Source organism: Streptomyces sp. BK022, from assembly GCF_004217355.1.
GTDB classification, from domain to species: domain Bacteria; phylum Actinomycetota; class Actinomycetes; order Streptomycetales; family Streptomycetaceae; genus Streptomyces; species Streptomyces griseoluteus.
Map to the genome: position 1 here is coordinate 401,498 of NZ_SHKU01000003.1, position 679,311 is coordinate 1,080,808.

Annotated in this window: 598 protein-coding genes, 7 tRNA genes, 1 other RNA gene, 13 pseudogenes and 3 riboswitches (1 of these 622 running past the window's edge); of the genes and pseudogenes, 337 read left to right on the top strand and 282 right to left on the bottom strand. The window is 71.8% G+C overall.

Annotated elements, in window-relative coordinates; genetic code table 11:
• The 5 genes from proB to EV284_RS13325 all read left to right on the top strand — a co-directional run.
• Positions 1-294: the 3' end of a glutamate 5-kinase gene (proB, locus tag EV284_RS13305; RefSeq protein WP_130334690.1), read on the top strand. 813 nt of this gene lie to the left of the window's left edge; only the last 294 of its 1,107 coding nucleotides appear in the window; the start codon falls outside the window, past its left edge; its stop codon occupies positions 292-294.
• A 161-nt stretch (positions 295-455) separates the two neighbouring features.
• Entirely contained in the window at positions 456-881 is a 426-nt protein-coding gene (locus EV284_RS13310) for a hypothetical protein (protein WP_130333608.1), read from the top strand.
• Between the two features lie 73 nt (positions 882-954).
• Positions 955-2,241: a glutamate-5-semialdehyde dehydrogenase gene (locus EV284_RS13315; protein WP_130333610.1), complete on the top strand. Its 1,287-nt coding sequence runs from the start codon at positions 955-957 to the stop codon at positions 2,239-2,241.
• 84 nt (positions 2,242-2,325) lie between these two features.
• Positions 2,326-2,886: a hypothetical protein gene (locus EV284_RS13320; protein WP_130333612.1), complete on the top strand. Its 561-nt coding sequence runs from the start codon at positions 2,326-2,328 to the stop codon at positions 2,884-2,886.
• 90 nt (positions 2,887-2,976) lie between these two features.
• On the top strand, positions 2,977-4,044 hold the full coding sequence (locus EV284_RS13325; RefSeq protein ID WP_130333614.1) for a hypothetical protein: 1,068 nt from the start codon (positions 2,977-2,979) through the stop codon (positions 4,042-4,044).
• A gap of 10 nt (positions 4,045-4,054) precedes the next feature.
• Here EV284_RS13325 and EV284_RS13330 read toward each other — a convergent pair whose 3' ends face one another.
• Positions 4,055-5,143: a M48 family metallopeptidase gene (locus tag EV284_RS13330; RefSeq protein WP_130333616.1), complete on the bottom strand. Its 1,089-nt coding sequence runs from the start codon at positions 5,141-5,143 to the stop codon at positions 4,055-4,057.
• A 101-nt stretch (positions 5,144-5,244) separates the two neighbouring features.
• Here EV284_RS13330 and EV284_RS13335 point away from each other — a divergent pair, with 101 nt between their 5' ends.
• From EV284_RS13335 to EV284_RS13370, 9 genes are all read left to right on the top strand, one after another.
• Positions 5,245-5,409 (top strand): hypothetical protein, encoded by a 165-nt coding sequence (locus EV284_RS13335; RefSeq protein ID WP_130333618.1) that lies wholly within the window; start codon positions 5,245-5,247, stop codon positions 5,407-5,409.
• A 128-nt stretch (positions 5,410-5,537) separates the two neighbouring features.
• The gene (locus tag EV284_RS32675) at positions 5,538-5,702 is read left to right on the top strand and encodes a hypothetical protein (protein ID WP_030814997.1); all 165 of its coding nucleotides are present in this window, start codon (positions 5,538-5,540) and stop codon (positions 5,700-5,702) included.
• A 55-nt stretch (positions 5,703-5,757) separates the two neighbouring features.
• Complete coding sequence (gene nadD / locus EV284_RS13340) at positions 5,758-6,435, top strand: nicotinate-nucleotide adenylyltransferase (protein WP_130333620.1); 678 nt, start codon at positions 5,758-5,760, stop codon at positions 6,433-6,435.
• Positions 6,436-6,451: 16 nt separating this feature from the next.
• Positions 6,452-8,149 (top strand): LCP family protein, encoded by a 1,698-nt coding sequence (locus EV284_RS13345; protein ID WP_130333622.1) that lies wholly within the window; start codon positions 6,452-6,454, stop codon positions 8,147-8,149.
• 159 nt (positions 8,150-8,308) lie between these two features.
• Positions 8,309-8,752, top strand: coding sequence for a ribosome silencing factor (rsfS, locus tag EV284_RS13350; protein ID WP_130333624.1), 444 nt, complete (start codon positions 8,309-8,311; stop codon positions 8,750-8,752).
• Entirely contained in the window at positions 8,752-9,420 is a 669-nt protein-coding gene (locus tag EV284_RS13355; protein WP_130333626.1) for a histidine phosphatase family protein, read from the top strand. Before rsfS ends, EV284_RS13355 begins: the two co-directional genes overlap by 1 nt.
• A gap of 107 nt (positions 9,421-9,527) precedes the next feature.
• Positions 9,528-9,600, top strand: a tRNA-Ala gene (locus tag EV284_RS13360).
• Positions 9,601-9,920: 320 nt separating this feature from the next.
• Positions 9,921-10,154: a hypothetical protein gene (locus EV284_RS13365; protein WP_006136074.1), complete on the top strand. Its 234-nt coding sequence runs from the start codon at positions 9,921-9,923 to the stop codon at positions 10,152-10,154.
• 105 nt (positions 10,155-10,259) lie between these two features.
• Positions 10,260-10,332, top strand: a tRNA-Ala gene (locus EV284_RS13370).
• A 111-nt stretch (positions 10,333-10,443) separates the two neighbouring features.
• Here EV284_RS13370 and EV284_RS13375 read toward each other — a convergent pair.
• Both EV284_RS13375 and EV284_RS13380 read right to left on the bottom strand, forming a co-directional pair.
• The gene (locus EV284_RS13375) at positions 10,444-12,054 is read right to left on the bottom strand and encodes an NADH-quinone oxidoreductase subunit NuoF family protein (RefSeq protein ID WP_031183656.1); all 1,611 of its coding nucleotides are present in this window, start codon (positions 12,052-12,054) and stop codon (positions 10,444-10,446) included.
• Positions 12,051-13,244, bottom strand: a complete 1,194-nt coding sequence (locus tag EV284_RS13380) for a cytochrome b/b6 domain-containing protein (protein WP_207229020.1) — start codon at positions 13,242-13,244, stop codon at positions 12,051-12,053. The genes EV284_RS13375 and EV284_RS13380 overlap by 4 nt, the downstream gene beginning before the upstream one ends.
• Before the next feature lie 402 nt (positions 13,245-13,646).
• Between EV284_RS13380 and leuS the strand changes: the two genes are divergently transcribed.
• From leuS to EV284_RS13415, 5 genes are all read left to right on the top strand, one after another.
• Positions 13,647-16,538, top strand: a complete 2,892-nt coding sequence (gene leuS / locus EV284_RS13390) for a leucine--tRNA ligase (RefSeq protein WP_130333628.1) — start codon at positions 13,647-13,649, stop codon at positions 16,536-16,538.
• 217 nt (positions 16,539-16,755) lie between these two features.
• Positions 16,756-17,490, top strand: coding sequence for a hypothetical protein (locus EV284_RS13395; protein ID WP_130333630.1), 735 nt, complete (start codon positions 16,756-16,758; stop codon positions 17,488-17,490).
• A gap of 64 nt (positions 17,491-17,554) precedes the next feature.
• The gene (locus tag EV284_RS13400; RefSeq protein WP_130333632.1) at positions 17,555-18,400 is read left to right on the top strand and encodes a DegV family protein; all 846 of its coding nucleotides are present in this window, start codon (positions 17,555-17,557) and stop codon (positions 18,398-18,400) included.
• 534 nt (positions 18,401-18,934) lie between these two features.
• Positions 18,935-19,636: a ComEA family DNA-binding protein gene (locus tag EV284_RS13410; RefSeq protein WP_347402191.1), complete on the top strand. Its 702-nt coding sequence runs from the start codon at positions 18,935-18,937 to the stop codon at positions 19,634-19,636.
• Positions 19,633-22,122 (top strand): ComEC/Rec2 family competence protein, encoded by a 2,490-nt coding sequence (locus tag EV284_RS13415; RefSeq protein WP_165425521.1) that lies wholly within the window; start codon positions 19,633-19,635, stop codon positions 22,120-22,122. Before EV284_RS13410 ends, EV284_RS13415 begins: the two co-directional genes overlap by 4 nt.
• Here the strand turns inward: EV284_RS13415 and EV284_RS13420 are convergent.
• Both EV284_RS13420 and EV284_RS13425 read right to left on the bottom strand, forming a co-directional pair.
• On the bottom strand, positions 22,073-22,321 hold the full coding sequence (locus tag EV284_RS13420; protein ID WP_207229021.1) for a hypothetical protein: 249 nt from the start codon (positions 22,319-22,321) through the stop codon (positions 22,073-22,075). The genes EV284_RS13415 and EV284_RS13420 overlap by 50 nt on opposite strands.
• Positions 22,318-22,614 carry an ATP-binding protein gene (locus tag EV284_RS13425; RefSeq protein WP_347402192.1) on the bottom strand — a complete coding sequence of 99 codons (297 nt, stop codon included), beginning with the start codon at positions 22,612-22,614 and terminating at the stop codon, positions 22,318-22,320. Before EV284_RS13425 ends, EV284_RS13420 begins: the two co-directional genes overlap by 4 nt.
• Positions 22,615-23,194: 580 nt before the next feature.
• On the opposite strand from EV284_RS13425, the gene EV284_RS13430 reads away from it, so the two are divergent.
• Both EV284_RS13430 and EV284_RS13435 read left to right on the top strand, forming a co-directional pair.
• Positions 23,195-24,187 carry a hypothetical protein gene (locus EV284_RS13430; protein ID WP_347402193.1) on the top strand — a complete coding sequence of 331 codons (993 nt, stop codon included), beginning with the start codon at positions 23,195-23,197 and terminating at the stop codon, positions 24,185-24,187.
• Positions 24,172-24,711: a GNAT family N-acetyltransferase gene (locus EV284_RS13435; RefSeq protein WP_130333640.1), complete on the top strand. Its 540-nt coding sequence runs from the start codon at positions 24,172-24,174 to the stop codon at positions 24,709-24,711. Before EV284_RS13430 ends, EV284_RS13435 begins: the two co-directional genes overlap by 16 nt.
• A gap of 224 nt (positions 24,712-24,935) precedes the next feature.
• Here the strand turns inward: EV284_RS13435 and EV284_RS13440 are convergent, their stop codons facing one another.
• Positions 24,936-25,553 (bottom strand): HAD-IA family hydrolase, encoded by a 618-nt coding sequence (locus EV284_RS13440; protein WP_165425541.1) that lies wholly within the window; start codon positions 25,551-25,553, stop codon positions 24,936-24,938.
• Positions 25,554-25,714: 161 nt separating this feature from the next.
• Here EV284_RS13440 and EV284_RS13445 point away from each other — a divergent pair, with 161 nt between their 5' ends.
• Positions 25,715-26,656, top strand: a complete 942-nt coding sequence (locus EV284_RS13445; RefSeq protein ID WP_130333644.1) for an amidohydrolase family protein — start codon at positions 25,715-25,717, stop codon at positions 26,654-26,656.
• Positions 26,657-26,795: 139 nt separating this feature from the next.
• Here EV284_RS13445 and EV284_RS13450 read toward each other — a convergent pair whose 3' ends face one another.
• Complete coding sequence (locus tag EV284_RS13450; protein WP_130333646.1) at positions 26,796-27,740, bottom strand: amidohydrolase family protein; 945 nt, start codon at positions 27,738-27,740, stop codon at positions 26,796-26,798.
• A 58-nt stretch (positions 27,741-27,798) separates the two neighbouring features.
• Between EV284_RS13450 and EV284_RS13455 the strand changes: the two genes are divergently transcribed.
• The 6 genes from EV284_RS13455 (at position 27,799) to holA (ending at position 32,822) form a co-directional block, all read left to right on the top strand.
• Positions 27,799-28,290, top strand: a complete 492-nt coding sequence (locus EV284_RS13455; RefSeq protein WP_130333648.1) for a MarR family transcriptional regulator — start codon at positions 27,799-27,801, stop codon at positions 28,288-28,290.
• A gap of 106 nt (positions 28,291-28,396) precedes the next feature.
• Positions 28,397-29,512, top strand: coding sequence for an FAD-dependent monooxygenase (locus tag EV284_RS13460; RefSeq protein WP_130333650.1), 1,116 nt, complete (start codon positions 28,397-28,399; stop codon positions 29,510-29,512).
• 82 nt (positions 29,513-29,594) lie between these two features.
• Entirely contained in the window at positions 29,595-30,386 is a 792-nt protein-coding gene (locus tag EV284_RS13465; protein ID WP_130333652.1) for an arylamine N-acetyltransferase, read from the top strand.
• A 117-nt stretch (positions 30,387-30,503) separates the two neighbouring features.
• Positions 30,504-31,394 carry a YceI family protein gene (locus EV284_RS13470; RefSeq protein ID WP_130334698.1) on the top strand — a complete coding sequence of 297 codons (891 nt, stop codon included), beginning with the start codon at positions 30,504-30,506 and terminating at the stop codon, positions 31,392-31,394.
• A 54-nt stretch (positions 31,395-31,448) separates the two neighbouring features.
• A complete protein-coding gene (locus EV284_RS13475) occupies positions 31,449-31,694 on the top strand; it encodes a hypothetical protein (RefSeq protein ID WP_037856065.1) in 246 nt (81 codons plus the stop codon).
• A 138-nt stretch (positions 31,695-31,832) separates the two neighbouring features.
• On the top strand, positions 31,833-32,822 hold the full coding sequence (gene holA / locus EV284_RS13480) for a DNA polymerase III subunit delta (protein WP_207229022.1): 990 nt from the start codon (positions 31,833-31,835) through the stop codon (positions 32,820-32,822).
• 246 nt (positions 32,823-33,068) lie between these two features.
• Here holA and rpsT read toward each other — a convergent pair whose 3' ends face one another.
• Positions 33,069-33,335 (bottom strand): 30S ribosomal protein S20, encoded by a 267-nt coding sequence (rpsT, locus tag EV284_RS13485; protein WP_030814907.1) that lies wholly within the window; start codon positions 33,333-33,335, stop codon positions 33,069-33,071.
• Between the two features lie 228 nt (positions 33,336-33,563).
• On the opposite strand from rpsT, the gene lepA reads away from it, so the two are divergent.
• The 4 genes from lepA (at position 33,564) to hemW (ending at position 40,924) form a co-directional block, all read left to right on the top strand.
• A complete protein-coding gene (lepA, locus tag EV284_RS13490) occupies positions 33,564-35,441 on the top strand; it encodes a translation elongation factor 4 (RefSeq protein WP_130333656.1) in 1,878 nt (625 codons plus the stop codon).
• Between the two features lie 280 nt (positions 35,442-35,721).
• Positions 35,722-37,596, top strand: coding sequence for an AMP-dependent synthetase/ligase (locus EV284_RS13495; protein ID WP_130333658.1), 1,875 nt, complete (start codon positions 35,722-35,724; stop codon positions 37,594-37,596).
• Positions 37,597-37,766: 170 nt separating this feature from the next.
• Positions 37,767-39,632 (top strand): SpoIIE family protein phosphatase, encoded by a 1,866-nt coding sequence (locus tag EV284_RS13500; protein WP_207229051.1) that lies wholly within the window; start codon positions 37,767-37,769, stop codon positions 39,630-39,632.
• Positions 39,633-39,691: 59 nt separating this feature from the next.
• The gene (gene hemW / locus EV284_RS13505; protein ID WP_130333660.1) at positions 39,692-40,924 is read left to right on the top strand and encodes a radical SAM family heme chaperone HemW; all 1,233 of its coding nucleotides are present in this window, start codon (positions 39,692-39,694) and stop codon (positions 40,922-40,924) included.
• A gap of 9 nt (positions 40,925-40,933) precedes the next feature.
• Here hemW and EV284_RS13510 read toward each other — a convergent pair whose 3' ends face one another.
• The gene (locus EV284_RS13510) at positions 40,934-41,737 is read right to left on the bottom strand and encodes a DUF3097 domain-containing protein (protein ID WP_130333662.1); all 804 of its coding nucleotides are present in this window, start codon (positions 41,735-41,737) and stop codon (positions 40,934-40,936) included.
• A gap of 34 nt (positions 41,738-41,771) precedes the next feature.
• Positions 41,772-42,494, bottom strand: coding sequence for an MBL fold metallo-hydrolase (locus EV284_RS13515; protein WP_130333664.1), 723 nt, complete (start codon positions 42,492-42,494; stop codon positions 41,772-41,774).
• Positions 42,495-42,652: 158 nt separating this feature from the next.
• Here EV284_RS13515 and hrcA point away from each other — a divergent pair, with 158 nt between their 5' ends.
• The 9 genes from hrcA (at position 42,653) to EV284_RS13560 (ending at position 53,020) form a co-directional block, all read left to right on the top strand.
• Positions 42,653-43,669 (top strand): heat-inducible transcriptional repressor HrcA, encoded by a 1,017-nt coding sequence (gene hrcA, locus EV284_RS13520; RefSeq protein ID WP_086695084.1) that lies wholly within the window; start codon positions 42,653-42,655, stop codon positions 43,667-43,669.
• Complete coding sequence (dnaJ, locus tag EV284_RS13525; protein ID WP_031179596.1) at positions 43,670-44,809, top strand: molecular chaperone DnaJ; 1,140 nt, start codon at positions 43,670-43,672, stop codon at positions 44,807-44,809.
• Between the two features lie 76 nt (positions 44,810-44,885).
• The gene (locus EV284_RS13530; RefSeq protein ID WP_130333666.1) at positions 44,886-45,986 is read left to right on the top strand and encodes a nitronate monooxygenase; all 1,101 of its coding nucleotides are present in this window, start codon (positions 44,886-44,888) and stop codon (positions 45,984-45,986) included.
• Complete coding sequence (locus EV284_RS13535) at positions 45,983-46,729, top strand: 16S rRNA (uracil(1498)-N(3))-methyltransferase (RefSeq protein ID WP_130333668.1); 747 nt, start codon at positions 45,983-45,985, stop codon at positions 46,727-46,729. Before EV284_RS13530 ends, EV284_RS13535 begins: the two co-directional genes overlap by 4 nt.
• 78 nt (positions 46,730-46,807) lie before the next feature.
• Positions 46,808-47,335: a hypothetical protein gene (locus EV284_RS13540; protein ID WP_130333670.1), complete on the top strand. Its 528-nt coding sequence runs from the start codon at positions 46,808-46,810 to the stop codon at positions 47,333-47,335.
• Positions 47,336-47,385: 50 nt separating this feature from the next.
• Positions 47,386-50,598 carry a S41 family peptidase gene (locus EV284_RS13545; protein WP_130333672.1) on the top strand — a complete coding sequence of 1,071 codons (3,213 nt, stop codon included), beginning with the start codon at positions 47,386-47,388 and terminating at the stop codon, positions 50,596-50,598.
• A 123-nt stretch (positions 50,599-50,721) separates the two neighbouring features.
• Positions 50,722-51,075: a histidine triad nucleotide-binding protein gene (locus tag EV284_RS13550; RefSeq protein WP_130334702.1), complete on the top strand. Its 354-nt coding sequence runs from the start codon at positions 50,722-50,724 to the stop codon at positions 51,073-51,075.
• A 5-nt stretch (positions 51,076-51,080) separates the two neighbouring features.
• Complete coding sequence (locus EV284_RS13555; protein ID WP_130333674.1) at positions 51,081-51,986, top strand: ribonuclease Z; 906 nt, start codon at positions 51,081-51,083, stop codon at positions 51,984-51,986.
• A 29-nt stretch (positions 51,987-52,015) separates the two neighbouring features.
• Positions 52,016-53,020 (top strand): adenosine deaminase, encoded by a 1,005-nt coding sequence (locus tag EV284_RS13560; protein WP_130333676.1) that lies wholly within the window; start codon positions 52,016-52,018, stop codon positions 53,018-53,020.
• Here EV284_RS13560 and EV284_RS13565 read toward each other — a convergent pair whose 3' ends face one another.
• A complete protein-coding gene (locus tag EV284_RS13565; RefSeq protein ID WP_242625666.1) occupies positions 53,021-54,412 on the bottom strand; it encodes an MFS transporter in 1,392 nt (463 codons plus the stop codon).
• Positions 54,413-54,968: 556 nt separating this feature from the next.
• Here EV284_RS13565 and EV284_RS13570 point away from each other — a divergent pair.
• From EV284_RS13570 to EV284_RS13605, 8 genes are all read left to right on the top strand, one after another.
• Positions 54,969-55,919, top strand: a complete 951-nt coding sequence (locus tag EV284_RS13570) for a 5-dehydro-4-deoxyglucarate dehydratase (protein ID WP_130333678.1) — start codon at positions 54,969-54,971, stop codon at positions 55,917-55,919.
• A complete protein-coding gene (locus EV284_RS13575) occupies positions 55,916-57,196 on the top strand; it encodes a glucarate dehydratase family protein (protein ID WP_130333680.1) in 1,281 nt (426 codons plus the stop codon). Before EV284_RS13570 ends, EV284_RS13575 begins: the two co-directional genes overlap by 4 nt.
• A 109-nt stretch (positions 57,197-57,305) precedes the next feature.
• Positions 57,306-58,457, top strand: a complete 1,152-nt coding sequence (locus EV284_RS13580; protein ID WP_130333682.1) for a PfkB family carbohydrate kinase — start codon at positions 57,306-57,308, stop codon at positions 58,455-58,457.
• A gap of 956 nt (positions 58,458-59,413) precedes the next feature.
• Positions 59,414-60,466 (top strand): PhoH family protein, encoded by a 1,053-nt coding sequence (locus EV284_RS13585; RefSeq protein ID WP_130333684.1) that lies wholly within the window; start codon positions 59,414-59,416, stop codon positions 60,464-60,466.
• A 12-nt stretch (positions 60,467-60,478) separates the two neighbouring features.
• Positions 60,479-60,976: an rRNA maturation RNase YbeY gene (gene ybeY / locus EV284_RS13590; protein WP_030814839.1), complete on the top strand. Its 498-nt coding sequence runs from the start codon at positions 60,479-60,481 to the stop codon at positions 60,974-60,976.
• A gap of 16 nt (positions 60,977-60,992) precedes the next feature.
• The gene (locus EV284_RS13595; protein ID WP_130333686.1) at positions 60,993-62,291 is read left to right on the top strand and encodes a hemolysin family protein; all 1,299 of its coding nucleotides are present in this window, start codon (positions 60,993-60,995) and stop codon (positions 62,289-62,291) included.
• Positions 62,288-62,647: an MmcQ/YjbR family DNA-binding protein gene (locus EV284_RS13600; protein WP_130333688.1), complete on the top strand. Its 360-nt coding sequence runs from the start codon at positions 62,288-62,290 to the stop codon at positions 62,645-62,647. The genes EV284_RS13595 and EV284_RS13600 overlap by 4 nt, the downstream gene beginning before the upstream one ends.
• 44 nt (positions 62,648-62,691) lie before the next feature.
• A complete protein-coding gene (locus EV284_RS13605) occupies positions 62,692-63,711 on the top strand; it encodes a S66 peptidase family protein (RefSeq protein ID WP_130333690.1) in 1,020 nt (339 codons plus the stop codon).
• A gap of 2 nt (positions 63,712-63,713) precedes the next feature.
• On the opposite strand, the gene EV284_RS13610 is transcribed toward EV284_RS13605, so the two are convergent.
• Complete coding sequence (locus tag EV284_RS13610; RefSeq protein ID WP_130333692.1) at positions 63,714-65,129, bottom strand: MFS transporter; 1,416 nt, start codon at positions 65,127-65,129, stop codon at positions 63,714-63,716.
• A gap of 121 nt (positions 65,130-65,250) precedes the next feature.
• Between EV284_RS13610 and EV284_RS13615 the strand changes: the two genes are divergently transcribed.
• Positions 65,251-66,108: a helix-turn-helix transcriptional regulator gene (locus EV284_RS13615; protein WP_130333694.1), complete on the top strand. Its 858-nt coding sequence runs from the start codon at positions 65,251-65,253 to the stop codon at positions 66,106-66,108.
• A complete protein-coding gene (locus EV284_RS13620) occupies positions 66,105-66,455 on the top strand; it encodes a cytidine deaminase (protein WP_130333696.1) in 351 nt (116 codons plus the stop codon). Before EV284_RS13615 ends, EV284_RS13620 begins: the two co-directional genes overlap by 4 nt.
• A gap of 21 nt (positions 66,456-66,476) precedes the next feature.
• Here the strand turns inward: EV284_RS13620 and EV284_RS13625 are convergent, their stop codons facing one another.
• Together EV284_RS13625 and EV284_RS13630 are read right to left on the bottom strand one after the other, a co-directional pair.
• Entirely contained in the window at positions 66,477-66,815 is a 339-nt protein-coding gene (locus EV284_RS13625) for a P-II family nitrogen regulator (RefSeq protein ID WP_130333698.1), read from the bottom strand.
• The gene (locus EV284_RS13630; protein ID WP_130333700.1) at positions 66,812-68,098 is read right to left on the bottom strand and encodes an ammonium transporter; all 1,287 of its coding nucleotides are present in this window, start codon (positions 68,096-68,098) and stop codon (positions 66,812-66,814) included. Before EV284_RS13630 ends, EV284_RS13625 begins: the two co-directional genes overlap by 4 nt.
• 180 nt (positions 68,099-68,278) lie before the next feature.
• On the opposite strand from EV284_RS13630, the gene era reads away from it, so the two are divergent.
• Positions 68,279-69,232 (top strand): GTPase Era, encoded by a 954-nt coding sequence (gene era, locus EV284_RS13635; RefSeq protein WP_130333702.1) that lies wholly within the window; start codon positions 68,279-68,281, stop codon positions 69,230-69,232.
• Between the two features lie 49 nt (positions 69,233-69,281).
• On the opposite strand, the gene EV284_RS13640 is transcribed toward era, so the two are convergent.
• Complete coding sequence (locus tag EV284_RS13640) at positions 69,282-70,208, bottom strand: AraC family transcriptional regulator (RefSeq protein ID WP_130333704.1); 927 nt, start codon at positions 70,206-70,208, stop codon at positions 69,282-69,284.
• 147 nt (positions 70,209-70,355) lie between these two features.
• Here EV284_RS13640 and EV284_RS13645 point away from each other — a divergent pair, with 147 nt between their 5' ends.
• Positions 70,356-71,114, top strand: coding sequence for an SDR family oxidoreductase (locus tag EV284_RS13645; protein WP_130333706.1), 759 nt, complete (start codon positions 70,356-70,358; stop codon positions 71,112-71,114).
• A gap of 161 nt (positions 71,115-71,275) precedes the next feature.
• Here EV284_RS13645 and EV284_RS13650 read toward each other — a convergent pair whose 3' ends face one another.
• Both EV284_RS13650 and EV284_RS13655 read right to left on the bottom strand, forming a co-directional pair.
• Positions 71,276-72,604, bottom strand: coding sequence for a GH1 family beta-glucosidase (locus EV284_RS13650; RefSeq protein ID WP_130333708.1), 1,329 nt, complete (start codon positions 72,602-72,604; stop codon positions 71,276-71,278).
• Positions 72,605-72,665: 61 nt separating this feature from the next.
• The gene (locus EV284_RS13655; protein ID WP_130334704.1) at positions 72,666-73,529 is read right to left on the bottom strand and encodes a sigma-70 family RNA polymerase sigma factor; all 864 of its coding nucleotides are present in this window, start codon (positions 73,527-73,529) and stop codon (positions 72,666-72,668) included.
• Positions 73,530-73,648: 119 nt separating this feature from the next.
• On the opposite strand from EV284_RS13655, the gene EV284_RS13660 reads away from it, so the two are divergent.
• Positions 73,649-74,410 (top strand): NAD(P)H-binding protein, encoded by a 762-nt coding sequence (locus EV284_RS13660; protein ID WP_130333710.1) that lies wholly within the window; start codon positions 73,649-73,651, stop codon positions 74,408-74,410.
• Between the two features lie 7 nt (positions 74,411-74,417).
• On the opposite strand, the gene EV284_RS13665 is transcribed toward EV284_RS13660, so the two are convergent.
• Both EV284_RS13665 and EV284_RS13670 read right to left on the bottom strand, forming a co-directional pair.
• Positions 74,418-74,684 (bottom strand): protealysin inhibitor emfourin, encoded by a 267-nt coding sequence (locus EV284_RS13665; protein WP_130333712.1) that lies wholly within the window; start codon positions 74,682-74,684, stop codon positions 74,418-74,420.
• A gap of 23 nt (positions 74,685-74,707) precedes the next feature.
• Positions 74,708-75,778 (bottom strand): M4 family metallopeptidase, encoded by a 1,071-nt coding sequence (locus tag EV284_RS13670; RefSeq protein WP_130333714.1) that lies wholly within the window; start codon positions 75,776-75,778, stop codon positions 74,708-74,710.
• Positions 75,779-76,104: 326 nt separating this feature from the next.
• On the opposite strand from EV284_RS13670, the gene leuA reads away from it, so the two are divergent.
• The 3 genes from leuA (at position 76,105) to EV284_RS13690 (ending at position 79,751) form a co-directional block, all read left to right on the top strand.
• A complete protein-coding gene (gene leuA, locus EV284_RS13680; RefSeq protein ID WP_130333716.1) occupies positions 76,105-77,826 on the top strand; it encodes a 2-isopropylmalate synthase in 1,722 nt (573 codons plus the stop codon).
• Positions 77,827-78,015: 189 nt separating this feature from the next.
• Positions 78,016-78,660, top strand: coding sequence for a TerB family tellurite resistance protein (locus EV284_RS13685; RefSeq protein ID WP_130333718.1), 645 nt, complete (start codon positions 78,016-78,018; stop codon positions 78,658-78,660).
• Between the two features lie 83 nt (positions 78,661-78,743).
• Positions 78,744-79,751, top strand: a complete 1,008-nt coding sequence (locus EV284_RS13690; RefSeq protein ID WP_130333720.1) for a questin oxidase family protein — start codon at positions 78,744-78,746, stop codon at positions 79,749-79,751.
• Here the strand turns inward: EV284_RS13690 and EV284_RS13695 are convergent.
• The 4 genes from EV284_RS13695 to EV284_RS13710 are packed head-to-tail and all read right to left on the bottom strand — an operon-like array spanning position 79,748 to position 81,512.
• Entirely contained in the window at positions 79,748-79,984 is a 237-nt protein-coding gene (locus EV284_RS13695) for a hypothetical protein (RefSeq protein ID WP_130333722.1), read from the bottom strand. The two genes, EV284_RS13690 and EV284_RS13695, sit on opposite strands and share 4 nt — an antisense overlap.
• Entirely contained in the window at positions 79,959-80,519 is a 561-nt protein-coding gene (locus EV284_RS13700; protein ID WP_242625667.1) for a GNAT family N-acetyltransferase, read from the bottom strand. The genes EV284_RS13695 and EV284_RS13700 overlap by 26 nt, the downstream gene beginning before the upstream one ends.
• The gene (locus EV284_RS13705) at positions 80,500-80,697 is read right to left on the bottom strand and encodes a DUF397 domain-containing protein (protein WP_130333724.1); all 198 of its coding nucleotides are present in this window, start codon (positions 80,695-80,697) and stop codon (positions 80,500-80,502) included. Before EV284_RS13705 ends, EV284_RS13700 begins: the two co-directional genes overlap by 20 nt.
• Positions 80,679-81,512 carry a helix-turn-helix transcriptional regulator gene (locus EV284_RS13710; protein WP_130333726.1) on the bottom strand — a complete coding sequence of 278 codons (834 nt, stop codon included), beginning with the start codon at positions 81,510-81,512 and terminating at the stop codon, positions 80,679-80,681. The genes EV284_RS13705 and EV284_RS13710 overlap by 19 nt, the downstream gene beginning before the upstream one ends.
• 334 nt (positions 81,513-81,846) lie before the next feature.
• Here EV284_RS13710 and EV284_RS13720 point away from each other — a divergent pair, with 334 nt between their 5' ends.
• On the top strand, positions 81,847-82,062 hold the full coding sequence (locus EV284_RS13720) for a hypothetical protein (RefSeq protein WP_130333728.1): 216 nt from the start codon (positions 81,847-81,849) through the stop codon (positions 82,060-82,062).
• A gap of 78 nt (positions 82,063-82,140) precedes the next feature.
• On the opposite strand, the gene EV284_RS13725 is transcribed toward EV284_RS13720, so the two are convergent.
• Complete coding sequence (locus tag EV284_RS13725) at positions 82,141-84,609, bottom strand: peptidoglycan recognition protein (RefSeq protein ID WP_130333730.1); 2,469 nt, start codon at positions 84,607-84,609, stop codon at positions 82,141-82,143.
• Between the two features lie 153 nt (positions 84,610-84,762).
• Between EV284_RS13725 and recO the strand changes: the two genes are divergently transcribed.
• Together recO and EV284_RS13735 are read left to right on the top strand one after the other, a co-directional pair.
• Positions 84,763-85,509, top strand: coding sequence for a DNA repair protein RecO (recO, locus tag EV284_RS13730; RefSeq protein ID WP_130333732.1), 747 nt, complete (start codon positions 84,763-84,765; stop codon positions 85,507-85,509).
• 30 nt (positions 85,510-85,539) lie between these two features.
• Positions 85,540-86,391 (top strand): isoprenyl transferase, encoded by an 852-nt coding sequence (locus EV284_RS13735; protein WP_130333734.1) that lies wholly within the window; start codon positions 85,540-85,542, stop codon positions 86,389-86,391.
• 113 nt (positions 86,392-86,504) lie between these two features.
• Here EV284_RS13735 and EV284_RS13740 read toward each other — a convergent pair whose 3' ends face one another.
• From EV284_RS13740 to EV284_RS13755, 4 genes are all read right to left on the bottom strand, one after another.
• Positions 86,505-86,921 (bottom strand): transcriptional repressor, encoded by a 417-nt coding sequence (locus tag EV284_RS13740; RefSeq protein WP_130333736.1) that lies wholly within the window; start codon positions 86,919-86,921, stop codon positions 86,505-86,507.
• A gap of 493 nt (positions 86,922-87,414) precedes the next feature.
• Positions 87,415-88,308 carry a metal ABC transporter permease gene (locus tag EV284_RS13745; RefSeq protein ID WP_130333738.1) on the bottom strand — a complete coding sequence of 298 codons (894 nt, stop codon included), beginning with the start codon at positions 88,306-88,308 and terminating at the stop codon, positions 87,415-87,417.
• The gene (locus tag EV284_RS13750) at positions 88,308-89,087 is read right to left on the bottom strand and encodes an ABC transporter ATP-binding protein (RefSeq protein ID WP_165425523.1); all 780 of its coding nucleotides are present in this window, start codon (positions 89,085-89,087) and stop codon (positions 88,308-88,310) included. The genes EV284_RS13745 and EV284_RS13750 overlap by 1 nt, the downstream gene beginning before the upstream one ends.
• Complete coding sequence (locus tag EV284_RS13755; protein WP_130333740.1) at positions 89,084-90,055, bottom strand: metal ABC transporter substrate-binding protein; 972 nt, start codon at positions 90,053-90,055, stop codon at positions 89,084-89,086. The genes EV284_RS13750 and EV284_RS13755 overlap by 4 nt, the downstream gene beginning before the upstream one ends.
• Positions 90,056-90,284: 229 nt before the next feature.
• Here EV284_RS13755 and EV284_RS13760 point away from each other — a divergent pair, with 229 nt between their 5' ends.
• The 3 genes from EV284_RS13760 (at position 90,285) to EV284_RS13770 (ending at position 93,460) form a co-directional block, all read left to right on the top strand.
• Positions 90,285-91,667 carry a glycine--tRNA ligase gene (locus EV284_RS13760; protein WP_086692524.1) on the top strand — a complete coding sequence of 461 codons (1,383 nt, stop codon included), beginning with the start codon at positions 90,285-90,287 and terminating at the stop codon, positions 91,665-91,667.
• A gap of 146 nt (positions 91,668-91,813) precedes the next feature.
• A complete protein-coding gene (locus tag EV284_RS13765) occupies positions 91,814-92,824 on the top strand; it encodes an aldo/keto reductase (protein WP_130333742.1) in 1,011 nt (336 codons plus the stop codon).
• 39 nt (positions 92,825-92,863) lie between these two features.
• Positions 92,864-93,460 (top strand): TetR family transcriptional regulator, encoded by a 597-nt coding sequence (locus tag EV284_RS13770; protein ID WP_130333744.1) that lies wholly within the window; start codon positions 92,864-92,866, stop codon positions 93,458-93,460.
• A gap of 39 nt (positions 93,461-93,499) precedes the next feature.
• Here the strand turns inward: EV284_RS13770 and EV284_RS13775 are convergent, their stop codons facing one another.
• The 3 genes from EV284_RS13775 to EV284_RS13785 all read right to left on the bottom strand — a co-directional run bounded on the left by EV284_RS13775 (position 93,500) and on the right by EV284_RS13785 (position 96,434).
• Positions 93,500-94,642 (bottom strand): serine hydrolase domain-containing protein, encoded by a 1,143-nt coding sequence (locus tag EV284_RS13775; RefSeq protein ID WP_130333746.1) that lies wholly within the window; start codon positions 94,640-94,642, stop codon positions 93,500-93,502.
• A 61-nt stretch (positions 94,643-94,703) separates the two neighbouring features.
• A complete protein-coding gene (locus EV284_RS13780; protein ID WP_130333748.1) occupies positions 94,704-94,928 on the bottom strand; it encodes a hypothetical protein in 225 nt (74 codons plus the stop codon).
• Between the two features lie 72 nt (positions 94,929-95,000).
• Positions 95,001-96,434, bottom strand: a complete 1,434-nt coding sequence (locus tag EV284_RS13785; RefSeq protein ID WP_130333750.1) for an MFS transporter — start codon at positions 96,432-96,434, stop codon at positions 95,001-95,003.
• A gap of 178 nt (positions 96,435-96,612) precedes the next feature.
• Between EV284_RS13785 and EV284_RS13790 the strand changes: the two genes are divergently transcribed.
• Positions 96,613-97,485, top strand: coding sequence for a helix-turn-helix transcriptional regulator (locus EV284_RS13790; RefSeq protein ID WP_130333752.1), 873 nt, complete (start codon positions 96,613-96,615; stop codon positions 97,483-97,485).
• Between the two features lie 10 nt (positions 97,486-97,495).
• On the opposite strand, the gene EV284_RS13795 is transcribed toward EV284_RS13790, so the two are convergent.
• Complete coding sequence (locus tag EV284_RS13795) at positions 97,496-98,941, bottom strand: MFS transporter (protein WP_130333755.1); 1,446 nt, start codon at positions 98,939-98,941, stop codon at positions 97,496-97,498.
• 159 nt (positions 98,942-99,100) lie between these two features.
• Between EV284_RS13795 and dusB the strand changes: the two genes are divergently transcribed.
• Complete coding sequence (dusB, locus tag EV284_RS13800) at positions 99,101-100,231, top strand: tRNA dihydrouridine synthase DusB (RefSeq protein ID WP_130333757.1); 1,131 nt, start codon at positions 99,101-99,103, stop codon at positions 100,229-100,231.
• 57 nt (positions 100,232-100,288) lie between these two features.
• Here the strand turns inward: dusB and EV284_RS13805 are convergent, their stop codons facing one another.
• The 3 genes from EV284_RS13805 to EV284_RS13815 all read right to left on the bottom strand — a co-directional run bounded on the left by EV284_RS13805 (position 100,289) and on the right by EV284_RS13815 (position 105,839).
• Complete coding sequence (locus EV284_RS13805) at positions 100,289-102,148, bottom strand: CDP-alcohol phosphatidyltransferase (RefSeq protein ID WP_242625668.1); 1,860 nt, start codon at positions 102,146-102,148, stop codon at positions 100,289-100,291.
• Between the two features lie 362 nt (positions 102,149-102,510).
• On the bottom strand, positions 102,511-104,439 hold the full coding sequence (locus EV284_RS13810; protein ID WP_130333759.1) for a glycogen debranching N-terminal domain-containing protein: 1,929 nt from the start codon (positions 104,437-104,439) through the stop codon (positions 102,511-102,513).
• Positions 104,436-105,839 carry a trehalase family glycosidase gene (locus EV284_RS13815; protein ID WP_130333761.1) on the bottom strand — a complete coding sequence of 468 codons (1,404 nt, stop codon included), beginning with the start codon at positions 105,837-105,839 and terminating at the stop codon, positions 104,436-104,438. Before EV284_RS13815 ends, EV284_RS13810 begins: the two co-directional genes overlap by 4 nt.
• A 119-nt stretch (positions 105,840-105,958) precedes the next feature.
• Here EV284_RS13815 and EV284_RS13820 point away from each other — a divergent pair, with 119 nt between their 5' ends.
• From EV284_RS13820 to EV284_RS13830, 3 genes are all read left to right on the top strand, one after another.
• Complete coding sequence (locus tag EV284_RS13820) at positions 105,959-107,179, top strand: ROK family protein (protein WP_130333763.1); 1,221 nt, start codon at positions 105,959-105,961, stop codon at positions 107,177-107,179.
• 406 nt (positions 107,180-107,585) lie between these two features.
• On the top strand, positions 107,586-110,306 hold the full coding sequence (gene ppdK, locus EV284_RS13825) for a pyruvate, phosphate dikinase (RefSeq protein WP_130333765.1): 2,721 nt from the start codon (positions 107,586-107,588) through the stop codon (positions 110,304-110,306).
• A 764-nt stretch (positions 110,307-111,070) separates the two neighbouring features.
• Complete coding sequence (locus EV284_RS13830) at positions 111,071-113,281, top strand: NB-ARC domain-containing protein (RefSeq protein ID WP_242625669.1); 2,211 nt, start codon at positions 111,071-111,073, stop codon at positions 113,279-113,281.
• Positions 113,282-113,669: 388 nt separating this feature from the next.
• Here EV284_RS13830 and EV284_RS13835 read toward each other — a convergent pair whose 3' ends face one another.
• Complete coding sequence (locus EV284_RS13835; RefSeq protein WP_130333769.1) at positions 113,670-114,581, bottom strand: hypothetical protein; 912 nt, start codon at positions 114,579-114,581, stop codon at positions 113,670-113,672.
• A gap of 150 nt (positions 114,582-114,731) precedes the next feature.
• On the opposite strand from EV284_RS13835, the gene EV284_RS13840 reads away from it, so the two are divergent.
• Genes EV284_RS13840 through EV284_RS13850 form a run of 3 tightly spaced genes read left to right on the top strand, consistent with a single transcriptional unit; the run spans position 114,732 to position 117,701 of the window.
• Positions 114,732-115,976 carry a sugar ABC transporter substrate-binding protein gene (locus EV284_RS13840; protein WP_207229023.1) on the top strand — a complete coding sequence of 415 codons (1,245 nt, stop codon included), beginning with the start codon at positions 114,732-114,734 and terminating at the stop codon, positions 115,974-115,976.
• A complete protein-coding gene (locus tag EV284_RS13845) occupies positions 115,973-116,875 on the top strand; it encodes a sugar ABC transporter permease (RefSeq protein WP_130333771.1) in 903 nt (300 codons plus the stop codon). The genes EV284_RS13840 and EV284_RS13845 overlap by 4 nt, the downstream gene beginning before the upstream one ends.
• Positions 116,868-117,701 (top strand): carbohydrate ABC transporter permease, encoded by an 834-nt coding sequence (locus EV284_RS13850; protein WP_130333773.1) that lies wholly within the window; start codon positions 116,868-116,870, stop codon positions 117,699-117,701. Before EV284_RS13845 ends, EV284_RS13850 begins: the two co-directional genes overlap by 8 nt.
• A 13-nt stretch (positions 117,702-117,714) precedes the next feature.
• Here the strand turns inward: EV284_RS13850 and EV284_RS13855 are convergent, their stop codons facing one another.
• The 4 genes from EV284_RS13855 to EV284_RS13870 form a co-directional block, all read right to left on the bottom strand.
• The gene (locus EV284_RS13855; RefSeq protein WP_130333775.1) at positions 117,715-118,335 is read right to left on the bottom strand and encodes a class F sortase; all 621 of its coding nucleotides are present in this window, start codon (positions 118,333-118,335) and stop codon (positions 117,715-117,717) included.
• A 124-nt stretch (positions 118,336-118,459) separates the two neighbouring features.
• Positions 118,460-119,002: a hypothetical protein gene (locus EV284_RS13860; protein WP_130333777.1), complete on the bottom strand. Its 543-nt coding sequence runs from the start codon at positions 119,000-119,002 to the stop codon at positions 118,460-118,462.
• A 299-nt stretch (positions 119,003-119,301) separates the two neighbouring features.
• On the bottom strand, positions 119,302-120,948 hold the full coding sequence (locus EV284_RS13865; protein ID WP_130333779.1) for a M4 family metallopeptidase: 1,647 nt from the start codon (positions 120,946-120,948) through the stop codon (positions 119,302-119,304).
• Between the two features lie 189 nt (positions 120,949-121,137).
• Positions 121,138-121,815: an ElyC/SanA/YdcF family protein gene (locus EV284_RS13870; protein WP_130333781.1), complete on the bottom strand. Its 678-nt coding sequence runs from the start codon at positions 121,813-121,815 to the stop codon at positions 121,138-121,140.
• A 141-nt stretch (positions 121,816-121,956) separates the two neighbouring features.
• Between EV284_RS13870 and EV284_RS13875 the strand changes: the two genes are divergently transcribed.
• The 4 genes from EV284_RS13875 to EV284_RS13890 all read left to right on the top strand — a co-directional run bounded on the left by EV284_RS13875 (position 121,957) and on the right by EV284_RS13890 (position 127,887).
• Entirely contained in the window at positions 121,957-123,231 is a 1,275-nt protein-coding gene (locus EV284_RS13875) for a deoxyguanosinetriphosphate triphosphohydrolase (protein WP_130333783.1), read from the top strand.
• Between the two features lie 106 nt (positions 123,232-123,337).
• Positions 123,338-124,597 (top strand): FAD-dependent oxidoreductase, encoded by a 1,260-nt coding sequence (locus EV284_RS13880; protein ID WP_130333785.1) that lies wholly within the window; start codon positions 123,338-123,340, stop codon positions 124,595-124,597.
• A gap of 47 nt (positions 124,598-124,644) precedes the next feature.
• Positions 124,645-126,552 carry a DNA primase gene (dnaG, locus tag EV284_RS13885; protein WP_130333787.1) on the top strand — a complete coding sequence of 636 codons (1,908 nt, stop codon included), beginning with the start codon at positions 124,645-124,647 and terminating at the stop codon, positions 126,550-126,552.
• A gap of 177 nt (positions 126,553-126,729) precedes the next feature.
• Positions 126,730-127,887: an RNA polymerase sigma factor gene (locus tag EV284_RS13890; protein ID WP_278045832.1), complete on the top strand. Its 1,158-nt coding sequence runs from the start codon at positions 126,730-126,732 to the stop codon at positions 127,885-127,887.
• A 100-nt stretch (positions 127,888-127,987) separates the two neighbouring features.
• Here EV284_RS13890 and EV284_RS13895 read toward each other — a convergent pair whose 3' ends face one another.
• The 4 genes from EV284_RS13895 to EV284_RS13910 all read right to left on the bottom strand — a co-directional run bounded on the left by EV284_RS13895 (position 127,988) and on the right by EV284_RS13910 (position 133,636).
• On the bottom strand, positions 127,988-129,916 hold the full coding sequence (locus tag EV284_RS13895; protein ID WP_130333791.1) for an ABC transporter ATP-binding protein: 1,929 nt from the start codon (positions 129,914-129,916) through the stop codon (positions 127,988-127,990).
• Positions 129,916-131,649 carry an ABC transporter ATP-binding protein gene (locus EV284_RS13900; protein ID WP_130333793.1) on the bottom strand — a complete coding sequence of 578 codons (1,734 nt, stop codon included), beginning with the start codon at positions 131,647-131,649 and terminating at the stop codon, positions 129,916-129,918. The genes EV284_RS13895 and EV284_RS13900 overlap by 1 nt, the downstream gene beginning before the upstream one ends.
• Positions 131,650-131,776: 127 nt before the next feature.
• On the bottom strand, positions 131,777-133,231 hold the full coding sequence (locus tag EV284_RS13905; protein WP_130333795.1) for an FGGY family carbohydrate kinase: 1,455 nt from the start codon (positions 133,229-133,231) through the stop codon (positions 131,777-131,779).
• A 96-nt stretch (positions 133,232-133,327) separates the two neighbouring features.
• On the bottom strand, positions 133,328-133,636 hold the full coding sequence (locus EV284_RS13910) for a YtxH domain-containing protein (protein ID WP_130333797.1): 309 nt from the start codon (positions 133,634-133,636) through the stop codon (positions 133,328-133,330).
• A gap of 171 nt (positions 133,637-133,807) precedes the next feature.
• On the opposite strand from EV284_RS13910, the gene EV284_RS13915 reads away from it, so the two are divergent.
• The 6 genes from EV284_RS13915 to EV284_RS13940 all read left to right on the top strand — a co-directional run bounded on the left by EV284_RS13915 (position 133,808) and on the right by EV284_RS13940 (position 137,007).
• A tRNA-Asn gene (locus EV284_RS13915) sits at positions 133,808-133,880 on the top strand.
• 6 nt (positions 133,881-133,886) lie between these two features.
• Positions 133,887-133,959, top strand: a tRNA-Asn gene (locus EV284_RS13920).
• 212 nt (positions 133,960-134,171) lie between these two features.
• Positions 134,172-134,245: transfer RNA gene (locus EV284_RS13925), tRNA-Ile, on the top strand.
• Positions 134,246-134,349: 104 nt separating this feature from the next.
• Positions 134,350-135,588, top strand: coding sequence for a site-specific integrase (locus EV284_RS13930; RefSeq protein ID WP_130333799.1), 1,239 nt, complete (start codon positions 134,350-134,352; stop codon positions 135,586-135,588).
• Between the two features lie 133 nt (positions 135,589-135,721).
• Positions 135,722-136,438 (top strand): hypothetical protein, encoded by a 717-nt coding sequence (locus EV284_RS13935; protein WP_130333801.1) that lies wholly within the window; start codon positions 135,722-135,724, stop codon positions 136,436-136,438.
• A 188-nt stretch (positions 136,439-136,626) separates the two neighbouring features.
• Positions 136,627-137,007 carry a VOC family protein gene (locus tag EV284_RS13940; protein ID WP_207229024.1) on the top strand — a complete coding sequence of 127 codons (381 nt, stop codon included), beginning with the start codon at positions 136,627-136,629 and terminating at the stop codon, positions 137,005-137,007.
• Here the strand turns inward: EV284_RS13940 and EV284_RS13945 are convergent.
• A pseudogene (locus EV284_RS13945) lies at positions 137,004-137,796 on the bottom strand (IS5 family transposase). The gene EV284_RS13940 and the pseudogene EV284_RS13945 sit on opposite strands and share 4 nt — an antisense overlap.
• 757 nt (positions 137,797-138,553) lie before the next feature.
• Between EV284_RS13945 and EV284_RS13950 the strand changes: the two are divergent.
• Positions 138,554-138,994, top strand: a pseudogene (locus EV284_RS13950) (transposase family protein); the annotation flags it as partial.
• Positions 138,995-139,261: 267 nt separating this feature from the next.
• Positions 139,262-139,864 carry a GIY-YIG nuclease family protein gene (locus EV284_RS13955; protein ID WP_130333807.1) on the top strand — a complete coding sequence of 201 codons (603 nt, stop codon included), beginning with the start codon at positions 139,262-139,264 and terminating at the stop codon, positions 139,862-139,864.
• On the opposite strand, the gene EV284_RS13960 is transcribed toward EV284_RS13955, so the two are convergent.
• Positions 139,800-140,261: a GNAT family N-acetyltransferase gene (locus EV284_RS13960; RefSeq protein WP_347402194.1), complete on the bottom strand. Its 462-nt coding sequence runs from the start codon at positions 140,259-140,261 to the stop codon at positions 139,800-139,802. The two genes, EV284_RS13955 and EV284_RS13960, sit on opposite strands and share 65 nt — an antisense overlap.
• Positions 140,262-140,264: 3 nt before the next feature.
• On the bottom strand, positions 140,265-140,486 hold the full coding sequence (locus EV284_RS32970; protein WP_207229025.1) for a hypothetical protein: 222 nt from the start codon (positions 140,484-140,486) through the stop codon (positions 140,265-140,267).
• A 123-nt stretch (positions 140,487-140,609) separates the two neighbouring features.
• Here EV284_RS32970 and EV284_RS13970 point away from each other — a divergent pair, with 123 nt between their 5' ends.
• The 3 genes from EV284_RS13970 to EV284_RS33245 all read left to right on the top strand — a co-directional run bounded on the left by EV284_RS13970 (position 140,610) and on the right by EV284_RS33245 (position 142,602).
• A complete protein-coding gene (locus tag EV284_RS13970) occupies positions 140,610-141,011 on the top strand; it encodes a DUF4357 domain-containing protein (protein WP_130333809.1) in 402 nt (133 codons plus the stop codon).
• A 145-nt stretch (positions 141,012-141,156) separates the two neighbouring features.
• The gene (locus tag EV284_RS13975; RefSeq protein ID WP_130333811.1) at positions 141,157-141,747 is read left to right on the top strand and encodes a hypothetical protein; all 591 of its coding nucleotides are present in this window, start codon (positions 141,157-141,159) and stop codon (positions 141,745-141,747) included.
• A gap of 498 nt (positions 141,748-142,245) precedes the next feature.
• Positions 142,246-142,602, top strand: a complete 357-nt coding sequence (locus EV284_RS33245) for a hypothetical protein (protein ID WP_242625672.1) — start codon at positions 142,246-142,248, stop codon at positions 142,600-142,602.
• An 881-nt stretch (positions 142,603-143,483) separates the two neighbouring features.
• On the opposite strand, the gene EV284_RS13990 is transcribed toward EV284_RS33245, so the two are convergent.
• Complete coding sequence (locus tag EV284_RS13990) at positions 143,484-144,542, bottom strand: hypothetical protein (protein WP_130333815.1); 1,059 nt, start codon at positions 144,540-144,542, stop codon at positions 143,484-143,486.
• Here EV284_RS13990 and EV284_RS13995 point away from each other — a divergent pair.
• Positions 144,541-146,325 (top strand): polymorphic toxin-type HINT domain-containing protein, encoded by a 1,785-nt coding sequence (locus tag EV284_RS13995; protein ID WP_165425524.1) that lies wholly within the window; start codon positions 144,541-144,543, stop codon positions 146,323-146,325. The two genes, EV284_RS13990 and EV284_RS13995, sit on opposite strands and share 2 nt — an antisense overlap.
• 727 nt (positions 146,326-147,052) lie before the next feature.
• A pseudogene (locus EV284_RS14005) lies at positions 147,053-147,854 on the top strand (IS5 family transposase); the annotation flags it as partial.
• A 96-nt stretch (positions 147,855-147,950) separates the two neighbouring features.
• Here EV284_RS14005 and EV284_RS14010 read toward each other — a convergent pair.
• Positions 147,951-148,346 carry a contact-dependent growth inhibition system immunity protein gene (locus EV284_RS14010; protein ID WP_242625673.1) on the bottom strand — a complete coding sequence of 132 codons (396 nt, stop codon included), beginning with the start codon at positions 148,344-148,346 and terminating at the stop codon, positions 147,951-147,953.
• Positions 148,347-148,667: 321 nt separating this feature from the next.
• Here EV284_RS14010 and EV284_RS14015 point away from each other — a divergent pair, with 321 nt between their 5' ends.
• Complete coding sequence (locus EV284_RS14015; protein WP_278045833.1) at positions 148,668-149,015, top strand: DUF6197 family protein; 348 nt, start codon at positions 148,668-148,670, stop codon at positions 149,013-149,015.
• Between the two features lie 854 nt (positions 149,016-149,869).
• Here EV284_RS14015 and EV284_RS14025 read toward each other — a convergent pair.
• Entirely contained in the window at positions 149,870-150,676 is an 807-nt protein-coding gene (locus EV284_RS14025; protein ID WP_130333821.1) for a hypothetical protein, read from the bottom strand.
• A gap of 287 nt (positions 150,677-150,963) precedes the next feature.
• On the opposite strand from EV284_RS14025, the gene EV284_RS14030 reads away from it, so the two are divergent.
• Complete coding sequence (locus tag EV284_RS14030; RefSeq protein ID WP_242625674.1) at positions 150,964-151,362, top strand: hypothetical protein; 399 nt, start codon at positions 150,964-150,966, stop codon at positions 151,360-151,362.
• On the opposite strand, the gene EV284_RS14035 is transcribed toward EV284_RS14030, so the two are convergent.
• Positions 151,319-151,600 (bottom strand): hypothetical protein, encoded by a 282-nt coding sequence (locus tag EV284_RS14035; protein WP_242625675.1) that lies wholly within the window; start codon positions 151,598-151,600, stop codon positions 151,319-151,321. The genes EV284_RS14030 and EV284_RS14035 overlap by 44 nt on opposite strands.
• A 92-nt stretch (positions 151,601-151,692) precedes the next feature.
• On the opposite strand from EV284_RS14035, the pseudogene EV284_RS14040 reads away from it, so the two are divergent.
• The 5 genes and pseudogenes from EV284_RS14040 to EV284_RS32980 form a co-directional block, all read left to right on the top strand.
• Positions 151,693-152,030 (top strand): annotated as a pseudogene (locus EV284_RS14040) (transposase); the annotation flags it as partial.
• A gap of 239 nt (positions 152,031-152,269) precedes the next feature.
• Complete coding sequence (locus EV284_RS14045; protein ID WP_130333823.1) at positions 152,270-153,982, top strand: hypothetical protein; 1,713 nt, start codon at positions 152,270-152,272, stop codon at positions 153,980-153,982.
• Positions 153,982-154,569 (top strand): annotated as a pseudogene (locus EV284_RS33250) (SDR family NAD(P)-dependent oxidoreductase). Before EV284_RS14045 ends, EV284_RS33250 begins: the two are co-directional and overlap by 1 nt.
• The gene (locus EV284_RS33255) at positions 154,541-154,780 is read left to right on the top strand and encodes a hypothetical protein (protein ID WP_242625676.1); all 240 of its coding nucleotides are present in this window, start codon (positions 154,541-154,543) and stop codon (positions 154,778-154,780) included. Before EV284_RS33250 ends, EV284_RS33255 begins: the two are co-directional and overlap by 29 nt.
• Positions 154,781-155,596: 816 nt before the next feature.
• Positions 155,597-156,573, top strand: a pseudogene (locus EV284_RS32980) (site-specific integrase).
• Between the two features lie 584 nt (positions 156,574-157,157).
• Here the strand turns inward: EV284_RS32980 and EV284_RS14060 are convergent.
• On the bottom strand, positions 157,158-163,766 hold the full coding sequence (locus tag EV284_RS14060) for an RHS repeat-associated core domain-containing protein (RefSeq protein ID WP_242625677.1): 6,609 nt from the start codon (positions 163,764-163,766) through the stop codon (positions 157,158-157,160).
• Between the two features lie 753 nt (positions 163,767-164,519).
• Between EV284_RS14060 and EV284_RS14065 the strand changes: the two genes are divergently transcribed.
• Positions 164,520-168,623, top strand: a complete 4,104-nt coding sequence (locus EV284_RS14065; protein WP_242625678.1) for a hypothetical protein — start codon at positions 164,520-164,522, stop codon at positions 168,621-168,623.
• 718 nt (positions 168,624-169,341) lie between these two features.
• Here EV284_RS14065 and EV284_RS14070 read toward each other — a convergent pair.
• The 4 genes from EV284_RS14070 to EV284_RS14085 form a co-directional block, all read right to left on the bottom strand.
• The gene (locus tag EV284_RS14070) at positions 169,342-170,364 is read right to left on the bottom strand and encodes a PD40 domain-containing protein (protein ID WP_130333829.1); all 1,023 of its coding nucleotides are present in this window, start codon (positions 170,362-170,364) and stop codon (positions 169,342-169,344) included.
• A 33-nt stretch (positions 170,365-170,397) separates the two neighbouring features.
• Positions 170,398-171,660, bottom strand: a complete 1,263-nt coding sequence (locus tag EV284_RS14075) for an MFS transporter (protein ID WP_207229027.1) — start codon at positions 171,658-171,660, stop codon at positions 170,398-170,400.
• Between the two features lies 1 nt (position 171,661).
• On the bottom strand, positions 171,662-172,549 hold the full coding sequence (locus tag EV284_RS14080; RefSeq protein WP_130333831.1) for an alkaline phosphatase family protein: 888 nt from the start codon (positions 172,547-172,549) through the stop codon (positions 171,662-171,664).
• A 157-nt stretch (positions 172,550-172,706) separates the two neighbouring features.
• Positions 172,707-173,693 (bottom strand): helix-turn-helix domain-containing protein, encoded by a 987-nt coding sequence (locus tag EV284_RS14085; RefSeq protein WP_130333833.1) that lies wholly within the window; start codon positions 173,691-173,693, stop codon positions 172,707-172,709.
• 141 nt (positions 173,694-173,834) lie between these two features.
• On the opposite strand from EV284_RS14085, the gene EV284_RS14090 reads away from it, so the two are divergent.
• From EV284_RS14090 to EV284_RS14115, 5 genes are all read left to right on the top strand, one after another.
• Positions 173,835-174,236, top strand: coding sequence for a hypothetical protein (locus tag EV284_RS14090; protein WP_130333835.1), 402 nt, complete (start codon positions 173,835-173,837; stop codon positions 174,234-174,236).
• Positions 174,237-174,285: 49 nt separating this feature from the next.
• Positions 174,286-174,708, top strand: coding sequence for a hypothetical protein (locus tag EV284_RS14095; RefSeq protein ID WP_130333837.1), 423 nt, complete (start codon positions 174,286-174,288; stop codon positions 174,706-174,708).
• A gap of 56 nt (positions 174,709-174,764) precedes the next feature.
• Positions 174,765-175,505, top strand: coding sequence for a D-Ala-D-Ala carboxypeptidase family metallohydrolase (locus tag EV284_RS14100; RefSeq protein WP_130333839.1), 741 nt, complete (start codon positions 174,765-174,767; stop codon positions 175,503-175,505).
• A gap of 267 nt (positions 175,506-175,772) precedes the next feature.
• Complete coding sequence (locus EV284_RS14110) at positions 175,773-177,311, top strand: N-acetylmuramoyl-L-alanine amidase (protein ID WP_130333841.1); 1,539 nt, start codon at positions 175,773-175,775, stop codon at positions 177,309-177,311.
• A 75-nt stretch (positions 177,312-177,386) separates the two neighbouring features.
• A complete protein-coding gene (locus EV284_RS14115) occupies positions 177,387-177,923 on the top strand; it encodes a DoxX family membrane protein (RefSeq protein ID WP_130333843.1) in 537 nt (178 codons plus the stop codon).
• A gap of 58 nt (positions 177,924-177,981) precedes the next feature.
• On the opposite strand, the gene EV284_RS14120 is transcribed toward EV284_RS14115, so the two are convergent.
• The 4 genes from EV284_RS14120 to EV284_RS14135 all read right to left on the bottom strand — a co-directional run bounded on the left by EV284_RS14120 (position 177,982) and on the right by EV284_RS14135 (position 182,981).
• Positions 177,982-178,809, bottom strand: a complete 828-nt coding sequence (locus tag EV284_RS14120; RefSeq protein ID WP_130333845.1) for a glycoside hydrolase domain-containing protein — start codon at positions 178,807-178,809, stop codon at positions 177,982-177,984.
• A gap of 417 nt (positions 178,810-179,226) precedes the next feature.
• Positions 179,227-180,264 carry a rod shape-determining protein gene (locus EV284_RS14125; RefSeq protein WP_130333847.1) on the bottom strand — a complete coding sequence of 346 codons (1,038 nt, stop codon included), beginning with the start codon at positions 180,262-180,264 and terminating at the stop codon, positions 179,227-179,229.
• 141 nt (positions 180,265-180,405) lie between these two features.
• Positions 180,406-181,884: an acyl-CoA synthetase gene (locus EV284_RS14130; protein WP_130333849.1), complete on the bottom strand. Its 1,479-nt coding sequence runs from the start codon at positions 181,882-181,884 to the stop codon at positions 180,406-180,408.
• A 38-nt stretch (positions 181,885-181,922) separates the two neighbouring features.
• On the bottom strand, positions 181,923-182,981 hold the full coding sequence (locus EV284_RS14135; RefSeq protein WP_130333851.1) for a MerR family transcriptional regulator: 1,059 nt from the start codon (positions 182,979-182,981) through the stop codon (positions 181,923-181,925).
• Positions 182,982-183,133: 152 nt separating this feature from the next.
• Here EV284_RS14135 and EV284_RS14140 point away from each other — a divergent pair, with 152 nt between their 5' ends.
• Positions 183,134-184,012 carry a hypothetical protein gene (locus EV284_RS14140; protein ID WP_130333853.1) on the top strand — a complete coding sequence of 293 codons (879 nt, stop codon included), beginning with the start codon at positions 183,134-183,136 and terminating at the stop codon, positions 184,010-184,012.
• A 3-nt stretch (positions 184,013-184,015) separates the two neighbouring features.
• Here the strand turns inward: EV284_RS14140 and EV284_RS14145 are convergent, their stop codons facing one another.
• Positions 184,016-184,573, bottom strand: a complete 558-nt coding sequence (locus tag EV284_RS14145; protein WP_130333855.1) for a hypothetical protein — start codon at positions 184,571-184,573, stop codon at positions 184,016-184,018.
• Positions 184,574-184,711: 138 nt separating this feature from the next.
• On the opposite strand from EV284_RS14145, the gene EV284_RS14150 reads away from it, so the two are divergent.
• Both EV284_RS14150 and EV284_RS14155 read left to right on the top strand, forming a co-directional pair.
• Positions 184,712-185,485 carry an IclR family transcriptional regulator gene (locus EV284_RS14150; RefSeq protein ID WP_130333857.1) on the top strand — a complete coding sequence of 258 codons (774 nt, stop codon included), beginning with the start codon at positions 184,712-184,714 and terminating at the stop codon, positions 185,483-185,485.
• Positions 185,482-186,327, top strand: a complete 846-nt coding sequence (locus EV284_RS14155) for an SMP-30/gluconolactonase/LRE family protein (RefSeq protein WP_130333859.1) — start codon at positions 185,482-185,484, stop codon at positions 186,325-186,327. The genes EV284_RS14150 and EV284_RS14155 overlap by 4 nt, the downstream gene beginning before the upstream one ends.
• A 46-nt stretch (positions 186,328-186,373) precedes the next feature.
• Here the strand turns inward: EV284_RS14155 and EV284_RS14160 are convergent, their stop codons facing one another.
• The 11 genes from EV284_RS14160 to EV284_RS14210 form a co-directional block, all read right to left on the bottom strand.
• Positions 186,374-187,768, bottom strand: coding sequence for an FAD-dependent oxidoreductase (locus tag EV284_RS14160; protein WP_130333861.1), 1,395 nt, complete (start codon positions 187,766-187,768; stop codon positions 186,374-186,376).
• Positions 187,761-188,975 carry an MAB_1171c family putative transporter gene (locus tag EV284_RS14165; RefSeq protein WP_130334718.1) on the bottom strand — a complete coding sequence of 405 codons (1,215 nt, stop codon included), beginning with the start codon at positions 188,973-188,975 and terminating at the stop codon, positions 187,761-187,763. Before EV284_RS14165 ends, EV284_RS14160 begins: the two co-directional genes overlap by 8 nt.
• Positions 188,976-188,986: 11 nt before the next feature.
• Positions 188,987-189,583 carry a toxin-antitoxin system, toxin component family protein gene (locus EV284_RS14170; RefSeq protein WP_207229028.1) on the bottom strand — a complete coding sequence of 199 codons (597 nt, stop codon included), beginning with the start codon at positions 189,581-189,583 and terminating at the stop codon, positions 188,987-188,989.
• 129 nt (positions 189,584-189,712) lie between these two features.
• On the bottom strand, positions 189,713-192,682 hold the full coding sequence (locus EV284_RS14175; RefSeq protein ID WP_130333863.1) for a beta-galactosidase: 2,970 nt from the start codon (positions 192,680-192,682) through the stop codon (positions 189,713-189,715).
• A gap of 213 nt (positions 192,683-192,895) precedes the next feature.
• Positions 192,896-194,617: a histidinol-phosphate transaminase gene (locus tag EV284_RS14180; protein ID WP_130333865.1), complete on the bottom strand. Its 1,722-nt coding sequence runs from the start codon at positions 194,615-194,617 to the stop codon at positions 192,896-192,898.
• 119 nt (positions 194,618-194,736) lie between these two features.
• Positions 194,737-195,969: a multiple monosaccharide ABC transporter permease gene (gene mmsB, locus EV284_RS14185; RefSeq protein ID WP_130333867.1), complete on the bottom strand. Its 1,233-nt coding sequence runs from the start codon at positions 195,967-195,969 to the stop codon at positions 194,737-194,739.
• The gene (mmsA, locus tag EV284_RS14190) at positions 195,966-197,516 is read right to left on the bottom strand and encodes a multiple monosaccharide ABC transporter ATP-binding protein (protein ID WP_130334723.1); all 1,551 of its coding nucleotides are present in this window, start codon (positions 197,514-197,516) and stop codon (positions 195,966-195,968) included. Before mmsA ends, mmsB begins: the two co-directional genes overlap by 4 nt.
• Before the next feature lie 32 nt (positions 197,517-197,548).
• A complete protein-coding gene (gene chvE, locus EV284_RS14195) occupies positions 197,549-198,667 on the bottom strand; it encodes a multiple monosaccharide ABC transporter substrate-binding protein (protein WP_130333869.1) in 1,119 nt (372 codons plus the stop codon).
• A gap of 59 nt (positions 198,668-198,726) precedes the next feature.
• The gene (locus EV284_RS14200) at positions 198,727-199,695 is read right to left on the bottom strand and encodes a hypothetical protein (protein ID WP_130333871.1); all 969 of its coding nucleotides are present in this window, start codon (positions 199,693-199,695) and stop codon (positions 198,727-198,729) included.
• An 82-nt stretch (positions 199,696-199,777) separates the two neighbouring features.
• Positions 199,778-200,767: an alcohol dehydrogenase catalytic domain-containing protein gene (locus EV284_RS14205; RefSeq protein WP_130333873.1), complete on the bottom strand. Its 990-nt coding sequence runs from the start codon at positions 200,765-200,767 to the stop codon at positions 199,778-199,780.
• Positions 200,764-201,921 carry a mandelate racemase/muconate lactonizing enzyme family protein gene (locus EV284_RS14210; RefSeq protein WP_130333875.1) on the bottom strand — a complete coding sequence of 386 codons (1,158 nt, stop codon included), beginning with the start codon at positions 201,919-201,921 and terminating at the stop codon, positions 200,764-200,766. Before EV284_RS14210 ends, EV284_RS14205 begins: the two co-directional genes overlap by 4 nt.
• Positions 201,922-202,122: 201 nt before the next feature.
• Between EV284_RS14210 and EV284_RS14215 the strand changes: the two genes are divergently transcribed.
• Together EV284_RS14215 and EV284_RS14220 are read left to right on the top strand one after the other, a co-directional pair.
• Positions 202,123-203,085, top strand: coding sequence for a hypothetical protein (locus tag EV284_RS14215; RefSeq protein WP_130333877.1), 963 nt, complete (start codon positions 202,123-202,125; stop codon positions 203,083-203,085).
• A 271-nt stretch (positions 203,086-203,356) separates the two neighbouring features.
• The gene (locus tag EV284_RS14220; RefSeq protein WP_130333879.1) at positions 203,357-204,514 is read left to right on the top strand and encodes a serine hydrolase domain-containing protein; all 1,158 of its coding nucleotides are present in this window, start codon (positions 203,357-203,359) and stop codon (positions 204,512-204,514) included.
• A gap of 82 nt (positions 204,515-204,596) precedes the next feature.
• Here EV284_RS14220 and EV284_RS14225 read toward each other — a convergent pair whose 3' ends face one another.
• A complete protein-coding gene (locus EV284_RS14225; protein ID WP_130333881.1) occupies positions 204,597-205,619 on the bottom strand; it encodes an NADP-dependent oxidoreductase in 1,023 nt (340 codons plus the stop codon).
• 96 nt (positions 205,620-205,715) lie between these two features.
• Here EV284_RS14225 and EV284_RS14230 point away from each other — a divergent pair, with 96 nt between their 5' ends.
• Positions 205,716-206,168: a MarR family transcriptional regulator gene (locus tag EV284_RS14230; protein ID WP_130333883.1), complete on the top strand. Its 453-nt coding sequence runs from the start codon at positions 205,716-205,718 to the stop codon at positions 206,166-206,168.
• A 29-nt stretch (positions 206,169-206,197) separates the two neighbouring features.
• Positions 206,198-206,986: an EI24 domain-containing protein gene (locus EV284_RS14235; protein ID WP_130333885.1), complete on the top strand. Its 789-nt coding sequence runs from the start codon at positions 206,198-206,200 to the stop codon at positions 206,984-206,986.
• Positions 206,987-207,162: 176 nt separating this feature from the next.
• Here EV284_RS14235 and EV284_RS14240 read toward each other — a convergent pair whose 3' ends face one another.
• Both EV284_RS14240 and EV284_RS14245 read right to left on the bottom strand, forming a co-directional pair.
• Positions 207,163-208,134: an aldose epimerase family protein gene (locus EV284_RS14240; RefSeq protein WP_130333887.1), complete on the bottom strand. Its 972-nt coding sequence runs from the start codon at positions 208,132-208,134 to the stop codon at positions 207,163-207,165.
• Positions 208,135-208,149: 15 nt separating this feature from the next.
• A complete protein-coding gene (locus EV284_RS14245) occupies positions 208,150-209,031 on the bottom strand; it encodes an SGNH/GDSL hydrolase family protein (RefSeq protein WP_130333889.1) in 882 nt (293 codons plus the stop codon).
• Positions 209,032-209,296: 265 nt separating this feature from the next.
• Between EV284_RS14245 and EV284_RS14250 the strand changes: the two genes are divergently transcribed.
• Positions 209,297-209,791 carry a DUF3145 domain-containing protein gene (locus EV284_RS14250; protein ID WP_130333891.1) on the top strand — a complete coding sequence of 165 codons (495 nt, stop codon included), beginning with the start codon at positions 209,297-209,299 and terminating at the stop codon, positions 209,789-209,791.
• 69 nt (positions 209,792-209,860) lie between these two features.
• Here the strand turns inward: EV284_RS14250 and fabF are convergent, their stop codons facing one another.
• From fabF to EV284_RS14275, 5 genes are all read right to left on the bottom strand, one after another.
• Positions 209,861-211,123, bottom strand: a complete 1,263-nt coding sequence (gene fabF / locus EV284_RS14255; RefSeq protein WP_130333893.1) for a beta-ketoacyl-ACP synthase II — start codon at positions 211,121-211,123, stop codon at positions 209,861-209,863.
• An 82-nt stretch (positions 211,124-211,205) separates the two neighbouring features.
• A complete protein-coding gene (locus EV284_RS14260) occupies positions 211,206-211,454 on the bottom strand; it encodes an acyl carrier protein (protein ID WP_130333895.1) in 249 nt (82 codons plus the stop codon).
• Positions 211,455-211,537: 83 nt separating this feature from the next.
• Positions 211,538-212,569, bottom strand: coding sequence for a ketoacyl-ACP synthase III (locus tag EV284_RS14265; RefSeq protein WP_130333897.1), 1,032 nt, complete (start codon positions 212,567-212,569; stop codon positions 211,538-211,540).
• A gap of 16 nt (positions 212,570-212,585) precedes the next feature.
• Complete coding sequence (locus EV284_RS14270; protein WP_130333899.1) at positions 212,586-213,524, bottom strand: ACP S-malonyltransferase; 939 nt, start codon at positions 213,522-213,524, stop codon at positions 212,586-212,588.
• Between the two features lie 89 nt (positions 213,525-213,613).
• Entirely contained in the window at positions 213,614-214,822 is a 1,209-nt protein-coding gene (locus tag EV284_RS14275; RefSeq protein WP_130333901.1) for a helix-turn-helix domain-containing protein, read from the bottom strand.
• Positions 214,823-214,939: 117 nt separating this feature from the next.
• Between EV284_RS14275 and EV284_RS14280 the strand changes: the two genes are divergently transcribed.
• Positions 214,940-215,593, top strand: coding sequence for a pirin family protein (locus EV284_RS14280; protein ID WP_130334725.1), 654 nt, complete (start codon positions 214,940-214,942; stop codon positions 215,591-215,593).
• Positions 215,594-215,625: 32 nt separating this feature from the next.
• Here EV284_RS14280 and EV284_RS14285 read toward each other — a convergent pair whose 3' ends face one another.
• Complete coding sequence (locus tag EV284_RS14285) at positions 215,626-216,447, bottom strand: serine hydrolase domain-containing protein (RefSeq protein WP_130333903.1); 822 nt, start codon at positions 216,445-216,447, stop codon at positions 215,626-215,628.
• Positions 216,448-216,466: 19 nt separating this feature from the next.
• Positions 216,467-216,937 (bottom strand): GNAT family N-acetyltransferase, encoded by a 471-nt coding sequence (locus tag EV284_RS14290; protein ID WP_130333905.1) that lies wholly within the window; start codon positions 216,935-216,937, stop codon positions 216,467-216,469.
• Between the two features lie 97 nt (positions 216,938-217,034).
• Between EV284_RS14290 and EV284_RS14295 the strand changes: the two genes are divergently transcribed.
• Positions 217,035-217,490, top strand: coding sequence for a MerR family transcriptional regulator (locus EV284_RS14295; protein WP_130333907.1), 456 nt, complete (start codon positions 217,035-217,037; stop codon positions 217,488-217,490).
• Positions 217,487-218,506, top strand: a complete 1,020-nt coding sequence (locus EV284_RS14300; RefSeq protein WP_130333909.1) for an aldo/keto reductase — start codon at positions 217,487-217,489, stop codon at positions 218,504-218,506. The genes EV284_RS14295 and EV284_RS14300 overlap by 4 nt, the downstream gene beginning before the upstream one ends.
• A 14-nt stretch (positions 218,507-218,520) precedes the next feature.
• Here EV284_RS14300 and EV284_RS14305 read toward each other — a convergent pair whose 3' ends face one another.
• From EV284_RS14305 to EV284_RS14315, 3 genes are all read right to left on the bottom strand, one after another.
• A complete protein-coding gene (locus EV284_RS14305) occupies positions 218,521-219,372 on the bottom strand; it encodes a DUF4429 domain-containing protein (RefSeq protein WP_130333911.1) in 852 nt (283 codons plus the stop codon).
• A gap of 66 nt (positions 219,373-219,438) precedes the next feature.
• Positions 219,439-220,659, bottom strand: a complete 1,221-nt coding sequence (locus EV284_RS14310; RefSeq protein WP_130333913.1) for an alpha/beta hydrolase — start codon at positions 220,657-220,659, stop codon at positions 219,439-219,441.
• A gap of 126 nt (positions 220,660-220,785) precedes the next feature.
• On the bottom strand, positions 220,786-221,412 hold the full coding sequence (locus EV284_RS14315; protein WP_130333915.1) for a TetR family transcriptional regulator: 627 nt from the start codon (positions 221,410-221,412) through the stop codon (positions 220,786-220,788).
• A 121-nt stretch (positions 221,413-221,533) separates the two neighbouring features.
• Between EV284_RS14315 and EV284_RS14320 the strand changes: the two genes are divergently transcribed.
• A complete protein-coding gene (locus EV284_RS14320; protein ID WP_130333917.1) occupies positions 221,534-223,150 on the top strand; it encodes an MFS transporter in 1,617 nt (538 codons plus the stop codon).
• A 126-nt stretch (positions 223,151-223,276) separates the two neighbouring features.
• Here EV284_RS14320 and aceE (EV284_RS14325) read toward each other — a convergent pair whose 3' ends face one another.
• Positions 223,277-226,024, bottom strand: a complete 2,748-nt coding sequence (gene aceE / locus EV284_RS14325) for a pyruvate dehydrogenase (acetyl-transferring), homodimeric type (protein WP_130333919.1) — start codon at positions 226,022-226,024, stop codon at positions 223,277-223,279.
• A 432-nt stretch (positions 226,025-226,456) separates the two neighbouring features.
• Between aceE (EV284_RS14325) and EV284_RS14330 the strand changes: the two genes are divergently transcribed.
• The 6 genes from EV284_RS14330 to EV284_RS14355 all read left to right on the top strand — a co-directional run bounded on the left by EV284_RS14330 (position 226,457) and on the right by EV284_RS14355 (position 230,921).
• Positions 226,457-226,897: a DUF3052 domain-containing protein gene (locus EV284_RS14330; protein ID WP_018545328.1), complete on the top strand. Its 441-nt coding sequence runs from the start codon at positions 226,457-226,459 to the stop codon at positions 226,895-226,897.
• A gap of 138 nt (positions 226,898-227,035) precedes the next feature.
• Positions 227,036-227,494 carry a peroxiredoxin gene (locus EV284_RS14335; protein WP_130334727.1) on the top strand — a complete coding sequence of 153 codons (459 nt, stop codon included), beginning with the start codon at positions 227,036-227,038 and terminating at the stop codon, positions 227,492-227,494.
• 102 nt (positions 227,495-227,596) lie between these two features.
• On the top strand, positions 227,597-228,172 hold the full coding sequence (locus tag EV284_RS14340; RefSeq protein ID WP_130333921.1) for a TerD family protein: 576 nt from the start codon (positions 227,597-227,599) through the stop codon (positions 228,170-228,172).
• Between the two features lie 95 nt (positions 228,173-228,267).
• Positions 228,268-228,846 (top strand): TerD family protein, encoded by a 579-nt coding sequence (locus tag EV284_RS14345; protein WP_130333923.1) that lies wholly within the window; start codon positions 228,268-228,270, stop codon positions 228,844-228,846.
• Positions 228,847-228,922: 76 nt separating this feature from the next.
• Positions 228,923-230,068, top strand: coding sequence for a DUF475 domain-containing protein (locus EV284_RS14350; protein ID WP_130333925.1), 1,146 nt, complete (start codon positions 228,923-228,925; stop codon positions 230,066-230,068).
• 115 nt (positions 230,069-230,183) lie between these two features.
• A complete protein-coding gene (locus tag EV284_RS14355; protein WP_130333927.1) occupies positions 230,184-230,921 on the top strand; it encodes a Tellurium resistance in 738 nt (245 codons plus the stop codon).
• Between the two features lie 25 nt (positions 230,922-230,946).
• Here the strand turns inward: EV284_RS14355 and EV284_RS14360 are convergent, their stop codons facing one another.
• Positions 230,947-231,807, bottom strand: coding sequence for a TerD family protein (locus EV284_RS14360; RefSeq protein ID WP_130333929.1), 861 nt, complete (start codon positions 231,805-231,807; stop codon positions 230,947-230,949).
• 174 nt (positions 231,808-231,981) lie between these two features.
• Between EV284_RS14360 and EV284_RS14365 the strand changes: the two genes are divergently transcribed.
• From EV284_RS14365 to EV284_RS14375, 3 genes are all read left to right on the top strand, one after another.
• On the top strand, positions 231,982-233,157 hold the full coding sequence (locus tag EV284_RS14365) for an HpcH/HpaI aldolase/citrate lyase family protein (RefSeq protein ID WP_130333931.1): 1,176 nt from the start codon (positions 231,982-231,984) through the stop codon (positions 233,155-233,157).
• 82 nt (positions 233,158-233,239) lie between these two features.
• Entirely contained in the window at positions 233,240-235,681 is a 2,442-nt protein-coding gene (locus EV284_RS14370) for a phosphoribosyltransferase (RefSeq protein WP_130333933.1), read from the top strand.
• Positions 235,681-236,514 carry an HAD family hydrolase gene (locus EV284_RS14375; protein WP_130333935.1) on the top strand — a complete coding sequence of 278 codons (834 nt, stop codon included), beginning with the start codon at positions 235,681-235,683 and terminating at the stop codon, positions 236,512-236,514. The genes EV284_RS14370 and EV284_RS14375 overlap by 1 nt, the downstream gene beginning before the upstream one ends.
• 63 nt (positions 236,515-236,577) lie before the next feature.
• Here the strand turns inward: EV284_RS14375 and EV284_RS14380 are convergent, their stop codons facing one another.
• From EV284_RS14380 to EV284_RS14390, 3 genes are all read right to left on the bottom strand, one after another.
• Positions 236,578-236,793: a zinc ribbon domain-containing protein gene (locus tag EV284_RS14380; RefSeq protein WP_130333937.1), complete on the bottom strand. Its 216-nt coding sequence runs from the start codon at positions 236,791-236,793 to the stop codon at positions 236,578-236,580.
• A 38-nt stretch (positions 236,794-236,831) separates the two neighbouring features.
• On the bottom strand, positions 236,832-237,416 hold the full coding sequence (locus EV284_RS14385) for a DUF4383 domain-containing protein (RefSeq protein ID WP_130333939.1): 585 nt from the start codon (positions 237,414-237,416) through the stop codon (positions 236,832-236,834).
• Between the two features lie 95 nt (positions 237,417-237,511).
• On the bottom strand, positions 237,512-238,888 hold the full coding sequence (locus EV284_RS14390; RefSeq protein ID WP_130333941.1) for a hypothetical protein: 1,377 nt from the start codon (positions 238,886-238,888) through the stop codon (positions 237,512-237,514).
• 169 nt (positions 238,889-239,057) lie between these two features.
• On the opposite strand from EV284_RS14390, the gene EV284_RS14395 reads away from it, so the two are divergent.
• Positions 239,058-239,129: transfer RNA gene (locus EV284_RS14395), tRNA-Val, on the top strand.
• A gap of 299 nt (positions 239,130-239,428) precedes the next feature.
• Positions 239,429-240,097, top strand: coding sequence for a DUF4352 domain-containing protein (locus EV284_RS14400; RefSeq protein ID WP_130333943.1), 669 nt, complete (start codon positions 239,429-239,431; stop codon positions 240,095-240,097).
• 175 nt (positions 240,098-240,272) lie between these two features.
• Here the strand turns inward: EV284_RS14400 and EV284_RS14405 are convergent, their stop codons facing one another.
• On the bottom strand, positions 240,273-240,500 hold the full coding sequence (locus EV284_RS14405; protein WP_130333945.1) for a DUF2277 domain-containing protein: 228 nt from the start codon (positions 240,498-240,500) through the stop codon (positions 240,273-240,275).
• A 94-nt stretch (positions 240,501-240,594) separates the two neighbouring features.
• On the opposite strand from EV284_RS14405, the gene EV284_RS14410 reads away from it, so the two are divergent.
• Positions 240,595-241,509, top strand: coding sequence for a 2-dehydropantoate 2-reductase (locus tag EV284_RS14410; protein ID WP_130333947.1), 915 nt, complete (start codon positions 240,595-240,597; stop codon positions 241,507-241,509).
• Between the two features lie 69 nt (positions 241,510-241,578).
• Positions 241,579-241,908 (top strand): hypothetical protein, encoded by a 330-nt coding sequence (locus EV284_RS14415; protein WP_130333949.1) that lies wholly within the window; start codon positions 241,579-241,581, stop codon positions 241,906-241,908.
• Positions 241,909-241,938: 30 nt separating this feature from the next.
• Here the strand turns inward: EV284_RS14415 and EV284_RS14420 are convergent, their stop codons facing one another.
• On the bottom strand, positions 241,939-242,556 hold the full coding sequence (locus EV284_RS14420; RefSeq protein WP_130333951.1) for a VTT domain-containing protein: 618 nt from the start codon (positions 242,554-242,556) through the stop codon (positions 241,939-241,941).
• A 239-nt stretch (positions 242,557-242,795) separates the two neighbouring features.
• Here EV284_RS14420 and EV284_RS14425 point away from each other — a divergent pair, with 239 nt between their 5' ends.
• Positions 242,796-243,302 carry a superoxide dismutase family protein gene (locus EV284_RS14425; RefSeq protein WP_130333953.1) on the top strand — a complete coding sequence of 169 codons (507 nt, stop codon included), beginning with the start codon at positions 242,796-242,798 and terminating at the stop codon, positions 243,300-243,302.
• 193 nt (positions 243,303-243,495) lie between these two features.
• Here EV284_RS14425 and EV284_RS14430 read toward each other — a convergent pair whose 3' ends face one another.
• Complete coding sequence (locus EV284_RS14430; protein WP_130333955.1) at positions 243,496-243,951, bottom strand: DoxX family protein; 456 nt, start codon at positions 243,949-243,951, stop codon at positions 243,496-243,498.
• A gap of 161 nt (positions 243,952-244,112) precedes the next feature.
• On the bottom strand, positions 244,113-244,766 hold the full coding sequence (locus tag EV284_RS14435; RefSeq protein WP_130333957.1) for an HNH endonuclease family protein: 654 nt from the start codon (positions 244,764-244,766) through the stop codon (positions 244,113-244,115).
• 387 nt (positions 244,767-245,153) lie between these two features.
• Between EV284_RS14435 and EV284_RS14440 the strand changes: the two genes are divergently transcribed.
• From EV284_RS14440 to EV284_RS14450, 3 genes are all read left to right on the top strand, one after another.
• Positions 245,154-245,735: a TMEM165/GDT1 family protein gene (locus EV284_RS14440; protein ID WP_086694149.1), complete on the top strand. Its 582-nt coding sequence runs from the start codon at positions 245,154-245,156 to the stop codon at positions 245,733-245,735.
• A 417-nt stretch (positions 245,736-246,152) separates the two neighbouring features.
• Complete coding sequence (locus EV284_RS14445; protein ID WP_130333959.1) at positions 246,153-246,815, top strand: HAD-IA family hydrolase; 663 nt, start codon at positions 246,153-246,155, stop codon at positions 246,813-246,815.
• A gap of 101 nt (positions 246,816-246,916) precedes the next feature.
• On the top strand, positions 246,917-248,947 hold the full coding sequence (locus EV284_RS14450) for an MDR family MFS transporter (protein WP_130333961.1): 2,031 nt from the start codon (positions 246,917-246,919) through the stop codon (positions 248,945-248,947).
• On the opposite strand, the gene EV284_RS14455 is transcribed toward EV284_RS14450, so the two are convergent.
• Both EV284_RS14455 and EV284_RS14460 read right to left on the bottom strand, forming a co-directional pair.
• A complete protein-coding gene (locus EV284_RS14455; RefSeq protein ID WP_130333963.1) occupies positions 248,889-249,434 on the bottom strand; it encodes a GNAT family N-acetyltransferase in 546 nt (181 codons plus the stop codon). The genes EV284_RS14450 and EV284_RS14455 overlap by 59 nt on opposite strands.
• A 42-nt stretch (positions 249,435-249,476) precedes the next feature.
• Entirely contained in the window at positions 249,477-249,887 is a 411-nt protein-coding gene (locus tag EV284_RS14460) for a DUF1992 domain-containing protein (protein WP_130333965.1), read from the bottom strand.
• Between the two features lie 100 nt (positions 249,888-249,987).
• Between EV284_RS14460 and EV284_RS14465 the strand changes: the two genes are divergently transcribed.
• Positions 249,988-250,380 carry a hypothetical protein gene (locus EV284_RS14465; protein ID WP_130333967.1) on the top strand — a complete coding sequence of 131 codons (393 nt, stop codon included), beginning with the start codon at positions 249,988-249,990 and terminating at the stop codon, positions 250,378-250,380.
• Between the two features lie 452 nt (positions 250,381-250,832).
• Here EV284_RS14465 and EV284_RS14470 read toward each other — a convergent pair whose 3' ends face one another.
• Both EV284_RS14470 and proP read right to left on the bottom strand, forming a co-directional pair.
• The gene (locus EV284_RS14470) at positions 250,833-251,504 is read right to left on the bottom strand and encodes an O-methyltransferase (protein WP_130333969.1); all 672 of its coding nucleotides are present in this window, start codon (positions 251,502-251,504) and stop codon (positions 250,833-250,835) included.
• Positions 251,505-251,634: 130 nt separating this feature from the next.
• Positions 251,635-252,996 carry a glycine betaine/L-proline transporter ProP gene (proP, locus tag EV284_RS14475; RefSeq protein WP_207229029.1) on the bottom strand — a complete coding sequence of 454 codons (1,362 nt, stop codon included), beginning with the start codon at positions 252,994-252,996 and terminating at the stop codon, positions 251,635-251,637.
• 324 nt (positions 252,997-253,320) lie between these two features.
• Between proP and EV284_RS14480 the strand changes: the two genes are divergently transcribed.
• On the top strand, positions 253,321-255,378 hold the full coding sequence (locus tag EV284_RS14480) for a bifunctional glycosyltransferase 87/phosphatase PAP2 family protein (protein ID WP_242625679.1): 2,058 nt from the start codon (positions 253,321-253,323) through the stop codon (positions 255,376-255,378).
• A gap of 5 nt (positions 255,379-255,383) precedes the next feature.
• Positions 255,384-256,856: a glycosyltransferase family 39 protein gene (locus EV284_RS14485; RefSeq protein WP_242625680.1), complete on the top strand. Its 1,473-nt coding sequence runs from the start codon at positions 255,384-255,386 to the stop codon at positions 256,854-256,856.
• Positions 256,857-256,861: 5 nt separating this feature from the next.
• Here EV284_RS14485 and EV284_RS14490 read toward each other — a convergent pair whose 3' ends face one another.
• From EV284_RS14490 to EV284_RS14520, 7 genes are all read right to left on the bottom strand, one after another.
• Entirely contained in the window at positions 256,862-257,500 is a 639-nt protein-coding gene (locus EV284_RS14490) for a YoaK family protein (RefSeq protein ID WP_242625681.1), read from the bottom strand.
• Between the two features lie 181 nt (positions 257,501-257,681).
• Positions 257,682-258,098: a transglycosylase SLT domain-containing protein gene (locus tag EV284_RS14495; protein WP_130333975.1), complete on the bottom strand. Its 417-nt coding sequence runs from the start codon at positions 258,096-258,098 to the stop codon at positions 257,682-257,684.
• A gap of 302 nt (positions 258,099-258,400) precedes the next feature.
• Complete coding sequence (locus EV284_RS14500; RefSeq protein ID WP_130333977.1) at positions 258,401-259,222, bottom strand: ECF transporter S component; 822 nt, start codon at positions 259,220-259,222, stop codon at positions 258,401-258,403.
• Positions 259,219-260,868 carry an ABC transporter ATP-binding protein gene (locus EV284_RS14505; RefSeq protein ID WP_130333979.1) on the bottom strand — a complete coding sequence of 550 codons (1,650 nt, stop codon included), beginning with the start codon at positions 260,866-260,868 and terminating at the stop codon, positions 259,219-259,221. The genes EV284_RS14500 and EV284_RS14505 overlap by 4 nt, the downstream gene beginning before the upstream one ends.
• On the bottom strand, positions 260,865-261,923 hold the full coding sequence (locus tag EV284_RS14510) for a CbiQ family ECF transporter T component (protein WP_242625702.1): 1,059 nt from the start codon (positions 261,921-261,923) through the stop codon (positions 260,865-260,867). Before EV284_RS14510 ends, EV284_RS14505 begins: the two co-directional genes overlap by 4 nt.
• Before the next feature lie 58 nt (positions 261,924-261,981).
• Positions 261,982-262,617 carry an SCO2322 family protein gene (locus tag EV284_RS14515; protein WP_130333983.1) on the bottom strand — a complete coding sequence of 212 codons (636 nt, stop codon included), beginning with the start codon at positions 262,615-262,617 and terminating at the stop codon, positions 261,982-261,984.
• Positions 262,614-263,816 carry a prenyltransferase/squalene oxidase repeat-containing protein gene (locus EV284_RS14520; protein ID WP_130333985.1) on the bottom strand — a complete coding sequence of 401 codons (1,203 nt, stop codon included), beginning with the start codon at positions 263,814-263,816 and terminating at the stop codon, positions 262,614-262,616. The genes EV284_RS14515 and EV284_RS14520 overlap by 4 nt, the downstream gene beginning before the upstream one ends.
• Before the next feature lie 131 nt (positions 263,817-263,947).
• Positions 263,948-264,025, bottom strand: a riboswitch (cobalamin riboswitch).
• A 202-nt stretch (positions 264,026-264,227) separates the two neighbouring features.
• On the opposite strand from EV284_RS14520, the gene EV284_RS14525 reads away from it, so the two are divergent.
• The 3 genes from EV284_RS14525 to EV284_RS14535 are packed head-to-tail and all read left to right on the top strand — an operon-like array spanning position 264,228 to position 267,453.
• On the top strand, positions 264,228-265,643 hold the full coding sequence (locus tag EV284_RS14525) for a glycosyltransferase family 4 protein (RefSeq protein WP_130333987.1): 1,416 nt from the start codon (positions 264,228-264,230) through the stop codon (positions 265,641-265,643).
• A complete protein-coding gene (locus EV284_RS14530) occupies positions 265,637-266,386 on the top strand; it encodes a class I SAM-dependent methyltransferase (RefSeq protein WP_130333989.1) in 750 nt (249 codons plus the stop codon). Before EV284_RS14525 ends, EV284_RS14530 begins: the two co-directional genes overlap by 7 nt.
• The gene (locus tag EV284_RS14535; protein ID WP_130333991.1) at positions 266,383-267,453 is read left to right on the top strand and encodes a prenyltransferase/squalene oxidase repeat-containing protein; all 1,071 of its coding nucleotides are present in this window, start codon (positions 266,383-266,385) and stop codon (positions 267,451-267,453) included. Before EV284_RS14530 ends, EV284_RS14535 begins: the two co-directional genes overlap by 4 nt.
• Positions 267,454-267,487: 34 nt before the next feature.
• On the opposite strand, the gene EV284_RS14540 is transcribed toward EV284_RS14535, so the two are convergent.
• On the bottom strand, positions 267,488-267,775 hold the full coding sequence (locus EV284_RS14540) for a hypothetical protein (protein ID WP_130333993.1): 288 nt from the start codon (positions 267,773-267,775) through the stop codon (positions 267,488-267,490).
• A 159-nt stretch (positions 267,776-267,934) separates the two neighbouring features.
• On the opposite strand from EV284_RS14540, the gene EV284_RS14545 reads away from it, so the two are divergent.
• Positions 267,935-268,483, top strand: coding sequence for a hypothetical protein (locus EV284_RS14545; RefSeq protein WP_130333995.1), 549 nt, complete (start codon positions 267,935-267,937; stop codon positions 268,481-268,483).
• Between the two features lie 59 nt (positions 268,484-268,542).
• Here the strand turns inward: EV284_RS14545 and EV284_RS14550 are convergent, their stop codons facing one another.
• The 7 genes from EV284_RS14550 to EV284_RS14585 form a co-directional block, all read right to left on the bottom strand.
• The gene (locus EV284_RS14550; protein ID WP_130333997.1) at positions 268,543-269,370 is read right to left on the bottom strand and encodes a DUF5336 domain-containing protein; all 828 of its coding nucleotides are present in this window, start codon (positions 269,368-269,370) and stop codon (positions 268,543-268,545) included.
• A gap of 85 nt (positions 269,371-269,455) precedes the next feature.
• The gene (locus tag EV284_RS14555; RefSeq protein ID WP_130333999.1) at positions 269,456-270,340 is read right to left on the bottom strand and encodes an N-acetylmuramoyl-L-alanine amidase; all 885 of its coding nucleotides are present in this window, start codon (positions 270,338-270,340) and stop codon (positions 269,456-269,458) included.
• Between the two features lie 54 nt (positions 270,341-270,394).
• Positions 270,395-271,045, bottom strand: coding sequence for a class I SAM-dependent methyltransferase (locus EV284_RS14560; RefSeq protein WP_130334001.1), 651 nt, complete (start codon positions 271,043-271,045; stop codon positions 270,395-270,397).
• Positions 271,046-271,143: 98 nt separating this feature from the next.
• Complete coding sequence (locus EV284_RS14565) at positions 271,144-272,892, bottom strand: MFS transporter (protein WP_130334003.1); 1,749 nt, start codon at positions 272,890-272,892, stop codon at positions 271,144-271,146.
• Between the two features lie 126 nt (positions 272,893-273,018).
• Positions 273,019-273,630: a response regulator transcription factor gene (locus tag EV284_RS14570; protein ID WP_130334005.1), complete on the bottom strand. Its 612-nt coding sequence runs from the start codon at positions 273,628-273,630 to the stop codon at positions 273,019-273,021.
• Positions 273,631-273,860: 230 nt separating this feature from the next.
• Positions 273,861-275,132: a histidine kinase gene (locus tag EV284_RS14575; RefSeq protein ID WP_130334007.1), complete on the bottom strand. Its 1,272-nt coding sequence runs from the start codon at positions 275,130-275,132 to the stop codon at positions 273,861-273,863.
• A gap of 640 nt (positions 275,133-275,772) precedes the next feature.
• Positions 275,773-276,900 carry a hypothetical protein gene (locus tag EV284_RS14585; protein ID WP_130334011.1) on the bottom strand — a complete coding sequence of 376 codons (1,128 nt, stop codon included), beginning with the start codon at positions 276,898-276,900 and terminating at the stop codon, positions 275,773-275,775.
• Between the two features lie 186 nt (positions 276,901-277,086).
• Here EV284_RS14585 and EV284_RS14590 point away from each other — a divergent pair, with 186 nt between their 5' ends.
• Genes EV284_RS14590 through EV284_RS14600 form a run of 3 tightly spaced genes read left to right on the top strand, consistent with a single transcriptional unit; the run spans position 277,087 to position 280,000 of the window.
• Positions 277,087-277,962, top strand: a complete 876-nt coding sequence (locus tag EV284_RS14590; RefSeq protein WP_130334013.1) for a Nif3-like dinuclear metal center hexameric protein — start codon at positions 277,087-277,089, stop codon at positions 277,960-277,962.
• Entirely contained in the window at positions 277,959-278,702 is a 744-nt protein-coding gene (locus tag EV284_RS14595; protein WP_130334016.1) for a C4-type zinc ribbon domain-containing protein, read from the top strand. The genes EV284_RS14590 and EV284_RS14595 overlap by 4 nt, the downstream gene beginning before the upstream one ends.
• A gap of 35 nt (positions 278,703-278,737) precedes the next feature.
• On the top strand, positions 278,738-280,000 hold the full coding sequence (locus tag EV284_RS14600) for a bifunctional RNase H/acid phosphatase (RefSeq protein ID WP_130334018.1): 1,263 nt from the start codon (positions 278,738-278,740) through the stop codon (positions 279,998-280,000).
• Here EV284_RS14600 and EV284_RS14605 read toward each other — a convergent pair.
• Positions 279,972-280,628: a bifunctional 4-hydroxy-2-oxoglutarate aldolase/2-dehydro-3-deoxy-phosphogluconate aldolase gene (locus EV284_RS14605; RefSeq protein ID WP_130334020.1), complete on the bottom strand. Its 657-nt coding sequence runs from the start codon at positions 280,626-280,628 to the stop codon at positions 279,972-279,974. The genes EV284_RS14600 and EV284_RS14605 overlap by 29 nt on opposite strands.
• Positions 280,629-280,701: 73 nt before the next feature.
• A complete protein-coding gene (gene yaaA, locus EV284_RS14610; protein WP_130334022.1) occupies positions 280,702-281,484 on the bottom strand; it encodes a peroxide stress protein YaaA in 783 nt (260 codons plus the stop codon).
• Positions 281,485-281,580: 96 nt separating this feature from the next.
• Here yaaA and rnpB point away from each other — a divergent pair.
• Positions 281,581-281,981: RNase P RNA component class A (rnpB, locus tag EV284_RS14615), an RNA gene on the top strand.
• A 29-nt stretch (positions 281,982-282,010) separates the two neighbouring features.
• Here the strand turns inward: rnpB and EV284_RS14620 are convergent.
• Positions 282,011-282,556: a DoxX family protein gene (locus EV284_RS14620; RefSeq protein ID WP_130334024.1), complete on the bottom strand. Its 546-nt coding sequence runs from the start codon at positions 282,554-282,556 to the stop codon at positions 282,011-282,013.
• Positions 282,557-282,686: 130 nt separating this feature from the next.
• On the opposite strand from EV284_RS14620, the gene EV284_RS14625 reads away from it, so the two are divergent.
• The 5 genes from EV284_RS14625 to EV284_RS14645 all read left to right on the top strand — a co-directional run bounded on the left by EV284_RS14625 (position 282,687) and on the right by EV284_RS14645 (position 288,159).
• Positions 282,687-283,013: a nuclear transport factor 2 family protein gene (locus EV284_RS14625; RefSeq protein ID WP_130334026.1), complete on the top strand. Its 327-nt coding sequence runs from the start codon at positions 282,687-282,689 to the stop codon at positions 283,011-283,013.
• Between the two features lie 129 nt (positions 283,014-283,142).
• Complete coding sequence (locus tag EV284_RS14630; protein ID WP_130334028.1) at positions 283,143-284,465, top strand: serine hydrolase; 1,323 nt, start codon at positions 283,143-283,145, stop codon at positions 284,463-284,465.
• A 232-nt stretch (positions 284,466-284,697) separates the two neighbouring features.
• A complete protein-coding gene (locus EV284_RS14635) occupies positions 284,698-285,984 on the top strand; it encodes a multidrug effflux MFS transporter (protein WP_242625683.1) in 1,287 nt (428 codons plus the stop codon).
• Entirely contained in the window at positions 285,936-287,111 is a 1,176-nt protein-coding gene (locus EV284_RS14640) for a serine hydrolase domain-containing protein (protein WP_130334030.1), read from the top strand. Before EV284_RS14635 ends, EV284_RS14640 begins: the two co-directional genes overlap by 49 nt.
• A 46-nt stretch (positions 287,112-287,157) precedes the next feature.
• Complete coding sequence (locus tag EV284_RS14645) at positions 287,158-288,159, top strand: small ribosomal subunit Rsm22 family protein (RefSeq protein ID WP_130334032.1); 1,002 nt, start codon at positions 287,158-287,160, stop codon at positions 288,157-288,159.
• A 31-nt stretch (positions 288,160-288,190) separates the two neighbouring features.
• On the opposite strand, the gene EV284_RS14650 is transcribed toward EV284_RS14645, so the two are convergent.
• Complete coding sequence (locus tag EV284_RS14650) at positions 288,191-289,222, bottom strand: hypothetical protein (RefSeq protein WP_130334034.1); 1,032 nt, start codon at positions 289,220-289,222, stop codon at positions 288,191-288,193.
• 306 nt (positions 289,223-289,528) lie between these two features.
• On the opposite strand from EV284_RS14650, the gene EV284_RS14655 reads away from it, so the two are divergent.
• Positions 289,529-290,272 carry a bifunctional DNA primase/polymerase gene (locus tag EV284_RS14655; RefSeq protein ID WP_130334036.1) on the top strand — a complete coding sequence of 248 codons (744 nt, stop codon included), beginning with the start codon at positions 289,529-289,531 and terminating at the stop codon, positions 290,270-290,272.
• 28 nt (positions 290,273-290,300) lie between these two features.
• Here EV284_RS14655 and EV284_RS14660 read toward each other — a convergent pair whose 3' ends face one another.
• The 4 genes from EV284_RS14660 to efeO all read right to left on the bottom strand — a co-directional run bounded on the left by EV284_RS14660 (position 290,301) and on the right by efeO (position 294,597).
• Positions 290,301-291,266 carry a hypothetical protein gene (locus EV284_RS14660; protein ID WP_130334038.1) on the bottom strand — a complete coding sequence of 322 codons (966 nt, stop codon included), beginning with the start codon at positions 291,264-291,266 and terminating at the stop codon, positions 290,301-290,303.
• A gap of 77 nt (positions 291,267-291,343) precedes the next feature.
• A complete protein-coding gene (gene efeU, locus EV284_RS14665) occupies positions 291,344-292,186 on the bottom strand; it encodes an iron uptake transporter permease EfeU (protein ID WP_130334040.1) in 843 nt (280 codons plus the stop codon).
• Between the two features lie 3 nt (positions 292,187-292,189).
• Positions 292,190-293,443: an iron uptake transporter deferrochelatase/peroxidase subunit gene (gene efeB / locus EV284_RS14670; protein WP_130334042.1), complete on the bottom strand. Its 1,254-nt coding sequence runs from the start codon at positions 293,441-293,443 to the stop codon at positions 292,190-292,192.
• A 17-nt stretch (positions 293,444-293,460) separates the two neighbouring features.
• On the bottom strand, positions 293,461-294,597 hold the full coding sequence (gene efeO / locus EV284_RS14675) for an iron uptake system protein EfeO (protein ID WP_130334044.1): 1,137 nt from the start codon (positions 294,595-294,597) through the stop codon (positions 293,461-293,463).
• A gap of 212 nt (positions 294,598-294,809) precedes the next feature.
• On the opposite strand from efeO, the gene EV284_RS14680 reads away from it, so the two are divergent.
• The gene (locus EV284_RS14680; protein ID WP_130334046.1) at positions 294,810-295,454 is read left to right on the top strand and encodes a PhzF family phenazine biosynthesis protein; all 645 of its coding nucleotides are present in this window, start codon (positions 294,810-294,812) and stop codon (positions 295,452-295,454) included.
• 49 nt (positions 295,455-295,503) lie between these two features.
• Here EV284_RS14680 and map read toward each other — a convergent pair whose 3' ends face one another.
• Positions 295,504-296,361 (bottom strand): type I methionyl aminopeptidase, encoded by an 858-nt coding sequence (map, locus tag EV284_RS14685; RefSeq protein WP_130334048.1) that lies wholly within the window; start codon positions 296,359-296,361, stop codon positions 295,504-295,506.
• Between the two features lie 58 nt (positions 296,362-296,419).
• Here map and EV284_RS14690 point away from each other — a divergent pair, with 58 nt between their 5' ends.
• Positions 296,420-296,650 (top strand): hypothetical protein, encoded by a 231-nt coding sequence (locus EV284_RS14690; protein WP_130334050.1) that lies wholly within the window; start codon positions 296,420-296,422, stop codon positions 296,648-296,650.
• Between the two features lie 96 nt (positions 296,651-296,746).
• Here the strand turns inward: EV284_RS14690 and EV284_RS14695 are convergent, their stop codons facing one another.
• Entirely contained in the window at positions 296,747-297,343 is a 597-nt protein-coding gene (locus tag EV284_RS14695) for a hypothetical protein (RefSeq protein ID WP_130334052.1), read from the bottom strand.
• Positions 297,344-297,471: 128 nt separating this feature from the next.
• Here EV284_RS14695 and npdG point away from each other — a divergent pair, with 128 nt between their 5' ends.
• Together npdG and EV284_RS14705 are read left to right on the top strand one after the other, a co-directional pair.
• Entirely contained in the window at positions 297,472-298,209 is a 738-nt protein-coding gene (npdG, locus tag EV284_RS14700; protein ID WP_130334054.1) for an NADPH-dependent F420 reductase, read from the top strand.
• A gap of 62 nt (positions 298,210-298,271) precedes the next feature.
• Positions 298,272-298,466 (top strand): hypothetical protein, encoded by a 195-nt coding sequence (locus tag EV284_RS14705; protein WP_130334056.1) that lies wholly within the window; start codon positions 298,272-298,274, stop codon positions 298,464-298,466.
• Here EV284_RS14705 and EV284_RS14710 read toward each other — a convergent pair.
• Entirely contained in the window at positions 298,456-299,256 is an 801-nt protein-coding gene (locus tag EV284_RS14710; RefSeq protein WP_130334058.1) for a site-2 protease family protein, read from the bottom strand. The genes EV284_RS14705 and EV284_RS14710 overlap by 11 nt on opposite strands.
• Before the next feature lie 152 nt (positions 299,257-299,408).
• Between EV284_RS14710 and EV284_RS14715 the strand changes: the two genes are divergently transcribed.
• The gene (locus tag EV284_RS14715; protein WP_130334060.1) at positions 299,409-302,693 is read left to right on the top strand and encodes a BTAD domain-containing putative transcriptional regulator; all 3,285 of its coding nucleotides are present in this window, start codon (positions 299,409-299,411) and stop codon (positions 302,691-302,693) included.
• Positions 302,694-302,705: 12 nt separating this feature from the next.
• Here EV284_RS14715 and EV284_RS14720 read toward each other — a convergent pair whose 3' ends face one another.
• Both EV284_RS14720 and EV284_RS14725 read right to left on the bottom strand, forming a co-directional pair.
• Entirely contained in the window at positions 302,706-303,527 is an 822-nt protein-coding gene (locus EV284_RS14720) for an ABC transporter permease (RefSeq protein ID WP_130334062.1), read from the bottom strand.
• On the bottom strand, positions 303,524-304,549 hold the full coding sequence (locus tag EV284_RS14725; protein WP_165425527.1) for an ATP-binding cassette domain-containing protein: 1,026 nt from the start codon (positions 304,547-304,549) through the stop codon (positions 303,524-303,526). The genes EV284_RS14720 and EV284_RS14725 overlap by 4 nt, the downstream gene beginning before the upstream one ends.
• A gap of 122 nt (positions 304,550-304,671) precedes the next feature.
• Here EV284_RS14725 and EV284_RS14730 point away from each other — a divergent pair, with 122 nt between their 5' ends.
• Positions 304,672-305,214 carry a GNAT family N-acetyltransferase gene (locus tag EV284_RS14730; RefSeq protein ID WP_130334735.1) on the top strand — a complete coding sequence of 181 codons (543 nt, stop codon included), beginning with the start codon at positions 304,672-304,674 and terminating at the stop codon, positions 305,212-305,214.
• Positions 305,215-305,227: 13 nt separating this feature from the next.
• On the opposite strand, the gene EV284_RS14735 is transcribed toward EV284_RS14730, so the two are convergent.
• Positions 305,228-305,689 (bottom strand): GNAT family N-acetyltransferase, encoded by a 462-nt coding sequence (locus EV284_RS14735; protein WP_130334066.1) that lies wholly within the window; start codon positions 305,687-305,689, stop codon positions 305,228-305,230.
• Positions 305,690-305,862: 173 nt separating this feature from the next.
• On the opposite strand from EV284_RS14735, the gene EV284_RS14740 reads away from it, so the two are divergent.
• From EV284_RS14740 to EV284_RS14765, 6 genes are all read left to right on the top strand, one after another.
• The gene (locus EV284_RS14740) at positions 305,863-306,438 is read left to right on the top strand and encodes a YdeI/OmpD-associated family protein (protein ID WP_242625684.1); all 576 of its coding nucleotides are present in this window, start codon (positions 305,863-305,865) and stop codon (positions 306,436-306,438) included.
• 71 nt (positions 306,439-306,509) lie between these two features.
• Positions 306,510-307,148 carry an HAD family hydrolase gene (locus EV284_RS14745; RefSeq protein WP_130334070.1) on the top strand — a complete coding sequence of 213 codons (639 nt, stop codon included), beginning with the start codon at positions 306,510-306,512 and terminating at the stop codon, positions 307,146-307,148.
• Positions 307,149-307,246: 98 nt separating this feature from the next.
• Positions 307,247-308,428: a helix-turn-helix transcriptional regulator gene (locus tag EV284_RS14750; RefSeq protein ID WP_278045825.1), complete on the top strand. Its 1,182-nt coding sequence runs from the start codon at positions 307,247-307,249 to the stop codon at positions 308,426-308,428.
• Between the two features lie 168 nt (positions 308,429-308,596).
• Positions 308,597-308,809, top strand: a complete 213-nt coding sequence (locus tag EV284_RS14755; protein ID WP_130334072.1) for a hypothetical protein — start codon at positions 308,597-308,599, stop codon at positions 308,807-308,809.
• Positions 308,806-309,321, top strand: coding sequence for a hypothetical protein (locus tag EV284_RS14760; RefSeq protein WP_130334074.1), 516 nt, complete (start codon positions 308,806-308,808; stop codon positions 309,319-309,321). Before EV284_RS14755 ends, EV284_RS14760 begins: the two co-directional genes overlap by 4 nt.
• A 221-nt stretch (positions 309,322-309,542) precedes the next feature.
• Positions 309,543-310,706, top strand: coding sequence for a methyltransferase domain-containing protein (locus EV284_RS14765; protein WP_130334076.1), 1,164 nt, complete (start codon positions 309,543-309,545; stop codon positions 310,704-310,706).
• A 73-nt stretch (positions 310,707-310,779) separates the two neighbouring features.
• Here the strand turns inward: EV284_RS14765 and EV284_RS14770 are convergent, their stop codons facing one another.
• From EV284_RS14770 to EV284_RS14785, 4 genes are all read right to left on the bottom strand, one after another.
• Entirely contained in the window at positions 310,780-311,994 is a 1,215-nt protein-coding gene (locus EV284_RS14770) for an MFS transporter (protein ID WP_130334078.1), read from the bottom strand.
• A 99-nt stretch (positions 311,995-312,093) separates the two neighbouring features.
• The gene (locus tag EV284_RS14775) at positions 312,094-313,146 is read right to left on the bottom strand and encodes an endonuclease/exonuclease/phosphatase family protein (RefSeq protein ID WP_130334080.1); all 1,053 of its coding nucleotides are present in this window, start codon (positions 313,144-313,146) and stop codon (positions 312,094-312,096) included.
• 187 nt (positions 313,147-313,333) lie between these two features.
• On the bottom strand, positions 313,334-313,963 hold the full coding sequence (locus tag EV284_RS14780; RefSeq protein ID WP_207229030.1) for a TetR/AcrR family transcriptional regulator: 630 nt from the start codon (positions 313,961-313,963) through the stop codon (positions 313,334-313,336).
• 74 nt (positions 313,964-314,037) lie between these two features.
• Positions 314,038-315,621, bottom strand: coding sequence for an MFS transporter (locus tag EV284_RS14785; RefSeq protein WP_207229031.1), 1,584 nt, complete (start codon positions 315,619-315,621; stop codon positions 314,038-314,040).
• Positions 315,622-315,810: 189 nt separating this feature from the next.
• Here EV284_RS14785 and panB point away from each other — a divergent pair, with 189 nt between their 5' ends.
• From panB to EV284_RS14800, 3 genes are all read left to right on the top strand, one after another.
• The gene (gene panB / locus EV284_RS14790) at positions 315,811-316,674 is read left to right on the top strand and encodes a 3-methyl-2-oxobutanoate hydroxymethyltransferase (protein ID WP_130334082.1); all 864 of its coding nucleotides are present in this window, start codon (positions 315,811-315,813) and stop codon (positions 316,672-316,674) included.
• Positions 316,675-316,810: 136 nt separating this feature from the next.
• A complete protein-coding gene (locus EV284_RS14795) occupies positions 316,811-317,014 on the top strand; it encodes a hypothetical protein (RefSeq protein WP_130334084.1) in 204 nt (67 codons plus the stop codon).
• Positions 317,011-317,562: a putative immunity protein gene (locus EV284_RS14800; protein WP_130334086.1), complete on the top strand. Its 552-nt coding sequence runs from the start codon at positions 317,011-317,013 to the stop codon at positions 317,560-317,562. The genes EV284_RS14795 and EV284_RS14800 overlap by 4 nt, the downstream gene beginning before the upstream one ends.
• Here EV284_RS14800 and EV284_RS14805 read toward each other — a convergent pair.
• The 4 genes from EV284_RS14805 to EV284_RS14820 all read right to left on the bottom strand — a co-directional run bounded on the left by EV284_RS14805 (position 317,534) and on the right by EV284_RS14820 (position 322,850).
• Positions 317,534-319,288, bottom strand: coding sequence for an NAD+ synthase (locus EV284_RS14805; protein ID WP_165425528.1), 1,755 nt, complete (start codon positions 319,286-319,288; stop codon positions 317,534-317,536). The two genes, EV284_RS14800 and EV284_RS14805, sit on opposite strands and share 29 nt — an antisense overlap.
• 83 nt (positions 319,289-319,371) lie before the next feature.
• Positions 319,372-321,336: a S53 family peptidase gene (locus tag EV284_RS14810; protein ID WP_130334090.1), complete on the bottom strand. Its 1,965-nt coding sequence runs from the start codon at positions 321,334-321,336 to the stop codon at positions 319,372-319,374.
• Between the two features lie 198 nt (positions 321,337-321,534).
• A complete protein-coding gene (locus EV284_RS14815; RefSeq protein WP_130334092.1) occupies positions 321,535-322,167 on the bottom strand; it encodes a DUF305 domain-containing protein in 633 nt (210 codons plus the stop codon).
• Positions 322,164-322,850 (bottom strand): DUF3105 domain-containing protein, encoded by a 687-nt coding sequence (locus tag EV284_RS14820; protein WP_130334094.1) that lies wholly within the window; start codon positions 322,848-322,850, stop codon positions 322,164-322,166. Before EV284_RS14820 ends, EV284_RS14815 begins: the two co-directional genes overlap by 4 nt.
• Before the next feature lie 325 nt (positions 322,851-323,175).
• Here EV284_RS14820 and EV284_RS14825 point away from each other — a divergent pair, with 325 nt between their 5' ends.
• Positions 323,176-324,537 carry a glutamine synthetase family protein gene (locus tag EV284_RS14825; protein ID WP_030807800.1) on the top strand — a complete coding sequence of 454 codons (1,362 nt, stop codon included), beginning with the start codon at positions 323,176-323,178 and terminating at the stop codon, positions 324,535-324,537.
• Positions 324,538-324,544: 7 nt separating this feature from the next.
• Here the strand turns inward: EV284_RS14825 and EV284_RS14830 are convergent, their stop codons facing one another.
• A complete protein-coding gene (locus EV284_RS14830; RefSeq protein ID WP_242625685.1) occupies positions 324,545-324,958 on the bottom strand; it encodes a VOC family protein in 414 nt (137 codons plus the stop codon).
• 437 nt (positions 324,959-325,395) lie between these two features.
• On the opposite strand from EV284_RS14830, the gene EV284_RS14835 reads away from it, so the two are divergent.
• Positions 325,396-328,389: a bifunctional [glutamine synthetase] adenylyltransferase/[glutamine synthetase]-adenylyl-L-tyrosine phosphorylase gene (locus EV284_RS14835; RefSeq protein ID WP_130334096.1), complete on the top strand. Its 2,994-nt coding sequence runs from the start codon at positions 325,396-325,398 to the stop codon at positions 328,387-328,389.
• On the opposite strand, the gene EV284_RS14840 is transcribed toward EV284_RS14835, so the two are convergent.
• A complete protein-coding gene (locus EV284_RS14840; RefSeq protein WP_130334098.1) occupies positions 328,377-329,234 on the bottom strand; it encodes a phosphatase PAP2 family protein in 858 nt (285 codons plus the stop codon). The two genes, EV284_RS14835 and EV284_RS14840, sit on opposite strands and share 13 nt — an antisense overlap.
• A 98-nt stretch (positions 329,235-329,332) precedes the next feature.
• Positions 329,333-330,367 (bottom strand): LacI family DNA-binding transcriptional regulator, encoded by a 1,035-nt coding sequence (locus EV284_RS14845; RefSeq protein ID WP_130334100.1) that lies wholly within the window; start codon positions 330,365-330,367, stop codon positions 329,333-329,335.
• 458 nt (positions 330,368-330,825) lie between these two features.
• Here EV284_RS14845 and EV284_RS14850 point away from each other — a divergent pair, with 458 nt between their 5' ends.
• The 6 genes from EV284_RS14850 to pulA all read left to right on the top strand — a co-directional run bounded on the left by EV284_RS14850 (position 330,826) and on the right by pulA (position 343,030).
• Positions 330,826-332,100, top strand: a complete 1,275-nt coding sequence (locus EV284_RS14850; protein ID WP_130334102.1) for an extracellular solute-binding protein — start codon at positions 330,826-330,828, stop codon at positions 332,098-332,100.
• 104 nt (positions 332,101-332,204) lie between these two features.
• Positions 332,205-333,209, top strand: coding sequence for a sugar ABC transporter permease (locus EV284_RS14855; protein WP_130334104.1), 1,005 nt, complete (start codon positions 332,205-332,207; stop codon positions 333,207-333,209).
• 19 nt (positions 333,210-333,228) lie between these two features.
• Positions 333,229-334,149 (top strand): carbohydrate ABC transporter permease, encoded by a 921-nt coding sequence (locus tag EV284_RS14860; protein ID WP_130334106.1) that lies wholly within the window; start codon positions 333,229-333,231, stop codon positions 334,147-334,149.
• 58 nt (positions 334,150-334,207) lie between these two features.
• Positions 334,208-335,890 (top strand): glycoside hydrolase family 13 protein, encoded by a 1,683-nt coding sequence (locus EV284_RS14865; protein WP_130334108.1) that lies wholly within the window; start codon positions 334,208-334,210, stop codon positions 335,888-335,890.
• A gap of 156 nt (positions 335,891-336,046) precedes the next feature.
• Entirely contained in the window at positions 336,047-337,423 is a 1,377-nt protein-coding gene (locus EV284_RS14870) for an alpha-amylase family protein (protein ID WP_130334110.1), read from the top strand.
• A gap of 258 nt (positions 337,424-337,681) precedes the next feature.
• Complete coding sequence (gene pulA / locus EV284_RS14875) at positions 337,682-343,030, top strand: pullulanase-type alpha-1,6-glucosidase (RefSeq protein WP_130334745.1); 5,349 nt, start codon at positions 337,682-337,684, stop codon at positions 343,028-343,030.
• 36 nt (positions 343,031-343,066) lie between these two features.
• On the opposite strand, the gene EV284_RS32685 is transcribed toward pulA, so the two are convergent.
• The gene (locus EV284_RS32685) at positions 343,067-343,357 is read right to left on the bottom strand and encodes a hypothetical protein (protein ID WP_165425529.1); all 291 of its coding nucleotides are present in this window, start codon (positions 343,355-343,357) and stop codon (positions 343,067-343,069) included.
• A gap of 321 nt (positions 343,358-343,678) precedes the next feature.
• Between EV284_RS32685 and EV284_RS14880 the strand changes: the two genes are divergently transcribed.
• From EV284_RS14880 to EV284_RS14900, 5 genes are all read left to right on the top strand, one after another.
• Positions 343,679-346,432 (top strand): BTAD domain-containing putative transcriptional regulator, encoded by a 2,754-nt coding sequence (locus EV284_RS14880; RefSeq protein ID WP_165425530.1) that lies wholly within the window; start codon positions 343,679-343,681, stop codon positions 346,430-346,432.
• A complete protein-coding gene (locus EV284_RS14885; RefSeq protein WP_130334114.1) occupies positions 346,429-347,538 on the top strand; it encodes a hypothetical protein in 1,110 nt (369 codons plus the stop codon). The genes EV284_RS14880 and EV284_RS14885 overlap by 4 nt, the downstream gene beginning before the upstream one ends.
• On the top strand, positions 347,535-348,488 hold the full coding sequence (locus tag EV284_RS14890; protein WP_130334116.1) for an alpha/beta hydrolase: 954 nt from the start codon (positions 347,535-347,537) through the stop codon (positions 348,486-348,488). Before EV284_RS14885 ends, EV284_RS14890 begins: the two co-directional genes overlap by 4 nt.
• Entirely contained in the window at positions 348,485-349,072 is a 588-nt protein-coding gene (locus EV284_RS14895) for a histidine phosphatase family protein (RefSeq protein ID WP_130334118.1), read from the top strand. Before EV284_RS14890 ends, EV284_RS14895 begins: the two co-directional genes overlap by 4 nt.
• A gap of 77 nt (positions 349,073-349,149) precedes the next feature.
• Complete coding sequence (locus EV284_RS14900; RefSeq protein WP_207229033.1) at positions 349,150-349,695, top strand: acyltransferase; 546 nt, start codon at positions 349,150-349,152, stop codon at positions 349,693-349,695.
• Between the two features lie 20 nt (positions 349,696-349,715).
• On the opposite strand, the gene EV284_RS14905 is transcribed toward EV284_RS14900, so the two are convergent.
• From EV284_RS14905 to EV284_RS14925, 5 genes are all read right to left on the bottom strand, one after another.
• Entirely contained in the window at positions 349,716-350,405 is a 690-nt protein-coding gene (locus EV284_RS14905) for a TetR/AcrR family transcriptional regulator (protein WP_130334120.1), read from the bottom strand.
• Between the two features lie 60 nt (positions 350,406-350,465).
• On the bottom strand, positions 350,466-351,530 hold the full coding sequence (locus tag EV284_RS14910; RefSeq protein ID WP_130334122.1) for a PDR/VanB family oxidoreductase: 1,065 nt from the start codon (positions 351,528-351,530) through the stop codon (positions 350,466-350,468).
• Entirely contained in the window at positions 351,523-352,425 is a 903-nt protein-coding gene (locus EV284_RS14915) for a metal-dependent hydrolase (RefSeq protein ID WP_130334124.1), read from the bottom strand. The genes EV284_RS14910 and EV284_RS14915 overlap by 8 nt, the downstream gene beginning before the upstream one ends.
• A gap of 79 nt (positions 352,426-352,504) precedes the next feature.
• On the bottom strand, positions 352,505-354,427 hold the full coding sequence (locus tag EV284_RS14920) for a hypothetical protein (RefSeq protein WP_130334126.1): 1,923 nt from the start codon (positions 354,425-354,427) through the stop codon (positions 352,505-352,507).
• A gap of 61 nt (positions 354,428-354,488) precedes the next feature.
• Positions 354,489-354,995, bottom strand: coding sequence for a tetratricopeptide repeat protein (locus EV284_RS14925; protein ID WP_130334128.1), 507 nt, complete (start codon positions 354,993-354,995; stop codon positions 354,489-354,491).
• A gap of 124 nt (positions 354,996-355,119) precedes the next feature.
• Here EV284_RS14925 and EV284_RS14930 point away from each other — a divergent pair, with 124 nt between their 5' ends.
• On the top strand, positions 355,120-355,527 hold the full coding sequence (locus tag EV284_RS14930; protein WP_207229034.1) for a hypothetical protein: 408 nt from the start codon (positions 355,120-355,122) through the stop codon (positions 355,525-355,527).
• Between the two features lie 105 nt (positions 355,528-355,632).
• On the opposite strand, the gene EV284_RS14935 is transcribed toward EV284_RS14930, so the two are convergent.
• The 6 genes from EV284_RS14935 to EV284_RS14965 all read right to left on the bottom strand — a co-directional run bounded on the left by EV284_RS14935 (position 355,633) and on the right by EV284_RS14965 (position 362,084).
• Positions 355,633-357,213 carry a DUF1996 domain-containing protein gene (locus EV284_RS14935; protein ID WP_130334132.1) on the bottom strand — a complete coding sequence of 527 codons (1,581 nt, stop codon included), beginning with the start codon at positions 357,211-357,213 and terminating at the stop codon, positions 355,633-355,635.
• A 119-nt stretch (positions 357,214-357,332) separates the two neighbouring features.
• The gene (locus tag EV284_RS14940) at positions 357,333-358,379 is read right to left on the bottom strand and encodes an NAD-dependent epimerase/dehydratase family protein (RefSeq protein ID WP_130334134.1); all 1,047 of its coding nucleotides are present in this window, start codon (positions 358,377-358,379) and stop codon (positions 357,333-357,335) included.
• 61 nt (positions 358,380-358,440) lie between these two features.
• The gene (locus EV284_RS14945) at positions 358,441-359,043 is read right to left on the bottom strand and encodes a winged helix-turn-helix domain-containing protein (RefSeq protein WP_130334136.1); all 603 of its coding nucleotides are present in this window, start codon (positions 359,041-359,043) and stop codon (positions 358,441-358,443) included.
• Between the two features lie 435 nt (positions 359,044-359,478).
• The gene (gene glnII, locus EV284_RS14955; protein WP_130334140.1) at positions 359,479-360,510 is read right to left on the bottom strand and encodes a glutamine synthetase; all 1,032 of its coding nucleotides are present in this window, start codon (positions 360,508-360,510) and stop codon (positions 359,479-359,481) included.
• A 358-nt stretch (positions 360,511-360,868) separates the two neighbouring features.
• Entirely contained in the window at positions 360,869-361,609 is a 741-nt protein-coding gene (locus EV284_RS14960; protein WP_130334142.1) for a hypothetical protein, read from the bottom strand.
• Positions 361,610-361,706: 97 nt separating this feature from the next.
• Positions 361,707-362,084 carry an ArsC/Spx/MgsR family protein gene (locus EV284_RS14965; RefSeq protein WP_130334144.1) on the bottom strand — a complete coding sequence of 126 codons (378 nt, stop codon included), beginning with the start codon at positions 362,082-362,084 and terminating at the stop codon, positions 361,707-361,709.
• A gap of 212 nt (positions 362,085-362,296) precedes the next feature.
• On the opposite strand from EV284_RS14965, the gene EV284_RS14970 reads away from it, so the two are divergent.
• Positions 362,297-362,602 carry a hypothetical protein gene (locus EV284_RS14970; RefSeq protein ID WP_130334146.1) on the top strand — a complete coding sequence of 102 codons (306 nt, stop codon included), beginning with the start codon at positions 362,297-362,299 and terminating at the stop codon, positions 362,600-362,602.
• A 37-nt stretch (positions 362,603-362,639) separates the two neighbouring features.
• On the opposite strand, the gene EV284_RS14975 is transcribed toward EV284_RS14970, so the two are convergent.
• On the bottom strand, positions 362,640-363,380 hold the full coding sequence (locus EV284_RS14975; RefSeq protein ID WP_130334148.1) for an alpha/beta hydrolase: 741 nt from the start codon (positions 363,378-363,380) through the stop codon (positions 362,640-362,642).
• Between the two features lie 74 nt (positions 363,381-363,454).
• Here EV284_RS14975 and EV284_RS14980 point away from each other — a divergent pair, with 74 nt between their 5' ends.
• Positions 363,455-363,727 carry a hypothetical protein gene (locus tag EV284_RS14980; RefSeq protein WP_130334150.1) on the top strand — a complete coding sequence of 91 codons (273 nt, stop codon included), beginning with the start codon at positions 363,455-363,457 and terminating at the stop codon, positions 363,725-363,727.
• On the opposite strand, the gene EV284_RS14985 is transcribed toward EV284_RS14980, so the two are convergent.
• The 4 genes from EV284_RS14985 to EV284_RS15000 form a co-directional block, all read right to left on the bottom strand.
• Positions 363,724-364,320 (bottom strand): hypothetical protein, encoded by a 597-nt coding sequence (locus EV284_RS14985; protein WP_130334152.1) that lies wholly within the window; start codon positions 364,318-364,320, stop codon positions 363,724-363,726. The genes EV284_RS14980 and EV284_RS14985 overlap by 4 nt on opposite strands.
• Positions 364,321-364,323: 3 nt before the next feature.
• Positions 364,324-365,244: a zinc metalloprotease HtpX gene (gene htpX, locus EV284_RS14990; RefSeq protein ID WP_130334154.1), complete on the bottom strand. Its 921-nt coding sequence runs from the start codon at positions 365,242-365,244 to the stop codon at positions 364,324-364,326.
• Positions 365,245-365,340: 96 nt separating this feature from the next.
• A complete protein-coding gene (locus EV284_RS14995) occupies positions 365,341-366,540 on the bottom strand; it encodes a hypothetical protein (protein ID WP_242625704.1) in 1,200 nt (399 codons plus the stop codon).
• A 28-nt stretch (positions 366,541-366,568) separates the two neighbouring features.
• The gene (locus EV284_RS15000) at positions 366,569-366,829 is read right to left on the bottom strand and encodes a hypothetical protein (protein ID WP_130334158.1); all 261 of its coding nucleotides are present in this window, start codon (positions 366,827-366,829) and stop codon (positions 366,569-366,571) included.
• A gap of 281 nt (positions 366,830-367,110) precedes the next feature.
• Here EV284_RS15000 and EV284_RS15005 point away from each other — a divergent pair, with 281 nt between their 5' ends.
• Complete coding sequence (locus EV284_RS15005) at positions 367,111-367,359, top strand: hypothetical protein (RefSeq protein ID WP_130334160.1); 249 nt, start codon at positions 367,111-367,113, stop codon at positions 367,357-367,359.
• Positions 367,360-367,416: 57 nt separating this feature from the next.
• Here EV284_RS15005 and EV284_RS15010 read toward each other — a convergent pair whose 3' ends face one another.
• Positions 367,417-368,520 carry a HAMP domain-containing sensor histidine kinase gene (locus tag EV284_RS15010; RefSeq protein WP_130334162.1) on the bottom strand — a complete coding sequence of 368 codons (1,104 nt, stop codon included), beginning with the start codon at positions 368,518-368,520 and terminating at the stop codon, positions 367,417-367,419.
• Complete coding sequence (locus EV284_RS15015) at positions 368,513-369,187, bottom strand: response regulator transcription factor (RefSeq protein ID WP_130334164.1); 675 nt, start codon at positions 369,185-369,187, stop codon at positions 368,513-368,515. The genes EV284_RS15010 and EV284_RS15015 overlap by 8 nt, the downstream gene beginning before the upstream one ends.
• A gap of 87 nt (positions 369,188-369,274) precedes the next feature.
• Here EV284_RS15015 and EV284_RS15020 point away from each other — a divergent pair, with 87 nt between their 5' ends.
• The 3 genes and pseudogenes from EV284_RS15020 to EV284_RS15030 all read left to right on the top strand — a co-directional run.
• Entirely contained in the window at positions 369,275-370,264 is a 990-nt protein-coding gene (locus EV284_RS15020) for an endonuclease/exonuclease/phosphatase family protein (RefSeq protein ID WP_130334166.1), read from the top strand.
• Positions 370,265-370,535: 271 nt separating this feature from the next.
• Positions 370,536-371,351: pseudogene (locus tag EV284_RS15025) on the top strand (IS5 family transposase).
• 50 nt (positions 371,352-371,401) lie between these two features.
• Positions 371,402-371,788, top strand: a pseudogene (locus tag EV284_RS15030) (transposase); the annotation flags it as partial.
• 9 nt (positions 371,789-371,797) lie between these two features.
• Here EV284_RS15030 and EV284_RS15035 read toward each other — a convergent pair.
• A complete protein-coding gene (locus EV284_RS15035; protein WP_130334168.1) occupies positions 371,798-372,331 on the bottom strand; it encodes a MarR family transcriptional regulator in 534 nt (177 codons plus the stop codon).
• A gap of 58 nt (positions 372,332-372,389) precedes the next feature.
• Between EV284_RS15035 and EV284_RS15040 the strand changes: the two genes are divergently transcribed.
• Positions 372,390-373,334, top strand: a complete 945-nt coding sequence (locus EV284_RS15040; protein ID WP_130334170.1) for an amidohydrolase family protein — start codon at positions 372,390-372,392, stop codon at positions 373,332-373,334.
• 114 nt (positions 373,335-373,448) lie between these two features.
• On the opposite strand, the gene EV284_RS15045 is transcribed toward EV284_RS15040, so the two are convergent.
• The 13 genes from EV284_RS15045 to EV284_RS15105 form a co-directional block, all read right to left on the bottom strand.
• On the bottom strand, positions 373,449-374,390 hold the full coding sequence (locus EV284_RS15045; protein ID WP_130334172.1) for an amidohydrolase family protein: 942 nt from the start codon (positions 374,388-374,390) through the stop codon (positions 373,449-373,451).
• A gap of 123 nt (positions 374,391-374,513) precedes the next feature.
• The gene (gene dmpG, locus EV284_RS15050; RefSeq protein WP_130334174.1) at positions 374,514-375,533 is read right to left on the bottom strand and encodes a 4-hydroxy-2-oxovalerate aldolase; all 1,020 of its coding nucleotides are present in this window, start codon (positions 375,531-375,533) and stop codon (positions 374,514-374,516) included.
• Positions 375,530-376,474, bottom strand: a complete 945-nt coding sequence (locus tag EV284_RS15055; protein ID WP_130334176.1) for an acetaldehyde dehydrogenase (acetylating) — start codon at positions 376,472-376,474, stop codon at positions 375,530-375,532. The genes dmpG and EV284_RS15055 overlap by 4 nt, the downstream gene beginning before the upstream one ends.
• Positions 376,471-377,274 (bottom strand): fumarylacetoacetate hydrolase family protein, encoded by an 804-nt coding sequence (locus tag EV284_RS15060; protein ID WP_130334178.1) that lies wholly within the window; start codon positions 377,272-377,274, stop codon positions 376,471-376,473. Before EV284_RS15060 ends, EV284_RS15055 begins: the two co-directional genes overlap by 4 nt.
• A gap of 162 nt (positions 377,275-377,436) precedes the next feature.
• Entirely contained in the window at positions 377,437-378,222 is a 786-nt protein-coding gene (locus EV284_RS15065) for an IclR family transcriptional regulator (RefSeq protein ID WP_202448214.1), read from the bottom strand.
• Between the two features lie 279 nt (positions 378,223-378,501).
• Positions 378,502-381,393, bottom strand: a complete 2,892-nt coding sequence (locus EV284_RS15070; protein WP_165425531.1) for a PEP/pyruvate-binding domain-containing protein — start codon at positions 381,391-381,393, stop codon at positions 378,502-378,504.
• A 54-nt stretch (positions 381,394-381,447) separates the two neighbouring features.
• Entirely contained in the window at positions 381,448-382,509 is a 1,062-nt protein-coding gene (locus EV284_RS15075; RefSeq protein WP_130334180.1) for a 2Fe-2S iron-sulfur cluster-binding protein, read from the bottom strand.
• 16 nt (positions 382,510-382,525) lie between these two features.
• The gene (locus EV284_RS15080) at positions 382,526-383,437 is read right to left on the bottom strand and encodes a catechol 2,3-dioxygenase (RefSeq protein WP_130334182.1); all 912 of its coding nucleotides are present in this window, start codon (positions 383,435-383,437) and stop codon (positions 382,526-382,528) included.
• Positions 383,437-383,775 (bottom strand): 2Fe-2S iron-sulfur cluster-binding protein, encoded by a 339-nt coding sequence (locus tag EV284_RS15085; RefSeq protein ID WP_130334184.1) that lies wholly within the window; start codon positions 383,773-383,775, stop codon positions 383,437-383,439. The genes EV284_RS15080 and EV284_RS15085 overlap by 1 nt, the downstream gene beginning before the upstream one ends.
• Positions 383,776-383,815: 40 nt before the next feature.
• Positions 383,816-384,175 carry a phenol hydroxylase subunit P4 gene (locus EV284_RS15090; protein ID WP_207229035.1) on the bottom strand — a complete coding sequence of 120 codons (360 nt, stop codon included), beginning with the start codon at positions 384,173-384,175 and terminating at the stop codon, positions 383,816-383,818.
• A complete protein-coding gene (locus EV284_RS15095; RefSeq protein ID WP_207229036.1) occupies positions 384,145-385,635 on the bottom strand; it encodes a YHS domain-containing protein in 1,491 nt (496 codons plus the stop codon). The genes EV284_RS15090 and EV284_RS15095 overlap by 31 nt, the downstream gene beginning before the upstream one ends.
• 49 nt (positions 385,636-385,684) lie before the next feature.
• On the bottom strand, positions 385,685-385,984 hold the full coding sequence (locus EV284_RS15100) for an MmoB/DmpM family protein (RefSeq protein ID WP_130334189.1): 300 nt from the start codon (positions 385,982-385,984) through the stop codon (positions 385,685-385,687).
• Positions 385,981-387,009, bottom strand: coding sequence for a phenol 2-monooxygenase (locus EV284_RS15105; RefSeq protein ID WP_130334191.1), 1,029 nt, complete (start codon positions 387,007-387,009; stop codon positions 385,981-385,983). The genes EV284_RS15100 and EV284_RS15105 overlap by 4 nt, the downstream gene beginning before the upstream one ends.
• 155 nt (positions 387,010-387,164) lie before the next feature.
• Between EV284_RS15105 and EV284_RS15110 the strand changes: the two genes are divergently transcribed.
• Both EV284_RS15110 and EV284_RS15115 read left to right on the top strand, forming a co-directional pair.
• The gene (locus EV284_RS15110; RefSeq protein ID WP_130334193.1) at positions 387,165-387,596 is read left to right on the top strand and encodes a hypothetical protein; all 432 of its coding nucleotides are present in this window, start codon (positions 387,165-387,167) and stop codon (positions 387,594-387,596) included.
• Positions 387,593-388,426, top strand: coding sequence for an alpha/beta fold hydrolase (locus tag EV284_RS15115; RefSeq protein ID WP_130334195.1), 834 nt, complete (start codon positions 387,593-387,595; stop codon positions 388,424-388,426). The genes EV284_RS15110 and EV284_RS15115 overlap by 4 nt, the downstream gene beginning before the upstream one ends.
• Positions 388,427-388,839: 413 nt before the next feature.
• On the opposite strand, the pseudogene EV284_RS15120 reads toward EV284_RS15115, so the two are convergent.
• The 3 genes and pseudogenes from EV284_RS15120 to EV284_RS15130 all read right to left on the bottom strand — a co-directional run.
• Positions 388,840-389,079, bottom strand: a pseudogene (locus EV284_RS15120) (transposase); the annotation flags it as partial.
• A 148-nt stretch (positions 389,080-389,227) separates the two neighbouring features.
• Positions 389,228-390,145 carry an NADP-dependent oxidoreductase gene (locus EV284_RS15125; protein WP_130334197.1) on the bottom strand — a complete coding sequence of 306 codons (918 nt, stop codon included), beginning with the start codon at positions 390,143-390,145 and terminating at the stop codon, positions 389,228-389,230.
• A 94-nt stretch (positions 390,146-390,239) separates the two neighbouring features.
• On the bottom strand, positions 390,240-391,166 hold the full coding sequence (locus tag EV284_RS15130) for a zinc-binding dehydrogenase (RefSeq protein ID WP_130334199.1): 927 nt from the start codon (positions 391,164-391,166) through the stop codon (positions 390,240-390,242).
• Between the two features lie 159 nt (positions 391,167-391,325).
• On the opposite strand from EV284_RS15130, the gene EV284_RS15135 reads away from it, so the two are divergent.
• From EV284_RS15135 to EV284_RS15150, 4 genes are all read left to right on the top strand, one after another.
• A complete protein-coding gene (locus EV284_RS15135; RefSeq protein ID WP_130334201.1) occupies positions 391,326-392,348 on the top strand; it encodes an LLM class flavin-dependent oxidoreductase in 1,023 nt (340 codons plus the stop codon).
• Between the two features lie 251 nt (positions 392,349-392,599).
• A complete protein-coding gene (locus tag EV284_RS15140) occupies positions 392,600-393,298 on the top strand; it encodes a type 1 glutamine amidotransferase domain-containing protein (RefSeq protein ID WP_242625686.1) in 699 nt (232 codons plus the stop codon).
• A gap of 111 nt (positions 393,299-393,409) precedes the next feature.
• Complete coding sequence (locus EV284_RS15145) at positions 393,410-393,943, top strand: redoxin domain-containing protein (RefSeq protein WP_278045826.1); 534 nt, start codon at positions 393,410-393,412, stop codon at positions 393,941-393,943.
• Positions 393,944-393,983: 40 nt separating this feature from the next.
• Positions 393,984-394,520 (top strand): DsbA family protein, encoded by a 537-nt coding sequence (locus EV284_RS15150; RefSeq protein WP_130334203.1) that lies wholly within the window; start codon positions 393,984-393,986, stop codon positions 394,518-394,520.
• 26 nt (positions 394,521-394,546) lie between these two features.
• Here the strand turns inward: EV284_RS15150 and EV284_RS15155 are convergent, their stop codons facing one another.
• From EV284_RS15155 to glnA, 3 genes are all read right to left on the bottom strand, one after another.
• On the bottom strand, positions 394,547-395,623 hold the full coding sequence (locus EV284_RS15155; RefSeq protein ID WP_130334205.1) for an NAD(+)/NADH kinase: 1,077 nt from the start codon (positions 395,621-395,623) through the stop codon (positions 394,547-394,549).
• A gap of 10 nt (positions 395,624-395,633) precedes the next feature.
• Entirely contained in the window at positions 395,634-396,341 is a 708-nt protein-coding gene (locus EV284_RS15160) for an NAD-dependent formate dehydrogenase (RefSeq protein ID WP_242625687.1), read from the bottom strand.
• Between the two features lie 564 nt (positions 396,342-396,905).
• Positions 396,906-398,315 (bottom strand): type I glutamate--ammonia ligase, encoded by a 1,410-nt coding sequence (gene glnA, locus EV284_RS15165; RefSeq protein WP_030807690.1) that lies wholly within the window; start codon positions 398,313-398,315, stop codon positions 396,906-396,908.
• Between the two features lie 210 nt (positions 398,316-398,525).
• Here glnA and EV284_RS15170 point away from each other — a divergent pair, with 210 nt between their 5' ends.
• The gene (locus EV284_RS15170; RefSeq protein ID WP_130334207.1) at positions 398,526-398,993 is read left to right on the top strand and encodes an RDD family protein; all 468 of its coding nucleotides are present in this window, start codon (positions 398,526-398,528) and stop codon (positions 398,991-398,993) included.
• Positions 398,994-399,069: 76 nt separating this feature from the next.
• Here EV284_RS15170 and EV284_RS15175 read toward each other — a convergent pair whose 3' ends face one another.
• From EV284_RS15175 to lipB, 4 genes are all read right to left on the bottom strand, one after another.
• Positions 399,070-399,771: a DUF4191 domain-containing protein gene (locus tag EV284_RS15175; protein ID WP_130334209.1), complete on the bottom strand. Its 702-nt coding sequence runs from the start codon at positions 399,769-399,771 to the stop codon at positions 399,070-399,072.
• Between the two features lie 62 nt (positions 399,772-399,833).
• Positions 399,834-400,031, bottom strand: coding sequence for a hypothetical protein (locus tag EV284_RS15180; protein WP_130334211.1), 198 nt, complete (start codon positions 400,029-400,031; stop codon positions 399,834-399,836).
• Positions 400,032-400,261: 230 nt separating this feature from the next.
• A complete protein-coding gene (lipA, locus tag EV284_RS15185) occupies positions 400,262-401,227 on the bottom strand; it encodes a lipoyl synthase (RefSeq protein WP_130334213.1) in 966 nt (321 codons plus the stop codon).
• A gap of 122 nt (positions 401,228-401,349) precedes the next feature.
• Entirely contained in the window at positions 401,350-402,144 is a 795-nt protein-coding gene (gene lipB, locus EV284_RS15190) for a lipoyl(octanoyl) transferase LipB (RefSeq protein ID WP_130334215.1), read from the bottom strand.
• A gap of 251 nt (positions 402,145-402,395) precedes the next feature.
• Here lipB and EV284_RS15195 point away from each other — a divergent pair, with 251 nt between their 5' ends.
• Complete coding sequence (locus tag EV284_RS15195) at positions 402,396-403,826, top strand: regulator (protein WP_130334217.1); 1,431 nt, start codon at positions 402,396-402,398, stop codon at positions 403,824-403,826.
• A gap of 59 nt (positions 403,827-403,885) precedes the next feature.
• Here the strand turns inward: EV284_RS15195 and EV284_RS15200 are convergent, their stop codons facing one another.
• The 3 genes from EV284_RS15200 to EV284_RS15210 form a co-directional block, all read right to left on the bottom strand.
• A complete protein-coding gene (locus EV284_RS15200; RefSeq protein ID WP_130334219.1) occupies positions 403,886-405,253 on the bottom strand; it encodes an NAD(P)/FAD-dependent oxidoreductase in 1,368 nt (455 codons plus the stop codon).
• Between the two features lie 194 nt (positions 405,254-405,447).
• Entirely contained in the window at positions 405,448-406,344 is an 897-nt protein-coding gene (locus EV284_RS15205; RefSeq protein WP_130334221.1) for a TIGR01777 family oxidoreductase, read from the bottom strand.
• Positions 406,345-406,392: 48 nt separating this feature from the next.
• On the bottom strand, positions 406,393-407,586 hold the full coding sequence (locus EV284_RS15210) for a MarP family serine protease (protein ID WP_130334223.1): 1,194 nt from the start codon (positions 407,584-407,586) through the stop codon (positions 406,393-406,395).
• Between the two features lie 77 nt (positions 407,587-407,663).
• Between EV284_RS15210 and EV284_RS15215 the strand changes: the two genes are divergently transcribed.
• The gene (locus EV284_RS15215) at positions 407,664-408,578 is read left to right on the top strand and encodes a peptidoglycan recognition protein (protein ID WP_130334226.1); all 915 of its coding nucleotides are present in this window, start codon (positions 407,664-407,666) and stop codon (positions 408,576-408,578) included.
• Here EV284_RS15215 and EV284_RS15220 read toward each other — a convergent pair.
• From EV284_RS15220 to EV284_RS15250, 7 genes are all read right to left on the bottom strand, one after another.
• Entirely contained in the window at positions 408,545-409,063 is a 519-nt protein-coding gene (locus EV284_RS15220; protein ID WP_165425545.1) for a DUF4240 domain-containing protein, read from the bottom strand. The genes EV284_RS15215 and EV284_RS15220 overlap by 34 nt on opposite strands.
• Before the next feature lie 108 nt (positions 409,064-409,171).
• Complete coding sequence (gene aceE, locus EV284_RS15225) at positions 409,172-411,883, bottom strand: pyruvate dehydrogenase (acetyl-transferring), homodimeric type (RefSeq protein WP_130334230.1); 2,712 nt, start codon at positions 411,881-411,883, stop codon at positions 409,172-409,174.
• A 246-nt stretch (positions 411,884-412,129) separates the two neighbouring features.
• On the bottom strand, positions 412,130-412,753 hold the full coding sequence (locus EV284_RS15230) for a GntR family transcriptional regulator (protein ID WP_130334232.1): 624 nt from the start codon (positions 412,751-412,753) through the stop codon (positions 412,130-412,132).
• Positions 412,754-413,050: 297 nt separating this feature from the next.
• Entirely contained in the window at positions 413,051-414,892 is a 1,842-nt protein-coding gene (gene sucB, locus EV284_RS15235; protein ID WP_130334234.1) for a 2-oxoglutarate dehydrogenase, E2 component, dihydrolipoamide succinyltransferase, read from the bottom strand.
• A gap of 61 nt (positions 414,893-414,953) precedes the next feature.
• Complete coding sequence (lpdA, locus tag EV284_RS15240; protein ID WP_030807649.1) at positions 414,954-416,342, bottom strand: dihydrolipoyl dehydrogenase; 1,389 nt, start codon at positions 416,340-416,342, stop codon at positions 414,954-414,956.
• Between the two features lie 241 nt (positions 416,343-416,583).
• Positions 416,584-418,110 (bottom strand): leucyl aminopeptidase, encoded by a 1,527-nt coding sequence (locus EV284_RS15245; protein ID WP_130334236.1) that lies wholly within the window; start codon positions 418,108-418,110, stop codon positions 416,584-416,586.
• A 238-nt stretch (positions 418,111-418,348) separates the two neighbouring features.
• Positions 418,349-419,161 (bottom strand): adenosylcobinamide-GDP ribazoletransferase, encoded by an 813-nt coding sequence (locus EV284_RS15250; protein WP_130334238.1) that lies wholly within the window; start codon positions 419,159-419,161, stop codon positions 418,349-418,351.
• A 61-nt stretch (positions 419,162-419,222) separates the two neighbouring features.
• On the opposite strand from EV284_RS15250, the gene EV284_RS15255 reads away from it, so the two are divergent.
• Positions 419,223-419,987, top strand: coding sequence for a hypothetical protein (locus EV284_RS15255; protein WP_130334240.1), 765 nt, complete (start codon positions 419,223-419,225; stop codon positions 419,985-419,987).
• On the opposite strand, the gene EV284_RS32985 is transcribed toward EV284_RS15255, so the two are convergent.
• The 3 genes from EV284_RS32985 to cobT form a co-directional block, all read right to left on the bottom strand.
• Positions 419,927-420,613, bottom strand: a complete 687-nt coding sequence (locus EV284_RS32985) for a hypothetical protein (protein ID WP_207229038.1) — start codon at positions 420,611-420,613, stop codon at positions 419,927-419,929. The two genes, EV284_RS15255 and EV284_RS32985, sit on opposite strands and share 61 nt — an antisense overlap.
• Positions 420,610-422,427: a phosphatidylglycerol lysyltransferase domain-containing protein gene (locus EV284_RS15265; RefSeq protein WP_130334242.1), complete on the bottom strand. Its 1,818-nt coding sequence runs from the start codon at positions 422,425-422,427 to the stop codon at positions 420,610-420,612. Before EV284_RS15265 ends, EV284_RS32985 begins: the two co-directional genes overlap by 4 nt.
• Positions 422,428-422,493: 66 nt before the next feature.
• A complete protein-coding gene (gene cobT / locus EV284_RS15270; RefSeq protein WP_130334244.1) occupies positions 422,494-423,621 on the bottom strand; it encodes a nicotinate-nucleotide--dimethylbenzimidazole phosphoribosyltransferase in 1,128 nt (375 codons plus the stop codon).
• 131 nt (positions 423,622-423,752) lie between these two features.
• Here cobT and EV284_RS15275 point away from each other — a divergent pair, with 131 nt between their 5' ends.
• Positions 423,753-424,595, top strand: coding sequence for a class I SAM-dependent methyltransferase (locus tag EV284_RS15275; RefSeq protein WP_130334246.1), 843 nt, complete (start codon positions 423,753-423,755; stop codon positions 424,593-424,595).
• On the opposite strand, the gene EV284_RS15280 is transcribed toward EV284_RS15275, so the two are convergent.
• Positions 424,592-425,791, bottom strand: coding sequence for a bifunctional adenosylcobinamide kinase/adenosylcobinamide-phosphate guanylyltransferase (locus EV284_RS15280; RefSeq protein ID WP_130334248.1), 1,200 nt, complete (start codon positions 425,789-425,791; stop codon positions 424,592-424,594). The two genes, EV284_RS15275 and EV284_RS15280, sit on opposite strands and share 4 nt — an antisense overlap.
• A 134-nt stretch (positions 425,792-425,925) precedes the next feature.
• Between EV284_RS15280 and EV284_RS15285 the strand changes: the two genes are divergently transcribed.
• Positions 425,926-426,138, top strand: a complete 213-nt coding sequence (locus EV284_RS15285) for a hypothetical protein (protein WP_130334250.1) — start codon at positions 425,926-425,928, stop codon at positions 426,136-426,138.
• Positions 426,139-426,188: 50 nt separating this feature from the next.
• On the opposite strand, the gene EV284_RS15290 is transcribed toward EV284_RS15285, so the two are convergent.
• The 3 genes from EV284_RS15290 to EV284_RS15300 all read right to left on the bottom strand — a co-directional run bounded on the left by EV284_RS15290 (position 426,189) and on the right by EV284_RS15300 (position 428,716).
• Entirely contained in the window at positions 426,189-427,250 is a 1,062-nt protein-coding gene (locus EV284_RS15290; protein ID WP_130334252.1) for a trypsin-like peptidase domain-containing protein, read from the bottom strand.
• A 57-nt stretch (positions 427,251-427,307) separates the two neighbouring features.
• Positions 427,308-428,048: a class I SAM-dependent methyltransferase gene (locus EV284_RS15295; protein ID WP_130334761.1), complete on the bottom strand. Its 741-nt coding sequence runs from the start codon at positions 428,046-428,048 to the stop codon at positions 427,308-427,310.
• A 71-nt stretch (positions 428,049-428,119) separates the two neighbouring features.
• Complete coding sequence (locus EV284_RS15300; protein WP_086695042.1) at positions 428,120-428,716, bottom strand: DUF3043 domain-containing protein; 597 nt, start codon at positions 428,714-428,716, stop codon at positions 428,120-428,122.
• Between the two features lie 307 nt (positions 428,717-429,023).
• Between EV284_RS15300 and EV284_RS15305 the strand changes: the two genes are divergently transcribed.
• Complete coding sequence (locus EV284_RS15305; RefSeq protein ID WP_130334256.1) at positions 429,024-429,821, top strand: PspA/IM30 family protein; 798 nt, start codon at positions 429,024-429,026, stop codon at positions 429,819-429,821.
• Positions 429,822-429,854: 33 nt separating this feature from the next.
• Positions 429,855-430,133, top strand: coding sequence for a hypothetical protein (locus EV284_RS15310; protein WP_086695040.1), 279 nt, complete (start codon positions 429,855-429,857; stop codon positions 430,131-430,133).
• Here EV284_RS15310 and EV284_RS15315 read toward each other — a convergent pair whose 3' ends face one another.
• Entirely contained in the window at positions 430,134-431,516 is a 1,383-nt protein-coding gene (locus tag EV284_RS15315; protein ID WP_130334258.1) for a DUF3616 domain-containing protein, read from the bottom strand.
• Positions 431,517-431,708: 192 nt separating this feature from the next.
• Between EV284_RS15315 and EV284_RS15320 the strand changes: the two genes are divergently transcribed.
• The 3 genes from EV284_RS15320 to EV284_RS15330 all read left to right on the top strand — a co-directional run bounded on the left by EV284_RS15320 (position 431,709) and on the right by EV284_RS15330 (position 436,882).
• Positions 431,709-432,938 carry a histidine kinase gene (locus EV284_RS15320; protein WP_207229040.1) on the top strand — a complete coding sequence of 410 codons (1,230 nt, stop codon included), beginning with the start codon at positions 431,709-431,711 and terminating at the stop codon, positions 432,936-432,938.
• Positions 432,935-433,612 (top strand): response regulator transcription factor, encoded by a 678-nt coding sequence (locus EV284_RS15325; protein WP_130334262.1) that lies wholly within the window; start codon positions 432,935-432,937, stop codon positions 433,610-433,612. The genes EV284_RS15320 and EV284_RS15325 overlap by 4 nt, the downstream gene beginning before the upstream one ends.
• Positions 433,613-433,768: 156 nt before the next feature.
• Positions 433,769-436,882, top strand: a complete 3,114-nt coding sequence (locus EV284_RS15330; RefSeq protein ID WP_130334264.1) for an efflux RND transporter permease subunit — start codon at positions 433,769-433,771, stop codon at positions 436,880-436,882.
• 70 nt (positions 436,883-436,952) lie between these two features.
• Here EV284_RS15330 and nadA read toward each other — a convergent pair whose 3' ends face one another.
• Positions 436,953-438,137 carry a quinolinate synthase NadA gene (gene nadA, locus EV284_RS15335; protein WP_030807596.1) on the bottom strand — a complete coding sequence of 395 codons (1,185 nt, stop codon included), beginning with the start codon at positions 438,135-438,137 and terminating at the stop codon, positions 436,953-436,955.
• A 263-nt stretch (positions 438,138-438,400) separates the two neighbouring features.
• On the opposite strand from nadA, the gene erpA reads away from it, so the two are divergent.
• Positions 438,401-438,757 (top strand): iron-sulfur cluster insertion protein ErpA, encoded by a 357-nt coding sequence (gene erpA / locus EV284_RS15345; protein ID WP_031179888.1) that lies wholly within the window; start codon positions 438,401-438,403, stop codon positions 438,755-438,757.
• 76 nt (positions 438,758-438,833) lie between these two features.
• Here the strand turns inward: erpA and EV284_RS15350 are convergent, their stop codons facing one another.
• Together EV284_RS15350 and EV284_RS15355 are read right to left on the bottom strand one after the other, a co-directional pair.
• A complete protein-coding gene (locus EV284_RS15350) occupies positions 438,834-440,444 on the bottom strand; it encodes a hypothetical protein (protein ID WP_130334269.1) in 1,611 nt (536 codons plus the stop codon).
• A 129-nt stretch (positions 440,445-440,573) separates the two neighbouring features.
• Entirely contained in the window at positions 440,574-440,768 is a 195-nt protein-coding gene (locus EV284_RS15355; RefSeq protein ID WP_130334271.1) for a hypothetical protein, read from the bottom strand.
• Positions 440,769-440,899: 131 nt separating this feature from the next.
• On the opposite strand from EV284_RS15355, the gene EV284_RS15360 reads away from it, so the two are divergent.
• Complete coding sequence (locus tag EV284_RS15360; RefSeq protein ID WP_130334273.1) at positions 440,900-441,874, top strand: carbohydrate kinase family protein; 975 nt, start codon at positions 440,900-440,902, stop codon at positions 441,872-441,874.
• Between the two features lie 118 nt (positions 441,875-441,992).
• Here EV284_RS15360 and EV284_RS15365 read toward each other — a convergent pair whose 3' ends face one another.
• On the bottom strand, positions 441,993-443,369 hold the full coding sequence (locus tag EV284_RS15365; RefSeq protein WP_130334275.1) for a cysteine desulfurase/sulfurtransferase TusA family protein: 1,377 nt from the start codon (positions 443,367-443,369) through the stop codon (positions 441,993-441,995).
• Positions 443,370-443,735: 366 nt separating this feature from the next.
• Here EV284_RS15365 and coxB point away from each other — a divergent pair, with 366 nt between their 5' ends.
• The 4 genes from coxB to EV284_RS15385 all read left to right on the top strand — a co-directional run bounded on the left by coxB (position 443,736) and on the right by EV284_RS15385 (position 448,234).
• Complete coding sequence (coxB, locus tag EV284_RS15370; protein WP_030807581.1) at positions 443,736-444,686, top strand: cytochrome c oxidase subunit II; 951 nt, start codon at positions 443,736-443,738, stop codon at positions 444,684-444,686.
• A complete protein-coding gene (gene ctaD / locus EV284_RS15375; RefSeq protein WP_130334277.1) occupies positions 444,683-446,416 on the top strand; it encodes a cytochrome c oxidase subunit I in 1,734 nt (577 codons plus the stop codon). Before coxB ends, ctaD begins: the two co-directional genes overlap by 4 nt.
• Positions 446,413-446,811 carry a cytochrome c oxidase subunit 4 gene (locus EV284_RS15380; RefSeq protein WP_130334279.1) on the top strand — a complete coding sequence of 133 codons (399 nt, stop codon included), beginning with the start codon at positions 446,413-446,415 and terminating at the stop codon, positions 446,809-446,811. Before ctaD ends, EV284_RS15380 begins: the two co-directional genes overlap by 4 nt.
• Positions 446,812-446,971: 160 nt before the next feature.
• Positions 446,972-448,234, top strand: a complete 1,263-nt coding sequence (locus tag EV284_RS15385; RefSeq protein ID WP_130334281.1) for an Ig-like domain-containing protein — start codon at positions 446,972-446,974, stop codon at positions 448,232-448,234.
• 53 nt (positions 448,235-448,287) lie between these two features.
• On the opposite strand, the gene EV284_RS15390 is transcribed toward EV284_RS15385, so the two are convergent.
• Entirely contained in the window at positions 448,288-448,689 is a 402-nt protein-coding gene (locus tag EV284_RS15390) for a response regulator transcription factor (protein WP_130334283.1), read from the bottom strand.
• Between the two features lie 145 nt (positions 448,690-448,834).
• Between EV284_RS15390 and EV284_RS15395 the strand changes: the two genes are divergently transcribed.
• From EV284_RS15395 to EV284_RS15420, 6 genes are all read left to right on the top strand, one after another.
• Positions 448,835-449,455 carry a heme-copper oxidase subunit III gene (locus EV284_RS15395; RefSeq protein ID WP_030810341.1) on the top strand — a complete coding sequence of 207 codons (621 nt, stop codon included), beginning with the start codon at positions 448,835-448,837 and terminating at the stop codon, positions 449,453-449,455.
• A gap of 60 nt (positions 449,456-449,515) precedes the next feature.
• On the top strand, positions 449,516-450,328 hold the full coding sequence (locus EV284_RS15400; RefSeq protein WP_130334285.1) for a c-type cytochrome: 813 nt from the start codon (positions 449,516-449,518) through the stop codon (positions 450,326-450,328).
• Positions 450,325-451,383 (top strand): Rieske 2Fe-2S domain-containing protein, encoded by a 1,059-nt coding sequence (locus EV284_RS15405; RefSeq protein ID WP_130334287.1) that lies wholly within the window; start codon positions 450,325-450,327, stop codon positions 451,381-451,383. Before EV284_RS15400 ends, EV284_RS15405 begins: the two co-directional genes overlap by 4 nt.
• Entirely contained in the window at positions 451,380-453,017 is a 1,638-nt protein-coding gene (locus EV284_RS15410) for a cytochrome bc complex cytochrome b subunit (RefSeq protein WP_130334289.1), read from the top strand. Before EV284_RS15405 ends, EV284_RS15410 begins: the two co-directional genes overlap by 4 nt.
• Before the next feature lie 149 nt (positions 453,018-453,166).
• Positions 453,167-454,231 (top strand): anthranilate phosphoribosyltransferase, encoded by a 1,065-nt coding sequence (trpD, locus tag EV284_RS15415; protein ID WP_130334291.1) that lies wholly within the window; start codon positions 453,167-453,169, stop codon positions 454,229-454,231.
• Positions 454,232-454,340: 109 nt separating this feature from the next.
• Positions 454,341-454,457: riboswitch (SAM riboswitch) on the top strand.
• Positions 454,458-454,626: 169 nt separating this feature from the next.
• Positions 454,627-455,982, top strand: coding sequence for an aminotransferase class V-fold PLP-dependent enzyme (locus EV284_RS15420; protein WP_130334293.1), 1,356 nt, complete (start codon positions 454,627-454,629; stop codon positions 455,980-455,982).
• A 178-nt stretch (positions 455,983-456,160) separates the two neighbouring features.
• Here the strand turns inward: EV284_RS15420 and EV284_RS15425 are convergent, their stop codons facing one another.
• Positions 456,161-456,442 (bottom strand): Lrp/AsnC ligand binding domain-containing protein, encoded by a 282-nt coding sequence (locus EV284_RS15425; RefSeq protein ID WP_031179902.1) that lies wholly within the window; start codon positions 456,440-456,442, stop codon positions 456,161-456,163.
• The gene (locus EV284_RS15430) at positions 456,439-457,209 is read right to left on the bottom strand and encodes a rhomboid family intramembrane serine protease (RefSeq protein WP_130334295.1); all 771 of its coding nucleotides are present in this window, start codon (positions 457,207-457,209) and stop codon (positions 456,439-456,441) included. The genes EV284_RS15425 and EV284_RS15430 overlap by 4 nt, the downstream gene beginning before the upstream one ends.
• Positions 457,210-457,374: 165 nt before the next feature.
• Here EV284_RS15430 and EV284_RS15435 point away from each other — a divergent pair, with 165 nt between their 5' ends.
• The 5 genes from EV284_RS15435 to EV284_RS15455 all read left to right on the top strand — a co-directional run bounded on the left by EV284_RS15435 (position 457,375) and on the right by EV284_RS15455 (position 462,719).
• Positions 457,375-457,614 carry a hypothetical protein gene (locus EV284_RS15435; RefSeq protein ID WP_130334297.1) on the top strand — a complete coding sequence of 80 codons (240 nt, stop codon included), beginning with the start codon at positions 457,375-457,377 and terminating at the stop codon, positions 457,612-457,614.
• A 63-nt stretch (positions 457,615-457,677) separates the two neighbouring features.
• Positions 457,678-459,021, top strand: coding sequence for an NYN domain-containing protein (locus tag EV284_RS15440; protein ID WP_130334299.1), 1,344 nt, complete (start codon positions 457,678-457,680; stop codon positions 459,019-459,021).
• 210 nt (positions 459,022-459,231) lie between these two features.
• Positions 459,232-460,272: a C40 family peptidase gene (locus EV284_RS15445; RefSeq protein WP_130334301.1), complete on the top strand. Its 1,041-nt coding sequence runs from the start codon at positions 459,232-459,234 to the stop codon at positions 460,270-460,272.
• A 225-nt stretch (positions 460,273-460,497) separates the two neighbouring features.
• Positions 460,498-461,502 (top strand): C40 family peptidase, encoded by a 1,005-nt coding sequence (locus EV284_RS15450; RefSeq protein WP_207229041.1) that lies wholly within the window; start codon positions 460,498-460,500, stop codon positions 461,500-461,502.
• A 77-nt stretch (positions 461,503-461,579) separates the two neighbouring features.
• Complete coding sequence (locus tag EV284_RS15455) at positions 461,580-462,719, top strand: hypothetical protein (protein ID WP_130334766.1); 1,140 nt, start codon at positions 461,580-461,582, stop codon at positions 462,717-462,719.
• A 3-nt stretch (positions 462,720-462,722) separates the two neighbouring features.
• On the opposite strand, the gene EV284_RS15460 is transcribed toward EV284_RS15455, so the two are convergent.
• Positions 462,723-463,958, bottom strand: a complete 1,236-nt coding sequence (locus tag EV284_RS15460) for a glycosyltransferase family 87 protein (protein WP_130334303.1) — start codon at positions 463,956-463,958, stop codon at positions 462,723-462,725.
• 128 nt (positions 463,959-464,086) lie between these two features.
• On the opposite strand from EV284_RS15460, the gene EV284_RS15465 reads away from it, so the two are divergent.
• Positions 464,087-465,229, top strand: a complete 1,143-nt coding sequence (locus tag EV284_RS15465) for a glycosyltransferase family 4 protein (protein WP_130334305.1) — start codon at positions 464,087-464,089, stop codon at positions 465,227-465,229.
• A 50-nt stretch (positions 465,230-465,279) separates the two neighbouring features.
• On the opposite strand, the gene EV284_RS15470 is transcribed toward EV284_RS15465, so the two are convergent.
• Positions 465,280-467,088: an AMP-dependent synthetase/ligase gene (locus EV284_RS15470; protein WP_130334307.1), complete on the bottom strand. Its 1,809-nt coding sequence runs from the start codon at positions 467,086-467,088 to the stop codon at positions 465,280-465,282.
• Positions 467,089-467,341: 253 nt separating this feature from the next.
• Between EV284_RS15470 and EV284_RS15475 the strand changes: the two genes are divergently transcribed.
• The 6 genes from EV284_RS15475 (at position 467,342) to EV284_RS15500 (ending at position 472,392) form a co-directional block, all read left to right on the top strand.
• Positions 467,342-468,139, top strand: a complete 798-nt coding sequence (locus tag EV284_RS15475) for a metallophosphoesterase (RefSeq protein WP_130334309.1) — start codon at positions 467,342-467,344, stop codon at positions 468,137-468,139.
• 97 nt (positions 468,140-468,236) lie between these two features.
• A complete protein-coding gene (locus EV284_RS15480) occupies positions 468,237-468,677 on the top strand; it encodes an SRPBCC family protein (protein ID WP_030810292.1) in 441 nt (146 codons plus the stop codon).
• A gap of 60 nt (positions 468,678-468,737) precedes the next feature.
• Positions 468,738-469,910: an ArsA-related P-loop ATPase gene (locus tag EV284_RS15485; protein ID WP_130334311.1), complete on the top strand. Its 1,173-nt coding sequence runs from the start codon at positions 468,738-468,740 to the stop codon at positions 469,908-469,910.
• Positions 469,911-469,966: 56 nt separating this feature from the next.
• The gene (locus EV284_RS15490; protein ID WP_130334313.1) at positions 469,967-470,473 is read left to right on the top strand and encodes a DUF5304 domain-containing protein; all 507 of its coding nucleotides are present in this window, start codon (positions 469,967-469,969) and stop codon (positions 470,471-470,473) included.
• A 67-nt stretch (positions 470,474-470,540) separates the two neighbouring features.
• The gene (locus EV284_RS15495) at positions 470,541-471,494 is read left to right on the top strand and encodes an ROK family glucokinase (protein ID WP_130334315.1); all 954 of its coding nucleotides are present in this window, start codon (positions 470,541-470,543) and stop codon (positions 471,492-471,494) included.
• 145 nt (positions 471,495-471,639) lie between these two features.
• Positions 471,640-472,392, top strand: a complete 753-nt coding sequence (locus EV284_RS15500) for an endonuclease/exonuclease/phosphatase family protein (protein ID WP_130334317.1) — start codon at positions 471,640-471,642, stop codon at positions 472,390-472,392.
• Between the two features lie 6 nt (positions 472,393-472,398).
• Here EV284_RS15500 and EV284_RS15505 read toward each other — a convergent pair whose 3' ends face one another.
• Positions 472,399-472,998 (bottom strand): hypothetical protein, encoded by a 600-nt coding sequence (locus tag EV284_RS15505; protein ID WP_130334319.1) that lies wholly within the window; start codon positions 472,996-472,998, stop codon positions 472,399-472,401.
• Positions 472,991-473,770 (bottom strand): alpha/beta fold hydrolase, encoded by a 780-nt coding sequence (locus tag EV284_RS15510; protein WP_130334321.1) that lies wholly within the window; start codon positions 473,768-473,770, stop codon positions 472,991-472,993. Before EV284_RS15510 ends, EV284_RS15505 begins: the two co-directional genes overlap by 8 nt.
• 160 nt (positions 473,771-473,930) lie before the next feature.
• Between EV284_RS15510 and EV284_RS15515 the strand changes: the two genes are divergently transcribed.
• The 4 genes from EV284_RS15515 to EV284_RS15530 all read left to right on the top strand — a co-directional run bounded on the left by EV284_RS15515 (position 473,931) and on the right by EV284_RS15530 (position 477,679).
• A complete protein-coding gene (locus EV284_RS15515) occupies positions 473,931-474,668 on the top strand; it encodes a lysophospholipid acyltransferase family protein (RefSeq protein WP_130334768.1) in 738 nt (245 codons plus the stop codon).
• A gap of 29 nt (positions 474,669-474,697) precedes the next feature.
• Positions 474,698-475,891 carry a DUF5931 domain-containing protein gene (locus EV284_RS15520; RefSeq protein ID WP_130334323.1) on the top strand — a complete coding sequence of 398 codons (1,194 nt, stop codon included), beginning with the start codon at positions 474,698-474,700 and terminating at the stop codon, positions 475,889-475,891.
• Positions 475,888-476,562, top strand: coding sequence for a response regulator transcription factor (locus tag EV284_RS15525; protein WP_130334325.1), 675 nt, complete (start codon positions 475,888-475,890; stop codon positions 476,560-476,562). The genes EV284_RS15520 and EV284_RS15525 overlap by 4 nt, the downstream gene beginning before the upstream one ends.
• An 88-nt stretch (positions 476,563-476,650) precedes the next feature.
• The gene (locus tag EV284_RS15530; RefSeq protein ID WP_130334770.1) at positions 476,651-477,679 is read left to right on the top strand and encodes a 6-phosphofructokinase; all 1,029 of its coding nucleotides are present in this window, start codon (positions 476,651-476,653) and stop codon (positions 477,677-477,679) included.
• Positions 477,680-477,683: 4 nt separating this feature from the next.
• Here EV284_RS15530 and EV284_RS15535 read toward each other — a convergent pair whose 3' ends face one another.
• On the bottom strand, positions 477,684-479,555 hold the full coding sequence (locus tag EV284_RS15535; protein ID WP_207229042.1) for an anthranilate synthase family protein: 1,872 nt from the start codon (positions 479,553-479,555) through the stop codon (positions 477,684-477,686).
• A 317-nt stretch (positions 479,556-479,872) separates the two neighbouring features.
• Between EV284_RS15535 and EV284_RS15545 the strand changes: the two genes are divergently transcribed.
• Both EV284_RS15545 and EV284_RS15550 read left to right on the top strand, forming a co-directional pair.
• Entirely contained in the window at positions 479,873-481,222 is a 1,350-nt protein-coding gene (locus EV284_RS15545; RefSeq protein WP_161190453.1) for a 3-deoxy-7-phosphoheptulonate synthase class II, read from the top strand.
• Between the two features lie 154 nt (positions 481,223-481,376).
• On the top strand, positions 481,377-481,625 hold the full coding sequence (locus EV284_RS15550; RefSeq protein WP_130334329.1) for a (2Fe-2S)-binding protein: 249 nt from the start codon (positions 481,377-481,379) through the stop codon (positions 481,623-481,625).
• A gap of 9 nt (positions 481,626-481,634) precedes the next feature.
• Here EV284_RS15550 and bfr read toward each other — a convergent pair whose 3' ends face one another.
• Positions 481,635-482,126 carry a bacterioferritin gene (gene bfr, locus EV284_RS15555; protein WP_086691717.1) on the bottom strand — a complete coding sequence of 164 codons (492 nt, stop codon included), beginning with the start codon at positions 482,124-482,126 and terminating at the stop codon, positions 481,635-481,637.
• 153 nt (positions 482,127-482,279) lie between these two features.
• On the opposite strand from bfr, the gene EV284_RS15560 reads away from it, so the two are divergent.
• Complete coding sequence (locus tag EV284_RS15560; RefSeq protein WP_130334331.1) at positions 482,280-482,912, top strand: sulfite oxidase-like oxidoreductase; 633 nt, start codon at positions 482,280-482,282, stop codon at positions 482,910-482,912.
• A gap of 2 nt (positions 482,913-482,914) precedes the next feature.
• On the opposite strand, the gene EV284_RS15565 is transcribed toward EV284_RS15560, so the two are convergent.
• From EV284_RS15565 to thiO, 5 genes and pseudogenes are all read right to left on the bottom strand, one after another.
• Positions 482,915-483,817, bottom strand: coding sequence for a deoxyribonuclease IV (locus tag EV284_RS15565; RefSeq protein WP_130334333.1), 903 nt, complete (start codon positions 483,815-483,817; stop codon positions 482,915-482,917).
• Between the two features lie 57 nt (positions 483,818-483,874).
• Positions 483,875-485,818 (bottom strand): Stk1 family PASTA domain-containing Ser/Thr kinase, encoded by a 1,944-nt coding sequence (gene pknB, locus EV284_RS15570; RefSeq protein ID WP_130334335.1) that lies wholly within the window; start codon positions 485,816-485,818, stop codon positions 483,875-483,877.
• Positions 485,819-485,909: 91 nt separating this feature from the next.
• A pseudogene (locus EV284_RS15575) lies at positions 485,910-486,701 on the bottom strand (thiazole synthase); the annotation flags it as partial.
• Positions 486,702-486,703: 2 nt separating this feature from the next.
• Complete coding sequence (thiS, locus tag EV284_RS15580) at positions 486,704-486,904, bottom strand: sulfur carrier protein ThiS (RefSeq protein ID WP_130334339.1); 201 nt, start codon at positions 486,902-486,904, stop codon at positions 486,704-486,706.
• The gene (gene thiO / locus EV284_RS15585; RefSeq protein ID WP_130334341.1) at positions 486,901-488,085 is read right to left on the bottom strand and encodes a glycine oxidase ThiO; all 1,185 of its coding nucleotides are present in this window, start codon (positions 488,083-488,085) and stop codon (positions 486,901-486,903) included. Before thiO ends, thiS begins: the two co-directional genes overlap by 4 nt.
• Positions 488,082-488,194, bottom strand: a riboswitch (TPP riboswitch). It overlaps the preceding gene by 4 nt.
• A gap of 53 nt (positions 488,195-488,247) precedes the next feature.
• Between thiO and EV284_RS15590 the strand changes: the two genes are divergently transcribed.
• The 6 genes from EV284_RS15590 (at position 488,248) to EV284_RS15615 (ending at position 493,035) form a co-directional block, all read left to right on the top strand.
• Positions 488,248-488,598 carry a hypothetical protein gene (locus EV284_RS15590; RefSeq protein ID WP_130334343.1) on the top strand — a complete coding sequence of 117 codons (351 nt, stop codon included), beginning with the start codon at positions 488,248-488,250 and terminating at the stop codon, positions 488,596-488,598.
• Between the two features lie 32 nt (positions 488,599-488,630).
• Positions 488,631-489,863, top strand: a complete 1,233-nt coding sequence (locus tag EV284_RS15595) for an FAD-dependent oxidoreductase (protein ID WP_242625688.1) — start codon at positions 488,631-488,633, stop codon at positions 489,861-489,863.
• Between the two features lie 66 nt (positions 489,864-489,929).
• A complete protein-coding gene (locus EV284_RS15600; RefSeq protein WP_130334345.1) occupies positions 489,930-490,295 on the top strand; it encodes an Rv2175c family DNA-binding protein in 366 nt (121 codons plus the stop codon).
• Between the two features lie 94 nt (positions 490,296-490,389).
• On the top strand, positions 490,390-491,037 hold the full coding sequence (gene thiE, locus EV284_RS15605) for a thiamine phosphate synthase (RefSeq protein WP_130334347.1): 648 nt from the start codon (positions 490,390-490,392) through the stop codon (positions 491,035-491,037).
• Positions 491,038-491,134: 97 nt separating this feature from the next.
• Positions 491,135-492,058: a methylenetetrahydrofolate reductase [NAD(P)H] gene (metF, locus tag EV284_RS15610; RefSeq protein ID WP_130334349.1), complete on the top strand. Its 924-nt coding sequence runs from the start codon at positions 491,135-491,137 to the stop codon at positions 492,056-492,058.
• 56 nt (positions 492,059-492,114) lie between these two features.
• Entirely contained in the window at positions 492,115-493,035 is a 921-nt protein-coding gene (locus tag EV284_RS15615) for a hypothetical protein (protein WP_130334351.1), read from the top strand.
• Between the two features lie 7 nt (positions 493,036-493,042).
• Here the strand turns inward: EV284_RS15615 and EV284_RS15620 are convergent, their stop codons facing one another.
• From EV284_RS15620 to EV284_RS15635, 4 genes are all read right to left on the bottom strand, one after another.
• Positions 493,043-494,533 carry an NAD(P)/FAD-dependent oxidoreductase gene (locus tag EV284_RS15620; protein ID WP_130334353.1) on the bottom strand — a complete coding sequence of 497 codons (1,491 nt, stop codon included), beginning with the start codon at positions 494,531-494,533 and terminating at the stop codon, positions 493,043-493,045.
• Between the two features lie 364 nt (positions 494,534-494,897).
• Positions 494,898-495,524, bottom strand: coding sequence for a TetR/AcrR family transcriptional regulator (locus EV284_RS15625; protein ID WP_130334355.1), 627 nt, complete (start codon positions 495,522-495,524; stop codon positions 494,898-494,900).
• A gap of 56 nt (positions 495,525-495,580) precedes the next feature.
• Positions 495,581-497,665, bottom strand: coding sequence for a YhgE/Pip domain-containing protein (locus EV284_RS15630; RefSeq protein ID WP_130334357.1), 2,085 nt, complete (start codon positions 497,663-497,665; stop codon positions 495,581-495,583).
• The gene (locus EV284_RS15635) at positions 497,637-498,419 is read right to left on the bottom strand and encodes an ATP-binding cassette domain-containing protein (RefSeq protein WP_242625689.1); all 783 of its coding nucleotides are present in this window, start codon (positions 498,417-498,419) and stop codon (positions 497,637-497,639) included. The genes EV284_RS15630 and EV284_RS15635 overlap by 29 nt, the downstream gene beginning before the upstream one ends.
• 197 nt (positions 498,420-498,616) lie before the next feature.
• Here EV284_RS15635 and EV284_RS15640 point away from each other — a divergent pair, with 197 nt between their 5' ends.
• The 3 genes from EV284_RS15640 (at position 498,617) to EV284_RS15650 (ending at position 500,762) form a co-directional block, all read left to right on the top strand.
• The gene (locus EV284_RS15640) at positions 498,617-499,120 is read left to right on the top strand and encodes an SAV_6107 family HEPN domain-containing protein (RefSeq protein ID WP_130334361.1); all 504 of its coding nucleotides are present in this window, start codon (positions 498,617-498,619) and stop codon (positions 499,118-499,120) included.
• A gap of 190 nt (positions 499,121-499,310) precedes the next feature.
• Positions 499,311-500,099 (top strand): methyltransferase, encoded by a 789-nt coding sequence (locus EV284_RS15645; protein WP_130334363.1) that lies wholly within the window; start codon positions 499,311-499,313, stop codon positions 500,097-500,099.
• A gap of 276 nt (positions 500,100-500,375) precedes the next feature.
• Entirely contained in the window at positions 500,376-500,762 is a 387-nt protein-coding gene (locus EV284_RS15650) for a DUF3040 domain-containing protein (RefSeq protein ID WP_130334365.1), read from the top strand.
• Positions 500,763-500,850: 88 nt separating this feature from the next.
• Here the strand turns inward: EV284_RS15650 and EV284_RS15655 are convergent, their stop codons facing one another.
• The 4 genes from EV284_RS15655 to EV284_RS15670 all read right to left on the bottom strand — a co-directional run bounded on the left by EV284_RS15655 (position 500,851) and on the right by EV284_RS15670 (position 506,394).
• On the bottom strand, positions 500,851-503,208 hold the full coding sequence (locus EV284_RS15655; RefSeq protein WP_130334367.1) for a DUF3488 and transglutaminase-like domain-containing protein: 2,358 nt from the start codon (positions 503,206-503,208) through the stop codon (positions 500,851-500,853).
• Complete coding sequence (locus EV284_RS15660; protein WP_130334369.1) at positions 503,205-504,518, bottom strand: DUF58 domain-containing protein; 1,314 nt, start codon at positions 504,516-504,518, stop codon at positions 503,205-503,207. Before EV284_RS15660 ends, EV284_RS15655 begins: the two co-directional genes overlap by 4 nt.
• A complete protein-coding gene (locus tag EV284_RS15665) occupies positions 504,518-505,597 on the bottom strand; it encodes a MoxR family ATPase (protein ID WP_130334371.1) in 1,080 nt (359 codons plus the stop codon). Before EV284_RS15665 ends, EV284_RS15660 begins: the two co-directional genes overlap by 1 nt.
• A gap of 224 nt (positions 505,598-505,821) precedes the next feature.
• Positions 505,822-506,394: a carbonic anhydrase gene (locus tag EV284_RS15670; RefSeq protein WP_130334373.1), complete on the bottom strand. Its 573-nt coding sequence runs from the start codon at positions 506,392-506,394 to the stop codon at positions 505,822-505,824.
• Between the two features lie 417 nt (positions 506,395-506,811).
• Between EV284_RS15670 and rsmH the strand changes: the two genes are divergently transcribed.
• The 16 genes from rsmH to EV284_RS15750 all read left to right on the top strand — a co-directional run bounded on the left by rsmH (position 506,812) and on the right by EV284_RS15750 (position 524,665).
• Positions 506,812-507,768 (top strand): 16S rRNA (cytosine(1402)-N(4))-methyltransferase RsmH, encoded by a 957-nt coding sequence (gene rsmH / locus EV284_RS15675; protein ID WP_130334375.1) that lies wholly within the window; start codon positions 506,812-506,814, stop codon positions 507,766-507,768.
• Positions 507,769-507,811: 43 nt separating this feature from the next.
• Positions 507,812-508,366, top strand: a complete 555-nt coding sequence (locus tag EV284_RS15680; RefSeq protein ID WP_130334377.1) for a septum formation initiator family protein — start codon at positions 507,812-507,814, stop codon at positions 508,364-508,366.
• A gap of 5 nt (positions 508,367-508,371) precedes the next feature.
• Entirely contained in the window at positions 508,372-510,324 is a 1,953-nt protein-coding gene (locus EV284_RS15685) for a penicillin-binding protein 2 (protein ID WP_278045827.1), read from the top strand.
• A 146-nt stretch (positions 510,325-510,470) separates the two neighbouring features.
• Positions 510,471-512,048: a UDP-N-acetylmuramoyl-L-alanyl-D-glutamate--2,6-diaminopimelate ligase gene (locus tag EV284_RS15690; RefSeq protein ID WP_242625690.1), complete on the top strand. Its 1,578-nt coding sequence runs from the start codon at positions 510,471-510,473 to the stop codon at positions 512,046-512,048.
• A 4-nt stretch (positions 512,049-512,052) separates the two neighbouring features.
• Positions 512,053-513,468, top strand: coding sequence for a UDP-N-acetylmuramoyl-tripeptide--D-alanyl-D-alanine ligase (gene murF / locus EV284_RS15695; RefSeq protein ID WP_130334383.1), 1,416 nt, complete (start codon positions 512,053-512,055; stop codon positions 513,466-513,468).
• Positions 513,465-514,538, top strand: a complete 1,074-nt coding sequence (gene mraY, locus EV284_RS15700) for a phospho-N-acetylmuramoyl-pentapeptide-transferase (RefSeq protein WP_030810142.1) — start codon at positions 513,465-513,467, stop codon at positions 514,536-514,538. Before murF ends, mraY begins: the two co-directional genes overlap by 4 nt.
• Entirely contained in the window at positions 514,520-515,962 is a 1,443-nt protein-coding gene (murD, locus tag EV284_RS15705) for a UDP-N-acetylmuramoyl-L-alanine--D-glutamate ligase (RefSeq protein WP_207229043.1), read from the top strand. The genes mraY and murD overlap by 19 nt, the downstream gene beginning before the upstream one ends.
• A 70-nt stretch (positions 515,963-516,032) precedes the next feature.
• Positions 516,033-517,391, top strand: a complete 1,359-nt coding sequence (ftsW, locus tag EV284_RS15710; protein WP_130334385.1) for a putative lipid II flippase FtsW — start codon at positions 516,033-516,035, stop codon at positions 517,389-517,391.
• A gap of 6 nt (positions 517,392-517,397) precedes the next feature.
• Complete coding sequence (gene murG / locus EV284_RS15715; protein ID WP_130334387.1) at positions 517,398-518,486, top strand: undecaprenyldiphospho-muramoylpentapeptide beta-N-acetylglucosaminyltransferase; 1,089 nt, start codon at positions 517,398-517,400, stop codon at positions 518,484-518,486.
• 27 nt (positions 518,487-518,513) lie between these two features.
• Positions 518,514-519,308, top strand: a complete 795-nt coding sequence (locus EV284_RS15720) for an FtsQ-type POTRA domain-containing protein (protein WP_130334389.1) — start codon at positions 518,514-518,516, stop codon at positions 519,306-519,308.
• Positions 519,309-519,584: 276 nt separating this feature from the next.
• Complete coding sequence (gene ftsZ, locus EV284_RS15725; protein ID WP_130334391.1) at positions 519,585-520,808, top strand: cell division protein FtsZ; 1,224 nt, start codon at positions 519,585-519,587, stop codon at positions 520,806-520,808.
• Complete coding sequence (gene pgeF, locus EV284_RS15730; protein ID WP_130334393.1) at positions 520,805-521,533, top strand: peptidoglycan editing factor PgeF; 729 nt, start codon at positions 520,805-520,807, stop codon at positions 521,531-521,533. Before ftsZ ends, pgeF begins: the two co-directional genes overlap by 4 nt.
• Before the next feature lie 6 nt (positions 521,534-521,539).
• Complete coding sequence (locus EV284_RS15735) at positions 521,540-522,259, top strand: YggS family pyridoxal phosphate-dependent enzyme (protein WP_130334395.1); 720 nt, start codon at positions 521,540-521,542, stop codon at positions 522,257-522,259.
• Positions 522,260-522,388: 129 nt separating this feature from the next.
• A complete protein-coding gene (sepF, locus tag EV284_RS15740) occupies positions 522,389-523,030 on the top strand; it encodes a cell division protein SepF (protein WP_030810120.1) in 642 nt (213 codons plus the stop codon).
• Between the two features lie 50 nt (positions 523,031-523,080).
• Entirely contained in the window at positions 523,081-523,371 is a 291-nt protein-coding gene (locus EV284_RS15745) for a YggT family protein (protein ID WP_030810117.1), read from the top strand.
• A 52-nt stretch (positions 523,372-523,423) separates the two neighbouring features.
• A complete protein-coding gene (locus tag EV284_RS15750) occupies positions 523,424-524,665 on the top strand; it encodes a DivIVA domain-containing protein (RefSeq protein ID WP_130334397.1) in 1,242 nt (413 codons plus the stop codon).
• A gap of 240 nt (positions 524,666-524,905) precedes the next feature.
• On the opposite strand, the gene ileS is transcribed toward EV284_RS15750, so the two are convergent.
• Entirely contained in the window at positions 524,906-528,043 is a 3,138-nt protein-coding gene (ileS, locus tag EV284_RS15755; protein WP_130334399.1) for an isoleucine--tRNA ligase, read from the bottom strand.
• 550 nt (positions 528,044-528,593) lie between these two features.
• Between ileS and EV284_RS15760 the strand changes: the two genes are divergently transcribed.
• From EV284_RS15760 to EV284_RS15780, 5 genes are all read left to right on the top strand, one after another.
• Positions 528,594-529,592: a TraR/DksA family transcriptional regulator gene (locus EV284_RS15760; RefSeq protein WP_130334401.1), complete on the top strand. Its 999-nt coding sequence runs from the start codon at positions 528,594-528,596 to the stop codon at positions 529,590-529,592.
• 79 nt (positions 529,593-529,671) lie between these two features.
• Positions 529,672-530,244 (top strand): signal peptidase II, encoded by a 573-nt coding sequence (gene lspA, locus EV284_RS15765; RefSeq protein ID WP_130334403.1) that lies wholly within the window; start codon positions 529,672-529,674, stop codon positions 530,242-530,244.
• A 67-nt stretch (positions 530,245-530,311) separates the two neighbouring features.
• Positions 530,312-531,256, top strand: a complete 945-nt coding sequence (locus EV284_RS15770; protein ID WP_130334405.1) for an RluA family pseudouridine synthase — start codon at positions 530,312-530,314, stop codon at positions 531,254-531,256.
• Positions 531,253-531,729 carry a GNAT family N-acetyltransferase gene (locus EV284_RS15775; protein ID WP_130334407.1) on the top strand — a complete coding sequence of 159 codons (477 nt, stop codon included), beginning with the start codon at positions 531,253-531,255 and terminating at the stop codon, positions 531,727-531,729. Before EV284_RS15770 ends, EV284_RS15775 begins: the two co-directional genes overlap by 4 nt.
• Positions 531,730-531,824: 95 nt before the next feature.
• On the top strand, positions 531,825-533,411 hold the full coding sequence (locus tag EV284_RS15780; protein ID WP_130334409.1) for a Na+/H+ antiporter: 1,587 nt from the start codon (positions 531,825-531,827) through the stop codon (positions 533,409-533,411).
• Between the two features lie 24 nt (positions 533,412-533,435).
• Here EV284_RS15780 and EV284_RS15785 read toward each other — a convergent pair whose 3' ends face one another.
• Positions 533,436-534,542 (bottom strand): mechanosensitive ion channel domain-containing protein, encoded by a 1,107-nt coding sequence (locus EV284_RS15785; protein ID WP_130334411.1) that lies wholly within the window; start codon positions 534,540-534,542, stop codon positions 533,436-533,438.
• Positions 534,543-534,655: 113 nt separating this feature from the next.
• On the opposite strand from EV284_RS15785, the gene EV284_RS15790 reads away from it, so the two are divergent.
• Positions 534,656-535,225 carry a dienelactone hydrolase family protein gene (locus EV284_RS15790; protein WP_130334413.1) on the top strand — a complete coding sequence of 190 codons (570 nt, stop codon included), beginning with the start codon at positions 534,656-534,658 and terminating at the stop codon, positions 535,223-535,225.
• 4 nt (positions 535,226-535,229) lie between these two features.
• Here EV284_RS15790 and EV284_RS15795 read toward each other — a convergent pair whose 3' ends face one another.
• From EV284_RS15795 to EV284_RS15810, 4 genes are all read right to left on the bottom strand, one after another.
• A complete protein-coding gene (locus EV284_RS15795; protein WP_130334415.1) occupies positions 535,230-536,900 on the bottom strand; it encodes an alkaline phosphatase D family protein in 1,671 nt (556 codons plus the stop codon).
• Between the two features lie 92 nt (positions 536,901-536,992).
• Entirely contained in the window at positions 536,993-537,817 is an 825-nt protein-coding gene (locus tag EV284_RS15800) for a thioredoxin domain-containing protein (protein WP_130334417.1), read from the bottom strand.
• 92 nt (positions 537,818-537,909) lie between these two features.
• Positions 537,910-538,602: a hypothetical protein gene (locus EV284_RS15805; protein ID WP_130334419.1), complete on the bottom strand. Its 693-nt coding sequence runs from the start codon at positions 538,600-538,602 to the stop codon at positions 537,910-537,912.
• 58 nt (positions 538,603-538,660) lie between these two features.
• On the bottom strand, positions 538,661-539,989 hold the full coding sequence (locus tag EV284_RS15810) for a DUF2252 domain-containing protein (protein ID WP_130334421.1): 1,329 nt from the start codon (positions 539,987-539,989) through the stop codon (positions 538,661-538,663).
• A gap of 208 nt (positions 539,990-540,197) precedes the next feature.
• Between EV284_RS15810 and dnaE the strand changes: the two genes are divergently transcribed.
• Entirely contained in the window at positions 540,198-543,737 is a 3,540-nt protein-coding gene (gene dnaE / locus EV284_RS15815; protein ID WP_130334423.1) for a DNA polymerase III subunit alpha, read from the top strand.
• Positions 543,738-543,847: 110 nt separating this feature from the next.
• Here the strand turns inward: dnaE and EV284_RS32690 are convergent, their stop codons facing one another.
• Positions 543,848-544,021: a hypothetical protein gene (locus tag EV284_RS32690; RefSeq protein ID WP_165425532.1), complete on the bottom strand. Its 174-nt coding sequence runs from the start codon at positions 544,019-544,021 to the stop codon at positions 543,848-543,850.
• A gap of 225 nt (positions 544,022-544,246) precedes the next feature.
• Here EV284_RS32690 and EV284_RS15820 point away from each other — a divergent pair, with 225 nt between their 5' ends.
• From EV284_RS15820 to EV284_RS15835, 4 genes are all read left to right on the top strand, one after another.
• Positions 544,247-545,464 carry an NYN domain-containing protein gene (locus EV284_RS15820; protein WP_130334425.1) on the top strand — a complete coding sequence of 406 codons (1,218 nt, stop codon included), beginning with the start codon at positions 544,247-544,249 and terminating at the stop codon, positions 545,462-545,464.
• Positions 545,465-545,543: 79 nt separating this feature from the next.
• Positions 545,544-546,557, top strand: coding sequence for an ABC transporter ATP-binding protein (locus tag EV284_RS15825; protein ID WP_130334427.1), 1,014 nt, complete (start codon positions 545,544-545,546; stop codon positions 546,555-546,557).
• A 76-nt stretch (positions 546,558-546,633) separates the two neighbouring features.
• A complete protein-coding gene (locus EV284_RS15830) occupies positions 546,634-547,455 on the top strand; it encodes an ABC transporter permease (protein ID WP_130334429.1) in 822 nt (273 codons plus the stop codon).
• A gap of 34 nt (positions 547,456-547,489) precedes the next feature.
• Positions 547,490-548,167 carry an AAA family ATPase gene (locus EV284_RS15835; RefSeq protein ID WP_130334431.1) on the top strand — a complete coding sequence of 226 codons (678 nt, stop codon included), beginning with the start codon at positions 547,490-547,492 and terminating at the stop codon, positions 548,165-548,167.
• Positions 548,168-548,171: 4 nt separating this feature from the next.
• Here the strand turns inward: EV284_RS15835 and ybaK are convergent, their stop codons facing one another.
• The 4 genes from ybaK to EV284_RS15855 form a co-directional block, all read right to left on the bottom strand.
• Positions 548,172-548,672: a Cys-tRNA(Pro) deacylase gene (gene ybaK, locus EV284_RS15840; RefSeq protein WP_130334433.1), complete on the bottom strand. Its 501-nt coding sequence runs from the start codon at positions 548,670-548,672 to the stop codon at positions 548,172-548,174.
• Between the two features lie 24 nt (positions 548,673-548,696).
• Complete coding sequence (locus tag EV284_RS15845) at positions 548,697-549,437, bottom strand: LON peptidase substrate-binding domain-containing protein (protein ID WP_130334435.1); 741 nt, start codon at positions 549,435-549,437, stop codon at positions 548,697-548,699.
• 102 nt (positions 549,438-549,539) lie between these two features.
• Positions 549,540-550,556 (bottom strand): hypothetical protein, encoded by a 1,017-nt coding sequence (locus tag EV284_RS15850; protein WP_207229044.1) that lies wholly within the window; start codon positions 550,554-550,556, stop codon positions 549,540-549,542.
• Between the two features lie 156 nt (positions 550,557-550,712).
• Entirely contained in the window at positions 550,713-552,284 is a 1,572-nt protein-coding gene (locus EV284_RS15855; RefSeq protein ID WP_130334778.1) for an oxidoreductase, read from the bottom strand.
• A gap of 244 nt (positions 552,285-552,528) precedes the next feature.
• Here EV284_RS15855 and hisD point away from each other — a divergent pair, with 244 nt between their 5' ends.
• The 10 genes from hisD to EV284_RS15900 all read left to right on the top strand — a co-directional run bounded on the left by hisD (position 552,529) and on the right by EV284_RS15900 (position 560,170).
• Complete coding sequence (gene hisD / locus EV284_RS15860) at positions 552,529-553,854, top strand: histidinol dehydrogenase (RefSeq protein WP_130334440.1); 1,326 nt, start codon at positions 552,529-552,531, stop codon at positions 553,852-553,854.
• Positions 553,851-554,957, top strand: a complete 1,107-nt coding sequence (locus EV284_RS15865; protein ID WP_130334442.1) for a histidinol-phosphate transaminase — start codon at positions 553,851-553,853, stop codon at positions 554,955-554,957. Before hisD ends, EV284_RS15865 begins: the two co-directional genes overlap by 4 nt.
• Positions 554,954-555,547, top strand: a complete 594-nt coding sequence (gene hisB, locus EV284_RS15870; RefSeq protein WP_026248532.1) for an imidazoleglycerol-phosphate dehydratase HisB — start codon at positions 554,954-554,956, stop codon at positions 555,545-555,547. Before EV284_RS15865 ends, hisB begins: the two co-directional genes overlap by 4 nt.
• A 5-nt stretch (positions 555,548-555,552) precedes the next feature.
• On the top strand, positions 555,553-555,717 hold the full coding sequence (locus EV284_RS32695) for a hypothetical protein (protein WP_030810044.1): 165 nt from the start codon (positions 555,553-555,555) through the stop codon (positions 555,715-555,717).
• Positions 555,708-556,355 carry an imidazole glycerol phosphate synthase subunit HisH gene (gene hisH, locus EV284_RS15875; RefSeq protein WP_130334444.1) on the top strand — a complete coding sequence of 216 codons (648 nt, stop codon included), beginning with the start codon at positions 555,708-555,710 and terminating at the stop codon, positions 556,353-556,355. Before EV284_RS32695 ends, hisH begins: the two co-directional genes overlap by 10 nt.
• Positions 556,356-556,359: 4 nt before the next feature.
• A complete protein-coding gene (priA, locus tag EV284_RS15880; protein WP_130334446.1) occupies positions 556,360-557,085 on the top strand; it encodes a bifunctional 1-(5-phosphoribosyl)-5-((5-phosphoribosylamino)methylideneamino)imidazole-4-carboxamide isomerase/phosphoribosylanthranilate isomerase PriA in 726 nt (241 codons plus the stop codon).
• The gene (locus tag EV284_RS15885; RefSeq protein WP_130334448.1) at positions 557,082-557,477 is read left to right on the top strand and encodes a RidA family protein; all 396 of its coding nucleotides are present in this window, start codon (positions 557,082-557,084) and stop codon (positions 557,475-557,477) included. Before priA ends, EV284_RS15885 begins: the two co-directional genes overlap by 4 nt.
• Positions 557,474-558,229 (top strand): imidazole glycerol phosphate synthase subunit HisF, encoded by a 756-nt coding sequence (hisF, locus tag EV284_RS15890; RefSeq protein ID WP_130334450.1) that lies wholly within the window; start codon positions 557,474-557,476, stop codon positions 558,227-558,229. The genes EV284_RS15885 and hisF overlap by 4 nt, the downstream gene beginning before the upstream one ends.
• Positions 558,230-558,315: 86 nt before the next feature.
• The gene (locus tag EV284_RS15895) at positions 558,316-558,906 is read left to right on the top strand and encodes a helix-turn-helix domain-containing protein (protein ID WP_130334452.1); all 591 of its coding nucleotides are present in this window, start codon (positions 558,316-558,318) and stop codon (positions 558,904-558,906) included.
• Positions 558,907-558,919: 13 nt separating this feature from the next.
• Positions 558,920-560,170, top strand: a complete 1,251-nt coding sequence (locus tag EV284_RS15900; protein WP_130334454.1) for an MFS transporter — start codon at positions 558,920-558,922, stop codon at positions 560,168-560,170.
• A gap of 4 nt (positions 560,171-560,174) precedes the next feature.
• Here the strand turns inward: EV284_RS15900 and EV284_RS15905 are convergent, their stop codons facing one another.
• Both EV284_RS15905 and EV284_RS15910 read right to left on the bottom strand, forming a co-directional pair.
• A complete protein-coding gene (locus EV284_RS15905; RefSeq protein WP_130334456.1) occupies positions 560,175-560,573 on the bottom strand; it encodes a VOC family protein in 399 nt (132 codons plus the stop codon).
• 25 nt (positions 560,574-560,598) lie between these two features.
• Entirely contained in the window at positions 560,599-561,234 is a 636-nt protein-coding gene (locus tag EV284_RS15910) for a TIGR03085 family metal-binding protein (protein ID WP_130334458.1), read from the bottom strand.
• Positions 561,235-561,316: 82 nt separating this feature from the next.
• Between EV284_RS15910 and hisI the strand changes: the two genes are divergently transcribed.
• The 10 genes and pseudogenes from hisI to lgt all read left to right on the top strand — a co-directional run.
• Positions 561,317-561,697 carry a phosphoribosyl-AMP cyclohydrolase gene (gene hisI, locus EV284_RS15915; protein ID WP_130334460.1) on the top strand — a complete coding sequence of 127 codons (381 nt, stop codon included), beginning with the start codon at positions 561,317-561,319 and terminating at the stop codon, positions 561,695-561,697.
• 5 nt (positions 561,698-561,702) lie between these two features.
• Positions 561,703-563,184: an anthranilate synthase component I gene (locus tag EV284_RS15920; RefSeq protein WP_130334780.1), complete on the top strand. Its 1,482-nt coding sequence runs from the start codon at positions 561,703-561,705 to the stop codon at positions 563,182-563,184.
• Positions 563,185-563,233: 49 nt separating this feature from the next.
• Entirely contained in the window at positions 563,234-563,872 is a 639-nt protein-coding gene (locus tag EV284_RS15925; RefSeq protein ID WP_130334462.1) for a TIGR02234 family membrane protein, read from the top strand.
• Positions 563,873-564,041: 169 nt separating this feature from the next.
• On the top strand, positions 564,042-564,299 hold the full coding sequence (locus EV284_RS15930; RefSeq protein WP_086696430.1) for an HGxxPAAW family protein: 258 nt from the start codon (positions 564,042-564,044) through the stop codon (positions 564,297-564,299).
• A gap of 95 nt (positions 564,300-564,394) precedes the next feature.
• Positions 564,395-564,838 (top strand): DUF2752 domain-containing protein, encoded by a 444-nt coding sequence (locus tag EV284_RS15935; RefSeq protein ID WP_130334464.1) that lies wholly within the window; start codon positions 564,395-564,397, stop codon positions 564,836-564,838.
• Between the two features lie 133 nt (positions 564,839-564,971).
• Positions 564,972-565,781: an indole-3-glycerol phosphate synthase TrpC gene (gene trpC / locus EV284_RS15940; RefSeq protein ID WP_130334466.1), complete on the top strand. Its 810-nt coding sequence runs from the start codon at positions 564,972-564,974 to the stop codon at positions 565,779-565,781.
• Positions 565,782-566,116: 335 nt separating this feature from the next.
• The gene (trpB, locus tag EV284_RS15950; RefSeq protein WP_130334470.1) at positions 566,117-567,403 is read left to right on the top strand and encodes a tryptophan synthase subunit beta; all 1,287 of its coding nucleotides are present in this window, start codon (positions 566,117-566,119) and stop codon (positions 567,401-567,403) included.
• A complete protein-coding gene (gene trpA / locus EV284_RS15955; protein ID WP_130334472.1) occupies positions 567,400-568,218 on the top strand; it encodes a tryptophan synthase subunit alpha in 819 nt (272 codons plus the stop codon). Before trpB ends, trpA begins: the two co-directional genes overlap by 4 nt.
• An 81-nt stretch (positions 568,219-568,299) precedes the next feature.
• Positions 568,300-569,076 (top strand): thioredoxin domain-containing protein, encoded by a 777-nt coding sequence (locus tag EV284_RS15960; RefSeq protein WP_130334474.1) that lies wholly within the window; start codon positions 568,300-568,302, stop codon positions 569,074-569,076.
• Positions 569,077-569,160: 84 nt separating this feature from the next.
• A pseudogene (lgt, locus tag EV284_RS15965) lies at positions 569,161-570,102 on the top strand (prolipoprotein diacylglyceryl transferase); the annotation flags it as partial.
• Positions 570,103-570,259: 157 nt separating this feature from the next.
• On the opposite strand, the gene EV284_RS15970 reads toward lgt, so the two are convergent.
• From EV284_RS15970 to EV284_RS16000, 7 genes and pseudogenes are all read right to left on the bottom strand, one after another.
• On the bottom strand, positions 570,260-571,066 hold the full coding sequence (locus tag EV284_RS15970; RefSeq protein ID WP_130334478.1) for a CoA ester lyase: 807 nt from the start codon (positions 571,064-571,066) through the stop codon (positions 570,260-570,262).
• Positions 571,063-572,277, bottom strand: coding sequence for a CoA transferase (locus tag EV284_RS15975; RefSeq protein ID WP_207229045.1), 1,215 nt, complete (start codon positions 572,275-572,277; stop codon positions 571,063-571,065). The genes EV284_RS15970 and EV284_RS15975 overlap by 4 nt, the downstream gene beginning before the upstream one ends.
• Positions 572,274-573,167, bottom strand: a complete 894-nt coding sequence (gene rbsK, locus EV284_RS15980) for a ribokinase (RefSeq protein WP_130334480.1) — start codon at positions 573,165-573,167, stop codon at positions 572,274-572,276. Before rbsK ends, EV284_RS15975 begins: the two co-directional genes overlap by 4 nt.
• Entirely contained in the window at positions 573,164-574,528 is a 1,365-nt protein-coding gene (locus tag EV284_RS15985; protein ID WP_130334482.1) for an ADP-ribosylglycohydrolase family protein, read from the bottom strand. The genes rbsK and EV284_RS15985 overlap by 4 nt, the downstream gene beginning before the upstream one ends.
• Positions 574,516-575,700, bottom strand: a complete 1,185-nt coding sequence (locus tag EV284_RS15990) for an ADP-ribosylglycohydrolase family protein (protein ID WP_130334484.1) — start codon at positions 575,698-575,700, stop codon at positions 574,516-574,518. The genes EV284_RS15985 and EV284_RS15990 overlap by 13 nt, the downstream gene beginning before the upstream one ends.
• 7 nt (positions 575,701-575,707) lie before the next feature.
• Positions 575,708-577,252, bottom strand: a complete 1,545-nt coding sequence (locus tag EV284_RS15995; RefSeq protein ID WP_242625705.1) for an ADP-ribosylglycohydrolase family protein — start codon at positions 577,250-577,252, stop codon at positions 575,708-575,710.
• Positions 577,138-578,058: pseudogene (locus EV284_RS16000) on the bottom strand (ADP-ribosylglycohydrolase family protein); the annotation flags it as partial. The pseudogene EV284_RS16000 and the gene EV284_RS15995, both read right to left, overlap by 115 nt.
• Before the next feature lie 173 nt (positions 578,059-578,231).
• Between EV284_RS16000 and EV284_RS16005 the strand changes: the two are divergent.
• The 3 genes from EV284_RS16005 (at position 578,232) to EV284_RS16015 (ending at position 585,440) form a co-directional block, all read left to right on the top strand.
• A complete protein-coding gene (locus tag EV284_RS16005) occupies positions 578,232-578,963 on the top strand; it encodes a VIT1/CCC1 transporter family protein (RefSeq protein ID WP_130334489.1) in 732 nt (243 codons plus the stop codon).
• 416 nt (positions 578,964-579,379) lie between these two features.
• Positions 579,380-583,984, top strand: coding sequence for a glutamate synthase large subunit (gene gltB / locus EV284_RS16010; protein ID WP_207229047.1), 4,605 nt, complete (start codon positions 579,380-579,382; stop codon positions 583,982-583,984).
• Positions 583,977-585,440, top strand: a complete 1,464-nt coding sequence (locus EV284_RS16015; RefSeq protein WP_130334491.1) for a glutamate synthase subunit beta — start codon at positions 583,977-583,979, stop codon at positions 585,438-585,440. The genes gltB and EV284_RS16015 overlap by 8 nt, the downstream gene beginning before the upstream one ends.
• Positions 585,441-585,540: 100 nt before the next feature.
• On the opposite strand, the gene EV284_RS16020 is transcribed toward EV284_RS16015, so the two are convergent.
• The gene (locus EV284_RS16020; protein ID WP_130334493.1) at positions 585,541-586,458 is read right to left on the bottom strand and encodes a rhomboid family intramembrane serine protease; all 918 of its coding nucleotides are present in this window, start codon (positions 586,456-586,458) and stop codon (positions 585,541-585,543) included.
• Between the two features lie 250 nt (positions 586,459-586,708).
• Between EV284_RS16020 and EV284_RS16025 the strand changes: the two genes are divergently transcribed.
• The gene (locus EV284_RS16025; RefSeq protein ID WP_130334495.1) at positions 586,709-587,920 is read left to right on the top strand and encodes a hypothetical protein; all 1,212 of its coding nucleotides are present in this window, start codon (positions 586,709-586,711) and stop codon (positions 587,918-587,920) included.
• 13 nt (positions 587,921-587,933) lie between these two features.
• On the opposite strand, the gene EV284_RS16030 is transcribed toward EV284_RS16025, so the two are convergent.
• Positions 587,934-588,827 (bottom strand): hypothetical protein, encoded by an 894-nt coding sequence (locus tag EV284_RS16030; protein ID WP_130334786.1) that lies wholly within the window; start codon positions 588,825-588,827, stop codon positions 587,934-587,936.
• Positions 588,828-588,922: 95 nt separating this feature from the next.
• Between EV284_RS16030 and EV284_RS16035 the strand changes: the two genes are divergently transcribed.
• Both EV284_RS16035 and pepN read left to right on the top strand, forming a co-directional pair.
• The gene (locus EV284_RS16035; RefSeq protein WP_130334497.1) at positions 588,923-589,261 is read left to right on the top strand and encodes a chorismate mutase; all 339 of its coding nucleotides are present in this window, start codon (positions 588,923-588,925) and stop codon (positions 589,259-589,261) included.
• Between the two features lie 89 nt (positions 589,262-589,350).
• Complete coding sequence (gene pepN, locus EV284_RS16040; protein WP_130334500.1) at positions 589,351-591,831, top strand: aminopeptidase N; 2,481 nt, start codon at positions 589,351-589,353, stop codon at positions 591,829-591,831.
• A 24-nt stretch (positions 591,832-591,855) separates the two neighbouring features.
• On the opposite strand, the gene EV284_RS16045 is transcribed toward pepN, so the two are convergent.
• The gene (locus tag EV284_RS16045; RefSeq protein WP_130334502.1) at positions 591,856-592,350 is read right to left on the bottom strand and encodes a GNAT family N-acetyltransferase; all 495 of its coding nucleotides are present in this window, start codon (positions 592,348-592,350) and stop codon (positions 591,856-591,858) included.
• Positions 592,351-592,499: 149 nt separating this feature from the next.
• Here EV284_RS16045 and EV284_RS16050 point away from each other — a divergent pair, with 149 nt between their 5' ends.
• The gene (locus EV284_RS16050; RefSeq protein WP_130334504.1) at positions 592,500-593,858 is read left to right on the top strand and encodes an aminotransferase class V-fold PLP-dependent enzyme; all 1,359 of its coding nucleotides are present in this window, start codon (positions 592,500-592,502) and stop codon (positions 593,856-593,858) included.
• Positions 593,855-595,288 (top strand): SidA/IucD/PvdA family monooxygenase, encoded by a 1,434-nt coding sequence (locus EV284_RS16055; protein WP_130334506.1) that lies wholly within the window; start codon positions 593,855-593,857, stop codon positions 595,286-595,288. The genes EV284_RS16050 and EV284_RS16055 overlap by 4 nt, the downstream gene beginning before the upstream one ends.
• Here EV284_RS16055 and EV284_RS16060 read toward each other — a convergent pair.
• Positions 595,285-597,096 (bottom strand): 5'-nucleotidase C-terminal domain-containing protein, encoded by a 1,812-nt coding sequence (locus EV284_RS16060; protein WP_130334508.1) that lies wholly within the window; start codon positions 597,094-597,096, stop codon positions 595,285-595,287. The two genes, EV284_RS16055 and EV284_RS16060, sit on opposite strands and share 4 nt — an antisense overlap.
• A gap of 150 nt (positions 597,097-597,246) precedes the next feature.
• On the opposite strand from EV284_RS16060, the gene EV284_RS16065 reads away from it, so the two are divergent.
• Both EV284_RS16065 and pyk read left to right on the top strand, forming a co-directional pair.
• Positions 597,247-597,930, top strand: coding sequence for an SIMPL domain-containing protein (locus EV284_RS16065; RefSeq protein ID WP_130334510.1), 684 nt, complete (start codon positions 597,247-597,249; stop codon positions 597,928-597,930).
• 158 nt (positions 597,931-598,088) lie between these two features.
• Complete coding sequence (gene pyk, locus EV284_RS16070) at positions 598,089-599,525, top strand: pyruvate kinase (protein WP_130334512.1); 1,437 nt, start codon at positions 598,089-598,091, stop codon at positions 599,523-599,525.
• Between the two features lie 5 nt (positions 599,526-599,530).
• Here the strand turns inward: pyk and EV284_RS16075 are convergent, their stop codons facing one another.
• Entirely contained in the window at positions 599,531-600,307 is a 777-nt protein-coding gene (locus EV284_RS16075; RefSeq protein ID WP_130334514.1) for a helix-turn-helix domain-containing protein, read from the bottom strand.
• Positions 600,308-600,413: 106 nt separating this feature from the next.
• Positions 600,414-600,488: transfer RNA gene (locus EV284_RS16080), tRNA-Leu, on the bottom strand.
• Between the two features lie 100 nt (positions 600,489-600,588).
• On the opposite strand from EV284_RS16080, the gene EV284_RS16085 reads away from it, so the two are divergent.
• A complete protein-coding gene (locus EV284_RS16085) occupies positions 600,589-601,248 on the top strand; it encodes a response regulator (protein ID WP_130334516.1) in 660 nt (219 codons plus the stop codon).
• Between the two features lie 59 nt (positions 601,249-601,307).
• Here the strand turns inward: EV284_RS16085 and EV284_RS16090 are convergent, their stop codons facing one another.
• The 8 genes from EV284_RS16090 to EV284_RS16125 form a co-directional block, all read right to left on the bottom strand.
• Entirely contained in the window at positions 601,308-602,024 is a 717-nt protein-coding gene (locus tag EV284_RS16090; RefSeq protein ID WP_130334518.1) for an ABC transporter ATP-binding protein, read from the bottom strand.
• On the bottom strand, positions 602,021-602,929 hold the full coding sequence (locus EV284_RS16095) for an ABC transporter ATP-binding protein (protein ID WP_130334520.1): 909 nt from the start codon (positions 602,927-602,929) through the stop codon (positions 602,021-602,023). Before EV284_RS16095 ends, EV284_RS16090 begins: the two co-directional genes overlap by 4 nt.
• Positions 602,930-602,934: 5 nt before the next feature.
• Positions 602,935-604,776, bottom strand: coding sequence for a branched-chain amino acid ABC transporter permease (locus EV284_RS16100; RefSeq protein WP_130334522.1), 1,842 nt, complete (start codon positions 604,774-604,776; stop codon positions 602,935-602,937).
• Positions 604,777-604,781: 5 nt separating this feature from the next.
• Positions 604,782-605,714, bottom strand: coding sequence for a branched-chain amino acid ABC transporter permease (locus EV284_RS16105; RefSeq protein WP_031182872.1), 933 nt, complete (start codon positions 605,712-605,714; stop codon positions 604,782-604,784).
• A 114-nt stretch (positions 605,715-605,828) separates the two neighbouring features.
• Positions 605,829-607,061, bottom strand: coding sequence for a branched-chain amino acid ABC transporter substrate-binding protein (locus EV284_RS16110; RefSeq protein WP_130334524.1), 1,233 nt, complete (start codon positions 607,059-607,061; stop codon positions 605,829-605,831).
• A 253-nt stretch (positions 607,062-607,314) separates the two neighbouring features.
• A complete protein-coding gene (locus EV284_RS16115; RefSeq protein ID WP_130334526.1) occupies positions 607,315-607,917 on the bottom strand; it encodes a Tat pathway signal sequence domain protein in 603 nt (200 codons plus the stop codon).
• 89 nt (positions 607,918-608,006) lie between these two features.
• Positions 608,007-608,486 carry a hotdog fold thioesterase gene (locus tag EV284_RS16120; RefSeq protein ID WP_130334528.1) on the bottom strand — a complete coding sequence of 160 codons (480 nt, stop codon included), beginning with the start codon at positions 608,484-608,486 and terminating at the stop codon, positions 608,007-608,009.
• Between the two features lie 57 nt (positions 608,487-608,543).
• Entirely contained in the window at positions 608,544-610,844 is a 2,301-nt protein-coding gene (locus EV284_RS16125) for an FdhF/YdeP family oxidoreductase (RefSeq protein WP_130334530.1), read from the bottom strand.
• A gap of 191 nt (positions 610,845-611,035) precedes the next feature.
• Here EV284_RS16125 and polA point away from each other — a divergent pair, with 191 nt between their 5' ends.
• Entirely contained in the window at positions 611,036-613,759 is a 2,724-nt protein-coding gene (gene polA, locus EV284_RS16130; RefSeq protein WP_130334532.1) for a DNA polymerase I, read from the top strand.
• Between the two features lie 102 nt (positions 613,760-613,861).
• Positions 613,862-614,272 carry a hypothetical protein gene (locus EV284_RS16135; RefSeq protein WP_130334534.1) on the top strand — a complete coding sequence of 137 codons (411 nt, stop codon included), beginning with the start codon at positions 613,862-613,864 and terminating at the stop codon, positions 614,270-614,272.
• Here the strand turns inward: EV284_RS16135 and EV284_RS16140 are convergent.
• Positions 614,187-615,089 (bottom strand): DUF4184 family protein, encoded by a 903-nt coding sequence (locus EV284_RS16140; protein ID WP_130334536.1) that lies wholly within the window; start codon positions 615,087-615,089, stop codon positions 614,187-614,189. The two genes, EV284_RS16135 and EV284_RS16140, sit on opposite strands and share 86 nt — an antisense overlap.
• A 314-nt stretch (positions 615,090-615,403) precedes the next feature.
• On the opposite strand from EV284_RS16140, the gene EV284_RS16145 reads away from it, so the two are divergent.
• Positions 615,404-617,161, top strand: a complete 1,758-nt coding sequence (locus tag EV284_RS16145; protein WP_130334538.1) for a lytic transglycosylase domain-containing protein — start codon at positions 615,404-615,406, stop codon at positions 617,159-617,161.
• Between the two features lie 7 nt (positions 617,162-617,168).
• Here the strand turns inward: EV284_RS16145 and hrpB are convergent, their stop codons facing one another.
• On the bottom strand, positions 617,169-619,673 hold the full coding sequence (gene hrpB / locus EV284_RS16150; protein ID WP_130334540.1) for an ATP-dependent helicase HrpB: 2,505 nt from the start codon (positions 619,671-619,673) through the stop codon (positions 617,169-617,171).
• 25 nt (positions 619,674-619,698) lie between these two features.
• Complete coding sequence (locus EV284_RS16155; RefSeq protein WP_130334542.1) at positions 619,699-620,511, bottom strand: class I SAM-dependent methyltransferase; 813 nt, start codon at positions 620,509-620,511, stop codon at positions 619,699-619,701.
• Between the two features lie 386 nt (positions 620,512-620,897).
• Between EV284_RS16155 and rpsA the strand changes: the two genes are divergently transcribed.
• The 4 genes from rpsA (at position 620,898) to EV284_RS16175 (ending at position 624,646) form a co-directional block, all read left to right on the top strand.
• Positions 620,898-622,397 carry a 30S ribosomal protein S1 gene (gene rpsA, locus EV284_RS16160; RefSeq protein WP_086695143.1) on the top strand — a complete coding sequence of 500 codons (1,500 nt, stop codon included), beginning with the start codon at positions 620,898-620,900 and terminating at the stop codon, positions 622,395-622,397.
• Between the two features lie 232 nt (positions 622,398-622,629).
• On the top strand, positions 622,630-623,568 hold the full coding sequence (locus EV284_RS16165) for a PAC2 family protein (RefSeq protein ID WP_130334545.1): 939 nt from the start codon (positions 622,630-622,632) through the stop codon (positions 623,566-623,568).
• A 32-nt stretch (positions 623,569-623,600) separates the two neighbouring features.
• Positions 623,601-624,215 carry a dephospho-CoA kinase gene (gene coaE / locus EV284_RS16170; RefSeq protein ID WP_130334547.1) on the top strand — a complete coding sequence of 205 codons (615 nt, stop codon included), beginning with the start codon at positions 623,601-623,603 and terminating at the stop codon, positions 624,213-624,215.
• Positions 624,216-624,265: 50 nt separating this feature from the next.
• On the top strand, positions 624,266-624,646 hold the full coding sequence (locus EV284_RS16175) for a tetratricopeptide repeat protein (RefSeq protein WP_130334549.1): 381 nt from the start codon (positions 624,266-624,268) through the stop codon (positions 624,644-624,646).
• Between the two features lie 10 nt (positions 624,647-624,656).
• Here the strand turns inward: EV284_RS16175 and EV284_RS16180 are convergent, their stop codons facing one another.
• Positions 624,657-624,983 (bottom strand): DUF6343 family protein, encoded by a 327-nt coding sequence (locus EV284_RS16180; RefSeq protein ID WP_130334551.1) that lies wholly within the window; start codon positions 624,981-624,983, stop codon positions 624,657-624,659.
• Between the two features lie 140 nt (positions 624,984-625,123).
• On the opposite strand from EV284_RS16180, the gene EV284_RS16185 reads away from it, so the two are divergent.
• The gene (locus tag EV284_RS16185; RefSeq protein WP_130334554.1) at positions 625,124-625,807 is read left to right on the top strand and encodes a class I SAM-dependent methyltransferase; all 684 of its coding nucleotides are present in this window, start codon (positions 625,124-625,126) and stop codon (positions 625,805-625,807) included.
• Between the two features lie 35 nt (positions 625,808-625,842).
• Here the strand turns inward: EV284_RS16185 and EV284_RS16190 are convergent, their stop codons facing one another.
• Entirely contained in the window at positions 625,843-626,400 is a 558-nt protein-coding gene (locus EV284_RS16190) for an RNA-binding S4 domain-containing protein (protein WP_130334556.1), read from the bottom strand.
• Positions 626,401-626,535: 135 nt separating this feature from the next.
• Here EV284_RS16190 and EV284_RS16195 point away from each other — a divergent pair, with 135 nt between their 5' ends.
• Together EV284_RS16195 and EV284_RS16200 are read left to right on the top strand one after the other, a co-directional pair.
• Positions 626,536-628,056 (top strand): YfcC family protein, encoded by a 1,521-nt coding sequence (locus tag EV284_RS16195; protein ID WP_130334558.1) that lies wholly within the window; start codon positions 626,536-626,538, stop codon positions 628,054-628,056.
• A 24-nt stretch (positions 628,057-628,080) separates the two neighbouring features.
• The gene (locus EV284_RS16200) at positions 628,081-628,779 is read left to right on the top strand and encodes a uracil-DNA glycosylase (protein ID WP_130334560.1); all 699 of its coding nucleotides are present in this window, start codon (positions 628,081-628,083) and stop codon (positions 628,777-628,779) included.
• Between the two features lie 85 nt (positions 628,780-628,864).
• Here the strand turns inward: EV284_RS16200 and EV284_RS16205 are convergent, their stop codons facing one another.
• Together EV284_RS16205 and EV284_RS16210 are read right to left on the bottom strand one after the other, a co-directional pair.
• A complete protein-coding gene (locus tag EV284_RS16205) occupies positions 628,865-629,314 on the bottom strand; it encodes a GNAT family N-acetyltransferase (RefSeq protein ID WP_130334562.1) in 450 nt (149 codons plus the stop codon).
• On the bottom strand, positions 629,311-629,721 hold the full coding sequence (locus tag EV284_RS16210; RefSeq protein WP_130334564.1) for a RidA family protein: 411 nt from the start codon (positions 629,719-629,721) through the stop codon (positions 629,311-629,313). The genes EV284_RS16205 and EV284_RS16210 overlap by 4 nt, the downstream gene beginning before the upstream one ends.
• Positions 629,722-629,815: 94 nt before the next feature.
• On the opposite strand from EV284_RS16210, the gene EV284_RS16215 reads away from it, so the two are divergent.
• The 4 genes from EV284_RS16215 (at position 629,816) to EV284_RS32700 (ending at position 633,650) form a co-directional block, all read left to right on the top strand.
• Positions 629,816-630,637 (top strand): nucleotidyltransferase domain-containing protein, encoded by an 822-nt coding sequence (locus tag EV284_RS16215; RefSeq protein ID WP_130334566.1) that lies wholly within the window; start codon positions 629,816-629,818, stop codon positions 630,635-630,637.
• A 56-nt stretch (positions 630,638-630,693) separates the two neighbouring features.
• Entirely contained in the window at positions 630,694-632,544 is a 1,851-nt protein-coding gene (locus tag EV284_RS16220) for an FUSC family protein (RefSeq protein WP_242625691.1), read from the top strand.
• 99 nt (positions 632,545-632,643) lie between these two features.
• Positions 632,644-633,288: a DUF899 domain-containing protein gene (locus EV284_RS16225; RefSeq protein ID WP_130334568.1), complete on the top strand. Its 645-nt coding sequence runs from the start codon at positions 632,644-632,646 to the stop codon at positions 633,286-633,288.
• 185 nt (positions 633,289-633,473) lie between these two features.
• On the top strand, positions 633,474-633,650 hold the full coding sequence (locus EV284_RS32700; protein ID WP_165425533.1) for a hypothetical protein: 177 nt from the start codon (positions 633,474-633,476) through the stop codon (positions 633,648-633,650).
• A 20-nt stretch (positions 633,651-633,670) separates the two neighbouring features.
• On the opposite strand, the gene EV284_RS16230 is transcribed toward EV284_RS32700, so the two are convergent.
• The 3 genes from EV284_RS16230 to EV284_RS16240 form a co-directional block, all read right to left on the bottom strand.
• Positions 633,671-635,533 carry an ABC transporter ATP-binding protein gene (locus EV284_RS16230; protein WP_242625706.1) on the bottom strand — a complete coding sequence of 621 codons (1,863 nt, stop codon included), beginning with the start codon at positions 635,531-635,533 and terminating at the stop codon, positions 633,671-633,673.
• Between the two features lie 253 nt (positions 635,534-635,786).
• The gene (locus tag EV284_RS16235) at positions 635,787-636,209 is read right to left on the bottom strand and encodes a hypothetical protein (protein ID WP_207229048.1); all 423 of its coding nucleotides are present in this window, start codon (positions 636,207-636,209) and stop codon (positions 635,787-635,789) included.
• Positions 636,206-636,898, bottom strand: a complete 693-nt coding sequence (locus EV284_RS16240) for an ATP-binding protein (RefSeq protein ID WP_130334790.1) — start codon at positions 636,896-636,898, stop codon at positions 636,206-636,208. The genes EV284_RS16235 and EV284_RS16240 overlap by 4 nt, the downstream gene beginning before the upstream one ends.
• A gap of 240 nt (positions 636,899-637,138) precedes the next feature.
• Between EV284_RS16240 and EV284_RS16245 the strand changes: the two genes are divergently transcribed.
• Together EV284_RS16245 and EV284_RS16250 are read left to right on the top strand one after the other, a co-directional pair.
• The gene (locus tag EV284_RS16245) at positions 637,139-637,999 is read left to right on the top strand and encodes a helix-turn-helix transcriptional regulator (protein ID WP_130334572.1); all 861 of its coding nucleotides are present in this window, start codon (positions 637,139-637,141) and stop codon (positions 637,997-637,999) included.
• On the top strand, positions 638,000-638,254 hold the full coding sequence (locus EV284_RS16250; RefSeq protein WP_130334574.1) for a DUF397 domain-containing protein: 255 nt from the start codon (positions 638,000-638,002) through the stop codon (positions 638,252-638,254). It begins immediately after the preceding gene.
• A 99-nt stretch (positions 638,255-638,353) separates the two neighbouring features.
• Here EV284_RS16250 and EV284_RS16255 read toward each other — a convergent pair whose 3' ends face one another.
• Complete coding sequence (locus tag EV284_RS16255; protein WP_130334576.1) at positions 638,354-639,841, bottom strand: glutamate synthase subunit beta; 1,488 nt, start codon at positions 639,839-639,841, stop codon at positions 638,354-638,356.
• Between the two features lie 240 nt (positions 639,842-640,081).
• Positions 640,082-640,813 (bottom strand): DUF2293 domain-containing protein, encoded by a 732-nt coding sequence (locus tag EV284_RS16260; protein ID WP_242625692.1) that lies wholly within the window; start codon positions 640,811-640,813, stop codon positions 640,082-640,084.
• A 137-nt stretch (positions 640,814-640,950) separates the two neighbouring features.
• Between EV284_RS16260 and EV284_RS16265 the strand changes: the two genes are divergently transcribed.
• Complete coding sequence (locus EV284_RS16265; RefSeq protein ID WP_130334580.1) at positions 640,951-641,583, top strand: uridine kinase; 633 nt, start codon at positions 640,951-640,953, stop codon at positions 641,581-641,583.
• Between the two features lie 31 nt (positions 641,584-641,614).
• Here EV284_RS16265 and EV284_RS16270 read toward each other — a convergent pair whose 3' ends face one another.
• Complete coding sequence (locus tag EV284_RS16270) at positions 641,615-642,742, bottom strand: magnesium and cobalt transport protein CorA (protein WP_130334582.1); 1,128 nt, start codon at positions 642,740-642,742, stop codon at positions 641,615-641,617.
• Between the two features lie 178 nt (positions 642,743-642,920).
• On the opposite strand from EV284_RS16270, the gene EV284_RS16275 reads away from it, so the two are divergent.
• Positions 642,921-643,715: a methyltransferase domain-containing protein gene (locus EV284_RS16275; RefSeq protein ID WP_130334584.1), complete on the top strand. Its 795-nt coding sequence runs from the start codon at positions 642,921-642,923 to the stop codon at positions 643,713-643,715.
• Positions 643,716-643,725: 10 nt separating this feature from the next.
• On the opposite strand, the gene EV284_RS16280 is transcribed toward EV284_RS16275, so the two are convergent.
• From EV284_RS16280 to EV284_RS16295, 4 genes are all read right to left on the bottom strand, one after another.
• On the bottom strand, positions 643,726-644,679 hold the full coding sequence (locus EV284_RS16280) for a PfkB family carbohydrate kinase (protein WP_130334586.1): 954 nt from the start codon (positions 644,677-644,679) through the stop codon (positions 643,726-643,728).
• The gene (locus tag EV284_RS16285; RefSeq protein ID WP_130334794.1) at positions 644,664-645,569 is read right to left on the bottom strand and encodes a pseudouridine-5'-phosphate glycosidase; all 906 of its coding nucleotides are present in this window, start codon (positions 645,567-645,569) and stop codon (positions 644,664-644,666) included. Before EV284_RS16285 ends, EV284_RS16280 begins: the two co-directional genes overlap by 16 nt.
• A 93-nt stretch (positions 645,570-645,662) precedes the next feature.
• Positions 645,663-646,217, bottom strand: a complete 555-nt coding sequence (locus EV284_RS16290) for a methylated-DNA--[protein]-cysteine S-methyltransferase (RefSeq protein ID WP_130334588.1) — start codon at positions 646,215-646,217, stop codon at positions 645,663-645,665.
• A 48-nt stretch (positions 646,218-646,265) separates the two neighbouring features.
• Positions 646,266-647,141: a glycerophosphodiester phosphodiesterase family protein gene (locus EV284_RS16295; protein ID WP_130334590.1), complete on the bottom strand. Its 876-nt coding sequence runs from the start codon at positions 647,139-647,141 to the stop codon at positions 646,266-646,268.
• 278 nt (positions 647,142-647,419) lie between these two features.
• Between EV284_RS16295 and EV284_RS16300 the strand changes: the two genes are divergently transcribed.
• The 7 genes from EV284_RS16300 (at position 647,420) to aroQ (ending at position 656,091) form a co-directional block, all read left to right on the top strand.
• Positions 647,420-648,295: an MHYT domain-containing protein gene (locus EV284_RS16300; protein ID WP_130334592.1), complete on the top strand. Its 876-nt coding sequence runs from the start codon at positions 647,420-647,422 to the stop codon at positions 648,293-648,295.
• 41 nt (positions 648,296-648,336) lie between these two features.
• On the top strand, positions 648,337-650,484 hold the full coding sequence (gene uvrB / locus EV284_RS16305; RefSeq protein WP_130334594.1) for an excinuclease ABC subunit UvrB: 2,148 nt from the start codon (positions 648,337-648,339) through the stop codon (positions 650,482-650,484).
• Positions 650,485-650,640: 156 nt separating this feature from the next.
• Positions 650,641-651,219, top strand: a complete 579-nt coding sequence (locus EV284_RS16310) for a TerD family protein (protein WP_130334596.1) — start codon at positions 650,641-650,643, stop codon at positions 651,217-651,219.
• Positions 651,220-651,262: 43 nt separating this feature from the next.
• Positions 651,263-653,038 carry a TerD family protein gene (locus tag EV284_RS16315; RefSeq protein ID WP_130334598.1) on the top strand — a complete coding sequence of 592 codons (1,776 nt, stop codon included), beginning with the start codon at positions 651,263-651,265 and terminating at the stop codon, positions 653,036-653,038.
• Between the two features lie 233 nt (positions 653,039-653,271).
• The gene (locus EV284_RS16320; protein WP_165425534.1) at positions 653,272-654,255 is read left to right on the top strand and encodes a TerC family protein; all 984 of its coding nucleotides are present in this window, start codon (positions 653,272-653,274) and stop codon (positions 654,253-654,255) included.
• Positions 654,256-654,409: 154 nt separating this feature from the next.
• Entirely contained in the window at positions 654,410-655,510 is a 1,101-nt protein-coding gene (locus EV284_RS16325; protein WP_130334602.1) for an ionic transporter y4hA, read from the top strand.
• Between the two features lie 107 nt (positions 655,511-655,617).
• Positions 655,618-656,091: a type II 3-dehydroquinate dehydratase gene (aroQ, locus tag EV284_RS16330; protein ID WP_130334797.1), complete on the top strand. Its 474-nt coding sequence runs from the start codon at positions 655,618-655,620 to the stop codon at positions 656,089-656,091.
• A 13-nt stretch (positions 656,092-656,104) separates the two neighbouring features.
• Here aroQ and EV284_RS16335 read toward each other — a convergent pair whose 3' ends face one another.
• Both EV284_RS16335 and EV284_RS16340 read right to left on the bottom strand, forming a co-directional pair.
• Complete coding sequence (locus EV284_RS16335) at positions 656,105-656,761, bottom strand: MBL fold metallo-hydrolase (RefSeq protein WP_130334604.1); 657 nt, start codon at positions 656,759-656,761, stop codon at positions 656,105-656,107.
• Positions 656,762-656,806: 45 nt separating this feature from the next.
• Entirely contained in the window at positions 656,807-657,493 is a 687-nt protein-coding gene (locus EV284_RS16340) for a maleylpyruvate isomerase family mycothiol-dependent enzyme (RefSeq protein ID WP_130334606.1), read from the bottom strand.
• Positions 657,494-657,718: 225 nt separating this feature from the next.
• Here EV284_RS16340 and uvrA point away from each other — a divergent pair, with 225 nt between their 5' ends.
• Positions 657,719-660,724 (top strand): excinuclease ABC subunit UvrA, encoded by a 3,006-nt coding sequence (uvrA, locus tag EV284_RS16345; protein ID WP_130334608.1) that lies wholly within the window; start codon positions 657,719-657,721, stop codon positions 660,722-660,724.
• Between the two features lie 70 nt (positions 660,725-660,794).
• Here uvrA and EV284_RS16350 read toward each other — a convergent pair whose 3' ends face one another.
• Entirely contained in the window at positions 660,795-661,706 is a 912-nt protein-coding gene (locus tag EV284_RS16350; protein WP_130334610.1) for a carbohydrate kinase, read from the bottom strand.
• Complete coding sequence (locus EV284_RS16355) at positions 661,703-662,782, bottom strand: LacI family DNA-binding transcriptional regulator (protein ID WP_130334612.1); 1,080 nt, start codon at positions 662,780-662,782, stop codon at positions 661,703-661,705. Before EV284_RS16355 ends, EV284_RS16350 begins: the two co-directional genes overlap by 4 nt.
• 277 nt (positions 662,783-663,059) lie before the next feature.
• Here EV284_RS16355 and EV284_RS16360 point away from each other — a divergent pair, with 277 nt between their 5' ends.
• Positions 663,060-663,485, top strand: a complete 426-nt coding sequence (locus EV284_RS16360) for a Rieske (2Fe-2S) protein (RefSeq protein WP_130334614.1) — start codon at positions 663,060-663,062, stop codon at positions 663,483-663,485.
• A gap of 39 nt (positions 663,486-663,524) precedes the next feature.
• Here the strand turns inward: EV284_RS16360 and EV284_RS16365 are convergent, their stop codons facing one another.
• Positions 663,525-664,472 (bottom strand): hypothetical protein, encoded by a 948-nt coding sequence (locus tag EV284_RS16365; protein ID WP_130334616.1) that lies wholly within the window; start codon positions 664,470-664,472, stop codon positions 663,525-663,527.
• A gap of 183 nt (positions 664,473-664,655) precedes the next feature.
• Positions 664,656-664,790 (bottom strand): hypothetical protein, encoded by a 135-nt coding sequence (locus tag EV284_RS33535; protein WP_278045828.1) that lies wholly within the window; start codon positions 664,788-664,790, stop codon positions 664,656-664,658.
• Here EV284_RS33535 and uvrC point away from each other — a divergent pair.
• The 12 genes and pseudogenes from uvrC to EV284_RS16425 form a co-directional block, all read left to right on the top strand.
• Positions 664,789-666,888, top strand: coding sequence for an excinuclease ABC subunit UvrC (uvrC, locus tag EV284_RS16370; RefSeq protein WP_130334618.1), 2,100 nt, complete (start codon positions 664,789-664,791; stop codon positions 666,886-666,888). The two genes, EV284_RS33535 and uvrC, sit on opposite strands and share 2 nt — an antisense overlap.
• Entirely contained in the window at positions 666,885-667,886 is a 1,002-nt protein-coding gene (gene rapZ / locus EV284_RS16375; protein ID WP_130334620.1) for an RNase adapter RapZ, read from the top strand. Before uvrC ends, rapZ begins: the two co-directional genes overlap by 4 nt.
• Positions 667,883-668,971: a uridine diphosphate-N-acetylglucosamine-binding protein YvcK gene (gene yvcK, locus EV284_RS16380; RefSeq protein WP_130334622.1), complete on the top strand. Its 1,089-nt coding sequence runs from the start codon at positions 667,883-667,885 to the stop codon at positions 668,969-668,971. Before rapZ ends, yvcK begins: the two co-directional genes overlap by 4 nt.
• On the top strand, positions 668,962-669,951 hold the full coding sequence (gene whiA, locus EV284_RS16385) for a DNA-binding protein WhiA (protein WP_030809753.1): 990 nt from the start codon (positions 668,962-668,964) through the stop codon (positions 669,949-669,951). The genes yvcK and whiA overlap by 10 nt, the downstream gene beginning before the upstream one ends.
• A 170-nt stretch (positions 669,952-670,121) precedes the next feature.
• The gene (locus EV284_RS16390; RefSeq protein ID WP_130334624.1) at positions 670,122-673,124 is read left to right on the top strand and encodes a M14 family metallopeptidase; all 3,003 of its coding nucleotides are present in this window, start codon (positions 670,122-670,124) and stop codon (positions 673,122-673,124) included.
• Between the two features lie 297 nt (positions 673,125-673,421).
• Entirely contained in the window at positions 673,422-674,432 is a 1,011-nt protein-coding gene (gap, locus tag EV284_RS16395) for a type I glyceraldehyde-3-phosphate dehydrogenase (RefSeq protein ID WP_130334626.1), read from the top strand.
• A 135-nt stretch (positions 674,433-674,567) separates the two neighbouring features.
• Positions 674,568-675,779 carry a phosphoglycerate kinase gene (locus tag EV284_RS16400; RefSeq protein WP_130334628.1) on the top strand — a complete coding sequence of 404 codons (1,212 nt, stop codon included), beginning with the start codon at positions 674,568-674,570 and terminating at the stop codon, positions 675,777-675,779.
• Between the two features lie 6 nt (positions 675,780-675,785).
• The gene (tpiA, locus tag EV284_RS16405; RefSeq protein ID WP_130334630.1) at positions 675,786-676,562 is read left to right on the top strand and encodes a triose-phosphate isomerase; all 777 of its coding nucleotides are present in this window, start codon (positions 675,786-675,788) and stop codon (positions 676,560-676,562) included.
• Between the two features lie 122 nt (positions 676,563-676,684).
• Positions 676,685-676,921: a preprotein translocase subunit SecG gene (gene secG, locus EV284_RS16410; protein WP_030809737.1), complete on the top strand. Its 237-nt coding sequence runs from the start codon at positions 676,685-676,687 to the stop codon at positions 676,919-676,921.
• Between the two features lie 251 nt (positions 676,922-677,172).
• On the top strand, positions 677,173-677,508 hold the full coding sequence (locus EV284_RS16415; protein WP_003957010.1) for an RNA polymerase-binding protein RbpA: 336 nt from the start codon (positions 677,173-677,175) through the stop codon (positions 677,506-677,508).
• A gap of 123 nt (positions 677,509-677,631) precedes the next feature.
• Positions 677,632-678,900 (top strand): MFS transporter, encoded by a 1,269-nt coding sequence (locus EV284_RS16420; protein ID WP_130334632.1) that lies wholly within the window; start codon positions 677,632-677,634, stop codon positions 678,898-678,900.
• Positions 678,901-678,976: 76 nt separating this feature from the next.
• Positions 678,977-679,311 (top strand): annotated as a pseudogene (locus EV284_RS16425) (glucose-6-phosphate isomerase); the annotation flags it as partial.

Genomic DNA, 679,311 nt, shown 5'->3' on the forward strand with positions numbered 1-679,311 from the left:
ACCCCGCAGGGCACCCTCACCCTGGACGACGGCGCGGTGCGCGCGGTGGTCGAGCGGCACAGCTCCCTGCTGCCGGCCGGGATCGCCGCGGTCACCGGGGAGTTCAGCGCCGGGGACCCGGTGGAGCTGCGGGACCGGGCGGGGCACGCGGTGGCGCGGGGGCTGGTGAACTTCGACGCCAGGGAACTGCCCCAACTGCTCGGGCGTTCGACCCGCGAGCTGGCACGCGAGCTGGGCCCGGCCTACGAACGCGAGGTCGTCCACCGGGACGACCTGGTACTCCTGCACCCCTGACCGCCGGTACGGAGCCGGAAAAGCCCGGCACGCCGGACGACCCCGGTGGGGGACGTTCCGTGAAACCGCCACGCGGAGCCCCTGCGGCCTGCTCAACTTTGTTGCGGGGGCGCGTTGAAGGGACACGTCCCGTCAAGGGGCCATGCGTGAAGGAGGCCGTCGTGAGACGAGTCCGTCCCGGGGCGGCGTCCCGCGGTGCTCTGACGAGCGTCGCGGCCGGGGGCACCTACGAGGAGCCCAAGGACCTGCCCCGCCTGTGGCACGTCACCCTCAGCGTCTCCGGGGAGCGTGTCCCCGTACAGGACCTGCGGCGGGCCCTCGAGCAGCTCGCGCACGACCACCCCTTCCTCCTGACCAGCAGATACGCCGGTGACCACGCGGAGATCCGGTACTGGGAGGAGGCGCGCGACCTGCACGACGCGGCGGCCGTCGCGCTGCGGCTGTGGGGCGAGCACCGGCAGACCGCCGGGCTGCCGCCCTGGGAGATCGTCGGCCTGGAGGTCATCGACCGCGAGACCTACCACCAGCGCATCGCCGAGGGCTACGGGCCCGCGCCGGCCACCCCCGTAGGGATCCACCCGTTCTGAGGGGCACCTTCCGTCCCGTCTCGCGGTACGGGACACCCCCTGAGGGCAGGCGGCCCCGCACTACCCTTCCCCCATGACCACGCTCTCCCCGTACGACTCCCTCTCGCCGGTCACCCAGGCCGCCTACCGGGCCAAGGCGGCCGCCGCCGCCCTCGCGCCGCTCCCGCGTGCCGACAAGGACGACGCGCTGCTCGCCGTCGCGGACGCGCTGGAGGTCCGCACCGCCGAGATCGTGGCCGCCAACGCCCGTGACGTGGCCAGGGCGCGGGAGAACGGCACCAGCGAGTCCGTCGTGGACCGGCTCACCCTCACCCCGGAGCGGGTCCGGGCCATCGCCGCCGACGTGCGCGACGTGGCGAAGCTGCCCGACCCGGTCGGCGAGGTCGTCCGGGGCAACACCCTGCCCAACGGCATCGACCTGCGCCAGGTCCGTGTCCCGCTGGGCGTCGTCGGCATCATCTACGAGGCCCGGCCCAACGTCACCGTCGACGCCGCCGCGCTCTGCCTGAAGTCCGGCAACGCCGTCCTGCTGCGTGGCTCCGCCTCCGCCTACGAGTCCAACACCGCCCTGGTCCGGGTGATCCGGGACGCCGTGGGCGGTGCCGGGCTGCCCGCCGACGCCGTGCAGCTCGTGCCGGGGGACAGCCGGGAGAGCGTGCGCGAGCTGATGCGCGCCCGCGGCCTGGTCGACGTGCTCATCCCGCGCGGCGGCGCCTCACTGATCCGGACCGTGGTCGGCGAGTCCACCGTCCCCGTCATCGAGACCGGCACCGGCAACTGCCACGTCTACGTGGACGCCGACGCCGACATCGACATGGCGATCGACATCCTGGTCAACTCCAAGGCCCAGCGGGTCAGCGTCTGCAACGCCGCCGAGACCCTGCTGGTCCACCAGGACATCGCCGCGGCCTTCCTGCCCCGCGCCCTGGACGCGCTCGCCGAGGCCGGGGTCACCGTGCACGCCGACCCGCGCGTCCTGGCCCACGCCGAGGGTACGAAGGCGACCGTGGTGGAGGCGGTGCCGGAGGACTGGGAGACCGAGTACCTGTCGTACGACATCGCCGCCGCCGTGGTGGACTCCCTCGACAAGGCCGTCGAGCACATCCGGCTGTGGAGCTCCGGCCACACCGAGGCGATCGTCACCACCAGTCAGCAGGCGGCCCGGCGCTTCACCCGTCTGGTGGACTCCACCACGGTCGCCGTGAACGCCTCCACCCGCTTCACCGACGGCGGTCAGTTCGGCTTCGGCGCGGAGATCGGCATCTCCACCCAGAAGCTGCACGCCCGTGGCCCCATGGGCCTGCCGGAGCTGACCAGCACCAAGTACATCGTCACCGGCGACGGCCACGTGCGTCCCTGAGCACCTTCACCGGACGGCCACGGGACGGCGGCCGAATTTCCATACCGTCTGCCCAAATTGACCCCCCAGGTCTACTCTGGACCCGTGCCGGAGGACGTGGGGGGCACGCCGTTCCCTGACGGCTGGGAGCCCGACGACGACCACGACCGCGGAATGGCGGACGAAGAGTTCGCCTCCGTGGTGTTCGACGCGGCCTTCGTCGCCGCGGCAACCGTCCACGAGCCCAGCGCCGTGGAGCGCCTCCTCGCCGCCGCCGAGGCAAGGGCCGAGGCGTCCGAGACCGACGCCCGCCGCGCCCACGCCCCCACCGACCCCTACGACGAGGGATACGGCCCCGAAGGCAGCGGTTTCGGCCACGACCTGGACGACGACGGCCTCGACGGCCGCTACGCCCGCGACGGCCACGACGGCCCCCTGGCGGGCCTGCGCTGGCACCGGCCCGTGGCCTGGCTGCTCGCCGTGGTGATGGGCGTCGGCATGGTCGCGCTGGCCTTCGCCGCCGTCTACCGGGGCGCATCCTCGGGCAGCCGGGACCAGGTACCCGCGCCCGCCTCCACCGGCCTCGGCCGGGACGGCGTGCCCGTGCCCTCCCTCACCGCCGGGCAGTCCCGGCCGGCCGTTTCCGCGATCCCGCCCGCTCCCTGACGCCCACCCGGGCATTTTTGGTGGGAACCTGTCAGAAGTTGTCGCGTACCAGCGCGTTTACCCGGGGCCGCCGCGACCTACTCTGAAGGTATGGGCGGGCCTGGAGACCCACCGGAGGGCACACCCGAGGGCGCTTCCGGCGGTGCCGAGGACGAGTACCGATCCGTCGTGTTCGACGAGTCGTTCGTCCGCGCTGCCCGGCTCCAGGAGTCCTCCGCCCGCGAACGCGTCAGCGACCACGCCCCCGCCGTACGCCGCCGCCCGCCTCTGCGCCGGGGCATCACCCGGCAGGCCATGGTGCTCCTGCTGCTGCTCGCCGTGGCCTTCGGCACCGCCGTCTTCATGGGCTTCCGCCACCCGTACGGCGCAGCCCCCGTGAAGAGATCCACCGAGCCGCTGCGCATGAGCGTCGTCCCCCTCGCCCCGCGCGGCCCGGTGCCCGGCGCCCCCGACGCCCGGACGCTGTACGCCCGCAGCCCCGCGGCCCGGTTCGCGGTGGGCCTCGCCGGGATCCCGCTGCCCCCCTCCCAGCCCACCGCCCACTTCTCCGACAGCCAGGTCCTCGCGGCCCTCGACACCGCCCGCAAGTACGTCCTGCACTCCGCGCTCGACCCCGACGTGCTCACCGGCCGCCAGGTACGCCCCGTACGGGCCCTGATCGCCGCCGACCAGCTCGACCAGTTCGACCGGAGCATGGACGCCCCGGCGGCCGACGGCAGGCACGCGCCCACCGGCTGGATGGTCCGCTTCGACCCCGCCCGCACCGCCCTGGCCGCCGACGACATCCGCACCCGCGGCGCCCTCACGGTGACCGAGACCGACGCGGCCACCCTCCAGGTCGTGGCCGACGGCACCTTCGTCTACGCCGTGCGCGCGGCCGGCACCGAGGGGAAGACCCCGGTGTCGCTGTTCACCGTGCGCCGCGAGCTGACCTTCCGCTTCGACCGCGACACCCTGCGCATCGGCCAGACCCGGCTGACCGTCTCCAGCACCCAGGCGGGCCCGCTCTCCTGCGCCGCGGACACCGGCGCCTACCTGCGTCCCCTGCTGGCCGGCGAGCACGCCGAGGCGGGCGGACCGCCCGGCACCGACCCCTACGGGACCGCCGCCCCTTCCCTGTGCGGCACGCTGGCCGACAGCGCCCAGCCGCGCGGGTGAGCGCGGCTGCTCACGCCCCTGTCGGGGCGTCCTTCGCGGGACCGTCCTTCGGGGCCTGCCCGGTGAAGCCGTTGAACCCCCGCTTCACCCGGCCGCCCAGGTCGCCCGCGCCGCCCGCGAGGTCCGAGACCAGCTTCATCAGCGGGTCCTTGCTGGTGCGCACCTCGTCGGCGTAGCTCGCGGCGGACTGGCGGAAGGACTCGCCGACGCGGGCGTCCCCGTCCTCCTCGCGGCGCGGGTAGTGACCGTCCATGATCCGCTGGAAGTCGCGGGAGCCGGCCCACTTCTTCAGCTCGGCCGCCCGGATGGTGGTGAAGGGGTGCGAGCGGGGCAGCACGTTCAGGATCTTCAGCACCGAGTCCCGCAGGTCGCCCCCGGCCTCGTACTCCTCGGCCTGCTCCAGGAACGCGTCCACGTTCATCTCGTGCAGGTGGTTGCCGCCCGCGATCTTCATCAGGCCGCGCATCGACGCCCTGAGGTCCTGGCCCACCAGCAGTCCGGCCCGGTCGGCCGACAGCTCGGACTTGCGGAACCACTCCCGCAGCGCCGTCACGATCGCCATGATCGCCACGTTGCCCAGCGGAATCCACGCCACCTTCAGTGCCAGCGAGGTCAGGAACAGCAGCACCGTGCGGTACACGGAGTGGCCGGACAGCGCGTGGCCCACCTCGTGGCCGACGACCGCCCGCATCTCCTCCTCGTCCAGCAGCTCCACCAGACCGGTGGTCACCACGATGACCGGCTCGTCCAGGCCGATGCACATCGCGTTCGGCTTCGGGTCCTGCGTGACGTACATCGCCGGGACCTTGTCCAGGTCGAGGATGTAGCAGGCGTCCCGGAGCATGTCGCCGAGGTGCGCGAACTGGCGGTCGGAGACCCGCACCGAGTCGGACAGGAACAGCAGCTTCAGGCTCCGCTCGGGCAGCAGCCCGCTCAGCGCCTTGAACACCGTGTCGAATCCGGTCAGTTTCCGCAGCGCCACCAGGGCGGAGCGGTCCGCCGGGTGCTCGTACGCGCGCGAGGAGATCCCCGGGAAGCGGCTGCGGTTACGGCCCGGCACCCGCTCGTGGCCGGCCTGCTCGTGACGGTCGTCGGACATGTCTTCCCCCTGCGTCTCGGATAACCCGCTGCGCCCCCCGGACCGGGCCCAGCCTAGGCGGATATACCGTGGACGGGCAGCACCCCCGAAGGAGTCATGTCATGGAGCACCACCCCGCAGCCGCCTGGCTGACCGAGGCCGCGTCGAGCGCCGCCCAGCAGCAGGGGCCGGGCAACCTGCTCCGGATCGTGCTGATCGTGATGGTCGTGGGCTGCGCGCTGACCGGCTGGTTCCTCCTGCGCGGCTACAAGCAGAAGGACGACTGACGCCTCCCGGGGGTTCCCGCCGGGCCCCGCACGCCCCTTTGCCGGAGTCGGCGTGATCGCCGAGGGGGTGCCCGCTTACGATGGGCAGACGTCTTTATCCCGCCCACACGCGATAGGTCACGCCGAAGATGAGCCTCCACAGCACCGCTGCCCAGTTGGTCACTCTCGCCGCCGAGGGCGCAGAGCACGGCGGCAACCACAACAGCCTGAACCCCGCGATCACCGGCGGCGGCGCCCTGTTCATCCTGCTGCTCCTGCTGTGGATCACCACCCGCTTCAACCGCGACCGCTGAGGCCCGGCCGGTCCCCGGCGAGAAGGCGCAGGCCGGGCCGGTAGGGTCTGCACGCATGGGAGAGCAGGACATGCCTACCGGTCCGGCGGAGAGCACCGTCGACGCACGGCCGCGCAGCACGCCGGACCACGGTCCCGCCCGCACGGGCCGGCGCAGGCTCGGCGTCATGGGCGGCACCTTCGACCCGATCCACCACGGGCACCTCGTGGCGGCCAGTGAGGTCGCCGCGCGGTTCCGGCTGGACGAGGTGGTGTTCGTGCCCACCGGCCAGCCCTGGCAGAAGTCGCACCGGGCCGTCTCCCCGGCCGAGGACCGCTACCTGATGACGGTCATCGCCACCGCCGAGAACCCGCAGTTCTCCGTCAGCCGCATCGACATCGACCGCGGCGGCCCCACCTACACCGTGGACACCCTGCGCGACCTGCGCGCCCTCAACCCCGACACCGACCTGTTCTTCATCACCGGTGCCGACGCCCTCGCCCAGCTGCTCACCTGGCGCGACTCCGAGGAACTCTTCTCCCTGGCCCACTTCGTCGGCGTCACCCGCCCCGGCCACCAGCTCACCGACGCCGGCCTGCCCGCGGGCGGGGTCTCCCTGGTCGAGGTGCCCGCGCTGGCCATCTCCTCCACCGAGTGCCGGGCGAGAGTCGCCAAGGGGGACCCCATCTGGTACATGGTCCCGGACGGGGTCGTCCGCTACATCGACAAGCGCGAGCTGTACCGCGGCGAGTGAGCCGAGAGGGGCACCGGTGAACGACCGATACGAAGCTGGGTACGGCGAGGACGGCTACGGAGGGGACCAGTACGAGATCGTCGGCTATGACGACTACGGTCGCCCGGTCTACCAGCAGGTCCCGTCCCGTCAGCAGCCGCAGCAGCAGCAGGCCTACGACCCCTACGGGCACCAACAGGGCTACGCCCAGGGCGGTGACGGCACCGGGCGGCAACAGCCCATACCGCCCGGCTACGACCCCTACGGGACGCGGCAGGCCCCCTACGACCCGTACGGGGCCGCCACCCAGGACCCCGGACCCGGCTACGACCCCTACGGGCAGGCCGCGACCAGCGGGCAGCAGCCGAGGGTCACCGAGCAGACGGCGTACATCCCGCAGCAGACGCGGCCCGATGGCGGCGCCGAGCCCGCGCCACCCGTGGCCGAAGGGCAAAAGGCGGGCGAGGACGGGGAGTTCGCCTTCGTCGAGGAGCCGGACGGCGAGTCCGAGGACGTCATCGACTGGCTGAAGTTCACCGAGAACCGCACGGAACGCCGCGAGGAGGCCCGCCGCCGCGCCCGGAGCCGGATCATCGCCCTCGGCGTGGTCCTCGCCCTGGTCGTGGCGGGCGGCGCCGGCTACCTCTGGTACGCCGGGAAACTGCCCGGCGTCTCCGCGCCCGGCACCGCGACGGGCACCACCGTCGCCGCGGGCGCCCAGAAGCGCGACGTGATCGTGGTCCACCTGCACGACACCGGCAAGCGCGGCACCTCCACCGTCCTGCTGGTCGACAACACCACGACCAAGCGCGGCAGCACCGTCCTGCTCCCCAACTCCCTCGCGCTGAGCGACGATTCGGGCACCACCACCACGCTCGCCAAGTCGGTGGACGACGACGGCTCCTCCGGCACCCGCGACCAGCTCGACACCGTCCTCGGCACCGACATCCAGGGCACCTGGCGGCTGGACACGCCCTACCTCCAGAACCTCGTGGAGCTGGTCGGCAACATCGAGATCGACACCGACACCGACGTGCCCGACCCGGACGCCAAGGAGAAGGGCGCCGCCCCGCTGGTGCACCAGGGCAGCGACCAGACCCTCAGCGGCAAGGCGGCCGTCGCCTACGCCACCTACCGGGGCCCCGGCGAGACCGAGAACGCCCAGCTCAAGCGGTTCGGCGAGGTCATGCAGGGCACGCTGCGCAAGCTGTCGTCCGACCCGTCGGCCGCGACGACCACCGTGCAGACCCTCGCGCAGATCCTCGACCCGCCGCTCACCGACAAGGACCTCGGCACCTTCCTCGCCAGGCTGGCCGACCTCGCCAAGGACGGGAAGTACCGGACGGTCCCGCTGCCGGTGCAGGGCGACGGCACACTGACCGCCGGGACCAGTGACAGCGTGGTCAAGGACATCCTGGGCGGCACCGCCAAGAGCCCCGACGCCGGCTCCGCGGTCCGGGTCGCCGTGCAGAACGCCACCGGCGCCAAGGACGACACCGAGAAGGCCCGTGTGACGCTGCTCGGCGGCGGCTTCGGGTTCATCGAGGGCGGCACCGCCTCCGGCGCCCGGGCCGCCTCCGAAGTGGTCTACTCCGACGCCGCCGACAAGCAGAACGCCACCGAGGTCGCCAAGACCCTCGGCCTGCCCGCCGCCGCGGTGGCCAAGGGCGCCGTCTCCTCCGGCGCCGACGTCCTCGTCGTCCTCGGCCAGGACTACCGGCCCGCCGCCTCCTGAACCGAGCGGCACACCCCACGTGAGCACCGGAACACGTGGGGTGGGCCCGGCCGCGCGTGAGACCCTTGGAGTCCCGGTGCCTCCGGAAAAGCGCCCCGCGCCCGGCGGCCCGCCTCCAGTCTTCGCAACCACACCCCGTCCTCGAACGAAAGCCGCACAGTGACCGCCACCGACCGTTCCCTCGAACTCATCAACACCGCCGCCCAGGCGGCCGCCGACAAGCTCGCCCACGACGTCATCGCCTACGACGTCAGCGACGTGCTGTCGATCACGGACGCCTTCCTGCTGGCCTCCGCGCCGAACGACCGCCAGGTCCGGGCGATCGTCGACGAGATCGAGGAGCGCCTGCTGAAGGAGCTCGGCGCCAAGCCCGTCCGCCGTGAGGGCGACCGCGAGTCCCGCTGGATCCTGCTGGACTACGTCGACATCGTCGTCCACGTCCAGCACAGCGAGGAGCGCGTCTTCTACGCGCTGGAGCGCCTGTGGAAGGACTGCCCCGAGCTGGAGCTGCCCGAGGAGGCCCGCGCCACCCGCGGCAAGGCCGAGGAGCACGCCAAGCTGCACGCGGACGAGGCCGGTGACGAGCCTGGCCAGGAGCGCTGATGAGCGCCACCGGTGAGGTGACCGACCGCACCGGCCGGGGCCGCCGCGTCATCCTGTGGCGGCACGGCCAGACCGCGTGGAACGTCGAACGCCGCTTCCAAGGCACCACGGACGTCGAGCTGACCGCGACCGGCCTCGCCCAGGCCCGCCGGGCCGCCCGGCAGCTCGCCTCGCTGCGCCCGGACGCGATCATCGCCTCGGACCTCAGGCGCGCCTCCGACACGGCCGACGAGCTGGCCGCCCTGACCGGCCTCGATGTCGTCCGCGACGAGGCGCTGCGGGAGACCTACGCGGGCGTCTGGCAGGGCCTGACGCACGAGGAGATCATCGCCAGGTTCGGCGACGACTACGCCGCCTGGAAGCGCGGCGAGCCGGTCCGGCGCGGCGGTGGCGAGCTGGAGACCGAGGTCGCCGACCGGGCCGCCCCCGTCGTGCTGCGGCACACGGAGAAGCTGCCCGAGGACGGCACCCTCGTGGTGGTCAGCCACGGCGGCACCATCCGTACGACCATCGGCCGGCTGCTCGGCCTGGAGTCGCACCACTGGGAGAGCCTCGGCGGCCTGACCAACTGCTGCTGGTCGGTGCTCGGCGAGGGTGCCCGCGGCTGGCGGCTGCTGGAGCACAACGCCGGCACCCTGCCCGAGCCGGTCCTCGGCGACGACGACTGAGCCGCGCCGAAGCCCCCTGGTCGGGGCCTCGGGACCCGGATTTCACTTTCCGGCAGGTCACAGGCTAAAGTTCTTCTTGTTCGCCCCGCGGAGCGGGAAGAACGCGAGGGGCTATAGCTCAGTTGGTAGAGCGCCTGCATGGCATGCAGGAGGTCAGGAGTTCAATTCTCCTTAGCTCCACAGATCGACACTCCTGGTGAGTGATCAGAGATCGGTGATGAAGATCCCGTCCCTTCGAGGGGCGGGATCTTCTGGTTGTCCCCGCTCGGCCGTTCGCTTGAGTCGTTCGCGTTCCATGGTCGTATACCTCGGCGAACGGTCTTCGCCCAGGGGCGACCGTGTCCGGACCGGTACTGAGGCGTCGCTGACCGTGCAGGCCCGGCCGTGGCAGAATCAGACGGCCGGAAGGGGGCTCGGCCCGACGGGAGGGAGTGGCGATGCCTGCGAGCATCCTTGGAGGTTCCGCGCACGTGGCCCCTGGCCACAGCTGGAGCTGAGCGATGGGTGCACACAGGCGGAAGTGCGACTGGTGCGGAAGCGGCACCCCGATCGTCCGCGACATGGAGCCGATCAACCCCGACTACCAGTACTGGTGCGAGGAATGCGCCCGGGCGCTGATCATAAAAGGCGACCCCATCGAGACGTACCGCGAACTCGAGGGGGAGCCGATCTACGGCCGGCTGCTGGAGGAGCACTGCACGCTCAAGCGGTTCTACTCCTTCGTCACGGCATAGCGGACATCGCGGCATAACGGACATCACGGAACCGATTTGGTGTTCCACCCCGGGGTCCGTGTAATGTTGGCATCGCCGCCGGGGAAACCGGGCGGAAAGCAACAAGGGGCTATAGCTCAGTTGGTAGAGCGCCTGCATGGCATGCAGGAGGTCAGGAGTTCAATTCTCCTTAGCTCCACAGAAAACGAAGGCGGACCGTCGTAAGGACGGTCCGCCTTCGTCGTGTTCGCAGTGGTCATTCCGTGGCCGGGCGGGCCGTCCCCTCTCGGGGGCGGCCCGCCCGGCTGTGTCAGCGGCCCAAGGCGCGCCGTCCCCGGCCCTGGGAAACCACCGGGAGGTTCCGGGCGGGCGCCTGGCCGCGGGTGTCCTCCTCGATGCGCAGGGCGAGCGCCGGACAGCGGCGTACGGCGCGCAGCGCCTTCGCCTCCGCGTAGCGCGGGACCTGGGCCTGGGCGACCGTCGGGAAGCCGTCCGCGCCCAGCTCGAAGACCTCCGGGAGGATGTCCGCGCAGAGCCCGTGGCCCCGGCACAGCGTCCAGTCGACGTAGATCTTCTGGCGGCTGCCGCCGGACTCCTCCGGCGCCGCGCCGCCCGTGATGCCGGCGGGGAGCTTGCCGTCCTCGAACAGCGGCAGCACGCCCTCCACGGGGCGTCCGCAGCCGTTGCCGAGGACATGGGCGGCCAGGTCGTCCGTGAACGCCTTGATGGTCGACTCCAGGAACATCGCCGAGCCGTCCGGGTGCGAACACGCCCCGCGCCGCTTCACGTTCTTGGCGACCTGCTTCAGCGCCTCCAGCGCGGCCGGGCCGCCGCCGTTGATGATGTCCTCCATGCCCCGCGCGGCGGCGGGGAGTCCGAGGTAGCACGGGCCGCACTGCCCGGCGCTCTCGTCGGCCAGCCACTGCGCCACCCGCAGCGACTCGCCCAGCGGGCAGGTCTCCTGACTGATCGGCAGGATCGCGCCCGCGCCCAGCGCGCCGCCCACCGCGTCCAGCGAGTTGCGGGAGACGACCGCCTCGTTCACCGTCGCCGCGTCGATCCACTTGCCGTGGTAACCGCCGGTCAGCACGCCCTGCGGCACCGGCGGGGCACCGGCGAGCTGGAGGATGTAGCGCAGCGGCACACCCGTCGGGGCCTCGATCACCATCGGGCGGGCGACCGCGCCGGACACCGTCAGCATCACCGTGCCCGGCTCGTCGTACAGACCGGTGTTGCCGTAACGCTCGGGGCCGATGCGGGCGGCGATGGCCAGCTGGGCGAAGGTCTCGGCGTTGGAGAGCAGGGTGGGGACCCCGCCGACGCCGCTCTGCGAGGCGCTGATCTTGCGGCCGGGCGGGATCGCCGGGCCGCCGTCCACCGAGCGGATCAGCGAGGCGGCGGCGCCGGTGACCATGCGGACCGGATTGCGCTGCACCCAGGCGCGCAGCGCCGAGCGGCGCGAGTTGCTCAGGCCGCGCTCGGCGAGGGCCGCCTCCATCGAGCGCTGGGTGGACTCGCGGGTCACACCGATCACCAGCGTGCGCGCGCCCATCGCCTCGGCGCACAGCAGCGCGCCGTCCAGGATGAGGTGCGGTGCACGGTTGATCAGCACCGTGTCCTTGCGGCAGGCCGGCTCGTCCTCGCTGCCGTTGACGACGACGACCGGGCGCACCCCCTTCTTGATCGCCGACTCGGCGACCGAGCGGAGTTTCTTGTGGAAGGGGAAGCCCGCGCCGCCGCGCCCCTTGAGATGGATCTTCTCGGCCAGCTGCGCGAGCTGCTCACCGCCGAGCGGCTCGAGCGGCCCGTGCACCTTGAGATGCATGGGCAGGTCGAGTCGCTCCACAAGGTCGAAACCCGACGTGAGCTGGGGAAGTCCGACCACGCGGACTTCGGGGACGTCGGGAAGGGCCTCGTTCACCTATGGCCTCCGGAAGGCGTGTTCCAGGGCTCGCCCGAACCCGGCGCGTCGTATCCGGCGCCGGGGACCGCTTCGGAGGCGGGGCCGCTGTTGAACGTTTCGGAGGAGTTGTACGTCCCGTAGCGGGCGTTCGTCTCACCGGTGTTGTACACATCACTTCCGCCGTATCCGGGGGTGCCCGGATTGCCATAGGCGGGGATGTTGTATCCGGTGTCCTGCATCGGGTCGTAGGAGGAGGGCGGGGCCTCGCCGACCGGGGGCGGGGACGGCACCGGCCAGCTCGACGCGGGTCCGGCGGTGTTCACCGTCTGCCGGGCGGTGCCCGGCCCGCCCGCGGTGCGGTAGGCGGCGGCGAAGCCGGGGTCCGGAGCGGGGGCGGCCGGGGACTGGTACAGCGGGCCCGCCGGGGCCTCGGGGGCGCGGCGGGGTTCGCGGCGGTTGTCGAAGCCCGGTTCGTTCCGGCGGCTCCGGCTCGCCTCCAGGCGGTCCAGGTCGGAGGCCTCGGCGCCGCCGAAGAGGCCGACCAGGCGGTCGGCGAGCCGGCGCTTGACCGGGCGGGGAGCGGAGCGCAGCGCCAGGCCGGCCATCACGCCGAGCAGGGAGAGGCCGTAGAGGATCACGAAGACCGGCTTGGCCTGGCGGCCCGCGTACAGGCCGTGCACCAGGGCCGCGCACCACGCCGGGTAGGCGAGCATGTGCATCGCGCGCCAGCGGGCGGCCACGGGGGCGGGGGTGGCGAAGTTGCTGCGCAGGGCGCCGGTGACGCCGACGAAGACCATCAGCAGGCCGGCCAGGGAGCCCAGGCCGATGAGGCCGCCGCTGCCGGTGACCCCGAGGGAGAAGGGGATGAGGGCCGCGATCAGCTGGGTGTGGTCCAGCGCGATCTTGGTGGTGATGTGCAGCAGCAGGAACGCGATCGAGCCGACCGCCGTCGTCCGGTGCACCGCCTGGCCGATGATCCGCTGGCGGGTGTTGAGCAGCACCCGGTCCTGGGCCACCAGGCCCCAGATGACCGAGCAGCTCAGCGAGACGAGGGACAGTACGCCCGCGCCGAAGTTAAGGAACTCTTGGAACTGACTGCCTCCCACCAGCACGACCACCGGTATGAGCAGCAGGACGACAGCGGACGCCACCCCGTAGGCCGACCGGCCGGGCTTGGGGAGCGAGCTGTTACTACGACGAGGGTTCATGGGGGCAACTCCGAGCAGTTTCGGGAAGGCGGTCCCGCTGCCGAACTCTAGGTGGAGCCATACCGATCAGTACGAGGTTTGAGTTATTGCGTTGTTATCAAAGGACGAATCACCTGCGGCGTCGTCCCTTAGTGACTGTTACGCGAAGTAATCCTTGACCCGGATTCAGATCTGGCGGCCGTACGGACATGTCTCACCTGCATACGCACGCGCGTCGCGGCTTGCTCAAGGGCTGCGGTACCCTAGCGCCATGCGTGCTGTACGCCTTCTGCTTAGCGAGCCGCGCTGATCAGTACCGACCACCGGTCGCACCGGACGGTCGGCATCGGCGCGGCGTCCCCTCCTGTGTGAGGGGCTTTTTCGTTTCCGCGGGCAGAGACGATCGATGGAGCTTTGAGGATCATGAGCGAGACGAACCCCGCCGCCACCGCTGCCGCGTCGGCGGAGGCCGCGCCGCACCGCTACACGGCCGCCCTGGCTGCCGAGATCGAGGCACGCTGGCAGGACTTCTGGGACGTCGACGGCACCTACGCCGCGCCGAACCCCACCGGCGACCTGGCGGACGACGCCGAGCTGGCGGCGAAGCCCAAGAAGTTCATCATGGACATGTTCCCCTACCCCTCCGGCGCGGGCCTGCACGTCGGCCACCCGCTGGGGTACATCGCCACCGACGTCTACGCCCGCTTCCAGCGCATGACCGGGCACAACGTCCTGCACACCCTGGGCTTCGACGCCTTCGGCCTGCCCGCCGAGCAGTACGCGGTGCAGACCGGCACGCACCCCCGCGTGTCCACCGAGGCCAACATGGAGAACATGAAGGCCCAGCTCCGCCGGCTGGGCCTGGGCCACGACAGGCGCCGGTCGTTCGCCACGATCGACCCCGAGTACTACAAGTGGACCCAGTGGATCTTCGTCCAGATCTTCAACTCCTGGTACGACGACGAGGCCGGCAAGGCCCGTCCGATCTCCGAGCTGGTCGCCCTCTTCGAGTCCGGTGAGCGCCCCGTACCGGGCCACACGCGCGCGTGGAGCGAGCTGACCGCCGCCGAGCGCGCCGACGTCCTGGGCGAGTTCCGGCTGGCCTACGCCTCCGACGCGCCGGTCAACTGGTGCCCGGGCCTGGGTACCGTGCTGGCCAACGAGGAGGTCACCGCCGACGGCCGCTCCGAGCGCGGCAACTTCCCGGTCTTCAAGGCCAAGCTGCGCCAGTGGAACATGCGCATCACCGCCTACGCCGACCGCCTGCTGGCGGACCTGGACGGGCTGGACTGGCCCGAGGCCATCAAGCTCCAGCAGCGCAACTGGATCGGCCGCAGCGAGGGCGCCCGCGTCGACTTCCCCGTCGACGGCGAGCGCATCACCGTCTTCACCACCCGCCCCGACACCCTGTTCGGCGCCACCTACATGGTGCTGGCGCCCGAGCACCCGCTGGTGGAGAAGTTCACCCCCGAGGCGTGGCCCGAGGGCACCCACGAGGCGTGGACCGGCGGGCACGCCACCCCGGCCGAGGCCGTGGCCGCCTACCGCGCGCAGGCCGCCGCCAAGTCCGACGTGGAGCGCCAGGCCGAGGCCAAGGACAAGACCGGCGTCTTCACCGGTGTGTTCGCGGTCAACCCGGTCAACGGCGAGCAGGTCCCGGTCTTCATCGCCGACTACGTCCTCATGGGCTACGGCACCGGCGCCATCATGGCCGTCCCCGCCCACGACACGCGTGACTTCGCGTTCGCCCGCGCCTTCGACCTGCCGATCCGCTGCGTGGTCGAGCCCACCGACGGCCGCGGCACCGACACCGCCACCTGGGACGACGCCTTCGCCTCCTACGACGCCACGCTGGTCAACTCCGCCGGCGAGTCCGTCACCCTGGACGGCCTGGCCGTCCCCGAGGCCAAGGCCCGCATCACCGAGTGGCTGACCGAGACCGGCATCGGCGAGGGCACCGTCAACTTCCGGCTGCGGGACTGGCTGTTCAGCCGCCAGCGCTACTGGGGCGAGCCCTTCCCGATCGTCTACGACGAGGAAGGCATCGCCCACGCGCTGCCCGAGTCGATGCTCCCGCTGGAGCTGCCCGAGGTCGAGGACTACAGCCCGCGCACCTTCGAGCCCGACGACGCCGACACCCAGCCCGAGACCCCCCTCTCGCGCAACGACGAGTGGGTCCACGTCACCCTGGACCTGGGCGACGGCCCCAAGAAGTACCGCCGCGAGACCAACACCATGCCCAACTGGGCCGGTTCCTGCTGGTACGAGTTCCGCTACCTGGACCCGCACAACGACCGCGCGCTGGTCGACCCCGCCATCGAGCAGTACTGGATGGGCCCGCGCGAGGGCATGCCGCACGGCGGTGTCGACCTGTACGTCGGCGGCGCCGAGCACGCCGTACTGCACCTGCTGTACGCCCGCTTCTGGTCCAAGGTCCTCTTCGACCTGGGACACGTCTCGTCCGCCGAGCCGTTCCACAAGCTGTACAACCAGGGCATGATCCAGGCGTACGTCTACCGCGACAGCCGCGGCATCGCCGTCCCCGCCGCCGAGGTCGAGGAGCGCGACGGCGCCTTCTGGTACCAGGGCGAGAAGGTCTCCCGGCTGCTCGGCAAGATGGGCAAGTCCCTGAAGAACGCCGTCACGCCGGACGAGATCGCCGCCGAGTACGGCGCCGACACCCTGCGCCTGTACGAGATGGCGATGGGCCCGCTGGACGTCTCCCGCCCCTGGGACACCCGCGCGGTCGTCGGCCAGTTCCGGCTGCTCCAGCGGCTGTGGCGCAACATCGTCGACGAGAACACCGGCGCCCCGACCGTCACCGACGCCGAGCCCGACGAGGACACCCTGCGCGCCCTCAACAAGGCGATCGACGGCGTCGGCCAGGACCTGGAGGGGCTGCGCTTCAACACGGCCATCGCCAAGGTCACCGAGCTGAACAACCACCTGACCAAGGCGTACGGCAGCGGCGGTGCCCTGCCCCGCACGGTCGCCGAGCCGCTGGTGCTGATGATCGCCCCGCTGGCCCCGCACATCGCCGAGGAGCTGTGGCGCGCGCTGGGCCACACCGACTCCGTCGTCCACCAGGACTTCCCGGTCGCGGACCCGCGCTACCTGATCGACGAGACCGTGACCTGCGTCGTGCAGATCAAGGGCAAGGTCAAGGCCCGCCTGGAGGTGCCGCCGAGCATCTCCGACGAGGAGCTGGAGAAGGCCGCCCTGGGTGACGAGAAGGTCGTCGCCGCGCTGGCCGGGGCGCCGATCCGCAAGGTGATCGTGCGGGCGCCGAAGCTGGTGAACATCGTCAGCGGCTGAGACGCCGTGCCTCGCCGGGCGCCCACGCTCCGGGCGCCCACGCTCCGGGCGCCCACGCTCCGGGTGCCGGCGCGAGTGTCGGGGTGATCCCCTACGGGCAGGTTCCGGGTTCCGGTGGAACCCGGGGCCTGCCCGCTGCGTTTACCGTGGAGACGGTGGAGAAAGAGGCGGCGCGGAGCGAGGCGGCTCGTGGCCGCACCCTGAGGAGGAACGCGCCATGGAAGCAGTGATCACCGTGTTCGCCGTGCTCTTCGTGCTGCTCGTCGTCCTCGGCACCTACGCCACGGTGAAGGCGGTCACCGCCGCCAAGCGCAGCGTGGACCGCACCATCGCCCAGGGCCGCCGCACGGTCGAGGACCACACCCTGCGCGCCAAGTCCCTCACCCGCCCCGGCCCCGCCGGCGAGATCGCCCAGCTCCGGCTCACCCTGCGCACCTCCATGCGCGCCACCCAGGACGCCCTGCACGCCGGCCCGGCCGAGGACGCCTCGCTGAAGGAGTCCCTCGGCCTCTTCGAACGTCTCAGCGTGCACGGCCGCGAGCTGGACGTCGTCCTCAAGCACCTGGAGTCCGAGCCCGACCGGGCCACCCTCACCGCCCGCCTCCCCGAGCTGCGCACCCGGACCGAGCGCATCACCGCCTCCGCCGACTCCCTGCGCTGGGCCGCCCGCGACCGCGCGAGCCGCTTCGCCGAGGACGACCTGGACGCCCTCAGCTCCCAGATCGACATCGAGGCGGGCGCCCTGCGCCACTGGACCGACGCGACGTCCCAGGCCACCGCTCCCTGGCCCGAGGCCCCGGCCGACAGCGACGAGGCGGCGAGCCGCCGCCAGACCTGGCCCCGCGAACGGGAAGGCCGCCCCGAACCGGAGGACCGGGCCGCCATCACCCCGCCCGCCGCCCGGCCCGCCTACCCCTGGCAGAAGAAGCCCCGCCCGGAGAGCACCGCCTGATCCCCGGCGCCCTCCTCCGGGGCTGGACTGCCGTGCCGGAGCCACGGCAGGTAACCTCCAGCTCATGTCCCGCCATGTCGCTATCGTCACCGATTCAACGGCCTACCTGCCGCCGGGGCTGATGGAGCGCCACGGCATCACCTCGGTGCCGCTGACCGTGGTCCTCGGCGACCAGGCGCTCGAAGAGGGCACCGAGATCTCCACCCGCTCCCTGGCCCAGGCCCTGCAGAAGCGGCGCCCGGTCACCACCTCCCGCCCCAGCCCCGAGGAGTTCGCCCGCACCTACCGCGAGGTCGCGGAAACGGGCGCGGACGGCATCGTCTCCCTGCACCTCTCCGCCGAGCTGTCCGGCACCTACGACGCCGCCGTACTGGCCGCCCGCGAGGCACCGGTACCCGTCCGGGTCGTCGACACCGGCATGGTCGCCATGGCCCTCGGCTTCTGCGCCCTGTCCGCCGCCGAGGCCGCGGAGGGCGACGGCACCGTCGACGACGCGGTGACGGCCGCCGAGAAGCGCGCCGCGGGCACCTCCGCCCACTTCTACGTCGACACCCTCGACTACCTCCGCAGGGGTGGCCGCATCGGCACCGCCCAGGCACTCCTCGGCTCCGCCCTCGCCGTGAAGCCGCTGCTCCGGCTGGAGGACGGGCGGATCGAGCTGCTGGAGAAGGTGCGTACGGCGTCGAAGGCGATCGCCCGGCTGGAGGAGATCGTGGTGGAGCGCGCGGCCGGTGCGGAGGTGGACATCGCCGTGCACCATCTGTCCGCGCCCGAGCGGGCCGGGTTGTTGGCGGATCGGTTGCGTGAACGGGTGGGCGGGCTGGCGGAGTTGCATGTCAGCGAGGTGGGGGCGGTGATCGGTGCGCATACGGGGCCCGGTTTGCTGGGGGTTGTGGTTTCGCCGCGGTGAGGGGGCCTGCGGCGCTTGGGGCGGTCGACGGAAGCGGTCTGCGGGGGCCTTCGGTTGGGGCGGGCGTGGCGCGTGGGGCCGGGGATGGAGTGGCGCGCCGTCGGGGAGGGCGCTGGCGTGGCTCGTGTGGGTGACGGAGTTATCCACAACCGGGGGCTTTTCCACGGGATTTGACCAAGATCCACTTTCTGGGGCCGGGTGTCCGATCCTCGGCTCATGACACTTCGATCACTGACCCGCGCAGCCTCTCCGACCAGCGGTCCCGGCAGGGGGCCGTCCTCCGACAGCCGTACGCGGTACCGGCGTCCCACCGAACGGGGGCGCGGCCGGCATCGGGCGCCGGTGCCGGGGGAGGAGGTACGGCGACGGGCCGGGCAGTTGTTCGGCGAGGCTCCGGGGGAGTCGGGGAGCGGGCCGCCTGGGGGCTTGGACGCGAGGGTTCGGGGTGCGCGGGTTCTCGGGGTGCGGGGTCCGGGTGCGCGAGCCCACGGTGCGGAGGTCCACGGTGCGGAGGCCCTGGGGGCAGGGACTTTGGTGGGCGAGGGCCGGTTCGGCGATACCGGCCGGCGGGAGCGGATTCTGCTCGCGCTGCGGGACCGGGTGCCGATGTGGGTGCAGGCGCGGTGCGGGGTGGAGCGGCGGGGGGTGCTGGCGCTCGGGGCGGTGCTGGTGCTGGCCGCGGTGCTTGCCGGTCAGCATTTCTGGGCGGGGCGCACGGAGAGCGTGAGCGCGCCGCAGACGGTGCGGGAGGCTCCGGCGCGGGTGAAGGGGGCGGGGAGTGTCTCCGCGTCCGCTTCTCCCGGCGGGCAGATCATGGTGGACGTCAGCGGAAAGGTGCGTGATCCGGGGGTTCGGCGGCTGCCGTCGGGGTCGCGGGTGGCGGACGCGCTGCGGGCTGCCGGGGGAGTGCGGCCGGGGGTGCGGGCGGAGGGGCTGAACCGGGCCCGGTTCCTGGTGGACGGGGAGCAGATCGTGGTGGGGGCGCCGGGCGCGCCGCCTCCGGCAGGGGTGGGTGCGGCGGCGCCGGCCGGTGGGGGACCTACGGCTCCGGTCTCGCTCGGTACGGCGACGGCGGAACAGCTCGACACGCTGCCCGGTGTGGGCCCGGTGCTGGCTCAGCGCATCATCGACTACCGCACCCGGCACGGCGGGTTCCGCTCGGTGGACGAGCTGCGCCAGGTGGACGGCATCGGTGACCGGCGTTTCTCGGATCTGCGGGCACGGGTGGGGCCGTGAGGGCCGAGTCCGACCCCGGCTGGAAAGGCGACTCCCATCCCCGTCAGGAGGGCCCGGTCGACCTGCGGCTGGCAGGGCCCGCGCTCGCCGCGTGGGCGACGGCGGCGCTGGTCCTGGACGTTCCGCTGGCGTGGTGCCTGGGGGTGGCGGGCGTGTGCCTCGCCGCCGGGGTCGCGCTGCTCGGAGTGGGGTCCGCCCGGTACCGAGCTCCGGTCGCGGCGGTGCTGCTGTGTGTCGCCGCGTCCGCCGTCTCGGCGGGGCTGCACGGGGCCGACGTACGGCGCGGGCCGGTGCCGGAGGTGGCGCGGAGATTCGGCACGGTGACGGTCGAGGTGGAGCTGACCGGCGACCCGTGGCTGAGCAGGCCCCGCGTGCGGGGGGATCACGCGGCGCCGGTGGGGGTGCTGGCGCGGGGTGAGGTGCGGAGGGTGGGGGAGGAGGGGGTGGGGGGAGGGGAGGGGGCCCTCACCCGAAGCCCGGTACTCCTCGTGGTGGACGCGGACGTACCGGCGCCCGGAGCCCGAGGCGCCGGACCCGAGGCACGTGCCGCCTGGCTCCGCCTGCTTCCTTCCACCCGGCTCCGCCTGACCGGCAGACTCGCACCGCCCACGACGACCGGCGACCGTACCGCCGCGGTCCTACGTGTACGAAGCCGGCCGTCCCCGGAAATCACAGCGGGCCCCACCCCACCGCAGCGCCTGGCAGGCCACCTCCGAGCCGGACTGCGCGAAGCGACCGGAGAACTCCCCCCGGACGCCCGCGCATTGCTGCCCGGCTTGGTCGTGGGCGACACCTCCCGCATCACCCCCGAACTGGACGATGCCTTCAAGGCGACCGACCTCGCCCACACCCTGGCCGTCTCCGGAAGCAACCTCACCATCCTGCTGGCCCTCCTCATCGGCCCACCGGGCATGGCCGGCCTCGCCGAACGCCGGGGCCTCGCCCCCTTCCTGGGCCTGTCCCTTAGGACCACCGCCCTGCTCGCGGGCGTCCTGACCCTGGCGTTCGTGATCGTGTGCCGCCCGGACCCCAGCGTGCTGCGTGCGGCGGCGTGCGGCTCGGTCGCCCTGCTGGCCCTGGCGACCGGCCGCCGTAGATCGCTCGTACCGGCGCTGGCCGCGGCGGTACTCCTGCTCGTCCTGTACGACCCCTGGCTGAGCCGGAGTTACGGCTTCGTCCTCTCGGTCCTGGCGACCGGCGCGCTGCTTCTGCTGGCGCCGCGCTGGAGCGAGGCGCTGCTACGGCGCGGGGTGCCCGCCCGGCTCGCGGAGGGGCTGGCCGCGGCCGCGGCGGCGCAGGCGGCGTGCGCGCCGGTCGTGGCGGTGCTGTCGGCGCGGGTGAGCCTGGTGGCGGTGCCGTGCAACCTGCTGGTGGAGCTGGCCGTGGCCCCCGCGACCGTACTCGGGTTCGCGGCGCTGGCGGCGGCACCGGTGTCGATGCCGTTGGCCAAGGCGCTGGCCTGGTGCGCGAGTTGGCCCGCCGGATGGATCGCCACTGTGGCCCGTACCGGTGCGGCCCAGCCCGGCGCGGGCGTGGACTGGCCGGGAAGCTGGCCGGGGGCGCTGCTACTGGCCGCCCTCACAGTGGCTCTCGCCCTCCTCGGCCGCCGCCTGATCCGCCACCCCTGGTGGTGCGGAGCCCTCGCCCTGCTCCTCCTCCTGGTGGTCGTACGCCCCGCCCCGCTGACCCGCGCGGTCACCGGCTGGCCCCCGCCCGACTGGCGGTTCGCCATGTGCGACGTCGGCCAGGGCGACGCCACCGTCCTGTCCGCCGGACCCGGCACCGCTGTCGTCGTGGACGCCGGCCCCGACCCGGCACCGGTCGACCGCTGCCTGCGCGAGCTGGGCATCACCCGCATCCCCCTGATCGTCCTCACCCATTTCCACGCCGACCACGTAGGAGGGCTCTCCGGAGTCCTGCGAGGCCGCTCGGTGGCCGCGATCGAGAGCACGGCCTTCGCCGAACCCGCCGACCAGGCCGAGTCCGTACGCCGCGAGGCCGCCGCCCGCCACATCCCCCTCACCACGGCAGCGGCGGGCGAGGAACGCCGGGTCGGCCCCCTGGCCTGGCGCGTCCTCTGGCCCCAGGCGGACGCGCCGGTGGCCCCCGACGGCCCGAACGACGCCAGCATCACCCTCCTGGTCCGCACAGCGGGCCTCCGCCTGCTCCTCCTGGGCGACCTGGAACCCCCCGCCCAGCGGGAGCTGTTGCGCACGCCGGAGACGGCCGACCTGGCCCGGGTGGACGTCCTGAAGGTCGCCCACCACGGCTCCGCCTACCAGGACCCCGCCCTCCTCCACCTCGCCGCGCCTCGCCTTGCCCTCATCTCCTGCGGCACCGGAAACCCGTACGGCCACCCGGCCCCCACGACCCTGGCGGCCCTCCGCTCCACCGGAGCCACGGTGCTGCGCACGGACCGCGACGGCGCGCTCGCCCTCACGGGGACGGGCGGGCCGCACGGAGGGATGAAGGTGATGCGGGATTGAGGACGGGACCGCTGACCTGCTCCTGCTCGGGCGTGATGACGCTCAGCCTCTCCGGGTCCTCGGCCACCCAGGTCGGGCCGCCACCCGCGTGCGGCCGAAGGATGTACCGGGAACCGCGCTGGACGTCGGTCACGATGGCCTTCCTGCCGTTGGCCCCGTCGCGTACCGCGTCACCCACCCAGGGCTTGCCGTCCTTCATCGCCCCTCCACCCACAGCTCGCCCCACACCTGCTTGCCCCACGCGTACATCTCGGTGCCCCACCGGGCCGTCAGCCTGTCCACGATCAGGAGGCCGCGCCCCCGTAAGGGGTCGCCCGTGAACTCGGTCCGCAGGATCGGCAGCACCTTCGACCGGTCGACCACCCCCAGCCGGACCACGTTCGCCGTCGGTCGCCCGACGATCACCCGGATCGAGGCGCACCGGGCGTACTCGACGGAGTTGGCCACCAGCTCCGACACGACGATGACGGCGTCCTCGACCACCCCGTCCATGCGCCACGCCACAAGAGCGGTCCGAACCAGCCTGCGCGCCTCGGCGGCGCTTTCCGGTTGCCGGGGAAGTCTCTGGGAGTACCCGGGGTGCCCTGTGGGGCGGGGTGTGACGGTCACTGTCATCGGGACCTCGAACAGGTAGGGGAACCGCATATCTGGTGGCTCCGGAGCGGCTGTGTCGCGTCGTCCCAGTCAACGGCCGCCCGACCTGGAGCAGCAGGAAAAATCGGCCCGCCGCGGACGCGGGGGAACCGGAAATTTCTGTGCGCTTCCAGCTCACTGACAGGCACTCGGTCACTACCGTGAGTACGTGGAGGAGAACGAGAGCCTCATCAGTGCCATGCAGGAAAGAGCGCTCACCCAGACCGAGTTGGCCGAGCGGGTGAACGACCATCTGATCCGTGCCGGGCACGAGGGCACGGTCAGTGACAGGACCGTCCGGAACTGGGTGACCGGAAAAACCCGCTGGCCTCACCCCCGCCAACGGCAGGCTGTAGAGGCAGTATTCGGATGTACCGCCGAGAAACTGGGCTTCAGGCCACCACAGCGACGGCGCCCCTCGAACGATCCGGAGAACCCCGTGGACCGCAGGAACTTCCTCGCTGCCGCCACCGGTACGACGGCCTCCGCCGTCGCCCCCTTAGCCGGAGCCCCTCCGCGCGTCGGCACCTCCGATGTCATCCGTCTTCGCCGGGGCCTGGACGCCTTGATGGAGGTGGACCGCAGCAGAGGCGGTCACGAGGGCTTGGAGCGGGCCGCGCTCTCCGGAGCCGAAGAGGCCCTGACGAAGCAGAAGCTCGGCGCCACCCAGCGCATCCGGCAGAGGCTCTTCTCCGTGGCCGCCGACTACACCGCCACCGCCGCTCGGAGCGCTATCGACGCCCGGCGGATGGACCGGGCCTCCCAACTTCTCAGCCGCGCCCTGTACCTGGCCGGCATGGCCAAGGACCCGGTCGCCGAGATGAGGGTCTGGAACTCGTACGCGATGCTCGCCCACCACCGGGAAGAGTTCGCCGAAGCCGTTGACGCGGGATACGCGGCGCAGGGAACGGCCATCGCCCGGCGGACTCCTTTCTTCGCATCCCTGGCCCACGCTCGTACGGCCATCGGGCATGCGAACCTCGGCAATCGGCAGGCCGCCATTCGCTCCCTCGGGTACGCGGAGGACGCTCTGAGCAAGGCAAACGCCCACGGGCCCACCCCGAGCTGGATCGCCTTCTACGGACCGGCTGAACTGATGGCCATGACGGCGATCGTCCGGGGCCGCATCGGGGATGCCGCCGAGTCCGAGGCGGCCTCCCACAAGGCCCTGAGCGCGATCCCGGAGGAGTTCCGCAGAAACCGGGCTCTGGCCACGGGCCGCCTTGCCCTGGCCCAGCTCCACCAGCGCGACGTCGACCAGGCGTGTTCCACGGCCTCCACGGTGTTCACACTGATGTCGGGGCACCCGATCCCCGGACGCATGAGATCTCTTCTCGGCGACTACTACCGGGACTTGATCACCCTTGCGCCCGACGCCACGATCGCCCGAGAGTGGGGCGACCGCTACCGCACGGAATGGAGTCGCCTGTGACCGCCGCTGGGCTGGACATCCGCCACTTCGGGACCGAGGACCTGGCGGAGATCCGTCAGACGATCATCGACCTGCACGCCGCAGCAGCCGGGCCGGACCGGGACGACGACTTCAAGAAGAAGTTCCCCTGGTTCGTGGATCACTGGGGCGGCAAGGAGGGTTACGCCTGCGTGATCGCGTACAACGGTGCGGAGCCGATGGGCTTCGCCTACGGCGCCCCGTCGGACGAGGGCCGGGAGTGGTGGCGCGAGTACGTCGACGAAGTCCCCGAGAAGCACCGGACATTCGCCTTCTCCGAGCTGGCCGTCCACCCCTCCAAACGCAAGCAGGGCGTCTCGGACGCGCTGACCCGCGCGCTCTTCGAGGACCGCCCCGAGGATCTCGCGGTCCTCCTGGTCGACGTGACCCACCCGCGCGTGCAATCCCTGTACGAGGACTGGGGTTTCAAGAAGATCGGCGAACGCCGGCCCTTCCCCGACTCCCCGGTCTACGCCGTCATGCTCGCCGAGTTGCCCTTGCGGTAGCCCTCAGGTGAGGAAGCGGTCGTGCGGGAGGGCGCGTAGCGGATGTACTCCGACAGCGGCTCGGAGACGACCCGCGCCCGCGTGCCCGCACGCCCCGCCCCACAGCCTCGGCCACCGAGGAGTGGAAGTCGTTCCACCACTCGTCCCGGTTCTCCCGACTGCCGACCGGCTCGCCAGGCGGCGAACGGACTACTGGACCGGGCAGCCCGACGGTCCGGACCGTCTCAGCGGTCCAGCAAGACCCCCAACGCCCCACGGAGATCAGCAGGTTCGCGATAGTGCACGCCGGTCATGCCGAGCCCGACCGCGGCTTGCACATTCTCCAGTCGGTCGTCCACGAAGAGACACCGGTCCACGGCAACTCCCGCCTGGGCGGCCGCGATCTCATAGATCCTCCGGTTCGGCTTGACCACGCCCACCCGAGCACTGCTGACGACGTGGTCGGCGAGATCCGTGAGTCCGAGCAGGGCCAGATCGTCCTCCAGTTCCACGGACGCGTTGGTCACCAGCACCAAGGGCATGTGCTTCCGTGCCCGGGCAAGCAGGTCGACCACGACGTCGTCGGCCCGAAACGGCGAGTTGGCGAACGCCGTCCCGAGCGCACGCGCCTGGGCCTGCGACACCTGGCCTGCTAGGCCGAGTGCGATGGACTCCCCCCACTGTTCCTTGGTGATCTCACCGAGGAGCAGTGGGAGGTCCGTCTCCGGCGCGAAGGCCACCCTCTCGGTGGTTCCCTCCGCCAGCCCGGCACCGCGCTCCAGTCCTGCCAGCTCCGTCGTGTCGTAGAAGCGGATCACGTTGTCGAGGTCGCACAGCACTGCGTCGAACGGCCTGCCGGGCATCTTGGAAAGCGTCACTGTCCTCAGGTAGCACAGCGGCGCAGCGATCGATACCTCTGATGGAGCAAGACGCGCCCGGCGGACGCGAACACCCCGCTCCCGGCCTCGAATCGCGGAAGCGCCCTCCGCGGGCTACGTTCCGGAAGAGACCGGGAGGGAGTCCGATGCCGAACGCTGCCCGTGTCGATGTGCATACGCATGTAGTGCCCCCCTTCTGGGGCGACGCGTTGCCGAGTCATGGCGGAGATCCGTCGGGCTGGGCCACCCCCGCCTGGAGTCCGGAGGCGCATCTGGCGTACATGGACGACCAGAAGATCGCCACCAGTGTCCTGTCGCTGACCGCGCCCAGTGTGGTCGGCTGGCAGGGGCAGGCGCGCCGGGACATGGCGCGCGGGGTCAACGAGTACGTGGCCGAGCTGGTCGGCCGGTACCCCGACCGGTTCGGGAACTTCGCCACGGTCCCGCTGCCGGACGTCGAGGGCGCAGTGGCCGAGGCCGAGTACGCGCTGGACGAGCTGGGCGCCGACGGAGTCGTGCTGCTGAGCAACTACGAGGGTGTCTACCTGGGCGACGCGAGGTACGCGCCGCTCTGGGAGGCGCTGAACCGGCGGTCGGCCGTGGTGTTCATCCATCCGGGCCACCCGCTCGTCTCGCCGCTGCCGGAGGTGCCGGGGCCGCTCGTGGACTACCCCTACGACACCACCCGGAACGCCGTGCAGATGGTGTTCTCCGGGGTGCTGAACCGCTACCCGGACGCGAAGATCATCCTGGCTCACGCGGGCGGGTTCGTCCCCTACGCGGTGATGCGGTTCTGCGAACTCCAGCCGGCCCTCGACCCCGAGGGACCCACCACCGAGGAGCTGCTGGCGAAGTTCCGGCTCTTCTACTGGGACACCGCCCTGTCCTCCGGGCCGGACGCCTTCCCCAGCTTCCTGGCCTTCGCGGACCACGAACGCATCCTCTTCGGCAGTGACTTCCCCTACGCCCCCGCGCCCGTAGCGGCGGCGTTCAACCGGCTGCTGGACACGCGCAGCGGCCTCACGGACGAGCAGAAGACCGCCTTCGACCACGGCAACGCCAAGAGGATCTTCGGCCGCCTCGCCTGAGGCCGCCCCGCCTGAGGCCGCCCCGCCTGAGGCCGCCTCGCCTGAGGCCGCCCCGCCCGAGGCAGGCCGCCCCGCCCGAGGCTGCCCCGCGACGCACCGATGCCCCGCACCGGCGGTGCGGGGCGTCCCGGTGGAGTGGTCAGCGGGCGAGGCGGGGGAAGAGCGCCTCGGCGTTGCCGCGGTCGACGGCCTCGGCCTGGCCGGGCGCGAAGTCCTGGTAGGTCTCCAGGAAGTGGTTGTAGTAGGTGCCGGCCTCCGTCGGGGCGAAGGGCCAGTCGCTGCCGTAGAGGACGTGGCCGGGCTCGGCGAAGGCGAGCAGGGCCGGCAGGGCGGAGGGGCTCGCGGACAGGGCGGTGTCGAAGTAGAACCGCTTCAGGTCGCGCAGGATGTCCTCGGCCCTGCGCTCCCGGTCCACGACGGTGGAGGTCAGGCCGGTGAACCGGTACGCGGCGTAGGGCAGGAAGCCGCCGCCGTGGGACAGGATGACGCGGACGTCGCGGTAGCGGTCCATCACACCGTTCAGCACCATGTTCAGGGCGGTGCGGGTGGTGTCGAAGACGTAGTCCGCGAGCGGCGCCGGGGTGCCCGGCAGCAGCGGCATCGGGGGCTGCGCGGGGTGCACGAAGACGTTCGCGGCCCGGCGGTCCAGTTCGGCCCACAGCGGCTCGAAGTCCGGGTCGCCCAGGTACTTGCCGTGGGCGTTGGACATCAGGACCACACCGTCGGCCCCGAGGACGTCGAGCGCGTACACGGCCTCCGCCACAGCGGCGTCCACGTCGGGCAGCGGGATGCTGGCGAAGTGGCCGAAGCGGTCCGGGTGGTCCTTGACGACCTCGGCGCCGTACTCGTTGACGGCGCGGGCCAGGCCGCGGGCGTCGGCGTCGTCACCGAGGTGGACGCCGGGCGAGGTGACGGACATGACGCCGGTGGCGATGCCCTGCTGGTCCATCATCGCGATCGCGCTCTCCGGGCTCCAGTCCGGGATGGCCCAGCCACCGGAGTTCAGGCCGCGCGCGGCCAGGGTCCCGGCCCAGACCGGCGGGACGATGTGGTGGTGGACATCGATGCGTGCGGGGAAGTCCATGACTCAAAGCCTCCTAAAGCTTAGCTTGCTAACGACTTCATTTAGTAAGCTAACAGTCATGCGAGACATCAGCAAGCGCGACGAGGGCGAGGCGGGCGTACGGGAGCTGGCGCAGGCCGCCGACCGGCTGTTCTACGCCATGCGCCGCTCCCGGGCGGCCACCATGGGCCGCGCCGGGACCGGACTGTCCATGGCCCAGCTCACCCTGCTGGAACCGCTGGCCGCGGACGCGGAGGGCGAGGGGCTGCCGGTCGGCAGGCTCGCCGTCACCGCCGAGGTCAGCGTCCCCACCGCCACCCGGATGCTCAAGCAGCTCGAGACGGCGGGCGTGGTCACCCGGCAGCGCTCCCCGCACGACGAACGCCAGGTCCTCGTCCGCCTCACCGCCGACGGCGCCGACCGCCTCGCCGCCATGCGCGCCGAACTCCGCTCACGCCAGTCCGAGGCCCTCTCCCACTTCACCCCCGCCGAACGCCACGAACTCGCCGCCCAGCTCCAGCGGTTGGCCGCCGTCATCGGCGACACGGTGCCCCAGCCGGGCGACGCGTAGAGCACCACGCCGCCGTGCTCATGCGTGTCGTCACGCTGTCGGCCGGGCCGGGTGACTGTCGGCCTCGTGTCGGAGCTCTGTCGGCCGGGCTTGCGAGCTTGGGCCCATGAGCATTCACGTCACGATCATCGGCGCGGGACTCGGCGGCCTCACCCTCGCCCGCGTTCTGCACGTCCACGGCATCCGGTCCACGGTCTACGAGGCGGAGACCTCCCCCACGGCACGCGCACAGGGCGGCCTTCTCGACATCCGGGACTACAACGGCCAGCCCGCGCTGCGGGACGCCGGTCTGTACGACGAGTTCCGCGCCCTCATCCTCGAAGGGCGCCAGGCGACACGCGTCCTGAGCCCGGAGGCCGAGGTGCTGCTGGACCTGCCCGACGACGGCACGGGCACCAATCCCGAGGTGCCGCGTGGCGAACTGCGGCAGATGCTGCTCGACTCGCTGCCGGCCGGCACCGTGCGGTGGGGCCGCAAGGTCACCGGAGTCCGCGGGCTCGGCGGCGGCCGTCACGAGGTCGCCTTCGCCGACGGCACCACGGTCGGCTCGGAGCTGCTGGTGGGCGCGGACGGCGCGTGGTCGCGGGTCCGGCCGCTGCTGTCCGGCGCGACGCCCGAGTACACCGGCGTCTCCTTCGTGGAGACCCACCTGCTCGACGCCGACACCCGGCACCCGGAGAGCGCGAAGCTGGTCTGCGACGGCTCCACGATGATCCTCGCGCCGGGCAAGGGAGTTCTGACGCACCGGGAGCGGGGCGGGAACCTGCACACCTGGGTGATGCTCCTCCGGCCGCGCGACTGGTTCGACGGGATCGACTTCTCCGACTCCGCCGCCGCGCTCGCGCACATCGCGCACGAGTTCGACGACTGGGCTCCGCGGCTCACCGCGCTCGTCGCCGACGGCGACACCGCGCCGGTGCCGCGCCAGATCCACGCCCTGCCCGCCGAGCACCGCTGGGACCGCACACCGGGCGTGACGCTGCTCGGCGACGCCGCCCACCTCACCGCCCCGAACGGCGAGGGCGCCAACCTCGCCCTCTACGACGGCGCCGAACTCGGCAAGGCCATCGCGGCACACCCGGGCGACGTGGAGGCCGCGCTCACCGCGTACGAGCGCGAGATGTTCCCGCGCAGTGCCGCGGCCGCGCTGGAGGGGGTCGATCTCCGCGAGATGCTGGGCAAGGACACGCCGCACCACCTGATCAGCCTGTTCACGGAGTAGCGGGTCACTTCCGCGGGCCTTCGGGGGTACGCGTACGCCGCGACGCGGGACCATGCGCCCCGCCGCCCGCCACACTGGCCCCATGAACCCCACCCAGACCGACGCCTACCTCCGGCGCCTCGGCGCGGAGCGCCCCGCGCGGGCCACCGCCGACGCCCTGCGGGAGCTGCACCTGCGCCACCTGCGAGCCGTGCCCTTCGAGAACCTGTCGATCCACCTCGGCGAGCCCGTCGTCCTTGAGGAGGACGCGCTGCTGGCCAAGGTGGCCGGGGGCCGCAGGGGCGGCTTCTGCTACGAACTCAACGGGGCCTTCGGCCTGTTGCTGGCCGCGCTCGGTCACGAGGTCCAGCTCCTCGCGGGACGGGTGCACGGGGACGGGGGCCTCGGCATCCCGTACGACCATCTCGCCCTGCGCGTGCGGACGGTGGACGGCGAAGACCTGATCGCCGACGTGGGGTTCGGCGCGCACAGCCACGGTCCGCTGGCCTTCGGTGAGCGCGGGGACCAGGCGGACCCCGGCGGCACGTTCCGGGTGGTGGAGGCGGGCGACGGGGACCTGGACGTCCTCCGGGACGGCAAGCCGCAGTACCGCCTGGAGACGCGCCCCCGCACGCTCGCCGACTTCCGCGCCGGAGCGTGGTGGCACTCGACCTCGCCGGAGTCGCACTTCACCCAGTCCCTGGTGTGCTCGCGGATCACGGACGACGGCGGGCGGATCACGCTCAGCGGACGGACGTTGACGACCACGGATGCCGAGGGGCGGAAGGAGACGCGGGAGCTGGGGACGGACGAGGAGGTGCTCGCGGTGTACCGGGACGGGTTCGGGATCGGGCTGAGTCACGTGCCCACCGTCCGGGACGGCCAATTCGGGTGACTTCCGGCGCATGGGCCGTACTCCCGTGATGTGGGCCCGTTTTGCTCGAAAGCCACATCGGTGATCGAATGACTCTTCGACAATCGCAGAGGGTCAAGGCGCACGGGAGTGGCGTACATGTTCGGCCGGTGGCTGGAGAAACGAACGGACCGGGTCCACCGGACGAGTCCGCTGGCGGCGGTCCGCACCCCGGCCGACGCGGGCGTACTGAGCTGCCGGGTGCTCGATCCGGTCAACCAGCCGGTCGCCTCCGCCGAGTTCACGGTCAGCGACAGCCTCGGCCGCAAGGTCGTCACCGGCGGCACCGATCCGTACGGCTCCTTCATGGCGACCGTCCCGGCCGGCGAGTACCGGCTCGCGGTCTCCGCCGAGGGGTACACGCCCTACCGGGCCACGGCACTGGTCGCGGAGAACTCCCTCGCCTCGCTCGGTGACGTGACCCTCCAGGTGGCGCCCCCGGCCGAGCCCCCCATGCGGGGCGACTGGGACGTCGACCCGGTCCACTCCTCCATCGTCTTCACCGCCCGGCACATCGGACTGGCCCGTATCCACGGGCGGTTCAACTCCTTCGCGGGCGCGGTACGGATCGCCGACCGGGTCGAGAACTCGGCGATGCACGTGGTGATCGACGCGGCCTCCATCGACACCGGGGTGCGGATGCGCGACGACCACCTGCGCTCGCCCGACTTCCTGGACGTGGGGCGCTACCCGACGCTGGAGTTCTACAGCGAGCGGTTCGTCCGCCGGGGCGGCAACCGCTGGGCCGTCACCGGCGGACTCTCGCTGCACGGCGTGACCCGCACCGTGACCCTCGACACCGAGTACCTCGGCCTCGGCAACGGCATGGAGGGCGAGACCCGCGCCGCCTGCCGCGCCACCACCGAACTCCACCGCGACGACTACACGATCAACTGGCAGACCCTGCTGGCCCGCGGCATCGCGGCGATCGGGCCGAGCATCCGGGTCGACCTGGACGTGCAGGTCGTGCCGCGCGTGCTCACGGGCTGAGCGTCGGCCGGCCTCCGGGGCACCCACCCTCGCGCCGTACCGGACAATGGCCGCGTGAGTGATGTGAGACATGTGCTGGTGCTCCCCGACCGTGACGCCGCCGAGGAGGCGGCCGAGGCGCTGGGGGCGCGGTTCGGCGTCGACGAGGAGCCCCGGCTCGTCCGGGACGCGCTGGCCGGCGAGGACGACGCGGAGGACGCCCAGTGGCTGCTGGTCCTGCGCGACGAGGCGGCCCGGCTGGACCCCGCCGAACTGGACGCCTTCGCGGCCGAGTGGGAGGGCTGGCGGGAGGAGCCGTGAGCCGGCACCCGCACCTCGGGCGAAGCGCCCGCGTCACGCGCCCCCCACGCCCCTGACCCCCGCCTCGGGGTCCGCTCCGGGGCCGGCCAGGGTGCACGCCCCGCTTGGTTGTCGGTGCCGCGTGGGATGCTGTCAGTGATGGCAAGAAAGACTGCGAATGACGACCCTCTCGCCCCGGTGACCCTTGCCGTGGGCCAGGAGGACCTCCTGCTCGACCGTGCCGTGCGGGAGGTGGTGGCCGCCGCTCGGGCCGCCGACGCCGACACGGACGTACGCGACCTCACCCCGGACCAGTTGCAGCCCGGCACCCTCGCCGAGCTGACCAGTCCCTCGCTCTTCGCCGAGCGCAAAGTCGTGGTCGTACGCAACGCACAGGATCTCTCTGCCGACACGGTCAAGGACGTCAAGGCGTACCTCGGCTCGCCCGCCGAGGAGATCACGCTCGTCCTGCTGCACGCGGGTGGTGCGAAGGGCAAGGGGCTGCTGGACGCGGCCCGTAAGGCGGGCGCGCGCGAGGTCGCCTGCCCCAAGATGACCAAGCCGGCGGACCGGCTGGCGTTCGTCAGGGGGGAGTTCCGGGAGTTCGGGCGGTCCGCGACGCCCGAGGCGTGCCAGACGCTGGTCGACGCGATCGGCAGCGACCTGCGCGAACTGGCCTCCGCGGCGGCCCAGCTCGTGGCCGACGTCGAGGGCACGATCGACGAGGCCGTGGTCGGCCGGTACTACACCGGCCGCGCCGAGGCATCGAGCTTCACCGTCGCCGACCGGGCGGTGGAGGGGCGCACGGCGGAGGCGCTGGAGGCGCTGCGCTGGTCGCTGTCGACCGGGGTGGCGCCGGTGCTGATCACCAGTGCGCTGGCCCAGGGCGTGCGGGCCATCGGCAAGCTGTCCTCGGCGCGCGGCGGCCGGCCCGCCGACCTCGCCCGTGAGCTGGGGATGCCGCCGTGGAAGATCGACCGGGTCCGCCAGCAGATGCGGGGCTGGACTCCGGACGGGGTGTCCGTGGCGCTGCGCGCGGTCGCGGAGGCCGACGCCGGCGTGAAGGGCGGCGGTGACGACCCCGAGTACGCGCTGGAGAAGGCGGTCGTGACCATCGCCAGGGCGGCCCGCTCCCGAGGGCGGGCCTAGGGGGGCGCGGGCCGAGCGGCACTCCTCGGTCCCTGCCACCCCGCACCCCCGCTGAACCGGGGCACCCCCAGGCATGCCGAAGGCCCCGGCGCCTCCTTGGGAGAGGAGACCGGGGCCTTGGGACCAAGATGCTGAAGCCACACCCGCGTGGCGAACGCAGGCCGCGTGTGGCTTCGGGATGCCGGACGGGAGCGGATAGAGAGGGCCCGCTCGTGAGTCCCTCCGGCGGTCAGATCAGAAGGAGGTTCAGCCCTTGAGGTCCGCGACCTTGGCCGAGAGCGCCGACTTCTTGTTGGCGGCCTGGTTCTTGTGGATGACGCCCTTCGAGACGGCCTTGTCGAGCTGACGCGCGGCAGCGCGCTGGTACTCGGTGGCCTTCTCGACGTCACCCGCGGCAGCGGCCTCACGGGCCTTGCGGATCGCGGTCTTCAGGGAGGACTTGACGGCCTTGTTGCGCAGCCGAGCCTTCTCGTTGGTCTTGATCCGCTTGATCTGGGACTTGATGTTCGCCACGAAAGGAGCCTTTACAGGTTCAGGCACGGGCCCGCGAAAGGTCCCGTACCGGTGATCCAGAAATTTGTCGTCGCGCCTCGCGCTGAGAGGGCATGAGGCACAGCGCTCTACAGTACCAGCGGCCCCGACGGCGGCCCAAAACGCTCCCCGGTCGCTCCCCGTGGGACCATGGAAGCTACGTATCGATCCGACCCGAGGCATAAGGCGCCTCAAGAGACAGGACCCTGCGTGCCCGCGACCCCTAACAATGTGCCCGAGCCGAGCCGTACCGCCCCGGCTCTGATCCGCAACTTCTGCATCATCGCGCACATCGACCACGGCAAGTCCACGCTCGCCGACCGGATGCTCCAGCTGACCGGCGTGGTCGAGCAGCGGCAGATGCGTGCTCAGTACCTCGACCGGATGGACATCGAGCGCGAGCGCGGCATCACGATCAAGTCCCAGGCGGTGCGTCTGCCCTGGGCCCCGACCGAGGGCCCCGACCAGGGCACGACGCACATCCTCAACATGATCGACACGCCGGGCCACGTCGACTTCACCTATGAGGTCTCGCGGTCGCTGGCCGCCTGCGAGGGGACCGTCCTCCTCGTCGACGCCGCCCAGGGCATCGAGGCCCAGACCCTCGCCAACCTGTACCTGGCGATGGAGAACGACCTCAAGATCATCCCAGTGCTCAACAAGATCGACCTGCCGGCCGCGCAGCCGGAGAAGTTCGCCGAGGAGCTGGCGAACCTGGTCGGCTGTGACCCCGACGACGTGCTGAAGGTCTCGGCGAAGACCGGTCTCGGCGTCGACGCGCTGCTGAACAAGGTCGTCAAGGAGATCCCGGCCCCGGTCGGTGACGCGGACGCCCCCGCCCGCGCGATGATCTTCGACTCGGTCTACGACTCCTACCGCGGTGTCGTGACGTACGTCCGTGTCATCGACGGCCAGCTCAACAGGCGTGAGCGCATCCGGATGATGTCCACCGGCGCCACCCACGAGCTGCTGGAGATCGGCGTCAGCTCGCCGGAGATGCTCCCGGCCGACGGTCTCGGCGTCGGTGAGGTGGGCTACCTGATCACCGGTGTGAAGGACGTCCGCCAGTCCAAGGTCGGTGACACCGTCACCAGCCAGGCCAAGGGCGCCACCGAGGCGCTCGGCGGCTACAAGGACCCGAAGCCGATGGTCTTCTCGGGCCTGTACCCGCTGGACGGCTCCGACTACCCCGAGCTGCGCGAGGCGCTGGACAAGCTCCAGCTCAACGACGCCGCCCTGGTCTACGAGCCGGAGACCTCCGCCGCCCTCGGCTTCGGCTTCCGCGTCGGCTTCCTCGGCCTGCTGCACCTGGACGTGATCCGGGAGCGGCTGGAGCGAGAGTTCGGCCTCGACCTCATCGCCACCGCGCCCAACGTGGTCTACCGCGTGGTCATGGAGGACGGCACCGAGCACACGGTGACCAACCCGAGCGAGTTCCCCGAGGGCAAGATCGCGGACGTGTACGAGCCGGTCGTGCGCGCCACGATCCTCGCGCCCTCCGAGTTCATCGGCTCGATCATGGAGCTGTGCCAGACCCGGCGCGGCACCCTGCTCGGCATGGACTACCTCTCCGAGGACCGGGTCGAGATCCGCTACACCCTGCCGCTCGCGGAGATCGTCTTCGACTTCTTCGACCAGCTCAAGTCCAAGACCCGCGGCTACGCCTCCCTGGACTACGAGCCCACGGGCGAGCAGAGCAGCTCCCTGGTCAAGGTCGACATCCTGCTGCACGGCGACAAGGTGGACGCCTTCTCGGCGGTCACCCACAAGGACCAGGCGTACGCCTACGGGGTCCGGCTCGTCGCCAAGCTGCGCGAGCTGATCCCGCGGCAGGCGTTCGAGGTGCCGATCCAGGCCGCCATCGGCTCGCGGGTCATCGCCCGCGAGACCATCCGCGCCATCCGCAAGGACGTCCTCGCCAAGTGCTACGGCGGTGACATCTCCCGTAAGCGGAAGCTGCTGGAGAAGCAGAAGGAGGGCAAGAAGCGGATGAAGATGGTGGGTTCCGTGGAGGTTCCCCAGGAGGCGTTCATCGCCGTGCTCTCCAGCGACGACGGCGCCGGAAGCTCGGGCAAGGGCAAGAAGTAGCCCGCGACCGCGCCGGGTTGTCGGAGCGAAACGGGCAAAGTGGGGCCCGCCGTACACGCGTACGGCGGGCCCCCGCTCGTGCGGGGGGCCGTCCGGGGCCGGATCTCGATGGGGTTGCGGTGCGAAGTGACAGGCCGTGGCCTCTTACGCGGTGGCCGGTCGCCCCTTACCCTGATCCCTGCTCGCTAGTTACTCGCGGGTTAAACAACAGCTTCCCACCAGCGTGAGTCCACCCAGCCGCACCGAGTCAGCCGCACCGTCGCGGGCCCCGGAGGATGTCGTGAGCGACACACAGACCCTGATCGAGAACCGTCCGCCGTCCGTGGCGGCCCTCTTCCTGGAGCGCGTGGCGGCCACACCGGACGCCGAGGCGTACCGGTACCCGGTACCGGCGGCCTCCGGCGAGGGCCCCGACGAGTGGCGGTCGCTGACCTGGGGACAGGCGGCGGAGCGGGTCAACGCGATCGCGGCCGGCCTGATCGACCTGGGGATCGAGTCCGAGCAGCGGGTGGCGCTCGCCTCCTCCACCCGCGTCGAGTGGATTCTGGCCGACCTCGGCATCATGTGCGCGGGCGGTGCCACCACCACCGTCTATCCGCAGACCAACGCCGACGAGTCGTCGTTCATCCTGTCCGACTCCGACAGCCGGGTGCTGATCGCGGAGGACGCCGCGCAGGTCGCCAAGGCGCTGGAGCGGCGGGCCGAGCTGCCCTCGCTGACCAAGGTCGTCGTGATCGACCCGGCCGGCGCCGAGACGGGGGACTGGGTGATCACCCTCGCCGAGCTGGAGAAGCGCGGCACCGCCTACCTGGAGCGGCACCCCGAGCTGATCAAGGAGCGGGTCGGCGCGATCACCCGCGAGCAGCTCGCCACCCTCATCTACACCTCCGGCACCACCGGCCGCCCCAAGGGCGTGCGGCTGCCGCACGACAACTGGGCCTACATGGCGCGGGCCATCGGCTCGACCGACCTGGTCTCCGCCGACGACGTGCAGTACCTCTGGCTGCCGCTCGCCCACGTCTTCGGCAAGGTGCTCACCTCCGGCCAGATCGAGGTCGGCCACGTCACCGCGGTCGACGGCCGGGTGGACAAGATCATCGAGAACCTGCCCGTGGTCCGGCCGACCTACATGGCCGCCGTGCCGCGCATCTTCGAGAAGGTCTACAACGGCGTGGCCGCCAAGGCCCGCGAGGGCGGCGCGGCCAAGTACAAGATCTTCCAGTGGGCCGCCGAGGTCGCCCGCGAGTACGCCAAGGCGTCCCAGGACAGCTTCCGCCGCACCGGCACCGCATCCGTGCCGTTCGCGCTGGCCGCCAAGCACAAGGCCGCCGACGCCCTGGTCTACGGCAAGCTGCGCGAGGCGTTCGGCGGCAGACTGCGCGCCTGCGTCTCCGGCGCCTCCGCCCTCGCCCCCGAGATCGGCTACTTCTTCGCCGGCGCCGGTATCCACATCCTGGAGGGGTACGGCCTCACCGAGACCTCCGCCGCCTCCTTCGTGAACCCCGGCGAGGCCTACCGCACCGGCACGGTCGGCAAGCCGCTGCCCGGCTGCGAGGTGCGCATCGCGGACGACGGCGAGATCCTGCTGCGCGGCCCCGGTGTCATGGAGGGCTACCACCAGCAGCCCGAGAAGACCGCCGAGGTGCTGGAGTCCGACGGCTGGTTCCACACCGGCGACATCGGCGAGCTGTCCGCGGACGGGTATCTGCGCATCACCGACCGCAAGAAGGACCTCATCAAGACCTCGGGCGGCAAGTACGTGGCGCCCGCCGAGGTCGAGGGCCAGTTCAAGGCGGTCTGCCCCTACGTCTCCAACATCCTGGTGCACGGCGCCGACCGGAACTACTGCACCGCCCTCATCGCGCTCGACGAGCCCGCGATCCTCCAGTGGGCCGCCGAGAACGGCCTGGAGGGCAAGTCGTACGCCGAGGTGGTGGCCGCGCCGCAGACCGTCGAGCTGGTCGACGGGTTCGTGAAGCAGCTCAACGAGGGGCTGCAGCGCTGGCAGACCATCAAGAAGTTCCGGCTGCTGCCGCGCGACCTCGACGTGGAGCACGGCGAGATCACGCCGAGCCTGAAGCTGAAGCGGCCGGTGGTCGAGCGGGAGTACAAGGGCCTGATCGACGAGATGTACAACGGGGCCCGCGAGGCGTGAGCGGCACCCGCCGGGGTGGTTTTTCGGCCGCCCCGGCGGGTTCTCTTTCGGCCATGACCGGAATTGAGCGTGTTCTGGCCGGGCGATAGCGCAGTTCGCCGTCACGAGCGTTCACTTCGGTGACTCGGTGCTTATGCGTCCCGCCTGTCTGTCACCCTGGCCGCATGGACATGGCGGCCATACCCGTGCAGCGGGCGGGCGGCGCCGGAGCGGAGGAGGCGCCGGCGCCCTCCGGCACGCGTCCGCTCGCCGAGGGCCGGGCCACCCTCCCCGGCAGCCCCGCCGCCCCCGGCTCGGCGCGCGCGCTCGTCCGCGCCGCCTTCGCCGACTGGGCCGGCCTCGGCCTCACCGGCCCCGACGGCGCCGCCCGGCTCGGCGAGGACGCCACCGCGGTCGTCAGCGAACTCGTCACCAACGCCGTCGTCCACGCCGGCACCGAGGTGGAGGTCGGCTGGCGGCTGGAGGAGAGCGGCGCCTTCGTAGTGGAGGTCCACGACCAGCACCCCGCGCGCGCCCCGCGCGACCCCGCCGACGAGGCTCCGTACGAGACGCCCGAGCACGGGCGCGGGCTGCGGCTGGTCGCCACCCTCGCCGAGTCCTGGGGCGTCACCTACCGCACCGGCCGCAAGACCGTCTGGGCCCGGCTGCCGCCCGGCGGCACCGAGGAGCCCGCCGGCCCCGCGCCCGCCCCCGCCCTGATCGCCGCCGAGGCCCTCGCCCCGCAGCCGCAGCGCGCCGCGGGCGACCGGGACTGGCTCGGCCGGGGCGCGCTCTCCTTCCTCGCCGAAGCCTCCGACCTGCTCGCCGGGCAGCTCGACGAGAACCTGGTCGCCGCTCTCACCGGCCAGCTGATCGTGCCCCGCCTCGCGGACTGGTGCGCGATCTGGCTGGAGGACGAGGCGACCGTGCGCGGTGGCGGCGACGGCCCCGCCCGCGTCTGGCACACCAGCGAGGCCCGCACCGAGGACCTCCAGCGGGCCCTGGAGAAGGAGCCGCCGCGCTCCCGCCACACCGTGCGCTCCGGCCCCGAGCCCTACCCCTGGCCCGGCACCGCGCTCGGCCCCGAGGGCACCCACGGCACCGCGCTCGCCTACCGGCTGATCGCCGGAGGCCGCCCGCTCGGCACCCTGCTCATCGGCCGCTGCGGACTGCTCGGCTTCCCCGACGAGGTCACCGGCCTGGTCGAGGACCTCGGCCGCCGGGTCGCCCTCGCCATCGGCGCCGCCCGCCAGTACGCCCGCCAGGCCACCATCAGCGCCGTCCTCCAGCGCGGCCTGCTGCCCGGCGCGGTCGCCGAGATCCCCGGCATGACCAGCGCGCTGGTCTACGAACCCCGCGACCAGGGCGGCCCCAGCGGCGACTTCTACGACCTCTTCCCGGCCGGGCACGGCCGCTGGTGCTTCGCCGTCGGCGACGTCCAGGGCAAGGGCCCCGAGGCCGCCGTCGTCATCGGCCTCGCCCGCCCCTGGCTCCGGCTGCTCGCCCGCGAGGGGTACGGCGTCGCGGACGTCCTCGACCGCCTCAACCAGCTCCTCCTGGACGACGCCACCGAGGCCGCCGACGCCGCCGCCCGCGCCCTGATCGCCGCCGGAGGCGGACCCTTCGCCCCCGGCGACGGCCCGCAGACCCGGTTCCTGTCCCTGCTGTACGGCGAGCTGACCCCGGTCGAAGGCGGCGTCCGCTGCACCCTCGCCTCCGCCGGGCACCCGCTGCCCCTGGTGCTGCGCCCCGACGGCCGGGTCAGCACCGCCGCCCGCCCGCAGACCCTGCTCGGCGTCGTCGAGGACGAGACCTACACCTGCGAGACCATCGAGCTGCACCCCGGAGACAGCCTGCTGTGCGTCACCGACGGCGTCACCGAGCGCCGCTCCGGCACCGACCAGTTCGACGACGGCGACGGCCTCGCCCGCGCCCTCTCCGGCTGCACCGGCCTGAGCGCCGAGCGCATCGCGGACCGCATCCGCGACCTCGTGCACGGCTTCGGCGAGGACGCCCCCGAGGACGACCTCGCCCTGCTGGTGCTCCAGGCACAGTGAAGACGGGCGGCGCAGCGCGGTGAACCGGGTCCCGCGCGCGGTGCGGGACAATGGAGGACATGCCTTCCGCACTCCCCGACGGCGAGTCCGTCCCCGACGACGGCGCGCTGCCCGCCGCCGCGCTCGCCGGTGCCGCCGAGCGGCCCCTCGGGTTCTATCTGCACGTCCCGTACTGCGCCACCCGCTGCGGCTACTGCGACTTCAACACCTACACCGCCACCGAGCTGCGCGGCACGGGGGGCGTGCTCGCCTCGCGGGACAACTACGCGGACACCGTCGTGGACGAGATCCGGCTCGCCCGCAAGGTGCTCGGCGACGACCCCCGCGAGGTCCGTACGGTCTTCGTCGGCGGCGGTACACCCACCCTGCTGGCCGCCGGTGACCTGGTACGGATGCTGGGCGCGATCCGGGACGAGTTCGGCCTGGCGCCCGACGCCGAGATCAGCACCGAGGCCAACCCGGACTCCGTCGACCCGGCCTACCTGGCCACCCTGCGCGAGGGCGGCTTCAACCGGCTCTCCTTCGGCATGCAGAGCGCGAAGCCGCACGTGCTCCAGATCCTCGACCGCACCCACACCCCCGGCCGCCCCGAGGCATGCGTGGCCGAAGCCCGCGCGGCCGGCTTCGAGCACGTCAACCTCGACCTGATCTACGGCACCCCCGGCGAGTCCGACGACGACTGGCGCGCCTCCCTCCAGGCGGCGCTCGGCGCGGGCCCCGACCACATCAGCGCCTACGCCCTGATCGTCGAGGAGGGCACCCAGCTCGCCCGGCGCATCCGGCGCGGCGAGGTCCCGATGACCGACGACGACGTGCACGCCGACCGGTACCTCATCGCCGAGGAACTGCTCACCGCGGCGGGCATGCACTGGTACGAGGTCTCCAACTGGGCCACCTCCGAGGCGGCCCGCTGCCTGCACAACGAGCTGTACTGGCGCGGCGCCGACTGGTGGGGCGCGGGCCCCGGCGCCCACAGCCACGTCGGCGGGGTGCGCTGGTGGAACGTCAAGCACCCCGGCGCCTACGCCGCCGCCCTCGCCGCGGGCCGCACCCCGGGCGCGGGCCGCGAAGTGCTCACCGAGGAGGACCGCCGGGTCGAACGCGTCCTCCTGGAACTCCGCCTGCGCGACGGCGTCCCGCTGTCCCTCCTGAAGCCCGCCGGTCTGGCCGCCGCCGCCCGCGCCCTGACCGACGGCCTCCTGGACCCCGGGCCCTACGCCAAGGGCCGGGCCGCCCTCACCCTGCGCGGACGCCTGCTGGCCGACGCGGTGGTGCGGGACCTGGTGGACTGAGCCGGGCGGTTACGCCTCGGCGGTGACGAAGTCGATCAACTCCTCGACCCGGCCGAGGAGTTCCGGCTCCAGGTCGCGGTAGGACGTCACCTTCGCCAGGATCGCCTGCCACACCGCACCGGTGTTTTCCGGCCACCCCAGGGCCTTGCACACGCCCGTCTTCCAGTCCTGGCCGCGGGGGACGCGGGGCCACGCGGGGATGCCGACGGCCGACGGCTTCACGGCCTCCCAGATGTCGATGTACGGGTGGCCGACCACCAGGGCGTGCTCGCTGGTCACCGACCGGGCGATGCGCCACTCCTTGGTGCCGGGCAGCAGGTGGTCCACCAGGACGCCGAGGCGGGCGTCGGAGCCGGGTGCGAATTCGGCCACGATGGCGGGCAGGTCGTCCACGCCCTCCAGGTACTCCACGACGACGCCCTCGATGCGCAGGTCGTCGCCCCAGACCTTCTCCACCAGCTCGGCGTCGTGCCTGCCCTCGACGTAGATCCGCCCCGCGCGGGCCACGCGGGCGCGGGCGCCGGGGACGGCGACCGAGCCGGAGGCGGTGCGGGCGGGCTTCACCGGGGCGGCGGCCGGGCGGACCAGGGTGACCGGGCGGCCCTCCAGCAGGAAGCCGCGCGGCTCCAGCGGGAACACCCGGTGCTTGCCGAAGCGGTCCTCCAGCGTCACCGTCCCCGCCTCGCAGCGGATCACCGCCCCGCAGAACCCGGTACCGGGCTCCTCCACCACCAGTCCCGCCTCGGCCGCCACCTCGGGCACCGGCTGCGGTTTCTTCCAGGGGGCGGTCAGGTCGGGGGAATAGTCGCGCATTCCGATGACCATAGGAGAAGCGGCCGCCCGGTACTCAGGACACGCCGAAACGTGCTGCCAGGGCGTCGCGTTGGCGTCGTACGAAGGCCGCGTCAACCACCGCTCCGTGACCGGGTACGTACAGTGCGTCCTCGCCGCCGAGGTTCAGCAGCCGGTCCAGCGCGTCCGGCCAGCGGGACGGCACCGCGTCCGGCCCGGCCTGCGGTTCGCCGGACTCCTCCACCAGATCCCCGCAGAAGACGACCTCCGGGGAGCCGGGCACCAGCACCGCGAGGTCGTGCGCGGTGTGCCCCGGCCCGACGTTGGCCAGCAGCACCCGGGAGCCGCCGCCGAGGTCGAGCGTCCACTCGCCGGACACGGCGTGCGCGGGCGGCACCAGGGCGCGTACGGCGGCCTCGGCCTCCCCGGCCGGGACGCCGTGCCCGACCGCGTCCCGCCGCAGTGCCTCGCGCTCGTGGCGGAACACCACGTCGAGGCCGACCGCGCCGTAGACCTCCGCCCCGGCGAAGGCGGGGGCGCCCAGGACGTGATCGAAGTGGGGGTGGGTCAGCGCGAGATGGGTCACATCCCGCCCGGCCAGCCGCCGTACCGCCGCCCGCAGCGCGGCCCCCTCCGCGAGACCCGACCCCGCGTCCACCACCAGGGCCGTGCCGGCGCCCACGACCAGCCCCACCGTGCAGTCCCAGCCCGGCAGCCGGCACCGGCCCACCCCTTCCGCCAAGTGCTCCCACCCGAGGTCTTCCCAAGTCACGGTCATACCTGGACGCTAGCCGGGGACAAGCCGGGCGGACGGCACCGACCTTGCCCGGTGACCACCCCGCGGCCGTACACTGGCCGGGGATGTCTGGCACTCGCACACGCAGAGTGCCAGGCGGGACACCGTAAGGGCCGTGGGGCGACGTGACGGAGGTGCGCATGCTGAGCGAACGCAGGCTGCAGGTACTGCGCGCCATCGTGCAGGACTACGTCGGCACCGAGGAGCCCGTCGGCTCCAAGGCCCTCACCGAGCGCCACAGCCTCGGCGTCTCCCCGGCCACCGTGCGCAACGACATGGCCGCACTGGAGGAGGAGGGCTTCATCGCCCAGCCGCACACCAGCGCCGGGCGCATCCCCACCGACAAGGGCTACCGGCTCTTCGTCGACAAGCTCGCCGGTGTGAAGCCGATGACGGCGCCCGAGCGGCGCGCGATCCAGAACTTCCTGGAGGGCGCGGTCGACCTGGACGACGTGGTGGCCCGCACCGTCCGGCTGCTCGCGCAGCTCACCCGGCAGGTCGCCGTGGTGCAGTACCCCTCGCTGACCCGGTCCACCGTGCGGCATGTGGAACTGCTCTCACTCGCGCCCGCCCGCGTGATGCTGGTGCTGATCACCGACACCGGCCGGGTCGAGCAGCGGATGGTCGACTGCCCCGCCCCGTTCGGCGAGGGACCGCTCGCGGACCTGCGCGCGCGGCTCAACAGCAAGGTGGCCGGACGCCGGTTCAGCGACGTACCGCGACTAGTCGAGGACCTCCCCGATGCCTTCGAGGCGGAGGATCGCGGTACGGTCTCCACAGTGCTCTCCACTCTGCTGGAGACACTGGTCGAGGAGAACGAGGAACGGCTGATGATCGGCGGCACCGCCAATCTCACCCGTTTCGGACATGACTTCCCCCTGGTGATCCGGCCCGTGCTGGAGGCCCTGGAGGAGCAGGTCGTGCTCCTCAAACTCCTCGGCGAAGCCAAAGATCCGGGCGTGACCGTGCGTATCGGGCACGAGAACGCCCACGAGGGACTCAACTCCACGTCCGTCGTGTCGGTCGGCTACGGTTCGGGCGGCGAGGCGGTTGCCAAGCTCGGCGTGGTCGGACCGACCCGCATGGACTATCCGGGAACGATGGGAGCGGTACGCGCAGTGGCACGGTACGTCGGACAGATCCTGGCGGAGTCGTAAGTGGCCACGGATTACTACGCCGTTCTCGGCGTGCGCCGCGACGCGTCGCAGGATGAGATCAAGAAGGCGTTCCGCAGGCTCGCGCGCGAGCTGCATCCGGACGTCAACCCCGATCCGAAGACCCAGGAGCGGTTCAAGGAGATCAACGCCGCCTACGAGGTGCTGTCGGACCCGCAGAAGAAGCAGGTCTACGACCTCGGCGGCGACCCTCTCTCGCAGGCCGGCGGCGCCGGTGGCGCGGGCGGCTTCGGAGCCGGCGGCTTCGGCAACTTCTCCGACATCATGGACGCGTTCTTCGGCACGGCGTCGCAGCGCGGCCCGCGCTCGCGCACCCGGCGCGGCCAGGACGCGATGATCCGGATCGAGGTCGAGCTGGACGAGGCGGCCTTCGGCACGACCAAGGACATCCAGGTCGACACCGCGGTCGTCTGCAACACCTGCAGCGGCGAGGGCGCGGCCCCCGGCACCTCCGCGCAGACCTGTGACATGTGCCGCGGCCGCGGCGAGGTCTCCCAGGTCACCCGGTCCTTCCTGGGCCAGGTCATGACCTCCCGCCCCTGCCCGCAGTGCCAGGGCTTCGGCACCGTGGTCCCGACCCCGTGCCCCGAGTGCGCGGGCGACGGCCGGGTCCGCTCCCGGCGCACCCTGACCGTGAAGATCCCCGCCGGTGTCGACAACGGCACCCGCATCCAGCTCGCGGGCGAGGGCGAGGTCGGCCCCGGCGGCGGCCCCGCCGGCGACCTCTACGTCGAGATCCACGAGCTGCCGCACTCCACCTTCCAGCGGCGCGGCGACGACCTGCACTGCACGGTCACCATCCCCATGACCGCCGCGGCCCTCGGCACCAAGGTGCCGCTGGAGACGCTGGACGGCATGGAGGAGGTCGACATCCGGCCCGGCACCCAGTCCGGCCAGTCGATCCCGCTGCACACCCGGGGCGTCACGCATCTGCGCGGCGGCGGCCGGGGCGACCTGATCGTGCACGTCGAGGTCACCACCCCGACCAAGCTCGACGCCGAGCAGGAGCGGGTGCTGCGGGAGCTGTCCAAGCTGCGCGGCGAGGAGCGGCCCACGGGGCAGTTCCAGCCCGGCCAGCAGGGGCTGTTCTCCCGGCTGAAGGACGCCTTCAACGGACGCTGACGGCGGGGGGCGCCCAGCGCGCCCCCACGCCCGGGCCGGATTCGGACTTGTCAGGCGGACATGACACCATGCGGGCATGTCCTCCGCGCTGGCCGATCTCGTCGTGCATCCGATCGTGCAGGCCCCCATGGCGGGCGGTGTCGCCGTGCCGGAACTGGCCGCCGCCGTCTCCGAGGCCGGCGGGCTCGGCTTCCTCGCGGCCGGCTACAAGACCGCGGACGGCATGTACCGCGAGATCAAACGGCTGCGCGGGCTGACCAGCCGCCCCTTCGGCGTCAACCTCTTCCTGCCCCAGCCCGCCCAGGCCGAGCCCGGCGCCGTCGAGCTGTACGCCCAGCAACTGGCCGGTGAGGCCGCCTGGTACGAGACCGAGGCCGGCGACCCCGACGGCGGCCGCGACGACGGCTACGACGCCAAGCTCGCCGTCCTGCTGGACGACCCCGTCGCCGCCGTCTCCTTCCACTTCGGCGTGCCCGACCCGGAGGTGCTGGCCGCGCTGCGCCGGGCCGGGACCGTCACCCTGGTCACCGCCACCACCGTCGAGGAGGCCCGCGCGGTCGAGCGGGCCGGGGCGGACGCGGTGATCGCGCAGGGCATCGAGGCGGGCGGCCACCAGGGCACCCACCGCGACCTCGCCGAGAACGACGGCACCGGGCTCGGCCTGCTGTCCCTGGTCACCCAGGCCGCGCGGGCCGTGGAGATCCCGGTCGTGGCCGCCGGGGGCATCATGCGCGGTGCCCAGATCGCCGCCGCCCTCGCCGCCGGAGCCACCGCCGCCCAGCTCGGCACCGCCTTCCTCGCCACCCCGGAGTCCGGCGCCCCCGAGATCCACAAGCGGGCGCTGACCGACCCGGTGTTCCCGCGCACCGAGCTGACCCGCGCCTTCTCCGGGCGCCCGGCGCGCGCCCTGACCAACCGCTTCCTGCGCGAGCACGGGCCGTACGCGCCCGCCGCCTACCCCGACGTGCACCACCTGACCTCGCCGCTGCGCAAGGCCGCCACCGCCGCCGGGGACGCCCAGGGCATGTCGCTCTGGGCGGGCCAGGGCCACCGGCTGGCCCGGCCGCTGCCCGCGGCCGAACTCGTCCGCACCCTCGCCGCCGAACTCAACCTCGTACGGGGCGAGTCGGGGCGTCAGTACCGACCCGTCCGAGCCCAGGGAGGGGACGCGCGATGACCGCGCCCGTCTTCGTCGTCGACCACTTCCGCACGGACGGCACCCGGTACGTGCTCGACGGACCCGAGGGGCGGCACGCCGTCTCGGTGAAGCGGCTGGAGCCCGGCGAGGAGGTCGTCCTCACCGACGGCGCCGGACGTTACGCGGTCTGCCGGGTCACCGGCACCGAGGGCAAGGACCGGCTGGTCGTCGACCTCCCCGAGGTGCGCGAGGAGCCCGAGCCCCGGCCGCGCGTCACCGTCGTGCAGGCACTGCCCAAGGGCGACCGGGGCGAACTCGCCGTGGAGACCATGACCGAGACCGGGGTCGACCGCATCGTGCCCTGGCAGGCGTCGCGCTGCATCACCCAGTGGAAGGGCGAGCGCGGGCTGAAGGCGCTCGGCAAGTGGCGCTCCACCGCCCGCGAGGCCGGCAAGCAGTCGCGCCGGGTCCGCTTCCCCGAGGTCGCGGAGGCCGCCTCCACCAAGCAGGTCGCCGCGCTCCTCGCACAGGCCGACTTCGCCGCCGTGCTGCACTCCGACTTCGATCACGAGTCGGTCCCGCTGGCCACCGCCGAACTCCCGGCCGAGGGCGAGATCGTGCTCGTCGTCGGTCCCGAAGGGGGCGTCTCACGCGACGAGTTGGCGCTCTTCGAGGAGGCCGGCGCCCGCGCCTGCGTCCTCGGCCCCTCCGTTCTGCGCACCTCCACCGCGGGCACCGCGGCGACCGCTCTCCTGCTGGGCCGCACCGGCCGCTGGTCCTGAAGGCCCCGCGCCGCACGTTCGGGTGACTGGCCGTATGCGGCCTTCCGCCGTGGGGGTGTCGGTGGGACGCTGGGGTGTATGGGGGCTTCGAGTGGGATTCGGGTGCTGGCCGCCGGTGGGCTCGTGGCGCTCGTCGTCGGTACGGTGACGGCGTGCCAGCCGGGAGAACTGGGGGCTGCCTCGGTCGCGTACACCACCGACTCGACCGCGACCGACGCGCTGAAGAAGCGTGATGTGGACGTGAGTTGGCTGACCTGCACCGGGCGGCAGGACGGCGGTTCGCCGGCCGGCGGGTCGCCGAGCGAATCCACCGTCGTCACCGTCGACTGCCAGGGCAAGACCAAGGACGGGCGGGACATCACCGTCACCGGCAAGGTGACCCGCGCGGTGAGCGGGGCCTGTGTGCGCGGCAATCTCGTCGCCGAGGTCGGCGGCCGCCAGGTCTTCCGGGTGAGCGGGCTCGGCAACTGCGACGCCGCCCCGGCCTACACCCCGCCCGCCACCTACCGGCCGCCCGGCCAGCCCCGGCCCACGGTGACCGTCACCGTCACCCGCACCCTGTGGTGCGAGAACGACCCCGCGTGCCGACCGGTCCAGGGCAAATAGACGGATCAATTCCGGGTCCGGGTGCGGGCGTTCGCGCGTAGGGTGATCGCGTGACTCACGGTGCTGCCACGGAAAACGCCGCCTCGTACCTCCGATTCCCCCATGTGCGGGGCGACTTGGTCACCTTCACCGCCGAGGACGACGTCTGGGTCGCCCCGCTGGACGGAGGCCGGGCCTGGCGGGTCAGCGCCGACGGCGTACCCGTGAACCACCCCCGTATCTCGCCCGACGGCACCACCCTCGCCTGGACCTCCCGCCGCGACGGCGCCCCCGAGGTGCACACCGCCCCCGTGGACGGCGGACCCTCCCGGCGCCTGACCCACTGGGGCAACGCCCGCACCCAGGTCCGCGACTGGACCCCGGACGGCGAGGTGCTGGCGGTCAGCGCCGCCGGACGGCACAGCACCCGCCACAGCTGGGCCCGTACCGTCCCGCTCGACGGCGGACCGGCCGCCACCCTCCCGTACGGCCCCGTCGGCGCCGTCGCCCACGGCCCCCACACCGTGCTGCTGTCCGCCACGATGAACCGGGACGCCTCCGCGTGGAAGCGCTACCGGGGCGGCACCGCGGGCAAGCTGTGGATCGACCGGGACGGCGACGGCCGGTTCGTCCGGCTGCACGAGGAGCTGGACGGCAACCTCGAGTACCCCTCCTGGGTCGGCGACCGCCTCGCCTTCCTCTCCGACCACGAGGGCACCGGCGCCCTGTACTCCTCCCTCGCCGACGGCTCCGACCTGCGCCGCCACACCCCGCTCGGCGGCTTCTACGCCCGGCACGCCGCGAGCGACGGCACCCGTGTCGTCTACGTCAGCGCCGGGCGGCTCTGGGTGCTGGACGACCTCGACGGCGCCGAACCCCGCCGTCCCGGGATCCGGCTCGGCGGCTCCCGTACCGATCTCCAGCCCTTCGTCCTGGACGCCGCCCGCTGGCTGGACTCCGCCACCCCCGACCACACCGGGCGGGGCAGCGCGGTCGCCGTGCGCGGCACCGTCCACTGGGTCACCCACCGCGACGGGCCGGCCCGCGCCCTCGCGGCGGAACCCGGTGTACGGGCCCGGCTGCCGCGCGCCTTCCGCGCGGGCGGCGAGGAGTGGGTGGTGTGGGTGACCGACGCCGAGGGCGACGACGCGCTGGAGTTCGCCCCCGCCACCGGCCTGGCCCCCGGCTCCGCCCCGCGCCGCCTGGGGGCCGGACAGCTCGGCCGCGTCCTCGAACTGGCCATGTCCCCGGACGGCACCCGCGCCGCCGTCGCCTCCCACGACGGCAGGCTGCTGCTGGTCGAGCGCGAGACCGGTGAGATCCGCGAGGTCGACCGCAGCGAGCACGGCGACCCGCACGGCCTGGCCTTCTCGCCCGACTCGGGCTGGCTCGCCTGGGCCCACCCCGGCCCGCGCCCGCTCTCCCAGATCCGGCTCGCCGCCACCACCGACCTCACCGTCACCGAGGCCACCCCGCTGCGCTTCGCCGACTACGAGCCGGTCTTCACCCTCGACGGCCGCCACCTCGCCTTCCTCTCCAACCGCGCCTTCGACCCCGTCTTCGACACCCATGTCTTCGACCTGGCCTTCGTGGAGGGCGCCCGCCCGCACCTCATCACCCTCGCGGCCACGACACCGTCCCCCTTCGGCCCGCAGCGCCACGGCCGCCCCTCCGGCACCCCCGACCGGGACGAGACCCCCGGTGCGGAGGGCACCCCCACGACCCGCGTCGACCTGGACGGGCTCGCCGACCGCATCGTGCCCTTCCCCGTCGAGGCCGCCCGGTACGGCAACCTGCGCGCCGCGAAGGACGGCGTGCTCTGGCTGCGCCACCCGGTGCGCGGTGTCCTCGGCGCCTCCCGCGCCACCCCCGACGCCCCCGACCCCAAGACCGGGCTGGAGCGCTACGACCTCGCCCAGCACCGGCTGGAGCACCTGGCCGCCGACGCCGACGAGTTCGAGGTCAGCGGCGACGGCCGCCGCGTCCTGCTGTGGAGCGACGGCGGGCTCCTCGTCGTCCCCGCCGACCGCCGCGCCCCCGACGACGAGGACGGCGACGCCCGCGTCACCGTCGACCTCGGCCGCGTCCGGCACACCGTCGATCCGGTCGCCGAACGGCGGCAGATGTACGAGGAGACGGGCCGGCTCATGCGGGACAACTTCTGGCGTCCCGACATGGGAGGCGTCGACTGGGACGGCGTCCTGGACCGCTACCGTCCCGTCCTCGAACGGGTCGCCACCCACGACGACCTCGTGGACCTCCTCTGGGAGGTGCACGGCGAACTCGGCGCCTCCCACGCCTACGTCATACCGCAGGGCGGCTGGGACGACGGCATCCGCCAAGGGCTGCTCGGCGCCGACATCTCCCGCCACGAGGACGGCAGTTGGCGGGTCGACCGGGTCCTGCCCTCGGAGACCTCCGACCCCGAGGCCCGCTCCCCGCTCGCCGCGCCCGGTGTCGCCGTGCGCCCCGGCGACACCCTCCTCGCCGTCGGCGGCCGCCCGGTCGACCCGGTCACCGGGCCCGGTCCGCTGCTGCTCGGCACGGCCCGGAAGCCCGTGGAGCTGACCATCGCCCCGGCGGGCGGCGGCGAGCCCCGGCACGCCGTGGTCGTCCCGCTCGCCGACGAGGAGCCGCTGCGCTACCACGACTGGGTCGCCGGCCGCCGCGCCCACGTCCACGAACGCTCCGGCGGCCGCCTCGGCTACCTCCACGTCCCCGACATGCAGGCACCCGGCTGGGCCCAGATCCACCGCGACCTGCGCGTCGAGGTCACCCGCGAGGGCCTGGTGGTCGACGTCCGCGAGAACCGCGGCGGCAACACCTCCCAGCTCATCGTCGAAAAGCTCGCCCGCCGCGTCGTCGGCTGGGACCTCCCCCGGGGCATGCGCCCCGAAAGCTACCCCCAGGACGCCCCCCGGGGCCCCGTGGTGGCCGTGGCCGACGAGTTCTCCGGCTCCGACGGCGACATCGTCAACGCCGCGATCCGGGCCCTCGGCATCGGCCCGGTCGTCGGCACCCGCACCTGGGGCGGAGTGATCGGCATCGACAGCCGCTACACCCTGGTGGACGGCACGATCGTCACCCAGCCCAAGTACGCCTTCTGGCTTCAGGGCGCGGGCTGGGACGTGGAGAACCACGGCGTGGACCCGGACGTGGAGATCCCGATGCGCCCCCAGGACTGGGCAGCGGACGAGGACCCCCAGCTGGACGAAGCGATAAGGCTGGCCCTGGAGGCACTGGAGAGGCAGCCGGCGAGAACGCCTCCGGGTCTGCCCACCTGAGGGGCGCGGGGCCGTGTCGACGTGCGGCTCCGCGCCCGTGGGCGCGACCAGCCCCCACGCACCCGCACCCGAACGACTAGGATGCCGAAGGCAAAGATCATCGGCGAAAGCGAGGGCAGCCGAATGGCCGGCGAACCCCAAGAGGACTGCCTCTTCTGCAACATCGTCGCGGGCAAGATCCCCGCCGACGTGGTCCGGGAAACAGACACCACCCTCGCCTTCCGGGACATCAACCCCCAGGCCCCCACCCACATCCTGGTGATCCCCAAGGCCCACTACAAGAACGCCGCGGAACTCGCCGCGGAGGCCCCGCAGCTCGCCGCCGACGTCCTCGCGGAGACCCGCGGAGTCGCCGAAGGCGAGTCGCTGGAGAGCTACCGCACGGTCTTCAACACGGGCAGCGGCGCCGGCCAGACCGTCTGGCACGCCCACGCCCATGTCCTCGGGGGCCGCGGCCTGAACTGGCCCCCCGGATAACCCGCGTGTCCGTACGCGAGTTGGTCGTCCTCGGCACCGCCAGCCAGGTCCCGACCCGGCACCGCAACCACAACGGCTACCTGCTGCGCTGGGACGGCGAGGGCATCCTCTTCGACCCCGGCGAGGGCACCCAGCGGCAGATGCTGCGCGCCGGGGTCGCCGCGCACGACCTGAACCGGATCTGCGTCACGCATTTCCACGGCGACCACAGCCTGGGCCTGGCCGGGGTGATCCAGCGGATCAACCTGGACCGGGTGCCGCACCCGGTCACCGCGCACTACCCGCGCTCCGGTCAGCGCTTCTTCGACCGCCTCCGGTACGCCACCGCCTACCGGGAGACGGTCGACCTCACCGAGGCACCCGTCGACACCGACGGCCCCCTCGCCACCACCCCCTCCTACACGCTGGAGGCGTACGGCCTCTCCCACCCGGTGGAGTCCTACGGCTACCGGCTGACCGAGCCCGACCGGCTCCGCATGCTGCCCGACCGCCTCGCCGCGCACGGCATCTCCGGCCCCGACGTCGGCCGTATCCAGCGGGAGGGCTCGCTCGGCGGGGTCGCGCTGGAGGAGGTCAGCGAGACCCGGCGCGGGCAGCGGTTCGCGTTCGTCATGGACACCCGGCTCTGCCCCGGCGTGCTCGCCCTCGCCGACGGCTGCGACCTCCTCGTCATCGAGTCCACCTTCCTGGACGAGGACGTGCGGCTCGCCGAGGAGCACGGTCACCTGACGGCCGGCCAGGCGGCGGCCGTGGCGCGGGACGCCGGGGTGCGGCACCTCGTCCTCACCCACTTCAGCCAGCGCTACTCCGACCCCGCCGAGTTCGAGCGGCAGGCCCGCGCGGCAGGGTTCACCGGCGAGCTGACCGTGGCCCGCGACCTGGACCGCGTGCCGCTCCCCAAGCGCGGCTGAGCGTCCGGACGCGGGCGTACGATACTTCGATGCCCCTCCCCAAAGCTGAACTGCACCTGCACATCGAAGGCACCTTGGAGCCGGAGCTTGCGTTCCGTCTGGCAGAGCGCAACGGTGTCGAGCTTCCCTACGCCGACACCGAGGCCCTCCGCCACGCCTACCGGTTCGAGGACCTCCAGTCCTTCCTGAACCTGTACTACGAGCTGATGGCCGTCCTGCGCACCGAGCGGGACTTCGAGGAGCTGGCCGACGCCTATCTCGCCCGCGCCGCCGCGCAGGGTGTGCGGCACGCGGAGATCTTCTTCGACCCGCAGGCCCACCTCGCGCGCGGGGTGCAGATGGGGACCGTGGTCGAGGGGCTGTGGCGGGCGCTGGGCCGCAGCGAGGAGACCCATGGCGTCTCGACCAAGCTGATCATGTGCTTCCTGCGGGACGAGTCCGCCGAGTCGGCGCTCGCCACGCTGGACGCGGCGGGGCCGTACCTGGACCGGATCACCGGCGTCGGCCTGGACTCCGCCGAGGTGGGCAACCCGCCGGAGAAGTTCCGCGAGGTCTACGCCGCCGCCGCCGCGCTCGGCCTGCGGCGCGTGGCGCACGCCGGTGAGGAGGGTCCGCCGGAGTACGTCGTCCAGGCCCTCGACCTGCTCGGGGTGGAGCGGATCGACCACGGGCTGCGCTCGGTGGAGGACCCGGCGCTGGTCGAGCGGCTGGTCCGGGACCGCGTCCCGCTGACCCTGTGCCCGCTGTCCAACGTCCGCCTGCGCACCGTCGACACGCTGGCCGACCACCCGCTCCCGGCGATGCTGGAGGCGGGGCTGATGTGCACGGTGAACTCCGACGACCCCGCCTACTTCGGCGGCTACGCGGGCGACAACTTCACCGCCGTCCAGCAGACCCTCGGCCTGACCGAGGACCGGCTGCGCGAGCTGGCCCGCAACTCCTTCCTCGCCTCCTTCCTGGAGGACGACGAACCCCGCCGGGCGCGGTACCTGGCGGAGGTCGAGGCGTACGCGTTCGCGCACGAGCGGGCGTAGTCAGGCGGGGACGGTCGCGCCGGAGGCGTCGGTGAAGGGGATCCGCACGACCGGGATGCCCTTGGCGGACAGGTCCCGGACGGTGGCTCCGCCGACCAGGATCTCCCCGCCGGGGACGTCCTTGCCGGCCGCGTCCGGGACAGGGGTCTCCCGCAGGGAGATCTCCACGACGGGGAGGTCCTGGAAGGGGACCGGGGCGATCTCGCCGACGGGGACCAACTCGGTGCGAGGGGCGGCCGCGATCGGGATCCGCACCACCCGCAGGCGGCGGGGCGCCGTCCGCAGGGCGACCGCGGTCATCGGGACGGCCGCCAGCAGCAGTACCGCCGCCAGGACCTCGCCCATCGCCGGGAAGCCCGCGCGAGCGGACAGCACGCTGCCGGTCAGCGGACCGGCCGCCGTGCCCAGCGACGCCGCGGAGCCGACCAGGACCGCCCAGCGGCCGCGGGCGTCCAGCGCTGCGGCCAGGCTGATCACGTAGGACAGCACCACCGGGTAGCAGAGGTTCCACGCGATCTCGCCCAGCGCGAAGGACGGCAGGTCGGTGGCCGAGGCGCTGAGCGCGATGCAGCCCGCGATCAGCGCCGTGCCGAGACCGATCGGCAGCGCGCGGCCCAGCCGGGGGCCCAGCGCGCCCGCGCCGACCACGCCCAGCAGACCGGCGCCGAGCGCTATGGCGAACACCGCGCCGACCGTGATCTCGGTGAGGTGCGCCTGCCCGAGGCCGATGCGCCCGCTGACGCCCCACAGCGCGTTCTGCGCCAGCGACCAGCACGGCATCGTCGCGGCCAGCAGCAGTCCGGCCCGGCGGTGGGGGAGCGGCCGGCGTACGCCGCCGGGGCCGGCCACCGGGGCGGTACGGGCGGGCAGGCGGCCGGTGAACGGCCACACGGTGAGCGCGGTGAGCGCGACCGCGCCGAGCGGCAGGCCGTGGCCCGGACCCAGGCGAGGGATCGTCAGATACAGCGCGCCCGCCAGGGCGGAGACCACGAGCAGCCCGGACGTGGTGGCCCGGTGCGGGTCGCGTCCGGCGGCGATGCCGCTCGCGGCGACCGCCGTCATCGTGCCGGACCCGAACCCGCCGACGACCGCGCCCAGCACCACGGCGGGCACGGAGTCGGTGAGGGCGGCCGAGCCGTAGCCGAGGACGGCCAGGACGATCCCCAGCCGGGCGAGCGCACGGGCCCCGAACCGGTCCACGCGGGCGGCCAGAGCGAACCCGGCCGAGGCCGAACTCAGCAGCAGGGCACTGCCGATGGCGCCGGCCTGGGTGGCGGACAGCGGCAGCGCGCTGTCGAGACGGCCGACCGTGGTCGGCAGCAGATACGAGGCGAGGTACCCGGCCGTGAAAAGGGCGACGAGGGGCCAGGGCATGGAGCGGGGGGCGAACACGGGCGTTCCCAGGGCAGGCGTGAGCGACAGCTCGACGAGGAGTGAAAGAGGGGGGAGGGGCGACGGCCGTCTGTTCGACGGGAGCGCGCGAGCAAGTTGTATCAAGCACGCGGTTTCGAGAAGAAGCCGGGACTGTGTGATTCAGATCACTATCACGTTTGCTCCGAGTCGCAGCGGGTAGGCACGATCGATTTCGGTCTCGAACGCTCGGCCGGTGATCGCACAGAACTCCGGGATGCGCTATGGTTGTTCACGTCGCGGTCGCCGGAACTCCCGGTGGCGGACAGTGCGTTGGTGGTCCAAGGAAAGACGCCCCGCTTCCTGCGGGGAAATGCAGGTGCAAGGCCTGCCCGGCGCTCCGAACAGAGCCCCATCCCGCTTCCGAGCGGGGTGGGGCTCTTTGCTGCGCGCCCCCGCTCCGCGCCCGCCTGCTTCCGCGCACTCCCCGGTGCTCCCTCCGTCCGTGCGCAACCCGCCCCGTATGCCACCCCATTGACGGCCTGGGTGGGTGTACCTAGCCTCTGTTCTCATACGTGGACGACATTCACAAGAGGAGATGGTGCGGGTGAGCGGCGCTCCGCAGGATGTGGCCCGGCGGCTGCGGGAGGGGATGGCGGCGGGCGTGCTCTCCTTCCCGCTCACCGCCTTCCACGAGGACGGCACCCTCGACCGCGAGGGCTGCCGCGCCCATGTGGCCGACCGCCTCGCCGCCGCCCCCGGCGCCCTCTTCCCCGCCTGCGGCACCGGGGAGTTCTTCTCCCTGGACGAGGACGAGTACCGCCAGGTCGTCACCGTCGCCGTCGAGGAGGCGGCCGGGCAGGTCCCCGTCGTCGCCGGCGCCGGCTACGGCTGGGCGCAGGCCGCGCGCTTCGCCCGGATCGCGGAGGAGGCCGGGGCGGACGCCCTGCTGGTGCTGCCGCACTATCTCGTCGCCGCCCCGCAGGAGGGGCTCGTCGCCCAGCTCGCCCACCTCGCCGCCCGCACCCGGCTCCCCCTCATCGCCTACCAGCGGGACCAAGTCGCCTACACGGTCGACTCGTTGCGAACCATCGCCGACCTTCCGAACGTCATCGGGCTCAAGGACGGGCACAGCGACCTCGACCGCCTCCAGCGGCTCACCCTGGCCGCGCCCGGGGACTTCCTGTTCTTCAACGGCGCCGCCACCGCCGAGGTCCAGGCCCGCGCCTACACCGCGGTCGGCGTGCCCGCCTACTCCTCTGCCGTGCACGCCTTCGCCCCCGAGATCGCCGGCGCCTTCCGCACCGCGCTGCGCGCCGGGGACGACGACACGGCCGACCGGCTGCTGCGCGGCTTCTACGTCCCCTTCGTCGAACTCCGCGACCGGGTACCCGGATACGCCGTCTCCCTGGTCAAGGCCGCGGCCCGGCTCAGGGGCGCCCGCGTGGGCCCCGTACGGGCACCCCTGATCGACCCCTCGCCCGCCGACCTCGCCGCGCTGAAGGACCTCCTCGCCGCCGGACTCGGCCTCGTGGGAGCCGCCCTGTGATCCCGGAGCTGACCGTCACCGAAGTGCGGCTGACCCCGGTCCTGGTGGCCGACCCGCCGCTGCTCAACACCCAGGGCGTGCACCAGCCGTACACCCCCCGGCTGATCGTGGAGGTGGTCACGGCGGGCGGGGCGACCGGGCTCGGGGAGACCTACGGCGACACCAGGTACCTGGAGCTGGCCCGCCCGCTGGCCGACAGGCTCGTCGGACGCCCGGTCACGGATGTGAACGCCCTGTTCTCGCTCGACCTCACGGTGCACGAGAGCCGGGTGCGGGACGCGGTCGACGCGGGCGGGCTGCGCGGGGTGCAGAGCGCCGGCAAGCTCCGGCTGTCCGTGCTGTCCGCCTTCGAGGTCGCCTGCCTGGACGCGCAGGGGCGGACGCTCGGGCTGCCCGTGCACGCGCTGCTGGGCGGGAAGCTGCGGGACTCCGTCGAGTACAGCGCCTACCTCTTCTACAAGTGGGCCGCGCACCCCGGGGCGGACGCGGACGAATGGGGTGCCGCGCTGGACCCCGACGGAGTGGTCGCGCAGGCCCGCGCGCTGTCCGGGCGGCACGGCTTCTCCTCCTTCAAGCTCAAGGGCGGGGTCTTCGCGCCCGAGGAGGAGGTCGCGGCGGTACGCGCCCTCGCCGAGGCGTTCCCCGGGCGGCCGCTGCGGCTCGACCCCAACGGGGCCTGGTCGGTGCCGACCGCGCTGAAGGTGGCGGACGAACTCGGGGGCCTGCTGGAGTATCTGGAGGACCCGGTGCTCGGCACCGACGCCATGGCCGAGGTGGCCGCGCGGACCGGCGTGCCGCTGGCCACCAACATGTGCGTGACCACCTTCGAGGAGATCAAGGAGGCGTTCGGCCGGGACGCCGTGCAGGTGGTGCTCTCCGACCACCACTACTGGGGCGGGCTGCGCAACACCGGGCACCTCGCGGCGATCTGCGCCGCCTTCGGGGTCGGGGTGTCCATGCACTCCAACACCCACCTCGGGATCAGCCTCGCCGCGATGACCCAGGTCGCCGCCACCGTCCCGAACCTGCACCACGCCTGCGACTCCCACTACCCGTGGCAGGCCGAGGACGTGCTCACCGAGCGCGTGCCGTTCACCGGCGGCCATGTCGCCGTCTCCGACCGCCCCGGCCTCGGCGTCGACCTCGACCGGGACGCCCTCGCCCGCCTGCACCACCGCTGGACGACGGCCGACGGCACCCTGCGCGACCGCGACGACAGCGCGGCGATGCGGGTCGCGGTCGCGGACTGGCGGACGCCGGTGATGCCCCGCTGGTGATTCCGCGAGCCCCCCTGTCCATCGGATCCCGACCCGCCGGGCCCTCGGTCACCGGCCGGTCGGTGGTGCACACTGGCCAGATCCGTACCACGTCAGGGAGCCCGCACTGATGCCGTCCCACGCGATCGCCGGAGAGGAAACCGGAGGCGACCCGGAGCACCTCACCCAGACAGCGCGCCACCAGGCCCAGGTCGACCCGCTGGCCGCGCTGCGCGCCCCCGGCGATCCACCCTGGGACGTCTACCTCACCGGCACCGTCTTCCTCGACATCGTCTTCACCGGCCTGGACACCGCCCCCGTGCGCGGTACCGAGTCCTGGGCGCGCGGGATGGGCTCCAGCCCCGGCGGGGTCGCCAACATGGCCGCCGCGCTGGCCCGCCTCGGCCTGCGGACCTCACTGGCGGCGGCCTTCGGGGACGACCACTACGGGGAGTACTGCTGGGACGCGCTCGCGCGGGGCGAGGGCATCGACCTCACCCCCTCGCGCACGGTGCCCGGCTGGCACTCGCCGGTGACCGTCTCCATGGCCTACGAGGGGGAGCGCACGATGATCTCCCACGGCCACGAGCCGCCCCCGGAGGAGCCCGCGCCCGACTGCCCGCCCCCCGCGCGGGCCGCCGTCGCCTCGCTCACACCGGGGCGCCGGGCGCCCTGGATCGCCCAGGCCGCCCGTGAGGGCACCCGGATCTTCGCCGACGTCGGCTGGGACGACACCGGTGCCTGGGACCTGTCCGGGCTCGCCGACCTGGAGCACTGCGAGGCGTTCCTGCCCAACGCGGAGGAGGCGATGCGGTACACCGGCTCCACCTGCCCCAAGGCGGCCGCGCACGCCCTCACCGAGCACGTACCGGTCGCGGTCGTCACCCTCGGCGCGGAGGGCGCGTACGCGGTGGACCGGCGCACCGGCGAGACCGCCGAGGTGCCCGCGATCGCGGTGGAGGCCCTCGACCCCACCGGCGCCGGGGACGTCTTCGTCGCAGGCTTCGTCACCGGCACCCTCGCCGGCTGGCCCCTCGCCGACCGCCTCGCCCTGGCCGGCCTCACCGCCGCCCTCTCCGTCCAGGAGTTCGGCGGCTCCCTCTCCGCCCCCGGCTGGTCCGAGATCGGCGCCTGGTGGCGCCGGGTCCAGTCCCTCGACACCCAGAACCCCGCGGCCCTGCGCCGCTACTCCTTCCTGGACCCCCTGATCCCCGCCCACCTCGACCGCCCCTGGCCACTGCGCCGAGCAGTCCCGACGATCGGTTTCGGCCGCACCACGTAACGCCTCCGGCGGCCTGGCCGAGGGACTCGCCACCGGAGCCGCCCTGCCGAGGAGGGAGCCGAACACCGGCCGCCCCGCGTCGCTCGCCACCCGACGAGTCCAGGCGCGGGCGGCCACCAGCGGTGACCGGTACGACCTTGCCCGGCCGCGTCGCGGCGCCGTGGGGACCGGCGCACCCCCCGGCCGTGCCGGCCCATGGAGGCGCAGGCCGACAGCGCCCGCTCCGCCGCAGGCCTCGGCACCGGCCGGAAGCCACCCGTGGCCCGCCCCGCTACCCGGCGAGGCGCCACCTCTCCCCGGGAGCCCCGCCGACGGACCGCCACCCTCGTCCCCGCCCGCCCGAGCCGCCCCCCCCGCCGCCCGGCGAGGCACCGCCCCTCCCGGGCGCCCCGCCGACGGACCGCCACCCTCGTGCCCGCCCCCGCCGCCCGGCGAGGCACCACCTCTCCCCGGGGGCCCCGCCGACGGACCGCCACCCTCGTGCCCGCCCCGCTACCCGGCGAGGCACCACCTCTCCCCGGGGGCCCCGCCGACGGACCGCCACCATCGTCCCCGCCCCCCGAGCCGGCCCCCCCGCCGCCCGGCGAGGCACCACCTCTCCCCGGGGGCCCCGCCGACGGACCGCCACCCTCGTGCCCGCCTCGCTACCCGGCGAGGCACCACCTCTCCCCGGGGGCCCCGCCGACGGCCGCCACCATCGTCCCCGCCCGCCCGCCCGCCCGAGCCGCCCCCCGCCGCCCGGCGAGGCACCGCAACTCCCCGGCCCCCGCCGACAGACCGGCGCCTTCTCCTCGGGCCCCGCCGGTCACCCTCCTAACCCGCCCAGGCGCCGCAGGCACCCTCGTGGGTGAAAACCGCTGCGGGGTTGACGGAGGGGCGGCGTAGGCTGGAGTGGCCGAGGCCGCCGTTGGGGGTGGCCGGGATGAGGAGGAATCGCAGGCCATCAGCGCCGGCCCATGACTCAGACACCGACAGCTCACACCTCCGCGCAGGACCAGGCGAGAGCACGGATCAGCGTTCCCGCACAGCACCCGATGGTGACCGTGCTGGGCTCCGGCGACTCCCTCCTGCGCGTGATCGAGAAGGCCTTCCCGGCGGCCGACATCCACGTCCGGGGCAACGAGATCAGCGCGGTCGGCGACCCGGCGGAAGTCGCCCTGATCCAGCGCGTGTTCGACGAGATGATGCTGGTGCTCCGCACCGGGCAGCCGATGACGGAGGACGCAGTGGAACGCTCGATCGCCATGCTCAAGGCGAGCGACAACGGGACGAGCGACGGCCCGGAGACCCCGGCCGAGGTGCTGACGCAGAACATCCTGTCCTCGCGCGGCCGCACGATCCGCCCCAAGACCCTGAACCAGAAGCGCTACGTCGACGCCATCGACAAGCACACCATCGTCTTCGGCATCGGCCCCGCCGGTACCGGCAAGACCTACCTCGCCATGGCGAAGGCCGTGCAGGCGCTCCAGTCCAAGCAGGTCAACCGCATCATCCTGACCCGCCCCGCGGTCGAGGCCGGCGAACGCCTCGGCTTCCTTCCCGGCACCCTGTACGAGAAGATCGACCCGTACCTGCGCCCGCTCTACGACGCGCTGCACGACATGCTCGACCCCGACTCGATCCCGCGCCTGATGGCGGCGGGCACGATTGAGGTCGCCCCGCTGGCGTACATGCGCGGCCGCACCCTGAACGACGCCTTCATCATCCTGGACGAGGCCCAGAACACCAGCCCCGAGCAGATGAAGATGTTCCTCACCCGCCTCGGCTTCGACTCGAAGATCGTCATCACCGGTGACGTCACCCAGGTCGACCTCCCCGGCGGCACCAAGAGCGGTCTGCGCCAGGTGCAGGACATCCTGGAGGGCGTGGAGGACGTCCACTTCTCCCGGCTCTCCTCCCAGGACGTCGTCCGGCACAAGCTGGTGGGCCGTATCGTCGACGCGTACGAGAAGTACGACAGCCACGAGGGCACGGGCAAGACCGGCGCCAAGGGCTCCAAGGGGAAGTAGACCAGCACGACCATGTCGATCGACGTCAACAACGAATCCGGCACCGAGGTGGACGAGCAGGCGGTGCTCGACATCGCCCGCTACGCGCTCGCCCGGATGCGCATCCACCCGCTCTCCGAACTGTCGGTGATCGTCGTGGACGCCGACGCCATGGAGCAGCTCCACATCCAGTGGATGGACCTGCCGGGACCGACGGATGTCATGTCGTTCCCGATGGACGAGCTGCGCCCGCCGGGCAAGGACGACGAGGAGCCCCCGCAGGGGCTCCTCGGCGACATCGTCCTGTGCCCGGAGGTCGCGGCCCAGCAGGGCAAGGACGCTCCCACCCAGCACTCCATGGACGAGGAGCTCCAGCTCCTCACCGTCCACGGCGTCCTGCACCTCCTCGGCTACGACCACGAGGAGCCGGACGAGAAGGCCGAGATGTTCGGCCTCCAGGCCGCCATCGTCGACGGCTGGCGGGCCGAGCGCGGCCTGACCGGGCCGTCCCCGGCGCCGACCGTCTCGTAGGGCGGCCGGTATCCCGATGAGTCCGCAGATCGTGATCGGCGCGGTCGCGCTGATCGTCGTGGCCTGGCTCGCCGCCTGCGCCGAGGCGGGCATCGCCCGCGTCTCCAGCTTCCGCGCCGAGGAGGCCGTCAAGTCCGGCCGCCGGGGCAGCGCCAAGCTGGCGCAGGTCGCCGCCGACCCCACCCGCTATCTCAACGTGGCGCTGCTGGTCCGCGTCGCCTGCGAGATGGCCGCCGCCGCCCTCGTCACCTACGCCTGCCTGCGCGCCTTCGACGCCACCTGGCAGGCCCTGCTGGTCGCCATCGCGGTGATGGTGCTGGTGTCGTACGTCGCCGTCGGCGTCTCGCCCCGCACCATCGGCCGCCAGCACCCTCTGAGTACCGCCACCGCGGCCGCCTACGTGCTGCTGCCGCTGGCCCGCGTGATGGGCCCCGTGCCCTCGCTGCTGATCCTCATCGGCAACGCCCTCACCCCCGGCAAGGGCTTCCGGCGCGGCCCCTTCGCCTCCGAGGCGGAGCTGCGCGCCATGGTCGACCTCGCCGAGCAGGAGTCGCTGATCGAGGACGAGGAGCGCCGCATGGTGCACTCCGTCTTCGAGCTGGGTGACACGCTGGTCCGCGAGGTGATGGTCCCGCGCACCGACCTGGTCGTCATCGAGCGGTACAAGACCATCCGGCAGGCCCTCACCCTCGCCCTGCGCTCCGGGTTCTCCCGCATCCCGGTCACCGGGGAGAGCGAGGACGACATCGTCGGCATCGTGTATCTGAAGGACCTGGTCCGCAAGACGCACATCAACCGCGACGCCGAGAACGACCTGGTCTCCACCGCGATGCGCCCCGCCGTCTTCGTCCCCGACACCAAGAACGCGGGCGACCTGCTGCGCGAGATGCAGAAGGAGCGCAACCACGTCGCCGTCGTCATCGACGAGTACGGCGGCACGGCCGGGATCGTCACCATCGAGGACATCCTGGAGGAGATCGTCGGCGAGATCACCGACGAGTACGACCGTGAACTCCCGCCCGTGGAGGAGCTCGGCGAGGGCCGCCACCGGGTCACCGCCCGCCTGGACATCACCGACCTCGGCGAGCTGTACGGGCTGGAGGAGTACGACGACGAGGACGTGGAAACCGTAGGCGGACTGCTCGCGAAGGCACTGGGCCGCGTGCCCATCGCCGGCGCGAGCGCCGAGGTCGAACTGCCCGACGAGCGACGGCTGAAGCTGACCGCCGAGGCCGCCGCCGGACGCCGGAACAAGATCGTGACGGTACTGGTCGAGCCCGCCGGGGTCCCGGCGCGGGAGGAGAGCACGGAATGACGCCCCAGGAGCTGCGCGCCCTCTGCCTGTCCTTCAACGCGGTGGAGGAGGAGTTCCCCTTCAACCCGGACACCTCGGTCTTCAAGGTGCTGGGCAAGATGTTCGCCCTGGCGGCACTGGACGCGCGGCCCCTGACGGTCAACCTCAAGTGCGACCCGGAGGACGCCCAGCGCCTCCGCGCCGACCACGAGGGCCTGATCGTGCCGGGCTACCACATGAACAAGCGGCACTGGAACACCGTCACGGTGGACGCCGGCCTGTCCGACGCCCTGGTCAAGGAACTGGTCGAGGACTCCTACGACCTCGTCGTGGCGGGCCTGCCCAGGGCCGAGCGGCTGAAGCTCGACCGCCCCTGAAAACCCCTACGGGCTCGCACTGACCCCGTGTCAGAATCCGCCGCATGACCCCTCGCTACCCGCGCCCCCTGCGCCCCGGAGACCGTATCGGCGTGACCTCGCCCTCCAGCGGGGTCCCTGACGCCCTGCGCGGCCGGCTCGACGTGGCCGTGGCCGACCTGAGGGCGCGCGGGTACGAGGTGACGGTCGGCCGGTGCATGGACGGCTCCGGTCACGTGAGCGCCCCGGCCGCCGAGCGGGCCGCCGAACTCACCGCGATGCTCACCGACCCCGAGATCCGGGCCGTGGTGCCCCCGTGGGGCGGCGAGACCGGCATCGACCTGCTGCCGCTGCTGGACTTCGCCGAGATCGGCCGGGCCGAGCCGACCTGGGTCGTGGGCTACTCCGACGTCTCGGGCCTGCTCGCGCCGCTGACCCTGCGCTCCGGGCTGGCCACCGTGCACGGCAACAACCTCATGGACACCCCCTACGGGACGCCTGAGGGCCTGCTGTCCTGGCTGGACGTCGTGGCGGCGCCGCAGGGCGGCCCGTTCACCCAGACCCCGCCCGGCCGGTACCGCTCCGGCGGCTGGGACGACTTCGTCCGCCACCCCGGTGTCCGTGATCCGGGGCTGGACACCGAGGGCACCTGGACCCGGCTGGACGGCACCGGGGACGTGGACGTGAGTGGCCGGCTGATCGGCGGCTGCGTCGAGATCCTGGCCAACCTCGCCGGGACCCCGTACCTGGACACCGCCGGACTCGCGCCCGGTGAGCCGCTGTTGGTGTACGTGGAGGCCTGCGAGGACAGCGCGTTCAGCATCTGCCGGAACCTGCACGGGATGCGGCTCGCCGGGTTCTTCGACCGGGCCGCCGCGATCCTGGTCGGCCGCACCAAGGCCCCGGACAGCTCCACCCTGACCCAGCACGAGGCGGTGCTCGACGCGCTCGGCCCGCTGGGCGTGCCGATCGTCGCCGACGTGGAGTGCGGGCATGTCGCGCCGTATCTGCCGCTGGTCAACGGCGCGCGCGGCCGCGTGGAGCACACGGCCGCGCGCAGCGCGATCACCCAGACCCTGGACTGAGGTCACGCCCTTACGGGACGCAGCCCGAGGGTGATCAGGGCGGCCGCGCCGAGCACGATCAGCGCGGACAGCCCGATCACCGTGTGGACTCCGGCCAGCAGGTCGTCGCCGGTGGTGGCCAGCACGCCCAGCAGGGGCACCCCGAGCGTGAGGCTGACCTGCTGGGTGGAGGTCACCAGCCCGGTCGCCAGCCCCTGTTCACCGTCCGCCACACTCGAGGTGACGGTGAGGCCGTACGAGATGATCGCGCCCAGGTGGCACATGCTGGCCAGGGACACCGCGGTCACGGCCAGCCACACCGACCAGCCCCCGGCGCTCAGCGGCAGCAGGGCGGCGGTGAGGAGTCCCTGCCCGGCCAGCGAGCCGGCCAGCGTGCGGCGGGCGCCGAACCGGCCGATCACCCTCGGCGCCAGCACGCCCGCCACCGCCGACAGCACGCCCTGCACCCCGAAGACCAGCCCCGTCTCGAACGCCGACAGCCGCAGGACCTCCTGGAGGTACAGGGTCAGGGCGAACACCACGGCCGACATCATCGAGAAGGTGACCAGCCCGCCCAGGTTGCCCCACGCCACCGTGCGGCGGCGCAGCATCGGCAGCGAGACCAGCGGAGCGGCCGTACGGGACTCGATCACGCCGAACCCGGTCAGCAGCGCGAGCCCGGCCACCAGGGAGGTCAGTACGTCCGCCCGGCCGAAGCCCTGGGCGGCGGCGGTGGACAGGGCGTAGATCAGGGACAGCAGACCGGCGGTGACGGTGACGGCGCCGGGCACGTCCAGCCGGGGACGCTCGGGGGTACGGGACTCGGGCAGCAGGCCCGGCGCGAGCGGCAGCACGACCAGCGCGAACACGGCCAGCAGCGCCATCGTGGAGCGCCAGCCGAAGGCGTCGGTCAGCGCGCCGCCCGCGATCATGCCGGTGGTGAAGCCCAGCGACAGCAGCGTGCCGGAGATGCCGAGCGCGCGGTCGCGGGCCGGGCCCTCGGGGAAGGTGGTCGTCAGCAGTGACATTCCGGTCGGCACGATCGCCGCCGCGCCGAGCCCCTGGAGGGCGCGGCCGGTGAGGAAGGACGCCGGGTCCCAGGCCAGCGCCGCCAGCACCGAGGCGGCGCCGAACAGGGTGAGCCCGGCCAGGAACAGCCTGCGGCGGCCGAAGAGGTCGCCGACGCGGCCGAACAGCAGCAGGAAGCCGCCGGACGGCAGCGCGAAGGCGGTGACCGCCCACTGCAGCGCCGTACGGCTCATGCCGAGGCCGTCGCCCAGCTCGGGCAGCGCCACGTTCAGCACCGAGAAGTCGAGCGCGACCATGAACTGGGCCGCGCAGAGCACGAACAGGACGAGCCGGTCACGCGCCGAGAGCCGGACGGGGCCGACGGGCAGGGCGGTAGGGGGAGTTACGGGGACTGGGGTGTCGATCGCCATGGCAAAGAGCTTCCGACGGGCGGAAGAAACGTGGGGAGTCGGAACTTATGGTGGTGGTGGCACCACCAGACACGGCGGCGAGGGGGACGGGGACGTGGCTGCGACGGCGAGCGTGACGAGCATGCAGGGAAGGGAACGGCGCACCGAGCTGCGGGAGTTCCTGGTGTCCCGGCGGGCCCGGATCACCCCGCGGGAGGCCGGACTCCCGCTCGGCGGGGCCCGGCGCCGTACGCCGGGGCTGCGCCGCGAGGAGGTCGCGGTGCTGGCCGGGGTGAGCGCCTCCTGGTACCAGTGGCTGGAGCAGGGGCGGGACATCTCCGTCTCCCCGCAGGTGCTCGACGCGGTCTCGCGGGTGCTGCGGCTGAGCGACGCCGAGGTGCGGCACCTCTATGTGCTGGCCGGCCTCAACCCGCCCGCGCCCGAAGTCGTCGCGGAGCGGCGGGACATGTGCGACGGGCTGCGGAGGCTGATCGACACCTGGATGCCGTACCCCGCGCACATCATGGACCGCTACTACAACTGCGTGATGTACAACGCGGCGGCGACCGCGGTGTTCGGCATGGGGGAGGGGTCCACCCCCCGGAACTGCCTGGTCGACTTCTTCACCGACCCGCTGTTCCGCAGCCGCACGCTGAGCTGGGAGGCCAACGCGCGTACGGTCGTCGCGCAGTTCCGGGCCGCCTGCGCGGCGCACCCCGAGGACGAGGGGTTCCGGGCGGTGCTGGCCGAAGTGAGTGCCATGAGCCCGGAGTTCAACGCGCTGTGGGCCGAGCGGGACATCGAGGACCAGGGACAGATCCGCAAGGAGCTGATGCATCCCCGCGCCGGGCTGCTGGCCGTGGAGTCCACGGCCATGCGGGTACCGGCCCGGCCCGACCTGCTGATCGTGCTCCACACCCCGCTCCCCGAGGCGGACACCGCCGCGAAGCTGGAGTGGCTGGCGAACGGGTCCGACGGGGTTCGTATGCTCGGGGCATGAGCGAGAACGAGCTTGATCCCGAGGACCGCAAGATCGTGACCCTGGCCCGGTCGGTACGAGCGCGCAACGGCGTCCCGGAGGGTGCCGCCGTACGCGACTCCACGGGCCGCACATACGCGGCCGGCACGGTGTCCCTCCCCTCGCTCCAGCTCAGCGCGCTGCGTACGGCTGTCGCCATGGCGGTGGCATCCGGAGCGGAGTCCCTGGAGGCGGCGGCCGTCGTCAGCGCGGCGGAGGCTCTCCCGGCGGAGGACCTGGCCGCGGTCGCCGACCTCGGAGGCGCGGGCACACCGGTGCTGCTCGCCGGGGCCGACGGTGTCGTCAGGTCGACCGTCACCACCGGCTGACGCCGGCGGGACGGGGACCGGTCACAGCGCTTCCGGTCCCCGCTCGCCCGTCCTGACCCGCACCACCGTCTCCACCGGTACCGACCACACCTTGCCGTCCCCGATCCTGCCCGTCCTCGCGGCCTCCACGATGGCGTCGATCGCCTCCTCGGCCACCGTGTCCTCGACGACCAGTTCCAGGCGGACCTTGGGGACGAGGTCGACCACGTACTCCGCGCCCCGGTAGACCTCGGTGTGGCCGCGCTGGCGGCCGTAGCCGCTGGCCTCGGTGACGGTGAGGCCGTCGATGCCGAGGTCGCGGAGGGCGGACTTCACGTCGTCCAGACGGTGGGGCTTCACGACGGCGGTGATGAGCTTCATGCGGGGCTCTCGGCTTTCCGGACGGGGGCGCCATGGCCCAGGACCCCGTGATCGTAGGCCGTCTCGGCGTGCACCGTAAGGTCGAGGCCGGTGCGTTCCTCCTCCTCGCTCGCGCGCAGCCCGATCGTGCGGTCGAGCAGCCGGCCGAGCCCGTACGTGACCGTGAAGGCGTAGCCGGCGACCGCGAGGACCGCGACGAGCTGGCGCCCCAGCAGTCCGAGTCCGCCGCCGTACAGCAGCCCCTGCGCGCCGCCGGTCAGGGCCTTGTCCGCGAACAGGCCGATCAGCAGCGTGCCGATCACCCCGCCGACCAGGTGGACGCCGACGACGTCGAGGGAGTCGTCGTAGTCGAGCCTGAACTTCCAGCCCACCGCGTACGAGCAGACGACACCGGCGGCCAGGCCGACGGCCAGTGCGCCCAGCAGCGAGACCGTCCCGCAGGACGGGGTGATGGCGACCAGGCCCGCGACCGCGCCGGAGGCGGCGCCCAGGGTGGTGGGATGGCCGTCCCGCTTCTGCTCCACCAGCAGCCAGCCCAGCAGTCCGGTGCAGCCGGCGGCCATGGTGTTGAGGAAGGCGGCCGCGGCGAGCCCGTTCGCGCCGAGCGCGGAGCCCGCGTTGAAGCCGAACCAGCCGAACCACAGCAGCCCGGCACCGAGCATGACCATGGGAAGGCTGTGCGGCCGCATGGCGTCCTTCTTGAAGCCCAGCCGGGGCCCGAGCACCAGGCACAGCGCGAGCCCCGAGGCCCCGGACGTGATCTCGACCGGCAGACCGCCCGCGAAGTCCAGCGCCCCCAGCTTCTGCCCGATCCACCCGCCCGGCCCCCACACCCAGTGGGTGACCGGAACGTATACGAGCAGCGTCCACACCGGCACCAGCACCAGCCACGCCCCGAACCGGGTGCGATCCGCGACCGCGCCGCTGATCAGGGCGGCCGTGATGACGGCGAAGGTGAGCTGGAAGGTGGCGAAGAGCAGGGTGGGGACGCTGCCGTGCAGGCTCGCCGGGCTCACCCCGGCCATCCCGGCGTTGGCCAGCCCGCCGAGCAGACCGCCGCCGAGGTCGCCGGTGAAGGCGAGGGAGTAGCCGGCCACCAGCCAGACCACGGTGACCAGGGCTATGGACACGAAGCTCATCATCAGCATGTTGAGGACGCTCTTCGCGCGGACCATGCCGCCGTAGAACAGGGCCAGTCCCGGTGTCATCAGCAGCACCAGGGCGGTGGCGGCGAGCAGCCAGGCGGTGTCACCGGTGTCCGCGTGCGCGGCGGCGAGAGTCACGGGTGTCTCCAGTGATCCGGGGGAGCGGGCTCGTCAGAGGGTCACGGGTGCGCGTTTCCGGTCGCCTACAGGGGCGTTTCCAGCAGGTTTCGGCCCCCTCCGGAGCCTTGAGACGCTGGTCGCGGGGGTGTGGCGGACGCCCGTGCGGCACGGGCTCGCGGATCAGGGAGAATGGTCGGCATGAGCGTTCGTACCCAGTCATCCGAGCGGTCGGGCGAGAACGCCCACCGCGCAGGCTTCGCGTGTTTCGTGGGCCGTCCCAACGCGGGCAAGTCCACCCTCACGAACGCTCTGGTCGGGCAGAAGGTGGCCATCACCGCCGACCAGCCGCAGACCACCCGGCACACCGTGCGCGGCATCGTGCACCGGGACGACGCCCAGCTGATCCTGGTCGACACCCCCGGCCTCCACAAGCCGCGCACCCTGCTGGGCGAGCGGCTGAACGACGTGGTGCGCACCACCTGGGCCGAGGTCGACGTGATCGGCTTCTGCCTCCCGGCGAACGAGAAGATCGGTCCCGGCGACCGCTTCATCGCCAAGGAGCTGGCCGGGATCAAGAAGACCCCCAAGGTCGCCATCGTCACCAAGACCGACCTGGTCGACTCCAAGACCCTCGCCGAGCAGCTCATCGCCATCGACCAGCTCGGCAAGGAGCTGGGCTTCGAGTGGGCCGAGATCGTGCCGGTCTCCGCGACCGGGGGCAAGCAGGTGGGCCTGCTGGCCGACCTGATCGTGCCGCTGCTCCCCGAGGGCCCGCCGCTCTACCCCGAGGGCGACCTCACCGACGAGCCCGAGCAGGTCATGATCGCGGAGCTGATCCGCGAGGCCGCCCTGGAGGGTGTGCGCGACGAGCTGCCGCACTCCATCGCCGTGGTCGTCGAGGAGATGCTCCCGCGCGAGGACCGCCCGGCCGACAAGCCCCTGCTCGACATCCACGCCAACGTCTACATCGAGCGTCCCAGCCAGAAGGGGATCATCATCGGTCCCAAGGGCAAGCGGCTGAAGGACGTGGGCATCAAGTCCCGCAAGCAGATCGAGGCCCTGCTCGGCACGCCCGTCTTCCTCGACCTGCACGTGAAGGTCGCCAAGGACTGGCAGCGCGACCCCAAGCAGCTCCGCAAGCTCGGCTTCTGACGGGCGCTCCCCCCACCCGGCCGGGCGGCACACCGCTCCGGCCGCCCCCTCACGTCAGTACCCCCGCCGGGCTCCGCACCGCCTCCCGCAGGCGTGCCGCGTCCCGGCCCGGCGGGGCCCCGAACTGCCGGCGGTACTCCCGGCTGAACTGCGACGGATTGTCGTAACCCACCCGCCTGCCGACGCCTGTGACGTCACCGGGGCGGGTCGCGAGGAGCAGCCGCGCCTCCTGGAGCCGGATCTGCTTCTGGAACTGGATCGGGCTCATCGCCGTCACCGCCTGGAAGTTGCGGTAGAACGCCGAGACGCTCATCCCGGACAGCCGTGCCACGTCCGCCACCCGGAACGGCTCCGCGTAGTGCTCGCGAATCCAGCCGACCGCGCGTGAGACATGGCTGAGGCCGCTGTCGGGCAGGCCGAGCTGCCGGACCGTCGCGCCCTGCTCCCCCGTGATCAGCCGCCACAGGATCTCCCGCTTGACCAGCGGTGCCAGCACGGCCCGGTCGCGGGGCTCGTCCAGCAGCCGCAGCAGCCGCACGACCGCGTCCAGCAGCGCGGCCGGAGCGTCGCTCACGGCGATGCCCGACGGCGTGCCCTGCGAGCGGGGGAGATCCCCGGGGGCCGCCCGAAGCAGCAGTTCGGCGACGGCCGAGGGGTCCAGGGTGAGGCCGAAGCCGAGGGCCGGGTGCCCGGGGTCCGCGCGGGTGAAGTGGCCCGTCACCGGCAGGTCGACCGAAGCCACCAGATACTGCCCGGCGCCGTAGGTGAACACCCGGTCGCCCAGGGCCAGATGCTTGGCACCCTGCGCGATCACGGCCAGTACGGTCCCCGACATCGAGGGCTCCGGGGGATCGGGGCGGTCGACCCGTGAGATGAGCACGCCGTCGACGGCCGTGGTCCAGTCGGGCCGCACATGCCGCTCCAGCAGGGCACGCAGCTCCTCCAGCAGTGCTTCCGCTCGTGTCGCTTCCGGCATACCGCCATTGCAGCACCTGCGGCCCGCCCGGTTCCCGCGCACGCGAGAATCGTGCAGCCATGGAGGAGGATCGTTCTACGTTTCCGCAGCTCAGGGGCGCCTAATGGAAGGAGGAAGTCCATCAGCTCTCACCCCGGGAGGAACCCCATGCAGGTCGCCATCGTGACCGGAGCCAGCTCCGGCATCGGACGAGCCGCCGCCGTCGAGATCGCCGGGCGCGGTATCGGAGTCGTCCTCACCTACGGCCGCAACCGGCAGGGCGCGCTCGACACCGTGGCCGCCGTCGAGAAGGAGGGCGGCACGGCCGTCGCGCTGCCGCTGGACCTCGGCGCCTCCGGCACGTTCGACGCCTTCCGGGACACCGTGGCCGGCGTGCTGCGCGACACCTGGCAGCGGGACACGTTCGACCACCTGGTGAACAACGCCGGGCTCGCGCAGTCCGCGCTCATCGAGGACATGACCGAGGACACCTTCGACCTGCTGGCGCGGGTGCTGCTGAAGGGGCCGTACTTCCTGACGCAGAAGCTGCTGCCGCTGATGGCCGGCGGGGGTGCGATCGTCAACACGAGCAGCAGCTCCGCCACGGCCGCCTCCCCGGAGCCCGGCTATTCCGCCTACGCCGCCCTGAAGGGCGGCGTCGACGTCCTCACCCGGTACATGGCCAAGGAGTTCGCCCCGCGCGGCATCCGCGTCAACGCCGTCTCACCGGGCCCCACCCGCACCCGGCTCGGCGACGACGGCTTCACCCGCTTCCCCGAGGTCATCCCGGCACTCGCCGCGCGCACCGCGCTCGGCCGGGTCGGTGAGCCCGAGGACGTCGGCGCGCTGATCGCCACCCTGGTCTCCGACGAGAGCCGCTGGGTCACCGCCCAGAACATCGAAGTGTCGGGCGGCTACGGCCTCTAGGGGGTGTCTCCCTGATCTTCGTGGATCAGCCCGCGGCGTCTGGTGCGGTGCCTCGGCGTGCGGTCGAGTCGCCCTCGTACTGGACGTACTTGGGTGATTCGGCCGTGCGGCGAGGTGCCGTGCCAGGCGTCGCGGGCCCGCGAAGATCGGGGAGACACCCCCTAGGACACCCCCTGGCCCCGCTGCGCCCGCAGCAGGTCCCGGTACCAGTGGTACGACGCCTTCGGGGTCCGCCGCAGCGTGGCGAAGTCCACGTCCACCAGGCCGAAGCGGCGGGCGTAGCCCTCGGCCCACTCGAAGTTGTCCAGCAGCGACCAGACGAAGTAGCCGCGCACGTCGACCCCTTCGGCGAGCGCGGCATGGACCGCGCGGACATGTCCGTCCAGGTAGGCGACGCGGTCCTGGTCGTCCAGCCCCTCGTACGAGCAGCCGTTCTCGGTGATGACGAGGGGCGGGAGCCGGTCGCCGTAGCGGTCCCGGAGGCCGGTCAGCAGGCCGGTCAGCGCCTCGGGGACGACCGGCCAGCCGAAGTCCGTCACCGGGACACCCTCGAAATCGCGCAGCGAGAAGGGGAGTTCGGCGGGCAGCGGCACACCGCCGAACTCGGTGGGCGTCCGCTGGGGGGCACCCACGCGCGCCGGGGCGTAGTAGTTGATCCCGTACCAGTCCAGTGGTTCCGCGATGATCCGCAGGTCGTCCTCGGCCCCCTCGGGCATCAGCGCGGCCGTGCCGTCCGGGTATGCGCCCAGCAGGACGGGTTCGGCGAAGAGCCGGTTGAGGAGCAGGTCGTAGAAGGCGGCCGCCTCCACGTCCGCCGGATCGGCGGAGGCGGACTCCACCGGGGAGTGGGAGTTGGCGATGCCGATGTCCGTCGCCCCGGCCGCGCGCAGCGCCCGTACCGCCAGGCCGTGTGCGAGGAGCTGGTGGTGGGCGGCCGGGAGCGCGTCGAAGAGCAGGGCCTTGCCGGGGGCGTGGGTGCCCAGCGCGTGACCCAGCAGGGTGTGCTCGGCGGGCTCGTTGAGGGTGATCCAGCGCGGTACGCGGTCCCCGAGCCGGTCCGCGACACGGGAGACGTGGTCCGCGAACCGGTACGCGGTGTCCCGGTCCAGCCAGTCGAGCCCGGCCGGCAGATCCCAGTGGAACAGCGTCGGCACCGGCTGGACGCCCGCCTCGCACAGGGAGTCCACCAGCCGGTCGTAGAAGTCCGGCCCGCCGGGGGAGCCGACGCGCGGCCAGGAGACGGAGAAGCGGTACGCGTCCACGCCGAGGCCGGCCAGCAGGGCCACGTCCTCCGGGTAGCGGTGGTAGTGGTCGCAGGCCACGGCGGCCGTGGAGCCGTCCTTCACCCGGCCCGGCTCGGCCGTGAACACATCCCACACGGAGGGCTCGCGCAGGTCGGCGGCGCCCTCGATCTGGTGCGCGGAGGTCGACACCCCCCACAGGAAGCCGTCGGGGAAGCGGGGGAGAGGGCCGTGCGCGTCCGTCACCATGGGCCGGATCATCCGCACCCGGCCCCGCCGCGTCAACGCCCCCGCCGCGTCGACGCCCCCGTCAGTCCTTCAGCGGCGCGATGTCCAGCGCGGCCAGCCGCTCCCGGTCCGCGACGACCTCGATGCCGGAGATCCGGCCGTCCTCCGCGAAGGTGAAGGCGAGGACCAGGGCCAGACGGCCGTGCGGGGCCATGACCAGGCCGACCGCGCCGTCCAGCAGGGCGAGACCGGTGAACAGGGCCCGGCCGGTGGCCGCCATCGCGCCCCGCGCGACCGTGCCGGCACCCCGGGCGGTGATCGGCTCCGGGGTCGGCACCACGAACCGGTCGGCGTGCAGCACCACGTCCGGGTGGAGCAGACCCACCAGCGCGTCGAAGTCCCCGCCCCGCGTGGCCGCGAGGAACGCCTCCACCGCACGGCGCCGCCGCACCGGATCAGCCTGCGGCCGCGGCCCGTCACCCCCGACCCGGCGCCGGGCCCGGCTCGCCAACTGCCGCACGGCGGCCGGGGAACGCTCCAGCAGCGGGGCGATCTCGTCGAACGGCACCGCGAACAGGTCGTGCAGCACGAACGCCAGCCGCTCCGCGGGGGAGAGCCGGTCCAGCACCACGAGCAATGCCACCCCGACCGCGTCGGCCAGCACCGCCTCCTGCTCGGGGGCATCGCCGGTGACCGGGTCGGCGGGCCGGGACTCCAACGGGTCCTCGCGGCGACGGTCGCGGGTGCGCAGCAGGTTCAGACACACCCGCCCGGTGATCGTGGTCAGCCATCCGGCGATGTTGTCCACCCCGTCGGCACCCGCCCGGTCGGCCCGCAGCCAGGTCTCCTGCACGGCGTCGTCGGCCTCGCTCGCCGAGCCCAGCATCCGGTACGCCACCGCCCGCAGCCGCGCCCGGTGCCCCTCGAACATCTCCGCCGACCACATGGCGTCGCTCACCGGTGTCACATTCCTCTCGCGCGGGGTGTCACGGCAGTAGAACACCGAGAACCCGCCGAAGGGACCTGGACGTGTACGTTCCGGTTCCCGTGAAACTGGGAGCAGTCATGACCTCCAGCACCTCAACCGTCCTGGTCACCGGTGGCACCGGCACGCTCGGCCGCCAGGTCGTCCCGCTGCTGCGGGAGGCCGGCCGCGAGGTACGCGTCCTCAGCCGCACGGGCGGGGAAGGCCCGGACCAGGTGAGCGTCGACCTCCGCACCGGCACCGGACTCGACGCCGGCCTGGACGGCATCGGCACCGTGCTCCACCTCGCGGGCGGCCCCAAGGGCGACGACATCGCCACCCGCAACCTGGTCCGCGCGGCGCGGGCGGCCGGGGTCCGGCACCTCGTGTACATCTCCGTCATCGGCGCCGACCTGGTACCGCTCGCCTGGCTCCGGTCGAAGCTGGCCGCCGAGCAGGCCATCACGGAGTCCGGGCTGCCGTGGACGACGCTGCGGGCGGCCCAGTTCCATGAACTCACCCTGAAGATGGTCCAGTCGATGGCCAAGCTGCCCGTGTTCCCGGTGCCGGGCGGACTGCGACTCCAGCCGGCCGACTCCCGCGACGTGGCCGCCCGCCTCACCGACCTCACCCTCGGCACCCCGGCCGGACTCGTCCCCGACCTCGCCGGACCCCGGGTGTACGGCCTCGGCGAGCTGGGCCGGGGCTACCTCCAGGCGCGCGGCAAGCGCCGCCCGATGCTGCCGGTCCGCATCCCCGGCAAGGCGGGCCGTGCCTACCGTGCGGGCGACAACCTGACGCTCACCGGCGCGGACACCGGCAAGCGCACCTGGGAGGAGTTCCTCGGCGAACAGCTCGCGTAGCGGCTGCCTAGGCACCCTCCTTCAGCACGCGCGACACCAGCTCCCGCTGGGCCTCGGTCAGCCGGGGGTCGGCCGCGTGGACGGTGTGGCCGTCCACCGTGATCTCGTAGTGGAAGCCGTCCGGGACACCCGGTACCGGGGTGCCCGGCGCGGCGGCCAGGGCCTGGTCGGCCAGGGTGCGCCACTCCGCCGCGTCGGCCCGCCCCGAGGTGTCCACCTCCGCCTGCCGCTCGATGCCCGCGAAGCCGCCCGTACGCCGTACTTGGATACGCATGGCCCCAGTGTCCGGCACGGCGGCTACAGCGTCTCCACCCCCACTTCCTCCCACGCCTTCTCCACCGCCTGGAGTTCGGCGCCCGCGCCGAACCGCTCGCGGGCGGCCTTCACGGTCAGCGTGGCGAAGTCGGCGAACTGGGCGTCCTCCTTGAGCTTGCCGCCGGTCAGCACGTCGTACCAGATCTGGCCGGTCTTCTCCCAGGCGTAGCCGCCGATCGCGGTGGCCGCGATGTAGAAGGCGTGGTTGGGGATGCCGGAGTTGATGTGGACGCCGCCGTTGTCCCGGCCGGTGTGCACGTAGTGCTGCATGTCGGCGGGCTGGGGGTCCTTGCCGAGCACGTCGTCGTCGTACGCGGTGCCCGGTGCCTTCATCGAGCGAAGGGCCTGGCCCTGGACGCGCGGGGCGAGCAGGCCGGCGCCGATCAGCCAGTCCGCGTCGGCGGCGGTCTGGCGGAGCGTGTACTGCTTGATCAGCGAGCCGAACACGTCGGACAGCGACTCGTTGAGCGCGCCGGACTGGCCGAAGTAGGCGAGGTTGGCGGTGTACTGCGTGACCCCGTGGGTGAGTTCGTGGCCGATGACGTCGACCGGGATGGTGAAGTCGAGGAAGATCTCCCCGTCCCCGTCGCCGAACACCATCTGCTCGCCGTTCCAGAAGGCGTTGTCGTAGTCCTTGTCGAAGTGGACCGTGGCGTTGAGCGGGAGGCCCTGGCCGTCGATGGAGCGGCGGCCGTACACCTTCAGATACAGCTCGAAGGTGGCGCCCAGGCCCGCGTAGGCCCGGTTGACCGTGGCGTCCGAGCCCGGCTCGGAGCCCTCGGTGCGGACCTTCCTGCCGGGGAGGTGCTGCTTGTGCCCGGCGTCGAAGATGGTGCGGTCCGGCTGGTCCCCGTCGGCGGGCGCGGCGGCGGCAGCGGCCTGCCCGCCGATCACGGTGGTCAGCCGGCGGCGGGTGCGCTCCAGGGCGTCCCGCTCCAGGGAGCGGCGGGCCGGGCCGGACAGCGCCGGGTCGGAGTCGCGCGCGAGCTTGTCGAGGAGGTGCGGCGGCACGATCGTGCAGAAGACGGGCTCAGGGCCCCCGTTGGTCGTCATACCAATAAATGGTCGCACCGAGCGATATCAAAGTCACTAGCTGTAACCGTGATTGATGAAATACGGTGATATCTCTCGTCACTCCCCGTCACCGAGTGGTATGGACCCTCATCAAGGGCCCACGTCACCCGTACCGGTTCCGCATGCTGATACGCCCCCGCGCGCCCGGCGGGCCTCGGCTAGGCTGCACAGCATCATGCGTTTCGGGCTGCTTCTCCTTAGCTGCCGCGGCGAGGGCCTGTAAGCAAGGCCGACCCCCTCCCCGCGGTGCTTTTGGCGTTGCGTCGTCGGCCGTCCCAAGGACTTTCCGAGGAGCCCACGCGATCATGGCGAACCGCCAGCAGCCCAGCCCCATGCCGTTCCAGCGCTACGGCCAGTACGAGCAGGTCGACATCCCGGACCGCACCTGGCCCGGCAAGCGCGTCACCGCGGCCCCCCGCTGGCTCTCCACCGACCTGCGCGACGGCAACCAGGCACTGATCGACCCGATGTCGCCCGAGCGCAAGCGCCGGATGTTCGACCAGCTGGTGAAGATGGGCTACAAGGAGATCGAGGTCGGCTTCCCCGCCTCCGGCCAGACCGACTTCGACTTCGTGCGCTCCATCATCGAGGAAGAGGGCGCGATCCCCGAGGACGTGACGATCTCCGTCCTGACCCAGGCCCGCGAGGACCTGATCGAGCGGACCGTGGAGTCCCTGAAGGGCGCCCGCCGGGCCACCGTCCACCTGTACAACGCCACCGCCCCCGTCTTCCGCCGGGTGGTCTTCCGGGGCTCCAAGGAGGACATCAAGCAGATCGCGGTCGACGGCACCCGCCTGGTCGTGGAGTACGCGGAGAAGCTGCTGGGCCCGGAGACCGAGTTCGGGTACCAGTACAGCCCGGAGATCTTCACCGACACCGAGCTGGACTTCGCGCTGGAGGTCTGCGAGGCGGTGATGGACGTCTACCAGCCCGGTCCGGGCCGCGAGATCATCCTCAACCTGCCCGCCACCGTGGAGCGTTCGACCCCGTCCACGCACGCCGACCGGTTCGAGTGGATGCACCGCAACCTCTCCCGCCGCGAGCACGTCGTCCTGTCCGTGCACCCGCACAACGACCGGGGTACCGCCGTGGCCGCCGCCGAGCTGGCGCTGATGGCCGGCGCCGACCGCGTCGAGGGCTGCCTGTTCGGCCAGGGCGAGCGCACCGGCAACGTCGACCTGGTCACCCTGGGCATGAACCTGTTCTCGCAGGGCGTCGACCCGCAGATCGACTTCTCCGACATCGACGAGATCCGTCGCACGTGGGAGTACTGCAACCAGATGGAGGTCCACCCGCGCCACCCGTACGTGGGCGACCTGGTCTACACGTCCTTCTCCGGCTCCCACCAGGACGCCATCAAGAAGGGCTTCGACGCGATGGAGGCCGACGCGGCCGCGCGGGGTGTCGGCGTGGGCGAGCTGGAGTGGGCGGTGCCGTACCTGCCCATCGACCCCAAGGACGTCGGCCGCTCCTACGAGGCCGTGATCCGGGTCAACTCGCAGTCCGGCAAGGGCGGTGTGTCGTACGTCCTGAAGAACGACCACAAGCTGGACCTGCCGCGCCGGATGCAGATCGAGTTCTCGAAGATCATCCAGGCCAAGACGGACGCCGAGGGCGGCGAGATCACCCCGCGCGACATCTGGGCCGCCTTCCAGGACGAGTACCTGCCGAACCCGGAGAACCCCTGGGGCCGCATCCAGGTCCGTACCGGCCAGTCGACCACCGACACGGACGGCGTGGACACGCTGACCGTGGAGGCGACGGTGGACGGCGAGGACACCGTGCTGACCGGTACCGGCAACGGCCCGATCTCGGCGTTCTTCGACGCGCTGCAGTCGGTCGGCGTGGACGTACGCCTGCTGGACTACCAGGAGCACACGATGAGCGAGGGCGCGTCCGCGCAGGCCGCCTCCTACATCGAGTGCGCGGTCGGCGACAAGGTGCTGTGGGGCATCGGCATCGACGCGAACACGACACGTGCGTCGCTGAAGGCGGTCGTCTCCGCGGTGAACCGCGCGACCCGCTGACCCCGCCCCACCCGGTGCTTCGGTGCCCCGGCCGCTGTATACGGCGGCCGGGGCACCGTCGTCTTCCGGCCAGGGAACGCCGCAGGTCACGGGCCGGTCTCGTCCGGGGTGCTGACTCGGGCTCCGTGATGTGGCTAACATCACGCCCACGCGGCGATGTTGCCGCGTGGTTACGTGCGGAGGTGCGACGTGCTGCCAGTACGGGGACGAGACGGCCGAGCCACCGGGTTCGTCCGGCACATCCTGGGCTCCCGCACCGCCTGGACACCTGAGGGCGACGGGGAGTTCTTCTGCCCCGGCTGCGGCGGCGACCGCAACTACCAGCGCCTCACCGGCCGCACCCGTCTCACCGTGCTCGGGGTGCCCGTGCTGGCGCGCGGGACGACCGGGCCGGTCGTGGAGTGCGCCTCCTGCCTGCACCGCTTCGGCGTCGAGACGCTGGACCACCCCACCACCCGCCGCCTCTCCGTCCTGCTCCGCGACGCGGTCCACGCGCTGGCCGTCTCCGTGCTGGCCGCCGGAGGCACCGGGTCGCGGGCCGCGCTGGAGGCGGCGGCCGGGACGGTCCGCGCGGCGGGCTGCGAGGAGGACGCGGCGGAACGCCTCGCCCTGACCATCGACGGCGGCGACCCGCGCGTCCCCCTGACCGCCCTCGCCCCCCACCTGGCCGCGCCGGGCCGCGAGTCCCTCCTCCTGGACGCCGCCCTCGTCGCCCTCGCCGACGGCCCGTACACCCCCGCCGAACACACCGCCCTCACCCTGGCCGGCGAGGCCCTCCTGCTCCCCGCCGAGGTCGTCGAACGGGTTCTTACGGCGGCCCGCATGCCGTCCTGAGCAGGGGGCGCGACCGGCCTAGGTCCCGGCCTAGGACTTCCGGCCGTTACGCCGCCCGCACACCCCGCCCTACTGTCCTCGGCATGGATGAGACCGGGGTTCTGGACGAGGCGTTGGAACGGCTGCACCGGGCCGGACCGGAGCGGATGGGCAGGCTGACCAACCACGCGCCCATGGCCGTGGAGGCACTGGTCGCGCGGGGGCAGGGGGCGGGCGTGCACCGGTGGGTGGGCCTGTACACCCGCAAGCTGGAGGAGTTCCCGGCCGGGGTGGAGCGGGTGACCCGGTCCAACTGGGCCGCCGCGCTGGGGGATTCGCGCAGGATCGCCGACTGGATCGGGTACTTCCAGGGGGAGGTGGGGGAGCGGGGGTGGCGTGAGGTACTGGCGGAGTGGTGGCCCAGGCTGCTGCCCGGCATGTACGGGGGGTCCGCGCATCCGGTGATCCGGGTGGGGCATGCGGTACGGACGCTACTCGCGGGGGAGACCGGGCCGCGGGTGAACGAGCTCGCGCACGGGCTGGGTTACTGGGCCGCTCGGCACCGGCCCGTCACCGGGCTCACCCCGCTGGCCGGTGCGGACAGCGCCGCCGCCGCGTTGGACGCGGTACGGCCCATCGCCGTACGGGACGGTGGCTTTCCCGCCCGCTTGGACCGCGTCACCGCTCTGCCGGTCTGGGCGGCGGAGGTGACGGACCCGGCCGAGGCGCACCGCCGCCTCACCGAACTGGTGCGGGCCGCCACCCACCGCTACGCCACGCACGCCCACGGCGAGCCGACGATGCTGGTGCACGCGGCGACGGCGCCCAACGCGGTGCTGCGTACGCTGCCCGCGCTCCCCGGAGACCTGTGGGTTCCGAGCATGTGCGCAGCGTGGACGGCCTCGGCCGCGGTCACGGCCATGTACGCGCCCGACGAGCCGGCCCCTTACGCCCCGCCGAGCGCCCTCGCCCCCGAGGAACTCTCCGAGCGGGCCTTCGCCCACGGCGACGAGCACGTCATCAAACTGACGGACACGGCGCTGGACGTGGGCGACGAACGTGCTTTCGCGGCGGCGCTGCGGGCGCTTGAGCTGAGCGAGCCACTGGTCTAGCGCGTGGGCGTCGACCGCTTGCGCCGCGCCGTCCGGTTCGCCGCGAGGAGCAAGGCGAACAGGAGGCAGAGGCCGAGGGAGGAGCCGACGCGGCCCGCTCCGTCACCCCCCAGGACCCGCGTGACCAGTACGGCCAAGTTCAGGACCAGCAGCGACAGGAACACCCAGAAGGCCCATTGAGATCCGGGCTTCGCCCAGGCCGGCTCTTCACGGGACTTGGGTCGTGGTGTCATTTTCCCTCCCTGAGCCCCCAATGCCCCCGGCACTGCCCGCGCACTCCCAGCGGACCTCTCCGTCCTGGCGTTCCGGGGTGGGCGCGAGGCCCGCCGCCCTCGCCACGGCCGCCGAGGCGTGGTGGCCGGGGTGGATGTGCGCGGTGATGCTCCGCACCGGGTACGCGGTGAGCCACGCGACCAGCGCCACGGCCGCCTCCTTGGCGATGCCCCGCCCCTGCCACGGGGTGCCCACCACCCACGCGATCTCGGCGGTGCCGTTCGCCGCGCCGAGCGTCGCCTGGACGGTGCCGGCCAGGCGGGAGTCCTCACGCAGCAGGATGACCCAGTTCAGCCAGGTGACCTCCGGGTCGGGCGACCCGGCGACGAGTCGGCGGTACCGTGCGGCGAGCGCGTCCGGGGTGTACGGGGTCCCGCCGGTGAAGTGGTGCAGGGCGGGGTCGGCCAGTACCCCGGCCATCTCTTCGGCGTGCTCGACCCGCAGGGGGAGCAGGTCGAGCCGTGCGGTGCGGATGTCAGTGCCGGATGGTGTCAAGGAAGCTGGCCCAGGCGGAGGCACTGAGGAGGAGTACGGGGCTGTCCTGGACCTTGCTGTCCCGCACGGGGACGGCGCCGGGGACTCCGTCGGCGACCTCGACGCACGATTCGCCGCCGCTGCCGCCGCTGTAGCTGCTCTTACGCCAGAGGGCGTTGGTCAGGTCGTACCCGCGCATCGTGTGTAGTCCTCCGCCGCCGATTCGATCATGGCTAGGGACGCCTCTGGGGACAGAGCCGCAGCCCGAAGAAGATCGTAATCCCGCCGAACTCGCTTCACTACTGCCGGATCATCCAGCAGGTTGCCCGACAGCACGCCCTCTGTATAGATGGTCGGCGGTGCGTCGTCGAACTCCTTCAGCACCATCATCTTGCCCATCTGGGGGTGCGGTCCAGCAGCGAAGGGCAGTACCTGCACCAGGACTTGGCGGGCGCGCGCTCCGTTCACGATGTGTCCCAACTGCTGCGCCATTACCGTGCCCGAGCCGACTGGAGTGCGCAGCACGTTCTCATGCAGCACAGCCCAGTACACGGGCCTCGTGACGTCCTTGAGGATCTCGGCGCGGTCCATCCGCAGCCGGACCATTTCGGTGATCCATTCCTCCGTGGCGAGCGGGTTGCTCGCCAAGTAGATGGCGGTCGCGTACTCGGGTGTCTGAAGCAACCCCGGTACGACAGCGGGTGCCCACTCGCAGATGCTCGTCGCCAGTCGCTCCAGTTCCGCCGCGTGAGCGAAGTACTCCGCATACCTCGGATCATCGATCAGCTTCCTGCACAGCCGCTCGAAAATACCGTCGGTTTGCAGTACTTGGTCGATCCGCTGGGCCACGTCCAGTTGCGGCTTCCTGATCGCCTGCTCGAACTGGCCGATGTAGCCGCCGGAGACGAAGACCTTCGTCCCCAGCTCCGTCTGGGTGAGGCCCGCTTCCTCGCGGCGCCGCTTCAGTTCGGTGCCGAAGAACTCCCAGACCGCCTGACGTGAACCGTTGGCCACTGCCAACCCCCTTGTGCTGCCACGCGCTTGTAGGGCTCAGACCCCTTCCGAGTCTAGTTGTGGAGCGTCACCGTGAGGACACGAAGCGTGAAGGACGTGACGGAAGGGAAGTGATGCGGACAGTGAACACACAGGATTCAGCGGACCGGGTCGAGGAAGCGGAGCGAACCCTCGAGGAGTTGCGGACCGCATTGGAGAAGGTCGGGATCAAGTTGCCTTCGCTCGGGCTTGATCCCATCTCGTTGGCCTGCGAGGCCCCGATCCCGTTGGTGGAGCTGGGGCGGTGCTCGGTGCAGACGGCCGCACAGCTCGCGGCGGCCCTGCGATGAAGGCGGTGCGACCGCCGCTGGGCTCGTACGCCGTGGACACCGGGACGAACCGAGTGGGGGTGGTCATGGGACACCAGGGGCCGTATGTGCAGCTCAGACCAGTGGGCGGCGGCCGGGAGTGGGACGTGGCGCCGTACCGGGTGCGCGAGGCGACTCCCGCGGAGCGGATCAGCGCGGCGACGGCGTACGCCAATGCCCGCAGCAGAGGCGAGGTGCCGTGACGGGGGACGCCTCGCACAAGGCCGAGCGGCCTCCCCCGGACCGGAGTCCGGCGAAGGCCGCTTGACCGCAGGATCGGCTCAGTTGAGGACCGCGATGCCGTCCGTCGTGACCGTCGGGCGACCTGACGTGCCGACGACCACGATCTTCAGGGTGTGCTGGGCCGCGCTGCTCCAGGTCTTCGTCCACATCGCCTGGCGGTAGGCCGTGGTGGCGGACTTGAGGTCGACGGTGGACTGGTAGGTACCGTCCAGGTAGATCTTGACCGCGCCCGAGCTGCTCGCGCGCGAGGCGATCCACGCGACCGAACGGCCCTTGAAGGTCCAGGTCAGCGAGGCGTTGGTGGTGCCGGAGCCGGCGGAGTAGCCGCCCAGGTAGCTGCTGCTGGACCGCTTGGTCCAGGTACCGGTCGCCTTGGCGGAACTCTCCTGGATCAGGGTGGCCGTACGGGTGACCGACGCGGTCGCCGTGTTGCCGGCCAGGTCGGTGGCGGTCAGGCCGAACTTGGTCGCCGTCGCCGACTTGGCGGTGGTGGACCAGCTCGTGGAGGCCGCCGTCAGGGTCTTCGCGGTCGGCGAGGTGGCGGCCTGGGAGCGCAGCCCGTTGTCGTCGGTGGCCTTCCAGGTCACCGTCACCGGCACCGCCGCCGTGTTGACCGTGCCCTTGCCCAACTGCGCGGAGGGCGCGGTCGGGTAGGTGGGCCGTGTGGTGTCGGCGGTCACCGTGACGGCGGCCGAGGTGGCGGTCCTGCCCGAGACGTGGGTCGCCCGCACCTGGACGGTGTGCCGCCCCGGGGACAGCGTCACGGCGGCCGAGGTGGCCGTGCCCGCGGCCTTCGCCACGGAGGTGCCGTCCACGAGGACCTCCGCGCCCGAGAGCAGCGCGGCCGGCGTCGACGTGGACCAGCGCACGGTCGCCGCGGTGCCGGTGACGTACCCGGTGCCCGAACGCACCGCGCCCGACGCGGAGTCCACGCTGGTGACACCCACCCCGGCCGGGGGACCGGCCGCGTAGGAGCGGACGGTGCCGAGCTTGGCGTAGAGCTGGTTGCCGGGGCAGTCGGTGGCGAAGCCGTTGCGGTGTCCGGAGACGGCGTTCATCGTGTAGGTCTTGCCGAAGGTGAAGCCCGAGCTGTCCTTGGCACCCTCGGTCAGCGTGCTGCTACCGGTCGGGCTGACCCCCGACATCCCGAGCTTCCACGCGGCGATCCGGGAGATCGCGGTCACCATGGCCTGGCTCGGCGTCGCACCGACGATGGTGCTCGCCGTGGAGTCACCGCCGCTCAGGTCGGTGTACGTGCCGATCGCGGCGATGCCCATCGAGTCGGTGTTGAACCCGTAGGTCTGCGCGCCGATCACCGGCATCGCGGCGCCGCCGAAACGGCCCTCGAAGATCGTGCCGCACTTGTCGACCAGGAAGTTGTAGCCGAGGTCGCGCCAGCCCTGGTGCAGATGCAGCGCGTACAGGCTGCGCACGATCGAGGGCGAGTCGGCGCAGGAGTAGGTGTTGGTGGTGTCGGTGTGGTGGACGAACACCGCCTTCACGGTGTGGCCGTAGTCCGGGTAACCGGTGTCACGGGCGCACTCGTCCGCGCCCCAGCCCGCCCGCGTGACGAACGGGGGAGCGGGCACCTTCGTCGCCGGGGGCTGCGCGGGCAGCGGGCTCGGCACCGTGTGCGGCACGGCGGAGGCGCTCGCGCAGGAGGGGTAGGCGGCCGACAGCGAGGGCAGGTAGCCCGGCGCCGTGGGCGATGCGCTGGTGGGCGGTGCCGTCGAGGGGGACGCGCTGGGCGACGCGGGCGTGGTCGTCCCGGCGTCGGTGCTCTGCGAGGGCTCGGCGGTCGGGGTGGGCGGGGGAGTGCTCTCGGCCGGCGTCTCCGTGGCGGCGTCGGTGGGCGCCGGGGTGGTCTCCGCCGGGCTGTCCGAGGGGGTTTCCTCCGGGGTGGAGGCCGTCTCGGGGCCGGTCGGCTGGTCGGTCGGGGTCTCCTCGCCGTCGCCGGGCATCGCGTAGGCGGCCGGGTCCATGGCGGGGGTGGTCGAGCCGCCCTTGCCGGGGTCCACCAGGTCGACGGTCAGGCCCTTCGGCAGCGTCCTGCCGTCCGCCTTCACCTGCACGCCGTCGGAGGGGCCGGCCCACAGCGGGGCGGTGCCGCCGCGCACTCCGGACCGGTCGCGCTCGGCGGGGTCGGGCTGGGCGTCCCCGGCGCTGAGCGCCTGCCAGTCGGACCACTTGCCGGTCGCCGAGGACCGGGTGCGGACCCGTACCGTCCCGTCGAGGCGGACACTCGGGTCCTGCCAGCTCACCGCCAGCATCCGGAACGGCTTGGTCGAGCGGGCCGCGAGCGCGCGCTCGCCCGACGAGCCGGTCAGGTCCAGCGAGTTCACCGAGGTGTGCACGACGTGCGGGGCGTCCGCCGCCGTGCTCGTGTCCGAGCCGGCGCTGAGGGCCACGACCGCGCCCGTCCCCGCCACCAGCACGGTCCCGGCGGCGAGCCATATCCCGGCCCGTCTCCCCCGCGGCGCCCGCGCGCCGCCTGCCTCTGTTCTCATGTCCTGCCCCTCCCCTTGCCGCCACCGGCGGCCCGTGCGCACATGCGTCACGTCCAGCGGGATCGTAGGGCCGGGCGTGGGGCCGGTCACAGCCGGGGGCGGATAACCGGAGGGACGCCTTCGCCGGTCCGGGCGTGGGCGAGAATGGACGGCATGAGTCTGTTCCGCGACGACGGCATCGTGCTGCGCACCCAGAAGCTGGGCGAGGCGGACCGGATCATCACCCTGCTGACCCGCGGCCACGGCCGGGTCCGGGCCGTGGCGCGCGGGGTACGGCGCACGAAGTCGAAGTTCGGCGCCCGGCTGGAGCCGTTCTCCCACGTCGACGTGCAGTTCTTCGCGCGAGGCAGCGAGCTGGTCGGGCGGGGGCTGCCGCTGTGCACCCAGAGCGAGACGATCGCCCCGTACGGCGGCGGCATCGTCACCGACTACTCCCGCTACACCGCCGGGACCGCCATGCTGGAGACGGCCGAGCGGTTCACCGACCACGAGGGCGAGCCCGCGGTACAGCAGTACCTGCTTCTGGTCGGCGGCCTGCGCACCCTCGCGCGCGGCGAACACGCCTCCCACCTCGTCCTCGACGCCTTCCTGCTGCGCTCGCTCGCCGTCAACGGCTACGCGCCGACCTTCGGGGACTGCGCCCGGTGCGGGATGCCCGGCCCGAACCGGTTCTTCTCGGTCGCCTCGGGCGGCTCGGTGTGCGCGGACTGCCGGGTGCCGGGCAGTGTGGTCCCCTCACCGCAGACCCTGATGCTGCTGGGCGCGCTGCTTACGGGAGACTGGGAGACCGCGGACGCGGCCGAGGCGCGGCACGTCCGCGAGGGGAGCGGCCTGGTGTCCGCCTACCTGCACTGGCATCTGGAGCGGGGTCTGCGCTCCCTGCGCTACGTAGAGAAATAAGCAGCAAGCACGGCTGAGGAGACGAGAAGCATGGTCGTACGCGGATTTCTGGGGGGCCGGCGCCGGGAGTACCAGGCGCCGGAACCGCACCCGTCCGGCGCCCGCGCGCCGAAGCTTCCCGGTGAGCTGGTCCCCGAGCACGTGGCGATCGTCATGGACGGCAACGGCCGCTGGGCCAAGGAGCGGGGACTGCCGCGTACCGAGGGGCACAAGGTGGGCGCCGAGCAGGTACTCGACGTGCTTCAGGGGGCGATCGAGGCGGGCGTCCGCAACATCTCGCTCTACGCCTTCTCCACCGAGAACTGGAAGCGTTCGCCCGACGAGGTCCGCTTCCTCATGAACTTCAACCGCGACTTCATCCGCAAGTCCCGCGACCAGCTCGACGCGCTGGGCATCCGGGTGCGGTGGGTCGGTCGGATGCCCAAGCTGTGGAAGTCGGTGGCGAAGGAACTCCAGGTCGCGCAGGAGCAGACCAAGGACAACGATCTCCTCACCCTGTACTTCTGCATGAACTACGGCGGCCGCGCCGAGATCGCCGACGCCGCGCAGGCCATCGCCGAGGACGTCAAGGCGGGCCGCCTGGACCCGGCCAAGGTCACCGAGAAGACCCTCCAGAAGTACCTCTACTACCCCGACATGCCCGACGTCGACCTCTTCCTCCGCCCCAGCGGCGAACAGCGCACGTCGAACTACCTGTTGTGGCAGAGCGCCTACGCGGAAATGGTCTTCCAGGACGTCCTGTGGCCCGACTTCGACCGGCGTGACCTGTGGCGGGCCTGCGTGGAATTCGCCTCCCGCGACCGCCGCTTCGGGGGAGCGGTCCCGAACGAGGAGCTGCTGGCGATGGAGGCGGCGATGAAGGGCGACGACTCGGCGTCCTGATGCCTGCGCGGGTCCTGGTGCGACCTTGTGCGACCTGGTGCGAGAACGCCCCCTGCCGGTTCGGCAGGGGGCGTTCTCGTCGTGCGGGGGCTTCTCGTGCGGTGTCCTCCGGCTCAGCCGGTGGCTTCCGCGCAGTCCGCGCAGGTGCCGAAGATCTCCACCGTGTGGGCGACGTTCACGTAGCCGTGTTCGGAGGCGATGGCCTCGGCCCACTTCTCCACGGCGGGGCCCTCCACCTCGACGGCCTTGCCGCAGGTGCGGCAGACCAGGTGGTGGTGGTGTTCGCCCATGGAGCAGCGGCGGTAGACCGACTCCCCGTCCGAGGTGCGCAGCACGTCGACCTCGCCGGCCTCGGCCAGGGACTGGAGGGTGCGGTAGACGGTGGTGAGCCCGACCGAGTCGCCCTTGTGCTTGAGCATGTCGTGGAGATCCTGCGCGCTGCGGAACTCGTCGACCTCGTCGAGGGCCGCCGCCACCGCCGCGCGCTGCTTGGTCGCGCGGCCCTTCACGGGCGGTCCAGCGGTCGTCACCGGGTGCCTCCTCAGATCTGCGCCTCTGACCGGCCCATTGTGCCAGCCGTCGCCCCCGGCGGTCAGACGCGAAAGTGCCTCCGGCGGTTCGGAGGTGCGGGGGCCGGGACCCCATGGGGGTGAGCCGTGGTCCCCGCACCGGACCGAGGACCACGGGCTCGGCCTGCGGCCGGCGGCCCCGGACGGGTTCGGGAAGAGTGGGCTCGGCGCGTGGCCTCGGACCGGTCGGGGGAGTGTGTGCTCGGCCTGCGGCGCGCGGCCCCGGACCGGTTCGGGAAGCGCGGGCTCGGCCCGTGGCCCCGCAGCCGTCCGGGGAGCATGGGCTCGGCCTGCGGCGGGTGTGTCCGGTGCGGGTTCCCGCGCCGGCGACGGGTGCGGTCCCCAGGGGGTGCGGCTGCCATGGGGTGGGTCGCGACAGGTCCGGGTTCCGATTCCGGAGGTCAGGCGCTCCCCGGGGGCGGGTCCGCATCCGGCCGCGTGCCGGGAGACGAGGTCAGACGCCTACCTCGTCCCCCGCGGGGCGTGTCGCCGGGATCGCGCACTCGACCGGGTCCCCGGTGGGCCGGTTCGCCCGGGCGCGACGGCGGGCCAGGGGGGTGGCGAGGGCGGTCATGACGGCGAAGGCGGCGATGGTGAGCAGGACGATCGTGGCGCCCGGGGGGACGTCCTCGTAGAACGAGGTGATCGTGCCGCCGATGGACACCGTCACCCCCAGGGCCACCGCTATCGCGAACGTCGCGGCGAAGCTGCGGGTCAGCTGCTGGGCGGCGGCCACCGGGACCACCATGAGCGCCGACACCAGGATCAGGCCGACGACGCGCATCGCCACGGTGACGGTGACCGCCGCCGTGACCGCGACGAGCAGGTTCAGCGCACGCACCGGCAGCCCGGTGACCCGCGCGAACTCCTCGTCCTGGCTGACGGCGAACAACTGCCGCCGCAGCCCCAGCGTCACCGCGATCACAGCCGCGCCGAGCACGATGATCGCGGTCACGTCGGCCGGCGCCACCGTGGACAGCGAGCCGAAGAGATACGACGTGAGGTTGGCGTTGGACCCGCCCGGCGCGAGGTTCACGAAGAGCACACCGCCCGCCATACCGCCGTAGAAGAGCATGGCGAGCGCGATGTCCCCCCGCGTCCTGCCGTACCAACGGATCAGCTCCATCAGCACCGACCCCGCCACGGAGACGAGCGTCGCCATCCACACCGGAGACGAGTTCAGCAGGAAACCGAGACCGACACCGGTCATCGCCACATGCCCGATGCCGTCACCCATCAGCGGCTGGCGGCGCTGCACGAGGTAGATGCCGATCGCCGGCGCGATGACACCGACCAGGACGGCCGCGAGCAGTGCCCGCTGCATGAAGGCGTAGTTCAGGAAGTCCATCAGCTCAGCAGTCCCGTACGGATCGGTTCGGCGCCCTCGTGCGGATGCACGTGGTCGTGGCCGGGCAGGGCATGCTGGCCGACGGCCTTCGGCGGCGGCCCGTCGTGCAGCACACAACCGTCCCGCAGCACCACCGCGCGGTCGATCAGCGGCTCCAGCGGGCCCAGTTCATGCAGCACCAGCAGGACGGTCGCCCCGGCGGCCACCTGCTCGCGCAGGGTCGCGGCCAGCACCTCCTGGCTGGCGAGGTCGACACCCGCCATCGGCTCATCCATGATCAACAGCTCCGGTTCGGACACCAGCGCCCGGGCGATCAGCACCCGCTGGTGCTGGCCCCCCGAGAGCGCCGTCACCGAGTCCCGGGCCCGGTCCGCCATGCCGACCAGGTCCAGTGCCCGCTCCACCGCCTCCCGGTCCGCCTTGCGGAAGAACCCGAAGCGGGTCCGCGCCAGGCGTCCCGACGACACGATCTCGGAGACCGTGGCCGGTACGCCCCCGGCGGCGGAGGTGCGCTGGGGGACGTAGCCGACGCGGGCCCAGTCCCGGAAGGACCGCAACGGCGTCCCGAACAGCTCGACGGCCCCGGAGGTGGCCGGCACCTGCCCGATCGCGGTCCGCACGGCCGTGGACTTGCCCGAACCGTTGGCCCCGAGCAGCGCCACGACCTCACCGGGCCGCACGCTCAGGTCGACGCCCCGCAGCACCGGCCGCCCGCCCAGTTCGGCCCGCACCTCCCGCAGGGTCAGCACGGGCGCCGACTCCCGCTGTTCGCTGGTCACTTGGACCCCAGGGCGCTCTGGAGGGCCTTGAGGTTGGCCCGCTGGACGGCGAGGTAGTCCCGGCCGCGCGACTTCTTCGTGATGCCCTCGAGCGGATCGAGCACGTCCGTCTTCAGGCCCGCGTCCCCGGCCACGGTCTTCGCGGTCTTGTCGCTGACCAGCGTCTCGTAGAACACGGTCGAGACCCCGTCCGCCTTGGCGAGCCTCTGCAGCTCCCGCACCCGTGCCCCGCTCGGCTCGGACTCGGGGTCCAGCCCGCTGATCGCCTCCTCGGTGAGGCCGTACCGCTCGGCGAGATAACCGAAGGCCGCGTGTGTCGTGATGAAGACCCTGGACCGGGTGTGCGCCAGGCCCTTCCCGAAGTCGGTGTTCAGCTCGTCCAGCTGCTTCACCAGGGCCGCGGTGTTCTTCTTGTAGTCCGCCGCGTGGTCCGGGTCCGCCTTCTCGAAGGCCCGGCCGACACCCTGGGCGACCTCGGCGTACCGCACCGGGTCGAGCCAGATGTGCGGGTCCTTGCCGTCCTCCCCCTCGTGGTCGTGCCCCTCGTGCTCGTCCTCGTGCTCGGCGGCACGGCCCCCGGCCTCGGTGCCGTGCTCCTCCAGCGTGGTCAGCGTGGCCGCGTCGATCTTCGTCTTCACCGGCGACTGGTCCACCGCCTTGTCCACCGACGGCTGCAGCCCCTTCAGATAGAGGACGGCGTCGGAACGCTCCAGCCCGCCTATCTGCCGCGGGCTGATCTCCAGGTCGTGCGGCTCCTGGCCCGGCGAGGTGAGGGTGGTCACGTGCACGTGGTCCCCGCCGATCCGCTCCGCGAGGTAGGCCATCGGATAGAAGGAGGCGACGACGTCGAACTTCCCCGTGTCCCCGAAACCGGCGCCACCGTCCGAGCAGGCGGACAGTGTCCCCGCGCCCAGCGCGGTGACGGCCGCTATCGCGGACCCGGATATGAGGCGTCGTCGTACGTTCATGACAGTCATTTTCAACAAAGTTGGAAACGATTGTCAACAAGCTGCCCGCCCGGAGCTCGCGACGTGGATTCCCCAGGTCGGCTTGGTAAGGGTTAGGGCGGGCTTCGACGGCTTCGGGAGGGGGGTCGGCGGGGGCCGATTTGGCCGTGAGGGAGCATGCGCCGGTAACCTGAATCATTCGCTGGAAGCATCTCGCTTCAACGCCCGTCGTCGTAATGAAGAGAGCACCGTGGCCGCCGACAAGATCGACACCATCGTCAGCCTGAGCAAGCGCCGTGGCTTCGTTTTCCCCTGCAGTGAGATCTACGGCGGACAGCGTGCCGCCTGGGACTACGGACCGCTGGGTGTCGAGCTCAAGGAGAACATCAAGCGTCAGTGGTGGCGCTACATGGTGACGTCGCGCGAGGACGTGGTCGGTATCGACTCGTCCGTCATCCTGGCCCCCGAGGTCTGGGTCGCCTCTGGCCACGTCGCCACCTTCACGGACCCGCTGACCGAGTGCACCTCGTGTCACAAGCGGTTCCGCGCGGACCACCTGGAAGAGGCGTACGAGGAGAAGAAGGGCCACGCCCCGGCGAACGGCCTGGCCGACCTCAACTGCCCGAACTGCGGCAACAAGGGCACCTTCACCGAGCCCAAGCAGTTCTCCGGTCTGCTCTCCACCCACCTCGGCCCGACCCAGGACTCCGGCTCCGTCGCCTACCTGCGTCCGGAGACCGCCCAGGGCATCTTCACCAACTTCGCCCAGGTGCAGACCACTTCGCGCCGCAAGCCGCCCTTCGGCATCGCCCAGATGGGCAAGTCCTTCCGCAACGAGATCACGCCCGGCAACTTCATCTTCCGGACCCGCGAGTTCGAGCAGATGGAGATGGAGTTCTTCGTCAAGCCGGGTGAGGACGAGGAGTGGCAGGAGTACTGGATGCAGCAGCGCTGGAACTGGTACACCAACCTCGGCCTGCGCGAGGAGAACATGCGCTGGTTCGAGCACCCGAAGGAGAAGCTCTCCCACTACTCCAAGCGCACCGCCGACATCGAGTACCGCTTCTCGTTCGGCGGCTCGGAGTGGGGCGAGCTGGAGGGTGTCGCCAACCGCACGGACTACGACCTCGGCGCGCACGCCAAGGCGTCCGGCCAGGACCTCTCCTACTTCGACCAGGAGGCCGGCGAGCGCTGGACCCCCTACGTCATCGAGCCCGCCGCCGGTGTCGGCCGCACCATGCTGGCCTTCCTCCTCGACGCCTACACCGAGGACGAGGCGCCCAACGCCAAGGGCAAGATGGAGAAGCGCGTCGTGCTGCGCCTCGACCACCGCCTCGCGCCGGTCAAGGTCGCGGTGCTCCCGCTCTCCCGCAACCCCGAGCTGTCTCCGAAGGCCAAGGGTCTCGCCCAGGCGCTGCGCCAGAACTGGAACATCGACTTCGACGACGCCGGCGCCATCGGCCGCCGCTACCGTCGTCAGGACGAGATCGGTACCCCCTTCTGCGTGACCGTCGACTTCGACACGCTCGAGGACAACGCGGTGACCGTGCGCGAGCGCGACACCATGAAGCAGGAGCGGGTCTCCCTCGACCAGATCGAGGGCTACCTCGCCGCCCGTCTGATCGGCGCCTGACCTTCGCATTTCGCCCACCCTCCTGCCCGGTCCCCCGGGTCGGAGGGTGGGCTTTTTCGTGTCTGGAGGGGGTCTGCCCAGAATTTGCTGACAAGTAACAGCTGACAGATATTGAATTCTGTCAGTCCACGTGCCAGGCTGGACGCATGACGATCCCCACGCGAAATCTCGGAACCACCGGCCCCCAGGTCTCCGCTCTCGGCCTCGGCTGCATGGGCATGTCGGGTATGTACGGAGAAGCGGACCGCCCGGCGGCCGTTCACACGGTGCACGCCGCTCTGGAAGCAGGCGTCACCCTCATCGACACCGGCGACTTCTACGCCATGGGTCACAACGAGATGCTGGTCGGCGAAGCCCTGCGCACCGCCCCGGCCCACCTCCGTGACAACGCGGTGCTGAGCGTGAAGTTCGGCGCCCTGCGCGACCCGGACGGCGCCTGGCTCGGGTTCGACGGCCGGCCCGCAGCGGTGAAGACCTTCGCCGCCTACTCCCTCCAGCGCCTCGGCGTGGACCACATCGACATCTACCGGCCCTCCCGCCTCGACCCGGATGTCCCGATCGAGGAGACGGTCGGCGCGGTCGCGGAACTGGTGGAGAAGGGGTGGGTGAAGCACATCGGCCTCAGCGAGGTAGGCCCCGACACCATCCGCCGGGCGGCGGCCACCGCCCCGATCGCCGACCTCCAGATCGAGTACGCGCTCATCTCGCGCGGCATCGAGCGGGAGATCCTCCCCACCCTCCGCGAGCTGGGCATCGGCGTCACCGCGTACGGCGTGCTCTCCCGCGGCCTGCTCTCCAACCACATCTCCGCCGACCGCGACTTCGCGGCCACCGACTTCCGCGCCTTCTCGCCCCGTTTCCAGGGCGAGAACTTCCGGCACAACCTGAGCCTCGTCGACTCCCTCCGCAAGATCGCGGAACAGAAGGGGGCCACGGTCGCCCAGATCGCCATCGCCTGGGTCCTCGCCCAGGGCTCCGACATCGTGCCGGTCATCGGCTCCCGCACCCCCGAGCGGCTCTCCGAGGCACTGGGTGCCCTGGACATCACTCTGGACGCGGCCGACCTCGCCGCCATCGAGGAGGCCGTCCCGGCCGACGCGGCGGCCGGCGAGCGGTACGCCCCCGCGCAGATGGCCATGCTGGACAGCGAGCGATGAGCAGGCACCGGTGACCGGCGCGCCGGGTACGGTCTAGGCATGGCAGCGACCGAGACCCTGACCGCCGAGCGCATCCTCGAGGCAACGGAGGAGGTGCTGCGCCGCCACGGCCCGGCCAAGGCCACCGTGGTCGACGTGGCCCGCGCGCTCGGCGTCAGCCACGGCAGTGTCTACCGCCACTTCCGCACCAAGGCGGCGCTGCGCGAGGCGGTCACCAAGCGCTGGCTGGACCGCACCTCGGAGCGGCTCGCGGTCATCGCCGGTGAGGAGACCCCCGTCGAGGGGCGCCTGCGTGACTGGCTGGCCGCCCTGTTCGAGGCCAAGCGGCACAAGGCGGGTGACGATCCCGAGCTCTTCGCCACCTACAGCGTGCTGGCCGAGGAGAGCGGGGCGACGGTCGGCGAGCACATCGCCGACCTGACCTCCCAGCTCGCCCGGATCATCGAGGACGGCGCCGGGTCCGGCACCTTCCGCGCCGCGGACCCCGCCGCCGAGGCCCGTGCCGTCTTCCAGGCCACGGCCCGTTTCCACGACCCCTGTTACGCACGTGAGTGGCAGCAGCCCGGGATCGAGGAGGACTTCAAGGCGATCGTGGACCTGCTGATACGCGGACTGGGCGCACCCGCCAGGCCGTGACTCCGGTCAGGCCGTGACCCCGTCAGGCCGCGACTCCGGTCAGGCCGTGACCCGCCAGAAGTCCCGCATCACGGCGGGCGGGGTCGGACCCGTCATGGCGACCTGGGTGAGGAGGACGGTCACCTTGCCGGTGGCCGGGACCAGATGGGCCGCGGTGCCGGTGCCGCCGACCCAGCCGTAGCGGCCGGGCACGTGCCAGGGTTCGGTGCGGTCGATGTCGACCGAGCCGCCGTAGCCCCAGCCCTGGCCCTCCAGGAAGAGCGGGCTGCTCTCCCGCTGGGCTGGGGTGAGCTGGTCGCTGGTCATCCGGGCGACGGACTCCGGCGAGAGCAGCGCGCGACCACCGCCCGCCTCTCCCTGGGCCAGCAGCATCCGTGCGAAGGCCAGGTAGTCGTCGGCGGTGGAGACCAGGCCGCCGGCACCGGAGGGGAAGGCGGGCAGCCGGTCCCAGCCGTCGTCGAAGGCGTCGGCCACCTTCAAGGTGCCGTCGGGGGCGGGCCGGTAGGCGGTGGGCAACCGGTGCAGGTCCCGTTCCGGCACGGAGAAGCCCGTGTCCTTCATCCCGAGTGGCTCGAAGATCCGCTCGGCCATGAAGTCCGGCAGTGTTCGGCCTGTCGCCCGGGAGATCAGGGCGCCCTGAAGATCGGAGGAGGTGTTGTAGAGCCAGGCATCACCGGGCTGGCGGAGGAGCGGCACCTTGGCGAGTTCGGCCAGCAGCTCGTCCAGCGCGGGTACCGCGTGCGGGGCGAATCCGCCGCGCTGCAGCTCGAGCAGCGGGGCCACGGCGGGCAGCGAGAAGTCCGCCGGGAACCCCCACCCGCACCGGGAACTGAGCAGGTGCTCCACGGTGATGGGCCGCGTCGCCGGCACCAGGTCGTCCACCGGTGACTCGGGCGTCCGCACCACCATCGGCTCGGCCAGCTCGGGCAGCCAGCGTGCCACCGGGTCCTCCAGCCCGACCAGACCCTCGTCGAGAAGCATCAGCAGTGCGGCGGCGGTCACGGGCTTGGTGATCGAGGCGAGCCGGAACAGCGAGTCCCGCTCCAACGGCACGGTGCGGCCGGTGTCCGTGTGCCCGACGGCCACCGCCTCCACCTCGTCCCCCCGGGCGACGAGGCCGACCGCGCCGGGCAGGCTCCCGTTGTCCACATACCGGCGCAGGGTCTCGTGCAGTGCGGTCATGGGGCTCGCCTTCCGGTCGGCGCGGGTCGTCATGGGATACGACTCCCACGGCACCTGGAACTCATCGCCGGGCGGGGTCCAGCGTCGCCTGATGGGCCTCGGCCAGATGCTCCGTCGCCGGGTGCTCGTCCGTGGGAGTCCAGGGCAGGTGCCGGGTGCCCCGGCGCCAGTCGCAGGTGCCGCAGCCGAAGGTCCGCTGGAGTCCGGCCCGCTCCACCCGTACGACGTGTTCCCGGCCGTGCCGGTCCCATCGGCGCACGCTGGTCCCGATTCTGTTGTCGGTCATGCCCGGAGTGTGCGGTACGCGGGGCGCGGCCAGGGGCGGAAGGCCGGGTGGGAACTCTCACACGGTTCCGGCTCAACCCACCTCGCGGGGCAGGCGGAGGCTCAGCAGACCGGTGGCGAGAATCGCCGTGAGCTGGGTGACCAGGGCGATCAGCAGGGCGTCCCGCATGCCGAGGTGCGGGACCAGGGTCAGGAAGAGGGCGCCCAGAGTGGCCACCCCCAGGGCGAACGACGCCTGCTGGGTCGTCGCCAGCACCCCGCTGCCCACCCCGGCCCGGGCAGCCGGGACCTCGGAGAGCACGATCCGCAGCAGATTGGGGAGTTGCAGCGCCTGACCCGCCCCGGCGACGGCCGCGCCGGGCAGCAGACCGGCCGGCCCCACGCCCGGCCAGTCCCGCCACACCGCCAGCACGATCAGCAGCACACCCACGCCCTGGAGCACCGCACCGGCGCTCACCACCCGCGTACCGAAGCGGGCGATCAGCCGGGGCCCGGCCAGGGAGACGAGCAGGAAGGAGACCGCCATCGGCGCCAGCGCCAGACCCGCACGTACCGGACCCAGACCCGCGCCCTGTTGGAGGCCCAGCGCGATGACGAACATGAACCCACTGAATCCCAGGCAGAACGGCACCACGATCAACAGTCCCCGTCGCAGCGACAGGGTGGCGAACAGGCTCGGCGGCAGCAGCGGGGTACGGCCCAGCCGGTCCAGCCGCCGCTCCACCGTCCAGAACGCCCACGCCGCCACGGGGAACACGGCGAGCGAGACCCAGGTCCACAGCGGCCAGCCCGTCGCGCGGCCCTCGGTCAGCGGGGCGAGCAGCGCCAGCAGGGCCACGGCCAGCAGGACGGTGCCGGGGACGTCGACCGGCTCGGGGTGCCGGGCGCGGGTGTCGGGGACGTGGCGGACGGCGAGGATCAGGCCGAGCACGACCACGGGCACGTTCACCAGGAAGATCGAGCGCCAGCCGGTGCCGGCGATGTCCGCCGCCACCAGGACACCGCCGAGGATCTGGCCCACCACCATGGACAGGCCCGCCGTGGCGCCGTACAGGCTCATCGCGCGGGCCCGGCGGCCACCGGCGGTGGTGGACTGGATGGTGGCGAGCACCTGCGGCAGCATCAGCGCCGCCGACGCGCCCTGCGCGGCGCGCGCCGCGACCAGGGTCCACGCGTCCGGGGCCAGCCCGCACGCCAGCGAGGTCAGCCCGAAGGCGGCCATGCCGCCGATGAACAGCCGGCGCCGACCGAACAGGTCACCGAGGCGTCCGCCGAGCACGAGCAGTACGGCGTACGTGACGCCGTACCCGGCCACGACCAGCTCCAGCAGGGACTCGCTCGCGGAGAGGTCGCTGCCGATGGCGGGGAGGGCGACGTTGACGATGAAGAAGTCGACCAGGGGGAGCGAGGCGGCCAGCAGGACGGTCACCAGGCCCGCCCCGCTCAGGGTGGGCGCCGCCGCCGGAGCGCGTACGGACGGCGCGGTGGAGAGGGTGGTCTCGGTCATGCCACCGAGCGTGCGCCCACCCTCAGACGGGTACCAGAGTGTGCCGATCCTGGTACCGGAAGTACCCGCCAACGCCCTTGGACGGCCCTTGTGCCACCCGGAGCCTGGTAGTGGCGGTCGCTCATCCTGGTGGCAGCAGTACCTGGCAACGGTGTCCGGGCGGAGGCACTCTGGAACCATGACGACCATGGCCCAGGAAAGCGCCGCCCCCGAGGTGAAGGGCGCGGAGATCCGGCGCCACGAGCTGGCCGCGTTCCTGCGCATCCGCCGTGAGCGGATCACCCCGGAGCAGGTGGGGATGCCGCGAGGGGCCCGGCGGCGTACGCCGGGTCTGCGCCGGGAGGAGGTCGCTCAGCTCTCCGCCGTGGGCGTGACCTGGTACACCTGGCTCGAACAGGCCCGCAACATCCAGGTGTCCGTACAGGTGCTCGACGCCCTCGCGCGCACCCTGATGCTGGACCCCAGCGAGCGCGCTCACCTCTTCCAGCTGGCCGGGGCCGCCGACCCGACGCCCGCCGCGGTCTGTCCCAGCATCACCCCGGCGCTGCGCGCGACCCTGCGCCAGATGGAGCCGTTCCCGGCGGCGGTGCAGAACAGCCGGTACGACATCCTGGCCTACAACCGCACCTACGCCCGGCTGCTGTGCGACATGGACGCCGTCCCGCCCGAGGACCGCAACTGCGTGCTCCTCGCCTACTCCAACCCCGAGTGGCGCTCCTCGATCGTCCACCTCGACGAGGCCCTGCGGCTGATGGCGGCCCGCCTGCGCGCCTCGCTCGCCGGACACCTCGGCGAACCCGCCTGGAAGATGCTCCTCAAGCGCCTCCAGGCATACCCCGAGTTCCGCGAGCACTGGGAGCGCTACGAGGTGGTCGGCAGCCGCTCCAAGACCAAGGAGTTCCTCAACCGCCACGTGGGCCACCTCACGCTGGAACACACCGACCTGTGGCTCTCCCCGGACCAGGGCCCCCGGATGGTGATCTACCCGCCGAAGAACGAGGAGTCCCGAGAGCGCCTGGAGAAGCTGCACGCGCTGGCGCTGGAAGGCTGAGCCCCGGAGATCAGCCGGTCGTGCTCACGGGCTGCCGCACCTCCGCCGTCGCCAGCCGCTCGGCCGTCCGCTCCGCCGTCCGGTGGGCCCAGCGACCGCTGGTCAGGAGGCCGAGGACGAGGACGGCACCGCCGCACGCGGCGAGAATCCACCAGCCGGGGCGGGCGGCGGAGACGAAGGTGTCGCGGTAGGGGGACGAGCCGATGCCCGCGGCCAGGACCGCGCCGATGACGGCGACACCGAGGGTCTGGCCGAGCTGGCGGCTGGTGGAGGCGACCGCCGCCGCGACACCCGCCTGGGCGCGGGGCATGCCGGAGACGGCGGTGTTGGTGATGGGGGCGTTGACGAAGCCGAAGCCGATGCCGAAGAGGACGTAGCCGAGGAAGAGGGTGACGTCGGAGGTCTCGGCCTCGAAGAGGGCGAAGAGGAGGCCGCTCACCGTCATCGCCGCGCCCGCGATCAGCAGGGGCAGGCGCGGACCCCGGCTGCCGACCAGCCGTCCGGACAACGGGGCGCACAGCAGGGTCGGCACCGCCATGGGCAGCATCCACAGGCCGGCGTGCAGGGCGTCGAGGCCGCGTACGTTCTGGAGGTACAGCGTGGACAGGAAGAGGAACCCGCCCAGCGCGGCGAAGGCGCTCACCGCTATCCCGGTCGCCCCGCTGAACGGGGCCGAGTGGAAGAAGCGCAGGTCGATGAGGGGTTCGGTGCGCCGGGGCTCGTAGATCAGGAGGGCCAGCAGGGCCGCGACGGCCACCGCGGCGAAGGGGAGCACCTCGGCGGGGCTCGCGTCCGGCGCTTCGATGATCGCGTACGTCAGCGAGCCGAACAGGGCGATCACCAGCACCTGGCCGACCGGGTCCGGGCGGCGCGGCCGGGGAGCGCGGGACTCGGGGACGAAGCGCAGGGTGAGCAGCAGGGCGGCGAGGCCGACCGGCAGGTTGACCCAGAAGATCGAGCGCCAGCCGACCGACTCCACCAGCAGTCCGCCCGCCAGCGGACCGGCTGCCATGGAGATGCCGACCACGGCACCCCAGACGCCGATCGCGCGCGCCCGTTCACGGGGGTCGGTGAAGGTGTTGGTGATGATCGACATGGCGACCGGGTTGAGCATCGAGCCGCCGACCGCCTGGACCATGCGGAACACCACGAGGAGTTCCAGGTTGGGCGCGAGCGAGCACAGCAGGGAACCGGCGGTGAAGATCACCAGTCCCGCCATGAAGACCCGTCTGCGGCCGATCCGGTCCGCGGTGGACCCCGCCAGCATCAGCAGTGAGGCCAGCACCAGCGTGTAGGCGTCGATCGTCCACTGGAGGCCGGAGGTGGTGGCGTGCAGCTCGCGTTGCATCGAGGGCAGCGCGACGTTCAGGGCGGTGTTGTCCAGGCTCACGATCAGCAGACTCATGCAGCAGATCGAGAGCACCAGCATCCGCCGCCGGTGACTCAGCTCGGGCATGCGTCCCATCGTACGCGCTTCGATAGTGCGGCTAACTAATGACCCCTACATGGTCCTTGCCCGTACCCCTCCCCGATCCTGCCCGTAGGGGGAGGGGCACCGGTGAGGTGAGGGACAATGGACGACGCCCTTGCCGTACATCCGTCCCGGAGCCCCCTGATGACCCAGCCGCTGTCCATCGGCCCGCACGCCGTGGTGCCGCCCGTCGTGCTCGCACCCATGGCCGGGATCACCAACGCCCCCTTCCGCACCCTGTGCCGGGAGTTCAGCGGGGGCAAGGGGCTGTTCGTCAGCGAGATGATCACCACGCGGGCGCTGGTCGAGCGCAACGAGAAGACCATGCAGCTCATCCGGTTCGACGAGAGCGAGAAGCCGCGCTCGATCCAGCTGTACGGCGTCGACCCGGCCACCGTCGGCAAGGCCGTCCGCATGATCGCGGACGAGGGCCTGGCCGACCACATCGACCTGAACTTCGGCTGCCCGGTCCCCAAGGTGACCCGTAAGGGAGGCGGGTCCGCGCTGCCGTACAAGCGGAACCTGCTGCGGGCCATCCTGCGCGAGGCCGTCTCCGGCGCGGGCGACCTGCCGGTCACCATGAAGATGCGCAAGGGCATCGACGACGACCACATCACCTACCTCGACGCCGGCCGCATCGCCGTCGAGGAGGGCGTCACCGCCATCGCCCTGCACGGCCGCACCGCCGCCCAGCACTACGGCGGCACCGCCGACTGGAGCGCCATCGCCCGGCTGAAGGAACACGTCCCGGAGATCCCGGTGCTGGGCAACGGCGACATCTGGTCCGCCGAGGACGCGCTGCGCATGGTCCGGGAGACCGGCTGCGACGGCGTGGTCGTCGGCCGCGGCTGCCTCGGCCGGCCCTGGCTCTTCGCCGACCTGGTCGCCGCCTTCGAGGGCCGTGACGACTTCCAGCGGCCGGTGCTGCGCCAGGTCGCCGACGTGATGGTCCGGCACGCCACGCTGCTCGGCGAGTGGCTCGGCGACGAGGCGCGCGGTGTCATCGACTTCCGCAAGCACGTCGCCTGGTACCTCAAGGGCTTCGCGGTCGGCTCCGAGATGCGCAAGCGCCTCGCCATCACCTCCTCGCTGGAGGAGCTGCGTGCCGGCCTGGACGAGCTGGACCTCGACCAGGCGTGGCCGGCCGGCGCCGACGGCCCGCGCGGGCGCACCTCCGGCAACAACCGGGTGGTCCTCCCGGACGGCTGGCTGAAGGACCCGTACGACTGCGCGGGCGTCAGCGAGGACGCCGAACTGGACACCTCCGGCGGCTGAGACGGCGACAGGGCCGGCCCCCAGGAGACCGGCCCTGACCCTCAGGGGTCCTGAGGGTCAGCCCTTCTTCGGGTGCGGAGTCGACCCGTACGCGGTGAGGAAGCGGTCGCGGAAGAGGTTCATCTTCCACACCGGCGCGTCGTGTGCGGGCCGCAGGCCGTCCGTCCAGCCCCAGTCACCGATTCTGTCCAGCACCTTCGGGTCCTTGGCCACGATCGAGACCGGCACGTCCCGGCTGGCGTGGTTGCCGCTGACGCGGGCGATGGGCTGGTGGTCGCCGAGGAAGACGAGCACGGTGTCCTTGGTGCCGTAGCGCTCCAGCCACTCGGTGAGCGCGGTGACCGAGTACTGGATCGACTTGCCGTACTCCTGGCGGGACTTGGTGGTGTCCGCGATCACGTCGGCCGGTTTGTTGCCCGCCGCCTCGATGCCCTTGAAGACCGAGCCGTCACCCAGCTCGTCCCAGCCGACCATCTTCGGGATCGGTCCCCAGGGCTGGTGGCTGGAGGTCAGGATGACCTCGGACATCACCGGCTTGTCGTGCTTCCTGCCGTGCACCCGCTGCTGGAACTGCTCCAGGGTGTACTGGTCCGGCATCGTGGACCAGCTGAACTTCGGCCCCTTGTAGCCGAGTTCGAAGGCGTTGTAGACCTTCTCCAGCCCGAAGAAGCTCTGTTCGGGCCACGACTTCTGGATGCCCGGCATCACGCCGACCGTGTCCCAGGCGCCGGACTTCTTGAACACCTTGGTCAGGCTGAGGTGGTCGCTCGCCATCACCGTGCGGTAGCGCTGCTGGTTGCTCACCCACAGTCCGGACAGGGTGGTGGAGTGGCCGAGCCAGCTGCTGCCGCCGTACGTGGCGGAGGTCAGCCAGCCGCTCCTGGCGTGGTAACCCGCCTTCTGCAGCGCCTCGGTGCGGACGGCGAGGGTCCGGTCCACGCCGGGCGCCATGATCGGGTCCTCGATCGCGCTGCGGCCGTAGCTCTCGATGAAGGTGAAGATCACGTCCTTGCCGCGCAGGTCCGGCACGAGCTGGTCGGGCGGGGTCGCGCCGAACGCGTCCACCTTGGCGACCTTCCGGAACGCGGCCTCGTCCTTCAGCGTGTTCGACACCCGCTCGGTCTGGCTCTGCAGGGTGACGGCGGCGCTGTCGGCGGCGAGCGGCACGCCCGCGAGCTGCACCCCGAAGGAGGAACAGGTGATCCAGACGACGCCCGCGATCAGCGTCCCGCGGGTCGCGGTGGCAGAGTGCCGGGCGAGGACGTCGCTCAGTCGTACGACGGCATAGGCCAGCGCGGCGAACAGCAGCAGGACGAGCACGATCAGACCGGCGGTGGCGGCGAGGGTGGCCGTCCGGCCGAGGGAGTCCTCCAGATACGACTGCGCGTCCCCGAGCAGGCTCCAGTCCAGCACCAGGTTGAAGGTGCGGCCGAGGTACTGCCGGAAGCCCATGTCGAGCCAGTTCAGCACCGTCAGCGCGGCGAGTGCCACACCGCCGGCCGCGGCGAGCGCGATCCGGGGCCTTCTCGGCAGCGCGAGCAGGACGGCCGCGCCGACGATGGCCTCCCCGGGCAGCCGGAAGAACGTGGCCGGGCCGAGACCGACGATGGTCGCGGGCATCACCAGGGTGCAGACGACCAGGACCGCCGCGAGGACGGTGACGGTCCGGGAGAGGACACGGGCGCCCTGGGGGTGCTCCGCCTGCCAGCGGGCCAGACGGGCGAAGCGGGGTGCTGTGGCGGGGGTGTCGGGGGCGCCCTGAGGGGTGGGGTCCGCGTCAGGGTCGGTGCTGGGGCCGGACTCCGGGGTGCCCTCGGGGTCGGTCCCGGCTCCGGGCGCGCGGCTCGTCTCCGCCTCCGGACCGGAGCCGGCGCCCGGATCGGCACCGGCATCCCCACCCGCGTCCCCCGCAGGCACGCCCCGCCGGACCTCGGGCCCGGCACCAGCCGACGCGGTGCCCCCGTCCACGGAGCCCGCCTCCGGCGCTCCGGCGTCCCCCCGGTCACCACTCTTCCCCTGCTCGGCAAGGGTCTCCACCCCGCCGTCGGAACCACCCCCCGGCGCGTCGGGTGACGTATGCGTGTTCTTGTGCTGAGGCAACCCGGAGGTCCTTCCGCGCGAGGCCGGTGACGACGGAGGCGGCGGGCCACGCCGGGGAGGCTGAAGCAGGGCCGTTGGAGGCCGGTCCGCCTGGCCCGCCGTCCTTCCGTACGGTCCGCCGCGCGCCGGTGTTCACGGCTTACGGCAAATACCGGGCAAATGCCCGGTCAAGGCCGCTCTCAGGCGCCCCCGATCGCCGTGAGCAGGGCGAGTGGCGCGGCAGCCGAACGGGACTCCCGCACACACGCGTGCGGGTACGGTACCGGCTCGGGGTGGGTGTCCCGCCCGTAACCCGCCAGCACTTCGGGAAGCCGGTGTCCGGCGGAGGCCGCCGCGTCCACCAGGCCGCGGGCCACCGCGCGGGCCTCGTCGTGCAGGCCGTAGCGGGCGAGGCCGAGGGTGATCAGCGCGTTGTCGTGCGGCCAGACCGAGCCCCGGTGGTAGGAAAGCGGGTGGTAGGCGGCCTGGCCGGCGGCGAGCGTACGGACGCCCCAGCCGGAGAAGAAGTCCGGCTCCAGCAGCCGGCGCCCGACGGCCTCCCCGTACTCCTTGTCCAGCAGCCCCGACCACAGCAGGTGCCCGGCGTCCGAGGCGAGCGCGTCTATCCGGTGGCCGTCGCCGTCCAACGCCAGCGCCGGAAACTCCTGTTCGGGCAGCCAGAAGTCCCGCTGGAAGCGATCGCGCAGATCGGCCGCCGCCTGCTCCAGCAGCGCCGCGTACGTCCCGTCGTCCCACACCGTCCGCGCCAGCCACGCCGTGCGGCGCAGCGCGTCGTACGCGTACCCCTGCGCACCCGCCGCCATCACCGCGCCGCTCGGCCGGGTGCCGTCGGCGCGGCAGATCGCGCCGGGGGAGTCCTTCCAGTTCTGGTTGGCGAGGCCGCCCTCGTCGGCGCGGTAGACGAGGTAGCCGCGCGCGGTCAGCCCGCCGTGGTCCAGCATCCAGCCGACCGCCGCGCGGGCGTGCCCCTCCAGCCGCCGGGCCAGCGCGGTGTCGCCGGTGCGCTCGGTGTAGGCGCCGAGCAGGACCAGGAAGAGCGGGGTGGCGTCGACCGAGCCGTAGTAACGCCCGTACGGCACCTGCCCGAAGTGGGCCAGCTCGCCGTGCCTGACCTCGTGCACGATCTTGCCCGGCTGGGCGACCGCGGAGGCGCTGTCGGCGGTCGCCTGGGTGGCGGCCAGCGCGGGGAGCGTGGCGGCGGCCAGCCGCGGGCGGTACGGCAGGGCGAACAGCGAGGTCAGCAGGGCGTCCCGGCCGAGCAACGCGAGGAACCAGGGGGCGCCCCCGGCCGGCACCCGCAGCCCCTCCCCGTCCGGCCCGCGCGCCGGTACCTGGAGCGCGGCCAGGTCGGACAGCCCGCGCACACAGGCGGCCGCCAACTCCGGCCAGGCGGTGGGGAAGGCGACCCCCTCCATGAACTCGTCCTCCACCGAGCGCAGTTCACCGCTCACAGCGGCAGGCGAACGGGGTACGCGCACCGTGTGCCGGTCGCCGTGCGGGCGGGCCACCACCCGCAGCAGCAGTTCCGCCTCGCCGTGCGGGGCGAGTTCGAGCGTCCAGACCAGGCGCCGGGCACCGGTGCCGGTCTCCTCCACCGCCTCCGGAGCCGGGTCGGCGGTGATGGTCGTACATGACCGCCACTCACCACGCCGGTACCCGAACTCGATCCCGTCGTCCAGCACCTGGCGGCTGCGCACGGCACCCGCCTTGACGTACGTGCGGTGGTCGGAGCGCAGCTCGAACTGGTCGGTGAAGTCGGCGTCGACGGTGAGCGCGAGCCGTACCGTGGTGGCCGCCGGACGATTGCCGGTGATGCGCACCGACTCCACGAACGAGCTGTCGCTCACCGCCTGTTCACGCCAGAGCGTGTACGCGGGCGGCTCCTGCCGCCCGCCGCGCGGCACCAGTACGCAGCGTGCCGTGTCGCCCTCCCCGACCGGCTTCAGCACCTCCGGCACCGCACCGTCGACGGTGAGCTGCCAGCGGCTCAAGTGCCGGGCGTCCCGCACGAACAGCCCCTCCACCCGGCCGCCCCCGCGCACCCCGCTGATGTCGCCCCCGTCGCCCACGGCGGCGAACGTGGCCCCTCGTACCAGCAGTTGAGTCATCTCCGGTCCCCTCCCTCTTCCCCTGTCTCCATAACCCCGTCCGTGTCGTGCAGCAGGTCCAGCGTCAGCGCGGCGGTCCAGCCGAACCCTGGCGCCCCGCACGCCTCGCCGGTGCCCGGGTCGACGTACTCCGCGAACCCGGAGTCCCCGGCCGCGTGCAGGAAGGCGGTGCGCAGGTCGTCGGCCGCCCCCTTCTCGCCGTGGGCGCGCAGGCCGCGCTCCACCAGCCAGGCGGTGTTGAACCAGGCCGGGCCGCGCCAGTACCGGTTCGGCTCGAACGCCGGGCCCCGCAGGTCGTAGCTCGGCACGAGCCCGGTGCCCGAAGCGAAGTGCGGTCCGCGCAGGGTGTCCAGCAGCGCGCCGGACACGTCGCGGGGGAGACCGGGCAGCAGCAGCGGGACCAGGCCCGACACGCTCCGCTCGCGGATCATCCCGCCGCGCAGGTCCCGGCAGAGGAACATCCCGGACGCGTCGTCCCACAGCCGCTCCACCAGGGCCGCCGTGAGCCGTTCGGCGCGGGCGCGCCGGGCGCTGCCGGAGGTGCCCAGCTCGGCCGCGATGGAAGCGAGGGCGTGCTCGGAAGCGATCAGCAGGGCGTTGAAGGACGGGTCCTCCACGGTGAACTCCCCGTTGCCGTCGGCGTATTCACCGTCCCGGTAGTCGGCCGCGAGGCGCACGTACCGCCCGTAGTCCAGGTCGGTCGGCCGGTCCTCGGGGGCGCCGTGGTCGAGGTCGGCACGGCGGAAGGAACGGGCCGGGGCCGGGGCGACGCGGGCCAACGGGCCGTCCCAGCAAGGGCTGTTGTCCATCCCCTGCTCCCAGGGGTGCACCACCGACACCAGCCCGCCCCCGCCCAGGTCCCGGCGGCGCAACAGATAGCGGTGCCAGGCGGCCAGCCGGGGATACACCCGCGCCAGGAAGCCGCGCGCCCACGACAGGCCGGGGTCGGCCCGGTGCACCAGCCAGGCGGCCAGCGCGTGCACGGGTGGCTGCACGATGCCGGACGTCTGTACGGTGCGCGGGGCGCCCGCGGCCCGCCCGGCGGTGGAGGAGCGCCAGAAGTCGGGGCTCGGGAAGTAGGCGTCCAGCGGCACGGAGGGGGCGAAGACGATGTGCGGCACCCGCCCGTCCCCCCACTGCGCCGCGAGCAGCGTCTCCAGCTCCGTCTGCGCCCGCAGCGGTGACAGGTGCCGTAATCCGATGGCGATGAAGGCCGAGTCCCAGGACCACTGGTGCGGATACAGGTGCCGGGAGGGCACCGTGGAGGTACCCGTCCAGTTGGCCGCCAGCACGCGGGCGGCTCTGACGTGCAGTGATGCCGCCGAGGGCGCGATGGAGGGCGGATCGTATACGATCCCGCGCCCGGTGAGACGGGCTGTGAGCTGGGCAGTGCGATCCACTCGGGGCTCCCCGAAGACGTCCGGCCGACCTGGTTCGGTTGTGTCTATCGCAGGGTTACGTCTATTTAACACGCAAAACTCAATATGTAATGCAAACTTGAGGAACACAAGGGGGTGGCATGACCGGAAAGCCCGGCAGGACGGCCAGGGGCGGCGCTCAGACGAGCGCCGGCGACCTGCTCGACCTGGTGCGCAGCGGACGGGCCGTCACGCGCGGCGCGCTCCAGCAGATGACCGGCCTCTCCCGCGCCACGGTCGGCCAGCGCCTGGACCGGCTGTTCCGGGCGGGCTGGCTGCGCGAGGGAGCGGGCGGCCCGGTGGACTCCCCGCTCGGCGGCCGCCCCGCCATCACCCTGGAGTTCGACGGCTCGCACGCCGTGGTCCTCGCCGCCGACCTCGACACCCGGCACGCCCGCGCGGCCCTGCTCACCCTGACCGGTGACCTCCTCGCCGAACGCTCCGGCCCCCTGGTGGTCGAGGACGGCCCCGAGACGGTCCTGGACGGACTGGGCCGCTGGTTCGCCGAGCTGCTCACCGAGACCGGCCACGCCCCGGAGGCGGTCTGCGGCATCGGGCTCGGTGTACCGGGACCGGTCGACAGCGAGACCGGGCGGGTGGTCCAGCCGCCGATGATGTCCGGCTGGGACGGCTACGACATAAGGGGCCGCCTTTCCCGCGCCTTCACCGAGCACACCGGTGCCGGGGCGGTCCCGGTACTGGTGGACAACGACGCCAACCTGATGGCGTACGGGGAGCAGCGCACCGGGTACCAGGATTGCCGGGCGTTCGTACTGGTCAAGGTCTCTACCGGTATCGGCGCCGGGGTCGTGGTGGACGGTGCGCTGTACCGGGGTGTGGACGGCGGCGCGGGCGACCTGGGGCACATCCGGGTCGGCACCGAGGCACTGTGCCGCTGCGGCTCGTACGGCTGTCTCGCGGCCGTCGCCAGCGGTGGCGCGGTGGCCCGCCGGCTGACGGACGCGGGCGTGCCGGCCGCCTCCGGCTCGGACGTGAGGGACCTGCTGGCCGCCGGGCATCCGGAGGCGGCGGCCCTGGCACGGGAGGCCGGGCGCCGGGTCGGGGACGTGCTGGCGACCGTCGTCACGCTGCTCAACCCCGGTGTGCTGATGATCGCGGGCGACCTCGCCGGGACGCCCTTCCTGACCGGAGTGCGCGAACTGCTCTACCAGCGGGCGCTGCCCCGCTCCACCGCCCACCTCGACGTCCTCACCGCGAAACTGGGGGAGCGGGCGGGGCTGATCGGTGCGGGCGCGCTGGTCGTGGAGCACCTGTACGCCCCGGAGCGGGTGGAGGAACGGCTCACCGCGCTCGGTGTGTGACGCCCCGGTTTCCGGCCCGGAACGGGGTCCGCATGGTGAAATCCGACGCCGTGTGGCAGCGTGATTCTCGCCACCCTTGATAAGGGTCGCGCTCAGATGAGCGGATCTTGAGCGGCTGCACTTCTCCAAAGGGTGGCACTCGGTGCCACTGTGTCTGCGTTCAATGATCGAAATCAATCGTGTCGATCATCGCTCATATGAGCATGATGTGGCGTCACCGTGCGCCCCTCCGTTCAAGAAGTGAACACTCGGGTGGCCCTGGCCTTGCCATGCCTTTGCTTTAGATCCTGTGGCAGACGGCTGGTTACAGGCTTATGACGCACGACTGGACGTACCAAGGCGCCTTCGATCTGGGTATGTTCCTCGCCGTCAGGGCAGCCACCGTGGCCTCAAGGAGTCGAGACCCGTGTCGGAAAACAAAGAGCCTCACGTAGCGAAGTTCGTCTACGACTTCACCGAGGGCAACAAGGACCTCAAGGACCTGCTCGGTGGCAAGGGCGCCAACCTCGCCGAGATGACCAACCTCGGGTTGCCGGTTCCTCCCGGCTTCACCATCACCACCGAGGCGTGCAAGGTCTACCTCGACAGCGGCGAGGCGCCCCCGGCACTGCGTGACGAGGTGAGTGCGCACCTCGACGCGCTGGAGCAGCGGATGGGCAAGAAGCTCGGCCAGGCCGACGACCCGCTGCTGGTCTCCGTCCGTTCGGGCGCCAAGTTCTCCATGCCCGGCATGATGGACACCGTCCTGAACATCGGCCTCTCCGACAAGTCGGTGAAGGGCCTGGCCAAGCAGGCCGGCGACGAGCGCTTCGCGTGGGACTCCTACCGGCGCCTGATCCAGATGTTCGGCAAGACCGTCCTCGGCGTCGACGGCGAGCTCTTCGAGGACGCGCTGGAGAAGGCCAAGGAGACCAAGGGCGTCCAGGTCGACACCGAGCTGGACGCGGCCGACCTGAAGAAGCTGGTCACCGCCTTCAAGAAGACGGTGAAGACCGAGGCCGGCCGGGACTTCCCGCAGGACCCGCGCGAGCAGATGGACCTCGCGATCAAGGCCGTCTTCGAGTCCTGGAACGGCGACCGCGCCAAGCTCTACCGCCGCCAGGAGCGCATCCCCGGCGACCTGGGCACCGCGGTCAACGTCTGCTCCATGGTCTTCGGCAACCTCGGCCCCGACTCCGGCACCGGCGTCGCCTTCACCCGCGACCCCGCCTCCGGACACCAGGGCGTCTACGGTGACTACCTCCAGAACGCCCAGGGCGAGGACGTGGTCGCGGGCATCCGCAACACCGTGCCGCTCGCGGAGCTGGAGAACATCGACAAGGCGTCGTACGACCAGCTCATGCAGATCATGGAGACGCTGGAGAACCACTACAAGGATCTCTGCGACATCGAGTTCACCATCGAGCGCGGCAAGCTGTGGATGCTCCAGACCCGCGTCGGCAAGCGCACCGCGGGCGCGGCGTTCCGCATCGCCACCCAGCTCGTCGACCAGGGCCTGATCGACGAGACCGAGGCGCTCCAGCGGGTCAACGGCGCTCAGCTGGCGCAGCTGATGTTCCCCCGCTTCGACGAGGACGCGCGGGCCGAGCAGGTCGGGCGGGGCATCGCCGCCTCGCCGGGCGCGGCCGTCGGCAAGGCGGTCTTCGACTCGTACACCGCCGTCAAGTGGTCCCGTTCGGGCGAGAAGGTCATCCTGGTGCGCCGGGAGACCAACCCCGACGACCTGGACGGCATGATCGCCGCCGAGGGCATCCTCACCTCGCGCGGCGGCAAGACCTCCCACGCGGCCGTGGTCGCGCGCGGCATGGGCAAGACCTGTGTCTGCGGCGCGGAGGAGCTGGAGGTCGACACCAAGCGGCGCCGGATGGTCGTGCCGGGCGGGCATGTGGTGGAGGAGGGCGACGTCATCTCCATCGACGGCTCCTCCGGCAAGGTGTACCTCGGCGAGGTGCCGGTGGTCCCCTCGCCCGTGGTGGAGTACTTCGAGGGCCGGATGCACCCGGGCGCGGACGACGCCGACGAGCTGGTCGAGGCCGTGCACCGGATGATGGCCTTCGCCGACCGCAAGCGCCGGCTGCGGGTACGGGCCAACGCGGACAACGCCGAGGACGCGCTGCGGGCGCGGCGGTTCGGGGCGCAGGGCATCGGGCTGTGCCGTACCGAGCACATGTTCCTCGGGGACCGGCGTGAGCTGGTCGAGCGGCTGATCCTGGCCGACACGGAGACGGAGCGCGAGGAGTCGCTGAAGCAGCTCCTCCCGCTGCAGAAGCAGGACTTCGTGGAGCTGTTCGAGGCGATGGACGGGCTGCCGGTGACGGTACGTCTGCTCGACCCGCCGCTGCACGAGTTCCTCCCCGACATCACCGAGCTGTCGGTCCGCGTGGCCCTCGCCGAGTCCCGGCAGGAGCCGCACGAGAACGAACTCCGCCTTCTTCAGGCGGTGCACCGCCTCCACGAGCAGAACCCGATGCTCGGCCTGCGCGGCGTACGCCTCGGCCTCGTGATCCCGGGCCTGTTCACCATGCAGGTCCGCGCCATCGCGGAGGCGGCGGCCGAGCGCAAGACCGCCAAGGGTGACCCGCGCGCCGAGATCATGATCCCGCTGGTCGGTACGGTCCAGGAGCTGGAGATCGTCCGCGACGAGGCCGACCAGGTCATCGCGGAGGTCGAGGCGGCCACCGGTACCCGGCTGAAGCTGGCCATCGGCACCATGATCGAGCTGCCGCGCGCCGCGCTGACCGCCGGTCAGATCGCCGAGGCCGCCGAGTTCTTCTCCTTCGGCACGAACGACCTCACCCAGACGGTGTGGGGCTTCAGCCGGGACGACGTCGAGGCGTCCTTCTTCACGGCGTACCTGGAAAAGGGCATCTTCGGCGTCAGCCCGTTCGAGACGATCGACAAGGACGGGGTGGGCTCGCTGGTCAAGTCGGCCGCCACGGCAGGCCGTGCGACCCGTCCCGACCTCAAGCTCGGCGTCTGCGGCGAGCACGGCGGCGACCCGGAGTCCGTCCACTTCTTCCACGAGGTCGGCCTGGACTACGTCTCCTGCTCCCCCTTCCGCATCCCGGTGGCCCGCCTGGAGGCCGGCCGCGCGGCCACCCAGTCGGAGGGCAGCGACCACCGCTGATCCCCGGAGCCCGCCGTCGGTCCCCGACCCTCACCACCGATCGCCGACGGGCTCCGGCACCAAAAGAGAGGCGGCACCCTGTGCGGGGGTGCCGCCTCTTTGGGCATGGGGCTGTGAGGCTCCGGCGCTGACCAGGCATGCCATGTCCGGTGGCGACGGCCGGGGGATGGAGTACTGCAGCCGCCTAATCGATCAACGCTCTGACCTGCCGCTGAGTGGTTAGCGGTGGTCGACGCTGGTCAGGATCGAGCGCCCTTCCACGGTCCCAGGACGGTTCGGGAGGCGTTCGTGCTTTAAGGGCGTCATCGCGGACGTCGGCAAGCGGCCTCCTCGGCCGGGGCCTGGACATGGGGAGATTGCGTACACCATGCTTATGCATCTGTGCGTCATCAACGCTACATGTCCGGGGGGACTTGGTGAGCTCAACTGCTACGCGTCTGACTTGTTTTGCCATTCTTTCTGCGGTTGAAGAGGACTTGCGGAACGCGATTCTAAGGTCTTCATCAGACGCAGACGATGCTAGGTCAATCCTCAATGAAGAGCGGTACGAAAAGGCTCTTTCTCGCCGTAATCGCGACGTAGGGGAAAAGGCGAGGGAGACTCTCGAATCGCTCGTTCCATACTTGGACTTTTCTGACGCCTATGAGGTATTGTCCACTCTTAAGCACAGACTCCCAGAGGATTCGCAGGGTGCACTCTCAACGTTTGCTCCGCACGTTGCAAAAATCACCCAGGTTCGCAATAGGGTGGCGCATACTCGCCCGATGGAAGTGGACGACCTAGCCGCTCTTTATGACGCGGTAGAGGAAGCGCTTAATGTACCATCGGAGCTTTGGCAAAATGTTAGCGCCGAGCTGCGGAGAATTGAAGTTGATCCGGCGTACGTTCTAGGGCTCACTATCAGCCTGGTGGCTGACCCAGATAATGCCCCGCAACACAACTTGCCCGCGCCTGAGTTCGACGAGACCGGATTCTTCGGGCGGCGAAAAGAAGTCGACCGTATCAAGAAGGCAATTAGGGGCGCATACCCCGTCGTGTCCATCCTCGGCGACGGAGGAATCGGTAAGACGTCGATCGCGCTGAAGGCTGCATATGAGCTTCTCGACGACCCGAAAAACACATTCGATGCGTTTGTCTGGGTTTCAGCCAAGGCTACGATCTTGACGGTCAATGAGATCCAACGCATCAATGATGCCATTGAAAGCTCGCTAGGTCTTTTCGCCTCTGCGGCCGAGCAGCTTGGAGGGAAGAAGGCGGCAGCTGCCGGCGACCCGATGGCAGAGGTACTCGAATATCTTGAGCATTTTCGAGTCCTGTTGATCCTAGATAACCTGGAAACAGTCCTAGATCAGAGGCTGCGCGACTTCTTGCTTGACCTGCCAACAGGAAGCAAGGTGATGATCACTAGTCGAATCGGGCTGGGCATCGAAAACCCTGTTTCACTCTCGCCTTTGTCCGATCACGATGCCACGCGTCTTATGTATGCGCTGGCGAGAATTCGAGACGTGAAAGCGCTCCAGGGGCTACCAGCACCAGCCGTCACTAAGATGGTTCAGGCGATGAAGGGGCATCCGGCCTACATCAGATGGTTTGTCGCAGGAGTTCAAGCAGGTAAGCGGCCGGAAGAGCTGCTTCGAGGAAATGACCTACTCCTCGATTTCTGCATGTCGAACGTGTATGGATACCTCTCCGAAGCGGCGCAGTCAGTACTACGCTCTATGCAGGTGCTCCCGGGGCGGAGAAGCCAGGCGGAACTAGCATTCATTAACGACTACTCCGCGAGTAAAATACAGTCGAGTCTCTTGGAGTTGATGAAGACTAACTTCGTCCAAATGCAGGGTGCGTCAATGGGTGATACCTCTGAGACTACATATCATCTGTCAGATTTTGGAAAGCAGTACCTCGACACTCGACATGCGGTTGCAAGCGATCAGCGTTTGTGGTTTGAAGCTAGAAGTAAGGAATTGACAGAACTCGGTGTCGCGCTACAGGCTGAAAGCACGGCTTCCCCTTACGACCCGCGGACCATCGACGTCAAGGGGCCCGGAGACTTTAGCGTCGCCCGCATTTTGCGTGAATCTTTTCGAGAGTACGACCGGGGAGAATATGATGCTGCGCTCGTAACCTGTCGTGAGGCGCAAACATTGGCTCCGACCTATCACGAGTCATGGCGCGTGGAAGCTTTCGTGCACACCGAAACGCGTGATAGTGGAGCAGCTCGTGCGGCTTACGAGCGCGCCAGCGAGCTAGCTCCCGACTCGCCGACTTTGAACTACTTTTATGGAACATTCCTTGTGACTGACGGAAGCGATCCGCAGCTTGGTCTAGGACTACTACAGAAGGCGGCGGCGCTGGCAGATGTACCACCATCGGTGATTCTGGAGATCACCTGGGCGCATATTCAGCTCAACGACTTCGAGTCAGCTGTTACTAGCGCTGCTCACGCCATTTCGCTTCGACCGTCCCGGGAGGATGCAAAGGCAGCATTGACCATGGGAGCGCGAGCCGCTGTTTACGGCGCGCTTAGGCAGAGAAGTGAGCTTGCCTTCGATAAAGTTGCGGAGCTCGTCGAAGCATTTGTAGAGCTTGCGGAGGGTGTTCGTATAGAGACACTGCACGGAGAAGGTGCTGATCGCCTCCTTCAGCTATCTGTACTCTGCGATGAACTCCGCGAGCAGGTCGATGACAATTTCCTGGCCGGAAGCTTCGATAATTTCTCCGCTCGGCTAAGGGATAGGATTCGAGCGCTCGACTCAAATCTGTTGAACCGGCGTATCGGATCGATCAAAAATAAGAATCCTGAACGAATGTTTGGATTCATTCGCTCGTGGAGATCCGACTACTTCTTCCATCTCAGTAACTTGTGCTCGCAAGAAGAGTGGGGATACCTGGTTGAAGGAGTCGGCGTGGCTTTCGATCCAGCTGATGACGGACCGCGTGGTGAACGGGCTATTCGCGTCCGCTGGCTGGGGTGACGTTTTCGCCCAGTAGCGCGTTGGTGGTGTGTGGTCGGGGGCGCGGCTTTGGGTTGAGACTGCTGCGAAGCGAGTGACCTTGGCCCTCTTAGGCTGATGGCAAATCGGGCAATTTATGGGCCTGCCCGAAGCGCGATGTTGGTGCCAAGATCTTAGAGGCTCACGCCCAAAGTGGCTGACTCACGTGGCCCGGCTCCGGGGGGGGGCATCAAGGTCATGGCGTCGCCCAAAGTGTGGCCGGCCACCAGGTGCCAGATCGCGCCGGCCAGTGCCCACCACAGCACCGTGGCGGCCAGTATCAACGACACCTGTAGTCAGCGTGGACGCTCCCGCAGCCAGCGTCCTAAGCCCCGTTGCTCTGTCATGACTGAGCAACTACTCCGTCAGCTCATGGCCCTTCCGTGAAGAGGTCCTCGGCGTAGGTCGCGCGTACGGCCCGCTGCGCCCAGAGTTCGAGTTGGTCCGGGTCGTCGCAGGTGGTCACGCGCTCGATGACGTGCTCGGGGACAGGGATCCCGCGCCATTCCAGGACCCGTAGCACCATCTCCGCCTTGGCCTGGGCCCGGCCCTGCTCGCGGCCCTCCTCCAACCCCTGCTCGCGCCCCTCCTCCCGCACCTGTTCCGCCAGCGGGTGGCGCCAGAAGTACTGGATCGCGGTCATCAGGTCCCTCCACATCTGCTTCGCCTGGGGATCGGCCAGGCACGAGTCGACGAACTGCACGAAGACCGCGGCGCTGTCCGGGTCGATGGTCTTCAGGGCGGTGGCGAGTGATTCCAGTATGGGCGCGGCCCGCGGTCCGCGTCCGTGTGTCATGGCGGAAAGCACCGCGAGGGGTACGTCCTGCTCCGCCTGCCGCTCGTCCGTGATCACCGGGACGTTGTCGGGGCCCAGCACCAGAGGCCGGACGGTCAGCGAGTGCCAGCCGGGGAAGCCGAGGCGGATGGGCTGGGCGGCCCAGCGGGCGGTCGCGCTGTTCTGGGTGATGACGATGAGGACGGGTTCGCAGCGGTACTTCTCGTACAGGTACGACAGGTAGTACGGCCAACTGCCCCGCTTGCGGTCGTCCACCTTGCCCTGGGACTCGACCACGAGGAGATATGTGCCCTCGTCCGTCTCCGCGCGCAGCAGCGTGTCCACACGGCGCTCGACCGGCTCGATCTCGGTGAGATCGACGTTCATCGCGGCGATCTCGTGCGGTTCGGGGAACGGCACGTGCAGTACCCGCTGCAGCGCCCGCGTCAGCAGGGCCGGGTCCTTCTGGAAGATGCGGTGCAGCGCCTCGTGCGACGAGCCGACCATCAGCTCTCCTTTCGTACGAAAGGCACAACGACCATCCTCACAAAAGGTCGCCCCCAGGCGTGACACACCGTCGCAACACCCTCTTCGTACTCGTCCCGCATCGTTGATCGCCGGGCCGGGCATCGATGACGGAAGCGAGGAGGTGCTCAGATGGCGGTCAGTCGCAGGGGACTGTTGGGTGCGGGGGCGAGCGTCGGGTTGCTGGCTGCCTGCGGGGGCAACACCGGGCGTGGGAGCGGCAAGGGTGGTACCAGGCTGACGCAGTGGTACCACCAGTACGGGGAGGCCGGGACCGAGCAGGCCGTCAAGCGGTATGCCGCCGGGTACGACAAGGCCGACGTCGACGTGCAGTGGCGCCCCGGGGACTACGACCGGCAGACCGCCGCCGCGCTGCTCACCGACTCCGGGCCGGACGTGTTCGAGGGGAGCCCGACGCTCGACCAGATCCAGGGCGGCCAAGTCGTCGATCTGACCGACCTGCTGGACGGAGTGAAGGACGACTTCAACCCGGCCGTGCTGACGCCCAAGACGTACGACGGCAGGATCTGGGGCATCCCGCAGGTCATCGACATGCAGCTGCTCTACTACCGCAAGAGCCTGCTGAAGGCCGCTGGTGTCGAGCCGCCCACCACCCTGGACGCCCTCATCGACGCCGCCAAGCGCCTCACCACCGCCAAGGTCAAAGGGCTCTTCCTCGGCAACGACGGCGGCGCGGGCGTACTCTCCGGAACCCCCCTCGACGCGGCCGGCCTCCAGCTCGTCACCGACGACGGCAAGGTCGGCTTCGACGACCCCGCCGCCGCCCGCACCCTCGGCAAACTCCACCACCTGTACGCCGACAAGTCCCTCCTCCTCGGCGCTCCCACCGACTGGTCGGACCCGGCCGCCTTTCTCCAGGGGCTCACCGCCATGCAGTGGTCGGGCCTCTGGGCGCTTCCCCAGATCAGCAAGGAACTCGGCGACGACTTCGGGGTGCTGCCCTTCCCGAAGGACGGCCCGCACGGCGCCCCCGCGGTGCCCGTCGGCGCGTACGGCTCGGCGGTCAGCGCGCGCAGCCGGCACCGGGCGGCCGCCAAGGAGTACGTGAAGTGGCTGTGGGTCGAACGCACCGACTACCAGGAGGACTTCTCCCTCTCCTACGGCTTCCACATACCGGCTCGTATCTCCCTCGCCCGCAAGGCGGCCAGGCTGAGGTCCGGCCCCGCCGCCGACGCCGTCCGCTTCACCACCGAACACGGCCACGCACAGCCCCTGTTGTGGACCCCCGCGAACCAGACGGCCTACCAGGACGCCCTGGTCCGGATCATCAAGGGCGGCGCCGACCCGGAGAGCGAAGTGCGGGCCGTCGTACGGAAGGTGAGTGCCGAACTCGACCGGGTGAAGAAGAAGCGGTGAAGCACCGCTCAGCGCTGTGGTTCTGGGTCTTCGTCGGCCCCTTCGCCGCCGGACTCGCCCTGTTCACGTACGTCCCGCTGCTGTGGAGCGTCGGCCTCAGCTTCTTCGACGCGCACAACACCGTCACGCCCACGCACTTCGTCGGCCTGGACAACTACAGCGCGATGCTGCGGGACGACGCCTTCCGGGACAGCCTGAAGACCTTCCTCCTCTTCACCGCGTTCATCGTGCCCACCACCTACGTGGTCTCCCTGACCCTCGCCCTGATGGTCAACCGGGTCCGCCGGGCGCGGGCCTTCTTCCGGTCGGTGTTCTTCCTGCCGGCCGCGTGCAGTTACGTCGTCGCGGCCCTGGTCTGGAAGATGTCGATCTTCAGCGGGGTACGGTTCGGGCTCGCCAACACCGTCCTCGGCTGGTTCGGCGCCGACTCCGTGGCCTGGCTCGCCACCCCCGACCCACCCTGGTACTGGCTGGTCATCATCACGGTACGGCTCTGGCTCCAGGCCGGCTTCTACATGATCCTCTTCCTCGCCGGGCTCCAGCGCATCGACCCGGCGCTGTACGAGGCCGCCGCCGTCGACGGAGCCCGGCCGGGCTGGACCGTACTGCGTCACATCACACTGCCCCAACTGCGCGCCACCTCCGTCGCGGTGGTGCTGCTGCTCGTCGTCAACGCCTTCCAGGCGTTCGACGAGTTCTACAACCTGCTCTCCGACGCCCGCGGCTACCCGCCCTACGCCCGGCCCCCGCTCGTCTACCTCTACTACACCGCCCTGGGCCAGGGGCAGAACCTGGGACTGGGCAGCGCCGGTGCCGTGATCCTCGCGCTGGTCATCGCCGTGGTGACCGTCGCCCAGGCGCGCTGGCTGAAGCTCGGGAGGACCGACGCCGATGGATGACGCCCTCGCACGGGCCGGACGCGCCCTGCGCCTCGCGGTGCTGATCGCGCTCGCGCTGCTCTTCCTGATCCCGTTCTACCTGCTGCTCCGCAACGGCCTCTCCACCGAGCGGGACATCACCTCGCCCGGGTGGACCTTCTTCCCGCACGAGCTGCGCTGGGACAACGTCCACGAGTTGTTCGCGGACACCTCCGTCCCCTTCGCCCGCTCCCTGCTCAACTCCGCCCTGATCGCCGTCGCCACCACCCTCGGCACCCTCCTGCTCGCCTCCCTCGCGGGCTACGGGCTGGCCCGCATCCCCTACCGGCACGCGGACAAGGTCTTCTACGGCGTCCTCGGCACCCTGCTGATCCCGGCCGCCGTCACCTTCGTGCCCAGCTTCGTGCTGGTGTCCTCGCTCGGCTGGATCTCCACGCTGCGCGGACTGATCGTGCCGACCCTGTTCTCGGCGTTCGCCTGCTTCGTCTTCCGCCAGTACTTCCTCGGGTTCCCCACGGAGCTGGAGGACGCGGCCCAGGTCGACGGGCTCGGATACTGGCGTACGTACTGGCTGATCGTGGTACCGAACGCCCGGCCGGTGTTCGCCGCCGTCGGCACGATCGTGTTCCTCGGCGCCTGGAACTCGTTCCTGTGGCCCCTGGTCATCGGCCAGGACCAGAGTGCCTGGACGGTTCAGGTGGCGCTGTCGTCCTTCACCACCGCGCAGGTGATCCGGCTGCACGAACTGTTCGTCGCGGCCGCCGTGTCGATCCTGCCGCTGCTCGTGGTCTTCCTGGTCTTCCAGCGGTGGATCGTGACAGGCGTGGAGCGTTCCGGCATCGACTGACCGGGGCGGGCCGTCAGGCGCCGTGCGCTCCCGTCAGGTGGGCGAACACCACCACGTTCCCCTGATACCCCGTCGACCTGGAGTACCCGCCCCCGCAGGTGATCACCCGGAGTTCCGGGCGGGACGAGGCGCCGTAGACCCTGGAGTCGGGGAAGTTCTTCGCGGAGTACACCTCCACCGAGTCCACCGTGAAGACCGCCGTCACGGCGTCCTCGCGGTCGACCTCGATCGTGGCGCCGCGCCTGAGGGCGCCGAGGTCGTAGAAGACGGCGGGGCCCTCGGTGTTGTCGACGTGGCCGGCGACGACGGCGGTGCCGGTGTCGCCGGGGGTGGTGCCGGCCTCGTACCAGCCGGCGAGGTTCTTCTCGGCGGGGGGTGGCACGTCCAGGCTGCCCGAGGAGGTCAGGGAGAGGCCCGTCAGGGGAGCGTTCACCCTGATCGAGGGGATGCGGATACGGGTGGGCGGGGACGCCATCAGGGGTGTGGCCCCACCGCGTTCACCGCCCGGGTCGGGGCGGCCCTCGGCGGCGGACGGCTGCGGGGGAGTACCGGTACCGGTACCGAGCAGCCAGACACCGGTACCGAGCGCGAACGCCGTGACGGCGGCTATGGCGGTGTCGCCGATCCTGCGCATGGGAACCCCTTCCCGGAGACGACGCTCCCCTGAGGGAGGCCCGCCCCCTAGGGGTCACGAGGGGCATCGGACCCTTAGGGGGCGGGACTTCGCGGTACCGGCGACGGACAGCGGAGGGTGTCCGTCAGATCCCGTCGCCTCTCGCCCGGCGATGCAGGAGCCAGGTACCGCCCGCGGCGGCGACGGCCAGAGCCGCCACACCCGCCGTGGTCTGCATGGGGCCGGGGCCCAAGGCGCCGCCGACTCCCGTCTTCACACTGCCGTGCGGCTGCACCTGTCCGTGCGCCCCGGCCATGGTCACCTTCAGGTCCCCCGTGACCCGCTGCTCGCCCTCCGCGCAGCGCGCGACGATCTCGTACGTGCCCGGCTGCGCCCCCGCCGGCACCTGGAACTGCCCGATCGCCTCGCCCTCGTGCGTGGTCGGCGCCAGCGCGAACGTCCCCGCGCCCACCGCCTGCGCGTCACCCACCGCCGCGCCCTTCTCCCCGCAGGCCGCCGTGTTCACCGTGACCTGGCTGCCGGGCAGCGCGGTGGACGGGTACACCTGGAGGCTGCCGGCCCGCGCGGGCGTCGAAAGGGCCGCGTCCGCGTGGGCCGCGACGGTGCCGAGCCCGGCCGCGGCTACGGCCAGCGCGGTACCGGTCAGCAGACGGGCGGTGCGTCGCATGGTGCTCCCCAGAGCTTGTCCGACTCGTGTCCTCGACTCATGTGGCGGGGGACGTGCCCCTGCCCTTCCGAGATAAAGGCCACCGCGCCCGGCGCGCCTCCCGAGCCGCCGCCCCCGCTGCGGTGAACGGGTGGCGCCCGCCGCCCCCGCACGGGTGAGGCGGTACGACGTCACAGCAGGTCAGGGGCGGGACAGGGGCAGGGAGTCAAGTGCACACGAATGGCGTGCGGCCGGGGGGAACGCGAGGACGGTGCGCCGGAAGCCCGACGCACCGTCCGTCACCGCTCGCTGGAGCGGGCTCAGCTCACGTTCACCGCGCTCCACGCCGCCGCGACCGCGTTGTACTCCGCGCTCCCGGCCCCGTACAGGTCCTTCGCCGCGTTCAGGGTCGCCGTGCGGGCGCCCGCGTACTTGGTGGAGGAGGTCATGTACACCGTCAGCGCGCGGTACCAGATCTTGCCGACCTTGTCGCGGCCGATGCCGGTGACCGACTGGCCGCCCACGGTCGGGGAGTCGTAGGAGACGCCGTTGATGCTCTTCGCGCCGCTGCCCTCGGCGAGCAGGTACGCGAAGTGGTTGGCGACGCCGGAGGAGTAGTGCACGTCCAGGTTGCCGAGTGAACTGGACCAGTAGTCGGCCGAGTTGCCGTCCTTGGAGGGCTTGTCCATGAAGCGCAGCGCGGCCTTGCCGAAGCCGGGCTTCACGATGCGCTCACCGATGAGGTAGTCGCCCTTGTCGGTGCCGTTGTCCGCGTGCCACTCGACCATCGTGCCGAGGATGTCCGAGGTCGCCTCGTTCAGGCCGCCGGACTCGCCCGAGTACGTCAGCGCGGCCGTCTTGGACGTGACGCCGTGCGTCATCTCGTGCCCGGCCACGTCCAGCGCGACCAGCGGGCCGAAGGTGGTGCCGTCACCGTCGCCGTAGGTCATGCAGAAGCAACTGTCGTCCCAGAAGGCGTTGTTGTAGTTGCTGCCGTAGTGGACGCGGTTGTACGAGCCCTTGCCGTCGCCCGCGATGCCGTTCCGGCCGTGGACGTCCTTGTAGTAGTCCCAGGTCTCGTCGGTCCCGTACTGGGCGTCGACGGCCGCCGAGGCGCGGTCAGTGGTGGCTCCGGTGCCCCAGTGGTTGTCGGCGTCGGTGAACACCGTGGAGGGGGCGCGGCTCAGGCAGATCCCGAGGATGCACAGGTCGGTCTTGTTGGCCGCGTCACCGGTGTACGTGTTGCCGCGCGTCGCGTCCTTGAGCTGGTACGCCGAGCCCGACTGGGTCGTCTCCAGCGCAACCGTGCCGCTGTACAGCGACTGGCCGTCGCCCGCCGCCGTCTCGATGCTGTCCCAGGCGTCGATCCGGGCGCCGGTGCGGGCGTCGGTCAGCACGGTACGGCCCACCGGGTTGCCCAGGGTGTCCAGGCCGACCGCGGTGGTCCGCCAGGCCAGTCTCGGCTTGCCGTGCAGGGCGTCGACGATCAGCTCCGGCTTGGCCTTCGCCCGCGTCACCTTCCGGGGGCCGGCGGAACGGAGCGCGTCCACCGCGATCCCGGCCGCCTTCGCGCCGGTCAGCTTCGGTGTGACGGTGGGCAGTTCGAGCGCGGAGCGGGTGGCGCGGTCGGCGCCGAGGTACCCGCCGCCGGAGTTCAGATGCACCACGAAGTCCCCGCCGAGCACGGGAAGTCGGTGGTAGGTGCGGTCGTAACGGACGTGCCGCGTACCGTCCTTGTCGACGATCACGTCCCGGACGCTGGTGCCCTGGTCGGAGGTGAGGCCGAGGCTCGCGGCATGCGAGACGAGAAGGGAGGCCGCGTCCGCGAGGGTGGTCGCCCGCTTCGGCGCGGTGTCGGCCTGGGCGGCGGGGGAGAGGGCGGTGACCAGCAACGTCGCCGCGGCGGCGGCGGCAGTGGCGGTGGCGATGCGACGGGACCCGCGGACGTGCTGCCGTATCCGGCTCATCGGTCTCCTTGGGTGAGGCGCCTGCGAGGCGTGGGGGTGGCGCTGATGTCCTAGAGATTTAAGAGGGCATGACATGTCATGTCCATAGCGCCGTCGGGGGGCCTGATGGCGTTCTCGTGGAGATCCCCTACGGGGCGTGACGGCGCGTGGAGATCCCCTGGGGGAGACACCCCTCAGGGGACCCGCGATCTAGGGCGCGCTCGCCAACGCCCGCTGAATGCCCCGCTCCCGTGGTCCCAGGAACTCCGGGGACGGGTGGAAGGCCGCGTCCAGGGCCGCCTTGCCGGCCGCGAAGACCTCCCGCGTGCCGCCGTAGTACCAGGTGGCGTCGTGTCTGTCCTCCACGCCGAGGCCGTACGACGAGACGCCCGCCGCCTCGCAGAGGGCGACCGCGCGGCGGATGTGGAAGGTCTGGCTGATCAGGATGGCTTGGCGGACGCCGAAGACGCGGCGGGCGCGGACGCAGGAGTCCCAGGTGTCGAAGCCCGCGTAGTCGCTGACGATCCGTTCGGCGGGGACGCCGTGGCGGCTGAGGTAGGCGCGCATGGCGCTCGGCTCGTCGTAGTCCTCACGGCTGTTGTCGCCCGTCACCAGGACCGCCTTGACGCGGCCGGCGCGGTACAGGCGGGCCGCCGCGTCAAGGCGGTGGGCCAGGTACGGGGACGGTCCCCCGTTCCACAGGCCCGCGCCGAAGACGACCGCGACCTCGGTGCGCGGCACGTCCGCCGCCGTGCGCAGCCGGTCCGCCGTGGAGACGTACAGCCACGCCGACGGCAGCAGGGCGAGCACGCACCCCGCGACTACGGTCCGCACCAGCCGTCGGCGCCCCCGCACCGTGCGCGGCAGCCTCGGTCGGCCGATCTTCATACCGTCCCCCGTCCCGCCCCCGTGTCCCATCCCGTGCCGGAGGACGTGAATCGCGGCCCCGCGGTTCACCCGCCCCCGCAGAACGCCACAATTCCGTCACCCCTGCCGCGCGATGTCCGTACCGGCGCTTACTGTCGAGGCATGGAAGGCACCGCACACCCCTCGGCCTACGACCCCACCTCCGTCGAACGCTGGGCACCCGAACCCGACAAACGCCCCGGCCGCACCGCCTTCCAGCGCGACCGCGCCCGCATCCTGCACTCCGCCGCGCTGCGCCGTCTCGCGGGCAAGACCCAGGTCGTCACGCCCGGCACCCGCACCCCGGCATGGGACGCCACCCCCCGTACCCGCCTCACCCACTCCCTGGAGTGCGCCCAGGTCGGCCGCGAGCTGGGCGCGGCCCTCGGCTGCGACCCCGACCTCGTGGAAGCCGCCTGCCTCGCACACGATCTCGGCCATCCCCCCTTCGGCCACAACGGTGAACAGGCGCTGAACGAGTTCGCGGACGACATCGGCGGTTTCGAGGGCAACGCCCAGTCCCTCAGGCTCCTCACCCGCATCGAGCCCAAGCGCTTCACCCCCGAGGGCTCCGTGGGCCTCAACCTCACCCGCGCCACCCTGGACGCCGCGACCAAGTACCCCTGGCCGCGCGGCGCCCACCCCACCGACCCGGCGTCCCCGAAGTTCGGCGTCTACGACGACGACCGCCCCGTCTTCGACTGGGTCCGCAAGGAGGCCCCCGGCACCCGCACCTGCTTCGAGGCGCAGGTCATGGACTGGTCGGACGACGTGGCGTACTCGGTGCACGACGTCGAGGACGGCCTGCACGCCGGCCATGTCGACCCCGACTGCCTCCACGCCGCCCCCGAGCGGGAGGCGGTCTTCGAGGTCGCCATCGGCCGCTACGTCCCGGCCGGCACGGACCCCGCCGAACTCGCCGAGGCCCTCGACCGGCTCCAGGACCAGGAATGGTGGCCGCACGGCTACGACGGCACCGCGGTCGCCCAGTCCCGGCTCAAGGACGCCACCAGCCAGCTCATCGGCCGCTTCTGCCTCGCCGCCGAGGCCGCCACCCGCGCCGCCTACGGCACCGGCCGCCTCACCAGGTACGGCGCCGAACTCGTCGTACCCCGCGAGGCGCGGATGGAGTGCGCGGTACTCAAGGCGGTCGCGGACCGGTACGTGATGCAGCGGGCCGAGCAGGAGCTGCTCCGCGCCGATCAGCGCATCGTCGTGGCCGAGCTGGCCGAGGCGCTCACCCGGCGCGCCCCGGAGGGGCTGGAACCGCAGTTCAGGGCGCTGTTCGACGAGGCGGAGAGCGACCACGCGCGCAAGCGCGTGATCGTCGACCAGATCGCCTCGCTGACCGACGCGTCCGCCCGCACGCTGCACGCCCGGCTCACCGGGCATATCTAGCGGGTAAATGACAGGGGGTGGCCCGTTTCCGGCCATCCCCTCTTCCCGCACCACGCCGCGTGCGGGACGCTCGCCTGAAGGCGGCATCGTTACGAGGAGGCATCAAGTGGTCGACGCGGATCAGACGTTCGTCATCGTCGGAGGCGGGCTCGCCGGAGCGAAAGCGGCCGAGACGCTCCGCGCGGAGGGGTTCACCGGCCGCGTGATACTGATCTGCGACGAGCTGGACCACCCCTACGAGCGTCCGCCGCTGTCCAAGGGCCACCTGCTCGGCAAGGCGGAGCGCGACAGCGTCTTCGTCCACGAGCCCGCCTGGTACGCGCGGAACGACATCGAGCTGCACCTCGGCCAGACCGTCGACGCCGTCGACCGCGCGGCCAGGACCGTCCGCCTCGGCGACGACGGCACCCTGATCCGCTACGACAAGCTGCTGCTCGTCACCGGTGCCGAACCCCGCCGCCTCGACGTCCCCGGCACCGATCTCGCGGGCGTCCACCACCTGCGCCGCCTCGCCCACGCCGAGCGCCTCAAGGGCGTGCTGGCCGCCCTCGGCCGGGACAACGGCCACCTGGTGATCGCGGGCGCCGGCTGGATCGGCCTGGAGGTCGCCGCGGCCGCCCGCCAGTACGGCGCCGAGGTCACCGTGATCGAACCGGAGCCCGCCCCGCTGTACGGCGCCCTCGGCCCGGAGCTGGGCAACCTCTTCGCCGAGCTGCACCGCGAGCACGGCGTCCGCTTCCACTTCGGGGTCCGGCTCACCGAGATCATCGGCCAGGACGGCATGGTCCTCGCCGCCCGCACCGACGACGGCGAGGAGCACCCGGCGCACGACGTGCTGGCCGCCATCGGCGCCGCCCCCCGCACCGGCCTCGCCGAGGCGGCCGGCCTGGAACTGGCCGACCCGGCCGTGGGCGGCGGCATCCTGGTGGACGAGCGACTGCGCACCTCCGACCCCGACATCCACGCCGCCGGCGACGTGGCGAACTTCCCGCTCCTCGGCGGCCGGCTGCGCGTCGAGCACTGGGCCAACGCTCTGAACGGTGGTCCGGCGGCGGCCCGCGCGATGCTCGGCCAGGACGTCACCTACGACCGCGTGCCCTACTTCTTCTCCGACCAGTACGACCTCGGCATGGAGTACAGCGGCTGGGCACCCCCCGGCTCCTACGACCAGGTCGTCATCCGGGGCGACGCGGGCAAGCGCGAGTTCATCGCCTTCTGGGTGCGCGAGGGCCGGGTGCTCGCCGGGATGAACGTGAACGTGTGGGACGTCACAGAGCACATCCAGCGCCTCGTCCGTTCCGGCGCCGAGGTGGACGTGGAGGCCCTCGCCGACCCGCACGTCCCGCTCGCGGAGCTGACGATCTGAACACCGGGCGCGCGGGGAGTGTCCCCGGACCCCCGTAGAATTCATCCGTGGCAGGACGGATCAACGACGAGGACGTGAAGGCGGTACGGGACGCGGTCCCGATCGACGCCGTGGTCTCCGAGTACCTCCAGCTGCGCAACGCGGGCGGCGGCAACCTCAAGGGCCTCTGCCCCTTCCACGACGAGAAGTCGCCGTCCTTCCAGGTCAGCCCGAGCAAGGGGCTCTTCCACTGCTTCGGCTGCCAGGAGGGCGGCGACACCATCACCTTCGTGATGAAGGTGGACCACCTCTCCTTCTCCGAGGCCGTCGAGCGCCTCGCCGGCCAGGCCGGCATCACCCTGCGCTACGAGGAGGGCGGCTACAACCCCGCCCACCAGCGCGGCGAACGCATCCGCCTGGTCGAGGCCCACAAGATCGCCGCCCAGTGGTACGCCGAGCAGCTCGCCACCAGCCCCGAGGCCGACACCGGCCGGGTCTTCCTCGCCGAGCGCGGCTTCGACCAGGCCGCCGCCGTCCACTTCGGCGTCGGCTACAGCCCCCAGGGCTGGGACCACCTCACCCGCTACCTGCGCGGCAAGGGCTTCAGCGACAAGGAACTCATCCTCTCCGGCCTCGCCCAGGACGGCCGCCGCGGCCCCATCGACCGCTTCCGGGGCCGCCTGATGTGGCCCATCCGGGACATCGGCGGCGAGGTCGTCGGCTTCGGTGCCCGCAAGCTCTACGAGTCCGACAACGGGCCCAAGTACCTCAACACCCCCGACACCGCGATCTACAAGAAGTCCCAGGTCCTGTACGGCATCGACCTGGCCAAGCAGCACATCGCCAAGTCCAGCCGGGCCGTCGTCGTCGAGGGCTACACCGACGTCATGGCCTGCCACCTCGCCGGGGTCACCACCGCCATCGCCACCTGCGGCACCGCCTTCGGCGGCGACCACATCAAGATCCTGCGCCGGCTGCTGATGGACAACGGCTCGGCCCGCGTGATCTTCACCTTCGACGGCGACGCGGCCGGACAGAAGGCCGCGCTGCGCGCCTTCGAGGACGACCAGAAGTTCGCCGCCGAGACCTACATCGCCGTCGCCCCCGACGGTATGGACCCCTGCGAACTCCGCCTCGCCAAGGGCGACGAGGCCGTCGCCGACCTGGTCCAGCCCCGCACGCCCCTCTTCGAGTTCGCGCTGCGGCAGATCGTCGCCCGCTACGACCTCGACACCCCGGCCGGCCGCGCCGCCGCCCTGGACGAGGCCGCGCCGGTCGTCGCCCGGATCAAGAACAGCGGCGCCCAGCACGAGGTCGCGGTCGACCTCGCGGGCATGCTCGGCATCCTCGACACCCAGTTCGTGGTCAAGCGCGTCGCCCAGCTCGCCCGCTGGGCCCGCGACCGCGGCGGCAAGGGCCCCGCCGCCCCGCAGGCGCAGTCCCGCGCCCCCCAGCAGGGCTGGGAGGCGGCTCCCCGCGCGACCGGCGGCCCCGCCCTCACCCTGCGCAACCCGGTCTACGCCACCGAACGCGAACTCCTCAAACTCGCCCTCCAGCGGCCGGAGTTGGTCTCTCCCGCCTTCGACGCCTACGGCCTGGACGAGTTCACCGCACCCCCCTACGCGGCCGTCCGGCAGGCCATCGCGGAGGCCGGCGGCGCCGAGTTCGGCACCCAGGACCCCCAGGAGTACGTGGTCCGCGTCCGCGAGGCCGCTCCCGACGACACCGTCCGGGCCATGGTCACCGAGCTGGCCGTGGAGGCGATCATGCGCCGCACGGTGGACGAGACGTACGCGGGCATGGTGCTGGTACAGATCAGGCGCCGCGCCGTCACCCGCCGCCTCACCGAGCTGCAGTCCACCCTCACCCGCCTCGGCAACACCGATCCGGCCCAGTCGGCGGCCGTCCAGAACGAGATGATGGTGCTCACCCGCTACGACCGGGCACTCCAGCACGAGGGCCCGGCCGCTCTGTAGCGCCCCCGCGCCCAGGGATCACCACGCGGTCACGGACCGGAAGCAAAAAGTCACCGCACGACTCTCGTGGCGAAGATGTGTCGTACCCCACACTGGGGGCGGTGCCCGAGTCCCCGGAGCGCAGGCCGTCGACTTCGCGCTCCGCCGCGCCGCTGCCGCACACCCCCCGGAGCAGCGATCATCCTGGAGGTCGCCCCCGTGCAGACCCACACCCTCACGCAGATGGGCCGCAGCGCCCACGGCGGTGCCGAGCCGGGCCTGCTCGGGGCCGTGCCCGCGCAGAGCCATGGCGACCCGGGGACGGCCCCGGAATCCACGCCGGAAGCCATCCCGGAGGACGCGCCCGAGCCGCCCGCCGAGGCGCTGACCGGCGACGACGAGCCCGTGACCCCCGTGCGCGGCGTCTCCCGCACCGAGAGCGGCGGCCCCTCCGCCGACCTCTTCCGGCAGTACCTCCGCGAGATCGGCCGCATCCCCCTGCTCACCGCCGCCGAGGAGGTCGAACTCGCCCGCCGGGTGGAGGCCGGGCTCTTCGCCGAGGAGAAGCTCGGCACCACGCCCGTGCTCGACAGCGGGCTGGCGCTCGACCTGGACCGGATCGTCGTCATGGGCCGCATGGCCAAGCGCCGCCTCATCGAGGCCAACCTGCGCCTCGTCGTCTCCGTCGCCAAGCGGTACGTGGGACGGGGGCTGACCATGCTCGACCTGGTCCAGGAGGGCAACCTCGGGCTCATCCGCGCGGTGGAGAAGTTCGACTACGCGCGGGGGTACAAGTTCTCGACGTACGCGACGTGGTGGATCCGGCAGGCGATGTCGCGGGCGCTCGCCGACCAGGCCCGCACGATCCGGGTGCCCGTGCACGTGGTGGAGCTGATCAACCGGGTGGTCCGCGTGCAGCGGCGCATGCTCCAGGAGCGGGGGTACGAGCCGACCCCCGAGGAGGTCGGCGCCCAGCTCGAACTTCCCCCCGAGCGGGTGCGTGAGGTGCTGCGCCTGGCGCAGGAACCCGTCTCCCTCCACGCACCGGTGGGGGAGGAGGACGAGGTCGCGCTGGGGGATCTGATCGAGGACGGGGACGCGGCGAGCCCCGTGGAGTCGGCCGCGTTTCTGCTGCTGCGCCAGCACCTGGAGGCGGTGCTCTCCACCCTCGGGGAGCGGGAGCGGAAGGTGGTCCAACTCCGGTACGGCCTGGCGGACGGCCGCCCGCGCACCCTGGAGGAGATAGGCCGCCTGTTCGGTGTCACGCGGGAGCGGATACGGCAGATCGAGTCCAAGACCCTCAGCAAGCTCCGGGATCACGCGTACGCGGACCAACTCCGGGGCTACCTGGACTGAACACCCGCACAGCTGCGGGCAATCGTGCCGCCGGGGCGGCACGGGTGGGCGCAGCGGCACCCCGCCAACGCGGGCGAGTTGCGCCCACCCCCGCCCCGCCTCAGTCGACTTCGGCAACCGCCTGCGCGAACTGGGCCTTGTACAGCCGGGCGTACGCGCCGTCAGCCGCCAACAGCTCGGCGTGCGCGCCCTGTTCCACGATCGAACCGTTCTCCATCACCAGGATCGTGTCCGCGTCCCGGATCGTGGAGAGACGGTGGGCGATGACGAACGACGTACGGCCGTCGGCCAGCTTCGCCATCGCCTTCTGGATGAGGACCTCGGTCCGCGTGTCCACGGAACTCGTCGCCTCGTCCAGGACGAGGATCACCGGTTCGGAGAGGAACGCCCGCGCGATCGTGATGAGCTGCTTCTCACCGGCGCTGACCCCCGTCCCCTCGTCGTCGATCACCGTGTCGTACCCGTCGGGCAGCGTACGGACGAACCGGTCCGCGTGGGCGGCCCGCGCGGCCTCCTCGATCTCCCCGCGAGTGACCTCCCGCGAGGCCCCGTAGGCGATGTTCTCCGCGATGGTGCCGCCGAACAGCCAGGTGTCCTGGAGCACCATGCCGATGCCGGCGCGGAGGTCGTCGCGGGACATGGTGCGGATGTCCACCCCGTCGAGGGCGATCCGGCCGCCCGTGACGTCGTAGAACCGCATCAGCAGGTTGACCAGTGTGGTCTTGCCCGCGCCGGTCGGGCCGACGATGGCCACGGTCTGGCCCGGCTCCACGGTGAGCGACAGATCCTCGATCAGCGGCTTCTCCGGGTCGTACCGGAAGGACACGTGGTCCAGCTCCACCCGGCCGCGCCGCTCGGCGGGACGCGTGCCCGGCACCGGGTCCGCCTCCTGCTCCTCGGCGTCCAGCAGCTCGAACACCCGCTCCGCCGAGGCGACACCGGACTGCACCAGGTTGGCCATGGAGGCGATCTGGGTCAGCGGCATCGAGAACTGGCGGGAGTACTGGATGAACGCCTGCACGTCGCCGATGGACAGCGTGCCCGAGGCCACCCGCAGACCGCCGACGACGGCGACCAGCACGTAGTTCAGGTTGGACACGAACATCATCAGCGGCTGCATGACCCCGCTGTGGAACTGCGCCTTGAACCCGGCCTCGTACAGCTGGTCGTTCTGCTCGGCGAACTGCTTCGCCGACTGCTCCTGGCGGCCGAACACCTTCACCAGGGTGTGCCCGGTGTACATCTCCTCGATGTGGGCGTTCAGCGTGCCGGTGGTGCGCCACTGCTGCACGAAGTGCGGCTGGGACCGCTTGCCGACCCGCGTGGCCACCACGAAGGACAGCGGCACCGTCACCAGCGCGACCAGCGCGAGCAGCCAGGAGACGTAGAACATCATCACCAGCACGCCGATGACGGTCAGCACCGCGTTGATCAACTGGCCCATCGACTGCTGGAGCGTCTGCCCGATGTTGTCGATGTCGTTGGTGGCGCGGGAGAGCACCTCACCGCGCTGCCGCTTGTCGAAGTAGGACAGCGGCAGCCGCGACAGCTTGGCCTGCACCTGCTCGCGCAGCCGGTACATCGTGCGGTTCACGGCCCGGTTCACCAGCCGCGTCGCCACCGCCATCAGCAGGCCCGCGACCAGGAAGACCCCGAGCGCCAGCAGCAGCACCCGGCCGACCGCGTCGAAGTCGATGCCCTGGCCGGGCGTGAAGTCGGTGCTGCGCAGCATGTCCGCGACGGAGCCCTGGCCCCGCGCGCGCAGCGAGTCCAGCACCTGCTCCTTGGACGCCCCGGCGGGCATCCGCCGGCCCACGATGCCGGCGAACACCAGGTCGGTGGCCTGGCCGAGGATCTTCGGGCCGATCACGTTCAACGCCACACTGATCACCACGCAGGCCAGCAGGCCGTAGATGGTGACCCGTTCGGGCCGGAACTGGGCCACCAGCCGCTTGCCCGAGTTCTTGAAGTCCATCGACCGCTGGTCGGGGCCGCCCCCGGCCATCATGCGTCCCATGGGACCGGCCATCAGGCGGCCTCCGCTTCCGTCAGCTGGGAGAGCACGATCTCCCGGTACGTCTGATTGCCCGCCATCAGCTCGTGGTGCCGGCCGGAGCCCACCACCCGGCCCTCGTCCAGCACGATGATCCGGTCCGCGTCACGGATGGTCGCCACCCGCTGGGCCACGATCACCACGGTGGCGTCCGCCGTCTCCTGGCCGAGCGCCGCGCGCAGCGCCGCGTCGGTGGCGTAGTCGAGCGCGGAGAACGAGTCGTCGAAGAGGTAGATCTCCGGGCGCTGGACCAGCGTGCGGGCGATGGCCAGGCGCTGGCGCTGACCGCCCGACACATTGGTGCCGCCCTGTGAGATCGGCGCCTCCAGACCGCCCTCGAGCCGCTCCACGAACTCCCTGGCCTGCGCGGTCTCCAGCGCGGCCCACAGTTCGTCGTCGGTGGCGTCCGGCTTGCCGTAGCGCAGGTTGCTGGCGACGGTGCCGGCGAACAGGTAGGGCTTCTGCGGGACCAGGCTCACGGTGCGGGCCAGCAGGGCCGGGTCGGCCTCGCGGACGTCCACGCCGTCCACCAGGACCTCGCCCTCGGTGGCGTCGAACAGCCGGGGGACCAGGCCGAGCAGGGTCGACTTGCCACTGCCGGTCGAGCCGATCACGGCCGTCGTCTCGCCCGCGCGCGCCACCAGGTCGATGGAGCGGAGCACCGGCTCCTCGGCACCCGGATAGCGGAAGCCCGCATTCCGGATCTCCAGGTGTCCGCGCCCGCGCAGCTCGGTCACCGGCGCCGCAGGCGGCACGACGCTGGACTCGGTGTCCAGCACCTCCTGGATGCGCTCGGCACAGACCTCCGCGCGCGGCACCATCATGAACATGAAGGTGGCCATCATCACGGACATGACGATCTGCATCAGATAGGCGAGGAACGCGGTCAGGTCACCGATCTGCATCCCGCCGCTGTCGATCCGGTGCGCGCCGAACCACACCACGGCGATGGACGACACGTTCACCACGGTCATCACCATGGGGAACATCAGCGCCAGCATCCGGCCGGTGGCGAGCTGCATCTCGGTCAGGTCGCCGTTGGCCTTCCCGAACCGTCCCCGCTCGTACTCGTCGCGGACGAAGGCGCGGATGACGCGGTTGCCGGTGATCTGCTCGCGCAGCACCCGGTTCACGGTGTCCAGGCGGGTCTGCATGGACCGGAACAGCGGCCGCAGCCGACGCACGATCAGCATCACGCAGATGCCCAGCACCGGCACCACCGCGACCAGCACGGCGGACAGCGGCACGTCGAGACCGAGGGCCAGCACGATGCCGCCGACGCACATGATGGGCGCCGAGACCATCAGCGTGAACGTCATCAGGACCAGCATCTGGACCTGCTGCACGTCATTGGTCGTACGGGTGATCAGCGACGGCGCGCCGAAGTGGCCCAGCTCCCGCGAGGAGAAGGACTGCACCCGGTCGAAGACCGCGCCTCGCAGGTCCCGGCCGAGCGCGGAGGCGGTACGGGCGCCGAAGTACACGGCGCCGATGTTGCAGACGACCTGGACCAGCGAGATGCCGATCATCAGGGCGCCGAAGGTGAGGATGTAACCCGTGTCACCCGCCACGACACCGTTGTCGATGATGTGCGCGTTGAGGGTGGGCAGGTACAGCGTGGCGCTGGTCTGGAGGAGCTGGAGCACCACCAGCAGGGCGATGGGTTTCTTGTAGGGCCTGAGACAGGTCCGCAGAAGTCGTATGAGCACGCTTGTCTCTCGGAGTCGGCGGTGGGGCGGTGGAACCGCCCATGGCCCTATCGTCGGACACTCCACCGGTGTTACCTCAACCGATTAACCCATCGGGTGCCCCGCCGGCTCCGGACGTTACGCGCGGTTACGCCCGGAACGCCCCGGGATGCGTCTGCTCCCGCACCGCCACGTACTGCTGGCGCACCGCCTGTCCCACGGCCAGCTCGTCACCCGGCTCCAGCACCTGTGCGGCCGCACCCTGCCAGGCGGGCGGGGTACGCGGGTCCAGGGTGCCCCGGGCGGCCCCGAGGGCCCACGCGGCCTGGCGGGCGGCGCCGATCGCCGCGTAGTCGGCGGGCTGCGGCACGACCACCTGCACCCCGAACAGGGCGGGCGCCATCGCCTGTACGGCGGGCAGTTCGGCGGCCTGCCCCAGCAGGAAGATCCGGCGCACCGCCACCCCCCGGCCGCGCAGCACGTCCAGCGCGTCCGCGAGCCCGCACAGCATGCCCTCGAAGGAGGCCCGTGCCAGGTGCACGGCCTTCATCGACTCCCGGCGCAGCCCGGTGAGGGTGCCCGCGGTGTGCGGCAGGTTGGGGGTGCGCTCGCCCTCCAGGTAGGGGAGCAGCACCAGGCCGTGCGAGCCGGGCGTGGACTGCAGCGCCAGCTCGGAGAGGGCCTCCAGGTCGGGCAGGCCCAGCAGTTCGGCGGTGCCGCGCAGAGCCCGTACGGCGTTCAGCGTGGTGACGACCGGCAGATGCATGCCGGTGGCGTCGGCGAAGGAGGTGATCATCCCGGTCTGGTCGGCCAGCGCCTCGGTGTGCACGGCCATCACCGACCCGGACGCGCCCAGCGAGACCACCGCGTCGCCCAGGCCGATCCCGAGGCCGAAGGCGGCGGCCATCGTCTCGCCCGTGCCGGCGGAGATCAGCAGCCCCTCCGGGGTGGTGCCCGCGGCCTCGGCCGGGCCGATCACCTCGGGCAGCGCCACCTGGTGGCCGAGCGCCAGCTCGACCAGGTCGGGCCGGTAGGCGCCGGTGGCGGCGGACCAGTACCCGGTGCCCGAGGCGCCGCCCCGGTCGGTGGTCCGGCGCACCGGCCGCCCCAGCAGCTGCCAGACCAGCCAGTCGTGCGCCTGGAGCAGCACGGCGGTACGGCTGGCGTTCTCCGGCTCGTTCTTCGCCAGCCAGCGCAGCTTGGTCACCGGCCGCGCGGCCTGCGGCACACAGCCCACCGCCTGCGCCCAGGCCTCCCGGCCGCCGAGCGCGTCGATCAGGTCGGCGGCGGCCACCTGGGCCCGCTTGTCCGCCCCGGCCATGGCCGGCCGCACGGTGTTGCCCTGCGCGTCCAGCGGGACCACGGCGCCCGCCTGCGTGGAGACGCCGATGGCCTGCACGCCCTCCAGCAGGCCGCCGCCGGCGGCCTCCCCCAGGGAGAGCAGCCACGCCTGCGGGTCGACGTCACTGGGCCGCGGGGCGCCGTCCGGCACGTCCAGCGGATGCGGGGCGTACCCCTGGCGCAGCACGGCCCCCGTGTCCGTGTCGCAGACCACGATGCGAGTGAATGCGGGCGAACTGTCCAACCCGGCGACTATCCCCATGGCTCAAATTCTGCCGTAGAGCGGGGGCTGCTCCGGCCGGTACGCCGGTGCCCCCTGGAGCCGCAGCTCAGGGGGCACGCGCGTGAGGTGGCCGGTTCAGGGGTGGCTGGTGCCCCAGTCGTCCTCGGCCGGCCGGCCGTGGCCGTTGCGGCTGAGCCGGGAGCGGACCCGCTCGGTGAAGGACTCGGGGACGTGATCCCCGACCTTCTCGCTGACCGTGTGCAGCGCCTTGCCCGCGTAGACCTTGCCCTGCTGGGCGGCCGTCTCGGCGGAGTTGCGCACGGCGGGGTTCTGCGCGAACCCGCGAGCGGCCTTCTTGATCTGCTCGTAGCGCTGCTGGCCGGCGCGTGCTCCGAGTACGTATCCGACGGCCAGTCCGGCGACGAACGTGAGCCGGTAGCGCATGTGGGCCACCCTTCCTTGCGTAGTCCCTGACGGGGGTCTGTGGTGCTGTGCCGGCGCCGGAGGCGAACCGATTGGCGGAGCACCCCCCTGCTTGCGCTAATGTATGTGTCGCAGCGAGCGCCCGCCCCCTGGCGAATACCCAGGTGGATGCGTTCGATGCAGACGAAGCGATCCCCTGTAGCTCAATTGGCAGAGCAGCCGGCTGTTAACCGGCAGGTTACTGGTTCGAGTCCAGTCGGGGGAGCTTCGGTCCCCTGTAGCTCAATTGGCAGAGCAGCCGGCTGTTAACCGGCAGGTTACTGGTTCGAGTCCAGTCGGGGGAGCGCGTTGAACGAGGACGGTGGACGAGGACCCTGCGGGGTCCTTTTTCATGTCCGGCCCCCTGTCCGGGCGACTCCGGGAGGGCTTGGGGGAGCCCGGCGGAGTCGTTCCAGGTCAGGGAAGCAGCGCGGAAGCCGACCATCCGAAGCAGGAGATCGTATGAGCGGCTATGCTGCGGCAGACGGCGCGCACAGTTGTACGCGACACGCCGCGAGGGGCGGTAGCTCAGCCGGTTAGAGCAGCGGACTCATAATCCGTCGGCCGTGGGTTCGAGTCCCACCCGCCCCACCTCAGCAGAGACGACCTGACCTGCGGAAACGTCGCAGGCGCGCTAAACGCCGGGAAGCCGTTGACGCACCGTTGCCGCACCGGTGCCTCGTAGGATTTTCACCATGGCTTCCATCAAGACACATGAACACAAGTCAGGAGCCGTCTCCTACTACGTTGTATGGCGGGCCGGAGGCAGCCGAACCGGTGCGGCGCAGAACGAGACCTTCGATGATGAGCCTTCTGCGAAGCGCTTCCGCGATCTGGTCAATGGTCACGGACAGCAATGGCCGCCGGGTTGGATCAAGGGCCAAGGCTTCGTCGAGTTGGAGGAGCCGGAGGTTCCGGACTCGCACATGTTCCCGGCCTACGCTCACGCCTACATAGGACTGCTGACCGACATATCCGACCACACGCGCACTAACTACGGCAGATTTGTCGATAACCACATGGTGCCGTGGTTCGGTGAGCACTCCGTCTCCGACCTCGGGCACAAGATCACCCGAGACCATGTCAGCCAGTGGATCCTTGACCTCCAGAACGGTCGGCCTGGCCCCCTGCATCCCAAGGGCACCGTGCGGCGCCCCTACGCCGCTAAGACCATCAGTAACCAGCACGGGCTCCTGTTCAGCATTCTCCAGTCGGCCGTCGATGCCGAGCCCTCGCTGCGAGACTCGAACCCGTGCGCACACACCCGACTCCCCAAGGGCAACGACACCGAGGACGACGAGGTCTTCCTCGAACCCGAGGAGTACGCGCTTCTCCGGTCGTGCCTTCGCGCTGATGCTGTGGACGTCATCGACGTTCTCGTGAGCACCGGACTCCGCTGGGGAGAGGTGACAGCGCTTCAGCGTCGCGACCTGACGCTCGTGTCGAAGCGGCCGACTCTTCGTGTCCAGCGAGCCTGGAAGCGGCGAGGCGAGGGCGGAGGGACGTTCCTCGGGGCACCCAAGACGAAGAAGTCGCGCCGTACCCTCGTGCCTACCCCCGACCAGGTCCAGCTCTTTCAGCGGCGCTGTGAGGGGAAGGCCCCGAACGACCTCCTCTTCACCGCCCCTGAGGGAGGTGCCTGGCACTCGGGAGTGTTCCACGCGCACCGCTGGAAGCCGGCCCTGGAAGCGGCCGACGCCGCCGGCCTCAACAAGCGGCCCCGAATCCACGACCTCCGCCAGACCCATGCCTCATGGCTCATCGCGGGCAAGGTGCCGCTGCCGGTGATCCAGGCTCGTCTCGGACACGAGTCCATCACCACGACCGTCGACCGTTACGGATACCTGCTGGAGTCCTCGGACGACGAAGTCGTGGCCGCGGTCGAGTGGGCGATGGGCACCGTTGTGCCTGACGGCGTCGAACGAACTGCGTAGGGGTCTCTGACGTGCGTGGATAGAGGCACATCGTGGTGGCGCTTCGTAGGGGACTGACCCGATCCAGCGCAGTCAGGTGATCTGCCGGTGTGCCTACGGTCCGCCACTCCTGGGGGCACGGGACGCTCCGATCATGACCCACGTGAAGATCTGGCTGCCCGAGGACCGACTCGATATCACGGCCCTGAACGTTGCGTTCAATGGTCTTCCTGTCACTAGTGCGTCAGTCGCACTGGTGAGCGGGTACTTCGGAGACTTGGATGAACTAGGGGAATCGCTGCGGGAGTACTTCGCCGATGGTGCGTCCTGGTGCCGGGTCGGCAACGCCGTCCACACGGTGTCCGACGGGGATGCGGAGGTGCGGCTGGTGCCGCGGTCCGAGGTGCCGACCTGGCACGCGGACTACTTCCGGGCCTGTTGGGGAAGCCGCGAAGGTGCCCGGATTCCACCGGAATTCAGGCCGCAGTACGCCAGCTATGTGGACCGTAGGCAGGAGACCCGCGAATCCTGCCTCCGAGGTCAGGATCTCCGTGCGGTAGCGGCCAAGGATGGAGCCGGGGGAGTCGACAAGCTGGTACGACACCACCAGACGCAGCTTGCGGAGTGGTACGCGGCCCTGGACCAGCTTCTGTGCTCGTTGCACACTGCAGAGGATCCGACTGAGGATCTCCCCGAGTGGGTCACCTCGGTGGCCACGGACGAACTGCTGGACTGGCACCGGACCCGGGAGTACCTGACGAGCGCCGTGTTGGAGTATCACCACGGCGATAGCGGGCCGCGCCCGGACACCGTGTTCGGTAATCTGCGCTTCGACTTCTCGACGGTCGCGGTGGAACTGGTGCCTGGCTAAGAGCGGCTAACACAATGAGACAGATCGGCTCAGCAGGCGTGAATTGCCTTGAGCGCAAACGCTGCTTCTTATGCTCGGGCGGTCGGTAGGGTCCAGAGGTCGGCCCGTAACAACATCTGTAGCGGAGCGTTCTGGAGGTACTCGGCGATATGCGTGGACGACCCAGCCATGAGCCCGGCACTCCTCGCATGTCGAGACACGACTGGTGGGGCGTCGTGCTTGAGACGCCCGATCCGCCAGCGCTCGCGCACTTCTACTCGGAACTACTGGGCTGGGAGATCACCAAGGAAGACCCTGATGGGGCAGCCGTCGCACCTGCAGAGAGCGTGGGCTACATAGCCTTCCAGCTATCGGACGGGTACATCCCTCCGGTCTGGCCTGCTCAGGAGGGTGCTCAGCGGATGACGATGCACCTGGACTTCGAAGTCGCGGATCGGCAGGCTGCCGTGGCACACGCGCTGGAGCTCGGTGCGCGGGAGGCCGAGTATCAGCCGCAGGGCAACGTCACGGTGATGCTCGACCCTGCCAGTCACCCCTTCTGCCTCTACACGGATAGCGCCAGTAGCTAACAGAGCGTCCGAAGTTGCCGGTGGGTGATCAGGCAGCAGGCCAGTTTGAGGAACGCTTCATGGATGTCGGCCCGGCGTTCCCAGCGAACTCGCAGTCGCCGGAAGCCGTGCAGCCAGGCGAAGGTGCGCTCTACCGCCCACCGGTAGACGCCAAGTCCGCTTCCGTGGCCCGTGTTTCGTCGGCGATAGCGGGCTCGATGCCGCGGGCGCGGACCTGGTCACGGTAGATGTCGTGGTCGTAGCCGCGGTCGGCGAACAGGGAGTCAGGTTTGCGGCGTAGATGGCCCACCTGACTGCGGATGGGTGGGATCGCGTCCAGCAGCGGCATCAGCTGGGTGACGTCGTTACGGTTTTTGTCCGTGAGGATTACCGCGAGCGGAGTGCCATGGCCGTCGGTGATCAGGTGGTGCTTGGACCCGGCGCGGCCCCGGTCGACCGGTGAGGGGCCCGTGTGGACCCCCCCTTTAGAGCCCTGACGTGGGAGGAGTCGACGACGCAGCGGGACCAGTCGAGCCGGGCGGCCGCGTTCAGCTCGGCCAGAAGAACCTCGTGCAGGCGTTGCCAGACGCCAGCCTCGTTCCAGTCTCTCAGGCGGCGCCAGCAGGTCATACCCGAGGCGAAGCCGAGTTCCTTGGGGAGGTGTTCCCACTGGATGTCGGTGTGCAGCACGTACAGGATCCCGCACAGCACCTGACGATCCGGGACCGGCAGACGACCGGGGTAGCGGAACCGGCGTTCCCTCTTCGGTAGCAGCGGCTCGATCCGTTCCCACAAGTCGTCCGGCACGATCCACGGTGAAGTCCCCAAGGCCCGGACAACGCCCAACTCGCCCGTCAGGCACGGCCACCAGGGCCGATGCGCCCTGATGTGGGATCGCATCCAGCGCGTGGGCGCCAGCGCGGCAGGTGGCAGGGCTACGTTGTAGCGCCCGAAGAGCTCTCGGAAGAAGCGTATGACCACCGGCCATCACGTCGGTCGAGGTCATGGCCACCGAAGCGGAAGACCTCGTAGCCGGCCAGCTTCAACTTCCGGTCCTCGGACACCATCTCGGCATACAGTGCGGGGCTCGCCTTGCCGTCGACTGAGTAATGCTGTTGTCCATCGACCTCCAGGACCACCCGGACCTTGCCGGGCAGCTAGGTTCCTGAATCCTCCGTCGGGCCCGGTCATGCTCAGGGAAGCAAGAACTGACTCCAGCTCTGGTGCTTCGTACTCGTCGAGGACCCTGTGGGCTACGGCGGTCAACTCCGGTACCGCCAGCGGGCGCAGCCGTTTCATGACATAGCGGCGCTTGCTTTCGTTGGCCTCGCCGACATCTCCCGGAGCGAGGCCCAGAGCTACACACGCATCGGGAACCTCGTATGACTTCAACTCAGCCACTGAGCCTTTCCAACCTGGTTCCGAGGTGCGGCAGTTGGCCTGACAACGTGGTGAAGCCTCTGGTAGATGGGTTTTCGACCAAGAGAACCGTCTCCACCAGAGGCTTCACGTGCTTGTCTACCCGTCGGGCGCCGACGTGTCCAGCTCCGCCCTCCGCTTCCTCACCATCGACCGCATCGCCGCGGACCGGCCGTTCTACTCTGGCAAACACAAGAGGCACGGGATGACCGTGCAGGTCATCGCGGACCCCTTCGGCCGGCTGCTGTGGGCGTCCCCAGCCCTGCCCGGCGCCCTCCACGACGTCCGCGCGGCCCGCGAACACGGCATCATCGACGCCCTCATCGAGGCAGACATCCGGTGCTGGGCCGACAGGGGATACCGAGGTGCTGGCGGCACGGTCCGCATCCCGTGCTGGGGACGGTGGGAGACCCTCTCCACAGGCCAGCAGGCGGTCAACCGGTCCCACGCGAAGATCCGGGCCCTCGTCGAACAGGCCGTCGCCACCCTCAAATCCTGGCGGCTCCTGCGCAAACTGCGGTGCTCGACCACCCGGATCACGAGCCTTGTCCAGGCTGTCCTCACCCTTCATCTGACCAGCTCAGAGTGAGGTTGGAAAAGGCTCACTGTGCCAGCTATTGCTGAACGTACTGCCTCCGGCTTAACCGCATCTCCCATGCTCCGAGGCTGGCGGCCTGCGCGGACAACCAGAGCAGTGTGGCGGCCAGTTACGGGATACCGGGCGACGATCATCGAGGGGCGCCCGTTGGGCTGGGCTGAGTCTCGCGACCTTCGTTGCTACCACCGATGTCAGTGGCATCGGCGACGATGGCCTCGCTCGGCATTCCACCACCCTTTGGTCTGAGAGGACCCCCTAGTGGCTCAATCCTTCACCGTGCAGCTGGTCTTCGGCAGTCACCGCATCGAGAACGTCTCCGTGCAATGGGGGCTTGCGCTGGGCGGCGATACGCGCAGAGATGCTCCCAGCTCGGGCACTGACATCGAAGTCCCAGCTGTGGTGGAACTCCTCGATCTGATTGCCGCTGGAGCGATCACTGCCGAGCAGGCCCGAGACAAGCTGAATCGCCTGGCAGTCGCGATCAAGGAGCGGATGAATCGCGAGTGGGACGAGATGATCGAAGTGATGGAAATGCCCACGCCTCGCATAGTGCGCGAGGAGATTCGCTTCGATGAACGGTGGGTGTATGCCATATCGACGGACGAAACCCCCGACTCAATCAAGATCGGCGTTGCGAAGGACATAGCCCAGCGGATGAAGTCGTTGCAGATGGGCTCCGCGACCGCACTGAAGCTTCGCTGGAGTTCTCGCGGCGGGTTCCCCCTCGAGCGATACCTGCATGAGCGATTCGATGACATGCGCACTCATGGGGAGTGGTTCGACTTCCAGGGCCGCCTCAACCCCATCCAGGAAATCGACGAGGCAGCTCTGCCCTTCCTTCAGCAGTACGCTGAGAAATAGGGGATGCCGTGAATCTCGACGGACGATGCGGGGAAGTGTGGCAGGCAGAGCACGGGTCCACGGTGACGGTGCGTTTTCCGGTCGGGTAGCAGTCTTCGTGTAGGGGAATTCGGTGATACAGCGCGATGGCGGGCACGTTGCCCGGTAGGACCGCGAGCTTCAGAGTTGCAGCACCCCTCTGCCGGGTCCAGCCTTCGACTGCCGCTAGCAACTGGTCCCCGACGCTGCGGCCTCGCGCCTGAAGGCTGACCCACACCGACCTAAGCTCGCATGCACCGCCATCCCCGGGAAGGCCGGCGGCCATCCCTACGGTTCGGCCGCCAGCAGTGCAATGACGCTGTAGGTGGCGGGCAACGCAAGGCGCTCGCGCCACCGCTCCTCGCCACCGTTGTGCCATTCCTCAAGCCTCCTCCGCATCGAAGGCGCGGCGCTGCATCTCCTGGAATGCCGCGGCTGCCTCGAACAGCGGACCTTGCCGCGCCGGATCCACACCGCCGTCGTCCACGCGCACCTGGAGCAGACCGAGCGGCACGAGCGCTGCCCACGCGAGCCGTACGCCCGCGAGGTGGAGCACGCCCATGGTGTGCGACGTTTCGCGCCGACGTTCCGGAATGGGGGTCACCCCTTCTCGCCAGAAGTTCTGCTGAACTACTTGGAGTAGAAGTAGACACAAGCTGCTCGGGCTGCTTAAGATCGAAGTGAAAGTCAGCAGAGGGCCCCTGGGGCCGCGAAGGTAGGAGATCGCATGGCCACACTCAGCATCCACTTCGACCCCGCAGTCATCGCTCGGCTCACGAGCGCGAGCGGCGACGACACCATCCACGTCACCTTGTCCCTCGGTGGCGGATCCGACGCCGCAACGGCCTCGCCTGTTATCCCGCACGGGCCGCTCGCCGCTCTGATGCAGGCCGGCTTGCTGAAGCCGGACACCGTCCTCACCTTCCACCAGCGCCGCGCCAACCGGTCGGGCCGGGCGGTCGTGACCGCCGACGGCCAGCTCATCGTCGACGGCCACCCCTCGCCCTTCCCCTCCCCGTCGAAGGCGGCAGAAGCGGTCACCGGAAACGTGATCAACGGCTGGACCCTGTGGCACATGCCCGACGGATCCACCCTGGATCAAATGCGCCAGAAGCTGGACCCCAAGTAGGGAACGCAGGCGGGTGGGGGCCGGCCGGACAGACCGGCCCCCACCCCACGCGCCTACTCGTACTGACGGTCGGTGCAGCCGGTGCTGAAGCGGGTCGCCTTGTCTGACTTGCGGCGTCTCTCGCTTCCTCCGCCACCGACGCCAGATGGCCGCCACGGCACGTAGCTGCCGTATTCCCGCCCCTGTGGCCCACCGGCTGGGAAAGGATGACGGCATGACGTCGTTACATGAGCCGGTGATGGAACTGGTGCGAGCTTCCCTCGATCCGGCAGCCGGCAAGGCTGCCGTGCGTCAGGACCATCCGGCGTGCCAAGTGGTGATTCGCGTTGTCGAGACCGATATGGAGGCGGGCGGTCTCGACAACGTCAACACGCTCGCGGTCGGCGCAGGTGTCGCGGCGGCGGGCCTCACCTCCTGGCTCGCCCAGGAGCGCAACCGGGATCCGGAGCAGGTGCTGCGTGAGCTGAGCAAGGCGGCCCCTGCTGGCGGCAAGCTGCTGACAAACGTGGTCGACATGCTCACGACGCTGCTGAGCGGGCCGCCCGGCATGCAGCAGACAGCAGAGTTCATGGTCGCGCTCTTCCACGAAGACGAAGAAGCCTTCTACGACCTGATCGTGGACCTGGGCGCGTACGTGGCCGTGTGCATCGGCATGCTGGAGAGCTACGGAATCAGCAGCAAGGAAAAGACCCTGCGTGATCTCGACGACATGCTCGAAGCGTTCCACGCCGGATGACTCCCGTCTCGTGACGGGCGTGACGGCAGCCGGCACGCCCACCTGACGGAACGAGCAGAGCCGCAGGACGGAGCAACCGTCAGCGAGGTGGCCGCACGCCCTGCCAGCCCGGTCCCCGGCGGCGCGTCCGGCCGTGGCGCGGGCACAACGGCGCCCTTCGGACTGCGGGGGAGCAAGCGGCGCAGGCCGACGGTGGCGGCTGGGACCGCAGCGAGCGCTTGTGCGGTCTCCGGGTTGATCCCGGCGAGGGCTCCGGTAAGCGTGTCGATCGCGTCGACAGTGTCCTCCACCGCCTCCGGTACTCCAGGTGCCGGGCGTCACCGTGTCGGCCAGCTCGCACGCTGCGTCGGCGACTGCGGCCGCGTGCTTCTCGACGCCGGGACCCGCCACTCCCAGTTCCATGCTCCGCCCAGCAATCGGGGCGCCCTTGAGTACCCGCCTGGCTCGGCCGCCGAATTCATCCGACTCCGGGACAGGGATGCCCCATGCGGCGATCCGGTGGGCGCGTACGTCCGGTCGGTGCAGGAGTGCGTCGCGGCATTCCGCAGGCCAGGTGCCCTCGAGCAGATCCTGAATTACCCGCTCGGCCCGGTGACTGGAGAACAGGCCCTCGCCGTCCGCACCACGGACGTGACCATTCATACGTGGGACCTGGCCCGGGCCATCAATGCCCCCGAGGAACTCGATCCCTTGCTCGTCGTCTGGATTGAGGACCACCTCACCGACATCTACGCCGGCTTGGCGGAGTCGCCTGTCTCCGCCGACACCACCCACCGCTTCTTCGCCGCCCCAGAGGCCCCGCTCCTTGCTGGGGAGTCCCGGCAGGCCCGGTTGTTGCGACTGATGGGCCGCTGAGCGGAGGGAGACGCGGGCTGATTTGGGCCCGCATCGACATCGCTCGCGCAGAGGTGCGCGTGTACCGCGATGTGCCGGGTAGCGCCTGGCTGTCGTACGGGACGCGAGGCGGGCCGCCGCGCTCACCGAACCGGTCCGTCGCATCGCCCAGCCGCGACGGTGCGCACCGGGCGTCGACTACCACCAGCTCTCTGTCTCCGAGCACTGGTGGGTCTTCGATGAGTCGATCGTCCCGTCCTACCTGAGCGGCATCGTTCCCCGATACGATCCACGCGCCGTCTACGTCTTGGGGCAGCCCGGATGGTCCGCCGCGCGATGCGGCCCGGAACAACCCGGCTGGTCGGTGACGACCTTAAAGCCCAACATCCCGCAGAAGACGAGGACGAGGTCGCCGTGGAGGCCCCCCAGGCCGGCGCCCCCGGCGCGAGCCGGCGGTGAACTACCAGCGGGCGTCGCGGGAGGTGCTGGAACTGCTCGGGGGCGGCACCAGCTTCCTGGTGGATCTTCAGCACATGATTCCGGAATTGCAGTGGCCGAGTTCACCGAGCGCGAGGTGCGGACCGTGCTGGACAACCACCGCCGTATACGGGCCGCCCTGGACTGGTGCGACTTCGTCGTAGCGAGCGGCGACACTCATGCGTGTCAGAAGCGGCGCCGATGGCACCATCTGAGCGAAGCGAACGCCCGAGAACTCCGGCGAGGATGAGGAGGGTGTCGCCGCAAGGCAGCAGCTTGCGCGTCCGCTGCCACCTCGAGCCGGACAACCTCTTTGAGTAGAGGGCCCAGCGGGGTGGTTCAGATGCCTTCCGCAACTGAACCACCCCGCCTTACACCAGCGCCTCTCTCACGGCGACGGCTGGGGCCGTGAGCATCGCATTTTCCTACCGTGCCGCGTATCCGAAGCGGGCGCCAGAAGCGGGAAGTCCGTCCTGGCCAGGCTGGTATGTGGTGATCGCGGCGTTGGTGCCGCCGGCGGTGACGTTGGACAGAGGCAGGGCATGCAAGGCGCCGTAGCTAGCCGGGCCGTAGGGCATTCCGACGTACAGCTTGGTTGCGGTGTAGCGGATGCTCGAGCCCAGTTGCTGGTCAGCTCCAGCCGGGCCGGGAATGCCGCAGGTTCCAGCCTCGATCCACCGATCGCTCGCACCCGGAGAACCGAGCAGCGAGAAGGTGGTGATGGCACCGGACTTGGATGCGGACCCGACCGCCTCGCCAGGCATACCGACAGCGAGCTTCATGGTCGACGTGGTGCTCACCGAGCCGGGCATGGTGTTCACGGCGGCGACTGTCTGACCGAAGTGGTCAGCGGCCTCGGAAGTGCCGGTGACATCGTCAGAGGCATTACCAGAGAAGTAGTTGTTCAGCTGGGTGAACGTGCCGGCGGCGGTGACGCGGAAGGTGAGCACGTTGCCGGTGTCGGTCTTGTTGACGCCGTCGACATCCAGGTCTTCGCCAGGTGAGCCGACCGCGAGAATAGAGTCGGTGGCAGTGGCCGCTCCGGTGGGGCGGTAGGGCGCCATCGCCAAGGACTTGCCGAACTGGTCGCCTGCCTCGGAGCTACCGGCGACGGTGTCCAGGTCTTGGTCGAGACCGAAGAGCGGGGTGGGGCGGCCTTCGGAGTTCAGGGTGTGGCTGAAGACCACGATGTTGCCAGCGTTGGTGTTGTCGCCGATGGCTTCGCCGGGCGCACCGATGGCGATGTGGTTGGCGTCAGCGGTAACGCTGTCGGCAAACTGGTCGTTGGCCTCCACGGCTCCAGGGACGCCGGTGCTGTCCTGCGTGATGCCGATATTGGCGGTCGTGATGCCGATGCTGGTGCTGTCGCGCACGTAGAACGCCATACCGGCCTTGGGGACGGATCCGAGGGCCTCGCCGGGCGCGCCGATGACCAGGAAAGGTTCGCCCGAGGCGGTGATGCCGGCGGCCAGGTCCTGGCCCATGCGGTCACCAGTCTCGGGGGTCGAGCCGGCCAGGAATCCGGTTCCAGCCAGCCAACTTGTCAACAGTGGCGGCCCGGAAGTGAAAGCCGCAGCCAAAATCGCCCTGTCGGGCCCGGCGAACCAACTGCACGAATTCATCGACGTCGAGCAGTACATGGCGGACCGCAAGGACCAGCTGGCCGCCACCCACATAGCGCAGGTCCAACGGCTCATCGCCGAAGGCGGCATAATCGCCGCCAAGGCCCAGCAGAATCGCTGGCTCGCAGCCAAGGCCGCTGCCGAAGCGAAGCAAGCGTCGGCCGAAGCCGACGCTGCCGCAAGTGAGGCGCGGCACAGCGAGGAGGAGGCGGCCGGCTACGCCGAAGCGGCCGATAACGCCGCGGACGACGCTCAGGAAAGCGCCACCCAAGCAAAGCAGTCTGCCGCCACCGCACGCTCGGCCGCAGATCGCGCACAGCAGGACGCCATAGCCTCCGAAGAGTCCGCTGCGCAGGCCGAGTTCTCGGCTAACTACGCCCGCGACTCTGCCGCCCAGGCGGGAGACGCGGCGAGCGAGGCACGCAGCGATGCCATTAGTGCAGGTAAGAGCGCCTCGGAGGCCGAAACCGTCGCCTCGCAGGCGTGGGACCGAGTCAAAAATCTACGTCAGGCAGAGGAAGCAGAGGAGCGCCGCCTAGCCGCGGAACGGCGCAGGGCCCAACGGGAGGCCCAGAGCACATCGAAGCCACGCTGCTACGCCTACCTCACCAGGGACAGCCTGCCTCCCTGCGCTCTTGCCGGGCAGCCCCTTACCTCACCACCTGTCGATCCGACGCTCGCAGCCATCGCTACGACCTTCTTTGTCGGCGACATCCTGGACTGTTATGAGGATCCGACTCTCGGCAAATGCCTCATGGCGGGAATGTCTGTACTCCCGATCGGAAAAATAAAGGCACTCAAAGAGCTCGACAATATAGAGGAAATCGCCGCCGCAACTAGGTACGCTAAAGCGGTAAAGTGTTTCCAGTGCTTCCTTGCCGGCACTCGAGTGCTCATGGGCAGCGGCGCGAAAAAGGAAATCGAGTCTGTTGAGCCCGGGGACAAGGTCCTTGCCACGGACCCGGTCACAGGTCGGACAGCACCGCGCGAGGTGACCAACCTCATTGTGACCAAGCACGACAAGTCATTCACCCGACTGTCCATCCGGACTCGGTCAGGAAACGCAACGCTCACCGCCACCAGTGAACATCGATTCTGGTCGCCCTCTGAGCGGAACTGGATCGAGACTCGATCCTTGCGTGCGGGAATGACACTTCGTGATGAGCGCGGCGGCAGCAACGTCGTACTTGGGAGCAAGTCGTACGAGCGGTATGCGCAGACGTATACCCTCACCGTGGACGATCTGCACACTTTCTATGTACTGGCCGGAAAAACTCCGCTGCTCGTACATAACGCGAGCTGCCCGGTCGGTTTCAAGGATCTCGGAGGTGATCGTTATCAGTCTCCGGCGGGACTCATCTACGGGCCCGGATCCGAGCAGGGCCACCGCCTTGCCCACGTAATGGAGCATGCCCACCCTGACCCGGTAAAGCCTAAGCACAGCGTGTACGCTAATGCCGACCAGGGTTCTATCCTCGGCCTGCTCGACGAGGGATGGTTGAAGAGGGGCGCTCCCGAACCCGACGATGCAGCCGCATACGTCGTGGATATGGGCCGTGTGATTGGCACTCTGGGTGAAAAAAGGCTCCGGATCGTGGTCACCCCTGGCACTACCAGAGTCATAACTGCCTACCCATGGGTATAATCTAAGGAGATATCTGTGATTTGGTGCCCGCGATGCGACCAGGGGTGGATCATCCCAGCCCGAGTCTTGGGAAGATCCGACACCTTCCTGCTTTGCCGCGAGTGCGACACCGTGTGGGTGGACTGCGAACCTCATGCAGGGCCACCGTTCCTCATTCTTGAGGAGTATCTCGCCCGCTTCGGACTGGACGGTCTCTGGTCGAACATTGAACTGCTCGACAGGTCGCCGGACGCGTAGCTCCGTCGGCGCATGAGGCCCCACATTGCCTAACGTGGTGGTAGTGCGAGGTAGCGCGACAGCACTACCACCGCGGCCGCAGGAAAGGCCCCCGCCTTAAACGGGGGCCTTTCCTGCGGCCAGGAGACGCCGGAGGCGCCCTCGATTGATCGTCGCGGTCGACTCCACGATCGTCCGCATTCATCAGCGAGCTGTCAGAGCCCGTCGAGAGTGCCCGCACGACGAGCCGGACATGCCGTTGGAAGACTCCCGGCTGACCACCAGGTCACCTCGCTGCAGAGCGCGGTTGCGCTCGGTTGGCAATTCCTGCACCCGCGGATGCCGGTCAATGACCGCAACACCGAGGGCGCCGAGATCGCGTTCGCGGGACTCGCGGCCCACCACTGGCGGGCAGTCCGCACCGGGTTCCCTGGCAGCGATAACCACTGGTTCCTCAGACCGCGTTTGAGATCTGCCATGTCCTCTTGCTGAAGGGTTCGTTGAGCTCTCTGTGAGCGGTGTTGGGGGTGGGTATCCGTCGGACCTGACGGATGAGCAGGGGGCGCTGGTGGAGCCGTTGCTCCCGCCAGCGCGGGTGGGTCCGAAGGGGGGCCGGCGGGAGAAGCATCCGCGGCGGCGGATCATGGATGCGATCTTCTACGTGGTGCGGACCGGCTGCGCGTGGCGGCAGTTGCCGAAAGACTTCGCCCCATGGCCGACGGTGTACTGGTACTTCACCTGGTGGCACGACGACGGCACCGTCGAGCGCATCCATGACACCTTGCGCGGCACGGTCCGTGAAGCCGACGGCCGCAACGCGGAGCCGAGTGCCGGGCTGATCGACTCGCAGTCCGTCCGCACCGCCGACACCGTCCCCGCCGCCACCAGGGGCTTCGACGCGGGCAAGAAGGTAAAGGGGCGCAAGCGGTTCATCGTCACCGACACCCTCGGCCTCTCTTGGCCGTCCATGTCGTTGCAGCGAGCATTCAGGACCGCGACGGCGCGAAGCGGCCGCTGTTGTGGACGCGCCTCGACCACCCAGGCGTCAAGAAGGTCTGGGCCGACCAGGGCTTCGCTGGCCGCCTCGTCGAGTGGACCGCGAGATCCTCGGTGGCGACCTGGAGATCGTCCGCAAGGACGATTTGGACCAGCGCGGTTTCCAGGTCTAGCCCAAGCGTTGGGCGGTAGAGCGCACCTTCTCCTGGCTCACCGCCCACCGGCGCCTCACCCGGGACTACGAGACCAGCCCTGCCCACTCTGAAACGATGATTCGTTGGGCCATGATCGGCGTCATGGTCCGACGGCTCACCAGGGGCCGTGCTTCGACGCGCCCTGGCCCACGGCCGCTCGTGCGGCAAGTCCCGTACACAGCCTGGCAGCCTTCACCGAAGGCAGTTGTTGACGACGAGCTACCGAGCCAAGAACCCCTCACCCTCGCGTTTTAGGACCTGCGGCACAACGGCCAACTCCGAGACGATCAGGCGGACCTCCTGCCCGAGGTCGGGGAACTCGCTCCAGACCTCCGCACTCCTGGTGAGCACGGCGGCCAACAGATCGCCCTCGTACATGTCGCCTTCCGCCAATGGGCCAGCTCGGAGGACCTCCACCGCCAAGGGCAGGACATGGGCAAGGCCGACGTCCTGTCTGATCAGCAGCCGCATGTCCTCGACCGTCAGACTGCCGATCGGCTTGCGTCGAAGCTCGCGCACGGTCGCCATCAGCCGGGTTTCGCCGCCCGACGGGGCCGACCAGCAGTCGCGCTCAAGCTCCTCAAGGGAGCGGTCACGGTTCACGAGTCGAGTCACCGACCGATCCTCCCATGTCAGATCTCAAACGCGGTCTCAGATGTGAATTGTGCGGCTGGCAAGGGCCGAAGTTCTGGTCACACCTGCGTGGCCGCAACGGAGAGCCGCCGAGCGCACGCCGTCACAAGGGCGGGTGCATCGGGGAGGACAAGGTCCGCCGACTGATCCCCGCCTACCAGTAGCAGCCCGACCGGGGGCGGCGGCAGCGCGCCGCCGCCCCTGTCCCTCCCGAAGGACAGCACCGTGCCGACCCGCCACACCCCCGAGAGCATCGTCATTGCGGACACCCCCGCCGCGATCCTGGAATGAGCCGCCCGCCACATCGAACACGTCGGCATCCACCAGGGCCCGCGCCTCTTCGACGGTCCCGGCCGCACCGCCACGTTGCCGTGCTGGCCGCGCGGCGCCCTCCAAGTCGCCACCGGCCACGGGCGGGAAGCCGCCGGCCGGACGTACGACTGGGACCGCATCGACCGCGCACGCGACCAGGCGTCCGCCCTCCTCGCGGAAACCCTCACCGGTCACCCCGTGGACGCCGACGACCCGGCAGCCGCCAAGGTCCTGCACCGCCAGGTCATCGACCGGTGGAGCGCCGAGCCCGGCCGTACCGCCGCCGACGCCGCCCGCGTATTCCGCACCGCCGCCCGCGCCGAACGCGCCCTGTTCTGACCCTCGCCGCCCGCCAGCATCCCGAGTCACCGAAGGCCAGCACGATGGACGAGACGACAGAAGACCGCAGCACCACCAGGACGCCGAGCCGCAGAGGAGCCGCCACAGGCAGTACCTCGCGGACCGCTAGGGGCGCGGGCACGCTGGCGGACGGCCCACCGGCCGCCGCGGACTGGCCTACCCCTACCAGGGAGACGAGCGGCTGACTCTCGCGCGACAGGCCATCGCGGCGAACCCCAGGGCCACGAACGCCGAGCTGATCCCCCAGCTTCTCGGGCTGACGGAGAAGACCTACTCACGCCCAACCTCGAACAACATCATCAAGTCCGCCCGCGAGCACCCCAAAGAGTGACCCGTGCCCGACACTCGCTGCCGGCGCTGCGGCGGCCCGCTCGGTGATCGGCCCGCACGTTCCAGGCTGACCGTTGCCCGCGAGACCTTCATCTGCACGATGTGTGGCACTGAGGAAGCCGCACGCGAAGCCCATGGTCAGACGCCGGTACCGTTCGGTGAGTGGCCGGTCGGCCGATAGGAACTGGCCCGAACGTGGTGCCGGGTGTGGACCTCCAATTTGTGGAGGTCCACACCGAACGGCCCGCACGCGAAGGGGGGCCGCTCCCTCAAGACAGCAAGATCGTCAAAACGGCTAGGGAGAGCGTCATCGCTCCCACAAAGGCAGCAGCACCCCAACTTACGGCCTGGAGCCCCCGCCCGCCCGTGGCGTAAGAGAGAAGTGCCGCAGAAAGCGCCACGATGAGTGAAAAAAACACCGCGACCACCACGAGTAGCACCCTCGTGTGAAAGTCCCCGCGCATGAATCCGTCCTCTGAAGGGCTGCTGCCCCTCGGAGGAGGCTAATCAGCTAGCGTCATGGTTGATTGATCAGGCCATGCCCCGGCTCCCGGCGCGCCCGGCACGATGGGCGCGGCTAGTCGGAGAAGACCACAGGGTGACGCCGCATGGGGCGGTAGAGCGAAGACGAGTTCGGCCTTTTGGACACCGCCCAGGAGAAGCCCTTGAGCGAGGTTCCGAAGAACCTCCTGGACTTCCTCGACTTCATCGATGATGTCCACGGAGAACGCAGCCGGCGCGGGGCGCCCCGCTCTTGCGATTCGGCCCACGCGCCGGACTACGTCCACTGCTGCGCCGTAGCTGCTTACGGCAACGACGAGCTTTTCCGCCGATGTGACGGCGCGTCCGAGGCTCTGCCAGATGTCAACCGGAACTGGTGTGGGGTCTAGTCCCCAAATCAGCCCGGATGTGACAGACGGGATGACCGAAGTCTCCTCCGCCGTGCGGAGCAAGAGGGGCGTCAGCTCCTTGCCGTTAGCCGCGTCATCCCAGTCGGTCCTCAGCCCTGAAGACCAGCACTTCAGGATGCGACGCACACGCCAAGCGGTTCCGGCCTGGGTGCTCTTCGCCTCTACCAGAACGACCGAATTGTCTTCGGCCCACATGTAATCCGGTTCGCGGTTGAGGGAGGGAACCCTCTCGGAGTCGTAGGACTCCAGTAGCTCCAACACCCGAGCCGTGGGCGTCGCCGCATCGAGCGACATCGCCGGGGAGGCGTCGTAGACCCTCATTAGTTCCGCCGCCCAGGCCGCGCGCGCCGTCACAGCGAGCGGCGGCTCTGGAACTTGCGGAAACGGAGGAGCAGTCACGCTGGCAGGCTACGCCACTTCGTGTGGGTGAACCCGCGCTTATGCAAGGCACACACGTCTTCACCGTTGCTAACCGTCGTGGAGCCGAGCACAGCTCTGTCAGAGGTGACAGCGTCGCAGAGCTCCCGTTCTTCGAACGGAAGCGCATCCACTGCCGACGATCAGCAATCGCAGCCATCCAGAAACTGATTTTGTATCTAAAGGACCAAGATATCGTCACTTCGTGACGATATGATCGTTCAAGATGACCAGATCTGACCGGATGAAAGCGGCGGGTGAGCGGGCCGATGGGATGGGTCACCATGATCGGCCCGTCCGACGAGCAGGTTGAGTACCGCCCTACTGGCGGCCACGGCTGCGGGAAGTCCGTGACGGTCGACGCGGCCCCCCTCGTCGCCGCGATCGAGGCCAAGGCCGAAGCTGCCGGTTCCTCCGTCGCCTCCCTTCTCCCCAACCGCGAGGCCAAGCGCGCCTACTTCCGTGCCCGTGGACTCCTCCGCAGCAGGGGCACTGCGCGGTTCACCGGGTTCGACGCGGTCGAAGTCGCCGCCACGGCCGGGCTCGACGCCCGCGACCTCTACGGCGAGAACACGGTGGAGAAGGCCGTCGCCGCCGAGGTGGGCGGCCGGGCTGCAGTCCGGCCTAACGCTCGGCGAGGTTGGGATCGCCGGCCAGGGTGGCGTTGAGGTCGTGGTCACGCACATGTCTGCGGCGACGTGCCGGGACCGGCCCCAGCCCGAGGGGGTGGTGGGCGAAGGTCTCGGCGAGCAGTTGGTTGGCGCGGGCGGTGCGGGCGAGGACGCCGTGCACGGCGAAGTGACTGATCTCCTGGAGGTGGCGGAAATGCACGGCGACCGCTGCCGCTGAGAGGGCCGCGAGAAGGGTGCTGTGAGCGGCGAGGAGCCACCAGCCGGTGATCTGCACCCACTGTCCGATCAGCAGCAGGAGCGGGGTCAGGTTGTTGGCTTGGGTGCGTTGGAGGGCTATGAGGTGGGCGGCTTCGCACCGCCCACCGGGCCGCCCACGCCGGACTGGCCCCGGTCTCGCGTGACTTCGGCCGCCGACCGGGAACCAGCACTGGCCCAAGCGCTACCACCGCCGCCTATGACACGTCCTCTACGTGGCCGCTCAGACCGCCGTGATGCGCCCCGGCCCCTCTCGGGACTACTACCTGAAGAAACGCGCCGAGGGATTGCTCCACGTCCAGGCCCTGCTTGCCCTTACGCGCCGCCGAGTCGATGCCCTATGGGCCATGCTCCGTGACAAGAGGCGCTTCACCCCCACCCCACCGGCCCCAATCGGCTTGACACCATCATTGAGACTCGCTCAATCAGGGCGAGTTGGCGTGCGGTAGGCCTGGGCGGTGGATCACCTCGCAAGCGACGCTGATGCCGACGACCTACCTTGTGTCGGTCGTGGACCCTGGAACGGCGCGCGCCAACGAGTGTGAGGGGCAGGCAGGTTGCGCTGAGCCGCAGGGTTGGGCGCCCTCCATGCGAGTGCTCGACGAGGAGGTGCGACGCTCTGACAGCACACCGACTGTGAAGAAAAACAACCGGGCAAACAACCACCGGTCGATCTTAAGATGCGATGGTGACAAAAACACCGCAGCTGGTCCCGCCGGTACCGTCGGGCGGCGCTCTTGAACTGCTCACGCTTCCCTATGTATTCACGCAGGATGATTTGCTCACGGCGGATCAATTCGTCAAGAAAGCCGACGAGCGTGGTTACAAGCTGTCGCTCGATATCCTGCAGGAGTTGCATAGTCATCGCTTGCTTCTACCGCTATACAGGGTAAGTGATACGCCGGCGGAGGGGCGTCGGATCGCAGTCCAACCTAGCTACGGAATGAACCCTCGTGGCTGGGCTTTTGAAGCCGCAGCCGGTGGACGGCTTCGAGATCCGGCACAGGAGGGCTACTCGGTAGCATGGCCGTACAGGAAGCCGACGGGCATGGAAGCTGAACGCTGGTGGAATGGTTTCATTTACTCGTCCTGGCAGTTGCTTCACGTGAAGGCAGCCATGAGTCGATACGCGTTCATAAAAGCGGGCTTTGATCAATTTTCCGTTCGTGCCATTCATGACGATCGCCATCAACTGACGCTCGCGCTATCGGCTTTGTCTACTCGCTACCTTCCAGGCGTTTTGGGTAAACTGAGTATCCCAGGAGGAGTAGATGAGGAAGGCTTGAGGAGGCACAGGTCTGGAGCACAAACTGTCGATCTGCTGCAATTGGTTGGCTTCGATAGTGCGAGACTCTCAGAGAGCGCGGATGCGCTCTTGGTCGCTGCTAACAGCGAGCCTCTCGTGAAGTGGCTCCCTCTCTTACGACACGCAAGCTACAAGGGGTGGTCTCGATTTCGAGGCGAGCCGCTTGATGCGATGTGGCGGCGAGTCGCAGCCGAAGTGCTACTGCGTGCTCATGAAGATCTATCGGCGAACGGCTTTATTGAACCTCTTCCCGACCTGACGGGAAAAATATGGTGGACTCCGCAGCATGACCGACTAACTCCTCGGTACGGAGAGGCGCAAACCTTGGAAAGGGCGCTGTCCGAGTTGGGACTTTCGCCGCATCCCAAGGTGATCCTCTTGGTCGAAGGTGAAACTGAGCTTTATCATGTTCCGAAGCTGCTCGCTGAATTCGGCTTGACGCAACCGCAGCAGGTGCGGGTGCAGCGCACAAAGGGATCGAAGATTAACGCGCATCTCATTGCACGCTATGGCGTCACGCCGCGGATTGGACGAAAGCTCAAGGATGGCTGGATGCTTGATGCCTCACTAACTTCCCTTGTCATCGCCATGGACGCTGAAAACGACTTCGCTACGCAGGATAAGCGTGATAAAGTGCGGCGCCAGCTCCAGGATGCGATTCGTGAAGAGGTGAAGTATCAGGACGCTGACATCAGTCAAACTGAACTCGATGCGCTGGTGCACGTCCACGTGTGGGGCGATGACAAATATGAGCTGGCAAACTTTTCGGATGACGAACTGATGCCAGCCATCACGAAGATTGCGACCGTGCAGAAAAATGCACGCGTGGCCTCATCGAGTTGGGAGCATAATCTACGACGGGAACTACAAGAGGCCCGCGCCAAGAACTTCGACATTAAGGTTCCGCTGTATCGGTTGCGCGTTACCGAAGAAAAGGTCGAGCTGGCTCGGCTGCTCTGGCCGATACTCCTTGAGAAGTGCGAGACGGAATACGTATCGGATCAGGTCGAGACGCCGGTGCTTAAGCTCGCTCTTGAAGTGCGTCGACTGGTAGGCGAAATTGGCGGGATTTTCGCACTTGCGGGGCGGGGCTGATTAAAGACTCGAGGCCGCCGCGTGGGCTTGGCGCGGAGATCTCCCGTGAGGCACTGGATCGCACGCATAGCGTGATCGCGATAGCGCGGGACCGGGCGGCGGTGCTGCAGGCGTACCCGGGAAGGCCGGACAGCTTGCTGGCGGTGAACGCGGACGTAGCCGAACCCGAGCAGCTGACGGCCGCGGTGCAGGCCGGTCTGGCGGAGTTCGGCCGCATCGACGTCGTGGTCAGCAATGCGGGCTACGGCCTCGTGGGCGCGATCGAGGAGACGTCCGACAAGGCCGCCCGCGCTCTGTTCGACGTCAACATGTTCGGCGTACTCAATACCCTGCGGGCAACCCTGCCGACGTTGCGCGCGCAGTGATCCGGACATGTCCTGAACATCGGCTCCGTGGGCGGCTTCGCTACGGCTCCGGCGGTTGGCTTGTGCGGTGCGTCGAAGTTCGTCCTCGAGGGTATTTCCGAGGTGCTGCACGTCGAGATGGCCCCGCTCGACGTGCACGCCACGATCTTTGAGCCGGGCGGCTTTCGCGCCGACTTCCTCAACAGCTTCGAGCATGCAGATCGAGCTGGCATCCATCGCTGACTACGTCGCCAGCGCGGGGCCGGTGCGCGAGGTACTAGCCAACAACGACGGCCGTCAGCCAGGCGACCGGGTGAAGGCAGCGAAGGCCATCGTCGACGTCACCGAGGTCGCCCAGCCTCCGCTGCGCCTGCAGTTGGGTGTGGATGCGGTCGAGCGCGTAGAGGCGAGGCTGGACATACATGGCGTGAACTCGACAGATGGCGCCATGTAGCACTCTCTACCAGCATCTGAGGAGCCACCCGTCCATCAAGTGAGGAGGATGGCGTGATGGCAGCGAGGGTCGCGGCGAGAGCCTGCCCTGCCCACGGGGTCGGCTACGCGGTGTAGTCATGTGCGGCGACCCCGAGAGGATGCCTGGATGTGGGTGGGCAGGCACTGCGGCGAGGCGCCTGCGATGCTCTGACTGGGGCCGGGCGGAGGCCTGCGTTCGCGTCCTCAGGATTCTCCGGCTCCGCATTAGCCGTGCGGTAATCGCTGCACGGCTCCCGTCTCAGCGGGATTCAGAAGGATGGAGGCGGAGCGACTCGGATAGATATGTCCGTTCCTTCGGTGAAACCGCAGGTGAGAAGCGTCACCGGAATAGGTTCGAGTCCCACCCGCCCCACCATAGAAGTGCCTTGACCTGCGGAAACGCGGTTTTGGCAGATGTGGAGTGTGCGGTATCCGCCGGACGATGTGCGGTTAACGGCGGCTCAGATGTGCCCGTGACGCCAGCTGTGCGGCTGTGACCTGCGGTTTTTCTACCCCGGTGTCGTGGGAGCGATGGGCGACGATCCCACGGCCGAGGTCTCTGCGGGGAGCCCCCCCCGCAGCAGGGGGATTCACGGTCGACTCGGTCGCGGTCGGGGAGCGCGAACTCGCCTGGGGCGAACAACTCGACGTACGCGAGGCAGTCGCCTCGGCAGCGTCGGCTGACTGACCGGCTGACGGCCCGCCCGCCTCCAGCTTGGCCGTTCCGCCGTTCACGACATCCTCCGCACCGGCCGGCTCGCCCCGATCACCCTCGGCCGCGACCGCCTCCGGCCGCGTGCGCGCCAACGGCGGCGGGACCGTCTGTCAGCACGAGGACGGCCGCTGGGAGGCCGTCGGATCCTTCCTCGCCCCCGGTGACATCCGCAAGCGCGTCCGCGTCCACGGAACCACCCGCAAGGGCGCCCTCGCCAAGGTCACCGAGAAGATCGCCACAAGCAACTGTGGCGTCCCCCTCCCTTCCGCCCGGGGCAGCCTGGCCGCGTACCTGACGTACTGGCTGGAAAACGCCGCCACTCACCAGCTGCGCACCGCCTGTCGGTGCTGCCCCCGCGACCTCGACAGTGCCCGCGACCAGCCAGTCTGCTGCGCCGCGGGAAAGTGCTGCTCCAGGCGGCTCTGGTCGCTGCCCCAGGCCACCGGCTGAGCGTGCTGTTCGAACTCGCCCTGCACACCGGACTCCGCAAGGGCGAACTCCTCGGCCTGCGCTGGGAAGACCTCGACCTCGATGCGGGTACCGCCGCAATCCGCCGAACCTTGCAGCGCACGGCCGCAGGCGGGCTCACCACGCTGCCCACCAAGACCCGGGCCTCCGCACGCCGCATCGCCCTCCCTACCCGCTGCGTCCAGTCGCTGAAGCACGACCACGAACAGCAGCGGCACGAACGTGCGACCGCAGACACGGCGTGGCAGCACAGCGGGCACGTGTTCACCACAGCGCAGGGTCGACCGATCGACCCGACCAACCTCACCCGCACCTTCATCGCGCTCCTCCGAAAGGCCGGCCTCCGCCGCATCCGCTTCCACGACCTCAGGCACTCGACCGCGACCCTGCTTCTGGAACAGGGCATCGAACTCGTCGTGATCAAGGAACTCCTCGGCCACGCCCACATCGGCGTCACCGCCACCGTCTACGCCCACGTCCGACTCCGCCTCCAGCGCGACGCCATCGACACCCTCAGCACCGCGCTCGACGGTCCCGCCAGCCACGAGCCGACCCGCGGCGTCGCACTGTGCGGAGCCATCGTCCGCTGACGTTGTCGTCAACTACTGCCGTCACCCCATGCAGAAGCCCCGCCAGGGCGCACCTGACGGGGCCTCTGCTTTGCGGTTCGGAACGGCGCGCGGGAAGGTCGACGTCCCTCAGCGGAACGAAGCCCTCGCACCGCATGGAAAACTGGCGAGACCCCCGAATGGAACCTCACCCGTTCCCGCGAGCGCCGAGAGCTACTCGCCTTCCGCCCTCAGCAAGATCTGAACCTTTGACGGAAATTGCAGATCATCCACCATTGCCGAACAGATTACAGAATCACGGAATCCCGTGAATTGCATTCGGGCGTATTCGTTTGGGTCGTGCAACACGAGCCACCCGGACGGACACGGAAGTGGCACCTCAAAGAGTTTCGCCGGAAGCACCTCAGGCGGAGCCGCCTTCCATACCTCGCATTCGACAGGACCGTCGACACTGGCCTGAACGCCGAAGATGAGTGAACTGCCCTCTTGATACCAGCTGCTGGACGCCGGGTCCCAGTCGCTGACGTCATCGTCACTTCCCGCATCCCGCAAGATCAGGCACCCGTGCTCGATTTTTGTCAGGAATGCAACCACAGGGCTATTAGCTACCATTCCTTCTTGCTCTTTCCTTGTGAAAGTTGTGAGACGACCCCACCCTGCCGCCTGGCACAGGGTAGACAGTGGGGATACGCCGTCTGAGGAGATCCGGGGGCCACAAGACTGGACGGCGGCTGGTGATCTGGAATCCAATCTCCGTCTTTGGTGCCAGGGGTCGTGGCATCGCAGGTGTGGCAGCCATGTGCATTCCCGGATTCATTGATCAGATCTCGAACACCATCTGCTTCAATGTCACCGTTCTCCAGGCCGACTCCCTCTCGGGCATTCGGACCAGCACCCAGCGTCAGATCGCACTTCTGACCTGGCGTTGCATTGTGAACGAGAACCGGCGTGGCCCCCGCCAGCACATAGTACGTATGCACCGTCCCGACCGTGAGGTCGTACGTCGTCTTGTGCTGGTGGAAGTTGGTGACGGCGGTGACCGTGACCGTGGCGCCGTTGAGTTGGCGGAGCTTGGTGCCGGGGGTGAGGTCGTGGGCGTCGGTCCAGCGGTGGTGGGTGACGTCCCAGAAGGGGTGGTGCCAGGTGGTGGTGAGCTTCTGCGCGGCCGGCTTGTGGTGGGGAGGACCGCGGACCGGTGCCGTCTTGAGGGTCAGGGACGTGAAGTCGTGGTCCGTGCGGGTGACGATCACCCTCTGGACCGGTTCGGGCGCGGTCACGCCGGTCTGCGGGTCAGTCGCCAGGACCGTGTCCCCGACCTTGACCTTGCTGATCGGTTTGGAGGAGCCGTCGGCCAACTGGACGTCTGTGCCGGGTACGAAGCTGTGAGTCGCGCAGGTGACGGCTTCCGTGCCGGCACTCTCCGCCTTCTCCGCTTCCACGATGGCGCGTTCGGCGTCCAGTGCGCCGTCGGCGATCTTCGCCGCTTCCTCGGCGTCCTTCACCACCGTGTAGGCGCGGTCCAGCGCGCGCCAGATCTTCATGGCCTCGAGGCCGATCTTGACGACCTTGAATACCTTGCCCCAGGGGACGAATGTCAGGGCGGTGTTGATACACCCCATGACGTCGCCCTTGGTGAAACAGTTGTACGCGTCGGTCACGCCGATGACATCGGCGATCAGGCTGAGCAGTTGGTGCTTGAATCCGCCGGCTTGTCGTTTCGCCGCGGCCGCGGCGGCGTTCGCTGTCGCTTTCTGGCGTTCGAGGGCGCGCTGCTCCTGCTGCGCGTGGACCACCGAGTTGCTGACGTCTGCCTTGTACTGCTTGGCGTATGCCTTCGTGTTGTTGACCGTGCTGCCCGAGCCCGGCCGGTCGGTCAGGGCGGGCGAGTGCGGGTTCGTATCGATCGGCGTGCGGTTGAGGCAGTACGCGCAGTTCCGGGTCGGACAATCCGGTTCAGGGCAGGCGCCCGTCGGGTCCGACGTGGTGACCGGGGTGTCGTCCGCGTAGTCGTACGCGTTCCAGGACTGCGGCGCTCCTGGGACCAGCAACGGATCAGGACTCAGGAAGCGACCGATCGTCGGGTCGTACTCTCGGGCCCCCAGGTTGGTCAGGCCGGTGTTGTCGTCCTGGGTGCCGCCGACGTAGCCGCGCTGGCCTGCTGTCCAGGGGCCTGTCTGGTCGCGGGTCTCACCGAAGGGCTTGTACTGGCGGCGGACCACTTGCTGGGTCTGGGCGTCGATCGTGAGTGTGCCGGTGCCCTGGCGGTCGGGGATCAGGTAGGTGAAGTGGCCGTCGGAGGAGTGGGTGGCGACGGTCTCACCGGCCAGCGAGATGTACCGGACGCCGTCCGCGCTGCTGGCGTTCTTCTTGAGGGTGATCTCCTCGTCGCCGGTGTACAGCGTGGTCCCGTCCGGGCCGCGGCGTAGGAGCAGGCTGCCGTCGGCGCCGTACTGGTAGGTGGTGTCGCCGGCGCTGCCGGTGGAGGACAGCTTGGCGAGCTTGTCCTCGTCGTCGTAGGTGAAGGTGTCGGTGCCCGCGCGGGTGGTGCGGGTCTGGACGTTGCCGTTGTCGTCGTAGGTGTAGGTGTTCGAGGTATTGGAGGCCGGGTCCGTCGGGGTGGTCCTGTTCACCTGCGCGACGGCGTGCGCGGGGTGGTTGCTCCCGGCGGCGAAGGGAGTGTAGGAGGCGGTGGCGTCGAGGGAGGTGTCACCGGAGGTGTTGTGGTCGACCTGGGACTGCCGGGCGCCGGTGGCGTCGAAGGTCCAGCTCTGCCAGTACGGGGAAGGGCCGCCCACTGTCGCTGAGTTGCCCGGCGTGGGAGTGGCCGTGCAACCGTCGGTCGCTGTCCAGGCGGCCTTCAGCCGCTGTGCCCAGTCGTAGTCGAAGCACTGGGTGTCCGTCTGGCCGGTCTCCAGCTTGTCGGTGATCTTGTTGACGTTGCCGGAGGGCTGATAGCTGTACTTCGTCTGGTCGGCGATCGCGGCGCCGGAGCGGGTGACGGTGGTGGAGCCGGCGAGCCGGTGCGTCTGGTCGTCGTAACTGAGCGTCTGTTGGGCGAAGTTGCCCGAGGTCCCGTAGGTGAACTGCTGCGGCTCGTCGAACTCCGTGTAAGTCAGACCGCTGACGTACGCCCAGCCGTTGGTGTCGCCGCCCACGCCGATGGGACGGTCGGCGGAGTCGTAGGTGTAGGAGACGGTCTCCGACGGGAGTTTGACCGTGGCCGGGTCCTCGTCGGTGTACGACTGGAGGGTACCGGTCAGGTTGTAGCGGTTCTGGTGGAGGTACGTACCGGCCAGCCCGCCCTCAGAGGAAGGGACGACGAGTTGGGTCGCCTGCACCCAGCCGTGACTGTCGTAGCCGAGGACCTTGCTGGTGTACGCGGTTCCCGCACTGCCGCCGACGTAGCGGGTGGAGGCGGTGGGCAGACCCTTCTTCAAGGTGTCGTACGTCCACGCGGCGAGCTGGTTGCCCGAGGCCGGGGTGGCGCCGCCGGTGACGTCGTACTCGGCGGTCTTGCGGCCCATCTCGTCGTAGGCGAGCTGGATGACCTTGCCTCGGGCGTCCTTGGTGGTTAGAAGCTGCCCGGCGTTGTCGTACGTGGATGAGGAGGAGCCGGCGTCGGGGTCGGTCTGGGAGGTGCGGCGGCCCAGCAGGTCGTAGACGCTGGTCCAGCTGTGCCCCTGGCCGTCGTCCTGGCCGGTCTGGTGACCGGCGTCGTCGTACGTGTACGTGACGGTATCGGCGTCCCCGGTGGGCGTGGTGCCGTGGTAGCGCATCAGCTTGGTCGTGCGACCGCGGGCGTCGGTGTATGTCGTCGTGGGTGTGACGCCCTGGGCGGGTGTGACATCGACACGGTCGGAGCCGGGATACGCGGTGCTGGTGCGCCAGGTCTCCGACGCGAAGTGGTAGGCGATCGAGGCGGTGGCACGGCCGGCACCGTCGTACACCGTGGCCGTCTGGGACGGCGTCTGGTTGTCGGCGGCGTCCACCAGCGTGCCAGAGGGAGCGCCGCTGTTGTAGTAGGGGTCGGAGGACTTCACCGACCATCCGTGACTGTCGTAGACGGTGTCCGTGATGATCCGGCCGCCGTCCGCGGTGGACGTCTGCGTCTCGCGTGGGCGCAGCGAGGAGTCGTAGATCGAGACCGACGTGTCGTAGGTGTTGTCGTCCTTGAGGGTCTGGGTGGTGACCGTCGAGGGCGCGGCGGGGTTGAGGTCGTAGCTGTATTTGGTGTTGGGGTTGTTCGCCGTGGAGAAGCCCGGTTCCCACACGGCCGTGAGACGGCCCAGCGGGTCATAGGTGCTGGTGGTGGAGTAGCCGGCGGCGTCCGTGGTCTTCAGATCGAGGCCACGTGCGGGATCGATGGTGGTCGTGCTGCTGAACGCGGCGGTCTGGCCGGTGACCTTGGGCTGGGTGACCTTGACAGCGGTGGGCGAGGCGCCCGTGGCGGGGGTGTACGCCGTGGTGGTGGTGCGGTTGTCGGCGTCGGTCTCGGTGAGTTCGCGGCCGTAGTCGTCGTAGGTGTTCTGCAGCGCGGTGATGTAGTGCGGGGTGCCGTCGGTGGCGACCGAGTCGGCCTTCTGCACCATCGTCACGTCGCCCTTGGTGGGTACGGCCGTGTTGTCGGTGGACTTGTCGAAGAAGGTCAGGTCGTCGCTGATCAGGTCGGCCGGGTACTTGGGGGTGGCCGAGCAGGAGACGGCGACCTCCTGGACCCGGCGGGGGACGGGCACGGTGTTGCCCGAAGCGTCCTTGATGTACCAGGTGCGGCTGCAGGTGTCGTCCGCTGTGGTGGAGACGTCACCGCGGTCGTCCACCGACATCGGCAGGCCGGTGGCGTCGTCGATGGTGTAATCGGTCTCGGTGGTACGCGGCGTGCCGTCGGCCTTGGTCGTCACGGCGCGGGTGCGCTGCACGTTGGTGCGGTGGGCGACCAGTGGGTCCAGGCCGGCCTTGGTACGTGACTGGGTCGCGGTGGCGGGCGAGGTCCACGGGTCGGTGGTCTCGTCCGACAGCAGTGCGCCACCGTCGCCGTTGAAGCCCTCGGTCTCGAACGTCTGGCCCGCCAGCCAGTCGGAGTCCTTCTGCGGGTCGTCGCCGGCCCGGTCGTTCAGTGTGACGCTACGGGCGCCCGAGGCTGTCTTGTCACCGTCCATTCCCCGGAAGTACGTCTCCCGGGACAACGTGATCTTCTCGGGCGAGGTTCCGGTACGGGTCTCGACCCGGCCGTAGCCGCGCCACTGGTTCCAGGTGCGGTACTTGGCCTGCGACAGCGGGTCGTCGTTGTAGTGCCAGGCAGGGTCGCCGAGGTAGGTGTACGTCATCTGGACGGGGAGGCTCTTGGTGGCCGGGTCCTGCGTGGTGACGGAGTTGACGACGAACTTGTTGAACCAGTCCAGTTGAGGCGAGGTCTGCCCCAGCGGGGTCCAGTACGACGGGAAACAGCGATAGGTGTTGGAGTCCGGCGCGGACGGCAGCACCATGGTGCCCTGACGGTGACACTGGGGGCTGGAGTAGTTGACGGCGATGACCCCGCCGGACTCGGTGGTCACCGTGGTCAGCCGGTAGCGAGTGAGGGGTTGGTATCCGTCCAGCCCGTCGACGCGGTTGGCCAGTGCCTGGCCCGCGAAGGTGACCGGGGGCAGATCCTTGCTGCCGCCGTCCTTACCGGTGCGGGTGATCGACGACAGCCACAGGGACGGGGTGGTGGTGTCCCCGGTCGTGGGGAAGCTGTGGGCAAGGGACCAGGAGTCCACGTCCTGGTAGCCGGTGCCGACGAGCACCTTGGTGCGTATGCCTGTCAGACGCCTGGTGGTGAAGAAAGCGGGTCCGTGGTTGTTGCAGGTCCCGGTGGACGCGCAGGTCTGGTCGACGGGGACGTCGGGCCAGTGGGCCGCGTTGGCCGTCGTCATCTTGGACGGCGCGCAGTCGAAGCCGGAGTCGGGCAGGCAGCGTTCGGAGGTGTCGAAGAAGACCTGCGCGGCTTCGGGAGCCGTCGTGTCGTAGACCTTGTCAGCGAGTTGGCCGTAGCGGATCTCGCTGAGGTAGGCCCCGCGGGTGTACGGGGTGGCCGTCGTGGTGTTGTCGCGGCCGTAGTACCCGGTCTCGGGCGTGTACCAGTAGCTGAGGGCGTTGCCGTGCTTGTCCACGACGTAGTCGAGGTTCCAGCGGTAGCCCTGCTGGCACCAGGAGGCGGCGAAGGTGGAGGCGTGGCAGGGCTCTCCCGTGTCGTTGCCGTACACGGGTGTCGTGAGGACGGAGTTGGTGGTCGCGTTGCCTGTCGCCCAGCCGGGCAGGCGGTTGCGGCCGAAGTAGTACTGGGTGCCGTCGACGGTGGTGACGACGAAGTATTCGTGGTCGTTGTCGTCGTTGACCGTGTCGGTCCTGATCTCGATCTTCTCGCCGTTGTCGCCCTGGGGGTGCCAGGTGTTCGACTTGTCGTCGTGGACCAGCGTGTTCGACGATCCGTTGAGCGACAGCGTGAGGGTCTGCACGTCGTCGGACCAGCACTCGTCGGAGGTCTTCGGGGTGCCGTTCGCCGTGTCGTCCGAGCAGCCCGGGTAACTGCGTTCCACGAAGCCGGGGGAGTAGTCCCAGCCGTCGCCGATCCAGGAGGACTGAGCGTTGGTCGAGGAGGTGCGTCCGTCCACGCTCTGCGAGTTGTAGCTCAGGCCGACGCTGGGGACGAGGCTGCCGGGGACGTCGGGGACGGTGATCGGGTACGAGTAGTTGAAGGCGCCGCTCGAGCCACCGCCGGACCACTGGCCGGAGGGGGCGAGCGAGGTGGCCGCATAGGACCCGCCTCCGCCGGACGCCGCTGCTACGGCGGCGATCACCAGCGGGCGGGCGGACGCCGTGGTGTCGGTACGAGGCTGCGCGGAGAACGGGACATCCGCGGAGACGGTGTGTGCTCCCGCGTTGTTGGCGGAGGCGAGGGGACTCTGGGTCCGGCAACTGCTCTTGCCCGGGTCGGTCAGGGCGCAGTCGGGGAGCCGCACCAGGCGCAGCCGGGTGGCCCAGTCGGCACCGTAGGCGTCCTGGAACGCCGAGTAGTCCAGGATCAGGCGGGCGCGGCCGGCAGATGCCGTCGCCACGGGCTGGACGGTGAAGACCACGCCGCGCATCCCGAGCTTCTGTGCCGCCGACTGGCCCGGGAGCCGTACGTGCAGTTCAGTGCCGGGCTTCGTGGTGTGCCCGCTCTTTGACGCCGCCACGGAAACGGGCAGACCTCCCGCCTGACGGGCGCCGCCGTGAGACGGTACGGCCGCGTCGGCGGTGCCGGACGCGGGCCACGCCCGGCGCGTCCGGCCGGGATTCCAGCGACCCATCGTCGGCTTGTGGACCGGCTGTCCCGTGACCGGCTTCACGCGTACGGATCGAGTAGCCCTGGTTTTGACGAGGTAGTTCCCGCCATGCCCGGAGGCCAGCGCCGTCTGAGGAGCGACGAATCCAGCGAGAAGTCCCAGGGCGGTGACCATGACGATCCACAGCGCGGGAGTCCTGCGAACACGCATAGCTCTGCCGAAAATTCGCCACGGCGAATTGAGACGCACCCCGACCCCCCATAAAAAATGAATCCAGCGAAGGGTTATTCGATCAGAGTGAAGACTGGTTTCACAGGGCCTCCATAGTATGGATCGCGCATAGAGATCGTCATGGAATGCCCATGGTTTTGCCACGTAACGGCAGGCTGTGGCGTACGGGGGTTACGAATAGGCGCCCCAGGTCAAGAACGCCACAACGCGTTCAAGAATGGCAAAATCGCCCGTACTTCGTGCGCGGGACCCGCACACCGCCCGAATGATTTCAGCCACCGGTTGTCCATATAGAGCAGCCGCAGGTAGCCTCCTCGCGCCTATCGACTCTTTTCTCATCGGACCCGATCTGGGGGGCAGATGTCCGGCCTTTTCCGCCTGCACCACATGAATAGACGAACCAAAAACAAATCACGGAGACGCGGCCGGGCGTTGGCCCTGGTATCCGTCGGCGCGCTGTCGCTCTCCCTGGTGCCGGCGTTGCCCGCCGTGGCCGCCGGAGACAGAAACCAGCCGGTCTCGACCCCGGCCCCGCCGCTTCCGTCCACCCGTCCGGACGGTCCGCTGGGCACAACCATCGCGCCGGACGACTCAGGCCTGTCCCTGGATCAGCAGACGGCTCTGGCAACCGCCCAGAGCAAGGCCGGGTCCACCGGCAGCCCCGTCCAGGTGGACGCGCTGACTACCGAGAACGCCACAGTGCGGGCCAACCCGTCGGGCACTGTCACCTGGACCACCAGCCTGCTCCCGCAGCGGGTCCGTCAGGATGACACCTGGGTCCCCGTCGACGCGACCCTGCGCCGCAATGGTGACGGCAGCTACAGCCCAGCGGCGTCCGCCGAGCCGCTGACCTTCTCCGGCGGTGGCGACACGGCTCTCGTGTCCATGACGAGCGGCAAGGCGCAACTGGCCTTCTCCTGGGCGCAGTCGCTGCCGCAGCCGACGGTGTCCGGTGCGACGATCACCTACCCGGACGTCCTGAAGGACGTGGACCTCCGGCTTACGGCGAACACGCTCGGGGGTTTCTCCGAACTGATCGTCGTCAAGACCGCCGAGGCCGCTGCCGACCCCGCTCTGGCGACTCTGAAGCTCACCACCCATGCCAGTGGCGTCACGGTGTCCGACGACGGCCACGACAACCTGGAGGCCACTACCTCTTCCGGCCAGGTGATGTTCAGCGCACCGCAGCCGATGATGTGGGACTCCAGCTCCGGCACCGCACCCCAGCACGCGGCTGTCACGCGGATGTCGGCAGCCGCTGCCACGGCAGCGGGCGATACCGCCTCGGGCCCGGGAATCGGCGCCAAAACAGCCCGTGTCGCCGACGACGTCACAGGCATCACGTTGTCCCTGACTCCGGATCAGGAACTCCTCGCCGGTTCCAGTACCCGTTACCCGGTCTACATCGACCCGAGCTGGAACCCGCACTACGCCTCCGGCGGCAAGCAGCACTACGTGGAGACGCAACAGGGCTGCCCCACAGCGAAGAACTACGACTCCACCCAGTACGGCGACCCCGGCGTCGGCTACAACAGCTGGTCCGGGTGCATCGGCACCGAGCGCTCGTACTTCCAGCTCGCCATCCCGTCCTCCGTCTGGGGCACGCACATCGTGTCCGCCACGGTCGATGCCAAGGAGAACTACTCCGCCAGCTGCAGCCTGTCCTCCGATGTCAAGCTGTACCTCTCCGGGGCGATCGGTTCCGGCACCACGTGGAACGGCCGGCCTTCGCTGTCCAGTCTCCTGGCCACCAAGAGTTTCGGACCCGCTTGCACCAGCGAGCCCTCCGGCGGTTTCTCCGTGACCTCGACGATCGCCAAGAAGGCCGCCGCCAAGGACTCCAGCTGGACCTTCGCCCTGGTGAACAGTCATGAGGGCAGTGGGGACGGCAACTACTTCAAGCGCTTCGCCAACAACCCCTCGATGTCCATCGAGTACAACCACGTGCCCGGCAAGCCCAGCAGCCTCGCCGCGAAATTCGGCACACACTCGGTGGGCTGCGGCACCGCTGCCCCCTATCCCGTCATCGGCAAGACCCTCGTCACCACCCCACCGACACTCAACGCCGTCGTGAGCGACGGCGACAAGGACGCGCTGGCGGCGACCTACAAATACTGGGTCAACAGCGGGACGGCCACCACGACGGCCAGCGCCACCGTATCCAGCGGCCAGAACGCGCCCAAGCAGTTGTCGTCCTCGTTCATGAGCGGCCTCAAGAGCGGTGACACGGTCGGCTGGAACGTCACGGCGACCGATGGCAAGGACACCAGCGCCGCCTCGTCGAGCTGCCACTTCACCGTGGATCTGACCGCTCCCGCTGAGCCCACCGTCAAGGACAAGGACAGCACCTACCCGGAGGACTCCCCAGGCGTCACTCCCGCGGGAACCCCGGGGCACTTCACGCTCAGTACCAACAGCGCCACCAAGTTCCTGTACCGCCTCGACGTCAGCCCGGCCACGTCCAACACCCCCAGCTCCCAGGTGGCCACCGCGACGAGCAACAGCGCGACGATCTCGGTCACCCCTACAGCGCCGGGAACGCACACCCTCTACGTCTACGCCGTCGACTCCGCCGGCAACGTCTCCACTCAGCAGCAGTACCAGTTCACCGCGCTCGGGCACGCCGGGAAGACGTACGCCAGCCTCAAGGACGCCTTCAACGACACCGCTGTCACGGACAACGCGAACCAAGCGGCGGCAGACGCGGACGGTGTGGGGGCCACCATGTCTTTGCAGGACTTGAAGGCGGCAGGCTGGCAGCCCGGCGGACGGATCACCGTGGATGGAGCCACCTTCACCCTGCCGAACTTCACGGCGTCCGCCGGCGACAATGTCATGGCCGCGAACCAGACCATCCAGCTGAGCGGGAGCGGCCGGTCACTGGTGTTCCTCGGCTTCTCCACCTACGGGTTCGTCAGCTCCCAGCGCGCAGAGGACGACTACTCCAGCCCCGTGATCCCGGACGGCACCTCCGTGGGCGGCACGGAATGCACGCTCGGCAACGGACAGTACGAGGACTGCCGGGCCGGTGGCCCCTACGGTACCGTCACCTACGCAGACGGCAGCACCTCGGCCTACCATCTGACCGTCCCCGACTGGGTGTACGGCTCCAACGCCCTGGCCGCCGTCACCCTGCCCCACCGCAACCACAGCAGCGGCAGTCAGGAAGCCCGGAGCACCAACGTCTACGCCTTCGCCGTCCCGCTCAAGGCAGGCGCCCAGGTCAGCTCGGTCACCCTGCCGGACCTCAGTGACAGCGCCCGGCAGAACGTGCCCGGCCTGCACCTCTTCGGCATGGCCCTCCGTGACACCACCACCGCGCCCGCGGGCGCCAGGTGGACCGGCGCGTGGAGCGCACCCAACGAAGGTGCCTTCAACTACGAAGGCACCGACTACAAGGACCAGACGTTCCGGATCGCCGCAGCCCCCAGCGTCTCGGGGTCCAGCGTCCGAATCCGCCTGTCCAACGCTCTCGGCCGGACCCCGCTGACCATCGACCACACCACGCTCGCCACTCAGTCGTCGGAGTCCGCTCCCACCGCCGCACCGGTCGACCTCGCCTTCAACGGAGGCAGCAAGACGGTCACCATCCCCATCGGCGGCGAGGCCTACAGCGACCCGATCACCTTCCCGGCCACGCCCGGCAAGCGCCTGATGGTCAGCCTCCATCTGGCGAGCACCGCCGCCTACCTCGTCCAGCACAGCTGGGCCGGAGCGGCCGCGCAGTACGTCAGTGCGGTCGGCTCCGGTGACCACACCGCCGACACCGGCACTACCGCATTCACCGCCAACGGCGCGCAGTGGGGCGAGTTCACCGACATACTCACCGGCATCGACGTGGTGACCAGCGGCAACCAGCCCACCGTGGCGGTGCTCGGCGACCACCTCACCGACCCGTTCGCCGCCGCCACCAAGCCCGGCCTCACCACACCCCGCGTCTCCGACGACCTTGCGACTGCCCTGCAGACGAACGATCAGGGAATTCCGCAGTACGGAATCGTCGCCTCCGGCATCGAGAACAACCGGGTGGCCACGGAACAGAGCCAGCAGGGCGGACCGGCCCTGTTGACCCGTCTCGACCGGGACGTCCTGTCACTGCCCGGCATCAGTACCGTCGTGGTCGACGAGGGACTGGAGGACGTCGTCGCGGGCACGGACGACATCACTCTGGAGCTCGGGTACGACCAGCTGCTGGCCCAACTGAGGGGTTGGGGCATCAAGGTCGTCCTCGCCACGCTCACCCCGTGCCATGGGTACTCCCCCTGCACGTCGGGGGTCGACGACAACCGCGTCGACACCAACAGCTGGATCACCGACCAGGTGGACTTCAGTACCCCGACCGTGAACATCCTGGACGCCGAGTCCGCCGTGGGCGTACCGGACACCTCGAGCACGGCGGATCCCACGCCGCTGATGCTGGGTGCGGAAGCCGCGCCTGGCGACTTCGACACCGGTGACCACGTCAACCTCACCGCTGGGGGCTACCAGGCCATCAGCAGCCTGGTGGACCTGAGCACCCTGGGGCCCGACAACTGAATGTGCTGATCATCAGGTGGCTCCCTCGTGTGCCGGACGGGGGAGCCACCTTCGTTGTCGGAGGTGTGAGTAGTCGGAACGCCCGCGTCCGTCATCGCCGCTCAGGGGCGAACACCGGTGGGGCGGCCCCTCAGCGGTGCGGTACGAACCGCACGGCAGTGCGGTCGCCGGGGATCGAGACGGATCAAGCTGGACACAGCAGGACGTGGATGCCGGGATCGGTATGGGCGCCGGCGGCCGCGCCCGGCCGCCTCTCCAAGGCTCCGCGACTTCGGTGCTCCCTTACTCACTCGCCCCGACGACACCCACTGCGTAGAGCAGTCCCAGTACGACGAGAACGCCCCCGAGGGCCCGGAACGCAAGGTGGTTGCTTCGTCGGAAGTGGCGCCCTGTGGCCCCGCTTACCTTGGGAAAGAACAAAGCCGCCACTGCGCCAAGGGCAGCGATGATCAATCCGACAAGAGCATGCATGGGGACTCCTCGACGTCCTCGGGGTGGGCGCCCTGGCCAAGCGCCCGCCCCCTGGTCACTACTTGCTTGTCCTGCCCTTGGCGTACTTGGTGGCCGTGCCTCCCGCGATGGCGGCGAATACCGTGCTTGCCCTCCGTCGTCATGGATATGAGGGTGCCCCCGGGTTCCCCGTTGAGGCCCCCGTCGGTTCCGGTGCCGGCCTGCCGGGCTCGTGCCCGCCGGCTCACCCGCAGCACCCCGCGCTCGCCTAGTCCACGTACGCCGGAGACACCGCCGCCGTTGCCACGCGGTGGGCCTTGCCCGTGCCGTCGGCCGGGACGGTGTAGAGGTCGGCGCCGTAGTCGCCCGGGAGCGCGTAGGTCAGGGTGTGGTTGTCGCGCCAGACCAACTGGTCGTCGACGCTGCGGGGTTCGGCGAGAGCCGTTTCGTGGCCGGTGCTGAGGGTCAGGACGTACAGGTGCCAGGGGGCGTCCTTCGGGGCGCCCCTGACGCGCTTCTTGTAGGCGACGCGGGTGCCGTCCGGGGAGAGGGACGGGCACTCGACGTTCTCGTGCAGCGTGGTGAGGGTGCGGGTGCGCAGGTCGCCGCGGACCAGGTAGGTGCCGCCGTGCGTCGCCATGGTGGCGTAGAAGGTGCGGTCGTCGGCCGCGAAGGTGACGCCCCAGAAGTTCACGTCCGCCGCCCGGTAGGGCCGGCCGTCCTTGACGACCCGGTACGCCTCCAGGGTGGGGGTCAGCCTGCCCGTGCGGGTGTCGACGATCGCCGCCCGGGTGGAGAAGGCGGTACCGGCGTACGAGTCGCCGCCGACGAAGGCCGTCCAGGCGGCGAAGCGGCCGCTGGGGGAGACCCGGGCGCGCGAGGGGATGCCGGGTACGTCGTAGTGGGCGCGCTCCTTCAGCCCGGCGTCCAGGATCACCGCGCGGTAGGTGTCCCGCACCGGCCCGTGCACCGCCCGCAGGCACACTCCGGTGCCCGAAGAGGCGTAGAAACGCAGGCACTTGACGCCGGACGCGGTGCGCGGGCCGGACGGGTCGGCGGCCGGGGCCGACACCAGCTCGTCGCGGTGCGGGCCCCATGCCATGTTCCGGAAGACCACGCGGGGGCCACCCCCGGTCAGCGTGAGCCGTCCGGTGGTGATCCGCGGACCGCCGGGGCGGACCTGGTCCCGCCGGTCGGCCCTGGCCGACGCGTGCAGCACGGAGGCCGCCGCGACAGCTACCAGGACGACGAGCGCCGATACCAGGATCAGGACGCGGGAACGCAGGGTCATGCGGGCCCTTCCGGGGAGGATGGGGGACGGGGGTCAGCCCTGGCTCTGCGGTGCGACGGGGCGCAGGACGAGTGCGACGAGGCCGCACAGCGCCAGGGCGGCGGCGGAGCCGGTGAGCGCCGCGCGGTCGCCCCACGCCGTCCACGCCGCGCCGAAGGACAGGGAGCAGGTGAAGCGGGCCAGCGCCTGGCCCGTCTGGACCAGCGCCAGGCCGGACGAGCGCAGCTCCGGCGGCACGCTGTCGGCGGCCGCCGCCATCAGCACCCCGTCGGTCGCCGCGTAGAAGGCGCCGTGCAGGAGCAGGACGGCGTACGGCAGGGCGGGGCCGTGCCAGGAGGAGAGGAGCAGGCCGTAGGCCAGAAGGAGGGCGAGGTGGCCGGTGAGGAACATCCGCCAGCGGCCGATCCGGTCGGCGATCCGGCCCAGGGGCACCGCCAGCAGGAGGAAGGCCGCCGCCGTGCCGAGCGGCAGCAGGGCGAACCAGCGGTCCGGCACGCCGAGCCGCCGTTGCAGCAGCAGGTAGACGAACGAGTCGCTGACCGTGGCGAGTCCGAGCAGGAGGGCGCAGACGGTGATGCGCCGCAGGTCCCGGCGGCGCAGCAGGGCGAAGGCGGCGCGCAGGGTCGCGCGGGTGGCGCTCGGCCCGGTGGGAGCGGCCGCGCCTCCCGGTACGAAGAGCACCAGTACCAGGACACCCACCACCGCCACGCAGAAGCTCACGGTGAACACCGCGTCGTAGCCGTCGACCGTGGCCCGCAGGACGAGGAAGGCGGCCAGCGGGCCGAGCAGCGCGCCCGCCGTGTCCATCGCCCGGTGCACACCGAAGGCGCGGCCGCGGGTCGCGGGGGTGCTGGACAGGGAGATCAACGCGTCGCGCGGGGCGGTGCGCAGGCCCTTGCCGGTGCGGTCGAGGGCCAGTACCAGGCCGATCGGGGTGAGCGTCTGGGCCACCAGCAGCAGCGGCTTGCAGGCCGCCGACAGCGCGTACCCGGCGCCCGCCACCCACTTGTGGCGCCCGCCGCCCCGGTCGGCGAGGTGACCGCCGGCCAGCCGGACCAGTGCCGAGACGCCGTTGTAGACGCCGTCGAGCAGCCCGAAGCCCAGCGGGGAGAGGCCGAGGCCCGCCACCAGGTACAGGGGCAGCACGGCGGTGACCATCTCCGAGGAGACGTCCGTGATCAGGCTGACCGTGCCGAGCGCCAGCACGGTGGGCGCGACCGCGGTGAGGCGCCGCCCGGCCCGGGGCCGGACGGCGTCCGCCGCGGACGCCGTCGAGCGGCTGTCCGCTACGTACATGTCACGCAGTCCAGATGCCGGTGATGTCCTTGGCGGAGGCCGCGTTGCCGGCGTGCGGCAGGCCGTGCATGTCCTCCAGCGTGCGCAGCAGGTCGTAGTGGTTGTACGTGGTCGACGAGGTCGAGCCCGCCGTCACGCTCTGCCCGTACAGCACGGTCGGGATGCGGTTGCCGCTGAGCCGGTTGTCCTCGTCGAAGGTGACGACGAGGAGGCTGTTGTGGGTCTTCGCCCATGTCGCGTACGCGCCCAGCTTGTTCTTCAGCCAGGTGTCGCCCGTGGAGACCGAGCAGTCGTGCATGTCGCTGCACAGGTCGGGGACGACGAACGAGACCTGGGGGAGCGTCGCGTAGTCCGTCGGGAACTGCGCGAACGTCTTGGCGCTGGACGTCGGTACGTTGCTGAAGCCGAACCACGGGTTGTGCTTGCGGGCGTAGTCGCCGCTGCCGCACGTGGTCGAACCCTGGCTCGGCAGCGTCTCGTTGTAGCTGGCCCACGACTTGCCCGCGCCGATCAGCTCGGAGGCGAGGTTGGGCGCGGAGGAGAAGCCGGGGGTGTAGCAGCTGTCGTCGGTGATGCCCTGGGTCGAACCGGAGAACAGGGCGAAGTAGTTGGGCTGGCTGGGATGGGTCTCGCCGTAGGACGCGGTGAGGTTCGCGCCGCCGGTGCGCAGCGAGTTGATGTACGGCGCGCTGGAGGAGCCGATCACCTGGCTGTAGGCGTGGTTCTCGAAGACCACGACGACCGTGTGATCCGGGGTCGGGACGGCGGCCGCGGCCCGGGCGGGCGAGGACCCGCCGAGCCCCGACCACAGCCCGGCCGCGGCGGCGACGAGAGCGAGCGCGGATGCCACGGCGGCACGGCCGCGACGGTGGACGTTTCTGCCGGACACTTCTGACCTCCGGTGAGGGAGCGGGGGCATGGACGGTGCGGCATGAGCATGTACGCGCCAATCCAGCCTGGCCCCACGGCATCCGTCCCGCCAGATGAAATCCGGATGAACGCCGGCTCCCCGCGCCCGGCTCCCTGCTCCCCCTCCGGCCCCCCGCTCAGCGCGCAGCCTCCTGCACGTTCCGGCTCAGCATCGTCGCCCCCAGCAGGGTCAGCGTGTGGATGACGGAGTTTCCGTGGCGGTGGCTGGTGATGAGGCCGGCGTCCCGGAGGGCGGTGGTGTGGTGGGTGGCGGTGGCGGGGGTGACGCCGGCGCGGTGGGCCGCTTCGGTGGTGGTGGCGCCGGCGGCGGTCGCGCGGAGGACCCTTGCTCTCGCCCGGCCCAGGAGGATCTCCAGGGAGGGTGAGCCCGAGGTGGGCCGGGGCGGTTCGTGGTGGAGGGAGTAGGCGAGGACCGGGGGCAGGGCGGGGTCGGCCAGGGAGACCGGGCCCTTCCAGCAGAAGTAGGAGGGGATCAGCAGCAGGCCCCGGCCGCGGAGGCGGATGTCGTGCTCCGTCGGGTAGGTGCCGATCTCCAGCCGGGGGTGCCGCCAGCGCACCGCCGGGCCGAGACCGCTCAGGAGGCCCTCGGTGCCGCCGTCGAGCGAGTGCCGGGCCAGCCGGACGCGCTCGGTGTGCACGCCCTCGTGCATCCACTCCTCGTGCGGCTCGATCACCGCGCGGTGGTAGGCCCGCAGGACGCTCACCAGTTCCGCGCGCGGCCCCCTCTCCGGCAGCCGGGCGAGGTGCGGGGGTACGCGCCGTATCCGGGCCAGCGCCGCCAGTTCCGCCGTCACCCGGGTCGGAGGTGTCGCCAGGATCGCCGTCAGCCCCGCCTCCAGCCCTGCGGCGCCCTCCAGCGGGGTGAGGAAGTCCGGCCAGTACGACGCGCGCGGATACAGCGGGAGCAGGAGCTGCCGCACCGCGCTCTCCAGCCCCGCCTCCCGTAACCGCTCGCGGGCCGCGCGGTACCAGTGCGCGTAGGCCCAGCGGCCGGCCGGTGTCTGGAAACGGTGGAGGCTCGCGGCGATCTCCCACAGGGCGTGCGGAGCGGCGGCGACCCGTGTCCTGGCCAGATCCTCGGCCGAGAAATGGAAGCGAAGCAAGCTCAACACCCTTTCCACCGGCGTTATTTGACCCTGTTCGAATGAGCATGACAGCCGAAAGCGCACACCGGAGCATGAACTCGCTCCGTCGCGCCGATCCCCGAGGCACCATCCGTATCTTCCGCGACCCCAAGGAACCCGATGGCGAAGATCCTCACCCACCCGGCCGCGGCGGCGGCCCTGCTCGCGGCCCTCGCCGTCTCGGCGCCCGCCACCGCGTCGGCCGCCCCCGCCGACACGTCCTCGGCGGCCACCAGTTGCTACGGCGGTGCCGTCACCGTCAGCTACGGCGACGCCGTCGAGTTCGGCCCCTACACCACGACCTCCCGCTGCGCCGACATCAACCTCCGCATGGTCGGCGGCGACGCCGAATTCGTCTGGGCCTGCGTGAAGTTCACCCGCGTCGGCGAGTGCAACTACTGGACCAAGGCCGGCCGGAGCTGGCAGACCATCGCCACCGACGTCAAGGACGGCAGCAAGTTCACCGTCCCCCTCGGCGTCGACCTCGAAGGCTCCTCCGCGCGCGTCCAGATCGCCTTCTGACACCCCTAAGGGCCCCCGTACGGGGGCCCCTCAAGTGATCGGACCCACCATGACCCGCATCCGGAGAACCGCGGCCGTCCTCGTCGCCACCACCGCCCTGCTCGCCGCCGGCGCCACCGCCCCGGCCGTCGCCCAGCCCGAGAAGGCCGCCGCCGCCACCTCCTGCTACGGCGGCGCCGTGTCCCTCACCTACCGCTACTCCACCGCCGCGGTCGAGTACGGCACCTACACGGCCACCTCGCGCTGCTCCGACATCAACATCAAGCTCAGCAGCTCGGCCACCGGCTTCCTGGACGCCTGCGTCGTCTTCGTGGACCACACCACGCTGTGCAACCACGACAACACCTACTCGACGTTCGGCCCCCAGTGGGCGACCGTCGCCACCGACGTCAAGGACGGCACCCGCTTCAAGCTCCGCGTGCACGCCTACGACACCGACGCCCAGAACGTCCCGTTCCAGCTCGCCTTCTGACCGCAGACGCCTTTCGGCCGCAGACGCTTCCGACCGCAGACACAAGGGAGTTCACGATGACCTTCGCTCCGAACCGCCGCACCGTCCTGCGCGGCACCCTCGCCGCCACGGCGGGCCTCTTCGCCGGGCCGGTCCTGCTCTCGGGCAGCGCGCAGGCGTACAACTGGACGCGGACCCTGAACCAGGGCGCCACCGGCGCCGACGTGACCGAGCTGCAGATCCGGGTGGCCGGCTGGGCCGCGGACTCCGCCTCGCAGTCGCGGGTGAGCATCGACGGCGACTTCGGTCCCGGCACGGCCGCCGCGGTGCGCCGCTTCCAGGCCGCGTACGGACTCTCGGCCGACGGCAGCGCCGGGCCCGCCACCCAGGCGCAGCTCAACGCCCTCGAGCAGTCGGACGGTTCGACCGCGCACTTCAACTGGAGCGAGTTCTACGACCGTTCGAGCGGCAACTTCAACGGCGGCAAGGTGAGCGCGGCCGCCGTCAAGGAGAACGCCCGCCGGGCCATGTACAAGCTGGAGGCACTCCGCAAGAAGCTCGGCAACGTGCCGATCACCGTCAACTCCGGCTTCCGCAGCATCGCGCACAACGCCGAGATCGGCGGCGCCAGCGACAGCATGCACCTCTACGGCACCGCGGCCGACCTCGACGTGCCCGGCGTCGCCAACCGCACCGTCTACCAGAAGGCCGAGACCTGCGGCTTCTCCGGCCTGGAGCGGTACGACGTCGACCACCAGCACGTTGACAGCCGCGCCGACCTCGGCCGCTCCTGGTGGTGGGAGAGCGGCACCATCTGACCCGCCGCGGCCGCGGGGGGGGGGGGCGCCCCCCGGGGCCCCCCCCCCCCCCCCCCGCCCCCCCCCCCCCCCCCCCCCCCCCCGGGGGCCCCCGGCCCCCCCCCGGCCCCCCCCCCCCGGCCCCCCGCCCCCCCCCCCCGCCGGGGGGGGGGGGGGCCCCCCCCCCCCCCCCCGCGGGGGGGGGGGGGGGGGGCGGGCCCCCCCCCCCCCCCCCCCCCCCCGCGGCCGTCCCCACCCGGCACCCCCCCACCGGAAGGTCACACCCCCATGCCCCGCATACCCCTGGGCCGCGCGGCCCTCGCCGGTCTCGGCACCCTGGCCGTGATCGCCGCCGCCGTGCAGCCCGCCGCCGCCGCACCCCGGACGGACAGATCCGAGGGCCCCGTCGCCCGCGCCTTCAGCAGCGCGGCGGCCGAGTACGGCGTCCCGCGCGACCTCCTGATCGCCCTCGGCTACAGCGAGACCCACCTCGACGGCCACCACGGCCTGCCCAGCCAGGCGGGCGGCTACGGCGTGATGCACCTGGTCAGCAACCCCGACCAGCACACCCTGGAGCTGGCCGCCCGGCTGACCGGGGAGACCGCGCGCGAGCTGCGCACCGACACCGCCGCCAACATCCGGGGCGGCGCCGCCGTCCTGCGCTCCTACGCCGACCACGCCGGCCTCGGCACGGCCGAGCGGCGCGACACCGACACCTGGTACCCGCTCCTCGCCCGGTACGGCGGCGCCACCGACCCCGCCACCGCCCGGCTCTACGCCGACACCGTCTACACCTTCCTCGCCCAGGGCGTCACCGCCCGCGCCGAGGGGGGCGAGAAGCTGACCCTCCCCGCCCGCGAGGTCGCCCCCGAGCGGGGCAGCCTCGCCCCGGCCGCGCAGAGCCCCGACTACCCCTCCGCCCTCTGGGTGCCGGCCAGCACGGCCAACTACGCGGTGGGCCGCACGGCGGCGATCAGCAAGGTCGTCATCCACGTCACCGAGGGCTCGTACGCCGGGACCATCAGTTGGTTCCAGAACCCGTCGGCGCAGGTCAGCGCGCACTACGTGGTGCGCTCATCGGACGGCCAGATCACCCAGACGGTGCGCGAGAAGGACACCGCCTGGCACGCCCGCTCCGGGAACGCCAGCGGTATCGGCATCGAGCACGAGGGGTACGTCGACAACCCGAGCTGGTTCACCGACGCGATGTACCGCTCCTCCGCCGCGCTGACCGCCTCGATCTGCGCCCGCTACGGCATCCCCAAGGACCGCGCGCACATCGTCGGCCACTCCGAGGTGCCCGGCAACGACCACACCGACCCCGGCCCGAACTGGAACTGGACCTACTACATGCAGCTGGTCGGCGGCAGCACCGGCGGCGGCGAGGTGCAGCTCAGCTTCCCGTCGTACGACACCCTGCGCTCCGGCTCCACCGGCGCCCAGGTCTCGGCCGCGCAGTCGCTGCTCAACGCGCAGGGCTTCGACGCGGGCACCGTCGACGGCAGCTTCGGCACGAAGACCGGCTCGGCCGTGACCGCCTTCCAGAAGGCCCGCGGCCTGGACGCCGACGGGGTGGTCGGCGCCCGTACCTGGACCGCGCTGCTCTCGGCCGGCACCACGCCCGCCCTCAGCCAGGGCAGCTCCGGCGCCGCCGTCCAGCGCCTCCAGCGGGCCCTGACCGCTGCGCTCGGGCGGACGGTCACGGCGGACGGCGACTTCGGATCGGGCACCCAGCAGGCCGTGCGGGACTACCAGACCAGCCGCTCGCTCGGCGTCGACGGTCAGGTCGGACCGGCCACCTGGGGCGCGCTGCAGGCCGGACGCTAATAGCCTGGGAAGGGACGTGCGGGGGGAGACACCCATACCTTTCGAACCAGGTGGGGGGTCTTCGGAGCATCGGCCATGACCACTACGCGCACCTACCGACCCGCCGGCACCACGGACCGCGCCGCGTTCGGCTCCGCCGCCGACTGGGGGCTGCTGCTCATCAGACTCACCTTCGGTCTGCTGATGGCGGGCCACGGGGCGCAGAAGCTGTTCGGGATCTTCGGCGGCCCGGGTCTGACCGCGACCGCCAAGGGGTTCGAGGGCCTCGGTTTCCGGCCGGGGAAGGTCTTCGCCACCATCGGCGGGCTGTCCGAGCTGCTCGGCGGGCTCGGCCTGGCCGTCGGGCTGCTGACACCCCTGGCCGCCGCCGCGCTGATCGGCGTCATGATCAACGCGATGGCGCTGGTCACCGGCCCCCACGGCCTGTGGGAGTCCGACGGCGGGGTGGAGTACAGCGTCTGCATCGCCGTCGTCGCCCTGGGCATCGCCGCGATCGGCCCCGGCCGGCTGGCCCTCGACCGGTTCTTCCCGTGGGGCCGGGGCGGGTGGTGGCCGGCCGCCGTCGCTCTCGGCCTCGGCGGCATCGGGGCGGCGATCACGCTCAGCCTCTAGGGGGCGCCGACGGGTTGCCGCGCGTGAACGGTCACGCGCGGCGGGCCCCCGCGTCCCGCTAGCCGACGATTGCCACCGGCGCGTCCCACGCGCTGCGGTCCACCGTGATCGTGTAACCGCCGCGCGACTCCTTGCTGTTCACCATGTACTGGTGGGCGCGGCTGTGGTCGGTGAACGTCTTCGGGTCCCAGGGCCAGTCGGCCGTGGTGGTGTTCTGCTTGTCCCACAGCGCGTACCAGAGGTTGCCCGGCAGGTCGGTCTTGTCGGCCGGCGTCGCCACCGCCTTCGCGCTGGAGCTGGTGAAGCCGTAGTAGGCCGCCCGGTAGACCTTGCCGCGCAGCGTCTTGGTGAAGGAACGGACGTAGGACAGCACGGCGTCGTTGCACGCCTTGTCGGTGGTGTCGTACGGCTCCATGTCGAGGTAGATCGCGCTGCCCGGCTTCATGCCGAGCGCCGACGCCTTGGCCACCGCGTCCTTGGCGTCCGTGGCGCCGAGCGAGGCCGCGTTCGTGGCGGTCATCTTCTCCGGGTTGGCGCTCTTCTGGCAGGGCGGCTGGGCACCGACGTAGAGCGGGATCAGCTTCCAGCCCTGGGAGTTGACCGTCTTCACCCAGGACGCGGTGAGGTTCGGCTGGGCGCAGCCGCGGTTCTTGCCGCCGACGTAGACGGCGGCGGCGCCGTAGAAGCCGGTCTTCCACGCCTTCATCGCGGCCGCGGACGGCGCGGTGCAGGTGTCGAAGGCGCGGCCGGTGAAGGTCTTCTGCGCGGGCCACACGGTGGCGGCGCTGGACACCTGCGCCGCGACGCCGGCTCCGGCGACGACCGCGACACCGGCGGTGGCCCAGGCGACGTAACGACTCTTCTTGGACAGCCGATGGCTGGACATCCCCACCCCAGATGCTCATGGCCCACGGCGCGGACGGCGCGGCGCGGGGCGAACGACGTGACTCCCGTACGGCGGCCGTCCGGCTCCCCGGCGGCGGGCGTACGAAGTGACAGCACTCTAATCCAAGGGGTGGGTACGGGCGTTGCGCGCCCGGTGTGCCGGGTCCCCGGCGGCGGGCCGGAGAACGGGGTGATCGCATTCTTTCGGCCGGGCGGGCTTGGGGCGGTCGTGTAATGGGCACCGTCCTCCTACCGGTGTTCGGTGTCGGTGGGGAGGAGGGTGACGTGGAGCGTCAGATTCGCGTGCGGGTCAGTCGTCGGCCAGCGGCTCCGCGGGGCCAGGAGATCGACCGCAGGACGCCGTCGGGGCGCGTCCTGCCCTATTGAGACCAGGGCCGCCGCAGCGGACCGAAGGGCTTCAGGCGGCCAGCGGGGTCAGGACCAGCGGGGCGATCCGTCCTTCCAGCATGGCGCCCAGACCCTGCACGGCGCAGATGTCGGGGCGGTCCGCGATGTGCACCGGGATGCCGACGGCCTCCTGGAGCATCTTGTCCAGGCCCGGCAGCAGCGCGGTGCCGCCGACCATCATGATGCCCCGGTCCACCAGATCGGCCACCAGGTCCGGGGGGCAGTCCCGCAGCACCTTGCCGATGCCGTCGAGGACGGCCAGCAGGGGGGTGTGGATCGCGTCGCGCATCGCGGCCGTGTCCACCCGCACGCTGCGGGCGAGGCCCGTGGCCACATCGCGGCCGTGGATCTCGGTGGACACCGGCCCCTGCGGGGTCAGGCCGTTGTCCGAGAGGGCGATCTGGAGCGGGCGCACCGACTGGCTGGGCAGCATCAACTCGTGCTCGTACCGCAGGTGTTGCACGATCGCCCGGTCCACCGCCTCACCGCCCACCGGAATGCGCTCGGCGGTGACGATCGAGCCCAGGGACAGCACCGCGACCTGGGTGGCCGCCGCCCCGCACACCATGATCATGCTGGCCTCGGGGCGTTCCACCGGGAGTCCGCAGCCGACGGCCGCCGCGATCAGGGTGTCCACCAGCTCCACCCGGCGCGCGCCGAGCCCGACCAGCGTCTCGATCGTCGCCCGGCGGGCCAGCGGGTCGGCCTCGTGCGGGGTGCAGGCCGCCGCGCGCAGCCGGGGCTTGCGGCGCAGGGCGCGGCGCATCCGGTCGCCGATCAGATGCCGCAGCATCCGCTGCGCCATCTCGATGTCGACCACCGTGCCACCGGACACCGGCCGCACCACGCGGATGTACTGCGGAGTGCGCCCGGTCATCTGCTCCGCGAAGTCACCGACCGCGATGAGGGCGCCGGTGCGGGTGTTCACGGCCGCCACCGAGGGCTGGTCGACGACGAGCCCGGCGCCCTTCACATAGACGCGGGTGCGGGCCGCGCCCAGGTCGACGGCGAAGTGGCAGCGGCTCAACTGCTCCAGGCTGACGGTCACGGCAGTTCCTCCCGAGTGCGCTGACCATGGGCGGGCCGCCTGCTTCGGCGGGCCTCACTGGAGATCCTGCGCGGGCACCGGCGCGGGTGCCTTCTGGAGGGGGCCGGGCGGGGCGCCGCTGAATGGGGGTTTCCGGCGCGGCTACGCCGTGTCGGGCCGGCCTTCCGGGTCGGGGAGTGCGGGGGGTGTCAGCGCCCGCTTCATGACCTTGCCCATGTCGTTGCGGGGGAGGGCGGGGACGAGGCGCAGTGCGCGGGGCCGCTTGTGCGGGGCGAGGCGTGCGGCCACATGACCGGCCAACTCCGCCAGCGCGGGCGGGGCTTCGGGGTCCGACGGCACCACCCAGGCCACCACCCGTTCGCCCAGGTCCGCGTCCGGTTCCCCGGTGACGGCCGCCTCGGCGACCGCCGGGTGCTCCAGCAGCGCGTTCTCGATCTCGCCCGCCCCGATCTTGTAACCCCCGCTCTTGATCAGGTCGGTGGCCTTCCGGCCGACGATGCGTACGTACCCGTCGGCCTCCCGCACGGCCACGTCCCCGGTGCGGAACCAGCCGTCGGCCGTGAAGGCGGCGGCGGTCGCGTCCGGCCGGTTCAGATAGCCGGTGAACAGGTTCGGACCGCGCACCTGGATCTCGCCCACGCTCTCCCCGTCCCGTGCGGTCAGCTCGGTGCCGTCCTCCTCCACCAGCCGCAGCTCCACCCCGGGCAGCGGCACGCCGACCGTGCCCGCGCGGGCCTCGCCGTCGACGCGTACGGAGGTGTTCATCAGGGTCTCCGTCATGCCGTACCGCTCGATCACCCGTCGGCCGGTCGCCGCTGCGATCCGGTCGTGGTCGTGCACGGGCAGCGCGGCCGAGCCCGAGACCAGCAGCCGGGCCCGGCCGAGCGCCTTCGCCAGCTCGGGGTCGAAGGGCAGGGCCTCGGCCAGCCGGTGGTACATCGTGGGCACGCCGAACACCATGGTCGCGCCGTCGTTCAGTTCGCGGGTCACGCCCTCGGGGGAGAAGCGGCCCAGGTGGCGTACCGAGCCGCCGCGCCGCAGCGGGCCGAGGACGCCCAGCACCAGCCCGTGCACATGGAACAGGGGCAGCCCGTGCACCAGCACGTCGTCCCCGGTCCACCGCCAGACCTCGGCCAGCGCGTCCAGGGTCGCGGCGAGCGCCCGGCGCGGGACGACGGCACCCTTCGGCGGGCCGGTGGTGCCGGAGGTGTAGACGATCAGCGCCGGGTCCTCGTCGGCGTAGGTGTCCTCGGGGACCCGCCCGGTGCCGGAGACCTCCAGGCGGGGCAGGCCCGCGAGGACGGGCGGGAGTGCGGCACCGGGCGCGGTCAGCACCAGCGCCGGGTCGCAGTCGGCGAGGATGTGCGCCAACTCCCCGTCGCCCGACTTCGGGTTGAGCGGCACGGCGGCCGTTCCGGCGAGCAGCGCCCCGGTGACCGCCACGGCGGTCTCCAGCTCCGGCGTCGCCCACACCGCGACCCGGCGAAGGCCCCGCAGCCGCCCGGCCACCGCCCCGGCGGCGGAGGCGAGTTCCGCGTACGACAGCGACCGGGCGCCGAAGCGCAGCGCGGTCCTGCCGGCCGTCCGCGGGTCCGTCAGGGCGGGGAACAGGGAGGACACGAGGGGACTCCTTCGCTGCCGGTCACGACATCCCCTTCCTACCCCACCGGCGGCACCACGTCCCCGACCACACAGCTCACGTTGTCCGGCCCGCCCGCCGTGTTGGCCGCGTCGACCAGCGTCCGTACGGCCGTCTCCGGGTCCGGGGCGGCGGCGAGCAGCTCCCTGATCCTGTCGTCGGGGACCACGCCGGTGAGGCCGTCCGAGCAGAGGAGATAGCGGTCGCCGGGGCGCGCCTCGTGCAGCCGGAGGTCGGGATCGGGGTCGGCCCCCAGGGCCTTCAGCAGCAGGGACCGCTGCGGGTGGCTCTCCGCCTCCGCCGGGGTCAGGCGCCCCTCGTCCAGCAGGGACTGCACCACGCTGTGGTCGTGCGAGATGCGGAACAGGCCGCCCTCGCGCAGCAGATAGGCCCGGCTGTCCCCGATGTGCGCCAGGGCCAGCCGCGACCCCGTCCACAGCAGCGCGGTCAGCGTGGTGCCCGCGCACTCGTCCCCCTCGCGGACGTCCCGTACGGCGTCGCTCGCGCCCCGCACGGCGTCGGCCAGCAGGTTCAGCACATTGCCGGGGCGCGGCCCGTCCTCCTCGTCGAGGAACCGCAGCGCCTCGACGGCGGCCGCGCTGGCGAGCGCCCCGGCCCGGCCGAAGCCGTCGGCCACGGCGAGCAGCCTGCGGCCGGCGTGGACGGTGTCCTGGTTGGCGGGGCGGACGTGCCCCCGGTCGGAGTGGGCGGCGCAGCGCAGTTCCAGCATGGTGGGTCCCTCTCTCGGTATCCCGGTCAACTCCGTCACGAGGAACGCGGCGAGATCCCGCCGCACGGCCGTCTCCGCCTCCACACCGGCCCAGTACGCCCGGACCTCCCGCGCCGCGTCCGCCCCGGTCAGGGCGGACACCGCGCGGATCCGGGCCAGCGGCATCCCGAGCCGCCGCAGCCACGCCGCCAGCCGGGCCCGGTCCAGCTGGGCGACGGCGTAGTAGCGGTAGCCGGTGTGCGGGTCGACGCGGGCGGGGCGCAGCAGGCCCAGCTCGTCGTAGAGCCGCAGGGCCTTGGGGGAGAGCCCGCACGCCTTGGCGAACGCCCCGATGGTGAGCAGGTCCATGTCCGTGCGGGCTCCCTCGAAAGGCCGGTTCCTCGCTTCGCCACCGATGCTGGGGCTTCACCGAAGGGGAAGGTCAACAGGGGTGTTCCGGTTCCGGTGCGGTTGCTAGCCTCGCGATCACCGAGCCGACGCAGACGACCAGGGAGCCCGCCGTGCCGCGTATCGCCCTCGCCACCTACGACCCCGGCACCGCGCCCAGCAGGGACCCCGACCTGGCCGGGCTGACCGCGGAGTTGAGGGCGGCGGGCGCCGACGCGGAGGCCCGGTTCTGGGACGACCCCGACGCCGACTGGGCCGACTACGACCTCGTCCTCATCCGTTCCACCTGGGACTACACCTGGCGCACCGCCGAGTTCCTGGCCTGGGTGGACCGCGTCGACGCGCTCACCCCGCTGCTCAACCCGGCCGACGTGGTCCACTGGAACGCCGACAAGCGCTACCTCGGCGAACTGGCGTCGGCCGGTGTGCCGACCGTCCCCACCCGGTACCTCCCACCCGGCGCCGAGCCCGACCTGCCGACCGGGCACGAGTACGTGATCAAGCCCGCCTCGGGCGCGGGAGCCCGGTACGCGGCCCGGTACACACCGGAGGAACGCGAACGCGCGGTACGGCAGTTGGCGCACATGCACGCCGAGGGCCTCACCGCGATGGTCCAGCCCTACATGCGAGGCGTCGACCACCACGGCGAGCGGGCCCTCCACTTCTTCGGCGGCCGCCTGCTGCACGCCAGCCGCAAGGGCGCCGTCCTCGTCTCCGGCACGCCCTTCGACGCCGAGAAGACCGCGCACCCGAAGCGGGAGAAATGGCAGCCGACCGGAGCCGAACTGGCAGTCGCCGAGCAGGCATTGGCGGCCGTGCCCGGCGGTGCCGAGCGGCTGCTCTACGGCCGGGTCGACCTGATCGACGGTGAGGACGGGCAGCCCTGTGTGCTGGAGCTGGAGGTCATCGAGCCCCACCTCTTCCTCGACCTGCACCCCGAGTCGGTGCCCCGCGTCGCCCAGCTCATCATCGAGGCGGCGAAGGGAAGTTGAGGATCAGTCCCGCAGGGCCGTCCGCTGGAGCAGCCCCCAGGTGAACTCGGCGGCCATCTCGTGCCGTACCCCGTCCCGGTCGGGAGCGGTGAAGGCCAGCGCCTGGCGGCCCGGGGCGGTGCCCTGGACCGGGCGGGCCGGGGCGAAGGCGCGGGCCACCTCCTCCACGGTGCAGGACCACGGGGTGAGGTCCTCCAGCGTGCTCAGTCCGGGGGCGGGGGCGCCGGGGGCACGCACCAGCCACTCGGTCAGGACCGCCCCGCCCGGCCCGAGGAGCAGCTCGAAGCGCAGGTCCGGCCAGAGGGACAGCGTCCACCGCCACGCCTCGCACTCCAGATCACCGACCCGGCGCGGCTCGACCGACTCCGGCTCGCCCAGCATCGCGCGATACCGGGACAAGGCCGGGCGTGACCTGGGCGAACGGGCCATCGCCTGCCAGTGCTTGTTGGCCTCCCGCATCTCGGTCGCGGAGGCGCCGAGCCGCCTGCGGGCGTCCTCGGCCAGCTCCGGATTGTGGTCGGCCATGCGGCGCAGCAGCACCAGGGAGAAGTCGCGAGCCATACCCTCCATGGTGCCGGGCGAGCGGGCGACCGTTGCCCGTCCGACCCGCTGTGACTAGCCTGTGTTCGCCCCACCGGTCGCCGGTCGGGGTATCGAACACGGGCCGCCGTGCCCGCAGAGCAGGCGAGGAGGCCGGACGTGGGACGCCTCGTACCCGCCGTGACGCGGGCTTTCGACATCCTGGAGCTGTTCCTCGACGGGGACGGCACGCTCTCCGCGCCGGACATCGTGCGCAGACTCGGCCTCCCGCGCACCACCGTGCACGAGCTGGTCACCACCCTTACCGCCCGCTCCTACCTGGTACCGGTACCAGGACAGCCCGGCCGCTACCGGCTCGGCGTGCGCCCGTACCAGCTCGGCAGCCGGTACGCCGAGCAGCTCGACCTCGCCGCCGAGGGCCGGGAGGTGGCCCGTACCGTCGCCGAGACCTGTGACGAGACGGTCCACGTGGCGCTGCTGGAGGACACCGACGTCATCTACATCGCCAAGGTCGACTCCACGCACGCCGTCCGCATGGTCTCCGCCGCCGGGCGCCGGCTGCCCGCGCACTGCACGGCCGTCGGCAAGATGCTGCTGGCCTCGCTGCCCGCGCCGGAGCTGGCCGCACGCGTCCCCGACGGCGCCGAACTGGCCGCGATGACCCCGGACAGCCTCACCGATCCCGCCCGGCTGCGCGAGGCGCTCGCGGAGATCCGCCGCCGGGGTGTCGCGGTGGAGCGGCGGGAGTCCAACCCGGACGTGAGCTGTGTCGCCGCCCCGGTCCGCGACCGCACCGGACGGGTCGTCGCCGCGCTGTCCATCTCGGTGCCCACGGTCCGCTGGAGCGAGGAACGCCGTACCGAGCTGGAGGCGCTCGCCGTCCGGGGCGCCGCCGAACTCTCCGGGCGGCTCGGCCACCGGGAGGCGGCGTGAGCGGCTACGAGGTCGCCGTCGCGGCCGAGGCGGAACTGGGCGAGGGCCCGACCTGGGACCCGGCCACCGCCCGCCTGCTCTGGGTCGACGTCCTGGGCAGCCGCGTGCACACCTACGACCCCGCCACCGGCCGCCGCACGGTCCGCGCCGCCGGCCAGCACGTGGGCGCCGCCAAGCCCCGCGCCCACGGGGGCCTGGTGCTCAACCTGCGCGACGGCGTCGCCCTCCTCGACCCCGACGGCGCCTTCCGCTGGCTGCACCGCGACCCGGTCCCCGGCCGCCGCGCAAACGACGCGGCCGTGGCCCCCGACGGCTCCCTGTGGGCCGGCACCATGCGCTACGACGAGGCCCCCGGCGGCGGCACCCTGACCCGCCTGACCGGCGACGGCACCGCCACCCCGGTCCTCACCGACGTCACCGTGAGCAACGGCATCGGGTGGAGCCCGGACGGCACGCTGATGTACTACGTCGACAGCCCCACCCGGCGCGTCGACGTCTTCGATTACGACGGCACGGGGGTCCGGAACCGGCGCACCCTGGCCGTCGTCGAGGAGGGCGCGGGCTTCCCCGACGGGCTCACGGTCGACGCGGCCGGCTGCGTCTGGGTCGCGCTGTGGGACGGCGGAGCGGTCCGCCGCTACACGCCCTCCGGCGCCCTCGACCGCGAGGTCCGCCTGCCCGTCCCGCGCACCACCGCCTGCGCCTTCGGCGGCCCCGGCCTGAGGGACCTGTACGTCACCACCGCCCGCGTCGGCCTCACCGCGCCCCCGCCCCTGTCGGGCTCGGTGCTGGTGGTGCCTGACGCGGGGGAGGGACTGCCGCAACCGCCGTTCGCGGGCTAGAGAGCGTCCGCGGCGGACGTGGCCGCCGCGTCACGCCGCGCGCCGGTCAGACAAGCCCCGCCGCCTTCCGCTCCGCCGCCGTCAGGGGCGGTCCCGGGAGCGGCGGGCGCAGCGGTCCCACCGCTGCCGCCAGCAGCATGCGCGGGGCGAGCAGCGCCTCCGCGCCGGCCTGAAGCGAGGTCACGTCGGTCACCCGGCGCGCGACCCGGCCGTTGCCCGTGGCGGTGCGCAGCAGCCGGCCCACGTACGCGGAGACCAGCCGGTCCCGGACCGTGGGGCCGGTCGGGGTGGCGCCGGGGTAGAACACATCGGCGCCGATCGCCAGGTCCCACGCGGTGCGCACCGTGCCGCCCACCGCCCGCTGCGCCCGCCGGGCCAGACCGGGCGCGCCGAGCCCGCCCCGCCGCAGCACGGTGTCCCGCAGGGCCAGCGCCGACCGGGCCGCCACCGACATGCCGTGCCCGTACACCGGGTTGAGCGCGCACAGGGCGTCACCGAGGACGGCGAACCCCTCGGGCCACTCGGGCAACCGCTCATAGAACAGGCGCCGGTTGGCGGTCGTCCGGGTGACGGTGACGTCCGTCAGCGGTTCGGCGTGGGTGAGCAGCTCACCGATCAGCGGGTGCCGCAGCTCCTCGTGCGCGTACCGCAGGAACTCGGCCTCGGTGGACGGCGGTTCGCCGCCGCGGGCGCCGATCAGGGTGACGAGCCACCCGCCGTCCTCCACCGGCAGCAGCACCCCGCCGCGCCCGACGTGCGAACCCCGTTGGCCGGGCTCGATGTTGACCACCGGGAAGCCTTCCCGCGCCCCCTCCGGCGCCCGGAACAGCCGGCTCGTGTACGTCAGCCCCGAGTCGACCTCCCGGCGCTCCGGCTCGGGCAGGCCCAGCTCCGCCAGCCAGTGCGCGGCACGGGAGCCGCGTCCGGTGGCGTCCACCACCAGATCGGCGCCCAGGGTGCGTTCGGTGCCGCCGGCCCGCACCCGCACTCCGGTGACCGCGGCGCCGGTGCCGGTGAGGGCGAGGGCCTCGGCGCGGTCCAGCAGCTCGATCGCGCCGTCCACCCGCACCAGGTCCCGGACCACCTGGTCCAGCAGGTCCCGCCCGGCCGGCAGCATGAACGCCGACTCAGGCCAGCGCCGGTACCAGCCGTGCGCCGACAGCGCCACCATGTCCGCGGTCATCGGCACCCGGCGCACCCCGGCCGCGCCCAACGCCGCCTGCGCGCCCGGCAGCAGCTCCTCCAGCGCGCGGGCACCGCCCGACCACAACTGGTGGACGTGCCGCGCCTGCGGCAGCCCCTTGCGCGGCTCGGGCCCGGCGGGCAGCGCGTCCCGCTCCACCACCGTGACGCGGGCGCCCGTGGCGGCCAGGGCGCGGGCCGCGAGCATGCCGGCCAGGGAGCCGCCGAGCACGACGGCCGTGGGCTTCACTTCACTCATGTGCGGCAACGCTCTCTGCTGGGTCGGCGGCCGCACGGGCACGGACCGCCGCGATCTCGTCGGGACGGCGGAGGGCACGGGAGACGGGCCCGATCTCCTGGAGCAGGTCGGTGGTGTCCGGCGCGGCCGCCGTCGCGGGCGGCTCGGGCATCCGGGCCTTCGCCTCGACCGCGTCCAGGATGGTCACCGCCGACGCCAGCGACCGCGCCCGGTCCGGCGGATGCCCGAGGCTCAGCGCGGCCTCGTACGCGCGGGCGCCGAGGGCGGTGTCGAGATGCCGGGCCAGCGGCAGCAGCACGTCCCGGATGAACGTCTCGCGCCGGGTCAGCCGCAGCTCCGGAGTCGCCCGCAGCACGAAGGGCACGCCCTCGCCGGACGAGGTGCGCATCAGCACGTACAGCGGGCGTAGCTGGCGGTGGGCGAGGCGGACCCGCCAGCGGTCGCTCGCGTACTGGCCGGCGTGCGGGAGGATGAAGCCGACCGCGATCAGGATGGCCGACAGCGCGGCGATCGGCGGCGCGAGGTCGGTGCTCAGCCAGTCCAGGTCACCGCCCGCCCAGCGGGCGCCGACCGCGACCAGCTTGACCGCGTCGAAGATCAGGTTGAGCACGTAGCCCGCGCCGAGCAGCTTCAGCCCCCAGCGCAGCCAGGCGTCCAGCCCCTCCGCGCGCACCCAGTTCCACAGCAGCCGCGCGGTGATCAGGCAGGCCAGGGCGTGCGCGCAGAGGTAGAGGAGGATCTCCTCGCGCATGAAGGGGGTGGTGGCGTAGTAGGTGTCCAGGTCCCGCAGCCGCTCCACCGGTACGTCGGCGAGCAGGAACAGCAGCCACAGCGCGGCGATCACCCCGCTGTACACCGACACCACCCAGCGCCGGGCCCGCCGGGTGACCGCCGAACGGTCGGGGCCGTTGCGCCAGGTGATGATCAGCAGCAGACAGGAGCCGCAGAACGCGGTGAGCAGCGAATAGCACCAGGGCGCCGAGATGTTGGACACCCCGGTCAGCCGGTTGACCCGCGCGATGGTGGACGGCGAGCAGAACACGAAGACACCGCAGGCCAGCAGCAGCAGACCGCCGACCGCGCGCAGCAGCGGGTCCCGCCACAGCCTGATGATCGTGGGCAGCTTGATCACCAGCGCGATGCCCAGCACCGCCGTAGGGATCCAGAAGGAGATCGAGAAGTCCCGCAGGGTGGCGGCGGGCTCCATGACCGCCGCGCTCACCGCGCGGCCCCGCCCCGGCCGCGATAGCCGAGCGAACGCTGCACGAGGTCCAGGGGCTCGGCGGAACGCCCCAGATGGGAGCGGAACAGGGTGGCCAGGCGGTGGCCGAAGTCCTCGGCGGCGGCCTCGTCGGCCTCGCGGGAGCCGTCACGGGCGGCCACCGTCAGCGCGGTCCCCTCCCAGCCGGACCCGTCCGCGAGCGCCAGGGTGGCCGCGCCGAGGGTCGGGTGGTGCCGGTGCCCGGCGTGCAGATGCCACAACTCGTGACCCAGAATGACGAGTTGCTGTACGGCCTCGGCGCGCTCCTCCACGATGACCAGGTCGAAGTCCTGGAACTCCACCCACAGCCCGGTGACCTCGATCTCGTCCGGGAAGCGCTCGAACCGCAGCTCCACCGGCCGCCCGCCGCGCCGGGCGCTCATCGCCGCGCACAGGGCACGGCAGACCCCGCCCACGTCGGTCGGCGGCTCCGGCGACTCGGCCACGTCGGCGGCGAGTTCCCTGGCGAGGGCGCGCATCGTACGGGCCGGACGAGAGGGACGCAGTCGGGCGGCCAGTCGCACCGCTCGCGCCCGCGCGTCCGAGCTGACCATGTGCCGCCCTCTCCTCCTTCGCCCCGGCGCCGCCACCGGACCGTCCGAGCGTACGCGCACGGGTGTGCCCACGTCATGCGGATCAGCGGGTGTGGTTCAACCGAGAACCACCCGTGCGCGTACGGCCGTTCAGTGGCCGGGGGAGGGCACCGGAGTCACCGGGAGGCCGCCCGCGGAGGCGCCCATGAGGGTCAGGCTCACCTTGCCGGGCCCGGACAGTGTGGTGAACTCCGACAGCACCGCCAGTGCCAGTGTGTTGGTGCCACGTGTGCGCAGAATCCCGTTCGGCAGCACGAAGGTGTGCTGCGGACCCACATTGTTGATGTACTGCCCCATGTTCCAGCCGTTGAGGTAGATCTGCGCCCGGTAGGCCCGGTACGGATCGTCCTCCAGCCGCAGCCCCACCGAGGCGTCCACGTCACCCGGCACCGACAGCCGGAAGGTGGTGCGGTACCAGGTGACGCCTTGCCGCCGCTCCTCCCTGGGGAAGGTCACCGGCTCCCAGTCCCGGTCGCGGAGGCCGGGCAGGTGCCAGCCCTCCCGCTCCCCGTACAGGCCACCGGTGTTCAGCGGGCCGCGTACCGGGTCCACGGCCCGCTCGCCCTGGAGCCGCCAGGACACCTCCGGTGCCGCCCCGGTGAAGGACACCGAGGTCAGACCGCGTGCCGCCTTGTGGGTGTCGTCGCCCTTGCCGTCCTGGTCGTGCTGCATGCGCCGCACCAGCACCGACAGCACATGGCGGCCGGGGGAGCGCAGCTCCGGGCGGACGGGGAAGGTGGCCGTCGCCTCCCAGGTGCCCTTGCGGATGGTGGCCGTCTTGTCCGGCACCGGCAGCCGGTGGGTGCCCAGCGGCTCCCCGTCCAGCCAGGCCATCAACAGCCCCTGGGTACCGGAACTGTAGGCGAGCGAGACCGACTCGATCCCGGTACTCCCGCTGAACGTACCCCGGTACCAGACATCCCCGTAGTGGAACCCGTAGTCGTCCGCGAACAGCACCGGGCCGCCCTTGGGGACGGGGGTGGTGCTGTACGACGTCCTGCGGTCCGCCCGGCGCCACCCGGAGTCGTCGAAGCTGGGGCCCGCCTCCGGGTTCTCGGTGCGCATGCGCCAGCCGGTCAGCTCCGGGAGGCGGACCTCGGGCACACGGGGCAGCGGGGCGGTGGTCATCAGGCTGCCGGAGAGGGTGGTCCGGGTCGGCACCCGGCGCCCGTTCCACACCAGGGTGCCGACGCCGCGCGGGCCCCACACCTCCAGCACCGACTCGCCGTCCAGGTCACCGGTGAGCCGCACCTCGGAGCCGTGCACCTCGGCGTGGCGCAGCAGCGCGGGGCCGTACACCACCAGGGTCCCGGCGGGGGTGTCGTACGGGAAGATCCGCATCGAGGTGTCGTCGTCCGCGAAGAGCAGCACCAGCGGCGTCTCCGTCTCGCCGCCGGTCACCAGCACCCGGCTCAGGCCGGCCTCCCCCAGAGGCGCGCTGACGTGCAGCTCTCCGCCTTCGTACGCCCAGCCGGCCTCCGGGTCGAGCCGGGTGACGTCCGGCTCCCGCGGGCAGTCGAGCACCAGGTCGGCCATCTCCCCCCGGCGGCCCGCGAACACGGCGACGTCCCGTGGGCCGGCCGTCACGCTCATCACGGGCTGGGCGGTGCTGTGCCGCATCCTCCGCTTGCCGAGGCGCAGTCCGGTCGCCAGCATGCGGGCGTCGCGGGCGGGGACGGTGATGCGCAGCTTCCCGGTGTTGGCCGGCAGTTCGGCGGTGACCGGCTCGGTGCCGTCGTTGCGCGCGACGTACACGTGCGCGCCGGTGTCCGGGTTGGCCAGGTGGTAGACCTTCAGCCCCGCCACCGTCACGTCCGCGGCCCGGTCCAGACGTGCGAAGTCCGGTACGCGCTGGAAGAGATGGCCGAGCTGGTGCATCGGTGCCATCTTCGCGGTGACGTTGCGGGCCTCGTCGATGGCCGCGCCGTAGTCGTACGACGTGTAGACCACCGGCGCGGGCAGCCAGCCCCAGCTGGTGCCGCCGAACGTCATGTAGACGTTGTGCAGGGTGAGGCCGTTGGCCAGGTTGGTCAGGTAGAAGCGGCGCTCGTAGGCGGAGTCGCGGGTGCGCCGGGCCTCCGGGTACCCCTTGCCGTCGAACCAGGCCCCGCCCCACGGATCGAACCAGCCGCCGCCGAACTCCGGCACGAATCCCGGTGTGCCCGGGGAGGCGGTGGAGCCCCCGGTCGGCCCGCCCTTGCCGAACTTCCCCCAGTCCGGCGGGTTCTGGGAGGGCGAGGGGTAGCCGTCGAAGCCGTACAGATAACCGCCCTCCTCACCACCGGTGTCGAAGGAGCCGGGCGTCCAATGGCCGTTGCGGCCCTTGTCGTTGTGGAAGAGGGGTACGTCGACGCCGTCCGCCCGCACCTTCTTGTACAGGTGGGACATGTACGCCCGGCCGGTCGGCTCGGTGACGTGGGAGTCGTACTCGTTCTCCAGCTGGTACAGCAGGACCGTGCCCCGGCCCCGTGTGTACAGGTGCCTGCGGGCGATCCGGTTCACCTGCGTCAGCCACGCGTCCACGTGCCGCAGATAGGTGGGGTCGGCGGTGCGCGCGGTGCCCTTGGTCACCGTCAGCCAGCCGGGGAACCCTCCGCCGTCGACCTCGGCGTTGATGTACGGGCCGGGGCGCAGGATGACGTACAGCCCGGTCTCGGCGGCGGTGCGCAGGAACAGGTCCAGGTCCCGGACGCCGGTGAAGTCGAAGCGGCCGGGCGCGGGGGAGTGGTAGTTCCAGGAGACGTACACGCTGACCGCGTTGAAGCCGTGCGCCCGCATCTTCTGCAGCACGTCCCGCCACAGCGACGGGCTCGGCAGCCGGAACGGGTGCATCTCGCCCGACCACACCACCAGCCGCCGCCCGTCCACCAGCAGGGAGTACGGGTCGAACCCGACGGTGTGCCGCCGCCCGTCCGCCCGCGGCGGCGCGGGCGCCGGCCCGGTCGGCACCGCTCTCGCCGCGAACGCCGAGGGCGCCCCCGGCCCCCCGCTCCCGCCCAGGGCGAACCCGAGCGCGGCACAGCCGGTCAGGGCACTGAAAGTACGTCTGCTGAGTGCCAAGGTCGTCCTCCGGTCGGCCCCCATAAGAAGCGTGGCAGAGGCCATTCTCCACGGCCCGTCAGCTCGCGGCGGACCACGGGGCCCGGGGCGGGGCGAATCAACCGGTACGGGGGTGTGCCCTCGCGGTGAAGTGGGCGTCGATCGCGGAAGCACGGGGGCTCGCACCGGCGTGCGGCGCCCTTGGCGGGGGGCGGCGCGTGCCGCGCGGACGCGCTAGCCCATCGGCGCCGGTGCCCCCGCGCCCGCCGCGTTGGGCCAGCTCTGGGCGTTGGGCCAGCCGGAGGCGGAGGACGGGGCGAAGTCGGGTGTGGCGGGGACGGCCGGGGTGCCCGGCGCCGTCATCCCGCGTACCTGGGCGGCCGTGAGGCCCCCGCGTGCCGGGACGCCGGGTGGGGTGGGGCCCAGGGCGGCGGCGGGCGCGGGGACGGGGGCGGGGGCGGCCATGGGGGTGGGGGCGGCCATGGGGGTGGGGGCGACGGCCGCGGCGGCCGGTGCCGGGTAGGGGGACGCGGGGGCCGGAACGGGCGGGGGCGCCATCGGGGCCGGGGCCGGGGCCGGGGACGCCGCCGGGGCGGGCGCCCGCTGCGGCACCGGCTGCTGGGGGATCTGCTGCGGCGCCGGACCCGGTGGGGCCGCCGGTACCGGCATCCCGGCGCCCTGTGGGGGTGGGGCGGCGGGGAGCGGCATGCCGGTACCGGCGGCCAGGGCGGCGGCGATGACGGGGGAGCCGGAGGAGGCGGTCAGCCGGACTCCGGCGCCGTTCGTCTCGCCGACCAGGCGGTCCACCGCCGCGGTGCCGGAGCTGTAGCCCAGCTCGGGCACCGGGGGCTCGTAGAGGACCTGCTCCAGGCCCGCCACCAGGCGGTGGACGTCGGTCTCGGGGCGTACCACGAGCCGCAGGAAGCGGCTGGACGAACCGATCTTGTTGCCGCACTCGCGGACCAGGATCCGGTGCTCGGTGAGCAGCCGGTCCCGCACCACGGTGCCCTCGGCGCCCACAGGGAGGCGCACGAAGAGGAAGTTGCCCTGCGAGGGATAGACGGTGAGCCCCGGCAGCGCGGACAGCTGGCTGGCCATCTCCAGCCGGTCGCGCCGCACCTGGAGCAGACTCTGCGTGTACTCGGCACCGTGCTGCTTCAGCATGAACACCACGTACTCCGCGAAGGAGTTGAGGTTCCACTTGGGCAGCATCGAGCGGACCTTGCCCGCCAGGCCCGGGTTGGCCACCAGATACCCGAACCGGATGCCGTGCAGCCCGAAGTTCTTGCCGAGGCTGCGCAGCACGATCACGTTGGGTCTGAGCATCGCCTCCTGCACCACACTCGGCTCCGCCTCGGCGTCCGCGAACTCCAGGAACGACTCGTCGATCACCACCAGGTCCAGGTCGGCCATCGCGTCCATGAACTGCACCACCGACTGCCGGGGCAGGAAGCCGCCGTCGGGGTTGTTGGGGTTGCAGAGGACCGCCACCCGCGTCCCCCGCGCCCGGATGAACTCGGCGTACCGGCCGAGGTCCAGCGCGAAGCCGCCTGCCTCCTGGAGCGGGAACATGTCGACCCGCTTGCCCGTCTCCATCGGCTGGTCGGTCCAGCGGCCGAAGGTCGGCACCGGCACCGCGAGCGACTCGCGGACCAGCAGATGGTCGATCCAGGTGATCAGCTCGGTCGACCCGTTCCCCATCGCCACGCACTGCGGCGGCAGGTGGAGCAACTGGCACAGCTCGGCCGTGATGGTGTCGGCACTGCTCGGGTAGTACGTGATGATCTCGCGCAGCCGGGACGCCATCTCCTCGAACATCGCCGGCGTCGGGAAGTAGGGGTTGCAGGGGATGCAGAAGTCCACCGGACCCGTACCGTCGCTCTCCCGCACCAGCGCCGCCATCGAAGGGCTGTGCGCGGCGGTGCTGCGGAACAACGAGGTGACGTTGTCAGGCAAGGGGACCTCCGTCGAAGGGTGGCCCGCGCGGGGGACGCGGGCCACTCATCCATACGGAGGACGCCGGGGTGGTGTTCAACTCACCGCCGCTGTGACCTCCTTCACCCGGCGTACGCCCCTCACGCCCCCGACCTGCGCTTGTTCCAGACGTCGAAGCCGACCGCGAGCAGCAGCGCCAGCCCCTTGATCACCTGTTGCCAGTCGGTGCCGACGCTCAGCAGGTTCATCCCGTTGTTCAGCACCCCGAGCACCAGGCCGCCGATGATCGCCCCGAGCACCGTGCCGACCCCGCCGCTCATGGAGGCGCCGCCGATGAACGACGAGGCGATGGCCTCCAGCTCGAAGTTGACACCCGCCTTCGGCGACGCCGCGTTCAGCCGGGCGGCGACCACGAGTCCGGCGAGCGCCGCGAGGACGCCCATGTTCAGGAAGACCAGGAAGGTGACCTTCTTGTCCTTCACCCCGGACAGCTTCGCCGCGGGCAGGTTGCCGCCGATCGCGTACACGTGCCGGCCGAAGACCGCGTTGCGCATGAGGTACCCGTAGCCGACGACCAGCGCGCCGAGGGCGATCAGGATGATCGGGGCGCCCTTGTAGCTGGCGAGCAGCAGGGTCAGGGCGAGGATCGCCGCTACCAGCGCGGCCAGCTTCAGCGCGAACAGCCTCAGCGGAGGCACCTGGAGCGCGAACTCCCGCTGCCTGCGCCGCCCTTGGACCTCCTGCCAGACCACGGCCGCGATCAGTGCGAGCCCCAGCAGCAGCGTCGGGTTGTGGTAGTCGGTGTCCGGGCCGAACGCGGGCAGGAAGCCGTTGCCGATCTTCTGCAGCCCGTCCGGGAACGGCCCCAGGGTCTGCCCCTCCAGCAGGATCTCCGTCAGCCCCCGGAACAGCAGCATCCCGGCGAGCGTCACGATGAACGACGGGATGCCGAGATAGGCGATCAGATACCCCTGTACCGCCCCCGCCGCCGCGCCCACCAGCAGGCACAGCACCAGTGCCAGCGGCCAGGGCACGTCGTGCCGCACGTTCAGCACCGCCAGGAAGGCTCCGACGAACGCGGTCAGCGAGCCCACCGACAGGTCGATGTGCCCCGAGATGATCACCAGCATCATCCCGATCGCCAGTACCAGGATGTAGCTGTTCTGCAGTACCAGGTTGGACACGTTGCGCGGCAGCAGCAGGTCCCCGTCGGTCCACACAGCGAACAGGACCACGATCAGGCCGAGCGCGATCACCATCCCGTACTGGCGCATGTTGCGGCGCAGGCCGTCCAGCACCAGCCGGAGGACGCCCGGCCCGGCGGGCGGTCCGTCGCGCTCCGGCGGAGCCGGGGCCGTCACGTCCGCGCTCATGGCGTCACCTCTTCGTCTCTGGTCATCAGGCGCATCAGCGCTTCCTGCGTGGCCCCGGCCCGCGGCACCTCACCGGTCAGCCGGCCGGCGGCCATGGTGTAGATCCGGTCGCACATGCCGAGCAGCTCGGGCAGTTCGGAGGAGATGAAGACCACCGCCCGGCCCTCGGCCGCGAGCCGCCCGATCACGGTGTAGATCTCGTACTTGGCGCCCACGTCGATGCCCCGCGTCGGCTCGTCCAGGATCAGCACGTCCGGGTCCGCGAAGATCCACTTGCTGAGGACGACCTTCTGCTGGTTGCCGCCCGACAGCCGGCCCACCGGCTCCAGCACGGTCGGCGCCTTGATGTTCATGGCGGTACGGAACCCCTCCGCCGCCCGCCGCTCCGCGTGCTCGTCGACGATCCCGCGCCGGGCCACCTTGCCGAGCGCGGTCAGCGAGACGTTGCGGTGCACGGTGTCGATGAGGTTGAGCCCGTAGTGCTTGCGGTCCTCGGTGACGTACGCGATCCCGTGCCCCACCGCCTCCGCCACCGTCCGGGTACGGATCTCCCGGCCGTCCTTCAGCACCGTGCCGCCCGCGTACCGGCCGTAGGAGCGGCCGAACACGCTCATCGCCAGCTCGGTGCGGCCCGCGCCCATCAGCCCGGCGATGCCGACGATCTCACCCCGGCGCACCTCGAGGGACACGTCGTCGACGACCTTGCGCTGCCGGTCGATCGGATGCCCCACGGTCCAGCCGCGCACCTCCAGGGCCGGGGCCGCACCCGACTCCGGCCGGTGCGGCGGGCGTTCGGGGAAACGGTGGTCGAGGTCGCGGCCGACCATGCCCGCGATGATCCGCTCCTCGGTGGTCCCCGGCGCCCGCACGTCCAGCGTCTCCACCGAGCGGCCGTCCCGCAGCACGGTCACCGAGTCGGCGACCTTGCGGATCTCGTTCAGCTTGTGCGAGATCACGATGCAGGTGATTCCCTGGGCCTTCAGCTCCAGGATGAGATCCAGGAGTTTGCCGCTGTCCTCGTCGTTCAGGGCGGCCGTCGGCTCGTCCAGGATCAGCAGCCGCACCGACTTCGCCAGCGCCTTGGCGATCTCCACCAACTGCTGCTTGCCGACGCCGATGTCCGCGATCCGGGTCTCCGGATGCTCGTCCAGGCCGACCCTGCGCAGCAGTTTCGTGGCGTGCCGCAGGGTCTCGGTCCAGTCGATCAGACCGCGCCGGGCGTGCTCGTTGCCGAGGAACAGGTTCTCCGCGAGGGAGAGATAGGGCACCAGCGCCAGCTCCTGGTGGATGATGACGATGCCCTGCCGCTCACTGGCCCGGATGTCCCGGAACCGGCACTCCTCGCCCTCGAAGAGCACCTCGCCCTCGTAACTGCCGTACGGATGAACGCCGGAGAGCACCTTCATCAGGGTGGACTTCCCGGCGCCGTTCTCCCCGCAGATGGCGTGCACCTCGCCCGGCCGGACGGTCAGGGTGACGTCGGACAGGGCGGTGACGCCGGGGAAGGTCTTGACGATCGAGCGCATTTCGAGGACGGGTCCGGCCATGGCCGCGCCTTCCAGGTCGTCGTGGCCGGCCATCACTTGAGCTGGGACTCGGTGTAGAAGCCGCCGTCGACCAGGACCTCGCGGTAGTTGCCCTTGTCGACGCTGACCGGCTGCAGCAGATAGGCGGGCACGACCTTGGCGCCGTTGTCATAGGTCTTGGAGTCGTTGACCTCGGGCTTCTTGCCCTTGAGGGTGTCGTCCACCATGGTCGCGGCGACCTCGGCGAGCTTGCGGAGATCCTTGTACACGGTCTGCGTCTGCTCCCCGGCGATGATCGACTTCACCGACGCCAGCTCCGCGTCCTGCCCGGTGACGACCGGCAGCGGCTTGCCCTTCCCGCCGTACCCGTCCGACTTCAGCGCGGACAGGATGCCGATGGAGATGCCGTCGTAGGGCGAGAGCACCGCGTCCACCCGGCCGGACCGGTACGCCGAGGTGAGCAGGTCCTCCATGCGGTGCTGGGCCGTCGTGCCGTCCCAGCGCAGCGTGGTGACCTGGTTGAGCGCGGTCTGCCCGGACCGCACCACGAGCTGCTTCTTGTCGATGTAGGGCTGGAGCACCTTCATCGCGCCGCCGAAGAAGTACTTGGTGTTGTTGTCGTCGTTGGACCCGGCGAACAACTCGATGGAGAACGGCCCCTTCTTGCCGCTGTCCAGCCCCAGCCTGTGCGCGATGTAGGTGCCTTGCAGCTCGCCGACCTTCTCGTTGTCGAAGGAGGCGTAGTAGTCCACGTTCTTGGTGCCGAGGATCAGCCGGTCGTAGGCGATGACCGGGATGTGCGCGTCGGAGGCCTCCTGGAGCACGTTGTTCAGGGACTTGTTGTCGATCGCCGCGATGATCAGGCCCTTGACGCCCTGGGTGATCAGGTTCTCGATCTGGGCGACCTGGGTGTCCGGGTCGTCCTGGCCGTACACCAGCTTGGTCTTGTAGCCCTTGGCGCGCAGGTCCTTGACGACGTTGGCGCCGTCCGCGATCCAGCGTTCGGAGGACTTGGTCGGCATGGCGACGCCGATGGTGCCGCCCTTGGCGTCACCGCCCTTGTCCTCGGCTCCGCCCTCCCCGCTCTGCCCGCAGGCGGTCAGGGTGAGGGCGAGTACGGCGGTCGCGGCGAGAGCGACTCTGCGGGGGCGTGCGGTGTACCGGTCGCGCATGGGGAACCGTCCTTCTTCGTCTCGGCGTTGAGCGGGTCGGGCCGTGCGGTGGTGCGGGATCAGTCCGTCGTGGGGAAGCGGTGCAGCGGGCCGGGGAGGCGGCTGCCGAGCGGGGCCATGCCGCCGTCGGCGCCGTGCCGGGCGAGCAGGTCGAGGACCAGCCGGCCGCGCCGCACCCGCTCCCGGGCGGTGTCCAGGGCGACACCGCGGAGGTGGGCGCCCCAGGGATAGATGCCGGGCGCCTTCGACAGGCCGAACTTCAGATACAGCGGGGCACCGCGCCGGATCAGCTCGGCCACCTCGTACATCCGCACCTGGCCGCCGAGGTCGTCCGGCGCCTCGATGTACATGTCCATGGGGGCGCCGGACACCCGGCGGATCTCGGTGAGATGGGCGAGGGTGAGATCGCCGGGCACGTTGATCGAGTCCGCGCCCAGCCGCTCGAACACCGCGTAGGAGACCGGGTTGACCGGGCCGATGAGCGCGGAGACCTTCAGCGTGGTGTCCGCCGGGAGCACCCCCGACTCCCGCGCCCGGTGCAGCGCCCACAGCACGCCCTCGTCGGCCACCAGCAGGCAGCGCACGCCCAGTTCGGTCGCGCGGACCGCGTCCTCGACACAGCCGGCCACCGCGTCGTGGCCCCGGGCGCGCGGGCCGCCGCCGCGTGAGTCGGAGCGCACCGCGCCGCCGGTGTCCCAGGTGCCGCGCGGTCCGGTGAACAGGCACAGCTCGATGCCTCGCTCGCGGGTCGCCCCGGCCATCTCGGTGATCTCGGCGTCCGTGAGCATCCACACGCCGCTGCCCTGGCTGACCCGGTGCACCGGCACGTCCAGCCGAGCCGCCTCGGCGAGCACGACGGCCAGCGCCTCGGGCCCTTCGCACGACGGGATCTCGGTACGCCAGCTCCCGCCGCCCGGGAAGCGGTGCGGGGAGGCGTCGGCGGGGTCGGGGGCGGGCGCGGCCAGCCCCAGAGCGGCGAGCGCCTGCTCACCGGGCCTGCGGACGGCCGGGGCGGAAAGGTCGGTCACGGGCTGCCTTTCATGTTCGGTATGCCGGACAGCGTTCGGATCTTCGGGCGTACGAGCTCCCTAGGGGACGCGTACGCCCAGGTCAGGGCAGCAGCAGCACCTTTCCGGGCCCCTCGGCCTCGACCGCCCGCGCGAACTCGGTCAGCGGCAGCCGGTGCGACACCAGGGGCAGGGGGTCCAGCAGCCCGGCGCCGAACAGCCGGACCGCGTGCGCCCAGGCGGCCGGGGGCGCCCCGAAGACGGTCCGTACCTCCAGCCGCCGCAGGACGAGATCGGCCGGGTCCAGGCCCGCCGCGCCCGGTGCCGGGATACCGGTCAGGACCAGGCGTCCGCCGCGCCGGAGCAGTGCGGCGGCCGTGACCGCGGCCTCGGCGGAGCCCGCGGCCTCGATCACGACGTCGTAGCCGCCGGGCAGGCCGGAACCGCTCACGGCGAAGCCGGTGGCGCCGAACTCCTTCGCCAGCGCCTCACGCTCCCGGTCCAGGCCCACCACCAGCAGCTCGGCGGGGGAGACCGCCGCGAGGAACCGCACCGCGAGCATCCCCAGCGTCCCCGCGCCGACCACCGCGACCCGCTCACCGGGCCGGGCGTCGGCGGCCAGGGCGGCGGCCGCGACACAGGCGGCGGGCTCCAGCAGGGCGGCCGCGGTGAGGTCGGCGTCGTCCGCCAGGGGGTGCAGCAGCCGGGCGGGCAGGGTGAGGGTGGGGGCCATCGCGCCGGGACGGGTGAAGCCCGTCTCCTCGTACCCCGCCTCGCAGAGCGTGGTGTCGCCCGCGTGACAGCGGGCGCACACCTGGCAGTTGCGGAAGCCCTCGCCGACCACCTTGCGGCCGGCCAGGCGCTCCGGCACCCCGGCGCCCACCTCCCGTACCGTGCCGGACCACTCGTGGCCGGGCACCACCGGGTAACGGGCGTACGGCGCGGGCCGGTTGCCCCGGTACAGCTCGCGGTCGCTGCCGCAGACCCCCACCGCGTGCACGGCGACCAGCGCCTCGCCGGGGCCGGGTGTACGGGGTGTGTGCGGCTGAAGCCGGTGCGTGCCCGGCGCCTCGACCACCACCTGGACGCTCACTTCGTCCCCTTCGGCCTGCGGCGCTCCCAGCCCTCGGCCCACAGGTCGAACCGGGCCTGCTGCTGCGGGAACTCGGCCGCCGCCTCGGTGTCCAGCTCGACGCCGAGGCCGGGGGCTTCGGAGAGGTGGAAGTAGCCGTCGACCACCTCGGGGGCGCCCTTGACCACCGTCTTGATCTCCGCGTCCGCGAAGTCGTTGAAGTGCTCCAGGATCTTGAAGTTCGGTGTGCTGAAGCCGACTTGGAGCGAGGCGGCGGTGAGTACCGATCCGCCCACGTTGTGCGGGGCGAGCAGCACGTAGTGGGTCTCGGCGGCCGCGGCCAGCTTGCGGGTCTCCCAGATGCCGCCGATGTGGCCGACGTCCGGCTGGAGGATGTCCGCCGACTGGCTCTCCAGCAGCTCCCGGAACTCGATCCGGTCGTGCATCCGCTCCCCGGTGGCGACCGGGATGTCCACCTTGGCGGCCACCTTCTGCAGTGCCTTCAGGTTCTCCGGCGGTACCGGCTCCTCCAGCCAGGCGGGATCGAAGGGTGCCAGTTCGCGGGCGAGGCGGATCGCGGTGGCGGGGGAGAAGCGGCCGTGCATCTCCAGCATCAGCTCGGTGTCCGGGCCGATCGCGTCCCGTACGGCCTCGATCAGGGAGACGGCGTACCGGGTGCGCTCGTGGTCCAGCTCGAAGTGGCCGGTGCCGAACGGGTCGATCTTCAGGGCCCGGTAGCCCCGCGCCACGACCGCGCGGGCCGCCTCGTGGTACGCCTCCGGGGTGCGCTCGGTGGTGTACCAGCCGTTCGCGTACGCCTTGACGCGGTCGGTGACCTTTCCGCCGAGCAGCTGCCACACCGGTACGCCGAGCGCCTTGCCCTTGATGTCCCAGCAGGCCATCTCGACCACCGCGATCCCGGACATCACGATCTCGCCGGCCCGGCCGAAGTCGCCGTACTTCATCCGGCGGACCAGGTCCTCCACGGCGAACGGGTCCGAGCCCGCTATGTGGTTGGCCTCGGCCTCCCGCAAGTAGCCGAGCAGGGCGTCGGTGTGACCGAGCATCCGGGTCTCCCCGACGCCGGTGAGCCCCTCGTCCGTGTGGACCTGCACATAGGTCAGGTTCCGCCACGGTGTGCCGACCACATGGGTGCTGATTCCGGTGATACGCACGCCCGTCCACCCCTCGGTGTTCGAAATTTCGTCATGCGTTCGAAATGCTGGCGTGACAGTAGGGAGGGCGGGTGGGGGGTGTCAATGGGTCGAACACGTAACGGTTCCGGCAAAGGCGTGTGCGCAGGTGCCTCTCCCGCACCAAACCTTCACAGCGGCACCTAGGAACGTGACCCGAGTGGAATCTAGTCTTCCCGCGTCATGGACTACTGCCACCCGTGCCGACGGCACCTCAACGGCGCGCTCGCCTGCCCCGGCTGCGGCGCGCCCGCCCTGACCGCCGTCGCGCCCACCGCCACCGCTGCCTCCGGCGGCGCGGCGGACCCCTACGGGCAGAGCCCCCAGGCTCCTTCCTACGGGCAGGCCGCTCAGGCGGTCCCCTACGGGGAACCGGCCACCCCGTACGAAGCGGCCTCCTACGGGGAACCGGCCACCCCGTACGAACAGGAAGCCCCCGCCGCCCCGCCCGGGGAAACCACCCCGGGCCACGCCCCCGAACCCCCGGCCGCCCCCGAGCCCCCGAAGGTCCCGCGGCAGGCCGACCGGCGCGGCACCCACGAGCCCCCCGCGGACTCCGGGCGAACCGGGGACTCCGAACACCCCGGTGACCCCGGTGACTTCGAGGACCCCTACGACGACCCGGACCCGGCCCCCGACGGCAGCCGCCGCGACCGCAAGGCCGCGGCCCATCGCCGCCGCAGACGCCGCACCCTCCTCGTCGTCACCGGTTTCGTCCTCGCGGCGGCAGCCCTGAGCCTCGCCGAACTCGGCGCCGACGCCCCCTTCTCCTTGGACCGTCCGGCCTCCAGCGAGGCCTCCCCGGACGGCGGCTCCGCGTCCGTCTCCCCGGCCCGTACGGGTGCCTCCCTCACCGGCACCACGGCCGGCGCGTCCACCACCCCCAGCACCTCCGCCTCCGCCTCGGACTCCCCCTCGGCCTCCCCTTCCGAGTCCCCCACCAGGAAGGCGTCGCAGTCCCCGTCGGTGAGCCCCACCACCGACAGCCCCGCCACCACTCCCCGGCACTCCGAGGCCCCCGCCCCCGACGACCCGGCCCCGGAGAAGCCCGCCCCCACCCCGACGGCGGCCCCCACCACGACCAAGCCCGCCCCCGAGCCCACCCCCACCAAGACCTGCGACCGCTTCCTGTGGTGGTGCGGCTGAGGGACGCGCGGCCGGCCCGGCGGCGACGCATGGTGGCCCGCCCCCTCCCGGGCGGGCGCCCCCGGCGCCCCGGCCGCCAGCCCGTCCCCGCCTCCCTGGTCGTACGAACCCCGTGGAGTACGCCATCCGGGGTAACGGTGACACCAACCGGGCCCTGCGGCGGTTGAGTCGAACAGGTACATCTCGCCGTACACGACCTCGGAATGCGCCGGCCGGACCCGGCGCCGTGCGAGGAGGAGCAGCGAGCAGCGGCTCAGTTGAGGAGAACCGGATGACACAGGACAGCACCGTCCAGGGCACTGTCGCCGAGGGGTACGAGGCGGTGCGCGAGGAATTCGCCGCCTTCGTCGCCGGCGAACAGCCGGACTACGAAGGCCAGTTGTGTGCCTATGTGGACGGCCGCCGGGTCGTCGACCTGTGGGCGGGCGAGGGCGTGGACGCCGGCTCGCTGTACGGCGTCTTCTCCTGCACCAAGGGCGCCGCCCACCTGGTCACCGCCCTCCTGGTGCAGGACGGCACCCTCGAACTGGACCGCAAGGTCACCTACTACTGGCCCGAGTTCGGCGTCGAGGGCAAGAGCACCCTCACCCTGCGCGACCTCCTCGCCCACCGCGCCGGACTCGTCGGCACCGACACCGGCTTCAGCCCGGCCGAACTGGCCGACGACCGCGCGCTCGCCGAACGCCTCGCCGACCAGCGCCCCTTCTGGCGCCCCGGCACCGCCTTCGGCTACCACGCGCTGACCATGGGCGCCCTCACCGGCGAGGTGATCCGCCGCGCCACCGGCCACACCGTCCAGGAGCTGTACGAGGAGCGCGTCCGCGCCCCCTACGGGCTGGACTTCCACCTCGGCCTGCCCGCCTCGCGCGAGCCCCGCTTCCGCCCCACCCAGCCGATGCTGCCGACCCCCGCCCAGCTGGCGGAGGCCGAACTGCGCCGCACCGGCCCGCACACCCTGCCGTCCATCGCCCGGAACCAGCACGCCTCCACCCCCACGGACCTGGAGTCGCTGCCCAACGACCGCCTGGTCCGCGCGAACGGCCCCGCCTCCGTCGGCGGCGTCGCCTCGGCCCGCGGCCTGGCCGGGATGTACGCGGCGATGATCAGCGAGGTGGACGAGAAGGCGCCGCTCCTCAAGAGCGACACCCTCGCCGAGTTCGGCCAGCCGCACTCGGCCGGCCACGACCTGGTGTGCCGCTCCCACGCCGTGTTCGGCCTGGGCTTCGAGTGCACGGCCGAGACCTGGCACCCCTTCCTCGGCGCCGGCACCCTCGGCCACTGCGGCGCGGCCGGCGCGCAGGCGTTCGCCGACCCGCGCGGCCGCCTCGCCTACGGCTACACCCGCCGCCGCTTCGCCTACCCCGGCGGCGCGGCCCCGGAGAACGACCGGCTGGCCGCCGCCGTGCACGAGGCGGCGCTGAAGGGCTGAGACAGGGCGAAGGCCGCACCCCACGCCCGGGGATGCGGCCTTCGCCGAGGTCCGGCGGCCGGCGGCCGGCGCGGGACACCGGTCAGAGCTTGACGATCATCTTCCCGGTGTTGTCCCCGCGCAGCACCCCGAGGAACGCCTCCAGCGTGTTCTGGATGCCGTCCACGATCGTCTCGCGGTACTTCAGCTTGCCCGACGCGACCAGCGGCGCGATCTCGCGGACGAACTCCGGCTGGAGGTCGTAGTGGTCGCCGACCAGGAAGCCCTCGATCCGGCCGCGGGTCTGGATCAGCCGGGTGAGGTTGTTCGGGCCGGGGGCGGGCTCGGTGTTGTTGTAGACCGAGATCGCGCCGCAGATGGCGATCCGGCCGTGCAGGTTCAGCTCGGCGATGGCGGCCTGGAGGTGGTCGCCGCCGACGTTGTCGAAGTACACGTCGATGCCGTGCGGCGCGGCCTCGCGGAGCTGCTCGCCCACCGGCCCGTCCTTGTAGTTGAAGGCGGCGTCGAACCCGTACTCGTCCACCAGCAGCCGCACCTTCTCGTCGGACCCGGCCGAGCCGATGACCCGCGAGGCGCCCTTGAGCTTGGCGAGCTGGCCGACCTGGCTGCCCACCGCGCCGGCCGCGCCGGAGACGAAGACGATGTCGCCCTCCTTGAACCCGGCGGTGCGCAGCAGACCGGCGTACGCGGTCAGGCCGGTCATGCCGAGCACCCCGAGGTAGGTGGAGAGCGGCGCGGCGTCCGGGTCGACCTTGACGGCCTTCTTCGCGTCCACCGCCGCGTACTCGCGCCAGCCGAGGAAGTGCAGCAGATGGTCGCCGGGCTCGATGCCGTCGACGTCGGAGGCGACGACCACGCCCACCGCGCCGCCCTCCATCGGCTCACCCAGCTCGAACGGGGCGGAGTAGGACTTCGCGGCACTCATCCGGCCCCGCATGTACGGGTCCACCGAGAGGTATTCGTTCCGTACCAGCACCTGGCCCTCGCCGGGCACCGGCATGGGCACCTCGACGAGCGCGAAGTCCTCGGGCTTCGGCCAGCCCACCGGGCGCTCGAGCAAGTGCCACTCGCGGCTGACTGCGGGAAGGGCGGGGGAGTCGGACATCTTGGGGCGACCTTCTTCCTCAAACTACTTCAGTACCTGAAACAACCATGCTCCTGAATATTTCATGATGTCAAGTAACCCGGTATCCTGGACGCCATGTCCACCCAGCCGCCGCGCCCCGCCGCCCGTCACCGCGCCGCCGACCCCCTGACCATGGAGGTCGTCGAGCTGATCGGCGACGTCGTGGCCCGCTTCTACGCGGACTACGAGGAGGCCGCGGCCAGCCACGCGCTCACCGGCCCGCAGGCCCGCCTGCTCAGTCTTCTCGCCCTGGAGCCGCTGCCCATGCGCAAGCTCGCCCAGCGGCTGAAGTGCGAGCCGTCCAACGTGACCGGGATCGTGGACCGGCTGGAGTCGCGCGGCCTGGTCGAGCGGCGCCCCGACAGCGCCGACCGCCGGGTCAAGCTCGCCGCCGCCACCGAGGAGGGCCTGCGGGTCGCCCGCGACCTCCGCGAGGGCCTGCACTTCGCCCGCGAACCCCTCGCCGGCCTCTCCACCGCCGAGCGCTCCTCCCTGCGCGACCTGCTCCGCCGCATGCTCGGCGCCTGAAACCCGCGGCTGCGGGTAAAGTCCCCGCCATGCGCGATCTCGGGGTGGGGTTCCGTCATCTCCTCAACGGCCAGCGGTGGGTGGCACAGCACGGACGGCAGTACGGCTTCGGCCTGCTGCCCGGCCTGATCACCCTCGTCCTCTACGTGGCGGTGCTGGTCGCGCTCGGCGGGTGGGGCTCGGACGCCGTCACCTGGGCGACCCCGTTCGCCGACGACTGGTCCGGTCCCTGGCAGGGCGTCTTCCGGGGCTTCCTCACCGTCGTCCTGTTCGCCCTGGCCCTGCTGCTGGCCGTCCTGACCTTCACCGCGGCCACCCTGCTCATAGGCCAGCCCTTCTACGAGAGCCTCTCCGAGCGCACCGACGCCGACGTCTCCCCCGACGGGAGCGCGCCCACCTCCGACCGGCCGATGTGGCGCGACCTGTGGATCTCCGCCCGCGACAGCCTGCGCATCCTGGTACGGGCCGGCGTCTGGGGCGTCCTGCTCTTCGCGCTCGGCTTCCTGCCCGTGGTCGGCCAGACCGTCGTACCCGTCCTCGGCTTCTTCGTCACCGGGTTCTTCCTCACCGAGGAACTCACCTCCGTGGCCCTCCAGCGCCGGGACGTCGACCTGCGCGCGCGCCTCGCCCTGCTGCGCTCGCGCAAGATGCTCGCCTGGGGGTTCGGCGTCCCGCTGGGCCTCGCCTTCCTCGTCCCCGTGGTCGCCGTGTTCCTGATGCCCGGCGCGGTCGCCGGTGCCACCCTGCTGACCCGTGACCTGCTCGGCGAACCCCTCGCCGAGGAGCAGCCGGAGAGCGACCGGCCGGTCCCCGCCTGAGCCCGGCCCGGCGGGCGAGAAGGCGAAGTCGTGACACGGGCGTGAAGGGTTCGTAGGAGAACCCGCCCGGACCCCCGATCCGGTGCCGCCGGCCGCCCGGCGCGGATTACCGTCGACATCAGCCCCGGTCCCGGAACCTGACACCAGGACCGGGGCTGAATACTGTCCGGGGCGGCTCAGCGCGTCCCGAAGCCGTACACCGTCGCGGAGCGGTACACCTCGCCCGGCTCCAGCCGGGTGGTGGGGAAGTCCGGGCGGTTCGGGGAGTCGGGGAAGTGCTGGGTCTCCAGCGCGATCCCCTCGCCCGGCGCGAACGGGGCGCCGAGGTGGTCGGCGGTGTAGAGCTGGAGTCCCGGCTCGGTCGTCGCCACCGTCAGCACCCGCCCGGACGCCGGGTCGTACAGCTCGGCCACCTCCTCGGCCGCCGGCGTGACACCCTTGTCCAGCACGTAGTTGTGGTCGTACCCCGAGCCGACCTTGCGGGAGGCGCGGAAGTCGAAGCGCGAGTCCGTCACGTCCACGGGCTCGCCCACCGGGATCAGCCCGTCGTCCACCGGCGTGTACCGCGAGGCGGCCAGCCGCAGCTCATGACCGCCCGCGTGCCCCGAGCCACCGAGGTTCCAGTACGAGTGGTTGGTGAGGTTCACGACCGTCGGCGCGTCCGTCACCGCCTCGTAGGCGATCCGCAGCGCCCCCGACTCGTCCAGCGTGTACGTCGCCGAGACCTGAAGGCGCCCCGGAAAACCCTCCTCGCCGTGCGGACTGACCCGGCTGAGCCGCACCCCGTGCTCCACCGGCTCCGCGTCCCACACGTACCGGTCGAAGCCCCGCTCGCCGCCGTGCAGCGAGTTGGGCCCGTTGTTGCGGGCCAGGGTGTACGTCCGCCCGTCCAGGGGGAAGCGGCTGCCCGCGATCCGGTTGGCGTACCGGCCCACCAACGCGCCCAGATACGGGCCCGGATGGTCCACGTAGCCCTCGACCGAGGGGAACCCGAGCACCACGTCCGCCGCGTGCCCCTCCCGGTCCGGCACCTCGGCCGACTGCACGATCCCGCCGTACGACAGCACCCGGACCCGTACCCCACCGCGCTCGAGCGTCCAGCGGTGCACCGGGGTCCCGTCGGAAAGTGTGCCGAAAAGTTCGCCCATGTGGGAAACCTTAGGTCACGGTCTGCGCTCCGTGACCGTCCGGTACGCGATCTCGGCGAGCCGGGCCTGACCGTCCCGGCTCGGGTGGAACCAGTCCCACTGGCTCAACTGCCCGGTGCCGAAGCGGTAGTCGAAGACCGCGTTGCCGTCGAAGCGGCAGCGCTCGTCCTTCGCGCACACCTCGGCCAGCACCGAGTTGTACGCCTGCACCCGGTGCTGGACCTCCTGCCGGCGCACCGTCGCCGCCTCGGTCAGGTCGTCCGCGCCGCGCAGCATGGAGGGGCAGATGCCCAGCTTCCACACCTCCTTGCCCAGCGGATCGGCCCGCCCCTGCGACCACAGCCGCAGCAGGTTCGGCACGCTCGCCACGTACACCTGCGTCCGCGGCAGTTCCTCGCGCAGGGTCGCCATCGCGTGCTCGAAGTCCGCGCGGAAGTCCGCCACCGGGGTCATCGCCGACACCGAGGACCGGCAGGCGTCGTTGGCGCCCACCATCACCGTCACCAGCTCCGGGCGGCGCCGCGCCGCCTCGGCCAGCTGACCGGGCAGGTCGGCCATCCGGGCGCCGGTCACCGCGTAGTTCCAGCCCCGCTCGGCCGCGCCCTGCCGCCCCAGCAGCCGTACCGCCAGGCTGTCCACACCGGCGTCCGCGCCCGTCGCCCAGGACACCTCGGGGCAGTCCGCGAGCACCTGGCAGGCGTCGAAGCCGCGGGTGATGGAGTCGCCCACCGCCGCGATCGAGTCCGGGTGCGCGTTCCACACCGGGGAGGGCCTGGCGGACGGCCGGGACACGCCCGCGTCCCCGCCACCGCCCCGGACGGAGTCGCAGCCGCTCGCCAGCACGGCCGCCGTGAGCACGGCGACGACGGCCCGCGCCCGGTGGCCTGGTTTCCGCATCCCCGCAGGTCTCCTCGCTCCTTCGCGCACCGACCGCCGGTGCGCCCACCCATCACAACGTGCGCGGGTTCCCGTCCGCCCCCGCTGGAACGGCACACCCCGTACAAGCGTCCCCCTGGGTGAATGGCGAAGGTTTCCTGGCACCGGGACCGACGGTACGTCACACTCCTTGCATCCCCGCAAGGTAGCCTCGCCATCAACGCGGCCGTCGCGTCATGGCCGCTCGACCAGCCCGCAAGATGTCCCGCTCAGCCCGGAGGTTCCGGTGACGACACGTGGAGTTCTGTACGTGCACTCCGCGCCGCGCGCGCTGTGCCCGCATGTCGAGTGGGCCATCGCCGGGGTGCTCGGCACGCGCGTCAGCCTGGACTGGATCAGGCAGCCCGCCGCCCCCGGTACCTGGCGCTCGGAGTTCTCCTGGCAGGGCGAGGCGGCCACCGCCTCCAAGCTCGCCTCCGCGCTGCGCGGCTGGCAGATGCTCCGCTTCGAGGTCACCGCCGAGCCCTCCGCCGCCGCCGAGGGGGAGCGCTACAGCTGCACCCCCGACCTCGGCATCTTCCACGCCGTCACCGGCATCCACGGCGACATCCTCATCCCCGAGGACCGCCTGCGCGCCGCCCTCCAGCGCAGCCGCCAGGGGGAGAGCGACCTGGAGGCCGAACTCTCCAAGCTCCTCGGCAAGCCCTGGGACGACGAACTCGAGACCTTCCGCCACGCAGGCGAGGGCGCCCCGGTCCGCTGGCTCCACCAGGTGGTCTGAGCCCGCCGCACCACCTGCACGCGACAAAGGCCCCCACCGACCGGTGGGGGCCTTTCTCGGTGCTTGCGGTCAGACGGTGCGGAACGCCAGCACCACGTTGTGACCGCCGAAGCCGAACGAGTCGTTCAGCGCCGCGATCCGGCCCTCGGGGAGCCGGCGCGGCTCGCCCACGACGACGTCCGCGTTGACCTCGGCGTCCAGCTCGGTGACGTTGATCGTCGGCGGGGCCGTGCGGTTCACCAGAGCCAGGATGGACGCGACGGTCTCGATGCCGCCCGCCCCGCCCAGCAGGTGACCCGTCATCGACTTGGTCGCGGAGATGGCCATGTGGTCGACGTCGTCGCCGAAGACCTTCCGCAGCGCCTTGATCTCGGCCACGTCGCCCTGGGGGGTCGACGTCGCGTGCGCGTTCACGTGCACGATCTCCGCCGGCTTCAGGTCGGTCGAGTCCAGCAGGTTCTGCAGCGCCTGCGCGATGCCGTTGCCCGAGGGCTCCGGCTGCGTGATGTGGTGCGCGTCGGCGGAGATGCCCTGGCCGATCGCCTCGGCGTAGACCCGGGCACCGCGCGCCCTGGCGTGCTCCTCGGACTCCAGCACGATCACACCGGCGCCCTCACCGAGCACGAAGCCGTCACGGCCCGAGTCGTAGGGGCGGGACGCGCCCTCGGGGTCGTCGTTGTTCTTGGACATCGCCATCATGTTGCCGAAGGCGACGATGGGAAGCGGGTGGATGGCGGCCTCGGTACCACCGGCCACGACCACGTCCGCACGCCCGGTGCGGATCATCTCGATCGCGTACCCGATGGCCTCCGCGCCGGAGGCGCAGGCCGAGACGGGGGTGTGCACACCGGCGCGCGCGCCCAGCTCGATACCGACGTTGGCCGCCGGGGAGTTGGGCATCAGCATGGGCACGGTGTGCGGGGAGACCCGGCGTACGCCCTTCTCCTTCAGTACGTCGTACTGGTCCAGGAGGGTCGTCACGCCACCGATGCCGGAGGCGATGACCGCGCCGAGGCGGTCGGGGTTCACGGACTGGTCCTCACCGGCCTTGGCGGTGAAACCGGCGTCCTTCCAGGCCTCCTGAGCGGCGATCAGCGCGAACTGCGCGGACCGGTCCAGCTTGCGGGCCTGCGGCCGGGGGAGGATCTCACCCGGCTCGACGGCGATCTGCGCGGCGATCTGGACCGGCAGCTCGGCCGCCCACTCCTGCTCGAGGCGGCTGACGCCGGACCGGCCGGCCAGCATGGCCTCCCAGGTGGAAGCTGCGTCGCCACCCAGCGGTGTGGTTGCGCCGATACCGGTGACGACCACGGTGCGATTGGTCGGGCTCACGGGAATTCTTTCTCCAACAGATGCGGGATCTACGGCGCCACCGCCGGGTGGCGGGGCCTAGCAGCTAGGTCCGAGGGGTGACTCAGGCCTGGTGCTTGAGGATGTAGTCGGTGGCGTCACCGACGGTCTTCAGGTTCTTGACGTCCTCGTCGGGGATCTTCACGTCGAAGCGCTCCTCGGCGGCGACGACGACCTCGACCATGGACAGGGAGTCGACGTCGAGGTCGTCCGTGAAGGACTTGTCGAGCTTGACGTCCTCGGTGGGGATGCCGGCGATCTCGTTCACGATCTCGCCAAGGCCCGCGACGATCTCTTCCTGGGTGGCGGCCATGTCAGGCGCTCTCCTTCTTCGATGTTCAGACAATGAGGTGGCATTTGTCCCCGTGTCGGACCGGGCGGCCCGGCACGGAGTGCCTAGGGGAGGGTAACGACCGTGGCGGCGTAGACCAGACCCGCCCCGAATCCGATGACGAGCGCCGTGTCGCCGCTCTTGGCCTCGCCGGTCGCCAGAAGCCGCTCCATGGCGAGCGGGATCGACGCGGCCGAGGTGTTGCCGGTGGTGCGGATGTCACGGGCGACCGTGACGTGCTCCGGCAGCTTCAGAGTCTTCACCATCGAGTCGATGATCCGCACATTGGCCTGGTGCGGGATGAAGACGTCCAGGTCGTCCGAGGAGATCCCGGCCGCGTCCAGCGCCTGCTGGGCGACCTTCGCCATCTCGAACACGGCCCAGCGGAACACCGCCTGGCCCTCCTGCGTGATCGCGGGGAACTTGATGTTGCCCGCGCTGTCCAGGGGGAGTTCGGAGACGTCCCCCGCGTGGAAGCGGTCCCAGGGGACGGTCTGCTTGATGGTGCCGGCCTTGTCGCCCTCCGAGCCCCACACCGTGGGACCGATGGCGGGCTCCTGGGACGGGCCGACCACGACCGCGCCCGCGCCGTCACCGAACAGGAAGGCCGTCGCGCGGTCCTCCAGGTCGGTCAGGTCGCTGAGCCGCTCCACGCCGATGACGAGCACGTACTCGGCGGAACCTTCCACCACCATGCCCTTGGCGAGGGTCAGGCCGTAGCCGAAGCCCGCGCAGCCCGCCGAGATGTCGAAGGCGGCGGCCTTGTCGGTGCCCAGCTTGTCCGCGATCTCCGTGGCCACGGCCGGGGTCTGGCTGAAGTGCGAGACGGTGGAGACCACCACGGCGCCGATCCGGTCGGCGGCGATGCCCGCGTCGGCGATCGCCTTGCCCGCGGCCTCGATCGACATCGCGGCGACCGTCTCGTCCGGGCCCGCCCAGTGCCGGGTCTCGATCCCGGAGCGGGACCTGATCCACTCGTCGGAGGAGTCGATCGTCTCCAGGATCACCTCGTTGGGCACCACCCGGGTCGGGCGGTAGCCGCCGACCCCGAGGATGCGCGCGTACGGGGCGCCCTTGCTGGGCTTGATCTTCGCCATTGGCATGGACTCCTTGTCAGGCGCCCGCCGCGTCAGCGGCAGGAGTCGCGGTCTCGGCGATGAGCGCGCGCGCCGCGTCGAGATCCTCGGGGGTCTTCAGGGCGAGCGTCCGTACACCGGGCAGCGCGCGCTTGGCCAGGCCGGTCAGCGTGCCGCCGGGGCACACCTCGATCAGCGCGGTGACGCCCAGTTCCTTGAAGGTCTCCATGCACAGGTCCCAGCGGACCGGGTTGGCGACCTGGCCGACCAGCCGCTCCAGCACCTCGGTGCCGGAGGCGACCGTGCGGCCGTCCTTGTTGGAGACGTAGGTCAGTTTCGGGTCCGCCGGGGCCAGCTCGGCCGCGGCCTTGGCCAGCGTCTCGACGGCGGGCGCCATGTGACGGGTGTGGAAGGCGCCGGCCACCTTCAGCGGGACGACCTTGCGGACGCCCTCCGGCTTGTCCTCCGCGAGCGCGGCCAGCTGCTCCAGCGTGCCGGCCGCGACGATCTGGCCGGCGCCGTTGATGTTGGCCGGGGTCAGGCCCAGCTTCTGAAGGTGCGCGACGGAGACCTCCGGGTCGCCGCCGAGCAGCGCCGACATGCCGGTCTCGGTGATCGCGGCGGCGTCGGCCATGGCCAGCCCCCGCTTGCGCACCAGGTTCAGGGCGGAGACGTCGTCCAGCACGCCCGCGAAGGCGGCGGCGGTGATCTCGCCGACGCTGTGGCCCGCCACCGCGCCCGGCGCGATGTCACCCAGTGCCGCGGCGGACAGCAGTCCGGCCGCGACCAGCAGCGGCTGAGCCACGGCGGTGTCGCGGATCGCGTCCGCGTCTCCTTGCGTCCCGTAGTGGACGAGGTCCAGTCCGATGGCGTCGGACCACGCGGCGACGCGGTCGGCGGCACCGGGGAGTTCGAGCCAGGGGGTCAGGAAGCCGGGGGTCTGGGCACCCTGGCCGGGAGCGACGAGTACGAGCACTCTCACACTCTCTCTTGGAGACGGCCGAAGCCGCCCGTGGGGACAAGGACGAATAACTCGGAAGCCTTTTGTGGGCCCCCGACAAAAGGCTAGGGCTGGAACTCCCCATCGGTGAGCCGCCCCAGGATCAGGGCGATCCGCAACGTGAAGGCGGATCGTACATCGGAGGGCGACCAGCCCGTGACGTCAGTCACACGTCGGAGCCGGTAGCGCACGGTGTTCGGGTGAACGAAGAGCATCCGCGCCGCGCCCTCCAGACTGCTCGCCTGCTCCAGGTAGACACTCAGGGTCTCCAGCAGCGCCGAGCCGGCCTCCTCCAGCGGTCTGTAGATCTCCTCCACCAACTGCTCGCGCGCACTGGGGTCGCCCGCGATCGCGCGCTCCGGAAGCAGGTCGTCCGCCAGCACCGGCCGGGGCGCGTCCTGCCAGGCGGTGCACGCCTTCAGTCCGGCCGCGGCGGCCTGCGCGGACCGGGTCGCGGCCTGGAGGTCGTGCATGACCGGCCCCGCCACCACCGGCCCCGGCGCGAACGGCCCGATCAGTGATCTGGCCACGTTCAGCGGCTGCACCGAGCTGCCCCCGGCGATCACCACCAGGCGGTCCCCGAGCACGCCGGTGAGCACCTGGAGCTTGGCGTGCCGGGCGGCCCGCCGGATCGCCTCCACGGTCAGCTCGCTGTCCCCGTCCGGGGCGGTGCCGAGCACGACGCAGACGTTGTCCGGCGAGTTCCAGCCGAGCGCCGCCGCCCGGCTCACCGCGCCCTCGTCGGCCTCCCCGCTGAGCACCGCGTTCACCACCAGCGACTCCAGCCGGGCGTCCCAGGCACCGCGTGCCTCGGCGGCCTGGGCGTAGACCTGGGCGGTGGCGAAGGCGATCTCGCGGGCGTAGACCAGCAGCGCCTCGCGGAGCACGCGCTCGTCACCGGGCGCGGCCACCTCGTCGATGGCGCTCTCCATGACCTCGATGGTGGTGCGCACCATCTCCACGGTCTGGCGCAGCGTGATCGCGCGGGTCAGCTCACGCGGCGCGGTGCCGAAGACGTCGGTCGAGATGGCCTGGGGCGCCTCGGGGTGCCGGAACCACTCGGTGAAGGCGGCGATGCCGGCCTGCGCCACGAGCCCGATCCAGGACCGGTTCTCCGGGGGCATGGCCCGGTACCACGGCAGGGTGTCGTCCATCCGCGCGATGGCCTGCGCGGCGAGACTGCCGGAGGACTTCTCCAGCCGCCGCAGGGTCGCGGTGTGCGGGTGGACGGCGGATACCGCGGGGTCGCTGTGGTGGGATTCGGGTTCGGGCACGTGGACAAGACTGCCTTATCGGGACGCGCGCATGTGCCGCCGGGTCCGTCTCGCTCTTCCGCACCGGCCGGTACTTGCCTGCGGCACGGGCGCCGCGCGCACTACCGTGGGGGCGTGATGGAGGTACGGCGCGCCGCTGAGCGTTACCACGGAGGAGACCCGGAGGCGGGCATCGACTCCCGGCACGCCCTGTCCTTCGGGCCGCACTACGACCCCGCCAACCTGCGCTTCGGCGCCGTGCTCGCCTGCAACGAGGAACGGCTCGCCCCCGGCGCCGGGTTCGACGAGCACCCGCACAGCCACACCGAGATCGTCACCTGGGTCGTGGAGGGCGAGCTGACCCACCGGGACTCGGCCGGTCACGAGAGCGTGGTCCGCCCCGGTGACGTACAGCACCTCAGCGCGGCGGCGGGCGTCCGGCACGTCGAGCGCAACGACGGCACGGTCCCGCTGACCTTCGTGCAGATGTGGCTTGCCCCGCTGGAGCCCGGCGGTGAGCCGTCGTACGAGGTGGTGCCGGGCATCGCCGACTCCACGCCGTACGCCCTGCCCGGAGCGGGCGCGATGCTGCACGTGCGGCGGCTGGCGGCGGGGGAGCGGACGGCGGTGCCGGACGCCGCGCACCTCTACGTCCACGTGGTGCGCGGCGAGGCCGGGCTCGCGGGGGAGACGCTGGGCCCCGGCGACTCGGCCCGGATCACCGGCGCCGAGGGCCTGGCGGCGGTGGGGGTGACGGCGGCGGAGCTGCTGGTGTGGGAGATGGGCCCCTAGGGAGCCCTCCCCGGAGACCGGCCGCGGACAGGTCAGCCGCGGACTTCCGCCAGCACCGCGTCCGTGAACACCGGCCACGCCTCGATCGCCCAGGGCCCGAAGGCGCGGTCGGCCAGGGCGACGGCGGCCACCTGGGCGTCCGGGTCGGTCCACAGGAAGGTGCCGGACTGGCCGAAGTGGCCGAAGGTGCGCGGGGAGGACGAACTCCCGGTCCAGTGCGGGGACTTGGCGCCCCGGATCTCGAAGCCGAGGCCCCAGTCGTTGGGGTTCTGGTGCCCGTATCCCGGTAGTACGCCCTTGGTACCCGGATACTGCACGGTCATCGCCTCCGCGACCGTCCTGGGGTCCAGCAGGCGCGGTGCCTGGAGTTCCGCCGCGAAGCGCAGCAGGTCCGCCACCGTGGAGACGCCGTCCTTGGCGGGCGAGCCCTCCAGCGAGGTCGACGTCATGCCCAGCGGCTCCAGCACCGCCTGGCGCAGATACTCGGCGAAGGGGATGTCGGTGGCCTTGGCGATGTGGTCGCCGAGCTGCTCGAACCCGGCGTTGGAATACAGCCGCCGCTCGCCGGGCGCCGACATCGTGCGGTGCTCGTCGAAGGCCAGCCCGGAGGTGTGCGCCAGCAGATGGCGGACCGTGGCCCCGGGCGGCCCGGCGGGCTCGTCCAGCTCGACGGCACCCTCCTCGTACGCGACCAGCGCCGCGTAGGCGGCCAGCGGCTTGGTCACCGAGGCCAGTGGGAAGCGGTGGCCTGCCGGGCCGTGCGTCCCCAGGACGGTCCCGTCGGCCCGCACCACCCCCGCGGCGGCGGTGGGGACGGGCCAGTTCTCGATCAGCGCCAGGCTCTGCAACGACATACCGGCGACCCTATGCGGCTCACACCCGCAGCTCCATCAAGGGGTCCGGCTTGGGTTCGAACCCGAGCGCCTCGTACAGCGGGCGGGCGTCGGCGGAGGCGGTGAGCTGGATCTGCCGGGCGCCCCGCTCGCGGAACCAGGCCAGCAGCCCGTCCATGCACGCACGGGCGTACCCCCGGCGCCGGGTACCGGGATCGGTGGCCACGCTGAACACGAAGCCGACCACACCCCGCGGATTGGACTCGCGCCCGATCCGGTACTCGGCCGTCCCCACCGCGAGCGCCGCCAGCGCCCCCGGCCGCTCCGGGTGGTCCACCACGAACGCGGCGAAGGTCCCTTCCGGGTCGGCCAGCCGGGCACGCAGGGCCGGCAGGGACTCCCCGTGCCAGTTCCCCGCGTCACCGCCCCCGGAGACGGAATCGAGCATCACCTGGCGCAGGCGCAGCACTTCCGGCGCGTCCCCGGGCAGCGCCCGGCGTACGAGAGTCATGCGCGGCACGCTAGCCTCCGGCTCCGGGTCCCGTCCTGGCCATTTCTGCCGGATACCGCTTGCTTGGAGTGCGCTCGAAGGTCATAGCGTTGAGGGCATGACGGTGATGCAGACCACGCAAGCGGTGGCGACCGGCCAGGACATCTGCTCCGGTCCCCCGCCGCGCCATCCCCGGCCCGACGGGCAGGACCGGTACACGATCAGTGAGGTCGTCGCCTTCACCGGACTGACCGCGCACACCCTGCGCTGGTACGAGCGGATCGGCCTCATGCCGCACGTGGACCGCTCGCACACCGGCCAGCGCCGCTACACCAACCGCGACCTGGACTGGCTGGTCTTCGTCACCAAGCTGCGGCTCACCGGCATGCCGGTGGCCGACATGGTCCGGTACGCCGAGCTGGTGCGGCAGGGCGAAGGCACCTACGACGAGCGGCGCGAGCTGCTGGAGTCGACCCGCCGGGACGTGCTCGCCCGGATCGACGAGCTGCGCGACACGCTCGCCGTGCTCGACCTGAAGATCGGTTTTTACGCCACGGAGGGGACCACCCGATGACCGACCGCACGCTGCCGACCGTACGCCTGGGCGAGACCGGCCTGGAGACCAGCGTCCAGGGCCTCGGCTGCATGGGCATGAGCTTCGGCTACGGGCCGGCCGACGCCGAGCAGTCGCGGGCCGCGCTGGAGCGCGCCTTCGACCTGGGCGTGACGCTGTACGACACCGCGGACGCCTACGGCGCCGGGGAGAACGAGCGGTTCCTCGCCCCCTTCTTCAAGGCGCACCGCGACGAGGTGGTCATCGCCACCAAGTTCGCGCTGTCCATCCCGCCGGACGACCCGAGCAGGCGGATCATCCGCAACGACGCCCCCTACATCCGCCAGGCCGTCGAGGACAGCCTCAAGCGGCTCGACGTCGACGTGATCGACCTCTATTACATGCACCGCCGCGATGTGAACGTCCCCCTGGAGGAGACCGTCGGCGTCATGGCCGACCTGGTGCGCGAGGGCAAGGTCAAGCACCTGGGGCTGAGCGAGGTCACCGCCGGGGAACTGCGCACCGCGCACGCCGTCCACCCCATCGCCGCCGTGCAGTCGGAGTGGTCCCTGTTCAGCCGGGACATCGAGGCGCAGGTGGTCCCGGCCGCCCGCGAGCTGGGCGTCGGCCTGGTGCCCTACTCCCCGCTGGGCCGGGGCTTCCTCACCGGCGCCTTCACGGACGCCGCCAAGGAGCTGACCGACGGCGACTTCCGCCGCTCCCAGCCCCGCTTCACCGGTGACAACGCGACCGCCAACGCGGCCCTGCTGGAGCCGGTGCGCCGGGTCGCCGAGGCGCACGGCGCGACCCTCGGCCAGATCGCGCTGGCCTGGGTGCACCAGCGGGCCTCGGTGCACGACCTCGCGGTGGTGCCGATCCCGGGCACCCGCAAGGCGGAGCGCGTCGCCGAGAACGCCGGCGCCGCGCACCTCGTCCTCACCGAGGAAGAACTGGCCCTGCTGGAGCCGATCGCCGCGCGCGTCGCGGGGGACCGGTACGCCGACATGACGTTCACCTCGGCGGGCCGGGAGGAGTAGCGCCCACAGCTCGGCTACAGCTCCGCCAGCAGCTCGGCCTTCTTCGCGGAGAACTCCTCGTCGGTCACCAGACCGGACTGGTGCAGCTCGCCCAGGTGGCGGATGCGCTCCGCGATGTCGGCCGGGTCCCGCCGGGCCGCAGCCGGGACCGCGGGTACGGCGCCTCTCCTCCGCACCGCCGCGAGGACGGCCGCAGCGAACGGCAGCGACTCGTGCACCGGTCCGTAGCCGAGCCCGAAGACGACGGCCGCCGCGTCCTGGTCCGGCGGGACCGGGCCGGCGGCCCCCGCGGGGTCGTTCGGCAGCAGCCGCAGGTACCCCTCGAACGCCTCCGGTGAGCGCCACTCCACCCCGCCGAGGTCCGCGACCGCGAACCTCTGGTCGCCCGCCTTCCACTTCGCCGACGACGCCCCCGTCCACGACCAGCGAAAACGCACCGAGGTCCCGTCGAAGGACGCCTTCCCGTCGTACGCCTTGAAGCGGAGCGGTGCCTCCGGGGCGCCGATCAGGAACCGGTCGGCGGGACCGGACCCGGTCAGCGCCGACTTCAGCTCGTCGGCGTAGTACTCGGCCAGCGTCTCCCGCTCGGCCGGCAGGACCAGCCGGTAGGGGTCCAGGCCCTCGGGAAGCTGGCCGGCCGCGGCCTCCAGCAGCGGGTCGGCTCCGGCGCGCGGCTGGAGGCGCAGCACGACGGTGCCCCGTCTGCCCTCGGCCAGGCTCACGCCCTCCAGCGCGGCGAGCGGCACCCGGCGTGCACCGAGCGCCTGGAAGAGTTTCGGTGTGCGTATCCCCCGTTCGTACCGGATGAGCACGGAGTCTGAGTCGAACTCCCAGACGGCATGAAAACCCGCCAGTACGTCACCCATGCGGCTCATCGTATGCGGCACTTGTCCCTCCGTCGCCACCCGCGCGGACCGCACTTCCTGCTGTTTCTACGCGCGTCCCGCGGCGGGCGCGTCCGGCACGCCGGCCCGGCACGCCGCGTCCCCGCGGGCGCACGTCACCGAGCCGTACGCCCCCACGCCGACCTCGGCGAGGTTGCGCAGGCTGTCCGTGCCGGGCTGGAAATAACCGGCGTGGCCCCGCGCGTCGCGCGAGGACAGCACCCGCGCGCCGAACGCGCGGGACACCGGGTCGGCGCCGTGCCCGAGCCCGCCGACCTCCAGATACGGCACGTCCTGCACCCAGTCGGTGGCGTCCCGCATCGCCCAGACCCGCGCGGTGCGGTTCAGATGGGCGGCGCTGGCCGCGCGCATGCCGGGGCTCGCGGCCACGGCGATGTCGCTGACCCGGCGGGGCATGCCGGGCGCGGCGACCCCGCAGACCACCGAGCCGTAGCTGTGGCAGAACATCGACACCTCGGCCCGGCCGGGCAGCCCGCGCAGCAGCGCGTTCAGCCGCACGGCGCCGTCCACCGCCCGCATCGCGGTCGCGGCATCCACCCCGAGCCCGGCGGGCGCGGTGTAGTCGGCCCAGGCGATCACGGCGGTACGGGTCGCGGGCGCGGCCTGCCGCTCGGCGGAGTACAGCGACTTCGCCATGCCGACCGGGGCGCTGTAGGGGCGGTAGGACTTCTCGAAGGTCAGCAGGTCGGTGTCGACACCGGGCACCACCACGGAGATCCGCTGGGCCCGGCGCAGGTCGCCGAAGACCTCGGCGATCCGGCCCGAACCCTCGGGGTCGAAGGCGAGGATGTGCCGCTCCGGCCGCATCAGCGCCTCGTACCGGTGCATCCGGCGGGCCGCGTCCTGCTTGCCCGCGGTACTGAGCCGGTTGTCGTGCACGCGGCGCGACTCCACGTCCCGCTCCCGCTCCAGCGCCACCCGGTTGGCCTCGTACCGCAGCGACGCGGGGGCGCCGTTCATGTTGCCCACCGCCAGCGGGTAGCGGGTCGCCAGGTCGTGGCGGTCGTACGGGGTGAGCGAGCCGAAGAAGCGGGCCAGCCTCGCCGGGGAGGTCTTCGCCGGGTCCGGCAACGGCTTGCCGTGCACGCTGTCGCGCACCCACGCGGACAGGGACGACCGCAGCGCGGTCGACTCACGGTGGGTGTGCTGCGCCGTCCAGCCGGTGGTCGCGAGCATCACGAGCACGACGGCCAGGGCGAGCAGGGTGCGCCATACGCTGAGCTGGGGGGATTCGCCGAAGGAAGTCACTGGGAGGACACACTAGGAGAACGGAAGGGTCTCGGGTCAATCGAGTGGCGGGGATCACGTTTCGTGCGCCGACGGCCGGAACACGAACGATCTTTCTAAACGATCTCGTCCGTTCCACCAACGATTTCAGGCCGCGCGCCAGTTCCCCGTCAGCGCCGGGCCCACCTGATCGAGGTACGCCGCCGTGAGTCCCCGGATGGCCGCCAGACTGAAGTCGTCCCCGGTGCTCCACTGCCGCTCGGTGACCCGGATCACCCCGGCGAACACCGCCACCGCGAGCCGCGGCCGGGGGTCTGCGTCCACGTCGACACCCTCGCGCTGCGCGAGCAGCCCCGCGATGGTCTGCTCGGTCGCCGCCGACCGGCGCAGATGCGCGGCGAGCAGCGCGGGCGTGGACTCGATCATGCGGTACATCCGCAGATACAGCTCGACCGGTACGACCGACTCCACGGTCTCCCGTATGTCGTCCCAGCCCTCCAGCACGGCCTGCCTGAGCGCCTCCATCGGCGGTTCGTGCGGCGGCCGGGCGCGGACGGCGGCGACGAAGTGGGCCTCCGTCATCTCCTGCACGGCGAAGGCCGCGTCCTCCTTGCCCGCGAAGTAGCGGAAGAAGGTGCGCTGCGAGACGTCGACGGCCTCGGCGATCTCGTCGACGGTCGTGCGCTCGTACCCCTGGGTGGTGAACAGTTCGAGGGCGGCGCGCACCAGCGCCTCGCGGGTACGCCGCTTCTTGCGTTCGCGCAGCGTCTCCATGACCTCTCCCTGTACGTCCTTCCTGATCAGAGTATGCGGTCGGGTGAACAGTGGTCATATGGCAGGCGCTGACTTGTGAATGCGTTTGTCAACTGTCAGTGGCTGTCACTAGCCTCATTACATGACTAGTCAGACCACCATCGACAAGACGGGGCCGGAGGACGGGTCACCCACCGATGCGTCGCCGCGGCCCTCCTCGGGGCTGCGCGGGCACCCCTGGTTCACCCTGATCACCGTCGCCGTGGGCGTCATGATGGTGGCCCTGGACGGCACCATCGTGGCCATCGCCAACCCGGCCATCGCCAAGGACCTGCACGCGAGCTTCTCCGACGTGCAGTGGATCACCAACGCCTACTTCCTCGCCCTCGCGGTCGCCCTGATCACCGCGGGCAAGCTCGGTGACCGCTTCGGACACCGGCAGACCTTCCTCATCGGCGTGACCGGCTTCGCGCTGGCCTCCGGCGCCATCGGCCTGTCCGACAGCATCCCGATGGTCGTCACCTTCCGGGTCCTGCAGGGCCTGTTCGGCGCCCTGCTGATGCCGGCCGCGCTCGGTCTGCTGCGGGCCACCTTCCCGGCCGAGAAGCTCAACATGGCGATCGGCATCTGGGGCATGGTCATCGGCGCCTCCACCGCGGGCGGCCCGATCCTCGGCGGTGTGCTGGTGCAGCACGTCAACTGGCAGTCGGTGTTCTTCATCAACGTGCCCGTCGGCCTGCTCGCCCTGCTCCTCGGCACGTTGATCCTGCTCGACCACCGGGCGGAGAACGCCCCGCGCTCCTTCGACCTGCCCGGCATCGCGCTGCTGTCCGGCGCCATGTTCTGCCTGGTCTGGGCGCTGATCAAGGCCCCCGCCTGGGGCTGGGGCGACGGCCGCACCTGGGGCTTCATCGGTGCCTCGGCGCTGCTCTTCGTGGTCTTCGCCTGGTGGGAGACGCGGGTCGCGGAACCGCTGATCCCGCTCACCCTGTTCCGCTCGGTCCCGCTGTCGGCGGGCGTGGTGCTGATGGTGATGATGGCCATCGCCTTCATGGGCGGCCTGTTCTTCGTGACCTTCTACCTGCAGAACGTGCACGGTCTCAGCCCGGTCGACGCGGGCCTGCACCTGCTCCCGCTGACCGGCATGATGATCGTCGGCTCCCCGCTGGCCGGCTTCGCCATCACCAAGCTGGGCCCGCGCATCCCGCTCGCGGGCGGCATGACGCTCACCGCGGTCGCCATGTACGGCATGTCCACCCTGGAAGCGGACACCGGCAGCGCGACCATGTCGATCTGGTTCGCCCTGCTCGGCCTCGGCCTCGCCCCGGTCATGGTCGGCGCCACCGAGGTCATCGTCGGCAACGCCCCGATGGCCCTCTCCGGTGTGGCGGGCGGTCTCCAGCAGGCGGCCATGCAGATCGGCGGCAGCCTCGGCACCGCGGTCCTGGGCGCCGTCATGGCCTCCAAGGTCGACAGCGACCTGCCGGGCAACTGGACCGGCGCGGGCCTGCCCCCGCTGACCCCCGCTCAGCTCGACCAGGCGTCCCAGGCCGTCCAGGTGGGCGTCGCCCCGGTCACGAAGCAGATGCCCCCGGCGATCATCGCCAAGGTCACCGACGTCGCCCACGACACCTTCATCTCCGGCATGAGCCTCGCCTCCCTGGTGGCGGCGGGCGTGGCGGCGGTCGCCATCCTGGTGGCCCTGCTGACCCGCCGGGGCGTGAACGCCGAGGCAGGCGCGGGAGTGGGCCACATCTGAGTCCGGGTGACCGGTGGGCTTTCAGGGGCGCGGGGAACTGCGCGACAAGCCACGACGAGCCCGCAGCCGCGCGATCTCCGAAGCGGGAACGGTGATCGCGCGGCCACGCTCAAGCCGCGCGCAGCGCTACGCGTCCCCGCCGGCGGCTCCCGGCGCCGCGGCCTTCACATCGAGCAACTGGTACCGGTCGATCGCCTGCTTCAGCACGGACCGGTCGACCTTGCCCTCCTTCGCCAGCTCCGTCAGCACGGCCACCACGATCGACTGCGCGTCGATGTGGAAGAACCGCCGAGCGGCCCCGCGCGTGTCCGCGAACCCGAACCCGTCCGCGCCGAGCGACTGGTAGGGCCCCGGCACCCACCGCGCGATCTGGTCCGGCACCGACCGCATCCAGTCGGACACCGCCACGAACGGCCCCTCCGCCCCGCCTAGCTTGCGGGTCACGAACGGCACCCGCTGCTCCTCCTCGGGGTGCAGCATGTTGTGCTCCTCGCAGGCCACCGCCTCCCGGCGCAGCTCGCTCCAGGAGGTCGCCGACCAGACGTCCGCCCGGACGTCCCACTCGTCGGCGAGGATCTGCTGCGCCTCCAGCGCCCACGGCACCGCGACACCGGACGCCATGATCTGCGCCGGGATCGACCCGCCGGAGCCCTCCCTCAGCCGGTGGACGCCCTTGAGGATGCCCTCCACGTCCACGCCGGCCGGCTCGGCCGGATGCCGGATCGGCTCGTTGTAGACGGTGAGGTAGTAGAAGACGTCCTCGCCGTGCGGGTGTTCCTCGTCCCCGCCGTACATCCGCCGCAGCCCGTCCTGGACGATGTGCGCGATCTCGTACCCGTACGCCGGGTCGTAGGCCACGCAGGCCGGGTTGGTGGAGGCGAGGAGCTGGGAGTGGCCGTCCGCGTGCTGGAGGCCCTCGCCGGTCAGGGTCGTGCGGCCGGCGGTCGCGCCCAGGACGAAACCGCGGGAGAGCTGGTCGGCCATCTGCCAGAACTGGTCGCCGGTGCGCTGGAAACCGAACATCGAGTAGAAGACGTACACCGGGATCAGCGGCTCGCCGTGGGTGGCGTAGGCCGAGCCGGCCGCGATCAGGGAGGCCGTACAGCCCGCCTCGGAGATGCCGTCGTGCAGCATCTGGCCGGTGGGGGACTCCTTGTAGGCGAGCAGCAGCTCCCGGTCCACCGACTCGTACTGCTGGCCGAGCGGGTTGTAGATCTTCGCGCTCGGGAAGAACGAGTCCATGCCGAAGGTGCGGTACTCGTCCGGCGCGATCAGTACGAACCGCTTGCCGATCTCCTTGTCCCGCATGAGGTCCTTCAGTAGTCGCACGAACGCCATGGTGGTGGCGATGGACTGCTGGCCCGACCCCTTCTTCACACTCGCGTACGCCTTGTCGTCGGGCAGGGCGAGCGGCTCGGAGCGCACCACGCGGGTGGGCACGTAGCCCCCGAGCGACGTGCGCCGGTCGTGCATGTACTGCATCTCCTCCGAGTCCCGGCCGGGGTGGTAGTACGGCGGGGCGCCGGACTCCAGCTCCTTGTCGGAGATCGGAAGGTGCAGCCGGTCGCGGAAGCCCTTCAGGTCGTCGACCGTCAGCTTCTTCATCTGGTGGGTGGCGTTGCGGCCCTCGAAGTTGGGGCCCAGCGTCCAGCCCTTGACCGTCTTGGCCAGGATGACCGTCGGCTGGCCCTTGTGCTCCTTGGCCGCCTTGAAGGCCGCGTAGATCTTGCGGTGGTCGTGGCCGCCGCGGCCCAGGTGCAGGATCTGGTCGTCGGTCATGTTCTCGACCATGGCGCGCAGCCGGTGGTCGTCACCGAAGAAGTGGTCGCGGATGTAGGCGCCGGACTCGGTGGCGTACGTCTGGAACTGGCCGTCCGGGGTGGTGTTCATCCGGTTGACCAGCACGCCGTCCCGGTCCTGGGCCAGCAGCGGGTCCCAGCTCCGGTCCCACACCAGCTTGATCACGTTCCAGCCGGCGCCCCGGAACTGCGACTCCAGCTCCTGGATGATCTTGCCGTTGCCGCGCACCGGGCCGTCGAGGCGCTGGAGGTTGCAGTTGACCACGAAGGTCAGGTTGTCCAGCCCCTCGCGGGCGGCGATGGAGAGCTGGCCGAGGGACTCCGGCTCGTCCATCTCGCCGTCGCCGAGGAACGCCCACACGTGCGAGGCCGAGGTGTCGGCGATGCCGCGCGCCTCCATGTACCGGTTCATCCGGGCCTGGTAGATCGCGCCGAGCGGGCCGAGGCCCATCGAGACGGTCGGGAACTCCCAGAAGTCCGGCATCGAGCGCGGGTGGGGGTAGCTGGACAGCCCGTCCGGGAACTTGGAGTGCTCCTGGCGGAACCCGTCGAGCTGGTTCTCGGAGAGCCGGTCCAGCAGGTACGCGCGGGCGTAGATGCCCGGCGAGGCGTGGCCCTGGAAGAAGACCTGGTCACCGCCGTCCCCGCCGTCCTTGCCCCGGAAGAAGTGGTTGAAGCCCACGTCGTAGAGGGACGCGGAGGAGGCGAAGGTGGCGATGTGGCCGCCGACGCCGATGCCGGGGCGCTGGGCGCGCGAGACCATCACGGCCGCGTTCCAGCGGGTGGCGTTGAGGATGCGGCGCTCGATCTCCTCGTTGCCGGGGAAGAACGGCTCGCTCTTGGTGGGGATCGTGTTGACGTAGTCCGTGCTGCGCATCTCGGGCACGGCCACGCGCTTCTCGCGGGCCCGTTCGATCAGCCGCAGCATGAGATACCTGGCCCGCTCCCGGCCACGCTCGTCCACGGCGGCGTCGAGGGAGTCGAGCCACTCCTGCGTTTCCTCGGGATCGAAGTCAGGAACCTGACTCGGAAGGCCGCCAATGATGATCGGATTGCGATCGGAACCGGAAGCCACGCTGTTCCTTACCTGTCGGAGGGACCTGCCTACACCGTTCCCCATCGTGTACCTGGGGAACGCGGTACGTCATCCACTGGTTCTTCTCGTTCCCCCGCGCCCCCGGCCCGCCACCCGCCCGGCCACCCGGATCGCCAGTCGGTCAAACCGTAACGATACGCCCGGGGTGTGACGGGCATGGCAAAGTTGTTCGATGGGCGTATCGACGGATGATTCCGAAGTGCGCATACGGGGCACATCGGTGTGATGTGGTTCCCGGGGAAACGGGATACGGTGCCAGGAGTGGCGGCGAAGCGGCCCGGAACGTCACCGTTTCGGCGGTCAGGAAGGCCGGGTACTTGCGCGATCCGCCCCGCCCGTGTGGACTACGGCCAATGCTTCGCGCACGCGCGTGGCTCAGATATTCACCAAGACATGATCAGGAGGCAACCCGTGAGCGCGACCGCGGACCACGCGGAGGAGCGGACGAACCCTGCCGCCAGGCTGGGGTTCCAGCCCGGACAGGTGGTCCAGGAGATCGGCTACGACGAGGACGTCGATCAGGAGCTCCGCGAGGCCATCGAGGAAGCCGTCGAAGGCGACCTGATGGACGAGGAATACGACGACGTGGCCGACGCCGTTGTGCTGTGGTTCCGTGATGACGACGGAGACCTCACCGATGTACTCGTGGATGCCACCACGTACATCGAAGAGGGCGGCGCCATCCTGCTTCTGACGCCGAAGACCGGCCGTACGGGGTACGTGGAGCCGAGCGACATCTCGGAGGCCGCAACCACCGCAGGGCTGACCGCTTCGAAGAGCGTCAGTGTCGGCAAGGACTGGAGCGGCTCGCGTCTGGCGACGCCGAAGGCCGCCAAGTCCGGCAAGCGTTAGAAAGAACGCGTCATCGCCGCGCCGAGCGGGCCGGGACTCCCCGGTCCGCCCGGCGGTCCCGGCGTGGTCGCTGCGTAGGGTGGGACCGGGCGAGTGACCCGCGCTCACCCGTACGGCTCAGCGAAGGGATGCATGACGATGGCGCTCCAGATCGGCGACGAGGCACCCGACTTCGAACTCAAGGACAACCACGGCCGCACCGTGCGGCTCTCCGACTTCCGGGGCGAGAAGAACGTGGTGCTGCTCTTCTACCCCTTCGCGTTCACCGGCGTCTGCACCGGCGAGCTGTGCGAACTGCGTGACAACCTTCCGCAGTTCACCGACCGCGACACCCAGTTGCTCGCCGTCTCCAACGACTCCGTGCACACCCTGCGCGTCTTCGGCGAGCAGGAGGGCCTGGAGTACCCGCTGCTCAGCGACTTCTGGCCGCACGGCAACGTCAGCCGCGCCTACGGCGTCTTCGACGAGGACAAGGGGTGCGCCGTGCGCGGCACCTTCATCCTGGACAAGACGGGCACCGTGCGCTGGACCGTCGTCAACGGCCTCCCCGACGCCCGCGACCTGACCGAGTACGTGAAGGCGCTCGACACCCTGTGAGGGCCCCGCTCGCCGCGGGAACCCGTCACTAGGATCGGCACGTTGATCCCATATCCGATGCACTACGGGGCTGTCGGCCCCTGGACACCACATGGAGGACCCGTGGGAGTCAGCCTCAGCAAGGGTGGCAACGTCTCGCTGACCAAGGAGGCTCCCGGCCTGACCGCCGTCATCGTCGGTCTGGGCTGGGACGTGCGCACCACGACCGGCAACGACTTCGACCTCGATGCCAGCGCACTGCTGCTGAACAACGCCGGCAAGGTCGGCAGCGACCAGAACTTCGTCTTCTTCAACAACCTCAAGAGCCCCGACGGCTCGGTCGAGCACACCGGCGACAACCTCACCGGTGAGGGCGAGGGCGACGACGAGCAGATCAAGGTCGACCTCGCCGCCGTCCCGGCCGACGTGGAGAAGATCGTCTTCCCGGTCTCCATCTACGAGGCCGAGAACCGCCAGCAGTCCTTCGGTCAGGTCCGCAACGCCTTCATCCGCGTCGTCAACCAGGCCGGCGGCCAGGAACTCGCGCGCTACGACCTCAGCGAGGACGCCTCCACCGAGACGGCCATGGTCTTCGGCGAGCTGTACCGCAACGGCCCTGAGTGGAAGTTCCGCGCCATCGGCCAGGGGTACGCCTCGGGCCTGCGCGGCATCGCCCAGGACTTCGGCGTCAACGTCTGACGCCGTACGGCTCGCACCTCCTCCGGCGCCGTTCCGCGTTTGCGGGCGGCGCCGGTGGCGCAGGAGAACCAAGAACACCACAGGGGAGGAACAGCATGGGTGTCACGCTCGCCAAGGGAGGCAATGTCTCCCTCTCCAAGGCCGCGCCCAATCTCACCAGCGTCATGATCGGGCTCGGCTGGGACGCCCGCTCCACCACCGGCGCCCCCTTCGACCTGGACGCCAGCGCCCTGCTGTGCGGCGCCGGCAACCGGGTGCTCGGGGACGAGTACTTCGTCTTCTACAACCAGCTCACCAGCCCCGAGGGCTCGGTGGAGCACACCGGCGACAACCTCACCGGTGAGGGCGAGGGTGACGACGAATCGATTCTGGTGGACCTTTCCCAGGTGCCGCCGCAGTGCGAGAAGATCATTTTCCCGGTCTCGATCCATATGGCGGACGAGCGCGACCAGTCCTTCGGCCAGGTCGCCAACGCCTTCATCCGGGTGGTCAACCGGTCCGACGACCAGGAACTCGCGCGCTACGACCTCAGCGAGGACGCCTCCACCGAAACGGCCATGATCTTCGGCGAGCTCTACCGGTATCAGGGCGAATGGAAGTTCCGTGCGGTCGGACAGGGGTACGCGTCCGGACTTCGGGGCATCGCTCTAGACTTCGGAGTCAACGTTTCGTAAAGCCGGGTACGGCGACGGGGGAGACCTCCCCCAGACAGCGTCTGGGAGGGGCCCCCAGAAGATGATGGGGTAGCCAGTGCTTCTGAAAACCTTCGGCTGGTCTTTCGCGATCACCGCGATCGGCCTGGTCGCGGCGGTCTTCTACGGGGGGTGGAAGGCCTTCGGCATCGTGGCGATCCTTTCCGTCCTCGAGATCTCGCTGTCCTTCGACAACGCGGTGGTCAACGCGGGAATCCTGAAGAAGATGAATGCCTTCTGGCAGAAGATCTTCCTCACGGTCGGCGTGCTCATCGCGGTCTTCGGCATGCGGCTGGTCTTCCCCGTCGTCATCGTCGCCGTCAGCGCCAAGATGGGTCCGATCGAGGCCGTCAATCTCGCGCTGAACAACAAGGACCGCTATCAGGAACTCGTCACCGACGCCCACCCGGCCATCGCCGCGTTCGGTGGCATGTTCCTGCTGATGATCTTCCTCGACTTCATCTTCGAGGACCGGGACATCCAGTGGCTGCGCTGGATCGAGCGTCCGCTGGCCAAGCTCGGCAAGGTCGACATGCTGTCGGTCTGCATCGCCATGATCGTCCTGCTGATCACCTCCTTCACCTTCGCCACCCACGCCCACCAGCACGGCGGCGCCCATGTCGACAAGGCCCAGACGGTCCTGATCGCGGGCATCGCGGGTCTGATCACCTACATGGTCGTCGGCGGTCTCTCCGGGTACTTCGAGGACAAGCTGGAGGCCGAGGAGGAGGCCGAGCACGAGGCCGAGGAGGAGGCCGCCCGCTCCGGCAAGCCACGCTCGGCGGTGAAGCTGGCCGGCCAGGCCGCGTTCTTCATGTTCCTGTACCTGGAAGTCCTGGACGCGTCCTTCTCCTTCGACGGTGTGATCGGCGCCTTCGCCATCACCAACGACATCGTCCTGATGGCGCTGGGCCTCGGCATCGGCGCGATGTACGTCCGTTCGCTGACCGTCTACCTGGTCCGCCAGGGCACGCTCGACGACTACGTCTACCTGGAGCACGGCGCCCACTACGCGATCGGCGCCCTCGCGGTGATCCTCATGGTCACCATCCAGTACGAGATCAACGAGGTCGTCACCGGCCTGGTCGGCGTCGTCCTGATCGCCTGGTCCTTCTGGTCCTCGGTCCGCCGCAACCGCGCCCTCGCGGCCTCCGGCGGCGATGCCGGGTCGAGCGAGAAGACGGAGATCTCCTCGGGGGTCTGACCCAGGGGCAAGATCGGGGACGTGGCGGGGTGTGGCATCCCGCGCGGTGAGGAACGCTTCGAATGGGGCGGCCGACTCGGGTCGGTCGCCCCGACGACTTTTCCAGGGGGCGGGCATGGGATTTCTCGACGGACTGCTGGGCGGGCGCACCGCCGACTTCGACTCGGGCAGCTCCGGGTCCAACGCGATCGAACTGACCAAGCGGCACCAGCAGGTGTCCCTCACCAGGCAGGGCGCGGCCACGGGCAACCTCCGGGTCAACCTGACCTGGCGGATGCGCACCTCCGACCTCGGCGGCCCCCAGCGCGGCAGCCTCTTCCGGCACCCCTTCAAGGCACTGAAACCACCGGAAGTGATGGGCCACGGCCAGAGCATGGTCAACGTCGACCTGGACCTCGGCTGCCTCTACGAACTCACCGACGGCACCAAGGGCGTCGTCCAGCCCCTCGGCGGCTACCTGGGCGACGTCAACGCCCCGCCGTACGTCAAGCTCAGCGGCGACGACCGCTTCGGCTCCGCCTCGGGCGAGACGATGTACGTCAACCTGGACCACCGGGACGCCATCAAACGCCTGCTGGTCTTCGTGTACATCTACGACCAGACCCCGGCCTTCGACCGCACCCACGCCGTGGTCACCCTCTACCCGAGCAACGGCCCGCGCATCGAGGTCGGCCTCGACGAACGCCATCCGCAGGCCCGCTCGTGCGCGGTGGTGCTGATAGAGAACGTGAAGGGCGAACTGGTCGTGCGCCGCGAGGTGAAGTTCGTCTACGGCTTCCAGGGCGAGCTGGACCGGCTGTACGGCTGGGGACTGACCTGGGGGCGGGGCTACAAGACCAAGGCGGACCGGTGAGCCGGCGCGGCCTGCGGACGTCCGCCTAGCGCCCCAGGAACTGCGGCCCCTGCGGCGGCAGCCGGAAGTCCGGGTCCAGCGGGGCCGCGGCGGGCACCGGCGGGGACTGGGGGTAACCGTAGGCGGGCGGCGCCTGCGTCTGGACGGACTGGGGGTAGCCGTAGGTCGCCTGGCTCGCGGAGGCGGGCTGCGGATAGCCGTACGCGGGCTGCGGGGCCGAGACGGGCTGCGGGTAGCCGTAGGCCGGCGGCTGGGCGGGCAGCGGCGGCAGCGCTACCGGCTGCTCCGGGGGCAGCGGCACCGACCGGGACTCGTGCGGGCGCGGCTCCTCGGCCGCCGCCTCCGACTCGTCCACCGAGATGCCGAAGTCGGTGGCAAGCCCCTCCAGACCGTTGGAGTAGCCCTCGCCCAGCGCGCGGAACTTCCAGCCGTCCCCGCGCCGGTACAGCTCGCCGCAGATCAGTGCCGTCTCCGCGCCGGTCTCCGGCTTCACCTCGAACCGCGCCAGCGGCTCGGCGTCGGTCGCCGAGGCGTCGTACAGCAGCACGCACAGCGCCGGGACGCGGTCGAAGGGGACGTCGTCGGCGGAGGCCACCAGCAGGACGCGGGCCACCCCGGACTCGACCCCGGCCAGGTCCACCTGGACGGTGTCGGTCAGGCCACCGGCGACCGGCTTCCGGCCCAGCCCCCACACCGCGCCGGAGGGGTGGCGGGGCTGGTTGTAGAAGACGAAGTCCTCGTCCGAGCGCACCCGGCCGTCGGGGCCCAGCAGCAGCGCGGAGGCGTCGACCTCGGGGACGTCCTGCCCCGGTGTCCAGCGCAGCACCGCCCGTACCGCGGCGGCGTCCAGCGGGACGTTCGACCCCTTCAGCATCGCGTGCGTCATGCGGTCATCCTGCCTTCTCGGTCCTGGCCACGACAATGCGGGGGGTGTTCCACCCGACACGGGCGGGTAACCGGAAATTCATGCCGGCCGGGAACCCCGGACATGCGTCTCTACGTACTATTACCGGCCACCCTTTGCGGAAATCACAGACCAGGCGCGCCTTGAGGGAGTCCTATGCGTCATTTCGGGCACATCGCCCCCGAAACGCGGGAGCGTCTCTTCCACCAGGAGCCGTGCGCCTTCACCGCCGACTCCCCGGCCAGACTGCTCTCGGCGGCCCTCGGGGCCACCCTGTACAGCCCGGCCACCCGACCCCGGCTCGCCGCCGACATCGTCAAGCAGACGGGCAGCGGCGTCGTCTCAATGGTGCTGTGCCTGGAGGACTCCATCGCGGACGAGGACGTGCCGGCCGGTGAGGAGAACCTGGTCCGGCAGTTCGCCGAGCTGGACGCCCTGCACGCCAGGACCGGTGCCGAGCCGCCCCTGCTGTTCGTCCGGGTGCGCACGCCCGACCAGATCCCGGACCTGGTCCGGCGCCTGGGCGCCAGCGTCCGGCTGCTGTCCGGATTCGTGCTGCCCAAGTTCACCGAGGAGCGCGGTGTCCCCTTCCTGGAGGCGCTGAGCGCGGCCGAGACAGCCTGCGGACGGCGGCTTTTCGCCATGCCGGTGCTGGAGTCGCCCGAGCTGCTGTACCGCGAGTCCCGCGTGGAGACCCTGGAGGGCATCGCCCGCGCGGTCGGCAAGTACCGCGACCGGGTCCTGGCGCTGCGCCTGGGCGTCACCGACTTCTGCTCCTCCTACGGGCTGCGCCGCGCCCCCGACATGACCGCGTACGACGTCCAGATCGTCGCCTCCGTCATCGGCGACGTGGTCAACATGCTGGGCCGGGCCGACGGCAGCGGCTTCACCGTGACCGGGCCGGTGTGGGAGTACTTCCGGGTCCCCGAGCGCGTCTTCAAGCCGCAGCTCAGGACGAGCCCCTTCCTGGAGGTGCGCGCCGTCGGACTGCGCGAGAAGCTGATCGAACACGCCATGGACGGCCTGCTGCGGGAGATCTCCCTCGACCAGGCCAACGGTCTGCTCGGCAAGACCTGCATCCATCCCTCCCACGTGCTTCCCGTGCACGCGCTCTCCGTGGTCAGCCACGAGGAGTTCAGCGACGCGGCGGACATCCTCCGGCCGGACAGCGACGGCGGCGGAGTCCTCAGGTCCGCGTACACGAACAAGATGAACGAGGTGAAGCCGCACCGCGCCTGGGCCGAGCGGACCCTGCTGCGCGCGGAGGTCTTCGGGGTGGCCAACGAGGACGTCGGCTTCGTGGACCTGCTCACCGCCGGCGTGACCGGCTGAGCCCTCCCTCGCCCGCGAGACCCTCCTGGCACAGATCCTCCTCTCCCCACCCCGAGATCCACCCCCGAGCCGCAAGGAACGCATGAGAAACGCAGTGAACGACGGCGTCTGGTCCGGCACCTGGGTCGCACGGCGACTCGGTGTCGAACTGGAGGGCGACGAGCACCTGACCGACCTGCTGGGGATGGCGCTGCGCCGCAACCCCAAGCGGGCTCATCTGCTGGTCTCCAACGTGCTCGGCAAGCACGTCCCGCAGTCGCCCGCCGTGGTCCACGGCCACGGGGTGCGCCTCGGCCACCGGGTCCGCGCCCTGCTCGGGGACGCGGAGGCGGCCCGTGCGGTCGTCCTCGGGTACGCCGAGACCGCCACCGGCCTCGGCCACTCGGTCGCGGACGGCCTCGCCCTGGCCCCGTATCTGCACTCCACCCGTCGGCCCGTCGCCGGGGTCACCCCGGCCGGGGGCTTCGAGGAGTCCCATTCGCACGCCACCTCCCACCTGCTGCTCCCCGAGGACCCGGCGCTGCTGGCCGGGGACGGCCCGCTGGTGCTGGTGGACGACGAGTTCTCCACCGGCAACACCGTCCTGAACACCATCCGCGAGCTGCACGCCCGCCATCCCAGGCGCCGCTACGTGGTCGTCGCCCTGGTCGACATGCGCTCCGCCGAGGACGCCGCCCGGCTGGACCGGTTCGCCGCCGGGATCGGCGCCCGCGTCGACCTGGTCGCCGCCGCCTCCGGGACCGTACGGCTGCCCGAGGGCGTGCTGGAGAGGGGGCAGGCGCTGGTCGCGGGGCACGAGCGGGCCGACGCCGTGCCCGGCGCGGTGCCGGGCGGCGAGGTGAGCCGGGTGGACCTGGCCTGGCCGGCCGGGCTGCCCGACGGCGGACGGCACGGCTTCACCCCGGCCCATCGCGCCCGGCTGGAGGCCGCGCTGCCCGGCATGGCCGCCCGGATCGCCGACGCGCTGCCCGACGGCTCCCGCCGGGTGCTGGTGCTGGGCTTCGAGGAGCTGATGTACGCCCCGCTGCGGCTCGCGGCCGAGCTGGAGCGGACCGTAGCGGCCGAGGTGCGCTACTCCACCACCACCCGCTCACCCGTGCTCGCCGTGGACGACCCCGGCTACGCGATACGCACCCGCCTCGCCTTCCCCGCCCACGACGACCCGGCGGACGGCCCCGGCGAGCGCTACGCGTACAACGTCGCGGGCGCGGGCTTCGACACCGTGGTCGCCGTCGTCGACTCCGCCGCCGACACCCCCGCCCTGCACGCCCCGGACGGCCTGCTCGCCCGGCTCGCGGCGCACGCCCCGCACGTCCTGCTCGCGGTCGTGCCCGCCCACGAGCCCCACCTTCCCGAAAGGCCGGCCATGCTGCCCGAGCCCCTCCGCGGCCCCGCCTTCTCCTCGTACGCGCCCGACGAGGTCGGCTGGCTGCTCCAGGACCTCTCCGCGGTCAGCCTGGAGGCGCCGACCGAGGAGCGCGAGGAGGCCGTGCAGAACGGCGGCGCGCACTACGCGGAGTCGCTGCCGGTGGAGTACCAGCCCAGCGAGCGCTACCAGGCACTGTTCCACGCCGCCCTTGAGACCTCCGCCGACCGGATCGCCCGCGCGGTCGGCGTGGTCACCGAGACCGTGCTCACCGAGCGCGGCGGCACCCCCGTCCTGGTCTCGCTCGCCCGCGCCGGAACACCGGTCGGCGTGCTCATGCGCCGCTGGGCCGGGCAGCGGTACGGGATCGAACTCCCGCACTACGCCGTCTCGATCGTCCGGGGCCGGGGCATCGACGCCAACGCCCTGCGCTGGCTGGCCGCGCACCACGACCCGCGCGACGTCGTCTTCGTGGACGGCTGGACCGGCAAGGGCGCCATCACCCGTGAACTCGCCGCCGCCATCGAGGAGTTCGAGCGCGCCGAGGGTGTCACCGGCTTCGACCCGGAGATCGCCGTCCTCGCCGACCCGGGCTCCTGCGTGCGCACCTACGGCACCCGCGACGACTTCCTCATACCCTCCGCCTGCCTCAACTCCACCGTCTCCGGCCTGATATCGCGCACCGTGCTCCGTGCCGACCTGGTCGGTCCGGACGACTTCCACGGCGCGAAGTTCTACCGCGAACTGGCGGACGCCGACGTGTCGGTGGCCTTCCTCGACGCCGTCTCCGCCCGCTTCCCCGAGGTCCGCGACGAGGTGGACGCGGCCGTCAAGGAACTGCCGGCCGAGGACCGCACCCCGACCTGGGAGGGCTGGCGGGCCGTGGAGCGGATCAGCGAGGAGTACGGCATCCACGACGTGAACCTGGTCAAGCCCGGCGTCGGCGAGACCACGCGGGTGCTGCTGCGCCGGGTGCCCTGGAAGATCCTCGCCAAGGCGGGCGCGGGCGCCGACCTCGACCACGTCCGGCTGCTCGCCGAACAGCGCGGGGTGCCGGTGGAGGAGGTCGACGACCTGCCGTACACCTGCGTCGGGCTGATCCACCCCAAGTACACCCGCGGTGCCACGGGCGCCGACGGCCGGGCGGTGAACGCCTGATGCCGGTACTGGTGGCCAGCGATCTCGACCGCACGCTGATCTACTCGGCGGGCGCCCTCGCGCTCACGATGCCCGACGCGCGGGCGCCCCGGCTGCTCTGCGTGGAGGTGCACGAGTCCCGTCCGCTGTCCTTCATGACGGAGACGGCGGCCGCCCTGCTGACCGAACTGGCGGACGCGGCGGTGTTCGTGCCGACGACCACCCGCACCCGTACCCAGTACGGGCGCATCAACCTGCCCGGGCCGCCCGCCCGGTACGCGATCTGCGCCAACGGCGGTCATCTCCTGGTCGACGGAGTCACCGACCGGGACTGGCACGCCTCGGTGCTGGCCCGCCTCGCCGACGAGTGCGCGCCGCTCGCCGAGGTCACCGACCATCTGCGCCGGGCCTCCGACCCCGTCTGGCTGCGCAAGCAGCGGGTGGCCGAGGACCTGTTCGCCTACCTGGTGGTCGAGCGGGAACTGCTGCCCGAGGACTGGGTGGGCGAGCTGGCCGAGTGGGCCGGGGAGCGGGGCTGGACGGTGTCGCTCCAGGGCCGCAAGATCTACGCGGTTCCGCAGCCGCTCACCAAGGGCGCCGCGGTGCGCGAGGTGGCCCGGCGCACCGGGGCGGAGCTGACACTCGCGGCCGGGGACTCGCACCTGGACGCCGACCTGCTGCTGGCCGCCGACCGCGGCTGGCGCCCCGGCCACGGCGAGCTGGCCGACAGCGGCTGGACCGCGCCCACGATCGGTCAGGTCGCCGAGCGGGGCGTGCTGGCGGGGGAGCGGATCACCCGCGAGTTCCTGCGGGTGGCGCGGGGCGCGGTGGTCCCGGCGCGGCTGCCGGCGTAGCGGCACGGCGGGGTACGGCGAGACGGCACCGGACGCCCGTCCGGTGCCGTACCCATGTCCTGCTCAGCCGCAGCAGCCGCCCCCGCAGCAGCCACCACCGCCGCCTCCGCCCGAGGGGGCCGGAGCGGCGGCGGAGCCGCCGACGGCCACCGCCGACAGCAGCTTGACCGTGTCGTCGTGGCCCTCGGGGCAGGTGGCGGGCGCGGCGGACTCCGCCATCGGGCGGCTGAGTTCGAAGGTGTCGCCGCAGGTCCGGCAGCGGTACTCGTAGCGAGGCATGCGCACAGGTTAGCCGCCGGACCCGGCGAGCCGGGGAGTCACTCGGGCTTCGTGTCCGGGCCGGTGACGGCGCGCTTGTCCGGGTTGGTGAGGGCCGGGTCCTCGTGCTCGGCCTCGGGGTGCCGGGAGCGCCAGTAGGGGTTGTCGTGCGGGAGGGACGAGCCGACCCGGCCGTACATGCCGAAGGTCATCAGCAGCAGGCCGACGATGAAGGTGAAGAACACGTTCTGGATCTTGAACGCCAGGAAGTTGTTCTCGGTGCCCAGCAGACCCAGGTTGAGGAAGCCGCTCAGGATGAACAGCACGCCGAAGGCCATGTTCAGGGTCGAGGCGAAGTTGCCGCCGATCACCATCCCCGCCAGCAGGATCACGCCGACGCAGATGGAGAGCACGCTCAGCGCGCCGTTGGTGTTCAGGCCCGCGACCGTGTCGCTGCCGACGTTGAAGGCACCGATGTGGCCGACCAGGCCGAGGATGCCGAAGATCAGCAGGAACAGCCCGATCAGCCCCGCGCCGATGCGGTAGACGAGGTTCAGCTTGTGGTCGACGGGCAGGTGCTCGTCGAACACGGTGCGGTGCCGGGTGGACTGCTTGTCGCGTGAGTGGACTGCGTGTGCGGCCATGTCGCCTCCTTGGGGGCGCGTGCGGAGGCCGTCCCGTACCCCTCAATACTCACCAGCACCCCACGTACCGGCAACAGGGGCGCCGCCGGGCGGGCTCACCGCGCGGGGCCGCCGCGCTCCTCCCGGATCCGGGCGACCACCCCCGCGACCGTGTTCCGCACCGCCTCGGTCTCGGTGAGGAAGTGCCAGTAGTCGGGGTGCCGGCCGCTGTCCAGCGCGGCGACCGCGCGGTCCAGCCGGGCCACCGCCTCGTCCAGCGGGCGGGCGTGCCGGGGGTCGGGCGCGGTGCGGCCCGTCATGGCGAGCCGCTGGGCGTCCCGCAGCGCGAACCGGGTCCGCTCGATCTCCTGCCGGGGGTCCTTCTGGACCGCGTTCAGCCTGGTCAGCCGGTCTCCGGCGGCCGAGACCGCCTCGTCGGTGGTGTTCAGCAGGGCCCGTACGGTCGACAGCAGCGAGGTGGCGTCCGGCCAGCGCTGGGCCTCCCGCGCGGCGCGGGCCTCGGCCAGCTTGCGCTCGGCCTGGCGGACGTTCTCGGCGGCCTGCTCGGGCACCTGCTGGAGGTCCTGCCAGCAGGCGGCGGCGAACCTGCGCCGCAGCTCGCTCAGCACCGGCTCGACCTGGCCGCTGCGGGTGGTGAGGGCCTGCGCGCGGGTGCTCAGGCTGACCAGGCGCCGGTCGATCTCGGCGGCGCGCTCCGGCAGCCGCTCGGCCTCGGCCCGGATCGCCCCGGCCTCCCGCTGCACCCGCTCGGCCCGCTCCAGCGTGGCCGCGACTCCGTGCTGCCCGGCGCCCTGGTTGAGCCGGGTCAGCTCGGGGGAGAGGGCGGCGAGGCGGGCGGCCAGGTCGTCGGCGCCGAGCCGCTTCTCGCGTACGGCGTCCAGGGCGTTGCTCGCGCCGAGCAGGGCCTGCCGGGCGCGCTCGACCGCGGGCGCCAGCCGGGCGAGCCGGGTCTCGGCGCTGCCGAGGAGGGGGCCGAGGGAGGTGGAGAAGCGGTCCAGCTCGCCCTTGACCCGGACCAGCTCGTCCTTGGCGGCGGTCAGCTCGGTACGCGCGCGGTTCGCGGCGGCGGCGTCGAGGTCGTCGCGGTCGAGATCCTGGGCGTCGACGGCCTGGATGTAGGTCTGGCTCGCCTCGTCTATGCGCCGGCCGAGCGCCTCGAAGTCGGCGACGGCACGGCGGGCCGCGGGGGAGTCGTCGACCGCGGAGATGGTCTCGACGGAGATGCGCAGGTCGCGCTGGGCGGTGTCCAGCTCGTAGAAGGCGGCCGCAGCCGCGTCCTTCGCCGCCTGTGCCTCGGCCCGCTGGCTCTCGGCGCGGCCACCGAACCAGCGCCGGGTGCCGCCGCCGGCGAACGCGGCGGCCATGGTGAGCGCGGCCAGCACCGGCAGGCTCATCAGGGTGAGGGCGTCGCGCACGGGGGACGGCGGGTGCGGGTGGGTCTGCGCTGCTGACGTGCCCGGTGTCGCCGTCACATCCCTCTCCCGTGCTGCGGTTGGCCCTGGGTGGTGTCATTCTCCCACCCGTTGAAGACGAACACACGGCCCCGTCAGTTCGCCCCCGCCGCCCTGGGTTCCGGGGTTTGCGGGGCACCTCCCGAGGCAAGGTAGGCTGTCGACTCGTCCCGGCCACGCGCGGGGTCGCGGGTGCGTAGCTCAGGGGTAGAGCGCCTGCCTTACAAGCAGGATGTCGGCGGTTCGAAACCGTCCGCGCCCACGCAGGTCAGAGGCCCGTTGCTGGATCAGCAACGGGCCTCTGTCGATCGTTCGGGGGATGTCCGGGATATCGACTCCGGAGGTAGGTGCCCTCGATGTGCTCGTCGAGCAGTCGCACCAGGAACTCAGGCACGTCGGCCTCGCGCTTCGCGTAGGTGTTCTTCGGCCTTGTGCTTCGGCGGGCCCGAAGCAGTAGTGCTGTCACACGCCGCTGCCGAAGAATTTTCGTTCACTGTGCAACCACACACGTCCTTCACGAGTCATACACCCGCAGCACACCTCACAACCCTCGGGGGACACATGACTCAGCAGCCGCAGCAGCCGCAGCAGCCCGGTTGGAACGGCCAGCAGCAGCCCGGCCAGCCGCAGCCCGGCCAGCCGCCGCAGGGATGGGCCGGCCCCGGCGCCCCGCAGCAGTGGGGAGTACCGCCGCAGCCCCCGAAGAAGAAGGCCGGCGCCGGGAAGATCATCGGTCTCGGGTGTCTCGGCGTCGTCGGTCTGTTCGTCGTCATCGGCATCGCCGCGGCCGTGGCCAGTGGGGGCGACAGCGACGAGGGCAGCAAGAAGCCGGCCGCCACGAGCAGCGCGCCGAAGGGCGAGGCGGCCGAGAAGGGCGACGACGCGAAGGCGGACACGCCCACCGGTCCGATGCGGGTGACCGCCAAGAAGGCGGCCTTCAAGAAGAGCATCCTCGCCGACGGCGACAACTACACCAGCGTCTCCGTCACCATCGCCGCCACCGGCAAGGCCGAGGTGGACGTGAACCCGCTGTACTGCTCGATCATCGACAGCACCGGCAGCAAGCACGCCGCCGAGCTGGCCATGGACGAGGACCAGCTCGACACCACGAAGCTGGCGCCGGGCGAGAAGACCACGGGGTCGATCACCGGCAAGGGCAAGTTCAGCCCGAAGTACGTGTCCTGCACGGACGGGCTGATAGGCGACGCGGTGCGCGCCGACGTGTCCTGACCCCGCACCACCCGGAGGTTCGCAGCGCATCCGGGCCTCACCCGCCTCGCTGGTGGCCGTGCCGAAGAGGGCGACCGCCGGCGAGGCGTGGGTGCGTTCCGGCGCGCGGCGATCCGTACGCCTCTGCTCTGCGCTCCGGAAGTATCCGGGGGCCGTTTTCGCCGTCGCGGGGCGACTACTCCGCCCGTACCGGCCGCCCCCGTACCTCCAGGCTGTCCAGCAGCTCCGCCGTGGCCCGCGTGACGGCGTCCACGGCACGGTCGAACGCCTCGCGGTTGTGGGCGGCGGGGGCCCGGAAGCCCGAGATCTTGCGTACGTACTGCAGCGCGGCGGCGCGGATGTCGTCCTCGGTGGCCTCACCGGGCAACACGGGCGGCCGCAACGTCTTGATACTCCGGCACATGTCTCAAGTCTCCTCCCGCGGGGGCGCGCGTGAAGGATGATCGGCGCGAGGCGGCCACCGGATGTCGGGGCCGACCGTAGGAGAGGACACGTCCATGACGAACAGGCCCACGGTGGCGGTACTCGGTCCCGGCGGCATCGGCGGACTACTGGCCGCGCTGCTGTCCCGTGCCGGGCACCGGGTGATCTGCCTGGCACGGGAGGACACGGCGGAGGCGCTGCGCCGGGACGGAATCCAGGTGCGCAGCGGGCAGTTCGGGGACTTCCACGCGGGTGTGGAGGCGGCCACCGAGCTGCGCGAGCCGGTCGGCGCCTGCCTGATCACCGTCAAGCACACCACGCTGGACGCGGCGCTGACCCGGGTACCGCCCGCCGTGCTCGGCGACGCCCTGGTCGTGCCGTTGCTGAACGGCGTCGAACACCCCGCGTCGCTGCGTAGGCGGTACGAGCCCGAACTGGTCGCCCCCGCGACGATCCGGGTGGAGTCCACCCGCGTCCACACCGGGGACGGCGAGGGCGTGGTGATCGAACACGGCAGCCCCTTCACCGAGATCGACCTCGCGGGCGCGGCGACGGTGCGTCCCCGCGTGGACGCCCTGGCCTCGGCCCTCACCGAGGCCGGTGTGACGGCGCGCGTGGTGGACGACGAGACGGCGGCCCTGTGGGCCAAGATGGCGTTCCTCGCCCCCTTCGCCCTGCTCACGACGCGGTACGGGGTGCCGATCGGCGAGGCCCGCACGCGGTACCGGGCCGAGCTGGAGTCCCTGGTGGCCGAGGCGGCGGAGGTCGGCCGCGCCTGCGGTGCCCCGGTGGACCCGGTGGGGTCCCTCGCCCGGTACGACCTGTTCCCGGCGGCGGCCAGGTCCTCGATGCAGCGGGACGCGGAGGCGGGCCGGGCGCTCGAACTCGACGCGATCGGCGGGGCGTTGCTGCGCGCGGCGGCGCGGCACGGGGTGGCGGTGCCGGTCACGGCGCGGTTGGTGAGGGAGCTGGGCGGCGTCGGCGCCTGAGGCCACTCGTTCGAATGAACTGCCCGGCGTAGCTCGCTACTGGAAATCGAACAGGCGTACCATTGTCGTGTGTCTGCGTCCCATGAATTCCCCAGTGACCTGCTCGCCGGGCAGGAGGAGCTGCATCAGATCAGGGCCGAGCTGTCGGCCCTGCTCAAGCGGCTGCCCTGGTCGGTCGAGCCGCTGGACGGCTTCACCGACGACACCGGCTGGCGCAAGATCGAACGCCCCGCGTCCCCCGGCTGGACCGCCGACGAACAGGCCGAGGTCGAGAAACTCCGCCGCCGCGAACACGAACTGGCCGTCTTCATCACCGGCCATCGCTACTGGACCGAGATAGCGGCCGGCGACCGGGTCGAGGCCCGCTCCCTGCTGAAGCACGCGCACGAGGAGCAGTAGCTTCGGCCGGGGTGGGGCTCCGCCCGCTCTTCAGGAGCCCGCAGGCCGTCGCCGCATCAAGTACGCCGCCGCGGCGCCCGCTCCGGTGAGGGCGGCGATGGAGACCGCGGTGGCCAGCCATGCCGTGCCGAGCCAGCGGGTGCCGTAGTAGCCGAGGGCTGCGCTGTAGGCGGCCCAGGAGAGGCCGGCGAGGGCGGACCAGGGGACGAAGTCGCGGGCGCGGCGGTGCGCGGCGCCCGCGCAGAAGGAGACGACGGAGCGGCCGGCGGGGGCGAAGCGGGCGAGGACGACCAGGGCGCCGCCGCCGCGCGAGAGCGCCTCACCGAGACGTGCCTGCGCGTCGGTCAGCCGACGGGAGCGGGCGATGGCGCGGTCCAGTCGCTCACCGCCGCGCCAGGCCAGCCGGTAGGCGACCAGGTCGCCCAGTACGGAGGCCGTCGTCGCCAGCAGGATCAGTACCAGGATGTCCGGCACGTCATGCGGGACCTGGCCGGCCGCCGCACCCGTACCGGCCGCCGCCGCGGTGGCCGCCGCGACGACCAGGACGCCGCTCGGCAGCACCGGCAGGAAGACGTCGAGCAGGACCGATATGGCCACCACGGCATAGATCCATGGACCGGCCGCCAGCGATCCCACGCTCTCCAGCACGATTACTCCCCGTCGTTCCCCCGATTACAGCCATACAGCGTACGCCTGACCGGTGACGGGAGGTTCATGGGGGGATCAAGTGATCATCACAAGATGTTCACGACCGTCGCGCCGTAACGCCTCGTACATCGCCTTTCACCCGTGCGGCGCGCCCACCGGGCGGCCGGAGTGCATGTCCCGTACCAACGTGTGGGGGGCTCGTACGACCACGGGCGATCACGGGAAAGAAGGTGTGCTCCATGCTGGCAACCCTGAGCGCGGTGACGGCGGCGCTGCTGCTGGGCGGCGCCACCAGCGGCTACACCGTCGACGCCGAGGGCCGGTTCGCCCCGCCCGCCGCCTTCGTCCCGTCGGCCGCGGTGACGTACGACCAGTCCTATGTCCCGGCCGCCGCGAGTATCCGGGTACGCCAGCACACCAGCGCGGGTGGTGCCACCAGGATCGACCTGCGCATCACCGGCGCACGCGCCCATCACTCCTTCGGGGCCTCCGTCCACCAGCGCCCCTGCGGCACCCTCCCCGCCGACGCGGGCCCCCGGTACCGGAACCAGCCCGGCGCCACCGACGGTGACGTGGTCCGCCTCGACTTCACCACCGACGCCCAGGGCGAGGCCGCCGCGAGCGACCAGCACACCTGGGGACTCCGGCGGGACGAGGCCGCCTCCGTGGTGATCCAGGACCGGCCCGGCGACGACGCCACCCGCGTCGCCTGCTTCACGGTCCCCTTCGGCTGGGTCACCGGCTAGCCGCGCGGCGCCGGAACCGGGATGCCGGGCAGCCCCCGCCGGCTCGGGCGCGCGGCGCAGGCGGTGAGGCGGCGCCCGGTCGTCGCCGCGGTCCGGCCGTCCACGGGCTCCGCTCGGCCGCCCCGCAGGGAGCGAGTGGCAGGGGAAGGGGGGCGGGACGAATCTCGTCCCGCCCCCCTTCCGCGTCCCGGCCTCAGGCCGCTATCGGCTCCCGCGCCCTCTCCCCCTCCGGCGAAGCCACCCGCCGGGAGGCCACTACGCGGTCCAGGCCGAACGCGCCCGAGCCCGTGAAGACCAGCAGGAAGAAGGTCCAGCAGAACAGGACGGACAGTTCGCCGCCGTTCTGGATGGGCCAGAGGGCCGCCTGCTGGTGGACGTCGAAGTAGGCGAAGGCCATGGAGCCGGAGGCGAGGAGGGCGGCGCCGCGGGTGCCGAGGCCCAGCAGGACCAGGGCGCCGGCGACGAGCTGGATGAGCGCCGCGTACCAGCCCGGCCAGCTGCCGGCGGCGAGCGTGCCGCCGTGGGTGCCCGCCGCGCCGCCGAGGACGCCGAAGAGCGAGGCGGCGCCGTGCACGGTGAACAGCAGGCCGATGACGATGCGGAAGAGCCCGAGCGCGTACGGCTGGGCGGCGTTGAGACGTGCGGACATGGGGGGGAGGTCTCCTCGTTCGGGGAAGTGCCCAGGTTAGGTAAGCCTCACTCGTACTTGCAAGTTCAACATTCAGCCATGATCGGAAAACGGCGACGGCCCGCCCCGGCCGGGAGGGCCGGGACGAGCCGTGGGTGTGGAGACGGGGAGGCGGGTTGCCGTCAGCAGCCCGACAGGTAGTTCGTCAGCGCGCTCTTCTCCGCCGAGTCCACCGAGAGGTTGTAGTAGTACTTCACCTGGACCCACGCCCGGACGTAGGTGCACCGGTACGACGTGAGGCTCGGCATCCAGGTCGCCGGGTCCTGGTCGCCCTTGGCCTGGTTGACGTTGTCCGTGACCGCGAGGAGCTGCGGCCGGGTGACGTCGTTGGCGAAGCCCTGCCGCTGCGCCGTCGTCCACTTGCTCGCGCCGGAGTCCCACGCCTCGGCCAGCGGGACGAGGTGGTCGATGTCCACGTCGGAGGCCGCGCTCCAGGTCGCGCCGTCGTAGGGGGAGTACCAGCTGCCGCCGGTCGCCACGCAGGCGGAGTCGGTCGTGACGTTCGTCCCGTCCCGCTTGAGTATGTACTCGCGGGTGTTGCAGGTGCCGCTGATCGTGATCCAGGTCGGGAACAGGTCCCGGTTGTAGCCGGTGCGGTTCTCGGTGGCCACGGTGAGCTGCGAGAGGTAGCTCCGGGCGGTGGCGCCGCTGACCGGGGTGGGCAGGGCGGCCGAGGCGGCCGGCGAGTTGAACAGCGCGGCGGAGGCGAGCAGACCGGTGGCCGCGGCGACGACACCGAGCCGTCGACGCGCGTAGAACCGGGACGATCGGGACATGCGGAACATAGGAACTCCCTTGTGGGGTAGGAGTGTTGGCGCGCGGGCAGGGGAATGCTCGCCGGGTGGCGTTGCGGTGGGGTGAGCGCCCGGTTAGAAGCTAGTGACGCGTCCATGACACGACAAGGTTCAGGACGGAACTTTCACGTCCCGTACGATGGGCGGTGCAGAAGGGGAGTAGCTCTTCGCCGGACCGTCGACATACTGCTCAGCGAGCCTGAGCCGGCGCCCGGAGGCGGAATCCCGTGGGACCCGCCAGCGAGACCTTCGGCAAGCAGTGCACGCCCGTGCCCTCGAGGTGCGGGTGCCCAGTGTGCTGCCGTGCCGAGGTGTCTCACGCGTGGAACGCGCACTCTCGGCGGGGCGGCCCCGACCGATTGAGGAACCTTGATCAGTATCACCGTGACGGCGCTCGTCTTCGGCGTCATCTTTCTCGCCGAGCTGCCGGACAAGACCGCGCTCGCCGGCCTCGTCCTCGGTGCCCGTTACCGCGCGTCGTACGTCTTCGCCGGTGTCGCCGCGGCCTTCCTGGTGCATGTCGTGCTCGCCGTCGCGGCGGGCAGCGTGCTGACCCTGCTCCCGCAGCAGATCGTGCACGCCCTCACCGGTGTCCTCTTCCTCGGCGGCGCGGCCGTGCTGCTGCTGAAGAAGGACGAGGGCGAGGAGGAGATCAAGAAGCCCGCCGACCAGTCCTTCTGGAGGGTCGCCGGTACGGGCTTCATGCTCATCCTGGTCGCCGAGTTCGGTGACCTCACCCAGATCATGACCGCCAACCTCGCCGCCCGCTACGACGACCCGCTCTCCGTCGGCCTCGGCGCGGTGCTCGGTCTGTGGGCGGTGGCCGGACTCGGCATCGTCGGCGGAAAGGCCCTGATGAAGCGGGTACCGCTGCGGCTGATCACCCAGATCGCGGCCCTGCTGATGATCGGCCTGGGTGTCTGGAGCCTGTACGAGGCGATCGCCGGCTAGCGCCTGCCCGGAGGCGGGACGCGGATGAGCGGGAGCCGAGTGGGCGTCCGGCCGGGTCCCGCCTCCGGGGCGCGGCGCCGCCGCCCGGCGCCCCTCCCGAGGACCGGGGTGCGGGTCGGCCCGGCCGACGGGGGCGTTCCGGGGTACCGGGTGGGCGGGCGCGTCAGCCGGTGGATCACCACGGCCGAGACGCCCCCTCCCCGAGGTTCCCCGTGCCCGCCGGAGGCTCTCGGGGGAGGCGTGGTGGCGGGATGCGGTCCGCGTTTTGTACCGTGGGGGAACAAAGTGGCTCCCGCCCGCACCCCCTGACCGGCGGGCGGGGCCGCCTTGTCCCCGACAGGAACCCCCGCCGCCCGCGCCGGACGCCCTGTCCCACAGGGCCCCTCGACCGGGGCCCGCGCGTCTTTGGAGCTGCCGATGGCCACCGAGCCCGCCGTTCTCACCGCCCGCGCCCTCCTGCTCGACATGGACGGCACCCTCGTCAACTCCGACGCCGTGGTCGAGCGCATCTGGCGCCGCTGGGCCGCCGCCCAGGGGCTCGACGGCGACGAGGTGATGAGCGTCGTGCACGGCAGGCAGGGCCACGCCTCCATGGCGCTGCTGCTGCCGGAGCGTCCCGTCGAGGAGAACCTCGCGGACAACGCCCGCATGCTCGCCGAGGAGACCGCCGACATGGACGGCGTGGTCGAGGTACCCGGCGCGACCGCCTTCCTCGCCGCCCTCGCCGGCACCCCGCACGCCCTGGTCACCTCCGCCGACGTGGCCCTCTCCACCGCCCGCATGGCCGCCGCCGGGCTTCCCCTCCCCGAGGTCCGCGTCACCGCCGAGTCGGTCGGCGCCAGCAAGCCCGACCCCGAGGGCTTCCTCAAGGGCGCGGCGGAACTCGGCGTCGACCCCGCCGACTGCGTGGTCTTCGAGGACTCCGGCGCGGGCATCGCGGCGGGGCGCGCGGCGGGCATGCGCGTGGTGGGCGTCGGCCCGCGCGCGGGGCAGTACGGGCCGGACGCGCTGGTGAAGGACCTCACCGAGCTGAGCCTGGAGCCGCAGGAGGACGGCACGATCCGCCTTCTCATCGGCTGACCGCCCGCGCAAGCCGGGGCCGTCACCCCCCGCTCTCGACAGGCCGTAGCCCCCTGGACCGCCGAACATGGGAGCAGGCAACCGAGGGCTGGGAGGTCTTCATGGCCTTGGACACGCATGGCGCCGCCGAGGAGGTGCGCCGGGGTGAGCACGTCAGCGGGAATGTGCTCGTCTCCATCGGGGCCCTGTTGCTCGGGCTGCTGCTGGCCGCGCTGGACCAGACGATCGTGTCGACGGCGTTGCCGACCATCGTGAGCGATCTGGGCGGGCTGGAGCACCTTTCCTGGGTCGTCACGGCGTATCTGCTGGCGTCGACCGCCGCGACCCCGCTGTGGGGGAAGCTCGGGGACCAGTACGGGCGGAAGCGGCTGTTCCAGCTCGCCATCGTGATCTTTCTGATCGGGTCCGCGCTGTGCGGGATGGCGCAGAACATGCCGCAGCTCATCGGGTTCCGGGCGCTTCAAGGTCTCGGCGGCGGCGGTCTGATGGTGCTGTCGATGGCGATCGTCGGCGACATCGTCCCGCCCCGTGAGCGCGGCCGGTACCAGGGGCTCTTCGGGGCCGTGTTCGGGGCGACCAGCGTGCTCGGGCCGCTGCTCGGCGGGCTGTTCACCGAGCACCTGAGCTGGCGCTGGGTGTTCTACGTCAACCTGCCCGTCGGGATCGTGGCGCTCGTCGTCATCGCCGCCGCCCTGCACATCCCGCGCCGTACCTCCCGGCACGCCATCGACTACCTCGGCACCCTGCTGATCGCCTCCGTCGCCATCTGCCTGGTGCTGGTCGCCTCGCTCGGCGGGACGACCTGGCCCTGGGCGTCCGGGCAGATCATCGGGCTCGCCGTCCTCGGCGTCCTGCTCGCCGTCGCCTTCGTCGCCGTGGAGCGGCGGGCCGCCGAACCCGTTCTGCCGCTGAAGCTGTTCGGCATCCGCACCTTCACCCTCGCCGCCGTGATCAGCTTCATCGTCGGCTTCGCGATGTTCGGCGCGATGACCTACCTGCCGACCTTCCTCCAGATCGTGCACGGCATCTCGCCCACCATGTCCGGCGTGCACATGCTGCCGATGGTGGTCGGGCTGCTGCTGACCTCCACCGTCTCCGGGCAGATCGTCAGCCGCACCGGCCGCTGGAAGGTGTTCCCGGTCACGGGCACCGCCGTCACCGCCCTCGGCCTGCTCCTGCTGCACCAGCTCGACGAACACAGCTCCACGCTGGAGATGAGCCTGTACTTCTTCGTCTTCGGCCTCGGACTGGGCCTCGTCCTGCAGGTGCTCATCCTCATCGTGCAGAACGCGGTGTCCTACCAGGACCTCGGTGTCGCCACCTCCGGCGCGACCTTCTTCCGGTCCATCGGCGCGTCCTTCGGCGTCGCCATCTTCGGCACCGTGTTCTCGGGCCGCCTCGGCGACAAGCTGGCGGAGGCCTTCCGGGGCGTCCGGCTGCCGGCCGGTCTCTCGCCCGACGCGCTGGAGGCCGACCCGCGCGGCATCGGCGCGCTGCCGCCCCCGCTGCGGCCGGCCGCGCTGCACGCGTTCTCCTCGTCCATCACCGACGTCTTCCTCTACGCCGCCCCGGTCGCGTTCCTCGGCTTCGTGCTGGCCTGGTTCCTCAAGGAGGACCGGCTGCGCGGCTCGGTCACCGCCCCGGACGCCTCCGAGACCATCCCGCCCAACCCGGTCCACCGCTCCTCCTACGAGGAGGTGTGCCGCGCGCTGTCCACGCTGGGCACCCGCGAGGGGCGGCGGGAGATCTACGAGGAGATCACCGCCCGCGCCGGGTACGACCTGCTGCCCGCCGCGAGCTGGATGCTGCTGCGGATGCGCAAGTACGGGTCCGTGGAGCCGTACGTCCTCGCCGAGCGCGCCCCCGTGCCGCTCGGCACGGTGCTGGCCGCCGCCCGGCAGGTCGAGGAACGGCGGCTCGCCGCGCGCGACGGGCTGGAGCTGTCGCTCACCCCGGCCGGGGCGGAGGTCGCCGCGCGGCTCGCCAAGGCCCGGGAGGACTCGCTGTCCGACCTGCTGGGGGACTGGTGGGAGCCCGGACGGCCCACGGACCTCGTGCAGTTGGTGAAGGAACTCACCGCCGAGCTGTGCGGCTCCGAGCGGGAGCGTCCGCAGGTGCGGAAGCCCGGCTGAGGTCCTTGGTGAACCAGTGCTCGGCGTACGGGTCCTCGTTGTGCCGTTCCGTCTCGGTGTAGCCGAGCCGGGCGTACAGGGCGCGGGCCTCCACCAGGTCCGTGCGGGTGTCCAGGATCATCCGCCGGGCGCCGAGGGCACGGGCGGCGTCCTCGGCGGCGCGGACCAGCGGGGCGGCGCCGCCCCGGCCGCGTGTGTGCGCGTACAGGAAGACGCGGGTCAGTTCCGCGGTGTCCGGGGCGAGCAGGCGTACGCCCGCGGAGCCGGCCGGTTCGCCCCCGTACCGCGCGACCAGCAACTCGCCTGTCGGCGGGGCGAGTTCGGCGCCGGCGCGGGCCGCGATCTCCCGCTCCAGCTCGGCCGGGGCGGTGCGGTGTCCCTCGTGCAGCAGGTACCAGCGGTCGCTGACCTCGGTGTAGTACGCCCGCCACAGGGCCGCGGCCACCGGCGAGTCGTACGGTTCCGGGGCGATGGTCCACGTCGTCATGCGGCCATCCCAGCGGGGACGCGGGGCGTGGGCAAGCGGGTTTCAGGCGCCGGTGCCCCTCAGGCGCCGCCACTCGGCCACGACCTCGTCCACGTCGTACGGCTTCCTGCCCAGCGGCGGGCCCGGCGGGGGACGGAACATCATGTCCCGGATCTTGACGTTGACGGCCGTGATGATCTCCCGGACGGCCCGCTCCGAGGGTGCCGCGTACGCCGCCGCGAGCGCGTCCTCGGCCTCCTTGCGCAGGGCGAGCGCCGGGGGCAGCACGGCGAGGCCCTCGCGGGCCATCTTCCGCTTGACCCACCAGAGTTCGTCGTACGCGCCCTCCAGTCCGGCGGGCAGGGGCTTACCGGTGCCGGGCAGCTCGTCGAACTCGCCGCGGCGCTGGGCGGCGTTGATCTGGTGGTCGACCCACGACTCGAACGGGACGCGCGGTGGCTTTCGCTCGGTCATGCCCCCCATTGTGCCGGACGTGGACGAGCCGGGCGTTCTATCATGCGGCGGCGGTGCGGCGATCAGGGGTCCGCGCCAAGGGGCTTCAGGGGGAACACGCGTGCTCGAACTCACCATGGCCGCCGTCTCCAGCGAGGAAGCGGGTGCCACGGCCGGCATGACGATGGCCGAGGCGCCCAGCGAACCGGGTGCCGCGCTCCGCGTGGGCCGGGACGGCGCGGTGTGCCGGCTGGTCACCCCGGAGGACTGGCTCTTCGTCTCCCGCGTCCACCTGGAGTTCCTCTGCGGCCCCGACGGCGGCTGGCAGCTCTCCTGGCTCCACGGCTCCCAGCCCGACCCCTCCTCCGAGGTCCGCCTCACGGTCGGCGAGTACGCCCAGACCGTCCCCTACGGCGGCTCCGTCCGCCTCCCCCGAGGAGCCTCGGGCGAGGTGGTCATCCAGGACCGCACGGCGCCCCGCAGCGTGAACGTGGGCTTCTACCACGAGCCGTAGCCGCCGCCGGCTCGGCGATGGGGCTGCCGCCGGCTCAGCGGTGGGGGCGCCCTCCGCTTCAAGAGGCGAGGTGCGTGCCCCCGCCGGGGCTGCGCGAGGGGTGTTCCCCGCCATGCCGTCGACACCCGTCTGCCTGCTCGCGGGGTCACGCGGGGTGATGGTCCCTGGGCCGGGGCCCGTGGGGCCGGGTGCGTGTGCCGGTCGGCGGGCGCACCGGTGGCCCGGCTGGGTGGGGCAGGCTGTCGCCGGGGGCGGGTGCGGGCTGTGTTTCCCGGCGCCCGGAACCCGGGGCGCGGAGGGCCGGCCGGTGTCTGGCCCTTGCCGGCCCGGCGGGGCACGTGGCGGGGCCCGTGGGTTCGAGTGCGTCCGGCGCACGCCGAGCCCAACGGCGCCCTGTCTGCCGACCTGTGCCCCGGCTCAGCGGGCCCGGCCTGGCGCTGTGGAGGCCGGCCTCAGCCCACCACGCGGGCCAGGGCGAAGCCGTCGTAGCCCTTGCCGCCCACCGTCTGGAGGGCCGTGCCCGTGAGGCGGGGGTGGTCGGCGATGAGGTCGATGGCGGCGCGGGTGCCGGTGATGGCGGGGTCGGTGCTGGTGGGGTCGGCCACGCGGCCGTCGCGCACGACGTTGTCGAGGACGATCAGACTGCCGGTGCGGGTGAGCCGCAGGGCCCACTCGACGTAGTGCGGGTTGTTGGCCTTGTCGGCGTCGATGAAGACCAGGTCGAAGGGGGCCGGGTTCTCGTCGGCGAGGTTGGGGAGGGACTCCAGGGCCGGGCCGACCCGTACGTCCACCATCCGGTCGAGGCCCGCGCGAGCGATGTTGCGGACCGCCACGTCGGCGTGTGCCGGGCTGTGCTCCAGGGTGACCACGCGGCCGTCCTCGGGCAGGGCGCGGGCCAGCCAGATGGTGCTGTACCCGCCGAGGGTGCCGATCTCCAGCACCGTACGGGCGCCCTGGATCTGCGCGAGGAGCTGGAGGAACTTGCCCTGGGTGGGGGTCACCGCGATGGACGGCAGCCCGGCCGCCTCGGAGTCGCGCAGCGCGGCCCGCAGGGTGTCGTCGTCGGGTGCGAGCCGGCTGGTGAAGTAGAGGTCGACGTCGTCCCACCGCTGCGACTCGCTCATGCGTGTGCTGCCTTTCCCGAGTGTCCGCGCAAAGCCTCTGCCAGGGTCCATGGTGCCCCCGGAAAGACAGAAGAGGGCGCGGGAACCGTACGAACGGTTCCCGCGCCCACCTCGCCCGGAGAGAGGACTCCTACTGCTCGGCCTCCACCGCGGGCGGCGAGCCCGGCAGCGGGCGGCCGGCGGACTCGCTCATCCGCCACACCGCGAAGCCACCGATGACGGCGGCGGCCATCATGTAGTACGCGGGCATCATCAGGTTGCCGGTCGCGCCGATCAGCGCGGTGACCACCAGCGGGGTCGTACCGCCGAACAGGGACACCGAGACGTTGAAGCCGATCGACAGCGAGCCGTAGCGGACCCGGGTCGGGAACAGCGCCGGGAGCGCGGCCGGCATGGCGGCGGTGAAGCAGACCAGCAGCAGACCCAGCGCGCCCATGCCGAGCGCGACGGCGAGCAGGCTGCCCTGGCGGATCAGCAGCAGGGCCGGGATCGACAGGAACAGGAAGCCCGCGCAGCCGGCGGCGATCACCGGACGGCGGCCGACGCGGTCGGTCAGGGCGCCCGCGAACGGCTGGACGATCATCATCAGCGCCATCACACCGAGCACGACCAGCAGACCGTGCGTCTCGTCGTACTTCAGCTCACTGGTGAGGAAGCTCGGCATGTACGACAGCAGCATGTAGTCGGTGACGTTGAAGACCAGCACCAGGCCCACGCAGAGCAGCAGCGACTGCCACTGGCCCGCGAGCATCTCGCGCAGCGGCACCTTCGGCCGGTTGGTCTCGGCCTTCTCGACCTCGGCGGCGAACGCCGGGGTCTCCTCCAGGCGCATCCGGAGGTACAGGCCGATGATGCCCATCGGACCGGCGATCAGGAACGGGATGCGCCAGCCCCAGGAGAGCAGGTCGTCGCTGGAGAGCAGGGCCGTCATCAGCGTGACCAGGCCCGCGCCGCCGATGTAGCCGGCCAGCGTGCCGAACTCCAGCCAGCTGCCGAGGAAGCCGCGCTTCTTGTCGGGCGCGTACTCGGCGATGAAGGTCGAGGCACCGGCGTACTCACCGCCGGTGGAGAAGCCCTGCACCAGCCGGGCCGCCAGCAGCAGCACCGGCGCGCCGACGCCGATGGAGGCGTACGAGGGGATCAGGCCGATGGCGAACGTGCCCGCGGCCATCATGATCATCGTGACGGCGAGGACCTTCTGACGCCCGACACGGTCGCCCAGCGGACCGAAGATCATACCGCCGAGGGGGCGGACGAGGAAGGCCGCCGCAAAGGCGCCGAACGTCGAGAGGAGCTGTGCAGTCGGGTTCCCGGAAGGGAAGAAGACTTTGCCCAGTGTCACGGCGATGTAGCTGTAGACGCCGAAGTCGAACCACTCCATGGCGTTGCCCAGCGCGGCCGCCTTGACGGCGCGCTTGACGAGCGCCGGGTCGGTGACCGTGGGCTCTGCCTGGGTCTTCGGGGTCCGAAGGGACTTCGGACGGGGACTCACAGCGGTGGCGGCCAAAACGAAACTCGCCTGCCTTTCGACGGGGACACGGGCGACGCCGGACGACGACGGCGGTGACGTGCGTCAGGCAGAAATAAGACGATAGGAGAGTTTCGGCCCCTTACGTCCTGTGCGCGGACTGTTGCTTTCTGCAAAGAAACCGCGTCTACGCTGGTACGTCTGCCCCGTTCACCGAGCATGATCCGCATCAGAAATGTGATCCATATCGCGCTCCGGACCGGAAACCGCATCCCCTTCGGACTATCGTCATCCGGACAAATGGGTGACGGACATCCGGTGACGCGATGGGGCGGGAGGCCACGAGGCGTGGTGGACGTGGAGCACGGCGGACGGTCGGCGGACACCCTGGCGACGGCCGGAGCCGGCCCCAGAGCCCCGCTGCGCGCCGCCCGGCTCGCCCTGTGGGCGGTCGCCGCGATCCTCGCCGCCCGGCAGACGGCCCTCGTCCTCACCACCCCGAGCGGGCAGCGCCTCACCGACCTGGAGACCTGGGTCGGCCCGGACGGCGTCCTGCACGTCAACGGCTCCCTGTACGACTCCACCCGGTTCACCGGCACCCCCTTCGCCGGCCTGGTCCTCAAGCCGCTCACCCGCGCCGCCGAACAGGCCCTCGGCTGGGGCTGGACCTTCGGCACGCTGCTGCTGGTCGTCGCCCTCGGCCTGGTCGTCGCCCACGCGCTGCCCCGGCCCGTGGGGCGCCGTACCGCCCTGCTGGCCGCCCCCGTCGCCATCAGCCTCCTGATGGTGTCGCTGCCGGTCCGCAGCACCCTCTGGCTCGGGCAGACCAGCGTCATCCCGGTACTGCTCGTCCTGCTGGGCTGCTTCGCGGTGCGCGGCGAACGCGGATCAGGCGTGCTCGTCGGCCTCGCCGCGGCCCTCCAGCCGACGGTCCTGCTCTTCGTCCCGCTGCTCTGGTGCACCAGCCGCCGCCGGGCCGCGCTCGCCGCCGCCGCCACCTTCGCCGGCGGCACCCTGCTCGCCTGGGCCGCGATGCCGGGCGACTCCCTCACCTACTGGGTGCACCACATGGCGGGCGTCGGCCTCGGCGGCAGCGCCGACGCGCTCGCCAACCAGTCGCTGCACGGCGCCCTGCTCCGGTCCGGGCTCAGCGGTCCGCCGGAGATCGCGCTCTTCCTGCTGCTCGGCGCGGCCGTGGCCGTCCTCGCGCTGCGCCGGGCCGTGGGCTACGCCCGTGACGGGCAGCTCCTGCTCGCCGTGGCCGTCACCGGGTGCGCGGCCGTCGCCGTCTCCCCGACGACCTGGCAGCACCAGCTCCTGTGGGTGCTGCTCGCGGCGGTCGGCCGGGTCGGGAGGCGGGCCGCGGACCGTACGGTCTGGCCGGTCGCGGTGGTCCTCGTGACCACGCTCCCGGCGACGATGATGCTCCCGAACACCCCGGTGATGTACCCGCTGCGGGACAACCTCGTCCTCCTCGCCGCGCTGGCCGCCGCGACCGCCGTCCCCTTCCTGCCGCGCAGCTCCCCGCACTACGACGCCCCGGCGCCCACCGCGTACGCCCGTCAGGTGCCGGCCCGGTCCGGACGCGTACCGCTGCCGCCGTTCCTGCGGCGCTCGCTCACCCGGCCCAACCTGCTGCTGGAGCTGCTGCTCATCCGCGTGACCTACGCGGCCTACGCGCAGGTGCGCCTCGCGGCGACCGGGGGCAGCGACGAACTCGGGCGGGAGAGGGCCGAGCACCACGGGCGACTGGTGCTCGACGCCGAGCGGTTCCTGCGCATCGACATCGAGCACGCCGTCAACCACGCGGTCGTCCGGGTCGGCTGGCTGCGCGGATTCCTCGACTTCTACTACGAGTCCTTCCACTTCGCCGTGCCGCTGACCGTGCTCGCCGTCCTCTACTGGCGCAGCCCGGTCGGCTACCGCTGGGCCCGGACCTCCCTCGGCTTCGCCACGCTGCTCGCGCTGATCGGCTTCTGGCTGTTCCCGCTGGCGCCGCCGCGTCTGATGCCGGGGCTCGGCTTCGTCGACACCGTGCACGGGGCGCAGGACCTCGCCAACCCGGACTACGGCGCGATGACCGCGATCACCAACCAGTACGCGGCGATGCCCTCGCTGCACTTCGGATGGTCGCTGTGGTGCGGGGTGGTCGTCGCGGTGCTCGCGCCGCGCTGGTGGATGAAGGGGCTCGGGCTGCTGCATCCGCTGTTCACCGTCACGGCGATCGTGGCCACGGCCAACCACTGGGTGCTGGACGCGGTGGGCGGGGCGCTGGTGGTGGGAGGCGGCTTCGCCCTGACGTACGTACTGCTCGGGCCCCGGGAGATCGCCGCCTCCGGCGAGCTCGGACGGCCGCCGGGGCAGCGCAGGCCGCAGGAGCGGGCGCAGCCGGTCAGCTCCGGCTGAGGCAAGTGAACACCCCGACGCGTGACCTCGACCGCCCGCTCGCGCCGCCCCGGGTGCCGGAGCGGCGCACCACGGCACCCGTGCTCGCGCCCGCCGTACTGGCCGCCGTCCTCGGGCTGTGGGGACTCACCCGGCACAGCAGCATGTGGCGCGACGAGTCCGTCACCTACCAGGTGTCCCACCGCACGCTCGGCGAACTCCTCGCGCTGCTGGGCCGCATCGACGCCGTGCACGGCCTGTACTACCTGCTCATGCACGGCGTCTTCGCCCTCTGGGACGGCGGTCTGGTCGCCCTGCGCCTGCCCTCGGTGCCGGCCACCGCCCTCGCCGCCGCCGGGGTCGGGGCGCTGGGCTCCCGGCTCGCCGGACCACGGGCCGGTGTGCTCTCGGGCGTGCTGTTCGCCCTCTTCCCGGCGACCCAGCAGTACGCGCAGGAGGGGCGGTCGTACGCCCTCGTCACCGCCGGTGTGGTCTGGGCGACCTATCTCTTCGTGCGCGGGATCGACTCCGCCGCGCGCGGCTGGTGGGCGGGGTACGGGGCGCTGCTGGCGGTCGTGTGCTGGGTGCACGAGTTCGCCGCGTTGGTGCTGCTCGCCCACGCGGTGACGCTGCGGCTGCTGGGGGTGCCGTGGCGGAGATGGGGGTGGGCGGCGGCCGGGGTGCTGGTCGCGGTGGCGCCGCTGGCGGTCGTCGGCGCCCGTCAGGCCGGCCGGCAGCTGGGCTGGCTGGGCCGCCCGAGCCCGGCCATGTGGCTGGCCTTCCTGGCCGTATCTGCCCTGGGCCTGCTGCTGAGCCGTGTCCCGCCCCTGGCCGACCGCACGGTGACCGCGCTCGCCCTGCCCCTGCTGACCGTCCCGCCCGGCCTCCTGATCACCGTCTCGCTGCTCCGGCCGTGGTACGTCGACCGCTACGTCCTGTACGCCCTGACCGGCCTGGCCCTGCTCGCCGGCCTCGCCCTGGATCGCCTGCCGGCGCACGTCGGGAAGGCCGCCGTCTGCCTGCTGGCCCTCGCCCTGCTCCCCGCCTCCCTGGCGGTGCGGACCCCGGAGAGCCGCGAGGACGACGTGGTGGCGGTCGCCCGGACCGTACGGAAGCTGTCCCGCCCCGGCGACGGCGTGCTGTTCCTCCCGTCCCGCCGCCGCGAGTGGCTGCTGTCGTACCCGGCGCTGTACGCCCGCTTGGACGACGTGGCCCTGGCCCGTTCCCCGGCCGCTTCCCGCACCCTCCAGGGCACGGAGCTGCCCCCGGACACCATCCGGTCCCGCCTCCTGGCCGTGCCCCGCGTGATCGCCCTGACCGACCCCGACGGCCGGCCCCTCGACCCCTTCCCCCGGGAGGAGGTCAAGCGGCGCACGCTCAGGGAGTACTTCGAGGAGTGCGGGCGGGTGCGGGTGTGGGGCGCCCAGGTGGTGGTCTACGTACGGAGACCGGATGCCGGCTCAGCCGCACGGGCAGAGGGCTGCCGGGGCGAGCGGTAGCGGGGTCAGTCGCGGTCCGGCGCCAGGACCGCCAGTACCGCTGCGGCCAGCGCCGCCAGCAGCAGGGGAACGCCCAGGCCGTGGTGGAGGACCAGCCAGGCGCCCAGGCAGGCGCCCGCGAACATGGAGAGGACCGCGGCTGTGCGGCGGGGGGAGCGGTCGGCGGTGCCGCTGCCCAGGCGGGACTCGGCGGCCAGGCCCGTCAGGGTCATGGTCAGGACCGTGGTGGTGAGGTCGGGGACGCCCAGGGCGCGGACGGTCGCGTTGCGCAGGCCCATGGCCAGCGCGGTGAGGGCGATCAGGGCGTAGCGGGTGCCTGGGTGTTCGGGCCGGGCCAGGGCGATGGCCGCCGCGGCGCCGACCAGCAGGGCCTCCACCACGAGGGTCGGCCGGGTCGCGCGGCGGACGCGGGAGGTGAGCCGGCCGCCTGCCGCCGCCCCGGCGAGGAAGCAGCCCAGCGAAGTGGCTGTGAGCGGTACGGAGAAGCCGGGGGCGCCGACCGCGGCGAAGCCGAGGATGACCACGTTGCCGGTCATGTTGGCCGTGAAGACGCGGCCGAGGCCCAGATAGCCGACCGCGTCGATCAGTCCGCTCACCACGGTCAGTACGAGCAGGACCCACGGGAGCCGCATCGTCCTCGGCATCGCGTCCTCCGGTCGGGCGGGCGGGGGCCGGACCAGTGGACCACGGGGGTGCGGACATGCGCGCGCACCCTCGCCGAGCGGTGGCGAGGGTGCGGGAAGGAGAGGGGGCTGGGCCGTCGACCACGGGTGGTCGTGGCACCGGACGGCCGGTGCGGGGGTACGGCCCGCGTGCGGGGACGGCTCAGTACCAGCCGTTGGCCTGCCAGAAGTTCCACGCCTGGGCGGGGCTGCCGTAGCGGGAGTTCATGTAGTCCAGGCCCCACTTGATCTGGGTGGCGGGGTTGGTCTTCCAGTCGGAGCCGGCCGAGGACATCTTGGAGGCCGGCAGGGCCTGCACCAGGCCGTACGCACCGGAGGAGCTGTTCTTGGCGGAGACGTTCCAGCCGCTCTCGTGCTCGACGATCTTGCTGAACGCGCTGTACTGCGCCGAGTCAGGGATCATCTTGTGCGCGACGGACTGCGCCGAGGACGGCGACGGGTTCGTCGCGGCCTGGGCGGGGGCGGTGCCGAGGGCGACACCGGCGACACCGGCGGCCAGGGCGGCCACGGTGACGGCCTTCTTCGGGGAAACGACGCGGCGGATGGCGGAGAACGACACGAAAACCTCTTACGTGGGGGACGGTGGGTCGCCGTTCGCGTTCCAGCACGCTCCGCGTGGTGGCCGCAGGCGTCGGCGCCGCGACCCGTGAGGACCGTGGCGCCAGGCGACGGCCTCCAGAGAAGCAAGCTTCCTAAACGTCCGCAATACCCCCTTTTACTAGTTGTGGCCGGATCGCCGAGGATGCGGCCCTATGTGACCTGGCTCTCAAAGCCCAGGTCAGGGGGGTTGCAAGAAGGTGCATAAGGGGCGTAAAGGTCTACGATTCGAGGTCGTAGGTGACCTCGGTCATATGGGCTGCCTCACCCGCCGGGCGCCTCGAAGGCGACCGGCGTCTCGAATGCGGCCCGGCGGGTGGCCCGGCGCAGGGCGCGCAGCACGGCGGGGCCGAGGGTCAGGGTGAGGACGACCGTGCAGACGGCCCGGCCCAGGTCCCAGCCCATGGAGGTGGCCAGGCAGTAGGCGAGGAAGCGGGCCAGGTTGGCCGGGACCGCCGCGTGCGGGTCGAAGGAGATGTTCGACGCCATGGTGCCCATGAACGGCCAGCCGGCCAGGTTCATGACCGTGCCGTAGGCGAAGGCCGCGAGAAAGCCGTAGCAGGCGAGCATCACCAGCTCGGCACGGCCGCGCAGGCGGGCGGCGCCCGGCAGCAGGCCCGCGCCCATGGTGAACCAGCCCATCGCCAGCATCTGGAACGGCATCCACGGCCCGACCCCGCCGGTCAGCAGCGCGGACGCGAACATCGTCACCGAGCCGAGTACGAACCCGAAGCCGGGCCCGAGCACCCGTCCGCTGAGCACCAGCAGGAAGAACATCGGCTCGATGCCCGCCGTGCCCGCGCCGATCGGCCGCAGGGCCGCTCCGGTCGCCGCGAGCACCCCCAGCATGGCGACGGCCTTGGGACCGAGCCCCGACTCCGAGATGGTCGCCGCCACCACCGCGACCAGCAGCACCAGCAGCCCCGCGAAGAGCCAGGGCGCGTCCTCGGCATGCGCGCCGACCCTTGAGTCCGGCGGCGCGAGGAACGGCCACCCGAACGCGGCCACCCCCACCGCGCCGACCAGCACGAGCGCGGCGACGGAACGCGGACCGAGCCGCACGGCGCGTACGGCGGGGGACGTCATGCGAGCGCCTTCCGTACCTCGGACACCGTCAGCCAGGGCTGCGGGGCCAGGATCTTGGTGACCTGGGGCGCGAAGGAGGGCGAGGAGACCACGATGTCGGCCGTGGCGCCGTCCGCTATCACCTCGCCGTCCGCCAGCAGCACCACCCGGTGCGCGATCTCGGCGGCCAGCTCCACGTCGTGCGTGGCCAGCACCAGGGCGTGCCCCTCGGCCGCGAGACCGCGCAGCACGGTGACCAGGCGGGCCTTGGCCGCGTAGTCCAGGCCGCGCGTCGGCTCGTCCAGCAGCAGCAGCGGGGGGCGCGCCGTCAGGACGACGGCGAGCGCGAGGGCGAGGCGCTGGCCCTCGGAGAGGTCGCGGGGGTGGGTGTCGTCGGTGATGCCCGGCAGCAGCTCCGACACCAGGGCCCGGCAGGTTCCGGGTGCGGCGGCCGCGTCCTTGTCGGCGGCGACGCACTCGGCGCCCACCGTGTCGGCGTACAGCAGATCGCGCGGCTCCTGCGGCACCAGGCCGACCCGGCGCACCAGGTCGGCGGGCTTCAGCCGGTGCGGGGCGGCCCCGCCCACCCGGACGGAACCGGAGGTGGGGGCGACGAGCCCGACCAGCGAGCCGAGCAGCGTGGACTTCCCGGCCCCGTTGCGGCCCATGAGGGCGACGGTCTCGCCGGGGCCGACGGTCAGGCCGACGCCCCGCAGCGCGTCGACCCGGCCGCGCCGTACGGCGAGGTCCCGGACCTCGGCGACCTCCGGCTCGGCGGGGACGGCGCGCCGGAGACGGCGGCGGGACGGGACGGTGGCGGCCTGGGAGAGGCCGTGGACCTCCGGCTCACGACCGGCGAGGCTCTCCCGCAGCGGCCCCGCCCTGCGCCGCGCGTCCCGGATGGTCAGCGGCAGCGGGCTCCAGCCGGCCAGCCGGCCCAGCTCGACCACCGGCGGGATCACCGGGGAGACGGCCATCATGGCGGCCGGGGCGCCGAGGACCGGGGGAGCGCCGGGGGCGGGCAGCAGCACGACCTGGTCGGCGTACTGGACGACCCGCTCCAGCCGGTGCTCCGCCATGAGCACGGTGGTGCCCAGGTCGTGCACCAGGCGTTGCAGGACCGCGAGGACCTCCTCCGCCGCGGCCGGGTCCAGCGCCGAGGTCGGCTCGTCCAGGACCAGTACGCGGGGGTGCGGGGTGAGCACCGAGCCGATGGCGACCCGCTGGCGCTGCCCGCCGGAGAGGGTGCCGATGGAGCGGTCCCGCAGACCGGCGAGGCCCAGCAGGTCGAGCGTCTCCTCCACCCGGCGCCGCATCACCTCCGGAGCCAGCCCCAACGACTCCATGCCGTAGGCGAGTTCGTCCTCCACGATGTCCGTGACGAAGTGCGCGAGCGGGTCCTGGCCCACCGTGCCGACCACGTCGGCCAGTTCGCGCGGCTTGTGGGTGCGGGTGTCCCGCCCCGCCACCGTGACCCGGCCGCGCAGGGTGCCCCCGGTGAAGTGCGGGACCAGCCCGCTGACCGCGTTCAGGATCGTCGACTTGCCCACCCCCGACGGGCCGACGAGCAGCACGAGTTCACCCTCGGGCACCTCGAAGTCCACGCCCTGGACGGTCGGTCCGGCCGCCCCGTCGTAGGTGACGGCGACGTCCTCGAAGCGGATCACGACGGCTCCTTGCGGTCCTGGGGTACGACGAGCACGGGCAGCAGGCCCAGCAGGATGGCGGCGGCCGGCCACAGCGGCAGCGCGGGTGCGGCCAGCGGGACGACACCGGGATGCAGCGCGCCCGGATCGCGTACGGAGGCCAGCGCGAGCAGCGCGGCGACGGCCGCGCCCGACCCCGCCACCAGCCAGGCCCGCACCCCCCACGCCGCCGGCCGGTACCGGGTGCGCGGCGAGCGCCGGCCGCCCAGGCGCAGCCCGGCGAGCGCGGCCAGCGCCCCGGCGAGCAGCACCGGCATGCCGTACACCCCGCCCTCGGCGGTGAGCAGCCCGTACGTGCCCGCGCACACCCCGAGCAGCCCGCCCAGGGTGAGCGCCGTCGTCGTGCGGCGCACCGGCGCGGGGACCTCGGCGGTGCGGCCGTAGCCGCGGGCGTCCATCGCGGCGGCCAGCGCGACCGAGCGCTCCAACGCGCCCTCCAGCACGGGCAGTCCGACCAGGAAGAGCCCCCGCAGCCCCCGGTCCGGGCGCCCGCGGAGGCGGCGGGCGGCGCGCAGCCGCTGCACGTCGGCGATGAGGTGCGGGGCGAAGGTCAGCGCGACCACCACCGCCACCCCCGCCTCGTACAGCGCGCCCGGCAGCGACTTGAGCAGCTTGGCCGGGGCGGCCAGGGCGTTCGCGGCGCCGACGCAGACCAGGAGGGCCGCCAGTTTCAGGCCGTTGTAGCCGGAGAACAGCAGCGCCTCCGCCGACACCGGCCCGCCCAGCCGGATGCCCTGCGCCCAGCCGGGCAGCGGGATCTCGGGCAGGGTGAACAGCACATGCGTACCCGGCACCGGGGAGCCGAGCACGGCCGTGAACGCCAGCCGGATCAGCAGCACGGCGACGGCCAGCCGGGCGAACGCCGTGTACGAGCGGGCCCACGGCGCGCTGGAGCGGTGCACCGCCACCACGTAACCCGCCACCGCCATCAGCAGGGCGAGCAGCAGCGGGTTGGTGGTGCGGGTGGCGGCGGTGCCGAGTCCGAGCGACCACGACCACCAGGCGCCCGGGTGCAGTTCGAAGCGCGCCCGGCCGCGGACGGACACGGTGGTACGGGCGGCGCGGACGCCGGTGTCAGGCATTCCGGCGCCGCCGCGCCTGCCAGAACGCGGCCCCGCCGAGCACGGCGACGACGCCGATGCCGAGCGGCAGGCCGAGGGAGGGGCCGTCGTCCTTCGGGGCGGCCTCGTGGGACGGCTTCTCGTCCGCCGCGACCTGCTCCCCGCAGCCCCGTGCCGGGTAACCGGCGATGGCGCACAGCAGGGCGTTGCTGTCGTAGCGGAGCGGCCCCGCCGTCCCGGCCAGGGCCTCGGCGGTGCTCGCGTCCGGAGCGACGCGGGCGCACACCGTACGCGTGGCGGGCGGGCGCTCCCCGGAGGGAGCGTCCGCCCCGGTGCCGAAGTCGAGAACGAGGGCGACCCGCTTGGTGCCCGCCTTCGCGGGCGTCCTCGCGCAGATCGAGCCGAAGTCCGCCGCGCCGCGCGGCCGGTCCGCGTCCGAGGAGTCCGCGCTGACCGCGAACCGGAAGCCCCGCACCGAGCCGTCGTCGGGGCGCTCGGCGGCCGGGCCCTGGGTGGCGTACGTCCACCGGTCGCCGGAACGGTCCCAGAACGACCAGTACCGGTATCCGGCGGCCTCGGCCGGGGTGGCTGCGGCCAGGACGACGAGGGACGCGACCAGCAGGGCCGCGGCACGGCGGACCGAGGTCACGGGCGGTTCTTCTTCCGGCCGCTGAACAGGAAGCCGACGCCGATACCGGCGACCAGACCCACGCCGATGATCCACCACACGCTGTTGCCGGACTTCTCGGTGGCCTTCTTCTCCGGCGCCGCGGCCTGCTTCGCCGGGGCCGGGCCCAGCTTGTCCAGGGCACGGACCAGGTCGGTCCCGCCGAAGTCGTGCGGGTCGGCGCCGACCGCGTGCGCGCTCAGGACGAGCTGGGCGTAGGCGGCCGGGCCGCTCTGCTCCGCCCACTTCGCGGCGTTCTTCTCCAGCCAGGCGTACGGGGCCCTGGCCTGCTTCGTCCAGCCGTCGGCGGCCAGCGCCACCACGGTGTCGGCGGTGTTGCCGTAGTCGGGCTGGTTCTCCGCGCCGGGCATCGCGGACATCAGGTGGCCGGACTTGGAGACGGCGCCGATGAGATGGGCGGAGGCGTTGTCGGCCAGGCGGGCCGGGGTGGCCTTGCCGTCGGCGGCGCAGACGGGGGCCTTGTCGCGGGCCTTGCCGGGCGCCACCACGAAGCCCTTGCCGAGCGCGCCGAGCACACCGGCGGCCGTGGCGTCCGCGTTGGCCTCCAGCCTGCCCTTCTTGTCCGGCTGGAAGGCGAGCGCGCCGCCGCCCTTCTCGGCACAGGGCACGGCCAGCGAGGCCAGTGCCTGGTCCGGGGTCCTGCCCTTGCCGCGCAGCTCGGCCGGCTTCTCACCGGCGGCGGCCAGCGCGCCCACCACGACGGAGGTGGAGTTGGCGTCGCTCGGGCCGCCGGGGGAGTAACCCCAGCCGCCGTCCTTGTTCTGCTGGGCCTTCAGCCATGTGACGGCCTTGCCGGTCACGTCGTCGTGCCCGCCGAGCGCGGCGAGCGCCTGGACGGCGGCGGCCGTGCTGTTGGTGTCCGCCTGCGCGCCCTTGCCGCCGCACGCGGTGCCGGTGTCGGCGCGGAAGGAGGCGAAGCCGCCGTCGGCGCACTGCTGGCCGGTCAGCCACGTGACGGCCTGGTCCGCGGGCTTCTCACCGGCGGTGTGCTGCGCGAGCAGGGCGAGGGACTGGCGCCAGACGCCGTCGTACGTGGGGTCGCCCTTGCCGAACAGCCCGGCCGGGACCGTCACCTTCGGGGACGGGGCGGCCGTGGCGGGCGCGGCTGCGGCCAGCACGCCTATGGCGGCGAGAGCCGCGGCACTGCGGCGGACGTTCATGGTCGGCGACTGCCTCTCCTGCGAGGGGCCGACGCGCGCACGGGAACCACCCCGGCGGCCCGGCCCCGTATGCCTCGACGGTGCCGTGCGGGACACAGCGCCCCGCACGTGAGCCGGTCAACCTCCCGTCGGGGCGTTCCGGCTGACCGGGCCCAGGGGGGCGCCGGATGACGGTTGCGGGTCAGCGCCGGAATCACACCGGCTTCCCCCCGTACGGGTGTATGACGACCCGGCCACTTTACCGGGGGCCGCAAAGCCGCCGGTCGTGGCGTGAATCACCTGATCCACTGCTCACAGCGCTCCTACCTGCCGGTAGATTCAGAGCCTCTTGGATGATCAAGTCTGAAACTTGTTCCGGATTGTCGTCCCGTCGTAGTCTCGCGGGACCGTGCAGGCAGAAGGGGGCCCAGAGTGACCGCTGAGGCCAGTCAGGCGGCTCTCCCGGGCACCGCGGCCGACGGCGAGCGACCGCTCCGTATCGCGCTCCTCACCTACAAGGGCAACCCCTTCTGCGGCGGCCAGGGCGTCTACGTCCGCCACCTCTCCCGTGAACTCGCCCGCCTGGGCCACCAGGTGGAGGTCATCGGCTCCCAGCCCTATCCCGTGCTCGACGAACACGACGACTACGCGGGCCGGTTGAGCCTCACCGAGCTGCCCAGCCTCGACCTCTACCGCCAGCCCGACCCCTTCCGCACCCCCGGGCGGGGCGAATACCGGGACTGGGTCGACGCGCTCGAGGTCGCCACGATGTGGACCGGCGGCTTTCCCGAGCCGCTCACCTTCTCCCTGCGCGCCGGACGCCGACTGCGCGACCGCAGGGGCGAGTTCGACGTCGTCCACGACAACCAGACGCTCGGCTACGGCCTGCTCGGCGACCTCGGCGCGCCCCTGGTCACCACCATCCACCACCCCATCACCGTGGACCGGCAGCTCGAACTCGACGCCGCCGAAGACCTCAAGCGCCGCCTCTCGGTACGCCGCTGGTACGCCTTCACCCGGATGCAGAAGCGCGTCGCCCGCCGCCTGCCCTCCGTGCTCACCGTCTCCGGCAGCTCCCGCCAGGAGATCGTCGACCACCTCGGCGTGCGCCGGGACCGGGTGCACGTCGTCCACATCGGCGCCGACACCACCCTGTTCGCGCCGGACCCGGCCGTGCCCGAGGTGCCGGGCCGGATCGTCACCACCTCCAGCGCCGACGTGCCCCTCAAGGGCCTGGTGTTCCTGGTCGAGGCCCTCGCCAAGGTGCGCGCCGAACAGCCGCACGCCCACCTCGTCGTCGTCGGCAAGCGCCCCGGGGAGGGCCCGGTCGCCCAGGCGATCGAGCGGTACGGCCTGGAGGACGCCGTCGAGTTCGTCAAGGGCATCTCCGACGCCGAGCTGGTCGACCTGATCCGCTCCGCCGAAGTCGCCTGCGTGCCCTCGCTGTACGAGGGGTTCTCGCTGCCCGCCGCCGAGGCCATGGCCACCGCCACCCCGCTGGTCGCCACCACCGGGGGCGCGATTCCCGAGGTCGCCGGGACCGACGGCGAGACCTGCCTGGCGGTGCCCCCCGGCGACGCGGGCGCGCTCGCCGCCGCCCTCACCCGGCTGCTCGGCGACCGGGACCTGCGCGCCCGGCTCGGCGCGGCCGGCCGCGAGCGGGTGCTCGCCCGCTTCACCTGGGCCCGCGCGGCCGAGGGCACCGTGGCCCGCTACCGCGAGGAGATCGACCGGGCCCGCCCGCGCGTCGCGCCTCTTCCCGCAGCCGTCCCCGGCCGCCCCGTCGCCGCCGCGGCGAGCGCCGCGGCACCTTCCGAAAGCTCCTCCGAAAGCAGGGCCACGTGCTGACCGTCGACTTCTCCCGGTTCCCGCTCGCCCCAGGCGACCGTGTCCTGGACCTCGGCTGCGGGGCCGGCCGGCACGCTTTCGAGTGCTACCGGCGTGGTGCCCAGGTCGTGGCCCTCGACCAGAACGCGGAGGAAATCCGCGAGGTCGCCAAGTGGTTCGCGGCGATGAAGGAGGCCGGCGAGGCCCCCGAGGGCGCCACCGCCACCGCGATGGAGGGCGACGCGCTCGCGCTGCCCTTCCCCGACGAGTCCTTCGACGTCGTCATCATCTCCGAAGTGATGGAGCACATCCCCGACGACAAGGGCGTCCTCGCCGAGATGGTGCGCGTGCTCAAGCCCGGCGGCCGGATAGCCGTCACCGTGCCCCGCTACGGTCCCGAGAAGGTCTGCTGGGCGCTCTCCGACGCCTATCACGAGGTCGAGGGCGGCCACATCCGCATCTACCGGGCCGAGGAGCTCCTCGCCAAGATGCGCGGCGCCGGCCTCAAGCCGTACGGCACCCACCACGCGCACGCCCTGCACTCGCCCTACTGGTGGCTCAAGTGCGCCTTCGGCGTCGACAACGACAAGGCGCTGCCGGTACGGGCGTACCACAAGCTGCTGGTCTGGGACATCATGAAGAAGCCGCTGGCCACGCGCGTGGCCGAGCAGGCGCTCAACCCGCTGATCGGCAAGAGCTTCGTCGCCTACGCCACCAAGCCGCACCTGCCCCGCCTCGGCGAGGCCGGGACGGACGCCCCGTGACCACACCCAGGGCCGACCACCTCGTGCTGACCGGGGTCCTCACCGCCGAGCAGGCCGCCGACACCGTCCGGGGCATCCTCGCGGTGCAGCGGCCCGACGGCGCGATCCCCTGGTTCCGCGGCCACCACCTCGATCCCTGGGACCACACCGAGGCCGCCATGGCCCTCGACGCGGCCGGGGAGCACGCGGCGGCCGAGCGCGCCTACCGCTGGCTCGCCGACCACCAGAACGAGGACGGCTCCTGGTACGCCGCCTACGCCGACGGCGCCCACGACCACGTCACCGACCGCGCCCGCGAGTCCAACTTCGTCGCCTACATAGCCGTCGGCGTCTGGCACCACTACCTGTCCACCGGGGACGACACGTTCCTGGACCGGTTGTGGCCCACCGTGTACGCGGCCGTCGAATGGGTGCTCCGGCTCCAGCAGCCCGGCGGCCAGATCGGCTGGCGGCGCGCCGAGGACGGCACCCCCACGGAAGACGCCCTGCTCACCGGCAGCTCGTCCATCCACCACGCCCTGCGCTGCGCGCTCGCCATCGCCGACCAGCGCGAAGAGCCGCAGCCCGACTGGGAGTTGGCGGTGGGCGCGCTGCGGCACGCGATCCGCAGGCACCCCGAGCGGTTCCTCGACAAGAACCAGTACTCGATGGACTGGTACTACCCGGTCCTCGGCGGAGCCATCAGCGGCGCCGAGGCCAAGGAGCGCGTCGAGGACGGGTGGGACCGCTTCGTGGTGCCCGGCCTCGGCGTGCGCTGCGTCGTGCCCAACCCGTGGGTGACCGGTGGCGAGTCCTGCGAACTCGCCCTGGCGCTCTGGGCGATGGGGGAGTCCGACCGCGCGCTGGAGATACTCCAGTCCATCCAGCACCTGCGCGACGACGAGTCCGGCCTGTACTGGACCGGCTACGTCTTCGACGACGACGCCGTCTGGCCGCGGGAACTGACCAGTTGGACCGCCGGCTCGCTGCTGCTCGCGGTCGCCGCCCTCGGCGGCCACGACGCGACCGGCGCCGTCTTCGGCGGCGACCTGCTGCCCCGCGGCCTGGACCCCGACTGCTGCGACTAGCGGCAGGCGGGGCCCCTCCCGGTGTCCCTCCGCGTCAGCGGTGCAGCCGGCCCGCGATGAAGTGGCCGATGAACAGGTAGACCACGGCGGCCAGGCCGTACCCGGCGACGACGCGGGCCCACGCCTCGTCGAAGGTGAACAGGTCGTGCGACCAGCCCGCCAGGAACGCCGCCGTGTCATGGACGAAGTCGACCAGGGCGTTGGCCCGGTTCGCGTCCAACAGGTACATCAAGATCCAGAGGCCGAGGATGAAGGCCATCACGTCCGCTACGACGGCGATGACACGGCCTGCCTGGTTGGTGCCTGAGTGGTATCGAGACATGGTGTTCGAATTGCCGCCCGACGCCCCCTGAAACCGGCCACAGGCCAGTAATACCGGGCCTGACGACCCGTACGGGCCTCCCGGCTGGCGGCGGCCGGGAGGGCGGGCAAGGCTTCGGACCAGAGACACCCGCTCGGGGAATCACGTCCGGAGGACCGCGTGCCCGTTCCGCTGCGCCGCACCTGGGTGGCGCTCATCTTGTGCTGCGCCCTGCTGGCCGGTGCCGCCGCCTGCGGCAGTGGCGACAAGACCAGCACCAAGATCCCCGCCGCGGCCTCCCCGAGCCCCAGCACCTCCGCCGAACGCCAGAAGTTCGCCAAGACCCGGTTCGTCGCCAACGCGGGCCTCGCGGCCGGGGCGACCTACCAGTGGATCGTGAAGCCCTGGCGGGCCGGCACCTTCAAGAAGGGCGCCGACGGCCGCAAGGTGGCCCTCGTCAAGGCCGGCCTCGCCGGTGCCTTCGCCTACAACCGGCTCAAGGCCGCCCAGAAGAGCGCGCAGGGCGACCCCGCCCTGACCAAGGCGCTGGCCCCGCTCTCCGCCGGCATCGAGAGCCTGAAGAACCTCCCGTCCAAGCTGCGCGGGGGTGACACGGACGCGATGGGGGCGTTCGAGGGCACCATCGACAAGGTGAAGAGCGCGGGCGCGAGCGCGGGAGCGCCGGTCAAGGACCAGGTGCCGTCCTCCTCGGACCTCTCCAAGGGCTGACACGGCCGCGGCCCCCCGCCCGGAAGGGGCGAGGGGCCGCGTACGACGGTTTTCGGGGCTCAGCCGCGCTGGATGCCCGAGGTGTCCTGCAGGACGCCGCGACGGCCGTCCTGGGTCTGCGCGAGCAGCGCGGCACCGCGCTGCTCGACCGCCAGGTACCAGGTACCCGGGGCCAGTTCGGCGACCGGGCTCGGCGAGCCGTCCTCCGCGAACAGCGGACGGGTCACCGGCACGGCGAACCAGAACGGCGAGAAGTCCGCGGCGGGCGCCTGCTGCTGCGGCGCCGGAGCGCCCTGCGGGGCGGCCCCCTGGCCGAACGCCTGCGCCTGCTGCGGCTGACCGCCGCCGAAGGACGCGGCCGGGGCACCGGGGTAGCCGTAACCCTGGGGCGGCTGCGCGCCGTAGGGCTGCGGGGCGGCCGGCTTGGGTGCCGGGATCAGCGGGGCCTGGAGGGCCGGGACGAGCGGGGTGGCGACGGCGGCGCCCGCCAGGATCAGCGTGGCCACCAGCGCGAGGATCAGACCGGTGCCCGCGCTCGGCGACTTGGAGCCGGCGGCGATGTTGTCCAGGCCGCCGACCGGGTCGATCACATTGCCCAGCGCGCTCCACGCGGCGAACACCGCGAACGCCACGCCGAAGGCGCCGAGTTCGAGACCGGCGACCTTGCGGGGCTGCGGCAGCGCGCGGGCGGCGACGACGAGCCCGGCGGCGATCAGACCTGCCAGGACGACGCTGAGCAGGACCGGGCCGCTCTCCCAGAGGTTCGGCATGTCGACGTCGCCGGGAAGGTCGTCGTACGAAAAGTTGTCGAAGAACGACGCGATGAGCAGCAGTAGCGCCGCTCCGATCACCACGCCGTCGCCTCTGGTGAGGGATCGGATATTCACTTCATCAGGTCCTTCGTAGGTCGTCTCGTCGTCGGTAGACAGTACCGTCCGCGTGATCCGCTGTGCGGACGGTTTCGCCCGGCGGTCACGACTCGTGCAGGAAACTCACGATTCCCTCAGAGATCCCCTGCGCGGCCTTCTGCCGCCAGGGACCGCTGGTCAGCAGGGCCGCGTCGGACGTGTCCCGCATGTTCCCGCACTCGATGAACACCTTCGGAACCGTTGACAGATTGAGACCGCCGAGGTCCGTGCGCGTGACCATCCCGGTGCCGTCGCCCAGGTAGTTGGAGAAGGGCTCACCGGTGGTACTGCGGTAGCCGGCCGCGACCCGCGCGCCCAGCTTCGCGGAAGGAGCGACGATGGGCCGGGTGTCCGCGGCGCCCGCGTGCACCGAGCCCGGCATGATCACATGGAAACCGTGGTTGCCCTCGGCCGAGCCGTCCGCGTGCAGCGAGATCGCCGCGTCCGCGTGGGCGGTGTTGCCGATCCGGGCCCGCTCGTCCACGCACGGCCCCCACTTCCGGTCGCCGTCGTGGGTCAGCTTCACCGTGGCGCCCCGCTCCTCCAGCAGCGCCCGCAGCCGGTGGGCGACGTCGAGGGTGAACTCGGCCTCCCGATAGCCGGCGTCGGTGGCGGTACCGGTGGTGTCGCACTCCTTCTTGCCGTTGCCGACGTCGACCTGCTCGCTGATCTCCGCGGTGTGCCGGAAGTTGCCCGTGTTGTGGCCGGGGTCGATGACGACGACCTTCCCGGCGAGCGAGCCCGCACTCGGCGAGGGGCCGCTCGTGCCGCCCGGCGCCGCGGACGCCGACGGGCTCGCGGCGGTCGCCGGGCGGCCCGGCTCGTCCCCGAGTGCCGACCAGCCGAGCCAGCCGAGCAGGGCGACCGGCACCAGCGCGGCGAACGTGAGGGTCAGCGCGCGCCGGGAGCGCGGCTGGGGGGCTTCGTCTTCCGGGCCTTCGTACGACACGCAAGCCACCCTAACGGACAGGACCGGCGCGGCCCGCGCATCCCTGACGCGTCGTCAGATGCCGTCCCCGGTGCGCCGCAGCACCCGCAGCGAGCCCGTGGCGGAGACCTCGGTGAAGGCGCCCGAGGCCAGCGCCCGCAGGTACACGCGGTAGGGCGCCTGGCCGGTGAACTCGTCCTCCGGCTCCGGGAACACGTCGTGGATGACCAGCAGGCCGCCGGGCGCGAGGTGCGGTGCCCAGCCCTCGTAGTCGGCGTTCGCGTGCTCGTCGGTGTGGCCGCCGTCGACGAACACCAGCGCCACGGGGGAGTTCCAGACCGCGGCGACCTGCGGGGAGCGGCCGACCAGCGCGATCACATGGTCCTCCAGGCCCGCCCGGTGCAGGGTGCGGCGGAAGGTGGGGAGGGTGTCCATCAGACCGATCTCGGGGTCGACGGTCTCCGGGTCGTGGTAGTCCCAGCCCGGCTGCTGCTCCTCGCTGCCCCGGTGGTGGTCGACGGTGAGCGCGGTGACCCCGACCCTGCGGGCGGCGTCCGCGAGCAGGAGGGTGGAGCGCCCGCAGTAGGTGCCGACCTCCAGCAGGGGCAGCCCCAGCTGTCCGGCCTCCACCGCCGCCGCGTACAGCGCCAGCCCCTCGTCCACGGGCATGAACCCCTTCGCGGCCTCGAACGCGACCAGGATCTCGGGCTTCTGTACCGCGGGCATGGGGTTCCTCTCGACGTACGTCCTTCTCGGCGCCCCATGCTGCCGCACCCCCCGCCCGGAGCCGGGCGGGGGGTGCGGTGGCGGGGGAGTCGCGCGGGTCACGCCGTGACGGTCCGGCCCGGCAGCGGCAGGTCCACCTCGACCGGGCGCTCGTCCCCGGCGTGGGTCGCCGCCGAGGCCAGCGGGCCGTGTCCGGCGGCGCGGGCGGCCAGCACGTACGGGCCCTCGGACGGCACCGGGAGGGCGTAGCCGCCGTCATGGCCGGAGAGCGTGGAGCCGGCCTGGCGGCCCCGGCGGTCGATCAGTGTGACCTTGGCGCGGGCCACCGGGGCGCCGGAGGCGTCCAGCACCCGGCCCCGGAAACCGCGCAGCACCTCCTCCGCGCGCTCCAGCACCGCGTCCTCCTCGCTGCTGGCCCGCAACTGGGTGTGGGGCGCGGCCGGGCGCGGGGTGCGGGGCAGGAACACCGCGAGCGCCAGACCCACCAGCACGGCGGCCGTGGCGATCAGGAAGGAGACCCGGAAGCCGTGCATCGTCGGCACCGCGACCCCGCCGCCCAGGTCGTGCGCGGTGTTGGCCAGCACCATGCCGATGACGGCGCTGGAGACCGAGGTGCCGATGGAGCGCATCAGGGTGTTGAGACCGTTGGCGGCACCCGTCTCGGAGGCCGGGACCGCACCCACGATCAGCGCGGGCAGCGAGGAGTACGCCAGGCCGATGCCGGCGCCGAGGACCATCGAGGTGATGATCGTCTGCCAGGCGGCGTGCATCAGGCCGAGGCCGCCCGCGTAGCCGGCCGCGATGACCAGCAGGCCGATGATCAGGGTCGTCCGGGGGCCGTAGCGGGCCGAGAGGCGGGCGTAGACCGGGGCGGTGAACATCATGGTCAGGCCCAGCGGGGCCACGCACAGACCGGCGACCACCATCGACTGACCGAGGCCGTAGCCGGTGGCGGTGGGGAGCTGGAGCAGCTGGGGCAGGACCAGCGAGACGACGTAGAAGCTGACGCCGACCATGATCGAGGCGAGGTTGGTGAGCAGGACCTCGCGGCGGGCGGTGGTGCGCAGGTCGACCAGCGGGGCCGTTGTGCGCAGCTCGTACACGCCCCACAGCAGCAGCACGGCGAGCGCGGCGCCGAAGAGGCCGAGGGTGGTGCCGGAGGACCAGCCCCAGTCGCTGCCCTTGGTGATGGGCAGCAGGAGCAGCACCAGACCGGCGGAGAGGCCGGCGGCGCCCGGGTAGTCGAAGGAGCCCTTGGCGCGGGCCGGGGACTCGGGGACGGCCAGCAGGGTCAGGCCGATGGCGAGCACGCCCAGGCCGGCGGCGCCGTAGAACAGGGCGTGCCAGTCGGTGTGTTGGGCGACCAGGGCGGCGGCGGGCAGCGCGAGACCGCCGCCGACGCCGATCGAGGAGCTCATCAGGGCCATCGCCGAAGCGAGCCGTTCACGCGGGAGCATGTCGCGCATCAGGCCGATGCCCAGCGGGATCGCGCCCATGGCGAAGCCCTGGAGGGTACGGCCCGCGATCATCAGGAGCAGCTGACTGGTGAGTGCGCTGACCAGCGCGCCGACCACCATCACGGACAGACTGAGGATCAGCATCCGGCGCTTGCCGTACAGGTCGCCGAGGCGGCCCATGATCGGGGTGGCGACGGCGCCGGAGAGCAGGGTGGAGGTGAGGACCCAGGTCGCGTTGCTCGGCGCGGTGCCGAGCAGTTGCGGCAGGTCCTTGATGACCGGCACGAGCAGGGTCTGCATCACCGCGACCACGATGCCCGCGAAGGCGAGCACCGGGACTACGGCCCCGCCCGCTCTCCTGCCGGCGTGGTCGGGCGTGGTGTGGGTCATGGAAATGGGTCCTCCCGCGTGAATACGTGCACGGTGAACCTCGTATGCGCGGGAAACTATTCCGTTGCTTCGGGACGCTAATGAATCCTTGACCGAGAGATGGGTTTCTGACCGGGTGTCAGTGCTTTACAACCAGCCGCGCTGGCGTGCCTCCCGCACCGCCTCCGCGCGGTTGCGGGTGCCGGTCTTGCCGATCGCCGAGGAGAGGTAGTTGCGGACGGTGGACTCCGAGAGGTGCAGCCGGGCGGCGATGTCGGCGACCGTCGCGCCGTCCACGGAGGCGGTCAGCACCTCGCACTCCCGGCCGGTCAGCGGGTTCGGTCCGGCGCTGAGCGCGGCCGCCGCCAGTACGGGGTCGACCACCGTCTCCCCGGCCAGCACCCGGCGCACCGCCTGCGCCAGCTCCTCCACCGGCCCGTCCTTCACCAGGAATCCGGCCGCCCCCGCCTCCATCGCCCGGCGCAGATAGCCCGGCCTCCCGAACGTGGTCAGGATCAGCACCCGGCACCCCGGCACCCGCTCCCGCAGCAGCGCGGCCGCGTCCAGCCCGCTGAGCCCCGGCAACTCGATGTCCAACAGCGCCACGTCCGGCCGGTGCTCCAGGGCCGCCGCCACGATCGCGTCCCCCGCGGCGACCTGGGCGACCACCTCGATGTCGTCCTCCATCCCCAACAGCAGCGCCAGGGCGCCCCGCATCATCCCCTGGTCCTCGGCCAGCAGAAGCCGGATCTCGTTCACCGCGCCAGGGTAGCGAGGGGCGTCCGGTGGACAAGGGGGTTTGGCGAGGGGGCCGGTGGGGGCGGGGCTGCCGTGGGGAGTCGGCGGGGCCGGCGCCGGAGTCGGTCGCTCGGCGTGGGGTGCCGGGGGTTCGCTGCCTCGGGGTGTGGGCGCGCTCAGGCGTCCCGGCCCGCCGTCCGGGGTCGACGGCGGGCCGGGAGGCTGCCCCGGTGGGGGGATGTCGCGTCGCGTCAGGACTTCAGCGCGGCCGGTGTCGGGGCGGTGGTGGGTGGCTCTGTCGGGGGTGCCGGGAGTTCTGCCGTCACCGTGAAGCCGCCCGCGGGGGCCGGGCCCGCTGTCAGGGAGCCGGCCGCCGCGGCCAGGCGCTCGGTGAGGCCCGTGAGGCCGGTGCCGCCGGTGCTCGGGCCGGCCGTGCCGGTGCCGTTGTCGGTGACGGTGAGGCGGGCCCGTTCCCCGGCGCTCTCCACGGTGATCTCGCAGCGGGTGGCGTGGCTGTGCCGGACCACGTTGGTCACCGCCTCGCGCACCACCCAGCCGAGCAGCGCCTCCGTCTGCGGGGCCAGCGGCGCCCCCGACTGCCGTACCACCGGCTCCACGCTCGCCGCCGCCAGTGCCGAGCGGGCGCGGGTCAGCTCGGTGGACAGGCTGCCCTCGCGGTAGCCGGTCACCGCCTCCCGGATCTCGGTCAGCGCCTGCCTGCCCACCGACTCGATGTCCCCGATCTGGGCCAGCGCCGCGTCCAGGTCCCGTCCGGCCAGCCGCCGCGCGGCCTCCGACTTCACCACGATCACCGACAGGGTGTGGCCCAGCAGGTCGTGCAGATCGCGGGAGAAGCGCAGCCGTTCCTTCTCCACCGCCCGCCGTGCGAGTTCCTCCCGCGCGGCCCGCAGCTCCCGTACCGCCTCCGACAGGCTCAGGATCGCCGCCGTGACCATGCAGGACAGGAAGGTCGCGTATCCGATGTTCGGCGCCTCCCGCCAGCCTTCGCGCAAGGCCGCGAGAACCGCCGCGTACGCCGCCAGCAGCAGACCGATCCTGCCGAGGTGCCGGCCGCGCAGGGTGGCGCCGGTGGCGAGGCCGAGCAGCGGGAAGAACAGCAGCCAGTTGCCGCCGTAGCCGACCGCGAGGCCCGTGGTCACCAGGCCCATGGCCAGCAGGGCCAGCCGGGTGGAGAGGGACTGCCGCTTCTCGCGGTGGAAGGCGCGGAAGGTGACATAGACGTAGAGGGAGTTGAAGACCAGCAGGCCCAGGCCGCCGATCCACGGGTTCTCCGCCTTGCCCTGGAGCAGGTTGGAGAACGAGCCCAGGCCCATCAGCAGCCAGGGCAGCAGCGCGAAGCCGGTCGGCGGGGGCCCCGCGTGGTCGTGCCCCAGTACGGGATTCCCGCACTTCGTGCCCGCGGCCTTCTGGGTGGCCTTGGCCCGCGCCATGTCCGCCTTCCACTGCCGCCGTGCCGCAGCCGCCGCGCGCAGCCCGCGTCGGCCCCGTGCCCACCATGACATGTCCGTTTTCCCCGTGTTCGCCACCGCTGCCTCGCCCGCACGTTCGGCGGGGCGACGGTACAGCGTAGGAAATGAGCGCCTCTGTCCGCATCCGGCCGGTTCGATGCCCCGCGTCTGTGTCATGTCTACGACGGTAGGAGCGGGACGCGGCCGCGGGCAGAGGCGTACGTACGGACTCCGGCAGTACAAATGTCACGGCCGGCCATGACGAAGGGGCGGGGTGCGTGCCGTGTGGCCCGCGCCCCGCCCCTCGCCGTATCGATCAGACAGCCGTCCCGGCGGTCCCGCCGCCCGGGCGGCGATGGCGCCCGCTGGGGGCGCTCTCCCCGTCCCGGTCCGCGACCGGTCCCCGGTGCCGCCCGTGCCCGTCCGCCTCGGCGGAGAGGGACGCGGGCCGGTGCACCCCGGAATCCGCGGGCGCGGACAGCGGCTGCCTCGTGCTGGCTTCGGTCATCGGAAGCATTCACCCCGTCAACATGATCGTCTTGCAGCCGGGAGAGTGTAACCAACCACCGGGGAGCGGGGTCCAGGCGGCCGGGCCGGTGCGGACGGCGCTGCCGGGCGGGGCGGCGTCCGGCTCGGCATCCCGCCGCCGTGCGGGCTCGGCCCCTCGCGCGCAGCGGCCGGCGCCCTGGCGTCGCTACTCGGCGGCCGCCCGGGCGAGCGGGGCCTCCCGCAGGGGGACCGGGCGGGGCGCCGGGGGCTCCGGTTCCCCGGCGCGCGCGGGCTCCGCGGGGGCCGGGTCCCGTGCCGGAGGGTTCAGTTCCGCCACTCCGCAGGGGGCCTGGGCCGTCGAGTACGGGAGGCGGAGCACGCCCTCCGGGGTCCACAGGCCGGAGCCCGCCAGCCACCCCTCCGGGGCCGGGAGGTGGCGGGCCTGGCGGTCGGTGGGGTGCCAGATGGCGATCCAGGTGCCGAGGGGGCCGTCCACCCGCAGGGCCACCGCGCAGGTTTCCGGGGTCAGGACCTGGCCCGGCTGGATGGCGAACGGCGTCACCGTGCAGTCCGGCAGCCGCAGCGCGCCGGGGAAGCGGACCGGGAGGGTGCTGCCGAGCACGCCCCAGCCCAATCGTTCCTGCCCCGGCGAGGCCGCGTCCGAGGAGATCAGCACCAGCCCGCTGTCCGGGTCGGCCAGCAGCAACCGGTCGTCGCTGTCGGGCGCGATCTCCAGCAGAGCGGAGACCTCCCCGTCCCGCCCCAGGTCCACCACGACCGTCTTGGTCCGGCCCGCCAGCTCCCGGTCGAGCGCCAGCATCCGGCCGGCCGGCTCCAGCCACACCCCGCCCGAGCAGCGCCCCGGCACCTCGGCCACCCGCTCCGGCCCCGCCGCACCGCCCGCCACCAGCCACACCACCGTGGACGTCTCGCACACCGCCAGCGCGTACGCCCGCTCGCCCCCCGGCGCGGGCGGCAGCAGGGTGACGTAGGTGTCGGACCCGCACTCCACCGCGCCCACCGCCAGCTCACCGGTGCCGGGCCCGGTCGGGTAGAGCAGGGAGAAGGCGTGCCGCGACTCCACCAGCCGGTGGATCAGCACCCGCCCGTCCCCCATGGGCTGCACCTCCGTACCCGGCTCCTCCGGCTGCCCGCCGGGCAGCGGCACCGCGTACGGCTCCGGGCCGTCCAGCGTCCAGCGCTCCGGGAACCAGCTCTCCCCGTCCAGCGCGAGCCGGGCGGCGTACGCGCCGTCCGCCGTGATGGCGTACCGCGTCGTGGGCGCCTCGTGTTCCGCGCCGGTCGACGGGGATTCGATCGCACAGGCCGTCATGGTTCGGTCACCTCCGGCGACGAAGCTAGTTTTCGTACGCACGGCCGGGGGGCCGGGTCCGGACCACTTCACACATACGGGTGGCGCAGAAGCGATTCCTCTGAGGAGAGGGCGGGTCTGGGCGTACCGGGCCCGGGGCCGCCGTACGCGGTACGGCCCCCCTGGACGGACAGGTAGCCTTTCCTCGTGCCCCGTCTGTCTGAAGTCATCGCCGCCCTGGAGACCCTGTGGCCCGCCGAGCGGGCCGAGTCCTGGGACGCGGTCGGCACGGTCACGGGCGACCCCGGCCAGGAGGTCACCCGCGTCCTGTTCGCCGTGGACCCGGTGCAGGAGGTCGCCGACGAGGCCGTACGGCTCGGCGCGGACCTGCTCGTCACACACCACCCGCTCTATCTGCGCGGGACGACCACGGTGGCCGCCGGCACCCCCAAGGGCCGCGTCGTGCACACGCTGATCAAGAACGACGTCGCCCTGCACGTGGCGCACACCAACGCCGACAAGGCCGACCCCGGAGTCTCCGACGCCCTCGCCGGCGCGCTGGACCTCCGGGTCACCGGTCCCCTCGTACCCGACCCCGACGACCCGGCCGGACGCCGGGGCCTGGGCCGGATCTGCGAGCTGGACCACCCGCTGACCGTGCGCGAGCTGGCCCAGCGCGCCGCCGAACGGCTGCCCGCCACCGCGCAGGGCATCCGGGTGGCCGGCGACCCCGACGCCGTCGTCCGTACCGTCGCCGTCAGCGGCGGCTCCGGCGACAGCCTCTTCGACCGGGTCCGCGCGGCCGGTGTGGACGCCTTCCTCACCGCCGACCTGCGCCACCACCCCGCGTCCGAGTTCGTCGCGGCCACCGCGTCCGTCGCCGAGCGCCCGCTCGCCCTCCTCGACGCGGCCCACTGGGCCACCGAGTGGCCCTGGTGCGAGCTGGCCGCGGCCGAACTCGACCAGATCTCCGACCGTCACGGCTGGGGCCTTCGCGTCCACGTGTCCACGACGGTCACCGACCCCTGGACCGCCCACGCGGCGTCCCCCCTCACCACTAGCCCCACGGGAGCCCCCAACTGAACGCCGAGCCCGCCGACCAGATCCGACTCCTCGACGTCCAGGACCTCGACGTCCGCCTGCAGCAGATCGCGTACAAGCGGAAGTCGCTCCCCGAGCACGCCGAGATCGAGACGCTGGGCAAGGACCTCGTCCAGCTGCGCGACCTGCTGGTGGCCGCGCAGACCGAGGAGAGCGACTGCGCCCGCGAGCAGACCAAGGCCGAGCAGGACGTGGACCAGGTGCGCCGCCGCGCCACCCGCGACCAGCAGCGCCTGGACTCCGGCGCGGTCACCTCGCCCAAGGACCTCACCGGCCTCCAGCACGAGATCGCCTCCCTCGCCAAGCGCCAGGGCGACCTGGAGGACGTCGTCCTCGAGGTCATGGAGCGCCGCGAGGCCGCCCAGGCGCGGGTCGCCGAGCTGACCGAGCGGGTCGCCTCCCTGCAGGCCAAGTCGGACGACGCCACCGCGCGCCGCGACGCCGCCTTCCGCGAGCTGGACGACGAGGCCGCCGCGGTGACCAAGGAGCGCGAGGTCGTCTCCGCGTCCGTCCCGGCCGACCTGCTCAAGCTGTACGACCGCCTGCGTGTCCAGGGCGGCGGCGTCGGCGCGGCCAAGCTGTACGCCCGCACCTGCCAGGGCTGCCGTCAGGAGTTGGCGATCACCGAGCTGAGCGAGATCCGCGCGGCCGCGCGGAACCAGGTGGTCCGCTGCGAGAACTGCCACCGCATCCTGGTGCGCACGGCGGAGTCGGGTCTGTAGTCGTTCCGGTGGAGCGGCGGTAAGGAGCTCTGGGCGTGCGGGAGTTCGTCGTCGAGGCCGACGGCGGGTCGCGGGGCAACCCCGGCCCGGCGGGGTACGGGGCCGCCGTGAGTGACGCGGCCACGGGGGAGACCCTGGCCGAGGCCGCCGAGTTCATCGGCGTCGCCACCAACAACGTCGCCGAGTACCGCGGTCTCCTCGCCGGCCTGCGCGCCGCCCACGCCCTCGACCCCGAGGCGCGGGTTGCGGTCCGCATGGACTCCAAGCTGGTCGTCGAGCAGATGTCGGGCCGCTGGAAGATCAAGCACCCCGACATGAAGCCCCTCGCGGCCGAGGCCCGCGGCATCTTCCCGCCCGGCCGGGTCACCTACGAGTGGATACCGCGCGAACGCAACAAGCACGCCGACCGGCTGGCGAACGAGGCGATGGACGCGGGGGCGAAGGGCGAGGCGTGGACGCCTCGGGCTCCGGCGGTTCTCGAGCCCGAGGGTCCTCCCGGGGACGCCCGCGCGGGGGCGGCGGCCGCGAGGGCGGCTCTGGCCCAGGGACGGCCCGCGCTCCCATCCGAGCCGGCGGCTTCGGCCGAGCCCGCTCGGAGCGACGCCCGGGCCGCGCGTACCGTCGCCTCCGCCACCACCTCCTCGCCCGGCTGGAGCGCGGCTCCCGATCTCGGGGCGCCCGCGACCTTCGTGCTGCTGCGGCACGGGGAGACGCCGCTCACTCCGCAGAAGCGGTTCTCCGGGAGCGGAGGGAGTGATCCCGCGCTGTCCGAGGTGGGGCGGGAGCAGGCGCGGCTGGTGGCGGAGGCGCTGGCGCGGCGGGGGACCGTCCAGGCGGTCGTCGCCTCGCCGCTGGCCCGCACGCGGGAGACCGCCGGGATCGTCGCCGCCCGGCTGGGGCTGGACGTGCGCGTGGACGACGGGCTGCGCGAGACGGACTTCGGCGCGTGGGAGGGGCTGACCTTCGCGGAGGCCCGCGAGCGCTACCCCGACGACCTGACCGCCTGGCTCGGTGACCCGCAGGCGCGTCCCACCGGTGGCGGCGAGAGCTTCGCGGAGACCGCCGAGCGGATCGAGGAGACCCGCGCCCGGCTGGTCGCCGAGTACGCGGGCCGTACGGTGCTGCTGGTCACCCACGTCACGCCGATCAAGACCCTGCTGCGCCTCGCCCTGGGCGCCCCGCCCGAGTCCCTCTTCCGGATGGAGCTGTCGGCCGCCTCACTGTCGGCGGTGGCGTACTACGCCGACGGCAACGCGAGCGTACGGCTGTTCAACGACACGTCCCACCTGCGTCCCTGAGCCCGGCCGCACCCCGCGCCAGCTCCTCGATCCGGGCCCAGTCCCCGGCGGCCACCGCGTCCGCCGGGACCATCCAGCTGCCGCCCACGCAGCCCACGTTGGGCAGCGCCAGATACTCCGGCGCGTTCGCCTCGGCGATCCCGCCCGTCGGGCAGAAGCGGGCGTCGGGCAACGGCCCGGCGAGGGACCTGAGATAGGCCGTACCGCCCGCCGCCTGGGCCGGGAAGAACTTCATCTCGCGCACCCCGCGCTCCAGCAGCGCCACCACCTCCGAGGCGGTGGACACCCCCGGCAGGAACGGCACCCCGGACTCCCGCAGCGCGGCGAGCAGCGACTCGGTCCAGCCGGGGGAGACCAGGAACCGCGCCCCCGCCGCCACGCACCGGCTCACCTGTTCCGGCGTGATCACCGTCCCGGCGCCCACCACCGCCTCGGGCACCTCCTCGGCGATGGCCCGGATGCCGTCCAGCGCGGCCGGCGTGCGCAGCGTGACCTCGATCGCGGGCAGCCCCCCGGCGACCAGCGCCCGCGCCAGCGGTACGGCGTCGGCGGCGTCGGAGAGCACGACGACGGGGAGGACGGGCGCGAGGTCCAGTACGGAGGCCGGGGAGGGCGCGGTTGAGGTCATGGACGCCATCGTGCCCAGGGGGAGCAGCCTGCGCAACGAACGTTGCACATGCTGCAATAGCGCCCGGGAACGCTCAGTGGACGTCGTCCACCAGGACGTCCAGCGCCCAGGGCTTCCCGGCCTTCTCCGGCGCCGACGCCTCCACCTCGTACCCGAGGTCCCGCAGCGCGACGGCCAGCTCGGCGGGGCCCTTCGGCGCGGCACCTTGGGTGAGCAGCGCGCGCACGATACGGCCCTTGGTCGCCTTGTTGAAGTGGCTGACCACCTTGCGGGTGGGCGCGTGCAGCACCCGTACCGTCGCCGTGCGCCCCGCGATCTCGCCCCTGGGCTTCCAGGCGGCGGCGTACGCGGCGGAGCGCAGGTCGAGCACGAGCCCGTCCCCGGCCGCCTCGGGCAGCACCTCGGCCATCGGGGCCCGCCAGTGCCCGGCCAGCGCGCCGAGACCGGGCAGCTTGACGCCCATCGAGCAGCGGTAGGAGGGGATGCGGTCGGTGACGCCGATCGCGCCCCAGAGGCCGGAGAACACCAGCAGCGAGCGGGCCGCGCGGCGCTTGGCGGCGGGGTCGAGGGTGGCCAGGCCGAGGGCGTCGTAGAGGACGCCGGTGTAGATCTCGCCCGCCGGGCGGGCGCCGGCCGTGAGCAGACCGGCGTTCTTGGCGACCTCGCCGCGCAGCCCCTCGCTCAGTCCCAGGACCTCGCGTGCCTTCTCCTCGTCCCCGGCGCACAGCTCCACCAGCTCGGCGAGCACGGCCTGCCGGGCGGCGGCGAGGCCGGGCAGGGACAGCGACTCGGGCTTCAGCGGGGCACCCCGGCCCGAGGACGCCTTTCCCTCCGACGGGGGCAGCAGGACCAGCACGGACAACTCCTTCTCTCGGCCTCCGCGCCAGCGTACGGGCCCCGGGCGCCGGTCCGCGCCGGCCGCCCGGCCCGGTACCATGGTCGGCACGGCAGACGAGCCGGGCGGACGGCCGCGTGGAGTCCCTTACGGGGCTTCCCGAGGAACGTCCGGGCTCCACAGGGCAGGGTGGTGGCTAACGGCCACCCGAGGCGACTCGCGGGACAGTGCCACAGAGAACAGACCGCCTCGCGCCTCGGCGCGGGGTAAGGGTGAAACGGTGGTGTAAGAGACCACCAGTGCCCAGGGTGACCTGGGCAGCTAGGTAAACCCCACCCGGAGCAAGGTCAAAAGGAAACACCCCGGTGTTTCTGCGCGGACGATCGAGGGCTGCCCGCCCGAGTCCGCGGGTAGACCGCACGAGGCCGGTGGCAACACCGGCCCTAGATGGATGGCCGTCACCGGGACGCCCGCGAGGGCCCCCGGAACAGAACCCGGCGTACAGCCCGACTCGTCTGTCGTACCCCACCCCGAGAGCCCCCTGTGGCTACTCCTCGAACAGCACTTCCTGCTCGGTGATCACCGTCTGCCGCAGCCGGCGGTTGCGGGCGCCGATGACGACCGCCGTGGCCGCCGCCGTGACGCCCAGGGCCGCGGGGACCATCCAGTTCCGGTCGAAGACATGGCCGAGGAGATGGTCGAGGGAGAGCCGGCCCGGTCCGGTGACGGCGAGGCCGGCGGCGGCGAGGCCGAGGCTGGCGGCGTACTCGTAGCCGCCCTCCTGGGCGAAGAAGCCGTTGGGGACGTGCAGGGCCGCCGCACCCGCCATCGCGCCGGCCGCCGACGCGCCCGCGACCGGCGTCGCCAGGCCGAGGGCCAGCAGGACGCCGCCGCCCGCCTCCGCGACCCCCGCCGCCGTCGCGCTCGCCTTGCCGGGGGCGAAGCCCACGGACTCCATGAACTGGCCGGTGCCCACCAGCCCGTGGCCGCCGAACCAGCCGAACAGCTTCTGCGCACCGTGCGCGGCCAGCACCCCGCCGGTGCTCAGCCGGAGGAGCAGCAGGCCCACGTCGCGTCGGTCGTAACAGGTCATGGTGACTCCCTTTCCCTTGCGTCCACCGTCGCACCGGGTACTCCGTCCGGCCTCCCGGAACGGGCGTCCGGGTGGTGCGGGCGGGGTACGTCCGGTGGCAGGGCACCGGGAGCGGTGTGAGCCTGACGCCATGACGATTCAGCCCGCCAAGCTGCGCGACCCGGCCGTACGGGCCTTCGTGCACGCCGTCAACTCCCATGACCGCGAAGGCTTCATGTCCCTCCTCGCGCCCGGCGCGACCATGGCCGACGACGGCGCCGACCGCGACCTCGCCGTCTGGATCGACCAGGAGATCTTCTCCACCCACGGCCACCTGGAGGTCGACAACGAGTCCCGGGGCGGACGCGCGCTCGTCGCCCGCTACCGCAACGACACCTGGGGCGAGATGCGGACCCGGTGGACGTTCACCGTGGCCGACGACGGGCGGATCTCGCGGTTCGAGACGGGTCACGCGTAAGGGGGACACGGGCTTGGCGGGGGGCCGCCGTGCTACGGGGCCATCAGACCTACATGACAGGGCAAAGTCCTGGCCGGGGAAACACCTCCCCCGGGTAAGGGCCGTTCGGAGCCGGTGTACGGTCCCCGGGTGCGTGAAAGTTCCCCGCTCAGCCGACGTGCCCTTCTCGGTCTCGCGGCGGCCGCCGTGCCCCTGACCGCCACCGCCCCCGCCTCCGCCGCCGGGGCGAGATCCGCGGGTGCGAGATCCGCGGGAGCCGGCGTCGTGGGCGGTGAGCGGCTCGGCCTCGGCGGGGTCCAGGTGCGGGCGGCCGGGCTGCCGAAGAAGCTCACCGCGCAGGCGTGGCTCGTCGCCGACCGGGACACCGGCGAGGTGCTCGCCTCCTACAACGCGCACCGGCGGCTCGCGCCCGCCTCCACGCTGAAGATGCTGTTCGCGGACACCGTGCTGCCCAAGTTCGCCCCCGAGCAGCGGTACCGGGTCACCGAGGCCGACCTCGCCGACATACCGTCCGGGTCCAGCCTCGTCGGCGTCCAGGCCGGGACCACGTACACCGTGGAGCAGCTCTGGCAGGGCGTGTTCCTGCGCTCGGGCAACGACGCCGTGCACGTGCTGTCCCACATGAACGGCGGGATCGCCCGCACGGTCGCCGAGATGCAGGCCAGGGCCGAGTACCTGCACGCCCTCGACACCCATGTGGTCAGCCCGGACGGCTTCGACCACCCCGGTCAGATCTCCTCGGCGTACGACCTCACGCTGTTCGCCCGCGCCGGACTTGAGAACCCCGACTTCCGGCGCCACTGCGGCACCCGTACCGCCGACTTCCCGGCCGGCGGCAAGAAGACCTTCCAGATCCAGAACACCGACCGCCTGCTCACCGGCGCGTGGGGGCTGCGGCCGTACGCGGGACTGCTCGGCGTCAAGAACGGCTACACCAGCCACGCGGGCAACACCTTCACCGGCGCCGCCACCCGTGGCGGCCGCACCCTGCTGGTCACCGTCATGCACCCCGCCGAGGGCAGCAACGCGGTGTACGAGCAGACCGCCGCCCTCCTCGACTGGGGCTTCGGCGCGGGCCGCGCCGCCCAGCCGGTCGGGCTGCTCGCCGCCCCCGGCGGTACGAAGGGCAGCCGGCCGACCGTCAGCCCCCTTCCGAAGGAACACTCCGCCCACGCCTCCGCCACCCCGCCCGGTCCGTCCCCCCTCCGCCTCGCCGAGGGCGCGGCCGGCACCGCGGCGCTGCTGGGCGCGGGCGCCTGGGCGATCCTGCGCCGCCGCCGGGCCGCTACGGCGGGCGCCCCCGCCGAAGCGGCGCCAGGCGGCCGCCGCCGGGAACGCCCGGCGGACCCCTCCGCCGAGACGGTGCCCCCGCAGGGCGGCCGCCGCCGGGCCCGCGCGCCGGAGACTCCGACGGAAGCCGCCTCCCAGCAGGGCGGCCGCCACCGCCGCTGACGCCTCCGGCGGGGACCCGGTTCAGCGGCGCTGCGGCTCTCCCCGCCCCCGGGGCCGCGATCTGGCGCAGGGCCGCCCGTGCCCTCGCCGGGCTGCCCGGCAGGCGTGAGTGCCTGCCGAGGGCCGCCCCCCGAGCCGAGCCCTCGGCGACCTTCGTACACACGTCCCCCACACCACCCCGGAGCTGAGACCATGGTGGGCGTCGTCCGGGGTTCTGGCTGGGAGGGGTTGTATGGGTGAGCGGGATGCCGTGACGGCACTGGAGGTGGAGGCCCCCCGAGGGGTGGCCGGGGTCGCGGAGCGGCCGCGCGGGGTGCTCGTCACCTTCATGCTCGGGGCGCTCACCGCCACCACACCGCTGGCGATGGACATGTACCTGCCCTCGCTGCCGGAGGTCACCCGGACCCTGCACGCGCCCGCCGCCACCGTGCAGCTCACCCTCACCGCCTGTCTGGCCGGGATGGCGCTCGGGCAGCTGCTCGTCGGCCCGATGAGCGACCGGTGGGGCCGGCGCCGCCCGCTGCTGACCGGGCTCGCGGTGTACCTCGTCGCCACGGCCCTGTGCGCGTTCGCGCCCACCGTCGGGACGCTCGTCGCCTTCCGGCTGGCGCAGGGCCTCGCGGGCGCGGCCGGGATCGTCATCGCGCGGGCCGTCGTACGCCACCTGTACGACGGCGTCGCCATGGCCCGCTTCTTCTCCACCCTGATGCTGATATCCGGGGTCGCCCCGATCGTCGCCCCGCTGATCGGCGGGCAGATCCTCCGGGTGACCGACTGGCGGGGCGTGTTCGTCGTCCTGACCGGCATCGGGGCCGTGCTCACCGCGCTGGTCTGGCTGCGGCTGCCCGAGACGCTGCCGCCCGCCGAACGGCACCGGGGCGGGGTCAAGGAGTCCCTGCGCACCATGCGCGGCCTCCTCGCCGACCTGCCCTTCACCGGCTACCTCCTCGCGGGCGGCTTCGCCTTCGCCGCGCTGTTCGCGTACGTCTCGGCGTCCCCGTTCGTCGTCCAGGAGGTCTACGGCGCCTCCCCGCAGACATTCAGCCTGCTGTTCGGGCTCAACTCGGTCGGCCTGGTCGTCGCCGGGCAGATCAACGGCAAGCTGCTGGTGGGCCGGGTCCGGCTCGACCGGGTGCTCGCCTGCGGCCTCGCGGTGATCGTGCTGGCCGCGACCGCGCTGCTGCTCATGGCCACCGGGGTGTTCGGCGAGGCCGGGCTCGCGCCCGTCGCCGCCGCCCTGTTCGTGCTCATGTCGGCGATGGGCTTCACCATGCCCAACACCCAGGCGCTCGCCCTGCTGCGCACCCGGCACGCCGCCGGTTCCGCCTCCGCGCTGCTCGGTACGACCTCCTTCCTCGTCGGCGCGGTCGCCTCCCCGCTCGTCGGGATCGCCGGGGAGCGCACCGCCGTCCCGATGGCCGTCGTCCAGTTGGCTGCCGCGCTGGTCGCGGGGGTCTGCTTCATGGGACTGTGCCGTCCCTGGAAGGCGGGCGCGGGCCTGGAGGGAGTGGACCACTGAGCGCACCGAGACTCCGTCCCGGCACCCCCGAGCGGGCCGGGCTGGACCCGGCGGAGATGGCCCGCCTCACCGACGACCTGCACGCCCTCACCGCGGGGGCGCACCCCTGGGCGGCCGGGGCCGTCGCGGTGGCCGGGCGCGGGCCGGTGATCGCGGTCGCCGAGGCGTCGGGGTGGGCCGTGCGGTACGCCGCCTGGGACGCGAGGTCCGGCACCGGCGTCGAACTGCCGCCCGCCCAGCGGGTGCCGGTCACCCTGGACACCCCCTTCGACCTCGCCTCGCTCACCAAGCTGTTCACGTCCGTCGCGGCGCTCCAGCAGATAGAGCGGGGCACCCTCGGGATCGACGCCCGCGTGGGCGCGTACCTGCCCGAGTTCACCGGGGCGGCCGAACACGGCGTCACCGTCAGGCAGTTGCTCACCCACACCGCCGGGCTGGCGCCCGAACTCCCGCTGTACGAGTACCCCGCCCTCACCGCCCGCCTGGCCCGGCTCCGCGCGGAGCCGCCCACGTCGAAGCCGGGGGAGTACCTGTACTCCGACCTCGGCATGCTGTTCCTGCAGTTCGTGCTGGAGCGGATCACCGGGCGGACCCTGGACGTACTGATCGCCGACGGCATCACCCGCCCGCTGGGCATGACGGCGACCTCGTACGGGCCCCGCCCCGACGCCGCGGCCACCGAGGACCAGCGACGGCCCTGGGCGAAGGCGGACCGGGGGATGCTGCGCGGTGTCGTCCACGACGAGAACGCCTGGGCGCTGGGCGGGGTCGCGGGCCACGCGGGCCTCTTCTCCACCGGCCCCGACCTCGCCGTCTTCTGCCGCGCCCTCCTCGCGGGCGGCGCGTACGGGCCCGCCCGCATCCTCGGCCCCGACTTCGTCGAACTCCTCCTCACCCCACCCGGCCTCGGTTTCGCCCTCGACGAGCCCTGGTTCATGGGCACCCTTTCGGGCCACGGCGCGGCCGGCCACACGGGGTTCACCGGCACGTCCCTCGTCATCGACCCGTCGACGGACACCTTCCTGGTCCTCCTGGCCAACACGGTCCACCCGGTCCGCCGGCCCCCCGACAGCCACCCCCGAGCGGCCCTGGCCTCCCGCCTGGCGAAGGCGGTACGGGACGCCTAGTCCCACAGGCCCGCCTACGCCTGCGCGCACCTGAGAGAATCGTCGGGTGAACGCCCCCGCCTCCGCCGCCGATACGCTCCGTTCCACCCTTGCCGGGGTGCTGGACGGGTTGCCGCCCCGGCAGGCGGCTTCCGCCGTCGAGCGGCTCATCAGCAATTACCGGGGGGACACCCCGACGAACGCGCCGATCCTGCGGGACCGGGCCGATGTGGCGGCCTACGCGGCCTACCGGATGCCGGCGACGTTCGAGGCGGTGCGGGCGGCGCTGGAGGCGTTCGCGGACGCGGTGCCCGAGTGGGTGCCGGGCAGCCATGTGGACGTCGGGGGCGGGACCGGCGCCGCGACCTGGGCCGTGGCCGCCACCTGGGACGGGGAGCGCCCGGTCACCGTGCTGGACTGGGCCGAGCCCGCGCTCGCCCTCGGGCGGGAGATCGCCGGTTCGCATCCCGCGCTGCGCGGTGCCGCATGGCGGCGGGCCCGGATCGGGGCGGCGCTGGAGGTGCCGGAGACCGACCTCGTCACCGTGTCGTACGTCCTCAACGAGCTGTCCGGCCCCGACCGGGCCGCCCTCGTCGACGCGGCCGCCGCCGCGCGGTCCGTCGTCATCGTGGAGGCCGGGACCCCGGCCGGGTACGAGCGGATCATCGAGGCCCGCGACCGGCTGATCGCGGCCGGATTCCGGGTCGCCGCGCCGTGTCCGCACAGTGCGGCGTGCCCGATCGTGCCGGGCACGGACTGGTGCCACTTCGCGGCGCGGGTCAGCCGTTCCTCGCTGCACCGGCAGGTCAAGGGCGGTTCGCTGGCGTACGAGGACGAGAAGTTCAGCTACGTCGCCGCGACCCGGCTGCCCGCCGAGCCGGCCCCCGCGCGTATCGTGCGGCGGCCGCAGATCCGCAAGGGGCAGGTGCTGCTCGATCTGTGCGAGGCGGACGAGCGGCTGCGGCGGACGACCGTCACCAGACGGCACGGTGATCTGTACAAGGCCGCCCGTGACGCCGAGTGGGGCGATGCCTGGCCGCCGCCCGGGGACGACCAGGCCGTTTCTTGATCACCCTGCCCGGGGCCCCTCCGCCGGTCGGCTAGAAGAGGCCGGAGCGCATGTGGGGCGTGAGGTCCTCGAGGATCTCGCGCAGCCACGGGCCACCGGCGGCCGGCAACCTCGTCAGGGTGTTCCGGAAGACCCGCTCGTCGATCCGGAACGGGTGACGGGGGCGCGGCGCGGGCGGGTCGTCGCGGAGAACGCCCTCGGGCATGCTGCCCGACGCGGGGAGGCGCACATGCGGCTCGGGGAAGGCCAGGCACAGCCACACCCCGAAGGGCAGCGGCACCGGATATGCCGATGCGCGCCGGCCGGGCGGGCTCCAGGTCTCCCCGGTCCGCGGATGGACCGGGACGAGCAGGATGTCGGCGTCCGCGTCGGGGCCGGGCAGTCCCGGTCCGGCCAGAACGGCGTGCCGCGCCGGCCGGCCCCCCGGCAGGAGGGCGTCAAGGGCGCGCTGGAACACCTCCGCGGTCAGCCCGTGCGGGACGGTCACCGGCCGGCCGTCGGAGGCCGCCAGCAGATGGGCGAGCGCCCGGCCGGCGGCCGCCTCCCACTGCGGGCTCCATGACCACTGATGGTCCAGCCCGAGCAGTGAGCCCCATCGGGTGATCGGCTCGTACGGGGACGTGCGCTTGCCCTCCTCCAGCAGTTCCGCCCAGGAGAGCGTGAGGGGGGCCGTGTCGTCGACGGGGAGGCGGCGCACGGCGTCCGGCGCCAGCCAGACCGCTTGCCAGAGCGAGCAGTCGTCGATGCGTGTCGCCACGGGCAGGCCGCACCCCTCACAGGCCATGTTGGGGCCCTCAGCCCAGTCGAGGCCGCAGCAGTAGCCACCGGCCCGCTCCGGGATCAGCACAGTGCCGCGGGCGTCTCCGGGCGCGATGACGACCTCGCCGGGGATGCCGTCGGACACGTCCCGACGTTCGGGGTCCACGGCGAACGTGCCCGACTCCATGAGCACCGGGAGCTGAACCCCGTTCCCGTACTTCTGATGAGCGTGGGCCGGCAGCGCGACCTGGGACAGCGGGACCGTCAGCCTGGCGCCGCACCCTGCACACACGAAAATGTACAAATATCCTCCGGCGAAGAAGCGGAGAGCATCGTCGCAGCTCAGCCGCGGACCGGCCAACGTTTTTCCGGGTGCGGAGCCTCCTCGGAAGCGGGACCGTACGGACGCTCTCCGAGCGGCCCGGAACGTGGCCGTCGGCCAGCCCTTGGAACGCATTTCCCTGGCAAAGAAAGGGGAAAATCGTGCATACCCCTTCATTGTGAAGTATGTCTCGCCAGGTTCCTTCATATCCGTGCTCGGTCTCCCCGCGGCGCGGGATGATGGGACGATGAGGCATGCTGTCCGCACCACAGCGAGGCGAGGGGACAGATGAGCGCGACGTTCGGCGGCCGGTCCGGCCGGCAGGGCAGGATCTCCCAGTGGCTGCGTGGACGGCGTCCCAAGGACGAGACCGCCGGCGACGGTGGCCGTGAGGCGATGCTGGTCGCCACTGCCCAGGCCGGGTTGCCGTTGGCGCCCGCCGCGTATCCCGCGCCGGGGTACGGGTGTTCCTGCGACCGCGTCGGCTGTCCCACTCCCGCCCGGCATCCGGTGTCCTTCGCCTGGCAGACCCAGGCGACCACCGATGGCGCGCAGATCGAGCGGTGGGCGCGTGAGCAGCCCGAGGCCAACTTCATCACCGCGACCGGCATGACCCACGACGTGCTCGACGTCCCGCTGGACGCCGGGCGCGCCGCCCTCGACCGGCTGCTCGGGGAGGGCGTGGAGGTCGGCCCGGTCGCCGAGAGCGATGACGGGCGCATGCTCTTCTTCACCCAGACCCGGGGCACGCCCGAGGACGAGGACGAGTGGTGGCCCTGTGAGCTGGACTGTCACCCCGAGACGATGGACGAACACCCCGGCCTCCGCTGGCACTGCCGAGGCTCCTACGTCCTCGTCCCCCCGGCCCGCCTCCCCGGCGCCCCGACGCGTGGCGTCCGCTGGGTCCGAGGCCCGGAACACGCCCTCCCCGAGCCCCTCACCCTGCTGGAATCCCTGACGGACGCCTGCGCCCGCCACGCCGGCACGGAATCCGACCACCACGCCGCCACGCCCTGGCCGTCCCGGCACTGAACACCTTCGGCCTCCGGCCGGGCACGCGCTACTCGCCCCGCGCGGCGGTCAGCCCCTGCACTCGTCCCAGCACCGACACCGGCCCGCCGCCCGCGGGGTCCAACGCCGCCTGGTTGGCGACGAACTCGAGCGTCAGGGACTGCTTGACCTCGCCCTTGGTGAGGGCCTGGACGTCCCGGTTGGGTACGGCGACGGACGTTCCGGCGGCGGCCGTGCGTTTCTCGTAGTGGTGGGAGGCGAAGAAGACGAGCGTGCCTCCGTCGGCCGTACGGAGGGCCAGGGGGGCGAAGGCGTCGCGGGTCAGCGGCTCGTCGACGTACTGGCGCACCAGGCCCGGCTTGCGGGCCTGCCGGGCGCGGATCGCGCGCCAGCCGCTCGTGCTCGGGCCGTCGGCGAACGTCCTGCCCCCGTCCCGCAGATAGGCCGCGTACCGCGAACTCAGGTCAGCGGCCGGCACCGCCTCGGCCCAGCCGTCCGCCCGCACGCGGAACTCCGGCAGCTGGGCGGCGGGGACCAGCGTCAGATACGCCACCCGCCACGACTCGCCGAGACCATCCCGCACGAACACCATCAACCACCGTGCGGAACCCCCCTTGTTGCCCTTGGCGTCCGCGACGAACCACCGGGGCCAGCCGGCCTTCGCCGGAATGGTGAACCTGGCGTCGGTCAGGGTCAGCGGAGTGTGCCGGGAGTTCCCGCCCGGACTGTTCGCGTGACCCGCCGTCAACCGCGCGGCGTCGATCGCGCCGAACGCCCCGGTGACATACCCGGCGTCGAGGGAGGAGTCGTAGGCCCGGTCGGCCCTGTTGTACGCCTCCGTGAACCGGGTGAGAGCGCGAGCGGCCTCCGCACGGCTCGCCGCGGGCAGCACCTCCCGCTCGCCGTGCACCACGACACATCCGCTGGTCATCAGCGCGCAGACGGCCAGCGAGGCCGCTATGCGTGCCCTCCGGTTCCGGCCGCGAGCCCCGCGACCGCTGCGATCCCTGCTCATCAGGCGACGTCACCTTCCCCTTCCCGGAGGCGAACCCTACCGGGAGGGGAGAGGCGTCCGACCCGCCGAGGGGCCGCCTACTTCGCCGCGCTCGCCGCGGCCCCGGCCGTACGGACGGGCCCGCGGGAGGGGAGCAGGAACAACGTCAGCACCGGCACCAGATACAGCAGCCACACCGTGAGCTGGACCACCGTGGGATCGGGCTGGAAGTTGAAGACACCCTTCAGCAGCGTCCCGTACCAGCTGTCCGGCGGAATCGTGCCGCTGATGTCGAAGGCCAGGTCCGTCAGTCCCGGCACCCAGCCCGCCTCCTGGAGGTCGTGGACGCCGTACGCGAGGACGCCCGCCGCGACCACGACCAGCATCCCGCCGGTCCAGGTGAAGAACTTCGCCAGGTTGATGCGCAGCGCGCCCCGGTAGAACAGCCACCCCAGCAGCACCGCCGTGGCGATACCGAGGGCCACGCCGATCAGCGGGCGCGGGGTGCCGTCGCTCGCCGCGTGCACCGACGCCCAGACGAACAGCGCGGTCTCCAGCCCCTCCCGGCCCACCGCGAGGAACGCGGTGGCGACCAGCGCGCCCGTGCCCATGGCGAGGGCGGCGTCGAGCCGGCCGTGCAGCTCCGTCTTGAGGTGCCGGGCGGTGCGCCGCATCCAGAACACCATCCAGGTCACCAGGCCCACCGCGAGGATGGACAGCGATCCGCCCAGCGCCTCCTGCGCCTGGAACGTCAGCTCCTGCGAGCCGAACTCGAGCGCGCAGCCGAAGCCGAGCGCGAGCGCGACCGCGATGGCGATGCCGGTCCAGATCGGCTTCAACGCCTCCCGGCGGCCGGTCTTGACCAGGTAGGCGATCAGGATGCAGACGACGAGCGACGCCTCCAGACCCTCGCGCAGACCGATCAGATAGTTGGAGAACACGGACTACGCCTCCTTGGAGAACAGCGTCCGGCCCCACCAGTCGTGGGAGTCACGGACACCGGGCGGGACCGCGAAGACCGCCGAACCCACGTGCTGGATGTACTCGTTGAGCGCGTCGTGCGCGGCGAGCCGCCGCTGGAGCGGGATGAACCCCTCCCGCACGTCACGCTGGTAGGCCAGGAAGAACAGGCCCGCGTCAAGGCGGCCGAGCCCGTCCGTGCCGTCGGTGAAGGAGTAGCCCCGGCGCAGGATGGTGATCCCGCCGTTGGAGTCGGGGTGGGCCAGGCGCACATGGGCGTCGGGCTTCATCGCCTTCAGGAACGGCGCGTCGTGCTCCTTCGCCTTCCCGACCGGCGCCCCCTCGCCCTTGTCCCGGCCGAACACGTCCTCCTGCTCCTGGAGCGAAGTACGGTCCCAGGTCTCGATGTTCATCCGGATGCGCCGGGCGACCAGATACGAACCCCCGGTCATCCAGGTCGACTTGGCGTCGCCGTCCGAGGCGGACACCCAGACGTGCCGGTCCAGCCGGGCGGTCTCGGTGCCGGCGATGTTGCGGGTGCCGTCCTTGAAGCCCATCAGGTTGCGCGGGGTCTGGGCGTCCGGCGTGGTCGAGGAGGTCTTGCCGAACCCGAGCTGGGACCAGCGCACCGCGACCTTGCCGAAGCCGATGCGGGCCAGATTGCGGATGGCGTGCACCGCCACCTGCGGATCGTCCGCGCACGCCTGTACACAGAGGTCGCCCCCGGTACGGGACCTGTCCAGGTTGTCGCCGGGGAACTTCGGCAGGTCCGTCAGCGCGGCCGGGCGCCGGTCGGCCAGGCCGAACCGCTCGAAGAGGGAGGGTCCGAAGCCCACGGTGAGGGTCAGCCGGGAGGGGTTCAGGCCCAGCGCCTCGCCGGTGTCGTCCGGCGGGGCCTCGGCGAGGCCGCCGTACGCGCCCTCACCGACCGGCTTCCCGGCCGCCATCAGCCGGGCCGCCGCCGTCCAGTCCTTGAGCAACTGGACGAACTCCGCGCGGTCCTCCGTCTTCACGTCGAACGCGGCGAAGTGCAGCCGGTCCTGCACCGGGGTGGCGATGCCCGCCTGGTGGGCGCCGTGGAACTCCACGGCGCCGCCCGAGCCCGCAGGCGCCGGGTCCGGGCCGTCGTCGGACAGGGCCACACCGCCGCCCGCCGCGGCGGCACCGAGCGCGAGCCCGGCACCGCCCCAGCCGATCAGCGCGCGCCGCGAGGGGCCGCCCCGCTCGTTCTCGTTCATCTCCCGTGCTCCCGTGCCTACTTGACGACCGCGGCCGCGAGCTTGGAGAGCGGCTCGGCCAGGGCGTTCACCGCGTCGGACAGCTCCTTGCGCTGGTCCTTGCCGACCTTGTCGTAGGAGACGAAGTCGTAGGAGTCCTTGGCGGGGCGGTACTTGTCCAGCAGCTTGTCCAGCGCCGCGAACTGCTTGTCCAGTTCACCGGTGAGGGCCGAGTCGTTCTTGGCGGCGACCGGCTTCAGCAGCTCGTACGCCTTCTGCGCGCCCTCGACGTTGCCCTTGAAATCGACCAGGTCGGTGTGCGCGTAGCGGTCCTCCTCGCCGGTGACCTTGCCGGTGGCGACCTCGTCCAGCAGCTCCTTGGCGCCGTTGGCCATGGAAGTCGGGGTGATCTCGGCCTTGCCGACGCGGCGCTGCCAGTCTTTGAGGTCGGTGACCAGCTCGGCGGCGAGCTTCTTGTCCTCGGCGCCGAGCTTCTTGTCCTGCCAGAGGGACTTCTCCAGCCGGTGCCAGCCGGTCCACTTCTGGCCGTCCTCCAGGCCGTCGGCGCGGGTGTCGACCTTGGGGTCGATGTCGCCGAAGGACTCGGCCACCGGCTCGGTGCGCTCCCAGCCGAGCCGCGAGGGCGCGTACGCCTTCTTCGCGGCGTCGAGGTCGCCGGCCTGGACCGCCTTGGCGAAGGTCTCGGCGAGCGGGACCGTCTCGTCGGCCTGGTCCTGCGCGTACTGGCGGTATCCGGCGACCGCCGTGTCCAGCGCCGGGTTCCGCTTCGCGGACGTGCCGGAACCGGTCACCTCGAGCTTCTGCCGGACGCCGTGGCCCTTCATGCCGGGACGGCAGGCGATCTCGTAGGAGCCCGCCTTCACCTCGGCGGTCAGCGTGTACTTGGTGCCCGGCCCGATGTTCTCCTTCTCGGAGACGATCCGGTCGTCGGGGAAGACGATCTCGACCTCGGTGGCGCGCGAGCCCTTGTTCTCGATCTTCAGGGTGACCTGGCCGGCCGGCACCGACTTCGCGGAGGTGTCGCACGTGGTGTCCGCGGCGGTGACCTGGATGGCGTCGCCGCCCTTGGCGTCGCTCTTGGCGGTACAGGCCGACAGGGCGGTCAGCGTGGCGGCCGCGGTGACGGCGATCGCGATCGGACGGGCGGCTCGCATACGGGCTCCAGGCGGTCAGGGCGGCACGAACCCGCCCGCTCGTTCGGTGAGGCTTGCCTAACTTACCCGAGCCTTAGTCCGTCCGTCCCCGCCCGATACCGGATTCGACCGGCACGAAAAGATCACAGACACGACTTGATTTCGGCGTCCAAAAAACGATCTCAAGTAAGAGTAAAGAGCAGGTCAAGCGCCCGCGATGCTTCAATGCACCGGTGACTGACTACGACGTGCTCCGGGTCTTCTGCGGCCCCTCGGGCGGCTACGGGAACGAACTGGGCGTCGTCCGCGAGGGCTCGCTCATGCCCGGACGGGACGACCGGCAGGCGCTCGCCGCCAAACTCGGCTTCAGCGAGACCGTGTTCGTGGACGACCCCGAGCGCGGGGTGATCGACATCTACACCCCCGCCTCCCGGCTGCCCTTCGCGGGCCACCCCTGCGTCGGCACCGCCTGGCTGCTCGACGTACCCGAACTGGTGACACCCGCCGGGGAGGTCGGCACCCGGCTGGACGGCGAGTTCACCTGGATCGAGGCCCGCGCGGAGTGGGCCCCGCCGCGCACCCTGCGCCAGTACGCGAGCGCCGCCGAGGTCGACGCCCTTCAGGTGCCCCCGCCCGGGGAGTGGGTCTACTCCTGGGCCTGGGAGGACGAGGCGGCGGGACGGGTGCGGGCCCGTGCCTTCCCCGGCCGGGGCGACGGGATCGACGAGGACGAGGCGACCGGCGCGGCCGCGCTGCTGCTCACCGACCGGCTCGGCCGCGCCCTCAACATCACCCAGGGCCGCGGCTCCCAGATCCTCACCGCCCCCCAGCCGCACGGCTGGGTGGAGGTCGGCGGCCGGGTCGTGCTGGAGCGCTGATTCCCCAGGGGGTGTCTTGTCGGGCCCGGCGTGATCGACAAGACACCCCCTAGGGGAGAGTCAGGATGTCCGCGCCGGTGTCCGTCACCACCAGGGTGTGCTCGAACTGGGCCGTGCGCTTGCGGTCCTTGGTGACCACGGTCCAGCCGTCGTCCCACATGTCGTACTCGTGGGTGCCGAGGGTCAGCATCGGCTCGATGGTGAAGGTCATGCCGGGCTGGATGACCGTGGTGGCGTGCGGGGAGTCGTAGTGCGGCACGATCAGCCCGGAGTGGAACGACGAGTTGATGCCGTGGCCGGTGAAGTCCCGCACCACGCCGTAGCCGAAGCGCTTGGCGTAGGACTCGATGACCCGGCCGATGATGTTGATCTGGCGGCCGGGCTTCACCGCCTTGATCGCCCGGTTCAGCGCCTCCCGGGTGCGCTCGACCAGCAGACGGGACTCGTCGTCCACCTCGCCCACCAGGTAGGTGGCGTTGTTGTCACCGTGCACCCCGCCGATGTACGCGGTGACGTCCAGGTTGACGATGTCGCCGTCCCGGAGCACCGTCGAGTCCGGGATGCCGTGGCAGATGACCTCGTTGACCGACGTGCACAGCGACTTCGGGAAGCCCCGGTAGCCCAGCGTCGACGGGTAGGCCCCGTAGTCGCACATGTAGTCGTGCGCGACCTTGTCGAGCTGGTCCGTGGTGACACCGGGGGCGATGATCTTCGCCGCCTCCGCCATGGCCCGCGCGGCGATCCGGCCGGCGGTGCGCATCGCCTCGACCGTCTCGGGCGTCTGCACCTCCGGACCGGTGTACGGCGCGGGCGCGGGCTTGCCCACGTACTCCGGGCGGCGGATGTTCCCGGGCACCGGGCGGGTGGGGGAGAGCTCCCCTGGTACGAGCAGCGACTGGCCAGACATGCCAGCGAGTCTAACCAGCGGGCATGGGGGAACATGTGGGTGGCGAGAGGAGCCGTTGATGTCCCTGTTCAAGAAGCGCGCCCAGGGCAAGCCGGGCGAGTGGTACTACTGCCTGGACCACAAGAAGGTCGAGGAGGGTCCCGACTGTCCCGGCGAGGACCGCCTGGGTCCCTACGCCTCCCCGGACGAGGCGCGGCACGCGGTGGAGATCGCCCGCGAGCGCAACCGCGAGTGGGAGAACGACCCGCGCTGGCAGGACACCCCCGCCGACGAGTCCGACAAGGACTGACGCGGCGCTTTGTTCAGACGTGGCCCTGAGCCGCCCCCACCGCCGGTGGGGGCGGCTTCGTGTCGCTCACCAGGGTTTTCCCGCCAGACCCCTCTCTCACCAGGGCGCCGCCGGGGGCGCTGTCAGGGTCTCCGCCAGCCGGGAGAGCCGGTCCCGGAACCCCCGGCGGGCCCTGGGCGGCCCCGCGTTCTCCCCGGCCGCCGCGCTCACCAGGTGCTGCACGCTGTCCAGGTCCAGCTCCGCACCGTCCGGCACCGCCAGCGTCTCGTGCGCCATCGCGGCCAGCTCGCCCCCGCCCGCCCCGAGCGCCAGTACGGTCACCCCGGACCGCCGTGCGCTGTGCACCCGCTCCAGCAGCTCGGCCGGTTCCTGAGGCGCCACCACCAGCAGGGTCTCGCCCCGCCGGGCCTCCGCGATCCGGCCGGGGCCGACCGCCAGGTGCGCCGGGTCGCCGGGGCGGGCGTGGTGGCGCACCAGGGTGGGGGCCAGCTCGGGCGTGCCGGACCAGGCCGCCTCGTCCACCAGGTGCGCGGCCAGGTGCCAGGGCTCGTACTCCTCGGTGCCCGCCACCAGCAGGCCGCCGCCGTGGGCCGTCACCGAGCCGCGCAGCACCCCCGCGAACCGCCGGGTGGCGCCCAACCACTCGGTCCCGGCGAGCACTTCGCGCAGCAGCGCGACCCGTACGGCGTCCATGCGGCCGCATCCTGCCGCAACCGGTCACTTGCGCACCGCAGTTCACGCGGGGTTCACCCCTGCGGGTACCGCCGGACGCGGCCCACCCTCGCCGGGTGGCGGCACCGGTACGGACGTAGAGTCGGCCCATGACCTCCAGCGACAGCGCACAGCAGAGCGGTACGGGTTCTGCCAAGGACCCCGCGAAGGCCCCCGCCAAGGACCCCTGGGACCTGCCCGACGTCTCCGGGCTGACCGTCGGCGTGATCGGCGGCACCGGACCGCAGGGCAAGGGGCTCGCCTACCGGCTCGCCAAGGCCGGCCAGAAGGTGATCGTCGGCTCCCGCTCCGCGGACCGCGCGCACGCGGCCGCCGGGGAACTGGGCCACGGAGTCGAGGGCGCCGACAACGCCGAGACCGCCCGCCGCAGCGACGTGGTGATCGTCGCCGTGCCGTGGGACGGCCACGCCGACACCCTGAAGTCGCTCCGCGAGGACCTCGCGGGCAAGCTCGTCGTGGACTGCGTCAACCCGCTCGGCTTCGACAAGCAGGGCGCCTACGCGCTCACCGTCGAGGAGGGCAGCGCCGCCCAGCAGGCCGAGGCGCTGCTGCCGGACTCCCGTGTCACCGCCGCCTTCCACCACCTCTCCGCCGTCCTCCTGGAGGACCCGGAGATCGAGGAGATCGACACCGACGTGATGGTCCTCGGCGACAAGCGGGCCGACACCGACATCGTGCAGGCCCTGGCCGCCCGCATCCCCGGTATGCGGGGCGTCTTCGCCGGGCGGCTGCGCAACGCCCACCAGGTGGAGGGACTGGTCGCCAACCTGATCTCCACCAACCGCCGCTACAAGGCGCACGCCGGGCTCCGCGTCACCGACGTGTGACGGCGGCGCCCGATGGGGGACACTGGTCGGCGTAGCAGTGTCCCCCGACAGGAGCCGACCCCATGCCCCGCATCGCCCTCGTCACCCTCGCCGTCTGCGTGCTCGCCGTGGCCGCGGCCGTCGTGTCCTTCGTCCAGGGGAGCTGGCTGGGGATCGTCTGGGTGCTGCTGGCGGGCCTGACGTCCAACATGACGTTCCTGGCGGTCCGGCGCGACCGGGCCAGGTCGGGCAGCGGTACCGGCTCCGCTACGGGATGAGCGAGCACCCCTGCGGGGTCTCGGTCCAGAAGCGGTACAGGTAGTAGCCGCAGTCCGAGAAGGCGCCGTCCACGCCCAGCGCGCTCAGCAGGGTGTAGATCACGTCGAAGAACGCCCGGTTGACCGAGGGCACCCACAGCAGCGCGAACACGATCAGCAGGCCGAACGGCGCGAGCGGTTCCACCTGCCGCTTGATCCCGTTCGACAGCCAGGGCTCGACCACGCCGTAGCCGTCCAGGCCCGGCACCGGCAGGAAGTTCAGGACCGCCGCCGTGACCTGGAGCAGCGCGAGGAACGCCAGCGCGTACCGGAAGTCGCGCGGGACGCCGTCCAGCGCGTGCAGCCAGAACGGCGCCGTGCACACCGCCGCGAACAGCACGTTGGTCAGCGGACCGGCCGCCGAGATCAGGCTGTGCCGCCAGCGGCCCCTGATCCGGCCCCGCTCGATGAAGACCGCGCCGCCCGGCAGACCGATCCCGCCCATGATCACGAACAGCACCGGCAGCACGACGCTCAGCAGGGCGTGCGTGTACTTCAGCGGGTTCAGCGTCAGATAGCCCTTGGCGCCGATCGAGATGTCCCCGCTGTGCAGGGCGGTACGGGCGTGCGCGTACTCGTGCAGGCACAGCGAGACGATCCACGCGGCCGTCACGAACAGGAACACCGCGAGCCCCGGCTGTGCCGCGAACCCCGTCCAGGTCGCCCAGCCCGTCACCGCCGCGATGGCCACGATTCCGGCGAACACGGGACTGATCCGGCGGTCGCCGGCACGCGAGAGGGCGGTGGTCATGGGGCTCCTGCCTACGGATAAGTGCTGAGGGTCGACCGTACCGGGGATGTGGGGGGAACGTCCCGGCCCCGCCGCCGGGTTCCGGGCCGCCCGCCACGGCGGTACGCGCGTCGGTGAAACCCGGAGGCGCCGCGGGCGCGTCCCCAGGGACAATGGACCCCGTGCGCTATCGGCTTCTCGGCACCACCCAGGCTCTCCGTCCGGACGGCACCTCCGTCCCCGTCGGCGGGGCGCGGCTGCGCGCCCTGCTGACGGTGCTCGCGCTGCGCGCGGGGCGGACCGTACCGGCCGGGGTGCTGGTCGACGAGGTGTGGGGGGCCGCCCCGCCCGCCGACGCGCCGGGCGCCCTCCAGGCACTCGTCGGGCGGCTGCGCCGGGCCCTCGGGGCGGACGCGATCGCCTCCGTCGACGGCGGGTACCGGCTCACCGCCGCCCCGGACGACGTGGACCTCGCCCGCTTCGACCGGCTCACCGGCGACGGCCGCCGCGCCCTCGACGACGCCGACCCCGCCAAGGCCGCCGTCCTCCTCGACGACGCCCTCGCCCTGTGGCGCGGTCCCGTCCTCGCCGACCTGCCCGACCGCACCGCCGACGCCGCCCGCTGGGAGACCCGCCGGCTGGACGCCCTGCGCGCCCGGCACACCGCCGCGCTCGCCCTCGGGCACGCCGAGTCCTCCCTGCCCGAGCTGGCCGCGCTGTGCGACGAACATCCCCTGGACGAGCCCCTGCAGGCCCTGCGGCTGCGCGCCCTGCGCGACACCGGCCGCACCGCGCGGGCGCTGGCCGCCTACGAGGACGTACGGCGGCTCCTCGCCGACCGGCTGGGCTCCGACCCCGGCGCCGAGCTGCGCGCGCTGCACGCCGAGCTGCTGGCCGACACCGGGCCCGAACCGGTGGCGCCCACGCCTGCCGCCCCTGCCGCGTCCCGGCCCGCGCCGGGCAACCTGCCCGCCCGGCTGACCTCGTTCGTCGGCCGGGAGTCCGACATCGACGCCATCGGCGCCGACCTCTCCGGCTCCCGGCTGGTCACGCTGCTCGGGCCCGGTGGCGCGGGCAAGACCCGGCTCTCCATCGAGGCCGCCGAGGCGGTCCGGGACACCGTGCCCGACGGGGCCTGGCTCGCCGAACTCGCGCCCGTGGACGACCCCGACGCCGTACCGCAGGCCGTGCTCACCGCCATCGGCGCCCGCGAGACCGTGCTGCACGGCGCGGGCGTCGACAGCGTGCGCGCCGCCTCCGACCGCTGGGGCGACCCCGTCGCGCGGCTGGTGGAGCACTGCGGGCGGCGCCGGATGCTGATCATCCTGGACAACTGCGAGCACGTCGTGGACGCCGCCGCCCGGCTCGCCGAGCGCCTGCTGGCCGACTGCCCGCACCTCACCGTCCTCGCCACCAGCCGCGAACCCCTCGGTGTACCGGGGGAGTTGCTGCGGCCGGTCGAGCCGCTGCCCGAGCCGGTCGCGCTGCGGCTGCTCGGCCACCGCGGCGCGGCCGCCCGCCCCGGCTTCACGGTGGCCGACGACCCCGAGGCGTGCGCCGAGATCTGCCACCGCCTGGACGGCCTGCCGCTCGCCATCGAGCTGGCGGCCGCCCGGCTGCGCATGCTGACGCCTCGCCAGATAGCGGACCGGCTGGACAACCGGTTCCGGCTGCTCACCTCCGGCAGCCGCACCGTCCTGCCCCGCCAGCAGACCCTGCGCGCGGTGGTCGACTGGTCCTGGGACCTGCTCGACGCCGGCGAACGCGAGGTCCTGGGCAAGCTGTCGGTGTTCGCGGGCGGCTGCGACCTGGTCGCCGCCGAGGCCGTCTGCGGGCCGGTCGCGCTGGACACGCTCGGCTCCCTGGTCGACAAGTCCCTGGTGGTGGCCGCCCCTTCGGCCGGCTCCGGGATGCGCTACCGGCTGCTGGAGACCGTCGCCGAGTACGCCGCCGAACGGCTCGACGAGAGCGGCGAGCGCGCCGCCGCCGAGCGCGCCCACCTCACCTACTACCGCGAACTCGCCCGCACCACCGACCCGTTGCTGCGCGGCCCCGGCCAGCGCGAGGCGATCGACCGCATCCAGGTGGAGTACGAGAACCTGCGCACCGCCCTCCGGCACGCCGTCGCCCTGCGCGACGAGCAGGAGGGGCTGTGCATGGTGCTGTCCCTGCTCTGGTACTGGCAGATGCGCGACCAGCGCCTGGAGGTACGGGCCTGGTGCGAGGAGGTCATGGCGCTCGGCCCCGACCCCTTCGCACGACCGGCCGCGCCCGCCGAGCCGGTGTGGACGCGCAGCACCGAGACCCCGCCCCCGCTCACCGGCGAGGACCTCGCCGAGGCCCGGCGCGGACTGCACCTCGCCCATCTGGCCTGCATGGACACCGACATGGAGGCGTGGCAGAGCCCGGCGGCACAGGACAAGCTGACCGTCGTCACCCAGGTCTACCGCCCCGGTCTGCCGCAGACCTGCCGCTCGCCCGGCATGCTCTGGTGGTTCGCCGAGATGCTCGTCAACGGCGTGGGCCGCCTTCCCGAGATCACCGACGCCACCGTACGCACCTGCCGGGAGACCCCCGGCTACGAGTGGGAGCTGGCCGGCGCCCTCCAGACCCGCGCCAACCTGCTGGCCAACCGGGCCACGTGGGCGGGCGACGCCACCCGCGACGCGGACGAGGCGCTGGAGATCTACCGGCGCCTCGGCGACGACTGGGGACTGGCCGAGGCGCTGTCCGCGCGCGGCGAGGCCCATGAGCGCAAGGGCCTGTACCGCGAGGCCGCCGCCGACTACGAGGGCGCCATGGCACACGCCGAACACCTCGGGGCCCGCGCCCAGCTGGCCGTCCTCGGCGCCCGGCTCGGCAACGTGCTGATGGAGGCGGGGGAGGAGGAGCGGGGCGAACGGATGCTGCAGGAGGTCGTGCACGAGCTGGACGGCAGACACAGCGAGGCCATGCCGGTCGCCCGGCTGCACCTGGCCTCCTGGCTCCTGGTCACCGGGCGCACCGCCGAGGCGCGTGCCCAGCTCACGCTGTTGCGCGAGGAGTTCGTGCTCTCCCGGTTCATCGTCTTCGACACCATGATCCTGGCCCAGGAAGCCTGGCTGGACGCCCAGGAAGGGCACTTCGACCGCGCGCTGGAGGGTGTGCGCCGGGCGCTGGAGCTGGCCGGCGACTCGCTGTGCGAGGTGGTCGTCCCGCAGATGCCGACCGTCTGCCTCACCGTCGCGGCGCTCGCCCTGGCGCTCGTCCCCGACGGGGTCCGCGCCCTGGACGCCGCCCGCTGCCTGGGCGCCTCGTCGGCCCTGATGCCGGAGGGGCATCTGCGGCCGCAGGTGGAGCAGCGGGCGTACGACCGCGCGGCGGCCCGCGTCCGTGAAGTGCTCGACGAGACGGCGTTCCGCGCCGCGTACGCCGAAGGCGGTGGCCTCTCCCTCGTGGAGGCCACCGCCCTGGTGTGAAGGTGCCGAACGTCAGGTCTTGGTGCGGAACTTGTGGATGGCGACCGGTGCCATCACCGCGGTGATCGCCACCGACCAGGCGACCGTGACCCACAGGTCGTGGGCGACCGGGCCGCCGACCATCAGACCGCGCGCCGCGTCGGCGAGCGTGGACAGCGGGTTGTAGTCGGTGAACGCCTGGAGCCAGCCGGGCATCGACTTGGTCGGCGCGAAGATGGACGAGCCGAACTGGAGCGGGAACAGCACCAGGAAGCCCATCGCCTGCACGGACTGCGCGCTCTTCATCACCACACCCAGGGTGAGGAAGACCCACATGATCGAGGACGCGAACAGCGTGGCCAGGCCGATGGTGGCGAACAGGCCCGGCCAGCTGGTGATGTCGAAGCCGACCAGCACGGCGACGACCATCAGCACGGCCGTGGCGAACAGCATCCGGCCCAGCTCCACCGCCAGCTTGGCGAACAGCACCGAGCCACGGCCGATCGGCAGCGAGCGGAACCGGTCCATGACCCCGCTGTTGAAGTCCTGGCTGAAGCCGGTGCCGACGCCCTGCGACATCGTCATGCTCATCATCGCCAGCATGCCGGGGATGACGTACTGCACGTACTGGTCCTGGCCGCCCCCGAGGGCCTGGCCGATGGAGCCGCCGAAGACGAACACGAACAGCAGGGTGAAGACGACGGGCATCAGCAGCGCGTCGAACATCGACTCCGGGTCCTGCTTGATCCACAGCAGGTTGCGGCGGACGAGGGCGCCGGTGTGCCGCAGGTGGCCGCGCAGGGTGATGTGGGAATCCGCCACCGGGACGGGCGGGACGGTGGTGGTGGCGCTCATACGGCGACCTCTTCGCGGGAATCGGCGGGCGTGGCGTCCTGCGGGGCACTGGCGCGGTGGCCGGTGAGCGAGAGGAACACCTCGTCCAGGCTGGGAAGTTCGGTGACGATGGAGGAGATGGTGATGCCGCGCGCGGTGACCGCGCCGACGACCGCGGTGAGCTGCTCGTCGCTGAGGATCGGCACCAGCAGGGTGCCGGTCTGGTGGTCCACGGTGGTGGTGGCCAGGCCGGTGATGCCCAGCTCGTCCAGCGTGGCGGCGAGCGGCTCCAGCTGGAGCGGGTCGACGGGGCGTACGCGCAGGGTGCGGCCGCCGACCTTCGCCTTCAGCTCCTCGATCCGGCCGCCGGCGATGACCTTGCCCCGGTCCACCACGGTCAGCTCGGAGGCGAGCTGCTCGGCCTCCTCCATGTACTGGGTGGTGAGCAGCACGGTCACGCCCTCACCGACCATCGCCTTCACCTCGTCCCAGACCTCGTTGCGGGTCCGGGGGTCGAGGCCGGTGGTCGGCTCGTCCAGGAACAGCACCTGCGGGCGGCCGATCATGGAGGCGGCCAGGTCCAGGCGCCGCCGCATGCCGCCGGAGTAGGTGGAGGCCGGGCGCTTGGCCGCCTCGGTCAGGGAGAAGCGCTCCAGCAGCTCGTCGGCGCGGGCGCGGGCGTCCTTGCGCGACAGGTCCAGCAGCCGGCCGATCATGTACAGGTTCTCCCAGCCGGGCAGCTTCTCGTCCACCGAGGCGTACTGCCCGGTCAGCCCGATCACCCGGCGCAGCTGCCGGGGCTGCCGCACCACGTCGTACCCCGCCACGATCGCCTCGCCGGCGTCCGGGGTGATCAGGGTCGACAGAATCCGTACGAGGGTGGTCTTGCCGGCGCCGTTCGGCCCCAGCACCCCCATCACGGTCCCCTCCCGGACCTCCAGATCCACCCCGTCCAGCGCCTTGGTCTCGCCGTAGTGCTTGACCATCCCCCGCACGGACACGGCGGAACGGCCGCCGCCGGGGTTCTCATCGATTCGCGTCATGGAGAGGACTGTGCCAGGGGGCACCGACAATCCGCCGACAGACGGCCGACAGCGCCGCCGACATCCCGTCCCGAGGGGCGGGGAGGGTGTCAGGGAGCGCCTTCGTGATCCAGGATGACTGGATGGTCACCCTCAGGACTCCCCGCTTGATCCTGCGTCGCTGGCGCGAGGAAGACGTCGCTCCCATGGCCGCCGTCCATGCCGACCCCGTGGTCATGCGGTGGATCCGTGACGGCGGCACCCGTGACGAGGAGCAGACCCGCCGCGGGATCCGGGCCTGGGAGAGCGAGTGGGAGTCGGAGGGCTTCGGTCTGTTCGCCGTGGAGATCCGGTCCACCGGCGAGCTGGCCGGGTTCACCGGCCTTTCGGTGCCCCGCTTCCTGCCGGAGGTCCTGCCGGCGGTCGAGGTCGGCTGGCGGCTGGGACGTGCCCACTGGGGGCAGGGCCTCGCCACCGAGGCCGCTACGGCCGCAGTGCGGTTCGGGTTCGAGGAGCGAGGGCTGGAACGGCTCGTCAGCATCGCTCAGGTGGGCAACGACGCCTCTGAGCGGATCATGGCCAAACTGGGGATGCGGCCGGTCCGGGAGACCGTCCATCCCACCTGCGATCGGCGGGTGCGGGTGTTCGCGCTGTCGTCGGACCAGTACGTCGCGCCCACCCGTTGACGGCCGTCCTCGGTCAGGATCGCGAGACGCCGAGCGGCAGATCCCGGTGGAAGACGGCCATGGCCAGGCCGGGGCCGTCGTAGTCGTCGACGACCTTCGCGGTGAAGCCGAGGCTGCGATGGAAGGCGATCGAGCCGCTGTTCCCGATCGAGGTGATCGCCTTCAACCGCTGCGCACCCTGGCGTTGCGCCGCTTCGGCGAACGCCGTGTAGAGACGACGCCCGAGACCGGTGCCGCGGGCGTCGTCCCGGGTGGCGACCAGATGCACGTAACCGGTGCCGTCCGGCGTGACGAACCCGAAGAGGTACGCACGGATTCCGTCCTCGGCGCGGGCGACCAGGCAGGTCGAACCGAACTGCTGCACCAGCGCCAGGAGGTGCAGCGACCGGAGATCGCGTTCGCCCCAGTAACGGGCGTGATCCGTCAGGACCTGGTGGAAGTCGGCCACCCCGGCTGGTGCGATGTGTATGTCCATGACAGCGATGATGGCAGGCACCTCCAGTGGTGAGGGGCCGCCAGGGGCAGGCGGAGCGCGCCCCTGCACACCGGTCCCTCCGCGGCCCGCGGCGGTGCCCTCGACCGACCTGCCGGGCGCCGGCCGCACCCGAACACGTCACGACGCTCGGACGGGTGTGGTTCGCTGCCGGGGTGACTCAGGACCTGGAGACCGTCGTGTTCGAATCCGCCGAGGCGTTCGAGGCATGGCTCGCCGAGCACCACGCCGTCTCGCCCGGCATCTGGCTCAAGCTGCGCAAGAAGGGCCCCGGCATCGTCGCGCTGGACTACGCCCGGGCGCTCGACGTGGCGCTCTGCTACGGCTGGATCGACGGCCAGAAGGCCAAGGCGGACGAGGAGTGGTGGCTCCAGCGGTTCACCCCGCGCACACCGCGCAGCAAGTGGTCCAAGGTCAACCGGGAGAAGGTGGCCGCCCTGATCGCGCAGGGCCGGATGCGGCCGCCGGGACAGGCCGAGATCGACCGCGCCAAGGCGGACGGCCGCTGGGAGGCGGCCTACGACGGCGCGAGGACCGCGACGGTGCCGGACGACCTGGCGGCGGCCCTGACCGCCGACCCGGCCGCGGCGGAGTCCTTCGAGCGACTGGACCGCCAGAACCGCTACGCGATCCTGTACCGGCTCCAGGACGCCAAGAGGCCCGAGACCCGGGCGCGCCGGATCGAGAAGTTTGTGGCGATGCTGGCGAGGGGCGAGAAGCCGCACCCTTAGCCGAGCGCCACTGCTCGCTTGCCCGAACCATGGGGTACGTCAGACCGAGCACCGTCCCCTAGGGTGCCCACGTGATGGAGACCGTGGTGTTCGATGTCGGCGAGACGCTCGTCCGTGACGACCGGTACTGGGCGTCCTGGGCCGACTGGCTCGGCGTGCCGCGCCATACCCTGTCCGCGCTCGTCGGAGCCGTGGTCGCCCAGGGGCGGGACAACGCGGATGCCCTGCGGCTCCTCCGTCCCGGCATCGACCTGGCGGCCGAGTACGCCGCGCGCGAGGCGGCCGGCCTCGGCGAGCACCTCGATGAGACGGACCTCTACGACGATGTCCGCCCGGCGCTGACAGCGCTTCGGCAAGCCGGGGTACGCGTCGTCATCGCCGGGAACCAGACCGCTCGCGTCGGCGAACTGCTCCGCGACCTGGACCTCCCGGCTGACGTCGTCGCCACATCCGGCGAGTGGGGGGTGGCGAAGCCCCTGCCCGAGTTCTTCCACCGGGTCCTCGAAGTCGCCCAGGCCCCCGCCGAACGAACCCTCTACGTCGGCGACCACCCGGCGAACGACATCGGCCCGGCAGCCACGGCCGGCCTCCGAACCGCCCACCTGCGCCGGGGCCCGTGGGGCCACTTGTGGGCCGACCAGGACGCGGCTGCGGCGGCCGACTGGCGGATCGACAGCTTGATGGACCTGCTCGAGGTGGTTGGCCACTGAGACGACGAGACCTCCCCGCCGTCGAGTGTGGCCGTTCGCCTGCTCGGGTACCTCCACGCCAGTACCGTTCGGTTCGGATCAGTCGAACTGGAGTAAATGTGGACGCACTTGCCCGTGCCGGTGTGGGTGAACGGATCGCCTATCAACGCCGGGTGGCCCGGATGACCCAGCAACAGCTTGCCGATGCGGCCGGCGCTTCCCTGGGTACGGTGCGCAAGCTGGAGCGAGGGGAGCGCAATCCCGGCGCGGGCATGCTGGAAGCGCTTGCCGACGCCATGGGAGTGGACGTGGCCGTGCTGCGGTTCGACCCCAAGCCGACCCGCACGTCCGTGCGCGCCGCGCTGCCCGCCTTGTCGGCCGCCATCGCCACGTACGACCTGCCGGAGGACGGCCCGGCGCGCCCGCTGAGTGCTCTGCGCGTCGCGGTGAGCGAGGCGGCCCGCTGGCGTGTGGCCGCGCAGTACACGCGCATCGCGCGATGCCTGCCCGACCTCCTCGCCGAGCTTGCCCGCGCGTACCACCGGGCGTCCGGGGCCGACCGTACCGATCTGGCGCGGCTGCTCGTGCGGGCCTACCGCTCCGCCGATGCCATGGCCTACAAGTTCGGCGCTCACGATCTGAGTGCCCGCCTGATCGACCTGATGCGCTGGGCCACGGTCGAGGCGGAGGACCCGCTCATGACCGCCACCCTCGCGTATGTGCGTACGGAGACCTACTTCGCCGCCCGTGCGCACGCGTCCGGCCTGCGTGCCCTTGAGAACGCGATCGACACGGCGCCGCCGCCGGGCAGCACCAGGCAGGCAGCGGTGCGTGGCGCCCTGCACATGCGGGCCGCCGTCATCGCGGGGCGCGCGGCCGACGCCTCGGCAGCCCAACTGCATCTGGCGGAGGCGCGTTCACTGGCTGGCCGGCTGCCCGAGGGGATCTACTGCGGTACCGCCTTCGGTCCGGACTCGGTACGTGCCCACGAAGTGTCCGTGGCGGTGAGCCTCGGCGGTGACCACCTGACCCGCGCCTTGGACGTCGCCCGTGAGTGGAGACCGCCGCCAGGCCTTCCCGCCGAACGGCGGAGTGGGTTCCACATCGAACTGGGCCGCGCGCAATTGTGGTCCGGTCTGGCCGACCACGCCTTCGCCTCTCTGCGGACCGCCCGGGACATCGCCCCGCAGCACACTCGTGAACACCCGTGGGTACGCCAGGACGCTGCGGTGCTCCGCCGGCTGAAGCGCGCGGATGCCGAATCGCTCACCAGCTTCGCCGAGTGGTGCGCCGCTTCTTGACGGTCTCCCCGCTACCCCTCGGTGGGGTACTTGTGGGCTGCTCCGGCCTCCACCATCTGTTGCAAGCGCGAGACGCGGCAGATGAGAAACGCCAACTCCGGACAGTACGCACGCTACGGCAGCGTAAGCCCGCTCCCGCGCTACGTGACTCTGCGAGGGAGCGCAAACATGGAGAACGGTGCCGTACCGGCCCGCGCACTTACACCCCACCCCAAGTTGACGATCAAGGTCTACACGGTCACGCGGGAAGGCGTGGTCACTGCACCCCGCGCCACGGTCTCCGTCCCGCACGACATGGACCGACGGCCGACGGAGCTGATGAGCGGCTCGATGCCGCCCTGCCAGTGCCCGGTGCACCGGATGCCGGGAGCGGCTCGATGAGTGCTGAGTCCGCCTTCGCCCCGGTCCCGGAATGGCTCGGGCAGACCGTGCTGATGGTCGAAGCGCCCAGCCTGTCGGACATGACCGGCGCCCAACGGGCCGGTGACGCGTGCATCTGGTGCCAGGGCGCGCATGACTTGGAGCCGCTGGACCCGGCCCCCGGACTGGGCTGCCGCGCCTGCGAGACGTGCTGGACGAAGCGCAGTGCCAAGGTCGCCGCCTACCTGGACTGGGCCGTCCACGTCGAGTCCTGCTCCGCCTGTGCCGTCCGGCGGTGCGCGGACAGCCTGCCCATTGCGGAGGCGTACACCGAAGCCCACGATCACGCCGTGGGTACGGACGAGGTGACATGCCTGCGCTGTCGGCAGGCCGTACCCCTCGCCGAGCCGCTGGTCATGCCGTACCGCTGGAGCGGACCCGTGTCGAACGCGCCCTATTACAGCTTCCTGCACGCCAGTGACGTCTGCCCTGCGATGTGGCGACGCGGGGAGGTCACGCTCCGCGCGTTATGACTGGCGCGCCTCTGAACTCCGTTGTGCCGAGTTCGGCAGAACGGCCTCACCCCTTCCGGTGTCCGCCGGGACGGACCCACGATGTCGAGACGAAGGAGATCTCCCATGACGTACCTGTTGGCCGTCGGCGGCGACGAAGGCGGCGACAAGCTGCCTGGGCAGCCCTGGCCCGTGCCGCCGACCCCGCCGTCGCCCGACGGTGGCCCTAGGTTCGCGGGCTGATGGCGCCCGCCGACGTGTCGGGGGAGCGGGCCGCGCCGGGCCGTTCCGTCGGGGCGTTTGGGGCCGTGACCCCGGACTGGTCGTCCGCTCTCTCCGCGGTGCCCCGCTCGGGCTTCCTGCCCGAGGTCTTCTGGGCGCATGACATGGCCAGCGGTGAGAGCACGCGGGTGGACCGGCGGACCGAGCCGGAGACCTGGGCGAGACTCGCCTGTGCGGACGTTCCCCTCGTCACCCAGTGGGACGACGGGGAGGGCGGCGGCCCTGGTGGAGTGCCGACCTCTTCCGCCTCGATGCCCACGGTCGTCTTCCGGATGCTGGCCGCGCTGGACGTACGTCCCCACGACCGCGTGCTGGAGATCGGCACCGGCACCGGATGGAACGCGGGCCTCCTCGCGGCCCGGCTCGGCGCGGGGAATGTCACGAGCATCGAGATCGACCCGCAGGTCGCGGACGCCGCCCGCGACCGGCTGGCGGCGGCGGGCTTGCTCGGGACGGTGCTCACGCGGGACGGCGCGCTCGGCGATCCGGCCGGGGCGCCGTTCGACCGCGTCATCGTCACCGCAGGGGTCCGGAAGCTGCCGCCGGCGTGGATCGAGCAGACCCGCGAGGGCGGTCTGATCGTCGCACCCTGGGGGACGCACTACAGCAACGCGGACGCGATCGTCCGGCTCGAAGTCGCCGATGGCGAGGCGAGCGGGGAGTTCGTCGGCCCGGCGGAGTTCATGAAGCTGCGCGCTCAGCGGCTCCCCTTCCCCGGCCACGAGGCGTACGTCCCGAACGGCGTGGACTCGGCCGAGCACACCAAGACGGAGGTGACCGAGGCCGATCTGCTCGGCGCAGGTCGTTTCGACGCGACCGCCTTCGTCCTCGGGCTGAGGGTGCCCCGCTGTCACCAGGCCGTGGCGCCGAAGCGGGACGGGTCGCGGCCGGTCTGGTTCTACGGGCTCACGGACCGCTCATGGGCCTGCGTCATGCTGCACGACGGCCACGATGCTGACGTGTGGCAGGCCGGGCCACGGCGGCTCTGGGACGAGGTCTCGCAGGCCATCGACTGGTGGAGGGAGGCCGGACGGCCGGGCATCGAGCGGTTCGGTCTCGCCGTCCGCGCGGACGGCGGTCAGCTCGCGTGGCTGGACGACCCCGAGGACGCGTGGCCGGTCTGACCCGGCACACAAGAGGCCCCGTCCATCCCCTGAGGCAGGGATGGACGGGGCCTCAAGCCTTCAGTGGCGGAACTCAGCGGTGCACCGTCTCCTGCGCCTCCGGAACGTGCGCCGCCACAAGCCGGCCCGCGGGCGCGGACGCCCGGCGCCGGTCCACCCCGTACGCGACGCCCGCGACACCCAGGCCGAGGACGGCGAGCAGGGCGCCCGCCACCGCCGGCGACGTCGCGCCGAAGCCCGCCGCGAGGGCCAGCCCGCCGATCCAGGCGCCGCCGGCGTTCGCCAGGTTGAAGGCGGCCTGGTTGGCGGAGGAGGCGAGGGAGGGGGCCGCGGCGGCCTTCTCCATGACCATCAGCTGGAGGGGCGAGCCGGTGACGAAGGCGGCCATGCCGAGCAGGGCCACCCCGAGAGCCGCGCTCCACTCGGCGCGCATCAGCAGCGGGAAGAGCGCGAGGACGACGCCCAGCGCGGCCAGGCCGCCGAACAGCGTGCCCCGCATCGCGTGGTCGGCGAGGCGTCCGCCGAGCAGGTTGCCCGCGGTGGCGCCGACGCCGAACAGCGCGAGCAGCAGCGTCACGCTGGCCGGGGCGAACCCGGCGGAGTCGGTCAGCATCGGGGTGACGTAGCTGTACGCGGCGAACAGCGCGCCGAAGCCCGCGACCGTCGTACCGAGCGCCAGCCAGACCGGGAGGGACTTCAGCGCGGCCAGCTCGTGGCGCAGCCCCGCCGAGGTGGCGTGGGTGTGGTCGCGCGGTATGAGCAGGGCGAGCGCGGCTATCGCGGCCAGGCCGATGGCGCTGACCCCGAGGAAGGTGGCCCGCCAGCCCATGTGCTGGCCCATGAGGGTGGCCACGGGCACGCCCGCGACGTTGGCGACGGTCAGCCCGAGGAACATCAGGGAGACCGAGCGTGCCTTGCGCTCCGGCGCGACCATGCCGGTGGCGACGACCGCGCCGACGCCGAAGAAGGCGCCGTGCGGCAGGCCGCTCAGGAAGCGGGCGGCGAGCAGGGACTCGTAACCGGGGGCGAACGCGGAGAGCGCGTTGCCCGCGACGAACACGGCCATCAGGCCGATCAGCACCGTGCGGCGGGACATCCGGGCGGTGACCGCGGCCAGCAGCGGAGCGCCGATGACCACGCCCAGCGCGTACGCCGAGACCAGGTGCCCGGCGGTCGGGATGGATATGTGCAGGTCGTCCGCGACGTCGGGCAGCAGGCCCATCATCACGAACTCGGTGGTACCGATGCCGAAGGCGCCCACGGCAAGGGCGAGCAGGGCCAGGGGCATGAGGGGACCTCTCAGAACGAAAGTGCCGTACAGGGCTCAGGGGGAATCTTCTATGTTCCCGTACGGAACAAAGTCTTTCAAGGCCAGTATTCCTGCGGGTTACGACGGCATGTCGAGCTTCACACGAGCCGCCACCGGGAGATGGTCGCTGTTGGTGCGCGGCAGGGTCCACGAACTCTCCGGCTCGACGCCCTTGACCATGATCTGGTCGATCCGGGCCATCGGGAACGCGGCCGGCCAGCTGAAGCCGAAGCCGCTGCCCGCCGCACCCTGCGTGGAGCGGAGCTGGGAGGTCACGGCGTTGAGCGAGCGGTCGTTCATCGTGCCGTTCAGATCGCCGAGCAGCACCACGCGGGTGAGGGTCTCGTCCGCGATGGCCTCGCCGAGCGCGTCGGCGCTCTTGTCGCGCTGCCGGGCGGTGAACCCGGCCTCCAGCTTCACCCGCACCGAGGGCAGGTGGGCGACGTACACCGCGACCAGGCCGCCCGGCGTGGAGACCGTGGCGCGCATCGCCCGCTTCCAGCCGAGCTTGATGTCGACCGGCTCGACCTGGCTCATCGGGTACTTGCTCCACAGCCCGACCGTGCCGACCACCGCGTGGTAGGGGTACGTGGCCTTGAGCGCGGTGGAGTACACCGGCACGGCGGAGGCGGGCAGCTCCTCCAGGGCGACCATGTCGGCACCGGAGGCGGAGACGTCGCGGGCGGTGGCGGCCGGGTCCGGGTTGTCGGCGTTCACGTTGTGGGTGGCCACGACCAGCTCGCCGCCGGTGCCCGACTTGTCGGAGAGCAGCAGCCCGCCGAACAGGTTCAGCCAGACGACCGCCGGGAGCAGCACCGCGATCAGCGCGGTGGCGGAGCGGCGGACGAGGCCGAGCACCAGCAGCACCACGATCGCCAGGCCCAGCCAGGGCAGGAAGGTCTCGATCAGGCTGCCGAGGTTGCCGAGCCGGTTCGGGATGCGCGAGTGCACCACCATCACCAGCGCCAGCAGCAGCGCGAGGGCGGCGGTGACCAGCCCCCGGCGCCAGATCCCGGGATCGCCGCGCCAGCCGCCGAACAGGCGGTGCGCCAGGCGCCGAAGCCGGGACACTGGTCGCTCGGGCCCCGAGCCGCCGTTGTCCGTCTCCGTCATGTACGCCTGCTGCGCCATACCGTGCCTCACTGCCTGCCGTGCACTCCGTCATCCCCCCGTGTGTGTGTACGACCCTAGGGGATACCGGGCTCCGTTCCGCCGTCCCATGACGGCCGTTCGGAAGACGAGGACGTGCGAGGCGGTGCCATCAGTTCCGAGAAGCCCCCGCGTAGAGGGTTTCTGTGACGAAACACGCACATCCGGGCTACTGCTCCGGGGGCCTGACGGGCCGTAGGCCGGCCAGCAGCGTGTCGACGATCTCCTCCGCGAGCCCCTCGGGGAGGTCGGCGTCGGGGCGCAGGACGGTGCGCACCAGCATGGCGCCGACGAACATGTCGTTGGCCAGTTCCACGTCGACGTCGGTACGGAGTTCGCCGTCGCGCTGGCCCCGGCGCAGCACGTCCAGGGCGAGGGCCCGGCGGGGCGCTATGACGCTCGCCTCGTAGGCGGCCCAGATGCGGGGGCTGCACTTCGCCTGGACGTAGACGTTGTGCATGATCGCCGAGGACCGGCTGGCCAGCCCCCGGCGGCGCAGGGTCTCCAGCAGGACGACGAGGTCGTCGCGCATGGAGGTGCCGGGGAGCTCCGGGTCGGGGGGCTCGGCGGTGCGCAGGACGTCGACGAAGAGTTCCTCCTTGCCGCTCCACCGGCGGTAGATCGTGGCCTTGCCGACCCCGGCGGTGCGGGCGACCCGCTCGATGGAGAGGTCGGCCAGCGGTACGCCGTCCTCCAGGAGCTTCATCACGCCCTCGATGATGGCGTGTTCCACGGCCTCGCTGCGGGGCCTGCCCCGGGCGGGGGCGGGCTGCGCGGGCCGGTCTGCGGCAAGGCTCACGTCTACGTCGTCCTCTCGGTGTGCTGCGGAGGATTCTCCCGCAGCGGCAGCCTCCCCCCGCCGGGTACCGGCAGTCAGTCCCCGGTGCCGATCAGTTCCGGCTCGCGCTCGCCGGCCTCGGCGGCCGGGGACCTGCCCGGCAGGAACACGGCGACGACGACGGCGCCGACCAGCGCCACGCCCGTACCCCACAGCGCGGTGACGTGCATGGCGTGCAGGAAGGCGTCGTAGGCGGGCGTGACCAGGGCCTGGCCGCGCGGGCCGAGCTTCTCCGCGATGCCGAGGGTGGCCTCGATGGACTCGCCCGCGGTGTCGCGCAGGCCGGGCGGCAGCGCGCCGAGGCTGCCCTCGATGCCGCCCCGGTAGGAGGTGGCGAGCACCGAGCCGAGTACGGCGATGCCGAGGGCGCCGCCGACCTGGCGGAAGGTGTTGCTGAGCGCGGAGGCGGAGCCGGCCTTCTCGCGGGGCAGGGCCTGCATGATGACGACCGAGGTCGGGGTCATGATGTGCGCCATGCCGGTGCCCATGAGGAAGAAGACGACCTCCAGCAGCCAGATGGGCGTATCGGCCTCGAAGCCCGCGAAGGCGGCCAGGGTGGCGGCGATGAGCAGCATGCCCGCGGTGGTGGTGGCCCTGTTGCCGAACCGGTCGACCAGCAGCCGGGCGCGCGGCGCGAAGATCATCTGGGCGGCGGCCAGCGGCAGCATCAGCAGGCCGGACTCCAGCGGGGAGTAGCCGCGCACGCTCTGGGTGTAGAAGACGCCGAAGAACGTGACGCCCATCAGCGCGAAGAAGACCAGCGCGATGGCGGCCATGGCGGCCGAGAAGACCTTGTTGCGGAAGTAGGTCACGTCCAGCGAGGGGTGGTCGCTGCGCTTCTCGTAGACCACGAAGCCGATCAGCACGACGACACCGGCGATGATCGTGGCCAGCACCTTGGCGTCGGTGAAGTCGGCCAGCTCGCCGCCCTTGATGATGCCGTAGACCAGCAGCACCAGGCCGAGCACGGAGAGCACCACGCCGACGGGGTCCAGGCGGCCGGGCTTCGGGTCGCGGGAGTCGGGGACCAGCCAGACCATCAGGGCGAGGGCGACCAGCACGATGGGCACGTTGATCAGGAAGACCGAGCCCCACCAGAAGTGGTCCAGCAGCGCGCCGCCGGTGATCGGGCCGATGGCGATGGCGAGGCCGACCCCGCCCGCCCAGATGCCGATGGCCTTGGGCTGCTCGGAGCGCTCGAAGACGTTCATCAGCACGGCCAGGGTCGCGGGCATGACGAAGGCGGCACCGAGGGCCATCACGGCGCGGTAGGTGATCAGCTGGCCCGGGGAGCCGGACTCGGCGGCCAGCGCCGAGCCGATGCCGAACACCACCAGCCCGCCGAGCAGCACCTTCTTGCGACCGAGCCGGTCACCGATGAGCCCGGCGGTGAAGAGCAGGCCGGCGAAGACCAGGGTGTACGAGTTGATCGCCCACTCGATCTCGCTCTGCGTGGCGCCGAGACCGGTGGGCGCCGGGGTGGCGATGGTCTTGATGGCGACGTTCAGGATCGAGTTGTCGAGCACCACGATGAGCAGGCTCAGCATCAGCACGCCGAGGATCGCCCAGCGGCGCCGGTGCACGGCTTCCGGTATCCGGGGGGCAGGGGAGGTTGTCATGTGCCCGATCGTAGGCCCATTCCAATACGGCACCGTCTCGTATCTGAATTCCTTTGCCGAGGCATTGCGCGGGCCTTCCCGGAGCGGTGTCCGGGGGTCCCCTGGCCACCTCCGGCACGAAGTGCCACCATGGAGACGATCCGGGGACGCCGAAAGGGCGCCTCGAGATGAACTGAAGGAGCCGTTGCCATGACGCAGCTCTCGGCTGCCCAGACGAAGCCCTCCGACGGCAAGACGCTGTACGGAGGAAAGGGCACCCGCCGCATCACGGTCCGCGACATCGCCCTCGCCAAGGAGCGGGGCGAGAAGTGGCCCATGCTCACCGCCTACGACGCGATGACCGCCTCGGTCTTCGACGAGTCCGGCATCCCGGTCCTCCTCGTGGGCGACTCGGCGGGCAACTGCCACCTCGGCTACGACACGACCGTGCCGGTCACGCTCGACCAGATGACCATGCTCTCCGCCGCCGTCGTCCGCGGCACCAGCCGCGCACTCATCGTCGGCGACCTCCCCTTCGGCTCCTACCAGGAGGGTCCGGTGCAGGCGCTGCGCTCGGCGACCCGGATGGTCAAGGAGGCCGGGGTGGGCGCGGTCAAGCTGGAGGGCGGCGAGCGGTCGCACGAACAGATCCGGCTGCTGGTCGAGTCCGGCATCCCGGTGATGGCCCACATCGGCCTCACCCCGCAGTCCGTCAACGCCATGGGCTACCGGGTCCAGGGACGCGGCGAGGAGGCGGCCCAGCAACTCCTGCGCGACGCGAAGGCGGTCCAGGACGCGGGCGCGTTCGCCGTCGTACTGGAGCTGGTCCCGGCGGAGCTGGCCGCCGAGGTGACGCGGGTGCTGCACATCCCGACGATCGGCATCGGCGCGGGCCCGGACACCGACGCGCAGGTCCTCGTCTGGACCGACATGCTCGGCCTGACCCCGGGCCGCGTGCCGAAGTTCGTCAAGAAGTACGCGGCGCTCCGCGAGGTCATGGGCGACGCGGCCAAGTCCTTCGCGGAGGACGTCGTCGGCGGAACGTTCCCCCTCGACGAGCACTCCGTCCACTGACCACTGCCGCACCACCAACGGGCAGCCCGCCGGACCTTCCCCCTACCGGCGGGCTGCCCGCCTTTCCCGCGCCGCCGGGCTGTCCGGCGGCCACGGCCCTTGGATACGCTGCCCCCGGATGCCGGCAGGAGGGGTCATGGCGCGAGTCACCGTCAGTCTGGACGCCGATCTGGCCATCGAGGTCATGCTGCTGGCCGGTACGAGGAGTCCGCAGGACGCGGTCGAGCTGATCGTCCGGGATTACCTGGAACGGGGGCGTCGCACCGAGGCCCGTACCGGGAACGCCGCCGACCAGGACCGGCTCGCGGACCGGCGGTCGGCGCCGGAAGAGGGGCGATGAGTGCCGCGGTCGTGCTGAGCAAGGACGATCTTCGTGCCGTCGCCGGTTTCGCCGCCGCTTCCGCCGAGACCGTGCTCGAGATCTTCGAGGCCGATCAGCCGGGCGACTCGCGGCCCCGCGATGCCATCGCGGCCGCGTGGGCATTCGCGCGGGGCGGGGAGCGGGGGAAGGTGCTGCGTGACACGGCGTGGGCGGCCCTGAAGGCGGCTCAGAACGCGCACACCCCGGCTGGGCGGGAGGCGGCGCGGGCTGCGATGGCCGCTGCCGGTGCCGCTTATCTGCATCCGCTGGCCAAGGCCACCCAGGTCAAGCACATCCTCGGCGCCGGGGCGCACGCGGCGAGGGCGGCCGAGCTGATCGCCGGACAGAGCGCGGCCGGCCACCTCGAACGGACGGTACGGCGGGCAACGCCGGCAGTGATCGACGTGCTCAGGCGCTACCCGGCCGCCCCCGACGGCGGCGGCCGGGTGGGCGAGCTGATCCGCGTACTGGACGCGGACCTGCGCCCGCCCCGGACCACTACGCCCGCTCCCGCCACCCGTTCGTGATCGGCAGCCGCCGGTCCTTCCCGAACCCCTTCGGGGAGATCTTCGTACCCGGCGGATACTGCCGCCGCTTGTACTCCGCCGTGTCGACCATGCGGAGGATCCGCACGACGAGGTCAGGGTCGAAGCCCGCCGCCACGATCGCGTCCGCCCCCTGGTCGTGGTCGACGTAGAGGTCGAGGATCGCGTCGAGGACGGGGTAGTCCGGGAGGGAGTCGGTGTCCACCTGGCCGGGGCGCAGCTCGGCGCTGGGGGGCTTGCTGATGGAGTTCGACGGGATCGGCGGGGTCTCGCCGCGCTCCTCGGCCGCCCGGTTGCGGTAGCGGGCGAGCCGGAACACCGAGGACTTGTAGACGTCCTTGATCGGGCCGTACGCGCCCACCGAGTCGCCGTACAGGGTCGAATACCCCACCGCCAGCTCGGACTTGTTGCCCGGAGCCAGCACCAGATGGCCTTCCTGATTCGACACCGCCATCAGCAGCGTGCCGCGCAGCCGGGACTGGAGGTTCTCCTCCGCGAGCCCGGTGAGGCCCAGCGCGCCCATGTACGCGTCGAACATCGGCTCGATCGACACCGTACGGAAGTGCAGCCCGGTACGCCGGGCCAGCTCGGCCGCGTCGCTCCGGGAGTGCTCGGAGGAGTACTTCGACGGCATCGCGATCCCGTACACGTTCTCCGCGCCCACCGCGTCACAGGCGATGGCCGCCACCAGCGCCGAGTCGATGCCGCCGGAGAGTCCGATCAGCACCGAGCGGAAGCCGTTCTTGGTGACGTACGCCCGCAGGCCCGTCACCAGCGCGGCGTACATCTCCGCGTCGTCGTCCAGCCGCTCGGCGTAGCCGCCGAGGTGCTCCGGCTCGTACCGCGGCACGGGTTCGGAGGAGAGGATTACGCGGTCGACGCGCAGACCGTCGTCCACGACACCTGTCGGCGCGTCCGGGGCGGCGGCGGGCAGCTCCAGGTCCAGCAGCAGGCAGGTCTCCTCGAACTGCGGCGCCCGCGCGATCACCGCGCCGTCCGCGCCGACCACGATGGAGTCGCCGTCGAAGACCAGCTCGTCCTGGCCGCCGGTCATGGCCAGATAAGCGGTGGTGCAGCCCGCCTCCTGGGCCCGCTTGCCGACCAGCTCCAGGCGGGTGTCGTCCTTGTCCCGCTCGTACGGCGAGGCGTTCACCGAGAGCAGCAGGCCCGCACGGGCCGAACGGGCGGCGGGGACGCGGCCGCCGTCCTGCCAGAGGTCCTCGCAGATGGCGAGCGCGACGTCCACCCCGCGCACCCGGATCACCGGCATGGTGTCGCCGGGCACGAAGTAGCGGAACTCGTCGAAGACGCCGTAGTTCGGCAGGTGGTGCTTGGCGAAGGTGAGGGCCACCTCGCCCTGGTACAGCACCGCCGCCGCGTTCTGCGGGGCACCGGCCGGCTGGCCGTACTTCGGCTGCGCGGTCGCCGAGCGGTCGAGGTAGCCGACGACCACCGGCACCTCGCCGAGTCCCTCCTCGGCCAGCCGGGCGGCCAGCGTGCGCACGGCGGCGCGGGAGGCCTCGACGAAGGACGAGCGCAGGGCGAGGTCCTCCACGGGATACCCGGTCAGCACCATCTCCGGGAACGCGACCAGATGCGCTCCCGCCTCGGCCGACTGACGGGTCCGGTGGACGACGTACTCGGTGTTGCCGGCGATGTCGCCGACCCGGGCATCGATCTGATTCAGGGCGAGACGAAGTTGAGGCACCCCGCCAGTGTAATCGTCACTCAGACGCGATGGGGGGCGTGAGGTGTCCGACACCCCACGCCCCCGTCACCGGCTACCGCGGGTCAGTGGCCCGCGTACGACTGCACGTAGCCGTTCGCGGGCGAGCCCACGCCGGTCACGTCGTCGTAGCCCTTGACCGCGTGCAGCGAGCTGTCCTTGCCGAGGCTGCGGACCGAGACGGCCAGACCGTCGGCGTCGTCCGTGCCGTTCACGAAGTCGGTACGGGCCACCGCCAGGCCGGAGCCCGTCGGGTTGTCGGTAACGTCGTGGAAGACGCCCTTCTTCCCGTACCGCTGGTAGATCGACGGGTTGGCGAAGCCGATCGCCTTGCCGCCGCGCGCCTCCTGCGCCAGCGCCTGCACGGCCGCGATCACCGGCGCCGCCAGCGAGGTGCCGCCGATGCGGTACTCGCTGTAGCGCTGGGTCCCGTCCGGGAAGGTCTGGGTCTGGCCCACCAGGAAGCCGGTGTTCGGGTCGGCGATGGCCGCGATGTCCGGGACGACGCGGTTGCCGGCCTTGTTGTTGGCCGTGGCCAGTGCCTTCGGGACGATGCCCTGCTGGTAGTACGGCTGCGGCACGGTCCTGCTGGTGCCGCCGCCCGCGCCCGAGGTGAAGGCGCCCGGGAAGCCCACCCAGCTCTTGCCGTCGGCCGACAGGGTGGCCTTCTCGGTGCCCCAGCCGGTCTCCCACTGGTAGGTGTCGCCCTTGCCGACCGCCAGCGAGGTACCGCCGACCGCCGTCACCCAGGCCGAGTTGGCGGGGGTGTCGACCTGCTTCACGCCCGGCGTGGTGTCCGTGGCGGTGTTCGCCACCTCGTCACCGTCGTCGCCGGAGGAGAAGTAGAAGCCGATGCCCTCCACCGCGCCGAACTGGAACACCTGGTCGTACGCGGCGGCCAGGTCCGGCGTCTGGTTGGCCTCGATGTCGCCCCACGAGTTGGAGACGATGTCGGCCAGGTGGTTGTCGACAACCTTGCTGAGCGAGTCGAGCAGGTCGTCGTCGAGGCAGGACGCGGCGCCCACGTAGGTGACGTCCGCGTTCGGCGCGACCGCGTGCACGGCCTCGACGTCGAGGGTCTCCTCGCCGTACCAGCCGGCCGCCCCGCACTCGTCGGCCCCGGTGTGCGTGTACTTCTTCGGCAGCACCTGCTGGAGCTGGCCGGTCTTCCACGCCGCGTCGCCGTGCTTCTCGGCGTAGGAGCCCGCGTCGAAGGCGATGGTCGGCGAGGCGTAGGCATCCGTGATGGCGACGCGCACGTGCTTGCCGGTGTACGCGCCCGCGCCGTAGGCCGCGCGGAGCTGCTTGCCGGTGTAACCCTGGATCGCGTACGGGATCTTGTGGCCGTAGGCGTCCGGCAGGCTGCTCGCGATGTTCGAGCCGAAGTAGCTCGAGAACGGACCGGAGTTCTTGAACACCGCGTCCGGCGGGGGCAGTTGATCGTCGTGCTTCGACTTGTGCGGCGCGGTGTCCAGGCCGGTCACGGTGAGCACGGCGCCCTTGAGCGAGGCGGGCGCGGAGGCGGTCTTCGCCGGGGCGCGGTAAGTCCGCTTGCCCTTGGCGTAGTTGTGGAGCTGGGTGCCGAACGCCTTCTCGGCGGCGGCCACGTCACCGGAGACGGAGACGTAGTGCGCGGTGACCCCGGTGACCGTCAGGCCGGCCGACTTCAGCCAGGACGTGACGGCGGCCACCTGGGCCCTGGTGGCCCCGAAGCGGGCCTGCGCCTGCTTGGCGCCGAGGTGCTTGCCGTACAGCGGCGAGGCCGGGTCGGAGACGGCCCTGGCGTAGGCCGCCAGCCCGGCCGCGTCCCGCCCGGCCAGGTAGACGCGGGCGTTGACGCGGGCGCTGTCGGCCGCGGCGCCCTTGTCGGCCTTCGCCGTGGCCCACAGCGGCCGGGTGCCGGTCAGCGCGTTGCGCGCCGGGCCGTCCGCGTGGGCCGCGGGTATGCCGAGCGCCAGCGCCCCGGCGATCATCGGCAGCGTCGCCGCCATGCTCACACCGGCGCGCGTCTTGGCGCGGTTGGATCTCATAGAACCCCCTGCGATGCGTTACGCATGCATGTCGTGGTCGGTACGTCGCGGATGTGCGCCGGTGAAGCGGCGGTGTCGACCGGCGTGGAGATCGCACGATGGGGGCCACTCTGGCCGATGAACCGTTCATGTCAGGGGAAGTAAAAGGTCAAGAGAAGCTCAAGTAACCACGAAAAGAGCTGACTTAATCAGGAGTCGTCACGAACGGGCGTGTGCGCCCCGCTCTTTGAGCATGTCCGCCATCAGCCGGATCTCGGACCGCTGGGCGTCCACCATCCCCCGCGCGAGCCGCTGCTCCGGCCCCGCCGCGCACCGGGCCGCACACCCCTCGGCCATGTGCACCCCGCCCTTGTGGTGCTCCGTCATCAGCTGGAGGTAGAACACCTCCGCCGCGCGCCCCTTGAGCGAACCCAGCTTGCGCAGATCGGCGTTGGTGGCCATGCCCGGCATCAGCGCGCCGTCCTGCCCCGGCGGCATGTCACCCATGCCCATCCACGTCATCGGCGGCTCGGCGGACACCTTCGGCAGCCCCCACAGCTCCAGCCAGCCCAGCAGCATCCCGCGCTGGTTGGCCTGGGTCTGCGCGACGTCGTAGGCGAGCCGCCGCACCTCCTCGTCGCCGGTGCGGTCGCGCACCAGGTACGACATCTCCACGGCCTGCTGATGGTGCACGGCCATGTCCCGCGCGAACCCGGCGTCCGCCGACTCCGCGCCCGGCACCCGTACGGCGACGGAATCGCGCTCCCCGCCGGCCGCGTACCCCCCGGCTCCCGCCGCGACGACGGCCAGCAGGGCGGCACCGGCCGCCAACCCGGCGTACCCGCGCCTCACTTCATGGCCCCGCCGGTGCAGGGGGCGCCCAGCTCCGGGGTTTGCTCGCCCTGCACATAGGCGGCGAAGAACTTGTCCACCTCGGGGTCGGACGCGCTCTTCACACTCACCTGGTGCCCCCACGCCGACAGGATCAGCGGCGCGTCCTGGTCCGCGTACGGGCTCATCAGCGAGTACGGAGTCCGCTTCACCTTGGCCGCGAGCGCTTTCACGTCCGCCTTCTCCGCCTTGTCCGTGTACGTCACCCAGACCGCGCCGTGCTCCAGCGCGTGCACCGCGTTCTCGTCCCGCACCGGCTCCTGGTAGACGTCGCCGTTGCAGTCGAGCCACACCGGGTTGTGGTTCCCGCCGACCGGCGGGTGCATCGGGTACGTCACCTTGGTGCTGACATGGGTGCGCGACAGCTTGCCGGACCAGGTGCGCACCCCGTCCGCGCCCGTGGTGAAGTGCCCGGCGCCGCCCTTGGCGTCCCCGCTCGCGGCGGTGTCCTTGTCCTTGCCCGAGTCCGAGTCCGACTGGGAGCGCACCAGCGCCACCCCGCCCACGACCAGCCCCGCGACGACCACCACGCTCGCGGCGATGGCCAGCACCCGGTTGCGGCGGGCACGGGCGCGCTCGGCGCGCCGCATCTCCTCTATGCGCGCGGCGCGCGGAGAGGCGGGGGTGTGCTGGTCGGTACCCATGGGGCGTGTCCTTCCGCGGAGCGGTCTCGGGGTCCGCTGATCGTAGTGGGACGGGCGGAGCACGGGGGAGCGATGTGCGACAACCGGATAATTCGCACCCGGGGCCCCGCCGGCGCTCGCGACCATGACGGACGGCCCGATGAACATGCAAGATGGTCGGCAGGACGGTGTGTCCCCGCAGGCGGAACGTTCAGCCCGGAGACGTCCGGCCGATCAAGGTCCGCAACGCGCGCGAAACGCCGATGTGGTGGGATGCTCAGGTGCCGACCGCCTCCCGTCGCACCACGGACAGGCGGCCTGACCAGCAAGGATGGGGAAGCGGAAGATGGACAAGCAGCAGGAGTTCGTGCTCCGGACCTTGGAGGAGCGCGACATCCGGTTCGTACGCCTGTGGTTCACGGACGTGCTGGGCTTCCTCAAGTCCGTCGCCGTGGCCCCCGCGGAGCTTGAGCAGGCGTTCGACGAGGGCATCGGCTTCGACGGCTCGGCCATCGAGGGCTTCGCCCGCGTCTACGAGTCCGACATGATCGCCAAGCCGGACCCGTCCACGTTCCAGGTCCTGCCCTGGCGCGCCGAGGCCCCCGGTACGGCCCGCATGTTCTGCGACATCCTGATGCCGGACGGCTCCCCGTCCTTCGCCGACCCGCGCTACGTCCTCAAGCGGGCGCTGGCCCGCACCTCCGACCTGGGCTTCACCTTCTACACCCACCCGGAGATCGAGTTCTTCCTGCTGAAGAACAAGCCGACGGACGGCAGCCGGCCGACCCCGGCGGACAACTCGGGCTACTTCGACCACACCCCGCAGAACGTGGGCATGGACTTCCGCCGCCAGGCGATCACCATGCTGGAGTCGATGGGCATCTCGGTGGAGTTCTCCCACCACGAGGGCGGCCCCGGCCAGCAGGAGATCGACCTGCGGTACGCCGACGCGCTGTCCACGGCGGACAACATCATGACGTTCCGCCTGGTCATGAAGCAGGTCGCGCTGGAGCAGGGGGTGCAGGCGACCTTCATGCCGAAGCCGTTCTCGGAGTTCCCCGGCTCGGGCATGCACACCCACCTCTCCCTCTTCGAGGGCGACCGCAACGCGTTCTACGAGTCCGGCTCGGAGTACCAGCTCTCCAAGGTCGGCCGCTCCTTCATCGCGGGTCTGCTGCGGCACGCGGCGGAGATCTCGGCGGTCACCAACCAGTGGGTCAACTCCTACAAGCGCATCTGGGGCGGCTCGGAGCGTACGGCGGGCGCGGGCGGCGAGGCCCCCTCGTACATCTGCTGGGGCCACAACAACCGCTCGGCCCTGGTCCGCGTCCCCATGTACAAGCCCGGCAAGACCGGCTCGGCACGCGTCGAGGTCCGCTCCCTCGACTCGGGCGCCAACCCCTACCTCGCCTACGCCGTCCTCCTGGCCGCCGGCCTCAAGGGCATCGAGGAGGGCTACGAGCTCCCCCCGGGCGCCGAGGACGACGTCTGGGCCCTCTCCGACGCGGAACGCCGCGCCATGGGCATCGAACCCCTCCCGCAGAACCTCGGCGAGGCCCTCACCCTCATGGAACGCAGCGACCTGGTGGCCGAAACCCTCGGCGAACACGTCTTCGACTTCTTCCTCCGCAACAAGCGGCAGGAGTGGGAGGAGTACAGGTCAGAGGTGACGGCCTTCGAACTCCGCAAGAACCTCCCGGTCCTGTAGCCGCAGATCACCGAACGGGCTGCCCGATCCCGATCAGATTCCCCTCGCTGTCGCGAAACCAGGCAGCCCGCTCTCCCCGGGCCCCCTTGCTCGGATAGTTGCCCCGCACCTCGGCGACACCGCCCTCGGTCCGAAACCCGGGAGCCTCGACGTCCTCGAAGACCACCCCACGCCCCCGAAGCTCGGCGAGGGTGGCTTCGAGGTCGTCGACCTCCCACCCCATCTGGGTAAAAGTCCCAGGCGAAACCCCGGTGGACTGGAACAGCGCGAAAAACGAGTCCCCGCACCGGTAAAGCAGCCCCCCGGGCCGCTCATCGAAGGGCTCGAGCCCCAGCTTCTCGGAGTAGAACCGCCGAGCCCGCGCCAGATCCTGAGCCGGCAGCCGAGTAGCCACGGACCCCCGCGCCAGGGCCCCGCTCACGACCCCACCCCCTCAGCAGACCGAACGAGCATCCCATCGGGACCGGACCCGGGCGGAGCGAGTTCCCAGCAAGAACTCCTGTCCCGATCCACGGAGGACACGGGAAGCACGACAACCTCAGGACTCATCTCCACGCGGCGACTCCTCCGTAGACGACGGGCCGGGCAGCCCCTTCCACGGAACCCGAAACCGCGCCGCCCCGCCACCGCGCCGCACCCACGAACGGCGGCAAGGGGACGTGCCGGGGGGTGTCCGCCCGCAGCGGCCGGCGAGAAGACAAGTCCAGCAAATCGGGGAAACGTAAGTCGCCGGCCCGAGGACGGACACCCCCCGGCGCGGCCCCGACCCCCGACGACGCGGGGCGCGGCCACGACCGGAGGTCACCCGCACGGTTAGGCTCTGGCCAGGACCGTCTTGATCCCGAGGGGAGGCCGCGGATGACGCCGGGGCGCAGGAGCAGCACGTTCACCAGACTGCTTCGGCACGGCTTCACGGACCCCTCGGGAGCGGAACGCCTGCTGGACAGCCCCGAGCTGGCCCCGGTGAGGGCGGACCCGGTCCTCCTGGAGGCGCTGGGCGCGACAGCGGACCCGGACCTCGCCCTGCGCGGCCTGGTGAGGCTGCTGGAGGCCCAGCCGGCGCCGACGGACCACCGGGAACTCCTGGACACCCTGATCGCGGCGAAGCCCCTACGGGACCGCCTCCTGGGCGTACTGGGCGCATCAGCCGCGCTGGCGGACCACCTGGCCCGCCACCCCCACGACTGGCAGGAACTGGTCACCTACGAGCCAAGGGACCTGCACCCGGGAGTGACGGAGTTCGAACGCGGCCTCGCGGAAGCGACGGACCCGGTGGAACTGAGGGTGGCGTACCGCCGCTGCCTGCTCTCCATCGCCGCGAGGGACGTCTGCGGCACCACGGACGTGACGCAGACCGCGGCGGAACTGGCAGACCTGGCGACGGCGACCCTCCGAGCAGCCCTGGCCATGGCCGAAAGGGAAGCCCCCCAGGACGCGGAGGCGTGCCGCCTCGCGGTGATCGCCATGGGCAAGTGCGGCGGCCACGAACTGAACTACGTCTCCGACGTGGACGTGATCTTCGTGGCGGAGCCCACCCAGGGCACGGACGAGACGAAGGCCCTGAAGGCGGCCACGAGACTCGCCTCCCACATGATGCGCATCTGCTCGGAGACCACGGTCGAGGGCTCGATCTGGCCGGTGGACGCGAACCTCCGCCCGGAGGGCCGCAACGGCCCCCTGGTCCGCACCCTGAGCAGCCACCTCGCCTACTACCAGCGCTGGGCGAAGACCTGGGAGTTCCAGGCCCTCCTGAAGGCCCGCCCGGTGGCGGGGGACAGGGAACTGGGCGAGGCGTACACGGACGCTCTGACCCCGCTGGTCTGGCAGGCGGCCGACCGGGAGAACTTCGTCCCCGACGTGCAGAAGATGCGTCGCAGGGTGGTGGAGAACATCCCCCCGGCGGAGATCGACCGAGAGCTGAAACTCGGGCCGGGCGGCCTGAGGGACGTCGAGTTCGCGGTCCAGCTGCTCCAGCTGGTGCACGGCCGCACGGACCAGGCTCTGCGCAGCGGCACCACGCTGAAGGCCCTGCAAGCCCTGGCAGGGGGCGGCTACGTGGGCCGGGAGGACGCCGCCCGCCTCGACGAGGCGTACCGCTTCCTGCGCGAGCTGGAACACCGCATCCAGCTGTTCCAGCTCCGCCGCACCCACCTGGTCCCCGAGGCGGAGGAGGACCTGCGCCGCCTGGGCCGCTCACTGGGCCTGCGTACGGACCCGGTGGCGGGCCTGCGCCGCGAGTGGAAACGCCACACGGGCGTGGTCCGCCGCCTCCACGAGAAGATCTTCTACCGCCCCCTGCTGGACGCGGTGGCCCAACTGGCCCCCGGCGAGACACGGCTGAGCGCGGAAGCGGCGAGGGAGCGCCTGGTCGCCCTCGGCTACGCGGACCCCGCGGCGGCCCTGCGCCACCTCGAAGCCCTGGCCTCCGGCGTGACCCGCAAGGCGGCCATCCAGCGCACCCTCCTCCCCGTCCTCCTCGGCTGGTTCGCGGACTCGGCCGACCCCGACGCCGGCCTCCTGAACTTCCGCAAGGTCTCGGACGCCCTGGGCAAGACCCCCTGGTACCTCCGCCTCCTCCGGGACGAGGGCGCGGCCGCGGAGAACCTGGCCAGGGTCCTCTCGGCGGGCCGCCTGGCCCCCGACCTCCTCCTGCGGGCCCCCGAAGCCGTGGCCCTCCTCGGCGACGGAGACGCGGGCGGCCTGGAACCCCGGGGCAGGGCCCAGCTGGAGCAGGAGATCACCGCGGCGGTGAACCGAGCGGAGAACGCGGAACAGGGCGTGGCAGCCGCCCGAGGCGTGCGGCGCCGGGAGCTCTTCCGCACCGCCGCGGCCGACATCGTCCACTCCTACGGCACGGAGACCACCCCGGCGGAACCCGACGAGGGCATCCTCCTGGACCGCACGGGCAGCGCGATCTCCGACCTCACCGCCGCCACCCTCGCCGGCACCCTCCGCGCGGTCGTCCGCGAGACCTGGGGCGACACCCTCCCGACCAGGTTCGCGATCATCGGCATGGGCAGGTTCGGCGGCCACGAACTCGGCTACGGCTCCGACGCGGACGTGCTGTTCGTACACGAACCGAGAGAGGGCGTGGACGAGCACGAGGCAGCGAAGGCGGCCAACAAGGTGGTGGCCGAGATGCGCCGCCTGCTCCAGCTCCCCAGCGCCGACCCGCCCCTGCTGATCGACGCCGACCTGCGCCCGGAGGGCAAGTCCGGCCCGCTGGTCCGCACCCTGAAGTCGTACGAGGCGTACTACCGCAGGTGGTCGCTGGGCTGGGAGTCGCAGGCGCTGCTGCGCGCGGAGCCGGTGGCGGGCGACGAGGACCTGGGCCGCCGCTTCACGGCGCTGATCGACCCGCTGCGCTACCCGGCCCGCGGCCTGGACGAGGACGCGGTGCGCGAGATCCGCCGGCTGAAGGCCCGGATGGAGTCCGAGCGGCTGCCGCGCGGCGCCGACCCGAAGCTGCACACCAAACTGGGCCCCGGCGGCCTGTCGGACGTGGAGTGGACCGTCCAGCTGCTCCAGCTCCGGCACGCCTGGGAGGTGCCCGCCCTGCGCACCCCGAGGACGCGCGAGGCGCTGGCGGCGGCCCGCGAGGCCGGCCTGATCGGCGCGGAGGACGCGGCCGTGCTGGACGAGGCGTGGGTGCTGGCCAGCCGGGTCCGCAACGCGGTGATGCTGGTACGGGGCCGGGCGGGCGACACCTTCCCCACCGAGCCCCGCGAGCTGGCGGCGGTGGGCCGCTACCTCGGCTACGGCGAGGGCCGGGCCGGCGACATGCTGGACGCCTACCGCCGTACCGCCCGCCGGGCCCGGTCGGTGGTGGACGAGCTGTTCTACGCCGGCTGACGCGCCCCGGCACCGCGCGCGGCTCCGGGCACCTGCGGCCACCGCCCGTACCAGAGCCGGGCCACCCCCGTCCCGAAGGCGAGGCACAGCACCCCGCCGACCGCGTCCAGCCAGAAGTGGTTGGCCGTGGACACGATGACCAGCAGCGTCAGCGCCGGGTACGCCAGCCCCAGCACCCGTACCCACGGCACCGAGGCCAGCGCGAACACCGTCAGCCCGCACCACAGCGACCACCCGATGTGCATGGACGGCATCGCGGCGTACTGGTTGGACATGTGCTTGAGGTCGCCGGAGGCCATGGAGCCCCAGGTCTGGTGCACCATCACGGTGTCGATGAAGTGGCCGCCGCGCATCAGCCGGGGCGGGGCCAGCGGGAAGAGGTAGTACCCGGCGAGAGCCACGCCCGTGGTGGCGAACAGCACCAGCCTGATGGGGGCGTAGCGGTCGGGATGCCATCGGTAGAGCCACACCAGCACACCGATGGTGATCACGAAGTGCAGCGTGGCGTAGTAGTAGTTCATGCCGATGATCAGCCAACCCACCGAGTCCGCGGCGTGGTTGACGGACGCCTCGACGGCGATGCCCAGCCGGTGCTCCAGCCACCACACCGCGTCGGCGTTGCGCAGCGCCTCGCGCCTCTGCTCCGGGACGGCGTTGCGGATCAGCGAGTACGTCCAGTAACTCGCGCCGATCAGCAGGATCTCGAACCACAGCCGGGGGCGCCGGGGACGGCGGACCCGGTCGCGCAGGGCCCGCGCCCCGACCGCGCCCCGGCCCGTGACGGTCCGCGGTACGGCCACCTCGTCGGGGTGGCCGCCCGGTCCTGTCACGGTCGCGTCACTCATAGCTACCAAGTCTGCCAGACAAGGGATGCTCGACAGATCATCCCAAGCCCGGTGCCCCCGCGCATGTTCTGCGCGAGAACGCCTGGCCGGGCGGGGGTTCAGCCGCGCGAACGCTCGCCCGGCGCCGAGGCGGTGGACCCCCGCACGACCAGCTCCGGCATGAAGACGAACTCGCTGTGCGGGGCGGGCGTCCCGCCGATCTCCTCCAGCAGCGTGCGCACCGCGGCCTGGCCCATGGCCGGGACGGGCTTGCGCACGGTGGTCAGCGGCGGGTCGGTGAACGCGATCAGCGGCGAGTCGTCGAAGCCGACCACCGACACGTCGCGCGGCACGTCGAGTCCGAGCTGGCGGGCGGCGCGTATCGCGCCGAGCGCCATCATGTCGCTGGCGCACACGACGGCCGTGCACTGGCGCCCGATGAGCGCGGCGGCCGCCGCCTGCCCGCCCTCCAGGGTGTACAGCGAGTGCTGCACCAGTTCCTCGGCGACCAGGTCCGCGCCCAGCCCGAGCTGGTCCTGCATCGCGCGGACGAAGCCCTCGATCTTGCGCTGCACCGGCACGAACCGTTTCGGCCCGAGCGCCAGACCGATCCGGGTGTGGCCCAGCGACACCAGATGCGTGACCGCGAGCGTCGTCGCGGCCCGGTCGTCGGGGGAGATGAAAGGTGCCTGCACCTTCGGCGAGAACCCGTCCACCAGCACGAACGGCACGCCCTGGGCGCGCAGTCGCTCGTAGCGCTGCATGTCGGCGGTGGTGTCGGCGTGCAGCCCGGAGACGTAGATGATCCCGGCCACCCCCCGGTCGACCAGCATCTCGGTCAGCTCGTCCTCGGTGGAGCCGCCCGGGGTCTGGGTGGCCAGCACCGGGGTGTAGCCCTGCCCGGTCAGCGCCTGGCCGATGACCTGCGCCAGCGCCGGGAAGATCGGGTTCTCCAGCTCGGGGATGATCAGGCCGACCAGGCCCTCGCTGCGCTGGCGGAGCCGCACCGGACGCTCGTAGCCGAGCACGTCCAGCGCGGCCAGGACGGACTGGCGGGTGGTGGCGGCGACGCCCGGCTTCCCGTTGAGGACCCGGCTGACGGTCGCTTCGCTCACCCCCGCCTGCGCAGCGATGTCCGCAAGCCGTGTGGTCACGCCTGTGGACTGTACCGGCCGCACCGCGCCCGGCGCACCGGCGGGACGCCGTGCGCGGGCGGCCGAACGGCCCGCCGTGGATTGCCGCGTCATCGCGCTCCTCGCCCCTCATGGGTATGTCGTCGCTCGTGCCGCCGGACGGTCCGCCCGGCGCACGTCCGCAAGGGGATGATCCCGGCGGCGACCCCCGGCGGCAAGAGCTTGCAGAGTCTTGCACAAGTGTCCGTCAACCCGCCTACCGGCGGTAGACCAGTATTTCGACAAGGTCTGGGGCAGGTCACGACACGGTAACCCGGGCGTCTTCTTGCACTTTTTTTCTGCAAGGTCTTTCGCGGCGCTTACAACGCTGTTACGTTCCGAGTCGCCCGGCCGCGGCAATGGCGCAGTCGGCACGACGCGGGCGGCGGCAGACGGGGCCGCCCCTGCAATCTCGGGCTTTTCACCCTCAAGGAGAACTCATGCGGCGTGGCATAGCGGCCTCCGCGCTCGTGGCGTCCCTCGCCCTCACGGCGACGGCGTGCGGCGGGAGCGACGACGGCGACAGCAAGTCGGACGGCCCGGTGACCCTCACCTGGTGGGACACCTCCAACGCCACCAATGAGGCGCCGACGTACAAGGCCCTGGTCGAGCAGTTCCAGGCCGCCAACAAGAACATCAAGGTCAAGTACGTCAACGTGCCCTTCGACCAGGCGCAGAACAAGTTCGACACCGCCGCCGGCTCCAAGGGCGCGCCGGACATCCTGCGGTCCGAGGTCGGCTGGACCCCGGCCTTCGCCAAGAAGGGCTTCTTCCTGCCGCTGGACGGCACCGACGCCCTCGCCGAGCAGGACAAGTTCGAACCCAACCTGATCAAGCAGGCCCAGTACGAGGGCAAGACCTACGGCGTGCCGCTGGTCACCGACACCCTCGCGTTCGTCTACAACAAGGCCCTGTTCAAGAAGGCCGGCATCACCGAGGCCCCCAAGACCTGGGACGAGCTGAAGGCCGACGCCGCTAAGGTCAAGGACAAGGCGAAGGTCGACGGCTACTGGGGCTCCACCCAGGCGTACTACGCCCAGTGCTTCCTGTACGGCGAGGGCACCGACACCGTCGACGCCGCGGGCAAGAAGATCACCGTCGCCTCCGCCCCGGCGAAGAAGGCGTACGGCACCTGGCAGAGCACGTTCTCCGGCAAGGGCCTGCACAAGGCGGACACCACCGCGGACGCCTACGCCCACATCCAGGACGCGTTCGTCAACGGCAAGGTCGCCTCGATCATCCAGGGCCCCTGGGAGATCACGAACTTCTACAAGGGCTCGGCCTTCGCGGACAAGTCCAACCTCGGCATCGCCACCGTCCCGGCCGGCTCGGCCGGCAAGGCGGGCGCCCCGACCGGCGGCCACAACCTCTCGGTCTACGCCGGCTCGGACAAGGCCCACCAGGACGCGGCCCTGAAGTTCGTGAAGTTCATGACCTCGGCCAAGTCCCAGGAGACCATCGCGCTGAAGAACTCCACGCTGCCGACCCGCGGCGACGCCTACACCTCCCAGGTCAAGGCCGACCCCGGCATCGCCGGCTACCAGGGCGTGCTCCCCGCCGCCCAGCCCCGCCCGGCGCTGCCGGAGTACAGCTCCCTGTGGGGTCCGCTGGACACCGAGCTGCCCAAGGTGGCCGGGGGCAAGGAGCCGCTGGACAAGGGCCTGAGCAACGCCGAGCTGGCCATCGCCAAGCTGGTGCCCGACTTCAGCAAGTGAGCCCGTGTGGCCGCCGGGTTCCCCCCGCCGTGGGGGATGGGGGGAACCCGGCGGCCACCGGCCTGTGACCAGCCCGCCCCCGAACTTGTAGAAGGTGTCGCACCATGACAGTCGCCATCGACCGCGCGACCGGCCGGCGCAGCGGTGAGCGGCCGCCCCGGCCCGGTCTCGGGCAGCGCCTGAAGAACGGCTACCAGAGGTACTGGTACGCCTACGCCATGATCGCGCCCGTGGTCGTCGTGCTCGGCATCCTCGTGGGCTACCCGCTGGTGCGGGGCGTCTACCTGACCCTCACCGACGCCAACAGCCTCAACTCGGCGCGCACCATCGGCGTCAACCACATCGACGCCACCTACAAGTTCATCGGGCTCGACAACTACCAGGACATCCTCTTCGGCCCCACCGCCTACGACCGCTTCTGGTCGCACTTCCTGTGGACCGTGTTCTGGACCGCCGCCTGCGTCACCCTGCACTACGTCATCGGGCTCGGCCTCGCGATGATGCTCGACCAGAAGCTGCGCGGCCGCACCGTCTACCGGCTGCTGCTGGTGCTGCCCTGGGCGGTGCCCACCTTCGTCACCGTCTTCTCCTGGCGGATCATGCTGGCCGACTCCGGTGTGCTCAACCAGATCCTCGGCGCCCTCCACCTGCCCCAGCCGCAGTGGCTGGAGGACACCTTCTGGCAGCGGTTCGCCGCCATCATGGTCAACACCTGGTGCGGGGTGCCGTTCATGATGCTCTCGCTCCTCGGCGGGCTGCAGTCCATCGACTCCTCGCTCTACGAGGCCGCCGAGATGGACGGTGCGAGCGCCTGGCAGCGCTTCCGGCACGTCACCCTGCCCGGACTGCGCTCGGTCAGCTCCACCGTCGTCCTGCTCGGTGTGATCTGGACCTTCAACCAGTTCGCCATCATCTTCCTGCTGTTCGGCCCGACCGGTGCCCCGGACGCCCAGATCCTCGTCACGTGGGCCTACTTCCTCGGCTTCGGACAGCAGCCGCGCGACTTCGCCCAGTCCGCCGCGTACGGCGTACTGCTGCTGTCGATCCTGACCGTGTTCACCTCCTTCTACTTCCGCTGGCTGAAGCGCAATGACCAGCTCGCCGTCTGACGCCGCAGGAGCCGCCGCCATGAGCACCACGACACCCCCCGAGACCGCGCCGGGACGCGGCATCACCGCCGCCGCGCCGGCCGCCGCCCGGCCCCTCGCGACCCGCCGGCGCGGCGAGCGGGGCCCGCTGGGCACCGTCCTGCTGCACGGCGGCCTGGTCCTGGCGAGCCTGATCGCGCTGGCCCCGGTGGCCTGGCTGTTCTTCCTGTCCCTCGGTCCGGAGAAGGACGACTACCTGCACCCGGGCCGCATCTTCGGCCGGGCGGGCTTCGGCAACTACGCGTTCGTGCTCCAGCACACCGGATTCTTCGACTGGTTCAAGTCGACGATGATCGTGGCGCTCGGCACCACCTTCATCGGCGTCTTCGTCGCCGCCACCACCGGCTACGCCGTCTCCCGTATGCGCTTCCCCGGCTACAAGCCGCTGATGTGGGTCCTGCTGCTCACCCAGGCGTTCCCCATCGCCATCCTGATCGTGCCGATGTACGAGATCTTCGGCGAGCTGGGCCTGATCGACACCTACTGGGCGCTGATCCTCATCAACTGCTCCACCGCCGTGCCGTACAGCGCGTGGCTGCTCAAGGGGTACTTCGACACCATCCCCTTCGAGATCGACGAGGCGGGCCGGGTGGACGGGCTCAGCCCGTTCGGCACCTTCTTCCGGCTGATCCTGCCGCTGGCCCGCCCGGGCCTGGCCGTCGCCGCGTTCTACAACTTCATCACGGCGGTCGGCGAGGTCGCGTTCGCCACGACCTTCCTGCTGGACGACTCCAAGTACACCTTCGCGGTCGGCCTGCAGACCTTCGTCAGCGAGCACGACGCGCAGTGGAACTACATGGCCGCCACCGCGGTGCTGATAGCGATACCGGTGTCCGTGTTCTTCTACCTCGTGCAGAAGAACCTCGTCACCGGCCTCACCGCGGGCGGCACGAAGGGCTGACGCCCCGCCGCACCCACGCCTCACCACGAACCGCCCCTCGTCACGCACCAAGGACGCCATGAGCCAGCAGCATCTCGCAGCCCCGGCCGACGACACCGCCGTCGCCCCCGCCGCCCAGCACCGCGACTGGTGGCGCGGCGCGGTGATCTACCAGGTCTATCCGCGCAGCTTCGCCGACTCCAACGGCGACGGCATGGGAGACCTGGCCGGCGTGCGGGCCAGACTGCCCTACCTGCGCGACCTCGGCGTGGACGCCGTCTGGCTCAGCCCGTTCTACGCCTCCCCGCAGGCCGACGCGGGGTACGACGTGGCCGACTACCGCGCCGTCGACCCGATGTTCGGCAACCTGCTGGACGCCGACGCGCTGATCCGCGACGCCCACGAGCTGTCCTTGCGCATCATCGTGGACCTCGTCCCCAACCACTCCTCCGACCAGCACGAGTGGTTCAAGCGGGCGCTCGCCGAGGGCCCCGGCTCGCCGCTGCGCGAGCGGTACCACTTCCGTCCCGGCAAGGGCATCGAAGGCGAACTCCCGCCCAACGACTGGGAGTCCATCTTCGGCGGTCCGGCCTGGACGCGGGTCACCGAGCCCGACGGCACGCCGGGGGAGTGGTACCTGCACCTCTTCGCGCCCGAGCAGCCCGACTTCAACTGGAACCACCCGGCGGTGGGCGACGAGTTCCGGTCCATCCTGCGGTTCTGGCTGGACATGGGTGTGGACGGCTTCCGCATCGACGTCGCTCACGGTCTGGTCAAGGCCGACGGCCTGCCCGACCTCGGCGCCCACGACCAGCTCAAGCTGCTGGGCAACGACGTGATGCCGTTCTTCGACCAGGAGGGCGTCCACGAGGTCTACCGCCAGTGGCGGACCGTGCTCGACGAGTACGCCGGGGACCGCATCTTCGTCGCCGAGGCGTGGACGCCGACCATCGAGCGGACCGCCAACTACGTCCGCCCCGACGAGCTGCACCAGGCGTTCAACTTCCAGTACCTCGGCACCGACTGGGACGCGGAGCAGCTGCGCGAGGTCATCGACCGCACGCTCGCCGCGATGCGCCCGGTCGACGCCCCGGCCACCTGGGTGCTCTCCAACCACGACGTCACCCGGCACGCCACCCGCTTCGCCAACCCGCCCGGCCTCGGCACCCAGATCCGCACCGCCGGGGACCGCGCCCTCGGTCTGCGCCGGGCCCGCGCCGCCACCCTGCTGATGCTGGCACTGCCCGGCTCCGCCTACCTCTACCAGGGCGAGGAACTCGGCCTGCCCGACGTGGTCGACCTGCCCGACGAGGTGCGCCAGGACCCCGCCTACTTCCGGGGCGCGGGCCAGGACGGCTTCCGCGACGGCTGCCGGGTGCCGATCCCCTGGACCCGCGAGGGCTCCTCGTACGGCTTCGGCGGCGGGGGCAGCTGGCTGCCGCAGCCGGCGGGGTGGGGCGAGCTGAGCGTGGAGGCGCAGACCGGGGTGGCCGGTTCGACGCTGGAGCTGTACCGGGCCGCGCTGGCCGCCCGGCGCGAACAGCCCGCGCTCGGCGCGGGCACGGGCGTCGAGTGGCTGCCCGCCCCCGAGGGCGTCCTCGCCCTGCGTCGCGGGGAGTTCACCTGCGTCGCCAACACCACCGGCGCGCCGGTCACCGTCCCGTCGTACGGGCGGGTGCTGCTCGCCAGCGGGGAGATCGCCGAGAGCGCCGCCGGGACGGAGATCCCGGCCGACACCACGGTCTGGTGGACCACGGCCTGACGGCCTCGCTGAAAGTTCTTGCATCAACTTCCCACGGCCCGCTGCCTTTTCAGGCAGCGGGCCTTTAACATCCGTGTCACCGCAAGTTTGCTGAAACATTTCAGCAAGGGCATCCAGTCCTGCGGCAACAGCCTTCAACGACGAAGGAACCCCCACATGGCACGCAGAACCCTCACCGTGGCGCTCGCCCTCGCGGCAGCGGCCTCGGTTGGCATGTACCCGACTACCGCGCAGGCCTCCCCGCCCGGTACCAAGGACGTCACCGCCGTCCTCTTCGAGTGGAACTTCGCCTCGGTCGCCCGCGAGTGCACGACCACCCTCGGCCCGGCCGGCTACGGCTACGTGCAGGTCTCCCCGCCGGCCGAACACATACAGGGCTCCCAGTGGTGGACCTCGTACCAGCCCGTCTCGTACAGAATCGCGGGACGGCTCGGTGACCGGACGGCCTTCAAGAGCATGGTGGACACGTGTCACTCGGCCGGCGTGAAGGTCGTCACCGACACGGTGGTCAACCACATGTCCGCGGGCAGCGGCACCGGTACCGGCGGCTCGTCGTACAGCAAGTACAACTACCCGGGCCTGTACTCCTCGCCCGACTTCGACGACTGCACCGCGCAGGTCAGCAACTACCAGGACCGCTACAACGTCCAGCACTGCGAACTGGTGGGCCTGGCCGACCTGGACACCGGCGAGGACTACGTCCGCAAGACCATCGCCGGGTACATGAACGACCTGCTCTCCCTCGGTGTCGACGGCTTCCGCATCGACGCGGCCAAGCACATCGACACGGCCGACCTGGCCAACATCAAGTCCCGGCTGACCAACCCGTCCGTGTACTGGAAGCAGGAGGTCATCTACGGCGCGGGCGAGGCCGTCCAGCCCACCGAGTACACGGGCAACGGCGACGTCCAGGAGTTCCGCTACGCCTACGACCTCAAGCGGGTGTTCAACAACGAGAACCTCGCCTACCTGAAGAACTACGGCGAGGGCTGGGGGTACATGAGCAGCTCGGTCGCCGGGGTCTTCGTCGACAACCACGACACCGAGCGCAACGGCAGCACCCTCAACTACAAGGACGGCGCCAACTACACGCTGGCCAACGTCTTCATGCTGGCCTACCCCTACGGCGCGCCGGACATCAACTCCGGCTACGAGTGGTCCGACGCGGACGCCGGGCCGCCCAACGGGGGCAAGGTCAACGCCTGCTGGCAGGACGGCTGGAAGTGCCAGCACGCCTGGCCGGAGATCAAGTCCATGGTCGCCTTCCGCAACGCCACCCGGGGCCAGGCCGTCTCCAACTGGTGGGACAACGGCAACGACGCCATCGCCTTCGGGCGCGGGAACAAGGGGTTCGTGGCCATCAACCACGAGTCCTCCTCGCTCTCCCGCACCTACCAGACCTCGCTGGCCGCGGGCACGTACTGCAACGTGCAGAACAACACCACGGTGTCGGTGAACTCCAGCGGCCAGTTCACCGCGAACCTCGGCGCCAACACCGCGCTCGCGCTCTACGCGGGCAAGTCGAGCTGCTGACGCTCCCTCCGAGGCACCTCCCGACGAACCGTCCGTCGTATACGGGCGGTTCGTCCCTCGTTCATCGCTGAAATTTCTTTCTTCATGTTTCACAAGTCTTGCTGCAAGGCTTTCGGCGGCGATACGGTCACGCCGCGTCCGGCAGCGAAGCCGTCCCTCTGGCCGGACTCGAACGAGCCGTGAGCGCAAGGAGTTTGTGCCGTGAGACCCTTCTGGCAGGCGCGCCGGACGCGCCGCACCCCCTATCGGCGCAGGGCGATGACCGTGGTCGTGGCGGCCCTCGCCGCTTCCCTGGTGACGCCGCTGTCCGCCCAGGCGGCGAGTCCGCCCGCCCCGCCCTCCGACGCCCGCCTCGCCGCCCAGCCCGCCCGGCACGACGACACGCGTGAGCAGTTCTACTTCGTCATGCCGGATCGTTTCGCCAACGGCGACCGCTCCAACGACCGCGGCGGGCTGACCGGTTCGCGGCTGAGCACCGGCTACGACCCCACCGACAAGGGCTTCTACCAGGGCGGCGACCTCAAGGGCCTCACCCAGCGCCTGGACTACATCAAGGGCCTCGGCACGACCGCCATCTGGCTCGCCCCGATCTTCAAGAACCGCCCCGTGCAGGGCACCGGAGCCGACGCCTCGGCCGGCTACCACGGTTACTGGATCACCGACTTCACCCAGGTCGACCCGCACTTCGGCACCAACGCCGACCTGAAGGGCCTGATCGCCAAGGCACACGCCAAGGGGATGAAGGTCTTCTTCGACGTCATCACCAACCACACCGCCGACCTCGTCGACTACCAGGAGAAGTCCTACGACTACCTCTCCAAGGGCGCCTTCCCGTACCTGACCAAGGACGGCCGCCCCTTCGACGACGCCGACTACGCCGACGGCCGGAAGAAGTTCCCGGCCGTGGACGCCTCGTCCTTCCCGCGCACCCCGGCCGTGCGCAGCCGCGACAAGGTCCCGGCGTGGCTCAACGACCCGGCGATGTACCACAACCGGGGTGACTCCACCTTCGCCGGCGAGTCCGCCGAGTACGGCGACTTCTCCGGCCTGGACGACCTGTGGACCGAGCGTCCCGAGGTGGTCAGCGGCATGGAGAAGATCTACCAGCGCTGGGTGCGGGACTTCGCCGTCGACGGTTTCCGCATCGACACCGTCAAGCACGTGAACATGGACTTCTGGACCCAGTGGGCCACCGCGCTGGACAGGTACGCGGCCGAGCGCGGGCGGAAGAACTTCTTCATGTTCGGCGAGGTCTACTCCGCCGACACCTCGGTGACCTCCCCGTACGTCACCCGGGGCCGCCTGGACGCCACCCTCGACTTCCCCTTCCAGGACGCCGCCCGCGCCTACGCCTCCCAGGGCGGCAGCGCCAGGAAGCTCGCCGGGGTCTTCGGGGACGACTACAAGTACACGACCGACAAGGCCAACGCCTACGAGCAGGTCACCTTCCTGGGCAACCACGACATGGGCCGCATCGGCTCCTTCCTGAAGCAGGACGACCCCAAGGCGTCCGACGCCGAGATCCTGCGCAAGGACCGCCTCGCCAACCAGCTGATGTTCCTCAGCCGGGGCAACCCGGTCGTCTACTACGGCGACGAGCAGGGCTTCACCGGCTCCGGCGGCGACAAGGACGCCCGCCAGACCATGTTCGCCTCCAAGGTCGCCGACTACCTGGACGACGACGAGATCGGCACCGCCCGCACCCACGCGTCCGACGCCTACGACACCAAGGCGCCGCTGTACAAGGACATCGCGGCCCTCGCCGGGCTCCGCAAGGCCAACCCGGCGCTCACCGACGGCGTGCAGACCGAGCGGTACGCGGCCGACGGCGCCGGTGTCTACGCCTTCACGCGCACCGACGCGCGCACCGGCGCCGAGTACGTCGTCGCCCTCAACAACGCCGCCTCCGCGCAGACCGTGTCCTTCCCGACCGGCTCCGCCCGCATGACGTACCAGGGCATCTACGGGGCCGCGCGTACGGTGCAGTCGGACGCGGGGCGCAAGCTCACGCTCACCGTCCCGGCCGGGACCGCCGTGGTCTACCGGGCCACCGGGCGCCTCGCCGCCCCCGCCGCCGGGCCCGCGCTCACCCTGACCGCCCCGGCCGCCGGAGCCATCGGCACGGTGGAGGTCGGCGCCGACGTGGGCGGCGGCGGACTGAACCGGGTCGTCTTCGCCGCGCAGGTCGGCAACGGGCCCTGGAAGACGCTGGGTTCCGCCGACCACGCCCCGTACAAGGTCACTCAGGCCATCGGTGAGGACGTACCCGCCGGGACCGCGCTGCGCTACAAGGCCGTCGTGATCGACTCCGCCGGCCGCACCGCGAGCGCCCTGGCCTCCTCGGCCACCGGCACCGCGCCCGTCCCCGAGCCGCCCGCCGCCGCCTCCCGCGACTACGCCGTGGTGCACTACAAGCGGGCCGACGGCGACTACGCGAACTGGGGCCTGTACGCCTGGGGCGACCTCGCGGACGGCGAGGCCACCGAGTGGCCGGCCAGCCACCCCTTCACCGGCCGCGACGCCTATGGCGCCTTCGCCTACGTCAAGCTCAAGCCGGGCGCCTCCAGCGTCGGCTTCCTGGTCATCGACAAGAACGGCGACAAGGACGTCTCCGCCGACCGGAGCATCGACGTCACGAAGACGGGTGAGGTCTGGCTGGAGCAGGGCAAGCCCGAGGTGCTGACCGAGCGCCCCGACTACCCCGCCCAGGACCAGGGCAAGGCCGTACTCCACTACCACCGCGCCGACGGCGACTACGACGGCTGGGGCCTGCACACCTGGACCGGTGCCGCGAACCCCACCGACTGGTCGAAGCCCCTGACGCCGGTGAAGACTGACGCCTATGGCGCGGTCTACGAGGTACCGCTCACCGAGGGTGCCACCAGTCTCAGCTACATCCTCCACAAGGGCGACGAGAAGGACCTGCCCACCGACCAGTCACTCGACCTCAAGGCCGACGGCCACGAGGTGTGGCTGTTGAGCGGCCAGGAGAAGTACCTGCTCCCGCAGCCGAAGGGCAGCGCGGCCGCGCTCGACCTGACCACCGCCAAGGCGGTCTGGATCGACCGGGACACCCTGGCGTGGAACGGTGCCGAGGGGGCTGCCTCCACCCAGCTCCTCTCCTCCCGCGACGGCTCGATCGCCGTCAAGGACGCCACGCTGACCAGCGACGACGAGCGCTGGATCCGGCTGGAGAAGGGCACGCTCACCGACGCCCAGAAGGCCAGGTTCCCGCACCTGAAGGACTACACCGCCTGGACCGTCGACCCCCGCGACCGCGACCGGGTGCGCGAGGCGCTCACCGGCCAGCTCGTCGCCTCCCAGCGCGCGGCCAACGGAGCCGTGCTGGCCGCGACCGGGGTCCAGATCGCCGGGGCGCTGGACGACCTGTACCCGGGCGCGACCAGGGCCACGCTCGGGCCGGTCTTCCACGACGGGAAGCCCACTCTCTCCGTCTGGGCGCCCACGGCTCAGAGCGTCTCGCTGGAGCTGGACGGCTCCCTGAAGTCCATGCGCCGCGACGACATCACCGGCGTCTGGTCCGTCACCGGGCCCGCGTCCTGGAAGGGCAGGCCCTACCGGTACGTGGTCAAGGTGTGGGCGCCGAGCGTCCGCAAGATCGTGACGAACAAGGTCACCGACCCCTACTCGGTCGCGCTGACCGCGAACTCGGAGCGCAGCCTCGTCGTCGACCTCGCCGACCGCTCCCTGGCCCCCAGGGGCTGGGCCGGGCTGACCAAGCCCAAGGCGGTGCCGCTGAGGGACGCGCAGATCCAGGAGCTGCACATCCGGGACTTCTCGGTGGCCGACAAGACCGTCCCGGCGGGGGACCAGGGCACCTACCTGGCCTTCACCGACAAGGACAGCGACGGCTCGAAGCACCTGCGGGAGCTGGCCAGGGCCGGCACCTCCTACGTGCACCTGCTGCCCGCGTTCGACATCGCCACCATCCCCGAGAAGAAGGCCGACCAGGCCACCCCGGACTGCGACCTGGCCTCCTTCCCGGCCGACTCCGCCAAGCAGCAGGAGTGCGTGGCGAAGACCGCCGCGAAGGACGCCTACAACTGGGGGTACGACCCGTTCCACTACACGGTCCCCGAGGGCTCGTACGCCACCGACCCCGACGGCACCGCGCGTACCGTGCAGTTCCGGAAGATGGTGCAGGCGCTCAACCAGGACGGGCTGCGGGTCGTCATGGACGTGGTCTACAACCACACGGCGGCCGGCGGCCAGGCGGACACCTCGGTGCTCGACCGGATCGTGCCCGGCTACTACCAGCGGCTCCTCGCGGACGGCAGCGTGGCCAACTCCACCTGCTGCGCCAACACCGCGACCGAGAACGCCATGATGGGCAAGCTCGTCGTGGACTCGATCGTCACCTGGGCCAAGGAGTACAAGGTCGACGGCTTCCGCTTCGACCTCATGGGCCACCACCCCAAGGCCAACATCCTGGCCGTCCGCAAGGCCCTGGACGCGCTGACCGTCGCCAAGGACGGCGTCGACGGCAAGAAGATCATCCTGTACGGCGAGGGCTGGAACTTCGGCGAGGTCGCCGACGACGCCCGGTTCGTCCAGGCCACGCAGAAGAACATGGCCGGCACCGGCATCGCCACCTTCTCCGACCGGGCTCGTGACGCCGTGCGCGGCGGTGGCCCCTTCGACACGGACCCCGGCGTCCAGGGCTTCGCCTCCGGCCTGTTCACCGACCCCAACTCCTCGGCCGCCAACGGCACCGAGGCCGAGCAGAAGGCCCGGCTGCTGCACTACCAGGACCTGATCAAGGTCGGCCTGACCGGCAACCTCGCCGGATACCGGTTCACCGACAACGACGGCAAGGAGGTCACCGGCGCCGGGGTCGACTACAACGGCTCGCCCGCCGGATACGCGGCGGCCCCCGGCGACGCCCTCGCCTACGCCGACGCCCACGACAACGAGTCGCTGTTCGACGCCCTCGCCTTCAAGCTGCCGGCCGGGACGAGCGCGTCCGACCGGGCCCGGATGCAGGTGCTGGCGATGGCCACGGCCACGCTCTCCCAGGGGCCGGCCCTGTCCCAGGCGGGCACCGACCTGCTGCGCTCCAAGTCGCTGGACCGCAACTCCTTCGACAGCGGCGACTGGTTCAACGCCATCCACTGGAACTGCGCCGACGGCAACGGCTTCGGACGCGGGCTGCCCCCGGCGGCCGACAACGAGTCCAAGTGGCCGTACGGCAAGCCCCTGCTGAGCACGGTCAAGGTCGGCTGCCCGCAGATCACCGGCGCCTCGGCCGCCTACCGCGACCTGCTGCGCATCCGCACCGGCGAGGACGCCTTCTCCCTCGCCACCACCGCCCAGGTGCAGGACCGGCTCTCCTTCCCGCTCTCCGGCAAGGACGAGACACCCGGCGTGATCACCATGCGCCTGGGCGACCTGGTCGTGGTCTTCAACGCCACGCCCGAACGCCAGGAGCAGCGGGTGGCCGCCCTCGCGGGCACGGCCTACCGCCTGCACCCCGTCCAGGCGGCCGGCTCGGACGACGTGGTCAAGTCGGCCTCCTACGCGCCGGGTTCGGGCACCTTCACGGTCCCGGCACGGACGGTGGCGGTGTTCACCACCACCGGTCGCTGACCACGGCTCGCTGGGGCGGGCGCCGGCCCGCCCGCCTCAGTGAGCACCCCTTTCGTCCCGTCGCCGCAGGGCCTGGACCGCCACGTCGTGGGCCATACCTCCCAGAGCAAGCGTGACCAGCGGCCAGACCACCTGGGAATCGGCCGGGATGCCGCCGTGGACAAGCACGCCGCTGAGGGAACCGGCGCCGACCAGACCCGTCCCCATCGGCGGGCGAAACCGGGGAACGCGCAGCCTGATACGGATTTCCCGGCCGTTCTTCCGACCGCTCTCGACGGCTCGGCGAGACCGGTCCTCGCCATTGAGGCCGGTGCGCTTGGGGCACATGCTTCCTCCCTTGGAGTTCGAACGTCAGGCCAGAATGGCGCCGGCTGCTTACGCGCGGCTCCGCAGGAGCTGCGGTGACGCTATCGCCGCGCTGAGTCCGGGCCCCGCGCCGTTGTCGGCCCGCGCGGCAGGGGCCGGCGTGGCCGAGTCCGCTCGTTACCGACTGTGTCGCCCCGCTGATTTTCGGTAGCATCGGTGCCCGCCCGCGCGAGGCCGCGACAGCCGAGCGTCAGCGAAACGACAGGGCCGCGCTCTACAACTGACAGCGACATGGGTCTCTGTGCGTGCGTGAACGCGTGGGCCATGAGGAGGCGAGCGCGGGTGGAGATCCGGATTCTCGGGTCCGTCGAAGTGGGCGACGAGGGTGACAGCATCATCCTGCGGGGCAAGACGGCGTCCCTGCTGGGGATGCTGGCCCTGAACTCTCCGCGGCCGGTGGACAAGCAGCGCCTGCACGATGTCATCTGGGACGGTCAGGGCCGCCTCAATGTCGTCGAGGGAAAAGTGCGGGTCGTCCGCTCCAAACTCGGGCTGGGCGCCAACGAGGTGATCGTCACGCACGGCTCCGCCTACCAGCTCCAGGCTGACACGGACGTCAAGCGTTTCCAGGACCTGACCAGGCTGGCGGACGGCCGCAGGGCCGCGGGCGAGCTGGATTCCGCCGCGTCGACGTACGCGCAGGCCCTGGAGCTGTGGCGCGGGGAGCCGCTGCCCGAGCTGACGGACGACCAGGTGCGCGGCGAGATCGAGGCACTGGAACATCAGCGACGTGCAACTCAGTTGAGCCGCCTGCGCATCCTCATGGAACTTGGTTCGCACAGCGAGGCCCTCGGGATCGCCGACCAGCTCCGGGCGCAGGATCCCTACTGGGAGGAAGTCCTGCGTATCAAGGTGCAGGCGCTCTACCAGGCTCAGGGGGGTCATGCCGCGTCCCTGCTGATGCGGCAGTTCAGTGAGGAGATGACCGAGCAGGGGCTGGATCCCTCCCCTGAATGGCGTGCACTCGCCGGCCGGGTGCTCAACCACGAGTTGGCCGTCGTGCCGACCATCACGCCCGTTCCGCGGCAGAAGCAGCATGTGCCGGCTTCGGAGACCAGGCCGGAGACGGGCGCGCCGCTCGACAACCTCCCACCGGCGACCTACGCGAGATTCGTCATGCGTTCCCAGGTCTGGGAGCGGCTGGAGGAGGCCGTCGGCCAAGGCCTTCCGGTCATCAGCCTGATCGGTATCGGAGGCACGGGAAAGTCCACGGTGGCGCGGGAGTTCGCCCTGCGCCACCTCGAGGACGGCGCCCGTTTCAAGGGAACCGTCTGGGTCTCCGACCGGGAGCGGCCCGGCACGACCACGCTCGGCGGTGTGCTCGACACGATCGCACTGACAGCCGACTACTCCGGACTGCTCGGGCTTGAGCTGGCGGAGAAGAAGCACGAGGTGCGGCGTCTCCTCAGGCGCAGCCCCGTACTGCTCGTCGTGGACAACCACGAGACCATCGAGGACCCGGAGCTCGATGAGTGGCTGGTGAACGTGCCGGAGCCGAGCAAGGTACTCATCACCAGCATCACTCACGCGCGCTCCCTCGGCCCGCACACCTTCCAGGTCGAGATGTCGGGGATGACGACTGAGGAAGCCGACGACTTCTACACCCAGTGCCTCAACCGCATGGGAATGCGGGACCTGCTGACCCAGCGGAAGGAACTCGACGCGCTGCGACGAGTCTCGGAGGGAAACCCGCGGCTCATCGAGTGGGGTCTTGGACAGGTGAAGCGCCGCGGCCGTTCGCTGGAGGAGGTGACCGAGGAGATCAGCAGCGCGCCGACCGGCGACCGCAGCGGTGACATCGTCCTGCGGGAACTGTTCCGGGAGAGCTGGACCGCTCTCGGTGAGCCCGCACGGCATGTGCTGGGCGCCTTGGCGTGTTTTCCCTACGGCGTGGAGCGCGAGGCGCTGCGACAGGTTTCGGGCTGCGGCGACCGATTGGGAGACGCGCTGGCCGAACTCACCGACTTCTGCTTCGTGTCCCGGCAGGTACAGGACGACAGCGCGCAGCCGCAGTACATCGCCTACCCGCTCGCCGCCAACAGGATGGCGAACGTGCGGACGACCTACATGGCGGACATCCGTAAACGGTGGTTGAAATACTTCGTGGCGCTCACCCAGGCGGTCGGATTCTGTCCGGATGATGTCAGCCGCCTGGAACGCCTGGACGCGCCAGGTCTGCGTCAGAACTTGGAGTTCGCACTCATGTGGGCGACCGATCACCAGTACTGGCGGGAGGTGATAGACATCGCGAAGGGTGCGCGCTACTACTATTACGTGCGGGGCCTGTGGGCCGGCCAGCTCGACATCCATCTGCTCCGGGCTGATGCCGCTCGGAGTATCGGGGACACCGCCGAGGAATTCGACGCCCTCGTCTACCACTTGAATATCGCCGCCAAGCAGGAGAACCAGGCTCAGGCGCAGTTCGTACTGACCCGCATCGAGGAGATCCTGGCCCGACGCCCCGACAGCGTGGACCCCCGACGCCTCGGGGAGTACCGGCATGCCCTCGCGCTCCATCTGCTCTCGCAGCACCGATTCGTCGAGGCGGAACGGCAGTGGCGGGCCAACCTGGCAGACCCGGACACGCTCGGGCCCGCCAACTACAGCGCCAACCTGAGATGGCTCGCCATCTGCCTGGCCCGCTCCGGCACCCGTAACGACGAAGCGTGCGCTCTGTTCGAGGAGGCCCGAGCCCACGCCCGCGTACACGCCTACCGACGCGCCGAACTGCTCATCGATCTTCAGCTCGCCGAGCTGCGCCTGTCCATGGACGACAGTCAGGAGGCGACACTCGCGATCCTCCGCGACCTCGGCGAACGGACTCTGCAGATTGCCCACATCGCCGATCAGCGCTACCAGGCCGACCACACCTGGCTGCTTGGCCAGGCCCACCACAGGCTGGAGAACCATGCCGTGGCCGGCCAGTTGCTGGCTCAGGCGGGGGAGCTGTACAGGAAGCTGGGTCTCGTCGAGCGTGCCGCCGTCGCGCGAGCCCTGGAAGTCACGTGTGCGAATCCGCTCAGGAGGCAAGCATGAGAATGCTGCGTGATCCGGATGCCACCCAGCGAGAGATCCTCGGGCACTTACATGTCACGGAGCATCTGCTCGCCCAGACCGCCAGCCTCGTATCGGGCCGGCCCTGCGACGCGGAAGTCGTCCCGATGCCCGATCTCGGGCTCCCGCACAATGTGCGCAGGATCCACGGAGGTTTCTTCACCGGGGCCTACTACCGGTGGGACAGCGCTGTACCCATGATTCCGGTGGACTCCACTGTCAACTTGTGCGGTGTCGCGCTGTACCGGGTCGAGGCCGATTTCGCGGACGAGCAAGAATTCCGCGACCGGGTGACGGCCGCGAGAGCAGTGCTCAGCGAGAAGTCCAGTTACGTCTGGAACTTCACCAGTGGGAATCACTTCGTGATCCTCGCGGAGAATAGAACGCCGGGAGTTTTACCAGCGGGTCGGTATCTCTTGCTGCACGCCTCGGCGGCTGAGTTCAAGAATCAGTACAACGGTCTGTACCCTGCGCCGGGAAACTGGTATCACGAGGAGATCAGAGTGCTGGCCGGGCAGAACGGCAGATACCTGCGCTACCTCAGCGGGAAGCCGGCCGAGAGATTCGCGCGCATGGTCGCCATGCTCGAGGACTACCAGCACGAACGGCAACGGATGTGCGCCGCCCTCATCCTGGGCTCCGAGGCCCGCGTTACCGAGGAGATCTGCTCAGTCCTCCATTACGGCATGCCCGACGCGTCGTCCGTCGCCATCGGCTGCCAGTGGCTGGCCGGCGACCGGCCGCACTCCCTGCTGCTGACCCGGCCCGGTGCTCCGCTGTTCCTCGTGCGCTCCGAGAGCGGCGGCTCGAACGGAATTCGCACCTCGCACGGCCTCCGCACCCTGACGCCCCATGGACTGGGTGTCCGCGCGACCCAGCCTCTCGACCTTGCCTTCGGCCGCGACCACCTGCGAATAGCGGGACGACGCGTCGGACTCGACCAGTCTCTGGCCGGTCGCGACTTCGTAGCCATTCGCGACTTCGCCCAGGAAACCGACCTGCCCCGGATCCTCGAGGAGTGTCCCGGCACGGTCGAAGCAGAACTTCAGCAGGTCTACGCCTACCATCGAACCGAAAGGGCATCATGACCACGCTCGATCCCCAGGCCCAGGCCCTGGTCGACGCGGCCGCGTCAAGTGGTCTGTCACCCGTCTACACCCTCCCGCACCAAGAGGCTCGCCAACGCATGCGAGCGGCCTTCCTGCAGGGTGAGCCCGAACAGATCGATCTGGTCCGGGACTTCAGCATCCCCGCAGAGCACGGCGACATCCCCGTGCGCCTTTATCACCCGGATCCCACGCAGACGCTTCCGCTCGTCCTCTTCTTCCACGGTGGCGGCTGGACGGTCAACGATCTCGACACACACGACAGGCTCTGCATCCTGCTCGCCAAGGGATCGCGCGCCGCCGTGGTGTCGGTCGACTACCGCCGTGCTCCGGAGCACAAGTACCCCGCGGCATTCGAAGACGCCTGGAGCGCACTCCAGTGGGTGTCCGAGGGACACCCGGAACTGAAGGCGGACCCCGCGAAGATCGCTGTGGCCGGAGACAGCTCCGGGGGCACTCTCGCGGCCGCGCTGACACTGAAGGCGCGTGATCAGGGAGGGCCCGCGATCACCCAGCAGATGCTCTTCTACCCGGTGACCGACTATCTCGACCCGCCCACGGCGTCCTACGTCTCACGGGCGAGCGGCTACTCGCTGAATCTCCCCTTCATGGAATGGTCCTGGGGCAACTACCTGCCGGAGCAGTGGTCGCGCGACGACGCCTACTTGTTCCCCCTGCGGGCCCGCAGCCTGCGGGACCTGCCTCCAGCGCTGGTGCTGACGGCGGAATTCGATCCTCTTCGGGACGAGGGGACCGCCTACGCCGAGCGGCTCCGGAGCGAGGGCGTGCCGACCGAGCACTGGCACTACGACGATCAGATGCACGGCTTCGCCATGCAGACCCGCACCATCACGCGGGCCAGAAAGGCGGTCGAGGACGTGGCAGCCCACCTTGCCGCAGGCTTCCGGAGCAACGGGGAGGACGAGCGATGACCAGCCACGTTCTGACGGTCGTGCGGCACGCGCCCACCGAGTCCAACGGTGCCAAGGTCTTCATGGGCTGTGCCGACGTCCCGGCCACCGCGGAGGGGCTGCGATCCGCCGCCTCCCGGGCGCCCGTCTTCCGTGACCTCGACTGCGCGCCGGTGTTCGCTTCCCCGCTCTCGCGCGCCTGGGAGACCGCGGCCGCCCTCTTTCCGGATGACGTCGTCCGTCCGGACCCGAGACTCGTCGAGCGGGACCTCGGAGAATGGGCCGGGCAGCCGCAAAGCCACGTGCGCGCCAAGTTTCCCCAGGCGTTCCTGAGCAACGGAGCGATGGATCCCCGGTTCACACCGCCCGGCGGCGAGACCCTGGACGCCTTCGAGGCGCGTATTCGCTCCTTCCTCCAGGACGCGGCGGAGCTGGGAGGGGCGTCCAGCCCAGCAGCGGTGAGCCACAACGGGTGGATCCGCACCGCCCATTACGTGCTCGGCATGATCGCCGTGGAGCAGATCTTCGCCGAGGGCATCCCCTTTCTCGAGCCCATCGACCTCGATCTGCGGCCTCTTACGGCCGGCCGGGTCGCCTCACGGTGAGAAAGGAACTCGGTGCCTTCGAACGGGGAAGGCATCGGCCGCAGCCCCTGTTCCAGACCCACCAGTTCCGACGGCGCTTGCAGTTCCGGGCCTTGCGCCGGCTGGTGCCGCTGATCGAGACCGGATCGCACAGCTGGCACCTGCTGCAGGACCGGCTGGCGCGCACCTCGTCCGTCGGCGTCGATCTCGACATGCGGTCCTGGTTCTACCGCCGCACTCTGCCCGACTGCGGCGACCTGCTGTGCGTCTTCCCCGATGTCGCCATGCACTATCCGGCGAACATCACGGTCGGCACCGAGGTGTTCATCAACCGAGGGGTCAACATCTCCGCACCGGCTCCCGTCACGTTGGGCGATCATTCGCTCATCGGCCCCTACACCGTGATCAACAGCGGTAATCACCGTTTCTCGGACGCCGGACGGCGCATTCGCGACCAGGGGCACGACATCGCGCCCATCTCCGTCGGGAAGGACGTGTGGCTCGGTGCTCATGTCAGTGTCCTCGCCGGAGTGAACGTCGGGGAGGGCGCGGTCGTCGGTGCGGGCGCGGTGGTCTCCCGTGACATACCTCCCTACGCCATCGCGGTCGGCGTGCCGGCGCGCGTGGTCGGGGAGCGGTCCTGACCCCGCGCGACAGCGGAGGGTCAGGACGCCAGGAAGATCAGCCGGGCGGCGAGTTCCGCGAAGGGACCGTCGCCCGGCTCGTTCTGTACGAACGTGCGGACTACGGCGGTCATCTCGGGGTCGTAGGCGGCGCTGACCGCGGCCAGGGCGGCGAAGTCGTGCACGAGCTGGCGCTCCAGTTCCTCGCGCGGCACCCGGCGGCCCTCCAGCCAGATCAGCGCCGTCGACTCCACCAGCGAGATCCATGAGCGCACCACCAGCTCCAGCCGGGCGGGCGCCTCGGTGATCCCCAGATGCGACAGGATCTGCTCGTAGGCCGCCTGGCGCACGGAGTCGACGAGGGCGTTGGTGGCCGAGGAGCCGACCGCCGGGCCGCCCCTCATCAGGGCGGAGAAGCCCGGCCCGTGCTCGTCCACGAAGTCGAAGAAGCGGCCCATCACGCGGAGCAGCCGGGCACCGAGCGGGCCCTCGTGCGGCTCCTCGAAGCGGCCCGCCAGATCCTCCGCCGCCCGCGTCAGCGCGGCCTCGTACAGGCTCATCTTGCCGGGGAAGTAGTGGTAGACGAGGGGGCGGGAGATGCCCGCGGCCGACGCTATCTCGTCGATCGAGACCTCGTCGGGCGAGCGCCGGCTGAACAGGTCGAGCGCGACCTTGATCAACTGCTGCCGCCGCTCCTCGACGCCCATCCTGCGGCGAACCCCGGTACCCATGGGTTCAACCTTACCGACCGGCAACGACACTTGGATGTTCCGGTTCCGCCCGGCCCGTGCTCACATGTCCAGCACCAGCCGCTCACCCCGGGCGCGGGAGACGCAGATCAGCATCGAGTCGTCGCGCTCCCCGTCCGTCAGCAGCTCGTCCCGGTGGTCCACCTCGCCCTCCAGCACCCGCTGTTGGCAGGTCCCGCAGAAGCCCTGCTCGCAGGAGTAGAGGGTGTCCGGCAGCTCCCGGCGCACCGCCGCCAGCACGGTCGAGTCGGCCGGGACGGTCAACGTCCGCCCGCTGCGCCGCAGTTCCACCTCGAAGGCGGTGTCCGCGCCGCCCGCCGTACCGGGGGCGAACCGCTCCAGGTGCAGCGCGGTCCCCTCGGGCAGCGCCGCCTCCACCGCCGCCATCAGGCCCTCCGGGCCACAGCAGTACACGACCGCGCCCTCGGGCAGTCCGGTCAGCAGCCCGGTGAGGTCGGGGCGGCCGTCCTCGTCCTCCGCCACCACCGTGCACCCGTCCCCGGCCAGCGCCGCCGCCTCCTTCAGGAACGGCATCGAGGCCCGCGTACGCCCGCAGTACAGCAGCCGCACGTCCACGTCCTTCGGCAGCGCCCGCAGCATCGGCAGGACCGGGGTGATCCCGATGCCGCCGGCCACGAAGGCGTACGCGGGCGCCGCCACCAGCGGGAACCGGTTGCGCGGGCCGCGCACCTCCAGCTCCATCCCCTCGGTGAGCTGTTCGTGCACCTCCCGCGAGCCGCCCCGGCCGTCCTCGACCAGCCGCGCGGCAACCTCGTACGCCGTGGAGTCGGCCGGGTCCCCGCACAGCGAGTACTGGCGCACCAGCCCCGAGGGCAGCACCAGGTCCAGATGCGCGCCCGGCTCCCAGGCGGGCAGGTCGCGGCCCTCCAGACGGAGCCGCACCACGCCGTCCGCGACGCGCTCGTGCCCGGTCAGCAGCAGCCGCAGCGCCCGCGTGCGGGGGCGTCCGGAGACCGGCGGGTCCAGCGTCGGCATGGGCCACAGCGGGGAGTCCTCGACCCGGCGGCGCAGCGCCCGCCGGGCCAGCAGCCCGGCGCCCACCAGGAGCGCGGCGGCGGCGACGGACCGGGTGGTCTGCTCAGGCATCGCGCTCCGCCTTCTCGGCGGCCAGCGCCGCCGGTGACGAGGCCAGGTAGGCCACCGCCTGCGCGGTCGAACCCTCCTGGGACGGGTGGTAGGTCCGGCTGAGATAGCGCGGGATCGACTTCAGCAGCGCGCCCGTCGCGGGCAGCGTGCCCCGGCGGCCGCTCCGGTAGAACGCGCGGAACGACGCCTTGCCGTCCGCCGGCGTCGGGTCGTGCTCCATGAAGAAGCGGACCCCGCGCTGCCACAGGAACATCAGCGCCCCGAAGGCCAGCGCCCAGGTGCGCACCCGGCGCCGGTAGCCGCCGTCCACGTGCACGAAGAGGTCGAAGGCGACCGAGCGGTGCTCGACCTCCTCCGCCCCGTGCCAGCGCAGCAGGTCGAGCATGGTCGGATCGGCGCCCCGCCGGTCCAGCTCGGCCGCGTTCAGCACCCAGTCGCCGAGGAACGCGGTGTAGTGCTCGATCGCCGCGATCAGCGCGATCCGCTCCAGCAGCCACCAGCGGCGCGCCCGGCCCGGCGGCAGGGTGCGGTCCCCGAGCAACTTCTCGAAGAACCAGTCGACCTGCGCGGTGTACGGCGTCGGGTCGAGCCCCTGCTCGCGCAGATGCGGCAGCACCTCGTCATGGGCCTGGGAGTGCATCGCCTCCTGGCCGATGAACCCGATCACGTCCTCCCGCAGCCGGTCGTCCCGGATCAGCGGCAGCGCCTGCCGGTAGACATGGACGAACCACCGCTCACCGGCGGGCAGCAGCAGATGCAGCACATTGATGGTGTGCGTGGTGAAGGGGTCGCCCGGCACCCAGTGCAGCGGGGTGTCCTCCCAGGCGAAGGACACCTTGCGCGCCTTCAGCGGGATGCGCTCGGCCTGCACCGGCCGGGGCTGCTTGTTAGACATGGCGTCAATGTACTGACGGGTACTGCTCCTGAGAACCCCCGTGCACAGCCTTGTTGAGCAATCTGTCAGCAGCGCCCGGTCAGCGCAGCCCGCTGATCTTCCGGCCGCCCTCCAGCGTGCCCGCCAACTGCGCCTGCGCGCCCCGCTCCGCCTTCGCCACCAGCAACTGGCCCTGCCCGGAAGCGGTCACCCCGCCCGAGGACCGGATCGAGGTCACGCCCCGGCTGCCCGCCGCCAGCAGATACCAGTGGCCGCCGCTGGACTTCCACAGCACCCCGGCCAGTACATGCGGATCGCGCGGCCCGCACGCCCTGGTGTCGGTGCCCTTGGCCACCACCGCCCCGGCCGGGCCGCCCGGCGTACGGAACTGGGCCAGCGCGGCGGTGCCGTCACCGCGCCAGGTCTCGGCCCGCGTGCACACCCATTGCCCGGCGCCGCTCGCGTCCGGCAGCGGCTGCTCGGCGAACGCCCACGCGTTCACCCCGCGCACCCCGGCCGCCCGCTCCGCCGCCAGCGAGCAGGCGAAGGGGGCCCAGGCGCGCAGCCCTTCGGCGCCGGTCGCCTCGCCGGCCGACCCCGGCCGGCCCGCCGTGAGGTGGGCGGGCACCAGCTCGCCCAGGTCGGTGGAGAGCTGGGTGCCGGAGCCGTCCGTCAACTGGAGCACGGTCCAGGACGTGCAGTCGCCCGCCCGCAGCGCCGGGCTGGCCAGCGGAGAGGTGACCCCGTCGGTCAGGGTGAGCGCGGTCGGCGCCGACTCCGGCTTGGTCAGGTCGCGCCCGGCGGCCTTCTTCACCCAGGGAGCGGCCAGATAGCGGACGTTGCCGTCGGAGCGGCCGAGCACCAGCGCGCTCGCCTCGGCGCCGGTCGCGCCGTCCACGCGGGCGAAGTCGAGCGCCGCCCCCTCGGTGCCGTCCCTCGGCTCGGCGTAGCGGGCGATGCGCAGCCCGTCGTAGAGGACCACCACCCGGGCCGCGTCCACATCCCCCGCGTAGAGGAGTTGGGGCGGTCCGGCGGGGCCGCCGGTGAAGGTACCGGGGGTGGCCGAGACGCGGACCGTGGCACCGGGGCGGGCCCAGACCGCGAGCGCCCGGCGCAGCAGGCCGTCGTCGCCGGTGAGCGGGCCGCGCGCGGGCCAGACGGAGAAGTCGGTACGGGCCGAGGTCTTCCAGGCGGCGGGGGTCACCCGCTGCACCTTGGCGGGGTCGAGCGCGGCCACCGCGGCCGGGTTGTCCGCGTAGGAGGGGGCCGCGGCGCCGTCCGGACCCCAGCCGCCGCCGGGCAGCGCGACCAGCACACAGGCCACCGCGAGCGCGGCGGCCGCGGCCACCGCCGCCTTGGTGTGCTGGCGGCGGCGCATCAGGTCGGTGGGCCGGGCCTGCAGCGAGCAGGCGTCGAACTCGGGGGAGGCGAGCAGCGCGTACCGCGCGGGCACCCCGTTCGCCCCGGCCAGCGCGGACTCGGTACGGGTGACCCCGGCGGCCTTGAGGATCTTGCGCACGCCGTCGTCCGTCAGTCCCTCCAGGCCGCGCAGGACGTAGGCGGCGCGGGCCGGGCCGGAGAGGGCCGACAGCTGCTGGTCCAGGGCGAGTTCGTCGGCGCCGCCGGAGCGCGGGAAGAGCCTCAGGCCCCACACCTGCGGGAGCGGAGCCGGGAGCTGGGACAGCTTGGGCAGTCCCTTGCGCGGCTCGGACGCCTCCAGCGCGCTGCGCAGCACCCGGAGCCGGACGAAGTCGTAGCCGGGGTCGCCGTCCCGGCCGGCCGACTGGGCCGGGATCAGGGCGTGCTGCTTGCGGCCGCGCGGGAGGGCGCGCTGGGCGAGGGCGTGTGCGGTCAGGACCCGGCGCCCCCGGCCGAGAGCGGGCGGGAGCACCAGGTAGGCGAGCCGGACCAGCTGGGGATAGTGCTCGACGAGCGCGGCCTCGGCCCGGCCGACGTCGACGGCCGGGTCCTGGTTCCGCGAGGAGGCGGGTGCGTGACGGTGGGCTACATCCTGTGACTGCACATCGGGGAGAACGAGCGAGACGGCCTTAGGTCACCGCCGCACGGGTGAGGCGCTCCCCGCGTCACGCCGGTTCGGTCAGCTGCCGGGCGTAGTTGGCCATCGACCGCTGGTAGCGCGGGAGATGGGGGGCCAGCGCGCCGAGCGCCAGGGAGAGTCCCTCCCGGTCCCGGCCCAGGCTGGACAGGCACAGCGCCAGACAGGCCCGTACCGCGTCGTCCAACTCGTCCGAGGGCGCGTCCAGTTCGGGGGTGAGCAGGGCGACACCCTCCTCCGCGTGGCCGGTGTTGCGGAGCGAGCTGGCCAGCTGGATCTTCGTCCGGCGGGCCTTGTACGGGTTCGCCTCCGTCAGGCCGTTGTCCAGGGCCGCGCGGTACAGTCCGACCGCGTCGGCCGAGTGGCCGGTCGAGTCGAAGGCGCAGGCCCGCTCGAACAGGCCCAGCGGATGGTCCTCGGGCAACTCGTCGGCCAGCTTGCCGATCACGGCACGGAAGCCCGCCGCGTCGTCCTCGGGCCAGGTGTCGAAGGCGGCCCAGGCGGCCGCGACGCGCTCTTCCCAGTCTTGGTCCATCGCAGCACTCTGGCAGGCGCCGGGCGTGCCGATCAAGGGATTTGAGCACGTCCGGCCTCACAGCCGTACCCGTGGCGAGGGCTCGGGTGCGGGATGCCCGATCCCACCAGGACCGGAGGAACGGATGAGGATGACCAGCGCGGTGCTCGTGGGCGCCGTGGTGCTGACGCTGGCGGGATGCGGCGCGGACCGGGACGACACCGCCAGGGTGCCGGCCACCGCGACCGGCAGCCTGGAGAGCCTGGCCGCCGAGGTGAAGTGCCGCCCGGACATGCAGACCGACGCCGACGAGATCCGCCAGGCGCTCTGCAAGAACGCCGACGGCAAATTCGTCCTGGCCACCTTCGCCACCGACCGGGGCCAGCGCGAGTGGATCAACGACGCCAAGGACTACGGCGGTCACTACCTCGTCGGCCGCAAGTGGGTCGCGGTGGGCGACGACGGCGTGGTCAACGCGCTGCGCGGCACGCTCGGCGGCGAGGTCGAGGTGGGCACCGACCACAGCGGGCACGGGGCGGGGCACACCGGCTGAGGCGGCACGCACACGGCGAAGGCCGGTGACGGGAGGCTTCCCGTCACCGGCCTTCTGTCGTGATCCCCCGAGGAGGGGGGTCTTCAGAGGATCACGAGCTATGGATCACGAACAGTTCTGGCCGCGGTTCACACAGTTGGCGATCTTGTTGGCGAGACCGTTCTTCGTGATGGCGATGAAGTCGTCGTGGTCGGTGGAGGGCTTGTGGAGCTGCTCCGGGAAACCGTCCACGGCGTAGGCGTTCTTCACCTGGCCGTTCTCGATGGTGGGCGGCTTGATGTCGTACACCAGCCGCATGGTCAGCTGCGGAATGGCCTTGAAGCCGTTCTGGCAGTTGCCGTTCGCGTCGGCGAACGCCACGTGGGTGCGGTGGTTGGCGCTGTCGGCGTTCTGGCCGTCCCAGCAGCTCTGGAAGGCGAAGGACCGCACGACCTTGCTGCCCTGGGGGCAGATCGGGTACTGCTCGGTGAGCTGGACCTTGTTCTCGAACCCGGTGCAGCTCCAGTGGGCGTTGGCGTTGGCCAGGCCGTTGGTGGTGGTCTTCGCGTCACCGGTGATGATCCGCAGGAACTGCGGCATCGCCACGACCTTGCCGGTGGGGCTGCCGACGTACTTGATCTGCGCCTGGACCGGCGTCAGGATCTTGCCGACGTTGCCCTCCTTGCCGCCGCCGTCGTTGTTCTGGTCGAAGTCCTGCGAACCGTCCTGGACGCGGACGACCGGCCAGTAGTACGACGACAGGTCGCTCTTGTTCTGACAGCTCGAACCGCCCTGGAGGAAGGTGTCGTTGCTGGCGAACGCGTCGATCTTCTGGTTGCCGACGTAGTCGTGCAGGTGGTGCGCGCCGTTCTTCACACCGGGCGCCACGATGACGTTGTCGGTGTTGTGGTTCTTGTTGGTGTTCACTCCGCAGCGCGTGGTGAAGGTGCCCCGCGAGGCGTTGCGGGCGTTGCGCGGCTTGGCCTTGACGTTCGGCTGGGCCTTGGTGATGTCGACGAAGTCGGCCGCGACGGGGCCGTTGCCGGCCTGGCCGCCGATGTTGCCGCCCTGCTGACCGCCACCCTGCTGGCCGCCCTGCTGCTGACCGCCACCCTGCTGCTGGCCACCGTTGTTCTGGCCGCCACCCTGCTGGCCGCCCTGCTGCTGGCCCCCGCCCTGCTGCTGACCGCCGTTCTGGCCGCCCTGCTGGCCGCCGGCGTTGGTCTGGTCGGCCGGGGTGCCGGTGCAGTTGGCCAGCGTGTCCAGGTCACCCGGGGCGGTGCCGCCCACACGGGTGATCTCCAGCTTGATCCGGTCCAGGATGTTCTGGCGGCGCTCCTTGAGCGGCTGGAGGATGCTGTTCTGGACGAAGCTCGCGTCCCGGGTCTGCGCGTCCCGCGTGGTCGCCAGGCGCTGGTACGCCTCGGTGATCTGCCGGTCCAGGTTGGACAGTTCACCGGCGACGTCGGTACGGGCCTTGTCCGGCACGTTGGTCAGCTTCTGGCCGACGTCCGGGCAGGAGATCGTGGCGACCTGCGCGGCCGTGGCCTTGGTGCGGTTGCCTCCCCACGCGTCATCGTTCGACTCGTGAGCCGAGGCGTAGAAGTTCGCCCAGATCAGCCCGCCCCCGCCGAGCGCTAGGGCCGCCGATGCGGCGGTGACCTTCACGGCCAGCGGCGAGCGGCGTTTACGTATGTTGCGTCCCATGGAACTCCTCTGACTTCCTTGCGGGGCAGCTTCGAGGCGCCCGACAGGAGTGAAGCGGCGCCCTTCCATACGCACGCCGCCCCAGAGGTGTTCACCGGTCTCACAAATATTTCCCAGGTCTACCCGCGCTCGTCCGGTGAAATGCCTTCTGAACTGCGGGAGTTGGAATTCGCCGCGAGTGCGGCCGCCTCCTTCTCCGGATCGACGCCCGGCGCCTTGCGGCCCGGCCGCTCGGGCACCCGCCCGCCGATCGAGGTCAGCCATCGCCAGGTGTCGGCGACCGTCTCGTCCACCGGCCGGCAGTGCAGCCCGGTGGCCAGCGCCCGCGACACGTCCCCCCGGTGCACACAGGACAGCTCGCCGTCCGGCGGCGCCCAGACGGGCAGCTCGGTCCACGGCTCGATCCCGGCCGCGAGGATCGTCGCGGGGTCGGTCCAGCGCAGCTCCGCGGCCGAACCGGTGGCCTCCCGGCACCGCTCCAGCAGCTCGCCCATGGTGGTGTGACCCGGCGCGCTCGCCAGGTCGTACGGCCCGCTCAGCCCCTTGTCCAGTGCGTTCAGCAGCCAGTCGGCCAGGTCGCGGGCGTCGATGTACTGGATCGGCATGTCGCGCGGACCCGGTGCCAGCACCTCGCCGCCGCGCGCGATCCGGTTCAGCCAGTAGGGGAGCCGGCCCACGTTCTCGTACGGGCCGAGGATCAGTCCGGCCCGTACCAACAGGGTGCGGTCGGCGCCGAACGTCTCCAGGACGGCCAGCTCGCCGCCCCGCTTGTCTGCCGCGTAGTCGGTGGCGTCCGCGTCGGCGGCGCCCTCCACCAGGGGGCCGTCCTCGGCGAGGCCGCCCAGGGTGGGCCAGGGCCAGGTGTAGACGGAGCGGGTGGATATGTAGGCGTACCGCTCGACGCGGTCCTTCAGGAGGCGGGCCGTGTCCAGCACGGTCTTCGGCGCGCCCGTCCAGGTGTCCACGACGGCGTCCCAGTGGGTGTCGTCACCGGTGAGAGCGGCCAGCCCCTCGGGAGTGGTGCGGTCACCGTGCAACGACCGTACGTCCGGCGGGGGTTGGCGGTTGCCGCGGTTGAAGGCGGTCACCTCCCAGCCCCGCTCCAGCGCGGCCTCCACCACGGCCCGGCCCACGAACTCGGTTCCGCCCAGCACGAGTAGCTTCATGCCGGGGATCATGCCCGGAGCGGACGCCCGCGGCACGCGCGTCCGCTCAGAGCGGATCAGCTCAACCGGCCGACGGGGGAGAGTACTTGTAGCCGACCCGGCGCACGGTCTGGATGGCGTGACGGTACTGGGCGCCCAGCTTCCGGCGCAGCCGGGCGATGTGCACGTCGACGGTACGGCCGTCGCCGACATGGCCGTATCCCCAGACCGTGGTGACCAGCTGGTCGCGGGTGTGCACCCGGTGCGGGTGCGCCACCAGATGGGCGAGCAACTCGAACTCCAGGTAGGTCAGGTCGAGTTCACGGCCGTCCACATGGGCGATCCGGCGTACGGCGTCGATCCGCACCACCGGCTCGGGGGCCGGCCCGGCCGGGGCGGGGACGGCCGTCGGGGCGAAGGGCGGGCGCTGGTCGGCCGGGACCAGCACCAGGTAGCCGACCATCGGCGGGCGGCCGGGGAGGTCGGGCAGGGTGTGCGGCGGGGCGGGCAGCCAGGTGGCGCCGGGCGGCAGCAGGCCCGCCACGGTCTCGGCGACGGCGGGAGAGGGCAGATGCCACTCCTCGTCCCGGTCGACGGCGCGCAGCCGGTGCCGGGTGCCCCCGGCCGGGGCGGCGGGGCGGTCGGTGAGGGTGGTGGCGGTGGACTGAGGACGGTGGGTCGCCATGAGAGGTCAGCTCTTTCGCGCGAGGAGTGTCGTCGGGCGAGGCGGCGGCCCTGACTGTGGTCGGGCGCACGCCTGGGGGACGTTCGTCGTGACGCGCTGGCCGGAGGCCGGATGGTCCGTGGGCCGGTGGTGTCCGGCGCTCAGGGATCTACGGTGCTCAGAGGGCTCGCGCGGTGGCCGCGCGGCAACACACTCGGTCGAAGTCGTCGTGCTGACGGGAAGGCCAGAACGGCTCCAGGTCCTCACGACCCGTAGCTACGAAGTTCTGGATGCCGACCATGGGCCCATTGAAGCAGACGCGGGCGCCGCGCAGGAGCCTTCTCTCACTCCTTGGACGCCGCCTTGACACCTTCTTGGCCGAAACCCGCTGCTGGCCGGGGGTATGCCGAAGGGGCGCCCACCGGCCCGGCGGGCGCCCCATCCCGGTATGTGGGATCAGACCTGGCCGGCCTTCTCCAGCGCGGCGCAGCAGGTGTCCACCAGCAGGCGCGTCACCACGTAGGGGTCGACGTTGGCGTTGGGGCGGCGGTCCTCGATGTAGCCCTTGCCGTCCTTCTCGACCTGCCACGGGATGCGGACCGAGGCGCCGCGGTCGGAGACGCCGTAGCTGTACTCGTTCCACGGGGCGGTCTCGTGCAGGCCGGTGAGGCGGTCGTCGATGCCGGCGCCGTAGTTCTTGACGTGATCCAGCGGCTTGGAGCCCTCGCCGAGCGACTCGCAGGCGGTGATGATCGCGTCGTAGCCCTCGCGCATGGCCTTGGTGGAGAAGTTGGTGTGCGCGCCCGCGCCGTTCCAGTCGCCCTTGACCGGCTTGGGGTCGAGAGTGGCGGAGACGCCGAAGTCCTCGGCGGTGCGGTACAGCAGCCAGCGGGCCACCCAGAGCTGGTCGGAGACCTCCAGCGGGGCGAGCGGGCCGACCTGGAACTCCCACTGGCCGGGCATGACCTCGGCGTTGATGCCGGAGATGCCGAGACCGGCCTTGAGGCAGTTGTCCAGGTGGGCCTCGACGACGTCACGGCCGAAGATCTCGTCGGCGCCGACACCGCAGTAGTAGCCGCCCTGGGGGGCCGGGAAGCCGTTCTCCGGGAAGCCGAGCGGGCGGGTGCCGTCGAAGAAGGTGTACTCCTGCTCGATGCCGAAGATCGGCTCCTGGGCGCCGAAGCGCTCCTCGGTCTCGGCGAGCGCGGCACGGGTGTTGGACACGTGCGGCGTCATGTCGATGTCGAGGACCTCGCACAGCACCAGGATGTCGTCGCCGCCGCGGATCGGGTCCGGGCAGGTGAAGACCGGCCGGAGCACGCGGTCGGAGGCGTGGCCCTCGGCCTGGTTGGTGGAGGAGCCGTCGAAGCCCCAGATCGGCAGCGCGTCGAGACCGGCCGGGGTGCCCGTGATGATCTTCGTCTTGGAACGGAGCTTGGCCGTCGGCTGGGTGCCGTCGATCCAGATGTACTCGGCCTTGAAGGTCACGGGGACACATCCTTCGGGGTGGTTCGGGCGCAGACGAGGTGCCGCGACGCCGCGGCACGGACACCGCGTCGATATGTCCGGCAGCGTGTCAACAGCCGATTTCCCGATCATTGCCCGTATGTGAACCCCGTGTTACCTGGAGGTTCTGTGTCGCGGCTCACCGTGGCCGGACACGACGGAGGCGGGGTCCGGGGGCGCCGCCTGTTCCTCCTGCGCGGGTGGGTGCGCAAGGCGGCGAGTCACGGACCCCGCCCGTCGGTGCGGGGTGCGGGGTGCGGGAGACCGGGGAGCGGCCCGGAGCCGACGTCAGGTCGGTCCGGGCCGTCCTCTCACCGGTTTCCGTTCACCTCGTGGCGCCTCACCCCACCTTCTCGATCACGGCACGGCGGATCAGGAACTTGCCCGGCTCCCGGACCTGCTCGAAGGCCGCGTTGTTGAGGAGGGCGCAACTGCCGGACACCGAGGCGACCTTGACGGTCGTGGACTTGTTGTTGTCCAGGTTGGTGACCTTCAGCGTGGTCCCGATCGGGAACTGGTTGCTGGAGGCGGCCGGGGCGCCGCCCTCGCCGGAGAGGGTGACGGTGGAGCCGTTGCAGACCTGCTGGCCGGAGGCGGCGGCGCCACCGCCGTTGCCCTGTGCGGGCGGAGCGCTCTGGGCGGGCGGAGCACTCTGGGCGGGCGGAGCACTCTGCCCGCCGGCCTGCTGCCCGGCGCCCTGCTGCCCGGTGCCCTGCTGGCCCGCGCCCTGCTGGTTGCCCGCCTGGGAGTCCTGAGCCGACTCCCCAACGGTGCAGCCGGCGGCCTTCTGCTGGACCTTGATCTGCTCGATGACCGCCTCACGGTTGGCGATCCGGGCCGAGGACTGCGCGTCCGGGTTCGCCTTCTGGCCCTCGATGAACTTCTGGTTGTTGCCGAGGGCGGTGGCGAACCCCTGGCACACGGTCGAGTCCGCTGCGGACGAGAGGGTCTTGGCGTCCTGCGGGCTCTGTGCCGCGTTCGAGGTGGCCGCCAGGGCGAAGGCCCCACCGCCCGCCACCGCGGCGGCGCTGACGAGGAGCGCGATCTTCTTCTTGGTGCCGAGACTTCTCCTGCGCGACATCGGCGCCTCCAGGGGGGTAGGGGAGCGTACGCCGCTATGTACGGGAGGCCCGGCCGCCGTGTCTCAACGGTGACACGCGTTGGGCAAGTGACCTACGTCATACGGAAGTTGGTCCGCTCCGACGCAGCGCGTCCCGCACCGCCTCCTCCGACCGGGCCACCAGCGCCGTCCCGTCCTCGGCGGTGATGACCGGCCGCTGGATCAGTACGGGGTGCTCGGCGAGCGCGGAGATCCAGCGTTCCCGCGCCTCCGTGTCCCGCGCCCACTCGCGCATCCCCAGTTCCCCGGCGACATCCTCCCCGGTCCGGGCGATGTCCCACGGCTCCAGCCCGAGCCGTCCGAGCAGCTCCCGGATCTCCTCCGTACTCGGCACGTCCTCCAGGTACCGCCGCACGGTGTACGCGGCCCCCTCGGCGTCCAGCACATCGAGCGCGCCACGGCACTTGGAACAGGCGGGGTTGATCCAGATCTCCATGCGGGTACGGTACGCGCCGCCCGGTCCGTTCGAATTTCCGGACCCCTCGCGCCACTTGTGTGACAGCACGTCAATTCCCCGTCCCACCAGGACATTCAATGCCCCTTCGCGCCCTCCCCGTTGTCAGTGGCCGCCGGTAGACTGGGGGCAGTGTTCGAGAGGATTCGCCGGGGGGTTCCGGTGGGTGCTCCGCTCGCCACAGGAGGGTGTCCGTGTCCGTTGCCGCTCTGAGGAACAAGCCGTCGCCGACCCAGTCCACCGCCAGGCGGCCCGTGCCGCTCGACTCGCCGTACACGCCCGCCACGAAGCGTCCGCTGCCCGCCGGCCGGCCGCGTGAGTGGTACGTGACGCACAACCGGCGCCTGAAGGCCATGCGCCTCGCCATAGCCCTGCTCGACTCGGGCGTCTACCTCCCGGCCCAGGCCCGCGACGAGGCGATCCGTGACACGGCCGACAGGCTCGGCGTCCACCCCCCGTCCGCCACGACCTGCCGCATGGTCCGCGCACTGCTCCACTGAACCCGCCGGCCGGGCGCCCCCGAGGGGCGCCCGGCACTCAACCCGGCAGCAGCTCCGTCACCAACCGGCGCCCGTCCTCCGGGTGATCGCGGAACCACAGGCCCAGCTTGTGGTCCGCGTAAGGAAGTGCGAATCGGAAGTACCGGGCCCGTGCGCGCAGTGCCTCCTCGACCGCCCTCGTCACCTCCGGCGGGATGACCGTGTCCGTGCCCGGTGTCACCAGGACCGCTCTCCCCTCGAAGGCGCGGAGGGCCGGCAGGGCGGGGGAGTTACGCCAACTGTCCGGTGTGCGGAGGATCTTGGTGAAGGGGCCCGTGCCGTCGCCGAACGGCTCGTCCCATGCCGCCGCGGCGAACACCCCCGGTGCGCACAGGCCCACCGAGGCCACCCGGTGTCCGTAGTGCCGTACCAGGTCCGCCACCGTCTGGCCGCTCATGCTGAAGCCGACCAGGACGAGGGGGCCGGCCCCCACGTGGGCGTCGATCACCGCGACCGCCTGCTCGAAGCGCCGGCGCAGGCTGAGTTCGGACAGGTGGCCCGTGCTGCGGCCGTGGCCGGAGAAGTCGAAGGCCAGGGCGTGGCGGCCCCGCTCGGCGAAGGCCGACAGCAGGGGCAGCAGGCGTTCCTTGGTGCCGGTGCCCGCGCCGTGGAGCAGCACCGCCGCGGGGCCGGTGCCGGGAGTGCCCGCGCGGACCGCGCTCAGGCGCTCGCCGTCGCAGTCGACGGTGAACTCATGGACGGAAGACGGCACTTGAGTCGTGCCCTGGTGTTCACTCATAGTCACCGAATCCGGAAAAGGAGATGCACTCACAGTAGCCGCGCCGGTACGTTGAATCGCCAGGAGGTTCCGTCATGAGCGTTCTCATCGTCGCCGCCACTCTCACTCTGGCCGTCCTCGGCATCGGTGACCACCTCTACTGGCTCGCCGCCGTCGCCCTGCTCTGCCTGTACCTCAGGAGCGGTCGCGGCTCGCCACCGCCACCCCCGCCGCCCGGAGGGGGCCCGCCCCCGGAGACGTACCGCGCCTACCGCGACCGCCGTGACCGGCAGGCCAGGTGGGAGCGGCGCTACCGCCGGGAGCGCCCCCATGAGGCGCGGCGGCAGCAGCGGGAGAAGAGCCGCTAGCCCGTCATCCCCGGCGCGTCCCACAGCGGGAACCACCGGGAGGTGTCCTTCTCGATCCGCAGGTCCCCCTCCAGCGCCGACGCCACCTGAAGCTCCAGGGCGTTGTCGCGGCGCTGGTGGCCGGGGCGGGTGCACAGCGGGTAGAAGGTGCCCCGCTTGTAGAGGTACACGAGGGCCAGCCGGCGGTCGTCGTCCTGGTCCGCCCGCTCGAACGCGGCGAGGGAGCAGAGCAGTTGGGGGCCGAAACCGTTGGCCTCCAGCGAGCTGTTCACCGCGTGGAGGTCGTTCACCAGCTCGGGGAGCTGGCCGGGGGAGCGGTGGGAGCTGAGCCAGGAGTACCCGTAGTCGTCCCGCGTCAGCTCCACCGGCGGACCCTCGCGCCGGGCGTCGGCGTCCAGCAGCTCCCGTACCTCCCGGTGCGTCTGCTCGAACGCGGCGCCCTCCACGGTGGCGAAGCACACCGCGCCCGCGCCGGTCGGGGTGAACCCGGCAGCCGCCTGGAGGGTGATCGCCGCCGAGGGCAGCGCGAAGAGCCGGTCGAGATCGGGCGCCACCGGCTTCGTACGCCCCAGCAGGATGTCCAGCAGACCCAATGATCAGCCCGTCTTCTCGGGGGTGGCGGCCTCGCCCAGCTCCGCGGAGATCCGGCTCAGCTGGGCGAGCCGCTGCGCCAGGGGCGGGTGGGTGGAGAAGATCCGCTCGATGCCCGGCTCCTTGCCGGTCGCGGGGGTGAAGTAAAACGCGTTGAACGCCTGCGCGGTGCGCAGATCCTTGGTCGGGATACGGGCGATCTCGCCGGACACCTTCGTCAGCGCCGACGCCAGCGCCGAGGGGCGGCCGGTCAGCTGCGCGGCCGCGCGGTCGGCGGCCAGCTCCCGGTACCGGGACAGGGCCCGGATCAGCAGGAAGCTGATCGCGTACACGGCCGCCGAGACCCCGATCACCGCGGCGAAGATCGCGGCCGTGTTCTGGTCGCGCCGGCCACCGCCGAAGAGCTGCGAGTAGAACATGAACCGGACGATCAGTCCGGCGATCACGCCCAGGAACGACGCGATCGTGATCACGGCGACGTCCTTGTGCGCCACGTGCGACAGTTCGTGCGCCAGCACGCCCTCCAGCTCGGCCGGCTCCAGCCGCCGCAGCAGGCCGGTGGTCACACAGACCACCGCGTGATCGGGGTTCCGGCCGGTGGCGAAGGCGTTCGGCATGTCCAGCCCGGACACGGCGATCACCGGTTTCGGCATGTCCGCGATCGCGCACAGCCGGTCCACCACCGCGTGCAGCTCGGGATACTGCTCCCGCTCCACCACGTGCCCGCGCATCGCGAACATGGCGATCTTGTCGGAGAACCAGAACTGGGCCACGAACATCACGGCCACCAGCACCGCGACCAGGATCCACGACTTCAGCAGCACGATCAGCGCGGCGACGAACGCCACGTACAGCAGCCCGAGCAGAAACATGGTGACCGTCATCCGCACGGTCAGCCGACGGTCACTGCGAAAACGGCTCGGCATCCCGCATCACCCCACACTCGGCCCGTCCCCCCGCATCCAGTGTGCACCCGGCGCGGCCCGTGCCGGTGGCCGCCGCCGGCAAAGGCTTCCCCCGCTTCACCGGCCCACCGCCCCGGCCCGGTCGAGCAGTGCCGCGACCTCCGGGCTCCGCAACGCACGCGGGTCCCGGTGTACGACCCGCCGGACGGCATGCCCGGCCCACGTCCGCAGCCGTACGTCCGGGTCGCCGAGCAGCGGCACGGCCGCCCGGAGCCGTACGACATCACCGTGCGCGTCGAGCAGCCGCCACGCCGACACCCGCTCCCAGCGGGGCCGCCCGGCGTCCAGCCGGGACAGCAGCCACTCCTCGGGCAGCGCGCGGGCCGACGGCAGCAGGGCGAGCGTGGCCTCGCCGACCACACCGGGCGCCGGATCGTCCAGCAGCGGCCGCAGCCGTCGTACGTCCGTCACGTCGAGCCTGCGCAACCCGGCCACGGCCCGTGCCCGTACGCCCGGCTCCGGATGCTCCAGCAGACCCCACAGCAGGGGCGCGTCCGCCCGCTCACCGCACTCCCCGAGCCCGATCGCGGCGCCGGGCTCCACGCCCGGGTCCGCACAGCGCGTCCGGTACCAGGGCAGGGGGTCGATGCCGTGCTGCCGTACGACGTACCGCGCGCAGGCCCGCACCAGGGCCGAGCGGTCGGCCAGGAACTCCACCGCCCGCTCCGGGCGCCCGAGCCGCCGCAGCGCGGTCACCCCGGCCGACCTGGCCTGCGGATTCCGCCCGCCGAGCAGGATCTCCGCCACCTCCGCGTGAACACCGCCGGCCAGCGCGGCCTCGGCGCACCGGCCCTGGACCACCGCGTCGTCGTCCTCGGTGGCGGCGCGGGCCAGCTCCACGGGGGAGAGGCTGCCCTCCTCCACGGCCAGGCGGTACGCGAACCTGCGCACCGCGCGGTCGCCGGAGACCAGCAGCGGAGCCAGCCGCTCGCGGGGTGCCTGGCGGAGTACGCCGTCGAGCAGGCCGAGGGCGTGCTCGCCCCGGTACCGGCCGGCGACGCGCAGGATCATCGGGGCGAGGGTCACCGCGGTCCCGGCGTCGAGGATCTCGGCGAGCAGGTCGCGGGCGCGACGTCGTACCGGCTCGGCCCAGTCGGCGCACCGCACGACGACCAGCGGGAACAGCTCCGGGTGCCCGGCGGCCTCGGCCAGCGCCCGGTGCCGGACCCGGCCGTCGCGGTGGCAGAGGGCACTGAGCGGCGTACGGCGCTCACCCTGCTGCTCGGGCCCCCAGTCGGCCCGCGCCCGCCGGTCCAGCTCCAGCCACTGAGCCGGGCTCCTGCCGTTAATAGGGCGACCTCATCTGCGCCCACCCCAGCAGCACGATCACCGCGGCCACGCACCCCAGCACCACCACGGTCGACACCCACGAGCTGCGGCGGGAGCCGCGGACCGGGGTCGGGTCGGCGCGGAAGGGCAACGGGGCCGGGGGATTCTCCTTCCAGCGCGCCGCGAGCATGCGAGCCCGGGCGGAGGGCTCCTTGTGGGCGGCGGAGTCGGCCCACCTGATGTCGAACTCCCGCTGCCAGTCGTCCTGCTCGGTCATGCCACGCAACCCTTCCCGGAGACGGGGTCCATGATCCCCCGAGAGTAGGAAGCGCGGGCGGCCGAAAAGGTTGCACGGGGCGGCCCGGTCCGGCTCCGGATGCCGACCGGGAGGTGCTCACCTAGCATCGGGAGAGTGCCGCAGAGCGGGACGCGCTGCAGCGTCGTCCCGGCCGACCGAACGCGGCCAGCCCACCGACCGCGCGGACTCCCACTCCGAGTGCGCGGCCATCCGAACCGTGCAGTCACGTACCGCACGCGGGGTGGAAGGAAGGTACGTCCATGAATGCACAGCGCGCCAAGCGTCTCGTCGCGGCATCCGCCGCCGGACTCCTCCTGGCAGCAGGCGGAGCCCTCGCCACCACCGGCACGGCCTCGGCCACCACCGCCCAGGTGCCGACCAACCGCGGCTGCGGCTGGTGGGGCAACTGCGGCTACGGCTACGGTCCCGGCTACGGCTTCAACAACGGCTTCGGCCCCGGGTACGGCTACAACAACGGCGGTGTCGTGGTGATCGTGGTCCCTGGGTGATCACCACTAGGTGACAACAGAGGGCCGCCACCCCGACCGGGGTGGCGGCCCTCCTCGTCACACGGCGCCGCTCGCCGGCAGCTCCACCGTGATCCGGAGCCCGCCCGAGGGGCGCGGGGTGAGCGTCAGGGTGCCGTCGTGCGCGCGGGCGATGGTCTTCACGATCGCCAGACCGAGCCCGGCCCCCGCGTGGTCGGTGTGCACCCGCTCGCCGCCGCGTCGGAACGGCTCGGTGAGCGTCGCGGCCAGCTCGGGGGAGAGGTGCTCGCCGGTGTTCTCCACGGTGAGCGTCACGGCGCCGGGGCGGACGGCCGTACCGACCCACACCCGGCCCCTGTGAGGCCGGTTGTGCACGATCGCATTGTGTACGAGGTTCACGGTGAGCTGGAGCAGCAGCGGCTCCGAGCCCGTCGTGGGCGCGAACTCCCCCGAGGTCTGGATGCCGATGCCGTGCTTCTCCGCGAGCGGCAGCAGGGTCTCCGCGGCCTCCTCCGCCAACAGGGACAGATCGACGTCCGCCCGCGCGAAGGACCGCTGCTCGGCCCGGCTGACCAGGAGCAGCGCCTCGGTGAGGCCGATCGCGCGGGCGTTGACCGCGTGGAGGCGGTCGAGGAGCTCGGCGGTGTCCCGCTCCGGGTCGGTGCGGGCCACGTCCAGCAGGGCCTTGGAGATCGCCAGCGGGGTGCGCAGCTCGTGCGAGGCGTTGGCCGCGAAGCGCCGCTGCTCGGCCACGTGCGCGTCGAGCCTGGCCAGCATCGTGTCGAAGGCGTCGGCCAGCTCGCGGAACTCGTCCCGCCGGCCCGGCAGCCGGACGCGGTGCGAGAGGGAGCCGTTCGCCGCCTTCCGGGTCGCCTCCGTCACGCGGGTCAGCGGCGCGAGCATGCGGCCCGCGAGGAACCACCCGCCGACCAGGCCGAAGACCAGCAGGAACGCCAGGACCCCGGCCGCGCGCGGCGCGAAGACCCGCAGCAGGTTGGAGCGGACCGGGAAGACGTCGTACCGGACCGGCGTGCCCGAGGGCACGATCAGCGCCCGCTCGGGCACGTACCGCAGCAGGAACAGCCACACCGCGGCGAGCAGCAGGCCACCCGCGAGCATGAGGAACCCGGCGTAGCTGAGGGTGAGCCGGAGGCGGACGCTCGGCCCCGGCGCCCTATCCACGCCCGCTCCCGGTGTCGATGCGGTACCCGACCCCGGGCACGGTCGCGATCAGCCAGGGCTCGCCGAGCCGCTTGCGCAGGGCGGAGACGGTGATGCGTACGGCGTTGGTGAACGGGTCGGCGTTCGCGTCCCACGCCCGCTCCAGGAGTTCCTCGGCGCCGACCACCCCGCCCTCGGCGGCGACCAGCACCTCCAGCACCGCGAACTGCTTCCTGGTCAGCGCGACATGGCGCCCGTCCCGCTGGACCTCCCTGCGGAACGGATCGAGCCGCAGCCCCGCGATCTCCCGTACCGGCGGGCGGTGATGGGCCCGCCTGCGGTCCAGCGCCCGCAGCCTGAGCACGAGTTCGCGCAGGTCGAAGGGTTTGGTGAGGTAGTCGTCGGCGCCGAGTCCGAACCCGGACGCCTTGTCGTCCAGCCTGTCGGCCGCGGTGAGCATGAGGATCGGCGTCCCGCTGCCGGAGGCGACGATCCGCCGGGCGACCTCGTCGCCGGAGGGGCCGGGGATGTCCCGGTCGAGCACGGCGATGTCGTACGCGTTGATCCCCAGCAGCTCCAGCGCGGTGTCCCCGTCGCCCGCGATGTCCGCCGCGATCGCTTCCAGACGCAGCCCGTCCCGGACGGCCTCCGCCAGATAGGGCTCGTCCTCGACGATCAGCACACGCATGCCGTCGAGGCTACGAGGTGGTGCGTATCGTCCGCGTATCGGAAACCGCATACGCCCCCGCAACACCGTGCCGTCTTGGCTGGGCGCATGATGCGAAACGCGCTCCGCGCCTGTTCCCGCCCGGAGCCCTGGAGGCGGGGCCCGGTGCTCACGGCACTGGCGTTGCTGCTCGGCCTGCTCCTGCTGTCGCACGCGGCGATCCCCGACTTCGCGGGCCTGGGGAGCCTGGTGGAGAACGTCCTGCCGTGGTTCGGCGTACTCATCCCCGCCCTGCTGGCCGCCGCGCTGTGGCGCCGCTCCCTCGCGGCGGTGACCGCGCTACTGCTCCCGGCCGTGGCCTGGACGACTCTCTTCGGCGGCCTCCTCCCCGACAAGTCCCACCCGGGCGGCGACCTCACGGTGGCCACCCACAACGTCGGCGCCGCCGACCCCGTTCCGACCGCCCGCACCCTGGCCGCCGCCGGCGCCGACATCCTGGCCCTGGAGGAACTGACCCCGCAGGCAACCCCGTTGTACGAGAAGACGCTGGCGCCGAGGTACCCCCACCACGCGGTCCTCGGCACCGTCGGCCTGTGGAGCGAGTTCCCCCTCTCGGGAACCCGCACGATCGACGTCATGAACTACGGCCCCCTGGCCGCCACCAGATCAGCCGCCGCGAAGCTCCCCGAGAACCGAGCCCTCCACACCACGGTCACCACCCCCGACGGCCCCCTGGCGGTCTACGTGGCCCACCTCGGCTCCGTGCGCCTCATGCCCCGCACCGGCTTCTGGACCGCCAGCCGCGACATCGGCGCCGCCGCCCTGACGAAGGCCGTCACCGCCGACCCCGGCCCCCGGGTCCTCCTCCTGGCCGACCTGAACGGCACCTGGGACGACCGCGCCTTCGACGGCCTCCGCGCCCACCTCGACTCGGCCCAGCGAACCTCCGGCACCGGCTTCGGCTTCACCTGGCCGGCCACCTTCCCCGTGGCCCGCATCGACCAGATCCTCTACCGGGGGATGAAGGCCGGCCGTTCCTGGACCCTCCCCGCCACGGGAAGCGACCACCTGCCGGTGGCGGCGACGCTGACCTGGTGAAACAACACCGCCCCCGCCTCCACGAGGGAGAGCGGGGGCGGTGCCTGGTGTCACGCGGCGACGATCACACGTCGTAGTAATGCACATCCAGCGTCCTGACCTGCGCATTCTGGTCTTCACGAAGATCATCTTGCACAGACGTTGCACACCGGGTCAGGCGGACTGCTCGTAGATGTTCCGCAGGGCGGCGCGCAGTTTGGCGCCGGCGTTGGGCGCCCGGTGCACGTGCTTAGACCGTGTCCTATGTGGAGCTGAGTCGTTGGGCTTGGTTATGGGGCGGGGTACGTGGAGTTGGATTGTTCCGGACGGGCTGTGGGAGATCGCGGAGCCGTTGATCCCGCCGTCGAAGGTGCGGCGGCAGGGTGGTGGGACGCAGGACACGCCTGATGAGACGCTGTTCGCGGCGATCATCTATGTGCTGGTCAGTGGATGTGCCTGGCGGGCTCTGCCGCCGTGCTTCGGGATATCGAAGTCGACCGCGCCGTCGGTTTGTGATCTGGTCGCGGGCGGGTGTGTGGGGCCGGTTGCACGAGGAGATCCTGCACCGCCTGGACGACGCCGGCCTGCTCGACCTCTCCCGAGTCGTCCTCGACTCCGCCCACGTGAGGGCGAAAAAAGGGGCGAACTCACAGGTCCGAGTCCCGTGGACCGGGGTAAGCCGGGTTCCAGGATGCACGTTCTGTCGGACGCGAACGGACTGCCCACCGTCGTCGGCGTCTCCGCGGCCAACACCCACGACAGCCTCGCCCTGAAGCCCATGGTCCAGGGTCACCAAACGAGACACGACCCCCACCGCGGCCGGTACTTCAAACCTGTGCGTCTCCATGCCGACAAGGCCTACGATATCCCCCACCTGCGGAAATGGCTCTGGGGAAAGCACATCGGTGTCCGTATCGCCCGCAAAGGGATCGAGTCCAGTGAACGGCTGGGGCGCCGACGATGGGTCATCGAGCGGACCATGTCCTGGCTCACCGGCTACCGCAGACTCAACCACCGTTACGAACGCCACCCCCGCAACTACCTGGCCTTCCTCGGCCTTGCTGCCGCCCTCTGCTGCTACAAACGACTCATCCGCCTCACCACATAGGACCCGGTCTTAGAAGTCATCTCATTTGGCTCGTTCGATAGTCTGCGGGTGTGGGGATCGTTGAGCGGCTAGTGCCGGATGAGCTGTGGGAATTGTTCCAGCGGGTGGTGCCAGAGGCGCCGACTCGCCCGCAAGGTGGCGGCCGGCGTCGGCATGGCGACCGGGAGGTGCTGGCTGCGATCGTGTTCGTGGCGACGTCGGGCTGCACGTGGCAGCAACTGCCCTCTGCCTCGTTCGGGCCTTCGGGTGCCACCGCCCACCGGCGGTTCACGGAGTGGTCGAAGGCCAGAGTGTGGGCGAAACTCCACCGCCTGGTCCTCGATGAGCTCGGTGCCCGCGGCGAGTTGGACTGGTCCCGCTGCGCGATCGACTCGGTGAACATGCGGGCCCTGAAAAAGGGGGATCTGACAGGTCCGAATCCTGCAGACCGGGGCCAGACCCACGCGTCACTGCTGCGTGGTCTCTCCCTCGCCGAGCTGAGGGACGGTGTCACCGATGACCGCGGCGAGGCGCTGGAGCTGAGCGGCGAGTTCGCGGCGTTCCCGGGGTGTGAAGTGCGACAGCGCTTCGGTCTGGCGTGAGCGCAGTTCCGTCCGCATCGCCGCGAGCCGGTCGGCTCCGTCGGCGGTGAGGCGGACGAGGACCTGGCGTTCGTCGTGCGGGGAGCGCTGCCGGGTGACCACGCCCGCCGCTTCGAGCTGCTTGAGCATCCGGGTGGCGGTGGGGACGCTGACCTCGGCGGTGACGGCGAGCCTGCCGACCGGCAGCCCCTCGCCTCCCGCGTCTGCGGCCAGGGGCTCCAGCAGGGTGAGCTGCGCCATGGACAGCCCGGTCCCGGAGCGGCCCATGGTGGCCGCCCGGGAGCGGCGCATGGCATAGAACAGCCGGTCAGCGGCCTGCGCCAGCTCCCTCACGCCCTCCTCGCCCCCGGTCGGCCGCTGGGCGTCTTCCTCTTCTTCGTGCTTGCTCTTCTCTCGCATGACTGTTAGCTTACTAAATGAAGTCGTTAGCAAGCTAAGCTTTAGGAGGCTTTGAGTCATGGACTTCCCCGCACGCATCGACGTTCACAACCACATCGTCCCGCCGGTCTGGGCCGGGACCCTGGCCGCGCGCGGCCTGAACTCCGGCGGCTGGGCCATCCCGGCCTGGAGCCCGAAGAGCGCCATCGCGATGATGGACGAGCAGGGCATCGCCACCGGCGTCATGTCCGTCACCTCGCCCGGCGTCCACCTCGGTGACGACGCCGACGCCCGGGGCCTGGCCCGCGCCGTCAACGAGTACGGTGCCGAGGTCGTCAAGGACAACCCCGACCGCTTCGGCCACTTCGCCAGCATCCCTCTGCCCGACGTGGACGCCGCTGTGGCGGAGGCCGTGTACGCGCTCGACGTCCTCGGGGCCGACGGTGTGGTCCTCATGTCCAACGCCCACGGCAAGTACCTCGGCGACCCGGACTTCGAGCCGCTGTGGGCCGAACTGGACCGCCGCGCCGCGAACGTCTTCGTCCACCCCGCGCAGCCGCCGATGCCGCTGCTGCCGGGCACCCCGGCGCCGCTCGCGGACTATGTCTTCGACACCACCCGCACCGCCCTGAACATGGTGCTCAACGGCGTCATGGACCGCTACCGCAACGTCCGCGTCATCCTGTCCCACGGCGGCGGCTTCCTGCCCTACGCCGCCTACCGCTTCTCCGGCCTGACCTCCACCGTCGTCGACCCGGAGCGCAACGCGGACGACATCGTGCGCGACCTGAAGCGGTTCTACTTCGACACCGCCCTGTCCGCCAGCCCCTCCGCCCTGCCGGCCCTGCTTGCCTTCGCCGAGCCCGGCCACGTCCTCTACGGCAGCGACTGGCCCTTCGCCCCGCAGGAGGCCGGCTCCTACTACAACCACTTCCTGGAGACCTACCCGCACTTCACGCCGGGCCAGGCCGAGGCCGTCGATCGCGGCAACGCCGAGGCGCTCTTCCCCCGTCTCGCCCGCTGACCCGGCCCTCCGGGCGCACCTGACGCGCCACGCCATACCGCGATGCCCCGCACCAACGGTGCGGGGCATCGGCGTCGTGCCGGACGGGCGTGGCGTCCGGGGCGCCCGCCCCTGTCAGACGAGGCGCGTGAAGAGCTTCTTGGCGTTGCCGCGGTTGAAGGCGGTCTTCTGCTCGTCCGTGAGGCCGCTGTGCGTGTCCAGGAGCTGGTCGAACGCGGTGGCGACGGGCGCGGGGGCGTAGGGGAAGTCGCTGCCGAAGAGGATGCGTTCGTGGTCCGCGAAGGCCAGGAAGCTGGGGAAGGCGTCGGGCCCGGAGGACAGGGCGGTGTCCCAGTAGAAGAGCTTGAACTTCGCCAGCAGCTCCTCGGTGGAGGGCCCCTCGGGGTCGAGGGCCGGCTGGAGCTCGCAGAACCGCATCACCGCGTAGGGGACGAACCCGCCCGCGTGCGCCAGGATGATCTTCGTGTCCGGGTAGCGGTCCAGCACCCCGGAGAACACCATCTGCACGGCGTTCCGGGTGGTGTCGAACGGATAGTCCACCAGTGGGCCCGGCACGCCCGGAAGGACCTCGATCGGAGGGGAGGTCGGATGGATGAACACCACGGCCGACCGCCGGTTCAGCGCCTCCCAGAGCGGCGCGTACCTCGGGTCACCCAGATAGACGCCCCCGTAGTTGCTCAGGAGCACGACTCCGTCGGCGCCCAGCTCGTCCAACGCGTACTCGGCCTCGGCCACAGCGCCCTCGACATCCGGCAGCGGAACCGTGGCGAAGTTCCCGAACCGGCCCGGATACCGGCTGACCAGCTCCGCCACGTACTCGTTGACCCGGCGCGCCATGTCCCGGCGCTCCTGCCCCTCCCAGGCGACCACACTCGGCGCGGTCAGTGACAGGACGCTGGTGGCCACCTGCTGATCGTCCATGAACGCCAGGTGCGCCTCCGGGCTCCACGCCGGGGTGGACCAGCCCGACGGGTCCCCGCCATGGCTCGGCAACTCCTCGGCCCAGAACGGGGGCACCACATGCGTGTGCACATCGATACGGGCTGCGTTGGGCATCAGAGTCTCCCTCTCCGCCCCCCCTTCGAAAGATGCTCTCGGAACGTAGCCCGCCCCCATCGCGCCCGCCATCCGAGCCCGCCACTCGGGCGACCTGAGGACGGGTGACGACAAGCATGGCTCTCACGCCTTCGAGGTCGTCTCCAGCAGGTCCAGTGCGATGTCGACGATCATGTCCTCCTGGCCGCCCACCAGTCGGCGGCGGCCGACCTCCAGGAGAATGGCGCGCGCGTCGACGCCGTACTGCCGTGCGGCCGCCTCGGCGTGACGGAGGAAGCTGGAGTAGACACCCGCGTAGCCCAGGGTGAGGGTCGCCCGGTCCACCTGCACCGGGCGGTCCTGCAGCGGACGGACGATGTCGTCGGCCGCGTCCTGGAGCGCGAACAGGTCACAACCGTGCTTCCATCCGTTGAGGTCGGCCACCGCCACGAACGGCTCGATCGGGCAGTTCCCGGCCCCGGCGCCGTGTCCGGCGAGGGACGCGTCGACGCGGGTGACGCCCTCCTCGACGGCCACCACCGAGTTCGCCACCGCCAGCGACAGGTTCTGGTGGGCGTGGATGCCGATCTGGGTGTCGGGAGCGAGGACGTCCCGATAGGCACGCACCCGCTCACGGACCCCGTCCATGGTCAGCCGGCCGCCGGAGTCGGTGACGTACACGCAGTGCGCGCCGTAGGACTCCATCAGCTTGGCCTGCTGCGCCAGCTCGGGCGCATCGGCCATGTGGCTGAGCATCAGGAATCCGGAGACGTCCATGCCCAGTTCACGTGCGGCCGCGATGTGCTGCGCGGAGACATCGGCCTCCGTGCAGTGAGTGGCTATCCGGACGGAGCGCACGCCGAGCGCGTACGCGTGCTTGAGCTCGGCGATCGTGCCGATGCCCGGCAGCAGCAGGGTGGTGAGGGTGGCGCGTTCCAGCACCGACGCGGCCGCCTCGATCCACTCCCAGTCGGTGTGGCTGCCAGGACCGTAGTTGAGCGACCCTCCCGCCAGCCCGTCGCCGTGGGCGACCTCGATGGCGTCGACACCGGCCGCGTCGAGGGCCGAGACGATCCGGGTGACGTCGGTGGGCGCGATGCGATGGCGGACGGCGTGCATGCCGTCCCGGAGGGTGACGTCCTGGATGTAGAGGTCAGTGGTCATGCCCGGGCCTCCTGACGCGGGTTCTGAGCGAGGCGTTCGGCGGTGCGCATGGCGGCCGAGGTCATGATGTCGAGGTTTCCGGCGTATGCGGGCAGATAGTGTGCGGCACCTTCCACCTCCAGGAACACCGAGACGCGGGTGGTCACCGCGGCGGAGCCGGCCGGGACGAGCGTGTGGACCGGTTCGTCCGGGGCGAGGGGCGTGAACTGCACATCTTGCTTGAGCCGGTAACCGGGTACGTACTTGGCGACCTCGGCGACCATGTCGGCCACCGAGGCGCGGATCGCCTGGTGATCCGCTTCACCGATGAGGCAGAAGACGGTGTCCCGCATGATGAGCGGCGGATCGGCCGGGTTGAGGATGATGATGGCCTTGCCGCGAGCGGCTCCGCCGACCGTCTCGATCGCTGCGGCGGTGGTCTCGGTGAACTCGTCCAGGTTGGCCCGGGTGCCGGGGCCTGCGGACTTCGAGGAGATGGAGGCGACGATCTCCGCGTACGGCACCGGGGTGGTGCGCGCGATCGCGTGGACGATAGGGATGGTGGCCTGCCCTCCGCAGGTCACCATGTTCACGTTGCCGGATGTGAGGTGCGCGTCGAGGTTGACGGGCGGAACGATGAACGGCCCGATCGCGGCCGGGGTGAGATCGACCAGCGTCTTCCCGTAGGGCGCCAGCCGCGCCGCGTTGGCCTCGTGAGCCTTGGCGGAGGTGGCGTCGAAGATGATGCCGATGTCCTCGAAACCGTCGAGGGCGATGAGGCCTTCGACGCCCTCGTGCGTGGTGGGGACGTTCAGACGACGGGCCCGGGCGAGGCCGTCGGAGTCGGGGTCGATGCCTACCAGCGCCGCCATTTCCAGGACGTCCGACGTGCGCAGGATCTTGATCATCAGGTCGGTTCCGATGTTGCCGGAACCGATGACGGCCACCTTGGTCTTGGTCATGCGGAGTCCTTGTCGGTGAAGGTTGCGGAGACGGTGCCCAGGCCGGAGATCTCCGCGTGGACGCGGTCACCGGCGGCGACCCGCGCCATGGGACCGAGGGCCCCGGACAGCACGACCTGCCCGGCGCGCAGCGGTTCCCCGAGGGCGTGCGCGGTACGGGCCAGCCACAGCAGAGCGTTCAGCGGATCCCCCAGGCAGGCGGCGCCGTTGCCTTCCGAGACGCGTACATCGTTGACGTACATGCGCATCGTCGTCGCGCGGGGCTCGAACTCGTCGAGCCGGAGACGCGCGTCGCCGAGCACGTACAGGCCGCTGGAAGCGTTGTCGGCGACGGTGTCGGTCAGGCTGATGTCCCAGTCGGCGACCCGGCTGTCGACGATCTCCAGTGCCGGAGCGGCGTGGGCCACCGCGGCGCGTACGTCGGCCGGACCGAGGTCGGGATCGTCCAGGTCGTCGGAGAGAACGAAGGCGATCTCGGCCTCGGCCTTGGGCTGCAGGAGGCGGACCATGTGCACGTCGCCTCCCGAAACGTCCATGTCGCCGAAGAGGAAGCCGAAGTCGGGCTGGTCGACGCCCAGTTGAGCCTGGACGGCCGAGGAGGTGAGACCGATCTTGCGGCCCGTGACGACCGATCCGGCGTTCAGGCGCCAGGCCGTCAGCAACTGCTGTACCCGGTAGGCGGCTTCCATGTCCTCGGTGCCGAGCAGGTCCCGGACCGGGGCGCACGGCACCCGCCCTTCGGCTGCGGTCCTCAGCCGCTCCGCGGCCTCGTTGATGACCGCCTGATCGATCGAAGTCATCGGCTGGTCTCCCCTTGCGCGGTCGTGATGGCGAACCCGGCGATCCCCTTCGGGATCAGGTCGGCTTCATGCTCCCCTTCACCGACGTCCGTCGACAGCGCGTGTTCCGCTCCGCGGAACAACGGGTGGCGATCCCTCGACTCCGCCCGGGCGGCTCTCCCGTCAGAGGCAGAGGCCGCCGGCGAGACGCTGGGCCACCGCGGACACCAGTCGGGCCTGTCCCGTCACCACGCCCGCGAGAGCCGACGTGGGGGCGACCACGGAGATCGCCGCCCGGGCCCGGCCGGTACGGTCACGGACCGGCGCGGCCACCGTCGTCAGGCCGTCAACAGTCTCCTGGTCGTTCACCGCGTACCCCTGGTGACGCACACGGTCCAGAGCCGCGTCGTACTGCCGGCGGTCCGTGATGGAGGCCGCGGTTCGACGGGGGAAGCCGGCATCGCGGCGCGCCTGGGCGACGGTCGCGTCGAAGGCGGCGATCGCCTTGCCCGAGGCCGTCAGATGCACCGGCTGCCGGTGCGCGACGCCGTGCAGCATCATCAGGCCCTGGTGGCTGTGCAGGCGTTCCAGGTAGATGACGTCGGGGCCGTCCGGCACAGCGAGGTGGACCGTGTAGCCCGTGCGGACGCGGAGGCTCTCCAGCAACGGGAGCGCGGTACGACGCAGCCGGGACCGTTCGGCGGCCAACCGGCCCAGTTCGTGGAGTTTCAGGCCCAGGCAGTAACAGCCTGTGTCCTCATTGCGCTCCACGTACCCCTTCGCACGCAGGGACGTCACAAGCCGGTGCGCGGTACTCTTCGCGACGCCGAGCTTGCGCGCGATGTCGGTGATACCGAGTTCCTGCTGCGTTTCGAAGCAGTCGAGGACTTCCAGAGCCGACGTGACGGACTTCAGACCGCCGTCCGGCAGAACGGAGCCCGCCTCTCGCGGGAGATGCGATGGTGCCACAGCAACCTCCAGGCCGCCGCGCCCAGTAGCGCGTGCGTGGGGTAACTGTCAGCCGGGGTCCTCCATTACGCAAGTGTTTCAACCGTGCGAATTTCCGGGTCAACATGGCCCTCACCTGCGGTTATCCATACCTGAAAGCCCGGCGTCCAGGGTTCGGTCGCCAGGCTTCGGGAGGCACTGAGCACTGCGGGTGCGTCCGTTCTACGGCTCCTGGAGCCCTGCGTCCGCGTCTGTTCCGTATAGAGGAACGGCCGCTTGCCGGACGGCTTCGCGGGGACATCAGTCGAGGATCGTGACGATGCCGCGCGAGCCGTCCACCCGGATACGCTGGCCGGTCTTGATGAGAGTGGACGCGTTGCCTGTGCCGGTGACGGCGGGCAAACGGTATTCCCGGCACACGATGGCGGTGTGCGACATCATGCCGCCGACGTCGGTGACGGCAGCCCTGATCCTGCCGAACACGGGACTCCAGCTGGGCGCCATGATCGGGGCGACGAGGACGTCCCCGTCCCGGACCGTCCGCAGCTCGTCGGCATCGGTGACCACACGCGCGACACCTTCGACGGTCCCCGGTGACGCGGTCATCCCAGTGAGTGTCCTTGTGCTCTCGAAGCCGCCCAGCCAAGCGGTCATCCGGTTCGGAGTGGCCCCCCACAACATGATCGTGAAGGGCTCGGCGACGTGCTGTGGCGGCTCGTTCAGTGCCGGCTCGGGGCGGGTGCCGGCCAGTGCTTCGATGATGGTCTTACGGCGGGCGACTTCCTCGGGCCAGTACGCGGTTCCGACGGCGTGCGTGCCGGCACTCCAGCCGCTCACGTAGTCGAAGAGGACCTGGCGTACCTCGTCGCGCGTGAGATAGAGCAGGTCGTCAGGGGCCTCCCAGAAGCCCGCCTCGTGCAACATGTGCGACAGTTGCCGCACCTTGCGCCAGAACACGCCCATGGTCCAGTGTTCGATGTAGAAGTTGTGGTTCTCCACATACGGGTACACCCTGCGCGCGAGGTCGAGTTTGTCGGTGAAGTCCCGCGCCGTCCCCGATGGGAGGCGCTCGCGGTACTCCTCGGTGATGCGAGCGCGTTCGGCGACCAGGTCGTCGACGTGGCGGTCGATGTCATGACCGCGCTCCAGGCGGTCGATGTAGTCGGCGATGTATCCGAGCGGAATCGACGGATGGTCCAGCCAGTATTTGTCGGAGCCATAAAAACCGTTGCCCGACGTGAAGTTGAACCAAGGGTTCTGGGCCTCTTCCCAGGCGGTCAGCCATTCCTGTCCCCGCGGTGCCCTCGCGACCGCGGCGAGCCGTCGGTCGGTGTCGTCCGTGCTGCGCAACGGGTCGGCGACGCCGAGGGCGAGGGCGAGCTTCGCCAGTGCCTTGAGTTCGTCATCGGGCCGGAACAGTTCCATGTCGGCGCCCTGCACCATCGCGGCGATTCCGGCTTCGGGGATGCCCGGGACGTGCTGGTTGCAGAACTCGAAGAAGTCGAGGTACGCGGCATAGCCCAGGTTCAGGAACTCCATGTGGTACTGCCAGCTACGGCGGCAGAGCCGGATCAGCCGGTCGTACGCGTCCGACAGCTGGTCGCTCGGGTCCGGCCCGACCGCCGACTCCACATGGCCGAACGGCACCGCGTCCACGAGGGCGGCGAAGTCCAGCTGCTCCAGTTCGGCGATCGTACCGAGCACCTTGCGCTTCCACTTCTCAAGGAGCGCGTCCCAGTTGTCGTAGTAGTGGCCCGCACGGCGCAGGAACTCGGATGTGCGCGCGGATTCGGCCTCGGCCGGAACGGCTACGGGACTCAGGTAGACGTATCCGTGATGGATACGGCATTCCATCCCGGCCGCACGAGGGATGAGGAAGTACCGGTTGTTGTAGTAACCCAGGTAGCTGATCGAGAACTCGACACCGATGGTCTCGAACGGCTTGAGCACTTTGGGCCAGTGCTGCTGGTCGCAGAACCAGAACTTGCGCTCGTCGCTCGCCCTCAGCCCTTCCTGGAACACCAGGTAGTACGGGTAGAGCTGCTCCCATCCCTGCGCTCCGGGCGGAGCGGCGATCTCGTGGGGGCCGGGAAAACGCCTCCCGCTCGTCCCGTCCCAGGTGCCGTCGGCCGCCGCGGCCGCTCGCCCCTGTCCCGGGGTGTCATCCGGTGCACCGCTCCAGACCGTTTCGGGGCGGCTCTGCAGCAGCACCGCCTTGTCCGGTCCGGGCAGTTCCGGGTCGATGGCCCATTCGACGTCCTGCGGGACGCCGTAGTGTTCCTCGGCTGTTATGGCGAGGCGCGCCACTGCCGACACCTCTTCGGGAGTCAGGCAGCGGTGCGTACGGCGCCGCTCCTCCACCTGGCGCCGGACCAGAAAGCCGGCCCGGGTGTCGGCCACGAGCTCCTCGCGCTTGTCCGAGACGGTCGTACGCAACGGGCTCAGCGTGGCCTTGTCGACGACGTAGTGGTCCGGGGTGACCTCACCTGAGACGAGCAGCTCACCGATCCCCCAACTCGCGTCGATCACAACCCGGGAGCGATCGCCGTTGCCCGGATCGAGGGTCATGGCGACGCCGGCCATGCGGGACGGCACCATCTTCTGCACGACGACAGCCATGGACAGCCCAGCTGACGGAATCCGGTGGCGCGCACGGTAGACGATCGCCCTGGAGCTGAACAGACCGGCCCAGCACCGCCGGACCGCGTCAAGAACGGGGTCACTTCCCACCACCCACAGAAAGGTGTCCTGCTGTCCGGCGCCACTGGCGTCCGCCCGGTCCTCGGCGGTCGCGCTCGAGCGGACGGCGACGGGAACTTCCCTCCCGTACGCCGCCGTCAGGGTCCGGTAGGCCGCGTCCAGCTCCCTGTGCACGTCGGCGGGCACCTGGGCACCCAGGACGGCCCGGCGGATCGCCTCGCCCGCGCGCTCTGTCGCCGCGAGGTCGTCCGGGTCGATGTCCCTCAAGGTCTGCTCGACGCGGGAGCGGAGCCCGTCCTGGGCCAGCACGGCGTCGAACGCCTCCGTCGTGACCACGAACCCGGGCGGCGTCACCACCCCGGCCGCGGCCAGCGACGCCAGGCTCGCGCCCTTCCCGCCGAGGCGGGAGCGCGCGACTTCATGACCGCTGCCGAAGTGGAAGACGTATTGATCCATACGTGCAGCCTCCCATTTGGCGTACGGGGCGGACACCGCGGAAGGCCCTTCGGCCGGACCCGCTGGACCCGCTGGACCCGGCCGTGTGGTTCAGCGCTTGAGCAGCGGGCTGCGTACGCCGCTTCCCTGGGCCTTGTCGCGCTCGTCGAGGAAGTCCTCGCGATAGATGTCCCGGGGGAACAGCCGCTTCCTCATCAGGAGCTTCATCGCGGCCTCGACCATGGGCGGTGGCCCGCACAGGTACCCGACGTGGCCGCTGAGCGTCGGCCTGTCGGCGTCGAGGACGTCAAGGACGGTGCCGTGGGCGAAGTCCGGGTGCTCCTCGTCGGACAGACACGGGCGGTACTCGAACCGGTCCGGATGATCCTTCGCCAGGGCGGCGAAGAAGTCCCGGTCGTAGAACTGGTCGGCGGTCCGTGCGCCTTGGTAGAGGACCAGCGTGCGCCGCAGATCGCTCTCGAGCACCCGCCTGATGATGGACTTCATCGGAGCGAGCCCGGTGCCGCCGGCGATGAGCACCGCGGGCTCGTCCCGTGCCTCGCGGTAGAAGAACTTTCCGTACGGTCCCGCGAGGGCGATCTCGTCACCGATCTGGAGGGTCGCGAAGATCCATCCGTCGGTGGCCACGCCTCCCGGTGTCCGCCGTACATGCAGCTCGACACGTCGCGGTTCGCTGGGCGAATTGGCCATCGAGTACGTGCGGGTGACGCCGTTGCCCGGCACGGACACCTGCAGATACTGGCCCGGATTGAACTCCAGGTCGGAGTCGAGGTCGAGGACGATCCGCCGGGTGTCCGTCGCGACGTCGTCAAGGCTGACGACAGTCGCGGTGAAGTCACGGACGGGGAAGTGTTCAACGCCTTCCTCTTCCTCCACGTCGCCCTCGATGGTGACGTCGGAACGGGGAGTCGCACAGCACAGGAGCGTCCTGCCCTCGTCACGCTCGAAGTCCATGAGCGCGAACGAGGAAGACCCGCCGTGGTCGACCTCCCCGTCGAGCACCTCCGCCTTGCAGGTGCCGCAGGTGCCGTGCGTGCACGAGTGGGGCAGCCATATCCCCGCCCTCAGGCAGGCGTCCAGGATCGGCTGGTCCTCACGGCAGAGCACCTCCTTGCCAACCGGCTCGACGGTGACGCGATAACTCGTAGCCATCGGAGGCGCCCCTTTCTCAGGTCAGGACAGACGTGAAGCGCTCGCTGAGCTCTCGTCCGATGTAGAAGATTCCGGTGGCCAGCTGGTCGGCGGTCCACGTGATGGTGGGGAAGTCGTCGTAGACGGTGTATCCGCCGGAGAACACCTCGTTGCGGTTGCCGGAGGGGTCGAAGAAGTAGACGGTCTCGCCCCGGGTGATGCCGTGCTGCGTCGGCCCGATGTCCACGGGGACGTCGTCCATGGTGAACAGGGCGCCGGCCCGCTTGATCTCGTGCCAGTCGGTCAGCTGGTACGCGAAGTGGTGGAGCTTGCCGTTCGGGCCCTTGATGAAGGCGAAGTCGTGCGGTGTGTTTGTGCACGACATCCACGAGCCGAGCAGGGCCCCGCCGTCCAGGGACTCCACGACGCGCTCCGCGGGGCGGAACTCCAGGCACTCCTTGAAGAACCGCTCGAGCGTCTCCGGGTCCTCACAGGTGACGAGGCAGTGGTCGATCCTGGGGACCCCGACACCGACGAGATGACGCGGGAACGGACCGGGGTTGATCACACCGACCTCGGTGCCGACGTACTCGGCCTCGTGATAGAGCTCCAGCACGTGGTCCGAGGGCAGAACGACGCGGACGCCGTCGCCGATGCCGACGTTGTCCCCCTTGCTCATCCGCTCGGTGATGCAGCCGAACTGCTGGGCCCGTCGCTCGAACAGGTCGAGGTCGGTGCTCCTGGACACCTTGTATCCGACCTTGACCAGGCCGACCCCGCCCTCCTCCAGGACGACGGAGTGGTGGTCCCACTCGTCCCATGCCTTGTAGTAGACGCGGTTGCCCTCGGCGTGCACGGCCTTCATGCCGAGCGTCTCGCCGTAGTGCGACTTCGCTTCTTCGAGGTCCGTCACCCGGGTATGTACGTAACCGAGTCTCATGACGCCCATCAGGACTGTCCTCTCGTGGGCTTGGCGGGTCGGGCCGCCGAGGTGAGGTAGGGATTGAGGCGGCGGAGGCGTTCGTTCCGCAGCGCGATGACGACATCGTCTTCGGGGACGGCGCGGCAGCTCAGGCAGGTGCCTGCCGCCGCCTCGTCGGGAGCCAGGACCGTTTCCGCGATGGTGACCGGGTAGTGGACACGGCCGTCGACCAGGTCGACCTTGCAGATACCGCAACCGCCGCGGGTGCAACCGGTGCGGTAGCCGTAGCCCGACCGGGACAGCGCGGCCAGAACGGTCTCGCCCTCCCGGACTTCGACCGAGACGTCGTCGGGCAGGACGCGCACGCGGGCCTGCTGCTGAGCTTGCTCAGCTTGCTCAGCCCGCTCAGGTTTCAAAGCTCACCAGGCTCTTGTGGCCGATCCCGAGCGACTGGAAGCTGTCCTGGTCGGTGGGTGTCACGGCGACGCCGTCGACGTTCCACCCGTGCAGGGTGGACGGGTCGAAATCAGGGTCACCCGCGGCCCACGGCGTGATGACGTCCCGGACGAACTCGCCCCAGTTCGCGTCCTGGGCGGCCCGGAAGGTGGCCGGCGCCGCGAAGAACGCGTTGCCCTTCCACATGACGTGCACCAACTGGTCGGTGCCGTAGAGCTCCTGGCGGCTGCGGGACGGAAAGTCGTAGCCGGGCTTCAACGCGATGACGGGCATGGCGGTCAGCTCCTCGCCGGTTCGTTCGTGTGCCACTGGACCCAGTTGGTGTGATCGGCGGACCCCAGGTACTCGCCGGAGTCGCCGTCCTGGAAGCCGTACCAGTCGAGCACCTCGGGCAGGGTCGGTCCCCCGCAGTTGCCCTGCAGGACCTGGTGCACGGGCAGCCAGGCCTGGACGTACTTCTCCGGCTCACGTCCGAAGATCCACTCACATCCGTCGGAGCAGAAGTGGTACCGCTCGCCTTCGTGCACCGCGCTGCGCTGGACGAGCGTGTCCGGGGCGTCCTTCTCCGTGAACAGCATCGGCAGCTGGCACACCTGGCACAGCTGAGGCAGTCCGGTGTTGAAGAAGCGTCCGCCGTCCTCGGCGATCCGGGCCGCCTTGTCCCACCGGGGCCGGTAGTACTTGTCGAAGGTGTCCGGGTACTGGGCGGAGAGCCAGTCCAGATGCTCCTGGTCGGGGATCGTGGTGGTGAAGCCGGCGGCGTACGAGAAGTTGTACAGCGTCCAGTAGGCCTGGTGCGCGTAGTGCTCCTTCTCCGCGACGGCCTGCTCGACGTGCCGGGGCGGGCGGATGCCGTAGAACTCGAGGTCCTTGAACAGACCCTCGAGCATCTGCTCCTCGAAGTAGAGCTCGAAGGACTCCTTCCAGCTCATGACCTTCTTGGGCAGCATGTAGTCGAGCATCGCCGCGATGAGCGAGACGAGGCGGTAGCCCCGCCAGAACCATTTGTCGATCCACTCCTGGATGATCGGGACGTTGCCCTCGTCCTGTTCGAGCAGGAACTTGATCGCTTCGAGGCCGAGGGTCATGTGCCGGCTCTCGTCGCTCTGCGCGGAGAAACCGAACGTCATCGTCGGGACGTCGCCGTTGAAGCTGGCCCCGCTCATGAACGGCACGAACAGCAGGTTCGTCAGTAGATACTCGAACGAGAACGACACGGCGATGAGGAACTCGAAGGGGCCCGCGCTCATCGCGTCCTCGATGAACGACTTGGGCACCGACAGGTACCAGACCCGGTCGAACTGCTTGGGCCAGCTGTGGAAGCCGCTGTAGTACTTGTTGTACGCGGACAGCGTGTGGGCCTCGGTCTGGGTGTGCCGCAGCTCGTCCACGGACTGGCACAGCGCCGCGAACCGGGGGCCGGGGCCGTTGTAGTGCCGCGCCAGGTACGAGAAGTGCCGGTTCGCCGCGTACTCGATCGGCGTCACGCCCTGGAGGAACAGCTTCATCGAGTTGAGGTACTTCGCGTCCGAGACGCTCAGGTGCCCCTGGCTCTGCGCGAAGCTGTCGATCACCGCGTAGAGACGCTTGTCCTTCTCGGCCTGGTACTTGTAGTAGGCGTCGACGGTCAGACGGAAGGGGTCCTCCCACTTGGACCAGTCGTGCACCTTGATGCCCTCGAACTTGGTGTGGGGGAACAGGACGTCTTCGTCGACGTAGGAGGGAGCCCAGTCCAGATCGCGGGTGAGCGCCGCATAACGTTGTTTCATCGACATCTTTTTGGCCACGGCTGTGTCTGCCTTCCTTGCTTCGAATGCCTCAGTGGTCCCACTTGATGACGATCTCGTCGTCATCCCACTCGGCGATGTGACCGAAGTAGGACACGATCGCCATCTGGAACTCGTGCGTCTCCCAGCCGCGCCCGAGATGCCGCTCCACGGTCTCGCGCCGGATGGTCATGACCGCCGGCGCCTGGACCCGTACGAGACCCGGCAGACGGGTCACCTCGGCACCCGCGTTGTCGGCGACGATCGAATCGACCAACTGCGACGACTCCTCGCCGGTGTCCTGGAGGTCGACGCCGACGGCGCGGATCCTGGGACTTGTGGTGGACGTCATGACGTCGCCGCTCCTTCCGCGCTGACGCCGAGCGCGGCGAACCGTTCGCGCACCGCTCGGGCTTCCTGGGTCACGGCCAGGACCGCCTGGGTGCCCAGGGACGCGTCGACGGCAGCCGCGATGTCGGTGGCGGACTCGACGGCGGCCGGGAGCCATGTCCGGACGATGTCCGCGAGGTGGGCACGGTTGGCCTCGCCATGCTCGGGGTCGGATGTCCACGCCGCGCAGAGGGCGTCGAGCCAACGGCGGTGATCGGTGTACCAAGCCGTCAGATGCTGGGTCAGCAGGCTGTACGGCCCGGCTCCGCCGAGGAGCGCGGCGTCGTCGAGCCGCTGATACAGCACGGGGTAGACGAGTTGGTCGACGAGATCCTGCCCGATGACTCCGGCCGCCCAGTCCGAGGTGGCCATCAGCTCTTCGGTGTTCCGGCGCGCCCGTTGGAGGTGATCCGCCTGGATCCACAGCCCCTTGGCTTCCGCGAGCGCCTCGTCGGTGCCGCCGGCGACCGAGATGCCGATGCGGCTCAGCATCTGGGCGATTCCGATGCGGTCGAACGCCGCGTACGACAGGCACTGCGCGATCGGAGTGCCCCACGCGAACCGCGCCCCCGCGACCGAGATCAGCTGCGCGCCCGACTCGTAGTGCCGCAGCGGGACGACGACGGTGCGGACGATCTCGGCCCACGCGTCCGGCAGGCGGACCGTCAGGTCACGCTTGTCCAGATAGTCGAGCGTCTTCGCGAAACCGTCGTGCAGCGCCGCACGCGCGGCGACGTACGGCGCGTAGTAGTACTGCCGCGGGTCAACGAATCCCTCCGGGTCGGTGAGGCGCAGAGCACTGAACGTCTCGTCGTAGAGCTCGTGCTCGGGCGCCCAGAGGGGACGGTAGTGAAAGTTCTCGCGCGGCTGGATGCCGACCGTTCCCTCTTGGTACCGAGAGGCGGGGACGTCGCCGTTGCGCTCGATCAGGACCTGATACGCGTTCCGGCGTGGAGCAACGGTGTTCTGCCGTAGTTCGTACTGCACGGGGACCTCCTTGGTCGCGTCTCGACTGTGAGCCGAGTCCCCGGCGGTTGCGATCGGTGTTCCGCGGTGCGGAACACCGACCTCGCGACGAGCGCGGCTTCGTGAAAGTGGTGAGCGTCGCCAACGGATATCCACAGATTTCGGGAGCGAGAACCATGACCGACTTCATGCAGCGGATCTCCGACCTGCTGCACCACAGTCCCGAAGCGCTCGGATCGCCGACGCTGATCGAGACGGTCGAGAAGACGACCGGGCAGGGAGCGCACGACCAGGTCGAACACCGCGCCTACGCCGAGCAATTGCTGTGCGAGGCCAATGCCGTTCTGGTACCGGAGACCGCGACGGCCCTCACTCTCGAAGACCACGCCGGAACGCTCGACCAAGTGTTCACGATCTCCTACGGCCTGTCCTGGGCGCGGATCGCGACCCGGTTCCGCGGCGGCAGGGCTCGTGCGGAACTCCTCGGCTCGTCGTTCGAGGAGCCGCAGCACCAACTGCTCGACACCGACGCCCTGGAAGACCTCATCGTCACGCTCGTCGCCGACGCGCAGACCTCCGCTTCACCGGCCGAAGGAGACACCCTGTGAACGCCAATCCTGAAATCGCGTCGACGATCGACGCCGGCGGGATCAAGACCAACTACCACGACCGGGGCAGCGGGGCGCCCGTACTGCTGATCCACGGCTCAGGGCCGGGTGTCTCCGCCTGGGCCAACTGGCGTCCCGTGCTGCCTGCTCTGTCGGAGTCCTTCCGCGTCATCGCGCCCGACATCGTCGGCTTCGGCTACACCGAGCGTCCCGAGGGCATCGCCTACTCGATCGACACGTGGGTCGACCACCTCATCGCGCTGATGGACGCGCTGGAGCTGCCGCGCGTCTCGATCATCGGCAACAGCTTCGGCGGCGCGCTGGCGATGCACGTCGCCATCCGGGCACCCAAGCGGGTCGACCGGCTGGTGCTGATGGGCAGCGTCGGCATCGACTTTCCGATCTCGGACGGCCTGGACGCGGTGTGGGGCTACGAGCCCTCGGTCGAGAACATGCGCAAGCTCCTCGACATCTTCGCCTACGACCCGGCACTGGCCACCGACGAACTCGCGCGACTGCGGTATGACGCGTCGACCAGGCCCGGCGTCCACGAGGCGTACGCCGCCATGTTCCCCGCCCCGCGCCAGGCAGGCGTCGAGGCACTGGCCCTGTCCGAGGACACGGTGCGTTCCATCTCCCAGGACACCCTGCTCGTCCACGGCCGCGACGACCAGGTCATCCCGGTGACCAACTCGATCCGGCTGAACAGCCTGATCGACCGGTCACAGCTGCACGTCTTCGGCCAGTGCGGGCACTGGGTCCAGATCGAACACTCCCACCGCTTCGCCACGCTGGTCAGCGACTTCCTCAGCGAACCGATCCCGGCCTGATCCGCTCGTATGCGGTCGGATCGCTGGGGCCCTCAGTCAGGGCTCGCTGCCTTCCGACCAGTCGGTGCGGGCCGGGTGAAGTTCGCCCCGGAGGACCTGGCCTTCCTCGCCGCCCTGCCGGTGCCGCTACCGCGCCAGGTTCTGCGTCGACTCGGGTTGCTGGTCCAGCCCGACACCGTGCTGCGATGGCACCGCGACCTGATCAAGCCGAGCCACACCCGTAACTGTCGACCGAAGAGGCCGGGTCGCCCGCCCACTGCTCTGCTCCCCGCTCGCGCGGGGGTTGCCCGTCCGTCCCGGCTCCGTCCCAGACGCAGTGCCTGTCGTCCCCGCGCCCGCGGGGGTGTTCCGTGGGCTGGCGGACACGACGTGCACGGGAAGGCGTTCTCCTCGCAGGGCGCAGGCGCAGGCGCAGACGCATCGGCAAGGCAGTCCCCGCCGAGTGCGACCGCGAGCGCGACATCCAGAAGGATCTTGCCCGGATCGTGCACCGCCCGGGGCCTGCGCCACGGTGCCAGTGCCGCCGATATCGCCTGATCCAGGCCGGACTTGCGGACGGTCTCCACTAGCAGCACGGCCCCGGCCTGGGAGGCCGCCCCGCGACCGCTGCCCTCGGTACGGACACGCGGGTAGGACCCGATACGCTTCTTCACCTGAGAAGTGCCTCCGGCGATGGCAGGAACAAGGACCTCGAGAATCCCCATTCTTGCTGGTCAGAGGCACTTTTCGCTTACCTGATCACCTACTGGACGCCGCACCTCGCAAAAGCACGAGGCTACGGCGCAGTCACCGTTTTCGGCGTCAGGAGACCCGTAGGACGATCTTCCCGGTCGTATGCCCGCTCTGGCTGAGCTGCCACGCCTCGGCGACATCCGTCAGCGGTAGTTCCTGCTCGACGTGGACCGTGAGCTTCCCGGCGTCGGAGAGGCTGCCCAGCTCCGCCAAGCCGGCGTGGTCGGGACGGACGAAGACGTAGCGGCCGCCGAGCTCCCGGATGGCGGGGTCGACGAGCGACACGACCCTGGAGGGGGACTTGGTCAGTTCCATGGACGCAGAGATGGCTTCGCCGCCATAGAAGTCGAGGGCCGCGTCTACCCCTTCGGGGGCCAGCGCTCGTACGCGCTGGACGAGCCCCTCGCCGTAGGCCACGGGCTCCGCGCCCAGCGAGCGCAGGTAGCCAGCCTTGGCTTCACCCGCTGTGCCGATCACGCGGGCCCCCGTCGCCACCGCGATCTGCACGGCGAAGGAACCGACCCCGCCTGCCGCGTTGTTCACCAGCACCGTATCGCCCTTCGCCACGTCCGCGGCCTGCAGCGACTGGTAGGCGGCCAGCCCGGCCAGCGGCAACCCACCCGCCTGCTGCCAGGAGAGTGAGGCGGGCTTGCGGGCGAGCGACCGGACGGGCACCGGCACCAACTCGGCGTAAGCACCGTGCTGCACTGTGTCCATCCGGTCGTAGGCGATCACCTCGTCTCCGGGCGCGTACTCCGTCACGGCAGCGCCGACCTTCTCCACGACCCCCGCCACATCCCAGCCTGGAATCAACGGGAGATAGACGTAGAGGATGGAATCGAGGCGGCCTGCAGCGACCTTCCAGTCCACCGGGTTGACCCCGGCGACCTTGACCCGCACGAGGACGGTGTCCGGGCCGACTTTGGGCTCCGGTTGTTCGCTGACCTGTGGTGGCTCGCCGAATGCGGCGACAGTGACTGCTTTCATGGGCGGTCCAACGATCCAGGGCGCCGTATCGGTCCGCATCAACCAGAATCCGGAGCGGAATGCACGCGGGTGGCCCCCTGCGGAAGCCCGGTGGTCAGGTTGCGGGATCCAATGCCACCTTACCGACGCTGCGCCGGGCGCGGAGATCTTCCTGAGCCCGGGCCGCCTCGGTGAGCGGGTAGACGGTCACAGGTGGAACGCGGACCTCTCCGGACCGGACTGCTGCGAAGAGGTCGTTCGCCGCTTCGGTCAGGATGCCGCGCTTTTCATAGAGAAGGGGGAGCCAGAATCCCTGGATCGACTTCCCGGTCGACATGAGTTCCCGGGTGTTGACGGGTGTCTCCATCGTGCTGGCACCGCCGTACACGGACATGCGCCCCAGGGGGGCGAGGGCGTCCATCGTCGCCCGCAGTGTCTCCCCGCCGGTCATCTCCAGCGCGGCGTCCGCTCCGCCGCCTGACGCCTCCGTGAGGTCTGCGGCCAGGGTGTCGGAGGTACTGTCCACCAAGGCGTCGGCGCCCAGTCGGGACGCGAAGGACCGCTTGTCCGGCGTACTGGCCATCGCTACCACGCGCGCCCCCGCGCGCTTGGCGAGTTGGACGGCGAGCGAGCCGACGCCTCCCGCAGCCGCTGGGACGATCACGGTCTCTCCGGGCTGCACCCGCAGAACCGTGTGCAGCAGGTGCCAGGCGCTCTGCCCCTGGAGGGTGAGCGCCAACGCCGTGTCGTCGTCGATGTCATCCGGGATCGGAAAGATGATGAGGTCTGGCGCCTGGGACACCTGCGCGTAGCCGCCGCCTCGCATCAGCGCGGCCACGCGTTCGCCGTCCGAGCGGCCGACCACTTCGTTGCCCGGGATGAAGGGCAATGGCACGCCGGTGAGATAGTCGTCTTCCCGGACCAGCAGGTCCGCGAAGTTGACCCCGGAACGGGTCACCTCGATGCGCCGGTGCGCCGGCCTGATCTCGGGTTCCGCGATGTCGCTGACCTGCAGGACCTCTGGGCCCCCATAGTTCTCCATGACGACTGCTCGCACTGGTCACCTCCGCGGCTTTCCGTACGGTCTCGTACGGCATCGAACCAGACTAAACCGGCGCATGTAGTCGAATATCGGTTGCGGGCCGGTCAGGTGCATGGGAGTCTCATGATCACCTGTGTCTCATTCGAAAGACCAGCAGACATGACACCATCGCGAGTTCCGCTGTCGATCCTCGATCTCGTGCCCGTAGCCTCCGGCACCGACACGAACACCGCGCTCAACCAGTCCGTGGAGCTGGCACGCCTCGCTGACTCGCTCTGCTATCACCGCTACTGGTACGCCGAGCACCACAACGTTGTCACGTTCGCCTCCTCGGCCACCTCACTGCTCATCGGCCGCGCCGCCGAGCACACCAGCCGCATCCGGCTGGGCTCGGGCGGCGTGATGCTGCCCAACCACAGCCCGCTGATGGTCGCGGAGTACTACGGCACGCTCGCCGAGATGTACGGCGACCGCATCGACCTCGGCCTCGGCCGCGCCCCCGGAACGGACCCCCGGACGGCCGCCGCGCTGCGCCGCGGTGCCGCGGCCGAGGACACGTTCGTCCAGGACGTCATCGAACTGCACCGCTACCTGGGTTCCCAGGACAGCGATCAGGCAGCGGTGCGGGCGCTGCCGGGGCGGGGCACCGGGGTTCCGTTGTGGATGCTCGGGTCGAGCCTCGACGGCGCCGCGGTCGCCGCCTATCTGGGTCTGCCGTATGCCTTCGCCTCGCACTTCGCCCCACAGATGCGGCACGAGGCGCTCGCGCTGTACCGCTCGCGCTTCTCGACGGAGTTCAGCACCGCCGAGATCAAGCGGCCCTACGCCATGGCGGGCGTCAACGTCCTCGTGGCGCCGACCGACGACGAGGCGCGCTTCCTGTTCACCACGGCCCAGCAGATGGCCGCCGGCATCTACACCGGAAGGCGTGGCCCGCTGGCTCCGCCGGTCAAGGACCTGGCGGCCGTGCTCAGCCCCGAGGTCGCACGGTTCGTGGACGATTTCCAGCAGGTGCGGGCGGTCGGGTCCCCGGAAACGGTCGTCGCCGAGCTGGAGGCGGTCGTCGCCGACCTGGAGGTTCAGGAACTCATCATCACGACCTACACCCATGATCCCGCACACCGGTCGCGGTCGTTTTCGTTGCTCGCCGAGGCGTGGGGCTCCACCGCGTCGACTGGCTGACCGACGGGTCCGTCCACCCAGAACGGTTGGAGCGGCGACGGTCACGACACCGCGGACTCCGGCACAAGCGATGAGCACCAGAGCCGCTCGACATGCTACCGAACAGGCACATGGGTAATGTCCTGAATGGCTGGACATCAGTGGAGTGCCCTTGTTTGGTCATGCTTCGCATGCCTGGTCACGCGTCTGGAGGGCTGGCCTCCCGCCGGCCCCGGACGGTGGGGCCCTGAGGAAGGAAGCGAGCAGCAATCATGGCAAGCATCTTGATGGTGCTGTCCGGCGTCGATTACTGGACGCTCGACAACGGCAAGAGGCACCCGTGCGGTTACTGGGCCGAGGAGTTCGTGGCCCCGCACCGAGTCCTGAGCGAGGCAGGGTTCACCGTGGACATCTCCGCCCCGGACGGCGGCAAGCCCGTGCCCGACCCGGTGAGCCTCAAGCCCGAGGTCGCCGGCCCCAAGGCGCCCGAGTACGCCGCGTACATCAAAGAGCATGCCGCGGAGCTGGCGAGCCCCCTGCCGCTGTCCGAGGTCGACGTGGACGTGTATGACGCGATCTTCATTCCGGGTGGGCACTCCCCGATGGAGGACCTGGCGTACGACCCGGACCTCGGCCGGATCCTGCAGGAGGCCGAAGCCGTCAAGAAGATCATCGCGCCGGTCTGTCACGGCCCCGCCGGGCTGCTGTCGGCGAACCTTCCCGGTGGCCGCTGGCTCTTCGAAGGCCGCACCATGGCCGCGTTCAGCAACGAGGAGGAGAAGCTCAACGGCACCGCGGAACACGCGCCCTGGCTGCTGCAGAACATGATCACGGCGCGCGGCGGCACGGTCGAGGACGTCAAGGCATGGGCACCGCACGTCATCGTCGACGGCAACCTGCTCTCCGGCCAGAACCCGGCGTCCGCCGGCCCGCTGGCCGAAAAGGTCGTCGCCGTACTCAACAGCCGCTGAACCCACCCACCAACCGCGCCCCCGGTCCGCACCCCCCGGCACACGCCAGGATGCGCACTCGTCCTCGCCCGAGCGGACCATTCGCCGACTGGGGACAGGGGCCATCCCGGCGTGAGGGCCTGCCCACTACTTGGAAAGCGTGATCCGCTCATTGCGACCACAGCACCGCATCCGGGAACGATCCTGCCGCCAGGCGCCAGGGCTCCCGATTTCACGCTCATGGCGACACCGGACCAGGGCCTCGCGCTGCACGAGTTGCGCGGTCGCCCGGTGGTCGTGGTCTTCTACCCGGCTGACTGGAGCGAGGTCTGCGGTGACGAGCTCGCGGTCTTCAACCAGGCGCTGCCGCTCATCCGTGAGGACGGTGCGACGCTGCTCGGCATCTCGGTCGACAGCGTCTGGTGCCACCAGGCGTTCCGCACAAACCGGAAGCTGGAGTTCGACCTGCTCTCCGACTTCCAGCCCAAGGGCGGCGTGGCGGCCGAGTACGGCGCCTACGACACCGAGCACGGCTACTGCAAGCGTGCCCTGTTCGTGCTCGACGGACAGGGAGTAGTCGCCTGGAGCTATCTGTCCCCGACGGCGATCAACCCCGGTGCCGACGGCGTACTGAACGCGCTGGACAAGCTGAAGAAGCAGAGCTGAAGCAGCTCCGGACGTCCGCGAACTTCACAGGAGGCCACCCGTGTCGACCCTCAGTGTCCCCGTCAACTCCGACGATCACATCCAAGGTTCGGCCTCTGCTCCGGTGACGCTCGTCGAGTACGGTGACTACCAGTGCAGTTACTGCGGCGAAGCGTTCGGCGTCATCAAGCGGATCCAGGAGGAGTTCGGTGACGCGTTGCGCTTCGTCTTCCGGAACTTCCCCCTCCCGGAGATCCACCCGGAGGCGATGTCGGCGGCGGTGACCGCCGAATACTGCGGCAGCCAGGGACACTTCTGGCCCGCGCACGACGCGCTCTACAAGAAACAAGCCACTCTCGGGAAGAACCTGTACGCCGAGATCGTCGAGAAGCTGGGCCTGGACGTCGACGGGCTGCACCAGGCCTTCGACAAGCACGAGTTCGCCCAGCGGATTCAGGGCGACATCGACAGTGGCATCCGCAGCGGCGTCAACGGCACTCCCGCCTTCTTCATCAACGGCGAGAAGTACCAGGTGAAAGGCAGCTTCGACGAACTCGCCGAGCCGATCCGCCGGATCGTCACGCAGTCGCGCGAGTGAGCTCGCGCGACTTCAGCCTGGGGCTCTCAGGACGGCGAGTGCCCGATGTCACCGGGATGCACGGGCAGTGCGAGGTGGGCGACATCGCTCGGGGGAGGCGTGGTCACCGGCCACAGAGGAGGGGCTCCGCCGTCGGCCACGGCGGCGGGCGCGTCGGTGAGGTTCATGCGCTCGCGCAGCCGCGTGTAGAAGTCCATGGGGCCGAGCCGTACCACCCGCAGCCTGCGGCGCGCGGCGTACACCCCGATCCAGTCGCCGGGACTGAGCAGTCCGCGTACCTGGCCGTCCAGGCTGACGGCGGCCGGGCCCGAGCGTTTGAGGACGCGCAGCGCGATCGGCTCGTCGGGGGCGGCCAGCACCGAGCGGTTGAACGCCATGTGCGGTGCGACCGGTGTGAACAGCAGCCCCTCCGCGCGCGGTGAGACGACCGGGCCGCCGGCGGCGAAGCTGTACGCCGTCGATCCCGTGGGCGTGGCCACCATCAGCGCGTCGGCGGAGTAGCAGGCGAGCGACTGCCCGGCGATGTACACGCCCACCGACACCTGGCGGTCCCGCGTCAGCCGCTCCAGGACCACGTCGTTCAGCGCGGTGACGTTCATCGCGACGCCCCAGTCGTCGCTGGCCTCGCACTCCATGCGCACCCGCGGCGGCGGCAGCAGCGGACCACGCCCGGAACGCACCAGCGGCTCCATGTGCTGGGGCACCTCCAGGCGGCACGAGGTCCGCAGGGTGAGCAGCATCCGGCTCTCCACATCGAACCGGCTCTCGAGCACGGCGTCCAGGGCCTTGCATACGTCCGGTGCGGGCACCTCGGTCAGGAACCCGACCCGCCCGAGATTCATACCGAGGATCAGGGCGTCGCCCTCGACCGCCAGCCGGGCGCCGCGCAGAAAGGTGCCGTCACCGCCCAGGGTGACGATCAGGTCCGGATCGTGTGCAGCGTCGATCTCCGTACGGGCGTGGTGCCGCTCGCCTTCACGCCATACGTCGATGTCGGTGCACGCCACGTCATGCTCGGCGCACCACTCGCGCACGGTCGCGGCCGCGGCCACGGCCGCCGGGCGTCCGGTGTGGACGACCAGTCCGATACGGTCCACCGTCACGCCCGCTGCCTCAGTTCAGTTCGTACGATTGGGCTCCCACGCCGGCGAGGTCGCCCCCGTCGATGACGAGGTACTCCTCGCAGATGGGGCGCCCCTCGAAATAGCGCTGCAGGATGTCGAGCGTGCCCGCGGCATAACGTGCCTGCGCCGAAAGCGTCGTTCCGGAAATGTGGGGCGTCATGCCGTTGAACCGCATCGTGCGCCACGGGTGTTCGAGCGGGGCCGGCTCGGGAAACCACACGTCTCCCGCGTAGCCCGCGAGGTGACCGGAATCGAGGGCTTCCATGACGGCGTCCCGGTCAACCAGTTTTGCGCGCCCGCAGTTGATGACGTACGTCCCGCGCTTCATCCTGCTGAAAATCTCCGCGTTCAGCAGATTCTCCGTCGACGGGTACAACGGAATCTGCAGGCTGACGATGTCGATGTCGGAGATCATCGACTCCAGATCGGGGTGGTACGTGAGGCCCAGTTCCTTCTCGGTCTCCGGGGGCAGCGGGTGCCGTTGGTGGTAGTGCAACTCCAGTCCGAAGGGCTTCAGCTGGCGCAGTACGGCCAGACCGATGCGGCCGGCTCCGACGGCCCCGTACTTCATGCCCTGGACGTCGTATCCGCGCTCCACACAATCGGCGATGTTCCAGACGCCGTTGACGGAGATTCCGTGCGACGGCAGGTAGTCGCGGACCTGGGACAGGATCATCATGACGGTGTGCTCGGCCACGCTGATGAGCGCGACCGCGGCTTCATCAGTAATTGGGTCGACGATGTCGCGAGTGCGCGGCGTACGCTTCCCTTTGTCCTTGCTTGCGCCAACGGGCGTGCTCGCCCGCCTGCTGTGTCTGGACTTGTCGTCGGCCTGCCCAACCAGTCAGTGCTGACGCTGCGGTCGTGCCGACTACTCCAATCGCGGCGCCCATGAGGGCTGCCCACCCCTGATCCATTCGGCTGACTCTAAGCCGCAGGGGCCGCGAACGGCAGTACACGCGGTCGCGATGGTCTTCGCCGACTGGCGCCAGGAGGTCTACGCCGTTTCGAGCGAGAGGGTGCAGGCATCGCCCTCGCGACGATGGCCCAACGGATTAGCCATCACTGTGTGTGACCGCCGTGCGGGATCTGGCGTTTCTGACGGGGTGTCAGGCTTTCAAGATCATCTTGCACTCGCGTTGCACAAGATGCTGAAAACCAACGGTGATCACTGGTGAGCCGTGAAGCGGTAAATCCGCAGGTCAGCGCGGCCTTACGGTGGTGTGCCCCCCTGCTGTCGGGGGCACACCACCTGTGCGGATCAGACGTCGTAGTACAGCTCGAACTCGTGCGGGTGCGGACGCAGCTGCAGCGGGGCGATCTCGTTGGTCCGCTTGTAGTCGATCCACGTCTCGATCAGGTCCGGGGTGAAGACGTCGCCCTGGAGGAGGAAGTCGTGGTCGGCCTCGAGGCGGTCGAGGACGGCCGGGAGGGAGGTGGGGACCTGGGCGACGCCCGCGTGCTCCTCGGGAGCCAGCTCGTAGAGGTCCTTGTCGATCGGCTCGGCCGGCTCGATCTTGTTCTTGATGCCGTCCAGGCCCGCCAGGAGCAGCGCGGAGAAGGCGAGGTACGGGTTGCCGGAGGAGTCCGGCGCGCGGAACTCGACGCGCTTGGCCTTCGGGTTGGAGCCCGTGATCGGGATGCGCATCGCCGCGGAGCGGTTGCGCTGCGAGTACACCAGGTTGATCGGCGCCTCGAAGCCCGGGACCAGGCGGTGGTACGAGTTCACCGTCGGGTTGGTGAAGGCCAGCAGCGACGGCGCGTGCTTGAGGATGCCGCCGATGTAGTAGCGCGCCATGTCGGACAGGCCCGCGTAACCGGCCTCGTCGTAGAAGAGCGGGGCGCCGCCCGACCACAGCGACTGGTGGACGTGCATGCCCGAGCCGTTGTCGCCGAAGATCGGCTTCGGCATGAAGGTCGCGGTCTTGCCGTTGCGCCAGGCCACGTTCTTCACGATGTACTTGAAGAGCTGGAGGTCGTCCGCGGCGGCGAGCAGCGTGTTGAACTTGTAGTTGATCTCGGCCTGGCCGGCCGTGCCCACCTCGTGGTGCTGGCGCTCGACCTTGAGGCCGGCCTTGTCCAGCTCCAGGGAGATCTCGGCACGCAGGTCGGCGAAGTGGTCGACCGGCGGGACCGGGAAGTAGCCGCCCTTGTAGCGGACCTTGTAACCCCGGTTGTCCTCGAGCGCGCCGGTGTTCCAGGCACCCGCCTCGGAGTCGATGTGGTAGAACGCCTCGTTCTCGGCGGTCTTGAAGCGCACGCTGTCGAACACGTAGAACTCGGCCTCGGGGCCGAAGAACGCGGTGTCGGCGATGCCGGTGGACGCGAGGTACGCCTCCGCCTTCTTCGCCACGTTGCGCGGGTCACGGGAGTACTGCTCGCCCGTGATCGGGTCGTGGATGAAGAAGTTGATGTTCAGCGTCTTGTCGCGGCGGAAGGGGTCCACACGGGACGTCGACAGGTCCGCGCGGAGCGCCATGTCGGACTCGTGGATGGCCTGGAAGCCGCGGATCGACGAGCCGTCGAACGCCAGCTCCTCGTCCGGGTCGAACGCCTCGACGGGCACGGTGAAGTGCTGCATGACGCCCGGCAGGTCGCAGAACCTGACGTCGACGAACTTGACGTCCTCGTCCGCGATGAACTTCTTGGCCTCGTCGGCGTTCTGGAACATCCAGCTCCTCCTACTCCCGACCGTTCCCGCCGGGGTGGTAGATCGTCTCGTGCGGCCAGTGCGGTGGCACACGCTGGCCTCGACCCTAGGGACGGGTGATTTCTCGGGCGTGACTCGTTTGTTTCGCAGAAGTTAACCAGCCACATGTCAACCCTAGCTCCCCCCACCCCTGCCCGTACTGCCCGAAAACAGGCGCAGTACCGTGGTCGGGTGGACAACAGGGAAGTGATGGGGTCGTGGCTCTCCGGGCCGCGGGCGGCCATGGAAGACGCGGGTGCCGACTTCGGGTACCGGGGCGAGCAGCTCGGCCTGCCGGAGACCGGACCGAACTCGATCGCCCGTCCGGGTCGCCGGCTCGGCGCGCTCGCCGTGGACTGGGGCCTGTGCGTGCTGATCGCATACGGCCTGATCACCCACGGCAACTCCCCGGCCACCAGCAACTGGGCCCTGCTCGTCTTCTTCGCGATGAGCGCGCTCACCGTGGGCACCCTCGGCTCCACGCCGGGCAAGCGCCTCTTCGGGCTGCGCGTGGTCGCCCTGGAGACCGGCACCGTCAACCCGCTGCGCGCCCTGCTGCGCACCTTCCTGCTCTGCCTGGCCGTCCCCGCGCTGGTCTGGGACCGCGACGGCCGCGGCCTGCACGACCGGCTCGCCAAGACCGTCGAGGTCAGGATCTAGGGCCTGGCCGGGGCGGACACGACATGAGAAGGGGCGCCCGGAGATTCTCCGGGCGCCCCTTCTCATGTCGTAGGAACTAGCGGCCCCTGCCGCCGCCCTTCGGCATCCGCATGCCCTTCGGCATCGGACCCTTGGGAAGCGGCATGTTGCTCATCAGGTCGCCCAGCGCCCGCAGCCGGTCGTTGGTGGCGGTCACCTGGGGGCCGGTCAGCACCCGGGGGTACTTCAGCATGGTCGTCCGCAGCTTCTTCAGCGGGACCTGGCCCTCGCCGTCACCGACGATCACGTCGTGCACCGGCACGTCCGCGACGATGCGGTTCATCTTCTTCTTCTCGGCCGCCAGCAGGCTCTTCACCCGGTTCGGGTTGCCCTCGGCCACCAGCACGATGCCGGCCTTGCCGACCGCGCGGTGCACCACGTCCTGGCTGCGGTTCATCGCCACCGCGGGGGTGGTCACCCAGCCCCGGCCGATGTTGTCCAGTACCGCGGCCGCCGCACCCGGCTGGCCCTCCATCTGCCCGAACGCGGCCCGCTCGGCCCGGCGCCCGAACACGATCGCCGTCGCCAGCAGACCGAGCAGCAGGCCCAGGATGCCGCCGTAGACGGGGTGCCCGATCAGGAAGCCGATCACGAGGAGGACGGCGAAAATGCCGAGCCCGACAGCCGCGAGTACAAGACCGATCGTCTTGTCGGCCTTGCGGGTCATCTTGTACGTGAGGGCGATCTGCTTCAGTCGCCCTGCGCTCGCGGCGTCCGCCGCGGTTTCCTTCCTCGCCATGCCCACGAGTCTACGTGGCCGCGGGAGCACTCTCGACGGCGGTGCCCGGCGGAGGGCGGGGGTTACGGACGGGTGGCGGCGCGGTCGAGGAACTGCTGCGCCTCGACGCGGTCCTTGGCGCGGCGGCGGTCCTCCAGGACGGAGGTCCAGGCGTTGCGGCGGGCGGTGCGCTGGCCGCCCTGAAGCAGCAGCGTCTCGACCGCGCGGAGGGCGACGGCGAAGGACGGGATGGCGGTGGCGCGGACGGGTGCGGCCTGCATGATCGAGGTCCCCCCTCGGTGCGGGTGGTGTACGGGGCGTGATTCCAGGGTCACTGATCGGTGTTACCAGTGCGTGACCGACCGGTCAAACGGTGATGAAGCCTCGGCACGGGCGCCCCGCACGCCGACGCGGCCCCGCCATGTGCCCTCATCAGCGAGGACGGACGGGACCGCGTCGACTCGGCCATTACTGGCCAGTAGGAACTTGTGCGTGATTTCACACGACTCGCTCACACCGCCTGGGCGGCGATGTAGTTACCACGCTTCTCGATCGCCATCTGGTAAAGGCGCCCGGCGCGGTAGGAGGAACGGACCAGCGGGCCCGACATCACACCGGAGAAGCCGATCCGCTCGGCCTCCTCCTTCAGCTCCACGAACTCCTGCGGCTTGACCCAGCGCTCGACGGGGTGGTGGCGCACGGAGGGGCGCAGGTACTGGGTGATGGTGACCAGCTCGCAGCCGGCGTCGTGGAGCTGCTGGAGCGCCTCCACGACCTCCTCGCGGGTCTCGCCCATGCCGAGGATCAGGTTGGACTTGGTGACCAGGCCGAAGTCGCGGGCCTCGGTGATGACCTTCAGCGAGCGCTCGTAGCGGAAGCCGGGGCGGATGCGCTTGAAGATGCGCGGGACCGTCTCGACGTTGTGCGCGAAGACCTCGGGGCGGGACTCGAAGACCTCGGCGAGCTGCTCGGGCACCGCGTTGAAGTCGGGGGCCAGCAGCTCGACCTTGGTGCGGCCGGTCTCGCGGCCCGCGGTCTGGGCGTGGATCTGGCGCACGGTCTCGGCGTACAGCCAGGCGCCGCCGTCCGCGAGGTCGTCGCGGGCGACGCCGGTGATCGTGGCGTAGTTGAGGTCCATGGTGACCACGGACTCGCCCACGCGGCGCGGCTCGTCCCGGTCCAGGGCCTCGGGCTTGCCGGTGTCGATCTGGCAGAAGTCACAGCGCCGGGTGCACTGGTCGCCGCCGATGAGGAAGGTCGCCTCGCGGTCCTCCCAGCACTCGTAGATGTTCGGGCAGCCGGCCTCCTGGCACACGGTGTGCAGCCCCTCGCTCTTCACGAGGTTCTGCATCTTGGTGTACTCGGGTCCCATTTTCGCCCGCGTCTTGATCCACTCGGGCTTGCGCTCGATGGGGGTCTGGCTGTTACGGACCTCCAGGCGCAGCATCTTGCGTCCGTCGGGTGCGACTGCGGACACGACCGGCTCCCTGCTTGTTGCGAAGTAAAGTCTTCGATTCTTCGGCGTACACCAGAGTACGCCCGTGTTCATGGGGTCCTACCGGGGGTGAAAACCTCGCGGACGCAGGCCGCATTCCCGGATCAGACGGCGGCGGGCTTCTCGATCACCCGGGGGGCGAGGACGGCCTCGGCCATGACCTCGCGCAGGTGGCGTTCGACCACCGGCACGACCTCCTCGATCGTGATGTCCCGGCCCAGCTCGTTCGCCAGCGACGCGACACCGGCGTCCCGGATGCCGCACGGGATGATGCGGTCGAACCAGCGGTTGTCCGGGTTCACGTTGAGGGCGAAGCCGTGCATGGTGACGCCCTTGGCCACGCGGATGCCGATCGCGGCGATCTTGCGGTCCTCCCGGCGCTGGCCGGCGTTGGAGGGGGCGTACTCCGGGCCGTTCATCCGGGGGTCGAACTCCTCGTCGGCGATCCGGGGATCGAAGTCGAGGGAGAGACCGCCGAGGCGCTGCTCGACCGGGTCGCCCAGCACCCAGACACCGCTGCGGCCCTCGATACGGGTGGTCTCGACCCCGTACTCCGCGCAGGCGCGGATCAGGGCCTCCTCCAGGCGGCGGACGTGGGCGATGACGTCCACGGGGCGGGGCAGCTTCTGGATCGGGTAGCCGACCAGCTGGCCCGGACCGTGCCAGGTGATCTTGCCGCCCCGGTCCACGTCGATCACGGGGGTGCCGTCCAGCGGGCGCTCGCTCGGGTCGGTGCGGCGGCCGGCCGTGTACACCGGGGGGTGTTCCAGCAGCAGCACGGTGTCGGGGACCTCGTCGGCGAACCGGGCGGCGTGCACCCGGCGCTGCTCGTCCCACGCCTCCTGGTAGTCGACGGCGTCCGCGCCGAACCCCATGTGGACGAACCGCAAGTCACTCACGGCAAGCGCCTCCCTAAGCCGGGCACCCCTCGTCGGGTCTGTCAGGCGCGTTCGGCGCCCACGCCACTGTACGTCCGGACGGGTGACGTCAGCCGCGCGGGTAATCCTCACACGATCGGATGAATGCACGGGGAACAGTGCGACCGCTTGTTCACTCTCCGCTACATTCGCGCCGTTCGTGAGGCCAAAAGGGCTGTTCACAGCCCGTCCCGGCACCTCAGTGGCCTGTCAGGCAGGAGACCGCACCGCACATGACGGACCGACCCGCGCAGCGCACCCCCAACCGCCAGCTCGCCGCGCTCATCGCAGAGGCGGGGTTCTCCAACGCGGGTCTGGCCCGTCGCGTCGATCAGCTCGGCCTGGAACACGGGCTGGACCTCAGATACGACAAGACCTCCGTCACCCGCTGGCTGCGCGGCCAGCAGCCGCGCGGGACCACTCCCGCGCTGATCGCCGAGGTCTTCACCCGCCGCCTCGGCCGCCGGCTCACCGCCCAGGACCTCGGTCTGGACGCGTGCGCGCCGGTGTACGCCGGGCTGGAGTTCGCGGGCACGCCCGAGGAGGCCGTGGACATCGTCAGCGGGCTGTGGCGCAAGGACTCGGGCAGCCACGCCGAGCTGCGCAAGATCGCGTTCACCCCGGCGGGGCTGGTCGTGCCCAGCCGGGACTGGCTGATCGGCAAGGCCGACGACCGGGTGGCGCGCGAGCCCGCCGTCCGGGTGCCGGCGCAGGCCGGGCCCGTACGCGTCCCCGCACCTCCCGCCGAGCGCCCCTCCGGGCACCGGGTGACCGGCGGGGACCTCGCCGCGCTGCGCTCGGTGGGGGAGCTGTTCCGGGCGCTGGACGACCAGTACGGCGGCGGGCACGCCCGGCAGGCCCTCGTGCGCTACCTGGAGCACGAGTGCGAGCCGATGCTGCGCGGCAGCTACTCCGAGCAGACCGGCCGCAGGCTGTTCGGCGCGGCCGCCGACCTCACCCGGCTCGCCGGCTGGACCTCGTACGACATCGCCGCGCACGGGCTCGCCCAGCGGTACTTCGTGCAGGCCCTGCGGCTCGCCCAGGCGGCCGGGGACCGCGCCTACGGCTCGTACGTGCTGGTCACCATGAGCCGCCAGGCCGTGTACCTCGGGCACGGGCGGGAGGCGGTGCAGCTGGCGCGGGTCGCCCAGCAGGGGATCGGGACCGGCGCGGCGCCCGTCGTGCAGGCCCTGCTGCACGCGGCGGAGGCGCGGGCGCACGCGCTCCTCGGGGAGACGCGGGCGTGCACCGGCGCGCTGGTACGCGCCGAGCGCGCCCTGGAGACGGCCCGGCCCGGCGACGACGTGCCGCACTGGGCGCGCTTCTTCGACGAGGCCCAGCTCGCCGACGAGCTCGGCCACTGCCACCGGGACCTCCACCAGTTCCGGGCGGCCGCCCAGCACGCCGAGCGCTCGCTCCGCCTGCGCTCCGCCGCGCACGCCCGCAGCCGGCTCTTCTCCCGCGTCGTCCTGGCCACCGCCCGCCTGGGCCTCGGCGACCTCGACCAGGCCTGCGCCCTGGCCGCCGAGGCCGCCGCCCAGGCCGCCGACATGCGCTCGGTCCGAGCGGTGGAGTACATCCGCGACTTCGAACGCCGCCTGGAGCCCTACCGTGACGCGCCTCCGGCCCGCGGGTACCGGGAGCGGGTGGCGGCGCTGGGGTAGCGGTGGCGGGGGCGCCCGCCACCAGGGCGCCCCCCGGGGCCGGGCCCGGGCCTCCCGGGTCAGGCCGCCCGCGGCATCGTCGCCGGGGGGTCCGCCAGGTGCATGGAGGAGGTGGCTCCCAGGTCCGTCAGGACGGCCGTGGCGGCTCGGGTGGCCGAGTGGAGGGCGCCCTGGAGGGTGGGGGTGTCCCGGTGGTCGCCGCAGACGTAGAGGCCCGCCAGAAGGCGTACCGGGCGGTGGGGATCGTAGGCGGGGGGCATGGCCGGCACGGCGTCCGGGGTGTGGTGGACGGCCAGGGTTTCCCAGCGGTTGGTGGGTGCGCCATACAGGCGGGAGAGGTGGGTGCGGACGGCGGCGTCCACGTCCTCGGGCGGGGTGCCGAGCACCGTCGAGGAGATCAGGGTGCGGCCGGCCGGGGCGCGGCTCGGGTCGACGTTGCTGATGACCGCCGTGTGCGCGACCGGGCCGCCCCGGTCCGCGTCCAGCAGCAGCGAGGTGCCCGTGGACAGCGCCGGGCCGGGGTCGTCGGTGGTGTGGTGGACGACGGTGACCGGGTGGAAGGCGGGGACGCGGAGCCCCGGCAGCAGCTCGGCCGCCGCGCGGGCGTCCGTGGCCAGCAGGACCGCGCGACAGCGCAGTACGCCGTGCTCGGCGGTGGTGACCGAGGTGGTGGAGACCGAGGTGACCCGCACCCCGGTCCGCACGGTGCCCGGCGGCAGGGTGCGCGCCAGCAGCCCGGGCAGTACCTCCGCTCCGCCCTCCGGCACGCTCAGCCGGCCCCCGGCGAACGCCCGCAGGGCGAGATCGGCGCCCCGGCTGGACGTGGTCAGCTCCGGGTCGCACAGCAGCGCGGCGAGCAGCGGCCGCAGGAAGCCCTCGACGGTACGGGCGGGAACCCCGCGCGCCGCCAGCGCGTCGGCGGCGGCCTGTTCCGGGCGGGCCAGCAGCCGGTCCACCGGGGTGGCCGCGATCCGGGCCAGCGCGGCGTTCAGCCGGGCCTGGTCCCACGCCCCGCCGACCGGTGTCCCGGTCCGGCCGGGCAGCACGGCGACCGGCCCCCTGGGGGCGCTCGCCAGGGCGCGCGCCACATGGAGTGCGCCCCTTGCGCCCCCTACGGGTGCCGGGGCGCCCGCGCGGTGCCTGCGGCCGTCCCGGTGCAGCAGCACACCGGGCGCGAACTGTCGCAGCGCGAGCGGTTCCACCCCCGGCACGGTGCGCAACTCGGTGCCTGGGGTGGTCAGGGGCCGTCCGACGCGGTCGAGACGGAAGCCGTCGACCCTCTCGGCCGACATGCGGCCGCCCACCTCCGGGGCGGCCTCCAGGACTGCGGTCGTCACTCCTGCGCTGGTCAGCCGATGGGCCGCCGAGAGTCCGGCGACCCCGGCCCCCACGACGACGACGTCCACCTGGTACGCGGGCTCAAGCACGAGGCCCCTCCTGTGGTTGCGCGGCCGGTGGAGAGGTCATGCCCTCAACTGGCCCGCCGGATACGCGAGTTCGGGTCGAGGTTAGGGTCATTGTCGGTCAATGCCAGTCGCGCACCGGCAGGGCACGGTCGCACGGCGGTCGCATACGGTCATGACCGCTCGGTGCCCGCCATGATCACGTCTATGCCGCCGGCCTACTCCGCCGCCCGGATCGTGTCCTCGATGCCGGGGAAGGCGAACTGGAACCCGGACTCCAACAGCCGCTTGGGCACCACCCGCTGACTGCCCAGCACGTCCTCCGCCATCCCGCCCAGCACGGTCTTCAGCACCGCCGCCGGCACCGGGAACGGCGTCGGCCGGCGCAGCACCCGGCCCATCGCCTCGGTGATCTCCTGGTTGGTCAGCGGGTGCGGCGCGGTCAGGTTGAACGGCCCGGACAGGTCGTCGCGGTCCAGGATGTGCCGGATCGCGGCCACCTCGTCATGCAGCGCGATGTACGACCAGTACTGCTTCCCGCTGCCCAGCCGCCCGCCGAGCCCCGCCTTGAACAGGGGGAACAGCTTGGCCCACGCCCCGCCCGCGGCGGACACCACAAGACCGGTGCGCACGAACGCCGTCCGTACGCCCGCCTCCCGCACCGGCGCGGCCGCCTCCTCCCACTCCTCGCACACCGAGGGCAGGAACCCCTCGCCGGGCGGGGCGCTCTCGTCGGTGATCCGGTCGCCGGTGTCGCCGTAGAAGCCGATCGCGCTGCCGCCCACGAAGACGCGCGGCGGCTCCGGCAGGGAGGCGGCGGCCTCCGCGAGCGCGGTCGTGCCGAACACCCGGCTGTCCCGGATCACCCGCTTGTACTCCGGCGTCCAGCGCCTGTCGCCGATCCCCGCGCCCGCCAGGTTCACCACCGCGTCGACGCCGGCCAGCCCGGCCGCGTCCACGTAACCCTCCTGAGGGTCCCAGCGGACCTCGTCCGGGCCCTGCGGCTCGCGCCGGACCAGCCGCACCACCTGGTGCCCGTCGTCGGTGAGGGACCGCACCAGGGCGCTGCCGATGAGACCGGACGCGCCGGCCACCGCGATTCGGGAAGAGTCCATGATCCCAGCATGCCCCGCGGGCCCGGGATCAGGGCGGCCGCCTACTCCCTACGACGTGATCAGCTCACCCGTGTCCACCGGTGCCGTCGCCGTCCGGCCGCGGGCCGCGTCTTTCGAGACCTCCGCCGTCGTCAGCGCGTACCCCGTCTCGGAGCTGGAGGTGGAGCGGGCGAAGACCACGCCGCAGACCCGGCCGTCCGTGGTCAGCAGCGGACCGCCGGAATTGCCCGGCCGGACCGTGGAACGGATCGAGTAGATCTCGCGGGTGACCGTGCGGTCGCTGTAGATGTTCTGGCCGGTCGCCCGCACCCGGTTCGCCACGGTCGCCGCCTGGAGGTCCAGGCTGCCGTCCTGCGGATAGCCCGCGACCACCGCCGACTCGCCGCGCCGGGCGGAGGAGTCGAAGGGGAGCACCGGGGCGCGCAGACTCGGTACGTACAGCACCGCCACGTCCTTGTCCGGGTCGAACAGCACCACCCGCGCCTGGTACACCGGGCCCACCCCGCCGATCCGTACCGTGGGGTTGTCGATGCCGGCCACCACGTGCGCGTTGGTCATCACCCGGCGTGGCGCGTACACGAAGCCGCTGCCCTCGCGGCCCTCGGCGCCCGCCGAGCCCTCGATCTTCACCGTGCTGCGCCGGGCCGCCTCCGTGGCCGCCGGGGTCACGCTGTCGCCGGAGGGCTCGGCCACCTGCGCGGTCGACTCGTTCTCGAAGGGGTTGAAGACCTGCGGGAAGCCCGCCTCCGTCAGCGCGGAGGTGGCCCGCGAGAACCAGGCGGGGGTGGTCTCCGGCATCGTCTGCTGCACCGCGCCCAGCAGGGCGGAGTTGCGGATGGCCGTGGTCACCGTCTGCGAGGGCGCCGCGCCCAGCACGCTCGCCGCGGCCCACGCCACGAGGAGTACGGCGACCCCGTTGGCCGCGGCGCCCCCGATGCCGTCCGCCACCCGCAGCGGGCCGCTGCCCGACCGGTCCATCCGGCTGCGCAGCCGGAGCGCCAGGCGGCCCGCCAGCTCGTGCCCGATCATGCCCGGTACCAGCACGGCGAGGATCGCGACCACCGTGGCCGCCGCCGAACCGCGTGTCACCAGCCCTGTCACCCACGGCAGCGCCCACACGCCGACCGCCGCGCCGCCCACGAATCCGGCCAGCGAGACACAGCCGGCCACCAGCCCGCGCCGGTACCCGGAGGCCGCGTACAGCAGGACCACCAGCACGAGCAGCACGTCGAGCAGGTCCACGAAGCCGCCTCTCTCTCGGGCCCCCTCATACGGGCGGGACAGGCCCGCTGATCAGTCGCAGCCCGAGGGCTTCCCGTATGTGTGTACCCACAGAAACGCCCTGGACCTGGACGATGGTTCCACCGGGTGGCAGACCACACATCGCGGACCCGCCGTGCCGGACCGAGAGTGGGATCATGAAGTGGACGCGTCCTCGGCGTACCGCGCGCCTGCCCGGCGTCCTCATGGCCCTGACCGGCGTCGCCGCCCTGCTGCTGCTCGTACGGGGCAGTGAGCGCGCCGTCACGGCCCGCCCCGCGCATCATGCGCCGAGCACCGCCCCCGCAGCCCACCGCGCGCCCCGCCCGGCCATCCAGCCCCGCTCCGCCTGGCTCGACCGGGCCACCTCGCGCCGCCAGCCGCCGCCGCGCTACGACGACCGGGTCGTCGCCGTCTTCGTCCACCACACCGACTCGCCGAACGACTACGACTGCGCCGACGCCCCGCGCGTCATCCGCGCGCTGTACGCCGGCCAGACCGGCGCCCGGCACTGGGACGACATCGGCTACAACTTCCTCGTCGACCGCTGCGGCACCATCTACGAGGGTCGCGCCGGGGGAGCCGACCGGCCGGTCACCGGGGCTCACACCCAGGGGTTCAACCACCGCTCGACGGGCATCGCGGCGCTCGGCACCTTCACGGCGGGCTCCTCCGTCCCCGCGGCCATGACCGACGCCATCGCCGCCCTCGCCGCCTGGAAACTCGGCCCCTCCGACACCGACCCCCGCGCCCGCGTACGCCTGACCTCCACCAGCGACCTCAGCCGCTACCGCACGGGCACCCCCGCCACCCTCCCCGCCATCGCCGGCCACGGCACCGCCTACGCCACCACCTGCCCCGGCGCCGCACTCACCGCCGCCCTTCCCGCGATCCGGGCGAAAGCAGCCCGCCTCCAGGGCCGCACCCGCTCGGACCGGCCTCAGGACCTGAAGCGGTCCCACAGGGCCGGGTAGCGGTCGGCCAGGGTGCCGTCGTTCTCGAAGTCGACCGGGGTGCCGGAGGGTTCGCCGGGGGCGGGGGCGATGCCCAGGTCGGGGGCCACCGTGCCGGTCAGGCGTTCGTAGGCCTCGTCCGCCGCGTAGCCGAGCTCCTCGCCGTCGCCGTCCATCTCGTCGTCGAACTCGTCGAGGAGCTCCGCGAGGGAGTCGGGGTCGTGGAGGGCGCCCTCGAAGACCTCGCGGCCCTGGCCGATGAGCCAGCAGCGGAAGTAGTCGAAGGCGTCGTCGCTCGCGCCGCCCAGCAGGAGCGAGGCCGCGCCCCACAGGTCCCAGCGGTAGGCGCGGTTGTAGCGGGCCTCGAAGTGACGGGCGAAGTCCAGCACCATGTCCGGGTCGAACTGCAGCAGCCGGTCCACCAGCAGGTCGGCCTGCTCCTCGGGGTCGCCCTCCGCGGCCTCGCGGGTGGCGTCGATCAGCTCCCAGAACTCCGTCTCGTCCATCACGCCACCAGCATCGGGCCTCCGTCCCCACCCCGCACGCGGAACGGCACGGGCAACGGAAGAAGGGGCACGGCAGCACGCCGTACCCCTTCACCGGACCTCAGGTGGTCACAGCCCGTACTTCTCCCGGGCTTCCTTCACCGCCGTCGCCTTGACCGCGCCGCGCCGGGCGAGCTGGGCCAGGGCGGCGACCACGATCGACTCCGCGTCCACACCGAAGTGCCGGCGGGCCGCCGCGCGGGTGTCGGAGAGACCGAAGCCGTCCGCGCCCAGCGAGGACCAGTCCTGGTCGACCCACTGCGCGATCTGGTCCGGGACCTGGCGCATGTAGTCGGAGACCGCGAGGACCGGGCCCTCGGCGCCCTGGAGCGCCCGGCGCACGAACGGCACCCGCTCCTCGCCGCGCAGCAGGGCCGCGTCGGCGTCCATCGCGTCACGGCGCAGCTCGGACCAGGAGGTCGCGGACCACACGTCGGCGGCGACCCCCCACTCCTCGGCGAGCATCCGCTGCGCGTCCAGCGCCCAGTGGATCGCCGTACCCGAGCCCAGGAGCTGGATGCGCGGGGCGTTCGCCGGGACGGTGACGCCCGCGGACTCGGCCGTGTTGAACCGGTACAGGCCCTTGACGATGCCCTCGTCGATGCCGGGCACGGCGGGCTTGGCCGGCTGCGGCATCGGCTCGTTGTAGACCGTCAGGTAGTAGAAGACGTCCTTGTCCTCGCCCGGCGCGGCCTCGCCGTACATCCGGCGCAGACCCTCCTTGACGATGGCGGCGACCTCGTAGGCGAACGCCGGGTCGTACGTCAGCGCGGCCGGGTTGGTCGCGGCGATCACCGGGGAGTGGCCGTCGGCGTGCTGGAGGCCCTCACCGGTCAGCGTGGTGCGGCCCGCCGTCGCGCCGACGAGGAAGCCGCGGCCGAGCTGGTCGCCGAGCTGCCACATCTGGTCGGCAGTACGCTGCCAGCCGAACATCGAGTAGAAGATGTAGAACGGGATCATCGCCTCGCCGTGCGTCGCGTACGCGGTCGACGCGGCGATGAAGTCGGCCATCGAACCGGCCTCGGTGATCCCCTCGTTGAGGATCTGGCCGTTCTTGGCCTCCTTGTAGTACATCAGCTGGTCGCGGTCGACCGGCTCGTACGTCTGGCCCTTGGGCGAGTAGATGCCGAGCGAGGGGAACAGCGACTCCATGCCGAAGGTGCGCGCCTCGTCGGGGACGATCGGCACCCAGCGCTTGCCGGTCTCCTTGTCGCGGACCAGGTCCTTGACCAGGCGGACGAACGCCATGGTGGTGGCGACGTTCTGCGAGCCGGACCCCTTGTCGAAGGAGGTGAACGCCTTCTCCGCCGGGGCGGGCAGCGGCGCGAGGGGGTGCACCCGGCGGGCCGGGGCCGGACCGCCGAGGGCCGCGCGGCGCTCCTGGAGGTAGCGGACCTCGGGGGAGTCGGCGCCCGGGTGGCCGTAGGGCACCTGGCCGTCGGCGAAGGCGCTGTCGGAGATGGGCAGGTCCAGCAGGTCCCGCATCGCCTTGAACTCGTCCACCGAGAGCTTCTTCATCTGGTGGTTGGCGTTCTTGGAGGCGAAGCCCGGACCGAGGGTGTGGCCCTTGACCGTCTGGGCCAGGATCACGGTCGGCGCGCCCTTGTGCTCGACGGCCGCCTTGTACGCGGCGAAGACCTTGCGGGACTCGTGACCACCGCGCGAGAGGTGGAAGCACTCGAGGATCTTGTCGTCGCTCAGCAGCTTCGCCATCTCCACCAGCGCCGGGTCACCGCCGAAGAAGTCCTGGCGGATGTAGGCGGCGTCGCGCGTCTGGTACGTCTGGATCTGGGCGTCCGGCACCTGGCGCAGCCGGCGGACCAGCGCGCCCGTGGTGTCGAGCTGGAACAGCTCGTCCCACGCGGTGCCCCACAGCGTCTTGACCACGTTCCAGCCGGCGCCCCGGAACTGGGCCTCCAGCTCCTGCACGATCTTGAAGTTGGCGCGGACCGGGCCGTCCAGGCGCTGCAGGTTGCAGTTGATGACGAAGGTGAGGTTGTCCAGTTCCTCACGCGCGGCGAGCGCGAGGGCCGCCGTCGACTCCGGCTCGTCCATCTCGCCGTCACCGAGGAACGCCCACACGTGGGACGCGGAGACGTCCTTGATGCCGCGGTTGGTCAGGTAGCGGTTGAACCGCGCCTGGTAGATCGCGGAGAGCGGGCCGAGGCCCATCGACACCGTCGGGAACTCCCACAGCCAGGGCAGCCGGCGCGGGTGCGGGTACGACGGCAGGCCGTTGCCGCCCGCCTCCTGGCGGAAGTTGTCCAGGTGGGCCTCGTTCAGCCGTCCGTCCAGGAAGGCACGGGCGTAGATGCCGGGGGAGGCGTGGCCCTGGATGTAGAGCTGGTCACCGGAGCCGTCGGCGTCCGGGGACTCCTTGCCCTTGAAGAAGTGGTTGAAGCCGGTCTCGTACAGCCACGCGGCCGAGGCGAAGGTGGCGATGTGGCCGCCGACGCCGTACTTGCTGCCGCGGGTGACCATCGCCGCCGCGTTCCACCGGTTCCACGCGGTGATCCGGGTCTCCATCGCCTCGTCACCGGGGACACCCGGCTCGGCGGCGGTGGGGATGGAGTTGACGTAGTCCGTCTCCAGGAGCTTCGGCAGCGCGACACCGCCCGCCTCGGCACGCTCCAGCGTGCGCCGCATCAGGTACGCGGCGCGGTGCGGGCCCGCTTCCCTGGCCACGGCGTCCAGGGAGGCGCGCCACTCGGCGGTCTCCTCCGGGTCGCGGTCCGGGAGCTGGTCGAGCGCGCTCGGCTGGATGGCGTTGGGGTCGGTCATCTCGCCGCCTTCCTCAGTCGAAGGGGGAATCCCTCATGGGTGAGGGTTCGGGGTTGCCCTTGGTCTTTGGCAGGACAGGGCGAGAACTCGGTAGAAGTCCGTCGGTGACAATAACCCCCTGATCGATGATCGATCAAAGGTTTGGGTGCGAAAACCCGGTCTTCGGGCGAAAGTAGGCACCCGGTGTCTTTCGTACAGGCACGCGGTGCCTTGTTTTCCCAGGTGAGCGGGGTGTCGCTCAGCGGGTCAGGGGCGGGGCGCACAGCCCAGGACGTGGGCCTTCACCAGCTCGGCGATCCGCGGGTCGCGGCGCTGGAACGCCTGCACCAGCTCCTCGTGCTCCTCGGCGTAGGACTGCTGGACGGTGCCGAGCCAGCGGATCGACAGGGCGGTGAAGACCTCGATGCCGAGGCCCTCCCAGGTGTGCAGCAGCACGGAGTTGCCCGCGGCGCGGACGAGTTCGCGGTGGAAGCCGACGGTGTGGCGGACCTGGCCGGTGCCGTCTCCGGCGCGGTCGGCCTCGTAGAGGGCCGCGACGTGGGGTTCCAGGGCCGCGCAGCTCTCCGCGAGGCTCTCGGACGCGAGTTCGGCCGCGATGGCCTCCAGCCCGGCCCGGACGGGATAGCTCTCCTCAAGGTCGGCCGCGGTCAGGTTGCGTACGCGTACGCCCTTGTTGGGGGCCGATTCGATGAGGCGGAGGGACTCCAGTTCGCGCAGGGCCTCCCGGACGGGGGTCTGACTGACCTCCAGTTCGGTGGCGATCCTTCGCTCCACGATGCGCTCGCCCGGTTGCCAGCGGCCGCTGACGATGCCCTCCACGATGTGCTCGCGGATCTGTTCGCGCAGCGAGTGGATTACGGGCGCGGTCATGGGGGCTCCTTTTCAAGGGGCGTGGCTCTATGACCATACGGGGGCCCCGCGGGTGCCGTGCGGCGCATCGGGGGGCTTTTGCCCAGGTGAGACGAGTTGCACAGGGTGTTTTCGAGTGGTCTCGCCGTGGGGGTGTCGGTTTGGGGGTGGGCGCGACGGCGTCGTGGCTGGTCGCGCAGTCCCCCGCGCCCCTTGGGGAGTGGCAGTTGCCCTGCGCTGGGAAGCGCGCGTCTCTCCAGGCCAGGAACGGCGAAGCCCCCCTGTCCTTCGACAGGGGGGCTTCCTCACAGGCCGGGACTACAGGCCGAGCTCTACCTCGAACTCGCCCGCTTCCAGGATCTGCTTGACCGTGGTCAGGTAACGGGCCGCGTCGGCGCCGTCCACCAGGCGGTGGTCGTAGGAGAGGGTCAGGTAGGTCATGTCGCGGACGGCGATGACCGTACCCTCCTCCGTCTCCAGGACGGCCGGGCGCTTGACCGTGGCACCGATGCCGAGGATGGCGACCTGGTTCGGCGGCACGATGATCGTGTCGAACAGGGCACCGCGCGAACCGGTGTTGGAGATGGTGAAGGTCGCACCGGACAGCTCGTCCGGGGTGATCTTGTTGGCGCGGACCTTGCCGGCCAGCTCCGCGGTCGCCTTGGCGATGCCCGCGAGGTTGAGGTCACCGGCGTGCTTGATGACCGGGGTCATCAGGCCCTTCTCGGAGTCCACCGCGATACCGACGTTCTCGGTGTCGAAGTAGGTGATGGTGCCCTCGGCCTCGTTGATGCGGGCGTTGATGACCGGGTGGGCCTTCAGCGCCTGCGCGGCGGCCTTGACGAAGAACGGCATCGGGGAGAGCTTGACGCCCTCACGGGCGGCGAAGGAGTCCTTCGCCTTGCCGCGCAGCTTCATCAGACGGGTGACGTCGACCTCGACGACCGAGGAGAGCTGGGCCTGCTCGGTCAGCGCCTTGACCATGTTGTCGCCGATGACCTTGCGGATGCGGGTCATCTTGACGGTCTGGCCACGCAGCGGGGAGACCTCCAGCGCCGGGGCCTTCTTCGCGGCGGCCGGAGCCTCAGCCGCGACGGGAGCCGGGGCGGCGGCCTTCGCGGCCTCGGCGGCGGCGATGACGTCCTGCTTGCGGATGCGGCCACCGACACCGGTGCCCTTGACCGAGGCCAGGTCGACGCCGTTCTCGGCGGCGAGCTTGCGCACCAGCGGGGTCACGTAGGCGCCCTCGTCGGTCGCCTGGGTGGCGGTCGGCGCGGTCGGCGCGGTGGCCGGAGCGGCCGGAGCCGGGGCGGGCGCGGGAGCCGGGGCCGGGGCGGACGGGACCGGGTCGGGAGCCGGCGCGGTCTGCTGCTGCGGCGCCGGAGCCGACGGCGCCTGCGGGGCGGGAGCCTGCGGGGCCGGTGCGGCGGGGGCGGCCGGAGCCGGGGCAGCCGGAGCCGGAGCAGCCGGGGCCTCGGCGGCGGGCGCCTTCGGGGCCTCGGGAGCGGCGGCCGGGGCGGCACCCGCGGCACCGATGACGGCGAGCTTGGCGCCGACCTCGGCGGTCTCGTCCTCGCCGACCACGATCTCCAGCAGGGTGCCCGCGACGGGCGCCGGGATCTCGGTGTCGACCTTGTCGGTGGAGACCTCGAGCAGCGGCTCGTCGGCCTCGACGGAGTCGCCGACCGACTTCAGCCAGCGGGTGACGGTGCCCTCGGTGACCGACTCGCCCAGCGCGGGCAGGACCACGTCGGTGCCCTCGGCGGAACCGCCGCCGGAGGCCGCCTCGGCGGTCGGCGCCGGGGCGGGCGCCTCCTGCTCGGTGGACGGGGCGGACTGCGGGGCCTCCTGGGCGGCCGGGGCCGGAGCCTCGGCGGCCGGAGCCTCGGCGGCGGGGGCCGCGGCCTCGGCGGGGGCGCCGGAGCCGTCGTCGATCAGGGCCAGCTCGGCGCCGACCTCGACGGTCTCGTCCTCGGCGACCTTGATGGATGCCAGCACGCCCGCGACGGGGGCCGGGATCTCGGTGTCGACCTTGTCGGTGGAGACCTCGAGCAGCGGCTCGTCGGCCTCGACGCGCTCGCCCTCGGCCTTCAGCCAGCGGGTGACAGTGCCCTCGGTGACGCTCTCACCGAGCGCAGGAAGGGTTACGGAAACCGCCATGGTTTCTGTTGCTCCTTAGGAATTGCGGAAGTCTGTGTCGTCGCGCCCGGGGGCCGAAGGCTCAGTCGTGGGCGTGCAGCGGCTTTCCGGCCAGCGCCAGGTGCGCCTCGCCGAGCGCCTCGTTCTGCGTCGGGTGGGCGTGGATGAGCTGGGCCACCTCGGCGGGCAGCGCCTCCCAGTTGTAGATGAGCTGGGCCTCGCCGACCTGCTCGCCCATGCGGTCGCCCACCATGTGGACGCCGACCACGGCACCGTCCTTGACCTGGACGAGCTTGATCTCGCCCGCGGTCTTGAGGATCTTGCTCTTGCCGTTGCCCGCGAGGCTGTACTTCAGGGCGACGACCTTGTCCGCGCCGTAGATCTCCTTGGCCTTGGCCTCGGTGATGCCGACGGAGGCGACCTCCGGGTGGCAGTACGTCACACGCGGGACGCCGTCGTAGTCGATCGGGACGGTCTTCAGACCGGCCAGCCGCTCGGCGACCAGGATGCCCTCGGCGAAGCCGACGTGGGCGAGCTGGAGGGTCGGGACGAGGTCACCGACGGCCGAGATGGTCGGCACGTTGGTGCGCATGTACTCGTCGACCAGGACGTAGCCGCGGTCGATGTTGACGCCCTGCTCCTCGTACCCGAGGTTCTGGGAGACCGGGCCGCGGCCGACGGCGACGAGGAGGACCTCGGCCTCGAACTCCTTGCCGTCGGCGAGGGTGACCTTCACGCCGTCCTGGGTGTACTCGGCCTTCTCGAAGAAGGTGCCGAGGCTGAACTTGATGCCGCGCTTGCGGAACGCGCGCTCCAGCAGCTTGGAGGAGTTCTCGTCCTCGACCGGCACCAGGTGCTTCAGGCCCTCGATGACGGTGACGTCGGCCCCGAAGGACTTCCACGCGGACGCGAACTCGACGCCGATGACACCGCCGCCGAGGATGATCGCGGACTTGGGCACGCGGTCCAGGACGAGGGCGTGGTCGGAGGAGATGATGCGGTCGCCGTCGATCTCCAGGCCCGGCAGCGACTTCGGCACGGAGCCGGTCGCGAGCAGGACGTGGCGGCCCTCGATCCGCTGCCCGTTGACATCCACCGACGTGGGGGAGGACAGCCGGCCCTCGCCCTCGATGTACGTCACCTTGCGGGAGGCGATCAGGCCCTGGAGGCCCTTGTAGAGGCCCGAGATCACGTCGTCCTTGTACTTCTGGACGGCGGGGACGTCGATGCCCTCGAAGGTCGCCTTGACGCCGAACTGCTCGCTCTCGCGGGCCTGGTCGGCGATCTCGCCCGCGTGCAGCAGGGCCTTGGTGGGGATGCACCCCTTGTGCAGGCAGGTGCCGCCGACCTTGTCCTTCTCGATCAGGGCGACGTCCAGGCCAAGCTGCGCTCCGCGCAGGGCCGCGGCGTAGCCACCGCTGCCACCGCCGAGGATCACTAGGTCGAAAACGGTGCTGGCGTCGTTCGCCACGTCACGTCCTCCATGCATGTGCGCCTGTGCCGGTCTCCGATGACCGGCAGGCGGCTGGTGTCCGGCCGCTCAATGCTTCGGCCCTGTGGTGGGGGCCCTGTCCTGCCGGGCTCCATCTTTGCACCTGTCGGGGGTGCGACGGACGCCGGGCCGGGGTGTGAGACGCCCCACGTCCGCGCCGGACGCCTCGCGCCGGGGGCGCGGACCGGCCCGGTCCGCGCCCCCAGGGCCTCCCGCGGGGTCAGCCGAGGTCGCCGTCGGCGGTCTGCTCGGCCAGCCGCACCAAGGTGCGCACGGCGGTGCCCGTACCGCCCTTGGGCGTGTAGCCGAAGGGGCCGCCCTCGTTGTAGGCCGGGCCCGCGATGTCCAGGTGGGCCCAGGTGATGCCCTCGCCCACGAACTCGCGCAGGAACAGGCCGGCGACCAGGCCGCCGCCCATCCGCTCGCCCATGTTGGCGATGTCGGCGACGGGGGAGTCCATGCCCTTGCGCAGGTGCTCGGGGAGCGGCATCTGCCAGGCCGGCTCGCCGGACTCCTCGGCCACCTCGTGCAGCGCGGTGCGGAAGGCGTCGTCGTTCGCCATGATCCCGAAGGTGCGGCTGCCCAGCGCCAGCACCATCGCGCCGGTCAGCGTGGCCACGTCCACGATCGCGTCCGGCTCCTCGGCCGAGGCCGCCCACAGCGCGTCGGCCAGCACCAGGCGGCCCTCGGCGTCGGTGTTGAGCACCTCGACGGTCTTGCCGCTGTACATGCGCAGCACGTCACCGGGGCGGGTGGCCGAGCCCGACGGCATGTTCTCGGCGAGCGCCAGCCAGCCGGTGACGTTCACCTTGAGGCCGAGGCGGGCGGCCGCGACGACGGCGGCGAACACGGCGGCGGCGCCGGCCATGTCGCACTTCATCGTCTCGTTGTGCCCGGCGGGCTTGAGCGAGATGCCGCCCGAGTCGTAGGTGATGCCCTTGCCGACGTAGGCGAGGTGCTTGTCCGCCTCCGGGTGCCGGTACGCCAGCTTCACCAGGCGCGGGGTGGACGCCGAGCCGGCGCCGACGCCGAGGATGCCGCCGTAGCCGCCCTCCTTCAGGGCCTGCTCGTCCAGCACCTCGATGGTGAGGCCGTGCTCGTCGGCCGCGGCCTGGGCGATCGCGGCGAACGCCTCGGGGTCCAGGTCGTTCGGCGGGGTGTTGACGAGGTCGCGGGCGCGGTTCAGCTCCTCGCCGACCGCCCTCGCGCGGTCGACGGCGGCCTGGTAGCCGGCCTCGCCCTCCGCGCCGCCCAGCAGTACGGCCTCGCCGAGCGGGCCGCCCTCGTTCTCCGCCTTGTCGTCCTTCGGGCTCTCCTTGTACGCGTCGAAGGCGTACGCGCCGAGCAGCGCGCCCTCGGCGATCGCGGCCAGCGCGCCCGGACCGTCCACGGGGAGCGCGAAGGAGGCCTTCTTGGTGCCGGAGAGACCGCGGGCGGCGACGCCGGCGGCCCGGCGCAGCGCCTCGGCGTCGTATCCGGCGTCCGCCTCGGGCTCGGCGCCCAGGCCCACCGCCACCACGAGCGGGGTGCCGAGACCGGCGGGGGCGGGCAGCTTGGTCAGCTCGCCCTCGGCGCCCGAGGCACCGAGGGTCTTCAGGACGCCGGCCAGCCCGCCGTCGAACGCCTGGTCCACGGCCTCGGCGCCGGGCGCCACGACGGGGCCCGTGCCGGCCTTGGCGACGCCGATCACGATCGCGTCGGCCCGCGGGCCCGGCGCCGCGGCCGGCTTGAGAGTCAGAGCAGTCACGGTGGTGAAATCTCGCTTCCGATGTGAAGTTTGCTGGAGCCGTTTGCGCAAGCCGGTCGTCCGCGAGGGGCGACCGCCGCAAGGGGTGGGTCGACTCCCTGTCGGCGAACACCCGCCACGAGGGTACGCGCGTCGTCGCGTCCGCTCTTGGCCGAGGACCACCCCGGCCGCCCGCACCGCGGGTACCCCTGCCGGACCGGTGGGACAACTCGCCGCAGGTACGGAACAGTTGCCGCTCTCAGCCGGCCAGTGGGCCGCTGCCTCCCAGGCACAGCACGAGCAGCGCGGCCGTCGCCGCGGTCTCCGCGAGGGCGCCGAACACGTCCCCGGTGACCCCGCCGAAGCGGGAGACGCAGCGGCGCAGCAGGAGTTCGGCCGGGACCAGACAGAGCGGCACGGCCACCGCCGCGCGCACCGCCTCGAACGGCCCGAGCAGCGCCCCGCCCGCACCGGCCGCCAGCGTCACCACCGCCCCCACCGCCAGCGCGCCCGGCACCGGCACCACCCCGGCCACCGCCGCCCCGAGCCCCTCCGGACGGGCGGCCGGCACCCCGGCGCGCGCGGCCAGGGTGAGCGCCAGCCGGGCCGCGACCGCCGAGACGACGGCGCCGAACGCCCCCCGCGCCCACGAGTCGCCGTACAGCCCGGCGAGCGCGGCGACCTGGGCCAGCAGCGTCAGCACCAGGGTGAGCACGCCGAACGGCCCGATGTCGGACCGCTTCATGACGGCGAGGGCCTGCTCGGCGGGCTTGCCGCTGCCCAGCCCGTCGGCGGTGTCGGCGAGCCCGTCCAGATGCAGCCCGCGGGTGAGCGCGGCCGGTACGGCGGCGGAGGCGACGGCGGCGAGCAGCGGGCCCGCGCCCAGCAGCAGGAGCAGGAGCCCGGATCCGGCCGCCGCGAGGCCGACGGCCAGTCCGGTCAGCGGTGCGCACAGCATGCCCGCACGCGCGGCCGTACGGTCCCAGCGGTGCACCCGGACCGGGATCACGGTGAGGGTGCCGAAGGCGAAGCGGGGCCCGTCGAGCGGGTCGGGCGGCGGGGTCTCGGGCATCGGCGCAGGCTACCGGGGCTGTCGCCGGGCCTCGTCGGCGGGCCGGGGATAAAGTGCGCACATGGGGCACTGGTGGGAGCGGAACATCCTGGAACCGGGCAAGCTTCCGCTGCTGCTGGCCCTCTTCTCGTTCGTCCTCACCTTCGTCGTGACCCGGATCATCGTCCGGCTGATCCGCGCCGGGAAGGGGCCGTTCGGCAACGTCCAGGCGGGCGGGGTGCACATCCACCACGTGGTGCCCGGTGTGGTGCTGACCATCGTCGGCGGTTTCGGCGCCGTCGCCAGCGACCGGCACGGGGCGGGCGGCGCGATCGCCGCCGTGGTCTTCGGGATCGGCGCCGGGCTGGTGCTGGACGAGTTCGCGCTGATCCTGCATCTGGACGACGTGTACTGGAGCGCGGAGGGCCGCAAGAGCGTCGAGGTCGTGGTCCTCACCGCCGCGCTGGTCGGGCTGCTGCTCGCCGGCTTCTCCCCCTTCGGCGTGAACGACCTCTCGCAGGACGAACTGCAGGACCGGGGTGAGGTCATCGCCTTCGTCACCGCCAACTTCCTCGTCTCGCTGGTCGCGTTGAGCAAGGGCAAGGCCCGTACCGCCGTGTTCGGCGCGATCGTGCCGCTGCTGGCCCTGGCGGGCGCCATCCGGCTGGCCCGGCCGGCCTCGTTCTGGGCGCGGCGCTTCTACGGCCGGCGCCCGCGCGCCCGCGCCCGGTCCCTGCTGCGGGCCTACCGGCACGACCGGCGCTGGGCGGGGCCCCGGCGGGTGGTTCAGGACTGGATCGGCGGCAAGCCCGACCCGTCCCCGGCCCGGCTGCCCAGGGGCGGCTGAAGCCCTGCCAGGCACAGGGTGCCCACGGCGAGCAGGGCCGCGAGGTGCTCCTTGCCGGCCAGGTTGTCCTTGAGCAGTACCTCGATCACCATCGCGGCCGGTACCGCCACCGCCGTCACGCGGGCGTGGTGCCGTACCGCGACGTACACCGCGAGCCCCACCACGGCCGCCGACGGGCCGGTGTCCACCACCAGCGCGTCCGAGGCGGGCAGGCCGAAGGGGGCGTGCGGCCCGAGGGCGACGCCGACACGGGCGTACAGGGTCCCGGCGAGCGTGGCGGTGTAGGCGATGAGCAGGGTGCGGCGGCGGCCCAGGCAGAGTTCCGCGACGCCGAACACGCAGAGCACCTGGGCCAGCGCGCCCCACACCGGCAGGTCCAGGGCGGGCACGAACAGGGAGAGCGGGGTGCGCAGCAGGGCCAGCCACAGCGGGTCGGCGGCCCGTACGGCGCCGGCCGCCTCCACCAGCGCGAAGCCCCAGGGCTGGTTCTGCACGAACTGCAGCAGCGCGGTCAGGCCCACCGCGCCCAGCGTCAGCGGCGCCCCGGACAGCGGGCCGCGCGCGAGCAGCGCCGTCCGCAGGGCCGTGTACAGCGGGCCCCACTCGGCGCGCGCCCACGCTCTCACCGGTGGGTCTCGAGCTGTCTGCGGTGCAGCCACTTCGGCAGGCCCGGCGCTTCCAGGAATCCCTCCGCGCGGGCCGCCGCCAGCGCGATGCGGGGCAGGTCGGCGCTCTTCTCGAAGAGCAGGAAGCGCGGCTCCCAGATGGGCCGGTACTTGGCGTTGGCCCGGTACAGCGACTCGATCTGCCACCAGCGGGAGAAGAAGCTGAGCAGCGAGCGCCACAGCCGCAGCACCGGCCCCGCGCCGATACGGGCGCCGCGCTCGAACACCGAGCGGAAGACGGCGAAGTTCAGCGAGACCTGGGTGACCCCGATCTCCCGCGACCGGCGCAGGAGGTCGATCACCATGAACTCCATCAGCCCGTTGTCGCTGTCCCGGTCACGGCGCATCAGGTCCAGCGAGAGCCCGCCGGGACCCCAGGGCACGAACGACAGCAGGGCGCGCAGCCGCCCGTCGGCGTCGGTGCACTCCAGCATCACGCACCGGCCGTCCTCGGGGTCCGCGAGCCGGCCCAGCGCCATGCTGAAGCCGCGCTCGGTGGCACCGTCGCGCCAGTCGTCGGCCCGCTCCACGAGACGGGCCATCTCGGCCGCCGGGATGTCCTCGTGCCGCCGCATCCGCACCTCGTACCCGGCCCGCCGCACCCGGTTGTAGGCCTGCCGCACGGTCCGCATGGCGCGGCCCTCCAGCGTGAACTCGGCGACCTCCACGATGGCTTCGTCGCCGAGTTCGAGGGCGTCCAGGCCGTGCCGGGCGTAGACGGTCCCGGCCTCCTCGCTCGCGCCCATCACCGCGGGGATCCAGCCGTGGGCCCGCGCCTCGGCGAGCCAGGGCGCGATGGCGCCGGGCCATGCCTCGGGGTCGCCCAGCGGGTCCCCGGAGGCCAGGCTGACCCCGCCCACCACCCGGTAGGCGACGGCCGCCTTGCCGGTCGGGGACCACAGCACGCTCTTCTCCCGGCGCAGCGCGAAGTAGCCGAGGGAGTCGCGTTCGCCGTGCCGTGCCAGCAGCTCCCGCAGCCGCTTCTCGTCGTCCTCGGTGAGCGGGTCGACGGCGCGGCGGGAGCGGAACGCGGCGTACAGGACGGCGAGGAGGAGGGCGGTGCTGAGCACGTTGACGGTCACATCGGCCCAGTTGGGCGTGTCGATGCCGGGGAAGCCGGCCTCCTCGGTGGCCACCGACACCAGTCGCAGCGCGCCGTACTGCCAGCGCTCCCAGAAAGTCGAACGGGCCGCGTCCGGCGCCTGGTTGGTGGCCGTCACCAGCAGCGCGGCGAGCAGGGAGGCCGCCGTACCGCCACCGAGGGCCACGACCGTGGCGAGGCGGGGGTTGGCGCGGTCGCCCTTGGCGTAGAACTCCCGGCGGCCGAGCAGCAGGACGGCGACGAAGGCGGCCGTCAGCGCCAGGGAGACCCAGTTCTGCGGGGAGCGGCGGATCTCCGGGAAGGCCATGGCGACCGCGAACAGCGCCAGGAACGCCCCGCTGAGCACCAGGTTGAGAATCCAGGCGGCCCGCTTGCGCCGCCGCATGGTGATGGCCAGGAACGCGGTGAACACACCCGAGGCGAAGCCGGCCGTCAGCAGGTACGGCGTGAACAGGTTCTCCTGGTTGTGGCGGCGCACGTCCTGGCCCAGCGAGACCCACACCGCGCTGAGGAAGTTGACGAACGCGACGGCCCGCAGGTACCAGACGGCACCGGAGGCGGCCCGGCGGGACGACACCCCGCCCGGCCGCTGTCCCGGCTGCCCGGTCCGCCGGTCCGGTTCCGTCCGTCGGTCCGGCTCGCACGACCGGTCGGCAACTCGGACATCTCCCATGAGCGGGGATCATATGTCCGCTTTTGCCGTGAATCGCGCTCATCGGCGCCGTGGGACGCGGCCGGGCTAGACGCTCTGCCCGGACTCCGCGGACTGCCCGGACTCCGCAGACTCCGAGGGCTGCTCGGGCTGCTCGGCCTTCTCCGCCTCCGGCCGCTCCGGGAGCTCGGCGGCCAGCGCCGCGGCCGAGCGCACCAGGGGAAGCGCCAGCAGCGCGCCCGCGCCCTCCCCGACCCGTACGCCCTGGGTCAGCAGCGGCTCCAGCGCCATCCGGTCCAGCGCCTTGGCCTGCCCGGGCTCGCCGCTGTCGTGGCCCGCGAGCCACCAGTCCGGCGCCCGGAACGCCACCCGCTGGCCCACCAGCGCGCAGGCCGCGGCCACCACGCCGTCCAGGATCACCGGCAGCTTGCGCACCGCGCACTGGAGCAGGAACCCGGTCATCGCGGTCAGATCGGCGCCGCCCACCGTCGCCAGCAGTGCGAGCTGGTCGCCGAGGACCGGGCGGGCCCGGCGCAGCGCGTCCCGTACCGCCGCGCACTTGCGCATCCAGGCCAGGTCGTCGATGGCCTCGCCGCCGCGTCCGGTCACCACCGAGGCGTCCGTCCCGCACAGCGCGGCCACCAGCACCGCCGCCGCCGTCGTGCCGCCCACGCTCACATCGCCGAGCACCACCAGGTCCGTGCCGGAGTCGGCCTCCTCGTCGGCGATCGCCATGCCCGCGCGGAACGCGGCCTCCGCCTCCTCGGCGGTCAGCGCGTCCTCCACGTCGATCCGGCCGCTGCCGCGCCGCACCCGGTGCCGGGTCACCTCGGCGGGGAAGGCGTCCGGGTCACAGTCCAGGGAAAGGTCGACCACCCGGACCGGCACGTCCAGCCGGCGGGCCAGCACCGCGGCCGGGCTCGCGCCCTCCAGCACCGCCCGGACGAGGCCGGCCGCGCCGCCCGCGGGGCGGCGGGAGACGTCGAGGGCGGCGATGCCGTGGTCGCCGGCGAAGAGGACCAGCTTCGGGTGCTGGACGGGCCGTACCGGCACCGCGCCCTGCGCGGCCGCCAGCCACTCGCCCAGCTCGTCCAGCCGGCCCAGCGCGCCGGACGGTACGGCCAGGCGCTCCCGCCGCGCCTCGGCGTCCCGGCGCACGCCGCCGTCCGGGCGCTCGATCAGATCGGTGAAGTCGTCGAGTTGAAGGCTGTCCATTCGCGGAACAGTACCGCCCGCGCGCGAGGCGCCCCGCGCCACACCGCCACCACGCCCGGCGCACGTCATTGCACCCAAGATCGGCATCCCATACGTTCCGGTTTACCGCGAAATGCCGCACAGGAGCCGCCATGCCGTCCTCGCCCTCCGCCCCGCAGGTCAGCGGCCGGTTCCCCGGCCCACGCCGCGAGGACTGTCCCTGGTGCGGCTCGGGCCGCCTGCGCACCCGGCTGCGCGGACCCCGCGCCCTCGCACTCGACGAGTGCGAGGCGTGCGCCCACGCCTTCCAGAACCCCCGCTCACCCGCCGACGCCCCCTCGTCCGCCGACCGCTCCCACCGCGCGACCGCCCGCGCCCTCGCCGAGCTGGCCGATCCCGAGAGCTGGCTCGACGTCGGCACCGGGCACGGCCACTTCCCCGAGGCGGCGCGGGAGTTCTTCCCGTACACCAGCTTCGACGGGCTCGACCCCACCGAGCGGGTCGAACGGGCGCTCGCCGAGGGCCGGGTGGAGGAGGCCCACCGGGGGCTGCTCACCACGCCCGGCGTCACCGACCGGCTGCGCGCCCGCTACGACGTGGTCAGCATGCTCCACCACCTGGCCCACGTCCCCGACCCCCGTGCCGAACTCCGGGCGGCGCTGACCGTCCTCCGCCCCGGCGGACACCTCGTCGTCGAGGCCCCGGCCCCGGACAGCGCCTACGCCACCCTTCTGGGCCCCCACTGGCTCCCGCACCGGCACGCCCACCTGCTCCCGCTGCCCAACCTGGAAGCCGAACTCCACGCCCTCGGCTGCACGGTCACCACCACGGCCCGCCTCCACCAGCCCCAGGACCTCGCCACGACCTTCCCCCGCCCCCTACGCGCCCCCCTGACGGCCGCCACCGCCCTGGACCACCTCCTGGCCCCCCTCACCCGCCGGACCCGCTTCGCCAACACCTACCGGGTCGTGGCCCGGAAGCCGGGACGGTGCTAGCCCCGCAGCACCAGCGCCTGGCCCGCCACCACCAGCACGACCTGCTCGCACTCCGAGGCGAACGCCGCGTTCAGGCGGCCCAGTTCGTCGCGGTAGCGGCGGCCGGAGGGTGTGGCCGGGACGATGCCGGAGCCGACCTCGTTGGAGACGGCGACGACCGTGCGCGGAGTCTCGCGTACCGCCCGGGTCAGTTCGCGGACCCGGTCGCGCAACGCCTTCTCGCCGCCGTCGGCCCACTGGGCGTCGTCCCAGGCGCCGACCGCGTCCATCACGTCGGTCAGCCAGAGGGAGAGGCAGTCGATGAGCAGGGGCGGGCCGTCCTCCGCGAGGAGCGGGACCAGGTCCGTCGTCTCCGCCGTACGCCAGGAGCCGGGCCGGCGTTCGCGGTGCGCGGCGACCCGGTCCGCCCATTCGCCGTCCCCGGCGCGGGTGCCGCCGGTCGCCGCGTAGACCACGTCCGGGAAGGACTCCAGGCGCCGCTCCGCCTCCACCGACTTGCCCGAGCGGGCACCGCCCAGCACCAGCGTCCGGCGCGGCACGTCCGGCACCTCGTCGTACGCGCCCACCGCCAGCGTCACCCCGTCCGGCACCGTCCGCGCCCCGGCCGCCGCCAGCCGCCGGGGCAACTCCACCGCCTGCGGCACGTCGTGGTCCAGGTGGACGGCGACGACGTCGGTCGCGGGGCCCACCCCGCCGGCCGCCCGCAGCCGGGCCAGCGCGTCCGGGCGCCCCACGATGTCGGCCAGCACCATGTGGTACGGCTCCGCCACCCGCTCCAGTCCCGCCGGGGCGCCGCCCGGCGGGAGGTACAGCAGCCTCAGCCCGTCCGGCCCGGTCACCTCGTAGCCCGTGCCGCCCGCGTCCATCGCCAGGGCCCGGACCCGATGCCCCGTCAGCAGGGTCAGCTCGCGGCCGTCCGGCACCCGGACCGGCTGGGGGAGTCCGGCGGGGACCTCCACGGCGGGCCCGTCGTGCGGGTGGGAGAGGAGCACCTGGCGGACCCGGCCCAGCGAGTGCCCGGCGCGGGCCGCGGCGAAGGCGGCGCCCGGTGTCAGGTCCAGCAGCAGGGCCCCGTCCACGAGCAGCGCGGTGGCCGCCCGCGCGTCCGGGCCGAGCGCGCTCGCGCACACGGCACAGGGGCAGTCGGGGCGGGGCAGTCCCGAGGGGGCACCGGTGCCGAGCAGAGTGACGTCCACGGAACCGATTTTCACCTGTCCCGGCGGGCGCCGCGCACCGGGCCACCTGAGCGGACGGTGATCCACGATGTCCTGTGGGCGGCCCCGTGGACCGCATACCCTCTCCCGCAGGAGTCGGATCGAAGGAGGCCCGCATGACAGCTTGGACGTGGCGGTTCGAGAAGGCCGACGGGAGTGAGGTCCCGCCCGCCGTGGAGCCCGAGGAGTTCACCACGCAGGGCGACGCCGAGTCCTGGGTCGGCGAGAACTGGAAGGCGTTGCTGGAGGGCGGCGCGGACCAGGTGCGCCTCTTCGAGGAGGGCACCGAGATCTACGGGCCGATGAGCCTCGACGCCGAAGGGGTGTAGACCCGCTCCAGCGGGGGCGGGGTTCCTCCCGCTCCCGTCCGGGGCGCCCCTCACTGCTCCCCGAGCGTCACCTCGGCCGTGTGCCGCTCGCCCGAGCGCTCGTAGGTGACGGCGACCTTCTCGCCGGGTTTCCTCTCCGCCAGCACCTCGGCGAGTTCCGTGGTGGTGCCGACCGGGCTGTCGCCCAGCCGGGTGATCACGTCGCCCGCCTCGAGCCCCGCCTTCGCCGCCGGGCCGTCCCGCCGCACCGTGACCACCGCCGCCCCGGCGGGCCGGTAGCTCTCGTCCACCACCGTGCGGACCGTGACGCCCAGCGCGGCCCGGCCCGAGTCGGTGACCCTGCCGCCCGCGACGATCTGGTCGGCGACCGTACGCACCATGGACGCCGGGATGGCGAAGCCGATGCCCGGCGCCGCCCCGCCCTGCATGCCGGGGTCGGCCGCGCCCAGCGTCGGGATGCCGATGACCTGGCCCTTCAGGTTCACCAGGGCGCCCCCACTGTTGCCCGGATTGATCGCGGCCGAGGTCTGCACCATGTTGGGGATCGTGGCGCCCGCGCCGCCGTCGTCGCCGGGCTCGCTGACGGTCCGTCCGGTGGCCGAGACGATGCCCTGGGTCACGCTGGAGGACAGCCCGAGGGGGGAGCCCATGGCCAGCACGATCTGGCCGACCTCCACCTTGTCCGAGCCGCCGAACACCGCAGGGCGCAGGCCCGCCGGGGCCTTGTCCAGCTTGATCACCGCGAGGTCCTGCTCGGGGTAGGAGTAGACCAGGCTCGCCGTCAGCGGTTCCTCGCTGCGGGCCGTGGTCACCCGGAAGGTCTTCTCCGAGCCGACCACGTGCGCGTTGGTGACGATGTGGCCCTTGTCGTCGTAGATCACGCCCGAACCTAGGGACTGCCCCGCCTGGATCTGCACGACCGAGGGCAGGACGTCCCTGATGACCTTCTGGTACTGGTCCTGGAGGTCGTCCGCCGCCCTCGGCAGCGCCGCCCGCGGCTCGTCCTTCCGGGCCGGGGCCGCCGGGTCGGAACAGCCCGCGAGGGCGGCGGCGCACACCAGCACGACGGCCACGGCACCCCTGCGCCCGGTCCGGATACGGGAAGCGTCCATGGACGAGTCTCCCCACGGCGGACAGGCCGTGGCCCGCCCAGTACCGCCGAACGGGAGCTACCCCCGCACCCCGCACAGATGCAGCAGTTCCGCGATCCCTCGGTACGGGTCCGTGCGGCAGGCGCGTTCCTCGACGGCGAGGACGGTCTCCAGGTCGCCGGGGCAGACGGGGGCGGAGGGGACACGGCCGGCGAAGACCTGGACGCCGTACCAGGCGTGCAGCGGGGCGGCGATGCCGTGCAGGGTGGCCGTCAGGGCGGAGAGGCGGTCGGCGCGGCCCTCGGGGGCGGGCGCCGGCGGGCCGTCACCGTCGGCCTCGGTGCGGGAGCGGGGGAGCAGGGCGGCGCTGTCCAGCGCGGCCAGCGCACCGGCCCAGTCGCCGGCGAGGCCGGGCCCCATGGCGAGGGCGTCGCCGTTGCGCACCAGCAGGGACAGGAGCCCGCCGGGCGCCAGCATCCGGGCCAGCCCGGCCACCAGCGCGTCGGGCTCCTCGACATGCATCAGCACCCCGTGGCACAGCACCACGTCGAAGCTGCCCGGCAGGAAGTGCACCCCGGTGTCCCGGCCCTCGCCCTGCACCAGCCGGACCCGCTCGCGGATGCCGTCCGGCTCACCGGTCAGCGCCGCGCGCGCGGCCGCGACCAGCTCGGGGTCGCGCTCGACCCCGGTGACCCGGTGGCCGAGCCGGGCCAGACGCAGCGCCTGCGCGCCCCGGCCCATGCCGACGTCGAGCACCCGCAGCCGCCGCCCCACGGCGAAGACGCGGGCGAGCTGCTCGTCGAGTTGCCGGGTGAGCAGGTGCTCCCGGACCAGCTCGCCCGGCGTGTGCGGCCCGGTGCGGGCCGCCGTGCCGGGAGCGGCTTCTGCGCTCAGGGCCGCTCTCCGCGCTTGACCTGCGGCTTGGGCAGCCGCAGCCGGCGCATCTGGAGGGAGCGCATCAGGCCGTACATGACCGCGCCCCGGCGGTTCACGTCCGGGAACTTCTCGCCGAGCCGCTTGTTCAGCCGGTAGCCGCTGAAGGCGGAGTCGACGACGATCAGCACGATCACGATCAGCCACAGCAGCAGCGCGATGCTCTGGATCGAGGGCACCCGCACCACGCTGAGGACCAGGATCACGATGGCCAGCGGCAGGAAGAACTCCGCCACGTTGATCCGCGAGTCGACCCAGTCACGGGCGAACTTGCGCACCGGCCCCTTGTCCCGGGCCGGCAGGTACCGCTCGTCGCCCCCGGCGAGCGCGCGGCGCTGCCGGTCCAGGGCCTGACGGCGGTCCTCGCGCTGCCGCTTCGCGGCGTCCTTGCGGGACACGGGCGTACTGGCGACACTGCGGCGCTGGGTCTGGGCCTCACTGCGCTTCGGCGTGGGCCGACCCTTGGGGGCCTGCGGGTCGCGGGGCTGCATGGAGCCGGTCACCTGCGCCTTGTCGGCGGGTGCCTTCTCTTCCTTCGCACGGCTACGGAACACAAAACCCAAGGGTACGGGCATCACCGGCGTGGACCCCAGTCCCTCGGGGAACGATCCGGCAACGCCGGACGTCTATCGGGGTACAGAGGGGACGTCCTGGACGTTTCCCGGGCGAGTCGTACGCCCCGCGGGGCGTCGTCCCCGGGGATCACCTACTCCTCACGCCGGAGTGGCCGGGCCGGGGCTCGTCCTTGGGGAGGAGCGCATCGCTCCCCGAACGGTGCGGTAATGGTGGCAGGGCCCGTACTGTGGGTTCTGTCGCAGGATCGGTGAGCTGGAGTCCGTCAGAAGGGGGCGCGCGAAGCCCATGAGCGGTGTCATGAAGCGTATGGGGATGATCTTCCGCGCGAAGGCGAACAAGGCCCTTGACCGGGCCGAGGACCCGCGCGAGACCCTCGACTACTCGTACCAGAAGCAGCTGGAGCTGCTCCAGAAGGTGCGGCGCGGGGTCGCCGACGTGGCGACCTCCCGCAAGCGCCTGGAGCTCCAGCTCAACCAGCTCCAGCAGCAGTCCGGGAAGCTGGAGGACCAGGGCCGCAAGGCCCTCGCGCTCGGCCGGGAGGACCTCGCCCGCGAGGCGCTGTCCCGCCGCTCCGCCCTCCAGCAGCAGGTCACGGACCTGGAGACGCAGCACGCCACCCTCCAGGGCGAGGAGGAGAAGCTGACCCTCGCGGCCCAGCGCCTCCAGGCCAAGGTGGACGCCTTCCGCACGAAGAAGGAGACCATCAAGGCCACCTACACCGCGGCCCAGGCGCAGACCCGCATCGGGGAGGCGTTCTCCGGCATCTCCGAGGAGATGGGCGACGTGGGCATGGCGATCCAGCGGGCCGAGGACAAGACGGCCCAGCTCCAGGCACGGGCCGGCGCGATCGACGAGCTGCTCGCCTCCGGCGCGCTGGACGACCAGTCCGGTATGGCCAAGGACGACATCCAGGCCGAGCTGGACCGCCTCTCCGGCGGTTCGGACGTGGAGCTGGAGCTCCAGCGGATGAAGGCCGAGCTGGCCGGGGGTCCCTCCGCACAGCAGCAGGCCATCGAGGGCGGCACGGGCGGTCAGCAGGCGCGGCAGCAGCCGCAGGACACCCCCCGCTTCGACAAGCAGTAGCCCGCCACCGGGACCCGCGCCGAGGAGGCCGTAGTGATCGTACGGATCATGGGTGAGGGCCAGGTGAGGCTGGACGACTCCCGCTTCCCTGAGCTGAACAAGCTGGACGACGAACTGCTCGCCGAGGTCGAGGGCGGTGACGAGGAGGGTTTCCGGCGCACCCTGCACGCCCTGCTGGAAGCCGTCCGGAAGCTGGGTACCCCGCTCCCGGACGACTCCCTGGAGCCCTCCGAGCTGATCCTGCCCGCCCCGGACGCCACCGTGGCGGAGGTCCGGGAGATGCTCAGCGACGACGGGCTGATCCCCGGCTGATCAGCCCAGCGTGAAGAAGGTCGAGCGGGACTTCTGCCACTCCGGGTGGGCGAGGTCCTTGGCCTGGGTGCCGTCGCCGTAGAGGTCGGCGCTGCCGTCGTCGGTGACGAGCTGGACCCGGCCGCCGGACACGTCCAGGTCGGGCACCGACACCACGGACTCCCAGCCGCCCGCGTCCGCCGTGGGCAGGTCCAGCGCCTTCACCGGCGGGTGCCCGGCCACCCCGTCCCAGCGGTACAGGGCGTAGGGCGCGCTGTTGTCCTCGGCCGCCCAGGACCCGGCGACGATCAGGTACTGCCCCTTGTCGTTGCGGCGCAGATCGCGCACCGAGAGACCGTCGAGGTCCAGCTCGACCGGGGTGCCGAAGACAGCCTTCGTGCCGCGGGCCACCTGGTCCATGTTGGTCACCGGTACGAGCAGCGCCTTCCCGCCCTCGCCCGGCGGCACCAGCGGGGCGCGGAAGCCGACGTAGGCGGTGGTGGTGGAGCCGGGCGCGAACTCCAGGCCCTCCACGTTGAAGCCGTCCACCTGCTTCGGGGTCTGGCCGTCGGCGGTGGCGGCCGCGAAGCCGTACCGGTCGCCGTTCGCCTGGTCCCAGGCCACCAGGTCGTCCCGCAGCCGGTGCCCGGCGGTGCCGAAGGCCACCGAGGTCGCGGCGCCGGAGCCGGAGAGGGTGGTGGTGAAGACGGTGTTCCGGTCGGCCTTGTACACGCCGTCCTTGTTGTTGCCGAGCGAGCCGGTCCAGTACACGGTGTTCCCGACGCGGGCCGCGCCCTCGATGTCGACCTCCTTGGAGGCGCCCAGCGCGGAGGACAGGTTCCAGCTCCTCACCGGCGCGCCCGAGGCCGAACCGTCGTACAGGCGCAGGGTGTTGTCCTCGTCGTTGGCCACCAGGACGTAGCCGCCCCCCGCGTCCACGGCGGCGGAGGCGTCCGAGGCGCCGGTGAGGTAGCGGGCGTCGGCCGCGTGCTGGACGGCGGGGGAGGCCGCGTAGTGCAGGGTCGTGGTGGCGGACTTGCCGTCGGCGCCGGTCACCTTGAGCGTGAGGTCGGCGTACCCCTGGGCGCGGGCGGTCACCGCGACCGTACGGCTGCCGCCGGTGCCGGTGACCCGGACGTCCCCGGTGCCCGCCACCGCGCTCCGGCTGCTGCCGGACGCCGTCACCGTCAGCCCCGAGGCGTCCGCGCCGCTCTGCGCGACGCTCACCGTGACCACGGGGTCGCCGCTCGCGCCGACGGCGCCGGACAGGTAGGCGGCCGAGAGTCTGATCGTCGGGGTACCGGTGGACGCCGCGTGCACCGTGGCGGCCGGGCCGAGCACCGCCAGCAGGGCCACGGCGGTGGCGGTGGGGAGGAGACGGGAGGCGAGAGGGCGCACGGTCACTGCCTTTCGACGACGACGCATCCGGTCCGGGCGGCCCGCATGCCGACGAGAAGGCTCGGGCCGCCCGGCCAACGGCGGGCGTCCACCACGGGTATCCCCGGCGAACACCGCCCGACACCTGACGTGCCGTTCCCCGGCCCGTCCCGGTCGTCCCACACCCGGACCTTCCCGGCGCCCCGTACTGTTCACCGGGTGAGCACTCTCCGACGCGCCCGGCACCAGTTCAGGGCGCACCCCCTCACACTCGACGCGTTCATCGCGGCGGCCGTGCTGCTGTGCATGATCAGCAGCGCCTTCGCCGCACCGGACGGCGACCACGGCGTGGACTGGGGCGCCCGGCCGCCGGGCGTGCTGAGCCTGCTGCTGATGGTCCTGGCCGCCGCCGCCCTCGTACTGCGCCGCCGCTCCGCGCTCGCCGTCCTGGCCGCCACCGGCACCCTCGCGCTGATCGAGTGCGTCACCGGCGACCCCCGCGCCCCCGTGGCGATGACCACCGTCATCGCGCTGTACACCGTGGCCTCCACCACCGACCGGGCCACCACCTGGCGGGTCGGCCTGCTCACCATGACCGTGCTGACGGCCGCCGCCATGCTCGCCGGACCACTGCCCTGGTACGCGCAGGAGAACGTCGCCCTCGTCGCCTGGACCGGCATCGGCGCCACCGCGGGCGACGCCGTCCGCAGCCACCGCGCCTTCGTCCAGGCCATCCGGGAGCGCGCCGAACGCGCCGAACGCACCCGTGAGGAGGAGGCCCGGCGCCGGGTCGCCGAGGAGCGGCTGCGCATCGCCCGCGAACTGCACGACGTGGTCGCCCACCACATCGCCCTGGTCAACGTGCAGGCAGGCGTCGTCGCCCACGTCATGGACCGGCGTCCCGACCAGGCCAAGGAGGCCCTGGCGCACGTCCGCGAGGCCAGCCGTTCCGCGCTGGACGAACTGCGCGCCACGGTCGGCCTGCTCCGCCAGTCCGACGACCCCGCCGCGCCCACCGAGCCCGCCTCCGGCCTCGGCCGCCTCGACGAGCTCGCCGGCACCTTCCGCAACGCCGGACTCCCGGTCCAGGTGGCCCGCGCCGACCAGGACACCGAACTCCCGGCCGCCGTCGACCTGGCCGCCTACCGGATCGTCCAGGAAGCCCTCACCAACGCCCAGAAGCACGCCGGGACCGGCGCCAAGGCCGAGGTCAGCGTCGTACGGGTCGGGCCGAACATCGAGGTCAGCGTGCTGGACGACGGCGCCGGGGCCGGCGGGAGCGCCGGGGCGGCCGGCACCGGCGGCGGACACGGGCTGCTCGGCATGCGCGAGCGGGTCACCGCGCTCGGCGGCACCCTCACCACCGGCCCCCGGTACGGCGGCGGCTTCCGCGTCCATGCCATCCTGCCGGTCCAGACCCGCGCCGGGGCCGAGAGGAAGCCCGTATGACCATCCGCGTCCTGCTCGCCGACGACCAGGCGCTGCTGCGCAGCGCGTTCCGGGTGCTGGTGGACTCCGAGCCCGGCATGGCCGTGGTGGGCGAGGCGTCCGACGGCGCCGAGGCGGTCCGGCTGGCCAAGGAGTGCGCCGCCGACGTCGTCCTGATGGACATCCGGATGCCCGGCACGGACGGCCTGGCCGCCACCCGCATGATCGGCGACGACCCGGCCCTGGCCCATGTCCGCGTGGTCATCCTGACCACCTTCGAGGTCGACGACTACGTGGTGCGGGCGCTGCGCGCGGGCGCCTCCGGATTCCTCGGCAAGGGCAGCGAGCCGGAGGAGCTGCTGAGCGCGATCCGGCTCGCCGCGAGCGGGGAGGCGCTGCTGTCCCCGGCCGCCACCAAGGGCCTGATCGCCCGCTTCCTCGCCCGGTCCGACGCCCCCGCCCCCGACCCGGCCCGGCTGGCGAGGCTCGACGCGCTCACCGTCCGGGAGCGCGAGGTGCTCGTGCTGGTGGCCGGCGGGCACTCCAACGACGAGATCGCCGAGCGGCTCGAGGTCAGCCCGCTCACCGTGAAGACGCACGTCAACCGGGCCATGGCCAAGCTGGGCGCCCGCGACCGGGCCCAGCTCGTCGTCACCGCCTACGAGTCCGGGCTGGTCCGCCCGAGGTCGGACTGAGCTCCGGCCGCCCTACTGCGCGGGGAGTACCGGCCCGCCCCGGAAATGGACCTGGGGGCTACGGGTCGGCCCCCGGGGATGGACCAGGGTGTGGGGTGGGCGCACAGACGCGTCCCGCCGCAGCTTCTGCCGCTCACAGAAGAGAGACCCTGTCCCATGTCCTGGCTGTCCCGGTTCAGCCTCGCGCAACGGGCCCTGATCGGCCTGATGTCGCTCATCGCGCTGGTCTTCGGGCTCATCGCGATACCCCAGATCAAGCAGCAACTGCTGCCCACCATCGACCTGCCCATGGTCTCGGTGATCGCCCCCTACCAGGGCGCCTCGCCCGACGTGGTGGAGAAGCAGGTCGTCGAGCCCGTCGAGGACAGCCTCCAGGGCGTCGACGGCGTCACCTCCGTCACCTCCACCGCCAGCGAGGGCAACGCCGTGATCATGGCGTCCTTCGCCTACGGCAACGACACCAAGCGGCTCGTCACCGACGTCCAGCAGGCCGTCAACCGGGCCCGCGCCCAGCTCCCGGACACCGTCGACCCCCAGGTCGTCTCCGGTTCCACCGACGACATGCCGACCGTGGTGCTCGCCGCGTCCTCCGGCTCCGACCAGCAGGCGCTCGCCGACAAGCTGGACCGTACGGTCGTCCCCGCGCTGAAGGACATCGACGGCGTCGGCCGGGTCCAGGTCACCGGGGTGCGCGACCTCCAGGTCGCCGTCACCCCGGACGACGCGAAGCTCGCCAAGGCGGGTCTCAGCCCGGCCGCGCTCGTCCCGGCGCTCCAGGCGGGCGGCGCGTCCGTCCCGGCGGGCTCCTTCGACGAGAACGGCGCCAACCGCACCGTCCAGGTCGGCGGCGGCTTCACCTCGCTGGACCAGATCAGGAACCTGCGCGTCGCGGGCCAGGGCGGGGCGGGGCCGGTACGCCTCGCCGACGTGGCGACCGTCGCCAAGCGGCCGGCCCCGGCCGACTCGCTGACCCGTACGGACGGCAAGCCCAGCCTCGCGGTCAACGTCACCATGGACCACGACGGCAGCGCGGTCGCCATCTCCGACGCGGTCCAGGACCAGCTTCCGAAGCTCCGGGCCGACCTCGGCAAGGACGCCAGGCTCACGGTCGTCAGCGACCAGGGGCCCGAGGTGTCCAAGGCCATCGACGGCCTGACCACCGAGGGCGCCCTCGGCCTGCTGTTCGCCGTGCTGATCATCCTGGTCTTCCTGGCCTCGGTCCGCTCCACGCTGGTCACCGCGGTCTCCATCCCGCTCTCCGTGGTGCTGGCGCTGCTGGTGCTGTGGACGCGCGGTCTCTCGCTGAACATGCTCACGCTGGGCGCGCTGACCATCGCCATCGGCCGGGTCGTGGACGACTCGATCGTGGTGCTGGAGAACATCAAGCGGCACCTCGGCTACGGCGAGGAGCGCAAGGAGGCCATCCTCGGCGCCGTCCGCGAGGTCGCCGGCGCTGTCACCTCCTCCACCCTCACCACGGTCGCCGTCTTCCTGCCGATCGGCCTGGTCGGCGGCATGGTGGGCGCCCTGTTCGGCTCGTTCAGCATCACCGTGACGGCCGCCCTGCTGGCCTCGCTGCTGGTGTCGCTGACCGTGGTGCCGGTGCTGTCGTACTGGTTCCTGCGCGCCCCCAAGGGCACCCCCGAGGACGCCGAGGAGGCCCGCCGCCGGGCCGAGGAGAAGGAGGCCGGCAGCCGCCTCCAGCGCCTCTACGTACCCGTGCTGCGGTTCGCCACCCGGCGCCGGCTGGTCAGTCTGCTGATCGCGGTCGTCGTCCTGTTCGGCACCTTCGGGATGGCCGGGCTGCTGAAGACCAACTTCTTCGACCAGGGCGAGCAGCAGGTGCTCACCGTCAAGCAGAAGCTGAAGCCCGGCACCAGCCTCGCCGCGACCGACGCGCAGGCCCGGCGGGTGGAGAAGCTGCTCGGCGGGATCGACGGCATCAAGGACTACCAGGTCACCGTCGGCTCCTCCGGCTTCATGGCCGCCTTCGGCGGCGGCACCGACACCAACCAGGCGTCGTACCAGATCATGCTGAAGGACTCCGGCTCCGCGGCCGACGTGCAGCGGAAGCTGGAGGACGGGCTGAAGAAGCTGGACGGCGCGGGCACCACCACCGTCTCGGCGGGCGCGGCCTTCGGCAACCAGGACCTCAGCGTCGTGGTCAAGGCGGCCGACCCCGCGACCCTGCGCACGGCGGCCGAGAAGGTGCGCTCCACCGTGGCCGGCCTGGACGACGTCACCGACGTCACCAGCGACCTCGCGCAGAGCGTGCCGCGCATCTCGGTGCGGGCGGGCGCCAAGGCGGCCGCGGCCGGGTTCGACGAGCAGAAGCTCGGCGCCGCGGTCGCGCAGTCGGTGCGCGGTGTCCCGGCGGGCAAGGCCGTCCTGGACGACACCGAGCGCGACATCGTCGTACGCTCCGCCCACCCGGCCGCCACGCTGGCCCAGTTGAGGGACCTGCGGCTCGGCGCGGTGAAGCTCGGTGACATCGCCACCGTGAAGCTGGTCGACGGGCCGGTGTCCATGACCCGGATCGACGGCCAGCGCGCGGCGACCGTCACGGCCAAGCCGACCGGTGACAACACCGGCGCGGTCAGCGCCCAGCTCCAGTCGAAGATCAAGGCCCTGAAGCTCCCGGCGGGCGCCACGGCCGAGATCGGCGGGGTCTCCTCCGACCAGGACGACGCCTTCAAGAACCTGGGTCTGGCCATGCTGGCGGCCATCGCCATCGTGTTCATGCTGCTGGTGGCGACGTTCCGCTCGCTGGTCCAGCCGCTGATCCTGCTGGTCTCCATCCCGTTCGCGGCGACCGGAGCGATCGGCCTGCTCATCCTCACCGGCACCCCGATGGGCGTCCCGGCGATGATCGGCATGCTGATGCTCATCGGCATCGTGGTGACCAACGCGATCGTGCTGATCGACCTGATCAACCAGTACCGCTCGCAGGGGTACGGGGTCGTCGAGGCCGTCGTGGAAGGCGGCCGCCACCGGCTCCGCCCGATCCTCATGACCGCCCTGGCGACGATCTTCGCCCTCCTCCCGATGGCGCTCGGCGTCACCGGCGAGGGCGGCTTCATCGCCCAGCCGCTGGCGGTCGTGGTGATCGGTGGCCTGATCACCTCCACCCTCCTGACCCTTCTCCTCGTCCCCACGCTCTACGCGATGGTGGAGCTGCGCAAGGAACGCCGAGCGGCGAAGAAGGCGGCGAAGAAGGCCCCGGCGGCCGAGCCCAGCAGCTCGGACGAGCCGGAGACGGCCGGAGTCTGACCGGCACCACGCACAAAGGCCCGCCGGACACCTGGCCAGGTGTCCGGCGGGCCTTTGCCGTACGGGGAACCTACGGCAGTGCCAGCATCCGCTCCAGCGCCAGCTTGGCGAAGGCCTCCGTCTCGCGGTCGACCTCGATGCGGTTGACCAGGGTGCCCTCGGCCAGGGACTCCAGGGTCCAGACGAGGTGGGGGAGGTCGATGCGGTTCATGGTGGAGCAGAAGCAGACCGTCTTGTCGAGGAAGACGATCTCCTTGCCCTCGGGGGCGAACCGGTTGGCCAGCCGCCGGACGAGGTTCAGCTCGGTGCCGATGGCCCACTTGGAGCCGGCCGGGGCGGCCTCCAGCGTCTTGATGATGTACTCCGTGGAGCCGACGTAGTCCGCCGCGGCCACGACCTCGTGCCGGCACTCGGGGTGCACCAGGACGTTCACACCGGGCACCCGCTCCCGCACGTCCTCGACCGACTCCAGGCTGAAGCGCCCGTGCACCGAGCAGTGCCCGCGCCACAGGATCATCTTCGCGTCCCGGAGCTGCTCGGCGGTGAGTCCGCCGTTCGGCTTGTGCGGGTTGTACAGGACGCAGTCCTCCAGGGACATCCCCATGTCCCGGACCGCGGTGTTGCGTCCGAGGTGCTGGTCGGGCAGGAACAGCACCTTCTCGCCCTGCTGGAAGGCCCACTCCAGCGCACGCTCGGCGTTGGAGGAGGTGCAGATGGTCCCGCCGTGCTTGCCGGTGAACGCCTTGATGTCCGCGGAGGAGTTCATGTACGACACCGGCACGACCTGCTCGGCGACGCCCGCCTCGGTCAGCACGTCCCAGCACTCCGCGACCTGCTCGGCCGTGGCCATGTCGGCCATCGAGCAGCCGGCCGCGAGGTCCGGCAGGACGACCTTCTGGTCGTCGGTGGTGAGGATGTCCGCCGACTCGGCCATGAAGTGCACACCGCAGAACACGATGTACTCGGCGTCCGGACGGGCGGCCGCGTCACGGGCCAGCTTGAAGGAGTCACCGGTGACGTCCGCGAACTGGATGACCTCGTCCCGCTGGTAGTGGTGGCCGAGGACGAAGACCTTGCTGCCGAGCTTCTCCTTGGCCGCGCGGGCGCGCGCCACGAGGTCCGGGTCGGACGGCTCGGGCAGGTCGCCGGGGCATTCGACGCCCCGCTCGCTCCTCGGGTCTGCCCCGCGGCCGAGCAGCAGCAGGGCGAGCGGAGACGGCTGTACGTCGAGCTGCGGGGTCTGGGCGGTGGTCACGGCACCTACCCTTTCTACTTTTCGTCTAACTGACGTTATCTATCATAACCGCTTCACGTCACTTTGACGATGGCGATAGCGTCCATGTGACGTGAATCCCGGCCTCTGCGATGCCGGCCCGCTGCCCCCTCATCCGCCCGTGTGCGAGCATGAAGGGAGAGCGAAAACGCGGCCAGACGGTCCGCCCGGCCCGGAATGAATCGGTCGGCGCGCCGGTTGCACTGGTCGGAAAGCAGTCTCCGTACAACTTGGGAGAGATGTAGATGTCCGTATCGGACGAGACCAGCACCGTCACCGACGGCATCATCGTGACCGACGCCGCCGCGTCCAAGGTCAAGGCGCTGCTCGACCAGGAAGGCCGGGATGACCTCGCCCTGCGCGTCGCGGTCCAGCCCGGCGGCTGCTCCGGTCTGCGCTACCAGCTCTTCTTCGACGAGCGCTCGCTCGACGGCGACGTCGTGAAGGACTTCGACGGCGTCAAGGTCGTCACCGACCGCATGAGCGCCCCGTACCTGGGCGGCGCCACGATCGACTTCGTGGACACGATCGAGAAGCAGGGCTTCACGATCGACAACCCGAACGCGACGGGCTCCTGCGCCTGCGGCGACTCCTTCAGCTAAATCCGGCCCCACAGCCGCGACACGACGGCGGCGGTCCCTCCAGGCGAGGGACCGCCGCCGTCGTCGTGCGCGGGCGTCAGCGGGACAGCGGGCTCTCCTTCGCCGCCGGCACCCGGTCGCCGTCGGCGCCGACCACGGCGCGGTCCCCGAGGGGCGCGTCCAGGGAGACGGTCCGGACGTACTCCTTGCCGATCGCGACGCAGTTGCCCGGCCGGCGCCGCTCGGTGACCGTGACCGTCACCCGGTCCGCGCTCTCCCGCGCCGCCGCCCGGTACTCGGCGCACACCCCGCCCGTGAAGCGCACGGTCAGCTTTTGGCCCTCGGCGCGGTAGCCCGCCACCGTCACCCCGCGCTCCTTCGGCGCCTCGGCCGAAGGGGCGGGGGAGGCGAGGTACTTCGGGTCGAGGGCCGGATGCGCCACCATGAAGCCGCCGCGGGCCGCCGAGCCGCGCACCTCGAACAGCCAGGACGGTACGAGGGCCTGGCGGCCGTCCACCGGCTGCGCGGCCAGCCCGAACACGGCCTTCTCGACCGTCACCGCAGCGCCCTCCGGTGCGGCGGGAGAACCGGTGGACGCTCCGCACGGCTGCTCCAGGCGGTCCTTCAGCGGCACCGGGCTCGCACACCCGCCGATGCCCATCCGGTGACCTCCGGCCGGCTGCCCGTTCATCAGCCGCACCGTGTCGGCCGCGCCCAGCACGGGGTACGTGTCGCCCTTCGTGAGCCGCGCCAGCATGCCGTGGCCGCCGACGACGGTGCCCTTCTCGTCCACGGTCAGGCCGGTCGTCCAGCCGTAGGTGGGCAGACCGTCGACCACCGGATCGGCGTTCACCACCCGGTGGCCGCCCATCACCTGGCTCGCGTCGAGCTTCGCGTCGTCCTGCCCGAGCGCCTTCAGCACCGGCCGCGCCACCCGCTCCGCCTCCGCCGTGCCGACCGGCTCGTCCGCCGGGGCGGCGGGGTCCTGCGCACAGACGGTGATCTTGCGGCAGTCGTCGGTGCCGGGCGCGTAACGGGTGTACGACCAGTCGGCGCCGGTGACCCGGAGGACCGGCCCGCCCTCCCGCTCTCCGGCCCGCCAGCCCCCGCCGTCGGCCACGGGGGTGCCGTCGATCCCCAACGCCTTGGCCAGGCGGGCGACTTCGTCCTTGCCGGCCTTGTCGTCGGCGAGGTGGACGGGGGCGGAGCGGGGACCCTCGGGGAGGTCGCCCTCGATGACGTAGTGCACGGTGCCGTTCGGGTCGGGCTCGCCGACGGCGATGCCGGGGGAGCCGGTACCGGGCTTGGCGTCCAGGGCGAGGGGCGGGGGAGCGCCCTTGCCCGCGGCCCCGGCCTGCTTGCCGTCGGACCCCGCTCCGGAGGCCAGCCAGGCGCCCCCGCCGCCGACGAGCAGGACGGCGGCGGCGACGGAGGCGACGATCGCGGCGGTACGGGGGCGGCCGGCGGGAGCGGGAGGGGCTTCCTCACCCGTCCGGGCCTCGGCGGTCTCGGTGATCTCGGCGGGCTCTTTGGCCCCGGCGGTCTCGGCGGGCTCAGCGGCCTCGGTGGCCCCGGTGGTCTCCGAGGACGCGGCAGGCTCTTCCGCCGACAACTGCTCCGGCACCGGCACGGACGCCGACGCCTGCTCCGGCGAAGGCTCCGGCCCGGACTCCGACCGGTCCGGGTTCTCGGGTCGCTCCTTGGTCACCGCATCGCTCCTCGCTGCTCGTGCCCCGCGTCTCCCGGGCGGGGGACGGCGGTGGGACGCGCGAGGGGGGCGCGCGGTTCCCTTCCGCGCGCCCCGGCGAAGAACCTCGTCGAACCGCCGGAGGCAGCCTCAGTCGCCGTAGTCCGACATCGCGTCCACCAGCCGTGCCGAGCGGGCCGGCACCCGGACGCCGTGGATCAGCGAGGGCGGGACCGGGCGGGAGGCCGGGTGCGCGGGCGGCGCCCAGTGGGGGGCCATACGGGCGCAGTCGCCGCGCAGCGCGGGGAGGTCCACTTCGAGGTCGTCGGGCCTGAGGTTCGTCATGAGCGCACCGTAGGCACGGCAGGGCCGGGGAAGAAAGATCTACTATCGGGTAGTTTTCCCCGCTTCAGTGGCTGCCCGATTACGGGTAGCGTGAACTGTCAGCTCCCCCTCCCGCCAGGAGAACGCCTGCCGTGCGCATCGCAGTCACCGGCTCCATCGCCACCGACCACCTCATGACCTTCCCCGGCCGCTTCGCCGACCAGTTCGTAGCGGACCAACTGCACACGGTCTCGCTCTCCTTCCTCGTCGACAACCTGGACGTGCGCCGGGGCGGCGTGGGCGCCAACATCGCCTTCGGCATGGGCCAGCTCGGCACCCGGCCGGTCCTCGTCGGCGCCGCGGGCTTCGACTTCGACGAGTACCGCTCCTGGCTCGACCGCCACGGCGTGGACACCGAGTCGGTCCGTATCTCGGAGACCCTGCACACCGCCCGCTTCGTGTGCACCACCGACTCCGACCACAACCAGATCGGCTCCTTCTACACCGGCGCCATGAGCGAGGCCCGGCTGATCGAGCTGAAGACGGTCGCCGACCGGGTCGGCGGGCTGGACCTCGTGTTGATCGGCGCGGACGACCCCGAGGGGATGCTCCGGCACACCGAGGAGTGCCGGTCCCGCGCGATCCCGTTCGCCGCGGACTTCTCCCAGCAGATCGCCCGTATGGAGGGCGAGGAGATCCGGATACTGCTGGACGGCGCGACCTACCTGTTCTCCAACGAGTACGAGAAGGGGCTCATCGAGTCCAAGACCGGCTGGAGCGACGAGCAGATCCTGGCGAAGGTCGGGCACCGGGTGACCACGCTCGGCTCCCGGGGTGTGCGGATCGAGCGGGTCGGTGAGGACCCCATCGAGGTGGGCTGCCCGGACGAGGAGCGCAAGGCCGACCCCACGGGTGTCGGCGACGCCTTCCGGGCCGGGTTCCTTTCCGGGCTTGCCTGGGGTGTCTCGCTGGAGCGCGCGGCCCAGGTCGGATGCATGCTGGCGACGCTCGTCATCGAGACCGTGGGCACGCAGGAGTACCAGCTCCGGCGGGCGCACTTCATGGACCGCTTCACAAAGGCGTACGGCGAGGACGCCGCTGCCGAGGTTCGTGAGTACCTGAGCTGAAATCCGCCTCGACGGGTCCGTGGTTCGCCGCGGGCCCGTTCGGGCCGGTCGCGCCCACGCGGCGGAGCCGCAGATCCAGTACAGCCCCGCGCCCCTGATCTCCGCGAGCCCCTCCCGGTCAGCTCACCCGGCGGACGATGTAGGCACTGCCTCGCTCCGCCGCCTCCTCGCCCACGTACTCCTGGCCCCGCATCTCGCACCAGGCCGGGATGTCCAGGCGGGCCGCCTCGTCGTCGGACAGGACGCGGACCGTGCCGCCCACGGGGACCTCGCCGAACACCTTGGCCAGCTCGATCACCGGGATCGGGCAGCGCTTGCCGAGGGAGTCGACCACCAGCTCCGCCGCGCGTTCCTCCACCCGGGGCTCCGGAGCGCCGAGCTGGGAGCGGACGCCCGCCACCACACCCGGCAGCACCTCCAGGAAACGGTCGACCTCCTCCGACGCCACGCCCGGCGGCAGCGACACCCGGACATTGCCCTCGCTCAGTACGCCCATCGCCTTGAGCACATGGCTCGGGGTCAGGGTGCCGCTGGTGCAGGAGGAGCCGGAGGAGACGGAAAAGCCGGCCCGGTCCAGCTCGGTCAGCAGCACCTCGCCGTCGACATAGAGGCAGGAGAACGTGACGATCCCCGGCAGCCGCCGCTCCGGATCGCCCACCACCTCCACGTCCGGCACCGACCGCGGCACCCGCGCCCGGATCCGCTCGGTCAGCTCCCGCAGCCGCACCGCCTCGGCGTCGGCCTCGGCCCGTACCGCCCGCAGCGCGGCCACCGAGGCCACGATCGCCGGGATGTTGCCGAAGCCGGAGACGCGCCCCGACTCCCTTTCCTCGCCCGGCCCCTGGGCCGCGAAGCGGACGCCCTTGCGCACCACCAGCAGGCCCACGCCCGTGGGACCGCCCCACTTGTGCGCGCTGGCCGTCAGCAGCGACCAGCCCTCGGGCACCGGGCCCCAGCCCAGCGACTGGGCCGCGTCCACCAGCAGCGGCACCCCGGCCGCCCGGCACGCCCCGGCCACCTCGGCCACCGGCTGCACGGTGCCCACCTCGTGGTTGGCCGACTGCAGACACGCCAGCGCGGTGTCCGCCCGCAGCGCCTCCGCGTACGCCGACGGGTCCACCGCTCCCGCCCGGCTGACGCCCACTCGGGTGACAGCACCGCCCCCGGCCTCGAACGCGTCCGCCGAATGGAGGACCGAGGAATGTTCGACCGCTGACACGATCAGGTGACGTCCGACGCGCCGCCGCCCGGCCAACGCCCCCGCCACACCGTCGTGCACGGCCCGTGTCCCGGACGACGTGAACACCACCTCGTCCGCGCGGCACCCCACCGCCTCGGCCGCCGCCTCCCGGGCCGCGTCCAGCAGCAGCCGCGCCCGCCGCCCCTCCCGGTACAACCGGCCGGGATCGGCCCACCCCTCGTCCAAGGACGCCAACAACGCCTGCCGCGCCACAGGATGGAGCGCACCGCCAGAAGCCACATCGAAGAAAGCCACAGCTCAACGTTAGAACGAGACCCCGCTGTCCCGGCCCGAGGGGCGCGGGGCTGTGTCCATGTGCGGCTCCGCCGCGGGGCGCGGCAAGCCCGAGCGGCGCCGCACAAACCCCCAAACCGGAACATCAACGGCGATTGGCCCCCCGGTAACACCCCTCGGAACGACCCGACGACGCGTATGCCCCCCTCCCCGCGAACCGCCGGAGACCGTCGGCTAGGGTTTGGTCCGCATAAACATCCAAACCCCTGCCCGACGCAGGGCGGCGACCGACCAGCGAGAAGGCCGCAGCCGACCGCGCGGGCGAGACTCTCGGGAAGGCGCTACGTGAGTCCCAACGGCTCCGACCTCCCCCTTCGCCCGAAAGGCGTGGGCGGTACCCCCAAGCCGCGGCGCGCGACGCGGCGGAAGCTGCTCCAGGCACTGACCGCGGGCCTGGTCCTTGCGACCGCGACCGGTTGCACATACAAGGACTTCCCCCGCCTTGGCATGCCCACCCCGACCACGGAAGAGGCTCCCCGCATCCTCTCCCTGTGGCAGGGCTCGTGGGCGGCCGCGCTCGCTACCGGCGTGCTGGTGTGGGGCCTGATCCTGTGGAGCGCCATGTTCCACCGGCGCAGCCGCACCAAGGTCGAGGTTCCGCCGCAGACGCGGTACAACATGCCCATCGAGGCGCTGTACACGGTGGTTCCGATCATCATCGTCTCGGTGCTCTTCTACTTCACCGCGCGGGACGAATCGAAGCTCCTCAGCCTGGAGAAGAAGCCGGACGTCACGGTCAACGTGGTCGGCTTCCAGTGGAGCTGGGGCTTCAACTACATCGAGAACGTGCCGGGTTCCACCGGTGACGCCAAGAAGGACCCGAACCTCGCGGCCATCCCCACGCGGTTCGTGGACCAGTTCCCGGCCAACGCCGGTGGCGTCTACGACGTCGGTACGCCGGGTACGCGGAACCCGCAGACCGGCAACCCCGGCCCGACGCTGTGGCTGCCCAAGGGCAAGACGGTCCGCTTCGTGCTGACCTCGCGTGACGTCATCCACGACTTCTGGGTCGTGCCCTTCCTGATGAAGCAGGACGTCATCCCGGGCCACACCAACGCCTTCCAGGTGACTCCCAACAAGGAGGGCACCTTCATGGGCAAGTGCGCGGAGCTCTGCGGCGTCGACCACTCCCGGATGCTGTTCAACGTGAAGGTCGTCTCCCCCGAGCGGTACGAGCAGCACCTCAAGGACCTCGCCAAGAAGGGGCAGACCGGTTACATTCCCGCCGGCATCGCGCAGACGAGCCACGAGAAGAACCGGGAGACGAACAACCTGTGAGCATCCTCAATGAACCCCAGGGTGCCGGCGCGACCGAGGACTCGAACGACAACGAGTTGTTGATCCGGCGCAAGCAGCCCGGCAACGTCGTGATCAAGTGGCTGACGACCACTGACCACAAGACGATCGGCACGCTGTATCTGGCGACGTCGTTCGCGTTCTTCCTCATCGGTGGCGTGATGGCGCTGCTCATGCGTGCCGAGCTGGCGCGCCCGGGCATGCAGATCATCTCCAACGAGCAGTTCAACCAGGCGTTCACGATGCACGGCACCGTGATGCTGCTGATGTTCGCGACGCCGCTGTTCGCCGGTTTCGCCAACTGGATCATGCCGCTGCAGATCGGCGCGCCCGACGTGGCGTTCCCGCGGCTGAACATGTTCGCCTACTGGCTCTACCTGTTCGGCTCGACCATCGCCGTGGGTGGCTTCCTCACCCCGCAGGGCGCGGCCGACTTCGGCTGGTTCGCCTACTCCCCGCTGTCGGACGCGGTCCGCTCGCCGGGTGTCGGCGCCGACATGTGGATCATGGGTCTGGCCTTCTCCGGCTTCGGCACGATCCTCGGCTCGGTCAACTTCATCACCACGATCATCTGCATGCGCGCTCCGGGCATGACGATGTTCCGCATGCCGATCTTCGTGTGGAACGTGCTGCTGACCGGTGTGCTGGTCCTGCTGGCCTTCCCGGTGCTGGCCGCCGCGCTGTTCGCCCTGGAGGCGGACCGCAAGTTCGGTGCCCATATCTTCGACGCCGCCAATGGCGGGGCCCTGCTATGGCAACACCTCTTCTGGTTCTTCGGCCATCCAGAGGTGTACATCATCGCGCTGCCGTTCTTCGGCATCATCTCCGAGATCATTCCGGTGTTCTCGCGCAAGCCGATGTTCGGCTACATGGGCCTCATCGCGGCCACGATCGGCATCGCCGGTCTGTCCGTGACGGTGTGGGCGCACCACATGTACGTCACCGGCGGTGTGCTGCTGCCGTTCTTCTCCTTCATGACGTTCCTCATCGCGGTCCCGACCGGTGTGAAGTTCTTCAACTGGATCGGCACGATGTGGAAGGGCTCACTGTCCTTCGAGACGCCGATGCTGTGGACGACCGGCTTCCTGATCACCTTCGTCTTCGGTGGTCTGACCGGTGTCATCCTGGCCTCGCCGCCGATGGACTTCCACGTCTCGGACTCGTACTTCGTGGTGGCGCACTTCCACTACGTGGTGTTCGGCACCGTGGTGTTCGCGATGTTCGCCGGCTTCCACTTCTGGTGGCCGAAGTTCACCGGCAAGATGCTGGACGAGCGGCTCGGCAAGATCACCTTCTGGACGCTGTTCATCGGCTTCCACGGCACGTTCCTGGTCCAGCACTGGCTGGGCGCCGAGGGCATGCCGCGCCGGTACGCCGACTACCTGGCGGCCGACGGCTTCACCGCGCTGAACACGGTCTCGACGATCGCCTCGTTCCTGCTCGGCCTGTCGATCCTGCCGTTCCTCTACAACGTGTGGAAGACCGCCAAGTACGGCAAGCCCGTCGAGGTGGACGACCCGTGGGGCTACGGCCGTTCGCTGGAGTGGGCGACCTCCTGCCCGCCGCCGCGGCACAACTTCCTCACCCTGCCGCGGATTCGCAGCGAGTCCCCGGCGTTCGACCTGCACCACCCCGAGATCGCCGCGCTGGAGCAGCTTGAGCACGCCGGTCACGGCGCCGCCATCGCGGGCAGCAAGGAGGCCGGCAAGTGAAGATCCAAGGTCGGATGTTCTTCTGGCTGAGCGTCTTCGTCCTGGTCATGGCCGTCGTGTACGGCGTGTGGTCGAAGGAGCCGGCCGGCACCACGGCGCTCTTCCTGGCCTTCGGCCTGTGCATCATGATCGGCTTCTACCTGGGCTTCACCGCCCGGCGGGTCGACGCGGGCGCGCAGGACGACAAGGAGGCCGACGTCGCGGACGGCGCGGGCGAGCTGGGCTTCTTCAGCCCGCACAGCTGGCAGCCGCTGTCCCTGGCGGTCGGCGGTGCGCTGGCCTTCCTGGGCATCGCGGTCGGCTGGTGGCTGCTGTACTTCTCGGCACCCCTGATCGCCATCGGCCTCTTCGGCTGGGTGTTCGAGTACTACCGCGGTGAGAACCGCACCCAGTAGGCGGCACGGCGACACAGCGCAGGACGCGGCGGGAGCCCGGACACTCCATCAGGAGGGTCCGGGCTCCTCCCTTTGCCGCGGTGTCCGTTTGCCGCAGTGTCTGTCCCTCGTACGGGTTACGTGCCGAGCCGGTGAGGTCTTCGTCTCATAGCGTGATCATATGAATCACACTGCGCGGACCCGCACCGTGGTCAGCTCCGCCATGCTGGTGGCCGCCCTCGGCGCGGGCGTCACCGGCTGCGGCTCGGACGGCAATGCCCTGTCGTCCAAGCCGTACGACGCGGCCGACCAGATCGTCTTCAACGCGCCCACCGACAAGGCGAAGCAGGTCGATCCGGACAAGCCCCTCGAGGTCACGCTCAAGAGCGGCGAGGGCCGGATCACCGACGTCACCGCCATGGACGCCACAGGCCGCTACGTGGCGGGCGAACTCGCCGCCGACGGCGGACGCTGGCACAGCACCTCCCCGCTGGCCGCCGACGCCCATTACACGGTCCGCGTGAGCACCGAGGACGAGGACGGCGCGCCCGGCCGCAAGGTCCTCGACTTCGACACCACCAAGACGGCGAGCAAGAAGAGCCTGGGTATCACCTTCGGGCCCGAGGCGGGGGAGTACGGCGTCGGACAGCCCGTCGTCGCCAACCTCGACCAGCCCATCAAGGACAAGGCCCAGCGGGCCGTGGTGGAGAGCGGGCTGCGGGTGGACTCCGTACCGGCCGTGCAGGGGTCCTGGTACTGGGTCAGCGACAAGGAACTCCACTACCGGCCCAAGGAGTACTGGCCCGCCCACGCCACCGTCCAGGTGCGCAGCAACCTCGACGGGATCAAGATCACCGACCGGCTGCGCGGTGGCAAGAGCAAAGACCTGAAGATCACCATCGGGGACAAGGTGGAGGCCATCACCGACGCCGCCACCCACCAGCTCACGTTCTACAAGAACGGCCAGGTGCTCAACACCATCCCCGTCACCACCGGCAAGCCCGGCTTCGAGACCCGCAACGGCGTCAAGGTGGTCCTGGAGAAGCAGTACTTCGTACGGATGCGCGGCACCACCGTCGGCATCGCCGAGGGCAGCTCCGACTCGTACGACCTGCCGGTGTACTACGCCACTCGCGTCACCTGGTCGGGTGAGTACGTGCACGCGGCGCCCTGGTCGGTCGGCTCTCAGGGCTACGCCAACGTCAGCCACGGCTGCACCGGCATGAGCACCGGGAACGCCGAGTGGTTCTTCGACCACGTCCGCGCCGGCGACGTCGTGAAGGTCGTCAACTCGGGCGGCCACGCCATGGAGGACTTCGGCAACGGCTTCGGCGACTGGAACCTGGACTGGAAGAAGTGGGGCACCGGCAGCGCCCTCTCCGGGGCCGCCCAGAACGGTTCCGCGCCCAGGGACTCCGTACGCCTGCGCCCCGCCGCCGCATGACGCTCCGGGGTGCGGGAGCCGGGCGGGTCCCCGCACCCCTTCAGCGGGCCGTTCTAGGCGTTCTGGAGGTGCTTGCGGCGCAGCAGGGAGGCCAGCGCCTCCGCGAACTCCATCGGGTCGACCGGCAGCGTCACCGCCGCGTCGGCCCGGCTCCAGGTCGCCAGCCAGGCGTCCTGGGGACGGCCCATGAGCAGCAACACCGGGGGAGCGCCGAAGACTTCGTCCTTGATCTGGCGGCAGACCCCCATGCCGCCCATGGGCACCGCCTCGCCGTCGAGCACGCAGACGTCGATGCCGCCCCGGTCCACCTCGCGCACCACGGCCTCGGGCGTGGCGCACTCGACGAACTCCACCAGCGGCACGTCCGGGGCCGGCCGGCGTCCGGCGGCGAGCCGTACCTGTTCGCGGGTGTTGGAGTCGTCGCTGTACACCAGCACGGTGGCGGTCGGCTGCATGCTTCCTCCGAGACGTCGGCGTCTTGCGGACAGGCCATTGTGGGCCGGATGCTACTCCTCCGGACAGCACGTCAACACCGGTACGACAGGCGAAGACACTCCGAACGGCACCCCCGGAGTGAGGGCGAGATAAGCGACCGACATAATGTCGGTCGTGGCGACAGCAACGACAGTAGATACCGGGCACGCGCACCCGTCGGTCAACCGGCCGAACCTCACCAGCGTCGGAACCATCATTTGGCTGAGTTCCGAGCTGATGTTCTTCGCGGCCCTCTTCGCGATGTACTTCACCGCTCGATCGGTGACCGGACTGGATCACTGGAAGGAGATGGCGCACGCGCTGAATGTGCCCTTCTCCGCGACGAACACCACGATCCTGGTGCTCTCCTCCCTGACCTGCCAGCTCGGCGTGTTCGCCGCCGAGCGCGGGGACGTGAAGAAGCTCCGCGGATGGTTCATCGTCACCTTCGTGATGGGTGCGATCTTCATCGGCGGACAGATCTTCGAGTACACGGAACTGGTGAAGAAGGACGGCATCTCGCTGTCCTCCGACGTCTACGGCTCCGTGTTCTACCTGACCACCGGCTTCCACGGCCTGCACGTGACGGGCGGACTCATCGCCTTCCTGCTGGTCCTCGGCCGCACCTACGCGGCCAAGAGGTTCACTCACGAGCAGGCGACCGCCGCCATCGTCGTGTCCTACTACTGGCACTTCGTCGATGTGGTCTGGATCGGCCTCTTCGCCACGATCTACTTGATCAAGTAGCGGGCAAGACCCGCACATCCAGAAGCACCGACGCAGAAGATCCTGACACCGGGGTAATCCGTGAAAAAGCTCTCCGCACGACGACGCCATCCGCTGGCGGCGGTCGTCGTCCTACTCCTCGCGCTGGCGGCCACTGGGGGGCTGTACGCCGCGTTCGCGCCCGCGGGCAAGGCGCAGGCCGATGAAACCTCCCAGTCCCTGACCATCAAGGAGGGCCAGAAGCTCTACGAGGTCGGCTGCGCAAGCTGCCACGGCACCGGTGGCCAGGGCTCCTCCGACGGCCCGAGCCTGGTCGGCGTCGGCGCCGCCGCGGTCGACTTCCAGGTCGGCACCGGCCGGATGCCCGCCTCCAGCTCGCAGATGGCCCAGATCCCGGCCAAGAAGCCGATCTACACCCAGGCCCAGATCGACCAGCTCGCCGCGTACGTCGCGTCGCTGGGCGCCGGCCCGAACGTGCCGACCAAGGAGCAGTACTCCAAGGACGGCGCGGACATCGCCAAGGGTGGCGAGCTGTTCCGCACCAACTGCGCGCAGTGCCACAACTTCACCGGCAAGGGTGGTGCCCTGACCAAGGGCAAGTACGCGCCGAGCCTTGAGGACGTCGCGCCCAAGCACATCTACGAGGCCATGCAGACCGGCCCGCAGAACATGCCGTCCTTCCCCGACACCACCATGACGGAGAAGAACAAGAAGGACATCATCGCGTACCTGAACGCGGTCAACAGCAGCGAGACCGAGAACCCCGGCGGCCTTGAGCTGGGCGGACTCGGCCCGGTCAGTGAGGGCCTGTTCGCCTGGATCTTCGGCCTCGGCGCGCTGATCGCGGTCGCCGTCTGGGTCGCCGCTCGGACCGCAAAGGCCAAGAAGTCATGAGTAGCCAAGACATTCCAGAAGAGAACCTGCCCGCCGCGCAGGACCACCCGCACGGCTCGGTGAGCGTCGCGGACGAAGAGACCCCGTTCGCCGATCCGGGCATGCCGCCGCACGAGCACCGTGCGCAGGACATCGACGAGCGGGCCGCCAAGCGGTCCGAGCGCGCGGTCGCCCTGCTGTTCACGATCTCGATGCTGGCCACCCTCGGCTTCATCGCGTCGTACGTGACGATCCCGCACGACAAGTCGATCTTCGTCTTCCCGATCGGTCACATCAGCGCGCTCAACTTCGCGCTCGGCCTGACCCTCGGTGTGGCGCTGTTCTGCATCGGCGCGGGCGCCGTCCACTGGGCGCGCACCCTGATGTCCGACGTCGAGATGGTGGCCGAGCGCCACCCGATCGCGGCGGAGCCCACGGTCCGCGCCCAGGTCTTCGACGACTTCCGCCAGGGAGCCGCCGAGTCCGGCATCGGCCGTCGCAAGCTGATCCGCAACACGATGTTCGGCGCGCTGGCCCTGGTGCCGCTCTCCGGCGTCATGCTGCTGCGCGACCTCGGTCCGCTGCCGCACAACTCGCTCCGCCACACGCTGTGGGCGAAGGGCAAGCTCCTCGTCAACGTCAACACCAACGAGCCGCTGCGTCCCGAGGACGTGGCCGTCGGCTCGCTGACCTTCGCCAAGCCCGAGGGCCTGGAGGAGACGGACGAGGACTTCCAGAACGAGATCGCCAAGGCCGCCCTGATGATCGTCCGGCTCCTGCCGAACGACATCAAGGACAAGCAGGAACTGGCCTGGTCCCACGAGGGCATCGTCGCGTTCTCGAAGATCTGCACCCACGTGGGCTGCCCGATCTCCCTGTACGAGCAGCAGACGCACCACGTGCTCTGCCCGTGCCACCAGTCCACCTTCGACCTCTCCGACGGTGCCCGAGTGATCTTCGGCCCCGCCGGTCACGCCCTGCCGCAGCTCCGCATCGGTGTGAACGACGAGGGCTACCTCGAGGCGCTCGGCGACTTCGCGGAGCCCGTCGGTCCTGCATTCTGGGAGCGCGGATGAGTACTGAAGCGAACGAAGCCCCCCGCTCGCGCGGGAAGGCGCCGGCCGGCGAGCGCGTCGCCGACTGGGCGGACGGCCGGCTGGGGATCTACTCCCTGGCCAAGGCCAACATGCGCAAGGTCTTCCCGGACCACTGGTCGTTCATGCTGGGCGAAGTCTGCATGTACAGCTTCCTCATCATCATCCTGACCGGTGTGTACCTGACGCTGTTCTTCCACCCGTCGATGAACGAGGTGGAGTACCACGGCAGCTACGTCCCGCTCCAGGGACAGCTGATGTCGGAGGCGTTCAACTCGACCCTGCACATCTCCTTCGACGTGCGCGGGGGTCTGCTCATCCGGCAGATCCACCACTGGGCCGCGCTGATCTTCCTCGCGGGCATGTTCGTGCACATGATGCGCGTGTTCTTCACCGGCGCGTTCCGCAAGCCGCGTGAGGTCAACTGGCTGTTCGGCTTCCTGCTGTTCGTCCTCGGCATGTTCACCGGCTTCACCGGTTACTCGCTCCCGGACGACCTGCTCTCCGGCACCGGTGTGCGCTTCACCGAGGGCGCGATCCTGTCCATGCCGATCGTCGGCACGTACATCTCGTTCTTCCTCTTCGGCGGGCAGTTCCCCGGTCACGACTTCGTGGCCCGGTTCTACTCGATCCACATCCTGCTGCTGCCGGGCATCATGCTCGGCCTGATGGTGGCGCACCTGATCCTGGTCTTCTACCACAAGCACACGCAGTTCGCGGGTCCGGGGAAGAAGGAGACCAACGTCGTCGGCATGCCGCTGCTGCCGGTGTACATGGCCAAGGCCGGAGGCTTCTTCTTCCTGGTCTTCGGTGTCATCGCGGTCATCGCGGCCATCACGCAGATCAACCCGATCTGGGCGATGGGCCCGTACCGGCCCGACCAGGTCTCCACCGGCGCCCAGCCCGACTGGTACATGGGCTTCGCCGAGGGTCTGGTCCGGTACATGCCGGGCTGGGAGATCAACTTCTGGGGCCACACGCTGGTCCTGGGCGTGTTCATCCCGCTGGTCCTGTTCGGTGTCGTGCTGATGGCCATCGCCGTCTACCCGTTCATCGAGTCCTGGGTCACCGGCGACAAGAGCGAGCACCACATCCTGGACCGCCCGCGCAACGCCCCGACGCGTACCGCGTTCGGCGTCGCCTGGGTCACGGTGTACATGATCGGTCTGGTCGGCGGTGGCAACGACCTGTGGGCCACCCACTTCCACCTGTCGATCAACCAGGTCACCTGGTTCGTCCGGATCTTCTTCTTCGCCGGACCGGTGATCGCGTTCATCGTCACCAAGCGGATCTGCCTCGGCCTCCAGCGCCGGGACAAGGACAAGGTGCTGCACGGCCGCGAGACCGGCATCATCAAGCGCCTGCCGCACGGTGAGTTCATCGAGGTGCACGAGCCGCTCAGCCAGGATCAGCTCCACACCCTGACGGCCCACCACCAGTACGAGCCCGCCGAGATCGGCCCCACGGTCGACGAGAACGGGGTCGAGCGCAAGGTGAAGCCCACCGAGCGGCTCCGGGTCAAGCTGTCCAACGCCTACTACGGCAAGGACAACCAGATCCCCAAGCCGACCGTCGACGAGTACAAGGAGATCACGAGCGGCCACGGCCACCACTGATCCCCGCGCGCGTCGCCACGCCACGGCCGAAGGGCCCCGTCCGGAACACCGGCGGGGCCCTTCGCCCTGTTCTGGCTGGATAGGGTGGGAGCGGGCACCCCGCGTGCCCCGGAACACCTGTTTTCCTCTCTCACACCCAGGAGCGGCTGATGAGCGCTGTGACCCCCGCTGGAGGCGACACCGCGGCGGGCCGTTCCTGGCCCGAGGTACTGAACGCCCTGCTGGAGGGGCGGGACCAGAGTGCCGACGCCACCGCCTGGGCGATGGACCGGATCATGCGCGGCGAGGCCACGGACGCCCAGATCGCGGGCTTCCTGGTGGCGCTGCGGGCCAAGGGCGAGACGGTCGAGGAGATCACCGGGATCGTCCGGGCGATGTACGACCACGCCAATGTGATCGAGGTGCCCGGCCGGACCGTCGACATCGTCGGCACCGGCGGGGACGGCGCCAAGACGGTGAACATCTCCACGATGTCCTCCATCGTGGTCGCCGGCACCGGCGCGAAGGTCATCAAGCACGGCAACCGGGCCGCGTCCTCCGCGTCCGGCTCCTCGGACGTGCTGGAGCGGCTCGGGGTGAACCTGGAGCTGACGCCCCGGCGGGTGGCCGAGGTCGCGGAGGAGGCGGGGATCACCTTCTGCTTCGCGGTCAAGTTCCACCCGGCGCTGCGTCATGTCGGCGCCGCCCGCGGCCAGCTCGGCATCCGCACGGTCTTCAACGTGATCGGTCCGCTGACCAACCCGGCGCGGGTGCGCTCCCAGGCGGTGGGCGTCGCCAACCTGGCCATGGCGCCGATCGTCGCGGGCGTCTTCGCCGAGCGCGGGAACTCCTCGCTGGTCTTCCGGGGCGAGGACGGGCTGGACGAGCTGACCACCACCTCGCCCTCGCGGGTGTGGATCGTGCGCGGCGGCAAGGTCACCGAGGAGGTCTTCGACCCGAGGGACGTCGGCATCGAGCTGGTGCCGGTGGACGCGCTGCGCGGCGGCGACCCGGCGTACAACGCCATGGTGGCCCGCAAGGTGCTGGAGGGCGAGCGGGGGCCGGTGCGGGACGCGGTGCTGCTGAACTCGGCGGCGGCGCTGGTCGCGCTGGACCCGACCGAGGAGCCGCTGGCGGACCAGCTCCGGGCGGGCATGGCGAGAGCGGCCGAGTCCATCGACTCCGGGGCGGCGGCGCGCACGCTGGAGCGGTGGGTGGCCGCCAGCAACCGGTAGGAGTCCCTTCTTCCGGCGGGGCGGGGAGCGGTCGCTCTCCGCCCCGCCGGTGTTCCGGCATCCGGACGGCGGTTGCGCCACGCCCGCCGTCCGGCTAGCTTCCTGATCAGGTCATGAGCGACAGCCATGCGGCCCCGGCCGGCTGTCCGGCAACCCTCCGTCCGTGGCGGGGTGCTCCGGGTGAGGACCAGGCCGTAGCCCAGAAGGTCTACGGCAAGCGCGGACCCCTCGATAACCAGGGGTCCTGGTCGTACGAGGGAGCTTTTTCCGTGAGCAAGCGAATGCGATAGGGCCGCCGAGCCCCGCCTCCGCGCACCCCCTTTCACCCTTCCTCCGGTGCCGCGTCCGCATGCCCTGCGCGCGGTGACTCCGGCCTGCCTCACGGGAGTTCAGCCATGTCCGTCTCCACCGCCTTCGCCCCCGCCCCCGCCCCCGCCGACGTCGTCCCCGCCCCGCTGCCGGTGCTCGGGCGGGACGTCCGCGTGCCGCTCGTCACCGGGGGAGAGGTCGGCTACGCCGCGCTCGACTACGCCGCCAGCGCCCCCGCGCTCCAGCGGGTCTGGGACGACGTCGCCGCCTACGCCCCCTACTACGGCAGCGTGCACCGGGGCGCCGGGCACCTCTCGCAGCTCTCCACCGAGCTGTTCGAGAACGCCCGCCGCACCGTCGCGGAGTTCCTCCACTGCCGGGACGACGACCAGGTGGTCTTCACCCGGTCCACCACGGACTCCCTGAACCTGCTGGCCCGCGTGCTGCCCGCCGGGTGCGAGGTGTTCGTCTTCGAGACCGAGCACCACGCCGCGCTGCTGCCCTGGCGCGAGGCCGACGTGACCTTCCTGGACGCCCCGCGCAGTCCCGAGGCGGCCGTGCAGACGCTGGAGCGGGCCCTCGCCGCCCGGGACACCGCGCGCCCCGCGCTGGTCTGCGTCACCGGTGCCTCCAATGTCACCGGCGAGGTGTGGCCGGTGCGGGAACTGACGGCCGCCGCGCACGCCTCGGGGGCGCGGATCGTGCTGGACGCGGCCCAGCTGGTGCCGCACCAGGCGGTGAGCGTGCGCGAGCTGGACGTCGACTGGATCGCGTTCTCCGGGCACAAGCTGTACGCGCCCTTCGGCTCCGGGGTGCTGGCCGGGCGGGCGGACTGGCTCTCCGCGGCCGAGCCGTACCTCGCGGGCGGCGGCGCCAGCCGCACGGTGGCCCGGCGGGCCGACGGCTCGGTGGCGGTGGAGTGGCACGAGGGCGCGGCCCGGCACGAGGCCGGTTCCCCCAATGTGATCGGCGCCTACTCGATCGCCTCGGCCTGCCGGGCGCTCGCCGAGGCCCGCCCCGAGGTGCTGGCCGCCCGTGAGCGGCACCTGCTCGGACTGCTCCGCTCGGGCCTCGCCGAGGTGCCCGGGGTGCGGGTGCTTTCGCTGTTCGGCGACGACGCCCCGCGCGTGGGCGTGCTGTCCTTCGTGGTGGAGGGCTGGAACAGCTCCCACCTCGCCGCCGCGCTCTCCGCCGAGTACGGCATCGGCGTCCGCGACGGCCTCTTCTGCGCCCACCCCCTGGTGCACGCCCTGCTCGGCACCGGCGCCGCCGAACAGGCCGGCTGCGGCACCGGCACCCTGAACGCCGTCCGCGTCAGCTTCGGCGCGGGCACCCCGGACGAGCACGTCACCCGCTTCGTGACGGCGCTCCGTGAACTGGTCACCCGGGGCGCCCGCTGGACCTACCGCACGGAGAACGGCCGCTGCGTGCCGGAGAGCTGAGCCCGGGCCGGGCGGCCGGCGCCGGTGCGGCGGGGGAGAGAAGTGAGAGGAGCGGCGCCGGCCCGGCCGGTACCCGGAGACCGCCGTCGGCCTGGCGGCGGCCCGACGGGGCACACGGCCCGCCGCGGGCAGGAGCCCGGCGGCGCCGAGCGGGATCGCGCGGCCGCCCCCGGAGGGGCTAGCTGTCGAGGCCGATGGCGAAGGCCGCTTCCAGGTCGTGCTGGGAGTAGGTGCGGAAGGCGACGTGGGTGTCGGTGCCCTCCACGCCCTGGATCTTGCTGATGCGGCCGGGGATGACCTCCGCGAGGTCCTCGTGGCGGGCCACGCGGACCATGGCGATCAGGTCGTAGGTGCCGGTGACGGAGAAGACCTCGCTCACGCTCTCCAGCGCGGCGATCTGCTCGGCGATCTCCGGAATCCGGTCCACGCTGGTCTTGATCAGGACGATCGCGGTGATCACGGCTGGTTCTCTCCCTTGGACGCCGTAGCCGGGGCGGCCCCAACTCTAGCCCCGCCCGGCCCGTCCTTCTCGCCCTGCTTCCGCCCGTACCTGAGCCAGGCGTAGCCGAAGCCCAGGCAGAAGCCGATCACATGGGCGAGGTAGGCGACGCCGGGGCCCTCGGGCGCGCGGCCCGCCGCGTACCACTGCAGCCCCGCCCAGAAGGGCAGCACCACCCATGCCGGGAAGCGCAGCGGGAGGAAGAAGAGGAACGGGAGGAGACTGGTGACACGGGCCCGCGGAAAGAGGTGGAGGAAGGCGCCGAGGACCGCGGAGATGGCCCCCGAGGCGCCGACCAGGGACTGCTCGGAGTCCGCGTTGGCCAGCGCGTACCCGAGCAGGGCGAGGTAGCCGCAGCCGACGTAGAAGAGGGCGAACTCGACGCGGCCCATCCGTTCCTCGGTGAGCACGCCGAAGACGAAGAGGAACAGCATGTTGCCGAGCAGATGTACCCAGCTCCCGTGCACGAACAGCGCGGTCACCGGGGTGAGCGCCTCGCGCACCGGCTCCGCGAGGAGCCCGGCCGGGATCACCCCCCAGTGCCGGAAGTACGCCCGCTGCGCCGCGAGCAGCGCGTCCCCGGTGCCGTACGTGTGGGTGAAGCCGGAGGCCGGGCCCAGCAGGAAGATCAGGCAGCACAGGGCGATGAGGCCGTACGTCAGCGGCGCCGGGGTGCCCCGGACCGCCCTGACGGTCCGGGCGGCGGTCGTGCTCCACTCTCTGATCATGAATACAGAGCATGACGTAACCGGACGCACCGGTACAGACCGCCTCGCCGCTTCGGACAGGCGGGCGGCGAACACCCGGCAGGCCGTAGGGTTACGGCCACACGCGCCGGGACCCCGGCGCGCCGTAAGTCCGCCGGACGCGACGAGAAGGAAGCGAGCTGCGCCATGACGGTTCCTCCGCCGACCGCCACGACACGCTGGCGCTGCACCCTGTGCGGCAACCTCACCCGGTTCGACGTGACCCGTTCCTCCAGGGCCGTCGAGTACGTCCACCTCGACCTGGCCGGGGAGCCGACCGTCGAGGAGCGCGAGGTGGTCAGTGAGACCATCGAGTCGGTCCGCTGCCGCTGGTGCAACGCGGTGGACCAGGTGGAACTCGTGGACAGGCCGGGCGCCGCCTCCTGAGGGCGGGGCGGTCCGCGCGGGATCGGGCAGGTAACGGGCATGTCGGGCATTGGGGTGCGACGGATGGTGGAGACCGCGGGCGGGGGGCCGGAGGACGGCACCGCCGAGGTGCTTGACCGTCCGCTGCCCGACGGCGTGCGGCGCCGGGTCGTGGGAATCGTCTCGGACGCCTTCGGCGCCCTGACCCTGGCCGAACTGCCCGCCCCCCTGCGGCAGTACGCCCGGTTCACACCGAACCGGCGGGCCAAGTTCGCCGGGAACGCGATGGCCGCCGCGCTGGAGACCGAACGTCTCTTCCGGCAGCGGATCGCCGAGCGCTACAAGGAGACCCAGCCCGAGCTGTGCGGCGCGCTGGAGGCGGGCTCACCGCCCCCGGCCGCCGACCCCCTCGACGTCGCGGCCGCCGCCTACGTGCTGCGCCCGCCCGGCTGGGCCAAGCTGGTCGCCGCGGCCGGCGAGGAGGCCCAGCGCGCGGACGCCGAGCGGGTGGACGAGGAGAGCCGCGCCGAGCTGGAGAAGCTCCGCGAGGAACTGGAGCGGGCCCGCGAGCACGCCCGTGCCGAGACCGCCCGGCTGCGCGCCGAGCTGGACGCGGCCAAGAGGGAGGCCGACGCGCTGCACCGCAAGCTGCGCTCGGCCCTGAGCGACGTCAAGCGCGGGGAGGCCGCGCTGCGCAAGGAGCGTGCCGAGACCGAGTCCGCGCGGGCCGAGGGTCAGGCGGCCGTCTCCGCCGCCGAGAGCGAGTCCCGCCGGCTCAAGACCCGCCTGGGCGAGTCGGAGGCCGCGCTGGAGGCGACCCGTCGCGCGGTCCGCGAGGGCCGCAGCGTGGAGGACATGCGGGTACGGCTGCTGCTCGACACCGTCCTGGAGGCGGCCCAGGGGCTGCGCCGTGAACTCGCCCTGCCGCCGGTGTCGGTGCGTCCGGCCGAGACCGTGGACGCGGTCGAGCCGGGCCGGATGACGCCGAAGGACATCGCCGCCCGCGCCCTGTCCGAGCACGACCCGGCCATCGTCGACCAGTTGCTCGCGCTGCCGCAGGCCCACCTGGTGGTCGACGGCTACAACGTCACCAAGACCGGCTATCCGCAGATGCCGCTGGAGAAGCAGCGCCTCAGACTGCTCGGCCAGCTCTCCGCGCTCGCCGCGCAGACCGGCGCCGAGGTCACCTGTGTCTTCGACGGCGCCGAACTGGCCGCCCCGGTACTGCTCGCGCCGCCGCGCGGGGTGCGGGTGCTGTTCTCCAAGCCGGGCGTGACGGCGGACGAGCTGATCCGCCAGCTCGTGCGCGCCGAACCGCCGGGCCGGCCGGTCATCGTCGCCTCCACCGACCGCGAGGTGGCGGACGGCGTCGCGCGCGCCGGAGCACGCCCCGTGGCCTCTGCGGTACTTCTCAAGCGACTGTCCTGAACGCCCGACCGACGTGTGACCTGCCCCAATTGAGGGCTTCTGTGGGCGACGGAAAGTCAACCTCCTGTCACGCCCGGTGCGTTGAGTGCAAAATATGCAGGGAGGGACTGGATTTTTTGCTGTGAGGATTTGAACTGATCACAACTGGGTCACTAGGGTCGGTTCGAACCTCCGAGCGGGTGATCACTCACAAGAAGGAGTTCCTCCTCCGTGGCGTCCCATCGTCGACCCAAGCAGCCGAGCCGGACGCGTGTCACCGTGCTCACCACCGCGGCGGCAGCCGCCGTCGCGCTGAGCGCGAACGCGGCCAACGCGGCCCCGAGCGAGAAGCCGGGCAAGACCGAGGTGAAGGCGCAGGTCGACAAGCTCTACGAGCAGGCCGAGCAGGCCACCGAGAAGTACAACGGCGCCAAGGAGAAGCAGGAGAAGCTCCAGAAGGAGATCTCCACGATCCAGGACGACGTCGCCCGCGGCCAGCAGGACCTCAACAAGCTGCGCGACGGCCTCGGTTCGCTCGCCACCGCCCAGTACCGCAGCGGCGGCATCGACCCCTCGGTCCAGCTCTTCCTCTCCGCGGACCCGGACGACTACCTCGACAAGGCGTCCACGCTCGACCAGTTGAGCGGTCAGCAGGTCGAGGCGCTGAAGAAGATCCAGGACAAGCAGCGCGAACTCGCCCAGGAGCGGGCCGAGGCCACCGAGAAGCTCAAGGACCTCGCCTCCACCCGCACCGAGCTGGGCAAGAAGAAGAAGGAGGTCCAGGGCAAGCTGGGCGAGGCGCAGCGCCTGCTCAACACCCTGACCGCCAAGGAGAAGCAGGCGCTCGCCGCCGAGCAGCAGCGTGCCGACCGCTCCTCCAGCGAGCGCGTCCAGCTCGGCCACGCCGTCCCCGCCTCGGGCCGCGCCGGAGCCGCGTTCTCCGCCGCCCAGAGCAAGATCGGCACCCCGTACGTCTACGGCGCCACCGGCCCCTCCTCGTACGACTGCTCGGGTCTGACCTCCTGGGCCTACGCCCAGGCCGGTGTCTCCATCCCGCGCACCTCGGAGGCGCAGGCCAACATCGGCACCCGGATCTACTCCACGAGCGACCTCCAGGTCGGCGACCTCGTCTTCTTCTTCAACGACATCCACCACGTCGGTCTCTACGCGGGCAACGGCCAGATCCTGCACGCCCCGCGCACCGGCACGGTCGTCCGCTACGAGTCGATGAGCACCATCGGCGGCCCGTTCATGTTCGGCGTCCGCGTCTGACACCCTCGCCACACCCGCCCGAACGGGCGAATCACGGCACCGCGCGACCCCTGGCGCCCCGCCGCTGACCTGCGTCGGCGCCGGGGCGTCACCGTGTGTGCGCACGGCGGTCGTTGGCCGGTGGGTGCCGCTGCGGCTACTGTCTGGCGCGTTTCCCCGGCACCGAGGGCCCCCGCCCGTCCGCGCGCGGGGGAACGGTTCCCGTCGTCCAGGGGAAGGACCGCCGTGGCGTCCCATCGCCGTCCCGCAACATCCGGATGCGACCGGGGCGCGGCCGCCCTGTGCGTGCTGTCGGCCGCGGCCGCCGCCCTCGGCGCCGTACCCGCCGCCCACGCGGCGCCCCGCGACGGCGCCCGCGCCGAACTGGACCGGCTCTACGCCCAGGCCGAGCGTGCCACCGAGGACTACGACCGGGCCGACGAACGCGCGGACAGGCTGCGCCACGAGGTCCGTGACGCCCAGGACCACATCGCCCGCACCCAGCAGCGGGTCAACTCCCTGCGGGAGCAGCTCGGTTCGCTGGCCGGAGCCGAGTACCGCTCCGGCGGCATCGACCCGGCCGTCGCCCTGCTGTTCTCCTCCGACCCCGACGACTACCTCGACAAGGCGTCCGTCGTCGACCGCGTCGGCACCCGTCAGGCCGGGCAACTGCGCGAACTGAGCGGCGCCTTGCGCGACCTCGCCCAGGAGCGGGCGGAGGCGGAGGCCAAGCTCGGCGACCTGGAGCGCAGCCGCAGGGCGGTCGCCGCGCACAAGCGGAAGGTAGGGGAACGCCTCATCCGTGCCCGGCGTCTCTTCGACTCGCTGTCCGCCGCCGACCGCGCCGACTACAACCGGTCCTCCCGCTCCGGCCGCCCCGACCTCACCGGCCTCGGCGACCTCGACCCCCGTGCCGCCGCCGCCCTCGCCGCGGCCCGCTCCGCCCTCGGCCGGCCCTATGTGTGGGGCGCCAACGGGCCCTCGGGCTTCGACTGTTCGGGCCTGATGCAGTGGTCGTACGCCAGAGCGGGGGTCCAGCTCCCGCGCACCTCGCAGGCCCAGCGCGACGCCGGACACCGGGTCCCGCTCTCCCAGGCCCGCCCCGGCGACCTGGTGATCTACCGTTCCGACGCCAGCCATGTGGCCATGTACGTGGGCGACGGCCAGGTGATCCACGCGCCCCACCCCGGCGCGGCGGTGCGCTACGACCGGGTCGGCATGCTGCCGGTCTCCGCGGTGACCCGGCCCTGAGCCCTGCCCGCACCCCGTACGATCGGACGGTGGCCGGCCGGGACGGAGCGTGGCGAGCAGCGGCGGCGGGACTCTGCCTGCTGCTCCTGCCGGCGTTCTCCGGATGCGCCCGCCCCGCCCCCGGCACCGGCGCCCGCGCCGAGGTGCAGCGGGTGCTCGACCGCCGGGCCACCGCCCTGCTCGGCCGTGACGAGGCCGCCTACGCCACCACCGGCACCCGCACCCCCTACACCCGGCTCCGGGCCCTCCCGCTGGCCTCCTGGGCCTACCGGATCACCTCGCTGCGCCCGGACGGCACCAGCGCCGAGGCGGAGCTGAGCTACCGGGTCGCCGGGCAGGACACCGCGCCCGTCACCGCCCGGCGCACCCTCACCCTGAGCCACACCGCCGACGGCGGCTGGTACGTCGCCGCCGAGGGGCCGGCGCGGGGCGCGGGGCAGCAGCTCTGGGACCAGGGGCCGGTCAGCGCCGTCAGCGGCGCGCACAGCCTGGTGCTGGGCACCGGGCAGAGCGACGGCGAGCTGCGCGGCTACGCCCGGCTCGCCGACCGCGCCGTACCGGCCGTCTCCCGCGCCTGGGGCGCCCGGTGGGCCCGGCGGGTGGTCGTGCTGGTGCCGCGCTCGCTGGACGGCATGGCCGCGCTGCTCGGCTCGCCCGCCGCCCGGTACCGGGGCATCGCCGCCGTCACCACCGCCGAGACACCGGGCGCCGGGCGGGCTCCCGCCGACCGGGTGGTGGTCAACCCGGAGGCGTACGCGGCCCTCGGCGACCTGGGCAAACAGGTCGTGCTCACCCACGAGACCACCCACGTCGCCACCCGCTCGGCCACCACCGCCGCCACCCCGCTCTGGCTCTCCGAGGGGTACGCCGACTGGACCGGCTACCTGGGAACCGGCCGCACCCCCGCCGAGGCCGCCCCCGAGCTGACCCGCGCGGTCGCGGACGGGCGCCTCCCGGACGCGCTCCCCGCCGACAAGGACTTCGGCTTCACCGGCGACCCCGCCGGGCTGGCCCGCGCCTACGAGTCCGGCTGGCTGGCCTGCCGGATGGTCGCCGAGCGCTGGGGCGAGGAGGAACTGCGGGCCTTCTACCGGGCCGTCGGGGCCCACCGCGGCCGGGCCGGCGCGGTCGAGGGGGCGCTGAAGAAGGTGCTGGACACCACCCCCGAGGAGTTCACCGCCCAGTGGCAGGACTACGTCCGGGACCAACTGGGCTGAGCCTCACGGCGAGACGGTCGACCCGTCCGCGCGCTCCGCCGCGGCGGGGGCGGACGCGAGAGGCGCCGGGGACACGGTGGAGCGCCACAGGCGGCGGGCCGCGGAGAGGGAGGCGGCGACCAGCAGGCCGTTGCGCACGGCCATCAGCGTCACGCCGTACCAGTCGCTCGTCACCACGTGGATGAAACCGAGCGGGAACTCCAGCACCGTCACCAGGGACGCCACGGCCACCATCAGCGCGGGCGCGGTCATCCGGGACGCGCGGTGGGTCAGGCAGACCGCGGCCAGGCCGGTCAGCCACACCAGGTACTGCGGGCTGATCACCCGGCTGGTCACCGTGAACAGCAGTACCGCCGTGAACGCGGCCTCGGGGACCGTCAGTACGTCGGTCCGCACCACCCGCAGCCGCCACAGCACCAGCCAGCCGAACGCGGCCCCCGTCAGCACCAGCGCGGCCGTGCTCACCACCCCGACCCACGGGCCCAGGAACTCGATCGAGCCGTAGTTCAGCAGCACCTGGCCCTCCCAGCCGAAGTGCCGGGCCACGTGGAAGACCAGCGCGCCCAGCGACTCCACCTCGGTGCCCCGGTCCCGCTGGAAGGTCAGGAAGGCGAAGGCACCCGGCATCGAGACCGCGAACAGCGCCGCGAGCCCCGACGCCGTCACCGCCGCCGACGCCCACGGACGGCGCCGGAAGGACCCCGTCAGCAGCAGCGCCGGCCACACCTTCACCATCGCGCCGAGCGCGGTCAGCACCCCGAAGGCGCGCGGATGCCGGGCGGCCACCAGCAGCGCGGCCACGGCCAGGGCGGTCACCATCACGTCGTAGCGGGCGTACACCGTCGGCCCGAGCAGCGGGACGGCGGCCGTCCACAGCCAGGCCCCGCGCGGTGAGCGGCCCGGACTCCGGCCGTAGCGCACCAGGAGGGCGAGCACCGCGAGGTCGGTGAGGCAGCACAGGACGAAGAAGGCGTCCGTGTAGTCCAGGAACGGCAGCAGGCCGGGGGAGAGGACCGCCAGCGCCGCCGCCGGCGGGTACTGCCAGGTCACGTCGTCCAGCGGAAACGTTCCTTGACGCAGCACCTCGTACCAGCCGCGGTAGATCACCGACACGTCCGAGGTGACGTCCGGGCCCGCCACGGTGATCACCTTGAACACGGTCAGCAGCAGGACGGCACGGCTCGTCCCCCACACCGCCGCGAGCCACGCCAGGGACCGCCCGGCGCCCTTCGTGTCCACGTGATCCCCTGCCGTTCGGTCGTCGGTCGTGCGCGTCGGAAGACTCATGATGTCCTTTACGGCCGTGTCCCTGCCACAGACTCCGCCCGGCCCGGCCCCGGGCGGACCACCCGGTAGGGTCGGCGGCGATGCACAAGACCCTGATCGTGACCAACGACTTTCCGCCCCGCCCCGGCGGCATCCAGGCGTTCCTGCACAACATGGCGCTGCGCCTGGACCCGGACCGGATCGTCGTCTACGCCTCCACCTGGAAGCGCGGCCGGGAGGGCACGGAGGCGACCGCCGCCTTCGACGCCGAGCAGCCCTTCCCCGTCGTGCGCGACCGTACGACCATGCTGCTGCCCACGCCGGGCGCGACCCGGCGGGCGGTGGGGCTGCTGCGGGAGCACGGCTGCACCTCGGTGTGGTTCGGGGCGGCGGCGCCGCTCGGGCTGATGGCACCGGCGCTGCGCCAGGCCGGCGCCGAGCGGCTGGTGGCCACCACCCACGGTCACGAGGCGGGCTGGGCCCAGTTGCCCGGCGCCCGCGGGTTGCTGCGCCGGATCGGCGAGTCCACGGACACCCTCACCTACCTCGGCGAGTACACCCGGTCCCGGATCGCCGCCGCGCTCACCCCCGAGGCGGCCGGGCGCATGGTCCAGCTGCCGCCCGGCGTGGACGAGAAGACCTTCCACCCCGGCTCCGGCGGGGACGAGGTGCGCGCCCGGCTCGGGCTCACCGACCGGCCGGTGGTGGTGTGTGTCTCCCGGCTGGTGCCGAGGAAGGGCCAGGACACCCTGATCCGGGCCATGCCCCAGGTCCTCGCCGCCGAGCCCGACGCCGTACTGCTGATCGTGGGCGGCGGCCCCTACGAGGCCGACCTGCGCCGCCTGGCCGCCGAGACCGGCGTCGCGGACTCCGTGCGGTTCACCGGCGCGGTGCCCTGGGCCGAACTGCCCGCGCACTTCGGCGCCGGGGACGTCTTCGCCATGCCGTGCCGCACCCGGCGCGGCGGGCTGGACGTGGAGGGGCTCGGCATCGTCTACCTGGAGGCGTCCGCGACCGGGCTCCCCGTGGTCGCCGGTGACTCCGGCGGGGCTCCGGACGCCGTGCTCGACGGCGAGACCGGCTGGGTGGTCCGGGGCGGCGAACCCGCCGAGACCGCCGAGCGGATCACCGCCCTCCTCGCCGACGAGGGCCTGCGCCGCCGGATGGGCGAGCGTGGGAGGCGGTGGGTCGAGGAGAAGTGGCGCTGGGACCTGCTGGCCGAACGGCTGAAGGTACTGCTCTGACGCGGCGGCGCCGGGGACTCCCCGGCGCCGCTCGGTTCTGTGACGGTTCGTCAGGAGGCGGTCTGCTTGGCGTAGATGGCCTCGATGTCGGCCGCGTAGTCCTTGGCCACCACGTTCCGCTTCAGCTTCAGCGAGGGCGTCAGGTGCCCCGACTCCTCGGTGAACTGGATCGGCAGGATGCGGAACTTGCGCACCGACTCCGCCTTGGACACCGCCGCGTTGCCGTCGTCCACGGCCGTCTGGATCGCCGCGTTGAGCTCCGGGTCGTCGCGCAGCGAGTCGGCCGTGGAGCCCGCGGGCTTGCCGTTCTCGGCGGCCCAGCGGCCCAGGAACTCCTCGTCGATGGTCACCAGCGCGCCGACGAAGGGCCGTCCGTCGCCCACCACCATGCACTCCGCGACCAGCGCGTGCGCCCGGATGCGGTCCTCGATCACGGCCGGGGCGACGTTCTTGCCGCCCGCCGTGACGATGATCTCCTTCTTGCGGCCGGTGATCCGGAGGTAGCCGTCCTCGTCCAGGGTGCCGATGTCCCCGGTGTGGAACCAGCCGTCGGCCAGCGCCTCGGCGGTCGCGTCCGGGTTGTTCCAGTACTCCTTGAACAGGTGCTCGCCGTGCAGCAGCACCTCGCCGTCGTCCGCTATCCGCACGACCGAGCCGGGCAGCGGCTGGCCGACCGTGCCGATCTTCTGCCGGTCCCACGGGTTGAACGCCGTCGCCGCGCAGGACTCGGTCAGGCCGTAGCCCTCCAGCACCGAGAAGCCGATGCCCCGGAAGAAGTGGCCGAGCCGCTCGCCCAGGGGCGCGCCGCCCGAGATCGCGTACTCGCCCCGGCCGCCGAGCACCGCCCGCAGATTGCCGTAGACCAGCTTGTCGAAGACCTTGTGCTTGAGCCTCAGCTTCAGCGACGGGCCCGCCGGGGTGTCCAGCGCGCGGCTGTACGCGATGGCCACGTCGGCGGCCTTGTCGAAGATCGCGCCCTTGCCGTCGGCCTGCGCCTTGGCCCGCGCGGTGTTGTAGACCTTCTCGAAGACGCGCGGGACGCCCAGGATCAGGGTCGGCCGGAACGCGGACAGCTCGTCGGTGAGGTTCTTGATGTCCGGGACGCAGCCCAGCTTGATCGGCGCCATCATCGGCGCCACCTGCACCAGCCGCCCGAAGACGTGCGCCAGCGGCAGGAACAGCAGCACCGAGCACTCGCCGGTACGGAACAGCGGGCGCAGCCGCTCCACGATGTTGCCGCACTCGGCGAAGAAGCTGCGGTGGGTCAGCACACAGCCCTTGGGGCGGCCGGTGGTGCCGCTGGTGTAGACGATGGTCGCCGGGTCGTCCGCCTTGGCGAGCGAGCCGCGCTCGGCGACCGTCGCGTCGGAGACGTCCTGCCCGAGCCGCGTCAGCTCCTCCAGGCCACCGGCCTCGATCTGCCACAGGTGCTTCAGCGCCGGCAGCGACTCGCGCACCGAGTCCACGGCGGCCGCGTGACCGTCCAGCTCCACGAAGGCGGCGGTCGCGCCCGAGTCGGAGAGGATCCAGCGCACCTGCTCCGGCGAACTGGTCTCGTACACCGGCACGGTGACCGCGCCCGCGCTCCAGATGGCGAAGTCCAGCAGGGTCCACTCGTAGCGGGTGCGGGACATCAGGCCGACCCGGTCGCCCGGCTGCACACCGGCGGCGATCAGGCCCTTGGCGGCGGCGTGCACCTCGGTGAGGAACTGCCGGGCCGTCACGTCCTGCCAGGCGCCGCCCACCTTGCGCGCGATGACGGCGACGTCCGGGTGCTGAGCGGCGTTTCTGCGGACGATGTCCGTCAGGTTGCCGTCGGCGGGGACCTCGTACAGAGCCGGAAGGCTGAACTCGCGCAAAACTGCTGCTCCTCGGGGCGGGTGCTCGGGGGGTCCCGCCTGCCGGGGGTGTTCTCCGGAGCACGACCGGACTGCCCGGACGTTACCCGCCGGTATGACCTCTGGGACAGGGGGTCCGTGCCAGATGTTCGCTGCGTCACACGGGATAACCCGCTTGGGCGCACAGTAGTCCACCTCTTGACCGACGGGCGAGTAACCGCAGGCCAGACGGGCCACTGTTCACGTAGACCGCACACCTCTACCCTTGATCGCCATGGCTTCCACACCCGCCCGCGGCCCCCGCACCCGCGTACACGTGATCAGCGACGTGCACGGGAACGCCCGTGATCTCGCGCGGGCCGGGGAGGGCGCCGACGCGCTGATCTGCCTCGGCGACCTCGTCCTCTTCCTCGACTACGCCGACCACTCGCGCGGCATCTTCCCCGACCTGTTCGGCGCGGAGAACGCCGACCGGATCGTCGAGCTGCGCACCGCCCGCCGCTTCGAGGAGGCGCGCGCCCTCGGCCGCGAGCTGTGGTCGGGTATCGGGACCGACCGGGACGCGGCGATCGAGCAGGCGGTACGCCGCCAGTACGCCGAGATGTTCGCCGCCTTCCCCACCCCGACCTACGCCACCTACGGCAACGTCGACATGCCGCCCCTGTGGCGCGAGTACGCCGGACCCGGCACCACCGTGCTCGACGGTGAGCGGGTGGAGATCGGCGGCCGCGTCTTCGGCTTCGTCGGCGGCGGCCTGCGCACCCCGATGCGCACCCCGTACGAGATCGACGACGAGGAGTACGCGGCGAAGATCGAGGCCGTCGGCGAGGTCGACGTGCTCTGCACCCACATCCCGCCCGAGGTGCCCGAACTCGTCTACGACACCGTCGCCCGCCGCTTCGAGCGCGGCAGCCGCGCGCTGCTGGCCGCCATCGAGCGCACCAAGCCCCGCTACTCCCTGTTCGGCCACGTCCACCAGCCGCTCGCCCGCCGGATGCGGATCGGCGCGACCGAGTGCGTGAACGTGGGGCACTTCGCCGGGACCGGCAAGCCGTGGGCGCTGGAGTGGTGACGGCGGGCCGGGGGCGGCGCGGTAGCCTTCACGCTGCACACACGTGCGCACCCCGCGCGTGAGAGAACGTCCGGCCGCATCTGGAGGAGCCACGGCGATGGCGGAACACACCAGTTCGAGCATCACGATCGAGGCGGCCCCGGCCGACGTCATGGCGGTGATCGCCGACTTCTCCCGCTACCCGGACTGGACCGGCGAGGTGAAGGAGGCCGAGGTCCTGGAGACCGACGGCCGCGGCCGCGCCGAGGAGGTCCGCCTCGTCATGGACGCGGGCGCCATCAAGGACGACCAGACCCTCGCCTACACCTGGACCGGCGAGCACGAGGTCTCCTGGACCCTGGTGAAGTCCCAGATGCTCCGCTCCCTGGACGGCAGCTACCTGCTCAAGCCCGCGGGCGCCGGGTCCACCGAGGTCACCTACCGCCTCACGGTCGACGTCAAGATCCCCATGCTCGGCATGATCAAGCGCAAGGCCGAGAAGGTCATCATCGACCGCGCGCTGGCCGGCCTGAAGAAGCGCGTCGAGACGGGTTCCTGACACCGGGCCCTGCCCGCCGGGGGCCTTCACGCCGCTGAGGCTCCGTTACCGTTCAGCCTCATGCGAACCCTCCTGATCACCGGGCCGGGCGGCAGCGGCCGCACCAGCGTCGCCGCCGCCACCGGGCTCGCCGCGGCCCGCACCGGCGCCCGCGTGCTCGTGCTCGGCGCCGACCGGGCCGACACGCTCGGCGCGGCCCTCGGCACGGTGACGGGACCCACGCCCACCGAGGCGGCCGAGAACCTCACCGTCTGGCGCCCCGACGCCGGCGCGCGCTTCCGCGAGGACCTCACGGCCTTCCAGAGCCGGGCCCGGACCGTCCTCGACCTGCTCGGCGCCTCCCGGCTGGACGCCGAGGAGGTCACCCCGCTGCCCGGCGCCGAGGAACTGTCCGTGCTGCGCGCCCTGCGCGACGCGGCCCTCTCCGAGCGCTACGACCTGCTCGTGGTGGACCTCCCCCCGCTGCCCCAGGCCCTCGCCCTGCTCGCGCTGCCCGAGGAACTCCGCCGCTACCTGCGCCGCCTCCTGCCACCCGAGCGCCAGGCCGCCCGCGCCCTGCGCCCCGTCCTCGGCCGCCTCGCCGGGGTCCCCATGCCCGCCGACTGGCTGTACGAGACGGCCGCCCGCTGGGACCTGGAACTCGCCGCCGTCGAGGCCGTCGTCGCCGACCGGGGCACCACCGTCCGCCTGGTCGCCGAACCCGGCCCGGCCGGGGACGACGCCGTCCGCTCCGCGGCCCTCGGCCTCGCCCTGCGCGGACTGCGCCCCGAGACCCTGATCGCCAACCGCGTACTGCCCGAGTCCGCCGACGGCACCTGGCTCGCCGGCCCCTTCGCCCAGCAGCGCAAGACCCTGGCCGACTGGGCCGAGGAGTACGACGTGCACACCGTGCCGCACCTCGGCCGCGACCCGCGCGGCACCGACGACCTCGCCGCGCTCGCCCCGCCCGGCGTCAACCCCGCGCCCCGCCCCGTCGAGTGGCCGGTCACCGACCGCCTCGCCGAGGACGGCACCCTCGTCTGGCGCCTCCCGCTGCCCGGCGCCGTGCGCGACGACCTCGACCTGGTCCGGCGCGGCGACGAACTCGTGGTCACCGCCGGTCCCTTCCACCGGATCGTCGCCCTGCCCTCCGCGCTGCGCCGCTGCACCGTCGCCGGGGCCGCCCTGACCGACGGCGAGCTGTGTGTCCGGTTCGCGCCCGACCCCGCGCTGTGGCCCGGCACGGGACGGTGAACGCACTGCGCCGTTCGGGTAACGTCGAAGACGCGAACCGTAGTCAGGAGCCCGCCATGAGCGAAGAGCGCCCCGCACCCCAGCCTCCCGAGGAGCCCGAAGCTCCGAAAGCGCCGCGCATGGGCGACGCCGACGCCTGGGCCACCGCCACCGCCGAGGACCTGGCCGCCGAGAAGGCCCGCCGCCGCGGCACCAACCCCCCGCCGCCCGGCACCGCCGCCGAGGAGCTCCGTCGGCTCATGGACTCCGTGGCCGACAAGATCTCCGGGCTGCAGTCCCCGCTGCTCGGCGCGGTCGCCGGGCCCGCCGCCCAGCAGGCGGTGCGCCAGATGGTCCAGCAGGCCAAGGCCGCCGTCGAGCCGGTCGTCGAGCGCAACCCCCAGGTCTTCGACCACCTCGCCGCCGCCGGGAGCGAGCTGCTCGCCGCCTACCGCTCGGCCGTCCAGGCGCAGGAGCGGCGGTGGACCACCGGTCCCACCCCGCCCCCGGCCGACGAGCCGCCGGCCGGCCGCCGCGACCCAGGTGAGGGCACCGGACCGGGCGAGCGCATCGACCTGGACTGACGGTCTGACCCGGTGGGGCCTCGGGTACCGTTGGCCCTAGCGGGGCTCGACCGGAACTGAGGGATTCATGGGACTCACCATCGGCGTCGACATCGGCGGCACCAAGATCGCGGCCGGCGTGGTCGACGAGGAAGGCAACATCCTCTCGACCTTCAAGGTGCCGACCCCCAGCACGCCCGAGGCCATCGTGGACGCCATCGCCTCGGCCGTGGCGGGCGCGCGTGCCGGACACGACATCGTCGGCGTGGGCATCGGTGCGGCCGGCTACGTGAACCGGCAGCGCTCGACCGTGTACTTCGCGCCCAACATCGACTGGCGCCAGGAGCCGCTCAAGGAGAAGGTCGAGGCCCGCGTGGGTCTCCCGGTCGTCGTGGAGAACGACGCCAACGCGGCCGCCTGGGGCGAGTACAAGTTCGGCGCGGGCAAGGGCCACCGCAACGTCATCTGCATCACGCTCGGCACGGGCCTGGGCGGCGGCATCATCATCGGCAACAAGCTGCGCCGGGGTCACTTCGGCGTGGCCGCCGAGTTCGGCCACATCCGGATGGTCCCGGACGGCCTGGCGTGCGGCTGCGGCTCGCAGGGCTGCTGGGAGCAGTACGCCTCCGGCCGCGCCCTGGTCCGCTACGCCAAGCAGCGCGCCAACGCCACCCCGGAGAACGCGGAGATCCTGCTGGGCCTCGGCGACGGCACCCCGGACGGCATCGAGGGCAAGCACATCTCGGTGGCCGCCCGCCAGGGCGACCCGGTGGCCGTGGACTCCTACCGCGAGCTGGCCCGCTGGGCGGGAGCCGGTCTCGCGGACCTGGCCTCGCTGTTCGACCCCTCCGCCTTCATCGTGGGCGGCGGCCTCTCGGACGAGGGCGAACTGGTCCTCGACCCGATCCGCAAGTCCTACAAGCGCTGGCTGGTCGGCGGCAACTGGCGCCCGGTCGCCGACGTCATCGCCGCCCAGCTCGGCAACAAGGCGGGCCTGGTCGGCGCGGCGGACCTGGCGAGGGAGCCGGACCCGGTGATGTAGGGGGTTCACCGCTCAACTGACCTCAGCTGTGCCGACTCAGGGGCGCGGGGAACTGCGCGACAAGCCACGACGAACCGGCAAGTCGCCCACCACCCCGCGCCCCGAGTCATTGGGCGCCCCCGCCCGCCCCGCGTAGGTTGATCACATGCCAACCCCGTTCCCCAACTCCCAGACGGAGTCCGACGGTTCCGCGGTCATCAGGGTCCTCAGCTACAACGTCCGCTCGCTGCGGGACGACACCGAGGCCCTCGCACGAGTCATCAACGCGTGCGCCCCCGACGTACTCCTCCTCCAGGAAGCCCCCCGCTTCTTCCGCTGGCGCAAGAAGCTGGCCCGCCTCGCCAAGGCCACCGGCCTCGTCTACCTCACCGGCGGCGCCCCCGCCGCCGGCCCGGCGATCCTCTGCTCCCTGCGGGCCACGGTCGAGAGCACCGGGGACATCCTGCTGCCGCTCACCCCCGGCCAGCACCGCAGGGGTCTCGCCACCGCGGTCGTCCGCTTCGGCAAGGCCCGCGTGGGACTCGTCTGCTGCCACCTCGGTCTCCAGCAGGCCGAACGCCGGACGCAGAGCGGCCTGCTCCTGGACCGCCTCGGCGCACTGGGCGTGGACCACGCGGTGGTGGGCGGCGACATCAACGAGGGCCCCGCCGGCCCGGCCTTCACCCTGCTCGCCGAAGCCCTCCAGGACGCCGCGACCGTAGCCCCCCGGGGCGGGACGGACACCTTCCCCGCCGCGGCCCCCGCCCGCCGCATCGACGCCGTCCTCGCCACCCGCGGCATCGAGGTCCTCGCCTGCACCGTCCCCGCCGGCCTCCCCGGCGTCACCGGAAGCGACCTGAGGGCGGCCACGGACCACCTCCCGGTCCTGGCCGCCCTCAGAATCCCGGCGGGCGTCTAGCGAGGCTCAGACGACGGCCCCCCGGCCGGGGTCGTCGCCGTCGTCGTCGTCCGTACGCATCCGCGTCACCAGGGTGACGAACCCGCCGAGGAAGCCGCCGATGGCGAGCGTCGTCAGCCACCAGGTCATCTCCCAGCCCAACAGCACGGCGAGCAGCAGCAGAACCGGACCCCCGACCACCCCGAGCCAGGCGAACTTGGCGGTGGTGTCCGCGTCGGGCAGCGGGGGCGGCTCGGGCGGTACGAAGTGACCCTCGTCATCGTCGTCACCGACGCCCCCGGCGGCGTCGTCCGAGGGCTCGGCCGGGGTGTGGTCGCGCGGACCGACACCGGGCGCGAAGACGACCGAGCTGCCCAGCGGCCGTACCGGCGCGGGCTTGTCGTCGGCGGAGTCCGGTCCTGGTCCCGGCCCGGACTCCGACCCGGGTTCCGGGTCCTTCTCCAGCAGCGCCAGGTCCTCGATGGAGCGGAAGGGCTTCGAGCCGGGCGGGTCCGGCGGCTCGTCGCCGTACCCCGCGACGATGGCACGCCAGGCGGCGTCCTCGTCCAGGGGCCTGCCGTGCTCGTCCGGCTCGCGGCCCTCGCGGTCGGAGTCGTGCTCAGCCAACGGGGGCCGTCCCTTCTTCGCCGACACGGGGAGCGAGCCGGTCGACGAAGGCGAGGCTCTCCTCGGCGATCCGGTCCGCGTCATGGTCCAACGTCGCCACGTGGTAGCTCTGTTCCAGCACGCTCTCCGTCACGTCCGTGGAGGACACCCGGCTCAGCACCCGCGCCGAGTCGGCCGCCGGGACCACGTGGTCCACCGCGCTGCGCAGCAGCAGCAACGGCTGCATGACCTGCGGCAGCTCACCGTCCAGCATGCGCAGGAAGCGGCGCAGGGAGTGGGCCGCGTGCAGCGGGACCCGGTCGTAGCCCAGCTCGGTGGTGGCGCCCTTGGCGATGTCGCTGGCGATGCCCTTGGTGGAGGGCACCAGGTGGCGGACCACGGGCAGGGCGTGGGCGGCGAGTCCGTGCACCCGGTTCGCCGGGTTGACGACGACCACTCCGGCGACGCGCTCACCGTGCTTGGCGGCCAGCCGCAGCGCCAGCGCGCCGCCCATGGACAGCCCCGCGACGAACACCCGCTCGCAGCGCTCGGAGAGCTGGAACAGCTCACGGTCGACGTGCGCGTACCAGTCCTCCCAGCCGGTGGCCCGCAGGTCCTCCCAGCGGGTGCCGTGACCGGGCAGCAGGGGCAGCGACACCGACAGGCCGTGCGCGGCGAGGTGCTCCGCCCAGGGGCGCAGCGACTGGGGCGAGCCGGTGAAACCGTGGCAGAGGAGAACCCCCACCTCCCCGCCGTCGTGGCGGTACGGCTCGGCTCCGGGAAGGACCGGCACCTTTGGGGCTCCTGTTCCGGTATGTGGATCTCTGGGGAGTGCGGTACGGGTGGATGTGCTTCACCGTACGCGACCGCGTCGCCACCGACCAGGGTCGTCGGCGTCATCGGCGGCGGTCCGGGTTAAGGTCTGTGCGACGGAATCGGGAGGCACGTGGGTGTTGTACGGCACGATGAAGGTTGCCATCGGAGGGCCGCTGAAGGTCGCCTTCAGACCCTGGGTCGAGGGGCTGGAGAACATCCCGGCCACGGGGGCCGCCATTCTGGCGAGCAATCACCTGTCCTTCTCCGACTCGTTCTTCCTGCCCACGATGCTGGACCGCAAGGTCACCTTCATCGCCAAGGCCGAGTACTTCACCACCCCCGGACTCAAGGGGCGGCTGACGGCCGCCTTCTTCAAGGGTGTCGGGCAGCTCCCCGTCGACCGCTCCGGCGCGCGCGGTGCGGGCGAGGCCGCGATCAAGAGCGGCATAGAGGTGCTGGAGCGCGGTGAGCTGTTCGGTATCTACCCCGAGGGCACCCGCTCGCCCGACGGCCGCCTCTACCGGGGCAAGCCCGGCGGGCTCGCCCGCGTGGCGCTGGCCACCGGCGCGCCGGTGATCCCGGTGGCGATGATCGACACCGAGAAGATCCAGCCGCCCGGCAAGGTGATGCCGAAGCTGATGCGGCCCGGCATCCGGATCGGCAAGCCGCTGGACTTCAGCCGCTACCACGGCATGGACCACGACCGGTTCGTGCTGCGGGCGGTGACGGACGAGGTCATGTACGAGATCATGAAGCTCTCCGGCCAGGAGTACGTCGACATCTACGCGACCGCCGCCAAGCGGCAGATCGCGGAGGCGGCGAAGGCGGCGAAGGAAGCCGGCAAGGCGGAGAAGGCGGAGAAGACCGGGGCCTAGCGTCCCGGCTCGGGGGAGGCGGGGGCGCCATGGCCAGGGGCGAACGGGTCATGCGGATGTCGGTCGAGCTGCCGCTGTGGCGCGCGCTCACCGGCTACCGCGTCCTGACCATGCTGTACGCGATCGGTCTGGGCGCCACCGCCTACACCCACTTCGTCCGCCCCTGGCTGGCCCTCGCCTACTACGCGCTGCTCGTCGTCTGGACGCTCGCCACCGTGACCCGGGTGACCGGCGCGGCCCGCTGCACCCGGCGGTTCCTCGCGGCCGACCTCGCCGTGGCGGTCCTCGGCATCCTGCTCACCCCGCTCGCCGACGACCCGCACCGCATCGCGGACGGCGGTTCCACCCTGCCGTCGATATGGACGGCGGGCGCGGTGCTGGCCTTCGCCCTCAAGGGCGGCTGGCGCTGGGCGGCCGGCGCCTCCACGGCGGTCGCCGTGGCCAACCTGGTCGAGCGGGGCGCCCCGGCGCGGGACACCGTGCACAACGTGATCCTGGTCTGGGTCGCCGCCATCGCCATCGGCTACGTGGTCGAGGTGGCCCGCGCCTCCGAGCGCACCCTCGCCCGCGCCCTGGAGATCGAGGCCGCCACCCGCGAGCGGGAGCGCCTGGCCCGCGACATCCACGACAGCGTGCTCCAGGTGCTGGCCATGGTGCAGCGGCGCGGCGCGGTCATCGGCGGCGAGGCGGCCGAGCTGGGCCGGCTCGCCGGGGAGCAGGAGATCGCCCTGCGCACCCTGGTCTCCGGCGGCCTGCTCCCCGCCGGCCGCACCCCTGACGGCCCGGCGCCCGCGGCCACCGGCCCCCTCGACCTGCGCTCCCTGCTCGCCCCGTACGCCGGGTCCCGCGTGAGCCTCGCCGAACCGGGAGCGCCGGTCATGCTGGAGGCGGCGGCGGCGCGAGAGCTGGCGGCCGCCGTCGGGGCCGCGCTGGACAACGTGCGGCGGCACGCGGGCGAGGAGGCCCGCGCCTGGATTCTGGTCGAGGACGAGCCCGGCGAGATCGTCGTCACCGTCCGCGACGACGGCCCCGGCATCCCCGAGGGCCGGCTGTCGCTCGCCGAGGGCGAGGGACGGCTCGGGGTGGCCCAGTCGATCCGGGGACGGCTGCGCGACCTCGGCGGCAGCGCCGAGGTGATCTCCGTGCCCGGCCAGGGCACCGAGGTCGAGTTGACGGTACCGAAGAGCGCCGAGGCGGCGCGGGGGAAGGCGGAACGGCGATGACCGAGCAGGACCCGATCAAGGTGATGGTGGTCGACGACCACCCCATGTGGCGCGACGCGGTCGCCCGCGACCTGACCGAGTCGGGGCTGCGTGTCGTCGCCACCGCGGGCGACGGCGAGCAGGCGGTGCGCCGCGCCAAGGCCGCCGCCCCCGACGTGCTGGTGCTCGACCTCAACCTGCCCGCCAAGCCCGGTGTGCAGGTCTGCAAGGAACTCATCGCCCACAACCCGGCCCTGCGCGTCCTGGTGCTCTCCGCCAGCGGCGAGCACGCCGACGTGCTGGAGGCCGTGAAGTCGGGCGCCACCGGCTATCTGCTGAAGTCGGCGTCCACCGGCGAACTGCTGGACGCGGTGCGCCGTACCGCCGTCGGCGACCCGGTGTTCACCCCCGGCCTCGCCGGACTGGTCCTCGGCGAGTACCGGCGGCTGGCCGCCGAGCCCGCGCCGGCGCCGGAGGCGGGAGCGCCGGGCGCGCCCCGGCTCACCGAGCGGGAGACCGAGGTGCTGCGCCTGGTCGCCAAGGGCCTGAGCTACAAGCAGATCGCGGAACGCCTGGTCATCTCGCACCGCACGGTCCAGAACCACGTCCAGAACACCCTGGGCAAGCTCCAGCTGCACAACCGGGTGGAACTGGTGCGCTACGCGATCGAGCGGGGCCTGGACGACGACTGATTCACCGGTTTCGCCCTTCCCACCTCGTTGTGTGACCTGTATCACCATTACCGTGGCTGAGTCGGTCATCGCGGCGAAGGGACGGACCATGCGCGTGGGAGTGCTGACCGGGGGCGGCGACTGCCCTGGCCTGAACGCCGTCATCCGGGCCATGGTCCGCAAGGGCGTCCAGGAGTACGGCTACGACTTCACCGGCTTCCGGGACGGCTGGCGCGGCCCCCTCGAAGGCCGGACCTCCCCCCTCGACATCCCCGCCGTGCGGGGCATCCTCCCGCGCGGCGGCACCATCCTCGGCTCCTCGCGCACCAACCCCCTCCAGGCCGAGGACGGGGTGCGCCGGGTCCGGGAGAACCTCGCCGAGCAGGGCATCGACGCGCTGATCGCCATCGGCGGCGAGGACACCCTCGGCGTCGCCGCCACCCTGTACGAGGAGCACGGCGTGCCCTGTGTGGGCGTGCCCAAGACCATCGACAACGACCTCTCCGGCACCGACTACACCTTCGGCTTCGACACCGCCGTCAACATCGCCACCGAGGCCATCGACCGGCTGCACACCACCGCCGAGTCCCACATGCGGGTGCTGGTCTGCGAGGTGATGGGCCGGCACGCGGGCTGGATCGCGCTGCACTCCGGGCTCGCCGGCGGCGCCAACGTCATCCTCATCCCCGAGCACCGCTTCGACCTGGACGAGGTGTGCGGCTGGATCACCTCCCGCTTCGAGGCGGCGTACGCCCCGATCGTGGTCGTCGCCGAGGGGGCGATGCCGAGGGAGGGCGAGATGGTGCTCAAGGACGAGTCGCACGACTCCTTCGGGCACGTCCGGCTGTCCGGGGTGGGGGAGTGGCTGGCCAAGCAGATCGAGCGGCGCACCGGCAAGGAGGCCCGCACCACCGTGCTCGGGCACGTCCAGCGCGGCGGCACCCCGAGCGCCTTCGACCGCTGGCTCGCCACCCGCTTCGGGCTGCACGCCATCGACTGCGTCCGCGACGGCGACTTCGGCAAGATGGTCGCCCTCCAGGGCACCCGCATCGTGCGCATCCCGATCTCCGAGGCGACCGCCCGGCTGAAGACGGTCGACCCGGAGCTGTACGCGGAGGCCGGGGTGTTCTTCGGCTGACCCGCTACGAGCCGGTGCGCGCCGTCAGCAGTCCGGAGACCAACTCCCGCACCAGATCGGCACCGTTGACGGTCAGCACCGACTCCGGGTGGAACTGCACCGAGGCGAAGCGGCCGGAGCGCAGCGCGTGCACCTCGCCGTCCGGGGCGCGGCTCACCTCCACGCCGTGCGCGGCGAGTTCCCGCGCGGCCTCGTCGTCGCAGCGGGCCGTGAAGCTGTTGTAGAAACCGACCGTCTCCGGCCGCCCGAACAGGTCGATCACCGTCTGCGCCCCCTGGTACGGCACCCGCTTGCGGACGATGTCGAGCCCCAGCTCCGCCGCGATCAGCTCGTGCCCCAGGCACACCCCGAGCACCCCGTGCCGGTGCTCGCGCAGCACGGTGGCCGTCAGCTCGCGCAGCCGCCGCATCTTCGGGTCGGCCGCGTCCGAGGGGTCACCGGGGCCGGGCCCCAGCACCACCGGGCCCTCGTGCGCCCGCACCGCCTCGGCCAGCCCCGGTTCGTCGAAGCGCCGTACGGTCACCGCCAGGCCGCCCGAGCGCAGGACGTGGGCCAGCATCGCGGTGAAGGTGTCCTCGCCGTCGACCACCAGCGCGTGCGCGCCCAGCGGGGCGGCCGGCTCGCGCATCCGCAGCCAGAACGGAGCCAGCGCCGAGCGGCGACCGTCCAGCGCGGCCCGCACCCGCGGGTCGTCCGCCAGCCCGGGCCGCTCCCGCCCGGTGCGCGGCCGGGCGGGCCGTACCCCGAGCGCGGCCAGCACCCCCGCCGCCTTCGCGTGGGTCTCGGCCACCTCGCCCGCCGGGTCCGAGCCCCGCACCAGGGTCGCGCCGACCGGCACGCTCAGCCGGCCGTCGGCGGCGATGTCGGCGGTACGGATCAGGATGGGGGAGTCCAGGGTGCGGGCGCCCCCGGCGTCCCGGCCGAGCAGGGCCAGCGCACCCGCGTAGTAGCCGCGCCCGGTGGGCTCGTACCGCTCGATCACCCGGCAGGCGTTCTGCACCGGCGAGCCGGTGACGGTCGCGGCGAACATGGTCTCGCGCAGCACGTCCCGGACGTCCAGCGAGGTCTGGCCGCGCAGCTCGTACTCGGTGTGCGCGAGGTGGGCCATCTCCTTCAGGCGGGGCCCGATCACCACCCCGCCCCGGTCGCCGACGGTGCACATCATCTTCAGCTCCTCGTCGACCACCATGGACAGCTCCTCGGTCTCCTTGGCGTCGGCGAGGAACTCCAGCAGGTGCTCCGGGGTCGGGCCCTCGGCGGGGTAGCGGTACGTCCCGCTGATCGGGTTCATCACCACCGTGCCGCCGGACATCCGCACATGGACCTCGGGACTCGCCCCGACCAGCGCGCGGTCTCCGGTGTGCACCACGAACGTCCAGTACGCGCCCCGCTCGCCCGCCAGCAGCCGCCGGAACAGCGCCAGCGCGTCGGCCCGCGAGAAGCCGGGAATCTCGCCCCGATAGGTCCGCCGGATCACGAAGTTGGCGCCCTCGCCCCGCCCGATCTCCTCGCGCAGCACCCGGCCGACGATCTCCCCGTACTCCTCATCCGGCACGTCGAACCCGCCGTCCTCCACCCGCACCGGGTGGGCGGGCAGGGTCTCCAGCGCGGTGGCGAGCGGGACCTCGTAGGACTCCTCGGGGTGGAGCACCAGCAGCGGGGTGCCGTCGTCGCGTACGTCGAAGCCGCGCTCACGGATCTGCCGGAACGGGATCAGCGCCAGACCCTCGTCGGGCAGCTCGGCCAGCTCCTCGTGGGCGGTGACCGGGCCGATCAGCACCTCCACCGAGGAGGTGCCGCGGCCGGGTGTGCGGCGGTGCAGCAGGGCGAAGGGGCGGTCGCCGTCGGCGAGACGGGCCAGGTCGGGCTGGTTCACGGGGGTTCCTCTTGCGTGCGTCGGGCGGTCCGGGAAGCGGGACGACGGACGCCGTTCGTGGAACGGACCCCGGGAAACACCGAAGGCCGCCCCTCGGGCGGCCTTCGCGTAAGTCTCGGTAGTGCGCGCGAATCAGTGGGCCGCCGGAAGAGCGGTCCACCACCAGTTCTGGATCTGCTGCGCGAACATGGCGCCGACCCTACCGCATCGGCCCCGCCCGGCGCGGGGCAGGGCGTCCACGGACCAGTCACCGCGTCTCACCTTTCGGGCGGGGCCGGGAGCACCGGTCGTGACCCCGTAATGTGGGGAGGGTGACCGTGAACGCTGATTCCCGAGCCGTGGCCGCCGAGGCGACCTGGCGAGACCTGCCCGCGGCGCAGCAGCCCGAATACCCCGATACCGAGGCTCTGCGCGAAGTGATCGCGGAGCTGTCGACCTATCCGCCCCTCGTCTTCGCGGGCGAGTGCGACCAGCTGCGCGCCCGCCTGGCGTCCGTCGCCAAGGGCGAGGCGTTCCTGCTCCAGGGCGGCGACTGCGCCGAGTCCTTCGACGCGGTGGGCGCCGAGCACATCCGGGCCAAGGTCAAGACGATCCTCCAGATGGGCGCCGTGCTGACGTACGCCGCGTCCGTCCCCGTGGTCAAGGTCGGCCGGATCGCGGGCCAGTACTCCAAGCCGCGCTCCAAGCCCACCGAGACCCGTGACGGCGTGACCCTGCCGGTGTACCGGGGCGACTCCGTCAACGGCTTCGACTTCACCGAGAAGAGCCGCTACCCGGACCCCGAGCGGCTGAAGCGGATGTACCACGCCTCCGCCTCCACGCTGAACCTGGTCCGGGCCTTCACCACGGGCGGCTACGCCGACCTGCGCCAGGTGCACGCCTGGAACCAGGACTTCGTGAAGTCCTCGCCGTCGGGCCAGCGTTACGAGCAGCTCGCCCGTGAGATCGACCAGGCGCTGAACTTCATGCGGGCCTGCGGCGCGGAGCCGGAGGAGTTCAAGACCGTCGAGTTCTACTCCTCGCACGAGGCGCTGCTGCTGGACTACGAGTCGGCGCTGACCCGCGTCGACTCCCGCACCGGCAAGCTGTACGACGTCTCCGGGCACATGGTGTGGATCGGTGAGCGCACCCGGCAGATGGACGGCGCGCACATCGAGTTCGCGTCCAAGATCCGCAACCCGATCGGCATCAAGCTGGGCCCGACCACCACGGCCGAGGACGCGCTGCGCTACATCGACCGTCTCGACCCCGACCGGGAGCCGGGCCGGCTGACGTTCATCGTCCGCATGGGCGCCGACAAGATCCGGGACCGGCTGCCCGAGCTGGTGGAGAAGGTCACGGCGTCCGGCGCCACGGTGGCCTGGGTGACCGACCCCATGCACGGCAACACCTTCGAGGCGGCCTCGGGGCACAAGACCCGCCGCTTCGACGACGTGCTGGACGAGGTCAAGGGCTTCTTCGAGGTCCACAAGGGCCTGGGCACCCACCCCGGCGGCATCCACGTGGAGCTGACCGGTGACGACGTCACCGAGTGCGTGGGCGGCGGCGACGAGATCTTCGTCGACGACCTGCACCAGCGCTACGAGACGGCCTGCGACCCCCGGCTCAACCGCAGTCAGTCGCTGGACCTCGCCTTCCTGGTCGCGGAGATGTACCGGGACCAGTGACCGGCGGACGGCGCGAAGCGTGAAGTGGGGCGCGGATCACACGAGATCCGCGCCCTCGCGCTTCCCCGGTCCCCGGCCCCTGGGTTAGGTTAGGTTTGCCTCACCGAAATCCGGCGACGGCAGCGATCGGCGGTCCCGTCGGGAGGTGAACCTGATGTTCGTCTGCAGTTGCTTCGGCGTCACCGAGCAGCAGGTCAAGCAGCACGCCGCGGACGGCGCCTGCACCCCGCGCCAGATCGCCTCCGCCTGCAAGGCCGGCACCGACTGCGGTGGCTGTGTCCGCCGCATCCAGGCCCTTCTGGGCCGGGGCGCCTGCCCGCGCCGCGAGCAGATCACCCAGCGCCCGCCGGTGCTCGTCACCGCCGCCGAGGCACCCGTACGCCGCCTCGGTGACGCGGCCTGAGGGGTCGGCTCAGCCCTCGGTGTCCGGCTGGACCTGCTCGATCACCGTGGACAGGTAGAGAGACTCGCCCAGCTTCTCGATCAGGTCGAGCTGGGTCTCCAGGTAGTCGATGTGCAGCTCCTCGTCGGCGAGGATCGCCTCGAAGACGTTGGCCGAGGTGATGTCACCCTTGGCGCGCATGATCTCCACGCCCCGGCGCAGCCGGTCGATGGCCTCGACCTCGATCTGCCGGTCCGCCCGGAACATCTCGGTCACCGTCTGGCCGACCGAGACGTGGAAGAGCCGCTGGTAGTTGGGCAGGCCGTCCAGCATCAGGATGCGGTCGGTCAGGGACTCCGCGTGCCGCATCTCGTCGAAGGACTCGGCCCTGGTGTACCGGGCGAGCTTCGTCCACCCCTTGTGGTCCTGGAGCTTGGCGTGCAGGAAGTACTGGTTGATCGCGGTCAGCTCGGCGGTGAGCTGTTCGTTGAGCAGCTCGATGACCTCGGGGTCGCCTGACATCGGGATGGGCTCCTTCCGGACATTCCTGGCAGATCCTGCCGCATGATTCCATCGGGGCCCGGAGCCGTCCAGTAAGCGCACACTTAGTGGGTAATGCCGGAAATGTACCTGTGCTGGTCCGATGCACCCCGCCGGGTCTGTCAGGATGGAGACATGGGTCATCCGGTGGAACGCGCGTCTGGGACGGGGGCAGCGGCAGATCTTCCGCCGGGGCAGCGGCTCCAGCGCGGCTGGCCGGTCACGCACTACGGTCCCGTGCCCAAGTTCCGCCCCGAGCGCTGGGACTTCCGGGTCTTCGGCGCCACCGCCGACGGCGAGAAGCGGTCCTGGACCCACGAGGAGTTCACCGCCCTGCCGTACGCCACCGTCGTGGCCGACCTGCACTGCGTGACGAAGTTCAGCATGCTCGGCGCCGAATGGGGCGGCGTGCCCGCCCGCGCGATCCTCGACCTGGCCCCGCCCGCGCCCGACGTCACCCATGTGATGGTGTGGGCCGAGTACGGCTTCAGCGCCAACCTCCGGCTGGCCGACTTCGCCGACGAGCGCGCCATCTTCGCCATCCACAAGGACGGCGAACTCCTCACCGCCGAACACGGCTTCCCGGCCCGCCTGGTCGTCCCGCACCTGTACGCCTGGAAGGGCCCCAAGTGGGTCCGGGGCGTGGAGTACATGACCGCCGACCGCCGGGGCTTCTGGGAGCAGCGCGGGTACCACAACGTGGGCGACCCCTGGAAGGAACAGCGCTACTCCTACCAGGAGGAGCCGGGCGACGGCCCGGAGCTGTAGCTCTAGTCGTCCCGGAGGCGCTTCAGCCGGGCCACGTCCGCCGCGTGGCCCTCCTTGCCGCCGGGGGTCTCGATGACCAGCGGGACGCCCGCCGTGGCCGGGTGAGCCATCAGGGCGCGGAACGGCTCCTCCCCGATGTGTCCGGAGCCAATGTTCTCGTGGCGGTCCTTGTGTGCGCCGGCCACATCCTTGGAGTCGTTGGCGTGGATCAGCTTCAGCCGCCCCTCGCCCACGGTCTCCACCAGCAGATCCAGGGTCTGCCGCATCCCGTCCGGGCCGGTCAGGTCGTGCCCGGCCGCGTAGATGTGACAGGTGTCGAGGCAGACCCCGAGCTTCGGGTGGGCGTCCAGCGCCGCGAAGTACGGGCCGAAGTCCCAGGTCCGCGAGCACAGCGAGGAACCCTGCCCCGCCGTCGACTCCAGCAGCAGGAACGGGTCGTCGTCGTGGGTCAGCTCGTCCAGCAGCGGCAGCAGATGCTCGCGCACCTGCTTCAGCGCCACCTCGCGCGGACGGCCGCCGGTCGCGCTGCCGGTGTGCACCACCACGCCGAGCGCGCCGATGTCCCGCCCGCGCCGCAGGGAGTGCCGCAGCGACTCCACCGACCGCTCCACCGTGGCCTCGGTGTGCGAGCCGAAGTTGATCAGATAGGGCGCGTGCACGTACGCCGGCACCGACTCCGCCGCGCAGGCCGCCCGGAACGCCTCGTCCTGCGCCGGGTTGCCGGCCGGGGTGGCCCAGCCGCGCGGGTTGGCCACGAAGACCTGCACGGTCTCCGCCTTCAGCTCACGGGCGTAGGCAAGTCCCGTCGCGTGCAGCCCGCCGGCCACCGGCACATGGGCGCCGACGGGGTTGCGGAGGGCACCGGGGACGGTCAGGGGCGCTGCGGGGGACGGCTGGAGTGTCACCCGTTCAGGGTGTCACGCCGTCCCGCGCGCCCGGACCGGCGGCCGCGGTGAGACCGGTCACCGGATGGTGATCGTGACCTCCGAGCCCTTGGGCGCCTCGTCGCCGCCCGCCACCGACTGCTTCTTCACGGTGTCGCCGAACAGCCCCAGCAGCCCGCGGTCCTCGTGCACCTCGAACCCGGCCGCCTCCAGCTTCCGGTGGGCGTCGTCCACGTTCGACCCGACCACGTCCGGCACCTTCACCATCTCCGGGCCCTTGGACAGCGTCAGCGTCACCGTGTCGCCCTCGGCGCCCCGGGCGCCCGGCTCCGGCGACTGGGAGGCGACCTGGCCCTTGTCGTAGTCGGAGTGGACCCGCTCGGGGGCGATCCTCACCTTGAGACCGACGTCGGTCAGGTCCTGGCGCGCGCTCTCCGCGTCCTCGCCTTTGACGTCCGGGATGTCGACGGGGGCGCCCTTGCTGACGACCAGCGCGATCGCCGAACCGGCGTGCCGCTCGACGCCCGCCTCCGGTGTCGTACGGATCACCGAGCCCCGCCCGACCTCGTCGCTGAACTCCCGGGTGACCATGCCCGGCTCCAGACCGGCCGCCTTCAGCCGCTCCCGCGCCCGCTCCAGCGGCTGCCCCGCCACCCGGGGCACCGAGACGGTGCGCGGGCCCAGCGAGACCGTGAGGCCCACCGAGGCGTGGCCCCGGACGCGGGAGCCGGCCGAGGGGTCGGTGCTGATGACCGTGCCCCGGTCCACCGTGTCGCTGTAGGCGCGCTTCACGCCGCCCACCTCCAGCCCGGCCGCCTTCAGCCGCTGCTCGGCCTGGTCCTGGGTGCGCGACAGCACCGGCGGCACCTTGGTGAACTGGCCCGAGTTGATGTACCAGACGCCGCCGCCGACGCCGAGGACCGCCAGCACCGCGACCAGCAGTGTCACCAGCCCGCGCCGGGGCCGCCGGGACCGTCCGGCTCCGTGCCGGGTGGTGGGCGGGGGCTCGATGTCGGTCGTGTGCAGCACGCTCGTGACGTCGTGGACGTCGTCGCCGTCCCCGTTCACCGGGAGCGGCCGGATCGCCGTCATGGCGCGCGGCAGCACACTCGTCCGGTCGCCCGCGTTGTCGTGGGCGCCCAAGAGGGCTCGCGGGGGCAGCGCGTCGAGCTGCTCCTCGGTGAGCGTGCCGCGCACCCGCAGCACCTCGCCGAGCAGCGCGGCCGCGTCCGCGGGGCGCAGGGCCGGGGTGCGGGCGGTGGCGGCGGCCACCAGCCCGTCCAGCTCCGGAGCCAGGCCCGGCGCGAGCGCCGAGGGCGGGGGCACGTCGTCGTTCAGGTGCTGGTAGATGACCTGGGCGGGGGAGTCCCCGGAGTGCGGCTTGGCGCCGGTCAGCATCTCGTAGAGCACGACACCGCAGGCGTACACGTCCACGCGCGGGTCGGCGGTGCCCTGCTCGATCTGCTCCGGGGCCAGGTAGGAGACGGTGCCGAGGACCGAGCCGGTGGTGCTGGTGACCGTGTCGACCGCGCGCACCAGACCGAAGTCGGCGACCTTGACCCGGCCGTCGTCCCCGATCAGCACGTTCTCCGGCTTCATGTCCCGGTGCACGAACCCGGCCCGGTGCGCGGCGCCCAGCGCGGCGAGCACCGGCTCCACGATGTCCAGGGCCGCCCTCGGCCGCAGCGCGCCCCGCTCGCGCAGCACGTCGCGCAGGGTGCACCCGGCGACGTACTCCATCGCGAGGTAGACGTAACCCCCGTCGGTGCCCTGGTCGAAGACCTGCACCACGTTGGGGTGGGACAGCCGGGCGACCGACTTGGCCTCGCGGATGAACCGGTCCACGAAGGTGCCGTCGGCGGCCAGCGCCGGATGCATCACCTTGAGCGCCAGGACCCGGTCCAGCCGGATGTCCAGGGCCCGGTACACGGTCGCCATCCCGCCGACGGCGATCCGCGCCTCGACGCGATAGCGGCCGTCGAGCACCTGGCCGAGGAGGGGGTCCGAGAGGGTCGTATCCACGCGGGCGAGTCTACGAGGGGTGCGCGGGCCCGGCTCCCGCTGCGCCGTCCGGGTGAGCTGCTGCAGCAGAGCTGTGACCGTTTCGCGAGGTGAAGGCCGGGCGCTCGGGGTCGAGGTCCGCGCGCCCCCGGGCAGGGGAGGACGCCCGCGCGAAATGGCGGCGCGGGATACGCCCCGCCCGCCGGGCCAGGTGCCCGGCGTGCACGGCGTACCGCATGGCGGAGGCCATCGTCTCGGGGTCCTGCGCGCGGGTGACGGCCGAGGCGAGCATCACACCGGCGCACCCCAGCTCCATCGCCAGCGCCACGTCGGAGGCCGTGCCGGCCCCGGCGTCCAGGATCACCGGGACGTGCGACTGCTCCACGATCAGCTCGAAGTTGTGCGGGTTGCGGATGCCGAGCCCGGAGCCGATCGGGGAGCCCAGCGGCATCACGGCCGCGCACCCCACGTCCTGCAGCCTGCGAGCCAGCACCGGGTCGTCGTTGGTGTACGGCAGCACGGTGAAGCCGTCGTCGACCAGCGTCTCGGCCGCGTCCAGCGTCTCCACCGGGTCCGGCAGCAGGGTCCGCTCGTCGGCCACCACCTCCAGCTTCACCAGACCGGTGCCGAGCGCCTCGCGGGCCAGCCGGGCGGTCAGCACCGCCTCCCCGGCGGTGAAGCAGCCCGCGGTGTTGGGCAGGACGCGGATGCCGAGCTTCTCCAGCACCGAGAGCACCGAGCCGTGGGCGCCGGGGTCGACCCGGCGCATGGCCACCGTGGTCAGCTCGGTGCCGGACGCGATCAGCGAGCGCTCCAGCACGTCCAGGCTGGGCGCGCCGCCGGTGCCCATGATCAGCCGGGAGTCCAGGGCCAGATCACCGAGGAGCAGGGGGTCGGTGGTCATGGTCAGCCTCCCTGGACGGCGGTGAGAACCTCGACCCGGTCGCCCTCGGCGAGGCCGGTCTCGGCCCACCGGGTGCGCGGGACCACGGTCTCGTTGACGGCGGCGGCCACCCCGGAGGGCGCCGGGGTGAGGACGCGGACGACGGCGTCCAGGGCGGTGCCGGGCGCCACCTCGCGGCGCTCGCCGTTGACCAGGATGTTCATGCGGAGCGCTCCAGGGTGGGGGAGGGGGCGGCGAAGCGGCGCGGCGAGAACGGGCGCGCCACCTCGGGCAGGCCCGCGCCGCACAGCACGTCGGCCATGACGTCCCCGGTGACGGGGGTGAGCAGCACGCCGTTGCGGTGGTGCCCGGTGGCCAGCAGCAGGCCGGCCAGGCCCGAGGGGCCGAGCAGCGGGGCGTTGTCGGGGGAACCGGGGCGCAGGCCGGCCAGGGTCTCGGTGAGCGGCAGCTCGGTGATGCCGGGCACCAGCTCATGGGCGTCGCGCAGCAGCTCGTACACCCCGCCCGCGGTGACCGTGGTGTCGTACCCCAGCTCCTCGGTGGTCGCGCCGATCACCAGCTCGCCGTTCTCGCGCGGCACCAGGTACACCGGCCCGCCGCGCACCACGGCCCGCACCGTACGGCTGAGGAACGGCCGGTACCGGGGCGGCACGGTCAGCCGCAGCACCTGTCCCTTCACCGGGCGCACCGGCGGTACGAGCGCCTCGGGCACGCCCGGTAGCCGCCCGCTGAGGCTGCCGCCCGCCAGCACCACCTGACCTGCGGCCAGCGAGGTCCCGTCCGCCGTGGTGATCCCGGTGGCCCGGTCCGCGGCGGTGTCGAGCCGCGCGGCCCACGTGCGGTGGAAGGCCACCCCGGCCCGCTCGCAGGCGGCGAGCAGCGCGGCGGCCAGCCGCCTGGGGTCGATCTGGTGGTCGCCGTCGGCCCGCAGTCCGCCCCGCACACCGGGCGCCAGCATCGGTTCCAGCCGGCGGCACTCCCGCCCGGACAGCCACTGGGAGTCCAGTCCGCACCGGAGCTGCAGCTCGTGCACCTCGCGGAGCTGGGCGCGGTCGTCGGTGTCGAAGGCGACGGCCAGCGTGCCCGAGCGGCGGTAGCCGAGGTCGTGGCCGGTGGCCTCGGCCAGCTCGGCGGCGAAACCGGGATAGCGGCGCACGGAGGCCAGGTTCAGGGCGAGCAGCCCCTCCTCGCCGTGGTGCAACTCGGTGACGGCGGCGAGCATCCCGGCCGCGACCCGCGCGGCCCCGCCGCCGGGAACGGGGTCCACCACGGCGGCGGTGAGCCCCCGCCCGGCCGCGCGCCAGGCGGTGACCAGGCCGATGATCCCGCCCCCGACGACGAGGACGTCCGGAGCACCGGGTCGTTCGGACGTATGTGACGGCATGGGCGTCCCGCCCCTCCCTTCGCCGGCATGACCCGGATCAGGTTCGTACGGTCGGAGGCCGCCAGCCTCCCTCTCAGCCCGGTGCGTCCGGGCTCCCGCGAGTGCAGTTACGGTGGCCAGCCTAGCCGCCCGCCCAGTTCACCCGTAAGGGAGCCCTCGCCCATGCCCCGCTCGCTCGACGGACTCACCCTCGCCCCCGTGACCGACCAGGCACCTGGCCAGGTGGGCACCGGGACCCGGTTCGCCTACCACGAGAGCGAGGGGCGGATCTGGGCCGAGTACGCGGGCGGCGACATCGCGCGCGGCCACCTCGTCGGCACCCGCGCCGGGGACCGGCTCGACTTCCGCTACGTGCAGCTCCGGCACGACGGCACCACCGCCTCCGGGCACTGCGTCTCCACCGTGGTCGAACTGCCCGACGGCCGCCTGAGGCTGGAGGAGGAGTGGCAATGGGAATCCGGGCCGGGCGCGGGCACCAGCGTGGTGGAAGAGGTCGGTGCCGCAGCGCACTGACTGACGGAGAGTCAGTGACCTAAGGTGACCGTGTGAGCGAGCAGAGATCTTCGGCGGGCCAGGCACAGGAACGGCGCGTGGTCGTCGTCGGGGCGGGGATGGCCGGGGTGCAGACCGCCGTCGCCCTGCGCGAAGGGGGCTTCGCCGGGCCCGTCACCCTGATCGGCGCCGAGGCGCACCAGCCGTACGACCGGCCCCCGCTGTCCAAGGCCGTCCTGCTGGGCACCGCCGACGGCTCCGCCTTCGACGTGGACTTCGCCTCGCTCGGCATCGATCTCCGGCTGGGCCGCGAGGCGCTCGGCGTCCGCCCCGCCGACCGCGAGGTGGACACCACCGCCGGGCCCGTCCCGTACGACGTGCTGGTCCTCGCCACCGGTGCCGAACCGGTCCGGCTGCCCGGCACGGACCAGGCGCCCGGCGTGCACCTGCTGCGCACCCTGGACGACGCCGAGCGGCTGCGCCCGGTGCTGGCCGCGCAGCACGACGTGGTGGTCGTCGGCGCGGGCTGGATCGGCGCCGAGTTCGCCACCGCCGCCCGGGAGGCGGGCTGCGCGGTGACCGTCGTCGAGGCCGCGGACCGCCCGCTGGCCGGCGCCCTGCCCGCCGAGGTCGCCGCCCCGATGACCGCCTGGTACGCCGACGCCGGAGTCACCCTGCGCACCGGCACCCGGGTGGCGGCCGTCGAGCCCGGCGCGGTCGTGCTGGACGACGGCGCCCGGCTGCCCTCCGGCGCCGTCGTGGTCGGCATCGGAGCCCGCCCCGCCACCGGCTGGCTGGCCGGTTCCGGCATCGCCCTCGGCCCGCACGGCGAGGTGCTGGCCGACGACCGGCTGCGCACCTCCGCCGAGGACGTGTACGCGGTCGGCGACTGCACCTCCTTCCCCTCGGCCCGCTACGCCGAGCGGCTGCTCGTCCACCACTGGGACAACGCCCTGCAGGGCCCCCGTACGGTCGCCGCCGACATCCTGGGCGAGGAGGCGGCGCCCTACGACCCGGTGCCGTACTTCTGGTCCGAGCAGTTCGGGCGGTTCGTGCAGTACGCGGGCCACCACGCGGCCGCCGACCGCACGGTGTGGCGCGGCGACCCGGCCGACCCCGCCTGGACCGTGTGCTGGCTGCGCGAGGGGCGTCTGGTGGCCCTGCTGGCGGTGGGCCGCCCGCGCGACCTGGCCCAGGGCAGACGGCTGATCGAGGCGGGCCGGCTGATGGACGCCGACGCCCTGACGGACCCCGCGCTCCCGCTGAAGCAGGCCGTCACCGGGTAGGCGGGGTGCCCGCGCGCGGAGTGGCCCGACTACCGGCTGCCGGTGGAGGATGGCAGGCTAGGTGTCGTGACCGAGATTGACACCAATACCGACGCTCTTGTCCCCGCCTGGCTCACCCTCCCCGACATCGCCGAACAGCTCGACGTCGAGGTGACGCGTGTACGGCAGCTGGTCAAGGAGGGCCAGCTCATCGCCGTACGCCGCGGTGAGAACCGCGCGCTGCACGTCCCCGCCGCCTTCATCGACGAGGACAAGGTCGTCAAGGGCCTCACCGGCACCCTGACGCTCCTGCGGGACAACGGTTTCACGGACGAAGAGATGATCGAATGGCTCTTCACCCCGGACCCCTCCCTGCCCGGCACCCCCGCCCAGGCCCTCAGTGAGAACCGCGGCACGGAGGTGAAGCGCCGGGCCCAGGCGCTGGCCGTCTGACCCACCGCGCTCCATCGCGCCCCAGGGCGGCGCCCGGCCCGGCGCCGCCCCCACGCAAGCCGACCCGTACACCGAACACCGGGGGACCCACCGCATGCCCGACACCGCCCGCGCCCGCCTCGCCGACGCCCGGCTCTACCTCTGCACGGACGCCCGCCGGGAGCAGGGCGACCTCGCCGAGTTCCTGGACGCGGTCCTGGTCGGCGGTGTCGACATCGTCCAGCTGCGGGACAAGGGCATGGAGGCCGCCGAGGAGCTGGCCCACCTGGAGGTGTTCGCCGACGCCTGCGCACGGCACGGCAAGCTGCTCGCGGTCAACGACCGGGCCGACGTGGCCCACGCGGCCGGAGCCGACGTGCTCCACCTCGGCCAGGGCGACCTCCCGGTGCCCGCGGCCCGCGCGATCCTCGGCGACCGGGTCCTCGTGGGCCGCTCCACCCACTCGGAGGCGGAGGCCGCCGCGGCCGCCGTCCAGGACGGCGTGGACTACTTCTGCACCGGCCCCTGCTGGCCCACCCCCACCAAGCCCGGCCGCCACGCCCCCGGCCTCGGCCTGGTCCGGTACACGGCGGGCCTGAAGACCGAGCGCCCCTGGTTCGCCATCGGCGGCATCGACCGGACCAACCTGGACGAGGTGCTCGACGCGGGCGCCCGCCGGGTGGTCGTGGTCCGCGCGCTCACGGCGGCGGACGATCCGGGTGCGGCGGCGGCCGAGTTCGCCAAGCGGCTGCGGGAGATCTGACCGGGAGCCGTCCCAAGGGGTGGACAAGGGCCCGGCAATTCGGCCAAATCACCGGTGCCCGGTTGGGTCACCGGCCACCCGTGGCTAACCTGCGGGTATGGCCCTCGGAACCGCATCCACCAGGACTGATCGAGCCCGGACCGTCCGGGACATCCTCGCCACCGGCAAGACGGCGTACTCCTTCGAGTTCTACGCGCCGAAGACCCCGCAGGGCGAGCGCAACCTGTGGAACGCGCTGCGCAGGGTCGAGGCCGTCGCGCCCGACTTCGTCTCCGTCACCTACGGCGCGGGTGGCACCACCCGTGCCACCACGGTCAAGGAGACCCAGCAGATCGTCGTCGACACGACGCTCACCCCGGTCGCCCACCTCACCGCCGTCGACCACTCGGTGGCCGAACTCCGCAACATCATCGGCCAGTACGCGGACGCCGGCATCCGCAACATGCTCGCCGTGCGCGGCGACCCGCCGGGCGACCCGATGGGCGACTGGGTCGCGCACCCCGAGGGGCTGACCTACGCGGCCGAACTGGTGCGCCTCATCAAGGAGTCGGGGGACTTCTGCGTGGGCGTCGCCGCCTTCCCGGAGATGCACCCGCGCTCCGCCGACTGGGACACCGACGTCGCCCACTTCGTGGACAAGTGCCGCGCGGGTGCCGACTACGCCATCACGCAGATGTTCTTCCAGCCCGACTCCTACCTCCGGCTGCGCGACCGCGTCGCCGCCGCGGGTTGCGAAACCCCCGTCATTCCGGAGATCCTGCCGGTCACCAGCGTGAAGATGCTGGAACGGCTGCCGAAGCTGAGCAACGCGCTGTTCCCGCCCGAGCTGAAAGAGCGCATCCTCGCGGCGAAGGACGACCCGGCGGCGGTACGCTCCCTGGGGATCGAATTCGCCACGGAGTTCTGCGCCCGGCTGCTCGCCGAGGGGGTGCCCGGACTGCACTTCATCACGTTGAACAACTCCACGGCGACGCTGGAAATCTACGAGAACCTGGGCCTGCACCAACCTCCGCGGGCCTAGACCGGCCGCACCGCGATGCGACACACTGCGTAACGGTCACTGGGAGAGGGGCGTACATGGGCTGGACGGTCCTCTACATCGCGTTCGGCGTCGTCGCGCTGTGGTTGCTCGGCGAAGTGCTGCTGCAGTACAAGGCGCGGCTGCGCTGGCGGCTGCTCGCCTTCAGCGGGTTCCTCGGTGTGGTGGTCGGCGTGCTGATGCCGTCGGTCGTCGTCATCGGGCTGGGCGCCATCGCGTTCGCCGTCGGACAGACCTACGTCACGCTGTCCTTCCGCAAGGGCTTCGCGGCCGGCTGGGCCGTCAAGCGCCCCGACGACGAGGAGGCGGGCCCGGTCACCCGGCGCCGCCGCAATCGCGCCGAGCACCAGGACCCGGTCCTCGGCGACCCCGGCCCGGACGAGTCCGCCGACTCCGGCCGTGACCACCCCGGCCCGGAGACCGCGGCGTACGCCACCGACGGTTACGACCACGACGACGCCTACGACCGCGACGACGTGTTCACCCCGGCCCGCCCCGACCCCACCGCCGCCGAGACCACCTCGGTCTACGAGCCCCAGCCCATGCCCGACGACACCGGCAGCTACGGCGTCTACGGCGACGGCACCCCGGCCCAGCCCCAGCAGACCGACCAGGCGTACGCCTACGGCTACTCCGGCTACGACCAGCAGGGCTACGCCCCGAGCGGCTATGACACCGGCGCCCAGCAGGCGTACCCCGGCTACCCCGACCCCTACGGCCAGGGTTACGAGGGCGGCTACGACAACTCCGGTTACGCGCAGCAGGGTTACCCCCAGCAGAGCTACGGCCAGGACGCATACGGCGGCCAGGGCGAGACCCCGGCGGGCGGGGTGTGGGTACCGCAGCAGCGGACCGACGAGACCTACGGCGGCGAACTCCCGCCGGAGCAGCAGCAGTACCCCTACCAGGGCCAGACCCAGCAGCAGAACACCGGCTACGACGAGCAGTACCGCTACTGACAGCCGCTCACGTCGAGCCCCGGAACTCCGGCCCCTCCACGACGAGTCCGGCCACCATCGCCCCCGACATCCCCGCGTGCGGCAGGCCGCCGCCGGGGTGGGACCAGCCGCCGACCCGGTACAGACCGGGTAGCCGCGTGGAGTTGGCGGGGTGCAGGAGACCGCCCGCGCCCGCGGCCAGTGAGGGGGCGGGTACCGCGCCGTCACGGGCGCCGGTCTCGGCCGAGTTGTGGTCCGGGGTGCGGACCTCGTGCCAGAGCAGGCGGTCGCGCAGATCCGGGACCGCCTCGGCGGCCGCGTCGAGCAGGACCTCCGCGTGGCCCGCGTCCGTGTCCAGGCCGACGGGCAGGGTCGCCCACACCACCGCCGACTCGTGTGCGTCGTCCGGGCGCAGCGCCGGGTCGTCGGGACGCAGCACGGTGACCGTGGGGACGGGGAAGGGATCGCCGCCCGGGTTCGCCAGGAAGTCCAGCTCGGCCTCCGCGTCCGGGGCGTGCACGACCGTGCGGTGCGCTGCCCCCGCCTCACGGGCGCCCCTCAGCGCCAGCAGCAGGGTGAGCCGGGCGGCGCCGCGCGCGCCGGGGCGCACATCGCCGGTGCCGTCCAGGGGGTGGTCCGTCAGGCGGCCCAGCAGGGCCGGGTCCACGTCGGCCACCACATGATCGGCGTCCGCCACCGTGCCGTCGGCCAGCTCGACGCCCGCCGCGCGGCCGTCCTTCACGGTGATCCGGGTGACCTCGGCGCCGAACACGAACTCCACCCGGCGCCGCACACAGCGCTCGTACACGGCGCGGGCCAGCTCGCGGATGCCGCCGCGCACGTACCAGGTGCCGAAGGCGTGCTCCAGGTACGGCAGGACGGCGGCGCTCGCCGGGGCGGTGCGCGGGTCGAGGCCGTGGGCCAGGGCGTGGCCGGTCAGCAGGGCCGTGAGCCGGTCGTCGCGCGTCTCCCAGGCGGCGACCTCGGCGAGGGTGGTGGCCCGGCGGGTGCGCAGCAGGCGCTTGTGCGGGACGGCCGGGTAGGGCTCACGCTCCGCCAGCACCTGCCAGTTGGGCCACAGCGGCTCCTCCAGCAGGGGGCGCCGGGTGCGGTCCCAGGCTTCGCGGGCCCGGACCAGGAAGTCACCCCAGCGCTCACCGACCCCGGCGCCCAGCGCCGCGTCCAGCGCGGAGACGACACCGGCGCGCGAGGCGTTGGGCACGGCGACCCGCGTGCCGTCCGCGAAGAGGTGCCGGGAGGAGGGGTCGACCTGGACCAGCTCGACCAGGTCCTCCAGCGGCTCCTTGCCGGTCTTCAGGAACAGGTCCCGCCAGACCGCGGGCAGCGGCAGCAGACCGGGGCCGGTGTCGAAGGCGAACCCGTCCCGCTCGAAGCGGCGCACCGCCCCGCCGTACGTGTCCGTCCGCTCGTACACCGTCACCCGGTGGCCCGCGACGGCCAGCCGGGCGGCCGCCGCCAGCGCGCCCATCCCGGCGCCGATCACCGCAATCCGTGCCATGACCGCGACTTTACCGACCACCACGGACAGTGCCGGGTCCGGGCCCGAACGCGGGGGCTTGAGTACCCGTACCTAGACGCACAGATGAGTAGCCGAGCGGATGGGCCGGGGACCTGCCGGAGGGGAGAGTGGAGACACGGCCAGGGGGCGCGGCCCGGCACCGCCGACACGGGGCGGCGGAACGGGCCCGCCCGCCGGCCGCTCCTTCCGCCGATCCGTCGGCGGAAGCGAGACACGGGGCCCGTGGCCGTCACGGTCGCGGGGGACCGCGGTGGGAACCGTACGGGGGAGAGCGAGGGCGCCGGACCGGCAGGCACCGCGGTCCGGCGCCCTTCGCGCGCCCCGGGTCCTCCCCGCCCCCGGGTCAGCCCCCGCTGACCCGTCCCTGGAGCAGCCGGGACAGCGCGGAGTGCACGTCGTCCAGCGACCGTTCCGGCTGGAAGGCCTTCCAGTCCAGCGCGGCCACCAGCACCATCCCGACCAGCGCGGCCGCGGTCAGCGGCACGTCGATCTCGTCGCTGAACTCCCCGGCCGCCACGCCCTCGCGCAGCACCCCCTCGACCACCGCCACGGCCTGCTGGCGCACCACCATCAGCGTCGACTGCCAGGCCCGGTTGGTACGCCACAGCTCGGCCACGTAGAGCTGGGTGAAGGCCGGGTAGCGGTCGATGAAGACCAGGCCCGCGCGGACCATCGCGTCCAGCGCGTCCACCCCGCCGCCGCCCTCGCCCGCGGTCCGCTCGGCGGCCTCCCGCAGCGAGGCGGTGAGCAGGCCCACGCCGTGCCGCAGCAACTCCTCGAAGAGGACCGACTTGCTGGCGAAGTTGTAGTAGACGGTGCCCTTCGCCACCCCGGCGCGCTCGGCGATCTCGTCCACCGTGGTCGCGGAGAACCCCTGCTCGGCGATGAGGGTGACGGCCGCCTCGTAGAGCTTCTGCCGGGTGGCCTCGCGGCGCGTGCCGCCGGCGGGCCGGGCGCTGGTGCTTTCCATGGACCCGATTCTCACAGGTGCGCCGGGCGGACGGGCCGCCTGTGCCGGCCCGGCGCTCACAGGCTCAGCTCCGGGTGCAGCCGCTGCAGCGTCCACACCTGGCGGCGCCGGGCGGTGAGCGCGGTCAGCGCCAGGGCGCCCGCGGTGAACGCCGTCAGCACCACGCACGCCTGCCACACCGGGCCGAGCCCCCCGCCGGTGATCAGCCGGCGCAGCGCCGAGACCACGTAACTCATCGGCAGGAAGGGGTGGATGGCGTTGAAGAAGCCCGGACTGGTCTGCACCGGGTACGTGCCGCCCGCCGAGGTGAGCTGGAGCATCAGCAGCGCCAGCACGAGGATGCGGCCGGCGGCGCCGAAGCGGGCGTTGAGCCACTGCACGATCGCCGTGAAACACGCCGTGACCAGGAACAGGAACAGGGTCGTCCCGGCCGCCCGGGCCATCTCCAGACCGATACCGAAGTGCAGGACGGACATCAGCGCGGCCGTCTGGAGCACCCCCACCGCCAGCACCGGCAGCCAGCCCGCCAGCGCGATCCGCCAGGACGGGGCGCCGGCCGCCAGGGCACGCCTGTTGAGCGGTGGGATCAGCATGTAGGCGACCATCGCGCCGACCCACAGGGAGAGCGGGATGAAGTACGGGGCGAAGCCGGTGCCGTAGTTGGGCGCGTGGTGCAGGTCGGCGGAGGAGAGCCGGACCGGGTCGGCCATCACGCCGGTGCGCTGGTCGCGGGTGCGCTCGTCGTAGTCGGGGATCTTCCCGGCGCCCTCGTGCAGACCGTCCGCCAGCCGCTCGGAGCCGTCCACCAGCTTGTACAGGCCGCTGTCCAGCGCCTTGGCGCCCGACTCGGCGGTGCCGATGCCCCGGTGCAGGGTGGCCGCGCCGGACCGGGCGGTGCCGAGGCCGGTGTGCAGCTTCTTCGCCCCGGCGGCGACGGCGTTCGCGCCCGCGTTCAGCTTGTCGATCCGGGCGACCGCGTCCGCGACGTCCTGGTGCAGGTGCGGGGCGCGCTCGGCGAGGGCGTCGGCCTGGGCGCGCAGGGTGGTCAGGTTCTTGCGCATGACCGTCAGATCACCGCCCTGCGCGGCGACGACCTTGTTCAGGTCGTCGGCCACGTCGGCCACGTCGTCCGCCGCCCGCTGGGCCTTCGCCAGGTCCGGGCAGGCGGGATCGGGCACGGGCGGCGTCTCGCAGCGGGCCCTGTGCACCTGGTCCAGCGCGGTGGCGGAGGCGTGGGCCGTCCTCGCGGCGCCGGGAGCGAGCCGGACCAGGGTGTCGAGGTTGTCCTGCACCGTGCGGGCCGAGTCGGAGACCAGGCGGGCGGTGGCGCCGATCGTCTTCCCGTTCTTCCGCAGGAAGGGGCCGGCCTTCGCGTACGCCCCGTCGACCTTGTCCGCCAGGGTCTGGGTGCCGGCCGCGACCTGCCGGGAACCGTCCTCCAGGTCGCCCGCGCCCTTGTCGAGCCGGGTCAGGCCCTTGGCGAGCCTGCCGCTGCCGCTGTCGGCCTCCTTCAGGCCGTCCGCGAGCTTCCGGGCGCCCTTCTCCGCCTTGCCCAGGCCGGTCCTCAGTCTGTCGGCGCCCTCGGCGGCGGTCTCGGTCTTGTCGTGCAGGGTGGAGAAGTTGATGAAGATCCGGTCCAGGAAGGTCCGGGAGGTCTTGGTGGACGCGGCCGAGCGGACCTCGGCGAACACGGTCCGCGAGATCTGGCCGACGATGTAGTTGTTCGCGTCGTTGGTGCGCACCTGGAGCGCGCCGGTCTCCGGGGAGTCACCCGAACTGGAGGCGACGCGGCGGCTGAAGTCGGCCGGGAGGGTCAGCGAGAGGTAGTAGGTGCCGTCCTCCGTGCCCCGGCGGGCCTCGGCCGCGTCGACCTCGTGCCACTCGAAGGTCCGCCGCTCGCGCAGACCCTTGACGATGTCCGCACCGGCGTGGATCTTCTTGCCGCCCGCCGTCGCGCCCCGGTCCTCGTTGACGAGGGCCACGGGTACGCGGTCCAGGCGGCCGTACGGGTCCCAGAACGACCACAGGTACAGGGCGCCGTAGAGGAGGGGCAGCACCAGCAGCGCGACCAGCGCGGCGCGGGGCAGCCGGCCCCGGCCGAACCGGCGCAGCTCAAGCGCGGCCAGCTTCGGTGAGCGCATCGGCGTCCTCCTCTCGGGGAGCGTCCTCGGTGTCTTCGGCCGGCCGGTCTTCGGCGGGTCCGGCCCCGGCGGGCTCCGTGGAGACCGTGACGCAGCCCTCCGGGGCGGTGCGGCACACGGCCAGGACCGTCGTCCCCGCGTCGGCCAGGGAGCGCAACAGGTCCCACACCTCGGCGCGTTCGTCCGCCGAGAGCTTCAGCTCCACGTCGTCCACCGCGAGCAGCCGGGGTCCGCCGATCAGCGCCAGCGCCACGGACAGCCGCAGCACCTCCAGCCGTTCCAGATCCCGTACGGCCGTCCGCGAGCCCTTCGGCAGTGCGTCCAGGTCGAGCCCGGCGGCGGCCAGCGCCGCGTCCGCGCGGAGCCGGGCCTCGTGGGCGCGCTGCGGACGCGGATGCAGCGCCTCGCGCAGCGAGTCGCCGAACCGGCGTTGCAGCAGGGCCCGTTCACGCAGGTGCTCGCCCACGGTCAGCGCGGGCTCCAGGTCGGTCACCCCGGCGACATTGGCCACCGCGCTGAACCGGCGTACCGCCCCCATGCGCCGGGGGAGGGGCAGGCCGCCGACGGCCGCCTGCCCCTTGCTCGGCTTCATCCGCCCGGTGAGCGCCAGCAGCAGACACGTACGGCCGGAGCCGGACGGTCCCTCCACGGCGATCAGCGAACCCGGCCCGGCCTCGAAGCCGATGTCCTCGAAGGCCCACCCCCGTGGCCCCTTGAGCCCGAACCCCGCGGCCGTGACGTCCACGCCGTGCACAAGCCCCCGCCTCTCCCCGGTACCGCTTTTGAACTGACTGGTCAGTTCAAAAGTATGCCCGAACAGGCGTGCGTGACAAAGCCCGGATGCCCCACAGGTGTTCCCCGATACCCCCGATTTCAGCCCCAGTTGGGGTGAAACCGCAGGTCGGAACGGATTGTCAGTGGCATACCGCACGATGTGGGCATACGGCATCCATGCCGTCACCGGACGACAGGAGGTTCGTCATGACCAGCTCGTCATCGGCCACCGCCCCGAGCGACGTCCACCCCGTGCTCCGCCGGTCCACGGCACCGCCCGCCGCCGTCGCCCTGCTCGGCCAGGCGCACACCGCGCTGGACGAGGCCGCCGCCATGGAGACCCCGAACGAGCGGTACGCCCTGGCCCACCTCGCCGCCCTCCGCGCGGCCGCCGCCGTCCTCGCCGTCCGGGGGCGCCCCGAGACCACCGCGCGCCGCCGGAGCCGTATCCGCGCCGCCTGGGAGGTGCTGCCCGAGCTGGCACCGGAGCTGGCCGAGTGGAGCGCCCTGTTCGCCTCCGGCGCCGACCGCCGCGCCCGCGCCGAGGCCGGCATCCGGGGCGCGGCCGGCCCCCGCGACGCGGACGACCTGATACGCGACGCGGGCATGTTCCTGCGCCTGATCGAGCGGATGCTCGCCCTCCAGCCGGTGCTGCCCCGGACCGGCCCGGAGGCCCTCTGACCCGGCGTTCTCGTCCAGTGGGCGAGACGCGGACCACCGCACCCGGCCGGGGTGACCGGGTGCGGCGGGCGAGGCCATAGGGTGGAGGCGCCTTATGTCTCCACCTGCCGCGCACCTCCCCGTGACCGGCCGGGGAGGCCCCCATCGCGCCGCCGGGCAACGGGCGGTGCCGTGCCGAGGAGCAACAGCCGTGCCGGACCCGACGCGCCCCCGCGCCTCTCTCCGTACCGCCGTGGTGTGGGACGTCCTCCAGGACGCCCTCGACCGCCGGGTCAAGGCCACGGGGCGGGACTCGCTGGACGTGCTCGACACCGGCGGCGGCAGCGGCAACTTCGCCGTGCCCGTCGCCCGGCTCGGCCACCGCGTCACCGTCGTCGACCCCAGCCCCAACGCCCTCTTCGCCCTGGAGCGCCGGGCCGCCGAGGCGGGGGTGGCCGACCGGGTCCGGGGCGTCCAGGGCGACGCCCACGGCCTCTTCGAGGTGGTCGAGCGCGGCGGCTACGACGCGGTGCTCTGCCACGGCGTCCTGGAGTACGTGGACGACCCCGCCGAGGGCATCGGCAACGCGGTGGCCGCGCTGCGCCCCGAGGGCGTGCTCAGCCTGCTCGCGGCCGGCCTCGGCGGCGCCGTGCTGGCCCGCGCCCTCGCCGGGCACTTCACCGAGGCCCGCCAGGCCCTCACCGACCCGGACGGCCGCTGGGGCGAGGGCGACCCGGTGCCGCACCGCTTCACCCCCGGGCAGCTCACCGCCCTGGTCGAGGGCGCGGGCCTGCGGGTCGGCGCCGTGCACGGCGTGCGCGTCTTCGCCGACCTGGTGCCCGGCGTCCTGGTGGACACCGAGCCGGGCGCGCTGGACGCCCTGCTGCGGCTGGAGGCCGCCGTGGCGGAGCTGCCCGCCTTCCACTCCGTGGCCACCCAGGTCCATGTGCTCGGTGAGACGGGCCGGACCGGAGCGCCGGCCGAAGGCGCCGGGGACTGAACCCGCCCCGTGGGACACGGCGCTGATCAGGGGCGCGACGGCGGATGGAGTACGCCACAAGCCCCCCGATCGAGGGGTTTGCGCCGTATGATCGAGGTACACCGGCCGGCATGACGGGTCGGCCGCCGGGGAATGACAGCCTCAGCGGGCCTGGACGCTCTGACGTCCCGGTTGGCCAGATGGCGCAGAGGGGCGGGTTTCACGGGGGCGATTCCCTGCCTATCCTGAAAGGACCCCCCAGAGTCGCCCCGGCGACTGCACGATGAGGAGGACTCCGTGCCGCTCTCGGAGCACGAGCAGCGCATGCTCGAGCAGATGGAGCGAGCGCTGTACGCCGAAGATCCCAAGTTCGCGTCGGCGCTTGAGGGAAACGGGCTGCGGACCTACACCCGGCGCCGGGTCTATCAGGCGGTCGCGGGCTTCCTCGTCGGTATCGCGCTCCTCATGGCCGGTATGGTCGCCCAGTTGATCTGGATCAGTGTCGTCGGCTTCCTCGTGATGCTCGGCTGTGCCGTGCTCGCCGTCACCGGATGGCGCAAGGCACCCAAGCCGGGTGAAACGCCCAGGGGCCACACCGGGCGCCGCCCGGTCCGGCGGAAACGTACCGTCATGGAACGCATCGAGGACCGCTGGCAGCGCCGCCGGGACGAACAGGGCCACTGAGCCGCCCGCGGACTCCCGAGGTCTCAGACGAGGGGGTGACCACCGATCCCGGTGGTCACCCCCTCGTACGTGTCCGGGACCGGGTCCGCTATGCCTCCCCGCGCACCGGCCGCAGCGCCGCCGCCCTGGCCCGGAGGGCCGCCCAGCGGTCCTGGGCCGACCACAGCACCCGCCGGGCCGAGCGCGGCGCGAACAGGGCCCGCAGCCGGGTGCCCCGGCCCACCGGGACCGCCAGCCCGGCGATCGCCCGGCGCACGTCCTTGGCCAGGTCCGGCGCCGGTCGCGGCTCCGGGGCGTACAGCACCTGCTCCAGGGCGGCCGCCACCCGGTGCACCGCGGCCGCGGCCTCCGTGTCCAGCCGCCCCAGCCGCACGATCCGGGCCGCCGAGCCGCGGGGGGTCAGCGAGTCCTCCGGTATCACTCCGTGGTCCCAGGCACTGTCGGTGAGCTCCCGCCAGGCCGCCAGCGTCCGTCCGGCCGGACCGGGGGAGTGCCCGTCCAGCCGGCGTGCCCGCACCCGCGTCCGCCACAGCATCGGGGACAGCGGGAGCACCACCAGCGCCAGCGCGCCCAGCACGATCAGCGCGGCCCACAGACCGTCCGACGGACCCCCGCCCCCGCCCGGTGCCGCCACCGCCGCCGACGGGCCGGCACAGGCGCCCGACCTGTCCCCGGCGGCACAGCTCTCACTCCGCGTCGCCGCCTCCGACGGCTCCCTGGACGCCCCGCGCGAGGGCAGCTCCCGGTCCGGGCGGGCGCTGCTCGGGCTGTCCTGCTGGGTGTACGCCGGGGTCGTGCCCCGCGTCGGCGTGGGCTCGAACCGGGTCCAGCCCACGCCCTGGAAGTACAGCTCGGGCCAGGCGTGCGCGTCCTTCAGGCTCACCGACACCGAGCCGTCCCCCTGCGGGGTGCCCGGCGCGAACCCCACCGCGACCCTGGCCGGAATGCCCAGCGTGCGGGCCATCGCCGCCATGGCGAAGGAGAAGTGGACGCAGAACCCCTCCTTCTTCTTGAGGAAGTTGGCGATCGCGTCGGCGCCCCGGCCCACCTGCACCTGGGTGTCGTACCGGAAACCGCCGTCCACCGAGAACCAGTCCTGGAGCCGTACCGCCTCCTCGTAGTGGTTGCGGGCACCGGAGGTGACCTTCTCGGCGGTCCGCGCCACCACGTCCGGCAGCCGGGACGGCACCCGTGTGTACTCCCGCTCCAGCGCGGCCGGCGGCTTCGGGGCGCCGGCGAGCTGCTTCGCGGTCGGCTGCAGATCCAGGCTGGTGACCTGGTAGGTCTCGCCGCGCGTGGTCTGGCCGTGGTCACCGACCAGGGTCATGCCGACCGGCTCGTACCGCCAGTTGCCGTCGACCCGGACCCCGCTCGGCGGATACGGCATCGGCAGCCAGTCCTGGGCGTACCAGTCCGCCGCCGTGATCACCGTGCGCAGCGTGGTCCGCCTGACGTCGTCGCTCAGGCCCTCGGGGGCCGGGAAGACGCCGGGCACCGCGGCGATGCGGCGCTGGGACGGTTTCCAGTCGGTGCCGTCGAAGTCGTCCAGCGACACTATCCGCACGTACATGTCCGGCACTTCGCCGGCGCTGGGCCGCAGGGAGAGCACCTGGCGGTCGTCGTCCACGTTCAGGCTGTCGCGCAGCGACACCAGCGGATTCACCGCCGAGATGGTGCCGCCGCGGCCGTTGCCCGCGCCGACGCCCGACCCCGCCTGGCCCAGCAGGCCGCCGTGCAGCGTCGGCAGGGCCAGCGGCACCACCAGCGCCACACCGAGCGCCACCGCGCCGATCCGGCGGCCGGTGCGGGCCGGTGCCGTCACCCCGCCCGCCGGGGCACCCGCGCGCGGGGTGCCGCCGAAGACCCGGCCCCACTGGGCCAGCCGCTCCCGGCCCTCCGCGAGCAGCAGCATCAGATAACCGGCCGCCGCCACCAGGAACCACAGCCAGTCCGCGGCCCCGTCCCACAGCCCGGCCGCCACCGAGTACAGCGCCAGCAGCGGCAGTCCCGCCGGGGCCGCCCGCCGGAAGGACACCGCGAGGGTGTCCACCAGCAGATGCACCAGCAGCACCCCGCCGACCAGCAGCAGCTGGATGCCGTCGGTCAGCGGCGCCGGGATCGCGTAGTGGCTCACGTCGTCCGCGCCCTGCCCGAACAGCGCCCCGAACCGCCGGAACGCGTCAGGACCCGGCAGCAGCCCGCCCAGCGCCTCGGCCCGCGCGAAGACCAGCGTCAGCAGCACCAGCGTCACCAGCAGTTGCGCCACCAGCGTCAGCGACCGGGACAGCGGAACCCGGCGGGCCGCGATGCCCACGCCCGCCTGCACGGCCACCAGCAGCGCCGACAGCAGCAGCCAGACGGGGCCGTCGACCAGCGGCAGCAAGGCCGAGGACGCCATCAGCGTCGCCGCCGCCGCGCACAGCGCCAGTCGCGCCCGCCCGCTCATCCCCGTGCCTTCCCGCTCAGCGCGGCCGGACCCGGCCGCTCCCGGTCCGCCTGCCGCCACAGCTCCTCCAGCGAGGCACCGGGCGGCACGCCCAGCGCCGTCCAGCCGCCCTCGCGCAGCACCCGCAGCCGCTGGGGAAGCGGGGCGTTCGGCACGGGCACCGCCGTCGGCTCGCGCGTCCAGTCGTCCGGGTCGAGCACGAAGGCGACCGCGCCGCCGCGCCTGCGCATCCGGGCCACCGAGGCCGCCTGGCCGCCGTCCAGGTCGCCGAGGAAGGCGACCAGCAGCCCGTCGTGGCCGTCCCGCAGCACGTCGTACGCGCCCGCCAGGTCCGCGCCGTCGGAGTGGTCGATCACCGCGAGGGTGTCCATCATCAGCGCGGCCGCCGCCGCCCGCTCGTGCCCCGAGCCGCCCTCGCCGGACACCGTCACCCCGAAGTCCGTCAGCAGCCGCACCGAGAACCCCCGCTCCAGCAGATGCGCCACCACCGAGGCCGCACCCGACACCGCCCACTCGAAGGCCGAACCGGGGCCCGCGCCCTCGTAGGCCGCCGCGCGGGTGTCCAGCAGCACCGTGCAGCGCGAGCGGCGGGGCTGCTCCTCGCGGCGCACCATCAGCTCGCCGTGCTTGGCGGTGGAGCGCCAGTGGACCCGGCGCAGGTCGTCACCGTGCCGGTAGCCGCGCGGGATCACGTCGTCCTCGCCGGCCAGCGCCAGCGAGCGCTGCCGTCCGTCGCCGTGCCCGAGCGCCTCCCCGCCGAACCGCACCGGCGGCAGCGGCTCCACCCGCGGCAGCACCGTGAGGGTGTCGTACGCCGAGAAGGACCGGGTCAGCTCGCACATCCCGAACGGGTCGCTCAGCCGCACCTGGAGCGGGCCGAGCCGGTATCTGCCGCGCAGGTCCGAGCGGACCCGGTAGGACACCTCGCGGTGGCCGCCCGGCTCGACCCGGTCCAGCACGAAACGCGGCCGGGGCCCCAGCACGTACGGCACCCGGTCCTGGAGCATCAGCAGGCCGGTGGGCAGCCGGGAGACGTTGTCCACCCTGAGCCGGACCCGCGCCTCCCCGGTCGCGGGCACCCGGGTGGGCGCCAGGCCGCGCTCGGCGGTCACCCGGTGCCGGGTGCGGTGCAGGACGGCCGCGCAGAGCAGCGGGAGCACCGCCAGCAGCAGGCCCACCCGCAGCAGGTCGTCCTGGCCCAGCACATACGCGCAGATCGCGGCCGCGATCCCGGCGGCCAGGAAGGAGCGCCCGCGGGTGGTGAGCCCCGACAGCGTCGCGCGCACCCCGCCCCGCCCCCCGGCTGACATCACAGGCCCCGGGGAGACCGCAGCGGCCGCGGGGGAAGGGCCGGCGAGGCGTCCAGGCCGTCGTAGCCGCTCTGCCGGCCGGTGGTGGGCACGGCCGTCCGCTGGATGATCTCCCGCACCACGTCCTCGGCCGTCCGCCCGTTGAGCTGGGCCTCCGAGGTGGGCAGCAGCCGGTGGGCCAGCACGGGCGGGGCGAGCGCCTGGAGGTCGTCCGGCAGCGCGTACTCCCTGCCCTCCAGGGCGGCGGACGCCTTGGCCGCGCGCAGCAGGTGCAGCGTCGCGCGCGGCGAGGCGCCGAGTCTGAGGTCGGGGTGGACGCGGGTGGCGGCGACCAGCTCCACCGCGTACCGCCGCACGGCCTCCGAGACGTGCACCGTGCGCACCGTCTCGATCAGCTTCACGATCTCGTGCGCGTGCGCCACCGGCTCCAGGTCCGTGAGCGGGGAGGCGCCGCCGTGCACGTCCAGCATCCGCAGCTCGGCCTCGACGCTGGGGTAGCCCACCGAGACGCGGGCCATGAAGCGGTCGCGCTGGGCCTCGGGCAGCGGGTACGTGCCCTCCATCTCGACCGGGTTCTGCGTCGCCACCACCATGAAGGGGTTCGGCAGTTCGTAGCTGTGGCCGTCGATGGTGACCTGGCGCTCCTCCATGGACTCCAGCAGCGCCGACTGGGTCTTGGGGGAGGCGCGGTTGATCTCGTCGCCGATCACGAGCTGCGCGAAGATCGCCCCCGGCTTGAACTCGAAGTCACCGCCCCGCTGGTCCCAGATGGAGACCCCGGTGATGTCCGAGGGCAACAGGTCGGGGGTGAACTGGATGCGCCGCACCGAGCAGTCGATGGACCGCGCCAGCGCCTTGGCCAGCATGGTCTTGCCCACGCCGGGGACATCCTCGATCAGCAGGTGCCCCTCGGCGAGCAGCACGGTCAGCGCGAGCCGTACGACCTCGGGCTTGCCCTCGATCACTTCCTCCACCGAAGCGCGGACACGCTCCGCGGTGGCGGTCAGATCCCGCCCCGCGCCCGACTCCGTCCGAGCGGGGACGCCCCCCTGGCTCGCCCGATCGTCATAGGTCGTCACCCGGCCCTCCTCGGCCCGTCATCACCCGGGGCCTGTGCACGCGAGCGCGACCGGCCCACCCCGGAACTGCGACGCCGCGCGGACCAGGCCGCGCGCCGTCACACCCCGCATTCTTGCCGCCGTTACGGATTCGTGTCACCGCCTGTGGACAACTGCCCCCGCGATGCCGGGCTTGCGGCCCTTTCACCCCCCGCCACGAGGGCGGGAGGAGGGCCGCCGGGGCGTCAGGCCGACTTCGCGGCGCCGCCCTCGGCCGGGTCGATCTCACGGAGCAGACCGGTGCGCACGTCGAAGACGAAGCCGCGCACGTCGTCGGTGTGCAGCAGGAACGGGGAGGTCCGCACCCGCTGCATCGACTGCCGTACGTCCTGGTCCACGTCGCGGAACGCCTCCACCGCCCACGCCGGGCGCTGGCCGACCTCCATCTCCAGGTCGTGCCGGAACTCCTCGGTGAGGGACTCCAGGCCGCATCCGGTGTGGTGGATCAGGACCACGCTGCGGGTGCCCAGCGCGCGCTGACTGATGGTCAGCGAGCGGATCACGTCGTCGGTGACCACGCCGCCCGCGTTGCGGATCGTGTGACAGTCGCCCAGCTCGAGGCCGAGCGCGGCGTGCAGGTCGAGGCGGGCGTCCATGCAGGCGACGACGGCGACCTGGAGCACCGGACGCGCGTCCATGCCGGGGTCGGTGAACTCGCTCGCATACGTCTGGTTGGCGTCGACCAGGCGGTCCGTCACGCTGCCGTCACCCGTTATGGCGCCGTCGGACCCGGTCGGAACTGCTGCGGAAGTCGTCATGCACCCGACGTTACTGGTCACCGGTGCGCCCGGCCCGCTGTGGACGGCCACAAAGAACCACTTCGTGGCTTGTTGTGAGCTAACCCACACGGAGCGCGAACCTCCGCCGGACGGGTGAATCCCGGCGAATCGCGGGGCCCGCCCGGAAGCCGTACGCGACGCGCAGGCCGGTTGATTGACCGCGACACAGGGTGGACTAAAGTGACGCGAAGCGGGAGGCGCGGCTCTTCCCGCTGGTGAAACCCCCGGAGATCCCGGCATCCGCCCGGACCGTCTCCCCGCGTGCGCGGCGCGTACGTGCGGCTCGGCCTCCTCCCGCTCCCGGCCGGCCGACGCTTCCGGCGCCGGCGGGCCTCCCCTTCACGGAGCGGGCGGGGACCCGGCGGTGCGTACCGCCCGCCGGAATGAGAGGCCCCCTTGACCGAGAGTCGACACGTCCCGGTGATGCTCCAGCGGTGCCTGGACCTGCTGGCGCCCGCCCTGGAGCGGCCTGGAGCGGTGGTCGTCGACTGCACCCTCGGCCTCGGCGGCCACAGCGAGGCACTGCTGGCCCGCTTCCCCGAGGCCCGGCTGATCGGCCTCGACCGGGACAAGGAAGCCCTGCGCCTGTCCGGCGAACGCCTCGCCCCCTACGGCGACCGCGCCACCCTCGTGCACGCCGTCTACGACGAGCTCCCCGAGGTCCTCGACCGCCTGGACATCCCGTCCGTCCAGGGCGTCCTCTTCGACCTCGGCGTCTCCTCCATGCAGCTGGACGAGGCCGACCGAGGCTTCGCCTACGCCCAGGACGCCCCGCTCGACATGCGCATGGACCAGACGACCGGCATCAGCGCCGCCGAGGTCCTCAACACCTACCCGGCCGGGGAACTGGTGCGCATCCTGCGCGCGTACGGCGAGGAGAAGCAGGCCAAGCGGATCGTCTCGGCGGTCGTCCGCGAGCGCGAGAAGGAGCCGTTCACCAACAGCGCCCGCCTGGTCGAGCTGATCCGGGACGCCCTGCCGCAGGCCGCCAAGCGCACCGGCGGGAACCCGGCCAAGCGCACCTTCCAGGCCCTGCGCATCGAGGTCAACGGCGAACTCTCCGTGCTGGAACGGGCCGTACCGGCCGCGGTGAAGGCGCTCGCGGTCGGCGGGCGGATCGCCGTGCTGTCGTACCAGTCGCTGGAGGACCGGCTGGTCAAGCAGGTCTTCGCGGCCGGCGCCGCCACCACGGCGCCGCCCGGACTGCCCGTGGTGCCCGAGCGCTACCAGCCGCGCCTCAAGCTCCTCACCCGCGGTGCCGAACTTCCCACCGAGGAGGAGATCGCCGAGAACCGCCGGGCCGCCCCGGCCAGGCTGCGCGGCGTCGAGCGCATCAGGGAGGACGCCGAGTGAACGAACCGGGCCGGCCGGGTGCCACGACCCGCCGGGAGGGACAGTGAGCAGCAAGCCCGCACCTCGGGGGAGGGCGGCCCGGCTCGCCCGGCTCATTCCCGCGGGCCGCGCCCGCGCGGCCCGCACCCCCTTCGTCCTCCTCGTCGTCCTGCTCCTCGGCGGCGGGCTCCTCGGCCTGCTGGTGCTCAACTCCGCGCTCAGCGAAGGGTCGTTCGAGCTGGACGACATACAGCGCCGGACCAAGAGCCTCACCGACGAGGAACAGGCCCTCCAGCGGGACATCGACGCCTACTCCGCGCCCGACGCCCTCCAGCGCCGCGCCCGCGAACTCGGCATGGTCCCCGGCGGCGACCCCGCCTTCCTCGATCCCGACGGCAGCGTCAAGGGCGTCCCCAGCGCGGCCCCCCGCTCCGCCGCCCTCACCGGCCCGCGCGCCCCCGAGGCGCTGACCGCTGCCCCGAGCACCGCCCCGGGCACCTTCCCGGCGACCACGCCGAGCGGCACGCCCGGCAGCACCCCGGCGAGCCCCGCCGCCACGACTCCCGCGCCGGGCGGCACCCTCCGGTCCGCCCCCACCACCCCGACCCCCGGCAGGTGACGGAAGTGTCCGACAGGGAAACGCCGCGCCGCCGCGTGCCCGGACCCGCGAGGCCGCCCCGCCCCCGGGGCGCGGCCCCCCGCCGCCCCGCCCCCCAGGGCCGTCCCGTCCGCCGGCCGTCCGGCGGACGCCGGCCCCCGGCCAAGCCCGCCCTCCGGCTCGGCAGCCCCCGGCCCCGGCTGCGCCTGGTCGGTCTCGCCCTCGCCCTGGTGCTGACCGCCTTCACCGTGCGCCTCCTCCAGGTGCAGGCGGTGGACGCGAGCACCTACAGCGCCAAGGCCGAGCAGAACCGGTACGTGGCACACATCCTCACCGCCGAGCGGGGCGGCATCACCGACCGCAACGGCGTCGCCCTCGCCGTCAGCGAGGACGCCTACGACATCACCGCCGACCCGATGATGTTCAACAGCGAACAGCTCAAGATCGCCGACGGGCCCGAGCAGGCCGCCGCGCTGCTCGCCCCGATCCTCGGCCAGGACCAGGAAGCGCTCGTCAGGAAGCTCCGCCCGGCCAACAGGCAGTCCCGCTACGCCCGGCTGGCCTCCCGGCAGACCCCTCAGGTCTGGAAGCAGATCAAGGACCTCAAGGCCGCCTTCGTCAAGAAGGGCACCCCCAATGTGCTCGCCGGGGTCTTCGCCGACCCCAGCAGCCAGCGCGTGTACCCCAACAAGGAGCTGGCCGCCGGGATACTGGGCTGGGTCAACAGCGAGGGCCGGGGCGGCGGCGGCATCGAGCAGCAGCTCGACAAGCAGCTCTCCGGCAAGGACGGCAAGATCCGCTACGCCCAGTCCGGCGGCCGCGAGGTGCCCACCGCCGGCTCCACCGAGACGCCCGCCGTGCCCGGCAACGACGTCGAGCTGACCATCGACCGCGACATCCAGTGGGCCGCGCAGAACGCTATCTCCGAGCAGGTGAGGAAGTCCAAGGCCGACCGCGGCTACGTCGTCGTCCAGGACACCGCCACCGGCCAGATCCTCGCCATGGCCAACTCGCCCGGCTTCGACCCCAACGACCTCTCCAAGGCCGACTCCGCCGCCATGGGCAACCCCGCCCTCCAGGACGCGTACGAGCCCGGCTCCACCGCCAAGGTGATGTCCATGGCGGCCGTGCTGGAGGAGAACGCGGCCACCCCGCTCACCCACGTCGTCGTGCCCAACCGGCTGCACCGGGGCGACCGGCTCTTCCAGGACGACGTCGACCACGCCACCTGGTACCTCACCCTCAACGGGGTGCTCGCCAAGTCCAGCAACATCGGCACCATCCTCGCCACCGGCCAGCTCGGCAAGACCCAGCGGGCCGCCAACGACACGCTCTACTCCTACCTGCGCCAGTTCGGCATCGGCCGCTACACGGGGCTCGGCTTCCCCGGCGAGACACCGGGCATCCTCGCGCCCGCCGCCAAGTGGTCCACCTCGCAGCAGTACACGATCCCTTTCGGCCAGGGCTTCTCCATCAACGCCATGCAGGCCGCCTCCGTCTACTCCACCATCGCCAACGGCGGAGTCCGCGTCGCGCCCACCCTGGTGCGCGGCACCAAGGGCGCCGACGGCCGCTTCGCCCCGGCGCCCCAGCCCAAGAAGACCCGTGTGGTCAGCGAGAAGACCGCGAAGACCGTGGCCCAGATGCTGGAGTCGGTCGTCGACGACGAGCAGGGCACCGGCATCAAGGCCCGCATCCCCGGCTACCGGGTCGCGGGCAAGACCGGCACCGCCAACCGCGTCGATCCGGCCACCGGCAGGTACCACGGCTACACCTCGTCCTTCGCTGGCTTCGCCCCCGCCGACAAGCCCCGCGTCACCGTCTACTGCGCCATCCAGAACGCGACCTCCGGCAGCTACTTCGGCGGCCAGATCTGCGGTCCGGTCTACAAGCAGGTGATGGAGTTCGCGCTGAAGACCATGCAGGTGCCGCCGACCGGAGCCAAGGCCGCCGCCCTGCCCGTCTCCTACCAGCCCTGACCCGCCCCCACCGGAACCAGGCACCGACCACCAGGAACGAGCCCGTGACAACGATCACCCCCGACGACGGGAACCGAGGGACCCACCGCACCGAGCGCGAGCCCCGTTTTAGCTCCGGAGCGGGTACTCCCGGTACGCTCACCGCCGTGCCACACGCCGATCAGTCCCAAACCACTCAGAAAGGCGCTTCCGTGACAAATCCGGGACCGCCGCGACCGGTTCAGGTCTCCGCCACCTCCCTCGCGGAACTGGCCGGTCAACTGGGTACCGCCGCGCCCGCCGAGACCGCCGCGTCCGTCGGGGTCACCGGCATCACCCACGACTCGCGGGCCGTCCGCCCCGGTGACATGTACGCCGCCCTGTCCGGCGCCAGACTGCACGGCGCCGACTTCGCCGTCCAGGCGGCGGGCCTGGGTGCCGTCGCCGTCCTCACCGACCCGGCCGGCGCCGACCGCGCCGCCGCGACCGGTCTGCCGGTCCTGGTCGTCGAGGACCCGCGTACGGAGATGGGCGAGCTGGCCGCCACCATCTACGGGCACCCCGGCCGGGACATGCTCCAGATCGGCATCACCGGCACCTCCGGCAAGACCACCACCGCCTACCTGGTCGAGGGCGGCCTGCGGGCGGCCGGCCGGACCACCGGGCTGGTCGGCACCGTCGAGACCCGCATCGGCGACGAGCGCATCAAGTCCGAGCGCACCACCCCCGAAGCCACCGACCTCCAGGCCCTGTTCGCCGTCATGCGCGAACGCGGCACCGACGCCGTCGCCATGGAGGTCTCCAGCCACGCCCTGGTCCTCGGCCGGGTCGACGGCTGTGTCTTCGACATCGCGGTCTTCAACAACCTCAGCCCGGAGCACATGGAGTTCCACTCCGGCATGGAGGACTACTTCCAGGCCAAGGCGAGCCTGTTCACGCCCGAGCGCAGCAGGCTCGGCGTGGTCAACGCCGACGACGAGTACGGCCGCAGGCTCGTCACCGAGGCCGGCGTGCCCGTCGTCACCTTCTCCGCCGAGGGCCACCCGGACGCCGACTGGCGCGCCGAGGACGTCCAGATCGGCCCCATGGACTCCACGTTCACCGCGCTCGGCCCCAAGGGCGAGCGGGTGCACGCCCGTTCGCCGCTGCCCGGCCCGTTCAACGTGGCCAACACCCTGGCCGCGCTGGCCGCCCTCGCGGCCGCCGGGATCGACCCGCAGACCGCCGCCGACGGCATCGCCGCCGTGCCCGGCGTCCCCGGCCGCCTGGAGCGCGTCGACGCCGGACAGCCCTACCTCGCCGTCGTCGACTACGCCCACAAGACCGACGCGGTCGAGTCGGTGCTCAAGGCGCTGCGCAAGGTCACCAAGGGCCGGGTGCACCTCGTGCTCGGCTGCGGCGGCGATCGCGACCGCACCAAGCGCGGTCCGATGGGCGCGGCCGCGGCCCGGTACGCCGACACGGCCGTACTGACCTCCGACAACCCCCGCTCCGAGGACCCGCTGGCGATCCTGGCGGCCATGCTCGAAGGCGCCGCCTCCGTCCCCGCGCACGAGCGGGGCGAGGTGCTGCTGTTCGAGGAGCGGGCCGCCGCCATCGCCGCCGCCGTGGGCCGTGCCGCCGCCGGTGACGCGGTGCTGGTCGCGGGCAAGGGCCACGAGCAGGGCCAGGACATCGCCGGCGTGATCCGTCCCTTCGACGACCGCCAGGTGCTCCGCGAAGCCATCGAGAACACCCAGGGATGAACTTGTGATCGCCCTCTCCCTCGCCGAGATCGCAGCAGTCGTCGGCGGGCAGACGCACGACATACCGGACACGTCCGTCCAGGTCACCGGCCCGGTCGTCCGGGACTCCCGCGAGGTGGTGCCCGGCACCCTGTTCGTCGCCTTCGTCGGCGAGCGGGTGGACGGCCACGACTTCGCCGCCCAGGTCGTCGAGGCGGGCGCGGTCGCCGTACTGGCGTCGCGTCCCGTCGGCGTGCCCGCGATCGTCGTGGACGACGTCCAGGACGCCCTCGGCGCCCTCGCCCGCCATGTCGTCGAACGGCTCGGCGCGACCCTCGTCGCGCTGACCGGCTCGGCCGGCAAGACCAGCACCAAGGACCTCATCGCCCAGGTGCTCGGCGGCAAGGCGCCGACCGTGTTCACACCCGGCTCGCTGAACAACGAGATCGGGCTGCCGCTGACCGCCCTGTCCGCCACCGAGGAGACGAAGTTCCTCGTGCTGGAGATGGGCGCCCGCGGCATCGGGCACATCCGCTACCTGGCCGAACTCACCCCGCCGAAGGTCGGGTTGGTGCTCAACGTGGGCAGCGCCCACATCGGCGAGTTCGGTGGCCGCGAGCAGATCGCCCAGGCCAAGGGCGAGTTGGTGGAGAGCCTGCCCCCGGCGGCGGACGGCGGCGCGGCGATCCTCAACGCCGACGACCCGCTGGTGCGCGCGATGGCCTCCCGTACCAAGGCGAAGGTGGTCCTTTTCGGAGAGTCGGCCGAAGCGGACGTACGCGCCGAGAACGTACGACTCACGGACAGCGGGCAGCCCTCCTTCAGGCTTCACACACCCTCCGGTGCAAGCGATGTGACCATGCGCCTGTACGGTGAGCATCACGTGTCGAACGCGCTCGCCGCGGCCGCCGTCGCCCATGAGCTGGGCATGTCCGCAACCGAGATCGCCACCGCGCTCTCCGGGGCGGGCACCATCTCCCGCTGGCGCATGGAGGTCACCGAGCGCCCGGACGGCGTGACCATCGTCAATGACGCCTACAACGCCAACCCCGAGTCCATGCGGGCCGCCCTCAGGGCGCTCGTGGCCATGGGCAAGGGGCGCCGCACGTGGGCGGTGCTCGGCAAGATGGCCGAGCTGGGGGACGAGGCTCTCGCCGAGCACGACGCGGTCGGACGGCTCGCCGTCCGGCTCAACGTCAGCAAGCTCGTCGCGGTCGGTGGCATCGAAGCCTCCTGGCTGCAACTGGGCGCATACAACGAGGGTTCGTGGGGTGAGGAGTCGGTGCACGTGTCCGACGCACAGGCGGCGATCGACCTTTTGCGCAAGCAGTTGCGTCCGGGGGACGTCGTGCTGGTGAAGGCGTCCCGGTCGGTGGGGCTGGAGAGCGTCGCGCAGACGCTCGCCGAGGCCGGTACCGAGGGTGAGGTCGCCGCCCGATGATGAACCAGGTCCTGTTCTCGGGCGTCATCGGTCTCTTCCTGACGCTGATCGGCACCCCGCTGCTGATCAAGCTCCTCGCCCGCAAGGGTTACGGCCAGTACATCCGCGACGACGGCCCGCGCGAGCACGCCAGCAAGCGCGGTACGCCGACCATGGGCGGTATCGCCTTCATCCTGGCCACGATCGCCGCGTACTTCCTCAGCAAGGTGATCACCGGCAAGCCGCCGACCTACTCCGGCCTGCTGGTGCTCGGCCTGATGTTCGGCATGGGCCTGGTCGGCTTCCTCGACGACTACATCAAGATCGTCAAGCGGCGCTCGCTCGGTCTGCGGGCCAAGGCGAAGATGGCCGGCCAGCTCATAGTCGGCATCGGGTTCGCCGTCCTCGCCCTGCAGTTCCCCGACAACCGGGGCAACACGCCGGCCTCCACCAAGCTGTCGTTCATCACCGACTTCGGCTGGACCATCGGCCCGGTGCTGTTCGTGGTCTGGGCGCTCTTCATGATCCTCGCCATGTCCAACGGCGTGAACCTCACCGACGGTCTGGACGGCCTGGCCACCGGCGCCTCCGTCCTCGTCTTCGGCGCCTACACGTTCATCGGCGTCTGGCAGTTCCAGGAGTCCTGCGCCAACGCCATGACCCTGACCAACCCGGCCGCCTGCTACGAGGTGCGCGACCCGCTGGACCTCGCGGTGGTCGCCTCCGCCCTGATGGGCGCCTGCCTGGGCTTCCTGTGGTGGAACACCTCCCCGGCGAAGATCTTCATGGGCGACACCGGCTCGCTCGCCCTCGGCGGTGTCCTCACCGGCCTGGCCATCCTCTCCCGCACGGAGCTGCTGGTGGCCATCATGGGCGGCCTTTTCGTCCTCATCACCATGTCGGTCGTCATCCAGGTCGGCTCCTTCCGGCTCACCGGCAAGCGCGTCTTCCGGATGGCACCGCTCCAGCACCACTTCGAACTCAAGGGCTGGTCCGAGGTCCTTGTCGTGGTCCGCTTCTGGATCATCCAGGGCATCTGCGTCATCGTCGGACTGGGCCTCTTCTACGCGGGATGGGCAGCGGACAAGTGACCTCCTCGGTGCCTTCGGGAACCAGCGAATTCCAGGGCAAGCACGTCACCGTCGCCGGGCTCGGCGTCTCCGGCCTGCCGGCCGCGAAGGCGCTGCACGCCCGCGGGGCGATCGTCACGGCCGTCAACGACGGCGACGACGCCCGCGCCCGCGAGCAGGCGGCGGAGCTGGAGGCGCTCGGCATCACCGTCCGCCTCGGCGACGGCGCGACGCTGCCCGAGGGCACCGAGCTGATCGTCACCGCCCCCGGCTGGCAGCCCGGCAAGCCGCTGTTCCGCGCCGCCGAGCAGGCGGGCGTCCCCGTCTGGGGCGACGTCGAGCTGGCCTGGCGCCTGCGCGGGCCCGACGCGGCCCCCTGGCTCGCCGTCACCGGCACCAATGGCAAGACCACCACCGTGCAGATGCTCGCCGCCATCCTCAAGGCGGCGGGCCTGCGCACCGCCGCGGTCGGCAACATCGGCGTCTCCCTGCTGGACGCCGTCCTCGGCGACGAGCAGTACGACGTGCTCGCCGTCGAGCTGTCCAGCTACCAGCTCCACTGGGCGCCCTCCCTGCGCGCCTACTCCGGCGCGGTCCTCAACCTCGCCCCGGACCACCTCGACTGGCACGGCTCCATGGACGCCTACGCCGCCGACAAGGGCCGCATCTACGAGGGCAACAAGGTCGCCTGCGTCTACAACGTGGCCGACCCGCGCACCGAGGACCTGGTGCGCGAGGCCGACGTCGAAGAGGGCTGCCGGGCCGTCGGGTTCACGCTCCAGGCGCCGGCCGTCTCCCAACTCGGCGTGGTGGACGGCATCCTGGTCGACCGCGCCTTCGTGGAGAACCGGCAGAAGAACGCGCAGGAGCTGGCCGAGGTCTCCGACGTCGACCCGCCCGCCCCGCACAACATCGCCAACGCCCTTGCCGCGGCGGCCCTCGCGCGCTCCTTCGGGGTGCCCGCGCAGGCGGTGCGCGACGGACTGCGCGCCTTCAAGCCCGACGCCCACCGCATCGCCCACGTCGCCGACGTCGACGGCGTGGCCTACGTGGACGACTCCAAGGCCACCAACACCCACGCCGCCGAAGCCTCGTTGGCCGCCTACGAGCCGATCGTCTGGATCGCCGGGGGACTGGCCAAGGGCGCCGAGTTCGACGAACTGGTGGCCAACTCCGCGAAGCGGCTGCGGGGGGTCGTCCTGATCGGCGCCGACCGCGCGCTGATCCGCGAGGCCCTGGCGCGACACGCGCCGGAAGTACCCGTCGTGGACCTCGACCGGACCGACACTGGGGCGATGCTCCAGGCGGTGACGGAGGCGAAGCGGCTGGCCCGGCCCGGCGACACGGTCCTGCTGGCCCCGGCCTGCGCCTCCATGGACATGTTCACCAACTACAACCAGCGCGGCGACGCGTTCGCGGCCGCGGTCCGCGAACTCGGCGCCTGACCCCGGCCGCCCGTGCCGGGCGGACCTTGGGAGGGACGCGTGGGACGGTCGACGTTCAGCGGAGGCCAGGATGCCCGTTAGCCGTACCGGACGGCCGCCCGTACAGCGGGTGGCCCGTCCCGCGTCCCCCGGGATCGCCGGCGACAACCCGCTGCGCCGGCTGCGCGACCGCGCCCGCAAGGCGTGGGACCGGCCGCTGACCGCCTACTACCTGATCCTGGGCGGCAGCATGCTGATCACCGTCCTGGGCCTGGTGATGGTCTACTCGGCCTCCCAGATCACCGCGCTGCAGCTCTCGCTGCCCGGCTCGTTCTTCTTCCGCAAGCAGTTCCTCGCCGCGCTCATCGGCGGCGCGCTGCTGTTCGCCGCCTCCCGGATGCCGGTCAAGCTGCACCGGGCGCTGGCCTACCCGATCCTGGCCGCCGCCGTGTTCTCCATGGCCCTGGTGCAGGTGCCGGGGGTGGGCATGTCGGTCAACGGCAACCAGAACTGGATCTCGCTCGGCGGCTCCTTCCAGATCCAGCCCAGCGAGTTCGGCAAGCTCGCCCTGGTGCTGTGGGGCGCCGACCTGATCGCCCGCAAGCAGGAGAAGCGGCTGCTGACCCAGTGGAAGCACATGCTGGTCCCGCTGGTCCCGGTCGCCTTCCTGCTGCTGGGGCTGATCATGCTCGGCGGCGACATGGGCACCGCGATCATCCTCACCGCGATCCTGTTCGGCCTGCTCTGGCTGGCCGGCGCCCCGACCCGCCTCTTCGCCGGGGTGCTGTCGGTGGCGGGGCTGATCGGTGTGATCCTCATCAAGACCAGCCCCAACCGGATGGCCCGGCTCGCCTGCATCGGCGCCACCGAGCCCAAGGCGGGCGCCGCCGACTGCTGGCAGGCCGTGCACGGCATCTACGCCCTGGCCTCGGGCGGGATCTTCGGTTCCGGACTGGGTGCCAGCGTGGAGAAATGGGGCCAACTCCCCGAAGCCCACACGGACTTCATCTTCGCCGTCACAGGTGAGGAACTGGGCCTGGCGGGCACGTTGTCGGTACTGGCCCTGTTCGCGGCTCTAGGCTATGCGGGTATCCGCGTGGCCGGACGCACGGAGGACCCCTTCGTGAGGTACGCCGCGGGAGGCGTGACGACGTGGCTCATCGCCCAGGCGGTGATCAACATCGGTGCGGTGCTCGGCCTGCTGCCGATCGCCGGCGTCCCGCTCCCGCTGTTCTCCTACGGAGGGTCCGCCCTGCTGCCGACCATGTTCGCCGTCGGGCTGCTGATCGCGTTCGCGCGTGACGAGCCCGGTGCGCGGGCGGCACTTGCGATGCGGCAACCCCGCTTTGGTAGAAAGCGGTCGGGGGGCTCCCGTGCCGAGCGGGTGCCACGGAGATGGAACACGATGCGACGGCGTGCCTCAGCGGCGCGTTCGTCCGGAGAGCGGTGAATTTCGGTGCATGTCGTACTCGCCGGCGGGGGTACCGCGGGCCACATCGAGCCCGCGCTCGCCCTCGCGGACGCCCTGCGCAGGCAGGACCCCACCGTGGGGATCACGGCCCTGGGCACGGAGCGCGGTCTGGAGACCCGGCTCGTCCCGGAGCGCGGCTACGAGCTGGCGCTGATCCCGGCGGTCCCGCTGCCGCGCAAGCCCACCCCCGAGCTGATCACCGTGCCGGGCCGGCTGCGCGGCACGATCAAGGCCGCCGAGCAGATCCTGGAGCGCACCAAGGCGGACGCGGTGGTCGGCTTCGGCGGCTACGTCGCGCTGCCCGGCTACCTGGCCGCCAAGCGCCTGGGCGTGCCGATCGTGATCCACGAGGCCAACGCCCGCCCCGGTCTGGCCAACAAGATCGGCTCCCGCTACGCGGCCCGGGTCGCGGTCTCCACGCCCGACAGCAAGCTGCGTGACGCCCGCTACATCGGCATCCCGCTGCGCCGCTCCATCGCCACCCTGGACCGTGCCGCCGCGCGCCCCGAGGCCCGCGCCCGCTTCGGCCTGGACCCGAACCTGCCCACGCTGCTCGTCTCCGGCGGCTCCCAGGGCGCCCGGCACCTCAACGAGGTCGTCCAGCGGGTCGCGCCCTGGCTCCAGCAGGCCGGCATCCAGATCCTGCACGCGGTCGGCCCGAAGAACGAACTGCCGCAGGTGCAGCAGATGCCGGGGATGCCCCCGTACGTCCCGGTAAGTTATCTGGACCGGATGGACCTCGCGTACGCCGCGGCCGACATGATGCTCTGCCGCGCGGGCGCGATGACCGTCGCCGAACTGACCGCCGTCGGACTTCCGGCCGCCTACGTCCCGCTGCCCATCGGCAACGGCGAACAGCGGCTGAACGCCCAGCCGGTGGTCAAGGCGGGCGGCGGACTCCTCGTGGACGACGCGGAACTGACGCCGGAGTGGGTGCAGCGACACGTGCTCCCGGTCCTCGCCGACCCGCACCGTCTCTACGAGATGTCCCGCGCCGCCGGTGAGTTCGGCCGCCGGGACGCCGACGACCTGCTCGTCGGCATGGTGTACGAGGCCATCGCCTCCAGCCGTTAGGCATCGCACGACGAAGGGACAGCGAGCGTGGCCGGTTCGACCACCGCCGAGCGCGGTGAACGCCAGCAGGAGTCGGCCGGCCCGCCGCTCGTCCGCAGGTTCAGGCGCCCCCGCCTTCGTGTGATCATCGCATCGGCCGTCGCGCTGGTCCTGACGGGCGCCGGTGCCGTCTGGCTGCTCTACGGCTCCGAGTGGCTGCGCGTACGGCACGTCTCGGTCTCCGGCACCCAGGTGCTCAGCCCGGCCGAGGTCCGCACCGCCGCCGCCGTTCCCGTCGGCGCCCCGCTGGCCTCCGTCGGCACGGACGCCGTCGAGGCCCGGCTCAAGGGGAAGTTGCGCCGTGTCGACACCGTCGAGGTGTCCCGGTCCTGGCCGGACGGCATCACCCTGAAGGTCACCGAGCGCACCCCGGTGCTGCTGGCCCGCGAGAAGGGCGGGTTCACCGAGATCGATCACGAGGGCGTACGTTTCGCGGTCGTGGGGAAGGCGCCGAAGGGTGTACCGATGCTCGAACTCGCCGCTTCCCGCAAGGGATCGGGTGCCGCCAGCCTGCGCCGCTTCGGCACCGGACGTCTCGTGCGCGAGGCGGTCCGGGTGGCCGGCAGCCTCCCGCCCGCCGTCGCCCGCGACACCGGGACGGTCAAGGTGAGCTCGTTCGACGCCATCACGCTGGAGTTGGGCCGCGGACGCACCGTGGAGTGGGGGAGCGGGGAGCAGGGCCGCGCCAAGGCACGGGCCCTCACAGCTCTCATGAAAGCAGCTCCGAGCGCCCGGCACTTCGACGTGAGTGTGCCCACCGCCCCCGCGTCAGCGGGGAGTTGACGCACATCAGCGCAGGCCAGCACCCTGGTTGGGCACTGCTACGGCTGATCACATAGGGTGAAAAGAAAAACGGGAGGTTCGGCGTGTTCGTTGAACGGGCGCCGCTTGTCGACTTAGTGTCCTGTTCAGAAGACTCCAGGGAACAGACACACTGGTAACCCTAAACTTCAGCGTTAGGGTTCGGGTCGGCGTTCGGACCGTCCCAATTCGGCATCCGTCGTCCCGGTCGGGAACCGCCCGGCGCGACAACGTAATTCGAGGCGAGAGGCCTTCGACGTGGCAGCACCGCAGAACTACCTCGCAGTCATCAAGGTCATCGGTGTCGGCGGCGGTGGTGTCAATGCCATCAACCGGATGATCGAGGTCGGCCTCAAGGGCGTCGAGTTCATCGCCATCAACACCGACGCGCAGGCATTGTTGATGAGCGACGCCGACGTCAAGCTGGACGTCGGCCGTGAACTCACCCGCGGACTCGGGGCCGGCGCCAACCCGGCCGTCGGCCGCAAGGCCGCCGAGGACCACCGCGAGGAGATCGAGGAGGTCCTCAAGGGGGCCGACATGGTCTTCGTGACCGCCGGCGAGGGCGGCGGCACCGGCACCGGCGGCGCGCCCGTCGTGGCCAACATCGCCCGCTCACTGGGCGCCCTCACCATCGGCGTGGTCACCCGCCCGTTCACCTTCGAGGGCCGGCGCCGCGCCAACCAGGCCGAGGACGGCATCGCGGAGCTGCGCGAAGAGGTCGACACCCTCATCGTGATCCCCAACGACCGGCTGCTGTCCATCTCGGACCGCCAGGTCTCGGTCCTGGACGCGTTCAAGTCCGCCGACCAGGTCCTGCTCTCCGGTGTCCAGGGCATCACCGACCTGATCACCACCCCCGGCCTGATCAACCTGGACTTCGCCGACGTCAAGTCGGTCATGTCCGAGGCCGGTTCGGCCCTCATGGGCATCGGCTCGGCCCGCGGCGACGACCGCGCGGTGGCCGCCGCCGAGATGGCGATCTCCTCGCCGCTGCTGGAGGCGTCCATCGACGGCGCCCGGGGCGTCCTGCTCTCCATCTCCGGCGGCTCCGACCTCGGCCTCTTCGAGATCAACGAGGCGGCCCAGCTCGTCAGCGAGGCCGCCCACCCCGAGGCCAACATCATCTTCGGCGCGGTCATCGACGACGCCCTCGGCGACGAGGTGCGGGTCACCGTGATCGCGGCCGGCTTCGACGGCGGCCAGCCCCCGGCCCGGCGGGACAACGTCCTCGGCTCGTCCTCGGCCTCCTCCTCCGCCAACTCCTCGGCCCAGCGCCGCGAGGAGCCCGCTCCGCCGCGCCAGCAGCAGGCGGAGAGCCGCCCGTCCTTCGGCTCGCTCGGCAGCGTGACCCCGAAGGAGGAGCCGGAGCCGGCTCCCGAGCCGGTGGTCGAGATCCCGGTGGCCCCGCCGGTGCCGCAGTCCCGCACCTACGCGGACAGCGCGGCCGAGGAGCTGGACGTGCCGGACTTCCTGAAGTGATAGGACAGCGCGGACACGTGAGCGGCGCGCACTTCGCCTTCACCGACAGGTGGGGCGGGGTGAGCGCCGCTCCGTATGCGGAGCTCAATCTCGGCGGCGCGGTCGGCGACGACCCCGGCGCGGTGCGGACCAACCGCGAACTGACCGCCGGGGCGCTGGGCCTGGACCCGGCGCGGGTGGTCTGGATGAACCAGGTGCACGGCACCGAGGTCGCGGTCGTGGACGAGCCCTGGGGCGAGCGCCCGGTGCCGGAGGTCGACGCGATCGTCACCGCCCGCCGCGGCCTCGCCCTCGCCGTGCTCACCGCCGACTGCGTGCCGGTGCTGCTCGCCGACCCCGTCGCGGGTGTGGTCGCGGCGGCACACGCGGGGCGGCCCGGCATGCTCGCCGGGGTCGTCCCGGCCGCCGTGCGCGCGATGACCGGTCTCGGAGCCGAGCCCGGCCGGATCGTCGCCCGCACCGGACCCGCCGTGTGCGGCCGGTGCTACGAGGTGCCGGAGGCGATGCGCGCCGAGGTCGCCGCCGCCGAGCCGGCGGCGCACGCCGAGACGAGCTGGGGCACTCCCGCCGTCGACGTGGGCGTCGGAGTGCACGCGCAGCTCGACCGGCTCGGGGTGCGCGACCGGGAGCAATCCCCGGTGTGCACAAAGGAGTCGGACGATCACTTCTCGTACCGCCGCGACCGCTCCACCGGGCGGCTCGCCGGCTATGTGTGGCTGGACTGACGGAGCATGACGGACCGTAGGACCGAACTCGCCGGAAACCTGGCGAAGGTTGAGGAACGCATCGCCGCCGCATGCGCGGCCGCGGGGCGGGCACGTGAAGAGGTGACCCTGATCGTGGTCACCAAGACCTACCCGGCCGACGACGTGCGCATCCTGTCGGAACTGGGGGTGCGTCAGGTCGCGGAGAACCGGGACCAGGACGCGGCGCCCAAGCACGCCGAGTGCGCGGATCTGCCCCTGGAATGGCACTTCGTGGGTCAGTTGCAGACCAACAAGGTGCGTTCCGTGGTCGGTTACGCCGATGTCGTGCAGTCCGTCGACCGGGACCGGCTCGTCACCGCACTCTCCAAGGAGGCCGTGCGGACCGGGCGCGAGATCGGCTGCCTCATCCAGGTCGCCCTGGACGCGGGGGCGAGCGGCCGGGGCGAGCGGGGCGGAATCGCACCGGCCGGGATCGGGGAGTTGGCGGACCTGATCGCCGGCTCGCCCGGACTGCGGCTGGACGGCCTGATGACCGTCGCGCCGCTCACCGGCGAGTACGCGGGACGCGAACGCGCGGCGTTCGAACGGCTCATGGATTTGTCGACCGACCTGCGCCGGGCCCATCCTGCTGCAACCATGGTGTCCGCAGGGATGAGCGCGGACCTCGAGGAGGCCGTGGCGGCCGGGGCGACACATGTGCGCGTCGGCAGCGCGGTACTCGGAGTCCGTGCCAGGCTCGGGTAACGTCGCCAAGAAGTCGGACCACAGCAGAAAATATGGTCAATGTCCGCCGAAAGCGGGCGCAACGACCGAGTGGATCGCGGGAATCTGGCAGTCGTCACCCGATCCACCACAGAGCGGAGGACTCAGAGCATGGCCGGCGCGATGCGCAAGATGGCGGTCTACCTCGGCCTCGTGGAGGACGATGGGTACGACGGCCGGGGTTTCGACCCCGACGACGACTTCGAGCCCGAACTGGACCCGGAGCCCGAGCGGGACCACCGACGACACGAGCCGACACACCAGCCGCACAGTGCACATGTGTCCCAAAGGGATGAATCGGTGCGAGTGGTGCAGCCTCCGGCGCAACGCGAACCGGTGTCCCATTCCCCGGCGCTGACCGCGGAATCGGGCCGCCCGGCGCGTATCGCGCCCGTGGCGTCCATCACACAAGAACGTCAGTCCCTGGAGAAGAACGCGCCGGTGATCATGCCCAAGGTCGTGTCGGAACGAGAGCCGTACCGCATCACCACGCTGCACCCGCGGACCTACAACGAGGCCCGTACCATCGGGGAACACTTCCGCGAGGGCACCCCGGTGATCATGAATCTGACCGAGATGGACGACACCGACGCGAAGCGACTTGTCGACTTTGCGGCGGGTTTGGTGTTTGGACTCCACGGCAGTATCGAACGGGTGACGCAGAAGGTCTTCCTGTTGTCTCCTGCTAACGTCGATGTCACGGCGGAGGACAAGGCCCGCATCGCAGAGGGCGGGTTCTTCAACCAGAGCTGAAGACGCACCACCGGAAGACGCACGGAACAGGGGAGAGGGAACCAGCAGCCATGAGCGTGTTCGCGCAGGTGATCTACATCGCGCTGATGGTGTTTCTCGTCGTCCTGATCTTCCGGCTGGTCATGGACTACGTCTTCCAGTTCGCCCGCTCGTGGCAACCCGGCAAGGCGATGGTGGTCGTACTGGAGGCCACCTACACTGTCACCGATCCACCGTTGAAGCTTCTGCGGCGGTTCATCCCGCCGTTGCGGCTCGGGGGCGTGGCACTCGACCTGTCCTTCTTCGTCCTGATGATCATCGTCTACATCCTCATCACCGTGGCGGGGAGCTTCGTGCGATGAGGGTGGACGATACGGTCTTGCCGACTGCCGATGACTACGTTGAGGTGAAGAGATGCCGTTGACCCCCGAGGACGTGCGGAACAAGCAGTTCACGACCGTCCGCCTCCGAGAAGGCTATGACGAGGACGAGGTCGATGCCTTCCTCGACGAGGTCGAAGCCGAACTGACCCGTCTGCTCCGCGAGAACGAGGATCTGCGCGCCAAGCTGGCCGCCGCCACCCGGGCCGCCGCGCAGAACCAGCAGAACATGCGCAAGCCCCCGGAGCAGGGGCAGGACCAGCAGCAGGGCATGCGCGGTCCCGGCGCCCCGGTCCCCGCCGGGATATCGGGTCCGCCGCAGCAGCAGATGGGTGGCCCCATGGGTGGCCCGCCCCAGCTGCCGAGCGGTGCCCCGCAGCTCCCCGCCGGTCCCGGCGGACAGGGCGGCCCGCAGGGCCCCGGCCCGATGGGCCAGGGTCAGATGGGCCAGGGTCCGATGGGCCAGGGCCAGGGACAGATGGGCCAGGGCCCCATGGGTCAGGGTCAGATGGGCCAGGGTCCGATGGGCCAGGGTCAGGGACAGATGGGCCACGGCCCCATGGGTCAGGGTCCCGGTCCGATGGGCCAGGGTCCGATGGGTGGTCAGCCGCCCATGCAGCAGCAGATGGGCGGCCCGATGGGCGGCCCCGGCCTGCCCGGTCAGGGTGGCCCCGGCGGCGACAGCGCCGCGCGTGTCCTCTCGCTCGCCCAGCAGACCGCCGACCAGGCGATCGCCGAGGCCCGCTCCGAGGCCAACAAGATCGTCGGCGAGGCCCGCAGCCGCGCCGAGGGTCTGGAGCGCGACGCCCGTGCCAAGGCCGACGCCCTGGAGCGGGACGCGCAGGAGAAGCACCGCGTGGCCATGGGCTCCCTGGAGTCCGCGCGCGCCACGCTGGAGCGCAAGGTCGAGGACCTGCGCGGCTTCGAGCGCGAGTACCGGACGCGTCTGAAGTCGTACCTGGAGTCTCAGCTCCGTCAGCTCGAGACGCAGGCCGACGACTCGCTCGCTCCGCCGCGCACTCCGGCCGCCGCGTCCCTCCCGCCGTCCCCGGCGCCCTCGATGGCTCCGGCCGGCGCGAGCGCACCGTCCTACGGTGGCGGCAACCAGGGCATGGGCGGCCCCCAGTCGCCCGCCGGCCCGTCCTACGGCGGCCAGCAGCAGATGACGCCGGCCATGACCCAGCCGATGGCTCCGGTCCGGCCGCAGGGCCCGTCCCCGATGGGCCAGGCTCCCTCGCCGATGCGTGGGTTCCTGATCGACGAGGACGACAACTGACGGCCCCGCACGGCCTTTAGTACGCCACAGGCGTCGGCAGCGTTCAGGGCGGCCCCCGGACTTCAGGTCCGGGGGCCGCCCTGTTTTACGCGTGTTGAGCAGGGTTGCCGACACGGCCGACGGGGCGCGTGCCCACCCCAGGTGCGCGGGGAACCGCGCGACCGGCCACCGCGCGGCCGCAGCCGGAAACACGACGGCGGCCACCCCGTACAGGGCGGCCGCCGTCGATCCGGCAGAGCCTTACGCCTTGCGCAGACGGAACGTCAGGGACAGCCCCTCGTCCACGAAAGCCTCGCCGAAGCCCTCGTCCCCCTCGCCCTGGGCGAAGTCCGTGGAGAGGACCTCCTCCGCGATGAGCCCCGAGTGCTCGGACAGCGCGGCGGCCACCGCGGGGTCGGTGGCCGACCACCGCAGAGCGATCCGGTCCGCCACATCGAGCCCGCTGTTCTTCCGCGCCTCCTGGATCAGCCGGATGGCATCCCGCGCGAGCCCCGCCTGCCGCAGCTCCTCCGTGATCTCCAGATCCAGCGCCACCGTCGCACCGGAGTCGGAAGCCACCGACCAGCCCTCACGCGGCGTCTCGGTGATGATCACCTCGTCCGGTGCGAGGGCGACCTGCTCCCCGTCGACCTCCACCGAAGCCGTGCCCTCGCGCAGCGCGAGCGACAGGGCGGCGGCGTCGGCCGCGGCGACCGCCTTGGCCACGTCCTGCACCCGCTTGCCGAACCGCTTGCCCAGCGCGCGGAAGTTGGCCTTGGCGGTGGTGTCCACCAGCGAGCCGCCGACCTCGGACAGCGAGGCCAGGGACTCGACGTTCAGCTCCTCGGTGATCTGCGCGCGCAGCTCCGCGCCGAGGGTGTCGAAGCCGGCCGCGCCGACCAGCGCGCGGGACAGCGGCTGTCGCGTCTTCACGCCCGACTCGGCACGCGTGGCGCGGCCCAGCTCCACCAGCCGCCGCACCAGCACCATCCGCTTCGACAGCTCCGGGTCGATCGCCGACAGGTCGGCCTCCGGCCAGGTGGAGAGGTGGACCGACTCCGGTGCGTCCGGGGTGACCGGGACGATCAGGTCCTGCCAGACCCGCTCGGCGATGAACGGGGTGATGGGCGCCATGAGCTGGGTGACCGTCTCGACCACCTCGTGCAGCGTGCGCAGCGCGGCCTTGTCGCCCTGCCAGAACCGGCGGCGCGAGCGGCGCACGTACCAGTTGGACAGGTCGTCCACGAACGCGGAGAGCAGCTTGCCGGCGCGCTGGGTGTCGTACGCCTCCAGCGCCTTGGTCACCTGGTCGGTGAGGGCGTGGAGTTCGGAGAGCAGCCAGCGGTCCAGCAGCGGACGGTCGGCCGGGGCCGGGTCCGCCTCGCTGGGGGCCCAGCCGGAGGTGCGGGCGTAGAGGGCCTGGAAGGCGACCGTGTTCCAGTACGTGAGAAGCGTCTTGCGGACGACCTCCTGGATGGTGCCGTGGCCGACCCGGCGGGCCGCCCAGGGGGAGCCGCCGGCCGCCATGAACCAGCGCACCGCGTCCGCGCCGTGCTGGTCCATCAGCGGGATGGGCTCCAGGGTGTTGCCCAGGTGCTTGGACATCTTGCGGCCGTCCTCGGCGAGGATGTGGCCGAGGCACACGACGTTCTCGTAGGAGGACTCGTCGAACACCAGGGTGCCGATCGCCATCAGGGTGTAGAACCAGCCGCGGGTCTGGTCGATGGCCTCGGAGATGAACTGCGCCGGGTACCGGCTCTCGAACAGTTCCTTGTTCTTGTGCGGGTAGCCCCACTGAGCGAACGGCATCGAGCCCGAGTCGTACCAGGCGTCGATGACCTCGGGCACGCGCGTGGCGGTGTCGCCGCACTGCGGGCAGGGGAAGGTCACCGCGTCGATGTACGGGCGGTGCGGGTCCAGGCCCGACTGGTCGGTGCCGGTCAGCTCGCTCAGCTCGGCGCGCGAACCGACGACCGTGAGGTGGTCGTTGTCGCAGGACCACACGGGCAGCGGGGTGCCCCAGTAGCGGTTGCGGGAGAGCGCCCAGTCGATGTTGTTGCTCAGCCAGTCGCCGAAGCGGCCGTGCTTGACGGTCTCCGGGAACCAGTTGGTGCCCTCGTTCTCCGCGAGCATCCGGTCCTTGACGGCGGTGGTGCGGATGTACCAGGACGGCTGGGCGTAGTACAGCAGCGCGGTGTGGCAGCGCCAGCAGTGCGGGTAGCTGTGCTCGTAGGGCAGGTGGCGGAAGAGCAGGCCGCGCTCGCGCAGGTCCTCGGTGAGCTGCTCGTCGGCCTTCTTGAAGAAGACGCCGCCGACCAGCGGGACGTCCTCCTCGAAGGTGCCGTCGGGGCGGACCGGGTTGATCACCGGCAGACCGTAGGCGCGGCAGACCTTGAGGTCGTCCTCACCGAAGGCGGGGGACTGGTGGACCAGACCGGTGCCGTCCTCGGTGGTGACGTAGTCGGCGTTGACCACGTAGTGCGCGGGCTCCGGGAACTCCACCAGCTCGAACGGGCGCTGGTAGGTCCAGCGCTCCATCTCGGCGCCGGTGAAGGACCGGCCGGTGGGCTCCCAGCCCTCGCCGAGGGCCTTGGCGAGCAGCGGCTCGGCGACGACGACCTTCTCGGTGCCGTCGGTGGCGACGACGTACGTGACGTCGGGGTGGGCGGCGACCGCCGTGTTGGACACCAGGGTCCACGGGGTCGTCGTCCACACCAGCAGGGACGCCTCGCCGGCGAGCGGGCCGGAGGTCAGGGGGAAGCGGACGTAGACGGAGGGGTCGACGACCGTCTCGTAGCCCTGGGCCAGCTCGTGGTCGGAGAGGCCGGTGCCGCAGCGGGGGCACCAGGGGGCGACGCGGTGGTCCTGGACGAGCAGGCCCTTGTCGAAGATCTGCTTCAGCGACCACCAGACCGAGTCGATGTACTCGGGGTCCATCGTGCGGTACGGGTCCTCGAGGTCCGTCCAGTACCCCATGCGGGTCGTCAGCTCGGCGAAGGCGTCCGTGTGCCGGGTCACCGACTCGCGGCACTTGGCGTTGAACTCGGCGATGCCGTACGCCTCGATGTCCTTCTTGCCGGAGAAGCCCAGCTCCTTCTCCACGGCCAGCTCGACCGGCAGGCCGTGGCAGTCCCAGCCGGCCTTGCGGCCGACGTGGTAACCGCGCATGGTGCGGAAGCGGGGGAAGACGTCCTTGAAGACGCGGGCCTCGATGTGGTGGGCGCCCGGCATGCCGTTCGCGGTCGGCGGGCCCTCGTAGAACACCCACTCGGGGCGGCCCTCGGACTGCTCCAGGGTCTTGGCGAAGATCTTCTGGTCGCGCCAGAAGTCGAGCACGGCGTGCTCAAGCGCGGGCAGGTCGACCTGGGCGGGCACCTGGCGGTACGTCGGCGCTGTCATCTGCGAGCATCCTCCAACGGAACTTGCTGCCTTCCGTCGGAGGGACGAGAGCGTTCTTCCTGTTGACGCCGTGTGCGGCGCGCTCCCGCGGTACCACCCTCCTTGGCCCGCCACCGGGGTCCGTCCGGCGGTGAGCCCCCTCATTGGGGTCGCGAAGCCGGTTCTACTCGCCCCGAGGGGCTTTCCTCCGGCGGCTCCGGGGTGATCTTCACATCGCGCTCGCCACCGGGCTTCCACCGACCCCGGCTCGCTCTGGGCTGCGTTACGACGCTACTCGTCCCCATCCACGCTTCTCGCTCCGCCCAGTGTACGGCGCCGGGCGGAGGGCGGCCGACCGCTTTTACGGTCCGGGGGCCGTGACCCGAACGGCGGCGGGGGCGGAGTGACGGGTTACGGGCCGGGGAGCTGGGCACAACGGATGCAGGTCCGCTGCGCGGGGGGCGCGGGGCGGGCGAAGCGGGCGGCGTGCCCCGTTGCCGTGGGACCCAAGTCGATTTATCGTCCCAGCACGATTCGCCTGCAATCTCACATATGTGAAGGGGTCCCGGCCATGGTGGCGAAGAAGACCTCCGGCGGTTCGGCGGAAAGGGGGAGCGGGCGGCCCGGGAAGGCGGACAAGGCCGTCGACAGGGGCGCCGCCGAGAAGAGGGCAGCAGGTGAGAAGCGTGTGTCCGCCGCGAAGAAGACGACCAGGGCCAAGAGGGCGTCCGCCGAGCGGACGGCCGGTGAGAAGACGGGCGGCGAGACGGTGACTCCAGGGAAGACGGCAGCCAAGGCCACCGCCGCCGAGGCGGCCACCCCGCAGGGCACGACGGCCGACAGCACGGCGCCAGGGAAGACGGCGGCGAAGAAAACTGCCGCCGGCAAGACCGCCGCCCGGAAGACGGCCTCCGGGACCACTGCCGCGAAGACGCCCGCCAAGAAGCTCGCCGCCAAGAAGACGGCAGGCAAGAAGGCGGTCGCCAAGAAGACCGCCACCAAGAAGACCGCGGCCCGCAAGGCACCCGCGAAGAAGACGGTCGCCGAGAAGGCGGCCGGGACTAGCACGGCCGAGGAGACGGGAGCCACGAGGGTGGTTGCGAAGAAGACTTCTGGCACGGCCACGGCGGAGGACGGGGCCCTGCCGGGCACGCGCCTGGCCGCCGCGGAACCCGGCGACCTGGCCGTACGTCCCGGCGAGGACCCCTGGACCCCCGAGGAGGTCGCCGAGGCGCGCGCCGAACTGGCCGCCGAGGCGGACCGGCTCCGCACCGAGATCTCCACCTCGGAGGCGTCGCTGGTCGGCATGATGCGCGACTCGGCGGACGGCGCCGGTGACGACGAGGCCGACACCGGCAGCAAGAACATCACCCGCGAGCACGAGCTGGCGCTGGCCGCCAACGCGCGCGAGATGCTCAGCCAGACGGAGCGCGCCCTGGAACGGATGGACGCGGGCACCTACGGCCTGTGCGAGAACTGCGGCAACCCCATCGGCAAGGCCCGCATGCAGGCGTTCCCGCGGGCCACCCTGTGCGTGGAGTGCAAGCAGAAGCAGGAGCGCCGCTCCTGACCTCCGGGTCCGCTCTCCGCCGCCGCCGGGGGCGTGCCGTACTCTCTCCTCAGTCAGGCACCTAGGTTGAGGGACTCACGTGGCAGAGGCGGAGCGCATCATCGGTACGCCGGACACTCCGGAGGACAGTGGAGAGCGGGCGAGCGCCACCGCCCCCCGGACCGGGCGAGGACGCCGGATCGCCGTGCTCTTCGCGGTGGCCGCGTTCGCCTACGCCCTCGACCTCGGCAGCAAGCTGCTGGTGGTGGCGAAGCTGGAGCACCACGCCCCGATCCAGTTGGCCGGTGACCTCCTGGAGCTGCACGCCATCCGCAACCCCGGCGCCGCCTTCGGCTTCGGCGCTGCCTTCACGATCATCTTCACGGTGATCGCCGTCGCCGTGATCGTGGTGATCGTCCGGCTCTCCCGCAAGCTCTACAGCTTCCCCTGGGCCGTCGCGCTCGGCCTGCTGCTCGGCGGCGCCCTCGGCAACCTCACCGACCGGATCTTCCGCGCCCCCGGCGTCTTCCAGGGCGAGGTCGTCGACTTCATCGCGCCCCGCGGCTTCGCCGTGTTCAACCTGGCGGACTCCGCGATCGTGTGCGGCGGCATCCTGATCGTGCTGCTCTCCTTCCGCGGCCTGGACCCGGACGGCACCGTCCACAAGGACTGACGGCCCCCGGCACCGCTTTTCCACAGGCTCGGTCGGTGCCTTCCGGACCGTCCGTCATACTCGACGGGTGAGCACGTTTCCCGAGATCCGAACCCTGCCCGTGCCCGACGGCCTGGAGGGCGAGCGCGTCGACGCCGCCATCTCCCGAATGTTCGGCTTCTCCCGCACGAAGGCGGCCGAGCTGGCCGCGGCCGGCAAGGTCCAGGTCGACGGCGCCGTGGTCGGCAAGTCCGAGCGCGTGCACGGCGGCGCCTGGCTGGAGGTGGAGATGCCCCAGGCACCCGCCCCCGTGCAGATCGTCGCCGAGCCGGTCGAGGGCATGGAGATCGTGTACGACGACGACGACGTGGTCGTGATCGTCAAGCCCGTCGGCGTGGCCGCGCACCCCTCGCCCGGCTGGACCGGCACCACCGTCATCGGCGGTCTCGCCGCCGCCGGGTACCGGATCTCCACCTCCGGCGCCGCCGAGCGCCAGGGCATCGTGCACCGGCTGGACGTGGGCACCTCCGGCCTGATGGTGGTCGCCAAGTCCGAGCGGGCCTACACCTCGCTCAAGCGCCAGTTCAAGGAGCGCACGGTCGACAAGCGCTACCACACCCTGGTCCAGGGCCACCCGGACCCCACGAGCGGCACGATCGACGCCCCCATCGGCCGCCACCCCCAGCACGACTACAAGTGGGCCGTCACCGCCGAGGGCAAGCCCTCGGTGACGCACTACGACCTCATCGAGGCGTTCCGCTCCGCCTCCCTGCTGGACGTGAAGCTGGAGACCGGCCGCACCCACCAGATCCGCGTCCACATGGCCGCCCACCGCCACCCCTGCGTCGGCGACCTGACCTACGGCGCCGACCCCACGCTGGCCAAGCGCCTCAAGCTGGAGCGCCAGTGGCTGCACGCGGTCCGGCTCGGCTTCGAGCACCCGGCGGACGGCCAGTGGGTCGAGTTCGCGAGCGACTACCCCGAGGACCTCAGCCGCGCCCTCGACCGGGTGCGCGAGGAGACGTACGCGTGAGCACGCCGTACACCGTCCGGGTCGCCGAGGACCCCGCCGACCGCGAGGCGTGCTTCGCGGTCCGCAAGGAGGTCTTCGTCGGCGAGCAGGGCGTACCGCAGGACATCGAGTACGACAGCCACGACGCCACGGCCCTGCACGTGCTGGCCGTCGGCGAGGATGGCACACCGCTGGGCACCGGTCGGCTGCTGCACGGCGAGGCGGCCGCGGGCAAGACCGGCCAGGACGCTTCGGTGGGCTCGCTGGGCCGGCTCGCGGTGACCCGGCGGGCGCGCGGCCTCGGCGTCGGCGCGGCCCTGGTGGGGGCCATTGAGGGCGCGGCCCGGGACCTCGGCCTCAGCGCCGTCGACCTGCACGCCCAGACCCGGGCCCTCGGTTTCTACGAGCGGCTCGGCTACACCGCGTACGGCCCGGAGTTCCAGGACGCCGGGATCGCGCACCGGGCGATGCGCCGCCCCCTCGGACCCGCGTAGGACTGCCGTACGAGGGCGGGCCGCTGACCGGCCTTTTCCGGCCGGCGTGGCAGGCTGGGGGTTCGCGGTGATCGTTTACCTCCGGAGCGCGCTACGTGGATCAGCTGGCCCTGTTGTTCGTGATCCTGCTGGCCGCCCTGGTGAGCGTGCCGGTGGGCGAGTACCTGAACCTCCCCGCGCCGGTGCTGATGACGGTGTTCGGCGGGGTGCTGGCCGTGCTGCCCTTCGTGCCCAACGTCGACATCCCGCCCGACCTGATCCTGCCCGCCCTGCTCCCCCCGCTGCTCTACGCGGCCGTACGGCGCACCTCCTGGCGGCAGTTCACGGCGAACATCCGGCCGATCTTCCTGCTGGCCGTCGCCCTGGTCTTCGTGACCACGATCTGCGTGGCCGCGGTCGCGCACGCCATAGTGCCGGGCCTGCCGGTCGCCGCCGCCGTCGCGCTGGGCGCGCTGATCGCCCCGCCGGACCCGGTCGCCGCGACCGCGGTCGCCGGTCAACTGGGCCTGCCGCGCCGCCTGGTGTCCATCCTGGAGGGCGAGGGGCTGTTCAACGACGTCACCGCGATCGTGCTCTACCACGTGGCCATCGCCGCCGCGATCAGCGGCGAGTTCTCGCCCTGGGAGGCCGGCCTCGACCTGGTGCTCTCCGCGGTCGTCGCCGTCGTCATCGGCCTCGTGCTCGGCTGGGGCGCCAACAAGCTGATGTCCCTGCTGGGTGACGCCACCCTCCAGATCGGCCTCTCCCTGCTGGTGCCGTACGCCTCCTACGTGCTCGCCGAGGAGCTGCACGGCTCGGGCGTGCTCGCGGTGCTCACCACCGCCCTGTTCCTCTCCGAGTACGCCACCGACGCCGACGACGTGATGACCCGGCTGGCCGGGCACACCTTCTGGGACATCATCGACACCCTCGTCACCGGCGTCGCCTTCGGGCTGATCGGCCTCGAACTGCACAACGCGGTGCGCACCGCCGCCGGCCGCTGGGGCGAGCTGCTCGGCTGGGCGGCGGCGGTCGCGGCCGTGGTGATCCTGGTCCGCCTCCTCTGGCTGCTGCCGGCGACCTGGCTGACCAAACGGCTGCACGCCCGGCGGGACATCGACGAGGAGATCCCGGTCGGCTGGCGTGAGACCGTGGTGATGTGGTGGTCCGGGATGCGCGGGGTGGCCTCGGTCGCGCTGGCCCTCGCCATCCCGCTCACCACCGAGGACGGCAGGCCCTTCCCGGACCGGGACATCATCGTCTTCATCGCCTTCGGGGTGATCATCGCCACCCTCGTGCTCCAGGGGCTCACCCTGCCCTCGCTGGTGCGCAGGCTCGGCGTGCGGGCCGACTCCGAGCGCGAGAAGGACTTCGAGAAGGAGCTGGCGGTCCGCGCGACCAAAGCGGCGCGTCGCAAGCTGCGGGAGATCGAGCAGGTCGAGGACCTCCCCGAGGAACTCTCCGAGCAGATGCTCCGGCGCGCCTTCGACATCGGCATCCGCATCAGCCCCGACATGGGCGAGGAGGAGCGCCGGGAGGCCCACCAGAAGCGGGCCCGGCGCCTGAAGCGGGTGCGGCAGATCCAGTCGGAGATGATGAGCGCCGCCCGCCACGAGGTGCTCGCGGCGCGCAGCGAGCCGGGGGCGGACCCGGAGATCGTGGACCGGGTGCTGCGCCATCTCGACGTACGCAGCCTCCGCTGAGCCGCCCCGGCTCCTCCGGGGCCGCTAGAACCGGCCGGTGCGCGGGAAGTCGTACGCCTTGCGCAGGGTGGACCGGTCCGGGGAGGGGATCTGGTACGGGGCCTTGACCGCGTCGGAGGTGTTGACGCGGGGGAGCGCGTACGGGTGCTCGGCGGAGAGCCAGGCGATGAGCTGCTCGCGGACCGTGACCCGGACCGTCCAGATGTCGTCCGCGTCCTTCGCGGTCACCAGGGCGCGCACCTCAATGGTGTTCGGGGTCGTGTCGGTCACCACCAGGCCGTAGGCGCGTCCGTCCCAGGCGGGGCAGTGGCGCAGGATGTCGCGGAGCTTCTCCCGCATCGCCTCCACCGGCGCGCTGTGGTCGAGGTACCAGAAGACGGTGCCGGTCATCTGCGGGGTGCCGCGCGACCAGTTCTCGAACGGGCGCGAGGTGAAGTAGGAGACCGGCATGGTGATCCGGCGCTCGTCCCAGGTGCGTACCGTCAGGAAGGTCAGGGTGATCTCCTCGACGGTGCCCCACTCGCCGTCCACCACCACGGTGTCGCCGATGCGCACCATGTCGCCGAAGGCGATCTGCAGCCCGGCGAACAGGTTGGCCAGCGTCGACTGGGCCGCGACACCGGCCACGATGCCGAGGATGCCGGCCGAGGCCAGCAGCGAGGCGCCGGCCGCGCGCATCTCCGGGAACGTCAGCAGCATCGCCGCCACCGCGACCACCCCGACGGTGGCCGACACCACCCGCATGATCAGTGTGACCTGGGTGCGCACCCGGCGTACCCGCGCGGGGTCCCGGTGCATCCGGGCGTACCGGCTGTAGGAGGTCTCCACGACGGCGCCCGCGATGCCGATGACGAGCCAGGCGGTCGAGCCGATGAGCACCAGGGTCAGGGCCTGGCCGATGCCGACCCGGTGGTCGCGCAGCCACGGCACCTGGGCGTAGGTCCCTCTGAGCAGGGCGGCGAGCAGGACGAGCTGGTAAGGGATGCGGCAACGGCGCAGCAGGTCCCACAGCGGGGTCTCGCCGTGCCGTTCGTCGGCCTTGCGCAGCAGCAGATCGGTGGCCCAGCCGAGCAGCACGGTGAGCGCGACGGCACCGCCGACCACGGCCAGGGGCCGGATGACGTTCTCCATGAGGGGGAACGTAACCGCGTGGCGGCGGCATGAACCTGTGTGTTCGGTCTCCCACTGGGTAGACGGGCCGCGCCGGTAACGCCCTGACCTGGTGCGGCTGGCACCATGGGGGCATGAACATCATGCTCTTTCACTCGGCCTACGGGCTCACCCCCGCGGTGCGCGACGCGGCGGACCGGCTGCGCGCGGCCGGGCACGAGGTGTGGACGCCGGACCTCTTCGAGGGCCGCACCTTCGACTCGGTCGAGGAAGGCATGGAGTACCAGCAGTCCCTGGGCAAGGAGGAGCTGCTCAAGCGGGCCGTGCTGGCCGTCGCCCCCTACTCCGACCGCGGGCTCGTCTACTCGGGGTTCTCGCTCGGCGCCTCGATCGCGCAGACCCTGGCGCTCGGCGACGACAAGGCACGTGGGCTGCTGCTTCTCCAGGGCACCTCGGACATCGCGCCGAACGCCTTCACGGACGAGCTGCCGGTGCAGTTGCACGTGGCCGAGCCGGACCCGTTCGAGACGGACGACTGGCTGAGTGCCTGGTACCTCCAGATGGGCCGTACCGGCGCGGACGTGGAGGTCTACCGCTACCCCGGCGCCGGTCACCTCTACATGGACCGCGACCTGCCCGACTACGACGCCGAGGCCGCCGAGGCCACCTGGCGGGTGGCGCTCGGCTTCCTGGAGAGCCTGTGAGCCGCTAGACCGGCGTGTAGCTCCGCTCCACCTTCTGCGTCCCGCTGCGGGTGCGGTACGAACGCGCCCACGCCGACGTGGCGTCCGGGCTCGTACGGTCGGAGATCACGTAGTAGTCCATCTGCGCGCGCTCGGCGGTGATGTCGAGCACGCCGTAGCCGTGGCGGTCGGTGTCGACCCAGTGGACGTGCCGGTTGGCGGCCTGGATGACCGGCGCGGCGACGGCGGAGACGGTGCCCTGGGGAACCTTCACGATGTCGTCGAGGTTGTCCGAGGTGAGCGAGGTGACCACGAACTCGGTGGCCGCCGACGCCGACAGCGGGTAGGTGCCCGCGTCGTAGGGCACGTCGTTGGCCCACGCCATGTGGATGTCTCCGGTGAGGAAGACGGTGTTGCCGATGGCGTTGGCCTTGAGGTGGGCCAGGAGTTCGCGCCGGTCGTCGGTGTAGCCGTCCCACTGGTCGGTGTTGACGGCGATGCCCTCCTGCGGCAGCCCGAGCAGCTTGGCCAGCGGCCGCAGCAGATCGGCGGAGAGCGCGCCCACCGCGAACGGCGAGATCATCACCGAGTTGCCGACCAGCCGCCACTTGGTGTCCGACGCCGCCAACCCGGCCTTCAGCCAGTCCAGTTGGGCCCGCCCGGTGACCGTGCGGTCCGGGTCGTCCACCGACCCGGAGGCGGTCGCCGCCTGCTGGGAGCGGAACGAGCGCAGGTCCAGCAGGGACAGATCGGCCAGCTTGCCGAAGCGCAGCCTGCGGTAGGTGGTGCCCGCGACGGCCGGGCGGACCGGCATCCACTCGAAGTACGCCTGCTTCGCGGCCGCCTGACGGGCCGCCCACGCGCCCTCGGCGCCCTCGGTGTGGTTGGCCGCGCCGCCCGACCAGGCGTTGTCCGCGAACTCGTGGTCGTCCCAGATCGCGACGACCGGCGCGGCCAGGTGCAGCGCCTGGAGGTCGGGGTCGGTCTTGTACGTGGCGTGCCGTATCCGGTAGTCGGCCAGGGTGAGGATCTCGTGCGCGGGGGAGTGCGGGCGCACCACGGTGCCCCGCGTGCCGTACTCGCCGGTGCCGTACTCGTAGATGTAGTCGCCCAGGTGCAGCCAGGCGTCCAGGTCGCCGCGGGCCGCGAGGTGGCGGTAGGGGCTGAAGTAGCCCGCCTCCCAGTTGGCGCAGGAGACCACGCCGAAGCGCAGCCCCGGTACGGCCGCGTCGGCCGCGGGCGCGGTGCGGGTGCGGGCCACCGGGGACTCGGCGCCGCCGCTGGTGAAGCGGAACCAGTAGTCGGTGCCCGGCTGAAGACCCCGGATGTCGGCCTTCACGGTGTGGTCGGTGGCCGCCGAGGCAGTGGTGGAGCCGGTCGCGACGACGTCGGTGAACGCCTTGTCGCGGGCGACGGCCCAGCCGACCTCGGTGTCCGGGCCGATCCCGGAGCCGGGCAGCGCCTCGGGCACGGGGGTCACCCGGGTCCAGAGCAGGACGCCGTCGGGCAGCGGGTCGCCGGAGGCGACGCCGTGCCGGAAGACGGGGGCCGCGGTGGCGGCGCGCGCCGGGAGCGCCGCGGCGAGCGGCCCGGCCAGGACGGCGCCGGCCGCCGCGGCCTTGACGACCGTACGGCGGCTGGGCGCAAGGGTGTTGCGGGCCGGTACGGCCTCGAGCGATCTGTGGGGTCTGGTCACGGCCGATCAGGTTACTGATCGGTATGGCGAAAGAGCGGGCGAACGCCGAAAGTTCGCCCGCTCTTCACGCCGTGCCCCTCGGTGCCGGGGGCTCAGCCCTTGAGGGCCTTGGTGATCGCGGTGACGTACTCGCCCTGCGTCATCGGCGCGTTCTGGCCGTCGGAGCCGGTGACCTTCTTGCCGTCCATCAGCAGTGTCGGCGTCCCCTGGAAGTCGTACTTCTTGCCGTCGGTGTTGAACTTGTCGCTCATCACCAGCGCCCACTTGTCGTAGGTGCCGTCCTTCACGGCCTTCTGGAAGGAGGCGTTGCCCTTGAGCGCGGGCACCGTGTCCGCCACCTTGATCAGGTAGTCGTCGCTCTTGAACTTGTCGTCCTGCTCGTCGGGGTGGTACTTCGCCGAGTACAGCGCCGCCTTGTACTTCAGGAACGCCTCCGGGTCGATGTTCAGCGCCGCGCCGAGCGCGCTGAGCGCGTTCTTGGAGCCCTCGCCCGGGCTGTTGGTGTCGATGAAGGTCGCGCCGACGTACTGGATCTTGTACTTGCCGTCCGCGACGTCCTTGTCCACCGTGGCGCCGGACGCCTGCTCGAACTGGGCGCAGACCGGGCAGCGCGGGTCCTCGTACATCGTGAGGGTCTTCTTCGCGGTGTCCTTGCCGATGACGACCGTCGTGCCGTCCTTGCCCGTGGTGTGGGCGGGCTTGACCAGGGGGGCCTTCTCCGCCGCCTCCCAGCCGCTCGGCTTGTTGTTCTGGACGACCGCGTAACCTATGCCGCCCGCGGCGGCGAGGACCGCCACCACCGACAGGCCGACGATCGCCTGGCGCTTCACCTTGTCCCGCTTGGCCTGGCGCTCGCGCTCCTCGCGCAGCCGCTCACGCGCCGCCGTCTTCGCCGCCTGGGTGTTCCGCTTGCTCATGTTGGTGATCTCCATAGGGGACGCGCACATGCCGTACCCGAGGTACGTGTGTGCGGGATATGTGTGGGGAACGGGGTCGTGCCCGGTGTCGCTCAGGGGTGGGCGAGCGCGGGGGAGCACGGCGGTCCGCGCCGTCCCAGGGAGTGCGCGAGGAGCAGGGCGGTCCGCGCGGCGGCCGGACGTGGCGCCGGGCCAGGCGTCCGGCGGGCCGGGGCCGGCCGGACCGCACCGGCGGCCACCGCCAGCAGCAGCGGCCGGAACGTGGTCGCGGCGACGGCCCGGACCAGCGCGGCCAGGGCCCGCTCGCCCCGGCGCAGCCAGGCGGCGGCCAGCAGCCCCACCCCGATGTGCGCGGCGAGCAGCAGCCAGGAGGCGGCCGGGTCGGGGTGCGCGAGCAGCGCGCCCGCGCGGTCCGGGGAGCCGGGCACACGGGCCAGCGGGCCGCCCATGGCGCCGCCCCGGCACAGCAGGTCCAGGCCCACCGCGTGCAGCGGACCGGTGACCGGGCCGCCGGCCCGGCCGTAGCAGGCGTGCTGGCCGGTGGTGAACATGGTGTCGGCGGCCAGCTCCAGCGGGACCAGCAGGGCCGCGATCGAGCCGAAGCCGCGCTCCCGGCCCGCCAGCGCGTACGCGGCGGTGAACACCCCGGCGGCGACCGTGAGGACGGCCGCCACCGGCAGTGGGGACCGGGACAGCAGCACGTGCGACGCGGTGCTGAGCGTCACGGTGAAGGCCGTGAACAGCGCCGCGCGCACGGCTCTGAGCTGGGTCCCGGATATGTCCATAGCGAGAGGAGAGTGTGTCACGGACCGCTGTGAGACACCCGTAAAGGGTGTGCGCCGGTCACAGCCCCGGAATCCGGCCGTTGCGGAACAGGTCCAGGAACGTCTGGTGGTCGGCGCGGGCCCGGGCGCCGTAGCTGTGCGCGAAGTCCACCAGCAGGGGCGCGAACCCCTCCTCGTCGCCCGCGATGGCGGCGTCGATGGCCCGCTCGGTGGAGAACGGCACCAGGGACTCGCCCGAGGTGGTCTCGTCCGCCGCCGCGTGCATGGTGGCCGTGGCCCGGCCGAGGTCGGCGACGACGGCCGCGATCTCCTCCGGGTCGTCGATGTCGCTCCAGTCCAGATCGACCGCGTACGGCGAGATCTCGGCGACCAGCTGGCCCGCGCCGTCCAGCTCGGTCCAGCCCAGCCACGGGTCGGCGTGCGCCTGCAGGGCGCGCTGGGAGATCACCGTGCGGTGGCCCTCGTGCTGGAAGTAACCGGCGATGGCCGGGTCCGTGATGTGCCGGGAGACGGCCGGGGTCTGCGCCTGCTTGATGTAGATCACCACATCGTTCTCCAGCGCGTCCGTCGCCCCCTCCAGCAGGATGTTGTACGAGGGCAGCCCGGCCGAGCCGATCCCGATGCCCCGCCGGCCCACGACGTCCTTGACCCGGTAGGACTCCGGGCGGGCCAGCGAGGTGTCCGGGAGCGTCTCCAGATAGCCGTCGAAGGCGGCCAGCACCTTGTACCGGGTGGCCGCGTCCAGCTCGACCGAGCCGCCGCCCGGCGCGAACCGGCGCTCGAAGTCGCGGATCTCCGTCATCGACTCCAGCAGCCCGAACCGGGTCAGCGAGCGGGCGTCCCGCAGCGCGTCCAGCAGCGGGCCCTGGGCGGTGTCCAGCGTGAAGGGCGGCACCTCGTCGTCCTTGGCGCCGGTGGCCAGGGCGCGGACGCGCTCGCGGTAGGCGACCGCGTAGACGGTCACCAGCTCGGTGATCTGCTCGTCGCTGAGCGCCTTCGCGTACCCGATCAGCGCGATGGAGGCGGCGAAGCGCTTGAGGTCCCAGGTGAAGGGGCCGACGTACGCCTCGTCGAAGTCGTTGACGTTGAAGACCAGGCGGCCGTTGGAGTCCATGTAGGTGCCGAAGTTCTCGGCGTGCAGGTCGCCGTGCACCCACACCCGCGAGGTGCGCTCGTCCAGGTACGGGCCGCCCCGCTTCTCGGCGTCCAGGTCGTGGTAGAAGAGGCCGGCCGTGCCCCGGTAGAAGGCGAAGGCGCTCGCGGCCATCTTGCGGAACTTCACCCGGAACGCGGCCGGGTCCGCGGCCAGCAGCCGGCCGAAGGCGGTGTCGAAGACGGCGAGGATCTCCTCGCCGCGCTGCTCGTCACTGAGCTGGGAAACCGGCATCGCGGGGTGCCTCCTGGTGCGGGATCGTGCGTGAGGTGAGCGGGAACACGGGAGGAGCCGTACCGCCGCGCCCCCCGTCCACAACGGGCGACGCCGCGCCGGAGTGCCCGGTTCCCACCTGAAGGTACGCGGACCGGGCCCGGCGGTGTCAGTGCCGGGGCATAGACTTCCTCGCTGTCCCCTTCTTGTTCATCCGGAGGCCGAAACCGTGTCGAAGCCGCCCTTCACGCACCTGCACGTCCACACCCAGTACTCGCTGCTGGACGGTGCCGCGCGGCTCAAGGACATGTTCAACGCCTGCAACGAGATGGGCATGACGCACATCGCCATGTCCGACCACGGCAACCTGCACGGGGCGTACGACTTCTTCCACTCCGCGAAGAAGGCCGGGATCACCCCGATCATCGGGATCGAGGCGTATGTCGCCCCCGAGTCCCGGCGCAACAAGCGCAAGATCCAGTGGGGCCAGCCGCACCAGAAGCGGGACGACGTCTCCGGCTCCGGCGGTTACACCCACAAGACGATGTGGGCGGTGAACAAGACCGGCCTGCACAACATCTTCCGGCTGTCCTCCGACGCGTACGCCGAGGGCTGGCTGCAGAAGTGGCCCCGGATGGACAAGGAGACCATCTCCAAGTGGTCCGAGGGGATCGTGGCCTCCACCGGCTGCCCCTCCGGCGAGGTGCAGACCCGCCTCCGGCTCGGTCAGTTCGACGAGGCCCTCAAGGCCGCCTCCGACTACCAGGACATCTTCGGCAAGGACCGGTACTTCCTGGAGCTGATGGACCACGGCATCGACATCGAGCACCGGGTCCGCGACGGCCTGCTGGAGATCGGCAAGAAGCTCGGCATCCCCCCGCTGGTCACCAACGACTCGCACTACACCTACGCGCACGAGGCGGCCGCCCACGACGCCCTGCTGTGCATCCAGACCGGCAAGAACCTCTCCGAGCCCGGCCGCTTCAAGTTCGACGGCACCGGCTACTACCTGAAGTCCACGGACGAGATGTACGCCATCGACTCCTCCGACGCCTGGCAGGAGGGCTGCGCCAACACCCTCCTGGTCGCGGAGATGGTCGACACCACGGGCATGTTCGAGGCCAAGAACCTCATGCCCAAGTTCGACATCCCGGACGGCTACACCGAGGTCACCTGGTTCAAGGAGGAGGTGCGCCGCGGCATGGAGCGCCGCTTCCCCGGCGGCATCCCCGAGGACCGGCAGAAGCAGGCCGAGTACGAGATGGACGTCATCATCTCGATGGGCTTCCCCGGCTACTTCCTCGTGGTCGCCGACTTCATCATGTGGGCCAAGAACAACGGCATCGCGGTCGGCCCCGGCCGAGGCTCCGCGGCCGGTTCGATCGTCGCCTACGCCATGGGCATCACCGACCTCGACCCGATCCCGCACGGCCTGATCTTCGAGCGGTTCCTCAACCCCGAGCGCATCTCGATGCCCGATGTCGACATCGACTTCGACGAGCGCAGGCGCGTCGAGGTGATCCGGTACGTGACCGAGAAGTACGGCGCCGACAAGGTCGCCATGATCGGCACCTACGGCACCATCAAGGCCAAGAACGCGATCAAGGACTCCGCGCGCGTGCTGGGCTACCCGTACGCGATGGGCGACCGGATCACCAAGGCCATGCCCGCCGACGTCCTCGGCAAGGGCATCAACATCGACGGCATCACCAACCCCGAGCACCCCCGTTACTCGGAGGCGGGCGAGGTCCGGTCGATGTACGAGAACGAACCGGACGTGAAGAAGGTCATCGACACCGCGCGCGGTGTGGAGGGCCTGGTCCGGCAGATGGGTGTGCACGCCGCCGGCGTGATCATGTCCAGCGAGACCATCACCGAGCACGTCCCGGTGTGGGTGAGGCACACCGACGGCGTGACCATCACCCAGTGGGACTACCCGAGCTGTGAGTCGCTCGGCCTGCTGAAGATGGACTTCCTGGGCCTGCGCAACCTCACGATCATGGACGACGCCGTCAAGATGGTGAAGGCCAACAAGGGGATCGACATCGATCTCCTGAGCCTTCCGCTCGACGACCCCAAGACCTTCGAGCTGCTCCAGCGCGGCGACACCCTCGGCGTCTTCCAGTTCGACGGCGGCCCCATGCGCTCCCTGCTGCGCCTGATGAAGCCGGACAACTTCGAGGACATCTCCGCCGTCTCGGCCCTGTACCGGCCGGGCCCGATGGGCATGAACTCCCACACCAACTACGCCCTGCGCAAGAACGGGCAGCAGGACATCACGCCGATCCACCCGGAGCTGGAGGAGCCGCTCCGGGAGGTCCTGGACGTCACCCACGGCCTGATCGTGTACCAGGAGCAGGTGCAGAAGGCCGCCCAGATCATCGCGGGCTACTCGCTCGGCGAGGCCGACATCCTCCGCCGCGTGATGGGCAAGAAGAAGCCCGAGGAACTGGCGAAGAACTTCGTCCTGTTCCAGAAGGGCGCCCGCGACAAGGGCTTCAGCGACGAGGCCATCCAGGCGCTGTGGGACGTGCTGGTCCCGTTCGCCGGATACGCCTTCAACAAGGCGCACTCCGCCGCGTACGGCCTGGTGTCCTACTGGACCGCCTATCTGAAGGCCAACTACCCGGCCGAGTACATGGCCGGCCTGCTGACCTCGGTCAAGGACGACAAGGACAAGTCGGCGGTCTACCTCAACGAGTGCCGCCGCATGGGCATCAAGGTGCTCCCGCCGAACGTCAACGAGTCGGAGTCCAACTTCGCCGCCCAGGGCGACGACGTGATCCTCTTCGGCCTCTCCGCGGTGCGCAACGTGGGCACCAACGTGGTCGAGGCGATCATCCGGGGCCGCAAGACCAAGGGGAAGTACCTCTCCTTCCCGGACTACCTCGACAAGGTCGAGGCGGTCGCCTGCAACAAGCGCACCACCGAGTCGCTGATCAAGGCCGGCGCCTTCGACTCGATGAACCACACCCGCAAGGGCCTCACCGCGCAGTACGAGCCGATGATCGACAACGTGGTCGCGGTCAAGCGCAAGGAGGCCGAGGGGCAGTTCGACCTCTTCGGCGGCATGGGCGACGACGCCGGCGACGAGCCCGGCTTCGGACTGGACGTCCAGTTCACCGACGAGGAGTGGGAGAAGACCTACCTCCTCGCCCAGGAGCGGGAGATGCTCGGCCTCTACGTCTCCGACCACCCGCTCTTCGGCCTGGAGCACGTGCTCTCCGACAAGGCCGACGCGGGCATCTCCCAGCTGACCGGCGGCGAGCACTCCGACGGCGCGGTGGTGACCATCGGCGGCATCATCTCCGGCCTCCAGCGCAAGATGACCAAGCAGGGCAACGCCTGGGCCATCGCCACCGTGGAGGACCTCGCGGGCTCCATCGAGTGCATGTTCTTCCCGGCGACCTACCAGCTCGTCTCGACCCAACTCGTCGAGGACGCCGTGGTGTTCGTCAAGGGCCGGCTCGACAAGCGGGAGGACGTGCCCCGGCTGGTCGCCATGGAGCTCCAGGTGCCCGACCTGTCCAACGCGGGCACCAACGCGCCCGTGGTGCTGACCATCCCGGCGGTCCGGGTCACCCCGCCGATGATCAGCCGCCTCGGCGAGATCCTCACCCACCACAAGGGCGACAGCGAGGTCCGCATCAAGCTCCAGGGCCCGCGCAAGACCACCGTGCTGCGCCTGGACCGGCACCGGGTCAAGCCCGACCCCGCCCTCTACGGCGACCTGAAGGTCCTGCTCGGCCCGTCCTGTCTGACCGGCTGACCCCGGCGGCAGGCGGAGCGAGGCGATACGCAGAGCAAAAGGGGCGCACCCCGCTGGGGCGCGCCCCTTTTTGTATGCCCGCTGCGGGCTCAAAGGCCCACGGGCGAGATTCAGTTGTGGCCGAAGCGCTTGTTCTGCTTGCGGGTGTAGTCCTGCTGGCCGCCCGCGATCTGGGCGGTGGCCTCCTGCGCCTCGGGGGCCTGCTCGCCCGAGCGCTGGGACTGCTCGGTCTGGGAAGCGCGGTTCTTCGGGCCGGTCTGCTTGCGGTTCTTGTTCTTGGCCATGGGGATCTGCCTCCTGAAGGGGGTCTAGGGGCCAGGGCCAAAATTAGATTCACATACGCTGACATCAAGCGCATGTCGGATAATTACCGTGTGTGACAGGGCTGATGGGGACACGGGCTCCCGAAACGCCACGCCGAAGATCGAGTTCCGGCCGTTAACCCCCGCGCGGTCGGGCAGACTCGAAGGAACGCCGAAGCAATACCTCCCGGAAAGAGGGTGAGTCGCGTGGACCGCTGCATCGTCCTGGTGGACGCCGGGTATCTGCTGGGAGCCGCCGCGAGCCTCCTCGCCGGTGAGCCCTCGCGGTCCCGGATCATCGTCGACCACACCGCGCTCATCCAGGCGCTGCGCGAACGCGCAGAGTCCGAGACCGGGCGCCCGCTGCTGCGCATCTACTGGTTCGACGGCGCCCCCGACCGGGTCCCCCAGCCGGAGCACCGCAGGCTCAGGGTGATGCCCCGCGTGACCGTCCGGCTCGGCGCCCTGACCAGAAGCGACGGCCGCTGGGCGCAGAAGGGCGTCGACGCGGCCATGCACGCCGAGCTGACGGAGCTGGCCCGCAACCGCGCCTGCTCCGACATCGTCCTCGTCACCGGCGACGGCGATCTGCTGCCCGGCATGATGGCGGCCAAGGAACACGGCGTCGCCGTCCACCTCTGGGCCGTGCAGGCCGCCGACGGGGACTACAACCAGTCCGAGGACCTCGTCGCCGAGGCCGACGAACGGCGCGTGCTGGACCGCGCCTGGATCATCAAGGCGGTCCGCGCCAAGGAACTCACCGGCGTCTGCGCCCCGCCCCCGGCACCGCGCCCCGAGATCGCCGCGATCCTCTCCGCCCCGCTCCCCGAGTCGGCACCCTCCGGCCGCGAACGCACCACCGGGGACGACGCGCACCGCTCCGCCGCCCCTGCCGCGGAGAACGGCGCCCAGGACCGGGCCGCCGCCCACAAGGGCGTCCCCACCCCCAAGGACCTGGCCGCGCTGCGCGCTTCCGGTGCCCCGACGGCGCAGGCTCCCACGAGCGCCACCCTGCGCTGGTCCTCCGACAAGGGCTGGGTGGACCGGCCGGGCACCCCCGCCGAGCCGCCGGAGGTGGCCGCCATGCCGACCCTGGCCCAGCTCACCACCGCCGAGCAGCGCTGGGCGGACCGCGAGGAGGACATCACCACGGTCGGCGGCGACCCGTACGAGGTCGGCCAGGTGTTCGCCCGCCGCTGGATGGCCCGGCTCGGCGACCAGGGCCACCTCCAGCGGCTGTCCTCGATGTACCCCCGCATCCCGCACCGCATCGACGGCGAGCTGCTGCGCTACGCGGCCCGCTTCGGCCTGCTCGCCCACAAGGACGACCAGATCGACGAGCACGACCGCTACGCCATCCGGGCGGGGTTCTGGCGGGAGTTCGACGTCCCGGCCGCGGCGGAGAACGCCACCGCCGGGGAGTGAACGCGCCCTGACCGGCGGATGCCGAGATGAGGTGCCCCAAAGGCGAGTAAAGGGGCCGCACCGCGTAGTCTCGTCCCTCGTGACCACGCGCGCGGGAGAGCCACTCAGGTACGACGACGTCGTACGCGTGCGCGCGCTCAGCAAGACCTATCCGCCCGTCAAGGGGCGGCGCGGCGCGGCCGGGGCGCCCGAGATCCGGGCCACCGACCAGGTGACCCTGGACGTGCGGCACGGCGAGATCTTCGGGCTGCTCGGCCCGAACGGCGCGGGCAAGTCCACCCTGGTCCGCCAGCTCACCGGGCTGCTGCGCCCCGACTCCGGCAGCGTCGAGATCCTGGGCCACGACATCGTGCGCCATCCCGAGCGGGCCGCCCGCATCCTCGCCTACCTGGGCCAGGAGTCCTCCGCGCTGGACGAGCTGACCGTCGCCCTCGCCGCCGAGACCACCGGCCGGCTGCGCGGCCTGGAGGCACGCGCCGCCCGCGCCGAACGCGACGCCGTACTGGACGAGCTGGGCCTCGCCCCGATCGCCGGACGTCCGCTGAAGAAGCTCTCCGGCGGCCAGCGGCGGCTCGCCTGCCTGGCCGCCGCCCTGGTGGGCGCCCGCCCCCTGCTGGTGCTGGACGAGCCGACCACCGGCATGGACCCGGTGGCCCGGCGCGCGGTCTGGGCCGCCGTCGACCGGCGCCGGGCCGAGCAGGGCGCCACCGTGCTGCTGGTCACCCACAACGTCATCGAGGCCGAGACCGTCCTCGACCGGGTCGCCGTGCTCGACGAGGGCCGGGTGATCGCCTGCGACACCCCGGCCGGCCTCAAGGAGCGGGTCTCCGGCGAGGTCCGGGTCGAGCTGGTCTGGCGGGAGCGCGCGCCGCTGGAGGTGCCCGAGGTCGCCGTGCTGCGCGAGCGGGCCGTGGAGGCCGGGCGCCGCTGGACGCTGCGGCTCGCCCCCGAGGAGGCGCGGGCCGCCGTCGCCACCGTCACCGGCGGGGCCGCCTTCGCCGCGCTGGACGACTTCACCCTCGCCACGCCGAGCCTGGAGGACGTCTACCTCGCTCTCGGCGGGGCGGCCCGGCAGGGGCTGGTGAAGGCGTGAGCGCGGTCGGAATCGCATCCGTATGGTCCCTCGGGGACGTCCGTCCGGCCGCCGTCGGGAAGAGGAGCAGCGCGTCGTGAGTGTCGTACCCGCCGAGGTCCTGCCGGGCGCCGCGAGGAGCGTGCCGGGGCAGACGCGGCGCGCGGCCGAACTGGGGCCGCCCGTGCGGCTGTGGCCGTCGCTGGCCGCCGTCTACCGGGCCCAGCTGTCGCGGGCCCGGGTGGCGCGCATCCCGCTGCTGTTCGTGGCGACCTTCCAGTCGGTCGGCATCGCCGTGATGATGCGGGGCGTCGTGGACAGCGGGCCCGAGGCGCAGGCCGTGGTCGCCGGGTCCTCGGTGCTGGTCGTCGCCTACGTGGCGCTGAACCTGCTGTCGCAGTACTTCGGCCAGTTGCGCGCCAGCGGCGGCCTCGACCACTACGCCACGCTGCCGGTGCCGCCGGCCGCCGTGGTGCTGGGCGCGGCGGCCGCGTACGCCTCCTTCACCGTGCCGGGGACGCTGGTCACCGCGGTCGTGGGCTGCGCGCTGTTCGGGCTGCCGCTGTCCAATCTGTGGGTGCTGCTGGCGGTGATCCCGCTGGCCGGTGCCGCGCTGTCCGGGCTCGGCGCCGCCTGCGGGCTGCTCGCCCCGCGCCCCGAACTCGCCACGCTCCTCGGCCAGCTGGGCATGTCGGCCGCGCTGCTGCTCGGCGTGCTGCCCGCCGACCGGATGCCCGGCGTCGTGCGCTTCGCCCGCGACCTGCTGCCCTCGACCTACGGGGTGGAGGCGTACGCGCACACCTTCGGCCCGGACCCCGACTGGGCGGTGGTCCTCGCTGACCTGGGCGTGTGCGCGGGCGTCGGAGTGATCTCGCTGGCCGTGGCGACCCGCGCCTACCGCAGGGCCGCCGTCCGGTGACGCGGCGCGCTACGCGACCTGGCACGATGTCAGGGTGACCGCACCGCTGACTCCGCCCCCGCCGCCGCACGACGACTTCGCGCATCAGCACCGAGGGGGCCCCTCGGGCGGGACACCGGTCGCGGACCCGTACGGACAGGACGGCCCCGGTATGAAGACCGAAGTACGCGAAGCCGTCGTCGTGGCCGTGGCGGTGGCCCTCTCCGGGGTGCTGCTGGGGCTGCTGTGGTGGTGGCTGGCCCCGCACGTGCCGCTCGTCGGCGAGGAGACCGACCGGAGCTGGGTGGTCTATCTCAAGGACACCGAGGGCGAGCAGGCGGCCGGGGTGGACGGCACCTTCGCCCTGCTGGGCCTGGCGTTCGGCCTGGTCAGCGCGGTCCTCGTGTTCCTGCTGCGGCGGCGCGGGGGCGTGCCGCTGGTGGTGGGCCTCGGTGCCGGCGGGCTGCTCGCCTCGCTGCTGGCCTGGCGGCTCGGGGTCTGGCTGGGCCCGACCTCGGACGTCATCGCGCACGCCAAGGCGGTCGGCGCCGGTGTCACCTTCCCGGCCCCGCTCCGGCTCGGCGCCAAGGGCGCCCTGCTGGCCTGGCCGCTGGGCGCGCTCCTGGTCCACCTGGGCCTGACGGCCCTCTTCGGCCCCCGCGACCCCGACCCGTACGAGCAGGGCCCCTACGGCCACGGGCCGCAGGGCCCGTACGGGACGCCGCCCGCGTAAGGGGTCAGCCGCGGCCGATGGGCGCCAGGACGGCCTTCGTCAGGGTGGCCAGGTCGGCCGGGTCGAGTTCGACCTCCAGGCCGCGCCGGCCCGCCGAGACGCAGATCGTGGGGTGGGCCCCGGCCGACTCGTCCAGCACGGTGGGGAGCTTCTTGCGCTGGCCCAGCGGGGAGATGCCGCCGCGTACGTAGCCGGTGGTGCGCTCGGCGAGCGCCGGGTCGGCCATCGCCGCCCGCTTGCCGCCGACGGCCGCCGCCAGTGCCTTCAGGTCCAGCGTGCCGGAGACCGGGACCACGGCGACGGTCAGGGCGCCGTCCACGTCGGCCACCAGCGTCTTGAAGACCCGGTCCGGGGAGACGCCCATCGCCTCGGCGGCCTCCTCGCCGTAGGAGGGGTGGGCGGGGTCGTGCTCGTAGGCGTGGACCGTGTGGTCCACGCCCGCGGTGGTCAGGGCCACGGTGGCGGGCGTGCCGCCCGCCTGCTGCTTCTTGGACTTCTTCGCCATCGCGGGTGCCGGCCTTCTGTTCCCTCAGTTCAGACTGGTGCGCGCCCGCGTCAGCTCGAAAGCGGGCAGCGACGGCAGACTACGGATGATCGCCGTCTCCGCGCGAAGCAGTTTCAGCTCGTCCCGCAGCCGGGACGCGGTGTCCGGCGCCTGGAGGAGCCGCTGCTTGGTCGGGGTGTCCAGCACCATCGCGGCCGCCACCAGGTAGGAGATCACACTGGGGTCGTCCGGCAGGTCGGAGTCGGCGGAGATGGAGCGCTCATGGGCGCCCGCCAGCCGCTTCTGGTACTGCTGGAAGGAGTGCAGCACCCCCTCGGCGAGCGCGCCCGCCTCGTCGCCGGGCTCCTCCGGCAGCTCCTCCACCTCGGCGGTGAGGAACGCCCCCGAGTCGTCCACCGAGAGCATCCGGACGCGGGTGGTGCCGGTGCACAGCACCTCGAAGGTGCCGTCGGGACGCTCCCGGATGGTCGCGGCGTCCGCCACACAGGCCACCCGGTGCAGCGCCTTGAGGGGGTCGGGGCCGAAGCCGCCGGCCGGGGCCTCCTCGGTGTCGGCGTCGGGGTCCGGCAGCCCCGTGGCGCTCCGCGCCAGCTGGTGGCCGTCGCGGATCGCCACCACGACGAACCGGCGCGGCTCGTCCTCCGGGGTCTTCAGCAGCTCGCGCATGATGGCGCGATACCGCTCCTCGAAGACGGACAGCGGCAGCACGAGTCCCGGGAACAGCGCCGTGTTCAGCGGGAAGAGGGGCAGGCGGGCGGTGGTCACGACGCCCCAGCCTAATGGTCCGGCCCGCGGGAGCGTCCGCGGCGCCAGCGGCAGTCTCACCGATCTCGGTCCGGCCGGCCTCCGCGGGGCCCCCGGCCGGGCTCAGACGCGGGAGCGCGGCGGGACGGGGAGCAGGGCGGTCAGGGCGTCGGGGGGAGCGTCGGTCAGCAGGGCGTCGCGCAGCCGCAGGAAGTGCCCGAGCGGGTCGTCGGACACCCGGCTCCAGGGGAACGAGGTGGCGTACGGGCCGATCAGCGCGAGCTGGGTGCGGGCCTCCTCCCAGCGCTCCAGGCGCAGCAGGACGTAGAGCAGCTTGTTGCGGACCTGGGCGAGGCGGGGGTCGGCGGCCGGGAAACGGGCGGAGAGCGCCGCCGCCCGGTCGGCGGCCGCGAGCAGCCTCTCGCGGGGCACCTCGGGGCCGCAGGCGTCGGTGAGGTAGCCGAAGGCGGCCCGCAGCGGGAGCGCCTGCACCAGCGAGCCGGGCGGGGCGTCCTGGGCGGCCGGCTCGGCGAAGTCGAAGCACTCGCGGTGCGAGCCGTGCCAGAAGGTTGCCAGGTAGCGCAGCGCCGCCACATGGCAGCCGTAGTGGTGCGGGGCGCGGCGTACGGCCGCCTCCCACAGCTCCTCGAAGTAGCGGTGGCCCGCGCGGGAACCGCGGGCGTGGTCCAGCGCGATCCGCCAGGGCACCGGGTCGCGGTCGTCGGCGCGGGCGGCGGCCGTGATCAGCGGGCTGGCCTCGCGCAGCAGCTCGGCGCGGCCCGGCGAGGGCCAGGCGCGGTCCACGGCCAGCTGGGCGCCGACCAGCAGCACGCCGGGGTCGCCGGGGTCGGCCGCCCGCCACGCCTCGAACCACTCGGGGCGGGAGCGGGCGAAGGCGGCGAGCCGGGTGGCGTAGGCGTCGCGCTCCTCCCACTGGGCCGCCGCGCGGGTGGCCGCGAGCAGGGTGGCGGCGACCGCGAACCCGCCCTGCCCGGCCGAGACCAGGGCGGGGGAGAGGCGGTCGTCAGGCGCGTCGAGGACGACGTCGTCGGCCGGTGCGGGGGAGTCCGGGCGCGAGGCGCGTCGTGTCTTCCGGGTGGGGCGGAGGAACGCCGGCAGCAGAACCATGGTGCCGACCATTGAAAGTCCGCAGGTCGGGCCCGCGCCAGAGGGTTGGGGCAAGTTGTGGAAGGTTGTGCCGCCGAGGGTCAAGGAACCGCAAAAAGGTGGCTTTTCAACTATTGTCAGGCCCCTGCCACCCAAAAGCCCCCACGCGCCCCGTGCGGCTCCCTCGCCTCAGCTCCGCCGCAGCAGCCGGGTCGCCCCCGCCGCCACCGCCGTCGCCAGCACCCAGCCCAGCATGATCAGCACCGCCGCCAGCCACGGCCACGCACCGCGCAACCGCCACTGGTCGAGCTGGCCCAGGTCGATCACCGGCAGCAGCAGGTCCAGCGTGAGCAGCGCCGGGCTCCACGCCGGATGGTCCTCGGAGTGCGCCGGGGGCGGGTCGGCGTGCGCGAAGGCCAGCGTGCCCGCCGCCCACAGCACCGCGAGCCACAGCGCCGCCCGCCCCGGCCGGTACCCGTAGGCGACCGTCCAGTCCTGGGCGTACCCCCACAGCTTGGCCGCGAGCGGCAGGGTCTCCCGGCGTCTGCGGTGCTTGGCGAGCAGCACGTCGCGGGCGTCCTCGTCCTCCCCGGCCGCCCGCAGCACGGCCGCCAGCCGCTCGTACGGCTCCGGGTGGTACTCGGCGGTCGCCGCCGCCACCCAGTCCAGCCGGTGGGCCAGCGGGAAGGGGCCGCGCGGGACCAGGTTCTCGTAGGTGAAGCCGCCCATCTGGAGGTTCCCCGGCTCCGGCCAACTGCCCACGTGATCCACCAGGTTGACGATCCGGGCGCCCGACAGCACCACCCGGCCCGACGGCGGCCGGTCCCCGAGGAAGCGCAGCTCGGGCGTCTGCACCCGGCGCAGCGACAGCTCCTGGTCGTCGGTGAGCACGAACCGCGCCCCCTCCAGGTCCACCGCGTCCCCGAACCGCCCGTCGTCCAGCCGTATCCCGCCCCGGCACTCGAACCGCTGCACCCGCGTCCCGCGCGCCGGTGTCGTCCCGCTCAGCAGCGGGCTGCCCACCGCGGCCGGGGTCAGGTACAGGGTCCGCTCCACCGTGAGCTGCGGGGCGTTCAGCGCGAGCCGGGCGTACGGGTTGGACAGCCGGGCCCCGCGCAGGCTCAGCGACACGCCCACCTGAGCGCCGCGCAGCCGCAGTTCGCCGTACGACTCCAGCATCTCCGCCTGGAGGTCCTGGCCGACCGTCATGCCGTCCGCCGTGATGGACCGCCCGCTCCGGTCCCGGTGCGCCACCGCCTGGTTGAGCATCAGGTCGGTGCCTATCCGGGCGTCGGTCAGCCGGATGCCGGTACGGAAGCGGCAGCGCGCCAGATGCAGATCGCCCTCGGTGCGCACCCGCGCCGCCTCCAGCCGGGGCACCGCGCAGTCCACCAGGCGCACGGTCGTGAAGTGCGCCTCCGGCACCCGGACCTCGTCGTCGAACCGGCAGCACCGCAGCTCCATGTACGGCGTGACGGTGCCGCCCGCCAGGTCCACCGTGCCGGTGATCCGCACCCCGGTCAGCTTCAGCGAGGAGACCCGGCCGGCGAGCGCGGGCGGGCCGTCCAGCAGCAGCCAGCACACCACCCGCGCCCGCACGCTGCGCTCCGGGCCCCAGGGCACGCCGCCGTGCGGATCGTCCACGCCGGGCTCGCCGCTGCTCAGGTCGTACACGCTGCCGTTGCGGAACGCCTGCCACATGCCCGCCTCGGCCGGGGTCAGATCGTCCGGCAGCTCCTGGGCGCCCGGACCCGCCGTCAGTGCCTCGGTCACCGCGGCTCCTCTCCCGCGAGCCGGCCACGGGCGTCACCGCCCGGCCCGCCGCCCACGTCCGTCCCACACGTCGTTCCCCGGCTCATGCCCGTTGAGTGACGGGTTCGACACACAAAGTGAGGGTGAAATCGCTGGTTCCGGCCACGCTCTGTGCCGCCGGTTGTCCCACGTTCTGTATCAGCCATTGATACGCGCGGACGGGGCCCGGCGCCGGTCTGAGAGAATTGGGACTGTGATCTCCCGAATCGATCTGCGCGGCGACGCCCTCCCCGAGGGCCCCGCCCTGCGCGACCTGCTGCCCCGAGCCGACTTCGACGTCTCGGCCGCCCTGGAGAAGGTGCGTCCGATCTGCGAGGCCGTGCATCATCGTGGCGACGCGGCACTGATCGACTTCGCGGAGAAGTTCGACGGAGTACGGCTGGAATCCGTCCGTGTCCCGGCGGAGGCGCTCACCGACGCGCTCCAGGCCCTCGACCCGGCCGTGCGCGCCGCCCTGGAGGAGTCCATCCGCCGGGCCCGCCTGGTCCACCGCGCCCAGCGCCGCACCCCCCACACCACCCAGGTCGTCCCCGGCGGCACCGTCACCGAGAAGTGGGTCCCCGTCGACCGCGTCGGGCTGTACGCGCCCGGCGGCCGCTCGGTCTACCCCTCCTCCGTGATCATGAACGCGGTGCCCGCGCAGGAGGCAGGCGTCGGCTCCGTCGCGCTCGCCTCCCCGCCGCAGGCCGAGTTCGGCGGCCTGCCGCACCCGACCATCCTCGCCGCCTGCGCCCTGCTCGGAGTGGACGAGGTGTACGCGGCCGGCGGCGCCACCGCCGTGGCGATGTTCGCCTACGGCACCGAGTCCTGCCCGCCCGTCAACATGGTCACCGGCCCCGGCAACATCTGGGTCGCCGCCGCCAAGCGCTTCTTCACCGGCAGGATCGGCATCGACGCGGAGGCCGGCCCCACCGAGATCGCGGTCCTCGCCGACGACACCGCCGACCCGGTGCACGTCGCCTCCGACCTGATCAGCCAGGCCGAGCACGACCCGCTGGCCGCCGCCGTCCTCGTCACCGACTCGCCCGCCCTGGCCGAGGCGGTGGAGGCGGAACTGAAGACGCAGGTCGCCGCGACCAAGCACATCGACGACCGGATCGTGCCGGCGCTGAACGGCCGGCAGTCCGCGATCGTCCTCGTGGACGGCGTCGAGGAGGGCCTGCGGGTGGTCGACGCGTACGGCGCCGAGCACCTGGAGATCCAGACCCGCGACGCGGCCGCCGTCGCCGACCGGGTGCGCAACGCGGGCGCGATCTTCATCGGCCCCTGGGCGCCGGTCTCCCTCGGGGACTACGCGGCCGGGTCCAACCACGTGCTGCCCACCGGCGGCTGCGCCTGCCACTCCTCGGGCCTGTCCGTGCAGTCCTTCCTGCGCGGCATCCACATCGTCGACTACACCGAGGACGCCCTCGCCGAGGTCGCCCACCACGTGGTGACCCTCGCGGAGGCCGAGGACCTGCCCGCGCACGGCGCGGCGGTCAAGGCGCGCTTCGGCTGGAAGGTACCGGGGGCCAAGTGACCGGCATCGACGAACTCCCCGTTCGGGACGAGCTGCGCGGCAAGTCCCCCTACGGCGCGCCCCAGCTGGACGTCCCCGTCCGGCTGAACACCAACGAGAACCCCTACCCCCTGCCCGAACCGCTGGTCGAGCGGATCGTGGAGCGGGTGCGCGAGGCCGCCCGGAACCTGAACCGCTACCCCGACCGGGACGCGGTCCAGCTCCGCACCGAACTCGCCAGGTACCTCACCACGACCGGCCACCACCCCCTCGGCGCCCGGAACGTCTGGGCGGCCAACGGCTCCAACGAGGTCATCCAGCAGCTCCTGCAGACCTTCGGCGGGCCCGGCCGCACCGCGCTCGGTTTCGAGCCCTCGTACTCGATGCACGCGCTGATCGCGCGCGGCACCGGCACCGGCTGGATCTCCGGACCGCGCGGCGCGGACTTCGCCATCGACCAGGCCGCCGCCGAGCGCGCGATCGCCGAGCACAGGCCCGACGTCGTCTTCATCACCACCCCCAACAACCCCACCGGCAACGCCGTCCCGCCCAAGACCGTTCTCGCCCTGTACGAGGCCGCGCAGGCGGCGAAGCCGTCCATGGTGATCGTCGACGAGGCGTACGTCGAGTTCAGCCACGGCGACTCGCTGCTGCCGCTCCTCGAGGGGCGCCCGCACCTGGTGGTCTCCCGGACCATGTCCAAGGCGTTCGGCGCCGCCGGACTGCGCCTCGGCTACCTGGCCGCCGACCCCGCCGTGGTGGACGCCGTCCAGCTGGTCCGGCTGCCCTACCACCTGAGCGCCGTCACCCAGGCGACCGCGCTGGCCGCCCTGGAACACACCGACACGCTGCTCGGCTACGTCGAGCAGCTCAAGGCCGAGCGGGACCGGCTCGTCGCCGAACTGCGGGCCATCGGCTACGAGGTGACCGAGTCCGACGCCAACTTCGTGCAGTTCGGCCGCTTCGAGGACACCCACGGCGCCTGGCGGAGCATCCTCGACAAGGGGGTGCTGGTCCGGGACAACGGCGTGCCCGGATGGCTGCGGGTGACCGCCGGAACCCCCGAAGAGAACGACGCGTTCCTCGACGCGGTACGGGACCTGAAGAAGGAGCTTGACGCATGAGCCGCACAGGACGCGTGCAGCGCACCACCAAGGAGACCTCGGTCCTCGTCGAGATCGACCTCGACGGCACCGGGAAGACCGACATCGCCACCGGCGTCGGTTTCTACGACCACATGCTCGACCAGCTCGGCCGGCACGGCCTGTTCGACCTCACCGTGAAGACCGACGGCGACCTGCACATCGACACCCACCACACCATCGAGGACACCGCCCTCGCGCTCGGCGCCGCCTTCAAGCAGGCGCTCGGCGACAAGGTGGGCATCTACCGCTTCGGCAACTGCACGGTCCCGCTGGACGAGTCCCTCGCCCAGGTGACCGTCGACCTCTCCGGCCGCCCCTACCTCGTGCACACCGAGCCCGAGAAGATGGCGCCGATGATCGGCGAGTACGACACCACGATGACCCGGCACATCCTGGAGTCCTTCGTCGCCCAGGCCCAGATCGCGCTGCACGTCCACGTGCCCTACGGGCGCAACGCGCACCACATCGTGGAGTGCCAGTTCAAGGCCCTCGCCCGCGCCCTGCGCTACGCCAGCGAGCGCGACCCGCGCGCGGCCGGCATCCTCCCCTCCACGAAGGGCGCGCTGTAAATCCCATGACCGGACTGTCCACCATCCTGATCGTCGTCGGCCTCTTCCTGGTCGGCGGCATCATCTCCTTCGTCAAGCAGAAGATGCCCACCAGCCTGATCGTGCTGGTCTCCATCGGCGCGGCCATGTGCCTGGTCGCGGGCGTCATGCGGCTGGGGGTGTGGAGTTGAGCGACGTGAAGAAGGTCGTGGTCTTCGACTACGGCTTCGGCAACGTCCGTTCCGCCGAGCGCGCCCTCGCCCGCGTGGGCGCCGAGGTGGAGATCACCCGCGACTTCGACAAGGCGATGAACGCCGACGGCCTGCTGGTGCCCGGCGTCGGCGCGTTCGCCGCCTGCATGACCGGCCTGCGCGAGGCCCGCGGCGACTGGGTCGTCGACCGGCGCCTGGCCGGCGGACGCCCGGTGCTCGGCATCTGTGTCGGCATGCAGATCCTGTTCGCGCGCGGCATCGAGCACGGTGTGGAGACCGACGGCCTGGACGAGTGGCCCGGCACGGTCGGCCCGCTCAAGGCCGACGTGGTGCCCCACATGGGCTGGAACACCGTCGACGCCCCGGCCGGCTCCCGCCTCTTCGCGGGTCTCGACCCGGAGAGCCGCTTCTACTTCGTGCACTCCTACGCCGTGCAGGACTGGGACTTCGAGCAGCTCAACGCGGCCATGACCCCGCCCGCGGTGACGTGGTCGACCTACGGCGGGCCGTTCGTGGCCGCCGTGGAGAACGGCGCGCTGTCCGCCACCCAGTTCCACCCCGAGAAGTCCGGCGACGCCGGCGCCCAGCTCCTCACCAACTGGATCGGAACCCTCTGAGACCATGGCCAAGCTCGAACTGCTCCCCGCCGTCGACGTCCGCGACGGCCAGGCCGTGCGCCTCGTGCACGGCGAGTCCGGCTCCGAGACCTCCTACGGTTCCCCGCTGGAGGCGGCCCTCGCCTGGCAGCGCGCGGGTGCCGAGTGGCTGCACCTGGTCGACCTGGACGCCGCGTTCGGCACCGGGGACAACCGGTCCCTGATCGCCGAGGTCGCGGGGGCCATGGACATCAAGGTGGAGCTGTCCGGCGGCATCCGCGACGACGACACCCTCGCCGCCGCCCTCGCCACCGGCTGCACCCGCGTCAACCTCGGTACCGCCGCCCTGGAGACCCCCGAGTGGGTCGCCAAGGTCATCGCCGAGTACGGCGACAAGATCGCCGTCGGCCTCGACGTACGCGGCACCACCCTGCGCGGCCGCGGCTGGACCCGCGACGGCGGCGACCTCTACGAGACGCTCGCCCGCCTGGACCGCGAGGGCTGCGCCCGCTACGTGGTCACCGACATCGCCAAGGACGGCACCCTCCAGGGCCCCAACCTGGAGCTGCTGAAAAACGTCTGCGCGGCCACCGACCGCCCGGTCGTCGCCTCCGGCGGCGTCTCCTCGCTGGACGACCTGCGCGCCATCGCCGACCTCGTGCCGCTCGGCGTCGAGGGCGCCATCGTCGGCAAGGCGCTGTACGCCGAGGCGTTCACCCTGGAAGAGGCCCTCGCGGCGGTGTCCCGGTGAGCGACGTACGCCGGATCGGCACCGGCGCGCCCTGGGAGGACCAGTTCGGCTACTCCCGCGCCGTCGAACTGCCCAACGGTCTGGTGCTGGTCTCCGGCTGCACCTCCATCGTGGACGGTCAGATCGCCGGGGGCGGCCCCTACGAGCAGGCCGTCAACGCCTTCCGCGTCGCGCTCGACGCGCTGGCGCAGGTGGGCCTCGGCCGTGACGATGTGGTGCGCACCCGTATGTACATCACCCATGCCCGCGATGTGGAGGACGTGGGGCGCGCACACAAGGAGCTGTTCGACACCGTCCGGCCCGCCGCATCCATGATCATCGTCTCCGGTTTCGTGGACCCCAGCCTGGTCGTCGAGATCGAGGTGGAGGCGTTCCGAGGAGTGTCCGCATGACCCTGGCCGTACGCGTGATCCCCTGCCTGGACGTGGACAACGGCCGGGTCGTCAAGGGCGTCAACTTCGAGAACCTGCGCGACGCGGGCGACCCGGTGGAGATGGCCAAGGTCTACGACGCCGAGGGCGCCGACGAGCTGACCTTCCTGGACATCACCGCCTCCTCCGGCGACCGGGAGACCACCTACGACGTGGTGCGCCGCACCGCCGAGCAGGTCTTCATCCCGCTCACCGTCGGCGGCGGCGTCCGCACCGCCGAGGACGTCGACAAGCTGCTGCGGGCCGGCGCCGACAAGGTGGGCGTCAACACGGCCGCCATCGCGCGGCCCGACCTCATCCGCGAGATCGCCGAGCGGTTCGGCCGCCAGGTGCTGGTCCTCTCGGTGGACGCCCGCCGCACCCCGTCCGGCTCCTTCGAGGTCACCACCCACGGCGGCCGCACGGGCACCGGCATCGACGCGGTCGAGTGGGCGCACCGGGCCGCCGAGCTGGGCGCGGGCGAGATCCTGCTCAACTCGATGGACGCCGACGGCACCAAGGACGGCTACGACCTCGAGATGCTCGCGGCCGTCCGCAAGCACGTCTCCGTCCCGGTCATCGCCTCCGGCGGCGCGGGCGCCCTCTCGCACTTCGCACCGGCCGTCGACGCGGGCGCGGACGCGGTCCTGGCCGCCTCCGTCTTCCACTTCGGCGACCTGCGGATCGGCCAGGTCAAGCAGACCCTGCGGGACGCGGGCCACCCGGTCCGCTGACCACCCCACCCCACTGGCGCGCGATACGAAAGGAAAGTTGCGCAAGAAGTGTTGCGCAACTTTTCTTTCGTATCTACGGTGTGGGCATGCCGGACAAGGAACGGGACCTCCCGATCACCGACGTTGGCACGCTCAAGGCGCTCGCCCACCCGCTGCGCATGAGGCTGTACCGCGCGCTGTGCGTCGCCGACCGGGCGACCGCCTCCCAGCTCGCCGAGCAGGTCGACGAAGCGGTCTCGCTCGTCAGCTACCACCTGCGCAAACTCGCGGAGCACGGGCTCATCGAGGAACCGGCGGCCCAGGGCGCCGACGGCCGCGAACGCTGGTGGCAGCCCGCCTCGACAGGGATCAGCGTCCGCGACCGGGACTTCCGGGACGCCCCTGAGAAGGCCGCCGCCCACCTGGCCGCCACCCGGCTCTTCCACGAGCAGCGCGCCGAGATGTACCGCCGCTACCTGGACGAGCGGCCCACCTGGAGCGCCGAGTGGAACGCGGCCGCCCCCGACAGCGAGTCCCTGCTCCGGCTCACCGCCGGGGAACTGGACGACCTGCGCGCGGAACTGACCGCGCTGGCGAAGAAGTACGACGAGAAGGGACGGGCCGCCGTGGCCGCCGGAGACACCGAGGGACGCGAACACGTCGCCCTCCACATCCACGGATTCCCGTTCCGTGTCTGAGGGGACCGGGCCGGTGACCGCCACCGTCATATCGCCGGACGTCACCGGCGCCGACCGCGCGGCGCACCGTGACCCCAACGTGCTGCGCTGGCTGGGCGCGTACACCGCGTCCATGCTCGGGGACAACGTCTACTACATCGCCCTGTCCTGGGCCGCCGTGCGGGCCGGGAGCCCCTCGGAGGCGGGGGCGGTGATGGCGGCCAGCGCGGTGCCCAGGGCGCTGCTGCTGCTGGGCGGCGGGGTGATCGCGGACCGGTTCGGACCGCGCCGGGTGGTCGTCGGGAGCGACGCCGTGCGGTGCGCGGCCGTGCTCGCGGTGGCCGCGCTGCTCCTCGTCACCACACCCGGACTGTGGCCGCTCGCCGCGCTGGCGCTGGTCTTCGGCACCGTCGACGCCGTCTTCATGCCGGCCGTCGGCGCGCTCCCGGCCAGGATCACCGCACCCGGCCAGCTCGCCCGCGTGCAGGGCCTGCGGGGGCTGGCCATCCGGATCGCCGGGGTCGTCGGCGCCCCGCTCGGCGGACTCGGCGTCGCCATGGGCGGGGCGGCCACCGCGTTCGGCCTGGCCGGACTGCTCATCGCGCTCTCGCTGCCCCTGCTGATCACCGTCCGGATCAGGCCGCTGCCCGCCGACGCGACCGCCCGTGAGGCGGGCACCGCCTGGGCCGGCCTGGTGGACGGCCTGCGGTACGTCCGCCGCCACCGCGTCCTCGGCCCGCTGATGCTGGCCATCGCGCTCGGCGACTTCGGCTTCGTCGGCCCCCTCAACGTCGGCCTCACCCTGCTCGCCGACCGGCGTGGCTGGGGCGCGGCCGGCATGGGCTGGGTGCTCGCCGGGTTCGGCGTCGGCGCGGGCGCCGTCTCAGCTCTGCTCGCGGTGCGCGGCCGGGTTCCGCGAGCCGGGCTGACGGCCGCCTGCTCGATCCTCGCCGGGTCGGTCGCCATCGGCGCCCTCGCCTATGTCCCGGCGCTCCCCGCGGCGGTCGGCACGGCCCTGCTGGTCGGGCTGCTCGCCGGGCTCAGCGGAGCGATGTGCGGGGCGCTGCTCCAGACCCAGGCCGACCCCGCCTACCTGGGCCGGATCACCGCCGTCGCCAGCCTGGTCAGCCTGGGGCTCGCCCCGCTGAGCATGCCCTTCGCGGCCGCCGCGATCGGCGTCTTCGGGCTCGGGCCGGTGTTCGTGGCCAGCGCGGCGGTGTGCGGACTGGGCGGGGTCGTGGTGCTGTGCTTCCCGCACCTCAGACGGGCCGAGCTGCCCGCCTGAGGGGTCAGCGCAGCCGCTGGGTGAGCTGGACCAGATTGCCCACCGTGTCGTCGAACACCGCCGCCAGCACCGGGCCCTGCTCCTGCGGGGGATGGGTGAACCGGACACCGGCGGCGCGCAGCCGCTCGTACTCCACGCGCATGTCGTCCACCTCGAACACGATGGTCGGCAGACCCGCCTCGTACAGCGCGGTGCGGTACGGCTCGGCGATGGGGCCCCCGCCGGGCTCCAGCAGCAACTGGAGGTCCGGCTGGGCGCCCTGGGGCGCGCCCACCGTCACGAACAGCACGCCGTCGCCGAGGTCCAGGTGGAGCCGGGTCTCGAACCCCAGCACCTCCGTGTAGAAGGCGTGCGCCCGCGCCACGTCGTCCACGTACACCCCGGTCATGGCGACCCTCATCATGGCGGTGCCCCGCTCTCGTCGGACGTCAGAGGCCCAGCTGACGGGACTCGTGCAGGGCGCTGATCGCGTCCGCGTCGCCCTCCAGCGCCACCTTGGCCGCGTCCTGCCGCCCGTAGGCGAACATCAGCAGCTCCGAGGGCTCACCGGTCGCCGTGACCACCGGCGTGCCCCGGTGCGCCACCACCGTACGGCCGTCCGGGCGGCGCAGCACCAGGCCGGTCGGGGCCTGCCGTCCGGTCAGCCGGGCCGTGCGCTCCAGCCGCGACCAGAGCACGTCCTGGAACACCGGGTCCAGCTCGCGCGGGCTCCACTCCGGCTGGGCGCGGCGCACGTCCTCGGCGTGGATGTAGAACTCGACGGTGTTGGCCGCCTCGTCCACCTGCTTCAGCCGGAACGGGGAGAACTTCGGCGGGCCGGTGCGGATCAGCCGGATCAACTCGTCGTAGGGCCGGGCCGCGTACTCGTCCATCACCCGGTCCAGCCGGGAGGCCAGGGGCTTGGCGAGCATCCCCGCCGCCGCGTCGGGGCGCCGTTCGCGCACCACCACGTGCGCGGCCAGATCACGGGTCGTCCAGCCCTCGCACAGGGTCGGTGCGTCCGGGCCGGCGGTTTCCAAGAGGTCTGCGAGCAGGAGCCGTTCACGCTTGGCGAAGGTCGACATGACTTCAGCGTACGGCCACCCCCGAGGACCACGCAGCGGACACGGAACGTGACCCCGGGCACCGCACGGCACAATGGCACCCATGACCCGTACGACCGGCAGCCCCCGTCCCAGCGGCCTCGACCCCGAGATCGCCGCCCGCCTCAAGCGCGACCCGGACGGCCTCGTCCCCGCCGTGGCCCAGCAGTACGACACCGGCGAGGTGCTGATGCTCGGCTGGATGGACGACGAGGCGCTGCACCGCACGCTGACCACCGGCCGCTGCACGTACTGGTCCCGCAGCCGCCAGGAGTACTGGGTCAAGGGCGACACCTCCGGCCATGTCCAGGTCGTCAAGTCCGTCGCGCTGGACTGCGACGCCGACACCGTGCTCGTCAAGGTCGACCAGACGGGCGCCGCCTGCCACACCGGCGACCGGACCTGCTTCGACGCCGACGTGCTGCTCAAGGGGGAGGACCGGTGAACGCCATGGACCTCGACACCTTCCGCAAGCTCGCCGCCGACCGCCGGGTCGTCCCCGTCACCCGCAAGCTCCTCGCCGACGGAGACACCCCCGTCGCCCTCTACCGCAAGCTCGCCGCCGAACGCCCCGGCACCTTCCTGCTGGAGTCCGCCGAGAACGGCCGCTCCTGGTCCCGGTACTCCTTCGTCGGCGTCCGCTCGGCGGGCACCCTCACCACGCGCGACGGCGAGGCCCACTGGCTCGGCACCCCGCCGGTCGGCGTCCCCACCGACGGCGACCCGCTCGCCGCGCTGCGCGCCACCCTCCAGGCCCTGCACACCCCGCACCAGGAGGGCTTGCCGCCCTTCACCGGCGGCATGGTCGGCTACCTCGGCTACGACATCGTCCGCCGCCTGGAGAAGATCGGCCCCGGCGAGCGCGACGACCTGCGCCTGCCCGAGCTGACCATGCTCCTGACCAGCGATCTCGCGGTGATGGACCACTGGGAGGGCTCGGTCCTGCTGATCGCCAACGCGATCAACCACAACGACCTCGACACCGGCGTGGACGAGGCGTACGCCGACGCGGTCGCCCGGCTCGACGCCATGGAGGCCGACCTGGCCCGCCCGGTCGCCCAGCCCCCGGCCGTGCTGCCGCCCTCCGAGCTGCCCGAGTACACCGCGCTGTGGGGCGGCCCCGACTTCCGGGCGGCCGTGGAGGACGTCAAGGAGCGCATCCGAGCGGGCGAGGCCTTCCAGGTCGTCCCCTCCCAGCGCTTCGAGACGCCGTGCACCGCGAGCGCGCTGGACGTGTACCGGGTGCTGCGGGCCACCAACCCCTCCCCGTACATGTACCTGTTCCGGTTCGACGGGTTCGACGTGGTCGGTTCCTCGCCCGAGGCGCTGGTCAAGGTCGAGGACGGCCGCGCCATGGTGCACCCCATCGCGGGCACCCGGCACCGGGGCGCCACCCCGCAGGAGGACCAGGCGCTCGCCGACGAGCTGATGGCCGACCCCAAGGAGCGCGCCGAGCACCTGATGCTGGTCGACCTCGGCCGCAACGACCTCGGCCGGGTCTGCGAACCCGGCTCGGTGGAGGTCGTCGACTTCATGTCGATCGAGCGCTACTCGCACGTGATGCACATCGTGTCCACCGTCACCGGCGAGGTCGCCGGGGACCGGACCGCCTTCGACGTGCTCACCGCCTGCTTCCCGGCCGGCACCCTCTCCGGCGCGCCCAAGCCCCGTGCGATGCAGATCATCGACGAACTCGAGCCCTCCCGGCGCGGCCTGTACGGCGGCTGTGTCGGTTACCTCGACTTCGCGGGCGACTCCGACACCGCCATCGCCATCCGCACCGCCCTGCTGCGCGACGGCACGGCATATGTGCAGGCCGGAGCCGGGATCGTCGCGGACTCCGACCCGGTCGCCGAGGACCAGGAGTGCCGCAACAAGGCGGCGGCCGTACTGCGCGCCGTGCACACCGCCAACCGGCTGGGCACGGTGTGACCGGTTCGCGGGAACCCCGGGTGACGCTTCGCCCGGGGTTCAGGCGATAGTGGAGTACGTGACCGCCGTACCGCACCCCCGTTCCGAAGCCGCCGCGCCCGCCCGCTCCGGCCGGCGCAGCCTCGCCGCCGCCCTGCTCTTCGGCGCGCTCGGCGCGGCCGTGGCGCTGCTCGCGACCCGGCAGCGCTGGGCCGGGGGGACCGCGACCGTCGCCGGCGGCCACGTCCCGCTGACCGCCACGGGCAGCGACGTCACCGGCGTTCCCGCCGCCCTCGCCGTCGTGGGCCTCGCCGCGCTGGTCGCCGTGTTCGCGGTGCGGCGGGCGGGCCGGTTCGCCGTCGCCGCGCTGCTGACGCTCTCCGGCGCGGGCATCGTCGCCGCCGCGCTCGCCGGGGTCGCGGACGGCTCCGCGCTGGACGAGAAGGCGGCCGCCACCACCGGCGACACCTCCGCCACCGTCCAGGCCCTCAGCCACACCGCCTGGCCCTACGCCGCCGCCGTCGGCGGCGCGCTGATCCTGCTCGCCGGGCTCCTCGCGCTGCGCTACGGCTCGCGCTGGCCCGCCATGTCCGGCCGCTACGAGCGCGGCACGGACCGCCCCCGGCGCAGCCCCCGCCCGGTCGACCCGGAGCGTCCCGAGGAGATCTGGAAGGCCCTGGACCGGGGCGAGGACCCCACCGGCGCCTGAAGCTCCGCCCCGGTGTGGGCAAACAGACTCCCACCCCCGCGTCGATCGGGGGTCGGCGTACGGGAGAATGGACCCCGAGCGACCCGGCTCGGACAGTGACGGGCGGGCTCGGACCGTACGACCCGTACGGCATGAAACTCGACACGTACACAGCAACGAGGAGCAAGTCATGGCGGGCAGCAGCCACGGTCACACCCCGGCCGCCTGGACCGGTGTCATCATCGCCTTCATCGGTTTCTGCGTCTCGGGCGCCTTCATCGTGATGGCCCAGCCCGTCGGCTTCTGGGCCGGCATGGTCGTCGTGGCCCTCGGTGGCGTCGTGGGCTGGATCATGCGCTCCATGGGCCTCGGCATGCCGAAGGAGAACGCCGCCCCGGTCCGCCCGACCGCCGCGGCCACCCGTGAGCCGGTCGCCGCGGAGAGCTGAGCGAAGCACCCGTGAAGGGGCGCCCCGGCAGCCGTACGGACGGCTCGGGGGCGCCCCTTCGCGCGTCCTTACCCGGACCACGGCAGAATGCCGGGGTGAACGCCGACAGCGGTGCCCCGCCCCTCGCCCCGCCCGCTCAGGAGCCGCTGTGGCGGCGCCTGGCAGCCCCGGCCGGAGTGCTCGCCGCGGTGGCCGGAGCCTTCGCCTACGTCGGCGCGGTCGACCCCAACCAGCCCGGCCACTACCCCGTCTGCCCGCTGTACGCGCTGACCGGGCTGTACTGCCCCGGCTGCGGCGGCCTGCGCAGCGCGCACGCCTTCGTCCACGGCGACCTCCTCGGCGCCCTGCACGACAACGCGGCCGGAGTCGCCGCCTACCTCGCCTTCGCCGTGCTGTGGACCCTCTGGGCGGTCCGGGCCGCGCGGGGCCTGCCGGTGCGCCTGGTCCTCGACCGCACCCCGCTGTGGGTCGTCGGTTCCGCGCTGCTGCTCTTCACCCTCGTCCGGAACCTGCCGTTCGGTGGCCTGATCCGTCCTTGATCGACAAGGAACGTCCAGGTAATGGGACCGCCGCCCGCCGGATGCGAGTCCTGGCAGTTCCTCCGGATACCATCGAAGTGACCATGGGTTTTCGGACCCGCCCCAGACCAACCGCTGAAAGGGGGCCGCTCGCGTGAGCGTGCTCGACGAGATCATCGACGGAGTCCGGGCCGACCTCGCGGAGCGGCAGGCCCGCGTCAGCCTCGACGAGCTCAAGGAGCGCGCGGCCGAGGCCCCGGCAGCCAAGGACGGCGTGGCCGCCCTCAAGGGCGACGGCGTCAAGGTCATCTGCGAGGTCAAGCGCTCCAGCCCGTCCAAGGGCGCGCTGGCCGCCATCGCCGACCCCGCCGCCCTGGCGGCCGACTACGAGGCAGGCGGCGCCGCCGTCATCTCCGTCCTCACCGAGCAGCGCCGCTTCGGCGGCTCGCTGGCCGACCTGGAGGCCGTCCGCGCCCGCGTCGACATCCCGGTGCTGCGCAAGGACTTCATCGTCACCTCCTACCAGCTCTGGGAGGCCCGCGCGTACGGCGCCGACCTGGCGCTGCTCATCGTGGCCGCGCTGGAGCAGCCCGCGCTGGAGTCGCTGATCGAGCGCGCCGTCTCCATCGGGCTGACCCCGCTGGTCGAGGTCCACGACGAGGACGAGATCGAGCGTGCCGTGGACGCGGGCGCCAGGATCATCGGGGTGAACGCCCGCAACCTGAGGACCCTGGAGGTCGACCGGGGCACCTTCGAGCGGATCGCCCCGGAGATCCCGGACGAGCTGGTCAAGATCGCGGAGTCCGGCGTACGCGGCCCGCACGACCTGATCGCCTACGCCAACGCGGGCGCCGACGCCGTCCTGGTCGGCGAGTCCCTGGTCACCGGCCGCGACCCCAAGACCGCGGTGGCCGACCTGGTGGCGGCCGGCGAGCACCCCGCGCTGCGGCACGGCCGCGGCTGATCCCCCGGTAGGCTTGACCCCGATGAACACCCTCACCCTGACCGCCACCGTGGACCGCCACGCCCGCCTCGCGCGCGGCTGCCGTCCCCGTGGCTGCCGCGCCCCGGCCCGCCGGGTCCACGGCCGCAGGGTGAGGTACCACATCGGCGCGGAGCCCGGCCAGATCAACGGGATGCGATGGCGACAGCCGACCTGTAGGGGTGCGGGGCACCGTTCGATTCCGCGGCTTTGCCGCGTGGGCGCGACCAGCCACTGACGGCGCGCGTCCGACAACGCCTCCCCGCCCCCACGGCGATTAGTGTCGATTTCACACGCACTCACCGTGAGGTACTGGCATGCCCAGCAGCAATTACTTCTTCCCTGACCCGGAGGGGCAAGTCCCCACCACCGGGGGCTACTTCGGCGCCTTCGGCGGCAAGTTCATCCCGGAGGCCCTGGTCGCCGCCGTGGACGAGGTCGCCGTCGAGTACGACAAGGCCAAGGCGGACCCGGAGTTCGCCCGCGAACTGAACGACCTCATGGTCAACTACACGGGCCGGCCGAGTTCGCTCACCGAAGTCCCCCGGTTCGCCGCCGAGGCCGGCGGAGCCCGCGTGTTCCTCAAGCGCGAGGATCTCAACCACACCGGTTCACACAAGATCAACAACGTCCTCGGCCAGGCCCTGCTGACCAAGCGCATGGGCAAGACCCGCGTCATCGCGGAGACCGGCGCCGGCCAGCACGGCGTCGCCACCGCCACCGCCTGCGCCCTGTTCGGCCTCGACTGCACCATCTACATGGGCGAGATCGACACCGAGCGCCAGGCCCTCAACGTGGCCCGGATGCGCATGCTCGGCGCCGAGGTCGTGGCCGTGAAGTCCGGCAGCCGCACCCTGAAGGACGCCATCAACGAGGCGTTCCGGGACTGGGTCGCCAACGTCGACCGCACCCACTACCTCTTCGGCACGGTCGCCGGCCCGCACCCCTTCCCGGCGATGGTCCGCGACTTCCACCGCGTCATCGGCGTCGAGGCCCGCCGCCAGATCCTCGAGCGCGCCGGGCGCCTGCCGGACGCCGCCATCGCCTGCGTCGGCGGCGGCTCCAACGCGATCGGCCTCTTCCACGCCTTCATCCCCGACGCGGACGTGCGCCTGATCGGCTGCGAGCCCGCCGGCCACGGCATCGACACCGGCGAGCACGCGGCCACCCTGACCGCGGGCGAGCCCGGCATCCTGCACGGCTCCCGCTCCTACGTCCTCCAGGACGACGAGGGCCAGATCACCGAGCCGTACTCGATCTCGGCCGGTCTGGACTACCCCGGCATCGGCCCCGAGCACTCCTACCTCAAGGACTCCGGCCGGGGCGAGTACCGCGCGGTCACCGACGACGCCGCCATGCAGGCGTTGCGCCTGCTGTCGCGCACCGAGGGCATCATCCCGGCCATCGAGAGCGCCCACGCGCTGGCCGGCGCCCTGGAGGTCGGCAGGGAACTGGGGCCGGACGGGCTGATCGTCGTCAACCTCTCCGGACGCGGCGACAAGGACATGGACACCGCCGCCCGGTACTTCGGGCTCTACGACACCGACGCCGAGGTCGCGGCCGACGAGGCCCACACCGCCGAGATCGAGGGGGACGCCAAGTGAGCGGCAACATCAACCTGCTGTCGGACACCCTCGCCGCCGCCAAGGCCGAGGACCGCGCCGCGCTCATCGCCTACCTCCCGGCCGGGTTCCCGACCGTGGACGGCGGCATCGAGGCGATCAAGGCCGCCTTCGACGGCGGCGCCGACGTCGTCGAGGTCGGCCTGCCGCACAGCGACCCGGTGCTCGACGGCCCGGTCATCCAGACCGCCGACGACATCGCCCTGCGCGGCGGGGTGCGGATCGCGGACGTCATGCGCACGGTCCGCGAGGCCCACGCGGCCACCGGCAAGCCGGTGCTCGTGATGACCTACTGGAACCCCATCGACCGCTACGGCGTCGAGCGGTTCACCGCCGAGCTGGCCGAGGCGGGCGGCGCGGGCTGCATCCTGCCCGACCTGCCCGTGCAGGAGGCCGCGCTGTGGCGCGAGCACGCCGAGAAGCACGGTCTCGCCACCGTCTTCGTCGTCGCCCCCAGCAGCCGGGACGCCCGGCTCGCCGAGATCACCGCGGCGGGCAGCGGCTTCGTCTACGCGGCCTCGCTGATGGGGGTCACCGGCACCCGTGAATCCGTCGGCGCGCAGGCCGAGGACCTGGTGAACCGTACCCGCGCCACCCGCGCCGACCTGCCCGTCTGTGTCGGCCTCGGCGTCTCCGACGCGGCCCAGGCCGCCGAGGTGGCCGCCTTCGCCGACGGCGTCATCGTCGGCTCGGCCTTCGTCAAGCGCATGCTGGACGCCCCCGACGCCGCCGCCGGTGTCGACGCCGTCCGCGCGCTCGCCGCCGACCTGGCGAAGGGCGTCCGCCGGGGCGCCTGAGCCCCCTCGCTCCTCGTCACTCGAACGGGTGGACCTCCGGCCGGGGAGGCGCAATGCGTCTCCCCGGTTCGTTCAGGGGGTGTGAGCGAGAAGAACCGTGACGGAAAGCGCAACGCCCGCCAGCGCCTGGCCGCCGAGCGCGAGAAGCAGAAGTCCGCGGAGAAGCGCCGGCGCGCGCTGATCGTCGGTGTCAGTGTCGTCGGCGTGCTGGGCCTCGCCGCGGTGATCGGGGTCATCGCGGCCAACGCGGGCAAGGACAAGGGCAGCAAGAACGCGGGCCCGGTCGTGGCCCCCTCCGGCGCCCAGGGCAAGGACAGCCTGGCGATCCCGGTCGGCAAGGAGGACGCCAGGTCCACGCTCACGATCTGGGAGGACTTCCGCTGCCCCGCCTGCCAGTCCTTCGAGACGCGGTACCGCTCCACGCTGCACGAGCTGACCGACGCGGGCAAGCTCCGGGTCGAGTACCACCTGGTCCGGCTCATCGACGGCAACATGGGCGGCACCGGCTCGCTGCACTCGGCCAACGCCGCGGCCTGCGCCCAGGACGCCGGGAAGTTCCGCGACTTCCACGACGTGCTGTACGAGAACCAGCCCCCGGAGACCGACGACGCCTTCGCGGACAACGGCAAGCTGATCGACCTCGCGGGCAAGGTCAAGGGCCTCGACACGCCCACGTTCCGCGCGTGTGTGAAGGACGGCACCCACAACACCTGGGTCGACCGCTCCCAGCAGGCGTTCGCCGCCGGAAACTTCGGCGGCACGCCGACCGTGCTGTTCGGCGGCAAGAACATCTACCAGGACCAGTCCATGACCCCGGAGAAGCTCAAGGAGATGGTGGAGAGCGCCGACCGCGGATGAGGGGCTTTCTCACCTCCCCGTTATGCACCCGTAGCCCGGCCGCGCGGCGACCGTGCGGCCCGGCACGGTAGCGTCGGTCCTGCCATGGAACTTGCCTACATTCCCAGTCCGTCGCGCGGGGTGCTGTACCTCGGCCCCATCCCGCTGCGCGGTTACGCCTTCTGCATCATCATCGGCGTCTTCGTCGCCGTCTGGCTCGGCAACAAGCGCTGGGTCGCGCGGGGCGGCCGTCCCGGCACGGTCGCCGACATCGCGGTGTGGGCCGTGCCCTTCGGCCTCGTCGGCGGCCGGCTCTACCACGTGATCACGGACTACGAGCTGTACTTCAGCCCGGGCCGCGACTGGGTGGACGCCTTCAAGGTGTGGGAGGGCGGCCTGGGCATCTGGGGCGCCATCGCCCTCGGCGCGCTCGGTGCCTGGATCGGCGCCCGCCGCCGGGGCGTGCCCATGCCCGCCTACGCCGACGCCGTCGCCCCCGGCATCGCCTTCGCGCAGGCCATCGGCCGCTGGGGCAACTGGTTCAACCAGGAGTTGTACGGCCACGAGACCCACCTGCCCTGGGCGCTGCACATCACCTCCTCCGAGGGCGGCCGGGTACCGGGCTACTACCACCCGACCTTCCTCTACGAGTCGCTGTGGTGCGTGGGCGTCGGCTTCCTGGTCATCTGGGCCGACCGCCGCTTCAAGCTGGGCCACGGCCGCGCCTTCGCCTTGTACGTCGCCGCGTACTGCACGGGCCGGGCGTGGATCGAGTACATGCGGGTGGACGACGCCCACCACATCCTGGGTGTCCGGCTGAACGTCTGGACCGCCGTCGTGGTGTTCCTGCTCGCGGTGACCTACCTGGTGCTCTCCGCCCGGCGCCGTCCGGGCCGGGAAGCGGTCGTCGAGCCGGGTGCCCCCGACGATCCGGACACCGGCGACGCCCAGGCGGACGCGGCTGACGGTGAGACCGAGGCCGAGGCGAAGGACACGAAGGCCGACGCGGCAAAGGCCGAGAAGGCCGACGAAGCCGAGAAGGCTGAACCCGAGCCCAAGCCCGTGTCGGAGCCGGAGACCGAGTCCGGGCCCGAGGCGAAGGCCGGGATCAAGGACACCGCCGACTCCGGCAAGAAGGGCTGACGCCGGCCCCGTACGCACGCCGAAGGGCGCCCGGATCTCCGCCGGGCGCCCTTCGGCGTGTTCAGGTCCCGCCCGCCATCGAGAGGATGCGCTGCGCCTGCGCCACCGCCGCCGCGTCGATGAAGCGGCCGTCCGGGAGGGCGAGAGCGCCCTGCTCGGCGGCCGCCGCCTTCAGCACCGTCTCCGCCTCCGCCACCTCCTCCGGGGTAGGCAGGTAGGCCCGTGCGATCACCGGGAGCTGGCGGGGATGGATCGCCGCACGCCCCACGAAGCCCAGCGCGCGGCCGTGGGCGCAGGACGCGGCGAGCCCGTCCAGGTCACGCACGTCGGGATGCACCGACTGGGGCGGCGGGGCGAGGCTGGCCGCGCGGGCGGCCACCACCACGCGGGAGCGGCACCAGTCCAGCCCCGCGTCGGCCCGTACCCCGAGGTCGGAGCGGAGGTCGGCCTCGCCGAGGGAGAGGCCCCGCAGCGAGGGGTGGGCGGTGGCGATGGCGTAGGCGTGCTCGATGGCGAGGGCGGACTCCAGCAGGGCGTACAGCGGGAGCGCGGTCGCCTCCGCGGTACGGCGGATCTGCTCGGGCGCACCCACCTTGGGCAGCCGGAGCCCGGAGGCGCCCGGCAGGGCGGCCAGGGCGGCGAGGTCGGCGGCCGCCCAGGGTCCTCCGGGGCCGTTGAGCCGGACGTGGACCGGGACCGGCTGCGGGTCGGCGAGCCGCTCGGCGGTGGCCGTGCGGGCGTACTCCTTGCGGTCCGGGGCGACCGCGTCCTCCAGGTCGATCACCACCACGTCGGCCCCCGCCGCGAGCGCCTTGTCCACCACACGCGGCCGGTCGCCCGGGACGTAGAGCCAGGTCAGCGGGGTCACAGCGCACCCTCCTCGCGCAGTGCGCCGATCTCGGCGGGGCCGAGGCCCAGCTCGGTGAGGACCGCGTCGGTGTCGGCACCGTGCCCGCGCCCGGCCCAGCGGATCGCGCCGGGGGTCGCGGAGAGCCGGAAGAGCACGTTCTGCATGCGCAGCGGGCCGAGGTCGGGGTCGGCCACGGTGGTGACCGTGTCCAGCGCCAGGTACTGCGGGTCCTCGAACACGTCCCGGACGTCCTGCACCGGGGCGATCGCCGCCTCCGCCTTCTCGAAGGCGGCCAGCACCTCGTCGCGGGGGCGGGCGGCGATCCAGTCGCCGACCGCCTCGTCCAGTTCGTCGGCGTGCGCGGCCCGCCGCACACCGGTGGCGAACCAGGGCTCGTCGATCAGCTCGGGCCGGCCCACCAGCCGCATCACCCGTTCCGCCACCGACTGCGCGGAGGTGGAGACCGCGACCCAGCTGCCGTCCAAGGTGCGGTAGGTGTTGCGCGGGGCGTTGTTCGCGGACCGGTTGCCGGTGCGCTCCTGGACGTAGCCGAGCTGGTCGTACCAGGTCGGCTGGGGGCCCAGCACCGCGAGCATCGGCTCGATGATCGCCATGTCCACCACCTGTCCGGCGCCGGTGCGCTGCCGGGCGGCCAGCGCCGTGAGCACGGCGTACGCGGTGGCCAGGGCGGTGACGGAGTCCGCGAGCCCGAAGGGCGGCAGGGTCGGGGGTGCCTCCGGCTCGCCGGTGAGGGCCGCGAAGCCGCTCATCGCCTCGGCCAGCGTGCCGAAGCCCGGCCGGTGCGCGTACGGGCCGAACTGGCCGAAGGCGGTGACCCGCGCCAGGACCAGCCGGGGGTTAGCCGCCGACAGCTCCGGCCAGCCGAGGTCCCACTTCTCCAGGGTGCCGGGGCGGAAGTTCTCGATGACCACGTCGGCGGTGGCGGCGAGCCTCAGCAGGGTGTCCCGGCCGCCGGGGCGGGACAGGTCCAGGGTGATGGTCCGCTTGTTGCGGCCGAGCGTCTTCCACCACAGGCCGATGCCGTCCTTGGCCGGGCCGTGCCCCCGGGACGGGTCGGGCCGCAGCGGATGCTCGACCTTGATCACCTCGGCGCCGAAGTCACCGAGCATGGTGGCGGCCAGCGGACCGGCGAACAGGGTGGCCAGGTCCAGCACCCGCAGGCCGTCCAGCGGCGGGCGGGTGGCGTCGTCGGGGCGGTCGGCGCTCATGCGGTGTACTGCGCCTCGATCTCGGGGCGGTACGGCATCGACGCCGAAGCGCCCTCCCGCTGCACCGACAGCGCGGCCGCGGCCGCCGCCCAGGACAGCGCCTCCCGCAGCGGCTTCTCCTCGGCCACGGCGACCGCGTACGCCCCGGCGAAGGTGTCGCCCGCGCCGGTGGAGTCGATCGCGGCGACCTGGTGGGCGGGCACCGCGAGCGGCTCGGTGTCGCGGGACACGTACAGCACGCCCGCCTCGCCCAGGGTGAGGACCACCTCCGGCACCAGGTCGAGCAGGCCGACCGCCGCGTCGAGGGGGTCGGTGCGGCCGGTGAGGGTGACGGCCTCGTACTCGTTGGGGACCAGCACGTCGGTCACGCTCAGCAGCTCCTCCGGCAGCGGCTGGGCGGGGGAGGGGGTGAGGACCGTACGGACGCCGTGGCGCCGCGCGGCCTCCGCGCCCGCGATCACGGCCGGGAGCGGTACTTCTAGCTGGAGCAGCAGGGCGTCGGCGGAGGCGATCAGGCCCTCGTCGCCGGGGGAGAGGTGGTCGACGGTGGCGTTGGCGCCGGGGACGACGACGATGGCGTTGGCGCCCTCGTCGTCCACCACGATGTGCGCGGTGCCGGACGGGCCCTCCACCGTGCGGAGGAAGTCGGTGTCCACACCGGAGTGTTCGAGGTTGTCGCGGAGCCGGACGCCGTACGCGTCGTTGCCGACCGCGCCGATCAGCGACACCGTGGCGCCCGCGCGGGCGGCGGCCATCGCCTGGTTGGCGCCCTTGCCACCGGGGATGGTGCGGAACTCCCGGCCGGTGACGGTCTCGCCGCGCTGCGGGGCCCGGGCGACATAGGTGACGAGATCCATGTTCGTGCTGCCGAGCACGACGATGTGGGTCATGGGCGGGTCGCCTCCAGGTGGGTGAGTCGGGCGAGGGTGTCGAAGCCGGTGCCGTCGAAGTCGGCGACCGTGCTGGCGAGCCGGTTCTTCAGCGGGGCCCGCCAGCGCTCGGGCAGCGCGTCGGGGGCGCCCGCGAGGAGGCCCGCCACGCAGCCGGCCGTGGCGCCGTTGGAGTCGGTGTCCCACCCGCCCGACACCGCCCGGCAGACCGAGCCGGTGAAGTCGCCGTCGGCGTGGGTGAGCGCGGCGGCGATCAGGGCGGTGTTGGGCAGGGCGTGCACCCAGTGGTGGGTGGGGCCGTACACCATGTGGAGCGCATCCACCACGTCATCGAAATCTGTGTGCCGCTCGGCCAGTTGGACGGCGTGGACGATGGCGACGGCCAGCCGGGAGGCGGGCGGGACCACCGTGAGGCCGGTACGCAGACAGGCGTGCACGTCCTGGGTGCCGGTGGCGGCGGCGGCGATGACGGCGGCCGCGAACATCGCCGCGTGCACCCCGGTGCAGGTGTGGGTGAGGACCGCGTCCCGGTGGGCCTGCGCGGCGGCCGCCCCCGGATCTCCCGCGTTGGTCCAGCCGTGCACATCGGCCCGGATCAGGGCGCCGATCCACTCCCGGAACGGGTTGCGGAACCGGGCCGTGTGCGGGGGCTCGACCCCGGCGAGGAGGTTGCGCAGGGCGATGCGCTCGGCGGTGAAGGCGCGGCCGGGCGGGAGTTCGTCCAGCCAGAGGCGGGCCACGTCGTCGGTGGTGAAGGCGCGGCCGTGGCGGCGGAGCAGGAGCAGGCCCAGGAGGGGGTAATTGAGATCGTCGTCCTCGGGCATGCCGTCGATGTTCTCGGCGAGCGAGGTCGGGGCGGAGCGGCGGTTCCACGGGTACCGGGCGAGCAGCTCCTCCGGTACGCCCTTCGCGGTGAACCACGTGGTCAGCGGCCAGTTGCCGGTGGCGCGGGCCAACTCCCGGACACCGTCCAGCGGAAGCTTCTCCACCGGCTTGCCGAGCAGGCAGCCGGCGGCCCGGCCCAGCCACGCGGCCTCCAGCGCCTCCGGATCGGGGGCGGTGCGCCGGGCGGGGGAGGCGGGCCAGTCGGGGCACAGGGCCGCGATCCGGTCCAGCGCGGTCGGCTCCAGCTCGGCCAGGTCGCTGGGCAGCTCGGCCAGTTCGTCCAGCAGGTCCTCGGCCAGCAGCCGCAGACAGCGGGAGACGGGCTCCGAGGAGGCTCCGGCGCGCTCGGGGGCGTCCGCGCCGCCCGCCGCGCGCCAGCGCGCCTCGATCCCGGTGGCGTTGCGACCGTCCAGGCGGGCCTGGCGCAGCTCGTGGCCGACCAGGTCCTCGGGCTGCACCCAGGTCAGTCGCAGCATGCCGGGCCTCCCAGCGCGGCGAACGCCCGCTCGTGCGCCCGGCGCCGTCCGGTGTCCCGGACGAAGACCTCGCGGGCGACCTCGGTCAGCTCGCGGGCCGGGGCCCACAGGTCCAGGCGGCTCGCCTCCGCGACCGTCTTCGCCCAGTCCTCGGGCACCGGCGAGCCGAGCGCGCCCGCGAGAGCGCCGGCCATGGTGGCGATCGAGTCGCAGTCCCGGCCGTAGTTGACCGCGCCGAGTACCGCGTGCCGCAGGTCGCCGCCCGCCACCACCAGCATGCCGAGCGCCACGGGGAGTTCCTCGATCGAGTGCAGCCGGGAGGGGCGCCGGGCGCCGAGCGAGGGGGCGCGGTAGTCGGGGCCGACGGTGTCGTACGGGGCGACCGCCCGGCGCAGCGGGAGCAGCGCCGACTCGAAGTCCGCGTGTCCGGCCGCGACTTCGCAGACCTTCTCGATGGCCTCGCGGGTGCCGTCCTTGGCCAGCTCCAGGCAGGCGGCCACCACCGAGTCGGGGGTCGCGCCCGGCGCGCAGGCCGCGGCCACGGCGGCCGCGAACACCCCGGCCGCCTCCCGGCCGTACGAGGACTGGTGGGCGCCGGCGACGTCCAGCGCCTCGGCGTAGGCGCCCGCCGGGTTGGCCGCGTTGACCAGGCCGACCGGGGCCATGTACATCGCCGCACCGCAGTTGACGATGTTGCCGGTGCCCGCCTCACGCGGGTCCACGTGGCCGTACGCGATCCGGGCCACCAGCCACTTCTCCGCGAGGAAGATCCGCTGCAGCGGCAGCGCCTCCGCCTCCAGCTCGGGAATCCAGCGCGGCTCGGTCATCAGGTCCGGCACCAGGTGGTCCGCGACGGCGTACGCGTCGAGGTGGTCCCGGACGCGGGCGTACACCCGGATCAGCGCGTGCGTCATCAGGGTGTCGTCGGTGACGTGCCCGTCACCCTTGTGGTACGGCGCGATCGGGCGGGCGGTGCGCCAGTCGTCGCCGTTCCAGGGGCCGACGATCCCGTGCACCCGGCCGCCGTGCCGCTCCACGATCCGGTCCGGGCTGTAGCCCTCCACCGGCCCGCCGAGGGCGTCGCCCACCGCGGCTCCGACCAGTGCGCCGGTGATCCGTTCGTCCAGACCGATTCCACCGGAATTTGAGATTTCATCACTTTTCGGCGTCATGCCCGCATCATCCCCCTGGCCGGGTCCGTTGGGCGGCTTCCAGCAGCCCGGCGAGTTCCACCAGATCGGTCCCGGTCAGCCGGGGCAGCGCACAGCCGGAGAGGGTCCTGCAGGACTGCCGCCACGCCTCCGGTACGCACTCCCCGCCGCCCAGCGCCCCGCAGAGCGCCCCGGCGAGCGCGGGCGCGGAGTCCGCCACGCGGGAGAGGCAGGCGGCGGCCGGTACCGCCTCCGCGATCCGCCCGGCCGCCGCGAGGGTCAGCGCCAGCGCCACCGGGACGGTCTCGGCGGCGGCGATGCCGTAGCTGTAGACGTGGTCCACGATCTGGTGCTCCAGCAGGGGGACCAGGGCGAACGCGGTGTCCGTGGCGGTCACCAGGGCCAGCGCGTGCCGGGCGTTGCGGCCGATCTCGGTGCCCTCGGGCAGCTCGTCCAGCGCCGCCGCCACACACGCGTCCGCACCCGCGCCGGAGAGGGCGGTGGCCAGCGCCGCCGCCATCGCCCGCGCCCCGTGCACCCCGTCGCCGTCCTGGGTGTAACGGGCGTCGAACTCCGCGAGGCCGGCGGCGCGGGCCGGGTCCCCCGGGTGGGCCACGGCCAGTACGCAGGCGCGCACACAGGCCGCGTCGTCGAAGTAGTGCGGGTTGTCGTGGCCGGTCGCGGGCGGGCGCAGCCCGGCGGCGAGGTTGCCGAGCCCGGCGCGCACCGAGATGCGGGCGCGCAGCGGGAGTACGGCCGACTCGATCTCCGGCGCGCGTTCGGCGGCCGCCGCGACCTCCGAGGCCACGGCGGTCCAGGTCAGGTCGATCGCGGCGCGTATCCGGCGGTCCCGGCTGAGGTCGCCGAGCACGTCGTCCCCGGCCCGCAGGACGGCCTCCGCCGCGAACGCCGCCCACTCCGCGTCGTCGGAGGGGCCGAGGCGGAGCGGCTCCGGGGGCTGGTTCAGCGCGATGGGCACCGGCAGTGTGGTGGTGGCGTTCTGCTCGGCGAAGGTGTCCAGCTCACGGGTGAGCCGCCGCGTCCACTCCGGCATCCGGGCCGCCCGGTGCCGGGCGGCGGGCCAGCCCGCCGCGTCCCCGGCGGCGAGCCCCAGCAGCAGTCCCTCGATCCGCCGGGTCACGACCGGTCCTCCGCGTCCGTGTTCCGCACGGCCGCCGCGTGCGGGAACGATGTCTCCACCACGGTGCCCACCAGGGTGAGCGGCGGCTCCACGGCCGGCCGCAGCCCCTCCGGCACCAGGTCCGGCGGCACCACCCCCTCGCCCCACTTGCCGCCCTCCTCCGGGGTCAGCAACTCGGCCACGTCCAGGATGTGGTGGCCCGACATGGCGGGCAGACACCTGCCACGGGCCGGACCAATGGCGGCGGCCCACACCCCGGGGATGGCGGCGACCCCGTTGGTCGCACCGGCCAGGGCACCCGCGACGGCCGCCGTGGTGTCGGCGTCCCGGCCCATGTTGACGGCCGTCAGCACCGCTTCCGGGAAGTCCCCGTCGGCCGCCGCGTACGCGCCGAAGGCGAGGGCGACCGCCTCCGGGGCCAGGTCGGTCCAGGGATAACCACCGATGACCACCGCCGTACGGACCGCGCGCTCGCCCCGGTGCGCGACGGCGACCGCCCGGCGCAGTGAGCGGGCGGTCCAGGAGTCGTCCGGTACGACGGCGAGGGCGGCGGCGATCACCACGGCCGGTTCCGCGCCCGCCATCGCGGCGGCCACCCCGGCCGCCACCGCCTGGCCGCCGTAGATGCCCTCGCCCTCGTGGCTGACCGAGCCGTCGACGGCCACCAGCCGGGCCGCCTCCGAGGGCCGCCCCGCCGCGAACACCCCGAACGGCGCCGCCCGCATCGCCAGCCCGTCGCTCCAGGCGTGCCGGTGCTGGGCGGAGATGGGCGCCGCCAGCCCCCGGCGCAGGTTCTCCAGCGTGCCCCGTTCGCTGAACCCCGCGCCCCGGAAGGGGCCCTCGGCCCGGTCGGCGATCCACTGGTGCCAGGCCGCCTCGACGTGGGCCGGGGTGAGCGCGGAGCCGTGCCGGGCGAGCAGCAGCCCGGAGAAGATCGCGTACTCGGTGTCGTCCGTGCCGCACGGCCGGTCGGTGACGTACCCGGTGATGCGGCCCCAGCGCGCGCGGATCTCGGAGGGCTTCAGGTTCTCGGCGGGGGCGCCCAGGGCGTCGCCCACGGCCAGACCGAGCAGCGCGCCGCGCGCCCGCTCGCGGAGTCCGGGCCCGGCGGGGGCGGGCAGCGGGGAAGCGGGTGCGTTCGGTGCCATGGGCGGGACCCTCCTTCGCCAGGACCGCGTGGCCCTTTGCGGATGTGTCCCACCCGAGGGGCGCCGCCCTAGCCTCCGGGGCGCCGCCATCACCCGCTCGGTACCGGTAAATCCCTGCTCCGGGTGGCTGAGCTGGGAGGACGCCGGTGGTTAGCCCAGCCTGGCCTTGCTGGCGGCGGAGCGGGTATCCGCGTAGATTGAAGGTCGCTCAAAAAATAGAATCAGTCCAAAGTTAGCTTTGGCTCAGCTTACCGGGGGTCCTCATGGCCGTCATCGAGACCGGGGCCGCGCTGCACGAGGCGCACCGCGACAACCACACGCACCGCGACGTCAACGGCGGGTGGCTGCGTCCCGCCGTGTTCGGCGCGATGGACGGCCTGGTCTCCAACCTCGCCCTGATGACGGGCGTCGCGGGCGGCTCGGTGGGTCACCAGACGATCGTCATCACCGGCCTCGCCGGGCTCGCGGCCGGTGCCTTCTCGATGGCGGCCGGCGAGTACACCTCCGTCGCCTCGCAGGCCGAGCTCGTCCAGGCCGAGCTGGACGTCGAGCGCCGCGAGCTGCGCAGGCACCCGCAGGCCGAGCAGGATGAGCTGGCCGCGCTGTACGTCTCCCGCGGCGTCGAGCCCGGCCTCGCCCGCGAGGTGGCCCGGCAGCTCTCGAAGGACCCCGAGCAGGCGCTGGAGATCCACGCCCGCGAAGAGCTGGGCGTCGACCCGGACGACCTGCCCTCCCCGCTGACCGCCGCCGTCTCCTCCTTCGGCTCCTTCGCGCTGGGCGCCCTGCTGCCCGTCCTGCCCTACCTGCTGGGCGCGACCGCCCTGTGGCCCGCCGTGCTGCTGGCGCTCGCCGGGCTCTTCGGCTGCGGCGCGGTGGTCGCGCGGGTGACCGCCCGCAGCTGGTGGTTCAGCGGTCTGCGCCAGCTCGCGCTCGGTGGTGCGGCGGCCGGGGTCACCTTCGCGCTCGGCACCCTGTTCGACACCGCTGTGAGCTGAGAGACCCTGGACATATGCCGGGGCGCGCATAAATAATTGTTACTCGCGGGTTTCGCACGCTTGGCCGTCGGGAATGAGCCGTAAGCACTGCGGGCAACGGCGCCCGCGGTGCACTCGCGGGACGGGCGACGACGCCTCTTCCGCCCGCTGGGTCCGACCGGTCACCACCCGTCCGGCCCAGTCGCAGGACCCCGGTCGACCCGCAGCGAAACCCCGCTCTTCCCGCCGCCCCGAGCGGCGCTCGCCGTACCCCACGGCACCCCGCCGCGCCTCCTGTGGCGTCCGCATGGTGGAACGGAGTATCCGGTTCCCGACAAGCGTTCCATCATGTAACCTGCACGAAATTTTGCACCAGCAGAGGGCCAGCGTCGTCCCTCGGCACCTGCCACACGCCACTGACGACGACGGGAGAGCCGATGCGTACGACGCGCCAGCCGTCCCCGCACTCCGTGACCGACCGCCCCTGGTCCTTCATGGATGCCCGCCCTGCCGCGCAGGGCATGTACGACCCCCGCGACGAGCACGACGCCTGCGGCGTCGGCTTCGTGGCCACCCTCACCGGTGAGGCGAGCCACGCGCTGGTCGAGCAGGCGCTGACCGTACTGCGCAATCTCGAGCACCGCGGCGCGACCGGCTCCGAGCCCGACTCCGGCGACGGCGCCGGCATCCTCTCCCAGGTGCCCGACGCGTTCTTCCGCGAGGTGGCCGGATTCGACCTGCCGGCCGCCGGTTCCTACGCCGTCGGCATCGCCTTCCTGCCCGAGGCCGGCACCGACGAGGTCGTCTCACGGATCGAGACGATCGCCGCCGAGGAGGGCCTCGACGTCCTGGGCTGGCGCGAGGTCCCCGTCGCCCCCGAACTGCTCGGCGCGACCGCCCGCTCGACCATGCCGGTCTTCCGCCAGCTCTTCGTCGCCGGCGGCGGCAGCGAGGGCATCGCTCTCGACCGCGAGGCGTTCGTGGTGCGCAAGCGCGCCGAGCGGGAGGCCGGGGTCTACTTCCCGTCCCTGTCCGCCCGGACGATCGTCTACAAGGGCATGCTGACCACCGGCCAGCTCGAACCCTTCTTCCCGGACCTGTCCGACCGCCGCTTCGCCTCCGCGATCGCGCTGGTGCACTCCCGCTTCTCCACGAACACCTTCCCGTCGTGGCCGCTGGCGCACCCGTACCGCTTCGTCGCCCACAACGGCGAGATCAACACCGTCAAGGGCAACCGCAACTGGATGCGCGCCCGCGAGTCCCAGCTCGCCTCGGACCTGTTCGGCACCGAGGACAACCTCGCGCGCACCTTCCCGGTCTGTACGCCGGACGCCTCCGACTCGGCGTCCTTCGACGAAGTGCTGGAACTGCTCCACCTCGGCGGGCGCTCGCTGCCCCACGCGGTGCTGATGATGATCCCGGAGGCGTGGGAGAACCACGCCACCATGAACGTGAAGGACGCCGACCGCCGGGCCTTCTACCAGTTCCACTCCACGATGATGGAGCCCTGGGACGGTCCCGCCTGCGTCACCTTCACCGACGGCACCCAGGTCGGCGCCGTGCTCGACCGCAACGGCCTGCGCCCCGGCCGCTACTGGGTCACCGACGACGGTCTGGTCGTCCTCGGCTCCGAGGTCGGCGTCCTCGACATCGACCCCGCCAGGGTCGTCCGCAAGGGCCGCCTGCAGCCCGGCCGCATGTTCCTCGTGGACACCGCCGAGCACCGCATCATCGAGGACGACGAGATCAAGGCGTCCCTCGCCACCGACCAGCCCTACGCCGAGTGGCTGGAGGCCGGCGAGATCGAGCTGGGCGACCTGCCCGAGCGCGAGCACATCGTGCACACCCACGCCTCCGTCACCCGCCGCCAGCAGACCTTCGGCTACACCGAGGAGGAGCTGCGGGTCATCCTCGCCCCGATGGCCAAGGCGGGCGCCGAGCCCATCGGCTCCATGGGCACCGACAGCCCCATCGCGGCCCTCTCCGAGCGCCCCCGGCTGCTGTTCGACTACTTCACCCAGCTCTTCGCCCAGGTCACCAACCCGCCGCTGGACGCCATCCGCGAGGAACTGGTCACCTCCCTGCGCTCCTCGCTGGGCCCCCAGGGCAACCTGCTCGACCCCACCGCGGCCTCCTGCCGTTCCGTCGTGCTGCCCTTCCCGGTGATCGACAACGACGAGCTGGCCAAGCTCATCCACATCAACGCCGACGGCGACATGCCCGGCTTCAAGGCCGCCACCCTCTCCGGCCTGTACCGGGTCTCCGGCGGCGGCGACTCGCTCGCCGCGCGCATCGAGGAGATCTGCGCCGAGGCGGACGCCGCCATCGACAACGGCGCCCGGCTGATCGTGCTCTCCGACCGGCACTCCGACGCCGAGCACGCCCCGATCCCGTCGCTGCTGCTCACCGCGGCCGTCCACCACCACCTCATCCGCACCAAGCAGCGCACCCACGTGGGCCTGCTGGTCGAGGCCGGTGACGTCCGCGAGGTCCACCACGTCGCCCTGCTGATCGGCTACGGCGCCGCCGCGGTCAACCCCTACCTGGCGATGGAGTCCGTCGAGGACCTGGTCCGCGCGGGCACCTTCCTGCCCGGCATGGAGCCGGAAGCGGCCATCCGCAACCTGATCCACGCCCTCGGCAAGGGCGTGCTGAAGGTGATGTCCAAGATGGGCATCTCCACCGTCGCCTCCTACCGGGGCGCGCAGGTCTTCGAGGCCGTCGGCCTGGACGACGCCTTCGTGGAGAAGTACTTCGACGGCACCACCACCAAGATCGGCGGCGTCGGCATCGACGTCATCGCGCGTGAGGTCGCCGCACGGCACGCCAAGGCGTACCCGGCCAGCGGCATCGCGCCCGCGCACCGCACGCTCGACATCGGCGGCGAGTACCAGTGGCGCCGCGAGGGCGAGCCGCACCTCTTCGACCCGGAGACGGTCTTCCGCCTCCAGCACTCCACCCGCTCCGGCCGCTTCGACATCTTCAAGAAGTACACCGACCGGGTGAACGAGCAGTCCGAGCGGCTGATGACGCTGCGCGGCCTGTTCGGCTTCGACTCCGGCCGCGCCCCCGTCCCGGTGGACGAGGTCGAGCCGGTCTCCGAGATCGTCAAGCGCTTCTCCACCGGCGCCATGTCGTACGGCTCCATCTCCCAGGAGGCGCACGAGACGCTCGCCATCGCCATGAACCAGCTGGGCGGCAAGTCCAACACCGGTGAGGGCGGCGAGGACCCGGAGCGGCTGTACGACCCGGCCCGGCGCAGCGCCATCAAGCAGGTCGCCTCCGGCCGTTTCGGCGTCACCTCCGAGTACCTGGTCAACGCCGACGACATCCAGATCAAGATGGCCCAGGGCGCCAAGCCCGGCGAGGGCGGCCAGCTCCCCGGCCACAAGGTGTACCCGTGGGTGGCGAAGACCCGGCACTCCACGCCCGGCGTCGGCCTGATCTCGCCGCCGCCGCACCACGACATCTACTCCATCGAGGACCTCGCCCAGCTCATCCACGACCTGAAGAACGCCAACCCCTCGGCCCGCATCCACGTGAAGCTGGTCTCCGAGGTCGGCGTCGGCACGGTCGCGGCCGGTGTGTCCAAGGCGCACGCCGACGTGGTGCTGGTCTCCGGTCACGACGGCGGCACCGGCGCCTCCCCGCTCACCTCGCTCAAGCACGCGGGCGGCCCCTGGGAGCTGGGCCTCGCCGAGACCCAGCAGACCCTGCTGCTCAACGGGCTGCGGGACCGGATCGTCGTCCAGACCGACGGCCAGCTGAAGACCGGCCGGGACGTGGTCATCGCCGCGCTGCTCGGCGCCGAGGAGTTCGGCTTCGCCACCGCGCCCCTGGTGGTCTCCGGCTGCGTGATGATGCGCGTCTGCCACCTGGACACCTGCCCGGTCGGCATCGCCACCCAGAACCCGGTGCTCCGCGAGCGCTTCGAGGGCAAGGCCGAGTACATCGTCAACTTCTTCCGGTTCATCGCCGAAGAGGTGCGCGAGCTCCTGGCCGAGCTGGGCTTCCGCTCCATCGAGGAGGCCGTCGGCCACGCCGAGGTGCTCGACGTGGAGCGTGCGGTCGACCACTGGAAGGCCCAGGGCCTGGACCTGGCGCCGCTGTTCCACGTGCCCGAGCTGGCCGAGGGCGCGGTCCGCCACCAGGTGGTCGCCCAGGAGCACGGACTGGAGAAGGCGCTCGACAACGAGCTGATCAGGCTCGCCGCCGACGCGCTGGCCGCCACCGACGCCACCGAGGCGCACCCGGTGCGCGCCCAGGTCGCCATCCGCAACATCAACCGCACGGTCGGCACCATGCTCGGCCACGAGGTGACGCGGAAGTTCGGCGGCGCGGGCCTGCCCGACGACACCATCGACATCACCTTCACCGGCTCGGCCGGCCAGTCCTTCGGCGCCTTCCTGCCGCGCGGAGTCACCCTCCGCCTGGAGGGCGACGCCAACGACTACGTCGGCAAGGGCCTCTCCGGCGGCCGGATCGTGGTCCGCCCCGACCGGGCGGCCGACCACCTCGCCGAGTACTCCACCATCGCGGGCAACACCATCGGCTACGGCGCCACCGGCGGCGAGCTGTTCCTGCGCGGCCGGAGCGGCGAGCGGTTCTGCGTCCGCAACTCCGGGGCCCTGGTGGTCTCCGAGGGCGTCGGCGACCACGGCTGCGAGTACATGACCGGCGGTCACGCGGTCGTCCTCGGCCCGACCGGCCGCAACTTCGCGGCGGGCATGTCCGGCGGCATCGCGTACGTCGTCGACCTCGACCCGGACAACGTCAACGCGGGCAACGCGGATGCCGTCGAGCCGCTGGACGACGCCGACCGGACCTGGCTGCACGACGTGGTGCGCCGCCATGCCGAGGAGACCGGGTCCACGGTCGCGGCGAAGCTCCTCGCGGACTGGGACCGGTCCGTGGAGCGCTTCAGCAGGATCATCCCCCGCACGTACAAGGCAGTGCTCGCCGCCAAGGACGCCGCCGAGCGAGCCGGTCTCTCCGAGACCGAGATCACCGAGAAGATGATGGAGGCGGCGACCAATGGCTGATCCCAAGGGCTTTCTGAACCACGGCCGCGAGGTCGCCCGGACCCGTCCTGTCGACGAGCGCGTCAAGGACTGGAACGAGGTCTACGTCCCCGGCGCCCTGCTGCCGATCATCGGCAAGCAGGCCAGCCGGTGCATGGACTGCGGCATCCCGTTCTGCCACAACGGCTGTCCGCTCGGGAACCTGATCCCGGAGTGGAACGACTACGCCTATCGGCAGGACTGGGCGGCCGCCTCCGAGCGGCTGCACGCGACCAACAACTTCCCCGAGTTCACCGGGCGGCTCTGCCCCGCGCCCTGCGAGTCGGCCTGTGTGCTGGGCATCAACCAGCAGCCGGTCACCATCAAGAACGTCGAGGTCTCGATCATCGACCAGGCGTGGGAGACCGGGGACGTGGCCCCGCGCATCCCCGAGCGGCTGTCCGGCAAGACGGTCGCGGTCATCGGCTCGGGACCGGCCGGCCTCGCCGCCGCCCAGCAGCTCACCCGCGCCGGCCACACGGTGGCCGTGTACGAGCGCGCCGACCGCGTCGGCGGCCTGCTGCGGTACGGCATCCCCGAGTTCAAGATGGAGAAGCGGCACATCAACCGCCGTATCGAGCAGATGCGCGCGGAGGGCACCCGGTTCCGCACCGGCGTGGAGATCGGCCGCGACCTCAAGGCCGGCGACCTGAAGAAGCGGTACGACGCGGTCGTCATCGCCGCCGGTTCGACCACGGCCCGCGATCTCCCCGTCCCCGGGCGGGAGCTGACCGGCATCTACCAGGCCATGGAGTACCTGCCGCTGTCCAACAAGGTCCAGGAGGGCGACTTCGTGGCCCCGCCGATCACGGCCGAGGGCAAGCACGTCGTGGTCATCGGCGGCGGCGACACCGGCGCCGACTGCGTGGGCACCGCCCACCGCCAGGGCGCGGCCTCCGTCACCCAGCTGGAGATCATGCCCCGCCCGAACGACGCGCGGCACCCGCTGAACCAGCCCTGGCCGACCTTCCCCATGCTGTACAAGGTCACCAGCGCCCACGAGGAGGGCGGCGAGCGGGTCTACGCCGTCTCCACCACCCACTTCGAGGGCGACGAGGACGGCAACGTCCAGGCGCTGCACCTGGCCGAGGTGGAGTTCGTCGACGGCAAGCTGACCCCCAAGCCGGGCAGCGAGCGGAAGATCCCGGCCCAGCTGGTCACCCTGGCCATGGGGTTCACCGGCACCGACCGGGAGAACGGCCTGGTCGACCAGTTCGGGCTGGAGCTGGACGAGCGGGGCAACATCGCCCGCGACGCCGACTTCCAGACCAACGTGCCCGGTGTCTTCGTCGCCGGTGACGCGGGCCGGGGCCAGTCCCTCATCGTGTGGGCCATCGCCGAGGGCCGCTCCGCCGCCCGCGGGGTGGACCGCCACCTCACCGGGGCCAGCGAGCTGCCCGCCCCGATCCGCCCCACCGACCGCGCCCTGGCGGTCTGACACCCTCACACCCGGTGTGCCGTACAACGGCGTACGGAACATCAGACGGCGCCTGCCCGACAGTCCCCGACCGGACGCCCGGGCAGGCGCCGCCGCCTTGTCAGTAGGTGCCGCTGGTCAGCGTCGCCACCTTCACCGCCGCCAGCGCCAGCAGCAGGACCAGCAGGCCCGCGCACACGGCCCACTGGATCAGCGTGCGGCGCTCGCCGCGCGGGGCGTAGGCGAAGGCGAGGGTGACCACGGCGCCCGCGAGCAGACCGCCGAGGTGGCCCTGCCAGGAGGTCGCGAAGGCCGAGACCACCAGCCAGATCAGCAGGCCCGTCATGTACTGGTTGACCGACCGCATGTCGTAGCCGAGCCGCCGTCCCATCACCCAGTACGCCGCGCCCAGGCCGAACACCGCGCCCGAGGCGCCCACCGTCGGCACGTCCGGCGCGATCAGCAGCACCAGGACCGAGCCGCCGAGCGCCGAGAGCAGGTACAGCGCGAGATAGCGGGCCCGGCCGAGCTGGGTCTCCACCACCCGGCCGACGTTCACCAGCGCCACCATGTTCAGCACGATGTGCACCACGCCGATCCCGTCGTCCGGCGGCATGTGCAGGAACGCGCCGGTCAGCAGCCGCTCCCACTGGCCGCCCACCACCCCCTCCGGGGTCAGCACGGAGTCGTACGGGTACTGCCACAGGTAGTGGCCGCCGTCCGGGCCCACCAGGCCCGCGCCCAGCATCCCGAACCGGTCCACGACCGAGGGCCGGGCGAGCTCCGCGAGGTAGGCGAGCACGTTCAGCGCCACCAGTACCCAGGTGACCAGCGGAAACGTACTGATCCGGCCGCCGAACGCGGTCCGCGCCTGCCGCACCGAGCGGGCGCCCTCCCGCACGCACTCCACGCACTGGTGGCCGACCGACGCCTCGCGCATGCAGTCCGGGCAGATGTAGCGGTCACAGCGGGTGCAGCGGACGTGCGACTCCACCAGGGGATGACGGAAGCACGTGGTCACGGCGGACTCGGCGGTCACGGCCGGCTCCTTAGAGAAAAAGGGGGGTGTCGAAGGTGAGCCGGTGGGGACGGCGGCGAACAAAATATCGGATCATCGCAGGATGGCCGCGCCCCCGGCTGTGATCAACCGATTTCCCGACGCCGCGTCAGCGCCTCGCTCGCCGCGCACTCTTAGGCATGAACGCACCGGCGAGGCATTTCGGGCAGCTCCGAGGGGCGTGCTGATGATGTCCCGACCCACGCGCCCGCGTGGTCGGGAGGAGACGGCCATGTCCGAGCAGAACGAGCAGGCGGAGCACGGCGTCGGGGAGTTCACCCTCACCGGCCCGCTGGCCGCCGTGCCCCCGGCCGGGTACACCGCCCCCGAGCCCGACGAGAAGTGGACACTCCGGGGCGGCTTCGCCCACGTCCACCACGGTGAGCGCAACCGGGGCATCGTCCGCCCGGTGGTCGTGGCCGACGGCTTCGGCCTCGGCAAGAGCGACCTCACCCGGCTCCACGCGGGCCTCGACACCGACTTCCCCCTCCTGACCGAGCTGCGCCGCCGGGGCCGCGACGTCATCCTGGTCGGCTTCGACGAGCGCAGCGCCTCCATCCCCGACAACGCCCGGACCGTCACCGAGGCCGTGCTGCGGACCATCGCCGAACGGCTCGGCTCCGCCCGCCTCACGGTGGGCGGCTTCAGCACGGGCGGCCTGGTCACCCGCTACGCGCTCGCCAGGATGGAGCACGAGGGCATGGACCACCAGACCGCCGTGTACTTCTCCTACGACACCCCGCACCGCGGCGCCTACATCCCCCTCGGCCTCCAGGCGTTCGCGCACTTCATCCCGGTGCCCAACGACTTCGCCCGGCAGATGAGCAGCCCCGCCGCCCGCCAGACGCTCTGGCGCCACTACGACGCGATGACCGGCCAGAACGGCATCGCCCCCGAGCGCCGCGAGTTCCTCCGGCGCCTGGCCGACGTCGGCGGCTGGCCGCGCCTCCCGCGCCTCCTGGCCCTCGCCAACGGCCGCGGCGACGGCATCGGCACCGCCGTCCCGCCCGGCGGGACGGTGCTGAGGTCGGAGCGGGTCTACCCCGGCACCGCCTTCTCCGCCCAGGCGCAGGGCCGCGAGGTCACCGTCGCCGAGCTGAAGCGCCGCTTCCCCGCCTCCGAGAAGACGATCACCACCGGCGACCTCCCCGAGACGGACGGTGCCCCCGGCGGCACCCTGCGCTCCTACGGCACCCTCGCCGACGCCCTGAGGAAGGCCGGCGCGCAGGTCGATCTGCGGCACGCGGAGACCTGCTTCGTGCCCACGGTCAGCGCGGTCGCCCTGCGCGATCTGGACCAGCAGAAGGACCTCTACCTGAGCGTGGAGGACGTCGACCCGGACGAGAGCGAGGCCGACGACTTCGTCTGTTCCTCCACGACCACCGCGCACACGGCCGTCACCGAGGAACTCGGCACCTGGCTGCTGGACCGCCTCCCGGACTGAACCGGACCAGGGCCTAGGTCTCGCACTCCAGCACCGTCCGGCACAGCCCGCAGCGGGCCTTGACCCGGCCCCGCACCGGCACCCGGATGCGCTGGTGGCACACCGGGCACGGGAAGGCCACCTTCAGTCCCGCGCCGTCCGGGGTGAACTCGTAGGGGGAATCCGGACGGGGCCGGCCGCTGTCCTGCCGGGCGGTGTCACGCCGGTCGTGGGCGTAGCGCCGCCGGGCCGCCCAGCCCGCCCCGGCGAGCGGCGCCCGCCGCTCGTCCGCCCGCGCCCGGTCCCGGCCCGCGACGTAGGCCGTGTACGCCTGCGGACTGGTGAACCACACCGCCGGGTCCTCCCCGAAGACCGCCGCCCGCTTCGCCAGGACGTAGCCGAACTCCTCCGGGGTGAGGTAGCCGAGCTTCTGCGACGCCTCGCCGTGCTCCCGGTAGGCGTCCAGCAGCAGCCAGCCGGCGCCGAGGTACGTGGTCACCGTGTCGGTGAGGATCTCGTTCTCCGCGGTCGTGGGGAACGCGAGACCCAGCCGGTGCAGGTACACATGGGCCACCTCGTGGGCGAGGGCCGCGCCGATGTCCCGCCGGTGCGCGCGGAATCGGTCGTTCAGCTCCACGAAGTACTCCGGGCCCGCCGCGAGTTCCACATCGGCGGCGTGCGTCATCTCCCGGAAGCAGACGATCAGCCGCGCGTCCGGCAGCCGGAAGTGCCGTACCAGCTCCCGCGCCACCCGCTGCGCGCCCAGATGCAGGTCCTCCTCGTCGCCGAACGCCACGTCGGCCGGGGCCACGCTCGCCCCGAAGGTCCGCAGGCCGTCCTCCGACAGCCGCCGGTACAGCGCCGTGACCGACGACCGCACCGTCCCGAGGTGCGGGAAGCCGTGTTCCACCGGTCCGCCTGCCACCACGCCCGCACCCCCGAAGGTCGCCCGGAACACCCCCTCCCACTGTAGGACCGCCCACCGCCACCGCATCCCGCCCGCGCCCCGTAGGGTTGACGCCCATGACCATCAGCAACACCGGCACCGGTGACGTCGACCCCGAGGCCCGCGAGGAACTGGAGCGGCTGCGGGCCAGCATCGACAACATCGACGCGGCCGTCGTCCACATGCTGGCCGAACGCTTCAAGGCCACCCAGCAGGTCGGCCGCCTCAAGGCCCGCCACCACCTGCCGCCCGCCGACCCCGGCCGGGAGGCCCGCCAGATCGAGCGGCTGCGCAGCCTCGCCGAGGACGCCCGCCTCGACCCCGCCTTCGCCGAGAAGTTCCTCAACTTCATCGTCGCCGAGGTGATCCGGCACCACGAGCGCATCGCCGAGGACTCCGCCCACATCCGCCCCTGACCCGCGTACGCCCGGCGTGGGGCCGGACATAAGCCGCGTACCGAACCGCCCCTGTCGGCCGCCGGGGGCGATCGGGCAGCATGGCCCCCATGTCCGTACTGACGCGCGACGAAGCGCAAGCCCGAGCAGAGTTCCTCGACGTCCACCGCTACACCGTCGATCTCGACCTCACCACCGGTGACGAGACCTTCGGCTCCCGTACCGCGATCCGGTTCACCGCGCGCACGGACGGTGACACCTTCGTCGAGCTGAAGCCCGCCGAGCTGCGCGCCGTCACCCTCGACGGACAGCCCCTGGACGCGGCCACCCTCGACGGCAGCCGGCTGCCGCTGAAGAACCTCACCGCGGGCGAGCACGAACTCACCGTCGACGCCGTCATGCGCTACTCCCGCACCGGCGAGGGCATGCACCGCTTCACCGACCCCGTCGACGGCGAGACCTACGTCTACACCCAGCTCTTCCTCGACGACGTCCAGCGCGTCTTCGCCGCCTTCGACCAGCCCGACCTCAAGTCCGTCTTCGACGTGACCGTGACCGCCCCCGAGGGCTGGCAGGTGCTCGCCAACGGCGTCACCGAGGACCTCGGCGCGGGCCGCTGGCGCGCCGCCACCACCCCGCTCGTCTCCACCTACCTCGTCGCCGTCGCGGCGGGCCCCTGGCACTCCGTACGCACCGAGCACCGCGGCCTGCCCTTCGGCATCCACTGCCGCCGCTCGCTCGCCCCCCACCTCGACGCCGACGCCGACGAGATCCTGGACATCACCCGCGCCCTCTACGACCGGTACCACGAGAAGTTCGAGGAGCCCTACCCCTTCGACTCCTACGACCAGGCGTTCGTCCCCGAGTTCAACGCCGGCGCCATGGAGAACCCCGGACTCGTCACCTTCCGCGACGAGTTCGTCTTCCGCTCCGCCGTCACCGACACCGAGCGGCAGACCCGCGCCATGGTCATCGCGCACGAGATGGCCCACATGTGGTTCGGCGACCTCGTCACCCTCAAGTGGTGGGACGACATCTGGCTGAACGAGTCCTTCGCCGAGTACATGGGCTACCAGACCACCCTGGAGGCCACCCGCTTCACCCAGCCCTGGGTGGAGTTCGGCGTCACCCGCAAGTCCTGGGGCTACGACGCCGACCAGCGCCCCTCCACCCACCCCGTCGCCCCCGAGTCCGTCGACGACACCGCCGCCGCGCTGCTCAACTTCGACGGCATCTCCTACGCCAAGGGCGCCTCCGCCCTGCGCCAGCTGGTCGCCTGGCTCGGCGAGAAGGACTTCCTGGCCGGCATCAACACCCACTTCGAGCGGCACCGGTTCGGCAACGCCACCCTCGCCGACTTCATCGACTCCCTCGCCTCCGCCACCGAGCGCGACGTACCCGCCTGGGCCGACGCCTGGCTGCGCACCACCGGCGTCGACAAGCTCACCCCCCGCCTCACCACCACCGACGGCGAACGCGTCCTGACCGTCGAGCACGAGGGCAGCCGCCCGCACCGCGTCACCGCCGGCCTCTACGACCACGACCTCACCGAGGAGGGCCGCCTGACCCTGCGCGAGCACGTCGGCCTCGACGTTCCGCAGACCACGCCCCAGCCGCTCGGCAAGCGGCCCGCGCTGCTCCTCCTCAACGACGGCGACCTCACCTACGCCAAGGTCCGCTTCGACCCCGAGTCCTTCGAGACCCTGCGCACCAGCCTCTCCGGCCTGCCCGACCCGCTCACCCGCGCCGTCGCCTGGAACGCCCTGCGCGACGCGGTCCGCGACGGCGGACTCCCGCCCACCGCCTACCTTCAGACCGCCCGCGCCCACCTGCCGCTGGAGAGCGACCTCGCCCTCGTCCAGGGCGTCCTGGCCTTCGCCGGCACCCACATCGCCGACCGCTACCTCACCCCCGAGGAGCGGCCCGCGGCCCTCGCCACCCTCGGCTCGCTCTGCCGCGACCTGCTGCGCCGCACCGAGGACGGCGACAACCCCGGCCTGCGCCTGGTCGCCGTACGGCACTTCATCGACGTCGCCGCGCACCCCGACACCATCGCCGCCTGGCTCGCCGACGGCACCGTGCCCGGCGGGCCCGAACTCGACCCCGAGCTGCGCTGGCGCATCCTCGGCCGGCTCGCCGTGCTCGGCGCCACCGACGAGACCGCCATCGCCGCCGAACTGGAGCGCGACCCCTCCGCCAACGGCCAGGAGGGCGCCGCCCGCTGCCGCGCCGCGCTGCCCGACCCGGAGGCCAAGCGGCGGGCCTGGGAGTCGATGTTCGCCACCGACGACCTCTCCAACTACCTGTTCAAGGCCACCGCCCAGGGCTTCTGGCAGCCCGAACAGGCCGACCTGGTCAGGGAATACGTACCCCGCTACTACGACGAGGCGGTCGCGGTGTCCGCCCGGCGCGGGCCCGCCATCGCCACCGCCGCCGGCGCCTGGGCCTTCCCGCACCACGCCGTCGACCCCGAGAACCTGGCGCTCGGGCAGGCGTGCCTGCGCGACGCCGACCCGGTACCCGCGCTGCGGCGCAAGCTCGCCGACGAACTCGACGACCTGGCCCGCGCGCTGAGGGTGCGCGGGGAGTAAGCCCGGCACGCCGGGCGGTGCGGCTCAGGACCTCCGCAGCCACTCCGCCCGGCGCAGCACACCCCCGGGCGCCTCCAGAGCGAAGCCGAGCCGCTCCAGGAAGCGCTCACCCGCCTTCCACCCGGCCGGCACCGTCGCCGTGACACGGGACGCGCCCCGCCCCAGCAGCGTTTCCGCCACCGCCCGCCCCAGACCCCGGCCCCGCGCCCACGGCGCCAGCAGGAACAGCCCCACCGCGACCGCGCCCGGTCCGGGCCAGTCCCGTACCGCGTCCACCAGGCCCGCGACCTCGCCGCCCCGCTCCACCAGGAGCAGCACCTTGTCGCCGGGGTCCGCGCCCTCGGGCAGCGCGTAGTACAGGCTCTGCACATCGCCCGGCGCCGACGGCAGACCCGTCGCCGCCGTGAACCAGTCCTCGCACTCCTCGAATAGCCGCAGCAGCGCCGCCTCGTCGGCCGGGCCCGGCTCGCGCAGCAGCACCCGCTCACCGGGCAGCCCCACCGTCCACGTCCCACTCATCCCGGCGACGGTAGTGCCGCCCGGACACCGCTCCAACGCGTTTTCCCCGTACGGCAGTACCCATTTCCCGCTCCCGCTCGTTGTGCAGCGCGGACACCCGGCTCCCGAGCCTGAGGGCCGGTGCGTGTCCCCGCCCCGCAGGAGAGCCCATGAGCACCCCGCCCCTCGCCTCAGGACCCCACGGCCCGGACGCCCTGCGCCCGCTCCTGGACACCGTCCTCGGCGCCCTCACCACCGGCGCGGCAGCCCGCGGCGGCCCCCTGCCCGCGGGCGGCCCCGACGCCGTCGCCGCCCACGTCACCGACGCCCTCGGTGACGTACTCCCCGAACACGGCGACCCCGACGCCCTGCGCGCCCTCACGCACGCCCTCGCCGCGGGCGCCGCCGACCCCGCCGACCCGCTCTGCGCCGCCCACCTGCACTGCCCGCCACTCGCCGTCGCCACCGCGGCCGACCTGGCCGTCAGCGCGCTCAACCCCTCACTGGACTCCTGGGACCAGGCGCCCGCCGCCTCCGCCCTCGAAGCCCGCGTCACCGGCGCCCTCGCCGCCCGGCTCGGCCTCGCCGACGCCGTGGTCACCACCGGCGGCACCGAGGCCAACCAGCTCGCCCTGCTGCTCGCCCGCGAAGCCCACGGCGCCCACGTCCGGCTGGTCTGCTCAGCCGCCGCCCACCACTCCCTGCCCCGCGCCGCCTGGCTGCTCGGCCTGCCCGACCCGGTCGTCCTCCCCGCCCCGGCCGGCACCCTGGACCCCGCCGCGCTGGACGCCGCCCTCACCGAGCTGACCGGCCCCCTCCTCGTCGCCGCCACCGCCGGCACCACCGACGCCGGGCTCATCGACCCGCTCCCCGAGATCGCCGCCCGCTGCGCCGCCCACCACGTCCGGCTGCACATCGACGCGGCCTACGGCGGCTGCCTCGCCCTCAGCGACCGCCACCGGGACCTGCTCACCGGACTCGACGCCGCCCAGACCGTCGCCCTCGACCTGCACAAACTCGGCTGGCAGCCCGTCGCCACCGGCTTCCTCGCCGTCGCCGACGCAGACGAACTCGACGCCCTCCACCAGCGCGCCGACTACCTCAACGCGGGCGACGACACCGAGGCCGGCCTCCCCGACCTCCTCGGCCGCTCCACCCGCACCACCCGCCGCCCCGACGTGCTCAAGGCCGCGGTCACCCTGCGCACCCTCGGCCGCACCGGCCTCGCCGACCTCATCGACCGGGTCCTCACCCTCGCCCGGGACCTCGCCGACCGCGTCGAGGCACACCCCCGCCTCGAACTGTACGACCGGCCCACCCTCGCCACCGTGCTGTTCCGGCCCGCCCACGCCGGCGACGACGCCGTCGCCGCCGTCCGCCGCACCCTGCTGCACGAGGGCCGCGCCGTCCTCGGCCGCGCCCACGCCGACGGCCGCCTCTGGCTCAAGGCCACCCTCCTCAACCCCCACACCGGGCCCGACGACCTGGCCCACCTGCTGAAACTCGCCGAAGGACACACCCCCGCATGAGCCACCCGCCCCACCCCGAAGGCCAGGAGCCCGAGTCCCCCCGCGACCTCGTCGGCATCGGCATCGGCCCCTGCAACCTCTCCCTGGCCGCCCTCGCGGCACCCCTCGCCGAACTCGACGCCGTCTTCTACGAACAACGCCCCGGCTTCGACTGGCACCCCGGCCTCCTCATCGACGGCGCCACCCTCCAAGTCCCCTTCCTCGCCGACCTGGTGACCCTCGCCGACCCCACCAGCCCGTGGAGCTTCCTCAACTGGCTCCGCACCCGCGACCGCCTCTTCCCCTTCTACTTCGCCGAGCACTTCCACATCCAGCGCGCCGAGTACGACGCCTACTGCCGCTGGGTCGCCGGACAGCTTCCCGGACTCCGCTTCCGCCACCAGGCCGACGCCGTCCGCTGGAACCCCGAACGCGACGTCTTCGAGGTCGACTTCACCCGGCTCGACGCCGACGGACACGCCGAGGCCCTCGGCCGCACCCGCACCCGCAACATCGTCGTCGGCATCGGCAGCGCGCCCCACGTCCCCGAACCGCTGCGCCCCCTCGCCGCCGCCCCCGGCGTCCCCGTCCTGCACGCCGCCGACTACCTCGCCCACCGCGAGACACTGCTCGCCGCCGGACACGTCACCGTCGTCGGCTCCGGGCAGTCCGGCGCCGAGGTCTTCCTCGACCTGCTCCGCCACCGCCCGGCCGGACGCGAACACCTGCACTGGATCGGCCGCACCGCCGCCTTCGCGCCCATGGAGTACTCCAAGCTCGGCCTGGAGCACTTCACCCCCGACCACACCCGCTACTTCCACGCCCTCGCCGAGCCCGTCCGCGACCGGCTCGTCGCGGCCCAGTGGCAGCTCCACAAGGCCGTCGACGCCGGCACCCTCGCCGCCATCCACGACGAGCTGTACCGGCGCACCCTCGACGGCGGCTGGCCCGACGCCGTCCTCACCCCCGGCGTCCAGGTCCGCACCGCCGGACGCCTCGGCACCGGACAGGTCGAACTCCACCTGGAACACCTCGACCAGGGCAGCCGCACCCGCCTCGCCACCGACGCCGTCGTCCTCGCCACCGGCTACCGGATGCGCCCGCTCGACAGCCTCCTCGCCGGCCTCGACCCTCACCTGCGCCGCGACAGCGCCGGACGCCCCCTGATCGACGACGAGTTCCGGCTCGTCCTCGACCCCGCCGTCAGCGGCCGCGTCCACGTCCAGAACGCCGAACTCCACACCCACGGCGTCGGCGCCCCCGACCTCGGACTCGCCGCCTGGCGCAGCGCCACCATCCTCAACTCCCTGACCGGCAAGGAGCAGTACCCGCTCCCCGCCCGGACCGCCTTCACGACCTTCGGGCTCCACCCGCAACGCCGAAGCCCCGGCGACGGTGCGACCGGACCGGCCCGCACCGTCACCGGGGCTTCACCCGGCCCGGCCCGCTAGAAGACCGGCGTCCCGTTCCGCGTCAGCCTCCAGTCCACGGAAGCGAAGTCCTTCGGGTCCAGCACACCCTTCGCGGTCACCCACTCCGCGATCCGGGTCCGGATCTCCGTCGACTCCGACCACAGCTCCTTCGCCGACGCCACGTGCGGGAACGCGCCACCGCCGTTGGCCCGGTAGTTGTTCACCGCCAACACGAACCGGGCCGCGTCGTCCAGCGGAGCCCCGCCGAAGGTGAGGTTCCTGATCCGCGACCCGGCGGGCTGCGCGATGTCGATGTCGTACGACAGCCCCGACACGTAGTCGTAGTTGTAGTCGGGGCGGTCGGCGGCGTTCGTCAGCTTGTCCACGTCCACCGGCGCGCCCGGCGCGGTCTGCACGTAGTACTGCGCCGAGAACTCCAGGTACGCCCGCACCTGCGCGCCCGTCAGCAGCTTCGCCACCAGCGTGTTGTCGTACACGTACAGACCCGACAGGTCCCGGATGGTGACGTCGCCCGCCGGGATCTCGCTCGTCCGGGAGAACGGCGACGCCTGCGCCAGCACCGGCAGCGAGGCGTACTCGGTGCCCGCCAGCGCGGTCCTGACCACGTCCTCCTGCACCTTGGTGATCAGATCGATGATCGGGGCGTCCTTGTACCGCGCCTCCACCGTGGTGAGCGTCTCCGTCGCCCGGCCCACCACCTGGTTCACATACGTCACCACCTTCGCGTGCTCCGCGGAGAGCAGCTTGGTGATCTTCGGGTCGTCCGCCACCGTCCGCGAGTCCCTGAGGGACGCCTTCACCGACTCCACCTGCCAGCGGCCCCGCGTGAAGACCAGCTCGAAGTCGAACAGGGTCAGCCGCTCCGCGAAGCACAGCGGCTCCGACAGCACGACCGTCTTCCCCGACTTCTCGTTGACGACCCGGAGCTCCGGGATCTCCAGGTGCGCGTGCCCGACCAGGATCGCGTCGATCCCCGGCACCTGCCGCGCCACGTTCGCCGCCGCGTTCTCCACGTACGGCACCTGGTCACCGTAGGACGACGTCCCCGAGGTGCCCGAGTGCGCCGAGACCACCACGATGTCCGCGCCCATCGACCTCAGCCTCGGCACCCACTTCGCGGCCTGCTCCTCAAGACCCTCGAAAGCCAGCTTGCCCTGCACGAGCGCCTTGTCCCAGATGGCGATGCCGGGGTTGGTCAGACCCAGCACCGCGACCTTCACCGGCGGCGCGCCCGGCACGTGGAACCGCTTCATGTAGTACGGCGCGAACGCCGGCTTCAGCGTTTTGGCGTCCACCGCGTTGGCACCCAGCAGCGGGAAGTCGAGCTGGTGCTCGAAGCGGCGCAGCGTCTCGATGCCGTAGTTGAACTCGTGGTTGCCCAGCGCCGCCGCGTCGTACCCGATCGCGTTCATCGCCTTCGCCATCGGGTGCACCGGGCCGCCCTCGGCGGTGATCGGGTCCACCTTGGCGTAGTAGTACGTCAGCGGGGTGCCCTGGATGGTGTCGCCCGCGTCCAGCAGCAGGGTGTTGCGGCGCCCCTTCTCCTCGCGGACCTGGTTCACCAGCGTCGAGATCCGGGCCAGACCCTGGGCGTTGCCCGCCGCGTCCTTGTAGTCCGCGTTCTTGAAGTAGTCCCAGTTGAAGACGTGGCCGTGCAGGTCGGTGGTGCCCATCACCGTCAGCGCGTACCGCTTCTCGTGGTGCCCGTGGGGCGCCGCCGCGGCTTCGGCCGCCTGGGCCGCCGGGGCTCCCGCCCCGCCCGCGATCGCCACGCCCGCCCCGGTGACGGCGGACTGCTTCAGGAACTTCCGGCGGTCGAACGGCATCTCTCGGTCTCCTCGGCAAGGGGTCGACAACGCGCGTAGATTGTGGCCCGACCATGACAGGTCGCAACAGACCCCCCAGGTTGCGATCCGATGACCGATTTCCGTCAACTCCCCCCGCCGGTACGCCGGACACATGACACAGTGGGACGTATGACCCCTGAGGCGAACCCCGCGTACGGCACCGCCGACGCCCCGCTCCTCGCCGTCCGGGGCGAGGCCGAGTTCCGGACCGAGGCCGAGATCGCCCGCATCGGCGTCACCGTCACCGCGCGCGGCCGCGACCGCCACGCCACCCTCGACGACCTGGGCCGCCGCAACACCGCCGCCCTCGACGTCCTCAAGTCCTACGGCGACGCGGTGCCCGAGCTCACCACCGGCTCCCTCGGCGTCACCCCCGAACTCAGCGAACGCGGCCGGGGCGAGCGGGTGCGCAGCCACCAAGGGGTCGTCCGCATCGACGCCGAGATCACCGACTTCACCGTCCTCGGCGAACTCACCGCCCGCCTGGCCGAGTTGGAACTGACCGAGCTGGACGGCCCCACGTGGTCGCTGCGCCCCGACTCCCCGGCCCACGCCGAGGCCCGCCGCCGCGCCGTCGCCGACGCCCTCCAGCGGGCCCGCGAGTACGCCGACGCGCTCGGCACCTCCCTCGCCGCGCTGACCGAACTCGCCGACACCGGGGCCGACCGGCCGCGCGACGTCTCCGCCTTCGGGCGGTCCGCCCGCCGGGCCGACCCGGCGGAATCCGCCGCGCCGTTCGATCTCCAGCCCGCGCAATTGTGGGTCTCCGCGCAGGTCACCGCCCGCTTCACGCTGGTACCGCCCCGGCTTTAGCGGAAACCTCGGGAATAAGAACTGTCGCGCGAAAAACATCGCTCATAGGAGCGGGTCATCGCACAATTCAACACTTGTCAATAACCCTTTTCCCAAAGGTCGTTGAGTGGTCATGGAGCCCGAATTCTCTACCCGTCGGTAAGCCATAGGCTCGACCCATGCGCCGAGCAAAGATCGTCTGCACCCTGGGGCCCGCCACCGACTCGTACGACCAGATCAAGGCACTGGTCGAGGCCGGAATGGACGTCGCCCGGTTCAACCTCAGCCACGGCACCCAGGCCGAACACGAGGCGCGTTACGAGCGCGTTCGCAGGGCTGCCGACGAGACCGGCCGCAGTGTCGGAACCCTCGCCGATCTTCAAGGCCCGAAGATCCGGCTCGGCACCTTCGCCGAAGGACCCGTACTCCTCGAACGCGACGACACCTTCACCATCACCGTCGAAGAGGGCGTCCAGGGCGACCGCCACCGCTGCGGTACCACCTACGCCGGTCTCGCGGAGGACGTCCGGCCCGGTGAGCGCGTGCTCGTCGACGACGGCCGGGTCTGCCTGGAGGTCACCGGCGTCGACGGCCCCCGCGTGCGCACCCGTGTGCTGGAGGGCGGCGTGATCTCCGACCACAAGGGGATCAACCTTCCCGGTGTCGCCGTCTCCGTCCCCGCCCTCTCCAAGAAGGACCAGGACGACCTGCGCTGGGCGCTGCGCACCGGCTTCGACGTCGTCGCCCTCTCCTTCGTCCGCAGCGGACGCGACGCCGCCGAGGTGCACCGGATCATGGCGGAGGAGGGGCGCCGGCTGCCCGTCATCGCCAAGGTGGAGAAGCCGCAGGCCGTGGAGAACATCGAGGACGTCGTCGCCGCCTTCGACGGACTCATGGTCGCCCGGGGCGACCTCGGGGTGGAGCTGCCGCTGGAACAGGTGCCGATCGTGCAGAAACGCGCCGTCAAGCTCGCCAAGCGCAACGCCAAGCCGGTCATCGTCGCCACCCAGATGCTCGACTCGATGATCGACAGCGCCCGGCCGACCCGCGCGGAAGCCTCCGACGTGGCCAACGCGGTCCTCGACGGCGCGGACGCGGTGATGCTGTCCGCCGAGACCAGCGTGGGGCGCTACCCCGTCGAGACCGTGTGCACCATGGCGAAGATCGTCGCCGCCGCGGAGGAGGAGATGCTGGCGAAGGGGCTGCCGCCGCTGACCGAGCGGAACAAGCCGCGCACCCAGGGCGGCGCCGTCGCGCGGGCCGCCGCCGAGATGGGGGACTTCCTCGGGGCCCGCTTCCTCGTCGCCTTCACCCAGTCCGGCGACACCGCCCGGCGCCTCTCCCGCTACCGCTCACCCATCCCCGTCCTCGCCTTCACCCCCGAACCCCCCACCCGCTCCCAGCTCAGCCTCACCTGGGGCGTGGAGACCTTCCTCGGCCCCCACGTCGACTCCACCGACGCGATGGTCGACCAGGTCGACGAGCTGCTCCTTCGCCACGGCCGTTGCGAGAAGGGCGACGTCGTCGTCATCACCGCCGGCTCCCCGCCCGGCCTGTCCGGCACCACCAACCTGGTCCGCGTCCACCACATCGCGGAGGACGACAGCCCGAAGTAGGGGGGTCAGTGCTTGGGGCCCACGTGGGTGTCCATCAGGGCTACGGAGGCTTTGCGGGCGACGGAGATGTTGAATGGTCTTCCGTTGCGCGTGCACTGGGTCCACTCGACACCGAGTTTGTCCAGGGTGTCGGTGAAGAGGCGCCGGATGTCGGCGGAGACGTTGGTGAAGAAGTACCTCGGGTACTCGTAGCGCCTCCGTTCCCCGCCGACCAGGCGCGTCGTCCAGTTGGTGATGCGGCAGCCGTCGGAGTGGATGAGGCCGCGCACGAACTCCCAGGGGTGGGCGTCGACGAGCGCTTGCTGCCAGGGTGCGAGAGTGATCGCCCGCTCGTGCTTCTTGCCCGGACCGTGCTGAGGGAAGAGGCAACGCCAATGGCGGCTGTAGCCGACCACAGAGGTGTACCCGACAGCTTTGACCCGGTATGCCTTCTTGCTGGGATTGATGGCTTCGACCGCGGTGACACAGGCTTCAATGAGTCCCGGCCACGCATCGCAGCATGCGATGCGGAGGTAGTAGCCCGCCTTCATCCCCGGACTGATGCAGCCGTCACCGAGGTAGAGGCCCAGAAGGTAGCTGTACGACGCCTTGTCCGCGGGCGGCTCGCCCGTCGGGCCGCACAGCGAACACGGAGTGCTCTGTATGCGCGGAAGCGGTGTGATGCGGGTTTGCCAGGATCGAATCGCACTGCGGGAGATCCCGGTTTCTCTGCTGACGGAGTTGAGGCTGCGGCCTTGGGCCACAAGTGCGAGCGCCCGCTCGCGTGTGCCGATGTCGTACATACGGCCACCTTGTGTGGGCCGTCGCGACGACACGCAGCAAAAAGCGGATGTTCACGAGAACGTGGACATCCGCCTACTAAGTCAATCCTTCGATTCGAAAGAAAAGTGCCCCGAGTCGGATTCGAACCGACACTGTATGGGTTTTGAATCCATTGCCTGCTGCCAGTTGGGCTACCGGGGCTCGCAGAATCCAAGGCGTCCCTTGACCCTCCGCGCGTCCACCATACCGTAGCTAGGTAGGCTCTTGTCAGCAGCACCCCTGCCCTGAACGGAGAGCCCCAGTGACGACCCCCGAGTCGCCCCAGCCCGCAGACGTGTCCGATGACGACAAGTCGCATGTGCCCCCGCTGACGACCCGGGTCGTCATCGCCGAGGACGAGGCGCTGATCCGGCTCGACCTCAAGGAGATGCTGGAGGAGGAGGGGTACACGGTGGTCGGTGAGGCCGGGGACGGCGAGCAGGCCGTGGAACTGGCCCGCGAGCACAAGCCGGACCTGGTCATCCTGGACGTGAAGATGCCGAAGATGGACGGCATCTCCGCGGCCGAGAAGATCGCCGAGGAGTCCATCGCCCCGGTCCTGATGCTCACCGCCTTCTCGCAGCGCGACCTCGTGGAGCGGGCCCGCGACGCCGGCGCGATGGCGTACCTGGTGAAGCCGTTCAGCAAGACCGACGTGGTCCCGGCGATCGAGATGGCCGTCTCCCGCTTCACCGAGCTGAAGCAGCTGGAGCAGGAGGTCGCCGACCTCAGCCAGCGCCTGGAGACCCGCAAGCTGGTGGACCGCGCGAAGTCGATCCTCCAGACCGAGTACGGCCTGAGCGAGCCCGCCGCGTTCCGCTGGATCCAGAAGACCTCGATGGACCGCCGTCTGTCGATGCAGCAGGTCGCGGAGGCGGTCATCTCCGACGACCAGGAGAAGAAGTCGGCCAAGAAGGGCTGACCGACGGCAGGAAGAAGGCCCGCGTCCCCCGAAGGGACGCGGGCCTTCTCGTACCGTGCTCAGTCCTCGCCGAGGTACGCCTTGCGCACCGACTCGTCGGTGAGCAGGTCCCGCCCGGTGCCGGAGAGCACGATGCTGCCGACCTCCATGACGTGCCCCTGGTCAGCGAGTGAGAGCGCGGCCTGGGCGTTCTGCTCGACCAGCAGGATCGTGGTGCCGCTCGCCTTGAGCTCGGCGATCGTCGCCATGATCTTCTGCATCATGATCGGCGAGAGCCCCATGGACGGCTCGTCCAGCATGAGCAGCTGCGGCTGGGACATCAGCGCCCGCCCCATGGCGAGCATCTGCTGCTCACCGCCGGAGAGGGTGCCCGCGGCCTGCTTGCGCCGCTCCCCGAGGATGGGGAAGAGGTCGTAGGCGCGCTGGATGTCCTTCTCGATGCCCGGCTTGTCGTTGCGCAGGAAGGCCCCGAGGCGCAGGTTGTCCTCGATGGTCATGCGCGGGAAGATGTGCCGCCCCTCGGGGGAGTGGGCGAGCCCGAGGGAGACGATCTGGTGGGCCGGGACCTTCTTCAGCGATTTGCCGTTGAAGCGGATCTGTCCGCCGACCGGCTTGAGCAGCCCGGACAGGGTGCGCAGCGTGGTGGTCTTGCCCGCGCCGTTGGTGCCGATGAGGGTGACGACCTGGCCGGCCTCGACCTTGAACGAGATGCCCTTGACGGCCTCGATCTTGCCGTAGGCGACCCGCAGGTCCTCGACTTCGAGCAGTGCGGTCATCGCTCGTTCTCCTTGCCGGGCGCGGTGTCCTTCGTGGTCCCGGCCTGGGCCTCGGCCGCCTCGACCTCGGCGGCCTCCTCGTCGCCGGGGGCGTCCTCGAAGGGCTCACCGAGGTAGGCGGCGACGACGCGTTCGTCGCCCTGGACGGTGGCGCTGTCGCCCTCGATCAGCTTCTGGCCCTGGACGAGGACGGCGACGCGGTCGCAGAGGTTGAAGATGAAGCGCATGTCGTGCTCGATGACGAGGACGGCGATGCCCTGGTCGCGGATGGCGAAGACCAGTTCCTCGGTGGCGCGGGTCTCCTGCGGGTTCATGCCCGCGGTGGGCTCGTCGAGCAGGAGCAGGCCGGGCTCGCTGGCGAGCGCGCGGGCGATCTCCAGCTTGCGCTGCTCGCCGTAGGGGAGGTTGCGGGCGAGGTGCTCGGCCTTGGCGTCCAGGCCGACGAAGGCGAGGAGTTCCATGGCGCGGGCGCGGGAGGCGGCTTCGGCCTTGTGGAAGCCGGGGCCGCGCAGCAGGGCGGACCAGAGTCCTTCCTTGGTGCGGGTGTGCCGGCCGACGAGCACGTTCTCCAGGACGGTCATGTTGGCGAAGAGCCGGATGTTCTGGAAGGTGCGGGCGATGCCGGCGGCGGTGACCTTGAAGGACTTGGGCGGCAGGACGGTGCCCTTGTAGCGGACCTCGCCCTCGGTGGGGACGTAGAGGCCGGTGAGGCAGTTGAAGAAGGTGGTCTTGCCGGCGCCGTTGGGGCCGATGAGGCCGACGATCTCGCCGCTGTTGACGGTGAGGTCGACGTCGCGGACGGCGGTGAGGCCGCCGAAGCGCATGGTGACGCCGCGGGCGTCGAGGACCGTCTCGCCGGGGGTGGTGCCGGGTGCGGTGTCCTTGGTGGTGGTGTCGGTGGTCATGGTGGTCAGGCCCCTGCCTTGCTGAGGACGGCGGGCGCCGGGGTGTCCTCGTGGAACTCGAGTTGGCGGCGCCGGTTGGGGATGAGGCCCTCGGGGCGGAAGCGCATCAGCAGGACGAGCGCGACGCCGAAGGCGAAGAGCTGGTATTCGCCCAGGAACTGGAGCTTGGCCGGGATCAGGTACAGCAGTGAGGCGCCGACGAGGGGTCCGGAGATGGTGCCCATGCCGCCGAGGACGACGGCGGCCAGCAGGAAGGCCGAGTTGGGCGGGACGACGTGGGCGAACTGGTACTGCTCCGGCGTCACGGTGTAGGTGACGTGGGCCTGGACGGAGCCGGCGAGTCCGGCGAGGCCGGCGCCGAGCGCGAAGGCGATGAGCTTGACCCGGAAGCCGTTGATGCCCATGGCGAGCGCGGCGGTCTCGTCCTCGCGGATGGCGATCCAGGCGCGGCCGATGCGGGAGTCGCTGCTGCGCCGGAAGACGACGACCACGACGAGGGTGATGAGGAGCATCAGCAGGAAGTAGTTGGCGAACCGCCCGATGGTGGCGCCGAAGAGCTGGTGTTCCTGGCCGAAGTCGAAGCCGAGGATGTCGAGGTTCGGGACGGAGGAGATGCCGTTGGAACCGTTGGTGACGTCGGGTCCGGAGGTGCCGTCCATGTTGAGGACGGTGATGCGGAAGATCTCGCCGAAGCCGAGGGTGACGATGGCGAGGTAGTCGCCGCGCAGGCGGAGGGTGGGGGCGCCGATGATGACGCCGAAGATCATGGCGACGACGGCGCCGAGCAGGGCGGAGGCCCAGAAGGGCCAGTGCACGTGCAGCGGCGAGGAGGGCGAGCCGGAGACGAGGGCGGCGGTGTAGGCGCCGACGCCGAGGAACGCGACGTAGCCGAGGTCGAGCAGGCCGGCGAGGCCGACGACGATGTTCAGGCCGAGGGCGACGGTGGCGAAGATGAGGATGTAGACGCCGATGGTGGCGTACTGGTCGTCGGACTGGGTGAAGGGGAAGGCGGCCGCGGCGACGAAGGCGCCGGTCATGGTGACGGTGCGGTGCCGCGTGGTGATCGCCGAGATCCGGGCCACGAGTCCGGCCTTGGCGAGTGCGGCGAAGCCGAAGCCGGCGGTGATGAGGAAGCCGATGAAGAGTTCGTCGTACTCGGTGCCGATGCCGTAGGTGAAGACGAGCAGGCCGAAGGCCATGACGCCGGTGATGACGAGGATCTCCGCCCAGGCGGGCAGGGTGCGGCCGGGGGCGGGGGGTTCGGCGGCGAAGGCTGCCTTGAAGGTGTTCCAGTTCTGCCGGGCGCGGTGCCGGAAGGCTTCCCAGCCGGTGTCGTCGGGGTCGGCCGGGTCGGGTTCGGGCCGCTGGAAGGGCAGCGCGAGAGCGCCGAGCAGGGCGGCCAGGGTGGCCAGCGCGACGAGGTAGCCGCCGGGTTCGAGGTTGACGACGCCGCCGAGCTTGGCGCTGATGGCGATGACGGTGTACCAGGCGGTGGCGAAGGTGCCGAGCGCGGCGAGCTTGAGGGCGCTGTCGGCGTTGCCGGGGGTGAGGACCTTCAGGCCCTTGACGCCGTAGGAGGCGAGGCCGAACAGAGTGGTGAACAGGCCGCCGATGAGGACGAGGACCTGGAGGCCGCCGGGGTAGCCGTAGACGGTGAGGTCGCCGGGGAAGTCGGCGGTCCAGGTCCAGGCGAGGAAGGCGGAGACGACGGCGAGGGCGCCGCCGCCGGTGGCCAGGGCCCGGCCGAGGGTGGCCGGCAGGCCGATGAGGCCGGTGGCGGCGGGGGCGTGGGAGTCCGGGGTGTCCGGGGTCTCGGGGGTGCCGGGTGCGGTGGTCTGTGTGGTCATCGGTGTCACGCCCTGTCCGCGACGCGCTCGCCGAGCAGGCCCTGTGGCCTCAGCAGGAGCACGAGGATGAGGAGTACGAACGCCCAGACGTCTGCCCAGGACTGGCTGCCGAACTTGTCCATGCCGGGGATGTCCGCGATGTAGGCGGTGGACAGGGCTTCGGCGACGCCGAGGACGAGGCCGCCGAGCATGGCGCCGTAGATGTTGCCGATGCCGCCGAGGACGGCCGCGGTGAACGCCTTGAGGCCGAGGATGAAGCCCATGCGGAAGTCGATCTGGCCGTACTTGAAGCCGTAGGCGACGGAGCCGACCGCGGCGAAGGCGGCGCCGAGGGCGAACGCGATCACGATGATGCGGTCGGTGTTGACGCCCATCAGCTTGGCGGTGTCCGGGTCCTGGGCGGTGGCCTGCATGCCGCGTCCGGTGCGGGTGCGCATCACGAAGTAGGCGAGGACGGCCATGCTGAGCGGGGCGGCGGCGACGAGGAAGACGTCTCCGGTCTGGATGGTGACGTTGCCGATCTCGAAGGGTCCGCCGGGGATGCTCGGGAAGGTGCGTGCGGACTTGGCCTCGGGGTACCAGGCCCACACGGCCTGCTGGAGGGCGAGGGAGAGGCCGATGGCGGTGATCAGCGGGGCGAGCCGGGGCGCGCTGCGCAGCGGCCGGTAGGCGAATCGTTCCGCTCCGACGGCGACGGTCACGGCGACCACGATGGCGCCCACCAGCATCAGCGGCAGGGCGATCCACATGGAGGTGCCGTCGGGAAGGATGTACACGTAGACCGTGAGGGCGCCGAAGGCGCCGGTCATGAATATCTCGCCGTGGGCGAAGTTGATGAGCTGGACGATGCCATAGACCATGGTGTAGCCGATGGCGACCAGCCCGTACATGGAACCAAGTAGCAGGCCGTTGACGAGCTGCTGCGGCAGTTCGTTCACCGCATGTCCTCCGAGCGTGGGATAAGCGACGGATGTGGCCGGAAGTGGCCGGATGCGAGTCCGCGCGGGGCGCCTCTTGAGCGCCCCGCGCGGCTCGGCTGGTGCGGGCGTGGGTCAGGAGCCGTTGTAGGTGCCGGACTCCACGGCCTTCCAGGCACCGTCCTTGACGGAGTACACCGTGAGCTGCTTGTTGGTGGCGTCGCCGTACTCGTCGAAGGAGACCTTGCCGGTCACGCCGTCGAAGGAGACGTTCTGGAGGGCGGCGGTGACCTTCGCGCGGGCGTCGGAGGGCACCTTGCCGTCGTTGTCGTCGACGACCTTCTTGACGGCCTCGATGATCGACCAGGCGGAGTCGTAGGAGTAGCCGCCGTAGGCCGCGTACGCCTCCTTGTAGCCTCCGGCCTTGTAGTCCGCGACGAACTGCTTGGCGGAGGGGAGGGTCTCCACGGGGGCGCCGACGGAGGTGGCGAGGTCGCCGGTGGCGGAGGCGCCGCCGAGCTTGATGAAGTCGTCCGCGTAGATGCCGTCGCCGCCGACCAGCGGGACCTTGGCGCCGGCGGCCTTGATCTGCTTGCTCAGCGGGCCGGCCTGCGGGTACTCGCCGCCGTAGTAGACCACCTGGGCACCGGAGTTCTTCACCTTGGTGGCGACCGCGGAGAAGTCCTTGGTGTCGGGGTTGATGTGCTCGGTGCCGACGACCTTGCCGCCCAGCTTCTTGAACTCGGCGGAGAAGGTGGCGGCGAGGCCGGCGCCGTAGGTCTTCTTGTCGTCGATGACGAAGACCTTGGTCTTCTTGGCCTTGTTGAAGACGTACTGGGCGGCGAACGGGCCCTGGATGGCGTCCGTGGTCGCGGTGCGGAAGTAGGCCTTGTACGGGCGGGCCTTGGACTTCTGCCAGTTGACGCCCTGGGTCAGCGCCGGGTTGGTGTTGGCGGGGGAGACCTGGGCCAGCTTGGCGTCGTCGAGGACCTTCTGCATCGACTCGGCGACGGAGGAGTTCAGCGGGCCGACGACACCGAGGACGCTCTTGTCGGTGACGAAGGCGGTGGAGTTCTGCTGGCCGGAGGAGGGCTGGCCCTGGTCGTCCTTGGCCTCGATCTTGAAGGTGACGCCCTTGACGTACTCCTTCTTGTTCGCGGTCTTGACCGCGAGGTCCACCGAGTTCTTGATGCCGAGGCCCAGCGCGGACAGGTCGCCGGTCAGCGGGGCGTCGACGCCGATGGTGACGGTGGTGCCGCCCTTGGCGTCGGAGCCGTTGTCGCCGCTGTCGCGCGAGCCGCAGGCGGTGAGGGTGAGCGCTCCCGCGGACAGCGCGGCGGTGATGGCGATGAGCGAACGTTGACGCACGATCAGTCCTTTCCCTGGACGACCGCATCCCCATGGAAACGGTCGAGCCGCGCGCCTGGCCGAAAAGCGAATCCGGGGCGCGGTGACTGGCCGTGACTCTAAGCGTGTGATGGGAACGTGGAGGAGGGCTTGACCAAGGCTGTGACGCTCTTGTTATGACACGAGGTAATGCAGAGCGGTACGCCGTGGGGGGAACGCCGGAATTCCGGCCGATTCGCCCTGTCCACATGGTGAGAACGTGCAGCACGCGCCCTCAACTGTTCAGGCGTCTCGAGGGTTTTGGTGATGACGGCGTACTTTCGTCGCAGGCTTCACCGAGGGCGCGGGAGAGGTATCGGGCGTAGCGCGGACCGAGGATGAAACTCTGGGTTTGTATTGCGCGCGCATTACGCAGTGTTACTTCCAGGAAAGGCAGTGCGGCGTTTTTGGGCACCCTTCCGCATTTCGTGACACGCATGGTCACGGTGATCACCCGGGACGAGCCGGGTGCGGTCCGGAAGGGCGCGCGGGGTTCGGATTCGGCCGACATCCCGGCGTAGGGCTGGCTCACCCGGGTCACGGTGACCGGGGGGCCGGACTCCACGGCGAGCCGCACGTCGAAGGCGAGGCGGTGGGGTGCGGTGGTCCGGCCGGCCAGGAAGGCCACGGTCACCGTCTGTGCGGGAAAGGGGAGTTCGGGCGGGGGTGCCGGGCGTGGGCGGGTGGCCCAGAGGGCGGCGCCGGCGGCCAGCACCGCGCAGGCGGTGGCCGGAATCAGTAGGGTGCGGCGCCGCCGTGGGCGGGGCGCCGGCCGTGCCTCGGCGGGCTCGCGCGCCCAGGTGCCCTCGCCGGGTTCCGGCGGGCCGATGCCGGTCATCGCCGAAATCCGCGCCGTACGAGAAATGCCCCGCCCCGTCCCATGCGCCGAAAGCTACGGCGTGGGACGGGGCGGGGCAACGGAGAGCGTCAGTCCTTCGCCGTGGCCTCGCCCGCCGGGAGGTCGCGCAGGAGGCAGGTCAGACGGGCCGTGCAGACGCGGCGGTCCTGCTCGTCGCTGATGACGATCTCGTACGTCGCCGTGGAGCGGCCCCGGTGGACCGGGGTGGCGACGCCGGTGACCAGGCCGGAGCGGACGCCCCGGTGGTGGGTGCAGTTCAGGTCGACACCGACGGCGACCTTGGAACTGCCGCCGTGCAGCATCGAGCCGACCGAGCCGAGGGTCTCGGCGAGCACCGCCGAGGCGCCGCCGTGCAGCAGGCCGTACGGCTGGGTGTTGCCCTCCACCGGCATGGTGCCGACCACCCGCTCCGGCGCCGCCTCGATGATCTGCACGCCCATCCGCGTCCCCAGGTGACCGGCGGAGAACATCGCGGGCAGGTCCACACCGAGCGCCGCGTACTCGTCGATGATCTCCTGCGGGAATCTCACCTGCTGCTGCTCACCCATGCCCGGCTCCGATCTCGTGCGCCTGTCCGGCGGCGACCCATGTCACTGAGCGAACGCTCAGTCGGTCGCCGATTGTTCCAGACGGCCCTCCGGGCGCGCCTCCAGCCGGATCACCACCGACTTGCTGGCCGGGGTGTTGCTGGTGTCGGCGGTGGCGTCCAGCGGCACCAGCACATTGGTCTCCGGGTAGTACGAGGCCGCGCAGCCCCGCGCGGTCGGGTAGTGCACCACCCGGAAACCGGGCGCCCGCCGCTCCACCCCGTCGCTCCACTCGCCCACCAGGTCCACGTAGCTTCCGTCGTCCACCCCGAGCGCGCGGGCGTCCTCGGGGTGGACCAGCACCACCCGGCGGCCGTCGGTGATGCCCCGGTAGCGGTCGTCCAGGCCGTAGATCGTGGTGTTGTACTGGTCGTGCGAGCGCAGTGTCTGGAGCAGCAGCCGGCCCTCGGGCAGCTCCGGGTGTTCCACCGGCGCGGCGGTGAAGTTGGCCTTGCCGGTGGCGGTGGGGAAGCGGCGCTCGTCGCGCGGGGCGTGCGGCAGGGTGAAGCCGCCGGGGCGGGCGACGCGGGCGTTGAAGTCCTCGAAGCCGGGGACCACCCGCGCGATACGGTCGCGGATCGCCGCGTAGTCCCGCTCGAACTCCGCCCACGGCACCGTGCTGTCCGGCAGCACCCGCCGCGCCAGCCGGGCCACGATGGCGGGCTCGGACAGCAGGTGGGGGCTCGCGGGCGCCAGCCGGCCGCGCGAGGCGTGCACCATGCCCATGGAGTCCTCGACGGTGACGAACTGCTCGCCCCCGCCCTGGACGTCGCGCTCGGTGCGGCCCAGCGTCGGCAGGATCAGGGCGCGGGCGCCGGTGACCACGTGGGAGCGGTTGAGCTTGGTCGAGACGTGCACGGTCAGCCGGGCCCGCCGCATGGCCGCCTCGGTGACCTCGGTGTCGGGCGAGGCGGAGACGAAGTTGCCGCCCATGGCGAAGAACACCTTCGCCTCGCCGTCCCGCAGTGCGCGGATGGCCCGTACGACGTCGAAGCCGTGCCCGCGCGGCGGGGCGAAGCCGAACTCCCGCTCCAGCGCGTCCAGGAAGGCGGGCGCGGGGCGCTCGAAGATACCCATCGTGCGGTCGCCCTGCACGTTGGAATGGCCGCGCACCGGGCACACCCCGGCGCCGGGACGGCCGATGTCGCCGCGCAGCAGAAGGAAGTTGACCACCTCGCGGATGGTGGGCACCGCGTGCTTGTGCTGGGTGAGGCCCATGGCCCAGCAGACGATGGTCCGCTTCGAGGCCAGGACCATCTCCAGGGCCCGCTCGATCTCCGCACGGGTGAGGCCGGTCGCGGCCAGCGTCTCGTCCCAGTCGGCCTTGGCCGCCGCGTCCGCGAACTCCTCGAAGCCGTGGGTGTGCTCGCGGACGAACTCCTCGTCGACCGCGCCCTCCGTCTCCAGGATCAGCTTGTTCAGCAGGCGGAAGAGGGCCTGGTCGCCGCCGATGCGGATCTGCAGGAACAGGTCGGTGAGCGCGGCGCCCTTGAGCATGCCCTGCGGGGTCTGCGGGTTCTTGAACCGCTCCAGGCCCGCCTCGGGCAGCGGATTGACGCTGATGATCTTCGCGCCGGCCGCCTTGGCCTTCTCCAGCGCGGAGAGCATGCGCGGATGGTTGGTGCCGGGGTTCTGACCGGCCACGACGATCAGGTCGGCCCGGTACAGGTCCTCCAGCAGGACGCTGCCCTTGCCGACGCCGATCGTCTCCGACAGCGCGGAACCGGACGACTCGTGGCACATGTTGGAGCAGTCGGGCAGGTTGTTGGTGCCCAGCTCGCGGGCGAAGAGCTGGTACAGGAACGCCGCCTCGTTGCTGGTGCGTCCCGACGTGTAGAAGACGGCCTCGTCCGGCGAGCCGAGGGCCGCGATCTCCTCCGCGACGATGTCGAAGGCGCGCTCCCAGCTGACCGGCTCGTAGCGGTCGGCGCCCTCGGGCAGGTACATGGGGTGGGTGAGGCGGCCCTGCTGGCCCAGCCAGTAGCCGCTGCGGCCCGCGAGGTCGGCCACCGGGTGCGCGGCGAAGAACTCCGGGGTGACCCGGCGCAGCGTGGCCTCCTCGGCCACCGCCTTGGCGCCGTTCTCGCAGAACTCCGCCATGTGCCGGTGCTCCGGCTCGGGCCACGCGCAGCCGGGGCAGTCGAAGCCGTCCTTCTGGTTCACCCGCAGCAGGGTCAGCGCGGTGCGCCGCACTCCCATCTGCTGCTGCGCGATCTTCAGGGAGTGCCCCACCGCGGGCAGGCCCGCCGCCGCGTGCTTCGGCTCCCCTGTCTGCGGCGCGTCCTGCACCGGATCACCCTTGGGCGGCTTCGTCGCCATCGCCCGCTCCCCTTCGATCGTCCTTCTCGCGTCCGGGATCCCCCGGTCCCGCCGACAAGCATGCCCCGTGGGCGCCCGTGACGGGAGCCCTGTGGACAGCGGGTGGGGGGAAGCCCTGTGGACGGTGCGTGATCTTCCCGCGAAACGGTTCGCGGACTCGGCTGTCAGTGCGGCGTGGCAGGATCGGGGGCGTGGCAGAGACAGCATCGAAGAAGACCGACACCCCTCCCGGCGGCCGACCCCGCCTGATGCTCATGGACGGGCACTCACTGGCGTACCGCGCGTTCTTCGCGCTGCCCGCGGAGAACTTCACCACCGCGACGGGCCAGCCGACGAACGCGATCTACGGCTTCGCCTCGATGCTGGCCAACACCCTGCGTGACGAGGCGCCCACGCACTTCGCGGTCGCCTTCGACGTGTCCCGCAAGACCTGGCGCTCCGAGACGTTCACCGAGTACAAGGCGAACCGCTCCAAGACGCCGGACGAGTTCAAGGGCCAGGTCGAGCTGATCGGCGAGCTGCTGGACGCGATGCGCGCGCCCCGCTTCGCCGTGGACGGCTTCGAGGCGGACGACGTGATCGCCACCCTCGCCACCCAGGCCGAGGCCGCGGGCTTCGACGTGCTGATCGTCACCGGCGACCGGGACTCCTTCCAGCTGGTCAGCGAGCACACCACGGTGCTCTACCCCACCAAGGGCGTCTCGGAGCTGACCCGCTTCACCCCGGAGAAGGTCTTCGAGAAGTACGGGTTGACGCCCGCGCAGTACCCCGACTTCGCCGCCCTGCGCGGCGACCCGTCCGACAACCTGCCCGGCATCCCCGGCGTCGGCGAGAAGACCGCCGCGAAGTGGATCAACCAGTTCGGCTCGTTCGCGGAGCTGGTCGAGCGCGTCGAGGAGGTCAAGGGCAAGGCCGGGCAGAACCTCCGCGACCACCTGGAGTCGGTCAAGCTCAACCGCGTCCTGACCGAGCTGGAGCGCGAGGTCGAGCTGCCGAGGACGGTCGCGGACCTCGGCCGTGAGCCGTACGACCGCAAGGGCGTGGCGGCGTTCCTGGACACCCTGGAGATCCGCAACCCCTCCCTGCGCGAGCGGCTCTTCGCCGTCGACCCCGGCGCCGAGGAGGCCGAGACCACCCCGGTCACGGCGGAGGGCGTCGAGGTGGACGGCACCGTTCTGGGCACCGGCGAGCTGGCCGGCTGGCTGGCCGAGCACGCCGCCGGGCCGCTGGGCATGGCCACGGTCGACACCTGGGCGCTGGGCACCGGCTCGGTCGCCGAGGTCGCCCTCGCGGCCGCCGGGGGAGCGGCCGCCTTCTTCGACCCCACCGAGCTGGACGAGGCCGACGAGCGGGCGTTCGCCGGCTGGCTGGCCGACCCGGCGCGCCCCAAGGTGCTGCACAACGTCAAGGCCGCCATGCGGGTGCTGGCCGAGCACGGCTGGCGGGTCGAGGGCGTGACCATGGACACCGCGCTCGCCGCCTACCTGGTCAAGCCCGGCCGCCGCTCCTTCGACCTGGACGCGCTCTCGCTGGAGTACCTGCACCGCGAGCTGGCCCCGGCCGCCGCGGCCGACGGCCAGCTCGCCTTCGGCGGGGACGACGGCGCCGAGGCCGAGGCCCTCATGATCAAGGCGCGCGCCATCCTCGACCTGGGTGAGGCGCTGGAGACCCGGCTCGCCGAGGTCGGCGCCGCGGACCTGCTGCGGGACATGGAGCTGCCCACCTCCGCGCTGCTCGCCCGCATGGAGCGGCACGGCATCGCGGCCGACCGCCCGCACCTGGAGGCCATGGAGCAGACCTTCGCGGGCGCCGTGCAGCAGGCGGTGAAGGAGGCGCACGCGGCGGCGGGGCACGAGTTCAACCTCGGCTCGCCCAAGCAGCTCCAGGAGGTCCTCTTCGGCGAGCTGGCGCTGCCCAGGACCAAGAAGACCAAGACCGGCTACACCACCGACGCCGACGCCCTGGCCTGGCTCGCCGCGCAGACGGACAACGAACTGCCGGTGATCATGCTCCGCCACCGGGAGCAGGCCAAGCTGCGCGTCACCGTCGAGGGCCTGATCAAGACCATCGCCGCCGACGGCCGCATCCACACCACCTTCAACCAGACGGTGGCGGCGACCGGCCGGCTGTCCTCCACCGACCCCAACCTGCAGAACATCCCGGTCCGCACCGACGAGGGCCGCGCGATCCGCCGGGGCTTCGTGGTCGGCGAGGGCTTCGAGTCCCTGATGACGGCCGACTACAGCCAGATCGAGCTGCGCGTCATGGCCCACCTCTCCGAGGACGCCGGCCTGATCGAGGCGTTCACCTCCGGCGAGGACCTGCACACCACGGTCGCCTCCCAGGTCTTCTCGGTCGGCCGGGACTCGGTCGACGCCGAGATGCGCCGCAAGATCAAGGCCATGTCGTACGGCCTCGCCTACGGCCTGTCCGCCTTCGGCCTCTCCCAGCAGCTCAACATCGACGCCGGCGAGGCCCGCGCGCTGATGGACACCTACTTCGAGCGGTTCGGCGGAGTACGGGACTACCTGCGCCGCGCGGTCGACGAGGCACGGGCGACCGGCTACACGGCGACCCTCTTCGGCCGCCGCCGCTACCTGCCCGACCTCAACAGCGACAACCGCCAGCGCCGCGAGGCCGCCGAGCGGATGGCGCTGAACGCCCCGATCCAGGGCACCGCCGCCGACATCGTCAAGATCGCGATGCTCAACGTGGACCGGGCGCTGCGCGAGGCGGAGCTGAAGTCCCGGATGCTGCTCCAGGTCCACGACGAAATCGTGCTGGAGATCGCCCCCGGTGAGCGCGCGGCCGCCGAGGAGATCGTCCGCCGCGAGATGGCCGGCGCCGTCAGCCTGCGGGCCCCGCTGGACGTCTCGGTGGGCGTCGGCCCGGACTGGGAGTCGGCGGCGCACTGAAGCCGCCCGGAACCCCGCGGGGAGCCGCCCTCCCCGCGGGGTTTCACTCACGTGGCCCCCGCCAGAACGCAGGCCCCGCCCGCCACCCGCGAGACTGCGGGCATGGGTATACGCATGCTTCACCGCCTGAGGCCCGCCCCGCGGCACGGCAGTACGGAGCGTACGGACACCGGACCGGCGCCGGAGGCGTCCGGGACGGCCGTGCCCGTCGTCGCGGCCGGCGCCAGCGCCGCCCGCCACCCCTCGCACCCGCTGACCCGCGTCCGCCGGGCGGGCGCGGCCACCCGCCGGACCCTGGCCGCCGGGGCCCGCCACCTCCCCGACCGGCACGCCTGCGCAGACCTCGCGCGCGGCTACCTCGCGCTGCTGCTGGCCCACCTGCCGAAGGCACGCCCCCGGCACACGCTCACCGTGTTCGTGGCCTCCCTCACCGACCGCCCCGCCCCCGCCGCCCCGCGCCGACCACCGCATCCCGCGACACCGGCTCCCCGCTCGGGGCAGAGGCGGGACTAGGGGGATCGGGGAGACACCCCCTGGGGGACCGCCCCACCCTCACCGCGCCCGCGTACAGCACCACCCCGAGCAGCAGGCCCGCGCCCGCCCCGAAGCAGACCGTGGGCACCAGTTCCCAGGGCCGGGCGACCGCGCCCCAGTAGGCCCACCAGCGCACCGCCCGCACCACCGCCGCGCCCAGCGCGCAACCGCCCAGCAGGGCCAGGGCCCAGCACCGGTCCCGTACGGAGAGCACGGCAACGCCCACCGGGCCGGCGTCCGGGGCCGCCCGGAGCGCCCGCACGGAGAAGACGGCGATCCCGGCGGCGGCCAGGGCCGAGGTGCCGTACTGGAGCCACTGGAAGAGGGGAATTCCGGCCACGACGCTGGCGAGCACCGGGACCAGGCCGGTACCCCAGCGGTCGTGGTGGGTGAAGGCGTCCCACACCACGTGCGTGAGCGCGCCGAGCACCGCCGAGACGTACCACCACAGGGCCGGCCGGACCCGGACCCGCGCGCGGGGTGCCCCGCAGCGCAGCAGGGCGGCGGGCCTGGGCTGCCAGGGCCCGGGGAGCAGCGCCACCAGCGGCTCGCGCACCAGCAGCCAGAGCGCCACCAGCGCCCAGGAGATCAGCACGTCCACGGTGAACACACCGGTGACGGAGTGCGTGAACGTCCCGAACTCCATGGCCTCCGGGCGGACACTGGCCGCGTAATAGGTCAGGTCCGGCGCGAAGGAGCCCGCGACGAGCACCGCGGGGACCAGCGGCCCGCGCCCGGTCCCGTCCCGGCGGACGGCGGGCAGTACGGCCGCGGCGTGGCTGAGGGTGAAGGGCAACAGGTCCTCCCGGAACGGCCGGCACGGGCCGCGCCGGTGATCGCGCGCCCCAGTATGCGTGATCCGCCCTCACCGGCCGTGCGGGCGACGGGAGTCGGCCAAGTCCGGAAAACACGGGCGTCACGGGTGCCTCGCGACAGGGGAGTTGACGTAGGGTCGGCCGGGGCGCATCTGTCGTGCACACGGTCAGGTGACCCACCCCACAGACCACAGTGCGGCACACCGGGCAACCGTGGCACCGGCTCGGCCGTCACACCTTCAGTCGGGACAGGCGCAGACGGACGCCGAGGGCGTCCACGGGAGGGGTTCACTCTATGGCGGCGCACAAGGGCAGGCGGCTGCGCAAGGGAGCGGCGACGACCGCGGCGGCCGCCTTGGCGGTGGCGGCACTCTCCGCGTCCCAGGCACCGGGCGCGACCGGCGCCCCCGAACCCCTCCAGACCAGCGCGGGCCACAGCACCCCCGCACCGGAGGTCTCGGCGGACGGCAACGCCACCGGCAACTCCCCGTACTACACGGACCTTCCGCCGCTCAAGAGCCCCCTGCCGAGCCCGTCGTCGACGATCGGCACACCCGTCTCGCGGGGCGAGGGCGAGGCGGGCATCCCCGCGACCGTCCTGGACGCCTACCAGAAGGCCGAGGCCGAACTCCGCGCCACCAAGCCCGGCTGCAACCTGCCCTGGCAACTCCTCGCCGCCATCGGCAAGGTGGAGTCCGGCCAGGCCAGGGGTGGCCGCGTACGGGCCGACGGCACCACGATCAGCCCGATCATCGGCCCCCAGCTCGACGGCAACGGCTTCGCCCTCATCAAGGACACCGACCACGGTGCCTACGACGGCAACAGCTCCTACGACCAGGCCATCGGCCCGATGCAGTTCATCCCGTCCACCTGGGCGTGGGCGGGCCGCGACGGCAACGGCGACGGCAAGGCCGACCCGAACAACGTCTACGACGCCGCCCTCGCCGCGGGCCACTACCTGTGCCGCAACGGCTGGGACCTCTCCACGGAACGCGACCTGCACCGCGCGATCCTCAGCTACAACAACTCCACCGACTACCTCAACCTCGTGCTGAGCTGGGTGGATTACTACCGCAAGGGCACCCACTCGGTCCCGGACGGCTCCGGCGGCGTCCCCAGCCACCGCAGCGACGACGACCTGCCGCGCACGAGCATGCCCGCCACCCCGGGCTCCCCCTCGCCGAAGCCCTCGAAGCCCTCGAAGCCGGGCAAGCCTTCCAAGCCGGCCGAGCCGAGCCCCGACCCCAGTACGCCCGGCAGCCCCTCGCCCGAGCCGACCCCGCCGACCGGGACGCCCACCCCGTCCGACACGGTGGACCACCTCGTCTCCGCCGACCTGGACGGCACCGAGCTGACCGCCACGGCCGGAGACGCTTTCGAACGGCGGCTCGGCGCCCGCGCGGTGACCAAGGACGGCAAGTCCGTGGCCAAGGTCCGGGTGCGGTTCACCATCAGCGGCGACACCGACGCCACCTTCACCGGCGGCGAGCGGGTGGCCACCATCGCCACCGACGCCAAGGGCGTAGCGCTCGCCCCGCAGCTCCTCGCGGGCGAGAAGGCCGGCACCTTCAAGGTCACCAGTGTGGTCGTCGGGCACACGGCCAAGGGCGTCGGCTACACGGCCACCGTCACCCCGCGCCCCGCCGACAAGCTGGTCCGCACCTCCGACACCGCGCTGACCTGCGCCCCGGGCGGCGAGTTCACCGGGCAGGTCCAGGTGAAGGCCACCTACAAGGGCGCTCCGGCGGCCAAGGTCGGCGCCACCGCCACCCTGATCAAATCCGCTGCCGACCCCAGCGCGAACATCGCCGGCCCCTACTTCAAGGACGCGAACGGCCGGCCCGTGCGCACCCTCACCGGGCTCACCACCGACGCGAACGGTGTCGTCACGCTGCCCAAGCTGTACGCGGACCTCTTCAGCGGCACCTACCTGCTCCGCGTCACCACGCCGGGAGGCGGAAGCGTCACCGTCGAGCTGAAGGTCTCCGTCGCGGCGAGCGCCTCGGCCAGTGCTTCGGCGAGCCCCTCGCCGAGCCCGTCGGCCGGCTCCTGAGGTTCCCTCACCGCCTGAGCCGGGCCGTCGTGTGACGGGTCGGCTCGGCGGTGGCCGGGTCCTCGGGCCAGGGATGCTTCGGGTAGCGCCCGCGCAGCTCGGCCCGGACCGCCCGGTAGCCGTCCCGCCAGAACGAGGCGAGGTCCGCCGTCACGGCGGCGGGCCGCCCGGCGGGCGACAGCAGATGCACCAGCAGCGGCACCCCGGCCACCTCCGGGGTCTCCCGCAGCCCGAACATCTCCTGCAACTTCACGGCCAGCACCGGCCGTTCGGGGTCCGCGTAGTCCACCCGCACCCGTGACCCGCTCGGTACGGCGATCCGCTCCGGCGCCAGCTCCTCCAGCCGTGCCGCCTCCCCGCCCGCCCACGGCAGCAGCCGCGTCAACGCCTGCCCCGCGTCGATCCGCCCCAGGTCCGCCCGGCGCCGGGCCCGCCCCAGCTCCGGCTCCAGCCAGTCGTCCACACGGGCCAGCAGCGCCTCCTGCGACACGTCGGGCCACGGCTCCCCGAGCCGCGCGCGCAGGAACGCCAGCCGCTCGCGCAGGAGCCGAGCGTGCTCTGTCCACCGCAGCAGCTCCAGCCCTTCCCGCTCCAGCCCGTCGACCAGGGCGGCCCGCACCCGCTCGGGGTCCGGCCGGGTGAGGGGCCGCACGGCCAGCTCGACGGCCCCCAGCCGCTCGACCCGCCGCGCCACGACCTCCCCCTCGGCCCAGCGCACCTCCTCCCGCTCCTGAAGCAGCGGAGCGGCGGCGGCCCGGGCCACGTCCTCCCGCACAGCGGCCCCGAGCCGCACCCGCCCGTGCCCCTTCCCCACGGCACGGTCCGCCACGGCCACCACGATCCACGGCGCCCCCCGCAACGCCGAGCCCTCGTCCAGCTCGACCCGGCTCCCGGACACCGTCAGATACGACCCGCCGTCCAGCCGGGCGATCCGCTCGGGAAAGGCGAGAGCGGCCACCTGACCGACGGCGGCCTCGTCGCCGAGGGGCTCACTCGCGGGAGCGGGCGCGCCCGTGCCCTCCTGCCCCGCCGCCCCGCGCAGTCGCCGTACCTCCGCCGCCCACCGCGCGGCATACGCGTCGCCACCCCGGCGGGCCCGGCGCAGGGCACCCGCCAGGTCGTCGCCGTACTCGCGGGGCAGCTCCTCCGAAAGGAGGGCGACTGCCTCTGCGGCGGCAGGGGTGGGGGAGTCGAGGAGGGCCCGGCCGAGGCGGGGGTGCAGGCCGAGGCGGGAGAGGCGGGTGCCCCGGGGGGTGGCCCGGCCGAGCGGATCGACGGCGCCGACCGCGGTCAGGACGTCCCGGGCCGCCGCCATCGCGCCGGCGGGCGGCGGGTCCAGAAGGGCGAGGCCCGTGGCGTCGGGGTCGCCCCAGCAGGACGCCTGGAGGGCGAAGGCGGTCAGGTCGGCGACCTTGATCTCCGGGGCCGGGAAGGCGGGGAGACGGGTGTCCTCGGCACGGTCCCAGCAGCGGTAGACCACGCCGGGTGCCTCGCGCCCGGCCCGCCCCGCCCGCTGGGCGCCCGCCGCGCGGGAGGCCCGTACCGTCGCCAGGCCGCTCAGGCCGCGCGCGTGGTCCACGCGGGGCTCCCGGGCGAGCCCGGAGTCGACGACGACCCGGACGCCCGGCACGGTGAGGGAGGACTCGGCCACGGAGGTCGCCAGGACCACCCGGCGCCGCTCACCGGGGGAGAGCACCGCGTCCTGCACGGCGGCGGGGGCGCGGCCGTGCACCTGGAGCACGTCGACGCCGGGAAGCCGGCCCAGCTGCCCGGCCACGCGGGCGATCTCGCCGACTCCCGGCAGGAAGCACAGCACGTCACCGGTCTGCTCGGCGAGAGCCCGCCGTACGACCGAGACCACGTGCGCGAGGAGGGCGGGGTCCACCCGCATCCCGTGCGGCGGGCGTACCGGACGCGCGGGCGGCGCCCAGATCACGTCCACGGGGTACGAGACCCCGGCCGCCTCCACCACCGGCGCGCCGCCGAGCAGCCGGGCCCAGCCCTGGGCGTCGGTGGTCGCGGAGGCGGCCACCAGCCACAGGTCGGGCCGGAGGGTTCCCCGTACGTCCCAGAGGAAGGCGGCGGCCGTGTCGGCGTCGAGATGCCGCTCGTGGCACTCGTCGAGCACCACCACGTCGACACCGCTCAGCTCCTGGTCCCGCTGGAGCCGCTGGAGGAGGACACCGGTGGTCACGACCTCGACGCGGGTACGGCGCCCCACCACACGTTCGCCGCGCACGGTGTGGCCGACGCTCACACCCGGCTGCTCGCCCAGCAGCCACGCCATCCGCCGCGCGGCGGCCCGCGCGGCGATCCGGCGGGGCTCGGCCACCACGACCCGCCGCGCCGGCCCCCCGCCGACCAGCCCGGCCAGCACCAGCGGCACGAGCGTCGTCTTGCCGGTACCGGGCGGCGCCACCAATACGGCGGTGCCCCGCTCGTCCAGCGCGGTGGTCAGGTCGGGCAGGGCGGAGCGCACGGGCAGCGCGGCGAGGGCGTCGTCACGGATCACGCCCCCAGTGTCGTACGCCGGACGCTCAGTCCCGTTCGCAGACGAAGATCGCCGTACCGGGGATCAGGCTGCCGCGCAGCGGGGACCAGCCGCCCCACTCCGAGGTGTTCCAGGCCGGCCACTCCGGCTCCACCAGGTCCACCAGCCGGAAACCGGAGGACACGACGTCCCGCACCCGGTCACCGATCGTGCGGTGGTGCTCCACATAGACGGCGTGTCCGTCGTCGTCCTGCTCCACATAGGGAGTGCGGTCGAAGTAGGACGACGCCACCGACAGCCCCTCCGGACCCGGCTCGTCCGGGAACGCCCAGCGGATCGGGTGCGTCACCGAGAACACCAGCCGGCCGCCCGGCCGCAGCACCCGCCGCACCTCGCGCAGCACCAGCCGGGGATCGGCCACGAACGGCAGCGCCCCGTACGCCGAGCACACCAGGTCGAAGGAGGCGTCCGCGAAGGGCAGCGCGCCCGCGTCCGCGCACACCAGCGGGAACTCCGAGCCGATGCGCAGCGCGTGCTGGAGCTGCCGGTGGGAGAGGTCGAGCGCGACCGGCCGGGCCCCCTGGGCGGCCAGCCAGCGCGCGCACTGCGCCGCGCCCGCGCCGATCTCCAGCACGTCCCGGCCCTTCAGCTCCTCCGCGGGGCCGAGCAGCTCGGCCTCCACCTCGTCCAGCCCCTCCGGGCACCAGACGAAGCGGTCGTCTCCGAGGAAGGTGCCGTGCTCGACCTGGTACTCGTCGGCGTTCCGGTCCCACCAGCCCCGGTTGGCCCTGCTGCTCTCCGCGACCCCCGCGTCACGGCGGGTGGCTTCCGGCTCGGACCCCTCCGGGTCGTGCCCCACAGGCTCTTGGATGATCGGCTCCCTCGTCGTACTCTTCCGTCCAACCGGCCCGCCGGACGCGTGTCACGGAAGGGATCGCGCGGTCACACGCGCCCAGTTGGGCGATTGTTCCGCCGGGTATGCGGCGGTCCGTCCGCGGTGTGCGCCTTCGCGCATTGACCCTGCCCGGCTGCCCCCGTATGCTACAAGTTGCGCTGCGGGCCTGCGCACCTCAGACGTAGCAGGTCGCGCTCGCATCTGTATGTATCCCTCGGTTTTCGAGGCGCCACCGGGCACCCGGTGTTCATGTGGCGCTTCCTTGGCTGTCCGGCTTCTGCAGAGCGAAACGGGCTCCCGGCGTAAGCAGTACCTACGACTTCAATGTCCGCACCGGAGCCCTTTCCCACATGACGAGCAGCACCGAGACCACCGCCACCACCCCGCAGGTTGCGGTCAACGACATCGGTAACGAGGAAGCCTTCCTCGCCGCGATCGACGAGACGATCAAGTACTTCAACGACGGCGACATCGTCGACGGCGTCATCGTGAAGGTCGACCGGGACGAGGTCCTGCTCGACATCGGTTACAAGACCGAAGGTGTCATCCCGAGCCGCGAGCTCTCGATCAAGCACGACGTCGACCCGAACGAGGTCGTCAAGGTCGGCGACGAGATCGAGGCCCTGGTTCTCCAGAAGGAGGACAAGGAAGGCCGCCTGATCCTCTCGAAGAAGCGCGCCCAGTACGAGCGCGCCTGGGGCACCATCGAGAAGATCAAGGAAGAGGACGGCATCGTCACCGGTACCGTCATCGAGGTCGTCAAGGGTGGTCTCATCCTCGACATCGGCCTCCGCGGCTTCCTCCCGGCCTCCCTGGTCGAGATGCGCCGCGTCCGCGACCTCCAGCCCTACGTGGGCAAGGAGCTCGAGGCGAAGATCATCGAGCTGGACAAGAACCGCAACAACGTGGTCCTGTCCCGCCGTGCCTGGCTCGAGCAGACCCAGTCCGAGGTCCGCCAGACGTTCCTCACGACCCTCCAGAAGGGTCAGGTCCGCTCCGGCGTCGTGTCCTCCATCGTCAACTTCGGTGCCTTCGTGGACCTGGGTGGCGTCGACGGCCTGGTGCACGTCTCCGAGCTGTCCTGGAAGCACATCGACCACCCGTCCGAGGTTGTCGAGGTCGGCCAGGAAGTCACCGTCGAGGTCCTCGACGTGGACATGGACCGCGAGCGCGTCTCCCTGTCGCTGAAGGCGACCCAGGAAGACCCGTGGCAGCAGTTCGCCCGCACCCACCAGATCGGCCAGGTCGTGCCCGGCAAGGTCACGAAGCTGGTTCCGTTCGGTGCGTTCGTCCGCGTGGACGAGGGCATCGAGGGTCTGGTCCACATCTCCGAGCTGGCCGAGCGCCACGTGGAGATCCCGGAGCAGGTCGTCCAGGTCAACGACGAGATCTTCGTCAAGGTCATCGACATCGACCTCGAGCGTCGCCGCATCAGCCTCTCGCTGAAGCAGGCCAACGAGGCCTTCGGTGCCGACCCGGCGTCGGTCGAGTTCGACCCGACCCTGTACGGCATGGCCGCGTCCTACGACGACCAGGGCAACTACATCTACCCCGAGGGCTTCGACCCCGAGACCAACGACTGGCTCGAGGGCTACGAGACCCAGCGCGAGGCGTGGGAGGGCCAGTACGCCGAGGCGCAGCAGCGCTTCGAGCAGCACCAGGCCCAGGTCATCAAGTCCCGCGAGGCGGACGAGAAGGCCGCTGCCGAGGGTGGCGACGCCGCGGGTGCCGCTCCGGCCGCGTCCGGTGGCGGTTCCTACTCCTCCGAGGGTGCGGACACCTCCGGTGCCCTTGCTTCGGACGAGGCGCTTGCCGCGCTGCGTGAGAAGCTGGCCGGCGGCCAGAGCTGAGCGCTCACCGCTGAGGTTTAGCCACTCAGGCTGACTTGAGGGACCCGTACCTTTCGAGGTGCGGGTCCCTCAGGCGTTCTTGGTGCGTTGTCAGGTGCGGCTGGTGGGGGTTGAGCGCGCGGTTCCCCGCGCCCCTTGGGGGGTTGGAGTGGGCGCCTCTTTCAGGTGATCTTGGGAATGGGGTTCGGTCCTCCGGTGTTGGGATGTAACGACACAAGGAGGGGCGGTCATCGTGGTTGATCCGCAGGGTTTGTTCGCTTGGGAGCCGAAGGGGCTCGCCGTGGTGGACATGGCGTTGGCTCAGGAGTCGGCCGGGCTGGTCATGCTCTACCACTTCGACGGATACATCGACGCGGGAGAGACGGGCGACCAGATCGTCGAGCGCGTCCTCGACACGCTGCCGCACCAGGTCGTGGCCCGTTTCGACCACGACCGGCTGGTGGACTACCGTGCCCGCCGCCCGCTGCTGACCTTCCAGCGGGACGGCTGGACCGACTACGAGGTGCCGGCCATCGAGGTCCGCCTCGTGCAGGACGCCACCGGTGCGCCGTTCCTGGTGCTGTCCGGGCCCGAACCCGACGTGGAGTGGGAGCGGTTCGCGCTCGCCGTGCAGCAGATCGTGGAGCGGCTCGGGGTCCGGCTGTCCGTCAACTTCCACGGCATCCCGATGGGCGTCCCGCACACCCGTCCCGTGGGCCTCACTCCGCACGGCAACCGCACCGACCTGGTCCCCGGACACCGCAGCCCCTTCGAGGAGGCCCAGGTGCCGGGCAGTGCCGCCGCGCTGCTGGAGTACCGGCTCGGCCAGGCCGGGCACGACGTCCTCGGCGTCGCCGCGCACGTCCCGCACTACCTCGCCCGCTCCGCCTACCCGGACGCCGCGCTGACCGTGCTGGAGGCGATCACCGCCGCCACCGGTCTCGTCCTGCCCGGGGTCGCGCACGGTCTGCGCACCGAGGCCCACCGCACCCAGACCGAGATCGACCGCCAGATCCGCGAGGGCGACGAGGAACTGACCTCGCTGATCCAGGGCCTGGAGCACCAGTACGACGCGGCCGCCGGCGCCGAGACCCGCGGCAACATGCTCGCCGAGCCCGTCGACATCCCCTCCGCCGACGAGATCGGCCTGGAGTTCGAGCGGTTCCTCGCCGAGCGGGAGGGTGAGGCGTAAGCCTCCCGGCGGCAGGGTCTAGGCTGCGCGGCATGTTGAAAGTAGGGCTGACCGGCGGCATCGGGGCCGGCAAGAGCGCGGTGTCGCGGCTGCTCGTGGAGCACGGGGCCGTGCTGATCGACGCGGACCGGATCGCGCGGGAGGTCGTGGCGCCGGGTACACCGGGGCTGGCGGCCGTGGTGGAGGCGTTCGGGCCGGAGATCCTCGCCGAGGACGGCTCGCTGGACCGGCCCCGGCTCGGCTCCATCGTCTTCGCCGACCCGGAGAAACTGGCCGTCCTCAACTCGATCGTGCACCCCCTGGTGGGCGAGCGGTCCCGCGAGCTGGAGAGCGCCGCGAGCGCGGACGCCGTCGTCCTGCACGACGTACCGCTCCTCACCGAGAACGGGCTGGCGCCGCTGTACGACCTCGTCGTCGTCGTGGACGCGAGCCCCGAGACCCAGCTCGACCGGCTGGTCAGGCTGCGCGGGACGACCGAGGAGGACGCCCGGGCCCGCATGGCCGCCCAGGCGAGCCGCGAGCAGCGCCGGGAGATCGCCGACATCGTGATCGACAACGACGTGCCGCTGGACGCGCTGGAGAAGCGGGTCGCGGAGGTCTGGGCCGAGCTGAACCGGCGCGCGGCAGGGCGCGGTGGCGCGGAATAGCCGTTCCCCTCCGATGCGTTGGAACGGCGGAGTGAGGGAAGGACTTCGCCGTGCCCGAGAGCAATGGTTCCGCCGGACGTACGCCGGAGACGGATGTCATCGACTTCCGCGCCGCCGAGCATCTGCTCGACGCGCGGGACCCCAGGGGCGCGGTGAAACTGCTCGACGAAGTGATCGCCGCCCACCCCGAGAACACCGCCGCCCGGCTGCTGCGAGCGCGCGCCTTCTTCGCCGCCGCCCAACTGCGGCCCGCCGAACTCGAGTTCACGGTGGTGCTGGAGCGCGAGCCGGACAACGCCTTCGCCCACTTCGCGCTGGGCCGCACCTACGAGCGGCAGGGGCGTTCCGGTCAGGCCCGGCGTCACTTCCGGCTCGCCGCCGCGCTGGACCCCAACCCGGACTATCTGCGAGCGGCCCGCTTCGACTCGTGAGCCCCGTCGCTCAGGGGTGGTGGTGCCGGGGCGCGGGCAGGCGCGGGAATCCCCGCCGCCGCCCGGGCCGTACCGCCGGCTCCCCGTGCGCGGGCTCGTACGGGGGCACGTCGCGGCCGGGCTGGTAGTGGGGGCCCTGGCGCAGATGACGGAGGACCAGGGCCAGGTCGACCGTGACCACCAGCCACAGCACGGCACACGCGACCGCCCAGCCGGTCCGTCCGGTGAGGGCGAAGGCCACGGTGCCGAAGACGGTCCAGGCGAACCCCCACACGCTCAGCCACAGCCGCGCCCGCAGCGCACTGCGCGCAGTCGTCGGCTCACTGCCGGTACGCATCCGATCACCACCTCTCCGGCAATCCCTCTCGCAACGTACTCCGGTTCCCGGGGCGGTGTGAATTGACTCGAACGAGTGGTCCGAGGCGGGACGGGAACGGCTGACCGAAGATCGTCCGTTCTTCCGGCATGACAGTCGAGATGCGTGAAGGACATCAGGGGACCGGCCCCGGAGCGATCACCCCGGACGGCTGCGCGGTCGAGCTGTACGCCCGCCTTCCCCCGGGCGACGAACCGGACGTCATCGCCGCCGCCGTGCCCGCCGGGGCGCACATCCTGGAGCTGGGCAGCGGCGCGGGCCGGGTCACCCACGCCCTCAAGGAGCGCGGCTTCCGGGTGACGGCGGTGGACGAGTCCGCGGAGATGCTGGAGCGGGTGCGCGGGGCGGAGCGCACCATATGCACGCCGATCGAGGACCTCGACCTGGGCGAGCGGTTCGACGTGGTCCTGCTCGGCTCGTTCCTGGTCCACACCGCCGACCCGGCGCTGCGCCACGCCCTGCTGGACGCCTGCGCCCGCCATGTGGCGCCGGGCGGCCGCGTGCTCATCCAGCGGGAGGGCGCGGACTACCACGAGAACGTGCCGAGGGAGCGCGTCGACCCCCGGGGCTTCACGGTCCGGATCGCCTCGGTGGAGCCGGTCGGGGACGGGGTCGACTCGGTGCGGGCCGAGTACCTCTTCCCGGACGCCACCTGGACCCAGACCTTCCGCAGCAGGCACCTGACGAAGGAGCAGTTCGAGGCCGCGCTGGCGGAGGCGGGGCTCAGAGCGGACGCCGAGCTGACCGACGACGGGACATGGGTGCGGGCGGTGCCGGTGGGCTGAGGAGCCTGGAGGGCGCGGGCCGGAGGTGCCGTGGCTCAGCGGGCCGGCCGGCGCCTGCCGTGGGGGTCCGGGGCGACGGGAGGAGCGCCGGGGGCGTCCGGTGCTCCCAGGCCGCGCAGGCGTTCCAGTTCGCGGCGGTCCCGCTTGGTGGGGCGGCCGGTGCCCCGGTCGCGGACGCCGACGGGGGCGACCGCCTCGCGGGGCGGGGGAGGAGGCGAGTTGTCGATGTAGCACTGCGCGGCCACCGGAGCGCCGACCCGCTTGCGGATCAGCCGCTTCACGATCACCACGCGCTCCCGGCCCTCGTGCCGCAGCCGCACCTCGTCACCCACCCGCACGGAGTACGCGGGCTTCACCCGCTCCCCGTTCACATGGACGTGGCCGCCCCGGCAGGCGGTGGCGCCCAGCGAGCGCGTCTTGACCAGGCGCACCGCCCAGACCCAGCTGTCGATGCGGACCGTCTCACCGGCGCCCAGACCCGCGGCCTCGGCGGCGGCCACCGCGGCGGCGGTACCGGGGTCGGGCGCCGGTACCGCGGGGGCGGCGGCCTCCCGGGTGCCGTCGGCGGCCGGGTCCTGCGAAGCGAGTGCCATGCTGCCGACCCTAACGCTCCGCCGCGCCGGGCCGGTACGGCGTTTCACCACCACTCCCACGCTCCACCCCGGATGCGCCCCGCCCGCGCACCCCGGAGGCTGTTGCCGAGGTCGCGCCGGGAGCGAGGAGGGGACATGGAGACGGAGGCCGAGGCCGAGGAGCCGCCCCGGCACCGGCGGACGTTCACCTTTCCCAGCGCGCTCACCGTGCTCGCCGTCGTCACGATCGCCGTCTGGCTGCTCGCCTTCCTCATCCCGCCGGGCCAGTACGACCGGGACGCGGCCGGCGTCCCCGTCCAGGGGACCTACCACCGCGTCCTGGCCGGGGAGTCCTTCGTCGACCGGCTCGAGGACCTGTTCCTGTCGCCGGTGAACGGCCTCTACGGCCTCCGGGACGCGAGGACCGGGCTGGTGGGGCCGGACCTGGCCGGAGAGCTGTACGGCGCGGCGGGGGTGTTCCTGTTCGTGCTGGCCATCGGCGCGTTCATCACCGTCGTGTTCGCCACCGGCGCGCTCGACCGGGGCATCGCCCGGCTCGCGCACCGGCTGCGGGAGCGGGGCGCGCTGCTGATCGCCGGGATCATGGTGGTCTTCTCGGTGCTCGGCACCGTGGAGGGGTTCGCCGAGGAGACCCTCGGCTTCTACGGCCTGATCGTGCCGCTGATGCTCGCCCTCGGCTACGACCGGATGGTGGCCGTCGGCACGATCATCCTGGGCGCGGGCATCGGCGTGCTGTGCTCGACGGTCAACCCCTTCGCCACGGGGGTGGCCTCCTCGGCGGCCGACATCTCCCTCGGCGACGGCATCGTGCTGCGATTCGTGATGTGGGTGGTGCTGACGGCCGTGACGGTCGCCTACGTCATCCGGTACGCCCGGCGGGTGCGGCGGGACCCGGCCCGCTCCCTCACCGGCTTCCTGCCCGGCGACCGCGAGCACGCCACCGAGGCGCCGGACGCGGAACCGGAACTGACCGGGCTGCACCGGGCGGTGCTGACCACGATGGTCCTGGTCTTCGCATTCATGATCTTCTCCGTGGTGCCCTGGTCCAGCGCGCTCACCGGCGACGCGGACGCCACCCCGTACGGGTTCGAGCTGGACTGGTCCTTCCCGCAGCTCGCCGCGCTGTTCATCTGCGCCGCCGTACTGGTCGGGCTGGTGGCGCGGATGGGGGAGCAGCGGCTCAGCTCCACCGTCGTGCAGGGCGCGGCCGACTTCATCTCGCCCGCGCTGGTCATCGTGCTGGCCCGCGGCGTCACCGTGATCATGAACAACTCCAAGATCACCGACACCGTGCTGCACTCCATCGAGGGCGTGGTGCGGGGGACCTCGTCCGGCGTCTTCGCGGTCATCGTGTTCGTGGTGAACCTGCCGCTGGCCTTCCTGATCCCCTCCACCTCCGGCCACGCCACGCTCGCCATGCCGATCCTCGCCCCGCTGGCGGACTTCGCCGGGGTGTCCCGCGCGGTCGTCGTCACCGCCTGGCAGGCGTCCAGCGGCTGGATGAACCTGTGGGTGCCCACCACCGCCGTCGTCATGGGCGGTGTCGCGCTCGCCAAGGTGGGCTACGACAAGTACCTGCGGTTCGCGTGGCCGCTGCTGGCCGTGCTGTTCGCGCTGATCTGCGGGTTCGTCGCGCTGGGAGCGGCGTTCACCTGACCGGGCGGGCCTACCGTGAAGGGCATGGACGACAGCGAGGGTCTCGCCCGGCTGGACCGGCGCGTGAGCGAGTGCCGGGCCTGCCCGCGGCTGGTGGAGTGGCGCGAGGAGGTGGCCCGTACCAAGCGGGCCGCCTTCGCGGACTGGACGTACTGGGGGCGCCCGGTACCCGGCTTCGGCCCCGCCGACGCCCGGCTGGCGATCATCGGGCTGGCCCCCGCCGCGCACGGCGGCAACCGCACCGGCCGCATGTTCACCGGCGACCGCTCCGGCGACGTGCTCTACCAGGCCCTCTACGACCTGGGCCTCGCCTCCCAGCCGACCTCGGTCGCCGTCGACGACGGGCTGGAACTGTACGGCGTCCGCGTCACCGCCCCCGTGCACTGCGCACCGCCCGCCAACAAGCCGACGCCCGGTGAGCGCGACACCTGCCGGCCCTGGCTGGTGCAGGAGCTGAAGCTGCTCCGGCCGACGCTCCGGGCCGTCGTCGTGCTGGGCGCCTTCGGCTGGCAGGCGGCGCTGCCCGCGCTCACCGAGGCGGGCTGGACCGTACCCCGCCCCCGCCCCGCCTTCGGCCACGGCACCCACGTCCCGCTCGAAGGCGGCCTCGACCTCTACGGCTGCTTCCACGTCAGTCAGCGCAACACCTTCACCGGCCGCCTCACCCCCGAGATGCTCCGCGAGACCCTGGGCACGGCGGCCCGTGCGGCGGGGCTGGTCTAGGGTCTTTCGTTTGGATCAGGCCGGATCAGGGCGCGGTGCCAGACCCCGCGAGCCCGGCAAGATCCAAACGAGAGGCCCTAGCGGGTCAGGGCTGCCAGACGTACCGCACGTCCGGCTCCCGCTCCTCATTGCCGCGGCCGTCGGTGCGCTCGGCGGCGACGAAGCCGTGGCGCTCGTAGAAGCGGTGCGCGGGCGCGTTCACCTGGAAGGTCCACAGCGTCAGCCCGTCCGGCACGCGCTGCTTGGCCAGCGCCACGAACCGGTCGCCGAGGCCGCGCCCACGATGGGCGGGGTCCAGGTAGAGCTGGGACAGCAGGCCCCCGTCGAGCACCATCATGCCGACGATCGCGCCGTCCTCCGCCTCGGCCACCCAGGTCTCGCGCAGCGGGATCACCACGTCCCGGACGTGCGCGCGGACCTCGTCGTCCGAGCGGGGCCGGACGACGTCGGGCAGCGCGGCGGCGAAGGAGCGCAGCCAGACGTCTGCCGTGGCACGGGCGTCCGCCGGGACGGCCCGCCGCAGCAGGACCGTCACTGGCCGGCCTCCGGGATCGCGGCCGTGGCGGTGATCTCCACCAGCTGGCCGGTGTAGCCGAGGCAGGCGACGCCGAGCAGGGTGGAGGAGTGCGGGCCCTTGCTCAGACCGGACGCCTCCACCACCTCCCACACCGAGGAGAGCACCGAGGGCTGGTCGCTCACCACGTACACCTCGGTCACCAGGACGTGCGCCAGATCGCTGCCCACGGCCCGCAGCTGCTCCCGCAGGTTGGCGATCACCTGCCCGGCCTGGGCCACCGGATCGCCGGGCCCGACCAGTTCGCCCCGTTCGTCCAGCGGGACCGCGCCGGCGAGGAAGGCGAGCCGGGTGCCCGCCTCCACCACGGAGGCGTGGGAGTAGGTCGGCGGCGGAAAGAGACCGGGGACGGTGACACGGCGGATCATGGCGGCTCCCTCGACGGGCGGGCGGACGACCGCCCATCATCGGCGGCCTGGAACCGCCCGCGCATCCGAATAACCACGACAGCGAGGAGCCGCCGTGCCCACCCTTTCCGACGCCGACTTCCTCTCGGCCACCGCCGAGCGCCTCGCCGGGCTGCCCACGGTGCGGGCCGTCGCGCTCGGCGGCTCGCGAGCCGAGGGCACCCATACCGAGGACAGCGACTGGGACCTCGCCGTGTACTACCGGGGCGGCTTCGACCCGGACGACCTGCGCGCCCTCGGCTGGGAGGGCGAGGTCTCCGAGGTCGGCGGCTGGGGCGGCGGGGTGTTCAACGGCGGGGCGTGGCTCACCGTCGACGGCCGCCGGGTCGACGTCCACTACCGGGATCTCGGCACCGTCGAGCACGAGCTGGCCGAGGCCGAGCAGGGACGCTTCCGCGTCGAGCCCCTGCTGTTCCACCTCGCGGGGATTCCCACGTACCTGATCGTCGCCGAGCTGGCCGTCAACCAGGTGCTGCGCGGCACCCTGCCCCGCCCCGCCGCCTACCCGGACGCGCTGCGCCGCACCGCCCCCGAGCGCTGGCGGGGCACCGCCCGCGCCACCCTCGGCTACGCCCGCGCCCACCACGCCCCGCGCGGCCGGCTCACCGAGGTCGCCGGTGCGCTGGCCACCGCCGCCGCCCAGGCCGCGCACGCGGTGCTGGCCGAGCGCGGGGAGTGGGTCACCAACGAGAAGCGGCTGCTGGAGCGCGCCGGACTGCGGCGGATCGACGAGGTGACCGCCGCCCTCACGCCCAGGACGCTCGTCGGCGCGGTGACCGAGGCGGAGGAGATCCTGCTCACGCCGCCGGGGCATCTTTCACCTCCCCGAAACCCGGGCGTCGCGTCCACCGCCGCGCCACGCTCTACCCTGGAGTGACCCCACTCGGCCGCCGTCGTCCGAAGGCCCCCCGCCCTCGCACGAACAGGAGCCCCGTGTCGCGCCCCGCCGTCCGGTCACTTCCGCCCTGGCTCGCCCATGCCTTCCGCGCCCAGCGCGGCCCCCTGCCCTGGAGCGCGGTGGTCCGGGGCGCCCTCGCCGCCGGACCGCTGCTGGTCGCCGGGATGCTCGCCGGACTGACCGCCGAGGGCGTCCTCGCCGCGACCGGCGCGATGCTCGCCGGGATCAACGACCGCCCCGGCAGCAGGCGCGCCTCCGTCGACCGCCTCGGCACGCCCGCCCTGGCCGGCGCCCTCGGCCTGCTCGCCGGCACCTACGGCGGACAGCACCTCGCCGCCGTACCGCTCACCGTCGCCCTGACGGTGCTCGGCCTGCTGGCGGGCTCGATCAGTGCCGTCGGCCCGGTCGCCTCGGCGGCGGGCACCCAGCTCCTCGTCACCGCCGCCGTCGGGGCGGGCACCCCCGCCGGGCCGCCCGCCTGGCAGGGCGCCCTCGCCTTCCTCGCCGGAGCGCTCTGGCTGATCCTGCTCCGCCTCGCCCTGCCCACCCCCGGCTCCCTGGCGGGCGACTTCCGCTTCGACGGCGAGCGCCGGGCGGTGGCCGACGTGTACGACGCCGTCGCCGCCCTGCTCGACGCGGCCGGCACCGCCACGGCCCCCGCCCGCCGGGCCGCGCTCACCGCCGCCCTCGACCACGCGCAGGACGCCCTCGCCGGGCCCCGGCTGCGGCGCCGCGCGACCTCCGCCGCCGAACGGCGCCTGCACGCCCAATTCCGGGCCGCGCTGCCCCTGGCCGAGGCCGCCACCGCCCTCGCCTGGGCGGGCGACCCGCTCTCCGCGCGGGCCTCGGCGGGCCCCCGCCGGCTCGCCGCCGCCGTCCGCGACAACACCGCAGCGGGCCCGCTGCCCGCCCCCACCCGCGCCGCACCCGCCCTGCGCGCCCTCGACGACGCCCTGCTGCGCGCCGCCGAGGAGTTCGACCGCGCCGGAGGCGCCCGCCATCTCACCCGCGGCCGGCGCGGCGGGCTGCGCGGTGCGCTGCGGGCCATGGCCGGCACGGCGGGCCGCGAGTACGGGCTGCGTGTCGCCCTCTGCTTCGGCGCCGGAGCCGGCATCGCCCAGGCGCTGCACCACACCGGCTGGTACGGCAGCCACCCGCACTGGTACTGGCTGCCGCTCACCGCCGTCTTCCTCGTCAAGCCCGACCTCGGTCCGCTGGTCTCCCGCGTGCTGTGCCGGGCCGCGGGGACCGTGCTCGGCGCGCTGGTGTTCGCCGCTCTGGCCGCGTTGCTGCCCCATCCGGCCGGCCTGGTCGTGCTGGTCACCGTGTGCGGCGCCCTGCTGCCCGTCTCCACCCGGAACTTCGCCGCGCTGACCGCCGTCGTCACCGTGCTCGTCCTCGCCCTGATCATGGCCGGCGGGGAACCGCAGGCGTGCCTCGGCCGGATCGCCGAGACCATGGTGGCCTGCGCGCTCGTCCTGGTCGTCGGCCATCTGCCGATGCCGGGCCGCCACGGCGCCGGGGTCCGGGCCCGGCTGGCCACCGCGGGGAGCGCCGCGCACGCCTACCTCGTGCACGTCCTCGCCGAGACCGGCGACCATGCCGAACGCTGGGCGCTGCGCCGCGAGGCGTACCGCGCCCTCGCCGAGGCCCGTACCGCCATCGCCGTCTCCGCCGCCGAACATCCCACCCTGGCCCGGCACACGAAGGGCACCGACCAGCTGGCCGCCGTACTGGAACGGCTCGTCGACACCACCACCGCCTGTGCGGTCCACCTGGACGACACCGGCCGCCTCACCCCCCGGCACACCGGCCAGCTCCGGTCCGCGCTGCGGGAACTGGAGGCCGGGGGCCGGGACTGGACCGGACTCGGCACCGCCGCGTGACCGCCCGCCGCTCCCCGGAAAAATAATCCGCCGCGCGCCGATGAGTTGTGCCCCCGTCCACGGTCAGCACCCCGAACGGACCGTCGGACAGGAGGGCTCATGTCGTTTCCGGAGATCGTCAGCCGCGAACGGTGGCGGGCGGCGCGCGAGGAGTTACGGCGCAAGGAACAGGCCGTCGAGCGGGCACGCGCCGCGCTCGGCGAGGAACGGCGACGGCTGCCCGTGGTCGAGGTCCGCGACGAGTACGTCCTCGAAGGCGGCGACGGCAAGGCCACACTGCTCGACCTGTTCGGGGACCGCGCCCAGCTCGTCGTCCACCACTTCATGTTCGCCCCGGAGCAGGAGACCGGCTGCCCCTGCTGTGCGGCCTTCCTCGACCAGCTCGGCCCCCTCGCCCACCTCCGGGCCCGGGACACCGCCTTCGCGGCCGTCTCGCTCGCGCCCTTCACCCGGCTGCTGCCCTTCAAGGCGCGGATGGGCTGGACCGTGCCCTGGTACTCCTCCTGCCACAGCGACTTCAACCGTGACTTCGAGGCGACCGTGCACCGCGACGGCGCCCCCGTCGAACGCCCCGGCCTGAGCTGCTTCCTGCGCGACGGTGACCGGGTCTTCCACACCTACTCGGTGTACGACGACGCCCTGGACGGCATCGGCGCCCTCTCCGGCCTGCTCGACCTCACCGCCCTCGGCCGCCACCCGCACGGCGGCGACCGGCTCCGGCTGCACGACAGCTACGACCACTGACCGGGCGGTACCGTTCCGTGTCCGTCCGGGCACCGGACGCGTCCGATGCCGTCCCGCGGTGAGCGGACGTGCACGTTCGGCTGTGAACCGGTGTCGACTGCGTCTCAGTCCCGTCACCGGGCGAGGCGATCACCCCCTCCAGCGCGTTGACTTCGGTAGGTACGACGCATGACTGGAGGTGCGAGATGGTGATGGGGCGGACCGTGCTCGAACGCTTTCCCGCAGGCGGCCCGCGCGGCTCATGGCCCGCGGAGGAGTTCGCGCACGCGCGACGGCAGGAAGGGATGCCGGCCGAAGTCGTGATGGACCTGGCGACCGACACCTTCCTGGTGATCCTGCGCGGCGCCGAGGGCGTGGACTGAGACTTCCGAGCGTGTCCGGCTCAGCCGGGCCCCGGCGCGGGGACGGGGGCGGTGAACTGCCCGGCCTGGAGGGCGTACAGCTCGGCGTACACCCCGCCCCGCGCGAGCAGTTCCTCCGGGCTGCCGGACTCCACCAGCCGGCCCCGCTCCAGTACGTGCACCAGATCCGCGTGCCGGACCGAGGCGAGCCGGTGCGTGATCAGTACGACGGTCTGCCCGCTGCCCGCCAGCGCCCGGATCTTCTCGAACACCGCCAGCTCGGCCCGCGCGTCCAGCGCCGCCGTCGGCTCGTCCACGATCAGGATGCCGCCGCGCCGGTAGGCGGCCCGCGCGATCCCGAGCCGCTGCCACTGGCCCCCGGACAGCTCGTGGCCGCCGGTGAAGTTCCGGGCCAGCAGGGTGTCCAGACCGCGCGGCAGGCCCGCCACCACCTCCTCGGCACCGGCCTCCGCGACCGCCGCCGCCAGCCGCTCCTCGGTCATCGGTACGGAGGAGCGGCCCACCGCCACGTTGACCCGCGCGGTGAACGGCCACCGCTTGAAGTCCTGCGCCACCATCGCCACCCGCTCGGCCAGCAGCCGCCGGTCCGCCCGCGCCGCGTCCACCCCGTCCCAGAGCACCCGGCCCCGGTCCGGCGCGTACAGGCCGGCGAGCAGCTTGACCAGGGTCGTCTTGCCCGAACCGTTCTCGCCGACCAGCGCGATGATCCGGCCCATGGGCAGACTGAGGCTCACCCCGTCCAGCGCGGGCCGCGCCGACTCGCCCGGGTAGCTGAAGGTGACGTCCTCGAACCTGATCTCCTTCGGCTCCTCGGGCAGGTCCTCCCCGCCCACCGGGATCGCCCGCTCGGCCGCCTCCACGTACAGCCGTTCCAGGTCCCCGACGAACAGCGCCTCCTCGTGCAGCTGGTTGATCTCCAGCACCAGCGTGTCCAGGCTCGCCGACCCGGTGCGGATGGCGATGACCGCCGTACCCGCCACCGACAGCGCCATCGCCCCGGCCAGCAGCAGCGCACCCAGGGTGGCGTACGTGGCGAGCGTCGCCAGCCCGGTCCAGGCGGCCGCCGCCAGCCCGGTACGGGCCGCGAGCCGGGAGAGGCGGGCCTGCTCGGCCTCCGCCGTCTCCGACATCGCGCGGTAGTGCCGCAGCAGGAACGGGCCGACCCCGTGCACCCGGATCTCCGGCGCCGCCCCCGGCTCGGTGAGCAGACTGCCGATGAGATGCCCGGCCCGCACGTGCTGCACCCAGGTGTGGAACGACTCGTAGCGCCGCCGCGCGTTGGTCAGCGCGCTCCAGGCGCTCGGCAGCGTCATGGTGACCAGCAGCGGGAGCAGCGCGGGGTGCAGCACGGTCAGCACACCGGCCGCCGCCATGAGGGAGATCAGCGCGTTGATCACCCGCGCGCCGTAGGAGATCATGTGACGCGCCGAGCGGGCGCCGTACTGGGCGGTGTCGAGCAGCTTGTGGAAGGCGTGGTCCTCGATGGCGGCCAGCTCCACATTGGCCGCCCGCTCCAGATACAGCTCGGTCGCCACCCGCTCCACCTTGGGCTCCAGCCGCCCGGTGGCGTAGGTGGAGGCGGCCCGCAGCAGCGCCGCGACCAGCATCGTCGCCGCCATCACCGCGAGGGCGGGTACGGCGGCGCGCAGCCGGTGCCCGATGTCCGGCCCGGTGAGCAGGCTGCCGAGCGCGCTGTTGACGGCCAGCAGGCCCACCGCCTGGGCGACACCCCGGCCCACCTCGGCGGCCAGCACGGTACGGGCGGCCCGGGGGTCCGCCTGCCGGGCCAGCTCCAGACTGGACGCCAGCATGCCGGGGAGCCGTCGGACCATCGAGCGCAGGCTCAGCTCCAGGAAGGCGTCGGCGTGCTCGTTCCACCCCATGTCGTACCGCAGGGGGCCGCCGAAGAGCAGCCGCTCCGACTCGGAGACCTCGGGACCGTCCGGGTCCTTCGAGTCGTCTGGCCTGTTCCGCCCCCGTCGCTGCCGCACCGCGGACCTCCCGCTCGCCGTGACCGAACGGCCACTATCCCCGCGGGCGCCCGGCACGGGCAGAGCGCGAGCGGGGGCAACGGGGGCGTACGGGGGTGCGCGGGGAGGGGCGGCCGGAGCGGTGCCGTACCGGGGGCGCGTGCCGTCAGGCCGATATGGGGCGGGACCAGTCCGGGGTGGTGCCGGTGACCCGGCACAGGGCCAGGTAGAGCGGGATCGGCGGGGTGTAGGGGATCGTGCCGGCCGGGCGGCGCAGCAGATGGGCGGTGCGGGGGACGGGGGCGCCGGGGGCGTACTGGGCGGGGGCGGGCCAGGGCAGCGCGTAGTCGGAGTCGGCCGGTACCAGCCACCACCAGCGGCCGCCCTCGGCGTACACACAGCCCACCCGGGGGAGTCGGGGGACGAGCAGGGCGGCCAGGCGGTCGGGCATGGCGACGGCGTCGCAGCCGAGCGGGGCGGTCATCCCCTCGGGCACCGGCGGTCCGGGTGACCGGTCCGGGGCGGGGCGGCCGCGCCCGAGCCGGACCAGGGTGTTCAGACCGAGCGGATGCCCGGCGGCGCCGGTCACGACCGGCTCCAGGCTTCGGCGGGCCCGGCGGCAGGGGCGTACTGCTCGGGCACCCGGATGTGGCGGCCGGGGGCGGAGCGTACGTCCTCGCCGGGGGCGCGGGAGGGGTCGGGCTTGCCGCGGGTGCCCCAGCCGAGGTCGTGTCGGGGCTCGGTGGCGCGGGTGCCGGCGCGGGTCTCCGGGTGCGCCGGGGCGTCGGAGTGGCCGTCCGTGGCGGGGCCGCGGTCCAGCTCGGCCCAGACCAGCAGGCCCGGTCCGTACTCCTGGGCACCCCAGGCCCGGCACAGCGCGGCGACCAGAAGCAACCCCCTCCCGTGCTCCTCGTCGGGCCGCTGCTGTGCCGGGTGGGGCTCGCCGGGCGCGCATCCCTCGTCCCGCACGGCGATGCGCACCAGGCCGTCGTGGTCGGCCAGTTCGCACACCACGCGGCTGCTCGCGGTGTGCACGACGGCGTTGGTGACCAGCTCGGAGACGACCAGGACCGCGCTCTCACAGGTGTCCGCGCACACCGACCAGCCGGCGAGCCGGGCCCGCGCCAGGCTTCTGGCCCGGGCCGGGGAGCCCGGGTGCGCGGCCAGCTCGAAGCGGAACCGGCGGCCGGCCCCGGCCGTTGCCGGTGCTGCGCCGGGACGGGAACGGTCTGCGGCGGAGTCTGTTCCTAAGGGCGCGGACGGAATCACGCTTGCCACTATCTCCCCGCCGCGAACACTTGGCAAGTGTCACTCTGAAAAATGCAGAGTGCGGTATGACGCGGTGAACGGCCGTGGCACACTGCTCGCAACAGCACCTCGCGCGGCGCCAATTGAGACCCTCGCCGATCCGCCCGGATCGTCGGACGCGTCTTCGAACGGCGCCGCAGGGCTGTCGGGGTTCCTTCACCGGACATCCCCGCCCAGGCAACCGGTATCCCTTCCGTCGGAGGTGGCAACGTGAGCGAACCGCGGTCCGCGCCGACCGTGGGTCAGGTGGTCCTCGGCCGCCGCCTGCTGGACCTGCGGGAACGCGCCGGGCTCAAGCGCGAGGAGGCCGCCCGTGTCCTCCGCGTCGCCCCCGCCACCGTGCGCCGCATGGAGATGGCCGAGGTCTCCCTCAAGATCCCCTACCTCCAACTCCTGCTGAGGTCCTACGGCGTTCCGGACGACGAGGCCGAACTCTTCGTCCAGCTCGCCGAGGAGGCCAACCGGCCCGGCTGGTGGCAGCGGTTCCACGACATCCTGCCCGGCTGGTTCTCCATGTACGTCAGCCTGGAGGGCGCCGCCGCGCTCATCCGCTCCTACGAGCCGCACTTCGTCCCCGGCCTGCTCCAGACCGAGGACTACGCGCGCGGGGTGCTCAGATCCGGCGCCATCGGGCAGACCAGCCCCGACGACATCGAGCGCCACGTCGATCTCCGGATGCGCCGTCAGGAACTCCTCACCCGCCCGGACGCGCCCCGCTTCTGGGCCGTGATGGACGAGACCGCCCTGCGCCGCCCTGTCGGGGGCCCCGAGGTGATGCGCGCCCAGCTCGACAAACTCCTGGAGGCCACGACGCTGCCCGGCGTCACCCTCCAGGTGGCCCCGTTCGCCAACGGGCCGCATCCGGGCACGTACGGCCCCTTCGTACTGTTCCGGTTCGCCATGCCCGAACTCCCGGACATGGTCTACAGCGAGTACCTGACCGGCGCGGTCTACCTCGACGCGCGCTCCGAGGTGGCCACTCACCTGGAGGTCATGGACCGCATGGCGGCGCAGGCCGCCACGGCACAACGCACGAAGGAGATCCTGCGGGATCTCCGCAAGGAGCTGTGAATGGATCGCATCAATCCGCGCCGCCGCGTCTACAACGGCATGCCCGCGCGGGAACTGGGCGCCGTGGGCTGGCACAAGCCCTGGAGCGGCGGCAACGGCGGCAACTGCCTGGAGGCCATGAAGCTGGCCGACGGCCGCATCGCCCTACGCCAGTCCACCGACCCGGACGGCCCCGCGCTGATATACACCACGGCCGAGATGACCGCTTTCATCGAGGGCGCGAAGGCGGGAGAGGCGGACTTCCTGCTCTCCTGAACCGCTGTCACTGTTTTTGACTCTGCGTCCCTGACTCCGCGCACCACCCTTGGTCCCCCCGTCCCCGCCCCCTCCCATCCCCTCCGGTCCGGCCGATGGCTACACCGCCATCGGCCGGTCGTACGGCGAGATCGGCGCCTCCAGCCACGACTCACCCATCAGATACCGGTCCACGGCCGCCGCCACCGCCCGGCCCTCCGCGATCGCCCACACCACGAGCGACTGACCGCGCGCCGCGTCCCCGGCGGCGAACACGCCCGGCACGTTGGTGCCGAACTCCCCGTCCCGCGCGAGCGTGCCGCGCGGCTCCGTCTCCAGCCCCAACTGGTCGATGAGCCCGTCCGCGCGGTCCGGCCCCGAGAAGCCGAGCGCCAATAGCACCAGGTCGGCCGCCAGCACCCGCTCGGTACCCGCCACCGGCTGCCGCCGGGCGTCCACCTCCACCAGGTGCAGCTCCTTCACCCGTCCCCGCCCGTCCCCGGCGAACCGGAGTGTGGACGCCGCGAACAGCCGCGCGTCCGCATCCGCCGCCGGAGCCGTCCGCAGCTCACCCGCCTCCTCGTGCGCGCCGGAGAGACGGTAGAGCTTCGGGTACGTCGGCCAGGGCTCCGCCTCCGCGTCCCGCTCCCCGCCCGGCCGGGCGTAGATGTCCAGCTGGGTCACGGACGCGGCGCCCTCGCGTACCGCCGTCCCCAGGCAGTCGGCCCCGGTGTCCCCGCCGCCCACGATCACCACATGCCGCCCGGCCGCCGACAGGGGATTGGCCTCCAGGTCGCCCGCGCACACCCGGTTGGCCGGCGGGAGGTACTCCATGGCCTGCTGGACGCCGGCCAACTCCCGTCCCGGCACCGCCAGTTCCCGCCACGCCGTGGCCCCGGTGGCGATCACCACCGCGTCGTACCGGGACCGCAGCTCCTGCGCGGGCACGTCCCGCCCGACCGCCGTCGACGTGCGGAACCGCGTCCCCTCCGCCAGCATCTGCGTAAGGCGCCGGTCCAGGAAGCGCTTCTCCATCTTGAACTCGGGGATGCCGTACCGCATCAGCCCCCCGATCCGGTCGTCCTTCTCGTACACCACCACGGTGTGCCCCGCCCGCGTGAGCTGCTGCGCGGCGGCCAGCCCGGTCGGCCCGGACCCGATCACCGCGACCGTCTTCCCCGACAGCCGGTCCGGCGGCCGGGGCGGCACGAACCCCTCCTGCCAGGCCCGCTCGGCGATCGCCCACTCGACGTTCTTGATCGTGACGGCGGGCTGGTTGATCGCCAGCACACACCCCGCCTCGCAGGGCGCCGGGCACAGCCTGCCGGTGAACTCGGGGAAGTTGTTCGTCGCGTGCAGCCGCTCGCTCGCCGCCCGCCAGTCCGACCGGGCCACCAGGTCGTTCCACTCGGGGATCAGGTTCCCCAGCGGGCACGCTTCGTGGCAGAACGGGACCCCGCAGTCCATGCACCGGTTCGCCTGCGCACTCACGATCGGCAGCAGCGCCCCCGGTACGTAGATCTCGTCCCAGTCCCGGACCCGCTCCACCACCGGCCGCCGCGGCCACTCCTGGCGCGGTGTGCTCATGAATCCCTTGGGATCGGCCATGGGCGTCTTCCTCGAGGACGTGTACCGGGATACGGAGGGCACTGGGGGTACCACGGGCCGGGCGACATCGAACGGGGGACCCTCGGCGGTCACCCGTCCCGGGGGCGGCCCCGTCCCGGTGTCCTTCCGGCCACGATACGTCGCCACCGACCCCCGCGCAGGGCGGCGGACGCCACCTTTCCGCACGCCACGGCCCGCCGGCCCACGCCCGCGCCCCACGGCCCGCTCGCTCCACTTCCGTCACTCCTCTCCCTGCTCCCGTCCCGGTTCCACCCCCGCCCGCGCGGCCGGCTCCCGCCACTCCCGCAGTACCTCCTCCACCGCCCCGGCGATCCGCTCGCGGGCCTCACGCCGGGGCACCCCGCGCATCAGCAGTCCGTCGTACGGCGTGTCCAGGTGCCGTACCGACGCCACCACCGCCGAGGTCACCGCCGCCTCCGACAGCGCCCGGCCGGCCGCGCTCCGCCCGACCCGCCCACTGCCCCGCAGGGCCGCGTGCCCGGCGACCGCCCGTGCCCGGCCGTCCGGACAACCGGGGAACAGCCGCCCGATCTCCGCCGCGAACTCCGCGACGAAGCGCTCGTCCTCCGCCACCCGGCGTCGGGCGTCCCGGACCCGGCGCCGCTCCCTGACCTCCGCGTCGGCCAGGCAGCGCTCCTCCGCCCGCGCCAGCGCGGCCTCCTCCACCAGCAGCCCCTGGCGCTCGTACCGGCCACGCCGCCGCGCGAACCGCACCACCACCGCCGAGAGCGCGCTCTCCTCCCGCGCCCTGCGGGTCAGGGCGGCATCCCCGCGCGGGAGGAACACCAGGTGCCCCAGATCAGCGCAGTCGAGGCAACGCGGCACCCCGTCCTCCAGCACCAGCAGAGCCAGCGGCCCCCGCCGGCAGGCCGCGCAGTGCTTGCGCCGCCGCGGCTGCACCACGACCGGGCCGCCCCCGGCATCGGGCAGGGCGGCAGAGCGTGGCTCCACGGGACGGCGTGCACCTGCGGGACGTGCCATACGCGCTTCCTTCCCCACCACCGGCCCGTCCTCCCGCACGAGGCCGGGGCACTCCTCCTTCCCTCCTGTAGTTCAGTCCTTGTCCGGCTTCCCGGCATCATGGGCGTGTGCGACTCGAAGCGATCACCTGGGAGCGGCTGGCCGAACGGCTCGCCGACCGGATTCTGGCGCTGGAGCCCGCCGACGGCAGCCCCTGGCCGCGTGTGGGCCTCGACGGAGCGCCCGCCGCCGGGCCGGGTGACCTGGCCACCCGGATCTCCGAGGCGCTCCGGGTGCGCGGCCGGCCCGCACTGGTCGTCGGTGCCGAGGGCTTCCTGCGCCCCGCCTCCCTCCGCCTGGAGCACGGGCGGCGCGACGAGGAGTCGTACTACAGCGGCTGGTTCGACACCGGCGCGCTGTGGCGCGAGGTCCTCGGCCCCCTGGACGCCGGGGGCGACGGGCGGGTACTGCCCGATCTGTGGGACCCGGTCACCGACCGCGCCACCCGCAGCTCCCCTGTCCGGCTACCGCCCGGCGGGGTACTGCTCCTGCACGGCCCCCTTCTTCTCCAGCACTGGTTCCCCTTCGACCTGACCGTCCACGTCCTGCTGTCGCCCGGCGCGCTGCGCCGCCGCACCCCCGACCCCGACCACTGGACGCTCCCCGCCTTCGCCCGCTACGAGAAGGAGACCGACCCCGCCGCGACGGCCGACGTCGTCGTACGCGCCGACGACCCCCGGCATCCCGCCTGGAACGGCTGACCTCGCCTGCCGGACCCGGAGGGCCGGCGTGTCAGAACCAGCCGTTGCGCCGGAAGCCCCGCCAGAGCGCGACACAGGCCAGCGCGGTGACGCCCATGATCACCGGGTAGCCGTAGTGCCACCGCGCCTCCGGCATGTACTCGAAGTTCATGCCGTAGACACCGCAGACCATCGTCGGCACCGCGACGATCGCGGCCCAGGCCGTGATCTTCCGCATGTCCTCGTTCTGCGCGACCGTCACCTGGGCCAGATGGGCCTGGAGGATGGAGTTGAGCAGTTCGTCGAACGCGGCGATCTGGTCCTTGGCCCGTATCAGATGGTCCATCACATCGCGGAAGTACGCCTGTATCTCCGGGTCGACCACCCTCATCGGCCGGGTGGCCAGGTCCTCCACCGGACGCACCAGCGGCACCGCCGCCCGTTTCAGTTCGAGCAGTTCGCGCTTGAGCTGGTAGATCCGCCCCGGATCGGCCCGCCCGCCTTCTTCGGAGAAGACGTCCGTCTCGACCTGCTCGACATCGCCCTGCACCGCGTCCGTGACGTTCAGGTACTCGTCCACCACATGGTCCGCGACGGCGTGCAGCACCGCCGAGGGGCCCTTGGCGAGCTGACGCGGGCGCGACTCCAACTCCTCGCGCAGCGGGCCCAGCGAACCATGGTGGCCGTGCCGCACGGTGATGACGAAGTCCTCGCCGACGAACACCATGATCTCGCCGGTGTTCACCACCTCGCTCGTCGCCGTCAGCTTCTCGTGTTCCACGTAGCAGACGGTCTTCAGCACCGCGAAGAGCGTGTCGCCGTACCGCTCCAGCTTCGGGCGCTGGTGGGCCTCCACCGCGTCCTCCACCGCGAGCGGGTGCAGGTCGAACAGCTCGGCCACATCGGCGAACTCCTCGGTGGTCGGCTCGTGCAGACCCAGCCAGACGAAACCGTGGCCGGTGTTGCGGACCGTCTTCACGGCGTCCACCACATCCGCGGAGCCCGGCACGCGTATGCCGTCCTGATACGTCACGCAGTTCACGACCGAGGAACCCAGCGGCGACCTGGCCGGGTGGCTCAGGTCCACACGCGGCCGGCGCCGGGCCAGACCGGCCACCTTGCGCAGGCCGCCGACCCTGCTCAGCTTCGTGACTCTCCGCAGATTCCCCGCCATCGACATCTGGATCTCCTTGCCTGGATCTCCGCACCTGACACCGTTCGTGCCCTGCCCGGTCAGTCTGCCAGTCCGTCGAGAGGGCCGGGAAAGCCTGTGGGAACAGCGGATTCCGCTTGGTTCCCGCCTGTGGACGGAGGGTCGGCCGCCCCGGACGCGGCGACCGGCTGGGACGATACGGGACATGACGCCATCGGACGGATACCTCCTGGACAACCGGCAGGCCGAGGCGGGTGAACGCTTCGACGCGTTCGCCTCCCTCTTCGACCCCACCACGTTCCGCCACCTCGAACGCCTCGGCATCGGCGCCGGCTGGCGCTGCTGGGAGGTCGGTGCCGGGGGCACCTCCGTCGTCTCCTGGCTCGCCCGGAAGGTCGGCCCGACCGGTACCGTCCTCGCCACCGACATCGACACCTCGCGCCTGGACACCGTGGCCCGGCCGCCGGTGGAGGTCCGTACCCATGACGTGGGCGGTGAAGAGCCGCCGGGCCGGGGCTTCGACCTGGTGCACGCCCGGCTCGTGCTGGTCCATGTCCCGGACCGGGAGCGGGCGTTGCGCTCCATGACCGAAGCGCTGCGGCCCGGTGGCCGGCTGCTGATCGAGGACGCCGACCCGGCCCTGCAACCCCTGACCTGCCCCGACGAGCACGGCCCCGAGGAGCGGCTCGCCAACCGGCTGCGCCAGGGCTTCCGCCGGCTCCTCGCCGAGCGTGGCGCCGACCTCTCCTACGGGCGCCGCCTGCCGCGGCTCCTCCGTGAGGCCGGGCTGCGGCAGGTCGAGGCCGACGCGTACTTCCCGCTCACCTCACCCGCGTGCACCGCGCTCGAACTGGCCACGGTCCGTCAGATCCGGGGCCGTCTGGTCGAAGCGGGGCTCGCGACCGACGAGGACATCGACCGCCACCTCGCCAACGTCGCGGCGGGCGGCATGGATCTGGCGACGGCGCCGATGATCTCGGCCTGGGGACGCAAGGTCTGACGCACCGGCGTCAGCGGGTGCGCGGCGCCCGCCCGTCGTCGTCCGGGCGCGGGGGCCTGCCGCCCACCTGCCGCACCGCCCGCGCCCCGGCCCGGCATCCCCACTCCGCCGCGGCCTCCGGAGGGGCGCCCGCCACCAGAGCCGCCAGGAACGCGCCGGTGAACGCGTCCCCGGCCCCCGTACTGTCCGTCGCCCGGACCGGTGCCGCCGGAACCCGGGCACTCACCACCCCCGCCCGCGCCACCAGTGCCCCCTCCGCTCCCGACTTGGCCACCACCACCGGCCCCAGCCCGCTCAACTCCGCCGCCGCCTCCGCCCAGTCGGACACCCCCGTGAGCAGGCACGCCTCGTCCCGGCTGGGCAGCAGCACATCGAGCCGCCCGGCGAACTCCAGGAACCGGTCCGTGCCGAACCGCGCGAGGAACCCCGCCGAAGCCGGGTCGAGACTCACCGGCACCCCGCGCGCACGCGCCGCCGCCAGCGCGGTCTCGGCCAACGCCCGGCTGGACTCGGCGAACAGCAGGTACCCCGAAAGATGCAGCCGGGCCACGCCGTCGAGCAGCCGCTCGGAGAAGTCGGCCGGTTCGAGCCGCAGCGAAGCCCCGCTGGAGGTGAGGAACGTGCGCTCGGCCGCCGCCTCCCCGTCGACCAGGCAGATCACCGTGCCGGTCGGCTCCACCGGGTCCACCACCAGGCGCGGCCGCACCCCGGCCGCCAGCAGCTCCCGCTCGTGCCACCGCGCCGCGTCCGCGCCCACCCGCGCCAGCAGCGTGACGTCCGCGCAGCCCGCGTCGGCGGCCCAGCACGCCACGTTGGCGCCCGCGCCGCCCGGCAGCGTCCGGATCACGGCGGCCGTGTCGGTGCGCGCGGCGAGCGGGCCCCGGTGCCGGGCCACCACGTCGGTGATCACGTCCCCGACGACCAGCAGCCCTCCCCTCGGGCCGCCGGTCACCTCATCGCCCACGCCGTGGCGATCCGTGCCGCCAGCTCCACATTGCCGCGCACCGCCGCCAGATTGGCGCGCAGCGACTCCCCGTCGGTGTGCCGGACGAGATGAGCGAGCAGGAACGGGGTGACGGCCTGGCCGGTGATCCCCTCCTCCTCGCAGGCCCGCAGCGCCTCGGCGAGCACACGCGTGTGCAGCCCGGGATCGAGCTGCCGCTCAGGTGGGACGGGGTTGGCCACGATCAGCGCCGACTCCGGTCCGCCGAGGGTGTCCTGTGCCCGCATGACCTCCGCGACCTGCTCCGGGTCCCGCAGCGTCCACTCCACCGGGTGGCCCGAGTCGGACAGATAGAAGCCGGGGAACCGCTCGGTGCGGTACCCGGCGACGGCCACACCCAGGGTCTCCAGCCGCTGCAGGGTGGCCGGCACGTCCAGGATCGACTTCACGCCCGCGCACACCACGGTCATCCGGGTCCGGGCCAGGAGCCCGAGGTCGGCCGACTCGTCCTGGGTGGCCGTCCACTGCCGGTGCACCCCGCCCAGCCCGCCGGTCGCGAACACACGGATGCCGGCCAGCGCCGCCAACCGCGCCGTCGCCGACACCGTGGTCGCCCCGCTCGCCCCGGAGGCCATGGCGAGCGGCAGGTCCCGGTGGCCCAGCTTGCGGATGCCGTCCTCGTTGGCGATCCGCTCCAACTGGCCTTTGTCCAGTCCGACATGGGGCTCTCCGTCGAGCACGGCGATCGTGGCGGGGACAGCCCCCTCGTGCCGGACCACGTCCTCCAGCTCCAGCGCCACCTGGAGATTGCGCGGGCGTGGCAGCCCGTGCGCGATGATCGTCGACTCAAGGGCCACCACCGGCCGTCCGGTGGCCGTCGCCTCCCGGACCTCCTCCGACAACACCAGCACCACGCGCCCGCCTCCCGTCAGTCGCCTCCCCTCATTCCTGGCGGGCGCGGCTCCCGGCCAAACGCCGTGGCCCGGAATCGACGGGAGGCACCGTCAGAACAGCGGCTCCGGCAGCACGCCCTCCAGCGCGAGCAGCCGGCGCTTCGTCTCCAGCCCGCCCCCGAAGCCCCCGATCCCGCCGTCGCGCTCCACCACCCGGTGACACGGCACGACCACCGGCAGCGGGTTGGCGCCCATCGCCGTGCCCACCGCCTGCGCCCCGCCCGGCTGCCCGACCCGCCGGGCCAGTTCGCCGTATCCGACCACCGTGCCGTAGGGGACGCCGGCGGCCAGTTCGCGCAGCACCGCCCGGTGGAAACCGGAGATCAGCGACCAGTCCAGCGGCAGGTCGAAGTCCCGGCGCTCGCCCGCCAGATACGCCTCGACCTGCCGTATCGCCTCCGCCAGCAGGGGTGCGCCCGGCTCCTCGACCGGTTCGGCGCCGTACCGCGCGGCCAGCCGCCGGCGCGCGCGCTCGCACACCGGGCCGGTGGCGTGGAAGACCACGTTGACCAGCCCCTGGCCGCTGGCGGCCAGCATCAGCGGTCCGATCGGGCTGTCCACGACCGCCCACCCGACCCGCTGTCCGTCCTGCCCCTGGCTTTCCATGCCGACCACGGTACGACCCGCCACCGACAACCGGCCCTGACGTGGGAATCAGCCGGCGCTGAGGGCCGTGCGCACCACGTCCGGCTTGTTGGTGATGATGCCGTCGACGCCGTAGCCCCGGACCTTACGGGCCGTGGCCGCGTCGTTCACCGTCCAGGTGAAGACCCGGAGGGGCTTGCCGTGCGGCCCCTTCAGCGCGTGCGCGGTGGAGACGTAGCTCGCGGAGATGTCCGCGTACGCCGGGTTGACCAGGTCGGAGAACCGGGCGTAGTCCTTCAGCTCGGCGACCTCCGGACGGCCCAGGTAGCCGGTGGTCAGCGCGGGCTTGAGCCGGTGCACGGTACGGATGCTGTCCGGGCTGAAGCTCTGCACGATCAGCCGCTTCTGGTGCGCGCGGTCCAGCCAGCCCTCGTTGCCCAGGGTCTTGAGGATCTGCGCCTCCATGCCCGGGTACAGCTCGGGGTTCTTGATCTCCAGCAGCAGCTTCTCGTGGTTGTGCTCGACCCGGCGCATGTAGCCCTCCAGCGTCGGCACGCGCGCGCCCGCGTAGGCGGGGGAGAACCAGCTCCCCGCGTCCAGCCGGGCGATCTCCGCCGCCGTGAAGTCCTTCACCTTCCAGGGAGCCCGGCCGGGGAAGACGTCCTCGACGTTCGTCGTGCGCGCCAGGCTGTCGTCGTGGATCACGACCAGCCTGCCGTCCTTGGTGCGCTGCACGTCGTTCTCCACCCAGGAGAAGCCCAGCCTCGCCGCCTTGTCGATGGAGGCCAGCGTGTTCTCGGGCGCGTACGCGGAGGCCCCGCGGTGGGCGACCACCGTGGGCTGGGTCGCCCGGACGAACCGGGCGTCGGAGTCGGAGTCGGGGCTCAGCAGGACCGCCGCCCCCAAGGCAGCGACGGCTGCGGCGGTGACTGCGTGCGCGTGCATGCATACTCCTCTTGTCCGGCGGACACCCACAGCACCAGAGTGACGGCAGAGCGTCAACAGCACACCGGCGCGGAACGGCCACACGATGAACGGCCGAGCCCAAGTCCGCACACCGGTGCCGCACATGTGGGTAAAGGCCGTGTTTCTTTGCCGGAAAATCATTCGACCATTCCGGTGGCAGCCATACTCTCAGCGTCAGCCCCGACCGCCGCAGCGGCCCCGGGCAGGGGGAACATCGCGTGTGTTCCACCACGCGAGAAGGCGAGGGACAGCCGCGCATGCGAGGCACGATCGACGGATTCAGCTACGGGGTGGTCACCCCCCTGGTGGGCTATGTGATGGCCTGCATGGGCGGCGCCCTCGGCCTGCGCTGCACCACCCGCTCCCTGCTGGTCACGCACTCGTGGCGGCCCGCGTGGCTGGCCCTGGGCTCGACCGCGATCGGCTCCGGCATCTGGACCATGCACTTCATCGCCATGATGGGCTTCTCCATCGACGAGACGCCGATCCGCTTCGACAAACCGATGACCTACGCCAGCCTCGGCCTGGCCATCGTCATGGTGGGCGTCGGGATCTTCATGATCGGCTACCGGGGCGCCAGCGGCACCTCGCTCGTCACCGGCGGCACCATCACCGGCCTGGGCGTCGCCTCGATGCACTACCTCGGCATGGCCGGCATGCGCTTCGACGGAGAGTTCACCTACGACCTCACCGGCGTCGTCGCCTCCGTCGTCATCGCCGTGGTGGCCGCCACCGTCGCCCTCTGGGCCGCCGGTCACGTCCGGGGGTGGCGGGGCAGCATCGGCGCCAGCCTCGTCATGGGCCTCGCCGTCAGCGGCATGCACTACACCGGTATGGCCGGACTCACCGTCCACCTCCACGGCACACCCGGCACCGCGACCAGCGGCTCGCCGGCCGCCGTGCTCGCGCCGATCCTCGTCGGACCGCTCGCCCTCCTGCTCCTCGCGGCCGTCGTCGTGATGTTCGACCCGCTGATGGTCAAGGGCGCGCCGCAGCACGTCCCCGAGGAGTCCAAGCCGGGCGTCCCGGCCACGGCGGTCTCCTCCCACCAGCGCGTTCGCCCGCCGCGGCGGGCGTACCGGGAGCCGGTCCACGCCGACGCCCACGGCTCCCGCACCCCGCAGAGCCACTGACTCCGGACCCGTTGTCAGTGGGGGGTCGTACGGTTGATGGCATGCGGCCCGTTTCAAAGATCGAACGCACGGTGGCGCCCTTCGAGGTCGTCAGCTCCTACCAGCCCAGCGGCGACCAGCCTGCTGCCATCGCCGACCTGGCCAAGCGTGTGCAGGGCGGCGAGAAGGACGTCGTGCTGCTCGGCGCGACCGGCACCGGCAAGTCCGCCACCACCGCGTGGATGATCGAGAAGCTCCAGCGCCCGACCCTGGTCATGGCGCCGAACAAGACACTGGCCGCCCAGTTGGCCAACGAGTTCCGCGAGCTGCTCCCGAACAACGCGGTCGAGTACTTCGTCTCCTACTACGACTACTACCAGCCAGAGGCGTACGTCCCGCAGTCGGACACCTACATCGAGAAGGACTCCTCGATCAACGAGGAGGTCGAGCGCCTGCGCCACTCGGCGACGAACTCCCTGCTCACCCGCCGTGACGTGGTCGTGGTCGCCTCCGTCTCGTGCATCTACGGCCTGGGCACGCCGCAGGAGTACGTGGACCGCATGGTCCCGCTCAAGGTCGGTGAGGAGATCGACCGGGACGACCTGCTGCGCCGCTTCGTCGACATCCAGTACACGCGCAACGACACCGCCTTCACGCGCGGCACCTTCCGCGTGCGCGGCGACACCATCGAGATCTTCCCGGTCTACGAGGAGCTGGCCGTCCGCATCGAGATGTTCGGCGACGAGATCGAGGCGCTGTCCACGCTGCACCCGATCACCGGCGAGATCATCAGCGAGGACCAGCAGCTCTACGTCTTCCCCGCCTCCCACTACGTCGCCGGACCGGAGCGCATGGAGCGCGCCGTCAACGGCATCGAGAAGGAGCTGGGGGAGCGCCTGGCCGAGCTGGAGAACCAGGGCAAGCTCCTGGAGGCCCAGCGCCTGCGGATGCGCACCACCTACGACATCGAGATGCTCCGCCAGATCGGCACCTGTTCCGGCGTGGAGAACTACTCGATGCACTTCGACGGCCGTCTCCCCGGATCCCCGCCGAACACCCTGCTCGACTACTTCCCGGACGACTTCCTGCTGGTCATCGACGAGTCGCACGTCACCGTCCCGCAGATCGGCGCCATGTACGAAGGCGACGCGTCCAGGAAGCGCACGCTGGTCGACCACGGCTTCCGGCTGCCCTCCGCGCTGGACAACCGACCCCTGAAGTGGGAGGAGTTCCAGGAGCGCATCGGGCAGACCGTGTACCTGTCGGCGACGCCGGGCGCCTACGAGCTGTCCCGGGGCGACGGCGTGGTGGAGCAGATCATCCGCCCGACCGGCCTGGTCGACCCCGAGGTCGTGGTCAAGCCGACCGAGGGCCAGATCGACGACCTGGTGCACGAGATCCGCGAGCGCACCGACAAGGACGAGCGCGTCCTGGTCACCACCCTCACCAAGAAGATGGCCGAGGACCTCACCGACTACTTCGTGGAACTCGGCATCCAGGTGCGCTATCTGCACAGCGACGTGGACACCCTGCGCCGCGTGGAGCTGCTGCGCGAGCTGCGCGCCGGTGAGTACGACGTCCTGGTCGGCATCAACCTGCTGCGCGAGGGCCTCGACCTGCCCGAGGTGTCCCTGGTGGCCATCCTCGACGCCGACAAGGAGGGCTTCCTGCGCTCCGGCACCTCGCTGATCCAGACCATCGGCCGCGCGGCGCGCAACGTCTCCGGCCAGGTCCACATGTACGCCGACAAGATCACCCCGGCGATGGAGAAGGCCATCGACGAGACCAACCGGCGCCGCGAGAAGCAGGTCGCGTACAACAAGGCCAACGGCATCGACCCGCAGCCGCTGCGCAAGAAGATCAACGACATCGTGGCGCAGATCGCCCGCGAGGACGTCGACACCGAGCAGCTCCTCGGCACCGGTTACCGGCAGCAGAAGGACGGCAAGGCGGCCAAGGCGCCCGTGCCCAGCCTGGGCGGCAAGGCGACCCAGGACGCCAAGGCGAAGGCGGCCAGGACGAAGGCCAGGGGCAAGACACAGCCCACGGACCAGCCGGCCGCCGAACTCGCCGGGCAGATCGAGGAGATGACGGACCGGATGCGCGCCGCCGCCGCGGAGCTCCAGTTCGAGATCGCCGCCCGGCTGCGCGACGAGGTGTCCGAGATGAAGAAGGAACTGCGCCAGATGCGGGAGGCCGGTCTCGCCTGACCCTCCCGACCCGTCCGGACCTCGGCATACGCGCCCTGTGTTGCAACACCGACACAAAGCGCGGGCCGGGGTTCGGCACGGTCGGCGACGCTGCGTAGGGTTCTGGGCAACCGCGTGATGCGCGGCAACAGGGGAACACCGAGAGGGGATTCAGCCGTGACCGTCAACATGACCAAGGGCCAGGCCATCAGCCTGGAGAAGAAGGACGGGGCCACCCTGACCGCGGTCCGTATGGGTCTCGGCTGGCAGGCGGCGAAGCGACGGGGGCTGTTCGGCTCGCGCACCCGCGAGATCGACCTGGACGCCTCGGCGGTCCTCTTCGCCGAGAAGCAGCCGGTCGACGTGGTCTTCTTCCGCCATCTGGTGAGCGACGACGGTTCCGTGCGGCACACCGGTGACAACCTCGTCGGCGGTGTCGGGCAGGGCGGCGACGACGAGGCCGTCCTGGTGGACCTCCAGCGGGTCCCGCCCCACGTCGACCAGATCGTCTTCACGGTGAACTCCTTCACCGGGCAGACCTTCCAGGAGGTGCAGAACGCGTTCTGCCGCCTGGTGGACGAGACCAACGGCCAGGAACTCGCGCGCTACACGCTGGCGGGCGGCGGCGAGTACACCGCGCAGATCATGGCCAAGGTGCACCGCCAGGGCGTCGGCTGGACGATGACCGCGCTGGGCGAGCCGGCCAACGGGCGCACCTTCCAGGACCTGATGCCGGCGATCCTGCCGCACCTCTAGGGGGTGACCGGCCCGCACCACGACACGACACAGGGGGACGGCGATGGGGGTCGAACTGGTGCGGGGGCAGAACCACCCGCTGCCCCGGACCCGGCTGGAGATCCTGATCTCGGCCGAGGTCCCCGTGCTCGTGGCGGCCGCTCTCGGTGACGAGGGCGGCCGCGTCCGTGACGGCCAAGGGATCGCCCATCCCGGCGCCCCGGTCCTCGCCGGTGTCGAGGTGCCCAACGCGACGGCCGCCGGGCACCGTCTCTCTGCCGACCTGGGGGCGCTGTCCGAGGCGGTGCACCGCGTCACCGTGCTGCTGGCGCTGCCGGGGCCGGCGGCGCGGTTCGGCGCGACGGCCGCCCCGCGGGTGACCGTCACCGATGCCGACGGCACGGAGATCGTCGGCTTCACCCTCGCCGGGCTGGACGCCGAGTCGGCCGTCGTCGCGCTGGAGCTGTACCGCAGACAGGGCGGCTGGAAGGTGCGCGCGGTCGGCCAGGGGTACGCGGAGGGCCTCACCGCACTCCTGGCGGACCTCGGGCTGCCCGGGGCCCGCGAAGCGGCCGAGGCGATCCATGAAGCAGCACGCCCCGGAGCGGCCCAGGCCGCCGCTCCGGCGAAGACCCGTCCGTCCGACGGCGGACCCGTCGACTACACCCACCCCGGGCGACAGGCTTCCCCGCGGCTGCAGCCGCAGCCGCAGCCGCAGCCGCAGCCCATCGCGGGCGACGCGGCGGGCTGGTCCATGGAGGAGCGGCTCTACAACCAGGTCTGGGGCATGTTCGAGGACCTGGCCCGCTCCACCGCGGCCCTGCGCAGCGCGGCGGACTTCGCCGCCGCCCGCCTCGACCGGGAGCTCGACGCGGCCCTGGCCGACCCGCGCGCCAGGATCGGGGGCGCCGGGGAGGCGGCACGGAAGGCGGCCCAGGCCAAGCACGACGAGCTGATGGGCCGGGCGCAGGCGGCCCACGACCGGGACCTCGCCCAGCTCACCGCCGAGGCAAAGGTCGTCGAGCCCGCACTGCCGGCCGCGTACGCCCGCTGGGACAGCCCCGTCTGGCAGGGCCACCGGATGCCGACGGAAGTGCCCCATGCCGTGCGGCTGGGCGACCTCCACCTTCCCGAGGCCGCGTCCCTGCGCATTCCGATGCTGGTCAGGCTGCCGCTGGAGCGGGGCCTGTGGGTCGACAGCGGCGCCACACCGGCCGACCTCACGGACACGGCCGAGCGGCGCCGCCTGGCCCTGGACGTCGCCGTGGCCCTCGCCGCGCGGCTGCTCGCCGTCCACCCGGTGGGGGAGTTCTCCGTGGAGGTCGTCGACCCGGCCGGGTCCGGAGCCGGACCGATCGGGGCTCTCACCCGGACGGGCGCGCTGACGGGACCGCCCGCGAGGGGCACGGCGGGCGTCGCCCAGGCGCTGGAGGCGCTCACCCGGCGGGTCGACCTCGTACGCATGGCGATCGGCGGCGGCGCCACCGAGGCGTTGCCGGACGGCTTCGACACCGCCCGGCGCCTGGTGATGGTCAACGACTTCCCGCAGGGCTTCGACGACCGCGCCCTGACCCGGCTCCGCTTCCTCGCCGACGAGGGCCCGGCGGCCGGGGTCCATCTGCTGCTGGTCGCGGACCGTGCGGACGCCGGGGAGTACGGGCCTTCGCTCGACCCGCTGTGGCGTTCGCTGACGCGACTCACGCCCTCACCCGACGACCATTTCGCCGACCCCTGGGTCGGGCACGCCTGGATCTTCGAACCGTCACTGCCGCCGCGGGGCGGGGCGGTGCTCCAGCAGGTGCTCAGCGAGGTCTTCGCGGCCAGGATCAAGGGAGAGTAAAGACTCTCTGAGCTGCTCACTTGGTCTTTACTTTACTTTTCTCTTTACTCTCCCTTGGTGATTGCGCTACCGTGTTCGTGCGGAGGGGAGTACTCCTTGATGCGGCGACCCCGTCAATACGGATCCCCATGGATTCCGGGGCGCCGGCCCGTCCCTCGGGTGGAAGAGACCTCCGGCAGCGACAACGCTGATGTTTGCCGTGACGTGATGCCGGAGGTGCAGTGGACGTCTCGATGACCCTGTGGGTCTTGACCATCGTGGGGCTGGCAGCCCTGATCGCGGTGGACTTCCTCATCGGCCGCAAGCCGCATGAGGTGTCCATCAAGGAAGCGGGCATCTGGACAGCCGTCTGGATCGCCCTGGCCGGGCTCTTCGGCCTCGGACTGTTCTACTTCGGCGGCGCGCAGCCCGCCGGGGAGTTCTTCGCCGGCTTCATCACCGAGAAGTCGCTGAGTGTCGACAACCTCTTCGTCTTCGTCCTGATCATGTCGAAGTTCGCGGTCCCCGCGCAGTACCAGCAGCGGGTCCTGCTCTTCGGCGTGCTCATAGCCCTGGTCCTGCGGGCCGTCTTCATCGCGGCCGGCGCGGCGATCATCGCCAGCTTCTCCTGGGTGTTCTTCATCTTCGGCGCCTTCCTGATCTGGACCGCCTGGAAGCTCATCCAGGAGGCCCGCGCCGATCACGACGACGAGGAGTACGAGGAGAACAAGCTGCTGAAGGCCGCGGAGCGCAGGTTCGGCGTCGCCGACCGGTACCACGGCACCAGGCTGTGGATCGAGGAGAACGGCAAGCGGGTCATGACCCCGATGCTGGTCGTGATGCTCGCCATCGGCACCACCGACGTGCTGTTCGCGCTGGACTCCATCCCCGCGATCTTCGGCCTGACGCAGGACCCGTACATCGTCTTCACCGCCAACGCCTTCGCCCTGATGGGTCTGCGCCAGCTCTACTTCCTCATCGGGGGCCTGCTGAAGAAGCTGGTCCACCTGTCCTACGGCCTGTCGGTCATCCTGGGCTTCATCGGCGTCAAGCTGGTGCTGCACGCCCTGCACGAGCTGGGCGTACACGTCCCGGAGATCAGCATCCCGGTCTCCCTGGCCGTGATCTGCGGCGTGCTCGTCATCACCACGATCACCAGCCTCATCGCCTCCAGGAAGCAGGCAGCCGCCGAGGCGGCCGGGGGCACCGGCGCCTCCAAGGACAGCATCGACGCCTGACCCGTCACCCCGAGACCCGTGCGGAAGGTGCCGCGGCCCGGCACCTTCCGCACGGGACGGCTCCGCCCCGCCCGCCCCACCGCGCCCGCCCGACCGGTGCGCCGGACGAAACGAACGGAATGCGAACCCTGTACGCCTCTGCCACCATCACTGCATGATCACTCGGCTCAGGTCGCTCGCCGCGCGGTGGACGCTCCTCGTGCCGGTGCTCGCGGTCGTCCTCCTCGTCTTCACCTGGGGCCGCGGCCTGCCCGGCGCGGTCGTCGCCCTTGTCGCCCTCGTGCTCGCCGGGTCCGTGCTGGCCGCCGTGCACCACGCCGAGGTCGTCGCCCACCGGGTGGGCGAACCCTTCGGCTCCCTGGTGCTCGCCGTCGCCGTCACCATCATCGAGGTGGCGCTGATCGTCACCCTCATGGTCGACGGCGGGGACAAGAGCGCCACCCTGGCCCGCGACACGGTGTTCGCCGCCGTGATGATCACCTGCAACGGCATCGTCGGCATCTGCCTCCTGGTCGGCTCCCTGCGCCACGGCACCGCGGTGTTCAACCCCGAGGGCACCGGAGCCGCCCTGGCGACGGTCGCCACCCTGGCCACCCTCAGCCTGGTACTGCCGACCTTCACGACCAGCAAGCCCGGACCCGAGTTCTCCTCCGTGCAACTGACGTTCGCGGCCTTCTCCTCGCTGATCCTCTACGGCCTCTTCGTCGCCACCCAGACCGTCCGGCACCGCGACTACTTCCTGCCGGTCACCAAGGAGGGCGACGTCATCACCGGGGCCGACCACGCGGCACCCCCGACCGCCCGCCGGGCCTGGTTCAGCCTCGGCCTGCTCGGCCTCGCCCTCGTCGGCGTGGTCGGTCTCGCCAAGGGCGTGTCGCCCACCATCGAGTCCGGGGTGGAGGGCGCGGGCCTGCCCCCGTCGGTCGTGGGTGTGATCATCGCCCTGCTCGTGCTGCTCCCGGAGACCATCGCCGCGCTGCGCGCCGCCCGCCGCGACCGCGTGCAGACCAGCCTCAACCTCGCGCTGGGCTCCGCCATGGCCAGCATCGGCCTGACCATCCCGGCCGTCGCCCTGGCGTCGGTCTGGCTGGCCGGACCGCTCGTGCTGGGCCTCGGCCCCACGCACATGCTGCTGCTCGCGCTCACAGTGGTCGTCGCTTCGCTCACGGTCGTACCCGGCCGCGCCACCCCGCTCCAGGGCGGCGTCCATCTGGTCATCTTCGCCGCCTACCTGGAGCTGGCCCTCAACCCGTAGCCGGGGGCGCCCCACCGGGCCCGCCGGCCGCCCGGCGGGCCGTGATAGACCGGGTGCGAGCGGTGGCCGTCCTGCCGGCCGCCCCCGACGCACCGGAGGAGACCACCGTGCCCCGCAGCCTGGCCAGCGCCCCGATCATGATTCTCAACGGGCCCAACCTGAACCTCCTCGGCCAGCGGCAGCCCGAGATCTACGGCAAGGACACGCTGGCCGACGTGGAGGCCATGTGTGACGAGGCGGCGCACGCGTACGGCGGCACGGTGGACTGCCGGCAGTCCAACCACGAGGGGCAGCTGGTGGACTGGATCCACGAGGCGCGGCTCGACCACGCCGGGATCGTCATCAACCCCGGCGCCTACTCCCACACGTCGGTGGCGATCCTGGACGCGCTCAACACCTGCGACGGCCTGCCCGTGGTGGAGGTCCACATCTCCAACATCCACCAGCGCGAGTCCTTCCGGCACCACTCCTACGTCTCGCTGCGCGCCGACGGTGTGATCGCGGGCTGCGGGGTGCAGGGGTACGTCTTCGCGGTGGAGCGGATCGCCACGCTGGCGGGGTCGGCGCGGGCCGACGCCTGAGCGCCGCCCCGGCTCACCAGCCGCGCGCGTGCCACTCCGGCAGATGCGGGCGCTCGGCACCGAGGCTCGTGTCGTCTCCGTGGCCGGGGTAGACCCAGGTCTCGTCCGGCAGCGCGTCGAAGATCTTCGTCTCCACGTCGTGGATCAGGCTGGCGAACGCCTCGGGGTCCTGGTGGGTGTTGCCGACACCGCCGGGGAAGAGGCAGTCGCCGGTGAAGACGTGCGGGTGGCCGTGCGGGTCGTCGTAGACCAGCGCGATGGAGCCCGGCGTGTGCCCGACCAGGTGGCGCGCGGTCAGTTCGACCTGGCCGACGCGGATCACGTCCCCGTCGTCGACCGGCACGTCGGTGGGGACCGGGATGCCCGGGGCGTCCTCCCGGCCGGCGTACGTACGCGCGCCGGTGGCACCGACGACCTCGCCGAGCGCCTGCCAGTGGTCGCCGTGCCGATGGGTGGTGACGACGGACGCGATGCCGTCCCCGCCGATCATGGTGAGGAGCGTGTGCGGCTCGGCGGCCGCGTCGATCAGGAGCTGTTCGTCGGTGGCCCGGCAACGCAGCAGATAGGCGTTGTTGTTCATCGGGCCGACCGCGACCTTCGTGATCATCAGGTCCTTCAGCTCGTGCACGTCCGCCGGACCGCCGACCCTGACCTCGCCGCTGTACGTCATGAAGATCAGCCTATAGCGGGGCGGGGGCCGGTGACCCGGCGCCGGTCACAGCGGGGGCAGTGCGGGCAGCTCGCCGCCCTTCACCTCCAGCGCGGCTCCGTCCCGGCGTCCGGCGAGCCAGCCCAGCAGGTCGGCCGGAGTGCCGGTGACGGTGACCTCGGGCTGGGGCGCCTCCTGCCCGGTGCGCCAGGTCCGCGTGCCGTCGCTCAGCGATGTCGGGGGCACGTCGGGTCGGCCCAGGAAGCGCTGGGCCAGGAACTCGGTCTCGCGCTCGGTGAACTCGGCCGGGAGGTCCTCCAGCTCGTAGCCGGCGCCGAGGTCCACGTGGTGCAGCCCGACCTCGGCCCAGCGCCGGAACGGCAGGCGGGCCGCGACGTCGGTGACGCCGTTGCGCAGCTCCACCGCGCGGTTCCAGTCGCCCGGCGCCGAGCCCGCCGCGTCGAACCGGGCCGCGCTGTCGCGCAGGTCGGTGAGGTGGGTCTCGAGCGGGCGCGGGGCGTCCCGCTCGATGTCGGCGTCGCGGGCCTCGGGGCTCACGTACATCGGGCGGCCCTCGAGGACGTTCACGAGGGCGTCGGCGTTGCGGGCGATGTGAGCAAGGACATGTCCGCGCGTCCAGCCCGGAAGCCGTGACGGCTCGGCCAGCGCCGCGTTGTCCAGTGCGGCGGCCGCGCTGAGCAGCCGTTCCGTCGCTTCCTGTACACGGGCCAGGTCATGAGCGTGATCGGTCATGGGGCCCGACCCTAGCCCGACCACTCCTTCGGGTGAAGGTGGCGAACATCCTCCGTAATTCGAAAGCACGTGCTATATCGTCGAAGGCGGCGTCGGGCATGCAGGACGGCTGGGGATTGTTATGCCTCCAGGAATCCGACCGGCGTTGTCAGTGGCTCCCCCTAGGCTCGAAGAAGCAGGGGGCCTCGGCCCCTGTCACTTCTCTGAAGAAAGGTGCGGACCGGCGTGGCCGACCGTCTCATCGTCCGTGGCGCGCGCGAGCACAACCTGAAGAATGTCTCGCTCGACCTGCCGCGTGACGCGCTCATCGTCTTCACGGGCCTGTCCGGGTCGGGAAAGTCCTCCCTGGCCTTCGACACCATCTTCGCCGAGGGCCAGCGCCGCTACGTGGAGTCGCTCTCCTCGTACGCCCGCCAGTTCCTCGGGCAGATGGACAAGCCCGACGTCGACTTCATCGAGGGCCTCTCGCCCGCGGTCTCCATCGACCAGAAGTCGACCTCGCGCAACCCGCGCTCCACGGTCGGCACCATCACCGAGGTCTACGACTACCTGCGCCTGCTCTTCGCGCGCATCGGCAAGCCGCACTGCCCCGAGTGCGGCCGGCCCATCTCGCGCCAGTCGCCGCAGGCCATCGTGGACAGGGTGCTGGAGCTGCCCGAGGGCAGCCGCTTCCAGGTCCTCTCCCCGCTCGTGCGCGAGCGCAAGGGCGAGTTCGTCGACCTCTTCTCCGACCTCCAGACCAAGGGCTACTCCCGCGCGCGGGTCGACGGCCAGACCATCCAGCTGTCCGAGCCGCCGACCCTGAAGAAGCAGGAGAAGCACACCATCGAGGTGGTCGTCGACCGCCTCACGGTGAAGGACTCCGCCAAGCGCCGCCTGACCGACTCCGTGGAGACCGCCCTCGGCCTCTCCGGCGGCATGGTCGTGCTCGACTTCGTCGACCTCCCCGAGGACGACCCCGAGCGCGAGCGCATGTTCTCGGAGCACCTGTACTGCACGTACGACGACCTGTCGTTCGAGGAGCTGGAGCCGCGCTCCTTCTCCTTCAACTCGCCCTTCGGCGCCTGCCCCGAGTGCACCGGCATCGGCACGCGGATGGAGGTCGACCCGGAGCTGATCGTCCCGGACGAGGACAAGTCGCTCGACGAGGGAGCCATCCACCCCTGGTCGCACGGCCACACCAAGGACTACTTCGGCCGGCTGATCAACGCCCTCGCGGACGCCCTCGGTTTCCGTACCGACATCCCCTTCGCCGGGCTGCCCCAGCGCGCGAAGAAGGCCCTGCTGTACGGCCACAAGACCCAGATCGAGGTCCGCTACCGCAACCGGTACGGACGCGAGCGGGTGTACACCACCCCGTTCGAGGGCGCGGTGCCCTTCGTCAAGCGGCGGCACAGCGAGGCCGAGAGCGACGCCAGCCGGGAGCGCTTCGAGGGCTACATGCGCGAGGTGCCCTGCCCGTCCTGCCAGGGCACCCGGCTGAAGCCGGTCGTCCTCGCCGTCACCGTCATGGGGAAGTCGATCGCCGAGGTCTCCGCGATGTCGATCAGCGACTGCGCGGACTTCCTGGGCGAGCTGAAGCTGAACGCCCGCGACAAGAAGATCGCCGAGCGCGTGCTGAAGGAGGTCAACGAGCGGCTGCGCTTCCTGGTCGACGTCGGCCTGGACTACCTCTCCCTCAACCGCGCGGCCGGCACGCTGTCCGGCGGTGAGGCCCAGCGCATCCGCCTGGCCACCCAGATCGGCTCCGGCCTGGTCGGCGTGCTCTACGTGCTGGACGAGCCCTCCATCGGTCTGCACCAGCGGGACAACCACCGGCTGATCGAGACCCTGGTCCGGCTGCGCGACATGGGCAACACCCTCATCGTGGTCGAGCACGACGAGGACACCATCAAGGTCGCCGACTGGATCGTGGACATCGGTCCGGGTGCCGGTGAGCACGGCGGCAAGGTCGTCCACAGCGGTCACCTCAAGGAGCTGCTCGCCAACCCCGAGTCGCAGACCGGCCAGTACCTCTCCGGTCGCAAGGCGATCCCGCTGCCGGACGTGCGCCGGCCGCTCGACCCGTCCCGGCAGCTCGTGGTGCGCGGCGCGCGGGAGAACAACCTCCAGGACATCGACGTGTCCTTCCCGCTGGGCGTCTTCACGGCCGTCACCGGAGTGTCCGGCTCGGGCAAGTCGACCCTGGTCAACGACATCCTGTACACCCACCTGGCCCGCGAGCTCAACGGCGCGCGGAACGTCCCCGGCCGCCACACGCGCGTGGACGGCGACGACCAGGTGGACAAGGTCGTGCACGTCGACCAGTCGCCCATCGGCCGCACCCCGCGCTCCAACCCGGCGACGTACACCGGTGTCTTCGACCACGTCCGCAGGCTGTTCGCCGAGACCACCGAGGCGAAGGTGCGGGGCTACCAGCCCGGCCGCTTCTCCTTCAACGTCAAGGGCGGCCGCTGCGAGAACTGCTCGGGCGACGGCACGATCAAGATCGAGATGAACTTCCTCCCGGACGTGTACGTCCCGTGCGAGGTCTGCCACGGCGCCCGGTACAACCGGGAGACCCTGGAGGTCCACTACAAGGGCAAGTCCATCGCCGACGTGCTGAACATGCCGATCGAGGAGGCGACCGACTTCTTCGAGGCGGTGCCCGCCATCTCCCGGCACCTGCGCACCCTGAAGGACGTCGGCCTCGGCTACGTCCGCCTGGGCCAGTCCGCGACCACCCTGTCCGGCGGTGAGGCGCAGCGCGTCAAGCTCGCCAGCGAGCTGCAGAAGCGCTCCACCGGCCGCACGGTCTACGTCCTGGACGAGCCGACCACCGGTCTGCACTTCGAGGACATCAGCAAGCTGCTGAAGGTCCTGACCGGTCTGGTGGACAAGGGCAACACGGTCGTCGTCATCGAGCACAACCTCGATGTGATCAAGACCGCTGACTGGGTCATCGACATGGGCCCGGAGGGCGGCGCGGGCGGCGGTCTCGTGGTCGCCGAGGGCACGCCCGAGGAGGTCGCGGCGGTTCCGGCCAGCCACACCGGGAAGTTCCTGCGCGAGATCCTCGGCGCCGACCGGGTCAGCGACGCGGGTCCCGTGAAGGCCCCGCGGGCACGGAAGACCGCGAAGAAGACGGTGGCGAAGGCGGTTCCGGCCAAGGCCGACGGCACCGCCACCGCCAAGGCCGGCACGGTCAAGAAGGCGGCCGCCAAGAAGGCGACGCGGGCCCGCAAGGCCTGACGGAAACCCGTCGTACGAGTGGCGCCTCGCGGGACTCTCCCCGTGAGGCGCCACTCGCCGTTTCAGCCCGTCACAGCGGGCCCAGCTCGGCCGCGTACGGTGGCTCCGCGCCCGCCCGCGAGCAGGTGACCGCCGCCGCGCGGGCGGCGAAGCCGAGCAGCCGCCGCCAGGTGTCCGGGCCCAGCCCGGCGAGCGCCCGCGCGGACAGCGCGTCCAGGGTGGACAGGCCGTGCAGCAGGGCCGCGTTCACGGTGTCCCCGGCCCCGATGGTGTCCACGACGTCGACCTTCTCGCCGGGCACCCGGTGCTCCGCGCCGTCGGCGGTGTGGACGGTGAGGCCGTCGCCGCCCCGTGTGACGACCACGGCCGACGGTCCCGCGGCAAGCCACTCGCGCGGGGTGCCGCCCAGCCACCGGGCGTCCTCCTCGGACAGCTTCAGCAGCGTCACCGAGGGCAGCCAGCCGCGGAAACGCGCGCGGTAGGCGTCCGCGTCCGGGATCAGGCCCGCCCGGATGTTGGGGTCGAGCGCGGTGAACAGGCCCTGGCCGGCGGCCGACCGCATCAGCTCCTCGTAGGCGCTCGCCCCCGGTTCCAGGGCGAGCGAGCAGGTGCCGAAGGACACCGCGCGGGTGCCCTCGGGCAGGGCGGCCGGGGTGGTGAAGAGGCGGTCGGCGGTGCCCTCGACGTAGAAGGAGTAGGCCGCCGAACCGCCGGAGTCGATCATGGCCACCGCGAGCGTGGTCGGCTCCGGGCCGCGCTGCACCGCCGAGACGTCCACCCCGGCGCGGCGCAGCCCGTCGAGCAGGGCCTCGCCGAAGGCGTCGTGCGAGGCGCGGGAGACGAACGCGGTCGGCGAGCCCAGCCGGCCGAGGGCCACGGCGGTGTTGAACGGGCCGCCGCCGAGCGCCGGTTGGAGGCCGGCCAGGGCGCCACGGCCCTGCGGTACCAGGTCGATCAGTGCCTCACCGGCGACGACGATCACGGGGTGATTCCCTTCTCGGAATGCGAGGTCGATTCCATGCCGGCGGTGTCCGCCGGCCGGGGCTCCGGGCAGCCGCAGGAGGCGCGGTGGACGAAGGCGCAGGGCAGCCGCACCGTTCTCGCCTCCCGGTCCGGCGCCGCCAGGCGGTCCAGCAGCACCGCGACGGCCCGGGCGCCCATCTCCCGGCTGGGCTGGGCGATCGCGGTGATCCGGGGTGCGAACAGGTCGGCCCAGGCGAAGTCGTCGAAGCAGGCGAGGGCGATGTCGCCGGGCACGCTCAGGCCCCGCTCCCGCAGAGCGCGCAGGGCGCCGATCGTCATCGCGTTGTTGGCGGTGACCAGCGCCGTGGGCGCATCGGACAGGGCGAGCAGCGCGGCCGTGGCCCGCTCGGCACCCGTGGCTTCGGAGCTGCCGGACACCACGAGTTCGTCGTCGGCGTCGAGTCCCGCCGCCGCGAGTCCCTGCCGGTACCCCGCGATCCGCTCGCTGGTGGTGCTGAGCCCCGGCAGCCCGGCGACCAGGCCGATCCGCCGGTGTCCCAGGGAGGCGAGGTGGGTGACCAGCTCGGCCATGGGTCCGCAGTTCTCGGCGCACACCTGGTCGAACGGCCCCTGCCCGGGGCCGACCGGCTCCAGCACCCGGTCCAGCAGCACCGTCGGCACTGCCTGGCGCCGGAGGTACGCCACGAGGCCCCCCGGCTCGGCGGAGGGCGCGACGATCATGCCGTCGACCCGGCGCTCGTGCAGCAGCTGGACCACCTTCAGCTCGTGCCCGGGGTCGTCGTGCGGGTCCGCGATGAGCAGGCTGTAGCCCGCCTCCAGCGCGGCCGCCTCCACCCCCTGGAGGATCTCCGTGAAGTAGGGATTGCTGATCGCCGACACCGCGAGTCCGATGGAGCGGGTCCGGGAGGTCACCAGGGAGCGGGCGAGGGAGTTGGGCGTGTAGCCGAGGGCCTCCACGGCGTCCAGCACGGCCTGCCGGGTGTGGGGGAGCACCGGGCGCGTGCCGTTCAGGACGTGGGAGACGGTCGCCACCGAGACACCGGCGCTCCGGGCCACGTCGGCCATGGTGGACATCGCGCTTCCCCTCCCACGAGATCCCGGAACGCGGTCCCGGCCGCCGGCCGGGGCGCGGCGGGCGGGTGCGGGCCACGGCGACCGCCGTCGGTCCCACGGGCGGGAAGGTATCCCATCGGCCACCCGTGCGTAAACGCTTGCGCAAGCGCTTGCGGACGCGCCCTCGCCCGGTGACGCCCTACGCCGGGTGCGCTCCGGGCGCCCGCCCCCGCTCCGAATCCGTCCCGCATGCCCGGATAAGGTCGCTCTGCACATCCCCTGACCTGTGGAGCAACCGATGTCCGCCCGATCGTCCGCGAGCCGCCGTACCGTCCTCAGAGGAGCCGCCGTGGCGCCGGTCGCCGGGCTGGGGCTCGCCGCCTGCGCCGCTCCCGAGGACGGCAAGGGCGCGTCGGCGGTCACCTCCTCCGTGGACCTCGGGGCCGAGGGCGAGGTCGCCAAGGGTGCCGCGAAGCTGTACCGGGACCACAACGTGGTGGTCAGCCGGGACGCCGAAGGCGGCCTGAAGGCGTACAGCGTCGTCTGCACGCACGCCGGATGCGTGATCAACAAGCTGCGCGGCACCACCCTGGTCTGCCCCTGCCACGGCAGCGAGTTCGACGCCGTCACGGGCAAGGTGGTCCAGGCGCCGGCGACCGAGCCGCTGAGCGAGCTGCCGGTGAAGGTGGCGGACGGCCGGATCGTCGCGGGGCCGGCCGCCTGACGCCGCCGGTCATCCCCGCTCAGGGCGCCTGAGAAGCGATCACTCCCACTCCCAGGCGATCCCCACCGTCCCCGGCCGCACCCGCGGCTCGACGATGTGAACACTGCGGTGCGGCTCGCTGACCGCCAGCTCCTGCCGACCCGCGCGCGGCGCGGCGGGGGAGAACTGCGTGAAACGGTGACAGCGGGCCGGGAGCGCGGACGCGTCGAAGCGCACCTGGAGCGCGTACTGCCCGCCCGGTGAGCCGAAGCGGTGGACGTACTCCTGCGAGGCCCCGGCGGTGCCGTCCGTGATGCCGTACCGGAAGAGGAAGGTGTCGCCGGAGCGCAGCCGGGTGCCGAAGAGCAGCTCGGCCACCAGGACGCCGGTCTCCCGGTCCAGCCGGACGCGGCCGGCGCGGCAGTTCTCCAGCGCGTGCACGGCCATGTCGTCCGGGCGGCAGCCGGGATCGCCGTGGTGGACGGCGACGAAGCGGTCCACGCCGTCGCGGTGGGCGCGCACGATGTGCTCGGACTCCCGGCCCGCGAGTTCGCGCCGCCCCCCGATGCGGACCCGCTCGTGGTGGCCGAGGGTCTGCATGCCGCCGTCCGGGGTCCAGTCCAGCTCCGCCCGGAGCCGGTCCAGCGTGTCGGACGCCTCGACCAGCGAGCGGTAGGAGCGGGGCGCGGGACGGTCGCCGCCGGCCGTCTCCGGCACTTCGGCGAGCAGCCTGATCAGGGATTCCTCGGGCAGTCGGAGGATCTCCTCCAGCGCGCGTACGGCGCGCAGCGACTCCGGGCGCTGGGGGCGGCGGGCGCCCTGCTGCCAGTAGCTGAGGCTGGTCACGCCGACCTTCACCCCGTGCCGCGTCAGATGGTGCTGCACCCGCTGGAGCGGCAGCCCGCGGGCGGCTATCGCCGCGCGCAGCGCCACATGGAAGGGGCCGCCCCGCAGGGCCGTCTCCAGCTCGGCGGAGGCGAGATCCGGGTGCTCTGTGACATGTGGCATGCACAGAAGCCTTTCTGTGAGGTGTCACCACGGCTGGTCAGACCGCGGTGCGGGGTCGTGGGCCACCCCGTGGGCACCCCGGGGCGCGCTCGCCGGCGGGCACGCGGTTCGCGCGCGCCGCGTGCGCGGCCCCGAGTTCCCCCGCATTGAAGCGTGTTGACCAGACCCGGACAACACCCTGGGTCACGTCATGGCCTGGATCGTGACGCCCCGGCGCCCCCTCCGGCCCGGGTCGTCCACGGGCCGGTCCGGTGCGCCCGCGACCGTTGTCCACAGGCCCGGCGCGGTGTCCGTGCGCGCCAGTAGGGTGTGAGTCATGGCCGACCCCTCCAGCTACCGCCCCAGGCCGGGCGAGATCCCCGACTCTCCGGGGGTGTACAGGTTCCGTGACGAGCACCGCCGGGTGATCTACGTCGGAAAGGCGAAGAGCCTGCGCCAGCGCCTGGCGAACTACTTCCAGGACCTGGCGAACCTGCACCCCCGCACCCGCTCCATGGTCACCACCGCCGCGTCCGTGGAGTGGACCGTGGTGTCCACGGAGGTCGAGGCGCTGCAGCTGGAGTACTCCTGGATCAAGGAGTACGACCCCCGGTTCAACGTCAAGTACCGCGACGACAAGAGCTACCCGTACCTCGCCGTCACGATGAACGAGGAGTTCCCGCGCGTCCAGGTGATGCGCGGTCACAAGAAGAAGGGCGTCAGGTACTTCGGCCCGTATGCCCACGCGTGGGCGATCCGGGACACCGTCGACCTGCTGCTGCGCGTCTTCCCGGTGCGCACCTGCTCGGCCGGTGTCTTCAAGAACGCCGAGCGCACCGGCCGCCCCTGCCTGCTCGGGTACATCGGCAAGTGCTCCGCGCCCTGCGTCGGCCGGATCTCGCCGGAGGACCACTACGAGCTGGCCGAGGAGTTCTGCGACTTCATGGCGGGCCGCACCGGCACCTACCTCCGCCGCCTGGAGAAGCAGATGGCCGAGGCGTCCGACGAGATGGAGTACGAGCGGGCCGCCCGCCTGCGCGACGACGTCGGCGCGCTGAAGAAGGCCATGGAGAAGAACGCGGTCGTGCTCGCCGACGCCACCGACGCGGACCTCATCGCCGTCGCCGAGGACGAGCTGGAGGCCGCCGTCCAGATCTTCCACGTGCGCGGCGGCCGGGTGCGCGGCCAGCGCGGCTGGGTCACCGACAAGGTCGAGGAGATCACCACCGGCGCCCTCGTCGAGCACGCCCTCCAGCAGCTCTACGGCGAGGAGACCGGGGACTCCGTACCCAAGGAGGTGCTGGTCCCGGCACTGCCCGACCCGGTGGAGCCGGTCCAGGAGTGGCTGACCGTCCGGCGCGGGGCCAACGTCTCGCTGCGCATCCCGCAGCGCGGCGACAAGAAGGCGCTGATGGAGACCGTCCAGCGCAACGCCCAGCAGGCCCTGGTGCTGCACAAGACCAAGCGCGCCTCCGACCTCACCACCCGCTCGCGCGCGCTGGAGGAGATCGCCGACGCCCTCGACCTCGACAGCGCCCCGCTGCGGATCGAGTGCTACGACATCTCCCACCTCCAGGGGGACGACGTGGTGGCCTCGATGATCGTCTTCGAGGACGGCCTCCAGCGCAAGAACGAGTACCGCCGCTTCCAGATCAAGGGCTTCGCCGGCCAGGACGACGTCCGTTCCATGCACGAGGTGATCACCCGCCGTTTCCGCCGCTATCTGGCGGAGAAGGAGAAGTCCGGCGAGTGGGCGGGCGCCGAGGACACCCCGGTGGACGGCACGCCCGCCGGCGCCTCCCTGACGGGCGAGGACGACGGCGTCATCGGCGGCCCCAAGGACGACGACGGCCGCCCCAGGAAGTTCGCCTACCCGCCCCAGCTCGTCGTGGTCGACGGCGGCCGCCCGCAGGTCGCCGCCGCCCGGCGCGCGCTGGACGAGCTGGGCATCGACGACATCGCCGTGTGCGGCCTGGCCAAGCGCCTGGAGGAGGTCTGGGTGCCCGGCGAGGAGGACCCCGTGGTGCTGCCGCGCAGCAGCGAGGGCCTCTACCTCCTCCAGCGGGTGCGCGACGAGGCCCACCGCTTCGCCATCACCTACCAGCGCGCCAAACGCGCCAAGCGGCTGCGCAGCGGCCCGCTGGACGAGGTGCCCGGCCTCGGCGAGACCCGCAAACAGGCCCTGATCAAGCACTTCGGCTCGGTCAGACGGCTGCGCGCCGCCACCATCGAGCAGATTCAGGAAGTACCCGGCATAGGCCGGAAGACGGCCGAGACGATCGCGGTGGCACTCGCCCGTTCGGCCCCGGCCGCACCCGCCGTGAACACGGCGACCGGAGAGATCATTGAGGAAGAGGAACCCGACACGACGGGCGGTTCCTCCGGAGAGTCCGTGAGCGCGGGCCTCCCGGACGACCGACGGGGGCAGGAGACATGACCGAGCACGAGGCACGGCCCACGGCCGAGCGGGACCGCGCACAGGCGGCGACGGACGACAGCCCGCCAGGGGCGGCGCAACAGAACAACGGAGCACAGGTGAGTCAGGACGTCACGTCGGCAGCGGCCAGCGATGCGCCCATCCCCGAGCTGGTGATCATCTCCGGCATGTCCGGAGCCGGCCGCTCGACGGCCGCGAAGTGCCTGGAGGACCTCGGCTGGTTCGTCGTCGACAACCTGCCGCCCGCCCTGATCCCCACCATGGTGGAGCTGGGCGCCCGCTCGCAGGGGAACGTGGCGCGGATCGCGGTCGTGGTGGACGTGCGCGGCCGCCGCTTCTTCGACAACCTCCGTGAGTCGCTCGCCGATCTCGACAGCCGGGGCGTCACCCGGCGCATCGTCTTCCTGGAGTCCTCCGAGGACGCCCTGGTGCGCCGCTTCGAGTCGGTGCGGCGCCCGCACCCCCTCCAGGGCGACGGCCGCATCGTGGACGGCATCGCCGCCGAGCGGGAGCTGCTGCGCGAGCTGCGCGGCGACGCCGACCTGGTCATCGACACCTCCAGCCTCAACGTGCACGAACTGCGCGCCAAGATGGACGCCCAGTTCGCGGGCGAGGAGGAGCCCGAGCTGCGGGCCACCGTCATGTCCTTCGGCTTCAAGTACGGCCTCCCGGTCGACGCCGACCTGGTCGCCGACATGCGGTTCCTGCCCAACCCGCACTGGGTCCCGGAGCTGCGCCCCTTCACCGGGGTCAACGAGGAGGTCGCCTCCTACGTCTTCAACCAGCCCGGCGCCAAGGAGTTCCTCGACCGGTACGCCGAGCTGCTCCGGCTGATCGCGGCCGGCTACCGCCGCGAGGGCAAGCGGTACGTGACCATCGCCATCGGCTGTACCGGCGGCAAGCACCGCTCGGTCGCCATGTCGGAGAAGCTCGCGGCGCGCCTCGCGGCGGAGGGCGTGGAGACGGTGGTCGTGCACCGGGACATGGGACGCGAATGACCGACCGTGCAGGGCGGCTGCGCGGTCTGCGCCGCGTGGTCCCCGAGGGGCGTCTCGGCCGCGCGGAGGCCCGAGCGGCCCGCCCCGTCGAGGTGCGGGGCGCGCGGCCCCGCAGGCGCGGCGCGCAGCCCAAGGTCGTCGCGCTCGGCGGCGGCATGGGCCTGTCCGCGTCGCTCACCGCGCTCCGCCGGATCACCGGAGACCTCACCGCCGTGGTCACCGTCGCCGACGACGGCGGCTCCAGCGGACGCCTCCGTGACGAGCTGGGCGTGCTGCCGCCCGGCGACCTCCGCAAGGCGCTGGCCGCGCTGTGCGGGGACGACGACTGGGGCCAGACCTGGGCCCGGGTCATCCAGCACCGCTTCCAGTCCCAGGGCGACCTGCACGACCACGCGGTCGGCAATGTGCTCATCGTCGCCCTGTGGGAGCAGCTCGGCGACCACGTGCGGGCGCTCGACCTGGTCGGCAGGCTGCTCGGGGCGCACGGCCGGGTGCTGCCCATGTCGGCGGTGCCGCTGGAGCTGCAGGCCCTGGTCAAGGGACACGACCCGGACCGGCCGGACGACGTGGACACCGTGCGGGGACAGGCGACGGTCGCGCTGACGCCGGGCGAGGTGCAGTCGGTGCACCTGGTGCCCTCCGACCCGCCCGCCGTCCCCGAGGCGGTGGAAGCGGTGCTCGACGCGGACTGGGTGGTGCTCGGGCCGGGCTCCTGGTTCTCCTCCGTCATCCCGCATCTCCTCGTGCCCGAACTGCTCGACGCGCTCACCCAGACCAAGGCGCGCCGGGTCCTTCCGCTGAACCTCGCTCCGCAACCCGGCGAAACCGAGGGCTTCTCACCGCAGCGTCATTTGGAGGTTTTGGGGCGACACGCCCCTAAACTCGCCCTGGACGTGGTGCTGGCCGACGAGGCGGCCGTGCCCGACCGCGATTCGCTCACCGAGGCCGCCAAGCGGCTGGGAGCCGCGGTCGAGCTGGCGCCGGTGGCCCGGACCGACGGAACTCCCCGGCACGATCCGGAGCTGCTGGCCGCCGCGTACGACCGTATTTTTCGGATGCATGGAAGGATCGGCCCATGGCGATGACGGCAGCGGTGAAGGATGAGATCTCCCGGCTCCCCGTCACCCGGACCTGCTGCAGAAAGGCGGAGGTCTCCGCCATTCTGCGGTTCGCCGGCGGCCTCCACCTGGTGAGCGGGCGCATTGTGATCGAGGCGGAGCTGGACACCGCGATGGCGGCCCGGCGCCTCAAGCGGGACATCCTGGAGATCTTCGGCCACAGCTCCGAGCTGATCGTGATGGCGCCCGGCGGCCTGCGCCGCGGCTCGCGCTACGTGGTGCGGGTCGTGGCGGGCGGCGACCAGCTGGCCCGGCAGACCGGGCTCGTGGACGGCCGGGGCCGCCCGATCCGGGGCCTGCCCCCGCAGGTCGTCTCCGGCGCCACCTGTGACGCCGAGGCGGCCTGGCGCGGTGCCTTCCTGGCGCACGGTTCGCTCACCGAGCCCGGCCGGTCCTCCTCGCTGGAGGTCACCTGCCCCGGTCCCGAGGCCGCGCTCGCGCTGGTCGGCGCGGCCCGCAGGCTGTCGATCGCCGCCAAGGCCCGCGAGGTGCGGGGAGTGGACCGGGTCGTGGTCCGCGACGGCGACGCCATCGGCGCCCTGCTCACCCGGCTCGGCGCGCACGAGTCGGTGCTGGCCTGGGAGGAGCGCCGGATGCGGCGCGAGGTCCGCGCGACCGCCAACCGGCTGGCCAACTTCGACGACGCCAACCTGCGCCGTTCGGCGCGGGCCGCCGTCGCCGCCGGAGCGCGGGTGCAGCGGGCGCTGGAGATCCTGGGCGAGGAGGTGCCCGAGCATCTCGCCGCCGCGGGCCGGCTGCGCATGGAGCACAAGCAGGCGTCCCTGGAGGAGCTGGGCGCGCTGGCCGACCCCCCGCTGACCAAGGACGCGGTGGCCGGCCGTATCCGCCGGCTGCTGGCGATGGCCGACAAGCGCGCCTCCGACCTCGGTATCCCCAGCACCGAGGCCAACCTCTCCGAGGAACTGGCGGACAACCTCGCGGGCTGATCCTTGAGGCGCCAAGGCGGGAATCGCCGCACAGACGCCGGTGCCGCCACCCGTTCGGGTGGTCGGCACCGGCGTTTCGCGTGTCCTTGGGGCGCTCTTGACTCGATCATGCAGTGACATGAGCCTGGCAACCTGTTCGCCACTGTGGCGGACCACCGCGAGGGGGGTTCATGAGACACCGAGTGAGACCCGCAGCCCGGCCCACAGCCAGAACCTCGGCCAGAACCGCGGCCCGGCCCGCGCTCGGAGCGGTCCTCGCCGTCGGGGCGCTGCTGGCCGGCGCGGCCTGCCTCACGCCCGTCGCCCAGGCGCGGGAGAGCGCGCCCGCCGACAGCGGCAACGAGGTCAAGGTCTTCCGGGCCGAGGTCACCCGCGCCCAGGTGCCCCTGCTGCTCAGGGCGGGCCAGGACGCCCATGAGCTGGGGGAGCGGGTGGGGGCGGGCGGCCGGACCGCCGTCGAGGTCCACCTCACCGACCGGCAGGCCCGCGGCCTGAAGGAGCAGGGCGTCCGCCTCACCGAGCACACCCTGCCGAGCGGCGCGAACAAGCGCCTGTCGGCCGCCGCCCAGGGCGTGTTCCGCCCGTACAGCGGCAGCGGCGGGCTCAAGGAGGAGATCCTGCGGACCGCGCGGGAGAACCCCGGCCTCGCCAAGGTCGAGTCCATCGGCCGCACCGTGCGCGGCCAGGACATCCTCGCGCTCAAGGTCACCAGGAACGCCCGGACCGCGAAGGACGGCTCGCGGCCCGCCGTGCTGTACATGTCCAACCAGCACGCCCGGGAGTGGATCACGCCGGAGATGACCCGGCGCCTGATGCACCACTATCTGGACAACTACCGGTCGGACAGGCGGATCAGAAAGCTCGTGGACACCACCGAGCTGTGGTTCGTGCTGTCCGCCAACCCCGACGGCTACGACTACACCTTCAAGGACTCCGGCACCCGGCTGTGGCGGAAGAACCTGCGCGACAACAACGGCGACGGGGTGATCGGCACCGGTGACGGCGTCGACCTCAACCGCAACTTCGGCTACAAGTGGGGCTACGACGACGAGGGTTCGTCGCCCAGCCCCGCCAGCGAGACCTACCGCGGCCCGAGCGCGGAGTCCGAGCCGGAGACCAGGGCGCTGGACGCGCTGGAGAAGCGCGTCCGGTTCGCGTACGGCATCAACTACCACTCCGCCGCCGAGCTGCTCCTCTACGGCGTCGGCTGGCAGGTCGCCACCGACACGCCCGACGACGTCCTCTACCGGGCGCTGGCCGGCACCCCCGAGAACCCGGCGATCCCCGGCTATCGTTCCCAGGTCTCCTCGGAGTTGTACACCACCAACGGCGAGGCGGACGGGCAGGCCGCCAACGTCAACGGGATGGCGATGTTCACCCCCGAGATGTCCACCTGCGCCACCGCCTCCGAGTCCGACCCGGACGACGCCTGGAACCCGGACGACTGCCGCTCCGTCTTCACCTTCCCCGACGACGAGACGCTGATCCAGCGGGAGTTCGAGAAGAACGTACCGTTCGCGCTCTCCGTCGCGGAGACCGCGGCCCACCCCGACCGGCCCGTCTCCACGGTCGGCCTGAGCGCCCCCGACTTCACCCCGGCCGCCTTCACCACCTCCTACGCGCGAGGCGCCGGCCAGCAGGTCTCCGTCGTCGCCCGCAAGGCGGTCCGGAACAAGCGGCTGGTGTACCGCGTCAACGGCGGCCGGACGCATGAGCGCGCCCTGCGCCCGTGGAAGGGCGGCGAGACCTACGGCGGCGACGACAACATCCACTTCGACCAGTACCGCGCCGAGGTGCCCGGCGGCAGAGCCGGCGACCGGGTCGAGGTCTGGTTCACGGGAGCGGGCCGTGCGACGACGAGTGGCCACTTCACCTACACCGTCGCCGACCGGGGGGACGCCGACACCCTCGTCGTGGCCGAGGAGGGCGCGGCCGCGTCCCGGACCCGCGCGTACACCGACGCCCTGAAGGCGGCGGGCCGCAGGCCCCTGGTGTGGGACTCCGCCCGCCAAGGCGCCCCCGACGCCCTCGGCGTCCTCGCCCACTTCCGCACCGTCGTCCACTACTCCGGCCCCGACGGCCCCGGCAACGCCACCCAGCTCCAGCTGCGCTCCTACCTCAACGAGGGCGGCAAGCTGATCGAGGCCGGCGAGCAGGCCGGCGGCGAGGTGGACCTCGGCGGCGGCAACCTCTCCGACGACTTCAGCCAGTACTACCTGGGCGCCTACAGCCGGACCTCCACCCAGGGCGCCACCGGCATCACCGGCACCGGCGCGCTGAACGGCGTCTCCGCCGCGCTCGGCGACGCACCGGGCGATCCGCTGGACGCGGCCGGTGCCTACGGCGTCACCTCGGACGAGCTGCCCGCCGCCACGTACCCCCGGTTCCGCAGCGCGGGGGCGGGCCGGTTCACGGGCGCCGTCAGCCCGTACGGGCCGTTCGCGGGTTCGTACATGGCCGCCGCCGTACACACCGACGACGCCTACAAGCGCCTCACTCGCACCATCGACCTCACTGGTGTCGGTGCCGCCGAGAAGCCCGCGTTCGCCACCCGGCTGCTGTGGGACACCGAGCGCGGATACGACCACGCGGTGGTGGAGGTCCACACCGTCGGCGCCGACGACTGGACGACGCTGCCCGAGGCGGGCGGTGCCACCACCGCGGCCGTGCCCGACGAGTGCGGGGCCGGGTTCCTGGTCGGGGAGCACCCCTGGCTGAAGCACTACCTGACCCTCGCGGGCAACACCTGCACCGCCACCGGGACCACCGGCCGGTGGCACAGCCTCACCGGCCGGTCCTCGGGCTGGCAGCGGGTGGACTTCGACCTGAGCGCCTACGCGGGCAAGCAGATCGAGCTGTCCCTCTCCTACATCACCGACCCCGGCACCGGCGGCCATGGCGTGCTCGCCGACGACGCCTCGCTCGTCCTCGGCGGCAACGCGAAGGAGACAGAAGGGTTCGAGTCCTCCCTCGGTCCCTGGCGCGCCTCCGGGCCCCCGGCCGGAAGCCCGGCGGTGCTGAAGGACTGGACCCGCACCGGCGCCCTCTTCCAGACCTATGGAGCGGTCACCACCGACGACACCGCACTGTTCGGATTCGGCCTCGACCAGGTCCCGTCGGCGGCCGAACGGACCGCTCTCGTCCGCAAGGCGCTCACCGCGCTCGACAGGTGAGCGAACCCCCCTCTCAGGGGTGCGCGCAAGGCCCCCGCATCAGGTGAGCCAACCCGCTCACGAACGAGTGAAAAGCGCGTCCGCGGTGCCCGTCATTCCCTGACAAAGAGGAGTGAATCCACCGCCGTTCCGAGGCGTTCCGTACCCTACTGACGGGTACGGAACGCCTGCCCTTTTATGCGCCATCTCGATGTCACCCCAGGGGCCGCGGAGGGGTAGGGTCGTGGGTGGTCGGGGACATCCCAAATACAGCTCGCCGGCACCGCATAGCCGGCGTACCAACGAGGAGATCGGTTCGTGACGATCCGCGTAGGCATCAACGGCTTCGGCCGCATCGGGCGTAACTACTTCCGCGCTCTGCTGGAGCAGGGTGCGGACATCGAGGTTGTGGCTGTCAACGACCTGGGTGACACCGCGACCACGGCGCACCTGCTCAAGTACGACACCATCCTGGGCCGCCTCAAGGCCGAGGTGACGCACACCGAAGACACGATCACGGTCGACGGTCACACCATCAAGGTGCTCTCCGAGCGCAACCCCGCCGACATCCCGTGGGGCGAGCTCGGCGTCGACATCGTCATCGAGTCGACCGGCATCTTCACCAAGCGCGACGACGCCGCCAAGCACCTGGCCGGCGGCGCCAAGAAGGTCCTCATCTCGGCTCCGGCCAAGGACGAGGACATCACCATCGTCATGGGCGTCAACCAGGACAAGTACGACCCGGCGAAGGACCACGTCATCTCCAACGCCTCGTGCACCACCAACTGCGTGGCGCCGATGGCGAAGGTGCTGGACGAGAACTTCGGCATCGTCAGCGGCCTGATGACCACGGTGCACGCGTACACCAACGACCAGCGCATCCTGGACTTCCCGCACAAGGACCTGCGCCGCGCCCGCGCCGCCGCCGAGAACATCATCCCGACCACCACGGGTGCCGCCAAGGCCACCGCGCTGGTCCTGCCGCAGCTCAAGGGCAAGCTCGACGGCATCGCGATGCGCGTCCCGGTCCCGACCGGCTCGGCCACCGACCTGGTCGTGGAGCTTCAGCGCGAGGTCACCAAGGACGAGGTCAACGCCGCGTTCAAGAAGGCCTCCGAGGACGGTTCGCTCAAGGGCTTCCTGTCCTACACCGAGGACGAGATCGTGTCCTCCGACATCGTCGGTGACCCGTCCTCCTGCACCTTCGACTCGTCCCTGACGATGGTCCAGGACGGCAACACGGTGAAGATCCTCGGCTGGTACGACAACGAGTGGGGCTACTCCAACCGCCTCGTGGACCTGACGGTCTTCGTCGGCGAGCAGCTCTGATCCGACACCGCAGGACCTTGAAGTGAGAGCAGGGCCCGGGCAGCGCACGGCCGCGCTGTCCGGGCCCTGTCTCACGCACGGACCACGCCCTCTTACGATCAGGGGCATCAAGAGCCCTCTCCAGGAGTCCACTCAATGAAGACGATCGACGAACTTCTCGCCGACGGCGTGAGCGGCAAGCGGGTCTTCGTCCGCGCCGACCTCAACGTGCCGCTGGCCGACGGGACCATCACCGACGACGGCCGCATCCGTGCCGTCGTGCCCACCATCAAGGCCCTCGCCGACGCGGGCGCCGAGGTGGTCGTCGCCTCCCACCTGGGCCGTCCCAAGGGGGCGCCGGACCCGGCCTTCTCGCTGCTGCCCGTCGCCGAGCGTCTCGCCGAACTCCTCGGCACCCCGGTCGCCTTCGCCGAGGACACCGTCGGCCCCGCGGCCCACGCGGCCGTCGACGGCCTGGAGCCCGGCCAGGTCGCGGTCGTCGAGAACCTGCGCTTCAACCCCGGCGAGACCTCCAAGGACGACACCGAGCGCGGCGAGTTCGCCGACCAGCTGGCGGCCCTCGCCGACGTCTACGTGGGCGACGGCTTCGGCGCCGTGCACCGCAAGCACGCCTCCGTGTACGACCTCCCGGCCCGGCTGCCGCACTACGCCGGCTACCTGATCGCGCGCGAGGTCGGCGTCCTGAAGAAGCTCACCGACGACGTCGAGCGTCCCTACGTCGTCGTCCTCGGCGGCGCCAAGGTCTCCGACAAGCTCGCCGTCATCGACCAGCTGCTCGGCAAGGCCGACCGGCTGCTCATCGGCGGCGGCATGGCCTACACCTTCCTCAAGGCGCAGGGCCACGAGGTCGGCATCTCCCTCCTCCAGGAGGACCAGATCCCGGCCGTCAAGGAGTACCTGGAGCGCGCCGAGAAGAACGGCGTCGAGCTGGTCCTGCCCGTCGACGTCCTGGTCTCCCCGGAGTTCCCGGACCTGAAGACCAAGGCACCCACCCAGCACACCGTGGTCGACGCGGACAAGATCCCCGCCGACCAGGAGGGCCTGGACATCGGCCCGAGGACCCGCGAGCTGTACGCCTCGAAGCTCGGCGACGCCGAGACCGTCTTCTGGAACGGTCCGATGGGCGTCTTCGAGCACCCCGACTACGCCGAGGGCACCAAGGCGGTCGCCCAGGCCCTCGTCGACTCCGACGGCTTCACCGTCGTCGGCGGCGGCGACTCCGCCGCCGCGGTGCGTACGCTCGGTTTCGACGAGAACGCATTCGGCCACATCTCGACCGGTGGCGGCGCCTCCCTCGAGTACCTCGAGGGCAAGACGCTCCCCGGCCTCGCCGCACTGGAGGACTGACCCCGCATGACCACTCGCACGCCGATCATGGCGGGCAACTGGAAGATGAACCTCAACCACCTCGAGGCCATCGCGCACGTCCAGAAGCTCGCCTTCGCCCTGGCCGACAAGGACTACGAGGCCGTCGAGGTCGCCGTCCTGCCGCCCTTCACCGACCTGCGCTCCGTGCAGACCCTGGTCGACGGCGACAAGCTCAAGATCAAGTATGGCGCCCAGGACGTCTCCCAGCACGAGTCCGGCGCCTACACCGGCGAGATCTCCGGTTCGATGCTGGCCAAGCTGAAGTGCTCCTACGTGCTCGCCGGCCACTCCGAGCGCCGTCAGTACCACCACGAGACCGACGACGTGGTCAACGCCAAGGTCAAGGCGGCCTTCCAGAACGGCCTCACCCCGATCCTGTGCGTCGGCGAGGAGCTGGACGTCCGCGAGGCCGGGAACCACGTGGACCACACCCTCGCCCAGGTCGAGGGCGGCCTGAAGGACGTCCCGGCCGAGCAGGCCGAGAACGTGGTGATCGCCTACGAGCCCGTGTGGGCCATCGGCACCGGCAAGGTCTGCGGCTCCGACGACGCGCAGGAGGTCTGCGGCGCGATCCGGGGCAAGCTCGCCGAGCTGTACTCGGGGGACGTCGCCGACAAGATCCGCATCCAGTACGGCGGCTCCGTGAAGTCCGGCAACGTCGCCGAGATCATGGCCAAGCCGGACATCGACGGCGCCCTGGTGGGCGGCGCGTCGCTGGACACCGACGAGTTCGTCAAGATCGTGCGGTTCCGCGATCAGTGATCCCGTCCGCGAGTAGGCGGTAGCGGCGATACGTCGTACTCTTGCGGGGGCATGGCCATCGTGCCGTGCCCCCGTCGTCCAGCTCAATCCGTCCGTCCGAATCCGAGGAAGTTGGTCCAGCCGTGGTTTTGGGGTTCTCGATCGCCCTGATCGTCTTCAGCCTGCTGCTGATGCTGCTGGTGCTGATGCACAAGGGGAAGGGCGGCGGCCTCTCCGACATGTTCGGTGGTGGCATGCAGTCCTCCGTGGGCGGCTCCTCGGTCGCCGAGCGCAACCTCGACCGCATCACGGTCGTGATCGCCGTGCTCTGGTTCGCCTCGATCATCGTGCTCGGCCTGCTCATGAAGTCGAGCGGCTGACCGCACCGCCGAGGCGGGGGCCGCGCGTACAGCCGCGATGCCCCGCACGTCCCACAAGTACATAGATTCCACACGTAAGGCCCCATGTTCGGTACGCGCTCACGAGCGCGGCCTATCATGGGGCTTGCGTCTGGGCGGAGGCGGTACCTCCCGTCACTGGACGCGCGTTGGGCCTTACGTAGACTGAGGCGCTCGCGGCGAAGCGATAGGCCGACCTGCTTCGCGGCACCATCACGCAGGGAGTTACGACCGTGGCAAGTGGCAACGCGATCCGGGGAAGCCGGGTCGGTGCGGGGCCGATGGGCGAGGCCGAGCGCGGCGAGTCCGCCCCGCGTCTGCGCATCTCCTTCTGGTGCTCCAACGGGCACGAGACCCAGCCGAGCTTCGCCAGCGACGCGCAGGTCCCCGACACCTGGGACTGCCCGCGCTGCGGCTTCCCGGCCGGACAGGACCGGGACAACCCCCCGGACCCGCCGCGCACCGAGCCCTACAAGACGCACCTCGCCTACGTGCGCGAGCGGCGCAGCGACGCGGACGGCGAGGCGATCCTCGCCGAGGCGCTCGCCAAACTGCGGGGCGAGATCTAGGAGTCGACACCGGCCGGGACCCGAGAGGGTGCCCGGCCGGAGCTGTCCCGCCCCACGGCCGGACCCCGTTGTCAGTGGTGCCCCCTACTGTGAGTGAGGCAACTGCGACTCAGGGGGACGGCCATGACGACGGCTCAGGTGGTGCGCGAGGCAACGCCCGCGTGGCGCGGGGGATTCGGGCGCCTGTGGAGCGCTGCCGTGCTCTCCCGCTTCGGTGACGCGCTGCGTACGGCCGCGCTGCCGCTGCTCGCCGTGCGGCTGACCGACGACCCGCTCGCCGTCGCCGCCGTGACCGCCTGCGGCTATGTGCCCTGGCTGCTGTTCGGCCTGGTGGGCGGCGCGGTGGCCGACCGGGTGGACCAACGCCGCGCCATGTGGGCGGTGGACGTGGCACGCGGGCTGCTCGTCGCCGCGTTCGCCCTGGCGGTGGCCCTCGGCCACGCCTCGATCCCGCTGCTGTTCGCGCTCGCCTTCTCCCTCACCGCGCTCCAGACCCTGTTCGACAACGCGGCGACCGCCCTGCTGCCCTCCGTGGTCCCCCCGGACGACCTGGGCAGCGCCAACGCCCGCCTGATGACCGGTCAGCAGCTCGCCGGCGGCCTGCTCGGCGGACCCCTGGTGCCACTGCTGCTGACGGCCGGGGCGTTCCTGCCCTACGCCGCCGACGCCGTCACCTACCTGCTGGGGGCCGCCCTCGTGGCCTCCCTCCGCATCGGGACGCCGTCACGTGAACCGCGCCCGCCCGGCGCGACCCTGCGCGCCGACATAGGGGAGGGGCTGCGGCAACTGTGGCGGGACCGCGCCCTCCGCGCGACCTGCGGAGCCACCCTGCTGTGCAACATCGGCATGGGCGCCCTGATCGCCACCCTCGTCCTGCACGTCACCGGCTGGCTGCACGCGGGGAACGCCGGATACGCGGCCGCCATGACCGCCTACTCGGCCGGCAGCGTCGCCGGCGGCTTCCTGGCCCAGCGTCTGGCGGGCCGTCTCGGCCGGGTACGGGCCCTGCTGCTGGGCGGCACCGTGCAGACCGGTGCGCTCCTCCTGCTGGGCTGTGTGCGGGAGTTGCCCGCGCTGATCGCAGGGATGCTGCTCCTCGGCGCGATGGGCATGGTGTGGAACGTCAACCAGGTGACGCTGATGCAGCAGCGCGCCCCCGCCGCGATGACCGGCCGCATCTCGGCCGCCTTCCGCACCGCCTCCACCGCCGGTGCTCCCCTCGGCGCCCTGCTCGGTGGTGCCGCCGCCGGCTCCCTCGGTCTCAACGCTCCCGCGCTCCTCACGGCCGCCCTCTTCGCGGCGGCGGTGCTCGCGCTGATACCGGCGCGCTCGGCGGACGTACCGATGGAGGAGAAGCGGGGTGGTGTCACCACCGGCCCGGCCCCCGGGTGATCAATTAGGTTGGTCCCGCAGTGGGCACACGGGGCAGGACAGGCGACAGGCGCAGAAAGGAAGGCGGAAGCCGGAGATGAACGCAGAAGGCCGTACAGCACTGAACCGGACGCCCGAGTGGGCCGCTCTGAAGGAGCACCGCGAGGAATTCGGCGGGACGGGCCTGCGGGAGCTGTTCGACGCCGACCCGGAGCGCGGGCGGACGTACACGGTCCGGGTCGGGGACCTCTACATCGACTACAGCAAGCAGCTCGTGGACGCCGAGGCGCTGCGGCTGTTGCGCGAACTGGCCGTCGCCACGGATGTGTTCGGGCTCCGGGACGCGATGTTCCGCGGTGAGCGGATCAACACGACCGAGAACCGGGCGGTGCTGCACACGGCGTTGCGCGCGCCTCGGGACGCGGTGGTCGA

Bases quoted from the DNA above. Each gene is read 5' to 3' on its own strand.
- EV284_RS15810 (WP_130334421.1), bottom strand. From the start codon at position 539,989: ATGCCGGTTTCCCAGCTCAGTGACGAGCAGCGCGGCGAGGAGATCCTC.
- EV284_RS13780 (WP_130333748.1), bottom strand. From the start codon at position 94,928: ATGACCGACAACAGAATCGGGACCAGCGTGCGCCGATGGGACCGGCAC.
- EV284_RS13930 (WP_130333799.1), top strand. From the start codon at position 134,350: ATGGCTTCCATCAAGACACATGAACACAAGTCAGGAGCCGTCTCCTAC.
- yvcK (WP_130334622.1), top strand. From the start codon at position 667,883: ATGACCGACCGTGCAGGGCGGCTGCGCGGTCTGCGCCGCGTGGTCCCC.
- EV284_RS14235 (WP_130333885.1), top strand. From the start codon at position 206,198: ATGCGCGATCTCGGGGTGGGGTTCCGTCATCTCCTCAACGGCCAGCGG.
- EV284_RS15220 (WP_165425545.1), bottom strand. From the start codon at position 409,063: ATGGACGAGACGGAGTTCTGGGAGCTGATCGACGCCACCCGCGAGGCC.
- EV284_RS15735 (WP_130334395.1), top strand. From the start codon at position 521,540: ATGACGGACCGTAGGACCGAACTCGCCGGAAACCTGGCGAAGGTTGAG.
- EV284_RS13795 (WP_130333755.1), bottom strand. From the start codon at position 98,941: ATGCCCGAGCTGAGTCACCGGCGGCGGATGCTGGTGCTCTCGATCTGC.
- EV284_RS15395 (WP_030810341.1), top strand. From the start codon at position 448,835: ATGTCGGTCGTGGCGACAGCAACGACAGTAGATACCGGGCACGCGCAC.
- EV284_RS14300 (WP_130333909.1), top strand. From the start codon at position 217,487: ATGACCGACCGCACGCTGCCGACCGTACGCCTGGGCGAGACCGGCCTG.
- EV284_RS14030 (WP_242625674.1), top strand. From the start codon at position 150,964: ATGGGATGGGTCACCATGATCGGCCCGTCCGACGAGCAGGTTGAGTAC.
- EV284_RS13870 (WP_130333781.1), bottom strand. From the start codon at position 121,815: ATGAAGATCGGCCGACCGAGGCTGCCGCGCACGGTGCGGGGGCGCCGA.
- EV284_RS14460 (WP_130333965.1), bottom strand. From the start codon at position 249,887: ATGACCGAGCGAAAGCCACCGCGCGTCCCGTTCGAGTCGTGGGTCGAC.
- EV284_RS14725 (WP_165425527.1), bottom strand. From the start codon at position 304,549: ATGACGCGAATCGATGAGAACCCCGGCGGCGGCCGTTCCGCCGTGTCC.
- EV284_RS14285 (WP_130333903.1), bottom strand. From the start codon at position 216,447: ATGTCGTTGCAGAGCCTGGCGCTGATCGAGAACTGGCCCGTCCCCACC.
- EV284_RS13820 (WP_130333763.1), top strand. From the start codon at position 105,959: ATGACCGGAAAGCCCGGCAGGACGGCCAGGGGCGGCGCTCAGACGAGC.
- EV284_RS15015 (WP_130334164.1), bottom strand. From the start codon at position 369,187: ATGCGTGTGCTGATCGTCGAGGACGAGCCCTATCTGGCGGAGGCCGTC.
- EV284_RS14585 (WP_130334011.1), bottom strand. From the start codon at position 276,900: ATGACGGCCTGTGCGATCGAATCCCCGTCGACCGGCGCGGAACACGAG.
- EV284_RS14265 (WP_130333897.1), bottom strand. From the start codon at position 212,569: ATGGCGAAGATCAAGCCCAGCAAGGGCGCCCCGTACGCGCGCATCCTC.
- EV284_RS14170 (WP_207229028.1), bottom strand. From the start codon at position 189,583: ATGGTCAGCTCGGACGCGCGGGCGCGAGCGGTGCGACTGGCCGCCCGA.
- EV284_RS14560 (WP_130334001.1), bottom strand. From the start codon at position 271,045: ATGCCCGCGGTACAGAAGCCCGAGATCCTGGTCGCGTTCGAGGCCGCG.
- EV284_RS16195 (WP_130334558.1), top strand. From the start codon at position 626,536: ATGGAGACGGAGGCCGAGGCCGAGGAGCCGCCCCGGCACCGGCGGACG.
- whiA (WP_030809753.1), top strand. From the start codon at position 668,962: ATGGCGATGACGGCAGCGGTGAAGGATGAGATCTCCCGGCTCCCCGTC.
- EV284_RS13865 (WP_130333779.1), bottom strand. From the start codon at position 120,948: ATGAGCCGGATACGGCAGCACGTCCGCGGGTCCCGTCGCATCGCCACC.
- hisB (WP_026248532.1), top strand. From the start codon at position 554,954: ATGAGCCGCACAGGACGCGTGCAGCGCACCACCAAGGAGACCTCGGTC.
- EV284_RS15125 (WP_130334197.1), bottom strand. From the start codon at position 390,145: ATGAAAGCAGTCACTGTCGCCGCATTCGGCGAGCCACCACAGGTCAGC.
- EV284_RS14945 (WP_130334136.1), bottom strand. From the start codon at position 359,043: ATGGCGACCCACCGTCCTCAGTCCACCGCCACCACCCTCACCGACCGC.
- EV284_RS13695 (WP_130333722.1), bottom strand. From the start codon at position 79,984: ATGACACCACGACCCAAGTCCCGTGAAGAGCCGGCCTGGGCGAAGCCC.
- EV284_RS16360 (WP_130334614.1), top strand. From the start codon at position 663,060: ATGTCCGCCCGATCGTCCGCGAGCCGCCGTACCGTCCTCAGAGGAGCC.
- EV284_RS15930 (WP_086696430.1), top strand. From the start codon at position 564,042: ATGGCGGGCAGCAGCCACGGTCACACCCCGGCCGCCTGGACCGGTGTC.
- ftsW (WP_130334385.1), top strand. From the start codon at position 516,033: ATGCCCGTTAGCCGTACCGGACGGCCGCCCGTACAGCGGGTGGCCCGT.
- EV284_RS14345 (WP_130333923.1), top strand. From the start codon at position 228,268: ATGGGTGTCACGCTCGCCAAGGGAGGCAATGTCTCCCTCTCCAAGGCC.
- EV284_RS14695 (WP_130334052.1), bottom strand. From the start codon at position 297,343: ATGGACGCCGTACGGGTCGCGCTGCTGCGCGAAGTGCTCGCCGGGACC.
- EV284_RS14620 (WP_130334024.1), bottom strand. From the start codon at position 282,556: ATGACCTGTTACGACCGACGCGACGTGGGCCTGCTGCTCCTCCGGCTG.
- EV284_RS14075 (WP_207229027.1), bottom strand. From the start codon at position 171,660: ATGTACGTAGCGGACAGCCGCTCGACGGCGTCCGCGGCGGACGCCGTC.
- EV284_RS15655 (WP_130334367.1), bottom strand. From the start codon at position 503,208: ATGAGCGGGCGGGCGCGACTGGCGCTGTGCGCGGCGGCGGCGACGCTG.
- EV284_RS15660 (WP_130334369.1), bottom strand. From the start codon at position 504,518: ATGTCAGCCGGGGGGCGGGGCGGGGTGCGCGCGACGCTGTCGGGGCTC.
- gltB (WP_207229047.1), top strand. From the start codon at position 579,380: ATGCGTACGACGCGCCAGCCGTCCCCGCACTCCGTGACCGACCGCCCC.
- EV284_RS14905 (WP_130334120.1), bottom strand. From the start codon at position 350,405: ATGGGTACCGGGGTTCGCCGCAGGATGGGCGTCGAGGAGCGGCGGCAG.
- dmpG (WP_130334174.1), bottom strand. From the start codon at position 375,533: ATGACCACTGACCTCTACATCCAGGACGTCACCCTCCGGGACGGCATG.
- EV284_RS14290 (WP_130333905.1), bottom strand. From the start codon at position 216,937: ATGACTCTCGTACGCCGGGCGCTGCCCGGGGACGCGCCGGAAGTGCTG.
- EV284_RS15080 (WP_130334182.1), bottom strand. From the start codon at position 383,437: ATGGGCGTCATGAGACTCGGTTACGTACATACCCGGGTGACGGACCTC.
- EV284_RS15385 (WP_130334281.1), top strand. From the start codon at position 446,972: ATGAATCACACTGCGCGGACCCGCACCGTGGTCAGCTCCGCCATGCTG.
- EV284_RS16100 (WP_130334522.1), bottom strand. From the start codon at position 604,776: ATGACCACACAGACCACCGCACCCGGCACCCCCGAGACCCCGGACACC.
- EV284_RS16210 (WP_130334564.1), bottom strand. From the start codon at position 629,721: ATGATCCGCCGTGTCACCGTCCCCGGTCTCTTTCCGCCGCCGACCTAC.
- EV284_RS13365 (WP_006136074.1), top strand. From the start codon at position 9,921: ATGGGTGCACACAGGCGGAAGTGCGACTGGTGCGGAAGCGGCACCCCG.
- EV284_RS14360 (WP_130333929.1), bottom strand. From the start codon at position 231,807: ATGACGCACGCGATGCTGAAGGGGTCGAACGTCCCGCTGGACGCCGCC.
- EV284_RS15435 (WP_130334297.1), top strand. From the start codon at position 457,375: ATGACGGTTCCTCCGCCGACCGCCACGACACGCTGGCGCTGCACCCTG.
- EV284_RS14230 (WP_130333883.1), top strand. From the start codon at position 205,716: ATGTCCACCCAGCCGCCGCGCCCCGCCGCCCGTCACCGCGCCGCCGAC.
- EV284_RS15640 (WP_130334361.1), top strand. From the start codon at position 498,617: ATGCCGTCACCGGACGACAGGAGGTTCGTCATGACCAGCTCGTCATCG.
- EV284_RS15620 (WP_130334353.1), bottom strand. From the start codon at position 494,533: ATGGCACGGATTGCGGTGATCGGCGCCGGGATGGGCGCGCTGGCGGCG.
- EV284_RS13755 (WP_130333740.1), bottom strand. From the start codon at position 90,055: ATGAACGTACGACGACGCCTCATATCCGGGTCCGCGATAGCGGCCGTC.
- EV284_RS14925 (WP_130334128.1), bottom strand. From the start codon at position 354,995: ATGGACCAAGACTGGGAAGAGCGCGTCGCGGCCGCCTGGGCCGCCTTC.
- EV284_RS15005 (WP_130334160.1), top strand. From the start codon at position 367,111: ATGAATGCACAGCGCGCCAAGCGTCTCGTCGCGGCATCCGCCGCCGGA.
- EV284_RS13470 (WP_130334698.1), top strand. From the start codon at position 30,504: ATGTTCGGCCGGTGGCTGGAGAAACGAACGGACCGGGTCCACCGGACG.
- ybeY (WP_030814839.1), top strand. From the start codon at position 60,479: ATGTCGATCGACGTCAACAACGAATCCGGCACCGAGGTGGACGAGCAG.
- EV284_RS14870 (WP_130334110.1), top strand. From the start codon at position 336,047: ATGGCACGCAGAACCCTCACCGTGGCGCTCGCCCTCGCGGCAGCGGCC.
- EV284_RS14225 (WP_130333881.1), bottom strand. From the start codon at position 205,619: ATGTCCGACTCCCCCGCCCTTCCCGCAGTCAGCCGCGAGTGGCACTTG.
- glnA (WP_030807690.1), bottom strand. From the start codon at position 398,315: ATGTTCCAGAACGCCGACGAGGCCAAGAAGTTCATCGCGGACGAGGAC.
- EV284_RS33535 (WP_278045828.1), bottom strand. From the start codon at position 664,790: ATGACTCACACCCTACTGGCGCGCACGGACACCGCGCCGGGCCTGTGG.
- EV284_RS13705 (WP_130333724.1), bottom strand. From the start codon at position 80,697: ATGCGCGGGTACGACCTGACCAACGCCCTCTGGCGTAAGAGCAGCTAC.
- EV284_RS13745 (WP_130333738.1), bottom strand. From the start codon at position 88,308: ATGGACTTCCTGAACTACGCCTTCATGCAGCGGGCACTGCTCGCGGCC.
- EV284_RS15520 (WP_130334323.1), top strand. From the start codon at position 474,698: ATGGCCAGGGGCGAACGGGTCATGCGGATGTCGGTCGAGCTGCCGCTG.
- EV284_RS14710 (WP_130334058.1), bottom strand. From the start codon at position 299,256: ATGACCACCGCCCTCTCGCGTGCCGGCGACCGCCGGATCAGTCCCGTG.
- EV284_RS15465 (WP_130334305.1), top strand. From the start codon at position 464,087: ATGCACAAGACCCTGATCGTGACCAACGACTTTCCGCCCCGCCCCGGC.
- EV284_RS13860 (WP_130333777.1), bottom strand. From the start codon at position 119,002: ATGCGACGCACCGCCCGTCTGCTGACCGGTACCGCGCTGGCCGTAGCC.
- EV284_RS15985 (WP_130334482.1), bottom strand. From the start codon at position 574,528: ATGCTGCGACTGACCTGGGTGCAGCCCGAGGACCTGGTCGGCCACGAG.
- EV284_RS16340 (WP_130334606.1), bottom strand. From the start codon at position 657,493: ATGACCGATCACGCTCATGACCTGGCCCGTGTACAGGAAGCGACGGAA.
- EV284_RS13830 (WP_242625669.1), top strand. From the start codon at position 111,071: ATGGAAGTGGACGACCTAGCCGCTCTTTATGACGCGGTAGAGGAAGCG.
- sepF (WP_030810120.1), top strand. From the start codon at position 522,389: ATGGCCGGCGCGATGCGCAAGATGGCGGTCTACCTCGGCCTCGTGGAG.
- EV284_RS16180 (WP_130334551.1), bottom strand. From the start codon at position 624,983: ATGCGTACCGGCAGTGAGCCGACGACTGCGCGCAGTGCGCTGCGGGCG.
- EV284_RS13615 (WP_130333694.1), top strand. From the start codon at position 65,251: ATGCAGGGAAGGGAACGGCGCACCGAGCTGCGGGAGTTCCTGGTGTCC.
- EV284_RS13785 (WP_130333750.1), bottom strand. From the start codon at position 96,434: ATGACCGAGACCACCCTCTCCACCGCGCCGTCCGTACGCGCTCCGGCG.
- EV284_RS13995 (WP_165425524.1), top strand. From the start codon at position 144,541: ATGCGGTCACCAGTCTCGGGGGTCGAGCCGGCCAGGAATCCGGTTCCA.
- EV284_RS15495 (WP_130334315.1), top strand. From the start codon at position 470,541: ATGGGACTCACCATCGGCGTCGACATCGGCGGCACCAAGATCGCGGCC.
- EV284_RS14380 (WP_130333937.1), bottom strand. From the start codon at position 236,793: ATGCCTCGCTACGAGTACCGCTGCCGGACCTGCGGCGACACCTTCGAA.
- pulA (WP_130334745.1), top strand. From the start codon at position 337,682: ATGACCGTGGTCGTGGCGGCCCTCGCCGCTTCCCTGGTGACGCCGCTG.
- EV284_RS16075 (WP_130334514.1), bottom strand. From the start codon at position 600,307: ATGTACGACATCGGCACACGCGAGCGGGCGCTCGCACTTGTGGCCCAA.
- EV284_RS14445 (WP_130333959.1), top strand. From the start codon at position 246,153: ATGGCCACCGAGCCCGCCGTTCTCACCGCCCGCGCCCTCCTGCTCGAC.
- mmsB (WP_130333867.1), bottom strand. From the start codon at position 195,969: ATGAGCGCGGACGTGACGGCCCCGGCTCCGCCGGAGCGCGACGGACCG.
- EV284_RS16115 (WP_130334526.1), bottom strand. From the start codon at position 607,917: ATGACCGGCATCGGCCCGCCGGAACCCGGCGAGGGCACCTGGGCGCGC.
- EV284_RS15195 (WP_130334217.1), top strand. From the start codon at position 402,396: ATGACGGACCGACCCGCGCAGCGCACCCCCAACCGCCAGCTCGCCGCG.
- EV284_RS13990 (WP_130333815.1), bottom strand. From the start codon at position 144,542: ATGGGCCAGGACCTGGCCGCCGGCATCACCGCCTCGGGCGAACCTTTC.
- murD (WP_207229043.1), top strand. From the start codon at position 514,520: ATGGGCAGCGGACAAGTGACCTCCTCGGTGCCTTCGGGAACCAGCGAA.
- cobT (WP_130334244.1), bottom strand. From the start codon at position 423,621: ATGGACAGCCTTCAACTCGACGACTTCACCGATCTGATCGAGCGCCCG.
- EV284_RS14280 (WP_130334725.1), top strand. From the start codon at position 214,940: ATGGAGGTACGGCGCGCCGCTGAGCGTTACCACGGAGGAGACCCGGAG.
- uvrB (WP_130334594.1), top strand. From the start codon at position 648,337: ATGCGGCCCGTTTCAAAGATCGAACGCACGGTGGCGCCCTTCGAGGTC.
- EV284_RS16270 (WP_130334582.1), bottom strand. From the start codon at position 642,742: ATGTCGATGGCGGGGAATCTGCGGAGAGTCACGAAGCTGAGCAGGGTC.
- EV284_RS32675 (WP_030814997.1), top strand. From the start codon at position 5,538: ATGAGCCTCCACAGCACCGCTGCCCAGTTGGTCACTCTCGCCGCCGAG.
- EV284_RS16055 (WP_130334506.1), top strand. From the start codon at position 593,855: ATGAGCCACCCGCCCCACCCCGAAGGCCAGGAGCCCGAGTCCCCCCGC.
- EV284_RS13335 (WP_130333618.1), top strand. From the start codon at position 5,245: ATGGAGCACCACCCCGCAGCCGCCTGGCTGACCGAGGCCGCGTCGAGC.
- EV284_RS14295 (WP_130333907.1), top strand. From the start codon at position 217,035: ATGACGGTGATGCAGACCACGCAAGCGGTGGCGACCGGCCAGGACATC.
- EV284_RS14635 (WP_242625683.1), top strand. From the start codon at position 284,698: ATGGGTGAGCGGGATGCCGTGACGGCACTGGAGGTGGAGGCCCCCCGA.
- EV284_RS14220 (WP_130333879.1), top strand. From the start codon at position 203,357: ATGACACAGGACAGCACCGTCCAGGGCACTGTCGCCGAGGGGTACGAG.
- EV284_RS13905 (WP_130333795.1), bottom strand. From the start codon at position 133,231: ATGGGGATAGTCGCCGGGTTGGACAGTTCGCCCGCATTCACTCGCATC.
- EV284_RS16065 (WP_130334510.1), top strand. From the start codon at position 597,247: ATGACCCCTGAGGCGAACCCCGCGTACGGCACCGCCGACGCCCCGCTC.
- EV284_RS14760 (WP_130334074.1), top strand. From the start codon at position 308,806: ATGAGTGCTGAGTCCGCCTTCGCCCCGGTCCCGGAATGGCTCGGGCAG.
- EV284_RS14840 (WP_130334098.1), bottom strand. From the start codon at position 329,234: ATGAGTGACGCGACCGTGACAGGACCGGGCGGCCACCCCGACGAGGTG.
- EV284_RS14800 (WP_130334086.1), top strand. From the start codon at position 317,011: ATGAGTGCCGCGGTCGTGCTGAGCAAGGACGATCTTCGTGCCGTCGCC.
- EV284_RS14755 (WP_130334072.1), top strand. From the start codon at position 308,597: ATGGAGAACGGTGCCGTACCGGCCCGCGCACTTACACCCCACCCCAAG.
- thiE (WP_130334347.1), top strand. From the start codon at position 490,390: ATGCCCGACACCGCCCGCGCCCGCCTCGCCGACGCCCGGCTCTACCTC.
- EV284_RS15480 (WP_030810292.1), top strand. From the start codon at position 468,237: ATGGCGGAACACACCAGTTCGAGCATCACGATCGAGGCGGCCCCGGCC.
- EV284_RS14850 (WP_130334102.1), top strand. From the start codon at position 330,826: ATGCGGCGTGGCATAGCGGCCTCCGCGCTCGTGGCGTCCCTCGCCCTC.
- EV284_RS14690 (WP_130334050.1), top strand. From the start codon at position 296,420: ATGTCCCTGTTCAAGAAGCGCGCCCAGGGCAAGCCGGGCGAGTGGTAC.
- EV284_RS13500 (WP_207229051.1), top strand. From the start codon at position 37,767: ATGGCGGCCATACCCGTGCAGCGGGCGGGCGGCGCCGGAGCGGAGGAG.
- rapZ (WP_130334620.1), top strand. From the start codon at position 666,885: ATGACCGAGCACGAGGCACGGCCCACGGCCGAGCGGGACCGCGCACAG.
- EV284_RS13315 (WP_130333610.1), top strand. From the start codon at position 955: ATGACCACGCTCTCCCCGTACGACTCCCTCTCGCCGGTCACCCAGGCC.
- EV284_RS14335 (WP_130334727.1), top strand. From the start codon at position 227,036: ATGGCGCTCCAGATCGGCGACGAGGCACCCGACTTCGAACTCAAGGAC.
- EV284_RS13665 (WP_130333712.1), bottom strand. From the start codon at position 74,684: ATGCGTATCCAAGTACGGCGTACGGGCGGCTTCGCGGGCATCGAGCGG.
- EV284_RS13790 (WP_130333752.1), top strand. From the start codon at position 96,613: ATGACGACCATGGCCCAGGAAAGCGCCGCCCCCGAGGTGAAGGGCGCG.
- EV284_RS14470 (WP_130333969.1), bottom strand. From the start codon at position 251,504: ATGAGCGAGTCGCAGCGGTGGGACGACGTCGACCTCTACTTCACCAGC.
- EV284_RS14855 (WP_130334104.1), top strand. From the start codon at position 332,205: ATGACAGTCGCCATCGACCGCGCGACCGGCCGGCGCAGCGGTGAGCGG.
- EV284_RS16325 (WP_130334602.1), top strand. From the start codon at position 654,410: ATGATCACTCGGCTCAGGTCGCTCGCCGCGCGGTGGACGCTCCTCGTG.
- EV284_RS14975 (WP_130334148.1), bottom strand. From the start codon at position 363,380: ATGAGTGAACACCAGGGCACGACTCAAGTGCCGTCTTCCGTCCATGAG.
- EV284_RS13935 (WP_130333801.1), top strand. From the start codon at position 135,722: ATGACCCACGTGAAGATCTGGCTGCCCGAGGACCGACTCGATATCACG.
- EV284_RS16315 (WP_130334598.1), top strand. From the start codon at position 651,263: ATGGGGGTCGAACTGGTGCGGGGGCAGAACCACCCGCTGCCCCGGACC.
- EV284_RS13330 (WP_130333616.1), bottom strand. From the start codon at position 5,143: ATGTCCGACGACCGTCACGAGCAGGCCGGCCACGAGCGGGTGCCGGGC.
- EV284_RS16045 (WP_130334502.1), bottom strand. From the start codon at position 592,350: ATGAGTGGGACGTGGACGGTGGGGCTGCCCGGTGAGCGGGTGCTGCTG.
- EV284_RS15430 (WP_130334295.1), bottom strand. From the start codon at position 457,209: ATGATCAGAGAGTGGAGCACGACCGCCGCCCGGACCGTCAGGGCGGTC.
- efeO (WP_130334044.1), bottom strand. From the start codon at position 294,597: ATGCGAGCCGCCCGTCCGATCGCGATCGCCGTCACCGCGGCCGCCACG.
- EV284_RS16400 (WP_130334628.1), top strand. From the start codon at position 674,568: ATGAAGACGATCGACGAACTTCTCGCCGACGGCGTGAGCGGCAAGCGG.
- EV284_RS15785 (WP_130334411.1), bottom strand. From the start codon at position 534,542: ATGGAGAACGTCATCCGGCCCCTGGCCGTGGTCGGCGGTGCCGTCGCG.
- EV284_RS13355 (WP_130333626.1), top strand. From the start codon at position 8,752: ATGAGCGCCACCGGTGAGGTGACCGACCGCACCGGCCGGGGCCGCCGC.
- EV284_RS14795 (WP_130334084.1), top strand. From the start codon at position 316,811: ATGGCGCGAGTCACCGTCAGTCTGGACGCCGATCTGGCCATCGAGGTC.
- ileS (WP_130334399.1), bottom strand. From the start codon at position 528,043: ATGACAGCGCCGACGTACCGCCAGGTGCCCGCCCAGGTCGACCTGCCC.
- map (WP_130334048.1), bottom strand. From the start codon at position 296,361: ATGTCTGGCCAGTCGCTGCTCGTACCAGGGGAGCTCTCCCCCACCCGC.
- EV284_RS14860 (WP_130334106.1), top strand. From the start codon at position 333,229: ATGAGCACCACGACACCCCCCGAGACCGCGCCGGGACGCGGCATCACC.
- EV284_RS14540 (WP_130333993.1), bottom strand. From the start codon at position 267,775: ATGTCTCGATACCACTCAGGCACCAACCAGGCAGGCCGTGTCATCGCC.
- EV284_RS15330 (WP_130334264.1), top strand. From the start codon at position 433,769: ATGTCCTGGCTGTCCCGGTTCAGCCTCGCGCAACGGGCCCTGATCGGC.
- EV284_RS15135 (WP_130334201.1), top strand. From the start codon at position 391,326: ATGACACCATCGCGAGTTCCGCTGTCGATCCTCGATCTCGTGCCCGTA.
- EV284_RS16275 (WP_130334584.1), top strand. From the start codon at position 642,921: ATGACGCCATCGGACGGATACCTCCTGGACAACCGGCAGGCCGAGGCG.
- aceE (WP_130334230.1), bottom strand. From the start codon at position 411,883: ATGACCGACCCCAACGCCATCCAGCCGAGCGCGCTCGACCAGCTCCCG.
- EV284_RS15075 (WP_130334180.1), bottom strand. From the start codon at position 382,509: ATGGCTACGAGTTATCGCGTCACCGTCGAGCCGGTTGGCAAGGAGGTG.
- EV284_RS13510 (WP_130333662.1), bottom strand. From the start codon at position 41,737: ATGCGCGACTATTCCCCCGACCTGACCGCCCCCTGGAAGAAACCGCAG.
- EV284_RS13605 (WP_130333690.1), top strand. From the start codon at position 62,692: ATGACCCCTCGCTACCCGCGCCCCCTGCGCCCCGGAGACCGTATCGGC.
- EV284_RS13655 (WP_130334704.1), bottom strand. From the start codon at position 73,529: ATGTGGTCGGCGGAGATGTTCGAGGGGCACCGGGCGCGGCTGCGGGCG.
- EV284_RS13580 (WP_130333682.1), top strand. From the start codon at position 57,306: ATGCCGTCCCACGCGATCGCCGGAGAGGAAACCGGAGGCGACCCGGAG.
- EV284_RS16255 (WP_130334576.1), bottom strand. From the start codon at position 639,841: ATGGCCGATCCCAAGGGATTCATGAGCACACCGCGCCAGGAGTGGCCG.
- EV284_RS13435 (WP_130333640.1), top strand. From the start codon at position 24,172: ATGGAGTCGCCTGTGACCGCCGCTGGGCTGGACATCCGCCACTTCGGG.
- EV284_RS16295 (WP_130334590.1), bottom strand. From the start codon at position 647,141: ATGCACGCGCACGCAGTCACCGCCGCAGCCGTCGCTGCCTTGGGGGCG.
- EV284_RS15615 (WP_130334351.1), top strand. From the start codon at position 492,115: ATGGGCTGGACGGTCCTCTACATCGCGTTCGGCGTCGTCGCGCTGTGG.
- EV284_RS15020 (WP_130334166.1), top strand. From the start codon at position 369,275: ATGATGCGAAACGCGCTCCGCGCCTGTTCCCGCCCGGAGCCCTGGAGG.
- EV284_RS32700 (WP_165425533.1), top strand. From the start codon at position 633,474: ATGGTGATGGGGCGGACCGTGCTCGAACGCTTTCCCGCAGGCGGCCCG.
- EV284_RS14735 (WP_130334066.1), bottom strand. From the start codon at position 305,689: ATGGACATACACATCGCACCAGCCGGGGTGGCCGACTTCCACCAGGTC.
- EV284_RS14785 (WP_207229031.1), bottom strand. From the start codon at position 315,621: ATGACAACCTCCCCTGCCCCCCGGATACCGGAAGCCGTGCACCGGCGC.
- EV284_RS16335 (WP_130334604.1), bottom strand. From the start codon at position 656,761: ATGACGTACAGCGGCGAGGTCAGGGTCGGCGGTCCGGCGGACGTGCAC.
- EV284_RS14655 (WP_130334036.1), top strand. From the start codon at position 289,529: ATGAGCGCGACGTTCGGCGGCCGGTCCGGCCGGCAGGGCAGGATCTCC.
- EV284_RS15760 (WP_130334401.1), top strand. From the start codon at position 528,594: ATGGTGGCGAAGAAGACCTCCGGCGGTTCGGCGGAAAGGGGGAGCGGG.
- uvrC (WP_130334618.1), top strand. From the start codon at position 664,789: ATGGCCGACCCCTCCAGCTACCGCCCCAGGCCGGGCGAGATCCCCGAC.
- EV284_RS15140 (WP_242625686.1), top strand. From the start codon at position 392,600: ATGGCAAGCATCTTGATGGTGCTGTCCGGCGTCGATTACTGGACGCTC.
- EV284_RS14435 (WP_130333957.1), bottom strand. From the start codon at position 244,766: ATGTCCCGATCGTCCCGGTTCTACGCGCGTCGACGGCTCGGTGTCGTC.
- EV284_RS14520 (WP_130333985.1), bottom strand. From the start codon at position 263,816: ATGAACGTCCGCCGCAGTGCCGCGGCTCTCGCCGCCATAGGCGTGCTG.
- EV284_RS14565 (WP_130334003.1), bottom strand. From the start codon at position 272,892: ATGACCCACACCACGCCCGACCACGCCGGCAGGAGAGCGGGCGGGGCC.
- EV284_RS14720 (WP_130334062.1), bottom strand. From the start codon at position 303,527: ATGAGCGCCACCACCACCGTCCCGCCCGTCCCGGTGGCGGATTCCCAC.
- EV284_RS14260 (WP_130333895.1), bottom strand. From the start codon at position 211,454: ATGGCCGCCACCCAGGAAGAGATCGTCGCGGGCCTTGGCGAGATCGTG.
- EV284_RS13440 (WP_165425541.1), bottom strand. From the start codon at position 25,553: ATGCCCGGCAGGCCGTTCGACGCAGTGCTGTGCGACCTCGACAACGTG.
- EV284_RS14215 (WP_130333877.1), top strand. From the start codon at position 202,123: ATGGACTACTGCCACCCGTGCCGACGGCACCTCAACGGCGCGCTCGCC.
- EV284_RS14145 (WP_130333855.1), bottom strand. From the start codon at position 184,573: ATGGCTCGCGACTTCTCCCTGGTGCTGCTGCGCCGCATGGCCGACCAC.
- EV284_RS15130 (WP_130334199.1), bottom strand. From the start codon at position 391,166: ATGGAGAACTATGGGGGCCCAGAGGTCCTGCAGGTCAGCGACATCGCG.
- EV284_RS14660 (WP_130334038.1), bottom strand. From the start codon at position 291,266: ATGAGCAGGGATCGCAGCGGTCGCGGGGCTCGCGGCCGGAACCGGAGG.
- EV284_RS16145 (WP_130334538.1), top strand. From the start codon at position 615,404: ATGGCGGCGCACAAGGGCAGGCGGCTGCGCAAGGGAGCGGCGACGACC.
- EV284_RS15530 (WP_130334770.1), top strand. From the start codon at position 476,651: ATGCGCGTGGGAGTGCTGACCGGGGGCGGCGACTGCCCTGGCCTGAAC.
- EV284_RS13850 (WP_130333773.1), top strand. From the start codon at position 116,868: ATGGATGACGCCCTCGCACGGGCCGGACGCGCCCTGCGCCTCGCGGTG.
- sucB (WP_130334234.1), bottom strand. From the start codon at position 414,892: ATGGCGGTTTCCGTAACCCTTCCTGCGCTCGGTGAGAGCGTCACCGAG.
- EV284_RS15035 (WP_130334168.1), bottom strand. From the start codon at position 372,331: ATGCGAGAGAAGAGCAAGCACGAAGAAGAGGAAGACGCCCAGCGGCCG.
- EV284_RS14405 (WP_130333945.1), bottom strand. From the start codon at position 240,500: ATGTGCCGGAGTATCAAGACGTTGCGGCCGCCCGTGTTGCCCGGTGAG.
- EV284_RS15625 (WP_130334355.1), bottom strand. From the start codon at position 495,524: ATGGAAAGCACCAGCGCCCGGCCCGCCGGCGGCACGCGCCGCGAGGCC.
- EV284_RS13810 (WP_130333759.1), bottom strand. From the start codon at position 104,439: ATGACTCAACTGCTGGTACGAGGGGCCACGTTCGCCGCCGTGGGCGAC.
- EV284_RS15850 (WP_207229044.1), bottom strand. From the start codon at position 550,556: ATGGTCGGCACCATGGTTCTGCTGCCGGCGTTCCTCCGCCCCACCCGG.
- htpX (WP_130334154.1), bottom strand. From the start codon at position 365,244: ATGCCGAGCCGTTTTCGCAGTGACCGTCGGCTGACCGTGCGGATGACG.
- hisF (WP_130334450.1), top strand. From the start codon at position 557,474: ATGACCCTGGCCGTACGCGTGATCCCCTGCCTGGACGTGGACAACGGC.
- EV284_RS15420 (WP_130334293.1), top strand. From the start codon at position 454,627: ATGTCCGTCTCCACCGCCTTCGCCCCCGCCCCCGCCCCCGCCGACGTC.
- thiO (WP_130334341.1), bottom strand. From the start codon at position 488,085: ATGCCGTCACATACGTCCGAACGACCCGGTGCTCCGGACGTCCTCGTC.
- EV284_RS13570 (WP_130333678.1), top strand. From the start codon at position 54,969: ATGGTGCGGGTGAGCGGCGCTCCGCAGGATGTGGCCCGGCGGCTGCGG.
- npdG (WP_130334054.1), top strand. From the start codon at position 297,472: ATGACCTCCAGCGACAGCGCACAGCAGAGCGGTACGGGTTCTGCCAAG.
- thiS (WP_130334339.1), bottom strand. From the start codon at position 486,904: ATGAACATCCTGGTCAACGGCGAGCGCCGCGAGGTGGCGCCCGGCACC.
- leuS (WP_130333628.1), top strand. From the start codon at position 13,647: ATGAGCGAGACGAACCCCGCCGCCACCGCTGCCGCGTCGGCGGAGGCC.
- EV284_RS14715 (WP_130334060.1), top strand. From the start codon at position 299,409: ATGGACCCCGTGCGCTATCGGCTTCTCGGCACCACCCAGGCTCTCCGT.
- EV284_RS14370 (WP_130333933.1), top strand. From the start codon at position 233,240: ATGAGAAACGCAGTGAACGACGGCGTCTGGTCCGGCACCTGGGTCGCA.
- EV284_RS16005 (WP_130334489.1), top strand. From the start codon at position 578,232: ATGGCCGTCATCGAGACCGGGGCCGCGCTGCACGAGGCGCACCGCGAC.
- EV284_RS14770 (WP_130334078.1), bottom strand. From the start codon at position 311,994: ATGCCCCTGGCCCTGCTCGCCCTTGCCGTGGGCGCCTTCGGCATCGGT.
- EV284_RS15550 (WP_130334329.1), top strand. From the start codon at position 481,377: ATGTTCGTCTGCAGTTGCTTCGGCGTCACCGAGCAGCAGGTCAAGCAG.
- EV284_RS14965 (WP_130334144.1), bottom strand. From the start codon at position 362,084: ATGGAGATCTGGATCAACCCCGCCTGTTCCAAGTGCCGTGGCGCGCTC.
- pyk (WP_130334512.1), top strand. From the start codon at position 598,089: ATGCGCCGAGCAAAGATCGTCTGCACCCTGGGGCCCGCCACCGACTCG.
- EV284_RS13895 (WP_130333791.1), bottom strand. From the start codon at position 129,916: ATGGCCGGTCCCATGGGACGCATGATGGCCGGGGGCGGCCCCGACCAG.
- EV284_RS16095 (WP_130334520.1), bottom strand. From the start codon at position 602,929: ATGACCACCGACACCACCACCAAGGACACCGCACCCGGCACCACCCCC.
- EV284_RS16230 (WP_242625706.1), bottom strand. From the start codon at position 635,533: ATGGGGTGGAACGAGCACGCCGACGCCTTCCTGGAGCTGAGCCTGCGC.
- EV284_RS13650 (WP_130333708.1), bottom strand. From the start codon at position 72,604: ATGGTGACGGACGCGCACGGCCCTCTCCCCCGCTTCCCCGACGGCTTC.
- EV284_RS14110 (WP_130333841.1), top strand. From the start codon at position 175,773: ATGCCCCGCATACCCCTGGGCCGCGCGGCCCTCGCCGGTCTCGGCACC.
- EV284_RS14825 (WP_030807800.1), top strand. From the start codon at position 323,176: ATGGACAAGCAGCAGGAGTTCGTGCTCCGGACCTTGGAGGAGCGCGAC.
- EV284_RS15485 (WP_130334311.1), top strand. From the start codon at position 468,738: ATGCGAACCCTCCTGATCACCGGGCCGGGCGGCAGCGGCCGCACCAGC.
- EV284_RS15100 (WP_130334189.1), bottom strand. From the start codon at position 385,984: ATGACGTCCACCACAAGTCCCAGGATCCGCGCCGTCGGCGTCGACCTC.
- EV284_RS16225 (WP_130334568.1), top strand. From the start codon at position 632,644: ATGTCGTTTCCGGAGATCGTCAGCCGCGAACGGTGGCGGGCGGCGCGC.
- EV284_RS14165 (WP_130334718.1), bottom strand. From the start codon at position 188,975: ATGGAGCCCGCCGCCACCCTGCGGGACTTCTCGATCTCCTTCTGGATC.
- EV284_RS13460 (WP_130333650.1), top strand. From the start codon at position 28,397: ATGAGCATTCACGTCACGATCATCGGCGCGGGACTCGGCGGCCTCACC.
- EV284_RS13425 (WP_347402192.1), bottom strand. From the start codon at position 22,614: ATGGACGGGGTGGTCGAGGACGCCGTCATCGTCGTGTCGGAGCTGGTG.
- EV284_RS15990 (WP_130334484.1), bottom strand. From the start codon at position 575,700: ATGACGCCGAAAAGTGATGAAATCTCAAATTCCGGTGGAATCGGTCTG.
- mmsA (WP_130334723.1), bottom strand. From the start codon at position 197,516: ATGGCCGGACCCGTCCTCGAAATGCGCTCGATCGTCAAGACCTTCCCC.
- EV284_RS13325 (WP_130333614.1), top strand. From the start codon at position 2,977: ATGGGCGGGCCTGGAGACCCACCGGAGGGCACACCCGAGGGCGCTTCC.
- EV284_RS13975 (WP_130333811.1), top strand. From the start codon at position 141,157: ATGGCCGCCACGGCACGTAGCTGCCGTATTCCCGCCCCTGTGGCCCAC.
- EV284_RS14930 (WP_207229034.1), top strand. From the start codon at position 355,120: ATGAGGATGACCAGCGCGGTGCTCGTGGGCGCCGTGGTGCTGACGCTG.
- EV284_RS13690 (WP_130333720.1), top strand. From the start codon at position 78,744: ATGGATGAGACCGGGGTTCTGGACGAGGCGTTGGAACGGCTGCACCGG.
- dusB (WP_130333757.1), top strand. From the start codon at position 99,101: ATGACCCAGCCGCTGTCCATCGGCCCGCACGCCGTGGTGCCGCCCGTC.
- EV284_RS13645 (WP_130333706.1), top strand. From the start codon at position 70,356: ATGCAGGTCGCCATCGTGACCGGAGCCAGCTCCGGCATCGGACGAGCC.
- EV284_RS14730 (WP_130334735.1), top strand. From the start codon at position 304,672: ATGGTCACCCTCAGGACTCCCCGCTTGATCCTGCGTCGCTGGCGCGAG.
- EV284_RS15040 (WP_130334170.1), top strand. From the start codon at position 372,390: ATGGACTTCCCCGCACGCATCGACGTTCACAACCACATCGTCCCGCCG.
- EV284_RS14320 (WP_130333917.1), top strand. From the start codon at position 221,534: ATGACTAGTCAGACCACCATCGACAAGACGGGGCCGGAGGACGGGTCA.
- EV284_RS13540 (WP_130333670.1), top strand. From the start codon at position 46,808: ATGGGGGCTTCGAGTGGGATTCGGGTGCTGGCCGCCGGTGGGCTCGTG.
- EV284_RS13585 (WP_130333684.1), top strand. From the start codon at position 59,414: ATGACTCAGACACCGACAGCTCACACCTCCGCGCAGGACCAGGCGAGA.
- EV284_RS16060 (WP_130334508.1), bottom strand. From the start codon at position 597,096: ATGCCGTTCGACCGCCGGAAGTTCCTGAAGCAGTCCGCCGTCACCGGG.
- EV284_RS14100 (WP_130333839.1), top strand. From the start codon at position 174,765: ATGACCTTCGCTCCGAACCGCCGCACCGTCCTGCGCGGCACCCTCGCC.
- EV284_RS13465 (WP_130333652.1), top strand. From the start codon at position 29,595: ATGAACCCCACCCAGACCGACGCCTACCTCCGGCGCCTCGGCGCGGAG.
- EV284_RS14305 (WP_130333911.1), bottom strand. From the start codon at position 219,372: ATGGGTGACGTACTGGCGGGTTTTCATGCCGTCTGGGAGTTCGACTCA.
- EV284_RS14960 (WP_130334142.1), bottom strand. From the start codon at position 361,609: ATGTCGCGCAGGAGAAGTCTCGGCACCAAGAAGAAGATCGCGCTCCTC.
- EV284_RS13395 (WP_130333630.1), top strand. From the start codon at position 16,756: ATGGAAGCAGTGATCACCGTGTTCGCCGTGCTCTTCGTGCTGCTCGTC.
- EV284_RS32690 (WP_165425532.1), bottom strand. From the start codon at position 544,021: ATGGCCAAGAACAAGAACCGCAAGCAGACCGGCCCGAAGAACCGCGCT.
- EV284_RS15475 (WP_130334309.1), top strand. From the start codon at position 467,342: ATGGCTTCCACACCCGCCCGCGGCCCCCGCACCCGCGTACACGTGATC.
- EV284_RS13960 (WP_347402194.1), bottom strand. From the start codon at position 140,261: ATGGCACAACGGTGGCGAGGAGCGGTGGCGCGAGCGCCTTGCGTTGCC.
- EV284_RS16200 (WP_130334560.1), top strand. From the start codon at position 628,081: ATGGACGACAGCGAGGGTCTCGCCCGGCTGGACCGGCGCGTGAGCGAG.
- EV284_RS15630 (WP_130334357.1), bottom strand. From the start codon at position 497,665: ATGCGCTCACCGAAGCTGGCCGCGCTTGAGCTGCGCCGGTTCGGCCGG.
- EV284_RS13600 (WP_130333688.1), top strand. From the start codon at position 62,288: ATGACGCCCCAGGAGCTGCGCGCCCTCTGCCTGTCCTTCAACGCGGTG.
- EV284_RS14425 (WP_130333953.1), top strand. From the start codon at position 242,796: ATGCTGGCAACCCTGAGCGCGGTGACGGCGGCGCTGCTGCTGGGCGGC.
- EV284_RS15055 (WP_130334176.1), bottom strand. From the start codon at position 376,474: ATGACCAAGACCAAGGTGGCCGTCATCGGTTCCGGCAACATCGGAACC.
- EV284_RS16035 (WP_130334497.1), top strand. From the start codon at position 588,923: ATGACCATCAGCAACACCGGCACCGGTGACGTCGACCCCGAGGCCCGC.
- EV284_RS13625 (WP_130333698.1), bottom strand. From the start codon at position 66,815: ATGAAGCTCATCACCGCCGTCGTGAAGCCCCACCGTCTGGACGACGTG.
- EV284_RS16025 (WP_130334495.1), top strand. From the start codon at position 586,709: ATGTCCGAGCAGAACGAGCAGGCGGAGCACGGCGTCGGGGAGTTCACC.
- EV284_RS15440 (WP_130334299.1), top strand. From the start codon at position 457,678: ATGGTGGAGACCGCGGGCGGGGGGCCGGAGGACGGCACCGCCGAGGTG.
- chvE (WP_130333869.1), bottom strand. From the start codon at position 198,667: ATGCGCGACCGGTACACCGCACGCCCCCGCAGAGTCGCTCTCGCCGCG.
- EV284_RS15490 (WP_130334313.1), top strand. From the start codon at position 469,967: ATGAGCGAAGAGCGCCCCGCACCCCAGCCTCCCGAGGAGCCCGAAGCT.
- EV284_RS15000 (WP_130334158.1), bottom strand. From the start codon at position 366,829: ATGACCGAGCAGGACGACTGGCAGCGGGAGTTCGACATCAGGTGGGCC.
- EV284_RS16300 (WP_130334592.1), top strand. From the start codon at position 647,420: ATGCGAGGCACGATCGACGGATTCAGCTACGGGGTGGTCACCCCCCTG.
- EV284_RS13640 (WP_130333704.1), bottom strand. From the start codon at position 70,208: ATGCCGGAAGCGACACGAGCGGAAGCACTGCTGGAGGAGCTGCGTGCC.
- EV284_RS13840 (WP_207229023.1), top strand. From the start codon at position 114,732: ATGGCGGTCAGTCGCAGGGGACTGTTGGGTGCGGGGGCGAGCGTCGGG.
- trpB (WP_130334470.1), top strand. From the start codon at position 566,117: ATGCCCAGCAGCAATTACTTCTTCCCTGACCCGGAGGGGCAAGTCCCC.
- era (WP_130333702.1), top strand. From the start codon at position 68,279: ATGAGCGTTCGTACCCAGTCATCCGAGCGGTCGGGCGAGAACGCCCAC.
- EV284_RS16320 (WP_165425534.1), top strand. From the start codon at position 653,272: ATGACCCTGTGGGTCTTGACCATCGTGGGGCTGGCAGCCCTGATCGCG.
- EV284_RS15355 (WP_130334271.1), bottom strand. From the start codon at position 440,768: ATGACGAACCTCAGGCCCGACGACCTCGAAGTGGACCTCCCCGCGCTG.
- EV284_RS14765 (WP_130334076.1), top strand. From the start codon at position 309,543: ATGGCGCCCGCCGACGTGTCGGGGGAGCGGGCCGCGCCGGGCCGTTCC.
- EV284_RS15275 (WP_130334246.1), top strand. From the start codon at position 423,753: ATGCCGTCCTCGCCCTCCGCCCCGCAGGTCAGCGGCCGGTTCCCCGGC.
- EV284_RS13970 (WP_130333809.1), top strand. From the start codon at position 140,610: ATGGCCACACTCAGCATCCACTTCGACCCCGCAGTCATCGCTCGGCTC.
- EV284_RS16185 (WP_130334554.1), top strand. From the start codon at position 625,124: ATGCGTGAAGGACATCAGGGGACCGGCCCCGGAGCGATCACCCCGGAC.
- nadD (WP_130333620.1), top strand. From the start codon at position 5,758: ATGGGAGAGCAGGACATGCCTACCGGTCCGGCGGAGAGCACCGTCGAC.
- coaE (WP_130334547.1), top strand. From the start codon at position 623,601: ATGTTGAAAGTAGGGCTGACCGGCGGCATCGGGGCCGGCAAGAGCGCG.
- EV284_RS14315 (WP_130333915.1), bottom strand. From the start codon at position 221,412: ATGGAGACGCTGCGCGAACGCAAGAAGCGGCGTACCCGCGAGGCGCTG.
- recO (WP_130333732.1), top strand. From the start codon at position 84,763: ATGAGTCTGTTCCGCGACGACGGCATCGTGCTGCGCACCCAGAAGCTG.
- EV284_RS13875 (WP_130333783.1), top strand. From the start codon at position 121,957: ATGGAAGGCACCGCACACCCCTCGGCCTACGACCCCACCTCCGTCGAA.
- ybaK (WP_130334433.1), bottom strand. From the start codon at position 548,672: ATGGCGAAGAAGTCCAAGAAGCAGCAGGCGGGCGGCACGCCCGCCACC.
- EV284_RS15975 (WP_207229045.1), bottom strand. From the start codon at position 572,277: ATGAGCGCCGACCGCCCCGACGACGCCACCCGCCCGCCGCTGGACGGC.
- EV284_RS13835 (WP_130333769.1), bottom strand. From the start codon at position 114,581: ATGGTCGGCTCGTCGCACGAGGCGCTGCACCGCATCTTCCAGAAGGAC.
- EV284_RS14385 (WP_130333939.1), bottom strand. From the start codon at position 237,416: ATGGCCGCACACGCAGTCCACTCACGCGACAAGCAGTCCACCCGGCAC.
- EV284_RS15265 (WP_130334242.1), bottom strand. From the start codon at position 422,427: ATGGGAGATGTCCGAGTTGCCGACCGGTCGTGCGAGCCGGACCGACGG.
- EV284_RS15800 (WP_130334417.1), bottom strand. From the start codon at position 537,817: ATGAGCAAGCGGAACACCCAGGCGGCGAAGACGGCGGCGCGTGAGCGG.
- EV284_RS13550 (WP_130334702.1), top strand. From the start codon at position 50,722: ATGGCCGGCGAACCCCAAGAGGACTGCCTCTTCTGCAACATCGTCGCG.
- EV284_RS15215 (WP_130334226.1), top strand. From the start codon at position 407,664: ATGTGTGTACCCACAGAAACGCCCTGGACCTGGACGATGGTTCCACCG.
- EV284_RS14400 (WP_130333943.1), top strand. From the start codon at position 239,429: ATGACTCAGCAGCCGCAGCAGCCGCAGCAGCCCGGTTGGAACGGCCAG.
- efeB (WP_130334042.1), bottom strand. From the start codon at position 293,443: ATGAACGAGAACGAGCGGGGCGGCCCCTCGCGGCGCGCGCTGATCGGC.
- EV284_RS14890 (WP_130334116.1), top strand. From the start codon at position 347,535: ATGACCACGCTCGATCCCCAGGCCCAGGCCCTGGTCGACGCGGCCGCG.
- EV284_RS33255 (WP_242625676.1), top strand. From the start codon at position 154,541: ATGCAGATCGAGCTGGCATCCATCGCTGACTACGTCGCCAGCGCGGGG.
- EV284_RS13940 (WP_207229024.1), top strand. From the start codon at position 136,627: ATGTCGAGACACGACTGGTGGGGCGTCGTGCTTGAGACGCCCGATCCG.
- EV284_RS14240 (WP_130333887.1), bottom strand. From the start codon at position 208,134: ATGGGCGAACTTTTCGGCACACTTTCCGACGGGACCCCGGTGCACCGC.
- EV284_RS13445 (WP_130333644.1), top strand. From the start codon at position 25,715: ATGCCGAACGCTGCCCGTGTCGATGTGCATACGCATGTAGTGCCCCCC.
- EV284_RS13775 (WP_130333746.1), bottom strand. From the start codon at position 94,642: ATGACCGCACTGCACGAGACCCTGCGCCGGTATGTGGACAACGGGAGC.
- EV284_RS14450 (WP_130333961.1), top strand. From the start codon at position 246,917: ATGGCCTTGGACACGCATGGCGCCGCCGAGGAGGTGCGCCGGGGTGAG.
- priA (WP_130334446.1), top strand. From the start codon at position 556,360: ATGGCCAAGCTCGAACTGCTCCCCGCCGTCGACGTCCGCGACGGCCAG.
- EV284_RS13770 (WP_130333744.1), top strand. From the start codon at position 92,864: ATGGCAGCGACCGAGACCCTGACCGCCGAGCGCATCCTCGAGGCAACG.
- EV284_RS16390 (WP_130334624.1), top strand. From the start codon at position 670,122: ATGAGACACCGAGTGAGACCCGCAGCCCGGCCCACAGCCAGAACCTCG.
- EV284_RS15590 (WP_130334343.1), top strand. From the start codon at position 488,248: ATGCCCCGCTCGCTCGACGGACTCACCCTCGCCCCCGTGACCGACCAG.
- EV284_RS13620 (WP_130333696.1), top strand. From the start codon at position 66,105: ATGAGCGAGAACGAGCTTGATCCCGAGGACCGCAAGATCGTGACCCTG.
- EV284_RS14835 (WP_130334096.1), top strand. From the start codon at position 325,396: ATGACGCCGGGGCGCAGGAGCAGCACGTTCACCAGACTGCTTCGGCAC.
- metF (WP_130334349.1), top strand. From the start codon at position 491,135: ATGGCCCTCGGAACCGCATCCACCAGGACTGATCGAGCCCGGACCGTC.
- EV284_RS13610 (WP_130333692.1), bottom strand. From the start codon at position 65,129: ATGGCGATCGACACCCCAGTCCCCGTAACTCCCCCTACCGCCCTGCCC.
- EV284_RS13530 (WP_130333666.1), top strand. From the start codon at position 44,886: ATGTCCTCCGCGCTGGCCGATCTCGTCGTGCATCCGATCGTGCAGGCC.
- EV284_RS13670 (WP_130333714.1), bottom strand. From the start codon at position 75,778: ATGACGACCAACGGGGGCCCTGAGCCCGTCTTCTGCACGATCGTGCCG.
- EV284_RS14940 (WP_130334134.1), bottom strand. From the start codon at position 358,379: ATGAAGCTACTCGTGCTGGGCGGAACCGAGTTCGTGGGCCGGGCCGTG.
- leuA (WP_130333716.1), top strand. From the start codon at position 76,105: ATGGCGAACCGCCAGCAGCCCAGCCCCATGCCGTTCCAGCGCTACGGC.
- EV284_RS15305 (WP_130334256.1), top strand. From the start codon at position 429,024: ATGAGCGGTGTCATGAAGCGTATGGGGATGATCTTCCGCGCGAAGGCG.
- EV284_RS14135 (WP_130333851.1), bottom strand. From the start codon at position 182,981: ATGGACCTGCTCACCATCGGGGCGTTCGCCAAGGCGTGCGGGCTCTCC.
- EV284_RS16050 (WP_130334504.1), top strand. From the start codon at position 592,500: ATGAGCACCCCGCCCCTCGCCTCAGGACCCCACGGCCCGGACGCCCTG.
- EV284_RS14865 (WP_130334108.1), top strand. From the start codon at position 334,208: ATGAGCCAGCAGCATCTCGCAGCCCCGGCCGACGACACCGCCGTCGCC.
- EV284_RS13910 (WP_130333797.1), bottom strand. From the start codon at position 133,636: ATGCGCTACCGGCTCACGTTCGTCGCCGGACTGGCCGTCGGATACGTA.
- EV284_RS15390 (WP_130334283.1), bottom strand. From the start codon at position 448,689: ATGCAGCCGACCGCCACCGTGCTGGTGTACAGCGACGACTCCAACACC.
- EV284_RS15745 (WP_030810117.1), top strand. From the start codon at position 523,081: ATGAGCGTGTTCGCGCAGGTGATCTACATCGCGCTGATGGTGTTTCTC.
- EV284_RS15525 (WP_130334325.1), top strand. From the start codon at position 475,888: ATGACCGAGCAGGACCCGATCAAGGTGATGGTGGTCGACGACCACCCC.
- EV284_RS15175 (WP_130334209.1), bottom strand. From the start codon at position 399,771: ATGGCGAGGAAGGAAACCGCGGCGGACGCCGCGAGCGCAGGGCGACTG.
- EV284_RS15920 (WP_130334780.1), top strand. From the start codon at position 561,703: ATGGACCTCGACACCTTCCGCAAGCTCGCCGCCGACCGCCGGGTCGTC.
- EV284_RS13450 (WP_130333646.1), bottom strand. From the start codon at position 27,740: ATGGACTTCCCCGCACGCATCGATGTCCACCACCACATCGTCCCGCCG.
- EV284_RS15285 (WP_130334250.1), top strand. From the start codon at position 425,926: ATGACAGCTTGGACGTGGCGGTTCGAGAAGGCCGACGGGAGTGAGGTC.
- EV284_RS14120 (WP_130333845.1), bottom strand. From the start codon at position 178,809: ATGTCCAGCCATCGGCTGTCCAAGAAGAGTCGTTACGTCGCCTGGGCC.
- EV284_RS15255 (WP_130334240.1), top strand. From the start codon at position 419,223: ATGGGGCACTGGTGGGAGCGGAACATCCTGGAACCGGGCAAGCTTCCG.
- EV284_RS14910 (WP_130334122.1), bottom strand. From the start codon at position 351,530: ATGCCTGAGCAGACCACCCGGTCCGTCGCCGCCGCCGCGCTCCTGGTG.
- EV284_RS14070 (WP_130333829.1), bottom strand. From the start codon at position 170,364: ATGACCCTGCGTTCCCGCGTCCTGATCCTGGTATCGGCGCTCGTCGTC.
- EV284_RS14355 (WP_130333927.1), top strand. From the start codon at position 230,184: ATGGGATTTCTCGACGGACTGCTGGGCGGGCGCACCGCCGACTTCGAC.
- EV284_RS13855 (WP_130333775.1), bottom strand. From the start codon at position 118,335: ATGCGCAGGATCGGCGACACCGCCATAGCCGCCGTCACGGCGTTCGCG.
- EV284_RS13765 (WP_130333742.1), top strand. From the start codon at position 91,814: ATGACGATCCCCACGCGAAATCTCGGAACCACCGGCCCCCAGGTCTCC.
- EV284_RS15045 (WP_130334172.1), bottom strand. From the start codon at position 374,390: ATGCCCAACGCAGCCCGTATCGATGTGCACACGCATGTGGTGCCCCCG.
- EV284_RS13455 (WP_130333648.1), top strand. From the start codon at position 27,799: ATGCGAGACATCAGCAAGCGCGACGAGGGCGAGGCGGGCGTACGGGAG.
- panB (WP_130334082.1), top strand. From the start codon at position 315,811: ATGACGCAGCTCTCGGCTGCCCAGACGAAGCCCTCCGACGGCAAGACG.
- rpsA (WP_086695143.1), top strand. From the start codon at position 620,898: ATGACGAGCAGCACCGAGACCACCGCCACCACCCCGCAGGTTGCGGTC.
- hemW (WP_130333660.1), top strand. From the start codon at position 39,692: ATGCCTTCCGCACTCCCCGACGGCGAGTCCGTCCCCGACGACGGCGCG.
- EV284_RS14160 (WP_130333861.1), bottom strand. From the start codon at position 187,768: ATGAGTGAAGTGAAGCCCACGGCCGTCGTGCTCGGCGGCTCCCTGGCC.
- EV284_RS14810 (WP_130334090.1), bottom strand. From the start codon at position 321,336: ATGAGATCCAACCGCGCCAAGACGCGCGCCGGTGTGAGCATGGCGGCG.
- EV284_RS16120 (WP_130334528.1), bottom strand. From the start codon at position 608,486: ATGGGTGAGCAGCAGCAGGTGAGATTCCCGCAGGAGATCATCGACGAG.
- hisI (WP_130334460.1), top strand. From the start codon at position 561,317: ATGACCCGTACGACCGGCAGCCCCCGTCCCAGCGGCCTCGACCCCGAG.
- EV284_RS14935 (WP_130334132.1), bottom strand. From the start codon at position 357,213: ATGGGACGCAACATACGTAAACGCCGCTCGCCGCTGGCCGTGAAGGTC.
- EV284_RS14490 (WP_242625681.1), bottom strand. From the start codon at position 257,500: ATGCCGAGGACGATGCGGCTCCCGTGGGTCCTGCTCGTACTGACCGTG.
- EV284_RS15560 (WP_130334331.1), top strand. From the start codon at position 482,280: ATGGGTCATCCGGTGGAACGCGCGTCTGGGACGGGGGCAGCGGCAGAT.
- EV284_RS14430 (WP_130333955.1), bottom strand. From the start codon at position 243,951: ATGTCCGCACGTCTCAACGCCGCCCAGCCGTACGCGCTCGGGCTCTTC.
- EV284_RS15290 (WP_130334252.1), bottom strand. From the start codon at position 427,250: ATGGACGCTTCCCGTATCCGGACCGGGCGCAGGGGTGCCGTGGCCGTC.
- EV284_RS32685 (WP_165425529.1), bottom strand. From the start codon at position 343,357: ATGTGCCCCAAGCGCACCGGCCTCAATGGCGAGGACCGGTCTCGCCGA.
- EV284_RS16250 (WP_130334574.1), top strand. From the start codon at position 638,000: ATGGATCGCATCAATCCGCGCCGCCGCGTCTACAACGGCATGCCCGCG.
- EV284_RS14885 (WP_130334114.1), top strand. From the start codon at position 346,429: ATGAGAATGCTGCGTGATCCGGATGCCACCCAGCGAGAGATCCTCGGG.
- EV284_RS15805 (WP_130334419.1), bottom strand. From the start codon at position 538,602: ATGGACATATCCGGGACCCAGCTCAGAGCCGTGCGCGCGGCGCTGTTC.
- EV284_RS14775 (WP_130334080.1), bottom strand. From the start codon at position 313,146: ATGGCGCAGCAGGCGTACATGACGGAGACGGACAACGGCGGCTCGGGG.
- EV284_RS14605 (WP_130334020.1), bottom strand. From the start codon at position 280,628: ATGACCTCAACCGCGCCCTCCCCGGCCTCCGTACTGGACCTCGCGCCC.
- EV284_RS14895 (WP_130334118.1), top strand. From the start codon at position 348,485: ATGACCAGCCACGTTCTGACGGTCGTGCGGCACGCGCCCACCGAGTCC.
- EV284_RS13400 (WP_130333632.1), top strand. From the start codon at position 17,555: ATGTCCCGCCATGTCGCTATCGTCACCGATTCAACGGCCTACCTGCCG.
- EV284_RS15205 (WP_130334221.1), bottom strand. From the start codon at position 406,344: ATGGACTCTTCCCGAATCGCGGTGGCCGGCGCGTCCGGTCTCATCGGC.
- EV284_RS14115 (WP_130333843.1), top strand. From the start codon at position 177,387: ATGACCACTACGCGCACCTACCGACCCGCCGGCACCACGGACCGCGCC.
- EV284_RS13660 (WP_130333710.1), top strand. From the start codon at position 73,649: ATGACCTCCAGCACCTCAACCGTCCTGGTCACCGGTGGCACCGGCACG.
- hrcA (WP_086695084.1), top strand. From the start codon at position 42,653: ATGCTGAGCGAACGCAGGCTGCAGGTACTGCGCGCCATCGTGCAGGAC.
- EV284_RS15405 (WP_130334287.1), top strand. From the start codon at position 450,325: ATGAGTAGCCAAGACATTCCAGAAGAGAACCTGCCCGCCGCGCAGGAC.
- EV284_RS14410 (WP_130333947.1), top strand. From the start codon at position 240,595: ATGACGAACAGGCCCACGGTGGCGGTACTCGGTCCCGGCGGCATCGGC.
- EV284_RS16290 (WP_130334588.1), bottom strand. From the start codon at position 646,217: ATGGAAAGCCAGGGGCAGGACGGACAGCGGGTCGGGTGGGCGGTCGTG.
- EV284_RS16015 (WP_130334491.1), top strand. From the start codon at position 583,977: ATGGCTGATCCCAAGGGCTTTCTGAACCACGGCCGCGAGGTCGCCCGG.
- EV284_RS15895 (WP_130334452.1), top strand. From the start codon at position 558,316: ATGCCGGACAAGGAACGGGACCTCCCGATCACCGACGTTGGCACGCTC.
- EV284_RS14375 (WP_130333935.1), top strand. From the start codon at position 235,681: ATGCCGGTACTGGTGGCCAGCGATCTCGACCGCACGCTGATCTACTCG.
- EV284_RS15250 (WP_130334238.1), bottom strand. From the start codon at position 419,161: ATGCCCGAGACCCCGCCGCCCGACCCGCTCGACGGGCCCCGCTTCGCC.
- rbsK (WP_130334480.1), bottom strand. From the start codon at position 573,167: ATGACCCACATCGTCGTGCTCGGCAGCACGAACATGGATCTCGTCACC.
- EV284_RS14500 (WP_130333977.1), bottom strand. From the start codon at position 259,222: ATGACGTCCCCCGCCGTACGCGCCGTGCGGCTCGGTCCGCGTTCCGTC.
- EV284_RS14575 (WP_130334007.1), bottom strand. From the start codon at position 275,132: ATGTCATGGTGGGCACGGGGCCGACGCGGGCTGCGCGCGGCGGCTGCG.
- EV284_RS15500 (WP_130334317.1), top strand. From the start codon at position 471,640: ATGCCAACCCCGTTCCCCAACTCCCAGACGGAGTCCGACGGTTCCGCG.
- EV284_RS14980 (WP_130334150.1), top strand. From the start codon at position 363,455: ATGAGCGTTCTCATCGTCGCCGCCACTCTCACTCTGGCCGTCCTCGGC.
- EV284_RS15110 (WP_130334193.1), top strand. From the start codon at position 387,165: ATGACCGACTTCATGCAGCGGATCTCCGACCTGCTGCACCACAGTCCC.
- EV284_RS13535 (WP_130333668.1), top strand. From the start codon at position 45,983: ATGACCGCGCCCGTCTTCGTCGTCGACCACTTCCGCACGGACGGCACC.
- EV284_RS13560 (WP_130333676.1), top strand. From the start codon at position 52,016: ATGCCCCTCCCCAAAGCTGAACTGCACCTGCACATCGAAGGCACCTTG.
- EV284_RS16125 (WP_130334530.1), bottom strand. From the start codon at position 610,844: ATGGCGACGAAGCCGCCCAAGGGTGATCCGGTGCAGGACGCGCCGCAG.
- holA (WP_207229022.1), top strand. From the start codon at position 31,833: ATGGCAAGAAAGACTGCGAATGACGACCCTCTCGCCCCGGTGACCCTT.
- EV284_RS15410 (WP_130334289.1), top strand. From the start codon at position 451,380: ATGAGTACTGAAGCGAACGAAGCCCCCCGCTCGCGCGGGAAGGCGCCG.
- EV284_RS13420 (WP_207229021.1), bottom strand. From the start codon at position 22,321: ATGAAGGACGGCAAGCCCTGGGTGGGTGACGCGGTACGCGACGGGGCC.
- EV284_RS14820 (WP_130334094.1), bottom strand. From the start codon at position 322,850: ATGGGTACCGACCAGCACACCCCCGCCTCTCCGCGCGCCGCGCGCATA.
- EV284_RS14625 (WP_130334026.1), top strand. From the start codon at position 282,687: ATGACGATTCAGCCCGCCAAGCTGCGCGACCCGGCCGTACGGGCCTTC.
- mraY (WP_030810142.1), top strand. From the start codon at position 513,465: ATGATGAACCAGGTCCTGTTCTCGGGCGTCATCGGTCTCTTCCTGACG.
- EV284_RS32695 (WP_030810044.1), top strand. From the start codon at position 555,553: ATGACCGGACTGTCCACCATCCTGATCGTCGTCGGCCTCTTCCTGGTC.
- EV284_RS15910 (WP_130334458.1), bottom strand. From the start codon at position 561,234: ATGTCGACCTTCGCCAAGCGTGAACGGCTCCTGCTCGCAGACCTCTTG.
- EV284_RS15230 (WP_130334232.1), bottom strand. From the start codon at position 412,753: ATGACCGCGCCCGTAATCCACTCGCTGCGCGAACAGATCCGCGAGCAC.
- EV284_RS13380 (WP_207229020.1), bottom strand. From the start codon at position 13,244: ATGAACCCTCGTCGTAGTAACAGCTCGCTCCCCAAGCCCGGCCGGTCG.
- EV284_RS14915 (WP_130334124.1), bottom strand. From the start codon at position 352,425: ATGTCTAACAAGCAGCCCCGGCCGGTGCAGGCCGAGCGCATCCCGCTG.
- EV284_RS16365 (WP_130334616.1), bottom strand. From the start codon at position 664,472: ATGCCACATGTCACAGAGCACCCGGATCTCGCCTCCGCCGAGCTGGAG.
- EV284_RS13725 (WP_130333730.1), bottom strand. From the start codon at position 84,609: ATGAGAACAGAGGCAGGCGGCGCGCGGGCGCCGCGGGGGAGACGGGCC.
- EV284_RS15060 (WP_130334178.1), bottom strand. From the start codon at position 377,274: ATGACTTCGATCGATCAGGCGGTCATCAACGAGGCCGCGGAGCGGCTG.
- EV284_RS15905 (WP_130334456.1), bottom strand. From the start codon at position 560,573: ATGATGAGGGTCGCCATGACCGGGGTGTACGTGGACGACGTGGCGCGG.
- bfr (WP_086691717.1), bottom strand. From the start codon at position 482,126: ATGTCAGGCGACCCCGAGGTCATCGAGCTGCTCAACGAACAGCTCACC.
- erpA (WP_031179888.1), top strand. From the start codon at position 438,401: ATGTCCGTATCGGACGAGACCAGCACCGTCACCGACGGCATCATCGTG.
- EV284_RS15790 (WP_130334413.1), top strand. From the start codon at position 534,656: ATGAACATCATGCTCTTTCACTCGGCCTACGGGCTCACCCCCGCGGTG.
- EV284_RS14090 (WP_130333835.1), top strand. From the start codon at position 173,835: ATGGCGAAGATCCTCACCCACCCGGCCGCGGCGGCGGCCCTGCTCGCG.
- EV284_RS16355 (WP_130334612.1), bottom strand. From the start codon at position 662,782: ATGTCCACCATGGCCGACGTGGCCCGGAGCGCCGGTGTCTCGGTGGCG.
- EV284_RS13595 (WP_130333686.1), top strand. From the start codon at position 60,993: ATGAGTCCGCAGATCGTGATCGGCGCGGTCGCGCTGATCGTCGTGGCC.
- EV284_RS15670 (WP_130334373.1), bottom strand. From the start codon at position 506,394: ATGACGACTTCCGCAGCAGTTCCGACCGGGTCCGACGGCGCCATAACG.
- trpD (WP_130334291.1), top strand. From the start codon at position 453,167: ATGAGCGCTGTGACCCCCGCTGGAGGCGACACCGCGGCGGGCCGTTCC.
- EV284_RS15325 (WP_130334262.1), top strand. From the start codon at position 432,935: ATGACCATCCGCGTCCTGCTCGCCGACGACCAGGCGCTGCTGCGCAGC.
- EV284_RS13735 (WP_130333734.1), top strand. From the start codon at position 85,540: ATGGTCGTACGCGGATTTCTGGGGGGCCGGCGCCGGGAGTACCAGGCG.
- EV284_RS14245 (WP_130333889.1), bottom strand. From the start codon at position 209,031: ATGCGGAAACCAGGCCACCGGGCGCGGGCCGTCGTCGCCGTGCTCACG.
- EV284_RS16190 (WP_130334556.1), bottom strand. From the start codon at position 626,400: ATGGCACTCGCTTCGCAGGACCCGGCCGCCGACGGCACCCGGGAGGCC.
- EV284_RS14095 (WP_130333837.1), top strand. From the start codon at position 174,286: ATGACCCGCATCCGGAGAACCGCGGCCGTCCTCGTCGCCACCACCGCC.
- EV284_RS15095 (WP_207229036.1), bottom strand. From the start codon at position 385,635: ATGAAACAACGTTATGCGGCGCTCACCCGCGATCTGGACTGGGCTCCC.
- EV284_RS14705 (WP_130334056.1), top strand. From the start codon at position 298,272: ATGCCCCGCATCGCCCTCGTCACCCTCGCCGTCTGCGTGCTCGCCGTG.
- EV284_RS15180 (WP_130334211.1), bottom strand. From the start codon at position 400,031: ATGCAGGCCGCACCCGTCCGCGCCACCGCCATCCCGTCCTTCGCCGTC.
- EV284_RS16090 (WP_130334518.1), bottom strand. From the start codon at position 602,024: ATGACCGCACTGCTCGAAGTCGAGGACCTGCGGGTCGCCTACGGCAAG.
- EV284_RS13515 (WP_130333664.1), bottom strand. From the start codon at position 42,494: ATGACCGTGACTTGGGAAGACCTCGGGTGGGAGCACTTGGCGGAAGGG.
- tpiA (WP_130334630.1), top strand. From the start codon at position 675,786: ATGACCACTCGCACGCCGATCATGGCGGGCAACTGGAAGATGAACCTC.
- pepN (WP_130334500.1), top strand. From the start codon at position 589,351: ATGTCCGTACTGACGCGCGACGAAGCGCAAGCCCGAGCAGAGTTCCTC.
- EV284_RS16420 (WP_130334632.1), top strand. From the start codon at position 677,632: ATGACGACGGCTCAGGTGGTGCGCGAGGCAACGCCCGCGTGGCGCGGG.
- EV284_RS16135 (WP_130334534.1), top strand. From the start codon at position 613,862: ATGGGTATACGCATGCTTCACCGCCTGAGGCCCGCCCCGCGGCACGGC.
- EV284_RS14365 (WP_130333931.1), top strand. From the start codon at position 231,982: ATGCGTCATTTCGGGCACATCGCCCCCGAAACGCGGGAGCGTCTCTTC.
- EV284_RS15750 (WP_130334397.1), top strand. From the start codon at position 523,424: ATGCCGTTGACCCCCGAGGACGTGCGGAACAAGCAGTTCACGACCGTC.
- EV284_RS14455 (WP_130333963.1), bottom strand. From the start codon at position 249,434: ATGACGACGTGGACCATCGCCCCGGAACCGTACGACTCGCCGGTGGCC.